Genomic DNA, 914460 nt, shown 5'->3' with positions numbered 1-914460 from the left:
ACGCGGGGGCGCAGCCCGGCCTTCTCCAAGCGCTCTTTGATCGCGGCGGTGGTGCGGAACTCCTGGTTGCCGAGCTCCGGGTGCATGTGCAAGTCGCGGCGGAAGGCGACGAGTTCGGCGTGCAGGGACTCGCTCAGCACGCCGGGGAGCACATCCCCCGAAAGGCCGGCCTCGGACTCTAGGGACATCAATTGCTTCACCCTCTGAAGGGTAGGACGCCCCGCCGGTCAACTACCCCTCGATCAACAAAAGTTCAGCCCGATAGGGGAAGAAAATCTGACCGCCGGACGCATGGGTGCGGACTCTGATGGGTAAATCCCTCTGTTTTCCTCCTTCCACGGATACCACGGCTCGCCGGGGTCACGCTCGCCATGTCCACGAACCGGACCTCCGGTCGGCCCGCGCCCACTAGGGTCCCCAGCCGTGACCGAAGCGACCGAGGACTTTCTGCAGACGACCCGTACCTCCTACGACACGATCGCCAGGGACTACGCGGACCGCTACCCGTCCGGCCTGGTCCATCCCCTGGACCGGAGCGTCGTCATGGCGTTCGCCGAGCTGGCGCGGGGCACGGCCCCGGTGGCCGATCTGGGCAGCGGACCCGGCTACGTCACCGCGCTGCTCCACGAGCAGGGGGTCCCGGCGTTCGGCGTCGACCTCTCCCCCGCGATGGTGGCGCTGGCCCGCGAGGCCCATCCGGGGCTCCGCTTCCGCACCGGCTCGATGACGTCGCTGGACGTCCCGGCCGGGTCCCTGGGCGGCCTCCTCGCGCTCTACTCCACGATCCACGTGCCGGACGCCCGCCTCCCGGGGGTCTTCGCCGGATTCCACCGTGCGCTCGCCCCGGGCGCCCCGGCGCTCCTCGCCTTCCAGACCCCGAAGCCCGGCGAATCGCTCCCCCGTCTCCACCTCGCGGAACGCTTCACCCACAGGATCGCCCTGGACTACTACTGGCGCTCCCCCGAACAGGTCACGTCCCTGCTGGCCGAGGCGGGTCTCGCCCTGGTGGCGACGGTGCGCCGGGAGCCGTTTGGGGAGGAGACCCGCCCCCGGGCGTTCGTGCTGGCCAGGAAGGCGTAGGGGGCGGGGGCGGGGGCCGCGCCCTCAGCCCGTGGGCACCCCCACCTGCTCCCGCTCCAGCGCGGCCCGCAGCTCCCCCATCGCCCGGGCCGCGACGGCCAGCCGCTCGCCCTCGAACGTGCCGCCCATCAGCTCGGCCAGGCACTCGCCGAAGGTCCCGGCCGCCGCGTCGGCCAGCTCCGCCCCCGCCTCCGTCAGCTCCAGCAGCGACGACCGGCGGTCGGCGGGGTTGGGGCGCCGCACGACCCACCCGCGCTTCTCCAGCCGGTCGATGCCCTTGCTCGTCGCGCCGATGCCGATCGCGAACTCGGTGGCGAGGTCGGCGACCCGGGCGCCGGGGCGGTCGCGGAGCCGGCGCAGGAACTCGTACTGGGACGTGACGATGCCGTGCCGCTCGCGGAGGCGGTCGTTGAGGGCGTTGTACAGGCGCGTCTCGCAGCGCACGAGGTCGTCGAAGAACCCCGCGAGGGCCGGGGCGCCGTCACCACTTGATTTATATGCCACGGCATATAGTGTAGCGGCAGCTATCGACGATCGGAGCTGCAGTCATGAGCAAGGAACAGCGAGCGGCGCTGCGCGCGGAACTGCGTCACGCACCCCAGCCCGAGGGCCCCCGGTCCATCGAGGAACTCCGGGCCGGGTTCCGGGCACTGATGGCACAGATGCGCATACCGGACGGAATCCACACGAAGACAACCGAGCTGGGTCCCCGCCCGGCCCTCCTGGTCGAGCCCGCCGGCCCGGCCCCCGCGCCGCACCCCGGGACGATCCTCTACTTCCACGGCGGTTCGTTCCTCCTCGGCTCGCCCGAGACCGCCCTCTGCCTGACCGCGAACCTCGTGGTCAGGACCGGGATCAGGGCGCTGTCCCTCGACTACCGCCTCGCCCCGGAGCACCCCTTCCCGGCCGCGGTCGAGGACTGCCTGGCCGCCTACCGGGCGCTGCTGGACGGCGGCGAGGACCCGGAGCGGATCGTGTTCGCCGGGGACTCGGCCGGGGGCGGCCTGACCGTGACCACGTGCCTCGCCGCGCGGGACGCGGGGCTGCCGCTGCCCGCGGCGATCGTGGCGTTCTCGGCGGGCCTCGACGCCACCCGGACCGGGGAGAGCGTCGACTCCAAGGCCGGGACCGACCCCTTCTTCACCCGCGAGGGCCTGGAGCGCAGCGGGGCGCTCTACCTCGCGGGGCAGGACCCGCGCCACCCCCTGCTCAGCCCGGCCGTCCACGCCGACCCGGCGGGCCTTCCGCCGATGCTGCTCCAGGTGGGCACGGACGAACTCCTGCTGGACGACTCCACCCGGATGGCCGAGCGCGCGCGGGCGGCCGGCGTGGACGTCGTACTCGACGTCACCGCGGACGTCCCGCACGTCTTCCAGGCCTACTCCGGCTCCCTGGACGAGGCCGACCAGGCCCTGGACCGCGCCGCGCTCTTCCTCACGCAGCACATCCGCTGACCCCTAGAAGTGCTCCACCTTCTGCCCCTCGGGAACCCGGTAGCAGCCGGAGACGACCATCAGGCTCAGCTTGGGCGGGTTCCTCTTCTTCATCTGGGTGATGTGGACGCCGGCCTTCTGCTCGTCGTTGTCCGCCACCAGGGTGAGGTTCTTGTTCCGGCTGGTGTCGGGGCCGTACTCGACGATCTTCCAGCCGTGCTCCGGCATCCCGTCCTTGAGGTGCTGCATCGCGGCGTCGAGATCGCTCGCCGACGCGGGATAGAAGCTCCACTTGTGGAAGATCCGGAAGTACGTGTCCCGGTCCTTGCCCGAGCACTCCTGGACGCCGGGGCCGCTGTCGGAGGCCTTTCCCTTGACGCCGATCAGGTCGTAGAGCCGGCTGGACACGCTCTCCGTCCTGTCGGCGGCGTCCCGTGACGTGCTGGTGCCGGCGGACGGAACGTCGTCGGGTTCCGTGCTTGAGGTCATGCTGCATCCAGTGAGGGTGATGAGGACGGTGGACGCGAGGAGCGCGGCGGCGCTCGTGCGGTTCTTCAAGATCGGCGGGCCTCGCTCTTCCTAACGGGTGTACTTCCAGGTCGGCGTGGGTTCCTTCAGCTGCACGTCCTCCCCGTGTCCGGCGACGACCAGGGCCTGATTGAGCAGACTGTCGGAGCCCTCGTCCCAGTAACCACTGTGGCCCTTCGTGTCGGTGGTCATCTGGTTGGCGCCGAAGCGTTCGTCGCTGGGCACGGTCCAGGGTCCGTCCCAGTCGGTACCGCCGTGGCCGAAGCGGCCGATGTCCGGCACGATGTCGCCGTCCGCCTCCTCGTTCCAGACATGGCCCTTCGGGACGTCCAGCTGCTCCGCCTTCGGCACCGTCACGCCGGGGCTGCCCGCGGTGATCACGTCGTCCGCGTTCAGCGTGCCGTGGTCGGCGGCCGAGCCGACGAGGGTGGTGCCGTACGAGTGCCCGATCACGGTGCGGTGCGGCGGGTCGTCGCCCGAGTGCGCGGCCTCCAGTCCGTCGAGGAACCGGTTGAAGGCCGGGGCGCCGTCGTCCGCGTAGTGCCGGAACGGCGAGTCCTTCACGATGTCCTGCGGGGCGTCGTAACCGAGCCAGGTGATGGTCGAGACGGGCTGTCCGTCGGCCTCGTCGGTGGCCACCCGCCAGGTGGCGGTCATCCGGTCGACGTTGCCGCCGATGTTGCTCAGGTTGGAGGTCGTGCCCGGCACGTAGACGGCCTGGTGCCGGGCCGTGTCCGGGTCGCCGTTGGCGATGATCGCCCGGCCGTTGCCGTCCGCGCTGAAGCCGAGGAGGAAGGCCGGGGGCAGGCCCGTGCGGTGGTCCTTGGTGCCCAGGCCGGTCGAGTCGAAGCGGCTCTGGATGGCCTCCATGCCGTTCAGCGATTTGGTGAGGTGGTCGTAGCGCTCGCCGTACTTGCGGTACCAGTCCATCCATTCGTCGGTGTGCACCTTGGACGGCATCGCCCCGAAGCCGCCGTAGGCGGTGATGTACGTCCACTCGTTGGCCGGTGGCTTCGGCATGCCGTCGAGTTCGATCCGGTAGCGCGCCTGCGTCTCGTCCAGCACCACGCGGTTGGCCTCGTCGCGCACCGTCGAGGGCAGGCCGTCGAGCTTGCCCACGCTGTCGGGGCGCAGGGACAGCCATGCCGCACGCTGCTCGGGAGTGAGGCCCTTCCACCAGGCCGCGTTGTCCTTCGGGCTGCCCTTCTCGGGCGGCTGCGGCAGCGAGTCCAGGTACTTCTTGCCCGCGTCGCTCACCCCGTCCTGGTCCGACTTCACGTCCGACCAGTCCCGGTTGGACACCACCAGGTCGTCGTCCGCCTTCAACGCCCGCAGTTTCGGGGCCCACTTGGCGTCCGCGTCCGTGGCTTCCTTCAGGGCGTCGCCGATGCGGTCGGCGAGTTCCACGGCCTTGCCGAAGTTCGGGTTCGGGTGCATGTTCACGGCCTGGCGCTCCAGCGCGGACGCCGTCGGGTCCGTCGGGCTGGTGCTCGCCCGCACGGTGCCGCCCTCCGGCACCTTGCCGTCGACCTCCTTGCCGCCCGCGGGGAAGGTGACCGAGCCGTCCGCGCCGACCTTGCAGCCCGCCGCCTCGGCGTCCGCCAGGGCCGCCTCCAGCTTCCGCTTGGCCGCGGCCATGTCGAAGGCGAACGCGTTCAACGCGGTGCTGACCAGCGCGCACTCGGTCTGCACGTAGTGGAAGTTCTTGCCGAGTTCCTTCAGCTCGCGCAGGGCCGCCTCCGCCGCCTTGCCTTCGAGCCGGTTGCGTATCGCCGCGCTGATCCCGTTCTCGACGGTGTCCTTGGCCGCGCTCGCGGTGTCGCTGGTCGCCTGGTAGCCGTCCGCGGCCTCCTGGTACTCGGACGGCTTGAGGGCCTTCAGGGTCGCCAGGTCCACGCCCCCGTCACCGGCCCTTCGCCTGGCCGCCGACGGCCTCGGTGTCCTGGTACTTGGTCTTCAGCTTGTCCAGTTCGGCCTTCACGTCGCCGTCGGTCATCGACAGGTCGTGCCCCGCGCGCTCCAGCAGCCCGCCGAGTTCGCCGCAGCGGCCGTTCACGTCGTCGACGTACTTCTTCCAGGAGTCGTGCAACTCCTTCTGCGCGGCGGCGGACTGGCAACCGGCCGTGTCCCCCAGTCCCGACTGGCCTTCCTCCAGCTTCCCCAGCGCCTTGCCGAGGCCGTCCTGGAGGCCCTTGGTGTCCTCGCCGGCCTTCGTCCAGACCTTCTTGTCCGACTTGAGACGGCCGGCGTCGGCGCCGCCGCCTCCGCCGCCTGGATCAAGCTGGTTCAGTCGCATTCCGGTGCCGCCGCGGGTCGCGGCGTCCGCTTTCAGTTGCTCCCACTCGTCCCAGGACACGCCTGCAGCCTCCCCGTTGTCCCCGTTGCCGGCAGGCCGCGCCGGCGACGCCATGCTCCCTGTGAGGCAGGTAAGAAATCAAGTCAACCTCTTACCTGGGGCGTGCGCGGGCGAGGGGGTTACGCGGGGCTCACCCTCGCCAGTCGGTGCACGTCGCGGGCCGTTCCCGTCACCCCCGACAGGAAGCCCTGGGCCCGGGGGGAGGCGTGGTCGGTGAGCCAGGTCGGGTCGATGTCGCAGACGGCGACGCGGACTCCGGTGCCGACGAGGGCCAGGGGGAGGGTGTGCACCACGGTGGAGGGGAAGCTGAGGATCGTCCGGCCGATCGGGCCGCGGCGGGCGATGAGTTCGAGGGGCAGGTCGGGACGGACGATCTCCAGTCCGGTCTCCGTGGCCAGCCGGTGCAGCTTCTCCGTGCTCTCGCGGCGGTGGGCGAAGTAGCGGGTGGCGCCGTGCGCCTTGGCCAGGGTGCGGACGGCGTCGAGGTAGCGCTCGCCGTCCACCACACCCGTCTCCACCAGGGAGGTGCCCACCATGTCCGCGCCCTTGGTGATGCGCGGCGGGCCGAAGCGGGCGCGGGTCCAGGCGAAGTCGTTCGCGGTGACGGTGACGCCGTCCGGGACCTCGGTCACCGGCATCGAGGAGAAGACCTCGACCCGGCGGCGGCCGCCGGGGGTCAGCCTGCGGCGGGCCGAGGAGGAGACCGGGGCGAACAGCAGGTCGCGGGGGCCCGGACGGCCGCCCTTGCGGTGCCAGCGCACCAGGCGTTCACCGCGGGCGAGCTGGGCGACGAACTCCATCGTCGCGGTGCCGTCGTCCACCACGACCAGGTCGCGCGCGCGGGTGATGGTCAGCAGTAGCTGGACGTAGCGGGAGAAGGGGTCGCCCATGACGACGCGGTCGGCCCGGCGGAGCAGTCCCGCGAGACCGCCGATGGTGGCGAAGGGCGCGGTGGCTCCGCCGCGCGCCTCCTCCCAGCGCACCCGGTACCCCTCGTCGCGGGCCAGGTCCGCCATGCGGCGCAGCTGGCCGCGGGTCATGGGGTCGGTCGGGGACAGCACGACGACCGTGAGGTCGGCGCCGGCCTGCGCCGGGCCCCCGGCCACGGTCCGCCGCACCTGCGCGGGCACGGACGGCAGCGGTTCCGGGGCGGGCGGGCGGTCCGTGCCCGCCGGCCGGCCCGGGTCCGGCGCCGGCGCGGCGCCCGTGACCGGTCCCGGACCGGACCCGGCAGCGGTCCCCCGCACCACGTCCGGTTCCCTGCCCCGCAGGCCGTGCGGACGCGCCCACTCCAGCACGTTCAGCAGCTGGACCGGGCTCTCCACGAAGGCGAGCGTGCGGGAAGGGGGGCCGGGGTGGCCGGCGCGGGGGCTCATCGGGGGGTGACCGTCCCGTCGTAAGTGGGGATTCACACCGTGACCGGCTCGCCGGCGGCCGCCGCGATCTCGGCCTCGGCGACGACACCGGCGACGCGGCGCAGCTTCTTCATCGGGCCGAGCTCGGAGTCGTAGACCTTCTTGACGCCGTCGCCCAGGGAGGCCTCGATGGTGCGGATGTCGCGGACGAGCCGGGTCAGGCCCTGCGGCTCGACGGAGGCGGCCTGGTCGGAGCCCCACATGGCGCGGTCGAGGGTGATGTGGCGCTCGACGAAGGTGGCGCCCAGGGCGACGGCGGCCAGGGTGGTCTGCAGGCCGGTCTCGTGGCCGGAGTAGCCGATCGGGACGTTCGGGAACTCCTTCTCCAGCGTGTTGATCACGCGGAGGTTCAGCTCCTCGGCCTTCGCCGGGTAGGTCGAGGTGGCGTGGCACATCAGGATGTTGTCCGAGCCGAGGACCTCCACCGCGTGGCGGATCTGCTTCGGGGTGGACATGCCGGTCGAGAGGATGACCGTACGGCCCGTGGCGCGCAGGGTGCGCAGCAGCTCGTCGTCGGTGAGGGAGGCGCTCGCCACCTTGTGGGCCGGGAGGTCGAACTTCTCCAGGAAGGCGACGGCCTCGGTGTCCCACGGGGAGGCGAACCAGTCGATGCCCTTCTCCTTGCAGTACGCGTCGATCCGGCGGTACTCGTCCTCGCCGAACTCCACGCGGTGGCGGTAGTCGATGTAGGTCATCCGGCCCCAGGGGGTGTCGCGCTCGATGTCCCACTGGTCGCGCGGGGTGCAGATCTCCGGGGTGCGCTTCTGGAACTTGACGGCGTCGCAGCCGGCCTCGGCGGCCACGTCGATCAGCTTGAACGCGTTCTCCAGCTCACCGTTGTGGTTGATGCCGATCTCGCCGCAGATGTAGACGGGACGGCCGGGGCCGACCTCGCGCGAACCGAACGAACGCAGACGGGAGTTGGTGCTCATCAGGGGATGTCCTTACTTGGGGAGGGAATCGAGAGAGGGGCCGAGGATCCAGCTGGCGATCTCTCGGATCGCGCCGTCACCGCCGGGGACGGTGGTGACCGCGCGTGCGGCGCCGCGTACGACGTCGTGAGCGCTCGCGACCGCCACGGGCCAGCCGACGAGGGCGAAGCACGGGAGGTCGTTGACGTCGTTGCCGACGTAGAGCACGCGCTCCGGCGCGATGCCCTGCTCCTCGCACCACTGCTTGAGCGCGAGGTCCTTGCGGTCGATGCCGTGCAGCACGGGAAGGCGCAGCTTCCGGGCGCGGGCGGCGACCACAGGGTTCTGTTCCGTGGACAGGATCAGCATCCGCAGCCCGCTCCTGCGCAGGGCCGCGATGCCGAGTCCGTCGCCGCGGTGCACGGAGACGAACTCCCGTCCTTCGGAGTCGATCAGCACCCGGTCGTCGGTCTGGGTGCCGTCGAAGTCCAGTACGACCGCGTCGATGTCGTCGGCGGTCGGCAGCGCGCCGTGCGGGGTCCCGTTCGGGCGGTGCCGGGAGTGGGGGAGGTCCGCGTCGAAGAGAGGGGCCAGCGCGCGGGCCCGGGCCAGGTCGTGCGGGTCGTCGATCTCCAGCACCCGCGCCGGGTCGGTGCGCACGAGTTCGGTGCGGCCGAAGAAGCGGTGCAGGTGCTTGCGGAAACCGGCCGCGTCCATGGCGTAGGCGGCGCCGGTCTCCAGGAAGTCCTGGGGGCGGTCCTGGCGGCGGGGGCGGTACGACTTGTCGTGGTTGACCCCGGCCCCGCCCCCGGTGCCGGTCTCGTCGTGCCGCCAGACGAAGCCGTGGAAGGGGGCCACGGTGACCGCGGTGTCCGCGCCGTCCTCGACCACCGCGCCGGCCACGCCGTCGATGTCCTCGCGGACGAGGAAGGGGCTGGTGCACTGCACGAGCAGGACCGTGTCGACGACCTCGCCGTGCAGGGCCTCGTGGGCGTCCATGGCGTGCAGGACGGCGGCCTCGGAGGTGGCGGTGTCCCCGGCGATGGCGGCCGGGCGGAGCACCACCTCGGCGCCGGCCGCGCGGGCGGCGGCGGCGATGGCCTGGTCGTCGGTGGAGACCACGACGTCGGTGACCAGCCGGGTGGCGCGGCACTCGCGCACCGCGCGGGCCACCAGCGGGACGCCGCCGACCGGGGCGAGGTTCTTCGCGGGCACGCCCTTGGAGCCGCCGCGGGCGGGGATCACCGCGAGCACCCGGCGCACCGAGGCGCCCTGGCCCGCTTGCGGGTCGGACATGGGATCCACTCCTTGGGTAGAGGTCACAGCTCCCCCATCCGCCGGATCACCGGGGCGACGCGCTGGACGCCGTGCCGGTAGGCGCCGCGCGCGGCCCGGCGCACGATCTGGCGGACGGGGCCGGGCGCCTTGTCGGCGGTGGGGGCGCCGGGCAGCGGGGCGCCGTCGGGGCCGAGGTGGTGGCGGGCGAGGATGCCGGGCAGATAGCCGGGCGCGGTCTCGGAGGTGTAGTAGGGGGTGAGGGGCGGCAGTCCGCCGGGGCGGTCGAGCAGCCCGGCGATGCGCTCGCGGGCCGTGGAGAAGCAGGACTCGTACGAGGCGCCCCCGGCGGCGACGCCCTGCCGGGCCACCCACTCCTCGTCGGGGGCGGGGCGGTGCCCGGCGTCGAGCTGGTCCCAGGAGGCGAGGCAGCCGGAGCCGGTGAAGTGGTGGTTGCCGAGCGCCTCGCGCACCCCGAGGTCGGTCAGGACGACGGTGGGCACACGCCGGTGCAGGGCCTCCAGGGCGGCCGTGGAGCTGACCGTGACCAGCAGGTCGGTACGGTCCAGCACCTCGCCCATGTGCCCGTACACCAGCCGGAAGTTGGCGGGCACGTCCTTGCCCTGGACCAGCTTCTGGTAGGGCAGCTCCTCGATGTGGGTGGTGTGTTCGCCGGGCTTGGAGCGCAGCTTGAGCAGCACCTCCCGCTCGGGGTGCCTGCGGGCGTGCCCGATGAGCCGGTCCAGCAGGTAGGTGCGGTCGCGGCGGTTGTCCGGGACGGACGGCTGGGCCGCGAACACCACGGTGTAGGGGTCGTGTTCGCCGGTGTACGGCTCCCCGCCGAGGAAGGGCAGCGCGACCTCGGTGACCGAGGAGGCGTCCGCGCCGACCCCTTCGTACACGGCCCGGAACCGGTCCGCGTCGTGCCGGGAGTTGGCGAGGACCAGGTCCGCGCCGTGCCGCAGCAGCAGGCCGTCGGTGAGCTTCTCGTAGACGACGCCGACGTAGCCGGTGACGACGACGGGCCGCCGGCCGGTGCCCCAGACGTTGCGCAGGCCGTGCAGCATCGCCTGGACGCCGCCGCCGACCAGCGCCAGCACCAGCACGTCGTAGGGCTCCCGGCCCATCGCGTGCAGGAACTCGACGCCGGTGACCTCGCGGAGGGAGTCGGCGCGGACGCCCACCTCGCTCAGCTGGCGGGCGGTCGGGGTGGCGCGGCCGCGCAGGAGGTAGCCGTCGAGCCGGACCTCGGCATCCGCCGGAGTGAGCCGTCGCGCGGTGAGCGCGCCCCACTTCCAGCGGGTGTCGGAGTCCGCGAGGACGGCGACCCGCAGGGACTTCGTTGCACTTGCTGGCACGCCGAAGACGCTAGGAAGGCATTCCGCCGTTCCGCCCAACCCGAAAGCAACAAACGGTTAACAGCACGTCGCCGGACGGCGAATCGGCCCGCGGGAGGGCCGCAATAAAGCCTGGTTCACGGCTTCGCCACATGCCATTCACCCAGTATCAAGCACGGCGTCAAGACGAATGACGGGCGTCCGCCTAACGTCCCTGACGTGGTCAAGCTCTCCGTCATCGTGCCGTTCTACAACGTGCAGCAATACGCGCCCGACACGCTCAGGAGCCTGAAGGCGAACGCGCGTGAGGACTTCGAATTCATTCTCGTCGACGACTGTTCCCGCGACGGGACACCCGGGATTCTCGCGCGCGCGGAGCGCGAGCTGCCCGGGGCGGTCCTCGTCCGGCACGAACAGAACGGGGGTCTGGCGACCGCGCGCAACACCGGCATCGACCGGGCGCGCGGCGAGTATCTGACGTTCCTGGACGGCGACGACTGGCTCGCCCCGGGCTACTTCGAGCAATTGGTCGGCGCGATCGAGGAGTTGGGCGTCGATTTTCTGCGCACCGACCATGTGCAGTGCACCGCGCGGGCCCGCCAGGTGCACCGGGTGCCGGTCGGCCGGCGGAACCAGGTGCTGGACCCGCGCGAGGCGATACTGCCCGCGGACCGCTCCACCTCGGTGGACTACGCGTTCGCCTGGGCGGGCGTCTACCACCGCCGGCTGGTCGACAAGGGGCTGCTGCACTTCACCGACGGGCTGCGCACGGCCGAGGACCGGCCGTGGATCTGGAGGCTGCACCGGGAGGCGGAATCCTTCGCCGCGGTGAGCCTGCTCGGGGTGTTCTACCGGCGCGGGGTCGCCTCCTCGCTCACCCAGATCGGCGATGTGCGCCAGCTCGATTTCATTCGGGCATTCGATCAGGTGATCGCGGAGACCGCCGCGGACCGCGATGCGGACGCACTGCTGCCGAAGGCGGTCCGTACGTATTGCGCCATCATTTCCCATCATCTGGGATCCATCGAAAGGTTCGAGCCCGCGGTGGCGAAGAAACTGAAATCCCTGAGTGCCGCCGCACTGCGCCGCATGCCGCAGGACGTGCTGGACGAGGCCCTGGACTCCATGGACGTGCAGCGCGCCACCAAGCTGCGCCGGCTGCGCCGCCGTCCCGCCGCCGCGGGGGCCGCCGCGTGACCACCCAGATCTTCCAGGCGTCCACGCTGTACGGCATCGCCACCCTCGCCGCCGCCCTGGACTCCGGCTGCTTCGACTCCGCCGACCGGCGGATCCTGCTGGTCTGCAACAACGCGGCGACGCCCGAGACGACGCCGGGTCCCGACGAGATGCCGGGGTTCGAGCGGCTGCGCGACCGGTTCGACGACGTGATCTCGTACAACGAGACGATCTTCCCGTTCCACCCGGGCGGCTGGGCTCCCCGGGTGGACGACATGCCGCTGTGGGAACGGTTCCTGCGGCACGAGTGGCGGCTGGGCGACGAGGACGTCGAGCTGGCCGTCGAGTCGATCCAGGTCAATCCGGCGCTCGCGCTCGCCCAGATCTTCAACGGCGCCCCGGTCACGGTCTACGCGGACGGCCTGATGTCCTACGGCCCGACCCGCAACAAGATCGACCCGCTGGTCGGCACGCGCATCGACCGGGTGCTCCACCTGGACCTGGTGCCGGGACTGGCGCCGCTGCTGCTGACCGAGTTCAAGGTGCCCGGCGAGCTGGTCCCCACCCAGGCCTTCACGAAGGTGCTCGCGGAACTCGCGCAGACCGCCGCCGGGACGCCGGACGCCGAGGAGCCCGCGCTGCTGCTCGGGCAGTACCTGTCGGCGCTGGACATCCTCACCGCGGAGCAGGAGGAGAACCTGCACGTGCGGATGCTGAGGGGCGCGGCGGCCCTGGGCCACACCGCGGTCGTGTTCAAACCCCACCCCACCGCCCCGGCGCGCTACACCCGCTCGCTGGAGCAGGAGGCGGAGCGGCTCGGTGTCGAGCTGACCGTCGTGGACACGCCGGTCCTCGCCGAGGTGCTGTACCAGCGGATGCGTCCCGCGCTGGTCGTCGGCTGCTTCTCCACGGCCCTGCTCACCGCCTCCGCGCTCTACGGCCTGCCGGTCGCCCGGGTGGGCACCGAGCTGCTGCTGGAGCGGCTGACGCCGTACGAGAACAGCAACCGGATCCCGGTCACCATCGTGGACGCCCTGCTGCCGGAGCTGTCCGACGCGGCCGCGGTCACCGAGCGGCGCCAGGGCATGGACGTGGACCGGCTGGGCGCGCTGGTGCGCGCGGTGGGCTTCGCGATGCAGTCGAAGATCCTGCCGGGGCTGCGCGCGGAGACGGAGACCTGGCTCGCGGCCAACTTCGGTCCCGAGACGTCCCGTTACTTCAAGCGCCGCAGGCTCACCTCGCTCGCCCTGCCCGGCGGGATCCCGTCCCAGCTGGCGTTCATCCCGCGCAACGTGACCGTGCGCCGGGTGGCGAAGAAGGCGCGCAGCCTGCGCAGGACGGTGCGGCGCTGAGTCCGGGCGGACCCGTCCCGCACCCGGGTCCGCCCACGCCCCCGCCCCGTGCCGTTAACCCGGACGTAAGCCCAACTACCGCCACTTTTCAGGTAGTTTCATGTGATCGTGAGACATGAATCCCGGTGTCCGGGTAGGCGCCGGGCACCATGGCTGTTTCCTCCCCCACCCTCGACGCCGTCCCCGCCCCGCCCGACCGGACGACGGCCGCCCCCACCGCCACCCCCACCGATCGCCGGAGCCGGCTGCTCGCACTGGACGGGCTGCGGCTCGTGGCCGCGCTGATGGTCTGCCTGTACCACTACACCGGCCGCGGCGGCACGGTCTCCGAGTCCTGGCACCAGAGCCCGGCCACGCTCTTCCCGGCCCTGTCCCGGCTGTCCGTCTACGGCTGCCTGGGCGTCCAGTTCTTCTTCGTCATCAGCGGCTTCGTGATCTGCATGAGCAGCTGGGGCCGCACCCTCGGCGACTTCTTCCGCTCCCGGGTCTCCCGCCTCTACCCCGCCTACTGGGTCGCGCTGGTGCTGGTCACCGCGGCGTCCCTGGTGCTGCCGGCCGTCATCGCGCCGGTCCGCCCGGACGAGTTCCTGGTCAACCTGACGATGCTGCAACAGCCGATGGGCGCGACCCGCGTGCTCGGCGTGTGCTGGACGCTGTGGGCCGAGGTCCGCTTCTACGCGCTGTTCGCCCTGCTCGTCGTCGCGCGGGGTGTCACCTACCGCCGGGTGGTGCTGTTCTGCTCCGTGTGGACACTGGCGGTGGTGGTCTGCCGTACCACCGGCAACGCGCTGACCGACCAGATCCTCATGCCCGAGTACGCGCCCTTCTTCATCGGCGGCCTCGCCCTCTACCTGGTGCACCGCTTCGGCGGGAACCCGCTGCTGTGGGGCATCGTCGCGGTGTCCCTGCTGCTCGGGCAGAGCGAGGCCACCCGCGGCCTGTGGCACCCCGCCGGCCACTTCGGCTTCCACCGCGACCCCTACGTGGTCATCCTGATCGTCGCCCTCGCCTTCGCCGCCGTCGCCGCCGTCGCCCTCGGCCTGACCCGCTGGGCGTCCTGGCCCTGGCTGACCACGGCCGGCGCGCTGACGTACCCCTTCTACCTGGTCCACGAACACCTGGGCTGGTTCGTCATCCGCGTCCTGCGCCGGACCCTCGGCCTGTCACCGGGGGCGACCCTCGCGGTGACGGTCCTGGCCATGCTGCTCCTGGCCTGGCTCATCCACCGGTTCGTGGAGAAACCGTTCGGCCCACGGCTCAGGCGGGCGCTGAAGGCGCGCGGCCCTTCCGGCGTCTAGGACGCCACCCCGTACCGCGCCCCGATCCCCGCGATCACGACCGCCAGTCCTTCTTCGAACTGGCGGTCGTAGTCGTCGAAGAGGAGTTCGCCGGCCGCCGCCGCGAGGGGGTGGTCGGCCAGGCGGCGGGCGCGGTCGGCGATGTCGGTGCGGACCTTCTCGTCGCCCGGCAGGGGGCGCATGCCCTGCTCCTCGGTGACGAAGCCGATGGTGTAGGCGTAGGCCGTGCGGCCCGCGTCGACGGCCTGGGCGAAGGTCAGCCCGGCGTCCGTCAGGAGCCGGAGGTTCGCCTCCAGGGCGGGGGCGTGGTCGACGCCGGTGAAGCGGGAGCCGCTGAAGACCTTGGCGCCGTCGCGGTAGCCGAGCAGCGCGGCGCGCAGACCGCGGTTGACCTTCAGCAGGCGTTCTTGCCAGGTGTCGGCGGGATCGAGTCCGGCGCCGGCCGTCATCCGCCGGAACATCTGTGTCGCCATCTCGTCCAGCAGCGCCTGCTTGTCCTTGAAGTGCCAGTACAGGGCAGGCGCCTTGACGTCCAGCTCCTTCGCGATGGCGCGCAGGGTCAGCCCGTCGAGGCCGACCTCGTTCAGCAGCCGCAGCGCCGTGTCGGCGACCCGCGCACGGTCCAGGGGCGATCGTCGTTCCGCACTCACGCTTGACAGCTTAACAGCGTTAAGGGCACTCTCGGACCCAAGGAACTTAACGGCGTTAAGGAGATGTGGCCGTGGATACGACGGATGTCCTGATCGTGGGCGCGGGCCCCACCGGGCTCACCCTCGGCATCGACCTGGCCCGGCGCGGGGTCGCGGCCCGGCTCGTGGAGCGCGCGGACGCCCTGTTCCCGGGCTCGCGCGGCAAGGGGATCCAGCCCCGCACCCAGGAGGTCTTCGACGACCTGGGCGTCATCGACGCGGTCCGCGCGTCGGGCGGCCCCTACCCGGACCGGATGGTCTGGCGCGACGGCGAGCGGGTCGGCGAGGAGTCGATGTTCGAGCGGTTCGAGCCGGACGCGGGCACGCCGTACCCCGCGCCGCTGATGGTCCCGCAGTGGCGCACCCAGGAGATCCTGTACGCCCGGCTCACGGAACTGGGCGGGAAGGCCGCCTTCGGGCGCGAGGTCACGGGCCTGGCGCAGGACGCGGACGGCGTGGACGTGGCGTTCGCCGACGGTACGACGGTCCGCGCGCGCCATGTGGTGGCCGCCGACGGCGGTCGCTCGGGGATCCGGCGGGCCCTCGGTGTCGGCATGACCGGCGAGACCGTCGACCCGGCACCGTTCGTGGTGGCGGACCTGCGGGTGCGGGGCCTGGACCGGTCGCACTGGCACGCCTTCCCGGCCGCGGACGACAGCGCCCTCGGGCTCTGCCCGCTGGCCGGCACCGAGGAGTTCCAGATGGCCGCGCGGCTGCCGGTGGGCTCGGAGCCGGATGTGACCGAGGACGGCGTGCGCGAGCTGGTCGCCCGGTACACCCACCTGGCCGCCTCGGATGTGACCGAGGTGCGCTGGGCCTCGGAGTTCCGGCCCCGGGCGGCGCTCGCGGACCGGTTCCGGGTGGGCCGGGTGTTCCTCGCGGGCGACGCCGCGCACGTGCACTCACCGGCCGGCGGACAGGGCCTGAACACCAGCGTCCAGGACGCCTACAACCTCGGCTGGAAGCTGGACGCGGTCCTGCGGGGCGCCCCCGAGTCCCTGCTGGACACGTACGAGGAGGAGCGGCGGGCGAACGCCGCGGCCGTGCTGGAACTGTCCACCGGCGTGCACCGCGGCGAGGTCCGGCGGGGCCGGGCCACCGTCCAACTCGGCGTCGGCTACCGGGAGTCGTCGCTCAGCGCCGAGACCCGGACCGAGCCGGGACGGGTGCGCGCGGGCGACCGCGCGCCGGACGCCGAGATCCCCGGTGGCCGCCTCTTCGACCTCTTCCGGGGCCCGCACTGGACCCTGCTGGGCGCGGCCGCCGCCCCGCGAGCGGGCGTGCGCACCCTGCCGTCGGCCCCCCGGTCCTACGGCCCCGGTGTCTTCCTCGTCCGCCCCGACGGGTACGTCGGCTGGGCGGGCGAGACGGCGACGGAGGACCTGGCGGCGTACCTCGACTCCGTCCTGGGCGGCTGAACTCCGGCGCCCCGGCCGCTCCTGCCGGCCCGCGCCACTACGACGCCAGCGACAGCTTCACCGCGAAGCCGAGGAAGAGGACGCCGGCCGCCGACGTCGCCGTCGCCGACAGGCGCTTGCGGCGGCGGAAGGCGGCGGCGAGGCGGGTGCCGCCGAATATGAGGGCGCTGAGGTAGAGCACGCTGGCCACCTGAGCGAAGGCGCCCAGCACGACGAAGGAGAGGGCCGGGTAGGCGTAGCCCGGGTCCACGAACTGAACGAAGAAAGCGACGAAAAAGAGAATGGCCTTCGGGTTGAAGAGGCTCACCACGAGGGCGCGGCGATAGGGGCGTTCCTCGGTGGCGACGGCCGCCTCCGCCGTCTCCTCCGGCTGCCGCTCCCGCCGGGTGCGCCACATCCGCCGGGCCGCCCGCATCATGCCGATCGCCAGCCAGGTCAGATATCCGGCGCCCGCGTACTTCACGATCCCGAACAGCACGGCGTTGGCCTGGAGCAGCGAGGCGACTCCGGCGGCGGACAGGGTCATGAGCACCGTGTCCCCGCAGAACACCCCGGCGGCCGCGGTGTACCCGGCGCGCACCCCGCGGCGGGCGGCGACGGACAGCACATAGAGGGAGTTGGGCCCGGGCAGCAGCACGATCAGGGCCACGCCCGCGAGATACGTGGGGAGATGGACGACACCGAACATGGCAAGGAGTGTCGCACGGGGGTACGACAACGGGACCTGGCGGTGACCCCTCACCGGTCCCGGCTCAGAACGCGTCGCTCGGCACGTGACTCCCCCACACCTCGCGCAGCGCCCCGCACACCTCGCCCAGCGTGGCCCGCGCCCGCAGCGCCTCCCTCATCGGGTAGAGGACGTTGTCCTCGCCCTCGGCCGCCTTCGCCAGCGCGGTCAGGGCCGAGTCGACCGCGCCCCGGTCGCGTCCGGCGCGCAGCCGGGCGAGGCGTTCGCACTGGCGGGCCTCGATGGCGGGGTCCACGCGCAGCGGCGCGTAGGGCTCCTCCTCGTCCAGCCGGAAGCGGTTGACGCCGACCACCACCCGCTCGCCGGAGTCGGTCTCCTGGGCGATGCGGTAGGCGTTGCGCTCGATCTCGGCCTTCTGGAAGCCCCGTTCGATCGCGGCCTCCGCGCCGCCCATCTCCTCGACCTCGCGCATCAGCTCGACGGCCGCCTCCTCCACGTCGTCGGTCATCCGCTCCACCGCGTAGGACCCGGCGAACGGGTCGACCGTCGCCGTCACGTCCGTCTCGTGGGCCAGCACCTGCTGCGTGCGCAGGGCGAGCCGCGCGGCGGTGGCGGTGGGCAGCGCGATCGCCTCGTCGAAGGAGTTGGTGTGCAGGGACTGGGTGCCGCCGAGGACCGCGCCGAGGGCCTGGACCGCGACCCGCACCAGGTTCACCTCCGGCTGCTGCGCGGTCAGCTGCACCCCGGCGGTCTGGGTGTGGAAGCGCAGCATCAGCGACTTGGGGTCGCGCGCGCCGAACTCCTCCCGCATCACCCGGGCCCAGATCCGGCGCGCGGCCCGGAACTTGGCCACCTCCTCCAGGAACGTCGTGCGGGCGACGAAGAAGAAGGACAGACGCGGGGCGAAGTCGTCAACGGCCATCCCGGCCGCGATCGCGGTGCGCACGTACTCGATGCCGTCGGCCAGGGTGAAGGCGATCTCCTGCACGGGGGACGCGCCCGCCTCGGCCATGTGGTAGCCGGAGATGGAGATGGTGTTCCACCTCGGGATCTCGGCCGTGCAGTACCGGAAGACGTCCGCCGTCAGCCGCAGCGAGGGCCTGGGCGGGAAGATGTAGGTGCCGCGGGCGATGTACTCCTTGAGCACGTCGTTCTGGACCGTGCCGGTCAGCCGGTCCGCCGGCACCCCCTGCTCCTCCGCCACCAGCTGGTACAGCAGGAGCAGCGGCGCGGCCGGGGCGTTGATCGTCATCGACGTGGACACCCGGTCCAGCGGGATGCCGTCGAACAGCACCCGCATGTCCTCGATCGAGTCGATGGCCACGCCGACCTTGCCGACCTCGCCGTGCGCGAGGGGCGCGTCGGAGTCGTGGCCCATCTGGGTGGGCAGGTCGAAGGCGACGGACAGCCCGGTGGTGCCGTGGGCGATCAGCTCCCGGTAGCGGGCGTTGGACTCGGCGGCCGTGCCGAAACCGGCGTACTGGCGCATCGTCCAGGGGCGGCCGGTGTACATGCTGGGGTAGACCCCTCGGGTGAAGGGGTACGCCCCCGGCTCCCCGAGCCTGTCCGCGGGGTCCCAGCCGGTCAGGGCGTCCGGCCCGTACACCGGCTCGATCGGCAGGCCCGACTCCGACTCACGCGCCATAACCGCCTCCGCAGGACGTTCCGTACCTCCCCACCATGCCCCGCGCTCCGACGGCGGTCACGCGGAGAGGCGTCCGGAGCGTGCGGCCTCGGCGCTCCCGCCGCGGGGACGAGGGCTGGGTGCGTCGGCGTCCGGGGAGAGGGGGTCTCGCGCGGCTGTCCACCGGGGACGCGGGCGGGCGGCGAGGCCGGCGGAGGCGATGAGTATGGGGCGCGGGCGGGACCGGGGGAACATGTCCCGCCCGCGCCGGGTGCACGAGCCGTGGGTACGGGGGGAACCCCGGCTCGGTGCAACAGCCGATGACCAGTCGGCTCACTTGGTACTGCGTCCGGGGGCCGAAAAGTGTCACACCCTGCGCGAAGAAATTTTCCCAGCCTGGTGAAACAGCAGGTCAGGAGGGTGATGGGGACGGGGATCCGCTGGGTGCGCCGGCGGTGGCGCGAGGGCGCCGGGGGCCGTGGGCGGAGGGTTCCGGGGCGGGCGTGGCGCCATCGCGCTGCCGGATGCGGACCTGGCCCGCGCCGGAACCCCGGCCGCCGCCCTTGCCCAGTCCGCTCCCCTTGCCGTTGCCGTTGCCGGGGTGGCTGTCGTCGTCACCGCCCTGGCCGTTGCCGTTCTGGTCGCCGCCCCCGCCCTGCCCGGAGCCCCGGCCCGCGCCGCGGCCTTCGCCCTGGCCGCGGCCGCCGTCGTCGCCGCCCTTGCCGGGGGTCGGGCTGACGGCGGTGTGCTCGCCGGTGGTCAGGAGCAGCTTGCAGTACTGGGCCACCCGGGCGGAGCCGCCCGCCAGGGTCTCCAGCGCGCGTCTGCGGTCCGCGCCGAGGCCGGTGCCGGCGCGCAGGTCCCGGCAGGCCGTGGCGGCGCCGCTCCACCGGCCGCCGGGGGCGCTGGGCGCGCCGGAGCCGGGGCGCGTGCCCGTGCCGGTGCGGCCGTCCGGGCCGGTGGCGCGGTCGGAGCCGCCGGATCGGGCGGTGCCCGTGGCGCCGCCGGGAGCGGCGGTGCCGGTGGGTGCCTGCGGGGTGGTGGCCGGGGCGAGCGGCCGGCCGGAGGCGGTGGCGCTGGCCGCGGGGGCCGGGCGCTCCTCGTCGAACGGCGTGGGCAGCACTCCGCTGCCGGCGGCCACGGCGACCCCGCCGAGGGTGCCGGCCGCCACCACCGCGGCCAGCGCGAGGCGCACCGGGCGGCGCCAGGCGGGGCGGCGGGCGGGGGCTTCGGTGCGGGCGCCGATGCGGACCAGGCCCGCGTCGTGTCCGCGGGTGCTCGCGCCGGGGCGGCCGCCGGGCGCGGCGGCGCGCTCCTCCGCGGCGGCGTCGCGGGCCTTGCGGAACGCGGCCAGGGCGGCCTGCTCGCCGGGGAGTTCGGAGGTGGCCGGGGCCGCCTCCGCGGACAGCGCGCCGAGCAGCTCGAAGAGGCGTTCCGCGCGGTCGGCGGCGGACGCGTCGACGGCCTCCGCCGCCTCCCCGGCGAGCAGGCGCTCCGCCGTCTCCCGGTTCAGCCACTTGTCCTGCTCGTCGGCCATCACATGTCCTTCTGCGTCCGCGCTCGCGTATGCGTCACAGTGCCGGACGTCACCGCGCGGCGGCGCGGTTCTCGCTGGACGGCCCGCTCGGCCGTCCGGGGAGGCGGCAGCGCGTCGAGCACGCCCGCGGCCTCCGGGTCGTCGCCCAGCAGTTCCGCGAGCCGTTTGAGGCCGCGGTGCGCGGCGGTGCGGACGGCCCCGGCGCGTTTGCCGAGGGTCTCGGCCGCGGACTTGGCGTCCAGACCGACCACCACGCGCAGGACGACCGCCTCGGCCTGGTCCTGCGGGAGCCGCGCGATGAGGGAGAGGGTGTTGCCGGTGGTGAGCGCCTCGATGGCCTCGCCCGCGGTGTCGGACTCGGCTGCCCGGCCGGTCAGTTCGGTCTCGTCGCCGCCGATCGCCGGGCGGCGGCCGCGCATCCGGATGTGGTCCAGGGCGCGGTTGCGGGCGATCCGGGCGGCCCAGCCGCGGAAGCGGTCGGCGTCGCCGCTGAACCGGCCGAGGTCCCGGGCGATCTGCAGCCAGGCTTCGGAGGCCACGTCCTCGGCGTCCGGATCGCCGACCAGCGTGCGCACGTATCCGAGCAGGCGCGGGTGTACCGCGCGGTACACCGTGCGGAAGGCGCTCTCGTCACCGTCCTGTGCCGCACGCACCGCGGTGGTCAGCTCCGCGTCGTCCCCCAGCACCGCACTCCCTTTACGCCTGTCTCCGGTCGGCGCGAATGGCACGTTACGGCGTGAAACCTTTCTTCGTCCATGTCCGTAGAAGATGCAACTAACTCGTGACCGGGTGCGGGTGTGCGCAGGGTGAGCATCCGGTGCGGACCGAAAGCGGCCGGGGTGTGACAGAAAACGCACGGGCGGCGCTGTAGGGAGTACGGGTCGCCGCGCGGCCCTCAGCGCGACGGCCGGGGCCTCTCCTGTGGGGGGTGGCGGCCCCGGCCGTCGCCCTGCCCGGCGTCCTGCCGCTCGCCTCTTACCCTTCGGCGCTCACTTCTTACCGTCGTTCGCTTGCGAACTTCCGCCGCTTTTGCCGGTTTTGTCCGCTTTCGGGGTCGCGCAGTGCGCGGCGACCAGCTCCGGGTCGCCCGCCGCCGCGACGATTTGCCGCCAGGCCGTGGCATCCGGCGCCTGGCCCCACCGCCCCGCTTTCCCGTGGGCCCGGCAGTGGGCCGGGGTGTCGCGGGCGGTCGCCGGACGGGGCGGGCGCGGGGCGGGGGCGGTGGACCGCGGGATGCCGCTCGGCCGGGTGACCGTACCGGACGAGGGGGCCGGGCCCGCGGGGCGCGGTGTGCCCGCGGCGGGTGCCGCCGGGCGTACGACGGGGTGCGGGGCGGCGCGGGTGCCGGACCCGGCGGAGCCGATCGCCGCGGTGGCGGCCCCGCCCAACGCGAGGGACGCCAGCGTCACCGACAGCACGGTCCGCAGCGCACGGCGCCGCGCCGTGGGCCGCCAGTCGTCGCGGGGCCGGGTCCGGGAAGGGCGGGTCCCGGCGGCGCGGGCACCGCGGAAGGCGGCGACGGCCCGGCGCTCGGCCTCGGGATCCGCGTCGTACACCCGCAGCGCCGCGCCGAACCGCGCCTCGAACTCGCCGACGCCGAGGTCCGCGTCGCCGCGCCTCGGCAAGGGCACGCCCGTGCCCCCGCGCCGCCGCCCGGACACCCGACCGCCGCCCTTCCGCTCACCCATGCCCGTTCCCGTCCTCGTCCCCCGCACCCGGCGCCCCGCCGGCACCGCCCCTGTCGCGCGCGCACGCCCGTGCCCGGCCCGCGCCCCTCACGCCGGCTCCCCCGGCGCTCCGGGGGCCTCGTCCGCCGTGCCCCGGCCGGGCAGCCGGCGGGCGAGGCGCTTGAGGCCGCGGTGGGTGGCGGTGCGCACGGCGCCGGGGCGCTTGCCGAGCACGCGGGCGGCGGCGGGGCCGTCGAGACCGACGACCACCCGGAGCAGCACGGCCTCGGCCTGGTCCCGGGGCAGGGCGCGCACCAGGTCCAGGGCGCGCGCGGTGGACAGGGACTCCAGCGCCTGGTCGTGGGTGCTGTGCGGTCCGGGCAGCTCCAGCACGTCCTGTTCGAGCGCGGTGGTCCGGGGCCGGGTGCGGCGGCGGCGCAGATGGTCCAGGGCGCGGTGGCGGGCTATGGCCGCGGTCCAGCCCCGGAAGCCGGCGCCGTCCCCGCTGAACCGGCCCAGGTCCCGGGCGATCTCCAGCCAGGCGTCGGCGGCCACGTCCTCCGCGTCCTCGCCGACCAGGCCGCGCAGGTAACCGAGCAGGCCGGGCTGCACGAGCCGGTAGGCCACCGCGAACGCCGTCTCGTCGCCGTCCTGGGCCCGTGCGACGGCCGCGCCCAGTTCCGCGTCCCGCGGCCACCGGCGGCGGGGGTCCCCTCCCTGGCCCAAGACCGTCCTCGTCGTGCCGAGTTCAGGCCACCGCGGGGCGTCCCGCACGGTGTGACACGCTCCGGCCGTGTCTGTCGCCCTCCATGGTCATCAGCGTCCGCCCGCACGGAAGTGTCACAGCGGGCCGATGGGCCGTCAGACGACGGCGGTCGCGTCCCGGCACAGCAGGCGCAGCGAGCCGTGGCCGGTGTAGCAGCGACGGGCCTCCTCGATGGGGTCCCAGAGCCGGCCGTCGGGCGTGCGCACCCAGTGCTCGCCGCCGGTCGCCCACCACTCGCCGCCGGTGTGCCGGACGACCACCTCCCCGGCGTAGGCGCCGAAGCCGCGCAGCACGCTGTCCACGGCCTCCTTCGGCGCCCCCTCGCGCCGTATCTCCTCGATCACCCGGTCCACCCGCCACAGGCTCTGCGCCGAGTAGTCGAGACGCAGCCGGGCGCCCTCGCGCATGGCCGCGACCGCGTCCGCCGCCCAGCGCACGGGCTTCACGGCGGCCTGGGGCCTGGTCCGCTGCGGCGCGGTGCCGTCGGGGGCGGTCACACCGGCCGACGCGTCGGCCGGCGCACCGGCGGTCGCACGGGCCGGCACACGGGCTGTCACAGGGGCTGTCACATGGGCGTTCACATAAGGAAGAGCGAGCGGGGCCCGGCTTCCGTCACGCCTGGCGGCCGCCTCCCGACAACCGGCGCAGGACCGCCCCACCTCCACCGCACGACCGGCACAGGACGCGCACCCGGGGAGCCGTCCCGCGGGGGTGTCAGCGGACGGTACCGGCGGTGCCCCGGGCCCGCCGGGAGACCACCGCGCGCAGCACCCGCCGCCCCTCCCCCGACAGCTCCAGGGCATGGCGCAGGCCCTGCCCGCCGTGCCCGGCGAGGAGTTCGAGGACGGCGATCTGGCGGCGCAGCTCGGCGGCGACCAGCGGGGACGGCTCCTCGGCCTCGCCGGCACGCGCGGCCGCCGGGGCGGCATCGTCCGGGGCGGCATCGGCTGCCGGGTCGAGCAGGCGGTGGATGCGCAGGGAGGCGAGCGAGCAGGCGTCCGCCCAGGGGCGCAGGGCCTCGGCGGTGCGCTCGGCGGGGGCCGTGTCCAGCATGTGCCGGGCCAGCCGGACGGCCTCGGCGCCGAACGCGCCGGACACACCGGACGAGTCAGCCTCCCCGCCCGTCCCGCACACGGCCCGCGCCCGCTCCAGGTGGCCGCTCCAGTCGGCGCCGTCGGCGAGGCTCCCCCACAGCGGGCGCAGCAGCTCGTCGTCCTCGCCGAGCAGCGGCAGGCACCGATCCAAACAAGCCAGTCCGCCCGCGGCCAGTCCCCGCTCGTCGGCCCGCGCGATCAGTTCCACCAGGCTCATGAAGCCCCCCGTTCTGGGTTCCGACCGGTACGGGACCCGTGACTCCCCTTACTGCGTGCGCGGGGGCGGGAGTGTCACAGCCGTTCGGTTTCAGCCAAACACGGGGGCGGCGAGCAGCCGGTGCCGCTGCATCCGGGTCAGATGGAGGACGACCACGACGGCGAGGATGCCGGCCGCCGCGTCGAGCCCGTCGGAGACGAGCATCAGCCGGGCGGCGGAGGCCAGCTGCGCCGGGGTGTCGGCGTCGCCGAATCGCGTCGCCGCGGGCCGGCCGAGCAGCAGGCCGAGGATCCACAGCGTCCACCAGGCGTTGACCGGGGCGCGCCGGACCCGGGCACCCGGCGGGGTGCTGGCCGTCCAGCTGTCCAGCACGACCCGGCGCGGGAACCACAGGTTCACGATCGGGCAGAACCAGCCGCCGATCACCCAGCCCCGCTTCAGCCGGTGCCCGTCCGGCCGGAACGCCTCGGCGTTCACCCGCACCCGCCACAGCCAGCACAGGTAGACGACCATCGTCGCCACCAGGGTGACGCCCTGGGTGATGCCGGCGGAGCCGTAGAGGGTGTCGGCGCGGTCGGCCCGGTGGACGATGTCCGCGCCGGTGGCGCCGCCCATCAGGTCCTGGGCGACGTTCATCTCGCCCAGGTCCGCGACGCAGGCGAACAGGTCGGCGGCGACGGCCGCCCCCAGCAGTACCGCGGTGGCCAGGCCGAGCCCGGCGGGCGAGCGCAGCCGGGCCGGGGGCGGGGCGCCGAGGGGACCGGCGGGCACGGGTGGGACGGGCATGGGTGTGGCCATGGGCTGAGCTTCCCCCGAGGTGATGACGGTGACCGGCGGGCGGCGTGCGGCGTGCGGCCTGCGAGCGGCCGGCCGGCCGGAAAGGCGAACACCGGAAGATACGGCCGAAGATCGTTCCGTGTCCACGGATTTCGCCGGTTGCGTCCGGCCCCCGGCCGGAACCGGCAGAGAGCGGGCGGGGTCGCTCCACCCGCCCGCTCCCCGGCCGCTCCCCCGCCCTTCGCCCCGGCCGCTCGGCCCTCCGGCCCGGCCGCCCGTGCCTCAGGGCCCCGCCGGACCGTCGGCGCCTCAGCCCAGCCGGTTCGCCAGTGCCTTGAACTGCGTCCAGGACAGCGCGGGCGTGCGCGGGTCCCAGAGTTTCTGCACGGTGGCCCGCAGCGGCATCCGGATCCCGGCCGCGACCTGGTCCGGCGTCTGCGCGTTGGGGAAGTCGCCCCAGACCGCGAAGGTGCCGCCGAGGATCTGCCCGTCGTAGCGCGCCGGGACGGCGGCGGTGCCGCGCACCACCCGAGGGGTCCACTGTTCGTAGATCCGCTGGCCGGTCGGGTACACGAAGGTCTGCGGCTGGCCGAGGACGTAGTAGAGGAACTCGTCGTTGTAGTTGATCAGCTTGCGGCCGGCGCTCAGGTACTCCTCCGGCTGCCGGGCGCCGATCTCCTTGCCGGTCCAGTAGGCGACCTGGAGATCGCCCGCGGGCCGTACGGCGGTGGCGCTGCGGTAAAAGCCGTCGTTCCAGGCGCGCAGCGTCTTGCCGTGGGCGCGGACGGTGGCGGCGCGGTCGTTGAGCCAGGCGGTGGCGAGGTCGGCGACGTTGCCGTTCGCGCCGAACTTCGCCCGCGCGGCCGCGGCCAGCTGCGGATAGGCGGTCTGGGGGTTGCTCGCCATGAGCGCGGTGTACTCGTCGCCGCCCATGTGCCACTGGTCGCCGGTGAACAGGCCCGCGTACTCGTTCAGCAGGTCGTCGACCAGCTTGGCCGAGCCGGGCTTGGAGATGTCGATCGCGCCCTTGGTGACCACTCCGTTGCGGTTGCGCAGCTGGAGGTCGGGGTGGGCGGCGAGGACGGCGCCGAGGTGCCCCGGCGAGTCGAGCTCGGGCACGAGGGTGATGTGCCGGCTGTTCGCCAGGTCCACGATCCGTCTGACCTGGGCCTTGGTGAGGTGGTCCGCGGAGACGATCTCCGGGTGGCTGCTGGACTCGATCCGGAAGGCCTGGTCGTCGGAGAAGTGCAGCCCCAGTTCGTTGAACTTCAGGTCCCCCAGCTCCCGTATCCGGTCCTCTATCCAGGACTCGGAGTACGGTTTGCGCGCGATGTCCAGCATGAACCCGCGCACCGGCTTGGCCGGCTCGTCGCGCACGACGCCCTCCGGCGCCGTGCCACCGCCGTGGACCTCCTGCTTGAGGGTCCGGGTGCCGTAGAAGACGCCCGCCTGGCCGGGGCCGCTGATGTCGACCCGTCCGCCGTGGACGTTCATCGTGTACGACTCCTGGTTGCCGCCGCCGGCCAGAGCCAGGCGCACGTCCCCCGCCTTGGTGTCGTTCTTCTGGCCCGCGTAGGTCAGACCGAGCTCACCGGCTATCAGCCGGCCCTCGTCGGCCAGCGACGCGTCGCCGACCACCACGCGGGCGCCCTTGCGCGGCTGCCACCCCGGCCCGCGGGCCGGGGTGTGGGAGCGCACCGCGGGAATGGTCTGCGGTGCCTTCGACATCGGGTACGAGCGGGTGGGCGAGGGACTCGCCGGGGAGCCGGTGTCCGCGACGGTCGCCCGCCCGGAGCCCTGTCCCGCGCCGCCACCGGACGAGGCCCACACCCCGACACCCGTGCCGAGCGCGACGGTCCCGACCACCGCGGCGGCCACCGCCATCCGCTTCCGCTTCACCTGTTGCGCCGTCGCCCGGCGCCTGTGCTGGGTCACTCAGCCAACGTACGGCCCTTCGCCACTCGAACGGTCACCTGAACGCTCGCAAACTCTCCCGTCCGGGTGAATTTCAGGCATCGCGAGGACACAGAGTGACCACTCTCGATAACCTGACGACACATCTTTCACAGCATTCCCCTGCCACACCCCCTGTGACGCGAGGATTCACGCTGCCCGGACACCGCCCTCCGCATCTGCCCCGCCCCCTCGACGCGTTCAACGCGGCGCCCGCCGGCGAGGCCCGTGCCCTCCTGCTGCGCTGCCTGCACAGCCCCCGCTGGTCGCACCGCGTCGCGGCCCACCGCCCCTACCCCGACCTGGACGCCCTCCTGGCCGCGGCGGACGAGGCGGCGTACGACCTGCCCCCGGCGGACATCACACGGGCCCTGGCGCACGAGTCCCTGCCCACCCTCCCGGCGGACACCTATTCGGCCGCCCACATGGCACTGGACGCGCAGCACGCCGCCTACGAGGCCAGATTCGGGCATGTGTTCGTCATCTACCTCGGCGACACCCCTCCGGCCGAGACCGCCGACCGCATCCTGGAGGCCATCCGGTCACGATCGGCGAACGATCCGGACGAGGAGCGCGCGATAGCCGCGGACGAGCTCCGCCGCCTGGCGAGGGGCCGGCTGGGCACGTTCCTCCGGGGCCCGGGGCCGCACTCACCAGCGGCGCCGCCACTGGGCGCGACCAGCCCCAACGCGCCCGCGCCGGGCAGATGAGCGGCCCCCGGCTCCCCCATCCGGTGCCAGTTTGATCACACCGGTAGGCCCCCCGTAAGCGTCACCCCGCCGCATGGATACCATGTCGGGGGCCGGTGGACCGTACCCGGCCGGGCCCGACCGACAGTGAAGCCGGCGCGGCCCTAGTCCCCGCTCCCGGAGGGTTCTTCCGTGCCGGCTGGAACGCTGTACCGCGGCCGGGAAGGAATGTGGTCCTGGGTGGCTCACCGAGTCACCGGCGTCCTCATCTTCTTCTTCCTGTTCGTTCACGTACTGGACACCGCTCTCGTGCGTGTCTCCCCCGAGGCCTACGACAAGGTCGTGGCCACGTACAAGACGCCGATCGTCGCGCTGCTGGAGTACGGCCTCGTCGCCGCCATCCTCTTCCACGCGCTCAACGGCCTGCGCATCATCGCCGTCGACTTCTGGTCGAAGGGCCCGCGCTACCAGAAGCAGATGTTCTGGACCGTGATGGGTGTCTGGGTCGTCCTCATGCTCGGCGCGATCTACCCCGTGCTCGGCCACGCCGCTCGTGTTCTGTTCGGGAGCTGACGCCGATGTCTACCACTGAAACCACCGCCTCCGGGGTCGGCCCCGTCGAGGGTGCCGCCGTCTACAACGTGGACAACCCGGCCCCGCTGATCGAGGCCCCGCGCAAGCGGACCAAGAAGACCCCGAAGTCCACCCGCGGCAACTTCGAGCTGGCGGCGTGGCTGTTCATGCGCCTGTCCGGCATCGTGCTGGTCGTCCTCGTCCTCGGCCACCTGCTGATCCAGCTGGTCCTGGACGGCGGCGTCTCCAAGGTCGGCTTCGCCTTCGTCGCCGGCCGCTGGGCCTCCCCGTGGTGGCAGGTCTGGGACCTGGCCATGCTGTGGCTCGCGATGCTGCACGGCGCCAACGGCCTGCGCACGGTCATCAACGACTACGCCGAGCGGCCTGCGTCCCGCATGTGGCTGAAGGCCCTGCTGTACACCGCCACGGTGTGGACCATCCTGCTGGGCACGCTGGTGATCTTCACCTTCGACCCGAACATCCGCTAGGCACGGGGCTGCGAGAATCATGAAGATCCACAAGTACGACACCGTCATCGTCGGCGCCGGTGGCGCGGGCATGCGCGCCGCCATCGAGGCGACGAAGCGCAGCCGCACCGCGGTGCTGACCAAGCTCTACCCCACCCGCTCCCACACAGGCGCCGCGCAGGGCGGCATGGCCGCCGCGCTGGCCAATGTGGAGGAGGACAACTGGGAGTGGCACACCTTCGACACGATCAAGGGCGGTGACTACCTGGTCGACCAGGACGCCGCCGAGATCCTGGCGAAGGAGGCCATCGACGCCGTCCTCGACCTGGAGAAGATGGGTCTGCCGTTCAACCGGACCCCGAACGGCACCATCGACCAGCGGCGCTTCGGCGGCCACTCCCGCAACCACGGCGAGGCCCCGGTCCGCCGTGCCTGCTACGCGGCCGACCGCACCGGCCACATGATCCTCCAGACGCTGTACCAGAACTGCGTCAAGGAGGGCGTGGAGTTCTTCAACGAGTTCTACGTCCTGGACCAGCTGATCAGCGAGGTCGACGGCGTCAAGAAGTCGGCCGGTGTCGTCGCCTACGAGCTGGCGACCGGCGAGATCCACATCTTCCAGGCGAAGTCGGTCATCTACGCCTCCGGCGGCACCGGCAAGTTCTTCAAGGTGACCTCCAACGCGCACACCCTGACCGGTGACGGCCAGGCCGCGTGCTACCGCCGGGGCCTGCCGCTGGAGGACATGGAGTTCTTCCAGTTCCACCCGACCGGCATCTGGCGCATGGGCATCCTGCTCACCGAGGGCGCCCGCGGTGAGGGCGGCATCCTGCGCAACAAGGACGGCGAGCGCTTCATGGAGAAGTACGCTCCCGTCATGAAGGACCTGGCGTCGCGTGACGTCGTGTCCCGCTCCATCTACACGGAGATCCGCGAGGGCCGCGGCTGCGGCCCCGAGGGCGACCACGTGTACCTGGACCTCACCCACCTGCCGCCGGAGCAGCTGGACGCGAAGCTCCCGGACATCACCGAGTTCGCGCGCACCTACCTCGGCATCGAGCCCTACACGGACCCGATCCCGATCCAGCCCACCGCGCACTACGCCATGGGCGGCATCCCGACCAACGTCGAGGGTGAGGTCCTGGCGGACAACACCACCGTCGTGCCGGGTCTGTACGCCGCCGGCGAGGTCGCCTGCGTGTCGGTGCACGGCGCCAACCGCCTGGGCACCAACTCGCTGCTGGACATCAACGTCTTCGGCCGCCGCGCGGGCATCGCCGCCGCGGAGTACGCCCACAAGGCGGACTTCGTCGAGCTGCCGGAGAACCCGGAGTCGTTCGTCGTCGAGACGATCGAGCGGCTGCGCAACTCCACCGGCAACGAGCGGGTGGCGACGCTGCGCCGCGAGCTGCAGGAGACCATGGACGCCAACGTCATGGTGTTCCGCACCGAGCAGACGATCAAGACGGCGGTCGAGAAGATCGCCGAACTGCGCGAGCGCTACAAGAACGTGTCCATCCAGGACAAGGGCAAGCGGTTCAACACGGATCTGCTGGAGGCCATCGAGCTGGGCAACCTGCTCGACCTGGCCGAGGTCATGGCCACGTCGGCCCTGGCCCGCAAGGAGTCCCGCGGCGGTCACTACCGCGAGGACTACCCGAACCGCGACGACGTCAACTTCATGCGCCACACCATGGCGTACCGCGAGGTCGGCGACGACGGCACCGAGTCCATCCGTCTCGACTACAAGCCGGTCGTCCAGACCCGCTACCAGCCGATGGAGCGTAAGTACTGATGGCTACCCCTGTTCTGGACAAGGCGGACGCGGCCGGCCGGCCCGAGCCCGGATTCGCCGACTCCCCCTACATCACGGTCACCTTCCGGGTCCGCCGGTTCAACCCGGAGGTCTCGGCGGAGGCCACCTGGGAAGACTTCCAGCTGGAGATCGACCCCAAGGAGCGTGTCCTCGACGGTCTCCACAAGATCAAGTGGGACATCGACGGCACCCTCACCTTCCGCCGCTCGTGCGCGCACGGCATCTGCGGCTCGGACGCGATGCGGATCAACGGCAAGAACCGCCTTGCCTGCAAGACGCTGATCAAGGACATCAACCCCGAGAAGCCGATCACGATCGAGCCCATAAAGGGCCTGACGGTCCTCAAGGACCTGGTCGTGGACATGGAGCCGTTCTTCCAGGCGTACCGGGACGTGATGCCGTTCCTGATCACCAAGGAGACGAACGAGCCCACGCGTGAGCGCCTCCAGTCCGCGGAGGACCGGGCCCGCTTCGACGACACCACCAAGTGCATCCTGTGCGCCGCGTGCACGTCGTCCTGCCCGGTGTTCTGGAACGACGGCCAGTACTTCGGCCCGGCCGCGATCGTCAACGCCCACCGCTTCATCTTCGACTCGCGTGACGAGGCCGGGGAGCAGCGGCTGGAGGTGCTGAACGACCGCGACGGCGTGTGGCGCTGCCGTACGACCTTCAACTGCACCGACGCCTGCCCCCGTGGCATCGAGGTCACCAAGGCGATCCAGGAAGTCAAGCGTGCGCTGATCACGCGCCGCTACTGACCCAGCCGCCTGGCACAATGCGAGGGGCCGTTCACCGCGATGGCGGGGAACGGCCCCTCGCCGCAACCGAGTTCAGCCGCCCACCACACTTCAAACGGGGGACCAGCGTGACCGAGCAGAATCCGTACCAGGGCGATTCCGGCCAGTGGGGCCCGGGGAAGCCGCCCACCCCGCCCGGCACCCCGGCGGCCGGTTACGGCTACCCGGCGGACACCCCGCCGCCCGGCTACGGCTACCCCGGCGGCGCGCCCGCGCAGGGGTACGGCTACCCCCAGCAGCCCGGCGCCCCGGCGCCCGGGGGCGGTGCGCCGCTGCTCGCCCTCGGCGACATCACGGTGGTCGGCGACCAGATCCTCACGCCCGCCGGTGCGATGCCGCTGCGCGGGGCGATATGGAACGCGACGGACATGTCGCACACCGAGGAGAAGATACCGACGCACGCCATCGTGCTCGCGATCGTGTTCTTCATCTTCTGCCTGCTCGGCCTGCTCTTCCTGCTGATGAAGGAGCGGAAGACCACCGGCTACATCCAGATCACCGTGACCAGCGCGGGCCGGCACCACCAGACGATGGTCCCGGCGCTCGGTCCGGAGACGTTCCCGGCGATCATGGGCCAGGTCAACTACGCCCGTTCGCTGAGCATGTGAGCCGTCGGGCCGGAAATCACGGAATCCGACCGGACGGCGCTCTAATGTGACGACATGTCAGACGATGAGTCGTACGAGCTGCTCGGGTTCGACAACGTGCTGCTCCCCGTCGGCGACCTCGCGGAGGCCGTCGGGTTCTACGAGCGGGCCGGCTTCGGCGTGGGCTTCCGGTTCGACGAGGCCGGGATCGCGCTGCTGACCGCGGGCGCGGAGACGCCCGGGGTGCTGCTGCGGGTGGAGGAGGCGCTGGGCCACCGCAGCCCGCCCTGGCCCTCGCCGCGGCTGTGGCTGGAGGTGCCGGACGCGCGGGCGGCGGCGCGGCGGCTGTCCGACGCGGGCATCCGGCCGCTGGACGAGGTGTTCCAGACGGCCACCGGGTGGACGGTGGAGATCGCCGACCCCTGGGGCAACGTGCTCGGCCTCACCGACTACACGAGGCGCCCCGAGCTGGGCCGCAGAGGCTGATCCGGGGGTGCGCGCACACTCGTTAGGCTCTGTGGCGTGCCCGTGAAGAACGACGGTCCCGAGGCGGCCGGTACCCCCAGCAAGTCCGAGCAGACCCGTGCGCTGATCCTGGAGACGGCCCTGCGGCTGTTCCGGGAGCGGGGGTACGACAAGACCACCATGCGGGCCATCGCCCAGGAGGCCGGGGTCTCCGTCGGGAACGCGTACTACTACTTCGAGGGCAAGGAACACCTGATCCAGGGGTTCTACGACCGGATCGCGGCGGAGCACCAGCAGGCGGTTCGGGGCATCCTGGCCCGGGAGACGGACCTGGAGGCGCGGCTCGCGGGCGTGCTCACCGCATGGCTGGACATCGCGCGGCCGTACCACGAATTCGCGGTGCAGTTCTTCAAGAACGCCGCGGACCCGGACAGTCCGCTGAGCCCCTTCTCCCAGGAGAGCGAGCACGCCCGGGAGCAGGCGATCCGGGTGCACCGGGAGGTACTGGCCGGCTCCAAGGCCAAGGTGCCCGACGAACTGCGGGACGTACTGCCCGAGTTGATGTGGCTGTCCCAGATGGGCCTGGTCCTCTACTGGATCTTCGACCGCACCGAGGACCGGGAACGCAGCTACCGCCTGGCCCGGCGCGGCGCCCGCCTGACCGCCCGCGGCGTCACCCTGGCCCGCTTCCGCGTCCTGCGCCCCCTGGTCCTGGAGGTGCACGAACTGTTCACGGACTTCCTGCCGGGCATGACGAGGGCCCTGCCGGACCCGGGGCGGAGACGGGACGAGTGATCACTTTCGGGTGAAGGAGCGGGGAAGAGGCGTCCGGCCCCGGCTCTGCCTACGATGATGCTCTCGACACCGGCCCTTGGGAGGCACCTGATGTCCGCAGCAGCCGTCGAGCGATCTCACGACCGTCCGCAGATCGCAGAAGCCAACCGGATCATGGAGCGTCTCCCGGGCTATCGCGTCGAGATCATCGGAGACCAGATCATCGTGTCCCCGCCCGCTGACGGCCCGCACGGCGTGACCCTGACCGACTTGATGGTGCCTTTCCTCGCCGCCGGCCTCCACGGCACCGAGTCGAAGGTGGTCCAGGGCATCGGCCTCTGGCTGCCGACAGGAGTCGAGGACTATGCGATTCCCGACCTCTCCCTGGTCGACGCCGACTACCAGGACCACTACATCGAGAACAACTGCTACGACCCCGTCTGCTTCCGTATGGTCCTGGAGGTCACCTCCAGCAACTTCCGGACCGACCTGCGCATCAAGACGAGCGCCTACGCGGAGGCCAAGGCCCCCGTCTACGTCATCGTGGACCGCAAGCACCAGCGCCTCCACGTGCTGACGGATCCGACCGGGAGCGAGTACGAAGTTCATCGCGTCCACGCGCCCGGCGAGACCGTCGCCCTTCCGGATTCGCTCGGTGCCAAGGTCACCCTCGACGTCGAGCAGATCATCAGGGCCGGGCAGAAGCAGGACGGCTGATCAGATCCAGTCCAGCCGCCACAGGCGGTACACGCCGGTGCCGTCGGTGAGGTACTGGCCGCCGCCCACGTCCTCCGTGCTGACCGTGTACTCCTTGCGCTGCCACAGGGGGATCAGGGGGACGTCGGTGGCGATGTCCGACTGGATGCGCTGGAAGTCGGCGGCGGCACGGCTTCGGTCCGCGAAGCGCTGGCTGTCGCGGATGTACTGGTCGACGTCCTTGTTGCTGTAGCCGGTGCTCATGGTGGAGCCGGTGCCCACGAGGGGCTGGCCGAAGGTGTCCGCGTCCGGGTAGTCGGCGACCCAGCCGACCGACCACGCGTCCAGCTTCCCGGCGGCCATCCGCTCCTGGAAGTCCGTCCACTCATAGCCCTTGACGTCCACCTTGAACAGGCCGCCCGCCTCCAGCTGCTTCTTCAGCGCCGCGGCCTCCTCGGCGCCGGGCCCCTGCCCCTTGCCGTACGCGAAGGTGAAGCGCAGCGGCAGGCTCACCCCGGCCTGGGTGAGCAGCGCCCGCGCCTTCGTGGTGCTCTGGGTCGGGTACGCGTCGAAGAAGGACGTGGTGTGGCCGGTGATGCCGGTGGGGATCAGCGAGTACAGCGGGTCGACGGTGCCCTGGTAGACCGTGGCGGCCAGCTGCTCCCGGTTGACCAGCCACGCGATCGCCTGCCGCACCCGTACGTCGTGCAGCGGGGAGGCCGCGCGGGTGTTGAGGTACAGGTTGCGGGTCTCGGAGGTGTCGGACTCGTTGACGCGCTCGTTGGGGTCGCTCGGCGTCATCCGGGAGAGCACCTCCGGCGGCAGCGTCCGGGACGCCACGTCGACCTTCTTGGCCTTCCACGCCTGGTCGAGCTTGGCCGAGTCGCTGTAGTAGCGCAGGTCGATCGGCCGCCCGGTGCTGCTCAGGTACCCCTTGTAGTGCGGGTTCGGCGTGAGCTCGGCCAGCTTGCCCTTGGTGTAGGAGGCCAGCCGGTACGGGCCGGTGCCGTCGACCGCGGCGTCCTTGCGCAGCGCGTCGGCGGGGTAGCTGTCCTTGTCCACGATCGCGCCGGCGCCGGTGGCGACCTTCAGCGGGAAGGTGGCGTCCGGGGCCTTCAGGTGGAAGGTGACCGTGCGCGCGTTGTCCGCGGTGACCGAGGCGAGCAGGTCGAACAGGGACGACGGGCCGACGTCGGAGTCGATCTTCTTGACCCGGTCGAAGGAGAACTTGACGTCCGCGGCGGTCATCGCGCGGCCGCTCGGGAAGGTGATCCCGTCGCGCAGGGTGCAGCGGTAGGTCTTCAGGTCGCCGGGCGCGAAGCCGCAGCTCTTGGCCGCGTCCGGCACCGGCTCCACACCGTCCGGCTCGAAGGTCAGCAGGCTCTGGAAGACGTTGCTGAACAGGGCCCAGGATCCCGCGTCGTAGGCGCCGGCCGGGTCGAGCCCGGTGACCGCGTCCGTCGTGCCGACCGTGATGGTCCTGTCCTTGTTCTCCTGCGACGGCAGCAGCTGCCAGCCGCCGATTCCCACGACCGCCAGCACGAGCAGTGTCACGAGAATCCGCATGCGAACCGATCGCACGGTGGTGCCCTCCCAGACCTGTGCAGGCCCTACCCCTGGCTCAGCACAAAATGCGCCACTCCCCTAAAGTGACGCGGCTCACCTAATCACACGTGTTTCAGCGGGGGGAAGGGCTTTCTGGCCGGTTGTGGAAGAACTCACCAAAGCATTGTCTTCGCCATGCCTTCACAGGGTCTCCATAGGCGAAGGAGCGATTCCGGTCACATTCCGCTAGGACGTGCGGCGCAGGGCGCGCACACCGCGCAACCCGATGACCCCGATGACCGTCCCCAATACGAACGAGACGATCGCCAGCAGCAGGTGCACCCAGAAGTAGGCGGTCGGGTGGCCGTCGTCGAAGGCGAGCCCGCTGCCGTCCTTGACCAGGTTCTTTACGAAAGTGATCCAGATGAACCAGCTCCACACCCCGAAGGCGAGCAGGAACCAGGAGACCGGGCGGCTGAGTTTCATACCTCCAGTATCCGGGGTGCGGTTTCGTGACAGGGGCTGGGTCGGGACTTCCCCGGCGGGTGCGAGTACGTTCTCGGTCGTGCCCGCACCCAAGAAGACCGTACGGCGATCACTGCTGGCCGGCGCCGCGACCCTGCTCGCCCTCGCCGCCACCGCGCCCGCCGCGCTCGCCGCCCCCGGCGCCCCGAAGAGCCCCGCGCCCCCGGCCCACATGTCGGCCCTGGGCGGCGCCCGGCTCGGTCTGCCGGGCACCCAGGTGAATCTGGCGCCCGGTGTCCCCGTGCTCCCCGAGGGGCTGACCGCCCGCTCCTGGATCGTCTCCGACGCCCAGTCCGGCGAGGTGCTGGCCGCGCACAACGCGCACTGGCCGCTGCCCCCGGCGTCGACCCTGAAGATGCTGTTCGCGGACACCCTGCTGCCCCGCTTCCCGAAGACGATGGAGCACCGGGTGGCGGCCGGGGACCTCGAAGGCATGGGCGAGGGCTCCAGCGTGGTCGGGATAAAGGCGGGGCACACCTACAGCGTCCACGACCTGTGGCTCGGGGTGTTCCTGCGCTCGGGCAACGACGCCGTGCACGTGCTGTCCGCGATGAACGGGACCGTCGCCGACACCGTGCGGGACATGCAGCAGCACGCCGACGAGCTCCAGGCCCGGGACACCCGGGTGATCTCCCCCGACGGCTACGACGAGCCGGGCCAGGTCTCCTCCGCGTACGACCTGTCGCTGATCGCCCGCTCCGGGCTCCAGAAGAAGGACTTCCGGGACTACTGCTCCACCGTGAGCGCCGATTTCGGGGGCTCGGAGATCCGCAACACCAACCGGCTGCTGAGCGGCGACACCGACGTCCCGGTCTACCAGGGCATCGCGGGCGTCAAGAACGGCAACACCACCCACGCGGGCGCCACCTTCACCGGGGTCGCCGAGCGGGGCGGGCGGGTGCTGCTCGTCACCGTGATGAACCCGCAGAAGCCGGAGCACAACGAGGTCTACAAGGAGACGGCGAAGCTGTTCGACTGGGGCTTCCAGGCGGCCGGCAAGGTGACCCCGGTGGGCGAGCTGGTGCCGCCGAAGACCGCCGCGCAGCCCTCCGGGGCGCCGAGCGGTCCGGCCACGGCGCCGGCGCCGGCCGGGCGGGCGGGCTCCCGGCCGGTGGCGGCCGCCGCCACCGGCTCCCGGGGCATGGGCACCGCGCTCGGTGTCGCGGGCGGTCTGCTGGTGCTGCTGGCGGGCGGGGTCTACCTGGTCAACCGCCGGTGGCCGCTGCCGGATCTGATGCGCCGTCGGCCTCGCTCCTGACCTCGGCGGTCTCGCTCGGGGTGGCCGTCCAGGCGGCGCAGTACAGGACGAGTTTCGCGGTGAAGTTGATCCACAGCAGCAGCGCCACGGGGACGCCGAACGCGCCGTACATGCTCTTCGCGGCGACCCCCTGGATATAGCCGCTGAGCAGCAGCTTCAGCAGTTCGAAGCCGACCGCGCCGAGCAGTGCGGCGACCACCAGGCGGCGGCGCGGCGGCTCCACCCCGGGCAGCAGGGTCAGGACGTAGAGCAGCACCAGGAAGTCGGCGAGCACGGCGACGGCGAAGGCGGCGGCCTGGAGCAGCACGGTGCCCCAGCCGTGCCGGGCGAGGCCCAGTTGCTCGGAGACCTTGCCGACGGCGGCCGAGGCGAGGGTGGAGGCCGCGAGGGTGACCAGCAGGGCGCCGCCGAAGCCGACCAGGATGCCGGCGTCCTTGGCCTTGGCGACCAGCGGGTTCTGCTCCTGGTCGGGCAGCTCCCAGACGGCGCGCAGGCAGTCGCGCACCTGGCCGACCCAGCCGACGCCGGTGAACAGCAGCGCGGCACCGGCGATCACACCGACGGTGCCGGCGTTCTGGACCAGCGAGGTGATGTCCAGCTGGCTGGAGATGACGCCCGGGAACTGCTCGGCGATCTTGTGCTCGACGGTCTGCTGCTGGGCGGTGCTGAGGGTGGCGGCGGCGACGGCGGCGGCCACGGTGAGCAGCGGGAACAGGGCCACGAAGCTGACGAAGGTCATCGCCGCGGCCAGCCGGGACCACTTCACCCGGTCCAGCCGCTCGAACGCCCGCCATGCGTGGGTCGCCGTCAGCCAGGTCACCAGCGGCCCGATGACGGGCAGTCTCTTGAGCCAGTCCATGATCCTGTCCCTGCCCTCTGCGCGACGTCCCATGTGCGGGTACCCCGCGACCGCGCGCCCGACGGAGCCCGGCCGTCCCACCTTCGAGTGATCTCGGGCCCGGCAAGGTGACGAGGGACGAACAGCCCACTTATGGACGATACGGTCACGGACATGTCTGTGAAGGACGCCCTCGCCCTGCCCAAGTCCCTGCTGGTCCTCGGCGGCACCTCCGAGATCGGTCTCGCCACCGCCCGCCGGCTGATCGCCCGCGGCGCCCGCACCGTGTGGCTGGCCGGCCGCCCCTCCCCCGCCCTGGACCGGGCCGCCGAGGAGCTGCGCGCCCTCGGCACCGACGTCCGCACGATCGGCTTCGACGCCCTCGACCCCACGGCCCACGAGGCCGCGCTCGGCAAGGTGTTCGCCGAGGGCCCCGTCGACCTGGTGCTGCTCGCCTTCGGCGTCCTCGGCGACCAGGCCCACGACGAGCGCGAACCGCTGCGCGCCGTGCGGGTCGCCCAGACCAACTACACCGGGGCCGTCTCCGCGGGCCTGATCGCCGCGAGCGCTCTTCAGTCCCAGGGCCACGGCACCCTCGTCGTCCTCTCCGCCACCGCCGGCGAGCGCGCCCGCCGCGCCGACTTCATCTACGGCTCCAGCAAGGCGGGCCTGGACACCTTCGCCCAGGGCCTCGGCGACGCCCTGTACGGCACGGGGGTGCGGGTGATGGTCGTACGCCCCGGCTTCGTGCGCACGCGGATGACGGCGGGCCGGCCGCGGGAGCCGTTCGCCACCACCCCGCAGGCCGTCGCCACCGCGATCGAGCTGGGGCTGCGCCGGGGCTCGGAGACGGTGTGGGTGCCCGGTGCGCTGCGGCTGGTGATGGCCGCGGTGCGGCACGCGCCGCGCGCACTGCTGCGCAGGCTCCCGCTGTGAGGGGCGGTCAGCGGCTGGCGATGGTGCCACGGCCGATGCCGGCCGGGCCGGCCTGGGGCGGCACCACACAGCCGCCGAAGGTGAACTCGCGCAGCTTGCGCCACACCCCGTCCGCGCCCTGCTCGTACAGCGCGAACCCGGTGCACGGCCACTCGGCCTCGAAGCCGGCCAGCTCCGCGAAGGCGCGGTCCATCGCCGCCTCCTCGATGCCGTGCGCCACGGTGACGTGCGGGTGGTAGGGGAACTGGAGTTCACGGGCGCAGGGACCGGAGCCCTCGCGGACCCGCTGCTGGAGCAGGGCGCACTCCTCGGCGCCCTGGGCCACCCGGACGTAGACCACCGGGGACAGCGGCCGGAAGGTGCCCGTGCCGTGCAGCCGCATCGGGAACGGGCGGCCGCCCGCGGCGACCTGGAGCAGGTGCGCCTCGACGGCGGGCAGCGCGTCCTCGGGGACCTCGGTCGGCGGCAGCAGGGTGACGTGCGTGGGAATGCCGTAGGCCGCGGCGTCGCCGAAGCCCGCGCGCCGCTCCTGGAGCAGGCTGCCGTGAGGCTCCGGGACCGCGATCGACACGCCGATCGTTACGGTCCCCACGTCGTCTCCTGTCGTCGCGTCCGTCGTACCGTCCGGCCGGGTCGCCCGGGCCCTCGGCTTCGACTGTACGGCTATGGATGTCCTGTGGGCAGGCGCAGCGGAAGTGATGTGCAGCGCTCTGCCCCCACGGGCGTGCGAACGGCCGTGCTCCTCAGCGCCGGTCCGTGCCTCGCGGCGCGGTCCGTGCTCCCCGGCGCGGCCGTGCGCGCTCAGTGCTTGGCCGGCAGGAAGCCGACGCGGTCGTACGCCTGCGCCAGCGTCTCCGCGGCGACGGCGCGCGCCTTCTCCGCGCCCTTGGCCAGGATCGAGTCCAGCGTCTCGGCGTCGTCCAGGTACTGCTGGGTGCGCTCCTTGAACGGCGTCACGAACTCCACCATCACCTCGGCGAGGTCGGTCTTGAGGGCGCCGTACATCTTGCCCTCGTACTCCCGCTCCAGCTCCGCGACGGACGTGCCGGTGAGGGTGGAGTAGATGGTGAGCAGGTTGGAGACGCCCGGCTTCGCCTCCGCGTCGTAGCGGATCACCGTGTCGGTGTCGGTGACGGCGCTCTTGACCTTCTTGGCGGTGGTCTTCGGGTCGTCCAGCAGGTTGATGAGGCCCTTCGGCGTGGACGCCGACTTGCTCATCTTGATCGACGGGTCCTGGAGGTCGTAGATCTTCGCCGTCTCCTTGAGGATGTACGGCGACGGGATCGTGAACGTCTGCCCGAAGCGGCCGTTGAACCGCTCGGCCAGGTCCCGGGTCAGCTCGATGTGCTGGCGCTGGTCCTCGCCGACCGGCACCTCGTTGGCCTGGTACAGCAGGATGTCCGCGACCTGGAGGATCGGGTACGTGAACAGGCCCACGGAGGCCCGCTCGGCGCCCTGCTTGGCGGACTTGTCCTTGAACTGGGTCATCCGGCTCGCCTCGCCGAAGCCGGTGAGGCAGTTCATCACCCAGGCCAGCTCGGCGTGCTCCGGGACGTGGCTCTGCACGAACAGGGTGCAGCGGTCCGGGTCCAGGCCGGCGGCGAGCAGCTGGGCGGCGGCCAGGCGGGTGTTGGCCCGCAGTTCCCTCGGGTCCTGCGGGACCGTGATCGCGTGCAGGTCGACGACCATGTAGAAGGCGTCGTGGCTCTCCTGGAGCGACACCCACTGGCGGACGGCGCCGAGGTAGTTGCCGAGGTGGAACGAGCCGGCGGTGGGCTGGATACCGGAGAGCACGCGAGGCTTTTCAGCAGAGGCCATGTCCCCCATTCTCTCATCGGCCGAGGGTGGCACAGGCCCCTGAGCGGGGCGCGGTCGCCCGCGCCCCGCAAGAGCGGCTCAGCCCAGGTCGACTTCCGGGTAGAGCGGGAAGCCCGACACCAGGTCCGTCGCCCGCTGGGCGATCTCCTGCGCGACCTTCTCGTCCAGCACGTGGGCGGCCTTGCTGGGGGCGCCCGACTTGGTGGTGCCCGGTTCGGTGGTGGTGAGGACCCGGTCGATCAGGCCCGCCACCTCGTCCATCTCCGCCGTGCCGAGGCCGCGGGTGGTCAGGGCGGGGGTGCCGATGCGGATGCCGGAGGTGTACCAGGCGCCGTTGGGGTCGGCCGGGATGGCGTTGCGGTTGGTGACGATGCCGGACTCCAGGAGCGCCGCCTCGGCCTGACGGCCGGTGAGGCCGTAGGAGGTCGCCACGTCGATCAGGTTGAGGTGGTTGTCCGTGCCGCCCGTCACGAGGGTGGCGCCCCGCCGCATCAGGCCCTCGGCGAGCGCGCGGGAGTTGTCCACGATCCGCCGGGCGTAGTCCTGGAAGGAGGGCTGCCGGGCCTCGGCCAGGGCGACCGCCTTGGCGGCCATGACGTGCGGCAGCGGACCGCCGAGGACCATCGGGCAGCCGCGGTCCACCTGGTCCTTGAGGGAGTCGTCGCACAGCACCATGCCGCCGCGCGGGCCGCGCAGCGACTTGTGGGTGGTGGTGGTGACGATCTGGGCGTGCGGGACCGGGTCGAAGTCGCCGGTGAGGACCTTGCCGGCGACGAGGCCGGCGAAGTGGGCCATGTCGACCATGAGGGTCGCGCCGACCTCGTCGGCGATCTCGCGCATGATCCGGAAGTTCACCAGGCGGGGGTAGGCCGAGTAGCCCGCGACGATGATCAGCGGCTTGAACTCGCGGGCCTGGGCGCGCAGGGCCTCGTAGTCGATGAGGCCGGTGGCCGGGTCGGTGCCGTAGGAGCGCTGGTCGAACATCTTGCCGGAGATGTTGGGGCGGAAGCCGTGGGTGAGGTGGCCGCCGGCGTCCAGGGACATGCCGAGCATCCGCTGGTTGCCGAAGGCCTGGCGCAGCTCGGCCCAGTCGGCGTCGGTGAGGTCGTTGACCTGGCGGGCGCCGGTCTTCTCCAGGAAGGGGACCTCGACGCGGTCGGCGAGCACCGCCCAGAAGGCGACGAGGTTGGCGTCGATGCCGGAGTGCGGCTGGACGTAGGCGTGTCGGGCGCCGAAGAGTTCCCGGGCGTGCTCGGCGGCGAGGGACTCGACGGTGTCGACGTTGCGGCAGCCGGCGTAGAAGCGGCGGCCGACGGTGCCCTCGGCGTACTTGTCGCTGAACCAGTTGCCCATCGCGAGGAGGGTGGCCGGCGAGGCGTAGTTCTCCGAGGCGATCAGCTTGAGCATCGCGCGCTGGTCGGTGACCTCCTGGCCGATGGCGTCGGCGACCCGCGGCTCCACGGCGCGGACCACGTCGAGCGCGGCGCGGAAGGCGGTGGACTCGGTGGACAGGGGCTCTGGCATGGGGACCTCCGGACGGTGTGCGTTCAGCGTTCACGTTCGGCCCAGGCGCACGGCACTGATTTCCCGCGAGGCCGCTCCCCGATGGTCCGTCCCATCCCAGCGCGCCAGTCACGGCCCGTGCCTCAGCGTACCGGGCGGGCGCGGGGCGGAAGATCCGGCGTCCACCATGCGGGCGAGGGCGGCCGGAAATTCGCTTGCCGGTCCGGCGTTCCACCCTCAAGATCATCAAGTTCGGAAATCAAACTAACTTCTGAAGCTTGGATGAAGATGCGAAGACTCTGTCTGCTGCTGGTGGCGGTCCTGGCCGCGGTCACCGGGGTGGTGGCCCTGCCGGCGTCGGCCGCGTTCGCGGCGTCGGCGCCGCCGTCCTCCACCGGCCAGCGCTGGGCCCTCAAGGTGAACGGGCTCTACGTCGCCGCCGAGGTGAACGACTCGGGCGACCAGAACGGCAAGCTGCGGGCCCGCTCGACCTCCGTCGGCAGCTGGGAGACCTTCAGCCTGCACACCGACAACATCCCGGGCGTGGGCTACGGCACGACCATCACGCTGCGCAACGAGGAGAACGGCCTCTACGTCACCTCCGAGATCAGCACCACCGGCAGCCAGGCGGGCATGCTGCGCGCCCGGGGCACCAACACCGGCTCCTGGGAGCGCTTCTACGTCGTCCCGCAGAGCGACGGCACGTACGCGCTGAAGTCCGCCGCCAACGGTCTCTACGTCACGGCCGAGTTCAACTACACCGGCGGCGACCAGGGTCTGCTGCGCGCCCGTTCCAGCACGGTCGGCAGCTGGGAGCGGTTCACCTTCGAGAAGGTCGGCGGCACCGGCGACACGGCGGCGCCGCCCGCGTCGGCCGTAAAGGCCTCGGGACGGCACGACATCGCCTCGTGGAACCTGTGCGCGAACAACAACACGAGCGCGGCGTGCAAGCTCCAGTACGCCGACGCGGACACGGTGGCCTCCGGCGTCGCCGGTGACCTGGCCGGTTCGCTCGGCCACCGGCCGGAGGCGATCTTCTTCCAGGAGATCTGCGAGAAGGCGGTCAAGCCGCTGGAACTCCAGCTGGAGAGCCGGCTCGGCGGCGGCTGGGACGTGCGGTTCGCACCGACGTACTACAAGGTCGTCGACGCGAACGGGTCGACCGACCCGGCGCTCATGGCCCAGAAGTCCTGCATGGACAGCACCAGCGGCACCGACCGCGGCTCCTTCGGCATCGCCCTCGCGGTCAAGGACACCAACACCTGGTACCGCGGGTACACGCTGCCCTCCCCGGCCGGCAAGGAGCAGCGGCCCGCGCTGTGCGCCACCGTCCCCGAGGACGGGACGGTCTACTGCGACGCGCACCTCAGCAGCGGCCACTACCTCGACGCCAACGGCAAGGAGGCCGGCGACGACCCCGACGGCACCAAGCGCAAGGAGCAGGCCGCCGCGCTGCGCTCCATCGTGGACGGTCTCCAGGGCGCCGGGTACACGGCCTTCTACGGCGGTGACCTGAACACCACCACGGCGGACGTGTCCTACCTCGACACCCTGTACTCCGGCCACCAGGAGTGCGGTCAGGCGACCCCGGACGCGGCGCACACCGGTGCGCCCACCGACGGCAACAACAAGATCGACTACATCTTCGGCCCGGTCGGCCCGTCGTACGGCTGCGAGGTCGTGGACCCGGGCCTCTCGGACCACCGGGTGATCCACGCGACCGTCACCTTCTGAGCCCGCTCCGCGCGCCGGCCCCTCGGTTCGCCGGGGGGCCGGTTCCTCAGAGGATGACGTGCGGCAGGAAGCGGGCGTACTCGTCGGTGACGGGGCCCGCCGACTCACGGATGCCGAGGCCCGCAGGTTCGCCGTCGACGACCCAGGCGCCGAGGACGACGTGGTTGCCGTCGAAGACGGGCAGCGGGGCGAGCTGCTGGTAGCAGCAGGGGTCGGGGCGCACCGCGGGCGCGCTGCCCGGCGGGTGGAGGGTGATGCCCTCGCCCTCGCGGCCCAGCAGGGGTTTGGCGACGTAGCCGGTGGCGGCGAGGTCGCGCGGGCCGTCGAGGTGGGCGGGGAGCAGATGGGGGTGGCCGGGGTACAGCTCCCAGAGGACGGCCAGCAGGGCCTTGTTGCTCAGGAGCATCTTCCAGGCCGGCTCGATCCACAGGGTGCTGCCGCTGCCGCCGCCGTTGTCGAGGGTGTCCAGCACGTGCCCGCCGAAGGCGTCGGTGGTGAGCCACTCCCACGGGTAGAGCTTGAAGATGCTGCGGATGAACCGGAGCCGGTTGTCCACGAAGCGGCCGGAGAGGGTGTCCCAGCCGATCTCCTCCATGGCGAGCCAGTCGGTCTCCAGGCCCGCCTGCTGCGCGGTCTCCTTCAGATAGGCGACGGTCATCAGGTCCTCGCCCAGCTCGTCGGCCGCGGAGTGCGCGAAGTGCAGCGGGCTGCCGGGCGGCAGCAGCGCGGCCTGCCGGCGCCAGGACTCCACCAGGCGTTCGTGCAGGGAGTTCCACTGGTCGGCGCCGGGGAAGCGGTCCTCCATCCAGAACCACTGCGGGGAGGCCGCCTCCACCAGCGAGGTGGGGGTGTCGGCGTTGTACTCCAGCAGCTTGGCGGGGCCCGTGCCGTCGTAGCGCAGGTCGAAACGGCCGTAGAACGAGGGGAGTTCGGCACGCCGGTGCCAGGACTCCGTGACCGCCGCGGCCACCCGCGGGTCGGTGATGCCGAGGTCGGCGAGGCGGCCGTGCGCCACCATGTGGCCGGCCGCGGCCAGGCACATGGCGTGCAGTTCGGCGACCGTCTCCTCCAGCGCCTCGATCTCGGCGAGGGAGAAGACGTAGTAGGCGCTCTCGTCCCAGTAGGGGCGCAGGCTCCCGTCCGGGTGGCGGGTGAGCGGGTAGATCAGCCCCTGCTCCTCGACGGTCCGCTGCCAGCCGGGCCGCGGGGTGGTGGTACGGCGTTCCATCCGATGCCCCGGTCAGCCGCCGGAGCCGTGGGAACCGCCGCCGAAGCCGCCGCGGTGCACTCCGTGGCCGCTGCCGTAGTGGTCCGAGGAGCTTCCGTGCCCCCCGGACGACCCGGACCCGCGGCTGGGCTTGGTGAAGGAACCGCCGTCCACCCAGGAGCCCTTCTTCTTGCCGCCGTAGTACCAGGCGCCGTCCACACCCGCCTTGACGGACTTGCAGTTCTTGTCCGAGACGACCTTGTAGCCCCTGGCGTAGTCGTAGCTGCCGCGGTCCACACAGCGCTTGTCCGGCTCGGAGGAGCAGGCGGTGAGCGCGGCGGCCAGCAGCCCCACCCCGCCGAGCACCACCGCACCGGAACGCAACCGACGCGTCGTTTCCGCCATCTTCCCTACCCCCCGTGTTCCGCGAACGCTCCGGGCCAGCCTAGAGACGGGTGTGAAGTCCGGCCAGGGCGGGGTGAGCATGTCAGGTCTCCCCTAGAGTCCCTTTGTGCTCTTTGGAATGGTGTGTGCCCTCGGGGCGGCGGTCTGCTTCGGTGCCGCGACGGTGTTGCAGGCGGTCGCGGCGCGGCAGGCGGGTCCTGGCGGGGGTGGTGAGGCGGCGCTGCTGCTGCGGGCGTTGCGGCAGTGGCGTTACCTCGCGGGGCTGGCGCTGGACGGGCTGGGCTTCCTGTTCCAGATCGCGGCGCTGCGTACGCTGCCGATCTACGCGGTCGGCGCCGCCCTCGCGGCCAGTCTCGCGGTGACGGCGGTGGTCGCGGCCCGGCTGCTGGCGGTGCGGCTCAGCGGCACGGAGTGGGGCGCGGTGGGCGTGGTGTGCGCCGGGCTCGCGATGCTGGGGCTGGCGTCCGGCCCGGAGGGCGGCGGGGGCGGCTCGGACACGCTGCGGTGGGTGATGCTCGCGGTGGCGGTGGGGCTGCTGGCGCTCGGGTTCGCGGGCGGCCGGCTGTCCGGGCCCGCGCGGGGTCCGGTGCTGGGGCTCGGGGCCGGTTTCGGGTTCGGGGTGGTGGAGGTGTCGGTCCGGCTGATCGACAGCCTCGCGCCGGGCGCCGTGCTGACCAATCCGGCGGCCTACGCGCTGCTGATCGGCGGGGGCGCCGCCTTCATGCTGCTGACCTCGGCCCTGCAACGCGGTTCGGTGACCGCGGCGACGGCCGGGATGGTGATCGGCGAGACGATCGGCCCGGCGGCGATCGGTGTCGTCTGGCTCGGCGACCGCACCCGGGAGGGCCTGGCCTGGCTCGCGGTGCTGGGCTTCGCGGTGGCGGTGGCGGGCGCGCTGGCCCTGGCCCGGTTCGGCGAGGCGCCCGCGGCACCGGCCGAGCAGGAGTGAGGGATCGGCTGCGCCCCCCGCAGCGCAACCGGTCCGCGCACCATCCTGAGCCGTCCACCCGCCCGTGACCAGGAGCTTCTTTTTCCGGAACCGGTTCTTCAGGAACGTAGACTTCCGGTATTTGCCGGGGCGGGGCGGCGAGTCGCGCGCTCACCGAGAGGGAACGAGGGATGGACAGGGAAGCCCTGCGGTCGCTGCTGCGGCACAAGCGCTCGCTGATCGACCCCACCGAACTGGGCTGGCCCCACCGCACCGGGCGCGGCCGGCGCTCCGCCGGGCTTTCGCAGGCCCAGGTGGCGCACGCGCTGTACGTCTCCGAGCGCACCTACGCCCAGCTGGAGCGGGGTGACATGCCCTCCCCCGCGCCGGAGTTCCTCGACGCCGTCGCCGGGGTGCTGCGCATGGCGGAGCCGGAACGGACCGCGCTGTACGTCTACGCGCTGGGCCACGAGCCGCCCGTCCCGATGAACCCGGAGGCCGGCACCCGGGTGGACCCGGCCTGGCCCCTGGCGGTCCGGGGCGTGTCGGGCCTGCCCTGCTACGTCAACGACGTGGCCTGGAACATCCTCGGCTGGAACGACGACTTCCTGCGCATGTTCCCCCGGCGCCGGGGCGCGGAGCCCGAGTTGCCCGAGCGGAACCTGATGCGCTGGATGCTGCTGTGCGAGGAGGCGCGCGAGCACCATCTGGTGGACTGGGAGGAGCGGTGGGCGGCGCCCGTCGCGGCCCAGTTGCGGGCGGCGGTGGCGGCCCATCCGGACAACGCCGATCTGCGGCGGCTGGACGCGGAGGTGAACGACGACCCCGTGGTGGGGCCCGTCTACCGCCGGCACGACATCACCTATGTGCAGCAGGACGGGGACACCCGGCCGGTGCGCCACGCGGGGCTCGACTCCCCGGACGCCGACCGGTGCTGCGCCGAGCACGCCCCGTCGGTGCGGGGCCTGGTGACCCTGTGCGCGGCGCAGCCGCTGGGTTCGCCGGGCGCCCGGTTCTTCTTCCTGGTGTTCCGGCCGGCCGCCGGCTGAGCCCCCCCTACGGCAGCACCCGGCACAGCGCCTCCAGCGCCGCCGCCCAGGCGCTGTCGGAGGGGGTGCCGTACCCCACGACCAGCGCGTCCAGGTGTTCGGCCGTGCTCTCGGGGTGCCGGTAGTAGGACAGGCCGTGCAGCGCGAGGCCCTGCCAGGCGGCGGCCTGGATCACGGCGGGCTCGGTGCCGGGCGGCAGCCGCAGCACCGCGTGCAGCCCGGCGGCGATCCCGGTGACCCGCACCCCGGGCGCCCGGTCGGCGACGGCGGCGGCGAGCGCGTCGCGGCGGCGCCGGTAGCGCAGCCGGGCGGAGCGGACCTGCCGGTCGTAGGCGCCCGAGGTGAGGAACTCGGCGAGGGTGAGCTGTTCCAGCACGCCCACCGTGTCGGAGTGCCCCTTGGCCGCGGTGACCTCCTCCGCCAGGTCCGGCGGCAGCACCATCCAGCCCAGCCGGATGCCGGGTGCGAGCGACTTGCTGGCGGTGCCGAGGTAGGCGACGCGGTCGGGGTCGAGGCCCTGGAGCGCGCCGACGGGCTGCCGGTCGTAGCGGAACTCGCCGTCGTAGTCGTCCTCCAGGACCAGCGCGCCGGTGCGCCGGGCCCAGTCCACGACGGCCGCCCGCCGGTCCGGGTGCAGGGGCAGTCCCATGGGGAACTGGTGGGCGGGGGTGAGGAGCACGGCGCCCTCGGTGTCCAACGGGCTTGGATCGGTGCCGAGTTCGTCGTAGGCCAGCGCGGTGGTCGCCAGGCCCGCGTTCTCCAGGAGCCCCCGGTACAGATCGAGGCCGTACGGCTCGACGGCCACCGTGCGCACCCCGCGGGCGCGCAGCACCGGTCCGAGCAGGCGCAGGGCGCCCGAGAAACCGGCGGTGATCACCGTGTTCTCCGGGTCGGCGCGCACGCCCCGGGCGCGGGCGAGGTAGCCGGCGAGGGCGGTGCGCAGTTCGGGGCGGCCGCGGGGATCGCCGTAGCCGAGCGCGTCATTGGGGGCGGCGGCCAGGGCGCGGCGGGCGGCCCTGGTCCACTCGGCGCGCGGGAACGCGGCGAGGTCGGGGGTGCCGGGGACCAGGTTGTGCAGGGGGCGGGCGGGGGCGCGGTGGTGGCGGGCGGGGCCGCTGGGCGGCACGACGGCGCGCTCGGCGACCCGGGTGCCGGAGCCCTGCCGGGCGGTCAGCCAGCCCTCGGCCACCAGGTCGGCGTAGGCCTCGGCGACGGTGTTGCGGGCGATGCCGAGGTCGGTGGCGAGGGCCCGGGAGGAGGGCAGCCGGGTGCCGGGGGCGAGCCGGCCGGTGCGCACCGCGTCGCGCAGCGCGTCGGTCAGGCCCCGGCGCAGCCCGCCCGAGCCGGCCGGTTCCAGATGGAGGTCGACGCCCAAAGTGGCCCAGGATTCCGCCATGGAAATGGACCATACTCCTGGGCTGCCCGGCTCCTACCGTGGAGGCATGAACACGGACGAGAACACCGAGTACGCGGCGGAGCACGCCCCGCGGCTGAACTGGACCGAGCACGCCCCGGACGTGTACAAGGCGATGGTCCGGCTGGACACCGCCGCCCGGCAGGGGGTGGACCCGAAGCTGCTGGAGCTGGTCAAGATCCGCGCCTCCCAGCTCAACCACTGCGCCTTCTGCCTGGACATGCACACCAAGGACGCGCTGGCGGCCGGGGAGAGCGTGGAGCGGATCGTCCAGCTCAGCGCCTGGGAGGAGTCGCGGCACTTCTACACGGAGAAGGAGCTGGCCGCGATCGAGCTGACCGAGGCGATCACGGTGCTGACCGACGGCTTCGTGCCGGACGAGGTGTACGAACGGGCCGCCAAGCAGTTCGAGGAGGCCGAGCTGACCCGGCTGATCGCCGCGATCACGGTGATCAACGCCTGGAACCGGTTCGGTGTCACCGCCCGGATGACCCCGGGCCACTACCAGCCGGGACAGCACCGGTGAGCACGTCCCCGGACAAGGCGCAGGCGTTCCGCGCGCTGCACCTGGGGCGCCCGCAGGACGATCCGCTCGTCCTGCCCGGTCCCTGGGACGCGGCCAGCGCGCGGGCCTTCGCGCAGGCCGGGTTCCCGGCGCTGGCCACGCCGAGCGCGGGGGTCGCCGCGGCGCTCGGGTACGAGGACGGGCACACCCCGGCGGACGAGATGTTCGCGGCCGTCGCCCGGATCGCGCGGGCGGTGGACGTGCCGGTCTCGGCGGACGTCGAGGGCGGCTACGGGCTCGCGCCGAAGGAGCTGGTGGAGCGGTTGCTGGAGGCGGGGGCCGTGGGCTGCAACATCGAGGACTCCGCCGCGGGGGTGCTCAAGGACCCGCGGGAACACGCCGACTACCTCGCCGAGTTCTGTGCGGCGGCGGCCGGGCGGCTCTTCCTCAACGCCCGGGTCGACACCTTCGTGCACGGCGACGGCGATCCCGGACAGGCCGTGGAGCGGGCCGCCCGGTACATCGCGGCGGGCGCCGGGTGCGTGTACCCGATCATGGCGCCGGCGGAGGCCCTGCCCGTGCTGCGGGCCGGGATCGAGGGCCCGCTGAACGTGCTGGCCCTGCTGGACGCGGACGGCCCCGGGCCCGCCGCGCTCGGCGGACTCGGGGCCACCCGGATCACGTTCGGGCCGCAGCTCCAGCGCCGGGCCACGGCGGCGGCCCGGGACCTGGCCGCCGCCCTGCGCTAGCGAGCGCTCAGGGCAGCCACTTCTTCCACACGGAGGGGTGGCTGTCCACCCACTTCTTCGCCGCCTCCTGCGGGGACAGCTTGTCCTGGGCGATCATCAGCGAGACCTCGTTCTGGTCGTCCGTGGTCCACCGGAACCGCTTCAGGAACTCGGCCGCCTTGCCGCCCGACCGGGCGAAGTCGGCGTTGAGGTACTTCTGGAGCGGGGTGCGCGGATAGGCGCAGGCGATCTTCGCCGCGTCCGCGTCGCAGCCCTTCTTGTACGGCGGCAGCTTCACCTCCGTCATCGGGACCTTCTTGAACAGCCACTGCGGCGAGTACCAGTACGTCAGGAAGGGCTTCTTCTCCTTGGCGAACTGCTTCATCTGGGTGATCTGCGCCGCCTCGGAACCGGCGAAGACCACCTGGTAGTCCAGCTTCAGGTTCTTCACCAGCGCCTTGTCGTTGGTGACGTAGGACGGGGAGCCGTCCATCAGCTGGCCCTTGCCGCCGCTCTCCGCGGTGCGGAAGAGCGAGGCGTACTTGTTCAGGTTGTGCCAGTCGGTGATGTCCGGGTGCTGCTTGACCAGGTACGTCGGCACGAACCAGCCGATGTGGCCGGTCACCCCGAGATCGCCGGCGCGCGTGATGGTCTTCTTGTCGTCGACGTAGCGCTTCTCCTGGTCCGGGTGGCCCCAGTCCTCCAGGAGGGCGTCGACCCGGCCCTGGCTCAGCGCGTCCCACGCGGGCACCTCGTCCACCTGCACGGTGTCGACGCGGTAGCCCAGCTCGTGCTCCAGCAGGTACTGGGCGACGGCCACGTTGGACTCGGCGCCCACCCAGGACTGCACGGACAGCGTGACGCTCTTGCCGCCGCCGGCGTGGGCGAACGGGCTGGCCTGCTTGGTCATGTCGGCCGCGCCGCAGCCGGTGGTCAGCCCGAGCACGGCGAGCCCGACCGGGATCGTGGTGAGCAGTCGGCGTCGCATCTCAGGCTCCCTTCCCCGCGCGGCGGTCGGTGGGCTGGGTCACCCGGTCCAGCATCAGCCCCAGGCAGACGATGGCGGCACCGGCCACCAGACCGGTCGCCAGGTCGCCCTGGGCGAGGCCGAAGGCGACGTTGTAGCCGAGGGCGCCGCCGCCGACCAGACCGCCGATGATGACGACGGCCAGGACCAGCACCACGCCCTGGTTGACGGCGAGCAGCAGCGCGCGGCGGGCGAGCGGCAGCTGCACCTGCCACAGCTGCTGCCGTCCGGTCGCGCCGAGCGAGCGCGCCGACTCCAGCGCGGCCGGGTCGACCTGGCGCAGCCCCTGCGCGGTGATCCGCACGACGGCGGGCAGCGCGTAGACGACGGCCGCGGCGACGGCGGGGGCGCGGCCGACGCCGAACAGGGCGACGACCGGGATCAGGTACACGAACTGCGGCATCGTCTGGAAGACGTCGAGCACCGGGCGCAGCGCGCGCTCGACGCGGTCGCTGCGGGCCGCGGCGATGCCGGTGGCGATACCGAGGACTAGGGTGACGGCGACGGCGGCCAGCACCTGGGAGAGGGTGTCGAGGGCCGGCTCCCACACGCCGAGCACACCGATCGCGGCCATGGCGAGCACGGCGGTCAGCGCGGTGCGCCAGGTGCCGATCAGCCAGGCCAGCGCGGCGACGACCAGCAGCACCGACCACCAGGGCAGCGATTGCAGGCCGTCGCGGACCGGGTCGAGCACCCAGGTGGTGAAGTGGCCGGCCCAGTCCGCGGTGCCGCCGACGACCGGGACCCCGGAGTAGAGGTGGGAGGTCATCCAGTCGACGGCGTGGTTGACCGGCTGGGCGATGTCCAGGCTCCAGCCGTTCGGCCAGTCGAGGGCGCCGAGCAGCCGGGCGGCGAGCGCGGCGACCACGGTGACGGCGAGGGCGTACGCCCAGCCGATGGTCCGGGGTCCCTTCCCGTCCGCGGCGCCGGCCGCGCCGGTCACCCGGTCCAGGACGACCGCGAGCAGCACGATCGGGATGCCCGCGGCCAGGGCCTGGCCCACGTCGACCGTGGACAGCGCCTGGTAGACGCGGTCGCCGAGGCCGCCGGCGCCGATGACGGAGGCGATCACGGCCATGGACAGCGCCATCATGATCGTCTGGTTGAGGCCCAGCAGGAGTTCCTTGCGGGCCAGCGGGATACGGGCGGTCAGCAGCCGCTGGCGGCGGGTCGCGCCGAGCGACTCCACGGCCTCCAGGACTTCGGGGTCGGCGCCGCGCAGGCCCAGCGCGGTGAGGCGGGCCATGGGCGGGGCGGCGTAGACCACGGTGGCGAGGACGGCCGCGGGGACGCCGATGCCGAAGACCAGGACGACGGGGAGGAGGTAGGCGAAGGCCGGGAGGACCTGCATCGTGTCCAGCACCGGGCGCAGGGCGCGGTCGAGGCGCTCGGAGAGGCCGCCGGCGAGGCCCAGCACCACGCCCACGAGCACGGAGGCGAGGACCGCGACGACCATCAGCGCGAGGGTCTGCATGGTCGGCTCCCACATGCCGAGCACGCCGCAGGCCAGGAAGGCGACGGCGGTGCCGGTGGCGAGGCGGGGACCGGCGACCCGCCAGGCGACGAGGGCGCCGAGCACGGTGACGCCCGGCCAGCCGATGGCCAGCAGGGTGACGTAGACGGCGCGGACGGAGAGGACGACCGCCTCGCTGACGTAGCCGAAGAAGTAGAGGAAGAGGGGGTGGGTGTCGCGGTTGTCGATGATCCAGTTGCTGGCGTCGGTCAGCGGCTTGGTCAGACTGACCGTGAGGTGGTGCGGCCAGGCGCGGCCGTGCAGCACCGGCAGGAGCACAGCCGTGACGAGGGCGAGCAGCAGGAGCTTGCCGACGGCTCTGTTGCGCAGCACCGCGGGGGCCTTGGTGCGCAGGACGGGGGCGGTGAGGACAGCCATCACACGGCCTCCGGGGTGGCCGGCTTCCTGGCATGCCCGTGCGCGCGGGGGGCGCCCGCGCGCGGCCGCGCGGAGGCGGCGCGGCCGGCGGGGGCCGCGGGGGCGGCCGGGTCCGCGGCCACGCCCGCCACCACGTCCAGGAGCTGTTCGTGGTCGACCACGCCCAGGCAGCGGCCCTGGTCCATGACGCGGGCGGGGCTGCCGGTGCGCGCGACGGCCTCGATGGCCTCGGAGACGGTGGTCTCCGGGGCGAGCGCCGGGCCCTCGGTGGTCTCCTCGGAGGTCGCCGGGCGCATGGCCGTGCGGCAGGTCACGACCTGCTCGCGGGGCACGTCCCGGACGAACTCGCGGACGTAGTCGTCGGCCGGGGAGCCGACGATCTCCTCGGGGGTGCCGAGCTGGACGATCCGGCCGTCGCGCATCAGGGCGATGCGGTCGCCGAGCTTGAGGGCCTCGCTGAGGTCGTGGGTGATGAAGACCATGGTGCGGCCCTCCTCGCGGTGCAGGCGGGTCACCTCGTCCTGCATGTCGCGCCGGATGAGCGGGTCCAGGGCGCTGAACGGCTCGTCGAACAGGAGGACTTCGGGGTCCACGGCGAGGGCGCGGGCGAGGCCCACGCGCTGGCGCTGGCCGCCGGACAGCTGGCCGGGGCGGCGGTGCTCCATGCCCGCGAGGCCGACCTTGGCGACGATCTCGGCGGCGCGCTCGCGGCGCTCGGACTTGCCGACGCCCTGGATCTCCAGGCCGTAGGCCACGTTGTCGAGGACCGTGCGGTGCGGGAGCAGGCCGAAGTGCTGGAAGACCATCGCCGCGCGGTGGCGGCGCAGTTCGCGCAGCCGGGCCTTGTCCATGGCGGTCACGTCCTCGCCGTCGATGGCGATGGTGCCCGAGGTCGGCTCGATCAGCCGGGTCAGGCAGCGCACGAGGGTGGACTTGCCGGAGCCGGACAGGCCCATGACCACGAAGACCTCGCCCTTGCGGACGTCGAAGGACACGTCGCGGACGGCCGCCGTGCAGCCGGTGCGGGCGCGCAGGTCGGCCGGTTCGAGGGCGGCGAGTTCGGGGTCGGCCGGGACGCGCTCGGGCTTGGTGCCGAAGACCTTCCACAGGTGGGAGACCGAGAAGACCGGCGCGTCGGTGGTGGGCGGCTTGCGGGTGGGGACGGTGGTACTCATCGGCGATCGCCTCCGATCAGGTCGACGGCCTTCTCCCCGACCATCAACACCCCGATCATCGGGTTGACGGCGAACAGGGTCGGGAAGACGGACGCGTCGGCAATGCGGATGCCGTCGAGGCCGCGGATCTTCAACTCGGGGTCGACGACGGCGAGTTCGTCGTCGACGGCGCCCATCCGGCAGGTGCCGGCGGGGTGGTAGACGGTGTGGTGCGCCTTGCGCAGCAGCTCGCTGAGCTGCTCGTCGTCGGTGACGTCGGGGCCGGGGAAGACCTCCCGCTTCAGCCAGCCGGCGAACGGCTCGGTCCTGGCTATCTCACGGGCGATCTTCACGCCGTCGACCAGGGTCCGGGCGTCGTAGCCGTCCTCGTCGGTGAAGTAGCGGAAGTCGAGGGCGGGCTTCTCCCGCGGGTCCGCGCTCTTGAGGTAGAGACGGCCGCGGGCGCGGGACTTGGGGATGTTCGGGGTCATCGACACGCCGTGCTCGGGGCGTTCGTAGCCCAGCCGCTCCGGGTTGTCGGTGAAGGGGATCTGGTAGAAGTGGAACATCAGGTCGGGGGCGCCCAGCGACTCGTCCCGGCGCACGAACAGCGCGGCGTCGGAGTCCATCGCGGAGTTCTCCGGCAGCGGCCGGTTCGTCTCCCACACGATCACCGACTCGGGGTGGTCCTGGAGGTTCTCGCCGACGCCCGGCAGGTCGTGCACCACCGGGATGCCCAGCGCTTCGAGGTCCTGCTTCGGGCCGATGCCGGACAGCAGCAGCAGCCGGGGCGTGTCGACGGCGCCGGCGCAGACCACGACCTCCTGGCGGGCGCTGATCAGCCGCTCCGCGCCGTCCTTGGTGCGCACGTGGACGCCGGTGGCGCGCTTGCCGTCCAGCTCCAGCCTGTACGCCCAGGTCTCCAGCAGCAGCGTGAGGTTGGGGCGGTCGCCGGCCTCCATGTGCGGGTGCAGGTAGGCGACGGAGGCGGAGGAGCGCTTGTTGTTCTCCGGGTGGTAGGCGAGGTCGAGGAAGCCGACCCCCTCGTAGAACGGCTTGTCGTTGAAGCCGGTCACCTCGGGGACGCCGATCGCGGTCTTCGTCGCGTCGATCCAGTCCTTGGCGATGGGGTTCTGGTCCTTCTCGGCGACGCGCACGATGTTGTTGCGCAGCCGGGCGAAGTACGCCTCCATCGGCACCGCGCCCCAGCCCTTGGCGCCGGCCTCCTCCCACTCGTCCCAGTCGGAGGGCAGCGGCTTGAAGGAGATCAGGGTGTTGTGCGAGGAGCAGCCGCCGAGCACCTTGGCGCGGCTGTGCAGGATGTGCGAATTGCCGTTTGGCTGCTCGACGGTGGTGTACTCGTAGTCCAGGTCGCCGCCGAGCAGGCCCAGCCAGCGGCGCAGGGTCAGGACGTCCTCGCGGTCGATGTCGCTGGGGCCGCCCTCGATGACGGCGACGGTGACGTCGGGGTTCTCGGTGAGGCGGGAGGCGATGACGGAGCCCGCCGTGCCGCCGCCGATGACGACGTAGTCGTAGACGTGGGGGGTTTCGGGCATGGGGGTGCTACTCCAGGGGGTGTGAGAGGGAGGTCGGGTCGGGCTCAGCCGGCGAACCAGCGCACCGGTGCGGGTGCGAGGTTCTGGTAGACGTGCTTGGTCTCGCGGTACTCGGCGAGTCCGGCGGGGCCCAGCTCGCGACCGGTGCCGCTCTTGCCGAAGCCGCCCCACTCCGCCTGCGGCAGGTAGGGGTGGAAGTCGTTGATCCAGACGGTGCCGTGGCGCAGCCGGGCCGCGACGCGCCGGGCCTTGCCGGGGTCGGTGGTCCACACGGCGCCGGCGAGGCCGTACTCGGTGTCGTTGGCGAGGCGGACGGCCTCGTCCTCGGTGGTGAAGGTCTCGACGGTGAGCACGGGTCCGAAGACCTCCTCCCGGACGACCTTCATCTCCCGGTGGCAGGCGTCCAGGACGGTCGGCTCGTAGAAGTAGCCCGACTCGGGCCGCTCGGGGGCGGGTTCGGGCCGCTTGCCGCCGCAGCGCAGTACGGCGCCCTCGGCGAGCGCGGAGGCGACGTACGCCTCGGTCCTGGCGCGCTGCTGCTCGGAGACGAGGGGTCCGACCTCGACGCCGGCCTCGGTGCCGCGGCCGATCCTGATCCGCTGGGCGCGGCGGGCGAGTTCGGCGACGAAGCGTTCGCGCACCGACTCCTCGACGATGAGCCGGCCGCCGGCCGAGCAGACCTGGCCGCTGTGGATGAAGGCCGCGTTGAGGGCCTGGTCCACGGCGGTGTCGAAGCCCTCCTCGGTGGCGCAGGCGTCGGCGAAGACCACGTTGGGGTTCTTGCCGCCGAGTTCGAGGGCGACCTTCTTCACGGTGGGGGCGGCGGCCTGGGCGACCTTGGTTCCGCTGACCAGTCCGCCGGTGAAGGAGACCAGGTCGACGCCGGGGTGCTCGGCGAGCCGGGCGCCGACGGAGTGGCCGGGGCCGGTGACGATGTTGGCGACGCCCGCGGGGAGCCCGGCCTCGGCCAGCAGCTCGATCAGCGCCACGGTGGTCATCGGGGTGACCTCGCTGGGCTTGATCACGAAGGTGTTGCCGGCCGCGAGCGCCGGGGCGATCTTCCAACTGGCCTGGAGCAGCGGGTAGTTCCAGGGGGTGATCAGGGCGCAGACGCCGACCGGCTCGTGCACGACCACGCTGTGGACGTCGGGCGACCCGGCGTCCACGACCCGGCCGGGGGCCTCGGCGGCCACCAGGTCGGCGAAATAGCGGAAGGCGTCGGCGACGCAGTCGATGTCGACGCGGCCCTCCTCCACGGTCTTGCCCGCGTCCTGGGCCTCCAGCCGGCCGAGGGCTTCGCGGTCGCGTACGAGGAGGTCGGCGACGCGGCGCAGCAGGGCGGCGCGTTCACCGACGGGAGTGCGGGGCCAGGGCCCCTCGTCGAACGCCTGCCGGGCCGCGGCCACGGCGCGCTCGGCGTCCTTCTCGTCGCCCTCCGCGACCACCGCGAACGGCCGGGCGTCCGCCGGGTCGAGGATCTCCCGGGTCGCGCCGGAGATCGCCGCCAGCCATTCGCCGCCCGCGTGGATGGTCTCGTGGGCCTGTCGTGCCGTTCTGTCCGCCATGATCGGTGTTGCCTTCCGTTACCGTTTCGCGTCCCTGCGTCACCCGGTGACCGGGGTCAAAGACCGTGGCCGCCTGCCCATGGCTTTCGGTTTGCATGCGGAATCGGTGACCGAAAGTGCGCGGCGTCACTAAAAAGGCGGTGGAAAACAGACAGAAACGGGTATCGGGGGCACTGCGTTCGGTCCATGACCCCGGTACAGCCGGTGGCGACGGCGGCGGCCCCCCGGAGGGCGTCCTCGCCGGAACGCGCGTGGGCCCCGCTCCGGAGGAACCGGAGCGGGGCCCACGGGGGAAGAACCCGGGACGGACTACCGTCAGATGAGGCCGAGGGCGCGGACCGCCTCGCGCTCCTCCGACAGCTCCTTGACCGACGCGTCGATGCGCGCACGGGAGAACTCGTTGATGTCCAGGCCCTGGACGATCTCGTACTTGCCGTCCTTGGTGGTGACCGGGAAGGAGGAGATCAGGCCCTCCGGGACGCCGTAGGAGCCGTCCGACGGGATGCCCATGGAGGTCCAGTCGCCCTCGGCGGTGCCGTTGACCCAGGTGTACACGTGGTCGATCGCGGCGTTGGCGGCCGACGCGGCCGACGACGCGCCGCGGGCCTCGATGATCGCGGCGCCGCGCTTGGCGACGGTCGGGATGAAGTCCTCGGCCAGCCACTTCTCGTCGTTCACGACCTCGGCGGCGTTCTTGCCGGCGACCGTGGCGTGGAAGATGTCCGGGTACTGGGTGGCGGAGTGGTTGCCCCAGATGGTGAGCCGCTTGATGTCGGCGACCGAGGTGCCCGTCTTCTTCGCCAGCTGCGTCAGCGCCCGGTTGTGGTCCAGACGGGTCATCGCGGTGAACCGCTCGGCCGGTACGTCCGGCGCCGCCGCCTGCGCGATCAGCGCGTTGGTGTTGGCCGGGTTGCCGACGACCAGGACCTTGATGTCGTCCGCGGCGTGGTCGTTGATGGCCTTGCCCTGCGGCTTGAAGATGCCGCCGTTGGCCTCCAGCAGGTCACCGCGCTCCATGCCCTTGGTGCGCGGGCGGGCGCCGACCAGCAGGGCGACGTTGGCGCCGTCGAAGGCGACGTTCGGGTCGTCGGTGATGTCGATGCCCTGGAGCAGCGGGAAGGCGCAGTCGTCCAGCTCCATGGCCGTGCCCTCGGCGGCCTTGAGGGCCGGGGTGATCTCCAGGAGGCGCAGGCGGACCGGAACGTCCGCACCCAGCAGCTGGCCGGAGGCGATGCGGAAGAGCAGGGCGTAACCGATCTGGCCGGCCGCGCCGGTGACGGTGACGTTCACGGGAGTGCGGGTCATGGCGTTCTCCGTATGACAGCTGGCGGTGGGGCGTCCCTGCCCCGGGCGGATGATCGATCTCTTGGTATCAAGAGAGATCCACCGGTCAGGCTATCGCGCATCCGGCATGCGAGACGTGCCGGGCCCTGTGGCTCACCCCACAGAGGGTCACCGGATGTACGAAAAGGCGGCCGCCCGTCCGGAGAGGGGGAGGACGGAGACGGCCGCCGGTGGGGGTACCGGCGCACCGGTCTCCCGTGGGGGGTATCCGAGCGCGTGCCCAGGATCGGGCCGGGCATGCGCACCGGAGGGAAATTCATCCGTTCGGCTTCCGCGGGTGTGCCGAACCGTCACTTCGTGCAGGCCGTGCGGCCGGAGGCGAGGGCGGCGCACGCCTTCGCCTCGGCCGGGTCGCGTACGGCGATCATCGGGGTGTACGCGATGGTCTCGCCGACGGCGGTGATCTCCCCGGTCTGCCGGGCCGTGCCCCTGACCCCGGTGACCTGGACCTTGTCGCCGGGCACCGCGTTCGTGATGCGGCCCCACGCCGTGCCGCAGACCTTGCTGTAGCGGACCTCGAGGGTGGTGGCGCCGAGCGAGACGGTCTGGGCGGTGACCACCTGGTCGCCGCTGCACCCCATGGTCTCGGCGTCCTTGCCCACGCAGTCCGAGCCGGCGCACCGGACCCCGGGCGGCAGGCTCTCCTTGGCGCTGATGGTCGGCGCCGGACGCGCGGCGGCCTTCGCGTGCCCGCCGCCGTGCTTCCCGGTGAAGTGGAAGACCCCGAGGATCACGAGCAGCACGGTGACGAACCCGGCGAGGAACATCAGCGCCGGCTGGCGGTACCCGGCGGCGCGCGACGTCCCGGAGGGCGATCCGGCGTCCGGGCCTTGGGGGTTCGGCCGGCCGGGCGCCGTGTTCGGGCCGTGGGCGCCGGGAGGGACCGGAGGGCCGACGGGGTTCAGGGGAGCCGTCGTGCCGACAGGACCGGCCGGGCTCGTGGAGCTTGCCGTGATCGGGCCGCGCGGGACCTGCGCGGGGATCTTCGGCCACCCGCCGCTCTCCGTTCCGGGGCCTTCCGGGCGTCCGCCGTCCCGTGTTCCGGTCACCCGCGGCCATCCGCCGGACCGCGCCGCGGGCCGGGCGCTCGCCCGTGACGGGTCCCGGTGTCCGGTCGAGGAGTCGCGGGCGTCGGCCTCCGCGGCCGTCGGCTGGGCCGGGATTCCCGGGGAGGTGTCCCGCGGGCCGTCGAGGGCGGCGACTTTGGACGCGCGGGAGGACGGCGCGCCGGAGTCGCCGGAGGCCGCGAAGACGCGCAGCGCCTGCGCCGTGTGGTCGAGCCCGGCTTCCGTCCGCCGCCAGGCGCGTTCGGCCAGCTCCCACATGGTGACGATCGGGGCCGGACTGGCCCCGGCGGCCTCGGCGAGCGCGACGGCCGCCCCCTTGGGCGCGAGGAGTTCACCGGCGAGGTAACTCTCCCAGGACGGCCTGCCGTAGCCGGTGCGGTCGGCGAGGTCCGCGACGTGCAGACCGCCGAGGTCCACCAGCCAGCGCAGCTGGTTGACGAACTCCTTGATCTCCGGGTCGAGTTCTTTCGGCAGGGTGTTCCAACGAGGCATCGACTTCCCCCCTCATCCCCACTTTGTCACGTATCCCGAACTGTCCACACATCGGCACCGCAGGGGCACGGAGAGGCAGCGCGCGGTCACCGTAGCGGAACGGTCACTTCCGTGCCACAGCGCGAAGACAGCCGTTGATCAGGCCGTTCGGCGCGGGCGAGGGTGTCTCGGGCGGCGGTTCGTCCCGTCTCGGGGGAGGGGACGAACCGCCGTTGCGGTGGCCTTACCTGGTCACCGTGGAGTGCAGCGTGTCCTTCAGGAACGGGATCTCCAGCCAGGGGTGCGGCTGGGCCATCAGGGCCAGCAGGACGATCACCAGGCCGAGGACGCCGTAGGTGCTGATGTCGGTGAACCGGGAGCGGACGGCGAGCATGCCGACCCCGGGCAGCATCCAGCGCAGCACCGCGCCGGCCAGCAGCCCCACGCCGATCAGCAGGATGCCGACGCGGAACGCGTCGAGCGCGGTCACCAGCAGGCCGAGCGCGACCGTGCCCAGCACCACCAGCAGCGGCCACTGCCGCGCGGGCGCCGGGGCGGCACCGGAGGCGGCCCGGCCACCGCCCTCGGGCCGTGCGGTGTCCCTGGTGAACAGCGGGAAACGGCGGGTGACCCGGCGCGGGCGCCCCTGTGCGTCGGGGGCGCTGATCGCGTCGCGGACCGTCTCCTCCGGCACGCCGTCGCCGTCCGCGCTCGCGCGCTCCACGCTGTCGTCGTTCACGGTCGCCTCGCTCGCGGTCGCGGTCGCGTCACCGCGGCGGGTGTCGTCAGCCGGCACTGCGCTCCGCCGCCTCGACCACGTTGACCAGCAGCTGGGCCCGGGTCATCGGACCGACACCACCGGGGTTCGGGGAGATCCAGCCCGCCACCTCGGCCACGTCCGGGTGGACGTCGCCGACGATCTTGCCCTCGGCGTTGCGGGAGACGCCGACGTCGAGGACGGCCGCGCCCGGCTTGACGTCCTCGGCGCGGATCAGGTGCGGGGAGCCGGCCGCCGCGATGACGATGTCGGCCCGCTTGAGGTGGGCGGACAGGTCACGGGTGCCGGTGTGGCACTGGGTCACGGTGGCGTTCTCACTGCGGCGGGTGAGCAGCAGCGGCATCGGACGCCCGATGGTGACGCCCCGGCCGACGACCACGACCTCCGCGCCCTTGATCTCCACGCCGTGGCGGCGCAGCAGGGTCAGGATGCCGTTGGGGGTGCAGGGCAGCGGGGCGGGCTCGTTGAGCACCAGGCGGCCCAAGTTCATCGGGTGCAGGCCGTCCGCGTCCTTGGCCGGGTCCATCAGCTCCAGGATGCGGTTCTCGTCGATGCCCTTGGGCAGCGGCAGCTGGACGATGTAGCCGGTGCAGGACGGGTCCTCGTTCAGCTCGCGGACGACCGCCTCGATCTCCTCCTGGGTGGCCGTGGCCGGCAGCTCCCGCTGGATGGAGGCGAGGCCCACCTGGGCGCAGTCGCGGTGCTTGCCCGCGACGTACTTGCGGCTGCCGGGGTCGTCCCCGACCAGGACGGTGCCGAGTCCGGGCGTGACTCCCTTCTCCCTCAGCGCCGCCACGCGGGCGGTCAGATCGGACTTGATCGCGGCTGCGGTGGCCTTGCCATCGAGAATCTGGGCGGTCATACCCCCATCCTCCCGGATGACCGCCCCGGGGTTCCAATCCGGGTCCGGGTCCACGCCGTTGTGATCACGGATGTTGCACTTGCACAACACCCGCAGATTACGGCTGGACAAGCCACTATCCGGTCAAGAACGATGAACACCACAGTGCAGCGGGCAGCTCATCGGGGGACGGACCGCATCTGTAGAAACTCTCCTCCGTGCAGTGCCGCGCCTCGTCCCCGCACTCGGAAAGCAACGGAGGAACACCAACCATGAGCTACGGCGACCCGAACAACCCCTACGGCGCTCCGCAGGGCCAGCCCCAGCAGCCCGGCTACGGCTACCCCGCCGCGCCGCCGGTGCAGCAGCCGTACGGTGCCGCCGCCCCGATGACCGCCATGCCGGGCAAGGTCAGCGCGGCCCGCACGATGCTGTGGGTCATCGTCGCCCTCCAGGTCATCGGCGTGGCGCTGTTCGCCTTCTCCGCCGTGGCGATCAACAAGGCGAAGCAGGACAACTCCCTGCCGGGGCTCTCCGACTACCCGGTGGGCGTGATCTGGGCCTTCGCGGTGCTCGCGCTCGCCTGGCTGGTGTGGGCGGCCGTCATGGCCACGAAGTTCTCCACCGGCGGCAACGGTCTGCGGGTCTCGGCCCTGGTCTTCGGCATCCTCAGCGCGGTGCTCGGCGTCTACCCGTTCCTCGTCATCCTGGGCATCGTGCACATCGTGCTCGGCATCCTGATCGCCTGCTTCGTCGGCGGCGCCGACGGCAAGGCCTGGTTCAACCGCGCCCGCTACTGAACCACCCCGGCGCGAGGCAAACGTCGCGCCGTCCGACCTCCGGGGCCGTGTCCCACCCTTCCAGGGGGACACGGCCCCGTGCGTCGCCCCACAGCGAAGCCGACCGCATCGCCCGTTCACGTGGGGAAACGGCGAACATGACCGGCCCGCCGCGCAGTTGCCCGCGGCCACCGCCCCGGTCGCCGGACGCACGAACGGTCTGCGGCCCCTCGGAGAGGGGCCGCAGACCGTCGCGGCTCAGTGGAAGAAGTGGCGCGTGCCCGTGAAGTACATGGTCACGCCCGCCTTCTTGGCGGCCTCCACGACCTGCTCGTCGCGGATGGAACCGCCGGGCTGGACGATCGCGCGGACGCCGGCCTCGATCAGGATCTCCGGGCCGTCGGGGAAGGGGAAGAAGGCGTCGGAGGCGGCGAAGGAGCCGCGGGCGCGCTCTTCACCGGCCCGCTCGACCGCCAGCTTGCAGGAGTCGACGCGGTTGACCTGGCCCATGCCGACGCCGACCGAGGCGCCGTCCTTGGCGAGCAGGATCGCGTTGGACTTCACGGCGCGGCATGCCTTCCAGGCGAACGCCAGCTCCTTCAACTCCTCGGCGGACAGCGCCTCGCCGCTGGCCAGCGTCCAGTTGGCGGGGTCGTCGCCGTCGGCCTGGAGCCGGTCGGTGACCTGGACCAGCAGGCCGCCGTCGATCTGCTTGGCCTCGACCTGGCCCGCGGGCGCGCCGGGGGCCTTCAGCACCCGGATGTTCTTCTTCTTGGCGAGGGCCTCCAGGGCCCCCTCCTCGTAGTCCGGCGCCACGATGACCTCGGTGAAGATGTCCGCGACCTGCTCGGCCATCTCCCGGCTCACCGGACGGTTGACCGCGATCACACCGCCGTACGCGGAGACCGGGTCGCAGGCGTGCGCCTTGCGGTGCGCCTCGGCGACGTCCGCGCCGATCGCGATGCCGCAGGGGTTGGCGTGCTTGATGATCGCGACGCAGGGCTCGGCGTGGTCGTACGCGGCACGGCGGGCGGCGTCCGTGTCCGTGTAGTTGTTGTACGACATCTCCTTGCCGTGCAGCTGCTCCGCCTCGGCCAGCCCGCCCGTGCCGTCCACGTACAGCGCGGCGTCCTGGTGCGGGTTCTCGCCGTAGCGCAGGGTGTTCCGGCGGTCGTGGGCGGCGCCGAGGAAGTCCGGGAAGCGGGACTCGTCGACCGGTGCGTAGTCGGCGGCGAACCAGGAGGCGACGGCCACGTCGTAGGCGGCGGTGTGGCGGAAGGCCTCGGCGGCCAGCCGCTTGCGGGCGGCCAGGTCGAAGCCGCCGTCCTTGGCGGCCTCCAGCACGTCGGCGTACCGCTCGGGGCTGGTGACCACGGCGACCGAGGGGTGGTTCTTGGCGGCGGCGCGGACCATCGAGGGGCCGCCGATGTCGATCTGCTCCACGCACTCGTCGGCCGAGGCGCCGGAGGCGACGGTCTCGCGGAACGGGTAGAGGTTCACGACGACCAGGTCGAACGGCGCCACGCCCAGCTCGTCGAGCTGCGCGCGGTGGCTGTCCAGCCGCAGGTCGGCGAGGATGCCCGCGTGCACCTTGGGGTGCAGGGTCTTGACCCGGCCGTCCAGGCACTCGGGGAAGCCGGTCAGCTCCTCGACCTTGGTGACGGGGACGCCGGCGGCGGCGATGCGGGAGGCGGTGGACCCGGTCGACACCAGCTCGACACCGGCCTCGTGCAGCCCGCGTGCCAGCTCTTCCAGGCCGGTCTTGTCGTAGACGCTGACGAGCGCCCGGCGAAGGGGCCGCTTGTTGCTCTCGGCGGTCACTGGATAACTACCTTTCGTCCCTCAATGCGATAGCCGTTGCGGGCGAGCCGCCCCACGACCTCGACGAGCAGCCTTCGCTCGACTTCCTTGATGCGCTCGTGCAGCGCGCTCTCGTCGTCCTCGTCCCGGATCTCCACCACGCCCTGCGCGATGATCGGCCCGGTGTCGACGCCGTCGTCGACGAAGTGGACGGTGCAGCCGGTGACCCTGGCGCCGTACGCGAGCGCGTCACGGACGCCGTGGGCGCCGGGAAAACTGGGCAGCAGGGCCGGGTGGGTGTTGACGAACCGCCCGCCGAAGCGCGCGAGGAACTCCTTGCCCACGATCTTCATGAACCCGGCCGAGATCACGAGGTCGGGCTCGTACGCCGCCACGGCCGCGGCGAGGGCGGCGTCCCACTCCTCGCGGCTCGCGTGGTCCTTGACCCGGCACACGAAGGTCGGCAGCCCGGCCCGCTCGGCGCGGGCGAGCCCCTCGATGCCGTCGCGGTCCGCCCCTACGGCGACGATCCGCGCGCCGTACGCCTGCGCGCCGGTGCGCTCGATCTCGTCCAGGAGCGCCTGCAGATTGGTGCCGGATCCGGAGACCAGCACGACGAGGCGCTTGGCCACGGGGTTGGCGGCCACGGTGGGGCCCTTTCTCAAGAAACGATCTGTGCCGTCGGCGGTTTGTACAGTCGTACGAATGCTTCGCGCCCCGGGATACGGGGAAGTCTACGAAGCGGCCGACCGCCAGCAACGATACCGGCACCGCGGACGGCCCCCACGGGACGGGTGCGTGGCCGGGAGGTAGCGTTCGCAGGGAATCGCGAGGGGCAGCCTCGGGAACGCGGTCGACATGCGGCGCGTTGACGAGGTGGAAGCTCACGACGACCAGCCGTGTTGATCTAGGGGAAGACGCTCTTTTGATGCCCGTCCGCAGCCTGCGACTCCTCACGTTCCCGCCAGATTCGGTCCCGGGGGGAGCGCGCGCCGGCATGCTGCTGCGCGAGCGGCCGTCCACCCCGCCGGACGCCCCGCGGGGCGGGGCGGGGAACACCGGGGGCGACTCCGGCGAGGGACGGGGCCAGGGCCCGCGGGGTGACGGCGGACGGCAGGACGACAACCCGTTCGCGCCGCCGCCGGAGGGCGCCCCGGACCGGCCGTGGCAGCCCCGGCACCCCGGTGGACAGGGCGGGCCCGGCGCGGGTCAGGGCGGTCCCGGCGGACAGCAGGGCGGCTCCCCGTGGGGCAGCCGGTGGAGCGACCGCCAGCCGGGGCGTGCGCCCGGCGGCTTCGGCGAGCGTCCCGGCTCCGGCCCGCAGGGTCCCGGTGGGCCGGGCGGGCAGGGCGGTCCGGGCGGCGGCCCCGGCGCGGGCATGCGCTGGGACCCCACGGACCCGGTCCAGCGCCGGGCGCGCTACGCGCTGCTGTCCGGCATGTGGGCCGTCTTCTTCGTGCTGTTCGGCTGGCCGTACGTGGCGCTGCTGCTGGGCGCGCTGGCCCTGTACTGGGGTGTCAGCTCGCTGCGCGCCAAGCCGCGCACCCCGGCCCCGGACCAGCCCACGCCCACGCCCGCGCCCGCCGGACGGCCGCAGACGACGGCGGCCGTCGGCGGCCTGGTCACGGCGGCCCTCGCCCTGGTCCTGGTCGCCTCCACGTTCACGGTCCAGTTCGTCTACCGCGACTACTTCACCTGTGTCGACGACGCCCTCACCCACGAGGCCAAGCAGTCCTGCCAGACCCTGCTGCCGCAGCAGCTGCGCGGCATGCTGAGCGCGGGGAACGAGTAGTCGAGCGCCAGGCCCCCCGTCCCGTCGGGCGACCGTCCCGTCAAGGGGTCTCGTCCCGCTGGGGGGTTCCGGCGTCTTCGCCGGTTCCGGCCTCTCGGGGATTTCCGGTCTCTCGGAGCGTTCCGGCCCCTTCGGGGGTTCCGGCGTCTTCGCCGGCTCCGACCTGGGGGTTCTCGTCCTCCCGGGGAGTCTCGTCCTGTCGGTCGTCCCTCGGGGGAGTCTCGTCCGCCGTGTTCTCGGCCGGTCCGGGCGTGGCCGCCTGGCGCAGGGCGCGGTCCAGGTCGTCGCGCAGCCCCGGGACGAAGGGTTCGGCGGGCAGGATGTCGTACCCCTCCTCCACGGCGAGGGTCGGGTCCCGGACCGGCTTCTGCGGGGCGAGAGGGGTGTCCTCGCGCCGGGCCCGCGGGCCGGTCCCGCCCCCGCTCCGGCTCTTCGGCCTCGCCTCCGGGGCGCCGGCCGGGGGCTTCGGCGTCGCCCCGGCCGGGGCGGTTCCCGCCCGCCCCCGCCACAGCCGCCATGCCCGGACGACCAGCGCCGTCGGCAGCCCGAACAGCGCGGTCCACGCGCCGGCCGCGGGTCCGGTCAGCCACCACGGCGGGCCGAACCGGGACAGCGCGGCGACGCCCATCGGGCCGCCCGCCAGCGCGGCGAGCAGGGTCAGCAGCAGCGCGCAGACCACCGCCGTCAGCAGCGCCACCCCGGCGGTGCGTCCCGTCCGCCAGCGGCGCGGCCCGCGTACCGCCGCCCGGGCCACGAACCACCCCGCCACCATCGCGGCCACCGCCGGCAGCAGCCCGGCCGCCCAGTTCAGCCGTGTCCCGGGGCCGGCGTCCGGCACCGCCGCGAGCAGCGGGAACGGCGGCAGCAGCGGGGCCGGGTCGGAGGCGAACGGATGCACCGGGTGCCCGGCGCCGAGGACGAACCCGGGGCCGAGGGCGTAGGACGCGGCCCACACGGAGGCGTTGGGGATCAGCGCCATGCCGAGCAGCAGCACCGCGAACCGTCCCGTCCAGCCGTCCGTCAGCTCCAGGAACGAGGCCCGCGCCGCGGCTCCGTGCCACACCATCGAGGCGGCCACGAGCAGCGCCCCGCCCCCGGTCAGCACGGCCGTCGCCGCCGCCGCGGCCCGCGCGGCCGTGCCCAGCCGGGCCCGCGCGTCCGTGCCGGACACCGCCCGCCGCACGGGCCCCGGCAGCACCTTGAGCGCCCGCAGCAACGGCTGGGGCGGGTATCCGTGCGCCGACCAGACCCCGGCTCCGGCCCCGGCCACCGCGACCAGCGGCAGCCACACCGTCACCCCGCCCCAGGAGGGGCGCAGTTCGCCGCCGGAGCAGTAGACGGTGGCGGCGGTGCCGACGCCGAGGTAGCCGACGACCACGCCCAGCCATGCCGTGCGCACCGGCACGGGCGGTGGCCCGTCGGGGTCGGCGGAGGCGTCCGTGGCGTACCGCCCGGCCCGGTACAGCAGCCACGCCGGCAGTGCGAGGAGGAGCAACGGGGTGACGCCGACGGGGAGTTGGGCGCCCGAGACGGTGCCGGTGCGGACCAGTTCGACGCCGTGCGCGAGCAGCCAGAGCGCGGCGGCGATGTGCAGCGCGCCGCCCGGACCGCTGTCGGGGTAGGGCGAGCTGATCCACAGGCCCAGCACGAGCACGGTGAGCGTGCCGAGGCCGAGCCCGGCCGCGACCACGCCGTTCAGCAGGCTGGCGGACAGGCCGGGCGGACGGTCGCGCAGCCGGGTGGACAGCGGAGTGAGCGACGGTCGGCGATCGGTCATCTGGGTCACGTCGCCATGCTCCCAACGACACGCGCTTTCCCGGCGTAACAGGTGAACCACCGAAGTGTCGCTCAATATATGTTTATGTCACTTATCGTACGAAAGGGTGCACGGTGACCACGCAGATCTCCGCCAGCCCGCTGCCACCGCCCAAGGAACGCCGACGCCTGCGCCGGTCCCGCACCATGACGCACGCTCAGCTCGCCGCACGCCTCGGCGTGGCCCGTGCCACGGTGCGCGCGTGGGAGTCCGGCCGCCGGGACCCGACCGGCGCCGAGGGGCGGGCGTACGCCGAACTCCTCGCCTCGTTCGCCCGGCCGACGGACGCCCCGGACGCCCCCGGGAAGACGAGTCCCGGCGCACCGGACGGGGACCCGGCCCCCGGCCCCGAACCGCTGACGCCCGCTCAGGCCTTCGACGCGCTCTACGCCTTCTGCGCCCCGGCCCTCGTACGGCAGACCTATCTGCTCTGCGGGCGCCGCGAACTGGCCCGCGAGGCGGTGGAGCACGCCTTCCAGCAGGCGTGGCAGCGCTGGCCCGAGGTGGCGCGGGACCGGGATCCGGCCGGCTGGGTGCGGGCGGTGGCGTACGACTGCGCGCTCTCGCCCTGGCACCGGTTCCGGCCGCGCCACCGGCACCCCGAGCCGCCGCCCGCCGATCCGGCCGACCGGGAGCTGCTGCACGCGCTGCTGAGACTGCCGCCGTCCTACCGGCGCACGCTGGTGCTGTACGACGGTGTGGGCCTCGACCTGCCGGAGACGGCGGCGGAGACGGAGGCCAGCACCCCGGCGGCGGCGAACCGGCTGACCCATGCGCGGGAGGCCGTGGCCGCGCACGTCCCCGAACTGGCCGACACGGCTCTGCTGCACCGCCGGCTCACCGAACTCGCCTCCCGGGAGCGGCTGCGCGCCTCCCGTCCCCCGACGGTGCGCACGGTCGGCGAACGCCGCAACGTCTTCTGGACCCGCGCGGCCATCGCCTTCACCGTGACGATCATCGGCGCGACGACGCTCACGCTGCGGACCGCCCCGACCCACTACGAGCCCCCCATCGCCCCCGCCCGGGCCGTCCAGGGCGTTCCCCGGCCGGCCCCGATGGGCCCGTTGTCCCGCACCGAGCAGCTGCTGCGCGACAAGCTCCGCCAGGACTCGGCCGCGGGACCGGACCGGGTCGAGCCGACACCCCGGTGAGCCCCGCTCGGCGCGGCCCCGCCGAAAACGCCCGCAGGCCCGCCCCGGGGAACGGGGCGGGCCTGCGGGTGTCGGTCGAGCCGCTCAGGCGGAGAGGATCTCCCGGGCGAGCTTGGCGGTCTCGGTCGGGGTCTTGCCGACCTTGACGCCCGCGGCCTCCAGGGCCTCCTTCTTGGCCTGTGCGGTGCCGGAGGAGCCGGAGACGATGGCGCCGGCGTGACCCATGGTCTTGCCCTCCGGCGCGGTGAAGCCCGCGACGTAGCCGACGACCGGCTTGGTCACGTTCTCCTTGATGAACGCGGCCGCACGCTCCTCGGCGTCGCCGCCGATCTCACCGATCATCACGATCAGCTCGGTCTCGGGGTCCTCCTGGAAGGCCGCGAGCGCGTCGATGTGGGTGGTGCCGATGATCGGGTCGCCACCGATGCCGACGGCCGTCGAGAAGCCGATGTCCCGCAGCTCGTACATCATCTGGTACGTCAGCGTGCCGGACTTCGACACCAGACCGATGCGGCCCGGCTTGGTGATGTCGCCCGGGATGATGCCGACGTTCGACTGACCCGGGGTGATGATGCCGGGGCAGTTCGGGCCGATGATCCGGGTCTTGTTGCCCTTCTTGCCGGCGTACGCCCAGAAGGACGCCGTGTCGTGCACGGCGATGCCCTCGGTGATCACGACGGCCAGCGGGATCTCGGCGTCGATGGCCTCGACGACCGCGTCCTTCGTGAACTTCTCCGGCACGAAGATGACGGAGACGTTGGCGCCGGTCTTCTCGATGGCCTCCTTGACGGTGCCGAAGACGGGTACCTCGGTGCCGTCGAAGTCCACGGTCTGACCCGCCTTGCGCGGGTTCACGCCGCCCACGACGTTCGTGCCGTCACCGAGCATGAGCTTGGTGTGCTTCATGCCGGTGGCGCCGGTCATGCCCTGGACGATGACCTTGCTGTCCTTGTTGAGCCAGATAGCCATGGTGTGTCGGTGTCCTCGTCCTCGTGCTTACTTGGCGGCGGCCAGCTCGGCGGCCTTCGCGGCCGCGCCGTCCATGGTGTCGACGCGCTGCACCAGCGGGTGGTTGGCGTCCGTGAGGATCTTCCGGCCCAGCTCGGCGTTGTTGCCGTCGAGGCGGACGACGAGCGGCTTCTCGACCTTCTCGCCGCGGTCCTCCAGGAGCTTCAGGGCCTGCACGATGCCGTTGGCGACCTCGTCGCAGGCGGTGATGCCACCGAAGACGTTCACGAAGACGGACTTGACGTCCGGGTCGCCCAGGATGATCTCCAGGCCGTTCGCCATCACCTGGGCGGAGGCGCCGCCGCCGATGTCCAGGAAGTTGGCGGGCTTGACGCCACCGTGGTTCTCACCGGCGTACGCGACGACGTCCAGGGTGCTCATGACGAGACCGGCGCCGTTGCCGATGATGCCGACCTCGCCGTCGAGCTTGACGTAGTTGAGGTTCTTCGCCTTGGCGGCGGCCTCCAGCGGGTTGGCCGCGGCCTTGTCGTGCAGCTCCTCGAACTCCGGGTGACGGAACTCGGCGTTGTCGTCCAGGGAGACCTTGCCGTCGAGGGCGATGACGTCGCCGGAGGCGACCTTGGCCAGCGGGTTGACCTCGACCAGGAGGGCGTCCTCCTTGATGAAGGTGTCCCACAGCTTCACCAGCACGTCGGCCACCTTGTCGGCGACCTCGGCCGGGAACTTGGCGGCCTCGACGATCTCGCGGGCCTTCTCCGGGGTCACACCGTCGATCGCGTCGATCGGCGTCTTGGCGACGGCCTCCGGACGGGTGGCCGCCACCTCCTCGATCTCCATGCCGCCCTCGACGGACGCGATGGAGAGGAAGGTGCGGTTGGCACGGTCGAGGAGGAAGGAGACGTAGTACTCCTCGACGATCTCCGGGGCGGTCTCGGCGATCATCACCTTGTGGACCGTGTGGCCCTTGATGTCCATGCCGAGGATGTCCGTCGCGCGGGCGACGGCCTCGTCCGCGGAGGCGGCCAGCTTGACGCCACCGGCCTTGCCGCGACCACCGACCTTCACCTGCGCCTTGACGACGGACTTGCCGCCCAGACGCTCGGTGATCTCGCGCGCCGCCTCAGGCGTGTCGATGACTTCACCGGCCAGCACCGGTACATCGTGCTTGGCGAAGAGGTCCCTCGCCTGGTACTCGAACAGGTCCACGCGCTTCCGTCCCTATCAGTGATCTCGCGGTTCGTTGGATGCGTGGGCGTGCCGCGAAGGGCAACGTGACGTCCGCTTGTCACTAGGGGGGCGCACACGGTGTCCGAGCGCGCGGCATGTCCGTCTCGCAGGTTATCGCCGCTTGCGGGGGCTCCCTAAATCGAGGGTCACACCTGAGCGGTGATACCTGTCACACGATGCCGGGTTCACTGGCACGCCGTGCCGCGTCCCTCCGACCCTACCGGCGGGTACGAGACCTCACCGGGCTGGGGTTGACCCGGTGAGGTCTCCGGACGGCTCCGGCAGGACCGGGGCCGGGACGGTTGATCCCCACCCCAATGGGGACCACCCGCCCCACCCGCGGGACTCCGCCCGGTCGGACCGACGGCATTCGGCCGACCGGGTGCGACCGCCCCGCGGAGCGAGGTGGCCGGGCGTGAGCGGATGCGCCTGCTACCCGATGCCCCCTCCGACGCCCCGTACGCCGTCCGGGTTCCCGGTCCTCCCCGGCTTCCTCAGGCGGTGTCCGGTATCGGCAGCGGGCGCTTCTCCAGCGCCGCCGCCATCACCTCCGGGAACAGGTCGGGCGTGCAGGCGAAGGCCGGCGCGCCGAGCGCGGCCAGCGCCGCCGCGTGCTCCCGGTCGTAGGCGGGCGCCCCCTCGTCGGACAGCGCCAGCAGCGTCACGAACTGCACCCCGGACGCCTTCATGGCCGCCACTCGCTTGAGCATCTCGTCGCGGATGCCGCCCTCGTAGAGGTCGCTGATCAGCACCACCACGGTCTCGGCGGGCCGGCTGATCCGCGACTGGCAGTAGGCGAGCGCCCGGTTGATGTCCGTGCCGCCGCCCAGCTGGGTGCCGAAGAGCACGTCCACCGGGTCGTCGAGCTGGTCGGTGAGGTCGGCCACCGCCGTGTCGAAGACGACCAGCCGGGTGCCGATCGACCGCATGGAGGCGAGGACCGCGCCGAAGACGGACGCGTAGACCACGGACGCCGCCATCGAGCCCGACTGGTCGATGCAGAGGATCACCTCCTTCTTCACCGAGCGCGCGGCGCGGCCGTAGCCGACCAGCCGTTCCGGCACGACGGTGCGGTACTCGGGCAGGTAGTGCTTGAGGTTGGCCGCGACGGTGCGGTTCCAGTCGATGTCGTGGTGGCGCGGCCGGCTGACGCGCGCGCTGCGGTCCAGGGCGCCCGTCAGGGTCGCCCGGGTGCGGGTGGCGAGCCGCTTCTCCAGGTCGTCCACCACCTTGCGCACCACCGCCCGCGCCGTCTCCTTCGTCGTCTCCGGCATCGCCTTGTTGAGCGAGAGCAGCGTGCCGACCAGGTGTACGTCGGCCTCCACGGCCTCCAGCATCTCCGGCTCCAGCAACAGCGCGGCGAGCCCCAGCCGGTCGATGGCGTCGCGCTGCATGACCTGGACGACGGAGGAGGGGAAGTAGGTGCGGATGTCCCCGAGCCAGCGCGCCACGGACGGCGCCGAGGCGCCGAGCCCCGCCGTGCGCTCCCGCCCCGACTGCGCCTTGTCGCCCTTGCCGTAGAGGGCCGCCAGGGTGGCGTCCATCGCCGCGTCCCGCCCGGACAGCGCGCATCCGGTGCCGTCGGCCTGCTCCCCGCCGAGCACCAGCCGCCAGCGCCGCAGCCGCTCCCGCGCCGGGTCGTCCGGGTCTGTCGCCACCATCTCCGCCGTCTCCGCCGTTGCGTTCGTCATCCGGCCACCCCCGCGAGTCCGTTGTCGTACGTGGTCGTCCCGGACCGGCCGTCCGGGTCCGGAGCCGATTCCGCGGCCGGGTCCGCGGCCGGTTCCGGGTCGGGGCCGAGCAGCAGGCGCAGCACCGGCAGCACGGCGTCGGCGCGCCCGGTGTCCGGCTCGGCGGCGAAGCCGGGTGCGGTGAGCCCCCGGGCCGCAGCTCCCGCCCGCTCCCCCGGACCACGCCGCACCAGCTCGCCGAGGGTTCTGCGCACCCCCGGCTCGTAGGCCGCGAAGGTGCGCCGCAGCAGTGGCAGCACGTCGGTGAAGGCCTCCGCCGACACCCCGGTCAGCCAGCCGTCGAGCAGGCCGAGCAGCCGCTCGTCGTGCACCAGCAGCAGGCCGCCCCCGCCGCCCGCGAAGCCCTCGATCCAGGCGGCCGCGTCGGCGGGTGGCGTCCCCGGCGACAGCGCGAGCCCCATCAGCCGCGCCGCCTCGCCGGCCGCCAGCACCCCCTCGTCCAGCAGCAGCCGCACGGCCCGCCCCCGGATCACCCCGGGCACGGTGTCCCGCAGCGCGAGGACGCGCAGCACGGCCCGCCAGCGCGTCCGCAGCCCGCCGAGGGCGCGGGGGTCCGCGGCGCGGCCGTCGGCGGAGGTCGCCGGCGTGCCGTCCTGCGCGGGGGCGTCCACGGTGTGCGCCGGCCCCGGCGCGGCTCCCTCGGCGCCGGGCGTGCCGGTCAGGCTCTCCCCGAGCAGCCCCACCGCCGTGTGCACCGCGTCCACGTGCCCGCGCATCCGCTCGGCCGCGTCGGCGTCCAGCCCGGCGCAGGCGGGAGGGAGGCCGACGAAGACCCGTTCGGCGAGGCCGGCCGCGACGCCGGCCAGCGCGCGGATGTCGGTCCCGCGTACGTCGCCGTAGCGCAGCGAGCGGACCAGCGCGGGCAGGGCCTGGGCGAGGTGGCCGACGTCCGTGTCCAGGGCCGCCCGGTCGGCGAGCGCCCGCATGACCACCGGCAGGGCGTCCGACAGCCCGGCGAGCAGGCACCGCTCGGCGAGCGCGGTGATCTCGGCGAGGGCCCCCGCGGCGGCCGCGTCCGCCTCGGCCCGGGCCCGCGCCGCCCCGGCCACGGTGGTCCCCCACACCCCCGCCTCCGCGACCCGCACCGACAGCTCCGGCTGCCAGCGCAACCGCCAGGTCTCCCGGAAGGTGCCCGTGCTCCCCCGCGCGGGGCCCGGTTCCCCCCAGCCGATGCCGAGCAGCCGCAGCCGGTGCAGCAGCCTGCTGCGGGCCGCGTCGGTGTCCCTGCGCAGGTCCAGCTCCAGGTCGCGCTCCAGCGCCTCGGGTTTGAGCCGCAGCGCGCGCTGGTGGCGGGCCAGGTCGCGTTGCAGCGGCACGGCGGGGGCGGTCTCCGGCACCTCGCCCAGGACGTCCCCGACCACCAGCCGGTCGTGCACCAGCGCCAGCGGCACGTCCGAGCCGTCGCACATCACCGCGCGCACCGCCTCGGTGGTCTCCCCCAGCCCCGGCAGCGGACGGCCGCGCAGCACCGCGAGGGTCTCCGCGAGCCGTACGGCCTCGATGACGTGCGCGGAGGACACGATCCGGTCCTCCTCGCGCAGCAGGCCCGCCACCTTGGTCAGCCACCGCTCCACCGGCCGGTCGGGGGCGTGGAAGAGATGGCCGTACCAGCCCGGCGATTCGATGCCCGCGCCGTAGCCGCTCGACCGGGCCAGCCTGCGGTGCGTCCAGGGCACCCAGGTCAGATCGGCCTTGACCTTGGGCAGCCCCTTCAGCAGCGCCCGGTCGGCGGTGACGGTGGTCTTCGCGCCGAGCGCCGGCACGTGCCAGGCCCCGCACACCACGGCCACCGCGTCCCCGAACTCCCGGCGCGCCGCCCTTAGTTGCAGACGCATCTGCGCCTCGCGCACCAGGTCCCGGGGGCGCCCGCCCGCGCCGTACCGCTCGCGCAGCGCGCCCATGGCCTCGGCGAGCACCGCGAACGGGGCGAACGGGTCCCGGCCACCCGGCCCCCGGTGTTCCACGACGTCCTCCCACCAGCGCTCGGGATCGTCGTACCCGGCGGCCCCGGCGAGCACGGCGAGCGGGTCGACGCGCACCTGGTCGCCGCCGGCCCCGGCGCCGCCCTCGTCGCGGCGGTCGGCCCCCTCCTCCTGGACGGCCCCCTCCTCTTCCTGGACGGCCCCCTCGTCCCGGTCGGTCTCCTCGTCCCACGCGAGGGTGTGGGCGGCCGGCAGGTCGATGAAGCGGGCCGGGACGCCGTGCTCCAGGGCCCAGCGGACGGCCACCCACTCCGGGCTGAACGCGGCGAACGGCCAGAACGCCGAGCGGCCGGGCTCGTCCACGGCGTGGGCGAGCAGGGCGACCGGCGGCCGCAGTCCGGGGTCGGCGGCCAGCGGGATCAGCGCGTCGGCCTCGGGCGGCCCCTCGATCAGGACGGTCGCGGGCCGGGCGGCGTCCAGGGCGGCGCGCACCGCGCGGGCGGAGCCGGGCCCGTGGTGCCGCACCCCGAGCAGCAGCGGGCCGCCCCGGCCCATCACGCGCTCACCTCCCGGCACGCCCGGTAGAAGTCCGTCCAGCCCTCGCGCTCGCGCACGACCGTCTCCAGGTACTCCTGCCAGACGACCCGGTCGGCCGCCGGATCGCGGACGACGGCGCCGAGGATGCCCGCCGCGACGTCGGCCGGACGCAGCACGCCGTCGCCGAAGTGGGCGGCGAGCGCGAGGCCATGGGTGACGACGGAGATCGCCTCGGCCGTGGACAGCGTGCCGCTGGGCGACTTCAGCTTCGTACGGCCGTCGTCGGTCATGCCGTCGCGCAGTTCGCGGAAGACGGTGACGACGCGCCTGATCTCCGCCAACCCGTCGGACGCGGCCGGCAGGTCGAGCGAGCGGCCGAGCTGCTCGACGCGGCGCGTGACGATGTCGACCTCGGCCTCGGCGCTCTCCGGCAGCGGCAGCACCACGGTGTTGAAGCGGCGGCGCAGCGCGCTGGAGAGGTCGTTGACACCGCGGTCGCGGTCGTTGGCGGTGGCGATGAGGTTGAAGCCGCGGACCGCCTGGACCTCCTCCCCCAGCTCCGGTATGGGCAGGGTCTTCTCGGACAGGATCGTGATCAGCGTGTCCTGCACGTCCGCCGGGATGCGGGTCAGCTCCTCGACCCGGGCGGTCATGCCCTCGGCCATGGCGCGCATGACGGGGCTGGGCACGAGGGCGTCGCGGCTCGGGCCGTGGGCGAGCAGCCGCGCGTAGTTCCAGCCGTAGCGGATGGCCTCCTCGGGGGTGCCCGCGGTGCCCTGGACCAGCAGCGTCGAGTCACCGCTGACGGCGGCGGCCAGATGCTCCGAGACCCAGGTCTTGGCGGTGCCGGGCACGCCGAGCAGGAGCAGGGCGCGGTCGGTGGCCAGGGTGGTGACGGCGACCTCGACGATCCGGCGCGGGCCCACGTACTTCGGCGTGATCACGGTGCCGTCCGGCAGCGTGCCGCCGAGCAGGTACGTGGCCACCGCCCACGGCGACAGTCTCCAGCGGGCCGGGCGCGGCCGGTCGTCCTGCGCGGCGAGCGCGGCGAGTTCACCGGCGAAGGCTTGCTCCGCGTGCGGTCGCAGGGCGGTCGCACCCTCGGCGGGCGCACCCTCGCTCGGCTGCGGTGCGGCGGTCTTCGGTTGCGCGGACGCAGGCATGGCTGACATGGCTGAGGCCCCCTCCAGCTCGGCCGGTTCGGATCTGCCACCAACCGTGCACCACACCACTGACAATCGCTCTGACCAGCAGGAACGCGCTCGCCGGGCCGATTGTCAGTGGCGGGTCCTACCGTCGTTCGCATGACTGAGCAGGGGGTGCGCTGGACCGCGGACCAGGTGCTGGCACTGGCGCCTGACGCCGCGTCACGCAAAGCGGGCGGCAAGCTCGGCACGGCGGGTCCGTGGTCCGGGGCGGGAAGCGGGACGGAGGCGGTGTGGGGGCTGTGCAAGGGCAGCGGCAGCAAGCCGTACCAGACGGTGGTCGACCTCACCGGACCGGCGTACCGGTGCAGTTGCCCGAGCCGTAAGTTCCCGTGCAAGCACGCGCTCGGGCTGCTCCTGCTGTGGGCGGGCGACGACGGCTCGGTGCCGGCCTGCGCCGCGCCGCCGGACTGGGCCGGGCAGTGGCTCGCGGAGCGGCGCGGGCGCGCGGAGAAGAAGCGGACGGAGGCCGGCGAGGGCGCCCCGGCCGCCGATCCGGAGGCGGCGCGGCGCCGGGCCGAGCGCCGGGCCGAACGGGTCACGGCGGGCGCGACCGAACTGGAGCGGCGCCTGGCCGACCTGCTGCGCGGCGGCCTCGCCCCGGCCGAACAGGCGGGGTACGGAATGTGGGAGGAGACGGCGGCCCGCATGGTCGACGCCCAGGCGCCCGGACTGGCCGCCCGGGTGCGGGAACTGGGCGCGATACCCGGCTCCGGCGCGGGCTGGCCGGCGCGGCTGCTCGAGGAGTGCGCGCTGCTGCACCTGCTCGACCAGGGCTGGCTGCGCCGGGACCGGCTGCCGGAGCCCCTGGCGGCCACCGTCCGCTCCCGGATCGGCCTGCCCGCCGCGGCGGACGGTCCGGCCGAGCGCGACCGCTGGCTGGTCCTCGCCCAGTACGACTCGGCGGACGCGAAACTGACGACCCGCCGGATCTGGCTGTACGGCGCCGAGTCGGGCCGCACCCGCCTGGTGCTGTCCTACGGCGCGGGCGGCCGGGCGCCGGAGCTGTCCCTGCCCGTCGGCCTCGTCCTTGACGCCGAGCTGTCCGGATACCCCGGCGCCGGTCAGTCCCGGGCCGCGCTGGGCGAGCGGTTCGCCGCGCCCGCACCGGCCGGGTTCCGTCCGTCGGGCGTGACCACGGCCGAGGCGGTGGCGCGGTACGGCACGGCCCTGCGCCAGGATCCCTGGCTGGAGTCGGTCCCGGTGACGCTGGAGCGGGTCGTCCCGGTCCCGGACGGCGAGCGGTGGCAACTGGCCGACGCCGAGGGGGACTCGGCCCTGCCGCTGACCCGGACCAACCGCTCCCGACCCGGTCCGTGGCGCCTGCTCGCCCTGTCCGGCGGCGCCCCCGTCACGGTCTTCGGCGAATGCGGCCACCGCGGCTTCACCCCGCTCACGGCCTGGCCGGAGGGCGCGCGGGAGGCGGTGGCCCTGTGCTGACCGCCCCGGCACATCCGCACGCACGCGAAGGGAAGGCACCCCGATGAACGGCAACACCACCGACGGCAGCGGCGCGTCCCCCGCCGGCGCCTGGGAGGACCTGGTCACCGCCGCCCTCCTCGGCACCGACCGGCGTCCTCCCGCGCGGCTCGCACCCGGCCGCCCGGCCCCCGTCGCGCTGCTGGACGCCGCCGCCGAGATCACCGTGCGGCGCCGGGCCGGACTGCGTCCCGCGCGGGCGGGACGGCGCCCGGAGCGGGCGCCCGGCGATCCCCGCCCCGCGCTGCCCGCGGCGGCGGCCCGCAGGCTGGCCATGCTGCTGGCCGACCGGGCCGGCGGCGCGTCCGGCGGCGGTCGCCGGGGCAGTTCCCCGGACCTGACGGAGCTGCTCCCGCAGTGGCTCGCGGCGGCCAACGCGCACGGGTACGCGGCCCCCGCGCAGGCGCTCCCCGCGCTGCTGGACGCGGCCCGGGGCCGTACCGACCTGCGCCCGGCCGCGCTGGCGTTCGCGGGGCCCCGGGCGCTGTGGCTGGCCCGGTTCAACCCCGACTGGCGGTTCGCCCTGCGCTCGGCCCCCGGCGGCACGGCGCTGCCGGAGCCCGGGAACGAGGAGGCGGTACACAGGCTGTGGCAGGAGGGGCTGTTCGCCGAGCGGGTGGCCCTGCTGGGCGCGCTGCGCTCCCGCACCCCCGCGCTCGCCCGCGAACTGCTGGCCGGGACCTGGCCGACGGAGCGGGCCGAGGACCGCCTGATGTTCCTGGACTCGCTGCGCGCCGGCCTGTCCGCCGCGGACGAGCCGTTCCTGGAGAAGGCACTGGGCGACCGCAGCCGCAACGTCCGGGCAACGGCGGCGGAACTGCTGTCGGCGCTGCCGGACTCGGCGCTGGCCGCGCGCATGGCCGTACGGGCGTCGGCGTGCGTGGCCCTGGACCGGACGGGCGGCGCGCCGGTGATCACGGTGGAGGCGCCGCACGAGTGCGACTCCGGCATGGAGCGCGACGGCGTGGTGGCCACCCCGCCCGCGGGCCGGGGGGAACGGTCCTGGTGGCTGGGCCAGTTGGTGGAGGCCGCGCCGCTGCGCACCTGGCCGGACCGGCTCGGCGGGCGGACGGCGTCGCAGATCGTGGCGCTGCCCGTGGCGGACGACTGGCAGGGCGAGCTGCACGCGGCCTGGTGCCGGGCGGCGGTGCGGCAGCGGGACGCCGTGTGGGCGCGGGCGCTGCTCGGCTCGCCGTCGGCCCCGGAGGCGGGCGGTCCGGGCGCGGTGTCCCTGGCCGAGCGCGCCAAGCTGCTGGCCACGCTGGACCCTGGCGAACGGGCCGAGTGGGTCGCCGGGTTCATCGCGACGCACGGACTGTCGGAGGCGTTCCAGCTGCTCGGCGTGTGCGGGGTGCCCTGGGCGGCGCCGCTGGGCCGGGCCGTGGTGGACGCCCTCAACATCGCGCGGGACGCGGGGAGTTATCCGTGGAGCTTCAGCGGGGTGATGGGGCTCGCGGAGCGCTGTCTGGACCCGGCGGAGGCCGCCCGGCTGCAGGCGCTGCTCGCGGCGCCCGACGAGCGGGAGGACGCGGCGCCGGGCGCCGGGGGTTACTGGGCCGAGGCGTTCCAGCGGCTCGTCACCACGCTGCGGCTGCGGGCGGCGATGGCCGACGAGCTGTCACCGAAGGACACCGCCGGTGCGCCGGAGCACCGGCCGGGGCCGGCCGCCGTCTCCGAGGCGGAGGAACTCCGCTCACCGCCCTCCGGCTCCGGGGCCGGGGAACACGACGCCACCGCCGGGGAAGACCGGTCCCCGCGCCCGGCACCATGACGGCCGTGCCGCCGCGCGCCCCCGGTTCAGCCCCCGGAGGCCGCCGGCTGGGCGACGTGCTCCCGCACCCACTCCACGATCGACGCGGTCGTCGCCCCCGGGGTGAAGATCTCCGCGACGCCCTTCTCCTTCAGCGGTGCGATGTCCTCCTCCGGGATGATGCCGCCGCCGAAGACGAGGATGTCCTCGGCGTCACGCTCCTTGAGCAGGTCGATGACCGCGGCGAACAGGGTGTTGTGCGCGCCGGACAAGATGGACAGTCCGATGGCGTCGGCGTCCTCCTGGAGAGCGGTGTCGACGATCTGCTCCGGCGTCTGGTGGAGGCCGGTGTAGATGACCTCCATCCCGGCGTCGCGCAGGGCGCGCGCGATGACCTTGGCCCCGCGGTCGTGGCCGTCGAGACCCGGCTTGGCGACCACCACGCGGATCGGACCGGTTGCCACACCCATCACTGCCTCCATCACCCGAGCACGAAGGCGAGCGCCTCCGCCGTATCGACAAGTACCGCACCCCCGGTGCGGCCCGCCACCCGTCGCGAAGTGAACGAGCGTTACCTCCAGCATCCCGCAACCGGCGGTTTTACGGCGTGCGACGACGGGGAACTCACAGAGTGGGACATGTAGGCACACGGGGTACGGAGCCGTCTCCCGTGTGCCGACGGGAGGTCGACCATGAAGGTCACCGGAGTAGTGCCGCTCTTCTTCCCGTACTGCCGCAGGCTGTGGCCCGGCAGGCTGGCCGGGGTGTCCATGACGCTGCTGAAGGCGACCGCGCTGGACGCCGCCGTCCTCGCCGGACACCTGCTGCTCTACCCGACCGGTCTGCTGCAAGAGCGCCCCGCCCCGATACCGCCGGTGGCCGGCGGAACCGCGCGGCTGCCCGTCCGGCCCGGCCCCCCGGTGGTGCTGCTGCACGGTTTCATCGACAACCGCTCGGTGTTCGTGCTGCTGCGCCGCAGCCTGGCCCAGCACGGCGGACAGCGGGTGGAATCGCTCAACTACTCCCCGCTGACCTGCGACATCCGCGCCGCTGCCGAACTGCTCGGCCGGCATGTGGAGGAGATATGCGAACGCCTGGGCAGCGCCCGGGTGGACATCGTCGGGCACAGCCTCGGCGGCCTCATCGCGCGGTACTACGTGCAGTGTCTGGGCGGTGACCTGCGGGTGCGCACGCTGGTCACCCTCGGCACCCCGCACGCGGGCACCCGGGTGGCGCCCCTCCTGGCCGACGCCCACCCGATCGTGCGCCAGATGCGGCCGGGTTCGGCGGTCATCGAGGAACTGGGACGGCCCGCACCCGGCTGCCGCACCCGGTTCGTCAGCTTCTGGAGTGACCTGGACCCGCTGATGAACCCGCTGGAGACGGCCTGCCTGGAGCACCCCGACCTCGACGCGCGGAACATACGGGTGACCGGCATCGGCCACCTCGCCCTGCCGGTGCATCCCACCGTGGCGGCCGGGATACGCGAGGCGCTGGACGCACCCCGCCCCGGGGGCCGGTTCGCGAACGGCCTGACCGTGGCCTGAGGCCCGCGCGGCACCGCCACACAGCCCTCTGACATCGAACGTACATCGAACAGAAAGCCAACTTCAGGCCTGGCGTCCCCCGAAACGGCGCCGATTGCCCGTTTCCGGCCGCCGCGAAACCGGCGGAAGATTGTCGCGCCCACGGACCGCCGGGTACAGTCGCCGCACTGCTCTGGCAGCCCCTGTTGTCGAGGCGAAAGAGAAGTTGGTGAACGACCGTCACCCGTCGGGGACGATGCCTGCCCCGGCCCCGGCTTCCGACGCCTCCGCTGCACCCCCCGCGCCGTACGGCACCCCGGAAGCCACCTACGGCGACTTCACCACGTACGGCGGCTATGACGCCACCGGTTTCACCAGCGGTTCCGTCCCCGCCCCCGATTTCCACGGCGATCCGCTCTTCGGCGGTCCGCCGGGCGGCCACCAGACCACGGGTGAATATGCCACTGGCCAATGGCAGTCCGGCATGGACACGGGCCAGACCCACGCGTACGGCGCCTATCCGGCCCAGCACCAGAACGGCTACGACACCGGCGGCTATGACACCGGCGGCTACGACACCACCGCCTGGTCGTTCCCCGCGCAGGCCACCGGCAACGGCACAAGCGGCCAGTGGGACGCGAACGCCTGGCTGCACCCCGGCCAGGGCGGTGCCGACGCCACCCGGCAGTGGGAGTGGGACGCCCAGGCCTTCGACACGGGCGCCTACGACGCCACGCAGTGGAACTGCGCCGACCCGGTCGCGCCGGCCGTCGCCGAACCGGACGCCGTACCGTTCGACCAGCAGGAGACCGCGACCTTCGAGGGGCTCGGCGACCTGGCCGTCGCCGGGGAACCCGCCACCGAACCGGACCCGTTGGAGCAGCGCGAGGAGACCATCCCGGCTCCGGTGGGGCGCGCCGGCTCACGGGCCGGGGCGCGTTCCCGGCGTCGTACGCCCGCCAAGCGCTCCGCGCTGCTGACCGTCGCCGTGCCCTCGGTCTGTGTGATGGGGGTCGCCGGGATCGCCGCGGCCTCCGTCAACGCCCTGCACGACGACGGCGGCACGGAGACCACCGCCAGCGCCTCGGACGCACACGCGGTCCAGCCGTCGGTGGCCAACAGCAAGCTGGACAGCCAGCTCAGGACCCTGTCGGCCGGTGCCGACGACTTCGCCGACCGGGCGAGCCGCACCCAGGAGCGGATCGACCTCAAGGCGCAGCAGGACCTGGAGAAGAAGAAGGCCGCCGCGGAGGCCGCACTGAAGGAGCGGCTGCGCCCCAAGTTCGCGCTGCCGGTCACCCAGCGGGGACTGAGCGCCTACTTCGGGCAGGCGGGCGTCAACTGGATGTCCGTGCACACCGGCATCGACTTCCCGGTCTCGTACGGCACCACGGTGATGGCGGCGACCGACGGCACCGTCTCCACCAAGTGGAACAGCGCCTACGGCAACATGATGATCCTGACCGCGAAGGACGGCACGGAGACCTGGTACTGCCACCTGTCCAGCTACCGCGTCTCCCCCGGTACCACCGTGAAGGCCGGCGAGCCGATCGCCTACTCCGGCAACTCCGGCAACTCCACTGGCCCGCACCTGCACTTCGAGGTACGGCCCGCGGGCGGCGCGGCGATCGACCCGCTGCCCTGGCTGCGGAGCCACGGTCTCGATCCGACCTGAGCGGTGAGGCCCTCGCCGTCCAGCGAGGGCCTCACCGGTGCTACAGCTTCTCCACCGGCGCGTACCGCAGCAGCAGCCGCTTCGGCTTGGTGTCGCCGAAGTCGATCGTGGCCTCCGCGTTGGCGCCCGTGCCCTTGACCCCGACGACGGTGCCGAGCCCGAACTGGTCGTGCGTCACCCGGTCTCCGACGGACAGCGCGACCACCGGCTTCTCCGCGGTCCGCCGCGTGGCGAAACCGGACGCGCCCGATGCGGAGGAGCGCGAACGCGACGACGACAGCGAGGCCGCGACCCCGGACACCGGCCCGGAGGACATCGGTGCCGTCGCGCCCGTGCGCTTCCAGTCAACGTGGGTCGCCGGGATCTCCTCCAGGAAGCGGGAGGGCGGGTTGTACGACGGCTGCCCCCAGGCGCTGCGCATCGCGGACCGCGTCAGGTACAGCCGCTCCCGCGCCCGGGTGATGCCCACATAGGCCAGCCGCCGTTCCTCCTCCAGCTCCTTGACCTGGCCGAGGGCGCGCATGTGCGGGAAGACGCCGTCCTCCATGCCGGTCAGGAACACGACCGGGAACTCGAGGCCCTTGGCGGTGTGCAGGGTCATCAGGGTGATGACGCCGTCGCCGTCCTCCTCGTCGGGGATCTGGTCGGAGTCGGCGACCAGGGCGACCTGCTCCAGGAAGTCGGCCAGCGTGCCGCCCGACGCCGCTTCGCCCTCGCCGCGCTCCTGCTCGAACTCCAGGGCGACGGCGGCGAGTTCCTGGAGGTTCTCGATGCGGGTCTCGTCCTGCGGGTCGGTCGAGTTCTGCAACTCGGCCAGATAGCCGGTGCGTTCGAGTATGGCCTCCAGGACGGTGGCCGGTCCGGCGCCGGACTCCACGATGGTGCGCAGGTCCTCCATCAGCGTGTTGAAGCGTTTGACCGCGTTGGTGGAGCGGGCGGCCATGCCGTACGCCTCGTCCACCCGCTTGAGCGCCTGCGGGAAGCTGATCTTCTCGCGCTGGGCGAGAGCGTCGATCATCGCCTCCGCGCGTTCGCCGATGCCCCGCTTGGGCACGTTGAGGATGCGGCGCAGCGGCACCGAGTCCTCGGGGTTGGCGAGGACGCGCAGGTAGGCGAGGACGTCCCGGACCTCCTTGCGCTCGTAGAAGCGGACGCCGCCGACGACCTTGTAGGGCAGGCCGACGCGGATGAAGACCTCTTCGAAGACACGGGACTGCGCGTTGGTGCGGTAGAAGACGGCGACGTCCCCGGCTCGTGCCTCGCCCGCGTCCGTGAGCCGGTCTATCTCGTCGGCGACGAACTGCGCCTCGTCGTGCTCGGTGTCGGCGACATAGCCGGTGATCCGCGCGCCCTGGCCCGCGTTGGTCCACAGGTTCTTCGGGCGGCGGGACTCGTTGCGCTCGATGACCGCGTTGGCGGCGGACAGGATGGTCTGGGTGGAGCGGTAGTTCTGCTCCAGCAGGATCGTCGTCGCGTCCGGGTAGTCCTCCTCGAACTGGAGGATGTTGCGGATCGTCGCACCGCGGAAGGCGTAGATCGACTGGTCCGCGTCACCCACCACGCAGAGTTCGGCGGGCGGCGTGTCGTACTCGCCGGGCGGTACGTCCTCGTCGTGGGCGCCGGTGCCGACCAGCTCGCGGACCAGGGCGTACTGGGCGTGGTTGGTGTCCTGGTACTCGTCCACCAGGACGTGCCGGAAGCGGCGGCGGTAGTGCTCGGCGACGTCCGGGAAGGCGCGCAGCAGGTTGACCGTCGTCATGATCAGGTCGTCGAAGTCGAGGGCGTTGGCCTCGCGCAGCCGCGACTGGTACAGCGCGTAGGCCTGCGCCAGGGTCTTCTCGAAGCCGTCGGCGGCCTGGGCGGCGAAGTCCTCCTCGTCGATCAGCTCGTTCTTCAGGTTGCTGATCTTGGCGCTGAAGGACTTGGGCGGGAAGCGCTTGGGGTCGAGGTCCAGGTCGCGGCAGACCAGGGCCATCAGGCGCTTGCTGTCGGCGGCGTCGTAGATCGAGAACGACGACGTGAACCCGAGTTTCTTGCTCTCCCGGCGCAGGATGCGCACGCACGCGCTGTGGAAGGTCATCACCCACATGGCGTTCGCGCGCGGGCCGACGAGCTGCTCGACGCGCTCCTTCATCTCGCCCGCGGCCTTGTTGGTGAAGGTGATCGCGAGGATCTGGCCGGGGTGCACACCGCGCTCGGCGAGCAGGTGGGCGATGCGGTGGGTGAGCACGCGGGTCTTGCCGGAGCCGGCGCCGGCGACGATGAGCAGCGGGGAGCCGGCGTGCACGACCGCGGCGCGCTGGTTGTCGTTCAGCCCCTCCAGCAGGGCCGCCGGGTCGAGCGGGGGACGCGGGGCGCCGTCGCGGTAATGGGTGTCCCGGTCCGGCGGCATGTCGAACTTCCCGCCGAACAGATCGTCCGGAACGGGTTCCGGAGCGTGATCGTCCTCGGGCGGCGGCGGGGGTTCCTCGTCGTGCCCGCGCGGGGGCTGGAGGTCCGCCAGGAAGCTGTCGTCAAAGAGGCTGCTCATCGCTCTCCGAGTCTAGGGCGCCCCACCGACAACCGGTCCCGGTCTCCGGAACCCGGCGGTGGAGCGGATGATCGGGCGAACGGCCCGCGCTTCACGGTGAGGCGTGGGTCACCGTCGGGACGGGAACGGATGGGCGTTTCCGCGTCCCGCGTCCCCGCGCGCGTGCTTCGCCCGGCCCGGGTCCCTGGCTAGCATCGTACGCATGCCCGGCACCCCAGGTCTGCGTGCGTGGTGGGCAGGCCGGTCGCCGGCCGCCGGAGCCGCCGTGATGGCGTCCGGCATCCTGTCGACGGTCCTGCATCCGACCGGCGACGAGGGCCTCTCCCTGGCAGCGCCGGCGCCGGCGGGCGTCATCTGGATCGCGCTGGCCGTCGGTTTCGTCCGGCGGCTGGTCACGGACCCGCGCCGCTGGGCCACCGAGGCGCGGAGCCCGGGTGCGCTCACCGCCGTCGCCGCGACCGCCGTTCTCGCCGGCAGCTGCCGCGGGTCGAACCGGAACAGGGCGAGGGCGTAGAGCGCCGGCCCCGGCCAGAACAGCACCAGGGCGGTGTGCGCGAGCCACGCCGTGTGGGAGGGGGCCGGTGACCACTGGGTCTCGGGCAGTGCGCTCGCCATCTCGGCACTGGCCGGGGCGGGCCTGCTCGCCGCCAGGGACACGGCGGGCCTGTACCCGTGGAACGACGACGACCGCGACGCCCTGCGCCTGACGACGGTCGTCCTGCTCGTCCTGTGCCTGGCGGTGTACGCGGTGCTGCTGGTCGCCAAGGCGGTCCGGCCCCGGCTCTCCTACGACGAGCGCCGCTGGGCGACGGTCTTCCCGCTGGGGATGACGGCGGCGGCGACCCTGTCCGTCGCGACCGCCGTGGGCGTCCCCTGGCTCAGGGGCCCGGGGCGCGCGCTGGAGTGGGTGGCGGTGTGGCTGCTGGTGGCCGCCGGTGCGGTCGCCGACGCGGTGCGCACGGCCCGTGCCGAGGCGGCCGAGGGGCGCTGACCGTCAGGTCCAGAGCACGGCGATGAAGATGTTGGTCGCGGTCAGCGCGCCGACCAGCCCGAACTGCGCCTTGTCGACCCGCTCCTCGTCACGCTTGACGTAGACCAGGCCGAGGATCACGATCAGCAGCGCCAGCTTCACACCGATCTTGATGGTGTTGATCTGCGCGCCCTGGGCCTGGTTGAGGCCGACCAGGGCCACGCCGGTGACCAGCATGGTCAGTGCGCCGTGCAGCATCCCGGGCACGAACCGGGCCGTGCCCTGGCCCATCGCCTTCATCTGGGTGAGGAAACCGCCGAGCAGCGCGGCGATGCCGATGATGTGCAGGCCGACGAAGAGATGGATGAGTACGTCCATGGGGCCGGAGCCTAACCAGCGCCTCGCGGCGGCCCGCCACCGCCCCCACCCGAGGGCTCATCCCGCACGAACAGGTCCCATAGCACCCTGTCGCTCACCACTCCCTCACTTTCCGCACTTCGATCACCACGCTCTGTGAAGGATGCGCCCGAGGCCGTCTCATGCGGTCACATGCGGTCATGAACCGCTTCCTGGAAGCCAGTTCCGCACAGTGTGTTACCGGCTTGTCACCGTCCGCTCTAACGTCCTCCTCTCAGGCACCCCGGCCTACCCCGCCGGGGGCACGAGTCGTACGGAAGGACGTGACGGCAGAGGTGGCAGCGCACCGCAGGCCACGGCAGCACCCGCTCGGCGGACACACGGCCCGGGCGGCCGCCGTCCTCGCGCTTGCGGGGGCGGCCACCACCACGGGCTTCGACGGCACCGGACAGGCCGGGCCCCGGCCGACCCCGGCCCAGGTGAAGGCCAGGGTGGACACGCTGTACCGGGAAGCCGAGACCGCCACGCAGAAGTACGACGGCGCGAAGGACGCGGTGGACGCGGGCGAGCGCCGGCTCGACTCGCTGCGGGACGAGGCCGCCCGCGAGGAGCAGCGCCTGAACACCGCCCGGGACGCGCTCGGTTCGTTCGCTGCCGCGCAGTACCGCTCCGGTGACATCGCCCCCGCCTGGCAACTGGCCCTGTCCAGCGACCCCGACCGGTATCTGGACGCCGCCGCGCTCGCCGAACGCGCCGGGGACCGGCAGGCCGCCACCGTCTCCCAGGTACGGCAACAGCTGCGGCAGATCGAGCGGTTGCGCGGCGCCGCCCGCGTGGAGCTGACGTCACTGCGGTCGCACCAGGCCGAGCTGCGACGGCAGAAGAAGGCCGTCACCGGCAAACTGGCCGAGGCCCGGCGGCTGTTGGCCGGACTCACCCCGAGCGAACGCGGACAGAGCACCGGCGACGGCACCGGGGCCCCGGAGCGCGCGTCCCGGTCGGCCGACGACGCCCGGCAGGCGCTGGAGCGGGCCGGTTCCGTCGCCGCTCCCGACTCCCGCGCGGCGGCGGCCGTCGCCTATGCCTTCGCCAAGCTCGGCAGCCCCTACGTATGGGGCGCGACCGGCCCTAACGCCTTCGACTGCTCGGGCCTGGTCCAGGCCGCCTACCGCTCCGCCGGGGTGTCGCTCCCCCGCACCACGTACGCCCAGATCGGCGCCGGCCGGCGCGTCTCCCGCTCCGAACTTCGCCCCGGCGACCTGGTGTTCTTCTACTCCGGTGTCAGCCATGTCGGTCTCTACATCGGCGACGGCCGGATGATCCACGCCCCGAACCCCTCGGCCCCGGTACGCGTGGCCCCGATCGACCAGATGCCGTTCGCGGGGGCGACCCGGGTGGTGTGAGCGCGGGCCGCCCGCCGCGGAGGCCGGCCGTCCCGGGGTCAGACCAGACGGCGCGCGGTGGCCCAGCGGGTCAGCTCGTGACGGTTGGACAGCTGGAGCTTGCGCAGCACCGCCGAGACATGGGACTCGACCGTCTTCACCGAGATGAACAGCTGCTTGGCGATCTCCTTGTACGCGTACCCGCGGGCGATCAGGCGCAGCACCTCCCGCTCGCGCTGGGTGAGACGGTCCAGGTCCTCGTCCACAGGCGGGGCGTCGGTGGAGGCGAAGGCGTCCAGGACGAACCCGGCCAGCCGCGGCGAGAAGACCGCGTCCCCCTCCTGGACCCGGAAGATCGAGTCCACCAGGTCGGTGCCGGTGATGGTCTTGGTGACGTAACCGCGGGCGCCGCCGCGGATCACCCCGATCACGTCCTCCGCCGCGTCCGACACCGACAGCGCCAAAAAGCGCACCGGTCGTTCGGCGTCCGCGGTCAGCGCGGCGCACCGGCGCAGCACCTCGACACCACCGCCGCCGGGCAGATGGACGTCGAGGAGGACCACCTCGGGCCGGGTCGCGGTGATGACCGTGACCGCCTGGTCGACGTCCGCGGCCTCGCCCACCACCTCGACGCCGGTCTCGGCGGTCCGGCCGATCTCCGCCTGGACGCCGGTGCGGAACATCCGGTGGTCGTCCACCAGCACCACCCGGACGTGCCGCCCGTCCGCACCGCTGTCGCCGAGCCCGCCGGCCCCGGCCGCCTCCGCCGCCCCCGCCGTGCCGTTCGCCTCGGTCGCGTCGCTCATGCCGTCTTCTCCGCCCTCTCCATCTCCAGCTCGACCTCCGTGCCGCCGCCGGGCACCGCCCGCAGCCGGGCCGTGCCGCCGTTGCGCTCCATGCGGCCGATGATCGATTCTCTGACGCCCATCCGGTCGGCGGGTATCGAGTCGAGGTCGAAGCCCGGACCGCGGTCGCGCACGGACACGAACACCGATCCGCTCTCGACCTCGGCGTAGACCTGCACGGCGCCGCCCTCGCCACCGTACTTGGCGGCGTTCACCATCGCTTCGCGCGCGGCCTGCATCTGTGCCCCGATCCTGTCGTCCAGCGGGCAGTCGCCGACGACCACGACCTCGATCGGCACCCCGTGCTTGTCCTCGACCTCGGCGGCGCTGCGGCGCACCGCCTCGGCGACCGTGTCCGGCTCGTCCGCCTCGTCCTTACCGGTGCCCTCCGGCTTGTACAGCCAGGTGCGCAGGTCCCGCTCCTGGGCACGGGCGAGGCGGCGGACCTCGCTCGGACTGTCGGCGTTGCGCTGGATCAGGGTCAGGGTGTGCAGCACGGAGTCGTGCACATGCGCGGCGACCTCCGCGCGCTCCTGGGCGCGGATGCGCATCAACCGCTCCTCGGACAGGTCCTGCGTCACCCGGATCAGATAGGGGCCGGCGAGTAGGGTGATGCCGACGAGGACGGCGAGCGCGGCCTGGAGCACGGCGCCGAGGTGGGCGGCCGACCCCTGGAGGACGAAGATCGCCGAGACGCCGGCCGTGACGAGCAGGACACCGGCGGCCGCGCGCACCAGCGTCAGGGTGCGGCGGCGCCGGCCGACCTCGACCCAGCGGGCCCGGCGGGCGTTGTCCGCCTGGCGCCAGACGAGGGCGACGCCGGCCGCGACGAGCACGGCGGGCACCAGATAGGCCTTGGCCGTACTGGTCAGGTCGACGCTGCTGACGAAGACCATGGACACGGTGACCATGAGGAGCAGCGCGACGATCTGACCGCGGTCCGGCTTGCGGGCGACGAGTCTGCGGCGGCCGCCGGGCGTGGTCTCGGTGCCGACCGGGGACGGCCGGTGCCCGCCGACGCCGCCGACACCGAGCGGCACGAAGAACCAGAACGCCGCGTACAGCAGCGCGCCCAGGCCGTTGGCCATGAACAGGCCGACGAACACGAGCCGGACCCAGACGACGGGCAGCCCGAGATGCCCGGCGAGGCCCCGCGCCACTCCGCCGAGCCAGCGTCCGTCGCCGCTGCGGTAGAGCTTGCGCGGCGGCCGCGGGTCGTCGAGGGGCGTGCTTGCGGCTTCCGGCATGGCATCGATGGTCACACGGGCGGCCGGGCCGGGGCATCAGGGTCGGCCCCCGAGACGCCCCTGATCTTCCCCGGTGCCAGGCCGGGGGCCTGGTCCCGCGCCGTTTCCGGGCCGGTCCGCGCCGCTCGAACGCTTCCCCGGCCCGTCTCAGGGCCGATTTCAGGGTTCGCCCAGGGTCGTCCCGACTGCCGTGGCGGCGGTGCGGCCGTCACCATGGACGCATGACGGATCACGAGCATGCCGCGACGGGTCCGGGACCCGGCCCCGGCCCGCGCCCGGTCCCGGGCACCGGGCCGACGGATGCCGCGCCCGCCGCGACGCAGAACAGGGGCGTGGCCGGGAGCGGCACCGCCCCCCGCGTGGAAGGCAGGGACAACGAGGACGGCACGGGCGAGCAGAGGAACTCGGAGAAGGCGAAGGACGCGACGACCGCGGAGGACACGGAGAACGCGAACGACGCGGAGTCCGCGGAGTACTCCGATGTCTCCGGGGTCTTCGAGAAGCCGGGGAGTGCCGGGAACGGGGGACGACATGATCCGTCGGCCCCCGCGGCCGGCTCCGCCGGCAGCCCGGCACCGTTCCGGCGCGAGCGCCGGCACAAGCTGATCGCGGGTGTGTGCGCGGGGCTCGCTCGGCAGACCGACATGGACCCGGTGATATTCCGGATCACCCTCGCCGTCCTGTCCGCGACCGGTGGCTTCGGCCTCATCTTCTACGGCTTCGTCTGGCTGCTGGTGCCGTACGAGGACGAGGAGGAGAACGAGGTACGCAAGCTGCTGACCGGCCGGGTCGACGGCCAGGCGCTGGCCGCCGTGCTGTTCGCCCTGGTCGGCTGCGGAGTCTTCCTGACCATGCTCGGAAACACCGGGACGCTGGCCTTCGCGGCGGTGCTCTCGCTGCTGCTCGCGGGCGCCGGATACTGGTCGAGGCACCGCGGTGCTCCCGACCCCGACCCGCTGACCGCGCAGGCCGCCGCCGACGCCCCGCCGGAGGCGCAGGCACCGCCGGTGGTCACCGCCTACCCCTCCTGGTGGCGGGACCCGATCGTCAAGGACGGCAGCCATGTCGGCGGCACCGGCTATCTGTGGGGTCCCGGCGACACCCGCGTGCGGGACGGTGACCTCCTGTCGGCCGTCGATGTCGGCATCGCCACGCCCTGGACCCACCCCGGCGCCGTGCGGCCGCCGCGCCCCGCGCCCCCGAAGCCGCGCGGACCGCGCTGGATCGGCGGCCCGGTGTTCCTGCTGGCGCTCCTGGCGGGCGGCCTGGGCGCAGGGCTGACCTGGGACACCCACACACTGGGCGACAGCCTGCAGACCGGGCTCGCCTGTGCGCTGGCCGTCTTCGGCCTGGGTATCGCGGTCAGCGCCCTGCTGGGCCGCACGGGCGCCGGGACGGTGTTCCTGGCGGTCATCACGGCGGTGCTGCTCGCGGGGGCGGCGGCGATGCCCGGGGACATCACCACGCACTGGCGGGTGACCTCCTGGATACCCACCTCGGCATCGCAGCTCCGGCCGGGATACGAACTGGGCACCGGCCGGGGCACCTTGGACCTGACCCGGATACGTCTGGCCAAGGGGCAGACCGTCGCCACGGACGTGCACATCGGTGCGGGCCGGCTGAAGGTGATCGTGCCGGCCGACGCGACGGTGCGGATGAACATCGAGGTGGGAGTGGGCGACATCAAGTTGCCCGGGCAGAGCGGAAGGGACTTGGACGTGCAGCCGGAGCGGCACAGGGAGGTGACGCTGTCACCCGTCAAGGGCGGCGCGGACGGCGGCACCCTGGACCTCTCGCTCCAGGTCGGGGCGGGAGAGGTGGAGGTGGACCGTGCTGCGTCATGAGTTCCGGCCCGGGAAGCTGGTCGCCGGTCTGTTCCTCGTGGCCGCCGGTGTGGTGTTCGCCGGGGACGCGAACGGACTGTGGCGGGCTCCCTGGTTCGCGATCGTCCCGCTGGTGGTGGGGGGTCTGTGCCTGGGCGGGGCCACGACCGTCGTGGTCCGGGCGATACGCGGACGCGGCGGGGCCGAGGCGGACTAGACCGCGGCGGGCGGCGGTCCCCGGGGCCCTGCGCGCTGGCCCCGGGCGCACTCCGGAGGTGGCATCGGAAGGGGGCGGTCGCTGGGGGCGGCGGCCACCGAGTGACGGGGTCAGGGGTCAACCCGAGAACCGAGAAGGCCCCGGAAGCCCTTGGGGCCTGGAAGGCCTAGAAGTAACCGAGGGACCGGCGTCGGTGGCGGGCGCGCCAGGCGGCGTCCAGGGAGAGATAGGGGGCACCGGCAAGGACGAGCGGCAGCCAGGCCATCAGATAGGCGAGGTCGTTGCCGTAGTAGTAGGGGGTCGTCGCCCAGCTCATGGTCAGCCACAGGCTCAGCGAGATCAGTGCGCCGCCCAGCGCGGCCACCCGGCCGAACAGGCCGAGCAGGGTGGCGATGCCGATGGCCAGTTCGCCGAGGGCGATGGTGTAGCCGAAACCGACCGGGCTCTTGAGGGCCAGGTCGACCAGAGCGGGGACGGCGGTGGTCTCGTGTGCCCCGCGCATGATGTCGCCGATCGAGCCGGCACCGGCGGCCTTCATGAAGGCGCTGTCGGTGATCTTGTCCAGACCGGCGTAGAGGAAGGTGACTCCGAGGAAGACGCGCAGGGGCAGCAGGGCGTAGTGAGCGGCGGTGTCCCGCCAGCCGTTCGGGCTGTTCAGTCGGGTGGTGCGCGTGTCCATCCGCATACCGGTCATGCTGCCGAGCCGCCTCTCGTCCGCCGTCCCTGCCTGTCTCCGCATGCTCTCCCGACCATACGTATGACTGAGAGGAGCGATTCAATCACCCCTGGGCGTTTTTCGGGATTTCAGGCTTTCGTATGAGAGGAGGATCGCGAGCGGAGGACGCTCACTCGGTGATCTGGACCGTGTAGCGGTTGGTCGGCACTCCGGCCGCGGTCACCACCTGGACCTCCAGCGAGCCGGGCTCGACGTCGGCCGGCACGGGGACGGTCAGGACGGTGTCCGTGGGGTTGCGGAAGCCTCCGGTGACCGGGACGAGCGGTACGTGGACGTCGACGGCGCCGATGCGGACGACCATGCGGGAGAGGCGTTCGGCGGTCTGCGCTCCGGGCGGGACGAAGCCGGTGCCGCGGATCTCGATGTCGTCGCCGGTGCGGATCGGGCCGTCCAGGTCGCCGGGTTCACGGGCACGGACCACGGAGAGGATGGCCGGCCGGCCGCCCTCCGCGTACTTGCCGGCGAGATAGGTGGCGGCCGAGATCAGGACGACGACCGCGAGGCCCCAGGGCAGGTCGGGCAGTCGGTCGGGGCGCCGGGCGAGGCGGACGGCGGCGAAGGCCAGGGCGACGGCGCTGATGGCGACGTACTGGATGTCGGTGAAGGCGCCCCGGCCGGAGTCGTCGGTGAGCAGGTCGGCGGCGCGCGGGCGGTGGGCGGGCACCTTCTGCAGCCGCTGGGCGAGGATGCGCAGGCTCACCACCCGGCGGACCAGGACGGCGATGCCGCAGACCACGGCGAGGACGGTCGCCACACCGGCGCCACGGGCGAGATCGAGGCCCGAGATCAGCGCGTCGCGCTCGGTGTGGTCGGAGGCGGCGGCCAGGCGGGCCGCCAGCAGCAGGACGGCGTACCCGAGGAACAGCACCCAGCAGGCGGCGACGGAACGGGAGGTGGACATGCGATGGTCCTCGCCGATCACCGGGGCGAGCGCGCCGCCGCGCGCCCGGTGGAACCAGCAGGCGGCACTCAGCGCCCCGGCCACCAGGAGGGCGGCGAGCAGGGCGGCGGTACGGGCGCTGGTCCAGCCGGCCCCGATCGCGGTCAGTGCCTCGCCGAGCAGCAGGGCGACGAACGCGCCCCACACCACGCACAGCGTCCGCAGCCACAACCGGGCGAGCCACATCTCGCCCTCGGCGCGGCCGCGTTCGGCGACGGCCTCCGCCCGCTGGGTCAGCTCCTCGGAGACCCACTGCCGCGACGCCGAGGCCGAGTGCGCGACGGCCGCGGGCAGGCCCTGCCCGGCCGCGAACTCGTCGCGCCGCCGCAGGAAAGCGGCGACGGCACGCCGGTGTCCCTCACGGGCGCCGTGCGGACAGTCGCCGCAGCCGCAGCCGCCCTCGTGGACGCCCTCGGCATCCGCCCCTCTGGCCTCCTGCACCGCCACGTCCGACGCCCGCCTTCCCCACGACTTCGCGGCACGACCGCCGGCCCCTCGGTGAGCCGTCCCGCCGCCGTGCAACTCCCGTACGTCGACAGCGAATTGTGCCCTACCGGGAACGGCCGGGGGCCGCCGGGCGGGTCATACGGGTGAACAACGGTCCATGGTGTTGACACGACCGGTGCCGACACGGGGGGGGACCGACACAACCGGCACCGGCACAACCGGCACCGGCACAACCAGTGCCACCGCGCCCGGCGTCCGGCCCCCACCCCATGGCCTCCTCGCCCCTCGCTCCCTGGCCCCCTCGCCCCCTGGTTCAGCCGAGCAAGTCCGGTTCGGTGCGGGTGATCCGCTGCCACAGGGGCTGGTAGTTGATCCACGCGACCAGGTCGCCGCCGAGTTGTTCGCGGGTGGCGGCGGCGAGTTTGTGGTCGATGAGCACCGGCCGACCGGCGGCCCGGGCCAGCAGCTGCACCTGGCAGGAGCGGTCCATGGACAGGAACCACCAGGCCGCCGCGTCCACCGAGCCGCCGACGGTGAGCAGCCCGTGGTTGCGCAGCACGAGCGCCTTGCGGGAGCCGAGCGCGGACGCGATCCGGCGGCCCTCCTCGGCATCGACGGTGACCCCGGTGTAGGCGTCGTAGAGGGCGGCGTCCTCGTAGAAGGCGCAGCTCTCCTGGGTGATGGGATCGATGAGTTCGCCGAGCGCGGCGAGGGCGCGGCCGTGCACGGAGTGGCAGTGGGCGACGGCGACGACGTCCGGGCGTGCGGCGTGGACCTGGGCGTGCACGGTGAAGGCGGCCTGGTTGACGTGGTAGCGGCCCTCGACGACCTGCCCGTCCTGATTGGCGAGGACCAGGTCGCTGACGGTGACGTGCCCGAACGGCATCCCGAAGGGGTTGACCCAGAAGCAGTCGGTGAACTCGGGGTCGCGGGCGGTTATGTGGCCGGAGACGCCGTCCTCGAACCCCTGGCGCCCGAAGATCCGCAGGGCTCCGGCGAGCCGTTCCTTGCGGTACCGGCGCTCGTCCTCGACCGAGTCGTGCATCGGCGGCATGGCGAACTGCAGCTGGTCGGTGGGCAGCGGCAGCGGCGGGGTGGGCCCGGGCATAGGTCCTCCAGCGCTGGTAGTGCGGTACGGGCGGAAGTTACCGCCGGTGGACGCAAAAGGGCAGGGCTGTTCCGTAAAGATGGCGCGCAGATGAGAAGGGCGACAGGAGATGTCGGGATTGGGCGGCACACTCGGCCGGTATGAACTGGGCAGACTTCACCGCGGCCGAACCGGCCCTCGCACGCACCGCGCGGGAGCGCTTCGGCGCCTTCCGGCACCACGTCCTCGCCACCGTCCGCCCCGACGGCTCCGCGCGCCTTTCCGGTCTGGAGGTGCGGTTCCACGACGGCGGGCTCTGGCTCGGGATGATGCCGGACTCGCGAAAGGCCCGCGACCTGCTGCGCGATCCGCGCTTCGCGCTGCACGCCAATCCGGGCGAGGGCACCGGGATGGCCGGCGGGGACGTGCGGATCAGCGGGCGGGCGTACGAGGTCGGGGCGGGGCCGGTCAAGGACGGATATGTGAAAGAGGTGGAACCGCCGGAGCCGTTCCACCTCTTCCGCACCGAGTTGACGGAGGTCGTGAGGACCTTTGTCGAGGACGACCGGTATCTGGTCGTCCAGGTCTGGAAGCCCGAAGAGCCGGTGCGGACTCTCCGGCGGACCTAGGAACTGCCGGGGATCACTCCCACTCGATGGTGCCCGGCGGCTTGGAGGTGACGTCGAGGACGACGCGGTTGACGTCCCGGACCTCGTTGGTGATGCGGGTCGAGATGCGGGAGAGGACGTCGTAGGGCAGCCGGGACCAGTCGGCGGTCATGGCGTCCTCGGAGGAGACCGGGCGCAGCACGATCGGGTGACCGTAGGTGCGGCCGTCGCCCTGGACGCCCACGCTGCGCACATCGGCGAGCAGGACCACCGGGCACTGCCAGATGTCGCGGTCGAGGCCGGCCGCGGTCAGCTCCTCGCGGGCGATGGCGTCGGCCTCGCGGAGCAGATCCAGACGCTCCTTCGTCACCTCGCCGACGATGCGGATGCCGAGGCCCGGGCCCGGGAACGGCTGGCGCTGGACGATCTCCTCGGGCAGGCCGAGCTCCTGGCCGACCATCCGGACCTCGTCCTTGAACAGCTTGCGCAGCGGCTCGACCAGCTTGAACTCGAGGTCCTCGGGCAGGCCGCCGACGTTGTGGTGCGACTTGATGTTGGCGGTGCCGGTGCCGCCGCCGGACTCGACCACGTCCGGGTACAGGGTGCCCTGGACCAGGAACTCCACGGCCGGGCCCTCGTCGGCGATGATCTCGGCCTGCGCCTGCTCGAAGACGCGGATGAACTCGCGGCCGATGATCTTGCGCTTCTCCTCGGGGTCGCTGACCCCGGCGAGGGCGTTCAGGAAGCGCTCCTCGGCGTCGACGACCTTCAGCTGGACGCCGGTGGCCGCGACGAAGTCCTTCTCGACCTGCTCGGTCTCGCCCTTGCGCATCAGGCCGTGGTCGACGTACACGCAGGTCAGCTGGGAGCCGATGGCCTTCTGCACCAGGGCGGCGGCCACCGCGGAGTCCACACCGCCGGACAGGCCGCAGATCGCGCGCTTGTCGCCGACCAGCTCGCGGATGGCCTCGACCTGCTCCTCGATCACGTTGCCCGTGGTCCAGGTCGGCTTGAGGCCCGCGCCGCGGTACAGGAAGTGCTCGAGCACCTGCTGGCCGTGCGTGGAGTGCATGACCTCGGGGTGGTGCTGGACGCCGTAGAGCTTCTTCTCGTCGTTCTCGAACGCGGCGACCGGGACCAGGTCGGTGGACGCGGTGACCGTGAAGCCCTCGGGGGCGGCGGAGCAGGCGTCGCCGTGCGACATCCAGACCTGCTGCTCGGCCGGGGTGCCCTCGAAGAGGGTGGAGGACGTCTTGGAGACGTGCAGGTCGGTGCGGCCGTACTCACGGGCGCCGGTGTTGTCGACGGTGCCGCCGAGGGCGCGCGCCATCAGCTGGAAGCCGTAGCACATGCCGAAGACGGGGACGCCGGCCTCGAAGATCGCGCGGTCGAGGCTGGGCGCGCCCTCCTCGTAGACCGACGAGGGGCCGCCGGAGAGGATGATCGCCGCGGGCTTCTTGGCGAGCATCTCCTGGACCGGCATGGTGCTCGGCACGATCTCGCTGTAGACCCGCGCCTCGCGGACGCGACGGGCGATGAGCTGGGCGTACTGCGCACCGAAGTCGACGACCAGGACGGTGTCGGGGGCAGTGGGAGTCGCTGATGACACGGGGTGCCTTCTGGTGGTCCGGGCGGGGGTCTGTACTACGAGTCTAACGGTGTGGCCGGAAAGCCTTCCGCCGAGCGCCACCGGCCGCGGCAGGAGCCATCGCACCGGCCGTGGCATACTGGCCGCATGCTTCAGCACGCGACCTTCGTCTTTACCTATGGCACCCGGCCCGCCGGTTGCCATGGTCGTGCTGCTTAGCGAAACGCCGAGCGACTTCCCAGGCGCCCCGGGCCGACAAGGCCCGGGGCGCCTGTCGTTTTTCCGGGTCACGTCGTTCCGGGGCTCCCCCTTCACGATCAGGAGCCCCCGACATGAGCACCACCACACCGGAAGAGACCACCGGGACCGAGACCCCCGAGGCGACCATCGCCGCCGCGCGGGAGCGCATCGACGCGCTGGACGACCGGATCATCGGTCTCGTCCAGGAGCGGATGGCGGTCTCCGACGTGGTCCAGCGGACCCGTATCGCCGGCGGCGGACGGCGGGTCAGCCTCAACCGCGAGATGGAGATCCTCGCCCGCTACCGGGACGCGCTGGGCAGGCCCGGCACCGCGCTCGCCATGACCCTGCTGGAGCTGTGCCGGGGGCGCATCTGACCCACGCGCCGGCCGAGACAACGACCCGACCGAGCCCGCCCGGCCACCCCCGACCGGTACAGCCGACCCGTCCGACAATCGGATTCGCGTTCGACGGCCGTCTCACCCGTACGGCGCGTGACCGGTCCGTGTGCCGCTTCGTTAGCGGGGTGTCCGTGCCAGCCAGGGGCGGGCCCGACAGAACCACGCGTGGCTCGCTGGAGCGATGAGGCGTACGGGTCGTGCCGTGCGCCGTGGGACCTCGCTCCAGGGAAGTGACCGGACGGCAGGGGACAGCAGCCCGGTCACCAAGAGAGGCCGGCTCCGGGGACGCCCGGGGCCGGCCGGCGGTACGCACGTCCCGCGTGCCGCGCGGCACCACAGCACCCCTTCACCGGACCCCACCCCGACGCACGGGACCCCACGGGGATCCTCCGGACTCCACCGGACGCGAAGAGGGACCTGCATCCCCCTCCGAAGGCAGGTCCCTCATTACCGTCTTCTTGATCCGGCAGCTGGTTTGATCTGTCACGGCGCCGGAGGGTTGCGCCGCCACCCCGGAAACAGCTGTGATCCGGGTCACACGCCGGTGGCTACTCCGGCTTCGGCGGCACCGTCGGCACCCCGAGGAACGGCAGCCTCAGCGCGCCGAAGGCCTCCGCCGGCACCGCCGGCGACCGCGGCTCCACCGGCGCCAGCCGCTCGTACGCCGCCCCCGGCGCCGGCCGCGGGTCCTCCTCGCCCTTGTTCGGCCAGAAGGACATGGCCCGCTCGGCCTGCGCGGTGATCGTCAGCGAGGGGTTGACGCCCAGGTTCGCCGAGACCGCGGCGCCGTCCACGACCGAGATGCCGGGATGCCCGTACAGGCGGTGGTAGGGGTCGATCACGCCGGTCTCGGCCGAGTCGCCGATGGGGCAGCCGCCCAGGAAGTGCGCGGTGAGCGGGGTCCCCATCAGCTCGCCCACGTTGCTGCCCGGGAAACCGTTGATCTCGGCCGCGAGCGCGGTGGCGGCCTCGGTGGCGGCGCGGATCTGCTTGGGGTTGGGCGAGCCGTGCCCCTGCCGGGCGGTGAGCAGGCCCTTGCCGACGCCGTCGGGCTTCAGGTACGTCGTCAGCGAGTTGTCCAGGGACTGCATCACCAGACCGATGATGGTCCGCTCCGACCAGCGCCGGTTGGACAGGGAGCGCAGGACGAGCACCGGGTGCCGGGCCGCGTTCGCCAGCCAGCCCAGCGCCCGGGAGGAGCCCTCGGCGTACGGCACCTGGAGGATGGACAGACCGCCCATGGCGTTGGAGCCCTTGCCGTAGCGGACGGGCTCGATGTGGGTGTTCTCGTCTGGGTGGATCGACGAGGTGATCGCGACGCCCCGGGTGAAGTCGGCCCGCGCCGCGCCGTGCACCTTGCGGTAACGGCGGTCGAGGGTCTGCGCGCCCACCAGCGCCTCGGAGTTCGTGCGGGTCAGATCACCCAGCCGCTTGGACAGGTACGGCAGTTGGCCGCCGGTCCGCATGCGGTGCAGCAGCGTCTGGGTGCCGTAGGTGCCGGCCGCGAGGACGACCCGGCGCGCCGTGAAGACCCGTCCCTCGCCCTTCTTCTTCCGGTCGGTCGGCAGGGTGGCCACCGCGTAGCCGCCGCGCGAGTCGTCGGTGACGGACACCACGGTGGTCATCGGGTGGACCACCGCGCCCGCCTTCTGGGCGAGGTGGAGGTAGTTCTCGTTCAGGGTGTTCTTGGCGCCGTGCCGGCAGCCGGTCATGCACTCGCCGCACTCGGTGCAGGCGTTGCGCTCCGGGCCCGCCCCGCCGAAGTACGGGTCGGGCACCCGCTGTCCGGGCGCGGCCTTCGCGGTGCCGTCCGCGTCCTTGCCGTCCCCGAAGAAGACGCCCACCGGCGCGAGGTGGAAGGTGTCACCGACGCCCATCCGCCGGGCCGCCGCCTCGAGATGGACGTCGGAGGGGGTCATGGTGGGGTTGAGCCGCACCCCGAGCATGCGCCGGGCCTGGTCGTAGTACGGCCGCAGCTCCTCCTGCCAGTCGGTGATGTCCTTCCACTGGGGGTCGTCGAAGAACGCCTTCGGCGGCACGTAGAGGGTGTTGGCGTAGTTGAGCGAACCACCGCCGACACCCGCGCCGGCCAGCACCATCACATTGCCCAGCAGATGGATGCGCTGGATGCCGTACATGCCGAGTTTCGGGGCCCACAGGTAGTTCTTCAGGTCCCAGGAGTTCTTCGGCAGCGACTCCCGGGTGAAGCGGCGGCCGGCCTCCAGGACGCCCACCCTGTAGCCCTTCTCGGTCAGGCGCAGGGCCGACACGGACCCGCCGAACCCCGACCCGACCACGATGACGTCGTAGTCGTACCCGTCGTTCTTCTCCTGCGACTGCGCCACATGCACTCCTCGTCGGGAACGGATCTCAGCGGGGACCGGGTCTTCTAGCGGAAACGGAACGCCTTGAGCAGCCGCAGGCTCGTGGTCATGAAGCGGGCGTAGCCCTCGTCCGTCATGCCCAGCGAGGGCGCCATCGGCAGCAGCCGCTGCTGGGCGACCGTCTGGGCCTCGGTGTACTTGAGGATGCCCTCGGATCCGTGGCGGCGGCCGAGCCCGGAGTCCTTCATGCCGCCCATCGGGGACTGGACGCTGCCGTAGGCGGGCGCGTAGCCCTCGTTGACGTTGACCGTGCCGGTGCGCAGGCGGGCCGCGATGTCCCGGCCGCGGCGGGCATCGGTCGTCCAGACGGAGGAGTTGAGGCCGTAGGGCGTGGCGTTGGCGCGCTCGACGGCCTCGTCGTCGGACGAGAAGCGGTAGACGGAGACGACCGGGCCGAAGGTCTCCTCCTCGCAGACCGCCATGGACCCCTCGACGCCGTCGAGGATGGTGGGCTCGAAGAAGAAGGGGCCGATGTCGGGCCGGGCGACACCGCCCGCGACCACCGTGGCGCCCTTCTCGACGGCCTCCCGCACGTGCCGTTCGACGTTCTTCAGCTGGCGCTCGCCGACCAGGGACCCCATCTCGGCGCCGTAGGCGAGGGAGTTGCCGAGCCGCATGGCCTTGGTGCGGGCGGCGAAGCGCTCAAGGAAGGCGTCGGCGATCGACTCGTGGACGTACAAGCGCTCGATGGAGATGCAGAGTTGGCCGGCCGAGGAGAAGCAGGCGCGGACGGCGCCGGCGGCGGCCTTCTCGATGTCGGCGTCGTCCAGCACCAGCATGGCGTTCTTGCCGCCGAGTTCGAGGGAGACGCCGACCAGCCGGGCGGCGGCACCCTGGGCGACCTCGCGGCCGGTGCGGGTGGAGCCGGTGAAGGAGACGTAGTCGGCGTGCTTGACCAACTCGGGGCCCACGACGGGGCCTTCGCCGAGGACGACCTGGAAGACGCCCTCGGGCAGCCCGGCCTCGATCAGCAGGTCCCGGGCCCACAGGGCGGTCAGGCAGGTCTCGGTGTCCGGCTTCATCACCACGGCGTTGCCCGCGACGAAGGCGGGCAGCGCGTCGCCGACGGACAGCTCCAGGGGGTAGTTCCAGGGGGCGATCTGGCCGACGACCCCGCGCGGGTGGCGCAGCTCGGTGGCCTTCGTGAGGGTCGGCACGGCGCCCGTGTGCCGCTTGGCGCGCAGGTAGGAGGGGGCCTTGCGGCCGTAGTGGCGGGCCGCGACGGCGACGGCCAGCACCTCCTCGTGGGCGTGCAGCCGGGCCTTGCCCGTCTCCAGCTGGACCAGGTCGAGGACCTCGGCCTGACGCTCCAGGAGCAGGTCGTGGAAGCGCAGCAGGACGGCGGCCCGCTGCCGTACCGGGGTCCGCTCCCAGACGGCCTGGGCGACCCGGGCCGCCTCGAAGGCCTCCAGCACGTCCTCGGGCGTGGACTCCGGCAGGTCGGCCAGCTTCTCACCGGTGAACGGCGTGTGGTTGGCGGTCCGGCCGGAACCGGTGACGCCCTTGGTCAGCCGGGCCACCAGCGCAGGGGTGACCACGTCGGCGGCGGTGCGGGCGCCCTCGGGGGCGGGGGCGAGGGGGTTGGTACCGGCGATCTCCGGGGCCTGCGTGTCCGTCATGAGGCGCAGGGTATGCCCCGGCACAGGCTTTGTGTACCCGTCGGTAACGGGGATTCACCGACTGCACACACACTGCCAGCGATCACTGGCAGCGATTGCCCTGATCAGGGCGTTGCCCGCTCGAACACCCGGCCGATCAGTCGTCGCCGGGTTTTTTCGCGAGGAAGAGACCGAGGGCGGCGAGGGGGGTGCGGCGGCGGGGCGCCGCGAGGTCGGGGACGAGACGGCGCAGGGGACCGGGCCGGGGCTCGGTCGGGGGTTGCGTCCGCGACTCGGCCCCGGGCGGCCCCTCCGGCGGCGCGCTCACGGTGTCCGGTGCGTCGCCGGTCTCCGGGGTGTCCGCGGCGCCCGGTACGCCCGGGACCTCCGGCGCGCCCGGGACCTCCGGCCCGCCCGGGACCTCCCGCACAGCCGTGCCGCCCGGCCCGCCCGTGGCCTCCGCCGCGTCCGCGCCGTGTGCCTCCATGGCGTCCGGCTCGTCCCCCGCTCCCAGGTACTCCCGCAGCGCCCACGCCACCTGTTCCGCGCCGGGCCGGGCCTCCGGCTGCTCGGCGAGCAGCCGGTCCAGGAGGGGGCCGAGCGGGCCGGGGTCCGCGTCGCCGACGGCGGTGCGCAGCAGGGCGCCCAGACTCCACAGGTCGGAGGCCGGTCCCGCACCCGGGCCCGCCGCGCGCTCGGGCGCGGTGAAACCGGCGGGCGCGTCCCCCGCGGGCCCGTCGCCTATGCCGAAGTCGGTGAGGACGACCCGGCCGGTGCCGGACTCCAGCAGCACGTTGGCCGGCTTGAGGTCGCGGTGCACGATGCCGACGGCGTGCGCGGCGCGCAGGGCGCCGAGGACGGCGAGCCCGATGCGGGCGGCCTCGGCGGGCGGCAGCGGTCCGCGGCGCAGGGCCGCGGCCAGGGACTCGCCCTCCACCAGCTCCATCACGATCCAGGGCACACCGGCCTCGGTGACGACGTCGTACACGGTGACGGCGCAGGGATGTCGCACGCGGGTCGCGGCGCGGGCCTCCCGGTAGAGGCGGTGGGCGAGCCGGCCGCTCTCCTCGTCCCCGGCCGGGTCGCCGGGCAGCAGGGGTTCCTTGACGGCGACGCGGCCGTGTCCCTCCGCGTCCTCGTCCCAGGCCCGCCACACGGTCCCGGTGGGGCCGGTGCCGAGCCGGTCGGTCAGCCGGTAGCGCCCGCCGATCAGCCGTGCGCCGGGCGGGTGTGCGCCGTCTTCAGCCATGCCCCATCAGTACCCCGCTCGGCACGCCGTTGTCGAAGCGGAACGGTCAGGCCGCCCACCGCCGCAGCGCGAACCCGCCGTTCTCCGTCCGGACTTCGACGGCACCGGTGCCGGGGAAGTGCGCGGGGATCACCAACGCCCGTTCCGCGGCCGCCCGTTGCAGCACCCGCCGCCTGCTCACGGCTGCCCGGACCGGGTCCAGGCAGAAGCAGCTGGCGCACTCGGGCCGCAGGATCTGCACCGGGCTGTGCAGCATGTCGCCCACGAACACGGCGTGTTCACCGCGGGAGGCGACCCGGAGCACGGACGAGCCCGGGGTGTGCCCGGGGGCGGCCTCCAGAGCGAGCTGCCCGTCGATGCGGTACTCGCCCTCCCACACGACGGCCTGTCCGGCCCGGTGCACGGGCGCGACGCTGTCCTCGTAGAGCAGCCGGTCGTCCACCCGGGCCCCGCCCGCGTAGCCGCCCTCGGGGCCGAAGTGGCGGTCGTCGGCGGCCGGGATCAGATAGCGGGCGTTCGGGAAGGTGGGCACCCACGTGCCGGCCACGTCGTGGGTGTTCCAGCCGACGTGGTCGCCGTGGATGTGGGTGTTCACGACGAGGTCGACCTCGGCCGGGTCCACCCCGGCGCGCCGCAGCCGCCCGGGGAGGTCGCCCGGCTGCCGGTGGAAGAGCGGGTTGCCGGGCCGTTCCCGGTCCCGGCCCACCCCGGTGTCGATCAGCACCGTCCGGCCGCCGCTGCGCACCACCCAGGTCTGGATCGCCAGCACCGCCCTGTCCGTGCCGGGCTCCCAGTACCGGGGCGCCAGCCCGGCCGCGTGCTCCCGCCACACCCGCGGTCCGCAGTCGGGCACCAGCCGCCGGGCGGGCAGGAGGGGCCCCTGCCGCTCGACGATCCGCACCACCTCGACCTCGCCGATCACGTACTTCCGCGTCTCTTCCCGCACCTCGTGCGCCTCTGCCGCGTCCTGCGCGTCGTCGTTCGCCATGCCTGTGACGCTAGGAACCCGGCATGAGCGTTCCAATGCGCTCCTTGCTCATGTGGATACGCGGGCGTCTCATGGAGGGCATGGACGTGGTGAGCGACGCGATCTCGGCGGTGCGGGTGGGCAGCCCCTCCTCGGACCGGCTCTCGGTGGACGGCGACTGGCACGTGCGGCTGCCGCCGTACGAGGGGGCCGGTTTCCATGTCGTCCTGCGCGGGACCTGCCGGCTGCTGCGGGACGGGGACGGCGCTGCGGTGACCCTGGGCCCGGGGGACGTGGTGCTGCTCCCGCACGGTTCGGGGCACGCCCTGATGAGCGCGGGCGACGGCTGCGAGGTCGAGCTGCTGTGCGGCAAGTACCGGCTCGACCGCAGCCGTACGCATCCCCTGATGGCGGAGCTGCCGCAGGTGGTGCACCTGCCGCACCGGGTCGGCGAGCATCCCGAACTGCGCGCCGCCATCGACCTGTTGGCGCGGGAACTGGACGAGCAGCGGCCGGGCGGCGGACTGGCCCTGCCGAGCCTGCTGGACCTGCTGGACCTGCTGCTGGTCTACCTGGTCCGCGCCTGGATGAGCCGGGCGCACACCGGCGCGTGGCCGGCGGTGCTGTCCGACCCGGTGACCACGGCCGCGCTGCGGGCGCTGCACGCCGATCCGGCGGCGCCCTGGACGGCCGAGGGGCTGGCCGCCGCGGCGGGTGTCTCCCGCGCCACCCTGGCCCGCCGCTTCACCGCCCTGGTCGGCCGCCCGCCGATGGCCTACCTCACCTGGTGGCGGCTGACGCTGGCGGCGGCCCGGCTGCGCGCGTCCGACGTGCCGCTCGCGACGGTGGCCCGCGAGACGGGTTACGGCAGCCCGTACGCCCTCTCGCACGCCTTCAGCCGGGAGTTCGGCGTCACCCCGGGCCGGTACCGGGCGCTCGCGGCTCCCCCGCTTCCGGACGCCCGCTCGGGGCCCGCGCCGGACGCCCGGTTCCGCGACGCACTCCCGGCGCCGGCGCCGGCGGTGACGTCGCCCTCGCCCGGCTGACCGACGACCGGTTCGCGAACTCCCCTGGTCCGGGTGACCGAGACGGGCGAAGGGCCGCGTCACCGCTCCGCGGCTCGTCCCCTCGACGGCGTCGGCGCGTTCCCGTTCGGGAAGGCGGCCGGGCGCCCCCTCGGCGCGCCCTCGTGCTCCACCGCCCCGGCCGGGCCGCCGCACCCCCACCGCATCGGGGGACGGCACCGGCCACGGAACCGTGACGGGCGCCGGTTCAGGAACCGCCGGGCGTGAAGGTGTCCAGCGCGACGTCGAAGTACTCCCGTGCCTCGCGCACCTTCCCCACCGGTGCCGACACCCAGACGTCGTACAGCCGGCCGGACTCCTCCCAGCACAGGTCGTAGGTGTGCCGCGGACCCTCCGCCGCGCTGTAGCCGTTCCAGGTGAACTCCCAGAGGGCGGCGGGGTGCCCGGCGTGCGTGGTGCGGGTGACCCGGCCGTCGTGGTACCCGGGATTGGACACGGTCCCGTCGGCCGCCTGCGTCCTCATCACCGCCTGCGGGCCGCCGGGCTGGGCGGTGGAGACCTTGACGCCGAGGCGGTACGTCCCCTCCGGCGAGAGGTAGAACACCCGCTCGCCCTGCGGGCTGCGGGTGAACTCCCGCGGCACGGCGAGCGAGAAGCCGGCCGGGTCCCGGGCCGTGCGGTAACCGGAGGGCGCGCCGCGCACCCCGGTCGAGGCGGTGCCGGTGGGGCCCGGGGCGGAGGGGGTCGCGCTCTGTCCGGCCGAGGGCGACGGGGCACGGCTCGTGCCGGTGCCGGTCGACGGGGTCGTCGCCGTACCGCCCGGGTTGCCGCCGCCCCCGCCTTCGTGCCGGTTGAGCAGCAGTGTCGCGGCCGAGACGCCCGCGCCCGCCAGTGCGGCGACGAGCAGCGCCACCACCAGCAGCCCGCGTGTCGACGACCGCGCGGGCACCGGCTCGGTGGCGGGCCCGGGCGCGCCGGGCGGCGGGCCGGACACGCCGGGGCGGGCCGTGGGCTCCGGCGCGGGCACGGTCCTCGGTGTGCGGCCCATCCCGAGCCGGTGCCCGCGCGGTGCGCCCACCGCCTCCGGGGTCTGCGGGGTGTGCCCGGTCTCCAGGTACACGCGCAGCATCCGCTCGGCCGCCTGCGCGCCGAGCCGGAGGTCCGGGTCGCGCTCCAGCAGGCCCCGTACGACGGGCAGCAGCGGCTCGGCCTGGGCGGGCGGGCGGATCTCCGCGGCGACCACGGCGTGCAGGATGCCGCCGAGCGAGTCGCGCCGGAACGGCGACTCGCCGCTGAGCGCCGTGCACAGCAGCGCGCCCAGCGACCACAGGTCGGACTCCGGGCCGGTGCGCACCCCGGACATCCGCTCCGGGGCGGTGTACTCGGGCGAGCCGACGAAGGAGCCGGTCTCGGTGAGCGTGGTGGCGCCCGAGACCTGGGCGATGCCGAAGTCGGTGAGGACGACCCGGTCGGTGGCGGTCTCGATCAGCACGTTCGCGGGCTTGATGTCCCGGTGCAGCACCCCGGCCTCGTGCGCGGTGTGCAGCGCGCCGAGCAGGGCGATCCCGATGCGGGCGGCCTCCACCGGGGTCACCGGGCCGTGCCGGGCGATCCGGTCGGCGAGCGAGCAGCCGTCGATCAACTCCATGACCAGGTAAGGGCGTTCGTCCTGCTCGACCACGTCGTGCACGACGATGATGTGCGGGTGCCGCAGCTGGGCGAGCGCGCGGGCCTCCCGGAGGGTGCGGTCGCGGCGGCGCCGGACGTCGTCCTCGGGGAGCGAGTCGTCCGCGAGGAGTTCCTTGACCGCGACCAGCCGGCCCAGCAGCTGATCGCTCGCCCGCCACACGACGCCCATGCCACCGCGCCCGATACGCGCCTCCAGGCGGTAACGGCCGGCGATCACCCGGAAGTCGGCGCCCTCGGTCCCCATGGGGCCCATCATGCCGCACCGGACCCACCCGCTCCGTGGCTCCGACCGGCCAAGACCCACCGCTCAGCGACTCGTTTTCAGCCGTTCCAGTCGCAAAGCGCACCCGTTCGGCCCAGGGTCTCCCGTCAGCTCGTCGGGTTCGGCTGCTGCCAGCTCTGGAGGACCCACTTGAACTGCTTGGCGGTCTTGGGCCAGTCGGCGGCGGGGCCGGACATGTAGATGGCGTACTCGGCGCCCTCCCGGCCGAAGTACGTCTCCTCGACGGCGTGCCGCGGGCCCGGCACATAGGGCGGGTCCTTCTGCAACGCGGTCCAGGTGTACTCCCACAGCGAGCCCTTGCGGTCGCGGTAGACGTTCCGCTTCATGGTCACGCGCCGGTAGTCGACCAGCCGTTGCAGCTGCTGCTCCAGGTCCGCCTGGTGCTCGTAGGGATCGGCGAAGTCCGGTGAGGAGTCGATGGATATGCGGACGAAGTGCTTGCCGCCGTCCGGGGTGTAGTCGATCTGCTTCAGCGGGCCGTTGATGCCGTAGACCTTCCGCTTCCACCCCTTGGGCAGGGAGATGCTGAAGCCGAGCGGGTCGTGGTGGGTCTCCCAGCTGTCCGGGACGGTGCCGTCCGGGCCCGGCCGGTCGCCGGGGCTCGCCGAGGACGTCGGCGCCGGGGCGGGATCGCCGGACGTCGCGCTGTCGTTCCGCGCGTCGTTCCACTGCTGGAAGCCCACCGCCGCACCGCCGCCGAGCACGGCCGCGACGGCGACGACGAGCGCGAGCGTCCGCAGCCGGCGCCGGGGACGCACCGGCCGTCCGCCGGTGTGCGCCGGCGCCGGGCCCACCGTCGTGGGGCCCACGGGCGTCACCCCGCCGGCCGCGTGACCGTAGCCGGGGGCCGTGGAACCGGCGCCGTGGCCATGGGCGTTCGTGCCGGAGCCGTACACCGCGGTGCTCCCGGCCGGTGCTCCCGTCCCGGGCCCGCCCGGACCGGGACCCTGTGCACCCGGACCGGTCCCGTGCGCACCCGTGCCCGGCCCGTGCGCGCCCGAGTCCGGCCCGTGCAGGCCCGAGCCCTGGGTCGGCACGAACGCCTGGGCGCTGTGCGGCCTCCGGCCCTCCGCGGCCTCGGCGAGCATCTGCTCGGCCTCCTCCGCGCCCGGCCGCTGGGCCGGGTCCTTGTGCAGCAGCGCGGCGATGACCGGGCCGAGCGCCCCGGCGTGCCGCGGCTCCTCGGCGTTCTCCTCGACGACCGCCTGCATGGTGCTCAGCGGGGAGGTGCGGCGGAACGGCGAGCGCCCCTCGACCGCCGTGTACAGCGTGGCGCCGAGCGCCCACAGATCGGAGGCGGGACCGGGGTCGTGGCCGCGCACCCGCTCGGGCGCGAGGTAGTCGACCGAGCCGACGACCTCTCCGGTGCGGGTGATGGTGGAGTCGCCCTCGATCTGGGCGATGCCGAAGTCGGTGAGCAGCACCCGGCCGTCCCGGCCGAGGAGAACGTTGCCAGGCTTGACGTCCCGGTGCAGTACCCCGGCGGAGTGCGCCGCGCGCAGCGCCCGCAGCACCCACATCCCGATGCGGGCCGCCTCCCGGGGCTCCACCCGCCCCCGCTCCTTGACCTCGTCGGCCAGCGAGTTGCCCTCGACCAGCTCCATCACGATCCAGGGGCGGCCGTCGTGTTCGAGGACGTCGTGCACGGTGACGACGGCGGAGTGGTTGATGCGCGCGGCGGCCCGCGCCTCGGCCCGGGTGCGGGCCAGCAGCACGGCCTGCTCGCTGTCGGGGACGTAGAGCGCCGCGGTCAACTCCTTGACGGCGACCGTCCGGTGCAGCACCTCGTCGTGCGCGCGCCACACCCGGCCCATGCCGCCGCTGCCGATGGAGTCGACGAGCCGGTAGCGGCCCGCTATGAGCAGGCCCTGCATCTGATTCACGTTGCCCCGCAATGCTCTTGTCAGGGTCAGACTAAGGACCGGCCCGTTCGGGGGGAACAAGCGGGGTCCGTTGGAAACCGCACTGTGACGATGGTCATTTCCGCGCCAGAAGGGGAACCGGCGCGCCGGGACAGGGCAGTTGTGTACGCCTTGCTCAACCGGTGTAGCGGTACGTCGCGGTAGCTTCCTCGTACAGCCGTGTCACCTCGTCCCGGTCGGCGTCCGGGCCGCGGACCTGGAGGACGTGGTAACGGCCGTTCAGGAGGATCGCCATGTTGCGCACGAACAGGTCCCGGCCCTGTCCGTCGGTCCAGGTGAACTGCCCCTCGGCCATGGTCCGTCCGCCCACCTCTATGGTGCGCAGCCCGGTGGCGGTGGCCCAGCTGGAGTCGCGGTACGGCTGGAGTTCGCGTTCCTTGTCCCGCTGATAGGCCATCGGGTCGCTGCCGTACGACGCGGCGCCGTCCCGCCCGGGTACGACCATCAGCTCGAAGTCGCCCCGACCGTAGACGACTTCGCCGCTGCCGTTCTTCGGCGCGCGGGTCCAGCCCCTGGCCACGGCGATCTCGAAGCCCTCGGGGTCCTTGCGCAGGGTGAAGCCGTCGGGGACGGAGGAGGCGCCGCCGTTCTGGGTCTCGGTGGCGGACGGGCTGCCCTGGGTGCGCGAGGGCGCGGGCGACGGCTGCCCGGTGGTGCGGTCCGCGCCGCCCGGTGCCCCGCTGTGCGCGTGCTGCTTCGGCATGAACAGCATCGCGTACGCGACCGCTCCGGCCAGCAGCAGGAGGATCAGCAGAAGCAGGACCCGGCCGAGCCGGCGCGGCGAACCCGCCTCCTCGCGGTCCCGCTTGTGTCGCCCGTGCGGATGGTTCTCGGGCAGCCGGGCCCGGCGGCGGCGCACCAGTTCGCCGCGGCGCCGCACGATCGGCAGCCGGCGCGGGTCGGCGGGCGGGACCGGCACGACCCGGGTACCGGCCTCCGGCTCGGGCGCGGAGCGCACCAGCGAGCGCAGCCAGCCGTTCAGCTCCTCGAAGTCCGGCCGTTCGGTGGGGTCCTGGCGCAGCAGCGACTCCACGACCGGCCGCAGCGGTCCGCACTCCTCGGCGTACGCGGGCGGCTCGGCGCACACCAGCTGCACCAGTTCGGCGGTGGACTCCTCGGGGTAGGGCGCGTGTCCCTGCACCGCCCGGAACAGCAGCGCGCCCAGCGCCCACAGATCGGTGGCGGGTCCGACCGGCGCCGCCAGCTGCCAGTTCTCGTGCACGGGCCCGGCCTGCTCCGGCGCCCACCGCTCGGCCACCGGTCCGACCACCGCCATCCGTGCCTGCCGCGCCCGTTCGGCGGCGAGCGCGCCGGCGGGCCGGCGACCGGCGGCGGGACCCGCGTGGTCCCAGCCGGCGCCGGTGTGCGGGGGGACGGCGGGCACGGGGGCGGGGGCCTGCCGGCGGGCGGGTTCCAGGTCGCGCCGGGCGACGTCCGGTGTGCCGCCGTGCACCCCGTAGGGGTCGGTGGTGAGGCCGGGCGGGGCGGCGGGGTACGGGGACTGCGCCGTGCCGTCGTCCCCGGCCGGGCCGGTGCCGTCCTCGGCGGGCCGCCGGGCACCCGGCAGCGCGGCGCGTCCGTCCTGCCGGGCCTCCTGCACCCGGGCCGCGGCGCGGGCGCCCGCCCGGTACGCGGCGATGGCGCCGGCCCGCGCGGCGCGGATGTCCGCGCCGCTCTCCAGCGCCTGCCGCGCCACCGGAGCGGGCCCGCCCGGCCCGCCGGGTCCGGCGGGCGCGGTGCCGGGGACCCCGGTGCCGCCGGACGCCCGCGCCTGGATGGCGGCCCGGCGCGCGGCCTCGGCGTCCACGGCACCGGGCGCGGCCGCGCCGCCGCCGGGGAGTCCGCCGTCCCGAGCCGGGTTCCGGTCCCCGGGCCGCTCCGGGGAGACCTCCGTGTCGTCCTCGCGGCCCGGGACCGGGTCGTAGCCGCACAGCGCCTCCTCCGCCGCGCCGGAGGCGAGGCCGGTCAGCAGGACGCGGCCGTCGTCGCAGACGAGGACGGTGCGGGCGGTGACGTTGCGGTGCACCCAGCCGTGGGCGTGCAGCACCCGGAGCGCCATGAGCACGTCGGAGGCGACCTCGGCCGCCCGGTACGGCGTGAGCGGCCGCTCGGCGAGCAGCGCGGACAGCGGGCGGGCGGCCACCCACTCGCTGACGATCCACAGCGAGCCGCCCTCGGCGAACACGTCGAACACCTGGTCGAGGCGCGGGTGGTCGGGGACGGCGGCCGCCGCCTGCGCGGCCTCGACGGCGCGCCGCACCGCGGGATCGGCGGGCTGCCGGGTCGCGGCGCCCGCGCCCGGTGCGGGACGCGTCCCGCGCCCGCGCGCCGTGAACCCCTCGGGCAGCCCCTCCGCGTCGAGCACCTCCGCCTCGACGACCTCGGGCAGCGGAACCTGCCGGACCAGCACTTCCTGCCCGCTGTAGGTGTCGAAGGCGCGGGTCTCGGTGAGTTCGTACGCGTCGGACGGCGGCAGCGGCAGGCGGTAGCGGTCGGCCAGCACCCGGCCCGCGTAGTCGTCCATTCCGCCTCCCCCTCCCCCGGCTTCGTACGGTCCGCAACCATTCACGATACGTGCCGGAGGCAACCCGCACGGTGCGGATGACGGATTATCAGGCCTCGAACAAGCCTCGATGCGGCTTCGAACGGGCCACGATCCGCCGTGCCCCGCCTAGGACTTGGGCCGGAAGGACCCGGTCAGGGTCTTCCACGTGTCCTTGCGCAGGTCGCCGTCCCACTCGCCGGCCTTCGCGGTGTACATCAGCGCGTACCCGAGATGGCCGTTCACCACGAAGCCGCGGTCGATCGTGCGGTACTCGGTGCCGCCGTCGACGTAGGTGAACTCCCAGTCGGCCGTGTTCCAGCCGCGGTAATCCACCTTCTCTATCCGGACCTTGTGGTACTGCGAGCGCACCATGTAGCGCTCCTGGTTCTTCCAGTCCGCCACCGGGTCGTCCTTGGGCGTGCCGGTCCAGGCGACGAGCAGCTTCTGCCCGTCGGGCCCGGTGTAGCGGTCGCCCGCGGCCCCGTGGGACCGGTACGACCAGCCCTTGGGCAGCCCGATCGCATACCCCTGGCCGCCCTTGCGGGTGGAGACGGCGGGCGCGCTCCCGCTCGCGTCGGCGGTGGTGCTCGCCGCGGTGCCGGGCGCGGCCGCGGTACCGGCGGGCGTGGAACTCCCGCCGTCCGTACGGGTGCCGCCGTCCGGCTCCTTGCCCTGGCTGTGCCCGGCGGAGGCGCCGGCCCCGGCCGGGGTCTTGGCGGCACCCTTGTCGTCCTTGTCGTCGCCGCTGAACGCGAGGGCCAGGACGGTGCCGAGCACCGCGAGGGCGACCACCACGGCGACGATCACCAGCGTCCGTCTGGGCACCACGTCGGTCAGCGGTGCCCTCGGCGCCTGCCGCGGCGGCAGGTCCAGGTCCGGCGGCGGCATCACGGGCCATCCCGAACCGGCCTTCGCGGGACCGGAGTTGGCCGGGCCGTGCGCTCCGGGGCCGGGCACGGCGGCACCCGGGCGGCTGCCGCCGGCGGCCGGGGCCGTGGGCGCGGTACGGCCGGCGGCCGCGTCCCCGGGAGCCGTACGGTCACCGGCCGGCTTGCCGGCCGCCGGGCCGCCCCCGGCCTTCGTCCCCGGCGCGTCGCCGCTCTTCGGCCGGGCCGTGGCCGCGGCGCCGGCCGCGCCCGCCGCCTTGCGGACCGAGCGCAGCGCGCCGCGCAGCTTCTCCGCGGCCTCCTCGCCCCGCTTGCCCTCGCCGTCGGGCTGCACCGGCAGCGGCACCACGCGGGTGGCGTCCAGCGGCTCCGGTTCGGGCGCGTGGATCACCTTGTTCAGCAGCGCCCGGGCCCCGGCGTCGTCGAGCCGCTTGGCCGGGTCCTTGCTGAGCAGGCCGTAGATGACGTCCCGCAGCGGGCCCGCGTTCTTGGGCTCCTCCAGCGGCTCGGTCATCACCGCGGTGAGCGTGGCGATCGCCGAACCCTTGTCGTACGGCGGCACGCCCTCGACCGCCGCGTACAGCAGACCGCCGAGCGACCACAGGTCGGCGGCCGGTCCGGGCTTGTGGCCGCGGGCGCGCTCCGGGGAGATGTAGGACGGGGCGCCGACGAGCATGCCGGTGGAGGTGATGGACGGGTCGCCCTCGACCTGGGCGATGCCGAAGTCGGTGAGGACGACCCGGCCGTCCTCGGCGATGAGCACGTTGGACGGCTTCACGTCCCGGTGCAGGATGCCCTCGCGGTGGGCGGAGCGCAGCACGTCCAGGACGGCGAGGCCGACCTCGGCGGCGCGCCGGGGCTTGAGCACGCCGTCCTCGCGGATGACCTCGGCGAGGGACTTGCCCTCCACCAGTTCCATGACGATCCAGGGCCGGTCGTCCTCGTCGACCACGTCGAAGACCGTCACCGCGCTGTTGTTGCGGATCCGGGCGATCGCCTTGGCCTCGCGCAGGGTGCGCGTGATCAGGCGCCGCTTCTCCTCCTCGTCGATGTTCGACGGGAACCGCAGTTCCTTGACGGCGACCGTCCGGCCCAGGGTCTCGTCCTCGGCGCGCCAGACCGTGCCCATGCCGCCGCGGCCCAGCACGTCTCCCAGCCGGTACCGCCCGGCGAGGAGACGCCGTCCGCTCTTGCCCTGACGAGTCTCCTGACGAGATGTCCCCGCCCGCTCCGCCTCCGACATGCGTCCCCTCATACAACCCGCCCTGACAGAGCCTCCATTGTCTCTCACCCGGCAAGTGGTCGATGCCCTGGGGCCCTCCCCGGCCCCGCTCCCCGGGCCCACCGAAGCGCCCCTCGCGCCCGGCGGGATGACGGCCCGTGAGAAAGCGGCGACCCGGGGTGCCGACCCTTCGGGCACACCCGGCCAAACCGCTGCCCCGGCCCCCGCCGAGGGGCGGCCGGACCACCGCCCCGGGCCCGCTGTCGGGCGTTCGCGGTCAGGTGAGCGGCACGATGTCCGGCGCCCCGAGCCGCGCCGCGTCCGCCGTGAGGTCGTCGGGCTGGAGCTGGGACTCCCGCTCGGCCTCCACGCGCTTCTCGTAGTGCTCGACCTCGCGGGCGATCCGGTCCTCGTCCCACCCCAGGACCGGCGCCATCAGCTCGGCCGCCTCGCGGGCGCTGCGGGTGCCCCGGTCGAAGGTCTCGATGGAGATGCGGGTGCGCCGGGTGAGGACGTCGTCCAGGTGCCGGGCGCCCTCGTGCGAGGCGGCGTACACCACCTCGGCGCGCAGATAGTCGTCGGCGGCGCGCAGCGGTGCGCCGAGCGCGGGGTCCGCGGATATGAGGTCGAAGATCTCCTCGGCCATCGAGCCGTACCGGTTCAGCAGGTGTTCCACCCGGACCACGTGCAGTCCGGTGCGGGCGGCGATGCGGGCCCGCGCGTTCCACAGCGCCTGGTAGCCCTCCGCGCCCAGCAGCGGGGTCTCCTCGGTCACGCAGTCGGCGACCCGCTGGTCCAGGCCGTGCACCGCCTCGTCGACGGCGTCCTTGGCCATCACCCGGTAGGTGGTGTACTTGCCGCCGGCCACGACCACCAGGCCCGGCGCCGGGTGGGCCACCGTGTGTTCGCGGGACAGCTTGCTGGTGGCGTCGGACTCGCCGGCCAGCAGCGGACGCAGCCCCGCGTACACCCCCTGCACGTCGTCGCGGCCGAGCGGCACGGCCAGCACCGAGTTGACGTGTTCCAGCAGGTAGTCGATGTCGGCGCTGGAGGCGGCCGGGTGGGCCTTGTCGAGGTCCCAGTCGGTGTCGGTGGTGCCGACGATCCAGTGCCGGCCCCAGGGGATGACGAAGAGCACGGACTTCTCGGTGCGCAGGATCAGCCCGGTGGTGGAGTGGATGCGGTCCTTCGGCACGACCAGGTGGATGCCCTTGGAGGCGCGCACGTGGAACTGGCCGCGCTCGCCCACCATGCCCTGGGTGTCGTCGGTCCACACACCGGTGGCGTTGACGATCTGCCGGGCGCGGACCTCGTACTCCCCGCCGCCCTCCACGTCCCGCACCCGGGCGCCGACGACCCGCTCGCCCTCGCGCAGGAAGCCGGTGACGCGCGCCCGGTTGGCCACCTTCGCGCCGTACGACGCCGCCGTGCGCACCAGCGTGACCACGAAGCGGGCGTCGTCCACCTGGGCGTCGTAGTACTGGAGGGCGCCGACGAGGGCGTCCTTGCGCAGGCAGGGCGCCACCCGCAGGGCGTGACGGCGGCTCAGGTGGCGGTGCACGGGCAGTCCCCGGCCGTGCCCGCGGGCCATGGACATCGCGTCGTAGAGCGCGACGCCGGAGCCCGCGTACAGCCGCTCCCAGCCGCGGTGCTGCAACGGGTAGAGGAACGGCACCGGTTTGACCAGGTGCGGGGCGAGCCGCTCCAGGAGCAGGCCGCGCTCCTTCAGCGCCTCGCGGACCAGGGCGAAGTCGAGCATCTCCAGATAGCGCAGACCGCCGTGTATGAGCTTGCTGGACCGGCTGGAGGTGCCGGAGGCCCAGTCCCGCGCCTCGACCAGACCGGTGGACAGGCCGCGAGTGACGGCGTCCAGCGCGGTGCCCGCACCGACCACGCCACCGCCGATCACCAGTACGTCCAGCTCGCGCTCGGCCATGGCCGCCAGTGCCTCGGCGCGCTGCGCCGGTCCCAGAGTCCCTGTCCTCACCGCTGCCTCCCGCTGTCGCTGCCTCGCTCGCGTCGGCCGCACCCGGTGGGCGAAGCCCGGATCACCCCCACCTCCTGCCCAAATTCTGACCGGCTTGCCCGACTTCGGCCACCACGCGCCCGCGGCCTGTGGACAACTGGGGCGCAACCCCGGGAAGACACACGAACAGAATCCCACATAACGGTCATATTTACTCCTAGTGTGACAGTGCGCTCGCTCATCTCGTCCACAGCGGTTGCGCATCCGTTCCGCTTCGGTTATTGGGAAGGACGGCCCACGCCATGCCCGCAGACCTCGCCGTCATCGGACTCGGCCCCTACGGTTTGCCGCTGGCCCAGGCCGCGGTGGCCGCCGGCATCTCCACCCTCGGCTATGCCACCGGCCCCGAGGCGGGGCCGCTGAGCCCGGCCGAGCTGCGCCGGATGCACGCGTCCGGGTTCCGGCGCGCCACCGACCCGGCCCAGCTCGGCCGGGTGCGCACCGCGGTGATCTGCGCGCCGACCCCGCGCGGCGCCGACGGTGGCCCGGACCTCGGCCAGGTCGAGGCCGCAGCCCGCGCCCTGGCCGAACGGCTGCGCCCGCACACCACGGTCATCCTGGAGTCCCCCGTGCCGCCGGGGACCACCGAGGAGTTCCTGCGCCCGCTGCTCGAAGAGGGCTCCGGGCTGCGTGCGGGCCGCGACTTCCACCTCGCCTACTCCCCCAGCCGGGTCGACCCCGGCAACCGCGCGCACACCCCCGCCGGCACCCCCAAGGTCATCGGGGGCCTCACCCCGGCCTGCACCGAGTCGGCCGCCGCCTTCTACGGCCGGCTCACCGACAAGGTGGTCCGCGCGCGCGGGCTGCGCGAGGCCGAGGCGGTCCAGCTGCTGGAGACCAACTTCCGGCACGTCAACATCGCGCTGGTCAACGAGATGGCCGTGCTCTGCCACGAACTCGGCGTCGACCTGTGGGACGTCATCCGCTGCGCGGAGACCAAGCCGTTCGGCTTCCAGGCGTTCCGGCCGGGGCCCGGCGTCGGCGGGCACGCCGCCCCGCAGGACCTGACCGGCCGGGCGAGCCGCGCCCTGCGCATGGTGGAACTGGCCCAGCAGGTCAACAACCGGATGCCCGGCTATGTCGTCCAGCGCGCCGCCACCCTGCTCAACGAGCACGGCAAGTCCGCCCGGGGCGCGCGGGTGCTGCTGCTCGGCGTGACCTACAAGGCGGACCTCGCCGACCAGCAGGGCGCGCCCGCGCGCGAGATCGCCGTGCGCCTGATGGAGCTGGGCGCGTCCGTGAGCTACCACGACCCCTACGTGCCCGCCTGGAGCGTCCTGGACCGCCCGGTCCCGCGCGTGGACTCGCTCTACGAGGCCGCCGCCGGCGCCGACCTGACGATCCTGCTCCAGCAGCACCGCACCTACGACCTCCAGGGCCTGTCCGTGAAGGCCCAACTCCTGCTGGACACCCGGGGAGCCACCCCCACGGGAGCCGCGCACCGGCTCTGAGGCCGGGTCACGACAGGAAAACAACCCCGGCGTTGTCATCCCCGCCTGCTAATCTCCCCCGGACTCGCCGCACCCGAGTGCGAGCCGGTCGACACCTCACTTCATCCAGTTGTGCCACAGCACGGGGGGATTCCTGTCATGAGCCAGTCAGCACCACCGCCGCAGCCGCAGCCCGGCCCGGTCGACGCCAACCCGTACGCGCAGCAGGCCCCGGCCGGCGCCCCGTACCCGCCGCAGCCGGGTGTCCCGGGCGCCGCGCCGATGGCGCCGCCCGCCGGGCCGGCCGCCCCCGCCGCGCCCGCGCCGGTCCGCGACAACCTGGTCGTCGGCCTGGTCGCCGCGGCCGTCGCCGCCGTGGTCGCCGCCGCGCTCTACGGCGCCGTCATCGGCGCCACCAAGCACGAGATCGGCTACGCGGCCGTGGGCGTCGGCTTCGTCATCGGCCTCGCCGCGGGCAAGGCGGGCGGCCGCAACCCCGTCCTGCCGGTCGCCTCCGTGGTGCTGGCGCTCGTCGCGGTCTACTTCGGCCAGCTGGTGGGCGAGGCCATGATCGGGGCCAAGGAGACCGGCCTCGGCTTCTCCCAGGTCTTCTTCGACCACTTCGACGTGGTCCAGAGGGCCTGGAAGGAGGACGCCGACCTGCTCACCTTCGTCTTCTTCGCCATCGCCGGCTTCGCCTCGTTCTCGGCCGCCAAGAAGTCCGCGCTGTAGGACGCACGGCAGGGGCCCGGCCACCGCGTCGGTGACCGGGCCCCTGCCATCGTACGGAGCCGTGCGGCGCCGGGTCAGCGCTTGTGCTGGCTGTCCGCGACCGTCACCTCGACCCGCTGGAACTCCTTGAGCTCGCTGTAGCCGGTGGTGGCCATCGCGCGGCGCAGGGCGCCGAAGAGGTTCATCGAGCCGTCCGGGGTGTGGGACGGGCCGGTGAGCACCTCCTCGATGGTGCCGACGGTGCCGAGGTCGACCTTCTTGCCGCGGGGCAGCTCCTCGTTGACCGCCTCCATGCCCCAGTGGTGGCCCTTGCCGGGCGCGTCCGTGGCGCGGGCCAGCGGGGAGCCCATCATCACCGCGTCGGCGCCGCAGGCGATCGCCTTGGGCAGGTCGCCGGACCAGCCGACGCCGCCGTCCGCGATGACGTGCACGTACCGGCCGCCGGACTCGTCCATGTAGTCGCGGCGGGCCGCGGCCACGTCCGCGACGGCCGTGGCCATCGGGACCTGGATGCCCAGCACGTTGCGCGTGGTGTGCGCGGCGCCGCCGCCGAAGCCGACCAGCACACCGGCCGCGCCGGTGCGCATCAGGTGCAGCGCGGCGGTGTAGGTGGCGCAGCCGCCGACGATCACCGGGACGTCCAGCTCGTAGATGAACTGCTTCAGGTTCAGCGGCTCGTGCGAGGACGAGACGTGCTCCGCGGAGACCGTGGTGCCGCGGATGACGAAGATGTCCACGCCGGCGTCCACGACCGCCTTGGAGAACTGGGCGGTGCGCTGCGGGGAGAGCGCGGCCGCCGTGACCACGCCGGAGTCGCGCACCTCCTTGATGCGGGCGCCGATCAGCTCCTCCTTGATGGGCGCCGCGTAGATCTCCTGGAGGCGGCGGGTGGCGCGCTCGGCCGGCAGCTCGGCGATCTCGTCCAGCAGCGGCTGCGGGTCCTCGTACCGGGTCCACAGGCCCTCGAGGTTGAGGACGCCGAGGCCGCCCAGCTCGCCGATGCGGATCGCCGTGGCCGGGGAGACCACGGAGTCCATGGGGGCGGCCAGGAAGGGCAGCTCGAAGCGGTAGGCGTCGATCTGCCAGGCGATCGAGACCTCCTTCGGGTCCCGCGTACGGCGGCTGGGGACGACGGCGATGTCGTCGAAGGCGTACGCCCGGCGGCCGCGCTTGCCGCGCCCGATCTCGATCTCAGTCACGTCTGTGGCCTTTCCCTGATGCGTTTCAGCGCCTTCCAGTATCGCCGACGGGTACGACAAAGGCGGCCCCGGATGTCCCGGGGCCGCCTTCGGTGCGGGCTGGTGGTTACTTGGCGCTGTAGTTCGGCGCCTCGACCGTCATCTGGATGTCGTGCGGGTGGCTCTCCTTGAGGCCCGCCGAGGTGATCCGCACGAAGCGGCCCTTGGACTCCATCTCCGCGATGGTGGCGGCGCCCACGTAACCCATGGTCTGGCGCAGGCCGCCGACGAGCTGGTGCAGCACGTTGGACAGCGGGCCGCGGTAGGGCACCTGGCCCTCGACGCCCTCGGGCACGAGCTTGTCGTCGGACGCCACCTCGGCCTGGAAGTAGCGGTCCTTGGAGTAGGACCTGGCCTGGCCGCGGGACTGCATGGCGCCCAGCGAGCCCATGCCGCGGTACGACTTGAACTGCTTGCCGTTGATGAACAGCAGCTCACCCGGCGACTCCTCGCAGCCCGCGAGGAGGCTGCCCAGCATCACCGTGTCGGCACCGGCGGCGAGGGCCTTGCCGATGTCGCCCGAGTACTGCAGGCCGCCGTCGCCGATCAGCGGGATGCCCGCCGGACGGGCGGCGAGGGACGCCTCGTAGATGGCGGTGACCTGCGGGACGCCGATGCCGGCGACCACGCGCGTGGTGCAGATCGAGCCCGGGCCGACGCCCACCTTGATGCCGTCGACACCGGCGTCGATGAGCGCCTGGGCGCCGTCGCGCGTGGCGACGTTGCCGCCGATCACGTCCACGTCGACGGCGGACTTGATCTTCGCCATCCAGCTGAGGGCGTTGCTGTTGTGGCCGTGCGAGGTGTCGACGACCAGGAAGTCCGCGCCGGCCTCGGCGAGCGCCTGGGCGCGCTCCAGCGCCTCGGGGCTGGCGCCCACGGCGGCACCGACGAGCAGGCGGCCCTCGGCGTCCTTGGCGGCGTTCGGGTACTTCTCGGCCTTGACGAAGTCCTTGACGGTGATCAGACCCTTGAGGACGCCCTCGTCGTCGACCAGCGGCAGCTTCTCGATCTTGTGCTTGCGCAGCAGCTGCATGGCCTCGGGGCCGGAGATGCCGACCTTGCCCGTGACCAGCGGCATCGGGGTCATGACCTCGTGCACCTGGCGCGTGCGGTCGCTCTCGAAGGCCATGTCACGGTTGGTGACGATGCCCAGCAGCCGGCCGGCCGGGTCGGTGACCGGGACACCGCTGATGCGGAACTTGGCGCACAGGGCGTCGGCCTCGGCGAGGGTGGCCTCGGGGTGCACCGTGATCGGGTCGGTGACCATGCCGGACTCTGACCGCTTCACCAGGTCCACCTGGTTCACCTGGTCCTCGACGGACAGGTTGCGGTGCAGCACGCCGACGCCGCCGAGGCGGGCCATGGCGATCGCCATGCGCGACTCGGTCACCTTGTCCATCGCCGCCGACAGCAGCGGGATGTTGACGCGGACGTTGCGTGAGATGTGGGACGAGGTGTCGACCGCGTTGGGGAGCACCTCGGAGGCGCCCGGCAGCAGCAGCACGTCGTCGTAGGTCAGCCCGAGTGTCGCGAATTTACCGGGCACTCCGTCGACGTTGGCAGTCATGACACCTTCCCCAAATGGCCTTGATCGGTGCGGATGTCCATGCTAACGGGAAGCGCGGCCAGCAAATTCCACGGCGGAAGATCACCTTCGGCTTCGTATGTTCATACGGTGTTACCGCGAGGTTCCCGTCACTGCTCGGCCAGCGCCCGCAGCCGGCTCAGCGCCCGATGCTGGGCGACCCGGACCGCTCCGGGTGACATTCCCAACATCTGCCCCGTCTCCTCCGCCGTGAGGCCCACCGCGATGCGCAGCAGCAGCAGTTCGCGCTGGTTCTCGGGCAGGTTGGCGAGCAGTTTCTTGGCCCACTCGGCATCGCTGCTGAGCAGGGCGCGCTCCTCCGGGCCGAGCGAGTCGTCCGGCCGCTCCGGCATCTCGTCGGAGGGCACCGCCGTGGAACCCGGGTGGCGCATGGCGGCGCGCTGGAGGTCGGCGACCTTGTGGGAGGCGATGGCGAAGACGAACGCCTCGAAGGGCCGGCCGGTGTCGCGGTAGCGGGGCAGCGCGAGCAGCACCGCCACACAGACCTCCTGGGCGAGGTCCTCCACGAAGTGGCGCGCGTCGCCGGGCAGCCGGGACAGCCGGGTGCGGCAGTAGCGCAGCGCCAGCGGGTGGACGTGCGCGAGCAGATCGTGGGTGGCCTGCTCGTCCCCGTCGACGGCGCGAAGCACGAGCGCACCGATCGACCCCTGGGCCGTGCCCGCCTCGTCGTCGCGCATCGGTCCATGGTGCCTTGTGGCCGTCCGGTCCGTCGCATCGTGCTGATGGTTGTGCACCGAAGCGTTATGAGCAGGTGCGCCGGCACTCATTCCCTGCGCCCTCCCCTTCCGCTCGACCGACTCGTCCCCGAGAGACTCCACACCTCAAGGATGCGGCATCCGCGCCGAAACGAGCAGCGCCCGTCCGGTGGGCCGGCTCGCACACCGCCGCACGGCACCCGTCGAACACCCCTGTGGGCGGGAGCGTACGCGGTGCCCACCGGGCGGCTCCGGAGCGGTGACCTCGGCCGACGCCGAGGCCCGCCGGGGAGGCCGACGGGTGCGGGAAACCGGTACCGGCACGGGCGGCCGAAAGGGTCGCGGCACCGGTACGACGCGGGTCGGCCGACGGGGTCCCGGCACCACCGCCGACGCCGACGCGGGGCAGCCGGCAGGGCTCGCCGCCGTACACGGGCGGCACGGAAGCCGACGGGCCGGCACCGGCATCGCGGCACCGTCACCGGCTCCCGCGCGCGGGAAGCCTCCGGCCGGTGCGTCACGACGCGGCCGGTTCCGCCGCCGCGCGGTGTGTCCGCCGAACGCCCGGACGGCGCGGGCCACGGTTCCGCTCCCGGCCGGTCATCCGGGCACGGCAGAACACGCGGGCGCGCCCCGGGAAAGGTGCCCGGCCCCGCGCGACCTGCCGCGCGGGGCTTGCCGGGTCGCCTACCTGACCAGGCCCCAGCGGAAGCCGAGGGCCACCGCGTGGGCGCGGTCCGAGGCGCCGAGCTTCTTGAACAGGCGCCGGGCGTGGGTCTTCACGGTGTCCTCGGAGAGGAACAGCTCGCGGCCGATCTCGGCGTTGGAGCGGCCGTGGCTCATGCCCTCCAGGACCTGGATCTCCCGCGCGGTGAGCGTGGGCGCGGCGCCCATCTCGGCCGAGCGGAGCCGGCGCGGGGCCAGCCGCCAGGTGGGGTCGGCCAGGGCCTGCGTCACCGTGGCCCGCAGTTCGGCGCGCGAGGCGTCCTTGTGCAGGTAGCCCCGGGCTCCGGCGGCGACCGCGAGGGCCACGCCGTCGAGGTCCTCGGCCACGGTGAGCATGATGATCCGGGCGCCCGGGTCGGCGGACAGCAGCCGGCGCACGGTCTCGACGCCGCCCAGGCCGGGCATGCGGACGTCCATGAGAATGAGGTCGGAGCGGTCGGCGCCCCAGCGGCGGAGGACTTCCTCGCCGTTGGCCGCCGTCGTCACACGCTCGACGCCGGGCACGGTCGCCACCGCGCGGCGGAGCGCTTCTCGGGCAAGCGGGGAGTCGTCGCAGACGAGGACGGATGTCATGACCGCCCTCCGCAGCTGATGCGCGTCACCTTGAGCCTCCAGGCTGGTACGGAATCGTCACCTGTGCGGTCGACCGTCTCGGACGCCTGCCCGAGCCCTTGTTTCTTCAACCGCCTCCGCACTCTCAACGACGGTCACTCGAAAGAGTTACGGGGCTGCATACCGTCATCGGCACTCTACGTGAGGGCACCGACACGGTGCAGACATGCCCAACGGACCCTCAACTTTTCATCACAACCTATGACCCATTCAGCTGCTTTTCTTCCCGTTTCGTAGTGTTCGGGGCTAGATTCGCAATGAGTCATATTTACATCTCCTTAGACCGGAGATGTACGGTCGTTGCCACCGTATCCGCCCAGAACGGCTACAAGGGGTCACGTAATGGCAGATTTCTCCCGCCTTCCCGGACCGAACGCGGACCTGTGGGACTGGCAGCTGCTGGCTGCTTGTCGCGGGGTGGACAGCTCGCTCTTCTTCCACCCGGAGGGCGAGCGCGGGGCGGCTCGGAGCGCTCGCGAGAACTCGGCCAAGGAGGTCTGCATGAGGTGCCCGGTCCGTGCGGAGTGCGCGGCGCACGCGCTTGCCGTGCGCGAGCCGTACGGCGTCTGGGGCGGCCTGACCGAGGATGAGCGCGAAGAGTTGATGGGGCGGGCGCGCAACCGCCTGGTGGCGGCCTCGACCACCAGCGGCGATACCGCCCAGGATCAGTGAAGGAACGTTTCTGCATCGCACCTGCGGCCCGTCGGGTGCGCTGATGTCCCCACTCCATGCCGGGCACGCCGAACGCGTGCCCGCGACTCTGTGACCCCTCTTTTGCGCTACCCCGCGCGACCGGCCGCGCGGCCCAGCTGTTCCAGCGTCGCCGCCACCGCCGGCACCTGCGCCAGGTCAGGCAGGGTGAGCGCGACGATCTCCCGGCGCACCGCCGGCTCCAGCCGTACCGTGCGCACCCCCCTCGGCCGTACCGACTCCACCGCCAGCTGCGGCAGTACGGCCACGCCCAGTCCCGCGCCCACCAGGCCGGCCACCGCCGGGTAGTCGTCCGTGGCGAAGTCGATGCGCGGCGCGAACCCGGCCCCTTCGCAGACCTCCACCAGCTGGCCCCGGCAGCGCGGGCAGCCCGCGATCCAGGGCTCCTCGGCCAGCTCCCCGATGGCGACGCTCCGGGCGCCCGCGAGCCGGTGCCGCTCGGGCACCAGGGCCACCAGGCGGTCGGTCAGCAGGGGACGCACGACCAGGTCGTCCCAGTCCTCGGTGACCGCCGCACCCTCGTAGCGGAAGGCCAGCGCGAGGTCGCAGTCGCCCTCGCGCAGCAGCTCGACGGAGCGCGGGGGCTCGGCCTCCTCCAGGGAGACCCGGGTGCCGGGGTGGGCGGCGCGCAGGGCGGCCAGGGCGGTGGGGACGAGGGTGGAGCTGCCGCTCGGGAAGGAGACCAGGCGGACCCGGCCGGCCCGCAGGCCCGCGATGGCGGCGACCTCCTCCTCGGCGGCGGTGAGACCGGCGAGGATGCCGGAGGCGTGCCGGACCAGGGCCTCGCCGGCCTGGGTCAGCCGCATCTCGCGGCCGGTGCGGACCAGCAGGGTGGTGCCGACCGAGACCTCCAGGGCCTTCATCTGCTGGCTGACGGCGGGCTGGGTGCAGCCCAGCTCGCGCCCGGCGGCCGAGAAGGAGCCGGTGGTGGCGACGGCGCGCAGGACGCGGAGATGACGGGCCTCGATCACCCCTCAAGCATAAGGCAGGCTTGGGGGCCTCGCCGGATAATCGCTCGACGCTTTGAGGAAGATCTCGTACGGTTTCGCCATGGAGCTTCTCTCGGTGAACGTCGGGCGGCCGCGCCCGGTGCCGTACACGGACCAGGCGGAGGGCGTCACCGGCATCGACAAGCGGCCGGTGACCGGCCCGGTGCGGGTGTCGGCGCCGGGCCCCAAGGGCACCGGCGGCAGCGGGCTGGCCGGGGACGCGGTGTGCGACCTGCGCCACCACGGCGGTGACGACCAGGCGGTGTACGCGTTCGCGCGCGAGGACCTGGACCACTGGGAGCGCGAGCTGGGCCGTCCGCTGGCCAACGGCTGCTTCGGGGAGAACATCACGACCGGCGGCCTGGACGTCTCCGGGGCGCTGATCGGCGAGCGCTGGCGGATCGGTGCGACGGTGATCCTGGAGGTCACCTCGGGCCGCATCCCGTGCCGCACCTTCCAGGGCCATCTGGGCGAACGCGGCTGGGTCAAGAGGTTCACCCGGAAGGGCGCGACCGGTGCCTACCTCCGGGTGATCGAGCCGGGCGAGATACGCGCGGGCGACCCGGTCGAGATCGTCCACCGGCCCGGGCACGGGGTGACCGCGGCGATGGAGTTCCGCGCCACCACCACGGAGCGGGAACTGCTGCCCCGGCTGCTCGCAGCGGCCGACGCCCTGCACCCGGAGACGCTGGCCGCGGCCCGGAAGTACGTGGCGGCACGGACCCCCTGAGCGCCCGTCACCGCATGGTGGACGCCGGTGCTCCGCAAGCCCGCAATCACTACGCTTGGGTCATGACAACGGCTCTGATTACGGGATCGACCGCGGGTATCGGTGCCGCGTTCGCGCGGCGGCTGGCGGCTGACGGGCATGACCTCGTCCTGGTGGCGCGCGACACCAGGAGGCTGCGCGAACAGGCGACCGAGCTGCACGACCGGCACGGCATCGAGGCGGAGGTGCTGGCCGCCGACCTGTCCGAGGACAAGGGCATCGAGACGGTCGCCGACCGGCTCGGCGACCGCAGGAACCCGGTCGACCTGCTGGTCAACAACGCCGGTTTCGGCAACAAGGGCCGTTATCTCGAGGTCTCCATGGCGGACGAGCTGACGATGCTCAAGGTGCACTGCGAGGCGGTGCTGCGGCTGACCTCGGCGGCGGCCGAGTCGATGCGCGAGCGGGGCCGGGGCGGCATCGTCAACGTCGCCTCGGTGGCCGCCTTCGTGCCCCGCGGCACCTACGGCGCCTCCAAGGCGTGGGTCGTGCAGTTCACCCAGGGCGCGGCGCGGGACCTGGCCGGCACCGGCGTGCGGCTGATGGCCCTGTGCCCGGGTTTCGTGCGCACCGAGTTCCACCAGCGGGCCGGGATGGGCACGGACAACATCCCGGGCTGGATGTGGCTGGACGCCGACAAGCTGGTCGCCGCAGCCCTCACCGACCTGGCCCGGGGCAAGTCGCTGTCCATCCCGGACCCCCGCTACAAGGCGCTGATGGGCCTGGTGAAGGTCACCCCCCGCGGGCTGCTGGGCGGCGTCACCTCCCGCACCGGCCGCAAGTACGGGCCGCGGTAGGCGGCCCGCGCGAACGGGTGCCGTCGGCGGTCCGGTGGGAAAATGGAGGGACCAGCGAGGCCGGAGGCGGCGCCATGACGGACCTGGACGCGGTACGGCGGGACAAGGGGACGGCCGAGGACACCGTACGGCGGTTCTTCACCACGCTCACGGCCCCCGGCGAGCCACCCCCGCTCAACGACCTGCTGGACGAGGACGCGCACAGCCACGACCCGATGAACCCGCAGGACACCATCGGCCTGGACAACATCCGCGCCGAGCACCGCATGTGGCACGCCGCCTTCGACGCCGCGTTCGCCGTCGAGGACCTCCTCGCCCAGGGCGACCGCGCCTGCGCCCGCTGGACCTGGCGCGCCACCCACACCGGCGAGTTCCTCGGCATCGCCCCCACCGGCCGCCGCGTCGCCATGACCGGCACGACCTTCTTCCGCCTCGGCGCCGACGGCAAGATTACCGAGCTGTGGTGGCAGCACGACCAGCTGGGGCTGATGGAACAGCTGGGCGCGCTGGACGAGTTGGAGCAGTGACACCTCGGGCCGGCACCTCTTGCACCGGGGCCGCGATCATGGCATCTTGCGGACGACCACCGATCTCCCTGCGCGACCTGTAAGGGGGTCTTCTTCCTCAGGAGGCCCTTGTGCACGTCACCGGCGCGACCGTCCTGTCCCCGGTCTGGGACCACTACCGGACCGCGGTCGTCGACATCCGCCTTCCCGGGCGAACGGTCCATGTCGAGCCGCGCGCCTTCGGCACGGCCGAGGGCCGCTTCCCGGAAGCGGCAGGCGGCGCGGCCGTCCATGTGATCACCGCCTGGAACCCGAGGGGCCGTACCGCGTCCGCCGGCGCCAACGCGCGCGCCCACCGCCTGCTGCTCGGCCGGCTCCGTCGCCTCGGTCTCGGCTGGTGGCCCGCGGAGGGCGGCGACCCGGGCGGTACGCACCGCGAGGAGAGCGTCGCCGTCGTCGGCCTGGACGATGCCGCGGCGCGCGCACTGGGCCGCCGCTTCGGGCAGGACGCGGTCTTCGCCTGGACCCCCGGCGCCTGGCGTGTCCTCGCATGCGCCACCGGTGCCGTGTCGGTGAGCGGCTGGGCGGCCTCCGCACGGGGCCGCGCCCGCTCGCGGCCGGCCGGCTAAGGCCTGCTCCGGCGTCCCCGGGCAGCACTTCGCCCCGCCGCGGAGCGACGGGGCGAAGTGACCTGACGACTACCGGAGTTCACCGGTCTCGCGTCAGTGGGCGTGGCCGTGGCTGTGACCCGCGGCGGCGGCCGGCTCTTCCTCTTCCTTCTTCTCGACGACCAGGGTCTCGGTCGTGAGCAGCAGGGAGGCGATGGAGGCGGCGTTCTCCAGGGCGGAGCGGGTGACCTTGACCGGGTCGATGACGCCGGCCTTGATCAGGTCGCCGTACTCGCCGGTGGCGGCGTTGTAGCCCTGGCCCTTGTCGAGGTCCTTGACCTTGGAGACGATGACGTAGCCCTCCTGGCCGGCGTTCTCGCCGATCCAGCGCAGCGGCTCGACGACCGCGTTGCGGACCACGGCGACACCGGTGGCCTCGTCGCCGGTCTTGTCGAGGTTGCCCTCCAGGACCTTGGACGCGTGGACGAGCGCGGAGCCACCACCGGAGACGATGCCCTCCTCGACCGCGGCGCGGGTCGCGGAGATGGCGTCCTCCAGACGGTGCTTCTTCTCCTTCAGCTCCACCTCGGTGGCGGCGCCGACCTTGATCACGCACACGCCGCCGGCCAGCTTCGCGAGGCGCTCCTGGAGCTTCTCGCGGTCCCAGTCGGAGTCGGTGTTCTCGATCTCGGCCTTGATCTGCGCGACGCGGCCGTTGAGGTCCTCGGCCTTGCCGGCACCCTCGACGATCGTGGTGTCGTCCTTGGTGACGGTGACGCGGCGGGCGGAGCCGAGCACGTCGATGCCGACCTGGTCGAGCTTGAGGCCGACCTCCTCGGAGATGACGGTGGCGCCGGTGAGGACGGCCATGTCCTGGAGCATCGCCTTGCGGCGGTCGCCGAAGCCGGGGGCCTTCACCGCGACGGCGTTGAAGGTGCCGCGGATCTTGTTGACGACCAGGGTCGACAGGGCCTCGCCCTCGATGTCCTCGGCGATGATCAGCAGCGGCTTGGAGGAGCCGGCCTGGATGACCTTCTCCAGCAGCGGCAGCAGGTCCGCGATGGCGGAGATCTTGCCCTGGTTGATCAGGATGTACGGGTCGTCGAGGACGGCCTCCATACGCTCCTGGTCGGTCACGAAGTACGGGGACAGGTAGCCCTTGTCGAAGGCCATGCCCTCGGTGAAGTCCAGCTCCAGACCGAAGGTGTTGGACTCCTCGACGGTGATGACACCGTCCTTGCCGACCTTGTCCATGGCCTCGGCGATCAGCTCGCCGACCTGCTGGTCCTGGGCGGACAGCGCGGCCACGGCGGCGATGTCGGACTTCTCGTCGATCGGACGGGCGGTGGCGAGCAGGTCGTCGGAGACGGCCTTCACCGCGGCGTCGATGCCCTTCTTCAGGGCGGCCGGGGAGGCACCGGCGGCGACGTTCTTCAGGCCCTCGCGCACCAGCGCCTGGGCGAGCACGGTGGCGGTGGTGGTGCCGTCGCCCGCGATGTCGTTGGTCTTGGTCGCCACCTCCTTCACCAGCTGCGCGCCGAGGTTCTCGTACGGGTCCTCGATCTCCACCTCGCGGGCGATGGTGACGCCGTCGTTGGTGATGGTGGGGGCGCCGAACTTCTTGTCGATGACGACGTTGCGACCCTTGGGGCCGATCGTCACCTTGACCGTGTCGGCCAGCTTGTTGACGCCGCGCTCAAGGGCGCGACGGGCGTCCTCGTCGAACTTCAGGATCTTCGCCATGACAGCGGGAGCCCTCTCGGAAATCTGTGGGTACAAAGACGAACTGCGCCCCGGGCGCCCGGCTTCGTTATCGGTCGCGGGGGCCAGGGGCGCAGCTCAAAGCAAAGGTTTGCTCGGGGTGATTACTTCTCGATGATCGCGAGAACGTCGCGAGCCGAGAGGACGAGGTACTCCTCGCCGCTGTACTTCACCTCGGTGCCGCCGTACTTGCTGTAGAGGACGACGTCGCCGACCTTGACGTCGAGCGGCAGGCGCTCGCCGTTCTCGAACCGGCCCGGGCCCACGGCGAGGACGGCGCCCTCCTGGGGCTTCTCCTTCGCGGTGTCCGGGATGACCAGGCCAGAGGCCGTGGTCTGCTCGGCGTCCAGCGGCTGGACCACGATGCGGTCCTCGAGCGGCTTGATGGCAACCTTGGAGCTGGCGGTCGTCACGATCCGACCTCCCCCTTCGGAGATCTCACGGGGTTAACTGTCTGAGGTGGCGACCAGGTCGATCCGTCGTCGCGGGTGCCGGACCTGCCCGTCGCGTTGTTGGCACTCTCCAGGGGGGAGTGCCAGACCCGAGACTATGACTGCGATTAGCACTCGGTCAAGCGGAGTGCCAATGACGTCGTGGCGCGTCGGCCGTACCCGGTCCTCTACAGGTAGTCCTCCAGGCGGCCCACCGTCAGGTTCCGCCGCTGGAGGCCGCGCAGGAGACGGGACGCGGGGGCCCCGGGGGTGACGCGGACGATGTCACCGGGGCGGAGGTGGCGGGGACCCCGGGGGTAGGTCAGCCCGGCGGGGGTCAGGGCGGCACGCCAGAGGGTGAGGACGGTGATGCCGCAGCCGGCCGCCGCGCGCCGGGTGGTGCGGTCGTAGGCGCCGCCGGGCGGGCGGAAGAGGCGGGCGCGCAGCCGGTCCCGGCGGGCGCAGATCGCGGCGCGCTGGACGGTGTACGGCCTGCCGGCCAGCGGGGGGCGGTCGGGGGCGCGGTTCTCCACGGCGGCGCCGGCGGCGCGGAGCCGGGCGAGGTCGTCCGGCCGGGTGCCGTCGGGGACGAACAGGCTCACCGGGAGTCGGAGTTGGCGGACCATGGCGGTGAAGCCGGGGTCCCGCCCGGCGTCGTCGTAGGTGAGGAAGACGACCCGGTCGCGGGTGGGGACGTGGTCCACGACCGGGGGCAGCGGGGTGGGGCCCGTACGCGCCGCGAGGGGGCGGGCTGCGGGCACCGGGGGACGGGCGAGCGGCGCGGTCAGGCCCCAGCGGCGGTAGGGCTGGACGGACGCGGGGGCGTGCGGGTGGACGCCCTCGGCCGCCTTCCTGCCCAGCCGTTCGATGGGGTCGACGGACTGGGCGCAGCCCACGAGCAGGAGCAGCGAGCACAGCGCCACGGCACCGGCCGCGGCGCGGCCCGGGCCGCGCCGCTCGCGGACCGCCCGCCGGCCCTCCCCCGGTCGGCTCACCTGGGGTCCCCCGGCCGGCTCACAGGTAGTCCTCCAGGCGGGCCACGGCATAGCCCTCGCGGGTGACCTTGTTGAGGAAGCGGCGCATGTCGTCGACCATCGTGCCGTCCCAGTCGCCGCGGCCCCGGAAGTGGGTGAGCACGATGTCGCCGCGGCGCAGTTGCTGGTCGTCCTCGCGGAACTCCCAGTGGTCGACGTAGACCTCCTCGTTCCAGATCGGCGCGTACTTGATGCCGCAGGACTTGGCGGCGACCAGGGTGTCCTGGTTGTAGTTGCCGTAGGGCGGGCGGAAGAGCGTGGGGCGCTTGCCGTACTGCTTGCGCATGATGTCCTGCATGTCGCAGATCTCGTGCCTCTGCTCGTCGTAGGACAGCCCCGGCAGGTAGGGGTGGTGCAGGGTGTGGTTGTTGACGGAGTTGCCGTAGGACTGGGCCTTGCGGAAGTAGCCGTAGTCGTCCTTGACCAGGTAGTCGCTGAGGAACGCGGTGTAGGGGACCTTCAGGTCCCGCATCATCTCCAGGAACCGGGGGTCCTTCTCCGAGCCGTCGTCGATGGTGAGGAAGACGACCTTGTCGGTGGTGGGGACGGTCGTGAAGACGGGGGGCAGGTCCCAGTCCTCCTGGTGGTCCACCTCGAAGCCCGCGCGCGCGGTGATGCGGGGCTTCTTCGCGGGTGGCGGCGGGGGCGTGAGCGGGACCTCGTCCAGGCCCCACCTCTTGGCCGCGGCGACCAGCCGGGCGTGTTCCGCGGCCCGGGCGGCGCGGGCGTCCGGGGCGTGGGCGGCGGCGCCGCCCTGGCCCGCGGCCGGGCGCGAGGCGTGGGAACCGGCGTCGGAGCAGCCGGTGACGAGGGCGGTGGAGGCGAGGACCGCGGCGCCGCAGCCGAGGGCGAGGCCCCGCCCGCGCGACCGGCTCCGACCGCCCCGTACCCGATTTTTGTCATTTTGTACTACTAGTCGCATGGTGCTGGATCTTCGCAGGCCCCACCCCCGCACCCCGGCCGACAACGCCGCCCGGAGGCGCACCATCCACCGACTGGCCCACAATGACCCGGTGAACGACCTCGCTCCCCTCCTCACCCCCGAAGGCCGGGCCCTCCTTGAAGAGGTCCGCGACACCGCCCCGGCCGACGAACTGGCCGTCGCCACCCGGTTGCGCCGCGACCACCCGGCCGCACTGGTGTCGGCCGCGCTCGGCCAGGCCCGGCTGCGGCAGCGGGCGGCGGCCAAGTTCGCGAAGGCGGACGCGGAGCGGATGTTCTTCACCCCGAACGGGGTCGAGCAGTCGACGCGGGCCGGTGTGGCGGCGTACCGGGCGCGGCGGCTGACCGATCTCGGGGTGACCTCGGTGGCGGACCTGTGCTGCGGGATCGGCGGGGACGCCATCGCGCTGGCGCGGGCCGGCATCCGGGTGCTCGCCGTGGACCGGGACCCGCTGACGGCGGCCGTGGCGCGGGCGAACGCCGAGGCCCTCGGGCTCGCCGACCTGATCGAGGTGCGCGAGGCCGACGTCACCGAGGTGGACACCGGCGGGTACGACGCCGTGTTCGTCGATCCCGCGCGACGGGGCACCTCGGCGCGGGGCGGCGGGCGGATCTTCGATCCCGAGGCGTACTCGCCGCCCCTGTCGTGGGCGGTGTCCGCCGCGCGCCGGGCCCCGCACGCCGCGCTGAAGATCGCCCCGGGCGTGCCGCACGAGGCGGTGCCCCCGGAGGCCGAGGCCGAGTGGATCTCCGACGGCGGCGACGTGAAGGAGGCGGTGTTCTGGTTCGGCACCGGGTCGCCGGGCGCGGTGCGCGCCACCCTGCTGCCCGGCCCGCGCACACTGCTCGGACGGGGGCTGCCGGACCCCGAAGTCCGGCCGGTCGGGCCGTACTTGTACGAGCCGGACGGCGCCGTGATCCGCGCGCACCTGGTCGCCGAGGTGGCGCAGGAGGTCGGCGGGGGGCTCCTGGACGAGACCATCGCCTACATCACCGCCGACGCGCTGCACCCCACGCCGTACGCCACCGCCTACGAGATCACCGACCGGCTCCCCTTCAACGTGAAGAAGCTGAAGGCGCTGCTGCGCGAGCGCGAGGTCGGCACGCTGACCGTGAAGAAGCGGGGGTCGGCGGTCGAGCCGGAAGAGCTGCGCCGCAAGGTCAAGCCGCAGGGGCCGAACGCGGCGACGGTGTTCCTGACCCGGGTGGCGGGCGCGCCCACGATGCTGATCGGCGGGCCCGCCCGGCCACCGGCGGCCCCCTGACGGGCCGCTCGGCGGCCCGCGTCCCCCGGCAGGCCCCCGGTCACTTGGTCAGCGGCGCAGGGACTCCCACAGGTCCTGTGCGTCCGGCTCCTTCGCGATCACCCGGTTGGGGTCCGAGGGCGCCTGGACGACCGGCATCATCACCGTCTTCACGTGGTCGGCGCTCAGCCCCTTCAGGCTCTTGCCCAGGCTGGTCAGTTCGGCGAGCGAGTCCAGGCCGGTGTCGGTGGTGATGCTCGCGGTGACCGCGTCGGCGACCTGGTAGAGCTTGGCCGGGTCGGCGAGCAGGTCCGTGCCGGAGATCTGTTCCAACAGGGCCTTCACCAGGAGCTGTTGGAGACCTATGCGGCCCAGGTCGCTGCCGTCGCCGATGCCGTGCCGGGTGCGCGCGAGGGCCAGCGCCTGCTTGCCGTCGAGGTGGTGGGGGCCCGCCTTCAGATGGAGGTGGCTCTTGTCGTCGTCGATGTCCTGGCCCGTGGTGACGTCGACCCCGCCGAGCGCGTCCACCAGCCTCGCGAAACCGGCGAAGTCGATCTCGACGAAGTGGTCCATGCGCACCCCGGTGACCGACTCGACCGTCTTCACCGCGCACACCGGACCGCCCACCGAGAAGGCGCTGTTGAACATGGAGCCGTACGCCACCGCCGTAGTGCCCCCGGAGGGCAGCGGACAGGACGGGCGGGTGACGAGGGTGTCGCGCGGGATGCTGACCACGGTGGCGGCGGTGCGGCCCGCGTCGATGTGCACCACCATCGCGGTGTCCGAGCGGGCACCCTCGCTGTCGCCGCCGCCCAGTTCCTTGTCGGCCTCGCCGCTGCGCGAGTCCGAGCCGAGGACCAGGATGTTCAGGGGGCCGGACGGGAGCGGCGCGGCGGCCGAGGACGCGCTCGGGGCCGGTGCGGGCGCCGGACGGTCGTCGCCGAGCGCGCTGTTGATGTCGACGCTTGTGATGTTGTGGTTGAGATGCCAGTACGCATAGCCCGCGGTGGCCGTGGCCAGCACCAGGGCGGTCGCCAGGGTCAGACCGGCGATCCGCAGCGTTCTCGATCGCCGGCGCACGCGTATCTCCGCGTCGCCGTGCTCCTCGTGTCGCGTCACGACAGGAACGTAAGTCCGAATTATTAGCGGACCGTTAGCTGAAGCATCACGATTTGGTTTTCTTCCGGAATTCTCATGGAGGCGCCCCGGTACCGGAGCCGAAAATTTCGGTCACTCCGCCGGCCGCACCGGTGCCGTGCTCGACCGCACCACCAGGCTCGTGGCCAACTCCAGCCGGGTGGCCGCCCGTTCCTCCTGCGCGCTGCCCAGTTCGAGCACCAGCCTGGCCGCCGCCTCGGCCATCTCGGTCAGCGGCTGCCGCACGGTCGTCAGCGGCGGGCCCACCCAGCGGGCCACCGGCAGGTCGTCGAAGCCGACCACGCTGAGGTCCTCGGGGATGCGCAGCCCCAGCTCGCGGGCGGCCTCGTAGAGGCCCAGGGCCTGGAGGTCGTTGCCGGCGAAGATCGCGGTGGGCCGGTCGGGGCGGCGCAGCAGCTCCAGGCCCAGGCGGTAGCCGGCCTCGTGGTGGAAGTCCCCGTCCAGGACGAGCGAGGGGTCGACGGGCAGCCCGGCCGTCTCCATGGCGGCGCGGTAGCCGTCGATCCGGGCGCGGCTGCACATCATCCGGGTGGGCCCGCTGATGGCGCCGATCCGGGTGTGTCCCAGCTCGACCAGATGGCGGGTGGCGGCCAGACCGCCCTGCCAGTTGGTGGCGCCGATGGACGGCACGTCCGGACCCGGGTCGCCGGCCGGGTCCACCACCACGAACGGGATGGACCTGCTGGTCAGCAACGCCTGCTGGCCCGCGTCCAGTTCGGACAGGACCAGCACCACCCCGTGCGGGCGGCGGGCGGCGACCTGGTCGGCCCAGGAGCGCCCGGGGGTGAGCCGCCCGGCGGACTCGGACAGCACCACGCTGAGCCCGGCCGACTGCGCCACGTTCTCCACGCCCCGGATGACCTCCATCGCCCAGGCGCTCTCCAGCTCGTGGAAGACCAGGTCGATCAGCGGCGAGCGGGATGCCTCGGCGCGCCGGCGCCGGTAGCCGTGGGTGCGCAGCAGCTCCTCGACGCGGGTACGGGTCGACGGTGCGACATCGGCTCTGCCGTTGAGGACCTTCGAAACAGTCGGAGCGGAGACCCCGGCCTCTCGGGCGATCTCGGCGAGCGTCGCGGTCTGCGCTTCTGCGGGCTTCCCAGGCTTCATGTCCGCGATCGTATCCCTGCGCGACCCCTTGACGAACCCCCTGTTCCGCCATACGTTCCCGGAACATTCGGAACCTCACTCGAAATATTGCGAGAGGCCAGGGTCAATGGAGTCCACCACGTCCAACGGCGGGCACATGTTCAGCAGGCGCTGGGTGCTCGGCGCCGGCGCCACCACACTCGTCACCGCCGGAACTGCCGGACTCACGGCCTGCGGCTCCTCCGGGGGTTCCGGGGGCGGGGGCACCCTCACCGCCTTCGTGTACGGCGACGGCGACGCCAAGGTCCAGGTCCAGGCGATCGACCGGTTCAACGCGTCGGCCGCCGCGAAGAAGGCCAAGGGCAAGATCAAGCTGGAGAAGGTGCCCGGCTCGGAGTACCCGACGAAGCTGCGCACCGCGATGGGCTCCCCCAACGCCCCGGACGTCTTCTTCAACTGGGGCGGCGGCTCCATCAAGGCATACCGGGACGCCAAGCAGCTGGTGGACCTCACCGACGTCATTGAGTCGGACCCGGTCCTGAAGAACGGCTTCCTGCCCTCGGTGCTCACGGCGGGCGGCCTGGGCGGCCGCAAGTACGGCATACCGATGCGCGGCATGCAGCCCGTGATCCTCTTCTACAACAAGACCCTCTTCGCCGAGCAGAAGCTCCAGCCGCCCACCACCTGGGACCAGCTGCTCGACATCAACAAGAAGCTCAAGCGGGCCGGGATCACCCCCTTCGCGCTGGGCGGCGCGGACATCTGGCCCGAGCTGATGTGGCTGGAGTACCTGGTCGACCGGATCGGCGGCCCCCAGGTCTTCGACCGGATCAAGAACGGCGACGCCTCCGGCTGGGGCGACCCGGCCGTCCTCAAGGCCGCCCAGACGGTCAAGGAACTCGTCGACGACGGCGCCTTCGGCAAGGGCTTCAGCTCGGTCGCCTACACCAACGGCGGCGCCCCGGCCGTGTTCGCCAAGGGCAAGGCCGCGATGCACCTGATGGGCTCCTGGGAGTACAACACCCAGCTCGGCAAGTTCCCGGACTTCGCCCGCAAGGAGCTGGGCTGGACCGCGTTCCCGACGGTCGAGGGCGGCGCGGGCGACATCCGCAACGTCGTCGGCAACCCCACCAACTACTGGTCGGTCAACGCCCGTACGTCCAACAAGGACGCCGCGTTCGCCTTCCTGCGCGACTGCGCCTCGCAGACGTACGCCAAGGAGCTGGTCGCCATCGGCGCCATCCCGACCACGGCCAACGCCGAGAAGCTGCTCGACGCCTCGCCGAACCCCGTGTTCGCCAAGTTCCAGTACCAGATGGTGCAGCAGGCGCCGGCGTTCACGCTGAGCTGGGACCAGGCCGTCGACCCGAACGTGTCGACGCCGATGCTCACCGAGGTCAACAAGCTGTTCGTCGGCAAGTCCTCGCCGAGCCAGTTCGTGTCGGCGCTCCAGGGGCTGAAGTGAGCGACACCGTCACGAAGGGCGGCTCGCGCACCGGCGCGGGCCGCCCGCGGCGCGGGGCCGGGGCGAACGCGGGCCGCCCGCACGCCGCCCTGGCCCTGCCCGCCGTACTGTTCTTCGCGTTCTTCGCCGTCGTCCCGATGGTGCTGGCCTTCTGCCTCTCCTTCACCAAGTGGAACGGTCTGGGCAACCCCCAGCCGGTGGGCTTCGCCAACTGGCAGAAGCTGTTCGACGACGGCCGGCTCACCCAGTCCCTCACGGTCACCGTGCTGCTCACGGTGGTCAGCTGGGCCTTCCAGACGGTGATCTCGCTGCTGCTCGGCGTCTGGGCGGCGGGCAGGCAGCGCAACCGCGCGATCCTGTCGGCGGTCTTCTTCGTGCCGTTCCTGCTGTCCTCGACGGCGATCTCGCTGCTGTTCTACGCCCTGCTCGACCCCAACTTCGGCATCATGCCCGGCGACACCCTCGGCTCGACCAACGGCGCCTTCCTCGCCATCGTGTTCGTCGGCGGCTGGCAGTTCATCCCCTTCCACACCCTGATCTACCAGGGCGGGGCCCGGCAGATCCCCGAGGTCCTCTACCAGGCGGCGGCCATCGACGGTGCGGGCCGCTGGCGCCAGTTCTTCTCCATCACGCTCCCCCAGCTGCGCAACACCGCGACCACCTCCGGGGTGCTGATGGTGGTCGGCTCGCTGACCTACTTCGAGACCGTCCTGATCCTCACCCAGGGCGGCCCCGGCACCGACACGGCGATCGTGCCGTACCTGATGTACGAAGCCGGCTTCAAGAGCTACGACTTCGGCTACGCCAGCGCCATCGCCTCCTTCCTGGTGGTGGCCGCGACCGCGCTGTCGCTGCTGCTGGTCCGGCTGTCCGGCTTCGGCGCGATGCGCAGCACCCGGGAAGGAATGTGACGAGGTGTCTCACGACACGCTGCCCCACCCCGTGAAGACCGGCGCCGCGCCCGCGGCCCGGCCGGACGGGCGCCGCCGCCGGCACTGGACCCAGCGGCCCAATCCGCTGGCCGGCCTCGGCTCCTTCGTCTGGCTGGTCGTCGTCATCGTCCCGATCTACGCGATGATCTCGGCCTCGCTCACCCCGCAGGACCAGGCGCTGGGCCACAACGCCCTGAAGCCGCCCAGCAGTCCGACCTGGTCCAACTACGACACGGTGCTGCACAACTCCTTCTTCCACCTGCTGTGGAACACCGTGCTGGCGGCCGCCGCCGTCGTGGTGATCGTGCTGGTGCTGTGCGTACCGCTCTCCTACGTCGCGGTGCGAACCCGCGGCTTCTGGTCGGGGGCCGCCTTCCGGCTGTTCCTGCTCGGTGTGGCCATCCCGGCGCAGGCGGTCGTCGTACCGCTGTACCTGATGATCACCAAGCTGAACCTCTACGACAGCCTGCTCGCGATCATCCTGCCGACGGCCGCGTTCGCGATGCCGGTGGCCATCCTGGTCCTCACCGGCACCATGCGGGACATCTCCGAGGAGGTGTACGAGGCGATGGCCCTGGACGGCGCCTCGCCCACCCGGATGCTGTTCCAGCTGGTCATCCCGATGTCCAAGGGCGGCATCAGCACCGTCGTGATCTACGCGGCGCTCCAGGCGTGGAACGGCTTCCTCTTCCCGCTGATCTTCACCCAGTCCGAGGGGCCGCGCGTGCTGACCCTCGGCCTGTTCAACTACATGAGCCAGTTCGGCGTGAACATCCCCGCCCTGCTCGCCTCGGTCGTCCTCTCCGGCATCCCGATCTTCGCCGTCTACCTGGTGGCCCGCCGCGCGCTGGTGGGCGGCCTGATGGGCGTCGGCGGCAAGTGATCGCCGACCGGTCCCCCTTCCCCGACAGGAGTTCCATGAGCACCGCCCCCTGGCGCGACCCCGCGCTGCCCGCCGCCGCCCGTGTCGACGACCTGATCTCCCGGATGACCCTGGAGGAGAAGACCGCCCAGCTGTACGGCGTCTGGGTGGGCGCGGACACCGACGGCGACGGGGTCGCGCCGCTCCAGCGCGAGATGACCGCGGACTACGACTGGGACGAGCTGATCACCCTCGGCCTCGGCCAGCTGACCCGCTCCTTCGGCACGGCCCCGGTGGACCCGGAGCTGGGCGCCCAGGCACTGGCCCGCGCCCAGCGCCGGATCGCCGAGGCGAGCCGCTTCGGCATCCCGGCGGTGGCCCACGAGGAGTGTCTGGCGGGCTTCACCGCGTGGCGGGCGACGGCGTACCCCGTGCCGCTGGCCTGGGGCGCGACCTTCGACCCCGCCCTGGTGGCGGAGCTGGGCGGGCGCATCGGCCACGACCTGCGCTCGGTCGGCGTCCACCAGGGCCTGGCGCCCGTCCTGGACGTGGTCCGGGATCTGCGCTGGGGCCGGGTGGAGGAGACCATCGGCGAGGACCCGTACCTGGTCGGCACGATCGGCGCGGCGTACGTGCGGGGCCTGGAGTCGGCCGGGATCGTGGCCACGCTCAAGCACTTCGCCGGGTACGCGGCCTCGGCGGGCGCCCGCAATCTGGCGCCGGTGCGGGCGGGCGCCCGGGAGATGACCGACGTGACGCTGCCGCCGTTCGAGATGGCGCTGCGCGAGGGCGGGGCCCGCTCGGTGATGGCCGCGTACACCGAGACGGACGGCGTCCCGGCCTCGGCGGACCCCGCGCTGCTCACCCGGCTGCTGCGCGACGAGTGGGGATTCACCGGAACGGTCGTCGCCGACTACTTCGGCATCGGCTTCCTCCAGTCGCTGCACCGGGTGGCCGGCAACCCCGCCGAGGCCGCGCACGCGGCACTGGAGGCGGGCATCGACGTCGAGCTGCCCACCCTGAACTGCTACGGCAAGCCGCTGGTGGCGGCCGTGCGGGAGGGGCGGGTGCCCGAGGCGCTGGTGGACCGGGCGCTGCGCCGGGTGCTGCTCCAGAAGTGCGAGCTGGGCCTGCTGGACCCCGACTGGTCGCCGGAGACCGGCGAGGACATCGACCTGGACTCGGCCGGCAACCGCGCGCTGGCGCGCCGGCTCGCCGAGGAGTCGGTGGTGCTGCTGGACAACCCGGACGAGGTGCTGCCGCTGGCGCCGCAGGCGCGGATCGCGGTGGTCGGGCCGCGCGCCGCCGACGCGCTGGCGATGCTGGGCTGCTACTCCTTCCCGTCCCATGTGCTCACCCACCACCCCGAGGTGGAGACGGGCATCGACATCCCGACCGTGCTGGACGCCCTCCGGGCCGAACTGCCGGACGCCAAGGTGACGTTCGCGGAGGGCTGCGGGGTCTCCGAGCCGGACACCTCCGGGTTCGCGGAGGCGGTGGCGCGGGCCACGGAGGCGGAGGTGTGCGTAGCCGTCCTCGGCGACCGGGCGGGGCTGTTCGGACGCGGCACCTCGGGCGAGGGCTGCGACGCGGAGGACCTGGAACTCCCGGGCGTCCAGGCCGAGTTGCTGGACGCACTGGTCGAGACGGGGGTGCCGGTCGTGCTGGTGCTGCTGACCGGCCGCCCGTACGCGCTGGGCCGCTGGCAGGGCCGCCTCGGCGCGGTCGTCCAGGCCTTCTTCCCCGGCGAGGAGGGCGGCCCGGCGCTGGCCGGGGTGCTGTCCGGCCGGGTGAACCCCTCGGGCCGGCTCCCGGTGAGCGTGCCGCGCGGGCCGGGCGGCCAGCCCTGGACCTACCTCCAGCCCCCGCTGGGCCTGGCCGGCGAGGTCAGCAACCTGGACCCGACCCCGCTGTACCCCTTCGGCCACGGCGGTTCGTACACCGCGTTCGCCTGGGAGGACGTCCACGGCCCCGAGGCGGAGCTGCCGACCGACGGTTCGTACGACCTCTCGCTCACCGTGCGCAACACGGGCGAGCGCGCCGGGGCCGAGGTCGTCCAGCTCTATCTGCACGACCCGGTGGCCTCGGTGACCCGGCCCGACGTCCGCCTGATCGGTTACCAGCGCGTGGAGCTGGACCCCGGCGAGTCCCGCCGGCTCACCTTCCACTTCCACCCCGACCTGTCGGCCTTCACCGACCGCACGGGCGAGCGGGTGGTGGAGCCGGGCGATCTGGAGCTGCGCCTGAGCGCGTCGAGCGCCGACGTCCGGCACCGGACGCGGCTGCGGCTGACCGGGCCGGTGCGTGCGGTGGGGACGGAGCGGCGGCTGCGCTGCGAGGTGACGGTGACGGAGGGCTGAACCGGGGGGCGCGGGGCCATGGGGTGTACGCCGAGGGCGCGAACCTCGGCAAAGAACAAGCCCTGTGCGCCCCGCGTTCAGGACCCGTTCAGAAAGCTCCTGCGAGGGTCGTCACTCATCTGACACCCCCTCACAGGAGCACCACCCGTGACGACCCCGCACTCCGTGACGCGGAAACTGCCCGAGGTCACGCTCGCCTTCTGGATCATGAAGATCGCGGCGACGACCCTGGGCGAGACCGCGGGCGACCTGTTCTCCCAGACCCTCCGGCTGGGCTACTTCCTCACCACCGTCGCCCTGTTCCTGGTCTTCGTGGTGACGCTCGTGGTCCAGCTGCGCTCGGCGCGCTACCGGCCGTTCTGCTACTGGACGGTGATCCTGTCGACCTCCATGGCCGGCACCACCCTGTCCGACTTCATGAACCGCGCGGCCGACGCGCGCTACCTCCCGGCCGGGGACACGAGGCTCGGCTGGGGTCCGCAGGGCCTCGGCCTCGGCTATCCGGAGGGCGCCGCGATCCTGGTGTCGCTCCTGCTGCTGGTCTTCCTCGGCTGGAGGCTCAGCGGGATGACCTTCCGGATCACCGAGATCGTCACCTTCCGGGGCGAGGCGCTGTTCTGGACGGCGATCCTCGTCTCCAACACGCTCGGCACGTCGATGGGCGACTTCCTCTCCGACAGCTCGGGCCTCGGCTACCTGGGCGGCGCCGCCCTGGTGACCGGACTGCTGCTGGTGCTGGTCGCGCTGATCAGGGTGGAGGCGGTGCCGAACGTGCTGCTCTTCTGGATCGCCTTCGTACTGACCCGCCCGCTCGGCGCCACCGCCGGCGACCTGCTGACCAAGCCGGTGGCCAAGGGCGGCCTGGACCTGGGGACGACGGGGTCGTCGGCGGTGCTGCTCGCGGTGCTCGTCGGGCTGATGGTGCGGGCGACGAGAACACCCCGCCCCCGGGGTTCCGGGAGCGGGGTGTGAGTGGAGCGCCGGGCAGGCCTTGCACCTGCATCTCCCCGCAGGAAGCGGGGCGTCTTTCCTTGGACCACCAACGCACTGCGTTCGTACCGGAGTTCCGGCCGTTCGCTGTGTGATGATCATAGACCGATGCGGGCGGGCGCCGCAAACTCAGTCGGCGGCCACCGGCTCGAAGCGCCAGCGGTGCACCGGCCGGGTCACCAGCTCCGGACCGGGGTCCGGCAGTTCGGGCACCACGGCGTCGTACGGCGCGTCCCACCACGTGATGACCAGCACCCGGTCCCGCGGGGCGCGGAAGGTCTCGCGGCGCACCGGCCGCTCGGGGAGGGCCTGCGCGCGCGCCCAGGCCAGCAGCTCGGCGCCCCGGCCCTCGGGGGCGCGCGCCTCCCACATCAGCGCGACCGTCATGAGTACAGGTTCTCCTTGCTGACCTCGTGCACATGGTCGTGGCCGTGGTGGTGGCCGGGCACGTGCGACTCGGTCACCGGCAGGGAGGAGTCCGCCGACAGGTCCCAGCCGGAGGCGGCCCGGTTGCGGGCGACCATCTCGGCGCCGAGCGCGGCCACCATCGCGCCGTTGTCCGTGCACAGCTTGGGGCGCGGCACCCGCAGCCGGATGCCGGCCGCCTCGCAGCGCTCCTGGGCGAGGGCGCGCAGCCGGGAGTTGGCCGCGACACCGCCGCCGATCATCAGGTGGTCGACGCCCTCGTCCTTGCAGGCCCGCACGGCCTTGCGGGTGAGCACGTCCACCACGGCCTCCTGGAAGGAGGCGGCCACGTCGCGCACCGGCACCTCCTCGCCGGCCGCCCGCCTGGCCTCGATCCAGCGGGCCACGGCGGTCTTCAGACCGGAGAAGGAGAAGTCGTACGCCGGGTCGCGCGGGCCGGTCAGACCGCGCGGGAAGGCGATGGCCGCGGGGTCGCCCTCGCGGGCGTACCGGTCGATGACCGGGCCGCCGGGGAAGCCCAGGTCGAGCACGCGGGCGATCTTGTCGAAGGCCTCGCCGGCGGCGTCGTCGATGGTGGCGCCCATCGGCCGTACGTCGGAGGTGATGTCCGAGGACAGCAGCAGCGAGGAGTGGCCGCCGGAGACCAGCAGCGCCATCGTCGGCTCCGGCAGCGGGCCGTGCTCCAGCTGGTCGACGCAGATGTGCGAGGCCAGGTGGTTGACGCCGTACAGGGGCTTGCCGAGGGCGTAGGCGTAGGCCTTGGCGGCGGAGACGCCGACGAGGAGGGCGCCCGCGAGGCCCGGCCCCGCGGTCACGGCGATGCCGTCGAGGTCCTTGGCGGTGACCCCGGCCTCCTTGAGCGCGCGGTCGATGGTCGGGACCATCGCCTCCAGGTGGGCACGGGAGGCCACCTCGGGGACGACGCCGCCGAAGCGGGCGTGCTCGTCCACGCTGGAGGCGACGGCGTCGGCCAGCAGGGTGGTGCCGCGCACGATGCCGACGCCGGTCTCGTCGCAGGAGGTCTCGATGCCGAGGACGAGGGGTTCGTCAGCCATTGATCTCGGTTCCTTGAACAGATGCGGAAGGGTCGGTCAGGCGCATCACCAGGGCGTCCACGTTCCCCGGCTGGTAGTAACCGCGCCTGAACCCGATGGGGGCGAAGCCGAAGCGCTCGTACAGCTTCTGCGCGCGGACGTTGTCGACCCGGCATTCGAGCATCACCTCGCGGCACTCGAACGCGGTCGCCGCCCGCAGCAGGTCGGTCAGCAGCCGCCCGCCCAGACCGGAGCCCTGCTGGTCCCGGGCGACGGCGATGGTCTGGACGTCGGCCAGATCCCCGGAGGCGGCCAGGCCGGCGTAGCCGACGACGCGGCCCTCCGACTCGGCCACCACGTAGCGGCGGGTGGCCGCCGGGCCCCGGGAGTGGGCCAGCTCGGACCAGAACATGCCCCGGGACCAGGCGTCCTCGGGGAACAGGTCCTTCTCCAGCTCCAGGACCGGGTCGATGTCCCACCAGCGCATCTCGCGCAGTCGTGCGGTCACTTGGGGGTGACCACCTTGTAGTTCTTGGGGACCTGGGCGTCCGGGCGGCGCAGGTACATCGGCCGCGGCGCCTCCAGCTCCTCGCCCGCGGCCAGCTTCCCGGCGGCGAGCGCGGCCAGCGCGGCGGCGGACACGTGCTCGGGCTCGTGGGCGCTCGGGAACGTGTCCGGGTAGAGCAGGGCACCGGCGCCGACCGCCGGGAGCCCGGCGACCTTCTCGGCGATGTCGGCCGGGCGGTCCACGGCCGGGCCGGTCAGCCGGGTGCGGGAGTCGGCGTACGTCGCCCAGTAGACCTCCTTGCGCCGGGCGTCGGTCGCCACGACGAAGGGGCCCTTCTCGATGTCGGCGGCGTAGGCGAGGCCGTCCAGCGTGCACACGCCGTGCACGGGGACGCCGAGCGCCAGCCCGAAGGTGTCGGCGGTCATCAGGCCGACGCGCAGCCCGGTGTAGGGGCCGGGGCCGGTGCCGACGACGATCCCGGTGACCGCCTCCAGCTTGAGGCCGGCCTCGGCGAGGACCCGGTCCACGGCCGGCAGCAGCAGCTCCCCGTGCCGGCGCGCGTCCACCTGGCTCGACGAGGCGATGACGTCCGTTCCGTCGTGCAGGGCGACGGTGACGGCGGGCGTTGCGGTATCCAGAGCGAGCAAGAGCACGCGAACAGCCTACGGCGCCCGCGCCTCGTGCACGCCCGCCCGGGGCGGACGGTCACCGGCTGCTACGGTCTGTACGAAGTACGACATATGGCGCGAGGCGGAGGAGGCGCGGGTGACAGGGACCAGCTCGGGAATCGTGGCGGGCCTCACCGCGGCGGCCATCGGAACGGTCGGCTTCCTCGCCTACCAGGCGCAGGCGACCGTACCGGCGGGCCTGGGCGCCCGGCCGTCGGCGAACGGCTCGCCCGGGGCCCCGGCCGGCAAGGCACCCCGGGACCGGCGCCACCCGACCGCCCTGCCGGACGGTTCGGGCAAGGGTGAACGGGTCGTGTACTCGGTGGACGACGACCGGGTGTGGCTGGTCGGCGCGGGCGACCGGGTGCTGCGCACCTTCCGGGTACGGCCGGGCACCGTGGACCCGCCGGTCGGCACGTACTGGGTGACCTCGCGCTCGCACGCGGTCACCGGGACCGACGGCATCCCCATCGAACACGTGGTCCGCTTCACCACGGTCGACGGCGTCACCATCGGCTTCAGCGCTCCCGTGCGCAGCGACGCCGTCCCGGCCGCCGACGCGGGCACCAGGACGGGCGGCATCCGCGAGACGCGCCCGGACGGCGACGCCCTGTGGAAGTTCGCGACGATCGGCGAACGGATCGTGGTGATCCGCTGACGTCGTGCCGGCCGGTCCGGCGGCCGGGCCGGTGCGGCGAACGCGCCGGGCTCATCCCGTCCGGGCCGGGCTCACGCCGTCCGGGCCGGGCTCACGCCGCGCGCCGGGTCTGGTCCGGCCGACGAGGGGCGCGTGGTTCCGGGGCTCTCGGCGGGCGGGAGATCACCGCCGCGGCCGCGCATGCCGCCAGCAGGGTCTGCATGGGCACCGGGGCGGGGCCGGGCTGCCGCGGGGGGCGGGAAGGGGGCATGGACGCCTCCTGAGGTGCGGTGCGGCGCAGTAAGGCATGCCTCACTACGAGCTGAACCCCATGTCATCACGCCACGGCAGCCCGCGCAACATCTTGCCGACGGCCTGTCGGAAAAACCGGCGGCTCAGGCCGTGAGCGTCTCCAGGCCCGCGTCGGCCCACCGCTCCCCCAGCCCGGTCAGGGTCAGGTGCCGTACCTCGTCGGTGGTGTCGCCGACGGCGCGGTGGATGACGATCCGGAGCCGGTCCTCGGTCAGCTCCTCGACCTTGCCCTCGCCCCACTCCACGACGATCACGGAGTCCGGGAGCGAGACGTCGAGGTCCAGGTCCTCCATCTCGTCGAGGCCGCCGCCGAGCCGGTAGGCGTCCACGTGGACGAGGGGCGGGCCGTCGCCGAGGGAGGGGTGCACCCGGGCGATCACGAAGGTCGGCGAGGTGACCGCGCCCCGCACCCCGAGCCCCTCGCCGAGCCCGCGGGTCAGCGTGGTCTTGCCCGCGCCCAGTTCCCCGGAGAGCATCACCAGGTCACCGGCGCGCAACAGCTTGGCGAGGCGCCGCCCCAGCTCCCGCATCCGCTCCGGGGAGGTGATCGTCAGCCGGGTCTCGGCCCGGTCGGGCTCAGCGGGGTCGTACGGTGCTGCTGCTGGACGTTCCATAGGCACTTACGGTAGCCCCTGCCGGCACCGCGCCCGCGCGGGTGAGCAGGTCGGCGAGGCGGTCGGTGACCACCTCCGGGTGCTCCAGCATCACCAGGTGCCCGGCGTCCGGCACCAGCACCAGCTCCGCGTCGGGCAGCCGGTCGGCTATCGCCTCGCTGTGCGCGCTCGGCGTCACCAGGTCCTGCACGCCCGCCAGCACCAGCACCGGCATGTCCCGGAAGCAGGCCAGCGCCCCGGTCTTGTCGTGGTCGGTGAAGGCCGGGTAGAACTCGGCGACCACGTCGATCGGCGTGGACTCGATCATCCGCTCCGCGAACCGCTCCACGGCCGGGTCGACGTCCCGCCCGGCGAAGGAGTACCGCTTGATGATCCCGGCGAACAGGTCGGCGGTGGCCCGGCGCCCGCGCTCCACCAGTTCCGCCTGCTGCCCGAGCGCCTTGAGCACCCCGGGCAGCACCCGGCGTATCGCGTTGACGCCGGCCACCGGCAGCCCGAAGTTGACCTCGCCGAGCCGGCCCGGGGAGGTGCCCACGAACGCGGCGGCGACCACCCGGTCCCGGATCAGCTCCGGGTGCTCGGCGGCGAGCGCCATCATGGTCATCCCGCCCATCGAGTGGCCCACCAGCACGATCGGCCCGTCCGGTGCGGCGGCGTCGATGACGGCCTTCAGATCGCGGCCGAGCTGGTCGATGGTGAGCGGCTCCCCGTCCCGGTTCTGCGCCACGCCCCGCCCGGAGCGGCCGTGGCTGCGCTGGTCCCAGTGCACGGTGCGCACGACCCCGCGCAGGGCAGCGCGCTGGAAGTGCCAGGAGTCCTGGTTGAGGCAGTAGCCGTGGCAGAAGACGACGGTGACCGGCGCCGGCGCCTTGCGGCCGAAGAGCCGCAGCCGGCGCGGGGAGGGGTCCGCGCCCGTGTCCGGTTCGGCCTCGTCGACCTCGTAGTACAGCTCGGTGCCGTCGTCGGCGTACGCCTTGCCCGGGGTGCCGCGCAGGGTGCCGTAGGGGCCCGCGGCGTCCAGCGCGAGGCGGGCCTTGCGGCGCATCGAGCGCCCCACCGTCATCCGCTCGACGGCGACGCCGGCCGCCGCTCCCGCGGCGAGGACGCCTATCGCGGTGCCGACGACGCCGGTCGCCCTGCGCCAGCTGCCGGCCGCCCCCGCGGCGGAGGCGGCGGCCGCGGAGGCGACGACGTCCGCCCTGCTCTCGTTCACGTACCGCTCCTCCTCGCCGTACAGGTGTTCGTTGGGACAGGCCCGCGGTGCCTGGGTGACCGCTGTGCCGGCCGGCAGTCCCGAACGGGTTATCCGCGCTCTTCCTCGTTGACGTAGACGCGGGGCACGCGGCTTCCGATGCGCGTGACGATCTCGTATCCGATCGTGCCGCAGGCCGCCGCCCAGTCCTCGGCGGTGGGCTCGCCGCGGTCGCCGGGCCCGAACAGCACGGCCTGCGAGCCGACCGGCGGTTCGTCGCCGCCGAGGTCCACCACGAACTGGTCCATGGCGACCCGCCCGGCCGCCGTCCGCCACTTGCCGTCGACCAGCACCGGGCCCGCGCCGGAGGCGTGCCGCGGGACGCCGTCGCCGTAGCCGAGCGGGACGAGGCCGAGGGTGGTGGGGCCGGGGGTGACGTAGTGGTGGCCGTAGCTGACGCCGTGCTCGCCCGGCACGTGCTTGACCAGTGCCAGCGAGGCGCTGAGCGTCATCACCGGGCGCAGCCCGAAGTCCCCGGGGGTGCCGATCTCGGGGCTGGGCGACAGGCCGTACATGGCGATGCCCGGGCGGACCAGGTCGAAGTGGGTCTCGGGGAGGGTGAGCGTGGCGGGCGAGTTGGCGATGTGCCGCACCTCGGGGCGGACGCCCCGCTCCTCGGCATAGGCCACCATCTCCCGGAAGCGGGTGAGCTGGGCGGCGATGGAGGGGTGGCCGGGCTCGTCGGCGCAGGCGAAGTGGGACCACAGGCCGGTGACCCGGACCAGGCCCTCGGTCTCGGCGCGCAGGGCGGCGGCGACCAGTTCCTCCCAGTCGGCGCCGGGCTGGCAGCCGTTGCGGCCGAGCCCGGTGTCCGCCTTCAGCTGGACCCGTGCGGTCCGCCCGGCCGCGCGGGCGGCCTCGGTGACCTCCCGCAGCGCCCACATCCCGCTGAGCGACACGTCGACGTCGGCCTCGATCGCCTGCCGCCAGGGCCCGCCGGGCACCCACAGCCAGCACAGCGTGCGCTGGGTGAGCCCGGCCGCGCGCAGCGCGAGGGCCTCCTCGGGCGTGGCGGTGCCGAGCCAGGTGGCCCCGGCCTCGACGGCCGCGCGGGCGCAGCGCACCGCGCCGTGCCCGTATCCGTCGGCCTTCACGACGGCCATCACGGCCACGTCCCCCACCCGGGCCCGCAGGGTCCGCACATTGGCGCGCAGGGCGCCCAGATCGATCTCGGCGCGGGCGCGCAGGGGGGCGGTCGGCACAGCTGCTGTCTCAGTCATGGCGCCCCCAGTCTCTCAGAGCGCGGTACCGGCCGGATCGTGGTGTCGGCCACGGGGCCGCCGGGATGCGCGGTACGACGGCGCGCGGGCTGCGGACCGGACGTGTCTGACGGGGCGCCACGTCCGCGTGCGGCACCGGGACTCGGCGCCCGCCCCGCCCGGCACGGGGACTCGGCGCCCGCCCCCGCCCGGCGCGGTGAACCCGGCGCCGCCCCGCTCAGCGCCTGACGTCCCGCCACGCCCGCGGAATGCGGTCCGCCACGTCATGGGCGCCCGCCGGAGCGCCCTCGGACGCGAACCGGCCCGCCAGGCCGTGCAGGTACGCGGCGGCACTCCCCGCGTCCCGCGCGGTCAGCCCCGAGGCCAGCAGGGAACCGCCGAGACCGGAGAGAACATCGCCGCTGCCGGCGGTGGCGAGCCAGCCGGTGCCGGTGGCGTTCACCCGTACCGCGCCGCCCGCCGCGTCGGCGACCAGCGTGGTCGAGCCCTTGAGCAGCACCGTCGCCCGGTAGACCGCCGCCAGTTCGCGCGCCGCGGCGAGGCGGGCGCCCTCGACCTCCTCGCGGGCCACCCCCAGCAGCGCGGCGGCCTCCCCCGCGTGCGGTGTCATCAGGGTGGGCGCCGTGCGCGCCCGTACGGCGTCCCGTTCCGCGAGGCGCAGCCCGTCCGCGTCCAGCAGCACCGGCACCTCGGCGGCCAGCACCTCGGCGACGGTCGCCGCGTCGTCCCCGGCGCCCGGTCCGGTCACCCACGCCTGCACCCGGCCCGCCTTGGCCGGGCCCCGGTCGGAGACCAGAGTCTCCGGGAAGCGGGCGATGACCGCCTCCGCGGCCGGGCCGACGTAGCGCACGGCCCCGGCGCCGCCGCGCAGCGCCCCGGCGACGGCGAGCACCGCGGCGCCCGGATAGCGCGCGGACCCGGCCGCGATCCCGACCACGCCCCGCCGGTACTTGTCGCTCTCGGCCGCGGGCACCGGCAGCAGCCGCGCCACGTCCGCGTGCTGGAGCGCCTCCAGCTCGGCCTCGGCGGGCAGCTCCAGGCCGATGTCGACCAGCCGCACCACCCCGGCGTGCTCCCGCGCCGGATCCACCAGCAGTCCGGGCTTGTACGTCCCGAAGGTGACGGTGAGGTCCGCCCGCACGGCGGCCCCCCGCACCTCCCCGGTGTCCGCCTCGACCCCGCTCGGCAGGTCCACCGCCACCACGGCGGCCCGGGACCGCCGCACCGTCTCCACCAGCCGCGCGGCCTCGGGCCGCAGCCCGCCCCTGCCGCCGATCCCGACGATGCCGTCCACGACGAGATCGGCCCGCAGCAGCACCTCCTCGGCGGAGCCGGCCGCGCCGACGACGCCGCCGGCCCGCAGCAGCGCGGCCAGCCCTTCGGCGTGCGCCCGCTCGGGCGCGAGGAGCACGGCCGTCACCCCGGCCCCCCGGCGCGCCAGCCGGGCGCCCGCGTACAGCGCGTCGCCGCCGTTGTCGCCGCTGCCCACGAGCAGGACCACCCGGCTGCCGTACACCTTGCCCAGCAGTTCGGCGCAGGCGGCGGCGAGACCGGCGGCCGCCCGCTGCATCAGCGCCCCCTCCGGCAGCCGCGCCATCAGGGCCCGCTCGGCCGCCCGTACCGTCTCCACGCCGTACGCACTCCGCATGGCACCGAGTGTGCCCCGTAACCCCCACCGGCCACACCCGGGCCCGCTCAGCCCTCGGCGATCACCACGGCCGAGGCGACGCCCGCGTCATGGCTGAGGGACACGTGCCAGGACCGCACCCCCAGCTCCGCGGCGCGCGCGGCCACGCTTCCGCGCACCCGCAGCCGGGGCCGCCCGCTGTCCTCGACGTACACCTCGGCGTCCGTCCACAGCAGTCCGGGCGGCGCGCCGAGCGCCTTGGCCAGCGCCTCCTTCGCGGCGAACCGGGCCGCCAGCGAGGCGATGCCGCGCCGCTCCCCGCTGGGCAGCAGCAACTCCTGTGTCACGAACAGCCGGTCGGCCAGCTGGGGGGTGCGCTCCAGGGACGCCCGGAAGCGGTCGATCTCCGCCACGTCGATCCCGACTCCGATGATGCTCATGGACAGCACCCTAGACAGACGGCACCGGTACGCCCTCTACGCTTCGGCCATGACCAGCACCGCGTCCCAACAGTCCTACCTCGCCGACCTGTTCTCGCTCGACGGCCGCGTCGCCGTGGTGACCGGCGGCAGTTCCGGCATCGGCCGGGCCATCACCGGGGCACTGGCCCGGGCCGGCGCCGGCGTGGTGGCCGTGGCCCGCGGCGAGGAGCAACTGGCCGCCACCGTCGGCGAGCTGACGGCCGACGGGTGCCGGGCCGCCTGGGTCGCGGGCGATCTGGGCAGCCGCGAAGGGGTGCGGGCGGTGGCCGAGGAGGCGGCGGCCGTGTACGGGGAGCCCGACATCCTCGTCAACTGCGCCGGGATCAATCTGCGGCCCCCGATGGACGAGCTGGACGAGGACGTCTGGGACGCCACCATGGCCGTGAACCTGGAGGCGCCCTTCCTGCTGGGCCGGCGGTTCGGGCCCGGCATGGCCGAGCGCGGCTTCGGCCGGATCATCCACATCAGCTCCCAGCAGGCGCACCGCGCGTTCGTGTCGAGCGGCGCGTACGGCGTCTCCAAGGGCGCCCTGGAGTCGCTGGCCCGCTCCCAGGCGGAGGCCTGGTCGCCGTACGGGGTCACCTGCAACACCCTGGTGCCGGGCTTCGTGATGACCCCGCTCAACGCCCGGCTGTCGGCCGACCCGGAGCGCGTGGCGGCGCTGGCCGCGCGCACCATGACCGGGCGCAACGGCCTCGCCGGGGACTTCGCGGGCGCGGCCGTCTTCCTCGCGAGCCGCGCCTCCGCCTACGTCACGGGCCAGTCGATCTGCGTGGACGGAGGCTTCTCCGTCCACTGAGCGACGGCGGCGGCGCTACTCGACCGTCACCGACTTCGCCAGGTTCCGCGGCTGGTCCACCTCGTTGCCCCGCGCGGCGGCCAGCTCGCAGGCGAAGACCTGGAGCGGCACGGTGGCCACCACCGGTTGCAGCAGGGTGGGCGTGGCCGGGATGCGGATCAGGTGGTCGGCGTACGGGACGACCGCCTCGTCCCCCTCCTCGGCGATCACGATGGTGCGCGCCCCGCGCGCCCGGATCTCCTGGATGTTGGAGACGATCTTGTCGTGCAGGAGGGAGCGGCCGCGCGGCGACGGCACGACCACCACCACCGGCATGTCCTCCTCGATCAGCGCGATCGGGCCGTGCTTCAGCTCGCCCGCCGCGAAGCCCTCGGCGTGCATGTAGGCGAGTTCCTTGAGCTTGAGCGCGCCTTCGAGGGCGACCGGGTAGCCGACGTGCCGGCCCAGGAAGAGCACGGTGTCCTTGGCGGCCAGGGTGCGGGCCAGCGCCCGTACCGGCTCCATGGTCTCCAGGACGCGCTCGACCTCGACCGAGATCCGGGACAGGTCCTTGATCACGGCCTGCACCTCGTCGCCCCACTTGGTGCCGCGCACCTGGCCCAGGTAGAGGGCGACCAGGTAGCAGGCGATCAGCTGGGTGAGGAACGCCTTGGTGGAGGCGACGGCGACCTCGGGCCCGGCGTGCGTGTAGAGCACCGCGTCCGACTCGCGCGGGATGGTGGAGCCGTTGGTGTTGCAGATGGCCAGCACCTTGGAGCCCTGCTCGCGGGCGTGCCGCAGGGCCATCAGGGTGTCCATGGTCTCGCCGGACTGGGAGATGGCGATCACCAGGGAGCGGCTGCCCAGGATCGGGTCCCGGTAGCGGAACTCGCTGGCCAGCTCCACCTCGCAGGGGATGCGCGTCCAGTGCTCGATGGCGTACTTGGCGATCAGCCCGGCGTGGAAGGCCGTACCGCATGCCACGATCACGACCTTGTCGGTCTCGCGCAGCTCGGACGGGGAGATCCGCAGCTCGTCCAGGGTGAGCGAACCGGACGGGTCGATCCGGCCGAGGAGGGTGTCGGCGACCGCCTTGGGCTGCTCGGCGATCTCCTTGAGCATGAAGTAGTCGTAGCCGTCCTTCTCGGCGGCCGAGGCGTCCCAGTCCACGTGGTAGGAGTGCACCTCGGCGGGGCGGCCGTCGAAGCCGGTGACGGTCACGCCGTCCCGGCGCAGCTCCACCACCTGGTCCTGGCCCAGCTCGATCGCCGAGCGGGTGTGCGCGATGAACGCGGCGACGTCCGAGGCCAGGAACGCCTCGCCCTCGCCGACGCCGACCACCAGCGGGGAGTTGCGACGCGCGCCGACCACCACGTCCGGGGCGTCGGCGTGCACCGCGACCAGCGTGAACGCGCCCTCCAGGCGCCGGCACACCAGCCGCATCGCCTCGGCGAGGTCGCCGGTCACCGAGTACTCCTCGGCCAGCAGATGGGCGACGACCTCGGTGTCGGTCTCGGAGTTCAGCACGTGGCCGCGCTCGGCCAGCTCGGCCCGGAGCACCGCGAAGTTCTCGATGATGCCGTTGTGGACGACGGCGACCCGGCCCGCGTTGTCGAGGTGCGGGTGCGCGTTGTCGTCCGTGGGGCCGCCATGGGTGGCCCAGCGGGTGTGCCCGATGCCCGTCGAACCGGCCGGCAGCGGCCGCTCGACCAGTTCCTTCTCCAGGTTGACCAGTTTCCCGGCCTTCTTCGCGGCGGCCAGACCGCCGTCCGCCGGCAGGGCGACGCCCGCCGAGTCGTAACCCCGGTACTCCAGCCGCTTCAGCCCGGCCATCACGACATCGAGCGCCGACTGCGACCCTACGTATCCCACGATTCCGCACATGGGCCGCAGCCTACGGTCCGCCCCGCGCCGGAAACCGTCACTCCCTGCCCGAATTCGGAAATTCCCACGGGCATACGAGGGTCCGCCCGGGCCGGCGCGGCGCGCGTGACGGGGCGGCCGAGTCGCGTGACGGACCCCACCTCCCGTGCCGTTCGAACTCCGTTAACAATGGAATGTGATCTCACCGGTCCCCTCGATGCCCCGGAGCGCCCACCGGCACAGGCCGGAGGCGACTCCCTACGTCGACCTCACCCGAGCCGAGTGGAGCGCGCTGCGCGACAAGACGCCGCTGCCGCTCACCGCCGAGGAGGTGGAGAAGCTGCGCGGTCTGGGCGATGTGATCGACCTGGACGAGGTGCGCGACATCTACCTCCCGCTGTCCCGGCTGCTGAACCTCTACGTCGGCGCCACCGACGGCCTCAGAGGCGCGCTGAACACCTTCCTCGGCGAGCAGGGCTCGCAGTCCGGCACCCCGTTCGTCATAGGCGTGGCCGGCTCCGTCGCCGTCGGCAAGTCCACCGTCGCCCGTCTCCTCCAGGCCCTGCTGTCCCGCTGGCCCGAGCACCCGCGCGTGGAGCTGGTCACCACCGACGGCTTCCTGCTGCCCACCCGGGAACTGGAGGCCCGCGGCCTGATGTCCCGCAAGGGCTTCCCCGAGTCGTACGACCGCCGGGCGCTGACCCGCTTCGTCGCCGACATCAAGGCCGGCAAGGGCGAGGTGACCGCACCGGTCTACTCGCACCTGATCTACGACATCGTCCCCGACCAGAAGCTCACCGTCCGCCGCCCCGACATCCTGATCGTGGAGGGCCTCAACGTCCTCCAGCCCGCGCTGCCCGGCAAGGACGGCCGCACCCGGGTGGGCCTCGCCGACTACTTCGACTTCAGCGTGTACGTCGACGCGAGCGCCGAGGACATCGAGCGCTGGTACCTCAGCCGCTTCAGGAAGCTGCGCCAGACGGCGTTCCAGGACCCCCACTCGTACTTCCGCAAGTACACCCAGGTCTCCGAGGAGGAGGCCCTCGACTACGCCCGCGCCCTGTGGCGCACGATCAACAAGCCCAACCTGGTCGAGAACATCGCCCCCACCCGCGGCCGCGCCACCCTGATCGTCCGCAAGGGAGCGGACCACAAGGTGCAGCGGCTGCGCCTGCGCAAGCTGTAGGGCGGGACGGCGAAGGCGGCGGGGACGGCACGGCGCACCTGTTAGAAAAGGCGCCATGCTGCATCTGCGCCTGATCACCCCGGCCGAACGGACCGACGAGGTGGTGCGACTGGTCGAGGACACGGTCGGCACCGCCCACCTCGCGGTGGTACCGGGGGCCGCCCGCGATCCGGCCGGCGACCTCGTGCTGTGCGACGTCGCCCGGGAGGCGGGCGACGGGCTCATCGCCGGGCTGCGGCACCTGGGCCTGGACGACACCGGCGCGATCACCGTCGAGGAGATCGGCCTGACCCTGTCCCGGCGGGCCGAGCAGGCCGAGCGGGACGCCCCGGGCGAGGGCGCGGACGCGGTGCTCTGGGAGGGCCTGACCGAGGCCACCCACGAGGAGTCCACCCTCTCGGTGACCTACCTGGCCTTCATCACGCTGGCCACGATGATCGCGGCCTGCGGTGTGGTGCTGGACAACGCGGTCCTGATCGTCGGCGCGATGGCCGTGGGCCCCGAGTTCGGTCCGCTGGCCGGCATCTCCACGGCCCTGGTCCGGCGCCGCCCGCGTCTGGCGCTGCGCTCCCTGACCGCCCTGCTGGTGGGCTTCGCGGCGGCGATGGCGGTGACGGTCGGCTTCACCCTGTTCATGGACGCCGTCGGCCTGTTCCAGCGCTCCGCCCTGGAAGGCAGCCGCCCCAACACCGCGTTCGTCTACGCCCCCGACGCCTTCTCGTTCATCGTCGCCCTGCTGGCGGGCGTGGCCGGCACCCTGTCCCTGACCTCCGCCAAGTCCGGCGCGCTGGTGGGCGTCGCCATCTCGGTCACCACGGTCCCGGCCGCCGCCAACGCGGCGGTGGCCCTGGCCTACGGCGACACCGGCCAGACCGCCGGCTCGGCCGAACAGCTCCTGCTGAACCTCGCGGGCATCGTGCTGGCGGGCACCCTCACCCTGCTGGCCCAGAAGTACTTCTGGGGGCGCCGGCGCCGGCACGGCTGAGGCGCGCGGGGCCGTGCGGCGGTACGGCCCCGCCGGTTGGGCGCGAGCGACCGAAACGGTTCCCCGCGCCCCGGACCGGCCCTATCCCAGGGCCGACTTCACCGCGTCGGCGAGCCGCCCGGCCACCGACCGCGCCTGCTCGATGTCCGCCGCCTCGACCATCACCCGGACCAGCGGCTCGGTACCGGAGGGCCGCAGCAACACCCGCCCGGTCTCCCCGAGTTCCCGCTCGGCCTCGACGACGGCCGCGGCCAGGTCCGCGGAGGTCCGCACCCGCGACTTGTCGACGTCGGGCACATTGATGAGCACCTGCGGCAGCCGCTCCATCACGGACGCCAACTCCCGCAGGCTACGGCCGCTTTCGGCGACCCGCGCGGCCAGCAGCAGACCGGTCAGCGTGCCGTCGCCGGTCGTCGCGTGGTCGAGGATGATCACGTGCCCGGACTGCTCGCCGCCGAGGGCGAACCCGTGCCGCTTCATCTCCTCCAGCACGTACCGGTCGCCCACGGCCGTCTGCACCAGCCGGATCCCGGCCTTCTCCATCGCCAGCTTGAAGCCGAGGTTGGACATCACGGTCGCCACCACGGTGTCGGCCCGCAGCGCGGAGTGCTCCCGCATCGCGAGGGCGAGCACGGAGAGGATCTGGTCGCCGTCGACCTCCTCGCCGGTGTGGTCCACCGCGAGGCACCGGTCGGCGTCACCGTCGTGCGCGATGCCGAAGTCCGCGCCGTGCTCGACCACGGCCGCCTTCAGCGGGCCGAGGTGCGTGGAGCCGCAGCCGTCGTTGATGTTGAGACCGTCCGGCGCGGCGCCGATGGTGACGACCTGCGCACCGGCCCGGGTGAACGCCTCCGGCGAGACCCCCGAGGCCGCGCCGTGCGCTTCGTCCAGGACGATCTTCAGCCCGTCCAGCCGGTTGGGCAGCACCGACAGCAGGTGCGTGACGTACTGCTCGAAGCCCTCGTCGTAGGAGCGCACCCGGCCGACGCCGGCACCGGTCGGCCGCTGCCACGGCTCGCCGTGCCGGTGCGACTCGTACACCGCCTCGATCCGGTCCTCCAGCTCGTCGGCGAGCTTGTGACCGCCGCGGGCGAAGAACTTGATTCCGTTGTCCGGCATGGCGTTGTGGCTGGCGGAGAGCATCACGCCGAGGTCGGCGCCGAGCGCGCCGGTGAGGTGGGCCACCGCGGGCGTCGGCAGCACCCCGACCCGCAGGACGTCCACGCCCGCGCTCGCCAGGCCCGCGACGACCGCCGCCTCCAGGAACTCCCCGGACGCCCGCGGGTCCCGACCGACCACGGCCTTCGGCCGGTGACCCTCGAAGGTGCCCGCCTCGGCCAGCACATGCGCCGCGGCCACGGAGAGGCCGAGGGCCATCTCGGCCGTCAGATCCGCGTTGGCGACACCGCGCACGCCGTCCGTGCCGAAGAGTCGTCCCACTTGTCCTCCTGAGGAAGCATCGATGGCGTAAACGGACGGGCACCGGGTCGATGGGGGCGCCTCGCCATCCGGTCACACAAGCCTTTGAGCGTCTTGTGTCGTTATACGCCCTTGGCTGAGATAAACGAACGCCCCGACGGCACAAGTGGCGTGCCGCCGGGGCGTTCGGAGTACGAGCAGGCAGCTCGGGCTTGCTTAGCGCTTGCTGTACTGCGGAGCCTTGCGGGCCTTCTTCAGACCGGCCTTCTTCCGCTCGACCGCACGGTCGTCGCGGCGCAGGAAGCCGGCCTTCTTCAGCGGGCCACGGTTGTTGTCGACGTCCGCCTCGTTCAGCGCACGGGCGACACCGAGACGGAGCGCACCGGCCTGGCCGGAGACACCGCCACCGGCGATGCGGGCGATGACGTCGTAACGGCCCTCGAGCTCGAGCACCTTGAAGGGCTCGTTGACCTCCTGCTGGTGCACCTTGTTCGGGAAGTAGTCCTCGAGGGTGCGGCCGTTGATCTTCCACTTGCCGGTGCCCGGAACGATCCGGACGCGGGCAATGGCGTTCTTGCGGCGGCCCAGGCCGGCGGCCGGCTGGGGCTCGCCGAAGCGGGAGGCCAGGGACTCCGAGGTGTACTCGCCCTCGACGGGGACCTCGGACTCGGTGGTGTAGCTGTCGATGTCAAGCTCTTCGAGCGGCTGCTCGGCAGTGGTCTCGGCCACGATTCTCCTCAGATTCTCTTCAGTCTTAGGGGGTGGCCGGACTTACTGCGCGACCTGGGTGATCTCGAACGGCACCGGCTGCTGGGCAGCGTGCGGGTGCTGGTCACCCTTGTAGACCTTCAGCTTCGAGAGCATCTGACGGCCCAGGGAGTTCTTGGGGAGCATGCCCTTGACGGCCTTCTCGATGGCCTTCTCGGGGTTGTTGGCCAGCAGGTCGTCGTAGCGGACGGACCGCAGACCACCCGGGTAGCCGGAGTGGCGGTAGGCCATCTTCTGGGTCCGCTTGTTGCCGGACAGGTGCACCTTGTCGGCGTTGATGATGATGACGAAGTCACCAGCGTCTACGTGCGGCGCGTAGATCGGCTTGTGCTTGCCCCGGAGGAGGGTCGCAGCAGTGGTGGCGAGACGGCCCAGGACAACGTCCTGAGCGTCGATGACGTGCCACTGGCGCGTCACATCGCCGGGCTTGGGGCTGTACGTACGCACGGTTCGTAGCCTTCGCTTCGAGTGAATGGTCCTGAACAGGTCACCGAAACGATCACGACAGCCTTGACCGCACTGCGGTGACGCAAACCGCGCGCTGGTCGCTGGTCATCGGCCCGGTGGACCGGTGTAAGGGCCCGTCCCGTGAGAATGAGCAAGCCAATACACAACGAAGAAGCAGGTTACCCGGCGGCCCCCGGACGGGTCAAAACGAGGCAGGACACCCGGCGGGCCCTGCGCCGCGTCTGCCGCGTCAAGGGTCTTTTGTTTGGATAACGGCGGATCAGGGAGCGGCGTCTGGTGCGTGCAGATGCAAGGCGGAGGAGGGAGTCAACGCGGAGCGTTGGCGACCGACGACAACGCAGCAGATGCGCGTGCCAGGCCCCGCGAGCCCGGCGTGATCCGAACGAGAGGCCCTAAGATGCGCCCCATGAGTTACGGGCAGGGGGGACCCCAGTCTCAGTGGGATCCCTGGAAACCGCAATCCCAGCAGCCCCAGCAGCCTCAGCAGCCCTGGGGCAGCGGCGGCGACGACGGGACACCGGACTGGGCCGCCCTCGCGGAGGCCTCGGAGACCCGCAGCAAACGGCGCAGGCTGCTGTTCATCGGCGGCGGCGCGCTCGCCACGATCGCCGTCGGCGCCGCGGTCGCCCTGGCCGTCGTCTCGGCGAACGGGCACAGCGGCCCCTCGGGCAGCGCCTCGCAGCTGCCCAGCGCCTCCCTGCCCGGCGGCACGGCCGGCACCGCGCCCTCCTTCGCGCCCACCAGCGCCCCGCCGCCGCTGGACCCGAAGGACTTCATATCCAGCGCCAAGAAGGACACCGCCCCGCTGAGCCCCGGGACCCTGTTCCCGGGCACCCGGCTGACCATGGGCGGCACGGTGTACAAGAAGGGCGCGACCAGTGACACCACCAGCTGCGCCGGCGCCGCGGGCGGCACCCTGCCCGGCATCCTCACCGCCAACGGCTGCACCCGGCTGATGCGCGCCACCTACACCCACGGGGACGTCGCGGTCACCGTCGGCGTCGCCCTGTTCGACACCGAGGCCCAGGCCACCAAGGCCCGCAAGCAGACCGACGACCACAGCATCGTGCGCTCGCTCTCCGGCTCGGGCGTCCCGGCCTTCTGCGACGGCGCCACCTGCCGCTCGACCCGCAACGCCTACGGCCGCTACGCCTACTTCACCCTCGCCGGCTTCACCACCGGCAAGAACGTCACCACCAAGGACACCCAGGTCTTCGGCGCGGGCGACAACCTGGCGGAGTTCACCTTCCGGCAGATCCGGCAGCGCGGCCAGGCCCAGGCGTCCGCGGCGGCGAACCGGTAGCTCAGCAGCACCCCGCCGACGGCAGCGAGCGCTTGTTGCGGGCCTCCTTGTTACGGGCGGCCAGCAGCTCGTCGGCGGGGTAGCCGACCTCCTCCAGGGTCAGCCCGTGCGGCCGTACGACATGCACGGCCGAGTCCCGTACCCCCGCGGCCAGCACCTTCCCCGGCCACTCCGGGCCGCGGTGCCCGTCGCCGACGAACAGCAGCGCGCCGATCAGCGAACGCACCATGTTGTGGCAGAACGCGTCGGCCCGCACCGTCGCCGTGATCACGCCGTCCGCGCCCCGCACCAGGCTCAGCTCCTGGAGCGTCCGGATGGTGGTGGCACCCTCCCGGCGCTTGCAGTACGCGGCGAAGTCGTGCTCCCCGAGCAGCGCCCGCGCGGCCTCGTTCATGGCGTCCACGTCGAGCGGCCAGTCGTGCCAGAGCACATGACCGCGCAGCAGCGGGTCCACTCCCCCGGGGTTGTCCGTCACCCGGTACGCGTAGCGCCGCCAGATCGCCGAGAACCGCGCGTTGAACCCCTCCGGGGCCTGCGCCACCCGCCAGATCCGCACGTCCTTCGGCAGCCGCCCGGCGAGCCGCTTGAGCAGCTTCTCGCGGTGCTCCGCCCACAGCTGCTCCGGCAGGTCGACGTGCGCCACCTGGCCGCGCGCGTGCACTCCGGCGTCGGTGCGCCCGGCCACGGTCAGCTCGTACGTCTCCTTCGACCGCGTCACCGTGCGCAGCGCGTCCTCGATCTCCCCCTGCACGGTCCGCTTGCCGCCGGCCTGCTTGGCCCAGCCGTGGAAACCGGCGCCGTCGTAGGACAGGTCGAGGCGGACGCGGACATGGCCCGGCTGTACTTCACTCACACACAGATCCTCTCAAGTACGCGAAAGCGGGCCCGCCCAAAGGGCGAACCCGCTTCCCGCGTCAGGCTGAGCCTCAGGCGTCCTTGGACTCCTCGGCAGCGGCCTCCTCGGCCGGCGCCTCGGTGGCCTCGGCGGCCTTGGCCTCGTCGGCCTCCTTGACCGCGCGCTTGGTGGCGGCCTCGGCCTCACCCACGGCGTTCTGCTGCACCGTCAGCGCCTCGACCAGCTCGATCACGGCCATGGGCGCGTTGTCGCCACGGCGGTTGCCGATCTTGGTGATGCGGGTGTAACCACCCGGACGGTTCTCGTACCGCGGGCCGATCTCGGTGAAGAGCGTGTGCACGATGCTCTTGTCCGTGATGACCTGGAGCACCTGACGGCGGTTGTGAAGGTCGCCCTTCTTCGCCTTGGTGATCAGACGCTCGGCGTACGGGCGCAGGCGGCGGGCCTTCGCCTCGGTGGTGGTGATGCGGCCGTGCTCGAAGAGGCTCTTCGCCAGGTTCGCGAGGAGCAGCTTCTCGTGCGCGGCGCTGCCGCCCAGACGGGCACCCTTGGTGGGCTTCGGCATTGTTCTTCTCCTGTGTCTCTGCCCTGGCCGTATCAGGTACCGGGGTCAGTATCCGAGCAGACGGTTGTCTGTCGGAGATCCGGACGGGCCCCGAAGGGGTGCCCGCCCGGAGGGGGTGCGGGAAACTCGCGGCAAGCCGCGGCGCACCCGCACCCGAAAACGGACCGTCCGGACCGAGCTGTCAGTACTGCTCGGTCTCGACGAACCCGGCGTCCGCGTCGTCGTCCGCGCCGAAGGCGTCCGCGGCGGCGGTCGGGTCGAATCCGGGCGGGCTGTCCTTGAGGGCCAGGCCCATGCCGGCCAGCTTCGCCTTGACCTCGTCGATCGACTTCGCACCGAAGTTGCGGATGTCGAGCAGGTCGGCCTCGGAGCGGGCGACGAGCTCACCCACGGAGTGGATGCCCTCGCGCTTGAGGCAGTTGTACGACCGAACGGTGAGCTCCAGCTCCTCGATCGGCAGCGCCAGGTCGGCGGCGAGCGCGGCGTCCGTCGGGGACGGACCCATGTCGATGCCCTCGGCGTCGATGTTCAGCTCGCGCGCGAGACCGAACAGCTCGACCAGGGTCTTGCCCGCGGAGGCCATGGCGTCACGCGGACGCATCGCCTGCTTGGTCTCGACGTCGACGATCAGCTTGTCGAAGTCGGTGCGCTGCTCGACACGCGTGGCCTCGACCTTGTACGTGACCTTCAGAACCGGCGAGTAGATGGAGTCGACCGGGATGCGGCCGATCTCCTGGCCCACCTGCTTGTTCTGCACGGCGGAGACGTAGCCGCGACCGCGCTCGACGGTCAGCTCCATCTCCAGCTTGCCCTTGCCGTTGAGCGTGGCGAGGACGAGGTCGGGGTTGTGCACCTCGACACCGGCCGGGGGCGCGATGTCGGCGGCGGTGACCAGACCCGGGCCCTGCTTGCGCAGGTACATCACGACCGGCTCGTCGTGCTCCGAGGAGACGACCAGCTGCTTGATGTTGAGGATCAGGTCGGTGACGTCCTCCTTGACGCCCGGCACGGTGGTGAACTCGTGCAGCACGCCGTCGATCCGGATGCTCGTGACGGCGGCACCGGGGATCGAGGACAGGAGGGTACGGCGCAGGGAGTTGCCGAGGGTGTAGCCGAAGCCCGGCTCCAGCGGCTCGATCACGAACCGGGAGCGGAACTCGTCGACGACCTCTTCGGTCAACGAGGGACGCTGAGCGATCAGCATGGAATGAATCCTTCAGTCAGGGGCGCCCGCTATTTGACGCCCGACTCTGTACTGCAAGGGTACGGGCGGCACGGCTTCTGCACAGAGGCCGTACCGCCCGGAACCGCAAATCCAGCGGAGCGCTGAGCGTCAGACGCGGCGGCGCTTCGGGGGACGGCAGCCGTTGTGCGGGGTCGGGGTGACGTCCTGGATGGAGCCGACCTCGAGGCCCGTGGCCTGCAGGGAGCGGATCGCGGTCTCACGGCCGGAACCCGGGCCCTTGACGAACACGTCGACCTTGCGCATGCCGTGCTCCTGGGCGCGGCGGGCAGCCGACTCGGCGGCCATCTGCGCGGCGAACGGCGTGGACTTCCGGGAGCCCTTGAAGCCGACGTGGCCGGCGGAGGCCCAGGAGATCACGTTGCCCGAGGGGTCCGTGATCGAGACGATCGTGTTGTTGAACGTGCTCTTGATGTGCGCGTGGCCGTGAGCGACGTTCTTCTTTTCCTTGCGGCGCACCTTCTTGGCAGCGCCCTGACGACCCTTGGGGGGCATCTACAAACTCCTAGAGGGAGGTGGTCGGTCCTACAGCGAAGACCGTGGACAGAGGTCCGCTGCGGACTACTTCTTGCCCGGCTTCTTCTTGCCGGCGATGGCGCGACGCGGGCCCTTGCGGGTACGGGCGTTGGTGCTGGTGCGCTGACCGCGGACGGGCAGACCGCGACGGTGACGGAGACCCTGGTAGCAACCGATCTCGACCTTGCGGCGGATGTCGGCCTGGATCTCGCGACGGAGGTCACCCTCGGTCTTGATGTTGTTGTCGACGTACTCGCGGATCGCGACCAGCTGCTCTTCGCTCAGGTCACGAACGCGGGTGTTCGGGTCGACGCCGGTCGCAGCCAGCGTCTCCTTCGAGAGGGTCCGGCCGATGCCGAACACGTAGGTGAGGGCGACCTCCACGCGCTTTTCGCGCGGGATGTCAACACCGGAAACGCGTGCCATTCAATGGCTCCTGGTGAATCTTCGGAGGTCTTCCGCAGAACCGGCTCCCGGCCGCCGTATGAGGTACGAACCGGGTCCCCGGCCTCCGAACCGGGGGTGTCGAGCCGCTGGGCTCGGGTTCTGCGTATGAACAATTCAGCTCGCGTCGCGCGAAAACTCTGCGATAGAGGTGCAGAGAGGGGTGGTCGTGCGTCAGCCCTGGCGCTGCTTGTGGCGCGGGTTCTCGCAGATGACCATGACCCGGCCGTGACGGCGGATCACCCTGCACTTGTCGCAGATCTTCTTGACGCTCGGCTTGACCTTCATGGGGTGAGGTTCTCCGGGTCAGTGCCATCGCACCGGGCGAACCCGGGGCGCGGGCAAGATCTACTTGTACCGGTAGACGATCCGGCCACGCGTCAGGTCGTACGGAGACAGCTCCACCACGACCCGGTCGTCAGGGAGGATGCGGATGTAGTGCATACGCATCTTGCCGCTGATGTGTGCCAGGACCTGGTGGCCGTTCTGGAGCTCGACCTTGAACATGGCGTTCGGCAGAGACTCGACGACAGTGCCCTCGATCTCGATGGCACCTTGCTTCTTGGCCACGCTTCGCCCTTCGAATCGACTACCTTGATCGACTCTCCCGCGTCCCTTACGGGCGCATGCGGACATGCGGGTGCACGAGAGCCGACGAGTCAGTCTACGTCGGCGCACCCGGAAACGCGAATCGAGGAATTCTGCCCCACCAGGGCGTCGCCCATGCGAGCTGTTGTTCAGGCCAGCGGATCGGGAGCCACGGTGATGCCGTGCTCCGCCAGCTTCGCCTTGCCGCCGTCGACGGCCGTGAGGACCAGCGGGCCGTCCTCCGTCAGCGCGACGGAGTGCTCCCAGTGCGAGGACCAGGTGCCGTCGGTCGTGATGACCGTCCAGTCGTCCTCCAGGACCTCGGTCCTGGGCGTGCCGAGCGACACCATCGGCTCGATGGCCAGGCAGAAGCCGGGGACCAGCTTGGGGCCCTTGCCGCGCCGGCGGTCGACGTAGTTCAGCAGGTGCGGGTCCATGTGCATCTCGGTGCCGATGCCGTGGCCGCCGTAGTCCTCGATGATCCCGTACCGGCCGCCGCCCGGCTTGGGCTGGCGGCGGATGTACGTCTCGATGGCCCGGGAGACGTCGACCAGCCGGTTGCCCTGCTTCATCGCCGCGATGCCGGCCCACATCGACTCCTCGGTCACCCGGGACAGCTCGATCAGCTCCGGGGCGTGACCGGAGCCGACGAAGGCCGTGTAGGCCGCGTCGCCGTGCCAGCCGTCCACGATCGCGCCGCAGTCGATGGAGATGATGTCGCCGTCCTTGAGGACGACGTCGTCGGACGGGATGCCGTGCACCACCACGTCGTTCACGGAGGTGCAGATGGTCGCGGGGAAACCGCCGTACCCCAGGAAGTTCGACTTGGCGCCGTGCTCGGCGAGCACCTTGCGGGCGACCTCGTCCAGGTCCTTCGTGGAGGCGCCGGGCACCGCGGCCTCCCGGGTGGCCGCGTGGATCGCGGCGACGACCAGGCCCGCCGCACGCATCTTGGCGATCTGCTCGGGCGTCTTGATCTGCACCATGGGGGGCCTGCGCTCTCCGTCACTCACGTGGACTGGGTGTACCTGTACAACACTACGGCCGCGGCGCCCCGTCGAGGGCACCGCGGCCGGAAGGCGGCCGGGCTTACTTGTTCTCGGCCTGCTCGCTCTTCAGCGCCTCCAGCGCGCGCTGGGTGACCTCGTCCACCGAGGCCTGCGCGGAGATCGTCCGGACCAGGCCCTGCGACTTGTAGTAGTCGATGATGGGCTCGGTCTGCGTGTGGTAGACCTCCAGGCGCGTGCGGACGGTCTCCTCGGAGTCGTCCCCACGCTGGTACAGCTCGCCGCCGCACACGTCGCAGACGCCCTCCTGCCGCGGCACGTTGTACGCCACGTGGAAGACGTGCGAGGAGTCGTTGCGGCAGATCCGCCGACCCGCGATGCGCTTGACGACCTCGTCCTCGGGGACCTCCAGGTCCAGCACCGCGTCCAGCGCCATGTTCTCCGTGCGCAGCAGCTCGTCCAGCGCCTCGGCCTGCGCCACGTTGCGGGGGAAGCCGTCCAGCAGGAAACCGCCCGCGGCGTCCGGCTGCTCCATGCGGTCCTTGGCCATCGCGATGGTCACCTCGTCGGGGACGAGGTTGCCGGCGTCCATGTAGGACTTGGCGAGCTTGCCCAGCTCGGTCTGCCGGCTGATGTTGGCCCGGAACAGGTCACCCGTGGAGATGTGCGGGATGGCCAGCTGCTCGGCGAGCCGGACGGCTTGCGTTCCCTTACCGGCACCGGGCGGCCCGACGAGGACGATACGCATCAGCGGAGGAACCCTTCGTAATTGCGCTGCTGGAGCTGGCTCTCGATCTGCTTCACCGTCTCGAGGCCGACACCCACGATGATGAGGATGCTGGTACCGCCGAAGGGGAAGTTCTGGCTTGCCCCGAAGCCGACCAACGCCATTGTCGGTACGAGAGCGATCAGACCCAGATACAGCGAACCCGGCCAGGTGATCCGGTTGAGCACGTACGACAGGTACTCAGCGGTCGGTCGGCCAGCCCGGATGCCCGGGATGAAGCCACCATACTTCTTCATGTTGTCGGCGACTTCTTCGGGGTTGAAGGAGATCGCCACGTAGAAGAACGCGAAGAAAACGATGAGCAAGAAGTACAGGGTGATGTAAATCGGGTGGTCACCCTTGGTGAGGTTCTCCTGCACCCACTGCTTCCAGCCCGAGTTGCCGCCCGCGAACTGAGCCACGAGGGCCGGGATGTACAGCAGCGACGAGGCGAAGATGACCGGGATCACACCGGCCTGGTTCACCTTGAGCGGGATGTAGGTGGACGTACCGCCGTAGGAGCGACGGCCGATCATCCGCTTCGCGTACTGGACCGGGATGCGGCGCTGGGCCTGCTCGACGAAGACCACCAGCGCGACCATGACCAGGCCGACCAGGATCACCGTGCCGAACTCGATCCAGCCGCCGGCCAGGGTGCCCTGCTTCTTGATCGCCCACAGCGCGGACGGGAAGGTCGCGGCGATCGAGATGAACATCAGGATCGACATGCCGTTGCCGATGCCGCGGTCGGTGATCAGCTCACCGAGCCACATCACCACGGTGGTGCCGGCGGTCATGCAGATGACCATCGTGATCGTGGTGAAGATCGCCTGGTCCGGGACGATGCTCGTGGAGACGGAGCAGCCGCTGAACAGCGCGCCGCTGCGGGCGGTGGCGACCAGGCCGGTGCCCTGGAGGATCGCCAGGGCGAGGGTGAGGTAACGGGTGTACTGCGTGATCTTCGCCGTCCCGGCCTGGCCCTCCTTCTTCAGGGCCTCCAGGCGCGGGATCACCACGGTCAGCAGCTGAAGGATGATGCTTGCGGTGATGTACGGCATGATGCCGAGCGCGAAGACCGTGATCTGCAGCAGCGCGCCGCCGCTGAACATGTTCACGAGGCCGAACAGGCCCTGGTTGGCCCCCGCCTCGCTCACGCACTGCTGGACGGCCTTGTAGTTGACGCCGGGGATCGGGATGTGGGTACCGACCCGGTAGACCACGATGATGCCCAGCGTGAAGAGCAGCTTCTTGCGCAGGTCGGGCGTCTTGAACGCCCGGGCGAACGCGGTGAGCACGGTGCCTCCTGCGACCCCCGCGCAACTGCGTCAAGGGTGACGGTCTGAGGTTCGACGAATAAGTGAGAACAGTGCAGGCCACCTTACCGGCGACCATGCCCCCCTTGGAACGACCAACCGGGGATACCTCATTGTGAGGTATCCCCGGTGGGATCGTTTACGTCATCGACGCGTCGTCCGAGTAGTTCAGACGAGCTCGGTGACCGTACCGCCGGCGGCGGTGATCTTCTCCTTGGCGGAGCCGGAGACGGCGTCGACCGTCACCTGCAGCGCCACGGAGACCTCGCCCTGGCCCAGGACCTTGACGAGGCTGTTCTTGCGAACGGCACCCTTCTCGACCAGGTCCTGGACGGTGACCTCGCCACCCTGCGGGTAGAGCGCGGCCAGCTTGTCCAGGTTGACGACCTGGTACTCGGTCTTGAACGGGTTCTTGAAGCCCTTCAGCTTCGGGAGGCGCATGTGCAGCGGCATCTGGCCGCCCTCGAAGCGCTCCGGAACCTGGTAGCGGGCCTTGGTGCCCTTGGTACCACGACCGGCCGTCTTACCCTTCGACGCCTCACCACGACCCACACGGGTCTTGGCGGTCTTGGCGCCCGGGGCGGGACGGAGGTTGTGGATCTTGAGCGGGTTCTGCTCCGCCATGATCAGTCGACCTCCTCGACCGTCACGAGGTGGCGGACGGTGTGCACCATGCCGCGGAACTCGGGGCGGTCCTCCTTGACGACCTGCGTGTTGATGCCCTTGAGACCAAGGGAGCGCAGGGTGTCGCGGTGGTTCTGCTTGCTGCCGATGTAGGACTTGACCTGCGTGATCTTGAGCTGCGCCATGATTACGCACCCGCCCCGGCACGCGCACGCAGCAGAGCCGCGGGAGCGACGTCCTCGAGCGGCAGACCACGGCGGGCCGCGATCTCCTCGGGACGCTGCAGACCCTTCAGGGCCTCCACGGTCGCGTGCACGATGTTGATCGCGTTGTCGGAGCCGAGCGACTTCGACAGCACGTCGTGAATACCGGCGCACTCGAGCACGGCACGCACCGGACCACCGGCGATAACACCGGTACCGGGGGACGCGGGCTTGAGCAGCACGACGCCGGCAGCCTTCTCACCCTGGATCGGGTGCGGGATGGTGCCCTGGATACGCGGGACCTTGAAGAAGTGCTTCTTGGCCTCCTCAACGCCCTTGGCGATGGCGGCCGGCACCTCCTTGGCCTTGCCGTATCCGACACCCACGGTGCCGTCACCGTCGCCCACCACGACCAGCGCGGTGAAGCTGAAGCGACGACCACCCTTCACAACCTTGGCGACGCGGTTGATCGCGACGACACGCTCGACGTACGCGGTCTTCTCGGCGGCAGCAGCGCCGCCGTCACGGCCCTTCCGGTCCCGCCGCTCGCCGCCACCGGCACCGCCACCGCGGCGCTGGGGTCCAGCCATTGGAATTACCTCTCTCTGTTTCCGCTAGCTACGGAACCGTGGCTCAGAACTTGAGCCCGGCCTCGCGGGCGGCGTCCGCCAGGGCCGCGATGCGGCCGGCGTACTGGTTACCACCACGGTCGAACACGACGGCCTCGACACCGGCGGCCTTGGCACGCTCGGCGACCAGGGCGCCGACCTGCTTGGCCTGCGCGGACTTGTCGCCCTCGCCACCGCGGATCGACGCGTCCAGGGTGGACGCCGACGCCAGGGTGTGGCCCTTCAGGTCGTCGATCACCTGCGCCACGATGTGGCGGTTGGAGCGGGTCACGACCAGACGGGGGCGCTCCGCCGTACCGGAGATCCGCTTGCGGATCCGGATGTGACGGCGCTTGATCGCGGCGCGCTTGTAGGCGTCGCCCTTGAGGATCTTCTGCCCGTATGCCATGGCTTACTTACCCGCCTTTCCGACCTTGCGGCGGATGACTTCGCCCTCGTACTTGACGCCCTTGGCCTTGTACGGGTCGGGCTTGCGCAGCTTGCGGATGTTGGCCGCAACCTCGCCGACCTTCTGCTTGTCGATGCCCTCGACCGAGAAACGGGTCGGGGACTCCACCTTGAAGGAGATGCCTTCAGGGGCCTCGACCAGGATCGGGTGGCTGTAACCGAGAGCGAACTCCAGGTTGGAACCCTTGGCGGTCACTCGGTAACCGACACCGCTGATCTCGAGCTTCTTCACGTAACCCTGGGTCACGCCGGTGATCATGTTCGCCACCAGCGTGCGGGACAGGCCGTGCAGGGCCTTGCTCTGACGCTCGTCGTTGGGGCGGGTCACCTGCAGGGTGCCGTCCTCGCCCTTGGCGATGTCGATCGGTGCCACGACGGTGTGGGTCAGCTCGCCCTTGGGGCCCTTGACCTTGACCGTGCGGCCGTCGATGGTGACGTCCACGCCGGCGGGAACCGCGATGGGGAGCTTGCCGATACGCGACATAGCTGTTTCCTCCGTTCCCTTCTGCTACCAGACGTAGGCGAGGACTTCCCCACCCACGCCCTTCTTGCCGGCCTGCTTGTCGGTGAGGAGCCCGTGCGACGTGGAGATGATCGCCACGCCGAGGCCACCCAGCACCTTGGGCAGGTTGGTGGACTTCGCGTACACCCGGAGACCGGGCTTGGAGATCCGCTTGATGCCCGCGATGGAGCGCTCACGGTTCGGGCCGAACTTCAGCTCGAGAACGAGGTTCTTGCCGACCTCGGCGTCCTCGACCTTCCAGCCCGTGATGAAGCCCTCCTGCTGGAGGATCTCCGCGATGTGCGACTTGATCTTGGAGTGCGGCATCGACACCGAGTCGTGGTAAGCCGAGTTCGCGTTCCGCAGACGCGTAAGCATGTCTGCGATCGGATCAGTCATGGTCATGAATTGGCCTGTGGCCTTTCTCGCCGGGGTTTCCTATATGCGCCATCCCTCTCCCCGTACAGGGACGGGACGGGTGCGGCGCGGGGACCTACGGCGTAGTAAGTCGTTCAGGGCGGCAGAGGCCCAACCCTCCTAGCCTAAGCCATGAGAGTCGGCACCTCTGCCTACCCCGGTTGCTTACCGAGAGGTCCAGGTATCCCTAAAAGCAGGGACTACCAGGAGCTCTTGGTCACGCCCGGCAGCTCGCCACGGTGAGCCATCTCACGAAGGCACACGCGGCACAGGCCGAACTTGCGGTAGACGGAGTGCGGGCGGCCGCAGCGCTGGCAGCGGGTGTAGCCACGCACACCGAACTTGGGCTTGCGAGCAGCCTTCGCGATGAGAGCCTTCTTCGCCATCTCGCTCACGCCTCCTTGAACGGGAAGCCGAGGTGACGGAGAAGGGCACGGCCCTCTTCGTCGTTGGTCGCCGTGGTCACCACGGTGATGTCCATACCCCGGACGCGGTCGATCTTGTCCTGGTCGATCTCGTGGAACATGACCTGCTCCGTGAGACCGAAGGTGTAGTTGCCACGGCCGTCGAACTGCTTCGGGGACAGGCCGCGGAAGTCGCGGATGCGCGGGAGCGCGAGCGACAGGGTGCGGTCCAGGAACTCCCACATGCGGTCGCCACGGAGCGTGACGTGGGCACCGATCGGCTGGCCCTCACGCAGCTTGAACTGCGCGATGGACTTGCGGGCCTTGGTCACGGCCGGCTTCTGACCGGTGATGGTGGTCAGGTCGCGGATCGCGCCCTCGATCAGCTTCGAGTCACGGGCGGCGTCGCCGACACCCATGTTGACCACGATCTTGACGAGGCCGGGGATCTGCATGACGTTCTCGTACTTGAACTCGTCACGCAGCTTGCCCGCGATCTCGTCACGGTACTTCTGCTTCAGACGCGGAGTGGTGGTGGTAGCCATCAGATGTCCTCACCCGTCCGCTTGGCAACGCGGATCTTGTTGCCCTCTTCGTCGAAGCGGTAACCGACACGCGTGACGACCTTCTGACCGTCCTTCTCCACGACCAACTGGACGTTGGAGACGTGGATCGGCGCCTCGGTGGTCACGATGCCGCCGGCCTGGGAGCCGCTGGCGGTCGGGCCGGCCTTGGTGTGCTTCTTGACCCGGTTGACACCCTCGACCAGGACACGCTCCTCGCGCGGGTAAGCGGCAATGACCTTGCCCTGCTTGCCCTTGTCCTTGCCGGTGATGACCTGGACCAGGTCGCCCTTCTTGATCTTCATGCTTACAGCACCTCCGGCGCGAGCGAGATGATCTTCATGAACTTCTTCTCGCGCAGCTCACGGCCGACCGGGCCGAAGATACGGGTGCCGCGAGGGTCGCCGTCGTTCTTCAGAATGACGGCGGCGTTCTCGTCGAAGCGGATGTACGAGCCGTCCGGACGGCGGCGCTCCTTGACGGTGCGAACGATGACCGCCTTGACGACGTCACCCTTCTTCACGTTGCCACCGGGGATCGCGTCCTTGACGGTGGCGACGATGACGTCACCGATGCCCGCGTAGCGGCGACCGGAGCCACCGAGCACACGGATGCAAAGGATCTCCTTCGCACCAGTGTTGTCGGCGACACGCAGTCGCGACTCCTGCTGGATCACGTCTATCTCCTGTTTGTCTGCCGGTTCCCGGCAGGGGTTTCCGTGCGGAGACCCCTGCCGAGCCTGGCGGAACTGACCTGCGAGGCAACTGCCCCGCAGGAATTGCTACTTGGCCTTCTCGAGGATCTCGACGACGCGCCAGCGCTTCGTCGCGGACAGCGGCCGGGTCTCCATCAGGAGGACGCGGTCGCCGACGCCCGCGGCGTTCTGCTCGTCGTGCGCCTTGAGCTTGTTCGTACGACGGATGACCTTGCCGTACAGCGCGTGCTTGACACGGTCCTCGACGGCGACGACGACGGTCTTGTCCATCTTGTCGCTGACGACCAGACCCTCACGGGTCTTGCGGAAACCGCGAGCTTCCTTGTTCTCAGTCACGTTGCTCTCGCTCATCAGGCGTTCTCCACCGTCTCGATGCCGAGCTCACGCTCGCGCATGAGGGTGTAGATCCGGGCGATGTCCTTGCGGACCGCCTTCAGACGGCCGTGGTTCTCGAGCTGGCCCGTCGCCGCCTGGAAGCGGAGGTTGAACAGCTCTTCCTTGGCCTCGCGGAGCTTCGCCAGAAGCTCCTCGTTGCCCAGCTCGCGCAGCTCGGACGCCTTGGTACCGGCCGACATCACGCTTCACCTGCCTCGCGCTTGACGATCCGGCACTTCATCGGCAGCTTGTGGGCCGCACGGGTCAGCGCCTCACGGGCGATCTTCTCGTTGGGGTACGACAGCTCGAACATCACACGTCCGGGCTTGACGTTGGCGATCCACCACTCAGGAGAACCCTTACCGGAACCCATGCGGGTCTCGGCGGGCTTCTTGGTGAGCGGACGGTCCGGGTAGATGTTGATCCAGACCTTGCCGCCACGCTTGATGTGACGGGTCATCGCGATACGAGCCGCCTCGATCTGGCGGTTCGTGACGTAGGCCGGGGTCAGCGCCTGGATGCCGTACTCGCCGAACGCAACCTGCGTCCCACCCTTGGACATACCGTTGCGCTTCGGGTGGTGCTGCTTGCGGTGCTTGACCCTACGGGGGATCAGCATTTCGGTCAGGCCTCCGTTCCGGTGCTCTCAGCCGGAGCGGCGGCGGCGGGAGCCTCGGCCTTGGGGGCCTCGGCGCCGGCAGCCTGCTGCGGCTTGCGACCGCGCCGCTCGCCACCGCGGCCACCACGGGCCGGGCGGTCGGTACCACCACGGGCCGGGCGGTTACCCGCACGGGCCGCAGCGTTCTCGGCGCGGACCTCGGCGATGTTCTTGACGTCGCCCTTGTAGATCCAGACCTTCACGCCGATGCGGCCGAAGGTCGTCTTGGCCTCGAAGAAGCCGTAGTCCACGTTCGCGCGGAGCGTGTGCAGGGGCACACGGCCCTCGCGGTAGAACTCCGAGCGGGACATCTCGGCGCCGCCGAGACGGCCACCGCACTGGATCTTGATGCCCTTGGCGCCCGCCTTCATGGCCGACTGCATGCTCTTGCGCATGGCACGGCGGAAGGAGACGCGGGAGGACAGCTGCTCGGCGACGGCCTGGGCCACCAGCTGAGCGTCCGTCTCCGGGTTCTTGACCTCGAGGATGTTCAGCTGGACCTGCTTGCCGGTCAGCTTCTCCAGGTCACCGCGGATGCGGTCGGCCTCGGCGCCGCGGCGGCCGATGACGATGCCCGGGCGAGCGGTGTGGATGTCCACGCGGACGCGGTCACGGGTGCGCTCGATCTCGACCTTCGAGATGCCGGCGCGCTCCATGCCGGACGTCATCATCCGACGGATGGCGACGTCTTCCTTGACGTAGTCCTTGTACAGCTTGTCGGCGTACCAACGCGACTTGAAGTCGGTCGTGACACCGAGCCGGAACCCGTGCGGGTTTACCTTCTGGCCCATTACCGGGTTCCTTCCTTGCTGCTGACGACCACGGTGATGTGGCTGGTCCGCTTGCGGATCCGGTAGGCACGGCCCTGGGCGCGCGGACGGAACCGCTTCAGGGTCGGGCCCTCGTCGACGTAGGCCTCGGAGATGAAGAGGCTGTCGACATCGGTGTGGTCGTAGTTGTGCGCGGCGTTGGCAATGGCGCTGTCGAGCACCTTGCCCACCGGAACCGAGGCTGCCTGCGGAGCGAATCGCAGAACAGCCTGGGCCTCCGTGGCGTCCATGCCACGGATGAGGTCCACCACACGGCGGGCCTTCATGGGCGTGACGCGGATGTACCGCGCCTGGGCCCTGGCTTCCATGGTTGTCCCTTCAGAGTTACTTACGTGTCTGAATGCGATCCGCTGTTAGCGGCGCTTCGACTTCCGGTCTTCCTTGACGTGGCCCCGGAAGGTGCGGGTCGGCGAGAACTCGCCGAGCTTGTGGCCGACCATCGACTCGGTGACGAACACCGGGATGTGGGTCTTGCCGTTGTGCACCGCGATCGTGTGGCCGAGCATGGCCGGGACGATCATCGAGCGACGGGACCAGGTCTTGATGACGTTCTTGGTGCCGGCTTCGTTCTGCGTGTCCACCTTCTTCATCAGGTGGTCGTCGACGAAGGGCCCCTTCTTCAAGCTACGAGGCATCTCAACCCGTCCTTAGCGCTTCTTGTTCGTCTTGCGGCGGCGGACGATGTACTTGTTCGACGCCTTCTTGGGCGAACGAGTACGGCCTTCCTTCTTGCCCCACGGGGACACAGGGTGACGACCACCGGAGGTCCGGCCCTCACCACCACCGTGCGGGTGGTCAACCGGGTTCATGACCACACCACGGACGGTCGGGCGAACGCCCAGCCACCGCTTACGGCCCGCCTTGCCCCAGTTGATGTTGCTCTGCTCGGCGTTGCCGACCTCGCCGACGGTGGCGCGGCAGCGGACGTCGACCAGGCGGATCTCACCGGACGGCATGCGCAGGTGGGCCATGGAGCCCTCCTTCGCGAGCAGCTGCACCGAGGCGCCGGCGGAGCGGGCGAACTTGGCGCCGCCGCCCGGCCGCAGCTCGATGGCGTGCAGCGTGGTACCGACCGGGATGTTGCGCAGGGCGAGGTTGTTGCCCGGCTTGATGTCGGCCCCGGGACCGTTCTCGACGCGGTCGCCCTGGCTCAGGCCACGCGGCGCGAGGATGTAGCGCTTCTCGCCGTCCGCGTAGTGCAGGAGCGCGATGCGCGCGGTGCGGTTGGGGTCGTACTCGATGTGCGCGACCTTCGCCGGCACGCCGTCCTTGTCGTGACGACGGAAGTCGATCACTCGGTAGGCGCGCTTGTGTCCGCCACCCTGGTGGCGAACGGTCACACGACCGGCGTTGTTACGGCCGCCCTTGCTGTGCAGGGGACGGACCAGCGACTTCTCCGGCGTGGACCGCGTGACCTCGACGAAGTCGGCGACGCTGGCGCCACGACGGCCCGGCGTAGTCGGCTTGTACTTGCGGATTCCCATTTCTCAGTCCTCGTCCGATATCGGACGATCCGGACCGCCCTCAGGCGGTCGGACCGCCGAAGATGTCGATACGGTCGCCCTCGGCGAGGGTCACGATCGCGCGCTTGCTGCCGGCACGCTGACCGAAACCGGTCTTCGTGCGCTTGCGCTTGCCCTGGCGGTTGATCGTGTTGACCCCGGTGACCTTGACGTCGAAGACCGCCTGGACGGCCTGCTTGATCTGGGTCTTGTTGGCGTTCGGGTCGACGATGAACGTGTACTTGTTCTCGTCGAGGAGCGCGTAGCTCTTCTCGGACACGACCGGCTTGAGCAGGACGTCACGGGGGTCCGTGTACGACTTGCTCAGCGGGGTCTCGACCGTGTTCTTGCCCTCGGCGGCGTGGCGACGCGCCTTGGCGACGCGCGCGGCCTTGGCCGCCTTGGCGGCCTTCGAGGCGATAGCGGGGTGACGGATAGCCATCAGGCCTCGCTCCCTTCGGTGTCATTGGCCTTCGGGCCGGACACGAAGGACTCGAACGCGGCCTGGGTGAAGACCACGTCGTCCGAGACGAGAACGTCGTACGTGTTCAGCTGGCCCGGCTCCAGGATGTGGACCTGGGGCAGGTTGCGGGCGGACAGCCACGCGGCCTCGTCGGCGCGGTCGACGACCAGGAGCAGGTTCTTGCGCTCCGAGATCTTGCCGAACAGCGACTTGGCGGCCTTGGTGCTGGGGTTCTCGCCCTCGACCACGCCGGCGACGACGTGGATGCGGTTGTGACGCGCCCGGTCGGTGAGGGCACCGCGCAGGGCGGCGGCCTTCATCTTCTTCGGGGTGCGCTGCGAGTAGTCACGCGGCACGGGACCGTGCACGACGCCACCACCGGCGAACTGCGGCGCGCGGGTCGAACCCTGGCGGGCGCGACCGGTGCCCTTCTGGCGGTACGGCTTCTTGCCGCCACCGCGGACCTCGCCACGCGTCTTGGTCTTGTGCGTGCCCTGGCGGGCAGCGGCCAGCTGCGCGACGACGACCTGGTGGATCAGCGGAACGCTGACCTTGGCGTCGAAGATCTCCGCGGGGAGCTCGACGGAACCGGCCTTCTCGCCCGCCGGCGAAAGGATGTCAACAGTGCTCATCGGTTACCTCAGGCCCCCTTGGCCGCGGTGCGGACCAGGACGAGGCCGCCGTTCGGACCGGGAACCGCGCCCTTGATGAGCAGCAGACCCTTCTCCGCGTCAACGGCGTGGACGGTCAGGTTCTGGGTGGTGACCCGCTCGTTGCCCATGCGACCCGCCATGCGGAGGCCCTTGAACACACGACCCGGGGTGGCGCAGCCACCGATGGAACCGGGCGAGCGGTGCTTGCGCTGGGTGCCGTGTCCGGCGCCGAGGCCACGGAAGTTGTGGCGCTTCATGACGCCGGCGAAGCCCTTGCCCTTGCTCTTGCCGGTCACGTCGACCTTCACGCCGGCCTCGAACACCTCGGCGGTGATCTCCTGGCCCAGCGTGTACTCGGAGGCGTCCGCGGTGCGGATCTCGACGAGGTGGCGACGGGGGGTGACGTCGGCCTTGGCGAAGTGGCCCTTGAGGGGCTTGTTCACCTTGCGCGGGTCGATCTCGCCGAAGGCGATCTGGACCGACTCGTAGCCGTCGACGTCGTTCGTACGAACCTGGGTCACGACGTTGGGGCCGGCCTTGACGACGGTGACCGGGACGACACGGTTGTTCTCGTCCCAGACCTGCGTCATGCCGAGCTTCTCGCCCAGGATGCCCTTGATCTGCTTAGCCATTCTCAGCCCACCAGCCTCAGAGCTTGATCTCGATGTCGACACCGGCCGGGAGGTCGAGTCGCATCAGAGAGTCAACGGTCTTGGGGGTCGGGTCGAGGATGTCGATCAGGCGCTTGTGCGTGCGCATCTCGAAGTGCTCGCGCGAGTCCTTGTACTTGTGCGGCGACTTGATGACGCAGTACACGTTCTTCTCAGTGGGCAGCGGCACCGGGCCCGCGACCGACGCACCAGTGCGAGTCACCGTCTCGACGATCTTCTTCGCCGAAGAGTCGATGACCTCGTGGTCGTAGGCCTTGAGCCGGATGCGGATCTTCTGTCCCGCCATGGCTACTCAGTAGTCCTGTCTCTTCTCACGCTCTGGAACCCGGCGGATTCCTTCTGCTGCCTTCGTTTCTCCGACCCACGCGGTCGGGCGTGTCGCGCTCCCGCTGACATGAATGTCCCTTGTTCGAACATCCCTGCGGGGAATGCGCACGGCCCTTCCGGAAACCGCGGACCGGGGACCTCGGGCCCACCGGGCGCCTGGCCGGTGCCGCGCTCACACTTCCCGGAAGATTCCCGTACGTCCGCCCCAGTGCTGCCCGAGGGCAGTTAGGACGACGAGTACTGTGGGACTCGCTTCCGGTCCTCCCGGCGGGAGGCGCGCAGCATCAACACTCGACCGAGCAACTCGGACAGTCTGCCATACGGGGCAGGCAGACCGCCAATCGAGCCGAAGAGATTACCCCGAGGGTGACGTAGGTCAAACCGGGGGCGGGGCGGCGTCAGACGGACTCGGCCCCCGGACCTGCCGTCGGAGTGGTCACGGCCACCCGCAAAGTGCCGTCTGCCGACGGCGCGACCCGGACCGCGCTCCCGTCGACGGGGTTGCCCGCCAGCAGCGCGGGGGCACCGGCCGCCGCCGGGGTCTGCCCGAGCCTCCAGCCCTGGCTCTCCAAGTATGTCCGGGCCCGCGCCAGCGCGTGGGCCATCGCTTCCTCGGTCAGCGGCTCGGTCGACCAGGCGTGATGGGCGTACCGGTCCTCGCCGTCCTGGTAGGTGGCGAGCCCCTCTCCCTCACGCGTCGCCGCATGACGCACCTGGAGGGCGTCGTAGAGGCGGCTGGAGTGGTCGCGGGCGAGGCGCTGGGCCCGCTCGTCGTCCGCGGTCTGCCGGAAAGAGGCGGGGTCGTCCGTGCTGGAGCCGCCCGCGGCGAAGCACGGGGACGTGATGGTGATGGCGGCCAGTCCCTCGCCCTTGGCCTTGTCGACGACACCGGTGAGCGCGGTCATCCAGAAGTCGTCGGGGACCGTGCGCATGTTGACCGTGGGGAAGGGGTCCGACCAGTCGGCGTCCGCGCTCTGGAACTTGTAGCCGCGGCTTACCCAGGCGTCTCTGGCCTGGCGCACCAGCTTCTTCGCCTCGGTCCCCGGCACCCCCGTGAGCTGGTACGAGAGCGTGACCTGCCGGCGCTCGCCGGCGCTGTGGTCATCGGCCAGACAGGCGCCGACGGGGTTCAACCCGGTGCGCTTGAGGGTCGGCCTGGGGGACATGCCGTCCACGGCCTGGTGAAGGATGTCCTCGGCGCGCTTGGTCGCCTGCTGCTCGTCCATGGTGACCTGCTTCGATCCCGTCTCGGTGCCGCTGCTTCCCTTCTGCCCCGCCCCGCACCCCGCCAACGCGACGGACGCGGCCAGTACGGCGATGCCCGTCATCGCCCGGGACAGCTTCATGGGGTTCCTCCAGTCACGATCTTCGCCATGTTGTTCAAGGAGTCACCCTCCCAGTACTGCGAGTGTGCGGGCATCAGGCCGTCCGTGGTCGGCAACTTTCCCGGCGCGACGTGGAAGGTCTGCCCACCGAATTCATCGGAAGTCGGATCGTTGCCGTACATGACCGAGTGATCGTTGAAGAGGCGCCAGTATGCCTTGGGGTTGAGGGGTGCCAGCGGACCGGCCGGCGGCGGGGCGAGATTCACAAGGTCGTTCCTGGCGGTCGCGGCCCAGACGTGGTCAGCTCCGATGTGCAGGTCCTTGGCGTGGTTCACGCCCACCCCGGGACTACCTACCAGGATGGCGCGGTCCACGGGCAGGTTGGGATGGTCCCGCATGGTCTCACCGGCCACGAGGGTGCCATAGCTGTGGCCGAGAACCGTCGAGTTCACCGGCCCGTGGTGGGCGGTGTCGATTCCGGTGAGGAAGTTGCCCAGTGGCTCACGAGCAGCGTCGGCGTACTTGGCGTCGGTCGCGTCGGTGAGGAGGTCCTGCGGAGCGTCGTAGCCGAGCCACATGATCGACGCCGTCTTGTGGGTGGGGTCGGTGAGGCTGGCCCGGTCCTGGAGCACCTCGGCTCGGTGTATGTCACCGTCGATGCTGCTCAGACTCGTACCGGTACCAGGCACATAGGTGGCCACGTTGTCGGCGGTGTCGGGATCGCCGATGGAGATGATGACGCGGCCGTTGTTCGTGTCGTCGAAGCCGAGCAGGTAGGGACGCTTGCTCTCGTCTGTGTAGGTGTCGAAGCGTTTCTCGATCGCTTCCATCCCGCCGAGCGGGCCGCGGGCCGCCTTCCGCGCTTCCTCCCAGTCCTTCCACGCCTGGGTCTCCACGCTCAGGCCCTTCGGCATGGCGCCGGTGTACGGGTCGATGTAGGGCTGGAACCGCTCGGGCTCCGGATGCTTCTTCAGCCAGGCGTCGTAATCCAGTTGCGCCTTTGCGTGGGCCTCGTCGAGCACCGTTCGGTTGGCCTGGTCCCGCACGGTGGCGGGGAGTCCGTCCATCGCACCGACCGCGTCGGGGTGGACCGACAGGTAGTCCGAGCGCTGCTCGTCGGTGAGTCCCTTCCACCAGTCGGCGTTGGCCTTTGGATCGTCGTGCTTGGGCGGCCGGGGCAGGGAGTCCAGATAACCCTTGCCGGCGTCGCGCACCCCGTCCGTGTCCGACTTGACGTCGATCCAGTCCTTGTCGGAGACCACCAGGTCGTCGTCGGCCTTCAGGGCGCGCAGCTTCGGAGCCCACTTCGTGTCCGCGTCCGTGGCTTCCTTCAGGGCGTCACCGATGCGGTCGGCGAAGCCCACGGCCTTGCCGAAGTTCGGGTTCGGATGCATGTTCACGGCCTGGCGCTCCAGCGCGGACGCCGTCGGATCCGTCGGACTGGTGCTCACCTGCACCGTGCCGCCCTCCGGGACCTTTCCGTCGACCTCCTTGCCACCGGCCGGGAAGGTCACCGACCCGTCCGTGCCGACCGTGCAGCCGGCCGCCTTCGCGTCCTCCAACGCCGCTTCCAGCTTTCGCTTGGCCGCGGCCATGTCGAAGGCGAAGCCATTCAGCGCCGTGCTGACCAGCGCACACTCGGTCTCGACGTAGTGGAAGTCCTTGGACAGCTCCTTCAGCTCCCGCAGAGCGGCCGTCGCGCTTTCCCCGGAGAGCTGGTTGCGGATCCCCGCCGAGACCCGGTTGTCGATCGCTTCCCTGGCCTTGCCCGCCATCTCGCTCGTGGCGCGGTAGCCGTCCGCGGCCTCCTGGTACTCGGACGGCTTGAATGCCTTCAGCACGGCAAGATCCATGACGCGCTCACTTGCCCTTCGTCTGGCCGCCGACGGCCTCGGTGTCCCGGTACTCCGACTTGATCTCCTGCAGCCCCGCCCGGACGTCTCCGTCAGTCATCGACAGATCGCGCCCCGCGCGCTCCAGCAGGCCGCCCAGCTTCCCGCAGCGGCCACCCACGTCACCGACGTACTTCTTCCAGGATTCGAAGAGCTCCTTCTGCGCCGCGGCCGACTCGCACCCGGCGCCGTCCCCCAGCCCCGACTGGCCGTGCTCGAGCTTCCCCAGAGCCGTGCTCACGTCGGTCCGCAGGCCCGTGATGTCACCGCCGGCGGTCGCCCATACCTTCCGGTCCGACTTCAGCAGCCCCGGGCCGCCACCGGAGGAACCGCCACCACCGGCGGTCGGCAAGTGGTTCAGCTGCATCCGAGCGGAACCCGAACGCGTGACCGCGTGCGCCTTCAGCTCTTCCCATTCGTCCCAGGACATGCCCGTGGCCCTCCCCCGCGCCCCATCAGCCGCCTCGCCGCGAGCTCGCACCGGCGTTCCTGTGTGCGAGGTATGAACTCTCTTTGAGTGCCTCAAAATAACAGCGCGTCACCACTGTTGCGATCTGTCTGGGGGACTAGGCGGTTGAGTACCCGTACTCATGCGCAACCGGGTCGTGCCGGACTCCGAAGACGGGCTCGTCGCCGTCAAAGCGCACGCACGAACTCGGCTCAATGGTGCTGCGCCGAGAGCTCCAACACATGCCGGCGATGGTCGAGTTGCCGTCCGCGGAGCTTCAGGTGACGCCGACCGCGCGCAAGTCAGGTGCCGTGCAAGACCGTGCGAGCGGAGATCACCGTCCCGGCCGGCTGACCGCCTCTATGCCACCGGCCCGGCCGGAGGCCACGGTGTGGCTCCGGAGGGGGGTGGGCCCCACATGGGGGGCGTCGCCGCGGCGAGGAGCCGGCGGCGGTGGCGGCCGCGGCGGACCGCGGTGACGATGCAGATGGCCGGTACCGCGACCGCCGCCGTCAGGAAGCAGCCGACCGCGGCCAGGATGCCGCCGACCATGCCGCCCACCTCGGGCTTGTCGCCCAGCGCGAACTCGGCCCCGGGGACCTCCGACGTACAGATGACCGGGTAGTCGCCGCTGGTCCGCGGGGTGAACTCGAAGACACGGTCCCAGGAGCGGGCTCCGTGGGTGACGCGGAAGGTGCCGGCCGGCTTGCTCGGCGCATCGGCCAGTTCGCGCGGGATCCGGCAGTCGACGTGCCCCCACCGGGACTGGGAGACGTAGATCGCCCGGGTCTCGCCCCGGGTGAAGGCGAACGTGCGCTGCTCCCCGCCGGCGAACGTGTGCGCCGTGTCGACCGAGTTCACCGCGTCCTTGATCGCCAGCACGACGAGGGTGACCCCGGTGCCGACCAGGACGACACCGAGCAGCGCGGCCACCACGTACCACAGGCGCCTGGGCCGCAGGTCCTTCGCCGGGACGACGGGCGGCGCGGGGGGCGGGCCGCCGTAACCGCCGTACGGTGCACCCCAGGTGTTCGGTATGGCCATGACCCGGCATCGTAGAACAGGTGTCGGGGCGGCGGCCGGGAAAAGGGAGGGGACCGGGATGATGAGCCGGGAAGAGGCCGTGGCGGCGGCCGAGCGGTATCTGCGCACCTCGGCGTATCCGGAGCGCGCGCAGTCCGTCGTGATGCTCGCCGGGACGGCGCTCTGGTACCCGTACGGCTGGACGGTGTGCTTCGACTTCCGGGAGCACCTGGAGACGGGGGACCCGATGCAGGGCCCCTTCAGCTCGCTCCTCGTCGTCCCGCACGACGGCACGGAGGTGCACTTCCCGCCGACCCACATGCCGGCGGAGCTGTATCTGGCACAGCGGGCCGCGGCGGCGGTGGCGAGCGCCGGCGGTCCGCGTGCGCGCGCCGAGGCGTGGCTGCGGCACACCTACGGCGCTCTGGTGGAAGTGGCCGGGCCAAACCGGGAGCCGGTGTACGAGACGGCCAGCGCCTGGCTGTTCGCGTGCCGGGCGGTCCCCCAGCCGGGCTTCAGCGACCCGGCGATGCTCGCCGCCTCGGTGGTGGTGCCGAAGGACGGTGGCGTCCCCTTCCACCCGTCCCCCAGCGACCCGCTGGCCGACATGGAACCGAGGGCGGCCCAGGGGGCACCGGGCCGGGACCTGCACGCGCGCGGCTGCCTCGTCGCCGTGCACTGCGGGATCGACGGCATACCGGTCTCCCCCCTGCCCTGGAGCCCCTTCCACGAGGCCCCCGGCTGGTGGGACCGGCTCGCGCGCCGCTACTTCCCGGAGTTCGCGCCGGTGCCGGTGAGCGGCTGGGACGACGTGATCGGCGCGGTCGGGGAGCCGGGGCCCGGAACCCGGGGCGTCGTCCGGGTACGGCGGCAGATCGGCGGCCACGAGATCAGCGGGAACCTGGTCTACGTCCACAACAACCAGGGCCGGGTCGTCCTCCTCGACGGTCTGGCCGGGGCCCTCACCCGCCTCGATCCGCCGCCGCTGATACGGGAGTTGACGCTGCTGCGGGCTTTGCCGCAGGCCGCCCGGCGACCAGCCGGCGGGTGACTCGCCGTCCCGGCGGTGCCGATCAAACCGGTGGGGCGTTGTCAGTGGCCTGTGACAGGATCCACATCGATCGCAGCCGGCGACGGATGCGGCGGCATCCCGCCGCCCGCGTCGGTGACGCCCGCGTACACAGATATCCGGGGGGTATCCCATGTCACGACCGACGGCTCTTCCGCTCCGCGGCGCCCGGCCCGGTTCCGCCCTGGCCCGCCTCACCACCGTCTTCGCGCTGACGCTGGCCTGCGCCGGCGCAACCACCGGTCTGCTGAACGCCCCGGCGGCGCAGGCCCAGACCGTCTCCGACGGCTCGCTCGCGTTCAGCGGCGACGCGGGTGACTACATCAGCGGTGGCCAGTCGTACTCCTACGCCACCTCGTCCGGTGACGGCCTCGACGCCTACGCCTCCACCGACGACAGCCACATATCCGTCAGCGTCAACGGCGCGAACGGCGACTGGTGGTACCTGGACCTGGCGGCCCCCGCCGGTCAGGCACTCGCGCCGGGCGACTACACCGAGGCCACCCGTTACCCGTTCAACCCGGCCTCCCAGCCGGGCCTTTCGGTGGACGGCAACGGCCGCGGCTGCAACACGCTCACCGGTTCGTTCCACATCGCCGACGTGACCTTCGGGCCCGAGGGGTACGTGCAGAAGCTGGACGCCACCTACGAGCAGCACTGCGAGGGAGGCTCCGCCGCGCTGCGCGGCGAGGTGCACATCGACAACCCGGCGCCGTCGGCCGCGCTCGACCTCGGCGTCTCCGTCGGCCTCACGGGCAAGGCGAGCACCCTCGACGGCAAGGCCACCATCGACGGCACGGTCAGCTGCAACGCGCCGGTCAAGGTGTCCGTCTCCGGTGACGTCACGCAGGTCGCCAAGAAGGTCCTGATCAAGGGCTCGTACGCGACGACGGTCGACTGCGAGCCGGGCACCCCGGTCGCCTGGACGGCCGCGGCCGACCCCACGGGCACGACCCCGTTCCAGAAGGGTGACGTGACGGTCAACGCCCGCGCCACCGCCGTCGACCCGAACTACGGGCAGCTCGTCACGGCGAACCAGACCGCCGTGGTGTCCCTGGACAAGAGCAAGTCGGTGAGCTGAGCCGGGGGCGCCAAGGGGCGGTGGGTGGCACCGCGGGGACGAGCCGGCCAGGTCCGGCCCCCGCACCGGTGCCACCACCGCCCCGCGGCGTTTCCAGAGCCCTGCCGCCGTGCCCCACCGCGCCCCGCCCGTCAAGGCGACGCCGCGACTACACGTTGCCCACCGCGGCCTTGCCGCCGGGCCAGCCCCCCTGTTCCGGCACCAGGTTGTTCGCGCTGAGCACGCCGTCCTCGGCCGGCAGGCCCAGCGAGGTGCGCAGGGTGCCGACGGCCGGGTCGCGCAGGGAGACGACCAGGCGGTAGGCCGGCTGGCCGGTGATGGTCCGGTGGGAGTCCGTGGGGGGCTGGAGCGCCTCCGCCACGGAGCGGGCGTCGTAGCCGGGGCACAGGGCCTGGGAGGGCAGGGTTATCTCGCCGACGGACCCGTCACCCACGTCGACGGAGGTGCCCTTCTTCGAGGAGGACCAGGTGACGGGCAGCCCGTGGGCGCCGGCCACCAGTCCGCGCGGTCCCTCTATCTCCACCGCCACGCCCTGGCTCCCCGGGTTCCGCGACAGTTCCAGGGACTTCTTCGCGCCGGGGGCGAAGCCCAGGCCCACGGTGAGGTGGCCCGGCGAGCGGGACGACAGCTTCTCGTAGCCGTAGGAGGCGAGCACCAGGCGGGGGCCGGATCCGGTGCCGGAGGGCTCGGGCGCGGGCTCGTCGGCGCCCGGCGGCAGCGGGAAGTGGTGGTAGTCGCCGGTGCCGCACTGGTTGCCGTCGGAGGTGCCGCCGCCGGGCAGGGAGACCGCCTTGGCCGGGCCGGAGACGGGCCCGGAGGACTGCGGTATCAGGCCCATCTGGAAGGCGCCGAAGACCACCACGGCCCCCGCGGCCAGCCAGGGCGCCGCGCTCGCCAGCCAGGCGGTGGCCGACCTGGTGCGCTTCGGACGGCGCGGGCGGCGCAGTCGTACGGCCGCGATCCGGGCCCGGGCCGAGGGTTCCTTGGGGGCGCGCCCGCCGCCGCCCGCCACCACCTCCCGCAGGAACGCGTCCCACTGCTCGTCGGACGGGGAGGAGGGGTCGTCGGGGCCTTGGGCGGGCGGGACGGTGCTCACGCGGGTCACTTTCCTCGGATGATCGGCCTGCGGTGGTCGGCCTGGGGGCAAGGTCATTCCTAAGCGGCCCGGCGCCGTCGCACAAGGGGTTCCGGAAAGTGGCGGACATGCGAAGAGGCCCGTACGACCGGAGTCGTACGGGCCTCTCCCGAGGTCAGTCAGTGACCTTCAAGCAAGCGGAACTTACTTGACGATCTTGGTGACCTGGCCGGCGCCCACGGTGCGGCCACCCTCACGGATGGCGAACTTCAGGCCCTCTTCCATGGCGACCGGCTGGATCAGCTGGACGGACATCTCGGTGTTGTCGCCCGGCATGACCATCTCGGTGCCCTCGGGGAGGGTCACAACGCCCGTCACGTCCGTCGTACGGAAGTAGAACTGCGGACGGTAGTTGTTGAAGAACGGCGTGTGGCGGCCACCCTCGTCCTTGGACAGGATGTAGGCCTGGGCCTCGAACTCGGTGTGCGGGGTGACCGAACCCGGCTTGATGATGACCTGGCCGCGCTCGACGTCCTCGCGCTTGATGCCGCGGAGCAGCAGACCGACGTTCTCACCGGCCTGGCCCTCGTCGAGCAGCTTGCGGAACATCTCGATGCCGGTGACCGTGGTGGAGGTCTTCTCCGGCTTGATGCCGATGATGTCGACGGTCTCGTTGACCTTGAGGACACCACGCTCGATACGGCCGGTGACGACCGTACCGCGGCCGGTGATGGTGAAGACGTCCTCGATCGGCATCAGGAACGGCTTGTCGACGTCGCGCTCCGGCTCCGGGATCGCGGTGTCGACGGCGTTCATGAGGTCCAGGACGGACTGGGTCCACTGCGCGTCGCCCTCGAGGGCCTTCAGCGCGGAGACCTTGACGACCGGAACGTCGTCGCCCGGGAACTCGTACTCGGAGAGGAGCTCACGCACCTCGAGCTCGACGAGCTCCAGGATCTCCTCGTCGTCCACCATGTCGGCCTTGTTCAGGGCGACGACGATGTACGGAACGCCGACCTGGCGGGCCAGGAGCACGTGCTCCTTGGTCTGCGGCATCGGGCCGTCGGTGGCGGCGACCACCAGGATCGCGCCGTCCATCTGCGCGGCACCGGTGATCATGTTCTTGATGTAGTCCGCGTGACCCGGGCAGTCGACGTGGGCGTAGTGACGCGCCTCGGTCTGGTACTCGACGTGCGCGATGGAGATGGTGATACCGCGCTGGCGCTCCTCGGGCGCCTTGTCGATGTTGTCGAACGGGGTGGCCTCGTTCAGCTCCGGGTACGCGTCGTGCAGCACCTTGGTAATGGCGGCCGTGAGGGTCGTCTTACCGTGGTCGATGTGACCGATGGTGCCGATGTTGACGTGCGGCTTAGTCCGCTCGAACTTCGCCTTCGCCACTGGGGTCCTCCTGTGGAGTGGTTCTGTACGCCTTACTTCATCGGCGCCAGGTGATCTTTGCTGTTAATGCCCGGGGCCCGGGGCAAACATCCGGGTTCACGGTTGTTTGCCCCTGGAGGCTCCGGAGTCAAGCCTAAAGCGTGGGAACGCGGTGCGTTACTCGCCCTTGGCCTTCGCGATGATCTCCTCGGCGACGTTCCGCGGAACCTCGGCGTAGGAGTCGAACTGCATCGAGTAGCTTGCGCGACCCGACGTCTTGCTGCGGAGGTCGCCGACGTAGCCGAACATCTCCGACAGGGGCACGAGGCCCTTCACGACGCGGGCACCAGCCCGCTCCTCCATGGCCTGGATCTGGCCACGGCGGGAGTTGATGTCGCCGATGACCTCACCCATGTAGTCCTCGGGCGTGGTGACCTCAACGGCCATCATCGGCTCGAGGAGCACGGGCGAAGCCTTGCGCGCGGCCTCCTTGAAGGCCTGCGAACCGGCGATCTTGAAGGCGAGCTCGGAGGAGTCGACCTCGTGGTAGGCACCGTCGTGGAGGATGACACGGACACCGGTCATCTCGTAGCCGGCCAGGATGCCGAACTGCATGGCCTCCTGCGCACCGGCGTCGACCGAAGGGATGTACTCCTTCGGGATGCGACCACCGGTCACCTTGTTCACGAACTCGTACGAGGTGTCGCCGCTCTCGATCGGCTCGATGCCGATCTGCACCTTCGCGAACTGACCGGTACCACCGGTCTGCTTCTTGTGCGTGTAGTCGACGCGCTCGACGGCCTTGCGGATCGTCTCGCGGTAGGCCACCTGCGGCTTGCCGACGTTGGCCTCGACCTTGAACTCGCGCTTCATCCGGTCGACCAGCACCTCGAGGTGAAGCTCGCCCATACCGCCGATGACGGTCTGGCCGGTCTCCTCGTTGGTGTGCACCTGGAAGGAGGGGTCCTCCTCCGCGAGACGCTGGATGGCGACACCCAGCTTCTCCTGGTCACCCTTGGACTTGGGCTCGATCGCGACCTCGATGACCGGCGCCGGGAAGTCCATGGACTCCAGGATCACCGGGTTCTTCTCGTCGCAGAGCGTCTCACCGGTGGTGGTCTGCTTCAGGCCCATGACGGCGACGATGTCGCCGGCGCCCACCGCGTCGATCTCCTCACGCTTGTTGGCGTGCATGCGGTAGATCTTGCCGATGCGCTCCTTCTTGCCCTTGACGGAGTTCAGCACCGAGGTGCCGGACTCCAGGCGGCCCGAGTAGACCCGGACGAAGGTGAGCTTGCCGAGGTGCGGGTCGCTCATGATCTTGAACGCCAGCGCGGACAGCGGCTCGTCGTCGGACGGCTTGCGGCGGACGACCTCCTCCGGGTCGTTGACGGCGTGGCCCTCGATGGCCTCGACGTCGAGCGGGGAGGGGAGGTAGCGCACGACCGCGTCGAGCAGGGGCTGGACACCCTTGTTCTTGAACGCGGTACCGCAGAACACGGGAGTGACGGTGGTGCCGTCGCTCTTGCCGGACGCGATGGTGATGCGACGGATCGCGGCGTACAGCTGCTCCACGGAAGGCTCCTCGCCCTCCAGGTACAGCTCCATGATCTCTTCGTCGTTCTCGGCCACGGCCTCGAGCAGCTTGCCGCGGTACTCCTCGGCAGCCTCGGTGTGGGTGTCCGGGATGTCGACGATGTCGTACATCTCGCCCTTGGTGGCCTCGGCGGACCACACGAAGGCCTTCATCGTCACCAGGTCGACGACGCCCTTGAAGTCCGCCTCGGCGCCGATCGGCAGCTGCATGACCAGCGGCTGCGCGCCCAGACGGTCGACGATCATGTCGACACAGCGGTGGAACTCGGCACCGGTGCGGTCGAGCTTGTTGACGAAGCAGATGCGCGGAACGCCGTAGCGGTCCGCCTGACGCCACACGGTCTCGGACTGGGGCTCAACGCCGGCGACGCCGTCGAACACCGTCACCGCACCGTCGAGCACGCGCAGGGAGCGCTCCACCTCGACGGTGAAGTCGACGTGACCCGGGGTGTCGATGATGTTGATGGTGTGGTCGACGTCTTCCAGCGGCCAGTGGCAGGTGGTGGCAGCAGAGGTGATCGTGATGCCACGCTCCTGCTCCTGCTCCATCCAGTCCATGGTGGCAGCGCCGTCGTGGACCTCACCGATCTTGTAGGACACACCGGTGTAGAACAGGATCCGCTCGGTGGTGGTCGTCTTGCCCGCGTCGATGTGGGCCATGATGCCGATGTTGCGCACCTTGGCCAGGTCAAGCGAAGTGGTAGCCATAAGGCTTCAGTCTTCTCTCGGTCTCGATGTGGACTGCGACTACCAGCGGTAGTGCGCGAAGGCCTTGTTGGACTCGGCCATCTTGTGCGTGTCCTCGCGCTTCTTCACAGCGGCACCCAGGCCGTTGGAGGCGTCGAGGAGCTCGTTGAGCAGACGCTCGGTCATGGTCTTCTCGCGACGGGCGCGGGAGTAACCGACCAGCCAGCGCAGCGCCAGCGTGTTGGCACGGCCGGGCTTGACCTCGACCGGAACCTGGTAGGTGGCACCACCGACACGGCGGGACTTGACCTCGAGGGTCGGCTTGATGTTCTCAAGGGCGCGCTTGAGGGTGATGACCGGGTCGTTGCCGGTCTTCTCGCGCAGACCCTCCATGGCGCCGTAGACGATGCGCTCGGCGGTGGAGCGCTTGCCGTTCAGCAGCACCTTGTTGATCAGCGAGGTCACCAGAGGAGAGCCGTAAACCGGGTCGATGATGACCGGGCGCTTCGGGGCGGGGCCCTTACGAGGCATTCTTACTTCTCCTTCTTGGCGCCGTAGCGGCTGCGGGCCTGCTTGCGGTTCTTGACACCCTGGGTGTCGAGGGAGCCGCGGATGATCTTGTAGCGAACACCCGGCAGGTCCTTCACACGGCCGCCGCGCACGAGCACGATGGAGTGCTCCTGCAGGTTGTGTCCCTCACCCGGAATGTAAGCGGTGACCTCGATCCCGCTGGTCAGACGCACACGCGCGACCTTACGCAGGGCCGAGTTCGGCTTCTTCGGGGTGGTCGTGAACACACGCGTGCAGACGCCGCGACGCTGAGGGGAACCCTCGAGTGCGGGCGTCTTGTTCTTCTCGACCTTGTCCTGCCGGCCCTTGCGGACCAGCTGCTGGATCGTAGGCACTACTTCTCCGGTTTCTGTGTGCCGATGGGTACAGCTAACCTGGAACGTCGCCGACCCACGCGGTCGGGTGTGTCGAATCCGCCAGACTCCCGCCGCAAGGCGAAAAGGGCGCGAATTACGGTGGCCGGTAGCGGCTCGCCATACGGTTTCAAGGCACGCACAGCAGCCAGGGCACACCCCAGGCACAAGGTCTGAGAGTACCTACCTCACGGACTTCGGTCAAAACAAATGGAGCAGCCCCCGACACGCTGGACTTTCCCACCTCGTCAGCATGGTTTTGTCCCCATCGTCCGCCACCCGGCGGCGGGGCGCCACAGCACGGCGTCGCGGCTGGTCGCACTCCTTCGCTCGCTCCCGCTCCCCGGTCTCCGCCGCCTGGCCGGATTCCGCTCTTGCCGGGTTGCCGCCGAATGCCCTTTCAGTACGTTGATCCGTCCACCGCGGTGAACGATTCGGGGGAACCGGCATGGCGAGCAAGTGGACCGCGTCCACTCCGTACGACGGCGGTCTCGACGACCGGGTGCCGTTCCTGGCCCGGCTGGAGGCCGAGGACCGGGCGGCGCTGCTCGCGCTGGGCCGGGAGCTGACCTTCACCGCGCGGTCCGTGCTCATCCACCACCACGAGCCGTCCTCCCACGTCCTGGTCCTCGTGCAGGGCTGGACCAAGGTGACCGCGGCCGCGGCCAACGGCTACGAGGCACTGCTCGCACTGCGCGGGCCGGGCGACATCATCGGCGAGTCGGCCGCGCTGACCGGCCGTACCCGCTCGGCCACCGTGACCGCGCTGGAGCAGGTGCGGGCGGTGGCCGTGCAGCGCGAACGGTTCACGGAGTTCCTGGCGCACTCCCCCGCCGTCTCCTTCGCCCTGCTCGGCCTCACCTCGGACCGTACCCGCGCCGCCGACCGGCGCCGGCTGGAGTTCGCCTCCATGACCGTCCGGGAGCGCTTCGCCACCCTGCTGCTCGACCTCGCCCGCACCCATGGCCGGCGCACCGCCGAAGGCGTCGAACTCTCCGTGCCGCTGAGCAAGCAGGAGCTGGCCGGCTCGGTCGGCGCCTCGCGCGAGGCGGTGCAGCGCCTGCTGAAGGAGTTGCGGGAGCGCGATGTGGTGCGCACCGGCCGCCGGGCGCTGGTGATCGTACGACCGGACGTGCTGCGGCGGCTCGCGCGGGCCGACGCGCCGGAGTGAGCGCCCGCGCACACAGCGCACTCCCCGGCCGCCGCCCGCTCTGTGCACACGGTCACAGTCCCAGTGGGTCATTCGTCCTCGCGCCCCCGCGGCGCCAGGCGCCACCCTGCTGACGGCGGCGCGGCCCCCACCACCACGGCACCGACCGAGAGGCAAGCATGAAAGATCCCGTGAGCCGGACGATCCTGCTGTTCGACATCGAGAAGTACAGCGACCGGGACGACGTCGAACAGGCCTATCTGCGGCGCGTGCTCTACGACATCGCCGACCGCGCGCTGGAACGCGCCGGCATCGACGAGACGCTGCGGCAGCGGGCCGACCGCGGCGACTCCGTCATGGAGCTGATCGACGCGGGCGCGTCCGTCCCGGCGCTGCTGCGGGCCCTGCTCACCGAGGTGCCCGCCCGGCTGCACGGGTACAACCGGCTGGCGTCGAGCTCCGCCCAGATCAGGCTGCGGGGCGTGGTCGCCACCGGGTACGTGGCCGTGGACGAGCACGGCGGCTGGGTCGGTTCCGACCTGAACCACGCCTGCCGGCTGCTGGACGCCCCGCTGCTGCGCGACGCGCTGCGGGAGCGGGACAACGGTTTCGCGCTGTGCGTGTCGGAGGGCGTGCACACCGGGATCGTGCGTCACGACCACCACGGCATCCGGGCCGCCGAGTTCCATCCGGTGACCCTGACCAGCAAGAACGGGCCGCTGCGCGCCTGGCTGCACGGGCCGGTGCCGAGCGGCGCCACGGACCACGGTGGGACGGGGGCGGGGGAAGCCCCGGTGCCGGGCACGTCGGGGGACGTCCCGGCACCGGGGTCGCCGGCCGCCGGGGCCCCGACGGCACCCGCCCAGGCGCCGTCCACACCCGCGTCGCCGGGCGCGGGTGGTGTGGTGTTCGACTTCGGCGGCGGATCGCCCCGGTTCGGCGGCAGCCTGGTGGCCGGGGACCAGCACGGTGTCTCCGGCGGGCAGGTCACCGGGGACGTGCACCTCGGCGGCACGGCGGGTGAGGGCGCATGACGGCTTCCGCGGCCGCCGCCGTCGGCGATCCGGCCCCCGACGAGCAGGCCCCGCCGGGCCGGCCGGTCCCCGGCGAGGACCCGTGGCCCGCCGCCGGCCCGGACCCGGAGGAGGAGAACAGCCACGAGGCACGGGCCGCCCAGCGCGAACTGGTCGCGCACACCCCGGGCTTCTTCCTCGGCGAGGACACCCGCTTCGGCGGCAGCCTGGTCGGCGGCTCCCAGCACGGTGTGTCGGGTGGCCGGGTGGACGGCGACGTGTACCTGGGCGGCCGTATGGAGATCCACCACCACGGGCCCGTGGGGACCACGCCCGACGCGTCCGGCGAGGTGCCCCGCGAGCGGATCGAGGAGCTGGCCGCCGTCTTCGCCGAGGGGCCCGCCTTCGGGGCCGCGCTGGAGCGGCTGCGCGAGGAGCGGGTGCTGGTCCTCTCCGGCGCCCACGCCACCGGGCGCAACGCGGCCGCGCTGATGCTGGTGCACCGCCTGGGTGTCCCCGCCGTCCACGCGCTGAGCCCCGAGATCGCGCCCGCCGCGCTGAGCGGCGCGCTCACCCAGCCCGGCGGCTACGTCCTGCGGGATCTGCCGCTCAGCCGCAACCGCCCGCTGCGCGACACCCATCTGTTCGCGGCCCGGGACCAGCTGGCAAGGACCGGCGGCTGTCTCGTCGTGACCGTGGAGAACTCGCCGCATCTGCCCGGGGTCACGCCCTGCCCCTGGGCACCGCCGCCCGCCGAGGACGTCGTACGGGCGCTGCTGCGCCGGCACCGGCCCGACGAGGCCGACGCCCTGCTCGCGCTGGCACCCGTGGCCCGCTTCCTCGCGGACACCGACCGCCGTCCGGCCGAGGCCGCCGCGTTCGCCGGGGCGCTCACGGCGTACGACGGCAGTCCCCAGGCGCTGGCACGGCTCGCGGACTTCGGGCAGGCCGCCGTCGAGGAGCAGTGCCGCAGCTGGCTCGGCGATCCGGAGCTGGGACTGCGCGACAAGGCCTTCATCATCGCGCTGGCCGTCTTCGACCAGGCGCCCTACGTACTGGCCGCCGAACTCGCCGACAAGCTGTTCCTGCACTTCGAACGGTTGCAGCATCCCGAACGGCCGCCCACCGTCCCGGTGTTCGGGCCGGCCGCCAAGGACCGCCTCGACCTCGCGCGAGCCGCCGGCGAGGTACGGCAGGAGCAGACCGAGTGGGGGCCGGTCCCGCAGTTCATGGCCGCCTTCCGCGACGAACGAACCCCGCACGTCCTGCTCACCGAGGTGTGGACCGGGCACCCCTCGGCCCGCCCGGCCCTGGTGGAGTGGTTGCGGGAGCTGGCCCGCGACGGCCGTCCCCTGGTCCGCACCCGCGCCGCCGCGGCCGCCGCGCTGCTCACCGCCGCCGACCTGCCCTCGGCGATCGCGCTGCTCGTCAACGGCTGGGCCACCGCGCAGGCCGTCGGCCCGCGCGTCACCGCAGCCAACACGCTCGCGCTGGCCCAGCTGCTCGACGTGCCGATCGTCCTGCGGCTGCTCACCCAGTGGTGCACCGACGGCCACCGGGGACGGCGGTGGACCGCCATCCGCGCCCTCGGCCTGCTCGCCCCGCTCCGCCCCGACCTCGCCGGCCCGGTCCTGGAGGCGCTGTCCGCCCGCGCCCGGATCGACGCCAGCGGCCCGGCCGAGCAGGACCACCTCACCGAGTCCGCCGCCCTGCTGCTCTCCGCCGGGCCGCGCCGCGAGGAGGTGCTCGCCGAGTTCGTACGGCTGTCGCAGCGGGACACGCCCGCGGTCCGCGACCTCGCCCTGGCCGCCTTCGCACGCGCCTGCGACAACGACGAGGAGGGCGCGCTCGTCGGCTGGTACGCCGATACCGGCATGTACCAGCAGGACGCCGCCCGGGACCTGGCCACCCTGTGGCGCGCCGCGCTCAACGACCGCACCCACACCAGGGCGGCGCTGACCGCCCTGCGGACCTGGGTGCACGTCGCCACCCGCCGCGCGGACGCCGCCACCGCCCTGGAGCTGCTGCTGCCCGCCCTGGTGGTCAGCGCGGACGACCGCAAGCGCCTCGACCACGCACTGCGCACGATGCGCGCACAGGACGGCGGCCCCCGCCCGCCGATGGCCGAGCACCTGCTCACGGTGCTGCACCCGGCACCGGCGAGCGCTGAACGACCCTGAGAAAACGAGGAGTTGAGTCATGGCGGACTTCCGCCGCCCACCGGAGTGGTCGCAGAACGCCGACCGGCACACCGCGCTGATCGACCCGGTCCTGACCGTGCGCCCGATCTCGCGGTTCGACTACACCGTGCGCCGGCAGGTCGGCGCGATCGACCACGCCCTGGTCTTCGTCACCGCGGGCGGCTCTTACGACGTCTACATGCCCCCGCACCGCCCGAGCCGCGCGGAGGCCACGACCCGCCGCTACACCTCCGTGTACGAGGTGGACATGGGCAGCCACCCGGTCCGGCTCGAACTCGAACTGCCCAGCGACGACGACGCGTTCTCCTTCAGCGGCACCGCCGACCTGACCTGGCGGGTGGCGGACCCGAAGGCCCTCGTGGCGAGCGGCGAACGGGACGTGCCGACCCGGCTCGCCCGGGAACTGCACCAGGTGGCACGCCCGGTCACCCGGGGCTTCTCCATCGAGGACAGCCCGGGCGCCGAACGGGCCGTGCAGCAGGCGGTCACGGCGGAGGGCGTCTTCGCCGCGGGCACCGGTCTGCACGTCACCTGCGCCGTGCGGCTACGGCTGGACGACGAGGCGATCGCCCACCGGCGGCGCCTGCGCACCCTGCGCTACGAGTCGGAGATGCTCGACCCCGAGCACGAGTTCCGGATGCGCCGGGCGCAGCTCGACCACCAGCTGGAGGTGCTGCGCGAGCAGCAGGCCCAGGAGCTGGCCGCCCAGAAGATCGCGTTCTACCGGTACTGGCTCCAGCACGGGGGCGTCGCGACGTGGGCCCTGCACCTCGCAGCCCACCCCGGGGACACCGGGATGGTCGTCGGCAATCTACAGAAGGAGCAGCTGGGCGCCATCCGCCAGGAACTCGAACTGATCGCGGGCGACACCCTGGAGGACTACGAGAAGGCCGAGGCGGCCCGCTCCGTCCTGCGCTCCGTCGACGACCTCATGCGCGAGCAGTCGGCGCCGCCCCAGGCGCTGCCCCCGGCCCCGCCGCAGCCGTACGTCCCCCCGCAGCCCACCGCCCCTCCCCCACCGCCCGGGGCCCCGGCCCCGTACGACCCGGCCGCACAGGGGTCGGCCGGGTCGTACGGCTCCCCTCCGGGACCCCCGCAGGACGGGCCGGCCCCCGCCGCCGCGCCGCCCGTCCCGCCGCTGCCGCCCCCGCCGGCCGTGCCGCCGGCACCCGGTGCGGCCCCGTGGCGCACGGACACGAACCCGCCCGAGACGGGCGCGCCATGACCGCCCCCGACACCACCACACCGCCGAGCGCGCCCGTACGGCACACCGCGGAACGGCTGCTCGGCGAGTTGCGCGACGAGATAGCGCGGGCCGACGCCAAGGCCTCCGTCCTGGTGGCGGCGCTGGGCCTGGCGGCCGGGCTGTTCACCGGGCTGGTCGCCGGGCGGAACTGGTCGCCGGGCCGGCTCTCCGGCCCCGCGGCCGCGCTGTGGTGGGCGGGGGCGGCGGGGCTGGCCCTGTCGCTGCTCGCGCTGCTGCTCGCGGTACTGCCCCGCTACCGCGCCGGGACCTGGGCGGCGGGGCGCCCCCTGTGCTACTTCGGCGACATCCACCAGGCGGTCCGGGAGGGCCGGCTGGCCGAGGCGCTCGCCGACACCGAACGGGACCCGGGCGCCGCCCTGCTCGCGGCGCTCGCCGAGAACAGCCGGATCGCGGCGTCCAAGCACCGGTGGATCCGTACCGGTCTGGTCGCCTTCTCCGCCGGTGTCCTGCTGTTGCCCACTGCCGCGCTCGTCGGCTGACGTCCCCGCACGCGAAGGAGCCCGCTCATGCCCCAGCCGCCGGACACACCACCGCAGTACCCCGAACCACCGACCCCGCCGGCGTACCCGAACGCGACCGCTCCGGCGGCACCGGCCGCCCGCCCGGGCACGGCGATCCCGCCGACCGCCCCGCCGGCCTGTCCGCCCCAGGCGCCCCCGGCCGCCCCTGAACCGCGGAACCCCGCCGGGCCGCCCGCCTACCCGGGCCCGGCCACCTCCGCGACACCGCCCGCATACCCCGGTACGGCCGCCCCGGCAGCACCGCCGGCCTACCCAGGCCCGACCACCCCCGCGGTACCGCCCGCCTACCCCGACCCGGTCACCCCGGCAGCACCGCCCGCATACCCGAACACCCCGACAGCACCACCGACAGCCGCGCCCTTCACCTCCGGAACGACGGCCCCGGCCACCCCACCCGCCGTCGCACCGCCTACGTACCCGGGCCCGACGCCCCCCACAACACCGACAGCCGCGCCCTTCACGCCGGGAACGACCGCCCCGGCCACCCCACCCGCCTCCGCACCACCCACATACCCGGGCGCGGCCACCCCCGCAGCGCCGCCCGCCTACCCGGGCCCGGCACCCGCTTACCCCAACACGCCGGCCGCCCCAAGCGCGCCGCCGTACCCGAGCGGATACGCGAACCCACCGGGCGCGCCTCGATACTCCGACACCACCACGCCCCCGCTCGCTCCGCCCGCAGGGCCGCCACACCCGGGGCAACCCCCGGCGTACCCGGGGTACCCCGCGGACCCCTCGGTCTCCGCCCCGGCCCACCCGCCGCGGCCGTCTGCCTACCCCGCCTCCGCCCCGCCGCACCCGGCACAGCCCCCCGCCCACCCCGAGCAGCACGCGCCCGCGCTCCCCGGTCTGCCTCCGGCGTATCCCGTCCCGGGGGCCCCGGCGTCGGTCACCGGTGGCGCCGTGCCGCCGATGCCCGCGCTGCCCCCGGACGCCGCCCCGCCCGTGCCCGCGTTCGCGCCGGACGACCTCGAATACCGTCACCGCGGTGCCCGGGTGCACGTCGCCGAGCACCAGCGGGGGGCCGACATCACGGCGATCGGGCGGCTGGCCGTGCAGGCGCCGGGGGCCCTGGTCAGCCTCGCCCTGGTCGCCACCGTCGCGGTCGGCCTGTGCGGGACCGTCGTGGGGACGGTGGTGGTCCTGGCCTGGGTCGCCTCAGGTCTGCTCGTCTTCCACCGGCCGACCGAGCTGGCCTTCGCCCGCATCGTGCTCAAGCTGCGCCGGCCCACCGAGGATGAGCGGGCCCGGCTGGAGCCGGTCTGGCACGAGGTGACGGCGCGCGCGGGCATAGAACCGGGCACGTACCAGCTGATGGTGCAGAACAGCGACGACCTGAACGCGGCCGCGGTGGCCGGCCATGTCGTCGCCGTCACGACGTACTCGCTCAACCGGATCCCGAGCAGCAACCTGGCCGCCGTGCTCGCGCACGAGCTGGGCCACCACACCGGCGGCCACGCCTGGGCCGGTCTGCTCGGCTACTGGTACTCCCTGCCCGGCCGGATCGCCTGGGCGGTGACCCGGACGCTGGCGGCGTTCGCGCTCCTGATCACCGGGTACTTCTCCGTCGTGGCGACACTGGTCCTGGGCCTGTTCATGGCGCTGGCGGTGTTCTGCGCGTCCGTCGTCGCCTGGTACATCGTGATCCCGCTCGTGCTCGCCCCGTTCCTGCTGGCCTACGCCGGCCGGCGCGGGGAACTGCGCGCCGACCAGCAGGCGGCCGAGCTGGGCTTCGCCCGTGAGCTGGCCGAGGTCCTGTACCACCTGGAGACCGAGCAGGCCACGAAGAAGGCCGCCCTGGCCGCGCAGGGCCAGAAGCTCAAGGAGCCCGGTCCCCTGGGCCGGCTGCTGTCCTCCCACCCGAGCCACCAGATACGGCTGACCGCCCTGGGGCGCTACGCGGGCCTGCCCCGCTGACGTCCCCCGGACACGCTGAAGGGCGGCCACCCCCCAAGAGGGATGGCCGCCCTTCAGACTGCCCGCTTACTGGTTGTACGGACCGTAGTCGTAGTCCTCCAGCGGAACGGCCTGGCCGGAGCCGGTGCCGAACGGCGAGTAGTCGATGTCGTCGTAGCCGACGGCCGAGTACATCGCGGCCTTGGCCTCCTCGGTCGGCTCGACCCGGATGTTGCGGTAGCGGGACAGACCCGTACCGGCCGGGATGAGCTTACCGATGATGACGTTCTCCTTGAGGCCGATGAGGCTGTCGGACTTGGCGTTGATCGCCGCGTCCGTCAGGACTCGGGTCGTCTCCTGGAAGGAGGCGGCCGACAGCCAGGACTCCGTCGCCAGCGAGGCCTTGGTGATACCCATCAGCTGCGGACGACCGGAGGCCGGGTGACCGCCCTCCTGGACCACACGACGGTTCTCGGTCTCGAACTTCGAGCGCTCGACCAGCTCGCCGGGCAGCAGCTCCGCGTCGCCCGACTCGATGATCGTCACACGGCGCAGCATCTGCCGGATGATGATCTCGATGTGCTTGTCGTGGATCGACACACCCTGCGAGTTGTAGACCTTCTGGACCTCGCCGACCAGGTGGACCTGGACGGCACGCTGACCCAGGATGCGCAGCACGTCGTGCGGGTTGGTGGCACCCACGGTGAGCTGCTGGCCCACCTCGACGTGCTCGCCCTCGCGGACCAGGACCTTGGCGCGCTTGGAGATCGGGTACGCCGTCTCGTCGCTGCCGTCGTCCGGGGTGACGATGATCTTCTTCGTCTTCTCGGTCTCCTCGATCCGCACGCGGCCGGAGGCCTCGGAGATCGGGGCGACACCCTTCGGGGTACGGGCCTCGAAGAGCTCGACGACACGCGGCAGACCCTGGGTGATGTCGTCACCGGCCACACCACCGGTGTGGAAGGTACGCATCGTCAGCTGGGTGCCGGGCTCACCGATGGACTGGGCGGCGATGATGCCGACCGCCTCACCGATGTCGACCAGCTTGCCGGTGGCCAGCGAGCGGCCGTAGCACATCGCGCAGGTGCCGACGGCGGACTCGCAGGTCAGGACCGAGCGGGTCTTGACCGTCTCCACACCGTGCTTGACCAGTTCCTCGATGAGGACGTCGCCGAGGTCGGTGCCGGCCGGGGCCAGGACCTTGCCGTCGACCACGATGTCCTCGGCGAGGCAGCGCGCGTACACGGACGTCTCGACGTTGCCCGTCTTGCGCAGGACACCGTCCTCGCCGCGCTCGGCGATCGCCAGCTTGAGGCCGCGCTCGGTGCCGCAGTCCTCCTCGCGGATGATGACGTCCTGGGAGACGTCGACCAGACGACGGGTGAGGTAACCCGAGTCGGCGGTACGCAGAGCGGTGTCCGCCAGACCCTTACGGGCACCGTGGGTGGAGATGAAGTACTCCAGCACGGACAGGCCCTCACGGAACGAGGCCTTGATCGGACGCGGGATGGTCTCGTTCTTCGCGTTCGACACCAGACCACGCATACCGGCGATCTGCCGCATCTGCATCATGTTTCCTCGGGCACCCGAGTCAACCATCATGAAGATGGGGTTGGTCTTGGGGAAGTTCTCGTTCATCGCCTCGGCGACCTCGTTGGTCGCCTTGGTCCAGATCGCGATGAGCTCCTGAGTGCGCTCTTCCTTGGTGATCAGACCGCGCTCGTACTGCTTCTGGACCTTCTCGTCCTGCGCCTCGTAGCCCTTGACGATCTCCTTCTTCGCCTCGGGAACGACGACGTCGGAGATGGCCACGGTGACACCGGAACGGGTCGCCCAGTAGAAGCCGGCCGCCTTCAGGTTGTCGAGCGTCGCCGCCACGATGACCTTGGGGTAGCGCTCGGCCAGGTCGTTGACGATCTCGGAGAGCTGCTTCTTGCCCACCGAGTAGTCGACGAACGGGTAGTCCTCGGGCAGCAGCTCGTTGAAGAGCGCGCGGCCCAGGGTGGTGGTCAGCCGGAAGCTGTCACCCTGCTGCCACTCGGGCTCGCCCTCCTCACGGGCCGGCGGCGTCCAGCCACGCGGCGGGATGGTGCCCACCGGGAAGCGGATGTCGACCCGCGACTGGAGCGACAGCTCGCCCGCGTCGAACGCCATGGTCGCCTCGGCCGTGGAGCCGAACGCGCGGCCCTCGCCCTTGACGTCGCGCAGCTCGCCGTCCGTGGTGAGGAAGAACAGACCGAGGACCATGTCCTGGGTCGGCATCGTCACCGGGCGGCCGTCGGCCGGCTTGAGGATGTTGTTCGAGGACAGCATCAGGATGCGGGCCTCGGCCTGCGCCTCCGCGGACAGCGGCAGGTGCACGGCCATCTGGTCACCGTCGAAGTCCGCGTTGAACGCGGTGCAGACGAGCGGGTGGATCTGGATGGCCTTGCCCTCGACCAGCTGCGGCTCGAAGGCCTGGATGCCGAGGCGGTGCAGGGTGGGCGCACGGTTCAGCAGCACCGGGTGCTCGGCGATGACCTCTTCGAGGACGTCGTACACGACGGTGCGGCCGCGCTCGACCATGCGCTTGGCCGACTTGATGTTCTGCGCGTGGTTCAGGTCGACCAGGCGCTTCATCACGAACGGCTTGAACAGCTCCAGCGCCATCGCCTTGGGCAGACCGCACTGGTGCAGCTTGAGCTGCGGGCCGACGACGATGACGGAACGCGCCGAGTAGTCGACACGCTTGCCGAGCAGGTTCTGACGGAAACGGCCCTGCTTGCCCTTCAGCATGTCGCTGAGGGACTTCAGCGGACGGTTGCCGGGGCCCGTGACCGGGCGGCCGCGGCGGCCGTTGTCGAAGAGGGCGTCGACCGCCTCCTGGAGCATGCGCTTCTCGTTGTTCACGATGATCTCGGGCGCGCCGAGGTCGAGAAGCCGCTTCAGGCGGTTGTTGCGGTTGATGACACGGCGGTACAGGTCGTTCAGGTCGGAGGTCGCGAAGCGGCCACCGTCCAGCTGCACCATCGGACGCAGGTCCGGCGGGATGACCGGGACGCAGTCCAGGACCATGCCCTTGGGGCTGTTGGAGGTCTGCAGGAACGCGGAGACGACCTTGAGCCGCTTGAGGGCACGGGTCTTCTTCTGGCCCTTGCCGGTGCGGATGATCTCGCGGAGCTTCTCGGCCTCCTCCTCGAGGTCGAAGGACTCCAGGCGCTTCTGCAGCGCCGCGGCACCCATCGAGCCGTCGAAGTACGTGCCGAAGCGGTCACGCAGCTCGCGGTAGAGCAGCTCGTCGCCCTCCAGGTCCTGGACCTTGAGGTTCTTGAACCGGTTCCACACCTCGTCGAGGCGGTCGATCTCGCGCTGCGCGCGGTCGCGCAGCTGCTTCATCTCGCGCTCGGCACCCTCGCGCACCTTGCGGCGCACGTCCGCCTTCGCGCCCTCGGCCTCCAGCTCGGCCAGGTCGGACTCGAGCTTCTTGGCGCGGGCCTCCAGGTCGGAGTCGCGGCGGTTCTCGATCTGCTGGCGCTCGACCGAGACGTGCGCCTCCAGGGAGGGCAGGTCGCGGGTGCGGCGCTCCTCGTCGACGTACGTGATCATGTACGCCGCGAAGTAGATGACCTTCTCCAGGTCCTTCGGGGCGAGGTCCAGCAGGTAGCCCAGGCGGGACGGGACGCCCTTGAAGTACCAGATGTGGGTGACGGGCGCGGCGAGCTCGATGTGGCCCATCCGCTCACGGCGCACCTTGGCGCGCGTGACCTCGACGCCACAGCGCTCGCAGATGATGCCCTTGAAGCGGACGCGCTTGTACTTGCCGCAGTAGCACTCCCAGTCCCGGGTGGGGCCGAAGATCTTCTCGCAGAAGAGTCCGTCCTTCTCGGGCTTCAGGGTGCGGTAGTTGATGGTCTCGGGCTTCTTGACCTCGCCGTGGCTCCACTGCCGAATGTCGTCAGCGGTGGCCAGGCCGATCCGGAGCTCGTCGAAGAAGTTGACGTCGAGCACTATGCGTCAATCCCTCTCAGGGTCGTAAGTCTGTGGTCTGAAACGGGGGCCTGGGGGTCGGCGGGGCCCTGTGGGTGAGGGCCCCGCCGGACTCCCGTCAGACCTCTTCGACGCTGCTCGGCTCGCGCCGGGACAGGTCGATGCCGAGCTCCTCCGCAGCGCGGAAGACGTCCTCGTCGGTGTCACGCATCTCGATGGACATACCGTCGCTGGACAGCACCTCCACGTTCAGGCAGAGCGACTGCATCTCCTTGATGAGCACCTTGAAGGACTCGGGGATGCCGGGCTCGGGGATGTTCTCGCCCTTGACGATGGCCTCGTAGACCTTCACGCGGCCGGTGACGTCGTCGGACTTGATGGTCAGCAGCTCCTGGAGGGCGTACGCGGCGCCGTAGGCCTCGAGGGCCCACACCTCCATCTCACCGAAGCGCTGGCCACCGAACTGCGCCTTACCACCCAGCGGCTGCTGGGTGATCATCGAGTACGGGCCGGTCGAACGGGCGTGCAGCTTGTCGTCGACCAGGTGGTGCAGCTTCAGGATGTACATGTAGCCGACCGAGATCGGGTCCGGGAACGGCTCACCGGAACGGCCGTCGAACAGCCGCGCCTTGCCGGACGGGAGCACCATGCGCTCGCCGTCGCGGTTCGGGATGGTGTGCTGCAGCAGACCCGCCAGCTCGTCCTCGCGGGCACCGTCGAAGACCGGGGTGGCGACGTTGGTGCGCGGGGCGACCTTGTCGGCACCGATGGCCTGGAGGCGCTTGGCCCACTCGTCGGCGAGGCCGGAGACGTCCCAGCCGCGGCTGGCGAGCCAGCCGAGGTGGATCTCCAGGACCTGTCCCGGGTTCATTCGGGACGGCACACCCAGCGGGTTGAGGATGATGTCGACCGGGGTGCCGTCCTCCAGGAACGGCATGTCCTCGATCGGCAGGATCTTGGAGATGACACCCTTGTTGCCGTGGCGGCCGGCGAGCTTGTCACCGTCGGTGATCTTGCGCTTCTGCGCGACGTAGACGCGGACCAGCTGGTTCACGCCCGGCGGCAGCTCGTCGCCCTCCTCGCGGTCGAAGACGCGCACGCCGATGACCTTGCCGGTCTCGCCGTGCGGCACCTTCAGCGAGGTGTCGCGGACCTCACGGGCCTTCTCACCGAAGATCGCGCGCAGCAGGCGCTCCTCGGGGGTCAGCTCGGTCTCGCCCTTCGGGGTGACCTTGCCGACGAGGATGTCGCCGGCGATGACCTCGGCACCGATGCGGATGATGCCGCGCTCGTCCAGGTCGGCGAGGACCTCCTCGGAGACGTTCGGGATGTCCCGGGTGATCTCCTCGGGGCCGAGCTTGGTGTCACGGGCGTCGACCTCGTGCTCCTCGATGTGGATCGAGGAGAGGACGTCGTCCTGCACGAGGCGCTGCGACAGGATGATCGCGTCCTCGTAGTTGTGACCCTCCCACGGCATGAACGCCACGAGCAGGTTCTTGCCGAGGGCCATCTCGCCGTTCTCGGTGGCCGGACCGTCGGCGAGGACCTGGCCCTCGACGACCCGGTCGCCCTCGTCGACGATGACCTTCTGGTTGACCGAGGTGCCCTGGTTGGAGCGGGAGAACTTGTGCAGGCGGTACGTGATGTACGTGCCGTCGTCGTTGGCCGTGGTGATGTAGTCCGCGGAGACCTCCTGGACCACACCCGCCTTCTCGGCCTTGACGACGTCGCCGGCGTCGACGGCGGAGCGGTACTCCATGCCGGTGCCGACGAGCGGGGCCTCCGACTTGATGAGCGGAACGGCCTGGCGCATCATGTTCGCGCCCATGAGGGCACGGTTGGCGTCGTCGTGCTCCAGGAAGGGGATCATGGCGGTCGCGACCGACACCATCTGGCGCGGCGAGACGTCCATGTAGTCCACGTCCTCGGGGCCGACGTAGTCGACCTCGCCGCCACGGCGGCGGACCAGCACGCGGGCCTCGGCGAAGCGGAGCTCGTCCGTCAGCGGGGCGTTGGCCTGCGCGATGACGAAGCGGTCCTCCTCGTCGGCGGTCAGGTAGTCGACGTCGTCGGTGACCTGGCCGTCGATGACCTTGCGGTACGGGGTCTCGACGAAACCGAACGCGTTGACCCGGCCGTAGGAGGCGAGCGAGCCGATCAGACCGATGTTCGGGCCTTCGGGCGTCTCGATCGGGCACATGCGGCCGTAGTGCGAGGGGTGCACGTCGCGGACCTCGAAGCCGGCCCGCTCACGGGACAGACCACCGGGGCCGAGCGCCGAGAGACGACGCTTGTGGGTCAGACCAGACAGGGGGTTGTTCTGGTCCATGAACTGCGACAGCTGGCTGGTGCCGAAGAACTCCTTGATGGAGGCGACGACCGGCCGGATGTTGATCAGGGTCTGCGGCGTGATCGCCTCGACGTCCTGGGTCGTCATGCGCTCGCGCACGACGCGCTCCATCCGGGCCAGACCCGTGCGGACCTGGTTCTGGATGAGCTCGCCGACGCTGCGCAGACGGCGGTTGCCGAAGTGGTCGATGTCGTCGGTCTCGACGACGATCGTCTCGCCGTTGTCACCCGTGGTCTCGGTCTCGCCGGCGTGCAGCTGCACCAGGTACTTGATCGTCGAGATGATGTCCTCGACGGTCAGGATGCCGGCGTCCAGCGGGGCGTCGGCGCCCAGCTTCTTGTTGACCTTGTAGCGGCCGACCTTGGCGAGGTCGTAGCGCTTCGGGTTGAAGTAGAGGTTCTCCAGGAGCGTCTGCGCGGCCTCGCGCGTGGGGGGCTCGCCCGGACGCAGCTTGCGGTAGATGTCCAGCAGCGCGTCGTCCTGGCCCTGGGTGTGGTCCTTCTCCAGGGTGGCGCGCATCGACTCGTAGTCGCCGAACTCCTCGAGGATCTGCTCGGTGGTCCAGCCGAGCGCCTTCAGCAGGACGGTGACCGACTGCTTGCGCTTGCGGTCGATGCGCACACCGACCATGTCGCGCTTGTCGATCTCCATCTCCAGCCAGGCACCCCGGGACGGGATGATCTTGGCGGAGAAGATGTCCTTGTCGGACGTCTTGTCGATGGAGGAGTCGAAGTAGACACCGGGGGAACGGACCAGCTGAGACACCACGACACGCTCGGTGCCGTTGATGACGAAGGTGCCCTTGTTCGTCATGAGCGGGAAGTCGCCCATGAAGACCGTCTGGGACTTGATCTCACCGGTCTCGTTGTTGGTGAACTCGGCGGTGACGAAGAGCGGGGCGGCGTACGTGAAGTCGCGCTCCTTGCACTCGTCGATGGAGTTCTTCGGCGGCTCGAAGCGGTGGTCCCGGAACGTCAGGGACATCGACCCGGAGAAGTCCTCGATCGGGGAGATCTCCTCGAAGATCTCCTCCAGACCGGACTTGGTGGGGACGTCCTGACCGTTCTCCAGAGCCTCCTCGACCCGACTCTGCCAGGCGGTGTTGCCGAGCAGCCAGTCAAAGCTCTCGGTCTGCAGCGCGAGCAGGTTCGGAACCTCGAGAGGCTCCTTGATCTTTGCAAAGGAAATGCGCAGCGGGGCGGTGCTGGCGCCGTTGTTCGTATTCGCGGTCGAGGCGTTGCGCGAGGCGGCCAAGAGGGGGTCCTTCCGAGGGCTCGGACTCACTACGCGCGTACCGGCCCCTCCCTCAAACACAGAGGCGGAAATCCCAGCTCAAAGGGGCTTCGGCCATCGGTGCTCGAGTGAGGGTAGACCCCTGGTGACGGGCAGGGGACAGCTAACAGGCAGCGCAAAGGGTCAGTGTAGCCACTTGGCACACTGATGTCCAGTGCGGGTTTGTCGAGACCCTCGCTGTGCTCACCACTCTTGTCGACGCCTTCGGCATGCTGCCCTCAACGCACGTTCATACTGCCCTCTTCGCCGCCGATCCATGCCTCGGATTCGGATCCTTGTGACGACGCGTCCTGAGAATTGCGCGCTGCGTGCGGTTCGTCAAGGGTCTCCCACCGGAACCGGGCCGTCCGGAGACACGACGAAGATCACCATACCTCTCGACACCGCGAGTGCAAGGCAACCGCGGTCGGCCCTCCGAATACGCCGAAGAGCGACCACCCGGATGGATGATCGCTCTTCGGTGCGTTCGCGTTACAGCCCTACAGGGCCGAAATCAGCGCGCGTTCGAGTCCTGCGGACCCGCGAGGTCTTACTTGACCTCGACGGAGGCGCCGGCGCCCTTGAGGGCCTCGGCAGCCTTGTCCGCGGCCTCCTTGTTGACCTTCTCGAGGACCGGCTTCGGGGTGCCGTCGACGAGGTCCTTGGCCTCCTTCAGACCCAGGGAGGTCAGCTCACGCACGACCTTGATGACCTGGATCTTCTTGTCGCCGGCGCCGGTGAGGATGACGTCGAACTCGTCCTTCTCCTCGGCGGCCTCGGCGGCGGCGCCACCAGCGGCACCACCGGCGACGACGACCGGCGCGGCAGCGGCGGCGGTGACGTCGAACTTCTCCTCGAAGGCCTTCACGAACTCGGAGAGCTCGATGAGGGTCATCTCCTCGAACTGGGCAAGCAGCTCGTCCTGGGTGAGCTTCGCCATGATGGCGGTCCTTCCACTCAATCGGCAGGTGCCGGATGTACTGGGTAAGGCGGGCGTACGTCGGCCCGCTGCGACCCGCGCCGGACGGTGCGGGTCAGAAAGCGAGCCGAATTACTCGGCACCGCCCTGCTCGGCCTGCTTGGCGCGCAGCGCGTCCACGGTGCGGACGAGCTTCGACGGCAGCGCCTGGAAGAGGGAGGCAGCCTGGGACTGCTTGCCCTTCATGGCACCGGCCAGCTTGCTGAGCAGAACCTCGCGGGACTCGAGGTCCGCAAGCTTCTTGATCTCGTCGGCGGACATCGCCTTGCCGTCAAGGACACCGCCCTTGATGACGAGATTCGGGTTGTCCTTGGCGAAGTCACGGAGACCCTTCGCCGACTCCACCGGGTCACCGGTGACGAAGGCGACGGCCGTCGGACCAGCGAAGAGCTGGTCGTCCAGCGTGATCCCGGCCTCGTTGGCCGCAATCTTGGTCAGCGTGTTCTTCACCACGGCGTACTGGGCGTTCTCACCGAGCGACCGGCGCAGCGTCTTGAGCTGCGCCACGGTGAGACCGCGGTACTCGGTCAGCACGGCGGCGTTGGAGCTGCGGAACTTGTCCGTCAGCTCCGCAACCGCGGCAGCCTTGTCGGGCCTCGCCATAGAGCCTCGGCCTCCTTCCGGGTGATTCGGACCGCGCGGACCCGAAGGAGGACTGGGGAAAACGAAACGCCCCGGCGCAGGCGCACGGGGCGGACTCGACCGGTTGCACACGCGCTCGGCGCGCACTCCGGGAGTACTTCCACAGTCACCTGCGCGGGTCGCCCACTTTTCAGCGGATCCTTCGGCCACCGCACCCTTAAAGCGCGCGGCAACGACCAGCGGTCTTTGGCTTCGGGGATGAGCGTACGGGACCGGGGCGCCGTGGAGCAAATCGGGCCCCGGCCGGGCGTCAGGTCACGAGGGCATGCCGGAGCCGCCGGACTTCATCAGGTCCGCGAAGTCCTGGGTGTCGGCGGCCGGCGGCGCCACGGGGCTGACCTTCACGCCGTAGTCGCTGTAGTAGGTGGTGTTGGACATGCGGCCGTTGGCCGTGTCGGCCCGCTCGGACTTCTTGACCAGCAGGTTCTGGTCGCTGATCCAGACGTCGAGGGTCTCGGTGGTGACGCCGCTCGCCTGGAGCTGCTTCTTGAGGGCGGCCAGCCGGTCGGCGCTCAGGCCGCCGTTCCTGCGGGCGAGGTCGGCGATGTCGAGGGTGCCGGCGTAGTGCGTGGCCCGGACGCCGGAGACGGTCTCGGCGCCGACCTTGTGCACGTCGTGGGAGGCGAGCAGCGCCTGCACGGTCTGGTTCGGCGTGGTGGAGCGCGCCTGCTGCTGGAGGTTGGGCATGGTCCCACCGGTGATCTTGGTGAGGTCGTCGTAGCTGTAGCGGACCCAGTGCTTGCCGGTCGTCCGGGCGAACGTGTCGCTCATCTTCCCGTAGGCGGCGTCCGGCAGGTACCGCGCCTGCGAGGACGCGTTGCCCATCTTGCGCAGCGCGTCGCCCATCTTGCCGCCCGTGTAGGTGAGGGTGAGGTCGCCCTTGAGGCCGCCGGCCCAGGACACCTCGCCGTTCGCGGTGAGCGCCATGAGGTCGCCCAGGGAGGTGCTGGAGCGCACCTTGGCCGACTCGGCCTTGTCGGTGTTCTGCTCGACGGTGCGCAGCACGGCGGCGACCGGACTGGCGTGGATCGCCGTGTCGCCCCCCGCGGCGCCCTTCCCGGAGCCCGAGGAGCCGCACGCGGCCACCCCGCTCAGCGCCGCCGCCACGGCCACGGAAAGGGTCACCCGGCGTACGGTCGTGCTCTTCATTCGCGTCCTCCCCCTGTGAATGGTCTGTCCGCAGCCTAGACCCGGCCCCTGACAGTCGTACGACGATCAGCTCGTACACGGAAAAGGACGGGCCCCGCACCTCGAAAGGTTGCGGGGCCCGCCCTTCAGTCACGCGTACCGGACGCGGCTACCGGGTGAGCGGGAGGCTCAGACGGCGGCCGGGTCCTCCTCGACGAGGAGGTTGCGGGTGCGGTTCGGGTCGACCTGGATGCCGGGGCCCATCGTGGTGGTGATGGCGGCCTTCTTGATGTAGCGACCCTTGGCGGCGGACGGCTTCAGACGGAGGATCTCCTCCAGCGCGGCGCCGTAGTTCTCCACCAGCTTGGTGTCGTCGAAGGACACCTTGCCGATGATGAAGTGCAGGTTCGAGTGCTTGTCGACGCGGAACTCGATCTTGCCGCCCTTGATGTCGGTGACGGCCTTGGCCACGTCGGGGGTGACGGTGCCGGTCTTCGGGTTCGGCATCAGACCACGGGGGCCGAGGACGCGGCCGAGGCGGCCGACCTTGCCCATGAGGTCCGGGGTGGCGACGACGGCGTCGAAGTCCAGGCGGCCCTTCGAGACCTCGTCGATCAGCTCGTCGGCACCGACGATGTCGGCGCCCGCGGCACGCGCGGCCTCGGCACGGTCACCGGTCGCGAAGACCAGGACCCGGGCGGTCTTACCGGTGCCGTGCGGAAGGTTCACGGTGCCACGGACCATCTGGTCGGCCTTGCGCGGGTCGACACCCAGACGGAAGGCGACCTCGACGGTGCCGTCGAACTTGGTCGTGGAGGTCTCCTTGGCGAGACGGACGGCCTCGAGCGGGGCGTACAGCTTCTCCCGGTCGATCTTGGCGTCCGCAGCGCGGAGAGCCTTGCTGCGCTTGCTCACAACTTGCTCCTGTGTGTTCTGAAAGGAGTCGTGGTCCCTGGGCCGAGCAGGCCCTGCCACGTGCGACCGGTCACGGCCGCATTACCTGCTGGTGGTGGGGTCAGCCCTCGACCGTGACGCCCATGGAGCGCGCGGTGCCGGCGATGATCTTCGCCGCGGCGTCCAGGTCGTTCGCGTTCAGGTCGGGCATCTTGGTCTGGGCGATCTCGCGGACCTGCGCCTCGGTGATCTTGGCGACCTTGGTCTTGTGCGGCTCGCCGGAGCCCTTCTCCACACCCGCGGCCTTGAGGATCATCTTGGCGGCCGGCGGCGTCTTGGTGACGAAGGTGAAGGAGCGGTCCTCGTAGACCGTGATCTCCACGGGGATGACCCAGCCACGCTGCGACTCGGTCGCGGCGTTGTAGGCCTTGCAGAACTCCATGATGTTGACGCCGTGCTGACCCAGCGCCGGGCCGACCGGCGGAGCCGGGTTGGCGGCACCGGCCTGGATCTGGAGCTTGATGAGCCCCGTGACCTTCTTCTTCTTGGGAGGCATAGCTCTCCGGGTCCTTTCGATTCGGGTCCTGCCTACTCCCGGGGACCAACCCAGATGCAGGCATACCGCACAACGATAACGGGTATAGATGCGCGGCCAAAAACCGAGCAGGTCAGACGGGCTGTGACAGCCCGTCTGACCTGGCCGGAAGCGATAGGTCCAGAGAGAACTAGTTCTTCTGGATCTGGTCGAAGGAAAGCTCGACCGGGGTCTCGCGGCCGAAGATCTCCACCAGGCCCTTGACCTTCTTGGAGTCGGCGTTGATCTCGTTGATGGTCGCCTGGAGGGTGGCGAACGGGCCGTCGGTGACGGTGACCGAGTCGCCGACCTCGAAGTCCAGCACCTGGACCTCGACCTTGCGCTGCGGGGCGGGCTTGCCCTCGGCCTCGGCGGCCTCGCGGGCGGCCTTCTCCTCGGCCTCCGGGGCGAGCATCTTGACGATCTCGTCCAGGGTCAGCGGGTACGGGTCGTAGGCGTTGCCGACGAAGCCGGTGACGCCCGGGGTGTTGCGGACGACGCCCCAGGACTCGTTCGTCAGGTCCATGCGGACCAGGACGTAACCGGGCAGCTTGTTCTGCTTGATCGTCTTGCGGTCGCCGTTCTTGATCTGGACGACCTCTTCCTGCGGCACCTCGGCCTGGAAGATGTAGTCCTCGACGTTCAGCGAGACGGCGCGCTGCTCCAGGTTGGTCTTCACGCGGTTCTCGTAGCCGGCGTAGGTGTGGATGACGTACCACTCGCCGGGCAGGGTGCGCAGTTCCTCGCGCAGGGCCTGGACCGGGTCGACCGGAGCCGCGGGCTCCTCCTCGGCGGCCTCGGCGGCGGCGTCCTCGCCGTCCTCCTCGGCTTCCTCGTCCTCGTCCGCGTCGTCCGCGTCCTCGGTGTGCAGCGCGGCCTCCTCGGCCGGCTCGCCCGCCTCGGCCTCGGCAGCCTCGAACTCGTCCTGCTCGTCCGCGCCCTCGACGATGTCGAGCTCGTCGTCCACCATCTCGGCAGCGTTCCCGCGAGACTCGGTGGCGTCGTCGTTCAGGTTCGGGTCAGACACGATGGCTGCTTCTTCCTGGATACATAGGGGTGGAACATGCGAAAACGGGCGCCGGTGCCACGGCGCCCTTCGCTCTTGGCTCAGCCGAAGACGTACTTGGCGGCGTGGTTGAGCCCATAGTCAATCACGGTCACCAGCGCGATCATGATGGCGACGAAGAAGATCACCACGGTGGTGTACGACGTCAGCTGGTTCCGCGTCGGCCAGACGACCTTGCGGAGCTCCGCGACGATCTGGCGGTAGAAGGTGGCCAGGCGCTTCAGCGGGCCCTTCTTGGCGCGCTTGCCGCCCTTGCGTGCCTTCTTGGACTCGGGCACTTCGTCTCGGGCATCAGGCGTGTCGATGGAGCCCACGGCGTCCGTCATAGTCCTCACCTGATCCCGGGTCGTGGCCGTGCCGCGCCCGGTTTCTGAGCCGCACGGCGGTGCATTGCTGTACGTACATGCGCACACATCCTGGCGGTGTGTGTAGCAGGGCCGGAGGGACTTGAACCCCCAACCGCCGGTTTTGGAGACCGGTGCTCTACCAATTGAGCTACGACCCTTTGTGTGTCCCCAACGTACCGCATCCGGCCGGGTGCTCGGTGTGCACCGACCGCGGCGGTGGCCGCTGGAGGCCAACGAGGTGAGAGTGTACGTGGTCCGGCGCCCGGCGTCGAACAGAAAGTGGCCGTCCGGGGCCCACGGACCGAAGATCGTCCAGGCCGGGGGCCGGATTCGGATCCCTGTTCACGCCTCGACCCCTCGATGTTCAGTCTGTGAAACCCGTGTGCCCGGGACATTTCCGGTCTGGAACCATGGGCTCCATGAGCGCTGCAACCCCTCCCACCGAGCGCCGGGTCTCCGCCCGAGTCGGCGCGATCTCCGAGTCCGCCACCCTCGCCGTGGACGCCAAGGCCAAGGCCCTGAAGGCCGCCGGGCGACCGGTGATCGGCTTCGGCGCCGGTGAGCCCGACTTCCCCACCCCGGACTACATCGTCGAGGCCGCGATCGAGGCCTGCAAGAACCCGAAGTTCCACCGGTACACGCCGGCCGGCGGCCTGCCCGAGCTGAAGGCCGCGATCGCCGCGAAGACGCTGCGCGACTCCGGCTGGGAGCCCGACGTCTCCCAGGTCCTGGTCACCAACGGCGGCAAGCAGGCCATCTACGAGGCGTTCGCCGCGATCCTCGACCCGGGCGACGAGGTCATCGTCCCGGCGCCGTACTGGACCACCTACCCGGAGTCGATCCGCCTCGCGGGCGGCGTCCCGGTGGAGGTCGTGGCCGACGAGACCACCGGCTACCGGGTCTCCGTCGAGCAGCTGGAGGCGGCGCGCACGGAGAAGACGAAGGTCGTCCTGTTCGTCTCCCCGTCCAACCCGACCGGCGCGGTGTACTCCGAGGCCGAGACGGAGGCGATCGGCCGCTGGGCGCTGGAGCACGGCCTGTGGGTGCTCACCGACGAGATCTACGAGCACCTGGTCTACGGCGACGCGGTCTCCGTCTCGCTGCCGGCGCTGCTGCCCGAGCTGCGCGACAAGTGCATCGTGGTCAACGGCGTGGCGAAGACGTACGCCATGACCGGCTGGCGCGTGGGCTGGGTGATCGGCCCCAAGGACGTCGTCAAGGCCGCGACCAACCTCCAGTCGCACGCCACCTCGAACGTCTCCAACGTGGCCCAGGCCGCCGCGCTGGCCGCCGTCTCCGGTGACCTGGAGGCCGTGGCGAAGATGCGGGAGGCCTTCGACCGGCGCCGCCGGACCATCGTGCGGATGCTCAACGAGATCGACGGCGTGTTCTGCCCGGAGCCCGAGGGCGCCTTCTACGCCTACCCGTCGGTCAAGGCGCTGATCGGCAAGGAGATCCGCGGCAAGCGCCCGCAGGACACGGTCGAGCTGGCCGCGCTGATCCTGGAGGAGGCCGAGGTCGCGGTCGTCCCGGGTGAGGCCTTCGGCACGCCGGGCTACCTGCGGCTTTCGTACGCGCTCGGTGACGAGGACCTGGTGGAGGGCGTGAGCCGGATCCAGAAGCTGCTGGCGGAGGCGCGGGACTGACGTCCGCCCCTCGCGCATGGAGGGCCCACCTGCGGATATCCGTAGGTGGGCCCCGTTCGTTTGTGCGAGCAAGACCTCGACCGGGGAAACGGCTACCGGGACACCGGGTGAGTGAGGCAGCATCTGGGAATGGAGCGCGTACGTGATCTCTCTGAGCTGCCGAAGGCCCATCTGCACCTGCATTTCACCGGCTCGATGCGGCCGGGCACCGTACTGGAACTGGCCGACAAGCACGGCGTACGGCTGCCCGAGACGCTGACGGAGGCGTTGACCAGCGGGGAGCCGCCGAAACTCAGGGCGACGGACGAGCGGGGCTGGTTCCGCTTCCAGCGGCTGTACGACGCGGCGCGCTCCTGTCTGCGCGAGCCGGAGGACATCCGGCGCCTGGTGCGGGAGGCCGCCCAGGAGGATCTGCGGGACGGCTCGGGCTGGTTGGAGATCCAGGTGGACCCGACGTCGTACGCGCCCCGGCTCGGCGGGCTGATCCCGACGCTGGAGATCATCCTGGACGCGGTGGAGAGCACCTCGCGGGAGACCGGGCTCGGGATGCGGGTGCTGGTGGCCGCGAACCGGATGAAGCACCCGCTGGACGCCCGCACCCTGGCCCGGCTCGCGGTGCGGTACGCGGACCGGGGCGTGGTGGGCTTCGGGCTGTCCAACGACGAACGGCGGGGCATGGCGCGGGACTTCGACCGGGCCTTCCACATCGCGCGGGAGGGCGGCCTGCTGTCGGCCCCGCACGGCGGCGAGCTGACCGGCCCGGCGTCGGTGCGGGACTGCCTGGACGATCTGCACGCGGCGCGGATCGGGCACGGGGTACGGGCGGCCGAGGACCCGAGGCTGCTGAAGCGGCTGGCCGACCGCCAGGTGACGTGCGAGGTGTGCCCGGCGTCCAATGTGGCGCTCGGGGTGTACGAGAAGCCGGCGGACGTGCCGCTGCGCACCTTCTTCGACGCCGGTGTCCCGATGGCGCTGGGCGCCGACGACCCGCTGCTGTTCGGCTCCCGGCTGGCCGCGCAGTACGAGATCGCCCGCCATGTGCACGGCTTCTCGGACCCGGAGCTGGCGGAGCTGGCCCGCCAGTCGGTGCGCGGCTCGGCCGCCCCCGCGGACGTCAAGGCACGGCTGCTGGCGGGCGTGGACGACTGGCTGACGCGCCCGCCGGCCTGATCACGGGCCCTACAGGCCGACGCCCACCATCACCGGCTCGTTGACGAGGGTGATCCCGAAGGCCTCGCGCACCCCGGCGACGACCTCGCGGGCGAGGGCGAGCAGGTCCTCGGTGGTGGCCTCGCCGCGGTTGGTGAGGGCGAGGGTGTGCTTGGTGGAGATGCGGGCGGGCCCGGTGCCGTACCCCTTGGTGTAGCCGGCCTTGTCGATCAGCCAGGCCGCGGAGGTCTTCGTACGGCCTTCTCCCGCCGGGTAGGCGGGCGGCTCGACGTCCGCGCCGAGCCGCTCGCGCACGCGTGCCCGGAACGCCGTGAACCGCTCCTCGGTGAGGATCGGGTTGGTGAAGAAGGAACCGGCCGACCAGGTGTCGTGGTCCTCGGCGTCGAGGACCATGCCCTTGCCCGCCCGCAGCTTCAGCACCGTCTCGCGGGCCTGGGCGAGCGGCACCCGGTCCCCGGGCTCGACGCCGAGCGTCCGGGCCGTCTCCGCGTACTTGACCGGCGCGGACAGCCCGCCCGCGTCCTCCAGCTCGAAGCGGACGCGCAGCACGACGTACCGCTCGGGGTCGGCCTTGAAGCGGCTGTGGCGGTACGAGAAGGCGCACTCCTCGTTGGTGAGGGTGACCGTCTCGCCGGCGCGGCGGTCGTAGGCGATCACCTCGGAGATGGTGGCGGAGACCTCCTGGCCGTACGCCCCCACGTTCTGGATCGGCGTGGCGCCCGCCGACCCGGGGATACCGGCCAGGCACTCGATGCCGGCGAGCCCGGCCTCCACGCTGCGGGCGACGGCGTCGCTCCACACCTCACCGGCCGCCAGCTCCAGGGTCGTGCCGCGCAGCTCCACCCCCCGGGTGGCGATCCGCAGCGCGGTCCCGTCGAACCCCTTGTCCCCGATGACCAGGTTCGACCCGCCGCCGATGATCAGCAGGGGGGTCCCGCTGTCGTCGGCCTCCCGTACGGCGTCGATCACCTCGGCATCGGTCCCGGCGGTCACCAACCGCGTGGCGGGCCCACCGAGCCGGAAGGTGGTGAGCGGGGCGAGGGGGGCGTCGTGGAGTACGTGCACGGCCCCAAGACTACGAGAACGGGCCGACGGGGCGGGACGAGCGGGGGCTGGTCGGGCCGGGGCGGGCGTGGTCACGGGGGCGTGTCGCCGGGCGGTGAACGGCGCACCAGGCTGTCCCGCAGCCGTAGGGCCCGTCGGTCGGCGAATTCCGTGAGCAGGCCGAGTGCCCGGGCCCGCACGTCGGCTGCCTCCTGGGGCGCCGGGAGGTGGTCCAGGGCCAGGGCCAGGTGCGCCAGTGTCCGTGCCGTCTCCCACGGCAGACGCAGGTCCCGGAAGGTCTCCGCTGCCCGGCGGTGGCAGTCCGCCGCCTCCTCCGCGCGGCCCAGTTGCAGACATGCCTGGCCGAGGCCGTCCCAGGCGGCGGCCTGGCGGGCGCGGTCGCCGAGTTCTTCCTGGAGCGCGGCGGCGCGCCGGTAGGAGTCCTGCGCCCGGGCGGGCTGCCCGGTGGCGCGTTGGGCGTCGCCCAGTGCCAGCAGCCAGTAGGCCTCGGTGGCCGCGCTGCGGATCTCGGTGGCGATCGCCATGGCCTGCTCCGCGTGTGCCAGCGCGGCGTCCGCGTGCCCGCTGTCGAGTTCCGCCGCGACGAGGAGCCTGAGGGCGTTGCCCTCGGCGCGTCGGTCGCCGTGGGCCCTGAACACCTCGATCCCGCGGCGCAGCGGTCCGGTCGTGTTCCCCGGGTGCCCGAGTTCCAGTTCCACCTCCGCGAGGTTGACCGCCACTCGGGGCTCCCAGAACCGGTCGTCCAGGGCCGCGAACAGCGCCCTGCCGGCTTCGAGGGCCGCCCGCGCCCGGTCGAGGTTGCGCCGGCGCAGTTCGAGCAGGCCCAGGCCGTTGAGTGTCAGGGCCTCGCCGAAGGTGTCGTGCAGTTCCCGGCGCAGGGCCAGTGCCGACTCGTAGTGCTCCGCCGCGGCCGTCAGGTCCTGGGACTGGGCGTATGCCATGCCGAGGCTCTCGTGGAGTTCGGCCTGGGCACCTCGATCGCCGTCGCGCCGGGCGGCCTCCAGGCCGGTCAGAGAGGTGGTGAGCCAGTCCCGGAACGGGTTGTTGGTCATGTAGACGGCACGCAGGACCACCGCCAGCTGCCAGGCGATCCGGTCGAGTCCGCCGCTCGCGGCCGCCCGCACGGCGGCCACCAGGTTGTCCCGTTCCGCCTCGTACCACCGCATCGCCCGCGCCGCGTCGGCGAACCGCGGTGCGGGCGGCCCCGCTCCGGCGGGGACCAGTTCCACGCGCGGCTCCCGCGGTGCGACGCTGGCCTGGACCGCGTCCGCGGTGTGCAGGTACCAGGTCAGCACCCGGCGCAGAGCCTCTTCGCGCTCCTGCGGCGCCTCCTCCAGCCCCGCCTGATCGGCGGCGTAGGCGCGCAGCAGGTCGTGCAGGCGGAAGCGGTCGGACGCGGTCTGCTCGGCCATGTGCGCGGCGACGAGGACGTCGAGCAGGCGCCGGGCGGTTCGCGTGTCGACCCCCGCGAGTGCCGCCGCGGCCGTGTCGCTGAAGTCGGCGCCGGGGTGCAGTCCGAGCAGCCGGAAGAACCGGGCCGCGTCCTGCGGCAGTGCCCGGTAGGACCATGTGAACACGGAACGCACCGCCTCGGACTCCTCACCGCCGTCTGCCGACAGCGCTTCCCACCGTCCGGACTCGTCACGCAACTCGCCGATCAGATCCGCCAGACGCATCAGCGGTCGTCCGGCGGCCCGCTCGGCCGCGATCCTGAGCGCCAACGGCAGGCGCGCGCACAGGGAGGCGAGTTCGGCGACCTGGGCGGGGTCGTCCCCGTCCCGGTAGCCGGAGACGACGCCCTGGACCAGGGCGACCGAGCCGTCGCGGTCGAGCACGTCCAGGGTGAGGCGCCGTGCCCCCTCACGGATCGTCAGGCCGGGCAGCCGGTGCCGGCTGGTGACGATGGCCAGGCATCCCGGCGTCCCCGGCAGCAAGGGCCTGACCTGGGCCGCACCGGCGGCGTTGTCGAGCACCAGCAGCAGCCGGCGGCCGGCCAGCCGGGAGCGGAAGGCCGCGGCCATGTACTCGCCGTCCGCGTGGACCGCGTCCGCGGGGGCGCCGAGCGCGAGCAGAAATCCTTCGAGCACCCGCTCGTAGGCGACCGGGGCCTGCGGATCGTAGCCGTGCAGGTCGGCGTACAGCTGGCCGTCCGGGAACCGGTCGCGGACCGTGTGCGACCAGTGCAGCACGAGAGACGTCTTGCCGACTCCCGCGGTGCCGGTCACCAGCAGGACCCGTGCGCCGGCGCTGTCGTCGAGCAGACGGTCGAGTTCCGCCCGCTCGGCGCACCGATCGACGAATCCCGGCCCCGCCCCGGGGAGCTGGCGCGGGACGGGCGGTGCCGCGCGATCGGCCGCCGGGGCGTGGAAGTGGATCCCGCCCCGCACGTCGCGGGCCTGTACGACCTCGCGGGCCGTGCCGGAGAACGACGAGTCGACGTTTCCGTGCGGGCCGGTCATCGGCGGGGAGGTGCGAGGTGGGCCACGTCGCGACCGAAGAACGTGCCGATGTCCTCCCCCAGCGCGTACAGGTTCTCGATCCGCGCCGCCACACGGTTCCTCGTGGCCGTGTCGACATAGCGCACGGCGCCTTCGAGGACGCCCTCCGTGTCGTAGCGGATCTCGTACACGGTGTCGTCGTTCAACGTGATCAGTTCCGGTACCGGGCCGGTGTCCTCGTACGCCGCGACGTGTTCCGGGCCGATGACGCGGATCAGTTCGCCGCACTCGGCCCGCACCCGCAGCAGGTGCAGTTCCCATTGCAGGTAGGGGGTGAGGGGCGGCTCCACGATGCGGACCCGCAGCAGACGGCACCGGTGTCGCGCTGCCAGCCGGGACAGGTCGAGCAGCCCGGCCCGCTGCGCCTCGATCAGCCGCAGCGCCTCCGGCCAGTCCCCGCGGGCAAAGGCTTCCCAGCTCGGGTCCCCCGGCTCACGGAAGTGCTGGCGGCGCTCCAGCTTCCACGAATCCCAGCCGTCCACGGCGAAGTCCCGGCGGCGGAAGTCCTCGCGGTACGCGTCCAGTTCCAGCTTCTCGCCATGAGAGGCGCCAAGGAGGTCACGCATCCGGAATGTGCGCCTTCGCGGTGAGCAGGGTGAGCCGTGGGATGACCACGAGGCGTTCGCCCCCGCCGATCACCGCGTCGTCGGGCAGGCCCTCGGCATACACGTGCGTGAGGTCGCGGCCGATGACCGCGAAGTCGCCGTTGTCCAGCTCCCAGATGTCCGGGCAGCCGTCCCGTCCCCCGGTCGTGCCCAACTCCGCCGGCGCGATCCCGACGCGCCGAACCAGTCGGGCCTTCCGGTCCGCGTCCCAGGTATCGCTCATACGTCGCCCCCAGCTTCGCCCGTCCGGACAGCCTACTCAGCGTACGGACGCGACGACGGACCGTCCACAGCCATAAAAGGCCGCCGGACGCCTGCAGCGGACGGACGGCGTTGCGGCTGCTGTCCGGAGAGGGCTCAGCCCGCCGAGGCGTACGACACGAAGCGCGCCCACGCACCGGGGGTCAGCGCCAGCCGGGGGCCCTCGGTGTTCTTGGAGTCGCGGACATGCACGGTACCGGGGGAAACGGCCAGCTCGACGCAGGAGTTGCCGTCGTTGCCGCTGCTGTAGCTGCTCTTGAACCACGCCAGCTCGGAGGCGTCCCCGGCCGTGGTCTTGCGGATCATGTTTCTCCCAGCAGTTGCTCGATGAAGGCCAGCGACTCCCGCGGCGAGAGCGCCTGAGCCCGGATGGTGCCATACCGCAGCTCAAGGATGCGCAGGTGTTTGGGGTCGGAGGTCGGACGGCCGTTGAACGCAGCTCAGCCCGCCGAGGCGTACGACACGAAGCGCGCCCATGCACCGGGGGTCAGCGCCAGCCGGGGGCCCTCGGTGTTCTTGGAGTCGCGGACATGCACGGTACCGGGGGAAACGGCCAGCTCGACGCAGGAGTTGCCGTCGTTGCCGCCGCTGTGGCTGCTCTTGAACCACGCCAGCTCGGAGGCGTCCCCGGCCGTGGTCTTGCGGATCATGTTTCTCCCAGCAGTTGCTCGATGAGGGCCAGCGACTCCCGCGGCGAGAGCGCCTGAGCCCGGATGGTGCCATACCGCAGCTCAAGGATGCGCAGGTGTTTGGGGTCGGAGGTCGGACGGCCGTTGAACGCCCCGTCGGAGCGACCAACGGCCGTACCGTCCGGGAACTTCAGCAGTTCGATCCGACCGTCCAGCCCGGAATGCGTGTCGCAGTTCATCGGCATCACCTGAAGCACGACGTTGTGCAACCGACCTACCTCCAGCAGGCGTTCGAGCTGCCGACGCCCTGCCATTGTGCCTCCGATAGGACGCCGCAGAACCCCCTCCTCCAGGACGAAACTGAGCGCCGGGGCAGGTGAGCGTTCGAAGATCGACTGCCGGGCCAGCCGAGCGGCCACCATGCGCTCCACGTCATCCGGCGAGTACGGCGGCTGCGCTGCCCCGATCACAGCTCGGGCGTGCTCCGGCGTCTGCAGCAGCCCCGGGATGATGTGGCACTCGTACAGTGCGATCTCGACCGCCTTGGCTTCCAGCTTGCCCAGTTCCCGAACCGTCTTCGGATACCGGACCTTCTTCACGTCCTCCCACGTCGCCGCGATGACGCCGCCCGCCCCCAGCACCCGGTCGGACTCGGCCAGGTACTCGCGCCGGGGGATCCGTTTTCCGCCCTCGACCTTGTAGACCAGGTCCTCGCCGTAGCCGATGGCCGCCCCGAACTCGGCGGCGCGCATGCCCGACGCCTCGCGCAGCAGCTTCAGCTGCCGTCCCACCATGGTGATCACGGCCACGCCCCACTCGTCGTCCGGATCCACCTCCCACCCGGGCTCGTTCGCCTCCGTGCCGGGTCGTACCGCCTCGCCGTCCACCGACATTCCGCACCCCTCCGTAGTCCCGCGCCCTGTCGCGGCGCCCTACCCGTGACAACGGCGCCGACAGCCCGGACAGCACTGGACAACCCGCCGACAGTCACCGCACGCGACCGCCCGTTCACTCCGCACGGCAGGTGTTTCCGGTCACGCTGAGCAGCGTGAACCAGAAGATCGCCGCCGACACGGCCCAACCGCCCGCCCCCTCCGCCGGCTTCAGCCTGCTGCTGTCGTCCACCCGGCGCGGGGCCCGCCTCGCCCGGCTGCTCGCCGAGGCGCAGTTGCGGCAATGGGGGTTGCCCACGGCCCCCGCGACGCACCTCGTGGCCGAGCTGGCGGCGAATGCCGTCACGCACGGCCGGGTGCCGGGCCGGGACTTCCGGCTGACGCTCCGCCGCGTCGGCGACCGGCTCCGGATCGAGGTCACCGACCCGCGCGGCGAGCGGCTGCCGGATGTCCGACGGCCCGCCGTGGACGCCGAGTCGGGGCGTGGGCTGCTCCTGGTGGACGCCCTGGCGGACCGTTGGGGGGTGATCGAGGGCCCGTTTCCGTGCAAGACCGTGTGGGCCGAGTGTGTCCCGGGGTGACGTGCCGGGGTCAGCCCGCCGTGGTCTCCAGGGCCGGTGCGGCCGGTTCCGCCGGTGCCGGCCGGGGGCCGCCGGCGCGTGCCGGGATCATCAGCGCGGCCAGCGCGGCGAGGGCGACCACCGAGGCGCCGGTGATCAGGGCCGGGCGCAGACCGTCGACGAAGGACTGGGCGGAGGTGTAGCCGCCGTACGCCGAGAAGATCGAGGACATCACCGCGATGCCGAGCGCGCCGCCCACCTCGCGCAGGGCGTTGTTCGCGCCGGAGGCGATGCCCTGTTCCTGCGGGCGCACGCTGGACATCACCAGGGCGGCGGCCGGGGCGAAGTACAGGGCCATGCCGGCGCCGCTGAGGACGAGGGCGGGCAGCTGGTCGGCGTAGGAGGCGTGCGCGGTGACCACGCAGGCCATGTAGCCGAGGCCGGCGGCCTGGAGCAGCAGGCCGGCGGCGACGACCGGGCGGCCGCCCACGCGGTCGGACAGGAACCCGGCGATCGGCGCGACGAGCATCGGCATCCCGGTCCACGGCAGCATCCTGAGCCCGGCGTCCGTGGGCGAGTAGCCCAGCACGTTCTGCATGTACTGGCTGAGCAGGAAGATCGAGCCGAACATGCCGACGAACATCAGCAGGCTCGCCGCGTTGATCCCGGAGAAGGCCCGGGAGCGGAACAGGCGCATCGGCAGCATGGGGTTCGCGGCCCGCGAGCTCCAGCCCACGAAGGCGAGCAGGAGCACGCCGCCGGCCGACAGCGCGGTCAGCACGACCGGGTCCGTCCAGCCGTCGGAGGGGCCCCTGACCAGGCTGTACACGATGCCGAAGAGGCCGCCGCCGGCGAGCAGGGTGCCGGGGACGTCGAGGCGGGCGTCGGCGCCGTACGACTCGGCCAGCCGCAGCCGCGCCAGCGGCAGGACGAGCAGGCCGAGCGGAACGTTCAGCCAGAAGATCCAGTGCCAGGACACGTGTTCGGTGAGGCTGCCGCCGATCAGCGGGCCGGAGGCGACCGCGAGTCCGTTGACGGCGCCCCAGATGCCGTACACCGTGCCGCGCCTGGCCGCCGGTACCGCCGCGGTCAGCAGGGTCAGTGTGAGCGGCATCATCACCGCGGCGCCCACGCCCTGCACCGCGCGGGCGGCGATCAGCGAGCCGATGCCGGGCGCCAGCGCCGCGGCGGCCGAGGCGCCGGTGAAGACGGTGAGTCCGGCGATGAACAGCCGCCTGCGCCCGAACCGGTCGCCGAGCGCGGCGCCGAACATCAGCAGGCAGGCGAAGGTGAGCGTGTACGCGCTCACCGTCCACTCCAGATCGTCCAGCGCGCCGCCGAGATCCTGGCGGATCGAGGGCAGGGCGGTGGTGACGACGAGGTTGTCCAGGGCCGCCATGAAGCCGGCGACGCTGGTGACGAGAAGCGCCCAGGCGGCGCTCCTGCGGGTCTGTGACATCGCTCCCCCGGGGATGAGATCCCGTTCGATTGGTTAGTTATTACTGACTAACTTTCGCGGGCGTGGGTCCGCCCATGGGCGTCCCGCGCCTTGCCTACGCCTCGGGTTCGCCCGTTCCGCGCTGGAACGGGTCCGCGTGCAGCCCCTCCCACACCCGGTGTCCGGCCGGGAAGCCGAGGGCCACCAGGCAGTTGATGAGCATTCCGTAGGCCATGAAGTGGGTCGTGCCGGTCACGTCGGCGCCGAGCGGCACATGGACGGCGTCCCACAGCCGCATCCACCCGGCCCGCACGGCCTCGCCGAACTCCCGGTCGCCCTCCTGCTCGGCGGCCGCGACGGCCAGGAACATCTGCATCTGCATCATCAGCCGCGAGGGCTGCTCGGCGATGGCCGTCTTGTAGGCCGTGGCCATGGCGTGCACGGCCTCCTCGCCCTCCAGCCCCTCGGCCGCCTCCTCGAACATGCGGATGGTGTCCTGGATGCAGCGGTCCGCCGCGGCCAGGAAGATCGCCCGCTTCCCCGGGAAGAGCCGGAAGAGGTACGGCTGTGACACGCCGACCCGCTTGGCGATGGCCTCGGTGGAGGTGCCGTAGTAGCCCCCTCGGCCGAACTCCTCCATCGCCGCTCGGACGACGCTTTCGCGCCGCTCTTCCGCACTCATCCTGGGCATGAAAGTAAGTTAGTACTCAATTACTACTTCCACAACCCGGTATCCCGCCTGGAGCTGCCTGGAAACGCGTAAGGGGCGCCCCGCCAGGAGGACGCCCCTTACGTCTACCGCTCAGCCGCCGGAGCGGGCCTGCCGTCAGGCCAGTCGCACGACCGCCCGCGACATGCCCAGCACCTTCTGGCCGCCGCTGGTCGCCGTGAGGTCCACGCGGACGGTGTTGTCGTCCAGCTTGGCCGCGACCTTGCCGCTGACCTCGATCAGGGCGCCCTGATCGTCGTTGGGCACGACGACCGGCTTGGTGAAGCGGACGCCGTACTCGACCACGGCGCCCGGGTCGCCGAGCCAGTCGGTGACCACGCGGATCGCCTCGGCCATGGTGAACATGCCGTGCGCGATCACGTCCGGCAGGCCCACCTCCTTGGCGAACCTCTCGTTCCAGTGGATGGGGTTGAAGTCCCCGGAGGCGCCCGCGTAGCGCACCAAGGTGGCGCGGGTCACGGGGAAGGTCTGGGCCGGCAGCTCGGTGCCGACCTCGACGTCGTCGTAGCCGATCTTCGCGGTCATCAGCTGCTCACGCCTCCTCGGCCGCGCGGGCCACGAGCTTGGTCCAGGCGGTCACGACGTGCTCGCCCGCCTCGTCGTGCACCTCGCCGCGGATGTCCAGGATGTCGTTGCCCGCGAGGGACTTGATCGCCTCGATGGTCGAGGTGACCGTGAGCCGGTCACCGGCGCGCACCGGGCGGCGGTAGGCGAACTTCTGGTCGCCGTGCACGACCCGGCTGTAGTCCAGGCCGAGCTGGGGGTCCTCGATGACCTGGCCGGCGGCGCGGAAGGTGATGGAGAACACGAAGGTCGGGGGGGCGATCACGTCGGAGTACCCGTACGCCTTGGCGGCTTCCGGGTCCGTGAACACCGGGTTGGTCTCCCCCACGGCCTCGGCGAACTCGCGGATCTTCTCCCGGCCCACCTCGTAGGGGGCGGTGGGCGGGTAGGTCCGTCCCACGAAGGACTGGTCGAGCGCCATGGCCCGGCACCTCCTGATGTCTGGTGTGAGGGTCCCAAATTAGCCGGGCCCGACCGCGGGAACGCCGCGAGGCCGCCCCCTCGGAAGGGGACGGCCTCGCGAACGAGCCTATTTATCGCGTTTCGCGGTGCGCGGTGTGCGCGTTGCAACGCGGGCAGTGCTTCTTCATCTCAAGGCGATCCGGGTTGTTACGCCGGTTCTTCTTGGTGATGTAGTTCCGCTCCTTGCACTCCACGCAGGCCAGCGTGATCTTCGGGCGGACGTCGGTGGCAGCCACGTGAGTGCTCCTAGGACGAACGGATGGACTTATTCAACGCAAGAAAGAGTAGCCGATCGAAGGACCGACCCCACAATCGGCTACTGTCAGTAGCGGTGACCGGACTTGAACCGGTGACACAGCGATTATGAGCCGCTTGCTCTACCGACTGAGCTACACCGCTTTGATGAGATCGGAACCCGTCTTGCGACGGGAACCTCTCACACCAGAGCCCCAAAACGGAATCGAACCGTTGACCTTCTCCTTACCATGGAGACGCTCTGCCGACTGAGCTATTGGGGCGAGCGATGAAGACATTACACGGTCCGCCGCCGTTCGCCCAAATCCGTATCCCCCCGGGGGCGGGTGCGCCTTGTGGCGGGCGGCCGGGGTGCGGGTGCGCGGGTCGCGGAGGTGCGGCGAGGGGGCCCGAGCAGGTGCGACGGCGCGGCTTGGGAGGGTGCCTGACGCGCCGGCGCGGGGAGCGGCGACGGGCCGCGCCGCCCGTGGGCCACGCCGGTACGACTATTGCGCTCCTGCGCCGTCCGCGCGGCTCGCCACCCTAGGCTCGGTCCGCCTGTGTGATCTTGGGACGCCTCCCGGTCACCGGCCCCCGCCCCCTCTGCCCTCCCTGGAGCGCGATGCCCGACAGCCAGCCGCAGCCGCACCCGCCGTCGAACTGGTCGGGGTCCTCGGGCCCGTCCGGGTCCCGGGGACCGGGCGACCCGGGCGGCCTGCTGCTGTGCGGGGCGCGGCTCACCGACGGACGGACCGTGGACGTACGGCTGGACGGCGGGCGGATCGAGGCCGTGGGCACCGCGGGCAGCCTGGCGTCGGGTCCGGCGCGCGCGGGCGTGCAGCGCGTCGACCTGGCCGGCTATCTGCTGCTGCCCGCCCCGGCGGAGCCGCACGCCCACGGCGATACGGCCCTGTCCGCCGAGCGCCCCGGCCCGGCCTCGTACGCCCCCGACGACGTCCAGCGCCGGGCCACGGAGTCCGCGCTGCTCCAGCTGGGGCACGGGGCGACGGCCGTACGGGCGCACGTGCGCGTGGGCGACGTGCAGGGGCTGGGCGCGCTGGGTGCCGTACTGCGGGCGCGGCGGGCGCTGCGCGGGCTCGCGGAGCTGACGACGGTGGCGATGCCGCGGCTGCTGACGGGGGTGGCCGGCGCGGACGGGCTGGCGGTGCTGCGGGACGCGGCGAAGATGGGCGCGGCGGTGGTGGGCGGCTGCCCGGACCTGGACCCGGATCCCACGGGGTACGTGGAGGCGGTCCTGGAGGTGGCCTCGGAGCACGGCTGCCCGGTGGACCTGCACACCGACGCGGCGGACCCGGCCCGGTTGTCCCGGCTCGCGGCGATGGCGGGTGGTCTGCGCCCCGGCGTGACGATCGGGCCGTGCGCCGGTCTCGCGCACCTGCCCGCGGACATCGCCTCCCGCGCCGCCGACCAGCTGGCGGCGGCCGGGGTGACGGTGGTGTGCCTGCCCCAGGGCGGCTGCGGGGGCGCCGACCGCCGGGGGACGGCGCCGGTACGGCTGCTGCGGGCGGCCGGGGTGCGGGTGGCGGCCGGCAGCGGCGCCCTGCGGGACGTGTCGAACCCCGTGGGCCGCGGCGACCCCCTGGAGGCGGCCTACCTCCTCGCCTCCGCCCACGGCCTCGGACCCGAGGACGCCTACGACGCGGTGAGCACCTCCGCCCGGGCCGCGCTCGGCCTGCCCCGGGTCAGCGTGGAGGCGGGCTTCCCGGCCGAACTCCTCGCCGTGCGCGGCGATCACCTCCCCGGCGCCCTCTCCCTCGCCTACAGCCGCATCGTGATCCACCACGGCCGGGTGGTGGCCCGTACCAGCGCGGTCCGCGAGTACCGCAACTCGGCGGTGCCCGCGGAACCCGGACTGCCCCGGCAGGGGCGGGGAGAGGCACCGTAGGGCCAGCGGACACGCGCCGCCGGCCGGCCGGGGCGGGGCCAACCCGTGCGGCGGGCAGGGGCCTTCGGGCGTACGGTCGGAAGCATGCGCATTGTCATCGCTGGAGGGCACGGTCAGATCGCGTTGCGGCTGGAGCGGCTGCTCGCCGCGCGTGGATACGAGGTCGCGGGGATCATCCGCGCGGCGGAACAGGCCGACGACCTGCGCTCGGCCGGCGCCGAGCCGGTGGTGCTGGATCTGGAGTCGGCCTCGGTGGAGGAGGTCGCCGAGCGGCTGCGGGGCGCGGACGCGGCGGTCTTCGCGGCCGGCGCCGGTCCGGGCAGCGGTACGGCCCGCAAGGAGACGGTGGACAAGGGCGCGGCGGTGCTGTTCGCGGACGCGGCTGTGCGCGCGGGCGTACGCCGTTTCGTCGTGGTGTCGTCGATGGGCGCGGACCCGGCGCACCAGGGCGACGAGGTCTTCGACGCCTATCTGCGCGCCAAGGGCGAGGCCGACGCCCACGTGGCCCGCCAGAAGGACCTGGACTGGACGATCCTGCGGCCCGGTTCGCTGACCAACGACGCGGGCACCGGCCTGGTCCGGCTGGAGGCGCACACCGGGCGCGGCATGGTCCCGCGCGACGACGTGGCGGCCGTACTCGCGGAGCTGGTGGACACCTCGGCGACGGCCGGTCTGACGCTGGAGCTGACGGGTGGTTCGACGCCGGTGTCGGTCGCGGTGAAGTCGGTGGCCGGCAACTGACGTCCGGGCCGCGCGAACTGACGGCGGCTCAGAACAGCGGCAGCTGACCGGGGAACTCGGGTACGACGTAGCCGTCCAACGTCGGCTGCGCCGCACCGAGTCGGGCCTGCCGCCGGGAGCCCTCGCAGGAGACGAGCCGCGTGCCCTCGCGCGCCCCGGGCGGGTCGTGCCGGGCGAAGCGGCCCGCCACGACGGCGATCTCACGGTGGCACACGGGGCAGGTTCTGCGTCGGGAGGACATACCGCCAGTGTGCCCGGTTCAGGTGCGCGACTCCGCCTCCCAGCGCTCGGGGCCCACCCCGCGCCAGTCGATCAACGGGGAGTCCGCCACCTGCTCGGGCTCGATCTCCAGCCCCGCCCGGCGCAGGAATTCCACCAGGTCCCGCACGTTGTGCGCGAGCCCGAGGATCTCCCCGTCCACCCGCACCCGGCGGCCGCCGGTCGGGGAGGGCAGGTGCACCACGATGGGCCGCTTGCCGGTCATGGCTCCAGCATCGTCCGGACGCGGCACCGCCGCACCCGCACCCGGATCACGGTCCGGATCCGGCCTTCCATAATCGTTCACTCGTTCGATTCTAGTGAATCCAACGGGGCGGGCCCCGGGTGGGGTGGATGTATCTGGGCACCCGGCAGCCATGGGCACTTCCGCGCCGCCCGGAGCGCCGTCGCAACGGCTGCCTCCGGAAGCGGAGAGCGCCGCGCTCGCCCGGCGGTTCGTGCGATCGGCGCTCAGGGATGTCGTGCCCGAACTGCGGGACACCGCCGAACTGCTGGTCGACGAGCTGGTGACCAACGCGGTGGTTCACGCGCGCGCCGAGGTGGAGGTGCGGGTCTGGGCCGCCGAGGGCCGGGTGTGCGCGCGGATCGGCGATTCCCGGCCGGAGCGCGGTCTGGTGCCGCACGACCGCCACCCGTACGCCTGCACCGGGCGGGGCCTGGCGCTGGTGGAGGAGCTGGCGACCAGCTACGGCGTCCACAGCGGGGAGGACCGCAAGACGGTCTGGTTCGAGCTGTGGCCCGACCCCCCGGCGCCGCCGACGTCCGCGTGGGAGACCGTGGGGCCCTGCGGCCGGACCGTGACCGTGGCGCTCGACGACGTGCCGTACGCCCTGTACTGGGCCGCGCAGCAGCAGTGGGAGGGGACACTGCGCGAACTGGTCCTCGCCCCGTCCGCCGCCGACCGGGCCGGCATACGGCCCAAGGAGCTGCTGGCCGCCCGGGAGACGAGCCAGGTGATCTCCGCCTGCATGACGACCGCGGTGCAGCAGGAGGCGCCCGACACCACGACTCTCTCGTTGGCGGTGGCCTTCCCCGCGGACGCCGCCGCGGCCGCGGCGGCCCTGGGCCAGGTGCTCGACAGGGCCGACATGGCCGCACGGCGCGGGGACCTGCTCACCCTTCCGGCCCTCCCGCAGATCCGGGCCTTCCGGCGCTGGCTGCTCGCGCAGATCGTCGGCCAGCTGTCCGGGCGGCACCCCACGGCATGGACGCTGGTCCGCGGCGCGCCGGGCGCGATCCCCGCGAAGCTGGCGCCCTGGGACGCGAGCGAGGTGGAGGCCGCCAACGTGCCGACCGTCGCGGCCGACGACGGCAACCGGATCATCGCGGTGAACAGCTCCGCGGCGAACCTGCTGGGCTGGTCCGCGCACGACCTCGTCGGGCGGCGGCTGACGGTGCTGATCCCCGAGCACCTGCGCGAGCGCCATGTGGCGGGCTTCAGCGCGCTGTTGCTGACCGGTGAGTCCCGCATCCTGGGCCGTTCGATACCGATGCCCGCGCTCCACCACGACGGGCACGCGGTCCCCGTCCGCCTGGCCGTCCAGACGCAGGAGGCGATCGACGGGCGCAGCGTGTTCGTCGCCCAGCTCACCACCACGACGGCCGGGCCCGCCCCGCCGTACGCCCCGCCGGGCAGCCGGTACGCGACCCGGGCCGCGCCGGGACCGGTGCACCTGCCGACCGGCACGAAGAAGGCGCGCAGGGTGACCGTCGACCGGGCGGTGTCCGAGTGGCTGCCCCTGTTCGCCGACGCCAGCGCCGCCCTGAACAGCACCCCCGACCTGGGCGAACGGATGCGACGGGTGTGCCATGTGCTGACCCAGTGGCTGGCCGACTGGTGCGCGGTGGACCTGCTCGACCACGGCGAGGTGGAACGCGCCTGCATCGTCCACCGCGATCCCCACCTCGTGATCCCCGGCGGTCACCTCGGCCGGCTCCCGCCGATCACCGACACCACGAAGGCTCCGCTGCCCCGGGTGCTGCGCGGCGCCGGTCCGCTGCTGATGACCGAGATCCCGGCGCCCGGCCGGACGGACAACCCCCTGGACGCACGGCAGCTGGAGCTGGTCGGGGAGCTGGGCGGCAGCACCGCGGTCATCGCTCCGCTCCGGGGCGACCAGGAGGTCTTCGGCGCGCTGACCCTGGTCCGCACGGATGACGAAGCGCCCTTCACCAAGGACGACATCCCGCTGGTCGCGGAACTGGTCCGCGGCATCGCGGTGGGGCTGGACAACGCCCGCCAGCACCAGAACACCCACGCCAACGCCGAACACCTCCAGCGCGCCCTGCTGCCGGAGCTGCCCCGTGCCCGCCATCTGGAACTGGTCGCTCGCTACGTCCCCTCCAGCACCACGGCCAAGATCGGCGGGGACTGGTACGACGCCTTCGCCCTGCCCGGCGGCGACACCGTGCTGGTCATCGGCGACGTGTCGGGCCACGACCTCCAGGCCGCCGTGGCCATGAGCACCCTGCGCAACATGCTCCGCGGCCTCGCCGTCGACCGCCCCGAGCCGCCCGGCGACGTCCTGCACCGCCTGGACCTCGCGAGCCACACCCTCTCTCCGCGCTCCACCGCCACCTGCGTCTACGCCCTGCTGAAGGACGCCGGCGGCACCGGGCACCCGGACCTGCACCACTCGTCCGCGGGTCACCTGCCGCCCCTGCTGGTCACCCCGGAGGGCGGCGCCCACTACCTGGAGTCCGGCAGGGGGCTGCTGATCGGCATGGACCCCGACATCCCCGCCCGTCCGCGTGCGACCCGCTGCCGCCCCGCTCCACCCTGCTGCTCTTCACCGACGGTCTCGTCGAGCGCCGCGGCCAGTCCCTCGGCATCGGCCTGGAACTGCTGCGCGAGTACGCCGCCACGCTGGCGCGGGACTCCCTCGACGTCTTCTGCGACGAACTGATCATCAAGTTCGGCGGCGACGCCACGGACGACATCGCCCTGCTCGCACTGCGCCCGTCCGGACGCCCCGGCGAAGGCCCTGCGACGAGGGTGCGACGGTGACGTCCAGGTGAGAGAACCGGGCCCCGGAGCACCCGGGACTGTCAGTCCCTGCGGGTAAGCGGCCCCGCCGCTTCTCGGCTCCGCAGCGATACTCCGCCCGCCTGCTCGCGCCGCAAACGACCAGTGGCGGCACTTCGGTGCCGCCACTCACTCGTTCAGGGTCTTCATCTTCTGAAGTGTCCTCGCAGGTCGGAGGCGTCTCCTCGTGGTCGGGGCCCTCCGGGGCACCACCCCCAGAGGAAGCCCCGACAAGCTGCGCTGGACCGGCCAGGCACAACGTCAGCTCCGTTGAATGTAACGGCGGGACGGTCAGAACCATTCCCTAAAGATCGGGAATCTCAAGAGTTACCCGTTAGTAATCCCAGAATTTTACGGAAATGGTTCTTCGCTTCGACACCACAGAGGGAAGACCTGCAAATCCCTGTCCCAAGGGTGACATTTCCGTGCCACACCGATCGTGCTATATCCTGCCCGATCAAGAGCGTTCCCTCTTATGCCGTACCTCACCAGTCCGGCTGGGGTTCCCTTATGTCCACGTCGCACCGCTGGACCGGCCATTACCTCTGTACAACTTCAGAAGGAACCGAAGGAATGGACTTCCTTACGGCCGCGGTCATGATCGTCGCGATCATGGCCGCCACTGCCGTCCTCACCGTCAAGCTCCTGTCGTCCGCGCCGGCGCGCATCGCGGCCGTCCTCACGGCGATCACCGCGTTGTTCGCCGTCATCCCGCACGTCATCCAGCCGCTCTCCCCCGCCGCGCCCGCGCCGACGCCGTCGACCACGGCGGACGCGACACCAGTCCAGTCGGCCGACACCGCTTCGGTTCCCTTCTCCAGCCGCCCGACAGGGCCCTCCGGCACCAGCGGCACCGGGGGTGCTTCCTGATGGATCGGGCAAGACGCGAGCGCGAAGCAGCAGCCGGTGGCGCCCGCACCAAGGGAACGCTGCAACGCATGGTCCTCGGCAACTCCGTGTACACCTTCGACATGGAGACCGGCCGAGTGGGCCATGGCCTGTCCGGCTCGCGCGCTCTGCGCGGGCTCATCGACCTCAACCCGTTCCTGTCCGAGCTCCCGAGGCCCACTCGTCAGGAGTTCGCCAGCACCTTCACGACTCGATCGAGCAGCCGCAACGACCAGTTGAGGGGCTCCGTGGGCTCGACGGTCCACGTAGTCCTCTCCGGCTGCGTGTACGAGGAGTCCTCCTACGGCGAGGACACGACGGTGCGGCTCCATGGCGCCGGCGCCGTGCTCGGTGTCGCCGAGGTCTTCAGTCCCGAACTCCACGCGCCCACGGCGCGCTGCCTCAACAGCACGCTCACCCTGGCCGTTCCGCTGTCCCGCATGCGCGGCATCGTCGAACACAGCTCGGTCATCGCGGCCTCGCTCGGCAAGGTGCTGGCGGATCAGCTCCTCGTCGCGGAGCGGGTCTACAACCGCCGGAGCCTGCTCCCGGAGCAGCGGCTCGCCGGCCTCTTCGTGCACCTCCTGGACCGGTGCGCCGTGCCGTGCACGACGTACGGCCGGATGATCGAAGGGCCTTCGCAGGGAGACCTTGCCGACGCCTTGTCGGTCAGCCGGGCCACTGTCGAGAATGCCCTCAAGGTCCTCCGGGACCGCAACCTCGTCACGACCGGATATCGCCGTTACCGATTCCCGAATGAGAGGGAACTCGCCTCCTTCGGCAGGGTCCGCACACTTTCTCAGACCGTCACCGGGGCGACTAAAGTTCAATAGTCAACGTTCCGCTTCTCCTTCGCGCCTCTGGAAAGAACCTTCCAGAGGCGTTTTTACGGCCACCCCCTTCACTCGCGATCACACATGATCGATAATTGCCTTGACGTCGAGATAAGCAGCGTTCATGCCAGAGCTGCCCGAGGTCACTTTTATTTCGCTTTGGCCGCTTCAAATGCATTTATCCTTTGCGCATTCGCGGCAAGTGACGTACGTCACTGGTACCAGGCTGGGACATGGCCGGGGGCCGTGCCGCCGTCGACGAACGGCGACCGAGCCGGTCGCCCCACCCAGTAGAGCCCGAGGGAGCCCGGATCGTTGCTGGGAACGATCCTGAGATCGGCCCCTCCCCTCCGGGAGGGACCCGAGGCATACGCGCCTGGCGTCTGGAAGCGAGCGAGATGGGCGAGACACGGCCGCCCCCGTCCGGGCGACTCGTCCCCCGACAACGAGAAACCCCCTCTGACCAGGTCATCGACCTGATCAGAGGGGGTTTCCCTCCGTGTGGCGGCGCCAGGATTCGAACCTGGGAAGGCTGAGCCGGCAGATTTACAGTCTGCTCCCTTTGGCCGCTCGGGCACACCGCCGGGTTTGCTGCCATTCGAACCCGCTTGCGGCGGTGTTCCCCGGCAACGACGTAAACAATACCCGATCCACGGGGGTGCTTCGCCACCCGGTTGATCTCCGGCTGTCGGGTCCGGGGGTGGCTAGGCTGGTGCGGATGCGGCCCGGCAGGATGCCGGGCCCGGCGGCCGCCGCCGCACACGCCGGTACGCATGACACGCACCCCGATACAAGGAGCCACAGGACATGGCCGACTCCAGTTTCGACATCGTCTCGAAGGTCGAGCGGCAGGAGGTCGACAACGCCCTCAACCAGACCGCCAAGGAGATCTCCCAGCGTTACGACTTCAAGGGCGTCGGCGCCTCGATCTCGTGGTCCGGGGAGAAGATCCTCCTGGAGGCGAACTCCGAGGACAGGGTGAAGGCCGTCCTCGACGTCTTCGAGTCCAAGCTGATCAAGCGCGGCATCTCGCTGAAGGCGCTGGACGCGGGCGAGCCCCAGCTGTCCGGCAAGGAGTACAAGATCTTCGCGACGATCCAGGAGGGCATCTCCCAGGAGAACGCCAAGAAGGTGGCGAAGATCATCCGCGACGAGGGCCCCAAGGGCGTCAAGGCCCAGGTGCAGGGCGAGGAGCTGCGGGTCAGCTCCAAGAGCCGCGACGACCTCCAGACCGTGATCGCCCTCCTCAAGGGCAAGGACTTCGACTTCGCGCTGCAGTTCGTGAACTACCGCTAGGAAGAAGGAAGAAGGGTGGGCGTCCCTCGCGGGAGCCCACCCTTCCGTGCTGCCGGGGCCGGTCGTTGCGGAGTGTGCCGATCAGTCGCGGGAGTTGCCGAAGACCAGGCGGTAGGCGATCAGCAGCACCAGGGAGCCGCCGATGGCCGCGGCCCAGGTGGGGCCATCGAAGAAGCTCCTGCTGATCTCGTGGTGCAGCCAGCGGGACGAGATCCAGCCGCCGATGAACGCGCCGGCGATGCCGATGACCGTGGTGCCGAGCAGGCCGCCGGGGTCGCGTCCCGGCAGCAGGAACTTGGCTATGGCGCCGGCCAGCAGCCCCAGAATGATCCAACCGATGATGCTCATGCCGCGATCCCTGCCCCTTCGTGCCCTGCGCGCACTGTGGCCGGCGTGAGATCTCCGTGAAGATCGGCGGCCCGCCGGCGCGCTTCCGTGCCGTCTCGGGAGGGAGGACGCCGGGGGGCCGGGACGCGGTTGCCCGCGGGTTCGTACCGGAATGTTCCCGATCCCGCTACAACGGCGTCGCCGTGCTCCCCCGTCCCCCGACCGGCTGATACTTGTGGCAGCAGGCAAGACCGGCGGAGCGACCTGGAGAGGTGCCGATCATGAAGGTGTTCCACCTGCTGCTCAACATCCTGTGGCTGGTGTGCTGCGGCCTCTGGATGGCGATCGGCTATCTGATCGCCGCGCTGATCTGCTTCGTGCTGATCGTCACCATCCCGTTCGGCATCGCCTCGCTGCGCATCGCCGGGTTCGTCCTCTGGCCGTTCGGCCGGACCACCGTGGAGCGGCGGGACGCCGGTGCGGGGTCGGTCATCGGCAACGTGATCTGGGTGGTCTTCGCGGGCTGGTGGCTCGCGCTCGGGCACCTGATCACCAGCATCCCGCTGTTCCTGTCGATCATCGGCATCCCCTTCGGCTGGGCCAACCTGAAGCTCGTCCCGATCTCCCTGATGCCGCTGGGGCGTGAGGTCGTCCCCACGGACCGGGCCTTCGGCGCCCGCTGACCCGCGGGGGGGGGGCGGCCGCGCTGATCGATGTGCGCCGGCGCCGCCCCTCCGGAATCATCGGGGGCAGGAGGCAGGGGGGCGACGCCTGTCCAGGCTTGGGGGAAGTGCACACCCGGCATCCGTACGGAGTCCTCAGATGCCCAGGCACCACACCGAGACAGCGACCACCGCCGCGCCCGCCGGAAAGCGGGCCCGCCACGCGGGCGTGACCGCCGCCGACGGGGGGCTGCTGCTCCTCCGGCTGGCCTTCGGTCTGCCGCTCGCCGGGCACGGCGCCCAGAAGCTCTTCGGGCTGTTCGGCGGCCGGGGGCTGACCGCGACCGGCAAGGGGTTCGAATCCCTGGGCTACCGCCCGGGCAAGCTCTTCGCGGCCATCGGCGGCCTCTCCGAACTCCTGGGCGGCCTCGGGCTCACCCTGGGGCTGTTCACCCCGCTCGCGGCCGCGGCGATCGTGGGCGTGATGATCAACGCCATGGTGACCGTGACCGCCGCCCACGGGTTGTGGGTCGACAAGGGCGGGGTGGAGTACAACATCGGCATCGCCGTCGTCGCCCTCGCCGTCACCGCCATCGGCCCCGGCCGGCTGGCCCTGGACCACTATCTGCCCTGGGGCAGAGGAGGCTGGCCGCACGCGGCCCTCGCCCTCGGTCTCGGCGGCCTGGGAGCGGCCCTGGTGCTGGCCCTGTGAGCCGCGCGGAGGCCCGGCTCGCGGCGGGGAGGCTCAGAGCCGGCGCCCCGCCATGTTCTCCAGGCGGGCGATCCGCTCCGCCATCGGCGGGTGCGTGGAGAACATCTTGGACACGCCCTGCCCGGGGCGGAACGGGTTGGCGATCATCATGTGGCTCGCGGTCTCGATCCGGGGCTCGGGCGGCAGCGGCAGCTGCTGGGTGCCGACCTCCAGCTTGCGCAGGGCGCTCGCGAGGGCCAGCGGGTCCCCGGTGAGCTGGGCGCCGGACGCGTCCGCCTCGTACTCCCGGGAGCGGCTGATGGCCAGCTGGATCAGCGAGGCGGCGATCGGGCCCAGGATCATGATCAGCAGCATGCCGACGAGGCCGGGGCCCTCGTCGTCGTCCGAGCGGCCGACCGGGATCAGCCAGGCGAAGTTCACCAGGAACATGATCACCGAGGCGAGCGCGCCGGCCACCGAGGAGATGAGGATGTCCCGGTTGTAGACGTGGCTCAGTTCGTGCCCGATGACGCCGCGCAGCTCGCGTTCGTCCAGCAGGCGCAGGATGCCCTCGGTGCAGCACACCGCCGCGTTGCGCGGGTTGCGGCCCGTGGCGAAGGCGTTGGGGGCCTCGGTCGGGGAGATGTACAGCCGGGGCATGGGCTGGCGGGCCTGCGTGGACAGCTCGCGCACCATCCGGTACAGCCCGGGCGCCTCGAACTCGCTCACCGGGCGGGCCCGCATCGCCCGCAGGGCCAGCTTGTCGCTGTTCCAGTACGCGTACGCGTTCGTCCCGAGGGCGACCAGGAGCGCCACGATCAGACCGGTGCGCCCGAAGAAGCTGCCGATGACGATGATGAGCGCCGACAGCCCCCCGAGGAGTACTGCGGTCCTGAGCCCGTTGTGCCGGCGGTGCACGGTACGCCCTCCAAGTGGTACAGCAGGGAACCCTTCGGTCCAGTGGACCCTCCCGCTCTGGTCAACGCCAGGCGGCGGTGACAAGTTCCCAGGTGGGCAGGGTCACGCGCGGGGGCCGGACGGGTGAAGGGGTTCCCGTGCCTCCTCAGAACAGTCCGGTGGCCGCGAACCGCAGCACCAGCTGGGGCGCCCCCGACAGGGCCACGCCCGCCACCCCGGTGAGGGCGATCGCGGCGGTGAGCGGGGCCGGGACCCGGTGCCGTGCCGCCTCGCCCTCGGGGGCGCGGAAGAGCACGGCCGTCCACTGGAGGTAGTAGAAGAGCGCGATCACCACGTTGACGGCCATGACGACCGCGAGCCAGCCCAGGCCCGCGTCGACGGCCGCCGAGAACACGGTGACCTTGGCGAACAGCCCGATGACGCCGGGCGGCAGGCCGGCCAGGCAGAGCAGGAAGAAGGCCAGCAGGAGGGCGGTCAGCGGGTTGGTGGCGTACAGGCCCCGGTAGTCGGAGATCCGGTTCGCGGCGCGGCCGCGGCCCACCACGGCGGCCACCGCGAACGCGCCCAGGTTCACGGCGGCGTACATCAGGGCGTACGCGACCGTCGAACCGATCGCCTTCTGCGCGTCCCGGGCGTACCCGGCGGCCGCGATCGGCACGAGGAGGTAGCCGGCCTGACCGACGGAGGACCAGGCGAGCAGTCGTACGGCGCTGTGGGCACGGGCGGCCTGCTGGCGCAGCGCGCCGAGGTTGCCGACGGTCATGGTGAGCGCGGCCAGGACGGCGAGCGCGGGCCCCCACACATCGGCGTACGAGGGGAACGCGACGACGGTGACGAGGATCAGGCCGGAGAAGCCGACCGCCTTGCCGACGACCGACAGGTAGGCGGCGACCGGCAGCGGCGCGCCCACGTAGGTGTCGGGCACCCAGAAGTGGAAGGGCACGGCGGCGGTCTTGAAGGCGAAGCCGATCAGGGTGAGGACGACGCCGGTCTGGGCCAGGGTGTGCAGCTGGCCGCCGGTGTGCGGCAGGCGCTGGGCGACCTGGGTGAGGTAGAGGGAGCCGGTGGCGGCGTAGACGAAGCTGACGCCCATCAGGCTGACCGCGGTCGCGGTGACCGAGGACAGGAAGAACTTCAGGGCGGCCTCGGAGGACCGTTTGTCGCCGTGCCGGATGCCGACCAGGGCGAAGGCGGGCAGCGAGGCGACCTCCAGGGCCACGATCAGGGTGGCCAGGTCGCGGGCGGCGGGCAGCAGGGCGGCGCCGGCCGCGGAGGACAGCAGCAGGAACCAGAACTCCCCTGCGGGCACGCGCCGCCGGTCGTCATCGACGTTCGTGATCGACAGCAGGGCCGCGAGCAGGGCGCCGCCGAGGACCAGGAGCTGGATGACCAGGGTGAAGCGGTCGGCGGTGTAGCTGCACGCGCGCGGGGTGCCGGTCAGGCAGAAGGTGGCGCGGTCGCCGCCCAGGAGCGGCAGCAGCATCAGCGCGGCGGCGGCGAGCCCGGCGACCGAGATCCAGCCGAGGACGGCCTTGCGGGCCTCGGGCAGGAACAGGTCGGCGACGAGCACGGCGAGCGCCACCACGGCGGCGATCAGCGGCGGCGCGACGGCGAGCCAGTCGACGGACTGGACCAGTGAACCGGCGGACTCGGCAAGGGGCTGGGGGCTCATCGGGTGCCTCCTGCGAGGAGCTGGTGCACGGCCGGGTCGGTCAGGCCGAGCAGGGCGCGCGGCCAGAGTCCGGCGACGACGGTGAGGGCGACGAGCGGGGTCCAGGCGGCGAACTCGTAGCCGTGCACGTCGGCGAGCCGGTGGCCCGGGCCGTCGGCGGTGGGCCCGGCGGTCTCCTCGGCGGCGCCCATGCAGACCCGGCGGACCACGATCAGCATGTACGCGGCGGTCAGCAGGGTGCCGAACGCGCCGATCGCCATGAAGGTGAGGAAGGCCGGGCGGCCGAGGCCGGCGGCGGGCTTGAACGCGCCGAACAGGGACAGCATCTCGCCCCAGAAGCCGGCGAGTCCGGGCAGTCCGAGGGAGGCGACGGCGCCGAAGGCGAGCAGTCCGCCGAGGCGCGGCGCCCTGCCGTACAGGGCGAGTCCCGTCTCCTTGGCCAGCGTGTCGAGGTCGGTGGTGCCGGTGCGGTCCTTCAGAGCGCCGACCAGGAAGAAGAGCAGGCCGGTGATCAGGCCGTGGGCGACGTTGGCGAACAGGGCGCCGTTGACGCCGGTCGGGGTCATGGTGGCGATGCCGAGGAGGACGAAGCCCATGTGGCCGACGGAGGAGTAGGCGATCAGCCGTTTGAGGTCGCCCTTCGCGCCCCGCCTGGCCAGGGCCAGACAGGCCAGGGAGCCGTAGACGATCCCGACGACGGCGAGGGCGGCGAGGTAGGGCGCGAACGTGCGGAAGCCGTGCGGCGCCACCGGCAGCAGGATCCGTACGAACCCGTACGTGCCCATCTTCAGCAGCACCCCGGCCAGCAGCACCGAGCCGGTGGTCGGTGCGGCGGTGTGGGCGTCGGGCAGCCAGCTGTGCAGCGGCCACATCGGGGTCTTGACCGCGAGCCCGAGCCCGATCGCCAGTACGGCGACGACCTGCACGGACGCGGTCAGGGACCGGCCGTTGTCAGTGGCGAGTGCCACCATGTCGAAGGTGCCGGCCTTGATTCCGATCAGGAGCAGGCCGAGCAGCATGACGACGGAGCCGAGAAGCGTGAACAGGATGAACTTCCACGCGGCCCGGGCCCGCCCCTCGCCGCCCCAGCGGGCGATGAGGAAGTACATCGGGATCAGCACGGTCTCGAACGCGAGGAAGAACAGCAGCAGGTCGAGCACGGAGAAGGTCGCGAGGGTGCCGGTCTCCAGCAGGAGCAGCAGCGCGACGAACGCCTTCGGGGACGGGCCCGCGGGCGGCTTGAAGTACGAGTAGAGCGCGCACAGGAAGGTCAGCAGCGCGGTCAGCACGACGAGGGGGAGGGAGATGCCGTCGATGCCGAGGTGGATCCGCACGTCGAGCGCGGGGATCCAGCTGATGTCGGTCGTGGCCTGCATCCTCGACGGATGGTGGTGGTCGAAGCCGAGCGCGAGGACGACCGCGGCGGCGAGGACCACTGCGGTCACGGTGACACCGTGGCGCAGCACGGCCTGCTCGGGTGACTTCCCCTTCAGCCCGGGCGGGGCCGGCAGGAGAGCGGCGGCGGCGCCGAGGAGCGGGCCGACGACGACGAATGCCAGAAGGAACTGCATCACGGACTCGTTGATATCGATCACGCCTGCTCACGCTCCCGTGGCGACGAGGACGACGGCGACCGCGAGGACGACGGTGCCGGCGAGCAGCGCGCTCACATAGGTCTGCACATTGCCGGTCTGGGCGCGGCGTACGGCGGCCCCGAGCAGCCGGGGCAGCGCGCCGGCGGCGCCGACGTAGGTGTCCACGACCTCGCGGTCGAGGAACCGGACGAGGCTCGCCCCGGCCCGTACCGGGCGGACGAACAGCGCGTCGTAGACCGCGTCCAGGTGGAAGCCGACGGCCGCGTGCCGGTGCAGCGGGCCGAGCAGCACCCGTCCGGGGTCCGCCGGGTCGGGGGCGTAGGCGATGTCACCGTAGGCCGGGGTGTGGGTGGCGATGGCCTCGGCCTCGACCCGTCCGGGGTCGGCCCCGGGGTGGGCGGCGACCGCGCCGAGCGGGGGGCTGACCAGGTTCCGGGTGGTGCGCTGCCACACGCCGTAGGTGAGCAGCCCGCCGGCCACGGCGAGGCCGGTGCCGAGGACGGAGGTGAGCGCGGTCGGGGCCAGGGACCGGCCGTCGAACCAGCCGGGCAGCGCCCGGTAGGCGAACCCGCCGAAGGCCAGCGAGGGGATCGCGAGGACCCACAGCACCACGGTCATGGTCAGCGGCCGGCGGCCGTGGTCGGGGACCTCGGCGCCCCGGCCGTGGAAGGCCAGCAGCCACAGCCGGGTGGCGTAGGCGGCGGTCAGTACGGCGGTGACCAGTCCGGCCACCAGGACCAGCCAGCCGGCCGCGCCGGGCACGTGCGCGGTGTGGCCGCCGGCCGCGTGCTCGGCGGCGCCGAGGACGGACTCCTTGGAGAAGAAGCCGCTGAACGGCGGGATCGCGGCGAGCGCGAGCAGTGCCACGGTCATCGTCCAGTAGGCGTCCGGGACGCGGTCGCGCAGTCCGCGCATGCGGGACATGGCGGCCAGCGAGTTGGTGCCGGCGGCGTGGATGACCACACCGGCGGCGAGGAACAGCAGCGCCTTGAAGGCGCCGTGGGACAGGAGGTGGAAGACGGCGGCACCGCGGTCGCCGACGGCGAGGGCGCCGGTCATGTAGCCGAGCTGGCCGATGGTCGAGTAGGCGAGGACGCGCTTGATGTCGTCCTGGGCGAGGGCGGCCAGCGCAGAGCCGGTCATGGTGACGGCGGCCATCACGGCCAGCACCAGCATCGCGGCCCCGGATGCCTCGAACACCGGGAGGAGGCGGGCGACGAAGTAGACGCCGGCGGCGACCATCGTGGCGGCGTGGATCAGCGCGGAGACGGGTGTCGGGCCCGCCATGGCGTCCGGCAGCCAGGTGTGCAGCGGGAACTGCGCCGACTTGCCCGCCACGCCGGCGAGCAGCAGCAGGGCGACGACGGTCGGGTGGTGCAGGCCGCCGCTCGCGACGGTGCCGAGGACGCTGGTGATGCGGAACGAGCCGGCGTCGGTGGCGAGCGCGAACAGGCCGATCAGGAACGGCACGTCGCCGAGCTTGGTGACCAGGAACGCCTTGAGGGAGGCGGCGCGGGCCTCGGGGGTCTCCCAGTAGTGCCCGACCAGGAAGTAGGAGCAGATGCCCATGACCTCCCAGCCGACCAGCAGCACGATCAGGTCGCCGGAGTAGACGACGAGCAGCATCGCGGAGGTGAACAGGGAGACGAGGGCGGCGTACGAGGGGTAGCGCGGGTCGTGGCGGAGGTAGCCCGTGGAGTAGATCTGCACGCAGGACGCGACGAAGGCGACCAGGATCGCGACGAGCGCGGCGAAGCCGTCGATGTGCAGGGCCAGCTCGACGGGGACCGAGCCGGTGGGGGTCAGCTCCGTGTGGGCGTCCAGGGCCGGTCCGCCGCCCTGGCGCACGGCGACCAGCGCGGCCGGCACCAGCGAGGCCAGCGGGGGCAGCACGGCGAGCGGGCGGACGAAGCCGGGCGCGGTGCGGCCGAGGAGCAGTCCGGCCGCGGCACCGAGGAAGGGCAGCAGGGGGACGAGTACGGCGAGGGTGGTCGTGGTCACGCGGTGGCCTCGGTCTTCTCTGCCGCGGCGGCACCCGGCTCCGCGCCGTCGGGGCGCTCGGCGGTGTCGCGGAGCTTGTCGATGTCGGAGGTGCCGCGGTTGCGGTACACGGCGAGCACGATCGCCAGGCCGATGCCGATCTCGGCGGCGGCGATGGCGATGGTGAACAGGGTCAGCGCCTGGCCGGAGTGCAGGGTGTCGCGGGCGGCGCGGCTGAGCCAGACGTCGAAGGCGACCAGGTTGAGGTTGACGGCGTTGAGCATCAGCTCGACCGACATCAGCACCAGGATCGCGTTGCGCCGGGCGAGGACGCCGTACAGGCCGGTGCAGAACAGGAGGGCGGAGAGTACGGCGGGGTAGACGAGGTGCATCAGCGGGCGCCGTCCTTCCCGGCGGAAACGGGTGCCGGCGTGCCGTCGGCCGCCGCGGCGTGGCCGGCGTCTGCCCCGGCCTTGGCCTTGCGGGACAGGACGATGGCGCCGACCAGGGCGGCGAGGAGCAGCACGGACAGCGCCTCGAAGGGCAGCACCCAGTACCGGAACAGGCTCGCGCCGGTGACGTGGGTGGCGCCGGCGGCCGGTCCGGTCAGGTCCATCCAGGTCGTGCGGAAGGCGTCGACGACCACCCACACCAGGGCGACCGCGGCGGCGAGGGCGACGCCGAGGGCGGCCCAGCGGTTGCCGGAGTCGGCGTCCGGTGAGCGGCCGATGGGCGCCCTGGTGAGCATCAGCCCGAACAGCAGGAGGACGACGACGGAACCGACGTAGATCAGGACCTGCACCCAGGCGATGAACTCGGCGGTGAGCAGCAGGTACTCCACGGCGAGTCCGCCGAGCGCGACCACCAGCCACAGGGCCGCGTGCACCAGTTGCCGGGTGGTGACGGTGATCAGCGCGGCGCCGAAGGTGACCAGGCCGACCAGGAGGAAGGCGATCTCGACACCGGTCGGCGAGAGGAAGCCGTGCGGGGCCGCGGCGAGGGCGGGGCTCATGCGTCGCCCTCCTCGGACTCGGCCTTCCGCGCGGCGGCGAGCTTGTCGGCGGCCTTGCGGGCGGCGGCGATCTCCTTCGGCTCCTCCGCGCCCGGGTCGAGGGCGGGCGGCGCCGGGACGGTCCACATCCACTCGCGGAGCTTGTCGCGCTCATGGGTGAGGTCGCGGATGTCGGTCTCGGCGTACTCGAACTCCGGGGACCAGAAGAGCGCGTCGAAGGGGCAGACCTCGATACAGATGCCGCAGTACATGCACAGCGAGAAGTCGATGGCGAACCGGTCGAGGACGTTGCGGCTGCGCTCACGGCCGCCGGGGGCGGCGGGCGGGACGGTCTCCTTGTGGGAGTCGATGTAGATGCACCAGTCGGGGCACTCGCGGGCGCACAGCATGCAGACCGTGCAGTTCTCCTCGAACAGCCCGATCACGCCCCGGGTGCGGGGCGGCAGTTCGGGCAGGGCGTCCGGGTACTGCTCGGTGCCGTGCTTCCGTGTCATCGTGCGCAGGGTGACGGCCAGGCCCTTGGCGAGTCCGGAACCGGGAATCGGAGCCATGGTTAGCTGATCACCACCTTGACGATGCCGGTGAGGGCGATCTGGACGAGGGAGAGGGGCACGAGGAGGGTCCAGGACAGCTTCTGGAGCTGGTCCTCGCGCAGCCGCGGGTAGGTGACGCGCAGCCAGATGACGACGAAGGCGAGGACCGCGGTCTTCAGCAGGGTCCAGACCCAGCCGAGCCCGCCGTCGCCCCAGGGGCCGTGCCAGCCGCCCAGGAAGAGAACGGTGGTCAGGCCGCACAGCACCACGATGCCGGCGTACTCGGCGAGCAGGAACAGGGCGAAGCGCAGGCCGGTGTACTCGGTGTACGCGCCGAAGATGATCTCCGAGTCGGCGACGGGCATGTCGAACGGCGGGCGTTGCAGCTCGGCGAGTCCGGCGACGAAGAAGACGACCGCGCCGATGATCTGCCAGGGCAGCCACCACCAGTGGAAGGCGTGCAGGATGCCTTGCAGGGAGACCGTGCCGGCCGCCATCGCGACGGAGGCCGCGGCGAGCAGCATCGGCAGTTCGTAGGCGAGCAGCTGGGCGGCGGTGCGCAGGCCGCCGAGCAGGGAGAACTTGTTGGCGCTGGCCCAGCCCGCCATGAGCGAGCCGAGCACGCCGACGCCCATCACGGCGAGCGCGAAGAACACACCGGCGTCCAGGGCCTGGCCGACGGCGCCCTCGCCCGGGCCGATGGGGATGACGAGCAGCACGAGCAGGTAGGGCAGCAGGGCCACGGCGGGCGCGAGCTGGAAGACGCGGCGGTCGGCGTCCGCCGGCACCACGTCCTCCTTCTGCGCGAACTTCACGCCGTCCGCGATCAGCTGGGCCCACCCGTGGAACCCGCCCGCGTACATCGGTCCGAGCCGCCCCTGCATATGGGCCATCACCTTGTGCTCGGTCTGCCCCACCACCAGCGGGAAGACCAGGAACACCAGGAACACCGCGACGACCCGCAGCACGACGTCCAGCACACCGCTCACTGCGGGCCTCCTGTCGGGTCGGTCGGCGGGTCGTCGGGGGTGTCGGGGTCGTCCGGCGTGCCGGGGGTGCCGGGAGCGGGTTCGCTCCCGTCCCGGCCGGGGTCGGGCCGGGGCTCGGGTGAGGGTGAGGTCTGCGACTCGGCCGCCTCCGGAGCCGGACCCGACTCGGGCGAGCGCGGCTCGGAGGAGGCCGACTCGGACGAGCCCGGCTCGCGGGAGGCCGGCGTGGGCCGCGGTTCGGCCGGGGCGGTGGGGGCCGTCGCGTCGGTCTGCTCGCGCTGCTCCTGGTCGTCGAAGGCCGGGCGGGCGTGGTGCCACGGGGCGTCGGAGCCGCGCGGGGCCGGGCGGCGGGCCGGGCCGGTCTGGCCGGGCGTCGGTTCCGTCGGTTCCGTGGCGCGCTGGGAGGCCGAGCCCTGGGAGGCGGTGCGGTTGCGACGGGGGCGGGCCGGTGCCGGACCGGGCTCGTGCGCCACCGACGCCTCCGCCGCGGGACCCTCGGTCCGCGCGGTCCGCGCGGCGTCCCCGTCGGCCGCGGCCTGCTTCCGCTCCGCCGCGTCCTCGCCCCGCGCCGCCGCCGGCGCCTGGCTCACCGAACCCTCGCTCGCGCTGCGCATCCTGCGGGGACGCGCCGGGGCGGCCTCCCCCGCCGGTGCCTGACTCGCCGAGCCCTCGCTCGCACTGCGCATCCGGCGCGGGCGGGCGGGAGCGGCGCCCTCGGCCGCCGCCGTCTGACTCGCCGAGCCCTCGCTCGCGCTCCGCGTCCGGCGCGGGCCTGCCGGAGCGGCGCCCTCGGCGGGACCGGGCTGATGCGCCGAGCCCTCCGCCGCCGTGCGGGCGCGGCGGACCGGGCGGTCTCCGGAGGCGCGGGCGGGGCGGGCCGGGGCGGGGGGCAGCTGTCCCTTGAGGGGGCCCCACTCGTTGGGGTCGGGGACGCCCGGCGGCAGCATCTGGCGGCGCTTGGGTCCGCCGTGCTCGGACTCGCCGGGCTCCTTGGCGCCGGGCCACGCCTTGGCGACCCGGGCGGCGAGGACGAAGTCCTTGCGCAGGGGGTGGCCCTCGAAGTTCTCGGGGAGGAGCAGGTGTTCGAGCGAGGGGTGGCCCTCGAAGGTCACCCCGAACATTTCGTGCGTCTCCCGCTCGTGCCACGCCGCGCCCGCGTACACGCCGACGGCGGACGGCAGGACCGGCGCCTCGTGCGGAACCGTCGTGCGCAGCAGAAGGCGCCGCACCGGGTGCAGGGCGACCACGTGGGCCGCGACGCGGAAGCCGGCGCCGGGTTCGTCCACCGCGCTGAGCCAGTCGAAGTAGGTGCAGGTCAACGTCGTACGGGCCGTCTCCAGGGCGTCCAGCCAGGCGGACGGCGGGACGTCCACGGTCAGGACCTCGTACGACTCCTCGGCCACCGCCTCGGGCCCGAAGAGTTCCCCGGCGGGGGCGGGCAGCCAGCCGGCCGTGCTCATCGCGCGTCCCCCTCGGAACCGTCTCCCGCCGGGGCCGGCGGCCGCACCAGACCGCTCTGCAACGCGGCCGCCGACGGACGCCCGGCGCCGGTGCCGTACCGCTCCCCCAGCGACTCGGCCGCGATCTTCTCCTGGAGCTTGAGGATGCCCTGGAGCAGCGCCTCGGGGCGCGGCGGGCAGCCGGGGACGTACACGTCCACCGGGATGATCTGGTCGACGCCCTTGGTGACGGAGTACGAGTCCCAGTACGGCCCGCCGCAGTTGGAGCACGCGCCGAACGAGATGACGTACTTCGGCTCGGGCATCTGTTCGTACAGTCGCTTGACGGCCGGGGCCATCTTGTCCGTGACCGTGCCGGAGACCACCATCAGGTCGGCCTGACGGGGCCCCGGCGCGAAGGGGATGACGCCGAGCCGGATGAAGTCGTGGCGGGCCATCGACGCGGCGATGAACTCGATCGCGCAGCAGGCGAGGCCGAAGTTGAAGACCCAGAGCGAGTAGCGGCGGCCCCAGTTGAGGACCACCTTCATGGGCTCGGGGGCCAGACGGGCCAGCGCGCCGAGCCGCTTGGGCTCCGGGAGGTACACGGGGTCCGGGGTCACGTCCATGTCAGGACGCCCTTCTTGTATGCGTACAGCAGGCCCACGGCGAGGAAGCCGAGGAAGATGAACATCTCCACGAGGGTCGTCGCGCCGTAGCCGGGGGCGGCGAAGACCGTCGCCCAGGGGAACAGGAAGACCGAGTCGACCGCGAAGATCACGTACAGGAAGGCGTAGACGTAGTAGCGGACCTGGGTGTGGGCCCAGCCCTCGCCGACGGGGTCGACGCCGCACTCGTAGGTCAGGAGTTTCTCCGGGGTGGGCACCACGGGGCGCAGCAGCCGGCCGGCGCCGAAGGCGACCGCGACGAACAGCACGCCGACGACGGCGAGCAGTCCCACGGCCGAGTACGACCGGAAGTAGCCGGCCGCGATGACGTGCGCCGTGGCGGCCGTCGAGTCCCCCAGCGTCTCCCGCACGGTCCCGCTCCTCGCTCCCTGACCTCGTGACCTGTACGCACGGGAGTCTAGGCCCTGATAAAGAGGCGGTAAGCAGGCAGTCACGCCGGGACGGGTCCAAGGCGGGCGGGCCGCGGCGCCCCGGACCCCTGGGTGAAGCCCCCGAGGCGGACGGGGGTGGGGTTTTCCCCCGTCGGCGCAGGGCGGCGCACCGCATGGCGCGAGGGGTGTCCCACACGGCAGGCTGGCCGTTATGACCGCACCCAGCTCCGCCGGCCACCGGCACGGCACCGGCCCCGTCCGGACCGACGGCGCCGACGGCTCCGACGGCTCCGACCGCCTGCCGCCGATCAGGCCGGCCTACGACGCGCACACCTGGAAGGAGATCGCGCACCTCCTGCTGAACCTGCCGGTGACGGTGTTCGGCTTCTGCTACGCGATCACCGTGCTGGCCGTCGGCGGCACCCTCACCCTCACCGTGGTCGGTCTGCCGCTGCTCGCGCTGTCCCTGCTGGGCTCCCGGCAGCTGGGCAAGCTGGAGCGGGCGCGGGCCCGGGCGCTCCTCGGGGTCCGGGTGGAGGAGCCGTCGCCGCTGCCGCTCGCCCGCGCCGAGGGCGCGTTCCAGCGGCTGTGGATGGCCGTCAAGGACCCGGTGGGCTGGCGGACGCTGCTGTACGACGCGATACGGCTGCCCTGGGGCATCCTCACCTTCTGCACCGTGCTGACCTCGCTGTTCGTGCTGTGGCCGCTGCTGCCGTACCTCGCCAGGGGCCTGGCGAACGTGGACCGGGCGATGGTGCGCGGGCTGCTGTCCCCCTCCGACGAGCTGGAGCGCCGAATAGCGGAGCTGGAGTCGGACCGGGGTGTGGTGGTGGACACCGCCGCCGCCGACCTGCGCCGCATCGAGCGCGATCTGCACGACGGCGCGCAGGCCCGGCTGGTCAACCTGGCCATGGGGCTGGGCCTGGCCAAGGAGAAGCTGCTGGAGGACCCGGATTCCGCGGCGGCGATGGTGGAGGAGGCGCACGGCGAGGTGAAGCTGGCCCTCCAGGAGCTGCGCGACCTGGCCCGGGGCATCCACCCGGCCGTGCTCACGGACCGCGGTCTGGACGCGGCGCTGTCCTCGGTCGCCTCGCGCTGCACCGTGCCGGTGAAGGTGACCGTGGACCTCGCGGACCGCCCCGCCGCGGCCATCGAGGGCATCGCCTACTTCACGGTCTCCGAGCTGCTGCAGAACGTCAGCAAGCACAGCGCGGCCCGGTCCGCCTCGGTCGACGTGTGGCGTGCGAAGGACCGGCTGCTGATCCAGGTCCAGGACGACGGCCGGGGCGGTGCCCGGCTGGACGGCGGCAGCGGGATGCGCGGCCTGGCGGACCGGCTGGGCGCGGTGGACGGCCTGTTCGCCGTGGCGTCGCCGGCCGGCGGCCCGACGGTGGTCACGGCCGAACTGCCCTGGCGCGACCGCGAGGAGTAGCCGCACGTGCCGCCACGCGCGGCGGCGGGCGTGTCGCGCGGTGCGGCGCCGCGCCGAGCGGCGGCCGGGTGTCCGCGGGACCGGGAGGGGTGGGGAAAACCCCCGCTCGAAGAGGCCGATGGTCTCCATGGTCCGCGGGGGCGCCGCGCACGAGTCTTGAGTCAGGGGCGAAAGCGCCGCTCGACGAGGAGAACGGGACGGATTCGATGGCCACGGAGTACGGACACGGCGGGTACGGGCCCGGGCGGGGGTACGACGACTGGGATTCCGGTTGGTCCACCGGCTCCCCCGGAAGCGGTCGCCGCCACCGGCTGCCCGCCGCGCTGCGGGCGCCGGTGGAGGCCCGCACCTGGCGCGAGCTGGGGTACGTCCTGCTGAGCCTGCCGGTCTCGGTGGTGCTGTTCACCTGGACGGTGACGATGGTGTCGCTGGGCGCGGGCCTGCTGGTGACCTTCCTCGGCGTCCCGGTGCTGGCGGCGGCCCTGGCCGGCTGCCGGGGCTTCGGCGCGCTGGAGCGGGCCCGGGCGCGGGCGCTGCTGGGTGTGGACGTGCGGGGCCCGGAGCCGCTGCGGGTGCGCAAGCCGGGCGCGCTGGCCTGGATGGGCGCGGTCCTCAAGAGCGGCGCCTCCTGGCGGAACCTGCTGTACACGCTGGTGCAGTTCCCCTGGGCGCTGTTCTCCTTCGTCGTGGCGGCGACCCTCTACCCGCTCGGCTGGAGCCTGCTGACCTACCCGCTGTGGTTCTGGGTCTTCCCGATGTACGCGGGCCAGGCCGGGCTCCAGCTCTACGGCGACGAGCATCACCAGATCTACCTGGACAACCCGTTCGAGATCACCGTGACCACGCTGGTCGGACTCGGCTTCACGCTGGCCACGCCGTGGCTGGTGCGCGCCCTGACGACGGTGGACGGGCTGCTGGTGCGGGGGCTGCTCGGCCCGTCGCTGCTGTCGGAGCGGGTGGTGGAACTGGAGTCGGACCGGGGTGTCGTGGTGGACACGGCCGCCGCCGACCTGCGCCGCATCGAGCGCGATCTGCACGACGGGGCGCAGGCCCGGCTGGTCGGTCTGGCCATGGACCTGGGGCTGGCGAAGGAGAAGCTGCGGGAGGACCCGCAGGCGGCGGCCCGCATGGTGGAGGAGGCCCACGGCGAGGTGAAGACGGCCCTCCAGGAGCTGCGCGACCTGGCCCGGGGCATCCACCCGGCCGTGCTGACCGACCGGGGGCTGGACGCGGCCCTGTCCTCGGTCGCCTCCCGCTGCACCGTGCCGGTCCGGGTCGAGGTGGACCTGCCGTCCCGCCCGGCGCCGGCCATCGAGGGCATCGCCTACTTCACCGTGTGCGAGCTGCTGCAGAACGTCTCCAAGCACAGCCGGGCCCGGTCCGCCTCGGTCGACGTGTGGCGTTCGGAGAACCGGCTGATGCTCCAGGTGAGCGACGACGGCGTGGGCGGCGCGGACGCCTCGGCCGGCTCGGGCCTCGCGGGTCTGCGGGGCCGGCTGGACGCGGTGGACGGCGTGCTGCTGGTCGACTCCCCGGTGGGCGGTCCCACCCGTGTGATCGCGGAGCTGCCCTGGCGCGGCTGACCTGCGGATACAGCCGCCGTCGACAAGTTATCCACAGGGCACGGCACGCTCCCGGCCGTTTCCTGGAATGCTTGGGTCCCGTAAAGGCGCGCGTCCCCCGAGGACGTCGTCACGGGACCGGGTGTACGGGGGCATGAGGCGTGGAGAACAGGGTGCGGGTGGTCATCGCCGAGGACTCGGTGCTGCTGCGGGAGGGGCTGACCCGGCTGCTCACCGACCGGGGGCATGACGTGGTGGCCGGCGTGGGGGACGCCGAGGCGCTGGTGAAGACCATCGCCGATCTGGCCGGCGAGGGCGCGCTGCCGGACGTGGTGGTGGCGGACGTGCGGATGCCGCCGACGCACACCGACGAGGGGGTGCGGGCGGCCGTGGCCCTGCGCCGGCGGCATCCCGGCCTCGGAGTGCTGGTGCTGTCGCAGTACGTGGAGGAGCGGTACGCCACCGAGCTGCTGGCCGGTTCCTCCCGGGGCGTGGGCTATCTGCTCAAGGACCGGGTCGCGGAGGTCCGCGAGTTCGTGGACGCGGTGGTGCGGGTCGCCGAGGGCGGTACGGCGCTGGACCCGGAGGTGGTCGCGCAGCTGCTGGGCCGCAGCCGCAAGCAGGACGTGCTGGCCAAGCTCACCCCGCGCGAGCGCGAGGTGCTGGGACTGATGGCGGAGGGGCGTACGAACTCGGCGATCGCCCGGCAGCTCGTGGTCAGCGACGGCGCGGTGGAGAAGCACGTCAGCAACATCTTCCTCAAGCTCGGCCTGGCGCCGAGCGACGGCGACCACCGGCGCGTGCTCGCCGTGCTCACCTATCTGAACTCCTGATCGGCCCCGTCCCGGCGCCGGCCGGGGGCCACGGCGTCAGGGGCGCGTCAGAGCCTCCGGCTTCCGTGGGAAAGACGGGTACCCGGCAGGGGAGCGGAGGGGGGAAGCGGGGAAGGAAGCCCTGACATGTCAGCGCGACACGCCGTCTCGAAACGTCGTCCCAATCTGCGGATGACCTCGGGAAGGCGACCCTAACCGACGTAGGGTTGATCCTGGGATGGTCCGTGGTGCGACCACGCCCCGGACAGCCGCCTCGAAGGAGGTCCAGTTCAGTGACCAGCCAGGTCAGTAGCCAGGCGGAGCAGGCCGACGGATCAGTAGTCGGGGAGCAGCGCAAACCGGGCGGCACGAAGGACGTGCGCCGCCTGGACCGGGTGATCATCCGGTTCGCGGGGGACTCGGGTGACGGCATGCAGCTCACCGGGGACCGATTCACCTCGGAGACCGCTTCCTTCGGCAACGACCTCTCCACCCTCCCGAACTTCCCCGCCGAGATCCGTGCCCCCGCAGGCACCCTCCCCGGCGTCTCCTCGTTCCAGCTCCACTTCGCCGACCACGACATCCTCACCCCGGGTGACGCGCCGAACGTCCTCGTCGCGATGAACCCGGCGGCCCTGAAGGCCAACATCGGGGATCTGCCGCGCGGCGCCGAGATCATCGTGAACACGGACGAGTTCACCAAGCGGGCCCTGCAGAAGGTGGGCTACGACACCTCGCCGCTGGAGGACGGCTCGCTCGACGGCTACGGCCTCCACCCGGTGCCGCTGACCACCCTGACGGTGGAGGCCCTCAAGGAGTTCGACCTCTCCCGCAAGGAGGCCGAGCGCAGCAAGAACATGTTCGCCCTCGGCCTGCTGAGCTGGATGTACCACCGGCCCACCGAGGGCACCGAGAAGTTCCTCAAGTCGAAGTTCGCGAAGAAGCCGGAGATCATGGCGGCGAACATCGCCGCGTTCCGCGCGGGCTGGAACTTCGGCGAGACCACGGAGGACTTCGCGGTCTCCTACGAGGTCGCCCCGGCCGCCAAGGCCTTCCCGGTGGGCACCTACCGGAACATCTCCGGCAACCTGGCCCTGGCCTACGGCCTGATCAGCGCGTCCCACCAGGCGGAACTCCCGCTGTTCCTGGGCTCGTACCCGATCACCCCGGCCTCCGACATCCTGCACGAGCTGAGCAAGCACAAGAACTTCGGCGTGCGGACCTTCCAGGCGGAGGACGAGATCGCGGGCATCGGCGCGGCGCTGGGCGCGGCGTTCGGCGGTTCGCTCGCGGTCACCACGACGTCCGGCCCCGGTATCGCGCTGAAGAGCGAGACCATCGGCCTGGCGGTCTCCCTGGAGCTGCCGCTGCTGGTGGTGGACATCCAGCGCGGCGGTCCGTCCACGGGTCTGCCGACCAAGACCGAGCAGGCGGACCTGCTCCAGGCGATGTACGGCCGCAACGGCGAGGCGCCGGTCCCGGTGATCGCGCCCAGAACCCCGGCCGACTGCTTCGACGCGGCCCTGGAGGCGGCCCGGATCGCGCTGACGTACCGCACCCCGGTGATGCTGCTCTCGGACGGCTACCTGGCCAACGGCTCCGAGCCGTGGCGCATCCCCGAGGTGGACGAACTGCCGGACCTGCGCGTCCGGTTCGCCTCCGGCCCGAACCACACCCTGGCCGACGGCACCGAGGTCTTCTGGCCGTACAAACGGGACCCCCAGACCCTCGCCCGCCCCTGGGCGGTGCCGGGCACCCCGGGCCTGGAGCACCGCATCGGCGGCATCGAGAAGCAGGACGGCACGGGCAACATCTCCTACGACCCGGCCAACCACGACTTCATGGTCCGCACCCGCCAGGCCAAGATCGACGGCATCGAGGTCCCGGACATCGAGGTGGACGACCCGCACGGCGCGCGGACCCTGGTCCTCGGCTGGGGCTCGACGTACGGCCCGATCACGGCGGCGGTACGGCGGCTGCGCGTGGCCGGCGACGCGATCGCGCAGGCGCATCTGCGCCACCTCAACCCCTTCCCGCGCAATCTCGGCGCGGTGCTCGCGCGCTACGAAAAGGTCGTGGTCCCGGAGATGAACCTGGGGCAGCTCGCGACGCTGATCCGGGCGAAATACCTGGTCGACGCCCATTCGTACAACCAGGTCAACGGTATGCCGTTCAAGGCGGAGCAGCTCGCCACGGCGCTGAAGGAGGCCATCGATGACTGACACCGCGGGCGGACTGCTGCAACTGGTCCCCAAGGCCGAGGCCAAGCAGTCGATGAAGGACTTCAAGTCGGACCAGGAGGTGCGCTGGTGCCCGGGCTGCGGTGACTACGCGATCCTCGCCGCCGTACAGGGCTTCATGCCCGAACTCGGCCTGGCCCGGGAGAACATCGTCTTCGTCTCCGGCATCGGCTGCTCCTCCCGCTTCCCGTACTACATGAACACCTACGGGATGCACTCCATCCACGGCCGCGCCCCCGCCATCGCCACCGGCCTCGCCGCCTCCCGCCGCGACCTCAGCGTGTGGGTGGTCACGGGCGACGGCGACGCGCTGTCCATCGGTGGCAACCACCTGATCCACGCCCTGCGCCGCAACGTCAACCTCAAGATCCTGCTCTTCAACAACCGGATCTACGGCCTGACCAAGGGCCAGTACTCGCCCACCTCCGAGGTCGGCAAGATCACCAAGTCCACGCCGATGGGCTCGCTGGACGCGCCCTTCAACCCGGTGTCCCTGGCCCTCGGCGCGGAGGCGTCCTTCGTCGCCCGGACCATCGACTCCGACCGCAAGCACCTCACCGAGGTGCTGCGCGCCGCCGCCGCGCACCCGGGCACCGCGCTGATCGAGATCTACCAGAACTGCAACATCTTCAACGACGGCGCGTTCGACGCCCTCAAGGACCGCGAGCGGGCCGAGGAGGCGCTGATCCGGCTGGAACACGGCCGGCCCATCCGCTTCGGCCCCGACGGCACCCGCGGCGTCGTCCGCGACCCGCGGACCGGGGACCTGGAAGTGGTCACCGTCACCCCGCAGAACGAGGCGGACCTCCTGGTCCACGACGCCCACGCCGCGTCCCCGACCACCGCCTTCGCCCTCTCCCGGCTGGCCGACCCGGACACCCTGCACCACACCCCGATCGGCGTCTTCCGCTCGGTCGAGCGGCCGGTCTACGACGTCCAGATGAGCGACCAGCTGGATGCCGCGATCGAGCAGAAGGGCAAGGGCGACCTGGCCGCGCTGCTCGCGGGCGGCGACACCTGGACGGTCGTCGGCTGACGGTCCACCGCACCACAGCTCCACCGCACCACCGACTGCGCCGTTCAGCGCCTCGCGAGGCCCGGGACCCCCCGTCCCGGGCCTCGATGCGTGTCCGGCGGCTCCCCGGGGGTGCCGCTTCCCTCCCGCCCCGCCTGTCATGACCGTATTCCGAAACGGGCATGACAGGCGGGGGCGCCCGGCGCTACCTTCGTCCCCGCGCGTACGCCGACGCGTGCAGGAGTCAGAGGGAGGGTCCGTGGCCGCGGCATCCAAGGGTGAGCACCGCATAGGTCTGCTGAACGGTTTCGCCGCCTATGGCGCGTGGGGCCTGGTCCCCCTGTACTGGCCGCTGCTGAAGCCGGCCGGGGCGGTGGAGGTCCTGGCCCACCGCATGGCGTGGTCCCTGCTCTTCGTCGTCGCGGCCCTGCTGTTCGTACGGCGCTGGGCCTGGGTCGGCGAACTGCTGCGCCAGCCGAGGCGGTTGGCGCTCATCGCGGTGGCGGCGACGGTGATCACCGTCAACTGGGGCGTCTACATCTGGGCGGTGAACTCCGGCCACGTGGTCGAGGCGTCCCTCGGCTACTTCATCAATCCGCTGGTCACCATCGGCATGGGCGTGCTGCTCCTGAAGGAGCGGCTGCGGCCCGTGCAGTGGGCGGCGGTCGCGACCGGCTTCGCCGCCGTCGTCGTCCTGACCATCGGCTACGGCCGCCCGCCGTGGATCTCGCTCTGCCTCGCCTTCAGCTTCGCCACCTACGGGCTGGTGAAGAAGAAGGTCGCCCTCGGGGGCATCGAGTCACTGGCCGCGGAGACCGCGATCCTGTTCCTGCCCGCGCTCGGCTACCTGCTGTGGCTCACGGCGCAGGGCCGTTCCACCTTCACGACGGAGGGCGTGGGCCACGGAGCCCTGCTCGCCTCCACCGGCATCGTCACCGCCCTCCCCCTGGTCTGCTTCGGCGCGGCGGCGATCCGCGTCCCGCTCTCCACCCTGGGCCTGCTCCAGTACCTGACCCCGGTCTTCCAGTTCCTCCTGGGCATCCTCTACTTCCACGAATCCATGCCCCCCGAGCGCTGGGCCGGCTTCGCCCTGGTGTGGGTGGCCCTGCTGCTGCTGACGGGCAACGCGCTGCACACGGCGCGCGGGCAGCGGAAGGCGGCGGTCGTGCCGGCCGCCGCGGTGGAGACGCCCGGGGCGAGGTCCCCGGACCAGGCGTCGCTGGAAGCCTGACGGCCCCGGCCGGTCACCCGGCGGCGCGGGCGGCCCGGTCGGTGAGGCGGAGCATGCGGGCGCGGGCGGACTCCAGGGGGCGGGGGTCGTCGGCCGCGGGGCCCGGCTCGGCGGCCAGGTCCGTCCAGAGGTCGATCAGGTCACGCCCCAGCCGCAGGCCCTCCTCCGGGTCGCGCACGGCACGCCAGGCGGTCGACGCGCTCTGCACGTTGCCGTACGCCGCCTCGGCGTCCCCGGCGGTCCGGCGCAGCCGGGCCAGGTCGAGGGAGAGCCGGCAGGCGCGCACCGGCTCGCCCGCCAAGTAGGCGATGTAGGCGGCCAGTTCGCGCAGGTGCAGCACCTCGGCGTGCCGGGGGCCCAGCACGGTGGCGGCCTCCTCGACCGTGCGCTCGACGAGTTCGGCCGCGTCGTCGATCCGGCCCGCCCGCACGGCCTCGTTGATCCGCGTCATCGGCTCGGTGAGCAGTTCCGCGCCCTCCCGCGTCTCGGTGACCGGGCCGTCGCCCAGCACCTCCTCGGCCACGGCGTCGAAACCGCGGGGCGGGGTGGGGGTGGCGGTGGTGGGCGCGGAGGACTCGGTGGGCCAGTCGGTGGTGGTGGGGGACGCGGAGGCCGGGGGTCCGGCGGTGACGACGACGTCCGTGAGCGGTTCCGGCCCTTCCACGACCGGCACCGGCGCGGCAGGAGCGGGCCCGGAGGGCGCGACGGGCGCGGGCACGGCAGGTACGGCGGACGCGGGCGCGGCAGGCGGTGGCACGGCAGGCGCGGGCACCGCAGAGGCGGGTGCCGGGGCCGCAGAGGCAGGGGCCGGGGCCGCCATGACGGGGGCCGGGCCGAACGCGCCCCTGGGCGTGCGCGGCTTCCCGGAGGGCGCGAACTCCGGGGACTCCGCCGGGGCCACCCGTACGGCCTTCCCCGTGACCCGGCTGGAGCCGTCCGCCGAGACCTCCAGCGGGACGACACAGCCGGCGCGGTCGTCCTGGATGGTGGCGCGTATGGGGGCGCCGAGGCTGATGGCGAGGCGCTGGAGGTGGTTCAGCACGGCCTGCTGGATCTCCTCGCCCGGCTCCGCCACGACGGCCGTACCGCCCACGGAGGCGCCGCCCGCGCCGTACACCCGCACGGGCACCGCCGCCGGGTGGGCCACGGGCCCCGGCGCCCGCTTCTTCTCGAAGCTCAGTCGAGCCATCGGTCTTCCCTCACTCCCCCGTGCCGCGATCCGGCCGTACGCATCCTGCCGACCAGTGTGCTGGTTCCACCCCGGCCCCCGCGTCACCACGACGTCACAGCCTCGTCCCAACGGACCGGCGCCGCAGGTCCGCGGCTCGCCGGGGGCCGCGCGGGGGTACTGATCAACGACGCGGCGGCGGACCCGGTGCGCCGCCGGGAGGGGCGCATGCGAAAGGGAGCCGACGGCGGTGCCGTCGGCTCCCTCGCGGACCGCTGCGGCCTACTTGCCCGCGTCCGCCGCCTTCACCAGCGCGTCCTTGGTGACCGCGCCGGCGTAGACCTTGCCGTCGTCGGTGATCAGGGCGTTGACCAGGCGGGTGGAGAAGACGGTGCCCTTGCCGAACGAGCCGGAGACCTTCTCGCCCAGGGAGCCGAGGAAGCCGGCCGCGTCGCCGCCCTTGGCGCCGGTGGGCAGGCCGCCCTTGGCGCCGGTGTCGAAGGTGGCGATGGAGGTCCAGCCCTTGCCGAGGACGGTCGGTCCCGCGGCGCCTTCCAGCCCCTTGCCCTGGATGCCCTCCAGCCCCTTGCCGGGCCGCTGCGCGCCCTTGCCCGGCGCGTCCTCGCGCTCCGTGACCTTGGCGCCCTTCGGCGGGGTGAAGGCGAAGGCCGAGGCGGCCGGGCGGGCGAAGGAGACCTGGGTGAAGCCCGCGTCGAGCACCGCGGCGCCGCCGCTCTTCGGGGTCAGCGTGAACTTCAGCGGCATGCCCGTCCCGGCGTCCACCGCGATGCTGATCGCGCCGACCGTGGTGCCGGACTGCCGGGGCTTGATCAGCAGCTTGTAGGCGTCGCGCCCGGCGACCCGGGCGGTGCCGTCGACGGTCACGGACGTGGTGTCGTCCACCGACTTCAGGGCCTCGTCGGCGAAGTCCCTGGGCGTGGCCGGGGGCTCGGCCCGCCGGTCCTTGCCGGCCGGCGCGGTGCCGTGGGAGACCTGGTTGCTCTTGCTGTCGTAGCCCCAGACGTCCTTGCCGTTGTGGATGACGCTGTACTCGGCGCCCTGCTCGACCAGCGACAGCTTCTGCCGGTCGGGGCCGTCGGCGGCGACGCGCAGGGTGTGCGTGCCGGTGACCAGCTCGGTGAGCCGGGACTGCGGGTCGGCGGCGGAACCGGAGCCCGCGCCGCGGTTCATGCCGGAGGTGAGGCCGCTCTCCAGGCCGCCGAGGTCGGGCAGGCCCAGGTCGGTGCTGACCTTCACAGTGCCGGACAGCCGCTGCACGTCGGACGCGGCGATCTTCTGGATGAGCTGCTGGGCGGTGATCCGGGGCAGGTCGGGGTCGCCGGAGTCGGCGAGGGCCGGGACCAGCCCGATCGTAGCCGCCGCCACCCCCACCACCGCGACCGGGACGGCGTACCGGGCGGCCCTGCGGCGGCCCGAGCGCGCTTCCTCGCCCCGGTCGGCGCCCTGTGCGTCGTCGGATTCGTACGGTGCCATGTGTGCCTTACCTCCGTCGTCGGCGGCGGCTGCTCTCACGCTGGTCCACCCGAGCCGCCGGTCTCACCCGAATCGGTGAGGAGTGGTGATGTCCGTGGTGTCCATACGACCAAATCCGCGCTGAGGAATCGTCAGACCACGGAGGCAACTCGGCGTACGACTGCGGTATGACACGCAAGGGACACCCCTAGGGGCTCGAACGGATCCCTATGGGCAGGATGGAGCACCCGGGCGGGTACGGCCACCCGGTGGGCGCCGGACGGGTCGGTCCCCGGTGGACACCGGACCGGCCGGTCACCCGGTGCGGTGCACCACCGCGTCGCACAGCTCGATCAGCGCGACCTTGGCGTCGCACTCGCGCAACGGCGCCAGCGCGGCGCGCGCCTCCTCGGCGTAGCGCACGGTGTCCCGGCGGGCCTGCTCCAGGGCCGGGTGGGCGCGCAGCGCGGCCAGCGCCTCGGCGTGCCGGGCGTCGTCGCTGAGGTCGGAGTCCAGCAGCTCGCACAGGGCGATGTCCTCCGGCAGGCCGAGCCGGGCGGCGCGCTCGCGCAGCCGGAGCACGGGGAGGGTCGCGATGCCCTCGCGCAGGTCGGTGCCGGGGGTCTTGCCGGACTCTTGGGAGTCGGAGGCGATGTCCAGGTAGTCGTCGGCGAGCTGGAAGGCCACGCCGAGCCGCTCGCCGTACTGGGTGAGCACGTCCACGACCGTCTCGTCGGCGCCGGACATCATCGCGCCGAACCGGCAGGAGACCGCCACCAGGGAGCCCGTCTTGCCGCCGAGCACGTCCAGGTAGTGCTCCACCGGGTCGCGGCCGTCGGTGGGGCCCGCGGTCTCCAGGATCTGGCCGGTGACCAGCCGTTCGAACGCGAGGGCCTGCACCCGGACCGCCTCGGGGCCGAGGTCGGCGAGGATCTGGGAGGCGCGGGCGAAGAGGAAGTCGCCGGTGAGGACCGCGACGGAGTTGCCCCAGCGGGTGTTGGCGCTGTCCACGCCCCGGCGTACGGCGGCCTCGTCCATGACGTCGTCGTGGTACAGCGTGGCGAGGTGGGTCAGCTCCACCACCACGGCCGACGGCACCACTCCGGGCGCGTAGGGGTCGCCGAACTGCGCCGCGAGCATCACGAGCAGCGGCCTGAACCGCTTCCCGCCGGCCCGTACGAGGTGCTGCGCGGCCCCGGTGATGAACGGGACCTCGCTCTTGGTGGCCTCTAGCAGGCCTTCCTCGACAGCCGCCAATCCGGCCTGGACATCGGCTTCGAGAGCCTGGTCCCGCACGCTCAGCCCGAACGGCCCGACGACGGTCACGAGGGGTCTCCTGTCTGCTGGTGTCTGCTGGCGATTACACGGTTTGTCGATAGGTCGCTGCCATCACTCAAGTCAGCGTATCCGGTCCGGTTTCGATCACCGATAGCGCCCACCCGTCCAGCCCGGGCGGTATCGGAGCACATCCGGCACCCCTTCGATCGGATGAGAAGAACGGACATTTTTCGACTTAACAGGAAAATCCGAGCTTCGTCGCGAGCCCGGAGGTGAGCGGAGTACCCGCTCCACCCCACCGGGGGACGAATACCCGGAATCCCTCATGCCCGATTTAACACAGTTTGCCATTTGGTGAATTGGACCACACCCGCCCCCTGCCCCCGACCGGCCATCCGGGACCCCCTATCGCCTTGCCCGGCAAGCGAGTTGAGCGTTGGCAATCGCAAAGGATCAAGTACCCCATAGGCTAATGATCAAGGTCAAATGCCTCATCAGGTGAATCCGGCACTTGTTCCCGACATGTGCTCTCGCATACGTTCCCGACCCATCGGGCGGACGCCGAATCCTGCCGCCGCCCGTACACCCATCAACGAACTCATTCGTACGGCAGGAGCGGGGGACCCAGGTAAGTCGCCGGACCGGACGACACACGTGACGCAGCGCATGCCGCGACACGCGGTCGCACCGGGACGGCTTGGGGTTAAGCCGTGCCTCTCGCGGGGCACGGCCGGGCACCTCCCCGCCCGAACCCGACAGCTCACCTCGCAGGCGTAGGAGAGGAACGTCCCCATGCCTGCTGCCGTTCAGTCGCGCCGCACCCGCACCAACCGCGTCGTCCGTATGCTCGCCGTCGCCGGCACCGGCGCCGCCGTGATCGCCATGCCGCTCGTGGGCGCCGCCAGTGCCTCCGCGGCCACCGCCACCGCCTCGGCCTCCGTCACCACCGCCGGGTACCCGAACAACCTCGACGGCTGGATCCGCGAGTCCCTGGCGATCATGAGCCAGAAGGGCATCCCGGGCTCCTACAACGGCATCTACCGCAACATCATGCGCGAGTCCTCGGGCAACCCGAACGCCATCAACCTGTGGGACTCCAACGCCGCCAAGGGCATCCCGTCCAAGGGCCTGCTCCAGGTGATCGACCCGACCTTCAACGCGTACCACGTGGCCGGGACCTCCTGGAACATCTACGACCCGGTCGCCAACATCACCGCCGCCTGCAACTACGCGGCGCACCGCTACGGCTCCATGGACAACGTCAACAGCGCCTACTGACCGGCGCCCGGCGGGCCGACGGCACCCCGTCAGTCCGCCGGGAACAGTCTTTCGAGGACGACGGCGATGCCGTCGTCCTCGTTCGACGCGGTGACCTCGTCGGCCACCGCCTTCAGCTCCGGATGGGCGTCGGCCATGGCGACCCCGTGCGCCGCCCACCGGAACATCGGGACGTCGTTGGGCATGTCGCCGAAGGCCAGCGAGCGTTCCGCGGCGACGCCGAGCCGCTCGGCGGCCAGCGCCAGACCGGTCGCCTTGGTCACCCCGCACGGCTGGAGTTCCACCGTCCCCGGCCCCGACATGGTGACCGTGGCCAGCGGTCCCACCACCGAGCGCGCCACCGCCGCCAACTCGTCGTCGGACAGGGTGGCGTGGCGCAGCAGCACCTTGCTGATCGGCGCTCCCCACAGATCGTCGCGCCGGCCCACCCGCACCGCGGGCAGCGTCGGATGGGGCATCCGGTAGCCCGGCTCGATCAGCGTGAGCCCCTCCACCCCGTCCTGGTCGACGGCCGCGTACACCTGCCCCACCTCGGCCTCGATCTTGCCGAGCGCGGCCTCGGCCTGCTCCCGGTCCAGCCGCACCGACCACAGCAGGCGGTCGGCCCCGGCGTCGTAGACCTGCGCCCCCTGCCCGCACACCGCGAGCCCCGTGCAGCCGAGGGCCGCCAGCAGCGGCCGCACTCTGGGGGCCGGACGGCCGGTCACCACCAGGTGCCGGGCGCCGGTCCGGGCCGCCCGCGCGAGCGCCGAGAGCGTGCGCTCGGAGACGGTGTCGTCGCCGCGCAGCAGCGTCCCGTCCAGGTCGGTGGCGATCAGTGCGTACGCGGGGGAGGGTGCCATGAGCAGAGAATACGGATCCCGCGACTCCGCCGACTCATCCGCCGTCGCGCGTACTTGCGTGCCGACCGCCCCCAAGTGCGCGCCGTGGCGCCCCTGATGGGGACCGGGGTTGCCCCGGCCGTGCCCCGGTCGACCGGCCCGGGCCCCCGACCGTGCCGCGCGCCCGGCGGCACCTGCGGCCGCGGGCCGCGGCCCCCGGCGGGCACTGCCCAAAAGGCGCGTCGCGGCCGTAACGTGTGGCCGACCACATGGAACAGCGCCATGCATGGCCCGGATGAGAGCGAGGCAGTACCCCATGCCCCCCTTCGACGTCCCCGAGGGCGACCCCTTCGGTCCGCACAACCTTCCCTATGGCGTGTTCTCGCCCTCCGGCAGCCGGGAGCGCCGGGTCGGCGTCCGGCTCGGGGACCAGGTCCTCGACGCGGGCGCCGCGGCCGCCGCCCTGGGCTCGCCGCACCACGCGCTGCTCGCCCGCCCCACCCTCAACCCGCTGCTCGCGGCGGGCCGCGCCGCCTGGTCCGAGGTGCGCGCCGCGATCACCTCCTGGGTCACCGACCCCGCGCACCGCGAGACCCTGGAGCCGCTCTTCCACCCGCTGTCCGAGGTGGACCTGCACCTGCCCTTCGAGGTCGCGGACTACGTCGACTTCTACGCCTCGGAGAACCACGCCCGCAACGTCGGCAGGATCTTCCGCCCGGACGCCCCGGACTCCCTCACCCCGAACTGGAAGCACCTGCCGATCGGCTACCACGGCCGCGCCGGCACCGTGGTGGTCTCGGGCACGGACGTCGTACGGCCCTCCGGGCAGCGCAAGGGCCCCGCCGACCCGGCGCCCGTGTTCGGGCCGTCGATCCGGCTGGACATCGAGGCCGAGGTCGGCTTCGTCGTGGGCGTGCCGACCGAGCTGGGGTCCCCGGTCGCGCTCGGCGACTTCCGGGAGCACGTCTTCGGGCTGTGCCTGCTCAACGACTGGTCCGCGCGGGACATCCAGGCCTGGGAGTACGTGCCCCTCGGCCCGTTCCTCGGCAAGTCGTTCTCGACCTCGGTGTCGGCGTGGATCACCCCGCTGGAGGCCCTGGAGCACGCGAAGACGGCCCCGCCCGAGCGCACCCACCCGCTGCTCCCCTACCTGGACGACGCCGCCCCCGGCATCGAGCCCGGCGGCTACGACCTGCGGATCTCGGTCGCCGTCAACGGTCACGTGGTGTCCGAGCCGCCGTTCTCCACCATGTACTGGACCGCCGCGCAGCAGCTCGCCCAGATGACGGTCAACGGCGCCTCGCTGCGCACCGGCGACCTGTACGGCTCCGGCACCGTCAGCGGGCCCGACGAGCGACAGCGCGGCTCGCTGCTGGAGCTGACCTGGAACGGCCGCGACCCCCTCGACCTCCCCGACGGCAAGCGCGCCTTCCTGGAGGACGGCGACGTGGTGACGCTGTCGGCGTGGGCCCCGGGCCCGAACGGGACCCGCGTCGGACTCGGCGAGGTCACCGGGCGGATCGTGCCGTCGGCCTGATCCGGCGCCGGGCGCCGCGCGCGGATGCCGGAGCGGACGGTCTGTGTTCCGGTACCTGACTCGCGGCGCCCCTCTTCGTCATACTGGCGAGGACAGGCACCACACCCCGGCGGGCGCCCGCGCGCACCGCCCCTCGCCGCACCACCCGTACCGCACCGCCCCTTTCCTTCTTGCCCCTCTCGGACCAGGAACCGGAGCCCCGGCATGACCGTCTGCCTGCTCCTGCTGAGCGTCGTCGCCCTGACGGCGGCCGTACCGGCACCGCGCGCGCTGACCCGGGCCGACTGGCCCGAACGGGAACCCGTGGTCGCGCTGTGGGTGTGGCAGTGCCTGGTCGCCACCGTCCTGCTGTGCTGTCTGGCCGGGCTGACCCTCGGCGCCGCGGCCGTCTTCCGCACCGTGCGCGACCATGTGTTCGCCCCCGCGCCGCCCGCCGTCACGGCGGCCTACGACCTCTCCGCGGCCCCGGTGTGGGCCGCCCTGCTCACCGTGGGGCTGGCCTGCGGGGCGGCCTGGACGACCGCGATGCTCGGCCGGGAACTGGTGGAGGCCCGCCGCAGCCGGGGCCAGGCCCGGGCCCAACTGCGGGAGCGGGCGCCGGATCTGCCGGCCGGGCTGCCGGCCGCGCGCGGCCCGATGCTGGTCCTGGAGGACGAGTACCCGGACGCCTGGTGGATGCCGGGGCACCCCCCGCAGCTGGTGGTGACCACCGGGGCGCTGCACCGGCTCACCGGCCGTCAGCTGGACGCCGTCCTCACCCATGAACGCGGCCACGCGCGCGCCCACCACGACTGGCTGCTGCACCTGTCCGCCGCGCTCGCCGCGGGCTTCCCCCGGGTGCCGCTCTTCGCCCACTTCCGCGACCAGACGCACCGCCTGGTGGAACTGGCCGCCGACGACGCCGCCTCCCGGCGCTGCGGCCATCTGACCACCGCCCTCGCGCTGATCGAGCTCAACCAGCACCGGGGCGTCCTGTCCTGCGCCTCCAGCCGCCGGCTGCTGGGCGAGCGGGTGGACCGCCTGCTGGAGCCGCCCCCTCGGCTGCTGCGCCGCCACCGGGCCCTGACCACCACGGTGGCCGCGCTGGTGCCGCTCCTGCCGCTGCTGATCACCTTCGCGCCGGGCCTGACGGCGCTGTCCTGAACCGGCCGTGACGAGGGCCCGGCGACCTGTGCCGCCGGGCCCTGACGAAGCGTCACGTGCGCGGGGAGAAGCGCGTCGGACTACACCGCGGCGTGCGCCGTCCGGGCCGCGGAGAGTGCCCCCACGATGTCGTCGACCCGTGTCTTGGCGTCGCCGAAGAGCATCTGGGAGTTCTCCCGGAAGAACAGCGGGTTCTGCACGCCCGCGTAACCGGTGGCCATGGAGCGCTTGAAGACGACGACGTTCCGCGCCTCCCAGACCCGCAGCACCGGCATGCCGGCGATCGGGCTGGCGGGGTCCTCGGCCGCGGCCGGGTTGACGGTGTCGTTGGCGCCGATGACCAGGACGACGTCGGTCTCGGCCAGGTCGTCGTTGATCTCGTCCATCTCCAGCACGATGTCGTAGGGCACCTTCGCCTCCGCCAGCAGCACGTTCATGTGCCCGGGGAGCCGCCCGGCGACGGGGTGGACGCCGAAGCGGACGTCGACACCGCGCTCGCGCAGCAGGCGGGTCAGCTCGGCCACCGGGTACTGCGCCTGGGCGACGGCCATGCCGTAGCCCGGCGTGATGACCACGCTCGACGCGGTGGCCAGCAGTTCGGCGGTCTCCTCGGCCGAGATCTCGCGGTGCTCGCCGTGCGCGCCGCCGTCGGAGGCCGTGGCCTCGATGCCGAAGCCGCCGGCGATGACCGAGATGAACGACCGGTTCATCGCCTTGCACATGATGTAGGAGAGGTAGGCACCGGAGGAGCCGACCAGGGCGCCGGTGACGATCAGCAGGTCGTTGTCGAGCAGGAAGCCCGAGGCCGCCGCGGCCCAGCCGGAGTAGCTGTTGAGCATCGAGACCACGACCGGCATGTCACCGCCGCCGATGGAGGCGACCAGGTGCCAGCCCAGGGCCAGGGCGACCAGGGTGATCAGCCCGAGGACGAGCGTGCCCGTGCCGTCGGTCCGGTCGTGGGAGACGACGACGTAGGCCGCGGTGAGTCCCGCGAAGACGACGAGCGCGCCCACGTTGATGAGGTTCTTGCCCGGCAGCATCAGCGGGGCGCCCTTGATCCGCGCCGAGAGCTTGAGGTTGGCCACGATCGAGCCGGTGAAGGTGACCGCGCCGATGAAGACGCCGATGGCGATCTCGGCGTTGTGGATGTGCCACAGCGAGATCGGCGACTCGGACGGTGCGCGGGCCAGCAGGCCCTCGCGGTGGCCGACCCAGCCGATCAGCACGGCGGCCAGACCGACGAAGGAGTGCAGCAGCGCGATCAGCTCGGGCATGCCGGTCATCCGGACGATCCGGGCACGCCACAGGCCGATCACCGCGCCGACCAGGACGGCGACGAACATCAGGACGATGCCGAGCGTGCTGTTGTCGCCGGCCTGGTCGTGGCCGTCCTCGATGACGTGGACGATGGTGGCGACCAGGGCGACGCCCATGCCGGCGACGCCGTAGACCCAGCCCTGCCGGGCGCTTTCGTGTCTGGACAGTCCGGCGAGGCTGAGGATGAAGAGCAGCGCGGCGATGATGTACGCCGCGGTGGCCATGGCGGAGACGGTCATGTCGTCAGTTCCCCCTGCTGAACATGGCGAGCATGCGGCGGGTCACCGCGAAGCCACCGAAGATGTTGATGGAGGCGAGCAGGACGGCGAGGACCCCGAGCGCCTGCATGAGGTGGTCGGGGAACCACACCTTCAGCAGCGCGCCCACGACGACGACGCCGGAGATGGCGTTGGTGACGCTCATCAGCGGGGTGTGCAGGGCGTGGTGGACCTTGCCGATCACGTAGTAGCCGATGACGATCGCGAGCATCAGCACGGTGAAGTGCTGCGGCAGCGGCGCCGGGGCGAAGGCGACCACCAGCCCGAAGACGAGGATGCCGGCCAGGGTCAGGGCGACCCTGGTGCCGGCGTCCATCGGCGCCTTCTTTTCCTTGGCGGGTGCCTCGGGGGCCGGCCGCGGCTCGGCGGCGGGCGCCGCCGAGACCTGCACGGGCGGCGGCGGCCAGAGCTTCTCGCCGTCCTTGACCACGGTGATGCCGCGCTGCACGACGTCGTCGAGGTCGAGCACGGTCTTGCCGTCCTTGCCCGGGGTGAGCAGCTTCATCAGGTTGACCAGGTTGGTCCCGTACAACTGCGAGGCCTGGGTGGGCAGACGGCCGGCGAGGTCGGTGTAGCCGAGGATGACCACGCCGTTGCCGGTGACGATCCGCTGCCCGGGTTCGCTGCCCTCGACGTTGCCGCCCATGCCGGCGGCCATGTCGACGATCACGGAGCCCGGCTTCATGCTCGCCACGTCGGCGGCCGTGATCAGCCGCGGTGCCGGGCGCCCCGGGATCAGCGCGGTGGTGATGATGATGTCGACGTCCGCGGCCTGCTCGGAGTAGAGCTTCGCCGCGGCCTCGTTGTAGCGGTCCGAGGTGGCCTTCGCATAGCCGTCGGACGACCGCTGCGCCTCCTCCTCGACCACCACCGGGAGGTACTCGCCGCCCAGCGACTTCACCTGATCGGCCACCTCCGGGCGGGGGTCGGTCGCGCGCACCACCGCGCCCAGCGACGAGGCCGCGCCGATCGCGGCCAGACCGGCCACACCCGCGCCGGCGACGAGCACCTTCGCCGGCGGCACCTTGCCCGCGGCGGTCACCTGGCCGGTGAAGAAGCGGCCGAACTCGTGGGCCGCCTCGACCACCGCCCGGTAGCCGGCGATGTTGGCCATGGACGAGAGCACGTCCAGCGACTGGGCGCGGCTGATGCGCGGCACCGCGTCCATCGCCAGCACCGTGATCGGTCTCGCCGCGAGCGCGTCGACCAGTTCGGGGTTGAGGGCCGGCGCGAGTGTGGAGATCAGGGTGGCGCCGTCCTTCGGCTTGCCCACCTCGTCCATCGACGGGCCGTTGACCCGGAAGACGATGTCGGCGCCCCACGCCTCCTCGCCCGTGCCGATCCGCGCCCCTGCCTCCTCGTACGCCGCGTCGGCGAAGGCGGAGAGTGCCCCGGCCCCCGACTCGACGAGCACGTCGTACCCGAGTGCCGTCAGTTGTCCGACCGTCGCCGGTGTCGCGGCGACGCGTGTCTCCCCTGCTGGTTCGCGAGGGACTCCAATGCGCATGGGAGTACTCCAATTCAGCTCGGTTGCGCCTCCGAGCGGAGCGGTGCGCGGTCGGCTCGGAGGCGCCGGCGGGGTCCCGCACAGGATGCAGGTCGGCGGACCCGCGTGTCACTAAGCAGTCACCGTTGCCGGTGACTTCGTGAGGTGCCTTCGGAGGCGGCCGTTGCGGGTGTGGTGGAAGCTCGTCGCCCGCCGGTGGCGCGGGGCACAGGTCGACGGCGTGGCGGGCGCCGGGGTTCGGGTGTGGCCCGGCGGTGACGTCGTGGGCACGCCGGCGCGCGGCACGCCGGATCTCGTGGGCTGTGCCTGGGCTGTTCGGGGTGGTCGACCGCTATGGCGCGGGCGCCGCGAGGCCGTGCGGACCGTCGAGTCGCCTCGCTGCGCCCCGGCACGGGCGGCCGGTGGCGGAGCGGCAGGCGAGTCCGAGCGGGCCGGGCCGACGGACCGGCCCGCTCCGTCACGCAGCGGAGGCGGGAGGGGAGGCCGTTACTCCCAGAAGTCCGGCTCGTCCTCCGGGGCCGGCCAGTCGTCGTCCGCCGGTGCCTCCTCGGGGACGGGCGCGGCGGCGGGCGCCGCGGGGCCGTCCACGGAGGCCAGCACGGAGAGGACCTCCTCGCCGTACGTCACCAGCTTCTTCTCGCCGACCCCGCTGACCGTGGCCAGTTCCCGGATGGAGCGCGGCATCAGGGAGACGATCGCGCGCAGGGTGGCGTCGTTGAAGATGATGTACGGCGGAACGCCCTGCTCCCGGGCCTGGCCGGTGCGCCAGGCCCGCAGCGCCTCGAAGGCGGGGAGCAGTTCCTCGGGCAGCTCGGCCGCGGCGGCCTTGGCCTTGCCCCCGCCCGACCCGCCGGCCGGCCTGGACCGGGAGGCGGCCGGCCGCTTCGGCTCCTTGCGCAGCGGAACCTCCCGCTCGCCGCGCAGCACCGAGCCGCTCGCCTCGGTGAGCACCAGCGTGCCGTACTCCCCCTCGACCGCGAGCAGGCCCTGGGCCAGCAGCTGCCGGATGGCGCCGCGCCACTCGCCCTCTTCGAGGTCCTTGCCGATGCCGAAGACGGACAGCTGGTCGTGGTCGAACTGGATCACCTTGGCGGTGCGCTTGCCGAGCAGGATGTCCACGATCTGGAGGGCGCCGAACTTCTGTCCGCGCTCGCGCTGCAACCGCACCACCGTGGACAGCACCTTCTGCGCGGCGACGGTGCCGTCCCAGGTCTCCGGCGGGGTCAGGCAGGTGTCGCAGTTGCCGCAGCCCGTCGCGTCCGGCTCCTGGCCGAAGTAGGCGAGCAGCTGGCCGCGCCGGCACCGGGCGGTCTCGCACAGGGCGAGCATCGCGTCGAGGTGGGCGGCCGCGCGGCGCCGGAACGCCTCGTCGCCGTCGCCGGACTGGATCAGCTTGCGCTGCTGCACCACGTCGTTGAGGCCGTACGCCATCCAGGCCGTGGACGGCAGCCCGTCGCGGCCCGCGCGGCCGGTCTCCTGGTAGTAGCCCTCGATGGACTTGGGCAGGTCCAGGTGGGCCACGAAGCGGACGTCGGGCTTGTCGATGCCCATGCCGAAGGCGATGGTCGCCACCACGACCAGGCCGTCCTCGCGCAGGAACCGGGACTGGTGGGCGGCGCGGGTGCCCGCGTCCAGGCCCGCGTGGTACGGCACCGCCTCGATGCCGTTGGCGCTCAGGAACTCCGCGGTGCGCTCCACCGAGTTGCGCGAGAGGCAGTAGACGATGCCCGCGTCGCCCTGGTGCTCCTCGCGCAGGAAGGCGAGCAGCTGCTTCCTCGGGTCGGCCTTGGGGACGATCCGGTACTGGATGTTGGGCCGGTCGAAACTGGCCACGAAGTGGCGGGCCGCGGGCAGGTTCAGCCGCTGGGTGATCTCCTCGTGGGTGGCCCGGGTCGCGGTGGCCGTCAGGGCGATCCGCGGGACGTCCGGCCAGCGCTCGCCGAGCAGGCTCAGGCTGAGGTAGTCGGGGCGGAAGTCGTGGCCCCACTGGGAGACGCAGTGCGCCTCGTCGATCGCGAAGACGGAGATCTTGCCGCGCGAGAGCAGGTCCAGGGTGCTGTCCAGGCGCAGCCGCTCCGGCGCCAGGTACAGCAGGTCCAGCTCGCCGGCCAGGAACTCGGCCTCGACCGTCCGCCGCTCGTCGAAGTCCTGGGTGGAGTTGACGAAGCCGGCCCGGACACCGAGGGCGCGCAGGGCGTCCACCTGGTCCTGCATCAGTGCGATCAGCGGCGAGACGACCACGCCGGTACCGGGTCTGACCAGGGCCGGGATCTGGTAGCACAGCGACTTGCCGCCGCCGGTCGGCATGAGCACCAGGGCGTCACCGCCCGCCACCACATGCTCGATGATCGCTTCCTGCTGGCCCCGGAAGGCCTCGTACCCGAAGACCCGGTTGAGGGTGGCCAGCACCTCGCTGCCGGCCGCGCCCAGCTCTTCGGTCACCGTTGGCATCTCGCTGATCCCGCCCGTCGCTTCCATCGTCCTGTCCCCCGCCGGTCCCCCGCGTGCCGCCCTTCGACCACTGCCTCAACGATAGGGGGCCGCACCGACAGTCCCGGAGTTATCCACAACTCGCGAACACCAGTGCGATTCCAGGCGAGGGAAAGGGGCCCGGCGATGATCACCGCCGGGCCCCGCCCGACTAGTGCCCGGCCGCCGCGATCTCCCGTACCAGCCTCGTCGTCACCGGCACCGGTACGCCGTGGCGGTCGGCGGCCCGCAGCAGTGCGCCGCCGATGGCGTCGAGCTCCAGGGGCCGGCCCGCCTCCGCGTCGCGCTGCATGGAGGACTTGGTCTCGGGCGGGAAGGCGTCGTAGCGCGCCAGGGCGCCGGCGGGGTCGACGGGGCACCCGCAGGCGCGGCTCACCGCGGCGGTCTCCGCGACCAGGCCCTCCAGCTCCTCCCGGTGGCGGGTGCGGGCCTCGCCGAGCGGAAGGCCGTACCGGGTGGTGAGCAGCGCGAAGGGGGCGAGGAAGGACATCTTCTCCCACAGTGTCCTGGTCTCGTCCGCCACCACCCGGGCCGTCGTCCCCGCCTCCGACAGCGCCTTCGCGAGGGTTTCGAGGCGGGCGTGGCCGGCCGGGCCGGCGGCCAGGTCGATCTCGGCGAACGGGCTGCCGTGTTCGATCACGACCGGCCCGGTGCCGTCGGACGGCAGGCGGGTGGACTCCACCCGGATCGCCGCGGCGGCCACCCGGTCGGCACCGTAGCGGGCGCGCAGGACGGCGGGGTGCTCGACGCCGTTCAGGAACGGCACGACCAGGGCGTCGCCGAGCGCGGCGGGCGTCACCCGGGCGAGCGCGTCGTCCAGCGTGGTGTGCTTCACGGTGATCAGGCAGGCGTCCACCGGCTCGCGCAGTTCGGTGTCCGCCTCCACCGCGGCCCGGAAGTCGCCGAACCGCCGGCTGCGGACCTCGATCCCGCCGTCGCGCAGGGCGTCGGCCGTGGCCTCGCGGGCCAGGCAGACGACCCGGTGGCCGGAGCGGGACAGCAGGGCGGCCAGCAGACCGCCGACGCCTCCCGCGCCCAGGATGGCCACGGTGGGCTTGCTCGTCGTGAGCGTCATGACATCGTCCTCTCGTCGGTCGGCCCCGATGACCGGTGGCCGCCTTCACGGCGATCTTGCCAAAGCCGTGCGCCGTTCGGGTGAGAAGCGGGAGAAACGATCCGGGCCCCGCGTCACCCGAACGGCCGCCCCGGATGGCCCGGTGACCTGCCCCGGCACAAGCTGCTCGGTGCGACCCCGTCTCCTCCCCAAGGAGCCCCGCACGATGCCCGCTCACCTCGTCAAGGCCGCCCTCGCCCTCGCGTCCACCGCAGGCCTCACCCTCGTGACGGCCCCCGCCCACGCCGACCAGGGCCCCGTCGACGCCTCCGTCTGGAAGCAGTTGGCGCCCACCGTGTCGGCCACCGCGAAGTACCGGTACGTCCCCCTCGCGCTGGCCGCCGGGTACAAGCCCAACCCCTGCACCATGGACATGAACGACGGCAAGGGCGCCATGGGTTACCACTACATCGACCCCAAGCTCTACGGCTCCCTCGACCCGGTGAAGCCCGCCGCCCTGCTCTACGAGGACGACGGCAGGGGCGGGCGCCGGCTCACCGGGGTGGAGTGGATCGTGAAGGCCGGCAAGAACACCGCGCGGCCCACGATGTTCGGGCGGAAGTTCGAGGGCCCGGTCACCGCGCACCACAACTCGACCATCCCGACCCACTACTCGCTGCACGCCTGGCTCTACAAGAAGAACCCCAGCGGACTGTTCTACGAGTGGAACCCCGACGTGAAGTGCCCCTACCCGGGCGCGCCCGGCTGACCGTACGACGGCCGCCGTACCGTCCCGCGCGAAGGCCCCGGCTCCGCAGGGAACCGGGGCCTTCGCGTGCCGTGCGGCACGGCGGCTCAGCGCACGAACACGCCCGCCTGGCTCGCCAGGTCGAGGAAGTACTGCGGCGCCACGCCCAGCACCAGCGTGACCGCCACGCCGATGCCGATCGCCAGCGTGGTCAGCGGCGACGGCACGGCCACGGTCGGGCCCTCGGGCTTGGGCTCGCTGAAGAACATCAGCACGATCACGCGGATGTAGAAGAACGCCGCGATCGCCGAGGAGATCACACCGATGACCACCAGCGGGACCGCGCCACCGGCCGCCGCCGCCTTGAAGACGGCGAACTTCCCCGCGAAGCCGGACGTCAGCGGGATGCCGGCGAAGGCCAGCAGGAACACCGCGAAGACCGCCGCGACCAGCGGGGAACGCCGGCCGAGCCCCGCCCACTTGGACAGGTGGGTCGCCTCGCCGCCCGCGTCCCGCACCAGGGTGACCACCGCGAACGCGCCGATGGTCACGAACGAGTAGCCGGCCAGGTAGAAGAGGACCGACGACACACCGTTCTTCGAGGTGGCGATGACACCCGCGAGGATGAATCCGGCGTGCGCGATGGACGAGTACGCCAGCAGCCGCTTGATGTCGGTCTGGGTGATCGCGACGATCGCGCCGCCCAGCATGGTGACGATCGCGACCGCCCACATCACCGGCCGCCAGTCCCAGCGCAGCCCCGGCAGCACGACGTAGAGCAGCCGCAGCAGCGCGCCGAACGCGGCCACCTTGGTCGCCGCCGCCATGAAGCCGGTCACCGGGGTGGGCGCGCCCTGGTACACGTCGGGCGTCCACATGTGGAACGGCACCGCGCCGACCTTGAACAGCAGGCCCATCACGAGCAGGGCGCCGCCGATGAGCAGCAGCGCGTCATTGCCCATGGTGCCCGCCAGCGCCGGGCTCACATCGGTGACCGAGCCGTCCACGACCTGGGCGATGCGCCCGTACGACACCGAGCCCGCGTAGCCGTACAGCAGCGCGATGCCGAACAGGGTGAACGCGGAGGCGAACGCGCCGAGCAGGAAGTACTTGACCGCGGCCTCCTGCGACATCAGCCGCTTGCGGCGGGCCAGCGCGCACAGCAGGTACAGCGGCAGGGAGAAGACCTCCAGCGCGACGAACAGCGTCAGCAGGTCGTTCGCCGAGGTGAACACCAGCATGCCGGCGACGGCGAAGAGCAGCAGCGGGAAGACCTCGGTGGTGGTGAACCCGGCCTTGACCGCGGCCTGTTCGCCCTCGCCGCCCGGCACCGCGGCGGCCTGCGCCGCGAAGGAGTCGACCCGGTTGCCGTGGGCCGCCGGGTCCAGGCGCCGTTCGGCGAAGGTGAACAGCCCCACCAGGCCGGCCAGCAGGATGATGCCCTGGAGGAACAGCGAAGGTCCGTCGACCGCGATGGCGCCCATGGCGGCGATGTGCGCCTTGGTGGTGCCGTACCCGTCGGCGGCGAGCCCGACGACCGCGGCGAACGCGGCGCACAGGGCGACGACCGACACGAACACCTGGGCGTAGTAACGGGATCTGCGCGGGATGAACGCCTCGACCAGCACCCCGACCAGCGCGGCACCGATGATGATCAGCGTCGGCGACAATTGTCCGTACTCGATCTTCGGCGCGCCGATCTGGGGGATGCGGTCCGCCGCGGTTGTCCACAGGCTGTGGACGGCTGGGGTGCTCACTTGACCGCCTCCACCTCGGGCTTGGGGTCCTTCTTCTGGACGTCGGACATGGTGTGCCGCACCGCCGGGTTGACGATGTCCGTCACGGGCTTCGGATAGACGCCCAGGAAGATCAGCAGCACGATCAGCGGCCCCACGACCAGCAGTTCGCGCACCTTCAGGTCGGGCATCGCCGACACCTCGGGCTTCACCGGGCCCGTCATGGTCCGCTGGTAGAGCACCAGGGTGTAGAGCGCGGCGAGGACGATGCCGAAGGTGGCGATGACGCCGATCACCGGGTAGCGCGTGAACGTGCCGACCAGGACCAGGAATTCACTCACGAACGGTGCCAGGCCGGGCAGTGACAGGGTGGCCAGGCCGCCGATCAGGAACGTGCCGGCGAGCACCGGGGCGACCTTCTGCACCCCGCCGTAGTCGGCGATGAGCCGCGAGCCGCGCCGGGAGATCAGGAAACCGGCGACCAGCATCAACGCGGCCGTGGAGATGCCGTGGTTGACCATGTACAGGGTGGCGCCGGACTGGCCCTGGCTGGTCATCGCGAAGATGCCCATGATGATGAAGCCGAAGTGGGAGATCGACGCGTAGGCCACCAGGCGCTTGATGTCCCGCTGGCCGACGGCGAGCAGCGCGCCGTAGACGATGCTGATCAGGGCCAGGACGAGGATCACCGGCGTCGCCCACCGGCTGGCCGCGGGGAACAGCCCGAGGCAGAAGCGGAGCATCGCGAAGGTGCCCACCTTGTCGACCACCGCCGTGATGAGGACGGCGACCGGGGCGGTGGACTCCTGCATGGCGTTGGGCAGCCAGGTGTGCAGCGGCCACAGCGGCGCCTTCACCGCGAAGGCGAAGAAGAAGCCGAGGAACAGCCAGCGTTCGGTGCTCGTCGCCATGTGCAGCGAGCCGTTCGCGCGGGCCTCGGCGATCTGCTGGAGGGAGAAGTTCCCGGCGACCACGTAGAGGCCGATCACCGCGGCCAGCATGATCAGACCGCCGACCAGGTTGTAGAGGAGGAACTTCACGGCCGCGTACGACCGCTGGGTGGACGCCGCCTGCTCGCCCTGGGCGTGGGCCCGGTCCCCGAAGCCGCCGATGAGGAAGTACATCGGGATCAGCATGGCTTCGAAGAAGATGTAGAACAGGAAGACGTCGGTGGCCTCGAAGGAGATGAGGACCATCGCCTCGACCGCCAGGATCAGCGCGAAGAAGCCCTGGGTGGGGCGCCAGCGGCGGCTGCCGGTCTCCAGCGGGTCGGCGTCGTGCCAGCCCGCCAGGACGATGAACGGGATCAGCACGGCGGTCAGCGCGATCAGCGCGACCCCGATGCCGTCCACCCCCAGCTCGTAGCGCACCCCGAAGTCGCTGATCCAGGAGTGGGACTCGGTGAGCTGGTAGCGGGCGCCGCCCGGGTCGAAACGGACCAGGACGGTGATCGCGAGCGCGAGCGTGCCGAGCGAGACGAGCAGGGCCAGCCACTTGGCGGCGGTGCGCCTCGCGGCCGGTACGGCGGCCGTGGCGACGGCTCCCACGGCCGGGAGCGCCGCCGTCGCTGTCAGCAGGGGAAAGGACATCGGTATCAGACCGCCCTCATCAGCAGGGTCGCGGCGACCAGGAGGGCCGCACCGCCGAACATCGAGACCGCGTAGGAGCGGGCGAAGCCGTTCTGGAACCGGCGCAGCCGCCCGGACAGACCGCCGAAGCCGGCCGCCGTGCCGTTGACGACGCCGTCGACCAGCGAGTGGTCGAGATAGACCAGGGAGCGCGTCAGGTGCTCGCCGCCGCGCACCAGGACCACGTGGTTGAAGTCGTCCTGGAGCAGATCGCGGCGGGCGGCGCGGGTGAGCAGGGAGCCGCGCGGGGCGACGGCCGGGACCGGCTTGCGGCCGTACTGCGCCCAGGCGATGGCCACGCCGATCACCAGGCAGACCATCGTGGCCGCGGTGACCTCGCCGGCGCTGACCGGGGAGTGGCCCTCGCTGTGTCCGGTGACCGGTTCCAGCCAGTGCAGGAAGCGGTCGCCGATGCTGAAGAAGCCACCGCCGAGGACCGAGCCGACGGCCAGCACGATCATCGGGATCGTCATGACCTTCGGGGACTCGTGCGGGTGCGGTTCGGTGTGCTCGCCGCGGTGCTCGGCGGCGGGCTCGGCGCTGGGCGCCCCGGGCGAGCGGGTGGGCCGGTTCTTCCAGCGCTCCTCGCCGAAGAAGGTCATCAGCATCACGCGCGTCATGTAGAACGCGGTGATGGCCGCGCCCAGCAGGGCCGCGCCGCCGAGGATCCAGCCCTCGGTGCCGCCCTTGGCGAAGGCCGCCTCGATGATCTTGTCCTTGGAGAAGAAGCCGGACAGGCCCGGGAAGCCGATGATGGCGAGGTAGCCGAGGCCGAAGGTGACGAAGGTGACCGGCATGTACTTCCTGAGGCCGCCGTACTTGCGCATGTCGACCTCGTCGTTCATGCCGTGCATCACGGAGCCCGCGCCGAGGAACAGCCCGGCCTTGAAGAAGCCGTGCGTCACCAGGTGCATGATCGCGAAGACGTAGCCGATGGGGCCGAGCCCCGCGGCCAGCACCATGTAGCCGATCTGCGACATGGTCGAGCCGGCCAGCGCCTTCTTGATGTCGTCCTTGGCGCAACCGACGATCGCACCGAAGAGCAGCGTGACCGCGCCGACCACGGTGACGGCGAGCTGCGCGTCCGGCGCCGCGTTGAAGACGGCCGCGGAACGGACGATCAGGTAGACGCCCGCGGTCACCATGGTCGCCGCGTGGATCAGGGCCGAGACCGGGGTCGGGCCCTCCATCGCGTCGCCCAGCCAGGACTGGAGCGGCACCTGGGCGGACTTGCCGCACGCGGCGAGCAGCAGCATCAGGCCGATCGCGGTGAGCTTGCCCTGGGAGGCGTCGCCCGTGTGGCCGAAGACCGGACCGAAGGCGAAGCTGCCGAAGGTGGTGAACATCAGCATGATCGCGATCGACAGGCCCATGTCGCCGACGCGGTTGACCAGGAACGCCTTCTTGGCGGCCGTGGCGGCGCTGGGCTTGTGCTGCCAGAAGCCGATCAGCAGGTAGGAGGCGAGGCCGACGCCCTCCCAGCCGACGTACAGCAGCAGGTAGTTGTCGGCGAGGACCAGCAGCAGCATCGCCGCGAGGAACAGGTTCAGATAGCCGAAGAAGCGGCGGCGGCGCGCGTCGTGCTCCATGTACCCGACCGAGTACAGGTGGATCAGCGAGCCGACGCCGGTGATCAGCAGCACGAAGGTCATCGACAGCTGGTCGAGGCGGAGGGTGACGTCCGCCTGGAAGCCCGCGACCGGGATCCAGCTCCACAGGTGCTGGATCAGGGTGCGGTGTTCGGCGTTCTTGCCGAGCAGGTCGGCGAAGAGGAGCAGGCCGAACACGAAGGACGCGGTGGACAGCAGGGTGCCGATCCAGTGGCCGACGCGGTCCAGGCACCGGCCGCCGACCAGGAGGACGGCCGCTCCGAGCAGGGGCGCCGCGATGAGCAGCGCGATCAGTTTCTCCACGATTCTCCCGACCCCTTACAGCTTCATCAGGCTGGCGTCGTCGACCGAGGCCGAGTGGCGGGTACGGAACAGCGACACGATGATCGCGAGGCCCACCACGACCTCCGCGGCGGCCACGACCATCGTGAAGAAGGCGAAGACCTGGCCGTCGAGGTTGCCGTGCAGCCGGGAGAAGGTGACGAACGCGAGATTGCAGGCGTTCAGCATCAGCTCGACGCACATGAAGACCACGATCGCGTTGCGCCGGATCAGTACGCCGGTCGCGCCGATGGTGAACAGCAGACCGGCGAGGTACAGGTAGTTGACCGGGTTCACTTCGACGCCTCCTCGGGCCGCTTGAACGTCTCCGGTTCGATCGGCGTCCGCTCCAGGCGTTCCTCGGAGCGCTGTTCCAGCGCCCGCAGGTCGTTGAGGGCGTCGGTGGACACGTCCCGGATCTGGCCGCGTTCGCGCAGCGTCTTGCTGACGGTCAGCTCGGAGGGGGTGCCGTCGGGCAGCAGACCCGCGATGTCCACGGCGTTGTGCCGGGCGTAGACACCGGGGGCGGGCAGCGGCGGCACGTGCTTCCCCTCGCGCACACGCTGTTCGGACAGCTCGCGCTGGGTCTTGGCGCGCTCGGTGCGCTCGCGGTGGGTGAGCACCATCGCGCCGACGGCGGCCGTGATCAGCAGGGCGCCGGTGATCTCGAAGGCGAAGACGTACTTGGTGAAGATGAGGGCGGCGAGTCCCTCCACGTTGCCGTTGGCGTTGGCCTGGCCGGTGCCGGCGAAGTCCTTCAGGGAGGCGTTGGCGATCCCGGCGAGCAGCAGCACGCCGAAGCCGACCCCGCACAGCAGGGCCAGCCAGCGCTGGCCCTTGATGGTCTCCTTCAGCGAGTCCGCGGCCGTGACGCCGACGAGCATCACCACGAACAGGAACAGCATCATGATCGCGCCGGTGTAGACGACGATCTGCACGATGCCCAGGAAGTAGGCGCCGTTGGCGAGGTAGAACACCGCCAGCACGATCATGGTCCCGGCGAGGCTGAGCGCGCTGTGCACGGCCTTCTTCATGAAGACGGTGCACAGGGCGCCGATCACCGCGACGGTGCCGAGGACCCAGAACTGGAAGGCCTCGCCGGTGGAGGTCGTGTAGGCGGCGAGCTGCGCGCTCATGCGTCCACCCCCTGGTCCTCTTCCTTCTCCCCCTTGGAGACGGCGACCTGGCGGACCGTGCCGGGCGCGGCCTCGGTGACCAGGCCCCGGTAGTAGTCCTCCTCGGTGGTGCCGGGGAAGATCGAGTGCGGCGTGTCGACCATGCCCTCTTCGAGGCCGGCCAGCAGCTGCTCCTTGGTGTAGATGAGGTTGGCGCGGCTGGAGTCGGCCAGCTCGAACTCGTTGGTCATCGTCAGCGCGCGGGTGGGGCACGCCTCGATGCACAGCCCGCACAGGATGCAGCGGGCGTAGTTGATCTGGTAGACGCGGCCGTAGCGCTCACCGGGCGAGTAGCGCTCCTCGTCGGTGTTGTCGGCGCCCTCCACGTAGATGGCGTCGGCGGGGCAGGCCCAGGCGCACAGCTCGCAGCCGACGCACTTCTCCAGGCCGTCCGGATGGCGGTTGAGCTGGTGCCGTCCGTGGAAACGCGGAGCGGTGGTCTTCTTCTGCTCCGGGTACTGCTCGGTCAGCCGCTTCTTGAACATGGCCTTGAAGGTCACGCCGAAGCCGGCCACCGGGTTCTGGAAACCGGGCTTGATCTCCTTGGGCTCCTCAGCCATCGGACGCCTCCTTTCCATCCGTTGTTCCGTCCGAAGTTCCGTCACCGACAGTGTCGGGCCCGCCACTGACAATCAGCTCCCGCTCCCGGCGCGGGCGGCGCCTGGGCACCGGCGGCAGCTCCTGTCCGGGCATCGGCGGCACCGGGAAGCCGCCCGCCATCGGGTCGAAGCCGCCCGGTGCGGGGGCGGTCCGCGCCTCGGCCTGCCCCCGCTCGCGGAACATGTCGACGACGAAGGAGATCAGCAGCAGGGCGAGCACTCCGCCGCCCACGTAGAGGGCGATGTCGGCGAAGTCGTAGTGCTGGTTGCGCAGTGCCCGCACCGAGGCGACCAGCATCAGCCAGGTCACCGAGACCGGGATCAGCACCTTCCAGCCGAGCTTCATCAGCTGGTCGTAGCGGACCCGCGGCAGGGTGCCGCGCAGCCAGATGAAGAAGAACAGCAGCAGCTGCACCTTGACGACGAACCAGAGCAGCGGCCACCAGCCGTGGTTGGCGCCCTCCCAGAAGGTGCTGATCGGCCAGGGGGCGCGCCAGCCGCCGAGGAAGAGGGTGGTGGAGACGGCCGAGACCGTCACCATGTTCACGTACTCGGCGAGCATGAACATCGCGAACTTGATGGACGAGTACTCGGTGTTGAAACCGCCCACCAGGTCGCCCTCGGACTCCGGCATGTCGAAGGGGGCCCGGTTGGTCTCGCCGACCATGGTGACGATGTAGAGCAGGAAGGAGACCGGCAGCAGCAGGATGTACCAGCGGTCGTGCTGCTGGGCCACGATGGTCGACGTCGACATGGAGCCCGAGTAGAGGAACACCGAGGCGAACGCGGCGCCCATGGCGATCTCGTACGAGATCATCTGCGCGCAGGACCGCAGGCCGCCCAGGAGCGGGTACGTCGAGCCGGAACTCCAGCCCGCCAGCACGATCCCGTAGATGCCGACCGAGGCGACCGCGAGGATGTAGAGCAGGGCGATCGGCAGGTCGGTCAGCTGCATCGTGGTACGGGTGCCGAAGACGGAGATCTCGTGGTCGGCGGGGCCGAACGGGATCACCGCGATCGCCATGAAGGCCGGGATGGCCGCGACGATCGGCGCGAGGACGTAGACCACCTTGTCCGCGCGGCGGACGATCAGGTCCTCCTTCAGCATCAGCTTCACGCCGTCGGCGAGCGACTGGAGCATGCCCCAGGGGCCGTGCCGGTTGGGTCCGATGCGCAGCTGCATCCAGGCGACGACCTTGCGCTCCCAGACGATGGAGAACAGCACGGTCACCATCAGGAAGGCGAAGCAGAAGACGGCCTTGACGACGACCAGCCACCAGGGGTCGCGGCCGAACATCGAGAGGTCTTCAGCGGCGAGGTACGGGCTCATGCCTCCACCTCCTTGGGGGCGGTGTCGGCGGGGGCCGCCGGGCCGATGCGGACGAGGTTGCCGGGCTGTGCCCCGGTGTCGGAGGCGACGCCGCCGCCGACGGAGTTCAGCGGGAGCCAGACCACCCGGTCGGGCATCTCGGTGATCCGGAGCGGGAGTTCGACGGTTCCGGCGGGCCCGGTGACGGCGAGCACGGACCCGTCCGCGACGCCGGCCTCGGCGGCCGTGGCGGCCGACAGGCGCGCGCGTGCGGCGTGCCGGGTGCCGGCCAGCGCCTCGTCGCCCTCCTGGAGGACGCCCTGGTCGAGCAGCAGCCGGTGCCCGGCGAGCACGGCCTCGCCCGCGGCCGGGCGGGGCGGCGCGCCCGCGGACTCTTGGGGCTCCGCGGCGCGCGGGCCGTTCCAGGGGCCGAGCCGGTCGATCTCCGCGCGGACGGTGCGCAGGTCCGGCAGCCCCAGGTGGACGTCCATGGCGTCGGCCAGCATGTGCAGGACGCGCGCGTCGGCCGGGGGCAGGCGGCGGGTCATCTGGTCGGGCTTGAGCGCGGCCTCGAAGGAGCGCACCCGGCCCTCCCAGTCGAGGAAGCTGCCGGGCTTCTCGGCGACCGCGGCGACCGGCAGGACGACGTCGGCGCGTTCGGTGACCTCGCTGGGCCGCAGCTCCAGCGAGACCAGGAAGCCGACGTTGTCCAGCGCCTCGCGCGCGCGGGCCGGGTCGGGCAGGTCGGCGACCTCCACGCCGGCGACCACCAGGGCCGACAGCAGGCCGTCGGCGGCGGCCTCGACGATCCGGCCGGTGTCGCGGCCGTAGCCGAGCGGCAGGTCGGCGAGGCCCCAGGCGGCGGCGACCTCCTCGCGGGCGCGCGGGTCGGTCGCGGGGCGGCCGCCGGGCAGCAGCGCGGGCAGCGCGCCGGCCTCCAGGGCGCCGCGCTCACCGGCCCGGCGCGGGATCCACACCAGGCGGGCGCCGGTCGCGGTGGCGGCCCGTACCGCGGCGGTGAACCCGCCGGCGACCGAGGCCAGCCGCTCCCCCACGACGATGACGGCGCCCTCGCCGCGCAGCGCCTCGGCGGCCCGGGTGCCGGGCGCCTCCAGGCCGACGCCGCTCGCGAGCGCGTCCAGCCACTCGGTCTCGGTGCCGGGCGCGGCCGGCAGCAGCGTGCCGCCCGCCTTCTCCAGGCCCCGGGTCGCGTGGGTGGCCAGCGAGAACACCTGCTGCTTGTGCCTGCGCCAGGCCTTGCGCAGCCGCAGGAAGACGCCGGGCGCCTCCTCCTCCGACTCGAAGCCGACGAGCAGGACGGCGGGCGCCTTCTCCAGGGCGGTGTACGTGACGCCCGTGCCGTCGAGGTCGACGCCCCGGCCCGCCACCCGGGAGGCGAGGAAGTCGGCCTCCTCGGCGCTGTGCGCGCGGGCGCGGAAATCGATGTCGTTGGTGTCGAGGGCGACGCGCGCGAACTTGCTGTACGCGTAGGCGTCCTCGACGGTCAGCCGGCCGCCGATCAGCACGCCGGCCCGGGAGCGGGCGGCGGTCAGACCGCGTGCGGCGGCCTCCAGCGCCTCCGGCCAGGACGCGGGCTCCAGGACCCCGTCGGCGCCGCGCACCAGCGGGGTGTCGAGGCGGTCCCCCAGCTGCGCGTAGCGGAACGCGAAGCGTCCCTTGTCGCAGATCCACTCCTCGTTGACCTCGGGGTCGTTGGCGGCCAGCCGCCGCATGACCTTGCCGCGCCGGTGGTCGGTGCGGGTGGCGCAGCCGCCCGCGCAGTGCTCGCACACCGACGGCGAGGAGACCAGGTCGAACGGGCGGGAGCGGAAGCGGTACGCCGCCGAGGTGAGCGCCCCGACCGGGCAGATCTGGATGGTGTTGCCGGAGAAGTACGACTCGAAGGGGTCGCCCTCGCCGGTGCCGACCTGCTGGAGGGCGCCGCGCTCGATCAGCTCGATCATCGGGTCGCCGGCGATCTGGTTGGAGAAGCGGGTGCAGCGGGCGCACAGCACGCAGCGCTCGCGGTCCAGCAGCACCTGGCTGGAGATCGGCACCGGCTTCTCGTAGGTCCGCTTGCGGCCGTCGAAGCGGGACTCGGCGTTGCCGTGCGACATGGCCTGGTTCTGCAGCGGGCACTCGCCGCCCTTGTCGCAGACCGGGCAGTCCAGCGGGTGGTTGATGAGCAGCAGCTCCATCACCCCGTGCTGGGCCTTCTCGGCGACCGGCGAGGTCAGCTGGGTGCGCACCACCATGCCGTCGGTGCAGGTGATGGTGCAGGACGCCATGGGCTTGCGCTGGCCCTCGACCTCCACGATGCACTGCCGGCAGGCGCCCGCCGGGTCGAGCAGGGGGTGGTCGCAGAAGCGGGGGATCTCGATGCCGAGCTGTTCGGCGGCCCGGATGACCAGGGTGCCCTTGGGCACGCTGATCTCGATGCCGTCGATCGTCAGCGTGACGAGGTCGTCCGGCGGGAGGGCCGCCTCTCCGCCACCCGCGGGAGCGTTGGTGGTCACGGTCATGCGTTCACCTCCGGGCGGTCCGCCCAGGCCGTCGACTTGGCCGGGTCGAAGGGGCAGCCCCGGCCCGTGATGTGTTCCTCGTACTCCTCGCGGAAGTACTTCAGCGAGGAGAAGATCGGCGAGGCCGCGCCGTCGCCGAGGGCGCAGAAGGACTTGCCGTTGATGTTGTCGGCGATGTCCGCGAGCTTGTCGAGGTCGGTCTTCGCGCCCTTGCCCGCCTCGATGTCCCGCAGCAACTGCACCAGCCAGTACGTCCCTTCACGGCAGGGGGTGCACTTGCCGCAGGACTCGTGGGCGTAGAACTCGGTCCAGCGGGTGACCGCCCGCACCACGCAGGTCGTCTCGTCGAAGCACTGAAGCGCCTTGGTGCCGAGCATGGAGCCGGCGGCGCCGACGCCCTCGTAGTCGAGGGGGACGTCGAGGTGTTCGGCGGTGAACATCGGGGTGGAGGAGCCGCCCGGCGTCCAGAACTTCAGCCGGTGGCCGGGGCGCATCCCGCCGCTCATCTCCAGGAGCTGGCGCAGGGTGATGCCGAGCGGGGCCTCGTACTGGCCGGGGCTGGCGACGTGGCCGCTGAGCGAGTAGAGCGTGAAGCCCGGGGACTTCTCGCTGCCCATCGACCTGAACCATTCTTTCCCGTTCTTCAGGATGGCGGGAACCGACGCGATCGACTCGACGTTGTTCACCACAGTGGGGCAGGCGTAGAGGCCCTCCACCGCGGGGAAAGGGGGACGCAGTCGCGGTTGTCCACGGCGGCCTTCGAGCGAGTCCAGCAGCGCGGTCTCCTCGCCGCAGATGTACGCGCCGGCGCCGGCGTGCACGGTGAGGTCGAGGTTCAGTCCGCTGCCGAGGATGTTCTCGCCGAGGTAGCCCGCCGCGTAGGCCTCGCGTACGGCCTCGTGCAACCGCCGCAGTACGGGGACCACTTCGCCCCGGAGGTAGACGAAGGCGTGCGACGACCTGATGGCGTAGCACGCGATCACGATGCCCTCGATGAGGCTGTGCGGGTTCGCGAAGAGGAGCGGGATGTCCTTGCAGGTCCCCGGCTCCGACTCGTCGGCGTTGACCACCAGATAGTGCGGCTTTCCGTCCCCCTGCGGGATGAACTGCCACTTCATCCCGGTGGGGAAGCCCGCGCCGCCGCGGCCGCGCAGGCCGGACTCCTTGACGTAGGCGATCAGGTCGTCCGGCGACATGGCGAGCGCCTTGCGCAGGCCCTCGTACCCCTCGTGCGCCCGGTAGACGTCCAGGGTCCAGGAGCGGTCCTCGTCCCAGAAGGCCGACAGCACCGGCGCCAGCAGCTTCTCGGGGCTGGAGTCCTTGAGTTCGGTGGCCACGGTCATCACTCCCCCTCCTCGGCGGTAGGTCCTGCCGGGTGCGCGGGATCGGAGGCCGAGGTCTCCTGCGGCGCGTCGTGGGAGCTGGGGTGCTCGGCGGGGGACGGCTCGTGCACCGGTCCCCGCGGCGGGTCCTGCGGTCCGCCGCGCGGATGGACCACGCGCGCGGGTGCCGTCTCGCCCTTGGCCAGGCGGAGGCCCACCAGCGAGGCGGGTCCGGCGCTGCCGCCCTCCTCGACGGCCCCGGGCCGTTCGTCGGGGAAGCCGGCCAGGATGCGCGCGGTCTCCTTGAAGGTGCACATCCGCGCCCCGCGCGTGGGCTGTACGGGCCGTCCCGCGCGCAGGTCGTCCACCAGCCGCTTGGCGCCGGCGGGCGTCTGGTTGTCGAAGAACTCCCAGTTGACCATCACGACCGGCGCGAAGTCGCAGGCCGCGTTGCACTCGATGTGCTCCAGGGTGATCTTGCCGTCGTCGGTGGTCTCCCCGTTGCCGACGCCCAGGTGCTCCTGGAGGGCCTCGAAGATGGCGTCGCCGCCCATCACCGCGCACAGGGTGTTGGTGCACACCCCGACCTGGTAGTCGCCGGAGGGCCGGCGCCGGTACATGGTGTAGAAGGTGGCCACCGCGGTGACCTCGGCGGTGGTCAGGCCGAGCATCTCGGCGCAGAACCGCATTCCGGTGCGCGTGACGTGGCCCTCCTCCGACTGCACGAGGTGGAGCAGCGGCAGCAGGGCGGAGCGGGAGTCCGGGTAGCGCGCGATCACCTCGCGCGCGTCCGCCTCCAGACGGGCCCGTACGTCGTCCGGGTAGGCGGGCGCGGGCAGTTCGGGCATGCCCAGGCTGACGCCGTGCTCCGAAGAAGAGGTGGTCACCGGTCGACGCCTCCCATCACGGGGTCGATGGACGCGACGGCGACGATCACGTCGGCGACCTGGCCGCCCTCGCACATCGCCGCCATGGCCTGAAGGTTGGTGAAGGACGGGTCGCGGAAGTGGACCCGGTAGGGGCGGGTGCCGCCGTCGGAGACGGCGTGCACGCCGAGTTCGCCCTTGGGGGACTCCACGGCCGCGTAGGCCTGGCCCGGCGGGACCCGGAAACCCTCGGTGACCAGTTTGAAGTGGTGGATCAGGGCCTCCATGGAGGTGCCCATGATCTTCTTGATGTGGTCGAGGGAGTTGCCGAGTCCGTCCGGTCCCAGGGCGAGCTGGGCGGGCCAGGCGATCTTCTTGTCGGCGACCATGACCGGTCCGGGCTGGAGCCGGTCCAGGCACTGCTCGACGATCCTGAGCGACTGGCGCATCTCCTCGATGCGGATCAGGAAGCGGCCGTAGGCGTCGCAGCTGTCGGCGGTCGGGACCTCGAAGTCGTAGGTCTCGTAGCCGCAGTACGGCTGGGTCTTGCGCAGGTCGTGCGGCAGGCCGGTGGCGCGCAGGATCGGCCCGGTGGCGCCGAGGGCCATGCAGCCGGCCAGGTCGAGGTAGCCGATGTCCTGCATGCGGGCCTTGAAGATGGGGTTCCCGGTGGCGAGCTTGTCGTACTCCGGGAGGTTCCTGCGCATCTTCTTGACGAACTCGCGGATCTGGTCGACCGCGCCGGGCGGCAGGTCCTGGGCGAGTCCGCCGGGGCGGATGAACGCGTGGTTCATCCGCAGGCCGGTGATCAGCTCGTAGAGGTCGAGAATCATTTCACGATCACGGAAGCCGTAGATCATGATCGTGGTGGCGCCGAGTTCCATGCCGCCGGTGGCGATGGCCACCAGGTGGGAGGACATCCGGTTCAGCTCCATCAGGAGCACCCGGATGATCTTGGCGCGCTCGGTGACGTCGTCCTCGATGCCGAGGAGCTTCTCGACGGCGAGGCAGTAGCCGGTCTCGTTGAAGAAGGACGTCAGGTAGTCCATGCGCGTGACGAAGGTGGTGCCCTGCGTCCACGTGCGGAACTCGAGGTTCTTCTCGATGCCGGTGTGCAGGTAGCCGATGCCGCAGCGGGCCTCGGTGACCGTCTCGCCCTCGATCTCCAGGATCAGCCGGAGCACCCCGTGGGTGGAGGGGTGCTGGGGGCCCATGTTGACGACGATGCGCTCGTCGTCGGCGCGGGCCGCGGACTGGACGACCTCGTCCCAGTCGCCACCGGTGACCGTGTAGACGGTGCCCTCGGTGGTTTCCCGGGAGGCTGCTGACTGGGTGCTGCTCACGAGTACGACCTCCGCTGGTCCGGAGCCGGGATCTGGGCGCCCTTGTACTCGACGGGGATGCCGCCGAGCGGGTAGTCCTTGCGCTGCGGGTGGCCCTGCCAGTCGTCCGGCATCATGATCCGCGTGAGGGCCGGGTGGCCGTCGAAGACGATTCCGAAGAAGTCGTAGGTCTCGCGTTCGTGCCAGTCGTTGGTGGGATACACGGAGACCAGGGACGGGATGCGCGGGTCGGCGTCGGGGGCGCTGACCTCCAGGCGGATCAGCCGGTTGTGGGTGATGGAACGCAGGTGGTAGACGGCGTGCAGCTCGCGGCCCTTGTCGTGCGGGTAGTGGACGCCGCTGACGCCGGTGCACAGCTCGAAGCGCAGGGCGGGGTCGTCGCGCAGGGTGCGGGCGACGCGGACCAGGTGCTCGCGTTCGATGTGGAAGGTGAGTTCGCCGCGGTCGACGACCGTCTTCTCGATGGCGTTGTCCGGGAGCAGGCCCTGTTCCTCCAGGGCGCCCTCCAGCTCGTCGGCGACCTCGTCGAACCAGCCGCCGTAGGGACGCGTCGCCGGTCCCGGGAGGCGGACCGAGCGGACCAGTCCGCCGTAGCCGGAGGTGTCGCCGCCGTTGTTGGCGCCGAACATGCCGCGCTGGACGCGGATCTCCTCGCCGCCCTGGCCGCGCTGACCGGGGAGGTTGGAGGCGGACAGGTCCTTCTCCGGGTTCACCCCGTTCGCCCCGCCGTGGGTGCCGTTCGCGTCGCTCACCGCAGCAGCCCCTTCATCTCGATGGTGGGCAGGGCCTTGAGCGCCGCCTCCTCCGCCTCGCGGGCCGCTTCCTCCGCGTTGACGCCGAGCTTGGTGGACTGGATCTTCTGGTGGAGCTTGAGGATCGCGTCCATCAGCATCTCGGGGCGCGGCGGGCAGCCGGGGAGGTAGATGTCGACCGGGACGATGTGGTCGACGCCCTGGACGATCGCGTAGTTGTTGAACATGCCGCCCGAGGACGCGCAGACGCCCATGGAGATGACCCACTTGGGGTTCGGCATCTGGTCGTAGACCTGCCGCAGGACCGGCGCCATCTTCTGGCTGACCCGGCCGGCCACGATCATCAGGTCCGCCTGGCGCGGCGAACCCCGGAACACCTCCATGCCGAAGCGCGCCAGGTCGTAACGGCCGGCGCCGGTGGTCATCATCTCGATGGCACAGCAGGCCAGGCCGAAGGTGGCCGGGAAGACGGACGCCTTGCGCACCCAGCCCGCGGCCTGTTCGACGGTGGTCAGCAGGAAGCCGCTCGGCAGCTTTTCTTCGAGTCCCATGTCTTATATGGCCCCTCAGTCCCATTCCAGGCCGCCGCGCCGCCATACGTACGCGTACGCGACGAAGACGGTGAGCACGAAGAGCAGCATCTCCACGAGCCCGAAAAGCCCCAGGGCGTCGAAGGTGACGGCCCAGGGGTAGAGGAAGACGATCTCGATGTCGAAGACGATGAAGAGCATCGCCGTCAGGTAGTACTTGATGGGGAAGCGCCCGCCGCCGGCCGGCGTGGGGGTCGGCTCGATACCGCACTCGTAGGCTTCGAGCTTGGCGCGGTTGTACCGCTTCGGACCGATCAGCGTGGCCATGACCACGGAGAAGATCGCAAAGCCTGCCCCGAGGGCTCCCAGTACGAGGATGGGCGCATACGCGTTCACCGCTCCTCGCTCCTCTCAGTCGGCACTGACTGCTGGCGGTTCACTGGGCTCACGTCCGCCTCACCGGCCCCACGAACCACGCTCGTCCCGGCGAAGATCGAGAACATGTGAAGCAGGTCACAAGCCCAACTGCCTCGCATCTTATGCCCGCCGCTCTGTGATCTGCGACACGGGATATTCCACAAGCTTTGTGATCTCCACCACCTGACGAAGGATCATGAAGTCGGATGATGGGTGATCTTCATACGCGAAGCGTTCAGTTGATCACCAGAAGTGACAATCCGGCTCGTCGTCGCAGGCTGGAAGGGGCGTCTCAATATCAAGAGAGTTCGCCTGCATGCAAATTCGCCTTGGACGCCCACTCTTGATAGTGGACTCCGTTCACACATCAGGGGGAGCTGGAGGGGGTGATGTGGACGGAGTGAAACCACGTGCACGCGTTCACGAGCTCCGCACGCGCGGGACGCCGGCTCCCGGGTGACCGTTCCGTGACCTCCGCCACACCGGTAACAAGCCGTCAACCACCGGGCTTGGCCAACGACCCCAACCAGTGGTAGGCGGGGGGCAATTCGGGCGTAATGATCAAAGACCGTGATCAAGGGCTTGATCACGGGCGTCCGCAATGTCCGTTACGGCGTCAATAAAGAGCGACACGCCCGGGGTTCAAGGTCTCGATTGGACAACTGTGGCGCAGGACACGTTTCTTGAAGATACGGAGGAGCCCCTGATACCGGTTGTTCCCATGTCCCACACCGCTCACATACGCAGCCACCGGAAGCCCCGCCGCAGCGCGTCGTCCCTCGCGATGCGGGCCGGAGTTGCCGGTGGCGTCCTCAGCACCCTGGCAGTCGCCGGGGCCGCTGGTTCGGCCAGCGCCGCCGAGCCGGTGACGCAGACCCTCGAACTGCCCACCCTGACGGCCGACCTGGCCGCCCAGGCGGCCCAGTCCGCGGACGCCACGCAGCAGGCCGCCGCGAACTACCAGCTCCAGGCCGAGCGCGACGCGGCCGCCGCGAACGCCGCGAAGCAGGCCAAGGCGGACCTCGCGGACGCCAAGCAGAAGGCGGCCGAGGCCAAGAAGAAGGCCGAGGAGGCCGCCCGCAAGGCCGCCGCCGAGCGCGCCTCGCGCAGCGAGGCCCGTACGACGCTCGCCGCCTCCACCGGCGGCTCCGGCTCCGTCTCCACCGGCGTCGACACCGGCTCCTCCACGGCCACCGGCTCCGCCGCGGCCGTCGTCAGCTTCGTCAAGTCGCAGCTGGGCAAGGCGTATGTCTCCGGTGCCACCGGCCCGTCCGCGTACGACTGCTCGGGCCTCGTGCAGACGGCCTTCAAGCAGGTCGGCGTGAGCCTGCCGCGCGTCTCCCAGGACCAGTCGACCGCCGGCACCCAGGTCTCGCTGAGCAACCTCCAGCCGGGCGACATCCTGTACTGGGGCAGCGCGGGCAGCGCGTACCACGTCGCGGTGTACGTGGGCGGCGGTATGTTCGTCGGCGCGCAGAACCCGTCGGACGGCGTCGCGGAGCACCCGCTCTCGTACGACCAGCCGACCGGCGCCGTGCGGGTGCTCTGAACCGACCCGCACCTTTCACGACGCTTCAGGCGTTCTTTCGCAGGGCCGCAGCCGCTCGGGGGCAGCGGCCCTGCGGCGTTCCCTGGCATGCTCGGGGCCCGGGCCGCCGTCCGGCGGTCCGTCCACGAGCGAAGGAGAAGCCGCGATGCCACGCGTCTTCGTACAGGGCGGCCCCGTGGCCGCGTTCCCCCGGTACGCCCCCGAGTCCGGGCGCGGCAGGGTCCGCCGGATCACCGAGGTCGGCGAGGAGGTGCTGCACAAGCCGTGCCGGGACGTCACGGAGTTCGGTCCCGACCTCGCCGCGCTCATCGACGACATGTTCCGCACCATGTACGTCGCCGAGGGAGCGGGCCTCGCCGCGAACCAGGTCGGGGTCGATCTGCGCCTTTTCGTGTACGACTGCCCCGACGACGACGGTGACCGGCATGTCGGACACATCGTCAATCCCGTGCTGGACACGCCTCTCGCCGGGCGGCGGCTGCTGGACGAGGGCGAGGGCTGCCTGTCGGTGCCGGGCGCGGTGATGGCGCTGCCCAGGCCGGCCCGCGCCGTCGTGCGCGGCCAGGACCGGGACGGCAACCCGCTGGAGATCGAGGGCACGGGCTACTTCGCGCGCTGCCTGGCCCACGAGACCGATCACACCAACGGGTACATCTACCTGGACCGGTTGACGAAACGGGAGAAGAAGGACGCGCTGCGGCAGATGGCCGACCGGCGGGAGGAGGTCCATGCCCGCCGGTCGGCCAGGGAAGCCGAGCTGAACGCCTAGTCAGGCCTTCGGGGTCACCTTCGTCAGGCCGTTGATGATGCGGTCCATCGCGTCGCCGCCCGTGGGATCGGTCAGGTTCGCCAGCAGCTTCAGGGTGAACTTCATCAGGATCGGGTGGGTCAGACCGCGCTGGGCGGCGATCTGCATGACCTTCGGGTTGCCGATGAGCTTCACGAAGGCGCGGCCGAGGTTGTAGTAGCCGCCGTAGGTGTCCTTGAGGACCTGCGGGTAGCGCTGGAGGGCGATCTCGCGCTGGGCGGGCGTGGCCCTGGCGTGGGCCTGGACGATGACGTCGGCGGCGATCTGGCCGGACTCCATGGCGTAGGCGATGCCCTCGCCGTTGAAGGGGTTCACCAGGCCGCCGGCGTCGCCGACGAGCAGCAGGCCGCGGGTGTAGTGGGGCTTGCGGTTGAAGGCCATGGGCAGGGCGGCGCCGCGGATCGGGCCGGTCATGTTCTCCGGGGTGTAGCCCCAGTCCTCCGGCATGGAGGCGCACCATGCCTTGAGGATCTCGCGCCAGTCCAGCTCCTTGAACGCGGCGGAGGTGTTGAGCACGCCGAGGCCGACGTTGGAGGTGCCGTCGCCCATGCCGAAGATCCAGCCGTAGCCGGGCAGCAGCCGGTCCTGGGCTCCGCGCCGGTCCCACAGCTCCAGCCAGGACTCCAGGTAGTCGTCGTCGTGGCGGGGCGAGGTGAAGTACGTGCGCACCGCGACGCCCATCGGGCGGTCCTCGCGCCGGTGCAGGCCCATCGCGAGGGACAGCCGGGTGGAGTTGCCGTCGGCGGCGACGACGAGCGGCGCGTGGAAGGCGGCCTCGCGCTTCTCCTCGCCGACCTTGGCGGTGACACCGGTGATCCGGCCGGTGCGCTCGTCCACGATCGGGCCGGAGACGTTGCAGCGCTCGTACAGCCGCGCGCCCGCCTTCTGGGCGTTGCGGGCCAGGATCTCGTCGAAGTCGTCGCGCTTGCGGACGAGTCCGTAGTTCGGGTAGGCGGCGAGATCCGGCCAGTCGAGCTGGAGGCGGGAGCCGCCGCCGATGATGCGCAGGCCCTTGTTGCGCAGCCAGCCCGCCTCCTCGGAGATGTCGATGCCCATGGCGACGAGCTGCTTGACGGCGCGCGGCGTGAGGCCGTCACCGCAGACCTTCTCGCGGGGGAACTCGGTCTTCTCCAGGAGCAGTACGTCGAGACCGGCCTTCGCGAGGTGGTACGCGGTCGCGGAGCCGGCTGGCCCCGCGCCCACGACGATCACATCGGCGGTGTGGTCGGAGAGGGGCTCGGTCACGGCGGGATCTCCCCAAGGTTCGAAATCTGCGTGCCGACGGGCACTGGACATGGGCAGTCTATTCAGCGGAATTGATCACCCGGCTGAAGGGCTGCCCCGTGAACCGATCTCTCCCCGCTCCGCGGCTGCGCGTTCCCACCCACGAGGACGCCCTCGCCTGGCACCGCCTCTTCGCCGACCCCGAGGTGATGGAGTTCCACGGCGGCAAGCCCGCGGCGCTGTCGGTGTACGAGGAACTCACCGCGCGCCAGCGGCGGCACGACGCCGAACTCGGCTTCTGCCTGTGGACGGTCCTGGACGAGTCCGGCGAGGCCATCGGCTTCACCGGCGCCCAGCCCTGGCAGCCGGCCTGGGGCCCGGTGGGTGCCACGGAGATCGGCTGGCGGCTCGGCCGGGCGCACTGGGGCAAGGGGTACGTCACCGCCGCCGCGCGCGAGACCCTGGAGCGGGTACGGGCGGCGGGGGTGCCGGAGGTGGTGGCGATGGTGCGGCCGGGCAACGCGCGCTCCATCGCGGTGACCCGGCGTCTGGGCATGCGCCGGGCCGAGACCTACCCGCACCCCACGCTGGAGGAGGACGCGCTCTGCTTCCGGCTGGGCCTCGGTTCCCCCACAGCTGACGCACGGTAGTCGTCTGTCACAGAATGACACCGGCTCCTTCCGGCCGGTGTGCGCCGGGGCTACCCTGCCAGTACCGCTGGGGGTGACACTTGTGCGCACGACACCCGAACCACCCGAAGTGCGTGTGCCGCGGCTGGTCGGGCTGATGGCCGTGGACGCGCGCGAGACCGCCCGGGCGAGGGGCCTGTTCCTGGCCGCGCCGGACCGCCCGGACTTCCACCGCACGGTGGTCGACTACGTCGTACGCCAGTACCCGCGGCCCGGCGCGGAGGTGCCGGCGGAGTCGATGGTGTACGTGTGGTTCGACTTCGCGGACGGCGAGGGCGGCGGGGGCGTCCGTGAACCACGCGTCCCCGGGCCGCCGACGGGCGGACTCCAGCGGGAACTGGGGGAGCCGGGAGACGCGTTCGAGATGATCGGCCGGTGAGCGGCCCGGGGCTCAGTCCTTGAAGCCCCGGTGCAGCGCGACCACACCGCCCGTCAGGTTGCGCCAGGCGACCCTGGACCAGCCGGCCCCGCGCAGCCGTGCGGCGAGGCCGGGCTGGTCGGGCCAGGCGCGGATGGACTCGGCGAGATAGACGTACGCGTCCGGGTTCGAGGACACCGCGCGGGCGACCGGGGGCAGGGCGCGCATCAGGTACTCGGTGTAGACGGTCCGGAAGGGCGTCCAGGTCGGGTGCGAGAACTCGCAGATCACCACGCGTCCGCCGGGCCGGGTCACCCGGTACATCTCCCGCAGGGCCGCGTCCGTGTCCTGCACGTTGCGCAGGCCGAAGGAGATGGTGACGGCGTCGAAGGTGTCGTCCTTGAACGGCAGCCTGGTCGCGTCGCCGGCCGTGAACGGCATCCAGGTGTGGCGCTTCTTGCCGACCTGGAGCATGCCGAGGGAGAAGTCGCAGGGCACGACATAGGCACCCGTGCGGGCGAAGGGGAGGGACGAGGTGGCGGTGCCGGCGGCGAGGTCCAGGACCTTCTGCGCGGGGCGCGCGTCGACGGCGGCGGCGACCTCCTTGCGCCAGCGGCGGTCCTGCCCCAGGGACAGCACGTCGTTGGTCAGGTCGTACCGTTCCGCCACGTTGTCGAACATCGAGGCGACTTCGTGCGGCTGCTTGTCCAGGGATGCGCGGGTCACCCGGCCATTGTTGCAGCAGGGTCCCGCCGGAGTTCTCCGGGCTGGGGAGTCGGTGCGCCGGGCACCGCGCGGCTCACCGGCGGCGGTACAGCAGCCGGCCGCCGATGACCGTCGCCACGCACGTCGACGCGCCGCGCTCGGCCAGTTCCGCCTCGTCGGCGACGTCGAAGACGGCGAAGCACGCGGCGCTGCCGGTCTTACGGGCCGGGGGCGTGCGGGGCGGCAGCCCGGAGGCGAACGGGTCCAGCGAGGGCACCCCGCCGGGCCGACCCTGCCGTTCCACCACGTCCAGCCCGGTGCGCCGTACCGCGTCCCGGACCGCCCGGTTGCGCAGCGGGTCGCACGCCGCGGCCACCGTGCCGTGCGCCAGCATCCGCTGGACGCCGCGCCGCGCGCTCCCGCCCCAGCGCACGTCGTCCGGCGCGAGCGCGGCGAGCGCCGCGCCCGTCAGCGGCTCGGTGCCGAGGGCGTCGGCCTCCCGGGGATCGGGGTGGTACGCCTCCTCCAGCAGCTCGGTGCCGTGGAGGTTGACGAAGCCGGGCGTGAGGATGCCGGGCCAGCGGCGCACCCGCGCCCGCGGATACCCGTCGGCCAGTTCCGCCAGGTCCCCCGCGCCCACGACGGCCTCGCCCTCGACGGCGAGCGCGGACCCCCTGGAGTCGGCGTGGATCGTCAGCACGGCGGGCTCAGTTGGCGGAGAGCAGCTTCAGCTCGGGGTGGGCGGTGCCGCCCTCGATGGCCGTGGAGGAGATGTGGGAGACGACGCGGTCGTCCACCGGGTCGTTCGCCGGGTCGTCGTGCACGACGAGGTGCTCGTACGTCGTGGCCCGCTGCGCCGGCACCCGGCCCGCCTTGCGGATGAGGTCGATGATCTCCAGCCGGTTGGAGCGGTGCTTCGCGCCGGCCGAGGACACCACGTTCTCCTCCAGCATGATCGAGCCGAGGTCGTCCGCGCCGTAGTGCAGGGACAGCTGGCCGACCTCCTTGCCCGTGGTGAGCCAGGAGCCCTGGATGTGCTGGACGTTGTCGAGGAACAGCCGGGCGATGGCGATCATCCGCAGGTACTCGAAGAGCGTCGCCTGGGTGCGGCCCTTGAGGTGGTTGTTCTCCGGCTGGTACGTGTACGGGATGAACGCGCGGAAGCCGCCCGTGCGGTCCTGGACGTCGCGGATCATCCGCAGGTGCTCGATGCGCTCGGCGTTGGTCTCGCCGGTGCCCATCAGCATGGTGGAGGTGGACTCGACACCCAGCCGGTGCGCGGTCTCCATGATCTCCAGCCAGCGCTCGCCGCTCTCCTTCAGCGGGGCGATGGCCTTGCGGGGCCGCTCGGGCAGCAGTTCGGCACCGGCGCCGGCGAAGGAGTCGAGGCCGGCCTCGTGGATCCGGGTGATGGCCTCCTCGACCGACACGCCGCTGATCCGGGCCATGTGCTCGACCTCGGACGCGCCCAGCGAGTGGATCACCAGCTGGGGGAAGGCGTCCTTGATGGCCTTGAAGTGCTTCTCGTAGTACTCGACGCCGTAGTCCGGGTGGTGGCCGCCCTGGAACATGATCTGGGTGCCGCCCAGCTCGACGGTCTCCGCGCAGCGGCGCAGGATGTCGTCGAGATCGCGGGTCCAGCCCTTCTCCGTGTCCTTGGGGGCCGCGTAGAAGGCGCAGAACTTGCACGCCGTGACACACACGTTCGTGTAGTTGATGTTGCGCTCGATGATGTACGTCGCGATGTGCTCGATACCGGCGTACTTGCGGCGGCGCACGGCGTCGGCGGCGGCGCCCAGCGCGTGCAGGGGGGCGTCGCGGTACAGGGCGACGGCCTCTTCCGGGGTGATCCGCCCACCGGCGGCGGCACGGTCGAGGACGGACTGGAGGTCGGCCTTCTCGGTCACCGGGGGCTTCCCTTTCTGAAGGGGCGAGGACGGACCGGACCAGCCTACGCCAGCGCCCCATACCCGCCGATCAGCACCCCGACCAGCGCTCCGCCCAGCAGAAACGGCCCGAACGGGATCACCGACCCCCGCCCGGCCCGCCGCACCACGACGAGCGCGCCGCCGTACAGGGCTCCGAGCACGAACCCGGCGAACGTGCCGAGCAGCACCACCGGCCACCCGTACCAGCCGAGCACGGCCCCCGCCCCGAGCGCCAGCTTGACGTCCCCGAAGCCCAGGCCGGCCGGGTTCACCAGGTGCAGCACGGCGTAACCGGCCGCGAGCACGAGGGACGCGCAGAGCGCGGTGGGCCAGTGGCCGCGGTGGCCGGGCAGCAGCGAGGCGAGTCCCAGCAGCGCGAGCGCGGCGGCGACGAGGGGCAGCGTCAGCACGTCGGGCAGCCGCCGCACCCGGGCGTCGACCGCCCCGAGCAGCACCCCCGCCGGGGCGAGCGCCAGCCAGACCCCCGCCTCGGGCCGCGGGCCGGTCGCGGCGGCGAGGGCGGCGCAGACCAGGGCGGTGACGGCGGGCAGGAGGGGGCCGGCGGCGGACGCACACCGCCCGCACACCCTGCGGCCCAGCCAGCCCCGGAGCGGGTGGCCCTCGGCGCAGTGCGCGCGCCGGGGTTCTCCCGCCGGTACGGCGAGCCGGTGCGCCGCGCGGGGCAGCAGGGCGCCCGCGAGCGCGCCCCACAGCAGGGCACCGAGCACGAAGGCCCCGGTCACCCGCCGACCTTGGTCATCCGGGACGTCGGGTGGCCCTCCGCCGCGCTGTCGGAGGTGTAGGTGAGGTCGTCGCCGGTCGGGGTCAGTTCGATCTGGTGGGGTGCGGGGTCGCAGCCGGCGTGGTTGTCCTTCGCGCCCACCGAGGTGACGAGGAGCCGGGTGCCGGTGACCTTCTTCAGGGTGAGGAGGTCGGTGCAGACGGCGCCGACGGTGTCGGTCTGCCGCAGCTTCCCCAACGGCCGCCCCGGCGCCGCCTGGTGGACGGTGAGCCGGAAGGTGCCCATGGGCAGGGTGCCGCCGAGGCCGGTGGCCGGTCCCTCCCAGGTGCCGATGTACCGCGCCGGGACGGCGCCGGCCGGGGTTCCGGCGGACGGGTCGGACGCGCCGGGCGGGGGCTCGCCGACGGCGCCGTCGCTGGGGGCCGTGCTCGGGGCCGGGGTGTGGGCGCCGCCCGCTTCGTCGTGCCCGCCGCCGTCGGCGCCGTACCACGGGCGCAGCAGCCCGCCGATGCCCACCGCCGCCAGGGCGAGGGCCCCGGCGACCGCCAGGGCGACGGTGCAACTCAGCCTGCGGCCGCGGCCGTTCTCCGCCGGGGCCGCGTTCGCCGCGACGCTCACCGAGAGCCTGCCGGGGCGGGGGCCGGGGACGGCGGCCGGGGGGACGGGGGCGTAGGCCGGCCGGGGCGGCGGGGTTCGCGGCGCGGGCGGGGTCATGACCGGGGCCGGGCCGAACTGCCCCGGCGGGGAGGGAGTTCGCGTTCCGCTCACCGACGGCCCGTCGAACGCCACCGGTCCCGAGTGGACCGTCTCCCCCGTGTCCAGGTTGAGCAGGTGGACCGCGCTCCTGCTGACCCGCTCCACCAGCGGACCCGGCAGCCAGCCGCCGGCGACGAGGCGGGCGGCGCCGCCGGGGGCGAGGCGGCGGCCGACGTCGGCCGGGGAGGGGCGGGCCGCCGGGGACTTGGCCAGGCAGGCGGCGGCGACCTCCCGCAGTTCCCCGCTCAGCGCGCCCAGTTCGGGGTCCTCGTGGACGACCTTGTAGAGGAGCGCGGCGGAGGAGTCGCCCGGGAACGGGGACTCCCCCGTCGCCGCGTACGTGAGGACCGCGCCCAGGGAGAAGACGTCCGCCGCGCCGGTGACGGTCCCTCCGAGGATCTGCTCCGGGGACATGTAGCCCGGTGAGCCGACCGACGCGCCGGTGGCGGTGAGGGAGGCGGTGCCGTCCGTGGCGCGGGCGATGCCGAAGTCGATCAGCAGGGGGCCGTCCAGGGTGAGCAGCACGTTGGACGGCTTGACGTCCCGGTGGACCAGGCCCAGGGCGTGGACGGCGGTCAGCGCCTCGGCGAGGCCCGCGGCCAGCGCCCGCACCGTGTGCTCGGGCAGCGGCCCGTTCTCGGTGACGGCCGCGGCGAGGGAGGGACCGGCCGCGTAGGCGGTGGCGACCCAGGGCACCGGGGCGTCCGGGTCCGCGTCCAGCACCGGCGCGGTCCAGGCGCCGCCGACCCGGCGGGCGGCCTCCACCTCGCGCCGGAAGCGGGCCCGGAACTCCTCGTCCAGCGCGAAGTGCGGATGCACGATCTTGACCGCGACGGTGCGGCCCCCCGCGCTGCGCCCGAGGTAGACCCGTCCCATGCCCCCGGCTCCGAGCCGGCCGATCAGCCGGTACGGCCCCACGGCCACCGGTTCGTCCCCGGCGAGCGCCCGCACGACCGAGTCGTCGCCCCGGGACCGGTCCGGCGACCCGCCGGAACCGGGGTGTCCGACCGGGTCACCGGCCGCGAAGCCGTCCGCGGGACCGGCGGCCCCGGAGCGGCCGACCGGGCCGCCGGGTGCGTTCCGCTCATTCCCGCCCGTGTGCTCCGGCCGCATGGCGGTCCCCCTCCCCGTTCACCACCCGCAGCGTAGTGACTACGGCCGGAGCAGATCCACCTTCACATCGGCGGGGAAGCCGGTCGTCGGGCCCACCCGGCGGGCGAACTCGGAGACGGCCGCCAGCTGGGGGGCGCCGAAGCTGAAGTCGAGCGTGGTGAAGTACTGGGCGAGGGTCGCCGCGTCGAAGGCCTCCCAGTGGGCCGCCTGCTCCGCGACCTTGTCGACCTCCTCCAGGGACAGCGCCTTGGACTCCAGGAAGGCCTGGTGGACCTGGCGGGTGATGTCCGGCTCCCGCTCCAGGTAGTCGCGCCGGGCCGCCCACACCGCGAAGACGAACGGCAGGCCGGTCCACTCCTTCCACAGCGCGCCGAGGTCGTAGACGTCGAGGCCGTAGCGCGGGCCGTCGTGCAGGTTGGCGCGCAGGGCCGCGTCCCCGATGAGGACGGCGGCGTCCGCCTCCCGCATCATCAGGCCGAGGTCGGGCGGGCACGTGTAGTACTCGGGCTGGACGCCGTAGCGCTCGGCGAGGAGGAGCTGCGCGAGCCGGACCGACGTGCGGGAGGTCGAGCCGAGGGCCACCTTCGCGCCGTCCAGCCGGTCCAGCGGGACCTGCGAGACGATCACGCAGGACATCACCGGGCCGTCGCAGCCCACGGCGATGTCCGGGAAGGCGACCAGATCGTCCGCGTTCTTCAGGAACTCGACCAGGGTCACCGGTCCGATGTCGAGATCACCCTGCACCAGCTGCTCGCTGAGCTTCTCCGGGGTGTCCTTGGTCAGCTCGAAGTCGAGGAGGGTGCCGGTTCTCGCGAGCCCCCAGTAGAGGGGCAGGCAGTTCAGGAACTGGATGTGGCCGACGCGCGGCCGGGTGCGAGAATTGTCCACATCGCGGGACTCTAGACCCCGCCTGGTACGGTGCAGAGACCGGCCCCACCGTCAAACGGGTTACCGAGTTCAAACATCCGGGTGAAGTGATCTTGCCCTCTATTGCTTTCGGCTGCCCGCGTGCTAGGCTCGCCGCAAGTTGCAGTTTGGTTTCCCTTGCAGTACAGAGCCTGCGGAGCATGTGACCGCGGGCTCTCGTCGTTTTCAGACGTATGCAGTGGTGCAGCACGGTTTCGCACTTGCAGGTTCTGGAGCAGGGCAACCCTTTTGAGCCCAAGGAGGGCTTATGGCTACCGGAACCGTTAAGTGGTTCAACGCCGAAAAGGGCTTTGGCTTCATCGCCCAGGAGGGCGGCGGCCCCGACGTCTTCGTTCACTACTCCGCGATCAACGCCACCGGCTTCCGCTCCCTCGAGGAGAACCAGCAGGTGACCTTCGACGTGACGCAGGGTCCGAAGGGCCCGCAGGCGGAGAACGTCACCCCCGCCTGATCACTGCCTGATCGCAGAACCTGAGAGCAGTACCCAAGGAGCCCCACGCCGCTCGCGGCGACGGGGCTCCTGCCTTTGCCCGGATACTTCCGATGGCCAATTCCGGATGAACTCCGGACGAATTCCACGGGTCCGGGCCCGCTATTCGTTCGTGGCGCCCCGGCGAGGATCACGCGCCGCGCGGGAATCCGTTCCCCCGCCGTGGCTTCCGGCCCGCTACCTTCCATGCGCATGACCGAAACCCGGGACTTCCTGACCGACACCCGCACCTTCTACGACACCGTCGCGGAGGACTACGCCGAGCACTTCCGCGACCCGCTCGCCGGCATGCCGCTGGAGCGGGCCCTGCTCGCCGCGTTCGCGGAGGAGGTGGGGCCGGGCGGCCGGGTGGCCGACCTCGGCTGCGGGCCCGGCGAGGTCACCGCGCACCTCGCCGCCCTGGGCCTGGACGCCCGCGGCCTCGACCTCTCCGCGTCCATGCTCGCCGTGGCCCGCCGCGACCACCCCGGCCTGCGCTTCGAGCAGGGCTCCATGCTGGACCTCCCGTTCCCGGACGGTTCCCTCGCCGGGGCACTCTCCTGGTACTCCTCCATCCACACCCCCGACGAGCGGCTCCCGGACCTGTTCGCCGAGCTGTACCGCGTCCTCGCGCCCGGCGGGCAGCTGCTGGTGGCGTTCCAGGTCGGCCGGGACTCCCTGCGCCTGGAGAGGCCCTGGGACCACGCGGTCGCGCTGGACTTCCGGCGGCGGCTCCCGGAGGACGTGACGCGGCTGCTGGCGGACGCCGGGTTCCGGCTCGCCTCCCGTACCGTGCGCGAGCCCGACGGGCGGCTCGGCAAGGGTGTCGCCCAGGTGCCGCAGGCCTTCCTGTGGGTCGTGAAACCCGGCTGACACCCACTCCGACCTGCGAAATCGATCAGGAGTACCGACGGCCTACCCGGGCCCGGTACCCAGCGGGGAAGGCTTGGGGACCGGCGGCCCGGAACATCTTTCGTGGCGTCGGGGAGGGCCCGGCGACCGGAACACGATCCGTCTCTCTCTGGGGGTCATCATGCGTGCCATCACTCTGCGTACGAAGACTGTTCTGGCCGCTCTCGCCGGTGCCGGCGTCCTCGCCCTGGGTGCCGCCGCCACCGTCCCCGCCACCGGCCTGCACCAGGCCCTGGTGCACGGCAACAGCAGCCACTCCCGCTCCGTTCTGGCCGACGACCGTGGCCCGGGCCTCGTCCACTCCTGACCGCCCGTCCGCCGCGGCGGACGCCCACGGCACCCGTCGAACACCCCGTACGCAGCACGCACGAGCACGCCGACGGCACCGGCCGGGTCACACCCACCGGTGCCGTCGTCCTGTCCGGGGCACCGGCGGAACGCCGGGTACGGCGACCGGCACGCAGGGAACGCCCCGCGCCGGTTCTACAGCCGCCGTCCCGCCTCGGTGACCCCCATCGCGTCGTACAGCGCCTTCGCCTGCGCGTGATGCCGCTCCGCCGTCTTCTCGTCGTCGAGCGCCTGCGCGGCCTCCGCCATCCCGTGCAGGGCGTGCGCGATCTCGATCCGGTACCCGTGCCGGGAGGCCAGCTCGTGGGCCTGGCCGTGCAGTTCCATCGCCCGGTCGGGGGCGCCGCTGCGCAGATGGACGAGCCCGACCACGTTGGAGACGGTCGCCTGGCGCAGCGCCGTGCCTTCCGCGGAGACCAGGTCGAGGGCGCGCTCGGCGTGCTCGGCGGCGGAGCGGACGTCGCCGAGGCGCTGGCAGACCCGGGCCCAGTGGGCGAGGACGACGGCGACGTTGGCGGGCTTGCGGGACTCGTCGCACAGTTCCAGGGCCTGGGCGAGACAGGCGCGGGCGCGCTCGTCCTCGCCGGTGCCGAGGTGGGCGAGGGCGAGGAAGGTCAGGGAGTGGATCTCGTTGCTGCGCTCGCCCAGGCGCCGGTTCAGCTCGGTGGCGCGGGCCGCGTTGCGGGCGCCCTCGGCGTAGTGACCGGTCCAGATCTGCACGGTGGACAGGTTGACCAGCGCCTGCGCCTCCATCCGGGACAGTCCCAGCTCCCGGTGCAGGGCGATGCCCTGGTCCAGGTAGGCGCGGGCCTGTTCGAAGTTGCCGAGGGAGCCGTGCAGCAGGCCGAGCACGTCCAGGCACATCGCCTCGGAGCGCGGGTCGCTGCCGCTGGAGTGCTCCAGGCCCTCCTGGGCGGTGGTGATGCCGTCCTGGAAGTCGCCGAGCCACCAGTGGGCGACGGCCAGGTTGCACAGGCTGATGCCGAGCAGCGCGGGGTCGTCCAGCTGGCGGCAGGCGGCGACCCCGATCCTGCCGACCACCCGGAACTCCTCGTAGCGTCCGCGCAGGTCCAGGTAGAAGAGCAGGTTGCGGGCGAGCAGCGCGGCCGGGCGGTGCAGGCCCTGGGTGCCGGCCCGGGCGACCACCGCGAGCAGCGCCTCGTACTCCCGGTCGAACCAGCGCAGTGCCTGCTCGCCGTCGTCCAGCCGGGGCAGGTCGGCCAGGTCGGCGGGGGCGTCGCCGTAGCGGCTGCGGCCGGGGAAGAGGGTCTCGCAGGCCAGGTCCGTGGCCTGGATGTAGTACGCGACCAGCCGCTCGGCGGCGGCCTCCTCGTCGTCCTCCACCTCGCGCACGCTCAGCGCGTACGTGCGCACCAGGTCGTGGAAGCCGTACAGGCCCGCCTCGTGCTGCTCCAGCAGGTGGGCGTCGAGCAGCCCCTCCAGGATGTCCTCGGCGTCGCGGCCGTCGGTGCCGAGCAGGGCGGCGGCGGAGTGCACGTCGATGGCGCTGCCGGGGTGCAGCCCGAGCACCCGGAACGCGCCGCGCTGGTCCTCGTCCATGGCCTGGTACGACAGTCTCAGCGTGGCCTCGACGCTCCGCTCCCCCGCGCTCAGCTCGCGCAGCCGCCGGGTCTCGTCGGCGAGCCGGTCGACCAGGTACTGCACGGTCCAGCGCGGCCGGTTGCGCAGCCGGGCGGTGGTGATGCGCAGGGCGAGCGGCAGGCCGCCGCACAGCCGGGCGAGCTGGTCCACGGCCCGGGGTTCGGCGGCGGTGCGGCCGGCGCCGAGCATCCGGGTGAGCAGGGTGGTGCTGTCGCCCGCGGAGAGCAGCCCGAGGGAGAGCCATTCGGAGCCGTCGAGGTCGAGCATGCGGACCCGGCTGGTGAGGATGGCGAGGCAGCCCTCGGAGGCGGGCAGCAGGGGCCGTACCTGGGCGGCGTCGGCGGCGTTGTCGAGCAGCAGGAGCAGTTTCCGCTGGGCGGAGACGGTGCGCCAGAAGGTGGTACGGCGCTCCAGGTCGTCCGGTATTCGGTCGTCCGGTATGCCGAGCGTGTGGAGTAAGGAGTGCAGCACGGCGCCCGGTTCCTGGGCCTTCTCGCCGGGGCTGAAGCCGCGCAGGTCCACGAAGAGCTGCCCGTCGGGGTAGTCGGGGGCGAGCAGGTGGGCGGCGTGCACGGCGAGCGCGGTCTTGCCGCTGCCGCCCATGCCGTCGACGCCGACGATCCGGGCGCCGCCCCCGGCCGGGGCGCGGCCCACGGTGATTAGCCGGGCCAGCTCGTCGTCGCGGCCGGTGAAGTCGGGCAGGTCGTAGGGCAGGGTGCAGGGCGCGGGCTCGGTGCCGGAGGACTGGGTGGTGTACGGCGCGGGGACCAGCAGCGCGGCCCGGTCGGCCACCGACTGCGGTACGCGGGGGGCCACTTCGGGGCTGTCGCGCAGGATCGCCTCGTACAGTCTGGTGAGTTCGGCGCCGGGGTCGATACCCAGCTCCTCCACCAGCAGGTCGCGCACCCGGCCGAACTCCTCCAGCGCCTCGGCCTGCCGGCCGGCCCGGTACAGCGCCACCATCAGCCGGCCGCGCAGGGTTTCCCGCAGCGGGTGCGCGGTGACCAGTTCGCGCAGCGGGCCGACCAGTTCGCCGGACTGGCCCAGTTCAAGCTGGAGTTCGAAGTACTGCTCGGCGACCGCCATATGGCGCTCCTCCAGCGCCGCCGAGGCCGCGCTGATCACCGAGCCGCCCGCGCCCGCCATCACCGGGCCGCGCCACAGGTCGAGACAGGCCCGCAGATGCCCGACGGCGTCCTCGGGCCGCCCGGCCGCCACCGCCTGCCTGGCCTGTCTGGACCATTCGGTGAACTCGTGCAGGTCCAGCTGGTGTTCGCCGAGCATGGCGCGGTAGCCGGCCCCGTCGGTGACGATCAGCGCCGCGCCGTCCGGGATGCGGGTGCGCAGCGCGGCGACGCACTTGCGGATCTGGTGGCTCGCCGTCTGCGGTGGCTCGTCGTCCCAGGCCGCGGCGATCAGCCGGGACATCGGCACCATGCGGCCGGGTTCGAGGAGCAGGGTGACCAGAACACGTTCCTGGGTCGGGCTGCCGAGCCGCAACCGGCGCTCGCCGCACCAGCCTTCCAGCGAGCCCAGGATGTTGAAGCGCACGACAGGACGACCGGATGCCGCCGATTCCACGAACCCGTCCCCTCCGCCCCGCCGCGCACGCCCGGCCCGAGTTGTTCGGGTCCACCCTAGGTTGTACCCGAACGAGCAGCACGGAGGGAGCGTTTCCGGCTACCTGGGGTCTTCCTCGGTCCTGGCGAACAGGCTAACCACCTCAGGCGATCTGGAGGAGGGTGGAACGCGCATCACCGACCAGAGCGGGATCATGACGGAGTATCGCGCTCTCCACGCGGCGCAGCGCGGGCGAGGGCTGGATGCCGAGTTCCTCGTCGAGCTGGCGGCGCATCCGGCGGTACACGTCGAGGGCGTCGGCCTGCCGTCCCGAGCAGTACAGGGCGACCATCAGCTGCTCGCAGAAACGCTCCCGCAGCGGGTGGTTGGAGTGGGCCTCGGCCAGTTCGGCGAGGACGGCCGCATGCCGTCCGAGCCGCAGTTCCGCGTCGAATCGCAGTTCCATGGCCCGCATCCGGTACTCCTCGTACCGGGCGCCGGCCAACTGGCAGAGGGTGCCTCCGGGGAACCCTCCGAAGACCGGTCCGCGCCACAGCGAGAGGGCCTGTCCGAGCATCCGGGCGGTGCCTTCCGCGTCGTACGCCGAGCACGATTCCGCTTCGCGCACGGTCCGTACGAACTCGGCCGCGTCCAGTTCTCCCTCCTCCACGGTGAGCCGGTATCCGGAGGGATGAATCGTCACTCGAGATACCGGACGCCCCGGTTCCAGGGCTTTCAGCTTCCTTCGCAGTCGGCTCACATGCGCCTGGAGGGCGTTGGCCTGGTTGTCGGGTACGGCCTCACCCCACATCTCCTCGACCAGCCCCTCACCGGACACCGGCTGTCCCTCGCTGACCAGCAGCGTCTGCACGAGGGTTCGTTGCAGGTCGCCGGAGATCTCCGCAGGGCCGGACACGGTGCGGACCTGCAGTGCCCCGAGAATCGAGAACTTCAGCATCCTGACTCCGCCTCCTGTTGACGTCGCGGGCGTCGTCGTCCTTCTTCCGGCGACGTATCAACGATGGGACGGGCCTCTACCGTTTCGTTACCGATCCGTTCCCGGTTCTCCGGATCAGCTCGCCTCCCCCGCGACCAGCGCACTCAGCGAGGTCACCCGCTGCGCCGCGCCTTCCGGGGAGTCGGCGTGCACCACGAAGTGCCCGGGGCCGCGGGACCCGGACGTCGACACGACCCGCACATCCGGAACCGTTCCCACCTCCCCGGCGCCCAGCCGCCAGGGCCGGCTCAGTTCGGCCGCGGCGGCGAACCGGCACGGGCGTGCGGCCTCCACGAGCTTTCCGGCCAGCACCCGTACGGCTCCGGCGGCCAGGTCGAAGCCCCCGGCCACCTTGAGCAGTTCGGGCACGGGTTCGTCCGCGAGGCCCGCCCGGCACCCGGTGATCACCGGTCCCTGGCGGGTCAGCGTGACCCCGGTGTGCGCGGGACCGTACTGGTATCCGGTCAGGTCCAGCAGCGCGGTCACCACGGCCCGCACCTCCGCCGCGGTGTCCTCCGTCAGGGGGGCCGGGTGGAGCAGGCCGTACGGCATGCGGGCGGTGATCCCCACGGTCTGGTGCATCCCGTGCACGCTGAGCGTCTCCACGGTCAGCCGGGGCGCGCCGGACACCGCTCCGGCGTCCGGCGACAGCCGGTTGTCCCGTACCAGCCGCTGTACGGCGTCGGGGTCGGCCAGCAGCCGCAGGGCGCGCGCGGGGTTGACGAAGAGTCCGGCCGCCGCGGCCTCCTTCAGGAGGGGCCGCAGCACGGACTCGTCGTGCGCCTCGACCCGGGCCGAGCGCACTTGTACGCCGGCCCGGTGCGCCTCGTCCAGGAGGCGCGGATCCGGGTTCAGCAGGAAGATCCGGCTGACGTCGTTGTCTTCTTTCATACCTCTGCTCGGATGACGAAGTCGGCGAGGGTGGAAAGGCAGGCTACGAGCGGGCGTTACCGATCCGGTCCCGGACGGTTCCCCGGCATTTGGTTGCGAGCGGAACGTCCCGTACGGTACCGGGTCCGCTGCCGCGCGGGCCCGCCAATCGCTCACCTTGCCGCGACTCGGGCAGCCGCGAGAAAGGCGGCCCAGGTGGCGGGGGTGACGGTGAGGTGGGGGGCGGCAGGGCGTTTCGAGTCGCGGATGTGGATGGCGGTGGGGTGTTCGGCGACCTCGACGCAATCACCGCCCTCACCGCTGCTGTAGCTGGACTTGAACCAGGCCAGGTCCTCGGTACTCATAGCTCCTCCAGCTTCTGCGCGATCAGAGCGCGGGACTCCATGGGGCTCAGCGCCATCGCGCGCATGATCCCATAGCGGTCTGCGATCTTCCGGACCTCGTCTCGGTCGGTAATCAGCTGCGGGTGCCCCTGCGCTTCCAGGTACGCCACCTGCGCGTGGCCTTTCGGCACCAGGAGATTGAACGCGCTGTCCAGGTTGGGGTGTTCCTCGACCTTGGTCGGCATCACCTGGATCTCGACGTTCTGCCTGTCCCCGAGCGTCAGCAGACGTCGCAGTTGGTCCGCATGAACCCTCGGCCCTCCGATCGGCCGGTCGAGTACCACCTCTTCGAGGATGTAACTCACGACGGGCGCGGGCCAGCGTTCGAAGACTTGTTGACGCGAAAGCCGATCAGCCACCCGCTTCTCGATGGTCTCGTCGCTGAGGAACGGCCGTCGCTTGGCGAACAGGACCCGCGCGTGGGCCTCGGTCTGGAGCAGGCCGTGCATGACGTGGTTGCAGTAATGGTGCAGTTCCTCCGCCTCCGCCTCCGTAGCGGCGTGATCCCGGTACCACTCGGGATGACGTGTCCGTGCGCGGCTCATCGCCTCCTCCACGTCGGGGATGACTGCGACCAGCATCTCGCTGGCGTTCAAGATTTCGTCCGCCTTGATCAGGAACTCCGGCCTTGGTGTGCGCACTCCCCTCTCCATGGCGGAGATCTGGTCGGGGCCGTAGCCCACCAACGCTCCGAACTCCCGTTGACTGAGTCCTGCCCGCTCCCGCAGCAACTTCAACTGCTTGCCCAGGAGGACGAAGACCGCCACCGCCCCGTTCGCCTCCGCCGGCGTCTCCGGCCTCCGCTCCCGCTCCTCCGCCACATCACCCTCCGACGCTCGTACGGCAACCCGACCGCACCCGTACGACTACGCACAGTCGCCGGGTTTCTCCTGGTCAGCGTAGGGAGAACCGGCCACGCTCAGTGATGTGAATCCGCAAATCTCCACCCCCCTGAAAGAGTTGGTCCAGCGGCTCAGCGCCACCCCCCGCGGCGCCCGGCTGGCCCGGCGGCTCACCGCCTCCTCGCTCGCGAGTTGGGGATACCCCTACGGGAGCGATCCGAACGAGACCGCCCAGCTCCTCGTCTCCGAGCTGGCGACCAACGCCGTCACCCACGGCCGGGTGCCCGGCCGGGACTTCGAGCTGAGGCTGACGCTGCCGCCCGAGGCGGACGCGCTGCGCATCGAGGTGAGCGACGCGCGGGGGGAACGCCGTCTGCAGATGCTGCGCGGGGCGCCGCAGGACGAGCACGGCCGGGGACTGATCCTCGTGGAGGCGCTGTCGCGCAAGTGGGGCGTCGAGGAGCGGGTCGTCGGCAAGACGGTGTGGGCCGAGATCCCGCTGTGGCCCGGCACGGGAAAGCGGGGCGGCCCCGGAACGCCGTAGCGCCCGGGACCGCCCCGCCGGATCGGCCGGTGGCCGGCTCAGCTGTGGTTGTAGGTGACCGAGAAGCTCTCCCCGCCGCTCAGCGAGGAGGTGGTCGCCTTGGTGGTGCTGCCCGACGCCATGTTGATCTTGTCGGGCGAGAAGTTGCCTATCGCCTGGCCGTTGGCGGTGGCGCTGGTGAAGTTCGCGGTGCCGAAGTTCGACAGCGGCAGCACACCGGTGGAGCTGGACGGCGCCTCGGCGATCACCTCGGCCGAGGCGTTGGACAGACCGCTCTGCGTCTTGGTGGTGGTCTTCGTCCACCCCTTGGTGGTGTCCGACAGGGTGAGCGTGTACGTGCTGCCGCTTCTGCTGACCGTGGCCGTGAAGTGGTCGCCGGCGCTCACCGTGTTGCTGTAGTTGACGGGGTACGCCGGGTACATCTCGTACCAGGACGAGTAGACCGCCCGGCCGCTGGAGCAGTCCGCCTCGGTGCCCGTCTGCTCCACGGAGTTGCTGCCGTCGCCGTCGATGCCGACCCAGAACGAGGAGTACGTGGTAGCGCTCGTGCAACTGACCGCCGGCTGCACCCAGCTCGCGGAGACGCTGGTGAACGTCGTGCCGGTCGCGGCGTAACCGGCCCAGTTGGAGCTGGTGCTGTTCCTGATGCCACCGACCAGGTGGTGGCTGGTGAGGTGACCGCTGACCGGGGTCATGCGCAGGGCCGGGGCGGCGGCGGCCGCGGGGGAGGTCGCCAGCGCGGACAGAACGGCTGCGGCTACGGCTGTGGCGGCGGTGAGGCGGATCGTGGCAGACATGCTGCTCCTTCTCGCGGAACTCGCGGTGCAGACGTAGCTGGTGGCCACCAGTGGGGGTGAACGTGCGCCCGTTGTTGTCAGTGTGCAGTCAACGGACTGGCCCCCGGCAACCGGCTGCCGGCAATACACAGCAAAGGTCCTGCCAAGTACGCGCGATAAAAGGAGCGTTGGCGGAGATTCCGGCTCAGGCCCCGGCATACAGGCCCGCCACCTCGCGCTCGAAGTCCCGCAGGATCTGCTCGCGCCGGAGCTTCATGGAGGGGGTCAGCTGACCGGCCTCCTCCGTGAAGTCGACCGGGAGGACGGTGAAGCGGCGGATGGACTCGGGGCGGGAGACCAGCCGGTTGGCGTCGTCCACGGCCCGTTGCAGGACCGCCAGCAACTCCGGGTCGTCGGCGATGAGTTCCGCCGGTACGGGGTGCTTGCCGTTCATCCGGCGCCAGTGGGTGATGCCCTCGGTGTCGAGGGTGAGCAGCGCGGCGACGTACGGGCGGCCGTCGCCGACCAGCATCGCCTGGGAGATCAGCGGGTGCTGGCGCAGCCAGTTCTCCAGCGGCGCGGGCGCCACCGACTTGCCGCCCGCCGTGATGAGGAGTTCCTTCTTGCGGCCGGTGATGGTCAGGTAGCCCTCGTCGTCCAGCCGGCCGAGGTCCCCGGTGTGCAGCCAGCCGTCGCGGGTCGCGGGGACGACTCCGCCGGCCTGCGGGTCCCAGTACCCGCGCAGCACGTGGTCGCCGGAGACGAGGATCTCCCCGTCGGCGGCGATCCGCACGCGTGTGCCGGGCAGCGGCCAGCCCACCGTGCCGAGGCGGGGCTTGAGCGGCGGGGTGACGGTGGTGGCGCCGGTCGTCTCGGTGAGGCCGTACCCCTCGTAGATCTCGATCCCGGCGCCCGCGTAGAAGGCGGCGAGGGGGCGGCCGAGCGGGGAGCCGCCGCAGATGACGTGCCGGACCCGGCCGCCCATGGCGCCCCGGATGCGGCGGTAGACGAGCGGGTCGTAGAAACCGCGCTGGGTTCGCAGCGCGCGGCCGGGCCCCTCGCCGCTGCCGCTCTGCCGGGCCTGGAGCGCCTCGCCGTAGCGGCGGGCCACGGCGGCGGCCCGGTCGAAGACGGCGGCGCGCCCACCGGACTCGGCCTTGGCGCGGGCCGAGTTGAAGACCTTCTCCAGCATGTAGGGGATGGTCAGCAGGCAGGTGGGCCGGAAGGCGGCGAGGTCGGGCAGCAGGTCGTCCGCCTTGAGGCTGGGCGCGTGCCCGAGGCGGACGCGGGCGCGCAGGCAGGCGATGGCCACCATGCGCCCGAAGACGTGCGACAGGGGCAGGAAGAGCAGGACGGAGGGGTCGTCGTCCTTCTGCTTGAAGACGGGGTAGAGCAGTTCGACGGCGTTGTCGACCTCGGCGAAGAAGTTGCCGTGGGTGAGCGCGCAGCCCTTGGGGCGGCCGGTGGTGCCGGAGGTGTAGACGAGGGTGGCGAGGGTGTCCGGCCCGAGCATGCCCCGGCGCACGCCGACCTCCGCCTCCGGGACCCGGACCCCGGCGTCGGAAAGCCGCTCCACATGCCCCTTCTCCATGACCCACAGATGCTTGAGGTCGGGCAGGTGCTGGAGTTCGGGGCCGAGGGCGGAGGCCTGCCGGGCGGTCTCGGTGACGAGGGCGACGGCGCCGGAGTCGTGCAGGATCCAGCGGGTCTGGAAGACGGAGGAGGTGGGGTAGACGGGGACGGTGACGAGCCCGGCGGCCCAGGCGGCGAAGTCGAGGAGCGTCCACTCGTACGTCGTGCGGGCCATGATGGCGATGCGGTCGCCGGGCGCGAGCCCCTCGGCGATCAGCCCCTTGGCGGTCGCGAGCACCTCGGCGGCGAAGCGGGCCGCGGTGAGGTCGGTCCAGCGGCCCTCGGGGAGCCTGCGGCTGAGCACGACGGCGCCCGGGTCGGCGGCCGCGTTGTCGAACGGCAGGTCGGCGAGGGAGCCGCGCTGCACCGGCGCGGCGAAGGGCGGCACGACCGCTTCCCGCACGGACCCGTCGAGCCGCCGCGTCTCGGGGGCGACGAGCACCGGCCGCCCGTCGTAGTCGACGGCGGAGACGGGGGTGTTGGCGGTGGACGGCGTGGACACGGGCGGCTCCTCGGACGGGCTGCGAGGCGTTCACCGGCGGCGGAGCGCGCGGCGAACGAGCTGAGGGTGGTTACCGCCGGTCAGGCGAGTGATCGTACGGGCCCGTTGTGAGGGCTTCGTGCGGCTTCGGGAATGGTCCGGGGACGGGGATGTGCAACCTCCGCTCACTGGCCCAGCACAACTTACCTACGGTAACCTTACTGTCCGGTAAGGAATTCGTTCCCATCCCCGGGGGGGTTTGATGACGACGGCCGTCGTCCTCGGCAAGGCACCGTCCCTGGCGCGGTCGCTGACGCGGGGCGCGCTGCGGTCCCCGGTGAAGCGCCCGTCCCCGGGGGCGTCGTACCCGCGCACCCGCCTGGTCCTGCGGGACGTCCGCGCCGACGCGTCCCGGCTGTCGTCCTACCACCGCCTCTGCGGCTTCCCGCCACCGGCCGGACACCTCCCCCTCCCCTATCCCCACCTCCTGGCCTTCCCCCTGACCATGCGTCTGCTGAGCGCGCGGGACTTCCCGCTGCCACTGCTGGGCCTGGTCCACACCTCGATCACCCTGACCCGCCACGCCGCGCTGCCGGCCACCGCCGCGTACGAACTCGGCGTCCGGGTCGACGGCTTGTCCCCGCACCACCGGGGCACGCAGGCCACGGTGGTGACGGAAGCCCGGCTGGACGGGGACCTGGTCTGGGAGTCCCGCAGCACCTACCTGGCCCGCCACCGCACGGCCCACGGCCCCGCGCCCGCCGGGCCCCCGGACCCCGCCCCCCTGCCGGTCCTGGCCGAATGGCCGCTCCCGGCCGGCCTGGGCCGCGCCTACGCCGCCCTGTCCGGCGACCGCAACCCCATCCACCTGCACCCGCTCACCGCCCGCCTGTTCGGCTTCCCGCGCGCGATCGCCCACGGCATGTGGACCGCCGCGCGGTGCCTCGCCGCGTACGGCGACGTGCACACGGCCGACGTGCGCTTCCGCTCCCCGGTGCCGCTGCCGGGGACGGTGCGCTACGGCGCGGAGGGCGACCGGTTCGAACTGCGGGACGAGCGGGGGCGGTTGCACCTGTCGGGGAGGGCGGGCGGGGCGGCGTAGGCGGCCACCCGGCGAAGACGGAGCCGTACGGCGATCAGGACGACTCGTCCGGCGCGCTCCAGCGATGGCCCGCCATGAGGTCGCCCAGGCCCGACCAGGCGAAGTTCATCAGCGTGCCGGAGGCCTGCGCGGCGGTGACGCCGTCGGTGGTGTTGGCCCAGTCGGCCAGGGATTCCGCCGAGCCGATCAGGGCCATGGCGAGGCCGGCGACCTCGTGCTCCGGCAGGTCGCGGGCGAGGTGGGACTCGCGGGCGGCGGACGCGATCAGCCGGGTGACGAAGGTGACCATCTCCGCGCGCATCGCATCGGCCTCGGCGGCGAACTTCGGGCCGTGGGTGCGGGCTTGGAGGTGGAGGACGGTCCAGCCGTCGGGGTGCTCGGCGGTGTAGGTGAAGAACGCCCGCACGCCGTCCCAGAGTTGGCGTTCCGCCGGCAGGTCCGGACGCGCCGCCGCGCGCACCGCCCGGGTGAGGGCGGCGGCCTCACGGCGGATGCAGGCGGTGAAGAGGTCGTCCTTGGAATTGAGGTACAGGTAGACCAACGGCTTGGAGACACCCGCCAGTTCGGCGATGTCGTCCATCGACGCGGCCGTGTAGCCGTGCCGGCCGATGATCTGGACGGCGGCGTCGAGCATCTGCCGCTCGCGCTCCGCCCTCGGCATCCGTTTGGTCTTGACGGCACCCATGAGGGCAAGCGTAAGGCGCCCGTGACGGGCTCAGGTGATCTTCGACGATCCCGGTCCGGGGCGGAGCGTGATCCGCGACCGGCCGGGACCGGCGCTACGACACCTGGCTCTGGGCGCGCGAGGCGTCGTCGGCGATGTCCTCCTGGGTGCGGTTCGCCTCCAGGTTCGCCTTCATCCGGTCGACCCGGCCGACGATGTGCATCGAGGCCCGGTCCCGCTCCCTCCGCAGCGCCACCCAGCTGATCGGCGCCGAGACGACCAGGGCGAGCAGCAGGATCCACAGCCCGTTGGAGCTGCCCAGACCGCGCGGGAAGATGCCGGCGTAGACGGCTCCCCAGACGACCAGGAGGCAGCCCACGAAGATACCGAGGCGCATCAGCGTGTAGCGGAGCATCTCAATCCACTCGTCCGAATCCAAAAGGGGTCATCGTCCAGTGAAGCACGTCTCGCGGGCGATCATGCAGCGGGGTCAGCGGAGCGGGTCAGCGGAGCGGCAGCACCATGATGATCTCGTCGCGGTCGTCGCCCGGCGCGACCCGTACGGCGCCGGGGACGCGGCCGACCTCCCGGTAGCCGAGAGAGGAGTAGAACCGCTCCAGTCCGTGGCCGCCGCGGCAGGACAGCCGTACCGCCTCGATGCCGTCCGTGGCGCGGGCCGCCCTCTCGGCCGCGGTCATCAGGGCGCGGCCGTAGCCCCTGCCCTGGTGCTTGGGGTGCACCATCACGGAGTACAGCCCCAGCGTGTGGGCCGACAGGGGGTCGGCGGAGCGGGCGAGGAAGGCGGCGGCGGCCAGGTCGCCGTGCTCGTCGTGGCCCACGAGGAGGCGGGTGCGGCCCTCGGCCATCTGCACGAAGTGGCGCACCAGCTCCGGGCGGACCCGCTCACGGGTGACCGGCGGCACGAAGCCGACGGCGCCGCCCGCGTTGGAGACGTCCGTCCACAGGTCGAGGATGCTGTCGCGGAGGGCGGGGGTGACGGGGGGTTCCAGCGTGCAGGTAAGGACCACGAGGGGATCGTATCCATTACCCGAGGGCGCGCGCAGCCACTTTCAGGTCGGCGAGGAAGCCCCGGTAGGCCGTGTCGCGGTCCTCGGCGCGCAGGACGGAGGAGGGGTGGACGGTGGGGACCAGCCGCTCGCGGTGGCCGTGGACCTCTTCCTCCAGGACGGTCCCGCGCACCCGGCCGACCCGGAAGGAGGAGCCGAGGAGGGCCTTGCCGGCGGTGGCGCCCAGGACGACGATCAGCTCGGGCTCGACCAGCGCCAGCTCCCTTTCCAGCCATGGGGCGCAGGCCGTCATCTCCCTGAGCGTGGGAGCGCGGTGGATCCTGCGCTTGCGCGGTTCGGTCCGCGTGAACTTGAAGTGCTTGACCGCGTTGGTGACGTACGCGTCCGCGGGGTCCAGGCCGGCTTCCTCCAGCGCCCTGTCCAGGAGGTGGCCCGCGGGGCCGACGAAGGGCTTCCCCTTCCGGTCCTCCTGATCGCCGGGCTGCTCCCCCACGAGCATCAGCCGGGCGTCCGCGCTCCCCTCGCCGAAGACCGTCCGGCTCGCGTGCAGGTGCAGCGGACACCCCCGGCATCCGGCCGCCGCCTCCCGCAGCGCCTCCAGCCCGCCGCGCTCGGGCAGGAAGGGCTCGGCGGTGTAGGCGTCCTCGGGCGCGTCCGTGCCGGCCATGGCCGCCGGGTACCCGGGGGCGGGAGCGGTGAACAGGGGGCGGAGGCCCGGACGGGCACCCACCCGCCGGCAAAGGCGGGTGGGCGGGGAAGAGGGTCAGACGCGCATCGGCTGCGGGGCGTCCCGGCGGGCCGGGTCCGCGGGGTCGTACTCGCGGATGATCTCGTAGCGCGTGTTGCGCTCCACCGGGCGGAAGCCGGCGTCGCGGATGAGGTCCAGCAGGTCCTCGCGGGTCAGCTTGTTCGGGGTGCCGTAGTTGTCCGCGTCATGGGTGATCTTGTACTCGACGACCGAGCCGTCCATGTCGTCCGCGCCGTGCTGGAGGGCCAGCTGCGCGGTCTGGACGCCGTGCATGACCCAGAAGACCTTGACGTGCGGGACGTTGTCGAACAGCAGCCGGGAGACCGCGAAGGTCTTCAGCGCCTCCGCGCCCGTCGCCATCGTCGTCCGCGCCTGGAGGCGGTTGCGGATCTTGCCGTCCTTCATGTCCACGAAGTCGTGCTGGTAGCGCAGCGGGATGAAGACCTGGAAGCCGCCCGTCTCGTCCTGCAGCTCGCGCAGCCGCAGCACGTGGTCGACGCGGTGGCGCGGCTCCTCGATGTGGCCGTAGAGCATGGTGGCCGGGGTCTTCAGACCCTTCTCGTGCGCCAGCCGGTGGATGCGGGACCAGTCCTCCCAGTGGGTCTTGTGGTCCACGATGTGCTGACGGACCTCCCAGTCGAAGATCTCCGCACCGCCACCGGTGAGGGACTCCAGACCCGCGTCGATCAGCTCGTCCAGGATCTCCGACGCGGACAGCCCGGAGATCGTCTCGAAGTGGTGGATCTCCGTCGCCGTGAACGCCTTCAGCGAGACGTTCGGCAGGGCCGCCTTCAGCTCGCGCAGCGACCGCGGGTAGTAGCGCCACGGCAGGTTCGGGTGCAGCCCGTTGACGATGTGCAGCTCGGTGAGGTTCTCCGTCTCCATCGCCTTCGCGAGCCTGACGGCCTCCTCGATGCGCATCGTGTACGCGTCCTTCTCCCCCGGCTTGCGCTGGAAGGAGCAGTACGCGCAGGAGGCCGTGCACACGTTCGTCATGTTCAGGTGCCGGTTGACGTTGAAGTGCACGACGTCGCCGTTCTTGCGCGTGCGCACCTCGTGCGCCAGGCCGCCGAGCCAGGCCAGATCGTCCGACTCGTACAGCGCGATGCCGTCCTCGCGGGTCAGCCGCTCACCGGAACGGACCTTCTCCTCCAGCTCGCGCTTGAGCCCGACGTCCATGCCAACACCTTTCTACGACAGTCCGGCCTACGGTATCCCTAGACCTCTTCCGGCAGCTCCCCGACCCGGTTCTCCCACTTGGTGGAGAGCACGATCGTCGTACGGGTGCGGGACACGCCCTTGGTGCCGCTGAGCCGGCGGATGATCCGCTCCAGGCCGTCCACGTCGGTCGCCCGCGCCTTGAGCATGAAGGAGTCGTCGCCGGCGATGAACCAGCAGTCCTCGATCTCCTTGAGGTCCCGCAGCCGCTGCGCCACGTCCTCGTGGTCGGCGGCGTCGGACAGCGAGATGCCGATCAGGGCGGTGACACCGAGGCCGAGGGAGGCCGAGTCGACCGTGGCACGGTAACCGGTGATGACCCCGGCCGCCTCCAGCCGGTTGATGCGGTCGGTGACGCTGGGGCCCGACAGCCCGACGAGGCGTCCCAGCTCCGCGTATGAGGCCCGGCCGTTCTCCCTCAGGGCCTGGATGAGCTGCCTGTCCACCGCGTCCATGCGATCGAAGCCTTCCGCTGAAGAGTTCTCGAGTGATGAGGGGTAGAGCGCTACTGCTGGGTCGTACCGGAGCCCAGCTCGCCGCGCCAGCGCCGGTACAGGCCGTGTTCGACACCCGCCGCGTCCAGCACCCGCCCGGCGACGAAGTCCACCAGGTCCTGGATGTGGGTGGCGCCCGCGTAGAAGGCGGGCGAGGCGGGGACGACCGAGGCGCCGGCGTCGTCCAGGGCGACGAGGTGCCGCAGGGTCTGGCCGTTCAGGGGGGTCTCCCGCACGGCGACGACGAGGGTCCGGCGTTCCTTCAACGTGACGCTCGCGGTGCGCTGGAGCAGGTCCTTGGACAGCCCGAGCGCGACACCGGCCACGCACGCCGTGGAGGCGGGCACGATCAGCATGCCCTTCGCCGGGTACGAGCCGGAGGACGGTCCCGCCGCGAGGTCGCCCGCGTTCCAGTACCGCACCCCGGAGAGGTCCACATCGAAGGTCCCGGGCTTGCCGTCGGCGCCCCGGGCCAGCCATTCCCGCAGGTCGTCCTGCCAGTGGGCGTCCCGGAACGAGATCCCCGTCTCGTCCAGCAGCGTCAGCCGGGAGGCCCGGCTGACCACCAGGTCCACCGCCTCCCCCGCCCCCAGCAGCCCCCGCAGCACGGCAGCCGCATAGGGAGTCCCGGAAGCTCCGGACACCCCCACGATCCAAGGCACGCGCCGCGTTTCTCCTGCGTTCACACCTTGAGCGTACCGGCGCGCCCACCCGGGCTCAGGCCGGGTGGGGGCAAGACCCGGGACCCGCCCCCGGGCTCAGACGGTCAGCCCCCGGACCAGCAGGTCCAGCAGGGCACACACGAAAAGGGCGATGCCGATGAAACCGTTGACGCTGAAGAACGCCCGGTTGAGGCGGGAGAGGTCGTTCGGGCGGACGATGGAGTGCTCGTAGAGGAACGCACCGGCGACGATCACCAGGCCGAGCCAGAAGAAGGGGCCGGCGTGGGTGGCGAGGGCGTACCAGACGAAGAGCGCGGTGGTGATCGCGTGGCAGACGCGGGCGCCCCGGATCGCGGCCGGGATGCCGAAGCGGGCCGGAACCGACTTCACGCCGATGGCGCGGTCCGTCTCCACGTCCTGGCAGGCGTAGATCAGGTCGAAGCCGCCGATCCAGATGCCGACCGCGAGACCGAGGACCACCGCGTCCCAGGACCAGGTGCCGGAGATGGCGAGCCAGCCGCCGATCGGGCCCATGGCCTGCGCCAGCCCCAGGATGGCCTGCGGGAAGTTGGTGAAGCGCTTCCCGTAGGGGTAGACCACCATCGGGATCACCGCGACCGGGGCCAGCGCCAGGCACAGCGGGTTCAGCAGCGCCGCCGCGCCCAGGAAGATCACCAGGGCGACCAGCGCGCCCGTCCAGGCGTGCCGCACCGACATCGCGCCCGTCACCAGCTCGCGGTGGGCGGTGCGCGGGTTACGGGCGTCGATCTCGCGGTCGATGATCCGGTTGACGGCCATCGCGAACGTGCGCAGACCGACCATGCACACCGTGACCAGCAGCAGCCGGCCCCAGTGGATGTTCTCGTCCCACTCGTACATCGCCGTCAGCGAGGCGATGTACGCGAAGGGCAGCGCGAAGACCGAGTGCTCGATCATCACCAGGCGCAGGAACGCCTTGGTGCGCCCCGGCCGGGGCATGGCGGCGGCCGTGCTCACAGGCCGTACTCCTTCCAGCGGCGGTCCACCAGGGCCGCCGTATCCGGGTCCGACAGGACCATGTCCGGCCACCCGCCGTCGCGCGTGTAGCCCTCCTCCGGCCACTTCCGCGTGGCGTCGATCCCGGCCTTGCCGCCCCAGAACTGCTGGTAGGAGGCGTGGTCGAGATGGTCGACGGGGCCTTCCACGACCGTGAGGTCACGGGCGTAGTCGGTGTTGCCGAGGGCGCGCCAGGCGACCTCGTGCAGATCGTGGACGTCGCAGTCGGCGTCCACGACCACGATCAGCTTGGTGAGCGACATCATGTGCGCCCCCCAGATCGCGTGCATCACCTTCTGCGCGTGCTTCGGGTACTTCTTGTCGATCGAGACGATCGCGCAGTTGTGGAAGCCGCCGGCCTCGGGCAGGTGGTAGTCCACGATGTCCGGGACGATGATCTTCAGCAGCGGCAGGAAGAAGCGTTCCGTGGCGCGGCCGAGGGGGCCGTCCTCGGTCGGCGGCCGGCCCACCACGATCGACTGGAGCAGCGGGCGCCTGCGCATCGTCACACAGTCGATCTTCAGCGCGGGGAAGGGTTCCTGCGGGGTGTAGAAGCCGGTGTGGTCGCCGAAGGGGCCCTCGGGCAGCATCTCGCCCGGCTCCAGCCAGCCCTCCAGGACGACCTCGGCCTGGGCCGGGACCTGGAGCGGCACGGTCTGGCAGTCGACCATCTCGATCCGCTTGCCCGCGAGGAACCCGGCGAACAGGTACTCGTCGATGTCGCCGGGGAGCGGGGCGGTGGAGGCGTAGGTGACGGCCGGCGGACAGCCGAAGGCGATGGCGACCGGCAGGCGCTCGCCCCGGCGCGCGGCCACCTGGTAGTGGTTGCGGCTGTCCTTGTGGATCTGCCAGTGCATGCCGATGGTGCGCCGGTCGTGGCGCTGGAGCCGGTAAAGGCCCAGGTTGCGGACGCCGGTCTCGGGGTCCTTGGTGTGGGTCAGGCCCAGGTTGAAGAAGGAGCCGCCGTCCTTGGGCCAGGTGAACAGGGCGGGGAGGCGGTCGAGGTCGACGTCGTCGCCCCGCAGCACGACCTCCTGCACCGGGGCTTCCTTGACCTTCCGGGGCGGCACGTGCGCCATCGCGCCGAGCTTGCCGAACGCCTCGCGGACGCCGATGAAGCCGTGCGGCAGCTCGGGCCGCAGCAGCCCGCCGATCTTCTCGGAGATCTCGCCGTACGACTTCAGGCCCAGCGCCTTCAGCAGCCGGCGGTCGGTGCCGAAGACGTTCATGGCCAGCGGCATCGCCGAGCCCTTGACGTTCTCGAAGAGCAGCGCCGGGCCGCCGGCCTTCTGCACCCGGTCGACGATCTCCCCGACTTCCAGGTAGGGGTCCACCTCGGCCTTGATGCGCTTGAGGTCTCCCTCGCGCTCCAGGGCCCGGAGCAGGGAGCGAAGATCGTCGTAAGCCATGCGTCCCAGTATCGGCCACCCGCCTCCCGGGCCCGGCCACCGGGCCCGGCCGAGCCGTTCCCGGGCGCCCGGTGGCGGCCGTCGGCCGGTGTCCGGGAGGGCCTGTCAGGTCCGCGCCCAGTTCTGCGCGGCCGTGCCCGGCCGGCAGGTCTGGGTGGAGACGTTGCCGCCGAAGGAGAGGGCGAGGCAGCCGCCGTCGAAGGCCGTGCTCAGGGTGTTGCCGGAGCCGGTGTGCCACAGGATGGCGGAGCTGATGCTGCCGCAGTCGGCGACGGCGGCGTTCTGGCCCTTCATGCTGGAGCTGAGGCAGGCACCCGTGGAGACGTTGACGATCTTCACCGTGCCGCCGGACGCGCTGCGGAAGGTCCAGCGGGCGGCGGAGTCGGAGCAGCCGCCGAAGCCGACGGCGCCGTAGACCTGGGTGAGGCACTTGCCGTTCTCGGCGTTCCGGAGGTGGACGGAGCCGGTGCCGCCGCCGGAACCGCCGGTGGAACCGCCGCCGGTGGTGGTCGATCCGCCCGTGGAGCCGCCGCCAGAACCGGACCCGGAGCCCGAGCCGGACCCGGACCCCGAACCGGACCCGGACCCCGAACCGGACCCGGACCCGGAGTGCGATCCCCCGGTGGTGCCGCCACCGCCCGAGCCGCCGGAACCGCTTCCACCGCTCCCCCCGCTCCCGCCCGAGGCACCGGAGCCGCCGCCGGACCCGGAGCCCGACCCGCCGCCCGGGCCCGGGTCGCCCGGCGCCTTGCCGTCCGTCCCGTCGCCCTTGCCGGGTTTCCTGGCGTCCGCCGGGGACGCCGAGCCCTTCCCGCCGGGCTTCGGGCTCCCGAAGGGGCTGCCGGAAGGGCTGCCCGACGCGGGGCCGGACGTCGCGGCGAGGGACGGGACCGGGGTGCCCGCGGCGCCGTCGTGGCGGGGTCCGTTCCCGGTGACGTACGGCGCCAGCTGGACGACCAGTGTGGCCGCGCCGACGACGACCACGACCGGGACGAGGGTCAGCAGCACCCTTGTGCGGCGGCGCCGTTCGGGCTTCTCCCCCCGGTCCCCGCCGCCGCGCACCGGCGGGCGCGCGGGCTCCTCCCCCGCGCCCGGTCCCTCCCCGGCGCCCGGTCCGCCCTCCGTGGTCCGCGGCCCGCCCCCCGTGGCCCGCGCCTCCTCCGGTTCCGGCACCACCTCCGGGACCCGTTCCGCGAACTCCGCCCGTGCCGCGAGGATCTCGGCGATCGGGGCGGGCCACAGCGGCTCCGCGGGCGGACCGGCCGGCGCCCGGCCCGCCGCCCGTTCCACCAGCTCCGCCGCCGTGGGCCGGTTCGCCGGGTCCTTGTCCAGGCAGGACGCGACCACCTCGGCCAACTCCGCGTCGGCCGCCCGCAGTTCCGTCAGATCCGGCTGCTCGTGCACGATCCGGTACAGCACCGCGTGCCCGGACTCGTCGCCGAACGGCGGGCGCCCGCTGCCCGCGTACGCCACCACCGAGCCCAGCGCGAACACGTCCACCGCACTGGTCAACGGCCGCACGCCCGACGCCTGTTCGGGTGACATGTAGGCCGGGGTGCCGACCACCACGCCGGTCCGGGTCAGCTGGCTCTGATCGGCCGCGCGGGCGACACCGAAGTCGATCAGGGTGACGCCGTCGACGGTCAGCATCACATTGGACGGCTTGACGTCCCGGTGCACCATCTCCAGGTCGTGCACCGCCGCCAGGTCCGCCGCCGCCTGTCCGAGCAGCAGCCACAGCGAGGGCGCGGGCAGCGCTGCGCCGTGCGCCTCGACGGCCTCGCGGAGGGTCAGTCCGGGGACGTACGCGGTGGCGAACCACGGCGGCCGGGCGTCCCGGTCGCCGACCAGCAGGCGGGCCGTGGCGCCGGCGGGCAGCCGGGCGAGGTTGTCCAGCTCGTGCCCGAAGCGGCGGACGAAGTCCTTGTCCTCGCCGACCACGGAGGGCAGCACCTGCTTGACCGCGGCGTACCGGCCCTCGTGCACGCCGAGGTAGACCCGTCCCATGCCGCCCGAACCGAGCCGTCCGACCAGCGGGACGGGCCCGATGCGCCGGGGGTCGCCCGCTTCGAGCGGCTCGACCCCGTTGTGTTCCCCGTTCAACCGTCTCCCCCTGCGGGATGTGAGGATGGGACACCCGTGCGAGACACCAGTGTGAGCGTCCCCACCCGGCAAACCAAAATATCCTTCTAGAAAAGCATTTCAATGAGCCCCAAGCAGCAGCGTGGCGAGACCACCGTCGAACAGCTCCTGGACACCGCTCTGCGCGTGTACGCGGAGACGGGCGAACAGGGGCTGACGGTTGCCGCGATCACCCGGGCGAGCGGCGTCAGCCTCGGCAGCCTCTACCACCACTTCGGCAGCATCGACGGCCTGGTGAACGCGCTGGTGGACCGGTGGCTCGGGCGGCTGCTGGGCGAACTGGCCGCCGCGGTGGCGCACACCCGCACGGCGCGTACCGGCATCCGGGCCCTGGTCAGGGCCTATGTGAACTTCGTACAGGAGCAGCGGGCGGCGGCACTGCTGCTGCACTCCGCGTCCGCGGACCGGCGGGGCATGGCCGACGGGCGGCGGCTGCGCGACACCCAGGAGGCGCGGATCTCGCCGCTCGGGCAGTGGATCGAGGGGTATGTCGAGCGGGGCGAACTGGCTCCGCTGCCAGCGCCGTTGATCGAGTCCCTGATCCTCGGGCCGGTGGTCGCGGTGGCCCGCCGGTGGCTGTCGGGGGTCGGCGACGTCGATCTGGACCGGGCCGCGGTGCTGCTGCCCGAGCGGATCTGGCGGGCGGTCGCGGCGGACACCGCCGAGGACTGAGAAGAGGACCGGGAAGCGGCACCACGACCGTCACCGTCGGTTAATCACTTCCCCGTTCGCCCTGCCACCCGTTCCGCTGAAATGGCACCACCGGGCATGTCCCGGGCGCGTCCCCCGTCATTGCCTTGACGGGGGCCCCACATCCAGCAGGGGCCCCCTTCTGCGATGGGAGACGCGTGCGAATCACTGACATCCAGCGCTGCGGAGTACGGCCGGGACGGCTTATCGAGTGGACACTGAGCCCGGCCACCGTCGCGGCGGCGACCCGGCTGCCGGAGGACTCCCGGCCGCCGGCCTACATCCAGGAGTCGCACATCCGGACCGCCAAGTGCGTACGGGAGGACGGCCTGTTCGTGCCGACCTGGCTGGGCACCGGGTTCGACCTGCCCGGCCCGGTCGACCTGGACGCCCTGCAAGCGGCGCTGCGCTCCTGGACACTGCGGCACGAGACGCTGCGCAGCGGTTTCCGCTGGGCGGGCGAGGAACTGCGCCGGTTCACCCTCGATCCCGCCGACGTGTCCCTGAGCAGGGCGGACATCGGCGAGTTCACCGACGCCGACCGGCTCGTGCGCCACCTCCAGGACCGCTTCGACGCCGTGGCGGACGCCCTGCGCTGGCCGAACCTCATCTACACGGCCGTCGTGCGCGAGGACTCCACCAGCGTGTACATGGCCTTCGACCACAGCAACGTGGACGCCTACTCGCTGACCCGGATCGCCGCCGAGGTGAGCGAGCTGTACGCGGGCATCCGCGGCGGCCGCACCGAGGAGCCCCGCACCCCCGCCGCCAGTTACGTGGACTTCTGCGAGATCGAGCGGGCGGACGCGGACCGGCTCGACGGCGGGCACGACATCGTGGCGCGCTGGCGGGAGTTCATCCGGCGCGGCGGCGGCACCCTGCCCGGCTTCCCGGTGGACCTCGGCCTGACGCCCGGCGGGCCGCTGCCCCGGCAGGCGATGCTGTGCGAGCCGCTCGCGGACGCGGACGCGGCGGCCGCGTTCGAGGCGTACTGCCGGCCGTACGGCGGGGCCCTGGTCGGGCTGCTGGCGGCGACCGCGCTGATCGTGCAGGAACTGGGCGGGCAGTCGGTGTACCGGACGGTGGTGCCCTTCCACACCCGGGTGCGCTCGCGCTGGACCGACTCGGTGGGCTGGTACGTGGGCGGCGCCCCGATCGAGGTGCCGGTCGGCCGCACCCGGGGCCTGCCGGACGCGCTGCGGGCCGTACGGGCGGAGCTGGGCGCCAACCGGGCGCTGGCCCGGATGCCGCTGGCCCGGGTGCTGGCGCTGCTCGGCGCGGACTTCCGGCCGACCTCGCCGGACCTGTACTCGATCGTCTCCTATGTGGACACCCGGTCGGTGCCCGGTGCCGACCGGTGGCGGGAGATGCGGGCGCACGCCCTGCTGCGGGTGTCGTACGGCGACCAGGTGTGCGTCTGGGTGAACCGGCAGCACGAGGGGCTCTGGGTGGCCAGCCGCTACCCGGACACCGACGTGGCGGCGAAGAACATGCGGCTCTACGTAGAGCGGCTGCGGGACCACATCGCCTCGGCGGGCCATGGGCGCCTGTCGGCGGTGTCGTGAGCGCACATCGTTACCCAAACGGGCAACTCTGGCCCTGGCGTCGATCAACTGCCCCTTTTTACACTGTTGTTGAAGGGGGAGATGCGGTGCACACACGGTTGCACGGGCGGGGGGCCCTGTTCGACGCGGATCCGGCCGGCCTCGCGCCTCGTCTGGTGGGCCTGGCCCCCGGTCACCATCGCGCCCACCCTCTGGAGCACCCGGAAGAGCCGCCCTTCGTGGTGCTCACCGGGGCCCGGGGGCTGGGCAAGAGCGCGGTGCTGGGCGAGCTGCGGGACAGCTACCAGGGGCACACGCCGGTGGCGTTGATCGACTGCTCGGCCCGCCAGTTCGCGGAGCCGCCCGCGGGCCGGTCCCCCGAGTCCTGGTCGGCCTCGGCCATGGCACTGCTGGTGATCGCCGAGCAGCTGGCCGAGCCGGTGACCGGCGCCGGGCGGATCGCCTTCCCGCGGCTGATGTCGGGCCTGGTCGCGGTGGCCGCCGGCGGCTGGGGCGACGCCGACTCGGAACGCATCCGCCGGGAGGTCGAGCGCATCCTGCTGCTGAACGAGCGGGGCGGACGGTTCGGTTCGCTCGCCGGACGCTGGGCGGCCAAGGTCGCGGCGAAGGTGGTCGCGGCCGCCACCGGCGGGAACGCGTTCGTCACGGGCGCCGTCGAGGCCACCCTGGAATCGGTCGCCGAGGGGTTCACCGGCCACCGGCAGCAGAAGGCGTCCCAGTGGTACCGGTCCTACCCGAACGCGGGCGGCAGCTCCCAGCGCGGGCTGATCCTGCTGTCCCAGCACTTCCGGGACGGCGGCGGCTCCCGCGAGCACGCGGAGCGGTACCTGGTGCGGGCCCTGCTCGCCGACCTCACCGAGGCGTACACCGGGTTCATGGCGAAGATGCAGCGCCTCGGCCGGCCCCTGGTGCTGCTCGACAACGCCCAGTCGTCACCGGGCCCCGAGCTGACCGCGGCCGTGCTGCGCGACCGCGCCGACGGCATCGGCGACCGCGTCGCCTTCGTGACCGCCCGGCGCGGCGAGGGGCGCGAGGAACTGCCCAACGCGACGCGGCGGAAGCTGGCCGAGGTCGCCCGGCGTGCCGAGTGGGCGCCGGACTCGGCGCCCTCCTCGCGCGCCCTGCTGGTCGCGCTGTCCCCGCTGAGCGCCGACGACACGCTGCACATCGTCGGCGCGCTGTGCTCGGACACCGCCGTGCCGTCCCACCTCCCGGCCGCCGCGCACCGGCTGACCGGCGGGAACCCGCTGGGCGTGGTGCTGCTCGCCGAGTCGGCCGCGCAGCACCTGCCGGGGGTGACCTCGCTGGGCGAGCTGCTCACCGCGGAGTTCCGGCCGGCCGAGGACCGGCGGGGGCTGCCCGCCCACCAGGCGCTGCTGGACCGGCTGGTGCCGGCCGAGTACCTGGAGGAGCTGACCGTGCTGGCCGCCGCCCACGACCACGACTCGGCGTGCGCCCTGGCCGCGGCGCTGCTGCCGGACACCTTCGGGCCCGCGGACGTCCGGGCGCTCCAGACGCTGCTCGCCGAGGAGGGACTGCCCGTCGTGCCGGGCCAGTTCGTCGGCGATCCGTTCGTGCGGGCGCTGCTGCTGCTCCGGCTGCACCTGTGCGACGCGGACCACGCGTCCTGGCGCCGCGCGCACGAGACGCTGATCGACCACTACACCGAGCCGGAGCGGGCGCCGTACCGGCTGCACCACGAACTCGCCCTCGGGAACACCGAGTCGGCGGTCGCCCGGCTGCGGGACGACTTCGCCACCGCCGACCCCCGGGCATGGCTGCGCACCCTGCGCTTCATCGCGTCCGCGCCCTACTTCCACGCACACGACGCCGAGGGCCGTGACTTCAGCGGGCGCGGCAACCGGCGGGCCGCGGTCGCGCTCGGGACCACGGACGCCGGGTACGCGGTGCCGCGGGACACGGACGCCGTACTGCACCTGCGGGTACGGCGGCTGCTGCACGCGGTGTGGGAGCTGACCGATCCGCTGGTGCTGCCCGATCCGAAGGTGTGCGACCGGCTCCGCTTCGAGCTGGAGCAACTGTCCAATCTGCGCCCCGCGGCGGGCGCGCTGCTGTGGCGGGCCTCCCGGGACTGGCCGGCCGCCGCGCTGGCCGGGCGCCCGCTGGAGGGCCCGGACGATCCCGAGGACGACGGGCGTGGGGAGGCCTGATGGCGGTCGGGGGCATGGGGAGCTGGGTCCGTGAGCACGTGTGGGAGATCCCGCTGCGCCGGTATCTGTCCCTGGGGCTCGCGGTGGTGCTGGTGGCCGGCGGGGTCTTCGGGGTGCGCACCGTGATGCGGGAGGTCCGCCAGTGCGCGCCGGGGGTGTCGCGCCCGGCGGGCGGCAAGGAGTGCCTGGGCGTGGCGACCGGGCCGTACGACTTCGGGCAGGAGCGGTTCAGCAAGGTGGTGGAGTCGATCCGCAAGGAGAACGACTCGCTGCGCGGCCCCGAGTCGGGCTCCTATGTGACGGTGGCGCTGATGCTGCCGTTCAGCTCGAAGGAGACGACCGATCTGAACGACGTCGAGCACCAGCTCCAGGGTGCCTATCTCGCGCAGTACCGGGCCAACCACGATCCCGGGGACCAGTCCCCGAAGATCCGGCTGGTGCTCGCCAACTCGGGTACCGGCAAGGACACCTGGAAGACGGCGGTCCACCAGCTGGAGGGCATGACCGGGGGCAGGGACCGGCTGCGGGCCGTGGTCGGCATAGGGCAGAGCACCGATGCCAACGAGGCCGCCGTCAAGGAGCTGACCGAGCACGACATCGCCGTGGTCGGCTCCTCCATCACCGCCGACTCGCTCGCCAACGGGCAGCCCGGCAAGCAGCCGGACCCCTTCCGCGGTCTCGCCCGGGTGGCGCCGACCAACGCCGACGAGGCCCGCGCGCTCGCCTTCTACGCCAAGGCGAACCCGAACGGGAACAAGGCCATCCTGGTGTACGCCGACCCCGGCGACCCCTACACGAACTCGCTCAAGCAGTCCTTCGGGACGCTGCTGAAGGGCTCGCCGTACACCTCGGTGCTGGAGCAGCCCTTCACCCCGTCCGAGTCCTCGCACGACTTCCAGGACATCAAGCACACCGTGTGCGACACGCCCCCGGACACCCACACCATCCTGTTCGCGGGCCGGCACGCGGACCTCCAGCAGTTCGTCAACGTGCTGGGCGACCGCGGCTGCAAGGAACACCCCTTCCAGATCCTCACCGGCGACGAGGCCTCCTACCTCACCTACGACAAGGACCTGGACCAGGAGGCCCTGCAGCAGAACCTGACCGTGCTCTACACCTCCCTCGCCCACCCCGACGCCTGGGTGGACAACCCGCCGAAGACCGGCGGGTCCACGGACGACTACGACGCCCTCAGGAAGCTGCTGAACGACGGCAAGCGGGGGCCGATCGGCCCGGTCGCGCTCGACGACGGCCAGCTGATCATCGGCTACGACGCGGTGCGGCTCGCCGTGGAGGGCATCCGGCGGGCGGACACCCCCCAGGGTGGGGACATCCCCACCCTCAGGAGCGTCGGAGACGTCTGGCCGCGTGTCGTCGGCTCGCTGAAGTTGCCCGGCGCGAGCGGCTGGGTCTGCCTGAACAAGCACGGCAATCCCTATGACAAGGCCGTACCGATCGTGAAGCTGGCCAAGGGCGGGGCCCAGTTCGTCCAGCTGGCCTGGCCGAAGGGCAAGCCGCTGGACAAGAGCGGCTGCCTGAAGCCCGAGTGAGTCCAGGCACCGCGTTCCGGTGTCCTGCGTCACCTGCGTCAGACCGGGGAGTCCGTCCCCAGCAGGGCGATCAGTTGTTCGAATTTACGGCGCCAGTCCATGTCCGTCGGGCCCTCGCCCTGGAACTCGTGCGTGAAGCGCAGCACGCTCTCCGCCGTTCCGTCCCGCTCCAGGTGGAAGCGGAGCCGGCCGCCCTCGACCGTGTACTCGGCCATCCGGTCCACGTCCCAGGCGGTGATCCGGCCGGCGCCCAGGCGGCGCAGCGAGACGGCGCCGTCCAGCCGGGGTTCGAGAACGTCGACGGCGGTGCACCACGCCCCGATCCCCTCGGGGGTGGCCACCGCCGTCCAGACGTCTTCCATGGGCCTCGGGAGCCGCACCAGGAAGTGGAGTATGTGCGTGTTCCCGTGGGTCTGACTGGTGCCCTGTGCGATGGAACCGCTCATGACTCCAGTGTGGGCGACCCCCGGCTCACACGCCCGCGTAGGAGTGCTTGCCGGTGACGAAGATGTTCACGCCGTAGAAGTTGAACAGCCAGCAGGCGAAGGCGATCATCGCCAGGTAGGCGGCCTTGCGGCCCTTCCAGCCGGCCGTGGCCCGCGCGTGCAGGTAGCAGGCGTAGGCGACCCAGGTGATGAACGACCAGGTCTCCTTGGGGTCCCAGTTCCAGTAGCGGCCCCAGGCGTCGCCGGCCCAGATCGCGCCCGCGATGATCGTGAACGTCCACAGCGGGAAGACGGCCGCGTTCACCCGGTAGGCGAACTTGTCCAGGGTGGCGGAGGCGGGCAGCCGCTCCAGGACCGAGGTGGCGAAGGAGCCGGGCTTCAGGCCGGCCTCCAGCTTGCTCTCGTACGAGTCCTTGAACAGGTACAGGATCGTGGCCACCGCGCCGACGTAGAACACGGCACCGCAGAAGATCGCGGTGGAGACGTGGATGTACAGCCAGTACGAGTGCAGGGCCGGGACCAGCTGGTCGCTGGCCGTGTAGAGCACGGTGACGGCGAGGCCGAGGAGCAGCAGGACCGTGGTGGTCAGGAACAGGCCCAGCCAGCGCACGTTCTTCCGCAGCGCCAGCAGCACCAGGTACACGCCGACGGCGACCGCGGTGAAGGTGATGCTGAACTCGTACATGTTGCCCCACGGCGCCCGCCGCACCGAGGCGGCGCGGGCCACCACGCCCGCGAGGTGCACCACGAAGGCCAGCACGGTCAGCGAGACGGCGATCCGGCCGTACAGGTCGCCCTGGACGGTTCCGCCGTGCGCGCCGGGACCGTCCGGCACGTCCCGGGACCCGGCCGCGGCACGGACGACGACCTGGGGGCGCTCCAGCACGGCGGTGCCGCCGGCCTTCTTCACGGTGACCGCGGGACGGCTCGTCTGCCGGGCGGTGTCCGCGGTGAGCGCGTTGGCCGTGCGGCCCACCTTGCTGCGGCTGCCGAAGATCCATTCGGCGATGTAGGCGAGGAAGGCCAGGGTGTACACGGTCATCGCGGAGTAGACGAGCGTGTTGCTCATGCTCGCGAGATGCTCGTTGGTCCCGGCGGCCAGCTCGGTTACGGCGGCGAGAGTCACTTCTCAGCCCCTTCGGCAGGTACGACGTGAGGGTCGGTGATGGGGGAAGGGTCGTCGTCGGGGTCGGGTGTCCCCGGCGCCTGGTCGTAGAGGGTTCCGGCGAGGTCGGCCAGCTCCTCCGGGAGCTTCGCGGACTCGCTGCGGCCGAGCCCGGCCATCTCGACGACCGTCACGCCGTCGGCCCCGCGCACCGCGCGCACCCAGACCCGGCGGCGCTGGATGAACAGGGACCCGGCCAGACCGAAGATCGCGGCGATCGCGCCGCCCAGCGCCCAGCCGCTGCCCGGCTCCTGGACGATCTCGAAGCCGGCCCACTGCTTGATCTCCTTGTCGAAGGTGATCGAGCCGGCGCCGTTCGGCAGCTGCATGCTGTCGCCGGGCTGGAGCAGCTTCTTCAGCAGCTGGCCCTTGTCGTCCTTGAACGCCTTCATGTGCGAGGTGTCCAGCTGGTACACGCTCTGCGGGATGCCCGCGTCCACCCCGAGGTCGCCGTGGTAGGCGTTCACCGCGAGCAGCGGGTTCAGCAGCGCCGGGAACTGGGACATCATCGTGCCGGCCTTCGGGTCGAAGGTCGGCACGAAGAACGCCTGGAAGCCGAGCTGCTCCTTCAGGCCCTTCGGGCTCCGGTAGCCGTCCATCACCTTCACCACGCCGTTGGAGGTGACGTTGCCGTCGAGCGGCAGCAGCGGCACGGCGTCATGGTAGACGACCTTGCCCTTGCCGTCGCGGACGGTGATCACGGGGGCGTAGCCGTGGCTGACGAGGTAGACCTTGGACTCGCCGATGTGCAGCGGCTGGTTGACCTTGATGGTCTTGGCCTTGCGCTTGCCGTCCGCGCCCTCGCTGTATTCGATCTTCGCCTGGTAGGTGCGCGGCGTGCCCTTGTTGGGCCCGCTGGTCTCGTAGGTCCCGGTGAACTTCTTCAGATCGAAGCTGAACGGCACCAGTTCGTCCGGCCGGAACATGCTGCCCGACTTGAAGTCGTCGTACATCGGCAGCGCGTTGGAGAAGCCGTCGCCCTCCACCATCAGCTTGGTGCCGTCCGACTTGTACATCTGGCCCCAGGCGAAGGCGACCAGCAGCACGATCAGCGCGATGTGGAAGATCAGGTTGCCGACTTCACGCAGGTAGCCCTTCTCGGCGGCGACCGCGTCGCCCTCGGCGTGGGCACGGAAGCGGCGCCGCTTGAGCAGCTTCAGCGCGGCCTCGCGCACCTCCTCGGGCTCGGCCGTCGTGCGCCAGGTGGTGTACGCGGGCAGCCGGGACAGCCGCTTGGGCGCGCCCGGCGGCCGGCCGCGCAGCTGGCCGGTGAACTGCCAGGCGCGCGGCACGATGCAGCCGATGAGGGAGACGAACAGCAGGATGTAGATCGCCGAGAACCACACCGAGCTGTAGACGTGGAACAGCCCGAGCTTGTCGTAGACCGGCGCGAGCGTCTTGTGCGCCTCGCGGAAGGCGTCGACCTTGTTGAGGTCGGCACCGGTCTGCGGGATCAGCGAGCCGGGGATCGCGCCGAGCGAGAGCAGCAGGAGCAGCAGCAGCGCGACCCGCATGGAGGTCAGCTGCCGCCAGAACCAGCGGATCCAGCCGATGACGCCCATGGCGGGCACGGCGGAGAGCTGCTCCTCGCGCGGGGCGGTGGACAGCTGGGACCCGGCGGCGCCGAGATCCTCCTGGCCCTGGCCCGTGTCGGTTTCGGTCTTGCTCATCGATCAGATCCCCACAGTGAAGCCGTTGGACCAGGTCTGCATCTGCTGCACCAGGCTGTCCCACGCACCGGTCAGCAGCAGCACACCGGTCACGATCATCATCGTGCCGCCGATGCGCATCACCCACACATAGTGGCGTTTGACCCAGCCGAAGGCGCCGAGGGCCTTGCGGAAGGCCACGGCCGCCAGCACGAAGGGCACGCCGAGGCCCAGGCAGTACGCGACCATCAAGGTCGCCCCGCGCCCGGCGCTCGACTCCTGCATCGCGAGGATGTTCACCGAGGCGAGGGTCGGGCCGATGCAGGGCGTCCAGCCGATCCCGAACAGGGCACCGACTATCGGCGCGCCCACCAGGCCGGCCGTGGGCCGCTTGTGGAGGCGGAACTCGCGCTGGGTGAACCAGGGCATCAGCCCCATGAAGAACGCGCCCATGAGGATCATGACCACGCCGAGCACCTTGGACAGCGTCTCCTTGTGCTCCTGGAGGGTCCAGCCGAAGGAGCCGAACAGCGCGCCGCCGGAGACGAACACGGCACTGAAGCCGAGCACGAACAGGGCGGCGCCGGTCACCATGCGCCCGCGCCGGGCCTCGGCCAGGTCGGTGCCGGCCACGCCGGTGACATAGGAGAGGTATCCGGGCACCAGCGGCAGGACGCAGGGCGAGAAGAAGGAGACGAGGCCGCCGAGCAGGGCGAGCGGCAGCGCGACCAGCAGTGCCCCGTGGAGCACCGTCTGGTTCTGCGCGGCCAGCGTCACCGGGCCGGCCAGCGTCACAGTCGCGCTCACGTCACTTCTCCGCGACGACCGGCTTGAGCATCTTCAGCAGCGTGGTGTCGTCCAGCGCCTCCAGCGCCCGGGCGGCGACCTTGCCGTGCCGGTCGATGACGAGCGTGGAGGGGATCAGCTGGGGGTTCAGGGTGCCCTTCTTGAAGCGCAGCATGAGCTTGCCCGTGGGGTCGTACAGGCTCGGGTAGCCGATCCCGTGCGCCTGTTCGAAGGCGACCGCGGGGGTGGTGCTGGTGTCGCGGGTGTTGATCCCGACGAACTGCACGCCCTTGCCCTCGTACTGCTTCGACACCTTGGCGAAGTACTGGGCCTCCTCGCGGCACGGACTGCACCACGAACCCCAGACGTTGATGACGACGACCTGGCCCTTGTAGTCGGCGACGTTCAGGGTCTTGCCGTCGATGGTCCTGCCGGACAGGTCCGGGGCCGCGGCGCGCTTGCTCACCGGCACCGTGTCGATGCCGTTGTTGCCGGTCACGAAGTTGGTGTTGCCACCGCCGCCCGAGGTGCCGCCCTTACCGCACGCGGACAGGGACAGGGCCGCGGTGACGGCCACGGCGCTGAGCAGGACGGCGCGGCTACGGGTACTCATGTGAAAAGTTTCGCATGTCGTTCCCGGGGTTCTCGCGCACCCCCCTGCGGGGCGGAAAACCGCATTTCAGAGCTATTTACACGGGACATTTCAGACAAGGGAGCCGGTGCGGCCGGTCAGGCGAGGAACGTCTTCCAGCCGCCGGCGGGCTGCTGGCCGACCCCGAGCGTGCGCAGCTTGTCCAGCACCTCGGGCCTCTGCACGTCGATCCAGTCCACGAACTGCTTGAAGGAGACCAGCCGTACGTCGGCGCCCTTGTCCCGCTCGGCCGCGACGTGCTTGAACGCCTCCTCGACGGAGTCCATGTAGATGCCGCCGTTCCACTGCTCGAAGTGGTTGCCGATGAAGAACGGCGCCCGGTTCGTCTCGTACGCCCGCTGGAAGCCGGCGATGTACGCCTGCGCGGACTGCTTGCGCCAGCCCGGGTAGTTGTAGGCGGGCGCCTTGGTGGAGTTCACGGACTGGTTGGCGAGCATGTTGTAGTCCATGGACAGCACCTCGAAGGAGTGCCCCGGGAACGGCACCTGCTGCAACGGCAGGTCCCAGATCCCCGACCGCTTCACCGGCCACACCTGACGGCCGCCCGGCGAGGAGGCGTCGTAGCGCCAGCCCAGCTCGCGCGCGGTGGGCAGCAGGTTGTCCTGGCCCAGCAGACAGGGGGTGCGGCCGCCGGCCAGCTCCTTGTCGTAGTCGAAGGGGAGCGCGGGCAGGTCGTGCCAGCCGGTGTTGGTCCTCCACTCCTTGACGAAGGACTTGGCCTGGTCGATCTCGCTCTTCCACTGCTGTGGCGTCCACCACTTCACCGAGCCGTGCGTCTCGCCGCAGAAGTGCCCGTTGAAGTGGGTGCCTATCTCGTGGCCCTCCAGCCAGGCCCGGCGGACGTTGGTGAGCGTGGCCTTGATGTGCTCGTCGGTGAGGTAGCCGATGTCGGATGCGCCGCGCGGGTTGTTCGGGGGCAGGTACAACCGCTTCTTCGACTCGGGCAGCAGGTACAGGCCCGAGAGGAAGAAGGTCATGTGCGCGCCGTGCTCCTTGGCGAGGTCCAGGAAGCGCGGGAAGAGGCCGTTGCCGACCTCGCCCGCGCCGTCCCAGGAGAAGACGACGAACTGGGGCGGGGTCTGGCCCGGCTCCAGCGGCTCGGGCTTCGCGGGCTGCCCCGGCTGCTTGCCGGTGAACGCGGTGGAGCCGTCGCCGATCGGCTTGGCCGGCCGCTCCCCGCTGCCCTGCACCTGATGGGAACCGCCCGTGTGATCGCCGCCGTCCGAGGACTTGAGGCTTCCGCAGCCGGTGAGCGTGGCGGCGGCGGCCGCACCCGCGCCGAGGCCGAGCATTCCCCTGCGGGTGAGTGTCCGGGAGACGGTACGCATGAAAGATCCCCGATTCGTCGCGCGTGATGGTGGTCACCCAGACAGAGGGCGCGACGATCGGGGAGGTTCCGTGAACTTGTATGTTTTTCGCAATACTCCCGGCAAAAGCGTTCTAAGTGTCCCTTAACGGATCGTCAGGTAACGGGACGCGGAACCGCGGTTGGCCGTTCGTACCGTGGTCAGGCGCCGAACGCCTTCCCCTGCCCGGCACCCTTGCCCTGCTGCGGCTTGGCGCCGGCGCGCAGATGGGCCGGGACGAGATCGATCGCGGGCTCGCTGTAGCCGACGGACACGATCTTGTCGCCGAGGTAGGTGAACGTCGTCAGGGAGGCGAGGGTGCACTGCCGCTTGCGCGGATCGTGCCACAGCCGCCGCCGCTCGACGTACGACCGCACGATCCACACCGGCAGCTGATGGCTGACCAGCACCGCCTCGTGCCCGCGCGCCTTGTCCTTGGCCGCGTTCAGCGCGCCCATCATCCGCACGACCTGGTCCACGTACGGCTCGCCCCAGGACGGCCGGAACGGGTTGACCAGGTGCTTCCAGTTGCCGGGCCGCTGAAGGGCGCCGTCGCCGACGCCGAAGGTCTTGCCCTGGAACACGTTCTCGGCCTCGATGAGCCGCTCGTCGGTGTCCAGGTCGAGGCCGTGCGCCTTGGCGATCGGGGTGGCCGTCTCCTGCGCCCGCTCCAGCGGGGAGGCGCAGACGTACGTGATGTCGCGCGGCGCCAGGTGCTCGGCGACCCGGTCGGCCATCCGCCGCCCCAGCTCGGACAGGTGGTAGCCGGGCAGCCGCCCGTACAGCACCCCGGTCGGGTTCTCCACCTCGCCGTGCCGCATGAGGTGGACGACGGTGACGTCCTTCTCGCTGTTGCCGACGCTGTCTCCGATGGTCACGCGGTGGCCTCCGCAGCCGCCCGGGCCGCCGCCGGAAGGGCGTCGGCGATCTTCTGCACGGCCCGCTCGTCGTGGGCCGTGGACACGAACCAGGACTCGAAGGCCGACGGCGGCAGGTAGACGCCGTTCGACAGCATCGAGTGGAAGAACGCGGTGAAGCGGTGCGTCTCCTGACGCTTGGCGTCCTCGTAGTCGCGCACCTGACGGTCGGTGAAGAACACCGTGAACATGTTGGACGCGTTCTGCACCCGGTGCGCCACGCCCTCCTTGCTCAGCGCCTCGGTGACCAGGGACCGGATCTGCGCGGAGGTCGCGTTGACGGTGTCGTACGCCGCCTCGTCGAGCAGCCGGAGCTGGGCGAGCCCGGCGGCGGTGGCGACGGGGTTCCCGGACAGTGTGCCGGCCTGGTAGACGGGCCCGGCGGGCGCGAGGTAGGCCATGACGTCGGCCCGTCCGCCGAACGCGGCGGCGGGGAACCCGCCGCCCATCACCTTCCCGAAAGTCATCAGGTCGGGCTTGACCCCGTCGACGCCGTACCAGCCGGCGCGGCTGGTACGGAAGCCGGTCATGACCTCGTCGGAGATGTAGAGGGCGCCGTTCTTGTGGCAGGCGTCCTTGAGGCCCTGGTTGAAGCCGGGGTCCGGCGGCACGACGCCCATGTTGCCGGGCGAGGCCTCGGTGATCACACAGGCGATCTCGCCGGGGTGCCGGTGGAAGGCCTCCTGCACGGCTTCCAGGTCGTTGTACGGCAGCACGATGGTGTCGCCGGCCTGGGCGCCGGTCACACCCGGCGTGTCGGGCAGCGCGAAGGTGGCGACGCCGGAGCCCGCGGCGGCGAGCAGCGCGTCGACGTGCCCGTGGTAGCAGCCGGCGAACTTGATCACCTTGGACCGTCCGGTGAACCCGCGGGCGAGCCGGATGGCGGACATGGTCGCCTCGGTGCCGCTGCTCACCAGCCGGACCTGCTCCACCGGCTCGATCCGGGCGACGATCTCCTCGGCGAGCGCGACCTCGCCCTCGCCGGGCGTGCCGAAGGACGTACCGCGGGTCACGGCCTCCTGGACGGCGGCGATGACCTCGGGGTGCGCGTGCCCGAGGATCATCGGGCCCCAGGAGCACACCAGGTCGACGTACTCCCGTCCGTCGGCGTCGGTGAGGTAGGGACCGTTGCCGGACACCATGAAGCGGGGCGTGCCGCCGACGGCGCCGAAGGCGCGCACCGGGGAGTTCACGCCGCCCGGCGTGACCACCGAGGCACGGTCGAAGAGCGCCTGGGAGGCGGGCGCTTCGTAGGGATAGGGCGTTTCGCTCAGGGCACTCATGTGTGCGGCTTCTCCGACCTCTCGGACTCCGGTTGCGGGGTGACCTCCTCAGGGTAGGCCGCCGGACCGGTGCGGTGGCGGCCCGCCCGCCGTTCCGCGCCGCTCCGGTCCGCCATCTGCGAGACTGAGACCTGACACACACAGCTCCTGCGGGCACGTAAGGATCAGGGACCGGGCAGATCCCCGTGGACTGTTGTTCCACCGCACGTTTCGGCGGGCGGCCGTGGGGGAGGTCACTGACACGATGATCGGGTTGCGCGGCGGGGGCCACGCGTCCTAGAAAAGCAGTCGGGTGGAGATATGCATCGCGGTGGCGGACTGGGCGAGGGGACCGATGACCTGGGTCCTCGACGTGCCCGGCGGGGAAGGCACCGGCGCGAAGCGGAGGACACGACCGAGGCACGTCGCACCCCGGCCGCACCGGCCGAACCGGAGCGGTACGACCGGGGGACCGACCGGTACGACCGACAGCCCGAGCGCACGTATGAACAGCAGCCGGAGCGACCGCTGGACCGGACCCGGGAGACTCCCCCGGACCGGCCTCGGGACTTCCCGCGCGACCTTCCGCACGACCGGGCGGCACGGGACCTTCCCCTGGGACGGGCGCAGGACGCCCCCCTTGGGCGGGCGCAGGACCTTCCGCTGGAGCGGCCGAGGGACCTGCCTCTCGACCGGGCCCGGGACCTTCCGCTGGAGCGGCCGTTGGACCCGGCGCGGGACCGGTCCTTGGACCCGGCGCTGGAGCGACCGCTGGACCCGGCACGGGACCGGTCGTCCGACCTTCCGCGGGACCGGACCCTGGACCTTGACCGGACCTTCGGCACGGACCGCGCGGGGAGCCCGGACCGCCCCTCGGACCCGGCTCCGGGGCGCTCGGGCGGGCGCCGCAGGGACCGCCGGGCCAACCGGGCCGACAGGGCCGAGCGGGCTGATCGTACGGACCAGGCCGACCGCCTCCGGGCGGGGAGCGGGAATGGTGGTCGAGTGGGGGTGACCTACAAGTACTTCGGCGCGCCGGACGGCGCGACGGCGGCCCGCGTCCCCATCTCGATGCGCCCCGAGGAACTCGGCGGCGACGAGCTGGGCATGAACGGCATGTTCACCAAGATCAAGCCGGAGACCATGGCGGCCATGGTCCTGACCGGCATCGAGGGCGTCCCCCTGCACAAGGTCCCGCCCCTCGAACTGGTCGTCCTGCACCCCGACTACGCGGTCGTCAAACTCCCCATGACCGTGGTCGACCCCCTGCGCGGCATCGGCGAGGAGGCCGTCGGCGCCGCCGCCTTCATCTGGTCCACGGTCCCGGACCGGGGCGGCCCACGGGACGCCTTCAACGTGTACCAACTGCTGCACGAGTGGCAGGACTTCTCCCACCGGCTGCATGAGGCGGGGCATCAGGCGTACTGCCTGGTGTGGCCGTGACCTGTGGTTTCACTGGTAGCGGGCGGGGTCTAGGAGTACGGTCTGCACCCGCGGGGCACGACCCCGAGCAGCTTCTCCAGCACGCCGCACGACTATGCACCCTGGACGACGCCCGCTCCGCCGCCAGGACCCTCACCTGGCGAATCCAACGCCTCGCCGCCCGGCAGGCCCCCAGCAACCAAGCACGAGCCGCCCAAACCAGCACGAGTGTTGCAGCCCGGCCCGGTCTGACGGCATCCGCTCGACACCGGTGATTCCGGTGCTGGCCCACGACACATCCCCCATGGGGATACCAGCCGGAAGCGTAGATCCGCGGCAGTGGTCTCTGCCTATGCAGCTTCAGCCTCACCCAGAGGCGAGGACTCACTTCCCCGGAGCGTGGACGCCTCCGTAGCCCATGCCGAGACCTCCGCAAAGTGCTCCGGTTGGACACCCTCTCGGGGGTTGGGCTGGATCAGGAGAGTCGGCAACCCGCGGGCGACACGCTCCGCTGACCAGTCGTGGTCGAGGCTGGTGAAGTCGTCGTCGATCCACACAGCGGGCGCGTCGCCCAGCCAGGCGTCGACGTGGTCGCGCTTCCACAGGTAGCCGTGGGGGTGGCTGGTGGTGATGTCGGGGCGTGGCAAGTCGACGTGCGGCAGTGGCGGGAGGCCGAGAAGGGGGCCGATCAGGGCCGTCGCGTCCTCGCGCCAACTGGTGCACCAGACGGGTGTGAGGAGGCCGGTACGAATCAGCTCCATGAGCGCGGGACCGTGTGCGGGGTTGAGCCAGATGGTGACCGGGTCGTCGGCACTGCGGCCTGTGGGTACGACCTCGTGGCGGGCATGGGTGGCGGGGGCGGTGCCGTCCGCGTCGGGGAAGGGTACGAGGACACCGTCGATGTCGATGAGCAGGTAGGGACGCATCGGTTCCTCCGCGGAAGCCGGGGCAGGTGTCAGAGCTTGCGTGCGGTGATCAGCAGGGTGGCGGGCCAGCGGCCCTTTCGGGGGTCGTGGAAGTCCTCGGCGGAGGCGAGCCACAAGCCCGCGCGGTCGAGGTGTTTCTCCCAGCTGCTGACGTCGAAGTCCCAGCGAGCGACGGGCAGGCGGGAGCCGTCCGGCAGCGTGACGTAGTCGCGGCGGGGTCGGTCGTCGGCAGCGGGGACCCGGCCGCCGCGCCGTGGGTGGGGGACGGAGAAGGCCAGGCTGCAGCCGTGCTTGAGGCGGTTGGCGATGGCGGGGAGCAGGAGTTCGGGGGCGACGAGGCCGATGGCGCCGAAGACGGAGTAGACCCCGTCGAACTGCTCGTCGCCGGCCTGCAGGTAGTGCAGGGCATGGCCGGCGACGAAGGTGAGGTTGTTCAGCCGTCCGTAATGTGAACGGGCTCTGCGGACTTGCAGGCCGACCAGGTCGACGCCGGTGACGTGGGCCGCGTGCCGGGTGGCGAGGCATGCTGCGTTGTGGCCGGGTCCGCAGCCAAGTTCGACCACGCGCTTGCGGCGCAGGTCAGGGCCGAGGATCTCGGCCCCGGGTCCGATGCCTGGCCGTGTAGTCCACTCCATCCGGGCAGGTGGGGCGAGTGGTTCGGCCGGGCCGGCGGCCGTGCGCTGAAGGGCGTGGGCGTACCAGGGGGAGGCTTGCGCGAGCACCTACACCTCCAGGAGCTGGAGGACGTCGGAGAGGTGCCTGCGGACGACCTTGATGTAGGTGGGATCGGTGGCGGGGTCGTTGATCCAGCGGATGGACTGCTCCATGAACCACTCGACGGCCCACATGCGGTGCCAGCCCAGCGCCCACTTCTCCGCGGGCAGGCCGCCCCGCTCGGCGAGTACGTCCGGGGTGCCGCCTTCGGTGACGTAGGACTCCAGGAAGACGCGGAGGCGCACGGGGTCGGGGTCGTCGAGGGTGCCGTGCCAGCTGGCGAGGTCGAGCAGTCCGGGTCCGGTGAAGGCGCGAGCGAAGTCGAGCAGGCGCCAGCCGCGTCGGCCGATGTGGAGGCTGGTGGGGTGGAACTCGGAGTGCACCCAGCCGAACGGGGCCAGGGCGGTTCCCTGCGCGCGGGCGTCGGCGGCCTGGGCGATTTGGTTGAGCGCCTGCTCGATGTCGCCGGTGTCCTGCCACCGGTCGGCCTTGCGGAGCTGGTCGAGGTGGTCCAGGGCGCGGCTGGGCAGGGCCCGTAGCCCTTCCTCGTGCATTACGGGCAGCGCGCCGGCCGTGCGCGTGCGGTGGAGAACTACGGCCGCGGCGGCACCGTCGAGGTCATCCGCTTCTCGGATGGGGGTGCCGAGGTCCTCAAGGAGCATGCCGAGCCAGCCCTCGATCCGGACCGAGTGGTAGACCTTCGGGACGGGGGTGCCGAGGGTGTCGGCCAGTCGTAGGGCCTGGTCCTCGCTGTCGAAGGGCCTCTTGGCGTACTTGAAGATCCGCGTGCTGTTGTCGGGGAAAAGCACCCGTTCGACGCCGGACATCGACCACACCCTCACCTCCTCGCGCTTGGCGGTGGTCTGGTTCGCGACGATGCACAGGTTGGTGAGGAGATCGGTGGTCAGGTTGTCGTCCACAGTGGCTCCATTGCGGTTGTGGTGGCATCCGGGGTGGGCGAGCGGACCTGCCCGCCCCGGAGCCTTGCTGCTGGGTGTTACGCGGCGGGGGTCACGCGGTGGGCGTAGACCTGCTCGATCCAGCCGGTCTTGAAGGCGGCCAGGTCATCGCGGAAGTTGGCCATCGAGGCACCGTAGGGCGCGACGACGCCGCCGGACTGGTCCGGCACGGACTGGCAGCCGTGCACCAGACGTCCGCCGAGGGCGGCGTGGGCCTTGATGGACTCGATGCGGCGGTGCTCGTTGAACCAGCCGCCGTGGTAGACCTCGTCGAGCATCCCGCCCATCTCGTCGTCCAGGTCGAAGACGACCGAGGTGGCGGCGGGGAAGAACCAGCACGGGCCAACGTTGGAGATGTGCCCGTCGAGCTCGACCTTGTTGAGTGCCATGAGCGTGGCCGCCTCGCGCAGCATCCGCAGGTGGTCGGCGGTGATCTGCGGCAGTCCGAGCCCGTCGAGGTGTTCGTCGCGGAACAGGTAGGCGTACACCTCGTAGGCGGTGGACAGCACCCGGGCGGCGTCCGAAGTCGACTCGCCATGGGCCTTGATGAAGTCCAGCGCGAGCTGCTCCACCGCGCTCTCGGTGGTCTCCTGCACGTCCAGGAGCTGGGACTTGACCAGCTCCCAGTCGGCGACGAGCCAGGTGTTGGACTCGAAGCGGAAGAAGTACTCGGCCGGGTCGATCGTGATGCGCCGGCCGCCGACCTGGATGCCCGGCAGGCGGCTCCAGCGCTCGTCGAACGCCTGCGGCAGTTCGACCGTGATGGCCGTGGTGTCGATGGTGGTCACCGTGTCTCCGTCTCTGATCGGCCGGGTTCGGGCACGGGCATGCCTGAACCCGTGAAGTTCGTACGGAACTTCGGGGAGCCGCCCGACCGAAGGGGGAAGCCTGGTAACGGTGTCGGACCGGGGCCGGGCGGCTGATATTCAGTGAACACGCCGTCACGCACAGTGGGTACGGTGTAGGCGAGGCCAAGCGGTATACGCGGTTTACAGTCCCCCAGGACGGAGGAGGTCATGGCGGCGCCCAACAAACCCAATGTCCGTTTACGCGAGGCCATCGACACGATCGGCTGCACGTATGACGCGCTGGCCAAGGACGTGCGCCGGATCGCCGCGGAGAACGGCGAGATCATCCACACCAACAAGTCGGCGATCTCCCACTGGGCCAACGGCACCCGTCAGCCCACCGGACGGACCAGCCGTTACTTGGCGGAGGCCCTCTCCCGCCGGGCCGGCCGCACCGTCACCCTCACCGAGATCGGCCTGCGCGACCCCGAGGTCGCCGTCCCTGACGACCCTGATCCTGTGGTCACGGTCACTGACCTGGGCCGTGCCGACATGGAACGGCGCCGCTTCCTCGCCGTTGCCGCCTTCACGACCGCAGGCGTGGCCATGCCCTTGGCCTACGACCACGAGGCCGCGTCCCGGATGCTCCGCGCACGCACGGGTCGGGCACTGGTGGGAGGGGAAGACGTCGACGTTGTCCGCCAGATCACCGCCACGTTCAGCGCGGCCGACGAACGCCTGGGCGGCGGCCACGGGCTGACCACCGTTTCCGCCTACCTCGCCGACACCGCCGCCCCCATGCTGCGTGCCCGCTTCGCCTCAGAATCCTTACGCCGGGCCGCCTTCGGCGCCGTCGCCGAGCTGGCCTATCTCGCTGGCTGGAAACACCACGACCTCGGCCACGAAGGCGCCGCCCAGCGCTACTACCAGGTCGGCTACCAACTCGCCTGCGAAGCCGATCCGCACGGCCACGCCGCCTGGATGATGCGCGCCCTCGCCCACCAGGCCCTCAGCCTCAAGCAGCCCCACTACTGCGTCGACCTCGTCGAAGGCGCCCTCCGCCGTGGACTCGGCCACGTGGACGGTCAGACCGAGGCACTACTCCACATCACCCACGCCCGCGCCTTCGCCGCAGTCAACGAGAGACCCGCAGCCGCCCGCGCCCTCCTCGCCGCCGAAGACGCCCTGCTCCGCGACGACGGCCCCCAGCCCAGCTTCTCCCTCGTCAGCGGCCCCGCCGCCGGCACCGTCGCCAGCCACACGGCCCGTACACTCACCGATCTCGCCGATCACGTCGGAACCGAGCAACAGCACCGCGACGCGCTCGTCCGCTGGGACCCCGCGAAATACAAGCGCGTCCACGCCCTCACATACGCCGACCTCGGCGACAGCCTCGCCGCCCAGGCCCGCGCCGATGAGGCGGTCGCCGCCTGGACCCAGGCCCTCACGCTGATGGACGGCATGACCTCCGACCGCACCCGCAAGGCGATCACCTCCGTTCGCTCGACCCTGGCGGTCTACCAGCGGCGCAAAGTACCCGGCGCCGCCGAACTCGCCCGCCGCGCCCGAGAGGCGCTCGCCTAACATGCCCACCAACCCGGCCGACGAAGGGACCCCCGTGGCTCAGCCGACAACCGATGACCAGCCCGAGGCGCTCAGGCCCGCCCTGGAATCCATGACCTTGCTGGTCGCCGCCGTCATCGTCCACGACAAGGCCACCGACCGCGTGGTCCTCCTCCAGCGCAGCGACCAGGCCAAATTCGCCAAGGGCAGGTGGGACCTCCCCGTCGGCAAGAGCGAGCCCGGCGAGCCGATCACCGCGACGGCCGTCCGCGAGCTGTACGAAGAGACCGGTCTGACCGTCAAGCCAGAAGCGCTCAAGGTCGCCCACGTCATCCACGGCGCCTGGGGCGTGGAAGCCCCCAACGGCTTCCTCACGGTCGTCTTCGTTGCCCACGAGTGGTCCGGCGAGCCGGAGAATCGTGAACCTCGCAAGCACGCGCAGGTCCGCTGGGTCGACACCGATGCCATCCCCGAGGAGTTCGTGGAGACCACCGCCAGCGCCCTCCACCGCTACCTCAGCGGCGGGCCCCAGGTGTCGCTGGACGGCTGGAACTAACTGAGCGCTGGGGAATCTGAAGCGGACGCGCCAAGCTACGACGCGGGTCGCGCGCGCGGCGTTAGGAAGTGTTACTCCGCGCTTATCCTCCCATTTTGGATGGGGCACCCGCGGTTCAAGTGCCTGCCGTTGTTCCCCCACCCGAACGGCGACGAGCGACAGAGGCCGGCGTTGGGCGCTGTGCGGAGGTATGAGGATTGCGACCACGACCTCGCTCTGCCGGCGCACGCGGAGTGGGCGGAATAGGAGGCGCTGCCGCCGTCGCCGCGAGATCGTTCAACGTGGCATTCACTACCGGCCAGCACATGTCGAGCGTGTCGCGGTTCGGGCTGTGTCCGGTCCGTTTCTCCGCCAGGGGATGAACGAGATTCCTGTAGTGCCGGACAAGCTCCGAGGCGAGTTTGGCATCGTGCTCGATCCATTTGTTCTCGTACGCGAAGTCGACGAAGTCATTCAGCCCCATGTTTCGCAACGGCTTCGGCATGCGCACGCCTGCGGCTCGAACCTGCGCAGCATGCGCGAGCACCCCCTCCAGGAGGCTGCCCAGCATGATGACCGCCGACGTATAGGCTCCGTGCTCGTAGCAGGTGCGTGCCTCGTCCAGCCGCAGTTGCACGGTAGCGGCGAGGTCCGGGTCGCTTACCACCTCCGACACGGCGACCTTCAGCTCCACACGCGGCAACTGCTGCCGTACTTCGTCCCTGAAACCGACTTCGCAGCGGGTAAGGACCGGCTGGCCTCCTTCCTCGCCGATCCGGCGTCCGTCGAGCACAAGTATCTCGTTGAGCCGCTTCAACGTGGCGTGGTACTCCTGCTGCTGGTTGTAGTACTCAAGGCGATTTGCCAGGCGAAGGACGGCTCGCTTGGCGTCGTCCGTACCGTCCTCCTGCCGCTCCCTGAGGAGATCCAAGGTCCACTTGTGCCTCGGAGTGCCGTCGTACTCCGGAACGTCGTCCCAGCCCGCACGCTGGAAGAACGCGGCTATCTCGTACCCCTTCCGGTAAAGCAGCGGCGTCTCGTCCCCGCAGATCAGGTGGGCAATCTCCGTCAGCGTGCTGTCGTCGAAGATCTCGTTCACATCAGGCCCCTTCGAGAGAGACGGACGCATCCTCATCGAGCATCGCGTCGAGTTCATCGGTGGCGAGGTCGGCATCGTCCATCTCGATTGGGACCCAAGTGCTCCCCGAGTCGCCCTGGGCATCCTCGGTGACTCCGGGCCGGATCCCCAAAGCGTCAAGGCGCTTCCACAACGGAGCCAGCGAATCCTCCGGAGACAGGACGAACTCACTGCTGCGTATGCGCCAGAACTGCCAGCCAGCCCGGCGCAGTTCCCGCTCCCGCTCGTAGTCGTCACGGATCTGGTCAGGGGTGGAGTGATACGGGCTGCCGTCGCACTCCACGGCGAGACGGGCAGTCTCTCCAACAACGACGAGGTCGATGCGTTTGCCGCTGACTTTCCACTGGGGAACGACGTGGTAGCCGCGTTCCTTGATCCTGCGGAAGACCCGCTGCTCGAAGAGCGACTCGAACGGCTCGCACTGCTCGTCGGGGGAAACGGCGGAAAGGCTGGGAGATGTGCCCTGAAGTTCCGGCGGCGCCTGCATATAGGTGAGCAAGGAGTGACGCAGGTCCCTGCTGCGCAGCTGGTCCGGTGTGACGGAGGTGAACAGCCACATCTGGTCGCGGGCCCGGCTGGCGGCCACGTTAAAACGCCTTCCGTCACCCTGGCCGGTCAGGGCCCGGGTGTTGTCGGCGTCGACAACCAATGAGAGCAGGATGACATCTCTTTCGTCTCCCTGGAACTGTTCGGCCGTGCCGACACGTATGTTGTGTCGCTCCTGGATCGAGGAGTCGATCCGCATGTCGATGAGATTCTCCAAGAGCCTTGTCTGGTGTCCGGAACGGAGCACAATGACTCCGAAACTCCTTTTTGCGTACGCTTCGTCCTCCGCGAGTTCCTGCAACTTGGCGACGATGCGTTCGGCCTCTGGCCTGTTGACCAGGGTCTCTCGCCGTCCCTCACAGTGACCTTCATGCACATGAACGACTTCGAGGGGCCGCAGCCGGTCCGCTCCGTACTGCCGCAGCGGCACGAGTTCGTTGTCGGGGTAGAACTGGGCGGAGGACCACTTGATGATCTCCGGCATGCACCGGAAGTGCTCGGTGAGCCGGATCGTCTCGCTGAAGCGCGCTGACAGCAGGTCGTAGAGGTTGGACTTGGGGCTGAGCCCGTCGCGCTGCCAGTCGGTGAGATGGGGTAGGAGTGAGTCGAGGAGTTCGTTGAGCCGCTCGTGCTTGCCGCCTGTGTAGAACGGGACACACTGCTTGTCGTCACCCACGACGATGATCCTCGGCGCGAGCCACAGCAACATCAAACCGTCCAGGCCCACCTGGCTCGCCTCGTCCACGATGACGACGTCGAAGGCGTCCGGCTCGGGATCGATCATTTCAGCCACCTGTTTGATCGGCATGACCCATGCCGGGACCGCGGCACGCGCGTCACGCATCGCGGAACGGGCGGCCTTCAGGTGCCGCTTGCCGAGTGCCGTCATTCCCCTGCCCGCGTTCGCCGTGGCCGACGCGTAGGCACTCAGCGCCTGTTTCTGTCCAGCCGTCATCCGGTCTAGGCAGTGGTACAGCGCTCGGTCAGCCGCCAGTTGGGTCACCGTTTTCCGCAATTGCGTCTCAACCGCTTCCAATTCACCTTCCAGCTTGGCTTCCCTGCCAGGTTTCAGCATCGTGTCCTGGAAGGTGCGTGCTTGCCGCCATGCCCAGGCACCATCCAGGTTTACAAGGCGGGTCTCCCACACCGCCTCGGTCGGGGACTCGGCGAAGCGCCGGGCCAGTTCGGGGTGGTCCTCGGACAGTCGGTCCAGCAGTTTGCACGCCTCGCGGCGGTCGGCCTCACGGTGGAACGCCTCGGTCAGCGAGTCGATCGCGGACGAGTACGCCCGTGGATCACGGGCGGTGACAGCACGGTGCACCTCTGCCAGCTCGGCCACTCCGCGGGCATCGGGGCGCGGCAGCTGCTCGGAGATGGACCGCAGCCTCTCCTCTGCCTCACGGGCACGAAGCAGCCGTTCCGCACCGATCGCCGACGTACGGACGTCGTCCCACTGTTGCGTCGTCCGCACCGTGGCCTTGATCCGGGCCTTGAGCAGGACTTCGTGCAGCGTACGCACGGATTGGGTGAACCCGTCCACCGCGCGGAGCGTCGGCACCCTGTCCAGCAGCTCTGACAGAGCCACCTGCGTGGAGCCCTCGGCCTCGGGCGCGTCGACGCTCTTCCAGCGCTCATTCAGCTGCCGAACGCACTGGCGCGCCGCCAGATGAGCCACGAGCGCGGCGATCTCGTCCGGTGTACTGGGCAGCCGCCCATCCACCCGGCAGTCCCGCAGAAGGACTTGGGCCTCCTTCTGGACCGGCCTCGGGGCGAATTTGCGCAGCTTGCCGCCTGCACGCAAGTACTGTTCGAGGTCCTTCCCGGCGGCGATGAGACGTGATTCCTCGGCAAGCGCCAAGTCGGGTACGTCGAGCACGGCGAAGGACATGTGCTGAAGCACGCTTTGCACGCCCTCGGCACGGGCAGACGCCTGTCGCACTCCCTCCCACAGCTGCTGCCGCCGGCCGGCCATTCCGTCTTGCAATGCGCGCGTGGTCCACTCCTCGGGCGGCCAGGCGGCAGGGTCACCCGGCAGTCCCTCGCTCTGCAGCGCGTGTTCCGCCGTGTCCAGCAGACCGACCAGTTTTGCAATCAACTCGTAGCCACAGTCTGCGAGTTCGAGGGCAAGTGTGTCGGACGCCGACGCAGCACAGGCACGTACAGCGGCGTCCAGGGCGTTGACCGCTTCTTCGAACAGCACGGGTGGGACGAAGTCCGCGGGGTCCGGGCAGCGGGCGGCATGCTCGTCCAGTACTCCGGCTCCGTACCGGGACACCAGGCCCAGCAGGCGCTGGGCCTCATCCTGGCTCAGCGAAGGTTCGCGCGGTGCCGAGGCGGACAGAGCGGGCATCCAGTCGTACTTCGGTGCACCGGCAGCGACAGCCTCCACGATCTCCGCAAGCCGCCCTTTGTATCCGGGTGCCACGTCGAGGTGTTCGTACCACTCCGCCTCACGTACGGCGCGCAGTTCGTCACGGAGCCGCGCGCGGGTGTCCGACAGTTCCGAGCGCAGCGACTCATGGCTCTTGATCCTTACGTCGAGACGCTCGGTCGACTGGGTGGCACTGAGCTGGGAGAGCGCGCGCACGGACTGTTCCAGGTCGTTGCTACCGTCCTGGCGCCGGTCGCCCTGGAGGACGCACAGGTTGCGCAGCTCGGGCGGCAGTTGTTGCCGCAGGACCTTCAGAGCCTGGCCCTTCTCACTCGTCACGAGCACCCGCTTGCCGTCCGCCAGCAAGGCGCACACGAGGTTGGCGATGGTGTGCGTCTTTCCCGTGCCCGGCGGTCCTTGAACGACGACGCCGGTATCGGTCTGTAGGCGCCTCAGTACCTCCCGCTGGGCTTCGTTCGACAGCAGTGGAAACAGCGGGTCGGGGCCAAGTGCGGGCGGCACGTCACGGCTCCCTGCCGCCGTACCCCACACCCTGCGGTCCTCCGCTTCCAACTGGTACAGCAACTGGGCCAGGCCCAGCGGAGCGATGGCACCGGGCTGGGCGAGGCGGTTCGCGATGCCGTCGTAGAAATTCACGAGGGCACCCTGGCCCCGCTGGCGGAGAATGATCGCCGGCGCGAACCCGAGCGTGGGCACCGGCAACGCCGGGTCAGCGGGCGGGCGGCCCCAGCCACGGTGGAACGCCACCGCGCGATCGGTGCCGAACGCCCTCTCTGACCAGTCACCGAGCACGTCCTGGCAGTCACGGGACAACGGATGGAACCCTTCCGTATCGACACGGTCCCGCAGCGGGCTCAGCAGACGGGTGCTGTAGCCCGCGTCCGCGTCGAGGAACTCGCTGTCCTCCATTCGCACCGGGTCGCCGGGGGCGAGGGCGACGGTGATGGACATGTTCGTGGGATTCACGGTGAGTATCAGCGGCGCCGTCAGAATGTGCCGGGCGATGCGCGCCGACGGACGTGCGGCTCCGACGGTCAGCAATCCGGCGCCCAGTACCGCCTCGTATTCCTCGCCGTCCTGCTGAATCCTGGTCGCCATTCGGTACAGCTGCTGATGGAGCTCCCTGTAAGGGCGGTCGACGCGCTCTTTCTCGGACCACTTGCGCCACGCGTCGAGCCATCGCGTGTAGGCGCGCAGCACGTCGGGCGCTTCCTCGCGACGGATCTCGGAAACTTCGAACAGGTCTCCGTTCTCGTCCTCCTGCCAACCCTGCCCCGGTCCCGACTCGGCCAGCGGAGGCGCTTCGGGCGACGCGGTGGCGGCTGCTTCGGAATCGACCCATCCCACCAGCACCTCGGGCAGGACAGGAGCTGGGCGAGGCGGGCGGTGTGCCACCTTGAGCAGCGTCCGGTCGCGATCCGGGTTCCGCCGGAGTCTGTCGTCCGGAAGGTCGGAAAGCCAGAGGACCTCCGGGTATTTCTGCCATTCCCGCACCGGCTTGTACGACCCTCGAACGAATTCGCGCATGTATTCGACGAGTTGGCGTGTGCGGTGCACCGCCTCCGGATTGTTCGCACGGAGTGCAGAGTGAAGAGACACCTATCCCCCAGATCATGGCTCGACGGAAAGCCTTCCAGGATGCGGGAGAAAAGCGCTGCCATCAACAGGGACCGGCGAGTAATGACGTGAACAAGCCACATTTCCCGAAGGTTGACTGAAACCCGGCCAACCGTCAGGAGCGAACCCATGTGCGGCGATCACGTGCCGCCGTGTACACCAACTCGACCTTGTCCGGTCCCCAGCCAGTCTTGAGGTGCTTGAACGCCGCGATGTCGCGCTCCTGAAGGACACGCACGTCTCGGAGTGACGGCATGATCCGTAGCTCTGCCACCGCAACGAAGGCGAGCACCGGCTGCGCCTCGACGGGGAAGCCACATGCATGCGTCAGCGCGACCGACGCCCGACGCGCCTCTGCTCGGCTTTTCCGCACGTAGGGGTACGACTGGCCGCCTATTCGAACCGAGTCATCGCCCACCCACACACGTGCCCCGCGATGGCACTTCGTGTTGACACAAAAGACCCCGCCCGGCCCGATCAGGACGTGGTCGATGTCGACATCGCCTGCCAGGGGTATGGAATGCAGTACTCGCCAGCCTCGCGGCACCAGCCTCTCCAGCTCCACTCCCACACGACGCTCGCCGGCCAGTCCGGTACGCCAGCTGTCCACCTCCAGGCGCCTACCGGACAACCTGGCCAACGCCCACCGCCAGAAGCCGGGCGCCAGTTCGTCCACCTTCGTCTGCAGCGCGTGCCCTGGGCGGTTCCCCGCAAGGTCGTCCTTAGAACGCAGTGCCTTGTGCGCTGCAGGCAAAGATGAAGCTGCAAGGTAGGGAGCGAGGGCGTCGAGCACCGCGTCCCGCTGCTCCTCGGCCAGAAGCTCCAGATACCCCGTGCGGCGGTCAAACCATGCGACCTTCTTGCCATCCGGCTGATTCACGTAGAGACGGTCATGGCCGTAACGCTTCCATACGGAGACCTGTAAGCCGCTCACGCGCCCCCCGTTTCGCATCCCATCAAAGGCCAATGACCATGGGACCAGGATCGAAAACAGCGAGCAAGACGGCCTCATGTATGCGCCGATCTGGCGGGCGCTTCTTAGGTTCTGCATCCAGGGCAGAGCACATCCAGGGCACATGAGCTTGGGAAACGGCGTTGACCCATGAGAACTGCCAAGAAGGGTTTCCGCAGGTCAACGCACGCTTCACCGAGAAGCCCCAGGTCAACGCCCCACCACCCCCATTCGCTCCACGAATGGCAGGACTTCTCACACCGGCTGCACGAGGCGGGGCATCAGGCGTACTGCCTGGTCTGGCCGTGAGGCGGGGTTCGGCAGGTCGGGTGGAGCGTCGGGGCCCCGCCCTGGCCGGTGCCGGGAAGGGCCGTCCGGCGGACGCCTTCCGACGCGGCCGGCCGAACGCCAAGTGCCCCTCCAGGACGGACCCGTGACCGACCCGGAAGACCGCGAGCATCGGGCGGCCGTTGTCCGCCTGATGCTCCCTTACCTCAACGGGTGGTTCGCCCCGGGGTTTCGTCTGCTCGGGGTGCTGCCCGGGCCCGGCTCCGTACGCGTCGCGCTCCGTGCCGACGACGGCACCGGGTACCTGTACGGGATCGGCACCGAAGACGTGGCCCCCGGATGGGTTCCGCTGCTGCTGCGCAACGCCCTGGCCCGGCCGGCCGCTGCCACGGGCAACCTCGTCATGGGCATGAACTTCGTCTCCCTGCGGCAGGACGAGGTGATGTGGGACCTGGAGGAACCGGCCGTCGACCAGGTGCTGCGCACGCTACGGGCGCTGAGCGAGCCGGCCGACGAGGAGTCGCCGTTCCTCATCGGGTTCCTGCTCCGCGGCACTTGCCGGCTGCGGCTGTACGTGCGGCGGCAGGAGCGGCCCGGCATCGTCGGCGTGGACCTCCGCCTCGACAACACCGGCCCGGCGGTGCTGGGCTCGGTGATGTCGCTGCTGGAGGAACGGCAGTACCGGCGTCCGGCCGGTGACGACCCGCACTGCGCGTACGCCCTCGACCTGACCGCCTGGGGCGGGGCCGGCGGCTCGTAGCCGGGTCGAACGGGGGCGCCGGGGCGCTCCGCGCGCCCGGGACGGTCAGGCGTCCTCGGTCGGTGTCGCCTCGCCCAGCATGGCCAGCGTCAGGACGTCACCCCCGATGCCCCAGCCGCCGTCGGTGACCTCTTCGACCAGGACCATGGTGTTGGCGCGGGCGCGCTCGCCGTACAGCTCGACGTACAGCTCGGTGGTGCGGGTGACGATCAGCTCCTTCTGCTTCGGGGTGAGGGTCTTCTCGGGAACCTTGAAGTTCGCGAAGGGCATGGCTCGTTCTTCTTTCTCTCGGTGGGGTGTTGCGCGGGTCAGATGATTCCGCCGTTGGCCCGGACGACCTGTCCGTTGACCCAGTGGCCGGCCGGGGAGGCTAGGAAGGCGACCACCTCGGCGATGTCGGCCGTGGTGCCGAGCCGTTCCAGCGGGGCCCGGGCGGCCAGGCGGGCGATGGTCTCCTCGTCCTTGCCGTCCAGGAAGCCGTCCGTGGCCGTGGGCCCGGGGGCGACGGCGTTGGCGGTGACGTCCCGGCCCCGCAGTTCCCGGGCCAGGATCGGGGTCAGCGCCTCGACCGCGCCCTTGCTCGCGGCGTACGCGCCGTAGGTCGGGAACGCCAGTCCGACCACGGACGTGGAGAACGTCACGATCGCCCCGCCGGGGCGCACCCGGCGGGCGGCCTGCCGGACGACGACGAAGGTGCCGCGGATGTTGGTGCGGTGCAGGTCGTCCAGGTCCGCGAGGTCCATCTCGGCGATCGGCGCCATGCGCACCCGTCCGGCCGCGTGCACGACGACGTCGATGCCGCCGAACTCCGCCTCGGCCGCGTCGAACAGGGCCGCGACCGCGTGTTCGTCGGCGACGTCGGCGCGCACCGCGATCGCCCGGCCGCCGCCGGCCTCGGCCTCCCGCACGGCGGCCTCGGCCTCGGCCCGGTTCCCGGCGTAGCCGACCACGAGGCCGTAGCCGTCGGCGGCCAGCCGGCCGACGGTCCCGCGGCCGATGCCGCGCGAGCCGCCGGTGACGATCGCGACCCGGGGCTCGCCGGAGGGCCGGGCCGGGCCGCCGGTCGCGTCGGGGGAGGTGGGGACGGGCATGGCCGGCTCCTGTGGTGGACGGTGATCGGGCCGCGGCCTCGCCGTCGCCCTGCTGCGTTCTCCACGATCGGCCGTTTCCGCGCGCCCAGCCAGGGCTGTGTCTACCCGGGGGATGCCATCCCCTGGTTACGCTCCGGCGCGCGAGTGACCATGGAGGGGTGAACCTTCCAGAGCTCGGCGCCTTCCTCAGGTCCCGCCGCGACCGCATCCGCCCCGCCGACGTCGGTCTCCCGCAGGGCCCGCGCCGTCGTGTCCCCGGGCTGCGCCGCGAGGAAGTCGCCCAGCTGGCAGGGCTGTCGGCCGACTACTACACCGAGTTGGAACGCGGCAGCGCGAAGCACGGAGCGCAGCCCTCGGCGCAGACGCTGGCCGCCCTCGCCCGAGCCCTGCGCCTGAACGGTGACGAGCGCGACCACCTCTTCCACCTGGCCGAACGGCCGGTCCCCCGATCGGCCCACGGACCGTCGGCGCATGTGCAGCCCGCGCTCCTCGGACTGCTGGACCGGCTGTCCAACACCCCCGCGCGCGTCATCACCGACCTGCACGAGACCCTGGTGGAGAACGAGCCGGCCCGGGCCCTGCTCGGCGCGTCCCCGGCACAGCGCGGCCCGGCGGCGAGCTACGTGTACCGCTGGTTCACCGATCCGCGGGCGCGCGAGATCCACCCGCCCGAGGACCACCCCCGCCACTCCCGGGTGTTCGTGGCCGACCTCCGGGCGGCGGCCGCCCGGCGCGGCCGGGACGCGGAGGTCGCGAGGATGGTCGCCGCGTTGCGCCGGCGCAGCCCGGAGTTCGCGGCCCTCTGGGACACCCATGACGTCGCGGTGCGCCGCATGGACCACAAGCGGATCGTCCACCCCCTGCTCGGCGTCATCGAACTCGACTGCCACAACCTGCTCAGCGAGGACGGACGCCAACGGCTGCTGTGGTTCACCGCGCCGCCCGGCAGCCCGGGAGCCGAGCAGCTGGAGCTGCTGTCCGTCATAGGGACCCAGGACCTGGGCCCCAGCGAGAACACGGCACCGCAGGGGCTCGCCGCCCGGGAATCCGGATCGCAGCGCTGACCCGTGCGCCCTCCTGGGGAACGACACCGACCCGCCGTTCGTCTACAGTGCCGTAGACGGTCTACGGGGCTGTAGACGCCCGCGGTCGGCCGTCCACACGTCCACGCGGTCCGCGGCGGCAGGCACCCGTGCCCGAGCGACGGTGCCGGCGGCCGTCGCCCGGACCGTCCGTCCCCGCACCCTCGCCGGCAGGCGGCTGGAGAATCATGCGCCCCAGGATCCTTGTCGTCGAAGACGATCACGCCCTGCGGGACGTGCTGCGCCGGGGTCTGTACGACGAGGACTTCGAGCCGGTCCCGGCCGCCGACGGCGCCACCGCCCTGCGCCTGGCCACGTCCGGCATCGCGGCGGCCGTCCTGGACGTCGGCCTGCCCGACGCGGACGGCCGGGACGTGTGCCAGGCGATGCGCGCCAACGGCTTCCCCGGCCCCGTGATCTTCCTGACCGCCCGGCACCACCTCACCGACCGCCTCTCCGGCTTCTCCGCGGGCGGCGACGACTACCTGCCCAAGCCCTTCCACCTCGCGGAACTGGCCGCGAGACTGCGCGCGCTCCTCAGGCGGACCGCCCCGGCGGCGGTGGTCGCGGCCGGGGACCTGGTCCTGGACGCGGTGGACCACAGCATGACCGTGCACGGCGTCCGTGCCGCGCTGTCCCCGACCGAGTTCCGGCTGCTGGCCACCCTCGCCGCCGCCGACGGGTCCCTCGTGCGCCGCCGGGACCTGGTGCGGGCCGGCTGGCCCGAGGGGGCCCAGGTCAGCGACAACACCCTGGACCAGTACCTGAGCCGGCTGCGCCGCAAGCTGCGGGAGACCGGCAGCCGCCTGTCGATCGGCACGGCGCGGGGGATCGGACACCGCCTGTCATGAACCGCGCCCTCCGGATCCGCCGCCGTCTGGCCCCCCGCACGATGCGCGGCCGGCTCTCGCTCGTCGCGCTGACCACCGCGGCCCTGCTGATGACGGTCCTGACCGTGGTGTTCAACGCCGTGATGGACCGGCACCTGGAGCACCAGGCCGACGACGAACTGCGCAACCGTGCGGCGGCGGTGGCCACGACTGTCGACACGCGCGGCTCCCGGGTGCGCGTCCTGGAGACCGCCAACGACCGCCTCCTCGACGCCAACGTGTGGATCTACGCGGGCCGGCGGCTGCTGGAGAAGCCGCCGTCCGCCACGCCCGGCAGCCCGCCGGCCCGGGTCGCGGACCGGCTGGCCGGGCTGTCCGGGCCCGCCTGCGCGACCGCGCGGTCCCACGGTCACCCGGCGGTCCGGGTCTGCTCCGAGCCCATACCCGGCCGGCATGCCGCCGCCACCGTCGTCACGGCGCTGGACCTCGCCCCGTACCGCGGCTCGGCCGACACCCTGCTGCTGGGCTCGCTCGTCCTCGACGCCGTGATGCTCGGCTGCACCTACCTGCTCACCCGGCTGTCCGTCGGCCGGGCGCTGCGCCCGGTGCGGACGATGACCGACCAGGCGACCCAGTGGAGCGCCATAGGCTCCGACGAACGCTTCGGCGCCGAGCACCACCCCGCCGAACTCGCCCGTCTGGGGGCCTCGTTGGACCAGCTCCTGGACCGCATCCGCACCGTGCTGCGCCATGAGCGGCAGCTGACGGGAGAGCTGTCCCACGAACTGCGCACGCCGCTCACCCGGATCGTGATGGAACTCGACTGGTGGCGGGCCCGCCCGCGCACGGACGCCGAGACCCGCGCCACGCAGGAAGTGATCGCCGAGGCCGCGCGGTCCATGCGCACCATCTGCGACACCCTGCTGGACGACGCCCGCGAGAACGCGCTGAGCCCGGCGTCGGCCCCGGGAACGACCGACGTCGTGCCCGTCCTGGGCCGGCTGACCCGGTGCCTCGGCGCACCGGACCGGGTGAGGACCTCGGTGGAGGCGGAGGAACCGGTCCTGGAGGCGGGCGTCGCCCCCGCGCTCCTCGAACGCATCCTCAGCCCGCTGCTCGCCAACGCCGCGCGCTACGCCCGCTTCCGCGTGACCGTGTCCGCGCGGCGCGCCGCCGGGGCCGTCGGGATCGACGTCGTCGACGACGGCCCCGGCGTGCCGGAGGCGTTCGTGGCCGAGCTGTTCCAGCCCGGCCGCCGCGCCGACGCCGACGACGGACACGACGGCGCCGGCCTCGGACTGCCGCTGGCGCGGCGCCTGGCCCGCGCCGTCGGCGGGGAGGTGTCCTACGACCCCGCTCACGCGCCCGGGGCGAAGTTCACGGTCAGCCTGCCCGCCGGATGACCGCGGCGGGCGGAGCCGGAAACGCCCCCCCCCCCCCCCGCACGGGCCGCGCGCGCCGGGTCAGGCCGCGTCCTCGGCCGCCCGCCGGGGCTCGGTGACGTCCTTGCGGGTCACGGCCAGACGGACGACCAGGGCGAGGATGACGGCCAGGAACAGCACGCTGGTCACCACGGTGCCCAGCCCGACACCGCCGTCGCCCGTCGGCTGGGAGAGGTAGTCGCCGACGGAGGCGCCCAGCGGACGGGTGAGCACGTAGGCGATCCAGAAGCTCCACACCGCGTCCAGGCCGAGCGCGAAGTGAGCGACGGCGACGGCGGCGATGGCGGCGGCGAAGAGGACGGCGGACAGCCAGTACCCGAGGTCCATGCGCTCGGAGACCAGGTCGCCGGCGGCGGTCCCCAGCGCGAAGGTGAACAGCACGGCGAGCCAGTAGAAGGACTCGCGGCCCGTGGTGTCGATGTGGTGGATGGACAGGGTCCGCTCGCGCCGGTACCAGACGGCGAACACGACGGCGAGGACGACGGCGAAGACCGCCGTGCTGGTCTCCAGCGGCACGCCCAGGTTGTCGGTGAGGTTGTCGCTGATCAGCGTGCCGACGACGCTGATCAGGGCCACGGCGAGCCAGTACACGCCCGCCCGGTAGGCCCGGGTGCGGAACTGCGCCACCAGCACCACCGCCAGCACGGCGCTCATCAGCACCGACACCCCGGTCAGACCGAGGCCGGCCTTCTCGTTCAGGAGGTCGGCCGCGGTCTCCCCGACCGTGGTGCACAGCACCTTGATGATCCAGAAGTAGGCGGTGACTTCGGGCACCTTGTTCCAGCGCGGCCGGTGCCCGGCGGGCGCGGGCGGCCCGCCGGCCCCGGGGAGCGCGTTCGTCCGGGATGTTTCGAAGGTCATGACGGTGACCGTGCCACCGGCCGCCTGAACGCATCCTGACCACGCGCCCCCCCGGGTGGCACGGACGTCCGGCCGTACGACCGTCTAGCAGTACGGCGCCTGGTTGGTCAGGGACGACGCCACGCGCATCCACACGCCGAACTGGCGGTAGAGGGAGGCGAGGGGGCCGCTCGCCCGGACGGTGCGGCCGTCCTCGGCGGTGACGCCGGGGAGGCCGAGCAGGGTCGCGGGGACGGCGGCGGACTGCCAGCGGACGGTGAGGACGGCCTCGCCGGCGGGCGGGGCCGGGCGGGCCGGAAGCGCGGCGAGGGCGCCCGCCACCGCCTCCTCGATCGCCTTGCGGGCCTCCGCCTCCGGCCGCAGCTCGGCCGCGAACCGGCCGTGGGCGTACTTCACCGGGACCGTGACCACCGACGCGTCCCACTCCGCCATCTCGGCGCACGCCGCGTCGTCACCGGTGAGCGCCACCACCGGCACGCCCAGCGCCGCCGCCGTGGCGTGGGCGAGGCCGATCTCACCGACCGGGCGCCCGTCCAGCCAGATGTCCTCGATCTCGTGCCCCATGAAGCTGTGGCTGAGCACGCCCGGGGCGCCGGCCCTGGAGTGGTAGCCGACGCAGACCATCGCGTCGTACTCCCCGGTCAGCCCCTCCAGCATGCCCATCTGCTTGGGCTTGCCGCGCACCAGCCGGACGGCCGGGAGCAGGGCTTCGGGGAGGAGGTTGCGCATCGGACCGTGGGCGTCGTTGACGAGGACGTCGCTCGCGCCGGCCGCCAGCGCGCCGCGCACCGCCGCGTTCACGTCCTCCGCCATCATGGAGCGGCCGCGCTCGTAGTCCCGGCCGCCCGGCTGGACGTCGTCGGCGTCGACGAGGCCGGTGACGCCCTCCATGTCCGCACTCATGTACACACGCATGGCGTCGACCCTAACGGACCCTACGTATTGTAGGTTCCCAACCGGCAACGGACACAAGGTCGTTCGACCATCCCTTCCACCACGCCCAACGGGGGAGCCATGCAGGACACGGAGACGGCGCCCGGCGCGGAGATCTGCGCCCGCAGTCTCGCGCCGACCCTGACCGTGCTCGTCGTCAGCCTCGTCGTCGCGGCCGTCGGGGTGTACGAGCTGTGCGGCTTCGGTCTGCACAGCCTCGACCGGCGCCCGCACCTGTTCAGCGACGGCCTCGCCACCGGCGGTGTGATCGTCGCCGTGGTGGCGGCCGGGGCCGCGGTGGGCAACCTGGCCTGGACCCTGACGTCCGCCCGGCGCGGCATGGAACGGACGGGCTGACGAGATGTGCGAAAGGCCGGAAAGGACCGGGTAAGAACCTCGCCCGGTACGCTCCTGTCCCACACGCCGACCGGCGACGCCCCGCCCTACGAGCTGTAGGGTCCGCGTAGAACCGTCCCCCTCCCCAAGGTGACCAGTCACCATGCCCGCTCCGCAGTCGACCCTGCCCTCGCCCCACGCCCCCGCCCAGGCCGGCCCGCGCCGGACGCTCCCGTCGCTCACCCCCGGCCCGCGGCTGCGCGCCGCGGCGGCCTCGGCCACGGTCTGGTACCTGCGGCTGATCGCCGTACTCAACGTCCTCGCGGTGCTGTCCCTGCCGTTCCGCGAGGAGGTCCACGAGCACAACACCAGCAAGCTCTTCAACCAGCAGCACCCGCACCAGCACGTCGGCGCCTTCTTCACGCCGTACCTGGCCACCGCCGGCCTGGTCTCCGCCGCGCTCGCGATCTTCCTGACGCTGGTGATGCGGCGGCGCAAGCGGGCCGCGTGGCTCACCAACCTGCTGCTCGCCGGCCCGCTCTTCCTGGTCTACGCCCTCGGCCTCACCCAGGACCGGTACGCCGACCACGTCTTCAACTGGGTCTCCGCCGCCCTGACCGGCCTGTTCGTGGCGGCCCTGCTGATCGGCCGGCGCGAGTTCAACGCCGTCGGCGACCCCTCCAACCCCAAGCTGGCGCTGGCCGTCGGCGCGGGCGGCCTGCTGGTCACGGGCGGCCTCGGCACCCTGCTGGTGCACGCCACCAACAAGCTGCCCGGCGCCGGTCTCACCGACGAGATCGCCTACACCTACCTGCGGGGCATCAGCGTCGGCGTCTTCGCCGACCGCATCGAGCACGTGCACGCCCCCCGCTGGACCGACATCACGGTCAACGCGCTGCTCGCCGCGGCCTTCTGCCTCGTCCTGTACGCCTGCTTCCGCTCCCCGCGCGGCAAGCAGCTGCTCACCGCCGCCGACGAGGAGAGACTGCGCGCGCTGCTCGACAAGCACGGCGCCCGCGACTCCCTCGGCTACTTCGCGCTGCGCCGCGACAAGGCGGCCGTCTTCTCCCCCAGCGGCAAGGCGGCGATCACCTACCGCGTCGTCGGCGCGGTCTCCCTCGCCTCCGGCGACCCGATCGGCGACCCGGAGGCGTGGCCCGGTGCCATCGACGCCTGGCTCGCCGAGGCCCGCCGGCACGCGTGGATCCCGGCGGTCATGGGCGCGAGCGAGGAGGCCGGCACCGTCTACGCCCGGCACGGACTCGACGCCCTGGAACTCGGTGACGAGGCCATCGTGGACATCGCCGACTTCACCCTGGAGGGCCGCGCGATGCGCGTGGTCCGCCAGGCCCACAACCGGGTCAAGCGGGCCGGCTACACCGTGCGCGTCCGCCGCCACGAGGACATCCCGGCCGAGGAGATGGCCGTCCTCGTCGACCGCGCCGACCGGTGGCGCGACGGCGCGACCGAGCGCGGCTTCTCCATGGCCCTCGGCCGCCTCGGCGACCCGGCGGACGGCCGCTGCGTGATGCTGGAGTGCCGGGACGCCGACGGCGAGCCCCGCGCCCTGCTCAGCTTCGTGCCCTGGGGCGAGCACGGCCTCTCCCTGGACCTGATGCGCCGCGACCGCGACTGCGAGAACGGTCTGATGGAGTACATGGTCGTCGAGCTGCTGCTGGGCGCGAAGGAGCTGGGGGTGGAACGGGTGTCGCTGAACTTCGCGATGTTCCGCTCGGTCTTCGAGCGCGGCGCCCGCCTCGGCGCGGGCCCGGTGCTGCGGCTGTGGCGCTCGATCCTCACCTTCTTCTCACGCTGGTGGCAGATCGAGTCCCTGTACCGGGCCAACGCGAAGTACCGGCCGGTGTGGGAACCCCGCTTCCTGCTCTTCGCCAAGTCCAGCGACATCCCCCGGATCGGTCTGGCCAGCGCCCGGGCGGAGGGGTTCCTCACCCTGCCGGTGATCGGCGAGCGGTCCTCGTAGCCTCCCGGCGCGGGGGCCGGACGGCCGCCTCCCCGTGAGGGGGCGGCCGTCCGCCTTCCCGGTGGAGCCGGTCAGCCCCCGCCCACCGTGAAGCCGATCACCGCGCCGCCGCCCTCCCGCCGGTAGGCGAACGGCGCGCCCCCGTGCGCCATCGCGACCTCCCGGACGATGGACAGACCGAGCCCGGAGCCCGGCAGGGAGCGCGCGTCGGCGGCCCGGTAGAAGCGGTCGAAGATCCGGATCAGGTCGCCCTCCGCGATCCCGGGGCCCCGGTCCAGCACCTCCACCCGTACCGTCCCCGGCCGCGCCGGGCCCGTCACCTGGACCTCGATCGGCGCCTTGCCCGCACGGTCGAACTTGGCCGCGTTCTCGACCAGGTTGGAGATGGCCCGTTGCAGCATCCCGGGCCGGCCGTCGGTCGTGGTGTCCCCGGCGGCCCGCAGCACGATCTCCCGCCCGGTGCGCCGTGACGCCAGCCCCACCACGTCCTCCGCGATGTCGGCGAGGTCGACCCGCTGGGGCGGCTCGGTGTCGGACTGCCCGGCGGCGAGGTCGACCAACTCGTTGACCAGATCGGTGAGTTCGCGCGCCTCCTGGGTGAGGTCGGCGACCAGGTCGTCCCGGGTGTCCGGCGGCAGCTCGTCGATGCGCCGCAGCAGCGAGATGTTGGTGCGCAGCGAGGTGAGCGGCGTGCGCAGCTCGTGGCCTGCGTCCTGGACCAGCCGCCGCTGGTCCTCCTCCGACTGCGCGAGCCGTCCCAGCATCCGGTCGAAGGCGCGGCCGAGCCGCCCCACCTCGTCCAGCCCCGCCACCGGCACCTCGATGCCCAGGCGACGGGTGCGGGCGACGTCCTCGGCGGCGGAGGTGAGCACCACCAGGCGCCGGGTGATCCGGCGGGCCAGCCACCAGCCGAACAGACCGGCCGCCACCACCACGGCCGCCGTCAGGATCAGCGTCCGCTGCTGGAGGGTGCGCAGCAGGTCCTCGGTGTCGCTGAACTCCTGCGCGACCTGTACCGCGCCCCGGCCGCGGCCGAGCGAGACGGTGGCGATGCGGAAGAGGTCGTCGCCGACCCGTACGTCCTTGTGCTCGGCGACCTTCCCGGCCGTGCGCGCGGTCGCCATCGCCCGGTCGCGGGAGGTGACGGGCAGCACCGGGCTGCCGTGGTCCGTGATCTGCCCCTGCGCGCCGAGCACCTGGACGTCGGTGCGGGCGGGGCGGACCAGGTCGTGTCCGGGCCGGGAGGAGGAGAAGTCCTCGGGGACCATCGTGTGCTGGCGCACCTCGTCCCGTACGTCCTGGACGACCTGGCTGAACACCGACTGCTGGTCGACGCGGACCAGCCGGGCCGCGGAGCCGTACGACACGATGCCGACGAGGATGGTGACGGCGGCGGTGACGGCGGCGAAGGAGACGGCGAAGGTGGTGCGCAGGGAGACCAGCTTGGGCCGGCGCCTGGCCGGCGTCCGGCGCAGGCGGTCCACTCAGTCCTCCCGCAGCACGTAACCCACGCCCCGCACCGTGTGGATCAGCTGGGGGGCGCCGGGCTCGTCCAGCTTGCGGCGCAGATAGCCGACGTAGACGGCGAGGTTCTTGGAGCCGGGGCCGAAGTCGTAGCCCCAGATACGGTCGTAGATGGTGGAGTGGTCGAGCACGATGCCGGCGTTGCGGACCAGCAGTTCCAGCAGCTCGAACTCGGTGCGGGTCAGCTCCAGCTCCCGCTTGCCGCGCCAGACGCGGCGGGCCTGGAGGTCCATGCGCAGGCCGGCGGCCTCGATCTGCCGGTCGGACAGCTGGGGCTCGCCCCGGCCGGCGCCGTCGCCGCCGCTCGTCGCGGCGGGGACCGGGCTGGTGCGGCGCAGCAGGGCGCGCAGCCGGGCGAAGACCTCCTCGACGTCGAAGGGCTTGACCACGTAGTCGTCGGCGCCGGCGTCCAGGCCCGCGATGCGGTCGGCGGTCTCGACGAGGGCGGTGAGCATGAGGATGGGGGTGCGGTCGCCCTCGGCGCGCAGCACGCGGCAGACCTGGAGGCCGTCGATGCCGGGCATCATCACGTCGAGCACGAGGACGTCCGGCGGGGTCTTGTGGGCCTGCGCGAGCGCCTCGACGCCGTCCGCCACCGCCGTCACCTCGTACCCTTCCAGGGTCAGGGCACGCTCCAGGGCATGGCGAATGGCACGGTCGTCTTCGGCGAGCAGCACAGTCTGGGGCACGTACCCAGTTTGCCAAGGTCTCGATCGGTTCGGCCGGGGCGGATGGGCCTGCGATCACCCTTTTTACCGCCCTCTAACCGTCAAACGCGCAACCGCCTCGGGTCCCCTACCGTCTTCTCACCCACCCGTGGACAGCCCGCGCGCGGCAGGGCGGCGGCGCGGCCCGGAACCCCTGCCACGGACGGCGCCCACCCGTCCGACCGGGTCGGACGGGTGGGCGGCAAGGCGGTGGGCCTACGGCTCCAGCGCCGCCAGCTGTTCGGCGAAGGGCACCACGCGGGGCTCCGTGCGATGTCCGGCCTTCGGCATCAGGGCGGCCAGTTCCTGGCCCGCCCGCTCGATCCGTTCCGCGAGGCCCTCCGCGCCCCAGTCCTCGGAGGCGGCGTAGACCCCGGTGGGGACGGCCACGGCCCGCAGGTAGGAGAAGAGCGGGCGCAGCGCGTGGTCCAGGACCAGGGAGTGCCGCGCGGTGCCGCCGGTCGCGGCGAGCAGCACCGGCTTGCCCGTCAGCGCGTCCTTGTCCAGCACGTCGAAGAAGGACTTGAACAGCCCGCTGTACGACGCGGAGAACACGGGCGTGACGACGATCAGCCCGTCCGCGCCGGTCACCGCGTCCTGCGCCGCGGCCAGCGCCCGTCCCGGGAACCCGTTGGTGAGGTTGTGCGCGATCTCCACGGCGAGGTCGCGCACCTCGATCACCTGCACGTCCACCTCCGCGTCAGCCCGCCGGACGACGGCGGCGGCCAGCCGGTCGGCGAGCAGCCGGGTGGAGGACGGGACGCTCAGTCCCGCCGATACGACGACGAGCTTCATACGGTGCTCTCCTCCTTCGTGTCCTGCGCGTCCTGCGTGTCCTTCGCGTCCTTCGCGGCGAGCAGCGACCGGTGGGTCGGGGCGTCCGGCACGTTCGCCGGGCGGTTCTTCGCGAACTCCTTCCGCAGCACCGGCACGACCTCCTCGCCGAGCATGTCCAGCTGCTCCAGGACGGTCTTCAGCGGCAGTCCCGCGTGGTCCATCAGGAACAGCTGGCGCTGGTAGTCGCCGGCGTACTCCCGGAAGGAGAGGGTCCGCTCGATCACCTGCTGCGGGGAACCCACCGTCAGCGGGGTCTGCTCGGTGAACTCCTCCAGCGACGGACCGTGCCCGTACACCGGGGCGTTGTCGAAGTACGGACGGAACTCGCGCACCGCGTCCTGCGAGTTCTTCCGCATGAACACCTGACCGCCCAGCCCGACGATCGCCTGCTCCGGCGTGCCGTGCCCGTAGTGCGCGTACCGGTTGCGGTACAGCTCGATCATCCGCCTGGTGTGACCGGTGGGCCAGAAGATGTTGTTGTGGAAGAAGCCGTCACCGTAATAGGCCGCCTGCTCGGCGATCTCCGGCGAGCGGATCGATCCGTGCCACACGAACGGCGCGACCCCGTCCAGCGGCCTGGGGGTCGAGGTGAAGCCCTGCAACGGCGTGCGGAACCGGCCCTCCCAGTCCACGACGTCCTCACGCCACAGCCGGCGCAGCAGCGCGTAGTTCTCCACCGCCAGGTTGATGCCCTCACGGATGTCCTTGCCGAACCACGGATACACCGGACCCGTGTTGCCGCGGCCCATCATCAGGTCCACCCGCCCGTCCGCCAGGTGCTGGAGCATCGCGAAATCCTCCGCGATCTTCACCGGGTCGTTCGTCGTGATCAGCGTCGTCGACGTCGACAGGACCAGGTTCTCCGTACGCGCGGCTATGTACCCGAGCATCGTGGTCGGCGACGACGGCACGAACGGCGGGTTGTGGTGCTCACCCGTCGCGAACACGTCCAGACCGACCTCCTCCGCCTTCAGCGCGATCGCGACCATCGCCTTGATCCGCTCACGCTCGGACGGCGTACGCCCCGTGGTCGGGTCCGGCGTGACGTCACCGACCGTGAAGATCCCGAACTGCATGGCCGCTCACCTTCCCAAGTTGTTTACGATTCAACTATACCCCGCCAACAGAGCCCCACCGCCGGATATTCCGGAGCACCCGCCGTGCGAAGCTGCCTCCATGCCGATCCTCCGTTCCGCCGCCCTCTTCGTCGTCGCCGCGCTGTTCGAGATCGGCGGTGCCTGGCTGGTCTGGCAGGGCGTGCGGGAGCACCGGGGCTGGCTCTGGGCGGCCGGCGGGGTGCTCGCGCTCGGGGCGTACGGCTTCGTCGCCACCTTCCAGCCGGACGCCCACTTCGGCCGCATCCTGGCCGCGTACGGCGGCATCTTCGTGGCGGGCTCGCTGCTGTGGGGCGCGGTCGCCGACGGTTACCGCCCCGACCGCTGGGACATCACCGGCGCGCTGGTCTGCCTCGCCGGCATGGCCCTGATCATGTGGGCGCCGAGGAACGGCGGCTGACCCTCGCCTACATTGGACGCACGTCCGCCGTCCCACCCGAGGAGCAGTCCATGGCCACGTCCGCCCCGTCCGCCGCCTCCCGCATCGCCGTCGTCACGGGTGCGAGCAGCGGTATCGGCGCCGCGACGGCCCGGCAGCTCGCCGCGGCCGGCTACCGCGTGGTGCTCACCGCCCGCCGCAAGGACCGCATCGAGGCGCTGGCCGAGGAGATCAACGCGGCCGGTCACTCGGCGACGGCGTACCCGCTGGACGTGACGGACCGCGCGGCCGTGGACGAGTTCGCCACGGCCTTCAAGACCATCGGCGTCCTCGTGAACAACGCGGGCGGCGCGCTCGGCGCAGACCCGGTGGCCACCGGCGACCCGGCCGACTGGCGCACGATGTACGAGACCAACGTCATCGGCACCCTGAACCTCACCCAGGCCCTGCTGCCCAAGCTGGAGGCGAGCGGCGACGGGGTCGTGGTGGTCGTCTCCTCCACCGCCGGCCACGCCACCTACGAGGGCGGCGCCGGCTACGTCGCCGCCAAGCACGGCGCCCACGTCCTCGCCGAGACCCTCCGCCTGGAGATCGTCGGCAGCCCGGTGCGCGTCGTGGAGATCGCGCCCGGCATGGTGCGGACCGAGGAGTTCGCCCTCACCCGCTTCGGCGGCGACGCGGAGAAGGCGGCGAAGGTCTACGCGGGCGTGGCCGAGCCGCTGACCGCCGAGGACGTGGCCGAGACCATCACCTGGGCGGTGACCCGGCCCAGCCACGTCAACATCGACCTCCTGGTCGTACGCCCGCGCGCCCAGGCCTCCAACACCAAGGTCCACCGGGAGCAGTGATGGCCGGGGAACCCGCCGGTGCCGGGGACGCACCCGAGCCTCTCACCTCCGCCGAGGCCTACGACAAGCGCCGCCTCGCCCAGGAGAAGAGGGACGAGCGCAAGGTCTGGTACTTCCTGGCCTACTTCCTCTTCGGCATCCACCTGGTGGCGTTCGTCATGATCTACGCCGTGCGCCACGCCAAGTGATCACCGGCCGGCGGGCGCCCGGCAGGACGGGTCGTCCACGATGACCGCGTGCGCGGGCAGGATCTTGACGTCGTCCTTGTCCTCGACCTTGACGAACTTGGTGGTGGCGTAGCCCCGCTTGCCCTCGCCGACGCACTTGGTGGCGAGGTTCCCGAACCCGTCGGGGAAGTTGTAGACCTCGGCGGGCGAGTCCTCCCCGGCCCGGCCCGACACCGGCGCGTCCGCCTTGCCCCGCTCCTCGTAGTGCTGCCGGGAGCAGCCGCCGAGCAGCAGCACCGCGCCGAGCACGGTCACGGCGAGGCCCGCGCTCAGCCGGCGCACGCCTTGTCCTCCACGATCTGCACGTTCGACGGCGCGTTGGCGTTGGTGGTCACATACGCCCGGTACCCGTGCCCGACGCACTTGGTGGCGAGGTTCCCGAACCCGTCGGGAAAGTTGTAGACCTCGGCGGGCGTGTTGTCCCCGGCCTTGCCCTGCACGGGCGCGTCACCCTTGCCGCGCTGGTCTTCGTAGTGCTGCGAGCAGCCCGCCAGCAGAGCCACCACGGCCACCGCCAGGCCCGCGGCCCGGACCGCCCCTCTTGTGCGCACTCGGTTCATCGGCCTTCCCCCTCCGGAGAGTTGACGCGTGCACCATGAGGACAACGGGGCGGGCCGCCGCGGTTCCGCCCCGCCGGGTCCGAGCTCCGCTCAGCCCTTCACGCAGACGACCTGCTTCAGCCTGGCCACGACCTCCACCAGGTCGCGCTGCTGCTCGATGACCTGGTCGATGGACTTGTAGGCGCCCGGGATCTCGTCCACCACGCCGGAGTCCTTGCGGCACTCCACGCCCCGCGTCTGCTCCTCCAGGTCCCTGGCGGTGTACCGCCGCTTGGCCGCGTTGCGGCTCATGCGCCGGCCCGCGCCGTGCGAGGCCGAGTTGAAGGAGTCGTCGTTGCCCAGGCCCCGCACGATGTACGACCCCGTGCCCATGGAGCCCGGGATGATCCCGAACTCCCCGGACCCGGCCCGGATCGCGCCCTTGCGGGTCACCAGCAGGTCCACGCCCTCGTACCGCTCCTGCGCCACGTAGTTGTGGTGGCAGGAGATCTCCGGCTCGAAGAGGGGCTTGGCCTTCTTGAACTCCTTGCGGATCACGTCCTTCAGGAGCGCCATCATCAGGGTGCGGTTGTACTTGGCGTACTCCTGCGCCCAGAACAGGTCGTTGCGGTACGCCGCCATCTGCGGGGTGTCCGCGACGAAGACGGCGAGGTCGCGGTCGACCAGGCCCTGGTTGTGCGGGAGCTTCTGGGCCACGCCGATGTGGTGCTCGGCCAGTTCCTTGCCGATGTTGCGGGAACCGGAGTGCAGCATCAGCCAGACCGCGCCCGCGGTGTCCGTGCAGACCTCGATGAAGTGGTTGCCGCCACCGAGCGTGCCCATCTGCTTGACGGCGCGCTCCTGCCGGAACCGGACCGCGTCGGCCACGCCGTCGAACCGCCCCCAGAACTCGTCCCACCCGCTGGTGGCGAGGCCGTGGAAGCCGCCGGGCTCGACCGGGTCGTCATGCATCCCGCGCCCGACCGGAATGGCCTGTTCGATCTTGCTCCGCAGCCGGGACAGGTCGCCCGGCAGGTCGTTCGCGGTCAGCGACGTCCTCACCGCCGACATCCCGCAGCCGATGTCCACCCCGACGGCGGCCGGGCAGACGGCGTCCCGCATCGCGATCACCGAACCGACCGTCGCGCCCTTGCCGTAGTGCACGTCCGGCATGACCGCGAGGCCCTCGATCCACGGCAGGGTGGCGACGTTCTGCAACTGGCGCAGGGCGACGTCCTCGACCGTCGCCGGGTCCGTCCACATCCGGATCGGCACCCGCGCGCCCGGTATCTCCACGTACGGCATGACTTCCTCGTTCCCCCGGAAACGACAACAAAAGGCTTGAGAGCGACAAAAAGGAAAAGCAACGCCAGAAGCGCTGACAGCGGACTTCGAACCGGCGTTCACGGCGGCGCGTGCGATACACATTGTCTCCAGGCCGGACCCCGCCGCGGCAAGCGAATAACCAGCGGGGACACTGGTGCGACCATCGAGCGCATCCGTCGGAGCGCAGCCGTCGAGAGGAGCCCGCCCGTGCAGCGGAAGGCGTACGTAACCGGCACCGCCGCCCTCCTCGCGGCGCTGCTGACCGGCTGCACGGGCGGCTCCGGCGGCTCCGGCGCGGCGGACGACGCCAACCCCGGTGACGCGGGCACCGCCACGGCCGCCGCCCAGCCCGGCAGGTACCGCACCCTGCCCGAGCCCTGCGGCGCGGTCGGCCACGACACCCTCGACTCCCTGCTGCCCGGCATCAAGCAGATGACCGACCCCAGCCAGCGGGACAAGGCCTACCAGGGCGAGGCGGAGCTGACCTACGACACCGACCGCAAGGTCGGCTGCCGCTGGAAGGTCGCCTCCGCCGACGCCACCGACCGGCTCTCCGTCGACCTCGAACGCGTGGTGTCGTACGACAACACGGTCAGCGACGACGACCAGGCCGGCCAGCTCTTCCGGGAGAAGGAGACGGCCGCCCACCTCCCCGAGCCGAGCGGCACCCCCTCGGCGCCCGCCACGCACGGCGACGGGCCGAGCGGCACCCCCTCCGGCTCCGCCTCCCCCGCGGACGCCACCGGCGACTCCTCCTCCGCGTCGGCGTCCACCTCGCCCGACCTCCAGCCGCGCGCCCTCTCCGACCTCGGTGACGAGGCGTACCTCGACGACCAGCTCGCCGGGTCCGGATCGACGGCCGCACAGCGGACGGTGACTGTGGTCTTCCGCACGTCCAACGTCGTCGTCACCATCCAGTACGAGGAGCAGCCGATGGCCGCCGGAACGACCCCCGACAGCAAGGAAATGCAGGACAGGGCCCGGAAACTGGCCTCCCGGCTGGACGGCGCGCTCGGCGGCTGATCCACTTCCCGGCCCCGGCGGCCCCCGTCCGCGAAGCCCCCGAACGGAAACCGCACAGCTCCTTCACCGCGTACGGTGGGGCCCCGCAGGAACCCGCACGAACACCGAGCGTCATGAGTGAAGGAACCATGCAGCGAGACGACCGAGCCCACCTGAGCCAGCGAACCAGGAACCTCCGCCGTGTTCTTGTCTGCGCGGCAGCCGTTCCCGCCTTGCTGATCACCGCGGCCTGCTCCTCCGACTCCGGCGACTCCAAGCCCAAGAGTGGCGACGGCGCGAGCGCCGGGCAGTCGGCGAGCCGCAGCGCGACGCCCTCCGCCAGCGCCACCCCGACCGTCGAGCCGGCCACGTACACGACGCTCCCGAACCCCTGCAAGGTGCTGTCGGACAAGACCCTGGGCGACCTGGTCCCCAAGGCCGACACCGCGGGCAAGAAGGGCAGTTCGGACGAACCGTCGTCCCGTTCCTCCTGCTCCTGGAGCAGCCTGGACAACAACGGCGTCAAGGGCTCCCAGTTCCGCTGGCTGAACGTCTCCCTGCTGCGCTTCGACTCCGACACCGCGCGCGGCTCCGCCAACACCCAGGCGCACGCGTACTTCGGCAACCAGGTCAAGGACTCCCAGTCGGTGGACGGCGGCACGAACGCCAAGGTCCAGCCGGTCTCCGGCGCCGGCGACGAGGCGACCGCGGTCCGCTACGACCTGAAGAAGAAGGAAGGCCTCTTCAAGCAGGAGACGATCGTCGCCCGGGTGCAGAACATCGTCGTCACCCTCGACTACAACGGCGCGGGCCTCGCGGGCGACAAGACCCCCGACGCCGACGACATCGCCAAGTCCGCGGAGAAGGCCGTCAAGGAGGTCGTGGCCTCGATCTCCTCCGCCGGCAAGGACAACTCCCCGGGCGGCTCGTCGGCGAGCCCCTCCTCGTCCGCCAAGTCGCCCTCGGCCGACGCTTCTTCGTCCAAGTCGCCCGACAAGAAGGGCTGACCGAACGGGCTTACGCCCGACCGGCGCCACGTGCCCCGCACACGTGTGCCACCCTGTTGCGTCGCAACAACAGGCAACGGGAGGGGAGTACGAGTGGCCGCGCCACCGCAGCTGACTCGGATGCACCGGATACTCATCGGCGTGGTCGTGGGCGGTGCCCTGATCATCGCGGGAATCGGTTTCGCCGGTTCCTACGCGGCCGTCCGTGAGCTGGCCTGGAAGAAGGGCTTCGGGAACTTCGCCTATGTGTTCCCGGTCGGCATCGACGCCGGCATCTGTGTCCTGCTCGCCCTGGACCTGCTGCTGACCTGGATCCGCATCCCCTTCCCGCTGCTGCGCCAGACGGCCTGGCTGCTGACGGCGGCGACGATCGCGTTCAACGGCGCCGCCGCCTGGCCGGACCCGCTGGGCGTCGGCATGCACGCGGTGATCCCGGTGCTCTTCGTCGTCTCCGTCGAGGCGGCCCGGCACGCCGTCGGCCGCATCGCCGACATCACGGCCGACAAGCACATGGAGGGCGTCCGGATCACCCGCTGGCTGCTCTCCCCGGTGCCGACGTTCCTGCTGTGGCGCCGCATGAAGCTCTGGGAGCTGCGCTCCTACGACCAGGTCATCAAGCTCGAACAGGAACGCCTCGTCTACCAGGCCCGGCTCCGTTCCCGCTTCGGCCGCGCCTGGCGCCGCAAGGCCCCGGTCGAGTCCCTGATGCCGCTGCGCCTGGCCCGCTACGGCGTCCCGCTGGCGGAGACGGCCCCCTCGGGCCTGCTGGCCGCGGGGATAGAACCGGTCCTGCTGCCCCCGGCGCCCACGGCCGAGCTGACGGCGGGGGTTCCGGCGGCGGCCGGTACCGGTGAGGGCCCGTCGGCCGGTGCCACCGCGCCCGCGGGGGCCGTACCCACGCGGCCGGCGCCCGCGCGGCCCGCCGCCGCGCCCGCCCCGCACGGCGAGCAGCGCCCCCCGGCCCCCGAGAGCCCCCCGGGCCCCCTGCCGGACGATCAGAGCCCCTGGTTCCAGGCCCCCCGCGAGGTCGAGTACCACGGCGACTACGACCCCACCTACGAGCCGCCCCCGGAGCCCCAGTACGAGCCGGAGGAGCAGTACGAGGACTGGTACGAGGACCAGCCGCCGGAGCAGTTCCAGCAGCCCTCCCCCGAGGAGACCGGCAGCTTCCCGATCCCGGTGAGCCCCAACCGCACCCGGGAACTGGGCGAGGGCGGCGGCTACCCCGAGCCCGAGCCGACCGAGGAGGACTACTACCAGGTCTTCCGCAAGTCGATAGACGGCAGCTACCCGACCGGCGCCCAGTTCAAGGACAACGTCGAGGCGACCTTCGGCATCGCCCTCCCGCTGGACCGGGCCAACCGCATGGTCGAGCACTTCAGCGAGCACCACGACGCACAGCTGCGGGAATACCCCATCGCCTAGGGAACGCGCGGACGCATCGCCGAAGAACGAGCGGACATGACGAAGGGGCCCTCCCGAAAGAGGGCCCCTTCCGCGCGTCCGCGTCACATCGGCGTCACTCGCCGAGCAGGCTCCGCACCCGCTCCTGGCCCACCGCCAGCAGCAGCGTGGGCAGCCGCGGCCCGGTGTCCCGGCCCACGAGCAGCTGGTACAGCAGCGCGAAGAAGGACCGCTGGGCGGTCTTGATCTCCGGCGGCAGCTCCTTCGGCGTCGCGTCCGCCGAGAACCCGGCCTGCACCTTCGGCACGCCGTACACGAGGTGCGTCAGCCCGTCCAGCGACCAGTGCTCGGCCAGGCCGTCGAGCAGCAGCCGCACGGACCGCTGCGACGCCTCGTCCAGCGACTTCAGCAGCTCGGCGTCCGGCTCCTCGCGCACGATGGTCCGCTGGTCCGCCGGCACGTGCGTGTTGATCCACGCCTCGGCCTTGTCGTACCGCGGGCGCGCCTCGTCCAGCGAGCCCAGCGGCCGCTCCGGGTCCAGCTCGGAGAGGATGCGCAGGGCCTGGTCCTCGTGGCCCGCCGTGATGTCGGCGACGGAGGCCAGCGTCCGGTACGGCAGCGGGCGCGCCGTCTTCGGCAGCTCACCGGCCGCCGTGCCCACCGCGCGGGTGTACGCGGCGACGTCGCCCGGCAGCGCGGAGCCGTCGGCGACCTTCGCGGCGAGCTTGTCCCACTCGTCGTAGAGCCGCTGGATCTCCTGGTCGAAGGCGATCTTGAAGGACTGGTTGGGCCGGCGGCGGGCGTACAGCCAGCGCAGCAGCTGCGGCTCCATGATCTTCAGCGCGTCCGCCGGGGTCGGCACGCCACCGCGCGAGGACGACATCTTGGCCATGCCGGAGATGCCGACGAAGGCGTACATCGGGCCGATGGGCTGCTTGCCGTCGAAGATGCCGACGATCTGCCCGCCCACCTGGAAGGACGACCCCGGCGAGGAGTGGTCGACACCGCTCGGCTCGAAGACCACGCCCTCGTAGGCCCAGCGCATCGGCCAGTCGACCTTCCAGACCAGCTTGCCGCGGTTGAACTCGGCGAGCCGGACGGTCTCGGTGAAGCCGCACTCGTTGCAGGTGTACGACAGCTCGGTGGTGTCGTCGTCGTACGAGGTGACCGTGGTCAGGTCCTTCTCGCAGTTGCCGCAGTACGGCTTGTACGGGAAGTACCCGGCGGAGCCGGAGGAGCCGTCGTCCTCGGACGCGGCGCCGGAACCCTCCTCGGCCTCCAGCTCGGCCTCGTCCACGGCCTTCTGCTGCTGCTTCTTGACCTTGGGCTTGGTGCGGTACTGGGCGAGGATCGCGTCGATGTCGCCCCGGTGCCTCATGGCGTGCAGGATCTGCTCGCGGTAGGCACCGGAGGTGTACTGCTCGGTCTGGCTGATCCCGTCGAACTCGACGCCCAGCTCGGCCAGCGACTCGACCATGGCGGCCTTGAAGTGCTCGGCCCAGTTCGGGTACGACGAGCCCTTCGGGGCCGGGACCGAGGTCAGCGGCTTGCCGATGTGCTCGGCCCAGGAGTCGTCGACGCCGGCGATGCCCGCCGGGACCTTGCGGTAGCGGTCGTAGTCGTCCCAGGAGATCAGGTGGCGGACCTGGTACCCGCGGCGGCGGATCTCGTCGGCGACCAAGTGCGGGGTCATGACCTCGCGCAGGTTGCCCAGGTGGATGGGGCCGGACGGGGAGAGGCCGGACGCGACCACGACCGGTTTGCCCGGGGCCCGGCGCTCCGACTCCTCGATGACCTCATCCGCGAAACGGGAGACCCAGTCGGTGGTCTCGGTGCTCTGAGCCACGATCGGCACGTCCTTCTTTCTCCATCGGGCAGCCGCAGCGGTCGCACGGCTGACCGCTCCATTGTCCCAGGCGGGGCCACATCCACGAAAACGGCTTTTCAACGCGTTGGACGGCCTTCCCGCGGGCCGCGTTCACCGGCGGACCGGAAAATTCGCTACACCCCCCGTGGGATACTGGGCGTGACCATCCATCCCCACGAGGAGAACGGCACTCCACCTATGGCCTCGGTCACGTCCCTCAGCGACTCCGTCCAGCAGCACCTCGCGTCCGCCCTCTCGGCCACCCTGCCGGAGGCCGCCGACGCGGACCCGCTGCTGCGACGAAGCGACCGGGCCGACTTCCAGGCCAACGGCATCCTGGCCCTCGCCAAGAAGGCGAAGGCCAACCCGCGCGAGCTGGCCACCCAGGTCGTCGCCCAGGTGACCACCGGTTCGGTGATCAAGGACATCGAGGTCTCCGGCCCCGGCTTCCTCAACATCACCGTCTCCGACCGGGCGATCACCGAGAACCTCGCCGCGCGGTACGCGGACGAGGCCGGCCGCCTCGGCGTCCCGTTCAGCGCGAACCCGGGCACCACGGTGATCGACTACGCGCAGCCGAACGTGGCCAAGGAGATGCACGTCGGCCACCTGCGCTCCGCGGTGATCGGCGACTCGGTCGTCCAGCTCCTGGAGTTCACCGGCGAGACCGTGGTCCGCCGCCACCACATCGGCGACTGGGGCACCCAGTTCGGCATGCTCATCCAGTACCTGGACGAGCACCCGCACGAGCTGGACCACAAGCGGTCCGCCGAGGACACCGCCGCCTCCGGCGAGGAGGCGATGTCCAACCTGGACCGCCTCTACAAGGCCGCCCGGGGGCTCTTCGACTCCGACGAGGAGTTCAAGACCCGCGCCCGCCGCAGGGTGGTCGACCTCCAGGCCGGCGACCCGCGCACGCTCGCGATCTGGCAGAAGTTCGTGGACGAGTCGAAGATCTACTTCTTCTCCGTCTTCGAGAAGCTGGACATGGAGATCCGGGACGCGGACATCGTCGGCGAGTCCGGGTACAACGACATGCTGGCCGAGACCTGCCGCCTGCTGGAGGAGTCCGGCGTCGCGGTCCGCTCCGAGGGCGCGCTCTGTGTCTTCTTCGACGACATCAAGGGCCCGGACGGCAACCCGGTGCCGCTGATCGTCCAGAAGTCCGACGGCGGCTACGGCTACGCGGCCACCGACCTCTCCGCGATCCGCGACCGCGTCTTCAACCTCAAGGCGAACACCCTCCTGTACGTGGTGGACGCGCGCCAGGCCCTGCACTTCCGGATGGTCTTCGAGACCGCCCGCCGGGCCGGCTGGCTGAACGACGACGTGACCGCCTACCAGCTGGCCTTCGGCACGGTCCTGGGCAAGGACGGCAAGCCGTTCAAGACGCGTGCGGGCGAGACGGTCCGTCTGGTCGACCTCCTCGACGAGGCCGTCGACCGCGCCTCGGCCGTGGTCCGCGAGAAGGCCCAGGACCTCTCGGAGGAGGAGATCGCCGAGCGGGGCGCCCAGGTGGGCATCGGCGCGGTGAAGTACGCGGACCTGTCGACGTCGGCGAACCGGGACTACAAGTTCGACCTGGACCAGATGGTCTCGCTCAACGGCGACACCTCCGTCTACCTCCAGTACGCCTACGCCCGCATCCAGTCCATCCTGCGCAAGGCCGGCGACACCCGTCCCGCCGCCCACCCCGAGCTGGACCTGGCGGCCGCGGAACGCGCCCTCGGCCTGCACGCGGACGCCTTCGCGGAGACGGTCGCCGAGGCCGCCAAGGACTTCGCCCCCCACAAGCTGACGGCCTACCTCTACCAGCTGGCCTCCCTCTACACGACCTTCTACGACAAGTGCCCGGTCCTGAAGGCCGAGACGCCCGCCCAGGTCGAGAACCGCCTCTTCCTGTGCGACGTCACGGCCCGCACCCTGCACCAGGGCATGTCCCTGCTGGGCATCAGGACCCCCGAGAAGCTCTGAGGACGAGCCGTCGGCGGCCGCGGAGTCCGTCTCCGCGGCCGTCCGGCCGTCACTGGCCCCCGTTGTCCTCCACCAGCTCCCGCGCCCGGCGGGTCACCGCCAGGCGTACCGAGTCCGGGGAGAGGACGCGCAGCGGGGTGCCCAGGGTGAGCAGGTAGCGGGCCAGGCCGTCCGGGTCGGGGCCGCCGATGTCGACGACGGTCGCGTCGGGGCCGTCGGGGCGGTGGGTACCGATGGTCGGGGGGATCAGACGGAGGGCCTCGGTGAGGGGCAGGGGGAGGCGGACGGTGGCCGAGAGGGGATAGGGGCCGTTCGCGATGTTGCGGGAGACCAGGTGGGCCGGGTCCGGGGGGTCGGTGAGGTCGGCCGGGTGACCGGTGGGCTGGAGGCGGTCGACGCGGTCCGCGCGGAAGGTGCGCCACGCGCCGCGCGCCACGTCCCGGGCGACCAGGTACCAGAGCCGTCCCGTGTGCACCAGCCGGTACGGGTCGATCTCCCGGACCGTGCAGCGGCCCTCGGCGTCCGTGTACGACAGTCTGGCCCGCTCCCCCCGCCGGCACGCGGCCGCCAGCTCCAGCAGCAGGCCGGGGCCGACCCCGGACCCGCCGGCGCCGGGCAGCCGGACGAAGGCGTCGTCCAGTTCGCCGAGGCGGTCCGCGATGCGGCGGGGCAGCACCTGGCGGAGCTTCAGCAGTGCCGACAGCGCGGCCTGGTCGCTGCCCACCGCCCGGTTGAGGGCCGCCTCGCTGAGGCCCACCGCCACGGCCAGCGCCTCCTCGTCGTCCAGGATCAGCGGGGGCACGCGGGTGCCGGCGCGCAGCCGGTAGCCGCCCCAGGGGCCCGCCTCGGAGTCGACCGAGTACCCGAGTTCACGCAGTCGCGCGACGTCCCGGCGGACCGTGCGGTCGGTGACCTTCAGGGACCGCGCCAGCTCGGCGCAGGTCCACGACGGCCGGGCGGACAACAGGGACAACAGGGACAGCAGTCGGGCGGACGCGGCTATCACGGGGTCATCACGCGCGGAAGTCTCGCACAGCCGCCGCACGACCAGGACCGTAACTGTCCTGGTCCCGTCGTAGCGTCCCGTTCATGACCACGAAGACCACTCCCGCCTTCCGCTACGCCGCCGTCACCTTCGACTGCGCCGACCCCCAGCGACTCGCCGCGTTCTACGGCGAGTCGCTGGGCTACCCGGTGCTCTTCTCCACCGACGACTTCGTCCTGCTCGGCAAGGAGGGCGCCGCCGGCCTCGGCTTCACCCGGATCGCCGACTACCGCCCGCCCACCTGGCCGGACCCCGCCCGCGAGAAGCAGGCCCACATCGAGCTGGGGGTGGACGACCTGGCCGAGGCGGAGCGGCGGCTGCTGGAACTCGGCGCCACCAAGCCGGAGTTCCAGCCGGGCGAGGGGCGGTGGACGGTGCTCCTCGACCCGGCCGGACACCCGTTCTGCATCACCACCCTGGCCTAGGGATCAGCTCGCCGTGCAGCTGAACGTCGGCCAGGTGGTGGAGCCGTTCTTCTGTACGGTCAGGCCCCAGTCGTTGCCGGTGCCGTTGGGCTTGGCGACCAGCACCTGGGCGCTGGGATAGCTGGCGGTCACGTTCCAGGTGGCCATGACCTTCTCGGGCGCCGGTACGTTCGCGGTGACGGTCCAGTTGCCGGAACCGCTCACCGAGACGTTGAGGTTGTACCGGTCGTCCCACACCTGGCCCGCGGTGACGGTCGCCGTACAGCCGCCGGTACCGCCGCCACCACCGCCCCCGCCCCCGCTTCCGCCGCCGTCCGGCGCGACGGCGCGGCCGGTCTGCGGGGAGATCATCCCGGCGCACATCCCGCGGCTCGCGAGGTTCTGGGCGATCCGCGGGATGGCGGCCAGGGTGTTGGCCGGCCACTCGTGCATGAGGATGACCTGGCCGTTGCCGAGCCGGGAGACCGCCTGGACGATGGCGTCCGTACTGGCGCCGTTCCAGTCCCCCGAGTCGACGTCCCAGATCACCTCGGTGAGGCCGTACTTGGCCTCGACGGCCTTCAGCGTCGCGTTGGTCTCCCCGTACGGCGGCCGGAACAGTTTCGGCGTTCCGCCGCCGGCGCTCGCGATGGCCTGCTGGGTGCGGGAGATCTCCGAGTCGATCTGGTCCTGGCTCATCTGGACGAGGTGCGGGTGGGTGTAGCTGTGGTCGCCCACCCACATCCCGGCGTCGACCTCGGCCTTGACCTGCGCCGGGTACGAGGCCGCGTACTGGCCCTCGTTGAACATGGTGGCCCGCAGCCCGTTCTGCTTGAGCGCGTTGAGGACGGCCGGTGTGTGGTCGTTGGACGGGCCGTCGTCGAAGGTGAGTCCGACGTATCCGGAGCAGGTGGCGGCCTGCGACGGCGCGGCTCCGACGGTCAGGGTGCCCGCGGTCGCGGCCGCGAGGGCGGCGGTGACGGCGAGGGCGAGTCTGGCGGTGCGCATGCGTGTTCCTCCTTGGGACCGGGGCGTCAGCTCGCCGAGCAGGACACCGTGGGCCAGGTCGTACTGCCGTTCTTCTGGATGGTCACGCCCCAGTTGTTGCCGTTGCCGTTGGGTTTGGCGACGAGCACCTGGCTGCTGGGATAGTTGGCGCTGACGTTCCAGGTGGCCATGACCTTCTCCGGGGAGGGCACGTTCATCGTCACCGTCCAGTTGCTGGAGCCGCTGACCGAGACGTTGAGGTTGTACCGGTCGTCCCACGACTGCCCGGCCGTGATGGTCGCCGTGCAGCCCCCGGTGCCACCGCCGCCGCCACCGCCACCGCCGCCCGAACCCGAGCTGTCCAGCGTGATGTTGGAGTTGCCGCTGCTCTGGTAACCCTCGGTCGCCATGATCATGTAGTAGTTGAAGCTGCCCAGGTTCATCCCGTGGGCGGCCCAGGCGTCGAAGTGGTTGCCGGTGGTGATGGTGCCGCCGGTCCGCTTGGTCTGCCGTACGCTCCAGTACTGGTTGAACGTCTTGGTGCCCTCCACCGACGGCGCGTTGGTGCGGGTCGTCTCGTAGATGTCGTACGTCCCGCCGTCACTGGTGACGGTGCCCTTGTAGGTGCCGGTGGGCCGGTAGGTGCCCCAGTTGTCGACGATGTAGTACTCGACCAGCGGGTTGGACGTCCAGCCGTACAGCGAGAGGTACGCGTTGCCGGACGGGTTGAAGGTGCCGGAGTAGGTGACGGACCGGCGCCCGCCGTTGCTCCAGCCCTTGCCCGCCACGAAGTTGCCGACGTTGCTCCAGTTGGTGCTGTAGTTGCCCGCGGAGCCCAGGTTCATGGAGACGGAGCCGCCGCCGTCGGTCCAGAACGAGTAGTAGTAGCCGTTGTTGGTGCCGGTCTGGTTCGTGGTGATGACCGTGTCGGCAGTGGCGATCCCGGTGCCGGGCAGGGTCAGCGCCCCCACGGCGAGCAGGACGACGGCGCAGGCACCTCTGAAGAGCGAGGTGAGGCGGCCCAGCGGACCGCGTTCTCTTCGGCTGCGGATCTTCATGGACGTGCTTCCTCCTCATGGAACGGGGTGGGGCCGGATGAGGGTGGAGCGACGCGCTGCGCGATGGGGCATCAGTGTTGGGTCGCCGGTAAGGACAGTCAATGGTTTCGGTAGAAATTTCGAAACATTCGCTTCATCAAGTCGTAACGTCTCCAGGGATATTGGCAGGTGAGACCGCGATTCAGAGGGGTGTCACAGGTTCCGCAGAACCTCGGGAGACGACACGACGGGAATGGCCTGAGCGCGTGTCGAAAGTTTCGAAACCATGGGGCGGTGCGTTGTCAGACCCTGCCCCTACAGTCACCGGCATGGCGACTCTTCCCAACCCGCTGCCCAGGCTGGCCACCGAGCCCAGCGGGCGTTCCCTGGGGCTCCAACTGCCGCCGGGCAGGCTGATCGAGACCGGCGACGGCCCGCACCACGAACCCCTGTGCTGGCTCGCGGACAAGCCGGCCGCCCCCGGCACCTGGACCGCGCTCGGCGCACCGGCCGCCCGGGTCGGCCTGCTGCCGGTGTTCGTGGAGACCGCGGGCACCGAGGGCGGCCCGGAGAACTGGACATTCCTGCCCCAGCACACGTCCTATCCCGGCGACCACGACCCGGAGGACGTCCTCGCCGGACACTGGGAGACGGACTGGGAGGACGAGGAACTCGGCGACATGCTGGCCCCGTTCGCGGCCGACTGGCCCGGGACCGCCCCCGCCAGGAGGCTCACCGTCGACCCGGGCACCTGCGCGGCGCGCGCCGCCGACGAACTGACCGCGGACGAGCACCAGTCCGTGTTCCCCGCGCCCCGTCTCGCCCTCGTCCCCGCCCGGCGCTCCGCCGACATCCCGGCCGCGCTCGGCTGGAGCGGCCCGGTGAACCACGACGGTGACGTGGCCCGGCTCTGCGCGGTCCTGCGCTCCTGGGAGGACCGGTTCGGCATACGGGTCGTCGCCCTCGGCTTCGACGCGCTGCTGCTGTCCGTGGCCGCCCCGCCGGCCGACCTGGCCGAGGCCGAGGCCGTCGCGGCGGAGCACTTCGCGTTCTGCCCGGACAACGTCATGCAGGGCACCGGCACCCTGCGCGCCTACGCGAAGGAGCTGGTCGGCGAGACCACCTGGTTCTTCTGGTGGGACTGACCAGGGACGGAAGCCGACGGGGGGGACCGGGTCACTGCTGCGCGGGCGCCCACTTCTCCCCGCCCAGCGGAAAGGCGTACGCGGGCCGCCCGTTGTTGCCGCTGGTGCGGAAGGGCCGCCCCTTGTCGCCGATCTCCAGGGTGCCGTGCCGCCCGCCGCTGGACCAGGACAGCTCCAGGTACCAGCTGACGTCGTACGCCGACGCGTCCGCCGTGATGTAGAAGACCTCCGGGTCCGACTCGCTCACGCTGAACGGGAAGCCGCGCTGTCCGGCCACCGGCTGGACGGCCGGGCGTACGGCGTCCAGGGCGACGGTGAAGGAGTTGGTGGGCACCCCGGCGCCGCAGCCGACGCCCGGGTAGCCCATGGCGTAGTCGTTCCAGGCGAGCGGCGCCCGCTTGCCCGCCATCCGTACCGACAGCCCCTCCAGCACCACGGTGTCCCGCCCGCTGCCCTGCACGGTGAGCGTGACGAACTGCTCCCCGGCCGACACCGCCTGGTGCACGGCGACCCACGCGGGCGCGCCGTTCTCGCTGGGCGGCGGGTTCACGTCCTCGGGCGGCCGGTTGATCAGGTAGTGCTGTGAGCAGGGGCTTTCCCAGGAGTACGGGTGCGTGGTCACCGTGAGGGGGGCCGCCGAGGCGGGCGCCTGGCCGCTCGTGTCCGGGGGCGCGCTCGTGGCGGCGTCCGGTCCGTCGGCGTTGCCCGGGGTCGCGGAGGCGGAGGGGTGCCGGGCGGACGCCGAGGCGGAGGGCGAACGGCTGCCCCGGGGCCGGCTCGGGCCCGCACCGGTCGCCGGCACCCGGTCCGACGCGGCGACCGCCGCGGGATCGGCGCCCTTGCCATCGTTGTCCTGGTCCCCGCCGGGCACGACCAGCGCGACCGCCACGGCACCGAGTACGGCGGCACCGGCCACGGCGGCCAGCAGGGCGGGACGACGGCGGCGGGCACGGGGAGCGGGCGGGACGGGCTCCGGCGCCGGGCCGCCCGCCGGTGCCGCCACGGACCCCGGCGCCGGTTCCGGGGCGGGGCCGGAGGCGGGCGCCGATCGCGGACCGGCCTCCTCCGCGGAGGTCCCGGCACCCTCTTCCGTACCGGAAACCTCTTCCGTCACTTCTGCCTTGGCAACCTCGGCCGTCAAACCCTCACCGGCAGGCGCCTTCTGCCCCCGCCGCGCATCCGCCAGCACCCAGCTCCGGTGCAGTGCGACGAGCTCCTCGGGCGTCGCCCCGCACAGCCGGGCCATGCGTTCCACGGGCGCGTAGTCCGTCGGTACCGCGTCCCCGTTGCAGTAGCGGTGCAGCGTGGACGTACTCATGTGGAGCCGTTTGGCGAGCATGCCGTAGCTGTGTCCGGAGCGGTTCTTCAACTCCCGCAACAGCTCGGCGAATCCGGTCCCCCCGGCGCTTTCCGACACGGTCCTTCCCCTCCCCTGTCCCGTTCCCCCGTTCCAGGGAAGGGACGTTCTTGCAGGTCACAGCCCGTTTGACCGTTCCAGCGTCCCGGATGCTCCGCCGGGGCTGGCGGGCGGGACGAACAGCCCCGCAGGCTGTGGACATCCAAGCACTCCACGACCAGGAATCGAGAAGCGCCATGCTCAACTCCCGTATGCGCCGCACCCGTACGCCGCTGCTCGCCGTCGCCGGCGCCGCCCTCGCCGCCCTCGCCCTCACGGCGTGCGACAGCGGTACGGGTACCCAGGACGAGGGTGCGGCCAAGCACTCCCCGTCGGCGACCACGAGCGAGGGAACGCCGAACGCCAACCAGCCGTCCGCCGACGCGAAGGGCGGGCAGGACGGAACGGGGGCGAAGGACGGGGCCGGCTCCGGCACCTCCTCGACCGGCCGCGCGAGCGCCAAGCAGTCCTCCGCCGGCACCCACCGCGGCTCCTCCGGCTCCGGCTCGGGTTCCGGCGGCGCCTCCGAGCCGTGGGACCCCGCCAACCGGGTACTGTGCAACGGCTCCAACACCCGCGTCACCGCGCAGCTCCAGTCCCGTCCGCTCAACCACATGCTGCTCACGGTCACGAACACCGGCTCGAAGTACTGCGACCTGACGTACTACCCGGTGCTGCGTTTCGACGGGATGCAATGGGCGCCGCAGGCGGACGAGTCGACCCACCCGCAGGCGGTGACCACCCTCGCGCCCGGCAAGTCGGGTTACGCGGAGGTCCGGCTGTCCGCCGCCGACGGCAGCGGCGACGGCGGCACGACGGGCCGCCGGCTGACCGTGTACTTCCAGGGCAAGACGCCGCAGAGCGACGGCGGCGCGACGGCCAACCCGACGCTGCCCGCGAAGGGCGTGTACTACGACAGCTCGCTGGAGGTCACCTACTGGCAGAGCGACCTGTCCGGCATCTCCAGCTGGTGACCCGGCCCCTCCGGACCCCGCCGGGAGGCGCTCTAGTAGGCGATGGAGATGTGCGCGCGGGGATGCGCGTCGCGCTCGATCTCGTCCACGACGGCGAGCGCGAAGTCGGCGCCGGAGATCTCCGACCCGCCCTGGTCGTCGTAGAACGCGACGTCCCCGCCGACGCGGTAGGTCCCGGTCCGCTCGCCGGCGGCCCAGGAGCCGTAGCCGGCCGCCGGGGAGACCAGGGTCCAGTCGAGCGAGGCGGGCGCGGAGCCGGAGAGCCATTCCCGTACCGCGTCCATCTCGCGCGCCTCGGAGCGGAACTGCTCGGGGACGTCCCCCTCGGCGAACCGGGGCTCGCCCGGCGCGCGGCGCAGCGAGGAGAACCCGCCGATGACGATCAGCCGGGCACCGTCGGCGGCCGCCGCGGCGGCGACGTCCTGGTAGAGGCCGAGCAGCCGGCCGACCAGGTCACCGCGCGGCGACAGGGCCGCGACGACCGCGTCGTGGCCGGGGACCAGCCGTACGGCGTCCTCGGCAGGGCCGTGGGTGTACGTCACCCCGTCCACCGGGGCCTTGGGCGCCGACCGTGAGTACGACGCCACCTGGTGGCCCCGGGACACGGCCTCCGCGGCGATGTTCGCGCCCGTGTAGCCGGTCCCACCGATGATCAGGATCTTGCTCACGGGCCGCTCCCGCCGGTCGGGGTCAGCGCCAGCCGAGGGCGGGCGCGACATGGGTGAGGATGTTCTCCAGGACATGACTGTTGTAGTCCACGCCGAGCTGGTTCGGCACGGTCAGCAGCAGCGTGTCGGCCTCGGCGATCGCCTCGTCCCCGGCCAGCTGCTCGATCAGGGCGTCCGGCTCGGCGGCGTAGGTGCGGCCGAAGATCGCCCGGGTGTCGGCATCGAGGTAGCCGATGCTGTCGCTGCTGTCGCCGTCACGGCCGAAGTAGGCGCGGTCACGGTCGTCGGTGAGGGCGAAGATGCTGCGCGAGACGGACACGCGCGGCTCGCGCTGCCAGCCGGCCTCGGCCCAGGCCTTGCGGAAGGCCCGGATCTGCGCCGCCTGCTGGACGTGGAACGGCGCACCGCCCTCGTCGTCCTTGACGGTCGAGCTCATCAGGTTCATGCCGAGCCCGGCGGCCCAGGCGGCGGTGGCGTTGGAGCCCGCACCCCACCAGATGCGGTCGCGCAGTCCCTCGGAGTGCGGCTCGATGCGCAGCAGCCCCGGCGGGTTGGCGAACATCGGGCGCGGGTTCGGCTCGGCGAAGCCCTTGCCCTGGAGCACCATCAGCAGCACCTCTGTGTGCTTGCGGGCCATGTCGGCGTCGGTCTCGCCCTCGCCGGGCGCGTACCCGAAGTACCGCCACCCGTCGACGACCTGTTCCGGTGAGCCGCGGCTGACGCCGAGCTGGAGCCGGCCGCCGGAGATGAGGTCGGCGGCGCCGGCGTCCTCGGCCATGTACATGGGGTTCTCGTACCGCATGTCGATCACGCCGGTGCCGATCTCGATGCGCGAGGTCTTCGCGCCGATCGCGGAGAGCAGCGGGAACGGCGAGCCCAGCTGCCGGGCGAAGTGGTGCACGCGGAAGTACGCCCCGTCGGCCCCGAGCTCCTCGGCGGCCACGGCGAGGTCGATGGACTGCAACAGCGTGTCCTTGGCGCTGCGGGTCCGCGAGTGCGGGCTGTCGGCCCAGTGGCCGAAGGAGAGGAATCCGATGCGTTTCATGCCGGGTGAACAGCACCCCAAACTAATTGATTCCTCAACCATCGACATCGACGCCATGGAGTCCCTGGAGACCACGGACCCCATGGAGCGACGACGGCCGGGCCCGCCCGGGACGCTCCCCGTCCCGGGACAGCACACCTAGCGCAGCTGCCGGGCCACCTCGGTCGCCCAGTACGTGAGGATGTTGCGCGCGCCGGCCCGCTTGATGCCGGTCAGCGTCTCCAGGATGGCGCGGTCCCGGTCCACCCAGCCCTTCTCGGCGGCGGCCTCGATCATCGCGTACTCGCCGGAGATCTGGTACGCGGCGACGGGGACGTCCACGGCGTCCGCGACCCGGGCGAGGATGTCGAGGTAGGGTCCGGCCGGCTTGACCATCACCATGTCCGCGCCCTCGGCGAGGTCCAGCTCCAGCTCCCGCAGGGACTCGCGCCAGTTGGCGGGGTCCTGCTGGTACGTCTTGCGGTCGCCGCGGAGCGAGGAGGCGACGGCCTCGCGGAAGGGGCCGTAGAAGGCGGAGGAGTACTTGGCGGTGTAGGCGAGGATCGCCACGTCCTCGCGGCCGATCTGGTCGAGCGCGTCGCGGATGACGCCGATCTGACCGTCCATCATCCCGCTGGGGCCGACGATGTGGGCGCCGGCGTCGGCCTGGACCTGGGCCATCTCGGCGTACCGCTCCAGGGTGGCGTCGTTGTCGACACGGCCCTCGGCGTCCAGCACCCCGCAGTGCCCGTGGTCGGTGAACTCGTCCAGGCACAGGTCGGACATGACGAGGAGGTCGTCGCCGACCTCGGCGCGCACGTCGCGCAGGGCGACCTGGAGAATGCCGTCGGGGTCGGTCCCGGCCGTGCCCTGACCGTCCTTCTTGCCCTCCTCCGGCACGCCGAAGAGCATGATCCCGGAGACTCCCGCCGCCACGGCGTCCAGCGCCGCCTTCTTCAGGCTGTCGCGGGTGTGCTGCACGACACCGGGCATGGTCGCGATCGGCACCGGCTCGCTGACGCCCTCGCGGATGAACGCGGGCAGGATCAGGTCGGCGGGGTGCAGGCGCGTCTCGGCGACCATCCGCCGCATGACGGGCGTCGTCCGCAGCCGCCGGGGACGCGTACCGGGGAAGGATCCGTACTTCGTCATGCCTTCTACGCTACGCCCGCGCACCCCCCGCCTTTACCGACGCACTGTCGGCCCCGCGGCGCCCCATTGAGGGGCAAACCGGAACGCCGATACCGAGTTTTTGCGCCCCCCTGGCCATCTCTGGATCCGCACGCCTCCCCAGCGTTCTACGCGCGTGGTGTCATGCACCCGACACCCACCCTCTGCCTCCCAAAAGGAGCCGCGCAATGCTGCGGAAGGCCCTCACCCGCGCCGCCGTCGCCCTCGCCGCCGGTACCGCCGTCGCCGTCGCCGCCGTACCCGCGAACGCGGCGAGCTACTCGGCGTTCGCCTTCTCCCAGGCCGGCGCCGGCCAGCCCACCATCTACGACTTCATCAACTCGGCCACCACCAAGCTCGACATGACGATGTACGAGCTGGAGGACACGACGGCCGTCAACGACCTCGTCGCGCTGGAGAAGAAGGGGGTCACCGTCCGGGTCGTCCTGGACCAGGCGCACAAGACTGCGAACAACTCGGCGTACACGGCGCTGAAGAACGCGGGCGCCGGCGTGGTCTGGTCGTCCACCGCGTACGTCTACACCCACCAGAAGACGATCACCGTGGACGGCACCAAGTCCCTCGTCTTGACGGGCAATCTGACCTCGCAGTACTACTCGACCAGCCGGGATTACGGGGTGTTCACCGACGACACCCGCGACGTCGCCGCGATCGAGAAGGTCTTCGACGCCGACTACGCCGGCACCTCGGTCACCCCCACCGACGGCGACCACCTGCTGTGGTCCCCCACCGACTCGCGCAGCCGGCTGGTGTCCTTCATCAACGCGGCGACCAAGACGCTCGACGTGCAGGAGCTGGAGTTCAGCGACAGCACCGTCGTCAACGCGATCGTGGCCCGCGCCAAGGCGGGCGTGAAGGTCCGCGTCGTGCTCGAAGACCCGTCCAGCTACGCCAGCGAGGTCTCGGCGATCAAGGCGGCGGGCGGCACGGTCGTCGGCTACTCCGACCCCAACGGCTTCTACATCCACGCCAAGGCGATGGTCGCCGACTACGGGCTCGCGACCCAGGAGGTCGAGGCGGGCTCCATGAACATCAGCAGCAACTCCCTCGCCAACAACCGGGAGCTGGGCATCATCCTGACCGGCACGGGCGTGGCCCAGCCGGCCGCGCAGACCATCGAGACGACGTTCGACGGCGACTACGCGGGCGGTACGGCGGCGTAACCGCACGACGGCACACCGACGGCCCGGGTGAGGCGGCGACTACCGCCCCGCCCGGGCCGGTCGTTTTCCGCCCCGTCCAAGACCACTTAGTCCAGACGGTTTACATATCGTTTATGCGTCCCTACCCTCCGAAGGTGGGAGCGCTCCCATCGGTCTGTATGTCATGACCATGATCACGACATCCACCCAACCCGATCTGCGAAAGGTCACTCCTCCCCCATGATCAGACGCAGCAGAACGTCGGCGCTGCTGGCAGCAGTCGCCACCATGCTCTCCGCGTTAGGGCTGGTCTTCCTCGGTACGGGATCCGCGTCGGCCCACGGCGTCGCCATGTTCCCCGGGTCGCGCACCTACCTCTGCTACAAGGACGCCATCACTAGCACCGGAGCGGTCGACCCGACCAACCCGGCCTGTGCGGCGGCCATCGCGCAGAGCGGTGCCACCTCGCTCTACAACTGGTTCGCGGTGCTGGACTCCAACGCCGCCGGCCGGGGCCAGGGTTATGTGCCGGACGGCACCATCTGCAGCGCCGGGAACAAGTCGCCGTACGACTTCAGCGGCTACAACCTGGCCCGCAACGACTGGCCGAAGACGCATCTGACCTCGGGCTCCACCATCCAGCTCCAGTACAGCAACTGGGCCGCGCACCCGGGTGACTTCCGGGTCTACATCACCAAGCAGGGCTGGTCGCCGACCACTCCGCTCGCCTGGTCGGACCTCCAGCTCGTCTCGACCACCACCAACCCGCCGGCGTCCGGCTCCCCGGGCACGGACGGCGGCCACTACTACTGGAACCAGACGCTGCCCTCCGGCCGGTCGGGCGACGCGCTGATGTTCATCCAGTGGGTGCGCTCGGACAGCAACGAGAACTTCTTCTCCTGCTCCGACATCGTCTTCGACGGCGGCCACGGCGAGGTGACGGGCATCCGCGACAGCGGCGGCACGACCACCCCGCCCCCGGACGGCGGCGGCGGCACGACCCCGCCGCCCACCGGCGGAACCGGCTCCTGCATGGCCACGTACAACGTGGACAGCTCCTGGAGCGGCGGCTTCCAGGCCACCGTCACGGTCATGAACCACGGCGACTCGGCCATCAACGGCTGGCACGTCGGCTGGACACCCGGCAGCGGCACGACGATCGGCAGCGTGTGGAGCGGCGTCCTGTCCTCCGGCTCGGGCGGCGCGGTGACGGTCGGCAACGCCGCGTACAACGGCACCATCCCGGCGGGCGGCACGACGACGTTCGGCTTCACGGCGACGTCATCGGGCAACAACCTCCCCGCGGGCAGCATGAGCTGCACGACCCCGTAACACGACCCGGCCTGCGGCCACCGCCTGGCGGCGACCGCAGGCCGGCACCCCGTGCGATCCCGCGGCAGGGGCACCGGCGGCAGACTCAGTCACCCGGATCGCGGTGCACGACGATTTCCCTGATGTCCGCGAGCCACTGGCGCAGCGGCACTCCGTCGGGCGGATAAACCTGCAGACCGAGAATCTCCGTCACACGGTCCAACTCCTCCTCCGAGTCGACCAGGGCCAACAGGGATTCGATCTCGCCCGCCGCTTGGGCGATGTCCTCCGGCGAAGTTCCGGAGAAGTAGTCGTCCAAAGCTTCGGTATGCGACTGGTAGAACCTCGAGAAATCCTGATGGAAATACGCGGCAAGCAGGTGCCGGAGCTCCGGAAACTGCTTTCGCCACTCCCAGTCCGTCTGCGGAGAGGCGGAACGCTGGTATGCGCCGCCGTTCCTGACGCGGTCGAGGTGATACCTGACGACGGCGAGACACTGCTCCACCGTGGCGCCGGCCAGGGGCTCCACATGCGGCAGGATGTCCACCTCATCGGCGATCTCGTCGCTGAACAACCCCACCTGTAGCAGGTCGTCGATCTCGGCGATCACCCTTTCCAGCACGTCGGGATTTCCCACCGTCTGACGCACGTACGCCTGCAGGGCAGGTCCAGGCTCCTCTACCGTGTCCGTGAACGTGTTGCCCGCGAAGGCATAAGCATCGAGCAGTTCACCAAGCTCGGGGAAACGCTCACCCGCCGCCATGAAGTCCTTCTGTCGCATCACAGGTGGCCCTTATCGGTCTCAGTCCTTCGGGTATGCCGTGTGCACACGGTAGCCGCTTGGCATATCCGGGTCGCGTCGCAGAAGGACAAACACCTTGTGCACGTTGCGCGGACCCGTGCCACGAATAAAATCTTCTCGGGACAGACTACGACCGGTGATCTCCTTATCGAAGTTCACCTCGAGTTCTAGATCTCTCTTGGTCTGCATCTCCAGCCAGCGTTTGACTTTCGACTGCTCTTTGAGCATTGCCCGGTCGGTCAAATCTTGCGCTGATTCCTCGCTGAGGAAACTCGAACTACCTCTGATCTTCCTCTCCGCTCGAAGCCTGGCCCGCAGTTCTCGGTCCGTCTTCTCCACATGCTTTTCCAGCGTATGAGATGTGGTTGATTGCCCCTTTCCCTCGTCACCCAAAAGGTCCGCGCGGTACTTTGGCCGAACTGCGCCCTTTCGCTTGCTGCGAGGCCACGCACTGGGCTCGCCGTCGCCCTGAACGAGAAGTCCCAGGTCGCCAAGACCGGGGGAACCCCCATCAGCGAGGGCAAGCTCTGGCTCCACGAACGGCAGACGCACTCCGCCGAGAAGTTCGGTGAAGCCTCCAGAGTTCCGTACCGCTCGAACAGTTGCTCCGGTTCCGCCTAGGAGGCCACCGGTCAACGCACCGAACGTCCCTGCCTCACGTGCTTCATCGATACTGAGGCCGCCCTTCTGCTCACCCAGGGCAAAGGAGAGAGGCTGGGTGACGGCCAGGTCCACGGTGATGGATTCGACGCCGCCGAAAGCCGCGGTGGCCAGTGTGGTGCCCGCAATGGCAGCGATCTCCTCCGATACCGCGACGCCGAGACCAGCGGCGACCTCCGTGACTGTAGCCGCGGCCGCCGCAGCGGCTTCGGCGGAAAGGCTCAAGGTGACGATGGATAGGGCCGCGCCGACCACGAGCGTGGCGCCGACGATCTCCAGCTCGTGTTCCAGCTTCTTCTTCGCACTGTGTACGGCGTCCGCGTACGCGTCCAGTGCCGTGGCCATGTCGCGGGCGGCATCGGCCAGATCCTTCAACCAGCCGTGTCCGTCGTAGTAGTAGCGACGCCAAAACGGATCATCAAAAGCCGAGACGGCCTCGCCCTTGTTGTGCTCAATGATGGTGCGCGCCGCCTTGTTGGCACCGGCTGTTACATCGTCGACGTCATCGGCGAAGTCCCGCCACGCCTTCGCAGCGTCTCGTAGTCCGCCCTCATCGGCCTCCGGCCACCACATGCCGGTCATGTCCTGAATGATTTCGCGCGCCTTGTCGGCGGTTGAACTCACCGGCCACCGCCGCCTTCGATGTCGTGCTCAATCCGAATCCGGCTGAACATGGCACGGATCAGCTCTTCGTTGTCGATGTGACCGTCGGCCATGTCGACCATGGCTTCCTCGATGCTGGCCAGCCCGTCAGCCAGAATCCGAGCAGCTTGCTCCAGCTTCTCCTTGTGCGGGCCGTACACCTTGTGGAACTTCTCGCCCTGCTCGTCATCACCCCACGGCGACCCAGCCGCGCCAAGCCCTTGCTTCAACTTGGTCAATGCATTCGCAAGGGCAATGCTTTGGTGGTGGAAGTGAGGCGCGATCGCCTTGAGGTCGGCGATCTTGATGTCGAGTACCTCGCCGCTGTCGCCCATGATTTGGCGTTCCCCTCCGTCGACAGCCCGGATGTCCCGCACCCAGCGTAAGGCCAGGGAAGGCACCTCAAGACTCACTACGCGCACTATGGGCCCGGCCCATCCGTATGTCCCCTTGCCGCTGCGCTGTCTGGCGGCTCCGGCAGAGCAGGCGCCGACTGCGCCCTCGTCTTGGCCGTTCGAATCCGGACGCCTCTTCTTGCTGCTGTCGAAGCAGAGCGGAAGGTGTTGAATGTGGCCCCATGGGCGAGAGCGGGCGGGCGGCGAGTTGGACGGCGGTGCTTGTCTGTCAGGGGCGGGCGGTGGCGGACGGGCGGGCCGGGACGGAGCGGTTCTCGGATCCGGTGGCGGTCCGGCTGCTGCGCGACGCGGAGCGCGCGTCCGTGGACGAGGTGCGCACGGGCACCCCGCCGAAGGCGTGGCGGGAGCGCACGGCGTACGAGAAGGTGCGGGCCTGCGGTGAGTTGCTCGTGCCGCGTACGGTCGCCATCGACGAGGCACTGCGCGCCCGCCCTACCAACCAGCTGGTGATCCTCGGCGCGGGCCTGGACACCCGTGCCTGGCGGCTGGCCGGACTCGCGCACACGGATGTGTGGGAGGTCGACCACCCCGCCTCCCAGCAGGACAAGCGCGCCCGCCTCGCCGAGGCCGCGCCCGAACCGCGGGCCGTCGCCCGTTCCGTGCGCTTCACCCCGGTCGACTTCGCCGTCGACGACCTCGGCGCGGCGCTGGACGCCGCCGGGCACGACCCCTCGGCGCCGACGAACTGGCTGTGGGAGGGCGTCGTCCCGTACCTCACCCGCGACGAGGTGCGCGCGACCGTGGCCGCGCTCGCCGCCCGTACGGCCCCTGGCAGCGCACTCGTCGTGAACTACCAGTCGCCTTCGGCGCGGGTGGCCGCCGGGCAGCTGCTGTCCCGGGTGCTCGGTGATTCCATCACCTCGGGCGAGCCGTGGCGCTCGCTCTGGAAGCCGCCGCAGCTGGCCGCGCTGCTCGCGGAGCACGGCCTGCGGGTGGTGTCCGACGGCGATCTCCTCACCGTCGCCCGGGACGTCGGCAGCCCGACGCGCGTGCGGACCTCACTCCGGTCGAGCCGCGTGGCCGTCGCGGAGCGTCCCTAATCCTCCAGGCGCGGAACCCAGTGGTCCACGATCCGGCGCAGACGCCGGCGGTGGTCGGCGATCCAGTCGTCCGGCGGGACGACGGGCACCCGCACGGTGACCATGGACCCGGACTCGTCCTCCACCACCGCCTCCGGGCAGCCGCGTTCCCCGTCGAGCTGGACGAAGAGGTACGGCCCCCGCTCCATCTCCATCCAGGCCACGTCGGTACCCGCGTCGAGGCGGTCCAGCGCGTCGCCCCAGTCGGTCAGCCGGGAAACCGTCAACGCGAGGCCGATCCGGCCGGACACGAAGGGCGTCCGGACGACGATCTCGGCGCGCAGCCCGGCCCTCCACCTGGGGTCGAGTCCCAGCACGTCGACCGTGACGCTGTTCCCCTCGTCGTCGGCGAGACGGATGAGCTGCGTCGGGGGACCGTCGTCCATGCCTGCCCTTTCGTCAGTGAGCCGTGAGCGATTTTCACCTGACCGGCAGGCGACTTGCACCCGCTTTAGCCGGGCGCATCCGCTCGCTCACGGCACTCAGGTGCCCACGACCCCGAGGTGGTGCTTGAGTTCCTCGGCGATGCGCGACCGATCACCGGTCGCGGGCATGCGCCAGTCCGTCTCGATCCCCTTCTCCACGGCCGGCTCCGAACTGAAGCGGATCAGGTCTGGTGCGGGGAGGAAGGCGTCACGGAGCCAGACGATGAAGACGGCGGCCTCATCGGCGGTGTTGTCGGCGAGGAGGACCGTGTCACGGCCCTCGTTGCTCGCATAGCCGGTGAACTCGATCCCCTCCTCCGTCATCGCCCAGAACGACAGCCGGAACTGGCGCCCCTGTCGCGCCTCATAACGCACCTCCGCAAAGGCAGCCTCCAGGGCTTCTCCGAAGGTGCTCAGATCGAGGTTCCACCCGCCGGGGTTCTTGGCGGGCGCGTACAGAAGGTAGGTCGTCTGGTATTCATCCAGGTCCACGGCCAGAAGTATCCTTCTTGTCGGAGATCACTGTGACCGGTCGGCGGCGGAACCGAGCAGAGCGAACCCGCATTCCGCCCACACCGTCTTGCACGGCACCGGGCCCAGACGCACGCCCCAGCGGTCGGCCAGTGTCCCGACCAGGAGGAGGCCGTAACCGGACTCGGCCGGGGCGGTGGTGGCCGTACGCACCGGAAGCGCCTCCGCGCGCGTGTCCGTGACCTCGATGCGCAGGACGCCCGGCTCGGGCACCACGAGGGCCAGGCGGAAGCTACGGCCCGGCACCCTGCCGTGCAGCACCGCGTTCGTGGCGAGTTCGGCCACGAGCAGCCGGGCCGGGTCCAACGGCACGCCCCAGGCCTCCAGTTACTCGGCCGCGAGAAGCCGCGCCAGGCGAGCGCCCCGACGCGTGGCCGAAAGCGGTACGGAGAACTGGTGCAGCGGCGCCGGCCCCCGCACGGTCTGCTGAGTTCACTGATTCACATCACGCAGAGTGTCCGAGCGTGCGTAACCTGTGAATGTCAGTGGCCCGTGCGACGCCTGCCTGTCCGCGCGTCGACAGGATCCGTCCGGGCTGTACGGCGTGACCGGGCACGGGCGGCCGCGGTTGGGCCACCGAGGGAGCGGCGGGAGGGCAGCAGACGTGAGCGACTGGGATGCCGAGCTGGAGGACGCGGAGGCCGGGGCGGTGATCCGCACGGTCGCCCGGCAGTTGAAGCTGTGGCGCGAGGCGGCGGGCCTCACCCAGCCCGAGTTCGGAGCCCTGATCGGGTACGGGGAGGAACTGGTCTCCTCCGTGGAGCGCAGACGGCGCATCCCCCGCCCCGAGTACCTGGACCTTCAGGTGTTGCCCCTGAGCCGCGAGGAGAACTCGGGACTCGACGGACCGTTCAGGTTGCTCAGCCTCAAGAACGGCACAACAGTCGGCCACACCGAAGTACTGCACATCAGTCGTGTGATCGCTGAACCCAAAGAGGTTCAAGTCCTGAACATCCAGTATGGAATCATCCGGGCACAGGCTCTCAGCCCACAGGAGTCGATGGCCCTCATCGAGAAAGTGCTTGGAGAGACATGAAGCTGGAGTGGATAAAGAGCAGCTACAGCACGTCCAGCGGCCCCGACTGCGTCGAGGTGGCCACCCCCGACGGCGACCGCATCCTCGTCCGCGACTCCAAGAACCCCACCGGTCCCCGTCTCGCCCTCACCCCCACCACCTGGGCGAGCTTCCTGCCGTACGCCGCCGATCACTGAGCGAACTAGCGCGGGCCTGAACGCACACGCGTGCAGGCCACGCCCGCTCGACGGGTCACAGGCCCCTGACGACCCGGGCCCGTCCTTGCGTACGGAAGCCCAGGGCATGCCGGTAGATCTCGGGCATCCGGTAGCGGCCGTCGGTGTCCTTGTCCAGCGCGCCCCATTCGACGAGGGCTTCGACATCGTCGGAACCCAGGTCGACGTCGGAGGCCTCGAAAGGCATCTTCACCGACTCCGAGAAGCCCGACATGCGCCGAAGAAGCGCTCCCAGCCGGGGATTCTCCTGGTTGATCTCCTCGATCTTGGCGCGGCTGCACGCCACCAGCGCCTTGCGCATCGCCGCGGGAGTCAGCACTCGGTCGGCCCAGCGGCCGTCACCCACGGAGGCCTTGGCAGCCTCGCACAGGAAACGCACTACGTCGCGCGCCTGGATCTGCTCCTTGAAGTCCGCGAGGGCCGCGGGAACCCACCGCTCGGTCCACGCCTCCCGCGAGTTGTCCGTCCCCAATTTCGCTCCCCACAAGGGCAGCAGAGCCCGGACGATCTCGTCGAAACCCATGTCCGCGATCGGCCGGGTGGGCTCGACGACCGCTCCCGCGTTCACCGCCACCCACAGGGACAACCGCAGCGCGTCCTCGGTGTCCCAACGCAGTTCGTAGGGCGAGTAGCGGTCGAGGAACTGTCCGAGGTTCTGCCGGATAGCCGTGCGGACCAAGTCCTGCCGTACGAAGACGACGAGGCCGAGTGAGCGGCTGCGCAGTCGGCGCAACCAGGCGGGAACCTCCATCAACAGCGCACGCAGAGCGATGCGTTTGGGCTCGGAGTCCAGTGACTCCAGCCAGTCTTCCAAGCCGTCGACGACGAAGAGGGTGGCATTCGACGCCTTGTTGATTCCGACGAGGAACGCCTCGGTGTCCTCCCCTTCGGCCGCGCCCGCCGCGCGGGCCAGGCATTCCAACCAGCGGTCGCGCCAGAAATCTGGGTCGTCTGCCCGCTCGTGGCGCAGACCAGCGTTGAGTTGTGTGCGGACCTCGTCCGCGGTGATGCCGATGCCGCCCGCTACCGCGTCACGCAACTGCTGGGGCGACGCGGCACCCTGTTCGGTGATATTGGCCGGGTCGAGTACGGGAACCACTCGCGCCGAGCGATGGACCCGCTGATCGTTCTCGGCGGCGAAGCGCTCCCACGTCTTCTGGGCGCACATCCGCGCGAAGGTGAACGTCTTGCCCGATCCCTTGGCGCCCACCACAACCGCCACAGGCAGATCGGTGCTGTGGTCGGCGATGAGCCGGCGGACCGGCTCGGTGGTGAGGAACTTGAGACCGAGGTCCATGCCTCGTTGCTCGGCGAAGACGAGGCGGCCCGCGCTGGACTCCAGGGCACGCCGACGGTCATCCAGTGTGTCGGGCTCCTCTTCCGGCGCGCCCGAGAACGCGATGCCGGGGGCGAACTCCTCCAACAAGTCGGGCAGACCACACCGTCGCACCACGTCCACCACAGCGTCCCAACTCTGCGGCAGGGCGAGCAGCTCCTCACGGAAGGGACTCAAGACCGGTGCGGTGAGGACCTGCTCGTCCACCGCGAGTTCGTCAGGGGAGGGAGTGCCCTCTCCCGCCGTCTCCGGTACGGCGAACGTCGTCGACAGAGCGGCGGACAGCCGCGCCCGCGCCTGCTCGGCATGGCCGTCGTGAACGTCCAGCCGGTACTGCGTGATGACGGCTCCCGGCGCGGGATCGATCCCCGCCACTGCCGGCGACTGCCCGCCCAACTGCCGAATCAGCGTTTCGGTGCCTTGGAGTGACTGGCTGCTGATCGTGGTGACGAACACCCTCATGACGCGAGGGTCGAGCAGGATCGGCGCCGCCAGTTCGGACGCGCCCGCACGGAGATCGAGGACGACCGTGTCTGCTCCGGCGGCCACGGCGAGTTCCGCGAGCGACTCGCTCAGGAAATACGGCGACCGGTCCTCGGTCAGCAGATCCGCCGGGGCGATCCGCGGCGGACCGAGCCGTGCCCGTCGGCTGGCGGGCAACACCGTCACGCATCCCGTACCCGGATACCGCGAGACCCGCTGGTTCGGCAGATAAGCGGCGGCGATCTCCACGGCCTGCTTCGCGTCGCCTTGCTGTGCCGAGTGCAGCAGGGCGAGGAGGTCCTCGTAGGCGATGTCGCAGCGGCCGTGTTGTGCCTGGTACATCCAGGTGATGCCGGGCGCCTCGAGGTCCGCGTCGACGAGGAGGACGTGCTGTCCCCGCGTGGCCAGATGATCGGCCAGGGCCACCGTGTGCAACGTGCGCCCCACCCCGCCCTTGAAGGAGTGGAAGGCGATCAGCTGTTTGCCGCCCGGAAACTCGGCACTCTGCGGACGCGGCAACGACTCGCCCAGTTCCCGAACGACACGCCGTTCATTGAGCCGTGGGCGCCGCATCACCTCTTCGCGCTGTCCCGCCTCGACCAACCGCACCTGAAGGGCGTCAGGAGCATGTGAGCTGGGCCGGTCCAGACCCAGTTCGAGGACGCCGTCGTGTTCCGTGGTGGAGCCCAGACCGAACAAGCCGTCCAGCCATTCCCGGACGTCGGTCTCCGTGGTCCCCGGCCGTACGGAAAGCTCCAGCCCGTCCCACCAGGCGTCGGCCTCCATCAGCCAGGCGGGCCACCCACCCGCGACCGCAGCCTGTGCCAGGTGGGCGTCCACGTCGACCCAGGTGAAGAGCCTCTCGGCCATAACGCTCAAGTTACCTTCCTGGCGTCGTTCAGCAGCGACTTCAGTGCTTCCAGCGCCGCTTTCTGATCATCCGCACGCAGCTCTGCACCATAACGCCACGCTTCGTGCAGTTCTCGGCACTCGATCCAGGTACCACCCCTGTGCCGTCGGCACCTCAGCGGGTCGGGCCCCGGACCGGGATTCTGCAAGTTCAGCGCCTTGGCCAAACGCCGCAAATCATGCGAGCGCAAGTCGCTTGGCAGACCCGCCGTGTCATTGCGGTTGAGGACACTGCGCAGCAGCTCCGCCTTCAATCCGCACTCGGCCGCGTAGAACAACAGCAGCCCACTCGTCGGAATCTCCCCCGCTTGTTCTGCGGCCTGTGCCTGCCCCGCCAGTCTGTCGCGGCTGCGACGCAGCTCGCTCACCCCCACCTCGACCATGCCGTCAGGGTACTGACTCCCGAAGTCGCTCAGGGAACGCTTCTGCCGACGGGCAGTCGGACCCCGGGAACGCCAAGCGTCCCGCACCCATTGCCATGGTGCGGGACGCAGGCGGTACGCGTTGGGTCAGGTCGTCGAACGACGCCTCCGCGCTCCCGGGCGCCGCTCGCTCGGGCGCGTCACCGGGTCGCCCGACTCCAGCGCCGCGTCGCGTCGCTTGGCGCCGAAGTCGGCCAGGGCCTCCGCCAGCTTGTGGACGGACGGTTCCGGGGCCATGACGTCGACTCGGAGGCCGTGCTCCTCCGCCGTCTTCGCCGTCGCCGGGCCGATGCAGGCGATCACCGTCACGTTGTGCGGCTTGCCCGCGATGCCGACCAGGTTGCGGACCGTGGAGGACGAGGTGAAGAGCACCGCGTCGAAGCCGCCGCCCTTGATCGCCTCGCGGGTCTCGGCCGGCGGAGGCGAGGCGCGCACGGTGCGGTAGGCCGTGACGTCGTCGACCTCCCAGCCCAGCTCGATCAGACCGGCCACCAGGGTCTCCGTGGCGATGTCGGCCCGCGGCAGGAAGACACGGTCGATCGGGTCGAAGACCGGGTCGTAGGGCGGCCAGTCCTCCAGGAGACCCGCCGCCGACTGCTCACCGCTCGGCACCAGGTCCGGCTTCACGCCGAAGGCGATCAGCGCGCGAGCCGTCTGCTCGCCCACCGCAGCCACCTTGATACCCGCAAAAGCCCGAGCGTCAAGGCCGTACTCCTCGAACTTCTCCCGGACGGCCTTCACCGCGTTGACCGACGTGAAGGCGATCCACTCGTAGCGGCCGGTGACCAGGCCCTTGACCGCGCGCTCCATCTGCTGGGGCGTGCGCGGCGGCTCCACGGCGATGGTGGGCACCTCGTGCGGCACCGCGCCGTAGGAGCGCAGCTGGTCGGAGAGCGAGGCCGCCTGCTCCTTCGTGCGCGGCACGAGCACCTTCCAGCCGAACAGCGGCTTGGACTCGAACCACGACAGCTGGTCGCGCCGGGCGGCGGCGGAACGCTCGCCGACCACGGCTATCACCGGCCGGCCGCCCTCCGGCGAGGGCAGCACCTTGGCCTGCTTCAGCGTCTGCGCGATGGTGCCGAGGGTGGCGGTCCAGGTGCGCTGGCGGGTCGTCGTACCGGCGACGGTGACGGTCAGCGGGGTGTCCGGCTTGCGGCCGGCCGAGACCAGCTCGCCCGCCGCGGCGGCCACCGCGTCCAGGGTCGTGGAGACGACCACCGTGCCGTCGGAGGCGCCGACCTCGGTCCAGCAGCGGTCGGAGGCGTTGCGGGCGTCCACGAAGCGCACGTCCGCGCCGTCGGCGTCCCGCAGCGGCACACCGGCGTACGCCGGCACACCCACCGCGGCCGCCACACCCGGGACCACCTCGAAGGGCACCCCGGCGGCGGCGCAGGCGAGCATCTCCTCGGCCGCGTCCGTGTCGAGTCCGGGGTCCCCGGACACCGCACGGACGACCCGCCTGCCGCCCCGTACGGCCTCCATGACAAGATGAGCGGCATCCCGGGCCGGAGACGGGGCAGCGGCGGTGGCTGACGTGCCGTCAACGACCGTGAGCTGCGGCGTGCCCGTGCCCGGCGGCGACGTGGAGAGGTTCCCGTCGGTGTGCACGACGGAGACGCCCTGCCGCGCGTGCGTCCGGATCACGTCGAGCACCTCGGGCTCGGCGATCAGGACGTCCGCGTTCGACAGTGCCTCCACGGCGCGCAGAGTCAGCAGTCCCGGATCCCCGGGTCCGGCACCGAGGAAGGTGACGTGCCCGTGTTCCGGACCGGCGGCAGGAAGGGCGGTGGGGCTCAATGTGCTCGCTCCCCCATCAGACCGGCCGCGCCCTGGGCGAGCATCTCGGTGGCGAGGTCGCTACCGAGTGCCAGCGCACCCTCGTGCGTCTGGGGCACGGGACCGGTGGTGGACAGCTGCACCATGCGGGTGCCGTCGGTGGTGCCGACGACGCCGCGCAGGCGCATTTCCTTGACAACCTGCCCGTCGCCCAACAGGTCGGCCAGCGCACCCACGGGTGCGCTGCAGCCGGCCTCCAGGGCGGCGAGCAGTGATCGTTCGGCGGTCACGGCGACCCGCGTGAACGGGTCGTCGAGCTCGCCGAGCGCCGCGATCAGGTCCGCGTTCTCCGCGGCGCACTCGATCGCCAGGGCCCCCTGGCCGGGGGCGGGCAGAACCGTGTCGACCGACAGGAAGTCGGTCACCTCTTCGATGCGGCCGAGCCGGTTGAGCCCGGCGGCGGCCAGTACGACCGCGTCCAGCTCGCCGTCGCGGACGTACCGGATGCGGGTGTCCACGTTGCCGCGGATCGGGACCGTCTCTATGTCCAGGCCGTGGGCGCGGGCGTACGCGTTCAGCTGCGCCATGCGGCGCGGGGAGCCGGTGCCTATGCGGGCGCCGCGCGGCAGGTCGGTGAACTTCAGGTCGTCGCGGGCGACGATCACGTCGCGCGGGTCCTCGCGCACCGGCAGGGCCGCGAGGACCAGCTCCGCGGGCTGCTCGGTGGGAAGGTCCTTGAGCGAGTGAACGGCGAAGTCGACCTCGCCGCGCGCCAGCGCCTCGCGCAGCGCCGCGACGAACACGCCGGTGCCGCCGATCTGCGCGAGGTGCTCGCGGGAGGTGTCGCCGTACGTGGTGATCTCGACCAGCTCGACGGGCCGCCCGGTCACCTTCCGGACGGCGTCCGCCACCTGCCCGGACTGGGCCATGGCGAGCTTGCTGCGCCGCGTCCCCAGTCGAAGTGCCTTGTCACTCATGCCGGTCGGTCCTTCGTTTCTGTGCTGTCCTCGGCCCGGGAGACGGAGGCGACCGTCTCGGGGTCGAGGTCGAAGAGGGTGCGCAGCGCGTCCGCGTACCCGGCGCCGCCGGGCTCGGCCGCGAGCTGCTTGACCCTCACGGTCGGCGCGTGCAGCAGCTTGTCCACGACGCGGTGCACGGCCTGGCGGATCTCGCCGCGCTGGCGTTCGTCCAGGTCGGGCAGGCGGCCGTGCAGCCGTGCGATCTCGGAGGCGACGACGTCGGCGGCCATGGTGCGCAGCGCGACCACGGTCGGCGTGATGTGCGCCGCCCGCATGGCCGCCCCGAAGGCCGCGACCTCGTCGGAGACGATACGCCGCACCTGGTCCACGTCGGCCGCCATCGGCGCGTCCGCAGAGGCCTCCGCGAGCGACTCGATGTCCACCAGGCGCACCCCGGCCAGCCGGTGCACGGCCGCGTCGATGTCGCGGGGCATGGCCAGGTCGAGGAGGAAGAAGAAGGGCGCCGGACGCTCGGCGACCGGCTCGGGACGGCGCCGCTCGGGGACCCGGCCCGCGGTCGCGGCGGTCGCGGCGAGCGCGGTGATCAGCTCGGCGTCCGTCTCGGGCGCACGACCGCCCGCCGGGCGCGTGCTGCCCCCGGCGGCCCAGGCCGCGTGCTGCTCCAGGGTGGCCGCGTCCATGCCGGCCACCGCGGCCTCGCCCAGCACGGAGAAGCCGGGCTGGGCGGCGGCCAGGTCCAGGGGGCAGTTCTCGTCGGCGGCCGGCTGCGGGGTTCCGGTCGGTACGGCCACCGGGGCGGCGTCGGCGACGGCCGGCTGCCCGGTGCGGCCCTCGACCGCCTGCGCGACCGTCTCCGCCGTGAGCACCAGACCCGTCGCCCCGGTACAGGAGACGACGACGTCGGCACGTGTCAGCTCGTCGCCCACGGCGTCCATCCGGACCGCGCGGGCGGTCACCGCGTTGTCGTCGGCCTCGTGCAGGATCTGCACGAGCCGCTCGGCGCGCTCGAAGGTCCGGTTGGCCACGGTGATCTCGGCGACCCCGGCCCGCGCGAGCGTGGCAGCGGCCAGCGAGGACATCGAACCGGCGCCGATCACCAGCGCCTTGCGGCCGGTCGCCCAGCTCCGGACGTCGCCGCCCGCGGCCAGCTGCTCCAGGCCGAAGGTGACCAGGGACTGGCCGGCGCGGTCGATGCCGGTCTCGGAGTGGGCGCGCTTGCCGACCCGCAGGGCCTGCTGGAACAGGTCGTTCAGCAGCTTGCCCGCGGTGTGCAGCTCCTGGGCGCGGGCCAGGGAGTCCTTGATCTGGCCGAGGATCTGCCCCTCGCCGACGACCATCGAGTCCAGACCGCAGGCCACCGAGAACATGTGGTGGACGGCCCGGTCCTCGTAGTGGACGTACAGGTAGGGGGTCAGTTCCTCCAGGCCGACGCCGCTGTGCTGGGCGAGCAGCGTGGACAGCTCGGCGACACCGGCGTGGAACTTGTCCACGTCGGCGTACAGCTCGATGCGGTTGCAGGTGGCGAGCACCGCGGCCTCGGTGGCGGGCTCGGCGGCGACCGTGTCGTGCAGCAGCTTGGTCTGCGCGTCCGCGTTCAGCGCCGCCCGCTCCAGCACGCTGACCGGGGCGCTGCGGTGGCTCAGTCCGACGACCAGGAGGCTCATGCCGGCATCACCGCGGGTACGTCCCCGTCGGGCCCCTGGTCGGCGGAGTCGTCGCGGGGGGTGACGGCGGCGGGCAGGGCGCCGTCGCCGGCGGCGGTCTCCTCGCCGGACTTGCGCTGCTCGTGGAAGGCGAGGATCTGGAGCTCGATCGACAGGTCGACCTTGCGCACGTCGACGCCGTCCGGCACGGACAGCACGGTCGGCGCGAAGTTCAGGATGGAGGTGACACCGGCGGCCACGAGCCGGTCGCAGACCTGCTGGGCGGCGCCGGCCGGGGTGGCGATCACGCCGATGGAGACCCCGTTGTCCTTGATGATCTTCTCGAGCTCGTCGGTGTGCTGCACGGGGATGCCGGCGACCGGCTTCCCGGTGAGCGCCGGGTCGGCGTCTATCAGCGCGGCGACCCGGAAACCGCGGGAGGCGAACCCGCCGTAGTTGGCGAGGGCGGCGCCGAGGTTGCCGATACCGACGATGACAACCGGCCAGTCCTGGGTGAGGCCGAGTTCGCGGGAGATCTGGTAGACGAGATACTCCACGTCGTAGCCGACACCGCGCGTTCCGTAGGAGCCCAGGTAAGAGAAGTCCTTGCGCAGCTTCGCGGAGTTGACCCCCGCCGCCGCGGCCAGCTCCTCGGAGGAGACCGTGGGTACCGAGCGCTCGGACAGCGCGGTCAGGGCTCGGAGGTACAGCGGAAGCCTGGCGACGGTGGCCTCGGGAATCCCTCGGCTGCGGGTCGCCGGTCGGTGTGTTCGGCCAGTTGCCACGGTGCTCCTGCGGGTAGAGCGGGGCTGCGGGCGGTCATACGTCCCCAGACCGCCCCGTCGAAAGCAGGCTATGTCTTTGTGAACGCGTGCACAAAGATGGTGTCCGATTTGCCCGGCAGAAGTGACCGGGGTCACGCATCTTTCACGCCGTTGGCGGGAACCAGTGGCCACCCACCGGCGTGCCTTCATTACTGGGGGCAAAACCGCCCACGCTCCTCACGAATCCCGCCCCCGAGACCAAACCGCCCATCGATCCTAAGCGAATTTCGGTCCAGTTGGACTACTCGGTCAGTGCCCGACGCAGCCGGTCCGCGTTCACGCGCCAGAAGGTGTGCTGTTCGCCGTCGATCAGTACGACGGGGATCTGTTCCCAGTACCGGTCGTACAGCGCCCGGTCCTCGGTGATGTCCTTCTGTTCCCAGGGCACCCCGAGTTCCCCGCAGACCTTCTCGATCACGGCCTGCGCGTCGTCGCACAGATGACAGCCCGGCTTGCGGACGAGAGTGACCAGCCGCTCACCGGGATCGGGCTTCTCGGTCTTGCGTCGGAAGAGTGGACTCATACCGGCCATTCTCGCGCGCCGCCCGCCACACGCCGGTTTAACCCTCGCCTCACCCAGAGTTCACGGCCTTCGAACCTCTCGGCTCCGGAAGCACCGGACGGACTGGCTATGCTCACGACATGGCCGCTCTCGGATGGCTCACTCCCCGTAGGCGCTCCGCCACGGCGCGGAGCGTGTTGGCAGGCGAGGCCTCGGCGGAGGCCGCCCGCAAGTCCTCCCAGGAGGCGGAGGAGGCCCGGCCGCAGGCGCCCCTGGCCCCGGAGGAACCGCAGTTCCCGGTGGTGGGCGACGACAAGGCCGCCGCGTTCTTCGACCTCGACAACACCGTGATGCAGGGTGCCGCGATCTTCCACTTCGGGCGGGGCCTGTACAAGCGGAAGTTCTTCGAGACCCGCGACCTGGCCCGGTTCGCCTGGCAGCAGGCCTGGTTCCGGCTGGCCGGTGTCGAGGACCCCGAGCACATGCAGGACGCCCGCGACTCGGCGCTCTCCATCGTCAAGGGCCATCGCGTCGCCGAACTCCAGACCATCGGCGAGGAGATCTACGACGAGTACATGGCCGACCGCATCTGGCCGGGCACCCGCGCCCTCGCCCAGGCCCACCTGGACGCGGGCCAGAAGGTGTGGCTCGTCACGGCGGCGCCGGTGGAGATCGCCACGGTGATCGCCCGCCGCCTCGGCCTCACCGGCGCGCTCGGCACGGTCGCGGAGTCGGTCGACGGCATCTACACCGGCCGACTGGTCGGCGAGCCGCTGCACGGCCCGGCGAAGGCGGAGGCGGTGCGCGCGCTGGCCATGGCGGAGGGGCTGGACCTCTCCCGCTGCGCCGCGTACAGCGACAGCCACAACGACATCCCGATGCTCTCCCTCGTGGGCCACCCCTACGCCATCAACCCGGACGCCAAGCTGCGCAAGCACGCCCGGGAGAAGGACTGGCGGCTGCGGGACTACCGCACCGGCCGCAAGGCGGCGAAGGTGGGCATCCCGGCCGCGGCGGGCGTCGGCGCGGTGGCCGGCGGCACGGCCGCGGCGATCGCCCTCAGCCGACGGCGTCGATAAATCCGCACCTCTCCGCGAGCAGCGCCGTCCTCCCAGGCCAGACCGGCCCCGGCGGCCGGAATTATGCCGCGGTCACTTCAACACGCACTGGACTTTGCCAAAAACGTCGCCCTTCGGTCACCAAGTGATCAGATTGCGGAACTTGGCAGGGCGCCAATCGGTAACAGATGCGACGCAATCGATGATTTGAGCAACTCGGTGTAGCAGGCCCTGCACGAAGCGTTATTCTCCTCAGACGCAAACCGGTACCCCTCCGTCGCTACGACGGGTGAACGGTTCCGCACTGCACGTGATGAAAGCTCTGCCTCTGGGAGTCCCGTGTACCCACACGTCGGGGTTGACGCCTCGGGCCTGGCTACGCTGCGCGCAACTGTCGCAACGGTCAAAGAGACGCTGCGCGGCCTCGTCCCCACCGCGCACGCCGTCCCCGCCTTCGCCACCGCCGCGCCCACGGGCCCGTGCTACGCACTGGCCGACGGCGGCGCCGCCGTCGGCAGACGAGGGCGGTCCGCCGGTGCCGGTTCCGCCGCCACCGCCCGCCGTCCGGCCGCCGACAGCGACAGCGCCCGGATGATGGACCTGGTCGAGCGCGCCCAGGCGGGGGAGGCCGAGGCCTTCGGCCGGCTGTACGACCAGTACAGCGACACGGTCTACCGGTACATCTACTACCGCGTCGGCGGCCGGGCGACCGCCGAGGACCTGACGAGCGAGACCTTTCTGCGCGCCCTGCGCCGGATCGGCACCTTCACCTGGCAGGGCCGCGACTTCGGCGCCTGGCTGGTGACGATCGCCCGCAACCTCGTCGCCGACCACTTCAAGTCCAGCCGCTTCCGGCTGGAGGTCACCACCGGCGAGATGCTCGACGCCAACGAGGTCGAGCGCTCCCCGGAGGACTCCGTCCTGGAGTCCCTGTCGAACGCCGCGCTCCTGGACGCCGTGCGGCGGCTCAACCCGCAGCAGCAGGAGTGCGTGACGCTCCGCTTCCTCCAGGGGCTGTCGGTCGCCGAGACCGCCCGGGTCATGGGCAAGAACGAGGGCGCCATCAAGACCCTCCAGTACCGCGCCGTCCGCACCCTCGCCCGGCTTCTGCCGGACGACGCCCGCTGACCACGGGCGACCGTCAACTCACCTTCTGTGAACGCGGGTTGCGTTTCCGGACCGATCATCCGGGGTCCGTAACCCAAGTGCCGCGCCAGTCGTTGTGCGGGATACAGGCTCCCTGTGGTCGCTCCCCGGCCGCCCCATCGCTCGATCGAGTGGAGAAGGCCGGGCTGTGCAACCCTCAGGACCCCCTGGGGAGTCGACCGTCATGACGAGAGGAGGTGCCGCCAGTGATCGCGAACGTATCGGCGCACCGGCGGGCGAACGCCTTCGCCCAGGCCCTGGAGGAGCAGTCCGACCGGGACACGGCGGCCGAGCAGTCCGCAGCACCGGCGGGTCCCCCGCCGGCCCCCGAGGACCCGACCGAGCAGGGCCGGCTGCTGGCCCTCGCGGAAGGCCTCGGCGCGCTGCCCAAGCCGCAGCTCGACCCCGAGGTCAAGGTCGTCCAACGCGCCCAGCTGGTGGCCGCGATGGAGGCCATGTTCCAGGAGGGGGCCGGGGCGGCGGACGTGTCCGTGCCGGGTCAGCGCCGGGCAAAGGGCGCGCATCGGGCGAGCCCGCTGGGCAAACTCCGGCCGCGGTCCAGGCTGACCAAGGGCCTCGCGGCCGGCGGGCTCAGCGTGGGCGTGGCCGCCGGGGCCTTCGGCGGGGTCGCCGCCGCGAGCTCCGACGCCCTGCCCGGCGACTCGCTGTACGGACTGAAACGCGGCATCGAGGACTTCAAGCTCAACTACCTGAGCGACGGCCAGGACCAGCGCGGCCAGACCTACCTCGACCAGGCCTCCACCCGGCTCGGCGAGGCCCGCCGGCTGATGGAGCGCGGCCGCGGCGGACACCTCGACCACGAGTCCATCGGCGAGATCCGCCGCACCCTGTCGGGGATGCAGCGCGACGTCACCGAGGGCCACCGGCTGCTGCACGCGGCCTATGAGGCCGACCCGGACTCGCTGGGCCCGATCCAGGCGCTGTCCACGTTCTCCCGGTCCCACCGCGAGGCCTGGAGCGCGCTCAGCGACAAGCTGCCGGTGCAGCTCGGGGACGTCAAAGAGCAGGTGTCGTCGGTCTTCGACGCCATAGACCAGGAGGTCGCCCCGCTCCAGTCCCTGCTGCCGCAGCAGCCCACCCAGGGCGGCGACGGCAAGCACCGGGGCTCGGGCTCGGCATCCACCGGCTCCACCGGCCGCCACCGGTCGGCGTCGCCCAGCGACACCCCCTCCGCCGGCCACTCCACCCCCGGCGGCCCCAGCGGCACGGCCACCGACAGCACCGGCGACGGCCTGCTGGGCGGCAGCACGGGCGGCCTGCTCGACCCGCCCAGGTCGGGCGGCGACAGCAGCACCCCGTCCACCACCAAGCCCCCGGCCACCGCCCCCGACGTCACCCTGCCCCCGCTCCTCCCGGGCCTGCTCCCGGGGCTGGGGATCGACAACGACGAGGCGAACTAGGGCAGTACGGCGGTGGGGGCGCCCCGAGCACCGGGCGCCCCCGCCGCCGTACGCCCCCGGCCGGAAGACCCGGGCGAAGAACTCGGCCGGAAGAAGACCATCGGCGCAAGACCGTCAGAAGAAGACCGACCTGCGCTGCACCAGCAGCTTGTACAGCGTGTGCTGGATCTGCTCCCGGACCTGGTCCGTGAGGTTGAACATCAGCATCGGGTCCTCGGCGGCCTCCGGCGGGTAGCCGTCCGTCGGGATCGGCTCGCCGAACTGGATCGTCCACTTCGTCGGCAGCGGCACCGCGCCCAGCGGCCCGAGCCAGGGAAACGTCGGCGTCAGCGGGAAGTACGGGAAACCCAGCAGCCGCGCCAGCGTCTTCGCGTTGCCGATCATCGGATAGATCTCCTCCGCACCGACGATCGAGCACGGGATGATCGGCACCCCCTGCCGCAGCGCCGTCGACACGAACCCGCCCCGCCCGAACCGCTGGAGCTTGTACCGCTCGCCGAAGGGCTTCCCGATGCCCTTGAACCCCTCCGGCATCACCCCCACCAGCTCGCCCTGCTCCAGCAGCCGTTCCGCGTCCTCCGCGCACGCCAGGGTGTGCCCGAGCTTGCGGGCCAGCTCGTTGACCACCGGCAGCACGAACACCAGGTCCGCCGCGAGCAGCCGCAGATGCCGGCCGGCCGGATGCCGGTCGTGCACCGCGACCTGCATCATCAGCCCGTCCAGCGGCAGCGTCCCGGAGTGGTTGGCGACGATCAGCGCCCCGCCCTTGTCCGGGATGTTCTCGATGCCCTTCACGTCGACCCGGAAGTATTTCTCGTACACCGGCCGCAGCAGCGACATCAGGACCTGGTCGGTCAGCTCCGCGTCGTACCCGAAGTCGTCGACCTCGTACTCCCCGGTCAGCCGGCGCCGCAGGAACGCCAGCCCGGCCGCCACCCGCTGCTCCAGCCCGCCGGACGCACCGGGCCCGGGCCGCTCCACCGGCTCCTCCGCCCGCTCCGGCCCCCGCCCCGGCAGCCGCTGCACCTCACCCAGCTCCCCCGCGCCGCCGCCGGACCCGGCTCGGCGCCCGCTCGCGCCCCGCCGCCGTCCCGGCCGCTGGGCACCACCGGCCCCGGAGCCCCGGGACCGGTCGTCGTCGAAGGGAATGACCTTGGCGTCCGCCATCGTTACCGCGCTCCTCGGTTGGCGCTAGTCGCCGCTATGGGCCGTGGGCCGGCCGCCGCCCGGCAGGGCCGCGGCGATCCGGTCGACCGCTCCCGCGACGGTCTCCGGCGGCAGCAGCCCGGCGCCCTGGCCCCGGGCGAAGTCCGCGAACGCCTCCGCCGTCGTGTACCGGGGCGTGAACCCCAGGGTCTCGCGCATCTGCACGGTGTCCACGACCCGCCCGTGGGTCAGCAGCCGGAACTGCTCCGGTGAGAAGTCCGTCATACCCAGCGTACGGACCAGTGAGCCGGCCCAGGTCACCGCGGGCAGCAGCAGCGGCACGGTGGGCCGCCCGAGCCTGCGCGAACACTGGGACAGCAGCAGCACCCCGTCCCCGGCGATGTTGAAGGTGCCGCTGTTGAGGGTGCCCCGGCGCGGCTCGTGCGCGGCGAGCCGCAGCACCTCCACCACGTCGTCCTCGTGCACGAACTGGAGCCGCGGGTCGTAGCCGAACACGGTCGGCAGCACCGGCAGCGCGAAGTACGAGGCGAGCGGGGTGTCGGCGGCCGGCCCGAGGATGTTGGCGAACCGCAGCACGCACACGGCCACGTCGGGCCGGCGCCGGGCGAACCCCCGCACGTACCCCTCGACCTCGACGGTGTCCTTCGCGAAGCCGCCGCTGGGCAGCGACTTGGCCGGGGTGGTCTCGGTGAACACGGCGGGATCGCGCGGAGCGGAGCCGTACACATTGGTGCTGGACTTGACCACCAGCCGCTGGACGGCCGGCGACTTCTGGCAGGCACCGAGCAGCTGCATGGTGCCGATGACGTTGGTCTCCTTGACCGTGGCCCGGTTGCCGCCGCCGAGCGCGGTGCCCGTCACATCGAGGTGGACGACGGTGTCGGCGGCCGTCTCGGCCAGCACCCTGGCTATGGCCGGCTTGCGGATGTCGGTCTGGATGAAGTCGGCCCCGCCCAGCTGGTGCGCGGGCGGCACCGCGTCCACCGCGATGACACGCTCGACCTCCGGGTCCCGCTGGATCCGCCGCACGAACCGGCCGCCCAGCTGCCGGGCCGCCCCGGTGACGAGCACGACCTTGCCCAAGATCAGCGCCTTCCTTCCCGCGTACCGAAGTTCCGCGTTCCCCGTGAAGGCCAACTTAGCGGGTCGGTGTTGCGCCGTGATGACGCCCGGGGCGGGAGAGGCGGAATTTCCCCGGCCGGGACGAACCGGACGAGCCGGACATGGCTGTGGCCCTCCGCCGTTGCCGGCGGAGGGCCACAGAACACGCTCTCGCGGAGCGCCGCAACCGGTTCCCGCGTGCGCGGGACCGGACTACTTCTTGTTGCGACGCTGAACGCGCGTGCGCTTGAGCAGCTTGCGGTGCTTCTTCTTGGCCATCCGCTTGCGCCGCTTCTTGATAACAGAGCCCACGACTACCCTCGCTCACTTCTCATCACTCGGTTGTTTGGGCGCCATGGGCCCACACGACCTACGAGGGGCTAGCCTACCCAACCGAGCGCCGAGGTCGTAATCGAGGGTCGCCGGGATCCCCCGGAGGGGGTCGTCAGCCCGTCTCCACCCCCACATAGCTGTCGCGGAGGTACTCGTGGACCGCTTGTTCGGGGACGCGGAAGGACCGCCCCACCCGGATCGCGGGCAGATGACCGCTGTGCACCAGGCGGTACACGGTCATCTTCGACACTCGCATCACCGTGGCGACCTCCGCCACGGTAAGGAACTGAACCTCGTTCAGAGGCCTCTCGCCAGCTGCAGCCATGACACACCTGCACCTTCCGCACTCGACGGCCACCGGCTTCCCCTTCCGGTGACTCTTCGTCGTTGCGTGCTCACTCCCCAGACTAGGGGCGGGTGATACGAGTGGGGAAGAGGTGCACCCATCGGCGGCCTACTGTGACAGACACGCGCGTTTGAGTACGTAGCGGGTGAGCGGCCGGTAGTGACTAGACCGCGCTCCGTCGTCCAGGGGTACGACGACGGAGACGGCGCCCTCCGCCTGGCCGACGAACGGTGCGGGGTCGTCGGTGTCGGCCAGACCGATCGCCTCGAACCCCAGCTGACCTGCGCCGCAGACCCAGCCGTGGTCGCCGACGACCAGCTCGGGCAGGGGGCCGGGGCCGGCCGTGGCGGCCTCCAGGGCGGCCCGGACGGGCAGGGGTGAATGGCAGTGCGCGCCAGGCTCACAACCGGGGCGCCCGACCTCGGTTTCCCGCACCAACGCGACGCGTCGTACGTAGTCGATGCGGTGCGTGCGTAGGCCGAACCGGGTCAATATGTCGACACAGCGACCCTGCGCGGGGGTGAGGACCTCACATCCCGCCGCCGAGAGGGCGTCCGCGAGTGCGGCGTAGAAACCGAGCAGCGGGCGGGGGTGGCCGGTGCCGAGGAGCACGGGCGCGCCACGCTGTGCCACCGCGGCCAGCCGCCCCGCGAAGGCGTCCAGCGCGGCGAGGGTCCGCCGGGGGTCGATCACATCCGGTCCTGAAGTATGCCGGGGATCGGCCGAAACCCCACACCTCTCGGCCATCAACGCGAGCAGTTCCGGCTCTCCCCAACTCCCTTGCGGATCGATTCCGATCAGCACGCGGGGGTCCCGGGCCGCGAACAACCGGTAGCTCCTCAGGCTGCGCTCCCGGGAGGTGCCCACGACCCCGGCCAGCCCGGCGGCCGGCAGATACCTCAACACGGGTGCGATGGTGGCCCATCGACCGGCGCGGCAAGGGAAACACCGGCCCGAAACGGCACGTTCGGCCTAACGGGCTCCCGCCTCCCCGCCGTGCCGGGCGGCCGGGCGCGGCCCTTACGGCAGCAGGCCGCGCAGGGGGAACGCCGACCGGCGTGTCGCCAGGATCGCCTGGTCCAGCCGGTCCGCCGGGTCGTAGCCGTCCTCCCAGGACGACCAGGACACCGGCCAGCGGCCGTCCGTCATCCGCATCGGGGCCAGCTCGCGCGTCCGGGCGTACACCTCCTGGCGCCAGCCCTCGGGGATCACCGTCTCCGGCGCCACCGGCTTCCCCGCGGCGATGCCCACGAGGTGCGTCCAGGACCGGGGCACGACGTCCACCACGGCGTACCCGCCGCCCCCGAGCGCGATCCACTTCCCGTCGGCGTACTCGTGCGCCAGCTCGTGGCAGGCCGTCTGCACGGCCCGCTGCGCGTCCAGGGAGACGGCGAGGTGCGCCAGCGGGTCCTCGAAGTGCGTGTCGGCACCGTGCTGCGAGACCAGCACCTGCGGCCGGAACTCCGCGAGCAGCTCCGGCACCACCGCGTGGAACGCCCGTACCCACCCCGCGTCGCCCGTGCCGGCCGGCAGCGGCAGGTTCACCGCCGCCCCCTCCCCGGCGCCCGCGCCCGTCTCCTGCGGCCATCCGGACTGCGGGAACAGGGTCCGCGGGTGTTCGTGCACGGAGATCGTCAGCACCCGGGGGTCCTCCCAGAACGCGGCCTGCACCCCGTCCCCGTGGTGCACGTCCACGTCCACGTAGGCGACCCGTTCGGCCCCCAGTTCCAGCAGCCGCGCGATCGCGAGGGCCGCGTCGTTGTACACGCAGAACCCGGACGCGCCGCCCGGCATCGCGTGGTGCAGCCCGCCCGTGAAGTTCACCGCGTGCGGCGCGTCCCCCCGCCACACCGCCTCGGCCGCCGCCACCGACTGCCCGGCGATCAGCGCGGACACCTCGTGCATCCCGGCGAACGCGGGGTCGTCCAGCGTCCCGAGCCCGTACGAACCGTCCGCCCCGGCCGGATCGGCCGACGCGGCCTTCACCGCGTCGATGTAGTCCTCCCGGTGGACCAGCCGCAGCGTCGACTCCCCGGCCGGCTTGGCCGCGACGATCTCCAGCTCCCGGTCGAGCCCCAGGGCACCGACCAGTCTCCGGGTCAGTGCCAGCCGGACCGGGTCCATCGGATGACCCGGGCCGAAGTCATAGCCCGTTACTGCCTCGTCCCACATCAGCTGTGCGCGGCCGCTCATGCCCGCCACCGTATCGGTCCTGTTGAGTCGCGAACGACCTGGCGTACACGAGCGTCACCAGCACCAACACCATCGGCAGCAGCATCGCCCCCCGATAGCTCCAGGCGTCGCCCACCGCCCCCACCAACGGCGAACCGACCAGGAAACCCACGTAATTGAAGATGTTCAGCCGCGCCACGGCCGCGTCCGACGCCCCGGGGAACAGCCGTCCCGCCGCCGCGAAGGTCTGCGGCACCAGCACGCACAGCCCCAGGCCCAGCAGCGTGAACCCGAGCATCCCCGCCCATGCCCCGGGCGCCGACGCCACCACCGCGAACCCGCCGGCCGCCACCAGTGCCCCGAGCCGTACGACGGCCACGGCCCCGAACCGCCGCACCCCGAAGTCCCCCAGCGTCCGCCCGGCCAGCGTGGTCACCATGTACACGTTGTACGGCACGGTCGCCAGCTGCTCCGAGCTGCCCAGCACGTCCTTCAGGTACTTCGCGCTCCAGTTGGAGACCGTCGAGTCCCCGATGTAGGCGAAGGTCATCACCAGGCACAGCGGCAGCAGCAGCCGGAAGACCACTCCCCCGCCGCCGCTCCCCTGCGCCACCGGAGCCGGGTCCCCGTCGACGTAACCCCGGCTGCCCACCAGGGTCGCGGGTAGCAGCACCGCGACCACCGGCAGATACGACACCCACAGCGCCAGCTGCCAGTGCGCCCCGGCCCAGGCCAGCGACGCCCCGACGATTCCGCCCAGGCTGTAGGCCGCGTGGAAGCTGAGCATGATGCTGCGCCCGTACGCCCGTTGCAGACTGACCCCGAGCATGTTCATGGAGGCGTCCAGCACGCCCACGGCCAGCCCGAACACCCCCAGCGCCACCGCCACCGCGGCCAGCTGTCCCCGGCCGCCCGCTCCGGTGCCCAGCAGGGCCAGCAGCACCACCGGCTGGGACCAGCGCAGCAGCCGGCTGGGCCGGACCCGCTTCACCAGCTGCTCGGTGGCGACGCTGCCGGCCCCGGCCAGGATCGGCACCGCGGCCAGGAAGACCGGCAGCAGCGCGTCGGAGATGCCGTACCGGGCCTGGATGGCGGGGATCCGCGTCACCAGCAGGGCGAACGCGGCGCCCTGGGCGAAGAAGCCGAACGCCAGCGAGGCCCTGCCGCGCCGCAGCACATCAGTCATGGCGGCGAGCGTAGGGCCCCGGACTACCTGTGGGTAGATATCGCCAAAGGTGAATCTCCTTCAGCTTCAGGGGTGTTCAGGGACTCGGCCGTCTCGGCGGCCAGCAGCTTCTCCATCGGCTCGGCGGCCCGCGCCCCGCTGACCACGAAGGCGATCACCATCGCGGCGACCAGGAAGACGGTGCCGAGCCAGACCATCGTGTCCACGGGCACGGTGTACGCGCCCACGACCCGCGCCACGCACTCCGTGAGCAGCGCCAGGCCCCAGACGGCGGAGAAGGTCCTCTCGTGCTTCCGGAAGGCCGCCGAGCGGGCCGAGGCCCCGGTGACGAGCCGCTGCCAGGCGGCCTCCTTCGCCGGGTCCCCCTTCACCAGGAAGGGCCGCACGGCGGTGCTCATCATCGGCCGCCCGAGCCGGACGGAGATCAGGATCCCGATGCCGATGGTGCTGCTGACCGCGCCGTCCTTGGCGAGCATCAGCCGTGGGTCGCCGGAGAGGTAACCGGCCAGCAGGGAGACGACGTTGACGGCCAGGATGAGCCCGGCCAGCGCGTTGGTGCGGCGCTCGCGCACCAGGCTCCACAGGGTCCGCGCCGCCGGCACCACGCTGCTCCAGGCGAGCGCCGCGAAGGTGCTCGCGCCGAAGGCGTCCTTGAGGAGGTAGTAGGCCCCGAGGGGCACCGCCACGTCCACGATCAGCGGCCGGAAGTTGTCCAGCACGCTCGGGTTCCGCTTCTGCTGCCCGCCTCGGCCCTTGGCCCCCGTGTCCTTCGTCATGCCCCCAAGCTTCGCGGCGGGCGGGGGTGGGCCGGTAGGAACGATCGTCCGGACGTCGGCATGACAGATGTCAGGCGCCGGCCGATGGCGCGGGTCATATCAGCAGGTCGGTCAACTCGCTCATGCGGGCGAACAGTTGGGTCGCGCCGGTGAGCCGCTCGGCGGGCGTCATCGCGGTGAATCCGTACACGTCCATCCCGGCCGCCACGGCCGCCTGGACGCCCAGCGGGGAGTCCTCCACGACGGCGCAGCGCTCCGGGGCGACGCCCATCCGCTCGGCCGTGTACAGGAAGAGGTCGGGCGCGGGCTTGCCGCGGCCGACGTCCTGCGAGCTGAAGACGCGGTCCTCCTGGAACCAGCGGTCGAGCCCGGCGGTGCGGTGCCCCACCCTGATCTTCTGGTGGCTGCCGGAGGAGGCCACGCAGTACGGCACCCCGTCCGCGGTCAGCTTCTCCAGTACGTCCACCGCGCCGGGCACGGGCCGCAGCTCGCGCTCGAAGGAAGCGAAGATGCGGGCGTGCAGGACATCGTCGAAGTCGTCGGGGAGCCGGCGTCCGGTGCGTTCCAGGACCAGGTCGTGGACGCGGTGCATGGCCGACCCCATGTAGTCCCGCAGGGAGTCCTCGTACGACGTCGGGACGCCCAGCTCGGTCAGGTAGGCGGCCAGATGGCGATTGGAGATCGGCTCACTGTCGACCAGGACGCCGTCGTTGTCGAAGATGATGAGGTCGTAGCGCATACGCCAACCCTAATTGCCCTGAAACGCGGAAAACCCCCGCACCAACGGTGCGGGGGTTCCCCTCAAAAATTGTTCGGCGGCGTCCTACTCTCCCACAGGGTCCCCCCTGCAGTACCATCGGCGCTGTGAGGCTTAGCTTCCGGGTTCGGAATGTAACCGGGCGTTTCCCTCACGCTATAACCACCGAAACACTATGAAACTGACAACCAGCACAATGGTTGTTCGTGGTTTCAGAACCAACACAGTGGACGCGAGCAACTGAGGACAAGCCCTCGGCCTATTAGTACCGGTCACCTCCACCAGTTACCTGGCTTCCAGATCCGGCCTATCAACCCAGTCGTCTACTGGGAGCCTTACCCCATCAAGTGGGTGGGAGTCCTCATCTCGAAGCAGGCTTCCCGCTTAGATGCTTTCAGCGGTTATCCCTCCCGAACGTAGCCAACCAGCCATGCCCTTGGCAGAACAACTGGCACACCAGAGGTTCGTCCGTCCCGGTCCTCTCGTACTAGGGACAGCCCTTCTCAAGACTCCTACGCGCACAGCGGATAGGGACCGAACTGTCTCACGACGTTCTAAACCCAGCTCGCGTACCGCTTTAATGGGCGAACAGCCCAACCCTTGGGACCGACTCCAGCCCCAGGATGCGACGAGCCGACATCGAGGTGCCAAACCATCCCGTCGATATGGACTCTTGGGGAAGATCAGCCTGTTATCCCCGGGGTACCTTTTATCCGTTGAGCGACGGCGCTTCCACAAGCCACCGCCGGATCACTAGTCCCGACTTTCGTCCCTGCTCGACCCGTCGGTCTCACAGTCAAGCTCCCTTGTGCACTTACACTCAACACCTGATTGCCAACCAGGCTGAGGGAACCTTTGGGCGCCTCCGTTACTCTTTAGGAGGCAACCGCCCCAGTTAAACTACCCATCAGACACTGTCCCTGATCCGGATCACGGACCCAGGTTAGACATCCAGCACGACCAGACTGGTATTTCAACGACGACTCCACAACCACTGGCGTGGCCGCTTCAAAGTCTCCCAGCTATCCTACACAAGCCGAACCGAACACCAATATCAAACTGTAGTAAAGGTCCCGGGGTCTTTCCGTCCTGCTGCGCGAAACGAGCATCTTTACTCGTAGTGCAATTTCACCGGGCCTATGGTTGAGACAGTCGAGAAGTCGTTACGCCATTCGTGCAGGTCGGAACTTACCCGACAAGGAATTTCGCTACCTTAGGATGGTTATAGTTACCACCGCCGTTTACTGGCGCTTAAGTTCTCAGCTTCGCCCCACCGAAGTGAAGCTAACCGGTCCCCTTAACGTTCCAGCACCGGGCAGGCGTCAGTCCGTATACATCGCCTTACGGCTTCGCACGGACCTGTGTTTTTAGTAAACAGTCGCTTCTCGCTGGTCTCTGCGGCCACCCCCAGCTCAGACCGTAAAGATCATCACCAGGTGTGGCCCCCCTTCTCCCGAAGTTACGGGGGCATTTTGCCGAGTTCCTTAACCATAGTTCACCCGAACGCCTCGGTATTCTCTACCTGACCACCTGAGTCGGTTTAGGGTACGGGCCGCCATGAAACTCGCTAGAGGCTTTTCTCGACAGCATAGGATCATCCACTTCACCACAATCGGCTCGGCATCAGGTCTCAGCCGTATGCAAGGCGGATTTACCTACCTTGCGGCCTACACCCTTACCCCGGGACAACCACCGCCCGGGATGGACTACCTTCCTGCGTCACCCCATCACTCACCTACTAACCGCTTGGTTCAGCGGCTCCACCACTCCCCTTCGCCCGAAGGCTCCAGGGCGGCTTCACGGCCTTAGCATCACGATGCTCGATGTTTGACGCTTCACAGCGGGTACCGGAATATCAACCGGTTATCCATCGACTACGCCTGTCGGCCTCGCCTTAGGTCCCGACTTACCCTGGGCAGATCAGCTTGACCCAGGAACCCTTAGTCAATCGGCGCACACGTTTCTCACGTGTGAATCGCTACTCATGCCTGCATTCTCACTCGTCAACCGTCCACAACTACCTTCCGGTGCTGCTTCACCCGGCAGACGACGCTCCCCTACCCATCACAACACCCGTTAGGGCTATATGCTGCAATGACACGACTTCGGCGGTACGCTTGAGCCCCGCTACATTGTCGGCGCGGAATCACTAGACCAGTGAGCTATTACGCACTCTTTCAAGGGTGGCTGCTTCTAAGCCAACCTCCTGGTTGTCTGTGCGACTCCACATCCTTTCCCACTTAGCGTACGCTTAGGGGCCTTAGTCGATGCTCTGGGCTGTTTCCCTCTCGACCATGGAGCTTATCCCCCACAGTCTCACTGCCGCGCTCTCACTTACCGGCATTCGGAGTTTGGCTAAGGTCAGTAACCCGGTAGGGCCCATCGCCTATCCAGTGCTCTACCTCCGGCAAGAAACACACGACGCTGCACCTAAATGCATTTCGGGGAGAACCAGCTATCACGGAGTTTGATTGGCCTTTCACCCCTAACCACAGGTCATCCCCCAGGTTTTCAACCCTGGTGGGTTCGGTCCTCCACGAAGTCTTACCTCCGCTTCAACCTGCCCATGGCTAGATCACTCCGCTTCGGGTCTTGAGCGTGCTACTAAAATCGCCCTATTCGGACTCGCTTTCGCTACGGCTTCCCCACACGGGTTAACCTCGCAACACACCGCAAACTCGCAGGCTCATTCTTCAAAAGGCACGCAGTCACGAGGCAGGAACAAGTTCCTACCCGACGCTCCCACGGCTTGTAGGCACACGGTTTCAGGTACTATTTCACTCCCCTCCCGGGGTACTTTTCACCATTCCCTCACGGTACTATCCGCTATCGGTCACCAGGGAATATTTAGGCTTAGCGGGTGGTCCCGCCAGATTCACACGGGATTTCTCGGGCCCCGTGCTACTTGGGTGTCTCTCAAGCAAGCCGCTGACATTTCGACTACGGGGGTCTTACCCTCTACGCCGGACCTTTCGCATGTCCTTCGTCTACATCAACGGTTTCTGACTCGCCCTACGGCCGGCAGACCGTAGAAGAGAGATCCCACAACCCCGCACACGCAACCCCTGCCGGGTCTCACACGCATACGGTTTGGCCTCATCCGGTTTCGCTCGCCACTACTCCCGGAATCACGGTTGTTTTCTCTTCCTGAGGGTACTGAGATGTTTCACTTCCCCTCGTTCCCTCCACACTGCCTATGTGTTCAGCAGCGGGTGACAGCCCATGACGACTGCCGGGTTTCCCCATTCGGAAACCCCCGGATCAAAGCCTGGTTGACGACTCCCCGGGGACTATCGCGGCCTCCCACGTCCTTCATCGGTTCCTGGTGCCAAGGCATCCACCGTGCGCCCTTAAAAACTTGGCCACAGATGCTCGCGTCCACTGTGCAGTTCTCAAACAACGACCAGCCACCCATCACCCCGAACCCAAAGGTCCGAGTGCACTGGGGCCGGCGACTGAGGAGAAGTTCATTCCCTCAGACACCCAACAGCGTGCCCGACCAGAACCGTCCGAAGATCATGCGTTCCACGCCCCGAAGAGCAGTACTAGCAGCCTCCGACCTGATATACCGGCCGAGTAGTCAACGTTCCACCCATGAGCAACCAGCATCAGACATTCGCTGATGTACTGGCCTCTGACCAGGCAAGCCCGGTAAGAAGTGCTCCTTAGAAAGGAGGTGATCCAGCCGCACCTTCCGGTACGGCTACCTTGTTACGACTTCGTCCCAATCGCCAGTCCCACCTTCGACAGCTCCCTCCCACAAGGGGTTGGGCCACCGGCTTCGGGTGTTACCGACTTTCGTGACGTGACGGGCGGTGTGTACAAGGCCCGGGAACGTATTCACCGCAGCAATGCTGATCTGCGATTACTAGCGACTCCGACTTCATGGGGTCGAGTTGCAGACCCCAATCCGAACTGAGACCGGCTTTTTGAGATTCGCTCCACCTCACGGTATCGCAGCTCATTGTACCGGCCATTGTAGCACGTGTGCAGCCCAAGACATAAGGGGCATGATGACTTGACGTCGTCCCCACCTTCCTCCGAGTTGACCCCGGCGGTCTCCCGTGAGTCCCCAGCACCACAAGGGCCTGCTGGCAACACGGGACAAGGGTTGCGCTCGTTGCGGGACTTAACCCAACATCTCACGACACGAGCTGACGACAGCCATGCACCACCTGTACACCGACCACAAGGGGGGCACTATCTCTAATGCTTTCCGGTGTATGTCAAGCCTTGGTAAGGTTCTTCGCGTTGCGTCGAATTAAGCCACATGCTCCGCCGCTTGTGCGGGCCCCCGTCAATTCCTTTGAGTTTTAGCCTTGCGGCCGTACTCCCCAGGCGGGGCACTTAATGCGTTAGCTGCGGCACGGACAACGTGGAATGTTGCCCACACCTAGTGCCCACCGTTTACGGCGTGGACTACCAGGGTATCTAATCCTGTTCGCTCCCCACGCTTTCGCTCCTCAGCGTCAGTATCGGCCCAGAGATCCGCCTTCGCCACCGGTGTTCCTCCTGATATCTGCGCATTTCACCGCTACACCAGGAATTCCGATCTCCCCTACCGAACTCTAGCCTGCCCGTATCGACTGCAGACCCGGGGTTAAGCCCCGGGCTTTCACAACCGACGTGACAAGCCGCCTACGAGCTCTTTACGCCCAATAATTCCGGACAACGCTTGCGCCCTACGTATTACCGCGGCTGCTGGCACGTAGTTAGCCGGCGCTTCTTCTGCAGGTACCGTCACTTTCGCTTCTTCCCTGCTGAAAGAGGTTTACAACCCGAAGGCCGTCATCCCTCACGCGGCGTCGCTGCATCAGGCTTTCGCCCATTGTGCAATATTCCCCACTGCTGCCTCCCGTAGGAGTCTGGGCCGTGTCTCAGTCCCAGTGTGGCCGGTCGCCCTCTCAGGCCGGCTACCCGTCGTCGCCTTGGTGAGCCATTACCTCACCAACAAGCTGATAGGCCGCGGGCTCATCCTGCACCGCCGGAGCTTTACACCATCAAGGATGCCCAAGATGGTCATATCCGGTATTAGACCCCGTTTCCAGGGCTTGTCCCAGAGTGCAGGGCAGATTGCCCACGTGTTACTCACCCGTTCGCCACTAATCCACCCCGAAGGGCTTCATCGTTCGACTTGCATGTGTTAAGCACGCCGCCAGCGTTCGTCCTGAGCCAGGATCAAACTCTCCGTGAATGTTTACCGGTAATCCGGTGACACACACGGGAGCGGAACGACCGGAGGAATAGTCCGATCGTTCACAGCGTCCTCGCTGTGTTTTTTCAAAGGAACCTCGACCATCGGTGATCCGATGGACGGGGTATCAACATATCTGGCGTTGACTTTTGGCACGCTGTTGAGTTCTCAAGGAACGGTCGCTTCCTTTGTACTCACCCTCTCGGGCTTTCCTCCGGGCGCCTCCCTTCGGTGTTTCCGACTCTATCAGATCTTTTCTCGATCCGATTTCCTCGGTGCTTTCCAGGTTCCCGCTTCCGCGTTTCCCTTTCCGGCGGTTCCGACTCTATCAGATCCTTTCGGTGTCTGACTCCCAGTCAGGGGGGTTTGTCTTCCCGGCCGCTGGGCCGTTCCGACGAGTGAGACTTTAGCGGATTCCCGGCTCCCGAGCTAATCGGGGCCTGCGCCCTTTCGAACGCGGATTCCTCATTTCGCAAATACGCACGCCAAAGCATTCGACACCGAGGTGTCGAGAATGGGTGGTGCTCACGGAATGGCTGTCCGGGGACCGACCGGAGTCGGCGCTCACGTCGGACAACTCGGAGTACCTTACGGACCGCTCCGAGGTGTGTCAACTCTGGGCCGGCCCCCGTTCCCGGGTCAGTCCTTCTTGCCGGAGGCCAGCTCGCGGCTGCGGTCGCGGGCGGCCTCCAGAGCGGCGATGAGGGCCGCGCGGACACCGTGGTTCTCCAGCTCGCGGATGGCGTTGATCGTCGTACCGGCCGGAGAGGTGACGTTCTCGCGGAGCTTGACCGGGTGCTCGCCGCTGTCGCGGAGCATCACGGCGGCGCCGATCGCGGACTGGACGATGAGTTCGTGGGCCTTGTCGCGGGGCAGGCCGAGCAGGATGCCGGCGTCGGTCATGGCCTCGACCAGATAGAAGAAGTACGCCGGTCCCGAACCGGACAGGGCGGTGCAGGCGTCCTGCTGGCTCTCCGGGACGCGCAGGGTCTTGCCGACGGCGCCGAAGATGTTCTCCGCGGTGGCCAGGTGGTCCGGGGTGGCGTGGGTGCCGGCGGAGATGACGGACATGGCCTCGTCGACGAGGGCGGGGGTGTTGGTCATGACGCGGACGACCGGGGTGCCCTGGGCGAGGCGCTCCTCGAAGAACGCGGTCGGGATGCCGGCGGCGCCGCTGATGACCAGGCGGTCGGCGGGGATGTGCGGGGCCAGCTCGTCCAGAAGGGTGCCCATGTCCTGCGGCTTGACCGTGAGGATCAGGGTGTCGGCGGTCTTGGCGGCCTCGGTGTTGCCGACCGGGGTGACGCCGTAGCGGGCGCGGAGTTCTTCGGCGCGTTCGGGACGGCGGGCGGTGACCAGGAGGTCGGCGGGGGCCCAGCCGGCCCGGATCATCCCGCTGAGCAGGGCTTCGCCGATCTTCCCGGTGCCGAGTACTGCGACTTTCTGGCTCATGCGGTTCAGTCTGGCACCGGTGCTCCGGGCGGCGGGGTGGTTGTCCGGTGGGCGGAACGGCGCGCCCCGCAGGCCGTCAGCCCTTCCTGGCCACCAGCAGGAGCACGTCGTACGTCTCCTCCACGACGCCGTCCGGGAAGACCTCCAGGAGGTGGCCACGCTCCTCGTCGAGGAAGGCGGTGCGCCGGGGCTCGTCCAGGACCAGGAGAAGCGAGTGGCTGCCGATGTTGGCCAGGTGGGTGTCGAGGGTGACCCGGCGGCTCCAGCGGATCTTGTGGCGGGTGAAGTCGAGGCGGCCGCTCGGGTCCGCGAGGTCCAGCCGCTCGCCGGCCTTCGCGTACCGCTCGGCCGGGTCGAAGCCGAAGAAGCGGCCCTCGCGCTCCGCCGCCCGCGCGATCCACTCGATGTCGAAGGCGTCCGTGTTCCACCACAGCGCCAGCGCGCCGCCCGGTCGCAGCACCCGCAGCGCCTCCGGCACCGAGCGGGCCGTGTCGGTCCAGTGCCAGGCCTGGGCGTAGGTGAGGAAGTCGGTCGTGGCGTCGGCGAGGGGAAGGGCGTTGCCGTTGGCCCGCAGCAGCGGGATGTCCGGGTTGCCCCGGCGGAACTCCGCGGCCATGCCCTCGCCGGGCTCGATCGCGAGGACGTCCGCGCCGCGCGCGTGCAGCAGGGCGGTGGCGATGCCGGTGCCCGCGCCGACGTCCGCCACCCGCGCCCCGGACAGGGACCGCCCGGCCGTCTCCTCGATGGTGTCGAAGAGGGCGGGCGGGTAGGAGGGACGGCTGGCCGCGTACTGGGCGGCGGCCGCGTTGAAGGAGTGGGCGCGTGCGGAGCGCTCGGCGGCGGGCGGCTGCGTGGTCGTCATCCCCCCATGGTGACCGGCGGCCGGTGCCGGCGACAGCGGCTTTCGGCCCGCCGGGTCAGCGGCGGCGCTTCTTCTTCGCCGGGTTGCCCGAGCGGCGGGTGGTGCGTGCGGCGTGCTCCGCGCGGGCCGTCTCGTACTCCTCGCGGTGCAGTCGCTCGCCGGGGGCCTCGGTGAGGGAGCGCAGGAAGTAGGCGAGCAGGATGCCGACGAAGCCGATGGCGAGCAGGCCGCGCAGGGAGGACTGGCGCTGGGGGTCGGGGCGCTTGCCGAAGCCGCCCCAGGTGTTGCCGAAGGCGAGCGCGGTGCAGATCGTGAACATGGCGACGATCAGCACGGTCACGAAGGTGCCGGTGCCGGCGATCTCGATGCCCTGGAAGGCGAAGCGCAGCACCAGGCAGGAGACGACCGCCGCGGCGAGGGAGCCGACGGCGACCCCGGCGCGGCGCAGCGCGTAGCCGTCGTCGTGGTGCACCCAGGACGTGCCGAAGAAGCGCAGGGGTTCGGGGCGAGGGCCGCCCGCGGGGCCCTCCGGGGTGCCCGGGGTGCCGGTTTCGTCGCTCACGGGACGATTATGGCGCCGGGCGGCGGAGGGGTCGCGGGCGGGGCGACGCCGGCGGGGGTCAGCCGCAGCGGTCGGCCACGTAGCCGTCGCTGCCGGTGTGGACGTAGGCGTCGGAGACGAACTCGCCGTCGCTGATGTTGTCCCAGATGTTCGTGGTGCCGTACGTGCCGGTGACCGTGGTCCCCGGGGTCTGGCAGTAGATCGGCACCTTGGCGCCCTCGGGCAGGACCCGGGTGACGCCGTAGCTGGTGCCGGGGCCGCTGCGGACGTTCACGCGGACGCCCGGGGCGACCGGGTAATAACGGACGGACATGCGGTTTCCTCCCCCGTGAGTCCCATGGCCGCATGGGACTGCTGAATTGGCGAACGGAGGTTAGCAAGCCGCCTCGGTCTCGTACGAGCCATCGACTAGGCTCCGTGCGTCGCGCGGACGAGGAGCACGGGGGGCGGTCCAGTCGATGACGCCACAGCGCAGCACCGGAGCGGGCACGGAGGCCGATATGCCCGAGTATGCCGGTCATTACCGCCTGGAGTCACGGCTGGGGTCCGGTGGCATGGGGGTGGTCCACCTCGCCCGCAGTACGTCCGGGCTGCGGCTCGCGGTGAAGGTCGTCCACGCCGAGTTCGCGCGGGACCGGGAGTTCCGGGGGCGGTTCCGGCAGGAGGTGGCCGCGGCGCGCCGGGTCAGCGGTGCCTTCACCGCGCCGGTGGTGGACGCGGACCCCGAGGCCGAACGGCCGTGGATGGCCACGTTGTTCATTCCCGGGCCGACCCTCTCCGAGCAGGTGAAGCAGCACGGGCCGCTGGACGCCGGGCAGTTGCGGCGGCTGATGGCGGGGCTCGCGGAGGCATTGCGCGACATCCACCGGGTGGGCGTGGTGCACCGGGATCTCAAGCCGGGCAACGTACTGCTCGCGGAGGACGGTCCGAAGGTCATCGACTTCGGTATCTCCCGCCCCAAGGACAGCGAACTGCGCACGGAGACCGGGAAGTTGATCGGGACGCCGCCGTTCATGGCGCCCGAGCAGTTCCGGCGGCCGCGGGAGGTGGGGCCGGCCGCGGACATCTTCGCGCTGGGTTCGGTGCTGGTGCACGCGGCGACCGGGCGGGGGCCGTTCGACTCCGACAGTCCGTATGTCGTCGCCTATCAGGTGGTGCACGACGAGCCCGATCTGTCGGGGGTGCCGCAAGGTCTGGCGCCGCTCGTCGAACGCTGTCTGGCCAAGGACCCGGAGGACCGGCCCACGCCGGACGAACTGATGCGGCGGCTGCGGTCGGTGGCGGCGGCTTACGACACGCAGGCGTTCATACCGGCGCAGCGGACCTCGGACGCCGTGGGTGCGGTGGACTCCGCCGTGGACGTGCCGCGGTCCGCGGCGGAGGAGAAGGACGAGGGGGAGACGAGGAAGTCGCGGGGCCGGGGTCTGCGGCCGGGGCGGCTCGCGGCCGTGGTGGCGGGGACGCTCGGGCTCGTGGCGGGCGGGGTGCTGGCCTCTGTGCACTGGCTGGGCGACGACGCGGAGCCGGGGAACCCGAGGACGGCGGCGGTGGGGTTCGCCGGGTGGCGGACGAAGCCGGTCGCCGGGCAGACGGCCGCGCCCCGGTGCGCCTTCGGCGCGGGGAAGCTGCTGTGCACCGGCGCCGGGCAGGCGTACGCGCTCGACGCGCGCGGTGGCCGGGTGCTGTGGCGGCATCCCTTCGCGGGGGCGCGCTGGAGCGGGGCCCCGGTGGTGTCGGGCGGGCTGGTGCAGGTGCGCGACCAGGCCGGGGACGCGGTGGCGCTGGACCCGGGCACGGGCCGGACCCGCTGGCGGCGCGCCCTGCCCACGGGCGCCGGCACCCAGTACACGGCCACGACGCTGCTGATCACGGGCGCGGACAGCACGGTCACGGGGGTCGACGGCCGCTCGGGGCAAACGAGCTGGAGCCATCGGCTGCCGGGTGAGGGCCGGCCGCGCGTCGACACCTTCCCGGCCGACGGGTCGGCCGGTGCGCCCGCCTATGCGACGACGACCGGCGCCGACGGCGGGAGCACCCGGGTCGTCGCCTTCGACCCGGCCACGGGTGCGGTGCGCTGGGACACCCGGCTGACCGGGCTGCTCCGGCCGGCCGGGGCCGAGGGCGGCAGCGTGTACTTCACGGCGGCCGATCCGGTGTACGGCGACACCGATGCCGTGGTGCGGTACGACGCCGCGTCCCGGACCGCGCGCCGGGTGCCGCTGCCGGCGCCCCGGCCGGACGTGCACGCCGCCGTGCGCCGCGGTGTGGTCTACCTGCTGGACGTGAACGGCGGTCTGGACGCCGTGGACACCGGGGCCGGCGAGCGGCTGTGGCACCTGGAGACGTCGGTGAGCCGCGGCTCGGCGCCGGTCACCGGGGACCGGTACCTGTACTTCTCGGCGGGTGACGGCCGGCTGCTGGCCGTGGACGTGCGCGGCGGGCGGCTCGCGGGGCAGACGCCGGCCCGGCCGGGGGCCGGTTCGGAGGGGGTCGCCGCGCTGCGGGCCGTGCCCGTCCTCGCCGCCCCGCAGGTGTACGGCACCGCTCCGGACGGCTCGGTGTTCGCGCTCGACGGGCGGGACCCGTCGGCCTGGTGAGACGGGAAGGGGCCGCCCCCCTGAGGGAGGCGGCCCCTTCCGGCTGTCGCGGGGATCAGCCGAGCTTGCTCACGTCGCGCACCGCGCCCTTGTCGGCGCTGGTCGCCATCGCGGCGTAGGCGCGCAGGGCGGCGGAGACCTTGCGCTCGCGGTTCTTCGGGGCGTAGGTGCCGTTCAGCTCCTCGGTGCGGCGGGCCAGTTCGGCGTCGTCCACCAGCAGTTCGATCGACCGGTTCGGGATGTCGATGCGGATGCGGTCGCCGTCCCGGACGAGGGCGATGGTGCCGCCGGAGGCCGCCTCCGGGGAGGCGTGGCCGATGGAGAGGCCCGAAGTGCCGCCCGAGAAGCGGCCGTCGGTGATCAGCGCGCAGCTCTTGCCGAGGCCGCGGCCCTTCAGGTACGACGTCGGGTACAGCATCTCCTGCATGCCGGGGCCGCCCTTGGGGCCCTCGTAGCGGATGACGACGACGTCGCCCTCCTTGACCTCCTGGGTGAGGATGCGCTGGACGGCCTCCTCCTGGGACTCGCAGACCACGGCCGGGCCCTCGAAGGTCCAGATCGACTCGTCGACGCCGGCCGTCTTGACCACGCAGCCGTCGACGGCCAGGTTGCCCCTGAGGACCGCGAGGCCGCCGTCCTTGGAGTAGGCGTGCTCGACGGAGCGGATGCAGCCGCCCTCGGCGTCGTCGTCCAGGGTGTCCCAGCGCTCGGACTGGGAGAAGGCCTCGGCGGAGCGGACGCAGCCGGGGGCCGCGTGCCACAGCTCGACGGCCTCGGGGGACGGGGAGCCGCCGCGCACGTCCCAGGTCTTGAGCCAGTCGGCGAGGGACGGGCTGTGCACGGCGTGCACGTCCTCGTTGAGCAGGCCGGCCCGGTGCAGCTCGCCGAGCAGGGCGGGGATGCCGCCGGCGCGGTGCACGTCCTCCATGTAGTAGGTGCGGTTCTTGGCGACGTTGGGGGCGACCTTGGCGAGGCAGGGGACGCGGCGGGAGACGGCGTCGATCTGCTCCAGGCCGAAGGGGACGCCCGCCTCCTGGGCGGCGGCCAGCAGGTGCAGGATCGTGTTGGTGGAGCCGCCCATCGCGATGTCCAGGGCCATGGCGTTCTCGAAGGCCTGGAAGGTGGCGATGTTGCGCGGCAGGACGGTGTCGTCGTCCTGCTCGTAGTAGCGGCGGGTGAGGTCCATGACCGTGCGGGCCGCGTCGACGTAGAGCCGCTTGCGCGCGGTGTGGGTGGCGAGGACCGAGCCGTTGCCCGGCAGGGAGAGGCCGATGGCCTCGGTGAGGCAGTTCATCGAGTTGGCGGTGAACATGCCGGAACAGCTGCCGCAGGTCGGGCAGGCGTTCTCCTCGATGCGCAGGATGTCGGCGTCGGAGACCTTGTCGTTGGCGGCCTCGGAGATGGCGTCGATCAGGTCGAGGGAGCGGACGGTGCCGTCGACCAGGGTGGCGCGGCCGGCCTCCATGGGTCCGCCGGAGACGAAGACCGTCGGGATGTTCAGGCGCAGGGCGGCCATCAGCATGCCCGGGGTGATCTTGTCGCAGTTGGAGATGCAGACCAGGGCGTCGGCGCAGTGGGCCTCCACCATGTACTCCACCGAGTCCGCGATCAGGTCGCGGGAGGGCAGCGAGTAGAGCATGCCGCCGTGGCCCATGGCGATGCCGTCGTCCACGGCGATGGTGTTGAACTCGCGCGGGATGCCGCCCGCCTCGGTGATCGCCTCGCTGACGATGCGGCCGACCGGCTGGAGGTGGGTGTGGCCCGGCACGAACTCGGTGAAGGAGTTCGCGACCGCGATGATCGGCTTACGGCCGATGTCCGCGCCGGGTACACCGGAGGCGCGCATAAGGGCGCGGGCGCCCGCCATGTTGCGGCCGTGGGTGACTGTGCGGGACCTCAGCTCGGGCATCGTCGCTCGCTCCTCGATGGACAATTCTGGCTTTCTCCGAGACTACGCCGCCGCTCCAAGGGATGGACACGGTTGTCCGCGATGCGGGACGAGCGTTTCACCCCGGGGTGGTGTCAGGGGTGCGTGAGGTGCCGCTGCAGGACGGGTGCCACGTGCGCGACGAGCTGCTCCGGGTCGGCCGAGGCCAGCGGTTCCAGCCTGATCACGTACCGCAGCACGATCGCCCCCACCAGCTGGGCGGCGGCCAGCTGGGCGCGCAGCTCGGCGTCCGGCAGCCGCAGGCGGGCGGCGACGCGGTGGGTCAGCTGCTCGGCGACCAGGCGGCGGAAGACGGCGGCGGCGGTGTCGTCGGTGAGCGCGGAGCGGAGGATCGCCAGCAGCGGTGCCCGGGTCGCCGGGTTCTCCCAGACGTCGAACATGAAACGGGCCAGCCGCTCCCCCACCGCCTCCGGCGGGCCCTCGGCCAGGGTGTCCGGGGCGCCGAGGGCGGGGGCGAAGGCGACCTCCACGGCCGCCGCGAAGACCTGTTCCTTGGTGCCGAAGTAGTGGTGGACCAGCGCGGGGTCCACACCGGCCGCCCGGGCGATCCGGCGCACGGACGTCCGGTCGTAGCCGTGCGCGGAGAACTCCTCGCGGGCCGCCGCGAGGATGCGGTCGCGGGTGCCCGCGGAGTCGGTGCGCGGGGGCCGGCCGCGGCGGCGCGCGGCGGGGCCGGGCGCGTCGGCGGGGCCGGTCATCGCCGGGGGAGGCGGACGGCGGCGGCCAGGTGCTTGCGGGTGAAGGCCAGGGCCTCGGCGAGGTCGGCCTCGCGCTCGGCACTCGACATCGCCCGCCGGGTGTTGACCTCGATGACGACGTGGCCGTCGAACCCGGAGACGGTCAGGTGTTCCAGCAGTTCGGCGCAGGGCTGGGTGCCGCGGCCCGGCACCAGGTGCTCGTCCTTGGCCGAGCCGCGCCCGTCGGCGAGGTGCACGTGTCCGAGCCGGTCGCCCATGCGGTCGATCATCGCCAGGGCGTCGGTGCGGGCCGTCGCCGTGTGGCTGAGGTCGATCGTGAAGTGCCGGTAGTCGTCGCCGGTGACGTCCCAGGCGGGGGCGTAGGCGAGCATCTCGCGGTCGCGGTAGCGCCAGGGGTACATGTTCTCGACGGCGAACCGCACGTCGGTCTCGTCCGCCATCCGCCAGATCCCGGCGACGAAGTCGCGGGCGTACTGCCGCTGCCAGCGGAACGGGGGGTGGACGACGACGGTGGAGGCGCCCAGTTTCTCGGCGGCCGCCTGCGCCCGGCGCAGCTTGGTCCAGGGGTCCGTGGACCACACCCGCTGGGTGATCAGCAGACAGGGCGCGTGGACGGCCAGGACCGGGATGCCGTGGTAGTCCGACAGCCGGCGCAGCGCCTCGATGTCCTGGCTGACCGGGTCGGTCCACACCATGACCTCGACGCCGTCGTATCCCAGCCGCGCGGCGATCTCGAAGGCCGTCGCCGTGGACTCCGGATACACGGAGGCTGTCGACAGCGCGACGGGCACGTCCCTTGGTTCAGCCACGTCCGTCACCTTAAAGGGTCCGGCGGGGCGGGTGCCGGGTGCCGGTTCGCCGTTGTGAGGTTTGCCATGGGGCGCGCTCTCAGGCCGTGCCCATGTGGTCGAGGCGCCGCAGGATGACGCCCTCGCGCAGCGCCCACGGGCATATCTCCAGGCTCTCCACGCCGAAGAGGTCCATCGCGCCCTCGGCCACCAGGGCGCCGGCGAGGAGCTGGGCCGCCCTGCCGTCGGAGACGCCGGGCAGTTCGGCGCGCTGGTCGATGGTCATGGCCGACAGGCGCGGGACCCAGGCCTCCAGGGACTCGCGCTTGAGTTCGCGCTGCACGTAGAGGCCCTCGGCGCTGCGGGCGGCGCCGGCGATGCGGGCCAGCTGTTTGAAGGTCTTGGAGGTGGCGACGACGTGGTCGGGGGCGCCGAAGCGGGCGAACTCGCCGACCGTGCGGGCGATCTCCGCGCGGACGTGGCGGCGCAGGGCGCGCACGTCGTCCGGGGCGGGCGGGTCGCCGGGCAGCCAGCCGGCGGTGAGCCGGCCGGCGCCGAGCGGGAGGGAGGCGGCGGCGTCCGGCTCCTCGTCGATGCCGAAGGCGATCTCCAGGGAGCCGCCGCCGATGTCCAGGACCAGCAGCTTCCCGGCGGACCAGCCGAACCAGCGGCGCACCGCGAGGAAGGTGAGGCGGGCCTCCTCGGCGCCGGAGAGGACCTGGAGTCGTACGCCGGTCTCGTCGGCGACCCGGGCGAGGACCTCGTCGGCGTTGCTCGCCTCGCGGACGGCGGAGGTCGCGAACGGCAGCAGGTCCTCGACGCCCTTGTCCTCGGCGGCCTGGAGGGCGTCGCGTACGACGTCGACGAGCTTCTCGATGCCGGCGTCTCCGATGGCGCCGCCGTCGTCGAGGAGTTGGGCGAGCCGAAGGTCGGCCTTGTGCGAATGGGCGGGCAGCGGGCGCGCGCCGGGGTGGGCGTCCACCACCAGCAGATGCACCGTGTTCGAACCCACGTCCAGGACACCGAGTCTCATGTACGGAACGCTACTGCCAGAACGCGGCTCCTCGGCCCCCGGTCCGGGGGCGGGGCGCTTACCCTGGACGGGTGCCAAAGACGAAAAAGGCGAAGTCGGCAAAAGCTGAAAAGGCGGACAAGGTGCGCAAGGCCGCCAAAGCTTCCAAGGGGTCGAAGGTGAGCGACGAGAAGGGGCTCGACTTCGCGCGCGCGTGGGTGGAGTTTCCCGATCCGGCGGACGACGAGCAGGTCTTCCGCTGCGATCTGACCTGGCTGACCTCGCGCTGGAACTGCATCTTCGGCAGCGGCTGCCAGGGCATCCAGGCGGGCCGCGCGGACGACGGCTGCTGCTCGCTGGGCGCGCACTTCTCCGACGAGGACGACGAGAAGCGGGTCGCCGAGCACGTGGCCCGGCTCACGCCGGACATCTGGCAGCACCACGACGAGGGCGTGCGCGGCGGCTGGGTCTCGGAGGACGAGGAGGGGTCCCGGCAGACGCGGCCCTTCCAGGGGTCCTGCATCTTCCAGAACCGGCCGGGGTTCGCGGGCGGCGCGGGCTGCTCGCTGCACATCCTGGCGCTGAAGGAGGGGCGGGAGCCGCTGGAGACCAAGCCGGACGTGTGCTGGCAGCTGCCGATCCGGCGGACGTACGAGTGGATCGACCGGCCCGACGACACGCGGGTGCTCCAGGTGTCCATCGGGGAGTACGACCGCAGGGGCTGGGGCCCCGGCGGCCACGACCTGCACTGGTGGTGCACGTCGGCGACCTCGGCGCACGGGGCGGGCGAGCCGGTGTACGTCTCCTACCGCGCCGAACTCACGGAGCTGATGGGCAAGGCGGGGTACGACCGCCTGGTCGAACTGTGCGAGCAGCGCCTGGCGTCGGCGCTCCCGGTCGTGGCCCCGCACCCGGCGGACCCGGCGCCGTAGCCGCTCGGCGCCGCCTCACGCCCGCGCTTCGCGCCGCGGCTTCCCGCTCGAAGAGCCCCTCGGCGCCCCCGGCCACGCACGGTCCGGGCGGGCGCCGAGGGGCTCTTCTCGGCACGGCTTCGAGCGCGCCGGCGTGGCTGCCTACGTGTCCGACGGGCTCGGTGTCTCGGTGGGGGTCGGCGGCGGGGGCGTGGGGGTGGGGGTGTCCGAGGGCGGTGGGGGCGTGGGTTCCGTGGGCGGGGAGGCCGGGGTGGTGGGCGGGGGTGCGGTGGGGATGCTCGGGGTCGGGGTGGGCGAGGGCGGTACGGGGTGGCGGCTCGGGGCCGTGCCGTAGCCGGTGATGGTGACCACCGCGCCGGCCGGGGAGACGGCCACCTGGGCGCGCCAGGGGCCCGAGGGCTCGCGGAGGTGGTCGACGTAGGCCTTCACCGTCACGGAGGTGCCGGGGTCGAGGGTGCCCGAGGACCGGCTCAGATAGAGCCAGGACGCTCCCGTGGTCGCCGACCAGCGCAGGGCGGACGAGCCGGTGGCCGTCAGGGTGATCAGGGTGGTGTCGCCGTCGTTCGCCGCGGTCACCGTCAGACCGCCGGCGGCGGCCGCGCCGGTTCCGGAGACGCCGCGCACCTCCACCGAGACGTCCGACTTGCCGTCCTCGCCCGGACGCTTCACGCGCGCGCTGCCCGCGTTCTCGTAGCCGCCCGTGCCGCCGCCCCCGAGCGTGTCGGGGCCCTGGGCCTCGCGGGTGGTGCCGTGGTGGCCGTCGCCCTCTCCGGCCGGCGCGCCCCGGTAGGCGGCCCACAGGGCGAGCACGGGTGCCGCCACCACCGTCGCGACCACCGTCGTCGTCACCGCGCGGGCGCGCAGCCGGTCGCGGCGGGCCGCGCGGTCCTTCGGGTCCATCGGGAAGCCGCGGCGGTCGAAGCGGGGGGCGGCCGCGACCCGCGACCGGGAGAGCGCGGCGAGGGCCGCGCGGGGCGCCTCCAGGACCGGCAGCTCGGCGGGGGTGACCGTGGTGCCGGGCCAGCGGCCGGGGGCCGCGCGCTCGGCGGTGCGGCGGCAGCGCGGGCAGTCGTCGACGTGCCGGACCAGTTCGCGGCGCAGCGCCGTGGAGAGGATCAGCCGGTTGTCCCCGGTGAGGTGCGCGACGCTCGGGCAGCCGCCGGTCTCCACCACGGCGAGCGCGGCGCGGGTGCGCTCGACCTCGCAGGCGGCCGCGGCGAGCAGATCGCGGGCGGCGGCCGGTGCCATGCCGAGGACGGCGGCGACCTCGCGGGCGGTGAGGTGGTGGCGGACGGCGAGTTCCAGGGCCTCGCGCTGCTCGGGGGTGGTGCCGGCCGCCTCCGGCCAGGCGAGCAGGGCCAGATCCCGGCGCCGTTGTTCCTGGAGCGGCGCGGGGAGGGCGGGTCCGGACGGCTCCTGTCCGGCCGGCCCGCCGGTGCGGCCCGCCGCGTGCGCGGCGTGCCGCCTCTGTTTGGCCTCGGCCAGCTTGCGCAGGCATGACCAGCGGGCCAGCGCGTACAGCCAGGCCCTGCGGTCGTCGTCGGCGGCGGGGACGCGGTGCGCGCGCCGCTCGGCCAGCGCGAGGGCGTCGCCCAGGGCGGCGGTGGCCGCGTCGTGGTCGCACAGGACGGACAGGCAGTAGGTGAACAGGCCGTCCAGGTACGGCTCGTGGCTTGCCGACGCGCGGCGGGCGATGGAGCGCGCGGCGGCCCGGTCGCGCGCCTCACGTGCCCTGCGGGCATCGGGCGCCCCGTGAGCATCACGAGCGTCGTCTGCCTCGCGCGGCTCGGGCGCCTGCGCACGGTCGCCGGGTTCACGCGTCTCGCGCGCCTTTCGCGCCCGGCCGTGCGCCCGGTACGCGCCGGTGGTGCGGGTGGTGGTCTCCGGGCTGCTGCTCATCACCCGTGCGACCGTAGGCCGCGGCGGAGCGTCCCTTCCGGAGCCTTGAGCTGTTTTAATCCGTACGGGTGAAACGATCCCTCATAAGGGGACAGGAGCCCTCTGGCACACGGCTGAATAGGGACGGCCGGTGACCGGTACGGGTCCACCCACATGGCGGTCCCCCGTCCCGCTGTCAGTGCCGCGGGCTACGGTTTCCGCATGGCTGCCCGTACCAAGACCACCAAGGACCGCCCGTCCTACCGCTGCACCGAGTGCGGCTGGCAGACGGCCAAGTGGCTCGGCCGCTGCCCCGAGTGCCAGGCGTGGGGCACGGTCGAGGAGTACGGCGCGCCCGCCGTGCGCACCACGGCGCCCGGCCGGGTCGTGAACTCCGCGCTGCCCATCGGCCAGGTCGACGGCCGGCAGGCCACCGCCCGCTCCACCGGCGTGCCCGAGCTGGACCGGGTGCTCGGCGGCGGACTGGTACCGGGCGCGGTGGTACTGCTCGCGGGCGAGCCGGGCGTCGGCAAGTCCACCCTGCTGCTGGACGTGGCGGCCAAGGCGGCGAGCGAGGAGCACCGCACCCTCTATGTCACGGGCGAGGAGTCGGCGAGCCAGGTGCGGCTGCGCGCCGACCGCATCGGCGCCCTGCACGACCAGCTGTACCTGGCCGCGGAGACCGACCTGTCCGCGGTCCTCGGTCACTTGGACGAGGTCAAGCCGTCCCTGCTGGTCCTCGACTCGGTGCAGACCGTCGCCTCCCCGGAGATCGAGGGGGCGCCCGGCGGCATGGCCCAGGTGCGCGAGGTGGCCGGGGCGCTGATCCGCGCCTCCAAGGAGCGCGGCATGTCCACGCTGCTGGTGGGCCACGTCACCAAGGACGGCGCCATCGCGGGCCCCCGCCTCCTGGAGCACCTGGTGGACGTCGTGCTGCACTTCGAGGGCGACCGGCACGCCCGGCTGCGCCTGGTGCGCGGCGTGAAGAACCGGTACGGCGCCACCGACGAGGTCGGCTGCTTCGAACTGCACGACGAGGGCATCACCGGCCTCGCCGACCCCAGCGGCCTCTTCCTCACCCGGCGCGACGAACCGGTGCCGGGCACCTGTCTGACCGTGACCCTGGAGGGCCGCCGCCCGCTGGTCGCGGAGGTGCAGGCGCTGACCGTCGACTCCCAGATCCCCTCCCCCCGGCGCACGACGTCCGGCCTGGAGACCTCCCGGGTGTCGATGATGCTGGCCGTGCTCGAACAGCGCGGCCGGATCAGCGCGCTCGGCAAGCGGGACATCTACTCGGCGACGGTCGGCGGGGTGAAGCTGTCCGAACCGGCCGCCGACCTGGCGATCGCCCTCGCGCTGGCCTCCGCGGCGAGCGACACCCCGCTGCCGAAGAACCTGGTCGCCATCGGCGAGGTGGGACTGGCGGGCGAGGTGAGGCGGGTCACGGGCGTGCAGCGCAGACTCGCCGAGGCGCACCGGCTGGGCTTCACGCATGCCCTGGTGCCGGGCGATCCGGGGAAGATCCCGCCGGGGATGAAGGTGCTGGAAGTCGCCGACATGGGAGATGCGCTGCGGGTCCTGCCCCGCTCCCGTCGCCGAGAGGCCCCACGGGAGGCGGAGGACCGCCGGTAGACTTTGCCCAGGTCTCGCCCGTCCGTACGAACCGCGTGCGGGTACGGGAGCGCGTCAGAACCTGCGACCGGAGGAGTGCAGTGGCAGCCAACGACCGGGCAGCAGCTCCCGGAAAGTCCGGTGGGAGTGCCGGTTCCGATGGCCTGATGCGCGCCTCGCTGAGCGCCGTGGCACCCGGTACGGCCATGCGGGACGGCCTGGAGCGCGTGCTGCGCGGCAACACCGGCGGACTGATCGTGCTCGGCTCCGACAAGACCGTCGAGGCGATGTGCACGGGCGGGTTCGTGCTGGACGTGGAGTTCACCGCGACCCGGCTGCGGGAGCTGTGCAAGCTGGACGGCGGCATCGTGCTGTCGTCGGACCTGTCGAAGATCCTGCGCGCGGGCGTCCAGCTGGTCCCGGACCCGACGATCCCCACGGAGGAGACGGGCACCCGGCACCGCACGGCGGACCGGGTGAGCAAGCAGGTCGGCTTCCCGGTGGTCTCGGTCTCCCAGTCGATGCGGCTGATCGCGCTCTACGTCGACGGTCAGCGCCGCGTCCTGGAGGACTCCGCGGCGATCCTCTCCCGCGCGAACCAGGCGCTGGCCACGCTGGAGCGGTACAAGCTGCGCCTGGACGAGGTGGCGGGCACGCTGTCGGCGCTGGAGATCGAGGACCTGGTGACGGTGCGGGACGTGTCCGCCGTCGCGCAGCGCCTGGAGATGGTCCGGCGGATCGCCACCGAGATCGCCGAGTACGTGGTGGAGCTGGGCACCGACGGCCGCCTTCTCGCCCTCCAGCTGGAGGAGTTGATCGCGGGGGTCGAGCCGGACCGGGAGCTGGTGGTGCGGGACTACGTGCCCGAGCCGACGGCTAAGCGTTCCCGCACGGTGGAGCAGGCCCTGGCCGAGCTGGACGCGCTCACCCAGGCGGAACTGATCGAAGTCGGCACGGTGGCACGGGCGTTGGGCTACACCGGTTCGCCCGAGACGCTCGACTCCGCGGTGTCCCCGCGGGGCTTCCGGCTGCTGGCCAAGGTGCCGCGGCTGCCCGGCGCGATCATCGACCGGCTGGTCGAACACTTCGGCGGGCTCCAGAAGTTGCTGGCCGCGAGCGTGGACGACCTCCAGACGGTGGACGGCGTGGGCGAGGCGCGGGCGAGGAGCGTCCGCGAGGGCCTGTCCCGCCTGGCCGAGTCCTCGATCCTGGAGCGGTACGTCTAGTGCCGTGACCGGCGGGCGCGGCGCGGTTCCCGCCCGCCACGGCCCCGACGCGGCCGGGCCAGCCCGACGCGGCCGCCCGGCCGCCGAGTCCTAGTCCGCCGACAGCACGAACGACGCCGTCAGCTTCCCGTAGCCCGGGGTCTTGGCCTCCAGCAGGTACGTGCCCGCCTTCGCCGGGCCGCCGGACGGCGTCGCGCAGTGGGCGGCGCTCGGGCGGCGGTCCCACTGCACGGTGTACGTGATGCTCTTGCCGGCCGGCACCCGGAACGGCAGGTTGCCCGCGCCCTTGGGGCAGTCGGCGGACGACCAGAACGCGTCGTCGGTGTCCGCGGGGGTGATCGTCAGCACCGCGTTCTTCGGACCGAGGTTGACCTTGCAGTCGGCGGACGAGCCGTTCTTCGCGGTGAGTTCGAAGGTCGGCGTCTGGTCGGGCGAGTAGGAGTTGCGCAGACTCCGCAGGCTCAGCGACACCGCCCCGGCCGTGCAGTCGGGCAGCGGGGAGGAGCCGGGGAGGGCGTCGCCCGCGACGACCCCGCCGCCGGCGGCCGAGCCGGCACCCGAACCGCCCGTGCCCGCACCGCCGTTGTCGGAACCGGAAGCGGAACCCGAGCCCCCGCCGTCACCGGAAGCGGAACCGGAACCCGACCCCGAACCGGAGTCCGAGCCCCCCGACTCGTCGCGCCCGCCGGGGTGTTGGCTGTAGGCGGGGCCCGACCCGGACGGACCGGGCGTGATGGTGTTCGCGGGATTCTTGCCGCCGGACGCGCTGGTGCCCTTCTTGCCGCCCCCGCCCCCGGCGGTGACGAACCAGGCGATCAGCAGCGCCACCACGGCGACCACCGACAGCAGGATGGCCCTCCGACGCCAGTAGATGGAGGAGGGAAGCGGCCCGACCGGATTGCGCAGAGATCCCACGCCCAAACTCTACGAGAGATCGGCGCGCGGCCTTGCGCCACCCGCCGTGCGCGCGGCAACTTTTCCGGATCATCATCCCGGCAACTGCCCCGGCAGGCACGGTTCTTCACTTCCCGGCACGCTCGGTGACCGCGCCGTCACCCGCGCCACCCGGCGCGGCGTGGCAGGATCGGAAGGCCATGACTGAGAAGCTCCACGCCCCCGTGATCGCCTGGTTCGACACCCACGCCCGCGACCTCCCCTGGCGCCGCCCGGAGGCGGGCGCCTGGGGGGTGATGGTCAGCGAGTTCATGCTCCAGCAGACCCCGGTGAACCGGGTGCTGCCCGTCTACGAACAGTGGCTCGCCCGCTGGCCGCGCCCCGCCGACCTGGCGAAGGAGGCTCCCGGCGAGGCGGTGCGGGCCTGGGGCCGGCTCGGCTATCCGCGCCGTGCGCTGCGGCTGCACGGCGCCGCGGTCGCCATAACGGAGCGGCACGGCGGGGACGTACCGACGGAGCACGCGCAGCTGCTCGCGCTGCCCGGCATCGGCGAGTACACGGCCGCCGCGGTGGCCTCGTTCGCGTACGGGCAGCGGCATCCCGTGCTGGACACGAATGTGCGACGGGTGCTGGCGCGGGCGGTGACGGGGGTGCAGTACCCGCCGAACGCGACCACGGCGGCCGAGCGGCGCCTCGCCCGCGAGCTGCTGCCCGAGGAGGAGTCGACGGCCGCGCGCTGGGCCGCCGCCTCCATGGAGCTGGGCGCGCTGGTGTGCACGGCGAAGAACGAGGGCTGCGCGCGCTGTCCGATCGCCGCGCAGTGCGCCTGGCGGCTGGCCGGCAAGCCGGAGCACCAGGGGCCGCCGCGCCGGGGGCAGACGTACGCCGGCACCGACCGGCAGGTGCGCGGCAAGCTGCTGGCCGTGCTGCGGGAGGCGCACGCGCCGGTGCCGCAGGCGGTGCTGGACCGGGTGTGGCACGAGCCGGTGCAGCGGGCCCGCGCGCTCGACGGGCTCGTCACCGACGGTCTGGTGGAGCCGCTGCCGGGCGGCCTGTACCGGCTGCCGCTGACCTGACGCCCAGCCAGATCACAGCGGGGGCACCTCTGTTACGGAGGCTCGCGGCCAAGTAACCTGCAACAAAAGCCTCATAACCGGACATAAGAACCCGCCTCTTTACCCGCTTCCTACGTCCGTTACACAACCGACGGATAGCCGATTGCTAGCCGCAGGCTGGTGCGCACAGCCTCGTGACAACAACTGCCTACCTTCTTGTTCGTGCCCGGCGGACCACCGGGACGGACAGCAGGACGGCGGGACTTCGGCGGGGAGCCGGAGCACACGGGGAACGGAGGCGGTTGAACATGGCCCAGGGCGAGGTGCTCGAATTCGAGGAGTACGTCCGCACCCGGCAGGACGCGCTGCTGCGCAGTGCGCGTCGACTGGTGCCGGACCCCGTCGACGCCCAGGACCTGCTGCAGACCGCGCTGGTACGGACGTACGGCCGCTGGGACGGCATCGCCGACAAGCGGCTCGCCGACGCCTATCTGCGCCGGGTCATGATCAACACGCGGACCGAGTGGTGGCGGGCGCGCAAGCTGGAGGAGGTCCCCACCGAGCAGCTGCCGGACGCCTGCGTGGACGACTCCACCGAGCAGCACGCCGACCGCGCCCTGCTGATGGACGTCCTGAAAGTCCTCGCACCCAAGCAGCGCAGCGTCGTGGTGCTGCGACACTGGGAGCAGATGTCCACGGAGGAGACGGCCGCGGCCCTCGGCATGTCGGCCGGTACGGTCAAGAGCACACTGCACCGGGCGCTCGCCCGGCTCCGTGAGGAGCTGGAGGCCCGCGACCTGGACGCACGGGCGCTGGAGCGTGAGGAGCGGGAGCGTTGCGCGGCCTGACCGGGCCCGGGCCGGAACCGGCCCGCGGGAGTTTGCTGGCGGTGATCGCGGCGGTGGCCTCGGTCACCGCCCTCGCCCTTTTCGCCGCGGCGTGCGGCACGGGCGGCATGGGGGCGCGGGACGAGGGCCCGGCACACGCCTCGGCGGTGGCCGGGGCCGTCGCCTCCCCCTCGCCGTCGCCGTCCGATCCGGACAAGTACCGGAAGGTGGACGCCGTACGGCTGCTCAAGCAGGACCCGGCCGTCTCGGCCGCGGTCAAGCGGGAGCTGAAGCCGTGCAGCGGCGACGAGTACCCGGTGGACGTCTCGTACGGCGATCTGACCGGCAACTCGGTGGACGACGTGGTGGTCAACGTGCTGACCTGCGCCGACGCGGTCGGGATCGGCTCGTACGTGTACCGGGAGCAGTCCGGCGTCTTCAAGAACGTCTTCCGGACCGAGGAGTCCCCGGTCTACGCGGAGATCGACCAGGGGCGGCTCTCGGTGACGAGGCAGTATTACGAGAAGGGCGATCCCATCTCCAGCCCGTCCGGTGAGATCGTGACGCCGTACACCTGGAAGACGGGACGGTTCGCGCCCGGCAAGAGCGTGCGCAACGAGTACAGCAAGTCGGCCGGCGAGGTTCCGTCGCCCGTGCCGGACAACTGACCGGGCGCGCCCCACATCACGACCAGCACCGTTACGAGGACAGAGAGCACCCGGGATGGCAGACCAGACCCACGTTCTGTTCGTCGAGGACGACGACGTCATCCGCGAGGCCACCCAGCTCGCGCTGGAGCGGGACGGCTTCGCGGTCACGGCCATGCCCGACGGCCTGTCGGGCCTGGCGGCGTTCCGGGCGAACCGCCCCGACATCGCCCTGCTCGACGTCATGGTCCCGGGGCTGGACGGCGTCAGTCTGTGCCGGCGGATCCGGGACGAGTCGACCGTGCCGGTGATCATGCTGTCGGCGCGCGCCGACTCCATCGACGTCGTCCTCGGCCTGGAGGCGGGTGCGGACGACTACGTGACCAAGCCGTTCGACGGTGCCGTGCTGGTCGCCCGGATCCGGGCGGTGCTGCGCCGCTTCGGGCACGCGGGCGGCTCCCACCACCCGGAGGAGACCGGTTCCGCGGTGCAGGACGGCTCCACCCTGACCTTCGGTGATCTGCGGATCGACACCGACGGCATGGAGGTGCGCCGGGCCGGTGAGCCGGTGGCGCTCACCCCCACCGAGATGCGGCTGCTGCTGGAGTTCTCCTCCGCGCCGGGCTCGGTCCTCTCCCGCGACAAGCTCCTGGAGCGGGTGTGGGACTACGGCTGGGGCGGCGACACCCGGGTGGTCGACGTGCATGTGCAGCGGCTGCGGCAGAAGATCGGCCAGGACCGCATCGAGACCGTCCGTGGCTTCGGCTACAAACTGAAGGCCTGAACGGAGCTGCGGCATGCGGGGGTTTCTTCGCCACCCGGTCCGGCGCATGGAGCGCGTGGGCCTGCACACCGGGATCAGATGGAAGCTGAGCGCGGCGATCGCGCTGGTGGCCGGGCTCGTGGCGGTCGCGCTGAGCCTGGTCGTGCACAACGCGGCCCGGGTCTCCATGCTGGACAACGCGCGCGACCTGGCCAACGACCGGGTCCTGCTGGCCCAGCGCAACTACGAGCTGTACGGGCGGACCAACTTCCCCGACATCAAGATCGACGACCCGGCGCTGCCGCGCGCGCTGCGGCAGAAGGTCGCGGCCGGGCGGCGGGCCAGCGACGTCTCCGACCACGGCTCGAAGCCGCCGGACATCTGGGCCGCCGTACCCGCCAAGGACGGGCATGTGCTCTCCTGGCACAGCCACTTCCCCGACCGGTCCCTTGGCGTGATGAACGACCTGGACCAGGCCCTGGTCATCGGCTCCATCGCGGTCGTCCTCGGCGGCAGCGCGCTCGGTGTGCTGATCGGCGGGCAGCTGTCCGGGCGGCTGCGCAAGGCGGCGGCCGCGGCGAACGAGGTCGCCCGGGGCGAGACCGACGTACGGGTGCGGGAGGCGATCGGCGGTGTCGTACGGGACGAGACCGACGATCTCGCGCGGGCCGTGGACGCCATGGCGGACGCGCTGCGGCAGCGGCTGGAGGCCGAGCGGCGGGTCACCGCGGACATCGCGCACGAGCTGCGCACCCCGGTGACGGGGCTGCTGACGGCCGCCGAGCTGCTGCCGCCGGGCCGACCCACCGAGCTGGTGCTGGACCGGGCCAAGGCGATGCGCACGCTGGTCGAGGACGTGCTGGAGGTGGCCCGCCTGGACAGCGCCTCGGAGCGGGCCGAGCTGCAGGACATCCTGCTCGGCGAGTTCGTGGCCCGGCGGGTGGCCGCCAAGGACCCGGAGATCGTCGTGCGGGTCGTCCACGAGTCCGAGGTGACGACCGACCCGCGGCGCCTGGAGCGGGTGCTGTTCAACCTGCTCGCCAACGCCGCGCGGCACGGCCGGCCACCGATCGAGGTGAGCGTCGAGGGCCGGGTGATCCGGGTCCGCGACCACGGCCCCGGCTTCCCCGAGGAACTGCTGGCCGAGGGTCCGAGCCGGTTCCGCACCGGCAGCAAGGACCGCGCGGGCAAGGGGCACGGCCTGGGCCTGACCATCGCGGCCGGCCAGGCGCGGGTCCTCGGCGCCCGCCTCACCTTCCGCAACATCCGCCCGGTCGGCACCCCCGCCCACCTGCCCGCCGAGGGCGCGGTGGCGGTCCTCTGGCTCCCCGAGCACGCGCCCACCAACACGGGCAGCTATCCGATGCTGCCGCTGTCGGGGAGCACCGGCTGAACGGTCTTCCGTCTGGATCGGACCCTAGGTCCTCCCGGGAAGGGAGGCCCTCCCGGCAACGGCCTGGCCGAGCAGCGCATCGGTGAGCCGCAGGGCGGTGGGCCGGTCCAGGGGGGCGTGGCCGAGCAGGAAGCGGTACCAGAACAGGCCGTAGAACTGGTCGACCAGCAGGTCGACGTCCTGGCCCGCCGGGAGTTCACCGCGTTCGCGGCCCCGCTCCAGGACCGCGCGCACCGCGGCCCGGCGCGACTCGGTGAACGTCCGCAGCAGCTCGGCCAGCCGCGGGTCCCCGGCAGCCTCGCGGACCAGCGTGCGCAGGGCCGGGCCGGAGGGGGGCCGCTGCGCCGCGTCGAAGGTCGCGGTCACCAGGGCCCGCAGGTCGTCCCGGAGGCTGCCGGTGTCCGGCGCGGGTACGTCCTGGGCGGCCCGGTCCAGCAGCGCGTCCAGCAGGACGGCGCCCTTGGACGGCCACCAGCGGTACAGGGTCTGTCTGCCGACGCCCGCGGCGCGCGCGATGGTCTCCACGGTGACGGGGGCGCCGTCCGCGTCGGCGAGCAGGCCGAGGGCGGCGTCGAGGATCGCCCGGCGGGCGGCTTCGTTGCGGCGCCGCCCGGTGTGCGGGCGCGGTTCCCTGGTGTCGTGCACGTGCCACTCCCTCTCGAAACCCCCTTGACGAGACTAACGGTCTCGGCAACGCTTGGCGAGACCGACGTTCTCGGCAACAGGCCGGAACCCGGTGACGCCTCGGGAGAGAAGCCACTCATGAGCACTCCGCACACCCTTGCGCACCCCCTCGCCGGACAGCGTGTCGTCGTCATGGGCGGCAGCTCGGGCATCGGCGAGGCGACCGCCGCGTTCTGCGCGGCGGACGGCGCGGAGGTGATCATCACCGGCCGCGGCCAGGACCGGCTCGACGCCGCGGTGGCGCGGCTCGCCGGCCGGGGCGGGAAGGTCTCGGGCCACCGGCTCGACGCCTCGGACCGGGCCGCGCTGGACGCCTTCTTCGCCGGGTCCGGCACCGTCGACCACCTGATCGTCGCCCTCAGCGGCGGCAAGGGCGCCGGCCCCTTCGCCGAGCTGGACCTCGCGGACCTGGCGGCCGGTTTCGACGGCAAGTTCTGGCCGCAGGTCCAGGTGCTCCAGGCCGCGCTGCCCGCGCTGCGGCGGGACGGCTCGGTCACCCTGGTGACCGCCGCGTCCGCCCGCGCCGCCATCCCGGGCACCGCCGGCCTCGCCGCGATCAACGGCGCCCTGGAGGCGCTGATCCCGCCGCTCGCCGTCGAGCTGGCCCCGCTGCGGATCAACGCGGTCGCCCCGGGCATCGTCGACACCCCCTGGTGGGACGACAAGCCGGCCGAGCAGCGCCAGGCCATGTTCGAGGACATCGCCGCCGCCACCCCGGTGGGCCGGGTCGGCCACCCCGAGGACATCGCCCGCGCCCTGCACATGCTCGCCGCGAACGGCTTCGTGACCGGCATCGTCCTGGAGGCGTCCGGCGGCGCGAGCCTGTCGACGAAGCGCTGACGAGGGAGCGGGGGCGGACCACCCCCGCCGGGCCCGGCTCGTTCCTCAGCCCTGTCCGGCAGGGCCCCGACCAGTTTCACGAGCGCAGCGAGTTCCCACGCGTACAGCCTGCCCAGGCGTTCGCCCGACTCACTCAACGGCGAAGGCCCCCGGGGCGGACACCCGCCGGGGGCCTTCGGTGCGCGGACGGCGAGGTCAGACCGCCTCGGCCAGCGGGGGCACCGCCGCTTCCGGCTCGTCGGACTTCGGGGCCTGGGGGCCGCCCCGCAGGGGGACCTCCTTGACGAAGAAGGCCGCCAGCAGGACCAGGACGGCGATCACGGCACCCAGCAGGAACGCGGAGTGGGTGCCCGCGGAGACCGCGTGCTGGTACGCCTCGCGGGCCAGCGGCGGCAGCTTCTTCAGGCTCTTCGCGTCGAGCTGGGCGGACTGCTCGGTGATGTTCTTGCCCAGCGCACCGGCCCGCTCGGCCATGACGTCCTTGACCCGGTTGTTGAACAGCGCGCCCATCACGGCGACACCGAACGAGGAGCCGAGCGTCCGGAAGAGCGTCGTGGACGACGAGGCCACGCCCATGTCCTTCATCTCGACGCTGTTCTGCGCCACCAGCATGGTGATCTGCATCAGGCAGCCCATGCCGAGGCCGAGCACGGCCATGTAGAGGCCGGAGGTGAGGCGGGTGGTGCCGGTGTCCATCAGCGACATCAGGTACAGACCGGCGATCATCAGCACACCGCCGGCGATCGGGAAGATCTTGTAGCGGCCGCTGTTGGTGGTGACGCGTCCGGCGACCATCGACGTCACCATCATCGCGCCGAGCATCGGCAGCAGCAGCAGACCGGAGTTGGTCGCGGACGCGCCCTGCACCGCCTGCTGGTACAGCGGCAGGAACAGCGTGGCGCCGAACATCACGAAGCCGGTGATGAAGCCGATGACGGACATCAGGGTGAAGTTGCGGCTGCGGAAGATGTGCAGCGGCAGCACCGGCTCGGCGGCCTTCGTCTGCCAGAACACGAAGCCGATCAGCGCGACCACGCCGAGCGCGATCAGCTCCAGGATGCGCGGGGAGCTCCAGGCGTACTCGCTGCCGCCCCAGGTGGTGACCAGCACGATCGAGGTGATGCCGACGGTCAGCAGGACGACACCGAGGTAGTCGATGCCCGCCTGGGACCGCTTCTTCGGCAGGTGCAGCACGGCGGTGACCAGCACGAGGGCGACCGCGCCGAGCGGCAGGTTGATGTAGAAGGACCAGCGCCAGCCCCAGTTGTCGGTGATGGTGCCGCCGACCAGCGGGCCGCCGATCATCGCCAGCGCCATGACGCCGGCCATCATGCCCTGGTACTTGCCCCGCTCCCGCGGCGGCACCAGGTCGCCGATGATCGCCATGACGCCGACCATCAGACCGCCGGCGCCGAGTCCCTGCACGGCACGGAAGCCGATCAGCTCGCCCATGTTCTGGGCCATGCCGCTGAGCGCCGAGCCGATCAGGAAGATCACGATCGAGCTGAGGAAGGCACCCTTGCGCCCGTACATGTCACCGAGCTTGCCCCAGATCGGGGTAGAGGCCGCGGTGGCCAGGGTGTAGCCGGTCACCACCCACGAGAGGTGTTCCAGGCCGCCGAGTTCACCGACGATCGTGGGCATCGCCGTGCCGACGATCATGTTGTCGAGCATCGCGAGCATCATCGCGATCATGAGCGCGAGCAGTACGACGCGCACGCTCCGCTGTTTCCGCCCCGCCGGGGCGCTCTCCACCGTGTCCGCCATCTTTCTTCTTCCCACTCCCCCCGGCCTCCACTTACTTGCCGCCCGGCTAGTCACTACACTGGCAAGGTAGACGGCAACTAGCCGGGCGTCAAGTAAGTTTCGCGGGAGCGCAAGGAGTACCAGGATGGGCGGCACCATGGACGGCACCAAGCAGCAGCGCCGCGGCAACACACGCCAGCGCATCCAGGACGTCGCGCTCGAACTCTTCGCGGAGCAGGGCTACGAGAAGACCTCTCTGCGCGAGATCGCGGAGCGTCTCGACGTCACCAAGGCGGCCCTGTACTACCACTTCAAGACCAAGGAAGAGATCATCGTCAGCCTCTTCGAGGACCTGACGCAGCCGATCCAGGACCTGATCGAGTGGGGACGCGGCCAGCCGCACACCCTGGAGACGAAGCGGGAGATCGTACGGCGCTACAGCCAGGCCCTCTCGCACGCGGAGCCGCTGTTCCGTTTCATGCAGGAGAACCAGGCGACGGTGCGGGAGCTGCGCATCGGCGACGCCTTCAAGGACCGGATGCGCTGCCTGCGGGACATCCTGCTGGACCCGGACGCCGAACTGGTCGACCAGGTGCGCTCGGTCAGCGCCCTGTTCACCCTGCACGCCGGCATGTTCCTGCTCCAGGACCTGGAGGGCGACGTCGAGAAGAAGCGCGCGGCCGTTCTCGAGGTCGCCCTGGACCAGGTCACCCAGGCGCACGAGCACGCGCGCCGGTAGTGTCCGCTCAGACCTTGAGGCCCTTGCCGCGCAGGTAGGACAGCGGGTTGAGGGCGGAGCCGTAGTTCGGGGTCGTACGGATCTCGAAGTGCAGGTGCGGGCCGGTGGAGTTGCCGGTGGAGCCGGACAGGGCGATGTGCTGGCCCGCCTTCACGGTCTGACCGATGCGCACGTCCACCCGGGACAGGTGCGCGTACTGGGAGTAGACGCCGTTCTCGTGCTTGATCACGACGGCGTTGCCGTACGCGGGGCCGTCGCCGGCGCCGTTGGGACCGGCCTTGACCACGGTGCCGCCGTGCACGGCGACGACGTCGGTGCCGGTCGGCACGGCGAAGTCCTGGCCGCTGTGCTTGGCGACCCAGCGGGCGCCGGACTGGTTGAAGCCCGCCGACAGCGAGTACTTCTTCACCGGGTCGACCCAGGAGGCGGCCGACGGAGCGGCGCTCGCGGCTCCGGCGCCCAGCACGACCGGGACAGCGACACCGGCGGCCAGGACGGCGGCACGGGTACGGAGCGAGGACGTACGGAGAGCACGGGACGTGAAGCGCTTGATCATCGGGACCTCGTGAAATCGGGGACAGATCGGCCACCCGGCGCACAGACGTCCACCGCGGCGGCCATCCCTTGGTAACCGATCGCCCCGCCGGGTAAAAGCGACGCTTCTACGGCGCGCGGTAGTAGAGGGCCCCCGGCCCGCCATCACCTTGACAGGCCCGGTGACCACCGGGGCACCTACGCCCCCGACGTGCTCCTATGACCCCGGGTTCCGGGATCGGCACGCCTTTTGCCGACCCTTTACCCGGTCGGCCCATCCCACTATCGGGGGTAGTAAGGGACATTTCGCCTGTGCGCCTTATCACCGGGCCGGCGTATGCGCGCGGCCCGTGAATGTGACGCAGACCCCTATCCACCTACCGTCCGGTAACCCTACGGTTCCCCTCACGCCACCCGCACCACAGATCATGCACCTGCCATCTCCTGACGGATGCGAGAGGAACCCCCACCGATGACCACACGCCCCCTGGCGCGCCGCATCACCGTGACCGCCGTCGCCGTGGCCGCCCTGGCCGCCGTGGCCGCCCCGGCCCGGGCGGCGGACGCCGGCCCGGCCCAGGCCGCCACCGCGGCGACGACGGCGAGCGCCACCACCGGCAAGGTCGACTACGCCACCTGGCAGCAGGACTGCCGGACCGTGATGGACCAGGCACTGCCCTACATCAAGGAGCGCATCGCCGACGCCGGACCGGGCGAGAAGCAGGCCATCGTCCTCGACATCGACAACACCGCGCTGGCGACCGACCTCGGCTTCCAGGTCCCGCAGGCGGCCAACGGGCCGGTCCTGGACGTCGCCGAGTACGCCCAGGAGCACGGCGTCTCCCTCTTCTTCGTCACCGCCCGCCCGGGCATCATCGAGGCGCCCACCAAGTGGAACCTGGAGTACGACGGCTACCGGGTCTCCGGCCTCTACGTGCGCGGCCTCGTCGACCTCTTCAAGAACGTCGCCGACTACAAGACGGCCCAGCGCGCCGGCATCGAGAGCAGGGGCTACGACATCATCGCCAACATCGGCAACAGCGCCACCGACCTCTCCGGCGGCCACGCCGACCGCACCTTCAAACTGCCCGACTACGACGGCCAGTTGTCGTAACCCGGTTAGGCTCCGTCCGTAGTCTTCGGGACGTCGTACGACCACGGGGGTGGCGGATGGAGCCGACGGTACTGGGTGGCAAGCTGGCGTCCGCCGCGATCGGCCCGCTGGTGCGGAAGCTGATCGTGCGGGACGCCCCCGGGGCGGGCCTGGTGGACAGGCCGGTGCGGCTGTCCGCGCTGGTGACCTTCCGGGGCGAGAAACGGACGCTCGGCGAGAAGGACGTCCACAGGCTCGCCGAGCGGATCGTGGACCGGGCGGTGGAGTCCCCGGGCGAGGCACCGTTCCCGGCGGACGAGCGGAGCGCGGTGGCCGATGCGCTGGCCAGACGTCTGCTGACGCTCGGCGAGCTGGACATGGACGACGTACAGGCGGTGCGCCTCGGGTACCGCGAGCTGGCGAGACGGCTGAGCGACGGCTCGAGGGCCTTCGACGGCCTCTCCACGGACGCCCGCCACTTCCTCGACTCGGCGACCGAATGGGCCTGCCTCCAGATCCTGGAGTTCTTCACCCGGCGGTCGTCCTTCGTGGCCCGCACCCTCGTGGAACAGAGCCGCGCCCAGGCCGAACTGATCGCCAAGGTGGACGAGTTGATCGTCCGCACCCCGCGCCCCGACGGGCGCGACACCGCCTTCGAGCGCCGCTACCTGCCGTACGTGGCCGACCGCCACAACCACATCACCATCTACGGCGTCGACCTGCGCGACTCCCCGGACCGCTGGCCCCTGGAAGTCGCCTACCTGAGCCTGGAGGCGACGACGGCCGGGGACGCCCCGCCCGACCAGGCGACCGGCGAGCACCCGCCGGCCGTCACCGGCCGGCTGCGGGCCGAGGAGGCGCTGCTCGCCGACGACCGGGTGCTGCTGCGCGGCGACGCCGGTTCCGGCAAGACCACCCTGGTGCAGTGGCTCGCGGTCACCGCGGCCCGCGACGGCGGCCGCGTCCCCTTCGTCCTCCCCCTGCGCACCCTGATCCGCACCGGCACCCTGCCCTCCCCGGACGGCTTCCTGAAGGCCGTGAGCTGCCCGCTGACCCCGCCGGAGGGCTGGGCCGAACGCGTGCTCACGGCGGGCCGGGGCCTGGTCCTCGTGGACGGCCTGGACGAGATACCGGCCGCCGACCGCCACCGCACCCGCGACTGGCTGCGCTCCCTCCTTTCGGCCTACCCCGGCAACCGCTGGCTGCTGACCTCCCGCCCGACCGCCGTCCGCGCCGACTGGCTGGCCCAGGAGGGCTTCCGGGAGCTGACCCTGGCCCCGATGCGCCGCTCGGAGGTCGCCACCTTCGTCCGCCGCTGGCACGAGGCGGCGCGGGCCCCGGAGTTCGAGGCGCCGCTGCTGGACTCCCTGCGCACGAAGCGCGATCTGGCCCGGCTGACCACCAACCCCCTGATGTGCGGCCTGATCTGCGCCCTGCACCGCGAACGCCGGGGCTATCTCCCCACCGGCCGCAAGGAGTTGTACGACGCCGCCCTCACGATGCTGCTCGCGCGCCGGGACCGGGAGCGGGGCATGGCCGTCGAACTGGGCGAGGAGGCGCAGCTGGAGCTGCTGCAACGGCTCGCGTACGCGCTGGTGCTCAGCGGCCGCACGGAGATGGACGCCGGCACGGCGGAGGGCATCGTGGAGCGGTGCCTTCCGGCGGTGGCCTCGGCGGGCGGTGACGCGCCGGCGGTCCTGCGGGAGCTGCTGCTGCGCAGCGGCCTGCTGCGGCAGCCGGCACAGGGCGTCGTGGACTTCGTCCACCGCACCTTCCAGGACTACCTGGGGGCGCGGTACGCGGTCGGGGAAGGGCATCTGGAGGTGCTGCTCGGCCACGCCGACGACACCCAGTGGGAGGACGTCATCCGCATGGCCGTCGCCCACGCGCGCCCCCGGGAACGGGCCTGGCTGCTCCGGCAGCTGCTCGCCCGGGACACCCCCCGGCTGACCTTGCTGGCCCTCGCCTGCCTGGAACACGCGGTGGCCCTGGACGCGGGGGTGCGGGCGGAGGTCGAGGAGCGGGCGGCGGCGCTGATCCCGCCGCGGACGAAGGAGGACGCGCGGTCCCTGGCCGGCGCGGGCCCGCTGGTGCTGGAGCTGCTGCCGGGCCCGGAGGGACTGACGGCCGCGGAGTCACTGGGCGTGGTGATCACCGCGTCCCTCCTGGGGGAGGCGGAGCCGGAGGGGGCGCTGGGGGTGCTGCGGCGGTTCCGGGAGCATCCGGATCTGGATGTGCGGCGGCAGTTGGTGGGGACGTGGGGGCGGTTCGACGCCGGGGAGTATGCGGCGGAGGTGCTGGATCATCTGAGCCGGGCAGGTCTCCGCCTGAACTGCGACTCGTCCGAACAGCGCGCGGCACTGGGCTTGATGCGTCCCTGGCCCCAGCTGTCTTTCGGCGGCCCGCACAGCGCCGAGGACATCCTGGCCGCTGTGCCGGCCCCCGAGGCCGTGAGAACGCTTTTCATATTGGACAACCCTGACCTCACCGATCTGGGCGCTCTTGTTCCGTTCAGTGGTTTGCGTCGACTTGGGGTGCTCGGCTGTCCGGCCACCGGAGTGGACCGACTTTCCGTTCTCCCGCTCACCACGCTCGCCTGCGGCATCGCCGACATGACCGGACTGCGGTCCCTCCGATCCCTCACCGACCTTTCCGTACACCAGGAACTGCCGGGGGCCGACCTCACCGATGCTCTGCCGGTGGACGCCCCGCTGGAATCCCTTTTCCTCGGCGTGCACAGCATCAAAAGCACGGGGTTGCGCGGGCTGAGTCGGTGGGCGTCTCTGCGCACCCTGAGTTTCGGATCGCTGGCCACGGAGCTGACGGAGGACGACTGGTGTGAAGTCGCGGAACTGCCCCGGCTGACCCGCATCGACCTGAACGGCAGGGTGCTGACGCACTCCGTCGACCCGATGCCGGTCCTTCCCGGCATCGAGGTTCTTCAGGTCGGCATGATGTCCGGCACCGAAGACCTCTCGCCCCTGGCGCACCGGCTACCGGGCCTGCGCTCGGTGGTCCTGGTGAATCAGCCCGGCCATTCCGTCACCGCGTCCCGGTACCGGGAACTCTTCCCGAACGCCGAACTCACCGTGGAAGAACACTGAAAGGGGCCGGTGCCCGAAGGCACCGGCCCCTTTTTTCAGCTGAACCGCCGGAGGCTCACGCGTCCTTGCTCAGGTTCGGGCCGCCGCCCGCCGCCTGCTCGATCGGCGGGGCGTCCGGCAGGGCCGACTTCTCCTCGCCGCGGAAGGTGAAGGTCGCGGTGTCGCCCTCGCCCTCCGTGTCCACGACCACGATGTGACCGGGGCGCAGCTCGCCGAAGAGGATCTTCTCGGAGAGGCTGTCCTCGATCTCGCGCTGGATGGTGCGGCGCAGCGGCCGGGCGCCCAGCACGGGGTCGTAGCCCTTCTTGGACAGCAGCTCCTTGGCGGACTGGGACAGCTCGATGCCCATGTCCCGGTCCTTCAGGCGCTCGTCCACCTTGCTGATCATCAGGTCGACGATCCGCAGGATGTCCTCCTGCGTGAGCTGCGGGAAGACGACGACGTCGTCCACACGGTTGAGGAACTCGGGCCGGAAGTGCTGCTTCAGCTCGTCCTGGACCTTGTTCTTCATGCGCTCGTAGTTGGTCTTCGTGTCACCCGAGGCCGCGAAGCCCAGGTTGAAGCCCTTGGAGATGTCCCGGGTGCCGAGGTTGGTCGTCATGATGATGACCGTGTTCTTGAAGTCCACGACCCGGCCCTGGGAGTCGGTCAGACGACCGTCCTCCAGGATCTGCAGCAGCGAGTTGAAGATGTCCGGGTGGGCCTTCTCCACCTCGTCGAACAGGACGACGGAGAACGGCTTGCGGCGCACCTTCTCGGTCAGCTGGCCGCCCTCCTCGTAGCCCACGTAGCCGGGGGGCGAACCGAAGAGACGGGAGACCGTGTGCTTCTCGCTGAACTCCGACATGTCGAGGGAGATCAGCGCGTCCTCGTCGCCGAAGAGGAACTCGGCGAGCGCCTTGGACAGCTCGGTCTTACCGACGCCGGACGGGCCGGCGAAGATGAACGAGCCACCGGGGCGCTTCGGGTCCTTCAGACCGGCACGCGTACGGCGGATCGCCTTCGACAGCGCCTTGACGGCGTCGTTCTGGCCGATGACCCGCTTGTGGAGCTCCTCCTCCATGCGCAGCAGGCGGGAGGACTCCTCCTCGGTCAGCTTGAAGACCGGGATGCCGGTGGCCGTGGCGAGGACCTCGGCGATCAGCTCGCCGTCGACCTCGGCGACGACGTCCATGTCGCCGGCCTTCCACTCCTTCTCCCGCTTGGCCTTGGCGGCCAGGAGCTGCTTCTCCTTGTCGCGCAGGGAGGCGGCCTTCTCGAAGTCCTGCGAGTCGATCGCGGACTCCTTGTCCCGGCGGACACCGGCGATCTTCTCGTCGAACTCGCGCAGGTCCGGCGGCGCGGTCATCCGGCGGATGCGCATCCGGGAGCCGGCCTCGTCGATCAGGTCGATGGCCTTGTCCGGCAGGAAGCGGTCCGAGATGTAGCGGTCGGCCAGGGTGGCGGCCTGGACCAGCGCCTCGTCGGTGATGGAGACGCGGTGGTGCGCCTCGTACCGGTCGCGCAGGCCCTTGAGGATCTCGATGGTGTGCGGCAGGGACGGCTCGGCGACCTGGATGGGCTGGAAGCGGCGCTCCAGGGCCGCGTCCTTCTCCAGGTGCTTGCGGTACTCGTCCAGCGTGGTGGCACCGATGGTCTGCAGCTCACCGCGGGCCAGCATCGGCTTCAGGATGGAAGCCGCGTCGATGGCGCCCTCGGCGGCACCCGCACCGACCAGCGTGTGCAGCTCGTCGATGAACAGGATGATGTCGCCGCGGGTGCGGATCTCCTTGAGCACCTTCTTCAGGCGCTCCTCGAAGTCACCGCGGTAGCGGGAGCCGGCGACCAGGGCGCCGAGGTCCAGGGTGTAGAGGTGCTTGTCCTTCAGCGTCTCGGGCACCTCGCCCTTGACGATGGCCTGGGCGAGGCCCTCGACGACGGCGGTCTTGCCGACGCCGGGCTCACCGATCAGCACCGGGTTGTTCTTGGTACGGCGGGACAGCACCTGCATGACCCGCTCGATCTCCTTCTCGCGCCCGATGACCGGGTCGAGCTTGGACTCACGAGCGGCCTGGGTGAGGTTCCGGCCGAACTGGTCCAGGACGAGGGACGTCGAGGGGGTGCCCTCGGCGGGGCCGCCGGCGGTGGCGGTCTCCTTGCCCTGGTAACCGGAGAGCAGCTGGATGACCTGCTGCCGCACCCGGTTGAGGTCGGCGCCCAGCTTGACCAGGACCTGGGCGGCGACGCCCTCGCCCTCACGGATCAGGCCGAGCAGGATGTGCTCCGTGCCGATGTAGTTGTGGCCCAGCTGAAGGGCCTCGCGGAGCGACAGCTCCAGGACCTTCTTGGCACGGGGGGTGAAGGGGATGTGACCGGACGGGGCCTGCTGGCCCTGGCCGATGATCTCCTCCACCTGCTGGCGGACCGCCTCGAGCGAAATGCCGAGGCTCTCCAGGGCCTTAGCGGCGACACCTTCGCCCTCGTGGATGAGACCCAGGAGGATGTGCTCGGTGCCGATGTAGTTGTGGTTGAGCATCCGGGCTTCTTCCTGAGCCAGGACGACAACCCGCCGCGCGCGGTCGGTGAACCTCTCGAACATCGTTAATCGCTCCTCAGAGCGGTCAGGCAGTGGGGGGAACTTCCCCTCCCTGTCCTTCCGCAGCTTAGTCCCGCAAGCGGGGACCGCTCATTCCAACTGCCGACACCGTCCTTGGCCTCCTGACCCCGAACGCCGACATCTGCTCCAACCCGATGGTGCGAGACGATGTTCCCGCAGGCCAGGCAGTTACCCCACTCGCCACTACGCCGATGGCGAACGGGAGGCCGCCTCGCCCGCACGTCGCCCCCTCCCACTAGGCATGTCTTACCCGCTGGGACTGACACTCCATGCCGCGCGCACCCGATCCCTCCGCTATGGGCGAACAACCTTGCGGCTCCCCCCGCCCCCGTACGCCCCTATTTCGAGCACAGTGCGCGATCGACGGGGCACCCAGCGTAACTCCGGGTCCGTTCCGCCGGTTGCACTGGCATGGCTGGCTCGGTCTCCACGCCCTCCACGGTCCCCCTTCCGCGCCGTCCCGTCGAACCGGGAGCGCCCGCCGCGCCGTGGCCCGGGGCACGGGGGTGGCGGGAGGTCCGGCGCTGGTACGAGCGCGAGCTGGGCTGGGCCGCCGTTCCCGGGCGTCCGCCGCGGCTGCCCACCGGGGTCCGGTTCGACGTCCTGGACGTGCCGGCCGAGGCGGGCGCCGGGGCGCTCCGGCATCTCGCGCCGGGCTCGCCGGTGGCACTGCGGGGCGACCGGATGGAGCTGCTGGTGGCCGCGGGCAGCGCGGAGGAGCTGCCGGGGCTGCTGGAGTGGCTGGAGTGGGGTGCCGTCACGCTCGATCTGCGGGCCCTGGGGGCGGGGGACGCCCTTGAGGCCCCGTTGCCGCCCGGATGGCCGCCGTCGTCCGCCGAGAGGCCTTCCCGGGGTCTTCCGGGGGCTCGCTCGCGGGGTCTCTCCGAGTGCCTTGAGGGGGCCGCCGTGTGGCTGCGGCCCCCCGAGCCGGGGCACGAGGCCGGGGCCTCGCTGCCCGCGATGCCGGCCATGGGGCGCGCTGGGCACGCCCCCGATCTCGTACGACTGGTGGACACGGTGGCTGCATGCTGTCACCGCGTCCGGCTGCGGAGGGCCGCCGGCCCCGCCGGAAGGGTCGTACGGTCGGACCGGTGATCGGTCGTGGTACCGGTAATCGGCCGACGGATCAGCCGTTGGCCTTCTCGTACGCCTCGCGGATGGACGCGGGAACGCGGCCGCGGTCGTTGACCTCCAGGCCGTTCTCCTTGGCCCAGGCGCGGATCGCCGCGGTGTCCTGGTTGCCGCCGCCGGCGGCGGCACGGGCCTTTCCACGGCCGCCGGAGGCACGGCCCCCGGTACGCCGACCGCCCTTCACATAAGGGTCGAGAAGGCCGCGCAGCTTGTCCGCATTGGCGGTCGTGAGATCGATCTCGTACGTCTTGCCGTCCAGCGCGAACGTCACCGTCTCGTCCGCCTCGCCGCCGTCGAGGTCGTCGACAAGAAGGACCTGAACCTTCTGTGCCACCGGATTTCCTTTCATCGATAACGTTGAGGGTCAGGGTGCGCGCGTCCGCCCGTTTCGCCGCCCCTGTTATATGCAGTACTGCAGTACGTCGGAAAGCAAACCGCTTTTGCCGGAAAAACACAAACCCCTGGGAGAGGATCGCTCGGGACTCCGGGTACGGAAAGCTGCGCGTTTCGGACATAGGGCACCGCGCATAGTCACGGCGGCAATGACGATCACAGATGCAGAAGCATCCGGCTGTTGCCCAAGGTGTTCGGTTTCACTCGTTCGAGTCCGAGGAACTCCGCGACGCCCTCGTCATAGGAACGCAGCAGCTCCGCGTAGACATCGGTGTCGACCGGCGTCTCGCCGATCTCGACGAAGCCGTGCTTCCCGAAGAAGTCCACTTCGAAGGTCAGGCAGAAAACGCGGCGAACGCCGAGCCAGCGCGCGGTGTGCAGCAACTTCTCCAGCAACTGATGGCCGACGCCCGCGCCCTTGAGACCGGGCTTCACCGCCAGAGTGCGCACTTCCGCCAGGTCCTCCCACATGACGTGCAGTGCGCCGCAGCCGACCACCTCGGCGTTGTCGTCCCGTTCGGCGACCCAGAACTCCTGGATGTCCTCGTAAAGCGTGACCGTGGCTTTGTCGAGCAGGATGCGGTCGCGGACGTAGGCGTCGAGGAGGTGGCGCACGGCCGGGACATCGCTGGTGCGGGCACGACGGACCGTGATGGCTTTTGCGGAGACTTCGGGACGTGCTGCTGACATGAGCGGACGCTATCGCTCGTCGGCGCCCTCTGCCGAGCCGGGGTTCTCCTCTTGCCGCGCTCGCGCGGCTTCCGGTTCTCCGCCTTCGGGGGGCCGCGCCCGGCGCGCTTCGGGTGCTTCCGTGGATTGCGGCCCCTGGACGATGCGTACGGCGTCCGCGAGGGCCTGGCGCTGTTCCTGGCTCATCATCCCGAAGAAGGCGACGAGCGCGGCGGCCGGGTTGTCGCTCTGCGACCAGGCGTCGTTCATGAGTGCGGCGGCGTAGGCGGCACGGGTGGAGACGGCCTCATATCGATAGGCACGGCCTTCCGCCTCGCGGCGCACCCAGCCCTTCTGATGGAGATTGTCCAAAACCGTCATCACGGTGGTGTACGCGATGGAGCGTTCCTGCTGGAGGTCTTCCAGGACTTCTCGAACGGTCACCGGGCGGTTCCACTTCCACACCCGCGTCATGACCGCGTCTTCGAGTTCTCCCAAGGGGCGAGGCACAACTCAGACAATAGTGGGAGATCCGGACAATGGCGTGCCGGACGTGCGCGAAGTCCACGAATGCGGGCAAAAGGGTGCGAGCCGGGACGCGTGCCTCTTTCCCGGCTCGTGGCGATCTCCGGGGAGTGCTCAGGCGTCGCCGGCGGCGGGCGCGTTGCGCGCCCCCTCCGCACGGGCGAGGGCGGCGTCCACGGCCGCGTCCTCCTTGGCCTTGGCGGCCCCGCCCTGGGTCTTCACGATCACCCGGACCAAACCGATGAAGAACGCGGCCATCACGACCGGCGGAACAAGCGCGGAGACGTAGTCCATGACACCAGGGTAGCCACGGCGGAACGGGCGAATGGTGCGGGGGGCGCAAACGCCGCCAGGCCCTCCGGGGGCGGGCGGGACCCTTCGGGGCACCGCGCGGAACGCGGGTCCGGGGGGCGCGGTGCCCGTCCGGACAAGGAGCCGCCCGCGCCCCGGAGAGGTGGGCGCGGGCGGCTCGGCGCGGACCGGTCAGCCGACCAGCTGACGGGGCGGGGCCGCGGGCTTGCGAGGGGGGAAGACCTCGCCGGGGGTGGGGATGGGGCGCTTGGGGGCCGCCGGGTCGGGGGCGGGGCGCTCGGCCGGCGCCGGCTTCGGGGCGGGCTCGGACGGCCGCTTGCCGTCGCCCTCGGCCTGCCGCGCCGCGCCGCCGGAGAGGGCCAGCAGCCGCGCCCGCGCGGGCGGTGCGGCCGGGGCCGGAATCCTGACCGTGCCCTGCGCGAAGCGGGCCCGTACGTCCTGCTCGGCCAGCAGCCGGCAGCGCTCCAGCAGGTCGGCCGCCCTCGGGTTGCCCCGCAGTGCCCGCAGCGCCGCGAGGTCGTCCGGCACCGGCAGGTACCCGATGCCCAGCGTCTCCTCCAGGAGGGCGAGATAGCCGGCCGCGGTGCCCGGGAGCGCGGCCCGGTAGCGGCCGAGGTCGGCCACCAGGAAGGCGCGCAGTCTGGCCCCCTCGCGGATCGCCTCGTCGAGCGACTCGGCGAGCCGGAGGCAGTCCTGGGCGTCCTGGGCGGACGCGTGGCCGGGGTGAAGGGCGAGGGCGAGGGCGCGGCGGAGCACACGCAGCTCCTCCGCGCCGAACGCCATGCCGCCGCGGGATCCGTATGGCGTGGGCATGCGGCGACGCTACCGCTAATCGGACAAAAGTGACACAACGGGATGATGTGTCGCCGTGGGTTTCCCCCGACCGGGGCCGCTTTCCCACCCGGTCGCCGCACAACCGCCCACGCGGGTGCCGCCGGCCGGCCGCGCTTCGGCGGCCCGGCCGGCGGTGGCGGCGACGGCTAGAGGCGCGCCACGTTCCGCTCGTACACCAGGCGCAGGCCGATCAGGGTCAGCCACGGCTGGTGTTCGTCGATGACCGAGGACTCGCCGAGGACCATCGGCGCGAGGCCGCCGGTGGCGATCACCGTGACGTCGTCGGGGTCGTCGGCCAGCTCGCGGGCCATGCGGCCGACGACGCCGTCGACCTGGCCGGCGAAGCCGTAGACGATGCCCGCCTGCATGGCCTCGACCGTGTTCTTGCCGATCACGCTGCGCGGCCGGGCCACCTCGATCTTGCGGAGCTGGGCGCCCTTGACGCCCAGGGCCTCCACGGAGATCTCGATGCCGGGCGCGATCACCCCGCCGACGTACTCCCCGCGCGCGGAGACCGCGTCGAACGTGGTCGCCGTGCCGAAGTCGACGACGATCGCCGGACCGCCGTACAGCTCGACCGCCGCGACCGAGTTGATGATGCGGTCGGCGCCGACCTCCTTGGGGTTGTCGGTGAGGATCGGCACGCCCGTCTTGACGCCCGGTTCGACCAGGACGGCCGGGACGTCGCCGTAGTAGCGCCGGGTGACCTCGCGCAGCTCGTGCAGGACCGACGGGACGGTGGCGCAGATCGCGATGCCGTCGATGCCGTCGCCCAGCTCCTCGCCGAGCAGCGGGTGCATGCCCATCAGGCCCTGGAGCAGCACCGCCAGCTCGTCGGCGGTGCGGCGGGCGTCGGTGGAGATGCGCCAGTGCTCCACGATGTCCTCGCCGTCGAACAGGCCGAGGACGGTGTGCGTGTTGCCGACGTCGATCGTGAGCAGCATGGCCGTTACTCCGCCTCGCGCAGGTCCAGGCCGATGTCCAGGATCGGCGAGGAGTGGGTCAGGGCGCCGACCGCCAGGAAGTCCACACCGGTTTCGGCGTACGACCGCGCGTTGGCGAGCGTCAGCCGGCCGGAGGCCTCCAGCTGGGCCCGGCCGGCGACGATGCCGACGGCCTCCGCGCACTCGCCGGGCGTGAAGTTGTCCAGCAGGATCAGGTCGGCGCCCGCGTCCACCACCTCGCGCAGCTGGTGCAGGGTGTCGACCTCGACCTCGATCGGCACGTCCGGGAAGGACTCCCGTACGGCCTTGAATGCCTGGGCGACGCCGCCGGCCGCGACCACGTGGTTGTCCTTCACCAGGGCCGCGTCCGAGAGGGACATGCGGTGGTTGACGCCGCCGCCCGCGCGCACCGCGAACTTCTCCAGGGCGCGCAGCCCGGGGGTGGTCTTGCGGGTGTCGCGGACCTTGGTGCCGGTGCCCTCCAGGGCGTCCGCCCAGGCGCGCGTCGCGGTCGCGATGCCGGACAGCCGGCACAGCAGGTTCAGCGCGCTGCGCTCGGCGGTCAGCAGGTCGCGGGTGCGGGTGGTGACCGACAGCAGCTTCTGCCCGGCCTCGACCCGGTCGCCGTCCTCGACGTGCCGCTCGACCTCGAACTCGTCCGTGCAGACCACGGAGAGCACGGCCTCGGCGACCCGCAGACCGGCCACGACGCCCGCCTCGCGCGCGGTGAAGTCGCCGGTGGCCACGGCCTCCTCGGGGATGGTGGCGACCGTGGTCACGTCCACGCCGCCGGCCAGGTCCTCCTGGATGGCCACGTTGGCGACGTCCTCGACCTCGATCGGGTCGAGCCCGGCGGCCGCCAGCAGTTCGGCGAGCGCGGGGTCGAGCCCGCACTCCAGGTACTCCTCGTGGTCCTCCGCGCCGCAGGCACAGCCGTCGCCGCAGCCGCCGGTCGTCACGAGGGGAAGGTCGTCGGTGCTCACGTCTGTCACTGCTCCTGAGGCGCTGGTGTTACCGGGTAGGGGGGAAGTCTGCGGTGTCGGTGGGGCGCACCGCCAGCGAACGGTCCGGATCGAGCCGTACGACGATGTGGCGCCGCCAGTTCGCGTCGTCGCGCTCGGCGTGGTCCTCGCGCCAGTGGCAGCCGCGGGTCTCCTCGCGCAGCCGGGCGGCGGCCACCAGCACGCGGGCCACGCACAGGAGGTTGGTGGCCTCCCACGTGTCCACGCCCGGCTCGGCGGTCTTGCCCTGCTCGGTGAGCGCCTCGCGGGCCTCGGTGTGCAGCCGCTGGAGCTGGTCCGCGGCCCGGGACAGGGACGCGGCCGAGCGCAGCACGCCCGCGCCCTCGGACATGATCCGCTGGATGGCGAACCGGGTCTCGGGGGCGAGCAGCGGGTGCGCCGGCTGCTCGGGGTGCGGGACGGGCGCGGGGACGCGGGTGCGCGGGCCGTGCGCGGCGCGCTCGGCGGCGATGTCCGCGGCGATCCGCTCGGCGTAGACCAGACCCTCCAGGAGGGAGTTGGAGGCGAGCCGGTTGGCGCCGTGCACGCCGGTGCAGGCGCACTCGCCGCACGCGTACAGGCCGGGCACGGTGGTGCGGCCGTGGGCGTCGGTGCGCACGCCGCCGGAGGCGTGGTGGGCGGCCGGGGCGATCGGGATGGGCTCGGTGACCGGGTCGATGCCGTTGGCGCGGCAGGCGGCCAGGATGGTCGGGAAGCGGTGCTCCCACATCTCGGCGCCGAAGTGCCGGGCGTCCAGGAACATGTGCTCGGCGTCCTGCTCCAGCATCCGCCGCGTGATGGCCTTGGCCACGATGTCCCGCGGCGCCAGTTCGGCCAGTTCGTGCTGTCCCGCCATGAAGCGCACGCCGTCGCCGTCGACCAGGTGGGCGCCCTCGCCGCGCACCGCCTCGGAGACCAGCGGCTGCTGGCCCTCCGCGTCCGGGCCGAGGAAGAGCACGGTCGGGTGGAACTGGACGAACTCCAGGTCGCTGACCTCGGCGCCCGCGCGCAGCGCCAGGGCCACGCCGTCGCCGGTGGACACGGACGGGTTGGTGGTCGCGGAGAACACCTGGCCCATGCCGCCGGTGGCGAGCACCACCGCGGGGGCGTGCACCGCGCCCACGCCGTCGTGCTGGCCCTCGCCCATCACATGCAGGGTGACCCCGGCGGTGCGGCCCTCGGCGTCCGTGAGCAGGTCCAGGACCAGGGCGTTCTCGATGGTGCGCAGGCCGCGCGCGCGGACCGCCTCGACCAGGGCGCGGGAGATCTCCGCGCCGGTCGCGTCGCCGCCCGCGTGCACGATCCGGCGGCGGTGGTGGCCGCCCTCGCGGGTGAGTTCGAGGGCGCCCTCGGCGGACTCGTCGAAGTGCGCGCCGGTGGCGATGAGCCGCCGTACCGCGTCCGGGCCCTCGGTGACCAGGAGTCGTACCGCCTCCTCGTCGCACAGGCCCGCGCCCGCCACCAGGGTGTCGTCCAGGTGCTGCTCGGGGGTGTCGCCCTCGCCGAGGGCGGCCGCGATGCCGCCCTGCGCCCAGCGGGTGGAGCCGTCGTCCAGACGGGCCTTGGTGACGACCACCGTGGTCAGCCCGGCGGCCTCGCAGCGCAGGGCCGCGGTCAGACCGGCCACGCCGGAGCCGACGACGACCACGTCCGCCTCGATGGCCCAGCCGGGGGCGGGCGCGTGCAGTCGTATGCCTGTGCTGGTCACGAAGCGGCTCCGAGGGATCCGAAGGTGAGCGGGATGTTGTCGATCAGCCGGGTGGCGCCGACCCGGGCCGCCACCGCGAGCACCGCCTCGCCGGTGTGGTCGTCGCCGATCTCGGTGAAGTCGGACGGGTCGACCAGGGCGAGGTAGTCCAGTTCCAGCGGCGGGTCGTAGTGGGCGGCGTCGTCCAGCACCTGGCGGGCGGCGGCGCGGACGGCCGCCGGGCCGCCGGGGGAGGCCGTGGCCACCGCGTGCGCGTCGGCCGCCGCGCGGGACTCCCCTATCGCGCTCAGCGCCTCGGCCCGCGCCTGGGTGGCGGGCACCTCGCGGGCGCGGGCGCGCAGCGCCTCCTGCGCGGCGTGCCGGTCGCGACCCGCGAACAGGGCGCGGGACAGCGCGAGCGCGGTGCGGCGCTCGTCGGGCGACAGGAAGCGGTTGCGGCTGGAGAGGGCGAGCCCGTCCTCCTCGCGCGCGGTCGGCACGGCGACGATCTCGATGCCGAAGTTCAGGTCCCGCACCATGCGCCGGATCAGGGCCAGCTGCTGGGCGTCCTTCTGGCCGTACAGGGCGACGTCGGGGCGGGTGAGGTGGAGCAGCTTGGCGACGACGGTGAGCATGCCGTCGAAGTGGCCGGGACGGGAGGCGCCCTCCAGGCGTTCGCCCATGGGGCCCGCGGTGACGCGGACCTGGGGGTCGCCGCCGGGGTACACCTCCTCCACGGAGGGGGCGAACACGGCGTCGGCGCCGGCCTGTGCGGCGACCTTCAGGTCGGCTTCCAGGGTGCGCGGGTAGCGGTCCAGGTCCTCGCCCGCGCCGAACTGGAGCGGGTTGACGAAGACGGTGACGACGACCTCGCCGTCCGGGCCCGCGATCCGGCGCGCGGCGCGGATGAGGCTCGCGTGGCCCTCGTGCAGGGCGCCCATGGTCATCACGACGGCACGGCGGCCCTCGCGGGCGCGGGCGTGCAGCTCCTGGGCGGTGCTGAGCAGGGCGGTGGTCATCGGTCGTTCCCCTCGGTGCCGTTCGTGCCGTCGGTGCCGTCGCCGTCCGCGCGGCCGCTGCCGGTGCCGTCGCCGCCGTCGGCCAGCACGCCGAGCAGGTCCTCGGCGAGTTCCGGCTTGAGCAGCCCGGACGCCAGGGCGCGGTCGGCGGTGGCGCGGGCCATCGCCAGGTAGCCGGCGACCGTGCCCGGGGCGTGCCTGCCCAGCTCGGTGATGTGCGCGGCGACGGTGCCCGCGTCGCCGCGCGCGACCGGTCCGGTCAGGGCCGCGTCCCCGGAGCGCAGGGCGTTGTCCAGGGCGGCGCCGAGCAGCGGGCCGAGCATCCGGTCGGGGGCCTCGACGCCGGCCGTGCGCAGCAGCTCCATGGACTGGGCGACCAGGGTCACCAGGTGGTTGGCGCCGAGTGCGAGGGCCGCGTGGTAGAGCGGGCGGTTCTCCTCGCTGATCCACTCCGGTTCGCCGCCCATCTCGATGACCAGCGCCTGGGCGGCCAGCCGCAGCTCCTCGGGCGCGGTGACGCCGAAGGAGCAGCCCGCGAGGCGCTGTACGTCCACCGGGGTGCCGGTGAAGGTCATCGCCGGGTGCAGGGCGAGCGGGAGCGCGCCGGCGCGCAGCGCGGGGTCGAGGACCTTGGCGCCGTACCGGCCGGAGGTGTGCACCAGCAGCTGGCCGGGGCGCACCGCGCCGGTCTCCGCGAGGCCGGCGACCAGTGCGGGCAGCACGTCGTCGGGGACGGTGAGCAGCACCAGGTCGGCGCGCTCCAGGACCTCGGCGGGCGGCACCAGCGGCACGCCCGGGAGCAGGGTCTCGGCACGTCTGCGGGAGGCGTCGGAGACACCCGAGACGGCGACCGGGCGGTGCCCGGCGAGCTGGAGGGACGCGGCCAGCGCGGGGCCCACGCGGCCGGCGCCCACGACGCCGACGGTGAGCCGCGCGGGGCGGTCCTTGAGGTCTTGCTGGTGGACTGTACTCACGCGACGGCGGCCTTCCCGTTCCAGTCCGCTTCGGGTACCGGACGATGTACCGGACGATTTCTCGTCATGTTAACGCTATCTCGGTCCGCCGCCGACCGGTTGTCCACAGGCTGTGGGTTTCCCCACGCGGTCCCGGCCGGCCCCGGCCCCGGATATCCAGCTGCCCCGCGGGCGCCCGGCGCGGCATGATCCCCGCATGACTGACACCGACGCGGCCGGCGCGCACCCGGCACAAGAGCCGACGGGACAATCGGAGACTGCGGAGCTTTCGGACCAGGACCGCAGGCGGGAGCGGTGGGCGGCCGTACGGCGGCGGGGCGCGCGCAGGCTGGGCGGCGCCCGCTGGGGCGGCACGATCCGCGAGCGCCTGGCGGACCTGGCCGGGGCGGGCGCCGGGGTGTACGACCTCGACGAACCGGCCGACGTGTACGGCAACCGGATCGTGGCCGCCCTGGAGGAGCGGACCGCCGCCCTGCTCGGCATGGAGGCCGCCGTCTTCTTCCCCACCGGCACCATGGCCCAGCAGGTGGCGCTGCGCTGCTGGGCGGGCCGCACCGGCGACACCGCCGTGGCCCTGCACCCGCTGGCCCATCCGGAGATGCACGAACGGCAGGCCTTCAGCCAGGTCAGCGGGTTGCGTCCGGTCCGGGTGGGCGGCGGGCGGCGGCAGCCGACGGCGGCGGAGATACGCGACGTCGCGGAGCCCTTCGGCGCGCTGATGCTCGAACTGCCGCTCAGGGACGCCGGTTTCGTGCTGCCCACCTGGGAGGAGCTGACCGAGGCGGTGGAGGTGGCCCGGGAGCGCGAGGCGGTGGTGCACTTCGACGGCGCGCGCCTGTGGGAGTGCACCGAGCACTTCGGGCGCCCCCTGACGGAGATCGCGGGGCTGGCCGACAGCGTCTACGTGTCGTTCTACAAGTCCCTCGACGGCCTCGGCGGCGCCGCGCTCGCCGGGCCGGCCACGCTGGTCGAGGAGGCGCGGACCTGGCGGCACCGGTACGGCGGCATGATCTTCCAGCAGTTCCCGACCGCGCTGTCCGCCCTCATCGGCCTGGAGCGGGAACTGCCGAGGCTGCCCGCCTACGTACGCCAGGCGCGCGTGGTCGCCGCCGCGCTGCGAGAGGGTTTCGCCGAGGCCGGACTGCCGTGGGCGCGGGTGCACCCCGAGGTGCCGCACACCCATGAGTTCCAGGTGTGGCTGCCGTACGAACCCGAGGTGGTCGCCGAGGCCGCGCTGCGCCAGGCGGAGGAGACCTCGGTGGCGCTCTTCGCGGACGGCTGGTCCGGCGACGCCGCCCCCGGGCTGGCCCGCACGGAGGTCAGCGTCCGGGCCGCGGGCCTGGAGTGGACGGCGGACGAGGTACGGGCGGCGGTGAGGGATTTCGCGCTACGGCTGCCGTAGCGCGGGGGCGTTCGCCAGGAACCGGCGGTGAGCCCTCCGGCGTACGCGGGCTCGCCATGACGTCGCTATGACGCCGGGCGGCGCAGCCGGCGCACGAGGGCGCGCAGCACGGCGAGGTCGTGCCGGCCGGGCGCGGGCGGGTGGGGCGTGCCGTGGGCCCGGGTGCGGTGCAGGTCGAGGAGGTACTGCTGGGTGATGCTCATGGCGGTCGCCTTCCGGGAACGTGGATGCCCTCAGGCTGCGCGCGCCCCGCGCCGATGTCCCGCGGATTGACCGCCGCCGTCAATCCACGAGGCGTTGTCGGTGGTCCGGTGCACGATGGGGGCATGAGCGTGACCATCGACATCACCGGCCTGGCCGCCGACGGGAGTGCCCCCGAGGCCGACAGGTGGGCGAGGATCTCCGTCGTGCCCTCGCCGCTGGCCGAGCTCGGGATGGCGCTGCACGTGCTCAGCGAACCGGGCCACCACCCGGAGCTGGGGGGCTGGACCGCCGCCGTCTCCTCCCGGCTGAACCCCCATCTCGCCGACCGGCTGTGCGAGGCGGACTTCCTGTGGCGTACGACGTTCTCGGACGTCTTCTGGGCCTTCGCCGGCGTCCCCGGCGGCCGGGTGCTCCCCGGGGCCACGCTGGCCGAGGACCTGGAGCTGCTCGACAAACTGACGGACGAACAGTTCGTGCAGGCCGCCCTGGAGTTCACCTGCGGCCTGCGCGGCGACACCCCCCGGCCCGGCACGCTGGACGACCCGGTGCTGCGCCGGCGCGCCCTGGACATGGCCGCCGCGCGCGGCCCGATGCAGGAGCGGTTCACCCGTCGGCTGCTGGAGGACCCGCCGGCCATCCGGGCCTGGCTGCGACACCTGCTGCTCGACTGCGAGGAGGCCTTCTTCGCGGACACCTGGGCCCGGGTGCGGCCCCAGCTCGCCGCCGAGGCCCGGCACCGCACCGAACTGCTGCGCCGCAGGGGCCTGACCGAGGCCCTCTGCTCGCTGTCCGGGGCGTTCTCGGTGGACGAGGAGGCCGCGCTGATCACCGTCGACAAGCTGCCGGTGGTACGCACCGCCACCGGGGACGGCGGCCTGGTGCTGGTGCCGACCAGCCTCGGCCGCCCCCACGTCCTGGTCCTGCACCGGTACGGCTGGCAGCCCGTGATCAGCTACCCGCTCAGCGGACCCCGCCCGCAGGCCCCGTCCGTCGCCGAGCTCACCCGGCGTCTGGAGGCGCTGGCCCACCCGGTGCGGATGCGGCTGTGCCGCTATCTGGCGCGCGCCCCGCACACCACGGGCGAACTGGCCGACGCGTACGGCATGTCGGCGCCCGAGATATCCCGGCACCTGGCGGTGCTGAAGAAGGCGGGCCTGATCACCCAGTGCCGCCGCGGCCGGTACGTGCAGCACCAGCTGGACCTCTCGGCGGTGGCCCGGCTGGGCAGCGACTTCATCGAGGGCCTGCTGCGCTGAACCGCCCGGCCGGGCCGCGGCCCGGGCGAGACCGACCGGGCGAGGTACGGGTCAGCCGAGGCCGCCCGGTCGCGGTGTGCGGCTCAGCCGAGGCCGCCCGCGCGCACCAGGCCGGTCTCGTACGCCAGCACCACCACCTGCACCCGGTCGCGCAGCCCCAGCTTGGTCAGGATGCGTCCGACATGGGTCTTCACGGTCGCCTCGGACAGCACCAGGCGCGCCGCGATCTCCCCGTTGGACAGGCCCTGCGCGACCAGCACCATCACCTCGCGCTCCCGCTCGGTGAGCCGGGCCAGCTCCTTCTGCCGGGGGTCCCCGCCGCCGGACGGCAGCATCGGCGCGAAGCGGTCCAACAGCCGCCGGGTGGTGGAGGGCGCGACCACGGCGTCACCGCTGTGCACGGACCGGATGGCGGCCAGCAGCTCGCCGGGCGGCACGTCCTTGAGCATGAAGCCGGAGGCGCCCGCCTTCAGCCCGGAGAAGGCGTACTCGTCCAGGTCGAACGTGGTCAGGATCAGCACCTTGGGCGGGTCCGGCTGCGCGCAGATCCGCCGGGTGGCCTCCACCCCGTCGAGCTTCGGCATGCGGACGTCCATCAGCACCACGTCCACCGCGGTGGCGCGCAGCTTCTCCAGGGCCTCGACACCGTCGCCCGCCTCGGCGACGACCTCCATGTCCGGTTGGGCGGCGAGCACCATCCCGAACCCGGTGCGCAGCAGCACCTGGTCGTCGACGAGCATCACGCGGATCGTCATCCGGTCCCTCTTCCCTGTCCTCGTTCGTCAGTGCGCCGGCTTGAGCGGCAGCAGGGCGCTGATCCGGAATCCTCCGCCCGGCCGCGGCCCGGCGTCCAGCGTGCCGCCGACCATGCCGACGCGCTCGCGCATGCCGATCAGGCCGTGCCCGCGGCCGTCGGCGCCGCCCTCCTCGTACAGCTCCTGGGGGGCGCCCTTGCCGTCGTCCTCCACGAGCAGGCCGAGGCCGTCGTCGAAGTAGACCAGCCGGACGCTGGCGCCCGCGTTGGGCCCACCGTGCTTGCGGGTGTTGGTGAGCGCCTCCTGCACGATCCGGTACGCGGTCAGCTCCACCCCGCTGGGCAGCGGGCGCGGCGTGCCCTCCACCTTGAAGTCGACGGGCAGCCCGGAGCCGCGGCACTGCTCGATCAGCTCGTCGATCTGCTCGACGTCGGGCTGCGGGACGTACTCGCCGCCCTCCTGGTGCTCCCCGGTGCGCAGCACGCCCAGCAGGCGGCGCATCTCGGCGAGGGCCTGCCGGCCGGTCGAGGAGATCGTCTCCAGGGCCGTCCTGGCCTGGTCGGGGGCAGTGTCCATGACGTAGGCGGCGCCGTCGGCCTGCACCACCATCACGGACACGTTGTGCGCGACCACGTCGTGCAGCTCGCGGGCGATCCGGGCGCGCTCGGCGGCGACGGCGACCTTGGACTGCGCCTCGCGCTCCTGCTCCAGCCTGGTCGCGCGCTCCTCCAGCTGGGCGAAGTAGGCGCGCCGGGTGCGCATGGAGTCGCCGAGCACCCAGGCGAGCGCGAAGGGCACGATCTGGAAGACCACGATGGCCAGGCGGCCGAGGAAGCTGGAATGCTCCGCCGGCCAGCGCAGCTGCGCCATGGGCGCGGCGCAGAAGCCGGCGACCAGGGCGAGCCGGGACGCCCAGCGCGCGCCCATGGTGGCGACCGTGTAGGCGATCGCCAGCATGGCGAAGTCGGCGACGGACGTCTCCACGTCCAGCACCAGCTGGGCGAGGCCGGTGGCGAGCGCGACCAGCAGCATCGGCTCCGGGAACCGGCGGCGCAGCGCGACGACGAGGCACAGGACGGCGGAGACGGCGACCGCCGCGGCCAGCGGTGCCCGGTGCGCCGGCGTCCCCTGGAGATTGGCCTCGCTCAGCACCGACAGCCCGAACAGGACGACGGCCCAGAAGGAGTCGACCCCGGTCGGGTGACGGCGGAGGAAGTCGTAGAGGCGCTGCACGTAACCCAGAGTAGGGAAACGGAATGCCCGACCGGGTCAACCGGAGGGCCGATCCGGGCCGCGCGCACGTACTCCCCAAGGTGGAGGAGGTGATCAACTGTGCGCCTACCCTGGTCCGGTGACGGACGGCAGGACGGGTGAGCGGCGGTGCGCGCCGGGCGCGGGCCCGCGCGGCTGGCGGGCCGCGACCGAGGCCGCCCTGTACGGCCCGGACGGCTTCTACCGGCGGCCGGAGGGGCCCGCCGGGCACTTCCGCACGTCGGTGCACGCGTCGGCGCTGTTCGCGGCGGCCGTGGCGGAGCTGTTGTGCCGGGTCGACGCGGCACTGGGGCGGCCCGCGGCGCTGGACTTCGTGGACATGGGGGCCGGGCGCGGCGAACTGGTGACCGGGGTGCTCCGCGCGCTGCCAAAGGAGGTGGCCGCGCGGGTGCGGCCGTACGCCGTCGAGATCGCCGGCCGGCCCGCCGGCCTGGACGGACGCGTCACCTGGTGCGACGAGCCGCCCGCGTCGGTCACCGGGCTGCTGTTCGCCAACGAGTGGCTGGACAACGTGCCCGTGGACGTGGCCGAGACGGACCCCGCGGGCGTGCCCCGGTACGTGCTGGTCGGCGACGACGGTGCCGAGCGGCCCGGCGAGCCGGTGACCGGCGCGGACGCGGACTGGCTGGCGCGCTGGTGGCCGCTGCCGGCAAAGGCGGGACTGCGCGCGGAGCTGGGGCGGCCCCGCGACGAGGCGTGGGCGGCGGTCGCCGGACGGGTGGTACGGGGGCTCGCGGTGGCCGTCGACTACGCGCACACCGCCGGCGCACGCCCCCCGTTCGGCACCCTCACCGGCTTCCGCGAGGGCCGCGAGACGACGCCGGTGCCGGACGGCAGCTGTGACATCACCGCCCATGTCGCCCTGGACGCCTGCGCGGCGGCGCTCCCGGCCCCCGCACGGCTGCTCACCCAGCGCGACGCCCTGCACGCCCTCGGCATCACCGGCGCACGCCCCCCGCTCACGCTGGCCGCCACGGACCCCGCCGGCTATGTGCGGGCCCTCGCGGGCGCCGGCGAGGCCGCGGAGCTGACCGCGCGCGGCGGCCTCGGTGACTTCGGCTGGCTGCTGCGGCCGGCCTGCATCCCGGACCCGCTCGGCTGACCCGCGCCGGGCGCGTGGACTACTTGTCGATGTCGCCGACCACGAAGAACATCGAGCCGAGGATCGCCACCATGTCCGCCACCAGCGTCCCGGGCAGCAGCTCGGTCAGCGCCTGGATGTTGTTGTACGACGCCGAGCGCAACTTGAGCCGGTACGGCGTCTTCTCACCCTTGCTGACCAGGTAGTACCCATTGATCCCGAGCGGGTTCTCGGTCCACGCGTAGGTGTGTCCCTCGGGCGCCTTCAGGACCTTCGGCAGGCGCTGGTTGACGGGCCCGGGCGGCAGCTCGGCGAGCCTGTCCAGGCAGGCGTCCGCGAGGTCCAGCGCGTTGTGCGTCTGTTCGAGCAGCACCTCGAAGCGGGCCAGGCAGTCGCCCTCGCTGCGGGTGACGACCTTCAGCGTGTCCCGCAGTTCGCCGTACGCCAGGTAGGGCTCGTCCCGGCGCAGGTCGAAGTCGACGCCCGAGCCGCGCGCGATGGGCCCGCTCACGCCGTAGGCGTGCACCGCCTCGGGGGCGAGCGCCCCCACCCCGCGCGTGCGCCCCCGGAAGATCTCGTTGCCGAGCACCAGGTCGTCGAAGACGTCCATCCGCGAGCGCACGGCGGCGACGGCGGCCCGCGCGCGGCCCGCCCAGCCGGCCGGCAGGTCCTCCTTGAGGCCGCCGACGCGGTTGAACATGTAGTGCATGCGCCCGCCGGAGACCTCCTCCATGACGTTCTGGAGCACCTCGCGCTCGCGGAACGCGTAGAACACGGGGGTGATCCCGCCCAGTTCCAGCGGGTAGGAGCCGAGGAACATCAGATGGTTGAGCACCCGGTTCAGCTCGGCGAGCAGCGTGCGCGTCCACACCGCGCGCTCGGGCACCTCCATGCCGAGCATCCGCTCCACGGCGAGGACCACACCCAGCTCGTTGGAGAACGCCGACAGCCAGTCGTGACGGTTGGCGAGCATGATGATCTGCCGGTAGTCGCGCGCCTCGAAGAGCTTCTCCGCGCCCCGGTGCATATAGCCGATCACCGGCTCGGCGTGCACGATGCGCTCGCCGTCCAGCACCAGCCTGAGCCGCAGCACGCCGTGCGTGGAGGGGTGCTGGGGCCCGATGTTGAGCACCATGTCGGTGCTTTCCGCGGCACCGCCGATCCCGACCGTGGTCTCCGTCGTAGGAGTCATGGCTCCAGTTTCCCCCATGCCCGGACGCGCGAAGGCCCGGCTTCCCCGTGGGGAGGCCGGGCCCGGTGTGCGGCGTGCCGTCGTCAGGAGGCCGCGCTGCGCAGCCCCTGGACGTCGATCTGCTCGGTCTCGTCGTGCGCGGTCAGGTCGATGACCTGTCCCACGCCGTGCGCCTTGTCGCCGGCGGGCTTGAACTCCGCCTCGGCCTCGGCCTTGTGCACGGCCAGCGCCTCCTGGCCGACGACATCGGCCAGGTCCTCGTTCTGCACGGCGTCCAGCGCGGGCTTCGGCGCGGCCTTCTGCGGGCCCGCGCCCTTGTGCGTGCCGAAGAAGTCGAATCCGCCCGAGGTCGTCGGGCGCCGCACGGGCGGTGCCGGTACGACGGCCACGGCGGTCGGCACCGTGAAGTGCCCGTCGGCGGGCGCCCCGGCGGCCTCGACCGGCTCAGGGGTCCCGGCAGGCTCGGGCGTCCCGTCTTGCGTGCCGGAGGCCGCGGGGGCCTGCGGGGCGGCGGCCGCGGGCCGTGCCCCGGCGGGTCCGGCCTCCTCGGACGGCGCGGGCGCACCGTCCGGCGCGGCTATGTCCCCGGCGTCGTCGTCTCCTTTGGCGGCGGCCGGGCCCTCACCCTCCGGCCCGGACCCGCTGCCGCGCTCCCGGCCGAACGCGGCCAGCGCCCGCAGCGCCTGCCCGTACAGCTTCGCGCCCTCGGCCGAGAACACGTCGTACGTCTTCTCCGGCTCCGCGACGGCGGCGGACGGCTCCGCGCTCCGGGCCGGCGGCAGGGCCGGCGAGGCCGAGCGCGACGGCAGTGTGGCGGACGAGCGCGCGGCGGACGGCAGCGCGGGCGTCCCGGACTCGATCTCCAGCAGGCGGCGGCCCTCCAGGGCGCTCGCGCGCTCGGTCTCCGCGGTGGCGTAGCGGCGCAGCAGGGCCGCGTGCTCGTTGCGCAGCCCGGCCAGCTCGGCGCGCTTGGCGCGCAGCCGCTGCTCCAGCTTGGTGCGCAGTTCGCGGGATTCCTCCAGGTCGGCCTCCAGCTCGGCGACCCGTTCCTCGAACCGCCACTCGTCGCCGGCCCGGGCGCGGGCGAGGTCGGCGACCTGCTTGCCCGCGTGGATGTCCCAGCGGCGCATCACGAACGCGCCGGCGAGCGCGGTCACCGCGGCGGCTCCGGCCAGCACGCGCAGCACCGCGGCCTCGGAGAACACCCAGGGACCCAGCGCGCAGGCGACGGAGACGCCGGCGATGGCGGAGGGGGGCAACAGCCGGTGCAGAGGCGGGGAATGGCGGTGGCGTCCACGTGGCATGGCCAGAAACTTACCGCGCGTAGGCGATTCATGGGTCCCCGCCCCGCAAAAACACGGCCACGCCGTGTGCTTCACGGGGCGTCAGGATCCGGTGGTTCAGTGCGAGACCAGCCGGCTGCCGAGCCACTGCAACGCCTCGGGGATCTCCCGCCGCCAGGTGTTGAAGTTGTGCCCACCGCTCGGAAGGATGATCGAGGAAATCCTGGTCACGTTCGTGTTCTGCACGCTCTTGATGAATTTGAGCGTGTCCTTGTAGTTGTGCTCACCGATTTTGCTGCTGGTGACGAGCAGTGACGTTTCCGGGGCCGCCTGGTGCTTGAGCACCCAGAAGAGGTTGGCACGATCGCGCAGGTTCGCGTCACCGTGGAAGAGGTCGCCGGTGGTGGGGTCGATCGGCGCGTTGTAGTACGGCGACAGGCCGACGGCGGCGGCGTACGACTTCGGGTGGTGCATGGCGATCTTCAGCGCGCAGTAACCGCCGGTCGAGTCGCCGATGATGCCCCAGCTCGCGGGCGTCTTGTCCACCCGGTAACGAGCCATCACCGAGTCGCGCAGGTCCTTGGCGAAGAACGTCTCCGTCTTCGGGCCCCCGGGCACGTCCACGCACTCGGTGTCCCGCGGCGGGGCCACCGCCGGGCGCATCATCACCAGGATCATCGGCTGCATCCGGCCGCTCTTGGCGAGCTGTTGCGCCGTGCTCGGGTAGCGCAGCTTGTCCACCAGCGCCTGCGCGGTGCCCGGGTAGCCCGTCAGGACGACGGAGACCGGGAACTTGCGGTCGCGGTTGCGCGGCTGGAAGTACTCCGGCGGCAGGTACACGAACGCCGGCGCCCCGATGCGGGTCGTCCGGCCGAGGATGTCGACCTTCTGGATCTGCCCGGCCACCTGCGGCGCCCCGCTGCTCACCCCGGTCACCCGGGAGGTGGAGACCACCTGGATCGGGCTGCGGGCACCGTCCGCTATGTGGTCGACGACCACGCCCTGGCCGTTCTCCTGGCCGAACAGGTCCGCCCAGCTGGCGTAGAAGCCGAACGCCTGGTTGGCGGCGAGCCCCACCGAGGCGAACAGCGCGAGCTGGGTGACGAGCAGCATCCCGATCCGTCCGCCGACGGCCCGCCAGCTGTGCCGGGCGAGCCGCGGCCACAGCCACACCGTGCCCGCGAACAGCACCACGGCGAACACGACCGCCAGCACCAGCACCTTGTTGCTCGTCAGACCCATGGCTGTTTCCCTGCCTGCGCTCTCGGCCCGTGCCGCGCCCACGCGCCGTCGCGTGGGTTTGCCCGGGGCTTTCCTCGGCCTTTGACCCGACTTTCCGGAGGGGAGTGAACCTCTCTCCCCGAGACACCGTCCTAGAGGGCGCAATGTCACCGGATGCCCGATCGGGCCCGGGTCCAAGGTCTCTCGCAGAACTACGGGATGCGATGTCTGTCAGGATAGATGGGGAAATGTCGGGCGGGGTTCCGGGCCGATCGAACCGGGCGCTGCGCATACCGCGCGGCCCGCGCCCCGAGGCCGTCCCCGGCCTGGTCGGCAGGGCGGTCGCGCTCGTCGGCCTCCTGGACATCGCCGCAGGAGTCTTCCCGCGCTTCCGTCACAGCCGTATGCACGCCCTGGCCGAGGTGCTCCCCGGTTCCTTCGGACCGTTCGCCGCGGCCCTCTCGCTCAGCGTCGGCGTGCTGTTGCTGCTGCTCGCGCATGGACTCAGGCGGCGCAAGCGCCGTGCGTGGCGCGCCGCGGTCGCGCTGCTGCCGGCCGGCGCGGTGAGCCAGTTCGCCTACCGCCACTCGCTGGCCGGCGTGCTGTTCGCGGTCGTCCTGCTGGTGCCGCTGATCTGGCACCGCCGGGAGTTCGCGGCCCTGCCGGACCCGCGCAGCCGCTGGCGCGCACTCGCCAACTTCGTGCTGATGAGCGCCGGTTCGCTCGTGCTCGGGCTGGTCATCGTCAGCGTCCACCCGCACCGCACGATCGGCGACCCGAGCCTGGCCGACCGCCTCACCCACGTCGTCTACGGCCTGTTCGGTTTCGAGGGCCCGGTCGACTACCAGGGCAACACCTCCTGGACCGTCGCCTTCTCCCTCGGCGCGCTCGGCTGGCTCACCGCCGTCACCACCATCTACCTGGCCTTCCGCCCCGAGCACCCGGCCGCCCACCTCACCGAGGACGACGAGGCGAAGCTGCGGGCGCTGCTGGCCAGGCACGGCCGCCGCGACTCCCTCGGCCACTTCGCGCTGCGCCGCGACAAGGCGGTCGTCTTCTCGCCCAGCGGCAAGGCCGCCGTCACCTACCGCGTCATCTCCGGCGTGATGCTCGCCAGCGGCGACCCCATCGGGGACGTCGAGGCCTGGCCGGGCGCCATCGAACGCTTCATGGACGAGGCCAGGGCGCACTCCTGGACGCCCGCGGTCGTGGGCTGCTCGGAGACCGGCGGCGAGGTGTGGACCCGCGAAACCGGGCTGGACGCCCTGGAACTCGGCGACGAGGCGGTGGTGGACGTCGCGGATTTCTCGCTCGCCGGGCGCGCCATGCGCAACGTCCGGCAGATGGTCAAGCGCATCGAACGGGCCGGTTACGAAACCCGGGTACGGCGCATCCATGACCTCGGCGAGGCCGAGCTGGACCGCATCCGGCGGGCCGCGGAGGACTGGCGCGGCACCGACACCGAGCGCGGCTTCTCCATGGCCCTCGGCCGGATCGGCGACCCGGCCGACGGCGACTGCCTCATAGCCACCGCCCACAAGGCCGACGACGCACCGGGCGAGTACGGCGACCTGAAGGCGATCCTGCACTTCGTGCCCTGGGGCGAGGACGGCGCCTCGCTCGACCTGATGCGGCGCGACCGCAGCGCCGACCCGGGCATGAACGAGCTGCTGATCGTCGCCGCCCTCCAGGCCGCGCCCAGGTTCGGCATCACCCGCGTCTCGCTGAACTTCGCCATGTTCCGCTCCGCCCTCGCCCGCGGCGAGAAGATCGGCGCCGGGCCGGTGCTGCGCGCCTGGCGCGGGCTGCTGGTCTTCCTCTCGCGCTGGTTCCAGATCGAGTCGCTGTACAAGTTCAACGCCAAGTTCCAGCCGCGCTGGGAGCCGCGCTTCATCGTCTACCGCGCGACCACCGACCTGCCCCGCATCGGCTTCGCCACCATGCAGGCCGAGGGCTTCGTCAACCTGGCCCTGCCCATGCCCCGCTTCCTGCGGCGCCGCCGTCCGGCCGCCGAACGCACGTGCGCGCACACCGTGACCGAACGCGACGCCCGCGCGGCATGATCCGTCCGTCCGGCGCCGCCCCGGCCCTACGGGCCGTCGCGGCGCCGCCCGGGGCCTACGCTGAACGTATGAACAAGCTCAGCGGGCGCGGCCGAGTGGCGGGCCTTCCGGCATGGGACCGGTGCGCGGTCATGGGGGTCGTGAACGTCACCCCCGATTCCTTCTCCGACGGCGGCCGCTGGTTCGACACGACGGCCGCCGTCAAGCACGGCCTCGACCTCGTCGCCGCGGGCGCCGACCTGATCGACGTCGGCGGCGAGTCCACCCGCCCGGGCGCCACCCGGGTGGACGAGGACGAGGAGCTGCGGCGGGTCATCCCGGTCGTGCGGGGCCTCGCCGCCGAAGGCGTCGTCGTCTCCGTCGACACCATGCGCGCCTCCGTCGCGGCCCGGTCCCTGGAGGCCGGCGCCGCCCTCGTCAACGACGTCAGCGGCGGCCTCGCGGACCCCGAGATGATCCCGGTCGTCGCCGCCGCCGGCGCCCCCTTCGTCGTCATGCACTGGCGCGGCTTCCTGGCGGGCGGCGGCATCCACGGCGTGTACGAGGACGTCGTCGGCGAGGTCGTGGACGAACTGCGCGCCCGGATCGACGCCGTCCTGGCCGGCGGCATCGCCCCCGACCGGATCGTCGTCGACCCCGGTCTCGGCTTCTCCAAGGAGGCCGAGCACGACCTCGCCCTCCTGGCCCACCTCGACCGGCTGCGCGCCCTCGGCCACCCGCTGCTGGTGGCCGCCTCCCGCAAGCGGTTCCTCGGCCGGGTGCTCGCCGGACCCGAGGGCGCTCCCCCGCCCGCGCGGGAACGCGACGCCGCCACCGCCGCCGTCTCCGCCCTCGCGGCGCACGCCGGCGCCTGGGCCGTGCGCGTCCACGAGGTGCGCGCCACGGCGGACGCCGTACGGGTCGCGCGCGCGGTCGAAGGGGCACGCGCCACGGCGGGTACGGCGCCCGTCCCGGCGGACCCGGCGGCCGACGCGGCGCACGAAACCGGCCACGCCCCCGGCGCCGCCGGCGGACACACCGCGGACGGAGCCCGGTGAGCGCCCCCCACACCGACGTCGAACAGGTCGAGGCCGCCAACACCGCCTTCTACGAGGCCCTCGAACGCGGTGACTTCGAGGAGGTCTCCGACCTCTGGCTCACCCCCGCCGACCTGGGCGTGGACGAGGAGTACCACGACCCCGCCGACAGCGGCGTGATCTCCTGCGTGCACCCCGGCTGGCCGGTGCTCACCGGCCGCGGCGAGGTCCTCAGGTCGTACGCCCTGATCATGGCCAACACCGACTACATCCAGTTCTTCCTGACCGATGTGCACGTCTCCGTCACCGGCGACACCGCGCTCGTGACCTGCACCGAGAACATCCTCAGCGGCGGCCCCGCCCCCGCGGAGGGCGACGAACTCGGGCCCCTGGTCGGCCAGCTCGTCGTCGCCACCAATGTGTTCCGGCGCACACCGCTCGGCTGGAAACTCTGGTCCCACCACGCCTCACCCGTGCTCGCCGACGGCGACGACACCGAGGAAGGCGAGGGCGGCGCGAATGGCGTGAATCCGGACGACGACCCCCTCGCCTGAGCGGGTAGGGAACCGACGACGGCGCACCGGACCGAGAAGTGGTTGGAATCACCTACCCCGGGGTATGACCGGCTACCAGCCCATGACGCGGCGGGGTTCCCCGGGGGGAACGAGCGGGGAAACCCTCCCTGTCCCGGCCGGGCCCGGGCCCCTGGGACCCGGGCCTGTCGGCGCCCGCAGGTAGATTCGTCTGTGACCGGTGTGTCGCCCGCACGCGGTACGGGCCGGTCGTTCCCGACGATTGCAGGAGTGATTCGCGTGGATCGTGTCGCGCTGCGCGGCCTGAAGGCCCGCGGGCACCACGGTGTGTTCCCCAAGGAGCGCGAGGAGGGCCAGACCTTCCTCGTGGACATCGTCCTGGGCCTGGACATCCGGCCGGCCGCGGCCGACGACGACCTGACGAAGACCGTGCACTACGGCATCGTGGCCGAGGAGGTCGTGGCCGTGGTCGAGGGCGAGCCGGTGAACCTCATCGAGACGCTGGCCGAGCGGATCGCCCAGACCTGCCTGAAACACGAAGGGGTCCAGGAGGTCGAGGTGTGCGTGCACAAGCCCGACGCCCCGATCACCGTCCCCTTCGACGACGTGACCGTCACCATCACCCGGAGCCGAGTATGACCCGACCTTTCGTCCAGGGTCACAGTGACCCGACCGTCCAGCCGGTGCCCGCCTCGGTCGTCGAGAAGGTCGACGCGGCCGACACCACCCTGCAGAACCCCAAGTGGGCCGTGATCTCCATCGGGTCCAACCTCGGCAACCGCCTGGAGACCCTCCAGGGCGCCGTGGACGCGCTGGAGGACACCCCCGGCGTCCGCGTCAAGGCCGTCTCGCCCGTCTACGAGACCGAGCCCTGGGGCGTCGAACCCGGCAGCCAGCCGTCGTACTTCAACGCGGTGGTGGCCCTGAAGACCACCCTGCCGCCCTCCTCCCTGCTGGAGCGCGCGCACGCCGTCGAGGAGGCATTCCACCGCGTCCGCGACGAGCGCTGGGGCGCGCGCACCCTGGACGTGGACATCGTCGCCTACGCCGACGTCACCTCCGACGACCCGCAGCTGACCCTGCCCCACCCGCGCGCCCACGAGCGCGCGTTCGTCCTCGCGCCCTGGCACGACGTGGACCCGGCGGCCCAGCTGCCCGGCCGCGGCACCGTGGCCGAGCTGCTCGCGGCCGTCACCCGGGAAGGCGTCGAACCGCGCACAGACCTGGAACTCCGACTGCCCGAGTAGTCGTTAAGGTCAAGACGACCACCACCGGGACCCGGTCCGGGGGAACTGAAGGGACACCGTGAGAGAGCTGCGCATCAGGGTGCTGATCGGCGTGTTCGTCGTGGCGGGCATCCTGTCCTGGGCGGGCGCCCGCCTCTGGAACTCGATCGGGACCCTGCCCGGCGTCCCCCTGGCCGCCCCCATCGTCCTCGCCCTGATCGCCGTGGTCCTGCTGTCCACGGCGCTCTCGATCCGCTCCCGCCTCAAGGCCCAGCGCGAGCGCCGCCCCGGCGCGAAGGGCGTCGACCCGCTGATGGCCGCCCGCGCGGTCGTCTTCGGCCAGGCCAGCGCCCTGGTCGCCGCCCTCGTCGCCGGCATGTACGGCGGCACGGGCGTCTTCCTGCTGGAGCTCCTGGACATCCCCACCCGCCGCGACCAGGCCTTCTACGCGGGCTTCTCGGTCCTCGCGGGCATCGCCGTGATAGCGGCCGCCCTCTTCCTCGAACGCGTCTGCAAGCTCCCCGAGGACGACGACCAGGACCACCCGGGCGCGGAACCGGCGGCGTGACCGCCGGCTCCCCCGGTCTCCGGCTCAGCGCGCCATGATCAGGCTCATGGCCTCGTTGCGGGTCGCCGCGTCGCGCAGCTGACCGCGCACCGCCGACGTTATGGTCTTGGCGCCCGGCTTGCGGATGCCGCGCATCGACATGCACATGTGCTCGCACTCGACGACCACGATGACGCCGCGCGGCTCCAGGATCTCCATCAGGGAGTCCGCGATCTGCGTGGTGAGTCGTTCCTGCACCTGCGGCCGGCGGGCGTAGACGTCCACCAGACGCGCCAGCTTCGACAGACCGGTGATCTTCCCGGAGACCGACGGGATGTAGCCCACGTGCGCCACGCCCCGGAACGGCACCAGGTGGTGCTCACAGGTCGAGTACACCTCGATGTCCTTCACCAGGACCATCTCGTCGTGCCCCAGGTCGAACGTGGTGGTGAGCACGTCCTCGGGCTGCTGCCACAGCCCGGCGAAGATCTCCTTGTACGCCCGCGCCACCCGAGCCGGCGTCTCGCGCAGCCCCTCGCGGTCGGGGTCCTCACCGACCGCGATCAGCAGCTCGCGTACGGCATTCTCGGCGCGCTTCTCGTCGAACTCGCCGACGGGGCGCTCGCTGTCCAGCGTCACCGGGTCGGTCATCTGGTGCCTCGTTCCTGTCGTCCCACGTGCGTGCATACGAAAAATGCCGCGCCCCCCAGGCTAGAACCTGGGGGGCGCGGCGTTCATTCCGGGCCGCCTCGGCCGGAAAGCGGCCGGTGGGTCAGCTTTCCGGACGGTCCTCCGGAGCCTGGTCCGTCACCGGGGCGGACTCGCTCGCGGTGGACTTGGCCGTGCTGATCGCGGCCGTCGAACCGTTCGCACCGTTGGTCAGCGCCAGCTCCTTCGGCGAGAGCACCGGGGGGCGGGTGGACGGGGTGCGGCGCGAGGAGCCGGTCCAGGCGGGCCGCGGCGGGCGCTTGACGATCGGGGCGAAGATCTCGGCGATCTCCTCCTTGCCCAGCGTCTCCTTCTCCAGCAGCTGGAGAACGAGGTTGTCGAGCACGTCGCGGTTCTCGACCAGGATCTCCCAGGCCTCGTTGTGCGCGGTCTCGATGAGCTTCTTGACCTCTTCGTCCACCAGCGCGGCGACCTCTTCCGAGTAGTCGCGCTGGTGCGCCATCTCACGGCCGAGGAAGGGCTCGCTGTTGTCGCCGCCGAACTTGATGGCGCCGAGCCGCTCGGTCATGCCGTACTGGGTGACCATCGCGCGGGCCAGGTTGGTGGCCTTCTCGATGTCGTTGGCGGCACCGGTGGTCGGGTCGTGGAAGACCAGTTCCTCGGCCGCCCGGCCGCCCAGCATGTAGGCGAGCTGGTCAAGCATCTCGTTGCGCGTGGTCGAGTACTTGTCCTCGTCGGGCAGGACCATCGTGTAACCGAGGGCACGGCCGCGGGACAGGATCGTGATCTTGTGGACCGGGTCGGAGTTCGGCGAGGCCGCCGCGACCAGGGCGTGACCGCCCTCGTGGTACGCGGTGATCTTCTTCTCCTTGTCCGACATGATCCGGGTCCGCTTCTGCGGGCCCGCGACCACACGGTCGATCGCCTCGTCCAGCGCCTTGTTGTCGATCAGCTTCTGGTCGCTGCGCGCGGTGAGCAGCGCGGCCTCGTTGAGCACGTTGGCCAGGTCGGCGCCGGTCATACCGGGGGTGCGGCGGGCGACGGCGGCCAGGTCGACGTCGTTCGCGACCGGCTTGCCCTTCTGGTGGACCTTGAGGATCTCCAGACGGCCCTGGAGGTCCGGCGGGTCGACCGCGATCTGGCGGTCGAAGCGGCCGGGCCGCAGCAGCGCCGGGTCGAGGATGTCGGGCCGGTTGGTGGCGGCGATCAGGATGACGCCGCCCTTGACGTCGAAGCCGTCCATCTCGACCAGCAGCTGGTTGAGGGTCTGCTCGCGCTCGTCGTGCCCACCGCCGAGGCCGGCGCCGCGGTGGCGGCCGACCGCGTCGATCTCGTCCACGAAGACGATCGCCGGGGCGTTCGCCTTGGCCTGCTCGAACAGGTCGCGGACGCGGGAGGCGCCGACACCGACGAACATCTCCACGAAGTCGGAACCGGAGATCGAGTAGAAGGGGACCCCGGCCTCGCCCGCGACGGCACGCGCCAGCAGGGTCTTGCCGGTACCCGGGCGGCCGTAGAGCAGCACACCCTTGGGGATCTTGGCGCCGACGGCCTGGAACTTGGCCGGCTCCTGGAGGAACTCCTTGATCTCGTGGAGTTCCTCGACGGCCTCGTCACAGCCGGCGACGTCCGAGAACGTCGTCTTCGGGGTGTCCTTGGTGATCAGCTTGGCCTTGGACTTCCCGAAGTTCATCACCCGGGAGCCGCCGCCCTGCATCTGGTTCATCAGGAACAGGAAGACGACGACGATCAGGACGAAGGGCAGCAGGGAGAGCAGGACGCCGACGAACGGGTTCTGCTTGGACGGCGAGACCGTGTAGCCGTCCGGGATCTGCTTGTTCTGGTACTTGGTCTGCAGCGTGCCGGCGATGGTCACACCCTGGTCGCCGATGTAGCTCGCCTGGATCTTGGAGCTGCCGGAGACCTTCTGGCCGTCCTTGAGGGTGACCTTGATGGTCTGCTCGTCGCCCGTGGTCAGTTTGGCCGACTGGACCCTGTTGTCATTGATCGCCGCGACGACCTGGCCGGTGTCCACCGTCTTGTAGCCGCCGGACGAGCCGACGACCTGCATCAACACGACCACGGCAAGGACGGCCAGCACGATCCACATGACCGGCCCACGGAAGTATCGCTTCACGTCCATCCATACGGAGCGGTGCCGCCCCGTCCCTCCTGCCATAGTGAGTTTGATAAGACAGTTCTTCTGACGGTACCCCAGCAATGGTGCCCGAAGCCGCGCGGAGCCGTTTCGACGGCTGGGAAACCCGTCTCTGCAAGCTTCAACGGCACGGGACCCGCCGGGGTTCCCGATCACCTCGCCGGGCTTGGGCCGACTGGCTCAGCCCGGGCCCGGTTCCGGTTCAGCCGCCGTAGACGTGCGGCGCGAGCGTACCGACGAACGGGAGGTTGCGGTACTTCTCGGCGTAGTCGAGGCCGTAGCCGACGACGAACTCGTTCGGAATGTCGAAGCCGACCCATTCCACTTCGATGGCGACCTTGGCGGCGTCCGGCTTGCGCAGCAGCGTGCACACCTTGAGGGAGGCCGGCTCGCGGGAGCCGAGGTTGTTGATCAGCCAGGACAGGGTCAGGCCGGAGTCGATGATGTCCTCGACGATCAGGACGTCGCGGCCCTTGATGTCGGTGTCGAGGTCCTTGAGGATCCGCACGACACCGGAGGACTGGGTGCCCGCACCGTAGGAGGACACGGCCATCCAGTCCATGGTGACCGGGGTGGACAGCGCCCGGGCGAGGTCGGCCATGACCATCACCGCGCCCTTGAGGACGCCGACGATCAGCAGGTCCTTGCCCTCGTACTCCGCGTCGATCTTCGCGGCCAGCTCGGCCAGCTTGGCGTCGATCTCTTCCTTGGTGATGAGCACCTTCTCGAGGTCGGCACCCATGTCTTTCGCGTCCACCCGCATCACTTTCGGTCGTCCCGCACTTACGGCCGTGAAAACGGCCTCCGGCCGGCCCGGTCGGCCGCCGGAGGGTCGCTCCGGGCCGTCGGGACTCAGCCTTGCCGAATCACCAGTCTGCCACCCTGACGCTGGGCGACGACGCGGCCCGGGAGATTGATGGCTCCCTGGCCCCGCCAGCCGGTGATCAGCCGGTCGACTTCCTCGATGTGGCGGGCGAACAGGGAACCGGCCGGGGCGCCCGCCTCGATGGCGGCGCGGCGCAGGATCCGGCGGCGCACGGCGGGCGGCAGCGCGTAGAGCTTGGCGCACTCCAGCCGGCCCGCGGCGTCGCGCACCGAGGCCTCGGCCTGGCTGGCCCAGGCGTCGAGGGCGTCGGCGTCGTCGCGGGACAGCTGGGCGGTGCGGGCGAGCGCTTCCACGACGCCCTTGCCGAGGGCCTTCTCCAGGGCGGGCAGGCCCTCGTGCCGCAGCCGGGAGCGGGTGTAGGCGGGGTCGGTGTTGTGGGGGTCGTCCCAGACGGGCAGGGACTGGACCATGCAGGCCTTGCGGGCGGTCTGCCGGTCGAGGTGGAGGAAGGGGCGCCGGTAACGGCCGCCGGCCCCCGAGACCGCGGCCATTCCGGACAGGGAGCGGATGCCGGAGCCCCGGGCGAGGCCCAGCAGGACGGTTTCGGCCTGGTCGTCGCGGGTGTGGCCGAGCAGGATCGCGGCGGCGCCGTGCCGTTCGAGCGCGGCGTCCAGGGCGGCGTAGCGGGCGTCGCGGGCGGCGGCCTCGGGGCCGCCGTCGCGGCCGACGTCGACGGCGACGGCTTCGACGGGGTCGAGGCCGAGACCGCGCATCCGCAGGGCGACCTCGTCGGCGCGGAGGTCGGAGCCGGGCTGGAGACCGTGGTCGACGGTGATGCCGCCGGCGCGCAGGCCGAGCTTGGGCGCCTCGAAGGCGAGCGCGGAGGCGAGGGCCATGGAGTCGGCGCCGCCGGAACACGCGACGAGCACGAGCGGGGGCGCGGGCGGGGCGCTGGAGGCCGCGGGCGAGGGGACGAGCGGGGAGGGGGGCCGCTCGGCCGTCCGGCCCGGGTGTCCCACGGTGGCCGGGTGGCCGTCGCCGGGTGCCGGGAGGTCGTTCAGGATGTCGTGGAGGACGCGGCGGACCGCCAGGCGTATCGCCGCGACCGCAGGATGGGGACCCATGTCCGGTTCCCTTCATGAAGTATCCGGGGGGTGAGCCCGATTCGGTCACTCAGAGTGTGTAGATGGTGACAGAAGCGGGCCGTTCCCCGAGCATTGCACGCCTACGCATGGCTCACGGTCCCTCGGACGGGTGATTGGAGGGGCGTTCGTCTGCCGTCGGCCGGATTCGGTTCACGACCCAGGCGTGTGTTTCACGACTCCGCCTTGCGGTGCACCCGCGCGACCCAGTCCGCCGGTTTGGCGATCTCCGCCTTGGTGGGCAGGGTGTTGGGCGAGGTCCACACGCGGTTGAAGCCGTCGACGCCGACCTGGTCGACGACGGCCCGGACGAAGCGCTCGCCGTCCCGGTACTGCTTGAGCTTGGCGTCCAGGCCCAGCAGTTTGCGCAGGGCCTGGTCGAGCCGGGAGGCGCCCTTGGCGCGGCGCTGCTGGAACTTCTCGCGGATCTCGGCGACGGTCGGTACGACGCTGGGGCCGACCCCGTCCATCACGTAGTCGGCGTGGCCCTCCAGCAGGGACATCACGGCGGTGAGCCGGCCGAGGATCTCGCGCTGCGCGGGCGTCTGCACCAGTTCCACGAAGGAGCGGCCGCCGTCGTCCTGCTCGCCCTCGGGCCGGCCGCCGGCCAGCGACTGGGCGGCCTCGCGGATGCGCTCCAGGAAGGTCATGGGGTCGACGTCCGTCTCCGCCAGGAACGACTGGATCTCGCCCTCCAGGTGGTCGCGCAGCCAGGGCACGGCCGTGAACTGGGTGCGGTGGGTCTCCTCGTGCAGGCACACCCACAGGCGGAAGTCGTGCGGCTGCACGTCGAGTTCGCGCTCGACGTGGACGATGTTGGGGGCGACGAGGAGGAGGCGTCCGCCGCCGTTCCCGCCGGCCGGCAGGTCGCGGGTGGCGGGGGCGAAGGTCTCGTACTGGCCGAGGACGCGGGAGGAGAGGAACGACAGCAGCATGCCGAGTTCCACGCCGGTGACCTTGCCGCCGACGGCGCCGAGAACGGCGCTGCCGGGGTGGCCGCCGCGCCGTTCCTGCATCTTGTCCAGGAGCGGTTTGAGGATCTCGCGGAAACCGGCGACGTTGGCCCGGACCCAGCCGGGCCGGTCCACCACGAGGACGGGTGTGTCGTGGCTCTGCTCGGTCTCCAGACGAGTGAAGCCCCGGACGTGTTCCTCCGAGGCCTTCGCGTGCCGGCGCAGCTCCGCGACGACGGCACGGGCCTCGTCGCGGGTGACGTCGGGGCCGGGGCGTGCGAGCCGTGTCGCGGTCGCCACCGCGAGGTTCCAGTCGACCATCCCGGGGGATGCGGTGCCTCCGAAGCCTGTCATGCGTCAACGGTACGTGAGCGCCACCGCTTGGGGCAGGCCGTGGGGGTCGGCCGGGGGCCGTACGGACAAGGTTTTGCGTCGGCGGGGGCGGGAGCCGGCCGGACGGTGCGCCGGGCGGCCCGGAGCCGCTCAGCCACAGGCGCAGGTGGCCAGTGCGGTGGCGGTCTTGTCCAGGGCGGACTGGGCCGCCATCGGGTCCTTCGTGCCCGAGGCCAGGAAGGCGAAGGTCAGGAGCCGGCCGGAGCGGTCGACGACCGTGCCGGCCAGGGTGTTGACGCCGGTCAGGGTGCCGGTCTTGGCGTGCACGAGGCCGGCGGCGCCGTCGGCGTAGCGGGCACTGAGGGTGCCGGTGAAGTGGGCGATGGGCAGGCCGGTGAGCAGGGGCCGCAGGCCGGGGTGGTCGGGGGTGCCGGCCTTGACCAGGATCGCGGTGAGGAGGTCGGCCGTGAGCCGGTCGGTGCGGTCGAGGCCGCTGCCGTCGTGGAAGGAGGTCCCGGCCAGCGGCAGGCCCAGCCGCTTCAGCTGCGCGGCGATCGCCTTCGCGCCGCCGCCGAAGCTCGCGGGCTGCCCGCTCGCCAGCGCGGTCTGGCGGGCGAGGGCCTCGGCGATGTCGTTGTCGCTGTTGGTCAGCATGCGCTCGACCAGGGCGGACAGCGGCGGCGAGGCGACGGTGGCGAGGGTCTCGGGGTGGCCGGTGGCCTTGGCCGGGGCGGGCGCGGTCGTGGTGATCCCGGCGGCCTCGAGGAAGCCGGCGAACTTCTGCGCCGCGTCCTTCGCCGGGTCGGCGACCCGGGCCACGGGCCCGCTGGCGGAGCCGTCGGTACGGCCCTCGTCGGCGGTGAGGGCGACGACCTGGGCGAGGTTGTCGTTGACGCCGATGGAGTGCAGCGCGGGACCGGTGTAGAGCGAGGTGTCGTAGGCCAGCGTGACCTTGTGGACGCCGCGCTGCCGCAGGGCGGCGGCGGTCTTCGTCGCCAGGGTGCGCAGGCTCGCCCAGCCGCCCGCGTCGGCGCGCGCGGTGAGCGTGGGGTCGCCGCCGCCGACGAGCACGAGTTCGCCGCCGGCCGCCGTGAAGGCGGTGCGGGTGGTGAAGCGGTGGTCGGGGCCGAGCGCGTTCAGCGCGGCGACGGCGGTGGCGAGCTTGGTGGTGGAGGCGGGCGTGAGTCCCTTGTCGGCGCCGGTGCCGTACAGCCGTCTGCCGGTGGCCGCGTCCACGACCACCGCCGTGCGGGTGTCGCCGAGGGCGGTGGAGGCCAGCAGGGGGTCCAGGACGTCCGCGAGGGGGGTCGCGCCCTTCGCCGGGGCCTGCCTGGTGTCCGCGGGGCCGGTGGCGGGGCCCAGGCCCGTCAGGACGGGCGGCGCGCTCGGCGCCGGGCGGGGCTCGCCCGCCGCACCGGCGGCGCCGTGATCTGCGCCACCCGCGTGCTCCAGGGCGACCGCCCGGTCCCGCTCGGCCGTACGCTGACCGGTGGCGTCCCACGGCCCGGCCAGGGTCACCACGCCGGCGGCGAGCACCAGGCCGGCGGTGGCGGCGCCCGCGGTGTACTGCAAGGTGCTGGGGGTACGCGGACGGGGGAGGTCGGCGAGCAGCGGTCGTACCGTGGACACAAGCCGCGCGACCTGCGGTTTCGCCGTCCCGAGGGCAAGCGTGAGGCGCGGTCGTACGGCGTTCGCGAACCGCTTCACCCGCGGCCTTGCGGCCCGCCAAGGCCTGAGCTCCGGCACGACCACCAGCCCCTTTCGCGATCACACACCTGCGTGAGGGACACTTAACCACCAGAACTATGTGCTGATCATGGAGGAGCCACCGGTGGAGTTCGACGTCACGATCGAGATCCCGAAGGGTTCGCGCAACAAGTACGAGGTGGACCACGAGACCGGTCGGATCCGCCTGGACCGTCGCCTCTTCACCTCGACCGCCTACCCGACCGACTACGGCTTCGTCGAGAACACCCTCGGCGAGGACGGCGACCCGCTGGACGCGCTGGTCATCCTGGACGAGCCGACCTTCCCGGGGTGCCTGATCAAGTGCCGCGCCATCGGCATGTTCCGGATGACGGACGAGGCGGGCGGCGACGACAAGCTGCTGTGCGTGCCGGCCACCGACCCGCGGGTCGAGCACCTGCGCGACATCCACCACGTGTCGGAGTTCGACCGCCTGGAGATCCAGCACTTCTTCGAGGTGTACAAGGACCTGGAGCCCGGCAAGTCGGTCGAGGGCGCCAACTGGGTGGGCCGTGCGGACGCCGAGCAGGAGATCGAGCGGTCCTACAAGCGCTTCAAGGAGCAGGGCGGTCACTGACCCCCGCTCGTGGGACGGGCCGCACACACCCGTGTGCGGCCCGTTTGCATGTCCGCTGAGCGCGCATGCGCATACTGAGGCCAGCGGAAGGTGTCGTTCAGGGACGGTGCGAGGTGACGGAGGCGGAGGACCGCAAGCCCCGGTCTGACGAGGCGCGGTACGACCCGGAGATCACTTCGGAGTTCGCCATCCCCAAGGGGCTCGACGTCCCGAAGACGGTGGCCGAACCGGAGACGACCTCCGAGTTCGCGGTGCCCGAAGGGCTCCTCGCGCCGCAGCCGCCGGGCGCGGAACCGGAGGGATCGGCGTTCAGCACGCCGCGCACGTACAGCGCGCAGGGCGGGCCGGCCGCGTTCACGCCGGCCACCGGGGTGCCGCTGGTCAGCCTGATCAAGGACGCCCCGTGGCAGGACCGGATGCGCACGATGCTGCGCATGCCGGTGACGGAGCGGCCCGCGCCGGAGCCGGTGCAGCACGAGGAGGAGAGCGGCCCGGCGGTCCCGCGCGTGCTGGACCTGACCCTGCGTATCGGGGAGCTGCTGCTGGCGGGCGGCGAGGGCGCGGAGGACGTGGAGGCCGCGATGTTCGCGGTGTGCCGGTCCTACGGCCTGGACCGCTGCGAGCCCAACGTCACGTTCACCCTGCTGTCGATCTCGCACCAGCCGTCGCTGGTGGAGGACCCGGTGACGGCCTCCCGGACGGTACGGCGGCGCGGCACCGACTACACCCGCCTCGCGGCCGTCTTCCGGCTGGTGGACGACCTGACCGACCCCGAGACCCATGTGTCCCTGGAGGAGGCCTACCGGCGCCTGGCCGAGATACGGCGCAACCGGCACCCCTACCCCGGCTGGGCGCTGAGCCTGGCCAGCGGGCTGCTGGCGGGCGCGGCCTCGATGCTGGTCGGCGGTGATCTGGTCGTCTTCTTCGCGGCGGCGGTCGGTGCGATGCTCGGCGACCGGCTGGCGTGGCTGTGCGCGGGCCGCGGACTGCCGGAGTTCTACCAGTTCACGGTGGCCGCGATGCCGCCCGCGGCGATCGGGGTGGCGTTCGCGCTGGCCCACGTGGACGTGAAGGCGTCCGCGGTGATCACCGGTGGGCTGTTCGCGCTGCTGCCCGGACGGGCGCTGGTGGCCGGCGTCCAGGACGGCCTGACGGGCTTCTACATCACCGCCTCGGCCCGCCTCCTGGAGGTCCTGTACTTCTTCGTGGGCATCGTCACCGGCGTGCTGGTCGTCCTGTACTTCGGCGTGAAGGTGGGCGGCAAGCTCAACCCGGACGTGGCGCTGCACACCTCCCAGCGGCCGCTGATCCAGATCGCGGCCTCCATGCTGCTGTCGCTGACCTTCGCGGTGCTGCTCCAGCAGGAACGGTCCACCGTGCTCTGGGTGACCCTCAACGGCGGGGTCGCCTGGAGCGTGTACGGCGCGATGCGCTACGTCGCCGACATCTCGCCGGTGGCGTCCACGGCGGTGGCCGCGGGCCTGGTCGGGCTGTTCGGGCAGCTGCTGTCCCGCTACCGGTTCGCCTCCGCGCTGCCGTACACGACGGCGGCGATCGGGCCGCTGCTACCCGGTTCCGCGACCTACTTCGGGCTGTTGAACATGGCCCAGAACCACGTGGACAAGGGGCTGGTGTCGCTGGCCAACGCGGCGTCGCTGGCCATGGCGATCGCGATCGGGGTCAATCTCGGGTCCGAGGTCTTCCGGCTGTTCCTGCGCGTGGGCTCCCCCGGCAAGCGCAGGGCGGCCAAGCGGACCAGGGGGTTCTGAGCGGCCTACCGGTCGCGCTGGTCGTACGGGTACCCGTCCTGGTCCTGGTGGGGCGGGTACTGGCCCTGGGGGGCCTGGCCCTGCTGCGGGTACTGGCGCGGGTCGTAGTACGGCTGCCGCTGGTCCCAGTCCTGCTGCCGGGGCTGCTGGTACTGCGGCTGCTGGTACTGCGGCTGAGGCTGCTGGTGCGGCTGGGGCTGCTGGTGGCCGTACTGCCGGCCGTCGTAGCCCTGGTCGCCGTACTGCCCGCCGCCGTACTGCTGCTGCCGGTACGGCCGCGGCTCGTCCGGTTCGATGCGGCGCAGCCGGGTCGTGGCGTCGTCCGTCATCGGGGGCTGGTACTGCGGGCGGGGTGCCTCGGCCCGGGCCGGCCGCGGCCGCTCCTGCGCCTGGTCCCGGGCGCCCTTCTTCTCCTTGCCGCGGGCCCGCAGGTACTCGATGCCGATCGGGACCACCGAGACGAGGACGATCAGGATGAGGATCGCCTCGATGTTGTTCTTCACGAAGCCGATGTTGCCGAGCCAGGAACCGAGCAGGGTGACGCCCGCGCCCCACAGGGTGCCGCCGATGACGTTGAAGGTCAGGAAGGACCGGTACCGCATGCCGCTCACGCCCGCGATGATCGGCGTGAAGGTGCGCACCACCGGCACGAAGCGGGCCAGGATCAGCGACTTGGGGCCGTACTTCTCGAAGAACTCGTGCGCCTTGGTGACGTTCTCCTGCTTGAACAGGCGGGAGTCGGGCCGGTTGAACAGGGACGGGCCCACCTTCTTGCCGAACATGTAGCCCGCCTGGTCACCGAGGATCGCGGCCACGCAGATCAGCGCGATCGCGCCCCACAGCGGGAAGTCCAGCTGGTGCGAGGTGATCAGCAGACCGCAGGTGAACAGCAGCGAGTCGCCGGGCAGGAAGAAGCCGATGAGCAGGCCGGACTCGGCGAAGACTATGAGCAGCAGACCCCAGATGCTGTAGGTGTCGAGCAGGTAGTTGGGGTCCAGCCAGCTCGGGCCGAGGGCGAGTGTCATCACGGGTCCGGGCTCCTGATGGGGGAAGGGTGGCGGCTACGGTGTCTCGGTACGGCCGCACAAAGCTATCAACGTGAGGTGACCGCCCCGGGTTCCCCCAGGTGGCCGCGGGACGACGGGCAGAAAGCGGTGTTCCATGGGACTCGAGGACTTCGGCGGCGGGCAGGGGCCCCAGTCGGACGTACTGGTCGTGACGACGAACGACGTGCCGGGCTACCGGGTGGAGCAGGTGATCGGTGAGGTCTTCGGGCTCACCGTACGCTCGCGGCACCTGGGCAGCCAGATCGGCGCCGGGCTGAAGTCGATGATCGGCGGCGAGCTGAAGGGGCTGACCAAGACGTTGGTGCAGACCCGCAACCAGGCCATGGAGCGCCTGGTGGAGCAGGCCCGCGCGCGGGGCGCCAACGGGGTGCTCGCCTTCCGGTTCGACGTGACGGAGGCCGCGGACGTCGGCACCGAGGTGTGCGCCTACGGCACGGCCGTGGTCCTGACCCGGGAGTGACCCCGGGCCAGGACCGGTCACCGCGCCCGGCCGCCCCTCAGGAGGCGTGGCGGTCGGCGTTGGCCAGGATCGCGTCGCGCAGGTGTTCGGCGAGTCCCGGGTGCACCGCGTCGTAGTACGCCTTGAAGCGCTCGTCGGAGACGTACATCTGCGCGAAGCACCGGTGCATCTCGTACGGGACGTCGAAGTAGTACGTGCCGACGTGCCGGCGGTGTTCCTCGGCGAGGTCCATGGCCGCCTCGTCGGCGGGCCGCACGCCGGCCGCCACCAGGGCGGCGTACCGCTCCTGCCAGTCGTCGACCTCGGCCTTGATCCGCTTCCAGTCCTCCTTGGTGTAGGTGGCGGCGCGGCGCTGCGACTCGGCGTACACCTCCGTGTCGCCCCAGCGCGCCCGCGCCTCCTCGCGGTACTGCTCGGGGTCCTTGTCCCCGAACACCTCGAACCGCTCTTCCGGGGTGAGGTTGATGCCCATCGTGCGTGCCTCCATGGCGTGCTCCACGGCCGCGGCCATCCTCTGGAGCCGCTCGATCCGGTCGGTCAGCAGCGCGTGCTGCCGGCGCAGGTGCGCGCCGGGGTCCGCGTCCGGGTCGTCCAGCAGGGCCGCGACCTCGTCGAGCGGGAAGCCGAGTTCCCGGTAGAACAGGACCTGTTGGAGCCGGTCGAGATCGGCGTCGGTGTAGCGCCGGTGGCCCGCGTACGTGCGCTCGCCGGGCACCAGCAGGCCGATCTCGTCGTAGTGGTGCAGGGTGCGCACCGTGACGCCGGCGAATCCCGCGACCTGTCCCACGGAGTAGCCCAACTCTCCGCTCTCCTTCGCTCTTTCGTCGGTACGCGGTCCACCCTGCGGCCTCACGTCACGTGAGGTGCAAGTCCGTCCCGTCCCCCGGGGCCGGGGCGGGTGGCTCAGGGTAGGCGTCGGGGTCGTCCCGGATGTCGGGTGGTGCGGTATTGCGTAGGGTGATCGCGAGGAGGCTGCCCATGGCCCTGCACAAAGGTCCGCAGAAGCACCAGGAACAGGTGATGTCCGTCAACCCGTTCTTCGGGGAGGCCAACCCGGTCGGCGGCATGACCGAGGCCCCGCCCACCCACCGGCTTCCGGACGCCCCGATCCCCCGGCCACCGCCTACCAGCTGGTCCACGACGAGCTGATGCTGGACGGCAACTCCCGGCTGAACCTGGCCACCTTCGTGAGCACCTGGATGGAGCCGCAGGCCGGGGTGCTGATGGCGGAGTGCCGGGACAAGAACATGATCGACAAGGACGAGTACCCGCGCACCGCCGAGCTGGAGCGGCGCTGCGTGGCGATGCTCGCCGATCTGTGGAACGCGCCTGATCCCTCGGCGGCCGTGGGCTGTTCGACCACCGGGTCCAGCGAGGCGTGCATGCTCGCCGGGATGGCGCTCAAGCGGCGCTGGGCGCAGCGCAACGCCGACCGGTACCCGGGCGCCCGCCCCAATCTCGTGATGGGCGTCAACGTCCAGGTGTGCTGGGAGAAGTTCTGCAACTTCTGGGAGGTGGAGGCCCGGCTGGTGCCCATGGAGGGCGAGCGCTTCCACCTGGACCCGCAGGCGGCGGCCGAGTTGTGCGACGAGAACACCATCGGGGTCGTCGGCATCCTCGGCTCGACCTTCGACGGCTCCTACGAGCCCATCGCGGACCTGTGCGCGGCCCTGGACGCGCTCCAGGAGCGCACCGGCCTGGACATCCCGGTGCACGTCGACGGAGCCTCCGGCGCGATGGTGGCGCCGTTCCTGGACGAGGACCTGGTCTGGGACTTCCGGCTGCCGCGCGTGGCCTCCATCAACACCTCGGGGCACAAGTACGGGCTGGTGTACCCGGGCGTCGGCTGGGCGCTGTGGCGGGACACCGAGGCGCTGCCCGAGGACCTGGTCTTCCGGGTCAACTACCTGGGCGGCGACATGCCGACCTTCGCGCTCAACTTCTCCCGCCCCGGCGCCCAGGTCGTGGCGCAGTACTACAACTTTCTGCGGCTGGGCCGCGAGGGCTACCGGGCGGTCCAGCAGTCGACGCGGGACGTGGCCCGCTCACTGGCCGACCGGATCGAGGGCCTCGGCGACTTCCGGCTGCTCACCCGCGGCGACCAGCTCCCCGTGTTCGCCTTCACCACGGCCGAGCACGTCACGGCGTACGACGTCTTCGACGTCTCCCGCCGCATCCGGGAGAGCGGCTGGCTGGTCCCGGCGTACACCTTCCCGGCCAACCGCGAGGACCTCTCGGTCCTGCGCATCGTCTGCCGCAACGGCTTCTCCCACGACCTGGCCGACCTCTTCCTGGCCGACCTCACCCGGCTCCTGCCCGAGCTGCGCCGCCAGCCCCACCCGCTGACCCGGGACAAGGAGGCGGCGACGAGCTTCCACCACTAGGGCCTCTCCCCCGGCCGCGGCGGGCGCGCGGCCGGGGCCCTGCGGGGCCGTCCGGTTACGGCTCCTGCCGCTCCAGGGCGACCAGTTCGAAGGCGGTCTTCCCGTCGAGGGACTCGCGCAGGATGTCGGCGTGACCGGCGTGCCGGGCGGTCTCGCGGATCAGGTGGAGGCACAGCCAGCGCAGCGAGACGCGGCCCTCCGGCGGGAACCAGGGGTCGGGCGGCAGCGGGAAGGTGTCGTCCAGGCTGGGCGCGGAGCGGATGTACTTCTCCGTCTCGGCCGCGACCTGCTCCCAGTACGCCAGCTGGGAGGCCACCGTCTCCTCGCCGACCAGCCGGAAGCTCTCGTCCCAGTTCGACTGGTCCCGCCGCACCGCCGGCGGCTCCTGCTTCGCGCGGGCGAGCCACGCCTGCTCGACCTCGGCGACGTGCTTGAGCAGCCCGCCCAGGGACAGCTCGCTCGCGCTCGGACGGGTGCGGGCCTGCTCCTCGCTCAGCCCGAGCACGGCCCGGCGGATGCCGCCGCGCTGCTCCTCCAGGAACGCCAGCAGCGCTCCCCGCTCGTCGCCCCGTGCCTCCGCAGCCACGTGCGTGACCATGACCGGCCGCCTCTCCTCGGTTCACCGGGGCGGTCGCCCCGACACCGGAAAAGCTACGGGCCCTCTAGGTCGGATCCTGACCTAAAGGGCCCGCGGGAGCCGGAGCGGTTCAGAACGGGAAGCCGCTGCGGCCGTGCTGGACCGAGATCCACTTGACCGAGGTGAAGGCCTCCAGGGTCGTCTCGCCGTTGAGGCGGCCGACACCGGAGTTCTTCTCACCGCCGAAGGGCACGATCGGCTCGTCGTGCACGGTGCCGTCGTTCACGTGGAACATGCCGCTGTCGATGCGCTTGGCGAAGGCGACGCCCCGCTCGACGTTCCCGGTGTGGACGGCGCCGCTGAGGCCGTACGGGGTGTCGTTGACGATCCTGACCGCCTCCTCCTCGCCGTCGAACGGGACGAGGAAGACGACCGGACCGAACACCTCCTGCTGGAGCAGCGACGAGTCGGCGGGCACACCGGTGAGCACCGAGGGCTCGACCAGGTTGTTGGTGGTGGTGCCGTGCACCAGGGCGGTGGCGCCCTCGGCCAGCGCCTGCTCGACCACGCCGGAAAGGGCGTTCGCCTGCGCGGAGTTGATCACCGGGCCGATGACGGTCTCCGGGTCGCGCGGGTCGCCGACCTTGAGGGTGCGGACCTTGGCGACGAACTTCTCGGTGAACTCGTCGGCGACCGACCGGTCCACGAGGACCCGGTTGGCGGCCATGCAGACCTGGCCCTGGTGGACGAACCGGCTGAAGACCGCCGCGTCCACCGCGTAGTCGAGGTCCGCGTCGTCCAGCACCACCAGGGCGCTGTTGCCGCCCAGTTCGAGCACCGAGCGCTTGAAGTTGGCGGCGCAGACGGTGGCGACGTGCCGGCCCACCTGGTCGGAACCGGTGAAGGAGATGACCTTCGGGATCGGGTGCTCGATGAACGCGTCGCCGATCTCGGCGATGTCGGTGACGACCACGTTCAGCAGGCCGCCGGGCAGCCCGGCCTCCTCGAACAGCTTGGCGATCAGGGTGCCGCCGGCGATCGGGGTGTTCTGGTGCGGCTTGAGGACCACGCCGTTGCCGAGCGCGAGGGCCGGGGCGACGGACTTCAGCGACAGCAGGAAGGGGAAGTTGAAGGGGCTGATCACGCCCACGACGCCCACCGGCACCCGGTAGACGCGGTTCTCCTTGCCCTCGCCCGGGGACGGCAGGATCCGGCCCTCGGGGGCCAGCGCCAGGTGGACGGCCTCGCGCAGGAACTCCTTGGCGAGGTGCAGCTCGAAGCCGGCCTTCACCCGGGTGCCGCCGAGCTCCGCGATGATCAGGTCGGATATCTCCTGCTCGCGGTCCTCCAGCAGCCGCAGCACCCGCTCGAACACCGCGCGCCGGACGTACGGGCTGGTCTCGCCCCAGGCCTTCTGGGCGCGCGCGGCGGCCCGGTAGGCCTGGTCGACCTCGTCGACGGTGGCCACGGTGATGGAGGCCAGCTTCTCGTCGTCGTACGGATTGAAGTCGATGACGTCCCAGGAGCCACTGCCCGGTCGCCATTCACCGTCGATGTACTGCTGGGCCAGGTCGCTGAAGTAGGACGACATGTGATCCCTCAATCACTAGCGGAGCCGGATCCCGGCCACGGTCTGAGTCTGATCGGGCGTCATCCTACTTGCGGGTCACGAGAGTTGGAGCAGCCCCCGCAGAAGATCCCGGCTCTCGTCCGGGCCCGGGCTGTCCTGCTGCAACTCCTTGAGCGCCTGCTCGTACTGGGCCACGTCCTCGCGCTTGTCCAGGTACAGGGCGCTGGTCAGCTGCTCCAGGTAGACGACGTCGGACAGATCGGACTCGGGGAAGCTGAGGATCGTGAACGCGCCGCTCTCGCCGGAGTGGCCGCCGAAGCTGAACGGCATGACCTGGAGCCGTACGTTGGGCCGCTCCGAGATGTCGATCAGGTGCTGGAGCTGGCCGCGCATCACCTCGCGGCCGCCGTAGGGGCGGCGCAGCGCGGCCTCGTCCAGGACGATGTGGAACTCGGGGCCGCTGTCGGTCAGCAGGTACTTCTGGCGCTCCAGGCGCAGCGCGACCCGCCGTTCGACGTCGTCCGCGCTCGCGCCCTTCATGCCGCGCCGGACCACCGCGCGGGCGTACTCCTCGGTCTGCAGCAGGCCGTGCACGAACTGAACCTCGTAGGCGCGGATCAGGGCGGCGGCGCCCTCCAGGCCCACGTAGGTGGGGAACCAGTTGGGCAGGACGTCGCTGTAACTGTGCCACCAGCCCGCGACGTTGGCCTCGCGGGCGAGGGACAGCAGCGACTGCCGCTCCGCCTCGTCCGTGATGCCGTACAGCGTCAGCAGGTCTTCCACGTCCCGCGTCTTGAAGCTCACCCGGCCCAGCTCCATCCGGCTGATCTTCGACTCGGAGGCGCGGATGGAGTACCCCGCCGCCTCGCGCGTGATCCCCCGCGCCTCCCGCAGTCGCCTGAGTTGCGAGCCGAGCAGCATCCGCCGCACCACCGATCCGGGCTCTCCCGCGCTCACGTTCGCCAGCCTCCCCAACCGTCTTGAGGGCCCGAAGTCTGCCACTAAAACGCTCCGTGCAGTACTCGTACGGTTACGCAAACGGAGAGTACGGGCCCGCTTCGGGCGGGTGGGAAACGGGCGAATGGCAGGGTCGGGGGCAGTGGCGGCCCTCAAGCGGACGGAAAATATGGCCAAGAAGCGGTACGGGCTTGTCCATTTCGGTCGCGTGCACGTGCATCTGCCCTTGCATCTGCTCTTCCCATCCGAAACCATGGTGCCGCGCCACCGCTGCATCGCTACGACCGCGAATTCCCGGGAGTGCCTCGCATGGGGACGAATGGATCGACCATGCTCAAGCCGTTACGGCAGGGCCTTCCGCCGCTGGATCCCGCGGCCGTGTCCAGTGCCGCGTCCTGTGCTCTGCCGGCCCGGTACGAAGCGGTGCGCGAAGCCCGGCGGTTCACCCGGGACACCCTGGCCCAGTGGGACGTCGGCGAGCGCTTCGACGACATCTGCCTGGTCGTCTCCGAACTCGTCACCAACGCGCTGCGGCACGCGCTGCCCGCGGAGTTCGGGTGCGCGGACGAGCACACCGCGTCGGTACGGCTGCATCTGATGCGCTGGGCCGAGCGGTTGGTGTGCGCGGTGCGCGACCCGAGCCACGAGACGCCGGTGCCACGGGACTCGGACGACTTCTCCGCGGAATCGGGCCGCGGCCTCTTCCTGGTCGACTCGTTCGCCGACGGCTGGGGCTGGCACCCGCTCGCGGGCCCGCTGGAGGGCAAAGTGGTGTGGGCGATGTTCCGCCTGGACACCGCGGCCTGACGCAGGCCCTCGCTCTACGCGCGTCACGGCCTCTTCCGGTCCCCGCTCGTCCAGCGGGCGGCCCCGACGGGCCGGACGCGCGGGCGGGCGGGGCCGGCCGCGCGGGCCCGGTTCCGTCAGCTCGCTATCAGGTGGTCGAACTCGCCGTCCTTGACGCCGAGCAGCATCGCCTCGATCTCCGCCCGCGTGTAGACGAGCGCCGGGCCGTCCGGGAAGCGCGAGTTGCGGACGGCGACCTCACCGCCGGGCAGCCGCGCGAACTCCACGCAGGAACCCTGTGAGTTGCTGTGCCTGCTCTTCTGCCAGGCCACTCCGTCCAGCTGCGTGGCAGCCATGCCGTTGTACACGTCGTACCCCCCGAACACGCCGTCAACGTCGCGGTCCACAGGTCGCTCCCCGGTGGTGCACTGGCTGGTGTGGCCATAGATGCGGTGGTCAACTGACCTGGATCATAACTCCCGTTCACGTGCACCTGCATGCGCAGATGCACGTGCACGGGGGGTGTTCCCACGGTTACAGCCTTGACGTGCGCTTTACCTGGCGATGCGCGGCCCCATGCCGCCGTTCCACCGAAGCTGTCCGAGCGTCTGCCCCGGAGCGGGCGTGGCATGCCCGCTCCGCCTTCCGTCCGTGCGCGTCCGCCTCGCCGGCCGAGCCGGCCGGCCGGAATTCCTCGTGCACTGGAAGGAGACGCGTTCCGCGCCCTTCCTGTTCCACGCCGGGACGACCGTCCGCTGCGCGGGAGGGGCCGGACCGGCCTCCGCACACCGGAAGGACGGCATCCGCTCGTCGTACAGCGTAGGGGCTCCCCCGCCCCCGGCGTCCCGGGGAACTCCCGGCCTGCGACCGAAGTCCGGCGCGTCGACTGCTGGTAGCTTGCTGCGGGCCGTCCGGCCGAGGACGGCACGGACGCTACTGCTGGGAGAGCCTGACGTGACTTCGGGGACTGCTTCGACCGGTGCACCGGCCGGTACTCGGGTGCGGATCGCGGCCCTGGCCGCCGCGGGCCTGGTGGGCGCGCTGACGCTGACGGCGTGCGGCAGCGGCGGCGACGGCAATGACGGCCACGCGGCCACGGCGAAGCCCTCCGGCACGGCGGGCGCCGGCGCCACGCCGTCCTCCAGCGCGGACGGCTCCGGGGTGACCGGCGCCTCGGACAAGCTCCAGGGCAGCTGGCTGACCACCAACGGCGGCACGATCGTGGCCCTGGTGATCAACGGGAAGCAGGCCGGGATCTTCGCGACCGGCGGGACCGTGTGCAGCGGCACCGCGGGCGCCGAGTCCGGCATGCAGATGATCCATCTCACCTGTTCCAAGGGGAGCAAGGACCGGTCCACCGGCATGGTCGACTCGGTCGACGGCACGTCCATGAAGGTGACGTGGTCGGGCAAGGTCGGCCAGGAGACGTACACCAAGGCGGAGGGCGGCAAGCTGCCGTCCGGGCTGCCGAGTCCCGGACAGCGGTGAAGCCGGGTGCGGCCCGGGTGGGCGGTTTCGCCGGGAAGCACCTGAAGCGGTGATTCGGGAGGGGCACGTGAACACGCTCGCCGTCCAGGCGGGATGATGCTGGGGCACCGTCACGACCTCGATGGGACTGTTCATGCGCGCCATTCCGCTCACCGTCACCGCCGTTGCCGCCGCCCTGCTGCTGACCGCCTGCAACGGGGGCGGGAACAACGGCAGCGGCGGCAAGAACAGCTCGGCCTGCCAGATCGGCGGGGTCTCCCTCCAGGTCGGGGCGGCGAGCGTGGCGCCGGCGGCGGGTGACACCGGCGAGGTTCCGGTCAGCATCACCAACCAGAGCAAGACGTGCACGCTGGAGAACTTCCCCGCCGTCACCCTGAGCCAGAAGGGCGTGAGCGGGAAGCTGTCCGCGCAGAAGGGCGCCACCGCGCAGAAGCTGAAGCTCGCCAAGGGTGAGGCGGCGACCTTCACGATCAGCTACGTGCGGGGCAAGGACGGGGACGCCACCAGCCTCGCGGCCAGCGAAATGAAGATCACCCTGCCGGGCGGCGACTCCGCGCAGACCTTCCCCTGGAAGTACGGCCCGATCGCCGGCCAGGGCGCCCCGAACAAGCCGAACGCCTCCGTCAGCGCCTTCCAGCAGGCCGGCGACTGATCCCGCTCCGCCCGGAAGCCTCACTCCAGCCGTGGCCGCGCCCTGACCTGGGCGCGGTCGGCGGCCGCCGTGCCCTCCGTCCACCCGGCCGCGTCGCTCACTCCGCGCAGCCGGGTGGTCGTGGTCTGCGGGAACATGCGCTCGAGGCGACCGCTGACGGCCGCCTCACGGGTGGCCAGCACCGGCAGCAGGTCCCGGGTGACCTGACTCTCCGCGGCGGCGGTGAGCCGGTCGCCGACCCGGTGGGCGTAGGCGGCGAGGAACGACTGCCGGAAGGTCTTGGTGCGCTTGCGTCCGGCGGCACGCTGACCGGCCTCGGCCTTGGCCATCGCGTGCGTGGCCTGCACCAGCAGCGAGGTGTAGAGCAGCTCGACGGACTCCAGGTCGGCCTCGAAGCCGACGACGGTGGAGAAGCAGAGCGGTTCGTTCCACACCGCACGGCAGTGGTTGGCGGTGGCCACGGCGTCCAGCAGGACGGCCTTGGCCTGCTCGTACGGCGGCTCGACGCCGATCCGGCAGGCTCCGGGCGCGTCCGGCGCGGGCGCCGCGGCGGCGAGCAGCGCCTCGTCGACGCTGTGCCGGGCCATCAGCTCCTGCGCCTTGGCGGTCAGCGCCTCAGCCTCCTCCGGGTAGCCGGTCGCCTCTGCCTTGGCCAGCAGCGCGCGGATGCGGCCGAGGTGCCGGGAGGCGGCCGGATCGCGGGGGCGCCGGGTCTCCTCCTCCAGGGGCTCCAGGGCGGGCAGGCGCAGCAGCAGGCGGTACAGCTCCAGGACGGCGGTGGCGTGGGAGAAGCGGTCGGCTCCGCGCGCGGGGCCGTCCGGAAGCTCTTCGAGCTGGGCGGCCCAGCGGCGCCCGCGCGGCCGGTCCCGGCCCGCCTGGGCCCGGATCAGGGCGGCGGCCAGGTGGACGTGCGGCTGCTCCAGTTCGCGCCGCACCAGGCGTATGACATCGGCGGGCGCCCAGCCGCGGCGCCACGCGGACGCCACGAACTCCTCGCCGCGCCGGGCGAGTTCGGTGTCCGCGGCGGGGTCGGCGGCGAGCAGGGAGGCGCCCGTGTCGAGGCCGGTGTCGGTGTCGTCGTAGAGCGCGGCCGCGAAGGCCCGCTCGACGGTGCTGGCGGTACTGGTCACATCGCCGATCGTGCCACGCCCCGCCGACAGCGCGGTGAGCGCGATCCACAGCCTGTGGACAACTCTTCCGGTCATCCGCCCACCGACTGTCAACCATCGGTTGACACGCCTGGTGGTGCAACCTACGGTTGACACATGGCGACCAACCCGAACATCACGGCTTCCGTACGCCTCGACGACCTCATCGAGGCCATCAAGAAGGTTCATCCCGAGCCCCTCGACCAGTTGCAGGACGCGGTGATCGCGGCCGATCACCTCGGTGACGTGGCCGACCACCTGATCGGGCACTTCGTGGACCAGGCCCGCCGCTCGGGCGCGTCCTGGACGGAGATCGGCAAGAGCATGGGCGTGACCCGGCAGGCGGCGCAGAAGCGGTTCGTGCCGAAGGAGTCCGCCGACCTCGACCCGAGCCAGGGCTTCAACCGCTACACCCCGCGCGCCCGCAACGTGGTCATGGCCGCGCACAACGAGGCGCTGGCCGCCCGCAACCCGGAGGGCCGCCCCGAGCACCTGCTCCTCGGGCTGCTGGCCGAGCCGGAGGGCCTGGCGGCGAAGGCGATCACCGCGCAGGACGTCCCGCTGGACGCCGTACGGCAGGCCGCGACCGCCGCGCTGCCGCCCGCCGCCGAGGACGTCCCCGACCTGATCCCCTACGGCCCCGAGGCCAAGAAGGTCCTGGAGCTGACCTTCCGCGAGGCCCTCAGGCTCGGGCACAACTACATCGGCACCGAGCACCTGCTGCTGGCCCTGCTGGAGCACGAGAACGGCGAGGGCGTCCTCAGCGGGCTCGGCGTCACCAAGCCCGCGACGGAGGCGTACGTGGCGAAGGTGCTGGCACTGCTGCTCGAACAGCGCCCCGAAACCCCTGCCGGGGACTGAGAACCGCAGGTCACGGCGATTGTCAGTGGTGCCTGCCACACTCGCAAACATGACCGACCGGTGGGCGCTCGCTCCGGCCGAGGACGGTGGCGTGGACGTCGCCCCCCTCGGTCCGGACGGGCTGCCCGCCGGCCCGGTGCGGCGGGAGAGCGATCCCGCCGGGGCGGTGCGGAGCCGCCCGGAGGTGACGCGCTGGGTGTGGCGGTCGACCGCCGACGTCTATCCGCGTCTGCTCGCCACGGGGGTGCGAGTGGACCGGTGCTACGACATCGAGGTCGCCGAGACGCTGCTGCTGGGCCACGCGGGGCGGTACGGCGAGCCGCGCTCGGCCGCCGCGGCCCTGGCCCGCCTCCGGGGCGGCCCCGTACCGCCCGATCCGCCGCAGCGGGCGGCCGAACCGGGCGCGCAGTCCCCGCTGTTCGAACCCACCGGCACCCAGCTGCCCCTGACCGACCTCCTCGCCGTCTACGCCGACCAGCAGCGACGGCACGAGACGGCGGCGCACCCCGGCAGGATGCGGCTGCTGACCGCCGCCGAGTCGGCCGGCACGCTGGTGGCCGCCGAGATGAACCACGCCGGTCTGCCCTGGAGCGCCGAGGTCCACCGCCGGCTGCTGCGCGACCTGCTCGGCGAGCGGTACGCGGGCGGGGGCGAGCCGCGCCGCCTCGCCGAGCTGGCGGACGAGGTCTCGGCCGCGTTCGGCCGCCGGGTCCGTCCCGATCTGCCGGCCGATGTGATCAGGGCCTTCGCGCAGGCCGGGATCAAGGTGAAGTCCACCCGCCGCTGGGAGATCCAGTCCGTCGACCACCCGGCCGTCGCCCCGCTGCTGGAGTACAAGAAGCTGTACCGCATCTGGGTGGCCCACGGCTGGTCCTGGCTCCAGGACTGGGTGCGCGAGGGCCGGTTCCGCCCGGAGTTCCAGGCCGGGGGCACGGTGACCGGGCGCTGGGTGACCCATGGCGGCGGCGCCCTGCAGATCCCCAAGGTGATCCGGCGGGCGGTGGTCGCCGACCCCGGCTGGCGGCTGGTGGTGGCCGACGCCGACCAGATGGAGCCGCGGGTGCTGGCCGCGATCTCCCGCGACCCCGGGCTGATGGAGGTCGCGGGCCGCGAGAGCGACCTCTACCAGGCCGTCTCCGACCGGGCCTTCTCCGGCGACCGCGACCAGGCCAAGCTGGCCGTGCTCGGCGCGGTCTACGGCCAGACGTCCGGTGACGGTCTGAAGAACCTCGCCGCGCTGCGCCGCCGATTCCCCAAGGCCGTCGCCTATGTGGACGAGGCGGCGCGGGCGGGCGAGGAGGGCCGGCTGGTGCGCACCTGGCTGGGCCGCACCTGCCCGCCGGCCGTGGGCACGGGCGAGGACGCGGCGGAGGAGGCGGGCATCCCCGTCGAGGCCGCGGAGGACGAAGGGGAGGTGCAGGCCGACGGCCAGTCCGCCTGGGTCCCCGGGTACGCCTCGGCCAACTCCCGCGCGCGGGGCCGGTTCGCGCGCAACTTCGTGGTGCAGGGCAGCGCCGCCGACTGGGCCCTGCTGCTGCTCGCCGCGCTGCGTCAGGCCTGCGCGGGCCTCCGGGCCGAGCTGGTCTTCTTCCAGCACGACGAGGTGATCGTGCACTGCCCCGCCGAGGAGGCCGACACCGTCGTGGCCGCCATCCGCGACGCGGCCGCTCTCGCCGGCCGGCTGACCTTCGGCGAGACACCGGTGCGGTTCCCGTTCACGACGGCGGTGGTGGAGTGCTATGCGGACGCCAAGTAACCGACTCCCCCGCCGTGTTCACCCGTCCAGCAGCTCGCGCAGTTCGGCCACCACCGCCTGTTCGTCGGTACCCGTCAGCGCGGCGAGGGCGGTGCGCCAGGCCTCCCGGGCCGCCGCCCGCCGGCCCTGTGCGTTCAGCAGCAGACCCTGCTGGTGGCGGGCCAGACCGCCCATGTAGCGGTCGGCGCGGGCGTCGGCGCGGCGCAGCAGCTCCCCGCACTCTTGGTACGCCCGCTCGTCCTCCTCCAGCTGCCGCAGCGCGCGGACCAGGCCGAGCCGGGTCTGGGACTCGCCGTGCCAGTCGCCGTGGCCGCCGAGGATGCGCAGGCTTTCCTCGAAGTGCCGGGCGGCGGAGGCCGGTTCGCCCAGGGTGAGATGGGCGTAACCGATGTTGCAGTGCGCCGAGTGCCGCACGATGACGGAGCCGATCCGCTCCCCGATCGCCAGCGAGCGCCGGTGCTGCTCGATGGCGGCGCGCGGATCGGTGTGCTCGTAGAGGTTGCCGAGATGGCTGTGGGTGACGGCCTCGCCGACGGGGTCGTTCAGCAGCCGGGAGCAGGCGAGGCTCTGCCGCAGCGCCTCCTCCGACTCCGCGTACCGGCCGAGCCCCTCCAGCAGCAGCCCCCGGTTGTTCAGACAGCGGCGGATACGGCTGGGCACGTCGAGCCGCCGCCAGATCTCCAGGCAGCGGTCGTTCAGGGCGAGGGCGTCGTTGTGCCGGCCGGTCAGGAAGTGCAGGCCCGCGAGGTCGCCGAGCGCGTGCGCCTCGGCCGCCGCGTCCCCGAGCCGCCGCGCCGCGGTGAGCGCGGCCCGTCCGAGCACCTCCATCTCGGCGACCCGTCCGCTGCGCTGCACATACGGGAACAGCAGCCGCGCCAGCACCGAGAGGTGGGCCGACGTGCGCGGATCGGCCGAGTCGGCGTTGCGCGCCACCAGCGCGACGACGTTCTCCAGCTCGGTCTCGCCCCAGGCGAAGGCCTGCTCGGCCGACTCGAACGACCGCAGCGCGGCCACGTCGACGGCATGCCCCGCGGGCTGCGCCGCGGTCGGCCGCCGCCGGTCGTCCAGATCCGGCCCGGGCTCCACGATGGCGGTGAGCACCAGCTCGGCCGCGGCGGCGTACCAGCGGAGGGCGACGAGGTCGGGGGGTGGGGGGTCGGAGGGGGTGGGGGGTGAGGGGGGCGGTGGGGCGGCCCGGTGAGGGGGCGCCGCCGGTGCGGGATCGGCCGGGTGAGAGGTCGCCGGGAGCGGGAGGCCGGTTGGGTCGGCGGGTGCCGCAGCGCTGCTTTCGGCCGGACCAGCGGGTGTCGTCCGCGGGTCCTCGCCCGGGTGGGTGGGCGCCGGGCCCGGGGGCGGGAGGGTCCGCGAGGTGCCGTCGCCGGGGGTGGTGGGTGACGGGGGCCGGATGGTGGTCGTGGCGGACTCCCCCGCGCGTTCGGCCAGTTCGCGGGCGAACTCGCGGACCAGGTCGTGGGGGGTGTAGCGGCCGTAGGCCGTCTCCTCCAGGAGGGCGACGTCGACCAGGCGGTCCAGCGCGGCCTCCGCGCGCCGCTCGTCGGTGCCGGTGAGGCGGGCGACGAGCGCCGCGCCGTAAGTGGGCAGGTCGAGCGCGCCGATGCCGCGCAGCACGAGGGCCGCGTCCCGGTCGGCCTCCCGCTCGGCGGCGGCGAGGGCGTCGAGCGCGACGGCCAGCGAGCGCCGGACGCTGAGGTCGTCGTACTCCAGGTGCCTCAACCTGCCACCGCGCGCCGTCAGTTGACCGGCGAGCGCCTCCGGGGTGAGCGCCCGCCGGGCGGCGAGCCGGGCCGCGACCACACGCAGGGCCAGCGGCAGCCCACCGGTCAAGGCGACCAGGGCATGACCGGCGTCCAGGCCCGCGCGACCGCTCACCGCGCGCAGCAGGGCCGCGCTGTCCTCGCCGGTCAGCGGGGCGAGGGGGAAGCGCCTGGCGCCGTCGAGGGTGGCCAGCGGCGAGCGGCTGGTGACGATCACCGCGCAGCCGGGGCCGGCCGGGAGCAGCGGCCGTACCTGGGCGGCGTCCGCCGCGTCGTCCAGCACCAGCAGGACCCGGGACGGGGCGAGCAGGGAGCGCAGCAACGCGGCGGCGGCATCCTGGTGTTCGGGCACGTTGCGGGGCTCCACGCCCAGGTCCCGCAGCAGTGCGGCGAGCGCCTGCGCCGAGCCGAGCGGGGGCACGCCGGGGGTGGCGCCGTGCAGGTTGACGTAGAGCTGACCGTCGACGAAACGTTCCCTCAACTCATGTGCGACGTACAGCGCGAGCGCGCTCTTGCCGACGCCCGCCATGCCCGAGACGACGGCGACGGCGGGACCCGGCGCGGACGGCTCGGACGGCTCGGACGGCTCGGTCAGCGCGCGCCGCAGCGCACGGCGTACGACGGCCCGGCCGGTGAAGTGGGCCGGGGGCGGCGGGAGCTGCGCCGGAGGCGGCGGAAGCCGGGTGCTGCACGGGGGCGACGGCGCGCTCGGGTCGTCCTCGGCGCCCTCGGCGGGCCCGCCTCCGCGACCGCCGTCATGGGGGCCCGCGGGAGCCGTGCGGTCCGCCGCCCGCTCCTCCGCCGGCCCGGCTCCCTCCGCCGCACGCCGGGGCTCCGTCTCCGGCCCCGGCCACGCACCCTCGTCGACCGGTTCCCCGCTCCCCCGCAGCACCTCGACGTGGACCTCGCGGACCGCCGGGCCGGGCTCGACGCCGAGTTCCTCGATCAGGCGGGCGCGCAGATCGCGGTGGACGGCGAGGGCCTCGGCCTGACGGCCGGTGCGGTGCAGGGCCAGCATCAGCTGGCGGTGGTACGCCTCGCGCAGCGGATACTCGGCGACGAGCGCCGCCAGCTCGGGCACGAGCGCGGCGGACCGTCCCGCGCCGACGGCGAGTTGGGCGTCGTACCGCCACTCCAGCAGAAGCAGCCGCGCCTCCTCCAGGCGCGGCACGAGGGCGTGGCCGCCGAGGTCGGCGGGCAGCCCGCCGAGCGGGGTCCCGCGCCACAGCACGAGCGCGGCCGCGCAGGCGCGGGCGACCCCCGGCCAGTCGCGCCGGGCGTGCGCCGCGCGCGCCTCGGCGACCAGCGCGTCGAACACGTACACGTCCAGCTCGCCCTGCTCGACGCGGAGCAGGTAGCCCGGCGGTACGGACCGGAGCCGATCGGGGTCGTCCAGGAGCCGGCGCAGCCGGGTGACATGGTTGTGCAGCGAGGCCCGCGCGGAGGCGGGCGGCGCCCCGCCCCACAGGGCCTCCGTCAGCGACTCGACCGACACGACCCGTCCGGGCTCCAGCAGCAGCGCCGCGAGCAGCGCGCGCATCTTGGGGCTGCCGATGGGCCGGACGGCGCCCTCGGCGGACTCGTACGACTCCGGGTCGCCGGGGGTGTCGTACGGCGGGCGGTCGTAGAGGACCGGTGGGCCCAGCAGTCCGAATCGCAGCTCGCGCAGCCCCTTCACGCCGCCCCAGTGCCTTCCCGCGCGGCCGGGGACGACCATGCTCCACGGCGGACGCGCGCCCGCCGCACCCTGGCGGCATTCCGCCCCGTACGCAACGACTTCACGCCACCTTCCGCGGACGGCCTCACGGCGCCGCCCCTTCACACGTGGCCTGGTCAACGGCCACCGTGCGGCTCGCCGACGCCCTGCTCACTCCTCTGTCGCCGGTCCCGCCCGGCGACTTCCGGCCAACCGGTACGCACGCTTCCGGCGAACCGTTGGCCACATGTTAGCGATCTGTTGGCGAGACTTGATGTGATCATTCCATCGGAACCGGTCCGACGGCGCGCGCGTCAGTCGCGTAACTCGGGGGAGTGTCGCCGCAGGCCGGATCCGGGGACGAGCATGGCCCCGGTCGGCGGAGGTGACCGACCGGGGCCCGTCCCGTTTTTCCAGGTCGGCGGGCCATTCGTTCCGGGCGCGTCCCGGAAGGCCGGGCGTCGGCAGGCATCGGCCGACCGGTCGCCATCGGCACCGGGTCCACGGCCCCCACCCCGGCCACCGTCGGCAATCGATCCGCCGCCCCCGGCCACCGTCGGCAACCGATCCGCCGCCCCCGACCGCCATCGGCGACCGGTCCGCGATGGGCGACCTGCGACCGCTCCGGTCGGCGGCCGGTGCCACCGCTCCCGTCAGATCACCGGCGGACGCCCCAGCCGCGTGAGCCGCCACACCGTCCGCCAGCGCATCGGGCGGCGCTCGCCCGCCGGCTTGCGCAGACCCTCCACGAAGCCGCCGAGCCAGGCCTTGAGCCCGGCCGCGGAGCGGGTGCGGGCGAGGGTGAGCAGGGTCCAGACCGCCAGGTGCACCGGGATCAGCGGCAACGGCAGCCTGCGCCGTACGAGCCAGACGCGGTTGCGGGCGTTGACCCGGTAGTAGATGGCGTGCCGGGCCGGGGAGGTCTTGGGGTGCTGGAGCAGCAGTTCGGGCGAGTACCGGATCTTCCAGCCGGCGTCGACGGCCCGCCAGGCGAGATCGGTCTCCTCGTGCGCGAAGAAGAACTCCGCCGGCCAGTCCCCGGTCTCGGCCAGCATCGCCATGCTCAGCGCGTGGCCGCCGCCCAGGAACCCGGTGACGTAACCGCCGCGCATCGGATCGGAGTTGCCGATCCTCGGCACGTGCCGCTGCTGGGTCTCGCCGTGCTCGTCGGCGATGCGGAAGCCGACGATGCCGAGCCGCGGATCGGCGGCGTACAGGTCGCGCACCCGCCGCAGTACGTCGGCGTCGACGAGCAGGCCGTCGTCGTCCAGTTCCACGACGACGTCGACGTCACCGAACTCCCGCAGCCGGGCGAGGGCCACGTTGCGGCCGCCCGGGCAGCCCAGGTTCTCGTCCACGTCGATGGCGGTGACCTCGCCGGGCAGCGACAGCCGCCGGGCGAACTCGGGCAGCCGGCAGCCGTTGCCCACGATCACGATCCGGGCGGGCGCGAGGTCCTGCTTCGCCACGGACTCCAGCAGGGCGTCGACCTCGGCGGGCCGGTTGCCCATGGTCACCACGGCGACGGCGATCCTCGGCTCCGCCACGTTCCTCACCCCATCCGGCCGGTGGCGGCGCGCTCCTGTCGCGCGCCGCTCCTCGTTCACCAAGATGTTGCCTCAGGTCCGTGGGTTCGCCCACCACCGCCCATCTCACACCGGCGTGCGGCTCGACAGTGCCGCCTGCCGTTCGATGCGGGCGAGGATCGTGTCGAGGTTGCCGTGGATGGCGAGCGTCTCGTCGAGCGGCATCACCGGCGACTCCGTCTCGCCCGCCCGCAGGCGGCGGGCGACCTCCTGCGCCTGGTAGCCGTAGCCGTTGCCGACCACGTCGAGGTGGAAGGTCTCCGGCTCGGCGCCCTCGCGGCGCAGCACCAGGGTGTGCGGCGAGTAGAACGGCGAGGGCACCTCGATGCGGCCCTTGGTCCCGTTCACCACCGCGGTGCACGGCGAGTCGGACGTCAGGGAGCAGTGCAGCACCGCGACGGCGCCGGAGGCGTACCCCAGCACCATCCCGGTGTTGGCGTCGACACCGGTCGGAGCGGTCGCGGCGGTCGCCTCGACCGTCTCCGGCGCGCCGAGCAGCATCCAGGCGAAGTACAGCGGATAGACGCCGAGGTCGAGCAGGGCGCCGCCGCCGAGTTCGGGGGACCACAGGCGGTGCGCCGGGTCGTACGGCGCGTTGGTCCCGAAGTCGGCGTAGACGGAGGTGACGTCACCGATCGCCCCGTCCGCCACCAGCTCCCGCAGCCTGGCGATCAGCGGATTGAACCGGGTCCACATCGCCTCCATGGCGAACAGACCCCGGTTGCGGGCGAGTTCGACCAGTCGCCGGGCGTCGGTGGCGTTCGCGGTGAAGGGTTTCTCCACCAGGACCGGCCGGCCCGCTTCGAGGGCGAGGCCGGCGTGGGCGAAGTGGAAGGTGTGGGGCGTCGCCACGTAGACCACGTCGACCTCGTCGTCGGCGACGAGTTGCTCGTACGAGCCCCACGCCCGCTCGACGCCGTACTGCCGAGCGAACGTTTCCGCGGTCTCCGGGACACGGGAGCCGACGGCGGAAACGGTGTGGCCGGGGAGAAGGAGGAGATCCTCGGTGAACCGCTGAGCGATCCACCCTGTGCCGAGGATGCCCCACTTGAGAGGGGGTTCCGTCATGGCCGCATTCTACGAACGGAACGCTCCCGTCCAAGGGGCGGACGGAGATCGCCCCGGCGTGGACGGACGACCTCGCGGTCGCCGTGCGGGGACACCGTGCCGCCCGCCGTGTCCGGCAGGGACGCCGCGGACGGCACGGGTGTCGGTGCCGGTCGGTGTCAGCAGGCGATCGGCGAGGAGCCCACGGCCACGTCGTCGAACCAGAGGGTGTCGTCACCGCCGCCGTAACTCTCCCAGCCGAGACGCAGACTGGTGGGGCGCGGTGCGGTGGTGCGGGACAGCCACTGCTGGTCGATGTCCGCGGTGGGGACACCGTCCTGGTGCAGGCCGGGCACCTGCTGGTCGCCCAGCCAGGTGTCGAGGTTGCCGTTCGACGTGTTGATCATGAAGCGCAGGCACTGCCAGCTGCCGGTCGGCAGCGGCCTGCTCTGCGCCACACCGGCCGGGCTCTGCGCGGGCAGGGTGGCGTCGTCGATCTCCCGGTTCCACTGGAGGGCGCCGTTCTGGCCGCCGATGCGCAGCGCCTTGCCGCCCTGGGAGCTGTCGGGCATGGACACGAAGGCGACATGCCCGGCGGGGAGCGCGGTGGTGTGCCGTACCCACATGCGGATGTACAGGGGGCCCACCGACGACAGGTCGGCCGTCGTGGCGACGAAGGCGTGGTTGCAGTAACCGGCCTTGCCGTCCACCCGTATCGACTTGCCGCCGCTGTGCGCGACCGAGGTGTCGACGGTGACCGTGCCGCTGCCCTGGCAGTCGGGCGCGGCGAACTGCCAGGCGCCGGACGGCGTGGTACCGCTCTGGTCCTCGAACCCGGTGCAGAGCACGGCAGTGCCGCAGTCACCGCCGGTCGGCGGATCCGTCGGGGGCGGGGTGGTCGGAGGCGTCGTGGGCGGGGTGCCGGGGTCGGTCGGCGTCGTGGTGCCGCCGCAGGCCACGCCGTTGACCGCGAAGTCGGTCGGCGTGGGGTCGGCGGACTGGTAGGTCCCCTGGACACCGAAGTCGGCGGAACCGCCCGTCGCCAGGCTGCCGTTCCACCCGGCGTCCGTGGCGGTGACGGCCTTGCCGCTCTGGGAGACGGTGGCGTTCCAGGCCGAGGTCACCTTCTGGTCGCCGCCGTACGTCCAGGTCAGACGCCAACCGGTGATCGCCGGGCCGAGGTTGGTTACCTTGATCGCGGCGGTGTAGCCGCCGGACCACTGGTTGACGGTGTAGTCGACCCGGCAGCCGGAGTCCGCGGCGCTGCTGGGCGGCGCCGCGACGAAGGCGGACAGCAGCAGTCCGACGGCCGAGAAGGCCGCCAGTGCGGCCAAGGCCCAGGGTCGGTGCCGTAATCGCGTGACGAGAGTGCGCATGGTTGCCTCCGAGACGGAGTGGGAGGTGCCGACGGAAACGTGGGAGCGCTCCCACAATGACACCTACTTTGATCGCACACTGTCAATGCATCGGACCGCTTCCGTGCGGGCGGCGCGGGTGCGACCGCGATGCCGTCGGCGCCGAACCGCCGGCCCGGTGACGGCCTGCCGTACGCGGGACCTCGCGGGTCAGTCGGTGGAGCCGGTCTCGCCCACCGCGGGGCCCGCGGATGCCAGTCGGGCCGCCGGCGGAAGCGGCGCGTGCCGGGGGCAGGCTTCGAACGCCTGGATCACCAGCCCCGCGAAGCGCCGGGAGGCCGCGACCTGGCCGGCGGCCGACGCGGCGTGGATCCCCTTGTTGGCCATGAGGACGAGGATCAGGTCGTCCAGGACGAAGTCGGACCGCAGGCGCCCGGCTTCCTTGGCCCGCCGAGCCAGTCCGGCGACCGCTTTCACCGTGTACGCGCGGCCCTCGGCGAGTTCCGCCACCCCCGGGTAGGCCGACAGGAACGCTTCGGTGAAGCCCCGGTCGCGTGCGTGCAGCTCACAGATCCTCTCGATCACCAGGCACAGGCCGCGCCATGGATCAGGATCGGCGCACCCCTCGTCGACGATGGCACGGCAAGCGTGCAGCTGGTCCGCGAAGGCCTCGGCGACCAGTGCCCGCTTGGTCGGGAAGTGCCGGTACAAGGTGGCGGGGCCCACCCCGGCGCGCCGTGCGACCTCCCGCATCGGCACGTCCAGGCCGTCGGCGGAGAACAGCGCTCGGGCCGCGCCGAGGACGCGTTCGCGGTTGTCCCGCGCGTCGGAGCGCGGCTTCCGAGGCAAAGGGCCGGTCACCGCTCTCACTTTAGCCAAACGGACGGGGGCGTCCGTTACGTTCCGGGACGCGGAAGCGCTCGCGCTTGGGCGGGCCGGGAACGTGGAGACCACAGTGAAGGCAATCTCGATCCGGACGTTCGGAAGTCCCGACGGCCTGGCCGTCGTCGACCTGCCGGTACCGGTGCCGGCCGCCGGGCAGGTACTGATAGCCACCGAGGCGGTGGGCGTCGGCGGTGTCGACACCGTGATCCGAAGCGGGGCCCTGGCCGACTACGGCTTCACGGAGGGCCACGTCCCGGGTGGCGAGGTCGCGGGCACGGTGACGGCGGTCGGCGACGGCGTCGACGCGTCATGGCTCGGCCTGCGGGTGTGGGGCTTCACCGGCACCGGCGGAGGCTACGTCGAACAGGCCGTCGCGCCGGTCGAACAGGTTCTTCCCCTGCCCGGTGGTCTGTCCGCCACTGCCGCGGTGACGCTCGGCAGTTCCGGCGCGGTGGCGCACTTCGGGCTGCGCCACGCCCGTTTCACTCCCGGGGAGACCGTCCTGGTGCGCGGCGCGGCGGGCAGCATCGGGATCATGGCCGTGCAGCTCGCTGCTCGCGGTGGTGCCGCCGCGGTGGCGGTCACGACGTCGTCGGCCGAGCGCGGCGAGCGGCTGCGCCGCCTCGGCGCGACCCATGTGCTGGACCGCTCCGGCGACGGAGAGGACGGGGCTCCCGCGGGCTACGACGTGATCATCGACGTCGTGGCCGGTGCGGACATGCCGTCGTTCCTCGACAGGCTCAACCCGAACGGCCGCATGGTGGCCGTGGGCGCTGTCGCGGGCCAGCCGCCCGCGGACTTCGGCACGAAGATCATGACGGCATTCCGGAAGTCGCTGTCCTTCGCCGCTTTCAGCGCGGCCACCGTCCCCCCGGCCGATCTGAGCGCCGTACGCAGCGAGCAGTTCGCCGCGGCCGCCCGTGGCGAGATCGAAGCGGTGGTGCACGAGGTGCTGCCACTGGACGACGCCGTACTGGCCCACCGGAAGATGGACGCGGGCGAGGTCTTCGGCAGGATCGTGCTGACACCGTAACCGGGGCCTCGCCGTACCGCCGTCCCGCGCCGACTGGCTCTCGTGCACGCCGAAGGCCCGGGACGGAGAGTCTCCGTCCCGGGCCTGCTCTGAGCCGCTTTCGGGATTCGAACCCGAGACCTACGCATTACGAGTGCGTTGCTCTGGCCATCTGAGCTAAAGCGGCGTGCTGCGTGCACCTAGGGTGCGGTCGGCAACGTCGGTAAGTCTACACAGTTTCCGGGAGTGCTTCGTACCGGCCCCGGGCCGGGGGTCCCGGGGCCGGGGCGGTGGTCAGGAGCAGCGCTTGCCGTGGGCCGGCGGGGTGCCGTGCAGCAGGTAGGTGTCGATCGCGGAGTCGATGCAGGTGCTGCCCCGGCCGAAGGCGGTGTGGCCGTCGCCGGCGTAGGTGAGGAGGCGGCCCGAGGACAGCTGCCGGGACAGGGACTGGGCCCAGCGGTAGGGGGTCGCCGGGTCGCGGGTGGTGCCGACCACGACGATCGGTGCCGCGCCGCGCGCCGGGATGCGGCGCGGCTCGCCCGTGGCCCGGACCGGCCAGTACGTGCAGTTCAGCGAGGCCCAGGCGAGGCCCTCGCCGAAGACCGGGGACGCCTTCTCGAAGGCCGGCACGTCCTTGGCGAGCTGCTCGGGGCCGGTGAAGGCGGGCGGCAGGTCCAGGCAGTTCACGGCGGCGTTGGCCATCATCAGGTTCGTGTAGTGGCCCGAGGCGTCGCGCTCGTAGTAGCTGTCCGAGAGGGCGAGCAGGCCCTCGCCGTCGTGGTCCTTCATCGCCGAGGTCAGCGCCGCGCGCAGCCGCCCCCAGGCGCCCTGGTCGTACATCGCCGCGATCACGCCGGTGGTGGCCAGGGCCTCGCCCAGCTTGCGGTGCGGGTCGCCGGCGGGAACGGGACGCGCGTCCAGCTCGCGGAAGAAGGCCTTGAGGCGGTCGCCGGCCCGGGCGGGCGTCGTACCCCTGCCGCCGAGCGGGCAGTCCGCCTGCCGCGCGCAGTCCTCGGCGAAGGCCTGGAAGGCGGTCTCGAAGCCCGCGGTCTGCTCCAGGTTCACCGTGCGGGAGTCCAGGGAGGGGTCCAGCGCTCCGTCCAGGACCACGCGGCCCACCCGGCCCGGGAAGAGGCCGGCGTAGGTCGCCCCGAGGAGGGTGCCGTAGGACGCGCCGACGTAGTTCAGCTTCGGGTCGCCCAGCACCGCGCGCAGGACGTCCATGTCCCGGGCCGCCTCGACGGTGGAGACATGTCGCAGCAGCCGCGCGGAGCGCGCCCCGCAGGCCTGTGCGAACTTCTTGTCCGACGCCACCACCGCGTCGCGTTCCGCCTGGTCGTCGGGGGTGAGGTCGGTCTGCGTGAACGTGTCCATCTGGCGGTCGTCCAGGCATCCGACGGGCTCGCTGCGGGCGACGCCGCGCGGGTCCATGGCGACCATGTCGTAGCGGGCGCGGACCTCGGCGGGGTAGCCGAGACCGGCGTACTGCTGGAGGTAGTCGATCGCCGAACCTCCGGGGCCGCCCGGGTTGACCAGCAGCGAGCCGAGCGGCTTGGCGCCGCCGGTGGCGGTCTTGCGGGCCACCGCGAGCCGTACGTCGCCGGCGGCCGGCTTGTCGTAGTCCAGTGGGGCCTTCATCGTGGCGCACTGGAAGCCGGGGGCGCCGCAGTCACGCCACTTCAGCCGCTGTGTGTAGTACGGCTTCAGCGCCGCGGGTGTCGTGCGCGGCAGCGGGGCCAGGGCGGGGACGTCCGCCGCACCGGTCCGGGGGGCCGCCGCCGAGGACGACGCGACCGAGGTGCCGCCGGGTGAGCACGCGGACACCAGGAGGGCCGCGGTCGCGAGGGCGGCGGCCGTGAGGCGGGCCCGGGTGCCGGACGCGGTGCGCCGGCGGCTGGAGGGGGAGGACCAGGTGTGCATCTGGCGAGATTAACGCTGTGCGATAGAGGGAGTGCGGTGCGTGCGGATTGTCGCCCCGTACGGGGGACGGCGGGCGTCGCCGGTCCACCCCTCGGATGACGGCGGGCCGCCCCGTGGATGGCGGCGGCCGTCACCGGCCCACCCCGCGCACAGCGCCGTGCCGCCAACCCGCCCTCGGGCGGGAACGAACGTCGTCAGCCCGCCCGCAGCGCCATCGTCATCGCCTCCACCGCCAGCAGCGGCGGCACATTGCGGTCCAGGGCCTCGCCGCACGCGGCGATCGCCTCGATGCGGCGCAGGGTGGACTCCGGCGAGCTGCCCCGGGCCAGCCGCTGCAGCGCGTCCTCGGCGTCCGTGTTGGCGATGGCCACGCGGGAGCCGAGCTGGAGGGCGAGGACGTCACGGTAGAAGGCGGTGAGGTCGCCGAGGGCCACGTCCAGGCTGTCGCGCTGCGTGCGGGTACGGCGGCGCTTCTGCATGTCCTCCAGGTCCTTCATCACGCCCGCCGTGCCGCGCGGCAGCCGGCCGCCCTGGGCCGCGCCGAGCGCCGCCTTCAGCTCCTCGGCCTCCCTGCCGTCCATCTCCTCGGCGAGCTGCTTGGCGTCCTCGGCGGCCGCGTCGACCAGTTCCTGGGCGGCCTTGAGGCAGGCGCCGACCTCGTCCAGCCGCAGCGGGAGCCGCAGGACGGCGGCGCGGCGCTCGCGGGCCGCCGGGTCGGTGGCCAGGCGCCGGGCCCGGTCCACGTGCCCCTGGGTGGCGCGGGCGGCGGCGGCCGCGGCCTCCGGTTCGACGCCGTCACGGCGTACGAGCATGTCGGCGATCGCGTCCACGGACGGGGTGCGCAGGTTCAGGTGGCGGCAGCGGGAGCGGATGGTCGGCAGGACGTCCTCGATGGAGGGGGCGCACAGCAGCCAGACCGTGCGGGGGGCGGGCTCCTCGACGGCCTTGAGGACGGCGTTGGCCGACTTCTCGTTCAGCCGCTCGGCGTCCTCGACCAGGATGATCTGCCAGCGGCCGTTCGCCGGCGCGGTGAAGGACTTGCGGACCGTGTCCCGCATGTCCCTGACCAGGATCTCGGCGCCGACCGCGGCGACCGTGGTGACGTCCGCGTGGGTGCCGAGCAGGGCGGTGTGGCAGCCGTCGCAGAAGCCGCAGCCGGGGGCGCCGCCGAGGGCGCGGTCCGGGCTCACGCACTGGAGGGCCGCGGCGAAGGCCCGCGCGGCCTGGTTGCGGCCCGCGCCGGGCGGACCGGTGAACAGCCAGGCGTGCGTCATCCTCGACGCCTCCGGCAGCGGCGCGTCGGTCGCCGCGGCGGTGACCTGGGCGTCGGCGTCCCGCGCGGCGCCGTCCAGCACCGCGCACACCTTTTCCTGCCCGACGAGGTCGTCCCACACGCTCACGGGTCACGCCGCCCTTCCGTCACACTCCGCGTTCCGACCTCCATTGTGCGGGTGGGGACCGACAACGGTGGCGCCCGCCGAAGCGGAGCGGCGCCCGCCCCCTGCCGGGCAGGGAACGGGCGCCGCTTCCGGAAGGCGCGCGGGGCTCAGCCCCGGCGGCCCCGGCGGGACCGGTCGTCGTCGTGGTCGTCGTACGAACCCAGCAGTTCGTCGGCCAGGGACGGCAGGTCGTCCAGCGGGGTCTCCTCGGCCCAGTCGGGGCGGGGGCGGCGGCGCGCGGTGCCCTCGGCACCCGGCTGGGGCATCTCGCGGGTGCGGTCCTCGGAGCCGTCGGGGCCCGCCGCCGGGCGCTCGTCGCGGAAGAAGCCGCGCGGCATCCGGTCCGCCGGGGCGTCGTCGCGCACCGGAGGCAGTACGGCGGTCTCCTCCGCGTCCACCCGGGGCAGTACGGCGGTCTCGTCGGCGGCGCCCACCTGGGGCAGCACCGCCGTCTCGTCCGCCGCACCGGGAACGGCCGCGCCGGGCCCGGCGGCCGGCGGCTGGGGCAGCTCGGCGGTCACCTCGGCGTCGGAGCCGGAGTCCCGGTGGCCGCCCGCGGCCTCGCGGCCGACGGGCCTGTCCTGGTCCGGCGAGACGACCGGCGTGGGCACCGTCTCCTCCGTGCCCGGGCCGGGTGACACCACCGGGGTGGCGACCGTCGACGCGTCCGGGGTCACACCGGGGGCCTTCGGGAGGGGGCTGCTGGGCCTGCGGGCCGCGGCGTCGGCGGCGGCGGCCGCCTCGGCCGCCTGGCGGCGGGCCTGCTCGGCGCGGAGCAGTGCCGCCTCCGCCTTGCGCTGGGCCTCCAGGCGCCGCGCCTCCTCCTCGGCACGCTCCTTGGCCAGCCGGGCCTCCTCCTCGGCACGGAGCCGGGCCTGGCGGGCCTCTTCCTCCGCGCGGACCCGGGCCTCTTCCTCGGCCTGCTTGCGGCGGCGCTCCTCCTCCGCCTTGCGGCGGGCCTCCTCCTCGGCGCGGGCCTTCTCCTCGGCGAGCAGGCGCTGCCGCTCCTCCTCCGCGCGCCGGGCAGCCTCGGCCGCCCGCTGCCGGGCCTCCTCCGCCTGCCGCTCGGCCTCGCGGCGCTGCGCCTCCTCCAGCTCGCGGCGCTTGCGCTCCTCCTCCTCGGCACGCAGCCGGGCCAGCTCCTCCTGGCGCTCGCGCTCCAGGCGCTCCTCCTCGGCCTTGCGGGCGGCCTCTTCCTCGGCCTTGCGGCGCGCCTCCTCCTCGGCCTTGCGGCGCGCCTCCTCGCGGGCCTCGATCTCGGCCTGGGACAGCGGCAGCACGGTGTCGAGCCGGTGCCGGATCACGGTGGTGACGGCCTCGGGCTCCTGGGCGGCGTCGACCACCAGGTAGCGGCCGGGGTCGGAGGCGGCCAGGGTGAGGAAGCCGGCCCGCACGCGCGCGTGGAACTCCGCGGGCTCCGACTCCAGCCGGTCCGGCGCCTCGGTGAACCGCTCGCGGGCGGCCTCCGGGGAGACGTCGAGGAGCACGGTGAGGTGCGGGACGAGCCCGTCGGTCGCCCAGCGGTTGATGCGGGCGATCTCGGTCGGGGACAGATCGCGGCCGGCGCCCTGGTAGGCGACGGACGAGTCGATGTAGCGGTCGGAGATGACGACCGCGCCGCGCTCCAGGGCGGGGCGTACGACGGTGTCGACGTGCTCGGCGCGGTCGGCGGCGTACAGCAGCGCCTCCGCGCGGTGGGACAGGCCCGCCGAGGACACGTCCAGCAGGATCGAGCGCAGCCGCTTGCCGACCGGCGTGGCGCCCGGTTCGCGGGTGAGCACGACCTCGTGGCCCTTGCCGCGGATCCACTCGGCGAGCGCCTCGGCCTGGGTGGACTTGCCCGCGCCGTCGCCGCCTTCGAGGGCGATGAAGAAGCCGTTGGCCGCCGGGGTCTCCACCGGGTCGTCGCCGCCGAGCAGCGCGTCCTTGAGATCCTGGCGCAGCGGGATGCCGGAACGGTCGTCGACCTTGGCGAGCACCAGCGCGGCCACCGGCAGCAGCAGCGCGCCGACCAGCATCAGCGTGAACGAGGCGCCGCCGTGGGCGAAGACGAAGCGGCCGTTCTCCAGCCGGTGCCGGCCGATCAGCCCGGCGATCACCGGGGCGATCAGCGCGCCGAGCGCTATGCAGACGCGGACCACGGCCTGGAGGTGCTCGGTGACGCGTGCCCTGCGGTAGTCCTCGGTCTCCTGGTCGAGCAGCGCGTGCCCGGTGTTGGCGGCGACGCCCGCGGCGAAGCCGGCGAGGGTGGCGATCAGCAGCACGGTCGTGACGTCCGGGACCAGCCCGGCGGCCAGCAGCGCGATGCCGGTGAAGGCGATGGCCAGGGACAGCAGCCGGCGGCGGGACAGCGAGGGCAGCAGCGCGGGGGCCGTGCGGATGCCGACGGCGACACCGCCGGTCAGGCCCAGCACCAGCAGGCCGAACAGGACCGGGCCGCCGCCCAGGTCGGTGGCGTGCAGCACGCAGACGGAGACGGCCGCGGCGATGGCGCCGGCCACGGCGGCGCAGGCCGGGACGAGCAGCGGGATGGCGCCCGTGCGCCCCTTGTCGACACCGGTGCCGGTGCGCGGGCGGCGCAGTCCCTCCAGCGGGGACCGGGCGCGCGGGGTGCGCGTGTCGGGCAGTTCGAGGAAGGTCAGCAGGGACAGCGAGGCGGCGAACAGACCGGCCGCGACGTACGACGCGAGGGCCGCGTGGTGCTGGTCGAACCAGGGCACGCCGGTGCCCAGCAGGTTGTTCAGCAGGGCGGCCACGACCAGGGCGGCGGCGGCCAGCGGGACGGCGAGGAAGCCGGTGCGCAGCGCGAGGCGGCGCAGCGCGTCCATGTGGTCCGGCAGCGGCCGTACCGTCGCGCCCTCCGGGGGCGGGGCGGGCAGCAGGGCGGGGGCGGCGCTCTCGCGGCACACCGTCCACAGCCGCTCGGCGACGCCGGTGACGAAGGCGGTGACCAGGAGCACGGACGGCGCGTCCGCCGGGGTCCAGTCGATCCACAGCGGGGCGATGATCAGCAGCGCGGCCCGCAGTCCGTCGGCGCCGACCATGGTCCAGCGGCGGTCGAGCGGGCCCTCCTGCGCGGTGAGCGTGGTCAGCGGGCCGAGCAGGACCGCGCCGAACAGCAGCGCGGCGAGGCCGCGCGCCGCGAAGACGGTCGCCACTGCGAACGCCACGCCCCGGTAGCCACCGCCGAACGTCCCCTGGTCGATCGCCGCCTGAAGGACGAGGAGGACCAGGACCAGGAGGGCGAGGATGTCGCCGACGCCGCTCACCAGCTGCGCGCTCCACAGGCGCCGCAACTGCGGTCGGCGCAACAGGGAACGCACGGCGCGCTCGCGGGAGTCCGCGACCAGGGCGTCGTCCGGTTCTGGGGTGTGGGCCGTTGGCTGCTCGGCTCGCGTCATGCGTTCAGCCTATCCGTAGCCGACGACACCACACCTCGCTCTCCTGGCATGCGCACGCCCCGACACCAAAGTGATGCCGGGGCGTGTGCGAGGCGAAACGAGGAAAGCGTCGGCCGTCCGCACCAGGGACCGGTTCCCGGGTGCCGAGGCCACCGGATCGTCGGTACCGGTGGGCCCGGCTCCGGGACTCAGTCCTCCGTGCCGGCAGGCGTCGACTTGGCGGCCGTCGCCTTCTTGGCGGTCGTCTTCTTCGCCGTCGTCTTCTTCGCGGCGCTCGCCGTCTTCTTGGCCGCCGTCTTCTTGGCGGCGGTCTTCTTCGCCGGGGCGGTCTTCTTGGCCGCCGCCTTCTTCGCGGTCTTCTTGGCCGGGGCCTTCGCGCGCTTCTCGGCGAGCAGTTCGAAGCCGCGCTCCGGGGTGATCGTCTCGACGCTGTCGCCGGAGCGCAGGGTCGCGTTGGTCTCCCCGTCGGTGACGTACGGCCCGAAGCGGCCGTCCTTGACCACGACCGGCTTGTTGGAGACCGGGTCCTCGCCCAGCTCCTTCAGCGGCGGCTTGGCGGCGGCGCGCCCACGCTGCTTGGGCTGGGCGTAGATCGCCTGCGCCTCCTCCAGCGTGATGGTGAAGAGCTGGTCCTCGGTCTGGAGCGAGCGCGAGTCCGTGCCCTTCTTCAGGTACGGGCCGTAGCGGCCGTTCTGCGCGGTGATCTCCACGCCGTCGGCGTCGGTGCCGACGACCCGCGGCAGGGACATCAGCTTCAGCGCGTCGTCGAGGGTCACCGTGTCCAGCGACATGGACTTGAAGAGGGAGGCCGTGCGCGGCTTGACCGCGTTCTTGCCGGTCTTCGGGGTGCCCTCGGGGAGCACCTCGGTGACGTACGGGCCGTAGCGGCCGTCCTTGGCCACGATGGTGTGACCGGACTGCGGGTCGGTGCCCAGCTCGAAGTCGCCGCTCGGCTTGGCCAGCAGTTCCTCGGCCAGCTCGACGGTCAGCTCGTCCGGCGCCAGGTCGTCCGGGATGTCGGCGCGCTGGTGCTGCTCGGTGTCCTTCTCGCCGCGCTCGATGTACGGCCCGTAGCGGCCGACGCGCAGCACGATGTCGTTGCCCACCGGGAACGAGGAGACCTCGCGGGCGTCGATCGCGCCCAGGTCGGTCACCAGCTCCTTCAGGCCGCCGAGGTGGTCGCCGTCGCCGTTGCCCGCGTCGGCCGCGGCGCCGGTGACATTGCCCTCGCCGAAGTAGAAGCGCCGCAGCCACGGCACCGCCTTGGCCTCGCCGCGGGCGATGCGGTCGAGGTCGTCCTCCATCTTCGCGGTGAAGTCGTAGTCGACCAGCCGGCCGAAGTGCTTCTCCAGGAGGTTCACGACGGCGAAGGACAGGAAGGACGGCACGAGCGCCGTGCCCTTCTTGAACACGTAGCCGCGGTCCAGGATGGTGCCGATGATCGACGCGTAGGTCGACGGGCGGCCGATCTCGCGCTCTTCCAGCTCCTTGACCAGGGAGGCCTCGGTGTAGCGGGCCGGGGGCTTGGTGGCGTGGCCGTCGACCGTGATCTCGTCGGCGGACAGCGCGTCGCCCTCGGCGACCTGCGGCAGCCGGCGCTCGCGGTCGTCCAGCTCGGCGTTGGGGTCGTCGGCACCCTCGACGTAGGCCTTGAGGAAGCCGTGGAAGGTGATCGTCTTGCCGGAGGCGCTGAACTCCGCGTCCCGGCCGTCGGCGGCGGTGCCACCGATCTTCACGGTCACGCTGTTGCCGGTCGCGTCCTTCATCTGGGAGGCGACGGTCCGCTTCCAGATCAGCTCGTACAGCTTGAACTGGTCACCGGTGAGGCCGGTCTCCGCGGGCGTGCGGAAACGATCACCCGAGGGACGGATCGCCTCGTGCGCCTCCTGCGCGTTCTTCACCTTGGCGGCGTAGGTCCGCGGCTGCGGAGGCAGGTAGTCGGCGCCGTACAACTGCGTGACCTGGGCGCGGGCGGCCGCGATGGCGGTCTCGCTCAGCGTCGTGGAGTCCGTACGCATGTACGTGATGTAGCCGTTCTCGTACAGCTTCTGCGCGATCTGCATCGTCGCCTTGGCGCCGAAGCCGAGCTTGCGGCTGGCCTCCTGCTGGAGCGTCGTCGTACGGAACGGCGCGTAGGGCGAGCGGCGGTACGGCTTGGACTCCACCGAACGCACGGAGAAGCGGGTGTTCTCCAGCGCGGCGGCCAGCCCGCGGGCGGTCGCCTCGTCCAGGTGGAGCGTGTTCGCGCTCTTGAGCTGCCCGAGGGAGTCGAAGTCACGGCCCTGTGCGACACGCCGGCCGTCGACCGTCTGAAGACGGGCGACCAGCGAGGACGGGTCCGAGGGGTCGCCGGCCCGGCCGGTGCCGAAGGTGCCGGTCAGGTCCCAGTACTCGGCGGAGCGGAAGGCGATGCGCTCGCGTTCCCGCTCGACCACGAGCCGGGTCGCGACGGACTGGACACGGCCGGCCGACAGCCGGGGCATGACCTTCTTCCACAGCACCGGGGAGACCTCGTAGCCGTAGAGGCGGTCGAGGATGCGGCGGGTCTCCTGGGCGTCGACCAGCTTCTGGTTGAGCTGGCGCGGGTTGGCGACGGCCTCCCGGATGGCGTCCTTGGTGATCTCGTGGAAGACCATCCGCTTGACCGGGATCTTCGGCTTCAGGACTTCCTGGAGGTGCCAGGCGATGGCCTCGCCCTCGCGGTCCTCATCGGTGGCGAGGAAGAGCTCGTCGGAGTCCTTCAGCAGGTCCTTGAGCTTCTTGACCTGCGCCTTCTTGTCCGCGTTGACGACGTAGACCGGCTGGAAGTCGTGCTCCACGTCCACGCCGAGGCGGCGGACCTCGCCGGTGTACTTCTCGGGCACCTCCGCGGCGCCGTTGGGGAGGTCACGGATGTGCCCGACGCTCGCCTCGACGGTGTAGCCGGGGCCGAGGTAGCCCTTGATCGTCTTCGCCTTGGCAGGCGACTCGACGATGACGAGTCGGCGGCCGCCCTGTGCGGTCTCGCTGGTCGGGGACAACTTCGCTCTTCTCTCCGGTCGACGCTTTGGCCTCCCCAGGCCTTCGTCCCGGGGTCGCGGCGTACTGCTGGCACGTGTGACGCTGCGGAGTGTGACGGTACATCCCGCCCCCGTGTCAAACGGGAAAAGCCCACAACGGCCACTCGAACGGTAACCCGACTACCGGCATTCCTGCCGCCCGGAGTACCGGGTACCCCGGTGCGGCCTGTCCGGAGCGTATTGCTCCTCTTACTCTCTCGGCACGCTCCCGGGAGGACGCACGCCGACGTCAGAGGCGGGTGAGGCAGTAGCCGCCGAGGACCAGCGCGAGGGTTCCGGCGAGGCCCGCGACGGTGGCCGATGCGACCCGGTTCACACCGTCCGCCACCGGCTCCCCGTGCCGCAGCCGTACGCCGGTCCACACCAGGAGGGCGGCCCCGAACAGGGCGAACACCGCCCCGGCGAAGACCGCAGGTCCGCTTTCCATCCCCCGCCCGCCCCCCTCTTTCCCGGCCCGGCGCGAGGAGCGTGACACGCCGCGGGGACGCGGGGGAGACCGGCGGGCGACATCGGGGTGAACGACCCCCGGCCACCCCTGCGCCCCCGGGCGGGGGCCGGCCGCCCGGGCCGTCCGCCCCGGAAGACCCGTACTGTTCCGGCCGTTTTACCGCCGGGTGTGCCGGAGGCATACGACGGGCGCGCGGCGGGGGCGGTGCGCGGGGGTGTCGGGGGTGACTCGCGGGGGCCGGGGTGGTGCGGGCGCGCACACGTGTCCGGGGTGACTCGCGGGGGGGCGGGGTGGTGTGGGCGCGCACACGTCGGTGCTCCGGCGACGACCGCTCGGCACCGCGCGGGCGGCGCGGCCCGTCGGCTGGGCGGGACGAACCCCCCGCAGCCGTCACCTCACTCCGCCGGCTCCAGGAAGCCCTGCTCGACGAGGAGCCTGATCTGGGCCGGGGTCTGGTCGCGCAGGCGGACGGAGTCCTCGCCCATCAGCTGGGCGATGGCGTCCAGGATGCGGCCGGCGCTCAGGCTGCCGTCGCACACGCCCGCGAAACCGGCGCCGACCGTGTCCACCTTGGTGGCGCGGCGCATGCCGCGGTGCTGGCGCAGGACGACGTGCTCGGGATCCTCCGCGCCGGGCAGCCCGACCTGCTCCTGCACCACCTCGCCGACCAGCCGGAAGTGACTGGCGAGCAGGGCCGCGTCGTCGTGCTCCCGGAGGTAGTCGAGGCGGTCGAAGTGCGCCCGGATGGTGTCCCCGAGGGGCTGCTCGACCGGATGCGGCCACTCCTCCACCGTGACGGAGGGCTCGGCCGCGCCCGTCCTGCGCAGGGTGATCCAGCCGAAGCCGACCGCCCTGACCTTGCGCGCCTCGAACTCGTCGAGCCAGGCGTCGTACCGCGCCTGGTAGTCCGCCGGGTCCCCGCGGTGGTCCCCGGCGTCCCTCAGCCACAGCTCGGCGTACTGCGTGACGTCCTGCACCTCGCGCTGCACGATCCAGGCGTCGCACCCGCGCGGCACCCACGACCTGAGCCTGTCCTGCCAGTCCTCCCCCGCCACGTGCTGCCAGTTCGCGAGGAACTGCGCGAACCCGCCCTCGTTCAGCCGTTCCCCCGCCTGCTGAACGAGCGAGCGGCACAGATCGTCCCCGCCCATCCCGCCGTCGCGGTAGGTGAGCCGCGCGCCCGGCGAGATGACGAAGGGCGGGTTGGAGACGATCAGGTCGAACTTCTCGTCGTCCCGGACCGGTTCGAACAGCGAGCCCTCGCGCAGTTCGGCGGCGGGTGCGCCGGAGAGGGCCAGCGTGAGCGCGGTGATGTGCAGCGCGCGCGGATTGAGGTCGGTGGCCGTCACGCGCGTGGCGTGCCGCGAGGCGTGCAGCGCCTGGATGCCGGAGCCGGTGCCGAGGTCCAGCGCGGCGGCGACGGGCGTGCGCACGGTGATGCCGGCCAGCGTGGTGGACGCGCCGCCGACACCGAGCACGACGCCCTCGGCGCGCTGTCCGATGCCGCCCGCGCCACCGACCGCGCACCCGAGGTCGGACACGATGAACCAGTCCTCGCCGCCGGGACCGCCGTACGGCCGCACGTCCACGGTGGCCGCCACCTCGTCGCCGCCCACCCGCGTGAGCCACCCGGCCTCGACGGCCTCCTCGACGGGGAGCACGGCGGCCACCCGCGCCCGCGCCACGGGCTGCTGGAGCAGGAAGAGCCGTACGAGGGTCTCCAGCGGCGTGTCGCCGCGGGTCGCCCTGAGGGCGGGCACGGTCTCGCTGCGGGCCAGCGCCGCGTACGCGGGGGCGCCGAGCAGGTCGAGCAGGCCGTCGGCGGTGAAGGAGGCGGCCAGCAGCGCGTCCCGCAGGCGCGCGGTGGTCTCGGGCCGGTCGGCGGCGGGCAGGGAGGCGGGTCCGGAGTCAGTCACGCCCCCATTGTGTCCCGCGCGCCCCGTAGGGGACGGCCGGAGCGCGCCCGGCGGGGGACGGCGCCGGCAGCATCCGCGCGCCCCGGCCCGCCCACCGCCGACGACACCAGCCCGCCACGGCTTTCGTCACGGCATGGGCCGGCCCCGGTCGGCGTCAGCCCGCCGCGGCGCCCGTGGACGGCGACGCGGACGCCGCGTCGGCGACCTTCTTGCAGCTGGCCTGCTGCGCGATGGCGTCCTGGACCTCGCCCTGCTGGAGCTTCTTCAGCGACTCGGTGCCGCTCTGGTGCTTCTTCTCCAGCTCCGTCATCTGCTGGGCGACGTCGTGCAGCCCGGAGGCGAACTTCGCCTGGTCCTTGGTGTTCAGCCCGTCGACCTGCTTCTTCAGGTCGGCGTAGGAGGCCGAGAGGCTGTTGAAGCTCTTGACGACGTCGTTCAGCCGCTTGGCGCCGTCCTCGACCCCGGGGGGCGCACCGGCCTCGTTGACGGCGGTGGCGATCGCCTTGTAGCCGTCGGCCATGTCCTGGAAGGCCTGGGAGTCGGTCTTCTGGAGCGTCTCGGGCTTGGCGGTGTCGGCGGCGGTCGTGGAGATCGCGTCGTTCGCCGCCTTGATCTTCGCGTCCTGCGCGGGCACGGCGTCGCACACCGACTTGGCCCAGGCGACCAGCTTGGGGTCGGGGCCCTTGGGCGCGCTGTTGCTGCTGCAGCCCGACAGCGCCACCACCAGTACCGCACCGCCGGACAGTGCGGCCGCGAGCTTCTTGTTCACCGGATTGGTCCCTTCCATGGCTCTCGGGCCCCGGACCCTACACGGCGGACGCACACCCTCCGCACACCGATCGCCCCCTAGGTACCTTTTATTGCTTTTTGCGCGAGAGAAGGCTCACGGCGGCGCCGCGCCCGCACACACGGACGGGCGGGCGGCACGCCGTCAGCACGCGCCGTCCGCCCGCCCATTGCGGGGGCTCCGTCCGGAGACCTACGAAACCACCGCCGCGTCCGGCGAGTTGGCGACCCGCTCGGCACTCTCGTCGTCGCCCACGGCGATACCGCGCCGCTTGGAGACGTACACGGACACGATGATCACCAGCAGCGCGAGGATCGCGATCCCGATCCGCACGCCGAGGCTCTTGTCACTGCCGTAGGAGAACTTGATCACCGCGGGCGCGATGAGCAGCGAGACCAGGTTCATGACCTTCAGCAGCGGGTTGATGGCCGGGCCCGCGGTGTCCTTGAAGGGGTCGCCGACCGTGTCGCCGATCACCGTGGCCGCGTGGGCCTCGCTGCCCTTGCCGCCGTGGTGGCCGTCCTCCACCAGCTTCTTGGCGTTGTCCCAGGCGCCGCCGGAGTTGGCGAGGAACACCGCCATCAGGGTGCCCGCGCCGATCGCGCCGGCCAGGTAGGAGCCGAGCGAGCCGACGCCGAGCGTGAACCCGACGAAGATCGGCGCCATCACCGCGAGCAGACCGGGCGTGGCCAGCTCCCGCAGGGCGTCCTTGGTGCAGATGTCGACGACCTTGCCGTACTCGGGCTTCTCCGTGAAGTCCATGATCCCGGGCTTCTCACGGAACTGCCGCCGCACCTCGAACACCACCGAACCCGCCGAACGCGACACGGCGTTGATGGCCAGTCCGGAGAAGAGGAAGACGACCGCGGCGCCGGCGATCAGACCGACCAGGTTGTTGGGCTGCGAGATGTCCAGGGACAGGCTCAGCGGCGCACCCGGCCCGGTGAGCTTGGCCCCGACGTCCTGCACGTTGGTGGTGATCGCGTCGCGGTACGACCCGAACAGCGCCGACGCGGCGAGCACGGCCGTGGCGATGGCGATGCCCTTGGTGATGGCCTTGGTGGTGTTGCCGACCGCGTCCAGGTTGGTGAGCACCTGCGCGCCCGCGCCCTCGACGTCGCCGGACATCTCGGCGATGCCCTGCGCGTTGTCGGAGACCGGCCCGAAGGTGTCCATGGCGACGATCACGCCGACCGTGGTGAGCAGGCCGGTGCCGGCCAGCGCGACCGCGAACAGCGCGAGCATGATCGAGGTGCCGCCGAGCAGGAACGCGCCGTACACGCCGAGCCCGATGAGCAGCGCGGTGTAGACGGCGGACTCCAGACCGACCGAGATGCCGGACAGGACGACGGTGGCGGGACCGGTGAGGGAGGTCTTGCCGATGTCGCGGACCGGGCGCCGGGTGGTCTCGGTGAAGTAGCCGGTCAGCTGCTGGATGACGGCGGCGAGCAGGATGCCGATGGCGACCGCGACCAGGGCGAGGATCCGCGGGTCGCCGTCCTTGCCCCTGATCGCCGCGTCCGTCACTCCGTTGAGTCCGGAGTACGTCGACGGCAGGTAGACGAAGACCGCGACGGCGACCAGTGCGAGGGAGATCACCGCGGAGATGAAGAAGCCGCGGTTGATCGCGGACATGCCGCTGCGGTCGGCGCGTCGCGGGGCGACCGCGAAGATGCCGATCATCGCGGTGATCACCCCGATGGCGGGCACCAGCAGCGGGAAGGCGAGCCCGGAGTCGCCGAACGCGGCCTTGCCGAGGATCAGCGCGGCCACCAGGGTGACGGCGTAGGACTCGAACAGGTCGGCCGCCATGCCGGCGCAGTCGCCGACGTTGTCGCCCACGTTGTCGGCGATGGTCGCGGCATTGCGCGGGTCGTCCTCCGGAATGCCCTGCTCGACCTTGCCGACCAGGTCGGCGCCGACGTCGGCGGCCTTGGTGAAGATGCCGCCGCCCACACGCATGAACATGGCGATCAGAGCGGCGCCGAGACCGAAGCCCTCCAGGACCTTCGGCGCGTCGGCGGCATAGACCAGCACCACACAAGAGGCACCCAGCAGGCCGAGGCCCACGGTGAACATGCCGACGACACCGCCCGTGCGAAATGCGATCTTCATCGCGGTGTGCGAGACGGTCGTGAGATCTTTTTCGGGTTCTCCTTCGCCCGGTGTCGCTTCCCGGGCCGCCGCGGCGACCCGCACATTGCTGCGTACGGCGAGCCACATGCCGATATAACCGGTGGCCGCCGAGAACGCGGCTCCGATCAGGAAGAACACCGAACGCCCGGCACGCTGATTCCAGTCGTCCGCGGGCAGCAGCAGGAGCAGGAAGAAGACGACCACGGCGAATACGCCGAGTGTGCGCAGCTGTCGGGCGAGATACGCCTTGGCGCCTTCCTGCACCGCTTCGGCGATCTTCTTCATGCTGTCGGTGCCCTCGCCCGCCGCAAGCACCTGGCGCACCAGGATCCCCGCGACCACCAGCGCGGCGAGGGCGACCGCCGCGATGACGGCCACGATGACCCTGTTGCCGTCGGTGAGTACCGCGGCCGCGAGGGATGTGGGGTGGTCCAACTGAGAGGGGGTAGAAAGCCCCGCCATTCGTCCTCCTTGACGCTTGGGCTGAGCTCAAGATGTGGACGGATTGTAGGTACCAGTGAGTGATGCCAAAAGAGCACGGTAAACGGAATTGGCTTGCCCGCCCAGGTGAGCGAACCCGAAAGAAGTAATGCCCCAAAAGCATTGACGGTCGCCGTCGGTCCCATTGAACCTTGATCGAATGATACGGCTATTGATCGTGAATTCCTTCACGAATTCCGGGCCCGTCTTCCGGCCCTCCTGCGAACCCGTCTTCCGTCCTGCCTAGGAGGCCGTCTTCCGGCCCGCCTCCGGGGCCGTCTTCCGGCCGTTCTTCCGACGGCGGGAAATGACCTGCCCACAACACGATCAGGGCCCTGCGCTCGGCAGGGCCCTGAGGTGAGTCGGAGTCTTCGGTCGGTGGCGTCAGGCGGCGGTGACCGCCGGCGGAGCGGCCGGCCAGGTCATGCGGATCAGTCCGCCGTTCTCGCCGGTGGTGACCTCGACGTCGTCCACGAGGCCGCTGATGACCGCGAGGCCCATCTCGTCCTCCTCGGCCTCCACGTCCGCGTCGGCGGCGGCTCCCCGGGAAGTCCGCTCGGCGGGGACCGCGTGCGGGGCCTCGTCGCCGACCTCGATGGAGAACTGTTTCTCCTCCTCGATCAACGCCACCTTCACGGGCGCCGTGATGCCACCGCTCTGATGCAGTCCCACGGCACGGGAGCAGGCCTCGCCCACGGCGAGCCGGACCTCGTCCAGGACGGCCTCGTCCACTCCGGCCCTGCGTGCCACCGCTGCCGCCACCAACCGGGCGGTCCGGACGTGCTCGGGCAGCGCGCTGAAGCGGAGTTCGACGGTGGCCATGCATCCCCCTCGCGACTACGGGACTGCGGACGGGCCGGCCGCGGACCGGCCCTCATGAACTTCGATACCCGGATCCACCCGGGCACACCCGGCACGGGCCCCTACGAAGTACGAGCCCGTCCGGACCGGACCAGGACGGGACACACCAAGCCCGCACCGGCCACCGGCCGTCGGTCAGGACGGTCGGCGACCGGAGTCGGCCGGTGGCCCGCCAAGGGCCGGCAACAGGGTCAGTCGGTGGCCGCCACCGCTTCCTCGACCGAGGTGTGAATCGGGAACACCTTGGTGAGGCCGGTGATGCGGAAGATCTTGAGAATGCGCTCCTGGTTGCAGACCAGGCGCAGCGAGCCCTCATGGGCACGCACTCGCTTCAGGCCGCCGACCAGCACGCCGAGACCGGTGGAGTCGAGGAAGTCCACGCCCTCCATGTCGACGACAAGGTGGAAATTGCCGTCGTTCACCAGCTCGACCAGCTGCTCGCGCAGCTTGGGCGCGGTGTAAACATCGATTTCGCCACCGACCTCGACGACCGTACGATCGCCGACGGTACGGGTCGACAGGGACAGGTCCACGGATCCTCCAGCACCTTGCTATCGAGCGGTCGCCCCTCGGGCACCTCGGCTTGCGGCCCCCGGGACGCAACGCCAGCCGCGATGGCATTCAATCACTTACCGGCAGGCGTGCACGACGCCTTGGCTCCATTGTCCGTCACGCCAGTGACACACTCGGTGCCGATGGCCAAGAATCACCGATCCGATCGACCCGTGCGGGACCCGGCGTCCCGCCCGTCGCCGGGCACGGTCCTGGACCGGCTCGCCTCCGGTCCGAGCCGGGCTGCGCGCATCACTCATACGGAGCACTTGCCCCCGCGTACGGGGCGCCATGCCGTCTGGCCTGACCGGATTCGGTCAGAGGTGATCGCGGCCGTGCGGGAGTGCGGCATCGAGCATCCCTGGGCGCACCAGGCGCTGGCCGCCGAGCACGCCCTGGACGGCGATTCGGTGGTCGTCGCCACCGGTACCGCCTCCGGCAAATCGCTCGCCTATCTCGTCCCCGTGCTGTCCACTCTTCTGGAGGGTTCCCAGGCGCCGAACGGCCGAGGGGCCACCGCGCTGTACCTCTCCCCCACCAAGGCGCTCGCGGCGGATCAGTGCCGGTCGGTGAAGGAACTTTCACAACCTCTCGGCACCGCGGTACGCCCGGCCGTGTACGACGGCGACACTCCGTTCGAAGAACGCGAGTGGATCCGGCAGTACGCCAACTACGTCCTCACCAACCCCGACATGCTGCACCGCGGGATCCTGCCCTCCCACCCGCGCTGGTCCTCCTTCCTGAAGTCGCTCGAGTACGTCGTGATCGACGAGTGCCACACCTACCGGGGCGTCTTCGGCTCGCACGTCGCCCAGGTGCTGCGCCGGCTGCGGCGCGTCTGCGCCCGCTACGGCTCCTCCCCGGTCTTCCTGCTGGCCTCCGCGACCGCCGCCGAGCCCGCCGTCGCCGCCCGCCGGCTGACCGGCCTGCCGGTGGTCGAGGTCGCCGACGACGCCTCCCCGCGCGGCGAGCTGGTCTTCGCCCTCTGGGAGCCCCCGCTCACCGAACTGCACGGCGAGAAGGGCGCACCCGTACGGCGTACCGCCACCGCCGAGACCGCCGATCTGCTGACCGACCTGACCGTGCAGGGCGTGCGCTCGGTCGCCTTCGTACGGTCCCGGCGCGGCGCCGAGCTGATCTCGGTGATCGCCCAGGAGAAACTGGCCGAGGTCGACCGCTCCCTGGTCCGGCGGGTCGCGGCCTACCGCGGCGGCTACCTCCCCGAGGAACGCCGTGCTCTGGAGCGCGCCCTGCACTCCGGGGAACTCCTCGGGCTCGCCGCCACCACGGCCCTGGAGCTGGGCGTGGACGTCTCCGGACTGGACGCGGTGGTGATCGCCGGCTACCCGGGCACCCGCGCCTCCCTGTGGCAGCAGGCGGGCCGCGCGGGACGCTCCGGCGAGGGCGCCCTCGCGGTCCTGGTCGCCCGCGACGATCCGCTGGACACCTTCCTCGTCCACCATCCGGAGGCCCTGTTCCACCAGCCGGTGGAGTCGACCGTCCTCGATCCCGACAACCCCTACGTCCTCGCCCCGCACCTGTGCGCCGCCGCCGCGGAGCTCCCGCTGACCGAGGAGGACCTGGAGCTGTTCGGTCCCGCCTGCGCCGACGTGCTGCCGCAGATGGAGGCCGCGAAGCTGCTGCGCCGGCGGACCCGGGCCTGGCACTGGACCCGCCGGGAGCGGGCCGCCGACCTGACCGACATCCGCGGCACGGGCGGCCGGCCGGTCCAGATCGTGGAGGGCGGCACCGGGCGGCTGCTCGGCACGGTGGACGCCGCCGCCGCGCACTCCACGGTCCACGAGGGCGCGGTCCACCTCCACCAGGGCCGCACCTATCTGGTGCGCTCCCTCGACCTGGAGGACTCGGTCGCCCTGGTGGAGCAGGCGGACCCGCCGTACTCGACGGTCGCCCGGGACACCACCGCCATCTCCATCCTGGAGACCGACACCGAGATCCCCTGGGGCGACGGACGCCTGTGCTACGGCTCCGTCGAGGTCACCAACCAGGTGGTCTCCTTCCTGCGCAGACGCCTGATCACCGGTGAGGTGCTGGGCGAGACCAAGCTCGACCTGCCGCCCCGCACGCTGCGCACCCGCGCGGTGTGGTGGACGGTCACCGAGGACCAGCTGGACGAGGCCCGGATCACCCCGGAGATCCTCGGCGGCTCCCTGCACGCCGCCGAGCACGCCTCCATCGGCATGCTGCCGCTCTTCGCGACCTGCGACCGCTGGGACATCGGCGGCGTGTCCGTACCGCTGCATCCCGACACCCTCCTTCCCACGGTCTTCGTGTACGACGGCCATCCCGGCGGCGCGGGCTTCGCCGAGCGCGCCTTCCACACCGCCCGCGCCTGGCTGGCGGCCACCCGCGAGGCCATCGCCTCCTGCGAGTGCGAGGCCGGCTGCCCGTCCTGCATCCAGTCCCCCAAGTGCGGCAACGGCAACGACCCCCTGCACAAGAGAGGCGCGGTCCGCCTCCTCACGGCCCTGCTGCGCGGGGCGCCGGAGGAAGAACCGGTGGCCGGGCGGGGAGACGGGCCGGGGGAAGGGCCGGGAGGCGAGCCGAAGCCCCGGCCGGAAGGGTTGGGGGAAGGGGCGGAAGGAACGGGGGAACCTCCGGGCGAAGGGGCGGCTCCGGCCTCGGCTCCGGCTCCGGCTCCGGCTCCGGGACAGTCGCCCCAGGTCTGAGCGCGGACGGCGGCGGCCCTGGCGGAGAGACGGGCCGGGTGGAGGCCGGCCGGCTGCGGAGCCAGGCGTAGGCCGACCGGATGCGGAGCCGGGCGGATGCCGGCCGGATTACGGCAAGTCACGTGGAGAGCGGTCAGGCGGAGGCAGGCCGGGGGGGGTGGCGGGTCGGGTGGTGGCGGGTCGGGTGGTGGCGGGTCGGGCGCGGACAGACCCGGTTGCCGCAGGCCCGGCGGCAGCGGACCCGCCGGGCCCGCCCTCGCCCTGACCCGCGCCGTGACCGGCCCCCTTCCCGAGGCCGCGGTCACGTCCGAGATCTCGCCCTGGACCGTGCACCGCACCAGCCGGGCGCCCTGGGCCGCCGCCAACCGCCCGGCCCGGGCGCAGGCCGCCGGGCCGCCCTCGGCCCAGTGGTCCGCCGCCGCGAGCGCCGCGAGATCGGCGCCGCCGGCCGCCCGGTGCCGGACGACCACGGCCTGTCCCAGCGCGAGCACGGCACCGAACACCACACAGAGCAGCGCGATCACCCCGAGGCTCCAGACGGAGGCGGACCCCCGGTCGGAACCGGGGCCGTCCCGCCCGCCAGTGCCGTGACCGGACACGCCCCGGCCGGCCATCGCTCCCCACCGAGTCCGGGCAGACACCCGGGCCTCCGTCCGGCCCCTTCCCGGCGTCCTCAGACCCCGTCCCGGCGTCATCGTTCCGCCCCCGGCGCCCCGACCGTCTCCTCCGCCAGCGCGATGGCCTCCTCGCGGAGTTCGAACGGCAGTCCGCTGAGCACCGGCGGCCGGGCCACCACCGTCACCCGGACCTGATCGCCCTCGCGCCCCACCGTCACCCGCGCCCCGCGCGGCGCCGCGTCCCGGGTCACCGACAGCACCGCGCCGGGCGGGTCCTGGCGGGCGGCGGACCGGGCGCCCGCGCGGGCCGCGTCCACGCACCGGATCTGTGCGGCCACCACGAGCAGCCCCCAGACCAGCGCCATCGTGAACGCCACCAGCACGCACAGCACCACGGCCGCCTCCACGGTCACGAACCCGCGGTCCGACCCCCGTTCACATCCGCGCACTGAGGGCCTTCTTCACGATGGACTGCAACTCCGCGCGGACCTGGCCGCTGGTGACGACCTCGTACAGCAGCACGGCGAATCCGACGGCCGCGATGATGCCCATCGCGTATTCGGAGGTCACCATCCCCGCGTCCGCGCGGCACGCCCGCCGCAACCCGGCCAGTCCGGCCACCACTTTCCTGATCTTCCTGTTCATCTCAACCCCCGTGAGGTCTCGGTCTGTTCTCGTGTTCCCTGGTCGGCGGCCGCGCTCGGCCGCCACGGCGCCCTGCGCCTCTTCGTGGGCGTCACCTCCCTGCCATCGCCCCGCCCGCGAGCCCGATCACCACGGGCAGCACGCCGATGGCGATGAAGGCGGGCAGGAAGCACAGGCCCACCGGCGCGGAGATCAGCACGGCCGCCCGGCGGGCCCGGGCCGTCGCGGCCCGCCCCCACTGCGCGCGGGTGTCCGAGGCGATGCGGGCCACCGGACCGGCCGCGGGCAGGCCCGACTCGTCGGCCCGCTCCAGCAGCCGGGCCAGGGGCCCGGCGCCGGGCAGCGCGGCCAGCCACCGCCAGGCGTCCGCCGGTGCGCCGCCGAGCCGTGTCTCCGCCGCGCCCCGCGCCAGCGCCTGCCCGACGGGGCCGTCCAGGGCCTCCCCCACCGCCTGCGCGGCGACCACCGGTCCGGCGCCGGCCGCGATGCACGCCGCCAGCAGGTCGGCGGCGAGCGGCAGTTGGCGCGCCGCCCGGGCACTGTCCACGGTCTCCGGTCCGGCCGTCGCCTGACGGCGCCACCACCGCCAGAGCACGACGCCGACGCCCAGCCCGAGCAGGGCCCCGGTGACCCCGCCGACCAGCACCCACACCCCGCCCGCCGCACCCACCGGCGGCAGCCATCGCCGCGCCGTGTCCGCGACCGGCAACCGCCGTCCGGGCGCCACCGGTTCGGGCGCCAGCAGCTCCACCGCCCGGTGCCTCGCCCGGCGCGCACGGCGGGCCGCCGGCACCAGCCGCGCCCCCCAGCCGAGCGCCGCCGCGGCCATGACCGTCCCCAGCCTGTGCACAACATCCCCGTTCACGTCCTCACTCCTCGCCTCGCGTCCGCGGCCGCCCGGCCCGGGCGGACATCCGCTCCCTCATGCCGCTTCCTCATGCCGCCCCCGCTGCCCGCACGATCCGCGCCGCCCACCACAACCCGGCCGCCTCGAACGCCGCGCCGATCAGCAGGCAGCCGAGGCCCGGGCCGGTGTGCAGGAGGACCCGCAGCGGGGCGGCGCCCAGGGCCGCACCGAGGAGCAGGCCGAGGGCGGGCAGGGCCGCGAGCAATACCGCGGTGGCTCTGGCGCCCGCCAACTGGGCCCGGAGATCGGCGCGTTGATCCCGTTCCGCGCGCAGCGCCGCGTCCAGCCGGTCCAGGCCGGCCGCGAGTCCCGCGCCCTGGTCGACGGCCACCCGCCAGCAGGCGGCCAGCCCGAGCAGTCCCTCGGCGCCCGCCCGGCGGGCCGCCACCGCGAGGGCACCGGGCACGTCCCCGCCGAAGCGGGCCGCCGCCACTACGGCCGCCTGCGCCCCGCCGAGCCCGCCCGAGTCCCGCGCCGCCCGCAGCAGCGCCTCCCCGGGCTGCCGTCCGGCGCGCACCTCACCGGCGAGCGCCCCGCACAGGGTGATCACCCGGTCGGCCCGCCGTTCCCGGGCGGTTCTCGCCCGCCGGGCCAGCCGTACCCGGCGCAGCACCGGCACCCCGGCCGCCCCCGCGACGGCCGGAAGCACCGAGGTACCCAGCACCGCGAGCAGCAGCCCGGCGGCGAGGGCCCACCACTCGACTCCCCAGCGGTCGTGCAACCGCCGGAGCCGCGCCGTGAGTTGTGCCCGGCCCGCCGGCCCGGTCGCCGCCCCTCCGCCACGGGCCAGCAGCAGCCGGGCCCGCCGCATCCCGTGCTGCCGCTCGGCCAGCAGCCAGGCCGGCACACCGAGACAGATCAGCACGGCACCCATCGACAGCTCAGTGCGCACACCCGTCACCTCCGTCCTCGCCCAGCAGGGGCGCCAGCCGCCCCCATCCCCGCTCCCGCACGAACGCCCGCTCGCCCCACCGCAGCGCGGGCACCGTCCGCACCAGCCCCGTGGCGTCCCGCTCCAGTACGTGCACCTCCGCGATCCGGCGCCGCCCGGCGCGGTCCCGTACCAGGTGGAGCACCACGGAGAGGGCGGCAGCCAGTTGGCTGTGCAGGGCGGCCCGGTCGAGGCCGGCGGCCGTGGCCAGCGCCTCCAGGCGGGCCGGCACATCGCCCGCGGTGTTGGCGTGGATCGTGCAACTGCCGCCGTCGTGACCTGTGTTGAGCGCGGCGAGCAGATGCACGACCTCGGGCCCGCGCACCTCTCCGACCACCAGCCGGTCCGGCCGCATCCGCAGGGCCTGGCGCACCAGGTCCTCCAGCGTGACCAGCCCCGCTCCCTCCTGGTTGGCGGGCCGGGTCTCCAGCCGGACGACATGCGGGTGGTCGGGTCTCAGCTCGGCGGAGTCCTCGGCGAGCACGATCCGCTCATCGGGTCCGACCAGCCCCAGAAGGGCGCTGAGCAGGGTTGTCTTGCCGGTGCCGGTGCCACCGCTGACCAGGAAGGACAGCCGGGCGGCCAGCAGGGCCCGCAGGATCCGGTCCCCGCCGGGCGGCACGGTGCCCGCCGCGACGAGTTCCGCGAGGGTGAAGGCCCGGGGCCGGACCACGCGCAGGGCCAGGCAGGTGCAGCCGACGGCGACCGGGGGCAGCACGGCGTGCAGCCGGGTGCCGTCGGGCAGCCGGGCGTCCACCCACGGCCGGGCGTCGTCCAGCCGGCGTCCGGCCACCGCGGCCAGTCGCTGCGCGAGGCGTCGTACCGCCGCCGCGTCGGGGAAGGTCACCCGCGTCAGCTCCAGGCCGCCGCCGCGGTCCACCCACACCCGGTCCGGGGCGGACACCAGCACATCGGTGACGTCCGGGTCCGCGAGCAGCGGCTCCAGGGGCCCGGTGCCGACGAGCTCGGACCTCAGCCGCTCGGCCGCGCCGAGGATCTCGGCGTCACCGAGCACCCGGCCCTGTTCCCGCAGCGCCTGGGCGACCCGCGCGGGCGTGGGCTCCGCGCCGCTCTCGGCGAGCCGCCGCCGGACCCCGTCGAGCAGGGCCGCGCCGTCGGCCGGGTCGAGTCCGGGAAGGTTCATCGCGAGCCTCCCGCCCCGACCGGTCCGCACTCCCCGGAGCCCGCTCGCGAGCCGCTCCGGCCGTCCTCGGGACGGGCCACGCCGTCCACCCGCCCGCGCTCCGAGGGGGTCATCGCGTCCCTCCCGCCTCGGTCAGCGCCCGCTCCCAGAACTCGGCGCAGAAGCGGGCCAGCGGGCCGCGGGCGCTGGCGCCGGGCGGTTTCCCGGTTCCGCGCGGGCGCAGCAGGGCGGGTTCGGCCGGCACCTCACCGGCCAGTGGCAGGCCGAGCAGGCGGGCCACCTCGTGGTCGTCCAGGCCGGGCGCGTAGGGGCCGCGGACCGCGACCCGCAGATCGCGGACGACCATGCCGACGGCGGCGGCGACCCGGCCGGCCGCCGCGACCGCCCGCAGTTCGGCCGGGACGACGAGCAGGGCCAGGTCGAGCTGGGCGAGGACCTCGCCGACCCCGTCGTCCAGACGGCGGGGCAGGTCGACCACGACGGTGCCGCCGCGCCGCCGGGCGGCGGCCAGGACCGCGCGCACGGCCTGGGGCGGCACGGCGACGCAGTCGCCGCGGTCCCAGCTGAGCACCCTGAGGGAGTGCAGCGCGGGCAGCGACTCCTCCAGGGCGCCGCCGCCGACCCGGCCGCGGGAGGCGGCGAAGGCGGGCCAGCGCAGGCCCTCGGCGCCCTCGCCGCCGAGCAGTACGTCGAGTCCGCCGCCGAGCGGATCGGCGTCCACGAGCAGTGTGCGCAGCCCCTCCCGGGCGGAGGTGACGGCGAGCGCGCAGGAGAGGGTGGACGCGCCGGCCCCGCCCCGGCCGCCGATCACGCCGACGGTGAGGGCCGGGCGGCCGACGCCCTCGGCGACGTCCGCGATCCGGTCGACCAGCCACTGTTCGCCGTCGGGGAGGATCAGGACGTGGTCGGCTCCGATCTCCACGGCGCGTCTCCACACCCCGGGGTCGTCCTGGTCCCGGCCGATCAGCACCACCTGGCGCCGGCGGGTGGAGCCGCGCAGCCGGTGGGCGGCGTCGTCGCCGACCAGGACGAGCGGGGCGGCGTCCCAGCCGCCGCCCTGGTCCGGTACGCCGTGGTGCACCTCGGGTGTGGCGCCGGCGGCCGCGCACAGGCGCAGCAGGTCGTCCAGCAGCGCGGCGTCCTCGGTGACGATGAGCGGACTGCCGCCGGTGGCGGGCCGTGGGTCGTGGGTGATGGTCGCGGTCATGGGTGTTCCCCCTTCGCCGCGTGGTCCGCGTACCGGCGCGACCACGCGATTTCCCGGCTTCCGGAGAAGCGGCGAGCGGCTTCCCCGTGAAGGGCCGACAGGAATCGGCCATACGCGCCCGCCACAAACGGAACCGGCCGTGAACTCGCCGTGCGCAGCGCGTCGGAAACACGATGCGGCGATCCGGGAAATCGTGTGGATCTTGGTGGAAAACAGTGGACAACTCAGGCCCTGTGAATAACTCGCTCACCCAAACCGGTGACCGCGCGCTGAACCGTGTACGGCATCCACAGCGCAGCCCTACGATTACCGCCAGTAACGAATCATGGGCGCGCGGAAGCGGCGGTCTCGACGCGCAGGCGTCGGCCGCTGGGCCGCACGAGGGAGGGAAAGGGGCGGAAAAACCCGTCCGGACATGCGACGACCCCCGCCGGGGGGGAGAGCGGGGGTCGTCCCCACGGCCGACTCGGGGGGGGAGGAGCCGGACCGGGTTAGCACGGTCGCGAACGATCCGTGACTTCCATGGTGTACCCGAGAGCCTTCTCAGGCAAACCCACGCGCCCCACCTTACGCCGAATGGTGGGCGCCTATGCTCAGGGACGTGGAAAACCACTCCTTGCCCCGCGCCGCGGCCTTCTTCGACCTGGACAAGACGGTCATTGCGAAGTCCAGCACACTCACCTTCAGCAAGTCCTTCTACCAAGGCGGGCTGATCAACCGCAGGGTCGCCTTGCGCACCGCTTATGCGCAGTTCGTGTTCCTGGTGGGCGGTCTGGACCACGACCAGATGGAACGCATGCGCGCCTATCTGTCGGACATGGTGCGCGGCTGGAACGTCCAGCAGGTGCGTGAGATCGTCGCGGAGACCCTGCACGATCTGATCGACCCGATCATCTACGACGAGGCCGCCTCGCTCATCGAGGAGCACCACACGGCCGGCCGGGACGTGGTGATCGTGTCCACCTCGGGCGCCGAGGTGGTCGAGCCGGTCGGGGAACTCCTGGGCGCGGACCGGGTGGTGGCCACCCGCATGGTCGTCGGCGAGGACGGCTGCTTCACCGGTGAGGTGGAGTACTACGCCTACGGTCCGACCAAGGCGGAGGCGATCCGCGAGCTGGCCGCCTCCGAGGGCTACGACCTCGACCGCTGCTACGCCTACAGCGACTCGGCGACCGATCTGCCGATGCTGCAGACGGTCGGCCACCCGCACGCCGTCAACCCGGACCGCGCACTGCGCCGCGAGGCGATCGCGCGGGGCTGGCCGGTGCTGGAGTTCCGCCGCCCGGTCCCGCTCAAGAAGCGGCTGCCCACCCTCTCCGTGCCGCCGCGACCGGCGCTGGTCGCGGCGGCGGCCGTGGGAGCGGCGGCCGCGACCGCCGGGCTCGTCTGGTACGCCAGCCGGCGCCGCGGCACCGCCTGACCGCGCCCGCTTCGCCCCTTTTCGCGCCCGGAGGCAAAGAAACGGGGGCAGGGGTTCCGCTCGCTTCCGGGGCGCGGTACAAAGAAAACAGAGGCCCGCGAGACCAAGGACATCCGAGAGGATTCCCAACCACTGCGCAATTGGCCCACGGACCACGCACCGAACACCGGGCACCCACGCGACGTCGACCCGTCGATTACGGGCCAGCCGCACCAGGTGACGGGCAAAGCACCCCGACCTGATGGGCAAGTTATCGAGGACGCTTGGTAACCCGGTGCTCGTGCCAGCGGCGGTACGAGAACTCGTACCGCCGCAACCCTGTCCGGGCTCCCGCGCTCAGGCCGCGCCGCGCTGCAGCGCCTCGCACACCGCCGTCGACTCGCGGACCCCGAGCTCGACCGCCCGCCCGCAGTGCGCGATCCAGGCCGCCATGCCCTCGGGGGTGCCGGAGACGTATCCCTCCAGGGCCGCCAGATACCCGGCGCGCCCCAGTTCGGCGTGGCCGACCTCGGCCGGGCAGATCGCCTTGGGGTCGAGGCCGCTGCCGATCAGCACGATCCGCTCGGCGGCGCGCGCGACCAGCCCGTTGTGCGAGGCGAAGGGGCGCAGCGCGAGCAGTTCGCCGTGCACCACGGCCGCCGTCACCAGGGCCGGGGCGGAGGTGCCCGCGATGATCAGGTCCGCCAGGCCCTCCAGCCGACCGGAGACCTCCCGGGCGTCCGGCAGCGGCAGCTCGACCAGCGGCTCGTCCACCGGCTCGCCGTCCTGGCGCGGCCTGCCGACCCGCGCCTCGTCGCTCGCCGCGGCCACCAGGTGCAGCCGGGCCAGTACCCGCAGCGGGGACTGCCGCCAGATGGACAGCAGTTGTCCGGCCTCGGCCGTCAGCCGCAGGGCCGCTCCCATGACCCGCGCCTCGTCGTCGGTGCCGAAGTCGGTGCGCCGGCGCACCTCCTCCAGCGCCCAGTCGGCGCCGGAGAGCGCCGCCGAGCCCCGGGCGGCACGCAGGGCCGCCTCGGAGGTGATCTCGTTGCTGCGGCGCCGCATGATCCGGTGCCCGTAGACCCGGTCCACGGCCTTGCGCACGGATTCAACGGACTCGGCCACGCCGGGCAGCGAGCCCAGGGCCGCGAGCGGATCGGCGGTCGCGCCTGTCGTACTCATGAGTACGACACTACGCACCCCACCGGCAGACCCCACGAAGGAGTGGTCTTCTTCACTCAACCATGCCACCTACAGCAATCACGCAACTACGCTTCGTGAACATGAAAATTGCTTTCGTCGGGAAGGGCGGGAGCGGCAAGACCACGCTCTCCTCCCTTTTCATCCGCCACCTCGCCGCGGCCGGGGCCGCCGTCGTCGCGATCGACGCCGACATCAACCAGCACCTGGGTCCGGCCCTCGGCCTGGACGAGGCCGAGGCGGCCGCGCTGCCCGCGATGGGCGAGCGGCTGCCGCTGATCAAGGACTACCTGCGCGGCACCAACCCGCGCATCGCCTCCGCCGCCACCATGATCAAGACCACCCCGCCGGGCCGGGGCTCGCGGCTGGTCCGGGTGCGCGAGCCCAACCCGGTCTACGACGCCTGCGCGCGCCCTGTGGAACTCGACGGCGGTGCCGTCCGTCTGATGGTCACCGGCCCCTTCACCGACGCCGATCTGGGGGTGGCCTGCTACCACTCCAAGACCGGGGCGGTGGAGCTGTATCTGAACCACCTCGTCGACGGCCCCGACGAGTACGTGGTGGTGGACATGACCGCCGGTTCGGACTCCTTCGCCTCCGGCATGTTCACCCGCTTCGACATGACGTTCCTCGTCGCCGAGCCGACCCGCAAGGGGGTCTCCGTCTACCGCCAGTACAAGGAGTACGCCCGCGACTTCGGCGTCGCCCTGAAGGTCGTCGGCAACAAGATCCAGGAGCAGGACGACATCGACTTCCTGCGCGCGGAGGTCGGGGACGACCTGCTGGTCACCGTCGGACGCTCGGACTGGGTACGGGCCATGGAGAAGGGCCGCCCGCCCCGGTTCGATCTCCTGGAGGAGGCCAACGCCCGTGCCCTGAAGACCCTTCGGGCCACCGCGGACGCCACCTACGAGCAGCGGGACTGGGAGCGCTACACCCGGCAGATGGTCCACTTCCATCTGAAGAACGCCGAGTCGTGGGGCAACGAGCGCACCGGGGCCGACCTGGCGGCGCAGGTCGACCCCGGCTTCGTGCTCGGCGAGGGCATCGGCGACGCCACCGGCATCGGCGAAGCGCTCGGCGAAGCCATCGGCGCGGACGCCGAAGCCGGTGCCGGCGCGAGCGTGTCGACTCCGGCCTGACGCCTATCCCTTGACGGCCGGCGCCCCGGGAACCCCCTTGGGCGCCGGAGCCGGGCGGCCGGAGAGGAAGGACGCCCAGCCCTGCCTGGGCGCCTCGCCCACCTTCAGGCCGCGCAGCTTGTCGAGGGTCTTGGGGTCCTGGGCGTCCAGCCAGTCGGCCAGCTGGCGGAAGGAGACGCAGCGGACCTCGGGCTTGTTGCAGACCTCCTCCACCGTGTCCTCGACGGCGCGCATGTAGGTGCCGCCGTTCCAGGACTCGAAGTGGTTGCCGATGATCAGGGGCGCGCGGTTGCCGTCGTAGGCCCGGTAGAAGCCCTGGACGAGGCCGTCGCGCACCTGGTCGCCCCAGTAGTCGAACTTGTCCGGGTCGCCCTGGGTCTGGGTGCCGGACTGGTTGATCATGAAGTTGTAGTCCATGGTCAACTGCTCGTAGTCGTGCCCGGGGAAGGGGACCAGCTGCATCGACAGGTCCCACAGGCCGTCCTTCTTCTTCGGCCAGAGCTGGTTGTCGACCCCGCTGGAGTCATAGCGGAAGCCCAGCTGGCGGGCCGCCTTCACGAAGTTCTTCTGCCCCTCCAGGCAAGGGGTGCGGCCGCCGATCAGTTCCTTTTCGTAGTCGAAGGGCAGCGGGGCGGCGTTCTTCATGCCCGAGTTGGTCTTCCAGTTCTCCACGAACTGTTTGGCCTGGGAGATCTCGCTCTTCCACTCGTCCACCGACCAGGTACCGACCCCGCCGTCGGGGCCGCAGAAGTGACCGTTGAAGTGAGTGCCGATCTCGTTGCCGTCCAGCCAGGCCAGCCGCGCCTGCTTGACTGTGTCGGAGATGCCCTGCTGGTCGTTGAAGCCGATGTCGGAGCTGCCCGGCGGGTGCTGCGGCGGCTTGTACAGGTCCCGCTTGTCCTTCGGCAGCAGGTACACCCCGCTGAGGAAGAACGTCATGTTGGCGTTGTTCTCCTTGGCGACCTTGCGGAAGTGCGAGAACAGCTTCTGACCGTCCTCGCCCGCGCCGTCCCAGGAGAAGACGACGAACTGCGGTGGTTTCTGACCGGGCTTCAGCCGCTCGGGCCGGGGCAGATGGGGCTGCGCACCGGTGTACGCGGTCGATCCGTCGCCGATCAGCCGGAGCGCGCTCTTCGGCGCGGGCGCCGCCGGCACCCCCTTCTGCGGGCCGGACGCCCCTTGCCCGGAACCGTTGGAGTCGGCCCCGCAGCCTGTCAGCGAGGCGGCACAGGTCGCGGCGACCACGACGCCGACGGCGATCCTCTGGGTGGCGGCCATGTTCCGCCCACCTTCTTCCTTCTCTCAGACGACCTCTCAGGCGAAAGCCGGTGAGGGCTCTTTGTAGTGATCCGCCGGAATTGCACCGACGGTTCCGCCAAGATCGCACGGAGCTGGGAAGAAATAAGGGCGACAAGCTGATCAAATGATTTATTCACCGCAGAGAGGGATCGACTAGGCCATTCACCACGAAAAGCCATACGCGATCTTTACGTGGCATTGCCTATTCTTTACACAACGTCACTCGCCGCTCCGGACGGCGACCATCTCGCCCGACACAGGTCTAAACCAATTTTGCGGACGACCCTTGTCATCGCCCCCTCACGTCTGATGAGCTGTGGCTTGGGACACATCGGACACCCTCGAAAGGCGGATGTCGTGAGCAATGAGAGCCTGGCCAACCTGCTGAAGGAAGAGCGCAGGTTCGCGCCTCCCGCCGACCTGGCAGCCCATGCCAATGTCACGGCGGAGGCGTATGAGCAGGCCAAGGCTGACAGGCTCGGGTTCTGGGCCGCGCAGGCCGGCCGGCTGACCTGGGCCAAGGAGCCGACCGAGACGCTGGACTGGTCGAACCCCCCGTTCGCGAAGTGGTTCAAGGACGGCGCGCTGAACGTCGCCTACAACTGTGTGGACCGGCATGTGGAGGCCGGACACGGTGACCGCGTCGCCATCCATTTCGAGGGGGAGCCCGGCGACAGCCGCGCCATCACCTACGCCGAGCTCAAGGACGAGGTGTCCCGCGCCGCCAACGCCCTGCTCGAACTCGGTGTCCGTGAGGGTGACCGGGTCGCCATCTACATGCCGATGATCCCCGAGACCGCGATCGCGATGCTGGCCTCGGCCCGGATCGGCGCCGCCCACTCGGTCGTCTTCGGCGGCTTCTCCGCCGACGCCCTCGCCACCCGCATCCAGGACGCGGACGCCAAGGTCGTCATCACCTCCGACGGCGGCTACCGGCGCGGCAAGCCGTCCGCGCTCAAGCCCGCCGTGGACGAGGCGGTCGCGAAGGCCGGCCATGTGGAGCACGTCCTGGTGGTGCGCCGTACCGGTCAGGACGTCGCGTGGGACGAGACGCGTGACGTGTGGTGGCACGACCTGGTGGCCCGCCAGTCGGCGGAGCACACGCCGCGGGCGTTCGAGGCCGAGCACCCGCTGTTCATCCTGTACACCTCGGGCACCACGGGCAGGCCCAAGGGCATCCTGCACACGTCCGGTGGCTATCTCACCCAGGTCGCCTACACCCACTGGGCGGTGTTCGACCTCAAGGCGGAGACGGACGTGTACTGGTGCACCGCCGACGTCGGCTGGGTCACCGGCCACTCCTACATCGTCTACGGGCCGCTCGCCAACGGCGCCACCCAGGTCATGTACGAGGGCACCCCCGACACCCCGCACCAGGGCCGCTTCTGGGAGATCGTGCAGAAGTACAAGGTGTCCATCCTCTACACCGCGCCCACCGCGATCCGCACCTTCATGAAGTGGGGCGACGACATCCCCGCCCGGTTCGACCTGAGCAGCCTGCGCGTGCTGGGCTCGGTCGGCGAGCCGATCAACCCCGAGGCCTGGGTCTGGTACCGCAAACACATCGGCCACGACCGCACCCCCGTCGTGGACACCTGGTGGCAGACCGAGACCGGCGCCATGATGATCTCCCCCCTGCCCGGGGTCACCGAGGCCAAGCCCGGCTCCGCCCAGCGCCCGCTGCCCGGCATCAGCGCCACCGTCGTCGACGACGAAGCCAACGAAGTCCCCGACGGCGGCGGCGGCTACCTCGTCCTCACCGAACCCTGGCCCTCCATGCTCCGCACCATCTGGGGCGACGACCAGCGGTTCAAGGACACCTACTGGTCCCGCTTCGAAGGCAAGTACTTCGCCGGCGACGGCGCGAAGAAGGACCAGGACGGCGACATCTGGCTGCTCGGCCGCGTCGACGACGTGATGCTCGTGTCCGGACACAACATCTCCACCACCGAAGTCGAATCCGCGCTGGTCTCCCACCCCGCCGTCGCCGAAGCCGCCGTCGTCGGCGCCACCGACGAAACCACCGGCCAGGCCATCGTCGCCTTCGTCATCCTGCGCGGCACCGCCACCGAAACCACCGAACTGACCACCACACTCCGCGACCACGTCGGCGCCACCCTCGGCCCCATCGCCAAACCCAAGCGCATCCTGCCCGTCGCCGAACTCCCCAAGACCCGCTCCGGCAAGATCATGCGCCGCCTCCTGCGCGACGTCGCCGAAAACCGCCAACTCGGAGACGTCACCACCCTCACCGACTCCAGCGTCATGGACCTCATCCAGTCCAAACTCCCCACCACCACCAGCGAGGACTGAGCCGGCCCGGCGGGAGGGGGCATCCGGCGCGCGAGCCAGGTGCCCTCTCCCCCGGTGGTTCCGCTCGGCGGGCTCAGCAGTACCGATCTTCAGACAATTTAGGTAAAGTAATAAAAGCGCCAGGAGCGCGACAAGATCCAAATGGGGTGCGCCGGGAAGTCTGGTCGGCATGAAAGCCGTCCTGCCCACTTCCCGGAGGTCTCCACCGTGTCCGCCCCCCGCACCCCGAACACCACCCGCAAGGCCCTGGGACGCCTGTCCCTGCCCGAGCGGACCTTCATCGCGGACGCGCTGCGCACGGAGACCGTCGGCGGCGTCATCCTGCTGCTCGCCGCCGTGGCCGCGCTGGTCTGGGCGAACATCCCCGCGCTGCGTCACAGCTACGAGGCGGTCAGCCACTTCAGCTTCGGCCCCGCCGCGCTCGGCCTGGACCTCTCCGTCGCCCACTGGGCCGCCGACGGCGTCCTCGCGATCTTCTTCTTCGTCGCCGGCATCGAGCTCAAACGCGAGCTGGTCGCCGGGGAACTGCGCGACCCGAAGGCGGCCGTGCTGCCCGTGGTGGCCGCGCTGTGCGGCATGGCCGTACCGGCGCTCGTCTACACCGTCACCAACCTCGTCGGGCACGGGTCCACCCAGGGCTGGGCGGTGCCCACCGCCACCGACATCGCCTTCGCGCTCGCCGTGCTCGCGGTGATCGGCACCTCGCTGCCCAGCGCCCTGCGCGCCTTCCTGCTCACCCTCGCGGTCGTCGACGATCTCTTCGCCATCCTGATCATCGCGATCTTCTTCACCGACCAGCTGAACTTCGCCGCGCTCGGCGGCGCGTTCGTGGGGCTGGGCGTCTTCTGGCTGCTGCTGCGCAGCGGCGTGCGCGGCTGGTACGTGTACCTGCCGCTCGCGGTGGTGAACTGGGCGCTGATGTACAACAGCGGCGTGCACGCCACCATCGCCGGCGTGGCGATGGGCCTGATGCTGCGCTGCACCACCCGCGAGGGCGAGGAGCACTCGCCCGGCGAGCGCGTCGAGCACCTGGTGCGCCCCCTGTCGGCCGGGCTCGCCGTTCCGCTGTTCGCGCTGTTCAGCGCGGGTGTGACGGTGTCCGGCCGGGCCCTCGGGGACCTGTTCACCCGGCCCGAGACGCTGGGCGTGGTCCTCGGCCTGGTCGTCGGCAAGGCGCTGGGCATATTCGGCGGCACCTGGCTGACCGTCCGCTTCACCCGCGCCTCCCTCAGCGACGAACTCGCCTGGGCGGACGTCTTCGCGGTGGCCTCGCTCGCCGGCATCGGCTTCACGGTCTCCCTGCTGATCGGCGAACTGGCCTACGACGGAAACGTGCTGCTGACCGACGAGACCAAGGCGGCCGTCCTCACCGGATCGCTGATCGCCGCGGCCTGTGCCACGGTGCTGCTGAAGATACGCAACGCCAAGTACCGCCGGCTGTGCGAGGACGAGGACCGCGACGAGGACCTGGACGGCGTGCCGGACGTCTACGAGCAGGACGACCCCGCGTACCACCTGCGCATGGCCGCGATCCTGGAGCGCAGGGCCGCCGAACACCGGCGGATCGCCGCCGAGCGCGGGGCCGCGGCGGGCGACGGGCGTGCGGAAGTGGCGGGCGGGGCAGGCGAGGAGGGCGGCCGTCCGGCATGATCTGACGAGACGGTACAAATCAAGACGGTCACCATGAGCGGGGCGGCGGCGCCATGACGGCTCGCCCCCGCGGCTCAGGGAGACGAGAAGACTCGTAAGGGAGAACGCGATGAGCGCACCCGACGGCAGCCCGGTCGGCGCCGAACGCAGCATCGGCCAGCTGTTCGCCTCCGCGACGACCGAATTGTCGGCGCTGGTGCACGACGAGATCGCGCTGGCCAAGGCGCAGCTCAAGCAGGACGTGAAGCGCGGCGCGACCAGCGGCGGCGCGTTCTCGCTGGCGGGCGCGGTCCTGGTGTTCTCCCTGCCGATGCTCAACTTCGCGCTGGCCTACGGCATCCGCACCTGGACCCACTGGAACCTGGCGATCTGCTTCGTGCTGTCCTTCGCGGCCAATGTGCTGGTCGCCGGCCTCCTCGCGCTGATCGGCGTGGTCTTCGCGAAGAAGGCCAAGAAGGGCCGGGGTCCGCAGAAGGTCGCCGCGTCGATGAAGGAGTCGGCGAACGTCCTGGGGAAGGCCAAGCCGCACCCGCGTCCGGAGCTTCCAGAGGATCGCACCCCCGCGGCCATCGAGGCTGTGGCACGCTCGTCCTCATGACGGACCCCGCGAATCCCTCGGTCGTACGGATCGACCTGCCGCACGGACGCAAGGTGATCCACCGGGACGTCGCCGCGAACGGCGCCCGCTTCCACATCGCGGAGCTCGGCGACGGACCCCTGGTGCTGCTGCTCCACGGCTTCCCGCAGTTCTGGTGGGCCTGGCGGCACCAGCTGGCCGCCCTGGCGGACGCCGGCTACCGGGCGGTGGCCATGGACCTGCGGGGCGTCGGCGGCAGCGACCGCACACCGCGCGGCTACGACCCGGCCAACCTCGCCCTGGACGTCACCGGCGTCATCCGCTCGCTCGGCGAGCCGGACGCCGCGCTGGTCGGCCATGACCTCGGCGGCTATCTGGCGTGGACGGCGGCGGCCATGCGGCCCAAGCTGGTCCGGCGGCTCGCGGTGGCGTCGATGCCGCACCCGAGGCGCTGGCGCGCGGCGATGCTGCGGGACGCCCGGCAGACGGCCGCCAACTCCTACATCTGGGGCTTCCAGCGGCCCTGGATCCCCGAGCGCCAACTCACCGCGGACGACGGGGAGATGGTGGGCCGTCTGATCCGCGACTGGTCCGGCCCCCGGGCACCGGAGGACGACGCGGTGCTCGCGTACCGGCGCGCCATGTGCATCCCGTCCACCGCGCACTGCTCGGTCGAGCCGTACCGCTGGCTGGTGCGCTCCCTGGCCCGCCCGGACGGCGTGCAGTTCTACCGCAGGATGAAGCGACCGGTGCGGGTGCCCACGCTGCACCTGCACGGTTCACTCGATCCGGTGACCCGCACGCGCAGCGCGGCCGGTTCCGGGGAGTACGTCGAAGCGCCGTACCGCTGGCGGCTGTTCGACGGCCTCGGGCATTTCCCGCACGAGGAGGACCCGGTGGCGTTCTCCACCGAGCTGATCAACTGGCTGAAGGACCCCGAGCCCGACCGGTGACGACGAGGTGACGGGACCGATGCGTGGAGTATCCGGTTCCGCGCCGGTTGTCCCCCGTCCGGCCACATGCCTGCCGCATAGGCCAATTGGCCGTCGTCCAAGCGGTTATGGACCATGGGTCGGGGGCACACGCAGGGGTATGGGCTGGACGCACGACTACAGTGACGCACCCCGCAACCGCCGCTCGGCCGCGGGTCTGAGCACGCCTCAGCGAGGCACCCCCCAACTGGCGGAGGCGGACCTCCGCGTGGGGATCCCGCACATCCTGCGCCGCCGGGCCCGCTGGGTCTCGGTGCGGCTGCGTCACCCGCGCGGCTGAGCCGCCCGCTCACAGCGCGCAGCGGTCCGTACCCACCTGTTCGTTCGCCGTACGGCCGAGGGTGATGTCCGGCCGGATCTCGTCCGCCGTCAGGGCGTACCCGGTGTCGGTGTCGTCCAGCGACTTGGCGAACACCACCCCGTACACCTTGCCGTCGGGGGTGAGCAGCGGGCCGCCGGAGTTGCCCTGGCGCACGGTCGTGTACAGGGAGTAGACGTCACGGCGGACGGTGCCGCGGTGGTAGATGTCCGGGCCGTTGGCCGAGATCCGCCCGCGCACGCGCGCCGCGCGCACGTCGTACGCGCCGTTCTCCGGGAATCCGGCCACGATCGCGCCGTCGCCGCCGGTCGCCTCGTCGCCGGTGAACTTCAGCGCGTTCGTCCTGAGGTCCGGCACGTCGAGCACGGCGATGTCGCGCTTCCAGTCGTACAGGACGACCTTCGCCTCGTAGCGCCGGCCCACGCCGCCGATCTGCACGGTCGGCTCGTCGACGCCGCCGACGACGTGCGCGTTGGTCATCACGCGGCGGTCGGCGAAGACGAAGCCGGAGCCCTCCAGGACCTTGCCGCAGCTCTGGGCGGTGCCGGTGACCTTGACGATGGAGCGCTGGGCCCGGGTGGCGACCGGGCTGCCGGCGAGGGCCGGGTCGGGCGGCTGGACGTCCTTGATCGGCTCGTCGGAGAACGGGCTGAAGACCTGCGGGAAGCCGTTCTGGGCGAGGACCGAGGAGAAGTCCGCGAACCAGGTGTCGGCCTGCGCGGGCAGCGCCCGGGAGACCCCGAGCAGCACCTTGGAGCCGCGCACCTGCTTGCCGAGGGTCGGCAGGGTGGTGCCGGCCAGCGCGGAGCCGATCAGCCAGGCCACCAGCAGCATCGCCGCCACGTTGACCAGCGCGCCGCCGGTGGCGTCCAGGGCGCGGGCCGGGGACCAGGTGATGTGCCGCCGCAGCTTGTTGCCGAGGTGGGTGGTCAGGGCCTGGCCGACGGAGGCGCAGACGATGACGACGACCACGGCGACGACGGCCGCGGTGGTGCTCACGTCGGCGTTGCCGGTCGCCGCGTCCCAGACGAGGGGCAGCGCGTACACCGCGGCGAGGCCGCCGCCCAGGAAGCCGATGACCGACAGGATGCCCACGACGAAGCCCTGGCGGTAGCCGACGACCGCGAACCACACGGCCGCGACCAGCAACAGGATGTCCAGCACGTTCACCGCTTCAGGCCTCGCCTACTCCGTTCCGCTTCCCGCGGCTCGGACGAGGCGTCCGGCCCGCCCCCGCGGGGCAGAGGGACCCAGCGTCCCCGGGAAAGAGACAGCACGGGGATCACCCTGTCATGCGCGCCAGTCGAGCGGGACCCGCTTCTCCCGGTCCCAGGGGCGCTCCCAGCCCGCGTAGTGCAGCAAGCGGTCGATCACCCCGGCCGTGAAACCCCACACCAGGGCCGATTCGACCAGGAATGCCGGGCCCTGGTGGCCCCTGGGGTGGACGGCGGTGGCGCGGTTGGCGGGGTCCGTGAGATCCGCCACGGGAACGGTGAAGACCCGTGCCGTCTCGTTGGGGTCGACGACCCCGACCGGGCTGGGCTCGCGCCACCAGCCGAGCACCGGGGTGACGACGAAGCCGCTGACCGGGATGTACAGCCGGGGCAGCACGCCGAAGAGCTGCACCCCGGCCGGGTCGAGCCCGGTCTCCTCCTCGGCCTCGCGCAGCGCGGCCCGCAGCGGGCCCTCGCCGCGCGGGTCGCCGTCCTCCGGGTCGAGGGAGCCGCCCGGGAAGGAGGGCTGGCCCGCGTGCGAGCGCAGGGAGCCGGCGCGCTCCATGAGCAGCAGCTCGGGGCCGCGCTCGCCGTCCCCGAACAGGATCAGCACGGCCGACTGCCGGCCCGAGCCGTTCTCCGGCGGCAGGAAGCGGCTGAGCTGGCGCGGCTGGATGGTCCCCGCCGCGCGCACCACCGGGTCCAGCCAGGCGGGCAGCCCCCGGCTGTCGAGCGTCACCGCACCGTCCCGCGCCTCACTGGCCCGCGTCATCGCCCACCCCCTCGCTCTGCCTTCTTCCAACGCCGAGGGCGCCGCGATCGTTCCGTCACGCGGCCCCCAGCGGCGGCGCCGGCCTGCCACCCGCGTCGAGGTAGGCCTGCGGGGGCTTGAGCCGCTGGCCGGGCAGGCCGCCCTTCTCGTACTTCAGCAGCTTCTTCGCCTTCTCCGGGTCGGTCTCGCCCTCGCCGTAGGCCGGGCAGAGCGGGGCGATCGGACAGGCGCCGCAGGCGGGCTTGCGGGCGTGGCAGATGCGGCGGCCGTGCCAGATGACGTGGTGGGACAGATCGGTCCACTCGCTCTTGGGGAACAGCGCGCCGACGGCGGCCTCGATCTTGTCCGGGTCGGTCTCCTCGGTCCACTTCCAGCGCCGCACCAGCCGCTGGAAGTGGGTGTCCACGGTGATCCCCGGCCGCCCGAAGGCGTTGCCGAGCACGACGAACGCGGTCTTGCGGCCGACGCCGGGCAGCTTGACGAGGTCCTCCAGCCGTCCCGGCACCTCGCCGCCGAAGTCCTCCACCAGCGCCTTGGACAGCCCTATGACCGACCTGGTCTTGGCCCGGAAGAACCCGCAGGGGCGCAGGATCTCCTCGACCTGCTCCGGGTCGGCGGCGGCCAGGTCCTCGGGCGCGGGGTAGCGGGCGAAGAGCGCGGGGGTCGTCTGGTTGACGCGCAGGTCGGTGGTCTGGGCCGACAGCACGGTGGCGACCAGCAGCTGGAAGGGGTTCTCGAAGTCCAGCTCGGGGTGGGCGTAGGGGTACACCTCGGCCAGCTCGCGGTTGATCCGGCGGGCCCGGCGGACCAGGGCGGTGCGGGACTCCCCGGCGGGCGGTTCGACGGCGACCTTCTTGGCGGGCGCGGTCTTCCTCACGGCCACCGGCGCGCCGGTGGCGACGGCCTTCCCGGCCGGGGTGATCTTCCTGGCGGAGGCGGCTTTCCCGGCAGAACCCGTCTTCCCGGCAGATCCTGTCCTCCTGGCCGAAGCCGACTTTCCTGTCACCTCAGCCTTTTTTCTACTTTTCTTACTGCCCTCGGGACCCTGTTCGCCCACAGCGGAATCGCGACGTACAACCACCCGCTAAGCCCCCTTGGCCTGTGCTCTCACCGGCGTTTTGGACACCCGGCCAGCCTAGAGCCCGTCACCGGCATCCGCCTCGGACCCCGGAGATCGGCCCCCGATTGGACCCCTGACGCTTACCCCGGCACACCGGTGCGGCATCCTTGTGACAGATCACACTGTTTGGACCGTCCGGCAAAATGAGAACACGGTCCCCTGGCACACAGGGGATGCAAGATCCCCTGAGCAGGTCGAATAGGAGAGAACTCGTGGACGACGTTCTGCGGCGCAACCCGCTCTTCGCGGCGCTCGACGACGAGCAGGCCGCGGAGCTTCGCGCCTCGATGAGCGAGGTGACCCTCGCTCGCGGCGACTCCCTGTTCCACGAGGGCGACCCGGGCGACCGCCTGTACGTCGTCACCGAGGGCAAGGTGAAACTGCACCGCACCTCCCCCGACGGCCGCGAGAACATGCTCGCCGTCGTCGGCCCCGGCGAGCTGATCGGCGAACTGTCGCTGTTCGACCCGGGCCCGCGCACGGCGACCGCGACCGCGCTGACCGAGGTCAAGCTCCTCGGCCTCGGCCACGGTGACCTCCAGCCCTGGCTGAACGCCCGTCCCGAGGTGGCCGGCGCCCTGCTGCGCGCCGTCGCCCGCCGGCTGCGCAAGACCAACGACGCCATGTCCGACCTGGTCTTCTCCGACGTCCCCGGCCGCGTCGCGCGCGCCCTGCTGGACCTGTCGCGCCGCTTCGGCGTGCAGTCCGAGGAGGGCATCCACGTCGTCCACGACCTCACCCAGGAGGAGCTGGCCCAGCTGGTCGGCGCGTCCCGCGAGACCGTGAACAAGGCCCTGGCCGACTTCGCCCAGCGCGGGTGGCTGCGCCTGGAGGCCCGCGCGGTCATCCTGCTGGACGTGGAGCGGCTGGCGAAGCGCTCGCGCTGACGCCGGATCCGGGCCGGCACGACGCGCAGGGCGGGCCCTCCCCGGCCCGTGCCCCGCGTCGCGCCGAACGGCTCCGAGAGGGCCCGCGCCGGGCCCCGGGCGCGGGACGGCCGTGCGCCGTCGGCCCGCCCTTCGAAAACCGGCTGCCCGCGCCACGGGGCGTGCGGCACAGTGACCCCATGCCCCAGCCACCCCGCCCGCACGGCCTTGACGCCCACGGCTTCATCGCCCGGGAAGGCTCCCTGGCCCGCGTACCCGTCGCCTTCCGTCCCGTCGTGGCCGCCGTCCGGGAGCGGCTGCCGGAGGTCTTCGGGGCGCGGCTGGACGGCGCGTACCTCTACGGCTCGATCCCCCGCGGCACCGCCCGCACCGGCCGCAGCGACCTGGACCTGTTCGTCGTCCTGCGCGAGGAACCGGCGGACGCCGACCACGCGGCCGCACACGCCCTGGGCACGGCACTGGACCGGGAGTTCCCGCAGATCGACGGGGTCGGCACCCTGCTGTACGGCCGGCCGCGGCTGCTGAGCGAGCAGGAGCGGTACGACCTGGGCTGGTTCGTGGCCTGCCTGTGCACCCCGCTGCTCGGCGCCGACCTGGCCGGGCACCTGCCCCGCTACCGTCCCGACTCGCTGCTCGCCCGCGAGACCAACGGCGACCTCGGGCGCCTGCTGCCCCGCTGGCGGCGGCGGATCGCGGACGCCGGGGACGGGGAGGCGGCCCTGCGCCCCCTGGTGCGCTTCATGTCCCGGCATCTCGTGCGGACCGGCTTCACCCTCGTCATGCCCCGCTGGAACGGCTGGACGAGCGATCTGGACGAGATGGCCGAGGTCTGCGGGGCGTACCACCCGCAGCGCGCCGCGCAACTGCGCACGGCGGCCCGGTACGGCCACGAGCCCGTCGGCGACCCGGGGGTGCTGCGGAGCTACGTGGACGACCTGGGCCCCTGGCTCGCCGCCGAGTACGCGCGCGTGCACGGCGTGAAGGCCCCGCGTCCGGAGGACGAGCCCGCCGGCTAGCCCGGCCCGCGGCCGCCGGTCAGATCAGCCCGTGCTCGCTCAGGTACTCCAGCTGGGCCCGCACCGACAGCTCCGCCGCGGGCCACAGGGAGCGGTCCACGTCGGCGTAGACGTGGGCGACGACCTCGGCCGCGGTGCGGTGTCCGTTCTCGACCGCCGTCTCCACCTGGGCGAGCCGGTGGGCGCGGTGGGCCAGGTAGAACTCCACGGCGCCCTGTGCGTCCTCCAGGACCGGTCCGTGGCCCGGCAGCACGGTGTGCACGCCGTCGTCCACCGTGAGCGAGCGCAGCCGGCGCAGGGAGTCCAGGTAGTCGCCCAGCCGGCCGTCGGGGTGGGCGACCATCGTGGTCCCCCGCCCGAGGATGGTGTCGCCGGTCAGCACCGCCCGGTCGGCCGGGAGGTGGAAGGACAGCGAGTCGGAGGTGTGCCCGGGGGTCGGCACGACCCTCAGCTCCAGGCCACCGGTGGTGATCACGTCGCCCGCCGCCAGGCCCTCGTCGCCGAGGCGGAGCGCCGGGTCGAGGGCCCGCACCCGGGTCCGGGTCAGCTCCGCGAAGCGGGCCGCGCCCTCGGCGTGGTCCTCGTGGCCGTGGGTGAGCAGGGTCAGGGCTATGCGTCTGCCCGCCTTCTCCGCCGTGTCCACGACCGCCCTCAGGTGCCCCTCGTCCAGCGGGCCCGGGTCGATCACCACGGCCAGGTCGGAGCCGGGCTCGGCGACGATCCAGGTGTTGGTGCCGTCCAGGGTCATCGCGGAGGCGTTGGGCGCGAGGACGTTGACGGCCCGCTCGGTCGCGGGGCCGGAGCGGACCGCTCCCCTGGGCTGGCCCGGCAGCGCGCCGGCGTGGGTCATGCGCGGCCTCCCCCGGTCGCGTCGGCGGCCTTCGCCGCGGTCGGAACGTGCTTGGTGAACTCCTCGTGCCCCGGCCAGGACAGCACGATCTCGCCGTCCACCAGCCGGGCGGTCGCCTGGACCGGTGTCAGATCGCGCGCGTCGGCGGCCGCGAGCGCCTCCGCCGCGGTGCCGTACGGCAGCAGCTCGCGCAGGGCGGCGATGGTGGGCGGCATCATCAGCAGCTCGCCCCGGTCGTACCCGGCGGCGGCCTCGGCCGGGCGGGTCCACACCGTGCGGTCGGCCTCCGTGGAGGCGTTGCGGGTGCGCTGCCCCTTCGGCAGGACGGCCACGAAGAACCAGGTGTCGTAGCGGCGCGCCTCGAACTCCGGGGTGATCCAGCGGGCCCAGGCGCCCAGCAGGTCCGAGCGCAGCACCAGGCCGCGCCGGTGCAGGAACTCGGCGAAGGACAGCTCGCGCGCGACCAGGGCGGCGCGGTCGGCCTCCCAGTCGGCGCCGGTGGTGTCGCCGACGACCGTGTCCGGGCCGGGCCCGGCGAGCAGCACGCCCGCCTCCTCGTACGTCTCCCGTACGGCCGCGCAGACGACGGCCTGGGCGCCCGCCTCGTCCACCCCGAGCCGCTTGGCCCACCACGCGCGCGTGGGGCCGGACCAGCGGATCCGGGTGTCGTCGTCGCGCGGGTCGACGCCGCCTCCGGGGTACGCGTACGCGCCTCCGGCGAAGACCATGGAGGCGCGTCTGCGCAGCATGTGGACGACCGGTCCGGCCTCGGTGTCCTTGAGCAGGAGCACCGTCGCCGCGCGCTTGGGGGACACCGGGGTGAGGGCGCCGTCCGCGAGCGCGCGGATGCGGTCCGGCCACTCCGGGGGGTACCACTGACCGTTCGCCATGGCCGGAGGCTATCCCGTGTAGGGCGAATGTTCGAGAGGTACCGGGGCCGGAGGGCCGCCGGTGGGACTACTGGGCCAGCTCCACCTGGATCTCGACCTCGACCGGCGCGTCCAGCGGCAGCACCGCGACGCCGACCGCGCTGCGGGCGTGCACGCCCTTGTCGCCGAGCACCTCGGCGAGCAGCTCGCTGGCGCCGTTGACGACACCCGGCTGGCCGGTGAAGTCGGCCTGGGAGGCGACGAAGCCGACGACCTTCACCACGCGCGCGATCCGGTCCAGGTCACCGGCCACGGACTTCACGGCGGCCAGCGCGTTCAGCGCGCAGATACGGGCCAGGTCCTTGGCCTCCTCGGCCGTGACCTCGGCGCCCACCTTGCCGGTGACGGGCAGCTTGCCGTCGACCATCGGCAGCTGGCCGGCGGTGTAGACGTAGGCGCCGGACTGCACGGCCGGCTGGTACGCGGCCAGCGGCGGCACGACCTCCGGCAGGCTCAGGCCCAGTGCGGCCAGCTTCTCCTCGACCGCGCTCATGCCTGCTTCTCCCGCTTCAGGTAGGCGACGAGCTGCTCGGCGTTCGGCCCGGGCACGACCTGGACGAGCTCCCAGCCGTCCTCGCCCCAGGTGTCAAGAATCTGCTTCGTGGCATGGACGAGCAGCGGCACGGTTGCGTATTCCCACTTGGTCATGGGGCCGACTGTAGCCGCTGTGACCGATCACTCCCCCGCCGTCTCCCCCGTTATCCACAGCCTCCCGCGTGACTGTCGGCCGGACTGGTTAGTCTCGAAGACGTGAGCAGGCTCCAGGTCGTCAGCGGCAAGGGCGGGACCGGAAAGACGACGGTCGCCGCCGCACTCGCGCTGGCCCTCGCGACCGAGGGGAAGCGGACGCTTCTCGTGGAGGTCGAGGGCCGGCAGGGCATCGCCCAGCTCTTCGAAACGGAGGCGTTGCCGTACGAGGAGCGCAAGATCGCGGTCGCGCCCGGGGGCGGGGAGGTGTTCGCCCTGGCCATAGACGCCGAACTGGCCCTCCTGGACTACCTCCAGATGTTCTACAAACTGGGCGGTGCCGGCCGGGCCCTGAAGAAGCTCGGCGCCATCGACTTCGCCACCACCATCGCGCCGGGCATCCGGGACGTCCTGCTCACCGGCAAGGCGTGCGAGGCGGTGCGGCGCAAGGACCGCGCCGGCCGGTTCGTCTACGACTACGTGGTCATGGACGCCCCGCCGACCGGCCGCGTCACCCGCTTCCTCAACGTCAACGACGAGGTGGCGGGCCTGGCGAAGATCGGCCCGATACACAATCAGGCGCAGGCCGTGATGCGCGTCCTGAAGTCGCCCGAGACCGCGGTCCACCTGGTGACGCTGCTGGAGGAGATGCCCGTCCAGGAGACCGCCGACGGCATCGCCGAACTGCGCGCGGCGCGGCTGCCGGTGGGCCGGGTCATCGTGAACATGGTGCGCCCCGAAGTGTTGGACGCCGCGGACCTGGAACTCGTACGGACGGTGGAGCGTTCCTCCGTCGCCCGTTCCCTGTCGGCCGCGGGACTCGGCGGCGCCCGGCGCGGCGGGAACGCGGAGAAACTGGTGGACCCGCTGCTGGACCAGGCCGCGGAGTACGCCGAGCGGTACGCGCTGGAGCAGGAGCAGCGCGCCGTCCTCGGCGAGCTGGGCCTGCCCCTGCACGAACTGCCGCTGCTCGCCGAGGGAATGGACCTGGCGGGCCTGTACGAACTCGCCGCCGACTTGCGGAAGCAGGGGGTGTCATGACGGCCGAGGAACACGACGAGGCCGAGGACCGGGAGGTGGCGGCCCGCAGGCTCGCCTCCTCCCGGGTGCTCGACATCGACTCGTTGCTGGACGACCCCAAGACCCGCATCGTGGTGTGCTGCGGCTCCGGCGGGGTCGGCAAGACCACGACCGCGGCCGCCCTCGGCCTGCGCGCGGCCGAGCGGGGCCGCAAGGTGGTGGTGCTCACCATCGACCCGGCACGGAGACTGGCCCAGTCGATGGGCATCGACTCCCTCGACAACGTGCCGCGCCGGGTGAAGGGCACCGACGGCGCGGGCGAGCTGCACGCGATGATGCTCGATATGAAGCGCACCTTCGACGAGGTCGTGGAGGCGCACGCGGACCCGGAGCGGGCGGCCGCGATCCTGGCGAACCCCTTCTACCAGTCGCTCTCGGCGGGCTTCGCGGGCACGCAGGAGTACATGGCGATGGAGAAGCTGGGCCAGCTGCGCGCGAGGGACGAGTGGGACCTGATCGTGGTCGACACCCCGCCGTCCCGCTCGGCCCTGGACTTCCTGGACGCCCCCAAGCGGCTGGGCTCCTTCCTGGACGGCCGGCTGATCCGCCTGCTCACAGCGCCCGCCAAGCTGGGCGGCCGCGCGGGCATGGCCTTCCTCAACGTCGGCATGTCGATGATGACCGGCACCCTGGGCAAGCTGCTGGGCGGTCAGCTCCTCAAGGACGTCCAGACGTTCGTGTCCGCGATGGACACCACCTTCGGCGGCTTCCGCACCCGCGCGGACGCCACGTACAAGCTGCTCCAGGCGCCCGGTACGGCCTTCCTGGTGGTGGCGGCGCCGGAGCGGGACGCGCTGCGCGAGGCCGCGTACTTCGTGGAGCGACTGGCCGCGGAGAGCATGCCGCTGGTGGGACTGGTGCTCAACCGGGTGCACGGCACCGGAGCCGGCGGGCTGTCCGCCGAGCGGGCGCTGGACGCCGCGGAAAATCTTGCGGACCCCGGCATTGTGGATCAGGGGGACGGGAAAGCTGGACTTCGTAACTCCCCCGACACGTACGGCAGTTCACAACCTCCCGCACCCGAGGACGCAGCCGGTGCCGACGCTTCCGACGAAGGCTCCCCCGCCGACCAGGAACGTTCCGTCGACCGGCTCGCCGCGGGCCTGTTGAGACTGCACGCCGAACGCATGCATCTGCTGGCGCGCGAGCAGCGCACACGCGACCGCTTCACCGCGCGCCACCCCGAGGTGGCCGTGGCCGACGTGCCCGCGCTCCCCGGCGACGTCCACGACCTCACGGGCCTGCGCGACATCGGCGACCGGCTCGCGGCGGGCGCGGCCATGGGACGAACGGAGCCGTCGTGACACCGCCGGACCGGCGAAACCGTCGGCACGCCGCGGAACCGGCGCGGCCGTCGTCACACCGCCGGCCCAATCGGGCGTCGCGGAACCACGCGGCCGCCCGGGGCTCCTCGCGGAACCCGGGCGCGCTGGACCTGTGCCCTCAGCCGAGCACGACCTCGGCCGAGCGTGCCCTCAGCTGACCGCCGCGTACTCGTCGTACACCTCGTCGCTGTCGAGGCGCATGATCCCGGTGCCCCGCTCGTACTCCGAGCGGGCGGTCTCCAGCAGCCTGCGCCACGAGGTCACGGTGGGCCGCCGGCGCAGCAGTGCGCGGCGCTCCCGCTCCGTCATGCCTCCCCACACGCCGAACTCGACGCGATTGTCCAGCGCATCGGCCAGGCATTCGGTGCGTACCGGGCATCCGGTGCACACCGCCTTGGCTCTGTTCTGCGCTGCTCCCTGAACGAACAGTTCATCCGGATCGGTAGTGCGGCAGGCGGCCTGCGCACTCCAGTCGGTAACCCAGCCCATACCGGCGCCGTCCTCTCCCGAATCGAGGCTCCCCCACGGCGGCAGCGGCATATTCACCGCCGCCAGTTGAGGACGTTACGGAAGGTGGGCACAGCGCAACACCCCCTTCGGGCCCAATCTTGAATGGCCCGAACGGACTATGGGTAAGCGGCAGATCACCCGCGGGAGTGAGCTGGCGACATGCGCGACCATCCCGGCAAACCAGGACGGCTCTGGTGTGTCACAGCGGACACCGGGTGACACACGAGGCGCATTCGGACACGCCTCGGCACACGACAGGGGTGGTGCGGAGCGATTCGGGGACGCCGGACGCGGGGGTACGGGGCCGTACTGCCGTGACAGTTGGGAGCAGCTTAGGCCAAGGGCTGCGCGCCTGTCCGGGAAATGGAAACGTAGGCAGGTCAGGCGGCCCGGCCGGGCCGGGACGGCACCGGAACATCCCGAAGGCAAGCCGCTCCCTCAAAACGTTCAGGAGTACGGATTAGGCTGCCCCCATGCCAAAGAAGCGCTCGGGCGGTGGTCTGTCGCCGATGCAGCAGGCCGCGAAGTTCCTCGGTGTCAGTGTCCTCGCGGGAGCCGTGATGGCGGGCATCGCGCTGCCCGGGGCCGGCGCACTGGGCCTCGCGGCCAAGGGCTCGGTGCAGAGCTTCGACGAGATCCCGGACAACCTGAAGAGCCCCCAGCTGAGCCAGCGCACCACCATCCTGGACAGCCGGGGCCAGCAGATCGCGAGCATCTACTCGCGCGACCGCACGGTGGTCGACCTCAAGGACATCTCGCCGTACATGCAGAAGGCGATCGTCGCGATCGAGGACTCGCGCTTCTACCAGCACGGCGCGATCGACCTCAAGGGCGTGCTGCGCGCCCTGAACAAGAACGCGCAGGAGGGCGGGGTCGCCCAGGGCGCCTCCACCCTCACCCAGCAGCTGGTGAAGAACTACTTCATCGAGGAGGCCGGCGACGACCCGACGAAGGTCGCCGAGGCCACCCAGCAGACCATGGGCCGCAAGGTCCGTGAACTGAAGTACGCGATCCAGATCGAGGAGAAGCTCGGCAAGAAGAAGATCCTGGAGAACTACCTGAACATCACCTTCTTCGGTGAGCAGGCCTACGGCGTGGAGGCCGCCTCCGAGCGGTACTTCTCCAAGCACGCCAAGGACCTGAACCTCCAGGAGTCCGCCCTGCTGGCCGGCATCGTGCAGTCGCCGAGCCGCTACGACCCGGTCAACGACGAGGCGGAGGCGACCAAGCGGCGCAACATCGTCCTCCAGCGCATGGCCGAGCTGGGCGACATCTCCCCCAAGGAGGCCGACCGGGCCAAGCGGCAGCCGCTCGGGCTGCACACCAGCCGGCCCAAGAACGGCTGCATCACCGCGGTGCAGGGTGCCGGCTTCTTCTGCGACTACGTGCGCGAGGTCTTCCTGACCGATCCGGTCTTCGGCAAGACCAAGGAGGCCCGCGCCAAGCTGTGGAACCAGGGCGGTCTGACGATCCGTACGACGCTCGACCCGCAGGCCCAGCAGTCCGTGCAGAACTCCATCAAGGACCACGTCTACAAGTCCGACCAGGTGGCGACGGCCGCGACCATCGTCGAGCCCGGCACCGGCAAGATCCTCGCCATGGGCCAGTCCCGGCCGTACGGCTTCGGCACCGACGAGACCCAGATCAACCTGTCGGTGAACCAGCACATGGGCGGCGGCGCGGGCTACCAGCCCGGTTCGACGTTCAAGCCGATCGTCGCGGCGGCCGCGCTGGAGGGCGGCAAGCCGGCGACGCAGGAGTACTCGTCGCCGTACGAGATGCCGTACCCGAGCCCGGTGGCCGCCTGCAACGGCAGGACCTGGAAGAACGATCCGCGCAAGCCGGCCAAGCTGACCAACGAGAACGAGACGGAGCACGGCCCGTACAGCATGAAGGAGGCGACCGCCAAGTCGGTCAACACCTACTACGTGCAGCTGATCAGCGACATCGGCATCTGCCCGGTGATCGACATGGCGAAGAAGATGGGCGTGGCCCGCTCCGACGGCCGCAAGATCGACCAGGCCCCCTCGATCGCGCTCGGCACCCAGGAGATGTCCCCGCTGACGATGGCGAGCGCGTACGCCACCTTCGCCTCGCGCGGCATGTACTGCACCCCGGTCGCCATCGAGTCGATCACCCAGACGACCGGCAGCCGGGTGAAGTCCCTGCCGGTGCCGAAGTCGACGTGCTCGCGCGCGATGTCCGAGAAGACCGCGGACACCGTCAGCACGCTGCTCAAGGGCGTGGTCGAGGACGGCACCGGCCAGCAAGCCGGTCTCGGCGACCGCCCGAGCGCGGGCAAGACCGGTACGACGGACGAGCGCTTCGCCGCCTGGTTCGTCGGCTACACCCCGAACATGGCGGGCGCGGTCTGGGTCGGCGACCCGCAGCACCGGCGCCGCATGATCAACATCACCATCGGCGGCGTCCCGCACGACAAGGTGTTCGGCGGTGAGGTCCCCGGCCCGATCTGGCGCGACATGATGAACGGCGCCCTGGAGGGCAAGCCCGTCCAGGACTTCAACCTGGTCGACATCCCGGACGACAACAACCCGGGCAACGGCCAGGACCGGGGCAACGGCGGGCAGCACGGCGGCACCACCGGCAACCCGGGACAGGTGATCGGCGGACTGCTCGGCGGGCTGCCGGGCGGCGGCACCGGCGGCCCCAACCCGAACCCGACGTTCACCCTCCCCGGCACCCTCATCCAGGGCCAGACGAACGGGGGCCGCAACGGACACGGGAACGGGGGCCGGCGGTAGGCACCCGGCGGACTCCGGTCCACCGACACGACGGCGGGGCCGCTCCCTCTTCCCGAGGGGGCGGCCCCGCCGTCGTACGTACCTGATCGGGGCTCAGCCCAGGAGGAGCTTCTTCACCGCGGCGGCGACGCGGCCGCCCTCGGCCTGACCGGCCACCTTCGGGTTCACGATCTTCATGACGGCGCCCATGGCCTTCGGCCCCTCGGCACCCGCCGCCTTCGCCTCCTGGACGGCCTCGGCGACGATCGCGTTCAGCTCCTCGTCGGACAGCTGCTTGGGCAGGTACTCGGCGAGCACCTCGCCCTCCGCCTTCTCCCGCTCGGCCGACTCGGCACGACCGCCCTGCGCGAAGGCCTCGGCCGCCTCGCGGCGCTTCTTCGCCTCCCGGGTGATCACCTTGAGGACCTCGTCGTCGGACAGCTCCCGCTTCTCCTTGCCCGCGACCTCCTCCTTGGTGATGGCGGCGAGCGTCAGCCGGAGCGTCGAGGAGCGGAGCTCGTTGCGCTCCTTGATCGCGGCGTTGAGGTCGTCCTGCAGCTTCGACTTGAGCATGGTGGTCATGTGGTCGATTGTCTCAGGTGCGGCGGGCCGGACGCCCGCCGATTTAAGGGGGCCGGGCGGTCTCATCACCCCCCTGCGGTCTGACACGATGGTCATATGCGCGCGCGATACGGAGTCCCCCTGGGAATCATGGCGGCAGGCGCCGCCGGTCTGGTGTACGCGGCGGGCTTCGAGGCCCGCTCCTTCCGCCTCCGACGGGTGACCGTCCCCGTCCTCCCGCCGGGCATGCACCCGCTGCGCGTGCTCCAGGTGTCCGACATCCACATGGTGAGCGGACAGCGCAAGAAGCAGCGCTGGCTGCGCTCGCTGGCGGGCCTGCGCCCGGACTTCGTGATCAACACCGGCGACAACCTGTCGGACCCCGAGGGCGTCCCGGAGGTGCTGGACGCGCTGGGCCCGCTGATGGAGTTCCCGGGGGCGTACGTCTTCGGCTCCAACGACTACTACGGCCCCAAGCTCCGCAACCCCGCCCGCTATCTGCTGGAGAAGGCGAACGGCCGCCACGGCCTGAACGGCAACAAGCCGGCCGTGGGTGCCATCCACAACCCGTGGGAGGACCTGCGGGACGGCTTCGACGAGGCGGGCTGGGTGAACCTGACCAACACCCGGGGCTCCCTGAAGATCGAGGGCGTGTCGATCGAGCTGACCGGCCTGGACGACCCCCACATCAAGCGCGACCGCTACGCACGGGTGGCCGGCGGCCCTTCGGACTCGTACGACTTCTCCCTCGGCGTGGTCCACGCCCCCTACCTGCGCGTCCTCGACGCCTTCACGGCGGACGACTATCCGCTGATCCTGGCCGGCCACACCCACGGCGGCCAGCTGTGCATCCCCTTCTACGGCGCCCTGGTCACCAACTGCGACCTGGACACGGACCGCGTGAAGGGCCTCTCCACCCACACCGCGGAGGGCCGCACCTCCTACCTCCACGTCTCCGCGGGCTGCGGCACCAACCGCTACACCCCGGTCCGCTTCGCGTGCCCGCCGGAGGCGACGCTGCTGACGCTGGTGGCGAAGGAGTAGGACGAATCGCGAGGGGGCCGGGGAGGCGCGGACCGCGCACCCCTCAGCGATTCACGTGGCCCGGGCAAGCGGCGGTGGCCGATGCGGCTGCCGCCCTCGCCGACGGCCGGTTACCGCAGCTCGGCCACGGCCCCTCGGCTACTGCCGCCCGGCTGCCGCCCTCACCCACTCGGAGCAGGCCACATGGCCCCTCCCCGCCCCCGCTCCTAGCGTGAGGGCATGACCGCCCCGATACCCAGGGAGATCCCGGACCTGCCCGCGGTCCGCGCGACCACACCCCCGCTGCTGCGCCCCCCGGTGCCGGCCACGGCGGTACTGGCCCCGTCCCACCGCCCGAGGGCTGCGGTGTTCCGGCTGCTGACCGCGCTGACCGCGGCGGCCGGCGTCACCCTGGCGATCCTCCGGAGCACTCCGCTCCACGCCCTGAGTTACTTCGCCGTACAGGCGAACGTCCTGCTGGCCGTGACGATGTTCGTCTCGGCCTCCCGGGCATGGCAGGCCCGCCGCCCCCTCTCCCCCTGGCTGTCCGGCGCGGCCCTCCTCTACACGCTGGTCTCGGCCCTGGCCTACCACCTGCTCCTGGCCCACACCACGCCCCCGTTCTCCATGACCGGCACGCCGACGCCCCCGGAACGCTGGCACCTCCAGTGGGCCGCCCTCCAGCTCCTGCACACGGTGGCCCCGGCGGCCGCGCTGCTGGACTGGCTGTGCCTGACCCCGGCGGCCCGCCTGCACCTGCGCCAGGCCACGAGCTGGCTCCTCTACCCCCTGGCCTACCTGGCCTTCTACCTGGCCCGCCCGCTGGCCCACCCCTCGGCCTACCTCTACCCCTTCCTGGACCCGACCGCCCACGGCTACCGCGCCACCCTGGCCAACGCCCTCCTCCTGGGCCTGGGGATCTACGCCCTGGCGGTCCTCCTCATCGCCCTGGACCACACCCGCCCGACCCCGGTCCGACGCCGCCTCTGAATCGGATTTCGTCTCTGGGCCCCCTGTGGGCTAAAGTAAACGACGTCGCCGCGACAAGCAGCGACACCGGGGTGTAGCGCAGCTTGGCAGCGCGCTTCGTTCGGGACGAAGAGGTCGTGGGTTCAAATCCCGCCACCCCGACAGCCGAAGTAGCAGATCAGGCAGGTACTGGGTTCAGTACCTGCCTGATCTGTTTTCTGAGGACATGCGGATCTGCGTGACTCCCAGCACGAAGAGCGATGCCACTCCTCAGGCAGCCTCCCCGAGCAGCACGCAGCACCCCTGTAGCGCACCCCAGCCGAACTGAGTCACAGCCTTCTCTACGGGTCCAAGCACCCGGCGCGTCGAAGCCCGTCCCGCACGGATAGGCCCCGCGCATGAGTCAAGCGCCCGATCTCTGCGTCCCACCGTCACAGACGACGGCTCCGCCTGAGGATCGGCCCGCACAGGGTGGGAGGAGAGCACCCTTCCCGGCCGAGGGGCACATCACGGCGAGCCTGGTGGGCTCCTCCCCCATTCCCCATCGATCGTCGCCCCAGACAGAGCGGGAGTGGACGCAGCCCGTGGCGTCGCTGTGCCCTGATGAGCTCAATCAGGGGCTTCCGGGATCGAACCTCAGAGGAAGCTCAGAGGAAGTTCATAGGATAGTAAAAGGATCTTCATTAGAACGGCAGAGTGTGATCAAGTGATTACGACACCATCAACCCAGCACCGCCTCTCCATGGTGGAGAGGTTGGCATGCGCATCACCACTAAGGGGAATCCGTGCGCCGTCGAGCTGCCAACGCCACTCTCGCCGCCCTTGCTATCGCAGCAGGATCCGTCATGATCAGCGCGCCGACCGCTTCGGCCATCACCTACTGTGACCGCTCTGGCTACACCGCCACGAACGAGCCCATGGAACGGTGCACCTCGCTGGACAACGGCATCCTGAGCGTCCACCAGGCTTCGAACGGCGTCGTCGGCACCGAGTACTACAAGAAGAGCGGATCTACCATCTCCGCCAAGCTTGGTTACTCGCGCTCGGGGACCAGCCACTACGCCAGCGCCGTCTCCATCGGTTCCGGCCAGACGAAGAGGGTGACGTGGTCACTGGGGGCCAGTGCCTACTGCTCGAACATCATCGGCTTGATGAGCGCTGGCAGCACGTACCAGACGCCTACCTCGCACTGCTGAACCAGCGTTCCATAGGCCCCGCCCGCGAGGGCGGGGCCATGCCCTCAGCCCCGCTCGCTTCGACTTGACCACGCAAGGAACCGCGCCGTGTTTTCCGCGATCTTCCAGCACCACATTGGCTATCTGGCTGTGTGCACATTGATCGGCCTCATTTGCGGCAGCGCAGCGTGGACGCTCGCCCATAAGCGGAGGAACCCTCACGGCGCATGGTGGTCCGGACTCGCCTTTACTCTCACCGGCGTCCTCGGTGTCACCTTTATGGGTGCTGGCTCGGCCAGCGGGGAATGCGTCATCAACCATGAGTTCGCAGAGCCCGTTCACGCCACGCAAGGGTTGTGGAACCTTGCCATGATGGTCCCCGTTGGCGCATTCGCCCTCTTGGCCATCCGTCGCCCGCTACCTGTCCTATTCGGCGTCGTCGCGCTGCCCTTGGCCATCGAGTTCACTCAGGCCACAGTCAATGGCCTGGGGGGAGTATGCGATAGCTCAGACGCCGAGATGAATATTATCGGAGGTTTGATAGGGCTCGCCATCGTAGCGATTTTCCTCGCCATCCGTCACTCGCTCGCCTGGCAGGCGGGTTTGAAGGGGACGTTGATCGCCTTCATAACGCTACTTATCCTTGGATCGGGACTAGCGCGCCCCATGCTCGACTTCACGAACGTTGACGGCAGTAGCCTCACCGACGCAGACTCGGAGCAGAGGCAGGCCGTTGAAGCCGCCGTGAAAGAGGCATTCGGCAACCGTTACAAAATCGGACAGCTCTACAAGCAGCCGTGTGGTGACTCCTCATGCACCAACATCATATTCAACCTGCACAGCCGTGAGGAGGGACACTCCGAAGACTTCGGCACCGGCAGCCTTTCCTGGCCGGACAAAAAGCACCTGAACGTGCTGCTGGAGGACAGCGACCGGCCTACCGTCATGGGATATCCAGTGGAAGGCGCGAAAGCCCCGTCTAGCGATGCAGCAGCCTCTCGCATTACGAAGTCGTACGTCCAGCAAAAGTATCCGTGGGCGATGGGCGCAACCATGACAGAAACGGTCCCCGTGGGCGAAAAGGCGGAACTCGGCTGGATAACAGACTGGAGATGGACTCAGGACAACGTTCTGATGCCCAGGATGTTGGACGTTCAGGTAGACAGGTCTGGGCATATATCTCAAATTGACGTTACCCTTGGCCCGACCCGAACAAAACTTCCCAAAGCCAAACTTGACGCCGGGCAGGCCGAAAAAGCGGTAACCAAGGCGGTAGCAACACAACTTCGAGCCAATGGAAACACTGGCGCAGAATTCCACAGTGAAGCAGTCACCGTGAAAGCGATCGAGCAAGACGGTAATTGGCAGCCAAATTGGCTTGTGAACGTGACGTGGCCCAGCACGGGAAAGAGTGATACCTCGCCGGAAACAACACCGGTTAACGTGTACCACGTGAACGCCGTCACCGGCCAGGTATACGACAGCGGCGGGCACCTCCTCAAGACCAGCTGACCCCGCCGTCAAGAATTTCCGCCCCAGCCCAGACCGAATGGGAGCATCCCACCCTCCCGAGCTGGATGCCGAGTGATGCAGAGCCCCCGCATGGCAGGGGCAGGGGCTCGTTCGTGTGCGGCTACGGCCGCCACTCCTCCTGATCGGGCCTTTTCGCACGGTGGTTGGCGAATAGGCGGAGGTGACGTCACGGATTGGAGCGCCGGACACAGGGGTGGACCCTGATCGTTGGTTCGTATCCCGCCACCCCGACGGCCGACGGACTCGCGGCAGTGCTCCTGCACCGACTCGATAAGAAACCCGGGCCAAGACCCGAAGTTCTTTGCTGTCTGCACCAGTGTGGGAATACGCGTGCCTAAGGGCGTGCAGATCTTTAACTCGTGGCTTTCTGCCTGGTGGTTCGTTGGTCTGGCATGAGCGGGTTGGATGGGCAACGGGCCGCGCTGGCAGCCAAGTTCGAGGCGATTATGCCGCACCTCGACGAGCGGCAGCGTCGCCTGACGATAGGGGCGGAGGCCCAGTCCCTCGGCCACGACGGGATCAGAGCGGTTGCTCGTGCCGCCGGTGTCCGTGAGGCCACTGTGTCTGCCGGAGTGCGGGAACTCAGCTGCGGAGAGGCCCCGTTGGGTCGTGTCCGTCGGCCTGGCGCCGGCCGCAGGCGCGTCGTCGACCTGAACCCAGCCGTTCGGGAGGCACTCCTCACGCTGGTCGAGCCCGACGTCCGTGGAGATCCCATGTCGCCGCTGCGCTGGACCACCAAATCCACCCGCAAGCTGGCCGAGCAGCTGACCCGGCAGGGCCACAGGATCTCCGCGGACACGGTGGGCGACCTGCTGCGCGAGGAGGGCTTCAGCCTGCAGAGCAATGCCAAGACGCTGGAAGGCAAGCAGCACCCCCGACCGGGACGCACAGTTCCACTACCTCAACGAGCAGGCCCGCGACCACCAGGACGGCGGTGCTCCAGTGATCAGTGTGGACACGAAGAAGAAGGAGCTGGTCGGCCCGTTCAAAAACAACGGCCGTGAATGGGAGCCGAGAGGCAAGCCGGTGCGGGTCGACACCCACGTCTTCCCCGACCGGGTGCTGGGCAGGGCGGTGCCCTACGGCATCTACGACGTCGCCGCGAACACTGGCTGGGTCAACGTCGGCACCGACCATGCACCGCCGCGTTCGCCGTCGAGTCGATCCGCTGTTGGTGGAACGGAGCCGGGCGGACCACGTACCCGACGGCCGGCCGGCTGCTGAACACCGCCGATGCCTGCGGCTCCAGCGGGTATCGCACCCGCACGTGGAAGACCGAACTCGCCCGGTTCGCCGCTGAGGCCGGCCTGACGATCACCGTCTGTCACCTGCCTCCCGGGACATCGAAGTGGAACCGGATCGAGCACCGGCTGTTCTCCCACATCACCATGAACTGCCGCGGCAGGCCCCTGGCCAGCCACGAAGTCATCGTCGAGAGCATCGCGTCGACCACCACCAAGGCCGGCCTGACCGTGCACGCGGAACTCGACACCAACCCGCACCCCACCGGCATCCAGGTCAGCGACGACGAGATCGCTTCCCTGCCGATCACCGCCACCGCTTCCACGGCGACTGGAACTACACCCTCCACCCCCAGCATCCGATGGACGCGGCCACGACCGACAGCACGTCGGACCGGGCCCCGGCGGGCAGACCGTCTCGCCTCACGCGGCGTTCGCTGCAGGACCCGGAACTGACCGGGATGACCCGTCAGCAGCTCAGCGAGCTCACCGACGCGCTGACTCCAGCGCTGGAGGTTCAACGCGAGCAAGTGCTCCGCACACGTCGCGGTCACGAGCGCCTGGTGGCCCCGGGCACAGGTGCCAAAGCCAAACTCACCCCAGCCGACCGGATCCTGGTCACCGTGCTCCACCTGCGCAAACTCGCGACGATGGACCTCCTCGGCCAACTCTTCGGCGTCACCGCCATGACCATCAGCCCAGTGCCCTGGTAGCCGCCGTCGGCGATGGTGATCGTCTTGCCGACTACGGCGGGCGGCACCCGACTCGGTCCACGCCTTGCAGTCGTTGCGATTGCCCGGCAGGGGCCGGCCGACGGCGACGACCAAGCGGGAGTCGGCGTCGATGACCACCTGGTGGTTGGTCGAGTAGCGATAGTTCTTCGACTGCTCCGCCACCTGGTGGTCGCGGGTCGGAACCAGAGTCCCGTCCACGATGAGCACCGTACCGCGACGGAACCGCTGACGCTGGTGCAGCGCCAGCAACGGCCCCGTGTGGCCGACGATCCGATCCGCCGCCGACTTGGACAACCCCGAACAGCGTCGCGAGTTGCCGCAGAGTCAGGTTGGTGCGCCAATACGCCGCAACCAGAAGTACCCGACCCTCCAACGGCAGCGACCAGGGACGGCCCGGCCGTGTCGCATCGGCTCCCTCACGCCGCAGCTGGGTGAGCAGCTTCCCGAAGGCCCGCGGGCTCAGCCCTGCGACGGGGCAATCCAGGACGGCTCCGACGCGGTGATCACATTAGGCACCGCAAGATCATCGCAGCTGTGATCGGCAGCTCTGGCGCGGACCGTTGAAAACCACCCTGCTTAGGTAGATCCAGCAGTTGGGACGGACGTCTTCGACCACCTCGGCGTGGTCCGCGATCAGAGAGGCCTCCAGCGCCACCGACGGCACCGCAAGGTTGCCCAGAAGACGATCGCGAGTTCGCCCGGCTCGGCATGCGCAAGAACAGTCCTGCGCAGCTGCCCGCCATCGAATGCGTCGCACCGGTCGATCACCTCATGCCCACGCCAGTCCAGCCAGACCGACCCCGCCGCTCCGAAGCGGTCCAGACTCATGGCGGCAAACGATCGGTCCTCCTGATACGAGAGCACCATCACGGAGTCGCCGACGGCCTCCAGGAGAGCCGCGCCCCCCCCCCGTTACCTTCTTCGTGGCTCCGCAATGGGGCTACCGGCCTTCGGGTCCGGCATGACTTCCCCCTCCTGTTGATGATGATCCGGGGGGTGGTGTCACCGGGTCCGGAGGCATCGACGGACCGCTGATGAGGGGCTTGAGCACCGGTTTCACCCGAGCCGGAAGAGCTCTCCGTAACGTGGATGTGGCAGCTCGGTGCCGAGGCAAGGTCGGACGAAAGCGTGATGGAGGGGCCTGCACGTGATCGACACCGGCGACATCGACGTCTTCCTCGGCCTGGACGTCGGCAAGGGCGAACACCACGCCACCGCCGTGACCCCGGCCGGGAAGAAGGCGTTCGACAAGCGCCTGCCCAACACCGAGCCCAAGCTCCGCGAGTTGTTCGCGAAACTCCAGGCCAAGCACGGAACGGTGCTGGTCGTCGTCGACCAGCCGGCTTCGATCGGGGCTCTGCCACTGGCGGTCGCACGGGCCATGGGCTGTCCGGTCGCCTATCTGCCGGGGCTGACGATGCGACGGATCGCCGACCTCTACCCGGGCGAGGCCAAGACCGATGCGAGGGACGCGTTCATCATCGCCGACGCCGCTCGCGCGATGCCTCACACGCTGCGGGCGATCGACGGCGAGGACGAGACCATCGCCGAGCTGGAGATGATCGTGGGCTTCGACGACGACCTGGCCGGCGAAGCCACCCGGGTCGCCAACCGGCTGCACGGCCTGCTCACCCAGATCCACCCGTCAATGGAGCGAGTGCTGGGACCGCGGCTTCAGCACCCTGCCGTCCTCACGCTGCTGGAACGGTTCGGGTCCCCGGCCCAGATACGCAAGGCCGGCAGACGGCGGCTGGTCACCCTGCTGCGGCCGAAGGCGCCGAGGATGGCCGAGCGGCTAGTCGACGAGATCTTTACCGCCCTGAACGAACAGACCGTGACAGTCCCAGGGACCGAGGCCGCCGCGCTGATCGTCCCGAGCCTCGCCACCTCGCTGACGGCCGTGCTTGACCAGCGGAAACTGCTGGCTGGACGCATCGAGGAACTCCTGGACGCCCACCCTCTTTCGCAAGTCCTGACCTCGATGCCGGGCATCGGCGTCAGGACCGGAGCCCGCATCCTGATCGAGGTCGGCGACGGCAGCACCTTCCCGACCGCCGGCCACCTCGCTGCCTACGCCGGACTCGCCCCGGCGACCCGCAGCTCAGGCTCCTCGATCCGAGGCGAACAGCCCTCCCGGAGAGGAAACAAGCAGCTCAAACGCGCTTTCTTCCTCTCCGCATTCGCAGCCCTGGGCGACCCGGCATCGCGAACCTACTACGACAAGAAGATCGCCCAGGGCAAGCACCACACCCAAGCCCTGCTCTGCCTCGCCCGCCGCCGGGCCGACGTCCTCTTTGCCATGCTCCGCGACGGAACCTTCTACGAGCCCCAGCCAGCCGTCGCGGGCGGCGGAGCCTAGGACGAAGTCCCGTCCCTGGCCGGAAAATGGGCAGCCACGTCGTAGTTGGCGATCCGTCCCGCCAGCGCCCGCGGGCTCACGCCATGGACGTTGCCACGGTCAGGGTCGGCACCGGCTTCCAGCAGCAGCCGGATCGTCGCACCCTCGCCCTGGGAACAGAACACCGCCCTCCACAGCGGCGTATTGCCATGGCCGTCCGCGGCATCAACCGGCGCACCCGCGGCCAACAGGACCTCGATGGCTGATGGTGCCTGGGCCTGAGCCGCGAAATGCAGCGGTGTCCAGCCCGCATCGTCGGCTGCCTCCGCAGCGGCGCCTCCGGCCAAAAGAACCCTCAGGCCATCCGCGTCCCCATCGGCGGCCGCATAGTGCGCCGCCGCCCGCCCCAACCGATCCCGATCCGTCATGCCGACCATCCTCACCCGGCTTGACGAAAGAGATAGGGGCACCCCCCCGCTGTGTCCCGTACATCTCGCTGGCGCCCACGCTGCTCCTACCGTTCCCTCTGCACCTGAACGGCACCGAGTACCGTTCAACCCGCCCCACGCCCCCGGCCGTCTTGCGCGGATCCTCATCAGCTCCGGGGCGGACCGGTCTCAGAGCTCCCACCAGAGTTCGATGTTCGGGTGGACTCTCTCGCGCAGACAGCTTGAGTGCGAGTAGGCCCGCTGCCGTACATCACCGCCCGCACCGGGTCGACAGCACCAAGCCTGCCCTCCGTCGCTGCACTGTCCTGGTCGAGATCGACGATTCCGGAAGCAGAGCCAACAGGTGGGGTTCAGGTTCAAGATGCCCTCCCACGTGGCCGGGACAACGGCCCGAACACGCCGTCCAGCAGACCCTATGCCGAACAGACCTCGATAGTGGGACAGCCCTTAGACGCCGTTTCTTTTGGCGGGGGCGTGAAGTTAAGCCGACGTGGAGAGGCTTGTAGAGCACCTGGTTCCGGACGGTTTGTGGGAGTTGTTCCGACGGGTTGTGCCGCCGACGGTCGTGCAGCGGCCGCAGGGTGGTGGCCGTCGGCGTGCCGGCGACCGGGAGGTGCTGGCGGCGATCGTGTTCGTCGCCACGTCCGGCTGCACCTGGCGCCAGCTCCCCCCAGCCTTCGGAGCCCGTTGGCAGACGGTCTACCGGCCGGTTTGCCCAGTGGAGCCAGGACCGGGTGTGGGCCCGGTTGCACCGAGTAATCCTTGACGAACTTGGTGCCCAGGGCGAGCTGGACTGGTCCCGGTGCGCCATCGACTCGGTAAGCATCCGCGCCGTCAAAGGGGGCCACTAGCGGGACCGAATCCGACCGACAGGGGTAAGAACGGGTCGAAGATTCATCTGATCTGCGACCGCAACGGCCTGCCGATCTCGGTCGCCGTCTCGGGCGCCAACCTGCACGACAGCCAGGCCCTGAGGCCCTTGGTGATGGGCATTCCGCCCATTCGATTCCGCCGGGGCCCGCGCCGTCGGCGGCCTGCCAAGCTGCACGGCGACAAGGGTTATGACTACGACCACCTGCGGAAATGGCTGCGGGAACGCGGCATCGTGTCGCGAATCGCGCGCCGCGGGGTCGAGAAGCTCAGCCCGCCTCGGCCGTCACCGCTGGGTGGTCGAGCGGACCATGTCGTGGCTGTCCGGGTGCCGTCGGCTTCATCGGCGCTACGAGCGCAAGCCCGAACACTTCATGGGCTTCACTGCGATCGCGGTCATGCTCATCTGCCTGCGGCGTCTGGGTGTCAGCGCAGGCCGGTAGCGTCTGCCAGGTGACCGACGATGCCGTCATCTGGAACCGGCTCGCCGCCTTGCTGCCGGAGGCCGAAGCCCAGGAAGTCAAAGACTGCTGGGACATCGGAGAGCAGGAGGCGGGACTTGGCCTGCTCGTCTCCGGCATCCTCGGCCACCAGGTGCCGATCAGCGAGACGGTCAGGGCCCAGATCTCCGTGCTCGCAGAGACTTGGGGCGAGCGGGAGACGCTCGCACCACGGATCCTTCAGTGCCGTGATGACGGCGCACCGGGCCACCTGAAGCTGATCGAAGATGGCGGAAGCACCGTCGCCGAGGCCATAGGTGCGGCTGAACAGGACCTGGCCGGTCTCGTCCTCGTCCCCTGGATCGCCTGCACGAGATGCGGCCAGGTCCTGATGCGCGCCCATGCCCGAGAAAGCTGGGGAGATCTCTCCTACCTGGCGCAGCACTACGTCATAACGACGCCGAACCGAGCCACCGTCCTGCGGCTTTTCCCTGCCGACTCCGCCGGCGCAGCCTTCGATACCCTCCAGCGTGCGTGTTCAGACGCACCATAAGAAACAACGTCTTAGAATCTGACCGCCGGATGCGGAATGAGGAACGGCTCGCCTTCCACGCAGGCCCTACGATCGCGGCACCCCGTAGAACACCAGTGCCGAATGAATCGAGTGAGCCATGAGCGACGACGTCCTGTCGATCGTTCCGACCGACCCCCAGTAGCAGCCCGACCGAGCAGCGGCCGAGGGACTGCCGCGCTCGCCGAGGACCTGGCTCCCGACCTGCCCGATGGTGTGGAGGTCGAGATCGACGTCACCTGGCACAACACCCTCACCGCCATCGACTGCGGCGGCAACCTGGAACAGATCGGCTGTCCGCACTGCGGTGCCTGGATCGACACCGAGTGGTACGCCGACCTGCTGGAAAGCCACTGCGAGGACGGCTTCGTCACCTTGGCCGTGGAAGTGCCCTGCTGCGACGCCGCTACGTCATTGGACGTGTTGGACTACGACTGGCCTTGCGCTTTCGCCCGCTGCGAGATTGCCATCTGGAACCCCGACGGCGACTGGTTCGGCGACGAGGAACTGGCCGCTCTCGGCGACGCGCTCGGGCACCCGGTGAAGCAGATGAGAGCTCATATCTGAGTCAGGTCTCAGCAGGGACTACGTGCAGCCGTCCAGCCCGGTATGACCGGTTGCTGTGGTCGCAGCCAGTCGCCCCGACGCATCACCGCCGCATGGCCGCTGCGAGTGCTACTGCCACCGCGAACTCGTCGCGACGGCTCGTAGTTGGGTCGTCGTCAGGATCGGGGTGGTGCGGGTCGAGGGGGTGTTCTGGTTCGGGGCCTGCCATTCCATGATCGTGACGTGGAGACCGTCGGGGTGCAGGACGTTCACCGTCTGGTGACCGGGGCCCGGGCCGGGTGGGGACTGGGTGGTCTTGGTCAGGGTGCCGTCGGCCGAGGGTGTCGTGCCGGCGAAGACGTGGCCGCGGAGGGCGGCGGTGGAGGTCTGCCGGGAGACGTGGACCTCGAGCAGCGACTTGCCGTGTCCGTCGTCCACCCACAGTTGCCCGGAACGCTCGCCGCCGGGCGGGGTGGACGTGGTCAGCCCGGCCGGCAGCAGATCGGTCAGGGTTGCCAGCGCTCGGGCGGCAGGCAGCGTGCCGGTGAAGGTCGGTTTAGGGGTGGTGGAGGCCGTGGCCGAGCCGGTGGTGGACGAGGCCGCGGGGCCGGTGAGCGTCTGGTCGGCCGTTCGCCCGCCGGGCAGTTGCCCGGTAGCGATCGTCGCGCCGAGGCCGACGAAGGCGAGTACGGCTGCTCCGCTCACGCCGATGGCCAGGGCGCGGCGGCGGCGCCTGCGTCGGCCGCTGCGGACACCGCCCTGCAGCAGTGCGTGGGTGCTGGGCGGTTCGAAAGCCTGGAGGGTGGTGCGGAGGGCTTCGGTGAAGTCTTCTTCGATGGGCATGCGGTTGCCGCGTCTCCGGAGTCGGTGATGAGGGCGGGTGGGTGCCACGGCACCGGGATCAGGGACTGACGAGCTCGGACAGGTCGTGGCCCAGGAGGTCCCGGATGCGGGCGAGCGCGCGCATGCTCTGGTTGCGTACCGCGCCCGGTCGGACGTGCAGGATCTCGGCGGTCTGCTCGACGCTGCGGTCCTCCCAGTAGCGCAGGAGCAGCACGGCCCGGTCCCGGGCGGAGAGCCGGCCGAGGGCGTCGAGCAACGTGATCCGCAGTGTGGCGTCGTGCTCGGTGACGGCACCGGAGTCCGGCAGGGTGTCGGTGGGCCGCTCGGAACTGCTGCGCCGGCGGCGGTGGGACAGGTACGTCCGCACGAGGACGGTGTGGGTGTAGGCCGCTGGGTCGTCTATCTGCGCGATCTTGCGCCAGTTGGCGTACATCCGGCCCAGCGTGTCCTGCACCAGGTCCTCCGCGAGGTGCACATCACCGCTGGTGAGCACGCACGCGGAGCGGAACAGAGGTGCGGACCGCGCGGCGGCGAACGCCCTGAATTCCTCTTCGTACCGGCGCTTCATCCGAGATCCTGTTCGTCGTCCACACTCTGTAGACGCTGCGAGCAGAGGGTTGCGTCCCACCCGGAGAAGGGGAAACCGGCCCGGGGGAACGGGCGGGGCGCACGGTGAGGCCGAGGGAGTGCGCCCCGCCCGGGTCGGGGACGGGGGTGGTCAGCGTGGGGGGCGGCGGTGGTGGGTGGCGCGGGTGTGGGCCGCGGCCAGGGCGACGAAGAGGGCGAGGATCGCCGCGGGGGTGGTGATCGTGGTGAACCAGGCCGTCGGGGTGTCGGGGCCCTCGGCCAGTCCGAGGGCGCCGGTGATCGCGGCCGTGGCCAGGCCGGTGGTGACGAGGACGGCCACGACGTGGCGGGTGCGGTCGGGGGCCGGCGGGGGCTGGGAGGGGGACAGCTCCGTCCAGTGGCGGGCGGCTTCGGCGGTCTCCCGGTGGTGGCGCAGGGCCGCCCACACGCGCAGGGTCGTGGCCGCCAGGGTGCCCGCCGCGGCCGCCGCCAGCGGGGGGCGCCAGCCGTCGGCCGCGAGGAGGAGACCGGCGACGGTGGCGGCCGTCGCCCAGGCCGCCACGCAGGACGCGGCCCTGACGCGGCGGGACAGGGGGCGGTCCGCGCCGGCCCGGAGGTCGGCGAGGGCCGGGAGGTACCAGACGCAGCCGGAGGCGGTCACCGCCGCGGTCGCGAGGGCCAGTACGGGGTGCGGCATCACCGGCTCGCCGCCTCTGCCTCGAGGGCCACGATGTCCGGGTGGTGCAGGTCGAACGCCGGGGATTCGCTGCGGATGCGGGGCAGGGTGGTGAAGTTGTGCCGCGGGGGCGGGCAGGAGGTCGCCCACTCCAGCGACCGGCCGTAGCCCCAGGGGTCGTCCACGCCCACCGGCTCGCCGTACCTCGCGGTCTTCCAGACGTTGTAGAAGAACGGGAGCAGGGAGAGGCCGAGGAGGAACGAGCCGATCGTGGACACGGTGTTGAGGGCGGTGAAGCCGTCGGTGGCCAGGTAGTCGGCGTACCGGCGGGGCATGCCCTCGGCGCCCAGCCAGTGCTGCACGAGGAAGGTGAGGTGGAAGCCGACCGTCAGCGTCCAGAAGGTGATCTTGCCGAGGCGTTCGTCCAGCATCTTGCCGGTGAACTTGGGCCACCAGAAGTGGAATCCGGCGAACATCGCGTACACGACCGTACCGAAGATCGTGTAGTGGAAGTGGGCGACCACGAAGTACGAGTCGGACACGTGGAAGTCCATCGGCGGGGAGGCGAGGATCACTCCGGTCAGGCCGCCGAAGACGAAGGTGATGAGGAAGCCGGTGGTCCAGAGCATCGGGGTCTCGAAGCTCAGGGAGCCCTTCCACATGGTGCCGATCCAGTTGAAGAACTTCACCCCGGTCGGTACCGCGATCAGGAAGGTCATGAAGGAGAAGAAGGGGAGCAGCACGCCGCCGGTGACGTACATGTGGTGCGCCCAGACGGTGACCGACAGGCCGGCGATGGCGATGGTCGCGCCGATCAGGCCCATGTAGCCGAACATCGGCTTGCGGGAGAAGACCGGGACGACCTCGGAGACGATGCCGAAGAACGGCAACGCCAGGATGTAGACCTCCGGGTGGCCGAAGAACCAGAAGAGGTGCTGCCACAGCAGCGCGCCGCCGTTGGCCGCGTCGAAGATGTGGCTGCCGAACTTGCGGTCGCACTCCAGGGCGAACAGGGCCGCGGCCAGCACCGGGAAGACGATCAGGACCAGGACGGCGGTCAGCAGCACGTTCCAGGTGAAGATCGGCATGCGGAACATGGTCATGCCGGGGGCGCGCATGCAGATGATCGTGGTGATGAAGTTGACCGCGCCGGCGATCGAGCCGAAGCCGGACAGGGCCACGCCCATGATCCACAGGTCGGAGCCGAGGCCCGGCGAGTGCACGGCGTCGGACAGCGGGGCGTACAGGAACCATCCGAAGTCGGCGGCGCCGTCGGGCGTCAGGAAGCCGCCCGCCGCGATCAGCGAGCCGAACAGGAACAGCCAGAAGGCGAGCATGTTCAGCCGTGGGAACGCGACGTCCGGCGCGCCTATCTGAAGCGGCATGATCCAGTTCGCGAAGCCGGTGAACAGCGGCATCGCGAACAGCAGCAGCATGATGGAGCCGTGCATGGTGAAGGCCTGGTTGAACTGCTCGTTCGACATGATCTGCAGTCCGGGCCGGGCCAGCTCGGCGCGCATCAGCAGCGCCAGCACGCCTCCGATCAGGAAGAACGCGAACGACGAGACCAGGTACAGCGTCCCGATCTGCTTGTGGTCCGTGGTCGTCAGCCACTGCGTCCACGCGGGCCGCGCGCGTCGTACGGCCGGCTGCTGCCCGGCCGTGACGACCCCGGCGCTCGGCCGTGCGGTCATCACCTTGTGTGTCTGTACCTCGTCCACCGGATGGCGTCCCTCCAGCTGTTCATGTCGTGACGGAGCCGGGAAGCGCCACGCGTGCGGGTCGTGGACCCGGCGCTTCCCGGCCCGCCACATGATCGGCCGGGAGACACCCCTCGCCGATAGGGCCCAACAGGCCCGCCTCCGGCCGCCGGTGGGGCCGGGCGGCCCTTCTTGCCGCGTTCCCCGGTCAGTGGCGCCGGTAGAGGGGCGGCCCGGGGACCGCCCGGGCCTCGGGTACGACCGCGAGGTCCAGGCCGCGGTCCAGGCGGACGCGCAGCAGCGGGTCCGCGGCCAGGTCGGCGGCCAAGTCGCGCACGGCCCCGACCAACTGGTGGGCGATCGACGGGAGTTGGTCGTCCGTGCCGGACGAGGCCGGTACGACGACGAGCCGGGCGTCCGTGTCGTCGCCCGGGGCGGGCAGCAGATGGGCGCGGCGCACGGCCGGGTGGCGGGCCAGGACCGTCCGCAGGGCGCCGGCGATCTCGGGGTCGCGCGACGGGGGCAGATGGGGCCGGCGCTCGGCGACCGCGCGCAGGGCGGCGCCCGACAGCTCGTAGCAGACCGGTCCGCCGACGTCGATCAGCAGGGTATACGCCCCGGAGTGCCACGCCGCCTCGACCGCCTTGCAGGCCGGGACCGGGGCGGGCCGCGCGTCGGGGCGCCAACGGCCCAGCGCCGCGAGGCTGGTGAAGGCGGGCAGGCCCCGGCGGCCGTCGGGCAGGCGCAGGGTGGCGACGGCCATGTCGCTCGTCTTCTCGCCCTCGCGGCCGTCCGGGCCGGTCTCCGTCTCGCCCAGCACGGCGACGACCGGCACCAGCGGGCGGGCGTCGGCCAGCAGCGCGAGCAGTTCGGTCTCCGTCGCCTCGCGGGGGTCCTCGGACCACGCGGCGAGCGCGGCGGCCAGCCGTGGCTCGGGCGAGCCGTCGTCGCCCGCGAAGCCCGGGTCGGGGATGTTCTTGAGCTCCATTGCGCGACGCTAACCGGGCGAACAAGGGGGCGGGCAGGGCCGGTCGGCGGGGCCGTTCGGCCCCGCCGCGCCCGGCGGCGGGACGGCCGGCGGCCGAGCAGCCAGTGACGGGGCGACCGACGGCCGAGCAGCCGACGACAGGACTACCGGCAGCGCGAGCAACCGACGGCAGGACAACTGGCAGCGCGAGCAACCGGCGGCGGGACGGCCGGCGGCCGAGCAGCCAGTGACGGGGCGACCGACGGCCGAGCAGCCGAGCAGCCGAGCAGCCGACGACAGGACGGCCGGCGGCGAACTGGCCGGCAGCGGAGCTGGGATCAGAGCAGCGACCGCCAGTAGTCCCACCAGCGGGTGGCGATCAGCATCGCGATGGCCAGGTACCAGGTGAGCGGCACCGCCCAGGGGAACTCCAGGACGCCCGCCACCACGGCGCGCGGGGCGCGGACGACGCCGTGCGTCAGGTTGTGCGCGGTGGTGTACCAGAACATGGCGATGGTGGCGGCCCAGGCCAGGCAGCACCACAGGCACAGGGCGCCGATCTCGTAGAGCGCCTGGCTCATCAGCCACATGCAGAAGCCCGCGCCGAACAACGTGCCGGCGTTCAGGCCGAGCCAGAACCAGCGCCGGAAGCGGGCGCCGGCCAGCAGCGCGCAGCCGACGGCGACCACGACGGGGTAGGCGGCGAGGCCGAGGAGGGGGTTGGGGAAGCCGAACACGGACGCCTGGTCGCTGCGCATCACGTCGGCGCACGACAGCACGGGGCTGATGTTGCAGGAGGGGCTGAAGTCCGGGTCCTGGACCAGCTGGATCTTGTCGACCGTGATCACGTAGGAGGCGAGGATGCCCAGCGCTCCCGTGATGATCAGCAGCCAGGCGAAGGCGCGGGAGCCGGTGGCCGTGGGTGCCGGGGCGTCCGGCGGGCTGCTCCGGCGGTCCCGCTGCCGGGGAGTGGCGCCGGTGGTCGTGTCACTGGTCATCGGGCTGTTCCGCCTTGCCGGTGGAGGTCAGGGGGCCGCCGGACCAGTGAAGGCGGGGCGTGCGGCGGCGGGCTAGGGCCGAACGGCCCGCGCGCGGGCGGGCGAAAGGCCCCCGTGCCGGTGACCGGGCACGCCCCCGGACGGGGTCCGCGACGGGGACAGCGCCGACGACCGGACGGCGCCCGGCCGAGCGCACGAGGTGACCGGCCGCGGCCGATGCCCAGGCCGCCGGGGGAGCCGGCCCGGTGAGGCGGTCACGCCAGCGACAGGAACAGCCGCTCCATCCGCGCCCGCATCGCCTCCGCGTCCTCGCCGTTCTTGCGGCCCGACTCGATGTCGGCCACGCACTGCTGGAGCCCGGTGGCGATGATCGCGAACCCGGCGCGGTCCAGCGCCCGCGAGGCGGCGGCGAGCTGGGTGACCACGTCCTCGCAGTCCCGCCCCTCCTCGATCATCCGGATCACGCCGGAGATCTGCCCCTGCGCCCGCCGCAGCCGGTTCAGCACGGCCTTCAGGGACGCGCCCTCGAGATCCAGTTCCACACTCACTCCTCAAGCAATACCCCTAGGGGTAACTGTACGTCCCGGTTCGGGGCGAAGGCGAGCGCCGGTGACCGCCATGAAGGAGAAGTTCTAGGCTTCCCTGTGTGAACTTCTGGTCGATCTATCAGCATGGCTTCGCGCGCGTCGCCGCGTGCACGGGCCACACCGTCATCGCCGACCCCGGCGCCAACGCCGAAGCGGTCCTGCGCCAGGCGCGCCGGTGCGCCGAGGAGGGCGTCGCCGTCGCCGTCTTCCCCGAGATGGTGCTGTGCGGCTACTCGATCGAGGACCTGCTGCTCCAGGACCCGCTCCTGGACGCGGTCGAGGCGGCCCTGCGGGAGGTGGTCGCCGGTTCCGCGGACCTGCTGCCGGTGCTGGTCGTCGGCGCCCCGCTGCGCCACCGCAACCGGGTCTACAACTGCGCGGTCGTGGTGCACCGCGGCCGGATCCTCGGCGTGGCCCCCAAGTCGTACCCGCCGAACTACCGGGAGTTCTACGAGCGCCGCCAGATCGCCGCGGGCGACGACGAGCGCGGCGGCACCATCCGGATCGACGGCGCGGACGTGCCGTTCGGCGTGGATCTGCTGTTCACCGCGGAGGACGTGCCCGGCCTGGTGCTGCACGCGGAGATCTGCGAGGACATGTGGGTGCCGGTGCCGCCGAGCGCGGAGGCGGCCCTGGCCGGGGCGACGGTGCTCGCCAACCTGTCCGGCAGCCCGATCACCGTCGGCCGCGCCGAGGACCGCAAGCTGCTGTGCCGCTCCGCGTCCTCCCGCTGCCTCGCCGCCTACGTCTACGCGGCGGCCGGTCTGGGCGAGTCGACCACGGACCTGTCCTGGGACGGGCAGACCATGATCTACGAGAACGGGGTGCTGCTGGCCGAGTCCGACCGCTTCCCGCTCGGCGACCAGTTCGCTGCGGCCGACGTCGATCTGGACCTGTTGCAGCAGGAGCGCCGGCGGATGGGCAGCTTCGACGACAACCGCCGTACCCACGCGGCCCGCACCGCCGACTTCCGCACGGTCTCCTTCCGGCTGGACCCGCCGGTCGGCGCCGACCTGGGGCTGCGCCGCCGCGTCGAGCGGTTCCCGTTCGTGCCCGCCGACCCCGACCGGCTCGCCCTGGACTGCTACGAGGCCTACAACATCCAGGTCGAGGGCCTCCAGCAGCGGCTCGCGGCGATCGGCGGCCCCAAGGTGGTCATCGGCGTCTCGGGCGGCCTGGACTCCACGCACGCGCTGATCGTCGCCGCCCGCGCGATGGACCGGGCGGGCCGGCCGCGCAGCGACATCCTCGCCTTCACCCTGCCCGGCTTCGCCACCAGCGACCACACCAAGGACAACGCGCACCGGCTGATGCGGGCGCTCGGGGTGACCGCGGCGGAGCTGGACATCACGCCGACCGCGCGGCTGATGCTGGAGGAGATGGGCCACCCGTTCGCCGCCGGGGAGCCGGTGTACGACGTCACGTTCGAGAACGTCCAGGCGGGTCTGCGCACCGACTACCTGTTCCGGCTGGCCAACCAGCGCGGCGGCATCGTGCTGGGCACCGGCGACCTCTCCGAGCTGGCGCTCGGCTGGTCGACGTACGGCGTCGGCGACCAGATGAGCCACTACAACGTGAACTCCGGCGTGCCCAAGACGCTGATCCAGCACCTGATCCGCTGGGTGATCGGCAGCGGCCAGTTCGACGAGGAGACCGGCTCGATCCTGGCCGCGATCCTGGACACCGAGATCAGCCCGGAGCTGGTGCCGGGCGAGGAGATGCAGTCCACCGAGTCGAAGATCGGCCCGTACGCGCTGCACGACTTCACCCTCTTCCACGTGCTGCGCTACGGCTTCCGCCCCTCGAAGATCGCCTTCCTGGCCTGGCACGCCTGGCACGACACCGCGTCCGGCGCCTTCCCGCCCGGCTTCCCCGAGGCCAAGCGGGTGGCGTACGACCTCACGGAGATCGTGCGCTGGCTGGAGGTCTTCTGCCGCCGCTTCTTCGCGTTCGCCCAGTTCAAGCGCTCGGCCATGCCGAACGGGCCCAAGGTCTCGGCCGGCGGCTCGCTCTCCCCGCGCGGCGACTGGCGGGCCCCGTCGGACGGCAACGCGCGGGTGTGGCTCGCGGATCTGGCGCGGTTCGACTTCGAGAAGGCGGCCGCGGAAGGACACTGACCGTCGACCGGCGGCCGGGGCGGCGGTGGAACCAGGCTTCCCGCTGAGGCAGTCTTTCCCTTCGTGGCGAGTGTTCCGTTTCAAGGGGGACCCGGCGCACCCCACATGGTGGTGTGCGGGGACGACGGGCTGGCGCACCGGCTGGCCGCCGAGTTGCGCGGGGTGTACGGCGAGCAGGTCACCCTCGTGGTGCCGCCGAGCGAGCGCACGGCGGGACCGCCGGTGGTCGGCCGGGCCCGGGCGGCGTCGGCGGCGCTGCTGGACCGGGTGGTCAGCGCGGCCGTCGGCGCGCGGGGCGGGGCACCCACCGCACCCGCCCCGTCGGCCGCGGCCGGTGCGCCGGTCGGCGAACCGGTGCTGGAGGCCGGTGAGTTGACCGAGGCGGTGCTCGCGGAGGCCGGGGTGGAACGGGCCGCCGCGCTCGCCCTCGTGCACGACGACGACGAGACCAACATCCGCGCCGCGCTGACCGCCCGCCGGCTCAATCCGAGGCTGCGGCTCGTACTGCGGCTGTACAACTGGCGGTTGGGCCAGCACATCGAGGAACTCCTCGACCAGGCGGCCGCGTTGGCGAGCGGTGGTGGCGGCGACGCGCGCCGGGAGGCGTCGACGACGGTGCTGTCCGACGCGGACACCGCCGCGCCGGCCCTGGCCGCGACCGCGCTCGCCGGCACCAGCAAGGTCGTCCAGACCGAGGGGCTGCTGCTGCGCGCGGTGGAACGGCCGCTGCCCGCCGACTCCGGGCTGCACACCCTGGCCCTGCTGTCGGTCAGCGATCCCGCGGGCGTGGCCGGCGGGGACCAGGAGCCGCGGCTGCTGCCGGACGACGAGGAGGTGCGGGGGGCCGCCGGGCGGACCGCGATCGTGCTGGAGCAGGTGTCGTCGGCGGGCGGTCCCGAGTCGGCGGCGCCGGGCCGGGGAGCGGGGGTCGTGCCCTCGCTCGCTTTCCTGTTCTCGCGGCGGCTGCGGTGGTCGCTGGCCGGGCTGGTGGGCTGTGTGCTCGCGCTGGCGATCGCCCTGTGGGCGGTGACCCGGATCCATCCGCTGCGGGCCTTCTACCTCACCCTGCTCGACATGTTCGCCATCGACGACCCGGCGCTCGGCGCCCCGCTCGGCCGGCAGCTGCTCCAACTGCTGTCCGCGCTGGTGGGGTTGCTGCTGCTGCCGGTGCTGCTGGCCGCGGTGCTGGAGGCGCTGGGCACGTTCCGCACGGCCACCTCGCTGCGCAAGCCGCCGCGCGGGCTCGGCGGGCACGTGGTGCTGCTGGGACTCGGCAAGATCGGGACACGGGTGCTGACGCGGCTGCGGGAGCTGAACGTGCCCGTGGTGTGCGTCGAGTCCGACCCCGAGGCGCGGGGGCTCGCGACGGCACGGCGGCTGCGGGTGCCGGTGGTGCTCGGGGACGTCACGCAGGAAGGGGTGCTGGAGTCCGCGAAGATCCACCGGGCGCAGGCGCTGCTCGCGGTGACCAGCGCGGACACCACGAACCTGGAGGCGGCGCTGTACGCGCGCACGGTACGGCCGGATCTGCGGGTGGTGCTGCGGCTGTACGACGACGACTTCGCGACGGCGGTGTACCGGACCCTGCGGGCCGCGTATCCGCACGCGCTGACCCGGAGCCGGAGCGTCACGCACCTGGCGGCGCCGGCGTTCGCGGGGGCGATGCTCGGGCGGCAGGTGCTCGGCGCGGTCTCGGTGGAGCGGCAGGTGCTGCTGTTCGCCGCGGTCGACGTGGACGGGCATCCGATGCTGGAGGGGCGGACGGTGCGCGAGGCGTTCCGCGCGGGTTCCTGGCGGGTGCTGGCGCTGGCGGGCCGCACGGACACGCCCGACGACCATGTGCTGGCGAAGGGCGACCGGGTGGTTCTGGCCACCACCCGGACCGGTCTGGCCGCGCTGCGCTGACCCCGCGGGGCCCGGGCGGGCGGGGCGGCTCCCCGTGTGATCCGGGTCGCGTGAGCCGCGCCATATGTACGCGTTCGTCCCGGTGTGAGCGGGGCTCCGCGCCGCGCCGTGCGGTCCATGTGACCCACTCCACCGCCAACCCCCGTGCAAACCGGGGCAGGACGTGAGCTTCGTCATCCCGCCGGGCCCCGACGGCTGTCCAACTGCGGTAGAGATTGCGGCATATGACAGCGGCCGGAACCGGAGCGACGCGGCTCACACCATTCCATCGGGGTGGCCCCACCCGCTATGGTCACCCGTCGGTGGGTCGAGACCCCTCGACACCGCCGTGCCCTCGGGGGGAGGGAAGGAACCCAGGACGATGCCCGTACCCGTACCGCGGCAGAGAGCGATCCCGGCCGTGGAGAGTGGTCAGGCGCAGGCCGCCGGCGCCGTCGGCGCCCCCCTCAAGGAAGAGGCCCACCGCGACGCCGCGCCCGCCGGCGGCACCACTCTCACCCTGCTGCTGATCGAGGACGACCCGGTCGGCTCGCCGATCGTGCCCGAACTGCTGGACTCCTCCGGCAAGCCGATCCGCGTGCGCACCGCCCGCAACCTCACCGAGGCCGAGCGGCTGCTCACCGACGACGTCCACTGCATCCTGCTGGACCTGGCGCTGCCCGCGCCGGGCGGCAAGGAGACCGACGACGAGCTGGCCGTGCTCCGGCACGTCCTCCGGCTCGCGCCCCGGCACGCCGTGCTCGCCCTGACCGGCTCCGGCGACGCCGAGCGCGGCGCCGAGGCGGTGCGCGTCGGCGCGCAGGACTACCTCTTCCGGGACGAGCTGGACGGCCGGCTGCTCAGCCGCGCCATCCGGTACGCGGTGGAACGCAAGCGGTCCGACACCGCCGAGCGGCGGCTCACCGAGAGCAGGCTGCGGGCGCAGGAGAACCGGCGCCTGGAGCGCGGGCTGCTGCCCACGCCGCTCCTCGACGGCTCCGCGCTGCGGTTCGCGGCCCGCTACCGCCCGGGCCGCTCCCGGGCGCTGCTCGGCGGCGACTTCTACGACGCCGTCCGCACCCCCGACGGCACGGTGCACGCCATGATCGGCGACGTCTGCGGGCACGGCCCGGACGAGGCCGCGCTCGGTGTGGAGCTGCGCATCGCCTGGCGGGCGCTGACCCTGGCCGGGCTGTGCGGGGACGAGCTGCTGGGCACGCTGCAGGAGGTGCTGGAGCACGAGCGCGCGGACGAGGAGATCTTCGCGACGCTGTGCACGGTGGACATCGCGCCCGACGGCCGGCACGCGGGCCTGTGCCTGGCGGGCCACCCGGCGCCCCTGCTGGCCCGCCCCGGCCGCCCCGCGGAGCTGCTGCCCTACGACGACAACGGCCCGGCCCTCGGCCTGCTGCCCGGCGTCCACTGGTCGCGCACGCAGGTGGAGCTGGGCACGCGGTGGAGCCTGATGCTGTACACCGACGGCCTGATCGAGGGCCGGATCGGGACCGGCGGGGAACGGCTCGGCCAGGACGGGATGGTGGAGATGATCCGCCGCCAGCTCTCCGAGGGGCTGCGCGGGGAGGAACTGCTGCGGGCCGCCGTGCAGGAGGTGCGCCACCTCAACGGCGGTGAGCTGACGGACGACGTGGCCGTGGTGTTGCTGGACCGGACGGAGTAGACCGGCCGGGAGGGGTCAGCGGCCGCCGTTGTAGGGGCCGTACGGGCCGTCGCTGCTGCTGCCGCGGCGGCGGCCGAAGCCGTTGCCGCCGGTGACGTGCCGCAGGGCGGGGCGGACGTCCACGATGTACACGATGCTCGCCACCGCGCCGGCGATCGGCAGGATGGACAGGATCGAGAACAGGATGCTGACGACCAGGGCGATGCCCAGGATGATCAGCCAGAAGACCTTGTTCTGCTTGTCGGCCGCGCGGAAGGCGTCCTCGCGGCGCACGGCGGCGTCGACGAGCGCGAACGCGGCCAGGGCCATGAGGACGATCTTCAGGATTCCCATGAATCCGCTGAAGCCCAACATCAGCATGCTTCCCACCGCCCGTGATCTCCCTCTCGGTCCCTACGCCGCCACCGTACCCATAGAACGGGCCGGACACCCCAAAGGTGCCCGGCCCGTGTGCCTCCGACGCCCCGCGGTCACTTGGCCGGCGGGGTGGTCTTCTTCGCGGGGGCGGTCTTGCGGGCGGCCGGGGCCTTCTTGGCGGCGGACTTCTTCTCCGCGGCGGACTCCGGCGTGACGATCCTGGTCGGGGCGGGCTTGGCGGGCTCGTCGCCGGCCTCGGCCGGCTCGGGCTTGCCCTCGACCGCGATGGCCAGCTCCTCGATCTCCTCGGCGGCCTCGCCGCGCCAGCCCTTCACGGCCTGCTCGCCGTGCTCGGCGACCTTCTCGTAGGTCTCCCGGGCCTTGACGGCGTACTCGGCGGCGACGCCCACACCGCGCAGGGCGAGGTCCTGGGCCTGCTCGCCGAGCTTCTTCAGGTCGACGTCGAGGCCGCCGAACAGCTCGGTGACCTTGGTCTGGAGGGTCTCCTGCGCCTCCTTGGCCCGGGCGGCGGCCTTCTCCTGCACGGACTTGGGGTCGGTGTTGCGCACCTTGTCGATCCGGGCGGGGGCCTCGGCGCGCAGCTGCTCGACCAGGGCGGGCACCTTCTTGGCCTGCTGGAGGGCGAGGTCGGCGGTGCCGGCGGCGAAGTAGAGCGGGGTCGGGTCGCTGAGGGTCTTGCGCAGGTCGTCGGTGATGGCCATGGTGATGGTCCTCCCGGATTCGCGTTCGGCTGAGGTTGTCTGGTTCGTGGTGGACGCCCGGTGCCCTGGTCCGGCGTCAGCCGGCCGTCCGCCGCGAACCGGCATCGTCGTCGCCGGTTCCTTCCTCCGTACCGTCCGGCGCCCGCGCGGGTTCGCCGATCCCGAATCCGTTCTCTTTCCGGAAGGACTCGTAGATCTGGAGCAGCACCTGCTTCTGCCGCTCGTTGAGCGAGGGATCGGCGAGGATGACGGCACGCGTCTCCACTTCATCCCGGTCCCGCTCGGCGTCGAGGATGCCGGCGCGCACGTACAGCGTCTCGGCGGAGATCCGCAGCGCCTTGGCGACCTGCTGCAACACCTCCGCGCTCGGCTTGCGCAGCCCGCGCTCGATCTGGCTCAGGTACGGATTGGACACCCCGGCGGCATCGGCGAGCTGCCGCAACGACAGCTGCGCGTTTCGCCGCTGCTCGCGCAGGTACTCACCGAGATTGCCGACGTTCAGCGATGCCATGCCTCCACCATGCCCCGCCCCGCTAACAATTGCAAGCACCCGCTTGCAAAAGTGTGCCGGGGGCGGAGGGGGGCGGGGAAGCAGGGACGGAACCCCGCCGTCAGCCTCGGCAGATGCAGAAGGGGTGACCGGCCGGGTCCGTGAGGACCCGCGCCTTCCCGGCGTCGTGGGGCTGGTGACCGGGCTTGCCCGCGCCCAGTTCCAGCAGCCGCGCCTCGGCCTCGTCCAGGTCCGGGACCTCGAAGCAGAGGTGCAGCTGCTGCGGAACCGTCTGCCCGGGCCAGCGCGGGGGGCGGTAGTCGTCGACCCGCTGGAATCCGATGAAGAGTTCGTCCTCGCGGACCAGACCCGCGAAGTCCGCGTCCGACTTCGGATGCGGTGCGAAGCCGGTGGCCTGCCGGTAGAAGTCGGCCAAGGCGAGCGGATCGGGGCAGTCGAGCGTGATCGCGACCAGTTTCATCCGCAGGGACACGGCTCAGTCACCCCGACCCTGGCCCCGCGGAGCGAGGACCTCCTGGCAGGTCGACCAGGCGCGGTCGGTCAGCAGGGGGCGCAGCCGGGTGAAGAGCGGGAGGAGTTCGGGGGCCCAGGCGTCGCGGAAGGCCGGGTCGACGCGGGCGATGTCGAGTTCGTTGGCGGCCGTCAACTCGGCGAAGTCACGGACCAGTTGCGGGTCGGGGACATGGGTGCGGCCGGTGAAGCGGTCGTGGAAGGGGGCATCGGGGGCGGGGAGGGCCGGGTAGGTGGCCGCGCGGTCGCAGGAGGCGTAGAGGTGGACGATCGCCTCGGCCTCCGCGCCGATCACCTCGGCGAGTTCGCCACGGCGGTCCGGGGACAGCAGCGCGGCCGGGAAGCCGTCCGTGCCGTAGCAGGCGTGGCACAGGCCCGCGAGCTGGAGGGCCGGGCGGGCGCCCCAGGTGGCGAGCAGGTCGCGGACGCGCTGGAGGTGCACGAGGAGGGTGCCGCCCGGGTGGGCGACGCGGGTGGCGCCGAGCCGCCGCAGCAGCGCGGTGGCCTGCGCGGACTCGGCAAGGGAAGCGGACACGAGGCGGGTTCCTTCCGTCACTCGGGTCGGCACCCGTCCGTGCCCCCGCCCGGGGTCCGGACCCCCGCGAAGGCGCCGGACGGGTTGCCGCCCTGGGCCCTGCACTGATCATCCCGAGGCCGCCAACCCCAGTCAATCCTATGGATTTCTCCCTCCATCCAAGCTAAAGCTTGGGTATGACCTTGGACGATCTCCGTGTCTTCGTGGCCGTGTGCCGGGCAGGCAGCCTCAGTGCCGTCGCCCGGGAGCTGGACCGCACGCAGTCGGCCGTGAGCCAGCACGTGAAGCGGCTGGAACGGGAGACCGGGGTGAGCCTGCTGGAGCGCCAGCCGCGCGGCGTCGTGCCGACCGAGGCGGGGCGCGTGCTGCGGGACGCCGCGGCCGACGGCATCGCGGGGCTTGACCTGGCGCTGCGGCGCCTCGGGGACCTGGTCAACGGCGACAGCGGCGCGGTGCGCGTCACCACGGGCGGGACGACGGTACGGCACTTCATGGCCGAGGCGATCGTCGCCTTCCGGCAGCGCCACCCGAGGGTGAGCCTGGAGTTCCAGACGGAGACCTCCAGCCGGAGCTGCTTCGACGCGCTCGTCGCCGACAAGCTGGACCTCGCGTGGGTCACCATCGGCGGGCCGGTGCGCGGCGTCGAGCAGCGCACCGTCGTGGAACTCCCGTGGGTGCTCGCCGTCCGCGCGGACGACCCGCTGGCGGCCCGGTCCCGGATCGACGCCGCCGACCTCGCGGGGGTCAGCCTCATCCGGCTGCCGCAGAACTCCACCTCGGGCATCCGCCTCGACGCCGCCTTCGCCGAACTGGGCATCCGCGGCAGCTCCGACACCAGCGTCGCCGACTGGGACACCGCCCTGCTGCTGGCCGAACTCGGCCTCGGCCACGCCGTGGTCCCGGCCCTGCCCGGCCGGCCCTCCGCCGGTGACGGCGACCGCCTGCGCCTCGTCCCCATCCCCGGTCTGCCCCCGCTCCCCGTCGGCTGGGCCGTCCGCCGCTGGGACGCCCTGACCCCGCTCGCCCGCGCCTTCGCCGACACCGTCGCCGCGTGCTGCACGGAGAGGGGCGCGAACGCGCGGGGCGCCGGGGCGCGGTGAGGATCGCCCCGCCGGCCGGCGGGGCGGTCGCAGGCTACGGGGTCGGCGCGCGCAGCCCTCTGACCCCGGGCGCGAGGAGTGCCGCCGCCGTGGCCGCCGTGATCAGCGCCGCGCAGGCCGCCAGCGCGTGGGCCGGGCCCACCGCCGTCGCCGCCGGGCCGGCCAGCAGGAGGCCGAGGGGGGCGAAGGAGAGGGAGCCGAACCAGTCGTAGGAGCTGACGCGGGAGAGGGCGTGCTCGGGGACCTCGCGGTGGATGGTCGTGGTCCACAGCACGCCGAAGACGTCGCTCGCGACGCCCGCGCCGAACATCGCGACGGCGATCAGCCAGACCGGGGCCGCGGCCGCGAGCAGGGCGATCGGGACGGCGGAGGGGAAGGTGCACAGGACCGCCACGAGGAGAGGGCGGGAGACCCGCACCCGGGCGGCCAGTCCGGCGCCCGCGATGGTGCCGACCGCCTGCGCCGCCACGACGACCGACCAGGCGCGCGCGCCGCCCAGCCGGCTTTCGGCCATCAGGGGGCCGAGGACGCCCGCGTTGGCGTTCAGCGCGGCGACCACGACGGCGTACTGGGCGACCACCACCCACAGCCACTGCCGGGACGAGAACTCCCGCCAGCCCTCCCGCAGTTCGGTCCAGCCGGAGGTGCCGCCCCGGGGCCGCGCCGGCACCCGCAGCCGTGCCGTCAGCGCCGCGCTGAGCCCGAAGGACGCGGCGTTCAGCGCCAGCGCCCAGCCCGCGCCCACCGCCGCCACGGTCACCCCGGACAGCGCGAGGCCCAGCAGCATGGAGCTGTTGGTGCCCACGCGGAGCAGGCCGTTGGCGCGTTGCAGACGGTCCGCGGGGACCAGCAGCGGGACCAGGCCCTCGGAGGCGGGGGCGAACAGGGCCGTCGCCGTGCCGGCCAGGACGGCGAGGACGCACAGCCCGGGCAGCGGCGCCACCTTGGTCAGCACCATGGCGGCCAGCGCGCCGTACGCCCCGGCGCCGAGCACATCCGCCGCGGCCATCAGCGCCGAACGCGACATCCGGTCCGCGATCACCCCGCCCACCAGCACGAACAGCAGCTGCGGCAGCGCCTGGCAGGCCAGCACCAGGGACAGCCGGGCCGGGCCCGCGCCCGGCAGCGACAGCACCGCGAAGGCGAGGGCCACCCGCGCGAAGCCGTTGCCCAGCACGGAGACGACCCGCGCGGACAGCAGGAGGGTGAAGCGGGGGTCGCGCCACAGGGGCGGGACGGCCGCGGGGCCGCCCGGGAGGGTCTCGTCCTGGGGGGTCTCGCGCGAAGGCACCGTCACGGCCGGGCAGCCTAGAGGATCGGTCAGGAATGGAGAAGCACGCCCGCGCCGCCCCCGGTTACCGTGGCCCGCATGGACGAGGTCACCGCACAGCCCGCCGCCGACCGCCACGATCTGATCCGGGTGCACGGGGCACGCGAGAACAATCTGAAGGACGTCACCGTCGAGCTTCCCAAGCGCCGGCTGACGGTGTTCACGGGCGTGTCCGGCTCGGGCAAGAGCTCGCTGGTGTTCGACACGATCGCCGCCGAGTCGCAGCGGCTGATCAACGAGACGTACAGCGCGTTCGTGCAGGGCTTCATGCCGTCTCTCGCCCGCCCCGACGTCGACGTGCTGGACGGGCTGACCACCGCCATCATCGTGGACCAGCAGCGGATGGGCGCCGACCCGCGCTCCACCGTCGGCACCGTCACCGACGCGGGCGCCATGCTGCGCATCCTCTACAGCCGGCTCGGCACACCGCACATCGGCTCGCCCAAGGCGTTCTCCTTCAACGTGGCCTCGATCAGCGGGGCCGGCGCGGTCACCGTGGAGCGCGGCGGCAAGCAGGTCAAGGAGCGGCGCAGCTTCAGCATCACCGGCGGCATGTGCCCGCGCTGCGAGGGCCGGGGCACCGTCACCGACCTCGACCTCACCCAGCTCTACGACGACTCGAAGTCGCTGCACGAGGGCGCGCTGATGGTGCCCGGCTACAAGGCGGGCGGCTGGAACCACCGTCTGTACGCCGAGTCCGGCCTGGTCGACCCGGACAAGCCGATCCGCTCGTACACCAAGCGGGAACTGGCCGACTTCCTGCACCGCGAGCCGACCCGGATGAAGATCGCGGGCATCAACATGACGTACGAGGGGCTGATCCCGCGCATCCAGCGGTCGATGCTCGCCAAGGACCGGGAGGGGATGCAGCCGCACATCCGGGAGTTCGTGGACCGCGCGGTCACCTTCACCACCTGCCCCGACTGCGAGGGCACCCGGCTGACCGAGGCGGCCCGCTCCTCGAAGATCGACGGGCTCGGGATCGCCGACGCGTGCTCGATGCAGATCAGCGATCTGGCGGACTGGGTGCGCAAGCTGACCGAGCCGTCGGTCGCGCCGCTGCTGGAGTCGCTGCGGCAGACCCTCGACTCGTTCACGGAGATCGGCCTCGGCTACCTGTCGCTGGACCGGCCCGCGGGCACCCTGTCGGGCGGCGAGGCGCAGCGCGTGAAGATGATCCGGCACCTCGGGTCCTCGCTCACCGATGTGACGTACGTCTTCGACGAGCCCTCCATCGGCCTGCACCCGCACGATGTCCAGCGGATGAACGCGCTGCTGCTGCGACTGCGCGACAAGGGCAACACGGTGCTCGTCGTGGAGCACAAGCCCGAGGTGATCGCGATCGCCGACCATGTGGTGGACCTCGGGCCGGGCGCGGGCACGGCGGGCGGCACGGTCTGCTACGAGGGGAGCCTCGCGGGGCTGCGGGCCGCGGGCACCCTCACCGGACGTCATCTGGACGACCGGGCCAGGCTGAAGGAGACGGTGCGCAAGCCCACCGGCGCGCTGGAGATCCGGGGCGCCACCACGCACAACCTGCGCGGGGTCGACGTGGACATCCCGCTCGGCGTGCTCACCGTGATCACCGGGGTCGCCGGGTCCGGCAAGAGTTCGCTGGTGCACGGGTCGATCCCGGCGGGCGCGGGTGTCGTCTCGGTCGACCAGACGCCGATCCGGGGGTCCCGGCGCAGCAACCCGGCGACGTACACCGGGCTCCTCGACCCGGTCCGCAAGGCGTTCGCCAAGGCCAACGGGGTCAAGCCCGCGCTGTTCAGCGCCAATTCGGAGGGCGCCTGCCCCAACTGCAACGGTGCGGGGGTCGTGTACACCGATCTCGCGATGATGGCCGGGGTCTCCACGACGTGCGAGGAGTGCGAGGGCAGGCGGTTCGAGGCGTCCGTGCTCCGGTACCGGTTCGGCGGGCGGGACATCAGCGAGGTGCTGGCGATGCCGGTGACCGAGGCCGCGGAGTTCTTCGGCGCGGGCGAGGCGCACACGCCGGCGGCGCACCGGATCCTCGGCCGGATGGCCGACGTGGGTCTCGGCTACCTCACCCTCGGCCAGCCGCTCACCACCCTGTCCGGCGGCGAGCGGCAGCGGCTGAAGCTGGCCACGCACATGGCCGACAAGGGCGGTGTCTACGTCCTGGACGAGCCGACCACCGGGCTCCACCTCGCCGATGTCGACCAACTCCTCGGTCTGCTCGACCGGTTGGTGGACTCCGGCAAGTCCGTGATCGTCGTGGAGCACCACCAGGCGGTCATGGCCCACGCGGACTGGATCATCGACCTCGGCCCGGGGGCGGGACACGACGGCGGCCGGATCGTCTTCGAGGGCACCCCGGCCGACCTGGTCGCGGCCCGCTCGACGCTCACCGGGGAGCACCTGGCGGCGTACGTGGGGGCGTGATCTCGGCGGGGGTGGTGGTTCGGTACGTCCCGGAAGGCGGCGCAGTCGGCTGCTCCGTCGCCGAGTCGGGTCATGCCCGGCACGCCACCCGGCGCCCCTCAGAACGGCAGCGGGCGACCGTGGACCACGTCCAGGCGGGACACCGCCCGGGTCAGCAGCACGTACAGCCGGTGGGCGCCGCGTTCCTCGGCTTCCGTGACGGCGGCCGGTTCCACGGCGATGACATGGTCGTACTCCAGGCCCTTGGCGAGGCTCGCGGGGACGAGGGTCAGGCGGGCGCCGAGCGCGTCGGGGGCCGCCGGGGCGAGGCCCGCCTCGGTGAGGGCGCGGGACAGGGCGGGCACGTCCGCGTCGGCCGCGAGCACGCCGACCGAACCCTCGCGGGCGAGGGCGCGGCGGGCGGCGGCCACCGTGGTGGCGAGGACGTCGTCGGTCGGGTGGAGGGCCAGCTCGCCGTCGGTGCGCAGCGACCGGGCGGGCGGGACCGGGACCGCCAGGCGGGCCAGCAGCCGGTTGGCGAGGGCCACGACGGCCGCCGGCACCCGGAACCCGGTGGTCAGGGACACCACGGCCGCGTCCGGCCGGCCGAGGTGGCGCAGCTGCGCGGACCAGTCGCGGGCGGCCCAGGGCGCGGTGCCCTGGGCGAGGTCGCCGAGGACGGTCAGCGAGCCGAAGGCGGCGCGGCGGGCGATGGCCCGGCACTCCATCGGCGAGAGGTCCTGCGCCTCGTCCACGACGACATGGCCGTACGCCTCGGGGTGTTCGATCAGGCCGGACAGCTCGTCCAGCAGCACCAGGTCGGCGGCCGACCAGCGGGCGGACTTGTACGAGCGCGGCGCCCGCGCCCAGCGCAGCGCCTCCTGCTCGCCGGGCTCCAGCACGCCCTGCGCGGCACGGGCCAGCGTTCCCGCGTCGGTGAGGAGCCGGAACAGCACCTCCTCCGGGCGGACCTTCGGCCACACCAGGTCGAGATGCGCGGTGAGCGGCCGGGCGTGCTCCATGCGCCGCGTCCAGGCGGCGGGCAGCACCCCGGAGCGCCGCTCGGCGCGCTCGCGCAGCCGCCGTACCGCCCGGGTGCGCACCCGCTCGCGGCCCACGGCGTACGGCGGCTCCTCCGCCCGCACCTCCCGGACGATGGCGGCGAGTTCGGCGGCGGGCACCCGCCACCGGTAGGAGCCGTCCGGTACCGCGAGGTCGGTCACGCCGTCCGTGGTGACGTGCGCGTACAGCGCCCGGCGCAGCACCTCGGCCATGCGGGGGTCGTGCTTGAGGGCGGCGGTGGGGGCCGGGTCGGTGCCGGTGACCGGGTGGCGGGCGATCTCGTCGAGGAGGGTGGACTGGCGCACCCCGGTCTCGCCGAGGGCGGGCAGCACCTCGGAGATGTACGCGAGGAAGGTGCGGTTGGGGCCGAGGATCAGCAGTCCGGAGCGCTGGAGGCGCCTCGGGTGGGTGTAGAGCAGGTACGCGGCGCGGTGCAGGCCGACCGCCGTCTTGCCGGTGCCGGGGGCACCCTGCACGCACACCGAGTCGGCGAGGGCGGCGCGCACGAGGTCGTCCTGCTCGGGCTGGATGGTGGCGGCGATGTCCCGCATGGGGCCGACGCGGGGCCGTTCGATCTCGCGGGCGACGATCCCGCCGGGCCTGAGCCCGCCCCCGGGACCGCCCTCGCGCAGGTGTTCGTCCTCCAGCGCCGTGAGGTCGGCGCTCTCCCCGGTGCTGCCCGGCGCCCAGCCGAACCGCCGCCGCACCGCGACGCCCTGCGGGTCGCGGGCGCTCGCCTGGTAGAAGGCGCGGGAGACGGGGGCCCGCCAGTCGACCACGAGGGGCGGGGCGGCGGGGCTCTCGGTGATGCGCAGCCGGCCGAGGTGGAAGGAGTGCCCGCCGTGCTCGGGGTGGTCGGCGGCGAAGTCGAGGCGGCCGAAGAACAGGGGGCCGGGCGGGAGTTCGCGCAGTGCCTTGGCCTGGCTGCGCAGCCGGTAGCCGAGCACCTCGGCGTCGGCACCGGAGGCGGAGACGTCCTCGCCGATGACGACCTGTTCGTCGGCGCCCTCGACCATCGCGGCGAGGACGGCCCGGCAGTCGTCGTGGTGGGCGCGCTCGGCCCGCAGGGCGTCGGTGAGGGCGGGGTCTGGCGTCATGGCGTCACCCTAACCCCAAAGCGTTACCGAGTTAAATTTTTTACCGCATCTCAATCGGCCTCGCGTCCCGGCCGTGCCGGCACCGCCGCCGCCAGCCGCCCGAACGCCCGCTCCGCCGCCCGCACCGCGTCCGGCGCCACGTCCGCCACCCGCTCCCCCGCCGCGATCCGCCGCCAGTTGTCCAGGGCGAGGATCCGCTGGACGGCGATGATCTGTCCGGCCGCGAGCCGCGCGTCCAGGTCCCCGCCGAGCGCCTCGGCGAGCGCCGCCTCCGAGCGCTCCTGGTGCCGGTAGGCGCGCGCGACCAGGGCGGGGGTCCCGTAGAGCAGGGTGTGGAAGGCGAGCACCTGCGGGTGGTCGTTGAGCCCGGTGACCGGGTCGCGCCGCTCCAGACCGGCGAGGAAGTGCCGGCGCAGCGCGTCCACCGGGTCCGGTTCCCCGGCGACCACCCGCGCGGCCTCCGTCTCGTGGTCCGCGATCCGGTGCAGGACCAGGTCCTCCTTGGCCGGGAAGTACCGGAAGAGGGTCGGCTTGGAGATCCCGGCGGCCGCGGCCACCTCCGCCACGGACACCGCGTCGAAGCCCCGCTCCAGGAACAGCCGTACGGCGGTGTCGGACACCTCCTGGTACGTGCGCTGCTTCTTGCGTTCGCGCAGACCCGTCTCACGCGGTTCGGTCTCACCCATGGGGCGAGCCTACGCACGTCTCACGCGGGCCCCAGCCGGGGCAGCGCGCCCGGCCGCCCCGACAGCCCCAGCGAGGCCGTCGCCGCCGCCAGCGTCATGCCGTACGACGCCACCGCCCGCCGCACGTTCGGCGCGTCCAGGCTCGACCCGGTCACCAGCCGGTCGAGGTCGACGTAGGCCGAGCGGACCAGCTCGATCCAGCGGTAGACCCGCCAGTCCTCGCGCCAGTTGCGGGTGAACCGCTCCGGCAGCCGGGCCTCCCAGCGGCGGAACATCCGGTCCCGGATCTCCGGCCGGGTCGGGGTGAGGTGCATGTGCCGGACCAGCTCGTACAGCGGGTCCCCGACCAGGGCCATCTCCCAGTCGATGAGGGTCAGGGCGGGTCCGTCGTCGCGGCGCACCAGGTTCCACGGGTTCAGGTCGCCGTGCAGCAGGGCGGGGGCGCGGTCGGTGACGCGGTGGCGGGCGAGGATCTCCCGCAGCCGGGGGGCGTCGGGCAGGCCGAGGAAGCGGGCGGTCTGCCGGGACTCGCGGGGCAGGCCCTCGACCAGCGCGACCAGTTGCTCGTTCAGCCAGCCGTGGAAGCCGGGCCGGCCGCCGAGCGGGTCGAGTCCGGCGTGGTCGACCCCGGTCAGCGCGGCCAGCTGGTCGACCAGGCAGTCCGCCTCGTGCGGGCGCAGTCCGTGCACCGGGTGGTCGGGACGGCGGCCCAGGTCGCGGGCGCCCTCGTAGGTGTGGACGGCGAAGCGGTCGGCGTGGTGGCGGTGGGCCGGGTCGGTGGCGTGGCTGGTGCCCAGGGCGAGCACCCGGGGCGCGGCGACCGGCACCCCGGAGCGTTCGATGGCGGCGAGGACGGCGTGCTCGCTGAGGAAGCTGCGTTCGCGGCGCGGCACGACGGTGACCTCGCGGCGCACGACCACGGGGAAGCCGGCGCCCGGCACCCGCAGCACGGTGGTCAGGTGGGTGGCGCCCTTGAACACCCGCTCGGCCGGGGCGGCGCCCTCCAGGAACAGGGCGTCGGCGACCGCCCGGTGCGGGAAGTCGGGGTGCTCGGGGACCCGCCGGTCGGGCACCCAGCCGATGCCGCGGGGGCGCCGGCCCGGCCGGGAGGCGCCGCGCCGGAAGAGGACGCGCTCGATCTCGCGCTCGCCCGGCACCCGGCCGAGGCACAGCGGTTCGGTGGCCGCGCGCAGCGCGTCGCCCACGGCGGCGGTGGCCCGGGCCAGGGCGGCCGGGCCGAAGGAGCGCTCCAGGGCGCGGACGGCCCCGACGACATCGGCGTAGAGGGCCTGGGCGCGCACGAGCGCGAGGTGGTGGGGCAGGTCCTTGCCGAGTCCGGCGACGGCGGCGGGCCGCACCCGGTGCACCGCCTCGGCCCAGGCCCGCACGGTCGCCTCGCGCTCGGGACCGCTGCGGCCCGTCCGCACCAGGTGGACGGCGAGGTCGTACAACGGGTCGCCGTAGCTCGCCAGTTCCCAGCCCGTGCAGTGCAACCCGCCGGCCGTGCGGACGAGCCGGCCGGGGCCCAGGTCGCCGTGGAGGAGGCCGTAGGGCCGGCGGGTCAGCGCGGGCACCCGGTCGGCGAACCGGGTGAGCGCGTCCTCGGGGACGCCGAGGGCGGTGAACAGGCCGCCGTACGCGCGCCAGTCGGGGTGGCGGACCTGCCGGTCGGCGAGGCGGGCGAGGGTGCGCACGAACCCCTGGGAGTCGGTGTGGTTGCGCGGCCAGTGCGCGGGCAGCGGCGGCAGCGCGGGGCCGCGCACCTGGGTGACGGCCGCGAGCAGGGCGGCCGCGGCCTCCGGCGGCGGCCCGTCGCCGGTTTCCGGCACCCGGCCGTCCACATGGCTGTGGATGAGGTAACCGTCCCCGGCGGCCAGGCACTCGGGGGCCTCCGGCAGCACCCGGTGGACCGCGCGCAGGATCTCCGCCTCGCCGCCCCAGGTGCGGACGGCCGGCGCGGCGTCCGGCCGGGGCAGCCGCACGGTCACGAGCGTGCCCGGGGCCCGGCCGAGCAGACCGGCGAGCGGCTGGGTCAGCGGCAGCACGTGGTCGCGGTGGCGCGGGCCCTCGCGCGTCACCCCCTCGGCCGCGGCACGGGCCGCGAACGCGCGGCAGACGGCGTCCGTGCGTGTGCTCCCGGCACGCTCCGCCGCCGCGGTGGGGGGAACTGGCGGTGCGCCCACTGGCCGCTCCGAGGATCGATCGCACAAGGGGGAGGACCTGTCGGACGACGGGTCCGGGGAAACGCTATTCCCCCGTGGTGGCCGGTGCGGCCTCCGGGCGCGGCGGAGTAACCGAACGGGTGGTCCGCCGCCCGGCTGTGCCGGGGCGGCGGCCGGGAACCGGTTCGGCGCCGGTCCCCGTGCCCGGGTACGCGCGCGGGCGGTGGCCGGCCGCGCCGACCGGCTAACCGGCCCGCCTACCGTCCCTGAGCAGGCGCAACAGCGGTTCCAGCGAACGGACGACGTGGGTGGCCCCGGCCGCGCGCAGCGGCTTCTCCTTGTCCTCGTTGCGGGCGTAGCCCAGGAAGGGGACCCCGGCGTCGCGGGCCGCGGCGAAGTCCGAGGGGGCGTCGCCGATCATCAGGGCGTCGGCGGGGGTGGCGCCGGTCGCGCTGAGGGCGCGCAGCAGGCAGTGCGGGTCCGGCTTGAGGTGGTGCAGCTGCTCGGTACGGCCGTACAGGTGCGGGGCGAAGCAGGCGGTCAGGCCCCGGGACTCCAGATAGGTGCGCACCACCCGGGGCGAGTTGTTGGTGGTGACGGCGAGCCGGGCGCCGACGGCGGTCCAGGTGCGGATCACGGGGTCGGCGTAGGCGGTGGGCAGGGCGGAGGAGGCGGCGCGCAGTTCCTCCTGGGTGAGGCGCTCCTCCAGGCCGGTGACGAGGTCGCTGCCGGGGCGGCTGCGGCCCACCGCGCGCAGCACCACCTGGGGGTCCGGCGTCGTCCGCTCGGACTCGGTGAGCAGGCCGTGCAAACCCTGCCGCTCCAGCCAGCCGACCAGGTCGGCGGCGATCCGCTCGGCCTTGTGGCCGGCGAACAGCCGGCAGATGGGGCCGTCGAAGTCCCACAGCACGACCCGGGCGGAAGTGATCAGTACACGAAGCTTCTCGATCTCGTTCGCATCAGAAGTCGTATGAGAAGTCACTAGGAGAGTGTCAGGTCCGTGGAGATGGTTTCCCAGAGGGCGTCGAACCACTTCTGCGATTCCTCCACGAAAGCGGCGTCCCGCTGTCCGGCCCGCTGCTCGAAGGAGAAGAGCAGGGACTCGGAGCCGACCGCGTCGTACATCTCCAGCGTCCCCCGGTCGGTGGCCTCGGCGCGGCGCGTGATCATGTAGTGGGCGAACAGCGCCTCGTCCCCGTTGAGCAGGTAGAGCTTCACCGGAGGGGTGAACGGCAGCGCCCGGAAGGTGACGTCGACCTCGATGTCGTGGGTGCCGCGCAGGGCCTGGAGGTTGTACCGGAGCACCTGCCCCTGGGCGTTGCGCATCGCCAGCCAGCGCTGGTGCACCGCGTCGTCCTCCGCGCCGCCGGCCTGGACCGAGACCGGAAAGGCGAGGTTGATCTCCCTGGACGGCAGCAGGATCCGGGCGTCGATCCGCTCCGGGCGCAGCCTGCCCTCGTGGATCAGGCGCAGCGGCTCGCCGAGGGCGGGGATCAGGCTCTGCGCGGTCAGGCAGAGGGCGTCGATGCGCACGTGCGGCGCCGCGAACGCCTCGGTGAGCCGGGGCGCGAGGGCCACCATGGTCGGCTGCGGCTCGTCGGGCCCGGACTGCGGCGCGGCGACCCGCGGCGGACTGCCCTTGGTCACATCGCTGAGCAGACCGTCCTGTTGCAGCACCCGCAGCGCCTGGCGCACCGCACCGCGCTCCACGCCGAACTCCTCGGCCAGCTCCGCCTGGGTGGGCAGCCGTTCACCCGGCCGCAGGACTCCGGCACGAATGCGTTCGCGCAGGACACCGGCGATCTCCCGAGGGTTGTGCCTGCCGCTTCCGTTCGCTGCCACCTGCTCCTGAGTCACAACCAAACGCTACAACTCACTTCCATCCAAGGGCAGTTGTCGCGCAGTTGTTTATCAAGTGACACCAAGTTGCCCGAACCCGGCCGTGGTTGGCTGCCAATTCCGCCGAGTTGGCCGTGCCGGCGCCGCGCGCCCACGGGGTCGGCTCCAGCTCCGAGCCGGTCGTCCCCCACAGCGCACCGAACCAGCGCACATCGATCTTGGCCGGTTTCAGCTCGCCCGAATGGATGAGCCTCAGCCGATCCGATCGCGCAGCGCGTCGGCGATCTCCCGGTGGGCCGCGCGGGGCCCCCTGGCGGCAGTGTGCTCCGGGTCCACGGACAAAACCTACAACTTCCCGCCAACTTCCGGCAGTTCACCGACAGCTGGTTATAAGCCGCCTTCCGGCGGAGATAAGTGGAGTAAGTTGGCAGCCAACTCGGCTGACATGGTCAAGCTTTCCCGTGGTTGGCCGTACCGGGCCCCGAACCGGAGGGGAGCCGGGAGCCCGGACCGGGGACGGCCGGCGAAGCGCACAGTCACAACTGAAGACGCCGACAACTGAACACGACGCGCACAGCCACAACTGAACACCGCCAAGCACAGCCACAACTGAACAACCCGCTACGGATAGCCGGTTCAGCGCCGCTGACGAGGGGAGCGGTCAGAACATGTCCGGGCACCACGGGAGCCCGGGCGAGCGGAACAGGGCGTCGGCCTGACGGGCGGCGCCCTCTCGCTCTTCGCGCACCCGGCCCAGCGCCGCGAGCCGCAGCAGCGACTCCCCGCCCAGCCACACCGACGCCAGCTCCCGCACGTCCAGGGTGAGATCGGCGCTCGCGGTGGTCGGCGTGCAGGACGCGCCGGAGGGCGAGGCGTCCAGCCGGTAGCGGCCGGCGGCGAACCCGGCCTCGTCCTCGATCTCCAGCACCAGTGCGCCCTCCCGGTCGTACGTGCGCGCCTCCAGGGCCCGTACGACGTCCAGCACGCGCACCCACAGCCAGTCCCCGTGCTCGGTGATCCGGGCGGCGCGCGGGTCGGGCAGGCACAGCGGCAGCAGGTCGTCGGGGGCGCGGTAGCCGCTGTCGACCCTGGAGACCCAGTCGATGGAGCACAGGTAGTGCCACAGCCCGCGCTCAGCCGCCGGGGTGGTCCCGAACAGCTTGAAGACGTTCGCGGTCTGGTCGGGCTGCTTGCCCGACCAGGTCCGGTCACTGGCGTACGACACCAGGCCCTGGACCTCGCCGCGGGCCGCGCGGTAGAGGGCGTACGTCGGCTCCTTGAACTCGGCGTGGGTGCGCAGCGCCCCGGTGTGCTCCTGCCACCACAGCTCGTCGCGGCTGATCGCGCCGGGCCGGCCGAGGCGGAACCGGTCGTACAGCTCCGGGCCCAGCTTGCGCACCTCCTCGGCGTCCAGCAGCTCGATCCGGCCGCCGTCGTCCGGGCCCGACCAGCGCGGGTCGAGACCGGCCCGCCGGGTCTCGACGGTCCACCGGCTCGCCCAGGTGGCCGGGCCGAAGCCGAAGCGGCCGTAGATCGGGTACTCGGCGGCGATCAGCGTGGCGACCACGTCACCGCGCTCCCGCGCCGCCGCGAGGTCCTGGGCCATCATCCGGCTCAGCATGCCGCGGCGGCGGTGGGTGGGGCTCACGGTGACGCCGCTGATGGCGTCGGCGGGGACCACCCCGCCGCCCACCACGGTCAGTTCCTGCTCGAAGGAGCGCAGGGTGGCCACCCAGCGGCCGTCGTCGACGACCCCCAGGTACCGCCCCGGCACGAACTTCTTCCGGCGGGCGTCGAGTTGTTCGCGGGCGAGGACCGGCGGATCGGTGAAGCCCACGGCCAGGGCGCGCTGCCAGTCGTCGAAATCGGCCTCGGTGACGGTGCGGACGTCGTTCATGGGCCCACCGTAGGCAGCCGCCCCGCCGGGTGTCCCCCCGATTTCCGCCTCACACCAGCAGATCGTCGACCTGTGCCTCGCCCACCCGGTAGCGGCGGGCGATCTCCCCGCCGCAGCCGTCGGCGGTGTGCTGCAAGCGCTGGCGGCGCCGCGAGACCTCCTGCTCGTTGCGCACCAACCGGCTCATGGCGACGGTCAGTTCGAGGTCGGTGCGGGCGGTGAGATCGCTCAGCTCCACCTCGCCGAGCATCTCGGCGGCCAGCCGGCGCACCTCCTCGTTGTGCGGGGGGCCGACGGTCACATGGCGGGCCGAGGAACGGTGCCGGGCCGGGGCGTCCCGCAGGATCTCCGGGAGCAGCTCGACCACGGAGGCGTCCTCCGGCGCGGGCACCGCCGCCCGGCCGCGCCGCGCCAGCTCCGCGCGCAGGATGTCGATCCGGCCCTGCAACAGGCGCCGCACATAACTGAGGTCGGCCTCGTCGCGCTGGGCGTCGCGGCGCAGCGCGCGCAGTTCGGGCAGGCTCAGCCGGGACAGCTCGGGCCCGGACGGCCGGGCGGGCGAGGCGGTGACGCCCCTGGGCTCGTCGGCCCGCTGCACGGGCGGCCGGAAGGTCCCCTGCGGGGCCGGCAGCTCGCTGGTGCTGGAAGTGCTCATGTGGTTCTGACCGTCCCCTCGACCGGCGTGTGACAGCATCGTGCCACCCCCGGCGCACAGTATGTGACCGAGTGCCCCCGAACAGCCCCAGATGGGCGGTAAGGGTTCCATAAGCATCCGCCTGTGCCCCTCCCGCACCGACCCGGCATCATGGTCCGCATGCGTGCGGTGGTGCAGAGAGTGGACGGCGCGAGCGTCGTCGTGAACGGCGAGACGGTGGGCGCGATCGAGGGCGAGGGCCTGTGCGTGCTCGTCGGCGTGACCCACGACGACACCAAGGAGAAGGCGGCGCAGCTGGCCCGCAAGCTCTGGTCGATCCGGATGCTGACCGGGGAGCGCTCGTGCAGCGATGCCGACGCTCCCCTGCTGGTCATCAGCCAGTTCACCCTGTACGGCGACGCCCGCAAGGGCCGCCGCCCCACGTGGAACGCCGCCGCGCCGGGCGATGTGGCGGAGCCGCTGGTGGAGGAAGTGGTGGCACAGCTGCGGGCGCTCGGCGCGACGGTGGCGACCGGGCGGTTCGGAGCGCAGATGCGGGTCTCGCTCACGAACGACGGGCCGTTCACGGTGCTGCTGGAGATGTAGCGCGGCCGGCCGGGGCGGGCCGCGCGCCGGTCGCTCCCGGCGCCGCGGCCGGGCGCCCGGCCCCGCCCCGCGGCGCTACGGCTCGACCACGGTCTCCTGCGCCGCCGCCGTCTCTCCGGCCAGGAGCCGCGCGTCCACCGGCACGTTCCGCTTCACCAGCGCGAGCGCCACCGGACCCAGCTCGTGGTGGCGCACCGACGTCGTCACGAAGCCGACCTTGCGGCCGTCGGGGCCCTCGTCCGCGAGGCGGAGTTCGGTGCCCGGCGCCGGGAGGTGGACCTCGCTGCCGTCGAGGTGCAGGAAGACCAGGCGGCGCGGCGGCTTGCCCAGGTTCTGGACCCGGGCGACGGTCTCCTGCCCCCGGTAGCAGCCCTTCTGGAGGTGCACCGCCGTTCCGATCCAGCCCAGCTCGTGCGGGATCGTGCGGTGGTCGGTCTCGAAGCCGAGCCGGGGCCGGTGCTGCTCCACCCGCAGCGCCTCGTGCGCGAGCAGCCCCGCCGCGGGCCCGTGCGTGGCCGCGAAGGACTCCAGCTCCTCGCGCGGCAGGAAGAGGTCACGGCCGTACGCCGTCTCGCGTACGACGACGCCCTCGGGCGCCTGCGCGATGGACCCGGCCGGCAGGTGGACCACCGCGAAGTCGGCGGTGCGGTCGGCGACGTCGACCCGGTAGAAGAACTTCATCGACTCCAGGTAGGCGACCAGCGCCTCGCGCGTGCCCGGCTCGACGTGCGCCCAGACCGTGGTGCCGTCGTCCACCAGGTAGAGCGCGTGCTCGATGTGTCCGTGCGCGGACAGGATCAGCGCCTCGGTGGCCTGGCCGGCGGGCAGTTCGCTGACGTGCTGGGTGAGCAGCAGGTGCAGCCAGGACAGCCGGTCCTCGCCGGTGACGGTGATGACACCGCGGTGGGAGAGATCGACGAATCCGGTGCCGTCGGCGAGGGCACGCTGCTCGCGGAACAGGTCGCCGTAGTGGGCGGCGACACCTTCGTCCACGCCCTCGGCGGGGACGGCGCCGGGCAGGGACAGCAGGGGGCTCTTCATATGAGCAAGCCTACGACGTGGCGGACGGGCCCTTCGGCGAACAGTCCTTGCAGCGACCGAAGATCGCGAAGTGCTTCATGTCGGTGTCGAACCCGAACTGCCGCCGCAGTTTGTCGGTGAACTCCGCGGCCACGCTCACATCGGCCTCGATGACGTTCTCGCAGTCCCGGCACACCAGGTGCAGATGGTGGTGCCGGTCGGCGAGGTGGTACGTCGGCGCGCCGTGCCCCAGATGGGCGTGGCTGACCAGGCCCAGCTCCTCCAGCAGCTCCAGCGTGCGGTACACGGTGGAAATGTTGACCCCCGACGCCGTCTTCCTCACTTCCACGAGGATGTCGTCGGGGGTCGCGTGCTCAAGGGTGTCCACGGCTTCGAGGACAAGCTGCCGTTGCGGCGTCAGCCGGTAACCGCGCTGCCTGAGGTCGCTCTTCCAGTCGGTGCTCACCACACCGACGAGTCTAGGGCCTCTCGCCTGGGTCAGGCCGGGCTCGCGGGGCCTACTTGAAGAAGGCGATGCCGTCGTCCGGCATGTCGTCCGGGAGGGCCTTGGCCCAGCGTTCGACCTCTTCGGGGGTGACGACCTTCTTCAGGTGGGCGGACATGTAGGGGCGCAGCTCGACCTCGGGGGTCTGCTTCTCGCCGACCCACATGAGGTCGCTCTTGACGTAGCCGTAGAGCCGCTTGCCGCCGGTGTACGGCCGGGCGGCGGCGGTCCGGGCGACGGCGTCCGTCACCAGGTCGATCTGGGGCTTCTTGTCGGCCATCTCGCCGTACCAGATCTCGATGGTGCCGTCGTCACGGGTCATCGTGACCTCGACCTTGCGGTCGGCGTCGATCCGCCAGAAGCCGGACTCCGACTCCAGCGGGCGGACCTTGTTGCCGTCGTTGTCCAGGACCCAGGTGTGGGAGTGGTACTCCAGGAAGTCCCGGCCGTCGTGGCTGAAGGTGACCTCCTGCCCGAAGTTGCACTTCTGCGAGCCGGGGAAGTCGTGCACGCCCGCACCGGCCCAGTTGCCGAGGAGGAAGGCGAGCGGGACGAGGTCCTTGTGCAGGTCGGACGGGATCTCGATCATGAGCGGAGCTTTCCTGGTGGGAGGGTCAGCGCTGGCCCTGGTACAGCTTCTTCACGGTCAGGTAGGCGAAGGCGAGCACGCCGACGCAGACCAGGACCAGCAGGGTTTCGAAGAAGATCTCCACGGGTGCTCCTTGAGCGAGGGTGGGCATACGACAGAGCCGGAGCCCAGCTTACGCGGCCGGGCGCCGGCTCTCTTTCCGAGGTCGGCCTCAGCCGAGCAGCTGCTCCTGGAGCACGACGGTCTGCTGGAACGGCACGGCCTCGGCGCCGCCCTCGCGGGACTGCACCACGAGCCCGATCACGTCCCCCGCCAGGAGGTACGCCTGCCGCACGTGCGCGGTGCCGTACGGCCGCGGTTCGTCGTACGCGTAGTGCGTCACGTTCGGCACCTGCGCCTGCTCCGGGAAGGTGTCGTCGAGCACGGAGCGGGGTGCCCCGCGCAGGGTGCGCGGGGCCTGGTCGTACCCGGCGAACTCCTCCTGCTGCACCTCCCCGGCGGTCACCCCGGTGTCGAACTGGAGCAGGTAGATCCGGGTGCGGGTGCCGTCCGGCGTGGTCCAGCCGCGGGCGGCGATGTGCCGCAGGCCCCGGTCCCGGAACACCCCGGCGAGCAGGTCCCGGTCGTCCTGGAGGGCGTACTCGTCGAGGAAGGTCCCGGTCTTCACCCAGCCGTGCCTGGCGGCGAGCGTCCTGTCCGCCGTGGCGCCCCGCGGCTCGGGCAGCAGCAGTGCGCGCAGGTCGGCGTAGTGGGCGGCGGCCTTGTTCGAGGGGGCGAAGGGGGCCGGGCTGCCGGCCGGCAGCGGCGGGCGGACCAGCTCCGGGTAGTCCCAGCGGCCGTCCTTCGCGGTGGCGAGGCCGGGCACGTCGGTGCGTTCCAGCCGGGTGACGCCGTACGCGGTGGACGCCCCGAACACCGCGAAGACGGCGAGGGCGGCGGCCCAGCGGAGCGCTCCGCGCAGCGGGCGGGGGTGGCGTCGGGCCGGGGGCTGCTCCCCGGTGGTCCCCTCGGCGGAGGTCTCCGCGGCCTCTGCGGTCTCGGTGGCCCCCGCGGCCTCCGTGGCTTCCATCGCCTCCGCGGCCTCCGTGGTTTCCATGGCCTCCGCGGCCTCCGTGGCCGCCATGGCGTTCCGCTCGCTCATACGGCCTTCCCCGGTTCCTTGATGCGGTCGAGCTGGCGCCCGATGAACAGGGCGAGGGCGTTGGTCTGGGCGGGACGGGGTCCCGCGGCGTCGACGCTGACCAGGACGCCGCCCTGGTAGGCGGAGCAGAACATCTGGTCGAACTTCTCGCCGTCGTCCTTGGGCGTCAGGAAGCACGCGGCGTCCTTGTGACCCTTGATCGCGGGCCCCTTGCGGAAGTGCAGGGCGGAGGCCAGCGCCCGGGCGAGGGCGACGTCGTGGTCGTGCACCGAGCCGCCGCCGTCCATCCGGACCAGCTGGACGTCGATGGTCAGGGCGTGCTCCCCGTCGTCGTCGCTGGAGTCGACGTTCGAGTAGCTGCGCATGGCCATGCCGCTGATGTGCTGCTTGTCGATCAGCTCGTCCATCCGCCGCCGGGTGTCCGGCGGCAGGCCCTGGATCGCCTGCTTGCGCAGGGCGGTGGCCTGGCGCCCGGTGAGCGAGACGTCGGAGCCGTACTGGCCGATGTCCGGCCCTCGCGTGTATCCGACCGGCCCCTCCTCGTAGGGCAGCAGCAGGCCGGAGAGCCCGGTGGCCTTCCCCCCGCCGGTGTCCTTGGCGGCGGCCGCCGGGGGGAACTTCCAGACGGGTCTGCCGGGGTCCCGGTCGGCGCCGGCGACGGTGACGGCGGTGAAGCCGGCCCCGGCGACGACCGCGGCGGCCAGCAGCCCGGCCCCGACGATCCTGCCCTTCGCTCTGCTCACAGCCGGCCCACCTGCCGCTTCGCCAGATCCATGATCTTCTCCTTGGACACCGGCTTGGAGTCGGTGATCCACATCTCCATGACGATGTCGCCGCGCGAGGCGTAGGCCTCGGCCTCGTACATCGGCAGGTATCCGGGCCTGGTCCGCGGCCGGTCGTGCACGTACGCCATCCCGTCCCCCGCGCCGGGGACCGGCCAGCTGTCGGTGTCCTGCTTGGACCCGACCCATGCCTCCTGGTCCTTCACGTGCTCGCGCGCGCCCGCCTCCTGGTCCTGGTGGTACTGGACGAGCCGGATCTCGACGGCGTACGTGGCACCGGTCTCCCAGCCGGTGACGGCCGCGCGCCGGAACTGGCTCTGGAGGTCGTAGCGGAAGGCGGCGCCGGGGTGCTCGCTGTTCGTGGCGTACTCGACCAGATCCATCCAGCCGTCGTCGCCGGTGCCGTCGTCCCGGGCGCCGCGCGGCTTCGGCAGCAGCAGTTCGCGCAGGTCGCCGTCCGTCTTGACCTGCCGGTCCTCGGCGGCCGTGAGCAGCGGGACGTCACCCTTGCCCTGCCGCAGCACCGGCTGGGACAGCGACGGCAGCCTCGTGGGCGGCCGCCCGGCCTGTACGACGTACCCGGTACACACCCCGGCGACGATCCCGAGCGCGGCGGCCCCGGCGATCAGTCCGGCGGTACGGCCACGCCGCCGTACCGGGGCCGCGGGTCTGTCCGCCTCCCCCGCCTCCGTCTCCGCCTCGGCCGCTCCGGCCCGCGGTGCCGGCGATTCCAGGTCTTCCACGGCAACCCCCTCCTTGTACGGGCACGGACTCGAAGATCCGCGCACGCACAGCAGACCCGTGACATGTGCATGTAGTTGTAGGGGGCGAGGTCACGATTCGGGGAAGCACGCGGTGTTCCGGACATGCCGAAGGGCCGCACCCCACCTGGCGTCCAACCCAGGGGTACGGCCCTTCCGCGTGCTGCCGGTCAGACGGCGATGGCGACCTCCGCGAGCCCGCCCTGCTGCGCGACGACCGTGCGGTCGGCGGTGCCGCCGGGCACCAGCGCGCGGACGGTCCACGTGCCCTCGGCCGCGTAGAAGCGGAACTGACCGGTCGCCGAGGTCGGAACCTCCGCGGTGAACTCACCGGTCGAGTCGAGCAGACGGACGTAGCCCGTCACCGGCTCGCCGTCACGGGTCACCTGGCCCTGGATGGTGGTCTCACCGGGCTTGATCGCCGAGGCGTCGGGGCCGCCGGCCTTCGCTCCGCACATGCTGTTTCTCCAGAGGTCGCTTGGGGTCGCTTACTTGTTGGCGCCGAGCTCGATCGGCACACCGACGAGGGAGCCGTACTCGGTCCAGGAGCCGTCGTAGTTCTTGACGTTCTCCACGCCGAGCAGCTCGTGCAGCACGAACCAGGTCAGGGCCGAGCGCTCACCGATGCGGCAGTAGGCGATCGTGTCCTTGGCGAGGTCCACGTTCTCGGCGGCGTAGAGCTCCTTCAGCTCCTCGTCCGACTTGAACGTGCCGTCGTCGTTGGCGTTCTTGGACCACGGGATGTTCCGGGCGCTCGGCACGTGGCCGGGGCGCTGGGACTGCTCCTGCGGCAGGTGGGCCGGGGCGAGCAGCTTGCCGGAGAACTCGTCGGGCGAGCGGACGTCGACCAGGTTCTGGGTGCCGATGGCCGCCACGACGTCGTCGCGGAAGGCGCGGATCGAGGCGTCCTGCGGCTTGGCCTTGTACTCGGTCCTGGCGCGCTCGGGCACCTCGTCGCCGGCGACCAGCTCGCGGGCGTCCAGCTCCCACTTCTTGCGGCCGCCGTCGAGGAGCTTGACGCTCTCGTGGCCGTACAGCTTGAAGTACCAGTAGGCGTACGAGGCGAACCAGTTGTTGTTGCCGCCGTAGAGGATCACCGTGTGGTCGTTGCCGATGCCCTTCTCCGACAGGAGCTTCTCGAAGCCCGCCTGGTCGATGAAGTCACGGCGCACCGGGTCCTGGAGGTCCTTGGTCCAGTCGATGCGGATCGCGTTCTTGATGTGGTTCTTCTCGTAGGCGGACGTGTCCTCGTCCACCTCGACGATCGCGATGGTCGGGTCGTCCAGGTGCTCCTGCAGCCAGTCGGCGTCGACCAGGACGTCGCTGCGACTCATGCTCTTTCTCCTCCGGGGCAGTTACGGCGGGGCGTGCGGGTACGAAGGGGCGCGCCCGGGGTGCGGGCGGCGCACGGGTGCCCAGCAGGGCGGGGTGAAGACGCGGAAGTCTCGGACGTTCCGCTCAGAAGGGGCGACAGAGCATGGCGGCAACGCGGCACAGGTCGACTGCCCGCCGCTTCGTGAGATCCGCCTGTCGCTTCATGGTGCCGATCGTAGGGACGTCGGGGCGCGCGTGTCACCGGCATGTCGTATGGCGAGACGCGATCGTCCGAATGACGGAACGAAAAAGCGCCCGGGTGGCCGGCCGGCGGCCTCCGGGCGCTCGCGTCGCGTCCTCGCATCTACGGAACGGACATCACCGTCTCGCCCCTCGGACGAACGGCGTCCGGGCGGGATGTCCGGGTCCCCGGGCTCCCTACCCCGCCAGCTTGACGTCCGAACCCCGCACGGTGATCCGCACGCCGTCCTGGGCGGCCTCCACCTTGTCCAGCTTGATGCCGCCGGGCAGCCGGTCGATGGCCTGCTGGAAGTCGGTGATCGTGCGGACCCGGTCCTCGGCGACCGAGAGACCGGTGACGGCGGGCAGCGAGTCGGCGTGCACCTCGACCTTGTCGTGGACGACGCTGACGGTGCTGAGGACGGAGACGGTGCGGTTGACGGGGATGGCGCCCGCGACGGTGCCGCTCACCTTGGCCGTCACCTTGATCTTCCCGTTGCCGCCGTCGGCGAGGCTGACGACCTGGGCGTTGACCCCGGGCAGGATCTCGGTCGGCTCGGGCTTGGCCGTCTTCAGCAGCTCGTCGTAGGAGATGGTGGCGGTGCCGGTGGCGCTGGAGGCGGTGGCCGAACTGTAGTCGCCGGAGAAGGAGACGCCCTTCATGTCGGCCTTCAGGTCGTCGATGCGGATCGTCTTGCCGGCGTCGCCGGTGGCCGCGTCGTAGCTCTTGATGCCGACCTCGACGTCGTCCAGGGAGCCGCCGGCGACCTGGGTGAGGAACGGGAAGCCCTTGATGTGCACGTCCGGCGTCGACGCCAGGTTCTCGTTCGCCTTGAGCTTGTCCGCCGCCTGGCCCTGGGCGAAGTGCACCGCCACCCGGTCCACGATCACGAACAGCCCGCCCAGGACGACGACGAGGATCAGCAGTATTCGCAGGGCGCGCATGTGGTGGTTCCCCCGGGTCGGCGTGGCACGGCTACGCCACGGTAACGCCGCGCGGGCGGGGGCACGGAGGATTGTCGATCAGTTGTGACAGGCGCCGCAGCGGCCACCGTCGTGTCGCCCGCCGAGCCGCGCTTCCACGCACGCCGTTCCCGCCGACCAGCGCCCTCCGCCATGGCGCTGAACCCGCCGCTCGGTCCTACCCTGGAGACATGTACGCACGGCGACGTCACGTGTACTTCGCCATGATGGGGGTCTGTGTGGGCCTCTTCGTCCTGGCGTGGGGGGGCGTGCGTATCTGGTCCGTCCCGGCGGCCGTCGGCATGTGCATCGTGGCCATGGTGATCCCGCCGGTCGCGGCGATGATCGCCAACCGGCGGGGGCCGGAGGACCGTTGGTGGGACGACCCGTCCGGCGATCCCGAGTCCGACGAGTGGTGGGACGAGCTGGACGGCAAGAAGCGCCCGCGCCGCTAACGGGCTCAGTAGACGAGCGCCTGGGTGTCGTCCGCCAGTGCCTCCTGGACGAAGACCTGCGCGCCCGCGATGCGGACGCCCTCGATCACGTCCTTCTCGGTGATCTCCCGCCGGGCCGCGCACTGGGTGCACAGCGTGACGCGGCCGGCCGCGAGGAGGGAGTCGAGCAGGTCGGGCAGCGGGGCCGCGTGCGGCAGCTCGAACTCGGCGGCCCGGCCGGGCAGCGCGAACCACGACGACTCCCCGGTCAGCCACAGCGAGACGTCCACTCCACTGGCCACGGCCACCGCCGCCACCGTGAACGCCTGCGAGCAGCGCTCCGGGGCATCGGCCCCTGCCGTCACCTTGATCACGAGCTTCTTCGCCATGCGGGAAGCGTAGCCCGGCCCGCTCAGACCGCCACGACGGCGATCGCCACCAGCAGGCTCGCCAGGCTGAACAGCGTCAGTACGCCGCTCACGAACGCGCCGTCGAACCCGCGGGCACGGCGGTGCCGCGGCGGTACGGCGACCGGGGCGGGAGCCGGCGCCGACGGCTCCGGCGGACGCGGCACCGGCGTCGCCGGGAACAGCGGCGGGGGGATCGCGTATCCCGGGCTGAGCGGGGCGCGGTCCGTCTCGGGTGCGGGGCGCCGGGTCATCCGCGGTGCTCCTGCCGCAGGTGCTTGCGCAGCAGCACGTTCGCGTCCGTCTCCGCGCTGCGGTCGTACTCCGACCGCGCCGCCGCGCGCCGCTCCGCGAGCGTCAGGCACGTCGAGCAGCCGGGCACCGGGCGGGGCGGCCGGCTCAGGTCCTCGGGGTCCGGCGGCATGGCCACGGCGCGCTCGTTGGCGATCCGCACCTCGGCGCTGAGGCGTGCGCGGTCGTAGAGGGTGTGCCCGGCCTCGGGGGTGGCCGGATCCGTTCCCGTCATGTTTGCTCCTTTGCTCCAAGTTCTATACGTATTGCGCTAGTTGCACTACTCTGCGTGCTCCTGGGCTGATACGAGAATGGCCCAGCGCGGAGGCGGAAACGCACGGATCGGCCCCACCTGCCAGCACGTACGGGCCACCTGCCGTAAATTCGACAGCCGGGGAGGGCGCGGTGCCGCAACGACGAGCGATCACGGGTCGCAGCCAGGAGCCGAGGGCTCGTTTCGCCGAGGAACTGCGGTTACTGCGCACCAGGAAGGGCCTGTCCCTGCGGGCACTGGCCGACGCGGTGGGCTGGGACGCGTCCCTCTTCGGCAAGATGGAGAAGGGCCAGACGCTCGGGGGGCCGGAGGTCGTGATGGCCCTGGACACGTTCTACGCCACCATCGACAAGCTGCTGACGCTGTGGGAGCTGGCGATGGCCGACCCTCCACAGTTCAGGGAGCGGTATCGGCTGTACATGAGGTTGGAGGCCGAGGCTGTCAGCATGTGGCATTACGCCGCCTCGAATCTCCCTGGCGTTCTGCAAACCCCCCAGTACGCGGAAGAGTTGCTGAGGCAAGGCGGTTTGAGCGGGGCGGAGCTGGACGCACAGGTGGCGGCTCGCATGGGACGCCGCGAACTACTGCTCGCGGACGGCGCTCCGCAGTTCCGCACAATCCTCTCTGAGACCGTGCTGCGCAGCCCGCTCCACGATTCGAGTGCGTGGCGTGCGCAATTGAGCCATCTTCTGGTGATGGAAGAGTGCTCCAACATCGTCATCCAGGTACTGCCATTGTCAGCTGGCCTACATGGGCTGACGAACACCGACGCCATGTTCCTGCGAGACGCTGGAGGCCGGACCGTGGCCTGGATCGAGACGGGCTACTCAGGCGAACTCGTCCAGGAATCAGCAGCAGTTGAGGCCCTTCAGCTCCGATACGATCGTGTACGCGATTTGGCCCTGTCTCCGGGTGAATCGCGGGAGTTCATCAAGCGGATGCTGGAGGAAACGCCATGCGAGTCATCGACCTGAGCACTCTGACGTGGCGCAAGAGCAGCTACAGCAACCAGGACGGCGGCCAGTGCCTGGAGGTCTCCGACAGCCTGCCCTCCCTCGTCCCCGTCCGCGACAGCAAGGACACCACCCGCACCCCCCTCCTCTTCACCGCCCCCGCCTGGGCGGCCTTCGTGCACGGGATCAAGTCGGCGTCGTAACCACCCCCCGCCCCTGGAGGAAACGCCATGCGAGTCATCGTCCTGAGCACTCTGACGTGGCGCAAGAGCAGCTACAGCAACACGGACGGCGGCAACTGCGTCGAGGTCTCCGACAACCTGCCCTCCCTCGTCCCGGTCCGCGACAGCAAGGACACCACCCGGACCCCCCTCCTCTTCACCGCCCCCGCCTGGGCGGCCTTCGTCAGTGCGGTACAGGCGAACCGTCGCTCTTGACACGTAGTCAGGCCAAGAGCGATGGTCCTGGGCATCTGCGGGATCCACTCTGCGGCAGGAGCACGCGATGGCTCTGAAGTTCCTCGGGATCTGGCCCAACACCCCGGATGACGGTTCGCCCACCATCTGGCTGGACGACACCACAGGCGATCTGATCATCCAGTCCTGGAAGGCCGATGAAGCGACCATCCGGGAAGCACAAGAGGTCGGCTCGGTGCCCGGACACTCGACGGACGTTCCTCCGCATGAAACCGTGATTCGCCTTCCCGCCAACATGCTCCAGTTCATTCCCAGGCCGGCAGGCCCGGAGGCGGCGCGCGGATTCGACCGCAAGGACGGCAACAGTGGCAACAGCGGTACGTGAAGCCCTCGCCAAGGCGCAGCAATCGGCGATGCACCTGGAGATGCGAGACAGCTACATGCTGGACGACCCCGAGTTCATCCGCTGGCAGCAGGGGCACCGGTACGACCCGGCCGACCGCCGGTCCTGGTGGCGCCCGTGGCTGGACGTGGTGGCCGACGCCACGGCCCGAGGGGTGGTCATGCGACGGCTGCGCGTGGTCTCCGAGCCGCTGAGCGACTACGTCCGGTACGAGTACGACGGCACGTTCACGAATGTCGAGGCCGGCGAGGACGTGCGCTGGTTGCCGCGGTCACAGGCGCGTGATCTGCTTCTGCCTGCCCTGGACGGATGGGTCATGGACGAGGAGACCGTGATCCTCCATCACTTCAGCGGCGACGGCCAGTGGACCGGCCCGCGCATGGAGGTCTGCCACGACTCCGCATTGGCCGCTCAGTACACGAAGGCGTACGAGGCGGCATGGGAACGGGCGATCCCCCACCGGGAGTACCGGCCCGTCTGACATTCCACGCCATGACCGTCTCTCCGTCTTCCAGCGCCCAACAGGCCCGCCAAGCCCTCGCGCGACGCCTTACGGATCTGTGCCGGGACGCCGGCCTGACCGGGGCCGAACTCGCGGATCGCTGCGGCTGGAGCCGGTCGAAGTCGTCGCGGATCATGAACGCCCGCACCCCACCCTCCGCCGACGACATCCGAGCCTGGTGCCGGGCCTGCGCAGCGGAGGAGCAGACGGAAGACCTGATCGCGTCGCTGCGTACGGCCGAAGGCATGTGGGTGGCCTGGCGGCGCATGGAGCGGTCCGGGCTGGCGCGGGCACAGCAGGCTCGTCTGCCTCTCTATCAGCGGACCCGCCGATTCCGGTCGTACTCCTCATGGCTTGTTCCCGGCATGATCCAGACGATGCCGTACACCACAGCGGCACTCCGGGCGATCCAGCGGCGACGGGGCCTCGTGGACGACGTGACCGAAGCGGTGGCCGCCCGCATGGAGCGTCAACGCGTGCTGCGCGAAGGCGATCGTCGCTTCGCCTTTCTCGTCGAGGAGTCCGTGCTGCGGTCCGGAATCGGCGGCGCCGACGTCATGACCGGGCAGCTTGAACACCTCGTCGCCGTGGCCTCACGCCCCAACGTCAGCCTGGGTGTCGTCCCCCAGCGACCGGACAGGGAGCGCTGGCCGGTCGAAGGCTTCTGGATCTACGACGCGGCACAGGTCAACGTCGAGCTGGTGTCCGGCTACCTCACGATCACGCAGCCCAGCGAAGTGGCCATGTACGCCGACACGTTCGCGGAACTGGCCGAGCTGGCCGTGTACGGAACCAAGGCTCGCGCACTGATCGAAGCCGCGGCGGAACGGCTTCGATGATGTACGTGCAACCTTGTGCAATCGCATGGAAGTCGGACTTCCCTCCCTCCTACCGTGTTGAACACGGCAATCCGCAGCGAACGCAAGGAGAGCGGGCGATGAGGGTACGCATCGATCTGTACGCCAAGGGAGACGACAACCTCCCCGGCCAGCCGTGGAACCCGCCGCAGGAACCACCGAGCCCGGACGGCGGCAGCCCGGAGGGGGACGGGAAGCACCGTAAGTGAAGTACGACGCCCCGCTCATGGACCGCCCCGGCCGCAAGGAGCTGGGGCGGTACCTCATGGAAACCGGTGTGCTGACCTCGGACTGGGCACCGACGTTCGCGGCCGTCGACCGGGCCGCGTTTCTCCCCGACCTCATGTGGCCCTACGACATGACGACCGGCGGAAGCGCCACCGTCGACAAGCGGAAGGACCCGGACGCCTGGTACGCGGCGGCCGACGACAACGTTCCCATCGTCACCCAGTGGGACGACGGCGCGCACCGCGGGACGGAGCCGGGCAAACTCTCCACGAGTTCCTCGTCCATGCCGTCCGTGGTCTACGGCCTGCTCCGGGACCTGACGATCGAGGAGGGCATGCGCGTCCTGGACGTGGGCACGGGCACCGGCGAGACGGCCGGTGCGCTCACCCACCGCCTCGGGCGCGGCAAGGTGACGACCGTCGACGTGGACCGCGCCGTGTCCGCGGCGGCTCGGGAGCGGTTGTGCCGACAAGGTCTGCACCCGCAGGTGGTCGTGGGTGACGGATTCGAGGGTCACGCCGCCGGGGCGCCGTACGACCGCGTCCTCGCGACGGTCGGCGTCCGCCGCATCCCCCCGGCCTGGATCAGGCAGACACGGCCCGGCGGGGTGATCCTCGTGCCATGGGGCACGGCCTACGGCAACGCGGACGCCGTGGCACGTCTGACGGTCCAGGGCGAGACGGCCGTCGGCCCCTTCACCCGTCCCGTGGAGTTCATGAAGCTCCGCTCCCAGCGTGGCCGCGTGATCGACCACGACGCCTATCTGTCGGCCGGCCCGCTGAACGATGCGGACAGGGGCACGACCTCACTGACGGAGGAGGAGTTCGTCACCGGCCGCCTCACGGACCTGCCCTTCGTCCTCGGCCTCCGCGTGCCCGGGTGCCGACAGGCCGTCGCGGACAAACGGGAAGGGGCCCGGCCAGTCTGGTTCTACAGCCTCACGGACATGTCTTGGGCGTGCGTACTGTTCCGCGAGGGACAACGGGACGCCGTGGTGTGGCAGTCGGGGCGCCGACGGCTGTGGGACGAGGTGACCGATGCCTACCTGTGGTGGAAGAACCGGGGGTCGCCGGGCGTTTCCCGCTTCGGTCTCAGCGTCGACGCCCACGGGCAACAGGCATGGCTGGACGACCCGGCGTACGAGTCCTGGACCGTCCCTTTGGGTTCCCTTGGTATGAAGGCGCCCCCACACTAGGGAGCCGGACCGTGCGGCACACACGGTTCTCCCGCTACACGCTCATGCACGACGGCAGCCGGCCCAGGGGGACACATGAGCTTTCCGGACGACAACGGCACACCGCCGACGCCCGATGCACCGCCCGTACCGCCCGTACCGCCCGCGCCTCCGCCGGCGCTCGACGAAGACGAGAACGTCGTCCTCGGTGTTCGCGGGCGCATGCTGTGGATCGGAGAGGCGGCCGTTCCGTTGCGCAACATCACCCTGGTCAACCCCCACCTCGCCAAACCCGACCGGTGGTCGGCCGCCGGCCGCCTCCTGATGTGGCTGTTGGTCATCGTCGTGATCGGGGCCGCGGCCCAGGCCGGGAGCGGGGGCGACGCACGCCTCGGCGGTCCCCTGCTCGTCCTCCTGATCGCCCTCGTCTGCTTCTTCTGCCGGGACCTCTTCACCCGGGGGAAGCCGGTCCTCGCCGTCGAGACGGCCGGCGGGGCCCAGCTGGCCGTCACCCTGCCGAGCCTGGACGAGCTGCGGCGCATCGCCGGGCAGATCGTGAACGCGATCAACAACCCGGAAGCCGAGTTCGCGACGATCGTGCACCAGTACCACAGCAACAGCACCAACAACTACGGGCCGGTCGTCAACATGACCGGCGGCCGGGGGAACACGGGGTTCAAGCTGTGAGCGACGGAACGACCAACAACTACGGGCCCGTGGCCAACCTGCACGGCGGTCAGGGCAACATCGGCTTCAACCACGGCACCGCCTACGGCGCCGCCCCCGACGCCGAACTCCGCGCCGCCGTCGAGGAACTCACCCGCCACCTGCGGGGCCTGCACCAGCACCTCACCGAGGACCAGGCCCGCACCGTGGACGAGGCCCTGCCCGAACTGGTCCCCGACCGCGGTGCCCTGCGCGAGCGCGGCCTCATGCTGGCCTCGCTCGCGCAGATCGCGGCCGCCGTCGGCACGGTGGGCCGGCCGCTCGCCGAAGCGGTCGGCCGGCTGATCGAGCTGGTGCGTTGACGGCCGCCTAGCTAGGAGCAGGCCGGTACGGAGACTGCGGGCGGGTCCGTCCCATGCTTCCCGCCGGTCTTCCTTCACGGCGTGCCGGCCACCGCGGACGCCGTATTGCGCGGGGCAGGAGAGTTCGCCTGCTCGGAGGACGACGAGGCCGGCGGTTCGTCAGCTCGCGCGGGTGGCGGTGATACCACCATCGACCGCGATCGTGGCACCGTGCACGTACGCCGCCTGGTCCGAGGCCAGCCACGCGACAGCAGCCGCGATGTCGTCCGGCGTGCCCGCGCGTCCGGCGGGCAGGTTTTCGGTCATGCGGCGGATGACGTCGGCTGAATCGTCGTTGATCGGCGTCCGGGTGGCGCCGGGCGCGACGGTGTTGACGCGGACGCCGCGCGGCCCGAACTCGGCCGCCCAGCTCCGGGCGAGCTGTGCTTCAGCGGCTTTCGATGCGGAGTAGAGGCCGACGAAGGCGTGTCCGACCCCCGCCATCCACGAGCCCACCACGACGATCGCGCCGCGGCCTCGCTCCGTCATCGCGGGTGCCAGCGCGGCGGTGAGGACGTGGGGGGCGCGGATGTTGACAGCGAGCGTCCGCTCAAGATCCGCGTCGGACAGGGCGATGGTGTCCACGGCCGGACACACCGCGGCGTTGTGCACCAGCAGGTCGATGATGCCACCCATGGCGTCGGTGGCTTCCCGGGCGAACGCGCGCAGGGCGTCCGGAGTGGCGGTGAGGTCGGAGGCAATGAACAGCGCGTCGCCGCCGTTGTCGCGGATCTCCTCCACCACGGTCTCGCCGCGAGCGGTGTCGCGGCCGGTGACGAGGACCCTCGCGCCTTCGGCAGCGAGGCGGTGCGCGGTGGCGGCGCCGATGCCGCTGGTCGATCCGGTGACGAGGGCCGTGCGGCCGGTGAGTGTCTGGGTCATGCCCGCCAGGCAACACCGGTACCGGGAGGGGTACCAGTGCGGGCATTGCCTGGTCACGGTATGACCAGGCAGGCGATAGAGACACTCTCTATGCTCGTGGGCATGGCAGCGGACCGTGCGGCCCTTGGGGCCTTCCTCCGTTCACGGCGGGACAGCCTGACCCCGTCACAAGCGGGGATCGAGCCGTTCCCCGGGCCGCGGCGGGTTCCCGGACTGCGCCGCGAGGAGCTTGCCGTGCTCGCGGGGCTCAGCTCGGACCACTACAGCCGTATCGAGCAGGGTCGGCAGCCCACGATCAGCGAGGACGTTCTGGAGGCGCTGTCGCGGGCGCTCGGACTCGACAGCGTGGAGCGCGAACACCTACGCCACCTCGCCGCCCCGGTCCGGCGCCCCCCACGTGATGACAGCGCGGCGCAGCGGGCGGACCCCGGCCTGCTGCGGGTGCTGGACAACCTCGATGTGCCGGGTCTGCTGCTCGGCCGCCGCGGCGTGGTCCTGGCCCGCAACACGCTACTCACCGCGGTGCTCGGTGCGCCGATGGAACCCCGTTCTTCCTTCCTGCGCTGGCTCTTCCTCGACCCCCTCGCCCGCGAACGCATCGTGAACTGGGCTGATTTCGCCGCGCCGGCAGTCGGCGCGATGCGGTACGAGGCCGGCCGGCACCCCGGTGACCGGCGCCTTGCCGCGCTGATCGCCGAGTTGAGCGCCGCCGACCCGGACGTGGCACGCTGGTGGAACGACCGCGGCGTAACTGACCGTACGTCGGTGGGCAAGCGGATCGCCCACCCCCTGGCCGGACTGCTGGAGTTCGGGATCGAATCCGTCGAGAAGCCTCGCGACCCCGACCAGCGGCTCGTCATCTACACCGCCGAACCGGACTCGTCCACCGCCCGGAACCTACCAATGCTCGCGGCGTGGGAATCGGTCACCTGACCGCCACCCGCCTGCTCCACCTGGCCGCGTGGATCGTCTTGGACTGCCGAGTGGGAACGGCTGCGGCGGTTCCTGCCGGTGAGCAACCCGCCTGCGCAAGGGCACGCCGCAGACGGCCGCCCGGCATCGACGAAGTCCGCTACAAGAAACACAACATGGTCGGACGAACGATCAACCGCCTGAAGCGGTCCCGGGCAGTCGAGACCCGCTACGACAAACGCGGGTACGTCTTCCTCGGCACCGCCACAGCGGCAACCCTGGTCATCCGGCTACGAACTTGATCACACCCGGACAAGTCCTAGCCGAGCACCCTGCCCAGCGCCCACACCACCGGGGCCGCCGCCGACAGCGGCAGGGCGACGCCCGCGGTGAAGTGGACGAAGCGGGAGGGGTAGTCGTAGCTCGCGACGCGGTGGCCGATCAGGGCGCAGGCGGCGGCCAGCGCGCCGAGCAGGGCGCCCTTGGTGCCGAAGCCCGTCATGCCGCCCACCGCGATGCCCGCGCCCGCCGCGGCGAGCAGAGAGACCACGATCGAGACGGGGGTCGGCAGCGGCAGCGCGCGGGCCAGCGCGGCGACCGCCACCGCCGCCGCGCCCACGGAGGCCGCGTGCGGGTCGGCGCCCAGGTAGCCGGTGGCCACGATCGCCAGCGCCGCCGAGGCGACGGTCGCCATCAGGCCGTACATCCGCTCGTCCGGCGAGGCGTGCGAGCGGAGCTGGAGGACCAGGGAGAGCAGGACCCACACGCCGAGCGTGCCGAGGATCGCCGCCGGGGCGTCGCCGCGGCCCGCGGCCAGCACCGCCGCGTCCGCGACCAGACCGCCCAGGAACGCCAGCGCGATGCCCTGCCGGGCCGGCCACATGCCGTTCAGCCGGAACCAGCCCGCCGCCGTCACCGCCTGGAGCACCACCAGCGGGACCACGAGCGCGAACGTACCGAGTCCGGCCGCACCCGCGAGCAGCAGCCCCAGCACAGCCGTGAGCAGCGCCGGCTGCATGCCGGGCTCGATGATCGGCGAACGGCCCTCCAGCCGCGCCCGCTGCGCGTCGGTGATCCGGGCGTTGCCGGCGAGGGTGGCGGGACCGTAGGCGGGCCCGTCCTCGGAGGCACCGGCAGCGGGAGCGGCCACCCCGGCGGCCACGGGAGCGGGCGCGGGCGCGGCCTCCGCCACCGGCTGCGGCTGCGGCTGCGGCTGGGCCATCGGCTGCGCGCCCGAGTGCGCCATCGGCTGCGGCTGGGGCTGGGCCACCGGCTGCGGCTGCCCCTGCGGCACCCCGCCGCCGTACGAGCCCGCGAACCGGTCGTGCTGCACGTCCTGCTGCTGGAAACCCTGCTGCGGGTACGGCTGCTGCTGGTACTGCGGCTGCGGATATTGCTGTTGCTGCGGGTACGGCTGCTGGTACTGCCGGCCGCCCTGCGACTCCCCCACCGGCGGCAGGTACGCCGTCTCCTCCGCCGCCCGCACCGGCTGGACCGGCGCGTGCGTCTGGGTCTCCCAGGTCTGGCCCTGCCAGTGCTGGGTGTCGTCGGGGTCGTAACCGCCCTGGGCGGAGGGGTGCCCCGGCCACTGGGGGTGCTGCTGGTGCGGGTCGTAGCCCTGGTACGGGCCGCCCTGGTACGGCTGGTCGCTCATCGGCTCACCCTCCTGCGAACGGCGGGAGCACCTCGACCGTGCCGCCCTCGGCCAGCCGTACCGTCTCATGCGCGCGCGTGCCGACGGGGTCGCCGTCGATCAGGAAGGAGCAGCGCTGGAGCACGCGGGTGAGTTCACCGGGGTGCCGCTCGCGCACCGCGGTCAGCGCGTCGGCGAGCGTCGCCGCGTCGTACGGCTCCTCGGCGACTCCGGCCGCGGCCTTGGCGGCGGCCCAGTAGCGCACCGTGACCTTGGGCATCTGGTTCCTCAATCGACGGCGGTCGACGGGCCTTCACGGCCGTCGAACGGCTGGGGAATGTCAGTAAGTACAGGGTCAGGCTAGCCGGACCGGCGGGCGGCCCAGTCCCCGATGCGGTCCACCAGGGCGTCGTCCGCCGCGTGCTCCGCGTGGCCCATGCCCGGCTCCAGCCAGAGTTCGGCGTGACCGCCGGAGGCCTCGGCGAGCATGCGCGGGTGGTCGAGCGGGAAGTAGCCGTCGCGGTCGCCGTGGACGATGAGCAGGGGGGCCGGGGCGATCCGGGGGACCGCCTCCACCGGGGAGAGCGGCACCGGGTCCCAGTCGCGGTGGTGGATGCGGGTGCGCAGGCCGTAGCGGCCGACCAGGCGGCCCGTCGGGCGGGTGACCAGCCAGTGCAGCCGGCGCATCGGGGCGGTGCCCCGGTAGTACCAGCGGGCGGGCGCGCTCATCGCGGCCACCGCGTCGACCGTGCCCGGGTACAGGGCCGCGTGCCGCAGCACCACCGAGCCGCCCATGGAGAAGCCGACGGTCGCCACCCGGTCGTGCCCGAAGCCGCGCGCCCACTCGACGGCCGCCGCGAGGTCCAGCACCTCCTTGTCGCCGACCGTGGAGCGCCCGCCCGAGCGCCCGTGGCCCCGGAAGGAGAAGGTGACGACGGCGCCGTGCCGGCCGAGCCCGGCGGCCACGCGGCGCACGTGCGGCCGGTCGACGTCACCCGTGAAGCCGTGCGCGATCACCAGGACCGGGCCGGTGCCGGGCGCGTCCGGGCCCGGCTGGTACACGGCCTCCACCGGTGTTCCGTCGGCCGTACGCAGAAATGTCCGGACAGGACCCCGTCTGCCTGTCTCGTCATCCGGACGTACGGTGGAACCTGCCACATGACCTGCCGGGCGGTTGTTCATGTGGGCTATTCTGCTGGGCAGAGGACTCGGGCAGCGTAGCCACCGGGTCCTTTTGTGCTTTCGGAAGCGTTGTATACGAAGCGGTGATCCTCGGGTGACCGCCGGTGTACGGGGCCTTCGGGAACGCAAGAGCAGTGCCCGTCCGCACAGTTCTCGCAGGGACCGAGGAGGAACCAGATATATGAGTTCTCTGCTGCTCCTGACCAACGCCCTCCAGCCGTCGACAGAAGTCCTGCCCGCCCTCGGCCTGCTGTTGCACAACGTCCGGGTGGCCCCCGCCGAGGGGCCGGCCCTGGTCGACACCCCCGGCGCCGACGTCATCCTCGTCGACGGCCGCCGCGACCTGCCGCAGGTGCGCAGCCTGTGCCAGCTGCTGCGCTCCACCGGCCCCGGCTGTCCCCTGGTCCTCGTGGTCACCGAGGGCGGGCTCGCCGCCGTCACCGCCGACTGGGGCATCGACGACGTGCTGCTCGACACGGCGGGGCCGGCCGAGGTGGAGGCGCGGCTGCGGCTCGCCCTGGGACGCCAGCAGCTCACCCACGACGACTCCCCCATGGAGATCCGCAACGGCGACCTGTCCGTGGACGAGGCGACCTACTCCGCCAAGCTCAAGGGCCGCGTCCTCGATCTCACCTTCAAGGAGTTCGAGCTGCTGAAGTACCTCGCCCAGCACCCGGGCCGGGTCTTCACCCGGGCCCAGCTGCTCCAGGAGGTGTGGGGCTACGACTACTTCGGCGGCACCCGGACGGTCGACGTGCACGTACGGCGGCTGCGGGCCAAGCTCGGCCCGGAGCACGAGTCGCTGATCGGCACCGTACGGAACGTCGGTTACCGATTCGTTACCCCGGAGAAGGGGGAGCGGAGCGAGGAGAAGGGCAAGGCCGAGGCGAAGCGGGCGAAGGCGGACAACAGCGATGCATCCACCGCCCCGGCGGACGCCCAGGTGCACGCGGACGCCTGATCCATCACACCTTCCGGCGAATTCCCGCCAAGTCCGCGCACGAAAGCGTCGGCCGCGCACGGCCGACGTCCCGCCAGCGGACGGAACACCCTGCCCGAGCTGGGTCAATCCGCGTAGACTCCGCGCGTGGCCAAGGTGACTCGGGATGATGTGGCGCGGCTGGCGGGGACCTCCACCGCCGTCGTCAGCTATGTCATCAACAACGGACCCCGGCCGGTCGCCCCGGCAACGCGCGAGCGTGTCCTCGCCGCGATCAAGGAGCTGGGCTACCGCCCCGACCGGGTCGCCCAGGCGATGGCGTCGCGGCGCACCGACCTCATAGGGCTGATCATCCCGGACGCCCGCCAGCCCTTCTTCGGGGAGATGGCGCACGCCGTGGAGCAGGCCGCCTCCGAGCGCGGCAAGATGGTCCTGGTCGGCAACACCGACTACGTCAGCGAGCGCGAGGTCCACTATCTGCGCGCCTTCCTCGGCATGCGGGTCTCCGGACTGATCCTGGTCAGCCACGCGCTGAACGACCTCGCCGCCGCCGAGATCGACGCCTGGGACGCCCGGGTGGTGCTGCTGCACGAGCGCCCCGAGGCGATCGACGACGTGGCGGTGGTGACGGACGACCTCGGCGGCGCCCAGCTCGCCGTGCGCCACCTGCTGGAGCACGGCCACCCGTACGTCGCCTGCATGGGCGGCACCGCGGACACCCCCGCCGTCGGCGACCCGGTCTCCGACCACGTCGAGGGCTGGAAGCGGGCCATGGCGGAGGCGGGCCTGAGCACCGAGGGTCGGCTGTTCGAGGCCCCGTACAACCGCTACGACGCCTACCGGGTGGCGCTGGACATCCTGTCCGGGCCCCGGCGGCCCCCGGCGATCTTCTGCTCCACCGACGACCAGGCGATCGGCGTGCTGCGGGCCGCGCGGGAGCTGCGCATCGACGTGCCCCGGGAGCTGGCGGTGGCCGGCTTCGACGACATCAAGGAGGCCGCGTTCGCGGACCCGCCGCTGACCACGGTCGCCTCGGACCGCTCGGCGATGGCCCGGGCGGCGGTCGACCTGGTGCTGGACGACGGGCTGCGGGTGGCCGGGTCCCGGCGCGAGCGGCTGAAGACGTTCCCCTCCCGTCTGGTGGTGCGCGCCTCCTGCGGCTGCGGGGCCTGACGGGCCCGTCTGAGAGGCCGGTGAGAGCCGGGCCCGAGCCCCGAGATGCTTCTTTATATCGGGCAAACGAGGTTCTGCCGGGCTTCTCAGCGAGCACTCAGGAAGCTCTCATGGTCGCCGGGGAGGCTTCTTGCATGACCGAGAGCCTCCGCCGCAGCGGCGAGTACGAGTACGACAGTCAGCAGTACGGCTACTCCGCTCCCGTGAACCCCGAGTGGCCGCCCCCGCCGCCGTACGAGCCGGCGGCGACGGCCCCCCTGCCGGCCCCCGAGCCGCCGGCGCGGAAGCGCACCCGCGGTCCCGTCGCCCTCCTCGCGGCGGTCGCCATCGTCGCTGCGGCGGTCGGCGGCGCCACCGCGTACGGCTTCCAGGAGCTGACCGGCAAGGACGCCGTGACCGCCACCGGGACCAGCACCAACGCGGTGCCGGCCGGCAAGCGGGGCGACGTCGCCGCGATCGCGGCCGCGGTCAGCCCGAGCGTGGTGGAGATCAACGCCACCCTCGCCAACGGCTCCTCCACCGGCTCCGGCGTGATCATCTCCGGCAACGGCGAGATCGTCACCAACAACCACGTGATCGCGGGCGCTCAGTCGGTCAAGGTCCGCACCAGCGACGGCCACGCCTACACCGCCGACGTCGTCGGCACCGACCGCTCCAAGGACCTCGCGCTGATCAAGCTGGAGGGTGCCTCCGGGCTGAAGGCGGCGAACCTCGGCAACTCCGCGGGCGTGCAGGTCGGCGACTCGGTCGTGGCGATCGGCTCCCCCGAGGGCCTGACCGGCACCGTCACCAGCGGCATCGTCTCCGCGCTCGACCGGGACGTCACCGTGCCCACCGACGAGAGCCAGGGGCAGGGCACGGGCGGCGACGGTCAGTGGCCGTTCCAGTTCGGCGGCCGCCAGTTCAACGGCGACACCGGCTCGTCCACCACCACCTACAAGGCGATCCAGACGGACGCCTCCCTCAACCCCGGCAACTCGGGCGGCGCGTTGATCGACGCGGCCGGGAACATCATCGGCATCAACTCCGCGATGTACTCGTCGAGCCAGCAGCAGTCCTCGTCCTCGGACGCGGGCAGCATCGGCCTCGGCTTCGCGATCCCCGTCAACACGGTCAAGGCCGACCTGGCCAAGCTGCGGTCGGGCGGGCAGAACTAGCGCACCCGGTCGGGCCCTCGGGCCCGCCACAGCGTCACTCGCAGTGTCTGGAGGAACATCATGACCACGCAGGTTTTCCACCAGGAAGCGGGCCGTGGCCCGGCCGACCTCTCCCTCGCCCTCGCGGTCGCGCGTCAACTGCACGCGCCGGCCGCCCCCGCCCCCCGCGCCCCGGAGATCATCCCGGCGCCAGTGCCCCAGCTGATGGGCCTGCGCCGCAGCTCCGCCGACCGCCCCCACCGCCGCAAGGTGCCGCTGCACCGGCTGACCGCGATGCGCAGCCTGGCGGTCCTCGGCACCTGACCCTTGGCGTCCGGGCCCCCGGGCCCGGCACCATGGGAGGCTGTAGACAGCGAACCAATGCACCCGGACACGGACAACCCGAACCCAGCCCTCCTCCCCTTCCACCTCCACAAGGAATCGCGAGCATGAGCCCCGCCGAAGGCGACCGTGACACCCAGCGCATCCTGATCGTCGACGACGAGCCGGCCGTACGCGAGGCGCTCCAGCGCAGTCTCGCCTTCGAGGGGTACGACACCGAGGTCGCCGTCGACGGCGCGGACGCGCTGGAGAAGGCCGCGGCGTACAAGCCGGACCTGGTCGTCCTCGACATCCAGATGCCCCGGATGGACGGTCTGACGGCGGCCCGCCGCATCCGGGGCGGCGGGGACACCCTGCCGATCCTCATGCTCACCGCCCGCGACACGGTCGGCGACCGGGTGACCGGCCTGGACGCGGGCGCCGACGACTACCTGGTCAAGCCCTTCGAGCTGGACGAGCTGTTCGCCCGGATCCGCGCCCTGCTGCGGCGCAGCTCCTACGCGGCGGCCGTCTCGCCCCAGGCCCAGGCGGACGAGGCCCTCAGCTTCGGCGACCTGCGCATGAACCTGGCGACCCGCGAGGTGACCCGGGGCGGCCGGCAGGTCGAACTGACCCGCACCGAGTTCACGCTCCTGGAGATGTTCATGGCGCACCCGCGCCAGGTGCTCACCCGCGAGCAGATCCTCAAGGCGGTGTGGGGCTTCGACTTCGAGCCGTCCTCCAACTCGCTCGACGTCTACGTGATGTACCTGCGGCGCAAGACCGAGGCGGGCGGGGAGCCCCGGCTGGTGCACACCGTGCGGGGCGTCGGCTACGTCCTGCGGCAGGGCGGCGCCGAGTGAGCCGACTCGTGCGGCGCTACCGTTCGCTGCCGATCAGGGCCCGGCTGGCCGTGCTGGTCGCGGCGGCGGTGGCGTTCGCGGTGGCGGCGGTCTCCGTGACCTGCTGGTTCATCGTGCAGGGCAAGCTGTACGAGCAGGTCGACAACGATCTGCGCAGAACGGCGCCGCGTCCGGCCGCGGAGACGGTGTACAACCTGCTCTCCGCGTGTCCGCAGAAACCGGCCGACACCTCCCCCTACGGCGTCCTGCGGTCCCGCGAGACCGTGTACACCCAGCTGGTGAAGCCGGACGGCACGCCCTGCGTCCCCAGCGACTCCGCGGGCACCGTGAAGACCACCGACGCCGACCGGGTGGTGGTGCGCGACGCCGTCACCCACGGCGACGGCATCCTGCGCAACGGCACCGACACGAACGGCAACGACGTCCGGGTGCTCACCATGCCGCTGGTGATCGACACCAACGTGGGCCCCCAGCTGTACCCCGGTGCGGCGATGATGATCGGCGTCCCGCTCAAGAACACCGAGAAGACCCTCAACGACCTGGCGCTCGTCCTGCTGCTGGTGTCCGGGGTGGGCGTGCTGGGCGCGGGGGCCGCGGGCCTCGCGGTGGCCCGCGCCGGACTGCGCCCGGTGGACAAGCTCACCGAGGCCGTGGAGCACATGGCCCGCACCGAGGACCTGACCATCCGCATCCCGGTGGAGGAGGAGGCCGAGGACGAGGTGGCCCGGCTGTCCCGGTCGTTCAACTCCATGACGGCCTCCCTGGCCGGCTCCCGGGAACTCCAGCAGCAGCTGATCGCGGACGCCGGGCACGAGCTGCGCACCCCGCTGACCTCACTGCGCACCAACATCGAACTGCTCACCCGCAGCGAGGAGACGGGCCGTCCGCTGCCCCCCGAGGACCGCAAGGCGCTGCTGGCCTCGGTGAAGGCGCAGATGACCGAACTCGCCTCCTTGATCGGGGACTTGCAGGAGCTGTCCCGGTCGGAGGGCCAGCACGGCGAGCGGGTCCAGGTGGTCTCCTTCCAGGACACCGTGGAGGCGGCCCTGCGCCGGGCCCGGCTGCGCGGCCCCGAGCTGACCATCACGGCGGACCTGGAGCCCTGGTTCGTGCGCGGGGAGCCGTCCGCGCTGGAGCGGGCCGTGGTGAACGTCCTCGACAACGCGGTGAAGTTCAGCCCCGAGGGCGGCACCGTCGAGGTCCGCCTCGCCGACGGCGTGCTCACCGTCCGCGACCACGGTCCCGGCGTCCCCGAGGACGAACTCCCGCACGTCTTCGACCGGTTCTGGCGCTCCCCCGGCGCCCGCTCGCTGCCCGGCTCCGGCCTCGGCCTGTCCATCGTCGCCCGTACGGTGCAACAGTCCGGCGGCGAGGTCGCCTTGGCCCGGGCGGAGGGCGGCGGCACCGTGGTGACGGTCCGGCTGCCGGGGGCGCCGGTGCCGCCGCCGGAGACGTCCGCGGCCGAGGTGGCCGGTTAGGCCCGGACGGCCGCGGCAGCCGGGGGCACCCACGCGGGCGCCGTGTCCTTGCATCCGCCGCCACTTCCGCCCGCCGCCCCCGCCCGCCCCGTACCCTCGTACACATGAGCAGCGACGACACCGTAGGGGCCTTCTCGGCCCGCTCCATCGAGACCCTTTCCGCGCTCACCCCGGACCAGGCCGAGGCCGTGCTCACCCTGCTCGGCGAGGCCGCGCGGGTCGACGGGCAGCAGCCGGTGTCCGAGCAGGGCCGGCTGCAACTGCGCGGGGGTGCCCGCGAGGGCGTCACGCATCTGCTGCTGACCGTCGACGGCGAACTCGCCGGTTACGCCCAGCTGGAGGACACCGACCCGGTCGAGGCGCCGGCCGCCGAACTCGTCGTCCACCCCGCGCGCCGGGGGCACGGCCACGGCCGCGCGCTCGGCTCGGCCCTGCTCGCCGCCTCCGGCAAGCGCCTGCGGGTGTGGGCGCACGGCGGACATCCCGCCGCCCGTCATCTCGCCCAGGTCCTCGGCCTCACCCTGTTCCGCGAACTGCGCCAGATGCGGCGGCCGTTGACCGACCTCGAACTGTCCGAGCCGCGGCTGCCGGAGGGCGTGACCGTGCGCACCTTCGTGCCCGGCAAGGACGACAGCGCCTGGCTCGCGGTCAACGCGGGCGCGTTCGCCCACCACCCCGAGCAGGGCTCGCTGACCCAGCGGGACCTGGACGACCGCAAGGCCCAGCCGTGGTTCGACCCGGCCGGGTTCTTCCTCGCCGAGCGGCGCGGGGAGCTGATCGGCTTCCACTGGACCAAGGTGCACGCCGAGGAGGGCCTCGGCGAGGTCTACGTCCTCGGGGTCCGCCCCGGCGAGCAGGGCGGCGGCCTCGGCAAGGCGCTCACCGCCATCGGCCTGCGCCACCTCGCCGCACAGGGCCTGCCGACCGCGATGCTCTACGTCGACGCGGACAACTCGGCCGCGGTGGCGGTGTACGAACGGCTGGGCTTCGGCACCTACGAGACGGACCTGATGTACCGCACCGAAACATGAGGTAAGGGACACAAGGGGCGGTCGTATTGACGACCGCCCCTCTCTTGCACCACCCTTTCACTACTCAATTAGTGAAAGGGTGGTTCAACGCGTGGTCGAATACCGCATCGACCGGCACAGCGGTGTCGCCACCTACGTCCAGATCGTCCAGCAGACCAAACAGGCCCTGCGCCTCGGACTGCTGCGCCCCGGAGACAAGCTGCCGACGGCCCGGGAGGTCGTCGAGGCCACCGCCATCAACCCCAACACCGTCCTCAAGGCCTACCGCGAACTGGAGCGGGAGGGCCTGGTCGAGGCGCGGCGCGGGCTCGGCACCTTCGTCCGCCGGTCGCTGGGCGCCGCCCCGGCCGACTCCCCGCTGCGCGCGGAGCTGGAGGAGTGGGCCCGGCGCGCCCGCGCGGACGGCCTGGAGTGGGACGACGTGGCCGCGCTCTTCACCGCCGTACTCGACAAGCACTTCCAGGGAGAACCGTCATGAGCAGCGACACGGCCCTGCGGGCCGACGCTCTGGGGAAGAGGTTCGGCCGGCGCACCGGCTGGGCCCTGCGGGACTGCGCGTTCCGGCTGCCCACCGGGCGCGTGTGCGCCGTCGTGGGGCCCAACGGAGCCGGCAAGTCCACCCTCCTGGCCCTCGCCGCCGGGCTGACGGCCCCCACCGAAGGCAGCCTCGCCGTCCTCGGCACCACCCCGGCCGAGGCCCGGCCCCGGGTCGGCTACGTCGCCCAGGACAAGCCCCTGTACCCCCAGCTCACCGTCGCCGAGACGCTGCGCATGGGCGCCGCGCTCAACCCCGAGCGCTGGGACCCGGCCGTCGCCGAGCACGTCGTCGCGGGCGGCGGCCTCGACCCCGCGGCCCGCGTCCGCACCCTCTCCGGCGGCCAGCGCACCCGGGTCGCGCTCGCCCTCGCCCTCGGCAAGCGGCCCGAACTGCTGCTCCTGGACGAGCCGATGGCCGACCTCGACCCGCTGGCCCGGCACGACCTGATGGGCACCCTGATGGGGCAGGCCGCCCGGTACGGCACCACGATCGTGCTGTCCTCGCACGTCATCGCGGAGCTGGAGGACTCCTGCGACCACCTGCTGCTGGTCGGCGGCGGTCGGATCCGGCTGGCCGGCGAGATCGACGAACTGCTCGCCGCCCATCTGCGGATCAGCGGCGCCGCCGCGGACGCCGACCTCGGCCCGCACACCGTGGTGGAGTCCCGGGTCACCGGCCGCCAGCTCAGCGCGCTGATCCGGCCGGCCGGACCGGTCGCCGACGGCTGGCGCACCACCGCGCCCTCCCTCGAGGAACTCGTCCTCGCCCATCTGCGCAGCCCCGGCGCACCGAGCCTGACCGAGGAGCGTGCCGCATGAGCGCCCTGACCCTGACCACGCCGTCCGCCGAGCGGCCCCGGCAGACCCGCTGGCTGCTGCGGCTGCACCGGCCCGCGCTGTGCGCCTGGGCCGCGCTGGCGGTCGTCCTGGCCGCCCTGCTGCTCGCACTCGCCGGCCCGCTGGTGAACGCGGCGGCCGAGGGCTGGCGGCAGTACCGGGCGTGCGGCATGAACCCGCGGTGCAGCTACGACCAGGCCGCGATCATGCGCTACAAGGACTACTACAACTACGCCACCGTCGCGCTGAACCTGCTGCCCTTCGTGGTGGCCGCCTGGGCGGGCGCCGCGCTGACCGGGCGCGAGCTGGAGTCCGGCACCGCCCGGCTCGCCTGGACGCAGGCCACCTCCCCGGCCCGCTGGCTGACCGTGCGCCTCGCCGTCCCGGCGCTCGGCCTCGCGGCCGCCACCGGCCTGCTGAGCGTGCTGCACCACCTCGCCTGGGCCGCGGGCGTGGACCGGGTCGACTCCGCCAAGGAGTGGTACGACCGCTACACCTTCCATGCGAACGGCCCCACCCTCGCGGCCCTCACCCTCGCCGGGCTCGCGGCCGGCGCCCTGGCCGGCCTGCTGGTGCGCCGCGCGCTGCCCGCGCTGGTCGTCGGCGTCCTGGTGACCGGCGGGCTGCGGGCGCTGACCGAGCTGGCGCTGCCCCACCTGTGGCCGGCGGTCACCCGCACCGGCTCCGTGGACGGGTTCGTCGCCCCCGACGGACTCGGCGTCGACCAGGGCATGCTGACCCGCGACGGCGCCCATGTGCCGGCCCCGTCCTGCGACAGCCCGGCCGGCTGCGACGCGGCGTACAAGGACTTCGCCGGGCGCTACGACGTCTTCCACCCGGCCTCCCACTTCTGGCCGCTCCAGCTGACCACCAGCGCGCTGCTGCTGGCCGTCACCGCGCTCCTGGTCGCGGCCTGCTTCCTGACCCTGCGCCGCCAGACCGGCGCACTGCGCCCGCCGAAGACGACGAAGAGGGTCTGACCCGTCCGCGCGGCCACGGGTCCGTACGCCGCCCGGCGCGGCCGTACGGACCCACCGGCCGCGGTCGGGTTCGGACGAAGCCCGCACGAGCGCGATCGGCCCTCCGAGGGCCGCCCGGCCCCGCTCCGTCCGGGCACCGGACCGCACGCCGCCCCGCGCGCCCCGTACGCGGTCGCGCCCGGCCGGGACCCCCGGGAGCCGCCCCCCGCTATCCCGCACGTCATGTCGCCGTAACCGTCGATTCAGACGGGCTTGCGACGCTCGGCCAATGAGACCCGACGTGCCAGAGCCTTCGCCGCCCCCCGAGGGTCCCGCGGGGAACGGGACCACGACGCTCCCGCCCGCACGTTCCGACGCGCCCGTGAGCCCGGTCGCGCGGAAGAATGGGTTCATGAGTCAGCAAGACACCCAGGCAGAGGCACAGGCACAGCACCCGCAGCCCCCCGTGGGCTCCATCGCCGCGCACCGCCCGCACACGGTGGCCGCCGCGGTCTCCGACCTGGCACCCGACATCGACGCGGATCTCGACGCGTACGAGGAGTCCGGGGCCGGCGGCGCCCCGCTGCCCCAGGGCCGGTTCCTCGACCGGGAGCGCAGCTGGCTCGCCTTCAACGAACGCGTCCTGGAACTGGCCGAGGACCCGGACACGCCCCTGCTGGAGCGTGCCAACTTCCTCGCGATCTTCGCCAGCAACCTGGACGAGTTCTTCATGGTCCGGGTGGCCGGACTGAAGCGCCGCATCGCCACCGGCGTGGCCACCCGCTCCGCCTCCGGGCTCCAGCCGCGCGAGGTGCTGGAGATGATCTGGGCCCGCTCGCGCGAGTTGATGGCCCGGCACGCCGCCTGCTACCACGAGGACGTCGCCCCCGCGCTCGCCGAGGAGGGCATCCACCTGGTCCGCTGGAGCGAGCTGACCGACAAGGAACAGGCCCGCCTGTTCACGCTGTTCCGGCACCAGATCTTCCCCGTCCTCACCCCGCTGGCCGTCGACCCCGCGCACCCCTTCCCGTACATCTCCGGCCTGTCCCTGAACCTGGCCGTCGTCGTGCGCAACCCGGTCAGCGGCCACAAGCACTTCGCGCGCGTCAAGGTCCCGCCGCTGCTCTCCCGCTTCCTGGAGTCCAGCCCCGGCCGGTACGTCCCCGTCGAGGACGTCATCGCCGCGCACCTGGAAGAGCTGTTCCCGGGCATGGAGGTGCTGGAGAGCCACGCCTTCCGGCTCACCCGCAACGAGGACCTGGAGGTCGAGGAGGACGACGCCGAGAACCTCCTCCAGGCCCTGGAGAAGGAACTCATGCGGCGCCGCTTCGGGCCGCCGGTGCGCCTGGAGGTCGAGGAGTCCATCGACCGCGAGGTGCTCGACCTGCTGGTGCGCGAGCTGAAGATCTCCGAGGCCGAGGTCTACCCGCTGCCCGGCCCGCTCGACCTCACCGGCCTGTTCCGCATCCACGGCCTGGACCGGCCCGAGCTGAAGTACCCCAAGTTCGTCGCGGGCACCCACCGCGACCTCGCCGAGGTCGAGTCCGCCTCCGCGCCGGACATCTTCGCGGCGCTGCGCCAGCGGGACGTGCTGCTGCACCACCCCTACGACAGCTTCTCCACCTCCGTGCAGGCCTTCCTCCAGCAGGCCGCCGAGGACCCGGACGTCCTCGCGATCAAGCAGACCCTGTACCGCACCTCCGGCGACTCCCCGATCGTCGACGCGCTGATAGACGCGGCCGAGTCCGGCAAGCAGGTACTGGTCCTGGTCGAGATCAAGGCCCGCTTCGACGAGCACGCCAACATCAAGTGGGCGAAGAAGCTGGAGGAGGCCGGCTGCCACGTCGTCTACGGCCTGGTCGGCCTGAAGACGCACTGCAAGCTGTCGCTGGTGGTCCGCCAGGAGGGCGAGACCCTGCGCCGCTACAGCCACGTCGGCACCGGCAACTACCACCCCAAGACCGCCCGGCTGTACGAGGACCTCGGCCTGCTCACCGCGGACCCCCAGGTCGGCGCGGACCTCTCCGACCTGTTCAACCGGCTGTCCGGCTACTCCCGCCGGGAGACCTACCGCCGGCTGCTCGTCGCCCCCAAGTCCCTGCGCGACGGCCTGATCTCGCGGATCGACAAGGAGGCCCAGCACCACCGTGCGGGCCGCCCCGCGTTCGTCCGGATCAAGGTCAACTCGATGGTGGACGAGGCGGTCGTCGACGCGCTCTACCGCGCCTCCCAGGCGGGCGTGCCGGTGGACGTCTGGGTCCGCGGCATCTGCGCGATCCGGCCCGGCGTGCCCGGGCTCTCGGAGAACATCCGGGTCCGCTCCGTGCTCGGCCGCTTCCTGGAGCACTCCCGGGTGTTCGCCTTCGGCAACGGCGGCGAGCCCGAGGTGTGGATCGGCAGCGCCGACATGATGCACCGCAACCTCGACCGGCGGATCGAGGCCCTGGTGCGGGTCGTGGACCCCGGCCACCGCGCGGCCCTCAACCGGCTGCTGGACACCGGCATGTCCGACAGCACCGCGTCCTGGCACCTCGGCCCGGACGGCGAGTGGACGCGGCACGCGACCGACGCGGACGGCCAGCCCCTGCGCAACATCCAGGAGATGCTCATAGACGCCCGGAGGCGCCGGCGTGGCACAGCAACACCTTGACCCGACGGACCCCACGGCCGGTGTGGCGACCGGGGACGCCCTTGCGGGCTATCTGCGCGCCCAGGCCACCCAGTTCCTGCGCGCCCTGAGGCTGCACCGGGAGACCGGCGGCGCCGCGGGCACCGGCGAGGAGTCCGTCGACGCGGCCAGCGCCCTGCGCCGCTCGGCCCGCCGCATCAGCGCCAGCCTGCACACCTACCGCCCGCTCCTCGACCCCGCCTGGACGGAGTCGCTGCGGCCCGAACTGGCCTGGGTGTCCGGCACCTTGGCCCTGGAGCACGCGTACGAGGCGCGTCTGGAGCGGCTGTTGCAGGCGCTGCACCGGCTGTCGGGGGCGGCGCTCCCGGGCCCGGCGGCGGCCGAGGGGGTGCCGGCCGGTCCGGGCGGCGGCCCGCCGGCCGCGGCGGACCGCGCCAGCCTCACCGTCGGCGCCGCCAAGGCCGGTGCGCTGCTGGACCGGCAGCTCACCCTCGCCCGGACCAGGGCCCACTCCACCGCCCTCCAGGCGCTGGGCTCCAGCCGCTTCCACGCCGTCGCCGACAAGGTCGCCGTGCTCGCCAGCGAGGTCCCGCTCGCCCCGGCCGCCCCCGCCACCGAGCTGCACCCCCTCGCCGCCGCGGCGCAGGAGCGGCTGACGGACGCCGTCGCCGCCCTGCCCCTGCTCACCGCGGGTCACCCGTACAACGCGGAGGCCCTGATCCACGGCCTGTCCCCGGACCCGTCCCCGCACCCCCAGGACGGCCCCTGGCACCAGGTCCGCCTGCTGCTGCGCCTGCACCGGTACGCCCGGGAGGTGCTGCACGGCGACGCACCCGCCGACGTGCGGATCCTGGCGGCCGGCCAGGCGCTCGACCGGCACCGCGACGCCTCCGAGGCCGCCGCCGCGGCGGCCCAGGCGGCCCGCACCCCCCGGATCGCCCCCGCGACGGCATACGCTCTCGGCGTGCTCCACGCCGACCAGCGGCACGAGGTGGAGGCGTCCAGGTTCGCGTTCCAGCGGGCCTGGCAGAAGGAGACCGTGGAGGCTGTGTGAGCGACACCCCGATCCTGGCGGCGGGCTGCGTCCTGTGGCGCCGCGCCCCGGCCGACGGCGCCCTTCAGCTGTGCCTGGTGCACCGGCCCAAGTACGACGACTGGTCGCACCCCAAGGGCAAGCTCGAACCCGGCGAGGACGCGCTCGCGGGAGCGCTGCGGGAGGTCGTGGAGGAGACCGGGTACACGGCCGAGCCGGGCGCGGAACTGCCCACCCTGCGCTACCTGGTGGACGCCCGCCCCAAGCAGGTGCGCTACTGGGCGGCCGAGGCCGCGGCGGGCGGCTTCGTGCCCAACCACGAGGTCGACCGCGTCCTGTGGCTGGCTCCCGCCGCCGCCCGCGCCCGCCTCACCCACGCCCACGACCGCGACCTGGTGGACGCGCTGCTCGGCGTGCTCGGGGAACGGTTCTAGACCGGACCGTTCTCGTCGGCCGCGGCCGGGCCCGCGTGCGCCGCCGCGTCCGTACGGGCCTGGCTGCGGGCCCTGCGGGCCGGTCCGCGCCAGCCGCAGCTGCACCGGGCCACGCAGAAGCGGCCCTGCTCGGTCGTCGTCGTCAGATGGTCCTGCCCGTCCTCCTGCGCCACGACGTCCACGGTACCGAGGACCCCGGACGGGGGCGTGACGGCAGTCCCCTACCCGTCGTTAACCGGAACGACAGGGGCCCGTGACGGACGTACCGGCTGGGGGAAGGCAGACGATGGAACGGCGGCAGCACAGACTCACGGGCAGGACGGCCGTCGCACTGGGCGCCACCCTCGCCACCCTCGCCCTGGGAGCGGGCGCCACCGGCTGTTCCGGCCGCGGTGCCGCCGCGGAGGGCGTCCGCAGCGGCGGGGGCGATCCGGTCGCCCTGCTGACCGGCGCCGCCGACACCCTGCGCGCCGCGGGCACCTCCAAGGCCAGTACGGCCATGGAGATGGCCACCGGCGGCACCCGCGTCACCATCCGCGGCAAGGGCGTCTACGACTACGTCCGCCGGCTCGGCCGGCTCACCGTCGTCCTCCCCGAGGACCCGACCGGCGCCGCCGAGCACCGGCCCATCACCGAACTCCTCGCACCCGGCGCCCTGTTCATGAAGAACCGCGGGGCCGGGGTGCCCGCCGACAAATGGGTACGGGTGGAGACGGCCACACTCTCCGACGGCAACCTCGTCACCGGCGGCGTCACCGACCCCTACGCGGCGGCCGAGGTGCTGCGCGGCACCCGGGAGGCGGCCTACGTCGGCCGCACCGAGGTCGGCGGCACCCCCGTGCGGCACTACCGGGGCACCGCCGACCTGGCCCGCGCGGCCCGGCACGCCCCGGCCGACGTACGGCGGTCGCTGGCCGCGGCGGCGAAAGGGTTCGCCACGGCCGAGGTGCCCTTCGACGCCTACCTGGACGACCAGGGCCGGCTGCGCAAGCTGCGCCAGCGCTTCAGCTTCGTCAACGGCCGGCAGAAGACGCCGGTGGCGGTCGCCTCGACGACCCTGCTGTACGGCTTCGGCGCCCCCGCCGTGGTGGCCCTGCCGCGCGAGCACGACATCTACGCGGGCCGGATCGCGGAGGACGGCGGATCCTCCGGGGCCTGAATCCGGCCGGGTTTCCGCCCCGTACTAGTCCCAGGCGCCACCCCGTAAGTAGCCCGTCCGTGCCATGCGCGGTAGGTAAGACGCTGCCTACCCTAGGAGTTCGGTGACGGCAGGGAAGAGGTGAGGCGGGTGGCGGCGGTCGGCGGTACGGCGGTTCAGGACCACGTGGCCCTCGCCGAGATCGAGCTGTGCGGCGAGCTGATCATCGCGGCCTCGGCCGCCGAGGACCGGCTCAGCCTGGAGAGCATCGACGAGGTGCTCCGCGTCGAACGGCAGGAACGCGCGCGCCGCGCGGAGTGAGCACGCGGCGCGCGGCGCCGGCTCAGGTGCGCAGCAGCCGGCCGATCGCCTTCGTCGCCTCGTCCACCTTCTCGTCGATCTGGTTCCCGCCCGCGAGGGCCGCGTCCGCCACGCAGTGCCGCAGGTGCTCCTCCAGCAGCTGGAGCGCGAAGGACTGCAACGCCTTGGTGGAGGCGGAGACCTGGGTGAGTATGTCGATGCAGTAGGTGTCCTCGTCGACCATCCGCTGAAGACCCCGGATCTGCCCCTCGATCCGGCGCAGCCGCTTGAGGTGCTCGTCCTTCTGCTTGTGGTAGCCGTGCGTGACGTGCTCGGCGCCGTCCGTGTGCTCGGAGGGTGCCGTGGCGCCGGCCTCGGTCGTCGTCATCGCGGGCCTCCATCTCGGGACGGGTGTTTTCGGTCACACACCGGGGGACATACCGCCCGGCATACCCCTACTGGGTATATGGTACCGAATTTTGCTGGGTATGGGGGCCTTGGTACGCCCCCGTGATGATCGCCGCGTTTCATGGGCGACACTGGAGGGCGGCCCGATAGCCGTGGCCGGATGATGCGCCTAGCATCAGCCTGACCGAAACCGAAGCACCCCGAGGACCCCACGTGCGCTTTCGTCTGACCCCCAGGGAGACGAGCTTCTACGACATGTTCGCCGCATCCGCGGACAACATCGTCACCGGCTCGAAACTCCTGATGGAACTGCTCGGGGCGGACTCCTCCGCCCGAGCCGAGATCGCGGAGCGCATGCGGGCAGCGGAACACGCAGGCGACGACGCCACGCACGCGATCTTCCACCAGCTCAACTCCTCGTTCATCACGCCGTTCGACCGCGAGGACATCTACGCCCTCGCCGGTTCCCTGGACGACATCATGGACTTCATGGAGGAGGCCGTCGACCTCGTCGTCCTCTACAACGTCGAGGAACTGCCCAAGGGCGTCGAGCAGCAGATCGAGGTGCTGGCCCGCGCGGCCGAGCTGACCGCGGAGGCCATGCCGAACCTGCGCACCATGGACAACCTCACCGAGTACTGGATCGAGGTCAACCGCCTGGAGAACCAGGCCGACCAGATCCACCGCAAGCTGCTGGCCCACCTCTTCAACGGCAAGTACGACGCCATCGAGGTGCTGAAGCTCAAGCAGATCGTGGATGTGCTGGAAGAGGCGGCGGACGCTTTCGAGCACGTGGCGAACACGGTGGAGACCATCGCCGTCAAGGAGTCCTGAGGCGTCGATGGACACCCTGGCTCTGATCGTGACCGTCGCGGTCGCGCTCCTCTTCACGTACACCAACGGCTTCCACGACTCGGCGAACGCGATCGCCACCTCGGTCTCCACGCGGGCGCTGACCCCGCGGGCGGCGCTGGCGATGGCCGCGGTGATGAACCTCGCCGGCGCCTTCCTCGGCTCCGGGGTCGCCAAGACGGTCAGCGAGGGCCTGATCGAGACGCCCTCGGGCGGGCTGGGGATGGGCATCCTCTTCGCCGCGCTCATCGGCGCGATCGTCTGGAACCTGACCACCTGGTACTTCGGCCTGCCCTCGTCCTCCTCGCACGCACTGTTCGGCGGCCTGGTGGGCGCGGCGCTCGCGGGCGGCACGGCGGTCCACTGGGACGGCGTGGTCGACAAGGTCATCGTGCCGATGTTCCTGTCGCCGGTGGTCGGTCTGGTCGTCGGCTATCTGGTGATGCTGCTGATCATGTGGCTGTTCCGGCGCGCCAACCCGCACAAGGCCAAGCGGGGCTTCCGCATAGCCCAGACCGTCTCGGCGGCGGGCATGGCGCTCGGCCACGGTCTCCAGGACGCCCAGAAGACGATGGGTGTCGTGGTGATGGCGCTGGTGATCGCCGGCAACGAGACGTTCGGCGACCCGATCCCGGTCTGGGTGAAGCTGGTCTCGGCCATCATGATGTCGCTCGGTACGTACGCCGGCGGCTGGCGGATCATGCGCACCATGGGCCGCAAGATCATCGAGCTGGATCCGCCGCAGGGGTTCGCGGCGGAGGCGACCGGCGCCTCGATCATGTTCGGCACGGCGTACCTCTTCAAGGCGCCGATCTCCACGACGCACGTCATCACCTCGGCGATCATGGGTGTCGGCGCGACGAAGCGCGTGAACGCGGTGCGCTGGGGCGTGGCCAAGAACATCGTCCTGGGCTGGTTCATCACCATGCCGGCCGCGGCCCTGGTCGCCGCCCTGGTCTTCGGTCTCGTGAAGCTGACGGTGCTCTAGCCCTTCCCGGCCCCTGCGCCCACCCGCCGAAAGACGGGTGGGCGTTCCGCGTCCCGGAGGCGCGGCCGCGAAACCGGACGCGAAGGGGCCCGCCCCCGGGAGCCGGGGGCGGGCCCTTCGCGTCCTCGCGGTGGCACCGCCATGCAGCACCGCGAGGGGTTCGTGCCGGCTCAGCCGAAGCGGCCGGAGATGTAGTCCTCGGTCGCCTGGACCGACGGGTTGGAGAAGATCCGCTCCGTGTCGTCGATCTCGATCAGCCGGCCGGGCTGGCCGACCGCCGCGAGGTTGAAGAAGGCCGTGCGGTCGGAGACACGCGCCGCCTGCTGCATGTTGTGCGTCACGATGACGATCGTGAAGCGCTCCTTCAGCTCGCCGATCAGGTCCTCGATGGCGAGGGTGGAGATCGGGTCGAGCGCCGAGCACGGCTCGTCCATCAGCAGCACCTTGGGCTCGACGGCGATCGCCCGCGCGATGCACAGCCGCTGCTGCTGGCCGCCGGAGAGACCGGCACCCGGCTTGTTCAGGCGGTCCTTCACCTCGTTCCAGAGGTTCGCGCCCTTGAGCGACTTCTCGACGATGTCGTTCAGCTCGCTCTTCTTGTAGTTGCCGTTCAGCCGCAGCCCCGCCGCCACGTTGTCGAAGATCGACATCGTGGGGAAGGGGTTCGGGCGCTGGAAGACCATGCCCACCTCGCGCCGCACCGACACGGGGTCGACCCCGGTGCCGTACAGGTTTTCGTCGTCGAGGAGCACCTTGCCCTCGACCCGGCCGCCCGGGGTGACCTCGTGCATGCGGTTGAGCGTGCGCAGGAACGTCGACTTGCCGCAGCCGGACGGCCCGATGAACGCCGTCACCGAGCGCGGCTCGACCGTCATCGAGATGTCCTCGATCGCCTTGTGGGTGCCGTAGTACGCGGTCAGTCCGCTTACGTCGATTCGCTTGGCCATTGCTTGCTTCACTTCCGTCAGTCGCTGAGGCCGCTTCAGCGACCGGTCTTCGGGGCCTTCCAGCGGGCGATGCCGCGGGCCGCCAGGTTGAGGATCATCACGAAGGCGATCAGCGTGAGCGAGGCCGCCCAGGCACGGTCGTACGCCGCCGTGGAACCGGAGCTCTGCGAGTACTGCTGGTAGATGTACAGCGGCAGCGCCTGCTGGGCGCCCGAGAACGGGTTGTTGTTGATGAAGGAGTTGCCCCACACCAGCAGCAGGACCGGCGCCGTCTCACCCGCGATACGGGCGATCGCCAGCATGATGCCCGTGGTGATGCCGCCGATGGAGGTCGGCAGGACCACCTTGAGGATGGTGCGCCACTTGGGCACGCCGAGCGCCAGCGACGCCTCGCGCAGCTCGTTCGGCACGAGCTTGAGCATCTCCTCCGTGGAGCGGACCACGACCGGCATCATCAGGATGGCCAGCGCCAGCGAGCCGGCGAAGCCGAAGGGCTGCATGTCGGCCATCAGCATCAGGCTGAGGATGAACAGGCCCGCCACGATCGACGGGATGCCCGTCATCACGTCGACGAAGAAGGTGACCGCGCGGGCGAGGCCGCCACGGCCGTACTCCACCAGGTAGATCGCGGTGAGCACGCCGACCGGGGCGCCGATCAGGGTGGCGAGGCCGACCTGCTCCAGGCTGCCGATGATCGCGTGGTAGATGCCGCCGCCCGGCTCGGAGTCGGCGACGACGCCCATGGAGTGCGTCAGGAAGTACGGGTCGAGGACCTTCACACCGCGCTTGACGGTCGTCCAGACCAGGGACACCAGCGGGACCACGGCGAGCAGGAAGGCGACCCACACCAGCGAGGTGGCGATGCGGTCCTTGGCCTGCCGCCGGCCCTCCACCGCGGAGGCGATGACGTACGTGCCGAGGACGAACAGCAGCGCGGCGATCAGACCCCACTGGATGTGGCTGGTCAGCCCGGCGCCCGCGCCGATGCCGATCGCGACCACGATCGAGCCGCCGGCGATCGCCCACGGCGACCACTTCGGCAGGCTGGCGCTGCGCAGCGAGCTGCCGCGCTTGTCGGTGACGGCTGCGGTGCTCATGCGTTGGCCCCCGAGTACTCCTTGCGGCGGGCGATGATCGCGCGGGCCGCGCCGTTGACCAGCAGGGTGATGACGAACAGGACGAGACCGGAGGCGATCAGCGCGTCACGGCCGTCCTGCGTCGCCTCGCCGAACTTGCTGGCGATGTTCTGGGCGAAGGTGCCGCCGCCCGGGTCGAGCAGGCTGGTCTGGATGTCGAAGGTCGGCGAGAGCACGGTGGCCACGGCCATCGTCTCGCCGAGGGCGCGGCCGAGGCCGAGCATCGAGGCGGAGATCACGCCGGAGCGGCCGAAGGGCAGCACCGACATGCGGATGACCTCCCAGCGCGTGGCGCCGAGGGCCAGGGCGGCCTCCTCGTGCATCTGCGGGACCTGCCGGAAGACCTCGCGGCTCACATTGGTGATGATCGGCAGGATCATGATCGCGAGCAGGATGCCCACGGTGAGCATCGAGCGGGGCGCGCCGCCCTGCCAGGAGAAGATGCCGGTCCAGCCGAGGTACTCGTCGAGCCAGCCGAACAGGCCGTTCAGGTGCGGTACGAGGATCAGGGCGCCCCACAGGCCGTAGACGATGGACGGCACGGCGGCGAGCAGGTCGATCACGTACGCGACGGGGCCGCTCATCCGGCGCGGGGCGTAGTGGGTGAGGAACAGCGCGATGGCGACCGCGACCGGCACGGCCAGGACCATGGCGATGACCGAGGAGACCACCGTGCCGAAGGCCAGGACCGCGATGCCGAAGGACGGCGGGACCAGGTTGGTGTTCCACTCGAAGGTGGTCAGGAAGTTGCCGTGGTCCTTGCTGATCGCGAGGGACGCGCGGTAGGTGAGGAAGACCGCGATCGCGGCCATGATCACCAGCAGCAGGATGCCGGAGCCGCGGGACAGGCCGAGGAAGACGCGGTCGCCGGGGCGGGTGGCGCCGCGGTTCGGACGCTTCTGGGCGTTCGCGGACGGCTGGGACGTGGGGGGAGGGGCGTCGGTTGTCTTCGTTATGTCCATCGGGTTCTCCGGTCTGCGGAGCCGCCCGCCGAAGGGGCGCGCGACTCGTGGCGGCGGTGCACCGGACGGTGCGGCCCGGCCCGCGGGGAGGCCGTGGGAACCGGGCCGCACTCTCGGATCAGGTCAGCTCAGGGTCGCGATGGTGCTGCGGACCTTGCTGATGATCGCGTCGGGCATCGGCGCGTAGTCGATGCCGCTGAGCAGCTTCTGGCCGTCCTCGGACGCCATGTAGTTGAGGAAGGACTTGACGGTGGGCAGCGTGTCGGCCTTGTTGCCCTTGTCGCAGGCGATCTCGTACGTCACCAGGGTGATCGGGTAGGCGCCGTCGGCCTTGGTGTTGTAGTTGAGCTTCAGCGAGAGGTCGCTGCCGGTGCCGACGACCTTGGCGTCGGCGATGGCCTTGGTGGCGCTCTCGGTGCTGGGGGCGACCGGCTGGGCGGCACCGGTGTTGATGCTGACCGGCTTGATGCCGTCGCCGACGTAGGACAGCTCGAAGTAGCCGATGGCGCCGTTGGTCTGCTTGACCTGCTGGGCCACGCCGGAGGACTGCGCGGCGGACTGGCCGCCCTTGGCCTGCCAGGTCTTGCCGCCGGAGTACTTCCAGTTGTCCGGGGTGGTGGCGATCAGGTACTTGGTGAAGTTGTCCGTGGTGCCGGAGTCGTCCGAGCGGTGGAAGGCCTGGATCTTCAGGTCGGGAAGCTTCGCCGAGGGGTTCAGCTTCTTGATCGCCTCGTCGTTCCAGTTGGTGATCTTGCCGTCGAAGATCTTGGCGAGCGTCGGGGCGTCCAGGACCAGGTTGTCCACGCCGTTCAGGTTGTAGCCGATGGCGATCGGACCGCCGACCATCGGCAGGTCGATGCCCTGGCCGCCGGAGCAGACCTTCTTGGACGCGGCGACCTCTTCGGGCTTGAGCGCCGAGTCGGAGCCCGCCCACGGGATCTGGCCCTGCGTGAAGGAGGTCACGCCCGCGCCGGAGCCGCCGGCCTTGTAGTTGATCTGCACGCCACAGGCCTGCGAGAAGTTCTTGACCCAGGCGTCGATCGCGTTCTTCTGCGCGGAAGAACCGTCGGAGAGCAGCTGCCCCTTGGCGCCGTCGCACTTGATCGAGGAAGCGTTGGCGGCCGAGGACGGGTTGCCCGAGGCCTTGGAACCGCCACCGTTGTCGTCGGAGCCGCACGCCGTCAGGGCCAGGGCGCCGGAGACGGCGACAGCACCGAGAGTCAGGGCGCGCAGCCGGTTCTTGCGCTGAAGCTTCACGTTCGGGAGTTCCTTCCAGGAGCCGCCGCTGTCGGCGGCGTGCGAAGTCGTGGGTGCGGGAGCGCATCCATCACCGCACTCCGCACCGGGTACGGCCGAAATTAGGCAGATCAGGTGAAGCCGCCGAAGGCCATAAATGAACGACGGGTGAACCCCTGCCGTCAGCCCGGTGAGGTAACGGAATGCTCACGGGGAGGCCACGCCCAGATCCCGATGACCGGGCCGGACGGACACCCGTGCGAGGTCCGGCACCCGTACGGGGGAACCCCGCGGCGCGCGCCGTCGTCTCGATTCGCGGGGGCCACGGGGGTCAGGGGGCCCGCGGAGGCCCTGAGGGCCGGGGAAAGGCGACGGACACATGGAACGGCGTACGTTCATCTCGGGCGGCGTGGCCGCGCTGGCGACGGCAGTGACCGCGTGCGGGGCGGGCGGGAGCCACCCCGCGGCGGCCTCGACACACCCCTCGGGCACGTCCGGGGCCTCCGGTGCCTCCGCACCGTCGCTCACGGCCGCGAGGACCACCACCGCGAGCGCCGCCGCGGACTGGACCGCCCTCGCCCACGACCTCGACGGCACCCTGGTCCGCCCCGGCGACGCCCAGTGGAAGACGGCCCACCAGCTGTACAACACCCGCTTCGACGGCCTGAAGCCCGCCGCGGTCGCCTACGTCGCGCACGCCGCCGACATCCGTACGGTCCTGTCGTACGCGAAGGCCCGGCACATACCCGTGTCGATCCGCAACGGCGGCCACTCCTACGCCGGTTACTCCTCGGGCGACAACCGCCTCGTCGTGGACGTCTCCCGGCTGGGCGGGATCCGGGTGAGCGGCGGCCAGGCGGTGGTCGGCGCCGGCGCCAAGCTGATCGACGTCTACCGGGGGCTGGCCGCGAAGGGCGTGACCATACCCGCCGGCTCCTGCCCCACGGTCGGCGTCTCCGGCCTGGTGCTCGGCGGCGGCCACGGCGTCGTCTCCCGCGCCTACGGCCTGACCTGCGACAGCCTCACCCAGGCCACACTGATCACGGCCGACGGCCAGCAGCTCACCGCCGACGCCAAGAACCACTCCGACCTCTTCTGGGCGCTGCGCGGCGCGGGCAACGGCAACTTCGGCGTCGTCACCGAGCTGCACTTCAGGACGCATCCGGCGCCGCAGGCGGTGACCGCGTACCTGTCCTGGCCCTGGTCGAAGGCGGCGGCGGTGCTCAAGGCGTGGCAGGAGTGGGGGCCGGGCCAGCCGGACGAGATCTGGTCCTCGCTGCACCTGTCCTGCTCCCCCGGCCGCACCCCGGCCATCTCCGTCTCCTGCTTCTCCCTCGGCACGTACGGCGAGCTGCAGAACGCCGTGGACCGCCTGGCCCACCTGGCCGGCGCCAACGCCTCCGCCGTCTCCCTGCACCGCCGGGGCTACGAGCAGGCCATGGAGATCTACGCCGGCTGCTCCTCCTTCTCGGCACAGGCCCAGTGCCACCTGCCCGGCGCGACACCCGGCCGCTCCCCGCGGGGCGCGCTCGGCCGCGAGACGTACGCGGCCCGCTCCGACTTCTTCGACCGTTCGCTGTCCGCGGCGGGCATCCAGACGGTGCTCCGCCAGATCGCCTCCGTGCGGGGCGGCGCGGGCAGCATCGCGTTCACCGCGCTGGGCGGCGCGGTCAACCGGGTCGCCCCGACGGCCACGGCCTTCGTCCACCGCCGCTCGCGCATGCTGGCCCAGTACATCGCGTCCTGGCCGGCGGGCGCCTCCGGCACCACGGCCCAGTCCTGGCTGACGTCGGCCCACCAGGCCATGGCCCCGCACGCCTCCGGCGCGGCGTACCAGAACTACACGGACCCGACGCTGACGAACTGGCGCAAGGCGTACTACGGCGACGCGGCGGCCCGGCTGGCGCAGGTGAAGGCGCAGTACGACCCGCACCGGTTCTTCTCGTACGCGCAGGGGATCTGAACGGGTTGCAGGGGATGGGGGCCGCTACGCGGCCAGATCCCGCTCCTCCGAGTCCACCGGCTCCACGGTCCTGCGCGCCCCGGGCACCACGGGCACCTCGGCCGCGGCCCGGCGCCGCACGAGCCGGCCCGCCCGGGGCGACCGTTCCACCGCCCGCATCAGCGGGGTGAGCAGGGCCGAGGCCAGGGGGGCGAGAAGCAGGGTCACCGCCGTACCGAGGGCGAATCCGCCGATCACGTCCGTCGGGTAGTGGACGCCCATGAACACCCGGCAGAAACCCTCCAGCAGCGCCAGGCCGATCCCGACGATGCCGAATTTCCGGTTGGCGACGAACAGGCCCACGCCGAGCGCCATCGTCAAGGTGGCGTGATCGCTGACGAAGGAGAAGTCCGTCTTGCCGGCGACGAGGACATCGAGCCCCTGGTGGTCCACAAAGGGACGCGGCCGTTCCACGAATCCCCGGATCGGGATGTTCACCAGCACCGCGATACCGGCCGCGAGCGGCGCCCACACCAGCGCGGCCACCGAGGACGCCGCGTCCTCACCGCCCCGCCGGCGCACGGACCACCAGCACCACACCACCAGCAGCACCATCGCGAGGAGCAGCCCGTACTCGCCCACGAACTCCATGATCCGGTCGAGCCAGTGCGGGGCGTCCTTGGCCAGCCCGTTGATGTCATAGAGCAGTTCGACGTCGGGGTTCGATCCGGATTCGGCGAGTACAGCCATGGTGCTGCGGCCCCTTCGTCGTTTTCCCGGACGCACCTCGTGTGCGTCGCACCGGCCCCCGTGGTTCGTAGTTCCGCTTCCGCTGCACTGCGCCGTACTGACGTCCGCCGGGCTACGTCAACAGGAACGCACGGCCACCATCAATACGTTCCACTCTCCACTGAAAGATCACGCAGACGTTACCGAAGAGAGACTCATCATCGCAGCTCAGGGCACAGGTTCACGCGCGGTTTAGACCGACGTGGGGAGCGCTTTTGCGCCATCTTCCGTTACCCGGGTGGCGCCGAAATAATCCGCGCCGTCGATCGGGTCGAACCGGATCACGGCCCCCGTCCGCGGCGCGTCGATCATGTACCCGCCGCCGACGTAGATGCCCACGTGGTGGATGGCCCGGGAGTCGTTGGGGTCGTGCGAGAAGAAGACCAGGTCGCCCGGGAGGAGCTGGCTGCGCGAGGGGTGCGGGCCGGCGTTGTACTGGTCGTTGGCCACGCGCGGCAGCGAGATCCCGACGCTCCGGTACGCGGCCTGGGTCAGCCCCGAGCAGTCGAACCGCCCGCCCTGCGCGGCGGTGCCCTCGCCGCCCCACAGGTACGGCGTACCGAGCTTCTTCTGCGCGAAGTCGATGGCGCCGGCGGCCTGCCGGGTGGGGTCGAGCCGGGTGGGCGGCGCGGCGAAGCTCTCCGCGAGGCTGCGGATGCGCCGCACGTAGTTCTGCGTCTCGCTGATGGCCGGAACCCCGCCCGCCTGGATGACGCGGTAGGCACCGGCGTTGTAGGCGGCGAGCATGTTGTCGGAGACGTTGCCCGGAACGTCCTTGACGTATTTGGCCAGTTCGCAGTCGTACGACGCCGCCGACGGGATGGCGTCCTGCGGATCCCAGATGTCCCGCTTGCCGTCGCCGTTGCCGTCGATGCCGTGCGTCGCCCAGGTGCTCGGGATGAACTGCGCGATCCCCCGGGCGTCGGCGGGGCTGACCACGCGCGGGTTCCAGCCGCTCTCCTGGTACAGCTGTGCCGCGAGCAGCGCGGGGCTCAGCGCGGGGCACATGTTCCCCCACTTCTGCACCAGCTGCTGGTACGCGGCCGGCACCGCCCCCTTGGCCAGCGCGCGCCCGCCCGCCGCCATCCCGCCGACCAGGTTCCCCGCGACCAGGTACACCCCGACGACGAGCAGCATGACGAAGGCCAGCCCACCCCCGACGAGGGCGCCACCGACGATCCACCCCTTACGCACCGTCAACCGCCCCTCACCGCCTGCCAGTCCGCCGCACAGCAGTGTAGAAGCCAAGGCCCGCCGGCACGAGAACGTCCGTCCGAGCCACGACCGATTCGGCCTCCCCCTACGATGAGCCCCTCGGTGAGATTCCGGGCGCCCGGGCCCGGGACGCGCAGGGGGAGGAGTACCGGAGATGGCGTGGGACGAGTGGGAACAGCTCAAGACCGACGCGGCGCGGCGCAGCGCGGGATCCCCGCGGATGCAGCTCAATCACGCCGCCCCCATCGAGGGGAGCACCACCTACGGTGACCTCAAGGTCACCAACGCCGATCTCGCCGGGATCGGCAAGGAGGCGCACGACCTCTACGACCAGTTATGGAAGAGAGCCCGGGTGGCACAGGCGACGAGCGAGTCGGCCGCCGGTGACCTGTCCGGACAGGGGTTCGCACTGGGCGCCGGCCTGAAGCACGTGCACGAGCGCTGGGAGGACCAGCTGAAGTCGCTGCTGGACGCCTGCGCGCAGATCGCCAACCACATGCACGTCACCCAGAAGATCCACTCCGGGGACGACGGCTACATCGCCCGCAGCATGAGCAGCATCGACACCCTGGACGCCGGCTTCGACGACCGCGTGGGCCCCCCGGGCAGGAACAACCCGGTCTACGAGACGCCCAAGCCGAAGAAGCAGTGAAGGACGGCGCTCGGTGAAATTCGAAGACCTCTACCAAGCCGACTTCAAGCTGCTCGACGACGCGGTGAGCGACTGGGGCCTGCTGGTCCGCAACCTCACCGACTTACAGAAGCAGGCGCGGGACGGGCTGCACGACAAGGCCGTCAAGGCGGACTGGCACGGTGTGAACGCCGGTGTCTCCAAGGAATTCATCGGCAAGACCGCGGGCGAATTCGACGACGCCACGAAGGAGGCGACGTCGATCCACAACATCCTCCAGGACACCCGCGACGAGCTGAAATCCTACAAGCAACAGCTGCACCAGGCGGTCGAGGACGGCCGCAAGAAGAACCTCACGGTGATCTCGTCGGGGGACGGCGGCTTTATCGTCACCATGGTCGTACACCCCGACCGCGCGGCGCACGGCACCTCGGTGCCGGAGCACAGCGTCGCCGACGAGGACGACCTGCGCGACCGTGTACAGCGGATCCTGAACAACGCGGCGAAGAGCGACAGCACCGCGTCCCAGGTGCTCACGGCGCTCGTGGACGAGAGCAAGTACGGCTTCTCCGGCGTCGTCTACAAGAACCGTGACCAGGCGGAGAAGGCGGTCCAAGAGGCTGACGAGCTGGCGAAGCTCGCGAAGAAGGATCCGCGGCAGCTGACCGCGAAGGACTTCGACGCGATCAACAACGGCCTGAAGCAGTACCACGACGACCCGCTGTTCGCCGAGGAGTTCGCCGAGCGACTCGGTGCCAAGGGCACGGAGGACTTCTGGCTCGGACTCAACGACTCCCGTGAGGGCGGCCACCTCGGCTACGAGCGGGGATACAAGTTCGCCGAGCTGCAGAAGAACCTCAGCCTGACCCTGGCCACCGCAAGCCAGTCGGACAGCGCGGGTATGACGCAGTGGAAGCAGCAGGTCATCGACACCGGTGGCAGGGCCGTCGGCACCAACGGCAACGTCCTCGGCTTCCAGGTGATGAGCAATCTGATGCGCGATGGCGACTTCGACGACAAGTTCATGACGGACTACGGCCACGCGCTCATGAAGACCGAGCGCTTCTACACCGACGACGGCAAGAACGTGGCCTGGCAGGCGAGCATCTGTCCGCAGCTCAACTACGAGGGCAGTGACGGCGGCTGGGACCCGCTCAACGGCTACCTGAAGGGCCTGTCGAACAACCCGGCGGCCGCCACGAACTTCTTCAACGACGACTTCATCGCGCAGGACTCCCACCACAAGTCCGCGGTGTCCAACTTCGACTACCTCTTCAAACAGCGCCATTGGCCGATGGACTCCATCGACCCCCACGGCGTCCACAGCACCGTCGGCCAGAACTTCCTGGCCCAGGCCCTGGAAGCAGCGACCACCGGGCACCCGGCGGGCGAGATGCCGACCATCGACACCCCGGCCCACACGCCCGCCCAGACCGGCCTGTTCGAGGACATCGTCTCCGCCACCGCCGACAAACCCGAACTCCTCACGAAGCGCGGCTACATGTCCGACAGCTTCGGACAGATCGCGGCGGAGTATCTGCCGGACATCAACCGGGCGAACACCGACTTGCCGCACACGGACCTGCTGTACCCCATCGACGGATCCGCCGCCCACCTCGACGGCAGGGACGTGAACAAATTCCTATTTGCCGTGGGGCAGAATCCGGAGGGATACGCTGCGGTCGAAGTGGGCCAGAAGGCGTACATGTCCAATCTGCTCCAGTACCACCTGGACCCCGACCTGCCTGCCGACCACCGCTTCACCAGCGATCACAAACTTCTCGTGCAGACCGTCGCGGAGCACAGTGGGGAGGTTTCCGGGGTCCTCGGCCTGGGCCGTATGGAGGCCATCGGAAGTGCGGCGAAGGGAAAGGACGACGCCTTCAACCACGCCGTCGCCCAGTACCAAAACCTGATCTCCGGTGGCATCGGCACCGCCGTCGGCGTGGGCACGTCGTTCATCGGCTCACCTGTGGCCGGTGGGATCGTGGGCGGGGCCGCGGGCACCGCGACTGGCTCCGCGCTGCAGTGGCTTTTCCAAGACGTGCAGGGCAACGCGGCGGATGGTGCTCACGACAACGAATCACAGGTTTGGCAGACCGGATTGGACCGCAACAGCAAGTACACACAAACCGCGACGGAGCTGGCAGTAAAGCGCTACCACCTTAGCCCAGACCTTGTGAATTATGCGTCGAATGCGAGCCATCAAGGCTATTACAACGCCCAGGCAATCCTGAACGGCCAGGACCCCGGCAATACAGCCGACATCGCGGGATGAAGGAGCGCAAGCCTATGAACGCCATCCGGGTTCGCGCGATACTGCAACCTGTGGCCGCCCTCTCCGCCGCCGCTCTTCTGGCCGCACTCTCCGGGTGCGGCGGCACGGAGGAGAAGCGCGAGTACGCGGTTCCCCGGACTCTGTGCGGGATTCCCGTCGACAGTGAGGCGTTGACGCCGTTCCTGCCGGGCGGCCGGACCTTGACGACGAAGCAGAAGCTCTCCGACGGCTGGGGAGTCCGTTGCGAGGTCCGCGTCGATTCCCGCCTCGTGGCGCAGACCTCGTTGCAGTGGTTGGCAGATGCCCCCAATACGACCTACTACGTGGGCGGCCAGGCCAATTCCAAGCTCGACCACCGCGCCGAGGGCGGCCGGTTCCTCTACTCCGGCTGGGAAGGGTTCGGCGAGACGCGGAACTGCACGAGCAAGAAGCTGCTCGGTGCCCGGCTGTTCACCGCGTTCCAGATGTACTCGGCGGACCACCAGGACGCCGGCGCGATGAAGCGCCTCGTCACCGAGTACACGAACGCCGCCGAGAAGACCGACACCTGCACGTCCGGCAAGCCGTTCCCCGAGTAGGGGCCGTCAGCTCGTCGCGTCCCGGTACAGCTCCCCCGCCTGCGCCCCCAGCACCACGCTGTACGACACGTCGTCCGTCGAGCCGCCCTCCTCGTGGCCGCCGAGGACGCCGACGACCTGGTGGTCGCCGTTGATCCAGGGGCTGCCGCTGGTGCCGCCGGTGAAGGCGGGGCAGTAGATGCGCTGCTGGGTGGCGCTCTGGCGGCGCGGCTTGTTGGTGCAGCGGATGGGGACCTCGCGGGAGTCCGGGTAACCGGTGACCGTCACCGCCGTGGCCCCGGGGAAGGCGCCGGTGACGAACCGGTTGCCGCCGACCACCCGTTCGATCCTCCGGCCGCCGAGATCGGCCACCGTGGCGAAGGCGAGGTCGCTGTCCTCGTCCTGGTCCGTGGCCCAGCTGTCCGGCAGGAAGCGCCGGGTCACCTTCCACACCCCGTAGGGCGCCTGCCCGTCCCGGTAGCCCGGCACGAACACCAGGTCGTCGTCGGAGCCGCTCACACAGTGCGCGGCGGTGACGATGAGGTCGCCCCGCGGGCTGTGCACCACCGACGCGGTGCAGAAGTGCCCGCCGGCCAGGCGGTTCGCGCGGTCCGCGCCGAACAGCGCGCCGACCCGGGCGGCGCGCGCGGTCGCGACGGCGTCCGCGGTGACCCCGAGGGGTCCCGGCCCGTCATCGGCGGCGGCCACGGACGCCGACGTCAGGGCGAGCATCACCACAGCCCCGAGCAACGCGGGACGCGAGGTGACCGAGATGCGTGAGATGCGCTTCATCAGGCCTCACTCTGTCTCACGAAGGTGAGAAACCCGCTCCGACTTCGCTGAGATTTCCGGCAGAAACCTCCCGATGGCCGGTGCAGCCACCACGGTACTGGCGGTCCGCCCCGCCCGCCTCCCCACCGCTCACCCGGCGTCAGAACGTCGTCGTCATCCCACCGTCCACCGCGATGGTCTGCCCGGTGACGAAGGACGCCGCGTCGCTCGCCAGGAAGACGACGACGCCCGCGATCTCCTCCGGCCGACCCCAGCGGCCCAGCGCGGTACGGGTGCGCAGCCAGCGTTCCCAGCCGGGATCGGCCGTCAGCTCGGCGTTGGCCGCGGTGGCGAAGGTGCCCGGCGCGACCGAGTTGACGGTCGTCCCGCTCGGGCCGAGGTCGGCCGCGAGTGCCCGGGTCAGACCGTCGAGGCCCGCCTTCGCGGTGGCATAGCCGACATCACCCGTACGGCCCAACTGCCCCACCACGGACGACACGTTGACGATGCGGCCCGGCACCCCGCGCGCGGCCAGGCCCCGGGCCACCGCCTGGCTCAGCGCGTAGGCCGACGTCAGATCGGTGTCGAGCAGCACGTTCAGTTCCTGCGGGCTCATCTCGGCCACGCCCCGCCGGTCCCGGTGGCCGACGTTGTTGACCAGGATGTCGAGGTCGCCCAGCTCCTCGACCGCCTGCTCGGCCGCCGCCCGGTCCGTGACGTCGAACGCGGCGGTCGTGACGTCGTACCCGCCGTCCGCCCGCAGCCGCTCGGCCGCCGCCGCGAGCGCCGCCGGGTCCCGGCCGTTGAGGACCACCCGCGCACCCGCACCGGCGAGGCCGCGCGCCATCTCCAGGCCGAGGCCGCGCGCCGACCCCGTCACCAGGGCCGTACGGCCGTCGAGCCGGAAGCTCACCGGGCCGGGACCGGCGCCCGCGCCGGCACCGGTGTCGCCCGTCTCTGCGGCGGTCATGGGTCTCAGTTCCGTGGTCGCGTCCCGGGGTGTCCCTTTCCGTCACCGTATCCGGTATCCGGTCACCCGGGCTTCCCCGCCGGGTTCAGCCGTGTCCGCCCGCCGCCTTCCACTCGACGCCCGTCAGCTCCTCCGACAGCGTCCACAGCCGCCGGGCCGCCTCCGGGTCGCTCGCCGCGGCGCTGCGGGCGACCAGGGTGGGGGCACCGCGCCACTCGCCGAAGCCGTCGGGGCCGACGTAGGAGGCGCCGGGCAGGTCCTGGCTGGCCGCGTACAGGGTGGGCAGGGCCCCGGCCCGGTCGCTCTGCGCGACCAGTCGGTCGGCGACCGCCATACCCGCCCTGACCACCGGGTTCGCGTGGTGGCTCGAAAGGTTGGTGGCCGCGTAGCCCGGATGGGCGGCGAGCGCCCGCACCGGGGAGCCGGCCTCGGTCAGCCGGCGCTGGAGCTCCAGGGTGAACAGCAGGTTGGCCAGCTTCGACTGGGCGTAGGCGCGGGCCGGGCGGTAGCGGCCGCGCAAGTTCACGTCCTCGAAGTGGATGCGCCGGCTGCCCCAGCGGTGGGCGGAGGAGGCCACCGTCACCACGCGGTCCGTGACGTACGGCAGCAGCAGGTTGGTCAGCGCGAAGTGCCCGAGGTGGTTGGTGCCGAACTGCCGCTCGAAGCCCTGGGCGGTCCGCCCCTCCGGCAGCATCATCACGCCCGCGTTGTTCACGAGCAGGTCCAGCGGCCGGTCCCAGCCGGCGGCGAACGCGCGCACCGAGTCCAGGTCCGCCAGGTCGAGCCGGCGCACCTCGGTGCTGCCGCCGACCCGCGCCGCGGCGGCCTCGCCCCGCGCGACGTCCCGTACGGCGAACACCACGTGCGCCCCGGCCCGCGCCAGCGCCTCGGCCGTGACGAGCCCGAGGCCGCTGTTGGCGCCGGTGATCACGGCCGTACGGCCACTCTGGTCGGGCAGGTCGGTCACGTTCCACTTGCGCGCACCGCGCGCGCCGGTCGTCTCAGCCATCCCCATAATGTAGGCAGCGGCAACAATGGTGTCAACGACAACAATGCTGGCGTCGTCAACACCGGGATACGATGGTGCGCATGCCCGAAAGCCGCCCCTATCACCACGGAGACCTGCGCGCCGCGCTGCTCAGGAGCGCCGAGCGCACTCTGCGGGAGGAGGGGGCCGGCGCCCTGTCGCTGCGCGCGCTGGCCCGGGACGTCGGCGTCAGCCATGCGGCCCCGGGCCGCCACTTCAAGGACAAGCAGGCCCTGCTCGACGCCCTCGCACTGGAGGGGTACGAGCGGCTGGAGCGCGCGCTGGCCGAAGCGGCCGACGCGGGGCCCGGCCTCGACGAGCGGATGACCGCGAGCGCACGCGCCTACCTCGGCTTCGCCGTCGCACATCCCGCGCTGCTGGAGCTGATGTTCGCGCGCAAGCACCACCCCGACGGCTCGGCGCCGCTCGCCGCCGCCGTCGACCGCACCTTCGGCTCCCTCACCCGGATGTTCGCGGACGCCCAGGAACGGGGCGAGATCGTCGAGGGCGATCCCGAGCGCATCGCCCTGACCGCCGCCGCCGGACTGCACGGCCTGGCCGCCCTCATCGCCGGCTGCGCGCTGGACGCCGAGGAGGTCCTGGCCGGCCTGGACGACCACGTCCGGCTGGTACTGCACGGCCTCAAGCCCCGCTGACGGCCGGTCAACACCAGAGCGCCCACGAGGGAGTCGGCGGCTGCGGCAGGACAACACCCCGCCGCAGCAAGGAACGTAGACGAAATGCCCGGTCAACCCCCGTTCGCACACGCCTGAACGGCAATGCGCACCATCAACGCCCTTACGCAAATGCCTCGTCGACGACGCACGCGGCCAACTCCCCTGACGCGGCAAGCCCGTCGACGCCTCCCGTCCCGTTTCGGCAGGTCACCTCTCCGCCATCCGCCCGTCATTGATCAGTAAGCCGGGCACCCCGTTTCGGTAACGCGGAAGTCAGGATTCCGAAAACCCCTTGTTGTCGCGTACTCAACAAGCGATGGTCGTCGCGGGCCGCCGCCCCCACCGGCACAACCCGCCGGTGGACCCCACCGCAGGCCTCTCCCCATCACTCCCAGGAGGCTGTACGTTGCGTACGACCACCCCGACCCACCCCCACATATCCGGCAGATGGCGCCGGATCGGCTCGGCCGCCGCCGCAGCCACCGCGCTCGCCCTCGCGGGTCTCGGCACCGCCGCCCACGCGGAGGCGGCCACCCCGCACAAGGTGAGCGCCAAGACCATCGCCGCCCAGGTCGCCAAGGCCCATGTGCAGTACACGAAGGCGTGTGCCGGCACCCCGAAGAAGGGCTACGCCGCCTGCAACGCGCTCCGTGTGACCGGCGGCACCACCGCCTTCATGGAGAAGCAGGCCGCCGTCAAGGGCGTCGCGCCCCGGACGATCAGCCCGAACGCCACCGCCTCCAGCCCCACCGGCTACGGCCCCTCGGACATCCAGTCCGCCTACGGCCTGGCCTCCGCCGCCTCCTCCAAGGGCTCGGGCGAGACCGTCGCCATCGTGGACGCCTACGACGACCCGAACGCGGCGGCCGACCTCAACACGTACCGCTCGTACTACGGCCTGCCGGCCTGCACGACCGCCAACGGCTGCTTCACCAAGGTCGGCCAGACGGGCTCCACCACCTCGCTGCCGACCGCCGACAGCGGCTGGGCCGGTGAGATCTCGCTCGACCTCGACATGGTCAGCGCGACCTGCCCGAACTGCAAGATCCTGCTGGTCGAGGCCAAGACGGCGTCGATGGCCAACCTCGGCACCGCGGTCAACGAGGCCGTGAAGCTGGGCGCCAAGTACGTCTCCAACAGCTACGGCGGCTCGGAGTCCTCCTCCGACAGCAGCTACGACTCGTCGTACTACAACCACGCGGGCGTCGTCATCACCGCCAGCGCGGGCGACTCCGGCTACGGCGCCCAGTACCCGGCCGGCTCCCGGTACGTGACGGCCGTCGGCGGCACCGCGCTCAAGAAGGCGTCCACCACCCGCGGCTGGAGCGAGAGCGTCTGGAACACCTCCAGCACCGAGGGCACCGGCTCCGGCTGCTCCGCCTACGACGCCAAGCCCAGCTGGCAGACCGACACCGGCTGCGCCAAGCGCACCATCGCCGACGTCTCCGCCGTCGCCGACCCCGCCACCGGTGTCTCCGTCTACGACACCTACGGCGCCGACGGCACCGGCTGGAACACCTACGGCGGCACCAGCGCCAGCTCCCCGATCATCGCCTCGGTCTACGCCCTCGCCGGCACCCCGAGCAGCGGCAGCTACCCGGCGCAGTTCCCGTACGCCAAGGCCGGTACGTCGGCGCTGAACGACGTCACCAGCGGCAGCAACGGCTCCTGCTCCACCAGCTACCTGTGCACCGCCCGGTCCGGCTACGACGGCCCGACCGGTCTGGGCACCCCCGAGGGCACGGCCGCCTTCACGGGCTGAGCCGCCGACCCGCGAACGGGACACCCCGTCGGGTCACGGGGCGCCGCCGATGAGGGGGGCGTGGGGCCCCCTCGGCGGCACGGAAAGAAGGAGGGCGGACCACGGCAGCCGGCCGTGGTCCGCCCTCCGGCGTGTCCTCGCCCGGCAGCCGCCCCGTCGCCCGCCCGTTTCCCCTGCGCCACCTGTGAGTTGGGTCAAGAGAACGACAACGTTGGGCAAGGCGGAAGCCAGGATTCCCGCGCGAACGCAACCTCCCTCTTGTTGTCGCGTACTCAACAAGTCATCGTCTTCGTCGTACCGCCGCACGCACCAGCAACGCCCCTGTTCCCACCCCTCGACCGGAACATCAGGAGGCTGCACATGCGTACGTCCCCCGCCGTCGGCACCACGGCCGCACCCGGCCGCCGGCGCCGCGTCGGCACCGTCTTCGCCGCCGCCGCCGCACTCGCGTTCGCCGGGTTCGGCACCGCCGTCCAGGCCGGCGCGGCCACCGCCGCCCCCGCCGGGGCGACCTGGGCCAAGACCCCCTGTGCCACCCCGAAGCACCAGGGTGAACTCGCCTGCAACTCGCTGCGCGTGACCGGCGGACTCACCGCCTTCCAGCAGGAACAGGCCGCCCGCACCGGCATCACACCCAAGGCCGCCAACGCCTCGACGCCCTCCGGGTACGGCCCCTCCGACCTCCAGGCGGCCTACGGCCTCACCTCCGCGGCCGCCGCCAAGGGCTCGGGCGAGACCATCGCGATCGTCGACGCCTACAACGACCCGAACGCCGAGGCCGACCTCGCCAAGTACCGCTCGTACTACGGCCTGCCCGCCTGCACCAAGGCCAGCGGCTGCTTCAAGCAGGTCAGCCAGACCGGCTCCACCACCTCCCTGCCCACCAGCGACGCCGGCTGGTCCGAGGAGATCTCCCTCGACCTCGACATGGCCTCCGCGATCTGCCCCAACTGCAACATCCTGCTGGTCGAGGCCACCACCCCGACGATGACCAACCTCGGCACCGCGGTGAACGAAGCGGTCAAGCTGGGCGCCAAGTTCGTCTCCAACAGCTACGGCGGCTCGGAGTCCTCCTCCGACAGCAGCTACGACTCCTCCTACTTCAACCACCCGGGCGTCGCCATCACCGTCTCCGCCGGCGACTCCGGCTACGGCGCCGAGTACCCCGCCGCCTCCCAGTACGTGACCTCGGTCGGCGGCACCGCCCTCAAGAAGGACTCCAGCACCCGCGGCTGGTCGGAGAGCGTCTGGAACACCTCCAGCACCGAGGGCACCGGCTCCGGCTGCTCCGCCTACGACGCCAAGCCCAGCTGGCAGACCGACACCGGCTGCGCCAAGCGCACCATCGCCGACGTCTCCGCCGTCGCCGACCCGGCCACCGGCGTCTCCGTCTACGACTCGTACGGCGTCACCGCCGGCTGGTACACCTTCGGCGGCACCAGTGCCAGCTCCCCGATCATCGCCTCGGTCTACGCCCTCGCCGGCACCCCGAGCAGCGGCAGCTACCCGGCCAAGTTCCCCTACGCCAAGGCCGGCACCACCGCGCTGAACGACGTCACCAGCGGCAGCAACGGCTCCTGCTCCACCAGCTACCTGTGCACCGCCCGTTCGGGTTACGACGGCCCGACCGGCTGGGGCACCCCGGCGGGCGTCTCGGCCTTCACCGGCTGACCCTTCCCGAACCCGCGCCCGACAGGCCCCGGTGGCACCCGCCGCCGGGGCCCTCGGCCGTTTCAGGGCGCCCACGCGTGAGACCATCGAAGCGGCTTCTCACCCGACCGGCCGTCAAAAACCGTGCCAGGGCGTAAAGAAGGTCAACGACGGGACCACACGGCAGGTTCCGGTCAGACCTCGTTGCCCGGGGTGACCTGCCGTGATACACAGAGTGACGGTACGACGTATTCGTACGAAACCCGCCAGTCAATGACGTCAAGTCGACATACGACGGCGACGTTGTCGGCGACAATGAGGCCTGACCTCTGCACACCGCAGGGGACTCGCGGAACTACCCACCAGGGGCGGTGACTTACATGCTCTTTGCGGCCGACAAGGGAGACATCAACACCATCATCGGCGGGATCGCTCCGGACTGGGGGCCCTTCGGCAGCCTGGGCAACGAGGCCAAGGTGATGATCGAGGTGGTGATGGCCGTCGCCATCCTGCTCTGCCTCGGCATCGCGGTCTGGGGCGCGGCGAAGCAGCGCATCGGCGCGACGGCACTGCGCGACACCTTCAGCGCCGAGCAGGGCAAGGGCCTCATCATCGCCGGGCTCACCGGAGTCTTCATCATCGGCTCCCTCGGCACGCTGTTCACCATCGTCTACGGCATGGCGGTCTAGCCTCCCTGTCCCCTCCCTGTCCGTCGTGCCCACCGGCTGAGGTTGCGTTTCCCTGATGTCGAGTCACCACACCGCGCCCGCGCGGGAACCAGCACGGCTACCGTCGTATGTCTACGAGGTGGAGGGGGCGTACCCGGTATGAGTCCCGCGGACGAGCAGGGCTACTCCGACTACGGCGACACGGGCCACACCCGTACCCGCCTCCCCGACAACGACCCCTACGGCGGCGCCCCCCGCCGCCCCACCCGCTCCCCCTCCCGGGGCCTGATCACGGTCGTCGGCGTCGTCGTCCTCCTGATCGCAGCGATCGCGTTCGCGAACAGGGGCGACCATTCGTCCGCCGACAGCCCCACGGCCTCGTCACACAAACCGCCGACGACCGACCCCACGGCGGCGAGCGGAACCCGGCCGGTGCAGACGAAGACGATGGGGATCCCGACGGGCTTCGCCCACTCGGAACAGGGAGCCCAGTCTGCCGCCTCGAACTACGCGGTGGCCCTGGGGTCGACGGACATGTTCAAGAAGGACAGCCGCCAAAGGCTGCTGAGCCTCGTGTACGTGCCCGATGTGGCAGCCCGTCTCCAGGGCGAGATGGACCGGTCCTACACGGCGGACTTCCTCGCCACGATGGGCCTCGACGCGAACGGCAACCCGCCGAAGGGCAGCACCTTCGTCGCCCGGGTGACTCCGGTCGGTGCGACCGTGCAGACCTATACGGACAACGCGGCCAAGGTCGCGGTCTGGTACGTGGGCCTCATCGGCATGGCCGGCAACGGCTCGACCGATCCCGTCACCTCGACCTGGAAGACATGGACGTTCGACCTGCGCTGGTCCGACGGCGACTGGAAGATCGCCGCCGACACCCAGAAGAACGGCCCCTCCCCCGTCCCCGGTGACGACCCCGCTGCCACCTCCGACCAGATCTCCAAGGCCATCGAAGAGTACGGAGGGTTCACGTATGCCCGGTAGCCCGCAACGTGCGCTCAAGCTCGCCGGAATCGTGACAGCCGTCCAGACCACGGCCGTACTCCTGGCCACCCGCGCCGTCGCCGCGCCCTCGCCCTCCCCCACCCCCTCGGGCAGCCCGTCCAGCTCCCCGTCGGGCGGGCTCGACTGCACCAACATCGTCGGCGACGCCAAGAAGTACTGTGACCGAGGCAACACCTCCAGCGGATCGGGAGGTGCCAACATCCCGGACACCTCCACCATGGATCCGCTGTCTTCACTGGCCAAGGGCTGCGCCGAAGCCGCCGCCTGGACCGTCAAGAAGCTCAGTTCCGCCGTCAAGGACACCGCCACCGTCGACTTCACCAACGAGAAGTTCCTCCAGCAGTACGCCATCGTCTTCGCCGCGTCCACGATCCTGACGCTGCTGCTGTGGCTGCTGGCCGTCGCCAAGCGCGCGGTGCGCGGTGTGCCGTTGACCACCGCCATCTCGGAGGCCGTCGGCTTCCTGTGGCTGACGGTGATGGCGTCGGCGTTCACGCCGCTGATCCTCTACACCGTCGTCTCCGCCACGGACAGCGTGACGGACGTCCTCGCGAAAGCCACCGGCGACCAGGCCGACACGTTCTTCGGCACCTTCTCCGGCGCCCTCAGCAAGGGCACCGACATCGGCGGCGGCCCCATCATGCTGATCGTCGTCTCCCTGGTCAGCATCCTCGCCGCCGGCGTCCTGTGGCTGGAGCTCGTCATCCGCGCCGCCCTCCTCTACGTCGGCGCCCTCCTCGGCACCGTCGTCTACGCGGGCCTCGTGGACAAGAACCTGTGGGGACACGTCCGCCGCTGGGCGGGGATCATGATCGCCGTGATCCTGGTCAAACCGGTGATCGTGATCGTGCTAGGCCTCGCCGGCGCCCTCTCCTCCGGCAACGGCCCCGACGCCTTCTCCGCCGTCGTCTCCGGCCTCGCCATCATCCTGCTGGCCATCTTCGCCAGCGCCGCGATCTACCGCTTCGTCCCCGGCTTCGGCGACGAGATCGCCAGCGGCCGCAACAACCGCATCATGCAGGGCGCCGAGGGCAAGGCCGCCGCCGTCATCAGCTCCCCCGCCACCCTCGTCGCGCAGGGCATCAAGACCCACAGCTCCCGCGCCGACAGCAACGGCGGAGCCCAGAGCGGCGGCACCAGCACGCCCCGCCCGGCCAACCCCGTCTCCGGCGGCGTCGCGGCCCACAGCAGCCGTACCTCCGGCGGAGGCGGCCAAGCCGCCGCCCCCGCGCCCCGGGCCGCCAGCCCGGTCAACACCCCGCACGCCGGCAACACCCGCAACAACCGCACGGGAGGTGAAGGGCGTTGACGACCGAGTCCCACCTGTCCCATCCGATCACGCCCCGCCGTACGTATCTCATCGGCCGCGCCCGGCCGAACGCGATCATCGGCCGCAACCGCGAGTCCGGCGAGATCGCGCTGATCGTCGTGGGCGCGTTCCTCGGCATGATGTGCGGCCTCCTCGTCCCGAACCTGCCCCTGCGGATCGTCCTGCTGACGGGCTTCCCGCTGCTCGCCCTCGCCGCGGTCTACGTGCCGTACAAGCGCCGCACCTTCTACAAGTGGTTCGAGATCAACCGCAGTTACAAGCGCGCCCTCAAGCGCGGCGCCACCTACCGGTCGGGCGCCATGGAGGCCGGCACCCGCCTGGACGGCGCCGAGGTCGAGGTCGGGCCGCCCCCGGGCATCGGCCGCATCAGCTGGCTCGCCGCACCCTTCGGGCCGGACGAGATCGCCGTACTGCTGCACGCCGACCGCAAGACCGTCACCGCCGCCATCGAGATCGAGGGCCCCGGCGTCGGCCTGCGCGACTCCGAGGACCAGGAGGCCCTGGTCGACCGGTTCGGCACCCTGCTCAAGCACGTCGCCAACGGCGACGGCTTCGTCACCCGGCTCCAGATGCTCGCCCGCACCCTGCCCGCGGACCCCGACGCCCACGCCAAGGACGTCGCCCAGCGCGGCGACGGACGCGCCCCCGAATGGCTCCAGCGGTCCTACGACCAGCTCCAGTCCATGGTGTCGACCAGCAGCGAGCAGCACCGCGCCTACCTCGTCGCCTGCATGCACTACAGCCGCGAACTCGCCGCCGAGGCCCAGGCGATGGCCCGCGCCGCCCGGCCCCAGTCCGGCCGCAAGCTGGACCGCGACGCCGGCCTCGCCGTCGTCATGGCCCGCGAGCTCACCGACATCTGCTCCCGCCTCCAGGAAGCCGACATCCGCGTCCGCCAGCCCCTCGGCCAGGGCCGGCTCGCCTCCCTGATCCACTCCATGTACGACCCGGACCACCCCATCGACCACATCCAGGCGATGACCCGGCGCAACGCCTGGCCGGCCGAACTGGACGCCACGGAGCCCACGTTCCTCCAGGCCAAGACCCGCGAGTCCGCCACCCGCGCCCCCTGGTGCCACGCCACCGCCTGGGTCAAGGAGTGGCCCATGACCCCGGTCGGCGTGAACTTCCTGGCACCTCTGCTCGTCCACACCCCGGACGTCATCCGCACCGTCGCGGTCACGATGGACCTCGAACCCACCGAGGTCGCCATCGAGCGCATGCTGACCGAGAAGACCAACGACGAGGCCGAGGCGTCCCGCGCCGCCAAGATGAACCGCACCGTCGACCCCCGCGACCTGGCCGCGCACAACCGGCTCGACCAGCGCGGCGAGGACCTCGCCAGCGGCGCCGCCGGCGTCAACCTCGTCGGCTACATCACCGTCTCCGCCCGTACTCCGGAATCCCTCGCCCGCGACAAGCGTACGATCAGGGCGTCCGCCGGAAAGTCGTACCTCAAGCTGGAGTGGTGCGACCGGGAGCACCACCGCGCCTTCGTGAACACACTTCCTTTCGCCACCGGCATCCGAAGGTAGGGGCTGATTCGCCGATGCGGGATCCGCTGTCCGTCCTCACCGAGGCCTTCACCTCCTTCCTCTTCGGAAAGGTGGAGACGACCCGGCTGCCGGTGCGCACCTCCACGGGCCAGGCGCAGGCGGTCTACCTGCCCACGGCCGCACCGGGCCTCGGCGACTCCGGCGTCATCATCGGCCGTGAGGTCTACTCCGGGAAGGGCTACATCTACGACCCCTTCCAGCTGTACGGCCAGCAGCTCCCGGCCCCGCACTGGCTGGTCCTCGGCGAGTCCGGCAACGGCAAGTCGGCGCTGGAGAAGACGTACGTCCTGCGCCAGCTGCGGTTCCGGGACCGCCAGGTCGTCGTCCTGGACGCCCAGGGCGAGGACGGGGTCGGCGAGTGGAACCTGATCGCCGAGGAGCTGGGGATAACGCCGATCCGGCTGGACCCCACGGCCGCCCTGAACCACGGCATCCGCCTCAACCCGCTGGACCCGGCGATCACCACCACCGGCCAGCTGGCGCTGCTGCGCACCATCATCGAGGTGGCGATGGGCCACGGCCTGGACGAGCGCTCCGGCTTCGCCCTCAAGGTCGCCCACTCCTTCGTCAACGAGACGATCGTGGACCGCCAGCCGGTCCTCACCGACATCGTGGAGCGGCTGCGGCACCCCGAGCCGGATTCGGCCGAGGCGATGAACGTCGCCCTGGACGACGTACGGGCCTGGGGCCTGGACGTCGCCCTGGTCCTCGACCGCCTCGTCGACGGTGACCTGCGCGGCATGTTCGACGGGCCCACCACGGTCGGCATCGACCTGGACGCCCCGCTGATCGTCTTCGACCTCTCGCACATCGACCGCAACTCCATCGCCATGCCCATCCTCATGGCGATCGTCGGCGTGTGGCTGGAGCACACCTGGATCCGCCCCGACCGCAAGAAGCGGATCTTCCTGGTCGAAGAGGCCTGGCACATCATCAACAGCCCCTTCGTGGCCCAGCTGTTCCAGCGCCTGCTGAAGTTCGGCCGACGCCTCGGCCTGTCCTTCGTGGCGGTCGTCCACCACCTCTCCGACGTGGTGGACGGCGCGGCCGCGAAGGAGGCGGCGGCGATCCTGAAGATGGCCTCGACCAGGACGATCTACGCCCAGAAGGCCGACGAGGCCCGGGCCACGGGCCGCGTCCTGGGCCTGCCCCGCTGGGCGGTGGAGATCATTCCGACGCTGACCCCGGGCATCGCGGTCTGGGACGTCAACGGCAATGTGCAGGTCGTCAAACACCTGATCACCGAGACCGAACGGCCGCTGGTCTTCACCGACCGCGCGATGACCGAGTCCTCCAGCGACCTCGCGGCCGACGACGCCCTGCGCGCCGCGGAGCTGGAGGCCGAGCAGCGGGCGGCAGCCTTCGTGGAACAGCACCTGGGCGACTCCGAGTCCACGGTGGCGTAAGGAGGTACGGACGGGTGAGACCGGACGCTCGCGAACCCCGGGAGGACCGGCGGCAGGGCCAGGGCGGCATCCCGGACGGGCTGCTGCTCGGCATCCTCGCCTTCCTCCTCGGCATCACGGTGCTGGTGTGGACGGCCACCGGCCTGGCCGCGCTCTTCGCCAAGGGCGCCTGGCCCGCGGGCGTCGCCTTCGTGCGCACCCCCGTGGCCATGCGCCACCTCCTCGCCCGCCCGCACGACCTCGCCGGCGCCTGGCCCGACACTCCCGCGTCCCAGCTGCCCGGCTGGGGCCTGTTCTGGGGGCTGTTCATCGCCCAGCTGATGGTGCTGTTCGTCGTGACCGTGTTCGCGCTGGGGACGGTGGCACGCTGGCGGGCGGCCAGGACCCGCGCCCGGGCGGCGAAGCGGGCACCGATGCCGGAGCCACCGCCGCGTCCCGAGCCGGCCGCGGCGGCCCCGGTGCCGGTGGAAGCCGCCCAGCGGTACGAGGTGCCGGTTCAGCGGCACGAGATGCCTGCACCGCAGCCCGCCCAGCCAGTGCCGGTGCCGGAGCCGGTGCCGGTGCCGGAGCCGCCGGTCCGGCTCCCGGGCGAGAGCGAACGCGTGGGCGGCCGGGAGAAGATCCTCGTCGCACCCGCCCAGACCCGCCGTACGGCCGCCGTGCAGGCCGTACGGGACGCGGACGGTCCCCTCCTCGTCGTCACCTCGAACCCCGGACTCTGGTCGGAGACCAAGGACGCCCGTGCCAAGCTGGGCCCCGCGCTGCTCTACGACCCCACCCACCGCTGCGACACCCCAGCCCGCCTCCACTGGTCCCCCACGGCCGGCTGCGAGGACAAGCAGACCGCCCTGCACCGCGCGACCGCGCTTCTCGCCCCGGTGCAGCCCACCGCCCGCATCGACCAGGCGGTCGCGGACACGGCGACCACCCTTCTGCGCAGCTGTCTGCACGCCGCCGCCCTGGAGAACCGCACCATCCGCCATGTCCACCGCTGGGCCCAGGGCACCCAGGTGCAGGACGCCGTCCGCATCCTGCGGACCCATCCCAAGGCCGCCGCGGGCGCCGCTGGCGAGCTGGAGGCCGCGCTCACCGCGCACCCGGAACGCCGGGACATCGCCCAGGAGTTGACCGGCCGGGCGCTCGCCGCGCTGTCGACGGTCAACATCCGCGAGGCTTGCACCCCCAATCGAAGTGATGCCCTCGCCTTGGATTCCTTTGTCCATGAAGGGGGCACGCTTTACGTAGTCGGAGAATCCATCGAGGACCCCAGGAGCACGCCGGGCGCGATGCCCCTGCTGACGGCCCTCGTCTCCAGCGTGGTCGAGCGCGGCCGGCGCATGGCCGAACGGTCATCCTCCGGTCGGCTCGACCCACCACTCACCCTGGTCCTGGACGACATCGCCGCGGTGGCCCCGCTGCCCGAGCTTCCGGACCTGCTGGCCTCCGGTGCGGAGCAGGGCCTGGCGACGCTCGCCCTGCTCCGCTCCCGCGAACAGGCCCGCGCCCGCTGGCCCCACCGGGAACTGCCCGGGCTGCCGGGACTCCCCGTCTAGTCACCGTTGCAGAACGAACTCCAGCTCGTTCTGTGCCGCGTCCTTCACGAACGGCACCACCAACCCGCTGGGCTCGAACCCGGCCTTGCGGTAGGCGCCCTGGGCCCGGGAGTTGTCCTCGTGCACCAGCAGCCGGACCCGCTCGGCGCCGCGCCGCCACGCCCAGTCCACGCCGGCGTCCAGCAGGGACTTGATCAGCCCGTTGCCCCGGTGCCCGGGCCGCACGTAGACGCCGACGACGTGCCCCTGCCGGCGTTCGATCGTGTACCCCGCCCAGTCCTCGGTGCCGGGCTCTTCCATCAGCACGGTCAGCGAGCCGGCCCATGATCCGTCGGGCACCTCGGCGGTGAACTGCTGGGCGGTCAGCGAGCCCTCGCCGGACCCGGCCGCCCGGTCCTGCCAGAAGAGGTCGGCCTTCGCCGCGGCCTCCTCGTAGCTCTCCAGAAAGGCGAGCGGCGCGGCCGGATCCCGCAGGGCGTCGAGCCGCAGCTCCTTCACCTTCTGCCATTCCTCGGGCCGTATGGCGCGTACGACGTAATCTCCGCTGGAAAGCCTGTTCATGACCGCCACCGTAGTGCCGCGGGCCGCCCTCGGCATCCCATAAAGTGGCCGTTTGCCCCTGAAACGCGGAAAACCCCCGCACCAACGGTGCGGGGGTTCCCCTCAAAAATTGTTCGGCGGCGTCCTACTCTCCCACAGGGTCCCCCCTGCAGTACCATCGGCGCTGTGAGGCTTAGCTTCCGGGTTCGGAATGTAACCGGGCGTTTCCCTCACGCTATAACCACCGAAACACTATGAAACTGACAACCAGCACAATGGTTGTTCGTGGTTTCAGAACCAACACAGTGGACGCGAGCAACTGAGGACAAGCCCTCGGCCTATTAGTACCGGTCACCTCCACCAGTTACCTGGCTTCCAGATCCGGCCTATCAACCCAGTCGTCTACTGGGAGCCTTACCCCATCAAGTGGGTGGGAGTCCTCATCTCGAAGCAGGCTTCCCGCTTAGATGCTTTCAGCGGTTATCCCTCCCGAACGTAGCCAACCAGCCATGCCCTTGGCAGAACAACTGGCACACCAGAGGTTCGTCCGTCCCGGTCCTCTCGTACTAGGGACAGCCCTTCTCAAGACTCCTACGCGCACAGCGGATAGGGACCGAACTGTCTCACGACGTTCTAAACCCAGCTCGCGTACCGCTTTAATGGGCGAACAGCCCAACCCTTGGGACCGACTCCAGCCCCAGGATGCGACGAGCCGACATCGAGGTGCCAAACCATCCCGTCGATATGGACTCTTGGGGAAGATCAGCCTGTTATCCCCGGGGTACCTTTTATCCGTTGAGCGACGGCGCTTCCACAAGCCACCGCCGGATCACTAGTCCCGACTTTCGTCCCTGCTCGACCCGTCGGTCTCACAGTCAAGCTCCCTTGTGCACTTACACTCAACACCTGATTGCCAACCAGGCTGAGGGAACCTTTGGGCGCCTCCGTTACCCTTTAGGAGGCAACCGCCCCAGTTAAACTACCCATCAGACACTGTCCCTGATCCGGATCACGGACCCAGGTTAGACATCCAGCACGACCAGACTGGTATTTCAACGACGACTCCACAACCACTGGCGTGGCCGCTTCAAAGTCTCCCAGCTATCCTACACAAGCCGAACCGAACACCAATATCAAACTGTAGTAAAGGTCCCGGGGTCTTTCCGTCCTGCTGCGCGAAACGAGCATCTTTACTCGTAGTGCAATTTCACCGGGCCTATGGTTGAGACAGTCGAGAAGTCGTTACGCCATTCGTGCAGGTCGGAACTTACCCGACAAGGAATTTCGCTACCTTAGGATGGTTATAGTTACCACCGCCGTTTACTGGCGCTTAAGTTCTCAGCTTCGCCCCACCGAAGTGAAGCTAACCGGTCCCCTTAACGTTCCAGCACCGGGCAGGCGTCAGTCCGTATACATCGCCTTACGGCTTCGCACGGACCTGTGTTTTTAGTAAACAGTCGCTTCTCGCTGGTCTCTGCGGCCACCCCCAGCTCAGACCGTAAAGATCATCACCAGGTGTGGCCCCCCTTCTCCCGAAGTTACGGGGGCATTTTGCCGAGTTCCTTAACCATAGTTCACCCGAACGCCTCGGTATTCTCTACCTGACCACCTGAGTCGGTTTAGGGTACGGGCCGCCATGAAACTCGCTAGAGGCTTTTCTCGACAGCATAGGATCATCCACTTCACCACAATCGGCTCGGCATCAGGTCTCACCCTGCATGAGCGGCGGATTTACCTACCACTCGGGCTACACCCTTACCCCGGGACAACCACCGCCCGGGATGGACTACCTTCCTGCGTCACCCCATCACTCACCTACTAACCGCTTGGTTCAGCGGCTCCACCACTCCCCTTTGCCCGAAGGCTCCAGGGCGGCTTCACGGCCTTAGCATCACGATGCTCGATGTTTGACGCTTCACAGCGGGTACCGGAATATCAACCGGTTATCCATCGACTACGCCTGTCGGCCTCGCCTTAGGTCCCGACTTACCCTGGGCAGATCAGCTTGACCCAGGAACCCTTAGTCAATCGGCGCACACGTTTCTCACGTGTGAATCGCTACTCATGCCTGCATTCTCACTCGTCAACCGTCCACAACTACCTTCCGGTGCTGCTTCACCCGGCAGACGACGCTCCCCTACCCATCACAACACCCGTTAGGGCTATATGCTGCAATGACACGACTTCGGCGGTACGCTTGAGCCCCGCTACATTGTCGGCGCGGAATCACTAGACCAGTGAGCTATTACGCACTCTTTCAAGGGTGGCTGCTTCTAAGCCAACCTCCTGGTTGTCTGTGCGACTCCACATCCTTTCCCACTTAGCGTACGCTTAGGGGCCTTAGTCGATGCTCTGGGCTGTTTCCCTCTCGACCATGGAGCTTATCCCCCACAGTCTCACTGCCGCGCTCTCACTTACCGGCATTCGGAGTTTGGCTAAGGTCAGTAACCCGGTAGGGCCCATCGCCTATCCAGTGCTCTACCTCCGGCAAGAAACACACGACGCTGCACCTAAATGCATTTCGGGGAGAACCAGCTATCACGGAGTTTGATTGGCCTTTCACCCCTAACCACAGGTCATCCCCCAGGTTTTCAACCCTGGTGGGTTCGGTCCTCCACGAAGTCTTACCTCCGCTTCAACCTGCCCATGGCTAGATCACTCCGCTTCGGGTCTTGAGCGTGCTACTGAAACGCCCTATTCGGACTCGCTTTCGCTACGGCTTCCCCACACGGGTTAACCTCGCAACACACCGCAAACTCGCAGGCTCATTCTTCAAAAGGCACGCAGTCACGAGGATCCGAAGATCCCGACGCTCCCACGGCTTGTAGGCACACGGTTTCAGGTACTATTTCACTCCCCTCCCGGGGTACTTTTCACCATTCCCTCACGGTACTATCCGCTATCGGTCACCAGGGAATATTTAGGCTTAGCGGGTGGTCCCGCCAGATTCACACGGGATTTCTCGGGCCCCGTGCTACTTGGGTGTCTCTCAAGCAAGCCGCTGACATTTCGACTACGGGGGTCTTACCCTCTACGCCGGACCTTTCGCATGTCCTTCGTCTACATCAACGGTTTCTGACTCGCCCTACGGCCGGCAGACCGTAGAAGAGAGATCCCACAACCCCGCACACGCAACCCCTGCCGGGTCTCACACGCATACGGTTTGGCCTCATCCGGTTTCGCTCGCCACTACTCCCGGAATCACGGTTGTTTTCTCTTCCTGAGGGTACTGAGATGTTTCACTTCCCCTCGTTCCCTCCACACTGCCTATGTGTTCAGCAGCGGGTGACAGCCCATGACGACTGCCGGGTTTCCCCATTCGGAAACCCCCGGATCAAAGCCTGGTTGACGACTCCCCGGGGACTATCGCGGCCTCCCACGTCCTTCATCGGTTCCTGGTGCCAAGGCATCCACCGTGCGCCCTTAAAAACTTGGCCACAGATGCTCGCGTCCACTGTGCAGTTCTCAAACAACGACCAGCCACCCATCACCCCGAACCCAAAGGTCCGAGTGCACTGGGGCCGGCGACTGAGGAGAAGTTCATTCCCTCAGACACCCAACAGCGTGCCCGACACGATCAGCCAACCAGATCAGCGTTCCACGCCCCGAAGAGCAGTACTAGCGCCTGGTCCATCCTGAACCGTGCCGAGTAGTCAACGTTCCACCCATGAGCAACCAGCATCAGACATTCGCTGATGTACTGGCCTCTGACCAGGCAAGCCCGGTAAGAAGTGCTCCTTAGAAAGGAGGTGATCCAGCCGCACCTTCCGGTACGGCTACCTTGTTACGACTTCGTCCCAATCGCCAGTCCCACCTTCGACAGCTCCCTCCCACAAGGGGTTGGGCCACCGGCTTCGGGTGTTACCGACTTTCGTGACGTGACGGGCGGTGTGTACAAGGCCCGGGAACGTATTCACCGCAGCAATGCTGATCTGCGATTACTAGCGACTCCGACTTCATGGGGTCGAGTTGCAGACCCCAATCCGAACTGAGACCGGCTTTTTGAGATTCGCTCCACCTCACGGTATCGCAGCTCATTGTACCGGCCATTGTAGCACGTGTGCAGCCCAAGACATAAGGGGCATGATGACTTGACGTCGTCCCCACCTTCCTCCGAGTTGACCCCGGCGGTCTCCCGTGAGTCCCCAGCACCACAAGGGCCTGCTGGCAACACGGGACAAGGGTTGCGCTCGTTGCGGGACTTAACCCAACATCTCACGACACGAGCTGACGACAGCCATGCACCACCTGTACACCGACCACAAGGGGGGCACTATCTCTAATGCTTTCCGGTGTATGTCAAGCCTTGGTAAGGTTCTTCGCGTTGCGTCGAATTAAGCCACATGCTCCGCCGCTTGTGCGGGCCCCCGTCAATTCCTTTGAGTTTTAGCCTTGCGGCCGTACTCCCCAGGCGGGGCACTTAATGCGTTAGCTGCGGCACGGACAACGTGGAATGTTGCCCACACCTAGTGCCCACCGTTTACGGCGTGGACTACCAGGGTATCTAATCCTGTTCGCTCCCCACGCTTTCGCTCCTCAGCGTCAGTATCGGCCCAGAGATCCGCCTTCGCCACCGGTGTTCCTCCTGATATCTGCGCATTTCACCGCTACACCAGGAATTCCGATCTCCCCTACCGAACTCTAGCCTGCCCGTATCGACTGCAGACCCGGGGTTAAGCCCCGGGCTTTCACAACCGACGTGACAAGCCGCCTACGAGCTCTTTACGCCCAATAATTCCGGACAACGCTTGCGCCCTACGTATTACCGCGGCTGCTGGCACGTAGTTAGCCGGCGCTTCTTCTGCAGGTACCGTCACTTTCGCTTCTTCCCTGCTGAAAGAGGTTTACAACCCGAAGGCCGTCATCCCTCACGCGGCGTCGCTGCATCAGGCTTTCGCCCATTGTGCAATATTCCCCACTGCTGCCTCCCGTAGGAGTCTGGGCCGTGTCTCAGTCCCAGTGTGGCCGGTCGCCCTCTCAGGCCGGCTACCCGTCGTCGCCTTGGTGAGCCATTACCTCACCAACAAGCTGATAGGCCGCGGGCTCATCCTGCACCGCCGGAGCTTTACACCATCAAGGATGCCCAAGATGGTCATATCCGGTATTAGACCCCGTTTCCAGGGCTTGTCCCAGAGTGCAGGGCAGATTGCCCACGTGTTACTCACCCGTTCGCCACTAATCCACCCCGAAGGGCTTCATCGTTCGACTTGCATGTGTTAAGCACGCCGCCAGCGTTCGTCCTGAGCCAGGATCAAACTCTCCGTGAATGTTTACCGGTAATCCGGTGAGACACACACGGGAGCGGAACGACCGGAGGAATAGTCCGATCGTTCACAGCGTCCTCGCTGTGTTTTTTCAAAGGAACCTCGACCATCGGTGACCGATGGACGGGGTATCAACATATCTGGCGTTGACTTTTGGCACGCTGTTGAGTTCTCAAGGAACGGTCGCTTCCTTTGTACTCACCCTCTCGGGCTTTCCTCCGGGCGCTTCCCTTCGGTGTTTCCGACTCTATCAGATCTTTTCTCGATCCGATTTCCTCGGTGCTTTCCAGGTTCCCGCTTCCGCGTTTCCCTTTCCGGCGGTTCCGACTCTATCAGATCCTTTCGGCGTCTGACTCCCAGTCAGGGGGGTTTGTTTTCCCGGCTGTTGGGCCGTTCCGACGTCTCAAACCTTAGCGGATCCTCCCGGCGATTCCCAATCGGGCCGCCGAGTCCCTATTCGAATTGAATTCGGGCACGCCGAAATCAACCCGGGTGGGAGATCGTGCTGATGGTGTGAGGGGTGCCGCTCGAAGCGGCTGAGGTGCCACCGCGGAGACGTGAAGGCTCTGCGGCAACCCGAAGAACCTTACGGAACCGACGAGGGCGTGTCAACAACCCCTGTCAAGATCTTTTCGGCCCGCTCAGTCGAGGTCGCTGAGCCGGCCGCCGGCGTCCGGCTGGGCGTGCTCGACCCTGCGCAGCAGCGTCGTGAGGACCTCGCCGAGGACCGAGCGCTCGGCCGGGGTGAGGTCTTGGAGGAGGTCCTCCTCGAAGACGGTGGCGAGGCGCATCGCCTCCAGCCACTTCTCCCGGCCCTCGGGGGTCAGCTCGATGATGACGCGGACCCGGTTGGACTCGTCCCGCTCCCGGGTGACCAGGCCCTCGGAGACCATCCGGTCGATCCGGTGGGTCATCGCGGCCGGAGTGAGACCGAGGCGCTTGGCGAGGTCGCTGGGGCCCATCCGGTAGGGGGCGCCGGAGAGGACCAGCGCCTTGAGCACCTCCCACTCGGCGTTGCTGATGCCGAGGGCGGCGGTCTGGCGGCCGTAGGCCACGTTCATCCGGCGGTTGAGCCGCGACAGGGCCGACACGATCTTCTCGACCTGGGGGTCGAGGTCCTGGAACTCGCGCTGGTAGGCGGCGATCTGTTCTTCGAGGGTCGGCTCAGTGACGCCGGCTGTGTCGGCCATGGGCCGAGTATGGCACGCGACCGCTTTGCGTTGAAGTCCTTCGCTGTGTACTCTTTAGCTTCGAACTTTAGCTTTGAAGTCTTCACTCCTAACTAGTGAGAGAGGTGAACGTGACCAGGGCGATGGGCGCAGCGATGCGCCGGATCCACGTGGGCAACGCACTCAGCGCGTTCGGGCTCGGCTTCACGGTCCCCTACCTGTACGTCTATGTGGCGCAGGTGCGGGGCCTGGGGGCCATGACGGCGGGTCTCGTGCTCGCCGTCTTCGCCGTGGCCGCGCTGATCGTGCTGCCGTTCGCCGGCCGGGCGATCGTGCGGCGCGGCCCGCTGCCGGTCCTGCTCGCCGCCCTGGTCGCCGCCGCGCTCGGCGCGCTCGGCCTGGGGCTCGCGGCCAGTGCCTGGTCGGTGCTGCCGGCGGCCGCGGTGCTCGGCGCCGGACAGGCCGTGATGCAGCCGGCGCTGGCCACGATGATCGTGGACTGCTCCAGCGCCGACACCCGCTCGCGGGCGTTCGCCATGCAGTTCTTCCTGCAGAACCTGGGCCTCGGCATAGGCGGCCTCATCGGCGGTCACCTGGTCGACACCACGCGCGTCTCGTCGTTCACCCTGCTGTTCGCGATCGAGGCGGCGATGTTCCTGCTGCTGGTCGCGGTGATGGCCACGGTCCGGATGCCGCGCTCGCCGCGTCTGGAGGACGCGCCCACGACGTCGAAGGGCAGCTGGAAGCAGCTGCTCGGCAACCGGGCGATGGTGCAGCTGTGCGTCCTGGGCTTCGTGATCTTCTTCGCCTGCTACGGGCAGTTCGAGTCGGGTCTGAGCGCGTACGGCGTGGAGGCCGCCGGGATATCCACCTCCACGCTGGGCACGGCCCTGGCCGCGAACACCCTGATGATCGTGGTCGCCCAGTTCGCCGTGCTGAGGTTCGTGGAGCGCGCCCGGCGCACCCGGGTGATCGCCCTGGTGGGCCTGGTCTGGGCGGTGGCCTGGCTGGCCGCCGGGTACGCGGGGCTGGGACACGGCAGCCAGGAGATGGCCACGGCCGCCTTCGTGTCGACGTACGCGTTGTTCGGTCTGGGCGAGGCGATGCTGTCGCCGACGGTCGCCCCGCTGGTCGCGGATCTGGCGCCGGAGGGCATGGCCGGTCAGTACAACTCGGCGTTCGCCCTGGTGAAGCAGCTGGCGCTGGCCATCGGTCCGGCGGTGGGCGGTCCCCTCGCGGCATCGCTGCACGCGCCGTACATCGTGACCTTCGTGCTGTTCTCGCTGGGCATCACGTATCTGGCGCTGCGGCTCGGGCGGCGGCTCGCCCCGGTGCAGGACCAGCCGTGGCAGGCGCGTGCCAGCCGGGTGGTCAGCCGGGGCGGGGCGCCCGCGGAGGCGGTCTCCGCGGAGGCGTGAGCCGGGCCGGCTCCGCGCCGCCGGGACACGACGGCCGTCGCCTTCGGGCGGCGGCCGTCTTCGCGTGCTCGGGGCCTGCTCAGCGCACCGCGGTGACCAGCAGCGAGGTGAAGGGGACGGTCACCGTGCCGTCGGGGGCGACGCGGTCGGCGAGCTGCTCGCGGACCAGTTCGCCGGCCCGGGTGACGGCCTCCTCGCCGCCGGCCTCCCTGAGCATGCCGCCCCAGAGGGTGTCCAGGTGTTCGCGGGCGTAGCGGTCCAGCGGGGGCAGGGTGATGTCGAAGGTGACCTCGCGGTGGGCGGTGTCGCGGTAGCCGGCCGTCTGCAGTGCGGTGGTGAGCTGGTCGGCGGTGCGGGCGTAGGCGCGGGCGAGGTAGGGGAGCGCGTCGGGGGCGTACTTCTCCAGCGCGCGCTGCTCGGCGAGGAAGTAGGGCAGGCGGTCGACCGGGGCCCAGACGGTGGCGGCGAACCGGCCGCCGGGGCGGGTGACGCGGGCCGCCTCGACGAGGGCGGCGGTCAGGTCGGGGAAGAGCTGGGCGCCCTGCTGGCAGACGACCGCGTCGAAGGTGGCGGCGTCGTACGGGAGGCGGTCGGCGGGGGCCGCGGTGAAGCCGGTGTCCGGGCAGCTCGGCGACCGGTGCTCGCGGGCGACGCGGACCATGCCCTCGTCGATGTCGGCGCCGCGGACCCGGCCGGCGGGGCCGACCAGGGCGGCGGCCGCGCGGGCGGCGAAGCCGGTGCCGCACGCCAGGTCGAGCACGTGCTCACCGGGGCCGAGGCCCACGGCGGCCAGCAGCTCGGCCACGAAGGGGCGCATGATCGGAGCGCTGTGGGTCTCGTACGCCTCGGGGCCTTCGGTGCTGCGATGTATTGGTCCCATACATGTGCAGTCAACACCCCGGACGGGTGCACGGGCCAACGACGAGCGTCGTTCAGGGACGCGGTCTCGGCAGGACGAACTCGCACCACACCGCCTTGCCGCCGCCCGGGGTGCGGCGGCAGCCCCAGGAGGAGGCGATGGTGGCGACGATGGCGATGCCCCGGCCGGACTCGTCGGCGGGTTCGGCGCGGCGGCGCCGGGGCAGGTGGTCGTCGCCGTCGGTGACCTCCACGATCAGCCGGCGGTCGGTGCGGCGGAGTCTGAGGCGCATGGGCGGGGTGCCGTGCTGGAGGCTGTTGGCGACGAGTTCGCTGGTGGCGAGGACGCCGAGGTCGTGCAGTTCGGCGGGGAAGCGCCAGCTGGTCAGGACGCCGGAGGCGAAGGCGCGGGCGCGCGGGGCCGCCTCGACGCCGCCGAGGAGTTCCAGGGCCGCGTTGCGGAACAGCTCGCCGTCGGGTCCGGTGCGGGCGGGTTGCTGGAGGACCAGGACGGCCACGTCGTCGTCGTGGTCGGCGGTGACGCCGGCCGAGCGGACCAGGCGGTCGCAGACGACCTGGGGCGAGCCGGTGGCGCCGGCCAGGGCGCGCTCCAGGGCGGCGATGCCCTCGTCCAGGTCTTCGTCCCGGCGTTCGACCAGGCCGTCCGTGTAGAGGACGGCCGTGGAGCCGGGGCCCAGCGCGATGGAGCCGGAGGAGTGCATCCAGCCGCCGGTGCCGAGCGGCGGGCCGGTGGGTTCCTCGGTGCGGGAGACCGTGCCGTGCTCGTCGCGGACCAGGATCGGCAGGTGCCCCGCGGAGGCGTACACCAGGCGGCCCTCGTTGGGGTCGTGGACGGCGTAGGCGCAGGTGGCGATCTGGTTGGGGTCGATCTCGGTGGCGAGGCCGTCGAGCAGCTGGAGCACCTCGTGCGGGGGCAGGTCGAGGCGGGCGTAGGCGCGCACGGCCGTGCGCAGCTGGCCCATGACCGCGGCCGCGCGCACGCCCCGGCCCATCACGTCGCCGATGACGAGGGCGGTGCGGCCGCCGCCGAGGGTGATCACGTCGTACCAGTCGCCGCCGACCGCGGCCTCGGTGCCGCCGGGCTGGTAGGTGGCGGCGATGCGCAGGTCGTCGGGTTGTTCGAGGTCCTGCGGGAGCAGGGAGCGCTGGAGGGTGACCGCGGTCTCGCGCTGGCGGCGTTCGCTGGCGCGCAGCCGTTCGGCGGCCTCGGCGTGGTCGGTGACGTCGGTGGCGAAGACCAGCACGCCGCCGTCGCGGTCGCCGTCCTCGGCGACGGGGGTGCAGGTGAAGGTGTACGAGCGGCCGTCCACCGCCCGGCGGGACTTCAGGGTGCGGGGCCGGTGGCTGCGCAGCACCTGGTCGAGCAGCGGGAGCAGGCCCAGCTCGGCGAGTTCGGGCAGGGCCTCGCGGGCGGGGGCGCCGGCGGGGCGGGGGCCGAAGGCCGTCGTGTAGGCGTCGTTGACGTACGCGAGGCGGTGGTCGGGGCCGTGCACGAGCGCGACGAGGGCCGGGACGCGGTCCAGGACGTCGCGGGCGGGCAGCTCGTCGACGGCGGGCACCGGTGCGGTGCCGTCGGCGGGCTGTCCGGCGCGGGCCGCGGGCACGGAGCCTTCCCCCCGCCGGTCCGGGGTCTCGGTCCGCGCGGCGGCGCGGCGCTGCGTTCCGGGGAGCCGGGCGCTCCAGCGCGTGAAGTTCACTGTGGGGAAGGCCTCGTGGGTGCTAGGCGGGCGGGTGCCCGGCCGTTGTCGTCGGGCAGTCTGGCAGGGAGCGGGCCGCGGCGGGCGACATCCGTCAGACGGTGGGGCGAATGGTGGAGTTCCTGGATGCGGTCAGGACGACCCCTTCGGGTCGTCCGAGGGGTCGTGAGGATGCATTCCCCCGGCCGCGAGTTCGAACTCCGCGCGCGGGTGTTCGAGTGAACCGAGCGAGACGATCTCCCGTTTGAACAGCCCGGAGAGGGTCCATTCGGCGAGCACACGGGCCTTGCGGTTGACGGTGGGCACCCTGCTCAGGTGGTAGACGCGGTGCATGAACCAGGCAGGGTAGCCCTTCAGCCGGCGTCCGTAGACCTGGGCGACGCCCTTGTGGAACCCGAGGGAGGCGACGGAGCCCGCGTACGCGTGCGCGTAGGTGTCCAGGGGCTCGCCGCGCAGGGCGTGGACAAGGTTGTCGCCGAGCACCCGCGCCTGGCGCAGGGCGTGCTGGGCGTTGGGCGCGGTGAGGGCGCCGGGTTCGGCGGCGGTGACGTCGGGGACGGCGGCGGCGTCGCCCGCGCCCCAGGCGTGCTCGGTGCCCTCGACGGTCAGCCGGGCGGTGCAGCGCAGCCGGCCGCGGTCGGTGAGCGGCAGGTCGGTGGCGGCGAGCAGGGGGTGCGGTTTGACGCCCGCGGTCCAGACGACCGTACGGGTCGGGAAGCGGCGGCCGTCGCTGAGCACGGCGATCCGGTCCGCGCAGGATTCCAGGCGGGTGCCCAGCAGCACCTGGATGTTGCGGCGGCGCAGCTGGGTGACGGTGTAGCGGCCCAGCTCCGCGCCGACCTCGGGCAGGATGCGGTCGGTGGCCTCGACGAGGATCCACTTCATGTCCTCGGCGCGCACGTTGTGGTAGTAGCGGGCGGCGTACCGGGCCATGTCCTCCAGCTCGCCGAGGGCCTCCACGCCCGCGTAGCCGCCGCCGACGAAGACGAAGGTGAGGGCGGCGTCGCGGAGGGCCGGGTCGCGGGTGGAGGAGGCGATGTCCATCTGCTCGATGACGTGGTTGCGCAGCGCGATGGCCTCTTCGACGGTCTTGAAGCCGATGCCGTGCTCGGCGAGACCGGGGATGGGCAGGGTGCGGGAGACGGAGCCGGGGGCGAGCACCAGCTCGTCGTACGGGAAGAGTTCGGCGGCGCGGCCCTCGTCGGCGGTGGCGAGGGTGGTGACGGCGGCGGTGCGCACCACGTGGTCGATGGAGACGGCCTCGCCGACGACGATGTGGCAGCGGTCCAGGACCCGGCGCAGGGGTACGACGACGTGGCGCGGGGAGATGGAGCCCGCGGCCGCCTCGGGCAGGAAGGGCTGGTACGTCATGTAAGGGTCGGGAGTGACGACGGTGATCTCGACCTCACCGCGCCTCAGCTCGGCCTTCAGCTTCCGCTGGAGGCGCAGGGCCGTGTACATCCCGACGTAGCCGCCGCCGACAACCAGAATGCGCGCACGTTCCTTCACCATCCCATGACGCACCCGGCGCAGTGGTTTGTCCACAGCCCCGGCAATTTGTGTGACCGGCGGGCGGGTGTGCGGCGCGGCGGGCGCCGTGTCCGGGGTGCCAGAAACGGGGCAGGTCAGCGGGGGCGGGCGCGTGGACGGGAGCGGCGGGAACCGGGACGTATATGACTCGTACTCCGATCGGGGGGCGCAGTGTGCGGAACCTGCCCCTTCTGTATTGACTGCCTCTCAACTATGTTCGTGTCGACGGGGTGTGGGGGATGTGGTCGCACGGGCTCTGCGACGGGCGGGGCCGCGGTGACCGGTACCACCTTCGCGCACTCCGGCATCAGTGACGGGGAGTGTCTCCGGGGGGAGACGTCATGTACCGGGGGAAACACATGCATATTCAGGACACGTCTTGGCCGGCTGCCGCGGTGGCCGCCGGCGGCCCGGCCGTGCAGGTGCCGGCGGCACCGGCGGTCGCGACGGCGAACGGGCGCGCGGACGGGGCGCGCACGACGCCGCTGCGGGTGGACGCACAGCGCAATCTGGAGCACGTGCTGCGGGCGGCGCGTGAGGTGTTCGGCGAGCTGGGGTACGGCGCGCCGATGGAGGACGTGGCACGGCGGGCGCGGGTCGGGGTCGGCACGGTGTACCGGCGCTTTCCCAGCAAGGACGTGCTGGTCCGGCGGATAGCCGAGGAGGAGACGGCACGGCTGACCGAGCAGGCGCGAGCGGCGCTGGGTCAGGAGGACGAGCCGTGGTCGGCGCTGTCCCGGTTCCTGCGGACGTCGGTGGCGTCCGGGGCGGGGCGGCTGCTGCCGCCGCAGGTGCTGCGGGTCGGCTCCGCGCAGGGCTCCGCCGGTCCGGTCGAGGGAACCGGTCTGCTGGAGGAGGCCCGGGTGCCGCAGCAGCGGGTGCAGCCGGGCGGCGGTGAACTGCGCCTGGTGGCACGGGACTCCGTGGACGCCTCGGACGACACCGGGATCGGCGCGCTGCTGTCGGTCGTCGGTCAGCTGGTCGAACGGGCGCGCGCGGCGGGCGAGTTGCGCACCGACGTGTCCGTGTCCGACGTGCTGCTGGTGATCGCGACGGCGGCCCCGTCCCTGCCGGACGCGGCCCAGCAGGCGGCGGCGTCCGCGCGGCTGCTGGACATCCTGCTGGAGGGGCTGCGGTCACGTCCCACGGCGGGCTGAGAGGTTCTCGTTCCCCCCACCCGCATCACCCGTGCCGCTCGGCCGGGTGGTGCGGGTGGCCTCTTTCCGCGGCTGGTGCGGCGGCCCGCGGTCCTGCGCCCGTCCTCCACGACGCATGCCGCCCTGCCCGTCCACCCGCACGGAGTGGTTTGTTCCGGAGCGACTGCCCGGACGGGTGACCGGGACCGCCGGACGTCGTTGAAGAAATGACGATGTGGCACGCTGTGGCCGTGATGGGTTGGGCCGGGCCGGGGGCGGGGGCGTTCCGCTATGAGCGTTGACGGGTGGGACGGACCACGCGGTGACGACGGTGATGTGGACGCGGTCGGACCGGACGCGCCGCAGGTGCCGAGCCAGGGACGTCGGACGAGGGGACACGGGGTGCCGGCCCAGCGCGGCAAGGACGTGCCACCCGGTGACGCCGAGCTGATCGAGCGGATGCGGGCCGGGGACGACTCGGCGTACGAGGAGCTGTACCGGCGGCACGCCGGCGCGGTGCGCCGGTACGCGCGGACCTGCTGCCGGGACGCGCACACCGCCGAGGACCTCACCGCCGAGGTCTTCGCCCGCATGTTGCAGGCGGTGCGCGGCGGTTCGGGACCGGAGCACGCGGTACGGGCCTATCTGCTGACCTCGGTGCGGCGCGTCGCCGCGCACTGGCTCAGGTCGGCCCGGCGCGAACAGCTCGTCGACGACTTCGCCACCTTCGCCCAGCAGGCCGCCCGGTCCGCCGAGGTGTCCGACGACGACACGCTCGAACTCGGCGCCGACGTACGGGCGTTGCACGAGGCCGAGCAGTCCATGGCCATGCGGGCGTTCCGTTCGCTGCCCGAGCGCTGGCAGGCCGTGCTGTGGCACACCGAGGTGGAGGACGAGTCGCCGAGCGAGGTCGCCGTCCTGTTCGGTCTGGACGCCAACGGCACCCGGGTGCTCGCCAGCCGCGCCCGCGAGGGGTTGAAGCAGGCCTATCTCCAGGCGCATGTCAGCGCCACCCTCACCGCGGACGCGGACTGCGCCCGCTACGCCGACCAGCTCGGCTCCTACGCCCGCCGCAAGCTGCGCGTCCGCGCCGAGCGGGGGCTGCGCAAGCACCTGGCGGAGTGCGCGAGGTGCCGGCTGGCGGCGGCGCAGATCGAAGAGGTCGCCGGCGGCATCCCCGCGGTGGTGCCGGTCGCGGTCATCGGGTGGTTCGGCGCCGCCGGGTACGCCAAGGCGCTCGGCCTCGTCGCCGGGGGCGCGGGGGCCGGTGCCGCGGGTGCCGCCGCCGCGAGCGGTTCCTCCGGGGGCGCCGGTTCCGCGGGCGGGGCCGCAACGGAGGCGGTCGGGGCGCCGGTCAAGGCGGGCATCGCGGCCGGGGTGGTCGCCGTGGCCGCCGCCGCGGTGGCCTTCGGCCTGGTGAACGACGGCAGTCCGGCGAAGGAGACCGCGAAGCCCTCGGCGCCGTCCGCGCCGGTCGTGGTGTCCCAGGCGCCGACGCCCGCACCGGCGAAGCCGAAGCCCGCGCCGTCGAAGGCCGTACCGCCGCCGGTGGTGCCCGCCACGCCGACCCCGGCGCCCACACCCACGCCGTCCCCGACGCCCACCCCGACCAGAACCCCCAGGCCGGCGCCCTCCAAGCCCGCCCCCGAACCCACGCCGACCCCGACGCCCACCCCGACGCCGAGCCCGACGCCGAGCCCGACTCCGCCGCCGGCCCCCGTCGTCTACCAGCTCGGCGAGCTGCGCTACGACGCGGACGGGGACGGGACCGAGCCCGAGATCGCGCTCGGCGAGAGCAGTTGGGTGTGGCAGCGCTACGGCCTGTCGGTCGGCGGCAAGCTGTACGCACAGGGGGCGACCGTCCGCGGCGACTCCTCGGTGACCGTCGTCCTCAACCGGCGGTGCACCGCCTACGACGCGCTCGCCGGGGTGGACGACATGACGCTCGGCCTCGGCAAGGTCTCCTTCGCCGTCTACGCCGACGGCGTCCCGCTGTGGCAGTCCGGGATGGTCAAGGGCCGCGACCAGGCCGTGCCCGTCCACGTGGACCTCACCGGGCGGACGGCCGTACGGCTCGTCGTACGGCCGCACAGCAACGCCTTCGACCGGAACTCGCTGGCCGACTGGGCGGAATCCCGGTTCACCTGCGCGTAGCCGCCGTGCGCACCCGCCGGATGTCGGCCAGGACCTCCGCCACCCCGTAGCCGGCGCCCCGGGCCCGCTCGGCCGCGTACCGCTCGGCGGGCAGGGCGGCGCGGGCACCGGCCAGCACCCGGGCGGCCTCGGTGCGCTCGGGCTCGCTGCGCGGGCGGCCGTCGCACCAGCGGTCCGCGGCCTCGTACAGCCGGACCGCGCCCGGCAGATCCCCGAGCCGGGCCAGCAGTCCGGCCGCGGTGTCCACCAGTCCCCCGGTGATCCACTCGGCGCACCGCATGGCCACGGCCGCCTCCAGCGCCTCGGCCACGACCGGCAGCCCGTGCTCCGGGCCCGACTCCGCGGCCGCGAGCAGCGCCTCCACGGTTCCCAGGGCGGCCGCGAACTGCGGGGGCGCGGCCTCGCCCCGGGTCGCCTCGAACGTCGCGTCGTACAGCTCGCGGGCCTCGGCGGTCCGCCCGTCGTACAGGGCGATGCAGGCGCGCATCATCAGGGCGAAGGCGCGGGCCTCCGTCACCGCGTAGCGGTCCGCGGCCGTGTCCGCCTCCGCGAGGGTGGCGAGCGCGCCGTCGCGGTCGCCGGCACGGTAGGCGATCTCCCCGAGCCGCGCCAGCAGGAACGGCGACTCCGCGTAGGCGCCGACCTCGTAGGCGAGGCGCAGCGCCTGCGCGTACTCGTCGCGCGCCTCGGCGTAACGGCCGCGCGCCATGGCCGTCTCACCGGCCGCGCTGCACACCTGCGCCCGCATCCAGCGGTCCCCGACGCGGCGGCTGAGCGTCCGCAGCTCGGCCAGGTCCTCGTCCACGCCGTGCAGATTGCCCGGGGAGTCGACGAGCGCGTGGGTGCGGAACATCAGCGTGACGCCGGTCTCCCAGTCGCCGCCGTACTTCCGGCAGTTGGCGACCGCCGGGGTGAGGTCGCGGCCGGCGTCCCCCGGGCCGCCCAGGTAGTAGGCGGTCAGCGGCCAGGTGATGCCGGGGAGGCGGGCGGCGTGCGGGCCGCCGCGCGCGTAGGCCGCCCGGACCCGGGCGATGTAGCGCGGACCCCGCTCGTCGTCGTCGGTCAGCCGCTCGATCCTGCCCTCCGTGGTCAGGAACAGGTCGGACATCCGCAGGTCCATGCGGAGTTCGCGCAGCGGGTGCCCCCGCTCGCCGTCGGGCGCGGCGAGCAGGGCGCCGACGATGTCGGCCGACTCCATCAGGGCCGGCAGGCCGCCCTCGGGGGTGGCTCCAGCGGCGAGGGCGTCGAGGGCGATGCCCAGGCGGAGCACCTGGCGCGTCCGGGTGACGGCCTCCCGGCGGTGGTTGCGCAGCCACCAGAACCAGCCCATGGCCAGGACGATCGCGCCCGCCTCGGCCTCCTCGCCGTCGCGCACCGCGCGGTCCAGGGCCGCCCGGATGTTGTCCAGGTCGGTCTCCAGACGGGCGATCCACGGGAGTTGTTCCGCCGAACGCAGCAGCGGCTCGGCCCGCTCCACCAGCGACCGCACCCAGGCGCGGTGGCGGCGCTCGGCGGCGGCGCGCAGTCCGGGGGTGTCGGCCGCGCGCTCGGTGGCGTACTCGTGGATGGTCTCCAGCATGCGGTAGCGCATGCCGCCGGGCGCGTCGGTGGCGTCCGGTGTGGCGACGACGAGGGACTTGTCGACCAGCGCCCCGATCAGATCGGCCACCGGGCCCGAGCACACGGCCTCGGCCGCCGCGAGGTCCCAGCCGCCGACGAAGACCGACACCTCGCGCAGCACCGTGCGCTCGCGCTCGTCCAGCAGGTCCCAGGACCAGTCGACCACCGCGCGCAGGGTCTGCTGGCGGGGCAGCACGGTGCGGCTGCCGGAGGTGAGCAGCCGGAACCGGTCATCGAGCCGGTCGGCGATCTGGCGCGGGGTCAGCATCCGGAGCCGGGCCGCGGCCAGTTCGATGGCGAGCGGCAGCCCGTCCAGACGGCGGCAGATCTCCGCGACGGCGGCGGTGTCGCCGAGCACGCCGTCGGGGCGGACGGCCTTGGCGCGCTCGGTGAAGAGGCGGTGCGCCTGTTCGGGGGCCAGGGGTTCGACCGGGCGCACCGACTCGCCGGGCACGCCCAGGGGTTCGCGGCTGGTGGCGAGGACGGTCAGCCCCGGGCAGTGGGTGAGGAGGGTCTCGGCGAGGGCGGCGGCCGCGTCGATGACGTGCTCGCAGTTGTCGAGGACGAGGAGCTGGGTGCGCGGGGCGCAGTACTCGATCAGCAGGGCGGTCGGGTCGTCGTGCTGCGCGGTCAGCTCGGTGTTCAGCAGCACGGTCTCGCGCAGCCCCAGCGCGTTGACCACGGCGCCGGCCACCGCCTCCGGATGGTCCAGCGGGGCCAGTTCGACCAGCCAGGCGGGGGCGAACGCGGCGGCGGCCTCCTCGGCGAGCCGGGTCTTTCCCGAGCCGCCGGGTCCGGTGAGGGTGACCAGGCGGGATGCCCGCACATCGGCGCGGACCGCGGCGAGTTCCGGTTCCCGGCCGACGAAGGAGGTCAGGCGGGGCCGGAGGTTGCCGCGCCGGTCGGGGGGCGGGGCGGGGCGCTGCGGCGCGAGCAGTGAGGCGTGCAGGGCGCGCAGTTCCTCGCCCGGGTCGGTGCCGAGGGTGTCGGCGAGGGTGCGGCGCGCCGACTCGTAGGCGGCGAGGGCGTCGGCGGGGCGGCCGCAGTCGCGCAGGGCGCGGATGAGGAGGGCGTGCAGCGGCTCGTCGTAGGGGTGGGCCGCGGTCAGCTCGCGCAGCTCCGGTACGACCTCCCGGGCGCGGCCCAGGGCGAGGGCGGCGGCGGCACGGGCGCGGGTGGCCTCCAGGCGCAGCGCCTCGGGGCGGGCGGCGGCGGTGCGGTCGGGGAGGTCGGCGAGGGCGGGGCCGTGCCAGAGGGCGAGCGCGGTGGTGAGGGCGCGGTGCGCGGTCTCCGGGTCGCCGGCGCCGAGGGCCCTGGTGCCGGTGCGGGTGAGACGTTCGAAGACGTGCAGGTCGACGTCGTCCTCGGTGGCTTCGAGGCGGTATCCGCCGGGGGTGGAGGTGACGGCGTCCTTGCCCAGGGTGCGGCGGAGCCGGCCGACGAGGGCCTGGAGGGCGGCGGGCGCGTCCTGGGGCGGGGCGTCGGCCCAGATCTCCTCGACGAGGGTGTGCGGGGTGGTGGTGCGGCCGGGGCGCAGGGCGAGGGCGGCGAGGAGGGTGCGCAGGCGGGGAGCGGTGAGCGGGAGGGGGTCGCCGTGACCGTCCGCCGCTTGGGTGATGCCGAGGATTCTGTACCGCACCCGGTCATTGTGGACGGGGAGCGGGCATGGGTTCGACGGGTTTGCGGGCGGGGGCGGGGACACGGCGGGCACGGGGGGCGGAGCCGGGCGGGCGGGGACGACGGGCGCGGGCCTGACGAACACACCGGCGGGCCGGGCGGGTGCGGGCGCGCATGCCCGGGCTCACGCGCCGGACGCCAGCGCCCCCCGGCGCGGGGTGATCCCCGCCGGCACCGCCCGCGAGCGCGCGGGCGTTCCGGTCCAGCACGTCCCCCGGCGGGCCAGCAGGCGATGCAGCCACAGTTCGAGGGAGACCAGGTCGGCGAGGCCGTCCAGCGGTACGGCGGAGCCGCCCGCCGCCGCGCGCAGCGCCTTGCGGATCACCCGGGCCTCCACCAGTCCCGCGTCCGCCAGCAGCGGGCGGGAGAAGAGGTCCTGCAACGCGTCGGCGGACACCCGCAGGCCCGCTCGGGCCGCGGCCGCCGAGGAGGCGTGGGACGGTACGCCCCAGCCGGGCGGGAGGTCGGTGACACCGGCGCCGGACAGGACGGTGCGCAGGATCGCGGCCCGCGCCCCCGGCCGCACCCGCAGCGCCTCGGGCAGCGCGCGGCAGGCGCGGACGACCTGGTTGTCCAGGAAGGGCGCGTGCAGCCGCTGCGACCGGATCTCCGCGGCCTGTTCGAGGACGCGGAGGTCCGCGGCGTACCGGGCGAGCGCGGCCCGCGCCCGGTGGTCGCCGGGGCGCTGGACGCCCGTGCCGGTCCGGTCCGCCTCGACCCCCAGCAGAACCGATACTTCGGCCAGCGCCTCCCCCGTCAGCCACCGGGCGGCCGCCCCGGGCGGGGCCCAGGTCAGCGCCGCGAGGGACGCTCCGACCGCCCCCTTGGGCTCCTCGAACCGGCGCCGCATCAGCCGCTCGGCCAGCGCCTCGACCCCGGCCCGGTACGGCGTGCGGGCGAGCCGCCGGGCCGCGCCGTACACCCGCGCGGGGACCAGCACCGAGCCGTCGGCCCGGGCGAGCGCGGCGACCGGCCGGACCAGATGGCGGCGCCGGCGGTCCATCAGCAGGTCGGCGAGGCGGGCGGGATGGGCGTCGAGGACCTGGCGGGCGCCGTGTCCGGTGAAGTGGTCGGCGCTGCCCGCGGCCAGCCGGGCCCGGTGCCGGGCGGCCGTGACCAGCGAGGGTCCGGGCTCGTCGGTGAGGGGGCCGTCGAGGTCGGCGTAGGGCAGGAGCTCCTCGCCGCCGGTCACCACCACGTGGTGCAGCCGGGGGTTCTCGGCGAGGGCGCCGGCGCGCTGGAGTTCGGCCTCCCGGCCGCCGACGGCGAGGTCGTTGAAGGTGACGGCGAGGAGGCGTTCGCCGGCGCCGTGGCCGAGCAGGGTGCCGGGCCGGCCGGGCAGCCCGGCGGCGAGCAGCGCGAGGGTGGCGGAGGCCGGCCCGCCGGAGAGGTCGGCGCCGATGCCGGGCACCGGCATGCCGCGCCGGGCGCGCCGCTCCGCGGGTCCCATCCCGGGCACCGGGCCGGGATCGAGGTCGGGCACGTGCCGGGGCGCGGACAGCCGGGTGCGCACCGCCTCCACGAGGGCGTCGCGCACGGCGTCCACGGCGTGGTCGGGGTCGGCCGGGGGCGCGGACACGGCGAGCGAGGAGACCGGGTCGTACCCGGCGATCTCCCGCGCCCCGGCGCGCAGGACCAGCGCGTGCCCCGGCGGAACGCGCCGCACCCCCTCGTACGGGGTGGTGTCGCGCAGCGCGGCCGGTACGTCCGGGGCGGCGAGCAGGGCGGCCAGGTGACCGAAGTCGAGGTTGGCCTCGACGAGGTCGGCGAGCGGCAGCGCGGCGGTGGCGTAGGCGGTGCCGCCCGCCCACGGGGTGTGGAAGACCGGGCGGGCGCCCGCGAGGTCGCCGCAGACGGTGACGCGGCGGCCGACCTGGACGACGGCCGTGTAGCTGCCGGGCCAGGCGGTCAGATGGCGCAGGGCGCCGCCGCGCGCGGTGAACAGGCCGCGCCGCAGCTCCTCGTCGGAGGCGCCGCAGATGCCGAGGACCGCGATCCGGTTCTGCTCGTCGGCCTTGATCACCCGCACCTCGTCCGGGCGCCAGTCGCCGACGGCCCACAGCGGGTCGGGGTCGCCCCACAACAGCTGGGAGCCGACCGGGTGCAGGGTCTCGCCGTCGAGGTCGAGGGCGCCGGCCGAGCCGGGCGCGGCCGTGCCCGCGGCGGTGCTGCTCCACCCCACCAACCACCGCATCGACGCCTCCACAGGCTGTGGACAACCACTGCACCGGACGAACCGGCCCCCATGCTGCCACGAAGGACGCGCGGGAGAGGTGTGGTGACACCGCCCGGGACGGTGGAAGGGCAACCGGCGTTGACGCGGTGGCCGTTGACCCGGGGCCGGGGGCCACCGGGCAGGACGCGACGCGAATACGCCCCATGTGCGCCCCCTAAACGCCTTTCACGCCCCGAATTTTCATGGTCGCAGCCGTGAACACCCGGCGTTCTGCGGGACGATTTTCAGCCAAATACCGTGAGGCGCGCGGAAACCGAGCACGCTCCGTAGGGGCCGGCGATGCGCGCGGCACCCTTCACGCACGCACGGTCCGGGAGGCGGTCGCCGCCTCCCGGACCGGTCCGCCACCCGCGGGGATGAAGGTGGCGGTGTCCCCCAGCCCACTGGATCCAGTACAGCGGGCCGACCCACGCAAGACCAGGAAACCGCCACGGAGTTGGCCGGAGAAGAGCGCACGGCCGGGCGCACGGCCACACGCGCGGGGGCACGCGACGACCGGCCGTGCACGGTGCGTACAGGACCGTACTTCCGTACGGACCACAATCCCGCCATCCGGAACAATGCCCCTTAACGCTTGGGATGCGGCGAACTACGCTGGGTTTACGAATGCCGCGCGGTTATGCCCGCGCGGCGGCCGTCTGTGTCGAGGGGTGGCGCATGTCCAGGGAGCAACGCGGGCCGAACGAAAAACTCGGCGCCGTTCTCGCCCTCGCGGGAATCAGCAACGCAGGACTCGCGCGACGCGTCAACGATCTTGGCGCCCAACGCGGGTTGACTCTTCGCTACGACAAGACCTCCGTGGCGCGCTGGGTGTCGAAGGGCATGGTGCCGCAGGGCGCCGCGCCGCACCTCATCGCGGCCGCCATCGGACAGAAGCTCGGCCGCCCGGTGCCGCTGCACGAGATCGGCCTGGCGGACGCGGACCCCGCACCCGAAGTGGGTCTCGCCTTCCCCCGGGACGTGGCGCAGGCGGTGAAGTCGGCCACCGAGCTGTACCGGCTCGACCTCGCCGGGCGCCGGGCCGGCTCCGGCGGCATCTGGCAGTCGCTCGCCGGCTCCTTCGCGGTGAGCGCCTACGCGACGCCCGCCTCACGCTGGCTGATAACCCCCGCCGACAGCTCGGTCGCGCGGGAGGACGGCTCCGCCGAGGGCACCGGCGGGGCGGTCAGAGTCGGCCACAGCGACGTGCGCAAGCTGCGGGAGGCCGCCGAGGACGCCAGGCGCTGGGACTCCAAGTACGGAGGCGGCGACTGGCGTTCGTCGATGGTGCCGGAGTGCCTGCGCGTGGAGGCGGCGCCGCTGCTGCTCGGCGCCTACTCCGACGAGGTCGGCCGCGCCCTGTTCGGCGCCTCCGCGGAACTGACCCGGCTGGCCGGGTGGATGGCCTTCGACACCGGGCAGCAGGAGGCCGCCCAGCGCTACTACATCCAGGCGCTGCGGCTCGCCCGCGCGGCGGCCGACGTCCCGCTCGGCGGGTACGTCCTCGCCTCCATGTCGCTCCAGGCCACCTACCGGGGCTTCGGCGACGAGGGGGTCGACCTGGCGCAGGCCGCGCTGGAGCGCAACCGGGGACTGGCCACGGCCCGCACCATGAGCTTCTTCCGGCTGGTCGAGGCGCGCGCCCACGCGCGCGCCGGGGACGCGCAGGCGGCGGGGGCGGCCCTGAAGGCGGCCGAGGGCTGGCTGGAGCGGGCCCGGGAGGGGGACAACGATCCCTCGTGGCTCGGCTTCTACGGCTACGACCGGTTCGCCGCGGACGCCGCCGAGTGCTACCGGGACCTGAAGCTGCCCCGGCAGGTGCGGCGCTTCACCGAGCAGGCCCTGTCCAAGCCGACGGAGGAGTTCGTGCGCTCGCACGGGCTGCGGCTGGTCGTCTCCGCGGTCGCCGAGCTGGAGTCCGGCAACCTGGACGCGGCGTGCGAGCAGGGGGTGCGGGCGGTCGAGGTGGCCGGACGGATCTCGTCTGCCCGCACGACCGAGTACGTGAAGGACCTGCTGCACCGCCTGGAGCCGTACGGGGACGAACCGAGGGTGGTGGAACTGCGGGAGCGGGCCCGTCCCCTCCTGATGGCACCGGCCTGACCCCGGACCCGCGCGCCCGCCCGGCACACCCGCCTGCGGACCCGCCCCCGCGCACGCCCCGCACCCCGAGCGGTACTGATCACTTCGGCGTTTGAAGGCGATGTCAGTGGCGCAGTGCACTATCGACGTGGGAGGTGGTGCAGGTGCCGGTCGGGGCGTACGACTGCGATGTGCTCGTGGTCGGAGGGGGGATCGTCGGGCTGTCGACGGCGTACGCGATCAGCCGGGCCGCGCCGGGCACCCGGGTGACCGTGCTGGAGAAGGAGCCGGGCCCGGCCCGCCACCAGACCGGGCGCAACAGCGGGGTCGTGCACAGCGGGATCTACTACCGGCCCGGCTCGCTCAAGGCGCGGTACGCGGTGCGGGGCGCCGCCGAGATGGTGAAGTTCTGCGCCGAGTACGGCATCGACCACGCCGTCACCGGCAAGCTGATCGTCGCCACCGAGCGCGCGGAGCTGCCCCGGCTGCACGCCCTGGTGCAGCGCGGCCGGGAGAACGGCATACCCGTGCGGGAGCTGGGCCCCGCCCAGATCACCGAGTACGAGCCCGAGGTGCGCGGACTGGCCGCGATCCACGTGGGCACCACGGGCGTGTGCGACTTCGCGGGCGTCGCCCGGCGGCTCGCCGAGGCCTCGGGCGCCGAGATCCGCTACGGCGCCCGGGTGGTGCGGGTGGACCGGCGCCCGGAGCGGGGCGTGGCCGTGCGCACCGCGGGCGGGGACGTCGTGCGCGGCCGGGTGCTGGTGAACTGCGCCGGCCTGCACTGCGACGAACTGGCCCGGCTGACCGGGGACGAACCGGGCGTGCGGATCGTGCCCTTCCGCGGGGAGTACTACGAGCTGGCGCGGCCCGAGCTGGTGCGGGGCCTGGTCTATCCGGTGCCGGACCCGGCGTTCCCGTTCCTCGGCGTCCATCTGACCCGGGGCGTCGACGGCGTGGTGCACATCGGCCCCAACGCGGTGCCCGCGCTGGCCCGGGAGGGGTACGGCTGGGGCGTCGTCCGCCCCCGCGAGCTGGCCGGGACCATGGCCTGGCCGGGCTCCTGGGCGCTGGCGCGCCGGCACTGGCGGTACGGCGCGGGCGAGCTGCGCCGCTCGGTGTCCAAGGGGGCGTTCCTGGAGGCGGTGCGCAGACTGCTGCCCGCGGTGCGGGCCGAGGACCTGGTACGGGCGCCGGCCGGTGTGCGGGCCCAGGCGGTGCTGCGCGACGGCGCGCTGGCGGACGACTTCCTGATCAAGGAGGGGGCCCGCGCGGTGCACGTGCTGAACGCGCCGTCCCCGGCGGCCACCGCGTCCCTGCCGATCGGCCGGGAGATCGCCCGCCGGGCGCTGGGGATGCTGGACGCCGTCGGCGGTTAGCGGGTGACCGAGTACGCATGGGGCCGGGTCCGGTCGCGCCCGTAGACTCGGTCGTACTGTGTCTGATGCGATGAATGCCCCCGAAGCCCTGACCGAACCGGCCCCGCGGGACCCCGGTGCCGCCGTGCGGCGTGCCCGGGCCAAGGGCGAGCCGCGGTTCCCGGACGGCCCCCGGGCCGATCCCGCCGGGTCGCACTTCGAGCGGCGGATCCGCAGCTTCCAGCCGCGCCGCAGCCGGGTGACCGCCGGGCAGGCCGACGCCTTGCGGCGGCTGTGGCCCGCCTGGGGGCTGGACATCGACGGGCAGCGGGTCATCGACCTCGCCGAGCTGTTCGGCAACGACCGTCCCGTGGTGCTGGAGATCGGGTTCGGGATGGGCGAGGCCACCGCGCGGATGGCCGCCGCCGACCCCGGCACCAATGTGCTCGCGGTGGATGTGCACACCCCCGGCCAGGGCAATCTGCTGAACCTCGCCGACCGATGCGGACTGGAGAACGTCCGGGTGGGCAACGGCGACGCCATCATCCTGCTGCGCGAGATGCTCCGCCCCGACGCGCTCGACGGGCTGCGCGTCTACTTCCCCGACCCCTGGCCGAAGAAGCGCCACCACAAGCGGCGGCTGATCCAGCCGGAGTTCCTCGACCTCGTCGCCACCCGGCTCAAGTCCGGCGCGCTGGTGCACTGCGCCACCGACTGGGAGCCGTACGCCGAGCAGATGCTGGAGGTGCTCGGCGCCCACCCGGAGTTCGAGAACACGCAGGCCGACGGCGGTTTCGCGCCCCGGCCCGAGTTCCGGCCGCTGACCCGTTTCGAGGGACAGGGACTGGACAAGGGACATGTCGTGAACGATCTGCTCTTCCGCCGCCGGTAAACCGCTTAAGCCCCTCGTCCCGCCACCGTTAGGGTCGATGCCGTGGCCACCAGTCCTGCGTATCCGACGTACCCACCGATCCCCGGCGACGCGGTGCTGCGGCACCCGCACTGGTGGCAGCTGCGGTGGGTGCGCTACGGCGCGCTGATCACCCTGCTGGCCATGTCCGGCCTGGTCATCCTCGCCCTGGTGCGCAGGGAGACCGGGACCGAGGGGTTCCTGGTGGGCCTCGGGCTCGCGGTGCTGCCGGTGCCCTGGCTGGTCACCGCGTTCCGCTGGCTGGACCGGGTGGCCCCCTTCCCCTGGCGCAACCTGGTGTTCGCGTTCTGCTGGGGCGCCTTCGCGGCGGCGCTCATAGCCATCGTCGCCAACAGCTTCGCGACCAAGTGGATAGCCACCTCGACCGCCGACCCGGCGAGCGCCAACACCCTCGGCGCCACGGTGATAGCCCCGATCGTCGAGGAGTCCGCCAAGGCCGCGGCCGTGCTGCTGGTCTTCGTCTTCCGCAGGCGCGACTTCACCGGGATCGTGGACGGGATGGTGATAGCCGGGATCACCGCCACCGGCTTCGCGTTCACCGAGAACATCCTCTACCTGGGCACGGCCTTCGGGACCGACCAGCTCACCGGCGGCCACGGCATCGTCTCCGTCACCGCCGCCACCTTCTTCGTGCGCATCGTGATGTCCCCGTTCGCGCACCCCCTGTTCACCACCTGCACCGGCATCGGCTTCGGCGTCGCCGCGCTGAGCGGCCCGCACCAGCGTGCCCGGCGGCTGCTGGTGCCGCTCGGCGGGCTGCTGCTCGCGATGTGCATGCACGCCCTGTGGAACGGCTCCGCCACCTTCGGCCAGTTCGGCTTCCTCGCCGTCTACGGCGCCTTCATGCTGCCCGTGTTCGGGCTGCTGACCTGGCTCGGGATCTGGACCCGGCAGCGGGAGCTGCGCACCGTGCGCGAGGAGCTGCCCGTCTACGTCCTGGCCGGGTGGCTGGGGCCGGCCGAGCCGTTCGCCCTGGGCTCGATGCGGGCGCGGCGGATGGCCCGCGACTTCGCCCGCCACCACGGCGGCCGGGCCACGGCGCGCGCGGTGGCGCGCTACGAGGTCCAGGCCACCGCGCTGGCGCTGCTGCGGCGGCGGGGGCGGCGCGGCCGGGCCGGCGCCGGCTTCGTCGCCCGCGAGCGGGAGCTGCTGGACGAGCTGTGGCAGCGCCGGGACGCGGCCCGGCCCGCGCTGGAGTACGCGGCCCGCACGGCGGCCCCGGCACCGACGGCCTGGGCCCCGGCGCCGTACAACCAGGGGTACGGACCGGGGTGGGGCGGCCCCGGATACGGATACGGCGGGCCGGGACAGGGCGGTCCCGCGTACGGCGGGCCCGGGTACGGCTACCCGGCGGCGCCGTACGCCACGTCGTACAACCCGTACCGGACGTGACGCCGCCGGGGAGCCCCGGAGCGGCCGGTTACGCCGAGGCGTCCGTCAGCCTCTTCAGCTCGTCGTCCGTCAGCTTCAGCTCGCCGACGCCCAGCAGGGCCGGGAGCTGGTCCAGCGTGCGCGCCGAGGCGATCGGGGCGGTGATCGTCGGCTGGGCGGCCAGCCAGGCGAGGGCGACGGTGGCGTGCGGTGCCTCGTGGGCGGCGGCGATCTCGTCGAGGGCGGCGAGGACCTTCTGGCCGCGCTCGGTCTCCGCGTAGTCCGCGGCCCGGTTGGCGCGTGCGCTGTCCACCTTCCGGCCGGGCCGGTACTTGCCGGTCAGGAAGCCCGCGGCGAGGGCGAAGTACGGCACGGAGGACAGGCCCTCACGGGCGACGAGGTCCTGGAGCGGGCCCTCGTAGGTGTCGCGGGAGACCAGGTTGTAGTGGGGCTGGACCGCCACGTAGCGGGCCAGGCCCTCTCGGGCGGAGAAGTCCAGGGACTCCCGCAGCCGCTCGGCGCTGATGTTGGACGCGGCGATCTGCCGCACCTTGCCGGCCTTCACCAGCTCGTCCAGGGCGCCGATGATCTCCTCCACCGGCACGTCGGGCTGGTCGAAGTGGGTGTAGTAGAGGTCGATGTAGTCGGTGCCCAGGCGGGCGAGGGAGGCGTCGGCGGCGGCCTTGATGTTGGCCGCGGACAGGCCCGGGTACTGCGGGTGCTGGCTGACCTTGGTGGCGACGACGACGTCGGAGCGGTTGCCGCGGGCCTTGAGCCACTTGCCGATGACGGTCTCGGACTCGCCGCCCTGGTGGCCCTCGACCCAGGCGCTGTAGACGTCGGCCGTGTCGACGAAGTTGCCGCCCGCGGCCGTGTAGGCGTCCAGGACGGCGAAGGACGCCTGTTCGTCCGCGGTCCAGCCGAACACGTTGCCGCCCAGGCAGAGCGGGAAGACCTCGAGGTCGGAAGAGCCCAGTGGGCGCAGAGAAGTCATGCTCAACGACAACACCGGCGGTGGGTGATCGCATTCCACCGCTGGTCCGCGGTCCCCGCGGGGGCCGGTGTGCTCAGGGGTTGAGGCCCTTGTCGCGCAGCCAGGGCGCCGGGTCGACGCCGGTGGCCTGCCCGCCCGGGTGGACCTCCAGGTGCAGGTGCGGTCCGGTGACGTTGCCGGTGGCACCGACCCGGCCGATGACCTCGCCGGTGGTGACCTTCTGGCCGACCGAGACGTTGATCGAGGACTGGTGGCAGAACCACAGCTCGGTGCCGTCGTCCAGGGTGAGGACGGTGCGGTAGCCGTAGGCGCCGGCCCAGCCGGCCTGGGTGATGGTGCCGCCGTGGACGGCCTTGATCAGGGTGCCGGTGGGGGCGGCGAAGTCGAGGCCGGTGTGGTAGCCGGAGGACCACATGGCGCCGGGCTGCCCGAAGGTGCCGGTGATCGTGTACGAGACGACCGGCAGCGTGTACTGCTTGGCCAGTTCGGCCAGCCGCTTGGCCTCGGCGGCCTTCTTGGCGTCGGCCTCCGCCTGCTGCTTGGCGGCGGCGGCCTCGTCGGCGGCCTCCTTCTCCGCCTTGGCGGCCGCCGCGTCGCTCTGCTGCTGGGCGGCGGCGACCATGGCGGCGGTGGCCTTGCTGTCGGCCTGGCCCTGCTGCTGCTCGGCCTGGGCCATGATCCGGTTGCGCAGGGCCTCGCCGGCGCCCGTGTGCGTGCCGTCCTGGGTGGTCTGCCCGATGCCGGTGAGCGCGGTGTCGGTGGCCTGGTGCTTCTCGGCGGAACCGGCGGAGTCGTCACCGAGGAGGTGCTCCACGGAGGACAGGTGCGGCACCGAGACGGACGGCAGGTCCGGCATGGAGAGGGAGACCGGGGACTTGCCGGGGTTGGCGCTGGCGATGCCGCCCGCGCCCACGGCGGCGATCACACCGACGCCGAGGACGGTGGAGCTGCGCGCGAAGCCGCCGCGCTGCTTGGCGACGCGGTGCCGGCCGCGGACCGGGGCGACGGACTCCTCGGTGGGGTTCCACTCCTCCCAGGGGCCCTCGCCCTCGGGGCCGGGGCCGAACGGCTCGGCATCGCGTTGAGCGGGCACGAAGGGGGCTTGTGGGGCAGGCCGGTTGGACGCCACGGGGGCGTGCTCCTTTCCTTCCTCCGCCTACCGGGTTAGCTGACGGGTTCGGAGCAGGAAGGTCTCCTACGCGCGTATACCGGCCGTGGACTCGCTGAGTTCACGACGGTGTCCGCGTGATTCACCCCAAGGTGGTGGTTCCCCGGTTCCCTTACGGGATTCGGCGCGTGCGCACGGAGCCGCCTCGGGTGACGGCTGGGACGACCGCGCTGCGTTATCGAACGTTAATAGACCCGGCCGTCACTTTCCAAGCCGTTCGGCTTGATCATTACGGCTCCGGGGCGTGGACTTACCGCCCAAGGAGCCGTCAATCCGGGCGAGTTGGCCGGTGTTCAGGAGTCATCGGGTTTTTGATGGTGACTCAGTTGTTATGCGTACGGCGGTCGCACGGTCACCGTGGGTGACGCCCCATACGGGGGCTGCGAACCGGTCGGAAAACACTCAGGGCCGGAATCCATGATCTGGATTCCGGCCCTGAGTCTTCAGTAGCGGGGACAGGATTTGAACCTGCGACCTCTGGGTTATGAGCCCAGCGAGCTACCGAGCTGCTCCACCCCGCGTCGTTGATTCCAGTGTACGCCATGTTCGGGGTGCCGAGCACACGGCTTTGCGGCGGGCCGTCCGGCTCAGCCGAGCAGATGCCGGTTCGGGGCCTTGGCGAGGGCCTCGTACGCGGGCAGGACGACGACCTCGGCGCCCCCGCGGAGCAGCACACCGGTGCCGTCGGCGCCCGCGACGAAGGTGTCGGGCTCCCGCCAGGCGGTCACCACCCGGCGCACCCCGGACCGCAGGATCAGCTCGGCGCAGGGCGCGGGGCGGGAGGCGCGGCGGGCGCAGGGCTCCAGGCTGCTGTAGACGGTGGCGCCGGGCAGCCGCGGGTCGGCGGGGTCGATCTTGGCGAGCGCCGCCTCCTCGGCGTGCACCACGGGGTCGTCCCCCTCCCGGGAGTGGCCGCGGGCCAGCTCGGTGCCGTCGGCGGCGACCACGACCGCGCCGACGCTGAAGGCCGTCCCGGAGGGCGGGCACAGGGCGGCCAGCTCGCAGGCGGTGCGCAGCCAGTGCCGGTCTGCGGCGGCGGGCAGCGGGCCGGTGCCGGGCGCGGTGGGCTCGTAGCGCATCAGGACGACGTCCTCGATCCGCCGGGTCTCCACCAGGCGCAGCCGTCCCTCCTGGTAGCGGCCGGGCCCGAACAGCCGCGGGGCCCGTGGGTCGCCGACGATCAGCGGTGCGATGGCCAGCTGGAGCTCGTCGGCCAGCCCCTGCCGCAGGAGCTGGGTGTGCACGGTGCCCCCGCCCTCCACCATCAGCCGGCCGACCCCGCGCTCGGCGCGCAGATGGCCGAGCAGGGCCCGCCAGTCGAGGTCCGGGCCGAGCGGGACGACGTCGGCGGCGCCGCCGAGCAGCCGGGCGGCCCGCGCGGCGCCCCGGTCGGTCGTGTAGACGAGCTTGTCGCCCCCGGTGTGCCAGAACCGGGCGGTGGGGTCGAGGTCGCCGGTGGCGGTGACGGTGACCTTCAGCGGGTGCTCCGGCCGTCCCTCGGCGAGGCGGGCGGCGCGGCGCTCGGGCGAGTTGACCAGCAGCCGGGGATTGTCGGCGCGGATCGTGCCGGCGCCGACCAGGAGGGCGTCGGCCGAGGCCCGTACCGCGTCGACCCGGTCGAAGTCGGCCGGCCCGGACAGCAGCAGCCGCTCGGGGCCGGTGTCGTCCAGGCAGCCGTCGAGGGAGACGGCGGCGGACAGCAGGACGTACGGGTACGGCGCGGACTCGGTGAAGGCTCGCTCGGTGCTCATCGGCTCAAGTGTGCGGCCCGCCGCCGCCCGGACCGCTCCCCGGGGGGCGTCCCCGGTTCGTGCCCGCCGAAGGACAGCGGGCTCCCGAAACGGCATTCGTATTTTCTCCAGTTGCTGTCATACGACCGCCGGACCCCGCTTTCGAGTTACAGAAGCACCCGAATGCCCCACACCCCCTCCTCCCGAGAGGCTCGTTAGCTGACCGTGGCACGCATTGAGAGACGCACCGCGTTGAATCTCCACTCGCCGGTCACGTTCCGGCTGGAAAGCAAGGATGGCGAGGTGTTCACCGACGGCTGCTCCGATCTCCTCGACGATTTCCTGAAGAGAATCAGTCAGCTGGAGAGTGAGTACCTGCGGGCAATGGTGAGGCTCTAGGACCCGGCCCATGGACAGGATTCACGATGAAGACGTTTTGTGTGACTATGAGTTCAGCACGCTCGAGATGCAGTGGGACCCGGTCGAAGAGCTGGCCCAGATGCTGTCCGGCGCGTCCGCCGCGAATCCCGCCCCGGCTCCGCCGCACGGCAGGTCCAGCCACCGGAAGAACCGCCGGCGCATCCGCACGGAACCCGGATCACCACGCGACAACCAGCGCAGCGCACACATCACACTGCTGATCGCGACGATCTCGGTGTGCGCGATCTGCATGCTGGGCTGGTCCTTTTCCTATTCCTACGCCCAACTCCGCGCCACCGCTTCCTCGGTGCTGCCGATGCGGCTGGCACGGTGGTGGCCGCTGACCGTGTACGGACCATGGCTCGTGGCGGCGTTGTCCATTCTCCGGGCGACCGTGCAGAGCCGAAGTGCCCGGCGCTCCTGGGGAGTTCTGCTGGGCGCCTCCGCGATGGCGGTCGGCCTGTGCGTCAGCCACGCGGCGCATTCCCCGCTGGCGCTGATCATTTTCGGAATTCCGCCGATCACCGCGCTGGTGTGTTTCTGGGAGATCGTCGGCCAGGTCTCCTCCAAGGTGACCCGCCCCCGCCACGCGGCCCACAGCCGGCGCAACGACGTACTACGCGGGTGAGCACGAGACGGTGACCGGGTGCCGCGACGACGACGGCACCCGCACGGCCCCCGGACCCCGATCCGGGAGAAGGGCCCTAACCGGCCGCCGCCAGCAGCGCGAGCACCTCGCCGAGCCGCTGCCGCGCCCGCGGGTCGGCGATGAGCCCGTCCTCCCCGACCATCCCCCGCTCCACCGGCACCCGCACACAGGCCGCGTCCACGACACGGGCGCCGGTGTAGCCGAGCACGGACCGCAGCGTGGCCTCGGCGCCCTCGCCACGCCCCGGCGCGGCCGCGTTCACCCAGCCGACCGGCTTGTCACTGATCTCGACGCCGCCGACCGTCCAGTCCAGCAGGTTCTTGAACGACCCCGGCAGGGTGCCCGCGTACTCCGGCGTGCAGATCAGCAGCCCGGCCGCCCGCCCGATCGCCTCCCTGAGCCCCGCCACCGGCGCCGGCAGCGGGTCGGTGTCGTCGTCCGGATTGAAGTGCGGAAGCCGCGCCAGCCCCTCGTACAGCTCGCCCCGCACCCCCGCCTCCGGCGCCACGGCCCGCGCGGTCCGCAACAGCGCCTCGTTACTGGAACCGCCGCGCAGGCTCCCCGACAACAACAGGATCACCGGAAGTTCGGTCATCCGGCCAACGATACCGATCCGTACCGGAGTTGACGCGTCCGTACGCCCGGCGCCGTCCCGGAAGCGGGGCACGTCTAGAAGAGGACGACACAGCCCCGCCGCTCCAGCTCGTCCAGCAGCCGGGCGGAGGGCTCGCACGGGTTCCAGCGCAGGTCCAGTTTCTCCAGGGCGGGCAGGGCGGAAAGCCAGTCCGGGAGGCGGGTGACACGGTTGCCGCGGACGTCGAGGTGGCGCAGCCGGGGCAGCGCGGCCAACGCTGCCCCGAGTTCGGGCAGGGCGTTCTCCCGCAGGTCCAGGTGGCGCAGTTCGCGCAGCCCGGCCGTGGACGGCGGCAGCGCCTCGATCGCGTTGCCCCGCAGCCACAGCTCACGCAGCCGCCGAAGGCCCCCGATGCCCTCGGGCAGCGCGGTCAGCCGGTTGTGCTGCGCCCGCAGCTCGACGAGCCCGGCCATCCGGCCGATCGCCTCGGGCAGGGCCGTGAGCGCGTTCTCGCCGACGTTGAGGTACCGCAGCCGCGTCAGGTTCCCGAGCGACTCCGGAAGCTCCGACAGCTCGTTGTCGTGCAGATAGAGGAAGTCCCCGAGCCCGACGAGGTCCCCCAGCTCGTCCGGCACCGAGGCGAGCCGGTTGTGGCCGAGGTCCAGCGTGCGCAGCCGGCCCAGCCGCCCGATACGGCCCGGCAGCTCGGTCAGGCCGTTGTCCGCGAGGATCAGCACCTCCAGCTCCCCGCGCCCCCACACGGACTCGGGCACCTCCCCCAGCCGGTGCCGCCAGAGGTTCAGCACGTTCCGCACGGTCGGGGGACCCCTTCTTCGGCGAACGGCGCGGCGCCCGGGCCGGACCGTACCGACTCGGGCGCCGCGACACAGGCCAAGGGGCGCGAGGCCCGCCTGTGGGGGTAGGCCCTGTGGGACTCGAACCCACAACCAATGGATTAAAAGTCCACTGCTCTGCCAATTGAGCTAAGGGCCCAGGCGATGTTGCCTGTCCGAGCATAGCCGCAGAGGGCCGGGTCTCCGATCGGGTATCGGGGACCCGGCCGCGTCGTGGCGGCGGATGGCTACTTTTCGACGGGGTCGGACGCGGGGGCGCGGGTGGTGCCGAGGAACCAGTGGCGGGCCGAGGCGAGCCACCAGGTGGCGGCGAAGCCGAGGACGACGAGGACGGCGACGGGGGCGTAGTTGAAGGTCTTCCAGGTGACGGGGGAGACCTGCGGGAGCATGAAGAGGACCGTGATCGCCACGACCCACAGCACCGAGATCACTCCGATCGGCCCCGACCAGCGGCCCAGGTGCCACGGCCCCCGCTCGAACGCCGCGCCCTTGCGGACCCGCAGGAAGGTCGGCACGACGTACGCGATGTAGAGCCCGATCACCGCGATGGACGTCACCGCCGCGTACGCCGTCGAATTGATCAGGTAGGGCAGGCCGAGGGCCAGGGCGGCCAGCGCGGCCAGCCAGACCGCCGCGACGGGGGTGCGGGTGCGCGGGCTGACCGTGTGCCAGACGCGGGAGAACGGCAGCGCGCCGTCGCGCGAGAAGGCGTAGATCATCCGGCTGTTGGCGGTGACGGAGGCCATCCCGCAGAAGAGCTGGGCGCCGATGACCACCAGGAGCAGCAGCTTGCCGGAGGTGGCGCCGAGCGCGTCCAGGAGGATCTGGGCCGGCGGGGCGCCGGTGGGGGACGCCAGCTCCTTGTCGTACGACTGGATGGCGAAGGTGAAGCCGAGCAGCAGGACGAAGCCCGCGATCCAGGACGTCCAGATGGAGCGCACGATGCCCTTCGGGCCCGCCGTGGCCGCGTCGTGCGTCTCCTCGGTCATATGGGCGGAGGCGTCGTAGCCGGTGAAGGTGTACTGGGCCATCAGGAGGCCGAGGAGGACGACGTAGGCGCCGCTGCCCCAGCCGGTCTCGTTGACGAAGTGCGTGAAGACGAAGCCCGCCGAGCGGTGATGGTCGGGTACGGCGGCCAGCGCGCCCACGATGACGACCACCCCGAGCACGTGCCACCACACGCTCACGCTGTTCAGGACGGCGACGATCCGCACGCCGAAGGTGTTCAGCAGGCCGTGCAGCAGCAGGATCGCGGCGAAGAGCAGGACGGTGCGGCCGCGGGTGACCTCGAAGCCGAACTGGAGGTTCAGATAGGCCCCGAGGAAGGAGGCCGCGCCGAAGTCGATGCCCGCGGTGACCGCGACCTGGCCCAGCACGTTGAACCAGCCCGTGAACCACGCCCAGGCCGCCGCCGAGCGGGGCGGCGCCAGCCGGTGGGCCCAGAAGTACAGGCCGGCCGAGGTCGGGTACGCCGAGCAGATCTCGGCCATCGACAGACCCACGAGCAGCGTCATCAGACCGACCGCGACCCAGCCCCAGGTGATCACGGCGGGGCCGCCCGTGGTCATGCCGAAGGAGTACAGGGTCAGACAGCCGGACAGGACCGAGATGATCGTGAAGGACACCGCGTAGTTGGCGAACGCCGACATCCGGCGGGCGAGGACCTGCGTGTAACCGAGCTGGGCCAGCCGTTCCTCGTCCGACGGCACACCCGCTGTCGCGTCTTCATCTGTCATGCCCCCAGCAATTCCCCCGTGGCCCGCGTGACATGCGTCACTCGGAGGCGGCATGCGGAAGGGCCCGCACGACCGTGTCGTGCGGGCCCTTCCGGGAGATACGGAGCCGAGGTCAGCCGTTGCGCTTCCAGCGCGGCTTGTCGTCACGGCGGCCGAAGGAGGAGCCGGTGCCGCGGTGGTCGTCACGACGGCCGTAGGGGCGGTCGTGACCACCGGAGCGGAAGCCCGGACGGTCGTCGCGGCGGTCGCGGTTGAAGGGACGGTCGCTGCCCCGGTGGCCGCCGCGGTCGTCGCGGCGGAAGCCGCCACGGTCGTCACGGCGCTCGAAGGAGCGGCCGCCGCGGTCGTCACGACGGTCACGGTCGCGGTCACCGAACGGACGGCGGTCGTCGCGACGCTCGAAGGAACGGCCGCCACGGTCGTCCCGGCGGTCGTCACGACGCTCGAAGGAACGGCCACCACGGTCGTCACGACGGTCACGGTCGCGGTCACCGAACGGACGGCGGTCGTCACGACGCTCGAAGGAACGGCCACCACGGTCGTCACGACGGTCACGGTCACGGTCGCGGTCACCGAACGGACGGCGGTCGTCACGACGCTCGAAGGAACGGCCGCCACGGTCGTCCCGGCGGTCGTCACGGCGCTCGAAGCCCCGCTCGCCGCGGTCACGGTCGTAGCCGCGCCGCTCCCGGCGCTCGTACGGCGCCGAAGCCGCCGGACGCTCCTCGCGCTCGGCCTGCTGCGCCGCCGGCTCCTCGGCCACGGCCAGTTCCTCGGCCGCCGATGCCTGCGCCTCGGCCACCGCGGTCTCCGGGTCCTCGCCGCGCTCGCGGGCGACCCGGGCCACCAGGCGGTCGGCCTCCTCGCGCAGCTCGGTCGCGCGGCGCTGGGCGCGCTCCAGCTGCTTGGTCAGCTGGACGACCTCGCGCTCGGCCTGCTGCGCGGCGTTGCCGGCGGACTCGGCCTGCACCTCGGTCATGGAGCGGGCGCCGGTGATCTCGGCGACCTCCGGGTCGAAGGCGGCGCCGCCCTGGATGATGTGCCGGGCCGCGTCGACGCCCGCGTCCTCCATCAGACGGAAGATCTGGCGCCGCTGGTGCGGCAGGGACAGCGAGACGACGGTGCCGGTGCGGCCCGCACGCGCGGTACGGCCCGCGCGGTGCAGGTAGTCCTTGTGGTCGCCGGCCGGGTCGACGTTCAGCACCAGGTCGATGCCGTCGACGTGGATGCCGCGGGCGGCGACGTCGGTGGCGACCAGGACGTTGACGTAACCGTCCTTGAAGTCGGCCAGGGTCCGGGTGCGGGCGCCCTGGGTCATGCCGCCGTGCAGCGCGTCGGCCTTCACACCGGCGTCGCGCAGCTGCTCGGCGACGCGGTCGGCGCCCAGCTGGGTGCGGACGAAGATGATCGTGCGGCCCTTGCGGGAGGCGATCGCGGCGGTGACCGGCGCCTTGTCCTTGGGCTTCACGATGAGGATGTGGTGGGACATGGTCGTCACCGCGCCCTGGGCCGCGTCCACCTCGTGGGAGACGGGCTCGGTCAGGTAGCGGTCGACGAGGGTCTGGATCTCGTTCTCCATGGTGGCGGAGAAGAGCATGCGCTGACCGCCGGCCGGGACCTGGTCGAGCAGCTCGGTGACCTCGGGCAGGAAGCCCAGGTCGGACATCTGGTCGGCCTCGTCCAGGACGGCGATCCGCACGTCCTCCAGGGAGCAGGCGCCGCGGTTGATGATGTCGCGCAGCCGGCCCGGGGTGGCGACGAGGACGTCGACGCCGCGCTCCAGGGCGTAGATCTGGTTGCCCATCGAGGTGCCGCCGCAGACGACCTTCATCTTCAGGCCGAGGACGTCGCCGTACGGCTGAAGCGCGTCGGCGACCTGCATGGCCAGCTCACGGGTCGGGGTGAGGATGACCGCGCGGGGGCGCTTCTTCTCGGTGCGGCCGCCGGCCAGCGTGGCCAGGGTGGGCAGACCGAAGGAGAGGGTCTTGCCGGAGCCGGTGCGGCCACGGCCGAGGATGTCCTTGCCGGCCAGGGCGTCCGGGATGGACGCGGCCTGGATCGGGAAGGGGGTCGTCACGCCGTTCTGCGCGAGCTTGCGCACGATGCCCTCGGGGAGGCCGAGGTCGGCGAAGGTGGTCTGGGGGGCCTCGGGGGCCTGGGTCTCAGTGGCCTCGGTCGTCTCGTCCACGAGTTCGTTTTCGTTCTCGGACACGACGATCTGGTCAAAACTGGACACGGACATGCGAATGCGAAACCTTCCGGAGTCTCGTCGGCACGCGCCCGTCAACTCCGTGATTCGCACACGACCGCCTCAATGCGGTCCGCCACGGCAAAGGAGAGTACGCGCCACACGGCGCGCTCTGTGGTGGCGCCGGGCAAATGGGATCAAACGATCTACCACCATACGCACCTACTCCCCCCGAAGGCAAACCGATCCCCGCTCCGGACGGTCCGTATGCGTGTGCGTCGGGTCACACCCGCGCCCGCGCGGCCGGCCGGGGCGCGGGCTCGCGCTGGACGAGCTGCGGGCCCGGGTCCTCGTGCGCCGACGAGGACGGCTCGGCCGAGGGCGGCTCCGTGTCGGGCGGGGGCGGGGTGGTGGCCGGCGGCTCGGGCGGGGCGGAGGTGGGCCCCGGGGTCGGCTGGCCCCCGGTCGGCGCCTGCGGGGCCCCGGGGCTCTTGCGGGGCTTCGCGGAAGGGGCGGGGGCGCTGTCGGCGCCGGACGCGCCGGCCGACGCCGAGGCCGGCTCCCCCGGCTTGTGCCGGCCGCCGTGCCCCTGCTTGCCGTCGCCCTCCGTCTCGACGCGTCCGGGGCCGGCCAGCCCGTCCGCCGCCGGGCCGCCGACCACGGCCGCGGCGGGGCCGCCGGACCGTCCGGCCGGGCGCGAGGGGGTGGTCCGGCCGCCCGGGTCGGCCACGCTCACGCAGCCGGCGGCGAGCGAGACGGCCAGCGCCGTGACGACCAGTCGGGCAGGTACGTACAAGGGGCGCACGGCGGCCACCTCCGGGAAAGGAAAGGAGTCAACCTCCCCAACTCCCGCCACCCGCAGGAGGACACGCGCCGCGTACGCATCAACTCCGCGGCCGGCCGGGCCGGTCAGCCGTAGCCGAGCGCGTGCAGCCGGGCGTCGTCGATGCCGAAGTGGTGGGCGATCTCGTGCACCACGGTCACCTCGGTCTCCGCGACGACGTCCTCGCGCGTGTCGCACATCCGCAGCGTCGGCACCCGGTAGACCGTGATCCGGTCCGGCAGCACCCCGGCGTACCACTCGCCCCGTTCGGTCAGCGGGGTGCCCTCGTACAGGCCGAGCAGATCGGGGTCGCCGGCGGGCGGTTCGTCCTCCACGAAGACGGCCACGTTGTCCATGAGCCGCGTCAGCTCCGGGGGGATCCGGTCGAGCGCCTCGGCGACCAGTTCCTCGAACTCCTCGCGCGTCATCTCCAGCACAGGGCCATTGTCCGGCACAGGAGGGCCCGAAGGGCCGTACGAGGGCGGCGGGCCCCGGCATATCCGCCCCCGCACATGGGCATACGGGACCAATGGTCCGCGTCCCCTTCGCAGCCCGCTTCCGCCGCCGTCACCGCCCGCTCCCCGATCTGGAACTCGCCGCCCGCCCCCGGCCGTGGCTCGGTGCCCTCGGCCTCACCGGAGTCGTGCTGGTCGGCGCCTGGCTGGGACTGCTGGTCGTCGGCAACGTACGGACCCCGGTCGGCCCGATGAACACCACGATGGCGCTGCGCCCGTCCCTGTCCGGCGGCACGAAGATCAACGTGTCCCCGCTGGGCGCGCTCACCCTGGACAGCCATGTGGCACCGGTGCGCCTGGACGTGAACGTCGACCAGCTGGACCCGCTGCGCTCGCAGGAACTGGTCGACCACCCGGAGCGGTTCTCCGGGCTCCAGGGCGAGGTGGTGCACGACGTCGAGCACGGCACGCTCGACCTCGCCGTGCGCTCCGGTGTGGCGGTGGTCGCCGGTGCCGGGCTCCTCGGGCTCGCCGTCTACCGGCGTCCGCGGCGCGCGCTCGCGGCCGGCGGGCTGGCCCTGACGCTGCTGGCCGCCTCGGGCGTGTCGGCGTACGCCACCTGGAACCCGAAGTCGGTGATGGAGCCGAGGTTCTCCGGGCTGCTGTCCTCGGCGCCGTCGGTGATCGGCAACGCGCGCAGCATCGTCACGGGATTCGACGTCTACCAGAAGGAGTTGGCGCGCCTGGTGACGAACGTGACCAAGCTCTACGACGTCACCTCCACCCTGCCCGCCTACCAGCCGGACCCCTCCACCATCCGGGTCCTGCACGTGTCGGACATCCACCTCAACCCGGCGAGCTGGAAGATCATCGCCTCGCTGGTGAAGCAGTACAAGGTGAACGTGATCGTGGACTCCGGCGACACGATGGACCACGGCACGGCGGCGGAGAACGGCTTCCTGGACCCGGTCGCGGACCTCGGCGTGCCGTACGTCTGGGTGCGGGGCAACCACGACTCCCGGACCACCCAGGGTTATCTGGAGCGCATGAAGAACGTGCGCGTGCTGGACGACGGGCACGCGGTGACCGCGGGCGGGCTGCGCTTCGCGGGGACGGGCGATCCGCAGTTCACCCCGGACCGCGCGGTGGTGCCGGGCGGGGACGCGGCCGAGCGGCTGGCGGGCGACCGGCTGGCCAGCGCCCTGCGCTCGCAGCGGGCGGCGGGCACGCCGGTGGACGTGGCGATCGCGCACGAGCCGGCGGCGGCGCGGGAGACGGACGGGGAGGTGCCGCTGGTGCTGTGCGGGCATCTGCACCACGAGGGGTACGAGAAGCTGCCGTACGGGACGCGGCTGCGGATGGAGGGCTCGACCGGGGGCAGCGGGCTGCGCGCGGTGGAGGGGAAGTACCCGGCGCCGATCGAGGCCTCGGTGCTCTACTTCGACCGCGACACCCACCGGCTCCAGGCGTGGGACGCGATCCAGCTGGGCGGTCTCGGTCTGACGACGGCCGAGGTCAGCCGCCATCTGGCCGACGACAACCACCCCGGTGCGAGCCCCGGAGCGACGCCTTCGGGGACGACCGCGCCCGCCCGTCCGTAAACCGTTTTGGCGATCCCCCTCGCCATCCCATATGCTTCTCACGTCCCCGACGCGCTGCGAAGCGCCCAGGCGGGCCGATAGCCCTCATCGTCTAGCGGCCTAGGACGCCGCCCTTTCAAGGCGGTAGCACGGGTTCGAATCCCGTTGGGGGCACGCAGAACCGTGTGCGACACTGTTGCACACAAACAGCTTGGTCCTGTGGAGCAGTTTGGAGTGCTCGCCACCCTGTCAAGGTGGAGGCCGCGGGTTCAAATCCCGTCAGGACCGCTGAGGTTTCACGTGAAACCTCGTGGCTGGGTAGCTCAGTTGGTACGAGCGTCCGCCTGAAAAGCGGAAGGTCGCCGGTTCGACCCCGGCCCCAGCCACAGCCAGAAGGCCCCGTTCGACGAACGGGGCCTTCTTCGTATGGCGGCGTCGCACTACACGGTCGGGGGGACCATGAGCGGTACCGAGGTCGAGCTGGAGCAGGACAAGGCCAAGTACGGGCTGCTGGCGGTGAGCGTCAGCAACGTCGCGATCGTCGTGGTGGCGGTCGTCGGGGTCTGGCGGTTGCACGGGGACACCTCGGTGATCGTCGGCATCCTCACCGCCGCGTTCACCGCGGTCAGCAGCATGACCACCGCCTATCTCGGGATCAAGGCCGTCTCCAACACCGCGCGGTCCATGGCCCTGGGGAGCGCGCCGGTCCAGCAGGCCGCCCCGGTGCCCACGACCCCCGCCCCCGCCGTACCCAGTCCTGCCGCGCCGGTCGAACCCCTCTCCTAGGCCGGTTCCGGCGGGCGGCCGCCCGGGTGGCGGTGGCGCCAGATCAGGAAGACCGCGCAGCCGAGGACCGACCAGCCCGCCAGCACCAGGAACGGGAAGGCGTGCTGGTCGCCCCGGAAGTACACCGCGGTGTGCTGGGCGTTCACCGAGGCGCCGGGCGGCAGCCAGCGGCCGATCGTGCCCAGCGGCGACGGCAGCAGGGGCCAGGACACCGCACCGCCGGACGACGGATTGCCCAGCAGCACCATCAGGCCCCAGGTGGGCAGCATCGCCCACCTCCCGAACAGGGTGTTGAACATCGTGAAGACCATGCCGGACGTGAACATGGTCAGCGCGAGGATCAGCCACGACTCCATGAACGGCAGCCGCAGCGCGTGCAGCCACCAGTCCACCACCGCCGCGATCGTGAACCCGCCGAGCAGGGCGTAGGCGGCGGTGAACGCGATGCGCTCCAGCGGGTTCAGCGCCCTCGCGTGCACGCTGAGCTGGATCGCCCCGATGAAGCCGATCACCACGGCCGCGAGCGAGATGTAGAAGATCGCCAGCCCGCGCGGGTCGCCCTGCTGGAGCGGCTTGAGATCGCGCAGCACCACCGGTGTGCCGGTGGCCCTGCTCACGCTCGCCGCCGCCTGACCGAGCACCTGCGCGACGGTCGCGCCGGACGCCGCCGACACGTTCAGCGTGATCGGCCCGCCGTGCGCGGGGGCGTCCACCACCGCGAAGACGCGCTGCTGCTCCACCGCCCGCACCGCCGCCGCCCGGCTGTCGTACGGGTGCATCTTCAGCGAGGCGGAGAGGGCCTGCTCCATGCCCGCGATGAAGCGGCGGGCCGGCGGCTGGTCGTAGGCGCCGGTCACCGCCGCGGGGATGCTGTGCGGGGTCGGGTTCGCCATCGCGTAGGTGTAGGAGCCGGCGAAGAGGCCGGCCGCGGCGGAGATGAGCAGGAGCAGGACCGTGGCGGGAAGGAACGGGGACCGTTTGAATGCCGTCCAGCGCGAATCGGACATAGGGGAACTTTGACATCTCGCCATGGGGGTCGCCCGTTCATCGCGGGGCGCGGGTCGCACGCGCCCGGCCCGCCGTCCGGGGCCCCTCCGCTCCGTCCGGCGTCAATTCGGTCGCCTCTGTTTCGGCCGAGGTGAGATCCTGGATCGCGTATGTCTACGCATCCAGCCCCCGCCCTCGGCACCCTCGCCCCCCGCCTGACCGAGCTGTCGCTGCGCGACGCGCACCGGATCGGGCGGCGGCTCGAGGGCGCGCGCAAGATCCGTAAGCCGGAGGCCCGCGCCGCCGTTCTCGCCGAGATCGAGGGCGAGATCGACAAGGCAGCGGGCCGGATGGCCGAGCGGCGCGTGCGCGTGCCGGCCGTCAGCTACCCCGAACAGCTGCCCGTCAGCCAGAAGAAGGACGAGATCGCGGCGGCCATCCGCGATCATCAGGTCGTCATCGTGGCCGGTGAGACCGGGTCCGGCAAGACGACCCAGATCCCCAAGATCTGTCTCGAACTCGGCCGTGGCGTGCGCGGCATGATCGGGCACACCCAGCCCCGCCGGATCGCCGCCCGCACCGTCGCCGAGCGGGTCGCGGAGGAGCTGCGGACGCCGCTCGGCGAGGCCGTCGGCTGGAAGGTGCGCTTCACCGACCAGGTGAACCCGGACGCCACCTTCATCAAGCTGATGACCGACGGCATCCTGCTCGCCGAGATCCAGACCGACCGCGAGCTGCGCGCCTACGACACGATCATCATCGACGAGGCCCACGAGCGGTCCCTCAACATCGACTTCCTGCTGGGCTACCTCGCCCAGCTGCTGCCCAAGCGGCCGGACCTCAAGGTCGTCATCACCTCGGCGACGATCGACCCCGAGCGCTTCTCCCGGCACTTCGGTGACGCCCCGATCATCGAGGTCAGCGGCCGGACCTACCCGGTCGAGGTGCGCTACCGGCCGCTGCTGGAGGCGGACTCCGAGGACGCCGACCGGGACCAGATCACCGCGATCTGCGACGCGGTCGAGGAGCTTCAGGCCGAGGGCAAGGGCGACATCCTCGTCTTCCTCTCCGGCGAGCGGGAGATCCGCGACACGGCGGACGCGCTGGAGAAGAAGAAGTACCGGTTCACCGAAGTGCTGCCGCTGTACGCCCGGCTGTCGCACGCCGAGCAGCACCGGGTCTTCCAGCCGCACACCGGGCGCCGGATCGTGCTGGCCACGAACGTCGCCGAGACCTCCCTCACCGTCCCGGGCATCAAGTACGTCATCGACCCCGGCTTCGCCCGGATCAGCCGCTACAGCCATCGCACCAAGGTGCAGCGGCTGCCCATCGAACCGGTCTCCCAGGCCAGCGCCAACCAGCGCAAGGGCCGCTGCGGCCGTACCTCCGACGGCATCTGCATCCGGCTGTACAGCGAGGACGACTTCCTCGCCCGGCCGGAGTTCACCGACGCGGAGATCCTGCGCACCAACCTGGCCTCCGTCATCCTCCAGATGACCGCGGCCGGGCTCGGCGACATCGAGAAGTTCCCCTTCATCGACCCGCCGGACCACCGCAACATCCGCGACGGCGTGCAGCTGCTCCAGGAGCTCGGCGCGATCGACCCCGCCGAGAAGGACCCGCGCAAGCGGCTCACCGACACCGGCCGCAAGCTGGCCCAGCTGCCCGTGGACCCGCGTCTGGCCCGGATGGTGCTGGAGGCGGACAAGAACGGCTGTGTCCGCGAGGTCATGGTGATCGCGGCCGCGCTGTCCATCCAGGACCCGCGCGAGCGCCCGGCCGACAAGCAGGCCCAGGCCGACCAGCAGCACGCCCGCTTCAAGGACGAGACCAGCGATTTCCTCGCCTACCTGAACCTGTGGCGCTACATCCGCGAACAGCAGAAGGAACGCGGCTCCAGCTCGTTCCGGCGGATGTGCAAGCAGGAGTACCTGAACTTCCTGCGCATCCGCGAGTGGCAGGACATCTACACCCAGCTGCGCACGGTCGCCAAGCAGATGGGCATCCACCTCGACGAGAAGGACGCCCCCGCCGACCGCGTGCACGTCTCCCTGCTCGCCGGCCTGCTCTCGCACGTCGGGATGAAGGACGTGCGCGAGGGCAACAAGAACGAGTACCTGGGCGCCCGCAACGCCAAGTTCGCGATCTTCCCGGGCTCGGCGCTGTTCCGGAAGCAGCCCAAGTTCGTGATGTCGGCCGAGCTGGTGGAGACCAGCCGGCTGTGGGCGCGGGTCAACGCGAAGATCGAACCCGAGTGGGTCGAACCGCTCGCCGGGCACCTGCTGAAGCGCACGTACAGCGAACCGCACTGGGAGAAGGACCAGGCGGCCGTGTTGGCGTACGAGAAGGTCACGCTGTACGGCGTGCCGATCGTCGCCCAGCGCAAGGTGAACTACGGCCGCATCGACCCCGAGGTCTCCCGCGAGCTGTTCATCCGCAACGCGCTGGTGGAGGGCGACTGGCGCACCCACCACAAGTTCTTCGCCGACAACCGCAAGCTCCTCAGCGAGGTCGAGGAGCTGGAGCACCGGGCGCGGCGCCGGGACATCGTGGTCGACGACGAGACGCTGTACGACTTCTACGACCAGCGGGTGCCCGAACACGTCGTCTCCGGCGCCCACTTCGACTCCTGGTGGAAGCACAAGCGGCACGAGCAGCCCGACTACCTGGACTTCGAGCGGGAGATGCTGATCCGGGAGTCGGCGGAGGCGGTCACCAAGGCCGACTACCCGGACTCCTGGCGGCAGGGCGCCCTGAAGTTCCGGGTCACCTACCAGTTCGAGCCGGGCGCGGACGCCGACGGCGTGACCGTGCACATCCCGCTCCAGGTCCTCAACCAGGTCACCGACGAGGGCTTCGACTGGCAGATCCCGGGCCTGCGGGAAGAGGTCGTCACGGAGCTGATCCGCTCGCTGCCCAAGCCGGTGCGGCGCAACTACGTGCCCGCGCCGAACTACGCGAAGGCCTTCCTGGAGAAGGCGGTCCCGCTCCAGGAACCGCTGACCGTGACGATGGCCCGTGAGCTCAAGCGGATGGTCGGCGTGCCCTTCGAGGCGGAGGACTTCGACTGGTCCAAGGTCCCCGACCACCTGCGGATCACCTTCCGGATCGTCGACGAGCGGCGCCGCAAGCTGGCCGAGGACAAGGACCTGGAGGCACTGAAGCTCCGGCTGAAGCCGAAGGCGCGCAAGGCCCTCTCCCAGGCCGCCGCCGCGACCGCGTCCCGCGAGGGCGGCCCCGCGCTGGAACGCACGGGCCTGACCGACTGGACGATCGGCCGGCTGAGCCGGGTCTTCGAGACGCGGCGGGCCGGCCAGCCGGTCAAGGCGTACCCGGCGCTGGTGGACGACGGCGACACGGTCTCCGTACGGCTCTTCGACACGGAGGCCGAGCAGGCGGAGGCCATGTGGAAGGGCACCCGGCGGCTGATCCTGCGCAACATCCCGGTGAACCCCGCCAAGTTCGCGTCCGAGAAGCTCAGCAACCAGCAGAAGCTGGGGCTGTCCGCGAACCCGCACGGCTCCATCCAGGCCCTGTTCGACGACTGCGCGATGGCCGCGGCCGACAAGCTGATCGCGGACTTCGGGGGGCCGGCGTGGGACGAGGAGTCGTACCGGAAGCTGTACGACAGGGTGCGCGCGGAGATCGTGGACACCACGGTGCGCACGGTCGGCCAGGTCCAGCAGGTGCTGGCCGCCTGGGGGGCCTGTGAGCGGCGTCTGAAGGCCGTACGGAGCCCCGCGCTGCTCGCCAACCTCACGGACGTCCGCAAGCAGCTGGACGCCCTGGTGAAGCCGGGCTTCGTCACCTGGGCGGGGATACGGCGGCTGCCCGACCTGATGCGGTACCTGGTGGCCGTGGACCGGCGGCTCCAGCAGATGCCGACGAACGTCCAGCGGGACACCACCCGCATGGAGAAGGTCCACGAGATGCAGGACGAGTACGCCTGGCTGCTGGAGCAGCTCCCGCAGGGGCGGCCCGTGCCGCAGCAGGTCCTGGACATCCGCTGGATGCTGGAGGAGCTGCGGGTCAGCTATTTCGCCCACGCGCTGGGCACGGCGTACCCGATCTCCGACAAGCGGATCGTGAAGGCGATCGACGCCGCCGCGCCGTGACCGGACGGTCACAGGAGGTGAGTTCGACCTGGCGGCCTCACCTCCTGTACAGTCCTTCTCGCAGCGCAACGCAGCAAGCGGAGCGCGGCGACATCTGGTCCTGTGGAGCAGTTTGGAGTGCTCGCCACCCTGTCAAGGTGGAGGCCGCGGGTTCAAATCCCGTCAGGACCGCATAGCGAAAGGCCCCCTCGTGAGGGGGCCTTTCGTCGTTCCCGAGGCGTGTCCGGCACCCTTGACTGCTGCGCCTTCCCTCGGTACCCAGATGACAGCACCCGGGTTCGGGAGGTGGGCGATGGGGGCATCGGTCAGGCATGAGACACGGGCACTGCTGAGGGCACACCTCGCGGCCGCGTCGTCGTACCGCCACCTCACCCGTCACTGTCCCGTCTGCCACCGCCTGCTGCGGCTGGCGATGGACTCGGGGCCGAGGCCCCGGGACAAGGACGAGCGGCCTTCCGCGACATGACGCAGGACGGCCCCAACTCCCGTGCGCACAGGGGAGACTGGAAGCGGCGCTTCCATTAGCGCACGGATGCCCGAGGCAACAAGTGGCCCGCAATGTGACGGGTGTCACCGTATGAGTTTTGAGATCGGCGGTACTTACACCCGCCCTACAATCGGTCAATTTAATATGTGCAATTGCACTGCTTCCCGAGGCGCCCCTCCGGCACCCGCACGGAGCCCCCGCCCCGCCCCCGACCAGCGCACAAAACAGATCGCGCTGGACTCGGCGGAGTCCAGCGCGATCGACGACGCACCCTGTGTCGCTTGCCTACAACGTGTTCTTCGGCCCGGGCGTGGGGCCTGTTGGGGCAGGTCCCGCGTCGCTTGGAGCTAGGGTTTCGGGCGGCTCGGCGGGTTGGGGGGCCTGCCGGTTCGCCCTGTTTTCAGTTGTTCCGCCTGCTCGGTCAGGCCTCGCTGCGCTGCTGCGGGATGCCCGCGAGCAGGGCGCGGACCTCGGCCTCGCGGTAACGGCGGTGCCCGCCGAGCGTGCGGATCGACGTGAGCTTGCCGGCCTTCGCCCACCGCGTGACCGTCTTGGGGTCGACGCGGAACATGGTGGCGACCTCAGCCGGGGTCAGCAGCGGCTCGGCATCAGGGGTGCGAGCGGTCATGAGCGGCCTCCTCGGGAGAACCGAACCTTCTCGGTTCTTTCCTCTAAATTCTGCACCTTGACCCGCGTTGCCCGAAATGGCGGACGCGAGTCGAGTCGGTTATAGGACGAACGGCTTGTCCTCGGCACTACAACTACACCATCTGTCCAGCCCGGTCGGCCAAACCGATGGAATTGCCCTCCCAGGTGTTCATCAGCGACGGAAGCCGATGGACCATGCCATAGCGGACAGTCACGCCACTGTGACGATCAGTCACAGGGCGATCAGGAGGCATCAGACCCCCCAAAGCGTGCAATGCTGAGATTCCGCCCATAGTGCACCACACTTGGACGGAAGGAGCCCTCCCCGGACTCCTTGTCCTATTTTGGCACGAGGAGGGGGAAGAGGCGCAAGGGGCCCTGTACGTGCGGTCCATCACCCTTCGGCCATTCTGGACACAAACGCCCGGATCGGGACCGACATCTCGTCAGCTGGGTGAAGTGCGCTTGACCGTACGCCGTCCAACGCCCTCTCAGCTGTGGCGCAGGTCACGTTTTGCGTGTTTCTGTTGAAACGTCAGTTCGCCGAACGCCGGTCCCGCACCGCACGCCACCGCTCCACGAGCCGCGCGTACGCCTCTCCGGCCGCTTCCCCGTCGCCCCGGCGCAGCGCGTCGATGCCCGCGGCCACGTCCGCCGCCGAGTGGTCGTCCTCCAGCTCGCCCGCCGGCAGGACGTGCACCAGGCCGCCGTAGTCCAGCTCGACCAGGGAGCGCGGGTGGAACTCCTCCAGCCAGCGGCCGACGTCCAACAGTCCGTCGGTCAGCGGCCCCTCCGCCACGGTCTCCCGCAGCGTGCGCAGCGCCCGCGCCACCCGGCGCCGGGCCTGCACCATGGGGGTGCGGTAGCGCAGCACCGGGGACACCTCGGCGGTCCCCTTGTCGTACCGCCGTTCCTCGTCCGCGACCAGCACGAACCAGTTCAGCGGCACCTGCCAGGTCGCCGTGCGGATCCAGGGGCGCGCGTCGGGGTTGCGGGCGAGCCAGCGCTCGTAGTCCAGCGCCGCCTGCCGGCGCACCACCGGGGGCAGCACCGCGTCCAGCACCGGCGGGGGCAGCTCGTCGCCCAGGTCCTCCAGCGCCTGCCAGCCGCGCAGCCGGGTCCGCCAGGGGCACACGCACACGACCCCGTCGACCTCCAGGACGAAGGCGTCGCCGCTCTCCTGCACGGGCACCGCGACCGGCGGCGTGGGCACCAAGTCCGCCAGCGAGCGCCGCAGTTCGTCCTGGTAGGAGGGGCGCTCGGCGCGGCGGGCGTAACGCGCCCAGTGGTCGCGCTCCGGCTCCGGGAAGGCGCCCAGCGGCTCGTACACGCGCAGATAGGCGGCATAGGGGACGACCACGGAGGACACCTTCGGCACGCCTGCTCCCTCCCCATCGGACCCGGCTCGAAACACTGCAAATCGTGCCACGGTCAGGCGACCGCGGCGGGCCCGTGCGAGTGATCCTGAACACTGCGCGGACGGTGGTCGGGCGGAGGCTCTACGCTCATGCCACCAGCACCCGCCACCCATACGGGAGCTGCTCCCCACTCGCCGCTAGTACACAGGAGTCACCACAGTGACCGACGTAACCGGCGCGCCTGTCGATGTCCTGCACACCCTGTTCCACTCGGAGCAGGGGGGCCATGAACAGGTCGTGCTCTGCCAGGACCGCGCCACCGGCCTCAAGGCCGTGATCGCCCTCCACTCCACCGCTCTGGGCCCGGCCCTCGGCGGCACCCGCTTCTACCCGTACGCCACCGAGGCCGAGGCCGTCGCCGACGCCCTCAACCTCGCGCGCGGGATGTCGTACAAGAACGCCATGGCCGGCCTGGACCACGGCGGCGGCAAGGCCGTGATCATCGGTGACCCGGAGCGGGACAAGACCGAGGAACTGCTGCTCGCGTACGGCCGGATGGTGGCCTCCCTCGGCGGGCGCTACGTCACCGCCTGCGACGTCGGCACCTATGTGGCCGACATGGACGTGATCGCCCGCGAGTGCCGCTGGACCACCGGCCGCTCGCCCGAGAACGGCGGCGCCGGCGACTCCTCGGTGCTCACCTCGTTCGGCGTCTACCAGAGCATGCGCGCCTGCGCCCAGCACCTGTGGGGCGACCCCGTGCTGCGCGGCCGCAAGGTCGGTGTCGCCGGTGTCGGCAAGGTCGGCCACCACCTGGTGCGCCACCTCCTCGACGAGGGTGCCGAGGTCGTGATCACGGACGTCCGCCCGGACGCCGTGCAGCGGATCCTCGACCAGTACGAGGGCGTGACGGCGGTCGCCGACACCGACGCGCTGATCCGCGTCGAGGGCCTGGACATCTACGCGCCGTGCGCGCTCGGTGGCGCCCTGAACGACGAGACGGTGCCGGTGCTCACCGCGAAGGTGGTGTGCGGTGCCGCCAACAACCAGCTCGCCCACCCGGGCGTGGAGAAGGACCTCGCCGACCGCGGGATCCTCTACGCGCCGGACTACGTGGTGAACGCGGGCGGGGTCATCCAGGTGGCCGACGAGCTGCACGGCTTCGACTTCGAGCGGTGCAAGGCGAAGGCGTCGAAGATCTTCGACACCACGCTGGCCATATTCGCACGTGCGAAGGAAGACGGGATTCCGCCGGCCGCGGCGGCCGACCGGATCGCCGAGCAGCGGATGGCCGAGGCGCGCGCGGGACACACCGGACACTGATTCGTTCGCACAAATGAGCGGTACCCGTCGGCGGCAACTTAGAGAGAACTCTCACTTCCACCGGCGGGTCGTTCCCCGATAAGTGGTTAAAATCGCCACTGACCAGCGAGGACGGGGCGCCTCGAAGGTCCTGTGCACACGCGCGTGCTGCGGGCGACGTACCGTATGGGCGCGGGCTCAGGTACCGTGGAAGCCCTACGGACCGGCCTCTCCAAGGAGAGTCCGTTCCAGATCATGAACGCGTGTCAGACTCTGGGGCCGTCGAGCCCCGTCACCGAGGGGGTCGAGCCATGGGGCGCGGCCGGGCCAAGGCCAAGCAGACAAAGGTCGCCCGCCAGCTGAAGTACAACAGCGGTGGGACTGACCTTTCACGTCTGGCCAGTGAACTGGGCGCATCAACTTCGAGCCAGCCGCCGAACGGCGAGCCGTTCGAGGACGATGACAATGACGAGGACGACCTTTACTCCCGTTACGCCGACCTCTACGAGGACGACGACGACGAGGACGAGGGACCCTCACAACACCGTCGCGGCGCTTGACCTTGCACTGAGCACCAGCCCGGTCGGTGGCACAGCCACCGACCGGCTTCTGTGCTACCCGCGAGGGGGTCCCGCGGGCGCCACCCCGTAGGGGTCAGCCCGCGTAGTCCCCCACCAGCTCGGCGCCGCTGTCCTTGTCGCCGCGCTCGGTGATCTCGCCGGCCACCCAGGCGTCGACACCCCGGTCGGCCAGGGTCGCGAGGGCCACCTCGGTGGACTCCGCCGGGACGATCGCCATCATGCCGACGCCCATGTTGAGCGTCTTCTCCAGCTCCAGGCGAGCCACGTCCCCGGTCCGGCCGACCAGGTCGAAGATCGCACCCGGGGTCCAGGTGGCGCGGTCGACCACGGCGTGCAGCCCGTCCGGGATGACCCGGGCCAGGTTGGCCGCGAGCCCGCCGCCGGTGATGTGGCTGAAGGCGTGCACCTCGGCGGTGCGCGTCAGGGCCAGACAGTCCAGCGAGTAGATCTTGGTGGGCTCCAGCAGCTCCTCGCCGAGGGTGCGGCCCAGCTCGGCCACCTCCGACTCCAGGGCCAGACCCGCCGTGTTCAGCAGGACGTGGCGGACCAGGGAGTACCCGTTCGAGTGAAGACCGGAGGACGCCATCGCGATCACGGCGTCACCCTCGCGGATACGGTCCGCGCCGAGCAGCCGGTCGGCCTCCACGACGCCCGTACCGGCGCCCGCGACGTCGAAGTCGTCCTCGCCGAGCAGACCCGGGTGTTCGGCCGTCTCACCGCCGACCAGGGCGCACCCGGCCAGCACACAGCCCTCCGCGATGCCCTTGACGATGGCGGCGACGCGCTCGGGGTGGACCTTGCCGACGCAGATGTAGTCGGTCATGAACAGCGGCTCGGCGCCGCACACCACGATGTCGTCCATCACCATGGCGACCAGGTCGTGGCCGATGGTGTCGTAGACGCCCATGCGGCGGGCGATGTCCACCTTGGTGCCCACGCCGTCCGTGGCGGAGGCCAGCAGGGGCCGCTCGTAGCGCTTGAGGGCGGAGGCGTCGAAGAGGCCGGCGAAGCCGCCGAGGCCGCCCAGCACCTCGGGGCGCCGGGTCTTCTTCACCCACTCCTTCATCAGCTCGACGGCGCGGTCGCCCGCCTCGATGTCGACGCCCGCCGCTGCGTAGCTGGCACCAGTTGTCTCAGACATGACTGTGAGAGCTTTCGTGTCGTACTGCGGGGTGTTACGGGCGGCGGATCGCGTCGGCCGCGGCCGTTTCGGCCGGACCGGCCGCCAGCTCGGTCTCCAGCAGCTGCTTGCCGAGCAGCTCCGGGTCCGGCAGTTCCATCGGGTACTCGCCGTCGAAGCAGGCGCGGCACAGGTTCGGCTTCGCGATGGTGGTCGCGTCGATCATGCCGTCGATGGAGATGTAGGCGAGCGAGTCGGCGCCGAGGCTGGTGCCGATCTCGTCGATCGTCATGCCGTTGGCGATCAGCTCCGCGCGGGTCGCGAAGTCGATGCCGAAGAAGCAGGGCCACTTCACGGGCGGCGAGGAGATCCGGATGTGCACCTCGGCCGCGCCCGCCTCGCGGAGCATGCGGACCAGGGCGCGCTGGGTGTTGCCGCGCACGATCGAGTCGTCCACGACGACCAGGCGCTTGCCCTTGATGACTTCCTTGAGCGGGTTCAGCTTCAGCCGGATGCCCAGCTGGCGGATGGTCTGCGAGGGCTGGATGAAGGTGCGGCCCACGTAGGCGTTCTTCACCAGACCGGCGCCGAAGGGGATGCCGGAGGCCTCCGCGTAGCCGATGGCGGCCGGGGTGCCCGACTCCGGGGTCGCTATCACCAGATCGGCCTCGACCGGGGCCTCCTTGGCGAGCCGGCGGCCCATCTCCACGCGGGAGAGGTACACGTTCCGGCCGGCGATGTCGGTGTCCGGGCGGGCCAGGTACACGTACTCGAAGACACAGCCCTTGGGCTTTGCTTCCGCGAACCGCGAGCTGCGCAGACCGTTCTCGTCGATGGCGACGAACTCGCCCGGCTCGATCTCCCGGACGAAGCTGGCGCCCACGATGTCGAGGGCGGCGGTCTCGGAGGCGACCACCCAGCCGCGCTCCAGACGGCCGAGGACCAGCGGGCGGATGCCCTGCGGGTCGCGGCCGGCGTAGAGGGTGTGCTCGTCCATGAAGACGAGCGAGAAGGCGCCCCGGATCTTCGGGAGGACCTGCTGGGCGGCCTCCTCGATGGTCAGCGGCTTGCCGTCCTCGTCGACCTGGGCGGCCAGCAGGGCCGTCAGCAGGTCGGTGTCGTTGGTGGCCGCGACCCGGGTGGAGCGGCTGTTGTTGTCGTTCGGCAGTTCGGCGACCATCTCGGCGAGCTGCGCCGTGTTGACCAGGTTGCCGTTGTGGCCGAGCGCGATCGAGCCGTGCGCGGTGGCGCGGAACGTCGGCTGGGCGTTCTCCCACACGGAGGCGCCGGTGGTCGAGTAGCGGGCGTGACCGACCGCGATATGACCCTGGAGCGAACCGAGAGAGGTCTCGTCGAAGACCTGGGAGACCAGGCCCATGTCCTTGAAGACGAGGATCTGGGAGCCATTGCTGACCGCGATTCCCGCGGATTCCTGACCCCGGTGCTGGAGGGCGTAGAGCCCGAAGTACGTGAGCTTTGCGACCTCTTCACCCGGAGCCCAGACACCGAAGACGCCACACGCGTCCTGGGGGCCTTTCTCACCGGGGAGCAGGTCGTGATTGAGTCGACCGTCACCACGTGGCACAGCACCGAGTGTAGGCGAGGTCGACCACTGGTCCGAATTGGGGATACGCGGTCGTAACGGACGGGTGGTTTACCGATCAGGTTGTCGCTTTCCGCGTTTACGCAGGTCAGCGGGTTTTTATCGGCGACCGGCGTGGCGTCGGGCGGGCGGGCGCGCCCGATGCCCGGGCGGTTTGGCCGTATGCGTGAGTGAGGTGTCGCACATCATTCGGGTGTGCTGCGGGTGAGGTTCACGCGGTCGCCGTGACTGGTGGTGAGCGTGAGCTTGCCGTCCTCACTCGTCCCGGTGAGCGTCCGGCCGCCCAGCAGCCCGGCCAGGGTCCGTTCGAAGGCCATCCGGGCACTGTCACAGGCCATTTTGGTGGTGCGCAGCGCGCCGAAGCCGATGCGGTCGCCGTGCAGGGTGACGGGGGCGCTGAAGGCGTTGCAGCCGAGGTTGCCGGCGGCGGTTCCGGCCGCCCCCGCGGCCGCGTCGATGCGCAGGCGGGCGGCGGCCGGGGCGGGCCGGGTCGTCCCGTCGCTGGTGACGCTCACGATCCGCCACTCGACGCCGGTCAGGGGTTCGTCGACACTCACGGATCCACTCTGCGCCGGGGTGGCCCCACAGGCCACCAGCAGGGGGAAGAGCACGGAGACCGCAGATGCTTTGTACCGTTTCATACCGCTTGGACGGCGGACCGTCCGGGGCGGTTCCCTCAGGTCATGACCGGCAGCAGCGCCCCGATGTCGGCCCGCTCCCCGCCGGCGCTGACCTTGGCCTCGTCCAGCGCCTCCCGCCAGGCCAGACGGCCGGTGGCGAGCCGCACCCAGGTCAGCGGATCGGTCTCCACCACGTTGGGCGGGGTGCCCCGGGTGTGCCGGGGCCCCTCGACGCACTGCACCACGGCGTACGGCGGCACCCGCACCTCGGTGGAACCACCGGGCGCCTTCACCGCGAGGGCGTCCGCGAGCAGCCGGGTGGCGGCGGCCAGCGCCTGCCGGTCGAACGGCACGTCGAGGCCCGGCACGGCCGCGTTCAGGTCGTCGGTGTGGACGACGAGTTCCACGGCACGGGTGACCAGGTAGTCGTCCAGCCGGAGGACGCCCGCGTTGGTCGGCAGCAGCCGGGTGCCGGGCTGCTCGGCGAGCAGGGCGCGCAGGGAGCCGTCGATGTCCGCGAGATAGGCGTCGAGGTCGGGGTGCTCGGCCGTGAGGTCCCGGGTGAAGGCGTCGATGGCCGCGGAGTTCGCGGCGGTGGCGAAGGGCCAGTCGAGCAGCACGGCGTCCGCCGTGGCCGGCTCGGGCAGCGCCACCGCGCGGTGCAGGGCGGTCAGCGCCATCCCGATGTGCACCACCAACTCCCGCACCGTCCACCCGTCGAGCCGCGTGGGCAGCGCCAACTGCGCGTCGTCCAGCCGCCGTACGGCATCCCGCACGGCCTCGAACTGACCGAGCACGGCGGCACGGGTGCGGGCGGGGTCGTAGGCGCGGGCACGTTTCCTGGCGGGAGGCATGGGGCGAGCCTATGCGCTCGAGGAGAGGGCGCGAAGGCTCCCGCCGGCCCACCCGGGTGGGTGACGGGCAACCGAACGCGGGGACACCGACCGGCGGGACCGGCACGAGCAGCCGGCCGCGTACGGCCGGCCGGGGATTCCGCCGTCTCGAGAACGACGTCCGCCGAACCTCCGTCGCGGCGAGAGGCCCCCGCCCGGAACGAGTCGTCCGGGCGGGGGCTCCGTCACGCCAGCAGGGACGGGATCGTGTTCTCGTGGGCCGCGCGCAGGTCGGCCAGCGGGAGGGTGAACTCGCCCTGGACCTCGACCGTGTCGCCGTCGACCACGCCGATGCGAGTGACCGGGAGACCCCGGGCCGCACACATGTCGTTGAAGCGGACCTCCTCCGAGCGCGGGACGGCCACGAGGGCGCGGCCCGCGGACTCGGAGAGGAGGAAGGTGAAGGCGTCCAGGCCGTCGGGGACGATCAGGCGGGCGCCCTTGTCACCGAGCAGCGCGGACTCCACGACCGCCTGGATCAGACCGCCGTCGGACAGGTCGTGCGCCGAGTCGATCATGCCGTCGCGGGAGGCGGAGATCAGGATCTCGGCCAGCAGCCGCTCGCGCTCCAGGTCCACCGCCGGGGGCATGCCGCCGAGGTGGTCGTGGATCACCTGGGACCAGGCCGAGCCGCCGAACTCCTCGCGGGTCTCGCCGAGGAGGTAGAGCAGCTGGCCCTCCTCCTGGAAGGCGACCGGGGTGCGGCGGGCCACGTCGTCGATCACACCGAGGACCGCGACGACCGGCGTCGGGTGGATCGCCGCCTCGCCCGTCTGGTTGTACAGCGAGACGTTGCCGCCCGTGACCGGCGTGCCCAGCTGCTTGCAGCCGTCCGCGAGGCCGCGCACCGCCTCCGCGAACTGCCACATCACCGCCGGGTCCTCCGGCGAGCCGAAGTTCAGGCAGTCCGAGACCGCGAGCGGCTTCGCGCCCGTCGTCGCCACGTTGCGGTACGCCTCCGCCAGCGCCAGCTGCGCGCCCGTGTACGGGTCCAGCTTGGCGTACCGGCCGTTGCCGTCCGTGGCGATGGCGACGCCGAGACCGGTCTCCTCGTCCACGCGGATCATGCCCGAGTCCTCGGGCTGGGCCAGCACCGTGTTGCCCTGCACGAAGTGGTCGTACTGCTGCGTGATCCACTTCTTGGAGGCCTGGTTCGGGGACGCGACCAGCTTCAGGACCTGGTCCTTCAGCTCCTGCGACGTCGCCGGACGCGGCAGCTTGTTCGCGTCGTCGGCCTGGAGGGCGTCCTGCCAGTCGGGGCGGGCGTACGGGCGCTCGTAGACCGGGCCGTCGTGCGCCACCGTGCGCGGGTCGACGTCCACGATCTTCTCGCCGTGCCAGAAGATCTCCAGCCGGTCGCCGTCGGTCACCTCGCCGATGACGGTGGCGATGACGTCCCACTTGGCGCAGATCTCCAGGAACCGCTCGACCTTGTCGGGCTCCACGACCGCGCACATGCGCTCCTGCGACTCGCTCATGAGGATCTCCTCAGGAGACAGGGTCGAGTCGCGCAGCGGGACGTCGTCCAGGGTCACGCGCATGCCGCCGGAGCCGTTGGACGCCAACTCGCTGGTGGCGCAGGAGAGTCCGGCCGCGCCCAGGTCCTGGATGCCGACGACCAGCTTCTCCCGGAACGCCTCCAGGGTGCACTCGATGAGCAGCTTCTCCTGGAAGGGGTCGCCGACCTGGACCGCCGGGCGCTTCGACGGCTTGGCGTCGTCGAAGGTCTCGCTCGCCAGGATCGACGCGCCGCCGATGCCGTCGCCGCCGGTCCGGGCGCCGTACAGGATGACCTGGTTGCCGGCGCCGGAGGCCTTGGCGAGGTGGATGTCCTCGTGCCGCATCACACCGATGGCACCGGCGTTGACCAGCGGGTTGCCCTGGTAGCAGGCGTCGAAGACGACCTCGCCGCCGATGTTGGGCAGGCCCAGGCAGTTGCCGTAGCCGCCGATGCCCGCGACCACGCCGGGCAGGACGCGCTTGGTGTCGGGGTGGTCGGCGGCGCCGAAGCGCAGCGGGTCGACCACCGCGACCGGGCGGGCGCCCATCGCGATGATGTCGCGGACGATGCCGCCCACGCCCGTGGCCGCGCCCTGGTAGGGCTCGACGTAGGAGGGGTGGTTGTGCGACTCCACCTTGAAGGTGACCGCGTAGCCCTGGCCGACGTCCACCACGCCGGCGTTCTCGCCGATGCCGACGAGCAGCGCGTCGGACTCGGGCGCCTTCTCGCCGAACTGGCGCAGGTGGACCTTGGAGGACTTGTACGAGCAGTGCTCGGACCACATGACCGAGTACATGGCGAGTTCCGCGCCGGTCGGGCGGCGGCCGAGGATCTCCACCACCCGCTCGTACTCGTCCTTCTTCAGGCCGAGTTCGGCCCAGGGCAGCTCGACGTCGGGGGTCGCGGCCGCGTGCTCGACCGTGTCCAGAGGCGTCCGGCTCATGCGTTGACCAGCTTCTTGAGGATCGAGGTGAAGAAGGGGAGGCCGTCGGTACGGCCCGTACCGATCAGCGGCTCGACGGCGTGCTCGGGGTGCGGCATCAGGCCGACGACGTTGCCGGCCTCGTTGGTGACGCCGGCGATGTCGTTGAGCGAGCCGTTGGGGTTGAAGTCGAGGTAGCGGAAGACGACGCGGCCCTCCGCCTCCAGCTTGTCGAGCGTGTACGAGTCGGCGACGTACCGGCCGTCCATGTTCTTCAGCGGGATGTGGATCTCCTGGCCCTGGCGGTAGTCGCCGGTCCAGGCCGTCTCCGCGTTCTCCACCCGCAGCTTCTGGTCGCGGCAGATGAAGTGGAGGTGGTCGTTGCCGAGCATCGCGCCCGGCAGGAGGTGGGCCTCGGTGAGGACCTGGAAGCCGTTGCAGATGCCGAGGACCGGAAGACCGGCCTTCGCCTGCTCGATGACCGTGTCCATGACCGGCGAGAAACGGGAGATGGCGCCGGCGCGCAGATAGTCGCCGTAGGAGAAACCGCCGGGCAGCACCACGGCGTCGACCTGCTTGAGGTCCTTGTCCTTGTGCCACAGGGCGACCGGTTCGGCGCCCGCGAGACGGATCGCGCGCTGGGTGTCCCGGTCGTCCAGGCTTCCCGGGAAAGTGACGACGCCAATACGAGCGGTCACTTCGCCGCCTCCGCGACTTCCGCACCCTCTTCGACCTTGACGGTGAAGTCCTCGATCACGGTGTTGGCGAGGAAGGATTCCGCGAGATCGCGGATGCGGGCGAGCGCGGCCTCGTCGACCGGCCCGTCAACTTCCAGTTCGAATCGCTTTCCCTGACGTACGTCCGAGATCCCTTCGAAACCCAGGCGCGGCAGCGCACGCTGGACCGCCTGGCCCTGGGGGTCGAGGATCTCCGGCTTGAGCATGACGTCGACTACGACGCGTGCCACTGGCACTCCCGGTGTGTGGTGCTGAGCAGGTTCCTTCAGACTACCCGCACAAAATTTCTACGCGGGTAGAGTTGGAGGAAACTACGTGAGGCGCATCACGATCGGGTGTCGGAGCCCGACCACCGTGAAAATTTCTGGGAAAGTTCGACAGGCCGCCCGCAACCCCTATTGCACTCGGACACGCGGACGGTTTTAGTCGGGCTTCACATTGCATTGCCGGGCACTGTACAAATAAATTGGCAATAGCCGATACTCGGTACGTCGACGCCGCTTGAGCTGTATCGACGTGCCGCACGAAGGGACCGATATTCGTGGCGCAAAAGGTCGTGGTCACTCTCTTTGACGACATCGACGGCTCGGAAGCGGCGGAAACGATCGCCTTCGGACTCGACGGCAAGTCGTATGAGATCGACCTGAACGAAACCAACGCCAAGAAACTGCGCAAGGCGCTCGCGCCCTACGTCGAGGCCGGGCGCAAGAGGTCGCGCTCCGGCAAGGCGTACAAGCAGACCGAGGTGGCGCCCGATCCGGCGGCCGTCCGCGCCTGGGCTCAGGCCAACAAGATGGACGTCCCCGCACGCGGGCGCATCCCCAAGAAGGTCTACGAGGCGTTCAGCGCCGCGCAGTGAGGCGACACAGGGCCCGCGAAGGGGCAGCTCTCAGGGTCCGTCAGCGGGCCCTGGGGGCCGTGCGGTTGGGCCGCTCCGAGACGCCGGCCGGGCCCGCCGGGGAGCCGGGAAGGGCCCGCGGGGGAACCGACTTGCGCAACCCCCCTGCTGATCAGCTAATGTCTGAGTCACGCCGAGGGGCGAGGCCGAAAGGCCGAAACCCCGAGGATCGTGCGGGTGTAGTTCAGTAGTAGAACATCCCCCTTCCAGGGGGAAGGCGCAGTGTGCGATTCCTGTCACCCGCTCTGGCACCGGTCGTCACGACCACTCCTGTGGATCAGGTAGGCTGGTGCTCGCACCGATCGGTGGGAGCCGGTCGGGAGCAGTGCGGACGTAGCTCAGTTGGTAGAGCGCAACCTTGCCAAGGTTGAGGTCGCGAGTTCGAGCCTCGTCGTCCGCTCCAAGGGAAAACCCCGGTCTTCGTGACCGGGGTTTTTTCGTTTCCCCGCCGTACGCGCAATCGGCTTCTCCCTCACGCGCGGAAGATCTCCCCGCTGTCGAGACCGGCGAATGCCGACGGGGTCCACGATCACCCGGCGCGAGAGGCGTGACGGTCGCCACATTTCCGGGCCGAGCTGCCCGGTCGTCGGACGCCGGTCGGCACCGGGCACGGCGGCCCGGGCATCCGAAACGGGCGCTCGCGGCGGGGTGTGCCGGTTGGCACCGAAGACCCTCGGTGGGCGGCGGCTCCCGGAGACCGTCCGTACCGTGCGCACCGGAAACCGTTGCGCGGAGCCCGAGTTGGCGGCCGGCGCGGTCTCCGCCGGGTTTCGCCGCCGGCCGTGCGGGAGGCAGGGGCACGGGAACCGGCCGCCGGCGGGCGCCGGTCACGGAGATCGCCGGGTGCGGTGCCGCACTCGCTCCCCCGACCGGCACCAAGATCGGTGCGGGTACCGGCACGCGACAGTGCGTCTCACACCCGAGCGAGGTTGGGTATAGTAGCTGTCGCGCCACGGCGCAGTGCGGACGTAGCTCAGTTGGTAGAGCGCAACCTTGCCAAGGTTGAGGTCGCGAGTTCGAGCCTCGTCGTCCGCTCCACGGAAAAGACCCCGGTCCACTGGACCGGGGTCTTCTTCGTTCCCTAGGACCAGCGGGTGCCGGTCAGGCGCTCGTAGGCCTCCACGTACTTGGCGCGCGTGGCGTCCACCACCTGCTGCGGCAGCGGCGGCGGGGGCTGCTCGCTCCTGCGGTCCCAGCCGGACTCGGCGGAGGTCAGCCAGTCACGCACGAACTGCTTGTCGTACGACGGCTGCGCCCGGCCCGGCTGCCACTCGTCGGCCGGCCAGAAGCGGGAGGAGTCCGGGGTGAGCACCTCGTCGGCGAGGACCAGCTCGTCGCCGTCGAAGCCGAACTCGAACTTGGTGTCGGCCAGGACGATCCCCCGGTCGCGGGCGATGTCCCGGGCCCGGGAGTACACGGCGAGGGTGGTCTGGCGCAGCTGGGCGGCGGTCTCGGCGCCGACCTGGCGGGCGACCTCCTCGTAGGAGACGTTCTCGTCGTGCTCGCCGACCTCGGCCTTGGTGGCCGGGGTGAAGATCGGGGCGGGCAGCTCGGAACCGTCGACGAGACCTTCGGGGAGGGCGAGGCCGCAGACGGTCCGGGACTCGTTGTACTCCACCAGGCCCGAGCCGGTGAGGTAGCCGCGGGCCACGCACTCGACCGGGACCATCTTCAGCGACTTGCACACGAGGGTGCGGCCCGCCCAGTCGGCCGGGGCGCCCGCGGGCAGCTCGGCGGAGATCACATGGTTGGGGGCCAGGTCGCGCAGCTGGTCGAACCACCACAGGGAGAGCTGGGTGAGGACGCGGCCCTTGTCGGGGATCTCGGTGGGGAGTACCCAGTCATAGGCGGAGATGCGGTCGCTGGCGACCATCACGAGGTCGCCCGCCTCGTTCCGGTACAGGTCCCGCACCTTTCCGGTGTGCAGGTGCACCAGGCCCGGAACCTCCGTCGGCTCGGGCTTTTCTACGAATCCGGACACGGTTCCTCCCCGTGGTTCTGTCCAAGTGCCTCGATTCTCCCTTATGGGAGGTGAACCGCGGTCGGGGGGTGGGTCCGGGGGCACCCCGGGACCGGGCGCGTCAGTCGCGTTTGCAGATGCGGTCCAGGAGATTGGCCGTGGCGCGCTGGATACGGGGGTCCACATGGCCGGGGCGGTCCAGGGCCGGGGACCAGGCGAAGGTGCCGGAGGCGAACACCCAGGCGCCCGAGGGGGCGCGGTACAGGGAGGTCTCCTGGTGGCGCGGCGTGCCGGTGGTGTCGGTGTACGGGGAGTGGGCGAGCAGGATGCGCTCGTCGTGCTCGGGCAGCGGGGTGCGCGGGAAGTACCGGTCGGCCTCGCCGGCGACCAGACCCGGGATCTCGTCGCCCTCGTGCGCGCCGGTCGCCTCCCACAGCCAGTGCCCGGCGTTGCGCACGATCAGCGGGCGCGGTTCGGGCACCCGGCCCGCGTATTGAATGCCGATCAGCTCCTGTTCCGGCCGGTCGACCTCCCGCCACAGCACCGGCCTGCCGGGGCCCTTGCGCTTGCGGCAGGTCAGCAGCCGGTCGGGTACTCCGGACGGCGACGGCCCCAACTCGACCTGCCAGTACATGGTGTTGGCGGAGAGGAAGACCAGTGAGGTGCCGTGGTCGCGGGCCCGCTCGGCCGCGCGGCGCATGGGGCCCGTCCAGTACTCGTCGTGGCCCGGGAAGATCAGGCCCCGGTAGCGGGTGGGGTCGACGCGGCCGGCGTGCAGATCGCGGGCGTCGGCGTAGGCGAGGTCGTAGCCGTAGCGCTCGGCCCAGCGGATGACGTCGTAGGCGTGCCCGACGTGCAGCGGCAGGCCCGCGCCCGCGTACGGCCGGTCGAAGGAGACCGTGGTCGCCGCGTCGGCCTCGCCGAGCAGCCGGCCCTGTTCGTCCCAGGCGTGGTAGAGGCTGGCGCCGGTGTGCCCGTCCTCCGGATAGAGGTTGTACGCCTGCCAGGTGACGTCGGGCAGCAGCAGGAGCAGATCGGCCGGGCGGTCGTCGCGGACGGTGAACGGCACGTGGGAGCGGTAGCCGTCGGCGGTCGTCAGCACGGCCACATAGGCGCCCACGCTCCAGTGCGAGGGGATCTGGAGGCGCCAGGACAGCCACCAGTGGTGGCAGGAGACCGTGCGGTCGGCGGCCAGCGGCTGGGGCTGCACGATGCCGGACAGCCGGGGGCTGGTGGTGATCTGGGCGGCGCCGTCGCCCGCGTAGTGGCCGATCCGGTAGATGTCGACGGAGAACTCCTGCGGCGGGTCGACCGTGATGTGGAAGTCGATCGCCTCGCCGGGCGCGACCGCGCCGGTGGCGGTGAAGCCCTTGATCTGCCGGTGCACGTCGTCGGCCGAGCGGGGGCCGCCCGGGGAGGTGCGCGGCGCGGGGACGCGTCCGGCCGCCGTGGTGTGCTGCTGGGGGACGGCCTCGACGTACCAGGGCACCACATGACCGGTGTCGTCGAAATACGTCTCGCTGCCGCGCAGCCAGGGCACCGGGCCCAGGCCGAAGGGGTCCGTCACGGCGTGCGCGAGCGCTCCGGACTCCCAGCGGCGGATGTGGTCCGAGGCCATGGTCGCTCCCCTCCCCCGAGCCCACCGTGTCCTGTTCGGGCGGGGCTCGCGGTGCTCGGCCGTGCTGTCGTATGTCGCATGCCTTTGCCAGGTGCGTGATGGTCCCCAGCACATCACATAAAGCACGGGGACGGTCACCATTCGTTGCGAATTAACCTAAGTGGCAAATCAACCCGAGTGGCACATCAGCCCAAGTGGCAACCGGAACCGGTCAGACGAGGCGTATCGGCTTCTCGGGGCGTATGCCCGCGGCGGCCAGCCAGTCGCGCAGCGGACCCGGGTCGCCCCGCTCGATCAGGCTCAGCACCCGGGGGGTGAGATCGGCCGCCCGCTCGCCGTGCAGCAGCAGGGAGGGGCCGTCCAGCCAGTCCAGGGCCGGGACCGCGCCGGCGGTGTCCACGGCCGCGCAGCACACCATCGCCGTGACGTGGTCGGCGAGCAGTTCGCGGGCGGTGCGCGGGGGTTGCAGGGGGACCAGCGGCAGCGCGCCGCCGTCCCAGAGGGTGCTCGGCGGTCCCTGTCCCGCGGCGGTGGCGCCCCGCGGCACGGCCGTCTCCTCGCGGGCCACCGCGGCGCTCAGGCCGGCGGCGAGGACGGCGCTGCGTTCGGTGCCGGGGTCCTCCTCCGGGTCCTCGTCCGGGCCGTCGGGCGCGTGGTCGTACGGGACGAGCGCGGAGCCGGGGGCGGCCGGGGCCGGTGCGGCGCCGGTGGACGCGCTGCCCGCGTCGTCGTCGGCGTGGGCCGGTGCGAGGGCGGCGGGGGGCTCGGTGAGGTGGTCCAGGACGCGGGAGAGGGTGGGGGCGGGCCGGGCGGGCCGGGCGCCGAGGGAGTCCAGGACGCGGTGCAGACGGGCCGCGTCGGTGCGCCAGGTCCGGTCCACGACCTCCTCCGGGTACGACTGCCAGTCCACCGGCGCCCAGTCGGGGCCGCACTCGGCGGGGCCGCCGTGGAAGAGGCGCGCGGCGAGCAGCGAGGCGGCCTCGTCCACCGTGCCGGGCTCCTCCAGGAGGTCGCAGGCGGGCCGCTCGCCGAGGCGGGAGGCGAAGCCCTCGGCGAGCCGGTCGCGCCGGGCCAGCTCGGTGAGGGCAGCCACCACGCCCGCGTCCAGCCGGGAGGGCCAGCGCCCCATCCGCCAGGCGGGCAGCGCCACCCGGGTCAGCAGCCGGTCCCAGCCGGCGTAGGCGAGGCCGACCTGCTCCTGGGCGACGATCCGCGCGCCGTAGTCCACCGCCTGCGCCCGCTCGGCCGCCGCCGCGGCGACCCCGCGCTCCAGTTGTGCCGCGTGCTCCCGGCAGGCGCCCAGCAGCAGCCGGGCCACCCGGCCGAGGACCGCGCACGCCGCTCGGGCCAGCGGCCCCCGGCCGGGGGTGGCGGCTATGGCCGCCGTGGCGTCCAGACCGTGCACGAAACGGCGGGCGGCGGCTATGTCGGGGTGCGCCGAGGGGCCCGTACCGGCGACGACCGGGGCGAGGACCGCGCGCAGCTCGCCGACCCGCATCCACCACAGGAACGGGGAGCCGATGACGAGGACCGGGGCGACCGGCACCCGGCGCGGGGAACGGCGCGACTCGCCCGGTATGTCCGCCTCACCGGGCCCGGGGCGCGGCGGCGGGCCGTGGGCCGCGTGGGCCCGGTCCTCCAGCCAGCTGTCGCAGTCCGGGGTGAGGGCTATGGCGGAGGGCGCCGGCACCTCCAGCCGCTCGGCGAGGTCGCGCACCATCCGGTACAGGTCGGGGGCGGACTCCTCGGGGACCGGCACCGTGGGGCTCGTGGCGGGACGGGCCCGGGAGACGACCAGGGCGATCCCGGCGGTGGCCAGCAGGACGAGGACCGCGAGCACGCCCACGGCCCAGCGGGCGGCGTCCCACCCCGGGCCGACCAGGTGGCCGGTGACCGCACCGGCCAGCAGGATCACCTCGGCGCCCGCGGGCAGCACGGCCACGCCCAGGGCCCGGCCCCGGACGCGCAGCACCGCGAGGGCCCGGGAGCGCGCGGCCTGCGCGCCCGCTTCCACACCGATTCCGCTCACGTGCCGACCTCACCCCCTCCCCTGCCGATGCCGTGCTGTCCTGGCGCTGTTCACTCCCCCACTGTGGCACTCGTCACTGACAACGCAATGCCGGTGGGCCAAGTGCCGGAACGCTTGCGCGGCACCCTAGTTGCGGCCCCGGCCCGCGTCAGCCGTATGGGCGATTGCTCACTCGATGGAATGGCTTTGGTCAGAGCTGGGTGACAGACAGCAAAGATCAGGCCCCGGATTTACTCCGGGGCCCGAGGGGTTCTTCCAGGGTCGTGCGGGGTTCGCCCGGCGGTACGGGACGGCCGGTCAGACCGCCTGGGCCGCCGCCTTGGCCGCGATGTCCGTGCGGTGCTGCGAGCCGTCGAGCCGGATCCGGCCCACCGCCCGGTACGCCCGCTCGCGCGCCTCGGTCAGGTCCTTGCCGGTCGCGGTGACGGACAGCACGCGCCCGCCCGCGCTGACCACCGCGTCGCCGTCCTGCCGGGTGCCCGCGTGCAGCACGTAGGCGTGCGGGGCGTCCTCGGCGGCCACCTCGTCCAGACCGGTGATCGGGTCGCCGGTGCGCGGGGTGCCGGGGTAGTTGTGCGAGGCGACGACGACGGTGACGGCCGCGTCCTCGCTCCAGCGCAGCGGCGGCAGGTCGGCGAGGTTGCCGGTGGCGGCGGCCATCAGCAGCCCGGCCAGCGGGGTCTTCAGGCGGGCCAGCACGACCTGGGTCTCCGGGTCGCCGAAGCGGGCGTTGAACTCGATGACCCGCACTCCCCGGCCGGTGATCGCCAGACCGGCGTAGAGCAGGCCGGAGAACGGCGTGCCGCGCCGCCGCAGCTCGTCCACCGTCGGCTGGAGCACCGTGCGCTGCACCTCGTCGACCAGCTTCGGGTCGGCCCAGGGCAGCGGCGAATAGGCGCCCATGCCGCCGGTGTTGGGGCCCTCGTCGCCGTCGAGGGCGCGCTTGAAGTCCTGCGCGGGCTGGAGCGGTACGACGGTCTCGCCGTCGGTGACCGCGAACAGGGACACCTCGGGGCCGTCGAGGAACTCCTCGATCACCACGCGCTCGCAGGCGGCCGCGTGCGCCTTGGCGGCGTCCGGGTCGTCGGTGACCACCACGCCCTTGCCGGCCGCGAGCCCGTCGTCCTTGACGACATAGGGAGCGCCGAAGGCGTCGAGGGCCCGGGCGACCTCCTCCGCGGTGGTGCAGACGTACGACCGGGCGGTCGGCACCCCGGCCGAGGCCATGACGTCCTTGGCGAAGGCCTTGGAGCCCTCCAGCCGGGCGGCCTCGCCGGACGGGCCGAACACCGGGATGCCCGCCGCGCGCACGGCGTCGGCGACCCCGGCGACCAGCGGGGCCTCCGGGCCGACGACGACCAGCTCGGCGCCGAGCCGCTGCGCCAGCGCGGTCACCGCGGCACCGTCGAGCGCGTCGACCTGGTGCAGCTCGGCGACCTCGGCGATGCCGGCGTTGCCGGGGGCGCAGTGCAGCGCGGTGACGTCGGGATCGAGGGACAGGGAGCGGCACAGGGCGTGTTCGCGGGCGCCGCTGCCGATGACGAGGACCTTCACGGGGTCAGCCTAATGGCAAGGTTGCCGAAGGCCGGGGGCCGGGGAAGCCGTAGGTTCCTCCAAGGGACGGCCTCGCGACCCGCCGCCCGTCACCGGGTGCCCGGCACCCGTCACTCGTTGGTGAACTCCTCCACCACCGTGGCCCCCAGCTCCCGCACGATCAGTTCGTGCCCGGAGAGGGCCGACTCGTCCAGGTCGGGGTCGTCGTCCTCGGGGATGTCGTCCTCGATGGAGACGGGCGGCGGCTCGGGGGCCGCGGCGGGCCGGGGCGCGGCCGGGCCGGATGCCGTGCGGGGAGCGGCGGGGGCCTGCGGTGCGGACGGGGCGGTTGTGGCGGGCCGGGCCGCGGCGGGTGCGCCGTATCCACCGCCGCCGGACGCGCCCGCGCCGGGGCCGCCGTGACCACCGCCGCCGGGGCCGCCGTGACCGCCGCCGCCGAAGCCGGAGCCGCCCGGGGCCGGGGGCGCGGAGCCGCCGCCGGACGGGTCGACGATCGCCTCGATCTTCCAGTGCACGTTGAACTGCTCGGCCAGCGCGGCCCGCAGCACGTCCTCGCTGCCGCTGCCGGCGAAGTTGTCCCGGGCGCCGGCGTTGACGAAGCCGAGCTGGAGGGTGGTGCCGTCGAAGCCGGTCACCTGGGCGTTCTGGCTGAGCAGGATCCAGGTGAAGCGCCGGCGGTTCTTGACGGCCTCCAGGATGTTCGGCCAGAGCACGCCGGGGTCGAGACCGCCGGCGGGGGCGGCCGCGGGGGGTTGCGGGGCCGCCGCCGGGGCGGGGGCCGACCGCGCACCGGCCGGGGGCCCGCTCTGGGCCGGGGCCTGGCCCTGGGGCCCGCCCGGCGCGGCGGCCGTGGGCCAGCCGCCGGGGCGCCGCCCGCCACCGGCGGGAGCGGCGGTGGGCCAGGCGCCGGGAGCGGCGACCGGGGCGGGGGCCGCTTGGCCGGCGGGGGCGGGCGCGGGCGCCGCCTGGGCCGCGGGCGCGACGGCAGGCGCGGCGGGGACGGGGGCGGGCGGGGCCGCGGGTGCCGGAGCGGGTGCCGGTGCCGGAGTGGGTGCCGGTGCCGGAGTGGGTGCCGGTGCCGGTGCCGGAGTGGGTGCCGGTGCCGGTGCCGCGGCGCCCGCACCGGGGCCGGCGCCCTGGGCCCGCACGGCCGCCCGCGCCGCCGCGGGTCCTCCGCCGAGCGGCACCGCCGCGGCCGGGGCGCCGCCGTGCGCCTCCGGCCCGGGGACGTACCCCATGGCCGGGGCACCGGCGCCGCCGGAGAAGTTGACGCCGCGCTCCAGGCGGTCGAGGCGGGCCATGACGGAGCGCTCGTCGCCGTAGGCGGCGGGGAGCAGCACACGGGCGCAGATGAGTTCGAGCTGGAGGCGGGGCGAGGTGGCGCCGCGCATCTCGGTCAGGCCCTCGTTGACCAGGTCGGCGGCGCGGCTCAGCTCGGCGGCGCCGAAGGTGGAGGCCTGGGCCTGCATGCGCTCCAGCACGTCGGCCGGGGCGTCGATGAGCCCCTTGTCGACGGCGTCGGGGACGGCGGCGAGGATCACCAGGTCCCGGAGCCGTTCGAGCAGGTCGGCGACGAAGCGCCGCGGGTCGTTGCCGCCCTCGATGACGCGGTCCACGACCTCGAAGGCCGCCGCCCCGTCCCCGGTGGCGAAGGCCTCCACGACGGAGTCGAGGAGGGAGCCGTCGGTGTAACCGAGGAGGGCGGTGGCCATGGCGTACGTCACACCGTCCGCGCCCGCGCCCGCGAGGAGCTGGTCCATGACCGACATGGAGTCACGGACGGATCCGGCGCCGGCGCGCACGACGAGCGGGAGCACGCCGTCCTCGACGGGGATGTCCTCCTTCTGGCACACCTCGCCGAGGTAGTCCCGCAGGGTGCCGGGCGGCACCAGCCGGAAGGGGTAGTGGTGGGTCCGGGACCGGATGGTGCCGATGACCTTCTCGGGCTCGGTGGTGGCGAAGATGAACTTGAGGTGCTCCGGCGGCTCCTCGACCACCTTCAGCAGCGCGTTGAAGCCGGCCGACGTGACCATGTGGGCCTCGTCGATGATGTAGATCTTGTACCGGCTGCCGGCCGGTCCGAAGAAGGCCTTCTCGCGCAGCTCACGGGCGTCGTCCACGCCACCGTGGGAGGCGGCGTCGATCTCGATGACGTCGATGGAGCCCGGGCCGTTGCGCGCCAGGTCCCGGCACGACTGGCACTCGCCGCACGGGGTCGGGGTGGGGCCCTGCTCACAGTTCAGGCAGCGGGCGAGGATGCGCGCGCTGGTGGTCTTCCCGCATCCACGCGGCCCGCTGAACAGGTACGCGTGATTGACCCGGTTGTTCCGCAGCGCCTGCTGCAGCGGGTCGGTGACATGCTCCTGCCCGATGACCTCGGCAAAGGTCTCCGGACGGTAGCGGCGGTACAGCGCGAGAGACGACACGCTTACGAGGTTATAGGCGCCCACCGACAACCGGCCCCGCCCGCCGACGCCGGGCGCCCGCCCGGGCCCGGGAACGCAGACGCCCCCCACGCACCCGCCAGAGCCGACCTACCCTTGCTGCCTTCCGGCCCTGGGGGAGTTCAGTCAGATAGCGCCGCGTGAGGGGCTACGCAGAGAGTACCCGATCCGAGCCTGCGGGAACGAGTTCGCGAGCACTCCCCTCGGTCATGTAATGTTTCCGGCGGAGGATTCGCCTAGAGGCCTAGGGCGCACGCTTGGAAAGCGTGTTGGGGGCAACCCCTCACGAGTTCGAATCTCGTATCCTCCGCCAGTGCCTCACCGGGCACGATGTCGAAGGGCCCCACTGTTCGCAGTGGGGCCCTTCGACGTTGTCCGTCTCAGTCGGCTATTTCCCGGAGCCCGGTGACGCCCAGAGCGCGTCACCGACCTGCTGAACGACCTTTCCCAGCATGACTCCCGTCACATGCACGTACCGGGCGCGCATGCGGGCGAGGCGAAGACGTACCCCAGCGGCACGCTGTCGAGCACCCACAGCATCCCGAGTACCAGATGGTATCGGCGACGATAGTATCGCTGGAGATACCATCTCCAGCGGGAGGCTCGCTTGCGTCGCTTCATCGGGCGGGAACGCGAACTGAAGGTGCTCGGCAACGCCTTGCAGGCCGTTCACGATGCCGTCGGGTCGGCGAAGGCCGGTCAGTGCATCCTCATGCGGGGGAGGCGTCGGGTGGGCAAGTCCAGCCTCGTCGAGGAGTTCCTCCGGCGTTCCGAGACGCCCTACCTCTTCTTCACCGCCGCGGGCGGCACAGCGGAGGACGAACTGGCAGAACTGCTCGACGCCGTCGCGAGATCCACCCTGCCGGAGCGGGAACTGTTCTCCGAGGAGACGCCGGCGCAGTGGAACGCGGCCTTCAGGCTGCTCGCGGAGATCCTTCCCGACGACCGCCCGAGCGTGGTGGTCCTCGACGAGGTTCCGTATCTCATGGACCGCATCGACGCTTTCGAGGGCATGCTGCAGCGGGCGTGGGACCGGCTGCTCAGCCGCAAGCCGGTACTTCTCCTCCTGGTCGGGTCCGATCTGTCGATGATGGAGGCGCTGAACAGCTACGACCGTCCCTTCCACCAGCGGGGGCGGGAGATGATCGTCGGGCCGCTGAACCCCGCCGACATCGGCGAGATGCTCGGTCTGTCTCCGGCGGCCGCGTTCGACGCCGCGCTGGTCACGGGCGGTCTCCCCCTGATCTGCGCGGAGTGGCGGCCCGGGGCCGACATCTGGGAGTTCCTCCGCGACTCGCTGGAGAACCCCATCTCGGCCCTGCTGGTCTCCGCCGAACGCTCACTGGCCGCGGAGTTTCCACCACAGGCGATGAGCAGGGAGGTCCTGCGAGCCATCGGATCCGGAGAGCGGACCTTCACCAACATCGCGCGCGCGGCCGGCGGCATCGCCCACACCACTCTCACCCGGGCCACCGACGTCCTGACCGAGAAACGGGTCGTAGCCGCCGAACTGCCCCTCTCACCGCGGCCGTCGAAAGAACGCCGCTACCGGGTGGCAGACCCCTACCTGCGGTTCTGGCTCGCGTTTCTGGATCCGCACATGGCGGAGATCGAGCGGATGCGGGGAGATCTCACGCTGAGCCGCATCCAGGAACAGTGGACGAGCTGGCGCGGCCGCGCGATCGAGCCCCTGGTGCGGGAATCCCTCGCCCGTCTCCTGCCGGACGGGCGCCTGCCCGCCGCCCCGGCGATCGGCGGGTACTGGACCCGCAGCAACGACGTCGAAATCGACTTGGTCGGCGCCGACCGGCAACCGGTGGCCAAGGAGTTGCTCTTCCTCGGCTCGGTCAAGTGGCTGGAGAACTCTCCGTTCGACGGCCACGACCTGGCCGCATTGCACAAGCACCGGGCGGCGGTCACCGACGAACCGGTGCCGCTCGTGGCGGTCTCCCGCAACGGGGTCGACTGTTCCGGGCTGCAGGCGGCGTACGGCCCCGAGGAACTGCTCGGCGCTTGGCGCAGAACATGAGCGGCAGCCAATGATGACGAACCCGTCCCTGCCCCTCCACCAGCACCGATTGCCCCGACGGCACGGCGCCGGCACTCTCCCGATTGCCCCGAGGGCCGCGGAACGCGGCTCCGTGGGCGCATACTGAGTCATGACAAAGTCCGCTGCGCCCAAGCGTCATCTGCCCACCAGCCCCTTCAAGGCCCCGGTCGTCCCGGCTCCCAAGCACTTCGCGCTGGGGGATCAGGTCACGCACGACGTGTACGGTCTCGGCCGGGTGATCGGCATCGAGGACGGAGTCGCGGCGCTCGTGGACTTCGGCTCGGCGCAGAAGCGGATCTCCAGCCCCTACACCAAGATGACCAAGCTGTAGGCCCCCCGGGGCCCCGCTCGCCCGCGTGCTCACCACGTGGGCCGCGCCGACACCCCTCCGTCCACCACCAGGTCGTGCCCGGTGATCCAGGAGGCCAGGGGCGAGGCCAGGAAGACGCACGCGTCGGCCACGTCCTCGGGGCGGCCCAGGCGGGCCGCCGGGGCCGCGGCGAGCCAGCGGCGGACGCCGTCCGGCCAGTCCTCCGCCAGGCCCGGACGGTCGATCAGTCCGGGCGAGACCGTGTTCACGCGGATGCCCTCGGGGCCGTACTCCAGGGCGGCCGCGCGGGCGTGCGTCACCACCGCCGCCTTGGCCGCGCCGTAGTGGGCGTGGCCGGGGGCCGGACGGGCCGCCTCGACGGAGGCGATGTGGGTGATGGTGCCGCCGCCGCGCATCCGGGCGGCGGCGGCCTGGGTGCAGGCGAAGACGCTGGTGAGGTTGGTGTCGACCACCGTCCGCCACTCGGCCGCCGTCATCCCCGGCAGCGGCCGCACCGGCTGCACGGCCGCGTTGTTGACCAGCGCGGTGAGCCGGCCGCCGGACCACCGCGCGGCCTCGCCGACCAGCCGGTGGCAGGCGTCCTCGTCCGTCAGGTCCGCTTGGAGCACGACCGCCTCGCCGCCCAGCTCCCGGATCCGGGCGGCGGCTTCGGCGGCCGGGCCCACCGCCGTACGGCAGTGCAGGGCGACCGCCGCGCCCTCCTCGGCGAAGCGCAGTGCGATGGCGCGGCCGATGCCGCCGCCCGCGCCGGTCACCAGGGCGGTCTGTCCGTCGAGCAGGCTCATGGGCGGCACAGTTCCCTGATCCGGGCGGCCTCGGACGGATAACGCGCCGTGAGGTCCGCCGCGTCGCCGTGTTCGTAGTCCGCGTAGGTGAAGCCGGGGGCCGTCGTACAGCCGAAGAACGTCCACGCGCCGCCCGCCGCCACCCGCGCGCCCATCCAGGTGCGGGCCGGCACGGTCAGCTGGAGCCGCTGGCCCGAGCCCAGGCCGGGGCCGAGGACGGCGGTGCCGCTGGTGCCGTCGGGGGCGAGGAGCAGCAGTTCGAGCGGGTCGCCGAGGTAGAAGTGCCAGATCTCGGCGTACGGCAGCCGGTGCAGGGCCGAGTAGTCGTCCGCCGTGAGCAGTGCCACGATGGCGGCCCCCTCCGGACGGCCGTCCGCCCGCGGCGGGCCCGCCCAGGTGCGGCGGAACAGCCCGCCCTCGCGGGGGATCGGTTCGAGTCCGTAGTGCGCGATCAGCTCGTCCGCGGTCGTCACCCGGGGAAGGCTACCGGCCGCTCCAGGAAGGCGAGTCGCGCGTGCTTCTCGGGGAGGTACACGTCCGGGAGGTCCACCTCCGGCAGGACGACGGCCGGTCCGGGCACGAAGCCCTGGCGCAGGAAGCGGGCGATCGCCTTGGCGTTGCGCACGTCGGGGTCGATCACGAGCCTGCGCCGGCCGAGGGCGGTGAGCGCGTACGTCGTCAGCACGGTCAGCAGCGCGTGGCTCCAGCCGGGGCGCGGCCCGCCGGGGCCCGCGGGGGCGAGGAGGACGTGGACGCCGAGGTCGCCGGGGCGTACGTCGTAGCACTCGCCGACCCGGTCGGCGGCCGGTTCGTACGTCTGGAACAGGGCGGCCGGGGCGCCGTCCTTGGTGACCAGGTGGGCGTGGTGGGTGTCGAGGCCGGCCATGTGGGCGTAGATCTCGGCGACCTGGTCGCGGGTGAGGCCGTTCATGCCCCAGAAGGCGGCGCGTTCCTCGCTCACCCAGGCGTGGACCACGGCCGCGTCGGCGGCCGGGTCCAGGGGGCGGACGCGGACGGTGCCGAAACCGTCGACGTGCTGCTCGTACGGCTCGTGCGGGTCAGTGGTCACGGTGGTGCTCCTCGGTGCGGTCGCGGGTGAGCAGGGCCCAGTCGGTGACGACCGGGGCCAGTTCTCCCCCGAGCCACAGGGGGAGTTGGTCGCGGTGGTGGGGGCTGCCGGCGACGCCGTCGGCGCCGAAGGGGACGATCCAGCGGCTGCGGTCCCGGTCGGCCAGGTCCCAGACGTAGCGGGCGGCCGGGCCCCGGGCGGCGCGGTCGGTGAGACCGGGGACGGCCGAGGTGCACAGCACGCAGTCGTGGTCGCCGGCCAGGCCGGGGGTGGCCGGGGCGTCCGGCAGCGCCTGCCAGGGGGCCAGGCGGTGGGTGTCGGACCAGTCTCCGGCGGGCGGCGCGGCGGCCGTCTCCTCCAGGGCCGCGCGCACCAGGGCCGGGCGGTCGACTCCGTACGACTCCTCGGCGCGCAGCAGGTGTTCGAGGGCGTAGCCGATGCGCGGGACGAGCGCCAGCCACGGTCGCAGCACCTCGGGGCAGCGGGCCGGGGGCTCGGCGAGCGGGGCGAACGCCGGGTGCGCGGCGAGGCGGCGCACGACCGCGCCGCGCAGTGCCGCGTAGGCCGCCGCGTCGGTGCTGCCGGCGTCCATGTGGCGGTCCCAGGCGAGCAGGCGGTCGCGCAGCCGGGACGCGGCGGGGGTGAGGCCGTCGAGCGCGGCGAGGTGGTCGAGCAGGGGCGCGGCGGAGGCGAGGTGGGTGTCCATGTGGAGGGCGGGCATGTCCTCGGCGCTCCAGGCGGTGCGCGTGCCGAGGAGGGCGCGGATGCGGTCGGCGCGGTGCGGCGGGGCGAACTCGACGCCGAGGGGAGCGGCCGGGCCGCGCTGGTTGGCCATCACCGCGATGCCGTCCGGGACGAGGGCGTACGGCATCTCGTGCCAGCCCCGCCAGTCGTGGCCGGGGCGCCAGGCGGGGACCGGGTGGAGGCGGTTGGCCCGCGCGCGCAGCGGCACGCGCCCGGCGACGCGGTGCAGGGTGCCGCCCTCGGTGTCGGCGGCCTGTACGACGTTCACCGGCTCGACCCAGGCGTCCAGGGCACGGTCGACGTCGGCGACGGTGGTGGCGCGCAGCAGCGGGAGGAGGGCGCCGAAGCCGAGGTCCTCGGTGACCCGGGGCGGGTGGCGGAGCGCGAGCGCCGCGCCCTCGCCGTCGGCGGTCCCTGACTCGGCGGCTCCTCCCGTCTCGGCGGCTTCCGGCCGGTGCGTCGGCCCCGCCGGGCCGCCCGCGATCACCGGCCCCCGTGGCGTCTCGATCACCTCGATCTCGATCGGGGGCGCGCCCGCGACGTCGACCGTCTCCCGGTGGGAGTGCGCGGTGCGCCAGGTGCCGTCCGGGTCGAGGCACCGGACCTCCGGGCCGGCGCGGCGCAGCCGTTCGCGGTAGAGGTCCTGGTAGTCGGCCATGGCGTTGGTGATGCCCCAGGCGACCGTGCCGGCGTGGCCGAAGTGCGCGATGCCGGGGGTGCCGGGGACGGCGAATCCGACGACGTCGAACTCGGGGCAGGACAGCCGGATCTGCTGGTAGACGCCGGGGTCCTCGATGAACCGGTGGGGGTCGCCGGCGAGGAGCGCGTGTCCGGTGGTGGTGCGGGCGCCGCCGACCAGCCAGCCGTTGCTGCCGGCCGTGCCGGGGCCGTCGGTGGCGAACAGGCCGACCGCGTCCGGGCCCAGGTGCCGGATCGCCCGCTCGCGCCAGAGCTTGGCGGGGAAGCCCGCGAAGAGGAGGTGGGTGGCGAGCCAGACGGCGAGCGGGGTCCAGGGCTCCCAGCGGCCCGCGGCGAGATCGGCGCGGGCGAACTCGGGGGCGCGTCGGGCGCCGGCCGGCAGTCCCTCGTTGACGCCGTCGGCGTACGCCCGGACCCACCGCGCCGTCTCCGCGTCCCGGCGTTCCAGCGCGGTGAAGCAGCGGCGGGCGGTGTCGGCGAGGCGGGCCCGGCGGACGAGGACGTCCCAGGAGGCGGCCGGGGCGCCGAGGAAGGACGCGGAGGTGCCCTGGGCGCGGTGCCGCTCGACCTCCAGTTGCCAGGCCCGGTCGAGCGCGGTGACGCGGCCCTGCGCGCGGGCCAGTTCGTGGACGTCGGCCGCCCGCAGATGGGGGACGCCCCAGGCGTCGCGGTAGGTCTCGGCGGCCACCCGGCCCTCCGTTTCTTAGGTAAGGCTAGCCTAACTCTCGATTGATGGAGGAATCGTACGCGACGCGAGATCATCGACCCATGGACGTCACCCTGCACCTCGCCCAGGACCCGGAGGCCGACGCGCTGCTCGGACGCTCGCCGCTCGCCGCCCTCACCGGCATGCTGCTGGACCAGCAGATCCCGATGGAGTGGGCGTTCAAGGGGCCCCGCACCATCGCCGACCGGCTCGGCGCCGCGGACCTGGACGCGCACGAGATCGCCGCGATGGACCCGGAGGCCTTCGCCGCCCTGCTGTCCGAGAAGCCGGCCGTGCACCGCTACCCGGGCTCCATGGCCAAGCGCGTCCAGCAGCTGTGCCGGTACCTGGTCGAGCACTACGACGGGGACGCGGAGGCCGTCTGGAAGGACGCGGGCAGCGGGGCCGAGCTGCTCAAGCGGCTGGAGGACCTGCCCGGCTTCGGCCGGCAGAAGGCGCAGATCTTCCTCGCGCTGCTGGGCAAGCAGCTCGGGGTCACGCCGGCCGGCTGGCGGGAGGCCGCCGGTGCCTACGGCGAGCCCGGGTCCCACCGGTCCGTCGCCGACATCACCGGACCGGACTCGCTGGCCAGGGTGCGGGCCCACAAGCAGGAGATGAAGGCCGCGGCCAAGGCGGCCAAGGCAGCCCGGAAGTAGGGGCCGGGTAAGCCTGGTGGCCCACCCGGGTGGCGGTGCGCGCCCCACCGTTCCGAGCATGGAGCATGACCGAGGCATCGAGCCACGGCCCTCAGTGGGGCCGCGAGTACGACGACCAGCACGTCCACGGCGGGCACCCGCCGGGCGCCGCGCGCGAACCGCACGGGCACCGCGGGCGGCTCGAACCCGAGCCGCCCCTCGAAGGCCCGCTGCACGCCCTGTCCCGGGCCGCCTGGCAGGTGGTCCTGGTCACCGGGGTCGCCTCCTTGGTCCTGGGCATCCTGATCCTGGTCTGGCCCGGCCACTCACTGCTCGTGGCCGGCGTCCTCTTCGGGCTCTACCTGCTGGTCAGCGGTGTCTTCCAGCTGGTCGCCGCCTTCGGCACGCACCAGGCGACCTCGCTGCGGGTGCTGGCGTTCATCAGCGGCGCGCTGTCGATCCTGCTCGGGCTGCTCTGCTTCCGCGGGCCCATGCAGTCGATCCTGCTGCTCGCCCTGTGGATCGGCATCGGCTGGCTGATCCGCGGCGTCACGCACACCATGGCCGCGGTCTCCGACCCCCGGATGCCCGCCCGCGGCTGGCAGGCCTTCCTGGGCGTCCTCACCTTCGTCGCCGGGATCGTGCTGATCGACTCGCCCTTCCGGTCGGTCGCGGTGCTGACCCTCGTCGGCGGCATCTGGCTGGTGGTGGTCGGCGTCACCGAGATCATCACCGCGTTCCGCATCCGGCATCGGGCGCGGCAGGTGCCGCAGACCGTGTGAAGGCCCGCCGCCCCGGCGCCGGCTCCCGGTCCACAGCCTGTGCACAACGGGTGCGCGGCGGACGGCGCGCCGGGGGCGCCGTTCCCGGCGGAGGCGGGAAACGACCCGAGCCCGCGCCCCGAAAGGTACGCGTTCACCCGTTTTGCTCGACCTTTTCAAGGGCCGCACTCGGGCGCCATGGCTGCGCCCGGAACGTCTGGGCCGGTAGGCTTTCCGTGTGATCTTCAAGCGCATCGGAAACGGCCGGCCGTACCCCGATCACGGCCGGGAAAGCACCCGGCAGTGGGCGGACGTCGCACCGCGCCCGGTCCGCCTCGATCAGCTCGTGACCACCAAGCAGCAGCTGGACCTGGAGACCCTGCTGGCGGAGGACTCGACGTTCTACGGCGACCTCTTCGCGCATGTCGTGAAGTGGCAGGGCGACCTCTACCTGGAGGACGGTCTGCACCGCGCGGTGCGCGCCGCGCTCCAGCAGCGCCAGGTGCTGCACGCGCGCGTGCTCGAACTGGACTGACCCGGCGGCCCCGCGGCCGGCCGCTCATCGGCCGTGCGGCGTCCGCCGATTGACCCTTTCGGGTTCCACTGGCGGCCTGTACTGATCATCTAATAGGCATCGCCGCTCGGGCACACTACGCTGCGTTCATGAGCATGCTGACTCCCCCCGGCATGGGCGGCAAGTACCGGATCACGGGGGCGAAATACCCCCGGATGCGCCCGCCTCGGCGGCGGGGCAGGCTGGTCGTGGCCGTTCTGGCCTCCGTGTGCGCGCTCGGCCTGCTCGGCTGGGGCACGCTCCAGCTCATCGACGTCTTCACGGGCGGCAATCCGGCCGCCTCCCGCGCGAAGAAGGACTGCGGGCCCAAGGACGCGGCCGGCGGGACCAGGGCCGCGTCCGCGCGCCAGGCGAACCCGCTGCCCGAGCCCGGCCGGATCACGGTCAACGTCTACAACGCCACCACGCGCTCGGGGCTGGCCAAGGACACCGCGGACGAGCTGAAGAAGCGCGGCTTCAAGATCGGTGACGTGGGCAACGCGACCACGGAGTACGACAAGAAGGTGAAGGGCACGGCACTGGTCCTCGGACCGGCCGCCGCCCTGCACACCTCGCTGCCGGTGCTCGGCGCCCAGGTCGCGGGCGTCGAGCAGCGGGCCGACGGGCGCAAGAAGGCCGACCTGGACCTCGTCCTCGGGGACGGGTTCAAGGGGCTGGCCAAGCCCGCGGACGCCGCGCGGGCCCTGACCGTCCTCACGGCACCCGCGCCCACGGCTTCGGCAGGCTCCGCGGAAAAGGGCTGCTGAAGCCTTTCTCCTCGGGCGGGCACCCGCCGCGCCCGATTCACGCCCCGGCGGCCGGACCGCATGCCGGGCCGCCCTCTCACGGCGTCGCGGACGCCGGTTACTCGGCCGCGCCGTACAGCCGGTCGCCCGCGTCGCCGAGGCCCGGGACGATGTAACCCTGCTCGTTGAGGTGGTCGTCGACCGCGGCGGTGACCACCGTGACCGGGGTGCCCGCCAGCTCGCGCTCCATCAGCTCGACGCCCTCGGGGGCGGCCAGCAGCACCACGGCGGTGACGTCGTCGGCGCCGCGCTTGATCAGCTCGCGGATGGAGGCGACCAGCGTGCCGCCCGTGGCCAGCATCGGGTCGAGGACGTAGACCTGGCGGCCCGAGAGGTCCTCCGGCATCCGCGTGGCGTACGCGGAGGGCTGGAGCGTCTCCTCGTTGCGGAGCATGCCCAGGAAGCCCACCTCGGCGGTCGGCAGCAGCCGGACCATGCCGTCCAGCATGCCGAGACCGGCGCGCAGGATCGGGACGACCAGCGGGCGGGGACGGGCGAGCTTGACACCCGTGGTGCGGGCGACCGGCGTGTCGATGTCGACGTTCTCGGTGCGCACGTCCCGCGTGGCCTCGTAGGCGAGCAGGGTGACCAGCTCGTCGGCGAGACGGCGGAAGGTGGCGGAGTCGGTGCGCTGGTCGCGCAGCGTGGTGAGCTTGTGAGCGACCAGGGGGTGGTCGACGACATGGAGACGCATGCCCATAACCGTACCTGCGCCCCGGACCGGTCGGCGCGGGCGTCAAACCGGCCGGCCGGGGGAAAACGGGGAAGGACGGACTGGGGTGGTGTGACGTGTCTGACCTGCCTGAGACGCCCGACGACGCGACCGGGAGCGGAACGAGGGGGCCGCACGGCCCCGACGACGTCATACGGACGGGGAAGCCCGGCCCCGCCGGGCGGAGGAAGGCCGGCCCCACCAAGCGGGGGACAAACGGCCCCGGTTTTCCCGGGGACACGACGGCCGGGCCCGCCACCGCGGAGCGCGGGAGGAGCGCGCCCGACGCCCCCGAGACCGACGCCGAGCGGCGCCGCCGCCGGGCCCGGTTCCTGCGCGAGCTGGCGGAGGCCCGGGCGCTGCGGGCCCGGGTGCAGCCGCGACGCGCCAAGGCGGCCCGGCTCCGCCACGCGCTGCGGATGCAGACGTTCCGCTGGTAGGGCGGGTGCCCTGAGCTGGGGGCCGGTCGGCAAGAAGTGGGTGAGGAAGATCGTCGCCCGCGCCGGAGTTTCCGAGGTGGGCGTGCGTGAGCGCCCGCCAAAGCCGCGTACGATCCGCAGGTGGCCGCAACGAAGCCGCTGGCGACCCGATGGGGACGCACGCTCGAAACCGCCAGACACAGGGAGCCGAAGACGTCCCCTGAACGCCTAGTTTCTGCCACGATTCCGAGTGGGTGGGGCTCGGAGCCGCCCAAGAACCTCCGCCGGGGGGACCCCCAACCGGCACGCCTATGACCAGTGGGAGAGTCACGGTGTACTTCGCCGCACTGCTCGCGCGCACCGAAGACGGGTGGGAAGCGAGCGACACAGAGCTCGACGATGTGGAGACCCTGTCGGATCTGGCCGACCTGGCCCGTGAAGCCTCTCCCGAGGAGGACACGGTGCTCGTCCTGATCGAGCAGGAGGACGCCTGGTTCGGCGTCGTCCGGGTGGACGGGGAGGACGACCCTCGGATCTATGTCTCGGACGCGGCCGCCGCCGCCCGCAGCGCCTACGGTGAGCTGCTGCTCACCGACGAGCTGCTGGGCCGGGAACCCGGCGCCACCGACGGCCCCGACCTGGACTCCCTGGACCTCGACGGCACGGAGGACGGCGAGTCCGAGGCCGTCGAGGACGAGGAGGAGACCACCGGGTCCGACGCGGTGCCGCACAGCCCGGTCGGCGACGGCGAGATCCTCGACGACCTGGGCATCAGCGAGAAGGAACTGCGCACCCTGGACGCCGACGACGCGCTCGGTTCGATCGCCGAGGCCCTGGGCGCCTCGGAGGTGCTGGAGACCGTCCGCTGACCGCGGGCCACCCGGTGGGCACCCCGCGTCCGGCACCGGACCCGGTGCGCGACCGCTGGCGGGAGGCGATGCGACTCGCCCTGGACGAGGCCGTACTGGCCGTCCGGGGCGGGGACGTCCCCGTCGGGGCCGTCGTGCTGGCGCCGGACGGCACGGTGCTCGCGACCGGGCACAACGAGCGCGAGGCCACCGGCGACCCCACGGCCCACGCGGAGGTCCTCGCCGTCCGGCGGGCCGCCGCGCGGCTCGGGCAGTGGCGGCTGACCGGCTGCACCCTGGTGGTCACCCTGGAGCCGTGCACGATGTGCGCGGGCGCTCTGGTGCAGTCCCGGGTGGACCGGGTGGTCTACGGCGCCAGGGACGACAAGGCGGGCGCGGCCGGTTCGCTGTGGGACGTGCTGCGCGACCGGCGGCTCAACCACCGGCCCGAGGTGATCGAAGGAGTGCTCGCGGGGGAGTGCGCCGCCGTTCTCACGGATTTCTTCCGGGATCGCTGAACACCGATTTCTGACCATGCCCCACCGTGCTGTAAGGTCTCCCTCGGTAGCGTGTCCGAGCGGCCGAAGGAGCTCGCCTCGAAAGCGAGTGTGGCGCAAGTCACCGAGGGTTCAAATCCCTCCGCTACCGCTTTCGAAAGGGCCCCGTCTCACGACGGGGCCCTTTCCGCGTTCCCGCCCCCGCGGGAGCGGCGCCCAAAACCCCTTGCCCGGCGGGCCGTTGGTCCCCGACAAAGGCATGACCGTTACACTCGCCGCCGGCAACAGGGGCCTCACGGGCCATGGACACGGACACTAGGGAGGCCGCGGTGGCGATGAACGCCAAGAAGATCGTGGTGTACGCGCTCGTGGTCTTCGTGCTGTACGTGATCATCACGGACCCCGCCCGGGCGGCCGACTACGTCCAGATAGGCTTCGAGGGCATATCCAACGCGGCCAGGGCCATCGGGGACTTCATGACCTGGGCCGCCAACGGAGGAAAGAGCTGAGGTACTCCGCATGATCCGCCACCTGGTCCTGTTCAAGCTCGACGAGGGCGTACGGCGCGACGATCCGCGGGTGGTGGCGGGCGAGGCGGCCTTCCGGGCGCTCCCCGAGCAGATCAAGGAGCTGCGGGCCTGGGAGTGCGCCTGGAACATCACCGACCGGCCGATCGCCTACGACTTCGCGATCAACTCGGCCGTCGAGGACACCGAGGCCCTCCAGCGCTATCTGGACCACCCCGCCCACCAGGCGGGTGTCGCCCTGTGGCGTGAGTTCGCCACGTGGGTGATCGCGGACTACGAGTTCTGACACCTCGCCCTTCCAGGGCGCCTTCCGCTCCGAAGCCCTCCGCCGCGCAGGCGGGGGGCTTTCCCGCGTTTTCCGCCCCGGTTCCCCCATGTTTGAAACCAACACGGCGTTATCAGGTGCTTGCACACAGTGCACATGTCTTGTGATGCTATGACCGCTTTTGACGGATGATTGACCGAAGAGGTGGCGTTGACCGTGTCGGCCAGTACTGCGCCGCCCCAGGAGGAGGCCCCCGTCCCCGCCTCTGTGAACCCCGGGAAGCGCCGTGGCGCAGACACCCGCGCCCTGACCCAGGTGCTCTTCACCGAGCTGAAGCAGCTCGCCCCGGGCACGCCGGAGCACAACCGGGTGCGGGGAGCGCTGATCGAGGCGAACCTCCCGCTCGTGCGCTACGCCGCCGCCCGCTTCCGCTCCCGCAACGAGCCGATGGAGGACGTGATCCAGGTCGGCACCATCGGCCTGATCAACGCCATCGACCGCTTCGACCCGGACCGGGGCGTGCAGTTCCCGACGTTCGCCATGCCGACCGTGGTCGGCGAGATCAAGCGGTACTTCCGGGACAACGTCCGCACCGTGCACGTACCGCGCCGGCTGCACGAGCTGTGGGTGCAGGTCAACAGCGCCACCGAGGACCTGACCACGCTGCACGGCCGCTCCCCCTCCACCGCCGAGATCGCCGAGCGCCTGCGGATCAGCGAGGAGGAGGTGCTCAGCTGCATCGAGGCGGGCCGCTCGTACCACGCGACCTCCCTGGAGGCCGCGCAGGAGGGCGACGGGCTGCCGGGGCTGCTGGACCGCATCGGCTACGAGGACCCGGCCCTGGACGGCGTGGAACACCGCGACCTGGTCCGCCACCTCCTCGTCCAGCTCCCCGAGCGCGAGCAGCGGATCCTGCTGCTGCGCTACTACAGCAATCTGACCCAGTCACAGATCAGCGCGGAACTCGGGGTCTCCCAGATGCACGTCTCGCGCCTGCTCGCCCGCAGCTTCCAGAGACTGCGCTCAGCGAACCGCATCGACGCATAACTGATAACCGCTCCGCCGTATAACAGAGTTCCGGGCGAATACCGGACGACATGGCGGGAGCATGGTGGGCGCACCGAAGCACACACCCGAACAGCCCTGCATCGCAAACCAGATCGAGCGCTCACCGCCGCGAGCGATTCGCTCACCAGGGCCGTTGCCGACACTTCCGGCCCGACTGTCCGTCAGACCCCTTTTCTCCAGCGGTGATTCGCGTCTCTCATGTCGACATGTCACTACAGCGCGTTGCCGACATGTGACATTCTGCGGGAGACGCGTTTGCCGGAGCCCCGGCTCCGGTATTCAGGTGAAGGCTGCGTTCTCGACCGACGACGCGGCCGCGACCGTCCCGCGACCCAAAGGGGGTGGCATGTCCGCAGAACAGGGCAGCTCGAAGGTGCTGACGCCCGCGAAGAGCGAGGCGGCGCCCAAGGAGCTCGACGCACTCGACGTCCTCGACGGCATCGAGGGCGTCACGGCCCTCGATGCCGTGCCGGCTCCGGCCACCCCCGCCACGGGCGAGGCCATCGACACCCGCACCCTGTCCCGCTCCCTGTTCCTGCGGCTCGCCGCGCTCGACGAGAACAGCCCCGAGCGCGCCTACGTCCGGGACACCCTGATCGAACTGAACCTGCCGCTGGTCCGCTACGCGGCGGCGCGGTTCCGCTCGCGCAACGAGCCGATGGAGGACATCGTCCAGGTCGGCACCATCGGCCTGATCAAGGCGATCGACCGCTTCGACTGCGAACGGGGCGTGGAGTTCCCGACGTTCGCGATGCCCACGGTGGTCGGCGAGATCAAGCGCTTCTTCCGGGACACCTCCTGGTCGGTGCGGGTCCCGCGCCGCCTCCAGGAGCTGCGCCTGGCCCTCACCAAGGCCAGCGACGAGCTGTCGCAGAAGCTGGACCGCTCCCCGACGGTCACCGAACTGGCCGCCGTGCTCGGCGTCTCCGAGGAGGACGTGGTCGACGGCCTCGCGGTCGGCAACGCGTACACCGCCTCCTCGCTGGACTCCCCGGCCCCGGAGGACGACGGCGGCGAGGGCTCCCTGGCCGACCGGCTCGGCTACGAGGACACGGCCCTGGAGGGCGTCGAGTACCGCGAGTCCCTCAAGCCGCTGCTGGCCAAGCTCCCGCCCCGGGAGCGGCGGATCATCATGCTGCGCTTCTTCGCCAACATGACCCAGTCGCAGATCGGCGAGGAGGTCGGCATCTCCCAGATGCACGTCTCGCGCCTGCTCACCCGGACCCTGTCCCAGCTGCGCGAGGGTCTGATCTCGGACTGATCCCTCTCCCTTGACGAGGCGTCGGCCACGTTGGCCGGATGCTTCGTCACGGGATGCTCCGTACGACGCCCGGATCGCCGGCCGCCGACGCGCCCTCGCGGGAGCGTCGGCGGCCGGCGTCTGTCCGGGGACGGTGTCGGGGGCGTGCGCCGGTCCGGGCGGGCGCCCGGACCACACCTGGACGGTCCGCGCCGACGCCTGGCGTGCCGCCGGGGCACGCACACCGAGACGCGGAACGCCTCCGTCCGGTGGAACGGATCACCGCGGGACCCGCGGGCCCTGCGGAAGGGGTGTGCTACTTCAGCGCCAGCCAGGCGACCCCGGCCACCACCACGAGCGCCACGACGACGCCGATGATCAGACCGATGCGCGGGCCGGAGGGGGCGGCCGCCTGCTGCTGGCGCCCCTGCGGAGCCTCGTCGACGAACGCGCGGAACATCTGAGTGCTGCCGGCAGGGTCGTAATTGCCCTGGGGGCCCTGGGTGTTAGCCATGGCCCGAGACCTTAGCGAAGACGGCCCCTGCCGCCCAAGTGGGGGGCCACCGGGACAGACGGGGACAGGCCCCCCGCTCCGACCTGCATATTCACGACCGCAACGCTTGCCTTTGCCAAGGTTTTACGCGGAAGGCCCCCCAGTTATTTGCCTGTAGCAACCAATCCCATTTATGGTTGCCCCAAGCAACGAATACGGGAGGTGTGATGGCCGAGCAGGCGCAGTTTGAAGAGCTGGCGCGTCAGCTCAGCGCCGTCGGCGCCGTGAAACGGGACCTCGTGCGGGTGCTGCCGACGGACTGCCCGGGCGGCTCGGCGGCCGTGCTGACCTTGCTCGGCCGCCACGGAGACATGCGCATGAGCAAGCTGGCAGAGCTGCTCGCCGTGGATCTGTCGGTGACCAGCCGGCATGTCGCGCACGTCGCCGCGCGCGGCTGGATCGAGCGGGACCCGGACCCGGCGGACAAGCGCTCGCGCATCCTGCGCCTGACGCCCGCGGGTCTGGAGCAGCTCGACGAGTTGTCCCGGCGCACCACGCAGGTGCTCGCCGAGCGGCTCAGCGACTGGACCGACGACGAGGTCGGCCAGCTGATCGGGTTGATGACCCGCCTGCGCTCGTCCTTCGGCGACTGCCGGCCGCCCTCGGCCCGGCCGCCCACCCCCGTAGTCGAAAAGACCACCCGTACACCCGCAAGCACGTAAGTAAAGGAAGCCCATGGCAACGACCACACCAGCCGGTGTGCGGGCTCACGCCAAGCACGGGGGAGGCTCCTCGGCGGGCGACGCCCCGATGTCCCACCGGCAGATCATGGAGGCCCTCTCCGGCCTCCTGGTGGGCCTGTTCGCCGCCATCCTGTCCTCGACGATCGTCACCAACGCACTGCCGACGATCATCAAGGACCTCGGTGGCGGCCAGTCCGCCTACACCTGGGTCGTCACCGCGGCCCTGCTGACGATGACCGCCTCGGTGCCCCTGTGGGGCAAGCTGTCCGACCTGTTCAGCAAGAAGGCGCTCGTCCAGATAGCCCTGGTCATCTACGTGGCCGGTTCGGTCATCGCCGGTCTCGCGCAGAACCCGGCGATGCTGATCACCGCCCGTGCGATCCAGGGCCTCGGCGCCGGCGGTCTCTCCGCCCTGGTGCAGGTCATCCTGGCCGCGATGATCTCCCCGCGTGAGCGCGGGCGCTACTCCGGCTACACCGGCGCCACCTTCGCCGTCGCCACCGTCGGCGGTCCGCTGCTCGGCGGTGTCATCACCGACACCAGCTGGCTCGGCTGGCGCTACTGCCTGTTCGTCGGCATCCCGTTCGCGGTGATCGCGCTGATCGTCCTCCAGAAGACGCTGCACCTGCCGGTCGTCAAGCGCAAGGTCAAGGTCGACTGGCTCGGCGCCTTCTTCATCACCGCGGGCGCCTCGCTGCTGCTGCTCTGGGTGACCTTCGCCAACGACAAGTACGAGTGGCTGTCGTGGCAGACCTACGTGATGGTGGGCGGCACCATCGTGCTCGGCCTGCTGTTCGTCCTCACCGAGTCCAAGGCGTCCGAGCCGATCATCCCGCTGCGCCTGTTCCGCAACCCCACGATCTCGCTGGCCTCGGCGGCCTCGCTGTTCGTCGGTGTCGGCATGTACTCGGGCACCGTCTTCTTCTCGCAGTACTTCCAGCTGGCGCGGGACAAGTCCCCGACCATGTCCGGTGTGATGACCATCCCGATGATCGGTGGTCTGTTCATCTCCTCCATGGTCTCCGGGCGGATCATCTCCAACACCGGACGCTGGAAGAACTGGCTGGTCACCGGCGGTCTGCTGCTCACGGCCGGTCTGGCCCTGCTCGGCCTGATGCGCTACGACACCCCCTACTGGCAGCTGGCCATCTACATGGCGCTGCTGGGCATCGGCGTCGGCATGATGATGCAGAACCTGGTGCTGTCCACGCAGAACCAGGTCGCCCCGAAGGACCTCGGTTCCGCCTCCTCCACGGTGAGCTTCTTCCGCTCCCTCGGTGGCGCGGTCGGCGTCGGTGTGCTCGGCTCGGTCATGTCCGGCCGGATCACCCACTACGCCACCAGCACCATCGGCGAGCTGAGCCCGAAGGCCCGGATGGCCGCGGCCAAGGCCATGGGCGGCAGCGACCTGCCCGACATGAACAGCCTGCCCCTGCCGATCCGGCATTGGCTGGAAGGCGCCTACGGTCACGGCATCGCCGACGTCTTCCTCTATGCGGCGCCCTGCGCCCTGGTCGCCTTCATCCTGGTGATCTTCATCAAGGAGGTCCCGCTGCGGACGACCGGCGCGCTGGCCCAGGCCGCGCAGGAGAAGAGCGGGACGACGGCCGAGGCCGCCGCGCCCGTCGAGACCACGATGGAGAACGCCACCATGCAGAACGTGCCGGGTGAGCCCGCCGAGGAGAAGGTACCCAGCCTGACCGCAGCCGCTCCGGTGGTCGGCGCCGCCGAGGCGCTGGCGACCGCGACCGCCTCCGCCGCGCCGATGACCGCCGTGGCGACCGTCGCCGAGCCCGGCTCGGGCGGGGACGGCACCCCGGTGCACGGCTTCGTCCGCGGCGCCGAGAGCGCCCCGGTCCCGCAGGCCGCGGTCACCCTGATCTCGCTGGCCGGCCGTCAGCTCGGCCGCGCGGTCGCCCAGGGCGACGGTTCCTACGCGCTGGCCGCCCCCGGCACCGGCTCGTACGTCCTGATCGCCTCCGCCGACGGCTACCAGCCGCAGGCCTCCACCATCGTGGTGGGCGAGGAACCGCTGTCGTACGACATCCTGCTCAGCGGCACCAGCGGGCTGACCGGTGTGGTGCGGGCCGCCGGGAGCGCGCAGCCGGTCAAGGACGCCATGGTGATCGTCACCGACGTGCGCGGTGACCTGCTGGCCACCGCCGCCACCGGGGAGCAAGGCGACTTCGCCTTCACCGACCTGGTGCCCGGTCCGGTGACCGTGGCCGTCAACGCGGCCGGCTTCCGGCCGCGGGCGCTGCCGGTCGAGGTGGCCACCACCGGCATCACCCGGATCGGCGTCGACCTCGACGCCGGCGCCCAGCTCCAGGGCGTGGTCCGGGCCCCGCACGGTCCGCTGGCCGACGCCCGGGTGACCCTGGTCGACCAGGCGGGCAACGTGGTCGGCACCGCCACCACCGGTGAGGACGGCGCGTACGCCTTCACCGACCTGGACAGCGGTGAGTACACCGTCATCGCGACCGGCTACCCGCCGGTGGCGACCGCGCTGACCGTCACCGGCACCGGGGCCGACGGTCACGACATCGAACTCGCCCACCCCGGCGAGTAGTTCCACCCGGCCCGTGGCGGGGCACGCTCCGACCGGAGGTGCCCGCCACGGGCCGGTTTCTCACGACCGATTTGTAAGGCTTTGCAGGGAGAAAACGGGATGGGACTGACCGCGAAGATCCGTACGCGGGACGGGTGGGCCGTGTCGCACGCGGTCGTCACGGTGACCGACATGACCGGTACGCAGGTGCTGCGGGCCGAGGCGGACGCCGAGGGGGCCGTAAGGGACACCACCGAACTGGCGCCGGGGGCGTACACCGTGATCGTGACGGCCGTCGGCTACGCGCCGGCCGCCTCCAGCGCGATCGTCACCGCGAGCGGACGGGCCGAGATCGGCGCCGTGACCCTGGCCCGGCAGGGCGGCACCGAGCTGCCCCCGCCCGGCCCCTGGACCATCGACCCGGCGCACTCCTCGGTCGCCGCGGTCGCCCAGCACCTGGGGATCTCCAGCGTGCACGGCCGGTTCACCGACTTCGGCGGCACCATCGAGATCGCGCCGGACGACGTCGCCAAGTCCCGGGTGGAGGCGGTGATCAAGGCCGGGTCCATCGACACCGGCAACGGCATGCGCGACACGCACCTGCGCTCCGGTGACTTCCTCGACGTCGAGACCCACCCGGAGATCACCTACCGGTCCACCGGGCTGACCCAGGCGGGCCCGGACCGCTGGACCGTGCACGGCGAGCTGTCGCTGCACGGCGTGGTCCGCCAGGTCGACCTGGACCTCGCCTACCTCGGCACCGGCGCCGACCCGTGGGGCGGCACCCGCGCTGCCTTCCGCGCCACGGCGGAGCTGCACCGCGAGGACTTCGCGATGAACTACAACCAGGTCCTCCAGGCGGGCATCGCCGCCATCGGCACCACGCTGAAGGTGCAGCTGGACATCCAGGCGGTGCAGGGGGACAGCCTGCCCGCGGCCTGACCCTCCCGCACAGGGGCCCGCCGACCGTTGGACGGTCGGCGGGCCCTGTCAGTTCTCCGTCGCGCCCACGATGCGCCGGGCCAGGTCGCGCAGTTTGACGTTCTCCCGCTGGGAGGCGCGCACCAGGCTGTCGAAGGCCGCCTGGGCGTCGATCTCCAGGCGCTCCATCAGGATGCCGGTGGCCTGTCCGATCAGGTCGCGGGTGTGCATGGCCTCCGTCAACTGCTCGCGCACGGTGACCGAGTTGAGGGCGAGGCTCACATGCGCGGTGAACAGCCGGCCGAGCCGGGCGGCCGTCTCGTCGAAGGCGCCCGGTTCCCGGGAGTAGGCCGTCAGCACGGTCAGCCGGCGCTTGTCGGCGCGCAGCCGCATGGACAGCACCGAGCGCAGCTCCTGGCCCTCGCCGTCCGCGCCGCCGCTGTCCGCCACCCGCACCACCGGCGAGGTCCACAGCCGCTCCCAGTGCGGCGGTTCGGGGACCTCGGCGTCGCGCACGAGGTCGTCGGTCCAGGCGAGGGCGCGCCGCGCCTCCCCGCGCTCCAGCTCGCAGACCCCGGCGTGTTCGGCGCCGGGCAGCAGGCGCACCGCGAGCCGTACGGCGGTGTCCAGCGTGGCACCGGGCGTAGGGCTCCCGTGCAGTTCGCGCGCCGCCGCCGTCAGGGCCTCGGCCAGGTCGAGACCGCCCGGGGAACGGGTCGCTTCGGAGACGTCATACGCGGAAAAGTCGTACACGGGAAAGTCGGACGCGGCCACCACGAACCTCTCGGTTGACATGACCGTACGGCCATGCGCAGGAGAGCTCCGCAGCACATTCCCGACTGCGAGCACAGGACAGAAGAACTCTAGCTGCTCCATTGCGGTGAAGTGACCTTGCACCGGTGCCGCCCGCACCGGCCGTCGGTCCGGCGCGCCGAGCCTGTGCCCAGCAGGGTCAGGCTCGCGCACCGCTTCGCGTTCTAGGCTGCGGCCATGGCACCGAACATCGCGACCAACACCCGTGTCTCCCTGGACGAACTGCTGGACTTCGTACGGCCCCGCCACCGCGCGCTGCTGATCACCCGCCGCGCCGACGGCGCCCCGCAGGCCTCTCCGCTGACCTGCGGGGTGGACGACTCCGGCCGGATCGTGGTCTCGACCTACCCGGAGCGGGCCAAGACCCGCAACGCCCAGCGGGACCCGCGGGTCGCCCTGGTCGTGCTCAGCGACGACTGGAACGGCCCCTGGGTGCAGATCGACGGCACCGCCGAGGTGATCGACTCCCCCGACTCGGTGGAACCGCTGGTCGAGTACTACCGCAACATCGCCGGTGAGCACCCCGACTGGGACGAGTACCGGGCGGCCATGCTCAAGCAGGGCAAGTCGATCATCCGGGTCACGCCCGAGCGCTGGGGGCCGGTGGCCACCGGCGGCTTCCCGGCGCGGCTGGCCAGCGGGGAGTGAGGCCTGACGGGGGGGCACCCCGTCATCCCCGTTCGACCATCACCTCGATCCCGGCGATCAGCAGGTCCAGGGCGAACGTGAAGTCACGGTCCATCAGCTCGGCGACCGTGCCCCCGCCGCGGGCGTCCATGAGGGGCACGGAGTCCTTGAGGAACTGCGCGATGCCGGGGTCCTGCCGCACCGAGTCCAGGGCCTGCTCGTGGTAGTCGTCCGGGGTCAGGCCGCTGTCGGCGATCCGGGACATGAACTGGGCCTCCGTCGTGCCGTAGCCGTAGACGAACTGGAAGACGGCCGAGATCGCGCTCATCACCCGGTGCGCGGGCAGCCCGGAGCCGCCGAGGACGCGCTGCATGCTGCGGGAGAAGTCCAGCGCGTGGGGCCCGATGTTCAGATACTGGCCGGCCAGCCGGGACAGCCAGGGGTGACGCACCAGCAGCCGCCGGTACTCGGCGGCCAGCGCCCGGAGTTGCTCCCGCCAGTCGGAGGGGTCGTCCTCGCCGGGCAGCCGCAGTTCGCCGAAGGCCGCGTCGAGGGCGAGTTCGAACAGGTCGTCCTTGGTGTCGACGTACCAGTACAGGGACATCGCGGTGACGTTCAGCTCGCCGGCCAGGCGCCGCATGGAGAACCTGGCCAGGCCCTCGGCGTCCAGGAGCCGTACGGACACCGCGGTGATCCGCTCCCGGTCCAGTCCGGAGGGCTGCCCGGCGCGCCCGCCGCGCCGCGGCGTCTCCCGCAGCCACACGCTGTCCCGCGCCGACCGCCCCGCCGACTTCGCCACCGGCACACCTTCCTCTGTCTCCGGCCGGTCGGGGCCCCGCACGGCCCCGCTGCCCGCGCTGCCGTTTCCGCTAGCCCTTCGCGCGCTGGGTGAGATCGTAGAAGGTGGCCGAGCCCACGGTCACCTTCTTGAAGGTGCTCTGGACCCAGGAGCTGATCTGCGAGCCGGTGCCGCTGCCGCCGCCCCCGGCGCCCTCCGCGCCCCGGCCCATGCCGCCGCCCATGGCGCCGCCGGCGATGAAGTAGTGGATCCTGCCGTCGGCCACGTACTTCTCGAACCGGGCGAGCGTCGGCGACGGGTCGGTGCCGTTGAAGCCGCCGATCGCCATGACCGGGTCGCCGGTGGCGAGTTGGTAGCTCGCCGCGTTCTGTGAACCGATGGACGCGGCGACCCAGGTGTAGCGGGAGGCGTCCTTCTCCAGCAGCGCCTTGGCCGCCGAGCCGACGTCCGTGCCGTTCAGCAGCCCGCCGAAGCCGCCGGGGCCCCCGCCCTCGCCGGTGCGCGCGCCGCCCGGGAAACCGCCGGCGAGGTCGCCGCCGGGACCGGGGAACCCGTTCCCGCTCCCTCCGCCCGGCATCCCCTGACCGCCGGGCATCCCTTGACCTCCGGGCATTCCCGGACCGCCCGGCATGCCTTGTCCCCCCGGCCTGCCCCCGCTGCCGAAGCCGCCCTTCGCGCCGCCGGGCCGGCCGCCGCCGAAGCCCATCGTGCTCGCGCCCGCCGGACCCGCCGTGGGGATCGAGCCCTCGTGCCCGGAGGCCACCGTGCTCAGGGTGTAGGCGGTGGGACCCGCCAGCGCGGCGACGACGGCCAGGGCCGCCGCGCCGAGGGCGGCCCGCCGCACGAGACGCCCCGCGAAGACCAGGCCGAGGGCCGCCAGCAGACCGCCCACCAGAACCGGCCACTTCAGCCAGGGCAGGTAGTCCGGAGTGCGGTTGAGCAGCACGTACCCCCAGGTCGCGGCCGCCACCGCGGACGCGGCGAGCGCGAGTGCCGCCCACGTCTCGCGGCGCCGCTCCCACAGCAGCCCGGCGCCCGTGCCGACGACGGCCGCCGCGTAGGGGGCGAGGGCCACGGTGTAGTACTGGTGGAAGATGCCCGCCATGTAGCTGAACACCGCCATGGTCGTCAGCAGGGACCCGCCCCAGACCAGCAGCGCGGAGCGGGTGACCGACGTGCGCCCCCGCCCGCGGGCCGCCACCAGACCCGCGGCCAGCAGGATCAGCGCGGCGGGCAGCAGCCAGGAGACCTGGCCGCCGACCTCGGAGCCGAACATCCGGTCCCAGCCGGTCGTCCCCCACATCCCGCCGCCACCGCCGCCGGGAGCGCCACCGCCGCCGACGCTGCCGGTCTCCTCGCCGTTGAGCCGGCCGAACCCGTTGTAGCCGAAGGTCAGTTCCAGGAAGCTGTTGTGCTGCGAGCCGCCGATGTACGGGCGGGAGGAGGCAGGCCACAGCTCGACGACGGCGACCCACCAGCCCCCGGACACCACCAACGCGACGGCCGCGGCGGCCAGTTGCCCGAGGCGCTTCTTCAGCGGCACCGGTGCGCACACCGCGTACACCAGCGCGAGCGGCGGCAGGATCAGGAACGCCTGGAGCGTCTTGGCGAGGAACGCGAGGCCGATCGCGGCCCCGGCCCACACCAGCCATCGCGTCCGGCCGTCCTCCAGCGCCCGTACGACGAGGTAGCAGGCCACCGACATCAGCAGGGCCAGCATGGCGTCCGGGTTGTCGAACCGGAACATCAGCGCCGCGACCGGGGTCAGCGCGAGCACGGCGCCCGCGATCAGACCGGCCGCGGGACCGGACCGGCGGCGCACCGCGGCGTACACCACGGCCACGGTCGCCACGCCCATCAGCACCTCGGGCGTGAGGATCGCCCAGGAGTTCAGGCCGAAGAGCCGCACCGACAGTTCCATCGGCCACAGCGAGGCCGGGGGCTTGTCGACGGTGATGGCGTTGCCCGCGTCCAGCGAGCCGAAGAACAGTGCCTTCCAGGACTTGCTGCCCGCCTGGACGGCCGCCGAGTAGAAGGAGTTGGCGTAGCCGGAGGCGCTCAGGTCGTACAGGTAGAGCAGGAGGGTGGCGGCGAGCAGCCCGAGGAGGGCGGGGCGTGCCCAGCGGGGGTCCTCCGGACGGCCGCGCCAGAGCCGGTGCGGCAGGGACGGCCGGGGCGCGGCGGCCGGCGGCGGCCCCGGCACGGCCGTGCCGGCCGGCCCCGGTGACGCGTCGAGCGGGCGGTCGTGGGAGGTGCTCATCGGGGCCCTTCGCAGGAGTGGGTGCCGGTTCCGGCGTCGTACGGCCGCCGCTGGTCGGGGAAGACCCAGGCGCGGAAGAGCAGGAACCGCAGGACGGTCGCGGCGAGGTTGGCGGTGACGAGGACCGCCAGTTCGGTGGAGTGCGCGGGGTGGCCGTCGGCCGCGTCGAGGGCGGCCAGGGAACCGCTGGTCAGGGCGAGTCCGATGGCGAAGACCAGCAGGCCCCGGGCCTGGTGGCGGACCGCGCCGCCCCGGCCGCGCACCCCGAAGGTGAGCCGGCGGTTGGCGGCCGTGTTGCCGACGGCCGACACCAGCAGCGCGAACGCGTTCGCGGCCTGCGGCCCGCAGAACTGCCGGAAACCGCTGTAGAGCAGCAGGTAGAAGAGGGTCGACAGGACGCCGACCACGCAGAAGCCGGCCAGCTGGCGGGCCAGCCCCCCGGGTACGCCGGTCAGCTCACGGTCGCGCGGATCGTCGCCGAAGGGCCGGGCGAGCCGGTCCAGCGGCAGCGAACCGGTGGCGAGCGCCCGGCCGATCCGCCACACGCCCTTGAGGTCGTCGGCCGCGGTGCGCACGATGTGCACGGTGGAGTCCGGGTCGTCCACCCAGTCGACCGGCACCTCGTGGATCCTGAGCCCGGCCCGCTCGGCCAGGACCAGCATCTCGGTGTCGAAGAACCAGCCGCTGTCCTCCACCAGCGGCAGCAGCACCCGCGCGACGTCGCCCCTGATGGCCTTGAACCCGCACTGCGCGTCCGAGAAGCGGGCGTGGAGCGAGCTGCGCAGGATCAGGTTGTACGCCCGGCTGATCAGCTCGCGCTTGGGCCCGCGCACGACCCGGGAGGAACGGGCCAGCCGGGAGCCGATCGCGAGGTCGGAGTGGCCGGAGATCAGCGGCGCGACCAGCGGCAGCAGGGCGTTGAGGTCCGTGGACAGATCGACGTCCATGTAGGCGAGGACCGGCGCCTCGGACGCGGACCACACGGTGCGCAGCGCGCGGCCGCGGCCCTTCTGCTCCAGCCGTACGACGCCCACCCCGGGCAGCTCGGCCGCGAGCCGTGCCGCGACCAGCGGGGTGGTGTCCGTGGAGGCGTTGTCCGCGATGGTGATGCGGAAGGCGTAGGGGAAGGTGCGCGTCAGGTGCCCGTGCAGCCGGCGGACGCACGGCTGGAGGTCCTGCTCCTCGTTGTGGACGGGGACCACCACGTCCAGGACGGCCGGGCCGGCGGCCGAGGCCGGCAGGTGCTCCCGGGCCGGCAGGGCGCCGGGGGGCGCGTCGGGAGAAGAGTCGGTTCGCATGGAACCGACTCTCGTCAGGCGCCCTGTCGCACCGATGTGGTGGCGCTGTGGTCGGGCTGTGAGTGTGAACCGCCTTGCCGCGGCGGGCTGTTGGGGTCGGCGGCGCGGGCCGGTCCGGGGACGGACGTGGTGCCGAGCGCGGGCAGGCGCACGGTGAACACGGTCCTGCCGGGCACGCTCTCGACGCTCACCGCGCCGTCGTGCGCCGCCGCGACGGCCTGCACGATGGCGAGCCCGAGCCCGGTCGAGCCGGTGGCCCGGGACCGCGCCGAGTCCCCGCGGGCGAACCGCTCGAAGACGTGCGGCAGCAGCGCGTCCGGGATGCCCGGCCCGTCGTCCTCGACGTCCACGCACACCCACGACCCCTGCCGGCGCACCCGCGCGGTGACGGTCGTACCGGGCGGGGTGTGGCGCTGGGCGTTGGCCAGCAGGTTGACCAGGACCTGCTGGAGCCGGGCGGGGTCCGCGCGCACCGGTGCGGGTTCGTCGGGCAGGGCGAGCCGCCAGTCGTGGTCCCGGCCGGCCGCGCGGGCGTCGCTGACGGTGTCCACGACGAGCGGGACCAGATCGGTGCGCCCGAACTCCAGCGGCCGGCCGGCGTCCAGGCGGGCGAGCAGCAGCAGGTCCTCCACCAGCAGGGTCATCCGCCCGGCCTCGGACTCGATCCGCCCGAGGGCGTGCCGGGTGTCGGGTCCGACCTGTTCGTGGCCGCGCCGGGTCAGTTCGGCGTAGCCGCGGATGGAGGCGAGGGGGGTGCGCAGTTCATGGCTGGCGTCGGCGACGAACCGCCGTACCCGCGTCTCGCTCAGCTGGCGGGCCTGTAGGGCGCCGTGGACGTGGTCGAGCATCCGGTTCAGCGCGGCGCCGACCTGTCCGACCTCGGTGTGCGGATCGCACTCGGCGTCCGGGACGCGCTCGCTGAGGTTCACCTCGCCGGTGTGCAGCGTCAGTTCGGAGACCCGGGTGGCGGTGGCGGCGACCCTGCGCAGCGGGCGGGTGGCCACGCCGACGATGACGGTTCCGGCGAGACAGGCGGCGAGCAGCCCGGCGGCGGTGACGCAGACCTCGACGACGATCAGGGTGTTGACGATGCCGTCGGTGTCCTCGGTCGGGATACCCACGTAGAAGGAGCCGTTGGGGCCGGTGACGTACTGGGCGCGGTAGCTGCCGAGGCCGGGCAGGCCGAGGGTGTGCGCGTGGCCGTCCGCGGGCACGGTGCCGAGGGCGGCGAGCTGGTCCGCGTCGAGGTCCTGGGCGCTGGTGTACGGCGCCGACTTCGCCTTGCGGCCCACCTTGCCCTCGGTGGCGGTGCCGTCTTCCACCACGGCCACGACCGTGTACTGCGGCTGCGGGCCCAGGGCGACGAACTGGCCCAGCTCGATGCCAGGCGGTGCGTGGGCGCCGTCCGGCATGCCGGGCCCCTTGCCCTGCCCCGGCGGGGCGAAGGCGCCGGAGGCCCGCTTGCCGACCTCGTCCAGCCGGCCGTCGAGCTGGGCGTACAGGTGCGAGCGCAGGGCCAGGGTGGTCACGGTCCCGATCACCGCGCAGACCACGGCGATCAGCAGGACGGAGACGACGACGAGGCGGGTGCGCAGGGTGCGGGGCGCGCGGGGCGGGCGCGAGGTGGACCGTCGTACCCGGCTCGACCGTGGTTTCGGCCGGGGCCGGGGAGGTCCGCTCATCACACGGCGGGCTTGATCAGGTATCCGGCGCCGCGCCGGGTGTGGATCATGGGCTCGCGTCCGGCGTCGATCTTCCGGCGCAGGTACGAGATGTACAGCTCGACCACGTTGGCCTGGCCGCCGAAGTCGTACGACCAGACGCGGTCCAGGATCTGCGCCTTGCTGAGCACGCGGCGCGGGTTGCGCATCAGGAAGCGCAGCAGCTCGAACTCGGTGGCGGTCAGGTGGATGGAGGTGCCGCCCCGGGTCACCTCGTGGCTGTCCTCGTCCAGCGTGAGGTCGCCCACGACGAGCACGGACTCGGACCGCCGGTCGGCCGCCCCGGACCTGCGGATCAGCCCGCGCAGCCGGGCGACGACCTCCTCCAGGCTGAACGGCTTGGTCACGTAGTCGTCACCGCCGGCGGTGAGCCCGGCGATCCGGTCCTCCACGGCGTCCTTGGCGGTCAGGAACAGCACTGGTACGTCGGGCAGTTCACGGCGCAGCCGGCCGAGGACGGCCAGCCCGTCCATGTCCGGCAGCATCATGTCGAGGACGACGGCGTCGGGCCGGAACTCGCGGGCCGTCTGCAGGGCGCCCTGTCCGTCGCCCGCGCTTCTGATCTGCCAGCCCTCGTAGCGCAGGGCCATGCTCAGCAGTTCGGTGATCGACGTCTCGTCGTCCACCACCAGCACGCGGACCGGGCTACCGTCCGGCTTCAGCAGTTCGGTGCGCCCCTGGGGCGAGGTCGTGGTCATGGCGGCCACCCTGTCGGGGTCCTCTGAGAAGAGCGTTTCACGAGTCTTGGTTTTTCCTGAGAAACGCACAGCCACCGCTCAGCCAACCCCTGGGAAGTCCCTCAGAAGAGCCCGTCCTGCTCCTGGACGAACTCCCGTACGGGAACGTCCCGTACGGCACCGCCGGGCGCGGCCGGCACGAGCCCCCACCCCCTGACCAGCCGGGTGTCGAGCACGACGACCCGTCCCGGCCGGACCTCCAGATGGAGGTCGGGCCCGGCGGCAGCGACCAGCTCACCGCTGACGGTCGCGCCCGGCAGGAGCCGCTCGACCTCCCCGCGGGCGCCCGGCCCCCGGTCGAGCCCGAAGACCCGTACGTGGTCGACGACCGCGCAGGGCTCGGGCCGCAGCGACTGTGGCCACTGCGCCAGCGCGACGGCCCTCTCGTGCAGTTCCCGCACCTCGGCGGCCCGGTCTTCCGCCGCCTCCGGCAGCACCGCCCGCACCGCGCGCTTGTCGGCGTACGGGATCCGGTCCGGCACCCGCAGCGCGGCGCGCAGCAGTTCCTCGGTGCGCCGGGCGGCCATCAGCGGGCCGGTCCCGAGCCAGCCGAAACAGACGGCCCCCTGCTCCAGCAGCCGCGCCGGCCCCCGCTCCACGGCGGTGATCCCGACCTTGACCATGCCGGGCCCGAACCAGGCGAGGTAGACGCGGTACGGGCGGGGGTCGTCGGCGATCGTGTCGGCGGCCACGGAGTGCGCCCGGTCCAGACGCGCGCACTCCTCACAGCGGGCGCCGGTGGCGCGCGGGGACACGGGTGCCCGCACCGGGCAGGCATGGCCCCGCGCCCCGACGCAGGTCCGCAGGCCCCCTTCCGGCACGCCGAAGGCGACGCGCTTCCCCCAGGTCAGGCGGCTGCTCCGCCCGCCTTCCCAGCCGAGCACGGGCCCTTCTTCGGACCAGCGGAGCCCGGAACACCGCCACATGGTTGCCATCACTCGTGAGGGTAGGGGGTGGGTCTGACAGCGGTCCCGGGAGACGGGCCTCCGGCGCGGGAGTGCCGAACCGGGGCCGGAAATTCCGAGCGCCGCCGGCCGGGCGCGGGATAGCCTCCCCTGTCATTTCTCCGAGGGTGGGAGGCGGCAGCGTTGTCAGCCCGTTCCGGCGCCTGTCCAGCCGGGCTCGTCAGACTTCTTCTCGCCCTGTCCGCCTCGGAGTTCGGCGACAAGCTGGTCCAGGTGGCGTACGCGCTCATCGCGGTGCGGACGGGGTCGACGACGTTCCTCGCCGCCGTGCTGGCCGCCCAGACGGTTCCGGTCCTGGTGCTGACCCCGCTGGTCAGCTCCCGGGGCTGGCTCCGTTCCCGGACCGCGTGGCGGGCCGGGCTGATCGGGCAGGTGGCGGCGTTCGCCGTCGCGGCCGCGACGGCCGGCGACCGGACGGTCGTCCTGGCCGGTGTCCTCGTCGCCGCGTCCTGCGAGGCCCTGACCATGCCGTTCTCACGCTCGCTCCTGCATGCGCTGAGCGACGGGCGGCAGGCCGAACTGGCCAAGTGGTGGGCGGTGTCGAAGGCGGGCGCCGGTGCTTTGGGCATGGTTCTGGCCGGCGTCGTGGTGGGCTTCTCCGGGCCGGGCCCGGCCTTCGCGCTGGACGCCCTGACCTTCCTGCTCGTCCTGGCCGTGGCGTGGTCCCCGAGAATCCCGGAGGACGGCGCGCCGGCCCACCGCAGCGCCACCGCGGGCTTCCGCCGGCTGCTGTCCCCCGGCGCGTTCGGCGCCCTCGGCCTGGTCTGCGTGAGCACCATGCTGCTCACCACCAGCCTGGAGGGCGTGTCGGGCCCCTTCATGCTGGCCCGGACGCCCGGGTACGACGCGAACGGGCTCGGCGTGGTGCTGGCCTGCTGGGCCGTGGCTTCCATGGTCACGGCGGCGGCGACGCCGAGGCGCCTCACGGGCGTCCGCCTCCTCCTCCCCCTCGCCAACGTCCTGGTGGCCCTGGCGCTCGGTCTCCCGAGCCTCGGCCTGCCCTTCTGGACCGCCGCCGCCACCTTCGCCCTGGGCGGCATCGGCAACGGCGTCTTCAACCTCCTCCTCACCCGCGTCATCTGGTCGGGCATACCGGCCGAGGCCCAGCCGCACGCCTGGGCCGCCTTCAACTGGATCCTGAACGCGTCCCTCTTCCTCAGCTTCACGACGGGCTTCTTCGTCCCCGCCCGCCACGCCCCGGCACTGCTGGCGGGCGTCTCGGCCGTCTGCCTTCTCGCGGGGTGCCTCCACCTCTCGCTCCTGGCGCGCGCCCCCGGATCGGCACGGGTGACCGCCTGAGCACGCCCGGCGGTACCGCTGCGGCTAACGGTCGTCCCGGCAGCCGGCGGCCGAGGGCGTGTCACGGCACAGCCGGTCCTGGTGGGACTGCGCCGTGGCGCCGCCGAACACGACGACCGCGGTCAGCACGACCACGACCGCCTGGGTGACCACGGTGACGAGGGCCCCCGCCCGCGCGGCGATCGCGGTCGCCACGACGGCGAGCACGCCGACCCCGCCGACGGCCGCAAGGTAGGGCCACAGCGGGGCGGCGGTGGCGGTCTCGGCCGGGTCGAGGTCGAACCCGGTCAGGAACCAGAGCCAGAAGATCCCCGCCAGGGCGATCAGCTCCAGGAGCAGCAGCGCGCAGCCGACCCCGATGTCGGCACCGAGGTCGGCACGGCGGTGTGCCCCCGGACCGGTGGTCGCGTCGAAGGCCGGCGGGGCGACGGGCAGATCCATGCCGCCAGTTTCCCCGAACGGGCGAACGGGCGCCATGAGGAGCGGTACTCAGCCGCGCCACGAGGACCGAGCAGGAATTCTGGGGCTGTACGGGGGAAAACGCGGGCGCCGCAGCGTGCCTGGTAATCGTTCGGCGCCCGCGGTTCGTCATCCTGACCACTAAAGCCCGAGATTCGGCACCAGAGACGAGGAAAGGTCGGCCGAGTGAAGCTCGCCAAGCGTTTTGCCACGATCAGCGCCGCTGCCACCGCGGCAATTCTCTTCAGCGCCGCCGGCGCCCAGGCCCAAAGCGACGGGGGTCTCCTCTCGGTTCTGGACAGCATTCCGCTCCTGCGAATGCCCTACACGATGGGGTCGACCGGCCAGGGCGACACCCCCACCGGAACCCAGACCACCAACAACAACAATAACAACAACAACGCAGGCGGCCCGAACAACAACAATAACAACAACGGGGGTGGCACGAACAACAACAATAACAACAACAACGGCGACAGCCAGACCCAGGGAAACGTGACGGGGCTCCTCCCGCTCCTGGGCAAGTCCCTCTTCAACTTCCAGGTCTGCTACCCGAAGGGGCAGGTCGGATCGGGCAACACCTTCACCGGAAACCAGAACATCAACTGCCACCAGAGCTGAGACGCCGATCCCGATAGGGAGCTGAAGCCTCTTCAGCAGCGTCGACACGGAACAGCCCGGCGACCGAGTGGACTTCCATCGGCCGCCGGGCTGTGAAGTTCAGCCGTTGTTGTTGTTATTGTTGTTGTTGCCGCCCCCACCATTGTTGTTGTTATTGTTGTTGTTCCCGCCCCCACCGTTGTTGTTGTTGTTATTGTTGTTGTTTCCGCCTCCGCCGTTGTTGTTGTTATTGTTGTTGTTGTTCCCGCCCCGGCCGTTGTTGTTGTTGTTATTGTTGTTGTTCCCGCCTCCGCCGTTGTTGTTGTTGTTATTGTTGTTGTTGCCACCCCGCCCGCCGTTATTGTTGTTGTTATTGTTGTTGTTCCCACCTCGACCGTTGTTGTTATTGTTGTTGTTGTTGTTCCCACCCCGACCGTTGTTGTTATTGTTGTTGTTGTTGTTCCCGCCCCGACCGTTGTTGTTGTTGTTGTTATTGTTGTTGTTGTGGTGGTGCCTGCCCCGGCCGTTGTTGTTGTTATTGTTGTTGTTGTTTCCGCCGCCGTTGTCATTCGGCGTCGTCACGTGAGCGACTGTCGGCGTCGGAGCCGCGAACGCGGTGGAGGGGACCAGGGCGCCCCCTGCTGCCAGAGCGGCCGATGCGGTCAGCACCGCCGTACGCTTTGCAACCTTCTTGAGCATCACGATCTCTTTTCGATGAGTCCGGATAGTCGCACCGATTCGCCCGCAACCAGCCGCCGAAATCTCGGGAATTGGCAACCGGAACACCAAGGCGTGCGCTTTCCGCCAGCATGCATCCGCCGCGGTCGGGGACACATCGGGCGGGCACCCCAAGTTCCGCCCCGGCACACCCCACGTGCCAGTCCGGATTCCCCGCATCACCCCACCTGTCGAGCCGTCTTGATCCGCTTGGATCTTTTGCGCGGCTCCGGTCGCGGAGAGAAAATGAGTGGTGATGGACCTGCTAGAGCGAGAGGCCGTGCTACAGGACCTCACCGGTCACCTCCGGGCGGCCGCGGTCGGCCCTGGACGACTGGCACTCGTACGCGGCGAGGCCGGCATCGGCAAGACCAGCGTCGTCAACCGCCTGGCCCAGCTCGCCGATCCCCGGATCCGGATACTGGTCGGCGCCTGTGACCCGCTGTCCGCCCCCCGCCCCTTCGGCCCTCTGACCGACCTGGCCCCGCGTCTGGGCCGGCCGGTGCGGACGGCCCTGAGCGGGGCGCTGGTCGGCACCTGTCGTCCCGACGAGGTGTTCGACGCGCTGCTCGCCGACCTGACCTCCTACCCCAGCCTGCTGGTCGTGGAGGACGTCCACTGGGCGGACGAGACCACCATGGACCTGCTGCGCTATCTGGCCAGACGTCTGCCCGGCGTTCCGGCGCTGGTGGTGGCCACCTACCGCGACGACGAGATAGGCCGCACCCACACCGTGACCGCGCTCCTGGGCACCCTGGCCGGGTACCCGTGGGTGTACCGCCACGACTTGGCCCCGTTGAGCCGTCGGGCCGTGGCCCGGCTGGCCCGCGGACACACCGTCGACGCCGAGCGGCTGCACCAGGACTCCGCCGGCAACCCGTTCATCGTCACCGCGATGCTGAACTCCCCTGAGGAGCCCATCCCCGCAACGGTGCGCGAGGCCGTCGCCGGCCGCCTGGCCGGGCTGTCCGCCGCGGCGCGCGGAGTCGTCGACGTGCTGGCGGTCCTGGGGCGCCGGGTCCCGCTGGCGCTGCTGGCCGACCTGCTGCCCGCCTCGGAGGCGGCGCTCGATGACGCCGTGGCCGGCGGGATCGTACGGACCGACGGACAGGTGGCCGAGTTCCGTCATGAGCTGACCCGGCAGGCGGTGCTGGAGTCCGTCCCCGCCGCCTGCCGTCTGCGGGTGCACCGGCAGGTACTGGCGGCGATGCGGTCCGGTCCGGTCGCCGCGGACGATCTGGCGCTGCTGGCCGATCACGCCGAGGGCGCCGGGGACCCGGCCGCCGTGTTGGAGTACGCGCCCGACGCGGCCGCGCATGCCGCCGCATCGGGCGCGCACCGGGAGGCGGCCGCCCAGTACGCCCGCGCCCTGCGGTACGCCGACCCCCTGCCGCTCGACCGAAGGGCCTCCCTCCTGGAGGGCCATTCGCACGCGTGTGGGCTCTCCGGCAGGCTGGACGAGGGAATCGCCTCTCGCCGTACGGCGTTGGAGCTGCGCCGCGCCCTGGGCGACCGGCTGCGCGAGGGCGAGGACCTGCGCCGGCTGTCCTGCTGGCTGTGGCCGCTCGGGCTGACCGCGGAGGCCGGACGGACCGGCCTGGAGGCGGTACGGGTGCTCGAAGGACTGGGGCCCGGCCGGGAACTGGCCCGGGCGTACCTGAACCTCTGTCAGCTCGCCTGCTACCGGCACGAGGAAACGCGGGTGACCACCGCGTACGCCGAGAAGGCGATCGCTCTGGGCGAGCGCTTCGGCGACGCGGGAGTGGTCGTCCAGGCCCGCTTCCATGCCGCGGCGGCGGACATGCTGAGCAACGGCTCCGGCTGGGAGGAATGCGAACTTGCCATGTCCAGCGCGATGGCGCAGGACCTGCCGGAGGACGCGGGCTTCCTGGCGCTCGCCATGTGCTGGTTCGCCGCGCTCCGGCGCGATGCCGCCCGGACCACCGCGGCCGTGAACCGGGCGGAGGCCTACTGCCTCGATCACGACCTGCTGTCCTACCTGCTGTGCACGAGGGCCTGGGGCAGCTGGGGACTGCTGGCCCGGGGCTTGTGGGCCCAGGCCGCCGACACCGCGCAGGGAGTCCTCTGCCACCCCGGCCCGCCACCCGTCGCCCGGGCCCTGGCCTTGACCGTCCTGGGCCTGGTGCGGGCCCGCCAGGGCAAGGCCCGGGCATGGCCCCTGCTGGAGCAGGCGGCGGGCTCGGTCGACCCGGGCTGCCTGCTGGACACGGGCCTGGGGTGGGAGGCCCGAGTCGAGGCGGCCTGGCTGGGCGGCGACCTCGACCGGGTGCGCACGGAGGCGCAACGCGGTCTGGACGCCCTGGCCGAGCGGGACCACCCCTGGCTGTCCGGGCCCCTGGCCTGCTGGGTCCGCCGTGCCGGAGGAACACCCCGGCCGGTTCCCGCAGCGGGACCCTACGCGCTGGAACTGGCCGGCGACTGGGCCGGTGCGGCGGAGCAATGGGACGGGCTCGGCTGCGCGTACCAGGCCGCGCTGGTCCGGCTGTCCGGTGACGCCCCGGCGCTGCACCAGGCTCTGGCCGCCTTCGAGGCGCTCGGCGCCCGGCCGGTCGTGGCGCGTACCCGCGCCGTGATGCGTGCCCGCGGCGTCCGCCCGATCCGGCGCGGCCCGCGGGCGGCCACCCTGGCCAATCCGTACGGGCTGACCGTCCGGGAGATGGACGTGCTCAAGCTGCTGCACGAAGGCATGTCGGACGCCGAGATCGCCGCCCGCCTCTACATCACGCGCAAGACCGCCGGGCACCACGTGGGCGCGGTACTCGCGAAACTCGGCGTCCACTCCCGGCAGGAAGCCGCCCGCAAACTCCACGATCCGAAACGCTGACGGGTATCCGCGAAAGGGGTGGACCGATGCGGAAAGCAGCCTTACTGAGCGTCAACCTCCTGGCCGCCGCCCTGTGTTGCACGGCATTCTCCCCGGCACAGGAACCGCGGCCCGGACCCACGGAGTCGGCGGTCCGGTGTTACGCGACACACCGCAGTCCCGACGCGACCGTGTGTTACCGGCATTCATGGAAGGCCGAGTACCGGCACGGCGACGTGGTCTACGTCCCGATCCTCATCCAGGTCCCCACACCCGCCCACCCGACCCCGGTGACGATCGTCGGCAGCCTGGACGACATCCGTCCGTCGGAGACCTGAGCGCGAAAGCGAACCAACGCCAGAGGCCCCGGATCTCTCCGGGGCCTCTGTTCTGTGTGCACTCGGCAGGATTCGAACCTGCAACCTTCTGATCCGTAGTCAGATGCTCTATCCGTTAAGCTACGAGTGCTTGTTCTTTTGTTCTTGTCTCCGTTTCGGTTCCTTTCGGCCCGTCCCGGCGACAGGAAGAACATTACATGACTGCCGCCGTCATGTGAAATCCGATTGGCTCACCCCCTCTGACCTGCGGAAACGCCCAGGATGGGGGAGGTGGGGGGAGTGAACGGCGGGAACGACGAAGCCCCGGTCCACAGGGACCGGGGCTTCGGTTGGGGCGGAGGCGGAGGGATTTGAACCCTCGATGGGCTTTAAGGCCCAAACCGCATTAGCAGTGCGGCGCCATAGACCGGACTAGGCGACGCCTCCAGCACAACCGCTCACGCGAGCGCGCGAGTGGTGCGTGCAGATGATGACACAGCCGAGGGCCCCGTCACCAATCGACCCCCACGGTACTAGGCAGGCGGGCCGCAGGGCAAAGGGCTTCTCGTGCCGGGGTGGCGCGCAACGTCTGCGGCGGTCGGGCGTTGAGGGAGGCATGGGTTCTGTTCTCTCGGGAGTGCCGGGCGGGGGGTGGCGGAGGATCCGGGCGGGGCTCGCCGCCGCCGTCGCCGTCCCCGTCACCGCGTCCGTGTCCGTGGCCGCCTCCGTGGCCTTGTCCGTCTCCGCGTCCCTGTCCGCCGTGGCGCTGGCCGCCGTGCCCGCCGCGGCGGCCGGCACCGTGCCGGGCGGTGATCACCTCACCGTCGTCGTCCGGCACGCCGGGGCCGGGCGGGACGGGACGTACGAACTGTTCTGTCATCCCGGCGGCGGGCATCACCCGGACGTGGAGGGTGCCTGTCGCGGGCTTGACGCGCAGACCCAGTGGGGGCGGGACGTGTTCGCGCCGGTGCCCCCCGGGAGCGTGTGCAGCATGATCTCCGGCGGGCCCGCCACCGCGCGGGTCACCGGGCGGTGGGCCGGGCGGCCCGTCGACGCCTCCTTCGGGCGCGGGAACGGGTGCGAGATCGCCCGCTGGGACCGGCTGGTGCCGCTGCTGCCGAAGGTCACCTGAGCCTGGGCCAAAGGTCCGGTCGTCACCGCATCGGCGTCACTTCCTCGTGGGACCTCCCTCTCATCCGGCGCCCCCGGCACAACACGTGCGCATAGACTCCCTCGCGTGACACGCCGCGGGCCGGTTGGCAAGATGGCCCGAGCGGTCGGCAAGGTGCGGTAACAGGGAGGAAGCGTCTCGTGAGCAGCAGGCCATCCCGAGGCGCTGCTCGCCTCGCAGCCATACTCGACGCTCTGCCGGACGCGTTGGTCCTGGTCAACGCCAACGGAACCGTCGTCAACGCCAACACCATCGCGTTGGAGGCCTTCGAAACGCCGGGGACCGCGCTCGTGGGGCGCGGTCTGCTCGATCTGCTGCCCCAGTTCGACTCCCGGCTGATCCCCGGCTCCATGCGGCGGCCCGGTCAGCGGGACCCGCGGGGCCGGACCAAGCCCGCCCGGATGGTCGCCCGGCGCACCGACGGGACCGAGTTCCCCGTCGAGGTCACCAGCGCGAACCTGGAGAACGGGCAGCAGGCGTACGACGGTTACGGCTACACGGGCGACGAGCTGCTGATGATCGTCGTCCGGGACCTGTCCGGGACCGTCGACACCGAGGCGGAGCTGGCCCGCTCGCAGCGGCAGACCGAGATGATCCTGCGCGCCGCCTCCGAGGGCGTCGTCGGCACGGACACCGACGGGCGGATCGTGCTCGTCAACCCGGCCGCCGCGCAGATCCTCGGCTACCGGGCGGGCGAGCTGGGCGGCAAGGAGCTGCACAACCTCGTCCTGCACTCGCGGGCCGACGGCTCCCCCTTCCCGTACGCCGAGTCGCCGCTCGCCGACACCCTGCGCTCCGGGCGCAAGCACCGGGTGCGCGGGCAGGTGCTGTGGTCCAAGGGCGACAAGAAGGTGCCGGTCGACCTGACCACCGCGCCGGTGCGTGACGGGGACCAGCTCGTCGGCGCCGTGATGACCTTCGCCGACCGGCGGCCCTTCGACGCCCTGGTGGAGGAGAAGGAGGCGCTGGAGCAGGCGCACGCCGAGGAGCTGGAGAAGCTCTCCGAGGAGCACGCCTCCGACCTCACCGCCCTGCGCCAGCAGCACGCCACCGAGGTGGAGGAGCTGCGCGAGAAGTACGACGCCGAGCTGGCCGGGCTGCGCGAGAAGCACGCGGAGGAGCTGGCGGCGGGCGAGGAGCGTTACGCCGCGCTCGGCGAGCGGGAGAAGGACCGGTACGAGGCGCTGGCGGGCCGGCACGAGCAGCTGCTCACCCTGCTCGGGCGGTCGCTGCGCGGGCCCCTGGACGAGCTGCGGCGGGAACTGGCCGCCCTCGCCTCCGACGACGCCGGGCAACTGTGGCCCGAGGCCAACCAGGTGCTGCACCACCTGTCCGCCGGGTACTCGCGGATCACCACCCTCATCGACAACGTCCTCGGCTACCAGCGGATCGACGCGGGCAGCGAGGACATCACCCGTACGAAGGTGATGCTGGACGCCGTCGTCGCCGCCGGTGTCGACGGCGCGGTGGAACTGATCGGCCCCGGCCGGGTGCAGTTCGCCGTGCACGCCCCGCCCATCGAGGCCGAGGTCGACCCGCAGCGGCTCGCCACCGCGCTGGCGCATCTGGTCGCGGACGTCGCGGGCGTCGACGCGACCGGCAACGCGCCCGTCTCCACGGGCGGTTACCTGGACAACACCGTGGTCGTCGCCGCCGCCCAGCGCGGTGCGGTGGCCCGGATCGAGGTGCGCGGACCGTACGCCGGCGGCGACCCGGTGCACGAGCCGATCGTGCGCGGGATCGTGCGCGCCCACGGCGGTGTGCTCCAGACGCACGAGGTGCCGGGCATGAGCGGCAGCGCGTACGTCCTGGAGGTGCCGCTCGGGGCGGGCGCCGGGGCCGTCGCCGCGCCGGCGCCCGAGCCCGCCGGGCCCGCGGAGGAGCACGAGGACGGTGCCGCCGGTGGCAGGCGCCGGGCCCGGCGCGGGTCCACCGACTCCTTCCTGGACGGCGGCGACCTGCCGGACGCGGGCGGTGACGGGACCGGGGCGCCCGCGCCGACCGGGCGGCGGCGCAGGCGCGCGGGCGCGCCCGCCGACGAGACCGGCCCGGTTCCGGTCGAGGACCCCCAGGCGACCTCCGGCGGGACCGGGCGGCGCCGTGGACGGCCCGCCGAACTGCCCGTCCGCGCCGGTGGCGACGGGGTGAGCGAGGGCGCCGTGGTGACCGCGGCCGAGCATGCCGCGGGGACCGCCGCCTCCGGTACCGGGCTCGGCGGCGCCGTACCGCCGCAGGGCGTGCCCGCGCCCGCCGGACGACGCGCCCGCCACGGCTCGGAGGCGGCCGCGCAGGCCGCCCTGCCCGCCGCGCTGCCGGCCGGGGACGGCGAGGACACCGACGAGGAGGGACGGCCCACCGGACGGCGCCGGCGCGCGCTGGCCGCGGCGGCCGAGCGTGCCGCCGCGCAGGAGTCGGCCGCCCGTACCGTCTTCGCGCTGCCGCCCGCCACGGCCGACCGCGCCCCGGAGGCGGCGGCCCCGGCCGCACCGGCCCCGGGCCTGCCCGGCCAGGTGCGGGTGCCCGCGCAGCCGCCGCTGACCATGCCCGCCGAGGAGGGACGGCACGACGCCGTGCCGCTGAGCCAGGCCGCCGACCACACCCCGCCGCAGCCGCATCCCACCAGCGCCCCCACCGGGCGGCGCCGCCGGTCCGTCGCACCGCCCGCGCAGCCGCAGGTGGAGGACACCGAGGGGCGGGGCGTCCCGCTCCAGGCCGGACCGGCGGTCGCCGCGCCGGCACCGGCGGAGGCGGTCGCGGCACAGCCCGGGACCGCGGGCGCCGCGCCGGCCGCGCCGGCCGCCCCGGCCGCCCCGGGTACGGTCACCCCTCCCGCCGCTCCCGCCGCCCCCGGTACGGCCGCCGCGCCCGGTGTTCCCGGGCCGCAGGCCGCGGCGGGCGCGCCCCACGCCGCCGTGCCGCCGGTCCCGGGTCAGCCGGGTGCCGCGCGGCCCGTGCCCCCCGGGCAGCCCGCCCCGGCCCAGCAGCCCCCTGCGGCCGCCACGCCGGCCCACGGCACCCCGGCCGCCCCCGGCGCCCAGCCGCTGCCCCTGCCCGCCGAGGCCGGCGCCCCCCAGGGGCCCGCCCCCGCCCAGGGCCCGGTGACCGCCGCCCCCGCACCGGCCGCCGCCCCGGGGTGGCCCGGTGCCGACGACACCTCCGGCGCGGGCGTCGCCGTACCGCGGCCCGCGCCCACCGCCCCGCCCGCGCCCGGCGCCCCCGCACCGCGGTCCGGGCCCGCCGCGACCCCGGCGGCCGGTACTCCGGTGCCCCCGGCGGCGCCCGCCGCCCCCGCGCCGCAGCCGACCCCCGCGGCCGGCACGCCGCTGCCCGCGGAGCACCGTGCCGCGCAGCCGCTGCCCGCCGAGAACGCGGGTGCCACGGCGACCGGGAGCGTCCCGGCGTACGACCCCGACTCCACCCAGGGCCGCGCCTTCAGCGTGCGGACCCTCGGTCAGGGCGTGCCGTTCACGCGGCAGGGGACGCCGACGCCGCCCCCGCACACGCCGAACGGCTCCGGCCGCCGGCGCAAGCTGGGCACGCCCCCCGACCCGGCCGCCCGGCAGGAGCAGACGGCCGAGCCGGCGCCCGCGCAGTCCCCGGGCCTGCCCGGGCAGTCACGGCTCGCGCCGGGCACCGAGGGGGCCGGACGGTCGTACGCGATCGGCGCGCCGGACGCGAACGCGGCCGAGGGGCCCGAGCCGCTGGACGGTCCCGGCGGGGCCGTCGAGGTGGCGGACACCCCGCGCCCGCAGCCGATGGACGACGAACTGCCGCCGGAGCCGCTGGACAACCCGCGCCGGCTGCTGGTGTGGCCCGCGCCGGACGTGACCACCCAGCAGGCGCTGAGCGACCGCGGCTACCGGCCGGTGATCGTGCACTCGCGCGAGGAGGTCGACGCGCAGATCGCGGCCTTCCCGGCGGCGCTGTTCGTGGACCCGCTGACCGGTCCGATCACCCGTACCGCCCTCCAGTCGCTGCGCCAGGCCGCCGTGGCCGCCGAGGTGCCGGTGCTGGTCACGGCCGGGCTCGGGCAGGCGACGCGGGAGGCGGCGTACGGCGCCGATCCCGCCGTGCTGCTGAAGGCGCTGGCGCCGCGGGACAGCGAGCAGCATCCGCCGCGGGTGCTGCTGATCGAGGAGCACGAGGAGATCGCGCTGGCGCTGACCGCGACGCTGGAGCGGCGCGCGATGCAGGTGGCGCGGGCCGCGAACGACACCGACGCGGTGGCGCTGGCGGGCCGGTTCCGGCCGAACCTCGTGGTGATGGACCTGATGCAGGTGCACCGGCGGCGGGCCGGGATCGTGGACTGGCTGCGCGCGAACGGGCAGCTCAACCGCACCCCGCTGGTCGTCTACACGGCCGCCGTCGACCAGGCCGAGCTGCCGCGGCTGACCTCGGGCGAGACGGTGCTGTTCCTCGCGGAGCGGTCCACCAGCACCGAGGTGCAGTCCCGGATCGTGGACCTGCTGTCCCGGATCGGCACCAACTAGCGCTCCGGCGGCGAGGGGGCCGGGCCTGCCGCCCGGCCCCTTCGTCTCACAGCCGGGTGACGTCCAGGTCCCCGTCCGCGTACTGCTTGCGCAGCGCCTTCTTGTCGAACTTCCCGACGCTCGTCTTCGGCACCGACTCCACGGTCGTCCAGCGCTCGGGGAGCTGCCAGCGGGCGATGTGGGCCTCCTCGGCGAGGAAGGCGCGCAGGGTCTCGAAGCCGGGGTCCGCGCCGTCCTTGAGGACGACGGCGGCCAGCGGGCGCTCGCCCCACCTGTCGTCGGGCACGGCCACCACGGCGGCCTCCGCGACCTCCGGGTGGGACATCAGCGCGTTCTCCAGCTCGACCGAGGAGATCCACTCGCCGCCGGACTTGATGACGTCCTTGGCGCGGTCGGTGAGGGTGAGGAAGCCGTCCGGGGAGATGACGCCGACGTCCCCGGTCTTCAGCCAGCCGTCCGCGCTGAACTTGTCGGCGGGGCACAGGGGTTCGGCGCCGGGACCGTTGTAGTAGGCGCGCGCGATCCAGGGGCCGCGCACCTCCAGCTCGCCGGCCGACTTGCCGTCCCAGGGCAGGCGTTCGCCGCCGGGGCCGGTGAGGCGGGCCTGGACGCCCGCCGGGAACCGGCCCTGGGTGACGCGGTAGCCGAACTCCTCGTCGGTGCCGACGGCGTGGGCCGGCGGACGGGCCATGGTGCCCACCGGGGAGGTCTCCGTCATGCCCCAGGCGTGCACGACGCGCATGCCCAGTTCGTCGAAGGCCCGCATCAGCGCGGGCGGGCAGGCCGAGCCGCCGATGACGACCTGGGTGAGGGAGGCCACGTCACGCGGCCGGGTGTGCAGTTCCTTGAGCAGGCCCTGCCAGATGGTGGGCACGGCCGCCGCATGGGTCGGCCGCTCCCGTTCGATCATCTCGGCGAGCGGCGCGGGCTGCAGGAAGCGGTCCGGCATCAGCATGTTGACGCCGGTCATGAAGGTGGCGTGCGGCACCCCCCAGGCGTTGACGTGGAACTGGGGGACGACCACGAGCGAGGTGTCCCGGTCGGTCAGGCCCATCGACTGGGCCATGTTGACCTGCATGGAGTGCAGATAGATCGAACGGTGGCTGTAGACCACGCCCTTGGGGTCGCCGGTGGTGCCGGAGGTGTAGCACATGGTGGCGGCCTGGCGTTCGTCCAGCTCGGGCCAGTCGTAGTCCGCCGGGCGGCCCGCGAGCAGGTCCTCGTACTCGTGCACCCGGGCGGTGGCGCCGGCCAGCGGGGCGCGGTCGCCGGGGCCGGAGACCACGAGGTGCTCGACCGTCTTCAGCCGGGGCAGCAGCGGGGCGATCACCGGGATCAGGGAGCCGCTTAGGATGATCACGCGGTCGGCTGCGTGGTTGACGATCCACACCAGTTGCTCGGCCGGCAGCCGCAGGTTGAGGGTGTGCAGCACCGCGCCCATGGAGGGCACCGCGAAGTAGGCCTCGACGTGGTCGGCGTTGTTCCACATCAGCGTGGCGACCCGGTCGTCGTCGCGCACCCCGAGGGTGTCGCGCAGGGCGTGGGCCAGCCGGGCCGAGCGGGCGCCGATCTCGGCGAAGGAACGCCGCTGCGGCTCGGGCTCACCGGTCCAGGTGATCACCTGCGACGAACCGTGGACCGTCGACCCGTGGGTCAGGATCCTGGAGATCAGCAGCGGTACGTCCTGCATGGTGCTCAGCACGGAGTCCTCCCGGCGACGATGCCTACGCGGTGGTAGGGGGGTGCGCTGATTCTGCGCACATACCGCTTGGTATGTCACTAGGGGGCGGGAAAATGCGGCCCGGGGCACCCCGTGGCCGCGACGGTCATCTCGCGGGGTCCAGTTCCGGGTCCTCCCGGAGCTTGCCGAGCGCCCGGGAGACCGCCGACTTCACCGTGCCGACCGAGACCCCGAGCACCTCGGCGGTCTGCACCTCGCTGAGGTCCTCGTAGTACCTGAGGACGACCATGGCCCGCTGCCGCGCCGGCAGCTTCATGATCGCCCGCCACATCGCGTCGTGCAGCGCCTGCCGCTCGGCCGGGTCGTCGCCGGGCACCGGCTCCGGCTCGGGCAGTTCGTCGCAGCAGAACTCGTCCACCCGGCGCTTGCGCCACTGCGAGGTCCGTGTGTTCAGCAGCGCGCGGCGCACATAGCCGTCCAGCGCCCGCTGGTTCTCGATCCGCTCCCAGGCCGCGTAGGTCTTGGCGAGCGCGGTCTGCAGCAGGTCCTCGGCATCGCTGGGATTCGCGGTCAGCGAGCGCGCGGCGCGCAGCAGAACGGGCCGGCGGGCACGCACGTACGACGAGAACGTCGGGTACGCCGGGGCCGCCGCCGAGGCGCTGGTGCAGACGGGTGTGGTCATGGCTCCACGCTATGAGCGCTCCCCGTACCGGCGGATCGGCCGCAAGTGCCGAAGCGGGGTCCGCCTCAGGTTGTAGGGGTGGGGATGGCTCCACCTCCTCTGGGTGGAGCGGGGGTCCGCCCCGTCTGCGGGTCGACCCTGAGAAACCCCCGTGGCCCGGCCCGCCGTCCCAGCCGTCCGCGGCCGGGACCGGGCCGGACGCGGGTACCCGGGTGCCGGCCGTCCCCAGGGTCCGGGCGGTGTCCGATGCCTGGTCCGGACCGGCCGCTCGCCCACTTCCCTTTTTCGAACGTAAGTACGACCATAAGGGCATGGCCACCACCGACCGGCGGGCCACGACCCTGGCCCTCGCCCACGCGTTGTCCGCCGCCGAACACGGCCTGGCCGTCCTCCCGCTGTCCCGGACGAAGCTCCCGGCCCTGCGCTCCCCGCACCACGGCGACCGCGGCCCGGTCTGCCACGGCGCGTGCGGCCGCCTCGGCCACGGGGTGTACGACGCCTCCAGCGACCCGGCGCGCGTCCGCGCGATGTTCGCCGCCGCGCCCTGGGCCACCGGCTACGGCATCGCCTGCGGGCTGCCCCCGTACCACCTGATCGGCGTCGACCTGGACACCAAGTCCGGCACGGACGCCCCGGCCGCCCTGCGCGAGCTGGGCCTGCGGCACCGGTTCACCGTCCCGCGGACCGTCGTGGTGCTCACCCCGAGCGGCGGCCGGCACCTGTGGCTGACCGGGCCCCCGGACGTCGTCGTCCCGAACTCGGCGGGCCGGCTCGCGCCCGGCATCGACATCCGCGGCGCCGGCGGCTATCTGGTCGGCCCCGGCTCCCGCACCGACCACGGCGTCTACTCCACCGCTCCCGGCACCGCCCACCTGCCCCCGGCCGCCTGCCCGCCGGCCCTGCTGCGGCTGCTGCTCCCGCCCCCGCGCCCCGCCCGGCACCCGGCGCCCGCGCACACCGGCCACGGCCTCGTCCACTTCGTCCTCACCGCGCACGAGGGCCAGCGCAACACCCGGCTGTTCTGGGCCGCCTGCCGCGCCTACGAGAACGGCATCGGCCCCGCCCTCGCCACCCCCCTCACCGAGGCCGCCCGCCACACCGGCCTGCCCGAACACGAGGCCCGCGCGACCATCGCCTCGGCGGCGAGGATGACCGGCCACCGACCGTAGCGGGCGGGGGCCCAAGGGGAACGACGGGCACCCACGCGCCCCCTCGGCCCCGTCCCGCCTGGGAGGGAGCGGGTACAGCGGACCGGTCTCCGTCGCCGTACGGGGGTTGTGGTCCACAGGGGGTCCACAACCCCGTTTCTCCTTGCGAGCACCGGCCGTGAGCCGGCCTGACCAGGCCACCCCTGTCGCAGCGCTGGAGAACCAACCTCACAGCACGATGTGATCGCTCTCCGAAGACCCCAACCACTCGATGAGCAAGATCGTCGCGTCATCAGTGGTGCGTCCCCCGCGGGCATTCTTGAGGGCGTGGGAAAGCGAGCGTGACATCGCCCGCGGGCCCATCCTGACGCTTGCCACACGGTTGACCCAGTCGATCAGCCGGCGCTCGCCGAAGGGCTGCTCGCCGGGCTCGTGCTGCTCGATGAGCCCGTCCGTGAAGCAGAGGATGCGATCGCCCGGTTTCAGTGCGCGTTCGCTGATCACAGGCTCTTCGCCGCCGAACCCGACCGGCAGGGTAGTGGGGCTGTCGAGACGGCTGACAACCCGGTCACCGCGCAGGAGCAAAGGCGCGGGGTGTCCGGCGTTGACCCACTGCAGCCGTCCCGTCGCGGTGTCGAGACGCATCATCTGGGCGGTGACGAAGTGGTCGGGGCCGAACTGGTCCGCCACGGCCTGGTCCATGAAGAAGTAGATCTCGGACAGGTTGATGGCACTGCGGCGTGCGTGCCGGTAGGCACCGATGGCGACGGTCGCCATCACGGCGGCACTCAGGCCGTGCCCCATCGCATCGATCATCGCCACGTGCAGCATGTCGTCGTTCAGGGCGTAGTCGAAGCTGTCCCCCGCCACGTCGTACGCCGGCTCCAGGATGCCCGCCACCGCCACGCGCGGCATGATCATCGCCAGCGGGGGGAGCAGTGACCACTGGATCTCCGCCGCCACGGTCATAGGCTCCCGTCGCCTGGAGAGAAAGAACAAGTCGGTGTAGCTGTGCTTGGTGACCAACATGTCCGCAACCACGCAGGCGATCCGGCGCAGCAAGCGCCGAACGTCGTCATCGACACTGTTCAGGGTGACGGACATGACACCCACCTGGTCCCCGCCGTCCAGGAGGGGGACGTGGACACGCACACCGTCGCCGAGCGATACCTCGACAGAATGGGTGTCCAGGAATGCCCGGCCGGCGTGTGATCCGTCGATCGACTGCGGGTCCCCGGTGACCAGGCCGTCACTGGGCAGTGGAACGAGGAGCCACTGTCCGTAGTCCTGAAGCAGCACGGAGATGTCCCGCCCGCCCAGCCTGCCGACCGCGTCCGCGACGATCGGGCCGATGCGATGAGGCGGCAGCACATGGGCGCGGTCAAGCAACGTGCCCAGCACTTCTTCCCCGAAGGACTGGGTACGGTCCGGGACGCTCTCCCCGGATGCTCTCCCGCCAGTCGTCATGACCAGGGTGTTGCCGGAGTGGTGCCGCAAAAGTGATCCACCACTTCAGTTTGTACCAGTGCGGGGACTCCCGCCCGGCTAACTCGCCAGAGGCAGCGACGACGACGAACCGCCACTTCTTCCGCTCGTACTCGGCCGGCGAACTGGGCCGGCTCATGTCCACCGCAACTGCCAGGAGCGTTCCCGCCCGATGACGGAAACTGCCGCCCCGCGCGTCCACGAACTGAACCTCTACCGCCGGTACTTCGACCTGGTCGCCACTGGTCAGAAGACGATCGAGGTGCGGGTGAAGTATCCCCACCTCGAAGACCTGGCCGCTGGAGACGTCATCCGCTTCCGCATCAAGGGCACGGACGAGAGCTGTGACGTCCTGGTCAAGCGGGTCACGGAGTACAAGACGTTCGCGGAACTGCTCGACGGGGAGGGGCCTGCGAACGTCAACCCGGCCTCCTCCCGCGAGCAGCAGCTCGCCAACATCCGCGAGATCTACCCGGCGGAGAAGGAAGCGCTCGGCGCGCTCGCCATCAAGATCGAGCTCCTGCCGCGGTAATCCACCGTGCCACCCTCGCCCCGAGAGGGCGTACGGCTTCCCGGGCGCCCTTCGCTCGCGCCCGTGCCTCGATCGGCAGGCGCCCACGACAAGAGACCTGCGCACATGCAGAAGGAGCGTCCCTCACCGAGGAACACCCCTTCTGACCGGCACATCCATGACCTCTGCGGAGGCGGTGGGATTTGAACCCACGGTGACATCGCTGCCACGACGGTTTTCAAGACCGTTCCCTTAGGCCGCTCGGGCACACCTCCCCGCGCCGCCCACCTGGGGCGGAGCGGGGTACAGCGTACCGGGATCGGGCGTCGGACGGGTATGCGGTCCGCCCCGGGCCCACCGCTCCCGGCTCCGGGCGCGACGGCGGCCGGAGGTAGTCGCGTGCGCCACTACCTTGCGAGGCAGGACGCCGCGAGCGGAGCGCTCGCGGCCGGTCAGGGCACCACCTGTCCCCTGTTGTCCCGGCTGCGCCGGGACGATCTGGTCGCCACCACCTGGCGCGCTCCCGCACCGGTCCGGGCCGCGCGCCCGCATGCCGAGGGCCGGCACACCGCCCCCCGGCCGCCCGTCAGGGGGCGGGGCCGGGCGGTGTGCCGGCCCTGGGGCGCCGGACCCGAACCGGGCGCGGGATCAGCTGTCGCCGACCCGGGCGCCCAGGGTCAGCTCGGCGGTGTGCTCCTCGCCGCCGCGCTTGTAGGTGACCGTCACCTTGTCGCCGGGCTGGTGCGTCCAGATCTCGCCGATCAGGGTGGGACCGCTGTCGATCACCGAGTCGTCGAGCTTGGTGATGACGTCCCCGGGCTTCAGGCCCGCCTTGTCGGCGGGGCCGCCCGCCTCGACCGCGGCGGCGCCGGCCGCGCCCTGGTCGGTGATCTTCGCGCCGTCCGAGGAGTCCTCCAGGGAGACGGACGCGCCGATCTTGGCGTACACCGGCTTGCCGGTCTTGATCAGCTGCTGGGCGACGTACTTGGCCTGGTTGATCGGGATGGCGAAGCCGAGGCCGATCGAGCCGGACTGGCCGCCGGAGCCGAAGCCGCCGCTGCTGCCGGTGGACTGGATCGCCGAGTTGATCCCGATCACCGCGCCGGAGGCGTCCAGCAGCGGGCCGCCGGAGTTGCCCGGGTTGATGGACGCGTCGGTCTGGAGCGCGCTCATGTACGACGCCTTGCTCGTGGAGCTGCCGTCGCTGGAGGCCACCGGGCGGTTCTTGGCGCTGATGATGCCGGTGGTCACCGTGTTGGACAGGCCGAAGGGGGCGCCGATGGCGATGGTCTCGTCGCCGACGGCCACCTTGTCGGAGTCGCCGAGGACGAGGGGCTTGAGGTCCGACGGCGGGTTCTTGAGCTTGACCACCGCGACGTCGTAGCCCTGGGCGTGCCCGACGACCTCGGCGTCGTACTTCCGGCCGTCCGGGAACGTCGCGGTCAGCTTGCCGCCGTCGAGGGCGTCCGCCACCACGTGGTTGTTGGTGATGATGTGGCCCTGCTTGTCGAAGACGAAGCCGGTGCCGGTACCGCCGTCGCCGTTGGTGCCCTCGGCCTCGATGGTGACCGTGCTGGGCAGCGCCTTGGCGGCCACGTTGGCGATGGTGCCGGGCGCGCGCTTGATCTGCGCGGCGCCGTTGTCGGAGGCGGAGACGGTGGTGGAGCCGCCGTTGTCGTTGTCCTTGGCCAGCGTGTAGCCGAGACCGCCGCCGAGTCCGCCCGCGACCAGCGCGGCCACCAGGACCGCCGCGACCAGGCCGCCGCGGCCGCGCGGCTTGGGGGCGGGCTGCTGGTACGACGCCCCCCAGGCACCGCCACCCGCGCCGGCGGCGCCGTCGCCGTAGCCGGGGATGCCGGACGGCGGGGGCGGCCAGGCCCCGGCGGGGGACGGGGTGGGAGCGCTGCCGGGGACGGGCGGCAGCGGAGCCGTCGGCTCGTTGCCGCCGGGCGCGCCCGGAGCCGTCGCCTGGTGCCCCACCGGCTGCTCGGCCCCGGCCGGGTGTGCCGCCTGCTCGGGTCCGCCCGTCGGCCCCTCGGTCCCGGGCGTGCCGCCCTGCGCCTGCGGGGACGCGTCGGGAGAGGCCACCGGCACGGGAGGCGCGGACGGGGCCGGGGGTACCTCGTTGCCCTCGTTCTCGGTGCTCACAGCTCTTCTCCTCGATCCACGGCTGTTGTCCTCGGTCGCACTCGACACGCTCGTGCACGCTCGGCGGCGCGTGCGCGCTGGTCGTGTCCGGTCACGATGCGGCTGCGCATGGTCCTGCGTTCACTGTTCCAGTTTGTATGCAGTCAGCTTTTCCCACGGGCCGTCAGAGCACCATAAGCCGTGGCTGTGGGTCCCGGGCCACTCTTTACACAGGGCATTAACGGCAAAAGTTACATAACCCGGCACATGGCACGCCACCGTTCGCCGTACGGATGTACGAGCGCCGTCCCGCGTACCCCGTGGGGGTGGCACCATGACGCGGTGACCCACGCACCACAGTTCTCCCCTCAGGTCGTCGCCCACCGGGGCGCCTCCGAGGACGCGCCCGAGCACACCCTGGCCGCCTACCGGAAGGCGATCGAGGACGGCGCGGACGCCCTCGAGTGCGACGTGCGGCTGACCGCCGACGGCCACCTGGTCTGCGTCCACGACCGGCGGGTGAACCGTACCTCCAACGGCCGCGGTGCCGTCTCCGCCCTGGAACTGGCCGACCTCGCCGCGCTGGACTTCGGTTCGTGGAAGAACCGGGAGGCCTGGCGCGGCCGGGACGAGGAGCCCGACTGGGAGCACCGGCCCGAGGACCGCGAGGAGACCTCGGTGCTCACCCTGGAGCGGCTGCTGGAGCTGGTCTCGGACGCCGGGCGCCGGGTCGAGCTGGCCATCGAGACCAAGCACCCCACCCGCTGGGCGGGCCAGGTCGAGGAGCGGCTGCTCACCCTGCTCAAGCGGTTCGGCCTCGACGCACCCGCCACCGCCGCCGAGTCCCCGGTGCGGATCATGAGCTTCTCGGCGCGCTCGCTGCACCGGGTGCGCACGGCCGCGCCCACGCTGCCGACGGTCTACCTGGTGCAGTGGCTCTCGCCCCGGCTGCGCGACGGCCGGCTGCCCGCCGGGGTGGGCATCGCGGGACCCTCGGTGCGCATCGTGCGCAGCCACCCCGGGTACGTGGAGCGGCTGAAGCGGGCGGGCCACCAGGTGCACGTGTGGACCGTGAACGAGCCCGCGGACGTCGACCTCTGCGTCCGGCTCGGTGTCGACGCCATCATCACCAACCGCCCGCGCGCGGTGCTGGACCAGCTCGGCCGCCTCCCCTCCTGTTGACGTCCCGCCACCCGTGAGGCCGCCCGTCACCGGGAGTGCTCCGGCGCGTTCACTGCGTGTACGGCCGTGCCGAATGCGTCACCGGAAGAGGATTGGCCGGTTTCCGGCACAGATCGCTGGGGCATCCACACCGTGGCGTGGGGCGAAGGAGGTCTCGGGGGTGGCGTTGGTGGTGGCACAGGAGGTGCCCACGTCGTCGTGCATGGCCGTACCCCATGGCCCTGCGGGCGTGGGGAACGCGAGGCGCCGGATGCGCGCGCAGCTGCGCGACGGAGGCGTGCCGGAAGCGGTGGTCGACGACGCCGTACTGATCCTTTCGGAACTGCTGAGCAATGCCTGCAAACACGGCCGGCCGCTGGACGACACGGCCGGGGAGGGCGGCGTACGGGCCGCCTGGCGGGTCGATCCGCGGGGCCGGCTCATCGTGGAGGTCACGGACGGCGGGGGCCCGACCCGCCCGGCGCCGGCCACCCCCTCGGTGACGGCGCACGGCGGCCGGGGGCTGAACATCATCACGGCGCTCGCCGACGACTGGGGCGTGCGCGACGACGTGCGCGGCGAGGTGACGGTCTGGGTGGTGGTCCACGGGGACGTGCACGACCCGGACGCCCGCTGCCGGCGCGACCACGTCGCCGCGGCGATCACCGCGTCCGCGCTGCCCGAGCTGGCGGGGCTGGATCTCGCGGAGGCGTTCGAGGACCTGGCCTGAGGGCTTGCGGGCCCGGCCCGGCGGCGGAGGCGGTGCGGGGCGTGCCGCTTCCGCCGGCCGGGTCCGGGGCCGTCCCGAGGGGCGCGATCGCCCGCCGTGTGCAGCGCGGGGGTGCGTTGTCCACAGGTTCCCGTCGGCCGGGGCCTGAACGGCTAGGCTCCCGCCGTACGAGACGAGCCGTAACCGGGAGACATCCACGATGGCCAAGAAGCGACCCCAGACCAAGGCCAAGCGCCCGCAGCCGGCGGGCGGGGCGGGCGCCGACGGTGCCATTCCGGTGGTCGGCGGCCGTGAGCCCTGCCCCTGCGGCAGCGGCCGGCGCTACAAGGCGTGCCACGGCCGGGAGGCCGCGCACGCCGTGACCGAGCTGGTGCGGCGCCCGTTCGAGGGCCTGCCCGGCGAGTGCGACTGGGTGGCGCTGCGCGAGCTGGTCCCGGCCGCGACGGTCGAGCTGACCCTCAAGGACGGCCTGCCCGAGGACGTCCCGTCGGTCACCCTCGCCACGGTGCTGCCGATGGCCTGGCCGGCCCTGCGCCGCGACGACGGCTCGGTCCTGCTCGGCCTCCAGAACGACACGGCCTCCGGCGACATCAGCCGCGACCTGGCCGACACGCTCCAGCGCGCGCTGGTGGCGGAGCCGGGCACCCCGGTGCAGGGGCGGCGCGCCCCCGCCGACGGCCCCCGGCTGCAGGAACTGATTGACCCCGAGGGCCCGTTCGAGCCGGTGGTGCACAGCGGCTTCGAGTTCTGGGTGCCGGACGCGGAGAACGCCACGCCGGAGGTCGCCGCCTCCCTGGAGCGGGCCAACGCGGCCGCGATCCCGACGGTGCGGCTGTCCGGGGTGGACGCCGCGTACTGGTGCGAGACCCCGGAGAAGAACCACCTGCGCTGGGTGATGCCCCACCCGGAGGAGCGGCTTCTGGACGCTCTCGCGCGGCTGCACGCGGCGGGCCGCTCCAGCCTCGGCGAGGGCACCCGGCTCGTGGGCTCCTTCCGTGCTCACGGGCTCACCGTCCCGGTCTGGGACCTGCCGAGCGGGGTCGGCGCGCAGGACGTGGAGAAGCCGGCGGCGGAGTTCGCCGAGCGACTGGCCGCCGCCCTGGCGGTGGAGGAACCGCTCACCGCGGAGGAGCGGCGGGCACGCGGCGGACTGACCAACCGGCAGGTCACGCTGAGCTGACGCGGGCGCCGCGGGTGTCATGACCGACCGGTCGGTCAGTGATGACACCGGGCCGCCGGACAGGTGACTCCGGTCACAACTCCCGGTCCCGACAGGGAAATCCGCGAGAAATCGGTGGCCGAATGACTGAGTCGGAATTTGCGAACGGCCGATCTCTTGTTACCGTTCCAGTAGCCCGGTTGCTGGTGCATCCCCCGTCGCCAGCAACCGGGTCTTTCCATGTCCGCGCTCGGTGATCGAAGCGTCGCACGGCGTCAACCGCCGTCCCCGTCACCGGAGTTGCTGCCCGAACGCAACAGCAGCCGGCCCTCGGACCCCCGCTCGGCGAACTCGGCGACGGCCGTGTAGTCGTCCGGTCCGCCCTGGCTGCGCTCCCGGGGCGTCTCACAGGTCGCGGGCTCGTCGTCGGTCCCCGTCTCGCAGCGCGTCCGCACGGTACGGCCGCGCGGTCCCATGAGGCTGAGCTCCGCGTCCAGCGACGACCCGGTGGCGTTGCGGTAGTAGGTGCGCGCCCAGGTGTCCGCGCCCTGCGTCAGCACACAGGTCTGCGCCTCGACGCCGGCCGGCGAGGAGAGCTGGGGACCGCAGCGGGCGGCGGTGGCCAGGCCGAGGCCGAGCAGCGAGTCGTTCGGGGCAGCCGACGGGTCCTTGGCGTCACCGTGCCGGAGCACCCCGGGCACCAGCGCCTCGCCCACGTCCCCGACCTGGCCCGCGGACGCCACGGTCAGCGGCAGCACGACGGCGGCCGTCACCACGAACGCCAGCCCGACCAGATGCGTCCGCCGGGGTTCGGACCTGCCGTAACGGGCCCTGCGAAAGGCGGGCTTGCGCCCGCCCGCAGGAGGCGGCTGTGTCCCCGCACCGGGCGCCGGGCCCGCTTCGTGGGCCCGGTCCCCCGTCGAGGGGCCGGGCGCGGCCGGGCCCCCGCGCCCCCGCCACCGAGTACCGAATCCCCCAGAAAATCGCAGCATGGGCGGAAGATAACGAGCGCGGGGCGCCGACCGGGCCGTGCGCGCCGGGCGGCCCCTACATCTCGGGCGCGCTCACACCCGTACGAGTGAGGGCGTCGACCACCGCGTCCACCACGGCCTCCACGTCCGGCACCCAGGGCGCCGCCGAGCCGGGCAGCGGTTCCCGCTCCCAGCGCACCGCGCCGGCGCCGGTCTCGGACGGGGGAAGCGCGACGTAGCCGCCCTCACCGTGGAAGCGCAGGGAGCCGGGGACGAAGTCCTTGGCGTACAGCAGCTCGCCCAACTGCTCCATGGAGTACGGCTTGACGAGCAGCGCCCAGCGGGTGGGCGAGGCGATCACCGGGCCGAGGCGCATGCCCCGCCGGTCGAGCAGGGCGAGGGCGCGGGAGGCGGCCAGCGCCGGCAGGCTGACCGCGCACGGCGCGCTGCCGCCGGTCGCGAGGATGATGGGCGCGCTCGGCCGGTTGGTCCACCACCAGCGCACCATGCGCGCGTCGGTGGTGGCCGCGAGCAGGCCCGGGTCGAAGGGGTGGGCGCCGGGCACCGTGCACTCCGGGTCGGGGCAGCCGCAGCGGGCCCGGCCCTGCGGGTCCGGGGCCACGCCCGGGAGTACGGGCCACTGCCACTCCGTCGCGACGGTGAGGGCCGTGCCGAGCAGCTCGGGCCTTCCGTCGTTCCGTCGCCTGGACAGGAGCCTGCGTCGCCTTCCGAGGATCTCGCGCATGAGCGCTCGTTCCTTTCCGTTGCACCGCTGGCAACACCGTGGTCCACATCACAACATGAGTCGATCACTTCACTGTGCGTACCTGGTGGCGCATCACATCCCCGCGCACGGCAGGGGATCCCCAGGGGGTCGAACGTCGGCCGCGGCCGCGTCCGTGGCGCGTGAGGCAGGACGCGGTTGCGGCGTGAGGGTGGCGAAGCATGGCGTTTTGCCGTCGCGCGTGGTTCTCTCCGCCTCCGCCACGGGAGGATGGGGCTCGGCCGTCGGTGGTTATGACGCCCGGGTCCGTCGCCAGGTTCCGGGTGGCCCCCAACCACCCCTGGCCTTCTCCGAGTACGTACCCATCACGACCGTTGTGACGCTCCGTGGAGCGAGCCCAGTCGATCGCAATGGACCGTTCCCTCAGGCAGTTTTGAGCCAACTTGGCAGTAAGGCAAGGGGTTCGGAGAAATCACCCGGCAGTCCCTCGGACACCAGGAATCCCAGCAGGACAATGCTGGACATCCCCTCACGAGTGCGTGTACATGTGGAGACACTGCTAGCGGCGCAGAATCACATGGGGGTTTGCGATGCTTTTGAGCACTACGCACCGGTCCGAAGGCCGCGCGCGATGAACGCCCCGCACCCCCCGAAAGTGGCCGGAATCGATCCCACCGTTCCCACCTCCGGCCACACTGTCGCGGCCGCCACCCCCACCTCGGCAGCCACCTCGGGCACCGCCTTCGGCCCCGCCCCCGCGGCCCCCGCCGTCCCCGCCCCGCACGGCCCCGCGCCCGGCGCCCTCCTCCAGGACCGGCTGGCCGGCTGGGTCTCGGACCTCACCACGCTCCACGAACTCACCGAGCGGCTCACCCGCACCGACGCCCTGGAGTCCGCCCTCGACGAACTGCTGCGCGCCGGAGCCGCCCTCGTCGGCGCCCGCCGCGGCCTCGTCGTCCTGGACCCGGGCGACGGACTCGGCCCCCGCCCCGCCACCGGCCTCGGCCTCGGCCGCGCCGACCTCGGCCATCTGGAGACCGTCCCGCGCGCCGCGCTGCCGTACGACACCGCCCCCGGCGGCGAGGCCGTCCACCCCGACCTGTTCGCCGAGGAGGGCCTCGACCCCCGGCACCGGGAGGTCGCCGCCCGCCTCGGTTACGCCGCCAGCTACGCCCTGCCGCTCACCACCGACGGCGCCGGCCCCCTCGGCGCCGCCGTCTGGCTCTACGACGAGCCCGCCGAACCCCATGAGCGCCAGCGCCACCTGGCCGGCCTCTACGTCCGGCACGCCGCGGAACACCTGGCCAGGCTGGGCGAGTTGGAGCGGACCCGCGCCTGCATGGCGGCCATCACCGAGGAACTGCTGCCCTCCCGGCTGCCCCGGGTGACCGGCGTGCGGCTCGCCGCCCGGCACCGCACCGGGCGGCGCGGCGGCGGCGACTGGTACGACGCGCTGCCGCTGCCGGACGCGGGGCTCGGCCTGTCCGTGGGCTCGGTCACCGGCTCCGGGCCGGGCGCGGTGGCCGCCATGGGCCGGCTGCGCGCCTCGCTGCGCGCCTACGCGGTGATGGAGGGCGAGGACCCGGTCGCCGTCCTGTCCGACCTGGAACTGCTGCTGCGGCTGACCGAGCCCGCCCGCTGCGCCACCGCCCTGTTCGCCTACTGCGAGCCGGCGCTGCGCCGGGTCACCCTGGCCGGTGCCGGGCACAGCCCGCCGCTGCTGACCGGGGAGCGGCGCACCGAGTTCGCCGAGACCTCCGTCTCCGCCCCGCTCGGCATGCTCTCCTGCTGGGAGGCGCCCAGCGTGGAGATCCAGGCCGAGGCCGGGGAGACGGTGCTGCTGTACACCGACGGGCTGCTGCACCGCACCGGCGACCCGATGGACCGTGCCTTCGCCCGGCTGCACACGGCCGCGGCGAGCGTTCCCCGGGCGCTGCGCGGCGACCCGGGGGCCGTCGCCGACCACGTGCTGCGCGCGGTGCTGCCGGACGGCCGGGACGCGGCCGAGGGCGAGGAGGACGTCGTGCTGCTGGCGGCCCGCTTCGACTGAGCGGGCCCCGATCCCGTCCCCGGCAGGGTGCGACCAGGCATATCAGGTCATCCGCCCCGTTCCCCTGCCGGTACGACCGTACGATGGTGGGGGTCCCCCACCCCGACGCCGTGGCCCACCATGGCGAGCGCCGGGGGCCGCCGGGGGAAGATCACACGCCGTACCGAGGAGGATCACGTGGCCGACGAGCTCAACCCGGCGACCCCGGAGACCGAGTCCGAAGAGCCCATCAAGCAGCGGAAGAACGGCCTGTACCCGGGCGTGTCCGACGAGCTTGCCGAGAACATGCAGTCCGGCTGGGCCGACACCGAACTGCGCGATCTCCAGCCGATCCCGCAGGCCGCCGAGACCGCCCGGCGCCGCGCCGCGCTCTCCGCGCGCTTCCCGGGCGAGCGCCTGGTCGTCCCCGCGGGCAACCTGAAGACCCGCTCGAACGACACCGAGTACTCCTTCCGCTCGTCGGTCGAGTACGCGTACCTCACCGGCAACCAGACCGAGGACGGCGTCCTGGTCATGGAGCCCAAGGGCGAGGGCCACGAGGCCACGGTCTACCTGCTGCCGCGCTCCAACCGCGAGAACGGCGAGTTCTGGCTCGACGGCCAGGGCGAGCTGTGGGTCGGCCGCCGCCACTCCCTGGCCGAGTCGGAGGCGCTGTACGGCATCCCGGCCGCCGATGTGCGCGAGCTGGCCGACACGCTGCGCGAGGCCACCGGCCCGGTGCGCGTCGTGCGCGGCCACGACGCCGGCATCGAGGCGGCGCTGACCGACAAGGTCACCGCCGAGCGCGACGAGGAACTGCGCGTCTTCCTCTCCGAGATGCGGCTGATCAAGGACGAGTTCGAGATCGGCGAGCTGCAGAAGGCCGTGGACTCCACGGTGCGCGGCTTCGAGGACGTGGTGAAGGTCCTCGACAAGGCCGAGGCCACCAGCGAGCGCTACATCGAGGGCACCTTCTTCCTGCGCGCCCGCGTCGAGGGCAACGACGTCGGCTACGGCTCCATCTGCGCCGCCGGCCCGCACGCCTGCACCCTGCACTGGGTCCGCAACGACGGCGCCGTCCGCTCCGGCGACCTGCTGCTGCTCGACGCCGGCGTGGAGACGCACACCCTCTACACCGCCGACGTCACGCGCACCCTGCCGATCAACGGCACGTACAGCGAGCTCCAGAAGAAGATCTACGACGCCGTGTACGAGGCCCAGGAGGCCGGCATCGCGGCGGTGCAGCCGGGCGCCAAGTACCGCGACTTCCACGACGCCGCGCAGCGGGTGCTGGCCGAGAAGCTGGTCGAGTGGGGCCTGGTCGAGGGCCCGGTCGAGCGCGTGCTGGAGCTGGGCCTGCAGCGCCGCTGGACCCTGCACGGCACCGGGCACATGCTCGGCATGGACGTCCACGACTGCGCCGCCGCGCGGACCGAGACGTACGTGGACGGCGTGCTGGAGCCGGGCATGGTGCTCACCGTCGAGCCGGGTCTGTACTTCCAGGCCGACGACCTCACCGTGCCGGAGGAGTACCGGGGGATCGGCGTCCGGATCGAGGACGACATCCTGGTGACGGAGACCGGCAACCGGAACCTCTCGGCCGGTCTGCCGCGGCGCTCCGACGAGGTCGAGGCGTGGATGGCCGCCCTGAAGGGCTGATCCGCTCCGGGACGGCCGGGCACCGGGAAGGTGCCCGGCCGTTTCGCCTTTCCCCCTAGAACGCGGGATCCCTGTCGTGCAGGATCCGCTGGAAGAGCCGGCAGTCGCGCCACCGGCCGTTGATGTGCAGGTAGTCGGGGGCCGTGCCGATCTCCTGGAACCCGGACTTCGCCAGCACCCGCTGCGATCCGGCGTTCTCCACCAGCGTGGACGCCTCGATGCGGTGCAGCCCCACCTCGTCCCGGGCGAGCGCGCACACCCGCGCCACGGCCGCGCCGGCCAGCCCCCGGCCCTGCCGGTCGGCGGCGACCCAGTAGCCCAGGTGCGCGCTGCAGAAGGGCCCCCGGGAGATCCCCGTCAGGGTGATGGCCCCGACGATCCGCCCGTCCGCCTCCTCGAACACCCAGGGCACCAACGAGTCCTCGGCGTGCTGCCGCAGCAGCCCGTGGATCCGCTGCCGCTGGCCCTCGGGGGTGAAGAAGGCCTCCGGACGCACCGGATCCCATGGCGCCAGGTGGGCGCGGTTGGCGGTGTACGCGGCCGCCAGCGCCTCCGCGTCCCCGGCCGTGAGCAGCCGGAGTTTCACCCCGGCCGTCAGTTCCCCGTCGTCGGTCTGCATCCCACCACTATGGCGCTACACCGCCGGCAGCGGGGAGTCGTCGCACCGCTTGAGGATCTTGTCGAAGCTGACCACCGTGCCGCGGCGGCCGGGCTCGGGGCCGATGTGGACGTGGTCGGCGAGTTCCCGGATCAGGCACAGGCCCCGGCCGTGCTCGGCGTCCGGGCGGGCGGGCAGCGATCCCCGGGTGTGCGCGAAGCCGGGCCCGGAGTCGGCCACCTCGATACGGCACCTCTCGCCGTCGAGGTACGCGGTCACCCGGTACCCCTGCGGGGTGCCGCCGGCCCCGCCGTGCTCGACGGCGTTCGCGCAGGCCTCCCCGAGGGCGACGGCCAGGTCGTAGGAGATCTCCGGGTCCACCCCGGCCGTCTCCATGCTGCCGAGCAGCAGCCGCCGTGCGAGCGGCACGCTCGCCGCCTCCCGCCGCAGATGGAGTGACCACCAGATGCTCATGCTCCAGCCTCCCGGCCGCGGCTCGACATACCGTTACGTATTGCCGCCCGTGCACGGCCATAAGCGCACGGTCTACGTGACTGCGCCCATACAGCCGACGCGCCCCGGGAGGAAACGGTGTATGAGGGACGTACCCGATCGGCGGCCGTCGGACGAATCTCCCGGCCCTGGCGTAGGACGGCCGGGAGCGCAGTGGGATGATGTGCCCGCCATGTCTGCCCCCCACGCGCGCACGGCGCGTCCCGGAGCCGGGCTCCGGATGCCGCGGGCCGCGGTCTTCGCCGCGGTCTGCGTCGTGCTGGCCGCGGCCGGGCACGCGCTGGCCTCCTGCGCGAGCGTGCCGCCGTGGACCCTCGGTGTGGGCTTCCTCGGCTGTCTGCTGCTGGTGGCCCCGCTGACCGGGCGGACCCGCTCGCTGCCGGGCACCGCCGCGCTCCTGGCGCTCGGCCAGACCGCGCTGCACGCGCTGTTCGGTCTGGGCCAGCACGGGGCCATGGTCATGGCGGGGGCGCCGGCCGGGCGGTCCGCTCCGGCGGGAACGCTCACCGACACCGCGCTGGTGGAGCAGGCCTCACGGCTGCTGTGCGGGGCGAACGCCTCGGCGCTCACCCCGGGCCACTCCTTCCACCTGCTGCTCGCCGCCCGACTCATCGACCGCTCGGGCCGGCCCGTGGGCACCCCGGCCGCTCCGCCCGCGCCGCACCCGGCCGAGGCCACCGGCGCCCTCGGGGGCCTGCTGCCCTCGCTGCCGATGCTGCTCGGGCACGTCCTCGCGGCCGTCGCCGTCGGCTGGCTGCTGCGCCGCGGCGACCTGGCCGTGGGGCGGCTGCTCGAACTGTCGGCGCACGGAGTCGCCGAGACGGCCCTCGTCCGTTCCCTGCGCGCGGCGCTCGCGCTGGCGCACGCCCTGTGCGCCGGGCTGCTGCCCGCCGCCGAGCCCTGGCCGCGCGGCCGGCGCGGCGACCGGGACGAACCGCCCGCCCCGCACACCCTCGCGCTCCAGCACACGGTGATCCGGCGCGGCCCGCCCGCCGCCGACCTGCGACTCGCCGCCTGACGCGACGCGCCCGCCCCATGCCCCGGGACAGCTCCGGGAACCGAGGAGGCGGCCGCCGTCGCGCGGTCCGCGCGCGCTCGCGCGCCGTTTCTCCTCACCGGAACTCTCACCATGGAGCGCTCCTGCCATGCAGGCTTTCCCCATCGCGTCCCTCGCGACCCGTCGTACCGCCGCCCGGCTCGCCGCGGGTGCCGCCGTCGCCGGCACCGCCGTGCTCGCCCTGTCCGCACCCGCCTTCGCGCACGTGACCGTGCAGCCCGAGGGCGCCGCGGCCAAGGGCGGCTACGCGGTCGTCGACTTCAAGGTCCCCAACGAGCGGGACGACGCCTCGACCACCAAGGTCGAGGTCAGTCTCCCGGCCGACCACCCGCTGGCCTCCGTGATGGCCGAGCCGGTGCCGGGCTGGCACGTCCAGGTCACCAAGGCCAAGCTGGCCAAGCCGCTGACCGTGCACGGCGAGACGATCGACCAGGCCGTCACCAAGGTCACCTGGACCGCCGACGGCAAGGGCATCGAGCCCGGCTACTTCCAGAAGTTCCCGCTCTCCGTCGGCGCCCTGCCCGACAACACCGACCAGCTGGTGTTCAAGGCGCTCCAGACGTACTCCGACAAGCAGGTCGTGCGCTGGATCGAGGTACCGCGGCCCGGCCAGGACGAGCCGCAGAACCCCGCCCCGGTGCTCCAGCTGACCGCCCCGGCCGGCGAGCACGGCACGGCGAGCGCCGCCGCCGACAAGACCGACGGCACCGCCGCCACCGGCTCCGGCGGCGGCAGTGACACCACCGCCCGGGTGCTCGGCGTGGCCGGCATCGTCGTCGGCGCCGCGGGCGTGGCCTACGGCGTCTTCGCCGGACGCCGCCGCACCGCCTGAGCCCACCGTTCCGCAGCGCGCGCCGGGGCCGTGCCAGGCTTCTCGCAAGCCCCCGCACGACCCCGGTGCGCGCCGGAGATCTCACATCTGGGACATTTTTCTATGCGCAAGAAGACGTTCGCCGCGGCCGCACTGCTCGCCGCCGCCACCCTGACCCTCTCCGCCTGCGGCAGCCAGGACTCCGACGGCCGGTCGCCGGTCGCCGCGGTCTCCCAGGAGTCCGGCCAGAGCGGCCCCGCCACCGTCCTCGACCAGCCCTGGGACAAGCCCGGCCTGGTGCTCACCGACACCCACGGCAAGAAGTACGACCTCCGCAAGGAGACCCAGGGCCACCCGACCCTGCTCTACTTCGGCTACACGCACTGCCCCGACATCTGCCCGACGACGATGAGCAACATCGCCGTCGCCGCCCAGAAGTCGCTGACCCCGGCCCAGCGCGACGACCTGCGGGTCGTCTTCGTCACCACCGACCCCGGCCGGGACACGCCGGCCGCGCTCGGCAGCTGGCTCAAGGGCATCGACCCCCGGTTCATCGGCCTGACCGGCGACTTCAAGACCGTCCAGGCGGGCGCCCGCTCCGTCGGCATCTCGGTGGAGCCGACGACGAAGGACAAGAACGGCAAGCTCGTCTCCGTGCACGGCACCCAGGTCGTCGCCTTCTCGCCGAAGACGAACGGCGGTTACGTGCTCATCGGCGAGGAAGCCACGGTCGACGACTACATCAAGGACCTGCCCAAGCTCGTCGAGGGGGCCAAGCCGTGAGCCGTCGCCCCGCGGTGCTCGCCACGGCCGCCGCGCTCGCCGGCGCGCTCACCCTCGTGGGCTGCTCGAAGCCGGCGCCGGCGAAGGCCGAGCTGTCGGTGAGCGGGTCGTACATGCCGCAGCCGGTCTCCGCCGACATGGCCGCCGGCTTCCTGACGATCACCAACAAGGGCGCCGCGAAGGACGAACTGACCTCGGTGACCAGTGCCGCCGCCGGTCGGATCACCATGCACAGCACCGTGGGCGGCGAGATGCGGGAGAAGTCCTCCTTCCCCATACCCGCCCACGGCCGGCTCGTCTTCAAGAGCGGTGGCAACCACTTGATGTTCGAGCAGCTCCGGCACCAGCCGAAGCAGGGCCAGACGGTCACCCTGAAGCTCACCTTCGCCACGTCCGCGCCGCTCACGGTCCGGATGCCGGTGGAGTCCGCCACGTACCACCCGTCGACCGGCCACTGAGGGAAGGGACACCGTGACCCGGACCATCACCCCCCGACTGCGGAACCTGTTGCTGCTGCTCCTCGCCGTCACCGGCACGCTGCTCGCGGGGGCCGGCCCGGCCTCCGCGCACGCGGCGCTGACCGGCAGCGACCCCGCGCAGGGGGTGGTGGTCGCACAGCCGCCCGCCCGGGTGTCGCTCACCTTCTCCGAGAAGGTGGCGATGAACGAGGGCTCCCTGCGGGTCCTCGACCCCAAGGGCAGACCGGTGCAGACCGGCGCGCCCGCCAACGTGCGCGGCACGACCTACGCCGTGAACCTCGAAAGCGGCCTGGGCCAGGGCACCTACACGGTCACCTACCAGGTCGTCTCCGCCGACAGCCACCCCGTGGCCGGCGCCTACACCTTCTCCGTCGGGGCACCCTCGAAGACCGTGGTCCCCGACGCCGCGACGGCCGTGGGCGGCGGGATCGTCGGCGGCCTCTACGCCTTCGGGCGGTACGTGTCGTACGCCGGCTTCATCGTGCTCGCGGGCGGTACCGCCTTCGTACTGGTCTGCTGGCGGCGCGGCGCGGGCGTTCGGGCCCTGCAACGGCTGGTGGTCGGCGGCTGGCTGGCGCTGACCGCGGCCACCCTGTGGCTGCTGCTGCTGCGCGGCTCCTACACCACCACCGGCAAGCTCGCCGACGTCTTCGATCTCGGACTGCTCGGCCAGGTGCTCCAGACCAAGCCGGGCGCCGCGCTGGTCTCCCGGCTGCTCCTGCTCGCCGCCGCCGCGCTGTTCATCGCCGTGCTCTTCGGCTCCTACCAGCGGCGCGAGGAGGGCGCGGAGAAGCGGGACCTGACCTTCGGGCTGGGGATCGGGGGCGTGGTCGTGGCGGCCGGACTCGCGACCAGCTGGGCGGTGTCCGAGCACGCCTCGGTGGGGCTCCAGCCGGGCATCGCCATGCCGGTCGACGTCGTCCACCTGCTCGCCGTCGCCGCCTGGCTGGGCGGGCTCACCGCGCTCCTGGTCGCCCTGTACCGGGCGCCCGCCGGGATGCCGGTCGAGGCCGCGGCCGTGCGGCGCTTCTCCCGGCTGGCCTTCGGCTCCGTCCTCGTCCTCGTCGTCACCGGCGTCTACCAGTCCTGGCGCCAGCTCGGCTCCTGGTCCGCCTTCACCGGCACCCGCTACGGTCAGCTGCTGCTGGCCAAGATCGCCCTGGTGGCGCTCATGGTCGGCATCGCCTCGGCGTCCCGGCGCTGGACCGGACGGCTCACCGACCGGGCCGCGGGCGGCGCGGCGGCCGAGGAGGCGGAGACCGAGAAGGAGAGCGTCGCCGCCTCGACGGCCGCCGGACAGGACGCGAACGTGGCGGAGGACCACCCGGCGGACCCCGGCGACGCCCGGCGCGCCGCCCAGCTCGCCCGGCAGCGGGCCGCGATGGACACCGCCCGGCGCAAGCGGCTGCGCGACGGGGACACGGGACGCCACGGGCTGCGCCGCTCGGTGCTCGCCGAGGCCGCCGTCGCCGTCGTCCTGCTCGCCGTCACCACCGCGCTGACGCAGACCGAGTCCGGCCGCACCGAGCAGGAGGCCAGGGCCGCCACCTCGGCCGGCACCGCCACGACGGCCCCGAACGGCTCCCTGACCCTGCCCTTCGACACGGGCGGCGCCGACGGCAAGGGCGTGGTCTCCCTCGACCTCGACCCCGCCCGCGCGGGCACCAACCAGCTGCACCTCTTCGTCCGCAAGCCCGACGGCCGCCCCTTCGACGTCCCCGAGGTGAAGGTCGCCCTCACCCTGGAGGCGAAGAAGATCGGCCCGCTCGCCGTGACCGCCGAGCACATCACCACCGGTCACTGGTCCGCGGACTCGGTGCAGATCCCGATGGCCGGCGACTGGAAGGTCGCCGTCACCGTACGCACCTCCGACATCGACGAAGTGACCGTCTCCAAGAACGCGCAGATCGGCTGAACCAGACCATGACCGAACAGTCCATCCCGGCGGCCCGCACCCCCGAGGCCCCGGCGAACGCGGCCCGCGCCGAGGCGGGCGGCGTCTCCCGGCGCACCCTGCTCGGCACCGCGGGGGCCACCGGACTGGTGCTCGGCGCGGCGGGCGGCGCCATCGGCCGTGCCACCGCGCCCGCCCAGGCCACCCCGCTCACCTCCGTCGGCTCCGACCGGGCGATGTTTCACGGGAAACATCAGCCCGGCATCACCGAGGGGCTCCAGGCGTGCGGCCATCTCGTCGCCTTCGACCTGGTGGCGGGCGCGGGCCGCACGGAGGCGGCGGCCCTGCTGCGCCGCTGGTCGGCGACGGCCGAGCGGCTGATGGCGGGCGAGCCGGCGCCGCACGACGACACCGCCGTGGCACGCGACGCGGGCCCCTCCTCGCTGACCGTCACCTTCGGCTTCGGCCACGACTTCTTCTCCCGCACCGGCCTGGAGAAGCAGCGGCCCACCGCGCTCGACCCGCTGCCGGCCTTCTCCTCCGACCGCCTCGACAAGGCGCGCAGCGACGGCCAGCTGTTCGTGCAGATCGGCGCGAACGACGCCCTGGTCGCCTTCCACGCCCTGCGCGCGATCCAGAAGGACGCCGGTTCGGCCGCGCGGGTGCGCTGGCAGATGAACGGCTTCAACCGCACCCCGGGCGCCACCGCCCACCCGATGACGGCCCGCAACCTGATGGGCCAGATCGACGGCACCGGCAATCCGAAGCCGACGGACGCCGCCTTCGAGCAGCAGGTCTTCGTGCCCGCCTCGGGGGAGCCCGCGTGGATGGCGCACGGCTCCTACGCCGTCGTACGCCGGATCCGGATGCTGCTGGACGACTGGGAGAAGCTGTCGCAGACCGCCCAGGAGCAGGTCATCGGGCGCCGCAAGGCGGACGGGGCGCCGCTGACCGGGGGCGGGGAGACCAGCCCGATGGAGCTGGACAAGACCGACGCCCGGGGCGAGTACGTGATCCCGCTCACCGCGCACGCGCGGATCACCCGGCCGGACAAGAACGGCGGGGCGGCCATGCTGCGGCGCCCGTTCTCGTACCACGACGGCTTCGACGCGGACGGTACGCCGGACGCCGGTCTGCTCTTCGTCTGCTGGCAGGCCGATCCGCTGCGGGGCTTCGTGCCGGTGCAGCGCAAGCTCGACCGCGGCGACGCGCTGTCGCGGTTCATCCGGCACGAGGCGAGCGCGCTGTTCGCGGTGCCGGGCGGGGCCGCGAAGGGCGAGTACGTGGGGCAGCGGCTGCTGGAGGGCTGAGGCCGGACACCGGGCTGCCGGCGGACCCGACCCTTTAGCCGACGCCCTGTGCGCTCTGCGGACTTTCCGGGATCAAACCACCCGGTCGAGTGGCTGTCATGAGACGGCTGAGCCAGGACGGCCGACGGCCATTAGGGTGAGGACCATGCCAGCGAGCTATGCGTATCTCGGCCCGGAGGGCACCTTCACCGAGGTGGCCCTGCGGACGCTGCCGGAGGCGGCCACCCGGGAGCTGACCCCGTACGTGTCGGTGCAGTCCGCGCTGGACGCGGTGCGGGCCGGCGAGGCCGAGGCGGCGTTCGTGCCGATCGAGAACTCGGTCGAGGGCGGCATCACCGCCACCCTGGACGGTCTGGTCGCGGGCGAGCCGCTGACGATCTACCGCGAGGTGCTGCTCTCCATCACCTTCGCGCTGCTGGTCCGGCCGGGTACGCAGCTCGCGGACATCAAGACGGTCTCCGCCCACCCCGCGGCCCAGCCGCAGGTGCGCAACTGGCTCAAGGCCAACCTCCCGGACGCCGTCTGGGAGTCGGCGGCCTCCAACGCGGACGCCGCCCGGCTGGTCCAGGAGGGCCGCTACGACGCCGCCTTCGCCGGCGAGTTCGCCGCCGCCCGGTACGGCCTCGAGGCCCTGGAGACCGGGATCCACGACGCGGAGAACGCGCAGACCCGGTTCGTGCTGGTCGGCCGCCCGGCCCGGCCCGCCGCCCGGACCGGCGCCGACAAGACCTCGGTGGTGCTCTGGCAGCGCGCCGACCACCCCGGCGGACTGCGCGACCTGCTCGGCGAGTTCGCCTCGCGCGGCATCAACCTGATGCTGCTCCAGTCCCGGCCGACCGGCGCCGGGATCGGCAACTACTGCTTCTGCGTGGACGCCGAGGGCCACATCTCGGACCGGCGGATGGCGGAGGCGCTGACCGGCCTGAAGCGGATCTGCCGCGATGTGCGCTTCCTCGGCTCGTACCCGCGCGCCGACATGGAGCCGGGGGAGGCCGGGCCCGCGCAGACCGGGACCTCGGACGAGGAGTTCATGCGAGCGGCGGACTGGGTGGCGCGCTGCCAGGACGGTCGCTTCTAGCCAGTCCTACCTGCGTATCATCGTTATCCACAGGAGTTATCCACAGGTACCCTTCTCGACCTGGGGACAAGTCGACAGCACGGGGTGATCCAGTCGACAAATCGCCCCACGGCGCCCAGACGGGGCAACCATCACCTGACTCGCTCTTCGTCCACCCGTTTCCTTCGGTTCATCTTTTAGGACGACCGTTTTCCACCCGAAAGTGGGTCTCGATCCACTTTGACCGAGGAATTCTGCACGCCCACTCATCGCCCCGGAGAGTTCCGGAGTGATCAATTCCAGCATCCACAGCTCTTCCCCACACCCTGTGGATAACTCTTCCGAGGGTGTGGATTTCTGTGGACAACCGGGCCCCCAAATCCCGTTCTCCACAAGGAAATCCGGTCAACAGGGCGCCCGTGGCCTGCCCCGTCCCAGGGAGTGAGACACTTTCCCTTGACACGGCTGGCAATTAGCGCATAACGCACCGTAAGCCGCAAATCCAAGCGCGCCGGAATAGTGATTCGTGAGCGACAACCCGGCACCGGTAGCCTTGGCCCTGTGATTGACCTTCGCCTGCTCCGTGAGGACCCCGACCGTGTGCGCGCGTCCCAGCGCGCCCGTGGAGAGGACGTCGCGCTCGTCGACTCCCTCCTGTCTGCCGACGAGCGGCGCAGGTCCTCCGGCGTCCGCTTCGACGAACTGCGCGCCGAGCAGAAGCAGCTCGGCAAGCAGATCCCCAAGGCCACCGGTGACGAGAAGGCCGAACTGCTCAAGCGCGCCGAGCAGCTGAAGGCCGACGTCAAGGCCGCCGACGCCGAGCGCGACGCGGCCGACGCCGAGACCCAGGAGCTGCTGCTCCGGCTCGGCAACCTCGTCCACCCCGACGTCCCGGTCGGCGGCGAGGAGGACTTCGTCACCCTGGAGACGCACGGCACCATCCGCGACTTCGGCGCCGAGGGCTTCGAGCCCAAGGACCACCTGGAGCTGGGCCAGCGGCTCGGCGCGATCGACGTCGAGCGCGGCGCCAAGGTCTCCGGCTCCCGCTTCTACTTCCTCACCGGCGTCGGCGCCCTGCTGGAGCTGGCCCTGGTGAACGCGGCGATGGCCCAGGCCACCGCGGCCGGCTTCACCCCGATGCTCACCCCGGCGCTGGTCCGCCCGCAGTCCATGGCCGGCACCGGCTTCCTCGGCCAGGCCGCGCAGGACGTCTACCACCTGGACAAGGACGACCTGTACCTGGTCGGCACCTCCGAGGTGGCGCTCGCGGCCTACCACATGGACGAGATCATCGACGCCGACAAGCTGCCGCTGCGGTACGCGGGCTTCTCGCCCTGCTTCCGCCGCGAGGCCGGCTCGCACGGCAAGGACACCCGGGGCATCTTCCGCGTCCACCAGTTCGACAAGGTCGAGATGTTCTCGTACGTCGCCCCGGAGGACTCCCAGGCGGAGCACCAGCGCCTGCTGGACTGGGAGAAGCAGTGGCTGACCTCGCTGGAGCTGCCGTTCCGGGTGATCGACGTCGCCTCCGGTGACCTCGGCTCCTCGGCCGCCCGCAAGTTCGACTGCGAGGCGTGGATCCCGACCCAGGGCAAGTACCGCGAGCTGACCTCGACCTCGGACTGCACCGAGTTCCAGTCCCGCCGGCTGTCCATCCGGGTCCGCGACGGCAAGCAGGTCAAGCCGCTCGCCACGCTCAACGGCACGCTGTGCGCCGTACCGCGCACCATCGTGGCGATCCTGGAGAACCACCAGCAGGCCGACGGCTCCGTCCGGGTCCCCGAGGTGCTGCGCCCCTACCTGGGCGGCCGGGAGGTCCTGGAGCCGGTGGCCAAGTGAGCTTCCCCTACGGGATCGTCGCCACCGACCTCGACGGGACGCTGCTGCGCTCCGACGGATCCGTCTCCCAGCGCACCCGTGACGCGCTCGCCGCGGCCACCGCGGCGGGCGCGGCCCACATCGTCGTCACCGGCCGGGCCGTCCCCTGGACCCGGCACGTCCTGGACGACCTCGGCTACGACGGCCTCGCCGTCTGCGGCCAGGGCGCTCAGGTCTACGACGCGGGCGCGCACCGCCTGCTGACCTCGGTCACCCTGGACCGGCAGCTGGCCGGGGTCGCCCTCGCCAAGATCGAGGCGGAGGTCGGCCCGCTGCATCTGGCGGCCAGCCGGGACGGGCTGGACGGCGAGGTGCTCGTGGGCCCGGGGTACGCGGTCGCGGGCCCGCTGCCCGCCGTACCCTTCACGGACGCGTCCGATCTCTGGGCCGCCCCGCTGAACAAGATCTACATACAGCATCCGACGCTCGGGGACGACGAGCTGGCCCAGGCCGCGCGCCAGGCGGCGGGCGGGTTCGTCAGCGTCGCCATGGCCGGCGCGGGGATCGTGGAACTCCTGCCGCTCGGCCTGTCCAAGGCCACGGGTCTCTCGCTGGCCGCGCGCCGTCTCGGCCTGCGGGCCGCGGACACGATCGCCTTCGGCGACATGCCGAACGACATCCCCATGTTCGCCTGGGCATCCCGGGGCGTGGCCATGGCCAACGCCCACGAGGAGGTCAAGGCGGTGGCCGACGAGGTGACGACCTCCAACGAGGAGGACGGCATCGCGGCGGTCCTGGAGACCCTGCTGGGATGACGGCCCGGCCCCCACAGGGGCCGCCGCCACGGCCGGTCGCGCACGGCGATGCGCCTCGCGTCATCCGCGGGGCGCCTCAGTCGCCCCTTCTGCGCCTGCGCCGACGCCTCGCCTTGCTGAAGAACCACCCCGCGGGCGGCTGGTCCGAGCGCCACGGCTGGGGCTCGGGGGCCTCGGCGCGCCAACGCGCGGCCAGCATCCGCGCCCGGGCGGACGGCTCGGAGGCCTCCGCGGCACGGACGAAGGCCTCGTCCAGGACCAGCCCCTCAAAGGCGTCCCCCTCGAACCCCCCGCCCCCGCCCGGCGTCTCCTCCGCCATCCCCGGCCTCCTCACATACGTCCGGTTTGCCCAGTGTGCCCGGACGGGGATGAAGTCCCCGTCAAGAGGGCGGCGGGGTACTCACTCCTCCCCGGCGAGCTTCAGCGACCGCAGCTTCTGGCCGGCGTACCAGGTGGCCAGCACCGTCACCGCCACCAGCAGCACGACGGCCGTGGTCAGGCCGACGTCGGACGTGATCAGGTCGCCCCCGGCCACCTTGTGCGCGACGGCCAGCGACCACTGCTGGACGCTCAGCGTGCGCGCCCCGGGCACCAGGGAGCCGAACAGCGCCTCCCAGACCAGCGCGTACACCAGGCCGAAGACCACGGCGTGCCGCGAGACCGTGCCGAGCAGCAGGAACAGCGCCGAGTAGGCGATGGAGGCGACCAGCGCGGCGATCGTGTAGGCGACGGCGACCTGCTGGCCGTTGCCGTTCAGGATCAGCCCGGCGATCATCGTCGGCACCGCCGAGAACACCATGGTCACGGCGATGGCCACGATCAGCTTGGTGAAGATGATCGTCGGCCGCTTCAGCGGCTTGGCCAGCAGGTAGACGACGGAGCCGTCGTCGATCTCCGGGCCGATGGCGCCCGTGCCCGCGATGACGCCGATGATCGGCACCATCGTGGCGATGGCGAACCCGCCGAGCACGTCGGCGGCCGTCTGGTCGTCGGCGCCGCTGAGGGCGCGGACGGCCACGGAGATCACGATGAGCAGCAGCGGCAGCGCGCCGAGGATGAGGGCCCGGCGACGGCCGAGCAGGGCCCGGTAGGTGAGCCGGGCGACGGTGGGGTCGTACATCTTCGGCCTCCTACGCCGCGACCAGGTACGAGAAGACGGACTCCAGGGACTCGTCCGACGGCGAGACCGTGAGCAGCCGGATGCCGTGGTCCCTGGCGACCTTCGGCAGCAGGGTGGTGAAGCGGCCGAAGTCGACGGCCTGGACGCGCAGCGCGCCCTCGGCGTGGTCGACCTCGATGCCGGAGGTGGACGGATCGGCGATCAGCGCGGCCGCGAGGGCGCGGTCGTCGCTGGAGCGCACCAGGTAGCGGTGCGGCCGGTCGGTCATCAGCCGGCGGATCTTGCGGTAGTCGCCGCTGGCCGCGTGCCGTCCGGCGACGACGACCTCGATGTGCCGGGCGAGCTGCTCGACCTCTTCGAGGATGTGCGAGGAGAACAGCACGGTGCGGCCCTCGTCGCCCATCCTGCGCAGCAGGTCCATCAGCTGCATGCGCTGGCGCGGGTCCATGCCGTTGAACGGCTCGTCCAGCAGCAGCAGCGACGGGTCGTGCACCAGGGCGCTCGCCATCTTCACGCGCTGGCGCATGCCCTTGGAGTAGGTGGCGATCCTGCGGTCCTGGGCGTACTCCATCTCGACCGTGGCGAGGGCCCGCTGGGCGGCCTTGTCGCCGAGGCCGTGCAGCTCGGCGTTGGCGACGACGAACTCGCGTCCGGTGAGGAAGTCGTACATCGCCTCCCGCTCGGGGACGATGCCGATGTGCCGGTAGATCTGCTCGTTGCGCCACACCGGCTGCCCGTCGAGGGTGACGGTGCCCGTGGACGGGGCGAGGAAGCCGCCCATCATGTTGATCAGGGTGGACTTCCCGGCGCCGTTCGGGCCGAGCAGACCGGTCACCCCGGGGCCGATGGTCATGGTGATGTCGTTGACGGCGACCACGTTGCCGAACCAGCGCGAGACGTGGTCGATGCTGAGGGTCGTCACAGTCCCACCTTCTTGTAGCGGCGCAGCAGCAGGCCGTAGCTGCCGGCGATCAGTGCGAGGGTGACGAGGGCGGCGACCGCGCCCTCCCCGGTCGAGGGGGCGACCCCGCCGGGGGCCCGGGTGGTCGCGCCCAGGAAGGCGGACTGGACGCCGTCGATCAGGGTGACCGGCGAGAACAGGCCGATCCACGGGACGGCGCCGTCATGCCCCTGCGTGCTGGCGATGGCCTGGAGGGTGGACACCGCCCCGTAGGAGATGACCAGTACGGCGATCACGGCGGCGATGCCGAAGCCGCGGCGCGGGGTGACGGCGGCGATGACCAGGCCGATGCCGGCGAAGAGCAGGGAGAGCAGGGCCACGGAGACCAGTCCCTCGGCGAATTCCTTCGTCTGGTGGGCGAAGCCCAGCTTGGACAGCAGCGCCCCCACGTACATCACCAGCAGGGGGGCGGCGGTGAGGATGAAGATCGCCGAGGCGAGCGCGGCGAACTTGGCGCGGACGTAGTCGGCGGTCTCGATGGGCCGCGAGAAGTACAGCGGCACCGTCTTGAAGCGCAGGTCGCGCGAGACGGCCTGGGGCGCCTGCGAGGCGACGTACAGGCTGATCACGGCCTGCATCATGATCGCGTAGCGGGTGTAGCCGACCGGCAGTTCGTGCGCCTTGGTGGCGACGGCGACGGCCACCATGATGGCGGCGGGCACGCACATCACCGCGAACAGCAGCATCGGCAGCACCTTGGACTTCACCGAGCGGCCGAGGCCGTAGGCGCCGCGCAGGGACTGCGAGTACAGGGAGCGGCGGGCGTAGGCGCGGCCGAGGCGCGGGCCGTCGTAACCGCGGTAGCCGATGTCGTGGATACGGGTCGTCTCGCCCGTGAGGGGCTGCTCAACCGCCATGACCGACGGCCTCCTTCCGCTGCTCGTCGGCGCCGCCGGCCGTGAACACCTCGGCGATGTGGTGCCGGCGCTGCTCCATCCGGATCAGTCCGAGCCCGAGGTCGGCGACCACGTCGCGCACCAGGTCGTACGTCTGCTCGCCGGCCGCGGTGAGCAGCAGGATGTGGCCCGCGCCGGGCAGGCCCGCGCCCTCGTGGGCGACCTCCACCCCGCGCGCGGCCAGCGCCTCGCGCACCGCCCGGGTGCCGTCGGGGTGGGCGTCGCTGTCGGTGACCTCGATCGCGAGAGTGGTCGTGGTCTGGGTGAAGTCGGTGGTGGAGCTGGAGCGCAGCAGTTTGCCGCCGTCGATGACGACCACGTGCTCGCAGGTCCGCTCCAGCTCGCCCAGCAGGTGCGAGGTGACCAGGACGGAGATGCCGAAGTCGGAGTGGACCCGGCGGATCAGGCCGAGCATCTCGTCCCGGCCGACCGGGTCGAGGCCGTTGGTCGGCTCGTCCAGGAAGACCAGCTTGGGGTCGTGCACCAGGGCCTGCGCGAGCTTCACACGCTGCTTCATGCCGGTGGAGTAACCGCCGATGGGGCGGTAGCGCTCCTCGTAGAGGCCGACGTGGCGCAGGATGTCCGCGGTGCGCTCGCGCGCGGCGGTGGGCGGCAGCCCCGACATCCGCGCCATGTGCACGACGAACTCGGTGGCCGAGACGTCCGGCGGCAGGCAGTCGTGCTCGGGCATGTAGCCGACGCGCTCGCGGATGGCGGCGCCCTCGGTGGCGATGTCCAGTCCGAGCACCCGGGCGCTGCCCTCGGTGGCGGGGGACAGCCCCAGCAGGATCTTGATCAGGGTGGACTTGCCGGCGCCGTTGGCCCCGACGAGTCCGGTCACACCGGCCCCGATGTCCACGGACAGCCGGTCGAGCGCGGTCACCCGGGGGAACCGCTTGCTCAGGCTTTCGGTCGCGATCACAGTCACCCACCCGACGTTAGTGATCCCGGCCACGCCGGTCGTCAGACCACAGAGCCGTCTTGGGGTCAGCCCCAGGTATTACGCATCCCTAGGGGGCGCCCTGCCTCAGGGCCGTCCGGAGTCCCTCCGGGGCCCGCACTCCCGCCTATTGACGCCACCTCTAACAACTGCGAGATTCACGTACGTCAAGTTACGGACGCGTACCGCAGCCGACAGGCGAGTCGGCCGGACAACGGGACGAGGCGGCATGACGACGGCAGTGAGCAGCGAACTCCCCGTGGAGCTGCGGGGATTCAGGCGGGTGCAGCGCCTCGCCTACGAGTGCGCGGAGGCGGTCGCGGCCCGGCTGGAGCCAGGGGTGACCGAGCGCGAGGCGGCGCGGATGCAGCGGGAATGGCTGCGCGAGCGCGGGGTGCGGGACTGGTTCCACCTGCCGTTCGCCTGGTTCGGGGACCGTACGGCGTTCGTGGATTTCCGCGTCCCGCTCCAGTTCTTCCCCACCGACCGCGAGCTGGCGCCCGGGATGCCGTTCATCCTGGACATGGCCCCGGTCCACGAGGGATACACGGCGGACATCGGCTACGCGGGCTCCCTGGGAGCGAACCCGGTGCAGGACCGGCTGCTGGCCGATCTGGAGGCGCACCGGGAGCTGATCCTGGGCGAGGTGCGCGAGCGGCGCTCCCTGCGCGAGATCTACGAGGACGTGGACCGGCTGATGGTCCGCCAGGGCTACGCCAACCGGCACCGCGCCTACCCCTTCGGGGTGATCGCCCACAAGGTGGACCGGGTGAAGGAGCGTCGCTGGGCGCCCCAGCTGTTCGGCTTCGGCACGCAGTCCCTGAAGGGCCTGTTCTCGGACGCGCTGCACGGCCACCGCGAGGGCTGGTCGCCCCTGTGGTCGCCGTACCGCTTCTCGGACCACCCGCCGCGGCCGGGCCTGTGGGCGGTCGAACCCCACCTCGGTTTCCGGGGCACCGGCGCGAAGTTCGAGGAGATCCTCGTGGTCACCGACTCGAAGGACCCCGAGGAGAGCGCCTTCTGGCTGGACGACGATCTGCCGCACGTGCGGCGCTGGGCGGAGGAGAAGTGACGACCCTGAAGGACGCGCGCGAGCGCACGGTACGGACCGGCGGGATCCAGCTCAGCGTGGCCGAACTCGGCGACCCGCGGCAGCCGACGGTGGTCCTGGTGCACGGCTACCCGGACAACAAGGAGGTGTGGTCCGAGATCGCCCCGCGCCTCGCGGACCGCTTCCACGTGGTCCTCTACGACGTCCGGGGCCACGGCCGCTCCACGGCGCCGAAGCCGCTGCGCGGCGGCTTCACCCTCGCCAAGCTCACCGACGACTTCCTGGCCGTCGTGGACGAGGTCAGCCCGGACCGACCGGTGCACCTGGTCGGCCACGACTGGGGCTCGGTGCAGTCCTGGGAGTTCGTCACGGTCGCCCGCACCGAGGGCCGCATCGCCTCCTTCACCTCCGTCTCCGGGCCGTCCCTGGACCACTTCGGGCACTGGATCAACGACCGCCTCAGGCGCCCGACGCCCCGCCGCGTGGGCCAGCTCCTCGGGCAGGGCGCCAAGTCCTGGTACGTGGGCATGCTGCACACCCCGGCCCTGCCGGAGCTGGCCTGGCGCGGCCCGCTCGGCAAGCGCTGGCCGCGGATCCTGGAGAAGACCGAACAGGTCTCCGGCGGCGACTACCCGACCCCCTCCCTGTCCTCCGACGCGGCCCACGGCGCCTGGCTGTACCGGGACAACGTGCGCGCCCGGCTGCGCCGGCCCCGGCCGGACGCCCACGCGCACGCGCCGGTGCAGCTGATCGTCCCCGAGGGTGACGCGTTCCTCTCCGCGCGGCTCTACGACGACCTGGAGCGGTGGGTGCCCCGGCTGACCCGGCGCACGATCGCGGCGAAGCACTGGGTCCCGCGCACCCGGCCCGACCAGCTGACCGCGTGGATCGAGGAGTTCGTGATGTCCGTCGAGGGCGGCCGCCCCGCGCCGGTGACCGCCACCGGCGCGCACGCCGCCCGGTTCGCCGGGCAGCTGGTGCTGATCACCGGCGCGGGCGGCGGGATCGGGCGGGCGACGGCGTTCGCGTTCGCGGAGGCGGGCGCGCGGCTGATCGCCGTCGACCGGGACGCGGAGGCCGCGGCCCGCACCGCCGAACTGGCCCGGCTGATCGGCGCGCCCGAGGCCTGGGCGGAGACGGCGGACGTCTCCGACGAGCAGGCCATGGAGAAGCTCGCCGAGCGGGTGCACCGTGCGTACGGCGTGCTGGACGTGCTGGTCAACAACGCCGGCATCGGTCTGTCCGGCTCCTTCTTCGACACGACGACCGAGGACTGGCGCACCGTCCTCGACGTCAACCTGTGGGGCGTGATCCACGGCTGCCGGCTCTTCGGGGCGCGGATGGCCGAGCGCGGACAGGGCGGCCACATCGTCAACATCGCGTCGGCGGCCGCCTACCAGCCGTCCCGGATCCTGCCCGCCTACAGCACCTCCAAGGCGGCGGTCCTGATGCTGTCGGAGTGCCTGCGCGCGGAACTCGCCTCGCGGTCCATCGGCGTGACGGCGATCTGCCCCGGCATCGTCAACACCGGCATCACCTCCACGGCCCGCTTCGCCGGTGTCGACGCGGAGGAGGAGGCCCGCCGCCGGAAGAACTCGGCCCGCCTGTACGGCCTGCGCAACTACCCGCCGGAGAAGGTGGCCTCCGCCGTCCTGGACGCGATCGCGGACAACAAGCCGCTGGTGCCGGTGACCCCGGAGTCACGGGTGGCGCACGCCTTGTCGCGGGTGCTGCCGGGGGCGCTGCGACGGCTGGCGCGGGTGGAGCCGAAGGTGTGAGACGGGTGGTCGCGGGGAGCGCGCCGTGGAGCGGGCTCCCCACAACCACCCTCATCCCCGGGCCAGTTGTCCACAGTTTCGTCAATTCCCCTGTGGATAACCCCGGTTGTCTGTGGACCAAACCTCTCCGCGGAAAACAACCTGCGTGATCCGTGTCTCCCCCACATCCTGGGGACATGGACGAACAACGCACCATCAGGGTGTCCAAATACCTCTCCAGACACCTCCGTCACCAGCCCGACCGGATCGGCCTCACCCTCGATGCCGCCGGCTGGGCCGACATCGACGAGCTGATCACCGCGGCGGCCCGCCACGGCTTCCCCGTCACCCGCGAAGAACTGGCCCACGTGGTCGAGGCCAACGACAAACGGCGCTTCACGATCGACGGCACCAGGATCCGCGCCGCCCAGGGCCACAGCGTCCCCGTGGACCTCGGCCTGCCCCCGGCCACCCCGCCGCCGTACCTCTACCACGGCACCGTCCCCGGCGCCCTGCCGGCGATCAGGGCGGAGGGACTGAAGCCCATGGGCCGGCACGCCGTCCACCTGTCCGCCGACCGCGCCACCGCCACCCGGGTCGGCGCCCGCCGCGGCCGCCCCGTCGTCCTCACCGTGGACGCCGCCGCCATGCACCGGGACGGCCACGTCTTCCACCGCAGCGCCAACGGTGTCTGGCTGACCGCCGCCGTCCCCCCGCGCCACCTGCGCTTCCCGGGCCCCCACTGACCCGCCCCGCACCACACCGCCCCACCGCTTACCCTCGAACGCATGAGTCTGCGTCTGAGCACCGTGATCCTGCCGTACCGCCGCTGGCACGAGGGCGGCCGCGCGGCCTGGGTGCGCGCCGAGCAGCTGGGCTTCCACACCGCGTACACCTACGACCACCTCTCCTGGCGCAGCTTCCGCGACGGCCCCTGGTTCGGCGCCGTCCCCACCCTGACCGCCGCCGCGGCCGCCACCGAGCGACTGCGCCTCGGCACGCTGGTCACCTCCCCGAACTTCCGGCACCCGGTCACCCTCGCCAAGGAACTGATCTCCCTGGACGACATCTCCGGCGGCCGCGTGACCCTCGGCATCGGCGCGGGCGGCACCGGCTTCGACGCCACCGCCCTCGGCCAGGAACCCTGGACCCCGCGCGAGCGCGCCGACCGGCTCGCCGAGTTCGTGCCGCTGCTCGACCGGCTGCTCACCGAGGACGCGGTGTCGCACGAGGGCCGCTTCTACTCGGCGCACGAGGCGCGCAACATCCCGGGCTGCGTGCAGCGCCCCCGGCTGCCGTTCGCGGTGGCCGCCACCGGCCCGCGCGGGCTGCGGCTCGCCGCGCGCCACGGCCAGGCCTGGGTGACCACCGGCGATCCGAAGCTGTACGAGTCCGGCACCCCGGAGCAGTCCGTCGAGGCCCTGCGCGGCCAGCTCGCCAAGCTGGCCGACGCCTGCGCGGAGGCCGGCCGGGACGTCACCGGCCTGGACAAGGTCCTGCTCACCGGCTTCACCCCGGACCGCGGCCGCCCGCTGAGCTCGCTGGACGCGTTCGTTGACTTCGCCGGCCGGCACCGGGAGCTGGGCTTCACCGAGATCGTCGTCCACTGGCCCATCCCCGACTCCGACTTCGCCGCCGACCAGAAGGTCTTCGAGCGGATCGCCATGGAGGCCCTCGCCCAGCTGGACTGATGTGACCGGAGACACCTCGTGGGGTCCCAGGGACGCCCAGAGCGTCATCTGCGTCTCATCTGTGCACAGTTCCGCACGCCCGTGCGGGCATATGCGCGAGAATGACCGGATGACCTCAGCGACCAGGCAACCCGGGACCCCCGCCGCCGCGATCCGCCCGCGGCTGATCGCCACCGACCTCGACGGCACCCTGCTGCACGACGACAAGTCGGTCTCCCCGCGCACCGTCGCCGCCCTGGCCGCCGCCGAGGAGGCGGGCATCGAGGTCTTCTTCGTCACCGGCCGCCCGGCCCGCTGGATGGACGTCGTCAGCGACCACGTCCACGGGCACGGCCTGGCCATCTGCGGCAACGGCGCCGCCGTGGTCGATCTGCACGGCGGCCCCGGCGCCCACCGCTTCGTCAAGGTGCGCGAGCTGGCGCGGGACAACGCCCTGGACGCGGTACGCCTGCTGCGCGAGGCCGCGCCCGGCACCAAGTTCGCGGTCGAGCAGACCTACGGCTTCCACCAGGAGCCGGACTACCCCAAGCTGTTCGTCGAGAAGCCGGACAACCTGCTGCCCGCCGAGGAACTGCTCGCGGCCGACGGCCCGACCGCCGACCAGCCCGTGCTCAAGATCCTCGCCCACCACGCCTCGCTCGACCCCGACGCGTTCCTCACCCTGGCCCGGCTGACCGTCGGCGAGCGCGCCACCGTCACCCGGTCCAGCCCCAGCGCCCTGCTGGAGCTGAGCGGCCCCGGCGTCTCCAAGGCCAGCACGCTCGCCCTGTGCTGCGCGGAACGCGGCATCTCCCACGAGGAGGTCGTCGCCTTCGGGGACATGCCCAACGACATCGAGATGCTGACCTGGGCCGGCCAGTCGTACGCCATGGGCAACGCCCACCCCGACGCCATCGCCGCCGCGACCGGCCGGGCGCCCGCCAACACCGAGGACGGCGTGGCGATCGTGATCGAGCAGTTGCTCGCCCGGCACACCTAGCCGAGCCGTGCGATGGCGGCCCGGCCGAACCCCGGGGGGCTTCACCGGGCCGCGACCAGCGACTCCGTCTGCGCCTCCCGGCGCACCATCTCCCGCAGCGGTCCGTCCACCGCGGCCAGCTCCGCGTAGGTGCCCCGCTGCACCACGCGGCCGGCGTCGAGCACGATCACCTCGTCGACCTCGTCCAGCCCGGCGAGCCGGTGGGTGATCAGCAGCGTCGTACGGCCCTCGGTGGCGGCCAGCAGGTCGGCGGTGAGGGCGTCGGCCGTCGGCAGGTCCAGGTGCTCGGCGGGCTCGTCGAGCACCAGCACCGGGAAGTCGGCGAGGAGCGCACGGGCCAGTGCCAGGCGCTGCCGCTGGCCGCCGGACAGCCGCGCCCCGTGTTCGCCGACCAGCGTGTCCAGGCCGTCGGGCAGCCCGTCCACCCAGTCCAGCAGCCGCGCCCGGGCCAGGGCCCCGCGCAGCTCGCCCTCCGTGGCGTCCTTCCGGGCCAGCAGCAGGTTCTCGCGCACCGAGCTGTCGAAGAGATGCGCGTCCTGCGCGCACAGTCCGACCAGCCGCCGGACGTCGTCGCCGTCCAGCTCGCGGGCGTTCACCCCGGCGAGGGTGTACGTCCCCGACCGCGGGTCGAGGAACCGCAGCAGCACCTGCGCCAGGGTGGTCTTGCCGGAGCCGGAGGCCCCCACCACGGCGATCCGGCGGCCCTCCGCCAGGGTCAGGTCGAGCCCGGCCAGCGCCTCCCGGCCCCGCTCCTCGTACCGTGCGGTCAGTCCCTTGAGGACCACCGGGAACGGTGTCACGGGCGCCTGCCGGGGCCGCTCGGGCTCGCGCACCGGCTCGGGTGCGTCCAGCACCTCGTGGACCCGTTCCGCGCTGCGCCGCACCCGCTGCCGGTAACGGACGGCGAGCGGCAGCCCGAGCACGGCCTCGAAGGCGGCCAGCGGGGTGAGGACCACCACGGCCAGCGCCACCCCGCCGAGCCGTCCCGCGGCCACCGCCTGCACGCCGAGCAGCGCCGTGGCCGTGACGGTCAGGCCCGAGATCAGCGCGGTGAGTCCGTCGCCGAGCGCGGTGACGGCGGCGGCGCGCGAGGCGATCCGGGTGAGGGTGCCGTCCGCCCGCCGGGCCGCGCCGGCACGGTCCGGCAGCGCGCCGGCCACGGTCAGCTCGGCGGTGCCGGTCAGCAGATCGGTGACGCGGGTCGCCAGTTCGCCGCGGGCCGGCGCCAGCCGTCGCTCGGTGCGCCGGGCCACGGTCGCGGTCACCAGGGGCACGCCGACCCCCGCCGCGAGCAGGCCCGCCGCGAGGGCGGCGCCCGCCTCGGGCAGCAGCCAGGCGGTGAAGCCGACGGTCGCGGTGGAGACGAGCAGGGCGACCGAGGCGGGCAGCAGCCAGCGCAGCCAGTAGTCTTGGAGCGCGTCCACGTCCGCGACCAGCCGGGTGAGCAGATCACCGCGGCGGGCGCTCCTCAGCCCCGCGGGAGCCAGCCGTTCGAGGCGCCGGTAGACGGCGACCCGGGTGTCGGCCAGCATCCGCAGCACGGCGTCGTGCGAGACCAGCCGCTCGGCGTAGCGGAACACGGCCCGCCCGATCCCGAACGCCCGTGTCGCCGTGACCGCGACCATCAGATACAGCACCGGCGGCTGCTGCGCGGCCCGCGAGATCAGCCAACCCGAGGTCGCCATCAGCCCGACGGCACTGCCGAGCGCGAGGCTGCCCAGCACCCAGGCCAGTCCCAGCCTCCCCCGCCAGGCCGCGCCGAGCCCCCGGACCCGGGCGAGCGCGCTCCGCGCCCGTCCCGGCTCCCCGGACGGCGCGGGTGCCGACTCGGCGGGCTCGTCCTGCGGCCCGGGATTCCGGGTGGCGGACGTCCGTGCCTCCAGGGGGCGCGGCCCGTCGGCCGGGACCGGCTCCCCCAGGGCGCCCACCGGTTCGGCGGATTCGAGCCGCACCACCCGGTCGGCCACATCCAGCAGCGCGGGGCGATGCACGACCACCAGCACCGTGCGGCCCGCCGCGAGCCGTCGCACCGCCGAGACGACCTCCGCCTCCGTCACCCCGTCCAGTGCGGCCGTCGGTTCGTCCAGCACCAGCAGGGGCCGGTCGGCGAGGAACGCCCGCGCGAGCGCCAGCCGCTGCCGCTGCCCCGCGGACAGCCCGGCCCCGTCCTCCCCGAGCACGGTGCCCGCACCGTCCGGCAGCGCGTCCACGAAGTCCAGCGCCCCCGCGTCCCGCAGCGCCCGCCGCACGGCGTCGTCGTCCGCGTCGGGCCGCGCCAGCCGTACGTTCTCCGCGATCGTCCCGGCGTACAGATGCGGTCGCTGCGGCACCCACGCGATCCGCGAGCGCCACTCCTCCAGATCCAGTTCGGCGAGATCGACGCCCCCGATCCGCACCCGCCCACGCGCGGGGCGCACGAAGCCCAGCAGCACATGCAGCAGCGTCGACTTGCCCACCCCGCTCGGTCCGACGAGCGCCACGGTCTCCCCGGGCTCGACGGTGAACGACACATCGCTCACGGCGTCCGTGGACCGCCCGGGGTAGCGGACCGTGACCCCCTCGAAGGCCACCGCCCCCGAGGGCACCGCGCCGCTCCCGGACGCCGGCACCGGCGTCTCCAGCACCGCGAAGATCTCCTCCGCGGCGGCCAGCCCCTCCGCGGCCGCGTGGTACTGCGCCCCCACCTGGCGCAGCGGCAGGTACGCCTCCGGCGCCAGCACCAGGATCACCAGCCCGATGTACAGATCCATGTCGCCGTGGACCAGCCGCATGCCGATCGTCACGGCGACCAGCGCGACGGACAGCGTGGCCAGCAGTTCCAGCGCGAAGGAGGAGAGGAAGGCGATCCGCAGGGTCCGCATCGTGGCCTGCCGGTACTCACCGGTGATCCGGCGGATGGACTCGGCCTGTGCCTTGGCCCGGCCGAACACCTTGAGCGTGGGCAGGCCCGCGACCACGTCCAGGAAGTGGCCCGACAGCCGGGACAGCAGCCGCCACTGCCGGTCCGTCCGGGACTGGGTGGCCCAGCCGATCAGCATCATGAACAGCGGGATGAGCGGCAGGGTGATGACGATGATCGCCGCCGACACCCAGTCCTCGGTGACGATCCGCGCCAGCACCGCCACCGGCACGACCACCGCGAGCCCCAACTGCGGCAGATAGCGCGAGAAGTAGTCGTCGAGGGCGTCCACCCCGCGCGTGGCCAGCGTGACCAGCGAGCCGGTGCGCTGACCGCCGAGCCACCCGGGGCCCAGCGCCGCCGCCCGGTCCAGCAGCCGGCCGCGCAGCTCGGACTTCACGGCCGCGCTCGCCCGATGGGCGGCCCGCTCGGTGAGCCAGGCGACCAGGGCCCGGCCCACGGCCACCGCCGCCAACAGCAGGAGGGGAGTGCGCAGTTCGGTCAGGGACCGCCCGTGCTGGAAGGCACCGACGACCACCTCGGCGATGAGCATCGCCTGGGCGATGACCAGCCCGGCACCGACGGCCCCCAGGCCGACGACCGCCACGAGGAAGAAGCGGGTGGCGCGGGCGTATCGCAGCAGACGCGGATCGACTGGTTTCACGTGAAACAGGCCCTTCGGTCCAAGGGGTGTGTTTCACGTGAAACACACCCCGGCGGACTCAATGTGCGGCTTCGGCGATGTGCTGTGTGCCGATCCGCTTGCGGAACACCCAGTAGGTCCAGCCCTGGTAGAGCAGCACCAGCGGAGTGGCGATCACCGCCAGCCAGGTCATGATCTTCAGGGTGTACGGGCTCGACGAGGCGTTGGAGACCGTCAGGCTCCAGTCCCCGTTGAGGGTCGACGGCATGACGTCGGGGAAGAGCGACAGGAAGAGCATCGCCACGGCCGCCACGATGGTGAGACCGGACAGGCTGAACGCCCATCCCTCACGCCCGAAGTGGTTCGCCGTCAGCGCGCCGAGCAGGGCGACGACCGCCAGGACGAGGGCGACGAGGCTCTTGCCGTCACCGCTGTGGGCCTGCGTCCACAGCAGGAAGCCGGCCGCCAGCACGGCGGCGACGAGACCGGCCCACCGGGCCAGCTGCCGCGCCCGCGTCCGGATGTCCCCGACGGTCTTCAGCGCCGTGAACACCGCTCCATGGAAGGTGAACAGGCTGAGCGTCACCAGTCCGCCGAGCAGGGCATAGGGGTTGAGCAGGTCCCAGACGCTGCCGACGTACTCGAAGTGCTGGTCGATCTTGACTCCCCGCACGATGTTCCCGAAGGCCACGCCCCACAGGAACGCCGGGAGCAGGGAGGTCCAGAAGATCGCCGTCTCCCAGTTGCGCTGCCAGTTCTCCTCGGGCCGCTTCGCCCGGTACTCGAAGGCGACGCCCCGGACGATCAGGCAGACCAGGATGAGGAGCAGGGGCAGGTAGAAACCGGAGAAGAGGGTGGCGTACCAATCCGGGAAGGCGGCGAAGGTCGCGCCGCCCGCCGTGAGCAGCCAGACCTCGTTGCCGTCCCAGACCGGGCCGATGGTGTTGATGAGCACCCGGCGTTCGGCCCGGTCCCGGGCCAGCAGCTTGGTGAGGATGCCGACCCCGAAGTCGAACCCCTCCAGGAAGAAGTAGCCGGTCCACAGGACGGCGATCAGGACGAACCAGACGTCGTGAAGTTCCATGACTGTTCCCTCGGCCTAGTACGAGAAGGCCATCGGCTTGTCGGCGTCACGGGTGTCGCCGCCGATCTTCGTGGGCGGGTTGAGGTCGTCCTCGGTCAGCTCGGGCGGTCCGGCCTTGATGTACTTCGCGAGCAGCTTGACCTCGACGACCGCGAGGATCGCGTACAGCGAGGTGAAGACGATCATCGAGGTGAGGACCTCGCCCTGGGAGACACCGGGGGAGACCGCGTCCCTGGTCTGGAGGACGCCGTAGACGACCCACGGCTGACGGCCCATCTCGGTGAAGATCCAGCCCCAGGAGTTGGCGATCAGCGGGAAGGCCATGGTCCAGGTCGCGATGCGCCAGAACCAGGGGGCCAGCGTGGGACCGAGCGCCTTCTTCGGGAACAGCACCAGGTGCGGGACCTCGTCCTCGCCGACCCGCAGATGCTGGGGCAGCATGAACTTCTTGCGGGTCAGCCACAGTCCGGCCAGGCCGATGGCGAAGGAGGCCATGCCGAAGCCGATCATCCAGCGGAAGCCCCAGAAGGCGACCGGGATGTTGGGCCGGTAGTCGCCGGGCCCGAACTTCTGCTGCTCGGCCTTGTTGACGTCGTTGATCCCGGGGACCTCCGACGTGAAGTTGTCGTCGGCCAGGAAGGAGAGCAGGCCGGGTATCTCGATGGCGACGGTGTTGTGGCCCTTCTCCACGTCGCCGTAGGCGAAGATCGAGAACGGTGCCGGCTTCTGTCCGTCCCACAGCGCCTCGGCGGCGGCCATCTTCATCGGCTGCTGCTTGAACATGACCTTGCCGAGGGTGTCGCCGCTGACCGCGGTCAGCAGACCGGCGATGACCACGGTGATCAGACCGAGCCGCAGCGAGGTCTTCATCTCGCGGATGTGCTTCTTGCGGGCCAGGTGGTAGGCGGATATGCCGACCATGAAGGCGCCACCGGTCAGGAAGGCCGCGGAGAGGGTGTGGAAGGCCTGGCTCAGGGCGGTGTTCTGGGTCAGCACCGCCAGGAAGTCGGTCAGCTCGGCGCGCCCCCGGGCCTTGTCGATCTTGTAGCCGACCGGGTGCTGCATCCAGGAGTTGGCCGCGAGGATGAAGTACGCCGACAGGATCGTGCCGATCGAGACCATCCAGATGCAGGCCAGATGGATCTTCTTCGGCAGCTTGTCCCAGCCGAAGATCCACAGGCCGATGAAGGTGGACTCGAAGAAGAAGGCGATCAGCGCCTCGAAGGCGAGCGGGGCGCCGAAGATGTCACCGACGAAGCGGGAGTAGTCCGACCAGTTCATACCGAACTGGAACTCCTGCACGATGCCGGTGACCACACCCATCGCGATGTTGATCAGGAAGAGCTTGCCCCAGAACTTCGTCGCCCTGAGGTACTTCTCCTTCTCCGTGCGGACCCAAGCCGTCTGCAGCCCGGCCGTGAGGGCGGCCAGGGAGATCGTCAGCGGAACGAACAGGAAGTGGTAGACGGTGGTGATCCCGAACTGCCAGCGCGCCAGTGTCTCCGGCGCCAAAGCCAAGTCCACGTCGTCACTCTCCTTACTACGCCGTGGTACTGCGGCGATTCGCCCCGACTGTCACGTACATACGGGGCAAACGGGACGCGCTTGTGAACGCGTTCACATTCACAAGCCATTATGGCGCACTGTTTTTCAGCCAGGAAGTCCGGGGTCGTCCTCTTGCCTCCGAGTCAAGATCCGCATGGCCCCGTCGGCGCCCTCCGGAAGGGGCCCTTGTGCGGGCATGGATCTCGCAGCCCACGGGTAACCCCCATCGCGAGCTGCCCAGACGCCCGGAAACCCCCGTTTCACGTGAAACGGGCGCCCGGCAGAGCCGGGCGCCCGTGATCTTCTCCGGTGTGAGCCGGACTACATCTCCTTGTGGAACGCCTCCGTCACCTTCAGGAAGATGTCGTTCGCCTCGGCCTCGCCGATCGTGACCCGGACTCCCTCGCCCGCGAACGGCCGGACCACAACCCCGTGCTCCTCACAGACCTGGGCGAACGCGGTCGTCCGCTCCCCGAGCCGCAGCCACACGAAGTTGGCCTGCGTCTCCGGCACCGTCCAGCCCTGCGACCGCAACCCGTCGACCACCCGCGTGCGCTCGCACACCAGCGAGCCGACCCGGCCCAGCAGCTCGTCCTCCGCCCGCAACGAGGCGATCGCCGCCTCCTGCGCCAGCTGGCTCACTCCGAAGGGCACCGCGGTCTTGCGCAGCGCCGCGGCGACCGGCTCATGGGCGATCGCGAAGCCGACCCGCAGCCCGGCCAGGCCGTACGCCTTGGAGAACGTCCGCAGGACGCAGACATTGGGCCGCTCCCGGTAAAGCTCGACGCCGTCGGGCACCTCGGGGTCGCGGATGAACTCCCGGTAGGCCTCGTCCAGCACCACCAGCACGTCCCGGGGCACCCGGTCGAGGAAGCGCTCCAGCTCGGCCCGCCGCACCACCGTGCCGGTCGGGTTGTTCGGGTTGCAGACGAAGATCAGGCGCGTCCGGTCGGTGATCGCCTCGGCCATCGCGTCCAGGTCGTGCACCTCGCCGGCCGTGAGCGGCACCTGCACCGACCGGGCTCCGCTGATCTGCGTGATGATCGGGTACGCCTCGAACGACCGCCAGGCGTAGATCACCTCGTCGCCGGGGCCGCTGGTGGCCTGGATCAGCTGCTGGGCGACGCCCACCGAGCCCGTACCGGTCGCCACATGGGCGGCCGGCACCCCGAAGCGCTCCGCCAGCTCCTCCGTCAGGGCGGCGCACGACATGTCCGGGTAGCGGTTGAAGGAGGCGGCGGCTGCGGTCACGCTCTCCAGCACACCGGGCAGCGGGGGGTACGGGTTCTCGTTCGAGGACAGCTTGTAGGCGACCGGACCGTCGGCCGCGGCCGGCTTGCCCGGCTTGTAGGTGGGGATACCCTCCAGCTCGGCGCGCAGCTTGGGGCTCGTCTCGCTCACCGCAGTCCTCCTCGCGACCACCGGCGGACCGTCGACACCACCGGCTTCCAATACTGCTCACCATATGAGGATTCGGCTCCGCTGAGTATGGGTCGTGGGCAAACCCCGTGGATCGCGACGTCGGCACGGGCGTCGCGCCAGGAAGACACCGTTTCGGGGGGCGCACCGCACATATATCTATGCGCCGGTGGCTTACGCCCTGGCGCGCATCACCCGTCAAGGTGAGTTGAGACCTCTTCGAAACATCGGACCATTGGCAGGCTCATCCGCGTCACCACATCGTGTCTCGCAAAGAAAGCGCTCAACTACCATTGATTCGCAGGTAGTTGACCTCGTACGGCCATGCAGAAACGTGCCTGTCAACGAGTGCATATGCGTCCGCACTACCCCACCGCATGAGCCCTACTATCGGCTCGCCATGACAGCAGCAGGGAAGCACCAGGTGAGCCGCGCGGAAACCTCACGTCGAGGCAGCAGGCCGGGCCGGGCAGGCATCAGGGACGTGGCCGCCGCCGCCGGCGTCTCCATCACGACCGTCTCCGACGCCCTCAACGGCAAGGGCCGGCTCCCGGATGCCACCCGGCGCCACGTCCGCGAGGTCGCCGACCGGCTCGGGTACCGCCCCTCGGCCGCCGCCCGCACCCTCCGTACCGGCAAGTCGGGCCTGATCGGCCTGACCGTGACCACGTACGGGGATGAACCTTTCACCTTCACCGAGTTCGCGTACTTCGCCGAGATGGCGCGGGCCGCCACCTCGGCGGCGCTCGCCCGGGGCTACGCCCTGGTCATCCTGCCCGCGACCTCCCGCCACGACGTGTGGTCCAACGTCGCCCTGGACGGCACCGTCGTGATCGACCCCTCCGATCAGGATCCGGTGGTCAGCGAACTGGTCCGCCAGGGGCTGCCCGTCGTCTCCGACGGCCGCCCGGCCGGCGCGCTGCCGGTCACCGCCTGGGTCGACAACGACCACGAGGCCGCCGTCCTCGGCATCCTCGACCACCTCGCCGCCGCCGGCGCCCGCCGTATCGGCCTGCTCACGGGCACCTCGACCGACACGTACACCCATCTGTCCACCACCGCCTACCTGCACTGGTGCGAGCGGGTCGGCCAGGACCCGGTCTACGAGTCCTATCCGGCGCACGATCCGTGCGCGGGCGCCGTCGCGGCCGACCGGCTGCTCGCCCGCCCGGACCGGCCCGACGCCGTCTACGGGTTGTTCGACCCCAACGGCACCGATCTGCTCGCCGCCGCCCGCCGCTACGGGCTGCGCGTCCCCGACGACCTGCTGCTGGTGTGCTGCAGCGAGTCCACCGTGTACGCCAGTACCGAGCCGCCCATCACCACGCTCTCCCTGAAGCCGCGCCGCATCGGCACGGCCGTCGTGCAGCTGCTCATCGACGCCATCGAGGGCGTGGAATCGGAGCAGCCGGTGGAGCAGGTGATACCGACCGAACTGATCGTGCGCACGTCCTCCCAGCGGCGGCCCCCGCGCACCACGGTCAGCCCGCCGCGCACCCCGGACGACGCGTAGCACGGACGGCGCCGGGGCCCCGGGCAGACCCCCGGCGGCCGCGCTCCGCCCGGGCCGCACAGGGCCCACGGCCCTCGGAGGGCACGCGAACACCTGCCCAAACAGGGCGAAATCGGCGGTGCGGCGGAGCCTCGTTCCGATTCACCACCCCTGGGTCATCACATGGCGCGACGCGCATTCCTATGATGGGCCCACGACACCGCGGACCGCTGCGACCAGGCAGTCCGAAGCGGTGCAGATGCGGCGCGATGGTGGAGGGGTCTGATGACTCAGGGGGCCGGTCAGGGACCCGAGGTGGAGCGGACGGCGACGCTGCGCGACTTCCGGGTACCCGCGTACGTCCACGAGACCGGTCCGTACGTCCACCAGGACCAGCAGGACGACACCGCGCCGCCCGCCGAGGAGTCGTACCCCGAGGGGTACACGCCCACCCAGCGCGACCTGCCCGTCATCCAGCGCGGCGACACGCTCCAGGTCCCCGTCGACCCGGCGCCCGCGGCCCCGGCCCCGCAGCCCGCGGCCGGCCCCGGCCCGCTGTTCGTCGTCGGCGACGTCCACGGCTACCTCGACGAACTGATGACCGCCCTGCGGGAGCAGGGCCTCATCAACGACGCGGGCCAGTGGTGCGCCGGCACCACCCGGCTGTGGTTCCTCGGCGACTTCACCGACCGCGGTCCGGACGGCATCGGCGTCATCGACCTGGTGATGCGGCTGTCCGCCGAGGCGGCCGCGGCCGGCGGCTACTGCAAGGCCCTCATGGGCAACCACGAGCTGCTGCTGCTCGGCGCCAAGCGGTTCGGCGACACGCCCGTCAACTCCGGTGCGGGCACGGCCACTTTCCAGGCGGCCTGGCTGCTCAACGGCGGCCAGAAGACCGACATGGACCGTCTCCAGGACCACCACCTCCAGTGGATGGCCCGCCTGGACGCCGTCGAGCAGGTCGACGGCTATCTGCTGGTGCACTCCGACACCACCGCCTACCTGGACTTCGGCGACTCGATCGAGGCCGTCAACGACAACGTCCGCGAGACGCTCACCCGCAACGACGCGGACGAGTGCTGGGACCTGTTCCGCAAGTTCACCAAGCGCTTCTCCTTCCGCGACGAGGGCGGCGCCGACGCCGTGCGCGCCCTGCTCGACACCTACGGCGGCACCCGGATCGTGCACGGCCACAGCCCCATCCCCTACCTCCTCGGCGAGGTCGGTTCCGAGGACGACGAGGAGGGCAGCGGCCCGGTCGTCGAAGGACCGCACGTCTACGCCGACGGACTCGCCATCGCGATGGACGGCGGAGTGACCATGGCCGGAAAGCTGCTGGTCCGCCAACTCCCCCTGGAGCACTGACCGTTCCTCCGGCGGGCCTCGCCCCCGCGGAGTACGCGCAGGCCGGGACCCAATTTCCGGCAATCCCCTGTCACCACGCGCCGTCGCGGCTCTACCATCGGCTTATCCGTAGCAGGCTCCCCTCCGTTTCTGCCCGACGGCTCGCAGGTGTGCGGGCCCCAAGCCCTACGGAGCACCGGGGGATGCACATGAACAGCCTTCCGCAGCACCTGCGGAGCGAGGACCGCCAGGAATTCGAGCGGCTCCTCGACGAGGTTCTGCGCTCAGCACCACACCGAGCGGAACTGGCCGCCGCCGGACAGCGGCTCAGCCCCGCACAACTGCGCACCATGGCCATCGCCGCCTCCGCGCTCATCACGGCGGCCGCGTCCGCCGAGTACGCGCACTACGTACGGATCCGCGACGAACTGCGCCGCCCCGAACCGCCCGCGACCACGGACGACCCCGGCCCCACCGGGACGGACCCGGCCGCCGGGCCCCACGGGGCGGGTGCCGTCGCGGTCGTCGCCGTCCTGGCGCCCCTCCTCTCCGCCACCGCGGCGGCGATATTCCTGCTCATCGGCTACATCCTGAGAAGCCTGGACCCCGGACAGCCGCTGGCCGGCACCATGCTCACCGCCGGCTGGGTGTTCGGGGCCCTGACCGTGGCGGCGATACTCGTCGCCGCCGTCGGACTGCTGCTCACCGCGCTGCGCAACGGCGCCTCGCCCGAGTCCCGGGCCCGTGACGTCGCCACCGAAGAGGTCGCCAGAGCGAGAGCGGCCTGGCAGGACGCCCTGCTGGAGCGCGGCATCCTGCCGTTCCTGCGGGAAGCACTCGGCGAGCCCGGCCCGGCCGCACCGCCCCGTACGGCAGCCCCGCGCGGCCGTATGCCCCGGCTGGGCTACGACCGCCCCGGCTTCAGCAGCCCCGACGACGGCATCCACACCGACCGCCCCCGCTACACCAGCCCCGACTACACCAGCCCCGACTACGGCGGCCCGGAGCACCAGCCGGACTGACCTCGCCGGGCCCGCGGCGGGAGGGACGCGCTCGCCGTCCACCGAGCCGGTACCGACCGGCCCGTGCGGACGGCGAGTCCAGCCGGTCCCGCTCAGTCCGCGATCGGCAGGTACACCCGGTTCCCCGAGGCCGCGAACTCCGCCGACTTCTGCGCCATCCCCTCCTCGATCTCGGCCCGGCTGCCGCCGTGCTCGCGGCGGATGTCCTGCGAGATCTTCATGCTGGACAAGTTCGAGCCGGATCACCCCGTAGTCACGCGCTGGGACGGGGTAGTTCGATGAGCGCGATGCCCTCGGCCTGAGCGACTGCCAGGCGAGTACCGTCCGGGTGCAAGGCCGCAACCGGGGTAGGGACATGGCTGACTCCGTAAGCCCCGCATCGCCTCGTTACGTCCAGCTCGGGCCACTCCGCCAATACTGAACCGGTGGTGGCGTCGATCAGTCTGGGGTGCCCGTGCAAGGAGACGACGCGGCCGCCCTCGGAGATCAGGATGCCGATCTCGTAATCGGTGCGGTTCAGGTGCAACCACCTGCGCTGGGAGAGGGACCACACACCGAGGTGCTGAGGGCCCAGAGTCGGCACTTCCTCGTCATCAAGGATGTCGTCGCCGGTGCCCACAGCCAGGCGATCGTTGTCGAGCCAGCACGCTGACACCACTTCGGCGTCCAGTCCCGGTTCCATGGGCAAGACCCCTGGTCCGTCCAGGCTGGCCGGATCTTTCAGCGCACTGTCCAGGTCGAACACTTCCACGACTCCATACGGATGCCACACCCAGCCGGCCACCAGCAGATGCCTGGCGTCGCGGCTCACCGACAACCGGGAATGGAACACATCTTTGGCCTGACGCGTGCCCGCAGTGAATCGCTGTCCCGATTCAACGTCCTCGACTTGGAGGACGTCATACTCGTCCGGGCAGTGAACCAGGATCTCCCGACCGTCCCGCAACGCCCCCAGCGCCACGGGGTAGTCGAAGTCATCGGCGTGGTAAGGGCTGCGCGTGAGCTCCCGCACAACACGCGCTCCTTCCAGCAGTAGGGCATTCGTCCCGCGCTCGGCGTAGACGACGCTGTAACGGCCGGAGGGAGAGACAACACTTCTGTCGAACGCAGGGCCGCGGTCGGTGAAGATCCGACGCTCCACGCCGGCGGAGTTCCAGGCGCGTCCTCCCACCAGATCAACCAGGTCATCGCCCTGCCAGACAAGTGACTGGACCGGCACCGAAGCCGCCTGCAACATCACGGGATCCATCGCCCGCCCCCTGACCGCCGACCATTGATGGCGCTGCTCCCGAGGCGTCGGGACCCAAGGAGCAGCGCCAATCTAGATGGTTCAGTCGGCGATCGGCAGGTACACCCGGTTCCCCGCCTCAGCGAACTCCTTCGACTTCTGGAGCATCCCCTCAGCGATCTCCTCAGGCGACGCACCCTCAGCCGCCGCACCACCGAACCGCTCTGTGATGCTTTGACTAATCTTCATGCTGCAGAACTTCGGACCGCACATCGAGCAGAAGTGCGCCGTCTTGGCGGGCTCGGCCGGCAGGGTCTCGTCGTGGAACTCGCGGGCCGTGTCCGGGTCGAGGGCCAGGTTGAACTGGTCCTCCCACCGGAACTCGAAGCGCGCGTCCGACAGCGCGTCGTCCCACTCCTGCGCGCCCGGGTGTCCCTTGGCGAGGTCGGCCGCATGGGCGGCGATCTTGTAGGTGATGACGCCGGTCTTGACGTCGTCCCGGTTGGGCAGGCCCAGGTGCTCCTTGGGCGTGACGTAGCAGAGCATCGCCGTGCCCCACCAGGCGATCATCGCGGCGCCGATGCCGGAGGTGATGTGGTCGTACGCCGGCGCGATGTCGGTGGTCAGCGGGCCGAGCGTATAGAACGGAGCTTCATCGCAGATCTCCTGCTGAAGGTCGATGTTCTCCTTGATCTTGTGCATCGGGACGTGCCCGGGGCCCTCGATCATCGTCTGTACGTTCAAACGCCTGGCGATCCGCCCGAGTTCCCCGAGCGTGCGCAGTTCCGCGAGCTGCGCCTCGTCGTTGGCGTCGGCGATGGAGCCGGGCCGCAGACCGTCACCCAGCGAGTACGTGACGTCGTAGGCGGCGAGGATCTCGCACAGCTCCTCGAAGTTCTCGTACAGGAACGACTCCTTGTGGTGCGCCAGGCACCACGCGGCCATGATGGAGCCGCCGCGCGAGACGATGCCGGTCTTGCGGTTGGCGGTCAGCGGCACGAACGGCAGCCGCACGCCCGCGTGGACGGTCATGTAGTCCACGCCCTGCTCGGCCTGCTCGATGACCGTGTCCTTGTAGATCTCCCAGGTGAGTTCCTCAGCCTTGCCGTCGACCTTCTCCAGGGCCTGGTAGAGCGGCACCGTGCCGATGGGCACGGGGGAGTTGCGCAGCACCCACTCGCGGGTGGTGTGGATGTTGCGGCCGGTGGAGAGGTCCATGACCGTGTCGGCGCCCCAGCGGGTCGCCCAGGTCATCTTCTCCACCTCCTCCTCGATGGAGGAGGTCACCGCGGAGTTGCCGATGTTGGCGTTCACCTTCACCAGGAACCGCTTGCCGATGATCATCGGCTCGATCTCCGGGTGGTTGACGTTGGCCGGCAGAACCGCGCGACCCGCCGCGATCTCCTCGCGAACCACCTCGGGGGAGACGTTCTCCCGAAGGGCCACGAACTCCATCTCCGGGGTGATCTCCCCCCGGCGCGCATACGCGAGCTGCGTCACCGCCTGCCCGCCACGGCCCCGCCGGGGCTGACGCGGGCGTCCCGGAAAGACAGCGTCCAGGTTGCGCAGCCCGCCGCGCGGCGAGGTGTGCTTGATCCCGTCGTCCTCCGGGCGGACGGGACGGCCCGCGTACTCCTCGGTGTCGCCGCGGGCGACGATCCAGTTCTCCCGCAGCGGTGCCAGGCCCCTGCGGACATCGGTGTCGACGTGCGGATCGGTGTACGGGCCCGATGTGTCGTACAGAGTGACCGACTGCCCGTTGGTGAGGTGCACCTGACGGACCGGCACGCGCAGATCGGGGCGCGAACCCGCGACATACGCCTTGTGCCAGCCGATGGACTTCCCGGCCTCCTCGGACATGTCGTCCTGGACGGAGGCAGGCGTGCGTGCGTCCTTGTTGGTCATGAGACCTACTCCCTACGCCGGCATTACCCGGTAACAGGTTCGGCGGTCGACGCAGCGGTTTCCGTCGGTCCGACGTCTCCTGTGGAACATCGCTCGTTCCACGTGAAACATCGCGTCTACGGAGGTCAGCGCCCTCTCAGCCCGGTGCTCCGAGCTCCCGCGTGTGCAAAGGTGCCTCCACGCTAGCGCCATCGATGGCGCGATGAACAGTGGGCCTCCCCGGTTCTTGCGATGATCTGGCGATGACCAGGATGGAGCAGCACCCGCGCCGGCCGTCCGGCCCACGCCCGCCCGACGGCTCGGACCACCCGGGACCTGACCACCCGCACGGTCACGTCCACGCCGCCCCTCGCGACTCATCCCCCGGTCACGGCCACAGCCATGGCCACGGGCCCGCCGCGCCCGTGTCCCGGCATCTACGCAAGGTGATCGCCGCGGTCCTGATCCCGTTCGCCGCTGCGGTGGTGGTCGGTCTGGTGGTGCTCTGGCCCGGTGGCACCCCCTCCCACAAGCACAGCGGCGTCGGTTTCGACCGGCAGACCCAACAGGCCACCGTCACCCGGGTGGTGGCGGTCGACTGCGCCTCGGTGCACGCCTCGGGCGGAGCCCCGGCCGCCGATCCCTCCGCCACCGGCGGCTCCCCGCCGGGGGAGCGGTCGGGCGGCACCTGCGAGAAGGCGACCGTCCGGGTCGACACCGGCAGGGACAAGGGCCGTACGTTCACCGAGATCGTGCAGCCCGACCAGTCCCGGCAGTTGCACCAGGGCGAACAGGTGGTCACCGCCTACGAACCCACGGCGCCGAGGGACCTTCAGTACTCGGTGACCGATGTGAACCGCAGGTTCCCGGTGGCGCTGCTGGCGGGCGTCTTCGCGCTCGCCGTCGTGGTGGTGGGCCGCATGCGCGGTGTCATGGCCCTCGTCGCCCTCGCCGTGAGCTTCCTGGTGCTCAACCAGTTCGTCCTGCCCGCGATCCTTCAGGGCTCCAACCCGCTGCTGGTCGCGGTCGTGGGGTCGAGCGCCATCATGCTGATCGCCCTGTACATGTGCCACGGCCTCTCGGCCCGTACGTCGGTGGCGGTCCTCGGCACCCTGATCTCCCTGTCGCTGATCGGCCTGCTCGGGGCGCAGTTCATCGGGTGGGCGGCCCTCACTGGCAACACCGACGACAGCACCGGTCTGATCCACGGGCTGTATCCGAAGATCGACATGAGCGGTCTGCTGCTGGCCGGGGTCATCATCGGTTCGCTCGGGGTCCTGGACGATGTGACGGTGACCCAGACCTCGGCCGTGTGGGAGCTGCACGAGGCCAATCCGTCGATGGGTCCGCGCGGCCTGTACCGGGCGGCCATCCGCATCGGCCGCGACCACATCGCCTCCGTCGTCAACACCCTCGTGCTCGCCTACGCCGGCGCCGCGCTGCCGTTGCTGCTGCTGTTCTCCATCGCGCAGAGCGGCGTGGGAACGGTGGCCAACAGCGAGCTGGTGGCCGAGGAGATCGTGCGCACCCTGGTGGGCTCCATCGGCCTGGTGGCCTCGGTGCCGGTCACCACCGCGCTGGCCGCCCTGGTCGTGGCGCCCGACCGGCGGGGACCTGGCACGGGGGCCGCCACGGGCGCCCGGCCCGCTGCGGCCCGGGGCGGCCGGGGCCGGCGCCGCAAGCGGTGAGCCGGGCTCGGCACTCCCGGGCAGGCCCCTGTGGGAAGTGCGGTTCGCCGTGCTTGCAGAAGCGTTCCTGCACCGTTCCGTGCGACGGGGCGGAGCGGCGGCGCCCCGTTTCGCGGTGACTCAGCCCGCGCTCTGTTCCTCGGCCAGGATGCGGTCCAGCGCCTCGTCGAGGTGGGCGTCGAAATCGGCCAGCGCCCCCTCCTGGCCGAGCGGCACCAGTTTGTCCGTACGGTCGAGGAAGGCCACGAGCGGCGACGCGGACGAGCGGAACAGGGCCTGGTCGCACCCGACCTGAAGCCGGATCAGCACCTCGCCGAGCACCTCGGCCTCGACGGGGGAGATGCGCACATCGCCCTCCCCGCACGGCCGCCCGACACCGTCGATCAGCAGCTCCCGCCCGAAGACCCAGGTGACCGGGGCGTCGCCGGGCAGATGGAAGGTGAGCCGCACGGCGTAGGGATCGCCCGTCTCGTAGCGCAACTCCACCGGAATGCGGAAGGAGAGCTCCTCCGAGACGAGAAAGCTCATCATGACCTCTGCCTGTACGGACTCGCGCATCGCCTACCCCGTCGTATGACTTCGACTGGCCGGGTTTGATCCCTCTGACCGTGGTAAATCTTGCTGAAAGTACACAGTGGATCACAAGGAGTAAGATTTCAGATACTGATAGACAGCGTGAGAGTCCCGATGTCGCGGCCGATCTCCGTTTGCAGCCGGTGGGCCGCGGGCAGCAGCCGGTCGGCCTGATGGGCCGGGAGCGAGAAGGCCACGGTGGCCGCGGTCGTGCCGACCGTGATGGGAACCGCCGCGCAGACCGTGCCGAGCGCGTACTCCTGGCGCTCCACCACCGGCTCCATGCGCCGCACCCGGGCCAGCCGCCGCAAAAGGGCGTCGTTCTCGCGCACGGTGTACGGAGTGAGGGCCTGCGCCGGGTAGCGCGCGAGGTGGTCGCGCCGGGCGTTCTCGTCCAGCTGGGAGAGCAGGCACTGGCCGATGGCGTGCGCATGCCCAGTCTCGCGGAAGTCGGCCCACTCCTCGGCCGCGGGGGCGTCCCGGGAGTCGGAGACGCACAGGACGTCGATCTCGCCGTCCCGGTACATCGCGTAGTACATCGGCGCACCGATGGAATCACGCCAGTGCGCGAGCGTGTCCGCGACCCTGCAGCGACGATTCTCCCGGGCTCCGTTGCTGCTCAGCCGCTCGGCCGCGTCACCGAGGAAGAACAGCCCCTTCTCCCGGCGCAGATAGCCCTCGTGCACCAGGGTGCGCAGCAGGTGGTAGGCGGTGGGCAGGGCCAGGCCGGTCGCACGGGCGAGCTGCTTGGCGGGGGCGCCGTACGGATGGGCCGCGACCGTCTCCAGCAGCCGCATGGCGCGCTGCACGGAGCCGATGAGGGTCGCGGTGGCCGGCTGCGGTGCGGCGGCCATGCCGGACGGCCGCCGTGGGGAAGAGGCGCGGGGGCGGGGCTGGGCGGGGAGTGAGCGGGTTTCTGCCGGTGCGGTGTCGACCGTGGCCAAGGGTTACTCCGGAAGCGCGAGGGGGCAGGCCGTGCGTGAGCGGGGAGCACGGTTGGGGGTCTGCGCCACCCACGGGGCGGGCCCGTGGGGAGTTCCGGACTCTAACCGCCCGCCACCGCGTGCAGACGGGCTCACGGGGAAACTTCCCTCCCCCGAGGGAACCGGCACCCCCTCACCGGTCACCGGCTCCCCTCGTCGTTCACCAGTCGCTGTGCGAGGAGGAGTTCGACATGAACTTGCGCACGATGTAGATCAGACCGCCGACCAGGGCCACGAAGACCAGGACCTTGAACAGCAGCCCGATCACGAAACCGACGACGCTCGCAATCAGCCCGCCGAAGACGACCAGGGCGATGACCGGCACCGCGACCCACTTCACCCACCACGGCAGTCCCGCGAAGATCCCTCGCATGGCCCTCGTCCTTCTCGTCTCGTGCGTACGTCTCGTACGGTCCCGATGTCCTGCGATCGATGCTAGGGCCGTCAAGGGGGCCCGCGGGGGCCCCGCGGCCCTTGTCCTCCCCTGAACCGTCCCCTAGGGAACCCGGAGGTCCGTTCTCACGCCTCGGGCGGAGAGAAGACGACGAGCACCCTCAGGTCCTCGCTGATGTGGTGGAACTTGTGCGCGACGCCGGCGGGCACGTACACGACGCTGCCCCGCGCCACCTCGGTCGTCTCCAGGCCGACGGTGATCGACGCGCGGCCGCTGACGACGAAGTACACCTCGTCCTGGTTGTGCGGCTTCTGCGGGTCGTGCTCGCCCGCGTCGAGGGCGTAGAGCCCGACCGACATGTTCCGCTCGCGCAGGAACTGTAGGTAGGCACCCTCGTTGGCGGCGCGTTCCGCCTCCAGGTCGTCCAGCCGGAATGCCTTCATCTGCGTTGCCGCCCTCGCCTCACTGCTCGCTGCCGATCGGGTCTGCCACGATCAGACACATGAAGAATTTCGTAGTCAAGACGATCGCGAACGCGGGAGCCCTGGCGGTGGCCGTATGGCTCCTGGACAAGATCACCTTGACCGGTGCCGGCACCGCCGGGAAGGCCGGCACGCTGATCGTCGTCGCGCTGATCTTCGGCCTGGTGAACTGGCTGGTCAAGCCCGTTCTGAAGGTGCTCACCTTCCCGCTGTTCATTCTGACGCTGGGCCTGATCACCCTTGTCGTCAACGCATTGATGCTGCTGCTGACCTCGTGGGTGTGCGGCAAGCTCCAGCTGAGCTTCCATGTGGAGGGGTTCTGGACGGCCGTCCTCGGCGGGCTGATCATCTCGGTCGTCTCCTGGGCCCTGCACATGATCCTTCCGGACGAGGACTGAGCGCCCCATGACCTACCGCGTCTGCTTCGTGTGCACCGGAAACATCTGCCGTTCCCCGATGGCCGAGTACGTCTTCCGCGCGCGGGTGGCGGAGGCCGGGCTGGAGGAACACGTGGAGATCGACAGCGCCGGCACCGGCGGCTGGCACGAGGGCGAGCCCGCCGACCCGCGCACCGTCGCCGTCCTGCACGACCACGGCTACGACTGCGACCACATCGCGCGCCAGTTCCAGCCGTCGTGGTTCGCCCGCCTCGATCTGGTGATCGCCCTGGACGCGGGACACCTCAGGGCCCTGCGCCGGCTCGCGCCCACCGAGGCGGACGCGCGCAAGATCCGGCTGCTGCGTACGTACGCCCACGCCTCGCCCGGATCCCCCGCCCCGGACGATCCCCCCGCGGTCGGTGACGACCTCGACGTGCCGGACCCGTACTACGGCGGTCTGGACGGCTTCGAGGAATGCCTTGAGATGGTGGAGGAGGCGAGCACCGGTCTGCTCGCCGCCGTACGGGAACACCTGGAAGGACGGGCGGCATGAGCGCGACTGGCGAGGACCCCGTCGGCGACGGCACGCGCGCGGTCCGGGCCGGGCTGCCCGAGCCGGTCAAACACGAGCCGACCCTGCCCGGCCCCGTCTTCGCGGCGCACTTCCATCTGCCGGGCGAGGTGGCGGGTCCGTACTCCTACGGCCGTGACGACAACCCGACCTGGACGCTGCTGGAGAACGCCATCGGCGAGCTGGAGGCACCCGGACGGGCGGACGTCGAGACGCTGGTGTTCGCCTCCGGGATGGCCGCCATCTCCGCCGTGCTCTTCTCCCAGTTGCGCGCCGGGGACGCGGTGGTGCTGCCGTCCGACGGCTACCAGGCGCTGCCGCTGGTCCGCGCCCAGCTGGAGGCGTACGGCGTCGAGGTGCGCACCGCCCCGACCGGCGGGGACGCCCAGCTGGAGGTGCTGCAGGGGGCCCGGCTGCTGTGGATCGAGTCGCCGTCGAACCCCGGGCTCGATGTGTGCGACATCCGGCGCCTGGCGGTCGCGGCCCATGCCCAGGGCACCCTGGTGGCCGTCGACAACACCCTCGCCACCCCGCTCGGGCAGCGCCCGCTGGCTCTGGGTGCCGACTTCGCCGTGGCCAGCGGCACCAAGCAGCTCACCGGGCACGGGGATGTCCTCCTGGGGTACGTGGCCGGGCGCGACGCCGAGGTGATGGCCGCCGTACGGCGCTGGCGAAAGATCGTCGGGGCGATCCCCGGACCCATGGAGTCCTGGCTCGCGCACCGGTCCATCGCCACGCTCCAGTTGCGCGCCGACCGGCAGAACGCCACCGCTCTCACCGTTGCCGAGGCCCTGCGGCAGCGGCCGGAGGTGTCAGGCCTGCGGTACCCGGGGCTGCCCGACGACCCCGCGCACAAGGTCGCCTCCCGGCAGATGCGCCGCTACGGCTGTGTGGTGTCGTTCACGCTGCCCACGCGCGCGCGTGCCGAGCGCTTCCTCGCCGCCCTGCGCCTGGTGGAGGACGCGACGAGCTTCGGCGGGGTGCGCTCCACGGCCGAGCGTCGTGCCCGCTGGGGCGGGGACGCGGTCCCGGAGGGCTTCATCCGGATGTCGATCGGCGCCGAGGACCCAGGGGACCTGGTGGCGGACATCCTGCGTGCCCTGGACGAGTCGGCGGACTGACCCGGCGTCCACCGGAAAAGGGACGACGGTCCGAGCCTCCCCCCTCTTGGCTCGGACCGTCTGCGGTTCCGCTTGCGAAGAACCGTGCGACCAAGGCTAGTTGACTCTCTGTCAGTGTCCAATCACGCTGATGGCAGGGGGGTATCGACATATTTATCGTTGCCGACTGCCGGGCCCGCAGGGCGAGGGCAGGGAGGGGCTTGCCATGGATCTGGCCTTGCTGCGCACCTTCGTCACCGTGCACCGGGCCGGTTCCTTTACCCGCGCCGCGGCGCTGCTCGGCCTCTCCCAACCCGCCGTCACCTCGCAGATCCGCACGCTGGAACGCCAGCTCGGCAGGCCCCTCTTCCTCCGCCAGGCGCGCGGCGTCACCCCGACCAGCATCGGCGACGAACTCGCCCACAAGGCCGCACCCCACCTCGACGCGCTGGTGGAGATAGCCGAGAGCCGGCTGGAGGACGAGTCCTCCCGAAGAACGCTGCACCTGGCCGGGCCGCCGGAGTTCATCGCCGAACGGGTCCTGCCCGCTCTCACCGAGCCGGCCGGGGAGGACGGCAGGGGCTTCGCGCTGCGGGCCGCCTTCGGGACCACGGAAGAGGTCCTGGAAGGGCTGGCGGCCGGGCACCACGACCTGGCCATCAGCACCACCCGCCCGCGCGGCGCCCTGTTCACCGCGACCGCGCTCTGCGACGAGGAGCACGTACTGGTCGCCGCTCCCCGCTGGGCCGAGCACATAGGTCCGGACGCGTTGCGGCTGAAGGGGGCGCCCGCGCTCCAGGACCTCCCCCTGATCGACATCCACGAGTCGCTGCCTTTCGTCTCCCGCTACTGGACCTCGGTCTTCGACGCCCGTCCGGCCGCCCCCGGCACGATCGTCGCCCCCGATCTGCGGGCCGTGCTCGCCTGTGCGATCGCGGGCGCGGGTCTGGCCGTACTGCCCCGGTACCTGTGCGCGCCGGCACTCGACAGGGGGGCGCTCACCGCCCTGCACGACCCGGTGGTGCCGCCGCTGCGCACCTACTTCCTGGTGGTACGCACGGGCACGCTCGCCCTGCCGCCCGTGGCTCAAGCCCATGAACACCTGCTGAGGGCGGCCGCGGGCTGGTACTGAGACCCACGGAGGGCCACGCAACGCGGTCGTCCGACCCCGCTTTGCGATGTTTCACGTGGAACCAGCCGGGCCACATTTCTCCCATGACCGTCCGACCCGTGGTCAAGCGCACCGCCCGCGCCGTTCTCCTGGACGGTGACGACCTGATCCTGATCAAGCGCACCAAGCCCGGCGTCGATCCCTACTGGGTGACCCCCGGCGGCGGGGTCGAGCCCGGGGACTCGACCGTCGTGGACGCCCTGCACCGAGAGGTGTACGAGGAACTGGGCGCCAAGATCGCCGATGTGGTGCCGTGCTTCGTGGACACCGTGGAGCACATCGGCGAGGACGGGGGCGCGACCGGTGTGAAGGTGCAGCACTTCTTCGTCTGCCGGCTGGAGTCCATGGACCCGTCCCTGCGCCATGGCCCGGAGGTGGACGAGCCGGCCGGCGAATACGAGATCGTCCGCGTCCCGTTCACCCGGGTCGGTATCGCCTCCGTCCACCTCGTCCCGCTGTCGCTGCGGCACTACCTGGACGGCAACATCGAGGGCGTACGCGCCATGCACGCTCCGGATCTGGGATAGCCAGGCGTCCCCCGACAGCCGGGCCGGGCGATGTTTCACGTGAAACACTCCCGCCCGCCCGCGCGCCACCGGGCTGTCCACGGACTGTACGTACGGCTACGAGATGACCAAAAGCGCGTGCGTCCGCATCGAAACGGGTGGACGCCGGGGGTCTGCTTCGGACAGCCTGACGTGCGTGCCAACTCCTTCCCTCGACGCTCTGCCCATTCGTCGTCTGACGCTCCGCGATCTCACCGCCTGCGCCGACCTGTCCGAGGACCGGGGGTGGCCACGCGAGGAACACAAGTGGGGCTTCCTCCTCACGGCAGGACGGGGCTTCGGTATCGACGACCCGCAGGGCGGCCTCGTCGCCGCCTGCGTCCTCACCGAGTACGGAACCTGGGAGCGGCCGGAACTCGGCGCCGTCGGCATGGTCCTCGTCGCCGAGCGCCATGCCCGTCGGGGCGTCGGACGCCGCCTGATGCGCCATGTGCTGTCGGTCATGGACGGCACCCCGTTGACCCTCTACGCCACGGAGAACGGCCGCCCGCTCTACGAGGAGCTGGGCTTCAAGGTGACGGGGCGGGCGGAGATGCTCAGGGGCCGCTTCACGCCCGGCGGGCCGGAGACCGGGGTGCGGACGCGCGCCGCCACCGCGGAGGACCTGGCCGGGATCCTGCGGCTGGACGAGGAGGTGTTCGGCGCCGACCGGACGCCCCTCATCGCCCGACTGCCCGCCTTCGCGGACCAGCTCCGGGTGGCCGAGGAGGACGGCCGGATCACCGGTTACACGGCCGCGTGGCCGAACATGGACACCCATGTCGTCGGCCCGCTGATCGCCCGGGACACGGAGACCGCGCGGGCGCTGATCACCTCCCTGGCGGCCGGCACGGACCGTCCGCTGCGCACCGACATCGACGTACGTCACGAGGAGCTGCTGGCGTGGGCCAAGGCGCGTGGCCTGGCGTCCGTGGTGTGCACCTCGGTGATGGCCTACGGCACCAACGAGCTGCCCGGTGACTGGACGCGTCGGTTCGCCCCGCTGACGGTGGCCGCCGGCTGAGCCGCCGTACGACGTGGACAGGCCCCGCCGCGGTAAGCGGCGGGGCCTGTGTCCGTACCGGAGCGGTGATCAGGCGAGGGCCCGAACGGCCGCGGTGGCGAAGCCGTGGTCCTGCTCGGGCGCCCCGCCACCGACGCCGATGGCACCGATCAGCCGGCCGTCCCGGTGGACGGGGACGCCTCCCGCGATGAACAGCAGCGGCCGGTCGAGGGCCGTGGGCAGCGTGTGGAAGAGGCCGCCCGGCTGAACGGCGTCGACCAGGTCGGCGGTGGGGGTGTTCAGCTGGAGCGCGGTGTAGGCCTTGCGGGTGCTGGTCTCGCCGGAGATCAGCACGGCCCGGTCGTCCCGGCGGAAGGCGAGCAGGTGGCCGCCCGCGTCGAGGACGGTGACGCTGACGGTGACTCCCGCCTCCTCGGCCGCTCGGCGGGCGGTGGCGACCAGCAGCTCGGCGTCCTCGATGGTGAGCGGGGCGACGGCGGTGGTGGTCATGGACGTGTCTCCTCGGGTGCTGCGGTGGGGACCGCACCGGATCGGTGCGGGTGACTGTGGGGGGCTGTGAGGTGGTGGCCGCCCAGGGGGCCGTGGCTCAGTGGTGGACGGCGGCGTGCCGGCCGCTGGGGGCGCCGGAGGCGACCACGGTTCCGCGGGCGGTGTCACGGCGCTCCAGGGCAGCCGAGAGGACGGCGAGGACCAGCGCGGCCGCCGCGAGGACGGCACCGACCCAGTTGGGGGCCGTGTAGCCGAAGCCGGCCGAGATCACCAGGCCGCCGAGCCAGGCGGAGAGCGCGTTGCCCAGGTTGAAGGCGCCGATGTTCACGGCCGAGGCGAGCGTGGGCGCGCCGTGCGCCTGGTCCAGGACGCGCTTCTGCAGCGGCGGGACGGTGGCGAAGCCGAGGGCGCCGATGAGGGCGATGGTCACGGCGGCCGCGATCTTGTTGTGGGCGGTCAGCGTGAACAGGGCGAGGACGAGGGCCAGGGCGCCCAGCGAGACGTACAGCATCGGCATCAGGGCGCGGTCGGCGAACCTGCCGCCGATGAGGTTGCCGCCGACCATGCCGATGCCGAACAGGACCAGCAGCCAGGTGACCGAGCCGTCGGCGAAGCCGGCGACGTGGGTCATCATCGGCGCGATGTAGGTGATGGCCGCGAAGACACCGCCGAAACCGAGGACGGTCATCGCCATGGCGAGCAGGACCTGGGCGTTCTTGAAGGCGGCCAGCTCGTGCCGCAGGTGCACGCCCTCGGGGCGGGGCAGCTCGGGCACCAGCTTGGCGATGCCGGCGAGGCCGACCACGCCGAGCGCGGCGACGATCGCGAAGGTGACGCGCCAGCCGACGTGCTGGCCCACCAGGGTGCCCAGCGGGACACCGACGACATTGGCGACGGTCAGGCCGGTGAACATCATGGCGATGGCGCCGGCCTTCTTCTGCGGCGCGACCAGCTCGGCCGCCACGACCGAGCCGATGCCGAAGAAGGCTCCGTGGGCGAGCGAGGCGACCACGCGGCCGATCAGCATGACCGCGAAGGCGGGGGCCAGCGCGGACAGCAGGTTGCCCGCGATGAAGAGGCCCATCAGCACCATCAGCATCCGCTTGCGCGGGATCTTGGTGCCGAGCACGGTCATCAGCGGGGCGCCGATGACCACACCGAGCGCGTAGCCGGTCACCAGCAGGCCGGCCGTGGGGATGGAGACCCCGAAATCACCCGCGACCTCGGGCAGCAAGCCCATGATCACGAACTCGGTGGTCCCGATTCCGAAGGCCCCGATCGCGAGGGCCAGAAGCGCGAGAGGCATGTGGGGGTACACCTTCCCAAACGGTTGCAGGAGCGCTTTGCGTGCCACCACGATAATTGCAGACGCGGGCTAAATGCAAGGGCGGGCTATCACGGAAGTGGTCTACTCTTGAGGAAGCCGCTCCGGGACGGAGGAACACGCCAATGACAGCGACGGACCCCGCGCTCACCGCCCTCGCTCAGGGCTGGTGCGCCCTCTCTGCGCTGCACGGGAAGATCGAGGCGCACATCGAGCGCGCCCTGCAGGCGCAGCACGACCTCAGCGTGCGCGAGTACTCACTGCTCGACGTACTGAGCCGGCAGCACGACGGCGAGGGCGGGCATCTCCAGATGAAGCAGGTCGCCGACGCGGTCGTGCTCAGCCAGAGCGCCACCACCCGTCTGGTGACCCGCCTGGAGGACCGCGGCCTGCTGGAGCGCTACCTGTGCCCCACCGACCGGCGTGGCATCTACACCAACGTCACCGAGCAGGGCCTGCGGCTGCTGGAGAAGGCACGGCCCACCAATGACGCCGCCCTGCGCGAGGCGCTGGACAAGGCATCGGAGAACCCCGAACTGGCCCCACTGGTCAAGGTCGTGGAGTCGCTGAACGTGCCCGCGTAGGGTGCGGGCATGGGAGATCTTGAGATACGGGCGGCGACCGCCGACGACCTTCCGGCGATCATCGCCATGCTCGCCGACGACCCGCTGGGCGCGCAGCGGGAGTCGCCCGACGATCCCGCGCCGTACCAGGCGGCGCTGAAGCGGCTGGAGGCGGACCCGAACCAGCATCTCGTCGTCGCCGTGCGCGACGGCCGGGTGATCGGGACCCTCCAGCTCACCACCATCCCCGGGCTTTCCCACCGGGGCGCGACACGAGCGCTCATCGAGGCCGTGCGCATCCACGCCGACGAGCGCGGCAGCGGGCTGGGCACCGAACTGATCCAGTGGGCCATCGACACGGCCCGGCGGCTCGGCTGCCGGATGGTGCAGTTGACGTCCGACAAGGCCCGTACCGACGCCCACCGCTTCTACGAGCGGCTCGGCTTCACCGCCTCGCACGAGGGCTTCAAGCTTCGCCTCTGACGGCTTCACCCCGCTGAGATCAGGACGAAGGGGGCTCGCGTTTCACGTGAAACGCGAGCCCCCTTGCACCCACCGCCGGACCAGTCGACGGATCAGGAGAGGCCCCGCCAGCCCTCCGGGTCCACACCACCGGGCACCGGCGCCTCGGGGTCGTACGGCTGCCGGGTGAACACGAACGAGCCGAGGTCGAGGTGGCTCAGCGACCCGTCCGGCCGGCGCACGGGCCGCAGCAGCTCACCGGCGTAGTAGTCCTCCAGCCCCGTCCAGGTGCCGTCCCCGTTCGAGCGGAAACGGGAGCTGCGACCGCCGCCGGTCAGAGGAGCGAGCGAGAGCAGACCATCGGCCGTCACCCGCAGCCCGAAGGCACCGGTCCCCCAGTACCACTGTCCGGCCAGTTCCAGAACCGCCGGGTCGACCTCCCGCAGCGGGCGCCAGGGCTCGGGGATCCGCGGCTCCGCCTCGGCGACGATCCGCACGAGATCGGCGCCCACCGTCCCCAGCGACGGCCCGCTGGTGCAGTTGGTGAGCACCACCGCGGCCAGATCGTCCTCCACGCTGATGGTGAGGTTGGCCAGGAAGCCGGGCAGCGAGCCGGAGTGGCCGACCAGCAGTCGCCCGTCGCGGGTGGTGAGCTGCATCCCGAGGCCGTAGCTGGCCCCGTCCACCACATCGGGGGCCTCGGCCGGCGCCGCCGGGGTCCGCATCTCCAGCACCGACTCCGCGCTCAGCACCCGCTCGTCGCCATGGGCCAGGAAGACAGCGAACCGCGCCAGGTCCCCCGTGGTCGACCACAGCTGGCCGGCGGACGCCATCCGGCCCAGGTCCTCCGCCGGCTCCGGCAGCAGCGCGTCGGCCCACGGATGCACCGCCCAGCCGCCCGCGTGCGGGGCCTGCGGCCGGGGACTGGTGCGGTGCAGGCCGAGCGGTTCGAGGATCTCCCGGCGCAGCACCTCTTCCCAGGGGGCGCCGCGCAGCTCCTCCACCAGCGCGCCGAGCAGCGTGTAGCCGGTGTTGGAGTAGTGGTGCAGCCGCCCCGCGGGGTGCAGCAGGGGCTGCTCGCCGAGTACATCGCCCAGCTCGGGCCGGAGCGAGCCCGGGGTCCGCTCCCACCAGGGGCCGGGGGACTCGGCCGCCACCCCGGCCGTGTGCGCGAGCAGTTGGGCGATCGTGGCCTGCCCCACGGCGGTACCCGGCAGATGCTTGTCCAACGGATCACCGAGGTCGAGCACACCCTCGTCGCGCAGCCGCATCACCAGTACGGCCGTGAAGGTCTTGGTGATGGACCCGATCCGGTACTGCACGTTCTCGTCCGGCGCGTGCCCCTCCACCGAGCTGCGCGCCCCGTGCCACACGGTTTGCCCGTCCCGCACCACGGCGGCGACCAGCGACGGTGTCCGTCCCTCGCGCTGGGCGACGGCGATCCTGTGCAGCAATGCGCGCTGCGTCCCCGGGAGCAGCGCGTCCTGTGAAGTCGTCATCCCCCCAGTCCATCCGCTGGAACGCCGAGCGTCGAATTCATTTCGGCGCGGGCGCAGCGGAGAAGGGCCACGGGGTCCGGTCAGGTCTGGGCCATGTCCACGAAGCGCGAGTAGTGGCCCTGGAAGGCGACCGTGATGGTGGCCGTGGGACCGTTACGGTGCTTGGCGACGATCAGGTCGGCCTCGCCCGCGCGCGGGGACTCCTTCTCGTAGGCGTCTTCGCGGTGCAGCAGGATGACCATGTCGGCGTCCTGCTCGATCGAGCCGGACTCACGCAGGTCGGAGACCATCGGCTTCTTGTCGGTGCGCTGCTCGGGACCACGGTTGAGCTGGGACAGCGCGATGACCGGGATCTCCAGCTCCTTGGCGAGCAGCTTGAGGTTACGGGACATGTCCGAGACCTCCTGCTGACGGCTCTCGGCGCGCTTGGAGCCGCCGGACTGCATCAGCTGGAGATAGTCGATGACGACCAGCTTCAGGTCGTTGCGCTGCTTGAGCCGGCGGCACTTGGCCCGGATCTCCATCATCGACAGGTTCGGGGAGTCGTCGATGTAGAGCGGGGCGGCCGAGACGTCCGGCATGCGGCGGGCGAGCCGGGTCCAGTCCTCGTCGGTCATCGTGCCGGAGCGCATGTGGTGCAGGGCGACCCGGGCCTCGGCGGACAGCAGACGCATCGCGATCTCGTTGCGCCCCATTTCGAGCGAGAAGATGACGCTCGGCAGGTTGTGCTTGATGGCCGCGGCCCGCGCGAAGTCCAGGGCGAGCGTCGACTTGCCCATGGCGGGACGGGCCGCGATGACGATCATCTGACCGGGGTGCAGACCGTTGGTGAGCGAGTCGAAGTCGGTGAAGCCGGTCGGCACACCCGTCATCTCGCCGCTGCGCGAGCCGATCGCCTCGATCTCGTCGAGGGCGCCCTCCATGATGTCGCCCAGCGGCAGATAGTCCTCACTGGTGCGCTGCTCGGTGACGGCGTAGATCTCGGCCTGGGCGCTGTTGACGATCTCGTCCACGTCGCCGTCGGCCGCGTATCCCATCTGGGTGATGCGCGTTCCGGCCTCGACCAGCCGGCGCAGGACGGCGCGCTCGTGGACGATCTCCGCGTAGTACTCGGCGTTGGCCGCCGTCGGCACGGTCTGCACCAGACTGTGCAGGTACGCGGCGCCGCCGACCTTGTTGATCTCGCCGCGCTTGGTGAGCTCCGCGGCGATGGTGATCGGGTCGGCCGGCTCGCCCTTGGCGTAGACGTCCAGGATCGCCTGGTAGATCGTCTCGTGCGCGGGCTTGTAGAAGTCGTGGCCCTTGAGGATCTCCACGACGTCGGCGATGGCGTCCTTGGACAGCAGCATGCCGCCCAGCACCGACTGCTCGGCGTCGAGGTCCTGCGGGGGCACCCGCTCGAAGGAGGAACCGCCGCCGTCCCAGGAAGCGTTGTCCCGGCCCCGGTCGTGCTGCTCGTCACGACCCCGGCCGCCGTCGGGACGCCGACGGGAAGCCGGCAGACGATCACTGGGCCCGCTGTCCGCCCACGGATCGTCCAAGGGCTCGGAAATGCTCACCGAGCCACCTCCTCCCGTCCGCGCGGCGGACCTCGCCGTGTCCTCTGTTGTACGGCACGACACTGACAAATCGAGAGGCCCGACTCCGCTTCTGGCACGTCGGTTTTATGCCGTTTCCCGGGCCTCGGAGGGAACGTCTTCCGGGGCCGGGAGAAGGAGCGGGCGCCGGACAACGGTAGGCCCGTCGGCACCGTCAGCCAATCTGGTTATCCACAGGCCATGTGGACGACCGGCCCGATGCTGTGGAGAACTCGCCGAAACCTGTGCACGACCCGGTGGACAGCCCTGTGAACAAGCCCTCGCCCTCATCCGCGACACCTCTCTGACCTGCGGGTTCGAGATCCACGGGCTGTGCAGAAGAAAAAGTTTCCCGGTCGGGCCAAGATCGCTTCGAACGGTGCGCGAAACGACGGCGGCCGAGATCGTCAGTAAGGGGCACTCTTCGATTGCATCTCTTACCTGTGGACGATTAGATTAGCGCTCATGACTCAGGCTCCCGAGATCCCCGAGGCCACCCGGCGGCGGCACGACCGAGAGATCGTCGCGCTGGCCGTCCCGGCCTTCGGCGCACTCGTCGCCGAGCCCCTCTTCGTCATGGTGGACAGCGCGATCGTCGGCCATCTCGGCACCGCACAGCTCGCCGGTCTCGGCGTCGCCTCCGCACTGCTGACCACCGCCGTGAGCGTGTTCGTCTTCCTCGCCTACGCCACCACTGCCGCCGTGGCCCGCCGCACGGGCGCGGGCGATCTCCGCGGCGCCATCCGCCAGGGCATGGACGGCATCTGGCTGGCGCTGCTGCTCGGGTGCGCCGTCATCGCCGTCGTCCTTCCCCTGGCCCCCGGCATCGTGGACCTCTTCGGCGCCTCATCCACGGCCGCCCCCTACGCCACGACATATCTGCGCATCTCCTCCCTGGGCATCCCGGCCATGCTCATGGTGCTCGCCGCCACCGGCGTGCTGCGCGGCCTCCAGGACACCAGGACCCCGCTCTATGTCGCCGTCGCCGGTTTCATCGCCAACGCCGTCCTCAACGCGAGCCTGGTCTACGGCGCCGGACTCGGCATCGCCGGCTCGGCCTGGGGCACGGTCGTCGCGCAGTGCGGGATGGCGGCCGTCTATCTGACCGTGGTCGTGCGCGGCGCCCGTCGGCACGGAGCCTCCCTCCGCCCGGACGCGGCCGGCATCCGCGCCTCCGCACAGGCCGGCGTACCCCTGCTGGTCCGCACCCTGTCGCTGCGCGCCATCCTCATGATCGCCACCGCGGTCGCGGCCCGGCTCGGGGATGCCGACATCGCCGCCCACCAGATCGTCCTGTCCCTGTGGAACCTGCTCGCCTTCGCGCTCGACGCGATCGCCATCGCGGGGCAGGCCATCATCGGCCGCTACCTCGGGGCGGGCGATGCCCAGGGTGCTCGTGACGCCTGCCGGCGAATGGTCTGTTGGGGCATCGCGACCGGTGTCGTCCTCGGGCTGCTCGTGGTCGCCGCGCGTCCGCTCTTCCTCCCGCTGTTCACCGGTGACGCGGTGGTCAAGGACGCGGCGCTGCCCGCTCTGCTGATGGTGGCGCTGTCACAGCCCATCTGCGGAATCGTCTTCGTCCTGGACGGAGTCCTGATGGGCGCGGGCGACGGGCCCTATCTGGCCTGGGCCATGCTGCTGACCCTGGCGGTGTTCGTGCCGGTCGCCCTGCTCCTCCCGACGCTCGGTGGCGGACTGACCGCGCTGTGGGCCGCGATGACGCTGATGATGACCACCCGCATGGCGACCCTGTGGTGGCGCAGCCGCTCGGGCCGCTGGATCGTGACGGGCGCGACCCGCTGACCGTTTCACGTGAAACATCACGCTCCGTCCGAGGGCTGCACACAAAATGGCCGCGGACAAAGAAAGAGGGGCCGTACCCGCGACGGGTACGGCCCCTCTCTCAGCTGCTCAGACCGAGCACGGCGGTCAGCCCGCGACGACCTCGATGTTGACCTTGGCGGCCACCTCGGGGTGCAGACGCACGGACGTCTCGTGGGCGCCCAGGGTCTTGATCGGAGCGGACAGCTCCACACGGCGCTTGTCGACCTCGGGGCCACCGGAAGCCTTGATCGCGGACGCGATGTCGGCCGGGGTGACGGAACCGAAGAGACGGCCGGAGTCGCCGGAGCGAACGGCCAGGCGGACCTTCACGCCCTCGAGCTGGGCCTTGATCTGGTTGGCCTGCTCGATGGTCTGGATCTCGTGGATCTTGCGAGCACGACGGATCTGCTCGACGTCCTTCTCGCCGCCCTTGGTCCAGCGGATAGCGAACTTCCGCGGGATCAGGTAGTTGCGAGCGTAGCCGTCCTTGACGTCGACGACGTCGCCGGCGGCACCGAGGCCGGACACCTCGTGGGTGAGGATGATCTTCATGAGTCGGTCACCCTTCCCTTAGCGCGCGGTGGACGTGTAGGGCAGCAGCGCCATCTCACGGCTGTTCTTCACAGCCGTGGCGACGTCACGCTGGTGCTGGGTGCAGTTGCCGGTCACGCGGCGGGCACGGATCTTGCCGCGGTCGGAAATGAACTTCCGCAGCATGTTCGTGTCCTTGTAGTCCACGTACGTGACCTTGTCCTTGCAGAAAGCGCAGACCTTCTTCTTCGGCTTGCGCACAGGCGGCTTCGCCATGGTGTTTCTCCTGTGTGATCAAGAAGTGTGGATACGAGCCCTAGAAGGGAGGCTCGTCCGAGTAGCCGCCACCGCCGCCGGAGCCACCGCCCCAGCCGCCGCCACCCTGGTTGCCACCGGCGGGAGCGCCGGTCGCCCACGGGTCGTCAGCCGGAGCGCCGCCGCCCTGCTGGCCGCCACCGGGGCCGCCGCCCCAGCCGCCGCCACCCTGGCCGCCACCGCCGCCGTAACCGCCCTGGCCACCGCGACCGCCGCCGCCGGAGGTCTTGGTGACCTTGGCCGTGGCATTGCGCAGGCTGGGGCCGACCTCGTCGACGTCCAGCTCGTAGACCGTGCGCTTGACGCCCTCACGGTCCTCGTAGGACCGCTGCTTCAGCCGGCCCTGCACGATCACGCGCATGCCTCGCTGGAGCGACTCGGCGACGTTCTCCGCCGCCTGGCGCCAGACCGAGCAGGTCAGGAAGAGGCTCTCGCCGTCCTTCCACTCGTTGGTCTGACGGTCGAAAGTGCGGGGAGTGGACGCGACGCGGAACTTCGCGACCGCCGCACCGGACGGGGTGAAGCGCAGCTCGGGGTCGTCGACAAGATTGCCGATGACCGTGATGACGGTCTCGCCTGCCATGGGGGAACCTCTCGGCGGGTTTGCTGCTGGCTGCTTGCTGCTACTCGAATCCCGGGATCAGCCGAGCGAAAGCTCAGTGGGTCTCGGGACGGAGGACCTTGGTCCGGAGGACCGACTCGTTCAGGTTCATCTGCCGGTCGAGCTCCTTGACGACCGCAGGCTCGGCCTGCAGGTCGATGACCGAGTAGATGCCCTCGGGCTTCTTCTTGATCTCGTAGGCGAGACGACGACGGCCCCAGGTGTCGACCTTCTCCACCTTGCCGCCGCCATCACGGACGACGGACATGAAGTTCTCGATCAGCGGGGAGACCGCACGCTCCTCGAGATCGGGGTCGAGGATGACCATCACCTCGTAGTGACGCATGTGGAACCCACCTCCTTTGGACTCAGCGGCCACGGTCGTTCCGTGGCAGGAGGGTCGTAATGCGTTCGCAACGGTATCGGCCGCCACTGACAATCAGGGTTTTCCACTGACGATCGTGTGACGATCACGGGCCGGGAGGATTCCCCGCCACGGATGCGGGCAGACACCGGTGCAGACGGTACAGACTACCCGCACACCCGCTTCCGGTTGAAATCCGGCCGGGAGGGCCGTCAATCTGTACGCGTCGGGTGTGTACGGCGCTACGATGCGCCGCCTTCCGCAGGAGGTGCCCCATGGCACAGGCTTTGCAGCCGAACACCGCCGGATCCCTCTTCGCCAGCGACGGCAAGACCCACCCACTCCCGGACATCCTGATGGCCGTGACGCTGGTCCTGGGCCTGCTGTCCTTCATCACCGCGTTCTTCCCCGGCCTGCACCTGCTCACGTCCTGGGCCGGCCTGGTGGGCATCCTCACCGGCGCGTACGGGCAGTGGGTCTCGGTGACCACCCGCGAGCGCTTCGGGCTCGTCCTGGGTCTCGGCGCCTCCGGGATCGGCCTGCTGATCGGCATGTCGAACGGCGGCCTGTTCGGCGGGCTGTTCTGACCCGGCCCCTTGCGGGCGGCCCCTTCTGAGCCGTCCGCCCGGTCGGGGCGCTCACCCGGGCAGTAGGCTTCGGCGCGAGAGCCGGAGCCCCTGTACCCATGGGGACACACCAGCCCGAGGAGCGCCCCGACATGAGCCTGACCCTGAGGACCATCAGCCGCGAGCAACATCTGGCCTACATCCAGAGCCTGCCGTCGGCGAGTCACATGCAGGTCCCGGCCTGGGCAGACGTGAAGGCGGAATGGCGCTCGGAGAACCTCGGCTGGTTCGACGAGCGCACCGGCCAGCTGGTCGGCGTGGGCCTGGTCCTCTACCGCCAGCTGCCCAAGATCAAGCGCTACCTCGCCTACCTGCCCGAGGGCCCGGTCATCAACTGGTACGCGCCGAACCTGGACGACTGGATCCAGCCGATGCTGGCGCACCTGAAGCAGCAGGGCGCCTTCTCCGTGAAGATGGGCCCGCCGGTGATCATCCGGCGCTGGAACGCCGAGACGATCAAGAAGGGCATCCAGGATCAGGACGTCAAGCGCCTGCGCGACCTGGAGGCCGACTTCATCGAGCCGCGCGCCTTCGAGGTGGCCGACAAGCTGCGCCGCATGGGCTGGCAGCAGGGCGAGGACGGCGGCGCCGGCTTCGGCGACGTGCAGCCCCGCTACGTCTACCAGGTGCCGCTGGCGAACCGTTCCCTGGAAGAGGTCCACAAGAACTTCAACCAGCTGTGGCGACGCAACATCAAGAAGGCCGAGAAGGCCGGCGTCGAGGTCGTCCAGGGCGGTTACCAGGACCTCGCCGAGTGGCAGCGGCTGTACGAGATCACGGCCGTGCGCGACCACTTCCGGCCCCGGCCGCTGTCGTACTTCCAGCGCATGTGGACGGCCCTCAACACCGAGGACCCCAACCGCATGCGGCTGTACTTCGCCCGGCACAACGGCGTGAACCTCTCCGCGGCGACGATGCTGATCGTCGGCGGCCACGTCTGGTACTCCTACGGCGCCTCCGACAACATCGGCCGCGAGGTCCGGCCCTCGAACGCGATGCAGTGGCGGATGCTGCGCGACGCCTACGCGCTCGGCGCCACCGTCTACGACCTGCGCGGCATCTCCGACTCCCTGGACGAGTCCGACCACCTGTTCGGCCTGATCCAGTTCAAGGTCGGCACGGGCGGCCAGGCCGCGGAGTACCTCGGCGAATGGGACTTCCCGCTGAACAAGCTGCTCCACAAGGCGCTCGACATCTACATGTCGCGCCGCTGAGCAGCCGACGTTTGATTCCATAGGGTTCACAGCACTCACACCCCCGATACACCTCAGCCACGAGAAAGGGTCCGGGTCCGGCCATGGCGCTCACGCTCTACGTCGACACCGCGCGCTGGCGGGCGCACCACAAGCATGTGCAGGAGCAGTTCCCGGGTCTGGTCCCGGTCTGCAAGGGCAATGGCTACGGCTTCGGGCACGAACGGCTGTCGGAAGAGGCCACCCGGCTCGGCTCGGACCTGCTCGCCGTCGGCACGACGTACGAGGCCGCGCGCATCAAGGATTTCTTCAGCGGTGACCTGCTGGTGCTGACGCCCTACCGACGTGGCGAGGAGCCCGTGCCGCTGCCCGACCGGGTCGTGCGCTCGGTCTCCTCGATCGACGGCGTGTACGGCCTGGTGGGGGCCCGGGTCGTCATCGAGGTGATGTCCTCGATGAAGCGGCACGGCATCAGCGAGCAGGACCTGCCGCAGCTGCACCAGGCCATAGAGAACGTCCGCCTGGAGGGCTTCGCCATCCATCTGCCGCTGGACCGCACGGACGGCTCGGACGCCGTCGAGGAGGTCATCGGCTGGATGGACCGGCTGCGCGCGGCCCGGCTGCCGCTGCACACGATGTTCGTCAGCCACCTCAAGGCCGACGAACTGGCCCGGCTCCAGCAGCAGTTCCCGCAGACCCGGTTCCGCGCCCGCATCGGCACGCGGCTGTGGCTGGGGGACCACGAGGCGACCGAGTACCGCGGTGCCGTCCTGGACGTCACGCGGGTGGCCAAGGGCGACCGGTTCGGCTACCGGCAGCAGAAGGCCGCCTCCGACGGCTTCCTGGTGGTCGTGGCGGGCGGTACGTCGCACGGGGTGGGCCTGGAGGCCCCGAAGGCCCTGCACGGCGTCATGCCGCGCGCCAAGGGCGTCGCCCGCGCCGGTCTCGCCACGGTCAACCGGAACCTCTCCCCGTTCGTCTGGGACGGCAAGCAGCGCTGGTTCGCCGAGCCGCCGCACATGCAGGTGTCGATCCTGTTCGTCCCCTCGGACGCCGCGGAGCCCAAGGTCGGCGACGAGCTGGTGGCCCATCTGCGGCACACCACCACGCAGTTCGACCGCATCGTGGACCGCTGAGGCCCCAGTTCGACGAGAAGGCCGTACACGGAGCACCGTGTACGGCCTTCTGCATGCCCTGGGGAGACGTTCGCTCAGAGCGAACCGCCCTGCTGGGGTGCCGAGTCCGGCCTGCCCCAGTCCACCTGCGGCGCCTCGTGACGGGTGGCGTGCCGGGGCGGGCGGGCCGCCGCGCCCAGGACGAAGACGTCGTCCGCCCCGTCGAGCACGCCGCCCGAGGGGTCGTCGTCCCCGGACCGGCGCACCACGTCCCGTTCCGGCGTCAGGATGTCGCGGACGACGACGGCGCACAGGTACAGCGTGCCCAGCAGGTGCAGCGCGATCGCCCAGTGGTAGCCGTGCGTCGGCAGGCCCTTGTGGGCGTCTCCGCTGGTCGTGTACGCGAGGTACATCCAGATGCCGAGGAAGTACGCCACCTCGCACGCCTGCCAGATCAGGAAGTCCCGCCACTTGGGCCGGGCGAGGGCCGCCAGCGGCACCAGCCACAGCACGTACTGCGGCGAGTAGACCTTGTTGGTGAGGACGAAGACCGCGACGATCAGGAAGGCCAGCTGGGCGAAGCGCGGCCGGCGGGGTGCGGTGAAGGTGAGCACGGCGATGCCGAGGGCGCACAGCAGCACCAGCACCGTCGCCGCCGTGTTCACGAAGCCGGTGCCGGGCGGGTTGCTGGAGTTCTGGGACCAGATCAGCCAGAAGGAGCCGAAGTCGACGCCCCGGTCCTGGCTGAACGTGTAGAACTTCGACCAGCCCGGGAAGGCGAACAGCATCACCGGCAGGTTCACCACCAGCCAGGCGACCACCGCTCCTGCCACGGCCTGCCCGTACTCCCGCCATTTGCCGGCCCGCCAGCACAGCACGAGCAGGGGGCCGAGCAGGAAGACGGGATAGAGCTTGGCGGCCGTGGCGAGCCCCAGGAGGACGCCGAAGGCGACCGGGCGACGACGGGCCCACATCAGCATCGCGGCGGCCGTCAGCGCCACCGCCAGCAGGTCCCAGTTGATGGTGGCGGTCAGCGCGGCGGCGGGCGCCAGGGCGACCAGCAGGCCGTCCCAGGGGCGCCGCCGGTGGGTGCGGGCCACGCAGACGGCGAGGACGGCCGTGCAGACCATCAGCATGGCGGCGTTGACGAACCAGTACCACTGCTCCTGGTCCTGGATGCTGCCGCCGTGCGGGGTCAGCCAGGAGGCCACCTGCATGAACACCCCGGTCAGGACCGGGTATTCGAGGTAGCCCATGCCGCCGGAGAGGTCGTCCGGGAGCTTGTCGAAATAGGGCACGAGGTGGTCGGCGAAGCCACGGCCCTGGTAGAGGTGCGGGATGTCCGAGTAGCAGGCCTTCGTGTACTGGGAGCTCGCGCCGAAGAACCAGGCGCTGTGATAGCACGGCGCCTTCTGGACCAGGCCGAGGGCGAACATGCCGATCGCCACCAGTGCGACGACCCGCACGGGCGTCCACCAGGAGGTCCTCAGCCGGGCATAGCGGCCGATGGGGCCGCCGATCAGCTCACTGCCGGCCGCCGCGACCTCGTCCTCCCTGGTCGGCCGCACCGGCTCCGATGGGGCGGACCGCTCCGGCTCGGGCTCGCGCACGCCCGCGGGTGTCGTCTCTGCACTGGGCATGGGGCACATCCTGCCGTACCCGTCCGGGAAAACGCGGAGGGCCGCCGCACCTCGCGGGTGCGGCGGCCCTTGTTTCACGTGAAACGCACACGGCGGCCGGTATGACCGCCGATCGGCCGGACGACCGGGTCAGCCTGTCGGGTTCCCCCAGAAGCCTCCCGGACCGGTGCCCCGGTTGTCCCCATTGGGGTCGGTGGCCGACGTCGAGGGCGACGGACCGCCGCCCCCGCCGGGACCGCCCCCGCCGGGACCGCCGTTGCCCCCGCCGTTGCCGTTGTTGCCACCGTTGCCGTTGCCGCCGTCGTTGCAGCCGAAGAAGCCACAGGACTGGCTGGTCGACGGGCTCGGGGAGGGCCCGCTGTCGCTCGGCGACGGGCTCGTGCTCGGGCTGGAGGACGGGCTCTGCGTGACCGACGGGGTCGGCGTCGGGGTCGGCTCGGGGTTGACCACCGTGCCGATGGGCTGGGGCGCCGGGAAGGTCAGCGCCGGCTGGCCCTGGAGCGCCTCGGCCATGTAGTCGTGCCAGATCTCCGCCGGGAACGAGGCACCGTGGATCTTCTTCTGGCCGCCCGTTCCGTACATCTCCAGGAACGTCCGCTGCTTGTTGTTCGCGTTGTCGTCCAGGCGGAACATGCTGATCGCGGTGGACAGCTGCGGGGTGTAGCCGACGAACCAGGCCGACTTGTTGCCGTCGGTGGTACCGGTCTTGCCCGCCACCTCGCGTCCGGGCAGCCGGGCGCTGGTACCCGTGCCCTTGTCGACCACGGTCCGCAGGACGTCGGTGACGTTGTTCGCCACGTTCGGGTCGAAGGCGTCCTTCGGCGCCGCCTTGTGCGTGAAGACGACCCCGTCCTTGTTCTCGACCCTGTCGACCGAGTACGGATCGTTCTGCTTGCCGCTGGCGGCGAAGGTGCCGTAGGCCCCGGCCATGCGGATGGCGCTCGGGTCGGAGGTGCCGATCGAGAAGGACGGGTAGTTGGCGCTGGCCAGGCTGCTCTCCAGCACGCCCGCGTCGAGCGCGGACTGCTTCACCTTGTCCAGGCCCACGTCCATGCCGAGCTGCACATAGGCGGAGTTCACCGAGAACTGCATCGCCTCACGGAGGTCGATCTTGTAGTCCGGCGGGTTGCCGACGTTGTCATCGCCGTCGTTGGTCTGGAGCCACTCCTTGCCGTCCTTGTCGGTCCAGACCGTGTGGTCGTACTTCTCGATCTTGAGCTTGTTCTTGCCGCTGTACAGGCTCTTGGGGGAGGCGATCGTGCGCTGGTCGGGCCCTTGGTTCTCCGGGCCGTGCGGGTCGCGGACACCCCACTTCATCGCGGCCGCGAGCACGAAGGGCTTGAAGGTCGAGCCCACCTGGGCACCGGTCGAGTCGGCGTTATCGGTGAAGTGCTTGGTCGCGTCCTCACCGCCGTAGATGGCCTTGATGGCGCCCGACGTCGGGTCGACCGAGGCACCGCCGAACTGGACGTAGGTGTCCGTGTCCGGGCGCTGCTTGGGCTTGATGTTGGCGTCCCGGACGCGCTTGACGGCGGCTTCCAGCGCGTTGACCTTCTTCTTGTCGAAGGTCGTGTAGATCCGGTAGCCGCCCTTCTGCAGATCGTCAGCGGTGACGTGGGTCTTGTCGCTGTTGTTGATCAGGTAGGACTTGGCGAGGTCGACCAGGTAACCGATCTGCCCGCTGAGCCGGCTGTTGGACCGCGGGTTCTGCCAGTGCGGCAGCGTGCGGTACTTGGCGCGCTCGGCGGGGCTGAGATGGCCGTACTTGACCATCTTGTCGAGGGTGTCCTGCATCTGCCCCAGGGCGCGCTTCTGGTTGGCCTGCGCCGTGGCGTTGGGGTCGAGGGACGTCGCGCCCGCCGGGTCGTAGTAGGTGGCACCCTTCAGCATCGCCGCCAGGAAGGCGCACTGACCCGGGTTGAGGTCCTTGGCGTCGACGTTGAAGTAGGCGCGGGAGGCCGCCTGGATGCCGTAGGCGCCGCGGCCGAAGTACGCCGAGTTCAGGTATCCGGCCATGATCTTCGGCTTGGGCACGGTGGCGCCCACCTTGATCGCGACGAAGATCTCCTTGAACTTGCGGGAGAGGGTCTGCGACTGGTCGTCCAGCATGGCGTTCTTCACGTACTGCTGGGTGATCGTCGAACCGCCCTGGGTCTGACCGCCCCGGGCCATGTTGAAGATCGCGCGACCGATGCCCGCCGGGTCGACACCGCTGTCGGTCTCAAAGGTCTTGTTCTCCTGGGAGATGACGGCGTAGCGCATCTCCCGGGGGATGTCCTCGTAGTTGATGATCTGGCGGTTGGTCTCACCGCCGGTGGCGACCATCACCGATTTGTCGGACCAGTAGTAGACGTTGTTCTGCGCCGTCGCCGTCTTGGCCACGTCCGGGACGCTCACCATCGCGTACCCGATGCCGGCCACGGCCACCAGGCAGCCGACGAAACCGATGAACATGCCCGACACGAGCTTCCAGGAGGGCACCCAGCGGCGCCATCCGTACTTGTCCACGCGGGGATAGTCGATGAACCGCTTCTTGCCGGGCGGTGCCGTACGTCCCCGGCCCCGTCCAGGGCCGGTGGGACCGCCCGGACCACCGCGGCGGCCCCCGGGATCGGCCCTGCGGCGCCCGCCCCCGTTTCTCTGGGCGGCGCGCCGGGCCTCGGCGCGGCCGCCGAGCGGCCGCTCCGCGTCTCCCGGAGAGTCGGCAGGCGATCCGCTGGCGCCTCGCGGTGCCGCGCGGCGGCCGGGGGACGAGCCTGACTGGCCACGTCGGGCCGCGGCACGTCCGCCTCCCTGCGGCTGCGGCGGTTTGCGACGGTGCTCGCTCATCGAACGATTACTCCTCGGGCAGGCGCACCCGTGCGCGCCTGGAACGGCGGCTGGTTTCCGGTCCCCCCGGCGTACGGATGCGGTCGGTCGCGCATTCACCCGTACTGCACCGGGGACGACGACGCTCCCCAGGCGTCGCATGGTTCCCGGTGGTCTGCATGCCGCACAGACTACGCACCGCCAAAACCAGCCGAGCCCCGAAGTTCACCGCAAACCAGGCAAGTTGCCTCCTACGAATCGGTTATGTGATCCCGTTCACCACCGCCCCCCTTGTCCCGTGCGATACGCCGTTCTATCGTCGGGATGTATCGAGTCGATACATCAGCGCGAGATAAAGACGCGTTGAGAGGCACGGAGAGACCCGCGGAGGACCCGCGGGCCGAGAGGAGGCGACGATGAGCCGGCGTTCCGGCATCCTTGAGTTCGCCGTGCTCGGCCTGCTGCGCGAGTCCCCCATGCACGGCTACGAGCTGCGTAAACGACTCAACACGTCCCTGGGTGTGTTCCGTGCGTTCAGCTACGGAACCCTGTATCCCTGCCTCAAGACGCTGGTCGCCAACGGCTGGTTGACCGAGGAGCCCGGCAACACCCACGAGGACGCCCTCGCCGCTCCCCTCGCCGGACGCCGCGCCAAGATCGTCTATCGATTGACGGCGGAAGGTAAGGAGCACTTCGAGGACCTGCTCTCGCAGACCGGTCCCGACGCGTACGAGGACGAGCACTTCGCCGCACGGTTCGCCTTCTTCGGGCAGACCTCGCGCGATGTGCGCATGCGCGTGCTGGAGGGCCGGCGCAGCCGCCTGGAGGAGCGCCTGGAGAAGATGCGCGCCTCCCTGGCTCGTACGCGGGAGCGGCTGGACGACTACACACTTGAGCTCCAGCGCCACGGGATGGAGTCCGTGGAGCGCGAAGTGCGCTGGCTGAACGAGCTCATCGAGAGCGAGCGAGCCGGACGGGACCTGAGGGGTTCCGCGTCCGGGGGGTCCGCTCAACAGGACACCACCACTGGATCGACGGGCGGCCTGCCCCGGCCGGGGGACACCTCCCGGACGGATACGCCCGACGACACCGCCACGTGAGTCCCAGTCAGGGCCTCACTCGTACACACAGGGAGCAACCGGAATGGGTTCGGTTCGCGTAGCCATCGTCGGCGTGGGCAACTGCGCCGCGTCGCTGGTGCAGGGAGTCGAGTACTACAAGGACGCCGACCCGGCGGCCAAGGTCCCCGGTCTGATGCACGTGCAGTTCGGTGACTACCACGTGCGTGACATCGAGTTCGTGGCCGCGTTCGACGTGGACGCCAAGAAGGTCGGCCTCGACCTGGCGGACGCCATCGGCGCCTCCGAGAACAACACCATCAAGATCTGCGACGTGCCGAACACCGGCATCACCGTGCAGCGCGGCCACACCCTCGACGGCCTCGGCAAGTACTACCGCGCCACCATCGAGGAGTCGGACGCCGAGCCGGTCGACGTCGTCCAGATCCTGAAGGACAAGCAGGTCGACGTCCTGGTCTGCTACCTGCCGGTCGGCTCCGAGGACGCGGCGAAGTTCTACGCCCAGTGCGCCATCGACGCCAAGGTCGCCTTCGTCAACGCCCTTCCGGTCTTCATCGCCGGCACCAAGGAGTGGGCGGACAAGTTCACCGAGGCCGGTGTGCCGATCGTCGGTGACGACATCAAGTCCCAGGTCGGCGCCACCATCACGCACCGCGTCATGGCCAAGCTGTTCGAGGACCGCGGTGTCATCCTGGACCGCACGATGCAGCTGAACGTCGGCGGCAACATGGACTTCAAGAACATGCTCGAGCGTGAGCGCCTCGAGTCCAAGAAGATCTCCAAGACGCAGGCCGTCACCTCCCAGATCCCCGACCGGGACCTCGGCGAGAAGAACGTCCACATCGGCCCGTCCGACTACGTGGCCTGGCTGGACGACCGCAAGTGGGCGTACGTCCGCCTCGAGGGCCGCGCCTTCGGTGACGTTCCGCTGAACCTGGAGTACAAGCTCGAGGTCTGGGACTCCCCGAACTCCGCCGGTGTCATCATCGACGCCCTGCGTGCCGCGAAGATCGCGAAGGACCGGGGCATCGGTGGTCCCGTCCTCTCCGCGTCCTCCTACTTCATGAAGTCCCCGCCGGTCCAGTACTTCGACGACGAGGCCCGCGAGAACGTCGAGAAGTTCATCCGCGGCGAGGTCGAGCGCTAACTCGGCCCGGCGCGGCGCGCCGGGCGGCGCGTGACGCGACGCGCCCCGGCGTGGAACCGCTCGCACAAAAATCGCTCCTGCCAGGGCTGTGAAGGTCCCCGGGTCCCGACCCGGGGACCTTCCGCATATGTGAGGCTGAGCCCCATGCCCGTCGTCCGTGACCTGCGCGTCCTGTTGCGCCTGCGGTACTTCCGGCGCCTGCTGTACGTCCGTCTGCTGTCCCAGGGCGCCGACGGGGTCTACCAGGTCGCGCTCGCCGCCTATGTCGTCTTCTCCCCGGAGAAGCAGACCTCGCCCGCCGCGATCGCCTCGGCGATGGCGGTGCTGCTGCTCCCCTATTCACTCGTCGGTCCCTTCGCGGGCGTCCTGCTGGACCGCTGGCGGCGCCGCCAGGTGTTCGTCCACGGCAATCTGCTGCGCGCGCTGCTGGCCGTCGCGACCGCCGTACTGATGGCGGGCCAGGTACCGGCCTGGCTCTTCTACGCCTCAGCGCTGTGTGTCACGGCCGTCAACCGCTTCATCCTCGCCGGACTGTCCGCGGCCCTGCCCCGGGTGGTCGACACCGAGCGACTGGTGATCGCCAACTCACTGTCCCCGACGGCCGGCACGCTCGCCGCGACCGTCGGCGGCGGACTCGCCTTCGCGGTACGGCTGCTGTCCTCGGGGTCCGACGCCGCGGTGGTGCTGCTGGGTGCCTTTCTCTACCTGTGCGCGGCGGCCGTCTCCCTGAGCATGGCCCCCTCCCTCCTCGGTCCCGACCGGCGACAGCTGCAACCGCATCTGATGACCGCGCTCGCCGACACGGCACGCGATCTGCTCGCGGCCATGAGGCATCTGGCCACCCGGGGGCGCAGGGACGCGGCCTGGGCGCTGGGCTCGATGACGCTGATGCGCTTCTGCTACGGCGCGCTCCTCGTCCTGCTGCTCATGCTGTGCCGCTACTCGCTCGCGGCGACGCCCGAGGAGGGACTGCGGCTGCTCGGCCTGGCCCTGGCCCTGTCCGGTGCGGGATTCTTCGCGGCGGCCGTGGTGACGCCCTGGGCGGCGGGACGGCTGGGACCGATCCGCTGGATCGTGGTGTGCTCGGCGTCGGCCGCGCTGCTGGAACCCGCGCTGGGCCTGCCCTTCGCGACCGCCCCGCTGCTCGTCGCGGTGTTCGTGCTGGGGCTGATCACCCAGGGAGCCAAGATCGCCACCGACACCATCGTCCAGGCCGGCGTGGACGACGGTTTCCGGGGCCGGGTCTTCTCGGTCTACGACGTGCTCTTCAATGTGGCCTTCGTCGGTGCCGCCGGTGTGGCCGCCCTGATACTCCCGCCGGACGGCCGATCACCGGCACTGGTCGCCCTGGTGGCCGTGATCTACGCGGCCGTGGCCGTCTTCCTGGGGTACTTCGAGCGACTGCGCGGGGCGGGGACACGGAAAGAGGGCCGATGTTTCACGTGAAACATCGGCCCTCGGCACGGCCCGCCCGGCGGATGTTTCACGTGAAACACCGGCCGGGCCCTCCGCTCAGTCCTGCCCGGCCCACCACTCCTTGAGTGCGGCCACCGCGGCGTCGTGCTCCATCGGACCGTTCTCCAGCCGCAGCTCCAGCAGGTGCTTGTACGCCTTGCCGATCACCGGGCCCGGGCCGACGCCCAGGATCTCCATGATCTGGTTGCCGTCGAGGTCCGGGCGGATCGCGTCCAGCTCCTCCTGCTCCTGCAACTGCGCGATGCGGTCCTCCAGGCCGTCATAGGCCCGGGACAGCGCGGCCGCCTTCCGCTTGTTGCGGGTGGTGCAGTCGGAGCGGGTCAGCTTGTGCAGGCGCTCCAGCAGGGGGCCCGCGTCACGGACGTAGCGGCGGACCGCCGAGTCCGTCCACTCCCCGGTGCCATAGCCGTGGAAGCGCAGATGCAGCTCGACCAGCCGCGAGACGTCCTTCACCAGCTCGTTGGAGTACTTCAGGGCGGTCATGCGCTTCTTGGTCATCTTGGCGCCGACCACCTCGTGGTGGTGGAAGGAGACCCGCCCGTCCTTCTCGAAGCGGCGCGTGCGCGGCTTGCCGATGTCGTGCAGCAGCGCGGCCAGCCGCAGCGTGAGGTCGGGGCCGTTCTCCTCCAGCGCGATCGCCTGCTCCAGGACGATCAGGGTGTGCTCGTAGACGTCCTTGTGCCGGTGGTGCTCGTCACGCTCCAGGCGCAGCGCCGGCAGCTCGGGCAGCACATGACCGGCGAGCCCGCTGTCGACGAGCAGGGTCAGCCCCTTGCGCGGGTGCTCGGAGAGGATCAGCTTGTTCAGCTCGTCCCGGACCCGTTCCGCCGAGACGATCTCGATGCGTCCCGCCATGTCCGTCATGGCGGAGACGACCTCGGGGGCGACCTCGAAGTCCAGCTGGGCGGCGAAGCGGGCGGCGCGCATCATCCGCAGCGGGTCGTCCGAGAAGGAGTCCTCCGGGGTGCCCGGCGTCCGCAGCACCCGTGCCGCGAGGTCGCCCAGGCCACCGTGCGGATCGATGAACTCCTTCGCCGGCAGCGCCACGGCCATCGCGTTGACCGTGAAGTCCCGGCGGACCAGATCCTCCTCGATGGAGTCGCCGTAGGACACCTCGGGCTTGCGCGAGGTGCGGTCGTACGCCTCCGACCGGTAGGTGGTGACCTCGATCTGATAGCCGTCCTTCTGGGCGCCGACGGTGCCGAAGGCGATCCCCACCTCCCAGACGGCGTCCGCCCAGGGCCGGACGATCTTCAATACGTCCTCGGGGCGGGCGTCGGTGGTGAAGTCCAGATCGTTGCCGAGCCGGCCGAGCAGTGCGTCGCGCACCGACCCGCCGACCAGGGCGAGGGAGAACCCGGCCTCCTGGAATCGGCGGGCGAGATCGTCGGCGACCGGCGCCACCCGCAGCAGCTCGGTGACCGCGCGCTGCTGCGCCTGGCTCAGGGCGGAGGGAGTGTCTTCGTTGGGGTTCGGCACAACAGAAGAGGGTACGTGCCTCGGGCCCTCCAGGGCTCCCCCATAAGGTCCGGGACGACCCCCCGGCGCGGGGTGCGGACAGCTCCCGGCATACCCGCGCAAGCACTGCTCTTGCGGCGTACGCCTCCTCTCCCCTCGATACTGGATATAGAGGACGGGTCGCCGCCGCTTGGCGATCTTGTGACGGAGACCGCGGCACTTCCGCTCGGCGCGCATCGTTACCATGCGGGGACGCACATTCCGACGACCACTGACGACGACGAGGGACGGGCGAGCGCGTGGCCGAGGCGGCTGACTTCCAGGGGACCAGTGCCTCACCTGCGCGCCGCTGGCTGCGGCGCACCGGAGCGCTGCTCGCCGGGGTGCCACTCCTGGCCGGGCTGCTCCAGCTGCCCGCCGCCGCACCCGCCCAGGCGGCGTCCGGGGACCCGGTGTCGGTCTCCCTGGACTCCCTGACCCCCAACGCCCCCACCGACGGCGACACCCTGACCGTCTCCGGCACGGTGACCAACAACGGCAAGCAGACCGTCACCGGTGCCCACGTGGGTCTGCGGGTCGGCCCGATGCTGAACACCCGCTCGGAGATCAGCGCGGTGGCCCGCCATCCCGACGATCTCCAGGGCGCCGCCGGCACCGAGGTCGGCGGCAAGTACGAGCAGAAGTTCACCAAGCTGGCGCCGGGCGTCGCCGAGCACTTCAGCATCTCGGTCCCGGTGGACAAGCTGGACCTCGGCGCGGACGGCGTCTATGAATTCGGGGTCGCCCTGTCCGGGCAGACCTCCGCACAGCCCTGGCAGCAGCTGCTCGGCGTGCAGCGGACCTTCCTGCCGTGGCAGCCGTCCGACGCCGGCACCAAGACGCGGACGACGTTCCTGTGGCCGCTGCTGTCCACCGTCCATCTGACGGCCAGGACCGGCGCCGGGGAGCTGCAGACGCCCGAGTTCCTCAACGACGACCTGGCCAAGGAGCTGGCGCCGGGCGGCCGCCTGGCCCGGATGGTCGACCTGGGCAAGGACCTGGACGTCACCTGGGTGATCGACCCGGACCTGCTGGCCTCCGTGGACGCCATGGCATCCGGCAACTACCGACTGCCGGGCGACGGCGACACCACCACGCCCGGGCCCAAGGACCACCAGGCGCTCGCCAAGCAGTGGCTGGCCGATCTGCAGAAGGCGGTCGTGGGCAAGGAGGTCGTCGCGCTGCCCTTCGCCGACCCGGACCTGGCGTCCCTCGCCCACCGCGGCACCAGCGTCACCGGCTCCCTGAGCCATCTCAAGGACGCCACCGACGTCGCCGCCACCACCGTCAAGACCGTGCTCCACGTCACACCGAGCACGGACTACGCCTGGCCCGTGGACGGCGCCGTGGACCCGTCGATCATGAGGGTCGCGACCTCCGCCGGTGCCGACCGGGTGATCGCCCGCAGCGACAGCCTCCAGGACACCGCCGGGCTGTCGTACACGCCCTCGGCGGCCCGGCCGGTCGGCGGTGGCACCACGGCGATCGTCGCCGACGCCAAGCTGTCCACGGCCTTCGAGGGCGATCTGACCAAGGCGGGACCGGCCACGCTCGCCGTGCAGCAGTTCCTGGCCCAGAGCCTGGAGATCAACGCCCAGACCGACCAGCAGCGCAGCATCGTCGTCGCGCCGCAGCGCATGCCCACCGCGGACCAGGCACAGGCGATGGCCACGGCGGTGAAGGCGCTCCAGGGCGGCACGTGGTCCCAGGCCCAGGACCTGACCGCCGCGGCCAAGGCCAAGCCCGACCCGAACGCCACCACGCGCATCCCCTCGACCTCCGCCTACCCCTCCGCCCTGCGCCGCCAGGAGCTGCCGGTCTCCGCCTTCGGGCAGATCGCCCGCACCCAGGACAAGCTCGACAACTTCCAGGTGATCCTCTCCGACCAGTCCCGCGTGGTGACCCCGTTCGGGCGGGCCATAAACCGCGGGATGTCCACGTCGTGGCGGGGCCAGGAAGAGGCGGGCGACAGCTACCGCAGCGGGGTCGAGTCGTGGCTCGACGACCTGGCCCGGCAGGTCAAGCTGATCGACAAGTCCGAGACCAAGCTCTCCGGACGCAGCGCGACCATCCCGGTGACCGTCCAGAACAACCTGGTCCAGCCGGTCGGTCATCTGGTGCTGCGCCTCAGCTCGACCATGCCGACCCGTCTGAAGATCGGCGGCAAGGCCTACGCGGAGCAATCCGTCGACATCGCCGGCGGCCACGCCCAGTCGGTGAAGTTCAGCACGTCGGCCAACGCCAACGGCCGGGCGACGGTGATCGCCCAGCTGTACACCGAGGACGGCCAGGAGTACGGCGCCCCCGTCACCTTCGACGTGAAGGTCACCGAGGTCACGCCCACGGTGATGCTGGTCATCGGCGGCGGTGTGCTGCTCCTCGTCCTCGCCGGCTTCCGGATGTACACCCAGCGCAAGCGCGCGGCCGCCCGCCGGGCCGGGGAGGGCGGACCGGGCGAGGCGGGGGAGCACTCCGACGAGCCGGGGAACCCCGGCGGGCCCGGGGACCGTCTCCCGGGGGAGTCCGACTCCGCCTCCGGGGCAGACGACCCGGAGCAGCCGAGTGACCCTGCGCCGGACACCGCACCGGAAAGCACCGACCCGTCCGGGACGGGTGAGAGAGTGGACCGTTGAGCGATGTCGTGGCCGGTGGGCCCGGGACGATGAGGTGGGGTAAGGCATGAACGCGCCGTACGACGGTGACCGCGGCCAGGGCGCGGCCGGCTCGGGCTACCCCGAGACGCCGCCCGACCCCGGCCAGGTGCCGCCGCAGCAAGCGGCGGACATGTACCTCCAGGACGCCTACGAGCAGGACCCCTACCGGGCGCACGACCTGACCGCCCAGGACCCGGTCGCCGAGGCGCTCTACGACCGTGCCGCGCACCCCCCGCCGCCCCAGAGCGGCTACGAGCAGCCGCTGTACGGCCAGCCCGCCCAGTCGCCCTACGCGCCCGATCCGCGGGTGTGGGCGCAGACCCCGGCGCCGGAGCCCGACGGCGCGGCGCCCTACCTGCCCTACGGCGACGATCCGCGCACCACCCAGTTCGTCGGGGTGGACGACCTGGTCTCGCACTCCGGCGAGGAGTACCACGAGCCGGACGCCTTCGCTCATCTCTTCAAGGACCAGCAGCACAGCGGCGGTCATCTGCCGGTGGACTCCGCGGGCCTTCCGGGTCCGGCCGCGGCGCCGGGCAACGGCCCGGGGGCCGGCGGACCGTACCCGTCGGCCCACGGCGGGCACCCGCAGCAGCCGAACCCGTACGCGGGCTCCGGGTACCAGTCGGCGCCGTATGCCGCCCACAACCCGATGCAGCCCCCGGTGCCGGCGCCGGCCGGGGTGCCCGAGCCCGCCGGTCCTGCGGGCGCCGGGGCGGCCGAGGCGGCCATGGCGCCCGCGGCCTCCGTGGCGACCGCCGCTCCCGCCCCCGCGAAGAAGGGCGGCAAGGCCGCCGGGCTGCTGAAGTCCAGCGCCGTCATGGCGGCGGGCACCCTGGTCTCCCGGCTCACCGGCTTCGTCCGCTCCGCGCTGATCGTCTCCGCGCTCGGCCTCGGCTTCCTCGGCGACTCCTTCCAGGTCGCCTACCAGCTGCCGACCATGATCTACATCCTCACCGTGGGCGGCGGCCTCAACTCGGTCTTCGTGCCGCAGCTGGTCCGCTCGATGAAGGAGGACGAGGACGGCGGCGAGGCCTTCGCCAACCGGCTGCTGACCCTGGTGATGGTGGCGCTCGCCGCGTTGACCGCCCTCGCGATGTTCGCGGCCCCTCTGCTGGTCCGCATGATCTCCAACCCGGTCGCCAGCAACCCGGCGGCCAACGAGGTCGCGGTCACCTTCACCCGCTACTTCCTGCCCTCGATCTTCTTCATGGGCATCCACGTGGTGATGGGTCAGGTACTCAACGCCCGTGGCAAGTTCGGCGCGATGATGTGGACCCCGGTCCTGAACAACATCGTCATCATCGTGACGCTGGGCATGTTCATCTGGGTCTACGGCACCGCCGCGCACTCCCACATGACGGTCACGAACATCCCGCCGCAGGGCCAGCGCCTGCTCGGCGTCGGTGTGTTGCTCGGCCTGGTCGTGCAGGCGCTGGCGATGATCCCCTATCTGCGCGAGACCGGGTTCCGGATCCGGCCGCGGTTCGACTGGCGCGGCCACGGTCTGGGCAAGGCGGCGGCGCTCGCCAAGTGGACGTTCCTGTTCGTGCTCGCCAACCAGGCCGGCGCCATGATCGTCACCCAGCTCTCCACCGCGGCCGGCAAGGAGTCCGGCGTCTCCGGCACCGGCTTCGCCGCCTACGCCAACGCCCAGCTGATCTGGGGCCTGCCGCAGGCCATCATCACGGTCTCCCTGATGGCCGCCCTGCTGCCGCGCATCTCCCGCTCGGCCTCCGAGGGCGACGGCGGCGCCGTACGCGACGACATCTCGCAGGGCCTGCGGACCACCGCGGTCGCCATCGTCCCGGTCGCCTTCGGTTTCGTGGCGCTGGGCATCCCGATGTGCACCCTGATCTTCGGCAGCTCCGGCACCAGCTCGGCCACCAACATGGGCTACATGCTGATGGCCTTCGGTCTCGGCCTGATCCCGTTCTCGGTGCAGTACGTCGTCCTGCGTGCCTTCTACGCCTACGAGGACACCCGCACCCCCTTCTACAACACCGTCATCGTCGCCGCGGTGAACGCGGGCGCCTCGGCGCTGTGCTTCTTCCTGCTGCCGGCCCGCTGGGCGGTCGCCGGCATGGCCGCCGCGTACGGCGTCGCCTACGCGATCGGGGTGGCCGTCGCCTGGCGTCGGCTGCGCAAGCGGCTGGGCGGCGACCTGGACGGCGCCCGGGTGCTGCGGACGTACGCGCGGCTGTGCATCGCCTCCATTCCGGCGGCCCTGCTCAGCGGTGCGGCCTGCTACGGCATCGCGCACAGCCTCGGCCAGGGCGTCATCGGTTCCTTCGCGGCGCTGGTCGTCGGCGGGGCCGTTCTGCTGGGAGTCTTCTTCGTCGCCGCCCGCCGGATGCGGATCGACGAACTCAACTCGCTCGTGGGTATGGTGCGCGGGCGTCTGGGTCGCTGAGGCGCGGGTAGGGGCACAACCATCGTCCGCCGCCGCGTGTCGTGCATAGCGGCGGACTGTGGGCACAATTGGTTTCGGCGTCGGACAGCGTGCAACGGATGGGGAGGCAGGGACGACGGTGGCGGAACGGAGCACGGCTGCCGTCGACGTGGCAGACAACAGCGGCGAGCAGCCGCTGACCGCGAAGGCGGACCAGTCCACGGCCGACGGGGTGGCCAAGAACCCGGAGCGGGACACGGACGGTGACGGGGCGCAGGGGAGTGACGCGAAGGGTTCCTTGAAGCAGGCCTCGCCTCCGGAACTGCACAGCGGTCACAAGCTCGCCAGACGCTACCGGCTGGAGGAGTGCGTCACCCGACTGGACGGGTTCAGCAGCTGGCGTGCCGTCGACGAGAAACTCCGTCGGGCGGTCGGGGTCCATGTGCTGCCCGCGGATCACGCACGGGCCCGGTCCGTCCTCGCCGCGGCCCGGTCCTCCGCGCTGCTCGGCGACCCGCGCTTCGTCCAGGTCCTCGACGCCGTCGAGGAGAACGACCTCGTCTACGTCGTGCACGAATGGCTGCCCGACGCCACCGAACTGACCACCCTGCTCACCGCCGGCCCGCTGGAACCGCACGACGCCTACCAGATGGTCAGTCAGGTGGCCTCCGCCATGGCCGCCGCGCACCGTGAGGGCCTCGCCCATCTGCGGCTGAACCCCAACGCCGTGCTGCGCACCTCGACCGGTCAGTGGCGTATCCGCGGCCTCGCGGTGAACGCCGCGCTGCGCGGCATCAGCTCCGACACCCCGCAGCGCACCGACACGGAGGCCATCGGCGCCCTGCTGTACGCGGCGCTGACCCAGCGCTGGCCCTACGAGAACGACGCCTACGGCCTGTCGGGCCTCCCGAAGGACATCGGCCTCATCGCACCGGACCAGGTGCGGGCCGGCGTCCACCGCGGTCTGTCCGAGCTGGCCATGCGGGCCCTCGTCAACGACGGCGCCACCGCGTCCCGGCACGAGGCCCCGTGCACCACGCCCGAGGAGCTGGTGAAGGCGATCAGCGAGATGCCCCGCATCCGCCCGCCGGAGCCGACGTTCACCGCGCCGCCGGAGTACCAGCGCACGACGTACCAGCAGGGCACCTACGGCCGCCCGCCGGTGCACCCCGGCGCCACCCAGCCGATCGCGCCACCGCCGCCCCCGCTGCAGAGCCGCACCGGCAAGGCCCTGAAGTGGGCGGTCTCCGCCCTCCTCATCGCCGCCCTCGGGCTCGGCAGCTGGCAGCTGGCCGACGCCCTGATGGACCAGGGCGGCAAGTCGAACGACACCAACAAGAGCCAGACCACCGACGACGGCGACAAGACCGCCGGCCGGCCGAAGACGACGCCGATAAAGATCCAGGGCGGCCAGGAGTTCGTCGCCAAGGGCGACGCCCAGAGCCCCGGAGACGTCGCCAAGACGTACGACGGCAATCCGTCGACCTACTGGAAGACCAAGTCCTTCAACGAGGGGCCGTCCTTCGCGCCGTACAAGCCGGGCGTGGGCATCGTCTACGACCTCGGCTCGTCCACCCAGCTCGGCACCGCCACGCTCAACCTGCGCTACGGCGGCGACCACACCACCGTCGAGCTGTACGCGGCGGACTCGCTGAACCCGCCGTCGCTGGACTCGATGACCCGGATCGGCAGTACCACCACCACCGGCACCACCGCCACCGTGAAGGTCGGCAAGCAGCTGAAGACGCGGTACGTCCTGGTGTGGCTGACGGCCGTGCCGAACTCCGGCTACGACTCCCAGCTGTACGCCAGCGCCGGTTACAAGCAGGCCATCGGCGAAGTGAAGTTCACGGGCTGACGTCTCACCCGGACCGGAGGGGACAGATGGCGGAGGGCGTCGAATACGCCGGGGTGGGCGACCAGGAGCTGCTCGCCCGCCATGTGCAGGGCGACCCCGACGCCTTCGCCGAGATCGTACGGCGGCACCGGGACCGGCTCTGGGCGGTCGCACTGAGGACGCTCGGCGACCGCGAGGAGGCAGCCGACGCGGTGCAGGACGCCCTGGTGTCCGCCTACCGTGCCGCGCACACCTTCCGGGGGCAGTCGGCGGTGACGACCTGGCTGCACCGGATCACGGTCAACGCCTGCCTGGACCGCGCCCGCAAGGCGGCCTCCCGCAAGACCGCCCCGGTGGACGACACCGAGCGGCTGGAGCAGCTGCTGGAGCCGCACGAGTCCGCCTCGGCGCCGGCCGAGCGCAACGATCTGCACCGCCAGCTCGTCGAGGCGCTCGGCACGCTGCCGCCGGAGCAGCGCGCCGCGCTGGTCCTCGTGGACATGCAGGGCTACCCGGTCGCCGAGGCGGCCCGGATCCTCGACGTGCCCACGGGGACGGTGAAGAGCCGCTGCGCCCGGGGCAGAGCCCGGCTGCTGCCGCTACTCACCCATCTGCGCCCCACTCGTGGAGGAGCCCCCCGGCCCGACGCGTCCGCCGGCGAAGAAGAGAGTGGCCGGGGACGGAACCGGGTGCAAGAGGCATCCGTCCCATCCGCAACGGAGTCTTCCGACGGAGGTCTCCGGGATCCGGGACCGACCGATTCAGCCGCAGTGAAGGGCGGAGGTGGGCGAGCGTGACAGCGACGACCGACGCGGCCGGGCACCCGGACGTCACGGAGATCTCCGACCTCGCCGAAGGCCTGCTCCCCGCCGGGCGCGGCACGGACGTACGGCGTCATCTGGACGCCTGTGAACTGTGCGCGGACATCTATGCCTCGCTGGAGGAGATCCGCGGGCTGCTGGGGACCGCCCCGGCGAACGAGCCCATGCCGGCCGACGTCGCCCAGCGGATCGATGCCGCCCTTGCCGCCGAGGCCCTGCTCCATGCCTCTGCCCCCGAAGCGGAGTCCGTGGTCGATGTTTCACGTGAAACATCGCCCCCTGCGGACCATGCGGTCCCGGCTCCGACCGGTCGCCCCGCCGGCCGCCCACAGGCGGCGACAGGGCCGGGGAGGAAGCCGGGCAGGGAAAAGAGAGGGCGGCGCCGGGCCCTGGTGCTGGGCGGTGTGCTGACCGCCGCCGTTCTGGGCGCCGGTGCGCTGGTGCTCCAGTCGCTCGGCGGCGGGACGTCCACCACGACGGCCCATGGCAAGCCGAGCGCTTCCGCGGGCGCTTTCTCCGGTACCAGCGTCCAGAACCAGGTGCGGGGCCTGCTGGGAGCGGAGAAGGGCCTACAGCGGGGCCCCGCCACCCAGCAGCCGCGGTCGGGCAGCGGCGTCCAGCCCAACACTCCGCAGACGACCGAAAGCGCGAACACGCTCCTTCAGCCCCAGGTGCCGGTTCCGGACTGCGTGCGGCAGGCGATCCCCCGGGGCGAGCAGGCACTGGCTGCGAAGAACGGTTCCTATGCCGGGAAGAGGGCCTATCTCGTGGTCCTTCCCGATTCCCAGGACAGCGCGCGCGTCACCGCTTATGTGGTCGACGCCGCCTGTGTGGGACAGCGGTCCGCGACCGCCGGCACGGTTCTTCTGAAGCAGTCCGTCGACCGTCCCTGAGCGGGGTCCCGGCCCGGCGTGGCGCCCTCATTCGCTCCGTCTCGTCCCGCACGCGTGTGCCCGGACACAACGGGAATGCGCGCCCCGTAGGATCCGTTGGGTGGGGTGAGAGCCCCGAAAGGGGCATCCACCGGTCACTGACGCAGACCAGAGACGAGGAATCAAGCCGTGAGCGACGTCCGTAACGTGATCATCATCGGCTCCGGGCCCGCAGGCTACACGTCGGCGCTGTACACCGCCCGTGCGTCGCTGAAGCCGCTGGTGTTCGAAGGCGCCGTCACCGCCGGTGGTGCGCTGATGAACACCACCGAGGTGGAGAACTTCCCGGGCTTCCGCGACGGCATCATGGGCCCCGACCTCATGGACAACATGCGGGCGCAGGCCGAACGCTTCGGCGCCGAACTGATCCCCGACGACATCGTCTCGGTCGATCTGACCGGTGAGATCAAGACCGTCACCGACACCTCGGGCACGGTCCACAAGGCGAAGGCCGTCATCGTCACCACGGGCTCCCAGCACCGCAAGCTCGGCCTCCCGAACGAGGACGCGCTCTCCGGCCGCGGTGTCTCCTGGTGCGCCACCTGCGACGGGTTCTTCTTCAAGGACCAGGACATCGCCGTGATCGGCGGCGGCGACACCGCGATGGAGGAGGCCACCTTCCTCTCCCGCTTCGCCAAGTCCGTGACGATCGTCCACCGCCGGGACACGCTGCGCGCCTCGAAGGCGATGCAGGAGCGCGCCTTCGGCGACCCGAAGATCAAGTTCGTCTGGGACAGCGAGGTCGCCGAGATCCAGGGCGACCAGAAGCTCTCCGGGCTGAAGCTGCGCAACGTCAAGACCGGTGAGCTGTCCGAGCTGCCCGTGACCGGACTGTTCATCGCCATCGGCCACGACCCGCGCACGGAGCTGTTCAAGGGCCAGCTGGACCTCGACGAGGAGGGCTACCTGAAGGTCGCCGCCCCGTCCACCCGCACCAATGTGACCGGTGTCTTCGCCGCCGGCGACGTGGTCGACCACACCTACCGGCAGGCGATCACCGCGGCCGGCACCGGTTGCTCCGCCGCCCTGGACGCCGAGCGCTACCTCGCCGCCCTGGCGGACGAGGACAAGGCCGAGCCCGAGAAGACCGCCGCGGTCTGAGCCTTCCTCTCAGCTTTCCTTCCCCGCCCACCCCACGACCAAGGTAAGGAGCCCAGAGTGGCCGCCCTGAAGAACGTGACCGACGCCTCCTTCGAGGAGGACGTCCTCAAGAACGACAAGCCCGTCCTGGTGGACTTCTGGGCCGCCTGGTGCGGTCCGTGCCGCCAGATCGCTCCCTCTCTTGAGGCGATCGCCGCGGAGCACGGCGACAAGATCGAGATCGTCAAGCTCAACATCGACGAGAACCCGGCCACGGCCGCCAAGTACGGCGTCATGTCCATCCCGACCCTGAACGTCTACCAGGGCGGCGAGGTCGCCAAGACCATCGTCGGCGCCAAGCCCAAGGCCGCGATCGTGCGCGACCTCGAGGACTTCATCGCCGAGTGATGTTTCACGTGAAACACGAATGGGCCAACCCCTGGGGGTTGGCCCATTCGCTTATGTCCCTCCGGTCGGCCCCGACTAGAGCGGTCTCAGCGCGGGTTCCTTCTGGACGGCGCCCAGCAGCCGGTCGATCGCCATCTCGACGTCCTCCTTCCAGGAGAGCGTGGAGCGCAGCTCCAGCCGCAGCCGGGGGTGCGTGGGGTGCTGTCGTACCGTCTTGAAGCCCACGGCCAGCAGATGGTCGGCCGGCAGCAGACAGGCGGGCTCCTTCCAGCGGGCGTCCCCGAAGGCCTCTATGGCCTTGAAGCCCCGTCGGAGCAGATCCTTGGCGACCGTCTGCACCAGCACCCGTCCCAGGCCCTGTCCCTGGTATCCGGGCTTGATGAAGGACGTGATCAGCTGGACGGCGTCGGGAGAGATCGGGCTCGTGGGGAAGGCCGCCGAGCGGGGGACGTAGGCGGGCGGGGCGTAGAGCACAAAGCCCACCGGTACGTCATCGACGTAGACCACGCGCCCGCACGAGCCCCAGTCGAGCAGGACGGCGGAGATCCAGGACTCCTTCTCCACGGCGGCCGTGCCGCCCTTGACCGCCGCCTCGCCGCTGACAGGGTCCAGTTCCCAGAAGACACATGAGCGACAGCGTTGGGGAAGGTCCTGAAGGTTGTCCAGAGTGAGCGGCACAAGCCGACGCCCCATGAAAGCTGTTCCTCGCTTCCGTCACCGACCGCCACAACGCGGGCGGCCGTCAGAGCACTGCGCTCCCTGATCGGCATCGTATCCACGATGGGATTCGCTCGACACCGCCCCAAAGCAAAGAGCGGGGCCGTGTCCGGTGGATACCGGACACGGCCCCGCTCGAAGCCCGAACCCCGACAGCCCGAGGCGCCGAGGATCAGTCCTCCTGGTCGCCGTCGGCACTCTCCTGGAGGTCCTTGGGAAGGACGGGACCCTCGCCCGGCGCCAGCGTGCCCAGGATCCGCTGAAGGTCCTCCACGGAGGCGAACTCCACCGTGATCTTGCCCTTCTTCTGCCCGAGGTCGACCTTCACCCGGGTCTCGAAGCGGTCGGACAACCGGGTCGCCAGCTCGTTCAGCGCCGGGGAGAGACGCGAGCCCGCGCGCGGACCCTTGGGACGCTGCGGCTTCTGGGGCCGCGAGCCCATCAGGGTCACGATCTCCTCGACGGCCCGCACCGACAGTCCCTCGGCCACAATGCGGTGGGCCAGCCGGTCCTGCTCCTCCGAGTCCGCCACGGACAGCAGCGCCCGGGCATGGCCGGCGGAAAGCACCCCGGCGGCGACCCTCTTCTGCACCGTCGGCGAAAGCTTCAGCAGCCGCAGCGTGTTGGAGACCTGCGGGCGGGAGCGTCCGATCCGGTCGGCCAGCTGGTCGTGCGTGCAGTTGAAGTCCTTCAGCAACTGGTCGTAGGCGGCGGCCTCTTCCAGCGGGTTCAGCTGCGCGCGGTGCAGGTTCTCCAGCAGCGCGTCCAGGAGGAGCTTCTCGTCCTCCGTGGCCCGGACGATCGCCGGGATGGCCTCCAGTCCGGCCTCACGACAGGCGCGCCAGCGGCGCTCACCCATGATCAGCTCATAGCGGCCGGGTTCCAACTGCCGTACGACGACCGGCTGGAGCAGACCGACCTCCTTGATGGAGGTGACCAGCTCGTGCAGGGCGTCCTCGTCGAAGACCTCGCGCGGCTGGCGCGGGTTCGGCGTGATGGCGTCGAGGGGGATCTCGGCGAAGTGGGCGCCCATCGGGGGTGCGGGCGTCTCCTTGGCGGGGCTCGCCGCCGGCTCCTCGGTTTCCCGTGAGACGGACGGCAGCGAGGCCACCTTCGCCGCGGCCACACCGCGGTCCGTCGTCATCACCGGACCACCGGCGGAAGAGACGGACGGTCCCCCTCCCAACGCGGCCGGGACCGGGTTCTTCTCGACCGGGGCGGCGGGAATCAGCGCCCCTAGTCCTCGGCCGAGCCCCCTCCGTCGCTCACTCACTGGATCCCCTCCACCATGCTCGGGTCGCTCTGGGCGCCGACATGGGCCTGGCTCGCGTCATAGCTGATGCCAATGCCCCGCAGCGCGATTTCTCGGGCCGCCTCAAGATACGAGAGGGCACCGCTCGATCCAGGATCGTAAGTCAGCACCGTCTGCCCGTAGCTCGGCGCCTCGGAGATACGGACCGAGCGGGGAATGCTCGTCCGCAGCACCTCTTCACCGAAGTGGCTGCGCACCTCTTCCGCGACCTGGGAGGCGAGACGCGTCCGGCCGTCGTACATGGTGAGCAGGATGGTCGATACATGCAGGCCGGGGTTGAGGTGCCCCCGCACCAGATCGACATTGCGCAGCAGCTGCCCCAGGCCCTCCAGCGCGTAGTACTCGCACTGGATCGGGATAAGGACCTCCTGGCCCGCGACCAGTGCGTTGACCGTCAACAGGCCGAGCGAGGGCGGGCAGTCGATGAGGATGTAGTCCAGCGGCTGTTCGTACGCCTGGATCGCGCGCTCCAGCCGGCTTTCCCGAGCCACCAGGGAGACCAGCTCGATCTCCGCACCGGCGAGATCGATGGTGGCCGGGGCGCAGAAGAGTCCCTCGACGTCCGGCACGGGCTGAACGACCTCGGCGAGCGGCTTGCTCTCCACCAACACGTCGTAGATCGAGGGAACTTCGGCGTGGTGGTCGATCCCGAGGGCCGTGGACGCGTTGCCCTGCGGGTCCAGGTCGATCACCAGCACCCGGGCACCGTGCAGAGCCAGCGAGGCGGCAAGGTTGACGGTCGTCGTCGTCTTGCCCACGCCACCCTTCTGGTTGGCGACCACCATGACGCGGGTCTGCTCCGGCCGCGGCAGACCTTCGCCGGCGCGGCCGATAGCCTCCACCGCCAGTTGGGCCGCGCGACCGATGGGGGTGTCGTCCATCGGAGGCGGTGTTTCACGTGAAACATCCGCCCCCATCGACTCGGTACGGGGACCGGGGACCGGATCGGTCATCGGTCCCGCGATGTTGGCGTCGGACCGCAAGGATTCACTCTCCTCGACTTCAGGCTCGCAATGAACAGAGCCTCCCATGCCTTCGGGGTCGTGAACCAGTGAGGTCGGGCCTTCTGTGGAGAAATCCACCTCTGTGGACAACTCCGTGCCCCCTGAGGGGGCCGGAGCGGACCGGACAGTGGGATCGGGGCCCTCTCCCAGGGAACCGAGAGGCTTCCGGTCGCGGGGTTCGGCCGCAGCGCGGCCGCGACTGATGATGCCGTGCAGCAGTGAGCGACGTTTCACGTGAAACACGATGCAGGGCCCCGGCGACCGGGGCTCCGCGACACTCCGGCCGCACGGGTTCGGCAGCTTGTGTGGAGTACGCCCGTCCGGCTCAGCGGCGCCGGCGGGTGCGTCCGGTGCGTGCGGCCTTCGCCCGCTTGGCGGCGAAGCGAACACCGCCGGGGCTTTCCCCGACCTCCACCCGGACCACCGTCGACATGGGGTCGACGATGCCCTCGCCCACATGGAGGATCGAGGTCTCCACCGCACCGAGCTTGCTGAGCGCAGTGGACGCGGCCTTCAGCTCCTCCTCCGCGGTGTCACCCTTGAGGGCCAGCATCTCGCCGTACGGGCGCAGCAGCGGAATCCCCCAGGTGGCCAGACGGTCCAGCGGGGCCACGGCCCGGGCGGTCACCACATGGACCGGCGGCAGCTTGCCGAGGACCTCCTCGGCACGCCCCCGCACCACGGTGACATGGTCCAGGCCGAGCAGCTCGACGACCTCGGTGAGGAAGTTGGTGCGCCGCAGCAGAGGCTCCAGCAGGGTGATGTTGAGGTCGTCGCGGACCAGCGCCAGCGGGATGCCCGGCAGACCGGCGCCGGAGCCGACATCGCAGACCGTCACCCCCTCGGGAACGGCCTCGGAGAGCACCGCACAGTTCAGAATGTGCCGCTCCCACAGGCGGGGCACTTCCCGCGGACCGATCAGACCGCGCTGCACTCCCGCCTCGGCGAGCAGTTCCGCGTAGCGCACCGCATCGGCGAAGCGATCACCGAACACTTCGCGCGCCTGCTCGGGGGCGGGGGGAAGCTCCGCTGCCTCCGTCACGGGGACCGTCCTTCCGTACAGCGCCGGTGCTTCGCGCACCGGCCACCAGAACTACCAGGCTGACAAAGTTCGGCCCCGCCTGCTCAACAGACGGGGCCGGTGTAACAAGGGGACCGATCAGGCGGGCAGCACGACGACGAAGCGCTGCGGCTCCTCGCCCTCGGACTCGCTGCGCAGTCCGGCGGCCTTGACCGCGTCGTGCACGACCTTGCGCTCGAAGGGGGTCATGGGCCGGAGCTTCACGGGCTCCCCGGAGCTCTTCACCTCGGCGGCGGCCTTGGCGCCCAGCTCGGACAGCTCGGCGCGCTTCTTGGCCCGGTACTCGGCGATGTCCAGCATCAGCCGGCTGCGGTCACCGGTCTCCCGGTGCACGGCCAGACGCGTCAGCTCCTGAAGGGCCTCCAGCACCTCGCCATCGCGGCCGACCAGCTTCTGCAGATCACGGCTGCCGCTGTCGCTGATGATCGACACGGAGGCACGATCGGCCTCGACGTCCATGTCGATGTCGCCGTCGAGGTCGGCGATGTCCAGCAGACCCTCCAGGTAGTCCGCCGCGATCTCGCCCTCCTGCTCCAGGCGGGTGAGGGCGTCTGCACCCTCGGCAGCGGCGGAGGTGGTGCCTTCCGTCACGGGCTGGGCTCCTTCTTACTTCTTGGACGGGGACTTGGGCCGCTGCGAGCCACCCTTGCGCTGGCCGCTCTGGGCCTTGCTGCGGGCGCCCGTGCCGGGCTTCGAGGCCTGCCGGGCAGCGGCGGGCTTGCTGTCCTGCGGCTGGTCGGTCTTCTCCTGCTGCGACTCGTCCTGGTCGGTGTTCTCCGACGCGGGGGAGTCGCCCGCCGGCTTGGCCGCGCCGGACTGGCGCTGGGCCTTGGTCTGGCGCTTGGGCTGCTGGCGCCGGGCGGTGGTGCCCGTGGCGGTGGTCGTACCGTCCTCGGTCTGCGCCTCGGCCTGGGCCACGCTCTTCGTCACGGTGCCGTCCGCCTGGGCGGCGAGGCCGGCCTTGTTCAGGGCGTTGATGAACTTGCGCTCGAACTCGTTGCGCTCGCGGCCCTTGGCGACGATCGCCTTGACGATCGCCTTCTCGCTGCGGCGGCCGACCTTGCCGTGGTGCGTGACGTGCTTGGTCAGACGCTCCAGGTACGCGGCCTGGGCCTTGGAGCCCGGGGTCGGGTTGTTGCGGATGACATACATCTGCTGGCCCATGGTCCACACGTTGGTGGTCAGCCAGTAGATGAGGACACCGACCGGGAAGCGGATACCGAAGAAGGCGAACATGATCGGGAAGACGTACATCAGCATCTTCTGCTGCTGCATGAACGGCGTCTTCACCGTGGTGTCGACGTTCTTCGTCATCAGCTGGCGCTGCGTGTAGAACTGCGACGCCGACATCAGGACGATCATGACCGCGGTGACGACCCGGACGTCGGTGAGCGAGGCACCGAGCTTCTGCACCGTGTCGGCGCCGTCGAGGAACTTCGCGGCCAGCGGGGCCCCGAAGATGTGTGCCTGACGGGCGCTGGCCAGCAGGTCGGCGTTGATGTAGCCGATCTTGGTGCCGGACGCGATGCCGTTGAGCACGTGGTACAGGGCGAAGAAGAACGGGGACTGCGCCAGGATGGGAAGGCACGAGGAGAGCGGGTTGGTGCCCGCCTCCTTGTACAGCTTCATCATCTCTTCGGACTGACGCTGTTTGTCGTTCTTGTAGCGCTCCTGGATCTTCTTCATCTCCGGCTGGAGCGTCTGCATCGCGCGAGTCGCCTTGATCTGCTTCACGAAGAGCGGGATCAGGCAGATGCGGATCAGAATCACCAGGGACACGATGGACAGGCCCCAGGCCCACCCGGTGTCAGGTCCGAAGATCGCTCCGTACACCGTGTGGAACTGGACGATGACCCAGGAGACGGGCCAGGTGATGAAACTGAACAGGCTGGCAATCGTGTCCACTAATCATGCTCCTTGGGCATGGGACGAGGTCTCTGCGGCCGGGCTTGGAGGAAGGTCGGAGATGAAGTTCTCCGGCCTCTCTTCGGTGGCCGGTTCGGCGGCGGAGGACCCGCCTCTGCGTGTGCGCCAGGCGTCGCGCAGCATTTCGTGCCACCGCGGACGCTTGCGCGGCGGAACATGGTCCACCCCGCCCAGCGACCACGGATTGCACCGGAGGATGCGCCAGGCGGTGAGTGCCGTGCCCTTGATCGCACCATGCCGGTCGATGGCCGTGTAGCCGTAATGGGAGCACGACGGGTAGTACTTGCACACCGGCCCCAGCAGTGGACTGATCGTCCACTGGTACAGCTTGATCAGAGCCAGCAGCGGGTACTTCATCGCGTGCCCCCTCCCAGCAGCCGCCCTACGGCGGCGTCCAGGTCTTGGGCCAGCTGTGCATGGTCGGCGTCGCCCGCTCCGGGCAGCGCTCGTACGACTACCAGGCTACCGGGGGGAAACAGGTCGACTCGGTCACGCATCAGATGACGCAGTCTGCGCTTCACTTTGTTGCGCACGACCGCACCACCCACGGCCTTGCTCACGACGAAACCCGCACGCGTCGGAGGAGCGCTCTCCCCAGGCGCGTGCGGGTCCGTGGCACCGCTACGAAGGTGGACGACGAGGGTCGGGCGGCCTGCCCGACGGCCCCGTCGTACCGCGGTCGCGAAGTCCTCGCGCCGCCTCAGCCGGTTCTCGGTGGGCAGCACGATGTCATGACCTGACCGGGATCAGGCGGACAGACGGGCGCGACCCTTGCTACGGCGGGACGCGAGAATCGCGCGGCCGGCACGGGTGCGCATACGCAGCCGGAAGCCGTGGGTCTTCGCGCGACGACGGTTGTTCGGCTGGAAGGTGCGCTTGCTCACTCGGGGGCTCCAGAAAGAATCGGTAGTTGGCGGGGTGCCGTCCTGGCTGTCACCGTGCGCCCACGAGTAGCTCGCTTCACGCCCGAGTGCACCGCTTCCCGATCACCTGACGTGATCTGTGCCCATCGGAGGCAGGCGGCAGCAGCCATCGACAACTCGACCTGGTTACGGTACGCGGGGCTACGCCATTCGGTCAAACCGGGGGCGCCGGGGGACACTGTCCACAGGCTGGGGACAACAACTTGAACCGTACCGGCCACGCTGACTACCGTGGCTGGACTCCGATTCGTTCTTTTGTCCCCCGCCCCGGCGGGTTTGCCCCGCCGATCACCCGAAATTCATCCCGACCCGTCCCGCGATCACACTTTCGTGGGACCTGCGAGAGAGCGTGCCCTGTGGCTGACGTACCTGCCGATCTTGCCGCAGTGTGGCCACGCGTACTGGAGCAGCTCCTCGGAGAGGGCCGCGGACAGGGTGTGGAGACGAAGGACGAGCACTGGATCCGGCGCTGCCAGCCGCTGGCGCTGGTCGCGGACACCGCCCTGCTCGCCGTGCCGAACGAATTCGCGAAGGGCGTACTGGAGGGCCGTCTCGCACCGGTCGTCAGCGAGACGCTGAGCCGTGAGTGCGGCCGCCCCATCCGCATCGCGATCACCGTGGACGACTCCGCGGGCGAGCCGCCGGCCCCGGCCGCGCCGCCCGCCCAGCAGCCGTCCCCGCCGCGCTACGAGGAGCCGGAGCTGCCCTCCGGTCCGTCGTCGTACGAGGGCTACGGCCGCCACCGCGCGGACCAGCACCCGGGCGGCGAGCCGGCGTCGCGCGCCGACCAGCTGCCCGCCGTGCGGCCCGCCTACCCCTCCGAGTACCAGCGCCCCGAACCCGGGGCCTGGCCGCGCGGCGGACAGGACGAGTACGGCTGGCAGCAGCAGCGGCTCGGCTTCCCCGAGCGCGACCCGTACGCCTCGCCGTCCTCCCAGGACCCCTACGGCCAGCCGGCCCACGACTACCGCACCCAGGGCATGGACCGCCCGTCGTACGACCAGCAGCGCGGGGAGTACGAGCCGTCCCGCCCGGACCGCGACACACCGCGCTCCGAGTACGGCAAGCCGCGTCCCGAGTACGACCGTTCCGACTACGACCGCGCGGACTACGACTCCCCGCGCACCGAGTACGACCAGCGCGACCCCGTCCGCCGGGAGCCGCCCGAGCGGCCGATGGGCGGCGACGCGGGGCACCGCGGCGGGCCCGGACGGCCGGACGGCGCCCCCACGGGCGCGCCCGGGCCGCTGGGCGCGAAGCCCGCGCCCGCGAGCGGGCCCGGGGAGCCGACGGCACGGCTGAACCCGAAGTACCTCTTCGACACGTTCGTCATCGGCGCGTCCAACCGGTTCGCGCACGCGGCCGCGGTGGCGGTCGCCGAGGCGCCGGCGAAGGCGTACAACCCCCTGTTCATCTACGGGGAGTCCGGGCTCGGCAAGACCCATCTGCTGCACGCCATCGGGCACTACGCGCGCAGTCTCTACCCGGGCACGCGCGTGCGCTACGTCAGCTCGGAGGAGTTCACGAACGAGTTCATCAACTCTATCCGTGACGGCAAGGGCGACAGTTTCCGCAAGCGCTACCGCGAGATGGACATCCTGCTCGTCGACGACATCCAGTTCCTCGCGGACAAGGAGTCGACGCAGGAGGAGTTCTTCCACACCTTCAACACGCTCCACAACGCCAACAAGCAGATCGTGCTGTCCAGCGACCGGCCGCCCAAGCAGCTGGTCACGCTTGAGGACCGGCTGCGCAACCGCTTCGAGTGGGGCCTGATCACCGACGTGCAGCCGCCCGAGCTGGAGACGCGGATCGCGATCCTGCGCAAGAAGGCGGTCCAGGAGCAGCTCAACGCGCCGCCGGAGGTGCTGGAATTCATCGCGTCCCGGATCTCGCGCAACATCCGCGAGCTGGAGGGCGCGCTGATCCGGGTGACGGCGTTCGCCTCGCTCAACCGGCAGCCGGTGGACCTGGGGCTCACCGAGATCGTGCTCAAGGACCTGATCCCTGGCGGGGAGGACTCCGCGCCCGAGATCACGGCCACGGCGATCATGGCGGCCACGGCGGACTACTTCGGGCTGACCGTGGAGGACCTGTGCGGGACCTCCCGGGGCAGGGCGCTGGTGACCGCCCGGCAGATCGCGATGTACCTGTGCCGGGAGCTGACGGACCTGTCGCTGCCGAAGATCGGGGCGCAGTTCGGGGGCCGGGACCACACGACGGTCATGCACGCCGACCGGAAGATCCGGGCCCTGATGGCGGAGCGGCGGTCCATCTACAACCAGGTGACCGAGCTGACCAACCGCATCAAGAACGGCTAGCGCCGGGCCTGACCGGCTTTCGAGGGCGTCTCCGGGACGGTTGTCCTGGGGGCGCCCTTCGGCATGTACGGGCACGTTCCGCGGGCTCCTGGCGCCCGTGTGCGCCCGGCCCGTTCCACGAAGCGCCCGGCCCCGTCCCGCGCGCTCCCGGTGCCGTCCACGGCCCCGGTGCCGTTTCCGCGGGGCTGGGTGCCGTTCCGCGGGTCTCCGGTTCCGTCGTCGGACGGGAGCGCGGACCCCGATCCGGACCCCGATTGGACCCCGATCGGAGCCGGCGGGGAGCGCTCGCGGCCGAGCGCACGGCCGCGGCCGGTGGATCCGGCACCGGTCTCTGTTCGAATTCAGGACCGGGTTACGGCCTGTCTCCACAGATTCGGCGACTTTCTTCCGTCCACATCCTGGGGACTGGGAAGTTGTCCCGAGGTGTGTCCACAGGGAGGCTGGGGGTTGTGCATCCACGCAGCTCAGGTGGCTGTGGAATCGTGGACAAAAGAGATCCACAGGCTGTGGACGAAGCGGGAATCCACAGGCTGTGCAGAAAGTTGTCCACCGGCAACCCACAGGCTGGGGGCGGTTGTCCCCAGTCTGCCGCCGCTTCTCCACATGGCTGTCCACTGTTCGGCAACCCGACCCGCCCTCTCACCGCGTCGAGTGAAAGGCGTCACACGAAGCTGCCGGGTTGGGGTGTGGGAAACCTGGGTATTCCTGGGGACACAGCTGGGGAGAACTGCCCTCAGCCTGTGGGCGGCGTGTGCAGAACTTTCCGTTCTCCACAGCGAGCCCCGGTTTTCCACCGCCTCCACCCACAGGACCGGTGGACAAAAAACCCGCGCTGAGCTGGGCAAACGTGGTTATCCACGGTATCCACAGGCCCTACTACTACTCCCGACTAGAGAGAGCTCGGCAATCGTTTCGAAGCGGGGCCTGTGCACAACTCGCCGTCTCGGGCCCGGCTGCCTCCCGGAGCGACTTGACCCCGACGGGCACCTGCTGTCACCGCGGTGCGTCAGACTGGTCCCCGGTGTTCTGCCCTTCGCAGTGGGCGGTGACACCGAGTCGGAGGACTCAGAAGCAACAAGCAGGAGGCGGCTTACGGTGAAGATCCGGGTGGAACGCGACGTACTCGCGGAGGCAGTGGCCTGGGCGGCACGCAGCCTCCCGGCCCGTCCGCCGGCGCCTGTCCTCGCCGGCCTGCTGCTGAAGGCCGAGGACGGCCAGCTGAGCCTGTCGAGCTTCGACTACGAGGTGTCCGCTCGGGTGAGCGTCGACGCCGAGGTCGAGGAGGACGGCACCGTCCTGGTCTCCGGCCGACTGCTCGCCGACATCTCCCGCGCGCTCCCCAACCGGCCGGTGGAGATTTCCACAGACGGTGTACGGGCGACCGTGGTCTGTGGATCGTCCCGGTTCACGCTGCACACCCTCCCGGTGGAGGAGTACCCGGCGCTGCCGCAGATGCCGAACGCGACCGGCACCGTCCCGGGCGAGGTCTTCGCGGCCGCCGTCTCCCAGGTGGCCATCGCCGCCGGCCGCGACGACACGCTGCCCGTGCTCACCGGTGTGCGCATCGAGATCGAGGGCGACACCGTCACGCTGGCCTCCACCGACCGCTACCGGTTCGCCGTCCGCGAGTTCCTGTGGAAGCCGGAGAACCCGGACGCGTCCGCGGTCGCCCTGGTGCCCGCGAAGACGCTGCTGGACACCGCGAAGTCGCTGGGCGCCGGGGACAGCGTGACGCTGGCCCTGTCGGGCTCCGGCGCCGGTGAGGGCCTGATCGGTTTCGAGGGCGCGGGCCGGCGCACGACCACGCGGCTCCTCGAGGGCGACCTGCCGAAGTACCGGACGCTGTTCCCGACCGAGTTCAACTCGGTCGCGGTGATCGAGACGGCGCCGTTCGTCGAGGCCGTCAAGCGTGTGGCGCTGGTGGCCGAGCGGAACACCCCGGTGCGGCTGAGCTTCGAGCAGGGCGTGCTGATCCTGGAGGCCGGTTCCAGCGACGACGCACAGGCTGTGGAGCGCGTCGACGCGCAGCTGGAGGGCGACGACATCTCGATCGCCTTCAACCCGACGTTCCTGCTGGACGGCCTGAGCGCGATCGACTCCCCGGTGGCGCAGCTGTCGTTCACCACCTCCACGAAGCCGGCGCTGCTCAGCGGCAAGCCGGCGGTGGACGCGGAGGCCGACGAGGCGTACAAGTACCTGATCATGCCGGTGCGGCTCAGCGGCTGACGTTTTCCACAGCTGTGCACAGTGCCGGGCGCGTCCTGTGGGCGCCCGGCACCGTGGCCGGCGGGGGCGTCACAGCCCGCAGCCGGGCGGCCGGAACCGCCGTCGCCGGATGAGCGCCTGAGCCCACAGCTGTGCGCCGAAGGGTCGGTTTAGGCTCTGGGCGGCACCTCCCGTGCCCCTCACGCCACCAGCGACCCTAAGGAACACAACTGATGGAGCTCGGTCTCGTCGGCCTCGGCAAGATGGGCGGCAACATGCGCGAGCGGATCCGCCGCGCGGGCCACACCGTCATCGGATACGACCGCAACCCCGACCTCGCGGACGTCCACAGCCTGGAAGAGCTGGTGGGCAAGCTCAGCGGCCCGCGGGTGGTCTGGGTGATGGTCCCGGCCGGTGCGCCCACCCAGTCGACCATCGACCAGCTGGCCGAGCTGCTGGAGCCGGGCGACGTGGTCGTGGACGGCGGCAACTCCCGCTGGACGGACGACGAGAAGCACGCCGAGGAGCTGGCCGCCAAGGGCATAGGCTTCGTGGACTGCGGCGTCTCCGGCGGCGTCTGGGGCCTGGAGAACGGGTACGCGCTGATGTACGGCGGCGACGCCGAGCACGTCGCCCGGGTGCAGCCGGTCTTCGACGCGCTCAAGCCGGAGGGCGACTTCGGTTCGGTGCACGCCGGCAAGGTCGGCGCGGGCCATTTCGCGAAGATGGTCCACAACGGCATCGAGTACGCCATGATGCAGGCCTACGCCGAGGGCTGGGAGCTGCTGGAGAAGGTCGACTCCGTCACGGACGTGCGTGAGGTCTTCCGCTCCTGGCAGGAGGGCACCGTCATCCGCTCCTGGCTGCTCGACCTCGCGGTCAACGCGCTGGACGAGGACGAGCACCTGGACGACCTGCGCGGTTACGCCCAGGACTCCGGTGAGGGACGCTGGACCGTGGAGGCCGCGATCGACAACGCGGTGCCGCTGCCCGCGATCACCGCATCGCTGTTCGCCCGGTTCGCCTCCCGCCAGGAGGACTCGCCGCAGATGAAGATGATCGCCGCGCTGCGCAACCAGTTCGGCGGTCACGCCGTAGAGAAGAAGTCCTGAAAGAAGCAGGGAGGAGGTCGGCGCACGGTCATGCACGTCACGCATCTTTCGCTCGCCGACTTCCGCTCGTACGCCCGGGCCGAGGTGCCGCTCGACCCGGGCGTCACCGCCTTCGTCGGGCCCAACGGGCAGGGCAAGACCAATCTGGTCGAGGCGGTCGGCTATCTGGCGACGCTCGGCAGCCACCGCGTCGCGACGGACGCGCCGCTGGTGCGGATGGGCGCCGAACGGGCCGTGATCCGGGCGCAGGTCCGGCAGGGCGACCGGCAGCAGCTGATCGAACTGGAGCTGAACCCGGGCCGGGCCAACCGCGCCCGCATCAACCGGTCGCCGCAGGGCAGGCCCCGTGACGTGCTGGGCATCGTACGGACCGTGCTGTTCGCGCCCGAGGACCTCGCCCTGGTGAAGGGCGATCCCGGCGAGCGGCGCAGGTTCCTCGACGAGCTGATCACCGCGCGCTCGCCGCGGATGGCGGGCGTGCGCTCCGACTACGAGCGGGTGCTCAAGCAGCGCAACACGCTGCTGAAGTCCGCCGCGCTGGCCCGGCGGCACGGCGGGCGCTCCATGGACCTGTCCACGCTGGACGTCTGGGACCAGCACCTGGCTCGCGCCGGTGCCGAACTGCTCGCCCAGCGGCTCGACCTGATCGGCGCGCTGCGGCCGCTGGCCGACAAGGCCTACGAGCAGCTGGCCCCCGGCGGCGGTCCGCTCGCGCTGGAGTACAAGCCGTCCGCGCCCGGCGAGGCCCACAACCGGGAGGATCTGTACGCGCAACTGCTGGCCGCCCTGGCCGAGGCGCGCAAGCAGGAGATCGAGCGGGGCGTCACCCTGGTCGGCCCGCACCGCGACGACCTGCTCCTCAAACTCGGCGAGCTGCCCGCCAAGGGGTACGCCTCGCACGGCGAGTCCTGGTCGTACGCCCTCGCGCTGCGCCTGGCCTCCTACGACCTGTTGCGCGCCGAGGGCAACGAGCCGGTGCTCGTCCTGGACGACGTCTTCGCCGAGCTGGACGCCCGCCGCCGGGAGCGGCTGGCCGAGCTGGTGGCGCCCGGCGAGCAGGTGCTGGTCACCGCCGCGGTGGACGACGACGTACCGCATGTGCTGACCGGTGCGCGCTACGCCGTCTCCGGCGGGACGGTGGAACGCGTATGAGCGCCGAGCAGCACCCGCCCCGGAAGAACGCCGAGCCCTCCGGTGTCGACCTCGCGCGCGTGGCGCTGCGCGCGGCGAAGGAGCAGGCCCGCGCGCGCGGTGACGCGGCGCGGCAGAAGAAGCAGGCCCGGCGGGGCGGTGGCCTGCGGTCCGGGGCGCGCGCCGACGGCCGCGACCCGATGGCGCTCGGCGCCGCGATCAACCGGCTGATCACCGAGCGCGGCTGGGAGACCCCGGCCGCCGTGGGCGGGGTGATGGGCCGCTGGCCGCAGATCGTCGGCGAGGACCTGGCCAAGCACTGTGTGCCGCAGCGGTACGACGAGGACGAGCGGGTGCTCACGGTGGGCTGCGACTCCACGGCCTGGGCGACCCAGCTGCGGCTGCTCGCGCCGGCGCTGGTCGCCCGGCTCAACCAGGACCTCGGTCATGGCGCGGTCCGGCTGATCAAGGTGCACGGCCCCGGCGGGCAGGCCCGCCGCTACGGCCCGCTGCGGGCCCCGGGAAGCACCGGGCCTGGCGATACCTACGGGTGACGCGCGGGTGACGTACCTCACGTCACCCGGCTCTTCGCACCCCCTTTTTCCTGCGGGTTCGCCGTCCGTGGGACCTTCCGCACACAAGTACGAGCGGCGTACTGACCCTGGAGTAGCCAAGGGTTGACGGCCCGAAGCTCTGAGTGCCGCTGTGAAGCTCTTGGAGCCCCCATCCGCATATCGGGACCCGGCCGAGACCGGTTCAGGGCGGCACATGGGGACTCAGGTACCGGCAAACCCCCATCGATGTCAGCGCTACCGGTAGACTGGAAGCCAATCCCGCCCCAACGTGGGGACCGCCCGGGAAAAGCTGAGCAACGCTGATCAAGGCTTACCAACGCAACATGCCGCAGCCGCTCCGGCAACCTGCCGACGAGCCCGGCTCGTGCTGTGCCAGAAAGGGCGCTTCGTGGCCGATTCCGGCAACCCCAACGAGAACATCCCGTCCACCGACGCCGGCGTGAGCGCCGAGGCCACCGCCTCGGCGGCCTCCTACGACGCCAGCGCCATCACCGTGCTCGAAGGGCTGGACGCGGTCCGCAAGCGGCCCGGCATGTACATCGGCTCCACGGGCGAGCGCGGCCTGCACCACCTGGTGCAGGAGGTCGTCGACAACTCGGTCGACGAGGCGCTGGCGGGCTACGCGGACACCATCGACGTGACGATCCTCGCCGACGGCGGCGTCCGCGTCGTCGACAACGGCCGTGGCATCCCGGTCGGCATCGTGCCCTCCGAGGGCAAGCCGGCCGTCGAGGTCGTGCTGACCGTGCTGCACGCGGGCGGCAAGTTCGGCGGCGGCGGCTACGCCGTCTCCGGCGGTCTGCACGGCGTCGGCGTGTCCGTCGTGAACGCCCTGTCCACCAAGGTCTCCGTCGAGGTGAAGACCGACGGCTACCGGTGGACCCAGGAGTACAAGATGGGTGTGCCGACCGCCCCGCTGGCCCGGCACGAGGCCACCGAGGAGACCGGCACGTCGGTGACCTTCTGGGCCGACCCGGAGATCTTCGAGACCACCGAGTACTCCTTCGAGACGCTGTCGCGGCGCTTCCAGGAGATGGCCTTCCTCAACAAGGGCCTGATCATCCGGCTCACCGACGAGCGCGAGTCGGCGAAGGCCACCAGCGGCGCGGACGAGGCGGGCGCGGACGAGAAGGCCGAGGTCAAGTCGGTCACGTACCACTACGAGGGCGGCATCGTCGACTTCGTGAAGTACCTCAACGCCCGCAAGGGCGAGGTGGTGCACCCCACGATCATCGACCTGGAGGCGGAGGACAAGGACAAGAGCCTGTCCCTCGAGGTCGCCCTGCAGTGGAACAGCGGCTACAGCGAGGGCGTGTACTCGTTCGCCAACATCATCCACACCCATGAGGGCGGCACCCACGAAGAGGGCTTCCGGGCCGCGCTGACGTCGCTGATCAACAAGTACGCGCGCGACAAGAAGCTGCTGCGCGACAAGGACGACAACCTCACCGGTGACGACATCCGCGAGGGTCTGACCGCGATCATCTCGGTCAAGCTCAGCGAGCCGCAGTTCGAGGGCCAGACCAAGACCAAGCTGGGCAACACGGAGGCCAAGACCTTCGTGCAGAAGGCGGTCTACGAGCACCTCAACGACTGGCTGGACCGCAACCCGAACGAGGCCGCGGACATCATCCGCAAGGGCATCCAGGCGGCCACCGCGCGCGTCGCGGCCCGCAAGGCGCGCGACCTCACCCGCCGCAAGGGCCTGCTGGAGACCGCGTCGCTGCCGGGCAAGCTGGCCGACTGCCAGTCCAACGACCCGGCCAAGTGCGAGATCTTCATCGTCGAGGGTGACTCCGCCGGCGGCTCGGCCAAGTCCGGCCGCAACCCGCAGTACCAGGCGATCCTCCCGATCCGCGGCAAGATCCTGAACGTGGAGAAGGCCCGGATCGACAAGATCCTGCAGAACCAGGAGATCCAGGCGCTGATCTCCGCCTTCGGCACCGGTGTGCACGAGGACTTCGACATCGAGAAGCTCCGCTATCACAAGATCATCCTGATGGCGGACGCCGACGTCGACGGCCAGCACATCAGCACCCTGCTGCTGACCTTCCTGTTCCGCTTCATGCGGCCGCTGGTCGAGGCCGGGCACGTGTACCTCTCCCGCCCGCCGCTCTACAAGATCAAGTGGGGCCGGGACGACGTCGAGTACGCGTACTCGGACCGCGAGCGCGACGCGCTGATCGAGATGGGGCGCCAGCGCGGCAAGCGCGTCCGCGAGGACTCCATCCAGCGCTTCAAGGGCCTCGGCGAGATGAACGCCGAGGAGCTGCGCGTGACCACCATGGACCAGGAGCACCGCGTGCTCGGCCAGGTCACCCTGGACGACGCCGCCCAGGCCGACGACCTGTTCTCGGTGCTGATGGGCGAGGACGTCGAGGCGCGCCGCCAGTTCATCCAGCGCAATGCCAAGGACGTCCGCTTCCTCGACATCTGAGTCGGTCTCAGCTGACCGCACCAGGAAGGATCTTCACCAGCAATGGCCGACGAGAACACCCCAGTCACTCCGGAAGAGGGCGGCGAGCTCGCCATGCGTGTCGAGCCCGTCGGGCTCGAGACCGAGATGCAGCGCTCGTACCTGGACTACGCGATGTCCGTCATCGTGTCCCGTGCGCTGCCCGACGTCCGGGACGGCCTCAAGCCCGTCCACCGGCGCGTGCTCTACGCGATGTACGACGGCGGCTACCGCCCCGAGCGCGGCTTCTACAAGTGCGCCCGTGTCGTCGGTGACGTCATGGGCAACTACCACCCGCACGGCGACTCCTCCATCTACGACGCCCTGGTGCGCCTCGCCCAGCCGTGGTCGATGCGGATGCCGCTGGTGGACTCCAACGGCAACTTCGGCTCCCCGGGCAACGACCCCGCGGCGGCGATGCGCTACACCGAGTGCAAGATGGCGCCGCTGTCGATGGAGATGGTCCGCGACATCGACGAGGAGACCGTCGACTTCACGGACAACTACGACGGCCGCTCCCAGGAGCCGACCGTCCTGCCGTCCCGCTTTCCGAACCTGCTGATCAACGGCTCGGCCGGCATCGCGGTCGGCATGGCGACCAACATCCCGCCGCACAACCTGCGCGAGGTCGCGGCCGGCGCCCAGTGGTACCTGGAGAACCCCGACGCCTCGCACGAGGAGCTGCTGGACGCGCTCATGGAGCGCATCAAGGGCCCCGACTTCCCCACCGGCGCACTGGTGGTGGGCCGCAAGGGCATCGAGGAGGCGTACCGCACCGGGCGCGGCTCGATCACGATGCGCGCGGTGGTCGAGGTCGAGGAGATCCACGGCCGCCAGTGCCTGGTGGTGACCGAGCTGCCGTACCAGGTGAACCCGGACAACCTGGCGCAGAAGATCGCCGACCTGGTGAAGGACGGCAAGATCGGCGGCATCGCGGACGTCCGCGACGAGACGTCCTCGCGCACCGGTCAGCGGCTGGTCATCGTCCTCAAGCGGGACGCGGTCGCCAAGGTCGTGCTGAACAACCTGTACAAGCACACCGACCTCCAGACGAACTTCGGCGCCAACATGCTGGCGCTGGTCGACGGCGTGCCGCGCACGCTGTCCCTGGACGCGTTCATCCGGCACTGGGTGACGCACCAGATCGAGGTCATCGTGCGCCGGACCCGGTTCCGGCTGCGCAAGGCCGAGGAGCGCGCGCACATCCTGCGCGGTCTGCTGAAGGCGCTGGACGCGATCGACGAGGTCATCGCGCTGATCCGGCGCAGCGAGACCGTCGATGTCGCGCGCACGGGCCTGATGGGCCTGCTGGAGATCGACGAGATCCAGGCGAACGCCATCCTCGAGATGCAGCTGCGGCGCCTGGCGGCCCTGGAGCGGCAGAAGATCGTCCAGGAGCACGACGAGCTCCAGGCGAAGATCAACGAGTACAACGAGATCCTGGCCTCCCCGGTGCGCCAGCGCGGCATCGTCAGCGAGGAGCTGACCGCGATCGTCGAGAAGTACGGCGACGACCGCAAGACCAAGCTGATCCCGTACGAGGGCGACATGTCCATCGAGGACCTGATCGCCGAGGAGGACATCGTCGTCACCGTCTCCCGCGGCGGTTACGTCAAGCGGACCAAGACGGACGACTACCGGGCGCAGAAGCGCGGCGGCAAGGGCGTGCGCGGCACGAAGCTGAAGGAAGACGACATCGTCGACCACTTCTTCGTCTCCACCACGCACCACTGGCTGCTGTTCTTCACCAACAAGGGCCGGGTGTACCGGGCGAAGGCGTACGAGCTGCCCGAGGCCGGCCGCGAGGCGCGCGGTCAGCACGTGGCGAACCTGCTGGCCTTCCAGCCTGACGAGGCGATCGCCGAGATCCTCGCCATCCGGGACTACGAGGCGGCGCCGTACCTGGTGCTGGCCACCAAGTCCGGTCTGGTCAAGAAGACGCCTCTGAAGGATTACGATTCGCCCCGCTCCGGCGGCGTGATCGCGATCAATCTGCGGGAGCGCGAGGACGGCGGCGACGACGAGCTGATCGGCGCCGAGCTGGTCTCCGCCGACGACGACCTGCTGCTGATCAGCAAGAAGGCGCAGTCGATCCGGTTCACCGCCACGGACGAGTCCCTTCGCCCGATGGGCCGCGCCACCTCCGGCGTCAAGGGGATGAGTTTCCGCGAGGGCGACGAGCTTCTCTCGATGAATGTGGTGCGACCCGGTACGTTCGTGTTCACTGCCACGGACGGTGGGTACGCGAAGCGGACCGCCGTGGACGAGTACCGCGTCCAGGGCCGCGGTGGCCTCGGTATCAAGGCCGCCAAGATCGTGGAGGACCGCGGTTCGCTCGTCGGGGCGCTGGTCGTGGAGGAGACCGACGAGATCCTCGCGATCACCCTGTCCGGCGGTGTGATTCGCACGCGAGTCAACGAGGTCAGGGAGACGGGCCGTGACACCATGGGCGTCCAACTGATCAACCTGGGCAAGCGCGATGCCGTGGTCGGCATCGCACGTAACGCCGAGGCGGGGCGCGAGGCGGAGGAGGTCGACGGCGACGACGCCGCCGACATCGCCGCCGAGGACGTCCAGGCCACCGGCACGGACGAGGGTGAGGCGCCCTCGGCCGAGTAGGCACGAGGAGTGAGTCATCGTGAGCGGAGCCACGGGCGCCGGATCGGCCGGTACCTCCACGGGTACGGAGACGGACGGCGGCGGCCGTGGCTCCGCCGCGCACGGGGCGGGCGGGGAAACCGACCCGCACACGACCAACCTGAAGCCGGTGCGGGCGTCCGCGGCGGACACCTCCGGCTCGTCTTCACCCCAGGGGGGAACTGTGACGGACACCCGTGGCCCGGCCTCGGCCGGTGAGGCGCAGTCGTCGTCTCCGCTCCCCGGGGAGCGGCGCCACGAGCAGGCGGGCGGGCCGTACCACCCGCCGCAGGCCTACCCGGCGCAGGCGCCGGCCGGTGCGGTACGGCGGCCGCGCACCGGGGTGCGCACGGCACCGCGCACCCGCAAGGCGCGGCTGCGGGTGGCCAAGGCCGATCCGTGGTCGGTGATGAAGGTGAGCTTCCTGCTCTCCATCGCGCTCGGCATCTGCACCATCGTCGCCTCGGCGGTGCTGTGGATGGTCATGGACGCGATGGGCGTGTTCTCCACCGTCGGCGGGACGATCTCGGAGGCGACCGGCGCGAACGAGGCCAGCGGCTTCGACCTCCAGTCGTTCCTGTCGCTCCCCCACGTCCTGATCTTCACGACGATCATCGCCGCGATCGACGTGGTCCTGGCCACCGCCCTCGCGACCCTCGGCGCCTTCATCTACAACCTCTCCGCGGGCTTCGTGGGCGGCGTCGAACTGACCCTCGCCGAGGACGAGTGAGGGCCCGGCGACAACCGATTTTGGGACTGACGTGGTCGTGCGCTAATCTTCAGGAGTCAGCGCGCGGGACACACACCGCAAAGCGCGGCGGGGCTATAGCTCAGTTGGTTAGAGCGCATCCCTGATAAGGATGAGGCCACAGGTTCAAATCCTGTTAGCCCCACCAGCTGGAAAACCCCCGGTCCGACAGGACCGGGGGTTTTCTCGTTCTCGATACCGGGGGAGCTTGTGGACATCGTCGAACGCGAGCCGGCCGGGCCGTGGGAGGGGTTCCTGGCCGCTCCCGCGCGGGGTGCCGACGCCGGGGTGCTGGTGCTGGCCGGCTCCAGCGGGCGGATCGAGCGGGAGCGGGCGCGGCTGCTCGCCCGGCAGGGGATCGCCGCCCTGGCGATCCGCTGGTTCGGGGGGAAGGGGCAGCCGCCGGGGATCTGCGAGGTCCCGCTGGAGACGTTCACCGCGGGGGTCGGTTTCCTGCGGGACGGCGGGGCGCGGCGGATCGGCGTGCTCGGGCTGTCCAAGGGGGCCGAGGCCGCGCTGCTCACGGCGGTGCGCGAGCCGCGCGTGGACGTGGTCGTCGCGATGTCGCCCACCTCGCTGGTGTGGTGCAACGTCGGGCCCGGCCGGGACGGCGCCGATCGCCCGTACCGGTCGTCGTGGACCTGGCGGGGGCGGCCGCTGCCCTTCGTGCCCATGGACGACTCCTGGACACCGGCCGGGCCGGCGGGCGGGCCCGTCGCCATCCGCGGCTGGTACGAGCGCAGCGAGCGGACCTTCGCCGAGCGGCTCGTGGCGGCGGCGATCCCCGTGGAGACGGCCCGCGCGGACCTGCTCCTGGTGGCGGGCGGCGACGACGAGCTGTGGCCGTCGCTGCCCCACGCCGAGCGGCTGGCCGAGCGCCGGCGCGCGGCGGGCGGCACGGTCCGGCTGATCGCCCGTGCCGACGCCGGACACCGGCCCCTGCTGCCGGGCGAGAGCCTCCCCCCGCCGTCCCCGCGCTTTCGGCACGGCGGCACGCCCGAGGCCGACGCGCTGCTCGGCGAGGCGGCCTGGCCGCACATCCTGGACGCGCTGCGCGGCTGAGGCGCCCTACTTCGTCACCTCCGCGGACTCGTAGGCCGCGGAGCCCGGGGACAGGCAGGTGAACCAGTTCGCGGTGGGGAAGTCGCGGACGGACCTGATCACGGCGTCGACGGGGCGCACCGGGGTGTTGTCGGGGGCGCGCTCGGCCACGGTGGTGGAGCCGTCCTTCCAGTGGCAGGTGACCTGTCGTGCCGTCTTGGCCACCATGCCGACGACCAGGCGCGACGAGCCCCCGTCGGTGAGGGGCTGGGGGAAGACGCGGATCTCGTCCCCCGTCAGGCGGGGCAGCCGCGCGACGGTGTCGGAGGTCACCAGCCGGCGGTCGGCCGTGCCGAACGAGCGGATGACGAAGTAACTCGTCCTGCCGATCAGGTCGGACGGGCTGCCCGAGGTCACCGGGGTGAGGCCCCAGTCCGCCATGGCCTTCATCTGCCGGACGGCCTCGGCGCGGTCGCGGGGGGCCGGCCACACGCGCAGGCCCACGGCCCACGGCATGCCCTGCTCGGTGCCGTAGCCCACCGTCGTGTCCACCGGCTCGTACACCAGGTGCCCGGGAGTCCAGGGCGAGCGCGCCGGGGAGGCCGCCTCGCGGGTGACGCCGGGCAGGCCGGTCGCCGCCAGCGTCCCGGTGCCGCCCGCCAGCACCGCCGCCGCGACCGCGCCCGCCGCCCACCGCCGGGTCCGGCGCCGGCGCCCCGCCCGTACGACCGCCGCGACGGGTGCCGCGCCGGTCTCGAACTCCTCGGCCGTGTCCGCGAGGAGGAGGGTGATCCTGTCCCGCGTCCTGTCGTCGTGGTCCGTCATGACCGTTCCTTCCGCGTAACCGTGTCGGCCAGCACCGGTGCGACGCGCAGCTTCGCCATCCCCTTGGCCGTGTTGCTCTTGACCGTGCCGACCGAGCACCCCATCGCCTGGGCGGTCTGGGTCTCCGTCAGGTCCTCCCAGTAGCGCAGGACCACCGCCTGGCGCTGCCGGGCGGGCAGTTGGGCGAGCGCCCGCAGCAGCACGTCGCGGTCGACGGCCTGGACGATCCGGTCGCCGCGGTCGGCCTCCTCGTGCACCAGCGACAGGTCGTCCTTCGGTGCGAGGAACTCCTTGAGCCGGCGCCGGTGGCGGCGGGCGTGCAGATTGATCATCACGCGCCGGACATAGGCGTCCGGGTCGTCGGCCGTGCCGACCCTGCGCCAGGCGGTGTAGACCCGCTCCAGCGTCGACTGGGCCAGATCCTCGGCCGCGTGGCGCTCCCCCGACAGGAGAAACGCCGTACGCAGCAGCCGCGGCCAGCGGGCGGCCATGAATCTGCCGAACTCTTCGTCCCGGTCCTGTTTGCCGTCTGCCATGGACACCTCCTGAACACACCTGAAGGAGTCCACGAGCCCGGCGGTTCGTTGCCTCACCGCCCGGGCCGGGGCGGGGACCACTGGCTCCAAGGCATGAGAAAAGGCCCGATCGCTGGCGACGGGGGATGCACCAGCGATCGGGCTATGGCCAAGGGTAACAAGATTGACGGCGTCGTGGGGCCAAGTCGGCGAGGAATCGGGGAAGTTGGCCGATCAGTCGCCGCACGGCGGGTCGTAGTCGAGGCGGGGGAGGTACTCCTGCCACTTGGCGGGGGTGAGGACGCCCCGGGTGACCGAGCAGATGTGGTCGATGGCCGTGTCGGCGTCCAGGTCCCACAGGCGGACCGTGTCGGGACCGCTGGAGACGCCGAGGACCCGGCTGCCCGGGCTGAAGGCCAGGAACGTGCCGGTCTTGGCGTTGGGCGTCATCGACTGGCCGATCGGCCGCGCCGCGGTGGGCACGGTGACGTTCCACAGCCGGACCGTGTTGTCGTCGCCGCCGCTGGCCAGCGTGTGTCCGGTCGTGTCGAACGTCAGCGAGGTGACCGCCTCGGTGTGGCCGGTGAGCGGATCGCCCAGCGGGATCGTCGCGGCGGGGTCGGTGACGTTCCACAGCCGGACCGTGTCGTCGTCGCTGCCGCTGGCCAGGGTGTGCCCGTCGGGGCTGTAGGCGAGGGCGTTGACGGGCCCCGAGTGCCGGGTGAGCGGGGCGCCGAGCTGCTTCGGCCGCGCCGGGTCGGTGACGTTCCACAGCCGGATGTCGCTGTCCGCGCTGCCGCTGGCCAGGGTGTGTCCGTCGGGGCTGAAGGCCAGGGCGTTGATGTAGCCGTGGTGGCCGGCGACCGGGTCGCCGAGCGGCTTGGGCCGGGCGGGGTCGGTGACGTTCCACAACCGGATGGTGCGGTCGTCGTTGGCGGTGGCCAGGGTGCGCCCGTCCGGGCTGTAGGCCAGCGCGTTGGGGCCCATGAAGCGGGTCCGCAGCCGCAGCGGCGGGCCGGGCAGGATCGGGTGGGCCGGGTCGGAGACGTTCCACAGGTACACCTTCTGCTCGCTCGTGAGCACGGCGAGGGAGCGCCCGTTCGGCGAGAACAGCAGGGTGCTCGCGCCGCTCCCGCGGGCGAACGGCCGGCCCAGCGGCACCGGGCGGCCGGGCCGTGCCACGTTCCACAGCCGCAGCCGGCCGTCGCGCGCGGTCGTGGCCAGCAGCCGTCCGCCCGGGCCGAACGCCGCGCTGCGGCCGATCATGTCGGACGTCGGGATCGACCACAGGCGCACCTTGGCGTCGCCGCTGCCGGTGGCGAGGGTGCGTCCGTCGGGGCTGAAGCCCAGCGCGTACATCTCCCCGCTGCTGCCCGCGAGGGGCTCGCCGATCTGCGAGGGGGAGCCGGGGTCGCTGACGTTCCACAGGCTGGCCGTGCTGTCCGCGCTCGCGGCGGCGAGCCGTCCGCCGTCGGGGCTGAACGACACGGACCAGACGGGGCCGGTGTGCCCGGTCAGGGGCGCGCCGAGCGGTGCCGGGTGCGCCGGGTCGGTCAGGTTCCACAGCCGTACGGTGTCGTCCGCGCTGCCGCTGGCTAGGGTGCGCCCGTCGGGGCTGAAGGCGACCGAGTGCACGATGTCCGTGTGGCCGCGCAGCACGTCGCGGACCAAGTGGGGCCGGCGCGGGTCGGTGACGTTCCACAGCCGGATCGTGTCGTCGTCCGAGCCCGCCGCGAGGGTGTGCCCGTCCGGGCTGAAGGCGACGCTGCGCACCGCCGCCGTGTGCCCGGTCAGCGGGTCGCCGAGCGGGGCGGACCGGGCCGGGTCGGCGACGTTCCACAGCCGTACGGTGCCGTCCTCGCCGGCCGAGGCGAGGGTACGGCCGTCGGGGCTGAAGGCGACCAGGTAGATGGTGCCCTCGTGCCCGGTGAGCGGGGCGCCGAGCGGCTTGGGCCGGGCGGGGTCGGTGACGTTCCACAGCCGGATCGTGCCGTCGTCGCCCGCGCTGGCCAGGGTGTGCCCGTCCGGGCTGAACACCGCGCTGCTCACCCAGCTGCCGTGTCCGGTCAGCGGACGGCCGAGCGGCTCGGGCCGGGTCGGGTCGGCGACGTTCCACAGCCGTACGGTCCGGTCGTAGCTGGCCGTGGCCAGGGTGTGGCCGTCGGGGCTGAAGGAGGTGAGGTAGACGGCGCCGGTGTGGCCGGACAGCGGGGTGGCCAGCGGCGCGTTCACGATCGAGATCAGCCTGCTGTACGTGCCCTCGTCGTCGGGGCGCAGATGGTGGGCGACCAGGTCCAGCTGGGCGGCCAGCGAGGGGTCGGTGTGCTGCACCCGGTCCGCCTCCGCGAGCACCTGTTCGAACACGGCGTCGTCCCGCTGCTGCCAGGCGATCACCGCCGAGCCGCCCGCGACCAGCGCCAGCACCACCAGTGCGGCCACCGCCGCCCGGCTGAGCCACACCGTGCGCTTGCGCAGCCGTACCGAGGCGGCCAGGAACTCCACCGCGCTGCGGGTCAGATAGGTGTCGCCCGCCGACCGCGCCCAGGCGCGGGCCTGCTCCAGGCGCGAGCCCCGGTACAGCAGCGAGCTGTCCCGGTCCGAGTCCTCCCAGGCCCGGCCGTCCTCCTCCAGCCGCTGGCGCAGCAGATGGTCGTTGCGGTTGTCGTCGATCCAGTGGCGCAGCCGGGGCCAGGCGTGCAGCAGCGCCTCGTGGGTGATCTCCACGGTGTCCGCGTCCAGCGTCACCAGCCGGGCGCGGACCAGCGCCTCCAGGGACTCCTCCGTCTTGCCGGGGTCCGCCGACTCCTGGGCCAGTTGCCGCCGGGTGCCGCGCCGGCGCGTGGCCACGGTGTCCTCGCCGAGCCGGACCAGCCGCAGCAGCAGCAGCCGGGCGGCCGTGCGGGCGGCGGGGTCGAGGCCCGACCAGGCGCGCTCGGCGGTCGCCGCGACCGCGCCCTGGATGCCGCCCGCCGCCCGGTAGCCGGCCAGCGTCAGCCTCCCGGCCTTGCGGCGCTGCCAGGTGGCCAGCAGGGCGTGCGAGAGCAGCGGGAGCACGCCCGCGTCGTGCGCCCCGCGCGGGCCGTCGGCGCTCACCTCGCGCACGATCAGCTCGGCCAGCCCGGGTTCCAGCTCCAGGCCCACCGCCTTGGCCGGCCCGGTCACCGCGTCCCGAAGCTCCCCGCTGGTCAGCGGGGAGAGGACCATGTGCCGGTGCTGGAGCGCGTCGGCGAGTTCCGGGTAGCCGAGGCACTGCTCGTAGAAGTCGGCGCGGATGCCGAGGACGACCAGGACGGGCGCGGGCCCGGCCGCGCCGAGGGGCGGGGTGCAGCAGGCGTGCAGGAGCTGGACGAAGGTACGGCGGTCCGCCTCGTCCGGGCAGAGGGTGAACGCCTCCTCGAACTGGTCCACGATGACGACCGGCCGGACCCCCGGCGCCGCCTCCCGGGCCGCCCACGCCGTGACCGCCTCCCGTGCCGCCCGGACGATGCGGGGCGCGTCGCCGCCCGCCCCCGGGTTCTCCCCGGCCTCCTGGCGGGCCGCCGCCGCCCGCTCGGCCGCGCGCGCCTCGGCGGCCACGGGGGCGAGGTCGGGGATGCTGCGCACCAGTTCGGCGAGCGGATCCGCGCCGGGCACCAGCTGGACGACGGGCGTCGGCTGCCCGGCCGCGCAGTCCGGGCGCGGGGCGGGCCCGGGGTCGGCCAGGGCGCCGGCCCCGATCGCGGGCACCAGGCCGGCGTTCAGCAGGGAGGACTTGCCCGCCCCGGAGGCGCCGACCAGCATCACCAGGCCGCCGGTGCGGCCCGCGGTGCGCAGCTGGGCGATGAGCGCGTTCGTGCTCCGCTCCCGGCCGAAGAACCAGCGGGCGTCCTCCCGCCGGTACGAGGCGAGGCCCCGGTACGGGCACACGCCGCCGGCGACGGGCGGGGCCTGGGCGGGCGGCCGTCCGTTCTCCTCGGCGGGCGAGGCGGACGGCGCGGCGCGGTCACCGACCGGGTCGGCCAGCGCGCGCTCCCACTGCCGCTGCCAGTGGGCGAGGTCGTACAGGCCCGCGGAGACCGGCTGGGGGCGGGTGCGCCGGGCCTCCGGGATGAGGATCTGGAGCACCGCCGCGAGCGCGGTGAACTGGGCGGGCACGTTCTTGGCACGGCGCCAGTCGCTGATCCGCTGCGCGGACACCCGCACCGGACGGCCGCGTTCGTCCACCCGCTGGAGCCGGCCGACCGCTTCGGCGACGCTCTTCAGGGGAGGGTTTCCGGCCTCCTTGTAGAGCAGCGCGAGCCGTTCGGCGAAAGCTGTGCGTGCCCCTGAGTCGGAACCCAAGGCCCCACCCCTCACTTCCCCCCGCCTGTGGACGTCCGGACCGGAAAACTCACCTTATACGCCTGACCTGCAAAGAAGCCGTGCTCCGGAGGTCAAGACCTCCTCCTTGGGGACGACAGATGGCAGGATCGCAACCCCGGTAGCGAAACCGTCACACACCGTCCGGACAGGCCAACGGCCCGGCGCCCGGAGAGACACCTCATGGCGTTGCACATTTTTCGGCCGACTTCCATCGACAGCCGCGAACTGACCGCAAGCCGTCATCCGAGCCCGTACGAACCCGACCGATCCCGGCCCACCTCACTCTGATTGCTTCGATCCGTGCCATCACGCCGACACGGTGCGGATCGACGTCCCGCACCGCCCGGCACCGGTCCCCACGAGGGGAGGGACCGGTGCCGGCGGGCGGGGATCCTCCCGTGCGGCACACCTGTCGCCTGACGGGCGGTCAAGTCGTCGCCGGGCCCTCGGCGGGCACGGCGGGTTGAGCGCCCGGCTCGCCGGGCAGTGACGTCCTGGAACGTGCTCGCCCAGGCTGGAGGGACGTATGAAGGTCACCGTGGACCGCTCCGCGTGTTACGGCTCCGCCGAGTGCGCCCACCGGGCGCCGGCCGTGTTCGGTTTCGAGGACGGCTACGGCTTCGTACGGCCCGGCCAGGAGGAGACCGCCGAGGACCCACGGGTGCGCGAGGCGGCCGAACGGTGCCCCTCGCAGGCGATCCTGCTGAGCGAGTAGCACCGGGCGGCCCGTCTCAGGCGGTCTCAGCCGGTCTCAGCCGGTCTCAGGCGGGATAGCTCCAGCCGAGGTCCGCCAGCGCGCGGGCCCTGGCCTCCGCGACCGCGGCGCGGGCCGCGCGTTCGGCCGGGTCGGTGTGCGCGGACTGGCCGGTGGCCTGCCCCTCCCACTTGCGGTACAGCAGGCCGGCCTGAGCCGAGAACCACCCGCGGCTCACCGCGTCCAGCGCCAGCAGCAGCCCGGTGTCCTCGGACGCGGGCAGCGCCATCCAGCCGCCCAGCGCGGTCAGCAGCTCCCGGCGTACGCAGAGGGTCGCCGGATGGACCGGGGGCCGGAAGTCGTGCCGCTTCCAGTGGTCGAGCACGGCACCGCGCTCCAGCGGCCCCTCGTCGGGATCGCCGGGGAAGCCGGCCGTGGAGCCGTCGGGCAGCAGGTCGAGGACCCGGCAGGTCGTCCACCCGAGGGTGGGGTCCGCCGCCAGGGCGGCGAGATCGCGGGCGAGCGCGCCCGGGGTGAGCCGGTCGTCGGCGTCCAGGACCTTCACGCAGTCGCCCCGTGCGTGTGCCAGCGCGATCGTGCGCGCGACGCCCGGACCGCCCGGTCTGCCCTGGTGGAAGGAGACGCGCGGGTCGTCCGGGACGTGGGGGCGGACCGCGTCCGTCGTGCCGTCCTCCTGGATCACCCACTCCCACTGTGCGCCGCCGGGCAGCTCCTGGTCGCGCAGGGACGCCCAGGCCTGCGGCAGGAACCGGGCCGAGGGGGCGTGGACGGCGGTGACGACGGTGACAAGGGTGGCGCGCCGGCTCACGGCAGCACTCACCACCTTTCGGGACCTCTCCGGGATGTCGCGGCCATCGTCTCAGGCCGTCCCGGGCCCCTGGGAACGCGCGCTCGACCCCCGGCCGGGTGGGCCGGGGGTCTTCCGTGTCGACCATGCGTACGCAAGTCGCCGTGGTGTCGAAACGTCAGCGGTGCCGGGGAAAGAGAGGATCTCTCAGCGGGGGAGGGAGGATCTCTCAGCAGTCGAGCGGTGCGGAGGGCTGTCGGGCCACCGTCCGCTGTTCCGTCTGCTGTGTCTCGCGGGTCTTCTGGGTCTCACGGATCTCCAGTGGCGACTGGTCCTCGTCGAGGGGGCGGCGCCGGCAGCTCGGGGACTTTCCGTGGGCCTCGGCCCGGATCCGCTGTTTCATCGTGGGGGGCAGGGCCCGGGAGGAGGGCCAGGACCAGTGGCGTGGGGCCGGGATCGTCGGGACCGTCCGTGAGGCGGTCTCGGTACGCGGGCTCTCGGTGCGCGGCGCGGCGTTCGCGGTGGCGGCGGAGGCGCTCACGAGACCGAGCGCGGTGCACAGGGCGAGAAAGGCGGTGACGATGGCGGTCCACAGCTTCATGACCTTGTTCTGGTCCATTACCCCTCACTTTCGGGTTGGGCGATTTGCGTACTTTCCTCATGATGTGTATGAGGCTCGCGAAGTGGTGGACCGACGCTCGTGGCGCCGCGATGTTCAGATGAACACCACCCGGATGGCCGTAAGAAGGTCGGAAAACCCCTAAATCCCGGTGAGCGGGAGCGAAGGGGGAGCAAAGTGACGGTCCGTGGGGGTGCGGTCACCCTCCGGTCGGGATGCTGTCCGACCTGGCCTATTGCGCCCGCCGGGGCCCGAGTTGGGGCCGGACGCAGGTCACCGATCGATATCGGTCGGTGTGTATAGTCGGGCGCCAGAGGTCCCCTACGTCAAGGAAAGACGAGGTCGCGCGGTGTTGAAGAAGCTGCTCCTGGTCGCACTGGCCGCCATCGGCGGGCTCCTCGTGTACCGCCAGATCCAGGCGGATCGCGCCGAGCAGGACCTGTGGACGGAGGCGACTGACTCCGTGCCCACCGGTTCGTGAGTCCGATCCCAGAGTTTGAGGCAGACCCCGGCCGCCGCTCGCGGTCGGGGTCTTCGCGTATCCGCTCCGCTTGCGGGCTCTCGGTGGGTGGTGTAGGCGTGGCCGCACCCCCCGGTGCGGGGCGCGGTGTTTCGGACGGTCTCGCGCATTGCCCGGATGGCGCAGTGGCTCCCGGGGCAGGATGGGCCACGGCCCGGCCGCCCACCGCGGCGGGCGGCCACCGGAAGGCCGTGACACAGGGGGTGCACTCGTGCGGCGGCACAGGCGTACGGCGTGGGGGCGCTACCGCGCTCCTCTGACGGCCGCGATCCTGGCACTGGGGCTGTGCGGCACCGGCGCGTTCCCCGCGGCCGCCGCCGACGCCCCCGGCTACGCCTTCTCCCCCGGCGCCCGCACGGTCGAGGGCGCGACCGGCACCGCCGACGCCCCGCGGCTCGACGCCGGCCGGGTCTACCGGGGCTCCCTGCCCGAGCACGGCCGCCTCACCTACGACCTCCACCTCGCCGAGGCGGACGCCGACGCCACGGCCTACGTCCCCGTCACCGCCGTACCGCCCCCGGACGCCACCGTCACCGCCACCGACGGCATCCGGGTGTCCGTCCGGGACGCGCACGGCACGGCCTGCTCCTACGCCACCGCCCGCTTCGGCGCCGCGCTCAGCCCGCACCCGGTCACCGCCCTCGGCAAGCGCGAGGCGGGCAAGGCGCTGTGCCAGGGCGCGGGGACCTACTCCGTGCTGGTCGAACGCCTCGACACCGGGAGCGCCGGCACCGGGTCGGCGGGGCGCTGGGACCTGGAGATCGCGCCCGTCCTCGAACCCCGGCTCAGCGCGCCAGGGCCCAGCGAGGCGCCCGGGGCCTGGGACTCCGCCACCCCCGAGCCGCTCGCCGGCGCCCCCCGGGACCTGCCCGGCGGCGCGGGCTTCACCGCGGCCCGCCCGCTGGGCCAGGGGGTCTGGCGGACCGCCCTGGTGCCCGGCCAGACCCAGTTCTACAAGGTGCCGCTGGACTGGGGCCGCCGGGTGCGGGCCACCGCCGAACTGGGCGGCGCCCAGGGGCACGGGTACGTCGGCGGCGCCCTGGACCTCGCCCTGTACAACCCCGTGCGCGGCCTGGCCGACGACGCCTCCCTCGGCTACACCGGTGTGCGCAGGCCCGTCTCCCTCGTCCCGCTCCCGCCGGTCGAGTACGCCAACCGGTACGCCGCGCCCGCCGCGGTCACCGCGCTGCGCTTCGCCGGCGACTACTACCTGGTGCTGCACCTCAGCGACCGGCTCGGCGGCACGTTCGGGCGCGGGCCGTACGACGTGACGCTGCGGGTCCGCGTGGACGGCCGGGCGCACGCCGGGCCGGGGTACGCCGGGCGGCCGGTGCCGGACGGCGTCTTCACGGCCGCGGAGCGGGGCGCGGTGGTGGCGCCCGTTCCCGTGGCGGGGGGCTCCGGGGGCGACGGGACCGCGCTGACGCTCGTCGCGGTCGGCGGGTTCGGTCTGGGGACCGCGTCGCTGCTGGTGCTCGGCGGGTGGACGGTGGCGGCCCGGCGGGCTCAGAGCCGGTTCAGGGCCCAGAAGCCCACCGCGTAGCAGGCCAGCGCGAGCAGCAGCAGGCAGACCACGGCCCCCGCCGGGGGACCGGGGCGGCGGGGGGCGCGCCGGGCGCGACGGCCGTGTGCGGGCGGGGTGCGGGGCGCGGCCGCGGCGGGCGCCGGGGCGGGTGCCGGGGCGGCGGTGTAGGCGGCGGTGACGCTGTCGCCGGGCGGTGCGGGGGGCGGAACGCGGGGAGCGGGGGCGGCGGCCGGCAGCGGCGGTGCGGTGGGGGGAGGCGGTGCGGACGGGAGCGGTGTGGAGCCGGTGGCCAGGGGTGGCGGGAGGCGGAAGCTCCCGGTGTCCGACAGGGAGCCGGTGCCGGTCGGCCCGGCCGGGGACCCGCTCGGATACCCGCTGTCGGTGCGCGGATCGGCGCCCGGGACGGCGACGGGCCGCCGGGTCCTCGACCTCTTGTTCTCCGGCCCGTCCGGCCCGAAGCCCTCGGGCAGTTCCGGGAGTTGGTCGAAGATCTCGATCGGCTCGTCGTCCAGGCCGCCGAGGTCCGGCAGGAGTTCCATGACCGGCGCGAGCCCTTTGCGCGCTCCGGTGGCGGTCTGGTACCGGGCCGCCGGATCGGGCTGGAGCAGCGCGGCGACGAACTCCCACAGGGGCGCGGGGATGTTCTTGGGCGCGCTCGGGGTACCGTGCTCGGTGAAGTACCGCACGAGTTCCTTGGCGTCGGGCTTGGCGCCTTCGAGGAGGTACAGGGCGACCAGGCCGACGGCGAACAGATCGGCCGTGAAGTCCGGGTCGGCCCCGGCGAGTTGTTCGGGGGCGAGGTAACCGGGCGTGCCCACCACGAGGTTGGTCTCGGTCAGCCGCGGCTCGCCGAACCGCATGGCGATGCCGAAGTCGGACAGCCGCAGCCGCGGCCGGCCGGTGCCGGTGGCTTCCAGGAGGATGTTGGCGGGCTTGATGTCGCGGTGCACGACGCCCTCGGCGTGCACGGCGGCGAGACCGGAGAGCAGCTGGTCCAGCAGGACGCAGACGAACGCCGGCGGCAGCGGGCCGTAGTCGTTGACCAGGCTGACCAGGGAGCCGCCGGCGACCAGGTCCATGGTGAACAGCACTTTGTCGTCGTCGGCGGCCCAGCTGGCCGGGGCGAGGACATGGGGATGGTCGATCCGCAGGGCCTGCTCGCGCACGAAGCGCAGCAGGGAGTGGGCGTCGCGCTGCTGGAGCACCTTGGCGGCCACATAGCGCCGCCGGCGGTGGTCCCAGACGCGCCATACGACACCCACGCCGCCGTGCCCGATCGGGTCGGCCAGCTCGTACCGGCCGGAGAACACCTCGCCCATGACTGCCGCAGCTCCTCCCCCTCGGGACCCCGCTTCCGCCCGGCCCCCCGAGCCGGGCGGGCGTTCAGTTCTGGTGGGACTGGTAGTGCGCGACCGCGTCGGAGGTGCGGCCGGCACCGTAGACGCGCAGGAACTCGGCGAGTTCGGGCTGGGTCGGGGCGAGGGCGTCCGCGGCCTCGATGATGTCGCTCGCGGCGGCCACCGAGCGCAGCAGCGACTGGATCTCCCGGACCACGCGCTTGACGGTGGGCGCGCCCGAACCGTTCGTCGACTGCACGGTGTTGCTCAGCACGGAGCCCCCCTGCGACTTCTTGATCTCGTCCATCCGCTCGGTCGCCTCGGCGGCGCTGACGCTGCCGTCCGCCACCTGCGCCGCCAGCTCCTGCAGCTGCTGTACCCGCTGGACCACCGCGGGATTGCCGATCTTCGCCCGCTGCCCGCTCATCAGCTGGGACAGCATCGGAGCGGACAGCCCCAGGACCGCCGCGAGACGGGCCTGATTGAGGCCGAGATCGTCGATCAGCTTACGGAAGAGCGCCCCCAACGGCTCCCCGTACCAGTTCCGCTGCAGCTCCCGCGCTCTGGCGGTGGCTTCCTGCTGTGCGGCGTCCATTGCGTCTCCCCATCGCTTCCCCTGAAAACCGCGGTTCGCTGTAGCGAACCACGCCGAGCATCTTACGGAGCGTGGTCATCCGCGGGGACCCCCAATCTTTTTGCGGGATACGGGGGGTGACCCGGTACTCTGGTCTGCGGCACCGGCGGGCGCACACCCCCTCCGGTCGGCCACACCCTTCCCGGGGCCTTAGCTCAGTTGGTAGAGCGCCGTCTTTGCATGGCGGATGTCAGGGGTTCGACTCCCCTAGGCTCCACTGTCGAGAACCCCCTGACCTGCGGAGACGCCGGTCAGGGGGTTCTTTGGCGTATGAGCGTGCACATGTCCTGTTTTGGGCCCTCGAGGATGTGTCGGGCCCGTCCCCGAGTGGAATCTCAACAACACGTCGGGGGAAATGGGGGACTTCGCATGGGGCGTGCGGTGCGCTGGGCGGTGGCGGTCGTGGCGGCCGTGGCCGTGTTCGTGCTGTGTGCGTGGCTCGTCAGAGTGGTGCCGTTCGAATGGCTTCCCTCGGACGACGGAGACCGGTGGGGTGTGGCGCTCGGATTCGCCGGGGCGGTCGCCGCCGCCGTCGGCGGGGCGGTCAACTGGTGGGCGGGACAGGGGGATACGGCATCTCCCGGGCGGCGGGTCAGGCAGACGGTCAGGGCCGGCGGGCGGGCCCGGGTGTACCAGGCGGGGCGTGATCTGCGGTCCGGGGGCGGCGGGGCGGCGGCCGGCGGGGGGACCGCCGGCGATGTCGTCCAGCGGGCCAGGGTCTCGGGAGATGCGCGGGTCTTCCAGGCCGGCCGGGACCAGGACGTCCGGAGGCGCGGTGGCCGGTAGGAGGAAATCCGGGCGGGGAGACCAGCGCACCCGGGCGTCGGGCAGCGCGAAGGTGCACCAGGCCGGCCGGGACATCGTCTACCACGGGTCCGTCACCTATCAGGACTCCGGATCGCGCGGACGGCAGGCGGTGTGGGCCGCCGGGTCCGTCCTGGGGCTGGCGGCGCTGGTGCTGGCGATCTTCTTCCTCACCCGGTCGGATCCGGGGCACGGTGCCTCGGCCTCCGCGTCCCTGTCGGCCCGGGTGTCCCCCACCGCCTCCTGCGACGGCGACGGCTGCCTGGGGGCGGATCCCGCCACCACCGTCTGCCAGAACGACGCGGGCACCGTCCTCACCGGCCGTGACTTCGGCGTCCTGGTCGAGCTGCGCTACAGCCCCCGCTGCCATGCCGCCTGGGCCAAGATGAGCGGCAGCTCGGAGGGCGACTGGATCCAGGTCTTCGGCCGGCACCAGGACCGCGAGGAGTACCGCCAGCAGTACGGCGCCGACGCCCACACCGCGATGGTGGGCGTGCGCGATGCCGGGCAGGCCCGCGCCTGCGCGCTGGTCGCGTCCCGCGGCACGGTGTGCGCCACCACGCCCGCGAGCCCCGGCCCCGGCCACAGCGCCGTTTCGACCGCTCCCCGCGGTCCGGGCGGGCGGTAGCCGGACGGCTGCGGTCGCAGGTCCGGGTGATTGCGGTGATCCTGTCAGAGAAGCGTGGCTTGCTCGCGGCCGCCGTGCGCCGGCGGCCGCGCCGCACAGGAAGGCGACGCCCATGACGTCGATATCCGACAAGTCGGAGCGCGGGCACGGGGGCCCCGGCCGTGAACGCACGCTCGACAGCGCGTCCCGGGCCGCCGGGGCCCTGCTGATGCTCAGCGGGCCGCTCAGCATTCTGATGGGCGCGGCCGGTATCGCGGAGGACAGCCTGTTCGCCACCTCGAACGGGTACGCCTACAACTTCCCCCTGACGGCGTGGGGCATCATCCACCTCGTCATCGGCATGGCGCTCACCGTCGCGGGCCTCGGTGTGCTGGCGGGCGCCAGCTGGGGCCGCGGGGCCGGTGTGGTGACGGCGGGCGTCAGCCTCATCACCCAGTTCATGTTCGTGCCGTTCTACCCGGGCTGGGCGATCCCGGTGATGGCCCTGGACCTGCTGATCCTGTTCGCCCTGACCAGGTCCCACATCGAGGCCGCCCGCTGACTCCCCGTTTCACGTGAAACGGGTCCGGGGCCGGAGCGAACACCCGCTTTCCGGCCCCGGGCCCGTTTCCGTGAGAAGCGTTCAGACCTGTCCGTCGCCGTCCGTGGTGGCGGTCCCCTCGGGGCCGCTGCCGTCCACCGAGCCGAGGCCACCCGGCTCGGGGACCTCCGTCGCGGCCGGCGGCTCGACCAGCCACTCGGGGTTGGCCTGGCGCTGCCACCACTTCCAGGCGGCGAAGGCGCCGCCCGCCACCAGGGCCGTCAGCCCCAGCAGCTTGGCGGCCCGGCCGGCCCGGCACCGGCGCGCCTTGCGTCGGGCGAGCTTCTGGATGTCCTTCGCGGAGACCTGGCCGCGCAGCGCGGCCAGCGCGGCGGCACCCCGGGCCGCGGCCTCGTCCGCCACCGGCCCGGCCGCGGCCATCGCGTGCTCGATCCGGGGACGTGAGTACTCGGCCGTCTGCCGGGCGGCCTTGCGGGCGCGACAGGCGGCCTCCTGCGCCGCCAGGTCCACCTTCGGCGGGACATAGGTGCGCCGGGCCTGTTCCAGACGCGGGGCGAGCCGGGCGTCGTACTGCACGCGGGCCTGTTCGGCGGCCTGCGACACCACGGGCGCCAGCCGTACGCGTGCCTCCTGCGCGTAATGCGCGGCACGCTCCTTGGCCGTGTCGGCGTAGGGCGCCACCACGTCCGCGGCGTGCAGCACGCTGTCCTTCGCCGAGCCGGTCGCGGCGCGCACGCTGTCAATGCGGGTCACGGGTTCCTCCTCCTCGGTGGCGTACGGTATTTCGACTTTCCACCCTTTTACGGATCATGCCTGCGAACGGCCCGGGCGGCATGTGCGGGCGCGCATATGGGTGCCGATCGCTCCTTCGGTTGGCCGACTGGCGCCGTGGTGGACCATACGTGCGAGGATCGGGGCGTCACAGGAAGACAACGGAAGGCAGATCGTGGCTGAGCAGCTTTACGCCACCCTGAAGACCAACCACGGCGACATCGAGGTCCGGCTGTTCCCGAACCACGCGCCCAAGACGGTCCGGAACTTTGTCGAGCTGGCCAAGGGCGAGCGCGAGTGGACTCACCCCGAGTCCGGCAAGAAGAGCAACGACCCGCTCTACGACGGCACGATCTTCCACCGTGTCATCAGCGGTTTCATGATCCAGGGCGGTGACCCGCTGGGCACCGGCATCGGCGGTCCGGGCTACAAGTTCGGGGACGAGTTCCACCCCGACCTGGCCTTCACCAAGCCCTACCTGCTCGCGATGGCCAACGCCGGCCCGGGCACCAACGGCTCGCAGTTCTTCATCACGGTCGCCCCGACGACCTGGCTGACCGGCAAGCACACCATCTTCGGTGAGGTCAGCACGGACGCCGGCAAGAAGGTCGTGGACGAGATCGCGGGCGTGAAGACCGGCCGCAACGACCGTCCGGTCCAGGACGTCGTCATCGAGTCGGTCGTCGTCGAGACCCGCGAGGGCTGAGCCCGCGCCGGGGCCGCCCACCGGGGGACCCGGTTCCCCCGGAACGCCCCACAGGGAACCAATCGCCCCGCTCGTCCGTAAGGATGAGCGGGGCGGGGTATGTGCCGGGTGAGCGCCACGAGGAGCGAGGGGATCATGGACCACGTCGCAAGCAGCGCACCGGACGCCCGGAGCGTGCCCGTGTGCTACCGGCACCCGGACCGTGAGACCGGCGTGCGCTGCACCCGCTGCGAGCGCCCCATCTGCCCCGAGTGCATGGTCAGCGCCTCCGTCGGCTTCCAGTGCCCCGAGTGCGTCCACGGCGGCGGCCCGGCCCCGAGCGGCGGGGAAGGCGGCGGTACGGCGCGCCCGATGGCCGCGGCCCGGCCGCGCACCATCGCCGGGGGCACCATGACGGCGGACCCCCGGCTGCTCACCAAGGTGCTGATCGGGATCAACCTCGCGGTGTTCCTGGTGCAGCTCGCCGTCGGCGAGAGCTTCACCCAGCGGTTCGAGCTGATCGGCCGGGCCTACACCCCCCTGCTGCCCGGGATACAGGGCATCGCCGAGGGCCAGTACTTCCGCCTGCTCACCGCCATGTTCCTGCACGGCGGGTACGCCCACATCCTGTTCAACATGCTCAGTCTGTGGTGGATCGGCGGTCCCCTGGAAGCGGCGCTCGGGCGCGCCCGCTATTTCGCCCTGTACGTCGTCTCGGGCCTGGCCGGCAGCGCGCTCACCTATCTGATCGCCGCGCCGAACCAGCCGTCGCTCGGCGCCTCCGGGGCGATCTTCGGCCTCTTCGGCGCCACCGGTGTGCTGATGCGCCGGCTCAACTACGATCTGCGGCCGCTCGTCGCCCTGCTGGTCGTCAACCTGATCATCACCTTCACCCCCGGCTTCAACATCGCCTGGGAGGCGCACGTCGGCGGCCTGGTCGCGGGCGTCGCCGCCGGGTACGCGATGGTGCACGCCCCGCGCCGCAACCGGGCGCTCGTCCAGTACGGCACCTGTGCGCTCGTGCTGGTGGTGGTGGCCGTTCTCACCCTGGTCAGAACGGGTCAGCTCACCTGACGCGGCACCGTTGTCCACAGCGGGTGGCGGATCTTGTGCATACGGTGTGGGATCAGCTGCGACCCTTACCGCTCGGATGAGTTTTCGCAGGTGACACGGGGTACGAACGGGTGTGTGGAAGCCGGTACGGCAGTCGTACCGGCGTCAACGCCCGATGAGTTATCCACAGATCGTAGTCTTTTCCCCAGGGGGATGTGGAAATCCTCAGGCCTGTGGATAACTCGGCGGAGAACCCGTGGGCAGAGCCCTTACTTCCACTGCGTGGAGACACCGAACCCGGCGGCGATGAAGCCGAAGCCGACCACGATGTTCCAGTTGTCCAGCGCGTCGATGGGCAGCGAGCCGTCGGTCACATAGAAGACGACGATCCAGGCCAGACCGATGACGAACATGGCCAGCATGACGGGGGCGACCCAGCCGCTGTTGTTCAGCTTGATCGCCGCGGCCTGCTTCGCCGGCGGCGGCGTGAAGTCGGCCTTCTTGCGGATACGTGACTTCGGCACGAGGGTCTCTCCTGTCGATGCGCTGCGTGGCCGCGCAGGTAATGGGTCGGGCTCGGGGCAGCGTACAAGGGGCCAACATGACGACTCTGTGTGCTCCCCCGGGCGTCCGTTAGCGTAGTGCTTCCGCGGCGCCGAAGGAGATAAGGGTACGTTGAGCAATTCTGCCGACTCCCCCGGTACGGGAGCAATGGGTTCCGGCCCCCGCCGCAGGCCACGGGTGCGCCCGGTGCGGATCCTCACTGCGGCCGTCTTCGCCCTGGCGGGCCTGATCTTCTTCACCAGCTTCGACACCGCCAGGGGCACCGACATCCGCCAGGACGGCTCCCTGCTGAAGCTGTCCGACCTGATCCAGCAGCGCAGCCGCAAGAACAAGGACATGGACGAGTCCAACGCCGCCCTGCGCGACGGCGTGGAGTCCCTGGCCGCGAGCGACGGCGGCAGCACCAAGGCCCAGGACCGGCGGCTCACCGGGCTGGAGAAGAGCGCCGGCACCGAGAAGCTCACCGGCAAGGCGGTCACCGTCACCCTCAACGACGCCCCGCCCAACGCCACCGCCAAGCTCCCCGGCTACCCCCCGCCGCAGCCCGACTACCTGGTCATCCACCAGCAGGACCTGCAAGCCGTGGTGAACGCCCTGTGGCAGGGCGGCGCCAAGGGGATCAAGGTCATGGACCAGCGGCTGATCTCCACCAGCGCGGTGCGCTGCGTCGGCAACACCCTGATCCTCCAGGGCCGGGTCTACTCCCCGCCGTACAAGATCACGGCGATCGGGGACCCGGGTCGGCTCCAGCGGGCCCTCGCGGACAGCAAGGCGATCCAGACCTACATGGTGTACGTCAACGTCTACGGCCTAGGCTGGAAAGTCACCGACGACGGCACGGTGACCCTTCCGGGTTACTCGGGCACCGTGGACCTGCACTACGCGAAGCCCGTGCGGTAGCCGTCCGCCGGGAGCCGCCACAACCCCGACCGACCACCTGTTTCGCGTATCGGATCGACAAAGGGCCTCACAAAACCGTCCCGGCCGGCATCCGGGTCGCCCACCCTGTCCACGGAAGTCCCGCCGCGCGCCCGGACTCCACCGAGCCCGTGGAGTCAGGCGAACCGGAGGCGCCGCGCCGCTAGTCTGGTGACGTACGGCGTGTGTCTGGTGCCGTAGGGACACGGAAGGGACGGCAAGGACGGCATGTACGGCTGGATCTGGCGGCATCTGCCGGGAAACGCATGGGTGAGGGCGCTGATCTCCGTCCTCCTGGTCCTCGCCGTGGTCTACGTCCTGTTCCAGTACGTCTTCCCGTGGGCCGAACCGCTGCTGCCCTTCAACGATGTGACGGTGGACAACCAGTGAGTGCGCGCATTCTCGTCGTGGACAACTACGACAGCTTCGTCTTCAACCTCGTCCAGTACCTGTACCAGCTGGGCGCCGAGTGCGAGGTGCTGCGCAACGACGAGGTGTCGACCGCGCACGCCCAGGACGGCTTCGACGGCGTCCTCCTCTCGCCCGGCCCGGGCACCCCGGAGCAGGCCGGCGTCTGCGTGGAGATGGTCCGCCACTGCGCGGCCACCGGGGTGCCGGTCTTCGGTGTGTGCCTCGGCATGCAGTCGATGCAGGTGGCGTACGGCGGCGTGGTGGACCGGGCGCCGGAACTGCTGCACGGCAAGACCTCGCCGGTCGAGCACGAGGGCAAGGGCGTCTTCGCCGGGCTGCCCTCGCCCTTCACCGCGACCCGCTACCACTCGCTGGCGGCCGAGCCCGCGACGGTCCCGGCCGAGCTGGAGGTGACCGCCCGCACGCACGACGGCATCATCATGGGCCTGCGCCACCGGGAACTCCCCGTCGAAGGCGTGCAGTTCCACCCGGAGTCGGTGCTCACCGAGCACGGGCACCGGATGCTGGCCAACTGGCTGGAGGAATGCGGCGACCAGGGTGCCGTGGCGAGGTCGGCGGGGCTCGCCCCGGTGGTGGGCAGGGCCACGGCGTGACCGCCCTGCGTCCCGAGCGCGAGGACGTGGACGGCGGCGGGCGGCCGTACGAGTCCCCCGTCGGTGCGCCCGGCGCGGTCCCCTTCGACGACGAGACGATGGCGCTGCGGGTCGCCGACCCGGCGTCCATGAGGGCGCGCAGGGGTCCTCTGGGGTCCTCTGGAGCCCCGTCGGCCCCTTCCGTCACCGGGCCCGCCCCCGGCGGTCGTGCGGGCCGCAGGAGGGCGGCCAAGCATCGCGGTGGGCGCCGTGGCGGGAACCGCGAGCCCGCCGCCTCCGGAAGACCGGCGCCGGGGCGGGCGGAGTCCGACCCGGACCGTCCGCCGAGCCGGGTGGAGGCCCGGCGGCGGGCGCGGCAGGCCAGGCCCGGTCCGGCGGTGGTCGCGAGCCGGGTGCTCGGCGAGGTGTTCATCACCACCGGCGTGCTGATGCTGCTGTTCGTCACCTACCAGCTGTGGTGGACCAACGTGCGGGCGCACGCGCAGGCCGGCAGCGAGGCCCACCAGCTCCAGGACGACTGGGCGAACGGCAGGCGCAACCCCGGGGTCTTCTCGCCCGGCCAGGGCTTCGCCATCCTGCACATCCCCAAGCTGGACGTGGTGGCGCCGATCGCGGAGGGCGTCAGCACCACCCGGGTGCTCGACAAGGGCATGGTCGGGCACTACGGCGAGGCGCCGCTGAAGACGGCGATGCCCGACGCGAAGACCGGCAACTTCGGGCTGGCCGCGCACCGCAACACCCATGGCGAGCCGTTCCGGTACATCAACCGGCTCACCCCCGGCGACCCGGTCGTGGTCGAGACCCAGGACACCTACTACGTCTACAAGGTGACGTCGACCCTGCCGGTCACCTCCCCGTCCAACACCAGCGTGCTGGACCCCGTACCCAGGGGCTCGGGCTTCACCAGGCCCGGCCGCTACATCACCCTGACCACCTGTACACCGGAGTTCACCAGCAAGTACCGGCTGATCGTCTGGGGCAAGATGGTCGAGGTTCGCCCCCGCAGCAAGGGCAAGCCGGACGCGCTCCTCGAGTAAGGGCTAGGACACTGTGGCAGCGACCGCCGACGAGAACGAAGCGACCGACGAAACCACTGCCGCGCCCGGACCGGAGCCCGCCGAGCGGCGCCGGCGCCCGGGCAGGATCGCGCAGGCCGTCAGCGTCTTCGGTGAACTGCTCATCACCCTGGGCGTGTTGCTCGGCCTGTTCGTCGTCTACTCGCTGTGGTGGACGAACGTGCTGGCGGACCGCAAGGCCGACCGGCAGGCCGACAAGGTGCGCCAGCACTGGGCGCAGCAGAAGGACTCGGGACCGGGCGCGCTGGACACCAAGGACGGCATCGGCTTCCTGCACGTGCCCGCGATGAAGAACGGCACGGTCCTGGTCGAGAAGGGCACCGGCACCGACGTCCTCAACGGCGGTGTGGCCGGTTACTACACCGACCCGGTCAAGGCCACGCTCCCGACGACCGGCAAGGAGGGCAACTTCGCCCTCGCCGCCCACCGCGACGGCCACGGCGCCAAGTTCCACAACATCGACAAGCTGGAGAAGGGCGACCCGATCGTCTTCGAGACCCGGGACGACTGGTACGTCTACAAGGTCTTCGCGATCCTTCCGGAGACCTCGAAGTACGACATCGGCGTGGTCGACCCGGTTCCCGAGGAGTCCGGCAGGAAGAAGCCCGGCCACTACATCACGCTGACCACCTGCACGCCCGTCTACACCTCGCGTTACCGCTACGTCGTCTGGGGCGAACTGGTCCGGGTGCAGAAGGTCGACGGCAAGCGCACCCCGCCCGCGGAACTGCGCTGAACAACCGGGAAACGAGCGGGCCCCCGCCGGACGATTCCGGCGGGGGCCCGCTCGTTCACGCGCGCGCGGCGATCAGCCGTGCAGGCCGCCGAAGAAGTTGGCGCCGTTGTCGTTGCCGTTGCCGTTGTTGCCCGGGCCGCCGCCGATGGTGACCACGTCGATGGCCTGGCCCTGGTTCACCTGGGTGCCCGGCGGCGGGTTGGAGCTGACGACCATCGCGTTGTCGTCGCCGCCGTTCTGGACGTTGCCGAGCTGCAGACCCGCCTGCTGGAGCATCTGCTTGACCTGCCCGAGCTTCTTGCCCACGATGCCCGGGACCTGGACCTGGCTGGGCTGCTGGGCCTTGCCGACGTTGATCGCGACGGGCGTGTTCTTGGAGACCTGCTGCCCGGCCGGCGGGTTGGTCGACAGGACCTTGCCGTTGTCGTCCGGGTTGTCGGTGGGCTGGTCGTTGCAGCTCGGCACCAGGCCCATGCCCTGGAGCTCGGCCTTGGCCTCGTCACAGGACTTGCCGACGACGTCGCTCGGGATGGTCACCTTCTCCTCCGCCTTGGCGACGGTGAGGGTGATCGTGGTGCCCTTCTGCTTGCTGCTGCCGCCCTCGGGGTCCTGAGCGGTGACGACGCCCGGTGTCTGGGTGGACACCTCGTCCTTGCGTTCGACGTTGAAGCCCTTGTCCTTGAGCTGGGTCTCCGCCTGGTCGAACTGGATGCCGCGGACGTCGGGCACGGTCACCTTGGGGGCGCCCGTGGAGATCACCAGGTGGATGGTGGTGTTCTTGTCCACCTGGGTGCCCTTGGCCGGGTCCTGCGAGCACACGAGGCCCTTGGGCTGGCTCTCGCAGGGCTTGCGGTCGGTGACGTCGACCTTCAGATCGACGTTGGCGGCGGTGTCGGCGGCCTGCTTCTCGGTCTCGCCGACGAGGTTGGGCGCGGCGAGCTTGCCGTCCCCGCCGTGCCCGCTGAACGCGTACTTGCCGATCAGGATGGCGCCGATCAGCACCAGCACACCGGCGACGATCAGCAGGATCGTGGAGGTGTTCTTCTTCTTCGGCTGCTGGCGGCGCCGGTCGGGACGGTCGTCGTAGCCGAAGCCGCCGTCGTCCGGGCCCATCGGCGGGAGCATGGTGGTGGCCGCCGCCTGCGCTTCCGGGCGCAGCGCCGCCGTCGCCTGGTCGTCGCCGTATCCGGCGTAGCCGACCGCGCCCATCGCGGCCGTGGCGCCGACCGGCTGGCCGTCCAGGCACGCCTCGATGTCGGCGCGCATCTCGTCGGCCGACTGGTAGCGGTAGTCGGGGTCCTTGACCAGCGCCTTGAGGACGATCGCGTCCATCTCGGGGGTGATCTCGGGATCGAAGACCGAGGGCGGCTGGGGCTCCTCGCGGACGTGCTGGTAGGCCACGGCCACCGGGGAGTCGCCGACGAAGGGCGGGCGGACGGTCAGCAGCTCGTAGAGGAGGCAGCCCGTGGAGTAGAGGTCGGAACGGGCGTCCACCTGCTCGCCCTTGGCCTGCTCGGGCGAGAGGTACTGGGCCGTGCCGATGACCGCCGCGGTCTGCGTCATCGTCATGCCGGCGTCGCCCATCGCGCGGGCGATGCCGAAGTCCATCACCTTGACCTGACCGCCCCGGGTCAGCATCACGTTGGCCGGCTTGATGTCGCGGTGGACGATGCCGCTGCGGTGCGCGTACTCCAGGCCCTGGAGGATGCCGATGGTCATCTCCATGGCGCGCTCGGGCAGCAGCTTGCGCCCCGAGTGCAGCAGCTCGCGCAGGGTGGAACCGTCGACGTACTCCATCACGATGTACGGGATGGAGACCCCGTCGATGTAGTCCTCGCCCGTGTCGTAGACCGCGACGATCGCAGGATGGTTGAGCGAGGCGGCCGACTGGGCCTCCCGGCGGAACCGGGCCTGGAAGGACGGGTCGCGCGCGAGGTCGGCGCGCAGCGTCTTCACCGCCACGGTGCGGCCGAGCCTGGTGTCATGCGCGAGGTAGACCTCCGCCATGCCACCACGGCCGAGCACCTGGCCCAGCTCGTACCGGCCGCCGAGGCGACGCGGCTCTTCCATAGCTACCTACCAGCCCTCTCCGTCGGTCTCGGCCGACACATCGCTGTGCGCCGAGGCTGCCGTCCGGGCCTACGGTACCCGGCTCCCTTTGTATGACCTGGCCAAGTCCGGAACCCGATATCGGACCGGTATCGCAACGTGCGTCGATGTGAAGGCGCTGTGATGGGGGTCACTTCTTGGAGTTGATGACCGCCTCCATCACGTTCTTCGCGATCGGCGCGGCCAGGCCGCCACCGGAGATGTCGTCACGGTTGGCCTGCTCGTCCTCGACGACCACCGCCACGGCGACCGGCGAGCTGCCGTCGGGGAGCTTGGCGTAGGAGATGAACCACGCGTACGGGTTGGCGCTGTTGGCCACACCGTGCTGGGCGGTACCGGTCTTGCCGCCGACGGTGACGCCGGGGATCTTGGCAGTGGTACCGGTGCCCTTGTCGACCACGGTCTCCATCATCGACTGGAGGATCTGCGCGTTCTGCGGCGACAACGGCCGGCTCATCTCCTGCGGCTTGGTCTTCTCCACCGGGTCGAGGTTGGAGGCCTCCAGCTCGTCCACCATGTACGGCTTCATCAGCTTGCCGTCGTTGGCGACCGCCGAGGCGACCATCGCCATCTGGAGCGGGGTCGCGGCGGTGTTGTACTGGCCGATGGAGGACAGCGCGGTCTGCGAGGTGTTCATGTCCTTGGAGAACACCGAGGCGTTGGAGCGCACCGGGGTGAACTGCTCCGCGTCGAAGCCGAACTTCTTCGCCTCCTCCAGCATCTTGTCGTTGCCGAGGTCGGCGCCGATCTTGCCGAAGACGGTGTTGCAGGAGTACTGGAGCGCGACCCGCATGGTGGCGTTCTTGCAGGGGATGTTGCCCTCGTTGGGCAGCGGCCGCGTGGTGCCCGGCATGATCCAGGGCAGCGGGGAGTCGGTCGGCTGGTCCGCGGAGGTGTACTTGCCGTTCTCCAGCGCCGCCGCCGCGGTGACCACCTTGAAGGTCGAGCCCGGCGGGTAGGTCTCGCGCAGCGCCCGGTTGAGCGTCGGGTCGGCCGGGTTGTTCTCCTTCAGCAGCTTGTTCCTGGCCGCGGCGTCCGCGTCGGTGTTGCCCGCGAAGGACGAGGGGTCGTACGACGGGAAGGAGGCCAGCGCCAGGATCTTGCCGGTGGACGGCTCCAGCGCGACGACCGCGCCCTTGCCGCCCTGCTTCTTGAGACCGTCGTACGCGGCCTTCTGCGCGGCGCCGTTGAGGGTGGTGACGACGTTGCCGCCCTGCTTCGGCTTGCCCGTGATCATGTCCAGGGTGTTGCGGAAGAAGAGCCGGTCGTCGTTGCCGGTGAGGATGTCGTCGTCCAGGTTCTCCAGCTGGGTGCCGCCGAAGGCCTGGGAGGAGTAGCCGGTCACCGGGGCCCACATGGGCCCGTCCTTGTAGGTGCGCTTGTACTTGAAGTCGCCGTGCTTGACCTCGGTCGAGCCGGTGATCGGGTTGCCGTCCACGATGATGTCGCCGCGCGGCGCGGCGTACCGCTCGATGGCGACCCGGCGGTTGAGCGGGTCGGTGCGCAGGCTGTCCGCCTTGACGTACTGGAGGTAGTTGTCGCGGACGAGCAGGGCCAGGACGAGCAGACCGCAGAAGATCGCGATCCGGCGCAGGGGCTTGTTCATGACGGGCGGACCACCTGGGTCATCTCGGCGTCGGGGTTGGCAGCGGGGGCGGGCGCCGGGCGGCGGGCGGTGTCGCTGATGCGGATCAGGATGCCGATGAGCGCCCAGTTGGCGATCACGGACGAACCGCCGTACGCGAGGAACGGCATGGTCATACCGGTCAGCGGGATGAGGCCCATCACACCGCCGGCCACGACGAACACCTGGAGCGCGAAGGCGCCGGACAGGCCGATGGCCAGCAGCTTGCCGAACGGGTCGCGGGCGGCGAGGGCGGTGCGCACACCGCGTTCCGCGATCAGCCCGTAGATCAGCAGGATCGCCATGACGCCCGCCAGGCCCAGCTCCTCGCCGAAGGTGGCGAGGATGAAGTCGGAGTTGGCGGCGAACTTGATCAGTTCGGAGTGGCCCTGGCCCCAGCCGGTGCCGAGGGTGCCGCCGGAACCGAAGGCCCACAGCGCCTGCTGGAGCTGGTCGGAGTGGGCGATGCCGTCGTGGGTCACCATCCGGCTGAGCTTGTACTCGTGCATCGGGTTCAGCCAGGCCTGCACACGGGTCTGGATGTGCGGCTCGAAGCTCGCCACGCCGACAGCGCCGGCCGCGGACATCAGCAGACCGAAGACGATCCAGCTGGTCCGCTCGGTGGCGACGTACAGCATGATCACGAACATGCCGAAGAACAGCAGCGACGTACCGAGGTCGGTCTCGAAGACCAGGATCAGGATGGACATCGCCCAGACCACGAGGATCGGGCCGAGGTCGCGGCCGCGGGGCAGGTAGAGGCCCATGAAACGGCGGCTGGCGAGGGCCAGCGCGTCCCGCTTCACCATCAGGTAGCCGGCGAAGAAGATCGCCAGCACGATCTTGGCGAACTCGCCCGGCTGGATGCTGAAGCTGCCGATGTGGATCCAGATCTTGGCGCCGAAGACGTTGGTGCCCAGGCCCGGGACCAGCGGCAGCAGCAGCAGGAGCAGCGCGCACACCATGGAGATGTAGGTGTAGCGCTGGAGCGTGCGGTGGTCCTTGAGGAAGTACAGCACCGCCACGAACAGGGCGATGCCCATCGCCGTGTACATGAGCTGGTTGGTCGCCTTGCCGCCCGCGACATGGATCTGCTGGAGCGCCTTGGACTGGTCGAGCCGCCAGATGCAGACCAGACCGAGCCCGTTGAGCAGGGTGGCCAGCGGCAGCAGCAGCGGGTCGGCGTACGGCGCGAACTTCCGTACGACGAGATGGGCCACGCCGGCCAGCAGGCCGAGGCCCAGGCCGTAGCTCAGCAGCCCGGCGGGCACTTGGTCGTCGATGGCCAGGCCCACGTTGGCGTAGGCGAACACCGGGATGAGCACCGCGAAGATCAGCAGGGCCAGCTCGGTGTTGCGGCGGCTCGGCGCGCCGATCGCGCCGATGGTGGACGTGTGGTGCGTCGGCGAGTTAGTCGTACTGCTCATCGTGTGACAGGGCCTCTCACGGCTTGCCTACTGCTTACCGCACAGCGAGACGACCTTCTGCTCATCCTCCGAGAGGGTGGGGCCGGGGCTGGGGGTCGCGGACGGGGTCGTGGTCGAAGACTTCGAGGATCCCGGGGCTGCCGGGGAGGTCGCGGTCGCCTTCGGGTTCGTGGTCGCGGTCGTCCGGGTGAAGGCGGCACGGCTCACGGTGCCCGTACCGGTCCCGGCGCCGCCGGTGGTCTTGCCCGTGTGCGGCTTGCCCGGCTGGGTGCGCTCGGCATCCTGCCGCTCGGACTCCTTCTTGCAGGCGGAGGCCTGCACGGACAGCTCCTGGATCTTCGACTGGGCGTCCTTGAGGCCGCCCTCGGCGATCGTCGCCTTCACCTGCTTCTGCTGGTACGACGGCAGGTACTTGAGTTCGATCTCCGGGTGGTCCTTCTCGATCTTCGACAGCGACACCCAGGCCAGGTCCTGGCTGATCCCGCGGTACAGCGCGACGTGCTCCTCGTTGGCGCCGACGTAGTACTGCGTCTGCGTCCAGCGGTAGCCGCCGTACAGTCCGCCGCCGACGACCGCGAGGGCCAGGGCGCTGTAGAGCGACGCCTTCAGCCATCTGCGGCCCTTGCGGGGCTTGGTGAAGTCGCCGTCGGCGTACTCGTCGAAGCTGCCCGACGGGGCGTAGCCGGCGCTGTCGCCGGAGCCGGGCGGGCCGAACTCGCCGCTGCCGTGGCCCTGCCTGCCGAGGTGGGAGGCGCGCCCGGCCGGGGTCTGCATGATGCCGTTGTCGTGCAGGTGGAGCTGGTTCTCGGCGACCGCGCCGACCACGACCGGCTGGTCGGACAGCTGGCCCGCGAGGGTGTCGCCGGTGTCCAGGTCGAGGACGTCGGCCACGATCACGGTGATGTTGTCCGGGCCGCCGCCGCGCAGCGCGAGCTGGATCAGCTCCTGCACCGTCTCCTGCGGGCCCTGGTAGCTGGCGAGGGTCTCCTCCATCGTCTGGTGGGAGACGACACCGGACAGGCCGTCGGAGCAGATCAGATAGCGGTCGCCGGCGCGGACCTCGCGGATGGACAGGTCGGGCTCGACGTGGTCGCCGCTGCCGAGGGCGCGCATCAGCAGGGAGCGCTGCGGATGCGTCGTCGCCTCCTCCTCGGTGATCCGGCCCTCGTCCACGAGCCGCTGCACCCAGGTGTGGTCCTGGGTGATCTGCGTGAGCACCCCGTCCCGCAGCAGGTAGGCGCGCGAGTCGCCGACGTGCACCAGACCGAGCCGCTGCCCGGTCCACAGCAGGGCGGTGAGCGTGGTCCCCATGCCTTCCAGCTGGGGGTCCTCCTCGACCATGGAGCGCAGCTGGTCGTTGGCGCGCTGCACGGCCACGCCGAGGGAGGTGAGGATGTCGGAGCCGGGCACGTCGTCGTCGAGGGTGACCAGGCTGGAGATGACCTCGGAGGAGGCGACCTCGCCGGCCGCCTGGCCGCCCATGCCGTCGGCGATCGCGAGCAGGCGGGTGCCGGCGTAACCGGAGTCCTCGTTGCCCTCGCGGATCATGCCCTTGTGCGAACCGGCGGCAAAGCGCAGTGACAGACTCATGCGCACCTCGCCCGTCGGCTCCGAATGCAGCCGGTCGTGTCGAGCCACACTGCCCACCCTCCGGTCGGGAGCGCACCGGGGACCGGACGGCGGTCCGCCGCTGCGTGCTCGCTCCGCTCGCGCTCACTCATGATGTAGCACTACTTCCGCAGCTCGATGACGGTCTTGCCGATGCGGATCGGCGCGCCCAGCGGGATCGGTGTGGGGGTCGTCAGCCGGGACCGCTCCAGGTAGGTGCCGTTGGTCGACCCGAGGTCCTCGACGATCCACTGGCCGCCCTGGTCCGGATAGATCCTGGCATGACGGCTGGAGGCGTAGTCGTCGTCCAGCACGATCGTGGAGTCGTGCGCACGGCCCAGGGTGATCGTCTGGCCCTGAAGCGCGACGGTGGTGCCGGTCAGCGTGCCTTCGGTCACGACCAGCTTGCTGGGGGCGTTGCGCCCGCGCCGGCCGCCGCCGCTCTGCTGGCCGCGCTGCTGCGGGGGAGCGGCCTGCTGCTGCCGGGCCGCCCGGCCGGCCGCGGGCTGGGCCCGCCCGGTGTCCCTACGCGATCCGCGCTGGGTGACGCGCGTACCGAACAGGTCGCTGCGGATGACCTGCACGGCCACGATCACGAACAGCCACAGTACGGCCAGGAAACCCAGCCGCATGACCGTGAGGGTCAGCTCTGACATTGCCCCCGCTTCACCCTTCGGCTTGCCTATAGATAACGGTGGTGCTGCCCACGACGATCCGCGAGCCGTCGCGGAGCGTAGCGCGGGTGGTGTGCTGCCCGTCCACCACGATGCCGTTGGTGGAGCCGAGATCCTGGATCGTCGAGGGCGTTCCGGTCCGGATCTCGCAGTGCCGGCGGGAGACGCCGGGGTCGTCGATCCGCACGTCGGCCTCGGTGCTGCGGCCCAGCACCAGGGTCGGCCGGGAGATCTGGTGGCGGGTGCCGTTGATCTCGATCCAGTAGCGGGTGCGCCCGCCGCTCATCGGGGCGGCCGCGGGACGCTGGGTGGCGGGCTGCGGGTAGCCGTAGCCGCCGGGGCGGGCGCCGGGCGGCGGGGCGGAGGGCATCGGGGGAGCGCCGGCGGGCGGGTAGCCGTACCCGCCCTGACCGGGACCTCCGGCGGCCGGTGCCGCGGGGCTCGGCGCCGCCTGGGCCGGTCCGGGCGCCGCGGCCTGCTGGTCGCTGGAGGAGGCGAGGGTGCGCGAGCGCACCCGGTACAGCCCGGTGTCCAGGTCGTCGGCCTTCTCCAGGTTGACCTTGATCGGGCCCATGAAGGTGTAGCGCTGCTGCTTCGCGTAGTCACGCACCATGCCGGCCAGCTCGTCGCCGAGCTGGCCGGAGTAGGGGCTGAGGCGCTCGTAGTCGGGCGCGCTGAGCTCCACGATGAAGTCGTTCGGTACGACGGTGCGGTCGCGGTTCCAGATCGTGGCGTTGTTGTCGCACTCGCGCTGCAGCGCGCCGGCGATCTCCACAGGCTGGACCTCGGACTTGAAGACCTTGGCGAAGGTGCCGTTCACCAGACCTTCGAGACGCTGCTCGAACTTCTTCAGGACTCCCATGGGGCACCTCCTCCGTCCTTTGCCGTTTCCTTGCCCTGCTCTGTGTACTGCTGTGTGCGCTGCCTTGCCGGGTACCGCCGGTACTGCTGCGGGTACTGCTTCCGGTACTGCTTACTGATCGTATCCACGCCCCCGGCAAACAGCCGGTTCCCCCAGCCGGTCCGCTTCGAACTCCTCCCCGGACCAGCGCGCGGGAACCCTTCCCGGCATGGATCGTAGAGGCGGCCGAGCACCAGTGTCCCGCACCCGGCCTCGCTCCCGGCCCGCCTCCTGGGGAGATGGCCGGGACCGGTACGAGGTTGATACGTGAACCAGGTCTCCTTGATACGAGAACCACCACGTGAACCGGCCCTCCTTCATACGCGCTGGAGAGGCGCGGCGCTGTGCGGATGGTCACGGGTGTGGGGACGGTCACGGTGGGGCGACCGGGGTGGGGACGGTTGGGGTGGGGTTGCCGCGGTGGGGTCCGTCGCGGTGGGGGTGGCGGAGGGGGCGAGTGGTCGGGGGCGACCGGGGATGGTCGGGGGACCGAGGGATCGGGGGATCGGGGGATCGGGGAGCGCGGGGGCGTCGGGGCGGCGGAGGTTGATGTGGGGCCGTGGTGCGGAGCGGTGGGGCGGAGGGTTGGGGTGGAAGGGGGTGGCGATCGGGGACGACGTGGTGGGGCGATGGGTGGGGTGCCGGTCGGGGCGACGGCCACCCGGCCGCCAGGGCGCGGGTGGTGGCCGGCGGCGCGGGCGGCGTCGCGGACCCCGGCTGTTCCGGGTTGAGAAGCCCGGCCGATCCGGGCCGGGAAGAAGGGATGTGAACCCACCCCGTACGACGTGCTAATGTTCTGCATGTCGGAAGGGGCCAGCCCGAAAGGGAAGGAACCGGAAGACACACCCAATGCGCGGGTGGCGGAATAGGCAGACGCGCTGGATTCAGGTTCCAGTGCCCGCAAGGGCGTGGGGGTTCAACTCCCCCCTCGCGCACAGTGAGAATGGGCGGCATCGCAATGGCGATGCCGCCCATTTCTCTTTCCCCGGCAGCCATCTCCCGGCGTTCCCCAAGTGATCTCACGGTGAGGCGCGGTGTGGGCGCGTGTGTGTGAGGAAGCTCTCAAGGAGCCGGCGGCCTCATGTGCCTCCTTGGAGTCGCGACCGGTCTCCACGGACAACACTCGCCGGGACGAGGTTGGTTGGGGGTCGTCCTGTCGGCACGCTCGCTCCGGGCGAGGGCAACACCGGGTAGTCCGGAACCGAGTTGGCGCGGCAAGCGAAGCCGGGGCGCCTCGGGCAGGTCTGCCGCATGTGCGGGCCGGGCTGGCGTAAGGGGCGGGTGCGGGGCCGGGGCCGAATGCGGCGCCGGACTGAGGGTGGGTGCGGCGCGGGGCGTGGGGGCGGGTGCGGCGCGGACGCGGGGGTCGAATAGAACGCTGGCCAAGTATTTCGGTGACCGATGTAATCTGGAGGCATGGCCACCGACACCCGACCGCGTGCGTCCGGACGGCGCGGGCTCGCCCTGCTCACCGTGGAGCGGCCGCGCCCCGAGTCGATACGGGCACGACCGAACGGCTGGTGGCTGGCCGTGGCCACGGTGTGCTTCGGCGCCTTCATGGGACAGCTGGACGCCAGCATCGTGACGCTCACCTACGGCGGTCTGCGCTCGGGCTTCCACGCCTCGCTGGCCGCCGTGGAGTGGGTCTCGCTGGCCTATCTGCTGGCCCTGGTGGCGTTGCTGGTGCCCGCCGGGCGGCTGGCCGACGCCCACGGCCGCAAGCTCCTCTACCTCTACGGTTTCGCCGTCTTCACGCTGGCCTCCGCCGCCTGCGGTTTCGCCCCCTCGCTGACCGCACTCGTGGTGTTCCGCGTGGTCCAGGCGGCCGGGGCGGCCATGATGCAGGCCAACAGTGTGGCCCTGGTCACCACCAGCGCGCCGCGCGAGCGGATGCGCAGCGCCCTCGGGGTGCAGGCCGCCGCGCAGGCCCTCGGGCTGGCGCTGGGGCCGACCGTCGGCGGGGCCCTGGTGGCGACGCTGGGCTGGCGCTGGGTGTTCTGGGTGAATGTGCCCGTCGGCGTGATCGCCCTGGTCGGCGGGCACTATCTGCTGCCCCGCACCCGGGCCAGGACCCGGGTCGCCCACTTCGACTGGCCGGGGCTCCTGCTGCTGGCGACCGCGACCACCAGTGCCCTGATGGGCGTCTCCGCGGCCTCCGGGCTGCCGGTGCCCGGCTGGGGCGTGGCCGCGCTGTTCGCGCTGGCGGTCTGCGCCGGTCTGGCCTTCGTCCGGCGCCAGCGACGGGCGGCCGCGCCGCTGCTGGACCTGGCCCTGCTGCGGGTACGGGCCGTGACGTACGGGCTGGTGGGCGCGCTGAGCGGCTATCTGGTGTTGTTCGGACCGCTGGTGCTGGTACCGGTCGTGCTCACCGCGCGGGGCGTGTCCGAGCTGACCGCCGGACTGGTGCTCACCGCCCTGCCGGCCGGGTTCGCGCTGGCCGCGACCGGCGGCGACCGGCTGCTGCCGTGCGGCCTCGCCGACCGGACCCGCTGTCTGGCTGGTGCCGGTGTGTTCACCCTGGCGATGGCCGGACTGCTGGTCGTCCCGCCGTCCGTCGGCCCGCTGGTGCCGCTGCTGGCGGTGACCGGGCTGGGGCTCGGACTGTTCACCCCGGCCAACAACGCCCTGATCATGGGCGTGATACCGGCGCGGTCCTCCGGCACGGGCGGGGGGCTGGTCAACATGACCCGGGGGCTCGGCACCGCGCTCGGCGTCGCCCTGGTGACGCTGGCCCTGCAACTGGCGGGGACCGGCGCCGACACCGCCCTCCGGGCCGGGCTGCGCTGGTCCGCGGTGGTGCTGGTGGGCGCCTCACTGGTCGCGGTGGGAGCGGCCTGGGCCGGTCCCAAGGGGGAGAGCCCGAGGGAGAGGACAGGCTCGTGAGAGAGCGGACCGGAGCCTGGTGACGGGGGTGGGTTCACGGGCCGGGGTGTGGGGACGGGCAGATTCGGGGGCGGGGGTCCGGGGGCCGGGGACGGGGTCGGATTCACGGGGTTGTGGCCGGGCTGGGGCCCGGGGCGGGGGTCACGTTCGCGGACAGAGGGCCGGATTCGGGCTGGGGCTGGGCCGGGCCCAGGGATGGAGTCGTGTTCGCGGGCCGGTGGTGCTGGGGGTGGGGGCCGCATTCGCGGGCCGGTGGTGCCGGGGACGGGACCGTGTTCGCGGGCTGGTGGCTGGGCCGGGGTCCGGGAACGAAGGCTGGATTCGGGGGCCGGTGGCGCGGGGACCGGGGACGGGTTTCCGGTCCGGCGGCCGGGCCGTTTCCCGGTGGGGCCCGGCTAGGCTTTCCGCATGTCCGCGCAGCCACGCCCCGACGTCTCCGCGCCCGGCCCCGCCGCCCGTGCGCCCGAGGCCCGTCTGCTCACCGAGGCCGTCACCCGGCTGCGCCGCGCGCTGCGCTCCTCGATCCGCACCGACTACCCGTGGGAGACCCTTCCCATGGCGCAGGTCGAACTGCTCCAGGTGCTGGGCGAGCACTCTCCCGCCCGGATCAGCGACCTGGCCGCCCGGCGGCGCCTGGCGCCGAGCACCGTCAGCGGTCTGATCGGCCAGATGATCACCGCCGGGCTGGTCGCGCGCGACGTCGATTCCGCCGACCGCCGCGCCTCGGTGGTCACCCTCACCGACGCCGGCCGCGAGAAGCTCGCGGCCTGGACCACCGCCCACGAACGCCGCATCGACGCCGCCCTCGCCGCGCTCGACGACGACTCCCGCACGGCCATCGGGAACGCCCTGCCCGCGCTGTTCCGGCTGGCGGAGAACCTGGGCGGGGAGACAGGGGAGGGAGCCGCGGAGGGCGCGAGGGGGCGCTGAACTCGACTGCCGCCCGGCCGGGTTGCCCGGGACCGGGCCGCCCCGGGCGGTGGACATCTCCATGCCGTCGGGTCGTCCACAACAGCCCGGTTGTCCACAACCGCCGAGTTGTCCACAGGCGCTGACGCGGATCCCGTCACCGGCTGTACGGTCTCCCCGAGTTGATGTTCGTCTCGATGCGTACGGGGGAGGCGGTCGCCGTGGCCGGGAGCGGTGCGGATGAGCCGGGGCGGAGGACGCGTGGTGGGCACAGGCTGCCGGCGGTGCGGGGGTTCGCCCAGTGGCCGCGGCAGGGCTCGCCCAGGAAAGAGGGCAAGGCGCTGCGGTCGAGCGTGCCGCGCAGCGCCCATCGGTTCCTCGAACTGGACGCCACCCGCCCCGACGCGGTGCGTGCCGTCGAGGAGTCCAACACCGGCCGGATACCGGAGCTGACCGCGATCCGGGTGGGCCGGATGGCGGCCACCCCCTTCGCCTTCCTGCGGGGCTCGGCCGGGCTCATGGCGCACGACCTGGCACGCACCCCCATGACCCGGATCGGCACCCAGATATGCGGTGACGCGCACGCCGCCAACTTCGGTCTGTACGGCGACGCCCGCGGCGGTCTCGTCATCGACCTCAACGACTTCGACGAGACCGTCTACGGCCCCTGGGAATGGGATCTGAAGCGGCTCGCGGCCTCGCTCGTGCTGGCCGGCCGCGAGACCGGCGCCGACGAGGACACCTGCCGCGCCGCGGCGCGGGACGCGGTCGGCGCCTACCGCCACACCATGCGGCTGCTGGCGAAGCTGCCGGTGCTGGACGCGTGGAACGCCATCGCGGACGAGGACCTGGTCTCCCACGCCGACGCCCACGATCTGCTCGGCACCCTGGAACGGGTCTCGGAGAAGGCGCGGGCCAACACCAGCGGCCGGTTCGCGGCGAAGTCGACCGAGCCGCACGAGGACGGCGGGCGCCGCTTCGTCGACGCCTCTCCGGTGCTGCGCCGCATACCGGACCACGAGGCCGCCGCGGTCACCACCTCCCTGGCGGAGTACCTGACGACGCTGCCTGAGGACCGGCACCCGCTGCTCGCCCGGCACGCGGTGCACGACGTGGCCTTCCGGGTGGTCGGCACCGGCAGCGTCGGCACCCGGTCCTACGTCGTCCTGCTCCTCGACCACCGCGAGCATCCCCTGGTGCTCCAGGTGAAGGAGGCCCGCCCCTCCGCGCTGGTCCCGCATCTGGCCGCCGCCGGATTCGAGGCCCCGCCGGTGGAGCACGAGGGCCGCCGGGTCGTCCTCGGGCAGCAGCGGATGCAGGTCGTCAGCGACATCCTGCTCGGCTGGACCACGGTCGACGGACGGCCCTTCCAGGTACGCCAGTTCCGCAACCGCAAGGGCAGCGTCGACCCCGCCGCACTCGCCGCCGACCAGCTGGACGACTACGCCCGCATGACCGGCGCCCTCCTGGCCCGCGCCCACTCCCACGGCGCCGACCCCCGCCTGATCGCCGGCTACTGCGGCAAGAACGACGAACTGGACGAGGCCATCGCCACCTTCGCCGTCGCCTACGCCGACCTCACCGAGTCCGACCACGCCGCCCTGACCACCGCGATACGAGCGGGCCGCATCCCCGCGGAATCGGGAGTCTGACAGGGCTGGTCCCGGAGCCGGGAGGAACCGCGCGACCGGCCGCGACGAGCCCGCCCCGGCACCCGCCCGCCCGCCGCGGCGACCAGCCGAACCGGCCCGGGCGGGGCGCGGCGCTACGCTGGGCGGGTGACCACCCCGGAAGCTGACCAGCCCGCCGAACCCCGTCCCGAGGAGCGGCTCGAACGGGCCGTCCGCGCCGCCGAGCAGGCGTTGATCGAGTACGAGATC

General features: G+C 71.7%; 829 protein-coding genes, 23 tRNA genes, 6 rRNA genes, 1 other RNA gene, 9 pseudogenes and 3 riboswitches (2 of these 871 only partly in view). Of the genes and pseudogenes, 354 read left to right on the top strand and 514 right to left on the bottom strand.

Annotated elements, in window-relative coordinates; translation table 11 throughout:
* Positions 1-188 carry the beginning of an amidohydrolase gene (locus BLW85_RS24060; protein ID WP_177330032.1) on the bottom strand. The gene continues 1051 nt to the left of window position 1, outside the view, so the window shows 188 of its 1239 coding nt (coding positions 1-188); its start codon is at positions 186-188; its stop codon lies beyond the left edge, outside the window.
* Positions 189-423: 235 nt separating this feature from the next.
* Between BLW85_RS24060 and BLW85_RS24055 the strand changes: the two genes are divergently transcribed.
* Positions 424-1080, top strand: a complete 657-nt coding sequence (locus BLW85_RS24055; RefSeq protein ID WP_074993076.1) for a class I SAM-dependent methyltransferase — start codon at positions 424-426, stop codon at positions 1078-1080.
* A gap of 24 nt (positions 1081-1104) precedes the next feature.
* Here BLW85_RS24055 and BLW85_RS24050 read toward each other — a convergent pair whose 3' ends face one another.
* Positions 1105-1584, bottom strand: coding sequence for a MarR family winged helix-turn-helix transcriptional regulator (locus tag BLW85_RS24050; RefSeq protein WP_070026186.1), 480 nt, complete (start codon positions 1582-1584; stop codon positions 1105-1107).
* Positions 1585-1628: 44 nt separating this feature from the next.
* Between BLW85_RS24050 and BLW85_RS24045 the strand changes: the two genes are divergently transcribed.
* Positions 1629-2534 carry an alpha/beta hydrolase gene (locus tag BLW85_RS24045; protein WP_074993075.1) on the top strand — a complete coding sequence of 302 codons (906 nt, stop codon included), beginning with the start codon at positions 1629-1631 and terminating at the stop codon, positions 2532-2534.
* Between the two features lie 3 nt (positions 2535-2537).
* On the opposite strand, the gene BLW85_RS24040 is transcribed toward BLW85_RS24045, so the two are convergent.
* The 7 genes from BLW85_RS24040 to BLW85_RS24010 all read right to left on the bottom strand — a co-directional run bounded on the left by BLW85_RS24040 (position 2538) and on the right by BLW85_RS24010 (position 10356).
* Positions 2538-3002: a hypothetical protein gene (locus BLW85_RS24040; protein ID WP_239697777.1), complete on the bottom strand. Its 465-nt coding sequence runs from the start codon at positions 3000-3002 to the stop codon at positions 2538-2540.
* A 90-nt stretch (positions 3003-3092) separates the two neighbouring features.
* Positions 3093-4937, bottom strand: coding sequence for an alpha/beta hydrolase (locus tag BLW85_RS24035; protein ID WP_070026189.1), 1845 nt, complete (start codon positions 4935-4937; stop codon positions 3093-3095).
* Positions 4938-4944: 7 nt separating this feature from the next.
* On the bottom strand, positions 4945-5397 hold the full coding sequence (locus BLW85_RS24030; RefSeq protein WP_074993074.1) for a hypothetical protein: 453 nt from the start codon (positions 5395-5397) through the stop codon (positions 4945-4947).
* A gap of 119 nt (positions 5398-5516) precedes the next feature.
* Positions 5517-6773, bottom strand: coding sequence for a hypothetical protein (locus BLW85_RS24025; protein WP_074993073.1), 1257 nt, complete (start codon positions 6771-6773; stop codon positions 5517-5519).
* A gap of 32 nt (positions 6774-6805) precedes the next feature.
* Positions 6806-7744 carry an N-acetylneuraminate synthase family protein gene (locus BLW85_RS24020; RefSeq protein WP_070026192.1) on the bottom strand — a complete coding sequence of 313 codons (939 nt, stop codon included), beginning with the start codon at positions 7742-7744 and terminating at the stop codon, positions 6806-6808.
* 12 nt (positions 7745-7756) lie between these two features.
* Positions 7757-9019 carry an N-acylneuraminate cytidylyltransferase gene (locus tag BLW85_RS24015; RefSeq protein WP_074993072.1) on the bottom strand — a complete coding sequence of 421 codons (1263 nt, stop codon included), beginning with the start codon at positions 9017-9019 and terminating at the stop codon, positions 7757-7759.
* A gap of 23 nt (positions 9020-9042) precedes the next feature.
* Positions 9043-10356, bottom strand: coding sequence for a DUF6716 putative glycosyltransferase (locus tag BLW85_RS24010; RefSeq protein ID WP_070026194.1), 1314 nt, complete (start codon positions 10354-10356; stop codon positions 9043-9045).
* A gap of 198 nt (positions 10357-10554) precedes the next feature.
* Between BLW85_RS24010 and BLW85_RS24005 the strand changes: the two genes are divergently transcribed.
* The 3 genes from BLW85_RS24005 to BLW85_RS23995 all read left to right on the top strand — a co-directional run bounded on the left by BLW85_RS24005 (position 10555) and on the right by BLW85_RS23995 (position 14161).
* Entirely contained in the window at positions 10555-11532 is a 978-nt protein-coding gene (locus tag BLW85_RS24005) for a glycosyltransferase family 2 protein (protein ID WP_074993071.1), read from the top strand.
* The gene (locus BLW85_RS24000) at positions 11529-12863 is read left to right on the top strand and encodes an alpha-2,8-polysialyltransferase family protein (protein ID WP_074993070.1); all 1335 of its coding nucleotides are present in this window, start codon (positions 11529-11531) and stop codon (positions 12861-12863) included. Before BLW85_RS24005 ends, BLW85_RS24000 begins: the two co-directional genes overlap by 4 nt.
* Before the next feature lie 149 nt (positions 12864-13012).
* Positions 13013-14161: an acyltransferase family protein gene (locus tag BLW85_RS23995; protein ID WP_177330031.1), complete on the top strand. Its 1149-nt coding sequence runs from the start codon at positions 13013-13015 to the stop codon at positions 14159-14161.
* On the opposite strand, the gene BLW85_RS23990 is transcribed toward BLW85_RS23995, so the two are convergent.
* Positions 14158-14811: a TetR/AcrR family transcriptional regulator C-terminal domain-containing protein gene (locus BLW85_RS23990; protein WP_074993069.1), complete on the bottom strand. Its 654-nt coding sequence runs from the start codon at positions 14809-14811 to the stop codon at positions 14158-14160. The two genes, BLW85_RS23995 and BLW85_RS23990, sit on opposite strands and share 4 nt — an antisense overlap.
* A gap of 71 nt (positions 14812-14882) precedes the next feature.
* Between BLW85_RS23990 and BLW85_RS23985 the strand changes: the two genes are divergently transcribed.
* Positions 14883-16268, top strand: coding sequence for an FAD-dependent monooxygenase (locus tag BLW85_RS23985; protein ID WP_074996186.1), 1386 nt, complete (start codon positions 14883-14885; stop codon positions 16266-16268).
* A gap of 37 nt (positions 16269-16305) precedes the next feature.
* On the opposite strand, the gene leuE is transcribed toward BLW85_RS23985, so the two are convergent.
* From leuE to BLW85_RS23935, 10 genes are all read right to left on the bottom strand, one after another.
* On the bottom strand, positions 16306-16956 hold the full coding sequence (gene leuE, locus BLW85_RS23980; protein WP_074993068.1) for a leucine efflux protein LeuE: 651 nt from the start codon (positions 16954-16956) through the stop codon (positions 16306-16308).
* Positions 16957-17020: 64 nt separating this feature from the next.
* Entirely contained in the window at positions 17021-18601 is a 1581-nt protein-coding gene (locus BLW85_RS23975) for an acyl-CoA mutase large subunit family protein (protein ID WP_074993067.1), read from the bottom strand.
* Positions 18602-18992: 391 nt separating this feature from the next.
* Positions 18993-20117 (bottom strand): hypothetical protein, encoded by a 1125-nt coding sequence (locus BLW85_RS23970; RefSeq protein ID WP_074993066.1) that lies wholly within the window; start codon positions 20115-20117, stop codon positions 18993-18995.
* Positions 20117-20803, bottom strand: a complete 687-nt coding sequence (locus BLW85_RS23965; protein WP_070026201.1) for an RNA polymerase sigma factor — start codon at positions 20801-20803, stop codon at positions 20117-20119. The genes BLW85_RS23970 and BLW85_RS23965 overlap by 1 nt, the downstream gene beginning before the upstream one ends.
* Before the next feature lie 303 nt (positions 20804-21106).
* A complete protein-coding gene (locus BLW85_RS23960; RefSeq protein ID WP_074993065.1) occupies positions 21107-21805 on the bottom strand; it encodes a hypothetical protein in 699 nt (232 codons plus the stop codon).
* Positions 21806-21892: 87 nt separating this feature from the next.
* Entirely contained in the window at positions 21893-22510 is a 618-nt protein-coding gene (locus BLW85_RS23955) for an RNA polymerase sigma factor (protein ID WP_074993064.1), read from the bottom strand.
* A gap of 135 nt (positions 22511-22645) precedes the next feature.
* Positions 22646-23047, bottom strand: coding sequence for a hypothetical protein (locus BLW85_RS23950; RefSeq protein WP_070026382.1), 402 nt, complete (start codon positions 23045-23047; stop codon positions 22646-22648).
* 217 nt (positions 23048-23264) lie between these two features.
* Positions 23265-23861 carry a hypothetical protein gene (locus tag BLW85_RS23945; RefSeq protein ID WP_074993063.1) on the bottom strand — a complete coding sequence of 199 codons (597 nt, stop codon included), beginning with the start codon at positions 23859-23861 and terminating at the stop codon, positions 23265-23267.
* A 90-nt stretch (positions 23862-23951) separates the two neighbouring features.
* Positions 23952-24659: a DUF4328 domain-containing protein gene (locus BLW85_RS23940; RefSeq protein ID WP_074993062.1), complete on the bottom strand. Its 708-nt coding sequence runs from the start codon at positions 24657-24659 to the stop codon at positions 23952-23954.
* A gap of 288 nt (positions 24660-24947) precedes the next feature.
* Positions 24948-26522 carry a beta-N-acetylhexosaminidase gene (locus tag BLW85_RS23935; RefSeq protein ID WP_070026206.1) on the bottom strand — a complete coding sequence of 525 codons (1575 nt, stop codon included), beginning with the start codon at positions 26520-26522 and terminating at the stop codon, positions 24948-24950.
* A 206-nt stretch (positions 26523-26728) separates the two neighbouring features.
* Between BLW85_RS23935 and BLW85_RS23930 the strand changes: the two genes are divergently transcribed.
* The 9 genes from BLW85_RS23930 (at position 26729) to BLW85_RS23890 (ending at position 33476) form a co-directional block, all read left to right on the top strand.
* Positions 26729-27301, top strand: coding sequence for a 2-oxo-4-hydroxy-4-carboxy-5-ureidoimidazoline decarboxylase (locus tag BLW85_RS23930; RefSeq protein ID WP_074993061.1), 573 nt, complete (start codon positions 26729-26731; stop codon positions 27299-27301).
* Between the two features lie 171 nt (positions 27302-27472).
* Positions 27473-27853, top strand: coding sequence for a succinate dehydrogenase, cytochrome b556 subunit (sdhC, locus tag BLW85_RS23925; RefSeq protein WP_071828690.1), 381 nt, complete (start codon positions 27473-27475; stop codon positions 27851-27853).
* A 5-nt stretch (positions 27854-27858) separates the two neighbouring features.
* Entirely contained in the window at positions 27859-28341 is a 483-nt protein-coding gene (locus tag BLW85_RS23920; RefSeq protein ID WP_070026209.1) for a succinate dehydrogenase hydrophobic membrane anchor subunit, read from the top strand.
* Positions 28342-28360: 19 nt separating this feature from the next.
* Complete coding sequence (gene sdhA, locus BLW85_RS23915) at positions 28361-30115, top strand: succinate dehydrogenase flavoprotein subunit (RefSeq protein WP_070026210.1); 1755 nt, start codon at positions 28361-28363, stop codon at positions 30113-30115.
* Positions 30115-30894, top strand: a complete 780-nt coding sequence (locus BLW85_RS23910; RefSeq protein WP_070026211.1) for a succinate dehydrogenase iron-sulfur subunit — start codon at positions 30115-30117, stop codon at positions 30892-30894. The genes sdhA and BLW85_RS23910 overlap by 1 nt, the downstream gene beginning before the upstream one ends.
* Positions 30895-31001: 107 nt before the next feature.
* Positions 31002-31541, top strand: a complete 540-nt coding sequence (locus BLW85_RS23905; protein ID WP_074993060.1) for a hypothetical protein — start codon at positions 31002-31004, stop codon at positions 31539-31541.
* 54 nt (positions 31542-31595) lie between these two features.
* Complete coding sequence (locus BLW85_RS23900) at positions 31596-32006, top strand: VOC family protein (protein WP_070026213.1); 411 nt, start codon at positions 31596-31598, stop codon at positions 32004-32006.
* Positions 32007-32042: 36 nt separating this feature from the next.
* On the top strand, positions 32043-32780 hold the full coding sequence (locus BLW85_RS23895) for a TetR/AcrR family transcriptional regulator (protein WP_070026214.1): 738 nt from the start codon (positions 32043-32045) through the stop codon (positions 32778-32780).
* 90 nt (positions 32781-32870) lie between these two features.
* Positions 32871-33476, top strand: a complete 606-nt coding sequence (locus BLW85_RS23890) for a Uma2 family endonuclease (RefSeq protein ID WP_074993059.1) — start codon at positions 32871-32873, stop codon at positions 33474-33476.
* On the opposite strand, the gene BLW85_RS23885 is transcribed toward BLW85_RS23890, so the two are convergent.
* Positions 33477-35021 (bottom strand): ABC transporter substrate-binding protein, encoded by a 1545-nt coding sequence (locus BLW85_RS23885; protein WP_074993058.1) that lies wholly within the window; start codon positions 35019-35021, stop codon positions 33477-33479. It abuts the gene before it with no gap.
* 225 nt (positions 35022-35246) lie between these two features.
* Complete coding sequence (locus BLW85_RS23880; protein ID WP_070026217.1) at positions 35247-35486, bottom strand: SCO4848 family membrane protein; 240 nt, start codon at positions 35484-35486, stop codon at positions 35247-35249.
* 79 nt (positions 35487-35565) lie between these two features.
* Between BLW85_RS23880 and BLW85_RS23875 the strand changes: the two genes are divergently transcribed.
* A complete protein-coding gene (locus BLW85_RS23875) occupies positions 35566-36783 on the top strand; it encodes a D-alanyl-D-alanine carboxypeptidase family protein (RefSeq protein ID WP_074993057.1) in 1218 nt (405 codons plus the stop codon).
* Here the strand turns inward: BLW85_RS23875 and BLW85_RS23870 are convergent.
* Positions 36731-37642, bottom strand: a complete 912-nt coding sequence (locus tag BLW85_RS23870; RefSeq protein ID WP_070026219.1) for a YihY/virulence factor BrkB family protein — start codon at positions 37640-37642, stop codon at positions 36731-36733. The genes BLW85_RS23875 and BLW85_RS23870 overlap by 53 nt on opposite strands.
* A gap of 159 nt (positions 37643-37801) precedes the next feature.
* Between BLW85_RS23870 and dprE2 the strand changes: the two genes are divergently transcribed.
* Complete coding sequence (gene dprE2 / locus BLW85_RS23865) at positions 37802-38557, top strand: decaprenylphospho-beta-D-erythro-pentofuranosid-2-ulose 2-reductase (RefSeq protein WP_074996185.1); 756 nt, start codon at positions 37802-37804, stop codon at positions 38555-38557.
* A gap of 7 nt (positions 38558-38564) precedes the next feature.
* On the opposite strand, the gene BLW85_RS23860 is transcribed toward dprE2, so the two are convergent.
* From BLW85_RS23860 to BLW85_RS23850, 3 genes are all read right to left on the bottom strand, one after another.
* Positions 38565-39149: a 2'-5' RNA ligase family protein gene (locus BLW85_RS23860; protein WP_074993056.1), complete on the bottom strand. Its 585-nt coding sequence runs from the start codon at positions 39147-39149 to the stop codon at positions 38565-38567.
* A gap of 209 nt (positions 39150-39358) precedes the next feature.
* A complete protein-coding gene (gene trpS, locus BLW85_RS23855; protein ID WP_403420883.1) occupies positions 39359-40384 on the bottom strand; it encodes a tryptophan--tRNA ligase in 1026 nt (341 codons plus the stop codon).
* Positions 40385-40453: 69 nt separating this feature from the next.
* Entirely contained in the window at positions 40454-41899 is a 1446-nt protein-coding gene (locus tag BLW85_RS23850; protein WP_070026221.1) for a glycine hydroxymethyltransferase, read from the bottom strand.
* Positions 41900-41931: 32 nt separating this feature from the next.
* Positions 41932-42021: riboswitch (ZMP/ZTP riboswitch) on the bottom strand.
* Positions 42022-42160: 139 nt separating this feature from the next.
* Here BLW85_RS23850 and BLW85_RS23845 point away from each other — a divergent pair.
* Positions 42161-43612 (top strand): fascin domain-containing protein, encoded by a 1452-nt coding sequence (locus BLW85_RS23845; RefSeq protein ID WP_074993055.1) that lies wholly within the window; start codon positions 42161-42163, stop codon positions 43610-43612.
* A gap of 46 nt (positions 43613-43658) precedes the next feature.
* On the opposite strand, the gene BLW85_RS23840 is transcribed toward BLW85_RS23845, so the two are convergent.
* Both BLW85_RS23840 and BLW85_RS23835 read right to left on the bottom strand, forming a co-directional pair.
* Positions 43659-44840 carry a glutathionylspermidine synthase family protein gene (locus BLW85_RS23840; RefSeq protein WP_070026223.1) on the bottom strand — a complete coding sequence of 394 codons (1182 nt, stop codon included), beginning with the start codon at positions 44838-44840 and terminating at the stop codon, positions 43659-43661.
* 12 nt (positions 44841-44852) lie between these two features.
* Complete coding sequence (locus BLW85_RS23835; RefSeq protein ID WP_074993054.1) at positions 44853-45224, bottom strand: hypothetical protein; 372 nt, start codon at positions 45222-45224, stop codon at positions 44853-44855.
* Between the two features lie 118 nt (positions 45225-45342).
* On the opposite strand from BLW85_RS23835, the gene BLW85_RS23830 reads away from it, so the two are divergent.
* Together BLW85_RS23830 and BLW85_RS23825 are read left to right on the top strand one after the other, a co-directional pair.
* Positions 45343-46173 carry a DMT family transporter gene (locus BLW85_RS23830; protein WP_070026225.1) on the top strand — a complete coding sequence of 277 codons (831 nt, stop codon included), beginning with the start codon at positions 45343-45345 and terminating at the stop codon, positions 46171-46173.
* Positions 46174-46343: 170 nt separating this feature from the next.
* Entirely contained in the window at positions 46344-47201 is an 858-nt protein-coding gene (locus BLW85_RS23825) for a helix-turn-helix domain-containing protein (protein WP_074993053.1), read from the top strand.
* Positions 47202-47208: 7 nt separating this feature from the next.
* On the opposite strand, the gene pdxR is transcribed toward BLW85_RS23825, so the two are convergent.
* Entirely contained in the window at positions 47209-48597 is a 1389-nt protein-coding gene (gene pdxR, locus BLW85_RS23820) for a MocR-like pyridoxine biosynthesis transcription factor PdxR (RefSeq protein WP_074993052.1), read from the bottom strand.
* A 46-nt stretch (positions 48598-48643) separates the two neighbouring features.
* Here pdxR and BLW85_RS23815 point away from each other — a divergent pair, with 46 nt between their 5' ends.
* A complete protein-coding gene (locus BLW85_RS23815) occupies positions 48644-49141 on the top strand; it encodes a carboxymuconolactone decarboxylase family protein (RefSeq protein ID WP_070026228.1) in 498 nt (165 codons plus the stop codon).
* On the top strand, positions 49138-49869 hold the full coding sequence (locus BLW85_RS23810) for an isocitrate lyase/PEP mutase family protein (RefSeq protein ID WP_167381430.1): 732 nt from the start codon (positions 49138-49140) through the stop codon (positions 49867-49869). The genes BLW85_RS23815 and BLW85_RS23810 overlap by 4 nt, the downstream gene beginning before the upstream one ends.
* A 7-nt stretch (positions 49870-49876) precedes the next feature.
* Here BLW85_RS23810 and BLW85_RS23805 read toward each other — a convergent pair whose 3' ends face one another.
* The 9 genes from BLW85_RS23805 to BLW85_RS23765 all read right to left on the bottom strand — a co-directional run bounded on the left by BLW85_RS23805 (position 49877) and on the right by BLW85_RS23765 (position 61563).
* Positions 49877-50836: an ABC transporter substrate-binding protein gene (locus tag BLW85_RS23805; protein WP_070026229.1), complete on the bottom strand. Its 960-nt coding sequence runs from the start codon at positions 50834-50836 to the stop codon at positions 49877-49879.
* A gap of 1 nt (position 50837) precedes the next feature.
* The gene (locus BLW85_RS23800) at positions 50838-52766 is read right to left on the bottom strand and encodes an ABC transporter permease (RefSeq protein WP_074993051.1); all 1929 of its coding nucleotides are present in this window, start codon (positions 52764-52766) and stop codon (positions 50838-50840) included.
* Complete coding sequence (locus tag BLW85_RS23795; RefSeq protein WP_074993050.1) at positions 52766-53941, bottom strand: quaternary amine ABC transporter ATP-binding protein; 1176 nt, start codon at positions 53939-53941, stop codon at positions 52766-52768. The genes BLW85_RS23800 and BLW85_RS23795 overlap by 1 nt, the downstream gene beginning before the upstream one ends.
* Complete coding sequence (locus BLW85_RS23790; protein ID WP_074993049.1) at positions 53938-55476, bottom strand: GMC family oxidoreductase; 1539 nt, start codon at positions 55474-55476, stop codon at positions 53938-53940. The genes BLW85_RS23795 and BLW85_RS23790 overlap by 4 nt, the downstream gene beginning before the upstream one ends.
* 44 nt (positions 55477-55520) lie before the next feature.
* Positions 55521-57041, bottom strand: coding sequence for an aldehyde dehydrogenase family protein (locus tag BLW85_RS23785; protein WP_074993048.1), 1521 nt, complete (start codon positions 57039-57041; stop codon positions 55521-55523).
* 315 nt (positions 57042-57356) lie between these two features.
* Positions 57357-58346, bottom strand: a complete 990-nt coding sequence (locus BLW85_RS23780) for a malate dehydrogenase (RefSeq protein ID WP_070026234.1) — start codon at positions 58344-58346, stop codon at positions 57357-57359.
* Between the two features lie 329 nt (positions 58347-58675).
* Positions 58676-59944: a DUF2690 domain-containing protein gene (locus tag BLW85_RS23775; protein ID WP_074993047.1), complete on the bottom strand. Its 1269-nt coding sequence runs from the start codon at positions 59942-59944 to the stop codon at positions 58676-58678.
* A gap of 223 nt (positions 59945-60167) precedes the next feature.
* The gene (locus tag BLW85_RS23770; RefSeq protein ID WP_425275368.1) at positions 60168-60662 is read right to left on the bottom strand and encodes a DUF3017 domain-containing protein; all 495 of its coding nucleotides are present in this window, start codon (positions 60660-60662) and stop codon (positions 60168-60170) included.
* Between the two features lie 46 nt (positions 60663-60708).
* The gene (locus BLW85_RS23765; RefSeq protein ID WP_070026236.1) at positions 60709-61563 is read right to left on the bottom strand and encodes a bifunctional methylenetetrahydrofolate dehydrogenase/methenyltetrahydrofolate cyclohydrolase; all 855 of its coding nucleotides are present in this window, start codon (positions 61561-61563) and stop codon (positions 60709-60711) included.
* Between the two features lie 251 nt (positions 61564-61814).
* Between BLW85_RS23765 and BLW85_RS23760 the strand changes: the two genes are divergently transcribed.
* A complete protein-coding gene (locus tag BLW85_RS23760; protein ID WP_070026237.1) occupies positions 61815-62342 on the top strand; it encodes a hypothetical protein in 528 nt (175 codons plus the stop codon).
* Positions 62343-62579: 237 nt separating this feature from the next.
* On the opposite strand, the gene purH is transcribed toward BLW85_RS23760, so the two are convergent.
* Both purH and purN read right to left on the bottom strand, forming a co-directional pair.
* Positions 62580-64142 carry a bifunctional phosphoribosylaminoimidazolecarboxamide formyltransferase/IMP cyclohydrolase gene (gene purH, locus BLW85_RS23755; protein WP_070026238.1) on the bottom strand — a complete coding sequence of 521 codons (1563 nt, stop codon included), beginning with the start codon at positions 64140-64142 and terminating at the stop codon, positions 62580-62582.
* A complete protein-coding gene (gene purN / locus BLW85_RS23750) occupies positions 64139-64768 on the bottom strand; it encodes a phosphoribosylglycinamide formyltransferase (RefSeq protein WP_070026239.1) in 630 nt (209 codons plus the stop codon). The genes purH and purN overlap by 4 nt, the downstream gene beginning before the upstream one ends.
* Positions 64769-65049: 281 nt before the next feature.
* Here purN and BLW85_RS39485 point away from each other — a divergent pair, with 281 nt between their 5' ends.
* Positions 65050-65913 carry a hypothetical protein gene (locus BLW85_RS39485; RefSeq protein ID WP_167381429.1) on the top strand — a complete coding sequence of 288 codons (864 nt, stop codon included), beginning with the start codon at positions 65050-65052 and terminating at the stop codon, positions 65911-65913.
* Between the two features lie 40 nt (positions 65914-65953).
* Here BLW85_RS39485 and BLW85_RS23740 read toward each other — a convergent pair whose 3' ends face one another.
* Entirely contained in the window at positions 65954-67690 is a 1737-nt protein-coding gene (locus tag BLW85_RS23740) for a cell division protein PerM (protein ID WP_244175042.1), read from the bottom strand.
* A gap of 113 nt (positions 67691-67803) precedes the next feature.
* On the opposite strand from BLW85_RS23740, the gene BLW85_RS23735 reads away from it, so the two are divergent.
* On the top strand, positions 67804-68880 hold the full coding sequence (locus tag BLW85_RS23735; RefSeq protein ID WP_070026241.1) for a transcriptional regulator: 1077 nt from the start codon (positions 67804-67806) through the stop codon (positions 68878-68880).
* 84 nt (positions 68881-68964) lie between these two features.
* Here BLW85_RS23735 and sucD read toward each other — a convergent pair whose 3' ends face one another.
* The 5 genes from sucD to BLW85_RS23705 all read right to left on the bottom strand — a co-directional run bounded on the left by sucD (position 68965) and on the right by BLW85_RS23705 (position 76449).
* A complete protein-coding gene (gene sucD / locus BLW85_RS23730; protein WP_070026242.1) occupies positions 68965-69849 on the bottom strand; it encodes a succinate--CoA ligase subunit alpha in 885 nt (294 codons plus the stop codon).
* Positions 69850-69876: 27 nt separating this feature from the next.
* Positions 69877-71055 carry an ADP-forming succinate--CoA ligase subunit beta gene (gene sucC, locus BLW85_RS23725; protein WP_070026243.1) on the bottom strand — a complete coding sequence of 393 codons (1179 nt, stop codon included), beginning with the start codon at positions 71053-71055 and terminating at the stop codon, positions 69877-69879.
* 515 nt (positions 71056-71570) lie between these two features.
* On the bottom strand, positions 71571-72767 hold the full coding sequence (locus tag BLW85_RS23715) for a VWA domain-containing protein (protein ID WP_079172402.1): 1197 nt from the start codon (positions 72765-72767) through the stop codon (positions 71571-71573).
* Positions 72764-75304 carry a DUF5682 family protein gene (locus BLW85_RS23710; RefSeq protein WP_079172401.1) on the bottom strand — a complete coding sequence of 847 codons (2541 nt, stop codon included), beginning with the start codon at positions 75302-75304 and terminating at the stop codon, positions 72764-72766. The genes BLW85_RS23715 and BLW85_RS23710 overlap by 4 nt, the downstream gene beginning before the upstream one ends.
* Positions 75304-76449, bottom strand: a complete 1146-nt coding sequence (locus tag BLW85_RS23705) for an ATP-binding protein (protein ID WP_074993045.1) — start codon at positions 76447-76449, stop codon at positions 75304-75306. The genes BLW85_RS23710 and BLW85_RS23705 overlap by 1 nt, the downstream gene beginning before the upstream one ends.
* A gap of 141 nt (positions 76450-76590) precedes the next feature.
* Between BLW85_RS23705 and BLW85_RS23700 the strand changes: the two genes are divergently transcribed.
* Entirely contained in the window at positions 76591-77931 is a 1341-nt protein-coding gene (locus BLW85_RS23700) for an SWIM zinc finger family protein (protein WP_074993044.1), read from the top strand.
* 43 nt (positions 77932-77974) lie between these two features.
* Positions 77975-79741 carry a DUF5691 domain-containing protein gene (locus BLW85_RS23695; protein ID WP_244174907.1) on the top strand — a complete coding sequence of 589 codons (1767 nt, stop codon included), beginning with the start codon at positions 77975-77977 and terminating at the stop codon, positions 79739-79741.
* A gap of 26 nt (positions 79742-79767) precedes the next feature.
* Here BLW85_RS23695 and icmB read toward each other — a convergent pair whose 3' ends face one another.
* Entirely contained in the window at positions 79768-80190 is a 423-nt protein-coding gene (icmB, locus tag BLW85_RS23690; RefSeq protein ID WP_070026248.1) for a coenzyme B12-dependent isobutyryl CoA mutase small subunit, read from the bottom strand.
* A gap of 222 nt (positions 80191-80412) precedes the next feature.
* Between icmB and BLW85_RS23685 the strand changes: the two genes are divergently transcribed.
* Positions 80413-81267 (top strand): esterase/lipase family protein, encoded by an 855-nt coding sequence (locus BLW85_RS23685; protein ID WP_074993043.1) that lies wholly within the window; start codon positions 80413-80415, stop codon positions 81265-81267.
* A 208-nt stretch (positions 81268-81475) separates the two neighbouring features.
* Positions 81476-82921, top strand: coding sequence for a M23 family metallopeptidase (locus BLW85_RS23680; protein ID WP_074993042.1), 1446 nt, complete (start codon positions 81476-81478; stop codon positions 82919-82921).
* Between the two features lie 40 nt (positions 82922-82961).
* Here BLW85_RS23680 and pcrA read toward each other — a convergent pair whose 3' ends face one another.
* Entirely contained in the window at positions 82962-85451 is a 2490-nt protein-coding gene (pcrA, locus tag BLW85_RS23675) for a DNA helicase PcrA (RefSeq protein WP_070026251.1), read from the bottom strand.
* Between the two features lie 202 nt (positions 85452-85653).
* Between pcrA and BLW85_RS40790 the strand changes: the two genes are divergently transcribed.
* Positions 85654-85965 (top strand): hypothetical protein, encoded by a 312-nt coding sequence (locus tag BLW85_RS40790; RefSeq protein WP_244175068.1) that lies wholly within the window; start codon positions 85654-85656, stop codon positions 85963-85965.
* 33 nt (positions 85966-85998) lie between these two features.
* The gene (locus BLW85_RS40785) at positions 85999-86442 is read left to right on the top strand and encodes an SLAC1 family transporter (protein ID WP_341867949.1); all 444 of its coding nucleotides are present in this window, start codon (positions 85999-86001) and stop codon (positions 86440-86442) included.
* A gap of 3 nt (positions 86443-86445) precedes the next feature.
* Here the strand turns inward: BLW85_RS40785 and BLW85_RS23660 are convergent, their stop codons facing one another.
* Positions 86446-86799, bottom strand: a complete 354-nt coding sequence (locus BLW85_RS23660; RefSeq protein WP_074993041.1) for a hypothetical protein — start codon at positions 86797-86799, stop codon at positions 86446-86448.
* Between the two features lie 314 nt (positions 86800-87113).
* Between BLW85_RS23660 and BLW85_RS23655 the strand changes: the two genes are divergently transcribed.
* Positions 87114-88181: a C40 family peptidase gene (locus BLW85_RS23655; protein WP_074993040.1), complete on the top strand. Its 1068-nt coding sequence runs from the start codon at positions 87114-87116 to the stop codon at positions 88179-88181.
* A gap of 38 nt (positions 88182-88219) precedes the next feature.
* Here BLW85_RS23655 and BLW85_RS23650 read toward each other — a convergent pair whose 3' ends face one another.
* Positions 88220-88966, bottom strand: a complete 747-nt coding sequence (locus tag BLW85_RS23650; RefSeq protein ID WP_070026254.1) for a LuxR C-terminal-related transcriptional regulator — start codon at positions 88964-88966, stop codon at positions 88220-88222.
* Complete coding sequence (locus BLW85_RS23645; protein ID WP_074996183.1) at positions 88963-90252, bottom strand: ATP-binding protein; 1290 nt, start codon at positions 90250-90252, stop codon at positions 88963-88965. The genes BLW85_RS23650 and BLW85_RS23645 overlap by 4 nt, the downstream gene beginning before the upstream one ends.
* 221 nt (positions 90253-90473) lie before the next feature.
* Between BLW85_RS23645 and BLW85_RS23640 the strand changes: the two genes are divergently transcribed.
* A complete protein-coding gene (locus tag BLW85_RS23640) occupies positions 90474-92096 on the top strand; it encodes a PspC domain-containing protein (protein ID WP_074993039.1) in 1623 nt (540 codons plus the stop codon).
* The gene (locus BLW85_RS23635; protein ID WP_070026255.1) at positions 92083-92292 is read left to right on the top strand and encodes a hypothetical protein; all 210 of its coding nucleotides are present in this window, start codon (positions 92083-92085) and stop codon (positions 92290-92292) included. Before BLW85_RS23640 ends, BLW85_RS23635 begins: the two co-directional genes overlap by 14 nt.
* 166 nt (positions 92293-92458) lie before the next feature.
* Here BLW85_RS23635 and BLW85_RS23630 read toward each other — a convergent pair whose 3' ends face one another.
* The 3 genes from BLW85_RS23630 to BLW85_RS23620 form a co-directional block, all read right to left on the bottom strand.
* Positions 92459-92977, bottom strand: coding sequence for a DoxX family protein (locus tag BLW85_RS23630; RefSeq protein WP_425275367.1), 519 nt, complete (start codon positions 92975-92977; stop codon positions 92459-92461).
* A 160-nt stretch (positions 92978-93137) separates the two neighbouring features.
* Complete coding sequence (locus BLW85_RS23625; protein WP_074993038.1) at positions 93138-94415, bottom strand: hypothetical protein; 1278 nt, start codon at positions 94413-94415, stop codon at positions 93138-93140.
* Between the two features lie 313 nt (positions 94416-94728).
* Positions 94729-95523, bottom strand: coding sequence for a class II aldolase/adducin family protein (locus BLW85_RS23620; RefSeq protein WP_074993037.1), 795 nt, complete (start codon positions 95521-95523; stop codon positions 94729-94731).
* A 140-nt stretch (positions 95524-95663) separates the two neighbouring features.
* Here BLW85_RS23620 and BLW85_RS23615 point away from each other — a divergent pair, with 140 nt between their 5' ends.
* On the top strand, positions 95664-96131 hold the full coding sequence (locus BLW85_RS23615; protein WP_074993036.1) for a pyridoxamine 5'-phosphate oxidase family protein: 468 nt from the start codon (positions 95664-95666) through the stop codon (positions 96129-96131).
* A gap of 13 nt (positions 96132-96144) precedes the next feature.
* Here the strand turns inward: BLW85_RS23615 and guaA are convergent, their stop codons facing one another.
* Positions 96145-97719 carry a glutamine-hydrolyzing GMP synthase gene (gene guaA / locus BLW85_RS23610; protein ID WP_070026259.1) on the bottom strand — a complete coding sequence of 525 codons (1575 nt, stop codon included), beginning with the start codon at positions 97717-97719 and terminating at the stop codon, positions 96145-96147.
* Between the two features lie 311 nt (positions 97720-98030).
* Between guaA and BLW85_RS23605 the strand changes: the two genes are divergently transcribed.
* The gene (locus BLW85_RS23605; RefSeq protein ID WP_070026260.1) at positions 98031-98315 is read left to right on the top strand and encodes a chorismate mutase; all 285 of its coding nucleotides are present in this window, start codon (positions 98031-98033) and stop codon (positions 98313-98315) included.
* A gap of 572 nt (positions 98316-98887) precedes the next feature.
* Here BLW85_RS23605 and BLW85_RS23600 read toward each other — a convergent pair.
* The 4 genes from BLW85_RS23600 to BLW85_RS23585 all read right to left on the bottom strand — a co-directional run bounded on the left by BLW85_RS23600 (position 98888) and on the right by BLW85_RS23585 (position 104558).
* Positions 98888-100684: a GMC family oxidoreductase N-terminal domain-containing protein gene (locus BLW85_RS23600; RefSeq protein WP_074993035.1), complete on the bottom strand. Its 1797-nt coding sequence runs from the start codon at positions 100682-100684 to the stop codon at positions 98888-98890.
* Between the two features lie 44 nt (positions 100685-100728).
* Entirely contained in the window at positions 100729-102342 is a 1614-nt protein-coding gene (locus BLW85_RS23595; protein ID WP_074993034.1) for a succinic semialdehyde dehydrogenase, read from the bottom strand.
* Between the two features lie 136 nt (positions 102343-102478).
* The gene (locus BLW85_RS23590; RefSeq protein WP_074993033.1) at positions 102479-103570 is read right to left on the bottom strand and encodes a serine/threonine-protein kinase; all 1092 of its coding nucleotides are present in this window, start codon (positions 103568-103570) and stop codon (positions 102479-102481) included.
* A gap of 46 nt (positions 103571-103616) precedes the next feature.
* Positions 103617-104558, bottom strand: coding sequence for an MBL fold metallo-hydrolase (locus BLW85_RS23585; protein WP_079172398.1), 942 nt, complete (start codon positions 104556-104558; stop codon positions 103617-103619).
* 80 nt (positions 104559-104638) lie between these two features.
* Here BLW85_RS23585 and BLW85_RS23580 point away from each other — a divergent pair, with 80 nt between their 5' ends.
* Entirely contained in the window at positions 104639-105583 is a 945-nt protein-coding gene (locus BLW85_RS23580; RefSeq protein WP_079172642.1) for an AraC family transcriptional regulator, read from the top strand.
* Positions 105584-105809: 226 nt separating this feature from the next.
* Here the strand turns inward: BLW85_RS23580 and BLW85_RS23575 are convergent, their stop codons facing one another.
* The 5 genes from BLW85_RS23575 to BLW85_RS23555 all read right to left on the bottom strand — a co-directional run bounded on the left by BLW85_RS23575 (position 105810) and on the right by BLW85_RS23555 (position 116097).
* Positions 105810-107495 carry a serine/threonine-protein kinase gene (locus BLW85_RS23575; RefSeq protein ID WP_074993032.1) on the bottom strand — a complete coding sequence of 562 codons (1686 nt, stop codon included), beginning with the start codon at positions 107493-107495 and terminating at the stop codon, positions 105810-105812.
* 125 nt (positions 107496-107620) lie between these two features.
* Positions 107621-109408, bottom strand: coding sequence for a serine/threonine-protein kinase (locus tag BLW85_RS23570; protein ID WP_074993031.1), 1788 nt, complete (start codon positions 109406-109408; stop codon positions 107621-107623).
* Between the two features lie 163 nt (positions 109409-109571).
* Positions 109572-111980 (bottom strand): protein kinase, encoded by a 2409-nt coding sequence (locus BLW85_RS23565; protein WP_074993030.1) that lies wholly within the window; start codon positions 111978-111980, stop codon positions 109572-109574.
* 147 nt (positions 111981-112127) lie between these two features.
* Complete coding sequence (locus BLW85_RS23560) at positions 112128-114131, bottom strand: serine/threonine-protein kinase (RefSeq protein WP_107409166.1); 2004 nt, start codon at positions 114129-114131, stop codon at positions 112128-112130.
* A 256-nt stretch (positions 114132-114387) separates the two neighbouring features.
* Entirely contained in the window at positions 114388-116097 is a 1710-nt protein-coding gene (locus tag BLW85_RS23555; RefSeq protein WP_071828687.1) for a glycerol-3-phosphate dehydrogenase/oxidase, read from the bottom strand.
* Between the two features lie 281 nt (positions 116098-116378).
* On the opposite strand from BLW85_RS23555, the gene BLW85_RS23550 reads away from it, so the two are divergent.
* Both BLW85_RS23550 and BLW85_RS23545 read left to right on the top strand, forming a co-directional pair.
* Positions 116379-117587, top strand: a complete 1209-nt coding sequence (locus BLW85_RS23550) for a nucleotide sugar dehydrogenase (RefSeq protein WP_070026272.1) — start codon at positions 116379-116381, stop codon at positions 117585-117587.
* A 138-nt stretch (positions 117588-117725) separates the two neighbouring features.
* Complete coding sequence (locus BLW85_RS23545; protein WP_074993028.1) at positions 117726-118298, top strand: hypothetical protein; 573 nt, start codon at positions 117726-117728, stop codon at positions 118296-118298.
* A gap of 74 nt (positions 118299-118372) precedes the next feature.
* On the opposite strand, the gene BLW85_RS23540 is transcribed toward BLW85_RS23545, so the two are convergent.
* The 4 genes from BLW85_RS23540 to BLW85_RS23525 form a co-directional block, all read right to left on the bottom strand.
* Positions 118373-119497 (bottom strand): GuaB3 family IMP dehydrogenase-related protein, encoded by a 1125-nt coding sequence (locus BLW85_RS23540; protein WP_070026275.1) that lies wholly within the window; start codon positions 119495-119497, stop codon positions 118373-118375.
* Positions 119498-119603: 106 nt separating this feature from the next.
* Positions 119604-121106 carry an IMP dehydrogenase gene (gene guaB / locus BLW85_RS23535; RefSeq protein WP_070026276.1) on the bottom strand — a complete coding sequence of 501 codons (1503 nt, stop codon included), beginning with the start codon at positions 121104-121106 and terminating at the stop codon, positions 119604-119606.
* Between the two features lie 128 nt (positions 121107-121234).
* A complete protein-coding gene (locus tag BLW85_RS23530) occupies positions 121235-121822 on the bottom strand; it encodes a sigma-70 family RNA polymerase sigma factor (RefSeq protein WP_070026277.1) in 588 nt (195 codons plus the stop codon).
* A 705-nt stretch (positions 121823-122527) separates the two neighbouring features.
* On the bottom strand, positions 122528-123139 hold the full coding sequence (locus BLW85_RS23525; RefSeq protein WP_003948568.1) for a response regulator transcription factor: 612 nt from the start codon (positions 123137-123139) through the stop codon (positions 122528-122530).
* A gap of 381 nt (positions 123140-123520) precedes the next feature.
* Between BLW85_RS23525 and BLW85_RS23520 the strand changes: the two genes are divergently transcribed.
* On the top strand, positions 123521-123850 hold the full coding sequence (locus BLW85_RS23520) for a WhiB family transcriptional regulator (protein ID WP_070026278.1): 330 nt from the start codon (positions 123521-123523) through the stop codon (positions 123848-123850).
* Between the two features lie 107 nt (positions 123851-123957).
* On the opposite strand, the gene BLW85_RS23515 is transcribed toward BLW85_RS23520, so the two are convergent.
* Positions 123958-124860 (bottom strand): LysR family transcriptional regulator, encoded by a 903-nt coding sequence (locus BLW85_RS23515; RefSeq protein WP_074993027.1) that lies wholly within the window; start codon positions 124858-124860, stop codon positions 123958-123960.
* A gap of 79 nt (positions 124861-124939) precedes the next feature.
* Here BLW85_RS23515 and BLW85_RS23510 point away from each other — a divergent pair, with 79 nt between their 5' ends.
* The 4 genes from BLW85_RS23510 (at position 124940) to BLW85_RS23495 (ending at position 127579) form a co-directional block, all read left to right on the top strand.
* On the top strand, positions 124940-125608 hold the full coding sequence (locus tag BLW85_RS23510) for an MOSC domain-containing protein (RefSeq protein ID WP_070026280.1): 669 nt from the start codon (positions 124940-124942) through the stop codon (positions 125606-125608).
* Positions 125609-125670: 62 nt separating this feature from the next.
* Entirely contained in the window at positions 125671-126444 is a 774-nt protein-coding gene (locus BLW85_RS23505; RefSeq protein ID WP_070026281.1) for an SDR family NAD(P)-dependent oxidoreductase, read from the top strand.
* Between the two features lie 74 nt (positions 126445-126518).
* The gene (locus BLW85_RS23500) at positions 126519-126971 is read left to right on the top strand and encodes an ester cyclase (protein ID WP_079172397.1); all 453 of its coding nucleotides are present in this window, start codon (positions 126519-126521) and stop codon (positions 126969-126971) included.
* 110 nt (positions 126972-127081) lie between these two features.
* On the top strand, positions 127082-127579 hold the full coding sequence (locus tag BLW85_RS23495; RefSeq protein ID WP_074993026.1) for a DUF3293 domain-containing protein: 498 nt from the start codon (positions 127082-127084) through the stop codon (positions 127577-127579).
* 93 nt (positions 127580-127672) lie between these two features.
* Here BLW85_RS23495 and groL read toward each other — a convergent pair whose 3' ends face one another.
* From groL to BLW85_RS23475, 4 genes are all read right to left on the bottom strand, one after another.
* Entirely contained in the window at positions 127673-129301 is a 1629-nt protein-coding gene (groL, locus tag BLW85_RS23490) for a chaperonin GroEL (RefSeq protein ID WP_070026283.1), read from the bottom strand.
* Positions 129302-129423: 122 nt separating this feature from the next.
* Positions 129424-129732, bottom strand: coding sequence for a co-chaperone GroES (gene groES, locus BLW85_RS23485; protein ID WP_070026284.1), 309 nt, complete (start codon positions 129730-129732; stop codon positions 129424-129426).
* A 206-nt stretch (positions 129733-129938) separates the two neighbouring features.
* Entirely contained in the window at positions 129939-130745 is an 807-nt protein-coding gene (locus BLW85_RS23480; protein WP_425275343.1) for a polysaccharide deacetylase family protein, read from the bottom strand.
* A 19-nt stretch (positions 130746-130764) separates the two neighbouring features.
* The gene (locus tag BLW85_RS23475; protein ID WP_074993025.1) at positions 130765-131706 is read right to left on the bottom strand and encodes a polysaccharide deacetylase family protein; all 942 of its coding nucleotides are present in this window, start codon (positions 131704-131706) and stop codon (positions 130765-130767) included.
* Positions 131707-131797: 91 nt separating this feature from the next.
* Between BLW85_RS23475 and BLW85_RS23470 the strand changes: the two genes are divergently transcribed.
* Positions 131798-132991 (top strand): THUMP-like domain-containing protein, encoded by a 1194-nt coding sequence (locus BLW85_RS23470; protein WP_074996179.1) that lies wholly within the window; start codon positions 131798-131800, stop codon positions 132989-132991.
* A gap of 48 nt (positions 132992-133039) precedes the next feature.
* Here BLW85_RS23470 and BLW85_RS23465 read toward each other — a convergent pair whose 3' ends face one another.
* Both BLW85_RS23465 and BLW85_RS23460 read right to left on the bottom strand, forming a co-directional pair.
* Positions 133040-134089, bottom strand: coding sequence for an LCP family protein (locus BLW85_RS23465; RefSeq protein ID WP_208624888.1), 1050 nt, complete (start codon positions 134087-134089; stop codon positions 133040-133042).
* Positions 134090-134200: 111 nt separating this feature from the next.
* Positions 134201-135235, bottom strand: coding sequence for a LacI family DNA-binding transcriptional regulator (locus BLW85_RS23460; protein ID WP_070026286.1), 1035 nt, complete (start codon positions 135233-135235; stop codon positions 134201-134203).
* Between the two features lie 106 nt (positions 135236-135341).
* Between BLW85_RS23460 and BLW85_RS23455 the strand changes: the two genes are divergently transcribed.
* From BLW85_RS23455 to BLW85_RS23435, 5 genes are all read left to right on the top strand, one after another.
* Entirely contained in the window at positions 135342-136679 is a 1338-nt protein-coding gene (locus BLW85_RS23455; RefSeq protein WP_070026287.1) for an ABC transporter substrate-binding protein, read from the top strand.
* Entirely contained in the window at positions 136676-137590 is a 915-nt protein-coding gene (locus tag BLW85_RS23450) for a carbohydrate ABC transporter permease (protein WP_070026288.1), read from the top strand. Before BLW85_RS23455 ends, BLW85_RS23450 begins: the two co-directional genes overlap by 4 nt.
* Before the next feature lie 4 nt (positions 137591-137594).
* Positions 137595-138494, top strand: a complete 900-nt coding sequence (locus BLW85_RS23445; protein WP_079172396.1) for a carbohydrate ABC transporter permease — start codon at positions 137595-137597, stop codon at positions 138492-138494.
* A 35-nt stretch (positions 138495-138529) separates the two neighbouring features.
* Positions 138530-140833: a beta-xylosidase/alpha-l-arabinosidase gene (locus BLW85_RS23440; RefSeq protein WP_070026289.1), complete on the top strand. Its 2304-nt coding sequence runs from the start codon at positions 138530-138532 to the stop codon at positions 140831-140833.
* A gap of 147 nt (positions 140834-140980) precedes the next feature.
* On the top strand, positions 140981-141805 hold the full coding sequence (locus BLW85_RS23435) for a COG4705 family protein (RefSeq protein ID WP_070026290.1): 825 nt from the start codon (positions 140981-140983) through the stop codon (positions 141803-141805).
* Between the two features lie 147 nt (positions 141806-141952).
* Here BLW85_RS23435 and BLW85_RS23425 read toward each other — a convergent pair whose 3' ends face one another.
* From BLW85_RS23425 to tsaB, 4 genes are read right to left on the bottom strand one after another with little or no spacing between them, the layout of a single operon-like run.
* Positions 141953-142210 carry a hypothetical protein gene (locus tag BLW85_RS23425; protein WP_074993024.1) on the bottom strand — a complete coding sequence of 86 codons (258 nt, stop codon included), beginning with the start codon at positions 142208-142210 and terminating at the stop codon, positions 141953-141955.
* On the bottom strand, positions 142207-143304 hold the full coding sequence (tsaD, locus tag BLW85_RS23420) for a tRNA (adenosine(37)-N6)-threonylcarbamoyltransferase complex transferase subunit TsaD (protein ID WP_070026292.1): 1098 nt from the start codon (positions 143302-143304) through the stop codon (positions 142207-142209). The genes BLW85_RS23425 and tsaD overlap by 4 nt, the downstream gene beginning before the upstream one ends.
* Positions 143297-143770 (bottom strand): ribosomal protein S18-alanine N-acetyltransferase, encoded by a 474-nt coding sequence (gene rimI, locus BLW85_RS23415; RefSeq protein ID WP_074996177.1) that lies wholly within the window; start codon positions 143768-143770, stop codon positions 143297-143299. Before rimI ends, tsaD begins: the two co-directional genes overlap by 8 nt.
* A 17-nt stretch (positions 143771-143787) precedes the next feature.
* Complete coding sequence (gene tsaB, locus BLW85_RS23410) at positions 143788-144444, bottom strand: tRNA (adenosine(37)-N6)-threonylcarbamoyltransferase complex dimerization subunit type 1 TsaB (RefSeq protein WP_070026293.1); 657 nt, start codon at positions 144442-144444, stop codon at positions 143788-143790.
* A 112-nt stretch (positions 144445-144556) separates the two neighbouring features.
* Between tsaB and BLW85_RS23405 the strand changes: the two genes are divergently transcribed.
* Entirely contained in the window at positions 144557-145117 is a 561-nt protein-coding gene (locus BLW85_RS23405; protein ID WP_074993023.1) for a hypothetical protein, read from the top strand.
* 374 nt (positions 145118-145491) lie between these two features.
* Here the strand turns inward: BLW85_RS23405 and tsaE are convergent, their stop codons facing one another.
* The 5 genes from tsaE to BLW85_RS23380 form a co-directional block, all read right to left on the bottom strand.
* A complete protein-coding gene (tsaE, locus tag BLW85_RS23400) occupies positions 145492-146022 on the bottom strand; it encodes a tRNA (adenosine(37)-N6)-threonylcarbamoyltransferase complex ATPase subunit type 1 TsaE (protein WP_070026295.1) in 531 nt (176 codons plus the stop codon).
* Positions 145985-147235, bottom strand: a complete 1251-nt coding sequence (locus BLW85_RS23395) for an alpha/beta fold hydrolase (RefSeq protein WP_074993022.1) — start codon at positions 147233-147235, stop codon at positions 145985-145987. Before BLW85_RS23395 ends, tsaE begins: the two co-directional genes overlap by 38 nt.
* 89 nt (positions 147236-147324) lie before the next feature.
* Complete coding sequence (gene alr, locus BLW85_RS23390; protein WP_070026297.1) at positions 147325-148494, bottom strand: alanine racemase; 1170 nt, start codon at positions 148492-148494, stop codon at positions 147325-147327.
* A 217-nt stretch (positions 148495-148711) separates the two neighbouring features.
* Positions 148712-150142 (bottom strand): NAD(P)H-hydrate dehydratase, encoded by a 1431-nt coding sequence (locus BLW85_RS23385; RefSeq protein WP_107409164.1) that lies wholly within the window; start codon positions 150140-150142, stop codon positions 148712-148714.
* 47 nt (positions 150143-150189) lie between these two features.
* Positions 150190-150561 carry a holo-ACP synthase gene (locus tag BLW85_RS23380; protein WP_070026299.1) on the bottom strand — a complete coding sequence of 124 codons (372 nt, stop codon included), beginning with the start codon at positions 150559-150561 and terminating at the stop codon, positions 150190-150192.
* Positions 150562-150610: 49 nt separating this feature from the next.
* Between BLW85_RS23380 and BLW85_RS23375 the strand changes: the two genes are divergently transcribed.
* Positions 150611-151402, top strand: a complete 792-nt coding sequence (locus BLW85_RS23375) for an SDR family NAD(P)-dependent oxidoreductase (RefSeq protein WP_070026300.1) — start codon at positions 150611-150613, stop codon at positions 151400-151402.
* A 15-nt stretch (positions 151403-151417) separates the two neighbouring features.
* Here the strand turns inward: BLW85_RS23375 and glmS are convergent, their stop codons facing one another.
* Positions 151418-153265, bottom strand: a complete 1848-nt coding sequence (gene glmS / locus BLW85_RS23370; protein ID WP_071828686.1) for a glutamine--fructose-6-phosphate transaminase (isomerizing) — start codon at positions 153263-153265, stop codon at positions 151418-151420.
* Positions 153266-153461: 196 nt separating this feature from the next.
* Between glmS and coaA the strand changes: the two genes are divergently transcribed.
* Positions 153462-154430, top strand: a complete 969-nt coding sequence (gene coaA, locus BLW85_RS23365) for a type I pantothenate kinase (protein WP_070026302.1) — start codon at positions 153462-153464, stop codon at positions 154428-154430.
* A gap of 55 nt (positions 154431-154485) precedes the next feature.
* Positions 154486-155415 carry a DUF389 domain-containing protein gene (locus tag BLW85_RS23360; RefSeq protein WP_074993020.1) on the top strand — a complete coding sequence of 310 codons (930 nt, stop codon included), beginning with the start codon at positions 154486-154488 and terminating at the stop codon, positions 155413-155415.
* 81 nt (positions 155416-155496) lie between these two features.
* On the opposite strand, the gene glmM is transcribed toward BLW85_RS23360, so the two are convergent.
* The 3 genes from glmM to rplM form a co-directional block, all read right to left on the bottom strand.
* Complete coding sequence (glmM, locus tag BLW85_RS23355) at positions 155497-156855, bottom strand: phosphoglucosamine mutase (RefSeq protein WP_070026303.1); 1359 nt, start codon at positions 156853-156855, stop codon at positions 155497-155499.
* Between the two features lie 195 nt (positions 156856-157050).
* On the bottom strand, positions 157051-157563 hold the full coding sequence (gene rpsI / locus BLW85_RS23350; protein ID WP_003998795.1) for a 30S ribosomal protein S9: 513 nt from the start codon (positions 157561-157563) through the stop codon (positions 157051-157053).
* Positions 157564-157605: 42 nt separating this feature from the next.
* The gene (gene rplM / locus BLW85_RS23345) at positions 157606-158049 is read right to left on the bottom strand and encodes a 50S ribosomal protein L13 (RefSeq protein WP_070026304.1); all 444 of its coding nucleotides are present in this window, start codon (positions 158047-158049) and stop codon (positions 157606-157608) included.
* Between the two features lie 427 nt (positions 158050-158476).
* On the opposite strand from rplM, the gene BLW85_RS23340 reads away from it, so the two are divergent.
* Positions 158477-159373 carry a hypothetical protein gene (locus tag BLW85_RS23340; RefSeq protein ID WP_074996176.1) on the top strand — a complete coding sequence of 299 codons (897 nt, stop codon included), beginning with the start codon at positions 158477-158479 and terminating at the stop codon, positions 159371-159373.
* A gap of 1 nt (position 159374) precedes the next feature.
* Here the strand turns inward: BLW85_RS23340 and truA are convergent, their stop codons facing one another.
* From truA to BLW85_RS23160, 35 genes are all read right to left on the bottom strand, one after another.
* Complete coding sequence (gene truA / locus BLW85_RS23335; RefSeq protein ID WP_070026306.1) at positions 159375-160226, bottom strand: tRNA pseudouridine(38-40) synthase TruA; 852 nt, start codon at positions 160224-160226, stop codon at positions 159375-159377.
* A 73-nt stretch (positions 160227-160299) separates the two neighbouring features.
* Entirely contained in the window at positions 160300-160794 is a 495-nt protein-coding gene (gene rplQ / locus BLW85_RS23330) for a 50S ribosomal protein L17 (RefSeq protein WP_070026307.1), read from the bottom strand.
* A gap of 181 nt (positions 160795-160975) precedes the next feature.
* Positions 160976-161998, bottom strand: a complete 1023-nt coding sequence (locus tag BLW85_RS23325; protein WP_003966937.1) for a DNA-directed RNA polymerase subunit alpha — start codon at positions 161996-161998, stop codon at positions 160976-160978.
* A gap of 129 nt (positions 161999-162127) precedes the next feature.
* Positions 162128-162532 carry a 30S ribosomal protein S11 gene (gene rpsK, locus BLW85_RS23320; protein WP_003956432.1) on the bottom strand — a complete coding sequence of 135 codons (405 nt, stop codon included), beginning with the start codon at positions 162530-162532 and terminating at the stop codon, positions 162128-162130.
* 66 nt (positions 162533-162598) lie between these two features.
* The gene (rpsM, locus tag BLW85_RS23315) at positions 162599-162979 is read right to left on the bottom strand and encodes a 30S ribosomal protein S13 (RefSeq protein ID WP_009300593.1); all 381 of its coding nucleotides are present in this window, start codon (positions 162977-162979) and stop codon (positions 162599-162601) included.
* 192 nt (positions 162980-163171) lie between these two features.
* Positions 163172-163285, bottom strand: a complete 114-nt coding sequence (gene rpmJ, locus BLW85_RS23310; RefSeq protein ID WP_003998809.1) for a 50S ribosomal protein L36 — start codon at positions 163283-163285, stop codon at positions 163172-163174.
* A 60-nt stretch (positions 163286-163345) separates the two neighbouring features.
* Entirely contained in the window at positions 163346-163567 is a 222-nt protein-coding gene (gene infA / locus BLW85_RS23305; protein ID WP_003948620.1) for a translation initiation factor IF-1, read from the bottom strand.
* Between the two features lie 167 nt (positions 163568-163734).
* Positions 163735-164571 (bottom strand): type I methionyl aminopeptidase, encoded by an 837-nt coding sequence (map, locus tag BLW85_RS23300; RefSeq protein ID WP_070026308.1) that lies wholly within the window; start codon positions 164569-164571, stop codon positions 163735-163737.
* A 103-nt stretch (positions 164572-164674) separates the two neighbouring features.
* Positions 164675-165340, bottom strand: a complete 666-nt coding sequence (locus BLW85_RS23295; protein ID WP_070026309.1) for an adenylate kinase — start codon at positions 165338-165340, stop codon at positions 164675-164677.
* A complete protein-coding gene (secY, locus tag BLW85_RS23290; protein ID WP_070026310.1) occupies positions 165340-166653 on the bottom strand; it encodes a preprotein translocase subunit SecY in 1314 nt (437 codons plus the stop codon). Before secY ends, BLW85_RS23295 begins: the two co-directional genes overlap by 1 nt.
* A 186-nt stretch (positions 166654-166839) precedes the next feature.
* The gene (gene rplO, locus BLW85_RS23285) at positions 166840-167295 is read right to left on the bottom strand and encodes a 50S ribosomal protein L15 (RefSeq protein ID WP_070026311.1); all 456 of its coding nucleotides are present in this window, start codon (positions 167293-167295) and stop codon (positions 166840-166842) included.
* A gap of 2 nt (positions 167296-167297) precedes the next feature.
* Positions 167298-167480 carry a 50S ribosomal protein L30 gene (gene rpmD, locus BLW85_RS23280; protein WP_003974250.1) on the bottom strand — a complete coding sequence of 61 codons (183 nt, stop codon included), beginning with the start codon at positions 167478-167480 and terminating at the stop codon, positions 167298-167300.
* Positions 167481-167482: 2 nt separating this feature from the next.
* Positions 167483-168088 (bottom strand): 30S ribosomal protein S5, encoded by a 606-nt coding sequence (rpsE, locus tag BLW85_RS23275; RefSeq protein WP_009190144.1) that lies wholly within the window; start codon positions 168086-168088, stop codon positions 167483-167485.
* Positions 168089-168131: 43 nt separating this feature from the next.
* Complete coding sequence (gene rplR / locus BLW85_RS23270; RefSeq protein ID WP_070026312.1) at positions 168132-168515, bottom strand: 50S ribosomal protein L18; 384 nt, start codon at positions 168513-168515, stop codon at positions 168132-168134.
* Positions 168516-168518: 3 nt separating this feature from the next.
* The gene (gene rplF, locus BLW85_RS23265) at positions 168519-169058 is read right to left on the bottom strand and encodes a 50S ribosomal protein L6 (protein WP_070026313.1); all 540 of its coding nucleotides are present in this window, start codon (positions 169056-169058) and stop codon (positions 168519-168521) included.
* Between the two features lie 24 nt (positions 169059-169082).
* A complete protein-coding gene (gene rpsH, locus BLW85_RS23260; RefSeq protein WP_014674378.1) occupies positions 169083-169481 on the bottom strand; it encodes a 30S ribosomal protein S8 in 399 nt (132 codons plus the stop codon).
* A gap of 212 nt (positions 169482-169693) precedes the next feature.
* Positions 169694-169879, bottom strand: a complete 186-nt coding sequence (locus tag BLW85_RS23250; protein WP_003948630.1) for a type Z 30S ribosomal protein S14 — start codon at positions 169877-169879, stop codon at positions 169694-169696.
* Between the two features lie 5 nt (positions 169880-169884).
* The gene (rplE, locus tag BLW85_RS23245) at positions 169885-170442 is read right to left on the bottom strand and encodes a 50S ribosomal protein L5 (RefSeq protein WP_070026314.1); all 558 of its coding nucleotides are present in this window, start codon (positions 170440-170442) and stop codon (positions 169885-169887) included.
* A complete protein-coding gene (gene rplX / locus BLW85_RS23240; protein WP_014674376.1) occupies positions 170442-170765 on the bottom strand; it encodes a 50S ribosomal protein L24 in 324 nt (107 codons plus the stop codon). Before rplX ends, rplE begins: the two co-directional genes overlap by 1 nt.
* Before the next feature lie 2 nt (positions 170766-170767).
* On the bottom strand, positions 170768-171136 hold the full coding sequence (gene rplN / locus BLW85_RS23235; RefSeq protein ID WP_003998823.1) for a 50S ribosomal protein L14: 369 nt from the start codon (positions 171134-171136) through the stop codon (positions 170768-170770).
* A 105-nt stretch (positions 171137-171241) separates the two neighbouring features.
* Entirely contained in the window at positions 171242-171526 is a 285-nt protein-coding gene (rpsQ, locus tag BLW85_RS23230) for a 30S ribosomal protein S17 (protein WP_039656223.1), read from the bottom strand.
* The gene (rpmC, locus tag BLW85_RS23225; RefSeq protein WP_007494763.1) at positions 171526-171750 is read right to left on the bottom strand and encodes a 50S ribosomal protein L29; all 225 of its coding nucleotides are present in this window, start codon (positions 171748-171750) and stop codon (positions 171526-171528) included. The genes rpsQ and rpmC overlap by 1 nt, the downstream gene beginning before the upstream one ends.
* Positions 171750-172169: a 50S ribosomal protein L16 gene (rplP, locus tag BLW85_RS23220; RefSeq protein ID WP_009190136.1), complete on the bottom strand. Its 420-nt coding sequence runs from the start codon at positions 172167-172169 to the stop codon at positions 171750-171752. Before rplP ends, rpmC begins: the two co-directional genes overlap by 1 nt.
* Before the next feature lie 5 nt (positions 172170-172174).
* Positions 172175-172999 carry a 30S ribosomal protein S3 gene (gene rpsC, locus BLW85_RS23215; RefSeq protein ID WP_074993019.1) on the bottom strand — a complete coding sequence of 275 codons (825 nt, stop codon included), beginning with the start codon at positions 172997-172999 and terminating at the stop codon, positions 172175-172177.
* Positions 172999-173346, bottom strand: coding sequence for a 50S ribosomal protein L22 (gene rplV, locus BLW85_RS23210; RefSeq protein WP_006130776.1), 348 nt, complete (start codon positions 173344-173346; stop codon positions 172999-173001). The genes rpsC and rplV overlap by 1 nt, the downstream gene beginning before the upstream one ends.
* Before the next feature lie 45 nt (positions 173347-173391).
* Complete coding sequence (gene rpsS, locus BLW85_RS23205) at positions 173392-173673, bottom strand: 30S ribosomal protein S19 (RefSeq protein WP_030641188.1); 282 nt, start codon at positions 173671-173673, stop codon at positions 173392-173394.
* Between the two features lie 12 nt (positions 173674-173685).
* Entirely contained in the window at positions 173686-174522 is an 837-nt protein-coding gene (rplB, locus tag BLW85_RS23200) for a 50S ribosomal protein L2 (protein ID WP_070026315.1), read from the bottom strand.
* A gap of 40 nt (positions 174523-174562) precedes the next feature.
* The gene (gene rplW, locus BLW85_RS23195) at positions 174563-174982 is read right to left on the bottom strand and encodes a 50S ribosomal protein L23 (protein WP_070026316.1); all 420 of its coding nucleotides are present in this window, start codon (positions 174980-174982) and stop codon (positions 174563-174565) included.
* Complete coding sequence (rplD, locus tag BLW85_RS23190; protein ID WP_074993018.1) at positions 174982-175635, bottom strand: 50S ribosomal protein L4; 654 nt, start codon at positions 175633-175635, stop codon at positions 174982-174984. The genes rplW and rplD overlap by 1 nt, the downstream gene beginning before the upstream one ends.
* 8 nt (positions 175636-175643) lie before the next feature.
* Entirely contained in the window at positions 175644-176288 is a 645-nt protein-coding gene (gene rplC, locus BLW85_RS23185; protein ID WP_014674369.1) for a 50S ribosomal protein L3, read from the bottom strand.
* Between the two features lie 16 nt (positions 176289-176304).
* Positions 176305-176613 carry a 30S ribosomal protein S10 gene (gene rpsJ / locus BLW85_RS23180; protein ID WP_003948644.1) on the bottom strand — a complete coding sequence of 103 codons (309 nt, stop codon included), beginning with the start codon at positions 176611-176613 and terminating at the stop codon, positions 176305-176307.
* 439 nt (positions 176614-177052) lie between these two features.
* A complete protein-coding gene (locus tag BLW85_RS23175) occupies positions 177053-178000 on the bottom strand; it encodes a hypothetical protein (protein WP_074993017.1) in 948 nt (315 codons plus the stop codon).
* Complete coding sequence (locus BLW85_RS23170; RefSeq protein ID WP_074993016.1) at positions 177997-179832, bottom strand: alpha/beta hydrolase; 1836 nt, start codon at positions 179830-179832, stop codon at positions 177997-177999. Before BLW85_RS23170 ends, BLW85_RS23175 begins: the two co-directional genes overlap by 4 nt.
* Positions 179833-179839: 7 nt before the next feature.
* Positions 179840-180301 (bottom strand): hypothetical protein, encoded by a 462-nt coding sequence (locus BLW85_RS23165; protein ID WP_074993015.1) that lies wholly within the window; start codon positions 180299-180301, stop codon positions 179840-179842.
* Positions 180302-180679: 378 nt separating this feature from the next.
* Positions 180680-181363 (bottom strand): serine/arginine repetitive matrix protein 2, encoded by a 684-nt coding sequence (locus tag BLW85_RS23160; RefSeq protein WP_074993014.1) that lies wholly within the window; start codon positions 181361-181363, stop codon positions 180680-180682.
* Between the two features lie 58 nt (positions 181364-181421).
* Here BLW85_RS23160 and BLW85_RS23155 point away from each other — a divergent pair, with 58 nt between their 5' ends.
* Both BLW85_RS23155 and BLW85_RS23150 read left to right on the top strand, forming a co-directional pair.
* On the top strand, positions 181422-182393 hold the full coding sequence (locus tag BLW85_RS23155) for a YrhB domain-containing protein (protein WP_074993013.1): 972 nt from the start codon (positions 181422-181424) through the stop codon (positions 182391-182393).
* Between the two features lie 151 nt (positions 182394-182544).
* On the top strand, positions 182545-183492 hold the full coding sequence (locus tag BLW85_RS23150; protein WP_244174905.1) for a hypothetical protein: 948 nt from the start codon (positions 182545-182547) through the stop codon (positions 183490-183492).
* A 148-nt stretch (positions 183493-183640) separates the two neighbouring features.
* Here the strand turns inward: BLW85_RS23150 and BLW85_RS23145 are convergent, their stop codons facing one another.
* The 5 genes from BLW85_RS23145 to rpsL form a co-directional block, all read right to left on the bottom strand.
* Positions 183641-184588, bottom strand: a complete 948-nt coding sequence (locus BLW85_RS23145) for a hypothetical protein (RefSeq protein WP_244174904.1) — start codon at positions 184586-184588, stop codon at positions 183641-183643.
* A 183-nt stretch (positions 184589-184771) separates the two neighbouring features.
* Entirely contained in the window at positions 184772-185965 is a 1194-nt protein-coding gene (gene tuf, locus BLW85_RS23140) for an elongation factor Tu (RefSeq protein ID WP_070026322.1), read from the bottom strand.
* Positions 185966-186121: 156 nt separating this feature from the next.
* The gene (gene fusA, locus BLW85_RS23135; RefSeq protein ID WP_070026323.1) at positions 186122-188248 is read right to left on the bottom strand and encodes an elongation factor G; all 2127 of its coding nucleotides are present in this window, start codon (positions 188246-188248) and stop codon (positions 186122-186124) included.
* A gap of 39 nt (positions 188249-188287) precedes the next feature.
* Positions 188288-188758 carry a 30S ribosomal protein S7 gene (gene rpsG / locus BLW85_RS23130; RefSeq protein ID WP_003998848.1) on the bottom strand — a complete coding sequence of 157 codons (471 nt, stop codon included), beginning with the start codon at positions 188756-188758 and terminating at the stop codon, positions 188288-188290.
* Between the two features lie 2 nt (positions 188759-188760).
* Positions 188761-189132: a 30S ribosomal protein S12 gene (gene rpsL, locus BLW85_RS23125; RefSeq protein ID WP_003948652.1), complete on the bottom strand. Its 372-nt coding sequence runs from the start codon at positions 189130-189132 to the stop codon at positions 188761-188763.
* 466 nt (positions 189133-189598) lie between these two features.
* Here rpsL and BLW85_RS23120 point away from each other — a divergent pair, with 466 nt between their 5' ends.
* From BLW85_RS23120 to BLW85_RS23095, 6 genes are all read left to right on the top strand, one after another.
* Entirely contained in the window at positions 189599-190321 is a 723-nt protein-coding gene (locus BLW85_RS23120) for a Crp/Fnr family transcriptional regulator (RefSeq protein ID WP_070026324.1), read from the top strand.
* Between the two features lie 158 nt (positions 190322-190479).
* Positions 190480-191334, top strand: a complete 855-nt coding sequence (locus BLW85_RS23115; RefSeq protein WP_074993012.1) for a hypothetical protein — start codon at positions 190480-190482, stop codon at positions 191332-191334.
* Positions 191331-193493, top strand: a complete 2163-nt coding sequence (locus tag BLW85_RS23110; protein ID WP_074993011.1) for a hypothetical protein — start codon at positions 191331-191333, stop codon at positions 193491-193493. Before BLW85_RS23115 ends, BLW85_RS23110 begins: the two co-directional genes overlap by 4 nt.
* 19 nt (positions 193494-193512) lie before the next feature.
* A complete protein-coding gene (locus tag BLW85_RS23105; RefSeq protein ID WP_070026327.1) occupies positions 193513-194739 on the top strand; it encodes a hypothetical protein in 1227 nt (408 codons plus the stop codon).
* Positions 194736-195260: a Pycsar system effector family protein gene (locus BLW85_RS23100; protein ID WP_070026328.1), complete on the top strand. Its 525-nt coding sequence runs from the start codon at positions 194736-194738 to the stop codon at positions 195258-195260. Before BLW85_RS23105 ends, BLW85_RS23100 begins: the two co-directional genes overlap by 4 nt.
* A 954-nt stretch (positions 195261-196214) precedes the next feature.
* Positions 196215-197219, top strand: a complete 1005-nt coding sequence (locus tag BLW85_RS23095) for a M48 family metalloprotease (protein WP_079172395.1) — start codon at positions 196215-196217, stop codon at positions 197217-197219.
* 66 nt (positions 197220-197285) lie between these two features.
* Here BLW85_RS23095 and BLW85_RS23090 read toward each other — a convergent pair whose 3' ends face one another.
* From BLW85_RS23090 to BLW85_RS23040, 10 genes are all read right to left on the bottom strand, one after another.
* Positions 197286-201185 carry a DNA-directed RNA polymerase subunit beta' gene (locus BLW85_RS23090; protein ID WP_070026329.1) on the bottom strand — a complete coding sequence of 1300 codons (3900 nt, stop codon included), beginning with the start codon at positions 201183-201185 and terminating at the stop codon, positions 197286-197288.
* Between the two features lie 97 nt (positions 201186-201282).
* Complete coding sequence (gene rpoB, locus BLW85_RS23085) at positions 201283-204768, bottom strand: DNA-directed RNA polymerase subunit beta (protein WP_070026330.1); 3486 nt, start codon at positions 204766-204768, stop codon at positions 201283-201285.
* 568 nt (positions 204769-205336) lie between these two features.
* The gene (gene rplL, locus BLW85_RS23075) at positions 205337-205726 is read right to left on the bottom strand and encodes a 50S ribosomal protein L7/L12 (protein WP_043503300.1); all 390 of its coding nucleotides are present in this window, start codon (positions 205724-205726) and stop codon (positions 205337-205339) included.
* Between the two features lie 111 nt (positions 205727-205837).
* The gene (gene rplJ, locus BLW85_RS23070) at positions 205838-206368 is read right to left on the bottom strand and encodes a 50S ribosomal protein L10 (protein WP_070026331.1); all 531 of its coding nucleotides are present in this window, start codon (positions 206366-206368) and stop codon (positions 205838-205840) included.
* A gap of 294 nt (positions 206369-206662) precedes the next feature.
* A complete protein-coding gene (locus BLW85_RS23065; protein WP_074993010.1) occupies positions 206663-207556 on the bottom strand; it encodes an SCO4651 family lipoprotein in 894 nt (297 codons plus the stop codon).
* 168 nt (positions 207557-207724) lie between these two features.
* On the bottom strand, positions 207725-208450 hold the full coding sequence (gene rplA / locus BLW85_RS23060) for a 50S ribosomal protein L1 (RefSeq protein WP_070026333.1): 726 nt from the start codon (positions 208448-208450) through the stop codon (positions 207725-207727).
* 100 nt (positions 208451-208550) lie between these two features.
* A complete protein-coding gene (rplK, locus tag BLW85_RS23055; RefSeq protein ID WP_030747472.1) occupies positions 208551-208985 on the bottom strand; it encodes a 50S ribosomal protein L11 in 435 nt (144 codons plus the stop codon).
* Between the two features lie 169 nt (positions 208986-209154).
* A complete protein-coding gene (gene nusG, locus BLW85_RS23050; RefSeq protein ID WP_070026334.1) occupies positions 209155-210030 on the bottom strand; it encodes a transcription termination/antitermination protein NusG in 876 nt (291 codons plus the stop codon).
* 80 nt (positions 210031-210110) lie between these two features.
* Entirely contained in the window at positions 210111-210395 is a 285-nt protein-coding gene (gene secE / locus BLW85_RS23045; protein WP_070026335.1) for a preprotein translocase subunit SecE, read from the bottom strand.
* 106 nt (positions 210396-210501) lie between these two features.
* Positions 210502-210574 (bottom strand) — tRNA-Trp (locus BLW85_RS23040).
* A 261-nt stretch (positions 210575-210835) separates the two neighbouring features.
* On the opposite strand from BLW85_RS23040, the gene BLW85_RS23035 reads away from it, so the two are divergent.
* Together BLW85_RS23035 and BLW85_RS23030 are read left to right on the top strand one after the other, a co-directional pair.
* Positions 210836-212062, top strand: a complete 1227-nt coding sequence (locus BLW85_RS23035; RefSeq protein WP_070026400.1) for a pyridoxal phosphate-dependent aminotransferase — start codon at positions 210836-210838, stop codon at positions 212060-212062.
* Positions 212063-212191: 129 nt separating this feature from the next.
* Positions 212192-213232 (top strand): adenosine deaminase, encoded by a 1041-nt coding sequence (locus BLW85_RS23030; protein ID WP_070026336.1) that lies wholly within the window; start codon positions 212192-212194, stop codon positions 213230-213232.
* Positions 213233-213241: 9 nt separating this feature from the next.
* Here BLW85_RS23030 and BLW85_RS23025 read toward each other — a convergent pair whose 3' ends face one another.
* The 8 genes and pseudogenes from BLW85_RS23025 to BLW85_RS22995 form a co-directional block, all read right to left on the bottom strand.
* Positions 213242-214297 carry a UDP-N-acetylmuramate dehydrogenase gene (locus BLW85_RS23025; RefSeq protein WP_074993009.1) on the bottom strand — a complete coding sequence of 352 codons (1056 nt, stop codon included), beginning with the start codon at positions 214295-214297 and terminating at the stop codon, positions 213242-213244.
* Between the two features lie 71 nt (positions 214298-214368).
* Positions 214369-216756 (bottom strand): ATP-binding protein, encoded by a 2388-nt coding sequence (locus BLW85_RS23020; protein ID WP_074993008.1) that lies wholly within the window; start codon positions 216754-216756, stop codon positions 214369-214371.
* Positions 216753-217361, bottom strand: a complete 609-nt coding sequence (locus BLW85_RS23015) for a DUF6879 family protein (RefSeq protein ID WP_074993007.1) — start codon at positions 217359-217361, stop codon at positions 216753-216755. Before BLW85_RS23015 ends, BLW85_RS23020 begins: the two co-directional genes overlap by 4 nt.
* Positions 217354-217623, bottom strand: coding sequence for a hypothetical protein (locus BLW85_RS23010; protein ID WP_070026340.1), 270 nt, complete (start codon positions 217621-217623; stop codon positions 217354-217356). The genes BLW85_RS23015 and BLW85_RS23010 overlap by 8 nt, the downstream gene beginning before the upstream one ends.
* 134 nt (positions 217624-217757) lie before the next feature.
* Positions 217758-217967 carry a DUF397 domain-containing protein gene (locus BLW85_RS23005; protein ID WP_070026342.1) on the bottom strand — a complete coding sequence of 70 codons (210 nt, stop codon included), beginning with the start codon at positions 217965-217967 and terminating at the stop codon, positions 217758-217760.
* Positions 217964-218098: pseudogene (locus tag BLW85_RS41050) on the bottom strand (transcriptional regulator); the annotation flags it as partial. The pseudogene BLW85_RS41050 and the gene BLW85_RS23005, both read right to left, overlap by 4 nt.
* Before the next feature lie 3 nt (positions 218099-218101).
* Positions 218102-218311 carry a DUF397 domain-containing protein gene (locus BLW85_RS23000; protein ID WP_070026341.1) on the bottom strand — a complete coding sequence of 70 codons (210 nt, stop codon included), beginning with the start codon at positions 218309-218311 and terminating at the stop codon, positions 218102-218104.
* Positions 218308-219183 carry a helix-turn-helix domain-containing protein gene (locus BLW85_RS22995; protein ID WP_074993006.1) on the bottom strand — a complete coding sequence of 292 codons (876 nt, stop codon included), beginning with the start codon at positions 219181-219183 and terminating at the stop codon, positions 218308-218310. Before BLW85_RS22995 ends, BLW85_RS23000 begins: the two co-directional genes overlap by 4 nt.
* 155 nt (positions 219184-219338) lie before the next feature.
* Here BLW85_RS22995 and BLW85_RS22990 point away from each other — a divergent pair, with 155 nt between their 5' ends.
* Positions 219339-219764, top strand: coding sequence for an ATP-binding protein (locus BLW85_RS22990; protein ID WP_079172394.1), 426 nt, complete (start codon positions 219339-219341; stop codon positions 219762-219764).
* A 10-nt stretch (positions 219765-219774) separates the two neighbouring features.
* Here the strand turns inward: BLW85_RS22990 and BLW85_RS22985 are convergent, their stop codons facing one another.
* The 7 genes from BLW85_RS22985 to BLW85_RS22955 form a co-directional block, all read right to left on the bottom strand.
* Positions 219775-221202 (bottom strand): DHA2 family efflux MFS transporter permease subunit, encoded by a 1428-nt coding sequence (locus BLW85_RS22985; RefSeq protein ID WP_074993005.1) that lies wholly within the window; start codon positions 221200-221202, stop codon positions 219775-219777.
* 94 nt (positions 221203-221296) lie between these two features.
* On the bottom strand, positions 221297-221872 hold the full coding sequence (locus BLW85_RS22980; protein WP_177330155.1) for a TetR/AcrR family transcriptional regulator: 576 nt from the start codon (positions 221870-221872) through the stop codon (positions 221297-221299).
* A gap of 135 nt (positions 221873-222007) precedes the next feature.
* A complete protein-coding gene (locus tag BLW85_RS22975) occupies positions 222008-222436 on the bottom strand; it encodes a MaoC family dehydratase (protein WP_070026346.1) in 429 nt (142 codons plus the stop codon).
* Between the two features lie 7 nt (positions 222437-222443).
* A complete protein-coding gene (locus tag BLW85_RS22970; RefSeq protein ID WP_074993004.1) occupies positions 222444-222896 on the bottom strand; it encodes a MaoC family dehydratase N-terminal domain-containing protein in 453 nt (150 codons plus the stop codon).
* Between the two features lie 112 nt (positions 222897-223008).
* Positions 223009-223173, bottom strand: coding sequence for a 50S ribosomal protein L33 (gene rpmG, locus BLW85_RS22965; protein ID WP_003948671.1), 165 nt, complete (start codon positions 223171-223173; stop codon positions 223009-223011).
* A gap of 90 nt (positions 223174-223263) precedes the next feature.
* Positions 223264-223336, bottom strand: a tRNA-Met gene (locus BLW85_RS22960).
* Between the two features lie 46 nt (positions 223337-223382).
* Positions 223383-223455 (bottom strand) — tRNA-Thr (locus tag BLW85_RS22955).
* Between the two features lie 338 nt (positions 223456-223793).
* Between BLW85_RS22955 and BLW85_RS22950 the strand changes: the two genes are divergently transcribed.
* On the top strand, positions 223794-225077 hold the full coding sequence (locus BLW85_RS22950; RefSeq protein ID WP_070026348.1) for an amidohydrolase family protein: 1284 nt from the start codon (positions 223794-223796) through the stop codon (positions 225075-225077).
* An 84-nt stretch (positions 225078-225161) separates the two neighbouring features.
* Positions 225162-225818: an SDR family oxidoreductase gene (locus BLW85_RS22945; RefSeq protein ID WP_074993003.1), complete on the top strand. Its 657-nt coding sequence runs from the start codon at positions 225162-225164 to the stop codon at positions 225816-225818.
* 28 nt (positions 225819-225846) lie between these two features.
* On the opposite strand, the gene BLW85_RS22940 is transcribed toward BLW85_RS22945, so the two are convergent.
* A complete protein-coding gene (locus BLW85_RS22940) occupies positions 225847-226059 on the bottom strand; it encodes a hypothetical protein (protein ID WP_070026350.1) in 213 nt (70 codons plus the stop codon).
* Positions 226060-226077: 18 nt separating this feature from the next.
* Complete coding sequence (locus BLW85_RS22935; protein ID WP_177330156.1) at positions 226078-226302, bottom strand: hypothetical protein; 225 nt, start codon at positions 226300-226302, stop codon at positions 226078-226080.
* Between the two features lie 151 nt (positions 226303-226453).
* On the opposite strand from BLW85_RS22935, the pseudogene BLW85_RS22930 reads away from it, so the two are divergent.
* The 3 genes and pseudogenes from BLW85_RS22930 to BLW85_RS22920 all read left to right on the top strand — a co-directional run bounded on the left by BLW85_RS22930 (position 226454) and on the right by BLW85_RS22920 (position 230843).
* Positions 226454-229104 (top strand): annotated as a pseudogene (locus tag BLW85_RS22930) (SpoIIE family protein phosphatase).
* A 591-nt stretch (positions 229105-229695) separates the two neighbouring features.
* Positions 229696-229992, top strand: a complete 297-nt coding sequence (locus BLW85_RS22925) for a hypothetical protein (RefSeq protein WP_070026351.1) — start codon at positions 229696-229698, stop codon at positions 229990-229992.
* A complete protein-coding gene (locus BLW85_RS22920) occupies positions 229992-230843 on the top strand; it encodes a Crp/Fnr family transcriptional regulator (protein ID WP_070026352.1) in 852 nt (283 codons plus the stop codon). Before BLW85_RS22925 ends, BLW85_RS22920 begins: the two co-directional genes overlap by 1 nt.
* 502 nt (positions 230844-231345) lie before the next feature.
* Here the strand turns inward: BLW85_RS22920 and BLW85_RS22915 are convergent.
* A tRNA-Tyr gene (locus tag BLW85_RS22915) sits at positions 231346-231427 on the bottom strand.
* A 223-nt stretch (positions 231428-231650) separates the two neighbouring features.
* Between BLW85_RS22915 and BLW85_RS22910 the strand changes: the two genes are divergently transcribed.
* Entirely contained in the window at positions 231651-232139 is a 489-nt protein-coding gene (locus tag BLW85_RS22910; protein ID WP_070026353.1) for a YajQ family cyclic di-GMP-binding protein, read from the top strand.
* Between the two features lie 81 nt (positions 232140-232220).
* On the opposite strand, the gene BLW85_RS22905 is transcribed toward BLW85_RS22910, so the two are convergent.
* On the bottom strand, positions 232221-232487 hold the full coding sequence (locus tag BLW85_RS22905; protein WP_074993002.1) for a GlsB/YeaQ/YmgE family stress response membrane protein: 267 nt from the start codon (positions 232485-232487) through the stop codon (positions 232221-232223).
* Between the two features lie 260 nt (positions 232488-232747).
* Here BLW85_RS22905 and BLW85_RS22900 point away from each other — a divergent pair, with 260 nt between their 5' ends.
* Both BLW85_RS22900 and BLW85_RS22895 read left to right on the top strand, forming a co-directional pair.
* Positions 232748-233149, top strand: a complete 402-nt coding sequence (locus tag BLW85_RS22900) for a YccF domain-containing protein (protein ID WP_074996172.1) — start codon at positions 232748-232750, stop codon at positions 233147-233149.
* Between the two features lie 139 nt (positions 233150-233288).
* Entirely contained in the window at positions 233289-233840 is a 552-nt protein-coding gene (locus tag BLW85_RS22895) for a DoxX family protein (RefSeq protein WP_079172393.1), read from the top strand.
* Between the two features lie 33 nt (positions 233841-233873).
* On the opposite strand, the gene htpX is transcribed toward BLW85_RS22895, so the two are convergent.
* The 11 genes from htpX to BLW85_RS22840 all read right to left on the bottom strand — a co-directional run bounded on the left by htpX (position 233874) and on the right by BLW85_RS22840 (position 244996).
* Positions 233874-234737 (bottom strand): zinc metalloprotease HtpX, encoded by an 864-nt coding sequence (htpX, locus tag BLW85_RS22890; RefSeq protein WP_070026355.1) that lies wholly within the window; start codon positions 234735-234737, stop codon positions 233874-233876.
* A gap of 145 nt (positions 234738-234882) precedes the next feature.
* Complete coding sequence (locus BLW85_RS22885) at positions 234883-236409, bottom strand: NADH-quinone oxidoreductase subunit N (protein WP_074993001.1); 1527 nt, start codon at positions 236407-236409, stop codon at positions 234883-234885.
* Positions 236406-238004: a complex I subunit 4 family protein gene (locus BLW85_RS22880; RefSeq protein WP_074993000.1), complete on the bottom strand. Its 1599-nt coding sequence runs from the start codon at positions 238002-238004 to the stop codon at positions 236406-236408. Before BLW85_RS22880 ends, BLW85_RS22885 begins: the two co-directional genes overlap by 4 nt.
* 6 nt (positions 238005-238010) lie before the next feature.
* Entirely contained in the window at positions 238011-240005 is a 1995-nt protein-coding gene (locus BLW85_RS22875) for an NADH-quinone oxidoreductase subunit 5 family protein (protein WP_074992999.1), read from the bottom strand.
* Positions 240002-240376 (bottom strand): NADH-quinone oxidoreductase subunit NuoK, encoded by a 375-nt coding sequence (gene nuoK, locus BLW85_RS22870; protein ID WP_070026359.1) that lies wholly within the window; start codon positions 240374-240376, stop codon positions 240002-240004. The genes BLW85_RS22875 and nuoK (BLW85_RS22870) overlap by 4 nt, the downstream gene beginning before the upstream one ends.
* A complete protein-coding gene (locus tag BLW85_RS22865; protein ID WP_074992998.1) occupies positions 240376-240996 on the bottom strand; it encodes an NADH-quinone oxidoreductase subunit J family protein in 621 nt (206 codons plus the stop codon). Before BLW85_RS22865 ends, nuoK (BLW85_RS22870) begins: the two co-directional genes overlap by 1 nt.
* Positions 240993-241547, bottom strand: a complete 555-nt coding sequence (locus BLW85_RS22860) for a NuoI/complex I 23 kDa subunit family protein (RefSeq protein WP_070026361.1) — start codon at positions 241545-241547, stop codon at positions 240993-240995. Before BLW85_RS22860 ends, BLW85_RS22865 begins: the two co-directional genes overlap by 4 nt.
* A gap of 2 nt (positions 241548-241549) precedes the next feature.
* Positions 241550-242518: a complex I subunit 1/NuoH family protein gene (locus BLW85_RS22855; RefSeq protein WP_074992997.1), complete on the bottom strand. Its 969-nt coding sequence runs from the start codon at positions 242516-242518 to the stop codon at positions 241550-241552.
* Positions 242515-243978, bottom strand: coding sequence for an NADH-quinone oxidoreductase subunit C (locus tag BLW85_RS22850; RefSeq protein ID WP_074992996.1), 1464 nt, complete (start codon positions 243976-243978; stop codon positions 242515-242517). Before BLW85_RS22850 ends, BLW85_RS22855 begins: the two co-directional genes overlap by 4 nt.
* A complete protein-coding gene (locus BLW85_RS22845; protein WP_070026364.1) occupies positions 243975-244586 on the bottom strand; it encodes an NADH-quinone oxidoreductase subunit B in 612 nt (203 codons plus the stop codon). Before BLW85_RS22845 ends, BLW85_RS22850 begins: the two co-directional genes overlap by 4 nt.
* Positions 244577-244996, bottom strand: coding sequence for an NADH-quinone oxidoreductase subunit A (locus tag BLW85_RS22840; RefSeq protein ID WP_070026365.1), 420 nt, complete (start codon positions 244994-244996; stop codon positions 244577-244579). The genes BLW85_RS22845 and BLW85_RS22840 overlap by 10 nt, the downstream gene beginning before the upstream one ends.
* A 232-nt stretch (positions 244997-245228) precedes the next feature.
* Between BLW85_RS22840 and BLW85_RS22835 the strand changes: the two genes are divergently transcribed.
* The 6 genes from BLW85_RS22835 (at position 245229) to rarD (ending at position 253309) form a co-directional block, all read left to right on the top strand.
* Entirely contained in the window at positions 245229-246449 is a 1221-nt protein-coding gene (locus BLW85_RS22835) for a sensor histidine kinase (RefSeq protein ID WP_074992995.1), read from the top strand.
* A 206-nt stretch (positions 246450-246655) separates the two neighbouring features.
* Complete coding sequence (locus BLW85_RS22830; RefSeq protein ID WP_074992994.1) at positions 246656-248032, top strand: sensor histidine kinase; 1377 nt, start codon at positions 246656-246658, stop codon at positions 248030-248032.
* A gap of 152 nt (positions 248033-248184) precedes the next feature.
* On the top strand, positions 248185-248844 hold the full coding sequence (locus tag BLW85_RS22825; protein ID WP_279628633.1) for a response regulator transcription factor: 660 nt from the start codon (positions 248185-248187) through the stop codon (positions 248842-248844).
* 272 nt (positions 248845-249116) lie between these two features.
* Positions 249117-251045 carry a 2-oxoacid:acceptor oxidoreductase subunit alpha gene (locus tag BLW85_RS22820; RefSeq protein ID WP_074992993.1) on the top strand — a complete coding sequence of 643 codons (1929 nt, stop codon included), beginning with the start codon at positions 249117-249119 and terminating at the stop codon, positions 251043-251045.
* Positions 251038-252099, top strand: coding sequence for a 2-oxoacid:ferredoxin oxidoreductase subunit beta (locus BLW85_RS22815; protein WP_074992992.1), 1062 nt, complete (start codon positions 251038-251040; stop codon positions 252097-252099). Before BLW85_RS22820 ends, BLW85_RS22815 begins: the two co-directional genes overlap by 8 nt.
* 238 nt (positions 252100-252337) lie before the next feature.
* Positions 252338-253309, top strand: a complete 972-nt coding sequence (rarD, locus tag BLW85_RS22810) for an EamA family transporter RarD (RefSeq protein WP_074992991.1) — start codon at positions 252338-252340, stop codon at positions 253307-253309.
* Between the two features lie 13 nt (positions 253310-253322).
* Here the strand turns inward: rarD and BLW85_RS22805 are convergent, their stop codons facing one another.
* From BLW85_RS22805 to BLW85_RS22795, 3 genes are all read right to left on the bottom strand, one after another.
* Positions 253323-254498, bottom strand: coding sequence for a hypothetical protein (locus tag BLW85_RS22805; protein ID WP_074992990.1), 1176 nt, complete (start codon positions 254496-254498; stop codon positions 253323-253325).
* A 261-nt stretch (positions 254499-254759) separates the two neighbouring features.
* Positions 254760-255971 (bottom strand): LolA family protein, encoded by a 1212-nt coding sequence (locus BLW85_RS22800; protein WP_070025349.1) that lies wholly within the window; start codon positions 255969-255971, stop codon positions 254760-254762.
* Positions 255972-256265: 294 nt separating this feature from the next.
* Entirely contained in the window at positions 256266-257276 is a 1011-nt protein-coding gene (locus tag BLW85_RS22795; protein ID WP_074992989.1) for a polyprenyl synthetase family protein, read from the bottom strand.
* 532 nt (positions 257277-257808) lie between these two features.
* A riboswitch (cyclic di-AMP (ydaO/yuaA leader) is annotated at positions 257809-258017 on the top strand.
* A 3-nt stretch (positions 258018-258020) separates the two neighbouring features.
* On the opposite strand from BLW85_RS22795, the gene BLW85_RS22790 reads away from it, so the two are divergent.
* Positions 258021-258506, top strand: coding sequence for a transglycosylase SLT domain-containing protein (locus BLW85_RS22790; protein WP_074992988.1), 486 nt, complete (start codon positions 258021-258023; stop codon positions 258504-258506).
* A 29-nt stretch (positions 258507-258535) separates the two neighbouring features.
* Here BLW85_RS22790 and BLW85_RS22785 read toward each other — a convergent pair whose 3' ends face one another.
* Positions 258536-259348: an HAD family hydrolase gene (locus tag BLW85_RS22785; protein WP_074992987.1), complete on the bottom strand. Its 813-nt coding sequence runs from the start codon at positions 259346-259348 to the stop codon at positions 258536-258538.
* A 295-nt stretch (positions 259349-259643) separates the two neighbouring features.
* On the opposite strand from BLW85_RS22785, the gene fahA reads away from it, so the two are divergent.
* Positions 259644-260864 (top strand): fumarylacetoacetase, encoded by a 1221-nt coding sequence (gene fahA, locus BLW85_RS22780; RefSeq protein ID WP_074992986.1) that lies wholly within the window; start codon positions 259644-259646, stop codon positions 260862-260864.
* A gap of 204 nt (positions 260865-261068) precedes the next feature.
* Positions 261069-262007 (top strand): M56 family metallopeptidase, encoded by a 939-nt coding sequence (locus BLW85_RS22775; RefSeq protein WP_070025344.1) that lies wholly within the window; start codon positions 261069-261071, stop codon positions 262005-262007.
* An 80-nt stretch (positions 262008-262087) separates the two neighbouring features.
* Here the strand turns inward: BLW85_RS22775 and pntB are convergent, their stop codons facing one another.
* The 4 genes from pntB to BLW85_RS22755 all read right to left on the bottom strand — a co-directional run bounded on the left by pntB (position 262088) and on the right by BLW85_RS22755 (position 268674).
* On the bottom strand, positions 262088-263563 hold the full coding sequence (pntB, locus tag BLW85_RS22770; protein ID WP_074992985.1) for a Re/Si-specific NAD(P)(+) transhydrogenase subunit beta: 1476 nt from the start codon (positions 263561-263563) through the stop codon (positions 262088-262090).
* Between the two features lie 4 nt (positions 263564-263567).
* Positions 263568-265109 carry a Re/Si-specific NAD(P)(+) transhydrogenase subunit alpha gene (locus BLW85_RS22765; RefSeq protein WP_074992984.1) on the bottom strand — a complete coding sequence of 514 codons (1542 nt, stop codon included), beginning with the start codon at positions 265107-265109 and terminating at the stop codon, positions 263568-263570.
* A gap of 486 nt (positions 265110-265595) precedes the next feature.
* Positions 265596-267587, bottom strand: a complete 1992-nt coding sequence (recQ, locus tag BLW85_RS22760) for a DNA helicase RecQ (RefSeq protein WP_074992983.1) — start codon at positions 267585-267587, stop codon at positions 265596-265598.
* Between the two features lie 163 nt (positions 267588-267750).
* Positions 267751-268674 (bottom strand): ketopantoate reductase family protein, encoded by a 924-nt coding sequence (locus BLW85_RS22755; RefSeq protein WP_070025340.1) that lies wholly within the window; start codon positions 268672-268674, stop codon positions 267751-267753.
* Positions 268675-268879: 205 nt separating this feature from the next.
* On the opposite strand from BLW85_RS22755, the gene BLW85_RS22750 reads away from it, so the two are divergent.
* The gene (locus BLW85_RS22750; protein ID WP_070025339.1) at positions 268880-269422 is read left to right on the top strand and encodes a hypothetical protein; all 543 of its coding nucleotides are present in this window, start codon (positions 268880-268882) and stop codon (positions 269420-269422) included.
* Between the two features lie 86 nt (positions 269423-269508).
* Here the strand turns inward: BLW85_RS22750 and nuoN are convergent, their stop codons facing one another.
* The 14 genes from nuoN to BLW85_RS22680 are packed head-to-tail and all read right to left on the bottom strand — an operon-like array spanning position 269509 to position 285510.
* The gene (nuoN, locus tag BLW85_RS22745; protein ID WP_070025338.1) at positions 269509-271158 is read right to left on the bottom strand and encodes an NADH-quinone oxidoreductase subunit NuoN; all 1650 of its coding nucleotides are present in this window, start codon (positions 271156-271158) and stop codon (positions 269509-269511) included.
* Entirely contained in the window at positions 271155-272726 is a 1572-nt protein-coding gene (locus BLW85_RS22740; protein WP_070025337.1) for an NADH-quinone oxidoreductase subunit M, read from the bottom strand. The genes nuoN and BLW85_RS22740 overlap by 4 nt, the downstream gene beginning before the upstream one ends.
* A gap of 5 nt (positions 272727-272731) precedes the next feature.
* On the bottom strand, positions 272732-274678 hold the full coding sequence (gene nuoL / locus BLW85_RS22735; RefSeq protein ID WP_074992982.1) for an NADH-quinone oxidoreductase subunit L: 1947 nt from the start codon (positions 274676-274678) through the stop codon (positions 272732-272734).
* 15 nt (positions 274679-274693) lie between these two features.
* A complete protein-coding gene (nuoK, locus tag BLW85_RS22730; protein WP_070025335.1) occupies positions 274694-274993 on the bottom strand; it encodes an NADH-quinone oxidoreductase subunit NuoK in 300 nt (99 codons plus the stop codon).
* Positions 274990-275832 (bottom strand): NADH-quinone oxidoreductase subunit J, encoded by an 843-nt coding sequence (locus BLW85_RS22725; RefSeq protein ID WP_070025334.1) that lies wholly within the window; start codon positions 275830-275832, stop codon positions 274990-274992. The genes nuoK (BLW85_RS22730) and BLW85_RS22725 overlap by 4 nt, the downstream gene beginning before the upstream one ends.
* Positions 275829-276431 (bottom strand): NADH-quinone oxidoreductase subunit NuoI, encoded by a 603-nt coding sequence (gene nuoI / locus BLW85_RS22720; RefSeq protein ID WP_070025333.1) that lies wholly within the window; start codon positions 276429-276431, stop codon positions 275829-275831. The genes BLW85_RS22725 and nuoI overlap by 4 nt, the downstream gene beginning before the upstream one ends.
* Positions 276424-277800, bottom strand: coding sequence for an NADH-quinone oxidoreductase subunit NuoH (gene nuoH, locus BLW85_RS22715; protein WP_070025332.1), 1377 nt, complete (start codon positions 277798-277800; stop codon positions 276424-276426). The genes nuoI and nuoH overlap by 8 nt, the downstream gene beginning before the upstream one ends.
* Entirely contained in the window at positions 277797-280301 is a 2505-nt protein-coding gene (locus BLW85_RS22710) for an NADH-quinone oxidoreductase subunit G (protein WP_074992981.1), read from the bottom strand. The genes nuoH and BLW85_RS22710 overlap by 4 nt, the downstream gene beginning before the upstream one ends.
* Complete coding sequence (gene nuoF / locus BLW85_RS22705) at positions 280298-281647, bottom strand: NADH-quinone oxidoreductase subunit NuoF (protein ID WP_177330096.1); 1350 nt, start codon at positions 281645-281647, stop codon at positions 280298-280300. Before nuoF ends, BLW85_RS22710 begins: the two co-directional genes overlap by 4 nt.
* Entirely contained in the window at positions 281644-282510 is an 867-nt protein-coding gene (nuoE, locus tag BLW85_RS22700; protein WP_070025329.1) for an NADH-quinone oxidoreductase subunit NuoE, read from the bottom strand. Before nuoE ends, nuoF begins: the two co-directional genes overlap by 4 nt.
* Positions 282507-283832, bottom strand: a complete 1326-nt coding sequence (locus tag BLW85_RS22695) for an NADH-quinone oxidoreductase subunit D (protein WP_070025328.1) — start codon at positions 283830-283832, stop codon at positions 282507-282509. Before BLW85_RS22695 ends, nuoE begins: the two co-directional genes overlap by 4 nt.
* On the bottom strand, positions 283829-284584 hold the full coding sequence (locus tag BLW85_RS22690) for an NADH-quinone oxidoreductase subunit C (RefSeq protein ID WP_070025327.1): 756 nt from the start codon (positions 284582-284584) through the stop codon (positions 283829-283831). The genes BLW85_RS22695 and BLW85_RS22690 overlap by 4 nt, the downstream gene beginning before the upstream one ends.
* Positions 284581-285135 carry a NuoB/complex I 20 kDa subunit family protein gene (locus BLW85_RS22685; protein WP_009190037.1) on the bottom strand — a complete coding sequence of 185 codons (555 nt, stop codon included), beginning with the start codon at positions 285133-285135 and terminating at the stop codon, positions 284581-284583. The genes BLW85_RS22690 and BLW85_RS22685 overlap by 4 nt, the downstream gene beginning before the upstream one ends.
* A gap of 15 nt (positions 285136-285150) precedes the next feature.
* Positions 285151-285510, bottom strand: coding sequence for an NADH-quinone oxidoreductase subunit A (locus BLW85_RS22680; RefSeq protein ID WP_030494815.1), 360 nt, complete (start codon positions 285508-285510; stop codon positions 285151-285153).
* Positions 285511-286252: 742 nt separating this feature from the next.
* On the opposite strand from BLW85_RS22680, the gene BLW85_RS22675 reads away from it, so the two are divergent.
* Positions 286253-287080 carry a C40 family peptidase gene (locus BLW85_RS22675; protein WP_079172392.1) on the top strand — a complete coding sequence of 276 codons (828 nt, stop codon included), beginning with the start codon at positions 286253-286255 and terminating at the stop codon, positions 287078-287080.
* A 145-nt stretch (positions 287081-287225) separates the two neighbouring features.
* Positions 287226-287849, top strand: a complete 624-nt coding sequence (gene def, locus BLW85_RS22670; protein ID WP_070025326.1) for a peptide deformylase — start codon at positions 287226-287228, stop codon at positions 287847-287849.
* Here def and BLW85_RS22665 read toward each other — a convergent pair whose 3' ends face one another.
* On the bottom strand, positions 287850-289184 hold the full coding sequence (locus BLW85_RS22665; protein WP_070025325.1) for a geranylgeranyl reductase family protein: 1335 nt from the start codon (positions 289182-289184) through the stop codon (positions 287850-287852).
* 47 nt (positions 289185-289231) lie between these two features.
* Between BLW85_RS22665 and BLW85_RS22660 the strand changes: the two genes are divergently transcribed.
* Positions 289232-289762, top strand: coding sequence for a GNAT family N-acetyltransferase (locus BLW85_RS22660; RefSeq protein WP_070025365.1), 531 nt, complete (start codon positions 289232-289234; stop codon positions 289760-289762).
* Between the two features lie 109 nt (positions 289763-289871).
* Positions 289872-290180 carry a PASTA domain-containing protein gene (locus BLW85_RS22655; protein ID WP_275657252.1) on the top strand — a complete coding sequence of 103 codons (309 nt, stop codon included), beginning with the start codon at positions 289872-289874 and terminating at the stop codon, positions 290178-290180.
* Between the two features lie 12 nt (positions 290181-290192).
* Here the strand turns inward: BLW85_RS22655 and BLW85_RS22650 are convergent, their stop codons facing one another.
* The 6 genes from BLW85_RS22650 to BLW85_RS22625 all read right to left on the bottom strand — a co-directional run bounded on the left by BLW85_RS22650 (position 290193) and on the right by BLW85_RS22625 (position 296291).
* Positions 290193-290885, bottom strand: a complete 693-nt coding sequence (locus BLW85_RS22650) for a demethylmenaquinone methyltransferase (protein WP_070025324.1) — start codon at positions 290883-290885, stop codon at positions 290193-290195.
* Between the two features lie 73 nt (positions 290886-290958).
* Positions 290959-291564, bottom strand: a complete 606-nt coding sequence (locus tag BLW85_RS22645) for a hypothetical protein (RefSeq protein WP_070025323.1) — start codon at positions 291562-291564, stop codon at positions 290959-290961.
* A 7-nt stretch (positions 291565-291571) separates the two neighbouring features.
* A complete protein-coding gene (gene mqnC, locus BLW85_RS22640; protein ID WP_070025322.1) occupies positions 291572-292771 on the bottom strand; it encodes a cyclic dehypoxanthinyl futalosine synthase in 1200 nt (399 codons plus the stop codon).
* Positions 292772-292815: 44 nt separating this feature from the next.
* Positions 292816-293535 (bottom strand): prepilin peptidase, encoded by a 720-nt coding sequence (locus BLW85_RS22635; RefSeq protein WP_074992980.1) that lies wholly within the window; start codon positions 293533-293535, stop codon positions 292816-292818.
* On the bottom strand, positions 293532-295241 hold the full coding sequence (locus BLW85_RS22630) for a serine/threonine-protein kinase (protein ID WP_074996171.1): 1710 nt from the start codon (positions 295239-295241) through the stop codon (positions 293532-293534). The genes BLW85_RS22635 and BLW85_RS22630 overlap by 4 nt, the downstream gene beginning before the upstream one ends.
* Positions 295242-295442: 201 nt before the next feature.
* Positions 295443-296291: a menaquinone biosynthetic enzyme MqnA/MqnD family protein gene (locus tag BLW85_RS22625; RefSeq protein ID WP_070025320.1), complete on the bottom strand. Its 849-nt coding sequence runs from the start codon at positions 296289-296291 to the stop codon at positions 295443-295445.
* A gap of 286 nt (positions 296292-296577) precedes the next feature.
* Here BLW85_RS22625 and BLW85_RS22620 point away from each other — a divergent pair, with 286 nt between their 5' ends.
* The 3 genes from BLW85_RS22620 (at position 296578) to BLW85_RS22610 (ending at position 298018) form a co-directional block, all read left to right on the top strand.
* A complete protein-coding gene (locus BLW85_RS22620; RefSeq protein ID WP_006133199.1) occupies positions 296578-296781 on the top strand; it encodes a cold-shock protein in 204 nt (67 codons plus the stop codon).
* Positions 296782-297012: 231 nt separating this feature from the next.
* A complete protein-coding gene (locus tag BLW85_RS22615; protein WP_070025361.1) occupies positions 297013-297672 on the top strand; it encodes a class I SAM-dependent methyltransferase in 660 nt (219 codons plus the stop codon).
* A 160-nt stretch (positions 297673-297832) separates the two neighbouring features.
* The gene (locus BLW85_RS22610; RefSeq protein ID WP_070025319.1) at positions 297833-298018 is read left to right on the top strand and encodes a hypothetical protein; all 186 of its coding nucleotides are present in this window, start codon (positions 297833-297835) and stop codon (positions 298016-298018) included.
* A 176-nt stretch (positions 298019-298194) separates the two neighbouring features.
* On the opposite strand, the gene BLW85_RS22605 is transcribed toward BLW85_RS22610, so the two are convergent.
* The 5 genes from BLW85_RS22605 to BLW85_RS22585 all read right to left on the bottom strand — a co-directional run bounded on the left by BLW85_RS22605 (position 298195) and on the right by BLW85_RS22585 (position 304313).
* Entirely contained in the window at positions 298195-301212 is a 3018-nt protein-coding gene (locus tag BLW85_RS22605; RefSeq protein ID WP_107409162.1) for an AfsR/SARP family transcriptional regulator, read from the bottom strand.
* 172 nt (positions 301213-301384) lie between these two features.
* Positions 301385-302179 (bottom strand): AfsR/SARP family transcriptional regulator, encoded by a 795-nt coding sequence (locus BLW85_RS22600; RefSeq protein ID WP_070025317.1) that lies wholly within the window; start codon positions 302177-302179, stop codon positions 301385-301387.
* 114 nt (positions 302180-302293) lie between these two features.
* Positions 302294-303109, bottom strand: coding sequence for an ATP-grasp domain-containing protein (locus tag BLW85_RS22595; RefSeq protein ID WP_070025316.1), 816 nt, complete (start codon positions 303107-303109; stop codon positions 302294-302296).
* A gap of 152 nt (positions 303110-303261) precedes the next feature.
* Positions 303262-303453 (bottom strand): DUF397 domain-containing protein, encoded by a 192-nt coding sequence (locus tag BLW85_RS22590; RefSeq protein ID WP_074992978.1) that lies wholly within the window; start codon positions 303451-303453, stop codon positions 303262-303264.
* Positions 303450-304313 (bottom strand): helix-turn-helix domain-containing protein, encoded by an 864-nt coding sequence (locus tag BLW85_RS22585; RefSeq protein WP_074992977.1) that lies wholly within the window; start codon positions 304311-304313, stop codon positions 303450-303452. The genes BLW85_RS22590 and BLW85_RS22585 overlap by 4 nt, the downstream gene beginning before the upstream one ends.
* Before the next feature lie 106 nt (positions 304314-304419).
* Between BLW85_RS22585 and BLW85_RS22580 the strand changes: the two genes are divergently transcribed.
* Positions 304420-304878, top strand: coding sequence for an ATP-binding protein (locus BLW85_RS22580; RefSeq protein WP_074992976.1), 459 nt, complete (start codon positions 304420-304422; stop codon positions 304876-304878).
* Positions 304879-304916: 38 nt separating this feature from the next.
* Here BLW85_RS22580 and BLW85_RS22575 read toward each other — a convergent pair whose 3' ends face one another.
* Positions 304917-305675, bottom strand: coding sequence for a G1 family glutamic endopeptidase (locus BLW85_RS22575; RefSeq protein WP_070025312.1), 759 nt, complete (start codon positions 305673-305675; stop codon positions 304917-304919).
* Positions 305676-305859: 184 nt separating this feature from the next.
* Entirely contained in the window at positions 305860-307788 is a 1929-nt protein-coding gene (locus BLW85_RS22570) for an AMP-dependent synthetase/ligase (protein ID WP_074992975.1), read from the bottom strand.
* 241 nt (positions 307789-308029) lie between these two features.
* Between BLW85_RS22570 and BLW85_RS22565 the strand changes: the two genes are divergently transcribed.
* Positions 308030-308869, top strand: coding sequence for a MaoC family dehydratase (locus BLW85_RS22565; RefSeq protein ID WP_074992974.1), 840 nt, complete (start codon positions 308030-308032; stop codon positions 308867-308869).
* A gap of 34 nt (positions 308870-308903) precedes the next feature.
* Here BLW85_RS22565 and BLW85_RS22560 read toward each other — a convergent pair whose 3' ends face one another.
* The 10 genes from BLW85_RS22560 to BLW85_RS22515 all read right to left on the bottom strand — a co-directional run bounded on the left by BLW85_RS22560 (position 308904) and on the right by BLW85_RS22515 (position 318230).
* Positions 308904-309554 (bottom strand): TetR/AcrR family transcriptional regulator, encoded by a 651-nt coding sequence (locus BLW85_RS22560; RefSeq protein ID WP_074992973.1) that lies wholly within the window; start codon positions 309552-309554, stop codon positions 308904-308906.
* Positions 309555-309648: 94 nt separating this feature from the next.
* On the bottom strand, positions 309649-309948 hold the full coding sequence (locus BLW85_RS22555) for a DUF4229 domain-containing protein (RefSeq protein WP_070025308.1): 300 nt from the start codon (positions 309946-309948) through the stop codon (positions 309649-309651).
* An 88-nt stretch (positions 309949-310036) separates the two neighbouring features.
* Positions 310037-310561, bottom strand: a complete 525-nt coding sequence (locus BLW85_RS22550) for a GNAT family N-acetyltransferase (protein ID WP_074992972.1) — start codon at positions 310559-310561, stop codon at positions 310037-310039.
* 16 nt (positions 310562-310577) lie between these two features.
* Complete coding sequence (locus BLW85_RS22545) at positions 310578-311228, bottom strand: UdgX family uracil-DNA binding protein (RefSeq protein ID WP_070025306.1); 651 nt, start codon at positions 311226-311228, stop codon at positions 310578-310580.
* 96 nt (positions 311229-311324) lie between these two features.
* Positions 311325-312488, bottom strand: a complete 1164-nt coding sequence (gene mqnE, locus BLW85_RS22540; protein ID WP_070025305.1) for an aminofutalosine synthase MqnE — start codon at positions 312486-312488, stop codon at positions 311325-311327.
* Between the two features lie 38 nt (positions 312489-312526).
* A complete protein-coding gene (locus BLW85_RS22535; protein WP_070025304.1) occupies positions 312527-312982 on the bottom strand; it encodes an Lrp/AsnC family transcriptional regulator in 456 nt (151 codons plus the stop codon).
* Positions 312983-313032: 50 nt separating this feature from the next.
* Positions 313033-313683, bottom strand: coding sequence for a UbiX family flavin prenyltransferase (locus tag BLW85_RS22530; RefSeq protein ID WP_074992971.1), 651 nt, complete (start codon positions 313681-313683; stop codon positions 313033-313035).
* A 96-nt stretch (positions 313684-313779) separates the two neighbouring features.
* On the bottom strand, positions 313780-314661 hold the full coding sequence (gene mqnP / locus BLW85_RS22525) for a menaquinone biosynthesis prenyltransferase MqnP (RefSeq protein WP_070025360.1): 882 nt from the start codon (positions 314659-314661) through the stop codon (positions 313780-313782).
* A 14-nt stretch (positions 314662-314675) separates the two neighbouring features.
* Positions 314676-316127 (bottom strand): menaquinone biosynthesis decarboxylase, encoded by a 1452-nt coding sequence (locus tag BLW85_RS22520; RefSeq protein ID WP_070025302.1) that lies wholly within the window; start codon positions 316125-316127, stop codon positions 314676-314678.
* 105 nt (positions 316128-316232) lie between these two features.
* Positions 316233-318230: a serine/threonine-protein kinase gene (locus BLW85_RS22515; RefSeq protein ID WP_074992970.1), complete on the bottom strand. Its 1998-nt coding sequence runs from the start codon at positions 318228-318230 to the stop codon at positions 316233-316235.
* A gap of 102 nt (positions 318231-318332) precedes the next feature.
* On the opposite strand from BLW85_RS22515, the gene BLW85_RS22510 reads away from it, so the two are divergent.
* From BLW85_RS22510 to BLW85_RS22495, 4 genes are all read left to right on the top strand, one after another.
* The gene (locus BLW85_RS22510; protein ID WP_070025300.1) at positions 318333-318941 is read left to right on the top strand and encodes a TetR/AcrR family transcriptional regulator; all 609 of its coding nucleotides are present in this window, start codon (positions 318333-318335) and stop codon (positions 318939-318941) included.
* 176 nt (positions 318942-319117) lie between these two features.
* The gene (locus BLW85_RS22505; RefSeq protein ID WP_074992969.1) at positions 319118-320524 is read left to right on the top strand and encodes a condensation domain-containing protein; all 1407 of its coding nucleotides are present in this window, start codon (positions 319118-319120) and stop codon (positions 320522-320524) included.
* A gap of 86 nt (positions 320525-320610) precedes the next feature.
* Positions 320611-322695: a hypothetical protein gene (locus tag BLW85_RS22500; RefSeq protein ID WP_074992968.1), complete on the top strand. Its 2085-nt coding sequence runs from the start codon at positions 320611-320613 to the stop codon at positions 322693-322695.
* On the top strand, positions 322695-324245 hold the full coding sequence (locus tag BLW85_RS22495) for an ABC transporter substrate-binding protein (RefSeq protein WP_074992967.1): 1551 nt from the start codon (positions 322695-322697) through the stop codon (positions 324243-324245). Before BLW85_RS22500 ends, BLW85_RS22495 begins: the two co-directional genes overlap by 1 nt.
* A gap of 38 nt (positions 324246-324283) precedes the next feature.
* On the opposite strand, the gene BLW85_RS22490 is transcribed toward BLW85_RS22495, so the two are convergent.
* The 8 genes from BLW85_RS22490 to hemL form a co-directional block, all read right to left on the bottom strand.
* Complete coding sequence (locus BLW85_RS22490) at positions 324284-324691, bottom strand: SRPBCC family protein (RefSeq protein WP_074992966.1); 408 nt, start codon at positions 324689-324691, stop codon at positions 324284-324286.
* Positions 324692-324716: 25 nt separating this feature from the next.
* The gene (gene ccsB, locus BLW85_RS22485; RefSeq protein ID WP_070025295.1) at positions 324717-325817 is read right to left on the bottom strand and encodes a c-type cytochrome biogenesis protein CcsB; all 1101 of its coding nucleotides are present in this window, start codon (positions 325815-325817) and stop codon (positions 324717-324719) included.
* On the bottom strand, positions 325814-327526 hold the full coding sequence (gene resB, locus BLW85_RS22480; protein ID WP_074992965.1) for a cytochrome c biogenesis protein ResB: 1713 nt from the start codon (positions 327524-327526) through the stop codon (positions 325814-325816). Before resB ends, ccsB begins: the two co-directional genes overlap by 4 nt.
* Before the next feature lie 3 nt (positions 327527-327529).
* Positions 327530-328294, bottom strand: a complete 765-nt coding sequence (locus BLW85_RS22475) for a cytochrome c biogenesis CcdA family protein (RefSeq protein ID WP_070025359.1) — start codon at positions 328292-328294, stop codon at positions 327530-327532.
* Between the two features lie 19 nt (positions 328295-328313).
* Entirely contained in the window at positions 328314-328904 is a 591-nt protein-coding gene (locus BLW85_RS22470) for a TlpA family protein disulfide reductase (protein WP_070025293.1), read from the bottom strand.
* A 116-nt stretch (positions 328905-329020) separates the two neighbouring features.
* Entirely contained in the window at positions 329021-330271 is a 1251-nt protein-coding gene (locus BLW85_RS22465; RefSeq protein ID WP_070025292.1) for a polysaccharide deacetylase family protein, read from the bottom strand.
* Positions 330272-330450: 179 nt separating this feature from the next.
* Positions 330451-331110, bottom strand: coding sequence for a histidine phosphatase family protein (locus tag BLW85_RS22460; protein ID WP_070025358.1), 660 nt, complete (start codon positions 331108-331110; stop codon positions 330451-330453).
* A 53-nt stretch (positions 331111-331163) separates the two neighbouring features.
* On the bottom strand, positions 331164-332480 hold the full coding sequence (gene hemL, locus BLW85_RS22455) for a glutamate-1-semialdehyde 2,1-aminomutase (RefSeq protein ID WP_074996170.1): 1317 nt from the start codon (positions 332478-332480) through the stop codon (positions 331164-331166).
* Between the two features lie 993 nt (positions 332481-333473).
* Here hemL and BLW85_RS22445 point away from each other — a divergent pair.
* Positions 333474-333911, top strand: coding sequence for a hypothetical protein (locus BLW85_RS22445; protein ID WP_003992141.1), 438 nt, complete (start codon positions 333474-333476; stop codon positions 333909-333911).
* 50 nt (positions 333912-333961) lie between these two features.
* Positions 333962-334165, top strand: a pseudogene (locus tag BLW85_RS40230) (mobilization protein); the annotation flags it as partial.
* A gap of 75 nt (positions 334166-334240) precedes the next feature.
* Here the strand turns inward: BLW85_RS40230 and BLW85_RS22435 are convergent.
* The 4 genes from BLW85_RS22435 to BLW85_RS22420 form a co-directional block, all read right to left on the bottom strand.
* On the bottom strand, positions 334241-334816 hold the full coding sequence (locus BLW85_RS22435; RefSeq protein ID WP_074992963.1) for an HAD domain-containing protein: 576 nt from the start codon (positions 334814-334816) through the stop codon (positions 334241-334243).
* Positions 334817-334845: 29 nt separating this feature from the next.
* The gene (locus tag BLW85_RS22430) at positions 334846-335538 is read right to left on the bottom strand and encodes a class I SAM-dependent methyltransferase (protein ID WP_074992962.1); all 693 of its coding nucleotides are present in this window, start codon (positions 335536-335538) and stop codon (positions 334846-334848) included.
* On the bottom strand, positions 335539-336450 hold the full coding sequence (locus BLW85_RS22425; protein WP_074992961.1) for a phosphotransferase family protein: 912 nt from the start codon (positions 336448-336450) through the stop codon (positions 335539-335541). It abuts the gene before it with no gap.
* 77 nt (positions 336451-336527) lie between these two features.
* Positions 336528-337277 carry a hypothetical protein gene (locus BLW85_RS22420; protein ID WP_074992960.1) on the bottom strand — a complete coding sequence of 250 codons (750 nt, stop codon included), beginning with the start codon at positions 337275-337277 and terminating at the stop codon, positions 336528-336530.
* 228 nt (positions 337278-337505) lie between these two features.
* Here BLW85_RS22420 and BLW85_RS22415 point away from each other — a divergent pair, with 228 nt between their 5' ends.
* Both BLW85_RS22415 and BLW85_RS22410 read left to right on the top strand, forming a co-directional pair.
* On the top strand, positions 337506-338861 hold the full coding sequence (locus BLW85_RS22415; protein ID WP_074992959.1) for an NsdA family TPR-like regulatory protein: 1356 nt from the start codon (positions 337506-337508) through the stop codon (positions 338859-338861).
* 1 nt (position 338862) lies between these two features.
* Positions 338863-339396, top strand: coding sequence for an NUDIX domain-containing protein (locus tag BLW85_RS22410; RefSeq protein WP_074992958.1), 534 nt, complete (start codon positions 338863-338865; stop codon positions 339394-339396).
* A gap of 115 nt (positions 339397-339511) precedes the next feature.
* Here the strand turns inward: BLW85_RS22410 and BLW85_RS22405 are convergent, their stop codons facing one another.
* From BLW85_RS22405 to BLW85_RS22395, 3 genes are all read right to left on the bottom strand, one after another.
* Positions 339512-340474: a hypothetical protein gene (locus BLW85_RS22405; protein WP_074992957.1), complete on the bottom strand. Its 963-nt coding sequence runs from the start codon at positions 340472-340474 to the stop codon at positions 339512-339514.
* Position 340475: 1 nt separating this feature from the next.
* Entirely contained in the window at positions 340476-345008 is a 4533-nt protein-coding gene (locus tag BLW85_RS22400; RefSeq protein WP_074992956.1) for an AAA domain-containing protein, read from the bottom strand.
* 175 nt (positions 345009-345183) lie between these two features.
* Positions 345184-346002, bottom strand: coding sequence for a nuclease-related domain-containing protein (locus BLW85_RS22395; RefSeq protein WP_244174903.1), 819 nt, complete (start codon positions 346000-346002; stop codon positions 345184-345186).
* 451 nt (positions 346003-346453) lie between these two features.
* Here BLW85_RS22395 and BLW85_RS22390 point away from each other — a divergent pair, with 451 nt between their 5' ends.
* Entirely contained in the window at positions 346454-347068 is a 615-nt protein-coding gene (locus BLW85_RS22390) for a hypothetical protein (protein ID WP_074992955.1), read from the top strand.
* A gap of 45 nt (positions 347069-347113) precedes the next feature.
* On the opposite strand, the gene BLW85_RS22385 is transcribed toward BLW85_RS22390, so the two are convergent.
* Both BLW85_RS22385 and BLW85_RS22380 read right to left on the bottom strand, forming a co-directional pair.
* Positions 347114-347338 (bottom strand): tautomerase family protein, encoded by a 225-nt coding sequence (locus BLW85_RS22385; protein WP_070025290.1) that lies wholly within the window; start codon positions 347336-347338, stop codon positions 347114-347116.
* Positions 347339-347376: 38 nt separating this feature from the next.
* The gene (locus BLW85_RS22380; RefSeq protein ID WP_070025289.1) at positions 347377-348159 is read right to left on the bottom strand and encodes an SDR family oxidoreductase; all 783 of its coding nucleotides are present in this window, start codon (positions 348157-348159) and stop codon (positions 347377-347379) included.
* 158 nt (positions 348160-348317) lie between these two features.
* Between BLW85_RS22380 and BLW85_RS22375 the strand changes: the two genes are divergently transcribed.
* The 3 genes from BLW85_RS22375 to BLW85_RS22365 all read left to right on the top strand — a co-directional run bounded on the left by BLW85_RS22375 (position 348318) and on the right by BLW85_RS22365 (position 351474).
* Positions 348318-349223: a helix-turn-helix transcriptional regulator gene (locus tag BLW85_RS22375; protein WP_070025288.1), complete on the top strand. Its 906-nt coding sequence runs from the start codon at positions 348318-348320 to the stop codon at positions 349221-349223.
* Positions 349224-349429: 206 nt separating this feature from the next.
* Positions 349430-350092, top strand: a complete 663-nt coding sequence (locus tag BLW85_RS22370) for a response regulator transcription factor (protein WP_070025287.1) — start codon at positions 349430-349432, stop codon at positions 350090-350092.
* On the top strand, positions 350089-351474 hold the full coding sequence (locus BLW85_RS22365; RefSeq protein ID WP_074992954.1) for a sensor histidine kinase: 1386 nt from the start codon (positions 350089-350091) through the stop codon (positions 351472-351474). Before BLW85_RS22370 ends, BLW85_RS22365 begins: the two co-directional genes overlap by 4 nt.
* A gap of 60 nt (positions 351475-351534) precedes the next feature.
* Here BLW85_RS22365 and BLW85_RS22360 read toward each other — a convergent pair whose 3' ends face one another.
* Complete coding sequence (locus tag BLW85_RS22360; protein WP_070025285.1) at positions 351535-352374, bottom strand: COG4705 family protein; 840 nt, start codon at positions 352372-352374, stop codon at positions 351535-351537.
* Positions 352375-352458: 84 nt separating this feature from the next.
* A complete protein-coding gene (locus BLW85_RS22355; RefSeq protein ID WP_070025284.1) occupies positions 352459-353289 on the bottom strand; it encodes a M55 family metallopeptidase in 831 nt (276 codons plus the stop codon).
* 99 nt (positions 353290-353388) lie between these two features.
* Here BLW85_RS22355 and BLW85_RS22350 point away from each other — a divergent pair, with 99 nt between their 5' ends.
* Together BLW85_RS22350 and BLW85_RS22345 are read left to right on the top strand one after the other, a co-directional pair.
* Positions 353389-353664 (top strand): hypothetical protein, encoded by a 276-nt coding sequence (locus BLW85_RS22350; protein WP_070025283.1) that lies wholly within the window; start codon positions 353389-353391, stop codon positions 353662-353664.
* Positions 353665-353806: 142 nt separating this feature from the next.
* The gene (locus BLW85_RS22345; RefSeq protein ID WP_070025282.1) at positions 353807-355624 is read left to right on the top strand and encodes a phosphatidylglycerol lysyltransferase domain-containing protein; all 1818 of its coding nucleotides are present in this window, start codon (positions 353807-353809) and stop codon (positions 355622-355624) included.
* 71 nt (positions 355625-355695) lie between these two features.
* Here the strand turns inward: BLW85_RS22345 and BLW85_RS22340 are convergent, their stop codons facing one another.
* From BLW85_RS22340 to BLW85_RS22325, 4 genes are all read right to left on the bottom strand, one after another.
* On the bottom strand, positions 355696-357108 hold the full coding sequence (locus BLW85_RS22340; protein WP_070025281.1) for a sensor histidine kinase: 1413 nt from the start codon (positions 357106-357108) through the stop codon (positions 355696-355698).
* Positions 357109-357825, bottom strand: coding sequence for a response regulator transcription factor (locus BLW85_RS22335; protein ID WP_070025280.1), 717 nt, complete (start codon positions 357823-357825; stop codon positions 357109-357111).
* A 246-nt stretch (positions 357826-358071) separates the two neighbouring features.
* Positions 358072-358650, bottom strand: a complete 579-nt coding sequence (locus tag BLW85_RS22330; RefSeq protein ID WP_074992953.1) for an FMN reductase — start codon at positions 358648-358650, stop codon at positions 358072-358074.
* The gene (locus BLW85_RS22325) at positions 358647-359768 is read right to left on the bottom strand and encodes an LLM class flavin-dependent oxidoreductase (RefSeq protein WP_074992952.1); all 1122 of its coding nucleotides are present in this window, start codon (positions 359766-359768) and stop codon (positions 358647-358649) included. Before BLW85_RS22325 ends, BLW85_RS22330 begins: the two co-directional genes overlap by 4 nt.
* A gap of 100 nt (positions 359769-359868) precedes the next feature.
* On the opposite strand from BLW85_RS22325, the gene BLW85_RS22320 reads away from it, so the two are divergent.
* Genes BLW85_RS22320 through BLW85_RS22310 form a run of 3 tightly spaced genes read left to right on the top strand, consistent with a single transcriptional unit; the run spans position 359869 to position 361222 of the window.
* The gene (locus tag BLW85_RS22320; protein WP_070025277.1) at positions 359869-360207 is read left to right on the top strand and encodes a YnfA family protein; all 339 of its coding nucleotides are present in this window, start codon (positions 359869-359871) and stop codon (positions 360205-360207) included.
* Positions 360208-360257: 50 nt separating this feature from the next.
* Positions 360258-361034 carry an SDR family NAD(P)-dependent oxidoreductase gene (locus BLW85_RS22315; RefSeq protein ID WP_070025356.1) on the top strand — a complete coding sequence of 259 codons (777 nt, stop codon included), beginning with the start codon at positions 360258-360260 and terminating at the stop codon, positions 361032-361034.
* Positions 361034-361222 carry a hypothetical protein gene (locus BLW85_RS22310; RefSeq protein WP_074992951.1) on the top strand — a complete coding sequence of 63 codons (189 nt, stop codon included), beginning with the start codon at positions 361034-361036 and terminating at the stop codon, positions 361220-361222. Before BLW85_RS22315 ends, BLW85_RS22310 begins: the two co-directional genes overlap by 1 nt.
* Here the strand turns inward: BLW85_RS22310 and BLW85_RS22305 are convergent, their stop codons facing one another.
* The 3 genes from BLW85_RS22305 to BLW85_RS22295 form a co-directional block, all read right to left on the bottom strand.
* Positions 361223-361543 (bottom strand): hypothetical protein, encoded by a 321-nt coding sequence (locus tag BLW85_RS22305; RefSeq protein WP_205009890.1) that lies wholly within the window; start codon positions 361541-361543, stop codon positions 361223-361225. It lies immediately after the preceding gene.
* A complete protein-coding gene (locus tag BLW85_RS22300; RefSeq protein ID WP_205009888.1) occupies positions 361531-361821 on the bottom strand; it encodes a hypothetical protein in 291 nt (96 codons plus the stop codon). The genes BLW85_RS22305 and BLW85_RS22300 overlap by 13 nt, the downstream gene beginning before the upstream one ends.
* A 90-nt stretch (positions 361822-361911) precedes the next feature.
* Complete coding sequence (locus tag BLW85_RS22295) at positions 361912-363105, bottom strand: RtcB family protein (protein WP_074992950.1); 1194 nt, start codon at positions 363103-363105, stop codon at positions 361912-361914.
* Positions 363106-363333: 228 nt separating this feature from the next.
* Between BLW85_RS22295 and BLW85_RS22290 the strand changes: the two genes are divergently transcribed.
* From BLW85_RS22290 to BLW85_RS22280, 3 genes are all read left to right on the top strand, one after another.
* A complete protein-coding gene (locus BLW85_RS22290; RefSeq protein ID WP_074992949.1) occupies positions 363334-364149 on the top strand; it encodes a hypothetical protein in 816 nt (271 codons plus the stop codon).
* A gap of 212 nt (positions 364150-364361) precedes the next feature.
* On the top strand, positions 364362-365135 hold the full coding sequence (locus BLW85_RS22285; protein ID WP_070025273.1) for a DUF3558 family protein: 774 nt from the start codon (positions 364362-364364) through the stop codon (positions 365133-365135).
* 120 nt (positions 365136-365255) lie between these two features.
* Positions 365256-366560: a DUF2637 domain-containing protein gene (locus BLW85_RS22280; RefSeq protein ID WP_208624887.1), complete on the top strand. Its 1305-nt coding sequence runs from the start codon at positions 365256-365258 to the stop codon at positions 366558-366560.
* A 94-nt stretch (positions 366561-366654) separates the two neighbouring features.
* Here BLW85_RS22280 and lysS read toward each other — a convergent pair whose 3' ends face one another.
* Positions 366655-368394, bottom strand: coding sequence for a lysine--tRNA ligase (lysS, locus tag BLW85_RS22275; RefSeq protein ID WP_070025272.1), 1740 nt, complete (start codon positions 368392-368394; stop codon positions 366655-366657).
* A 210-nt stretch (positions 368395-368604) separates the two neighbouring features.
* On the opposite strand from lysS, the gene argS reads away from it, so the two are divergent.
* Positions 368605-370380, top strand: a complete 1776-nt coding sequence (gene argS / locus BLW85_RS22270; protein WP_070025271.1) for an arginine--tRNA ligase — start codon at positions 368605-368607, stop codon at positions 370378-370380.
* Between the two features lie 49 nt (positions 370381-370429).
* Here argS and BLW85_RS22265 read toward each other — a convergent pair whose 3' ends face one another.
* On the bottom strand, positions 370430-371386 hold the full coding sequence (locus tag BLW85_RS22265; protein ID WP_074992948.1) for a helix-turn-helix transcriptional regulator: 957 nt from the start codon (positions 371384-371386) through the stop codon (positions 370430-370432).
* 83 nt (positions 371387-371469) lie between these two features.
* Between BLW85_RS22265 and BLW85_RS22260 the strand changes: the two genes are divergently transcribed.
* Positions 371470-371850, top strand: coding sequence for a VOC family protein (locus tag BLW85_RS22260; RefSeq protein WP_070025269.1), 381 nt, complete (start codon positions 371470-371472; stop codon positions 371848-371850).
* A 3-nt stretch (positions 371851-371853) separates the two neighbouring features.
* Here the strand turns inward: BLW85_RS22260 and BLW85_RS22255 are convergent, their stop codons facing one another.
* Together BLW85_RS22255 and BLW85_RS22250 are read right to left on the bottom strand one after the other, a co-directional pair.
* Complete coding sequence (locus BLW85_RS22255; protein WP_074992947.1) at positions 371854-372837, bottom strand: polysaccharide deacetylase family protein; 984 nt, start codon at positions 372835-372837, stop codon at positions 371854-371856.
* Positions 372838-372863: 26 nt separating this feature from the next.
* Positions 372864-373874 carry a glycoside hydrolase family 11 protein gene (locus BLW85_RS22250; RefSeq protein WP_074992946.1) on the bottom strand — a complete coding sequence of 337 codons (1011 nt, stop codon included), beginning with the start codon at positions 373872-373874 and terminating at the stop codon, positions 372864-372866.
* Between the two features lie 308 nt (positions 373875-374182).
* On the opposite strand from BLW85_RS22250, the gene BLW85_RS22245 reads away from it, so the two are divergent.
* Positions 374183-374998 carry a DUF4253 domain-containing protein gene (locus BLW85_RS22245; RefSeq protein ID WP_074992945.1) on the top strand — a complete coding sequence of 272 codons (816 nt, stop codon included), beginning with the start codon at positions 374183-374185 and terminating at the stop codon, positions 374996-374998.
* 31 nt (positions 374999-375029) lie between these two features.
* Here BLW85_RS22245 and BLW85_RS22240 read toward each other — a convergent pair whose 3' ends face one another.
* On the bottom strand, positions 375030-376415 hold the full coding sequence (locus tag BLW85_RS22240; protein WP_074992944.1) for a transcriptional regulator: 1386 nt from the start codon (positions 376413-376415) through the stop codon (positions 375030-375032).
* A gap of 176 nt (positions 376416-376591) precedes the next feature.
* Here BLW85_RS22240 and BLW85_RS22235 point away from each other — a divergent pair, with 176 nt between their 5' ends.
* Positions 376592-377368, top strand: coding sequence for a DUF4232 domain-containing protein (locus BLW85_RS22235; RefSeq protein ID WP_244174902.1), 777 nt, complete (start codon positions 376592-376594; stop codon positions 377366-377368).
* A 32-nt stretch (positions 377369-377400) separates the two neighbouring features.
* On the opposite strand, the gene BLW85_RS22230 is transcribed toward BLW85_RS22235, so the two are convergent.
* From BLW85_RS22230 to hemB, 3 genes are all read right to left on the bottom strand, one after another.
* Positions 377401-378036 carry an NAD(P)-dependent oxidoreductase gene (locus tag BLW85_RS22230; protein WP_070025264.1) on the bottom strand — a complete coding sequence of 212 codons (636 nt, stop codon included), beginning with the start codon at positions 378034-378036 and terminating at the stop codon, positions 377401-377403.
* A 22-nt stretch (positions 378037-378058) separates the two neighbouring features.
* A complete protein-coding gene (locus BLW85_RS22225; RefSeq protein ID WP_070025263.1) occupies positions 378059-379081 on the bottom strand; it encodes an LLM class flavin-dependent oxidoreductase in 1023 nt (340 codons plus the stop codon).
* Between the two features lie 138 nt (positions 379082-379219).
* On the bottom strand, positions 379220-380212 hold the full coding sequence (gene hemB / locus BLW85_RS22220) for a porphobilinogen synthase (protein WP_074992943.1): 993 nt from the start codon (positions 380210-380212) through the stop codon (positions 379220-379222).
* A gap of 206 nt (positions 380213-380418) precedes the next feature.
* Between hemB and BLW85_RS22215 the strand changes: the two genes are divergently transcribed.
* Entirely contained in the window at positions 380419-381414 is a 996-nt protein-coding gene (locus BLW85_RS22215) for a phospholipase D-like domain-containing protein (RefSeq protein WP_074992942.1), read from the top strand.
* A gap of 219 nt (positions 381415-381633) precedes the next feature.
* Positions 381634-382725, top strand: a complete 1092-nt coding sequence (locus BLW85_RS22210) for a lytic polysaccharide monooxygenase auxiliary activity family 9 protein (protein WP_070022623.1) — start codon at positions 381634-381636, stop codon at positions 382723-382725.
* Between the two features lie 85 nt (positions 382726-382810).
* Here BLW85_RS22210 and BLW85_RS22205 read toward each other — a convergent pair whose 3' ends face one another.
* Genes BLW85_RS22205 through BLW85_RS22195 form a run of 3 tightly spaced genes read right to left on the bottom strand, consistent with a single transcriptional unit; the run spans position 382811 to position 385143 of the window.
* Entirely contained in the window at positions 382811-383485 is a 675-nt protein-coding gene (locus tag BLW85_RS22205; protein WP_244174901.1) for a contact-dependent growth inhibition system immunity protein, read from the bottom strand.
* 21 nt (positions 383486-383506) lie between these two features.
* Entirely contained in the window at positions 383507-384790 is a 1284-nt protein-coding gene (locus tag BLW85_RS22200; RefSeq protein ID WP_070022624.1) for an RNase A-like domain-containing protein, read from the bottom strand.
* Positions 384787-385143 carry a WXG100 family type VII secretion target gene (locus tag BLW85_RS22195; RefSeq protein WP_074996165.1) on the bottom strand — a complete coding sequence of 119 codons (357 nt, stop codon included), beginning with the start codon at positions 385141-385143 and terminating at the stop codon, positions 384787-384789. Before BLW85_RS22195 ends, BLW85_RS22200 begins: the two co-directional genes overlap by 4 nt.
* 242 nt (positions 385144-385385) lie before the next feature.
* On the opposite strand from BLW85_RS22195, the gene BLW85_RS22190 reads away from it, so the two are divergent.
* Positions 385386-386264: a class I SAM-dependent methyltransferase gene (locus tag BLW85_RS22190; protein WP_074992941.1), complete on the top strand. Its 879-nt coding sequence runs from the start codon at positions 385386-385388 to the stop codon at positions 386262-386264.
* Here the strand turns inward: BLW85_RS22190 and BLW85_RS22185 are convergent.
* The 3 genes from BLW85_RS22185 to BLW85_RS22175 all read right to left on the bottom strand — a co-directional run bounded on the left by BLW85_RS22185 (position 386261) and on the right by BLW85_RS22175 (position 387586).
* Positions 386261-386689: a DUF5959 family protein gene (locus tag BLW85_RS22185; protein WP_074992940.1), complete on the bottom strand. Its 429-nt coding sequence runs from the start codon at positions 386687-386689 to the stop codon at positions 386261-386263. The two genes, BLW85_RS22190 and BLW85_RS22185, sit on opposite strands and share 4 nt — an antisense overlap.
* Positions 386690-386785: 96 nt before the next feature.
* Positions 386786-387220: a hypothetical protein gene (locus tag BLW85_RS22180; protein ID WP_074992939.1), complete on the bottom strand. Its 435-nt coding sequence runs from the start codon at positions 387218-387220 to the stop codon at positions 386786-386788.
* Between the two features lie 27 nt (positions 387221-387247).
* Positions 387248-387586 carry an ATP-binding protein gene (locus BLW85_RS22175; RefSeq protein ID WP_074992938.1) on the bottom strand — a complete coding sequence of 113 codons (339 nt, stop codon included), beginning with the start codon at positions 387584-387586 and terminating at the stop codon, positions 387248-387250.
* A gap of 277 nt (positions 387587-387863) precedes the next feature.
* On the opposite strand from BLW85_RS22175, the gene BLW85_RS22170 reads away from it, so the two are divergent.
* Together BLW85_RS22170 and BLW85_RS22165 are read left to right on the top strand one after the other, a co-directional pair.
* Positions 387864-388295 (top strand): Scr1 family TA system antitoxin-like transcriptional regulator, encoded by a 432-nt coding sequence (locus BLW85_RS22170; protein ID WP_070022629.1) that lies wholly within the window; start codon positions 387864-387866, stop codon positions 388293-388295.
* Positions 388292-388471, top strand: a complete 180-nt coding sequence (locus tag BLW85_RS22165) for a DUF397 domain-containing protein (RefSeq protein ID WP_070022630.1) — start codon at positions 388292-388294, stop codon at positions 388469-388471. The genes BLW85_RS22170 and BLW85_RS22165 overlap by 4 nt, the downstream gene beginning before the upstream one ends.
* 55 nt (positions 388472-388526) lie before the next feature.
* Here BLW85_RS22165 and BLW85_RS22160 read toward each other — a convergent pair whose 3' ends face one another.
* The 7 genes from BLW85_RS22160 to BLW85_RS22135 all read right to left on the bottom strand — a co-directional run bounded on the left by BLW85_RS22160 (position 388527) and on the right by BLW85_RS22135 (position 397415).
* Positions 388527-391199 (bottom strand): ParA family protein, encoded by a 2673-nt coding sequence (locus BLW85_RS22160; protein WP_070022631.1) that lies wholly within the window; start codon positions 391197-391199, stop codon positions 388527-388529.
* A 5-nt stretch (positions 391200-391204) separates the two neighbouring features.
* Positions 391205-391621 (bottom strand): hypothetical protein, encoded by a 417-nt coding sequence (locus BLW85_RS38895; protein WP_143060459.1) that lies wholly within the window; start codon positions 391619-391621, stop codon positions 391205-391207.
* 126 nt (positions 391622-391747) lie between these two features.
* Positions 391748-393457, bottom strand: a complete 1710-nt coding sequence (locus BLW85_RS22155; RefSeq protein WP_070022632.1) for a bifunctional uroporphyrinogen-III C-methyltransferase/uroporphyrinogen-III synthase — start codon at positions 393455-393457, stop codon at positions 391748-391750.
* Entirely contained in the window at positions 393454-394413 is a 960-nt protein-coding gene (gene hemC, locus BLW85_RS22150; RefSeq protein WP_074992937.1) for a hydroxymethylbilane synthase, read from the bottom strand. Before hemC ends, BLW85_RS22155 begins: the two co-directional genes overlap by 4 nt.
* Positions 394410-396080 (bottom strand): glutamyl-tRNA reductase, encoded by a 1671-nt coding sequence (locus BLW85_RS22145; protein ID WP_074992936.1) that lies wholly within the window; start codon positions 396078-396080, stop codon positions 394410-394412. The genes hemC and BLW85_RS22145 overlap by 4 nt, the downstream gene beginning before the upstream one ends.
* On the bottom strand, positions 396077-396844 hold the full coding sequence (locus BLW85_RS22140; protein ID WP_070022636.1) for a redox-sensing transcriptional repressor Rex: 768 nt from the start codon (positions 396842-396844) through the stop codon (positions 396077-396079). The genes BLW85_RS22145 and BLW85_RS22140 overlap by 4 nt, the downstream gene beginning before the upstream one ends.
* Positions 396845-397124: 280 nt before the next feature.
* Complete coding sequence (locus BLW85_RS22135; RefSeq protein WP_107409160.1) at positions 397125-397415, bottom strand: glutaredoxin family protein; 291 nt, start codon at positions 397413-397415, stop codon at positions 397125-397127.
* A gap of 110 nt (positions 397416-397525) precedes the next feature.
* Here BLW85_RS22135 and BLW85_RS22130 point away from each other — a divergent pair, with 110 nt between their 5' ends.
* The 3 genes from BLW85_RS22130 (at position 397526) to BLW85_RS22120 (ending at position 401010) form a co-directional block, all read left to right on the top strand.
* Positions 397526-398464 (top strand): HAD family hydrolase, encoded by a 939-nt coding sequence (locus BLW85_RS22130; RefSeq protein ID WP_071828512.1) that lies wholly within the window; start codon positions 397526-397528, stop codon positions 398462-398464.
* Positions 398465-398782: 318 nt separating this feature from the next.
* Positions 398783-399571 (top strand): ECF subfamily RNA polymerase sigma factor, BldN family, encoded by a 789-nt coding sequence (locus tag BLW85_RS22125; RefSeq protein WP_070022641.1) that lies wholly within the window; start codon positions 398783-398785, stop codon positions 399569-399571.
* 224 nt (positions 399572-399795) lie between these two features.
* The gene (locus BLW85_RS22120) at positions 399796-401010 is read left to right on the top strand and encodes a DUF5667 domain-containing protein (RefSeq protein WP_074992935.1); all 1215 of its coding nucleotides are present in this window, start codon (positions 399796-399798) and stop codon (positions 401008-401010) included.
* Positions 401011-401124: 114 nt separating this feature from the next.
* On the opposite strand, the gene BLW85_RS22115 is transcribed toward BLW85_RS22120, so the two are convergent.
* From BLW85_RS22115 to BLW85_RS22035, 16 genes are all read right to left on the bottom strand, one after another.
* A complete protein-coding gene (locus tag BLW85_RS22115) occupies positions 401125-402177 on the bottom strand; it encodes a lysophospholipid acyltransferase family protein (protein WP_074992934.1) in 1053 nt (350 codons plus the stop codon).
* Positions 402178-402201: 24 nt separating this feature from the next.
* Positions 402202-403260 carry an NAD-dependent epimerase/dehydratase family protein gene (locus tag BLW85_RS22110; RefSeq protein ID WP_074992933.1) on the bottom strand — a complete coding sequence of 353 codons (1059 nt, stop codon included), beginning with the start codon at positions 403258-403260 and terminating at the stop codon, positions 402202-402204.
* Between the two features lie 231 nt (positions 403261-403491).
* The gene (locus tag BLW85_RS22105) at positions 403492-403590 is read right to left on the bottom strand and encodes a 30S ribosomal protein bS22 (RefSeq protein ID WP_003948845.1); all 99 of its coding nucleotides are present in this window, start codon (positions 403588-403590) and stop codon (positions 403492-403494) included.
* A gap of 133 nt (positions 403591-403723) precedes the next feature.
* Entirely contained in the window at positions 403724-403936 is a 213-nt protein-coding gene (locus BLW85_RS22100) for a helix-turn-helix domain-containing protein (protein ID WP_070022648.1), read from the bottom strand.
* A gap of 129 nt (positions 403937-404065) precedes the next feature.
* The gene (locus BLW85_RS22095; RefSeq protein ID WP_074992932.1) at positions 404066-404872 is read right to left on the bottom strand and encodes a phosphatase; all 807 of its coding nucleotides are present in this window, start codon (positions 404870-404872) and stop codon (positions 404066-404068) included.
* A 105-nt stretch (positions 404873-404977) separates the two neighbouring features.
* Complete coding sequence (locus BLW85_RS22090) at positions 404978-406150, bottom strand: acetoin utilization protein AcuC (protein WP_070022657.1); 1173 nt, start codon at positions 406148-406150, stop codon at positions 404978-404980.
* Positions 406101-407315 (bottom strand): MFS transporter, encoded by a 1215-nt coding sequence (locus BLW85_RS22085; protein ID WP_107409159.1) that lies wholly within the window; start codon positions 407313-407315, stop codon positions 406101-406103. Before BLW85_RS22085 ends, BLW85_RS22090 begins: the two co-directional genes overlap by 50 nt.
* Before the next feature lie 23 nt (positions 407316-407338).
* Positions 407339-408091 (bottom strand): VC0807 family protein, encoded by a 753-nt coding sequence (locus BLW85_RS22080; RefSeq protein WP_079172390.1) that lies wholly within the window; start codon positions 408089-408091, stop codon positions 407339-407341.
* A gap of 94 nt (positions 408092-408185) precedes the next feature.
* The gene (locus tag BLW85_RS22075; RefSeq protein WP_074992931.1) at positions 408186-408830 is read right to left on the bottom strand and encodes an HAD family hydrolase; all 645 of its coding nucleotides are present in this window, start codon (positions 408828-408830) and stop codon (positions 408186-408188) included.
* A gap of 71 nt (positions 408831-408901) precedes the next feature.
* Positions 408902-409018: ribosomal RNA gene (rrf, locus tag BLW85_RS22070) — 5S ribosomal RNA — on the bottom strand.
* Positions 409019-409090: 72 nt separating this feature from the next.
* Positions 409091-412212 (bottom strand): 23S ribosomal RNA (locus BLW85_RS22065).
* Positions 412213-412517: 305 nt separating this feature from the next.
* A 16S ribosomal RNA gene (locus BLW85_RS22060) occupies positions 412518-414042 on the bottom strand.
* The 16S, 23S and 5S rRNA genes sit together here, the layout of an rRNA operon.
* 639 nt (positions 414043-414681) lie before the next feature.
* On the bottom strand, positions 414682-415494 hold the full coding sequence (gene proC, locus BLW85_RS22050; protein WP_070022510.1) for a pyrroline-5-carboxylate reductase: 813 nt from the start codon (positions 415492-415494) through the stop codon (positions 414682-414684).
* Positions 415495-415570: 76 nt separating this feature from the next.
* Positions 415571-416356 (bottom strand): class I SAM-dependent methyltransferase, encoded by a 786-nt coding sequence (locus BLW85_RS22045; RefSeq protein ID WP_070022509.1) that lies wholly within the window; start codon positions 416354-416356, stop codon positions 415571-415573.
* 55 nt (positions 416357-416411) lie between these two features.
* Complete coding sequence (locus tag BLW85_RS22040) at positions 416412-416918, bottom strand: hypothetical protein (RefSeq protein ID WP_070022508.1); 507 nt, start codon at positions 416916-416918, stop codon at positions 416412-416414.
* A 58-nt stretch (positions 416919-416976) separates the two neighbouring features.
* Entirely contained in the window at positions 416977-417231 is a 255-nt protein-coding gene (locus tag BLW85_RS22035) for an SH3 domain-containing protein (RefSeq protein ID WP_070022507.1), read from the bottom strand.
* 145 nt (positions 417232-417376) lie between these two features.
* Here BLW85_RS22035 and BLW85_RS22030 point away from each other — a divergent pair, with 145 nt between their 5' ends.
* Positions 417377-419515, top strand: coding sequence for a serine/threonine-protein kinase (locus BLW85_RS22030; protein ID WP_074992929.1), 2139 nt, complete (start codon positions 417377-417379; stop codon positions 419513-419515).
* Between the two features lie 55 nt (positions 419516-419570).
* On the opposite strand, the gene ilvD is transcribed toward BLW85_RS22030, so the two are convergent.
* From ilvD to BLW85_RS22010, 4 genes are all read right to left on the bottom strand, one after another.
* Positions 419571-421424, bottom strand: a complete 1854-nt coding sequence (ilvD, locus tag BLW85_RS22025) for a dihydroxy-acid dehydratase (RefSeq protein WP_074992928.1) — start codon at positions 421422-421424, stop codon at positions 419571-419573.
* 113 nt (positions 421425-421537) lie between these two features.
* Positions 421538-422161 (bottom strand): TetR/AcrR family transcriptional regulator, encoded by a 624-nt coding sequence (locus tag BLW85_RS22020; protein WP_074992927.1) that lies wholly within the window; start codon positions 422159-422161, stop codon positions 421538-421540.
* Entirely contained in the window at positions 422158-422970 is an 813-nt protein-coding gene (locus BLW85_RS22015) for a sugar phosphate isomerase/epimerase family protein (RefSeq protein ID WP_070022503.1), read from the bottom strand. Before BLW85_RS22015 ends, BLW85_RS22020 begins: the two co-directional genes overlap by 4 nt.
* A 79-nt stretch (positions 422971-423049) precedes the next feature.
* Positions 423050-423982, bottom strand: coding sequence for a Ppx/GppA family phosphatase (locus BLW85_RS22010; protein ID WP_074992926.1), 933 nt, complete (start codon positions 423980-423982; stop codon positions 423050-423052).
* Between the two features lie 71 nt (positions 423983-424053).
* On the opposite strand from BLW85_RS22010, the gene BLW85_RS22005 reads away from it, so the two are divergent.
* Positions 424054-424893, top strand: a complete 840-nt coding sequence (locus BLW85_RS22005) for a DUF3109 family protein (protein WP_070022501.1) — start codon at positions 424054-424056, stop codon at positions 424891-424893.
* 141 nt (positions 424894-425034) lie between these two features.
* Here the strand turns inward: BLW85_RS22005 and BLW85_RS22000 are convergent, their stop codons facing one another.
* Positions 425035-426792, bottom strand: coding sequence for a BACON domain-containing protein (locus tag BLW85_RS22000; protein WP_079172389.1), 1758 nt, complete (start codon positions 426790-426792; stop codon positions 425035-425037).
* A 201-nt stretch (positions 426793-426993) separates the two neighbouring features.
* Here BLW85_RS22000 and radA point away from each other — a divergent pair, with 201 nt between their 5' ends.
* Together radA and disA are read left to right on the top strand one after the other, a co-directional pair.
* Entirely contained in the window at positions 426994-428403 is a 1410-nt protein-coding gene (radA, locus tag BLW85_RS21995; protein ID WP_070022522.1) for a DNA repair protein RadA, read from the top strand.
* Positions 428404-428483: 80 nt separating this feature from the next.
* Positions 428484-429608: a DNA integrity scanning diadenylate cyclase DisA gene (gene disA / locus BLW85_RS21990; RefSeq protein WP_070022500.1), complete on the top strand. Its 1125-nt coding sequence runs from the start codon at positions 428484-428486 to the stop codon at positions 429606-429608.
* A 90-nt stretch (positions 429609-429698) separates the two neighbouring features.
* Here the strand turns inward: disA and BLW85_RS21985 are convergent, their stop codons facing one another.
* A complete protein-coding gene (locus BLW85_RS21985; RefSeq protein ID WP_208624886.1) occupies positions 429699-430523 on the bottom strand; it encodes a hypothetical protein in 825 nt (274 codons plus the stop codon).
* 179 nt (positions 430524-430702) lie between these two features.
* Between BLW85_RS21985 and BLW85_RS21980 the strand changes: the two genes are divergently transcribed.
* The 5 genes from BLW85_RS21980 (at position 430703) to cseC (ending at position 435187) form a co-directional block, all read left to right on the top strand.
* A complete protein-coding gene (locus BLW85_RS21980; protein ID WP_107409158.1) occupies positions 430703-431578 on the top strand; it encodes an HhH-GPD family protein in 876 nt (291 codons plus the stop codon).
* Between the two features lie 287 nt (positions 431579-431865).
* Positions 431866-432405, top strand: a complete 540-nt coding sequence (locus BLW85_RS21975; protein ID WP_070022497.1) for a SigE family RNA polymerase sigma factor — start codon at positions 431866-431868, stop codon at positions 432403-432405.
* Positions 432393-433052, top strand: a complete 660-nt coding sequence (locus BLW85_RS21970) for a hypothetical protein (RefSeq protein ID WP_403424374.1) — start codon at positions 432393-432395, stop codon at positions 433050-433052. The genes BLW85_RS21975 and BLW85_RS21970 overlap by 13 nt, the downstream gene beginning before the upstream one ends.
* A gap of 55 nt (positions 433053-433107) precedes the next feature.
* Complete coding sequence (gene cseB, locus BLW85_RS21965) at positions 433108-433815, top strand: two-component system response regulator CseB (RefSeq protein WP_070022496.1); 708 nt, start codon at positions 433108-433110, stop codon at positions 433813-433815.
* A 13-nt stretch (positions 433816-433828) separates the two neighbouring features.
* Positions 433829-435187 (top strand): two-component system sensor histidine kinase CseC, encoded by a 1359-nt coding sequence (cseC, locus tag BLW85_RS21960; protein ID WP_070022495.1) that lies wholly within the window; start codon positions 433829-433831, stop codon positions 435185-435187.
* A gap of 24 nt (positions 435188-435211) precedes the next feature.
* Here the strand turns inward: cseC and BLW85_RS21955 are convergent, their stop codons facing one another.
* Complete coding sequence (locus BLW85_RS21955) at positions 435212-435832, bottom strand: TetR/AcrR family transcriptional regulator (protein WP_074992924.1); 621 nt, start codon at positions 435830-435832, stop codon at positions 435212-435214.
* Between the two features lie 117 nt (positions 435833-435949).
* On the opposite strand from BLW85_RS21955, the gene BLW85_RS21950 reads away from it, so the two are divergent.
* Positions 435950-436711 (top strand): SDR family oxidoreductase, encoded by a 762-nt coding sequence (locus tag BLW85_RS21950; RefSeq protein ID WP_074992923.1) that lies wholly within the window; start codon positions 435950-435952, stop codon positions 436709-436711.
* A gap of 195 nt (positions 436712-436906) precedes the next feature.
* On the opposite strand, the gene BLW85_RS21945 is transcribed toward BLW85_RS21950, so the two are convergent.
* Positions 436907-438478, bottom strand: a complete 1572-nt coding sequence (locus BLW85_RS21945; protein WP_074992922.1) for an MDR family MFS transporter — start codon at positions 438476-438478, stop codon at positions 436907-436909.
* A gap of 124 nt (positions 438479-438602) precedes the next feature.
* Between BLW85_RS21945 and BLW85_RS21940 the strand changes: the two genes are divergently transcribed.
* The gene (locus tag BLW85_RS21940; protein ID WP_074992921.1) at positions 438603-439196 is read left to right on the top strand and encodes a TetR/AcrR family transcriptional regulator; all 594 of its coding nucleotides are present in this window, start codon (positions 438603-438605) and stop codon (positions 439194-439196) included.
* A gap of 7 nt (positions 439197-439203) precedes the next feature.
* On the opposite strand, the gene BLW85_RS21935 is transcribed toward BLW85_RS21940, so the two are convergent.
* Positions 439204-439752 (bottom strand): M23 family metallopeptidase, encoded by a 549-nt coding sequence (locus BLW85_RS21935; protein ID WP_070022490.1) that lies wholly within the window; start codon positions 439750-439752, stop codon positions 439204-439206.
* Between the two features lie 450 nt (positions 439753-440202).
* Here BLW85_RS21935 and BLW85_RS21930 point away from each other — a divergent pair, with 450 nt between their 5' ends.
* Together BLW85_RS21930 and BLW85_RS21925 are read left to right on the top strand one after the other, a co-directional pair.
* Entirely contained in the window at positions 440203-440844 is a 642-nt protein-coding gene (locus BLW85_RS21930) for an HAD family acid phosphatase (protein WP_074992920.1), read from the top strand.
* A gap of 56 nt (positions 440845-440900) precedes the next feature.
* Positions 440901-443927, top strand: a complete 3027-nt coding sequence (locus BLW85_RS21925) for an NACHT domain-containing protein (protein WP_074992919.1) — start codon at positions 440901-440903, stop codon at positions 443925-443927.
* A gap of 55 nt (positions 443928-443982) precedes the next feature.
* Here BLW85_RS21925 and BLW85_RS21920 read toward each other — a convergent pair whose 3' ends face one another.
* Positions 443983-446505 (bottom strand): ATP-dependent Clp protease ATP-binding subunit, encoded by a 2523-nt coding sequence (locus BLW85_RS21920; protein ID WP_070022487.1) that lies wholly within the window; start codon positions 446503-446505, stop codon positions 443983-443985.
* Between the two features lie 429 nt (positions 446506-446934).
* On the opposite strand from BLW85_RS21920, the gene BLW85_RS21910 reads away from it, so the two are divergent.
* The gene (locus BLW85_RS21910; RefSeq protein ID WP_208624885.1) at positions 446935-447618 is read left to right on the top strand and encodes an SCO3374 family protein; all 684 of its coding nucleotides are present in this window, start codon (positions 446935-446937) and stop codon (positions 447616-447618) included.
* Positions 447619-447649: 31 nt separating this feature from the next.
* On the opposite strand, the gene BLW85_RS21905 is transcribed toward BLW85_RS21910, so the two are convergent.
* From BLW85_RS21905 to BLW85_RS21860, 10 genes are all read right to left on the bottom strand, one after another.
* Positions 447650-447988 (bottom strand): histone-like nucleoid-structuring protein Lsr2, encoded by a 339-nt coding sequence (locus tag BLW85_RS21905; RefSeq protein WP_070022486.1) that lies wholly within the window; start codon positions 447986-447988, stop codon positions 447650-447652.
* 215 nt (positions 447989-448203) lie between these two features.
* Positions 448204-448737 carry an amino-acid N-acetyltransferase gene (locus BLW85_RS21900; RefSeq protein WP_070022485.1) on the bottom strand — a complete coding sequence of 178 codons (534 nt, stop codon included), beginning with the start codon at positions 448735-448737 and terminating at the stop codon, positions 448204-448206.
* Positions 448738-448746: 9 nt separating this feature from the next.
* Entirely contained in the window at positions 448747-449190 is a 444-nt protein-coding gene (locus tag BLW85_RS21895; protein WP_070022484.1) for a BlaI/MecI/CopY family transcriptional regulator, read from the bottom strand.
* Between the two features lie 165 nt (positions 449191-449355).
* The gene (locus BLW85_RS21890) at positions 449356-449535 is read right to left on the bottom strand and encodes a hypothetical protein (RefSeq protein ID WP_070022483.1); all 180 of its coding nucleotides are present in this window, start codon (positions 449533-449535) and stop codon (positions 449356-449358) included.
* Between the two features lie 189 nt (positions 449536-449724).
* Positions 449725-450336, bottom strand: a complete 612-nt coding sequence (locus BLW85_RS21885) for a hypothetical protein (protein WP_070022482.1) — start codon at positions 450334-450336, stop codon at positions 449725-449727.
* A gap of 197 nt (positions 450337-450533) precedes the next feature.
* Complete coding sequence (locus BLW85_RS21880; RefSeq protein WP_070022481.1) at positions 450534-451331, bottom strand: type III pantothenate kinase; 798 nt, start codon at positions 451329-451331, stop codon at positions 450534-450536.
* 5 nt (positions 451332-451336) lie between these two features.
* Positions 451337-452314, bottom strand: a complete 978-nt coding sequence (gene nadC, locus BLW85_RS21875; RefSeq protein ID WP_070022480.1) for a carboxylating nicotinate-nucleotide diphosphorylase — start codon at positions 452312-452314, stop codon at positions 451337-451339.
* 28 nt (positions 452315-452342) lie between these two features.
* Complete coding sequence (locus BLW85_RS21870) at positions 452343-454040, bottom strand: L-aspartate oxidase (protein WP_074992918.1); 1698 nt, start codon at positions 454038-454040, stop codon at positions 452343-452345.
* On the bottom strand, positions 454037-455038 hold the full coding sequence (gene panC / locus BLW85_RS21865; protein WP_074992917.1) for a pantoate--beta-alanine ligase: 1002 nt from the start codon (positions 455036-455038) through the stop codon (positions 454037-454039). The genes BLW85_RS21870 and panC overlap by 4 nt, the downstream gene beginning before the upstream one ends.
* Positions 455035-456012 (bottom strand): Rossmann-like and DUF2520 domain-containing protein, encoded by a 978-nt coding sequence (locus BLW85_RS21860; RefSeq protein WP_074992916.1) that lies wholly within the window; start codon positions 456010-456012, stop codon positions 455035-455037. The genes panC and BLW85_RS21860 overlap by 4 nt, the downstream gene beginning before the upstream one ends.
* A gap of 196 nt (positions 456013-456208) precedes the next feature.
* Here BLW85_RS21860 and BLW85_RS21855 point away from each other — a divergent pair, with 196 nt between their 5' ends.
* Positions 456209-457414: a threonine aldolase family protein gene (locus BLW85_RS21855; protein ID WP_074992915.1), complete on the top strand. Its 1206-nt coding sequence runs from the start codon at positions 456209-456211 to the stop codon at positions 457412-457414.
* Positions 457415-457479: 65 nt separating this feature from the next.
* Here the strand turns inward: BLW85_RS21855 and BLW85_RS39475 are convergent, their stop codons facing one another.
* Positions 457480-457617, bottom strand: a complete 138-nt coding sequence (locus tag BLW85_RS39475; RefSeq protein ID WP_167381358.1) for a hypothetical protein — start codon at positions 457615-457617, stop codon at positions 457480-457482.
* Positions 457618-457740: 123 nt separating this feature from the next.
* Between BLW85_RS39475 and BLW85_RS21850 the strand changes: the two genes are divergently transcribed.
* On the top strand, positions 457741-458874 hold the full coding sequence (locus tag BLW85_RS21850; protein ID WP_070022475.1) for a DUF5937 family protein: 1134 nt from the start codon (positions 457741-457743) through the stop codon (positions 458872-458874).
* An 83-nt stretch (positions 458875-458957) separates the two neighbouring features.
* Here the strand turns inward: BLW85_RS21850 and BLW85_RS21845 are convergent, their stop codons facing one another.
* Both BLW85_RS21845 and BLW85_RS21840 read right to left on the bottom strand, forming a co-directional pair.
* Complete coding sequence (locus BLW85_RS21845) at positions 458958-459629, bottom strand: response regulator transcription factor (protein WP_070022474.1); 672 nt, start codon at positions 459627-459629, stop codon at positions 458958-458960.
* A 27-nt stretch (positions 459630-459656) separates the two neighbouring features.
* On the bottom strand, positions 459657-460862 hold the full coding sequence (locus BLW85_RS21840) for a sensor histidine kinase (protein ID WP_070022473.1): 1206 nt from the start codon (positions 460860-460862) through the stop codon (positions 459657-459659).
* A gap of 118 nt (positions 460863-460980) precedes the next feature.
* On the opposite strand from BLW85_RS21840, the gene BLW85_RS21835 reads away from it, so the two are divergent.
* A complete protein-coding gene (locus tag BLW85_RS21835; protein ID WP_074992914.1) occupies positions 460981-462003 on the top strand; it encodes an SAM-dependent methyltransferase in 1023 nt (340 codons plus the stop codon).
* 19 nt (positions 462004-462022) lie between these two features.
* On the opposite strand, the gene BLW85_RS21830 is transcribed toward BLW85_RS21835, so the two are convergent.
* The 3 genes from BLW85_RS21830 to BLW85_RS21820 form a co-directional block, all read right to left on the bottom strand.
* Positions 462023-463174 (bottom strand): NADH-quinone oxidoreductase subunit D, encoded by a 1152-nt coding sequence (locus tag BLW85_RS21830; protein WP_070022471.1) that lies wholly within the window; start codon positions 463172-463174, stop codon positions 462023-462025.
* A gap of 83 nt (positions 463175-463257) precedes the next feature.
* A complete protein-coding gene (locus tag BLW85_RS21825; RefSeq protein WP_208624884.1) occupies positions 463258-464478 on the bottom strand; it encodes a hypothetical protein in 1221 nt (406 codons plus the stop codon).
* A 96-nt stretch (positions 464479-464574) separates the two neighbouring features.
* Positions 464575-465699 carry an alpha/beta hydrolase gene (locus tag BLW85_RS21820; protein WP_070022470.1) on the bottom strand — a complete coding sequence of 375 codons (1125 nt, stop codon included), beginning with the start codon at positions 465697-465699 and terminating at the stop codon, positions 464575-464577.
* A 227-nt stretch (positions 465700-465926) separates the two neighbouring features.
* On the opposite strand from BLW85_RS21820, the gene BLW85_RS21815 reads away from it, so the two are divergent.
* The 6 genes from BLW85_RS21815 (at position 465927) to BLW85_RS21790 (ending at position 471084) form a co-directional block, all read left to right on the top strand.
* On the top strand, positions 465927-467741 hold the full coding sequence (locus BLW85_RS21815; protein ID WP_074992913.1) for a phosphatidylglycerol lysyltransferase domain-containing protein: 1815 nt from the start codon (positions 465927-465929) through the stop codon (positions 467739-467741).
* 68 nt (positions 467742-467809) lie between these two features.
* A complete protein-coding gene (folP, locus tag BLW85_RS21810) occupies positions 467810-468778 on the top strand; it encodes a dihydropteroate synthase (protein WP_074992912.1) in 969 nt (322 codons plus the stop codon).
* Complete coding sequence (locus BLW85_RS21805) at positions 468775-469311, top strand: nuclear transport factor 2 family protein (protein WP_074992911.1); 537 nt, start codon at positions 468775-468777, stop codon at positions 469309-469311. The genes folP and BLW85_RS21805 overlap by 4 nt, the downstream gene beginning before the upstream one ends.
* Positions 469312-469569: 258 nt before the next feature.
* On the top strand, positions 469570-469929 hold the full coding sequence (folB, locus tag BLW85_RS21800; RefSeq protein ID WP_070022467.1) for a dihydroneopterin aldolase: 360 nt from the start codon (positions 469570-469572) through the stop codon (positions 469927-469929).
* A complete protein-coding gene (gene folK, locus BLW85_RS21795) occupies positions 469926-470537 on the top strand; it encodes a 2-amino-4-hydroxy-6-hydroxymethyldihydropteridine diphosphokinase (protein WP_070022466.1) in 612 nt (203 codons plus the stop codon). The genes folB and folK overlap by 4 nt, the downstream gene beginning before the upstream one ends.
* A gap of 58 nt (positions 470538-470595) precedes the next feature.
* On the top strand, positions 470596-471084 hold the full coding sequence (locus tag BLW85_RS21790; protein WP_070022465.1) for a DUF3180 domain-containing protein: 489 nt from the start codon (positions 470596-470598) through the stop codon (positions 471082-471084).
* Between the two features lie 24 nt (positions 471085-471108).
* On the opposite strand, the gene folE is transcribed toward BLW85_RS21790, so the two are convergent.
* The 6 genes from folE to dacB form a co-directional block, all read right to left on the bottom strand.
* On the bottom strand, positions 471109-471714 hold the full coding sequence (folE, locus tag BLW85_RS21785; RefSeq protein WP_070022464.1) for a GTP cyclohydrolase I FolE: 606 nt from the start codon (positions 471712-471714) through the stop codon (positions 471109-471111).
* Positions 471715-471835: 121 nt separating this feature from the next.
* Positions 471836-473875, bottom strand: coding sequence for an ATP-dependent zinc metalloprotease FtsH (gene ftsH, locus BLW85_RS21780; protein ID WP_074992910.1), 2040 nt, complete (start codon positions 473873-473875; stop codon positions 471836-471838).
* Positions 473876-474092: 217 nt separating this feature from the next.
* The gene (hpt, locus tag BLW85_RS21775; RefSeq protein ID WP_074992909.1) at positions 474093-474653 is read right to left on the bottom strand and encodes a hypoxanthine phosphoribosyltransferase; all 561 of its coding nucleotides are present in this window, start codon (positions 474651-474653) and stop codon (positions 474093-474095) included.
* Between the two features lie 89 nt (positions 474654-474742).
* Entirely contained in the window at positions 474743-475840 is a 1098-nt protein-coding gene (gene tilS / locus BLW85_RS21770; RefSeq protein ID WP_070022461.1) for a tRNA lysidine(34) synthetase TilS, read from the bottom strand.
* 191 nt (positions 475841-476031) lie between these two features.
* Positions 476032-477165 (bottom strand): zinc-dependent metalloprotease, encoded by a 1134-nt coding sequence (locus BLW85_RS21765; RefSeq protein ID WP_071828815.1) that lies wholly within the window; start codon positions 477163-477165, stop codon positions 476032-476034.
* Between the two features lie 129 nt (positions 477166-477294).
* Entirely contained in the window at positions 477295-478896 is a 1602-nt protein-coding gene (gene dacB, locus BLW85_RS21760; RefSeq protein WP_079172386.1) for a D-alanyl-D-alanine carboxypeptidase/D-alanyl-D-alanine endopeptidase, read from the bottom strand.
* 79 nt (positions 478897-478975) lie between these two features.
* Between dacB and BLW85_RS21755 the strand changes: the two genes are divergently transcribed.
* Both BLW85_RS21755 and BLW85_RS21750 read left to right on the top strand, forming a co-directional pair.
* Entirely contained in the window at positions 478976-479467 is a 492-nt protein-coding gene (locus tag BLW85_RS21755; protein WP_070022518.1) for an inorganic diphosphatase, read from the top strand.
* A gap of 113 nt (positions 479468-479580) precedes the next feature.
* Complete coding sequence (locus tag BLW85_RS21750; protein WP_074992907.1) at positions 479581-481236, top strand: threonine/serine exporter family protein; 1656 nt, start codon at positions 479581-479583, stop codon at positions 481234-481236.
* Positions 481237-481241: 5 nt separating this feature from the next.
* Here the strand turns inward: BLW85_RS21750 and BLW85_RS21745 are convergent, their stop codons facing one another.
* Positions 481242-482261: a DedA family protein gene (locus BLW85_RS21745; protein WP_425275366.1), complete on the bottom strand. Its 1020-nt coding sequence runs from the start codon at positions 482259-482261 to the stop codon at positions 481242-481244.
* A 136-nt stretch (positions 482262-482397) separates the two neighbouring features.
* On the opposite strand from BLW85_RS21745, the gene BLW85_RS21740 reads away from it, so the two are divergent.
* Positions 482398-482763 (top strand): YbjQ family protein, encoded by a 366-nt coding sequence (locus tag BLW85_RS21740; RefSeq protein WP_070022456.1) that lies wholly within the window; start codon positions 482398-482400, stop codon positions 482761-482763.
* A 37-nt stretch (positions 482764-482800) separates the two neighbouring features.
* On the opposite strand, the gene BLW85_RS21735 is transcribed toward BLW85_RS21740, so the two are convergent.
* Positions 482801-483562, bottom strand: coding sequence for a MerR family transcriptional regulator (locus BLW85_RS21735; RefSeq protein ID WP_074992905.1), 762 nt, complete (start codon positions 483560-483562; stop codon positions 482801-482803).
* Between the two features lie 179 nt (positions 483563-483741).
* Between BLW85_RS21735 and gad the strand changes: the two are divergent.
* Positions 483742-485147: pseudogene (gene gad, locus BLW85_RS21730) on the top strand (glutamate decarboxylase).
* A gap of 55 nt (positions 485148-485202) precedes the next feature.
* On the opposite strand, the gene BLW85_RS21725 reads toward gad, so the two are convergent.
* The 3 genes from BLW85_RS21725 to BLW85_RS21715 all read right to left on the bottom strand — a co-directional run bounded on the left by BLW85_RS21725 (position 485203) and on the right by BLW85_RS21715 (position 488215).
* The gene (locus BLW85_RS21725; protein ID WP_074992904.1) at positions 485203-485745 is read right to left on the bottom strand and encodes a DinB family protein; all 543 of its coding nucleotides are present in this window, start codon (positions 485743-485745) and stop codon (positions 485203-485205) included.
* Positions 485746-485854: 109 nt separating this feature from the next.
* A complete protein-coding gene (locus tag BLW85_RS21720; protein ID WP_070022452.1) occupies positions 485855-487315 on the bottom strand; it encodes an aldehyde dehydrogenase family protein in 1461 nt (486 codons plus the stop codon).
* A 75-nt stretch (positions 487316-487390) separates the two neighbouring features.
* A complete protein-coding gene (locus tag BLW85_RS21715; RefSeq protein ID WP_070022451.1) occupies positions 487391-488215 on the bottom strand; it encodes a helix-turn-helix domain-containing protein in 825 nt (274 codons plus the stop codon).
* Positions 488216-488581: 366 nt separating this feature from the next.
* On the opposite strand from BLW85_RS21715, the gene BLW85_RS21705 reads away from it, so the two are divergent.
* The gene (locus BLW85_RS21705; protein WP_070022450.1) at positions 488582-489058 is read left to right on the top strand and encodes an ATP-binding protein; all 477 of its coding nucleotides are present in this window, start codon (positions 488582-488584) and stop codon (positions 489056-489058) included.
* A 116-nt stretch (positions 489059-489174) separates the two neighbouring features.
* On the opposite strand, the gene BLW85_RS21700 is transcribed toward BLW85_RS21705, so the two are convergent.
* The gene (locus tag BLW85_RS21700; RefSeq protein ID WP_046418970.1) at positions 489175-489444 is read right to left on the bottom strand and encodes a DUF397 domain-containing protein; all 270 of its coding nucleotides are present in this window, start codon (positions 489442-489444) and stop codon (positions 489175-489177) included.
* 592 nt (positions 489445-490036) lie between these two features.
* Here BLW85_RS21700 and BLW85_RS21695 point away from each other — a divergent pair.
* A complete protein-coding gene (locus tag BLW85_RS21695; RefSeq protein ID WP_177330135.1) occupies positions 490037-490525 on the top strand; it encodes a hypothetical protein in 489 nt (162 codons plus the stop codon).
* A 133-nt stretch (positions 490526-490658) separates the two neighbouring features.
* Positions 490659-491177, top strand: coding sequence for a DUF4232 domain-containing protein (locus tag BLW85_RS21690; protein WP_074996162.1), 519 nt, complete (start codon positions 490659-490661; stop codon positions 491175-491177).
* Between the two features lie 20 nt (positions 491178-491197).
* On the opposite strand, the gene BLW85_RS21685 is transcribed toward BLW85_RS21690, so the two are convergent.
* Complete coding sequence (locus BLW85_RS21685; protein ID WP_079172385.1) at positions 491198-492382, bottom strand: DUF2786 domain-containing protein; 1185 nt, start codon at positions 492380-492382, stop codon at positions 491198-491200.
* Positions 492383-492442: 60 nt separating this feature from the next.
* Between BLW85_RS21685 and BLW85_RS21680 the strand changes: the two genes are divergently transcribed.
* Positions 492443-493186, top strand: coding sequence for a Clp protease N-terminal domain-containing protein (locus BLW85_RS21680; protein ID WP_074992902.1), 744 nt, complete (start codon positions 492443-492445; stop codon positions 493184-493186).
* 49 nt (positions 493187-493235) lie between these two features.
* Positions 493236-494942 carry a bifunctional 3'-5' exonuclease/DNA polymerase gene (locus tag BLW85_RS21675; protein WP_074992901.1) on the top strand — a complete coding sequence of 569 codons (1707 nt, stop codon included), beginning with the start codon at positions 493236-493238 and terminating at the stop codon, positions 494940-494942.
* 18 nt (positions 494943-494960) lie between these two features.
* Here BLW85_RS21675 and BLW85_RS21670 read toward each other — a convergent pair whose 3' ends face one another.
* The 5 genes from BLW85_RS21670 to BLW85_RS21650 all read right to left on the bottom strand — a co-directional run bounded on the left by BLW85_RS21670 (position 494961) and on the right by BLW85_RS21650 (position 503262).
* Complete coding sequence (locus tag BLW85_RS21670) at positions 494961-498434, bottom strand: AfsR/SARP family transcriptional regulator (RefSeq protein WP_208624883.1); 3474 nt, start codon at positions 498432-498434, stop codon at positions 494961-494963.
* 632 nt (positions 498435-499066) lie between these two features.
* Positions 499067-499960: a glycosyltransferase family 2 protein gene (locus BLW85_RS21665; RefSeq protein WP_070022447.1), complete on the bottom strand. Its 894-nt coding sequence runs from the start codon at positions 499958-499960 to the stop codon at positions 499067-499069.
* A gap of 105 nt (positions 499961-500065) precedes the next feature.
* Positions 500066-501067 carry a Gfo/Idh/MocA family protein gene (locus BLW85_RS21660; protein WP_070022446.1) on the bottom strand — a complete coding sequence of 334 codons (1002 nt, stop codon included), beginning with the start codon at positions 501065-501067 and terminating at the stop codon, positions 500066-500068.
* A gap of 158 nt (positions 501068-501225) precedes the next feature.
* A complete protein-coding gene (locus tag BLW85_RS21655) occupies positions 501226-502422 on the bottom strand; it encodes a cellulose-binding domain-containing protein (RefSeq protein WP_070022445.1) in 1197 nt (398 codons plus the stop codon).
* A gap of 189 nt (positions 502423-502611) precedes the next feature.
* Positions 502612-503262, bottom strand: coding sequence for a TetR/AcrR family transcriptional regulator (locus tag BLW85_RS21650; protein ID WP_107409157.1), 651 nt, complete (start codon positions 503260-503262; stop codon positions 502612-502614).
* Between the two features lie 94 nt (positions 503263-503356).
* Between BLW85_RS21650 and BLW85_RS21645 the strand changes: the two genes are divergently transcribed.
* Positions 503357-504319, top strand: a complete 963-nt coding sequence (locus tag BLW85_RS21645; protein WP_074992899.1) for a zinc-binding dehydrogenase — start codon at positions 503357-503359, stop codon at positions 504317-504319.
* Positions 504320-504411: 92 nt separating this feature from the next.
* On the opposite strand, the gene BLW85_RS21640 is transcribed toward BLW85_RS21645, so the two are convergent.
* The 11 genes from BLW85_RS21640 to bldG all read right to left on the bottom strand — a co-directional run bounded on the left by BLW85_RS21640 (position 504412) and on the right by bldG (position 521278).
* Positions 504412-504485: transfer RNA gene (locus BLW85_RS21640), tRNA-Thr, on the bottom strand.
* A gap of 107 nt (positions 504486-504592) precedes the next feature.
* Complete coding sequence (locus BLW85_RS21635) at positions 504593-506218, bottom strand: alpha/beta hydrolase (RefSeq protein WP_074992898.1); 1626 nt, start codon at positions 506216-506218, stop codon at positions 504593-504595.
* Between the two features lie 194 nt (positions 506219-506412).
* On the bottom strand, positions 506413-507618 hold the full coding sequence (locus BLW85_RS21630) for a DNA polymerase III subunit delta' (RefSeq protein ID WP_070022422.1): 1206 nt from the start codon (positions 507616-507618) through the stop codon (positions 506413-506415).
* A 146-nt stretch (positions 507619-507764) separates the two neighbouring features.
* Positions 507765-511058: a dTMP kinase gene (gene tmk / locus BLW85_RS21625; protein WP_074992897.1), complete on the bottom strand. Its 3294-nt coding sequence runs from the start codon at positions 511056-511058 to the stop codon at positions 507765-507767.
* A gap of 188 nt (positions 511059-511246) precedes the next feature.
* Entirely contained in the window at positions 511247-514078 is a 2832-nt protein-coding gene (gene topA, locus BLW85_RS21620) for a type I DNA topoisomerase (protein WP_074992896.1), read from the bottom strand.
* Between the two features lie 268 nt (positions 514079-514346).
* Positions 514347-514544: a hypothetical protein gene (locus BLW85_RS21615; RefSeq protein ID WP_070022419.1), complete on the bottom strand. Its 198-nt coding sequence runs from the start codon at positions 514542-514544 to the stop codon at positions 514347-514349.
* A gap of 416 nt (positions 514545-514960) precedes the next feature.
* On the bottom strand, positions 514961-516481 hold the full coding sequence (locus BLW85_RS21610) for a N5-glutamine methyltransferase family protein (protein ID WP_070022418.1): 1521 nt from the start codon (positions 516479-516481) through the stop codon (positions 514961-514963).
* A 154-nt stretch (positions 516482-516635) separates the two neighbouring features.
* Positions 516636-517268: a small secreted protein gene (locus BLW85_RS21605; protein WP_071828827.1), complete on the bottom strand. Its 633-nt coding sequence runs from the start codon at positions 517266-517268 to the stop codon at positions 516636-516638.
* A gap of 192 nt (positions 517269-517460) precedes the next feature.
* Complete coding sequence (locus BLW85_RS21600; RefSeq protein ID WP_070022416.1) at positions 517461-519866, bottom strand: sodium-translocating pyrophosphatase; 2406 nt, start codon at positions 519864-519866, stop codon at positions 517461-517463.
* A 402-nt stretch (positions 519867-520268) separates the two neighbouring features.
* A complete protein-coding gene (locus BLW85_RS21595) occupies positions 520269-520706 on the bottom strand; it encodes an ATP-binding protein (protein ID WP_070022415.1) in 438 nt (145 codons plus the stop codon).
* A 230-nt stretch (positions 520707-520936) separates the two neighbouring features.
* Complete coding sequence (gene bldG, locus BLW85_RS21590; RefSeq protein WP_010986038.1) at positions 520937-521278, bottom strand: anti-sigma factor antagonist BldG; 342 nt, start codon at positions 521276-521278, stop codon at positions 520937-520939.
* Positions 521279-521359: 81 nt separating this feature from the next.
* Here bldG and BLW85_RS21585 point away from each other — a divergent pair, with 81 nt between their 5' ends.
* The gene (locus BLW85_RS21585; RefSeq protein ID WP_079172384.1) at positions 521360-523987 is read left to right on the top strand and encodes a DEAD/DEAH box helicase; all 2628 of its coding nucleotides are present in this window, start codon (positions 521360-521362) and stop codon (positions 523985-523987) included.
* A 209-nt stretch (positions 523988-524196) separates the two neighbouring features.
* Here BLW85_RS21585 and BLW85_RS21580 read toward each other — a convergent pair.
* The 7 genes and pseudogenes from BLW85_RS21580 to ssd all read right to left on the bottom strand — a co-directional run.
* Positions 524197-524601, bottom strand: a pseudogene (locus tag BLW85_RS21580) (Rv3654c family TadE-like protein); the annotation flags it as partial.
* 77 nt (positions 524602-524678) lie between these two features.
* Complete coding sequence (locus BLW85_RS21575) at positions 524679-525017, bottom strand: TadE family type IV pilus minor pilin (RefSeq protein WP_074992894.1); 339 nt, start codon at positions 525015-525017, stop codon at positions 524679-524681.
* 22 nt (positions 525018-525039) lie between these two features.
* Positions 525040-525249: a DUF4244 domain-containing protein gene (locus BLW85_RS21570; RefSeq protein ID WP_071828825.1), complete on the bottom strand. Its 210-nt coding sequence runs from the start codon at positions 525247-525249 to the stop codon at positions 525040-525042.
* Between the two features lie 91 nt (positions 525250-525340).
* Positions 525341-526114 (bottom strand): type II secretion system F family protein, encoded by a 774-nt coding sequence (locus BLW85_RS21565; RefSeq protein ID WP_074992893.1) that lies wholly within the window; start codon positions 526112-526114, stop codon positions 525341-525343.
* Between the two features lie 70 nt (positions 526115-526184).
* Positions 526185-527030: a type II secretion system F family protein gene (locus tag BLW85_RS21560; protein ID WP_074996160.1), complete on the bottom strand. Its 846-nt coding sequence runs from the start codon at positions 527028-527030 to the stop codon at positions 526185-526187.
* Between the two features lie 7 nt (positions 527031-527037).
* Positions 527038-528231 carry a TadA family conjugal transfer-associated ATPase gene (locus tag BLW85_RS21555; protein WP_074992892.1) on the bottom strand — a complete coding sequence of 398 codons (1194 nt, stop codon included), beginning with the start codon at positions 528229-528231 and terminating at the stop codon, positions 527038-527040.
* Positions 528232-528340: 109 nt separating this feature from the next.
* Positions 528341-529438: a septum site-determining protein Ssd gene (gene ssd / locus BLW85_RS21550; protein WP_074992891.1), complete on the bottom strand. Its 1098-nt coding sequence runs from the start codon at positions 529436-529438 to the stop codon at positions 528341-528343.
* Between the two features lie 589 nt (positions 529439-530027).
* On the opposite strand from ssd, the gene BLW85_RS21545 reads away from it, so the two are divergent.
* The gene (locus BLW85_RS21545; RefSeq protein WP_070022408.1) at positions 530028-530858 is read left to right on the top strand and encodes an HAD family hydrolase; all 831 of its coding nucleotides are present in this window, start codon (positions 530028-530030) and stop codon (positions 530856-530858) included.
* Between the two features lie 336 nt (positions 530859-531194).
* On the opposite strand, the gene BLW85_RS21540 is transcribed toward BLW85_RS21545, so the two are convergent.
* Complete coding sequence (locus BLW85_RS21540; protein ID WP_070022407.1) at positions 531195-532019, bottom strand: Fic family protein; 825 nt, start codon at positions 532017-532019, stop codon at positions 531195-531197.
* Positions 532020-532120: 101 nt separating this feature from the next.
* Between BLW85_RS21540 and BLW85_RS21535 the strand changes: the two genes are divergently transcribed.
* The gene (locus BLW85_RS21535; RefSeq protein WP_167381425.1) at positions 532121-533179 is read left to right on the top strand and encodes an ATP-binding protein; all 1059 of its coding nucleotides are present in this window, start codon (positions 532121-532123) and stop codon (positions 533177-533179) included.
* A gap of 3 nt (positions 533180-533182) precedes the next feature.
* Here the strand turns inward: BLW85_RS21535 and BLW85_RS21530 are convergent, their stop codons facing one another.
* On the bottom strand, positions 533183-534457 hold the full coding sequence (locus BLW85_RS21530) for a polysaccharide deacetylase family protein (RefSeq protein ID WP_074992890.1): 1275 nt from the start codon (positions 534455-534457) through the stop codon (positions 533183-533185).
* Between the two features lie 378 nt (positions 534458-534835).
* Between BLW85_RS21530 and acs the strand changes: the two genes are divergently transcribed.
* The 5 genes from acs (at position 534836) to BLW85_RS40225 (ending at position 540290) form a co-directional block, all read left to right on the top strand.
* Entirely contained in the window at positions 534836-536791 is a 1956-nt protein-coding gene (gene acs / locus BLW85_RS21525) for an acetate--CoA ligase (RefSeq protein WP_074992889.1), read from the top strand.
* 207 nt (positions 536792-536998) lie between these two features.
* On the top strand, positions 536999-538441 hold the full coding sequence (nhaA, locus tag BLW85_RS21520) for a Na+/H+ antiporter NhaA (RefSeq protein ID WP_074992888.1): 1443 nt from the start codon (positions 536999-537001) through the stop codon (positions 538439-538441).
* Between the two features lie 109 nt (positions 538442-538550).
* Positions 538551-539039 carry a phage holin family protein gene (locus BLW85_RS21515; protein WP_070022040.1) on the top strand — a complete coding sequence of 163 codons (489 nt, stop codon included), beginning with the start codon at positions 538551-538553 and terminating at the stop codon, positions 539037-539039.
* A complete protein-coding gene (locus BLW85_RS21510) occupies positions 539036-539971 on the top strand; it encodes an alpha/beta fold hydrolase (protein ID WP_074992887.1) in 936 nt (311 codons plus the stop codon). Before BLW85_RS21515 ends, BLW85_RS21510 begins: the two co-directional genes overlap by 4 nt.
* Positions 539972-540110: 139 nt before the next feature.
* A complete protein-coding gene (locus tag BLW85_RS40225; RefSeq protein ID WP_070022044.1) occupies positions 540111-540290 on the top strand; it encodes a hypothetical protein in 180 nt (59 codons plus the stop codon).
* 9 nt (positions 540291-540299) lie between these two features.
* Here BLW85_RS40225 and BLW85_RS21500 read toward each other — a convergent pair whose 3' ends face one another.
* The 3 genes from BLW85_RS21500 to nth form a co-directional block, all read right to left on the bottom strand.
* Entirely contained in the window at positions 540300-541499 is a 1200-nt protein-coding gene (locus tag BLW85_RS21500) for a MarP family serine protease (RefSeq protein WP_070022046.1), read from the bottom strand.
* A gap of 120 nt (positions 541500-541619) precedes the next feature.
* On the bottom strand, positions 541620-542315 hold the full coding sequence (locus BLW85_RS21495; protein ID WP_070022048.1) for an NUDIX hydrolase: 696 nt from the start codon (positions 542313-542315) through the stop codon (positions 541620-541622).
* A 55-nt stretch (positions 542316-542370) separates the two neighbouring features.
* Complete coding sequence (gene nth / locus BLW85_RS21490) at positions 542371-543372, bottom strand: endonuclease III (protein WP_425275342.1); 1002 nt, start codon at positions 543370-543372, stop codon at positions 542371-542373.
* A gap of 275 nt (positions 543373-543647) precedes the next feature.
* On the opposite strand from nth, the gene BLW85_RS21485 reads away from it, so the two are divergent.
* Both BLW85_RS21485 and BLW85_RS21480 read left to right on the top strand, forming a co-directional pair.
* On the top strand, positions 543648-544322 hold the full coding sequence (locus BLW85_RS21485) for a Crp/Fnr family transcriptional regulator (RefSeq protein ID WP_014674022.1): 675 nt from the start codon (positions 543648-543650) through the stop codon (positions 544320-544322).
* Between the two features lie 179 nt (positions 544323-544501).
* Positions 544502-545338, top strand: coding sequence for a nucleotidyltransferase domain-containing protein (locus BLW85_RS21480; RefSeq protein ID WP_074992885.1), 837 nt, complete (start codon positions 544502-544504; stop codon positions 545336-545338).
* Between the two features lie 19 nt (positions 545339-545357).
* Here the strand turns inward: BLW85_RS21480 and BLW85_RS21475 are convergent, their stop codons facing one another.
* The 4 genes from BLW85_RS21475 to sp36 all read right to left on the bottom strand — a co-directional run bounded on the left by BLW85_RS21475 (position 545358) and on the right by sp36 (position 547765).
* Positions 545358-546188, bottom strand: a complete 831-nt coding sequence (locus BLW85_RS21475) for an MBL fold metallo-hydrolase (RefSeq protein ID WP_070022052.1) — start codon at positions 546186-546188, stop codon at positions 545358-545360.
* A complete protein-coding gene (locus BLW85_RS21470; protein ID WP_074992884.1) occupies positions 546185-547078 on the bottom strand; it encodes an NUDIX hydrolase in 894 nt (297 codons plus the stop codon). Before BLW85_RS21470 ends, BLW85_RS21475 begins: the two co-directional genes overlap by 4 nt.
* A gap of 67 nt (positions 547079-547145) precedes the next feature.
* Positions 547146-547610 (bottom strand): RidA family protein, encoded by a 465-nt coding sequence (locus BLW85_RS21465; protein ID WP_070022056.1) that lies wholly within the window; start codon positions 547608-547610, stop codon positions 547146-547148.
* Positions 547607-547765, bottom strand: coding sequence for a Sp36 family protein (gene sp36 / locus BLW85_RS38485; RefSeq protein ID WP_071828754.1), 159 nt, complete (start codon positions 547763-547765; stop codon positions 547607-547609). Before sp36 ends, BLW85_RS21465 begins: the two co-directional genes overlap by 4 nt.
* A gap of 102 nt (positions 547766-547867) precedes the next feature.
* On the opposite strand from sp36, the gene bagA reads away from it, so the two are divergent.
* Both bagA and bagB read left to right on the top strand, forming a co-directional pair.
* Complete coding sequence (bagA, locus tag BLW85_RS21460) at positions 547868-548845, top strand: ATPase BagA (RefSeq protein ID WP_070022057.1); 978 nt, start codon at positions 547868-547870, stop codon at positions 548843-548845.
* Positions 548842-550188, top strand: coding sequence for an ATPase BagB (gene bagB, locus BLW85_RS21455; protein ID WP_074992883.1), 1347 nt, complete (start codon positions 548842-548844; stop codon positions 550186-550188). Before bagA ends, bagB begins: the two co-directional genes overlap by 4 nt.
* A 171-nt stretch (positions 550189-550359) precedes the next feature.
* On the opposite strand, the gene BLW85_RS21450 is transcribed toward bagB, so the two are convergent.
* Positions 550360-550698 (bottom strand): WhiB family transcriptional regulator, encoded by a 339-nt coding sequence (locus BLW85_RS21450; RefSeq protein ID WP_070022059.1) that lies wholly within the window; start codon positions 550696-550698, stop codon positions 550360-550362.
* Between the two features lie 494 nt (positions 550699-551192).
* Here BLW85_RS21450 and BLW85_RS21440 point away from each other — a divergent pair, with 494 nt between their 5' ends.
* The gene (locus tag BLW85_RS21440) at positions 551193-553481 is read left to right on the top strand and encodes a transglycosylase domain-containing protein (protein WP_208624881.1); all 2289 of its coding nucleotides are present in this window, start codon (positions 551193-551195) and stop codon (positions 553479-553481) included.
* Between the two features lie 93 nt (positions 553482-553574).
* Here the strand turns inward: BLW85_RS21440 and BLW85_RS21435 are convergent, their stop codons facing one another.
* Positions 553575-554042 (bottom strand): GatB/YqeY domain-containing protein, encoded by a 468-nt coding sequence (locus BLW85_RS21435; RefSeq protein ID WP_070022063.1) that lies wholly within the window; start codon positions 554040-554042, stop codon positions 553575-553577.
* A 96-nt stretch (positions 554043-554138) separates the two neighbouring features.
* On the opposite strand from BLW85_RS21435, the gene BLW85_RS21430 reads away from it, so the two are divergent.
* The 7 genes and pseudogenes from BLW85_RS21430 to BLW85_RS40930 all read left to right on the top strand — a co-directional run bounded on the left by BLW85_RS21430 (position 554139) and on the right by BLW85_RS40930 (position 560675).
* A complete protein-coding gene (locus tag BLW85_RS21430; RefSeq protein ID WP_070022065.1) occupies positions 554139-555065 on the top strand; it encodes a metallophosphoesterase in 927 nt (308 codons plus the stop codon).
* Between the two features lie 219 nt (positions 555066-555284).
* On the top strand, positions 555285-556034 hold the full coding sequence (locus BLW85_RS21425; protein WP_074992881.1) for a Pr6Pr family membrane protein: 750 nt from the start codon (positions 555285-555287) through the stop codon (positions 556032-556034).
* A 67-nt stretch (positions 556035-556101) separates the two neighbouring features.
* Positions 556102-556175, top strand: a tRNA-Pro gene (locus BLW85_RS21420).
* 683 nt (positions 556176-556858) lie between these two features.
* Positions 556859-557209 carry a hypothetical protein gene (locus BLW85_RS40220; RefSeq protein ID WP_244174898.1) on the top strand — a complete coding sequence of 117 codons (351 nt, stop codon included), beginning with the start codon at positions 556859-556861 and terminating at the stop codon, positions 557207-557209.
* Positions 557210-557296: 87 nt separating this feature from the next.
* Positions 557297-558700: a VanZ family protein gene (locus tag BLW85_RS21410; RefSeq protein ID WP_074992880.1), complete on the top strand. Its 1404-nt coding sequence runs from the start codon at positions 557297-557299 to the stop codon at positions 558698-558700.
* A 413-nt stretch (positions 558701-559113) separates the two neighbouring features.
* Positions 559114-560318: pseudogene (locus BLW85_RS21405) on the top strand (ISAzo13 family transposase); the annotation flags it as partial.
* 6 nt (positions 560319-560324) lie between these two features.
* On the top strand, positions 560325-560675 hold the full coding sequence (locus tag BLW85_RS40930) for a transposase family protein (protein WP_425275365.1): 351 nt from the start codon (positions 560325-560327) through the stop codon (positions 560673-560675).
* On the opposite strand, the pseudogene BLW85_RS21400 reads toward BLW85_RS40930, so the two are convergent.
* Positions 560651-561212: pseudogene (locus tag BLW85_RS21400) on the bottom strand (transposase family protein); the annotation flags it as partial. The gene BLW85_RS40930 and the pseudogene BLW85_RS21400 sit on opposite strands and share 25 nt — an antisense overlap.
* A gap of 631 nt (positions 561213-561843) precedes the next feature.
* Here BLW85_RS21400 and BLW85_RS21390 point away from each other — a divergent pair.
* Positions 561844-563055 carry an IS110 family RNA-guided transposase gene (locus tag BLW85_RS21390; protein WP_074992877.1) on the top strand — a complete coding sequence of 404 codons (1212 nt, stop codon included), beginning with the start codon at positions 561844-561846 and terminating at the stop codon, positions 563053-563055.
* Here BLW85_RS21390 and BLW85_RS21385 read toward each other — a convergent pair.
* A complete protein-coding gene (locus BLW85_RS21385; protein WP_208624880.1) occupies positions 563052-563462 on the bottom strand; it encodes an ankyrin repeat domain-containing protein in 411 nt (136 codons plus the stop codon). The two genes, BLW85_RS21390 and BLW85_RS21385, sit on opposite strands and share 4 nt — an antisense overlap.
* A gap of 511 nt (positions 563463-563973) precedes the next feature.
* On the opposite strand from BLW85_RS21385, the pseudogene BLW85_RS38480 reads away from it, so the two are divergent.
* The 3 genes and pseudogenes from BLW85_RS38480 (at position 563974) to BLW85_RS21365 (ending at position 565931) form a co-directional block, all read left to right on the top strand.
* Positions 563974-564796 (top strand): annotated as a pseudogene (locus BLW85_RS38480) (IS5 family transposase).
* Positions 564797-564806: 10 nt separating this feature from the next.
* Positions 564807-565346 (top strand): hypothetical protein, encoded by a 540-nt coding sequence (locus tag BLW85_RS21370; RefSeq protein WP_143060458.1) that lies wholly within the window; start codon positions 564807-564809, stop codon positions 565344-565346.
* 234 nt (positions 565347-565580) lie between these two features.
* Positions 565581-565931 carry a hypothetical protein gene (locus tag BLW85_RS21365; protein ID WP_244174897.1) on the top strand — a complete coding sequence of 117 codons (351 nt, stop codon included), beginning with the start codon at positions 565581-565583 and terminating at the stop codon, positions 565929-565931.
* Positions 565932-566039: 108 nt separating this feature from the next.
* Here the strand turns inward: BLW85_RS21365 and BLW85_RS21360 are convergent, their stop codons facing one another.
* The 7 genes from BLW85_RS21360 to BLW85_RS21330 all read right to left on the bottom strand — a co-directional run bounded on the left by BLW85_RS21360 (position 566040) and on the right by BLW85_RS21330 (position 572203).
* Complete coding sequence (locus BLW85_RS21360; protein ID WP_074992875.1) at positions 566040-566753, bottom strand: hypothetical protein; 714 nt, start codon at positions 566751-566753, stop codon at positions 566040-566042.
* A gap of 58 nt (positions 566754-566811) precedes the next feature.
* On the bottom strand, positions 566812-567321 hold the full coding sequence (locus BLW85_RS21355) for a SigE family RNA polymerase sigma factor (RefSeq protein WP_070022071.1): 510 nt from the start codon (positions 567319-567321) through the stop codon (positions 566812-566814).
* A gap of 150 nt (positions 567322-567471) precedes the next feature.
* Entirely contained in the window at positions 567472-568017 is a 546-nt protein-coding gene (locus BLW85_RS21350; protein ID WP_074992874.1) for a hypothetical protein, read from the bottom strand.
* Positions 568017-569690 carry an aa3-type cytochrome oxidase subunit I gene (gene ctaD, locus BLW85_RS21345; protein WP_074996157.1) on the bottom strand — a complete coding sequence of 558 codons (1674 nt, stop codon included), beginning with the start codon at positions 569688-569690 and terminating at the stop codon, positions 568017-568019. Before ctaD ends, BLW85_RS21350 begins: the two co-directional genes overlap by 1 nt.
* Positions 569691-569904: 214 nt before the next feature.
* Positions 569905-570684, bottom strand: coding sequence for an SseB family protein (locus BLW85_RS21340; protein WP_074992873.1), 780 nt, complete (start codon positions 570682-570684; stop codon positions 569905-569907).
* Between the two features lie 317 nt (positions 570685-571001).
* Positions 571002-571661: a vitamin K epoxide reductase family protein gene (locus BLW85_RS21335; RefSeq protein ID WP_070022078.1), complete on the bottom strand. Its 660-nt coding sequence runs from the start codon at positions 571659-571661 to the stop codon at positions 571002-571004.
* Between the two features lie 254 nt (positions 571662-571915).
* Positions 571916-572203: a metal-sensitive transcriptional regulator gene (locus BLW85_RS21330; RefSeq protein ID WP_070022079.1), complete on the bottom strand. Its 288-nt coding sequence runs from the start codon at positions 572201-572203 to the stop codon at positions 571916-571918.
* Positions 572204-572307: 104 nt separating this feature from the next.
* Here BLW85_RS21330 and BLW85_RS21325 point away from each other — a divergent pair, with 104 nt between their 5' ends.
* From BLW85_RS21325 to BLW85_RS21315, 3 genes are all read left to right on the top strand, one after another.
* Positions 572308-574365 carry an NAD(+) synthase gene (locus BLW85_RS21325; RefSeq protein ID WP_074992872.1) on the top strand — a complete coding sequence of 686 codons (2058 nt, stop codon included), beginning with the start codon at positions 572308-572310 and terminating at the stop codon, positions 574363-574365.
* Positions 574366-574470: 105 nt separating this feature from the next.
* Complete coding sequence (locus BLW85_RS21320) at positions 574471-576270, top strand: NAD-binding protein (protein ID WP_074992871.1); 1800 nt, start codon at positions 574471-574473, stop codon at positions 576268-576270.
* A 361-nt stretch (positions 576271-576631) separates the two neighbouring features.
* On the top strand, positions 576632-577927 hold the full coding sequence (locus BLW85_RS21315) for a fused response regulator/phosphatase (RefSeq protein ID WP_071828757.1): 1296 nt from the start codon (positions 576632-576634) through the stop codon (positions 577925-577927).
* Positions 577928-577942: 15 nt separating this feature from the next.
* Here the strand turns inward: BLW85_RS21315 and BLW85_RS21310 are convergent, their stop codons facing one another.
* From BLW85_RS21310 to BLW85_RS21290, 5 genes are all read right to left on the bottom strand, one after another.
* Complete coding sequence (locus tag BLW85_RS21310; RefSeq protein WP_177330071.1) at positions 577943-578287, bottom strand: DUF2516 family protein; 345 nt, start codon at positions 578285-578287, stop codon at positions 577943-577945.
* A 110-nt stretch (positions 578288-578397) separates the two neighbouring features.
* A complete protein-coding gene (locus tag BLW85_RS21305) occupies positions 578398-579006 on the bottom strand; it encodes a hypothetical protein (protein WP_070022088.1) in 609 nt (202 codons plus the stop codon).
* 76 nt (positions 579007-579082) lie between these two features.
* The gene (locus BLW85_RS21300; protein ID WP_074992870.1) at positions 579083-579517 is read right to left on the bottom strand and encodes a helix-turn-helix domain-containing protein; all 435 of its coding nucleotides are present in this window, start codon (positions 579515-579517) and stop codon (positions 579083-579085) included.
* 100 nt (positions 579518-579617) lie between these two features.
* The gene (locus BLW85_RS21295) at positions 579618-579977 is read right to left on the bottom strand and encodes a VOC family protein (RefSeq protein WP_071828762.1); all 360 of its coding nucleotides are present in this window, start codon (positions 579975-579977) and stop codon (positions 579618-579620) included.
* Positions 579978-579992: 15 nt separating this feature from the next.
* A complete protein-coding gene (locus BLW85_RS21290; protein WP_070022094.1) occupies positions 579993-580562 on the bottom strand; it encodes a DUF6817 domain-containing protein in 570 nt (189 codons plus the stop codon).
* Positions 580563-580738: 176 nt separating this feature from the next.
* Between BLW85_RS21290 and BLW85_RS21285 the strand changes: the two genes are divergently transcribed.
* Positions 580739-581662 carry a LysR family transcriptional regulator gene (locus BLW85_RS21285; protein ID WP_074992869.1) on the top strand — a complete coding sequence of 308 codons (924 nt, stop codon included), beginning with the start codon at positions 580739-580741 and terminating at the stop codon, positions 581660-581662.
* A 34-nt stretch (positions 581663-581696) separates the two neighbouring features.
* Here the strand turns inward: BLW85_RS21285 and BLW85_RS21280 are convergent, their stop codons facing one another.
* On the bottom strand, positions 581697-582959 hold the full coding sequence (locus BLW85_RS21280) for an MFS transporter (RefSeq protein WP_244174896.1): 1263 nt from the start codon (positions 582957-582959) through the stop codon (positions 581697-581699).
* A gap of 72 nt (positions 582960-583031) precedes the next feature.
* Between BLW85_RS21280 and BLW85_RS21275 the strand changes: the two genes are divergently transcribed.
* On the top strand, positions 583032-585401 hold the full coding sequence (locus tag BLW85_RS21275; protein WP_074996155.1) for an ATP-binding cassette domain-containing protein: 2370 nt from the start codon (positions 583032-583034) through the stop codon (positions 585399-585401).
* Positions 585402-585499: 98 nt separating this feature from the next.
* Here the strand turns inward: BLW85_RS21275 and BLW85_RS21270 are convergent, their stop codons facing one another.
* The 7 genes from BLW85_RS21270 to BLW85_RS21240 all read right to left on the bottom strand — a co-directional run bounded on the left by BLW85_RS21270 (position 585500) and on the right by BLW85_RS21240 (position 594778).
* Positions 585500-587539: a HelD family protein gene (locus BLW85_RS21270; protein ID WP_074992868.1), complete on the bottom strand. Its 2040-nt coding sequence runs from the start codon at positions 587537-587539 to the stop codon at positions 585500-585502.
* Between the two features lie 50 nt (positions 587540-587589).
* On the bottom strand, positions 587590-588225 hold the full coding sequence (locus BLW85_RS21265; protein ID WP_070022100.1) for a TetR family transcriptional regulator: 636 nt from the start codon (positions 588223-588225) through the stop codon (positions 587590-587592).
* 20 nt (positions 588226-588245) lie between these two features.
* Positions 588246-590408, bottom strand: coding sequence for a phosphotransferase family protein (locus BLW85_RS21260; RefSeq protein ID WP_074992867.1), 2163 nt, complete (start codon positions 590406-590408; stop codon positions 588246-588248).
* Between the two features lie 223 nt (positions 590409-590631).
* Positions 590632-591369 carry an HAD family hydrolase gene (locus BLW85_RS21255; RefSeq protein ID WP_239697821.1) on the bottom strand — a complete coding sequence of 246 codons (738 nt, stop codon included), beginning with the start codon at positions 591367-591369 and terminating at the stop codon, positions 590632-590634.
* The gene (locus tag BLW85_RS21250) at positions 591369-592250 is read right to left on the bottom strand and encodes a winged helix-turn-helix domain-containing protein (RefSeq protein ID WP_070022102.1); all 882 of its coding nucleotides are present in this window, start codon (positions 592248-592250) and stop codon (positions 591369-591371) included. Before BLW85_RS21250 ends, BLW85_RS21255 begins: the two co-directional genes overlap by 1 nt.
* A gap of 637 nt (positions 592251-592887) precedes the next feature.
* Positions 592888-594123, bottom strand: a complete 1236-nt coding sequence (locus tag BLW85_RS21245; protein WP_074992866.1) for a GNAT family N-acetyltransferase — start codon at positions 594121-594123, stop codon at positions 592888-592890.
* A gap of 49 nt (positions 594124-594172) precedes the next feature.
* Positions 594173-594778, bottom strand: coding sequence for an RsiG family protein (locus BLW85_RS21240; RefSeq protein ID WP_071828758.1), 606 nt, complete (start codon positions 594776-594778; stop codon positions 594173-594175).
* Between the two features lie 159 nt (positions 594779-594937).
* On the opposite strand from BLW85_RS21240, the gene dtd reads away from it, so the two are divergent.
* The gene (gene dtd / locus BLW85_RS21235; RefSeq protein WP_070025160.1) at positions 594938-595363 is read left to right on the top strand and encodes a D-aminoacyl-tRNA deacylase; all 426 of its coding nucleotides are present in this window, start codon (positions 594938-594940) and stop codon (positions 595361-595363) included.
* A gap of 75 nt (positions 595364-595438) precedes the next feature.
* On the opposite strand, the gene ygfZ is transcribed toward dtd, so the two are convergent.
* The 10 genes from ygfZ to BLW85_RS21185 form a co-directional block, all read right to left on the bottom strand.
* A complete protein-coding gene (gene ygfZ / locus BLW85_RS21230; protein WP_074992865.1) occupies positions 595439-596404 on the bottom strand; it encodes a CAF17-like 4Fe-4S cluster assembly/insertion protein YgfZ in 966 nt (321 codons plus the stop codon).
* A gap of 10 nt (positions 596405-596414) precedes the next feature.
* Positions 596415-596852, bottom strand: coding sequence for a Fur family transcriptional regulator (locus tag BLW85_RS21225; protein ID WP_070025152.1), 438 nt, complete (start codon positions 596850-596852; stop codon positions 596415-596417).
* Positions 596853-596901: 49 nt separating this feature from the next.
* Positions 596902-597477 carry a heme-binding beta-barrel domain-containing protein gene (locus BLW85_RS21220; protein ID WP_070025151.1) on the bottom strand — a complete coding sequence of 192 codons (576 nt, stop codon included), beginning with the start codon at positions 597475-597477 and terminating at the stop codon, positions 596902-596904.
* 211 nt (positions 597478-597688) lie between these two features.
* Positions 597689-598618, bottom strand: a complete 930-nt coding sequence (locus BLW85_RS21215; protein WP_244174895.1) for a hypothetical protein — start codon at positions 598616-598618, stop codon at positions 597689-597691.
* On the bottom strand, positions 598615-599361 hold the full coding sequence (locus tag BLW85_RS21210) for a hypothetical protein (protein ID WP_079172382.1): 747 nt from the start codon (positions 599359-599361) through the stop codon (positions 598615-598617). The genes BLW85_RS21215 and BLW85_RS21210 overlap by 4 nt, the downstream gene beginning before the upstream one ends.
* On the bottom strand, positions 599358-600143 hold the full coding sequence (locus BLW85_RS21205; protein WP_239697823.1) for a hypothetical protein: 786 nt from the start codon (positions 600141-600143) through the stop codon (positions 599358-599360). The genes BLW85_RS21210 and BLW85_RS21205 overlap by 4 nt, the downstream gene beginning before the upstream one ends.
* A 188-nt stretch (positions 600144-600331) precedes the next feature.
* Positions 600332-600619, bottom strand: coding sequence for a DUF1416 domain-containing protein (locus tag BLW85_RS21200; RefSeq protein ID WP_070025150.1), 288 nt, complete (start codon positions 600617-600619; stop codon positions 600332-600334).
* A 30-nt stretch (positions 600620-600649) separates the two neighbouring features.
* The gene (locus tag BLW85_RS21195) at positions 600650-601495 is read right to left on the bottom strand and encodes a sulfurtransferase (protein ID WP_074992864.1); all 846 of its coding nucleotides are present in this window, start codon (positions 601493-601495) and stop codon (positions 600650-600652) included.
* A gap of 124 nt (positions 601496-601619) precedes the next feature.
* Positions 601620-601700, bottom strand: a complete 81-nt coding sequence (locus BLW85_RS40925) for an Ms5788A family Cys-rich leader peptide (RefSeq protein ID WP_350751515.1) — start codon at positions 601698-601700, stop codon at positions 601620-601622.
* Positions 601701-601913: 213 nt separating this feature from the next.
* Positions 601914-602660: an LmeA family phospholipid-binding protein gene (locus BLW85_RS21185; protein ID WP_070025148.1), complete on the bottom strand. Its 747-nt coding sequence runs from the start codon at positions 602658-602660 to the stop codon at positions 601914-601916.
* 77 nt (positions 602661-602737) lie between these two features.
* Between BLW85_RS21185 and BLW85_RS21180 the strand changes: the two genes are divergently transcribed.
* A complete protein-coding gene (locus BLW85_RS21180) occupies positions 602738-603133 on the top strand; it encodes a DUF3099 domain-containing protein (RefSeq protein ID WP_425275364.1) in 396 nt (131 codons plus the stop codon).
* A gap of 5 nt (positions 603134-603138) precedes the next feature.
* Here the strand turns inward: BLW85_RS21180 and BLW85_RS21175 are convergent, their stop codons facing one another.
* Genes BLW85_RS21175 through BLW85_RS38470 form a run of 3 tightly spaced genes read right to left on the bottom strand, consistent with a single transcriptional unit; the run spans position 603139 to position 604045 of the window.
* Positions 603139-603501, bottom strand: coding sequence for a DsrE family protein (locus BLW85_RS21175; RefSeq protein ID WP_074992862.1), 363 nt, complete (start codon positions 603499-603501; stop codon positions 603139-603141).
* A gap of 23 nt (positions 603502-603524) precedes the next feature.
* Entirely contained in the window at positions 603525-603773 is a 249-nt protein-coding gene (locus BLW85_RS21170) for a hypothetical protein (protein ID WP_074992861.1), read from the bottom strand.
* Positions 603770-604045: a hypothetical protein gene (locus BLW85_RS38470; RefSeq protein ID WP_070025144.1), complete on the bottom strand. Its 276-nt coding sequence runs from the start codon at positions 604043-604045 to the stop codon at positions 603770-603772. The genes BLW85_RS21170 and BLW85_RS38470 overlap by 4 nt, the downstream gene beginning before the upstream one ends.
* Positions 604046-604215: 170 nt before the next feature.
* Here BLW85_RS38470 and BLW85_RS21160 point away from each other — a divergent pair, with 170 nt between their 5' ends.
* The 10 genes from BLW85_RS21160 (at position 604216) to BLW85_RS21120 (ending at position 609645) form a co-directional block, all read left to right on the top strand.
* Complete coding sequence (locus tag BLW85_RS21160) at positions 604216-605058, top strand: helix-turn-helix domain-containing protein (protein WP_074992860.1); 843 nt, start codon at positions 604216-604218, stop codon at positions 605056-605058.
* Positions 605040-605240, top strand: coding sequence for a DUF397 domain-containing protein (locus tag BLW85_RS21155; protein ID WP_074992859.1), 201 nt, complete (start codon positions 605040-605042; stop codon positions 605238-605240). The genes BLW85_RS21160 and BLW85_RS21155 overlap by 19 nt, the downstream gene beginning before the upstream one ends.
* 27 nt (positions 605241-605267) lie before the next feature.
* Positions 605268-605474: a DUF397 domain-containing protein gene (locus tag BLW85_RS21150; protein WP_074992858.1), complete on the top strand. Its 207-nt coding sequence runs from the start codon at positions 605268-605270 to the stop codon at positions 605472-605474.
* A gap of 67 nt (positions 605475-605541) precedes the next feature.
* Positions 605542-605838, top strand: a complete 297-nt coding sequence (locus BLW85_RS21145) for a hypothetical protein (protein ID WP_074992857.1) — start codon at positions 605542-605544, stop codon at positions 605836-605838.
* Entirely contained in the window at positions 605819-606337 is a 519-nt protein-coding gene (locus tag BLW85_RS21140) for a DUF6879 family protein (RefSeq protein WP_341867946.1), read from the top strand. Before BLW85_RS21145 ends, BLW85_RS21140 begins: the two co-directional genes overlap by 20 nt.
* A gap of 11 nt (positions 606338-606348) precedes the next feature.
* The gene (locus BLW85_RS21135; RefSeq protein ID WP_074992855.1) at positions 606349-607197 is read left to right on the top strand and encodes a helix-turn-helix domain-containing protein; all 849 of its coding nucleotides are present in this window, start codon (positions 606349-606351) and stop codon (positions 607195-607197) included.
* A gap of 98 nt (positions 607198-607295) precedes the next feature.
* Complete coding sequence (locus BLW85_RS40610) at positions 607296-607424, top strand: hypothetical protein (protein ID WP_279628612.1); 129 nt, start codon at positions 607296-607298, stop codon at positions 607422-607424.
* Positions 607421-608638: a methyltransferase domain-containing protein gene (locus BLW85_RS21130; RefSeq protein ID WP_425275341.1), complete on the top strand. Its 1218-nt coding sequence runs from the start codon at positions 607421-607423 to the stop codon at positions 608636-608638. Before BLW85_RS40610 ends, BLW85_RS21130 begins: the two co-directional genes overlap by 4 nt.
* 75 nt (positions 608639-608713) lie before the next feature.
* Positions 608714-609304 (top strand): DUF6232 family protein, encoded by a 591-nt coding sequence (locus tag BLW85_RS21125; RefSeq protein ID WP_244174894.1) that lies wholly within the window; start codon positions 608714-608716, stop codon positions 609302-609304.
* Positions 609301-609645, top strand: a complete 345-nt coding sequence (locus BLW85_RS21120) for a hypothetical protein (protein ID WP_074992853.1) — start codon at positions 609301-609303, stop codon at positions 609643-609645. Before BLW85_RS21125 ends, BLW85_RS21120 begins: the two co-directional genes overlap by 4 nt.
* Before the next feature lie 159 nt (positions 609646-609804).
* On the opposite strand, the gene BLW85_RS21115 is transcribed toward BLW85_RS21120, so the two are convergent.
* Positions 609805-610566, bottom strand: a complete 762-nt coding sequence (locus BLW85_RS21115) for an SDR family NAD(P)-dependent oxidoreductase (protein ID WP_074992852.1) — start codon at positions 610564-610566, stop codon at positions 609805-609807.
* A gap of 102 nt (positions 610567-610668) precedes the next feature.
* On the opposite strand from BLW85_RS21115, the gene BLW85_RS21110 reads away from it, so the two are divergent.
* Together BLW85_RS21110 and BLW85_RS40920 are read left to right on the top strand one after the other, a co-directional pair.
* On the top strand, positions 610669-611499 hold the full coding sequence (locus BLW85_RS21110; RefSeq protein WP_074996151.1) for a helix-turn-helix transcriptional regulator: 831 nt from the start codon (positions 610669-610671) through the stop codon (positions 611497-611499).
* Entirely contained in the window at positions 611481-611780 is a 300-nt protein-coding gene (locus BLW85_RS40920) for a hypothetical protein (protein ID WP_143060457.1), read from the top strand. The genes BLW85_RS21110 and BLW85_RS40920 overlap by 19 nt, the downstream gene beginning before the upstream one ends.
* A gap of 17 nt (positions 611781-611797) precedes the next feature.
* Here the strand turns inward: BLW85_RS40920 and BLW85_RS21105 are convergent, their stop codons facing one another.
* The 3 genes from BLW85_RS21105 to BLW85_RS21095 form a co-directional block, all read right to left on the bottom strand.
* Positions 611798-613132 carry a hypothetical protein gene (locus BLW85_RS21105; protein WP_074992851.1) on the bottom strand — a complete coding sequence of 445 codons (1335 nt, stop codon included), beginning with the start codon at positions 613130-613132 and terminating at the stop codon, positions 611798-611800.
* A 4-nt stretch (positions 613133-613136) separates the two neighbouring features.
* Entirely contained in the window at positions 613137-613391 is a 255-nt protein-coding gene (locus BLW85_RS21100; protein WP_074992850.1) for a MoaD/ThiS family protein, read from the bottom strand.
* Between the two features lie 80 nt (positions 613392-613471).
* On the bottom strand, positions 613472-614293 hold the full coding sequence (locus BLW85_RS21095) for an alpha/beta hydrolase family protein (RefSeq protein WP_079172381.1): 822 nt from the start codon (positions 614291-614293) through the stop codon (positions 613472-613474).
* Positions 614294-614474: 181 nt separating this feature from the next.
* On the opposite strand from BLW85_RS21095, the gene BLW85_RS21090 reads away from it, so the two are divergent.
* The 13 genes from BLW85_RS21090 to BLW85_RS21030 all read left to right on the top strand — a co-directional run bounded on the left by BLW85_RS21090 (position 614475) and on the right by BLW85_RS21030 (position 627664).
* The gene (locus BLW85_RS21090; RefSeq protein WP_074992848.1) at positions 614475-615254 is read left to right on the top strand and encodes a response regulator transcription factor; all 780 of its coding nucleotides are present in this window, start codon (positions 614475-614477) and stop codon (positions 615252-615254) included.
* 126 nt (positions 615255-615380) lie between these two features.
* A complete protein-coding gene (locus tag BLW85_RS21085) occupies positions 615381-616406 on the top strand; it encodes a LacI family DNA-binding transcriptional regulator (RefSeq protein ID WP_071828760.1) in 1026 nt (341 codons plus the stop codon).
* Positions 616407-616540: 134 nt separating this feature from the next.
* Positions 616541-617563 carry a S1C family serine protease gene (locus BLW85_RS21080; RefSeq protein WP_070025135.1) on the top strand — a complete coding sequence of 341 codons (1023 nt, stop codon included), beginning with the start codon at positions 616541-616543 and terminating at the stop codon, positions 617561-617563.
* 60 nt (positions 617564-617623) lie between these two features.
* The gene (locus BLW85_RS21075) at positions 617624-617866 is read left to right on the top strand and encodes a hypothetical protein (protein WP_070025134.1); all 243 of its coding nucleotides are present in this window, start codon (positions 617624-617626) and stop codon (positions 617864-617866) included.
* A gap of 125 nt (positions 617867-617991) precedes the next feature.
* Complete coding sequence (locus BLW85_RS21070) at positions 617992-618726, top strand: response regulator transcription factor (RefSeq protein WP_070025133.1); 735 nt, start codon at positions 617992-617994, stop codon at positions 618724-618726.
* Complete coding sequence (locus BLW85_RS21065; RefSeq protein ID WP_070025132.1) at positions 618723-620204, top strand: HAMP domain-containing sensor histidine kinase; 1482 nt, start codon at positions 618723-618725, stop codon at positions 620202-620204. Before BLW85_RS21070 ends, BLW85_RS21065 begins: the two co-directional genes overlap by 4 nt.
* Positions 620205-620308: 104 nt before the next feature.
* Positions 620309-621235, top strand: coding sequence for a mycothiol synthase (gene mshD / locus BLW85_RS21060; protein WP_070025131.1), 927 nt, complete (start codon positions 620309-620311; stop codon positions 621233-621235).
* A 91-nt stretch (positions 621236-621326) separates the two neighbouring features.
* Entirely contained in the window at positions 621327-621713 is a 387-nt protein-coding gene (locus BLW85_RS21055) for a GntR family transcriptional regulator (protein WP_074992847.1), read from the top strand.
* Positions 621710-622591 (top strand): ABC transporter ATP-binding protein, encoded by an 882-nt coding sequence (locus BLW85_RS21050; RefSeq protein WP_074992846.1) that lies wholly within the window; start codon positions 621710-621712, stop codon positions 622589-622591. The genes BLW85_RS21055 and BLW85_RS21050 overlap by 4 nt, the downstream gene beginning before the upstream one ends.
* The gene (locus BLW85_RS21045; RefSeq protein ID WP_070025128.1) at positions 622588-623589 is read left to right on the top strand and encodes a hypothetical protein; all 1002 of its coding nucleotides are present in this window, start codon (positions 622588-622590) and stop codon (positions 623587-623589) included. Before BLW85_RS21050 ends, BLW85_RS21045 begins: the two co-directional genes overlap by 4 nt.
* 268 nt (positions 623590-623857) lie before the next feature.
* On the top strand, positions 623858-626218 hold the full coding sequence (locus tag BLW85_RS21040; protein WP_208624879.1) for an RNA degradosome polyphosphate kinase: 2361 nt from the start codon (positions 623858-623860) through the stop codon (positions 626216-626218).
* Positions 626199-627251, top strand: a complete 1053-nt coding sequence (locus BLW85_RS21035) for a CHAD domain-containing protein (protein ID WP_074992844.1) — start codon at positions 626199-626201, stop codon at positions 627249-627251. Before BLW85_RS21040 ends, BLW85_RS21035 begins: the two co-directional genes overlap by 20 nt.
* Positions 627248-627664: an NUDIX hydrolase gene (locus BLW85_RS21030; RefSeq protein WP_074992843.1), complete on the top strand. Its 417-nt coding sequence runs from the start codon at positions 627248-627250 to the stop codon at positions 627662-627664. The genes BLW85_RS21035 and BLW85_RS21030 overlap by 4 nt, the downstream gene beginning before the upstream one ends.
* Here the strand turns inward: BLW85_RS21030 and BLW85_RS21025 are convergent.
* On the bottom strand, positions 627661-627837 hold the full coding sequence (locus BLW85_RS21025) for a hypothetical protein (RefSeq protein ID WP_345770074.1): 177 nt from the start codon (positions 627835-627837) through the stop codon (positions 627661-627663). The two genes, BLW85_RS21030 and BLW85_RS21025, sit on opposite strands and share 4 nt — an antisense overlap.
* Positions 627838-627950: 113 nt before the next feature.
* Between BLW85_RS21025 and BLW85_RS21020 the strand changes: the two genes are divergently transcribed.
* Both BLW85_RS21020 and BLW85_RS39465 read left to right on the top strand, forming a co-directional pair.
* On the top strand, positions 627951-628823 hold the full coding sequence (locus BLW85_RS21020) for an SCO4651 family lipoprotein (RefSeq protein ID WP_070025123.1): 873 nt from the start codon (positions 627951-627953) through the stop codon (positions 628821-628823).
* A 120-nt stretch (positions 628824-628943) separates the two neighbouring features.
* Complete coding sequence (locus BLW85_RS39465; RefSeq protein ID WP_177330073.1) at positions 628944-629123, top strand: hypothetical protein; 180 nt, start codon at positions 628944-628946, stop codon at positions 629121-629123.
* 22 nt (positions 629124-629145) lie between these two features.
* Here BLW85_RS39465 and BLW85_RS21015 read toward each other — a convergent pair whose 3' ends face one another.
* A complete protein-coding gene (locus tag BLW85_RS21015) occupies positions 629146-629490 on the bottom strand; it encodes a metal-sensitive transcriptional regulator (protein ID WP_070025122.1) in 345 nt (114 codons plus the stop codon).
* A gap of 233 nt (positions 629491-629723) precedes the next feature.
* Here BLW85_RS21015 and BLW85_RS21010 point away from each other — a divergent pair, with 233 nt between their 5' ends.
* Both BLW85_RS21010 and BLW85_RS21005 read left to right on the top strand, forming a co-directional pair.
* A complete protein-coding gene (locus tag BLW85_RS21010) occupies positions 629724-630344 on the top strand; it encodes a DUF47 domain-containing protein (protein WP_015493282.1) in 621 nt (206 codons plus the stop codon).
* 7 nt (positions 630345-630351) lie between these two features.
* Positions 630352-631350 (top strand): inorganic phosphate transporter, encoded by a 999-nt coding sequence (locus BLW85_RS21005; RefSeq protein WP_070025121.1) that lies wholly within the window; start codon positions 630352-630354, stop codon positions 631348-631350.
* Positions 631351-631520: 170 nt separating this feature from the next.
* On the opposite strand, the gene pstB is transcribed toward BLW85_RS21005, so the two are convergent.
* The 4 genes from pstB to pstS form a co-directional block, all read right to left on the bottom strand.
* Entirely contained in the window at positions 631521-632297 is a 777-nt protein-coding gene (gene pstB / locus BLW85_RS21000) for a phosphate ABC transporter ATP-binding protein PstB (RefSeq protein ID WP_070025120.1), read from the bottom strand.
* Positions 632298-632332: 35 nt separating this feature from the next.
* Entirely contained in the window at positions 632333-633394 is a 1062-nt protein-coding gene (gene pstA / locus BLW85_RS20995) for a phosphate ABC transporter permease PstA (protein ID WP_070025119.1), read from the bottom strand.
* On the bottom strand, positions 633391-634395 hold the full coding sequence (pstC, locus tag BLW85_RS20990) for a phosphate ABC transporter permease subunit PstC (protein WP_074992842.1): 1005 nt from the start codon (positions 634393-634395) through the stop codon (positions 633391-633393). Before pstC ends, pstA begins: the two co-directional genes overlap by 4 nt.
* Positions 634396-634518: 123 nt before the next feature.
* Positions 634519-635652: a phosphate ABC transporter substrate-binding protein PstS gene (pstS, locus tag BLW85_RS20985; protein WP_070025117.1), complete on the bottom strand. Its 1134-nt coding sequence runs from the start codon at positions 635650-635652 to the stop codon at positions 634519-634521.
* Positions 635653-636010: 358 nt separating this feature from the next.
* Here pstS and BLW85_RS20980 point away from each other — a divergent pair, with 358 nt between their 5' ends.
* The gene (locus BLW85_RS20980; RefSeq protein ID WP_074992841.1) at positions 636011-637594 is read left to right on the top strand and encodes an FAD-binding oxidoreductase; all 1584 of its coding nucleotides are present in this window, start codon (positions 636011-636013) and stop codon (positions 637592-637594) included.
* A gap of 24 nt (positions 637595-637618) precedes the next feature.
* On the opposite strand, the gene BLW85_RS20975 is transcribed toward BLW85_RS20980, so the two are convergent.
* Together BLW85_RS20975 and BLW85_RS20970 are read right to left on the bottom strand one after the other, a co-directional pair.
* Positions 637619-638323 carry a phosphatase PAP2 family protein gene (locus BLW85_RS20975; RefSeq protein ID WP_074992840.1) on the bottom strand — a complete coding sequence of 235 codons (705 nt, stop codon included), beginning with the start codon at positions 638321-638323 and terminating at the stop codon, positions 637619-637621.
* A gap of 231 nt (positions 638324-638554) precedes the next feature.
* Complete coding sequence (locus BLW85_RS20970; RefSeq protein WP_070025114.1) at positions 638555-639562, bottom strand: C40 family peptidase; 1008 nt, start codon at positions 639560-639562, stop codon at positions 638555-638557.
* A gap of 169 nt (positions 639563-639731) precedes the next feature.
* Between BLW85_RS20970 and BLW85_RS20965 the strand changes: the two genes are divergently transcribed.
* The 3 genes from BLW85_RS20965 to BLW85_RS20955 are packed head-to-tail and all read left to right on the top strand — an operon-like array spanning position 639732 to position 643064.
* Complete coding sequence (locus BLW85_RS20965) at positions 639732-640229, top strand: hypothetical protein (RefSeq protein ID WP_074992839.1); 498 nt, start codon at positions 639732-639734, stop codon at positions 640227-640229.
* Positions 640230-640242: 13 nt separating this feature from the next.
* Positions 640243-642486: a hypothetical protein gene (locus BLW85_RS20960; RefSeq protein ID WP_074992838.1), complete on the top strand. Its 2244-nt coding sequence runs from the start codon at positions 640243-640245 to the stop codon at positions 642484-642486.
* A gap of 14 nt (positions 642487-642500) precedes the next feature.
* Positions 642501-643064, top strand: a complete 564-nt coding sequence (locus BLW85_RS20955; RefSeq protein WP_079172380.1) for a hypothetical protein — start codon at positions 642501-642503, stop codon at positions 643062-643064.
* Positions 643065-643070: 6 nt separating this feature from the next.
* Here the strand turns inward: BLW85_RS20955 and BLW85_RS20950 are convergent, their stop codons facing one another.
* The 3 genes from BLW85_RS20950 to BLW85_RS20940 form a co-directional block, all read right to left on the bottom strand.
* Entirely contained in the window at positions 643071-643835 is a 765-nt protein-coding gene (locus BLW85_RS20950; RefSeq protein WP_074992837.1) for a trypsin-like peptidase domain-containing protein, read from the bottom strand.
* 139 nt (positions 643836-643974) lie between these two features.
* Positions 643975-644784, bottom strand: a complete 810-nt coding sequence (locus BLW85_RS20945) for an SDR family oxidoreductase (protein WP_079172379.1) — start codon at positions 644782-644784, stop codon at positions 643975-643977.
* An 85-nt stretch (positions 644785-644869) separates the two neighbouring features.
* Positions 644870-645793: an oxidoreductase gene (locus tag BLW85_RS20940; RefSeq protein WP_070025109.1), complete on the bottom strand. Its 924-nt coding sequence runs from the start codon at positions 645791-645793 to the stop codon at positions 644870-644872.
* A gap of 71 nt (positions 645794-645864) precedes the next feature.
* On the opposite strand from BLW85_RS20940, the gene BLW85_RS20935 reads away from it, so the two are divergent.
* From BLW85_RS20935 to BLW85_RS20895, 9 genes are all read left to right on the top strand, one after another.
* A complete protein-coding gene (locus tag BLW85_RS20935) occupies positions 645865-646467 on the top strand; it encodes a TetR/AcrR family transcriptional regulator (protein WP_070025108.1) in 603 nt (200 codons plus the stop codon).
* Positions 646468-646894: 427 nt separating this feature from the next.
* Positions 646895-648250 carry a S53 family peptidase gene (locus BLW85_RS20930; RefSeq protein WP_074992836.1) on the top strand — a complete coding sequence of 452 codons (1356 nt, stop codon included), beginning with the start codon at positions 646895-646897 and terminating at the stop codon, positions 648248-648250.
* A gap of 360 nt (positions 648251-648610) precedes the next feature.
* Entirely contained in the window at positions 648611-649921 is a 1311-nt protein-coding gene (locus tag BLW85_RS20925) for a S53 family peptidase (RefSeq protein WP_074992835.1), read from the top strand.
* A 359-nt stretch (positions 649922-650280) separates the two neighbouring features.
* On the top strand, positions 650281-650589 hold the full coding sequence (locus BLW85_RS20920) for a hypothetical protein (protein ID WP_014673544.1): 309 nt from the start codon (positions 650281-650283) through the stop codon (positions 650587-650589).
* 138 nt (positions 650590-650727) lie between these two features.
* Positions 650728-651558: a DUF8175 domain-containg protein gene (locus BLW85_RS20915; protein ID WP_074992834.1), complete on the top strand. Its 831-nt coding sequence runs from the start codon at positions 650728-650730 to the stop codon at positions 651556-651558.
* Positions 651548-652888 carry a hypothetical protein gene (locus tag BLW85_RS20910; protein ID WP_074992833.1) on the top strand — a complete coding sequence of 447 codons (1341 nt, stop codon included), beginning with the start codon at positions 651548-651550 and terminating at the stop codon, positions 652886-652888. Before BLW85_RS20915 ends, BLW85_RS20910 begins: the two co-directional genes overlap by 11 nt.
* Positions 652885-654444 carry an SCO6880 family protein gene (locus BLW85_RS20905; RefSeq protein WP_070025103.1) on the top strand — a complete coding sequence of 520 codons (1560 nt, stop codon included), beginning with the start codon at positions 652885-652887 and terminating at the stop codon, positions 654442-654444. Before BLW85_RS20910 ends, BLW85_RS20905 begins: the two co-directional genes overlap by 4 nt.
* Before the next feature lie 14 nt (positions 654445-654458).
* Complete coding sequence (locus BLW85_RS20900) at positions 654459-655871, top strand: ATP-binding protein (RefSeq protein WP_070025102.1); 1413 nt, start codon at positions 654459-654461, stop codon at positions 655869-655871.
* A gap of 14 nt (positions 655872-655885) precedes the next feature.
* Positions 655886-657424: a type IV secretory system conjugative DNA transfer family protein gene (locus BLW85_RS20895; protein WP_074992832.1), complete on the top strand. Its 1539-nt coding sequence runs from the start codon at positions 655886-655888 to the stop codon at positions 657422-657424.
* On the opposite strand, the gene BLW85_RS20890 is transcribed toward BLW85_RS20895, so the two are convergent.
* From BLW85_RS20890 to BLW85_RS20865, 5 genes are all read right to left on the bottom strand, one after another.
* Positions 657425-657985, bottom strand: a complete 561-nt coding sequence (locus tag BLW85_RS20890; RefSeq protein ID WP_208624878.1) for a GNAT family N-acetyltransferase — start codon at positions 657983-657985, stop codon at positions 657425-657427.
* 111 nt (positions 657986-658096) lie between these two features.
* Positions 658097-658213: ribosomal RNA gene (gene rrf / locus BLW85_RS20885) — 5S ribosomal RNA — on the bottom strand.
* A gap of 72 nt (positions 658214-658285) precedes the next feature.
* Positions 658286-661401, bottom strand: a 23S ribosomal RNA gene (locus tag BLW85_RS20880).
* Positions 661402-661706: 305 nt separating this feature from the next.
* Positions 661707-663231, bottom strand: a 16S ribosomal RNA gene (locus tag BLW85_RS20875).
* A gap of 638 nt (positions 663232-663869) precedes the next feature.
* Complete coding sequence (locus tag BLW85_RS20865; RefSeq protein WP_070028742.1) at positions 663870-664418, bottom strand: MarR family winged helix-turn-helix transcriptional regulator; 549 nt, start codon at positions 664416-664418, stop codon at positions 663870-663872.
* Between the two features lie 110 nt (positions 664419-664528).
* On the opposite strand from BLW85_RS20865, the gene BLW85_RS20860 reads away from it, so the two are divergent.
* Entirely contained in the window at positions 664529-665815 is a 1287-nt protein-coding gene (locus BLW85_RS20860) for an MFS transporter (protein ID WP_244174893.1), read from the top strand.
* A 79-nt stretch (positions 665816-665894) separates the two neighbouring features.
* Here BLW85_RS20860 and BLW85_RS20855 read toward each other — a convergent pair whose 3' ends face one another.
* The 3 genes from BLW85_RS20855 to BLW85_RS20845 form a co-directional block, all read right to left on the bottom strand.
* Positions 665895-666695, bottom strand: a complete 801-nt coding sequence (locus tag BLW85_RS20855) for a class I SAM-dependent methyltransferase (protein ID WP_074992829.1) — start codon at positions 666693-666695, stop codon at positions 665895-665897.
* Positions 666696-666747: 52 nt separating this feature from the next.
* Positions 666748-668391 (bottom strand): ATP-binding SpoIIE family protein phosphatase, encoded by a 1644-nt coding sequence (locus BLW85_RS20850; protein WP_074992828.1) that lies wholly within the window; start codon positions 668389-668391, stop codon positions 666748-666750.
* A gap of 132 nt (positions 668392-668523) precedes the next feature.
* A complete protein-coding gene (locus tag BLW85_RS20845; protein ID WP_074992827.1) occupies positions 668524-669903 on the bottom strand; it encodes an NAD(P)/FAD-dependent oxidoreductase in 1380 nt (459 codons plus the stop codon).
* 377 nt (positions 669904-670280) lie between these two features.
* On the opposite strand from BLW85_RS20845, the gene BLW85_RS20840 reads away from it, so the two are divergent.
* Together BLW85_RS20840 and BLW85_RS20835 are read left to right on the top strand one after the other, a co-directional pair.
* Positions 670281-671078: a TetR/AcrR family transcriptional regulator gene (locus tag BLW85_RS20840; RefSeq protein ID WP_070028747.1), complete on the top strand. Its 798-nt coding sequence runs from the start codon at positions 670281-670283 to the stop codon at positions 671076-671078.
* 270 nt (positions 671079-671348) lie between these two features.
* A complete protein-coding gene (locus BLW85_RS20835; RefSeq protein ID WP_107409153.1) occupies positions 671349-673211 on the top strand; it encodes a sigma-70 family RNA polymerase sigma factor in 1863 nt (620 codons plus the stop codon).
* Here the strand turns inward: BLW85_RS20835 and BLW85_RS20830 are convergent.
* Both BLW85_RS20830 and BLW85_RS20825 read right to left on the bottom strand, forming a co-directional pair.
* Complete coding sequence (locus BLW85_RS20830) at positions 673198-676470, bottom strand: ATP-binding protein (RefSeq protein WP_208624877.1); 3273 nt, start codon at positions 676468-676470, stop codon at positions 673198-673200. The two genes, BLW85_RS20835 and BLW85_RS20830, sit on opposite strands and share 14 nt — an antisense overlap.
* 162 nt (positions 676471-676632) lie before the next feature.
* Positions 676633-678702: an asparagine synthase-related protein gene (locus BLW85_RS20825; protein WP_074992826.1), complete on the bottom strand. Its 2070-nt coding sequence runs from the start codon at positions 678700-678702 to the stop codon at positions 676633-676635.
* A gap of 699 nt (positions 678703-679401) precedes the next feature.
* Here BLW85_RS20825 and BLW85_RS20820 point away from each other — a divergent pair.
* From BLW85_RS20820 to BLW85_RS20805, 4 genes are all read left to right on the top strand, one after another.
* Positions 679402-680826, top strand: a complete 1425-nt coding sequence (locus tag BLW85_RS20820) for an NsdA family TPR-like regulatory protein (protein ID WP_070028696.1) — start codon at positions 679402-679404, stop codon at positions 680824-680826.
* A gap of 134 nt (positions 680827-680960) precedes the next feature.
* Complete coding sequence (gene lhgO / locus BLW85_RS20815) at positions 680961-682184, top strand: L-2-hydroxyglutarate oxidase (RefSeq protein ID WP_070028695.1); 1224 nt, start codon at positions 680961-680963, stop codon at positions 682182-682184.
* 70 nt (positions 682185-682254) lie between these two features.
* Positions 682255-683055 (top strand): tRNA (guanosine(46)-N7)-methyltransferase TrmB, encoded by an 801-nt coding sequence (gene trmB / locus BLW85_RS20810; protein ID WP_074992825.1) that lies wholly within the window; start codon positions 682255-682257, stop codon positions 683053-683055.
* A 42-nt stretch (positions 683056-683097) separates the two neighbouring features.
* The gene (locus BLW85_RS20805) at positions 683098-684486 is read left to right on the top strand and encodes a PrsW family intramembrane metalloprotease (protein ID WP_208624875.1); all 1389 of its coding nucleotides are present in this window, start codon (positions 683098-683100) and stop codon (positions 684484-684486) included.
* Positions 684487-684514: 28 nt separating this feature from the next.
* Here the strand turns inward: BLW85_RS20805 and BLW85_RS20800 are convergent, their stop codons facing one another.
* From BLW85_RS20800 to BLW85_RS20785, 4 genes are all read right to left on the bottom strand, one after another.
* The gene (locus BLW85_RS20800) at positions 684515-685459 is read right to left on the bottom strand and encodes an aldo/keto reductase (protein WP_074992823.1); all 945 of its coding nucleotides are present in this window, start codon (positions 685457-685459) and stop codon (positions 684515-684517) included.
* 73 nt (positions 685460-685532) lie between these two features.
* Positions 685533-686588, bottom strand: coding sequence for a M23 family metallopeptidase (locus tag BLW85_RS20795; protein ID WP_074992822.1), 1056 nt, complete (start codon positions 686586-686588; stop codon positions 685533-685535).
* 9 nt (positions 686589-686597) lie between these two features.
* A riboswitch (cyclic di-AMP (ydaO/yuaA leader) is annotated at positions 686598-686764 on the bottom strand.
* Between the two features lie 310 nt (positions 686765-687074).
* A tRNA-Met gene (locus tag BLW85_RS20790) sits at positions 687075-687148 on the bottom strand.
* A 66-nt stretch (positions 687149-687214) separates the two neighbouring features.
* Entirely contained in the window at positions 687215-688378 is a 1164-nt protein-coding gene (locus BLW85_RS20785; RefSeq protein ID WP_074992821.1) for a dihydrofolate reductase family protein, read from the bottom strand.
* Between the two features lie 204 nt (positions 688379-688582).
* Between BLW85_RS20785 and BLW85_RS39460 the strand changes: the two genes are divergently transcribed.
* Both BLW85_RS39460 and BLW85_RS20780 read left to right on the top strand, forming a co-directional pair.
* A complete protein-coding gene (locus BLW85_RS39460) occupies positions 688583-688756 on the top strand; it encodes a hypothetical protein (RefSeq protein WP_167381423.1) in 174 nt (57 codons plus the stop codon).
* A gap of 10 nt (positions 688757-688766) precedes the next feature.
* The gene (locus BLW85_RS20780) at positions 688767-689405 is read left to right on the top strand and encodes a DUF2637 domain-containing protein (protein ID WP_079172378.1); all 639 of its coding nucleotides are present in this window, start codon (positions 688767-688769) and stop codon (positions 689403-689405) included.
* Positions 689406-689481: 76 nt separating this feature from the next.
* Here the strand turns inward: BLW85_RS20780 and BLW85_RS20775 are convergent, their stop codons facing one another.
* From BLW85_RS20775 to BLW85_RS20745, 7 genes are all read right to left on the bottom strand, one after another.
* Positions 689482-690021 (bottom strand): NADPH-dependent FMN reductase, encoded by a 540-nt coding sequence (locus tag BLW85_RS20775; protein ID WP_074992820.1) that lies wholly within the window; start codon positions 690019-690021, stop codon positions 689482-689484.
* 74 nt (positions 690022-690095) lie between these two features.
* Positions 690096-690806 carry a leucine-rich repeat domain-containing protein gene (locus BLW85_RS20770; RefSeq protein ID WP_425275340.1) on the bottom strand — a complete coding sequence of 237 codons (711 nt, stop codon included), beginning with the start codon at positions 690804-690806 and terminating at the stop codon, positions 690096-690098.
* A gap of 114 nt (positions 690807-690920) precedes the next feature.
* A tRNA-Lys gene (locus BLW85_RS20765) sits at positions 690921-690993 on the bottom strand.
* 88 nt (positions 690994-691081) lie between these two features.
* Positions 691082-692590: an amino acid permease gene (locus BLW85_RS20760; protein ID WP_074992818.1), complete on the bottom strand. Its 1509-nt coding sequence runs from the start codon at positions 692588-692590 to the stop codon at positions 691082-691084.
* A gap of 112 nt (positions 692591-692702) precedes the next feature.
* Positions 692703-694832 (bottom strand): DEAD/DEAH box helicase, encoded by a 2130-nt coding sequence (locus BLW85_RS20755; RefSeq protein WP_074992817.1) that lies wholly within the window; start codon positions 694830-694832, stop codon positions 692703-692705.
* 229 nt (positions 694833-695061) lie between these two features.
* Positions 695062-695583 (bottom strand): hypothetical protein, encoded by a 522-nt coding sequence (locus tag BLW85_RS20750; protein WP_074996146.1) that lies wholly within the window; start codon positions 695581-695583, stop codon positions 695062-695064.
* Positions 695584-695687: 104 nt separating this feature from the next.
* The gene (locus BLW85_RS20745; RefSeq protein ID WP_070028684.1) at positions 695688-696038 is read right to left on the bottom strand and encodes a metallopeptidase family protein; all 351 of its coding nucleotides are present in this window, start codon (positions 696036-696038) and stop codon (positions 695688-695690) included.
* A gap of 92 nt (positions 696039-696130) precedes the next feature.
* Here BLW85_RS20745 and BLW85_RS20740 point away from each other — a divergent pair, with 92 nt between their 5' ends.
* The 5 genes from BLW85_RS20740 to BLW85_RS20720 all read left to right on the top strand — a co-directional run bounded on the left by BLW85_RS20740 (position 696131) and on the right by BLW85_RS20720 (position 698422).
* Positions 696131-697657 carry a metallophosphoesterase family protein gene (locus BLW85_RS20740; RefSeq protein ID WP_074992816.1) on the top strand — a complete coding sequence of 509 codons (1527 nt, stop codon included), beginning with the start codon at positions 696131-696133 and terminating at the stop codon, positions 697655-697657.
* Positions 697658-697737: 80 nt separating this feature from the next.
* Positions 697738-697810: transfer RNA gene (locus tag BLW85_RS20735), tRNA-Glu, on the top strand.
* Positions 697811-697849: 39 nt separating this feature from the next.
* Positions 697850-697924 (top strand) — tRNA-Asp (locus BLW85_RS20730).
* 24 nt (positions 697925-697948) lie between these two features.
* Positions 697949-698022, top strand: a tRNA-Phe gene (locus BLW85_RS20725).
* A 73-nt stretch (positions 698023-698095) separates the two neighbouring features.
* Complete coding sequence (locus BLW85_RS20720) at positions 698096-698422, top strand: hypothetical protein (protein ID WP_244174892.1); 327 nt, start codon at positions 698096-698098, stop codon at positions 698420-698422.
* Here the strand turns inward: BLW85_RS20720 and BLW85_RS20715 are convergent.
* Positions 698419-699453: a hypothetical protein gene (locus BLW85_RS20715; RefSeq protein WP_074992815.1), complete on the bottom strand. Its 1035-nt coding sequence runs from the start codon at positions 699451-699453 to the stop codon at positions 698419-698421. The genes BLW85_RS20720 and BLW85_RS20715 overlap by 4 nt on opposite strands.
* A 126-nt stretch (positions 699454-699579) precedes the next feature.
* On the opposite strand from BLW85_RS20715, the gene hrpA reads away from it, so the two are divergent.
* From hrpA to BLW85_RS40210, 3 genes are all read left to right on the top strand, one after another.
* Positions 699580-703524 (top strand): ATP-dependent RNA helicase HrpA, encoded by a 3945-nt coding sequence (gene hrpA / locus BLW85_RS20710; RefSeq protein ID WP_074992814.1) that lies wholly within the window; start codon positions 699580-699582, stop codon positions 703522-703524.
* A gap of 96 nt (positions 703525-703620) precedes the next feature.
* Positions 703621-703695, top strand: a tRNA-Asp gene (locus tag BLW85_RS20705).
* A 121-nt stretch (positions 703696-703816) separates the two neighbouring features.
* Positions 703817-703990 (top strand): DUF6274 family protein, encoded by a 174-nt coding sequence (locus tag BLW85_RS40210; protein ID WP_239697929.1) that lies wholly within the window; start codon positions 703817-703819, stop codon positions 703988-703990.
* A gap of 442 nt (positions 703991-704432) precedes the next feature.
* Here BLW85_RS40210 and bldC read toward each other — a convergent pair whose 3' ends face one another.
* Together bldC and BLW85_RS20695 are read right to left on the bottom strand one after the other, a co-directional pair.
* On the bottom strand, positions 704433-704639 hold the full coding sequence (bldC, locus tag BLW85_RS20700; protein ID WP_003949541.1) for a developmental transcriptional regulator BldC: 207 nt from the start codon (positions 704637-704639) through the stop codon (positions 704433-704435).
* Positions 704640-705194: 555 nt separating this feature from the next.
* Entirely contained in the window at positions 705195-706037 is an 843-nt protein-coding gene (locus BLW85_RS20695; RefSeq protein WP_070028680.1) for a DUF8083 family protein, read from the bottom strand.
* 199 nt (positions 706038-706236) lie between these two features.
* On the opposite strand from BLW85_RS20695, the gene BLW85_RS20690 reads away from it, so the two are divergent.
* Both BLW85_RS20690 and BLW85_RS20685 read left to right on the top strand, forming a co-directional pair.
* Complete coding sequence (locus BLW85_RS20690) at positions 706237-707340, top strand: Leu/Phe/Val dehydrogenase (RefSeq protein WP_070028679.1); 1104 nt, start codon at positions 706237-706239, stop codon at positions 707338-707340.
* 290 nt (positions 707341-707630) lie between these two features.
* On the top strand, positions 707631-707879 hold the full coding sequence (locus tag BLW85_RS20685; protein ID WP_070028678.1) for a DUF3073 domain-containing protein: 249 nt from the start codon (positions 707631-707633) through the stop codon (positions 707877-707879).
* A 94-nt stretch (positions 707880-707973) separates the two neighbouring features.
* Here BLW85_RS20685 and purM read toward each other — a convergent pair whose 3' ends face one another.
* From purM to purS, 7 genes are all read right to left on the bottom strand, one after another.
* The gene (purM, locus tag BLW85_RS20680) at positions 707974-709041 is read right to left on the bottom strand and encodes a phosphoribosylformylglycinamidine cyclo-ligase (RefSeq protein ID WP_070028677.1); all 1068 of its coding nucleotides are present in this window, start codon (positions 709039-709041) and stop codon (positions 707974-707976) included.
* 34 nt (positions 709042-709075) lie between these two features.
* Complete coding sequence (gene purF / locus BLW85_RS20675; protein ID WP_070028676.1) at positions 709076-710605, bottom strand: amidophosphoribosyltransferase; 1530 nt, start codon at positions 710603-710605, stop codon at positions 709076-709078.
* A 203-nt stretch (positions 710606-710808) separates the two neighbouring features.
* Complete coding sequence (locus BLW85_RS20670; protein ID WP_244174891.1) at positions 710809-711180, bottom strand: META domain-containing protein; 372 nt, start codon at positions 711178-711180, stop codon at positions 710809-710811.
* A 119-nt stretch (positions 711181-711299) separates the two neighbouring features.
* Positions 711300-712097, bottom strand: coding sequence for a maleylpyruvate isomerase family mycothiol-dependent enzyme (locus tag BLW85_RS20665; RefSeq protein WP_070028674.1), 798 nt, complete (start codon positions 712095-712097; stop codon positions 711300-711302).
* A 224-nt stretch (positions 712098-712321) separates the two neighbouring features.
* Positions 712322-714580 carry a phosphoribosylformylglycinamidine synthase subunit PurL gene (purL, locus tag BLW85_RS20660; protein ID WP_070028673.1) on the bottom strand — a complete coding sequence of 753 codons (2259 nt, stop codon included), beginning with the start codon at positions 714578-714580 and terminating at the stop codon, positions 712322-712324.
* A complete protein-coding gene (purQ, locus tag BLW85_RS20655) occupies positions 714577-715257 on the bottom strand; it encodes a phosphoribosylformylglycinamidine synthase subunit PurQ (RefSeq protein ID WP_070028672.1) in 681 nt (226 codons plus the stop codon). Before purQ ends, purL begins: the two co-directional genes overlap by 4 nt.
* Positions 715254-715526: a phosphoribosylformylglycinamidine synthase subunit PurS gene (purS, locus tag BLW85_RS20650; RefSeq protein ID WP_037650676.1), complete on the bottom strand. Its 273-nt coding sequence runs from the start codon at positions 715524-715526 to the stop codon at positions 715254-715256. Before purS ends, purQ begins: the two co-directional genes overlap by 4 nt.
* 311 nt (positions 715527-715837) lie before the next feature.
* On the opposite strand from purS, the gene BLW85_RS20645 reads away from it, so the two are divergent.
* From BLW85_RS20645 to BLW85_RS20630, 4 genes are all read left to right on the top strand, one after another.
* Positions 715838-716155: a histone-like nucleoid-structuring protein Lsr2 gene (locus BLW85_RS20645; protein ID WP_031164632.1), complete on the top strand. Its 318-nt coding sequence runs from the start codon at positions 715838-715840 to the stop codon at positions 716153-716155.
* 212 nt (positions 716156-716367) lie between these two features.
* Positions 716368-716439: transfer RNA gene (locus BLW85_RS20640), tRNA-Gly, on the top strand.
* Positions 716440-716521: 82 nt separating this feature from the next.
* A tRNA-Gly gene (locus tag BLW85_RS20635) sits at positions 716522-716597 on the top strand.
* Positions 716598-717156: 559 nt separating this feature from the next.
* Positions 717157-717232 (top strand) — tRNA-Gly (locus BLW85_RS20630).
* Between the two features lie 43 nt (positions 717233-717275).
* Here the strand turns inward: BLW85_RS20630 and BLW85_RS20625 are convergent.
* The 6 genes from BLW85_RS20625 to ffs all read right to left on the bottom strand — a co-directional run bounded on the left by BLW85_RS20625 (position 717276) and on the right by ffs (position 725951).
* Complete coding sequence (locus tag BLW85_RS20625) at positions 717276-718175, bottom strand: phosphoribosylaminoimidazolesuccinocarboxamide synthase (protein ID WP_070028671.1); 900 nt, start codon at positions 718173-718175, stop codon at positions 717276-717278.
* 100 nt (positions 718176-718275) lie between these two features.
* A complete protein-coding gene (locus BLW85_RS20620) occupies positions 718276-719772 on the bottom strand; it encodes a N,N-dimethylformamidase beta subunit family domain-containing protein (protein WP_074992812.1) in 1497 nt (498 codons plus the stop codon).
* Between the two features lie 211 nt (positions 719773-719983).
* Positions 719984-721801, bottom strand: coding sequence for a M48 family metalloprotease (locus BLW85_RS20615; RefSeq protein WP_074992811.1), 1818 nt, complete (start codon positions 721799-721801; stop codon positions 719984-719986).
* A 297-nt stretch (positions 721802-722098) separates the two neighbouring features.
* Complete coding sequence (purD, locus tag BLW85_RS20610) at positions 722099-723355, bottom strand: phosphoribosylamine--glycine ligase (RefSeq protein ID WP_074992810.1); 1257 nt, start codon at positions 723353-723355, stop codon at positions 722099-722101.
* 110 nt (positions 723356-723465) lie between these two features.
* Positions 723466-725781: a DNA polymerase III subunit gamma and tau gene (locus BLW85_RS20605; RefSeq protein WP_074992809.1), complete on the bottom strand. Its 2316-nt coding sequence runs from the start codon at positions 725779-725781 to the stop codon at positions 723466-723468.
* A gap of 75 nt (positions 725782-725856) precedes the next feature.
* Positions 725857-725951, bottom strand: an RNA gene (gene ffs, locus BLW85_RS20600) — signal recognition particle sRNA small type.
* Between the two features lie 73 nt (positions 725952-726024).
* On the opposite strand from ffs, the gene BLW85_RS20595 reads away from it, so the two are divergent.
* The 3 genes from BLW85_RS20595 (at position 726025) to BLW85_RS20585 (ending at position 728180) form a co-directional block, all read left to right on the top strand.
* Positions 726025-726112 (top strand) — tRNA-Ser (locus BLW85_RS20595).
* Positions 726113-726406: 294 nt separating this feature from the next.
* On the top strand, positions 726407-727828 hold the full coding sequence (locus tag BLW85_RS20590; RefSeq protein WP_074992808.1) for an ATP-binding protein: 1422 nt from the start codon (positions 726407-726409) through the stop codon (positions 727826-727828).
* A 130-nt stretch (positions 727829-727958) separates the two neighbouring features.
* Positions 727959-728180, top strand: a complete 222-nt coding sequence (locus BLW85_RS20585; protein WP_070028749.1) for a hypothetical protein — start codon at positions 727959-727961, stop codon at positions 728178-728180.
* A gap of 29 nt (positions 728181-728209) precedes the next feature.
* Here the strand turns inward: BLW85_RS20585 and BLW85_RS20580 are convergent, their stop codons facing one another.
* From BLW85_RS20580 to BLW85_RS20565, 4 genes are read right to left on the bottom strand one after another with little or no spacing between them, the layout of a single operon-like run.
* Positions 728210-728965 carry an SDR family NAD(P)-dependent oxidoreductase gene (locus BLW85_RS20580; protein ID WP_074992807.1) on the bottom strand — a complete coding sequence of 252 codons (756 nt, stop codon included), beginning with the start codon at positions 728963-728965 and terminating at the stop codon, positions 728210-728212.
* Positions 728962-729438 (bottom strand): cupin domain-containing protein, encoded by a 477-nt coding sequence (locus BLW85_RS20575; protein ID WP_074992806.1) that lies wholly within the window; start codon positions 729436-729438, stop codon positions 728962-728964. The genes BLW85_RS20580 and BLW85_RS20575 overlap by 4 nt, the downstream gene beginning before the upstream one ends.
* Positions 729435-730034 (bottom strand): GNAT family N-acetyltransferase, encoded by a 600-nt coding sequence (locus tag BLW85_RS20570; RefSeq protein ID WP_070028752.1) that lies wholly within the window; start codon positions 730032-730034, stop codon positions 729435-729437. The genes BLW85_RS20575 and BLW85_RS20570 overlap by 4 nt, the downstream gene beginning before the upstream one ends.
* On the bottom strand, positions 730024-732165 hold the full coding sequence (locus BLW85_RS20565) for a penicillin acylase family protein (protein WP_074992805.1): 2142 nt from the start codon (positions 732163-732165) through the stop codon (positions 730024-730026). Before BLW85_RS20565 ends, BLW85_RS20570 begins: the two co-directional genes overlap by 11 nt.
* A gap of 80 nt (positions 732166-732245) precedes the next feature.
* Here BLW85_RS20565 and BLW85_RS20560 point away from each other — a divergent pair, with 80 nt between their 5' ends.
* From BLW85_RS20560 to BLW85_RS20545, 4 genes are all read left to right on the top strand, one after another.
* Positions 732246-732839: an HhH-GPD-type base excision DNA repair protein gene (locus BLW85_RS20560; protein WP_070028754.1), complete on the top strand. Its 594-nt coding sequence runs from the start codon at positions 732246-732248 to the stop codon at positions 732837-732839.
* Positions 732840-732904: 65 nt separating this feature from the next.
* On the top strand, positions 732905-733600 hold the full coding sequence (locus BLW85_RS20555) for an HdeD family acid-resistance protein (protein ID WP_074992804.1): 696 nt from the start codon (positions 732905-732907) through the stop codon (positions 733598-733600).
* Between the two features lie 217 nt (positions 733601-733817).
* Positions 733818-734114, top strand: a complete 297-nt coding sequence (locus BLW85_RS20550; protein ID WP_004943146.1) for a type II toxin-antitoxin system VapB family antitoxin — start codon at positions 733818-733820, stop codon at positions 734112-734114.
* Between the two features lie 128 nt (positions 734115-734242).
* Positions 734243-734899, top strand: coding sequence for a LytR C-terminal domain-containing protein (locus BLW85_RS20545; protein ID WP_244174890.1), 657 nt, complete (start codon positions 734243-734245; stop codon positions 734897-734899).
* Between the two features lie 97 nt (positions 734900-734996).
* Here the strand turns inward: BLW85_RS20545 and upp are convergent, their stop codons facing one another.
* On the bottom strand, positions 734997-735632 hold the full coding sequence (gene upp, locus BLW85_RS20540) for a uracil phosphoribosyltransferase (RefSeq protein ID WP_070028935.1): 636 nt from the start codon (positions 735630-735632) through the stop codon (positions 734997-734999).
* A 170-nt stretch (positions 735633-735802) separates the two neighbouring features.
* Here upp and BLW85_RS20535 point away from each other — a divergent pair, with 170 nt between their 5' ends.
* From BLW85_RS20535 to BLW85_RS20500, 8 genes are all read left to right on the top strand, one after another.
* Entirely contained in the window at positions 735803-736090 is a 288-nt protein-coding gene (locus BLW85_RS20535; protein WP_070028936.1) for a hypothetical protein, read from the top strand.
* Between the two features lie 311 nt (positions 736091-736401).
* Positions 736402-736938 carry a tRNA adenosine deaminase-associated protein gene (locus BLW85_RS20530; protein WP_070028757.1) on the top strand — a complete coding sequence of 179 codons (537 nt, stop codon included), beginning with the start codon at positions 736402-736404 and terminating at the stop codon, positions 736936-736938.
* Positions 736939-737006: 68 nt separating this feature from the next.
* Entirely contained in the window at positions 737007-737435 is a 429-nt protein-coding gene (tadA, locus tag BLW85_RS20525; RefSeq protein WP_079172632.1) for a tRNA adenosine(34) deaminase TadA, read from the top strand.
* A gap of 45 nt (positions 737436-737480) precedes the next feature.
* Positions 737481-737565, top strand: a tRNA-Ser gene (locus BLW85_RS20520).
* A 178-nt stretch (positions 737566-737743) separates the two neighbouring features.
* A complete protein-coding gene (locus tag BLW85_RS20515; protein ID WP_070028759.1) occupies positions 737744-737923 on the top strand; it encodes a hypothetical protein in 180 nt (59 codons plus the stop codon).
* Positions 737924-737933: 10 nt separating this feature from the next.
* Positions 737934-738227, top strand: coding sequence for a Dabb family protein (locus BLW85_RS20510; RefSeq protein ID WP_074992801.1), 294 nt, complete (start codon positions 737934-737936; stop codon positions 738225-738227).
* A 189-nt stretch (positions 738228-738416) separates the two neighbouring features.
* Entirely contained in the window at positions 738417-739253 is an 837-nt protein-coding gene (locus BLW85_RS20505; protein ID WP_070028761.1) for an RNA polymerase sigma factor SigF, read from the top strand.
* 367 nt (positions 739254-739620) lie between these two features.
* Entirely contained in the window at positions 739621-740535 is a 915-nt protein-coding gene (locus BLW85_RS20500) for an RNA polymerase sigma factor SigF (RefSeq protein WP_070028762.1), read from the top strand.
* 295 nt (positions 740536-740830) lie between these two features.
* Here the strand turns inward: BLW85_RS20500 and BLW85_RS20495 are convergent, their stop codons facing one another.
* Positions 740831-741028: a hypothetical protein gene (locus BLW85_RS20495; RefSeq protein WP_071828728.1), complete on the bottom strand. Its 198-nt coding sequence runs from the start codon at positions 741026-741028 to the stop codon at positions 740831-740833.
* Between the two features lie 206 nt (positions 741029-741234).
* Here BLW85_RS20495 and BLW85_RS20490 point away from each other — a divergent pair, with 206 nt between their 5' ends.
* The 3 genes from BLW85_RS20490 (at position 741235) to BLW85_RS20480 (ending at position 745240) form a co-directional block, all read left to right on the top strand.
* Positions 741235-741729 carry a MarR family winged helix-turn-helix transcriptional regulator gene (locus BLW85_RS20490; RefSeq protein ID WP_070028763.1) on the top strand — a complete coding sequence of 165 codons (495 nt, stop codon included), beginning with the start codon at positions 741235-741237 and terminating at the stop codon, positions 741727-741729.
* A gap of 88 nt (positions 741730-741817) precedes the next feature.
* Positions 741818-744319, top strand: coding sequence for an MFS transporter (locus BLW85_RS20485; protein WP_070028764.1), 2502 nt, complete (start codon positions 741818-741820; stop codon positions 744317-744319).
* A gap of 99 nt (positions 744320-744418) precedes the next feature.
* Positions 744419-745240: a YceI family protein gene (locus BLW85_RS20480; RefSeq protein WP_070028765.1), complete on the top strand. Its 822-nt coding sequence runs from the start codon at positions 744419-744421 to the stop codon at positions 745238-745240.
* Between the two features lie 48 nt (positions 745241-745288).
* Here the strand turns inward: BLW85_RS20480 and BLW85_RS20475 are convergent, their stop codons facing one another.
* Positions 745289-746014, bottom strand: coding sequence for an ANTAR domain-containing protein (locus BLW85_RS20475; RefSeq protein ID WP_079172377.1), 726 nt, complete (start codon positions 746012-746014; stop codon positions 745289-745291).
* 195 nt (positions 746015-746209) lie between these two features.
* Between BLW85_RS20475 and BLW85_RS20470 the strand changes: the two genes are divergently transcribed.
* Positions 746210-746680: a PPOX class F420-dependent oxidoreductase gene (locus BLW85_RS20470; protein WP_070028766.1), complete on the top strand. Its 471-nt coding sequence runs from the start codon at positions 746210-746212 to the stop codon at positions 746678-746680.
* A gap of 22 nt (positions 746681-746702) precedes the next feature.
* On the opposite strand, the gene BLW85_RS20465 is transcribed toward BLW85_RS20470, so the two are convergent.
* From BLW85_RS20465 to BLW85_RS20440, 6 genes are all read right to left on the bottom strand, one after another.
* Positions 746703-747458: a TetR/AcrR family transcriptional regulator gene (locus tag BLW85_RS20465; protein ID WP_107409325.1), complete on the bottom strand. Its 756-nt coding sequence runs from the start codon at positions 747456-747458 to the stop codon at positions 746703-746705.
* A gap of 70 nt (positions 747459-747528) precedes the next feature.
* Positions 747529-749718: an ArnT family glycosyltransferase gene (locus tag BLW85_RS20460; protein WP_079172376.1), complete on the bottom strand. Its 2190-nt coding sequence runs from the start codon at positions 749716-749718 to the stop codon at positions 747529-747531.
* Positions 749715-751016 (bottom strand): bifunctional glycosyltransferase family 2/GtrA family protein, encoded by a 1302-nt coding sequence (locus BLW85_RS20455; protein WP_079172375.1) that lies wholly within the window; start codon positions 751014-751016, stop codon positions 749715-749717. Before BLW85_RS20455 ends, BLW85_RS20460 begins: the two co-directional genes overlap by 4 nt.
* Before the next feature lie 14 nt (positions 751017-751030).
* Entirely contained in the window at positions 751031-752698 is a 1668-nt protein-coding gene (locus BLW85_RS20450; RefSeq protein WP_079172374.1) for a sensor histidine kinase, read from the bottom strand.
* On the bottom strand, positions 752698-753435 hold the full coding sequence (locus BLW85_RS20445; protein ID WP_071828737.1) for a response regulator transcription factor: 738 nt from the start codon (positions 753433-753435) through the stop codon (positions 752698-752700). Before BLW85_RS20445 ends, BLW85_RS20450 begins: the two co-directional genes overlap by 1 nt.
* Before the next feature lie 101 nt (positions 753436-753536).
* Positions 753537-754409 (bottom strand): DUF2797 domain-containing protein, encoded by an 873-nt coding sequence (locus BLW85_RS20440; RefSeq protein WP_070028770.1) that lies wholly within the window; start codon positions 754407-754409, stop codon positions 753537-753539.
* Positions 754410-754562: 153 nt separating this feature from the next.
* Between BLW85_RS20440 and BLW85_RS20435 the strand changes: the two genes are divergently transcribed.
* The gene (locus BLW85_RS20435; RefSeq protein WP_074992800.1) at positions 754563-755738 is read left to right on the top strand and encodes an MFS transporter; all 1176 of its coding nucleotides are present in this window, start codon (positions 754563-754565) and stop codon (positions 755736-755738) included.
* Between the two features lie 24 nt (positions 755739-755762).
* On the opposite strand, the gene BLW85_RS20430 is transcribed toward BLW85_RS20435, so the two are convergent.
* Entirely contained in the window at positions 755763-756179 is a 417-nt protein-coding gene (locus tag BLW85_RS20430; RefSeq protein ID WP_070028772.1) for a DUF6234 family protein, read from the bottom strand.
* Between the two features lie 336 nt (positions 756180-756515).
* On the opposite strand from BLW85_RS20430, the gene BLW85_RS20425 reads away from it, so the two are divergent.
* On the top strand, positions 756516-756818 hold the full coding sequence (locus tag BLW85_RS20425) for a hypothetical protein (RefSeq protein ID WP_070028773.1): 303 nt from the start codon (positions 756516-756518) through the stop codon (positions 756816-756818).
* Positions 756819-756917: 99 nt separating this feature from the next.
* On the opposite strand, the gene BLW85_RS39805 is transcribed toward BLW85_RS20425, so the two are convergent.
* Positions 756918-757379, bottom strand: a complete 462-nt coding sequence (locus tag BLW85_RS39805) for a hypothetical protein (RefSeq protein ID WP_208624873.1) — start codon at positions 757377-757379, stop codon at positions 756918-756920.
* A gap of 391 nt (positions 757380-757770) precedes the next feature.
* Between BLW85_RS39805 and BLW85_RS40605 the strand changes: the two genes are divergently transcribed.
* Positions 757771-760359, top strand: a complete 2589-nt coding sequence (locus BLW85_RS40605) for an ATP-binding protein (RefSeq protein WP_074992799.1) — start codon at positions 757771-757773, stop codon at positions 760357-760359.
* Between the two features lie 170 nt (positions 760360-760529).
* On the top strand, positions 760530-760676 hold the full coding sequence (locus BLW85_RS39455; protein WP_167381422.1) for a hypothetical protein: 147 nt from the start codon (positions 760530-760532) through the stop codon (positions 760674-760676).
* Between the two features lie 57 nt (positions 760677-760733).
* Here the strand turns inward: BLW85_RS39455 and BLW85_RS20410 are convergent.
* Both BLW85_RS20410 and BLW85_RS20405 read right to left on the bottom strand, forming a co-directional pair.
* A tRNA-Arg gene (locus BLW85_RS20410) sits at positions 760734-760806 on the bottom strand.
* Positions 760807-761011: 205 nt separating this feature from the next.
* A tRNA-Ser gene (locus BLW85_RS20405) sits at positions 761012-761102 on the bottom strand.
* A gap of 169 nt (positions 761103-761271) precedes the next feature.
* Between BLW85_RS20405 and BLW85_RS20400 the strand changes: the two genes are divergently transcribed.
* Both BLW85_RS20400 and BLW85_RS20395 read left to right on the top strand, forming a co-directional pair.
* Complete coding sequence (locus BLW85_RS20400; protein ID WP_079172373.1) at positions 761272-761787, top strand: SSI family serine proteinase inhibitor; 516 nt, start codon at positions 761272-761274, stop codon at positions 761785-761787.
* A 179-nt stretch (positions 761788-761966) separates the two neighbouring features.
* Positions 761967-766316, top strand: a complete 4350-nt coding sequence (locus tag BLW85_RS20395) for a hybrid sensor histidine kinase/response regulator (protein ID WP_079172372.1) — start codon at positions 761967-761969, stop codon at positions 766314-766316.
* Positions 766317-766362: 46 nt separating this feature from the next.
* Here the strand turns inward: BLW85_RS20395 and BLW85_RS20390 are convergent, their stop codons facing one another.
* Together BLW85_RS20390 and BLW85_RS20385 are read right to left on the bottom strand one after the other, a co-directional pair.
* Complete coding sequence (locus tag BLW85_RS20390; RefSeq protein WP_074992798.1) at positions 766363-768018, bottom strand: long-chain fatty acid--CoA ligase; 1656 nt, start codon at positions 768016-768018, stop codon at positions 766363-766365.
* 124 nt (positions 768019-768142) lie between these two features.
* On the bottom strand, positions 768143-768679 hold the full coding sequence (locus BLW85_RS20385; protein ID WP_070028776.1) for a SigE family RNA polymerase sigma factor: 537 nt from the start codon (positions 768677-768679) through the stop codon (positions 768143-768145).
* A 311-nt stretch (positions 768680-768990) separates the two neighbouring features.
* Between BLW85_RS20385 and BLW85_RS20380 the strand changes: the two genes are divergently transcribed.
* Positions 768991-769848 carry a bifunctional DNA primase/polymerase gene (locus BLW85_RS20380; protein ID WP_070028777.1) on the top strand — a complete coding sequence of 286 codons (858 nt, stop codon included), beginning with the start codon at positions 768991-768993 and terminating at the stop codon, positions 769846-769848.
* Positions 769849-770055: 207 nt separating this feature from the next.
* Here the strand turns inward: BLW85_RS20380 and BLW85_RS20375 are convergent, their stop codons facing one another.
* On the bottom strand, positions 770056-771294 hold the full coding sequence (locus BLW85_RS20375; protein WP_074996138.1) for a PP2C family protein-serine/threonine phosphatase: 1239 nt from the start codon (positions 771292-771294) through the stop codon (positions 770056-770058).
* Positions 771295-771484: 190 nt separating this feature from the next.
* Between BLW85_RS20375 and BLW85_RS20370 the strand changes: the two genes are divergently transcribed.
* Positions 771485-771844 (top strand): ASCH domain-containing protein, encoded by a 360-nt coding sequence (locus BLW85_RS20370; RefSeq protein WP_074992797.1) that lies wholly within the window; start codon positions 771485-771487, stop codon positions 771842-771844.
* Between the two features lie 167 nt (positions 771845-772011).
* Here BLW85_RS20370 and BLW85_RS20365 read toward each other — a convergent pair.
* Together BLW85_RS20365 and BLW85_RS20360 are read right to left on the bottom strand one after the other, a co-directional pair.
* A tRNA-Ser gene (locus BLW85_RS20365) sits at positions 772012-772098 on the bottom strand.
* A 373-nt stretch (positions 772099-772471) separates the two neighbouring features.
* Positions 772472-773971 (bottom strand): S1C family serine protease, encoded by a 1500-nt coding sequence (locus tag BLW85_RS20360; protein ID WP_074992796.1) that lies wholly within the window; start codon positions 773969-773971, stop codon positions 772472-772474.
* A 321-nt stretch (positions 773972-774292) separates the two neighbouring features.
* Between BLW85_RS20360 and BLW85_RS20350 the strand changes: the two genes are divergently transcribed.
* The 3 genes from BLW85_RS20350 (at position 774293) to BLW85_RS20340 (ending at position 777021) form a co-directional block, all read left to right on the top strand.
* A complete protein-coding gene (locus tag BLW85_RS20350; protein WP_070028780.1) occupies positions 774293-775132 on the top strand; it encodes a glycerophosphodiester phosphodiesterase in 840 nt (279 codons plus the stop codon).
* Positions 775133-775205: 73 nt separating this feature from the next.
* On the top strand, positions 775206-775841 hold the full coding sequence (locus BLW85_RS20345) for an ATP-binding protein (protein WP_070028781.1): 636 nt from the start codon (positions 775206-775208) through the stop codon (positions 775839-775841).
* Between the two features lie 199 nt (positions 775842-776040).
* Positions 776041-777021 (top strand): DUF5926 family protein, encoded by a 981-nt coding sequence (locus tag BLW85_RS20340; protein WP_070028782.1) that lies wholly within the window; start codon positions 776041-776043, stop codon positions 777019-777021.
* 254 nt (positions 777022-777275) lie between these two features.
* On the opposite strand, the gene BLW85_RS20335 is transcribed toward BLW85_RS20340, so the two are convergent.
* Both BLW85_RS20335 and BLW85_RS20330 read right to left on the bottom strand, forming a co-directional pair.
* Positions 777276-777776, bottom strand: a complete 501-nt coding sequence (locus BLW85_RS20335; RefSeq protein WP_244174889.1) for a hypothetical protein — start codon at positions 777774-777776, stop codon at positions 777276-777278.
* A gap of 271 nt (positions 777777-778047) precedes the next feature.
* Positions 778048-778716, bottom strand: a complete 669-nt coding sequence (locus BLW85_RS20330; protein WP_074992793.1) for a bifunctional DNA primase/polymerase — start codon at positions 778714-778716, stop codon at positions 778048-778050.
* A gap of 493 nt (positions 778717-779209) precedes the next feature.
* On the opposite strand from BLW85_RS20330, the gene BLW85_RS20325 reads away from it, so the two are divergent.
* Positions 779210-780745, top strand: a complete 1536-nt coding sequence (locus BLW85_RS20325) for a PP2C family protein-serine/threonine phosphatase (protein ID WP_208624872.1) — start codon at positions 779210-779212, stop codon at positions 780743-780745.
* Between the two features lie 177 nt (positions 780746-780922).
* Positions 780923-782383: an aminopeptidase P family protein gene (locus BLW85_RS20320; protein WP_070028785.1), complete on the top strand. Its 1461-nt coding sequence runs from the start codon at positions 780923-780925 to the stop codon at positions 782381-782383.
* 55 nt (positions 782384-782438) lie between these two features.
* On the opposite strand, the gene BLW85_RS20315 is transcribed toward BLW85_RS20320, so the two are convergent.
* Together BLW85_RS20315 and BLW85_RS20310 are read right to left on the bottom strand one after the other, a co-directional pair.
* Positions 782439-783002: a GNAT family N-acetyltransferase gene (locus BLW85_RS20315; RefSeq protein ID WP_070028786.1), complete on the bottom strand. Its 564-nt coding sequence runs from the start codon at positions 783000-783002 to the stop codon at positions 782439-782441.
* A gap of 15 nt (positions 783003-783017) precedes the next feature.
* The gene (locus BLW85_RS20310; RefSeq protein WP_070028787.1) at positions 783018-783455 is read right to left on the bottom strand and encodes an ATP-binding protein; all 438 of its coding nucleotides are present in this window, start codon (positions 783453-783455) and stop codon (positions 783018-783020) included.
* Positions 783456-783666: 211 nt separating this feature from the next.
* On the opposite strand from BLW85_RS20310, the gene BLW85_RS20305 reads away from it, so the two are divergent.
* From BLW85_RS20305 to BLW85_RS20265, 9 genes are all read left to right on the top strand, one after another.
* The gene (locus tag BLW85_RS20305; RefSeq protein ID WP_074992792.1) at positions 783667-784512 is read left to right on the top strand and encodes a hypothetical protein; all 846 of its coding nucleotides are present in this window, start codon (positions 783667-783669) and stop codon (positions 784510-784512) included.
* 127 nt (positions 784513-784639) lie between these two features.
* Positions 784640-785383, top strand: coding sequence for a YcnI family copper-binding membrane protein (locus BLW85_RS20300; RefSeq protein WP_074992791.1), 744 nt, complete (start codon positions 784640-784642; stop codon positions 785381-785383).
* 102 nt (positions 785384-785485) lie between these two features.
* Positions 785486-786145: an SCO family protein gene (locus tag BLW85_RS20295; protein WP_070028790.1), complete on the top strand. Its 660-nt coding sequence runs from the start codon at positions 785486-785488 to the stop codon at positions 786143-786145.
* Positions 786142-786603, top strand: a complete 462-nt coding sequence (locus BLW85_RS20290; RefSeq protein WP_074992790.1) for a copper chaperone PCu(A)C — start codon at positions 786142-786144, stop codon at positions 786601-786603. The genes BLW85_RS20295 and BLW85_RS20290 overlap by 4 nt, the downstream gene beginning before the upstream one ends.
* 13 nt (positions 786604-786616) lie before the next feature.
* Positions 786617-788539, top strand: a complete 1923-nt coding sequence (locus BLW85_RS20285; protein ID WP_074992789.1) for a copper resistance CopC/CopD family protein — start codon at positions 786617-786619, stop codon at positions 788537-788539.
* 8 nt (positions 788540-788547) lie between these two features.
* Positions 788548-789828: an iron uptake transporter deferrochelatase/peroxidase subunit gene (efeB, locus tag BLW85_RS20280; RefSeq protein WP_074992788.1), complete on the top strand. Its 1281-nt coding sequence runs from the start codon at positions 788548-788550 to the stop codon at positions 789826-789828.
* 145 nt (positions 789829-789973) lie between these two features.
* A complete protein-coding gene (gene pheA, locus BLW85_RS20275) occupies positions 789974-790906 on the top strand; it encodes a prephenate dehydratase (RefSeq protein WP_070028794.1) in 933 nt (310 codons plus the stop codon).
* 540 nt (positions 790907-791446) lie between these two features.
* Complete coding sequence (serS, locus tag BLW85_RS20270; RefSeq protein ID WP_070028795.1) at positions 791447-792724, top strand: serine--tRNA ligase; 1278 nt, start codon at positions 791447-791449, stop codon at positions 792722-792724.
* On the top strand, positions 792721-793518 hold the full coding sequence (locus BLW85_RS20265; protein ID WP_070028796.1) for an HAD family hydrolase: 798 nt from the start codon (positions 792721-792723) through the stop codon (positions 793516-793518). The genes serS and BLW85_RS20265 overlap by 4 nt, the downstream gene beginning before the upstream one ends.
* 76 nt (positions 793519-793594) lie before the next feature.
* On the opposite strand, the gene BLW85_RS20260 is transcribed toward BLW85_RS20265, so the two are convergent.
* The 5 genes from BLW85_RS20260 to BLW85_RS20240 form a co-directional block, all read right to left on the bottom strand.
* Positions 793595-793837 carry an SGM_3592 family protein gene (locus tag BLW85_RS20260; RefSeq protein ID WP_070028797.1) on the bottom strand — a complete coding sequence of 81 codons (243 nt, stop codon included), beginning with the start codon at positions 793835-793837 and terminating at the stop codon, positions 793595-793597.
* An 81-nt stretch (positions 793838-793918) separates the two neighbouring features.
* Complete coding sequence (locus tag BLW85_RS20255) at positions 793919-794638, bottom strand: ABC transporter permease subunit (RefSeq protein ID WP_070028798.1); 720 nt, start codon at positions 794636-794638, stop codon at positions 793919-793921.
* Positions 794639-794648: 10 nt separating this feature from the next.
* Entirely contained in the window at positions 794649-795560 is a 912-nt protein-coding gene (locus BLW85_RS20250; protein ID WP_070028799.1) for an ABC transporter ATP-binding protein, read from the bottom strand.
* Positions 795557-796456 carry a hypothetical protein gene (locus tag BLW85_RS20245; RefSeq protein WP_070028800.1) on the bottom strand — a complete coding sequence of 300 codons (900 nt, stop codon included), beginning with the start codon at positions 796454-796456 and terminating at the stop codon, positions 795557-795559. Before BLW85_RS20245 ends, BLW85_RS20250 begins: the two co-directional genes overlap by 4 nt.
* Positions 796446-797417, bottom strand: a complete 972-nt coding sequence (locus BLW85_RS20240) for an ABC transporter ATP-binding protein (protein ID WP_074992787.1) — start codon at positions 797415-797417, stop codon at positions 796446-796448. The genes BLW85_RS20245 and BLW85_RS20240 overlap by 11 nt, the downstream gene beginning before the upstream one ends.
* Before the next feature lie 247 nt (positions 797418-797664).
* Here BLW85_RS20240 and BLW85_RS20235 point away from each other — a divergent pair, with 247 nt between their 5' ends.
* The 5 genes from BLW85_RS20235 (at position 797665) to BLW85_RS20215 (ending at position 802913) form a co-directional block, all read left to right on the top strand.
* Positions 797665-798507, top strand: coding sequence for a M24 family metallopeptidase (locus tag BLW85_RS20235; RefSeq protein ID WP_074992786.1), 843 nt, complete (start codon positions 797665-797667; stop codon positions 798505-798507).
* On the top strand, positions 798504-800264 hold the full coding sequence (locus tag BLW85_RS20230; RefSeq protein ID WP_107409149.1) for an SDR family oxidoreductase: 1761 nt from the start codon (positions 798504-798506) through the stop codon (positions 800262-800264). The genes BLW85_RS20235 and BLW85_RS20230 overlap by 4 nt, the downstream gene beginning before the upstream one ends.
* 176 nt (positions 800265-800440) lie before the next feature.
* Positions 800441-800989, top strand: a complete 549-nt coding sequence (locus BLW85_RS20225) for an RNA 2'-phosphotransferase (RefSeq protein WP_074992785.1) — start codon at positions 800441-800443, stop codon at positions 800987-800989.
* A gap of 42 nt (positions 800990-801031) precedes the next feature.
* Positions 801032-801934, top strand: coding sequence for an LLM class flavin-dependent oxidoreductase (locus tag BLW85_RS20220; RefSeq protein ID WP_107409148.1), 903 nt, complete (start codon positions 801032-801034; stop codon positions 801932-801934).
* A gap of 109 nt (positions 801935-802043) precedes the next feature.
* Positions 802044-802913, top strand: a complete 870-nt coding sequence (locus BLW85_RS20215) for an HAD-IIB family hydrolase (protein ID WP_074992784.1) — start codon at positions 802044-802046, stop codon at positions 802911-802913.
* 41 nt (positions 802914-802954) lie between these two features.
* Here BLW85_RS20215 and cydD read toward each other — a convergent pair whose 3' ends face one another.
* The 4 genes from cydD to hisC all read right to left on the bottom strand — a co-directional run bounded on the left by cydD (position 802955) and on the right by hisC (position 810485).
* Positions 802955-806476: a thiol reductant ABC exporter subunit CydD gene (cydD, locus tag BLW85_RS20210; RefSeq protein WP_074992783.1), complete on the bottom strand. Its 3522-nt coding sequence runs from the start codon at positions 806474-806476 to the stop codon at positions 802955-802957.
* A 58-nt stretch (positions 806477-806534) separates the two neighbouring features.
* On the bottom strand, positions 806535-807539 hold the full coding sequence (gene cydB, locus BLW85_RS20205; protein ID WP_070028806.1) for a cytochrome d ubiquinol oxidase subunit II: 1005 nt from the start codon (positions 807537-807539) through the stop codon (positions 806535-806537).
* Between the two features lie 15 nt (positions 807540-807554).
* Entirely contained in the window at positions 807555-809063 is a 1509-nt protein-coding gene (locus tag BLW85_RS20200; RefSeq protein ID WP_070028807.1) for a cytochrome ubiquinol oxidase subunit I, read from the bottom strand.
* Positions 809064-809405: 342 nt separating this feature from the next.
* Positions 809406-810485 (bottom strand): histidinol-phosphate transaminase, encoded by a 1080-nt coding sequence (gene hisC, locus BLW85_RS20195; protein ID WP_074992782.1) that lies wholly within the window; start codon positions 810483-810485, stop codon positions 809406-809408.
* Positions 810486-810903: 418 nt separating this feature from the next.
* Between hisC and BLW85_RS20190 the strand changes: the two genes are divergently transcribed.
* From BLW85_RS20190 to BLW85_RS20180, 3 genes are all read left to right on the top strand, one after another.
* A complete protein-coding gene (locus BLW85_RS20190) occupies positions 810904-812016 on the top strand; it encodes a LacI family DNA-binding transcriptional regulator (RefSeq protein WP_074992781.1) in 1113 nt (370 codons plus the stop codon).
* Positions 812017-812280: 264 nt separating this feature from the next.
* The gene (locus tag BLW85_RS20185) at positions 812281-813360 is read left to right on the top strand and encodes a metallophosphoesterase (protein WP_074992780.1); all 1080 of its coding nucleotides are present in this window, start codon (positions 812281-812283) and stop codon (positions 813358-813360) included.
* A 182-nt stretch (positions 813361-813542) separates the two neighbouring features.
* Positions 813543-814361 (top strand): hypothetical protein, encoded by an 819-nt coding sequence (locus tag BLW85_RS20180; protein ID WP_070028811.1) that lies wholly within the window; start codon positions 813543-813545, stop codon positions 814359-814361.
* Positions 814362-814453: 92 nt separating this feature from the next.
* Here BLW85_RS20180 and BLW85_RS40190 read toward each other — a convergent pair.
* From BLW85_RS40190 to thiC, 3 genes and pseudogenes are all read right to left on the bottom strand, one after another.
* Positions 814454-814600 (bottom strand): annotated as a pseudogene (locus BLW85_RS40190) (thiamine biosynthesis protein ThiC); the annotation flags it as partial.
* Between the two features lie 14 nt (positions 814601-814614).
* Positions 814615-815610 carry a hypothetical protein gene (locus BLW85_RS20170; RefSeq protein WP_074992779.1) on the bottom strand — a complete coding sequence of 332 codons (996 nt, stop codon included), beginning with the start codon at positions 815608-815610 and terminating at the stop codon, positions 814615-814617.
* An 81-nt stretch (positions 815611-815691) separates the two neighbouring features.
* Positions 815692-817494 (bottom strand): phosphomethylpyrimidine synthase ThiC, encoded by a 1803-nt coding sequence (thiC, locus tag BLW85_RS20165; RefSeq protein ID WP_074992778.1) that lies wholly within the window; start codon positions 817492-817494, stop codon positions 815692-815694.
* Positions 817495-817736: 242 nt separating this feature from the next.
* On the opposite strand from thiC, the gene BLW85_RS20160 reads away from it, so the two are divergent.
* Positions 817737-819161: a YibE/F family protein gene (locus BLW85_RS20160; RefSeq protein ID WP_208624871.1), complete on the top strand. Its 1425-nt coding sequence runs from the start codon at positions 817737-817739 to the stop codon at positions 819159-819161.
* A 120-nt stretch (positions 819162-819281) separates the two neighbouring features.
* Here the strand turns inward: BLW85_RS20160 and BLW85_RS20155 are convergent, their stop codons facing one another.
* From BLW85_RS20155 to BLW85_RS20140, 4 genes are all read right to left on the bottom strand, one after another.
* Positions 819282-819719, bottom strand: coding sequence for an SsgA family sporulation/cell division regulator (locus BLW85_RS20155; RefSeq protein WP_070028813.1), 438 nt, complete (start codon positions 819717-819719; stop codon positions 819282-819284).
* 98 nt (positions 819720-819817) lie between these two features.
* Positions 819818-820588 (bottom strand): IclR family transcriptional regulator, encoded by a 771-nt coding sequence (locus tag BLW85_RS20150; protein ID WP_239697811.1) that lies wholly within the window; start codon positions 820586-820588, stop codon positions 819818-819820.
* A 289-nt stretch (positions 820589-820877) separates the two neighbouring features.
* Positions 820878-821090 (bottom strand): DUF5326 family protein, encoded by a 213-nt coding sequence (locus tag BLW85_RS20145; RefSeq protein WP_070028814.1) that lies wholly within the window; start codon positions 821088-821090, stop codon positions 820878-820880.
* 146 nt (positions 821091-821236) lie between these two features.
* A complete protein-coding gene (locus BLW85_RS20140; RefSeq protein WP_070028815.1) occupies positions 821237-821554 on the bottom strand; it encodes a cupin domain-containing protein in 318 nt (105 codons plus the stop codon).
* Between the two features lie 59 nt (positions 821555-821613).
* Here BLW85_RS20140 and BLW85_RS20135 point away from each other — a divergent pair, with 59 nt between their 5' ends.
* The 6 genes from BLW85_RS20135 to BLW85_RS20110 all read left to right on the top strand — a co-directional run bounded on the left by BLW85_RS20135 (position 821614) and on the right by BLW85_RS20110 (position 826384).
* Positions 821614-821991, top strand: coding sequence for a phage holin family protein (locus BLW85_RS20135; RefSeq protein ID WP_070028816.1), 378 nt, complete (start codon positions 821614-821616; stop codon positions 821989-821991).
* A 7-nt stretch (positions 821992-821998) separates the two neighbouring features.
* Positions 821999-822526: a low molecular weight protein-tyrosine-phosphatase gene (locus BLW85_RS20130; RefSeq protein ID WP_070028817.1), complete on the top strand. Its 528-nt coding sequence runs from the start codon at positions 821999-822001 to the stop codon at positions 822524-822526.
* Positions 822523-823665 carry a cystathionine gamma-lyase gene (locus BLW85_RS20125; protein ID WP_074992777.1) on the top strand — a complete coding sequence of 381 codons (1143 nt, stop codon included), beginning with the start codon at positions 822523-822525 and terminating at the stop codon, positions 823663-823665. Before BLW85_RS20130 ends, BLW85_RS20125 begins: the two co-directional genes overlap by 4 nt.
* Before the next feature lie 205 nt (positions 823666-823870).
* A complete protein-coding gene (locus tag BLW85_RS20120) occupies positions 823871-824776 on the top strand; it encodes a LysR family transcriptional regulator (RefSeq protein ID WP_070028819.1) in 906 nt (301 codons plus the stop codon).
* 83 nt (positions 824777-824859) lie between these two features.
* Complete coding sequence (locus BLW85_RS20115) at positions 824860-825342, top strand: NUDIX hydrolase (protein WP_070028820.1); 483 nt, start codon at positions 824860-824862, stop codon at positions 825340-825342.
* Positions 825343-825517: 175 nt separating this feature from the next.
* Positions 825518-826384, top strand: coding sequence for a GNAT family N-acetyltransferase (locus BLW85_RS20110; RefSeq protein WP_074992776.1), 867 nt, complete (start codon positions 825518-825520; stop codon positions 826382-826384).
* 69 nt (positions 826385-826453) lie between these two features.
* On the opposite strand, the gene BLW85_RS20105 is transcribed toward BLW85_RS20110, so the two are convergent.
* Complete coding sequence (locus BLW85_RS20105; RefSeq protein WP_070028822.1) at positions 826454-826873, bottom strand: GlcG/HbpS family heme-binding protein; 420 nt, start codon at positions 826871-826873, stop codon at positions 826454-826456.
* A gap of 97 nt (positions 826874-826970) precedes the next feature.
* Positions 826971-828179 (bottom strand): MFS transporter, encoded by a 1209-nt coding sequence (locus tag BLW85_RS20100; RefSeq protein ID WP_074992775.1) that lies wholly within the window; start codon positions 828177-828179, stop codon positions 826971-826973.
* Positions 828180-828322: 143 nt separating this feature from the next.
* On the opposite strand from BLW85_RS20100, the gene BLW85_RS20095 reads away from it, so the two are divergent.
* Both BLW85_RS20095 and BLW85_RS20090 read left to right on the top strand, forming a co-directional pair.
* Complete coding sequence (locus BLW85_RS20095) at positions 828323-828781, top strand: MarR family winged helix-turn-helix transcriptional regulator (RefSeq protein ID WP_070028824.1); 459 nt, start codon at positions 828323-828325, stop codon at positions 828779-828781.
* Between the two features lie 9 nt (positions 828782-828790).
* The gene (locus BLW85_RS20090; protein WP_074992774.1) at positions 828791-829243 is read left to right on the top strand and encodes a GNAT family N-acetyltransferase; all 453 of its coding nucleotides are present in this window, start codon (positions 828791-828793) and stop codon (positions 829241-829243) included.
* Positions 829244-829335: 92 nt separating this feature from the next.
* Here the strand turns inward: BLW85_RS20090 and BLW85_RS20085 are convergent, their stop codons facing one another.
* Positions 829336-830721: a serine hydrolase domain-containing protein gene (locus BLW85_RS20085; protein ID WP_074992773.1), complete on the bottom strand. Its 1386-nt coding sequence runs from the start codon at positions 830719-830721 to the stop codon at positions 829336-829338.
* 80 nt (positions 830722-830801) lie between these two features.
* A complete protein-coding gene (dnaB, locus tag BLW85_RS20080; RefSeq protein WP_070028827.1) occupies positions 830802-832280 on the bottom strand; it encodes a replicative DNA helicase in 1479 nt (492 codons plus the stop codon).
* A 483-nt stretch (positions 832281-832763) separates the two neighbouring features.
* Here dnaB and BLW85_RS20075 point away from each other — a divergent pair, with 483 nt between their 5' ends.
* Positions 832764-834101: an MATE family efflux transporter gene (locus tag BLW85_RS20075; RefSeq protein ID WP_074992772.1), complete on the top strand. Its 1338-nt coding sequence runs from the start codon at positions 832764-832766 to the stop codon at positions 834099-834101.
* A gap of 126 nt (positions 834102-834227) precedes the next feature.
* Here the strand turns inward: BLW85_RS20075 and rplI are convergent, their stop codons facing one another.
* From rplI to rpsF, 4 genes are all read right to left on the bottom strand, one after another.
* On the bottom strand, positions 834228-834674 hold the full coding sequence (gene rplI / locus BLW85_RS20070) for a 50S ribosomal protein L9 (RefSeq protein WP_070028829.1): 447 nt from the start codon (positions 834672-834674) through the stop codon (positions 834228-834230).
* 18 nt (positions 834675-834692) lie between these two features.
* Positions 834693-834929, bottom strand: coding sequence for a 30S ribosomal protein S18 (gene rpsR, locus BLW85_RS20065; protein WP_003949403.1), 237 nt, complete (start codon positions 834927-834929; stop codon positions 834693-834695).
* 40 nt (positions 834930-834969) lie between these two features.
* On the bottom strand, positions 834970-835551 hold the full coding sequence (locus BLW85_RS20060) for a single-stranded DNA-binding protein (RefSeq protein ID WP_070028830.1): 582 nt from the start codon (positions 835549-835551) through the stop codon (positions 834970-834972).
* 73 nt (positions 835552-835624) lie between these two features.
* Positions 835625-835915, bottom strand: coding sequence for a 30S ribosomal protein S6 (gene rpsF / locus BLW85_RS20055; RefSeq protein WP_070028831.1), 291 nt, complete (start codon positions 835913-835915; stop codon positions 835625-835627).
* 293 nt (positions 835916-836208) lie between these two features.
* Here rpsF and BLW85_RS20050 point away from each other — a divergent pair, with 293 nt between their 5' ends.
* From BLW85_RS20050 to BLW85_RS20040, 3 genes are all read left to right on the top strand, one after another.
* The gene (locus tag BLW85_RS20050; RefSeq protein ID WP_070028832.1) at positions 836209-836520 is read left to right on the top strand and encodes a hypothetical protein; all 312 of its coding nucleotides are present in this window, start codon (positions 836209-836211) and stop codon (positions 836518-836520) included.
* A gap of 131 nt (positions 836521-836651) precedes the next feature.
* Positions 836652-837773: a peptidoglycan bridge formation glycyltransferase FemX gene (gene femX, locus BLW85_RS20045; RefSeq protein WP_070028833.1), complete on the top strand. Its 1122-nt coding sequence runs from the start codon at positions 836652-836654 to the stop codon at positions 837771-837773.
* 83 nt (positions 837774-837856) lie between these two features.
* Positions 837857-838888 (top strand): alanine racemase, encoded by a 1032-nt coding sequence (locus tag BLW85_RS20040; protein WP_070028834.1) that lies wholly within the window; start codon positions 837857-837859, stop codon positions 838886-838888.
* Positions 838889-838962: 74 nt separating this feature from the next.
* On the opposite strand, the gene BLW85_RS20035 is transcribed toward BLW85_RS20040, so the two are convergent.
* Together BLW85_RS20035 and BLW85_RS20030 are read right to left on the bottom strand one after the other, a co-directional pair.
* The gene (locus BLW85_RS20035) at positions 838963-840507 is read right to left on the bottom strand and encodes a glycosyltransferase family 87 protein (RefSeq protein ID WP_208624870.1); all 1545 of its coding nucleotides are present in this window, start codon (positions 840505-840507) and stop codon (positions 838963-838965) included.
* Positions 840508-840636: 129 nt separating this feature from the next.
* On the bottom strand, positions 840637-843336 hold the full coding sequence (locus BLW85_RS20030) for a transglycosylase domain-containing protein (protein ID WP_074992770.1): 2700 nt from the start codon (positions 843334-843336) through the stop codon (positions 840637-840639).
* A 395-nt stretch (positions 843337-843731) separates the two neighbouring features.
* Between BLW85_RS20030 and BLW85_RS20025 the strand changes: the two genes are divergently transcribed.
* The 3 genes from BLW85_RS20025 to BLW85_RS20015 all read left to right on the top strand — a co-directional run bounded on the left by BLW85_RS20025 (position 843732) and on the right by BLW85_RS20015 (position 846987).
* Complete coding sequence (locus BLW85_RS20025) at positions 843732-844415, top strand: PadR family transcriptional regulator (RefSeq protein WP_070028836.1); 684 nt, start codon at positions 843732-843734, stop codon at positions 844413-844415.
* Between the two features lie 43 nt (positions 844416-844458).
* Positions 844459-845541: an inositol-3-phosphate synthase gene (locus BLW85_RS20020; RefSeq protein WP_070028837.1), complete on the top strand. Its 1083-nt coding sequence runs from the start codon at positions 844459-844461 to the stop codon at positions 845539-845541.
* 144 nt (positions 845542-845685) lie between these two features.
* Positions 845686-846987: an MFS transporter gene (locus BLW85_RS20015; RefSeq protein ID WP_074992769.1), complete on the top strand. Its 1302-nt coding sequence runs from the start codon at positions 845686-845688 to the stop codon at positions 846985-846987.
* A gap of 66 nt (positions 846988-847053) precedes the next feature.
* Here BLW85_RS20015 and BLW85_RS20010 read toward each other — a convergent pair whose 3' ends face one another.
* Positions 847054-848496 (bottom strand): CCA tRNA nucleotidyltransferase, encoded by a 1443-nt coding sequence (locus BLW85_RS20010; protein WP_074992768.1) that lies wholly within the window; start codon positions 848494-848496, stop codon positions 847054-847056.
* A gap of 278 nt (positions 848497-848774) precedes the next feature.
* Here BLW85_RS20010 and BLW85_RS20005 point away from each other — a divergent pair, with 278 nt between their 5' ends.
* The 7 genes from BLW85_RS20005 (at position 848775) to trxA (ending at position 858638) form a co-directional block, all read left to right on the top strand.
* A complete protein-coding gene (locus BLW85_RS20005; RefSeq protein WP_074992767.1) occupies positions 848775-851147 on the top strand; it encodes a DUF6049 family protein in 2373 nt (790 codons plus the stop codon).
* Between the two features lie 46 nt (positions 851148-851193).
* Entirely contained in the window at positions 851194-853581 is a 2388-nt protein-coding gene (murJ, locus tag BLW85_RS20000) for a murein biosynthesis integral membrane protein MurJ (protein ID WP_074992766.1), read from the top strand.
* 118 nt (positions 853582-853699) lie between these two features.
* Positions 853700-855418, top strand: a complete 1719-nt coding sequence (locus tag BLW85_RS19995) for a protein kinase family protein (protein WP_070028842.1) — start codon at positions 853700-853702, stop codon at positions 855416-855418.
* 26 nt (positions 855419-855444) lie between these two features.
* Positions 855445-856194 carry an RNA polymerase sigma factor SigM gene (gene sigM, locus BLW85_RS19990; RefSeq protein ID WP_074992765.1) on the top strand — a complete coding sequence of 250 codons (750 nt, stop codon included), beginning with the start codon at positions 855445-855447 and terminating at the stop codon, positions 856192-856194.
* Entirely contained in the window at positions 856191-857111 is a 921-nt protein-coding gene (locus BLW85_RS19985; RefSeq protein ID WP_074992764.1) for a hypothetical protein, read from the top strand. Before sigM ends, BLW85_RS19985 begins: the two co-directional genes overlap by 4 nt.
* A 168-nt stretch (positions 857112-857279) precedes the next feature.
* A complete protein-coding gene (gene trxB, locus BLW85_RS19980; RefSeq protein WP_070028845.1) occupies positions 857280-858251 on the top strand; it encodes a thioredoxin-disulfide reductase in 972 nt (323 codons plus the stop codon).
* Positions 858252-858308: 57 nt separating this feature from the next.
* Positions 858309-858638, top strand: coding sequence for a thioredoxin (gene trxA, locus BLW85_RS19975; protein WP_070028846.1), 330 nt, complete (start codon positions 858309-858311; stop codon positions 858636-858638).
* Between the two features lie 75 nt (positions 858639-858713).
* Here trxA and BLW85_RS19970 read toward each other — a convergent pair whose 3' ends face one another.
* From BLW85_RS19970 to rpmH, 9 genes are all read right to left on the bottom strand, one after another.
* On the bottom strand, positions 858714-859331 hold the full coding sequence (locus BLW85_RS19970; RefSeq protein WP_070028847.1) for a GNAT family N-acetyltransferase: 618 nt from the start codon (positions 859329-859331) through the stop codon (positions 858714-858716).
* 196 nt (positions 859332-859527) lie between these two features.
* Entirely contained in the window at positions 859528-860628 is a 1101-nt protein-coding gene (locus tag BLW85_RS19965) for a ParB/RepB/Spo0J family partition protein (RefSeq protein ID WP_074992763.1), read from the bottom strand.
* A complete protein-coding gene (locus BLW85_RS19960; RefSeq protein ID WP_074992762.1) occupies positions 860625-861698 on the bottom strand; it encodes a ParA family protein in 1074 nt (357 codons plus the stop codon). Before BLW85_RS19960 ends, BLW85_RS19965 begins: the two co-directional genes overlap by 4 nt.
* A 298-nt stretch (positions 861699-861996) precedes the next feature.
* Positions 861997-862713, bottom strand: coding sequence for a 16S rRNA (guanine(527)-N(7))-methyltransferase RsmG (rsmG, locus tag BLW85_RS19955; protein ID WP_070028850.1), 717 nt, complete (start codon positions 862711-862713; stop codon positions 861997-861999).
* A gap of 117 nt (positions 862714-862830) precedes the next feature.
* Positions 862831-863343, bottom strand: a complete 513-nt coding sequence (locus BLW85_RS19950; RefSeq protein ID WP_070028851.1) for a Jag family protein — start codon at positions 863341-863343, stop codon at positions 862831-862833.
* A gap of 15 nt (positions 863344-863358) precedes the next feature.
* Positions 863359-864657 carry a membrane protein insertase YidC gene (yidC, locus tag BLW85_RS19945; protein ID WP_070028852.1) on the bottom strand — a complete coding sequence of 433 codons (1299 nt, stop codon included), beginning with the start codon at positions 864655-864657 and terminating at the stop codon, positions 863359-863361.
* A gap of 3 nt (positions 864658-864660) precedes the next feature.
* Positions 864661-865035 carry a membrane protein insertion efficiency factor YidD gene (yidD, locus tag BLW85_RS19940; RefSeq protein WP_070028853.1) on the bottom strand — a complete coding sequence of 125 codons (375 nt, stop codon included), beginning with the start codon at positions 865033-865035 and terminating at the stop codon, positions 864661-864663.
* Positions 865032-865403 (bottom strand): ribonuclease P protein component, encoded by a 372-nt coding sequence (rnpA, locus tag BLW85_RS19935; protein WP_071828733.1) that lies wholly within the window; start codon positions 865401-865403, stop codon positions 865032-865034. Before rnpA ends, yidD begins: the two co-directional genes overlap by 4 nt.
* A gap of 21 nt (positions 865404-865424) precedes the next feature.
* Entirely contained in the window at positions 865425-865562 is a 138-nt protein-coding gene (gene rpmH / locus BLW85_RS19930) for a 50S ribosomal protein L34 (protein WP_003956500.1), read from the bottom strand.
* Between the two features lie 395 nt (positions 865563-865957).
* Here rpmH and dnaA point away from each other — a divergent pair, with 395 nt between their 5' ends.
* The 10 genes from dnaA (at position 865958) to BLW85_RS19870 (ending at position 879847) form a co-directional block, all read left to right on the top strand.
* Positions 865958-867922 carry a chromosomal replication initiator protein DnaA gene (gene dnaA / locus BLW85_RS19920; protein ID WP_074992761.1) on the top strand — a complete coding sequence of 655 codons (1965 nt, stop codon included), beginning with the start codon at positions 865958-865960 and terminating at the stop codon, positions 867920-867922.
* Positions 867923-869017: 1095 nt separating this feature from the next.
* A complete protein-coding gene (gene dnaN, locus BLW85_RS19910; protein ID WP_070028856.1) occupies positions 869018-870148 on the top strand; it encodes a DNA polymerase III subunit beta in 1131 nt (376 codons plus the stop codon).
* A 212-nt stretch (positions 870149-870360) separates the two neighbouring features.
* On the top strand, positions 870361-871239 hold the full coding sequence (gene gnd, locus BLW85_RS19905; RefSeq protein WP_070028857.1) for a phosphogluconate dehydrogenase (NAD(+)-dependent, decarboxylating): 879 nt from the start codon (positions 870361-870363) through the stop codon (positions 871237-871239).
* Positions 871240-871269: 30 nt separating this feature from the next.
* Positions 871270-872391, top strand: coding sequence for a DNA replication/repair protein RecF (recF, locus tag BLW85_RS19900; protein WP_074992759.1), 1122 nt, complete (start codon positions 871270-871272; stop codon positions 872389-872391).
* The gene (locus BLW85_RS19895; protein ID WP_070028859.1) at positions 872388-872924 is read left to right on the top strand and encodes a DciA family protein; all 537 of its coding nucleotides are present in this window, start codon (positions 872388-872390) and stop codon (positions 872922-872924) included. Before recF ends, BLW85_RS19895 begins: the two co-directional genes overlap by 4 nt.
* Positions 872925-873309: 385 nt before the next feature.
* Positions 873310-875382 carry a DNA topoisomerase (ATP-hydrolyzing) subunit B gene (gyrB, locus tag BLW85_RS19890; protein ID WP_070028860.1) on the top strand — a complete coding sequence of 691 codons (2073 nt, stop codon included), beginning with the start codon at positions 873310-873312 and terminating at the stop codon, positions 875380-875382.
* Positions 875383-875424: 42 nt separating this feature from the next.
* Entirely contained in the window at positions 875425-878019 is a 2595-nt protein-coding gene (gyrA, locus tag BLW85_RS19885; RefSeq protein WP_070028861.1) for a DNA gyrase subunit A, read from the top strand.
* Between the two features lie 19 nt (positions 878020-878038).
* Complete coding sequence (locus tag BLW85_RS19880) at positions 878039-878767, top strand: DUF3566 domain-containing protein (protein ID WP_070028862.1); 729 nt, start codon at positions 878039-878041, stop codon at positions 878765-878767.
* Positions 878768-878856: 89 nt separating this feature from the next.
* Positions 878857-878933: transfer RNA gene (locus BLW85_RS19875), tRNA-Ile, on the top strand.
* A gap of 62 nt (positions 878934-878995) precedes the next feature.
* Entirely contained in the window at positions 878996-879847 is an 852-nt protein-coding gene (locus BLW85_RS19870; protein WP_074992758.1) for an acyl-CoA thioester hydrolase/BAAT C-terminal domain-containing protein, read from the top strand.
* A 6-nt stretch (positions 879848-879853) separates the two neighbouring features.
* Here BLW85_RS19870 and BLW85_RS19865 read toward each other — a convergent pair whose 3' ends face one another.
* The 3 genes from BLW85_RS19865 to BLW85_RS19855 form a co-directional block, all read right to left on the bottom strand.
* A complete protein-coding gene (locus BLW85_RS19865) occupies positions 879854-880651 on the bottom strand; it encodes a hypothetical protein (protein WP_070028880.1) in 798 nt (265 codons plus the stop codon).
* Positions 880648-881187, bottom strand: a complete 540-nt coding sequence (locus tag BLW85_RS19860) for a SigE family RNA polymerase sigma factor (protein WP_074992757.1) — start codon at positions 881185-881187, stop codon at positions 880648-880650. The genes BLW85_RS19865 and BLW85_RS19860 overlap by 4 nt, the downstream gene beginning before the upstream one ends.
* 213 nt (positions 881188-881400) lie before the next feature.
* On the bottom strand, positions 881401-885486 hold the full coding sequence (locus BLW85_RS19855) for a WD40 repeat domain-containing protein (protein ID WP_074992756.1): 4086 nt from the start codon (positions 885484-885486) through the stop codon (positions 881401-881403).
* A gap of 547 nt (positions 885487-886033) precedes the next feature.
* Between BLW85_RS19855 and BLW85_RS19850 the strand changes: the two genes are divergently transcribed.
* A complete protein-coding gene (locus tag BLW85_RS19850) occupies positions 886034-886222 on the top strand; it encodes a ferredoxin (RefSeq protein WP_070028894.1) in 189 nt (62 codons plus the stop codon).
* 46 nt (positions 886223-886268) lie between these two features.
* Here the strand turns inward: BLW85_RS19850 and BLW85_RS19845 are convergent, their stop codons facing one another.
* Positions 886269-887042 carry a glycosyltransferase gene (locus tag BLW85_RS19845; RefSeq protein ID WP_244174887.1) on the bottom strand — a complete coding sequence of 258 codons (774 nt, stop codon included), beginning with the start codon at positions 887040-887042 and terminating at the stop codon, positions 886269-886271.
* Between the two features lie 196 nt (positions 887043-887238).
* Positions 887239-887628, bottom strand: a complete 390-nt coding sequence (locus BLW85_RS19840; protein ID WP_070028898.1) for a DUF6344 domain-containing protein — start codon at positions 887626-887628, stop codon at positions 887239-887241.
* Positions 887629-887980: 352 nt separating this feature from the next.
* Here BLW85_RS19840 and BLW85_RS40185 point away from each other — a divergent pair, with 352 nt between their 5' ends.
* Both BLW85_RS40185 and BLW85_RS19830 read left to right on the top strand, forming a co-directional pair.
* Positions 887981-888109, top strand: a complete 129-nt coding sequence (locus BLW85_RS40185; protein WP_003999697.1) for a DLW-39 family protein — start codon at positions 887981-887983, stop codon at positions 888107-888109.
* 250 nt (positions 888110-888359) lie between these two features.
* Entirely contained in the window at positions 888360-889691 is a 1332-nt protein-coding gene (locus BLW85_RS19830) for a hypothetical protein (protein ID WP_074992753.1), read from the top strand.
* On the opposite strand, the gene BLW85_RS19825 is transcribed toward BLW85_RS19830, so the two are convergent.
* Positions 889655-890992: a serine/threonine-protein kinase gene (locus BLW85_RS19825; RefSeq protein ID WP_074992752.1), complete on the bottom strand. Its 1338-nt coding sequence runs from the start codon at positions 890990-890992 to the stop codon at positions 889655-889657. The two genes, BLW85_RS19830 and BLW85_RS19825, sit on opposite strands and share 37 nt — an antisense overlap.
* Positions 890993-891056: 64 nt before the next feature.
* The gene (locus BLW85_RS19820) at positions 891057-891605 is read right to left on the bottom strand and encodes a helix-turn-helix domain-containing protein (protein WP_074992751.1); all 549 of its coding nucleotides are present in this window, start codon (positions 891603-891605) and stop codon (positions 891057-891059) included.
* Between the two features lie 183 nt (positions 891606-891788).
* Between BLW85_RS19820 and BLW85_RS19815 the strand changes: the two genes are divergently transcribed.
* From BLW85_RS19815 to BLW85_RS19800, 3 genes are all read left to right on the top strand, one after another.
* Positions 891789-891861, top strand: a tRNA-Ala gene (locus tag BLW85_RS19815).
* A 558-nt stretch (positions 891862-892419) separates the two neighbouring features.
* A complete protein-coding gene (locus tag BLW85_RS19805; RefSeq protein ID WP_167381420.1) occupies positions 892420-893076 on the top strand; it encodes a DUF2690 domain-containing protein in 657 nt (218 codons plus the stop codon).
* A gap of 112 nt (positions 893077-893188) precedes the next feature.
* Positions 893189-893617 (top strand): DUF7144 family membrane protein, encoded by a 429-nt coding sequence (locus tag BLW85_RS19800; protein WP_239697906.1) that lies wholly within the window; start codon positions 893189-893191, stop codon positions 893615-893617.
* A gap of 81 nt (positions 893618-893698) precedes the next feature.
* Here BLW85_RS19800 and BLW85_RS19795 read toward each other — a convergent pair whose 3' ends face one another.
* Complete coding sequence (locus BLW85_RS19795) at positions 893699-894370, bottom strand: DUF5324 family protein (protein ID WP_070028910.1); 672 nt, start codon at positions 894368-894370, stop codon at positions 893699-893701.
* Positions 894371-894563: 193 nt separating this feature from the next.
* Here BLW85_RS19795 and BLW85_RS19790 point away from each other — a divergent pair, with 193 nt between their 5' ends.
* Together BLW85_RS19790 and BLW85_RS19785 are read left to right on the top strand one after the other, a co-directional pair.
* Complete coding sequence (locus BLW85_RS19790; RefSeq protein WP_074992748.1) at positions 894564-895094, top strand: peptidylprolyl isomerase; 531 nt, start codon at positions 894564-894566, stop codon at positions 895092-895094.
* Between the two features lie 135 nt (positions 895095-895229).
* On the top strand, positions 895230-896147 hold the full coding sequence (locus tag BLW85_RS19785; RefSeq protein WP_074992747.1) for a rhomboid family intramembrane serine protease: 918 nt from the start codon (positions 895230-895232) through the stop codon (positions 896145-896147).
* A 248-nt stretch (positions 896148-896395) separates the two neighbouring features.
* On the opposite strand, the gene crgA is transcribed toward BLW85_RS19785, so the two are convergent.
* Positions 896396-896650: a cell division protein CrgA gene (gene crgA / locus BLW85_RS19780; protein ID WP_070028916.1), complete on the bottom strand. Its 255-nt coding sequence runs from the start codon at positions 896648-896650 to the stop codon at positions 896396-896398.
* Between the two features lie 151 nt (positions 896651-896801).
* Between crgA and BLW85_RS19775 the strand changes: the two genes are divergently transcribed.
* From BLW85_RS19775 to BLW85_RS19760, 5 genes are all read left to right on the top strand, one after another.
* On the top strand, positions 896802-897590 hold the full coding sequence (locus tag BLW85_RS19775; protein ID WP_070028917.1) for a DUF881 domain-containing protein: 789 nt from the start codon (positions 896802-896804) through the stop codon (positions 897588-897590).
* A gap of 246 nt (positions 897591-897836) precedes the next feature.
* Positions 897837-897998 carry a hypothetical protein gene (locus BLW85_RS38465; protein WP_107409144.1) on the top strand — a complete coding sequence of 54 codons (162 nt, stop codon included), beginning with the start codon at positions 897837-897839 and terminating at the stop codon, positions 897996-897998.
* Entirely contained in the window at positions 897995-898633 is a 639-nt protein-coding gene (locus BLW85_RS19770; RefSeq protein WP_070028919.1) for an aminodeoxychorismate/anthranilate synthase component II, read from the top strand. The genes BLW85_RS38465 and BLW85_RS19770 overlap by 4 nt, the downstream gene beginning before the upstream one ends.
* A complete protein-coding gene (locus BLW85_RS19765; RefSeq protein WP_074992746.1) occupies positions 898630-899670 on the top strand; it encodes a class E sortase in 1041 nt (346 codons plus the stop codon). Before BLW85_RS19770 ends, BLW85_RS19765 begins: the two co-directional genes overlap by 4 nt.
* Positions 899671-899683: 13 nt before the next feature.
* The gene (locus tag BLW85_RS19760; RefSeq protein WP_070028921.1) at positions 899684-900445 is read left to right on the top strand and encodes a class E sortase; all 762 of its coding nucleotides are present in this window, start codon (positions 899684-899686) and stop codon (positions 900443-900445) included.
* A 72-nt stretch (positions 900446-900517) separates the two neighbouring features.
* Here BLW85_RS19760 and pknB read toward each other — a convergent pair whose 3' ends face one another.
* From pknB to BLW85_RS19725, 6 genes are all read right to left on the bottom strand, one after another.
* Complete coding sequence (gene pknB, locus BLW85_RS19755) at positions 900518-902515, bottom strand: Stk1 family PASTA domain-containing Ser/Thr kinase (protein WP_070028923.1); 1998 nt, start codon at positions 902513-902515, stop codon at positions 900518-900520.
* A 169-nt stretch (positions 902516-902684) separates the two neighbouring features.
* Positions 902685-904160, bottom strand: coding sequence for a peptidoglycan D,D-transpeptidase FtsI family protein (locus BLW85_RS19745; RefSeq protein WP_074992745.1), 1476 nt, complete (start codon positions 904158-904160; stop codon positions 902685-902687).
* Complete coding sequence (locus BLW85_RS19740) at positions 904157-905605, bottom strand: FtsW/RodA/SpoVE family cell cycle protein (protein WP_074992744.1); 1449 nt, start codon at positions 905603-905605, stop codon at positions 904157-904159. Before BLW85_RS19740 ends, BLW85_RS19745 begins: the two co-directional genes overlap by 4 nt.
* A 27-nt stretch (positions 905606-905632) precedes the next feature.
* On the bottom strand, positions 905633-907195 hold the full coding sequence (locus tag BLW85_RS19735) for a Stp1/IreP family PP2C-type Ser/Thr phosphatase (protein WP_208624869.1): 1563 nt from the start codon (positions 907193-907195) through the stop codon (positions 905633-905635).
* Positions 907196-907335: 140 nt separating this feature from the next.
* Positions 907336-907869, bottom strand: coding sequence for an FHA domain-containing protein FhaB/FipA (locus BLW85_RS19730; protein WP_070028930.1), 534 nt, complete (start codon positions 907867-907869; stop codon positions 907336-907338).
* A gap of 10 nt (positions 907870-907879) precedes the next feature.
* The gene (locus BLW85_RS19725) at positions 907880-908749 is read right to left on the bottom strand and encodes an FhaA domain-containing protein (protein ID WP_074992742.1); all 870 of its coding nucleotides are present in this window, start codon (positions 908747-908749) and stop codon (positions 907880-907882) included.
* An 890-nt stretch (positions 908750-909639) separates the two neighbouring features.
* Here BLW85_RS19725 and BLW85_RS19720 point away from each other — a divergent pair.
* The 5 genes from BLW85_RS19720 to BLW85_RS19700 all read left to right on the top strand — a co-directional run.
* Positions 909640-909723 (top strand) — tRNA-Leu (locus tag BLW85_RS19720).
* 481 nt (positions 909724-910204) lie between these two features.
* A complete protein-coding gene (locus tag BLW85_RS19715) occupies positions 910205-911671 on the top strand; it encodes an MFS transporter (RefSeq protein WP_208624868.1) in 1467 nt (488 codons plus the stop codon).
* 408 nt (positions 911672-912079) lie between these two features.
* Complete coding sequence (locus BLW85_RS19710; protein ID WP_074992741.1) at positions 912080-912601, top strand: MarR family winged helix-turn-helix transcriptional regulator; 522 nt, start codon at positions 912080-912082, stop codon at positions 912599-912601.
* A gap of 176 nt (positions 912602-912777) precedes the next feature.
* Positions 912778-914232: a DUF2252 domain-containing protein gene (locus tag BLW85_RS19705; protein WP_425275339.1), complete on the top strand. Its 1455-nt coding sequence runs from the start codon at positions 912778-912780 to the stop codon at positions 914230-914232.
* Positions 914233-914358: 126 nt separating this feature from the next.
* Positions 914359-914460, top strand: the 5' portion of a protein-coding gene (locus BLW85_RS19700; RefSeq protein WP_070024411.1) for a hypothetical protein. The gene runs 711 nt beyond the window's last position; the window shows 102 of its 813 coding nt (coding positions 1-102); it begins with the start codon at positions 914359-914361; the stop codon falls past the right edge of the window.

The sequence above is a fragment of the Streptomyces misionensis genome (assembly GCF_900104815.1).
Taxonomy (GTDB): domain Bacteria; phylum Actinomycetota; class Actinomycetes; order Streptomycetales; family Streptomycetaceae; genus Streptomyces; species Streptomyces misionensis.
Note: the sequence above shows the minus strand (reverse complement) of the source record. Positions and strands in the feature narration are given on the sequence as shown.

Bases quoted from the DNA above. Each gene is read 5' to 3' on its own strand.
- rpsR (WP_003949403.1), bottom strand. From the start codon at position 834,929: ATGGCGAAGCCGCCTGTGCGCAAGCCGAAGAAGAAGGTCTGCGCTTTC.
- BLW85_RS40220 (WP_244174898.1), top strand. From the start codon at position 556,859: ATGATCAGCGCGCCGACCGCTTCGGCCATCACCTACTGTGACCGCTCT.
- BLW85_RS21685 (WP_079172385.1), bottom strand. From the start codon at position 492,382: ATGACCGGAAGAGTTGTCCACAGGCTGTGGATCGCGCTCACCGCGCTG.
- BLW85_RS20840 (WP_070028747.1), top strand. From the start codon at position 670,281: ATGCATATTCAGGACACGTCTTGGCCGGCTGCCGCGGTGGCCGCCGGC.
- thiC (WP_074992778.1), bottom strand. From the start codon at position 817,494: ATGACCAACAAGGACGCACGCACGCCTGCCTCCGTCCAGGACGACATG.
- BLW85_RS21105 (WP_074992851.1), bottom strand. From the start codon at position 613,132: ATGAGCGACCAGCCGTACCAGGGCGGCCCGTACCAGGGCTACGACCCG.
- BLW85_RS22260 (WP_070025269.1), top strand. From the start codon at position 371,470: ATGACCACGAAGACCACTCCCGCCTTCCGCTACGCCGCCGTCACCTTC.
- BLW85_RS22495 (WP_074992967.1), top strand. From the start codon at position 322,695: ATGGCGGTCGGGGGCATGGGGAGCTGGGTCCGTGAGCACGTGTGGGAG.
- BLW85_RS23845 (WP_074993055.1), top strand. From the start codon at position 42,161: ATGAAGATGCGAAGACTCTGTCTGCTGCTGGTGGCGGTCCTGGCCGCG.
- BLW85_RS21950 (WP_074992923.1), top strand. From the start codon at position 435,950: ATGAGCACTCCGCACACCCTTGCGCACCCCCTCGCCGGACAGCGTGTC.
- BLW85_RS20485 (WP_070028764.1), top strand. From the start codon at position 741,818: ATGTCCCACCGGCAGATCATGGAGGCCCTCTCCGGCCTCCTGGTGGGC.
- tsaD (WP_070026292.1), bottom strand. From the start codon at position 143,304: ATGGCTGACGAACCCCTCGTCCTCGGCATCGAGACCTCCTGCGACGAG.
- BLW85_RS40605 (WP_074992799.1), top strand. From the start codon at position 757,771: ATGGACCTGCTAGAGCGAGAGGCCGTGCTACAGGACCTCACCGGTCAC.
- BLW85_RS22750 (WP_070025339.1), top strand. From the start codon at position 268,880: ATGCCCGCTCACCTCGTCAAGGCCGCCCTCGCCCTCGCGTCCACCGCA.
- BLW85_RS21920 (WP_070022487.1), bottom strand. From the start codon at position 446,505: ATGTTCGAGAGGTTCACCGACCGCGCGCGGCGGGTTGTCGTCCTGGCT.
- BLW85_RS23660 (WP_074993041.1), bottom strand. From the start codon at position 86,799: ATGGACGTACTCATCCATCTCTTCGTCGGCCTGCACATCATCGGCATC.
- BLW85_RS22210 (WP_070022623.1), top strand. From the start codon at position 381,634: ATGATCAGACGCAGCAGAACGTCGGCGCTGCTGGCAGCAGTCGCCACC.
- BLW85_RS22755 (WP_070025340.1), bottom strand. From the start codon at position 268,674: ATGACGCTCACGACGAGCAAGCCCACCGTGGCCATCCTGGGCGCGGGA.
- BLW85_RS22000 (WP_079172389.1), bottom strand. From the start codon at position 426,792: ATGAGCAGCAGCCCGGAGACCACCACCCGCACCACCGGCGCGTACCGG.
- rplO (WP_070026311.1), bottom strand. From the start codon at position 167,295: ATGGCGGAGCAGAACCCGCTCAAGATCCACAACCTCCGTCCCGCCCCG.
- BLW85_RS22765 (WP_074992984.1), bottom strand. From the start codon at position 265,109: ATGCGCATTGGAGTCCCTCGCGAACCAGCAGGGGAGACACGCGTCGCC.
- BLW85_RS21465 (WP_070022056.1), bottom strand. From the start codon at position 547,610: ATGAGCGCGGTCGAGGAGAAGCTGGCCGCACTGGGCCTGAGCCTGCCG.
- tadA (WP_079172632.1), top strand. From the start codon at position 737,007: ATGCGACTCGCCCTGGACGAGGCCGTACTGGCCGTCCGGGGCGGGGAC.
- BLW85_RS20685 (WP_070028678.1), top strand. From the start codon at position 707,631: ATGGGGCGCGGCCGGGCCAAGGCCAAGCAGACAAAGGTCGCCCGCCAG.
- BLW85_RS22565 (WP_074992974.1), top strand. From the start codon at position 308,030: ATGACGACGGCCGTCGTCCTCGGCAAGGCACCGTCCCTGGCGCGGTCG.
- BLW85_RS20820 (WP_070028696.1), top strand. From the start codon at position 679,402: ATGTCCAGGGAGCAACGCGGGCCGAACGAAAAACTCGGCGCCGTTCTC.
- BLW85_RS23975 (WP_074993067.1), bottom strand. From the start codon at position 18,601: ATGGCGCGTGAGTCGGAGTCGGGCCTGCCGATCGAGCCGGTGTACGGG.
- BLW85_RS21900 (WP_070022485.1), bottom strand. From the start codon at position 448,737: ATGTCAGCAGCACGTCCCGAAGTCTCCGCAAAAGCCATCACGGTCCGT.
- BLW85_RS23095 (WP_079172395.1), top strand. From the start codon at position 196,215: ATGCCCGCGCTGCCCCCGGACGCCGCCCCGCCCGTGCCCGCGTTCGCG.
- BLW85_RS21095 (WP_079172381.1), bottom strand. From the start codon at position 614,293: ATGAACAACCGCCCGGCAGGTCATGTGGCAGGTTCCACCGTACGTCCG.
- BLW85_RS22815 (WP_074992992.1), top strand. From the start codon at position 251,038: ATGACTGACACCGCGGGCGGACTGCTGCAACTGGTCCCCAAGGCCGAG.
- BLW85_RS40930 (WP_425275365.1), top strand. From the start codon at position 560,325: ATGGACGCGGCCACGACCGACAGCACGTCGGACCGGGCCCCGGCGGGC.
- BLW85_RS21045 (WP_070025128.1), top strand. From the start codon at position 622,588: ATGAGCGCCCTGACCCTGACCACGCCGTCCGCCGAGCGGCCCCGGCAG.
- BLW85_RS20130 (WP_070028817.1), top strand. From the start codon at position 821,999: ATGACCTACCGCGTCTGCTTCGTGTGCACCGGAAACATCTGCCGTTCC.
- BLW85_RS20480 (WP_070028765.1), top strand. From the start codon at position 744,419: ATGGGACTGACCGCGAAGATCCGTACGCGGGACGGGTGGGCCGTGTCG.
- yidD (WP_070028853.1), bottom strand. From the start codon at position 865,035: ATGAAGTACCCGCTGCTGGCTCTGATCAAGCTGTACCAGTGGACGATC.
- BLW85_RS23295 (WP_070026309.1), bottom strand. From the start codon at position 165,340: ATGCGTATCGTCCTCGTCGGGCCGCCCGGTGCCGGTAAGGGAACGCAA.
- BLW85_RS20545 (WP_244174890.1), top strand. From the start codon at position 734,243: ATGAGCATGCTGACTCCCCCCGGCATGGGCGGCAAGTACCGGATCACG.
- BLW85_RS23595 (WP_074993034.1), bottom strand. From the start codon at position 102,342: ATGACGGACACGCAGGCCCCGGAGATCGCCGGTACCAACCCCCTCGCC.
- BLW85_RS19735 (WP_208624869.1), bottom strand. From the start codon at position 907,195: ATGAGTCTGTCACTGCGCTTTGCCGCCGGTTCGCACAAGGGCATGATC.
- BLW85_RS23835 (WP_074993054.1), bottom strand. From the start codon at position 45,224: ATGGCGGAAACGACGCGTCGGTTGCGTTCCGGTGCGGTGGTGCTCGGC.
- BLW85_RS22710 (WP_074992981.1), bottom strand. From the start codon at position 280,301: ATGACCGTGACCACCAACGCTCCCGCGGGTGGCGGAGAGGCGGCCCTC.
- BLW85_RS20185 (WP_074992780.1), top strand. From the start codon at position 812,281: ATGACTCAGGGGGCCGGTCAGGGACCCGAGGTGGAGCGGACGGCGACG.
- BLW85_RS22725 (WP_070025334.1), bottom strand. From the start codon at position 275,832: ATGAGCGCGCAGCTCGCCGCCTACACGACCTCCACCGGCGAGGCCTTC.
- BLW85_RS20090 (WP_074992774.1), top strand. From the start codon at position 828,791: ATGGGAGATCTTGAGATACGGGCGGCGACCGCCGACGACCTTCCGGCG.
- BLW85_RS23880 (WP_070026217.1), bottom strand. From the start codon at position 35,486: ATGAAACTCAGCCGCCCGGTCTCCTGGTTCCTGCTCGCCTTCGGGGTG.
- fahA (WP_074992986.1), top strand. From the start codon at position 259,644: ATGCCCCCCTTCGACGTCCCCGAGGGCGACCCCTTCGGTCCGCACAAC.
- BLW85_RS21245 (WP_074992866.1), bottom strand. From the start codon at position 594,123: ATGAACGACGTCCGCACCGTCACCGAGGCCGATTTCGACGACTGGCAG.
- BLW85_RS23580 (WP_079172642.1), top strand. From the start codon at position 104,639: ATGGACGTGGTGAGCGACGCGATCTCGGCGGTGCGGGTGGGCAGCCCC.
- BLW85_RS40925 (WP_350751515.1), bottom strand. From the start codon at position 601,700: ATGAAGCGACAGGCGGATCTCACGAAGCGGCGGGCAGTCGACCTGTGC.
- BLW85_RS20145 (WP_070028814.1), bottom strand. From the start codon at position 821,090: ATGCGAGGGATCTTCGCGGGACTGCCGTGGTGGGTGAAGTGGGTCGCG.
- BLW85_RS23710 (WP_079172401.1), bottom strand. From the start codon at position 75,304: ATGGGCCGGGGCGGCCCGCTGCTGCTCGGGGTGCGGCACCACGGGCCC.
- BLW85_RS21320 (WP_074992871.1), top strand. From the start codon at position 574,471: ATGGTGGTGTGCGGGGACGACGGGCTGGCGCACCGGCTGGCCGCCGAG.
- BLW85_RS23005 (WP_070026342.1), bottom strand. From the start codon at position 217,967: ATGATCCGCAAGACCACGGCCGGGGACGCCTCCGAGCTGGCGTGGTTC.
- BLW85_RS22355 (WP_070025284.1), bottom strand. From the start codon at position 353,289: ATGCGTGTGTACATGAGTGCGGACATGGAGGGCGTCACCGGCCTCGTC.
- BLW85_RS23380 (WP_070026299.1), bottom strand. From the start codon at position 150,561: ATGAGCATCATCGGAGTCGGGATCGACGTGGCGGAGATCGACCGCTTC.
- nuoH (WP_070025332.1), bottom strand. From the start codon at position 277,800: ATGAGCCCGTACCTCGCCGCTGAAGACCTCTCGATGTTCGGCCGCGAC.
- BLW85_RS23775 (WP_074993047.1), bottom strand. From the start codon at position 59,944: ATGCCTCGTTGGAACACCCTGCCGAAAGAACTCGACCCGGAGATCAAG.
- BLW85_RS22590 (WP_074992978.1), bottom strand. From the start codon at position 303,453: ATGAGTACCGAGGACCTGGCCTGGTTCAAGTCCAGCTACAGCAGCGGT.
- BLW85_RS22160 (WP_070022631.1), bottom strand. From the start codon at position 391,199: ATGGCCGAGAGGCTCTTCACCTGGGTCGACGTGGACGCCCACCTGGCA.
- BLW85_RS22975 (WP_070026346.1), bottom strand. From the start codon at position 222,436: ATGACCGCGAAGATCGGCTACGACGACGTCGAGGTCGGCACCGAGCTG.
- BLW85_RS22910 (WP_070026353.1), top strand. From the start codon at position 231,651: ATGGCCGACTCCAGTTTCGACATCGTCTCGAAGGTCGAGCGGCAGGAG.
- BLW85_RS22365 (WP_074992954.1), top strand. From the start codon at position 350,089: ATGAACCGCGCCCTCCGGATCCGCCGCCGTCTGGCCCCCCGCACGATG.
- BLW85_RS21430 (WP_070022065.1), top strand. From the start codon at position 554,139: ATGCGCGCGCGATACGGAGTCCCCCTGGGAATCATGGCGGCAGGCGCC.
- BLW85_RS19970 (WP_070028847.1), bottom strand. From the start codon at position 859,331: ATGGGGCGTCGGCTTGTGCCGCTCACTCTGGACAACCTTCAGGACCTT.
- BLW85_RS24025 (WP_074993073.1), bottom strand. From the start codon at position 6,773: ATGAGCCCCCGCGCCGGCCACCCCGGCCCCCCTTCCCGCACGCTCGCC.
- rplE (WP_070026314.1), bottom strand. From the start codon at position 170,442: ATGGCTACCACCACCACTCCGCGTCTGAAGCAGAAGTACCGTGACGAG.
- BLW85_RS23910 (WP_070026211.1), top strand. From the start codon at position 30,115: ATGGCTACCCCTGTTCTGGACAAGGCGGACGCGGCCGGCCGGCCCGAG.
- hpt (WP_074992909.1), bottom strand. From the start codon at position 474,653: ATGCGGGTGGACGCGAAAGACATGGGTGCCGACCTCGAGAAGGTGCTC.
- BLW85_RS23440 (WP_070026289.1), top strand. From the start codon at position 138,530: ATGAGCACCGCCCCCTGGCGCGACCCCGCGCTGCCCGCCGCCGCCCGT.
- BLW85_RS20500 (WP_070028762.1), top strand. From the start codon at position 739,621: ATGTCCGCAGAACAGGGCAGCTCGAAGGTGCTGACGCCCGCGAAGAGC.
- BLW85_RS24015 (WP_074993072.1), bottom strand. From the start codon at position 9,019: ATGTCCGACCCGCAAGCGGGCCAGGGCGCCTCGGTGCGCCGGGTGCTC.
- BLW85_RS20950 (WP_074992837.1), bottom strand. From the start codon at position 643,835: ATGAAGCGCATCTCACGCATCTCGGTCACCTCGCGTCCCGCGTTGCTC.
- BLW85_RS22320 (WP_070025277.1), top strand. From the start codon at position 359,869: ATGCCGATCCTCCGTTCCGCCGCCCTCTTCGTCGTCGCCGCGCTGTTC.
- BLW85_RS23475 (WP_074993025.1), bottom strand. From the start codon at position 131,706: ATGCGACTAGTAGTACAAAATGACAAAAATCGGGTACGGGGCGGTCGG.
- BLW85_RS20720 (WP_244174892.1), top strand. From the start codon at position 698,096: ATGAGCGGTACCGAGGTCGAGCTGGAGCAGGACAAGGCCAAGTACGGG.
- BLW85_RS22555 (WP_070025308.1), bottom strand. From the start codon at position 309,948: ATGCTCCGCTACACGCTGATGCGCCTCGGTATCTTCGTGGGCTGCCTC.
- BLW85_RS21765 (WP_071828815.1), bottom strand. From the start codon at position 477,165: ATGACAGGCTTCGGAGGCACCGCATCCCCCGGGATGGTCGACTGGAAC.
- BLW85_RS21220 (WP_070025151.1), bottom strand. From the start codon at position 597,477: ATGATCGAGATCCCGTCCGACCTGCACAAGGACCTCGTCCCGCTCGCC.
- BLW85_RS20310 (WP_070028787.1), bottom strand. From the start codon at position 783,455: ATGAGCATCTGGTGGTCACTCCATCTGCGGCGGGAGGCGGCGAGCGTG.
- BLW85_RS21510 (WP_074992887.1), top strand. From the start codon at position 539,036: ATGACGGACCCCGCGAATCCCTCGGTCGTACGGATCGACCTGCCGCAC.
- BLW85_RS20445 (WP_071828737.1), bottom strand. From the start codon at position 753,435: ATGACCACGACCTCGCCCCAGGGGCGCACCGAACTGCTGAAGCCGGAC.
- BLW85_RS21385 (WP_208624880.1), bottom strand. From the start codon at position 563,462: ATGACGGATCGGGATCGGTTGGGGCGGGCGGCGGCGCACTATGCGGCC.
- BLW85_RS21090 (WP_074992848.1), top strand. From the start codon at position 614,475: ATGAGTTCTCTGCTGCTCCTGACCAACGCCCTCCAGCCGTCGACAGAA.
- BLW85_RS21295 (WP_071828762.1), bottom strand. From the start codon at position 579,977: ATGAAACTGGTCGCGATCACGCTCGACTGCCCCGATCCGCTCGCCTTG.
- BLW85_RS20150 (WP_239697811.1), bottom strand. From the start codon at position 820,588: ATGGCCGCCGCACCGCAGCCGGCCACCGCGACCCTCATCGGCTCCGTG.
- BLW85_RS22865 (WP_074992998.1), bottom strand. From the start codon at position 240,996: ATGAGCCCCGCCCTCGCCGCGGCCCCGCACGGCTTCCTCTCGCCGACC.
- BLW85_RS22135 (WP_107409160.1), bottom strand. From the start codon at position 397,415: ATGGCCGGTATGAGTCCACTCTTCCGACGCAAGACCGAGAAGCCCGAT.
- BLW85_RS21555 (WP_074992892.1), bottom strand. From the start codon at position 528,231: ATGAACCTTCCCGGACTCGACCCGGCCGACGGCGCGGCCCTGCTCGAC.
- BLW85_RS22950 (WP_070026348.1), top strand. From the start codon at position 223,794: ATGCCCGACAGCCAGCCGCAGCCGCACCCGCCGTCGAACTGGTCGGGG.
- BLW85_RS20900 (WP_070025102.1), top strand. From the start codon at position 654,459: ATGCGGGATCCGCTGTCCGTCCTCACCGAGGCCTTCACCTCCTTCCTC.
- BLW85_RS22470 (WP_070025293.1), bottom strand. From the start codon at position 328,904: ATGAGTACCCGTAGCCGCGCCGTCCTGCTCAGCGCCGTGGCCGTCACC.
- BLW85_RS21275 (WP_074996155.1), top strand. From the start codon at position 583,032: ATGGACGAGGTCACCGCACAGCCCGCCGCCGACCGCCACGATCTGATC.
- def (WP_070025326.1), top strand. From the start codon at position 287,226: ATGCCACGCGTCTTCGTACAGGGCGGCCCCGTGGCCGCGTTCCCCCGG.
- BLW85_RS22415 (WP_074992959.1), top strand. From the start codon at position 337,506: ATGGCGGCGCCCAACAAACCCAATGTCCGTTTACGCGAGGCCATCGAC.
- BLW85_RS20330 (WP_074992793.1), bottom strand. From the start codon at position 778,716: ATGCGCGAGATCCTCGGAAGGCGACGCAGGCTCCTGTCCAGGCGACGG.
- BLW85_RS22215 (WP_074992942.1), top strand. From the start codon at position 380,419: ATGCTGCGGAAGGCCCTCACCCGCGCCGCCGTCGCCCTCGCCGCCGGT.
- BLW85_RS21270 (WP_074992868.1), bottom strand. From the start codon at position 587,539: ATGACGCCAGACCCCGCCCTCACCGACGCCCTGCGGGCCGAGCGCGCC.
- rpsJ (WP_003948644.1), bottom strand. From the start codon at position 176,613: ATGGCGGGACAGAAGATCCGCATCCGGCTCAAGGCCTACGACCACGAG.
- BLW85_RS22295 (WP_074992950.1), bottom strand. From the start codon at position 363,105: ATGCCGTACGTGGAGATACCGGGCGCGCGGGTGCCGATCCGGATGTGG.
- BLW85_RS20785 (WP_074992821.1), bottom strand. From the start codon at position 688,378: ATGAGCACCGAGCGAGCCTTCACCGAGTCCGCGCCGTACCCGTACGTC.
- BLW85_RS20440 (WP_070028770.1), bottom strand. From the start codon at position 754,409: ATGGCAACCATGTGGCGGTGTTCCGGGCTCCGCTGGTCCGAAGAAGGG.
- BLW85_RS23115 (WP_074993012.1), top strand. From the start codon at position 190,480: ATGAAAGATCCCGTGAGCCGGACGATCCTGCTGTTCGACATCGAGAAG.
- BLW85_RS24045 (WP_074993075.1), top strand. From the start codon at position 1,629: ATGAGCAAGGAACAGCGAGCGGCGCTGCGCGCGGAACTGCGTCACGCA.
- BLW85_RS20560 (WP_070028754.1), top strand. From the start codon at position 732,246: ATGGACGTCACCCTGCACCTCGCCCAGGACCCGGAGGCCGACGCGCTG.
- BLW85_RS23785 (WP_074993048.1), bottom strand. From the start codon at position 57,041: ATGGCGGACAGAACGGCACGACAGGCCCACGAGACCATCCACGCGGGC.
- BLW85_RS22985 (WP_074993005.1), bottom strand. From the start codon at position 221,202: ATGTCACAGACCCGCAGGAGCGCCGCCTGGGCGCTTCTCGTCACCAGC.
- trpS (WP_403420883.1), bottom strand. From the start codon at position 40,384: ATGGGGGACATGGCCTCTGCTGAAAAGCCTCGCGTGCTCTCCGGTATC.
- BLW85_RS22610 (WP_070025319.1), top strand. From the start codon at position 297,833: ATGCGTGCCATCACTCTGCGTACGAAGACTGTTCTGGCCGCTCTCGCC.
- folK (WP_070022466.1), top strand. From the start codon at position 469,926: ATGACCCGACCTTTCGTCCAGGGTCACAGTGACCCGACCGTCCAGCCG.
- BLW85_RS19820 (WP_074992751.1), bottom strand. From the start codon at position 891,605: ATGGACGCCGCACAGCAGGAAGCCACCGCCAGAGCGCGGGAGCTGCAG.
- BLW85_RS21825 (WP_208624884.1), bottom strand. From the start codon at position 464,478: ATGCCACGTGGACGCCACCGCCATTCCCCGCCTCTGCACCGGCTGTTG.
- BLW85_RS21135 (WP_074992855.1), top strand. From the start codon at position 606,349: ATGACCGTCTCTCCGTCTTCCAGCGCCCAACAGGCCCGCCAAGCCCTC.
- BLW85_RS20160 (WP_208624871.1), top strand. From the start codon at position 817,737: ATGACCAGGATGGAGCAGCACCCGCGCCGGCCGTCCGGCCCACGCCCG.
- BLW85_RS20035 (WP_208624870.1), bottom strand. From the start codon at position 840,507: ATGCCCAGTGCAGAGACGACACCCGCGGGCGTGCGCGAGCCCGAGCCG.
- BLW85_RS21335 (WP_070022078.1), bottom strand. From the start codon at position 571,661: ATGACCAGTGACACGACCACCGGCGCCACTCCCCGGCAGCGGGACCGC.
- BLW85_RS38465 (WP_107409144.1), top strand. From the start codon at position 897,837: ATGTACGGCTGGATCTGGCGGCATCTGCCGGGAAACGCATGGGTGAGG.
- BLW85_RS22885 (WP_074993001.1), bottom strand. From the start codon at position 236,409: ATGAGCCCCCAGCCCCTTGCCGAGTCCGCCGGTTCACTGGTCCAGTCC.
- BLW85_RS19865 (WP_070028880.1), bottom strand. From the start codon at position 880,651: ATGACGGACCACGACGACAGGACGCGGGACAGGATCACCCTCCTCCTC.
- BLW85_RS20305 (WP_074992792.1), top strand. From the start codon at position 783,667: ATGTCTGCCCCCCACGCGCGCACGGCGCGTCCCGGAGCCGGGCTCCGG.
- BLW85_RS23155 (WP_074993013.1), top strand. From the start codon at position 181,422: ATGATGAGCCGGGAAGAGGCCGTGGCGGCGGCCGAGCGGTATCTGCGC.
- BLW85_RS23830 (WP_070026225.1), top strand. From the start codon at position 45,343: ATGGTGTGTGCCCTCGGGGCGGCGGTCTGCTTCGGTGCCGCGACGGTG.
- BLW85_RS22800 (WP_070025349.1), bottom strand. From the start codon at position 255,971: ATGGCACCGTACGAATCCGACGACGCACAGGGCGCCGACCGGGGCGAG.
- rplB (WP_070026315.1), bottom strand. From the start codon at position 174,522: ATGGGAATCCGCAAGTACAAGCCGACTACGCCGGGCCGTCGTGGCGCC.
- ygfZ (WP_074992865.1), bottom strand. From the start codon at position 596,404: ATGAAGAGCCCCCTGCTGTCCCTGCCCGGCGCCGTCCCCGCCGAGGGC.
- BLW85_RS22075 (WP_074992931.1), bottom strand. From the start codon at position 408,830: ATGCGCTACGACCTCATCATCTTCGACAACGACGGCGTCCTGGTCGAC.
- BLW85_RS22020 (WP_074992927.1), bottom strand. From the start codon at position 422,161: ATGACCGGCCCCGCCGACGCGCCCGGCCCCGCCGCGCGCCGCCGCGGC.
- BLW85_RS20400 (WP_079172373.1), top strand. From the start codon at position 761,272: ATGGGTTCTGTTCTCTCGGGAGTGCCGGGCGGGGGGTGGCGGAGGATC.
- BLW85_RS23695 (WP_244174907.1), top strand. From the start codon at position 77,975: ATGAACGGCAACACCACCGACGGCAGCGGCGCGTCCCCCGCCGGCGCC.
- BLW85_RS23385 (WP_107409164.1), bottom strand. From the start codon at position 150,142: ATGCGGAGTGCGTACGGCGTGGAGACGGTACGGGCGGCCGAGCGGGCC.
- BLW85_RS23525 (WP_003948568.1), bottom strand. From the start codon at position 123,139: ATGACATCCGTCCTCGTCTGCGACGACTCCCCGCTTGCCCGAGAAGCG.
- BLW85_RS21740 (WP_070022456.1), top strand. From the start codon at position 482,398: ATGGGACTCGAGGACTTCGGCGGCGGGCAGGGGCCCCAGTCGGACGTA.
- BLW85_RS23650 (WP_070026254.1), bottom strand. From the start codon at position 88,966: ATGAGCGACGCGACCGAGGCGAACGGCACGGCGGGGGCGGCGGAGGCG.
- BLW85_RS19840 (WP_070028898.1), bottom strand. From the start codon at position 887,628: ATGGACCAGAACAAGGTCATGAAGCTGTGGACCGCCATCGTCACCGCC.
- rpsF (WP_070028831.1), bottom strand. From the start codon at position 835,915: ATGCGTCACTACGAGGTGATGGTCATCCTCGACCCCGATCTCGAGGAG.
- BLW85_RS20555 (WP_074992804.1), top strand. From the start codon at position 732,905: ATGACCGAGGCATCGAGCCACGGCCCTCAGTGGGGCCGCGAGTACGAC.
- BLW85_RS21240 (WP_071828758.1), bottom strand. From the start codon at position 594,778: ATGAGCACTTCCAGCACCAGCGAGCTGCCGGCCCCGCAGGGGACCTTC.
- BLW85_RS21585 (WP_079172384.1), top strand. From the start codon at position 521,360: ATGGCATTCAATCACTTACCGGCAGGCGTGCACGACGCCTTGGCTCCA.
- BLW85_RS21975 (WP_070022497.1), top strand. From the start codon at position 431,866: ATGGCCCAGGGCGAGGTGCTCGAATTCGAGGAGTACGTCCGCACCCGG.
- BLW85_RS23160 (WP_074993014.1), bottom strand. From the start codon at position 181,363: ATGGCCATACCGAACACCTGGGGTGCACCGTACGGCGGTTACGGCGGC.
- BLW85_RS22905 (WP_074993002.1), bottom strand. From the start codon at position 232,487: ATGAGCATCATCGGTTGGATCATTCTGGGGCTGCTGGCCGGCGCCATA.
- rplR (WP_070026312.1), bottom strand. From the start codon at position 168,515: ATGGCATACGGGCAGAAGATCCTCAAGGGCGACGCCTACAAGCGCGCC.
- BLW85_RS20085 (WP_074992773.1), bottom strand. From the start codon at position 830,721: ATGACGACTTCACAGGACGCGCTGCTCCCGGGGACGCAGCGCGCATTG.
- BLW85_RS21940 (WP_074992921.1), top strand. From the start codon at position 438,603: ATGGGCGGCACCATGGACGGCACCAAGCAGCAGCGCCGCGGCAACACA.
- rplI (WP_070028829.1), bottom strand. From the start codon at position 834,674: ATGAAGATCATCCTCACCCACGAGGTGTCCGGCCTCGGTGCCGCCGGC.
- femX (WP_070028833.1), top strand. From the start codon at position 836,652: ATGAGCCTGACCCTGAGGACCATCAGCCGCGAGCAACATCTGGCCTAC.
- BLW85_RS20315 (WP_070028786.1), bottom strand. From the start codon at position 783,002: ATGCAGACCGACGACGGGGAACTGACGGCCGGGGTGAAACTCCGGCTG.
- BLW85_RS23630 (WP_425275367.1), bottom strand. From the start codon at position 92,977: ATGCGGATGGACACGCGCACCACCCGACTGAACAGCCCGAACGGCTGG.
- BLW85_RS22675 (WP_079172392.1), top strand. From the start codon at position 286,253: ATGTCCCACACCGCTCACATACGCAGCCACCGGAAGCCCCGCCGCAGC.
- BLW85_RS21040 (WP_208624879.1), top strand. From the start codon at position 623,858: ATGAGACCCGACGTGCCAGAGCCTTCGCCGCCCCCCGAGGGTCCCGCG.
- BLW85_RS20585 (WP_070028749.1), top strand. From the start codon at position 727,959: ATGACAAAGTCCGCTGCGCCCAAGCGTCATCTGCCCACCAGCCCCTTC.
- BLW85_RS22740 (WP_070025337.1), bottom strand. From the start codon at position 272,726: ATGTCCTTTCCCCTGCTGACAGCGACGGCGGCGCTCCCGGCCGTGGGA.
- BLW85_RS22560 (WP_074992973.1), bottom strand. From the start codon at position 309,554: ATGGGTGCCGTCAAGACCAAACGGATGCCGAGGGCGGAGCGCGAGCGG.
- pstB (WP_070025120.1), bottom strand. From the start codon at position 632,297: ATGGCCAAGCGAATCGACGTAAGCGGACTGACCGCGTACTACGGCACC.
- murJ (WP_074992766.1), top strand. From the start codon at position 851,194: ATGAACGCGCCGTACGACGGTGACCGCGGCCAGGGCGCGGCCGGCTCG.
- BLW85_RS21545 (WP_070022408.1), top strand. From the start codon at position 530,028: ATGCTCAGGGACGTGGAAAACCACTCCTTGCCCCGCGCCGCGGCCTTC.
- BLW85_RS20345 (WP_070028781.1), top strand. From the start codon at position 775,206: ATGCGTCACCGGAAGAGGATTGGCCGGTTTCCGGCACAGATCGCTGGG.
- BLW85_RS23020 (WP_074993008.1), bottom strand. From the start codon at position 216,756: ATGACCGGCCCGCACGGAAACGTCGACTCGTCGTTCTCCGGCACGGCC.
- BLW85_RS23805 (WP_070026229.1), bottom strand. From the start codon at position 50,836: ATGCGACGCCGACTGCTCACCACGATCCCGGTCGGGCTCGCCGTGCTC.
- BLW85_RS23105 (WP_070026327.1), top strand. From the start codon at position 193,513: ATGGCGGACTTCCGCCGCCCACCGGAGTGGTCGCAGAACGCCGACCGG.
- BLW85_RS23150 (WP_244174905.1), top strand. From the start codon at position 182,545: ATGTCACGACCGACGGCTCTTCCGCTCCGCGGCGCCCGGCCCGGTTCC.
- glmS (WP_071828686.1), bottom strand. From the start codon at position 153,265: ATGTGCGGAATCGTGGGATACGTAGGGTCGCAGTCGGCGCTCGATGTC.
- rpsS (WP_030641188.1), bottom strand. From the start codon at position 173,673: ATGCCTCGTAGCTTGAAGAAGGGGCCCTTCGTCGACGACCACCTGATG.
- BLW85_RS21145 (WP_074992857.1), top strand. From the start codon at position 605,542: ATGGCTCTGAAGTTCCTCGGGATCTGGCCCAACACCCCGGATGACGGT.
- BLW85_RS21945 (WP_074992922.1), bottom strand. From the start codon at position 438,478: ATGGCGGACACGGTGGAGAGCGCCCCGGCGGGGCGGAAACAGCGGAGC.
- rpsG (WP_003998848.1), bottom strand. From the start codon at position 188,758: ATGCCTCGTAAGGGCCCCGCCCCGAAGCGCCCGGTCATCATCGACCCG.
- BLW85_RS22245 (WP_074992945.1), top strand. From the start codon at position 374,183: ATGGCGACTCTTCCCAACCCGCTGCCCAGGCTGGCCACCGAGCCCAGC.
- BLW85_RS22100 (WP_070022648.1), bottom strand. From the start codon at position 403,936: ATGGCTGCAGCTGGCGAGAGGCCTCTGAACGAGGTTCAGTTCCTTACC.
- BLW85_RS20180 (WP_070028811.1), top strand. From the start codon at position 813,543: ATGCACATGAACAGCCTTCCGCAGCACCTGCGGAGCGAGGACCGCCAG.
- BLW85_RS22045 (WP_070022509.1), bottom strand. From the start codon at position 416,356: ATGACGACCACGCAGCCGCCCGCCGCCGAGCGCTCCGCACGCGCCCAC.
- BLW85_RS22895 (WP_079172393.1), top strand. From the start codon at position 233,289: ATGCCCAGGCACCACACCGAGACAGCGACCACCGCCGCGCCCGCCGGA.
- BLW85_RS21150 (WP_074992858.1), top strand. From the start codon at position 605,268: ATGCGAGTCATCGTCCTGAGCACTCTGACGTGGCGCAAGAGCAGCTAC.
- BLW85_RS22925 (WP_070026351.1), top strand. From the start codon at position 229,696: ATGGACTTCCTTACGGCCGCGGTCATGATCGTCGCGATCATGGCCGCC.
- BLW85_RS22410 (WP_074992958.1), top strand. From the start codon at position 338,863: ATGCCCACCAACCCGGCCGACGAAGGGACCCCCGTGGCTCAGCCGACA.
- BLW85_RS22575 (WP_070025312.1), bottom strand. From the start codon at position 305,675: ATGTCTGCCACGATCCGCCTCACCGCCGCCACAGCCGTAGCCGCAGCC.
- BLW85_RS21570 (WP_071828825.1), bottom strand. From the start codon at position 525,249: ATGAACAGGAAGATCAGGAAAGTGGTGGCCGGACTGGCCGGGTTGCGG.
- BLW85_RS21435 (WP_070022063.1), bottom strand. From the start codon at position 554,042: ATGACCACCATGCTCAAGTCGAAGCTGCAGGACGACCTCAACGCCGCG.
- BLW85_RS21690 (WP_074996162.1), top strand. From the start codon at position 490,659: ATGCGCGCCATTCCGCTCACCGTCACCGCCGTTGCCGCCGCCCTGCTG.
- BLW85_RS21050 (WP_074992846.1), top strand. From the start codon at position 621,710: ATGAGCAGCGACACGGCCCTGCGGGCCGACGCTCTGGGGAAGAGGTTC.
- sdhA (WP_070026210.1), top strand. From the start codon at position 28,361: ATGAAGATCCACAAGTACGACACCGTCATCGTCGGCGCCGGTGGCGCG.
- BLW85_RS23825 (WP_074993053.1), top strand. From the start codon at position 46,344: ATGGACAGGGAAGCCCTGCGGTCGCTGCTGCGGCACAAGCGCTCGCTG.
- BLW85_RS21670 (WP_208624883.1), bottom strand. From the start codon at position 498,434: ATGGTCGTCCCCGGCCGCGCGGGAAGGCACTGGGGCGGCGTGAAGGGG.
- BLW85_RS20475 (WP_079172377.1), bottom strand. From the start codon at position 746,014: ATGTCAACCGAGAGGTTCGTGGTGGCCGCGTCCGACTTTCCCGTGTAC.
- BLW85_RS21530 (WP_074992890.1), bottom strand. From the start codon at position 534,457: ATGGCCGCCACCCAGAGGATCGCCGTCGGCGTCGTGGTCGCCGCGACC.
- BLW85_RS20580 (WP_074992807.1), bottom strand. From the start codon at position 728,965: ATGAGCCTGCTCGACGGACAGACCGCCCTGGTGACCGGCGCGGGCGGC.
- BLW85_RS21595 (WP_070022415.1), bottom strand. From the start codon at position 520,706: ATGGCCACCGTCGAACTCCGCTTCAGCGCGCTGCCCGAGCACGTCCGG.
- BLW85_RS23460 (WP_070026286.1), bottom strand. From the start codon at position 135,235: ATGAAGCCTGGGAAGCCCGCAGAAGCGCAGACCGCGACGCTCGCCGAG.
- BLW85_RS20020 (WP_070028837.1), top strand. From the start codon at position 844,459: ATGGGTTCGGTTCGCGTAGCCATCGTCGGCGTGGGCAACTGCGCCGCG.
- coaA (WP_070026302.1), top strand. From the start codon at position 153,462: ATGCCCCGGAGCGCCCACCGGCACAGGCCGGAGGCGACTCCCTACGTC.
- BLW85_RS21265 (WP_070022100.1), bottom strand. From the start codon at position 588,225: ATGGGTGAGACCGAACCGCGTGAGACGGGTCTGCGCGAACGCAAGAAG.
- BLW85_RS22385 (WP_070025290.1), bottom strand. From the start codon at position 347,338: ATGCCCTTCGCGAACTTCAAGGTTCCCGAGAAGACCCTCACCCCGAAG.
- BLW85_RS21725 (WP_074992904.1), bottom strand. From the start codon at position 485,745: ATGGTCACGCACGTGGCTGCGGAGGCACGGGGCGACGAGCGGGGAGCG.
- resB (WP_074992965.1), bottom strand. From the start codon at position 327,526: ATGAGCAAGACCGAAACCGACACGGGCCAGGGCCAGGAGGATCTCGGC.
- BLW85_RS23970 (WP_074993066.1), bottom strand. From the start codon at position 20,117: ATGGCCGACGAGCAGGACAAGTGGCTGAACCGGGAGACGGCGGAGCGC.
- BLW85_RS22250 (WP_074992946.1), bottom strand. From the start codon at position 373,874: ATGAAGATCCGCAGCCGAAGAGAACGCGGTCCGCTGGGCCGCCTCACC.
- BLW85_RS21070 (WP_070025133.1), top strand. From the start codon at position 617,992: ATGAGCCCCGCCGAAGGCGACCGTGACACCCAGCGCATCCTGATCGTC.
- BLW85_RS23840 (WP_070026223.1), bottom strand. From the start codon at position 44,840: ATGGAACGCCGTACCACCACCCCGCGGCCCGGCTGGCAGCGGACCGTC.
- rpmD (WP_003974250.1), bottom strand. From the start codon at position 167,480: ATGGCGCAGCTCAAGATCACGCAGGTCAAGTCCTACATCGGCAGCAAG.
- BLW85_RS22665 (WP_070025325.1), bottom strand. From the start codon at position 289,184: ATGTCCAGTGCCCGTCGGCACGCAGATTTCGAACCTTGGGGAGATCCC.
- rplD (WP_074993018.1), bottom strand. From the start codon at position 175,635: ATGAGCACTGTTGACATCCTTTCGCCGGCGGGCGAGAAGGCCGGTTCC.
- BLW85_RS19730 (WP_070028930.1), bottom strand. From the start codon at position 907,869: ATGTCAGAGCTGACCCTCACGGTCATGCGGCTGGGTTTCCTGGCCGTA.
- BLW85_RS22830 (WP_074992994.1), top strand. From the start codon at position 246,656: ATGGCCACGGAGTACGGACACGGCGGGTACGGGCCCGGGCGGGGGTAC.
- BLW85_RS22970 (WP_074993004.1), bottom strand. From the start codon at position 222,896: ATGGCGCTCGACCAGTCCTTCGTGGGACGGACCTACCCGCCCACCGCC.
- BLW85_RS23325 (WP_003966937.1), bottom strand. From the start codon at position 161,998: ATGCTGATCGCTCAGCGTCCCTCGTTGACCGAAGAGGTCGTCGACGAG.
- BLW85_RS23340 (WP_074996176.1), top strand. From the start codon at position 158,477: ATGAGTTACGGGCAGGGGGGACCCCAGTCTCAGTGGGATCCCTGGAAA.
- BLW85_RS21195 (WP_074992864.1), bottom strand. From the start codon at position 601,495: ATGAGTCGCAGCGACGTCCTGGTCGACGCCGACTGGCTGCAGGAGCAC.
- ctaD (WP_074996157.1), bottom strand. From the start codon at position 569,690: ATGACCGCACGGCCGAGCGCCGGGGTCGTCACGGCCGGGCAGCAGCCG.
- BLW85_RS22595 (WP_070025316.1), bottom strand. From the start codon at position 303,109: ATGAAAGAAGACAACGACGTCAGCCGGATCTTCCTGCTGAACCCGGAT.
- BLW85_RS40225 (WP_070022044.1), top strand. From the start codon at position 540,111: ATGGGCTGGACGCACGACTACAGTGACGCACCCCGCAACCGCCGCTCG.
- BLW85_RS20340 (WP_070028782.1), top strand. From the start codon at position 776,041: ATGGCCAAGAAGCGACCCCAGACCAAGGCCAAGCGCCCGCAGCCGGCG.
- BLW85_RS22995 (WP_074993006.1), bottom strand. From the start codon at position 219,183: ATGTCGGTGGACGGCGAGGCGGTACGACCCGGCACGGAGGCGAACGAG.
- BLW85_RS23545 (WP_074993028.1), top strand. From the start codon at position 117,726: ATGAGCCAGTCAGCACCACCGCCGCAGCCGCAGCCCGGCCCGGTCGAC.
- BLW85_RS20955 (WP_079172380.1), top strand. From the start codon at position 642,501: ATGAACGCCATCCGGGTTCGCGCGATACTGCAACCTGTGGCCGCCCTC.
- BLW85_RS38470 (WP_070025144.1), bottom strand. From the start codon at position 604,045: ATGACGGGAACGGATCCGGCCACCCCCGAGGCCGGGCACACCCTCTAC.
- BLW85_RS22225 (WP_070025263.1), bottom strand. From the start codon at position 379,081: ATGAAACGCATCGGATTCCTCTCCTTCGGCCACTGGGCCGACAGCCCG.
- recF (WP_074992759.1), top strand. From the start codon at position 871,270: ATGCACGTCACGCATCTTTCGCTCGCCGACTTCCGCTCGTACGCCCGG.
- BLW85_RS20980 (WP_074992841.1), top strand. From the start codon at position 636,011: ATGGAACGGCGTACGTTCATCTCGGGCGGCGTGGCCGCGCTGGCGACG.
- BLW85_RS22035 (WP_070022507.1), bottom strand. From the start codon at position 417,231: ATGTCCGTCCGTTATTACCCGGTCGCCCCGGGCGTCCGCGTGAACGTC.
- fusA (WP_070026323.1), bottom strand. From the start codon at position 188,248: ATGGCTACCACTTCGCTTGACCTGGCCAAGGTGCGCAACATCGGCATC.
- BLW85_RS20665 (WP_070028674.1), bottom strand. From the start codon at position 712,097: ATGCCTCCCGCCAGGAAACGTGCCCGCGCCTACGACCCCGCCCGCACC.
- BLW85_RS21185 (WP_070025148.1), bottom strand. From the start codon at position 602,660: ATGCGCGCCCTGCGAATACTGCTGATCCTCGTCGTCGTCCTGGGCGGG.
- pcrA (WP_070026251.1), bottom strand. From the start codon at position 85,451: ATGAGCAGCCTCTTTGACGACAGCTTCCTGGCGGACCTCCAGCCCCCG.
- BLW85_RS20060 (WP_070028830.1), bottom strand. From the start codon at position 835,551: ATGGCAGGCGAGACCGTCATCACGGTCATCGGCAATCTTGTCGACGAC.
- BLW85_RS22850 (WP_074992996.1), bottom strand. From the start codon at position 243,978: ATGAGCACGGCCGGCTGGCTGCCCGCCCCCGCCGGGGAACTCTTCGGG.
- pntB (WP_074992985.1), bottom strand. From the start codon at position 263,563: ATGACCGTCTCCGCCATGGCCACCGCGGCGTACATCATCGCCGCGCTG.
- sucD (WP_070026242.1), bottom strand. From the start codon at position 69,849: ATGGCTATCTGGCTCAACAAGGACAGCAAGGTCATCGTCCAGGGCATG.
- BLW85_RS21425 (WP_074992881.1), top strand. From the start codon at position 555,285: ATGACCGCCCCGATACCCAGGGAGATCCCGGACCTGCCCGCGGTCCGC.
- rpsM (WP_009300593.1), bottom strand. From the start codon at position 162,979: ATGGCACGCGTTTCCGGTGTTGACATCCCGCGCGAAAAGCGCGTGGAG.
- BLW85_RS23945 (WP_074993063.1), bottom strand. From the start codon at position 23,861: ATGAGCCTGGTGGAACTGATCGCGCGGGCCGACGAGCGGGGACTGGCC.
- argS (WP_070025271.1), top strand. From the start codon at position 368,605: ATGGCCTCGGTCACGTCCCTCAGCGACTCCGTCCAGCAGCACCTCGCG.
- rplL (WP_043503300.1), bottom strand. From the start codon at position 205,726: ATGGCGAAGCTCACCCAGGACGAGCTGCTTGCCCAGTTCGAGGAGATG.
- BLW85_RS23000 (WP_070026341.1), bottom strand. From the start codon at position 218,311: ATGATCCGCAAGACCACGGCCGGGGACGCCTCCGAGCTGGCGTGGTTC.
- BLW85_RS23250 (WP_003948630.1), bottom strand. From the start codon at position 169,879: ATGGCGAAGAAGGCTCTCATCGCGAAGGCTGCTCGCAAGCCCAAGTTC.
- nuoI (WP_070025333.1), bottom strand. From the start codon at position 276,431: ATGGCTGAGGAGCCCAAGGAGATCAAGCCCGGTTTCCAGAACCCGGTG.
- BLW85_RS20100 (WP_074992775.1), bottom strand. From the start codon at position 828,179: ATGCCTCTCGCGCTTCTGGCCCTCGCGATCGGGGCCTTCGGAATCGGG.
- BLW85_RS21110 (WP_074996151.1), top strand. From the start codon at position 610,669: ATGGCAGCGGACCGTGCGGCCCTTGGGGCCTTCCTCCGTTCACGGCGG.
- mshD (WP_070025131.1), top strand. From the start codon at position 620,309: ATGAGCAGCGACGACACCGTAGGGGCCTTCTCGGCCCGCTCCATCGAG.
- BLW85_RS22280 (WP_208624887.1), top strand. From the start codon at position 365,256: ATGCACCGGATACTCATCGGCGTGGTCGTGGGCGGTGCCCTGATCATC.
- BLW85_RS20775 (WP_074992820.1), bottom strand. From the start codon at position 690,021: ATGACCGAACTTCCGGTGATCCTGTTGTTGTCGGGGAGCCTGCGCGGC.
- BLW85_RS21475 (WP_070022052.1), bottom strand. From the start codon at position 546,188: ATGACCCACGCCGGCGCGCTGCCGGGCCAGCCCAGGGGAGCGGTCCGC.
- groL (WP_070026283.1), bottom strand. From the start codon at position 129,301: ATGGCGAAGATCCTGAAGTTCGACGAGGACGCCCGTCGCGCCCTTGAG.
- BLW85_RS22145 (WP_074992936.1), bottom strand. From the start codon at position 396,080: ATGAGCCTCCTGGTCGTCGGACTGAGCCACCGCAGCGCCCCGGTCAGC.
- BLW85_RS19745 (WP_074992745.1), bottom strand. From the start codon at position 904,160: ATGAACAAGCCCCTGCGCCGGATCGCGATCTTCTGCGGTCTGCTCGTC.
- BLW85_RS22860 (WP_070026361.1), bottom strand. From the start codon at position 241,547: ATGGCTCCGATTCCCGGTTCCGGACTCGCCAAGGGCCTGGCCGTCACC.
- BLW85_RS20215 (WP_074992784.1), top strand. From the start codon at position 802,044: ATGACCTCAGCGACCAGGCAACCCGGGACCCCCGCCGCCGCGATCCGC.
- BLW85_RS22790 (WP_074992988.1), top strand. From the start codon at position 258,021: ATGCCTGCTGCCGTTCAGTCGCGCCGCACCCGCACCAACCGCGTCGTC.
- BLW85_RS22805 (WP_074992990.1), bottom strand. From the start codon at position 254,498: ATGGCTCGACTGAGCTTCGAGAAGAAGCGGGCGCCGGGGCCCGTGGCC.
- BLW85_RS21015 (WP_070025122.1), bottom strand. From the start codon at position 629,490: ATGACGACGACCGAGGCCGGCGCCACGGCACCCTCCGAGCACACGGAC.
- BLW85_RS20865 (WP_070028742.1), bottom strand. From the start codon at position 664,418: ATGGCCGACACAGCCGGCGTCACTGAGCCGACCCTCGAAGAACAGATC.
- BLW85_RS23640 (WP_074993039.1), top strand. From the start codon at position 90,474: ATGACGGATCACGAGCATGCCGCGACGGGTCCGGGACCCGGCCCCGGC.
- BLW85_RS22115 (WP_074992934.1), bottom strand. From the start codon at position 402,177: ATGGCGGACGCCAAGGTCATTCCCTTCGACGACGACCGGTCCCGGGGC.
- BLW85_RS21300 (WP_074992870.1), bottom strand. From the start codon at position 579,517: ATGGCATCGCTGAACGTCGGCAATCTCGGTGAGTACCTGCGCGAGCAG.
- BLW85_RS20890 (WP_208624878.1), bottom strand. From the start codon at position 657,985: ATGAACAGGCTTTCCAGCGGAGATTACGTCGTACGCGCCATACGGCCC.
- BLW85_RS24020 (WP_070026192.1), bottom strand. From the start codon at position 7,744: ATGAGCACCAACTCCCGTCTGCGTTCGTTCGGTTCGCGCGAGGTCGGC.
- BLW85_RS20140 (WP_070028815.1), bottom strand. From the start codon at position 821,554: ATGAAGGCATTCCGGCTGGACGACCTGGAGGCGGAACGCGCCGCCAAC.
- BLW85_RS22920 (WP_070026352.1), top strand. From the start codon at position 229,992: ATGGATCGGGCAAGACGCGAGCGCGAAGCAGCAGCCGGTGGCGCCCGC.
- BLW85_RS21200 (WP_070025150.1), bottom strand. From the start codon at position 600,619: ATGTGCGGAGCGAAGGCCGGCGGCCCCGACGCCTCGGCGATCAAGCCC.
- secE (WP_070026335.1), bottom strand. From the start codon at position 210,395: ATGACGGACGCCGTGGGCTCCATCGACACGCCTGATGCCCGAGACGAA.
- BLW85_RS20105 (WP_070028822.1), bottom strand. From the start codon at position 826,873: ATGACCACCACCGCCGTCGCCCCGCTCACCATCGAGGACGCCGAGCTG.
- leuE (WP_074993068.1), bottom strand. From the start codon at position 16,956: ATGTTCGGTGTCGTCCATCTCCCCACGTATCTCGCGGGCGTGGCCCTG.
- BLW85_RS22345 (WP_070025282.1), top strand. From the start codon at position 353,807: ATGCCCGCTCCGCAGTCGACCCTGCCCTCGCCCCACGCCCCCGCCCAG.
- BLW85_RS23960 (WP_074993065.1), bottom strand. From the start codon at position 21,805: ATGGGTGAGCGGAAGGGCGGCGGTCGGGTGTCCGGGCGGCGGCGCGGG.
- BLW85_RS20220 (WP_107409148.1), top strand. From the start codon at position 801,032: ATGAGTCTGCGTCTGAGCACCGTGATCCTGCCGTACCGCCGCTGGCAC.
- ilvD (WP_074992928.1), bottom strand. From the start codon at position 421,424: ATGCCCGAGCTGAGGTCCCGCACAGTCACCCACGGCCGCAACATGGCG.
- BLW85_RS21480 (WP_074992885.1), top strand. From the start codon at position 544,502: ATGCCCCAGCCACCCCGCCCGCACGGCCTTGACGCCCACGGCTTCATC.
- icmB (WP_070026248.1), bottom strand. From the start codon at position 80,190: ATGGGTGTGGCAACCGGTCCGATCCGCGTGGTGGTCGCCAAGCCGGGT.
- BLW85_RS22465 (WP_070025292.1), bottom strand. From the start codon at position 330,271: ATGCGTACCGTCTCCCGGACACTCACCCGCAGGGGAATGCTCGGCCTC.
- BLW85_RS23935 (WP_070026206.1), bottom strand. From the start codon at position 26,522: ATGGCGGTGGCCGCCGCGGTGGTCGGGACCGTCGCGCTCGGCACGGGT.
- BLW85_RS38895 (WP_143060459.1), bottom strand. From the start codon at position 391,621: ATGGTCGAGGTGGGGGTGAGCGAGCTGCGTCGCAGCCGCGACAGACTG.
- BLW85_RS20460 (WP_079172376.1), bottom strand. From the start codon at position 749,718: ATGAGCACCTCCCACGACCGCCCGCTCGACGCGTCACCGGGGCCGGCC.
- BLW85_RS22900 (WP_074996172.1), top strand. From the start codon at position 232,748: ATGAAGGTGTTCCACCTGCTGCTCAACATCCTGTGGCTGGTGTGCTGC.
- BLW85_RS22615 (WP_070025361.1), top strand. From the start codon at position 297,013: ATGACCGAAACCCGGGACTTCCTGACCGACACCCGCACCTTCTACGAC.
- BLW85_RS22030 (WP_074992929.1), top strand. From the start codon at position 417,377: ATGACGCCACAGCGCAGCACCGGAGCGGGCACGGAGGCCGATATGCCC.
- BLW85_RS20125 (WP_074992777.1), top strand. From the start codon at position 822,523: ATGAGCGCGACTGGCGAGGACCCCGTCGGCGACGGCACGCGCGCGGTC.
- BLW85_RS20095 (WP_070028824.1), top strand. From the start codon at position 828,323: ATGACAGCGACGGACCCCGCGCTCACCGCCCTCGCTCAGGGCTGGTGC.
- BLW85_RS23795 (WP_074993050.1), bottom strand. From the start codon at position 53,941: ATGAGTACCACCGTCCCCACCCGCAAGCCGCCCACCACCGACGCGCCG.
- BLW85_RS20940 (WP_070025109.1), bottom strand. From the start codon at position 645,793: ATGGCTGAGACGACCGGCGCGCGCGGTGCGCGCAAGTGGAACGTGACC.
- BLW85_RS21605 (WP_071828827.1), bottom strand. From the start codon at position 517,268: ATGGAAGGGACCAATCCGGTGAACAAGAAGCTCGCGGCCGCACTGTCC.
- BLW85_RS21470 (WP_074992884.1), bottom strand. From the start codon at position 547,078: ATGGCGAACGGTCAGTGGTACCCCCCGGAGTGGCCGGACCGCATCCGC.
- BLW85_RS23900 (WP_070026213.1), top strand. From the start codon at position 31,596: ATGTCAGACGATGAGTCGTACGAGCTGCTCGGGTTCGACAACGTGCTG.
- BLW85_RS21910 (WP_208624885.1), top strand. From the start codon at position 446,935: ATGGCTGGCTCGGTCTCCACGCCCTCCACGGTCCCCCTTCCGCGCCGT.
- BLW85_RS22300 (WP_205009888.1), bottom strand. From the start codon at position 361,821: ATGAACCGAGTGCGCACAAGAGGGGCGGTCCGGGCCGCGGGCCTGGCG.
- BLW85_RS21340 (WP_074992873.1), bottom strand. From the start codon at position 570,684: ATGGAGCTCAAGAACATCCCCGACCCGGGCTTCGCGGGCGACGACGGC.
- BLW85_RS21020 (WP_070025123.1), top strand. From the start codon at position 627,951: ATGGAACGGCGGCAGCACAGACTCACGGGCAGGACGGCCGTCGCACTG.
- BLW85_RS20040 (WP_070028834.1), top strand. From the start codon at position 837,857: ATGGCGCTCACGCTCTACGTCGACACCGCGCGCTGGCGGGCGCACCAC.
- BLW85_RS21675 (WP_074992901.1), top strand. From the start codon at position 493,236: ATGACCGACCGGTGGGCGCTCGCTCCGGCCGAGGACGGTGGCGTGGAC.
- BLW85_RS21855 (WP_074992915.1), top strand. From the start codon at position 456,209: ATGACTGACACCGACGCGGCCGGCGCGCACCCGGCACAAGAGCCGACG.
- BLW85_RS20295 (WP_070028790.1), top strand. From the start codon at position 785,486: ATGCGCAAGAAGACGTTCGCCGCGGCCGCACTGCTCGCCGCCGCCACC.
- folE (WP_070022464.1), bottom strand. From the start codon at position 471,714: ATGACCGACCCGGTGACGCTGGACAGCGAGCGCCCCGTCGGCGAGTTC.
- BLW85_RS22980 (WP_177330155.1), bottom strand. From the start codon at position 221,872: ATGCCCAGGATGAGTGCGGAAGAGCGGCGCGAAAGCGTCGTCCGAGCG.
- BLW85_RS22350 (WP_070025283.1), top strand. From the start codon at position 353,389: ATGCAGGACACGGAGACGGCGCCCGGCGCGGAGATCTGCGCCCGCAGT.
- BLW85_RS21075 (WP_070025134.1), top strand. From the start codon at position 617,624: ATGACCACGCAGGTTTTCCACCAGGAAGCGGGCCGTGGCCCGGCCGAC.
- BLW85_RS20260 (WP_070028797.1), bottom strand. From the start codon at position 793,837: ATGGCGGAGGAGACGCCGGGCGGGGGCGGGGGGTTCGAGGGGGACGCC.
- BLW85_RS23015 (WP_074993007.1), bottom strand. From the start codon at position 217,361: ATGCGTGACCTCCTTGGCGCCTCTCATGGCGAGAAGCTGGAACTGGAC.
- BLW85_RS23870 (WP_070026219.1), bottom strand. From the start codon at position 37,642: ATGGACTGGCTCAAGAGACTGCCCGTCATCGGGCCGCTGGTGACCTGG.
- BLW85_RS22520 (WP_070025302.1), bottom strand. From the start codon at position 316,127: ATGGCTTACGACGATCTTCGCTCCCTGCTCCGGGCCCTGGAGCGCGAG.
- BLW85_RS21720 (WP_070022452.1), bottom strand. From the start codon at position 487,315: ATGTCGTCCTACTTCAGCGACCTGGCCCAGCAGTACATCGACGGTGAA.
- rpsK (WP_003956432.1), bottom strand. From the start codon at position 162,532: ATGCCCCCCAAGGGTCGTCAGGGCGCTGCCAAGAAGGTGCGCCGCAAG.
- BLW85_RS22235 (WP_244174902.1), top strand. From the start codon at position 376,592: ATGCTCAACTCCCGTATGCGCCGCACCCGTACGCCGCTGCTCGCCGTC.
- BLW85_RS21885 (WP_070022482.1), bottom strand. From the start codon at position 450,336: ATGGCGTTCGGCGCGGAGGAGCTGCGTGTGCTCCGCCGCGCCCTCGCC.
- tilS (WP_070022461.1), bottom strand. From the start codon at position 475,840: ATGGGTCCCCATCCTGCGGTCGCGGCGATACGCCTGGCGGTCCGCCGC.
- BLW85_RS23760 (WP_070026237.1), top strand. From the start codon at position 61,815: ATGAGCTACGGCGACCCGAACAACCCCTACGGCGCTCCGCAGGGCCAG.
- rplW (WP_070026316.1), bottom strand. From the start codon at position 174,982: ATGGCTATCCGTCACCCCGCTATCGCCTCGAAGGCCGCCAAGGCGGCC.
- BLW85_RS23885 (WP_074993058.1), bottom strand. From the start codon at position 35,021: ATGCGGATTCTCGTGACACTGCTCGTGCTGGCGGTCGTGGGAATCGGC.
- BLW85_RS22935 (WP_177330156.1), bottom strand. From the start codon at position 226,302: ATGACCGGCAAGCGGCCCATCGTGGTGCACCTGCCCTCCCCGACCGGC.
- BLW85_RS23550 (WP_070026272.1), top strand. From the start codon at position 116,379: ATGCCCGCAGACCTCGCCGTCATCGGACTCGGCCCCTACGGTTTGCCG.
- BLW85_RS21495 (WP_070022048.1), bottom strand. From the start codon at position 542,315: ATGACGCGGGCCAGTGAGGCGCGGGACGGTGCGGTGACGCTCGACAGC.
- BLW85_RS22845 (WP_070026364.1), bottom strand. From the start codon at position 244,586: ATGGACGTGACCCCGGACCCCGTGTACCTCCCGGAGCCCAAGCGGCTC.
- BLW85_RS20245 (WP_070028800.1), bottom strand. From the start codon at position 796,456: ATGGCGGTTGAGCAGCCCCTCACGGGCGAGACGACCCGTATCCACGAC.
- rpmC (WP_007494763.1), bottom strand. From the start codon at position 171,750: ATGTCGGCCGGTACCAAGGCGTCCGAGCTGCGCGAGCTGGGCAACGAG.
- BLW85_RS23570 (WP_074993031.1), bottom strand. From the start codon at position 109,408: ATGCAGGGCCTGCTCATAGCGGGCCGCTACCGGCTCGTCGACTCCATC.
- BLW85_RS22940 (WP_070026350.1), bottom strand. From the start codon at position 226,059: ATGTCCTCCCGACGCAGAACCTGCCCCGTGTGCCACCGTGAGATCGCC.
- BLW85_RS22205 (WP_244174901.1), bottom strand. From the start codon at position 383,485: ATGCGACAGAAGGACTTCATGGCGGCGGGTGAGCGTTTCCCCGAGCTT.
- cseC (WP_070022495.1), top strand. From the start codon at position 433,829: ATGCGGGGGTTTCTTCGCCACCCGGTCCGGCGCATGGAGCGCGTGGGC.
- BLW85_RS20155 (WP_070028813.1), bottom strand. From the start codon at position 819,719: ATGCGCGAGTCCGTACAGGCAGAGGTCATGATGAGCTTTCTCGTCTCG.
- BLW85_RS22785 (WP_074992987.1), bottom strand. From the start codon at position 259,348: ATGGCACCCTCCCCCGCGTACGCACTGATCGCCACCGACCTGGACGGG.
- BLW85_RS20920 (WP_014673544.1), top strand. From the start codon at position 650,281: ATGCTCTTTGCGGCCGACAAGGGAGACATCAACACCATCATCGGCGGG.
- BLW85_RS20425 (WP_070028773.1), top strand. From the start codon at position 756,516: ATGCCCTACACGATGGGGTCGACCGGCCAGGGCGACACCCCCACCGGA.
- BLW85_RS22460 (WP_070025358.1), bottom strand. From the start codon at position 331,110: ATGCGGCACGGCGAGGTGGAGAACCCGACCGGGGTGCTGTACGGGCGG.
- BLW85_RS22535 (WP_070025304.1), bottom strand. From the start codon at position 312,982: ATGGACGCGGTGGACAGGCAGCTCATCCAGGCCCTGAGGGAGAACGGC.
- BLW85_RS23920 (WP_070026209.1), top strand. From the start codon at position 27,859: ATGTCTACCACTGAAACCACCGCCTCCGGGGTCGGCCCCGTCGAGGGT.
- BLW85_RS19850 (WP_070028894.1), top strand. From the start codon at position 886,034: ATGAAGGTCACCGTGGACCGCTCCGCGTGTTACGGCTCCGCCGAGTGC.
- BLW85_RS21895 (WP_070022484.1), bottom strand. From the start codon at position 449,190: ATGACGCGGGTGTGGAAGTGGAACCGCCCGGTGACCGTTCGAGAAGTC.
- BLW85_RS23065 (WP_074993010.1), bottom strand. From the start codon at position 207,556: ATGAAGAGCACGACCGTACGCCGGGTGACCCTTTCCGTGGCCGTGGCG.
- BLW85_RS19785 (WP_074992747.1), top strand. From the start codon at position 895,230: ATGGACCACGTCGCAAGCAGCGCACCGGACGCCCGGAGCGTGCCCGTG.
- bldC (WP_003949541.1), bottom strand. From the start codon at position 704,639: ATGACCGCTCGCACCCCTGATGCCGAGCCGCTGCTGACCCCGGCTGAG.
- BLW85_RS23700 (WP_074993044.1), top strand. From the start codon at position 76,591: ATGACTGAGCAGGGGGTGCGCTGGACCGCGGACCAGGTGCTGGCACTG.
- BLW85_RS23375 (WP_070026300.1), top strand. From the start codon at position 150,611: ATGACCAGCACCGCGTCCCAACAGTCCTACCTCGCCGACCTGTTCTCG.
- BLW85_RS21660 (WP_070022446.1), bottom strand. From the start codon at position 501,067: ATGACGGAACCCCCTCTCAAGTGGGGCATCCTCGGCACAGGGTGGATC.
- BLW85_RS23030 (WP_070026336.1), top strand. From the start codon at position 212,192: ATGGAGCGCGTACGTGATCTCTCTGAGCTGCCGAAGGCCCATCTGCAC.
- BLW85_RS22325 (WP_074992952.1), bottom strand. From the start codon at position 359,768: ATGCAGTTCGGGATCTTCACGGTCGGTGACGTCACGCCGGACCCGACC.
- cseB (WP_070022496.1), top strand. From the start codon at position 433,108: ATGGCAGACCAGACCCACGTTCTGTTCGTCGAGGACGACGACGTCATC.
- BLW85_RS21815 (WP_074992913.1), top strand. From the start codon at position 465,927: ATGTCGGGCGGGGTTCCGGGCCGATCGAACCGGGCGCTGCGCATACCG.
- rpsH (WP_014674378.1), bottom strand. From the start codon at position 169,481: ATGACCATGACTGATCCGATCGCAGACATGCTTACGCGTCTGCGGAAC.
- BLW85_RS23120 (WP_070026324.1), top strand. From the start codon at position 189,599: ATGGCGAGCAAGTGGACCGCGTCCACTCCGTACGACGGCGGTCTCGAC.
- BLW85_RS23890 (WP_074993059.1), top strand. From the start codon at position 32,871: ATGTCCGCAGCAGCCGTCGAGCGATCTCACGACCGTCCGCAGATCGCA.
- rplJ (WP_070026331.1), bottom strand. From the start codon at position 206,368: ATGGCGAGGCCCGACAAGGCTGCCGCGGTTGCGGAGCTGACGGACAAG.
- BLW85_RS21615 (WP_070022419.1), bottom strand. From the start codon at position 514,544: ATGGAAAGCGGACCTGCGGTCTTCGCCGGGGCGGTGTTCGCCCTGTTC.
- BLW85_RS23765 (WP_070026236.1), bottom strand. From the start codon at position 61,563: ATGACCGCCCAGATTCTCGATGGCAAGGCCACCGCAGCCGCGATCAAG.
- BLW85_RS21930 (WP_074992920.1), top strand. From the start codon at position 440,203: ATGACCACACGCCCCCTGGCGCGCCGCATCACCGTGACCGCCGTCGCC.
- BLW85_RS22190 (WP_074992941.1), top strand. From the start codon at position 385,386: ATGGGCGAGAGCGGGCGGGCGGCGAGTTGGACGGCGGTGCTTGTCTGT.
- BLW85_RS39475 (WP_167381358.1), bottom strand. From the start codon at position 457,617: ATGAGCATCACCCAGCAGTACCTCCTCGACCTGCACCGCACCCGGGCC.
- BLW85_RS22165 (WP_070022630.1), top strand. From the start codon at position 388,292: ATGAAGCTGGAGTGGATAAAGAGCAGCTACAGCACGTCCAGCGGCCCC.
- BLW85_RS21005 (WP_070025121.1), top strand. From the start codon at position 630,352: ATGGACACCCTGGCTCTGATCGTGACCGTCGCGGTCGCGCTCCTCTTC.
- BLW85_RS20915 (WP_074992834.1), top strand. From the start codon at position 650,728: ATGAGTCCCGCGGACGAGCAGGGCTACTCCGACTACGGCGACACGGGC.
- BLW85_RS22775 (WP_070025344.1), top strand. From the start codon at position 261,069: ATGACCGTCTGCCTGCTCCTGCTGAGCGTCGTCGCCCTGACGGCGGCC.
- BLW85_RS21705 (WP_070022450.1), top strand. From the start codon at position 488,582: ATGCTCAAGCCGTTACGGCAGGGCCTTCCGCCGCTGGATCCCGCGGCC.
- BLW85_RS21170 (WP_074992861.1), bottom strand. From the start codon at position 603,773: ATGACCCGGCGCCCCGCACCCGAGACGGACCGCGCCCCGCTCAGCCCG.
- BLW85_RS20975 (WP_074992840.1), bottom strand. From the start codon at position 638,323: ATGGCTGTACTCGCCGAATCCGGATCGAACCCCGACGTCGAACTGCTC.
- BLW85_RS20025 (WP_070028836.1), top strand. From the start codon at position 843,732: ATGAGCCGGCGTTCCGGCATCCTTGAGTTCGCCGTGCTCGGCCTGCTG.
- BLW85_RS20385 (WP_070028776.1), bottom strand. From the start codon at position 768,679: ATGACCACACCCGTCTGCACCAGCGCCTCGGCGGCGGCCCCGGCGTAC.
- BLW85_RS19725 (WP_074992742.1), bottom strand. From the start codon at position 908,749: ATGGGAGTCCTGAAGAAGTTCGAGCAGCGTCTCGAAGGTCTGGTGAAC.
- BLW85_RS20910 (WP_074992833.1), top strand. From the start codon at position 651,548: ATGCCCGGTAGCCCGCAACGTGCGCTCAAGCTCGCCGGAATCGTGACA.
- pstA (WP_070025119.1), bottom strand. From the start codon at position 633,394: ATGAGCACCGCAGCCGTCACCGACAAGCGCGGCAGCTCGCTGCGCAGC.
- recQ (WP_074992983.1), bottom strand. From the start codon at position 267,587: ATGGAAGCGACGGGCGGGATCAGCGAGATGCCAACGGTGACCGAAGAG.
- BLW85_RS21540 (WP_070022407.1), bottom strand. From the start codon at position 532,019: ATGAGTACGACAGGCGCGACCGCCGATCCGCTCGCGGCCCTGGGCTCG.
- BLW85_RS21350 (WP_074992874.1), bottom strand. From the start codon at position 568,017: ATGCCGCACCCCGTACTGGCCCTCGCGACCGCGGCGGTGACCGCCTCC.
- BLW85_RS20170 (WP_074992779.1), bottom strand. From the start codon at position 815,610: ATGGATCCCGTGATGTTGCAGGCGGCTTCGGTGCCGGTCCAGTCACTT.
- hrpA (WP_074992814.1), top strand. From the start codon at position 699,580: ATGTCTACGCATCCAGCCCCCGCCCTCGGCACCCTCGCCCCCCGCCTG.
- BLW85_RS22130 (WP_071828512.1), top strand. From the start codon at position 397,526: ATGGCCGCTCTCGGATGGCTCACTCCCCGTAGGCGCTCCGCCACGGCG.
- bagB (WP_074992883.1), top strand. From the start codon at position 548,842: ATGACGGCCGAGGAACACGACGAGGCCGAGGACCGGGAGGTGGCGGCC.
- BLW85_RS21175 (WP_074992862.1), bottom strand. From the start codon at position 603,501: ATGGCGAAGAAGCTCGTGATCAAGGTGACGGCAGGGGCCGATGCCCCG.
- BLW85_RS23500 (WP_079172397.1), top strand. From the start codon at position 126,519: ATGACGGACCTGGACGCGGTACGGCGGGACAAGGGGACGGCCGAGGAC.
- BLW85_RS22255 (WP_074992947.1), bottom strand. From the start codon at position 372,837: ATGCGCACCGCCAGACTCGCCCTCGCCGTCACCGCCGCCCTCGCGGCC.
- BLW85_RS20755 (WP_074992817.1), bottom strand. From the start codon at position 694,832: ATGTCCGTGTCCAGTTTTGACCAGATCGTCGTGTCCGAGAACGAAAAC.
- BLW85_RS20945 (WP_079172379.1), bottom strand. From the start codon at position 644,784: ATGACCGCCGCAGAGACGGGCGACACCGGTGCCGGCGCGGGCGCCGGT.
- BLW85_RS20030 (WP_074992770.1), bottom strand. From the start codon at position 843,336: ATGAGCGAGCACCGTCGCAAACCGCCGCAGCCGCAGGGAGGCGGACGT.
- BLW85_RS21310 (WP_177330071.1), bottom strand. From the start codon at position 578,287: ATGCTGATGTTGGGCTTCAGCGGATTCATGGGAATCCTGAAGATCGTC.
- BLW85_RS21215 (WP_244174895.1), bottom strand. From the start codon at position 598,618: ATGAGCGAGCGGAACGCCATGGCGGCCACGGAGGCCGCGGAGGCCATG.
- BLW85_RS22380 (WP_070025289.1), bottom strand. From the start codon at position 348,159: ATGCCCGTCCCCACCTCCCCCGACGCGACCGGCGGCCCGGCCCGGCCC.
- BLW85_RS23815 (WP_070026228.1), top strand. From the start codon at position 48,644: ATGAACACGGACGAGAACACCGAGTACGCGGCGGAGCACGCCCCGCGG.
- BLW85_RS20925 (WP_074992835.1), top strand. From the start codon at position 648,611: ATGCGTACGTCCCCCGCCGTCGGCACCACGGCCGCACCCGGCCGCCGG.
- BLW85_RS22195 (WP_074996165.1), bottom strand. From the start codon at position 385,143: ATGGGCGACAGCGGCGAGGTACTCGACATCAAGATCGCCGACCTCAAG.
- BLW85_RS23360 (WP_074993020.1), top strand. From the start codon at position 154,486: ATGCTGCATCTGCGCCTGATCACCCCGGCCGAACGGACCGACGAGGTG.
- BLW85_RS20255 (WP_070028798.1), bottom strand. From the start codon at position 794,638: ATGTACGACCCCACCGTCGCCCGGCTCACCTACCGGGCCCTGCTCGGC.
- hemC (WP_074992937.1), bottom strand. From the start codon at position 394,413: ATGAGTGACAAGGCACTTCGACTGGGGACGCGGCGCAGCAAGCTCGCC.
- rplK (WP_030747472.1), bottom strand. From the start codon at position 208,985: ATGCCTCCCAAGAAGAAGAAGGTCACGGGGCTCATCAAGCTCCAGATC.
- purM (WP_070028677.1), bottom strand. From the start codon at position 709,041: ATGTCTGAGACAACTGGTGCCAGCTACGCAGCGGCGGGCGTCGACATC.
- BLW85_RS23575 (WP_074993032.1), bottom strand. From the start codon at position 107,495: ATGGGGACCGAGGGCGCCGACTTCCGGGTGATCGCCGGCCGTTACCGC.
- BLW85_RS23800 (WP_074993051.1), bottom strand. From the start codon at position 52,766: ATGGCTGTCCTCACCGCCCCCGTCCTGCGCACCAAGGCCCCCGCGGTG.
- BLW85_RS20375 (WP_074996138.1), bottom strand. From the start codon at position 771,294: ATGACGACTGGCGGGAGAGCATCCGGGGAGAGCGTCCCGGACCGTACC.
- BLW85_RS19710 (WP_074992741.1), top strand. From the start codon at position 912,080: ATGTCCGCGCAGCCACGCCCCGACGTCTCCGCGCCCGGCCCCGCCGCC.
- BLW85_RS23110 (WP_074993011.1), top strand. From the start codon at position 191,331: ATGACGGCTTCCGCGGCCGCCGCCGTCGGCGATCCGGCCCCCGACGAG.
- BLW85_RS23590 (WP_074993033.1), bottom strand. From the start codon at position 103,570: ATGGCTGAAGACGGCGCACACCCGCCCGGCGCACGGCTGATCGGCGGG.
- BLW85_RS23620 (WP_074993037.1), bottom strand. From the start codon at position 95,523: ATGCCCGGGCCCACCCCGCCGCTGCCGCTGCCCACCGACCAGCTGCAG.
- trmB (WP_074992825.1), top strand. From the start codon at position 682,255: ATGAATGCCCCCGAAGCCCTGACCGAACCGGCCCCGCGGGACCCCGGT.
- BLW85_RS23100 (WP_070026328.1), top strand. From the start codon at position 194,736: ATGACCGCCCCCGACACCACCACACCGCCGAGCGCGCCCGTACGGCAC.
- BLW85_RS21305 (WP_070022088.1), bottom strand. From the start codon at position 579,006: ATGGCCATCACCGACGACCTGCGCAAGACCCTCAGCGACCCGACCCCG.
- BLW85_RS21440 (WP_208624881.1), top strand. From the start codon at position 551,193: ATGCCAAAGAAGCGCTCGGGCGGTGGTCTGTCGCCGATGCAGCAGGCC.
- BLW85_RS23780 (WP_070026234.1), bottom strand. From the start codon at position 58,346: ATGACCCGCACTCCCGTGAACGTCACCGTCACCGGCGCGGCCGGCCAG.
- BLW85_RS22685 (WP_009190037.1), bottom strand. From the start codon at position 285,135: ATGGGACTCGAAGAAAAGCTGCCGAGCGGCTTCCTGCTGACCACCGTC.
- rpsC (WP_074993019.1), bottom strand. From the start codon at position 172,999: ATGGGCCAGAAGGTAAACCCGCACGGGTTCCGGCTCGGTGTCACGACC.
- BLW85_RS23715 (WP_079172402.1), bottom strand. From the start codon at position 72,767: ATGACGAACGCAACGGCGGAGACGGCGGAGATGGTGGCGACAGACCCG.
- BLW85_RS20225 (WP_074992785.1), top strand. From the start codon at position 800,441: ATGGACGAACAACGCACCATCAGGGTGTCCAAATACCTCTCCAGACAC.
- BLW85_RS22360 (WP_070025285.1), bottom strand. From the start codon at position 352,374: ATGACCTTCGAAACATCCCGGACGAACGCGCTCCCCGGGGCCGGCGGG.
- BLW85_RS23520 (WP_070026278.1), top strand. From the start codon at position 123,521: ATGGCAGATTTCTCCCGCCTTCCCGGACCGAACGCGGACCTGTGGGAC.
- mqnP (WP_070025360.1), bottom strand. From the start codon at position 314,661: ATGCCCCGGCCGGGGCGCACCAAGGCGTTCCTGCGCCTGGTGATGATC.
- ftsH (WP_074992910.1), bottom strand. From the start codon at position 473,875: ATGGACGTGAAGCGATACTTCCGTGGGCCGGTCATGTGGATCGTGCTG.
- sigM (WP_074992765.1), top strand. From the start codon at position 855,445: ATGGCGGAGGGCGTCGAATACGCCGGGGTGGGCGACCAGGAGCTGCTC.
- rimI (WP_074996177.1), bottom strand. From the start codon at position 143,770: ATGCGCTGGTGGGACATCGACCCGGTCCTGGAGCTGGAGAAGGACCTG.
- BLW85_RS22545 (WP_070025306.1), bottom strand. From the start codon at position 311,228: ATGGCCGGCACGGACGCGCCCGAGGACGCCTACACCGCCGAGCCCTTC.
- BLW85_RS23565 (WP_074993030.1), bottom strand. From the start codon at position 111,980: ATGGACGACTACGCGGGCCGGGTGCTGGCCGACCGCTACCGCCTGCCG.
- panC (WP_074992917.1), bottom strand. From the start codon at position 455,038: ATGACCACCGCCCTGCTCAGCACCGCCCAGGAGCTGCACGCCCGCGCC.
- BLW85_RS21515 (WP_070022040.1), top strand. From the start codon at position 538,551: ATGAGCGCACCCGACGGCAGCCCGGTCGGCGCCGAACGCAGCATCGGC.
- BLW85_RS40210 (WP_239697929.1), top strand. From the start codon at position 703,817: ATGGGGGCATCGGTCAGGCATGAGACACGGGCACTGCTGAGGGCACAC.
- BLW85_RS23685 (WP_074993043.1), top strand. From the start codon at position 80,413: ATGAAGGTCACCGGAGTAGTGCCGCTCTTCTTCCCGTACTGCCGCAGG.
- gnd (WP_070028857.1), top strand. From the start codon at position 870,361: ATGGAGCTCGGTCTCGTCGGCCTCGGCAAGATGGGCGGCAACATGCGC.
- BLW85_RS19800 (WP_239697906.1), top strand. From the start codon at position 893,189: ATGACGTCGATATCCGACAAGTCGGAGCGCGGGCACGGGGGCCCCGGC.
- BLW85_RS19960 (WP_074992762.1), bottom strand. From the start codon at position 861,698: ATGGGAGGCTCTGTTCATTGCGAGCCTGAAGTCGAGGAGAGTGAATCC.
- BLW85_RS21890 (WP_070022483.1), bottom strand. From the start codon at position 449,535: ATGGACTACGTCTCCGCGCTTGTTCCGCCGGTCGTGATGGCCGCGTTC.
- BLW85_RS23455 (WP_070026287.1), top strand. From the start codon at position 135,342: ATGGAGTCCACCACGTCCAACGGCGGGCACATGTTCAGCAGGCGCTGG.
- tsaE (WP_070026295.1), bottom strand. From the start codon at position 146,022: ATGGAACGTCCAGCAGCAGCACCGTACGACCCCGCTGAGCCCGACCGG.
- BLW85_RS19825 (WP_074992752.1), bottom strand. From the start codon at position 890,992: ATGGGCGAGGTGTTCTCCGGCCGGTACGAGCTGGCCGACCCGATCGGG.
- BLW85_RS23560 (WP_107409166.1), bottom strand. From the start codon at position 114,131: ATGTCGGAGGCGGAGCGGGCGGGGACATCTCGTCAGGAGACTCGTCAG.
- BLW85_RS20855 (WP_074992829.1), bottom strand. From the start codon at position 666,695: ATGGGACCAATACATCGCAGCACCGAAGGCCCCGAGGCGTACGAGACC.
- BLW85_RS23010 (WP_070026340.1), bottom strand. From the start codon at position 217,623: ATGAGCGATACCTGGGACGCGGACCGGAAGGCCCGACTGGTTCGGCGC.
- BLW85_RS40610 (WP_279628612.1), top strand. From the start codon at position 607,296: ATGAGGGTACGCATCGATCTGTACGCCAAGGGAGACGACAACCTCCCC.
- rpmJ (WP_003998809.1), bottom strand. From the start codon at position 163,285: ATGAAGGTCAAGCCGAGCGTCAAGAAGATCTGCGACAAGTGCAGGGTG.
- ssd (WP_074992891.1), bottom strand. From the start codon at position 529,438: ATGACCGCGACCATCACCCACGACCCACGGCCCGCCACCGGCGGCAGT.
- BLW85_RS23510 (WP_070026280.1), top strand. From the start codon at position 124,940: ATGGAGCTTCTCTCGGTGAACGTCGGGCGGCCGCGCCCGGTGCCGTAC.
- mqnE (WP_070025305.1), bottom strand. From the start codon at position 312,488: ATGGACGTCGGGCTCAAGCGCGAGCTGGAGGAGAAGGTCCGTTCCGGT.
- BLW85_RS22330 (WP_074992953.1), bottom strand. From the start codon at position 358,650: ATGAAGCTCGTCGTCGTATCGGCGGGACTGAGCGTCCCGTCCTCCACC.
- rplX (WP_014674376.1), bottom strand. From the start codon at position 170,765: ATGAAGATCAAGAAGGGCGACCTGGTCCAGGTCATCACCGGCAAGGAC.
- BLW85_RS22310 (WP_074992951.1), top strand. From the start codon at position 361,034: ATGGCCGGGGAACCCGCCGGTGCCGGGGACGCACCCGAGCCTCTCACC.
- BLW85_RS23175 (WP_074993017.1), bottom strand. From the start codon at position 178,000: ATGAAGCTGTCCCGGGCGATGACGGGCATCGCCGTACTGGCCGCGTCC.
- pdxR (WP_074993052.1), bottom strand. From the start codon at position 48,597: ATGGCGGAATCCTGGGCCACTTTGGGCGTCGACCTCCATCTGGAACCG.
- BLW85_RS19860 (WP_074992757.1), bottom strand. From the start codon at position 881,187: ATGGCAGACGGCAAACAGGACCGGGACGAAGAGTTCGGCAGATTCATG.
- BLW85_RS23425 (WP_074993024.1), bottom strand. From the start codon at position 142,210: ATGACGGTCGCGCTGATGTGGGAGGCGCGCGCCCCCGAGGGCCGGGGC.
- BLW85_RS20935 (WP_070025108.1), top strand. From the start codon at position 645,865: ATGGTGCGCATGCCCGAAAGCCGCCCCTATCACCACGGAGACCTGCGC.
- efeB (WP_074992788.1), top strand. From the start codon at position 788,548: ATGACCGAACAGTCCATCCCGGCGGCCCGCACCCCCGAGGCCCCGGCG.
- pknB (WP_070028923.1), bottom strand. From the start codon at position 902,515: ATGGAAGAGCCGCGTCGCCTCGGCGGCCGGTACGAGCTGGGCCAGGTG.
- BLW85_RS20965 (WP_074992839.1), top strand. From the start codon at position 639,732: ATGGCGTGGGACGAGTGGGAACAGCTCAAGACCGACGCGGCGCGGCGC.
- BLW85_RS20015 (WP_074992769.1), top strand. From the start codon at position 845,686: ATGCCCGTCGTCCGTGACCTGCGCGTCCTGTTGCGCCTGCGGTACTTC.
- BLW85_RS19705 (WP_425275339.1), top strand. From the start codon at position 912,778: ATGCGTACGGGGGAGGCGGTCGCCGTGGCCGGGAGCGGTGCGGATGAG.
- BLW85_RS22080 (WP_079172390.1), bottom strand. From the start codon at position 408,091: ATGACGAAGGACACGGGGGCCAAGGGCCGAGGCGGGCAGCAGAAGCGG.
- BLW85_RS20780 (WP_079172378.1), top strand. From the start codon at position 688,767: ATGGACAGGATTCACGATGAAGACGTTTTGTGTGACTATGAGTTCAGC.
- sp36 (WP_071828754.1), bottom strand. From the start codon at position 547,765: ATGACCAAGTGGGAATACGCAACCGTGCCGCTGCTCGTCCATGCCACG.
- BLW85_RS19895 (WP_070028859.1), top strand. From the start codon at position 872,388: ATGAGCGCCGAGCAGCACCCGCCCCGGAAGAACGCCGAGCCCTCCGGT.
- BLW85_RS22835 (WP_074992995.1), top strand. From the start codon at position 245,229: ATGACCGCACCCAGCTCCGCCGGCCACCGGCACGGCACCGGCCCCGTC.
- BLW85_RS21125 (WP_244174894.1), top strand. From the start codon at position 608,714: ATGAGCTTTCCGGACGACAACGGCACACCGCCGACGCCCGATGCACCG.
- BLW85_RS40790 (WP_244175068.1), top strand. From the start codon at position 85,654: ATGCCCGGCACCCCAGGTCTGCGTGCGTGGTGGGCAGGCCGGTCGCCG.
- gyrA (WP_070028861.1), top strand. From the start codon at position 875,425: ATGGCCGACGAGAACACCCCAGTCACTCCGGAAGAGGGCGGCGAGCTC.
- BLW85_RS21880 (WP_070022481.1), bottom strand. From the start codon at position 451,331: ATGCTGCTCACGATCGACGTCGGCAACACGCACACCGTCCTCGGCCTG.
- BLW85_RS20120 (WP_070028819.1), top strand. From the start codon at position 823,871: ATGGATCTGGCCTTGCTGCGCACCTTCGTCACCGTGCACCGGGCCGGT.
- BLW85_RS20300 (WP_074992791.1), top strand. From the start codon at position 784,640: ATGCAGGCTTTCCCCATCGCGTCCCTCGCGACCCGTCGTACCGCCGCC.
- BLW85_RS22490 (WP_074992966.1), bottom strand. From the start codon at position 324,691: ATGAGCGGTTCCATCGCACAGGGCACCAGTCAGACCCACGGGAACACG.
- upp (WP_070028935.1), bottom strand. From the start codon at position 735,632: ATGCGTCTCCATGTCGTCGACCACCCCCTGGTCGCTCACAAGCTCACC.
- BLW85_RS23615 (WP_074993036.1), top strand. From the start codon at position 95,664: ATGAACTGGGCAGACTTCACCGCGGCCGAACCGGCCCTCGCACGCACC.
- BLW85_RS21935 (WP_070022490.1), bottom strand. From the start codon at position 439,752: ATGATCAAGCGCTTCACGTCCCGTGCTCTCCGTACGTCCTCGCTCCGT.
- BLW85_RS20325 (WP_208624872.1), top strand. From the start codon at position 779,210: ATGCTGGACATCCCCTCACGAGTGCGTGTACATGTGGAGACACTGCTA.
- rplC (WP_014674369.1), bottom strand. From the start codon at position 176,288: ATGGCTAAGCAGATCAAGGGCATCCTGGGCGAGAAGCTCGGCATGACG.
- BLW85_RS22370 (WP_070025287.1), top strand. From the start codon at position 349,430: ATGCGCCCCAGGATCCTTGTCGTCGAAGACGATCACGCCCTGCGGGAC.
- hemB (WP_074992943.1), bottom strand. From the start codon at position 380,212: ATGACGAAGTACGGATCCTTCCCCGGTACGCGTCCCCGGCGGCTGCGG.
- BLW85_RS22315 (WP_070025356.1), top strand. From the start codon at position 360,258: ATGGCCACGTCCGCCCCGTCCGCCGCCTCCCGCATCGCCGTCGTCACG.
- BLW85_RS20495 (WP_071828728.1), bottom strand. From the start codon at position 741,028: ATGGCTAACACCCAGGGCCCCCAGGGCAATTACGACCCTGCCGGCAGC.
- guaB (WP_070026276.1), bottom strand. From the start codon at position 121,106: ATGACTGCCAACGTCGACGGAGTGCCCGGTAAATTCGCGACACTCGGG.
- BLW85_RS21080 (WP_070025135.1), top strand. From the start codon at position 616,541: ATGACCGAGAGCCTCCGCCGCAGCGGCGAGTACGAGTACGACAGTCAG.
- pheA (WP_070028794.1), top strand. From the start codon at position 789,974: ATGCCAGCGAGCTATGCGTATCTCGGCCCGGAGGGCACCTTCACCGAG.
- BLW85_RS20430 (WP_070028772.1), bottom strand. From the start codon at position 756,179: ATGGATCTGCCCGTCGCCCCGCCGGCCTTCGACGCGACCACCGGTCCG.
- BLW85_RS23790 (WP_074993049.1), bottom strand. From the start codon at position 55,476: ATGCCCGAAACCCCCCACGTCTACGACTACGTCGTCATCGGCGGCGGC.
- rpsE (WP_009190144.1), bottom strand. From the start codon at position 168,088: ATGGCTGGACCCCAGCGCCGCGGTGGCGGTGCCGGTGGCGGCGAGCGG.
- tmk (WP_074992897.1), bottom strand. From the start codon at position 511,058: ATGACGCGAGCCGAGCAGCCAACGGCCCACACCCCAGAACCGGACGAC.
- BLW85_RS21925 (WP_074992919.1), top strand. From the start codon at position 440,901: ATGGAGCCGACGGTACTGGGTGGCAAGCTGGCGTCCGCCGCGATCGGC.
- BLW85_RS21655 (WP_070022445.1), bottom strand. From the start codon at position 502,422: ATGCGCACTCTCGTCACGCGATTACGGCACCGACCCTGGGCCTTGGCC.
- BLW85_RS21450 (WP_070022059.1), bottom strand. From the start codon at position 550,698: ATGGGCTGGGTTACCGACTGGAGTGCGCAGGCCGCCTGCCGCACTACC.
- rplF (WP_070026313.1), bottom strand. From the start codon at position 169,058: ATGTCGCGTATCGGCAAGCTCCCCATCGCGGTTCCCGCCGGCGTGGAC.
- cydB (WP_070028806.1), bottom strand. From the start codon at position 807,539: ATGGAACTTCACGACGTCTGGTTCGTCCTGATCGCCGTCCTGTGGACC.
- proC (WP_070022510.1), bottom strand. From the start codon at position 415,494: ATGAGCCAGAAAGTCGCAGTACTCGGCACCGGGAAGATCGGCGAAGCC.
- BLW85_RS20800 (WP_074992823.1), bottom strand. From the start codon at position 685,459: ATGACTTCTCTGCGCCCACTGGGCTCTTCCGACCTCGAGGTCTTCCCG.
- BLW85_RS24040 (WP_239697777.1), bottom strand. From the start codon at position 3,002: ATGACCTCAAGCACGGAACCCGACGACGTTCCGTCCGCCGGCACCAGC.
- BLW85_RS21355 (WP_070022071.1), bottom strand. From the start codon at position 567,321: ATGAAGCGCCGGTACGAAGAGGAATTCAGGGCGTTCGCCGCCGCGCGG.
- BLW85_RS21560 (WP_074996160.1), bottom strand. From the start codon at position 527,030: ATGGGTGCCGTGCTGATCTGTCTCGGTGTGCCGGCCTGGCTGCTGGCC.
- BLW85_RS20845 (WP_074992827.1), bottom strand. From the start codon at position 669,903: ATGGTGAAGGAACGTGCGCGCATTCTGGTTGTCGGCGGCGGCTACGTC.
- BLW85_RS20235 (WP_074992786.1), top strand. From the start codon at position 797,665: ATGACGACGGCAGTGAGCAGCGAACTCCCCGTGGAGCTGCGGGGATTC.
- BLW85_RS23740 (WP_244175042.1), bottom strand. From the start codon at position 67,690: ATGACCGATCGCCGACCGTCGCTCACTCCGCTGTCCACCCGGCTGCGC.
- BLW85_RS19740 (WP_074992744.1), bottom strand. From the start codon at position 905,605: ATGAGCAGTACGACTAACTCGCCGACGCACCACACGTCCACCATCGGC.
- BLW85_RS21360 (WP_074992875.1), bottom strand. From the start codon at position 566,753: ATGCCCATCGAAGAAGACTTCACCGAAGCCCTCCGCACCACCCTCCAG.
- BLW85_RS19715 (WP_208624868.1), top strand. From the start codon at position 910,205: ATGGCCACCGACACCCGACCGCGTGCGTCCGGACGGCGCGGGCTCGCC.
- BLW85_RS21980 (WP_107409158.1), top strand. From the start codon at position 430,703: ATGACTGAGAAGCTCCACGCCCCCGTGATCGCCTGGTTCGACACCCAC.
- map (WP_070026308.1), bottom strand. From the start codon at position 164,571: ATGGTGCAGATCAAGACGCCCGAGCAGATCGCCAAGATGCGTGCGGCG.
- BLW85_RS20715 (WP_074992815.1), bottom strand. From the start codon at position 699,453: ATGGCGAGATGTCAAAGTTCCCCTATGTCCGATTCGCGCTGGACGGCA.
- BLW85_RS20620 (WP_074992812.1), bottom strand. From the start codon at position 719,772: ATGGCCTCGGACCACATCCGCCGCTGGGAGTCCGGAGCGCTCGCGCAC.
- BLW85_RS20760 (WP_074992818.1), bottom strand. From the start codon at position 692,590: ATGACAGATGAAGACGCGACAGCGGGTGTGCCGTCGGACGAGGAACGG.
- BLW85_RS20825 (WP_074992826.1), bottom strand. From the start codon at position 678,702: ATGCGGTGGTTGGTGGGGTGGAGCAGCACCGCCGCGGGCACGGCCGCG.
- BLW85_RS22600 (WP_070025317.1), bottom strand. From the start codon at position 302,179: ATGCTGAAGTTCTCGATTCTCGGGGCACTGCAGGTCCGCACCGTGTCC.
- BLW85_RS20510 (WP_074992801.1), top strand. From the start codon at position 737,934: ATGATCCGCCACCTGGTCCTGTTCAAGCTCGACGAGGGCGTACGGCGC.
- rpsQ (WP_039656223.1), bottom strand. From the start codon at position 171,526: ATGAGCGAGAGCAACGTGACTGAGAACAAGGAAGCTCGCGGTTTCCGC.
- BLW85_RS20135 (WP_070028816.1), top strand. From the start codon at position 821,614: ATGAAGAATTTCGTAGTCAAGACGATCGCGAACGCGGGAGCCCTGGCG.
- BLW85_RS23530 (WP_070026277.1), bottom strand. From the start codon at position 121,822: ATGCGCGACGACGAGGCGGGCACGGCCCAGGGGTCGATCGGTGCGCTC.
- nuoK (WP_070026359.1), bottom strand. From the start codon at position 240,376: ATGCACCTCGTCTACCCCGCCGTACTCTCCGCCCTCCTGTTCTGCACC.
- BLW85_RS21535 (WP_167381425.1), top strand. From the start codon at position 532,121: ATGAAAATTGCTTTCGTCGGGAAGGGCGGGAGCGGCAAGACCACGCTC.
- BLW85_RS22945 (WP_074993003.1), top strand. From the start codon at position 225,162: ATGCGCATTGTCATCGCTGGAGGGCACGGTCAGATCGCGTTGCGGCTG.
- BLW85_RS20470 (WP_070028766.1), top strand. From the start codon at position 746,210: ATGGCACCGAACATCGCGACCAACACCCGTGTCTCCCTGGACGAACTG.
- BLW85_RS21830 (WP_070022471.1), bottom strand. From the start codon at position 463,174: ATGACTCCTACGACGGAGACCACGGTCGGGATCGGCGGTGCCGCGGAA.
- BLW85_RS23170 (WP_074993016.1), bottom strand. From the start codon at position 179,832: ATGGATCTTGCCGTGCTGAAGGCATTCAAGCCGTCCGAGTACCAGGAG.
- BLW85_RS22620 (WP_006133199.1), top strand. From the start codon at position 296,578: ATGGCTACCGGAACCGTTAAGTGGTTCAACGCCGAAAAGGGCTTTGGC.
- BLW85_RS20190 (WP_074992781.1), top strand. From the start codon at position 810,904: ATGACAGCAGCAGGGAAGCACCAGGTGAGCCGCGCGGAAACCTCACGT.
- BLW85_RS20450 (WP_079172374.1), bottom strand. From the start codon at position 752,698: ATGAGCGGACCTCCCCGGCCCCGGCCGAAACCACGGTCGAGCCGGGTA.
- BLW85_RS20455 (WP_079172375.1), bottom strand. From the start codon at position 751,016: ATGCGAACCGACTCTTCTCCCGACGCGCCCCCCGGCGCCCTGCCGGCC.
- dtd (WP_070025160.1), top strand. From the start codon at position 594,938: ATGCGTGCGGTGGTGCAGAGAGTGGACGGCGCGAGCGTCGTCGTGAAC.
- BLW85_RS22010 (WP_074992926.1), bottom strand. From the start codon at position 423,982: ATGAGACTCGGTGTCCTGGACGTGGGTTCGAACACGGTGCATCTGCTG.
- BLW85_RS22085 (WP_107409159.1), bottom strand. From the start codon at position 407,315: ATGACTGATGTGCTGCGGCGCGGCAGGGCCTCGCTGGCGTTCGGCTTC.
- BLW85_RS22090 (WP_070022657.1), bottom strand. From the start codon at position 406,150: ATGAGCGGCCGCGCACAGCTGATGTGGGACGAGGCAGTAACGGGCTAT.
- radA (WP_070022522.1), top strand. From the start codon at position 426,994: ATGGCTGCCCGTACCAAGACCACCAAGGACCGCCCGTCCTACCGCTGC.
- purL (WP_070028673.1), bottom strand. From the start codon at position 714,580: ATGAGCCGGACGCCTCTGGACACGGTCGAGCACGCGGCCGCGACCCCC.
- BLW85_RS21100 (WP_074992850.1), bottom strand. From the start codon at position 613,391: ATGCCCAAGGTCACGGTGCGCTACTGGGCCGCCGCCAAGGCCGCGGCC.
- BLW85_RS23995 (WP_177330031.1), top strand. From the start codon at position 13,013: ATGGCTGTTTCCTCCCCCACCCTCGACGCCGTCCCCGCCCCGCCCGAC.
- BLW85_RS23850 (WP_070026221.1), bottom strand. From the start codon at position 41,899: ATGCCAGAGCCCCTGTCCACCGAGTCCACCGCCTTCCGCGCCGCGCTC.
- BLW85_RS20115 (WP_070028820.1), top strand. From the start codon at position 824,860: ATGACCGTCCGACCCGTGGTCAAGCGCACCGCCCGCGCCGTTCTCCTG.
- BLW85_RS21315 (WP_071828757.1), top strand. From the start codon at position 576,632: ATGCCCGTACCCGTACCGCGGCAGAGAGCGATCCCGGCCGTGGAGAGT.
- BLW85_RS20380 (WP_070028777.1), top strand. From the start codon at position 768,991: ATGGCCACCACCGACCGGCGGGCCACGACCCTGGCCCTCGCCCACGCG.
- rplP (WP_009190136.1), bottom strand. From the start codon at position 172,169: ATGCTGATCCCCCGTAGGGTCAAGCACCGCAAGCAGCACCACCCGAAG.
- BLW85_RS21680 (WP_074992902.1), top strand. From the start codon at position 492,443: ATGGCGACCAACCCGAACATCACGGCTTCCGTACGCCTCGACGACCTC.
- BLW85_RS21285 (WP_074992869.1), top strand. From the start codon at position 580,739: ATGACCTTGGACGATCTCCGTGTCTTCGTGGCCGTGTGCCGGGCAGGC.
- BLW85_RS22435 (WP_074992963.1), bottom strand. From the start codon at position 334,816: ATGCGTCCCTACCTGCTCATCGACATCGACGGTGTCCTCGTACCCTTC.
- BLW85_RS39485 (WP_167381429.1), top strand. From the start codon at position 65,050: ATGCCCGTCCGCAGCCTGCGACTCCTCACGTTCCCGCCAGATTCGGTC.
- BLW85_RS20075 (WP_074992772.1), top strand. From the start codon at position 832,764: ATGACTCAGGCTCCCGAGATCCCCGAGGCCACCCGGCGGCGGCACGAC.
- BLW85_RS21715 (WP_070022451.1), bottom strand. From the start codon at position 488,215: ATGCTGCTCGGCTCGCAACTCAGGCGACTGCGGGAGGCGCGGGGGATC.
- BLW85_RS23505 (WP_070026281.1), top strand. From the start codon at position 125,671: ATGACAACGGCTCTGATTACGGGATCGACCGCGGGTATCGGTGCCGCG.
- BLW85_RS23705 (WP_074993045.1), bottom strand. From the start codon at position 76,449: ATGCCTGCGTCCGCGCAACCGAAGACCGCCGCACCGCAGCCGAGCGAG.
- BLW85_RS23940 (WP_074993062.1), bottom strand. From the start codon at position 24,659: ATGGCCACACCCATGCCCGTCCCACCCGTGCCCGCCGGTCCCCTCGGC.
- rplV (WP_006130776.1), bottom strand. From the start codon at position 173,346: ATGGAAGCCAGGGCCCAGGCGCGGTACATCCGCGTCACGCCCATGAAG.
- BLW85_RS20370 (WP_074992797.1), top strand. From the start codon at position 771,485: ATGACGGAAACTGCCGCCCCGCGCGTCCACGAACTGAACCTCTACCGC.
- BLW85_RS23645 (WP_074996183.1), bottom strand. From the start codon at position 90,252: ATGCCGGAAGCCGCAAGCACGCCCCTCGACGACCCGCGGCCGCCGCGC.
- BLW85_RS22510 (WP_070025300.1), top strand. From the start codon at position 318,333: ATGAGCCCCAAGCAGCAGCGTGGCGAGACCACCGTCGAACAGCTCCTG.
- BLW85_RS20050 (WP_070028832.1), top strand. From the start codon at position 836,209: ATGGCACAGGCTTTGCAGCCGAACACCGCCGGATCCCTCTTCGCCAGC.
- BLW85_RS21635 (WP_074992898.1), bottom strand. From the start codon at position 506,218: ATGCACACCTGGTCCTCCCCCTCCAGCCGCCGGCGCACCGCGTCCGGC.
- folP (WP_074992912.1), top strand. From the start codon at position 467,810: ATGAACAAGCTCAGCGGGCGCGGCCGAGTGGCGGGCCTTCCGGCATGG.
- BLW85_RS20740 (WP_074992816.1), top strand. From the start codon at position 696,131: ATGGTCCGCGTCCCCTTCGCAGCCCGCTTCCGCCGCCGTCACCGCCCG.
- BLW85_RS21850 (WP_070022475.1), top strand. From the start codon at position 457,741: ATGAGCGTGACCATCGACATCACCGGCCTGGCCGCCGACGGGAGTGCC.
- BLW85_RS23035 (WP_070026400.1), top strand. From the start codon at position 210,836: ATGAGCGCTGCAACCCCTCCCACCGAGCGCCGGGTCTCCGCCCGAGTC.
- BLW85_RS23605 (WP_070026260.1), top strand. From the start codon at position 98,031: ATGAGCACCACCACACCGGAAGAGACCACCGGGACCGAGACCCCCGAG.
- BLW85_RS22185 (WP_074992940.1), bottom strand. From the start codon at position 386,689: ATGGACGACGGTCCCCCGACGCAGCTCATCCGTCTCGCCGACGACGAG.
- BLW85_RS23165 (WP_074993015.1), bottom strand. From the start codon at position 180,301: ATGTCCTGGGACGAATGGGAAGAGCTGAAGGCGCACGCGGTCACGCGT.
- rplQ (WP_070026307.1), bottom strand. From the start codon at position 160,794: ATGCCGAAGCCCACCAAGGGTGCCCGTCTGGGCGGCAGCGCCGCGCAC.
- BLW85_RS21745 (WP_425275366.1), bottom strand. From the start codon at position 482,261: ATGACACTCGCCCTCGGCCCGAGCTGGCTGGACCCCAACTACCTGCTC.
- BLW85_RS23585 (WP_079172398.1), bottom strand. From the start codon at position 104,558: ATGGCGAACGACGACGCGCAGGACGCGGCAGAGGCGCACGAGGTGCGG.
- BLW85_RS20490 (WP_070028763.1), top strand. From the start codon at position 741,235: ATGGCCGAGCAGGCGCAGTTTGAAGAGCTGGCGCGTCAGCTCAGCGCC.
- BLW85_RS21845 (WP_070022474.1), bottom strand. From the start codon at position 459,629: ATGACGATCCGCGTGATGCTCGTCGACGACCAGGTGCTGCTGCGCACC.
- BLW85_RS21155 (WP_074992859.1), top strand. From the start codon at position 605,040: ATGCGAGTCATCGACCTGAGCACTCTGACGTGGCGCAAGAGCAGCTAC.
- alr (WP_070026297.1), bottom strand. From the start codon at position 148,494: ATGACTGAGACAGCAGCTGTGCCGACCGCCCCCCTGCGCGCCCGCGCC.
- BLW85_RS20835 (WP_107409153.1), top strand. From the start codon at position 671,349: ATGAGCGTTGACGGGTGGGACGGACCACGCGGTGACGACGGTGATGTG.
- pstC (WP_074992842.1), bottom strand. From the start codon at position 634,395: ATGGACATAACGAAGACAACCGACGCCCCTCCCCCCACGTCCCAGCCG.
- BLW85_RS21820 (WP_070022470.1), bottom strand. From the start codon at position 465,699: ATGGGTCTGACGAGCAACAAGGTGCTGGTGCTGGCGGTCGTGTTCGCC.
- BLW85_RS21115 (WP_074992852.1), bottom strand. From the start codon at position 610,566: ATGACCCAGACACTCACCGGCCGCACGGCCCTCGTCACCGGATCGACC.
- BLW85_RS21600 (WP_070022416.1), bottom strand. From the start codon at position 519,866: ATGGCGGGGCTTTCTACCCCCTCTCAGTTGGACCACCCCACATCCCTC.